Annotated in this window: 808 protein-coding genes, 8 tRNA genes, 1 other RNA gene, 34 pseudogenes and 4 riboswitches (2 of these 855 cut by a window edge); of the genes and pseudogenes, 453 read left to right on the top strand and 398 right to left on the bottom strand. The window is 66.6% G+C overall.

Going from position 1 to position 911220, the window contains the following annotated elements; all coding sequences use genetic code 11:
* On the top strand, window positions 1–1521 hold the 3' portion of the coding sequence (locus ABIE00_RS24615) for an MFS transporter (protein ID WP_354263215.1). Its footprint begins 456 nt before the window's first position; only the last 1521 of its 1977 coding nucleotides appear in the window; its start codon lies off the left edge, out of view; its stop codon occupies window positions 1519–1521.
* Complete coding sequence (locus tag ABIE00_RS24610; protein WP_354263214.1) at window positions 1518–2081, top strand: TetR/AcrR family transcriptional regulator; 564 nt, start codon at window positions 1518–1520, stop codon at window positions 2079–2081. The genes ABIE00_RS24615 and ABIE00_RS24610 overlap by 4 nt, the downstream gene beginning before the upstream one ends.
* Window positions 2082–2144: 63 nt before the next feature.
* Here ABIE00_RS24610 and ABIE00_RS24605 read toward each other — a convergent pair whose 3' ends face one another.
* From ABIE00_RS24605 to ABIE00_RS24590, 4 genes are all read right to left on the bottom strand, one after another.
* A complete protein-coding gene (locus ABIE00_RS24605; RefSeq protein WP_354263213.1) occupies window positions 2145–2690 on the bottom strand; it encodes a hypothetical protein in 546 nt (181 codons plus the stop codon).
* 414 nt (window positions 2691–3104) lie between these two features.
* Window positions 3105–6557, bottom strand: coding sequence for an ATP-binding protein (locus ABIE00_RS24600; RefSeq protein ID WP_354263212.1), 3453 nt, complete (start codon window positions 6555–6557; stop codon window positions 3105–3107).
* Window positions 6554–7429, bottom strand: a complete 876-nt coding sequence (locus ABIE00_RS24595; RefSeq protein ID WP_354263211.1) for a DUF4194 domain-containing protein — start codon at window positions 7427–7429, stop codon at window positions 6554–6556. Before ABIE00_RS24595 ends, ABIE00_RS24600 begins: the two co-directional genes overlap by 4 nt.
* On the bottom strand, window positions 7426–8880 hold the full coding sequence (locus ABIE00_RS24590; RefSeq protein WP_354263210.1) for a DUF3375 family protein: 1455 nt from the start codon (window positions 8878–8880) through the stop codon (window positions 7426–7428). Before ABIE00_RS24590 ends, ABIE00_RS24595 begins: the two co-directional genes overlap by 4 nt.
* A gap of 316 nt (window positions 8881–9196) precedes the next feature.
* Between ABIE00_RS24590 and ABIE00_RS24585 the strand changes: the two genes are divergently transcribed.
* From ABIE00_RS24585 to ABIE00_RS24575, 3 genes are all read left to right on the top strand, one after another.
* Window positions 9197–9499, top strand: coding sequence for a hypothetical protein (locus tag ABIE00_RS24585; RefSeq protein WP_354263209.1), 303 nt, complete (start codon window positions 9197–9199; stop codon window positions 9497–9499).
* Window positions 9500–9677: 178 nt separating this feature from the next.
* Window positions 9678–11651 (top strand): acyl-CoA dehydrogenase family protein, encoded by a 1974-nt coding sequence (locus ABIE00_RS24580; protein ID WP_354263512.1) that lies wholly within the window; start codon window positions 9678–9680, stop codon window positions 11649–11651.
* Between the two features lie 193 nt (window positions 11652–11844).
* Window positions 11845–12768, top strand: coding sequence for a YrzE family protein (locus tag ABIE00_RS24575; protein WP_354263208.1), 924 nt, complete (start codon window positions 11845–11847; stop codon window positions 12766–12768).
* Between the two features lie 15 nt (window positions 12769–12783).
* On the opposite strand, the gene ABIE00_RS24570 is transcribed toward ABIE00_RS24575, so the two are convergent.
* Window positions 12784–13188: a YchJ family protein gene (locus ABIE00_RS24570; protein WP_354263207.1), complete on the bottom strand. Its 405-nt coding sequence runs from the start codon at window positions 13186–13188 to the stop codon at window positions 12784–12786.
* A gap of 220 nt (window positions 13189–13408) precedes the next feature.
* On the opposite strand from ABIE00_RS24570, the gene ABIE00_RS24565 reads away from it, so the two are divergent.
* The 4 genes from ABIE00_RS24565 to ABIE00_RS24550 all read left to right on the top strand — a co-directional run bounded on the left by ABIE00_RS24565 (window position 13409) and on the right by ABIE00_RS24550 (window position 17417).
* Window positions 13409–14197: a hypothetical protein gene (locus ABIE00_RS24565; protein ID WP_354263206.1), complete on the top strand. Its 789-nt coding sequence runs from the start codon at window positions 13409–13411 to the stop codon at window positions 14195–14197.
* 107 nt (window positions 14198–14304) lie between these two features.
* Window positions 14305–15309, top strand: a complete 1005-nt coding sequence (locus tag ABIE00_RS24560) for an aldo/keto reductase family protein (RefSeq protein WP_354263205.1) — start codon at window positions 14305–14307, stop codon at window positions 15307–15309.
* Between the two features lie 7 nt (window positions 15310–15316).
* Complete coding sequence (locus ABIE00_RS24555; protein WP_354263204.1) at window positions 15317–16168, top strand: SDR family oxidoreductase; 852 nt, start codon at window positions 15317–15319, stop codon at window positions 16166–16168.
* Between the two features lie 124 nt (window positions 16169–16292).
* Window positions 16293–17417 (top strand): sulfite oxidase, encoded by a 1125-nt coding sequence (locus ABIE00_RS24550; RefSeq protein WP_354263203.1) that lies wholly within the window; start codon window positions 16293–16295, stop codon window positions 17415–17417.
* Window positions 17418–17432: 15 nt separating this feature from the next.
* On the opposite strand, the gene ABIE00_RS24545 is transcribed toward ABIE00_RS24550, so the two are convergent.
* From ABIE00_RS24545 to ABIE00_RS24530, 4 genes are read right to left on the bottom strand one after another with little or no spacing between them, the layout of a single operon-like run.
* Window positions 17433–17924: a ribose-5-phosphate isomerase gene (locus tag ABIE00_RS24545; RefSeq protein ID WP_354263202.1), complete on the bottom strand. Its 492-nt coding sequence runs from the start codon at window positions 17922–17924 to the stop codon at window positions 17433–17435.
* A complete protein-coding gene (locus tag ABIE00_RS24540) occupies window positions 17921–19702 on the bottom strand; it encodes a dihydroxyacetone kinase family protein (RefSeq protein WP_354263201.1) in 1782 nt (593 codons plus the stop codon). Before ABIE00_RS24540 ends, ABIE00_RS24545 begins: the two co-directional genes overlap by 4 nt.
* Before the next feature lie 59 nt (window positions 19703–19761).
* Window positions 19762–20535 (bottom strand): SDR family NAD(P)-dependent oxidoreductase, encoded by a 774-nt coding sequence (locus tag ABIE00_RS24535; protein ID WP_354263200.1) that lies wholly within the window; start codon window positions 20533–20535, stop codon window positions 19762–19764.
* A gap of 32 nt (window positions 20536–20567) precedes the next feature.
* Window positions 20568–21392, bottom strand: coding sequence for a sugar phosphate isomerase/epimerase family protein (locus ABIE00_RS24530; RefSeq protein ID WP_354263199.1), 825 nt, complete (start codon window positions 21390–21392; stop codon window positions 20568–20570).
* A gap of 191 nt (window positions 21393–21583) precedes the next feature.
* Here ABIE00_RS24530 and ABIE00_RS24525 point away from each other — a divergent pair, with 191 nt between their 5' ends.
* The 7 genes from ABIE00_RS24525 (at window position 21584) to ABIE00_RS24495 (ending at window position 27424) form a co-directional block, all read left to right on the top strand.
* Window positions 21584–22921 (top strand): MFS transporter, encoded by a 1338-nt coding sequence (locus ABIE00_RS24525; protein WP_354263198.1) that lies wholly within the window; start codon window positions 21584–21586, stop codon window positions 22919–22921.
* Between the two features lie 80 nt (window positions 22922–23001).
* A complete protein-coding gene (locus tag ABIE00_RS24520) occupies window positions 23002–23868 on the top strand; it encodes a transketolase (RefSeq protein ID WP_354263511.1) in 867 nt (288 codons plus the stop codon).
* A complete protein-coding gene (locus ABIE00_RS24515; protein ID WP_354263197.1) occupies window positions 23865–24875 on the top strand; it encodes a transketolase family protein in 1011 nt (336 codons plus the stop codon). The genes ABIE00_RS24520 and ABIE00_RS24515 overlap by 4 nt, the downstream gene beginning before the upstream one ends.
* 117 nt (window positions 24876–24992) lie before the next feature.
* Entirely contained in the window at window positions 24993–25652 is a 660-nt protein-coding gene (locus ABIE00_RS24510) for a GntR family transcriptional regulator (protein WP_354263196.1), read from the top strand.
* Between the two features lie 260 nt (window positions 25653–25912).
* Complete coding sequence (locus tag ABIE00_RS24505; RefSeq protein WP_354263195.1) at window positions 25913–26809, top strand: glycosyltransferase family 2 protein; 897 nt, start codon at window positions 25913–25915, stop codon at window positions 26807–26809.
* 1 nt (window position 26810) lies between these two features.
* Window positions 26811–27005, top strand: a complete 195-nt coding sequence (locus ABIE00_RS24500; protein WP_354263194.1) for a DUF2795 domain-containing protein — start codon at window positions 26811–26813, stop codon at window positions 27003–27005.
* Between the two features lie 35 nt (window positions 27006–27040).
* The gene (locus tag ABIE00_RS24495) at window positions 27041–27424 is read left to right on the top strand and encodes an RNA-binding S4 domain-containing protein (protein WP_354263193.1); all 384 of its coding nucleotides are present in this window, start codon (window positions 27041–27043) and stop codon (window positions 27422–27424) included.
* 86 nt (window positions 27425–27510) lie between these two features.
* Here ABIE00_RS24495 and ABIE00_RS24490 read toward each other — a convergent pair whose 3' ends face one another.
* Genes ABIE00_RS24490 through ABIE00_RS24480 form a run of 3 tightly spaced genes read right to left on the bottom strand, consistent with a single transcriptional unit; the run spans window position 27511 to window position 30490 of the window.
* Window positions 27511–28164 carry a dihydrofolate reductase family protein gene (locus tag ABIE00_RS24490; RefSeq protein ID WP_354263192.1) on the bottom strand — a complete coding sequence of 218 codons (654 nt, stop codon included), beginning with the start codon at window positions 28162–28164 and terminating at the stop codon, window positions 27511–27513.
* The gene (locus ABIE00_RS24485; RefSeq protein ID WP_354263191.1) at window positions 28161–29960 is read right to left on the bottom strand and encodes a DUF4389 domain-containing protein; all 1800 of its coding nucleotides are present in this window, start codon (window positions 29958–29960) and stop codon (window positions 28161–28163) included. The genes ABIE00_RS24490 and ABIE00_RS24485 overlap by 4 nt, the downstream gene beginning before the upstream one ends.
* The gene (locus ABIE00_RS24480) at window positions 29957–30490 is read right to left on the bottom strand and encodes a hypothetical protein (protein WP_354263190.1); all 534 of its coding nucleotides are present in this window, start codon (window positions 30488–30490) and stop codon (window positions 29957–29959) included. Before ABIE00_RS24480 ends, ABIE00_RS24485 begins: the two co-directional genes overlap by 4 nt.
* A 251-nt stretch (window positions 30491–30741) precedes the next feature.
* On the opposite strand from ABIE00_RS24480, the gene ABIE00_RS24475 reads away from it, so the two are divergent.
* The 3 genes from ABIE00_RS24475 (at window position 30742) to ABIE00_RS24465 (ending at window position 34024) form a co-directional block, all read left to right on the top strand.
* A complete protein-coding gene (locus ABIE00_RS24475) occupies window positions 30742–32286 on the top strand; it encodes an amidohydrolase (protein WP_354263189.1) in 1545 nt (514 codons plus the stop codon).
* A gap of 107 nt (window positions 32287–32393) precedes the next feature.
* On the top strand, window positions 32394–33011 hold the full coding sequence (locus ABIE00_RS24470; RefSeq protein ID WP_331574690.1) for a uracil-DNA glycosylase family protein: 618 nt from the start codon (window positions 32394–32396) through the stop codon (window positions 33009–33011).
* 26 nt (window positions 33012–33037) lie between these two features.
* Window positions 33038–34024 carry a hypothetical protein gene (locus ABIE00_RS24465; protein ID WP_354263188.1) on the top strand — a complete coding sequence of 329 codons (987 nt, stop codon included), beginning with the start codon at window positions 33038–33040 and terminating at the stop codon, window positions 34022–34024.
* Here the strand turns inward: ABIE00_RS24465 and ABIE00_RS24460 are convergent.
* Both ABIE00_RS24460 and ABIE00_RS24455 read right to left on the bottom strand, forming a co-directional pair.
* Window positions 33993–35267 (bottom strand): type II toxin-antitoxin system HipA family toxin, encoded by a 1275-nt coding sequence (locus ABIE00_RS24460; protein WP_354263186.1) that lies wholly within the window; start codon window positions 35265–35267, stop codon window positions 33993–33995. The genes ABIE00_RS24465 and ABIE00_RS24460 overlap by 32 nt on opposite strands.
* A complete protein-coding gene (locus ABIE00_RS24455) occupies window positions 35264–35629 on the bottom strand; it encodes a helix-turn-helix transcriptional regulator (protein WP_354263185.1) in 366 nt (121 codons plus the stop codon). The genes ABIE00_RS24460 and ABIE00_RS24455 overlap by 4 nt, the downstream gene beginning before the upstream one ends.
* A 207-nt stretch (window positions 35630–35836) precedes the next feature.
* Between ABIE00_RS24455 and ABIE00_RS24450 the strand changes: the two genes are divergently transcribed.
* The 10 genes and pseudogenes from ABIE00_RS24450 to ABIE00_RS24405 all read left to right on the top strand — a co-directional run bounded on the left by ABIE00_RS24450 (window position 35837) and on the right by ABIE00_RS24405 (window position 47995).
* The gene (locus ABIE00_RS24450; protein ID WP_354263184.1) at window positions 35837–36553 is read left to right on the top strand and encodes a FadR/GntR family transcriptional regulator; all 717 of its coding nucleotides are present in this window, start codon (window positions 35837–35839) and stop codon (window positions 36551–36553) included.
* 93 nt (window positions 36554–36646) lie between these two features.
* The gene (locus ABIE00_RS24445; RefSeq protein ID WP_354263183.1) at window positions 36647–37708 is read left to right on the top strand and encodes an asparaginase; all 1062 of its coding nucleotides are present in this window, start codon (window positions 36647–36649) and stop codon (window positions 37706–37708) included.
* Between the two features lie 12 nt (window positions 37709–37720).
* Window positions 37721–39153: pseudogene (locus ABIE00_RS24440) on the top strand (aspartate ammonia-lyase).
* A gap of 38 nt (window positions 39154–39191) precedes the next feature.
* Window positions 39192–40709: an amino acid permease gene (locus ABIE00_RS24435; RefSeq protein WP_354263182.1), complete on the top strand. Its 1518-nt coding sequence runs from the start codon at window positions 39192–39194 to the stop codon at window positions 40707–40709.
* 379 nt (window positions 40710–41088) lie between these two features.
* A complete protein-coding gene (locus ABIE00_RS24430) occupies window positions 41089–42471 on the top strand; it encodes an FAD-binding oxidoreductase (RefSeq protein WP_354263181.1) in 1383 nt (460 codons plus the stop codon).
* Window positions 42472–42568: 97 nt separating this feature from the next.
* Window positions 42569–43939, top strand: coding sequence for a rhodanese-like domain-containing protein (locus ABIE00_RS24425; protein WP_354263180.1), 1371 nt, complete (start codon window positions 42569–42571; stop codon window positions 43937–43939).
* A gap of 82 nt (window positions 43940–44021) precedes the next feature.
* Entirely contained in the window at window positions 44022–44534 is a 513-nt protein-coding gene (locus ABIE00_RS24420) for a universal stress protein (protein WP_354263178.1), read from the top strand.
* A 130-nt stretch (window positions 44535–44664) separates the two neighbouring features.
* Window positions 44665–45990, top strand: coding sequence for an ATP-binding protein (locus tag ABIE00_RS24415; RefSeq protein ID WP_354263177.1), 1326 nt, complete (start codon window positions 44665–44667; stop codon window positions 45988–45990).
* 133 nt (window positions 45991–46123) lie between these two features.
* Window positions 46124–46741: a transmembrane-type terpene cyclase gene (locus tag ABIE00_RS24410; protein WP_354263176.1), complete on the top strand. Its 618-nt coding sequence runs from the start codon at window positions 46124–46126 to the stop codon at window positions 46739–46741.
* Window positions 46742–46744: 3 nt separating this feature from the next.
* Window positions 46745–47995, top strand: coding sequence for a low temperature requirement protein A (locus tag ABIE00_RS24405; protein WP_354263174.1), 1251 nt, complete (start codon window positions 46745–46747; stop codon window positions 47993–47995).
* Window positions 47996–48004: 9 nt separating this feature from the next.
* On the opposite strand, the gene gluQRS is transcribed toward ABIE00_RS24405, so the two are convergent.
* A complete protein-coding gene (gene gluQRS, locus ABIE00_RS24400) occupies window positions 48005–48886 on the bottom strand; it encodes a tRNA glutamyl-Q(34) synthetase GluQRS (protein WP_354263173.1) in 882 nt (293 codons plus the stop codon).
* A 371-nt stretch (window positions 48887–49257) separates the two neighbouring features.
* Between gluQRS and ABIE00_RS24395 the strand changes: the two genes are divergently transcribed.
* Window positions 49258–49716, top strand: coding sequence for an Lrp/AsnC family transcriptional regulator (locus ABIE00_RS24395; RefSeq protein WP_354263172.1), 459 nt, complete (start codon window positions 49258–49260; stop codon window positions 49714–49716).
* 185 nt (window positions 49717–49901) lie between these two features.
* A complete protein-coding gene (locus tag ABIE00_RS24390; RefSeq protein ID WP_354263171.1) occupies window positions 49902–52619 on the top strand; it encodes an FG-GAP-like repeat-containing protein in 2718 nt (905 codons plus the stop codon).
* A gap of 121 nt (window positions 52620–52740) precedes the next feature.
* Here the strand turns inward: ABIE00_RS24390 and ABIE00_RS24385 are convergent, their stop codons facing one another.
* Entirely contained in the window at window positions 52741–53196 is a 456-nt protein-coding gene (locus ABIE00_RS24385; RefSeq protein ID WP_354263170.1) for an Lrp/AsnC family transcriptional regulator, read from the bottom strand.
* Between the two features lie 104 nt (window positions 53197–53300).
* On the opposite strand from ABIE00_RS24385, the gene ABIE00_RS24380 reads away from it, so the two are divergent.
* Window positions 53301–53945: a LysE family translocator gene (locus tag ABIE00_RS24380; RefSeq protein WP_354263169.1), complete on the top strand. Its 645-nt coding sequence runs from the start codon at window positions 53301–53303 to the stop codon at window positions 53943–53945.
* A 33-nt stretch (window positions 53946–53978) separates the two neighbouring features.
* On the opposite strand, the gene ABIE00_RS24375 is transcribed toward ABIE00_RS24380, so the two are convergent.
* The 6 genes from ABIE00_RS24375 to ABIE00_RS24350 form a co-directional block, all read right to left on the bottom strand.
* Window positions 53979–54338 (bottom strand): nuclear transport factor 2 family protein, encoded by a 360-nt coding sequence (locus ABIE00_RS24375; RefSeq protein WP_354263168.1) that lies wholly within the window; start codon window positions 54336–54338, stop codon window positions 53979–53981.
* A 130-nt stretch (window positions 54339–54468) separates the two neighbouring features.
* Entirely contained in the window at window positions 54469–55431 is a 963-nt protein-coding gene (locus ABIE00_RS24370) for a tetratricopeptide repeat protein (protein ID WP_354263167.1), read from the bottom strand.
* Between the two features lie 26 nt (window positions 55432–55457).
* Window positions 55458–55961 carry a DUF456 domain-containing protein gene (locus tag ABIE00_RS24365; protein WP_354263166.1) on the bottom strand — a complete coding sequence of 168 codons (504 nt, stop codon included), beginning with the start codon at window positions 55959–55961 and terminating at the stop codon, window positions 55458–55460.
* A 122-nt stretch (window positions 55962–56083) separates the two neighbouring features.
* The gene (locus ABIE00_RS24360) at window positions 56084–57289 is read right to left on the bottom strand and encodes an NAD(P)-dependent malic enzyme (protein ID WP_354263165.1); all 1206 of its coding nucleotides are present in this window, start codon (window positions 57287–57289) and stop codon (window positions 56084–56086) included.
* 289 nt (window positions 57290–57578) lie between these two features.
* Window positions 57579–58172 carry a TetR/AcrR family transcriptional regulator gene (locus tag ABIE00_RS24355; RefSeq protein WP_354263510.1) on the bottom strand — a complete coding sequence of 198 codons (594 nt, stop codon included), beginning with the start codon at window positions 58170–58172 and terminating at the stop codon, window positions 57579–57581.
* 172 nt (window positions 58173–58344) lie between these two features.
* Window positions 58345–59646, bottom strand: a complete 1302-nt coding sequence (locus tag ABIE00_RS24350; protein WP_354263164.1) for an MFS transporter — start codon at window positions 59644–59646, stop codon at window positions 58345–58347.
* A 91-nt stretch (window positions 59647–59737) separates the two neighbouring features.
* Between ABIE00_RS24350 and rraA the strand changes: the two genes are divergently transcribed.
* The 3 genes from rraA (at window position 59738) to ABIE00_RS24335 (ending at window position 63762) form a co-directional block, all read left to right on the top strand.
* Window positions 59738–60226: a ribonuclease E activity regulator RraA gene (rraA, locus tag ABIE00_RS24345; RefSeq protein WP_354263163.1), complete on the top strand. Its 489-nt coding sequence runs from the start codon at window positions 59738–59740 to the stop codon at window positions 60224–60226.
* A gap of 177 nt (window positions 60227–60403) precedes the next feature.
* On the top strand, window positions 60404–62056 hold the full coding sequence (locus ABIE00_RS24340) for an MDR family MFS transporter (RefSeq protein WP_354263162.1): 1653 nt from the start codon (window positions 60404–60406) through the stop codon (window positions 62054–62056).
* Window positions 62057–62325: 269 nt separating this feature from the next.
* A complete protein-coding gene (locus ABIE00_RS24335) occupies window positions 62326–63762 on the top strand; it encodes a sugar porter family MFS transporter (RefSeq protein ID WP_354263161.1) in 1437 nt (478 codons plus the stop codon).
* A gap of 118 nt (window positions 63763–63880) precedes the next feature.
* Here ABIE00_RS24335 and ABIE00_RS24330 read toward each other — a convergent pair whose 3' ends face one another.
* The 3 genes from ABIE00_RS24330 to ABIE00_RS24320 all read right to left on the bottom strand — a co-directional run bounded on the left by ABIE00_RS24330 (window position 63881) and on the right by ABIE00_RS24320 (window position 66062).
* Window positions 63881–65107 carry an MFS transporter gene (locus ABIE00_RS24330; RefSeq protein WP_354263160.1) on the bottom strand — a complete coding sequence of 409 codons (1227 nt, stop codon included), beginning with the start codon at window positions 65105–65107 and terminating at the stop codon, window positions 63881–63883.
* Window positions 65108–65151: 44 nt separating this feature from the next.
* On the bottom strand, window positions 65152–65595 hold the full coding sequence (locus tag ABIE00_RS24325; protein ID WP_354263158.1) for a MarR family winged helix-turn-helix transcriptional regulator: 444 nt from the start codon (window positions 65593–65595) through the stop codon (window positions 65152–65154).
* 86 nt (window positions 65596–65681) lie between these two features.
* Complete coding sequence (locus tag ABIE00_RS24320; RefSeq protein ID WP_354263157.1) at window positions 65682–66062, bottom strand: winged helix-turn-helix transcriptional regulator; 381 nt, start codon at window positions 66060–66062, stop codon at window positions 65682–65684.
* A 97-nt stretch (window positions 66063–66159) separates the two neighbouring features.
* On the opposite strand from ABIE00_RS24320, the gene ABIE00_RS24315 reads away from it, so the two are divergent.
* Window positions 66160–67032: an SDR family oxidoreductase gene (locus ABIE00_RS24315; RefSeq protein WP_354263156.1), complete on the top strand. Its 873-nt coding sequence runs from the start codon at window positions 66160–66162 to the stop codon at window positions 67030–67032.
* Window positions 67033–67319: 287 nt separating this feature from the next.
* On the opposite strand, the gene ABIE00_RS24310 is transcribed toward ABIE00_RS24315, so the two are convergent.
* The 3 genes from ABIE00_RS24310 to ABIE00_RS24300 are packed head-to-tail and all read right to left on the bottom strand — an operon-like array spanning window position 67320 to window position 71313.
* Window positions 67320–68483 carry a mannitol-1-phosphate 5-dehydrogenase gene (locus tag ABIE00_RS24310; protein ID WP_354263155.1) on the bottom strand — a complete coding sequence of 388 codons (1164 nt, stop codon included), beginning with the start codon at window positions 68481–68483 and terminating at the stop codon, window positions 67320–67322.
* Window positions 68483–70531, bottom strand: a complete 2049-nt coding sequence (locus tag ABIE00_RS24305; RefSeq protein ID WP_354263154.1) for a PTS mannitol transporter subunit IICBA — start codon at window positions 70529–70531, stop codon at window positions 68483–68485. Before ABIE00_RS24305 ends, ABIE00_RS24310 begins: the two co-directional genes overlap by 1 nt.
* A 53-nt stretch (window positions 70532–70584) precedes the next feature.
* Complete coding sequence (locus ABIE00_RS24300) at window positions 70585–71313, bottom strand: TetR/AcrR family transcriptional regulator (protein WP_331573323.1); 729 nt, start codon at window positions 71311–71313, stop codon at window positions 70585–70587.
* A gap of 163 nt (window positions 71314–71476) precedes the next feature.
* Here ABIE00_RS24300 and ptsP point away from each other — a divergent pair, with 163 nt between their 5' ends.
* Window positions 71477–73162: a phosphoenolpyruvate--protein phosphotransferase gene (gene ptsP, locus ABIE00_RS24295; protein WP_354263153.1), complete on the top strand. Its 1686-nt coding sequence runs from the start codon at window positions 71477–71479 to the stop codon at window positions 73160–73162.
* 55 nt (window positions 73163–73217) lie between these two features.
* Here the strand turns inward: ptsP and ABIE00_RS24290 are convergent, their stop codons facing one another.
* Window positions 73218–74072, bottom strand: a complete 855-nt coding sequence (locus ABIE00_RS24290) for an alpha/beta fold hydrolase (RefSeq protein WP_354263152.1) — start codon at window positions 74070–74072, stop codon at window positions 73218–73220.
* Window positions 74073–74120: 48 nt separating this feature from the next.
* Between ABIE00_RS24290 and ABIE00_RS24285 the strand changes: the two genes are divergently transcribed.
* Entirely contained in the window at window positions 74121–74501 is a 381-nt protein-coding gene (locus tag ABIE00_RS24285; protein ID WP_354263151.1) for a helix-turn-helix domain-containing protein, read from the top strand.
* A gap of 316 nt (window positions 74502–74817) precedes the next feature.
* Window positions 74818–75141 (top strand): hypothetical protein, encoded by a 324-nt coding sequence (locus ABIE00_RS24280; protein ID WP_354263150.1) that lies wholly within the window; start codon window positions 74818–74820, stop codon window positions 75139–75141.
* A 7-nt stretch (window positions 75142–75148) separates the two neighbouring features.
* Here the strand turns inward: ABIE00_RS24280 and ABIE00_RS24275 are convergent, their stop codons facing one another.
* Window positions 75149–76366, bottom strand: a complete 1218-nt coding sequence (locus tag ABIE00_RS24275) for a PucR family transcriptional regulator (RefSeq protein ID WP_354263149.1) — start codon at window positions 76364–76366, stop codon at window positions 75149–75151.
* Window positions 76367–76600: 234 nt separating this feature from the next.
* Between ABIE00_RS24275 and ald the strand changes: the two genes are divergently transcribed.
* The gene (ald, locus tag ABIE00_RS24270) at window positions 76601–77719 is read left to right on the top strand and encodes an alanine dehydrogenase (protein WP_354263147.1); all 1119 of its coding nucleotides are present in this window, start codon (window positions 76601–76603) and stop codon (window positions 77717–77719) included.
* A gap of 76 nt (window positions 77720–77795) precedes the next feature.
* Here the strand turns inward: ald and ABIE00_RS24265 are convergent, their stop codons facing one another.
* The gene (locus ABIE00_RS24265; RefSeq protein WP_354263146.1) at window positions 77796–78848 is read right to left on the bottom strand and encodes a Gfo/Idh/MocA family protein; all 1053 of its coding nucleotides are present in this window, start codon (window positions 78846–78848) and stop codon (window positions 77796–77798) included.
* Complete coding sequence (locus ABIE00_RS24260; RefSeq protein WP_354263145.1) at window positions 78845–79522, bottom strand: TetR/AcrR family transcriptional regulator; 678 nt, start codon at window positions 79520–79522, stop codon at window positions 78845–78847. Before ABIE00_RS24260 ends, ABIE00_RS24265 begins: the two co-directional genes overlap by 4 nt.
* 124 nt (window positions 79523–79646) lie before the next feature.
* Here ABIE00_RS24260 and ABIE00_RS24255 point away from each other — a divergent pair, with 124 nt between their 5' ends.
* The gene (locus ABIE00_RS24255) at window positions 79647–80213 is read left to right on the top strand and encodes an NAD(P)H-dependent oxidoreductase (protein WP_354263144.1); all 567 of its coding nucleotides are present in this window, start codon (window positions 79647–79649) and stop codon (window positions 80211–80213) included.
* A gap of 181 nt (window positions 80214–80394) precedes the next feature.
* Window positions 80395–81327: a GerMN domain-containing protein gene (locus tag ABIE00_RS24250; RefSeq protein WP_354263143.1), complete on the top strand. Its 933-nt coding sequence runs from the start codon at window positions 80395–80397 to the stop codon at window positions 81325–81327.
* A gap of 44 nt (window positions 81328–81371) precedes the next feature.
* On the opposite strand, the gene ABIE00_RS24245 is transcribed toward ABIE00_RS24250, so the two are convergent.
* Window positions 81372–81659 carry an isocitrate lyase/phosphoenolpyruvate mutase family protein gene (locus tag ABIE00_RS24245; RefSeq protein WP_354263142.1) on the bottom strand — a complete coding sequence of 96 codons (288 nt, stop codon included), beginning with the start codon at window positions 81657–81659 and terminating at the stop codon, window positions 81372–81374.
* Window positions 81634–82293 carry an isocitrate lyase/PEP mutase family protein gene (locus tag ABIE00_RS24240; protein ID WP_354263141.1) on the bottom strand — a complete coding sequence of 220 codons (660 nt, stop codon included), beginning with the start codon at window positions 82291–82293 and terminating at the stop codon, window positions 81634–81636. Before ABIE00_RS24240 ends, ABIE00_RS24245 begins: the two co-directional genes overlap by 26 nt.
* Window positions 82294–82416: 123 nt before the next feature.
* Here ABIE00_RS24240 and ABIE00_RS24235 point away from each other — a divergent pair, with 123 nt between their 5' ends.
* From ABIE00_RS24235 to ABIE00_RS24225, 3 genes are all read left to right on the top strand, one after another.
* Window positions 82417–83712, top strand: coding sequence for an aminotransferase-like domain-containing protein (locus ABIE00_RS24235; RefSeq protein ID WP_354263140.1), 1296 nt, complete (start codon window positions 82417–82419; stop codon window positions 83710–83712).
* A 56-nt stretch (window positions 83713–83768) separates the two neighbouring features.
* Window positions 83769–84200 (top strand): universal stress protein, encoded by a 432-nt coding sequence (locus ABIE00_RS24230; RefSeq protein WP_331573350.1) that lies wholly within the window; start codon window positions 83769–83771, stop codon window positions 84198–84200.
* 149 nt (window positions 84201–84349) lie between these two features.
* The gene (locus ABIE00_RS24225) at window positions 84350–84691 is read left to right on the top strand and encodes a hypothetical protein (protein ID WP_354263139.1); all 342 of its coding nucleotides are present in this window, start codon (window positions 84350–84352) and stop codon (window positions 84689–84691) included.
* Window positions 84692–84729: 38 nt separating this feature from the next.
* On the opposite strand, the gene ABIE00_RS24220 is transcribed toward ABIE00_RS24225, so the two are convergent.
* The 5 genes from ABIE00_RS24220 to ABIE00_RS24200 form a co-directional block, all read right to left on the bottom strand.
* Window positions 84730–85359: a phosphatase PAP2 family protein gene (locus tag ABIE00_RS24220; RefSeq protein ID WP_354263137.1), complete on the bottom strand. Its 630-nt coding sequence runs from the start codon at window positions 85357–85359 to the stop codon at window positions 84730–84732.
* 89 nt (window positions 85360–85448) lie between these two features.
* A complete protein-coding gene (locus tag ABIE00_RS24215) occupies window positions 85449–86978 on the bottom strand; it encodes a dihydrolipoamide acetyltransferase family protein (RefSeq protein ID WP_354263136.1) in 1530 nt (509 codons plus the stop codon).
* Window positions 86979–87065: 87 nt separating this feature from the next.
* Entirely contained in the window at window positions 87066–88046 is a 981-nt protein-coding gene (locus ABIE00_RS24210) for an alpha-ketoacid dehydrogenase subunit beta (RefSeq protein ID WP_354263135.1), read from the bottom strand.
* Window positions 88046–89290, bottom strand: coding sequence for a pyruvate dehydrogenase (acetyl-transferring) E1 component subunit alpha (pdhA, locus tag ABIE00_RS24205; protein ID WP_354263134.1), 1245 nt, complete (start codon window positions 89288–89290; stop codon window positions 88046–88048). Before pdhA ends, ABIE00_RS24210 begins: the two co-directional genes overlap by 1 nt.
* Before the next feature lie 148 nt (window positions 89291–89438).
* Window positions 89439–90557, bottom strand: coding sequence for a histidinol-phosphate transaminase (locus tag ABIE00_RS24200; protein WP_354263133.1), 1119 nt, complete (start codon window positions 90555–90557; stop codon window positions 89439–89441).
* Between the two features lie 59 nt (window positions 90558–90616).
* On the opposite strand from ABIE00_RS24200, the gene ABIE00_RS24195 reads away from it, so the two are divergent.
* On the top strand, window positions 90617–91045 hold the full coding sequence (locus tag ABIE00_RS24195; protein ID WP_331573364.1) for a phage holin family protein: 429 nt from the start codon (window positions 90617–90619) through the stop codon (window positions 91043–91045).
* Here the strand turns inward: ABIE00_RS24195 and ABIE00_RS24190 are convergent.
* Both ABIE00_RS24190 and ABIE00_RS24185 read right to left on the bottom strand, forming a co-directional pair.
* Window positions 90999–92555 (bottom strand): alpha/beta hydrolase family protein, encoded by a 1557-nt coding sequence (locus ABIE00_RS24190; protein ID WP_354263132.1) that lies wholly within the window; start codon window positions 92553–92555, stop codon window positions 90999–91001. The genes ABIE00_RS24195 and ABIE00_RS24190 overlap by 47 nt on opposite strands.
* Window positions 92555–92878, bottom strand: coding sequence for a hypothetical protein (locus ABIE00_RS24185; RefSeq protein ID WP_354263131.1), 324 nt, complete (start codon window positions 92876–92878; stop codon window positions 92555–92557). The genes ABIE00_RS24190 and ABIE00_RS24185 overlap by 1 nt, the downstream gene beginning before the upstream one ends.
* 205 nt (window positions 92879–93083) lie before the next feature.
* Between ABIE00_RS24185 and purB the strand changes: the two genes are divergently transcribed.
* The 4 genes from purB (at window position 93084) to ABIE00_RS24165 (ending at window position 96420) form a co-directional block, all read left to right on the top strand.
* A complete protein-coding gene (gene purB, locus ABIE00_RS24180) occupies window positions 93084–94526 on the top strand; it encodes an adenylosuccinate lyase (protein ID WP_354263130.1) in 1443 nt (480 codons plus the stop codon).
* 56 nt (window positions 94527–94582) lie between these two features.
* On the top strand, window positions 94583–95248 hold the full coding sequence (locus ABIE00_RS24175) for a histidine phosphatase family protein (RefSeq protein WP_354263129.1): 666 nt from the start codon (window positions 94583–94585) through the stop codon (window positions 95246–95248).
* A 166-nt stretch (window positions 95249–95414) separates the two neighbouring features.
* Entirely contained in the window at window positions 95415–95918 is a 504-nt protein-coding gene (locus tag ABIE00_RS24170) for a GNAT family N-acetyltransferase (RefSeq protein WP_331573377.1), read from the top strand.
* A 67-nt stretch (window positions 95919–95985) separates the two neighbouring features.
* The gene (locus ABIE00_RS24165; RefSeq protein ID WP_214852015.1) at window positions 95986–96420 is read left to right on the top strand and encodes an acyl-CoA thioesterase; all 435 of its coding nucleotides are present in this window, start codon (window positions 95986–95988) and stop codon (window positions 96418–96420) included.
* Window positions 96421–96460: 40 nt separating this feature from the next.
* Here ABIE00_RS24165 and ABIE00_RS24160 read toward each other — a convergent pair whose 3' ends face one another.
* From ABIE00_RS24160 to ABIE00_RS24150, 3 genes are all read right to left on the bottom strand, one after another.
* Window positions 96461–97492, bottom strand: coding sequence for an FAD-dependent monooxygenase (locus ABIE00_RS24160; protein ID WP_354263128.1), 1032 nt, complete (start codon window positions 97490–97492; stop codon window positions 96461–96463).
* A 69-nt stretch (window positions 97493–97561) separates the two neighbouring features.
* Window positions 97562–98746: a 4-hydroxybenzoate 3-monooxygenase gene (locus ABIE00_RS24155; RefSeq protein ID WP_354263127.1), complete on the bottom strand. Its 1185-nt coding sequence runs from the start codon at window positions 98744–98746 to the stop codon at window positions 97562–97564.
* A 131-nt stretch (window positions 98747–98877) separates the two neighbouring features.
* Complete coding sequence (locus ABIE00_RS24150; protein ID WP_354263126.1) at window positions 98878–99627, bottom strand: IclR family transcriptional regulator; 750 nt, start codon at window positions 99625–99627, stop codon at window positions 98878–98880.
* 182 nt (window positions 99628–99809) lie between these two features.
* On the opposite strand from ABIE00_RS24150, the gene ABIE00_RS24145 reads away from it, so the two are divergent.
* Together ABIE00_RS24145 and ABIE00_RS24140 are read left to right on the top strand one after the other, a co-directional pair.
* On the top strand, window positions 99810–102281 hold the full coding sequence (locus tag ABIE00_RS24145) for a molybdopterin oxidoreductase family protein (protein ID WP_354263125.1): 2472 nt from the start codon (window positions 99810–99812) through the stop codon (window positions 102279–102281).
* Window positions 102278–102739 (top strand): hypothetical protein, encoded by a 462-nt coding sequence (locus ABIE00_RS24140; protein WP_354263124.1) that lies wholly within the window; start codon window positions 102278–102280, stop codon window positions 102737–102739. Before ABIE00_RS24145 ends, ABIE00_RS24140 begins: the two co-directional genes overlap by 4 nt.
* Before the next feature lie 34 nt (window positions 102740–102773).
* On the opposite strand, the gene ABIE00_RS24135 is transcribed toward ABIE00_RS24140, so the two are convergent.
* Together ABIE00_RS24135 and ABIE00_RS24130 are read right to left on the bottom strand one after the other, a co-directional pair.
* The gene (locus tag ABIE00_RS24135; RefSeq protein ID WP_354263123.1) at window positions 102774–103850 is read right to left on the bottom strand and encodes an FUSC family protein; all 1077 of its coding nucleotides are present in this window, start codon (window positions 103848–103850) and stop codon (window positions 102774–102776) included.
* A 172-nt stretch (window positions 103851–104022) separates the two neighbouring features.
* A complete protein-coding gene (locus ABIE00_RS24130; RefSeq protein ID WP_354263122.1) occupies window positions 104023–105015 on the bottom strand; it encodes an SMP-30/gluconolactonase/LRE family protein in 993 nt (330 codons plus the stop codon).
* A gap of 185 nt (window positions 105016–105200) precedes the next feature.
* Here ABIE00_RS24130 and ABIE00_RS24125 point away from each other — a divergent pair, with 185 nt between their 5' ends.
* Window positions 105201–106169, top strand: a complete 969-nt coding sequence (locus ABIE00_RS24125) for an amino acid-binding protein (protein WP_354263121.1) — start codon at window positions 105201–105203, stop codon at window positions 106167–106169.
* A 7-nt stretch (window positions 106170–106176) separates the two neighbouring features.
* Here ABIE00_RS24125 and ABIE00_RS24120 read toward each other — a convergent pair whose 3' ends face one another.
* Together ABIE00_RS24120 and ABIE00_RS24115 are read right to left on the bottom strand one after the other, a co-directional pair.
* Window positions 106177–106710, bottom strand: coding sequence for an HPP family protein (locus tag ABIE00_RS24120; RefSeq protein WP_354263120.1), 534 nt, complete (start codon window positions 106708–106710; stop codon window positions 106177–106179).
* A 148-nt stretch (window positions 106711–106858) separates the two neighbouring features.
* On the bottom strand, window positions 106859–107842 hold the full coding sequence (locus ABIE00_RS24115; protein ID WP_354263119.1) for an aldo/keto reductase: 984 nt from the start codon (window positions 107840–107842) through the stop codon (window positions 106859–106861).
* A 143-nt stretch (window positions 107843–107985) separates the two neighbouring features.
* On the opposite strand from ABIE00_RS24115, the pseudogene ABIE00_RS24110 reads away from it, so the two are divergent.
* From ABIE00_RS24110 to ABIE00_RS24090, 5 genes and pseudogenes are all read left to right on the top strand, one after another.
* Window positions 107986–109469: pseudogene (locus tag ABIE00_RS24110) on the top strand (MFS transporter).
* Between the two features lie 68 nt (window positions 109470–109537).
* Window positions 109538–110221 carry a GntR family transcriptional regulator gene (locus ABIE00_RS24105; protein ID WP_354263118.1) on the top strand — a complete coding sequence of 228 codons (684 nt, stop codon included), beginning with the start codon at window positions 109538–109540 and terminating at the stop codon, window positions 110219–110221.
* The gene (locus ABIE00_RS24100; RefSeq protein WP_354263117.1) at window positions 110218–110997 is read left to right on the top strand and encodes an aspartate/glutamate racemase family protein; all 780 of its coding nucleotides are present in this window, start codon (window positions 110218–110220) and stop codon (window positions 110995–110997) included. The genes ABIE00_RS24105 and ABIE00_RS24100 overlap by 4 nt, the downstream gene beginning before the upstream one ends.
* 46 nt (window positions 110998–111043) lie before the next feature.
* Complete coding sequence (locus ABIE00_RS24095) at window positions 111044–112465, top strand: amidohydrolase family protein (RefSeq protein WP_354263116.1); 1422 nt, start codon at window positions 111044–111046, stop codon at window positions 112463–112465.
* 9 nt (window positions 112466–112474) lie between these two features.
* Window positions 112475–113203: a maleate cis-trans isomerase family protein gene (locus ABIE00_RS24090; protein WP_354263115.1), complete on the top strand. Its 729-nt coding sequence runs from the start codon at window positions 112475–112477 to the stop codon at window positions 113201–113203.
* Window positions 113204–113286: 83 nt separating this feature from the next.
* Here the strand turns inward: ABIE00_RS24090 and ABIE00_RS24085 are convergent, their stop codons facing one another.
* From ABIE00_RS24085 to ABIE00_RS24075, 3 genes are all read right to left on the bottom strand, one after another.
* A complete protein-coding gene (locus ABIE00_RS24085; protein ID WP_354263114.1) occupies window positions 113287–114204 on the bottom strand; it encodes a diacylglycerol/lipid kinase family protein in 918 nt (305 codons plus the stop codon).
* A gap of 82 nt (window positions 114205–114286) precedes the next feature.
* On the bottom strand, window positions 114287–115585 hold the full coding sequence (locus ABIE00_RS24080) for an MFS transporter (protein ID WP_354263113.1): 1299 nt from the start codon (window positions 115583–115585) through the stop codon (window positions 114287–114289).
* An 11-nt stretch (window positions 115586–115596) separates the two neighbouring features.
* On the bottom strand, window positions 115597–116520 hold the full coding sequence (locus tag ABIE00_RS24075; RefSeq protein WP_354263112.1) for a dihydrodipicolinate synthase family protein: 924 nt from the start codon (window positions 116518–116520) through the stop codon (window positions 115597–115599).
* Between the two features lie 101 nt (window positions 116521–116621).
* Here ABIE00_RS24075 and pdxR point away from each other — a divergent pair, with 101 nt between their 5' ends.
* Window positions 116622–118031, top strand: coding sequence for a MocR-like pyridoxine biosynthesis transcription factor PdxR (pdxR, locus tag ABIE00_RS24070; RefSeq protein ID WP_354263509.1), 1410 nt, complete (start codon window positions 116622–116624; stop codon window positions 118029–118031).
* A 50-nt stretch (window positions 118032–118081) separates the two neighbouring features.
* Here pdxR and ABIE00_RS24065 read toward each other — a convergent pair whose 3' ends face one another.
* Window positions 118082–118687 carry a LysE/ArgO family amino acid transporter gene (locus ABIE00_RS24065; RefSeq protein WP_354263111.1) on the bottom strand — a complete coding sequence of 202 codons (606 nt, stop codon included), beginning with the start codon at window positions 118685–118687 and terminating at the stop codon, window positions 118082–118084.
* 69 nt (window positions 118688–118756) lie between these two features.
* On the opposite strand from ABIE00_RS24065, the gene ABIE00_RS24060 reads away from it, so the two are divergent.
* Window positions 118757–119662 carry a LysR family transcriptional regulator ArgP gene (locus ABIE00_RS24060; RefSeq protein WP_354263110.1) on the top strand — a complete coding sequence of 302 codons (906 nt, stop codon included), beginning with the start codon at window positions 118757–118759 and terminating at the stop codon, window positions 119660–119662.
* Window positions 119663–119682: 20 nt separating this feature from the next.
* Here ABIE00_RS24060 and ABIE00_RS24055 read toward each other — a convergent pair whose 3' ends face one another.
* The 18 genes from ABIE00_RS24055 to ABIE00_RS23970 form a co-directional block, all read right to left on the bottom strand.
* Complete coding sequence (locus ABIE00_RS24055; RefSeq protein WP_354263109.1) at window positions 119683–121227, bottom strand: purine-cytosine permease family protein; 1545 nt, start codon at window positions 121225–121227, stop codon at window positions 119683–119685.
* Entirely contained in the window at window positions 121224–121649 is a 426-nt protein-coding gene (locus ABIE00_RS24050; protein WP_354263108.1) for a YybH family protein, read from the bottom strand. The genes ABIE00_RS24055 and ABIE00_RS24050 overlap by 4 nt, the downstream gene beginning before the upstream one ends.
* Before the next feature lie 238 nt (window positions 121650–121887).
* Complete coding sequence (locus ABIE00_RS24045) at window positions 121888–122859, bottom strand: LysM peptidoglycan-binding domain-containing protein (RefSeq protein WP_354263107.1); 972 nt, start codon at window positions 122857–122859, stop codon at window positions 121888–121890.
* A 5-nt stretch (window positions 122860–122864) separates the two neighbouring features.
* A riboswitch (cyclic di-AMP (ydaO/yuaA leader) is annotated at window positions 122865–123024 on the bottom strand.
* Between the two features lie 158 nt (window positions 123025–123182).
* Window positions 123183–124556 (bottom strand): NAD(P)(+) transhydrogenase (Re/Si-specific) subunit beta, encoded by a 1374-nt coding sequence (locus tag ABIE00_RS24040; protein WP_354263106.1) that lies wholly within the window; start codon window positions 124554–124556, stop codon window positions 123183–123185.
* Entirely contained in the window at window positions 124553–124903 is a 351-nt protein-coding gene (locus ABIE00_RS24035) for an NAD(P) transhydrogenase subunit alpha part 2 (RefSeq protein WP_354263105.1), read from the bottom strand. The genes ABIE00_RS24040 and ABIE00_RS24035 overlap by 4 nt, the downstream gene beginning before the upstream one ends.
* Window positions 124903–126174, bottom strand: coding sequence for a Re/Si-specific NAD(P)(+) transhydrogenase subunit alpha (locus ABIE00_RS24030; protein ID WP_354263104.1), 1272 nt, complete (start codon window positions 126172–126174; stop codon window positions 124903–124905). The genes ABIE00_RS24035 and ABIE00_RS24030 overlap by 1 nt, the downstream gene beginning before the upstream one ends.
* A gap of 136 nt (window positions 126175–126310) precedes the next feature.
* Entirely contained in the window at window positions 126311–127147 is an 837-nt protein-coding gene (locus ABIE00_RS24025; RefSeq protein ID WP_354263103.1) for an IclR family transcriptional regulator domain-containing protein, read from the bottom strand.
* A 56-nt stretch (window positions 127148–127203) separates the two neighbouring features.
* Window positions 127204–127887, bottom strand: coding sequence for a 3-oxoacid CoA-transferase subunit B (locus ABIE00_RS24020; protein WP_354263102.1), 684 nt, complete (start codon window positions 127885–127887; stop codon window positions 127204–127206).
* Window position 127888: 1 nt separating this feature from the next.
* Window positions 127889–128587 carry a 3-oxoacid CoA-transferase subunit A gene (locus ABIE00_RS24015; RefSeq protein ID WP_354263101.1) on the bottom strand — a complete coding sequence of 233 codons (699 nt, stop codon included), beginning with the start codon at window positions 128585–128587 and terminating at the stop codon, window positions 127889–127891.
* A gap of 3 nt (window positions 128588–128590) precedes the next feature.
* Window positions 128591–129808, bottom strand: coding sequence for a thiolase family protein (locus ABIE00_RS24010; protein ID WP_354263099.1), 1218 nt, complete (start codon window positions 129806–129808; stop codon window positions 128591–128593).
* A 78-nt stretch (window positions 129809–129886) separates the two neighbouring features.
* Window positions 129887–130384 carry a 4-carboxymuconolactone decarboxylase gene (pcaC, locus tag ABIE00_RS24005; RefSeq protein ID WP_354263098.1) on the bottom strand — a complete coding sequence of 166 codons (498 nt, stop codon included), beginning with the start codon at window positions 130382–130384 and terminating at the stop codon, window positions 129887–129889.
* Window positions 130381–131199: an alpha/beta fold hydrolase gene (locus tag ABIE00_RS24000; RefSeq protein WP_354263097.1), complete on the bottom strand. Its 819-nt coding sequence runs from the start codon at window positions 131197–131199 to the stop codon at window positions 130381–130383. The genes pcaC and ABIE00_RS24000 overlap by 4 nt, the downstream gene beginning before the upstream one ends.
* A complete protein-coding gene (locus ABIE00_RS23995; protein ID WP_354263507.1) occupies window positions 131192–132646 on the bottom strand; it encodes a lyase family protein in 1455 nt (484 codons plus the stop codon). Before ABIE00_RS23995 ends, ABIE00_RS24000 begins: the two co-directional genes overlap by 8 nt.
* A 92-nt stretch (window positions 132647–132738) precedes the next feature.
* A complete protein-coding gene (pcaG, locus tag ABIE00_RS23990) occupies window positions 132739–133329 on the bottom strand; it encodes a protocatechuate 3,4-dioxygenase subunit alpha (RefSeq protein ID WP_354263096.1) in 591 nt (196 codons plus the stop codon).
* Window positions 133322–134161 (bottom strand): protocatechuate 3,4-dioxygenase subunit beta, encoded by an 840-nt coding sequence (gene pcaH, locus ABIE00_RS23985; protein WP_354263506.1) that lies wholly within the window; start codon window positions 134159–134161, stop codon window positions 133322–133324. The genes pcaG and pcaH overlap by 8 nt, the downstream gene beginning before the upstream one ends.
* A gap of 71 nt (window positions 134162–134232) precedes the next feature.
* A complete protein-coding gene (locus tag ABIE00_RS23980; protein WP_354263095.1) occupies window positions 134233–136170 on the bottom strand; it encodes a bifunctional sugar phosphate isomerase/epimerase/4-hydroxyphenylpyruvate dioxygenase family protein in 1938 nt (645 codons plus the stop codon).
* Window positions 136170–137051, bottom strand: a complete 882-nt coding sequence (locus ABIE00_RS23975) for a shikimate dehydrogenase (RefSeq protein WP_354263094.1) — start codon at window positions 137049–137051, stop codon at window positions 136170–136172. The genes ABIE00_RS23980 and ABIE00_RS23975 overlap by 1 nt, the downstream gene beginning before the upstream one ends.
* A gap of 157 nt (window positions 137052–137208) precedes the next feature.
* Complete coding sequence (locus tag ABIE00_RS23970; protein ID WP_502914262.1) at window positions 137209–138057, bottom strand: IclR family transcriptional regulator; 849 nt, start codon at window positions 138055–138057, stop codon at window positions 137209–137211.
* Between the two features lie 227 nt (window positions 138058–138284).
* Between ABIE00_RS23970 and ABIE00_RS23965 the strand changes: the two genes are divergently transcribed.
* Window positions 138285–139604 carry an MFS transporter gene (locus ABIE00_RS23965; protein WP_354263093.1) on the top strand — a complete coding sequence of 440 codons (1320 nt, stop codon included), beginning with the start codon at window positions 138285–138287 and terminating at the stop codon, window positions 139602–139604.
* Between the two features lie 99 nt (window positions 139605–139703).
* On the opposite strand, the gene ABIE00_RS23960 is transcribed toward ABIE00_RS23965, so the two are convergent.
* Window positions 139704–140771: an ATP-dependent DNA ligase gene (locus ABIE00_RS23960; protein ID WP_354263092.1), complete on the bottom strand. Its 1068-nt coding sequence runs from the start codon at window positions 140769–140771 to the stop codon at window positions 139704–139706.
* Window positions 140772–140862: 91 nt separating this feature from the next.
* On the opposite strand from ABIE00_RS23960, the gene ABIE00_RS23955 reads away from it, so the two are divergent.
* Both ABIE00_RS23955 and ABIE00_RS23950 read left to right on the top strand, forming a co-directional pair.
* The gene (locus ABIE00_RS23955) at window positions 140863–141834 is read left to right on the top strand and encodes a TIGR03885 family FMN-dependent LLM class oxidoreductase (RefSeq protein ID WP_354263091.1); all 972 of its coding nucleotides are present in this window, start codon (window positions 140863–140865) and stop codon (window positions 141832–141834) included.
* Window positions 141831–143525: an alpha-amylase family protein gene (locus tag ABIE00_RS23950; protein WP_354263090.1), complete on the top strand. Its 1695-nt coding sequence runs from the start codon at window positions 141831–141833 to the stop codon at window positions 143523–143525. The genes ABIE00_RS23955 and ABIE00_RS23950 overlap by 4 nt, the downstream gene beginning before the upstream one ends.
* A gap of 30 nt (window positions 143526–143555) precedes the next feature.
* Here the strand turns inward: ABIE00_RS23950 and ABIE00_RS23945 are convergent.
* Together ABIE00_RS23945 and ABIE00_RS23940 are read right to left on the bottom strand one after the other, a co-directional pair.
* A pseudogene (locus ABIE00_RS23945) lies at window positions 143556–145344 on the bottom strand (glycoside hydrolase family 13 protein).
* A 226-nt stretch (window positions 145345–145570) separates the two neighbouring features.
* On the bottom strand, window positions 145571–145855 hold the full coding sequence (locus ABIE00_RS23940) for a hypothetical protein (protein WP_354263089.1): 285 nt from the start codon (window positions 145853–145855) through the stop codon (window positions 145571–145573).
* A gap of 325 nt (window positions 145856–146180) precedes the next feature.
* Between ABIE00_RS23940 and ABIE00_RS23935 the strand changes: the two genes are divergently transcribed.
* On the top strand, window positions 146181–146369 hold the full coding sequence (locus ABIE00_RS23935; protein WP_354263088.1) for a hypothetical protein: 189 nt from the start codon (window positions 146181–146183) through the stop codon (window positions 146367–146369).
* A gap of 20 nt (window positions 146370–146389) precedes the next feature.
* A complete protein-coding gene (locus ABIE00_RS23930) occupies window positions 146390–146629 on the top strand; it encodes a TetR/AcrR family transcriptional regulator (protein WP_354263086.1) in 240 nt (79 codons plus the stop codon).
* 73 nt (window positions 146630–146702) lie between these two features.
* Here ABIE00_RS23930 and ABIE00_RS23925 read toward each other — a convergent pair whose 3' ends face one another.
* Together ABIE00_RS23925 and ABIE00_RS23920 are read right to left on the bottom strand one after the other, a co-directional pair.
* The gene (locus tag ABIE00_RS23925) at window positions 146703–147524 is read right to left on the bottom strand and encodes an IclR family transcriptional regulator (protein ID WP_354263084.1); all 822 of its coding nucleotides are present in this window, start codon (window positions 147522–147524) and stop codon (window positions 146703–146705) included.
* Window positions 147525–147745: 221 nt separating this feature from the next.
* Window positions 147746–149119 (bottom strand): MFS transporter, encoded by a 1374-nt coding sequence (locus tag ABIE00_RS23920; RefSeq protein WP_354263083.1) that lies wholly within the window; start codon window positions 149117–149119, stop codon window positions 147746–147748.
* Window positions 149120–149419: 300 nt separating this feature from the next.
* Here ABIE00_RS23920 and ABIE00_RS23915 point away from each other — a divergent pair, with 300 nt between their 5' ends.
* From ABIE00_RS23915 to ABIE00_RS23885, 7 genes are all read left to right on the top strand, one after another.
* Window positions 149420–150817 (top strand): LLM class flavin-dependent oxidoreductase, encoded by a 1398-nt coding sequence (locus ABIE00_RS23915; RefSeq protein WP_354263082.1) that lies wholly within the window; start codon window positions 149420–149422, stop codon window positions 150815–150817.
* A 46-nt stretch (window positions 150818–150863) separates the two neighbouring features.
* Complete coding sequence (locus ABIE00_RS23910; protein WP_354263081.1) at window positions 150864–152180, top strand: flavin monoamine oxidase family protein; 1317 nt, start codon at window positions 150864–150866, stop codon at window positions 152178–152180.
* Window positions 152177–152692, top strand: coding sequence for a flavin reductase family protein (locus tag ABIE00_RS23905; protein WP_354263080.1), 516 nt, complete (start codon window positions 152177–152179; stop codon window positions 152690–152692). Before ABIE00_RS23910 ends, ABIE00_RS23905 begins: the two co-directional genes overlap by 4 nt.
* 29 nt (window positions 152693–152721) lie before the next feature.
* Window positions 152722–153273, top strand: a complete 552-nt coding sequence (locus ABIE00_RS23900; protein ID WP_354263079.1) for a flavin reductase family protein — start codon at window positions 152722–152724, stop codon at window positions 153271–153273.
* Window positions 153270–153686: an ester cyclase gene (locus tag ABIE00_RS23895; protein WP_354263078.1), complete on the top strand. Its 417-nt coding sequence runs from the start codon at window positions 153270–153272 to the stop codon at window positions 153684–153686. The genes ABIE00_RS23900 and ABIE00_RS23895 overlap by 4 nt, the downstream gene beginning before the upstream one ends.
* Before the next feature lie 54 nt (window positions 153687–153740).
* Window positions 153741–155324 carry an aldehyde dehydrogenase (NADP(+)) gene (locus ABIE00_RS23890; RefSeq protein WP_354263077.1) on the top strand — a complete coding sequence of 528 codons (1584 nt, stop codon included), beginning with the start codon at window positions 153741–153743 and terminating at the stop codon, window positions 155322–155324.
* A gap of 363 nt (window positions 155325–155687) precedes the next feature.
* A complete protein-coding gene (locus ABIE00_RS23885) occupies window positions 155688–155924 on the top strand; it encodes a hypothetical protein (protein WP_306920070.1) in 237 nt (78 codons plus the stop codon).
* A 5-nt stretch (window positions 155925–155929) separates the two neighbouring features.
* Here ABIE00_RS23885 and ABIE00_RS23880 read toward each other — a convergent pair whose 3' ends face one another.
* From ABIE00_RS23880 to ABIE00_RS23865, 4 genes are all read right to left on the bottom strand, one after another.
* Window positions 155930–156217, bottom strand: a complete 288-nt coding sequence (locus ABIE00_RS23880) for a MoaD/ThiS family protein (protein WP_331575287.1) — start codon at window positions 156215–156217, stop codon at window positions 155930–155932.
* Between the two features lie 9 nt (window positions 156218–156226).
* Window positions 156227–157357, bottom strand: coding sequence for a WD40/YVTN/BNR-like repeat-containing protein (locus tag ABIE00_RS23875; protein WP_354263075.1), 1131 nt, complete (start codon window positions 157355–157357; stop codon window positions 156227–156229).
* A 77-nt stretch (window positions 157358–157434) separates the two neighbouring features.
* Window positions 157435–157782, bottom strand: coding sequence for a hypothetical protein (locus ABIE00_RS23870; protein WP_354263073.1), 348 nt, complete (start codon window positions 157780–157782; stop codon window positions 157435–157437).
* A gap of 90 nt (window positions 157783–157872) precedes the next feature.
* Entirely contained in the window at window positions 157873–158775 is a 903-nt protein-coding gene (locus tag ABIE00_RS23865; protein WP_354263071.1) for a ketopantoate reductase family protein, read from the bottom strand.
* A gap of 150 nt (window positions 158776–158925) precedes the next feature.
* Here ABIE00_RS23865 and ABIE00_RS23860 point away from each other — a divergent pair, with 150 nt between their 5' ends.
* Together ABIE00_RS23860 and ABIE00_RS23855 are read left to right on the top strand one after the other, a co-directional pair.
* Window positions 158926–159357, top strand: a complete 432-nt coding sequence (locus ABIE00_RS23860) for a LexA family protein (protein ID WP_354263070.1) — start codon at window positions 158926–158928, stop codon at window positions 159355–159357.
* A complete protein-coding gene (locus ABIE00_RS23855; RefSeq protein ID WP_354263069.1) occupies window positions 159350–160633 on the top strand; it encodes a Y-family DNA polymerase in 1284 nt (427 codons plus the stop codon). The genes ABIE00_RS23860 and ABIE00_RS23855 overlap by 8 nt, the downstream gene beginning before the upstream one ends.
* A 37-nt stretch (window positions 160634–160670) precedes the next feature.
* On the opposite strand, the gene ABIE00_RS23850 is transcribed toward ABIE00_RS23855, so the two are convergent.
* The gene (locus ABIE00_RS23850) at window positions 160671–160871 is read right to left on the bottom strand and encodes a hypothetical protein (protein ID WP_354263068.1); all 201 of its coding nucleotides are present in this window, start codon (window positions 160869–160871) and stop codon (window positions 160671–160673) included.
* Window positions 160872–161050: 179 nt separating this feature from the next.
* Between ABIE00_RS23850 and ABIE00_RS23845 the strand changes: the two genes are divergently transcribed.
* From ABIE00_RS23845 to ABIE00_RS23830, 4 genes are all read left to right on the top strand, one after another.
* The gene (locus ABIE00_RS23845) at window positions 161051–161557 is read left to right on the top strand and encodes a universal stress protein (RefSeq protein WP_354263067.1); all 507 of its coding nucleotides are present in this window, start codon (window positions 161051–161053) and stop codon (window positions 161555–161557) included.
* Window positions 161558–161811: 254 nt separating this feature from the next.
* Window positions 161812–162168 carry a metal-sensitive transcriptional regulator gene (locus ABIE00_RS23840; RefSeq protein ID WP_354263066.1) on the top strand — a complete coding sequence of 119 codons (357 nt, stop codon included), beginning with the start codon at window positions 161812–161814 and terminating at the stop codon, window positions 162166–162168.
* A 61-nt stretch (window positions 162169–162229) separates the two neighbouring features.
* Window positions 162230–162460: a heavy-metal-associated domain-containing protein gene (locus tag ABIE00_RS23835; RefSeq protein WP_354263065.1), complete on the top strand. Its 231-nt coding sequence runs from the start codon at window positions 162230–162232 to the stop codon at window positions 162458–162460.
* A gap of 63 nt (window positions 162461–162523) precedes the next feature.
* Window positions 162524–164947: a heavy metal translocating P-type ATPase gene (locus ABIE00_RS23830; protein ID WP_354263064.1), complete on the top strand. Its 2424-nt coding sequence runs from the start codon at window positions 162524–162526 to the stop codon at window positions 164945–164947.
* 22 nt (window positions 164948–164969) lie between these two features.
* On the opposite strand, the gene ABIE00_RS23825 is transcribed toward ABIE00_RS23830, so the two are convergent.
* Entirely contained in the window at window positions 164970–165242 is a 273-nt protein-coding gene (locus ABIE00_RS23825; RefSeq protein ID WP_354263063.1) for a DUF2277 domain-containing protein, read from the bottom strand.
* Window positions 165243–165455: 213 nt separating this feature from the next.
* Between ABIE00_RS23825 and ABIE00_RS23820 the strand changes: the two genes are divergently transcribed.
* Entirely contained in the window at window positions 165456–165719 is a 264-nt protein-coding gene (locus tag ABIE00_RS23820; protein WP_354263062.1) for a hypothetical protein, read from the top strand.
* A 93-nt stretch (window positions 165720–165812) separates the two neighbouring features.
* Here ABIE00_RS23820 and ABIE00_RS23815 read toward each other — a convergent pair whose 3' ends face one another.
* A complete protein-coding gene (locus tag ABIE00_RS23815; RefSeq protein WP_354263503.1) occupies window positions 165813–166766 on the bottom strand; it encodes an EamA family transporter in 954 nt (317 codons plus the stop codon).
* 224 nt (window positions 166767–166990) lie between these two features.
* Here ABIE00_RS23815 and ABIE00_RS23810 point away from each other — a divergent pair, with 224 nt between their 5' ends.
* Window positions 166991–167536 carry a CGNR zinc finger domain-containing protein gene (locus tag ABIE00_RS23810; protein WP_354263061.1) on the top strand — a complete coding sequence of 182 codons (546 nt, stop codon included), beginning with the start codon at window positions 166991–166993 and terminating at the stop codon, window positions 167534–167536.
* A gap of 49 nt (window positions 167537–167585) precedes the next feature.
* Here ABIE00_RS23810 and ABIE00_RS23805 read toward each other — a convergent pair whose 3' ends face one another.
* The 3 genes from ABIE00_RS23805 to ABIE00_RS23795 form a co-directional block, all read right to left on the bottom strand.
* The gene (locus ABIE00_RS23805) at window positions 167586–167972 is read right to left on the bottom strand and encodes a hypothetical protein (RefSeq protein WP_354263060.1); all 387 of its coding nucleotides are present in this window, start codon (window positions 167970–167972) and stop codon (window positions 167586–167588) included.
* 113 nt (window positions 167973–168085) lie between these two features.
* Window positions 168086–168679 carry a hypothetical protein gene (locus ABIE00_RS23800; RefSeq protein ID WP_354263059.1) on the bottom strand — a complete coding sequence of 198 codons (594 nt, stop codon included), beginning with the start codon at window positions 168677–168679 and terminating at the stop codon, window positions 168086–168088.
* A gap of 48 nt (window positions 168680–168727) precedes the next feature.
* Window positions 168728–170080, bottom strand: coding sequence for an MATE family efflux transporter (locus ABIE00_RS23795; RefSeq protein ID WP_354263058.1), 1353 nt, complete (start codon window positions 170078–170080; stop codon window positions 168728–168730).
* Window positions 170081–170237: 157 nt separating this feature from the next.
* On the opposite strand from ABIE00_RS23795, the gene ABIE00_RS23790 reads away from it, so the two are divergent.
* Window positions 170238–170672 (top strand): DoxX family protein, encoded by a 435-nt coding sequence (locus tag ABIE00_RS23790; RefSeq protein ID WP_354263502.1) that lies wholly within the window; start codon window positions 170238–170240, stop codon window positions 170670–170672.
* Window positions 170673–170801: 129 nt separating this feature from the next.
* On the opposite strand, the gene aztD is transcribed toward ABIE00_RS23790, so the two are convergent.
* Window positions 170802–172133, bottom strand: coding sequence for a zinc metallochaperone AztD (aztD, locus tag ABIE00_RS23785; protein ID WP_354263057.1), 1332 nt, complete (start codon window positions 172131–172133; stop codon window positions 170802–170804).
* Window positions 172134–172364: 231 nt separating this feature from the next.
* On the opposite strand from aztD, the gene ABIE00_RS23780 reads away from it, so the two are divergent.
* Window positions 172365–173339 (top strand): acyl-CoA thioesterase, encoded by a 975-nt coding sequence (locus tag ABIE00_RS23780; RefSeq protein ID WP_354263056.1) that lies wholly within the window; start codon window positions 172365–172367, stop codon window positions 173337–173339.
* Between the two features lie 15 nt (window positions 173340–173354).
* On the opposite strand, the gene dnaB is transcribed toward ABIE00_RS23780, so the two are convergent.
* A complete protein-coding gene (gene dnaB / locus ABIE00_RS23775) occupies window positions 173355–174740 on the bottom strand; it encodes a replicative DNA helicase (protein ID WP_003800110.1) in 1386 nt (461 codons plus the stop codon).
* Window positions 174741–175457: 717 nt separating this feature from the next.
* On the opposite strand from dnaB, the gene ABIE00_RS23770 reads away from it, so the two are divergent.
* Together ABIE00_RS23770 and ABIE00_RS23765 are read left to right on the top strand one after the other, a co-directional pair.
* Window positions 175458–175889 carry a hypothetical protein gene (locus tag ABIE00_RS23770; RefSeq protein ID WP_354263055.1) on the top strand — a complete coding sequence of 144 codons (432 nt, stop codon included), beginning with the start codon at window positions 175458–175460 and terminating at the stop codon, window positions 175887–175889.
* 2 nt (window positions 175890–175891) lie between these two features.
* Entirely contained in the window at window positions 175892–176458 is a 567-nt protein-coding gene (locus tag ABIE00_RS23765) for a hypothetical protein (RefSeq protein ID WP_354263054.1), read from the top strand.
* Window positions 176459–176512: 54 nt separating this feature from the next.
* Here the strand turns inward: ABIE00_RS23765 and ABIE00_RS23760 are convergent, their stop codons facing one another.
* The 6 genes from ABIE00_RS23760 to rpsF all read right to left on the bottom strand — a co-directional run bounded on the left by ABIE00_RS23760 (window position 176513) and on the right by rpsF (window position 179526).
* Window positions 176513–176860 carry a TFIIB-type zinc ribbon-containing protein gene (locus tag ABIE00_RS23760; RefSeq protein WP_354263053.1) on the bottom strand — a complete coding sequence of 116 codons (348 nt, stop codon included), beginning with the start codon at window positions 176858–176860 and terminating at the stop codon, window positions 176513–176515.
* Between the two features lie 37 nt (window positions 176861–176897).
* Window positions 176898–177524: an FMN reductase gene (locus ABIE00_RS23755; protein WP_354263052.1), complete on the bottom strand. Its 627-nt coding sequence runs from the start codon at window positions 177522–177524 to the stop codon at window positions 176898–176900.
* A 219-nt stretch (window positions 177525–177743) separates the two neighbouring features.
* On the bottom strand, window positions 177744–178196 hold the full coding sequence (gene rplI, locus ABIE00_RS23750) for a 50S ribosomal protein L9 (protein WP_076799464.1): 453 nt from the start codon (window positions 178194–178196) through the stop codon (window positions 177744–177746).
* 18 nt (window positions 178197–178214) lie between these two features.
* On the bottom strand, window positions 178215–178454 hold the full coding sequence (gene rpsR / locus ABIE00_RS23745; RefSeq protein ID WP_003800144.1) for a 30S ribosomal protein S18: 240 nt from the start codon (window positions 178452–178454) through the stop codon (window positions 178215–178217).
* Between the two features lie 129 nt (window positions 178455–178583).
* Window positions 178584–179165, bottom strand: coding sequence for a single-stranded DNA-binding protein (locus ABIE00_RS23740; protein ID WP_331575264.1), 582 nt, complete (start codon window positions 179163–179165; stop codon window positions 178584–178586).
* A gap of 55 nt (window positions 179166–179220) precedes the next feature.
* Window positions 179221–179526 carry a 30S ribosomal protein S6 gene (gene rpsF, locus ABIE00_RS23735; RefSeq protein WP_003800148.1) on the bottom strand — a complete coding sequence of 102 codons (306 nt, stop codon included), beginning with the start codon at window positions 179524–179526 and terminating at the stop codon, window positions 179221–179223.
* 235 nt (window positions 179527–179761) lie between these two features.
* Here rpsF and ABIE00_RS23730 point away from each other — a divergent pair, with 235 nt between their 5' ends.
* Window positions 179762–180097: a YnfA family protein gene (locus ABIE00_RS23730; RefSeq protein ID WP_190602852.1), complete on the top strand. Its 336-nt coding sequence runs from the start codon at window positions 179762–179764 to the stop codon at window positions 180095–180097.
* Window positions 180098–180174: 77 nt separating this feature from the next.
* On the opposite strand, the gene ABIE00_RS23725 is transcribed toward ABIE00_RS23730, so the two are convergent.
* The 16 genes and pseudogenes from ABIE00_RS23725 to ABIE00_RS23650 all read right to left on the bottom strand — a co-directional run bounded on the left by ABIE00_RS23725 (window position 180175) and on the right by ABIE00_RS23650 (window position 200615).
* Window positions 180175–181605: an amino acid permease gene (locus ABIE00_RS23725; RefSeq protein ID WP_354263051.1), complete on the bottom strand. Its 1431-nt coding sequence runs from the start codon at window positions 181603–181605 to the stop codon at window positions 180175–180177.
* A gap of 236 nt (window positions 181606–181841) precedes the next feature.
* Complete coding sequence (locus ABIE00_RS23720; protein WP_354263050.1) at window positions 181842–183176, bottom strand: M18 family aminopeptidase; 1335 nt, start codon at window positions 183174–183176, stop codon at window positions 181842–181844.
* A 21-nt stretch (window positions 183177–183197) separates the two neighbouring features.
* Window positions 183198–184106, bottom strand: coding sequence for an intradiol ring-cleavage dioxygenase (locus ABIE00_RS23715; RefSeq protein WP_354263049.1), 909 nt, complete (start codon window positions 184104–184106; stop codon window positions 183198–183200).
* 82 nt (window positions 184107–184188) lie between these two features.
* Complete coding sequence (locus ABIE00_RS23710) at window positions 184189–184911, bottom strand: response regulator (protein ID WP_354263500.1); 723 nt, start codon at window positions 184909–184911, stop codon at window positions 184189–184191.
* Entirely contained in the window at window positions 184908–186212 is a 1305-nt protein-coding gene (locus ABIE00_RS23705) for a sensor histidine kinase (RefSeq protein ID WP_354263048.1), read from the bottom strand. The genes ABIE00_RS23710 and ABIE00_RS23705 overlap by 4 nt, the downstream gene beginning before the upstream one ends.
* Before the next feature lie 18 nt (window positions 186213–186230).
* The gene (locus ABIE00_RS23700; RefSeq protein WP_354263047.1) at window positions 186231–187103 is read right to left on the bottom strand and encodes an ABC transporter permease; all 873 of its coding nucleotides are present in this window, start codon (window positions 187101–187103) and stop codon (window positions 186231–186233) included.
* Between the two features lie 4 nt (window positions 187104–187107).
* Complete coding sequence (locus ABIE00_RS23695; RefSeq protein WP_331575257.1) at window positions 187108–188052, bottom strand: ABC transporter ATP-binding protein; 945 nt, start codon at window positions 188050–188052, stop codon at window positions 187108–187110.
* Window positions 188053–188229: 177 nt separating this feature from the next.
* A complete protein-coding gene (locus tag ABIE00_RS23690; protein WP_354263046.1) occupies window positions 188230–189732 on the bottom strand; it encodes a bifunctional phosphatase PAP2/diacylglycerol kinase family protein in 1503 nt (500 codons plus the stop codon).
* Window positions 189733–189797: 65 nt separating this feature from the next.
* Entirely contained in the window at window positions 189798–190997 is a 1200-nt protein-coding gene (locus ABIE00_RS23685) for an MFS transporter (RefSeq protein ID WP_354263045.1), read from the bottom strand.
* A 27-nt stretch (window positions 190998–191024) separates the two neighbouring features.
* Window positions 191025–192708, bottom strand: a pseudogene (locus ABIE00_RS23680) (ABC-F family ATP-binding cassette domain-containing protein).
* Window positions 192709–192753: 45 nt separating this feature from the next.
* Window positions 192754–194754, bottom strand: coding sequence for a penicillin-binding transpeptidase domain-containing protein (locus ABIE00_RS23675; RefSeq protein ID WP_354263044.1), 2001 nt, complete (start codon window positions 194752–194754; stop codon window positions 192754–192756).
* Window positions 194755–194830: 76 nt separating this feature from the next.
* Window positions 194831–196270, bottom strand: a complete 1440-nt coding sequence (locus ABIE00_RS23670; protein ID WP_354263043.1) for a phytoene desaturase family protein — start codon at window positions 196268–196270, stop codon at window positions 194831–194833.
* Complete coding sequence (locus tag ABIE00_RS23665) at window positions 196263–197732, bottom strand: glycosyltransferase family 87 protein (protein ID WP_354263042.1); 1470 nt, start codon at window positions 197730–197732, stop codon at window positions 196263–196265. Before ABIE00_RS23665 ends, ABIE00_RS23670 begins: the two co-directional genes overlap by 8 nt.
* Window positions 197733–197782: 50 nt before the next feature.
* A complete protein-coding gene (locus ABIE00_RS23660; protein ID WP_354263041.1) occupies window positions 197783–198088 on the bottom strand; it encodes a hypothetical protein in 306 nt (101 codons plus the stop codon).
* Window positions 198089–198525: 437 nt separating this feature from the next.
* Complete coding sequence (locus ABIE00_RS23655) at window positions 198526–199107, bottom strand: histidine phosphatase family protein (RefSeq protein ID WP_331575249.1); 582 nt, start codon at window positions 199105–199107, stop codon at window positions 198526–198528.
* Window positions 199104–200615 (bottom strand): CCA tRNA nucleotidyltransferase, encoded by a 1512-nt coding sequence (locus ABIE00_RS23650; RefSeq protein ID WP_354263040.1) that lies wholly within the window; start codon window positions 200613–200615, stop codon window positions 199104–199106. The genes ABIE00_RS23655 and ABIE00_RS23650 overlap by 4 nt, the downstream gene beginning before the upstream one ends.
* Window positions 200616–200810: 195 nt before the next feature.
* On the opposite strand from ABIE00_RS23650, the gene ABIE00_RS23645 reads away from it, so the two are divergent.
* From ABIE00_RS23645 to trxA, 5 genes are all read left to right on the top strand, one after another.
* The gene (locus tag ABIE00_RS23645) at window positions 200811–201311 is read left to right on the top strand and encodes an NUDIX hydrolase (RefSeq protein WP_076799448.1); all 501 of its coding nucleotides are present in this window, start codon (window positions 200811–200813) and stop codon (window positions 201309–201311) included.
* A gap of 72 nt (window positions 201312–201383) precedes the next feature.
* Window positions 201384–203495 carry a murein biosynthesis integral membrane protein MurJ gene (gene murJ, locus ABIE00_RS23640; protein WP_354263039.1) on the top strand — a complete coding sequence of 704 codons (2112 nt, stop codon included), beginning with the start codon at window positions 201384–201386 and terminating at the stop codon, window positions 203493–203495.
* A gap of 172 nt (window positions 203496–203667) precedes the next feature.
* Entirely contained in the window at window positions 203668–205416 is a 1749-nt protein-coding gene (locus tag ABIE00_RS23635) for an ABC transporter substrate-binding protein (RefSeq protein WP_354263038.1), read from the top strand.
* 226 nt (window positions 205417–205642) lie between these two features.
* The gene (gene trxB / locus ABIE00_RS23630) at window positions 205643–206599 is read left to right on the top strand and encodes a thioredoxin-disulfide reductase (protein WP_354263037.1); all 957 of its coding nucleotides are present in this window, start codon (window positions 205643–205645) and stop codon (window positions 206597–206599) included.
* Between the two features lie 38 nt (window positions 206600–206637).
* Complete coding sequence (gene trxA / locus ABIE00_RS23625) at window positions 206638–206964, top strand: thioredoxin (RefSeq protein WP_003800194.1); 327 nt, start codon at window positions 206638–206640, stop codon at window positions 206962–206964.
* Window positions 206965–213436: 6472 nt separating this feature from the next.
* Here the strand turns inward: trxA and ABIE00_RS23620 are convergent.
* The 8 genes from ABIE00_RS23620 to rpmH form a co-directional block, all read right to left on the bottom strand.
* Entirely contained in the window at window positions 213437–214684 is a 1248-nt protein-coding gene (locus ABIE00_RS23620; protein ID WP_354263036.1) for a ParB/RepB/Spo0J family partition protein, read from the bottom strand.
* A 67-nt stretch (window positions 214685–214751) separates the two neighbouring features.
* A complete protein-coding gene (locus ABIE00_RS23615; protein ID WP_354263035.1) occupies window positions 214752–215804 on the bottom strand; it encodes a ParA family protein in 1053 nt (350 codons plus the stop codon).
* An 85-nt stretch (window positions 215805–215889) separates the two neighbouring features.
* Window positions 215890–216540: a 16S rRNA (guanine(527)-N(7))-methyltransferase RsmG gene (gene rsmG / locus ABIE00_RS23610; RefSeq protein WP_354263499.1), complete on the bottom strand. Its 651-nt coding sequence runs from the start codon at window positions 216538–216540 to the stop codon at window positions 215890–215892.
* Window positions 216541–216559: 19 nt separating this feature from the next.
* Window positions 216560–217123, bottom strand: coding sequence for a Jag family protein (locus ABIE00_RS23605; RefSeq protein WP_354263033.1), 564 nt, complete (start codon window positions 217121–217123; stop codon window positions 216560–216562).
* Window positions 217123–218103, bottom strand: coding sequence for a membrane protein insertase YidC (gene yidC, locus ABIE00_RS23600; RefSeq protein WP_331575240.1), 981 nt, complete (start codon window positions 218101–218103; stop codon window positions 217123–217125). The genes ABIE00_RS23605 and yidC overlap by 1 nt, the downstream gene beginning before the upstream one ends.
* A 16-nt stretch (window positions 218104–218119) precedes the next feature.
* On the bottom strand, window positions 218120–218515 hold the full coding sequence (gene yidD, locus ABIE00_RS23595; RefSeq protein ID WP_354263031.1) for a membrane protein insertion efficiency factor YidD: 396 nt from the start codon (window positions 218513–218515) through the stop codon (window positions 218120–218122).
* Window positions 218508–218933, bottom strand: coding sequence for a ribonuclease P protein component (gene rnpA / locus ABIE00_RS23590; RefSeq protein ID WP_354263030.1), 426 nt, complete (start codon window positions 218931–218933; stop codon window positions 218508–218510). The genes yidD and rnpA overlap by 8 nt, the downstream gene beginning before the upstream one ends.
* Before the next feature lie 40 nt (window positions 218934–218973).
* Window positions 218974–219111, bottom strand: a complete 138-nt coding sequence (gene rpmH, locus ABIE00_RS23585; RefSeq protein ID WP_003800212.1) for a 50S ribosomal protein L34 — start codon at window positions 219109–219111, stop codon at window positions 218974–218976.
* A 473-nt stretch (window positions 219112–219584) separates the two neighbouring features.
* Here rpmH and dnaA point away from each other — a divergent pair, with 473 nt between their 5' ends.
* The 12 genes and pseudogenes from dnaA (at window position 219585) to ABIE00_RS23525 (ending at window position 232791) form a co-directional block, all read left to right on the top strand.
* On the top strand, window positions 219585–221006 hold the full coding sequence (dnaA, locus tag ABIE00_RS23580) for a chromosomal replication initiator protein DnaA (protein WP_354263029.1): 1422 nt from the start codon (window positions 219585–219587) through the stop codon (window positions 221004–221006).
* 535 nt (window positions 221007–221541) lie between these two features.
* Window positions 221542–222666 (top strand): DNA polymerase III subunit beta, encoded by a 1125-nt coding sequence (dnaN, locus tag ABIE00_RS23575; protein ID WP_331575237.1) that lies wholly within the window; start codon window positions 221542–221544, stop codon window positions 222664–222666.
* 17 nt (window positions 222667–222683) lie between these two features.
* Window positions 222684–223619: pseudogene (gene gnd / locus ABIE00_RS23570) on the top strand (phosphogluconate dehydrogenase (NAD(+)-dependent, decarboxylating)); the annotation flags it as partial.
* Window positions 223619–224822: pseudogene (gene recF / locus ABIE00_RS23565) on the top strand (DNA replication/repair protein RecF). The pseudogenes gnd and recF, both read left to right, overlap by 1 nt.
* Window positions 224809–225366, top strand: coding sequence for a DciA family protein (locus ABIE00_RS23560; protein WP_354263028.1), 558 nt, complete (start codon window positions 224809–224811; stop codon window positions 225364–225366). Before recF ends, ABIE00_RS23560 begins: the two are co-directional and overlap by 14 nt.
* A 361-nt stretch (window positions 225367–225727) precedes the next feature.
* Window positions 225728–227818, top strand: coding sequence for a DNA topoisomerase (ATP-hydrolyzing) subunit B (gyrB, locus tag ABIE00_RS23555; RefSeq protein ID WP_354263027.1), 2091 nt, complete (start codon window positions 225728–225730; stop codon window positions 227816–227818).
* 58 nt (window positions 227819–227876) lie between these two features.
* Window positions 227877–230612, top strand: a complete 2736-nt coding sequence (gyrA, locus tag ABIE00_RS23550) for a DNA gyrase subunit A (protein ID WP_354263026.1) — start codon at window positions 227877–227879, stop codon at window positions 230610–230612.
* Window positions 230609–231265 (top strand): DUF3566 domain-containing protein, encoded by a 657-nt coding sequence (locus ABIE00_RS23545; protein ID WP_354263025.1) that lies wholly within the window; start codon window positions 230609–230611, stop codon window positions 231263–231265. The genes gyrA and ABIE00_RS23545 overlap by 4 nt, the downstream gene beginning before the upstream one ends.
* 99 nt (window positions 231266–231364) lie before the next feature.
* A tRNA-Ile gene (locus tag ABIE00_RS23540) sits at window positions 231365–231438 on the top strand.
* A 69-nt stretch (window positions 231439–231507) separates the two neighbouring features.
* Complete coding sequence (locus ABIE00_RS23535; RefSeq protein WP_217491532.1) at window positions 231508–231627, top strand: DLW-39 family protein; 120 nt, start codon at window positions 231508–231510, stop codon at window positions 231625–231627.
* 71 nt (window positions 231628–231698) lie between these two features.
* Window positions 231699–231774: transfer RNA gene (locus ABIE00_RS23530), tRNA-Ala, on the top strand.
* 93 nt (window positions 231775–231867) lie between these two features.
* Complete coding sequence (locus ABIE00_RS23525; RefSeq protein WP_354263024.1) at window positions 231868–232791, top strand: DMT family transporter; 924 nt, start codon at window positions 231868–231870, stop codon at window positions 232789–232791.
* A 13-nt stretch (window positions 232792–232804) separates the two neighbouring features.
* On the opposite strand, the gene ABIE00_RS23520 is transcribed toward ABIE00_RS23525, so the two are convergent.
* Together ABIE00_RS23520 and ABIE00_RS23515 are read right to left on the bottom strand one after the other, a co-directional pair.
* On the bottom strand, window positions 232805–233674 hold the full coding sequence (locus tag ABIE00_RS23520; RefSeq protein WP_331575228.1) for a glycosyltransferase family 2 protein: 870 nt from the start codon (window positions 233672–233674) through the stop codon (window positions 232805–232807).
* 86 nt (window positions 233675–233760) lie between these two features.
* On the bottom strand, window positions 233761–234765 hold the full coding sequence (locus ABIE00_RS23515) for a hypothetical protein (protein ID WP_354263023.1): 1005 nt from the start codon (window positions 234763–234765) through the stop codon (window positions 233761–233763).
* Window positions 234766–234921: 156 nt separating this feature from the next.
* On the opposite strand from ABIE00_RS23515, the gene ABIE00_RS23510 reads away from it, so the two are divergent.
* From ABIE00_RS23510 to ABIE00_RS23500, 3 genes are all read left to right on the top strand, one after another.
* Window positions 234922–235467: a peptidylprolyl isomerase gene (locus tag ABIE00_RS23510; RefSeq protein ID WP_354263022.1), complete on the top strand. Its 546-nt coding sequence runs from the start codon at window positions 234922–234924 to the stop codon at window positions 235465–235467.
* Between the two features lie 4 nt (window positions 235468–235471).
* The gene (locus ABIE00_RS23505; protein WP_354263021.1) at window positions 235472–236353 is read left to right on the top strand and encodes a rhomboid family intramembrane serine protease; all 882 of its coding nucleotides are present in this window, start codon (window positions 235472–235474) and stop codon (window positions 236351–236353) included.
* A gap of 587 nt (window positions 236354–236940) precedes the next feature.
* Window positions 236941–237408, top strand: a complete 468-nt coding sequence (locus ABIE00_RS23500) for a carboxymuconolactone decarboxylase family protein (protein ID WP_354263020.1) — start codon at window positions 236941–236943, stop codon at window positions 237406–237408.
* Between the two features lie 195 nt (window positions 237409–237603).
* Here the strand turns inward: ABIE00_RS23500 and ABIE00_RS23495 are convergent.
* Both ABIE00_RS23495 and ABIE00_RS23490 read right to left on the bottom strand, forming a co-directional pair.
* Window positions 237604–238201: pseudogene (locus tag ABIE00_RS23495) on the bottom strand (DNA-3-methyladenine glycosylase I).
* A gap of 10 nt (window positions 238202–238211) precedes the next feature.
* Window positions 238212–238466, bottom strand: a complete 255-nt coding sequence (locus tag ABIE00_RS23490) for a cell division protein CrgA (RefSeq protein ID WP_331575223.1) — start codon at window positions 238464–238466, stop codon at window positions 238212–238214.
* A gap of 172 nt (window positions 238467–238638) precedes the next feature.
* Here ABIE00_RS23490 and ABIE00_RS23485 point away from each other — a divergent pair, with 172 nt between their 5' ends.
* From ABIE00_RS23485 to ABIE00_RS23475, 3 genes are read left to right on the top strand one after another with little or no spacing between them, the layout of a single operon-like run.
* Window positions 238639–239439, top strand: coding sequence for a class E sortase (locus tag ABIE00_RS23485; protein ID WP_354263019.1), 801 nt, complete (start codon window positions 238639–238641; stop codon window positions 239437–239439).
* A gap of 2 nt (window positions 239440–239441) precedes the next feature.
* Window positions 239442–239612, top strand: a complete 171-nt coding sequence (locus tag ABIE00_RS23480) for a hypothetical protein (protein ID WP_043418205.1) — start codon at window positions 239442–239444, stop codon at window positions 239610–239612.
* The gene (locus tag ABIE00_RS23475) at window positions 239609–240250 is read left to right on the top strand and encodes an aminodeoxychorismate/anthranilate synthase component II (RefSeq protein WP_354263018.1); all 642 of its coding nucleotides are present in this window, start codon (window positions 239609–239611) and stop codon (window positions 240248–240250) included. The genes ABIE00_RS23480 and ABIE00_RS23475 overlap by 4 nt, the downstream gene beginning before the upstream one ends.
* A gap of 62 nt (window positions 240251–240312) precedes the next feature.
* Here ABIE00_RS23475 and pknB read toward each other — a convergent pair whose 3' ends face one another.
* The 7 genes from pknB to ABIE00_RS23440 are packed head-to-tail and all read right to left on the bottom strand — an operon-like array spanning window position 240313 to window position 250081.
* Complete coding sequence (pknB, locus tag ABIE00_RS23470; protein WP_354263017.1) at window positions 240313–242280, bottom strand: Stk1 family PASTA domain-containing Ser/Thr kinase; 1968 nt, start codon at window positions 242278–242280, stop codon at window positions 240313–240315.
* A gap of 3 nt (window positions 242281–242283) precedes the next feature.
* Window positions 242284–244137 carry a protein kinase domain-containing protein gene (locus ABIE00_RS23465; RefSeq protein ID WP_354263016.1) on the bottom strand — a complete coding sequence of 618 codons (1854 nt, stop codon included), beginning with the start codon at window positions 244135–244137 and terminating at the stop codon, window positions 242284–242286.
* Complete coding sequence (locus tag ABIE00_RS23460) at window positions 244134–245588, bottom strand: peptidoglycan D,D-transpeptidase FtsI family protein (protein WP_331575218.1); 1455 nt, start codon at window positions 245586–245588, stop codon at window positions 244134–244136. Before ABIE00_RS23460 ends, ABIE00_RS23465 begins: the two co-directional genes overlap by 4 nt.
* Window positions 245585–247033 carry an FtsW/RodA/SpoVE family cell cycle protein gene (locus tag ABIE00_RS23455; RefSeq protein ID WP_354263015.1) on the bottom strand — a complete coding sequence of 483 codons (1449 nt, stop codon included), beginning with the start codon at window positions 247031–247033 and terminating at the stop codon, window positions 245585–245587. Before ABIE00_RS23455 ends, ABIE00_RS23460 begins: the two co-directional genes overlap by 4 nt.
* Window positions 247030–248859: a PP2C family protein-serine/threonine phosphatase gene (locus ABIE00_RS23450; protein WP_354263014.1), complete on the bottom strand. Its 1830-nt coding sequence runs from the start codon at window positions 248857–248859 to the stop codon at window positions 247030–247032. Before ABIE00_RS23450 ends, ABIE00_RS23455 begins: the two co-directional genes overlap by 4 nt.
* 2 nt (window positions 248860–248861) lie before the next feature.
* Window positions 248862–249344, bottom strand: coding sequence for an FHA domain-containing protein FhaB/FipA (locus tag ABIE00_RS23445; protein WP_354263013.1), 483 nt, complete (start codon window positions 249342–249344; stop codon window positions 248862–248864).
* A complete protein-coding gene (locus tag ABIE00_RS23440; protein ID WP_354263012.1) occupies window positions 249341–250081 on the bottom strand; it encodes an FHA domain-containing protein in 741 nt (246 codons plus the stop codon). The genes ABIE00_RS23445 and ABIE00_RS23440 overlap by 4 nt, the downstream gene beginning before the upstream one ends.
* A gap of 392 nt (window positions 250082–250473) precedes the next feature.
* On the opposite strand from ABIE00_RS23440, the gene ABIE00_RS23435 reads away from it, so the two are divergent.
* Window positions 250474–250556, top strand: a tRNA-Leu gene (locus ABIE00_RS23435).
* An 82-nt stretch (window positions 250557–250638) separates the two neighbouring features.
* On the opposite strand, the gene ABIE00_RS23430 is transcribed toward ABIE00_RS23435, so the two are convergent.
* From ABIE00_RS23430 to ABIE00_RS23420, 3 genes are all read right to left on the bottom strand, one after another.
* Complete coding sequence (locus tag ABIE00_RS23430; protein WP_354263011.1) at window positions 250639–251433, bottom strand: hypothetical protein; 795 nt, start codon at window positions 251431–251433, stop codon at window positions 250639–250641.
* A gap of 251 nt (window positions 251434–251684) precedes the next feature.
* Window positions 251685–253040, bottom strand: coding sequence for an MFS transporter (locus tag ABIE00_RS23425; protein WP_354263010.1), 1356 nt, complete (start codon window positions 253038–253040; stop codon window positions 251685–251687).
* A 165-nt stretch (window positions 253041–253205) separates the two neighbouring features.
* Window positions 253206–254156, bottom strand: a complete 951-nt coding sequence (locus ABIE00_RS23420) for a 2-hydroxyacid dehydrogenase (RefSeq protein WP_354263009.1) — start codon at window positions 254154–254156, stop codon at window positions 253206–253208.
* 44 nt (window positions 254157–254200) lie between these two features.
* Between ABIE00_RS23420 and ABIE00_RS23415 the strand changes: the two genes are divergently transcribed.
* Together ABIE00_RS23415 and ABIE00_RS23410 are read left to right on the top strand one after the other, a co-directional pair.
* Window positions 254201–254368: a hypothetical protein gene (locus ABIE00_RS23415; RefSeq protein ID WP_354263008.1), complete on the top strand. Its 168-nt coding sequence runs from the start codon at window positions 254201–254203 to the stop codon at window positions 254366–254368.
* A gap of 98 nt (window positions 254369–254466) precedes the next feature.
* The gene (locus tag ABIE00_RS23410) at window positions 254467–256026 is read left to right on the top strand and encodes an ABC transporter substrate-binding protein (RefSeq protein ID WP_354263007.1); all 1560 of its coding nucleotides are present in this window, start codon (window positions 254467–254469) and stop codon (window positions 256024–256026) included.
* Window positions 256027–256062: 36 nt separating this feature from the next.
* Here the strand turns inward: ABIE00_RS23410 and ABIE00_RS23405 are convergent, their stop codons facing one another.
* Window positions 256063–256206 carry a hypothetical protein gene (locus ABIE00_RS23405; protein WP_354263528.1) on the bottom strand — a complete coding sequence of 48 codons (144 nt, stop codon included), beginning with the start codon at window positions 256204–256206 and terminating at the stop codon, window positions 256063–256065.
* Here ABIE00_RS23405 and ABIE00_RS23400 point away from each other — a divergent pair.
* The 5 genes and pseudogenes from ABIE00_RS23400 to ABIE00_RS23380 all read left to right on the top strand — a co-directional run.
* Window positions 256139–256615: pseudogene (locus ABIE00_RS23400) on the top strand (ABC transporter permease); the annotation flags it as partial. The gene ABIE00_RS23405 and the pseudogene ABIE00_RS23400 overlap by 68 nt on opposite strands.
* An 88-nt stretch (window positions 256616–256703) precedes the next feature.
* Window positions 256704–256985, top strand: coding sequence for an ABC transporter permease subunit (locus ABIE00_RS23395; protein ID WP_354263006.1), 282 nt, complete (start codon window positions 256704–256706; stop codon window positions 256983–256985).
* A gap of 8 nt (window positions 256986–256993) precedes the next feature.
* Window positions 256994–257992, top strand: a complete 999-nt coding sequence (locus ABIE00_RS23390) for an ABC transporter permease (RefSeq protein ID WP_354263004.1) — start codon at window positions 256994–256996, stop codon at window positions 257990–257992.
* Window positions 257989–259095 carry an ABC transporter ATP-binding protein gene (locus ABIE00_RS23385; protein ID WP_354263003.1) on the top strand — a complete coding sequence of 369 codons (1107 nt, stop codon included), beginning with the start codon at window positions 257989–257991 and terminating at the stop codon, window positions 259093–259095. The genes ABIE00_RS23390 and ABIE00_RS23385 overlap by 4 nt, the downstream gene beginning before the upstream one ends.
* Window positions 259088–260113: an ABC transporter ATP-binding protein gene (locus ABIE00_RS23380; protein WP_354263002.1), complete on the top strand. Its 1026-nt coding sequence runs from the start codon at window positions 259088–259090 to the stop codon at window positions 260111–260113. The genes ABIE00_RS23385 and ABIE00_RS23380 overlap by 8 nt, the downstream gene beginning before the upstream one ends.
* Window positions 260114–260222: 109 nt before the next feature.
* Here ABIE00_RS23380 and ABIE00_RS23375 read toward each other — a convergent pair whose 3' ends face one another.
* Both ABIE00_RS23375 and ABIE00_RS23370 read right to left on the bottom strand, forming a co-directional pair.
* The gene (locus tag ABIE00_RS23375) at window positions 260223–261224 is read right to left on the bottom strand and encodes a 2-hydroxyacid dehydrogenase (RefSeq protein ID WP_354263001.1); all 1002 of its coding nucleotides are present in this window, start codon (window positions 261222–261224) and stop codon (window positions 260223–260225) included.
* A gap of 32 nt (window positions 261225–261256) precedes the next feature.
* Window positions 261257–262558, bottom strand: coding sequence for a glucarate dehydratase family protein (locus ABIE00_RS23370; protein ID WP_354263000.1), 1302 nt, complete (start codon window positions 262556–262558; stop codon window positions 261257–261259).
* 139 nt (window positions 262559–262697) lie between these two features.
* Between ABIE00_RS23370 and ABIE00_RS23365 the strand changes: the two genes are divergently transcribed.
* Window positions 262698–263633 carry a LysR substrate-binding domain-containing protein gene (locus ABIE00_RS23365; RefSeq protein WP_354263498.1) on the top strand — a complete coding sequence of 312 codons (936 nt, stop codon included), beginning with the start codon at window positions 262698–262700 and terminating at the stop codon, window positions 263631–263633.
* A gap of 41 nt (window positions 263634–263674) precedes the next feature.
* On the opposite strand, the pseudogene ABIE00_RS23360 reads toward ABIE00_RS23365, so the two are convergent.
* Both ABIE00_RS23360 and ABIE00_RS23355 read right to left on the bottom strand, forming a co-directional pair.
* Window positions 263675–264358: pseudogene (locus ABIE00_RS23360) on the bottom strand (FadR/GntR family transcriptional regulator); the annotation flags it as partial.
* A gap of 10 nt (window positions 264359–264368) precedes the next feature.
* The gene (locus tag ABIE00_RS23355; protein ID WP_354262999.1) at window positions 264369–265496 is read right to left on the bottom strand and encodes an L-talarate/galactarate dehydratase; all 1128 of its coding nucleotides are present in this window, start codon (window positions 265494–265496) and stop codon (window positions 264369–264371) included.
* A 142-nt stretch (window positions 265497–265638) separates the two neighbouring features.
* Here ABIE00_RS23355 and metH point away from each other — a divergent pair, with 142 nt between their 5' ends.
* Window positions 265639–269283 carry a methionine synthase gene (gene metH / locus ABIE00_RS23350; protein ID WP_354262998.1) on the top strand — a complete coding sequence of 1215 codons (3645 nt, stop codon included), beginning with the start codon at window positions 265639–265641 and terminating at the stop codon, window positions 269281–269283.
* Here metH and ABIE00_RS23345 read toward each other — a convergent pair.
* Both ABIE00_RS23345 and ABIE00_RS23340 read right to left on the bottom strand, forming a co-directional pair.
* On the bottom strand, window positions 269273–272206 hold the full coding sequence (locus ABIE00_RS23345; protein WP_354262997.1) for an ATP-binding cassette domain-containing protein: 2934 nt from the start codon (window positions 272204–272206) through the stop codon (window positions 269273–269275). The genes metH and ABIE00_RS23345 overlap by 11 nt on opposite strands.
* A complete protein-coding gene (locus ABIE00_RS23340; protein WP_354262996.1) occupies window positions 272203–272772 on the bottom strand; it encodes a hypothetical protein in 570 nt (189 codons plus the stop codon). The genes ABIE00_RS23345 and ABIE00_RS23340 overlap by 4 nt, the downstream gene beginning before the upstream one ends.
* Before the next feature lie 546 nt (window positions 272773–273318).
* On the opposite strand from ABIE00_RS23340, the gene ABIE00_RS23335 reads away from it, so the two are divergent.
* The 7 genes from ABIE00_RS23335 to ABIE00_RS23305 all read left to right on the top strand — a co-directional run bounded on the left by ABIE00_RS23335 (window position 273319) and on the right by ABIE00_RS23305 (window position 281840).
* Window positions 273319–274392 (top strand): NAD(P)-dependent oxidoreductase, encoded by a 1074-nt coding sequence (locus ABIE00_RS23335; protein ID WP_354262995.1) that lies wholly within the window; start codon window positions 273319–273321, stop codon window positions 274390–274392.
* Between the two features lie 1029 nt (window positions 274393–275421).
* Window positions 275422–276759, top strand: a complete 1338-nt coding sequence (locus ABIE00_RS23330) for an MFS transporter (protein WP_354262994.1) — start codon at window positions 275422–275424, stop codon at window positions 276757–276759.
* A gap of 153 nt (window positions 276760–276912) precedes the next feature.
* On the top strand, window positions 276913–278043 hold the full coding sequence (locus ABIE00_RS23325) for an amidohydrolase family protein (RefSeq protein WP_354262993.1): 1131 nt from the start codon (window positions 276913–276915) through the stop codon (window positions 278041–278043).
* A gap of 4 nt (window positions 278044–278047) precedes the next feature.
* Window positions 278048–279187 (top strand): amidohydrolase family protein, encoded by a 1140-nt coding sequence (locus ABIE00_RS23320; RefSeq protein WP_354262992.1) that lies wholly within the window; start codon window positions 278048–278050, stop codon window positions 279185–279187.
* Complete coding sequence (locus tag ABIE00_RS23315; RefSeq protein WP_354262991.1) at window positions 279184–279720, top strand: Rieske (2Fe-2S) protein; 537 nt, start codon at window positions 279184–279186, stop codon at window positions 279718–279720. The genes ABIE00_RS23320 and ABIE00_RS23315 overlap by 4 nt, the downstream gene beginning before the upstream one ends.
* 128 nt (window positions 279721–279848) lie before the next feature.
* On the top strand, window positions 279849–280784 hold the full coding sequence (locus ABIE00_RS23310; protein ID WP_354262990.1) for a PDR/VanB family oxidoreductase: 936 nt from the start codon (window positions 279849–279851) through the stop codon (window positions 280782–280784).
* A gap of 90 nt (window positions 280785–280874) precedes the next feature.
* Window positions 280875–281840, top strand: coding sequence for an AEC family transporter (locus ABIE00_RS23305; protein WP_354262989.1), 966 nt, complete (start codon window positions 280875–280877; stop codon window positions 281838–281840).
* A 334-nt stretch (window positions 281841–282174) separates the two neighbouring features.
* On the opposite strand, the gene ABIE00_RS23300 is transcribed toward ABIE00_RS23305, so the two are convergent.
* Entirely contained in the window at window positions 282175–283254 is a 1080-nt protein-coding gene (locus ABIE00_RS23300; RefSeq protein WP_354255506.1) for an IS110 family RNA-guided transposase, read from the bottom strand.
* 471 nt (window positions 283255–283725) lie between these two features.
* Between ABIE00_RS23300 and ABIE00_RS26005 the strand changes: the two genes are divergently transcribed.
* Window positions 283726–285021: an IS30 family transposase gene (locus ABIE00_RS26005; protein WP_502914260.1), complete on the top strand. Its 1296-nt coding sequence runs from the start codon at window positions 283726–283728 to the stop codon at window positions 285019–285021.
* On the opposite strand, the gene ABIE00_RS23290 is transcribed toward ABIE00_RS26005, so the two are convergent.
* The gene (locus ABIE00_RS23290) at window positions 285009–286211 is read right to left on the bottom strand and encodes an IS110 family RNA-guided transposase (protein WP_354255535.1); all 1203 of its coding nucleotides are present in this window, start codon (window positions 286209–286211) and stop codon (window positions 285009–285011) included. The genes ABIE00_RS26005 and ABIE00_RS23290 overlap by 13 nt on opposite strands.
* Before the next feature lie 238 nt (window positions 286212–286449).
* Between ABIE00_RS23290 and ABIE00_RS23285 the strand changes: the two are divergent.
* Window positions 286450–286902 (top strand): annotated as a pseudogene (locus ABIE00_RS23285) (IS30 family transposase); the annotation flags it as partial.
* A 1096-nt stretch (window positions 286903–287998) separates the two neighbouring features.
* Here the strand turns inward: ABIE00_RS23285 and ABIE00_RS23280 are convergent.
* The 6 genes from ABIE00_RS23280 to ABIE00_RS23255 form a co-directional block, all read right to left on the bottom strand.
* Entirely contained in the window at window positions 287999–288724 is a 726-nt protein-coding gene (locus ABIE00_RS23280) for a 2-oxo acid dehydrogenase subunit E2 (protein WP_354262988.1), read from the bottom strand.
* A 192-nt stretch (window positions 288725–288916) separates the two neighbouring features.
* The gene (locus tag ABIE00_RS23275; RefSeq protein WP_354262987.1) at window positions 288917–289927 is read right to left on the bottom strand and encodes an alpha-ketoacid dehydrogenase subunit beta; all 1011 of its coding nucleotides are present in this window, start codon (window positions 289925–289927) and stop codon (window positions 288917–288919) included.
* A complete protein-coding gene (locus ABIE00_RS23270; protein WP_354262986.1) occupies window positions 289924–290919 on the bottom strand; it encodes a thiamine pyrophosphate-dependent dehydrogenase E1 component subunit alpha in 996 nt (331 codons plus the stop codon). Before ABIE00_RS23270 ends, ABIE00_RS23275 begins: the two co-directional genes overlap by 4 nt.
* A gap of 2 nt (window positions 290920–290921) precedes the next feature.
* Window positions 290922–291149, bottom strand: a complete 228-nt coding sequence (locus ABIE00_RS23265) for a lipoyl domain-containing protein (RefSeq protein WP_354262985.1) — start codon at window positions 291147–291149, stop codon at window positions 290922–290924.
* A gap of 630 nt (window positions 291150–291779) precedes the next feature.
* The gene (locus ABIE00_RS23260; RefSeq protein WP_354262984.1) at window positions 291780–292517 is read right to left on the bottom strand and encodes a GntR family transcriptional regulator; all 738 of its coding nucleotides are present in this window, start codon (window positions 292515–292517) and stop codon (window positions 291780–291782) included.
* A gap of 121 nt (window positions 292518–292638) precedes the next feature.
* Window positions 292639–293454 carry an SDR family NAD(P)-dependent oxidoreductase gene (locus ABIE00_RS23255; RefSeq protein WP_354262983.1) on the bottom strand — a complete coding sequence of 272 codons (816 nt, stop codon included), beginning with the start codon at window positions 293452–293454 and terminating at the stop codon, window positions 292639–292641.
* A gap of 257 nt (window positions 293455–293711) precedes the next feature.
* Between ABIE00_RS23255 and ABIE00_RS23250 the strand changes: the two genes are divergently transcribed.
* The gene (locus ABIE00_RS23250; protein ID WP_354262982.1) at window positions 293712–294419 is read left to right on the top strand and encodes a FadR/GntR family transcriptional regulator; all 708 of its coding nucleotides are present in this window, start codon (window positions 293712–293714) and stop codon (window positions 294417–294419) included.
* A 359-nt stretch (window positions 294420–294778) separates the two neighbouring features.
* Here ABIE00_RS23250 and ABIE00_RS23245 read toward each other — a convergent pair whose 3' ends face one another.
* Complete coding sequence (locus ABIE00_RS23245) at window positions 294779–295300, bottom strand: PCC domain-containing protein (RefSeq protein ID WP_354262981.1); 522 nt, start codon at window positions 295298–295300, stop codon at window positions 294779–294781.
* Between the two features lie 464 nt (window positions 295301–295764).
* On the opposite strand from ABIE00_RS23245, the gene ABIE00_RS23240 reads away from it, so the two are divergent.
* The 4 genes from ABIE00_RS23240 to ABIE00_RS23225 all read left to right on the top strand — a co-directional run bounded on the left by ABIE00_RS23240 (window position 295765) and on the right by ABIE00_RS23225 (window position 300525).
* Entirely contained in the window at window positions 295765–297123 is a 1359-nt protein-coding gene (locus ABIE00_RS23240; RefSeq protein ID WP_354262980.1) for an MFS transporter, read from the top strand.
* Between the two features lie 1002 nt (window positions 297124–298125).
* Window positions 298126–299262 carry a glutamate--cysteine ligase 2 gene (locus tag ABIE00_RS23235; RefSeq protein WP_354263497.1) on the top strand — a complete coding sequence of 379 codons (1137 nt, stop codon included), beginning with the start codon at window positions 298126–298128 and terminating at the stop codon, window positions 299260–299262.
* Between the two features lie 252 nt (window positions 299263–299514).
* A complete protein-coding gene (locus ABIE00_RS23230) occupies window positions 299515–300270 on the top strand; it encodes a DUF1206 domain-containing protein (RefSeq protein WP_354262979.1) in 756 nt (251 codons plus the stop codon).
* 96 nt (window positions 300271–300366) lie between these two features.
* The gene (locus tag ABIE00_RS23225) at window positions 300367–300525 is read left to right on the top strand and encodes a hypothetical protein (protein ID WP_354262978.1); all 159 of its coding nucleotides are present in this window, start codon (window positions 300367–300369) and stop codon (window positions 300523–300525) included.
* Between the two features lie 386 nt (window positions 300526–300911).
* Here the strand turns inward: ABIE00_RS23225 and ABIE00_RS23220 are convergent, their stop codons facing one another.
* The 6 genes and pseudogenes from ABIE00_RS23220 to ABIE00_RS23195 form a co-directional block, all read right to left on the bottom strand.
* Entirely contained in the window at window positions 300912–301952 is a 1041-nt protein-coding gene (locus ABIE00_RS23220; RefSeq protein WP_354262977.1) for an AAA family ATPase, read from the bottom strand.
* 102 nt (window positions 301953–302054) lie between these two features.
* Window positions 302055–302975 (bottom strand): AEC family transporter, encoded by a 921-nt coding sequence (locus tag ABIE00_RS23215; protein WP_354262976.1) that lies wholly within the window; start codon window positions 302973–302975, stop codon window positions 302055–302057.
* Between the two features lie 34 nt (window positions 302976–303009).
* On the bottom strand, window positions 303010–304338 hold the full coding sequence (locus tag ABIE00_RS23210; RefSeq protein WP_354262975.1) for an enolase C-terminal domain-like protein: 1329 nt from the start codon (window positions 304336–304338) through the stop codon (window positions 303010–303012).
* A complete protein-coding gene (locus ABIE00_RS23205) occupies window positions 304335–305957 on the bottom strand; it encodes an aldehyde dehydrogenase (NADP(+)) (protein WP_354262974.1) in 1623 nt (540 codons plus the stop codon). The genes ABIE00_RS23210 and ABIE00_RS23205 overlap by 4 nt, the downstream gene beginning before the upstream one ends.
* Before the next feature lie 35 nt (window positions 305958–305992).
* Window positions 305993–306907, bottom strand: coding sequence for a 5-dehydro-4-deoxyglucarate dehydratase (gene kdgD, locus ABIE00_RS23200; protein WP_354262973.1), 915 nt, complete (start codon window positions 306905–306907; stop codon window positions 305993–305995).
* 143 nt (window positions 306908–307050) lie between these two features.
* Window positions 307051–307939, bottom strand: a pseudogene (locus ABIE00_RS23195) (LysR family transcriptional regulator).
* 142 nt (window positions 307940–308081) lie between these two features.
* Between ABIE00_RS23195 and ABIE00_RS23190 the strand changes: the two are divergent.
* The 4 genes and pseudogenes from ABIE00_RS23190 (at window position 308082) to ABIE00_RS23175 (ending at window position 311551) form a co-directional block, all read left to right on the top strand.
* Window positions 308082–309083 (top strand): Bug family tripartite tricarboxylate transporter substrate binding protein, encoded by a 1002-nt coding sequence (locus tag ABIE00_RS23190; RefSeq protein ID WP_354262972.1) that lies wholly within the window; start codon window positions 308082–308084, stop codon window positions 309081–309083.
* Between the two features lie 5 nt (window positions 309084–309088).
* On the top strand, window positions 309089–309607 hold the full coding sequence (locus ABIE00_RS23185; RefSeq protein WP_354262971.1) for a tripartite tricarboxylate transporter TctB family protein: 519 nt from the start codon (window positions 309089–309091) through the stop codon (window positions 309605–309607).
* Between the two features lie 9 nt (window positions 309608–309616).
* The gene (locus ABIE00_RS23180; protein ID WP_354262970.1) at window positions 309617–311149 is read left to right on the top strand and encodes a tripartite tricarboxylate transporter permease; all 1533 of its coding nucleotides are present in this window, start codon (window positions 309617–309619) and stop codon (window positions 311147–311149) included.
* Window positions 311146–311551, top strand: a pseudogene (locus ABIE00_RS23175) (universal stress protein). Before ABIE00_RS23180 ends, ABIE00_RS23175 begins: the two are co-directional and overlap by 4 nt.
* 102 nt (window positions 311552–311653) lie before the next feature.
* Here the strand turns inward: ABIE00_RS23175 and ABIE00_RS23170 are convergent.
* Entirely contained in the window at window positions 311654–312565 is a 912-nt protein-coding gene (locus tag ABIE00_RS23170; protein WP_354262969.1) for an AraC family transcriptional regulator, read from the bottom strand.
* Window positions 312566–312842: 277 nt separating this feature from the next.
* On the opposite strand from ABIE00_RS23170, the gene ABIE00_RS23165 reads away from it, so the two are divergent.
* From ABIE00_RS23165 to ABIE00_RS23130, 8 genes and pseudogenes are all read left to right on the top strand, one after another.
* A complete protein-coding gene (locus ABIE00_RS23165; protein ID WP_354262968.1) occupies window positions 312843–314192 on the top strand; it encodes an ABC transporter substrate-binding protein in 1350 nt (449 codons plus the stop codon).
* Window positions 314193–314255: 63 nt separating this feature from the next.
* Window positions 314256–315227, top strand: a complete 972-nt coding sequence (locus tag ABIE00_RS23160; protein ID WP_354262967.1) for a carbohydrate ABC transporter permease — start codon at window positions 314256–314258, stop codon at window positions 315225–315227.
* Window positions 315224–316168, top strand: coding sequence for a carbohydrate ABC transporter permease (locus ABIE00_RS23155; protein WP_354262966.1), 945 nt, complete (start codon window positions 315224–315226; stop codon window positions 316166–316168). The genes ABIE00_RS23160 and ABIE00_RS23155 overlap by 4 nt, the downstream gene beginning before the upstream one ends.
* A 71-nt stretch (window positions 316169–316239) precedes the next feature.
* Window positions 316240–317301, top strand: coding sequence for an NAD(P)-dependent alcohol dehydrogenase (locus ABIE00_RS23150; protein ID WP_354262965.1), 1062 nt, complete (start codon window positions 316240–316242; stop codon window positions 317299–317301).
* A 2-nt stretch (window positions 317302–317303) separates the two neighbouring features.
* Window positions 317304–318263 carry a carbohydrate kinase family protein gene (locus ABIE00_RS23145; protein WP_354262964.1) on the top strand — a complete coding sequence of 320 codons (960 nt, stop codon included), beginning with the start codon at window positions 317304–317306 and terminating at the stop codon, window positions 318261–318263.
* A gap of 8 nt (window positions 318264–318271) precedes the next feature.
* Window positions 318272–318409, top strand: a pseudogene (locus ABIE00_RS23140) (LacI family DNA-binding transcriptional regulator); the annotation flags it as partial.
* A gap of 254 nt (window positions 318410–318663) precedes the next feature.
* The gene (locus tag ABIE00_RS23135) at window positions 318664–319104 is read left to right on the top strand and encodes a substrate-binding domain-containing protein (RefSeq protein ID WP_354262963.1); all 441 of its coding nucleotides are present in this window, start codon (window positions 318664–318666) and stop codon (window positions 319102–319104) included.
* Window positions 319105–319140: 36 nt separating this feature from the next.
* The gene (locus ABIE00_RS23130) at window positions 319141–319464 is read left to right on the top strand and encodes a hypothetical protein (RefSeq protein ID WP_354262962.1); all 324 of its coding nucleotides are present in this window, start codon (window positions 319141–319143) and stop codon (window positions 319462–319464) included.
* A 20-nt stretch (window positions 319465–319484) separates the two neighbouring features.
* Here the strand turns inward: ABIE00_RS23130 and ABIE00_RS23125 are convergent, their stop codons facing one another.
* Together ABIE00_RS23125 and ABIE00_RS23120 are read right to left on the bottom strand one after the other, a co-directional pair.
* Window positions 319485–320366, bottom strand: a complete 882-nt coding sequence (locus tag ABIE00_RS23125; RefSeq protein WP_354262961.1) for an SDR family oxidoreductase — start codon at window positions 320364–320366, stop codon at window positions 319485–319487.
* Window positions 320363–320992 carry an MmyB family transcriptional regulator gene (locus ABIE00_RS23120; RefSeq protein ID WP_354262960.1) on the bottom strand — a complete coding sequence of 210 codons (630 nt, stop codon included), beginning with the start codon at window positions 320990–320992 and terminating at the stop codon, window positions 320363–320365. The genes ABIE00_RS23125 and ABIE00_RS23120 overlap by 4 nt, the downstream gene beginning before the upstream one ends.
* 427 nt (window positions 320993–321419) lie before the next feature.
* Between ABIE00_RS23120 and treS the strand changes: the two genes are divergently transcribed.
* Window positions 321420–323600, top strand: coding sequence for a maltose alpha-D-glucosyltransferase (gene treS, locus ABIE00_RS23115; RefSeq protein ID WP_354263496.1), 2181 nt, complete (start codon window positions 321420–321422; stop codon window positions 323598–323600).
* A gap of 14 nt (window positions 323601–323614) precedes the next feature.
* Here the strand turns inward: treS and ABIE00_RS23110 are convergent, their stop codons facing one another.
* Window positions 323615–324697, bottom strand: coding sequence for a LacI family DNA-binding transcriptional regulator (locus tag ABIE00_RS23110; protein WP_354262959.1), 1083 nt, complete (start codon window positions 324695–324697; stop codon window positions 323615–323617).
* 165 nt (window positions 324698–324862) lie between these two features.
* Here ABIE00_RS23110 and ABIE00_RS23105 point away from each other — a divergent pair, with 165 nt between their 5' ends.
* From ABIE00_RS23105 to ABIE00_RS23080, 6 genes are all read left to right on the top strand, one after another.
* A complete protein-coding gene (locus ABIE00_RS23105; RefSeq protein WP_354263495.1) occupies window positions 324863–325720 on the top strand; it encodes an ABC transporter substrate-binding protein in 858 nt (285 codons plus the stop codon).
* An 82-nt stretch (window positions 325721–325802) separates the two neighbouring features.
* A complete protein-coding gene (locus ABIE00_RS23100; RefSeq protein WP_354261170.1) occupies window positions 325803–326591 on the top strand; it encodes an amino acid ABC transporter permease in 789 nt (262 codons plus the stop codon).
* Entirely contained in the window at window positions 326588–327364 is a 777-nt protein-coding gene (locus ABIE00_RS23095; RefSeq protein WP_354262958.1) for an amino acid ABC transporter ATP-binding protein, read from the top strand. The genes ABIE00_RS23100 and ABIE00_RS23095 overlap by 4 nt, the downstream gene beginning before the upstream one ends.
* Window positions 327364–328407 carry a Gfo/Idh/MocA family protein gene (locus ABIE00_RS23090; RefSeq protein WP_354262957.1) on the top strand — a complete coding sequence of 348 codons (1044 nt, stop codon included), beginning with the start codon at window positions 327364–327366 and terminating at the stop codon, window positions 328405–328407. The genes ABIE00_RS23095 and ABIE00_RS23090 overlap by 1 nt, the downstream gene beginning before the upstream one ends.
* 107 nt (window positions 328408–328514) lie before the next feature.
* Window positions 328515–329633: an NAD(P)/FAD-dependent oxidoreductase gene (locus tag ABIE00_RS23085; protein ID WP_354262956.1), complete on the top strand. Its 1119-nt coding sequence runs from the start codon at window positions 328515–328517 to the stop codon at window positions 329631–329633.
* Between the two features lie 280 nt (window positions 329634–329913).
* Complete coding sequence (locus ABIE00_RS23080; protein ID WP_354262955.1) at window positions 329914–332124, top strand: putative bifunctional diguanylate cyclase/phosphodiesterase; 2211 nt, start codon at window positions 329914–329916, stop codon at window positions 332122–332124.
* Here ABIE00_RS23080 and ABIE00_RS23075 read toward each other — a convergent pair.
* From ABIE00_RS23075 to ABIE00_RS23060, 4 genes and pseudogenes are all read right to left on the bottom strand, one after another.
* Entirely contained in the window at window positions 332078–332545 is a 468-nt protein-coding gene (locus tag ABIE00_RS23075; RefSeq protein ID WP_354262954.1) for an LGFP repeat-containing protein, read from the bottom strand. The genes ABIE00_RS23080 and ABIE00_RS23075 overlap by 47 nt on opposite strands.
* A gap of 62 nt (window positions 332546–332607) precedes the next feature.
* Window positions 332608–332841 (bottom strand): annotated as a pseudogene (locus ABIE00_RS23070) (LGFP repeat-containing protein); the annotation flags it as partial.
* A gap of 922 nt (window positions 332842–333763) precedes the next feature.
* On the bottom strand, window positions 333764–334348 hold the full coding sequence (locus ABIE00_RS23065; RefSeq protein ID WP_354262953.1) for a hypothetical protein: 585 nt from the start codon (window positions 334346–334348) through the stop codon (window positions 333764–333766).
* A gap of 88 nt (window positions 334349–334436) precedes the next feature.
* Window positions 334437–335129, bottom strand: coding sequence for a TetR/AcrR family transcriptional regulator (locus ABIE00_RS23060; RefSeq protein WP_354262952.1), 693 nt, complete (start codon window positions 335127–335129; stop codon window positions 334437–334439).
* A 145-nt stretch (window positions 335130–335274) separates the two neighbouring features.
* On the opposite strand from ABIE00_RS23060, the gene ABIE00_RS23055 reads away from it, so the two are divergent.
* The 3 genes from ABIE00_RS23055 to ABIE00_RS23045 all read left to right on the top strand — a co-directional run bounded on the left by ABIE00_RS23055 (window position 335275) and on the right by ABIE00_RS23045 (window position 338803).
* Complete coding sequence (locus ABIE00_RS23055; protein ID WP_354262951.1) at window positions 335275–336684, top strand: flavin monoamine oxidase family protein; 1410 nt, start codon at window positions 335275–335277, stop codon at window positions 336682–336684.
* A gap of 21 nt (window positions 336685–336705) precedes the next feature.
* Window positions 336706–338220: an APC family permease gene (locus ABIE00_RS23050; RefSeq protein ID WP_354262950.1), complete on the top strand. Its 1515-nt coding sequence runs from the start codon at window positions 336706–336708 to the stop codon at window positions 338218–338220.
* Between the two features lie 100 nt (window positions 338221–338320).
* Complete coding sequence (locus ABIE00_RS23045; protein WP_354262949.1) at window positions 338321–338803, top strand: pyridoxamine 5'-phosphate oxidase family protein; 483 nt, start codon at window positions 338321–338323, stop codon at window positions 338801–338803.
* Between the two features lie 55 nt (window positions 338804–338858).
* Here the strand turns inward: ABIE00_RS23045 and ABIE00_RS23040 are convergent, their stop codons facing one another.
* The 6 genes from ABIE00_RS23040 to ABIE00_RS23015 form a co-directional block, all read right to left on the bottom strand.
* Window positions 338859–339239, bottom strand: a complete 381-nt coding sequence (locus tag ABIE00_RS23040; RefSeq protein WP_354262948.1) for a nuclear transport factor 2 family protein — start codon at window positions 339237–339239, stop codon at window positions 338859–338861.
* Complete coding sequence (locus tag ABIE00_RS23035) at window positions 339236–340414, bottom strand: cytochrome P450 (RefSeq protein ID WP_354262947.1); 1179 nt, start codon at window positions 340412–340414, stop codon at window positions 339236–339238. The genes ABIE00_RS23040 and ABIE00_RS23035 overlap by 4 nt, the downstream gene beginning before the upstream one ends.
* 50 nt (window positions 340415–340464) lie before the next feature.
* Window positions 340465–341388, bottom strand: a complete 924-nt coding sequence (locus ABIE00_RS23030; RefSeq protein ID WP_354262946.1) for an AEC family transporter — start codon at window positions 341386–341388, stop codon at window positions 340465–340467.
* Between the two features lie 146 nt (window positions 341389–341534).
* Window positions 341535–341741, bottom strand: a complete 207-nt coding sequence (locus ABIE00_RS23025; protein ID WP_331571123.1) for a hypothetical protein — start codon at window positions 341739–341741, stop codon at window positions 341535–341537.
* Between the two features lie 58 nt (window positions 341742–341799).
* Window positions 341800–342267: an SRPBCC family protein gene (locus tag ABIE00_RS23020; protein WP_354262945.1), complete on the bottom strand. Its 468-nt coding sequence runs from the start codon at window positions 342265–342267 to the stop codon at window positions 341800–341802.
* Between the two features lie 9 nt (window positions 342268–342276).
* Window positions 342277–342924, bottom strand: a complete 648-nt coding sequence (locus ABIE00_RS23015) for a hypothetical protein (RefSeq protein ID WP_354262944.1) — start codon at window positions 342922–342924, stop codon at window positions 342277–342279.
* A 143-nt stretch (window positions 342925–343067) separates the two neighbouring features.
* Here ABIE00_RS23015 and ABIE00_RS23010 point away from each other — a divergent pair, with 143 nt between their 5' ends.
* The 4 genes from ABIE00_RS23010 to ABIE00_RS22995 all read left to right on the top strand — a co-directional run bounded on the left by ABIE00_RS23010 (window position 343068) and on the right by ABIE00_RS22995 (window position 346830).
* Window positions 343068–343445, top strand: coding sequence for a VOC family protein (locus ABIE00_RS23010; protein ID WP_331571117.1), 378 nt, complete (start codon window positions 343068–343070; stop codon window positions 343443–343445).
* A 27-nt stretch (window positions 343446–343472) separates the two neighbouring features.
* Entirely contained in the window at window positions 343473–344489 is a 1017-nt protein-coding gene (locus ABIE00_RS23005) for a PHP domain-containing protein (RefSeq protein ID WP_354262943.1), read from the top strand.
* A gap of 134 nt (window positions 344490–344623) precedes the next feature.
* A complete protein-coding gene (locus ABIE00_RS23000; protein WP_354262942.1) occupies window positions 344624–346006 on the top strand; it encodes an MFS transporter in 1383 nt (460 codons plus the stop codon).
* A 47-nt stretch (window positions 346007–346053) separates the two neighbouring features.
* Entirely contained in the window at window positions 346054–346830 is a 777-nt protein-coding gene (locus ABIE00_RS22995; RefSeq protein WP_354262941.1) for an SDR family NAD(P)-dependent oxidoreductase, read from the top strand.
* Window positions 346831–346854: 24 nt separating this feature from the next.
* On the opposite strand, the gene pdxA is transcribed toward ABIE00_RS22995, so the two are convergent.
* Entirely contained in the window at window positions 346855–349200 is a 2346-nt protein-coding gene (pdxA, locus tag ABIE00_RS22990; protein WP_354262940.1) for a 4-hydroxythreonine-4-phosphate dehydrogenase PdxA, read from the bottom strand.
* Window positions 349201–349360: 160 nt separating this feature from the next.
* On the opposite strand from pdxA, the gene ABIE00_RS22985 reads away from it, so the two are divergent.
* The 13 genes and pseudogenes from ABIE00_RS22985 to ABIE00_RS22925 all read left to right on the top strand — a co-directional run bounded on the left by ABIE00_RS22985 (window position 349361) and on the right by ABIE00_RS22925 (window position 360369).
* Window positions 349361–350935 (top strand): ABC transporter substrate-binding protein, encoded by a 1575-nt coding sequence (locus ABIE00_RS22985; protein ID WP_354262939.1) that lies wholly within the window; start codon window positions 349361–349363, stop codon window positions 350933–350935.
* Window positions 350936–350938: 3 nt separating this feature from the next.
* Complete coding sequence (locus tag ABIE00_RS22980) at window positions 350939–351874, top strand: ABC transporter permease (RefSeq protein WP_354262938.1); 936 nt, start codon at window positions 350939–350941, stop codon at window positions 351872–351874.
* Window positions 351871–352805: pseudogene (locus ABIE00_RS22975) on the top strand (ABC transporter permease). The gene ABIE00_RS22980 and the pseudogene ABIE00_RS22975 overlap by 4 nt, the downstream one beginning before the upstream one ends.
* Window position 352806: 1 nt before the next feature.
* On the top strand, window positions 352807–353706 hold the full coding sequence (locus tag ABIE00_RS22970) for an ABC transporter ATP-binding protein (RefSeq protein WP_354262937.1): 900 nt from the start codon (window positions 352807–352809) through the stop codon (window positions 353704–353706).
* Window positions 353699–354526: an ATP-binding cassette domain-containing protein gene (locus tag ABIE00_RS22965; protein WP_354262936.1), complete on the top strand. Its 828-nt coding sequence runs from the start codon at window positions 353699–353701 to the stop codon at window positions 354524–354526. Before ABIE00_RS22970 ends, ABIE00_RS22965 begins: the two co-directional genes overlap by 8 nt.
* 60 nt (window positions 354527–354586) lie before the next feature.
* The gene (locus ABIE00_RS22960; protein ID WP_354262935.1) at window positions 354587–355240 is read left to right on the top strand and encodes an aldo/keto reductase; all 654 of its coding nucleotides are present in this window, start codon (window positions 354587–354589) and stop codon (window positions 355238–355240) included.
* Entirely contained in the window at window positions 355200–355577 is a 378-nt protein-coding gene (locus tag ABIE00_RS22955; protein ID WP_354262934.1) for an aldo/keto reductase, read from the top strand. Before ABIE00_RS22960 ends, ABIE00_RS22955 begins: the two co-directional genes overlap by 41 nt.
* 40 nt (window positions 355578–355617) lie before the next feature.
* Window positions 355618–356394, top strand: coding sequence for an HpcH/HpaI aldolase family protein (locus tag ABIE00_RS22950; protein WP_354262933.1), 777 nt, complete (start codon window positions 355618–355620; stop codon window positions 356392–356394).
* 3 nt (window positions 356395–356397) lie between these two features.
* Window positions 356398–357660, top strand: a complete 1263-nt coding sequence (locus tag ABIE00_RS22945) for a sialidase family protein (RefSeq protein ID WP_354262932.1) — start codon at window positions 356398–356400, stop codon at window positions 357658–357660.
* Complete coding sequence (locus tag ABIE00_RS22940; RefSeq protein WP_354262930.1) at window positions 357657–358337, top strand: SDR family NAD(P)-dependent oxidoreductase; 681 nt, start codon at window positions 357657–357659, stop codon at window positions 358335–358337. Before ABIE00_RS22945 ends, ABIE00_RS22940 begins: the two co-directional genes overlap by 4 nt.
* A gap of 65 nt (window positions 358338–358402) precedes the next feature.
* Window positions 358403–359188 carry a DeoR/GlpR family DNA-binding transcription regulator gene (locus tag ABIE00_RS22935; protein WP_354262929.1) on the top strand — a complete coding sequence of 262 codons (786 nt, stop codon included), beginning with the start codon at window positions 358403–358405 and terminating at the stop codon, window positions 359186–359188.
* Between the two features lie 60 nt (window positions 359189–359248).
* Complete coding sequence (locus ABIE00_RS22930; RefSeq protein ID WP_354262928.1) at window positions 359249–359596, top strand: DUF3846 domain-containing protein; 348 nt, start codon at window positions 359249–359251, stop codon at window positions 359594–359596.
* Between the two features lie 41 nt (window positions 359597–359637).
* On the top strand, window positions 359638–360369 hold the full coding sequence (locus ABIE00_RS22925) for a GAF and ANTAR domain-containing protein (protein ID WP_354262927.1): 732 nt from the start codon (window positions 359638–359640) through the stop codon (window positions 360367–360369).
* Window positions 360370–360389: 20 nt separating this feature from the next.
* On the opposite strand, the gene ABIE00_RS22920 is transcribed toward ABIE00_RS22925, so the two are convergent.
* The 14 genes from ABIE00_RS22920 to ABIE00_RS22855 all read right to left on the bottom strand — a co-directional run bounded on the left by ABIE00_RS22920 (window position 360390) and on the right by ABIE00_RS22855 (window position 376789).
* Window positions 360390–362549 (bottom strand): transglycosylase domain-containing protein, encoded by a 2160-nt coding sequence (locus ABIE00_RS22920; protein WP_354262926.1) that lies wholly within the window; start codon window positions 362547–362549, stop codon window positions 360390–360392.
* A gap of 88 nt (window positions 362550–362637) precedes the next feature.
* The gene (locus ABIE00_RS22915) at window positions 362638–363351 is read right to left on the bottom strand and encodes a hypothetical protein (RefSeq protein WP_354262925.1); all 714 of its coding nucleotides are present in this window, start codon (window positions 363349–363351) and stop codon (window positions 362638–362640) included.
* 124 nt (window positions 363352–363475) lie between these two features.
* Window positions 363476–364060, bottom strand: a complete 585-nt coding sequence (locus tag ABIE00_RS22910) for a histidine phosphatase family protein (RefSeq protein WP_354262924.1) — start codon at window positions 364058–364060, stop codon at window positions 363476–363478.
* Window positions 364061–364090: 30 nt separating this feature from the next.
* Entirely contained in the window at window positions 364091–365116 is a 1026-nt protein-coding gene (locus tag ABIE00_RS22905) for a 6-phosphofructokinase (protein WP_354262923.1), read from the bottom strand.
* 8 nt (window positions 365117–365124) lie between these two features.
* Complete coding sequence (locus ABIE00_RS22900; RefSeq protein WP_354262922.1) at window positions 365125–366630, bottom strand: glyceraldehyde-3-phosphate dehydrogenase; 1506 nt, start codon at window positions 366628–366630, stop codon at window positions 365125–365127.
* A gap of 154 nt (window positions 366631–366784) precedes the next feature.
* The gene (locus ABIE00_RS22895; protein WP_354262920.1) at window positions 366785–367447 is read right to left on the bottom strand and encodes a DUF5134 domain-containing protein; all 663 of its coding nucleotides are present in this window, start codon (window positions 367445–367447) and stop codon (window positions 366785–366787) included.
* 192 nt (window positions 367448–367639) lie between these two features.
* Window positions 367640–369580 (bottom strand): primary-amine oxidase, encoded by a 1941-nt coding sequence (locus tag ABIE00_RS22890; protein ID WP_354262919.1) that lies wholly within the window; start codon window positions 369578–369580, stop codon window positions 367640–367642.
* A 293-nt stretch (window positions 369581–369873) separates the two neighbouring features.
* Complete coding sequence (locus tag ABIE00_RS22885) at window positions 369874–370869, bottom strand: heme-dependent oxidative N-demethylase family protein (RefSeq protein WP_354262917.1); 996 nt, start codon at window positions 370867–370869, stop codon at window positions 369874–369876.
* Entirely contained in the window at window positions 370866–371843 is a 978-nt protein-coding gene (locus ABIE00_RS22880; RefSeq protein ID WP_354262916.1) for a PDR/VanB family oxidoreductase, read from the bottom strand. The genes ABIE00_RS22885 and ABIE00_RS22880 overlap by 4 nt, the downstream gene beginning before the upstream one ends.
* A complete protein-coding gene (locus ABIE00_RS22875; RefSeq protein WP_354262915.1) occupies window positions 371840–372325 on the bottom strand; it encodes a dimethylamine monooxygenase subunit DmmA family protein in 486 nt (161 codons plus the stop codon). Before ABIE00_RS22875 ends, ABIE00_RS22880 begins: the two co-directional genes overlap by 4 nt.
* A 9-nt stretch (window positions 372326–372334) precedes the next feature.
* On the bottom strand, window positions 372335–372712 hold the full coding sequence (locus ABIE00_RS22870; protein WP_331568627.1) for a cupin domain-containing protein: 378 nt from the start codon (window positions 372710–372712) through the stop codon (window positions 372335–372337).
* Between the two features lie 527 nt (window positions 372713–373239).
* Window positions 373240–374724: an APC family permease gene (locus ABIE00_RS22865; RefSeq protein ID WP_354262914.1), complete on the bottom strand. Its 1485-nt coding sequence runs from the start codon at window positions 374722–374724 to the stop codon at window positions 373240–373242.
* Window positions 374725–375318: 594 nt separating this feature from the next.
* Window positions 375319–376032, bottom strand: a complete 714-nt coding sequence (locus tag ABIE00_RS22860; protein WP_354262913.1) for a cache domain-containing protein — start codon at window positions 376030–376032, stop codon at window positions 375319–375321.
* Window positions 376016–376789, bottom strand: a complete 774-nt coding sequence (locus tag ABIE00_RS22855; protein ID WP_331568633.1) for a FadR/GntR family transcriptional regulator — start codon at window positions 376787–376789, stop codon at window positions 376016–376018. The genes ABIE00_RS22860 and ABIE00_RS22855 overlap by 17 nt, the downstream gene beginning before the upstream one ends.
* Before the next feature lie 259 nt (window positions 376790–377048).
* Between ABIE00_RS22855 and hxlB the strand changes: the two genes are divergently transcribed.
* The 6 genes from hxlB (at window position 377049) to ABIE00_RS22825 (ending at window position 381955) form a co-directional block, all read left to right on the top strand.
* Window positions 377049–377648, top strand: a complete 600-nt coding sequence (gene hxlB, locus ABIE00_RS22850) for a 6-phospho-3-hexuloisomerase (protein WP_354262910.1) — start codon at window positions 377049–377051, stop codon at window positions 377646–377648.
* Window positions 377649–377738: 90 nt separating this feature from the next.
* Entirely contained in the window at window positions 377739–378362 is a 624-nt protein-coding gene (hxlA, locus tag ABIE00_RS22845; protein WP_354255865.1) for a 3-hexulose-6-phosphate synthase, read from the top strand.
* A 151-nt stretch (window positions 378363–378513) separates the two neighbouring features.
* On the top strand, window positions 378514–378723 hold the full coding sequence (locus ABIE00_RS22840; RefSeq protein ID WP_354262908.1) for a hypothetical protein: 210 nt from the start codon (window positions 378514–378516) through the stop codon (window positions 378721–378723).
* Window positions 378724–378768: 45 nt separating this feature from the next.
* Window positions 378769–380325 (top strand): glucose-6-phosphate dehydrogenase, encoded by a 1557-nt coding sequence (gene zwf, locus ABIE00_RS22835; protein ID WP_354262906.1) that lies wholly within the window; start codon window positions 378769–378771, stop codon window positions 380323–380325.
* Window positions 380322–381338, top strand: a complete 1017-nt coding sequence (locus ABIE00_RS22830) for a glucose-6-phosphate dehydrogenase assembly protein OpcA (protein WP_354262905.1) — start codon at window positions 380322–380324, stop codon at window positions 381336–381338. The genes zwf and ABIE00_RS22830 overlap by 4 nt, the downstream gene beginning before the upstream one ends.
* Window positions 381335–381955: an MBL fold metallo-hydrolase gene (locus tag ABIE00_RS22825; protein ID WP_354262904.1), complete on the top strand. Its 621-nt coding sequence runs from the start codon at window positions 381335–381337 to the stop codon at window positions 381953–381955. The genes ABIE00_RS22830 and ABIE00_RS22825 overlap by 4 nt, the downstream gene beginning before the upstream one ends.
* Before the next feature lie 72 nt (window positions 381956–382027).
* Here ABIE00_RS22825 and ABIE00_RS22820 read toward each other — a convergent pair whose 3' ends face one another.
* Together ABIE00_RS22820 and ABIE00_RS22815 are read right to left on the bottom strand one after the other, a co-directional pair.
* Complete coding sequence (locus tag ABIE00_RS22820; protein ID WP_354262903.1) at window positions 382028–382771, bottom strand: IclR family transcriptional regulator; 744 nt, start codon at window positions 382769–382771, stop codon at window positions 382028–382030.
* On the bottom strand, window positions 382768–384240 hold the full coding sequence (locus ABIE00_RS22815; protein WP_354262902.1) for an APC family permease: 1473 nt from the start codon (window positions 384238–384240) through the stop codon (window positions 382768–382770). Before ABIE00_RS22815 ends, ABIE00_RS22820 begins: the two co-directional genes overlap by 4 nt.
* A gap of 504 nt (window positions 384241–384744) precedes the next feature.
* Here ABIE00_RS22815 and ABIE00_RS22810 point away from each other — a divergent pair.
* From ABIE00_RS22810 to ABIE00_RS22790, 5 genes are all read left to right on the top strand, one after another.
* A complete protein-coding gene (locus ABIE00_RS22810) occupies window positions 384745–386685 on the top strand; it encodes a primary-amine oxidase (protein ID WP_354262901.1) in 1941 nt (646 codons plus the stop codon).
* Window positions 386682–388343, top strand: a complete 1662-nt coding sequence (locus ABIE00_RS22805) for an APC family permease (RefSeq protein WP_354262900.1) — start codon at window positions 386682–386684, stop codon at window positions 388341–388343. Before ABIE00_RS22810 ends, ABIE00_RS22805 begins: the two co-directional genes overlap by 4 nt.
* Before the next feature lie 544 nt (window positions 388344–388887).
* Complete coding sequence (locus ABIE00_RS22800) at window positions 388888–390828, top strand: primary-amine oxidase (protein ID WP_354262899.1); 1941 nt, start codon at window positions 388888–388890, stop codon at window positions 390826–390828.
* Between the two features lie 172 nt (window positions 390829–391000).
* A complete protein-coding gene (locus tag ABIE00_RS22795; RefSeq protein WP_354262898.1) occupies window positions 391001–391666 on the top strand; it encodes a DUF5134 domain-containing protein in 666 nt (221 codons plus the stop codon).
* A 126-nt stretch (window positions 391667–391792) separates the two neighbouring features.
* The gene (locus ABIE00_RS22790; RefSeq protein ID WP_354263269.1) at window positions 391793–393043 is read left to right on the top strand and encodes an IS256 family transposase; all 1251 of its coding nucleotides are present in this window, start codon (window positions 391793–391795) and stop codon (window positions 393041–393043) included.
* Window positions 393044–393161: 118 nt separating this feature from the next.
* On the opposite strand, the gene ABIE00_RS22785 is transcribed toward ABIE00_RS22790, so the two are convergent.
* Window positions 393162–394469, bottom strand: coding sequence for a helix-turn-helix transcriptional regulator (locus ABIE00_RS22785; protein WP_354262897.1), 1308 nt, complete (start codon window positions 394467–394469; stop codon window positions 393162–393164).
* 153 nt (window positions 394470–394622) lie between these two features.
* Here ABIE00_RS22785 and tkt point away from each other — a divergent pair, with 153 nt between their 5' ends.
* The 6 genes from tkt (at window position 394623) to ABIE00_RS22755 (ending at window position 400861) form a co-directional block, all read left to right on the top strand.
* Window positions 394623–396773: a transketolase gene (gene tkt / locus ABIE00_RS22780; RefSeq protein WP_502914259.1), complete on the top strand. Its 2151-nt coding sequence runs from the start codon at window positions 394623–394625 to the stop codon at window positions 396771–396773.
* Window positions 396774–396794: 21 nt separating this feature from the next.
* A complete protein-coding gene (gene tal, locus ABIE00_RS22775; RefSeq protein ID WP_354262896.1) occupies window positions 396795–397916 on the top strand; it encodes a transaldolase in 1122 nt (373 codons plus the stop codon).
* Window positions 397917–398007: 91 nt separating this feature from the next.
* Window positions 398008–398727, top strand: a complete 720-nt coding sequence (rpe, locus tag ABIE00_RS22770) for a ribulose-phosphate 3-epimerase (RefSeq protein WP_354262895.1) — start codon at window positions 398008–398010, stop codon at window positions 398725–398727.
* A gap of 10 nt (window positions 398728–398737) precedes the next feature.
* Window positions 398738–399211 (top strand): ribose-5-phosphate isomerase, encoded by a 474-nt coding sequence (locus tag ABIE00_RS22765; RefSeq protein ID WP_354262894.1) that lies wholly within the window; start codon window positions 398738–398740, stop codon window positions 399209–399211.
* Between the two features lies 1 nt (window position 399212).
* Window positions 399213–400232: a class II fructose-bisphosphate aldolase gene (gene fbaA / locus ABIE00_RS22760; RefSeq protein WP_354262893.1), complete on the top strand. Its 1020-nt coding sequence runs from the start codon at window positions 399213–399215 to the stop codon at window positions 400230–400232.
* Between the two features lie 47 nt (window positions 400233–400279).
* Window positions 400280–400861: a ribose-5-phosphate isomerase gene (locus ABIE00_RS22755; RefSeq protein WP_354262892.1), complete on the top strand. Its 582-nt coding sequence runs from the start codon at window positions 400280–400282 to the stop codon at window positions 400859–400861.
* 35 nt (window positions 400862–400896) lie between these two features.
* On the opposite strand, the gene ABIE00_RS22750 is transcribed toward ABIE00_RS22755, so the two are convergent.
* The 11 genes and pseudogenes from ABIE00_RS22750 to ABIE00_RS22700 all read right to left on the bottom strand — a co-directional run bounded on the left by ABIE00_RS22750 (window position 400897) and on the right by ABIE00_RS22700 (window position 410737).
* On the bottom strand, window positions 400897–401499 hold the full coding sequence (locus ABIE00_RS22750) for a TetR/AcrR family transcriptional regulator (RefSeq protein ID WP_354262891.1): 603 nt from the start codon (window positions 401497–401499) through the stop codon (window positions 400897–400899).
* 220 nt (window positions 401500–401719) lie between these two features.
* On the bottom strand, window positions 401720–403195 hold the full coding sequence (locus tag ABIE00_RS22745; RefSeq protein ID WP_354262890.1) for an HNH endonuclease signature motif containing protein: 1476 nt from the start codon (window positions 403193–403195) through the stop codon (window positions 401720–401722).
* Between the two features lie 152 nt (window positions 403196–403347).
* Window positions 403348–403842, bottom strand: coding sequence for a MarR family winged helix-turn-helix transcriptional regulator (locus tag ABIE00_RS22740; protein ID WP_331570663.1), 495 nt, complete (start codon window positions 403840–403842; stop codon window positions 403348–403350).
* Window positions 403843–403872: 30 nt separating this feature from the next.
* A pseudogene (locus ABIE00_RS22735) lies at window positions 403873–404776 on the bottom strand (calcium:cation antiporter).
* Between the two features lie 45 nt (window positions 404777–404821).
* A complete protein-coding gene (locus ABIE00_RS22730) occupies window positions 404822–405124 on the bottom strand; it encodes a DUF4193 domain-containing protein (protein WP_003802821.1) in 303 nt (100 codons plus the stop codon).
* A 110-nt stretch (window positions 405125–405234) separates the two neighbouring features.
* Window positions 405235–405444 (bottom strand): hypothetical protein, encoded by a 210-nt coding sequence (locus ABIE00_RS22725; RefSeq protein ID WP_331570656.1) that lies wholly within the window; start codon window positions 405442–405444, stop codon window positions 405235–405237.
* A 292-nt stretch (window positions 405445–405736) separates the two neighbouring features.
* Window positions 405737–406390: an IclR family transcriptional regulator gene (locus ABIE00_RS22720; RefSeq protein ID WP_354262889.1), complete on the bottom strand. Its 654-nt coding sequence runs from the start codon at window positions 406388–406390 to the stop codon at window positions 405737–405739.
* A gap of 22 nt (window positions 406391–406412) precedes the next feature.
* Window positions 406413–407012: a hypothetical protein gene (locus ABIE00_RS22715; protein WP_354262888.1), complete on the bottom strand. Its 600-nt coding sequence runs from the start codon at window positions 407010–407012 to the stop codon at window positions 406413–406415.
* 119 nt (window positions 407013–407131) lie between these two features.
* Entirely contained in the window at window positions 407132–408508 is a 1377-nt protein-coding gene (locus ABIE00_RS22710; protein ID WP_354262887.1) for a 2-hydroxycarboxylate transporter family protein, read from the bottom strand.
* 115 nt (window positions 408509–408623) lie between these two features.
* Window positions 408624–409499: a hydroxymethylglutaryl-CoA lyase gene (locus tag ABIE00_RS22705; protein WP_354262886.1), complete on the bottom strand. Its 876-nt coding sequence runs from the start codon at window positions 409497–409499 to the stop codon at window positions 408624–408626.
* A 2-nt stretch (window positions 409500–409501) separates the two neighbouring features.
* The gene (locus ABIE00_RS22700; RefSeq protein WP_354262885.1) at window positions 409502–410737 is read right to left on the bottom strand and encodes a CaiB/BaiF CoA transferase family protein; all 1236 of its coding nucleotides are present in this window, start codon (window positions 410735–410737) and stop codon (window positions 409502–409504) included.
* A 161-nt stretch (window positions 410738–410898) separates the two neighbouring features.
* On the opposite strand from ABIE00_RS22700, the gene ABIE00_RS22695 reads away from it, so the two are divergent.
* Window positions 410899–411657, top strand: a complete 759-nt coding sequence (locus ABIE00_RS22695) for a lytic transglycosylase domain-containing protein (protein WP_354262884.1) — start codon at window positions 410899–410901, stop codon at window positions 411655–411657.
* Window positions 411658–411791: 134 nt separating this feature from the next.
* Here ABIE00_RS22695 and ABIE00_RS22690 read toward each other — a convergent pair whose 3' ends face one another.
* The 3 genes and pseudogenes from ABIE00_RS22690 to ABIE00_RS22680 all read right to left on the bottom strand — a co-directional run bounded on the left by ABIE00_RS22690 (window position 411792) and on the right by ABIE00_RS22680 (window position 414075).
* Window positions 411792–412373, bottom strand: coding sequence for a PadR family transcriptional regulator (locus ABIE00_RS22690; protein WP_354262883.1), 582 nt, complete (start codon window positions 412371–412373; stop codon window positions 411792–411794).
* 98 nt (window positions 412374–412471) lie between these two features.
* Window positions 412472–413192 (bottom strand): annotated as a pseudogene (locus ABIE00_RS22685) (APC family permease); the annotation flags it as partial.
* A 214-nt stretch (window positions 413193–413406) separates the two neighbouring features.
* Window positions 413407–414075: a DNA alkylation repair protein gene (locus ABIE00_RS22680; RefSeq protein ID WP_354262881.1), complete on the bottom strand. Its 669-nt coding sequence runs from the start codon at window positions 414073–414075 to the stop codon at window positions 413407–413409.
* A gap of 63 nt (window positions 414076–414138) precedes the next feature.
* On the opposite strand from ABIE00_RS22680, the gene ABIE00_RS22675 reads away from it, so the two are divergent.
* Window positions 414139–414411 (top strand): hypothetical protein, encoded by a 273-nt coding sequence (locus tag ABIE00_RS22675; protein WP_354262880.1) that lies wholly within the window; start codon window positions 414139–414141, stop codon window positions 414409–414411.
* 70 nt (window positions 414412–414481) lie between these two features.
* Here the strand turns inward: ABIE00_RS22675 and ABIE00_RS22670 are convergent, their stop codons facing one another.
* Window positions 414482–415270: a 2-keto-4-pentenoate hydratase gene (locus tag ABIE00_RS22670; RefSeq protein ID WP_354262879.1), complete on the bottom strand. Its 789-nt coding sequence runs from the start codon at window positions 415268–415270 to the stop codon at window positions 414482–414484.
* Window positions 415271–415538: 268 nt separating this feature from the next.
* Here ABIE00_RS22670 and ABIE00_RS22665 point away from each other — a divergent pair, with 268 nt between their 5' ends.
* The 3 genes from ABIE00_RS22665 (at window position 415539) to ABIE00_RS22655 (ending at window position 418862) form a co-directional block, all read left to right on the top strand.
* Window positions 415539–416294: an SDR family NAD(P)-dependent oxidoreductase gene (locus ABIE00_RS22665; RefSeq protein WP_354262878.1), complete on the top strand. Its 756-nt coding sequence runs from the start codon at window positions 415539–415541 to the stop codon at window positions 416292–416294.
* A gap of 170 nt (window positions 416295–416464) precedes the next feature.
* A complete protein-coding gene (locus ABIE00_RS22660; protein ID WP_354262877.1) occupies window positions 416465–417826 on the top strand; it encodes a hemolysin family protein in 1362 nt (453 codons plus the stop codon).
* A complete protein-coding gene (locus tag ABIE00_RS22655; RefSeq protein WP_354262876.1) occupies window positions 417819–418862 on the top strand; it encodes a hemolysin family protein in 1044 nt (347 codons plus the stop codon). The genes ABIE00_RS22660 and ABIE00_RS22655 overlap by 8 nt, the downstream gene beginning before the upstream one ends.
* Window positions 418863–418957: 95 nt before the next feature.
* On the opposite strand, the gene ABIE00_RS22650 is transcribed toward ABIE00_RS22655, so the two are convergent.
* Together ABIE00_RS22650 and ABIE00_RS22645 are read right to left on the bottom strand one after the other, a co-directional pair.
* Window positions 418958–421237, bottom strand: coding sequence for a chitobiase/beta-hexosaminidase C-terminal domain-containing protein (locus ABIE00_RS22650; RefSeq protein ID WP_354262875.1), 2280 nt, complete (start codon window positions 421235–421237; stop codon window positions 418958–418960).
* 316 nt (window positions 421238–421553) lie between these two features.
* On the bottom strand, window positions 421554–421952 hold the full coding sequence (locus ABIE00_RS22645; protein WP_354262874.1) for a DUF5997 family protein: 399 nt from the start codon (window positions 421950–421952) through the stop codon (window positions 421554–421556).
* Between the two features lie 94 nt (window positions 421953–422046).
* On the opposite strand from ABIE00_RS22645, the gene ABIE00_RS22640 reads away from it, so the two are divergent.
* Window positions 422047–422796, top strand: a complete 750-nt coding sequence (locus ABIE00_RS22640; protein ID WP_354262873.1) for a LysR substrate-binding domain-containing protein — start codon at window positions 422047–422049, stop codon at window positions 422794–422796.
* Between the two features lie 59 nt (window positions 422797–422855).
* Here ABIE00_RS22640 and ABIE00_RS22635 read toward each other — a convergent pair whose 3' ends face one another.
* Entirely contained in the window at window positions 422856–424913 is a 2058-nt protein-coding gene (locus ABIE00_RS22635) for an Ig-like domain-containing protein (RefSeq protein WP_354262872.1), read from the bottom strand.
* 374 nt (window positions 424914–425287) lie between these two features.
* Between ABIE00_RS22635 and ABIE00_RS22630 the strand changes: the two genes are divergently transcribed.
* The 6 genes from ABIE00_RS22630 (at window position 425288) to ABIE00_RS22605 (ending at window position 432104) form a co-directional block, all read left to right on the top strand.
* Complete coding sequence (locus ABIE00_RS22630) at window positions 425288–427018, top strand: multicopper oxidase family protein (RefSeq protein ID WP_354262871.1); 1731 nt, start codon at window positions 425288–425290, stop codon at window positions 427016–427018.
* Window position 427019: 1 nt separating this feature from the next.
* Complete coding sequence (locus tag ABIE00_RS22625; RefSeq protein ID WP_354262870.1) at window positions 427020–427841, top strand: hypothetical protein; 822 nt, start codon at window positions 427020–427022, stop codon at window positions 427839–427841.
* Between the two features lie 22 nt (window positions 427842–427863).
* Window positions 427864–428496, top strand: coding sequence for a LacI family DNA-binding transcriptional regulator (locus tag ABIE00_RS22620; RefSeq protein ID WP_354262869.1), 633 nt, complete (start codon window positions 427864–427866; stop codon window positions 428494–428496).
* Between the two features lie 367 nt (window positions 428497–428863).
* Window positions 428864–429772, top strand: a complete 909-nt coding sequence (locus ABIE00_RS22615; RefSeq protein ID WP_354262868.1) for an ABC transporter ATP-binding protein — start codon at window positions 428864–428866, stop codon at window positions 429770–429772.
* A complete protein-coding gene (locus ABIE00_RS22610) occupies window positions 429772–430725 on the top strand; it encodes an ABC transporter permease (protein ID WP_354262867.1) in 954 nt (317 codons plus the stop codon). Before ABIE00_RS22615 ends, ABIE00_RS22610 begins: the two co-directional genes overlap by 1 nt.
* A 29-nt stretch (window positions 430726–430754) precedes the next feature.
* Window positions 430755–432104, top strand: a complete 1350-nt coding sequence (locus ABIE00_RS22605) for an LLM class flavin-dependent oxidoreductase (protein WP_354262866.1) — start codon at window positions 430755–430757, stop codon at window positions 432102–432104.
* Here ABIE00_RS22605 and ABIE00_RS22600 read toward each other — a convergent pair.
* Window positions 432101–433156, bottom strand: coding sequence for a bile acid:sodium symporter family protein (locus ABIE00_RS22600; RefSeq protein ID WP_354262865.1), 1056 nt, complete (start codon window positions 433154–433156; stop codon window positions 432101–432103). The genes ABIE00_RS22605 and ABIE00_RS22600 overlap by 4 nt on opposite strands.
* A gap of 154 nt (window positions 433157–433310) precedes the next feature.
* Between ABIE00_RS22600 and ABIE00_RS22595 the strand changes: the two genes are divergently transcribed.
* Window positions 433311–434450 (top strand): GGDEF domain-containing protein, encoded by a 1140-nt coding sequence (locus ABIE00_RS22595; protein WP_354262864.1) that lies wholly within the window; start codon window positions 433311–433313, stop codon window positions 434448–434450.
* Window positions 434451–434677: 227 nt separating this feature from the next.
* Here the strand turns inward: ABIE00_RS22595 and ABIE00_RS22590 are convergent, their stop codons facing one another.
* The 3 genes from ABIE00_RS22590 to ABIE00_RS22580 form a co-directional block, all read right to left on the bottom strand.
* The gene (locus tag ABIE00_RS22590) at window positions 434678–435391 is read right to left on the bottom strand and encodes an NlpC/P60 family protein (RefSeq protein ID WP_354262863.1); all 714 of its coding nucleotides are present in this window, start codon (window positions 435389–435391) and stop codon (window positions 434678–434680) included.
* A 3-nt stretch (window positions 435392–435394) separates the two neighbouring features.
* Window positions 435395–435560, bottom strand: a riboswitch (cyclic di-AMP (ydaO/yuaA leader).
* Window positions 435561–435740: 180 nt separating this feature from the next.
* On the bottom strand, window positions 435741–437243 hold the full coding sequence (locus ABIE00_RS22585) for a SulP family inorganic anion transporter (RefSeq protein ID WP_354262862.1): 1503 nt from the start codon (window positions 437241–437243) through the stop codon (window positions 435741–435743).
* Between the two features lie 6 nt (window positions 437244–437249).
* Complete coding sequence (locus ABIE00_RS22580; RefSeq protein ID WP_331570600.1) at window positions 437250–438356, bottom strand: GTP pyrophosphokinase; 1107 nt, start codon at window positions 438354–438356, stop codon at window positions 437250–437252.
* Between the two features lie 204 nt (window positions 438357–438560).
* Between ABIE00_RS22580 and ABIE00_RS22575 the strand changes: the two genes are divergently transcribed.
* The gene (locus ABIE00_RS22575; RefSeq protein WP_354262861.1) at window positions 438561–439382 is read left to right on the top strand and encodes an alpha/beta hydrolase; all 822 of its coding nucleotides are present in this window, start codon (window positions 438561–438563) and stop codon (window positions 439380–439382) included.
* Window positions 439383–439407: 25 nt separating this feature from the next.
* Here the strand turns inward: ABIE00_RS22575 and ABIE00_RS22570 are convergent, their stop codons facing one another.
* Window positions 439408–439569, bottom strand: coding sequence for a hypothetical protein (locus ABIE00_RS22570; RefSeq protein ID WP_354262860.1), 162 nt, complete (start codon window positions 439567–439569; stop codon window positions 439408–439410).
* A gap of 360 nt (window positions 439570–439929) precedes the next feature.
* Between ABIE00_RS22570 and ABIE00_RS22565 the strand changes: the two genes are divergently transcribed.
* The 5 genes from ABIE00_RS22565 (at window position 439930) to ABIE00_RS22545 (ending at window position 444978) form a co-directional block, all read left to right on the top strand.
* Window positions 439930–441048 carry a ferredoxin reductase gene (locus tag ABIE00_RS22565; protein ID WP_354263492.1) on the top strand — a complete coding sequence of 373 codons (1119 nt, stop codon included), beginning with the start codon at window positions 439930–439932 and terminating at the stop codon, window positions 441046–441048.
* Window positions 441049–441062: 14 nt separating this feature from the next.
* Window positions 441063–442256 carry a fatty acid desaturase family protein gene (locus ABIE00_RS22560; RefSeq protein ID WP_354262858.1) on the top strand — a complete coding sequence of 398 codons (1194 nt, stop codon included), beginning with the start codon at window positions 441063–441065 and terminating at the stop codon, window positions 442254–442256.
* Window positions 442257–442308: 52 nt separating this feature from the next.
* Entirely contained in the window at window positions 442309–443274 is a 966-nt protein-coding gene (locus ABIE00_RS22555) for a carbohydrate kinase family protein (protein ID WP_354262857.1), read from the top strand.
* A gap of 9 nt (window positions 443275–443283) precedes the next feature.
* Window positions 443284–443814 (top strand): YbhB/YbcL family Raf kinase inhibitor-like protein, encoded by a 531-nt coding sequence (locus ABIE00_RS22550; protein WP_354262856.1) that lies wholly within the window; start codon window positions 443284–443286, stop codon window positions 443812–443814.
* 168 nt (window positions 443815–443982) lie between these two features.
* Entirely contained in the window at window positions 443983–444978 is a 996-nt protein-coding gene (locus tag ABIE00_RS22545) for a substrate-binding domain-containing protein (protein ID WP_354262855.1), read from the top strand.
* 304 nt (window positions 444979–445282) lie between these two features.
* Here ABIE00_RS22545 and ABIE00_RS22540 read toward each other — a convergent pair whose 3' ends face one another.
* From ABIE00_RS22540 to ABIE00_RS22530, 3 genes are all read right to left on the bottom strand, one after another.
* A complete protein-coding gene (locus ABIE00_RS22540) occupies window positions 445283–446071 on the bottom strand; it encodes a FadR/GntR family transcriptional regulator (RefSeq protein ID WP_354262854.1) in 789 nt (262 codons plus the stop codon).
* Window positions 446072–446172: 101 nt separating this feature from the next.
* Window positions 446173–447189: a sugar phosphate isomerase/epimerase family protein gene (locus ABIE00_RS22535; protein WP_354262853.1), complete on the bottom strand. Its 1017-nt coding sequence runs from the start codon at window positions 447187–447189 to the stop codon at window positions 446173–446175.
* The gene (locus ABIE00_RS22530; RefSeq protein ID WP_354262852.1) at window positions 447186–448364 is read right to left on the bottom strand and encodes a Gfo/Idh/MocA family protein; all 1179 of its coding nucleotides are present in this window, start codon (window positions 448362–448364) and stop codon (window positions 447186–447188) included. Before ABIE00_RS22530 ends, ABIE00_RS22535 begins: the two co-directional genes overlap by 4 nt.
* Window positions 448365–448506: 142 nt before the next feature.
* Between ABIE00_RS22530 and ABIE00_RS22525 the strand changes: the two genes are divergently transcribed.
* The gene (locus tag ABIE00_RS22525) at window positions 448507–449511 is read left to right on the top strand and encodes a LacI family DNA-binding transcriptional regulator (protein WP_354262851.1); all 1005 of its coding nucleotides are present in this window, start codon (window positions 448507–448509) and stop codon (window positions 449509–449511) included.
* A gap of 53 nt (window positions 449512–449564) precedes the next feature.
* Here ABIE00_RS22525 and ABIE00_RS22520 read toward each other — a convergent pair whose 3' ends face one another.
* On the bottom strand, window positions 449565–449876 hold the full coding sequence (locus ABIE00_RS22520; protein ID WP_354262850.1) for a putative quinol monooxygenase: 312 nt from the start codon (window positions 449874–449876) through the stop codon (window positions 449565–449567).
* Between the two features lie 14 nt (window positions 449877–449890).
* Entirely contained in the window at window positions 449891–450940 is a 1050-nt protein-coding gene (locus ABIE00_RS22515) for a LacI family DNA-binding transcriptional regulator (protein WP_354262848.1), read from the bottom strand.
* 182 nt (window positions 450941–451122) lie between these two features.
* Between ABIE00_RS22515 and ABIE00_RS22510 the strand changes: the two genes are divergently transcribed.
* The 4 genes from ABIE00_RS22510 to ABIE00_RS22495 all read left to right on the top strand — a co-directional run bounded on the left by ABIE00_RS22510 (window position 451123) and on the right by ABIE00_RS22495 (window position 456488).
* Complete coding sequence (locus ABIE00_RS22510) at window positions 451123–452475, top strand: NAD(P)H-dependent oxidoreductase (RefSeq protein ID WP_354262847.1); 1353 nt, start codon at window positions 451123–451125, stop codon at window positions 452473–452475.
* A 47-nt stretch (window positions 452476–452522) separates the two neighbouring features.
* Window positions 452523–453545, top strand: a complete 1023-nt coding sequence (locus ABIE00_RS22505) for a DctP family TRAP transporter solute-binding subunit (RefSeq protein WP_354262846.1) — start codon at window positions 452523–452525, stop codon at window positions 453543–453545.
* Between the two features lie 113 nt (window positions 453546–453658).
* On the top strand, window positions 453659–455578 hold the full coding sequence (locus ABIE00_RS22500; RefSeq protein WP_354262845.1) for a TRAP transporter large permease: 1920 nt from the start codon (window positions 453659–453661) through the stop codon (window positions 455576–455578).
* A gap of 4 nt (window positions 455579–455582) precedes the next feature.
* Window positions 455583–456488, top strand: a complete 906-nt coding sequence (locus tag ABIE00_RS22495; protein WP_354262844.1) for an NAD(P)-dependent oxidoreductase — start codon at window positions 455583–455585, stop codon at window positions 456486–456488.
* 7 nt (window positions 456489–456495) lie between these two features.
* Here ABIE00_RS22495 and ABIE00_RS22490 read toward each other — a convergent pair whose 3' ends face one another.
* The 6 genes from ABIE00_RS22490 to ABIE00_RS22465 form a co-directional block, all read right to left on the bottom strand.
* Entirely contained in the window at window positions 456496–456864 is a 369-nt protein-coding gene (locus ABIE00_RS22490) for a hypothetical protein (RefSeq protein WP_354262843.1), read from the bottom strand.
* Window positions 456861–457328, bottom strand: coding sequence for an NUDIX hydrolase (locus ABIE00_RS22485; protein ID WP_354262842.1), 468 nt, complete (start codon window positions 457326–457328; stop codon window positions 456861–456863). The genes ABIE00_RS22490 and ABIE00_RS22485 overlap by 4 nt, the downstream gene beginning before the upstream one ends.
* Window positions 457329–457397: 69 nt before the next feature.
* Window positions 457398–458552 carry an N-acetylglucosamine-6-phosphate deacetylase gene (gene nagA / locus ABIE00_RS22480; protein ID WP_354262841.1) on the bottom strand — a complete coding sequence of 385 codons (1155 nt, stop codon included), beginning with the start codon at window positions 458550–458552 and terminating at the stop codon, window positions 457398–457400.
* Window positions 458549–459616, bottom strand: coding sequence for an SIS domain-containing protein (locus ABIE00_RS22475; protein ID WP_354262840.1), 1068 nt, complete (start codon window positions 459614–459616; stop codon window positions 458549–458551). The genes nagA and ABIE00_RS22475 overlap by 4 nt, the downstream gene beginning before the upstream one ends.
* Before the next feature lie 47 nt (window positions 459617–459663).
* Window positions 459664–460644, bottom strand: a complete 981-nt coding sequence (locus ABIE00_RS22470; protein WP_354263490.1) for an N-acetylglucosamine kinase — start codon at window positions 460642–460644, stop codon at window positions 459664–459666.
* Entirely contained in the window at window positions 460644–462059 is a 1416-nt protein-coding gene (locus ABIE00_RS22465; protein ID WP_354262839.1) for a sugar porter family MFS transporter, read from the bottom strand. The genes ABIE00_RS22470 and ABIE00_RS22465 overlap by 1 nt, the downstream gene beginning before the upstream one ends.
* 126 nt (window positions 462060–462185) lie before the next feature.
* Here ABIE00_RS22465 and ABIE00_RS22460 point away from each other — a divergent pair, with 126 nt between their 5' ends.
* Both ABIE00_RS22460 and ABIE00_RS22455 read left to right on the top strand, forming a co-directional pair.
* The gene (locus tag ABIE00_RS22460; RefSeq protein ID WP_354262838.1) at window positions 462186–462902 is read left to right on the top strand and encodes a GntR family transcriptional regulator; all 717 of its coding nucleotides are present in this window, start codon (window positions 462186–462188) and stop codon (window positions 462900–462902) included.
* A 226-nt stretch (window positions 462903–463128) separates the two neighbouring features.
* Entirely contained in the window at window positions 463129–463527 is a 399-nt protein-coding gene (locus ABIE00_RS22455) for a hypothetical protein (protein ID WP_354262837.1), read from the top strand.
* A gap of 121 nt (window positions 463528–463648) precedes the next feature.
* On the opposite strand, the gene ABIE00_RS22450 is transcribed toward ABIE00_RS22455, so the two are convergent.
* Together ABIE00_RS22450 and ABIE00_RS22445 are read right to left on the bottom strand one after the other, a co-directional pair.
* Entirely contained in the window at window positions 463649–464812 is a 1164-nt protein-coding gene (locus ABIE00_RS22450; protein ID WP_354262836.1) for an ABC transporter substrate-binding protein, read from the bottom strand.
* Window positions 464813–464991: 179 nt separating this feature from the next.
* Window positions 464992–465606: a DUF6919 domain-containing protein gene (locus ABIE00_RS22445; RefSeq protein ID WP_354262835.1), complete on the bottom strand. Its 615-nt coding sequence runs from the start codon at window positions 465604–465606 to the stop codon at window positions 464992–464994.
* Window positions 465607–465795: 189 nt separating this feature from the next.
* Here ABIE00_RS22445 and ABIE00_RS22440 point away from each other — a divergent pair, with 189 nt between their 5' ends.
* Window positions 465796–466815 carry an ABC transporter substrate-binding protein gene (locus ABIE00_RS22440; RefSeq protein WP_354262834.1) on the top strand — a complete coding sequence of 340 codons (1020 nt, stop codon included), beginning with the start codon at window positions 465796–465798 and terminating at the stop codon, window positions 466813–466815.
* Window positions 466816–466841: 26 nt separating this feature from the next.
* On the opposite strand, the gene ABIE00_RS22435 is transcribed toward ABIE00_RS22440, so the two are convergent.
* On the bottom strand, window positions 466842–467486 hold the full coding sequence (locus tag ABIE00_RS22435; RefSeq protein WP_354262833.1) for an NADPH-dependent F420 reductase: 645 nt from the start codon (window positions 467484–467486) through the stop codon (window positions 466842–466844).
* 268 nt (window positions 467487–467754) lie between these two features.
* On the opposite strand from ABIE00_RS22435, the gene ABIE00_RS22430 reads away from it, so the two are divergent.
* Both ABIE00_RS22430 and ABIE00_RS22425 read left to right on the top strand, forming a co-directional pair.
* Window positions 467755–468768, top strand: coding sequence for a pirin family protein (locus ABIE00_RS22430; RefSeq protein ID WP_354262832.1), 1014 nt, complete (start codon window positions 467755–467757; stop codon window positions 468766–468768).
* A gap of 27 nt (window positions 468769–468795) precedes the next feature.
* A complete protein-coding gene (locus ABIE00_RS22425) occupies window positions 468796–469143 on the top strand; it encodes a GNAT family N-acetyltransferase (protein WP_354262831.1) in 348 nt (115 codons plus the stop codon).
* A 34-nt stretch (window positions 469144–469177) separates the two neighbouring features.
* Here ABIE00_RS22425 and ABIE00_RS22420 read toward each other — a convergent pair.
* The 6 genes and pseudogenes from ABIE00_RS22420 to gcvP all read right to left on the bottom strand — a co-directional run bounded on the left by ABIE00_RS22420 (window position 469178) and on the right by gcvP (window position 476817).
* Window positions 469178–469749, bottom strand: a pseudogene (locus ABIE00_RS22420) (MOSC domain-containing protein).
* Window positions 469750–469809: 60 nt separating this feature from the next.
* A pseudogene (gene lipA, locus ABIE00_RS22415) lies at window positions 469810–470830 on the bottom strand (lipoyl synthase).
* Between the two features lie 40 nt (window positions 470831–470870).
* Window positions 470871–472283: an L-serine ammonia-lyase gene (locus ABIE00_RS22410; RefSeq protein WP_354262830.1), complete on the bottom strand. Its 1413-nt coding sequence runs from the start codon at window positions 472281–472283 to the stop codon at window positions 470871–470873.
* Between the two features lie 85 nt (window positions 472284–472368).
* A complete protein-coding gene (gcvH, locus tag ABIE00_RS22405) occupies window positions 472369–472752 on the bottom strand; it encodes a glycine cleavage system protein GcvH (protein ID WP_354262829.1) in 384 nt (127 codons plus the stop codon).
* A gap of 24 nt (window positions 472753–472776) precedes the next feature.
* Entirely contained in the window at window positions 472777–473925 is a 1149-nt protein-coding gene (gene gcvT, locus ABIE00_RS22400) for a glycine cleavage system aminomethyltransferase GcvT (protein WP_354262828.1), read from the bottom strand.
* Window positions 473926–473934: 9 nt separating this feature from the next.
* Window positions 473935–476817 carry an aminomethyl-transferring glycine dehydrogenase gene (gene gcvP, locus ABIE00_RS22395; protein WP_354262827.1) on the bottom strand — a complete coding sequence of 961 codons (2883 nt, stop codon included), beginning with the start codon at window positions 476815–476817 and terminating at the stop codon, window positions 473935–473937.
* 146 nt (window positions 476818–476963) lie between these two features.
* Window positions 476964–477064: riboswitch (glycine riboswitch) on the bottom strand.
* Window positions 477065–477268: 204 nt separating this feature from the next.
* Window positions 477269–477366, top strand: a riboswitch (glycine riboswitch).
* 148 nt (window positions 477367–477514) lie between these two features.
* Between gcvP and cycA the strand changes: the two genes are divergently transcribed.
* From cycA to ABIE00_RS22355, 8 genes and pseudogenes are all read left to right on the top strand, one after another.
* Window positions 477515–479017, top strand: a complete 1503-nt coding sequence (cycA, locus tag ABIE00_RS22390) for a D-serine/D-alanine/glycine transporter (protein ID WP_354262826.1) — start codon at window positions 477515–477517, stop codon at window positions 479015–479017.
* Window positions 479014–479615, top strand: a pseudogene (locus ABIE00_RS22385) (formyltetrahydrofolate deformylase); the annotation flags it as partial. The gene cycA and the pseudogene ABIE00_RS22385, both read left to right, overlap by 4 nt.
* 14 nt (window positions 479616–479629) lie before the next feature.
* A complete protein-coding gene (locus tag ABIE00_RS22380) occupies window positions 479630–480439 on the top strand; it encodes a methylenetetrahydrofolate reductase (protein WP_354262825.1) in 810 nt (269 codons plus the stop codon).
* Window positions 480440–480656: 217 nt separating this feature from the next.
* Window positions 480657–482117, top strand: coding sequence for a GntP family permease (locus ABIE00_RS22375; protein WP_354262824.1), 1461 nt, complete (start codon window positions 480657–480659; stop codon window positions 482115–482117).
* Between the two features lie 109 nt (window positions 482118–482226).
* Window positions 482227–483492, top strand: coding sequence for a CaiB/BaiF CoA transferase family protein (locus tag ABIE00_RS22370; RefSeq protein ID WP_354262822.1), 1266 nt, complete (start codon window positions 482227–482229; stop codon window positions 483490–483492).
* The gene (locus ABIE00_RS22365; protein WP_354262820.1) at window positions 483489–484493 is read left to right on the top strand and encodes a hydroxymethylglutaryl-CoA lyase-like TIM-barrel protein; all 1005 of its coding nucleotides are present in this window, start codon (window positions 483489–483491) and stop codon (window positions 484491–484493) included. The genes ABIE00_RS22370 and ABIE00_RS22365 overlap by 4 nt, the downstream gene beginning before the upstream one ends.
* A gap of 2 nt (window positions 484494–484495) precedes the next feature.
* On the top strand, window positions 484496–485485 hold the full coding sequence (locus ABIE00_RS22360) for a 2-hydroxyacid dehydrogenase (protein WP_354262819.1): 990 nt from the start codon (window positions 484496–484498) through the stop codon (window positions 485483–485485).
* Window positions 485482–486465 (top strand): glycerate kinase, encoded by a 984-nt coding sequence (locus tag ABIE00_RS22355; RefSeq protein WP_354262818.1) that lies wholly within the window; start codon window positions 485482–485484, stop codon window positions 486463–486465. The genes ABIE00_RS22360 and ABIE00_RS22355 overlap by 4 nt, the downstream gene beginning before the upstream one ends.
* Window positions 486466–486492: 27 nt before the next feature.
* Here the strand turns inward: ABIE00_RS22355 and ABIE00_RS22350 are convergent, their stop codons facing one another.
* Window positions 486493–487284, bottom strand: a complete 792-nt coding sequence (locus tag ABIE00_RS22350; protein ID WP_354262817.1) for an IclR family transcriptional regulator — start codon at window positions 487282–487284, stop codon at window positions 486493–486495.
* Between the two features lie 98 nt (window positions 487285–487382).
* Here ABIE00_RS22350 and ABIE00_RS22345 point away from each other — a divergent pair, with 98 nt between their 5' ends.
* The gene (locus tag ABIE00_RS22345) at window positions 487383–487700 is read left to right on the top strand and encodes an alpha/beta fold hydrolase (protein ID WP_354262816.1); all 318 of its coding nucleotides are present in this window, start codon (window positions 487383–487385) and stop codon (window positions 487698–487700) included.
* On the opposite strand, the gene ABIE00_RS22340 is transcribed toward ABIE00_RS22345, so the two are convergent.
* From ABIE00_RS22340 to ABIE00_RS22305, 8 genes are read right to left on the bottom strand one after another with little or no spacing between them, the layout of a single operon-like run.
* The gene (locus ABIE00_RS22340) at window positions 487697–487837 is read right to left on the bottom strand and encodes a hypothetical protein (protein ID WP_354262815.1); all 141 of its coding nucleotides are present in this window, start codon (window positions 487835–487837) and stop codon (window positions 487697–487699) included. The genes ABIE00_RS22345 and ABIE00_RS22340 overlap by 4 nt on opposite strands.
* Window positions 487838–487841: 4 nt before the next feature.
* On the bottom strand, window positions 487842–489272 hold the full coding sequence (locus tag ABIE00_RS22335) for an NtaA/DmoA family FMN-dependent monooxygenase (protein ID WP_354262814.1): 1431 nt from the start codon (window positions 489270–489272) through the stop codon (window positions 487842–487844).
* Window positions 489273–489282: 10 nt separating this feature from the next.
* Entirely contained in the window at window positions 489283–490482 is a 1200-nt protein-coding gene (locus ABIE00_RS22330; RefSeq protein ID WP_354262813.1) for an LLM class flavin-dependent oxidoreductase, read from the bottom strand.
* Window positions 490479–491330, bottom strand: a complete 852-nt coding sequence (locus tag ABIE00_RS22325) for a DUF1684 domain-containing protein (protein WP_354262812.1) — start codon at window positions 491328–491330, stop codon at window positions 490479–490481. Before ABIE00_RS22325 ends, ABIE00_RS22330 begins: the two co-directional genes overlap by 4 nt.
* Window positions 491308–492474: an LLM class flavin-dependent oxidoreductase gene (locus tag ABIE00_RS22320; RefSeq protein ID WP_354262811.1), complete on the bottom strand. Its 1167-nt coding sequence runs from the start codon at window positions 492472–492474 to the stop codon at window positions 491308–491310. The genes ABIE00_RS22325 and ABIE00_RS22320 overlap by 23 nt, the downstream gene beginning before the upstream one ends.
* Window positions 492471–493526: an ABC transporter substrate-binding protein gene (locus ABIE00_RS22315; protein WP_354262810.1), complete on the bottom strand. Its 1056-nt coding sequence runs from the start codon at window positions 493524–493526 to the stop codon at window positions 492471–492473. Before ABIE00_RS22315 ends, ABIE00_RS22320 begins: the two co-directional genes overlap by 4 nt.
* 10 nt (window positions 493527–493536) lie before the next feature.
* Window positions 493537–494346, bottom strand: a complete 810-nt coding sequence (locus ABIE00_RS22310) for an amino acid ABC transporter ATP-binding protein (RefSeq protein ID WP_354262809.1) — start codon at window positions 494344–494346, stop codon at window positions 493537–493539.
* Between the two features lie 5 nt (window positions 494347–494351).
* On the bottom strand, window positions 494352–495368 hold the full coding sequence (locus ABIE00_RS22305) for an amino acid ABC transporter permease (protein ID WP_354262808.1): 1017 nt from the start codon (window positions 495366–495368) through the stop codon (window positions 494352–494354).
* A gap of 271 nt (window positions 495369–495639) precedes the next feature.
* Here ABIE00_RS22305 and ABIE00_RS22300 point away from each other — a divergent pair.
* Window positions 495640–497544, top strand: a pseudogene (locus tag ABIE00_RS22300) (FAD/NAD(P)-binding protein); the annotation flags it as partial.
* A 30-nt stretch (window positions 497545–497574) separates the two neighbouring features.
* On the top strand, window positions 497575–498075 hold the full coding sequence (locus tag ABIE00_RS22295) for a GNAT family N-acetyltransferase (protein ID WP_354263489.1): 501 nt from the start codon (window positions 497575–497577) through the stop codon (window positions 498073–498075).
* On the opposite strand, the gene ABIE00_RS22290 is transcribed toward ABIE00_RS22295, so the two are convergent.
* From ABIE00_RS22290 to ABIE00_RS22270, 5 genes are all read right to left on the bottom strand, one after another.
* Entirely contained in the window at window positions 498061–499350 is a 1290-nt protein-coding gene (locus ABIE00_RS22290) for an ammonium transporter (RefSeq protein WP_354262807.1), read from the bottom strand. The two genes, ABIE00_RS22295 and ABIE00_RS22290, sit on opposite strands and share 15 nt — an antisense overlap.
* Before the next feature lie 207 nt (window positions 499351–499557).
* The gene (locus ABIE00_RS22285) at window positions 499558–500058 is read right to left on the bottom strand and encodes a hypothetical protein (protein WP_354262806.1); all 501 of its coding nucleotides are present in this window, start codon (window positions 500056–500058) and stop codon (window positions 499558–499560) included.
* A gap of 40 nt (window positions 500059–500098) precedes the next feature.
* Window positions 500099–500731 carry a hypothetical protein gene (locus ABIE00_RS22280; RefSeq protein WP_354262805.1) on the bottom strand — a complete coding sequence of 211 codons (633 nt, stop codon included), beginning with the start codon at window positions 500729–500731 and terminating at the stop codon, window positions 500099–500101.
* Window positions 500728–502953 (bottom strand): multicopper oxidase family protein, encoded by a 2226-nt coding sequence (locus tag ABIE00_RS22275; protein WP_354262803.1) that lies wholly within the window; start codon window positions 502951–502953, stop codon window positions 500728–500730. The genes ABIE00_RS22280 and ABIE00_RS22275 overlap by 4 nt, the downstream gene beginning before the upstream one ends.
* A gap of 328 nt (window positions 502954–503281) precedes the next feature.
* The gene (locus ABIE00_RS22270; protein ID WP_354262802.1) at window positions 503282–504847 is read right to left on the bottom strand and encodes an FG-GAP-like repeat-containing protein; all 1566 of its coding nucleotides are present in this window, start codon (window positions 504845–504847) and stop codon (window positions 503282–503284) included.
* 146 nt (window positions 504848–504993) lie between these two features.
* Between ABIE00_RS22270 and ABIE00_RS22265 the strand changes: the two genes are divergently transcribed.
* The 6 genes and pseudogenes from ABIE00_RS22265 to ABIE00_RS22240 all read left to right on the top strand — a co-directional run bounded on the left by ABIE00_RS22265 (window position 504994) and on the right by ABIE00_RS22240 (window position 512090).
* Window positions 504994–506004: a LacI family DNA-binding transcriptional regulator gene (locus tag ABIE00_RS22265; RefSeq protein WP_354262801.1), complete on the top strand. Its 1011-nt coding sequence runs from the start codon at window positions 504994–504996 to the stop codon at window positions 506002–506004.
* 106 nt (window positions 506005–506110) lie between these two features.
* Window positions 506111–507842 (top strand): annotated as a pseudogene (araB, locus tag ABIE00_RS22260) (ribulokinase).
* Window positions 507839–508549, top strand: a complete 711-nt coding sequence (locus ABIE00_RS22255) for an L-ribulose-5-phosphate 4-epimerase (RefSeq protein ID WP_354262800.1) — start codon at window positions 507839–507841, stop codon at window positions 508547–508549. The pseudogene araB and the gene ABIE00_RS22255 overlap by 4 nt, the downstream one beginning before the upstream one ends.
* 67 nt (window positions 508550–508616) lie before the next feature.
* On the top strand, window positions 508617–510137 hold the full coding sequence (araA, locus tag ABIE00_RS22250; protein WP_354262799.1) for an L-arabinose isomerase: 1521 nt from the start codon (window positions 508617–508619) through the stop codon (window positions 510135–510137).
* Window positions 510098–511048: an aldose 1-epimerase family protein gene (locus ABIE00_RS22245; RefSeq protein ID WP_354262798.1), complete on the top strand. Its 951-nt coding sequence runs from the start codon at window positions 510098–510100 to the stop codon at window positions 511046–511048. The genes araA and ABIE00_RS22245 overlap by 40 nt, the downstream gene beginning before the upstream one ends.
* A gap of 16 nt (window positions 511049–511064) precedes the next feature.
* A complete protein-coding gene (locus ABIE00_RS22240) occupies window positions 511065–512090 on the top strand; it encodes a LacI family DNA-binding transcriptional regulator (protein ID WP_354262797.1) in 1026 nt (341 codons plus the stop codon).
* An 88-nt stretch (window positions 512091–512178) separates the two neighbouring features.
* Here the strand turns inward: ABIE00_RS22240 and ABIE00_RS22235 are convergent, their stop codons facing one another.
* The 4 genes from ABIE00_RS22235 to chvE all read right to left on the bottom strand — a co-directional run bounded on the left by ABIE00_RS22235 (window position 512179) and on the right by chvE (window position 516543).
* The gene (locus ABIE00_RS22235; RefSeq protein ID WP_354262796.1) at window positions 512179–512388 is read right to left on the bottom strand and encodes a hypothetical protein; all 210 of its coding nucleotides are present in this window, start codon (window positions 512386–512388) and stop codon (window positions 512179–512181) included.
* A gap of 46 nt (window positions 512389–512434) precedes the next feature.
* Window positions 512435–513760 carry a multiple monosaccharide ABC transporter permease gene (gene mmsB / locus ABIE00_RS22230; protein ID WP_354262794.1) on the bottom strand — a complete coding sequence of 442 codons (1326 nt, stop codon included), beginning with the start codon at window positions 513758–513760 and terminating at the stop codon, window positions 512435–512437.
* A 5-nt stretch (window positions 513761–513765) separates the two neighbouring features.
* Window positions 513766–515295, bottom strand: a complete 1530-nt coding sequence (gene mmsA, locus ABIE00_RS22225) for a multiple monosaccharide ABC transporter ATP-binding protein (RefSeq protein WP_354262793.1) — start codon at window positions 515293–515295, stop codon at window positions 513766–513768.
* Window positions 515296–515418: 123 nt separating this feature from the next.
* Entirely contained in the window at window positions 515419–516543 is a 1125-nt protein-coding gene (gene chvE / locus ABIE00_RS22220) for a multiple monosaccharide ABC transporter substrate-binding protein (protein WP_354262792.1), read from the bottom strand.
* A gap of 354 nt (window positions 516544–516897) precedes the next feature.
* Here chvE and ABIE00_RS22215 point away from each other — a divergent pair, with 354 nt between their 5' ends.
* On the top strand, window positions 516898–517491 hold the full coding sequence (locus ABIE00_RS22215) for a TetR/AcrR family transcriptional regulator (protein ID WP_354262791.1): 594 nt from the start codon (window positions 516898–516900) through the stop codon (window positions 517489–517491).
* Complete coding sequence (locus ABIE00_RS22210; RefSeq protein ID WP_354262790.1) at window positions 517488–518474, top strand: DMT family transporter; 987 nt, start codon at window positions 517488–517490, stop codon at window positions 518472–518474. Before ABIE00_RS22215 ends, ABIE00_RS22210 begins: the two co-directional genes overlap by 4 nt.
* A gap of 719 nt (window positions 518475–519193) precedes the next feature.
* On the opposite strand, the gene ABIE00_RS22205 is transcribed toward ABIE00_RS22210, so the two are convergent.
* The 5 genes from ABIE00_RS22205 to ABIE00_RS22185 all read right to left on the bottom strand — a co-directional run bounded on the left by ABIE00_RS22205 (window position 519194) and on the right by ABIE00_RS22185 (window position 525355).
* Window positions 519194–520648 carry a family 43 glycosylhydrolase gene (locus tag ABIE00_RS22205; protein ID WP_354262789.1) on the bottom strand — a complete coding sequence of 485 codons (1455 nt, stop codon included), beginning with the start codon at window positions 520646–520648 and terminating at the stop codon, window positions 519194–519196.
* Window positions 520649–520709: 61 nt separating this feature from the next.
* The gene (gene yjfF, locus ABIE00_RS22200) at window positions 520710–521726 is read right to left on the bottom strand and encodes a galactofuranose ABC transporter, permease protein YjfF (protein ID WP_354262788.1); all 1017 of its coding nucleotides are present in this window, start codon (window positions 521724–521726) and stop codon (window positions 520710–520712) included.
* The gene (locus ABIE00_RS22195) at window positions 521726–522769 is read right to left on the bottom strand and encodes an ABC transporter permease (protein WP_354262786.1); all 1044 of its coding nucleotides are present in this window, start codon (window positions 522767–522769) and stop codon (window positions 521726–521728) included. Before ABIE00_RS22195 ends, yjfF begins: the two co-directional genes overlap by 1 nt.
* The gene (locus ABIE00_RS22190; RefSeq protein ID WP_354262785.1) at window positions 522766–524292 is read right to left on the bottom strand and encodes a sugar ABC transporter ATP-binding protein; all 1527 of its coding nucleotides are present in this window, start codon (window positions 524290–524292) and stop codon (window positions 522766–522768) included. Before ABIE00_RS22190 ends, ABIE00_RS22195 begins: the two co-directional genes overlap by 4 nt.
* Window positions 524293–524371: 79 nt before the next feature.
* Window positions 524372–525355, bottom strand: a complete 984-nt coding sequence (locus ABIE00_RS22185; protein ID WP_354262783.1) for an ABC transporter substrate-binding protein — start codon at window positions 525353–525355, stop codon at window positions 524372–524374.
* Window positions 525356–525638: 283 nt separating this feature from the next.
* On the opposite strand from ABIE00_RS22185, the gene ABIE00_RS22180 reads away from it, so the two are divergent.
* The 3 genes from ABIE00_RS22180 to ABIE00_RS22170 all read left to right on the top strand — a co-directional run bounded on the left by ABIE00_RS22180 (window position 525639) and on the right by ABIE00_RS22170 (window position 533700).
* Complete coding sequence (locus ABIE00_RS22180) at window positions 525639–528182, top strand: alpha-L-arabinofuranosidase family protein (protein WP_354262782.1); 2544 nt, start codon at window positions 525639–525641, stop codon at window positions 528180–528182.
* Window positions 528183–528288: 106 nt separating this feature from the next.
* Window positions 528289–531363 (top strand): beta-L-arabinofuranosidase domain-containing protein, encoded by a 3075-nt coding sequence (locus ABIE00_RS22175; RefSeq protein WP_354262781.1) that lies wholly within the window; start codon window positions 528289–528291, stop codon window positions 531361–531363.
* Window positions 531364–531444: 81 nt separating this feature from the next.
* Complete coding sequence (locus tag ABIE00_RS22170; RefSeq protein WP_354262780.1) at window positions 531445–533700, top strand: immunoglobulin-like domain-containing protein; 2256 nt, start codon at window positions 531445–531447, stop codon at window positions 533698–533700.
* A gap of 65 nt (window positions 533701–533765) precedes the next feature.
* On the opposite strand, the gene ABIE00_RS22165 is transcribed toward ABIE00_RS22170, so the two are convergent.
* Window positions 533766–534071: an ECF-type sigma factor gene (locus ABIE00_RS22165; RefSeq protein ID WP_354262779.1), complete on the bottom strand. Its 306-nt coding sequence runs from the start codon at window positions 534069–534071 to the stop codon at window positions 533766–533768.
* 116 nt (window positions 534072–534187) lie between these two features.
* Between ABIE00_RS22165 and ABIE00_RS22160 the strand changes: the two genes are divergently transcribed.
* Both ABIE00_RS22160 and ABIE00_RS22155 read left to right on the top strand, forming a co-directional pair.
* Window positions 534188–534370, top strand: a complete 183-nt coding sequence (locus ABIE00_RS22160; protein WP_354262777.1) for a hypothetical protein — start codon at window positions 534188–534190, stop codon at window positions 534368–534370.
* Window positions 534371–534443: 73 nt separating this feature from the next.
* Window positions 534444–534977 carry a GNAT family N-acetyltransferase gene (locus ABIE00_RS22155; RefSeq protein ID WP_354262775.1) on the top strand — a complete coding sequence of 178 codons (534 nt, stop codon included), beginning with the start codon at window positions 534444–534446 and terminating at the stop codon, window positions 534975–534977.
* On the opposite strand, the gene ABIE00_RS22150 is transcribed toward ABIE00_RS22155, so the two are convergent.
* The 3 genes from ABIE00_RS22150 to ABIE00_RS22140 form a co-directional block, all read right to left on the bottom strand.
* Window positions 534943–536229: an MFS transporter gene (locus ABIE00_RS22150; protein WP_354262774.1), complete on the bottom strand. Its 1287-nt coding sequence runs from the start codon at window positions 536227–536229 to the stop codon at window positions 534943–534945. The genes ABIE00_RS22155 and ABIE00_RS22150 overlap by 35 nt on opposite strands.
* The gene (locus ABIE00_RS22145) at window positions 536226–536687 is read right to left on the bottom strand and encodes a MarR family winged helix-turn-helix transcriptional regulator (protein WP_354262773.1); all 462 of its coding nucleotides are present in this window, start codon (window positions 536685–536687) and stop codon (window positions 536226–536228) included. Before ABIE00_RS22145 ends, ABIE00_RS22150 begins: the two co-directional genes overlap by 4 nt.
* A gap of 102 nt (window positions 536688–536789) precedes the next feature.
* Window positions 536790–537632 (bottom strand): helix-turn-helix transcriptional regulator, encoded by an 843-nt coding sequence (locus ABIE00_RS22140; protein ID WP_354262772.1) that lies wholly within the window; start codon window positions 537630–537632, stop codon window positions 536790–536792.
* Between the two features lie 86 nt (window positions 537633–537718).
* Between ABIE00_RS22140 and ilvD the strand changes: the two genes are divergently transcribed.
* Complete coding sequence (gene ilvD, locus ABIE00_RS22135; RefSeq protein ID WP_331572558.1) at window positions 537719–539578, top strand: dihydroxy-acid dehydratase; 1860 nt, start codon at window positions 537719–537721, stop codon at window positions 539576–539578.
* 58 nt (window positions 539579–539636) lie between these two features.
* Here the strand turns inward: ilvD and ABIE00_RS22130 are convergent, their stop codons facing one another.
* Window positions 539637–540665: a LacI family DNA-binding transcriptional regulator gene (locus ABIE00_RS22130; RefSeq protein ID WP_354262771.1), complete on the bottom strand. Its 1029-nt coding sequence runs from the start codon at window positions 540663–540665 to the stop codon at window positions 539637–539639.
* Between the two features lie 208 nt (window positions 540666–540873).
* Between ABIE00_RS22130 and ABIE00_RS22125 the strand changes: the two genes are divergently transcribed.
* The 5 genes from ABIE00_RS22125 to ABIE00_RS22105 are packed head-to-tail and all read left to right on the top strand — an operon-like array spanning window position 540874 to window position 549477.
* Window positions 540874–541818: a carbohydrate ABC transporter permease gene (locus ABIE00_RS22125; RefSeq protein ID WP_502914299.1), complete on the top strand. Its 945-nt coding sequence runs from the start codon at window positions 540874–540876 to the stop codon at window positions 541816–541818.
* Window positions 541819–541820: 2 nt separating this feature from the next.
* A complete protein-coding gene (locus ABIE00_RS22120) occupies window positions 541821–542768 on the top strand; it encodes a carbohydrate ABC transporter permease (RefSeq protein ID WP_354262769.1) in 948 nt (315 codons plus the stop codon).
* Window positions 542769–542809: 41 nt separating this feature from the next.
* The gene (locus ABIE00_RS22115; protein ID WP_354262768.1) at window positions 542810–544153 is read left to right on the top strand and encodes an ABC transporter substrate-binding protein; all 1344 of its coding nucleotides are present in this window, start codon (window positions 542810–542812) and stop codon (window positions 544151–544153) included.
* 41 nt (window positions 544154–544194) lie between these two features.
* Window positions 544195–546234 carry a beta-galactosidase gene (locus ABIE00_RS22110; RefSeq protein ID WP_354262767.1) on the top strand — a complete coding sequence of 680 codons (2040 nt, stop codon included), beginning with the start codon at window positions 544195–544197 and terminating at the stop codon, window positions 546232–546234.
* Between the two features lie 48 nt (window positions 546235–546282).
* A complete protein-coding gene (locus ABIE00_RS22105) occupies window positions 546283–549477 on the top strand; it encodes an Ig-like domain-containing protein (protein WP_354262766.1) in 3195 nt (1064 codons plus the stop codon).
* A 90-nt stretch (window positions 549478–549567) separates the two neighbouring features.
* Here the strand turns inward: ABIE00_RS22105 and ABIE00_RS22100 are convergent, their stop codons facing one another.
* Together ABIE00_RS22100 and ABIE00_RS22095 are read right to left on the bottom strand one after the other, a co-directional pair.
* Window positions 549568–550779, bottom strand: a complete 1212-nt coding sequence (locus tag ABIE00_RS22100; protein ID WP_354262764.1) for an ROK family protein — start codon at window positions 550777–550779, stop codon at window positions 549568–549570.
* Between the two features lie 10 nt (window positions 550780–550789).
* The gene (locus ABIE00_RS22095; RefSeq protein ID WP_354262763.1) at window positions 550790–552076 is read right to left on the bottom strand and encodes an FAD-binding protein; all 1287 of its coding nucleotides are present in this window, start codon (window positions 552074–552076) and stop codon (window positions 550790–550792) included.
* A gap of 196 nt (window positions 552077–552272) precedes the next feature.
* Between ABIE00_RS22095 and xylA the strand changes: the two genes are divergently transcribed.
* Window positions 552273–553463, top strand: coding sequence for a xylose isomerase (xylA, locus tag ABIE00_RS22090; protein WP_354262762.1), 1191 nt, complete (start codon window positions 552273–552275; stop codon window positions 553461–553463).
* Between the two features lie 19 nt (window positions 553464–553482).
* Window positions 553483–554955 (top strand): xylulokinase, encoded by a 1473-nt coding sequence (gene xylB, locus ABIE00_RS22085; protein WP_354262761.1) that lies wholly within the window; start codon window positions 553483–553485, stop codon window positions 554953–554955.
* 52 nt (window positions 554956–555007) lie between these two features.
* Here the strand turns inward: xylB and ABIE00_RS22080 are convergent.
* Window positions 555008–555973, bottom strand: a pseudogene (locus ABIE00_RS22080) (transposase).
* Window positions 555974–556289: 316 nt separating this feature from the next.
* On the opposite strand from ABIE00_RS22080, the gene ABIE00_RS22075 reads away from it, so the two are divergent.
* Window positions 556290–557975 carry an HNH endonuclease gene (locus ABIE00_RS22075; protein ID WP_354262760.1) on the top strand — a complete coding sequence of 562 codons (1686 nt, stop codon included), beginning with the start codon at window positions 556290–556292 and terminating at the stop codon, window positions 557973–557975.
* Window positions 557976–558030: 55 nt separating this feature from the next.
* On the opposite strand, the gene ABIE00_RS22070 is transcribed toward ABIE00_RS22075, so the two are convergent.
* From ABIE00_RS22070 to ABIE00_RS22040, 7 genes are read right to left on the bottom strand one after another with little or no spacing between them, the layout of a single operon-like run.
* Window positions 558031–559161: a Gfo/Idh/MocA family protein gene (locus ABIE00_RS22070; protein ID WP_354262759.1), complete on the bottom strand. Its 1131-nt coding sequence runs from the start codon at window positions 559159–559161 to the stop codon at window positions 558031–558033.
* Complete coding sequence (locus tag ABIE00_RS22065; protein ID WP_354262758.1) at window positions 559146–559844, bottom strand: ThuA domain-containing protein; 699 nt, start codon at window positions 559842–559844, stop codon at window positions 559146–559148. Before ABIE00_RS22065 ends, ABIE00_RS22070 begins: the two co-directional genes overlap by 16 nt.
* A gap of 33 nt (window positions 559845–559877) precedes the next feature.
* A complete protein-coding gene (locus tag ABIE00_RS22060) occupies window positions 559878–560882 on the bottom strand; it encodes a sugar phosphate isomerase/epimerase family protein (RefSeq protein WP_354262757.1) in 1005 nt (334 codons plus the stop codon).
* A gap of 9 nt (window positions 560883–560891) precedes the next feature.
* Window positions 560892–562100, bottom strand: coding sequence for a Gfo/Idh/MocA family protein (locus ABIE00_RS22055; RefSeq protein WP_354262756.1), 1209 nt, complete (start codon window positions 562098–562100; stop codon window positions 560892–560894).
* Window positions 562101–562129: 29 nt separating this feature from the next.
* The gene (locus ABIE00_RS22050) at window positions 562130–563032 is read right to left on the bottom strand and encodes a carbohydrate ABC transporter permease (protein ID WP_354262755.1); all 903 of its coding nucleotides are present in this window, start codon (window positions 563030–563032) and stop codon (window positions 562130–562132) included.
* Window positions 563032–563934 (bottom strand): carbohydrate ABC transporter permease, encoded by a 903-nt coding sequence (locus tag ABIE00_RS22045; protein WP_354262754.1) that lies wholly within the window; start codon window positions 563932–563934, stop codon window positions 563032–563034. The genes ABIE00_RS22050 and ABIE00_RS22045 overlap by 1 nt, the downstream gene beginning before the upstream one ends.
* Window positions 563935–563938: 4 nt before the next feature.
* The gene (locus ABIE00_RS22040; protein ID WP_354262753.1) at window positions 563939–565231 is read right to left on the bottom strand and encodes an extracellular solute-binding protein; all 1293 of its coding nucleotides are present in this window, start codon (window positions 565229–565231) and stop codon (window positions 563939–563941) included.
* A gap of 309 nt (window positions 565232–565540) precedes the next feature.
* On the opposite strand from ABIE00_RS22040, the gene ABIE00_RS22035 reads away from it, so the two are divergent.
* From ABIE00_RS22035 to ABIE00_RS22015, 5 genes are all read left to right on the top strand, one after another.
* Entirely contained in the window at window positions 565541–566638 is a 1098-nt protein-coding gene (locus ABIE00_RS22035; protein WP_354262752.1) for a LacI family DNA-binding transcriptional regulator, read from the top strand.
* Window positions 566639–566735: 97 nt separating this feature from the next.
* A complete protein-coding gene (locus ABIE00_RS22030; RefSeq protein ID WP_354262751.1) occupies window positions 566736–568460 on the top strand; it encodes an ATP-binding protein in 1725 nt (574 codons plus the stop codon).
* A 19-nt stretch (window positions 568461–568479) separates the two neighbouring features.
* Window positions 568480–569298, top strand: a complete 819-nt coding sequence (locus tag ABIE00_RS22025) for an HAD family hydrolase (RefSeq protein ID WP_354262750.1) — start codon at window positions 568480–568482, stop codon at window positions 569296–569298.
* Window positions 569299–569405: 107 nt separating this feature from the next.
* Window positions 569406–569648 carry a hypothetical protein gene (locus tag ABIE00_RS22020; RefSeq protein WP_354262749.1) on the top strand — a complete coding sequence of 81 codons (243 nt, stop codon included), beginning with the start codon at window positions 569406–569408 and terminating at the stop codon, window positions 569646–569648.
* A gap of 23 nt (window positions 569649–569671) precedes the next feature.
* Window positions 569672–570520: a glycerophosphodiester phosphodiesterase family protein gene (locus tag ABIE00_RS22015; protein WP_502914256.1), complete on the top strand. Its 849-nt coding sequence runs from the start codon at window positions 569672–569674 to the stop codon at window positions 570518–570520.
* Window positions 570521–570579: 59 nt separating this feature from the next.
* Here ABIE00_RS22015 and ABIE00_RS22010 read toward each other — a convergent pair whose 3' ends face one another.
* On the bottom strand, window positions 570580–571008 hold the full coding sequence (locus ABIE00_RS22010) for a hypothetical protein (protein WP_354262748.1): 429 nt from the start codon (window positions 571006–571008) through the stop codon (window positions 570580–570582).
* Between the two features lie 213 nt (window positions 571009–571221).
* Here ABIE00_RS22010 and ABIE00_RS22005 point away from each other — a divergent pair, with 213 nt between their 5' ends.
* From ABIE00_RS22005 to ABIE00_RS21995, 3 genes are all read left to right on the top strand, one after another.
* The gene (locus tag ABIE00_RS22005) at window positions 571222–571446 is read left to right on the top strand and encodes a DUF6480 family protein (protein ID WP_331570949.1); all 225 of its coding nucleotides are present in this window, start codon (window positions 571222–571224) and stop codon (window positions 571444–571446) included.
* Between the two features lie 43 nt (window positions 571447–571489).
* Window positions 571490–573364 carry a thiamine pyrophosphate-requiring protein gene (locus ABIE00_RS22000; RefSeq protein ID WP_354262747.1) on the top strand — a complete coding sequence of 625 codons (1875 nt, stop codon included), beginning with the start codon at window positions 571490–571492 and terminating at the stop codon, window positions 573362–573364.
* Window positions 573365–573437: 73 nt separating this feature from the next.
* Window positions 573438–574562 (top strand): glycerate kinase, encoded by a 1125-nt coding sequence (locus ABIE00_RS21995; protein ID WP_354262746.1) that lies wholly within the window; start codon window positions 573438–573440, stop codon window positions 574560–574562.
* Window positions 574563–574564: 2 nt separating this feature from the next.
* Here ABIE00_RS21995 and ABIE00_RS21990 read toward each other — a convergent pair whose 3' ends face one another.
* Window positions 574565–575062, bottom strand: a complete 498-nt coding sequence (locus ABIE00_RS21990; RefSeq protein WP_354262745.1) for a DUF6328 family protein — start codon at window positions 575060–575062, stop codon at window positions 574565–574567.
* 176 nt (window positions 575063–575238) lie between these two features.
* Here ABIE00_RS21990 and ABIE00_RS21985 point away from each other — a divergent pair, with 176 nt between their 5' ends.
* On the top strand, window positions 575239–576138 hold the full coding sequence (locus tag ABIE00_RS21985) for an SDR family oxidoreductase (RefSeq protein ID WP_354262744.1): 900 nt from the start codon (window positions 575239–575241) through the stop codon (window positions 576136–576138).
* A gap of 63 nt (window positions 576139–576201) precedes the next feature.
* A complete protein-coding gene (locus ABIE00_RS21980) occupies window positions 576202–576768 on the top strand; it encodes a hypothetical protein (protein ID WP_354262743.1) in 567 nt (188 codons plus the stop codon).
* A 38-nt stretch (window positions 576769–576806) separates the two neighbouring features.
* On the opposite strand, the gene ABIE00_RS21975 is transcribed toward ABIE00_RS21980, so the two are convergent.
* Complete coding sequence (locus tag ABIE00_RS21975; RefSeq protein ID WP_354262742.1) at window positions 576807–578159, bottom strand: uracil-xanthine permease family protein; 1353 nt, start codon at window positions 578157–578159, stop codon at window positions 576807–576809.
* A gap of 270 nt (window positions 578160–578429) precedes the next feature.
* Between ABIE00_RS21975 and ABIE00_RS21970 the strand changes: the two genes are divergently transcribed.
* Window positions 578430–579035: a malonic semialdehyde reductase gene (locus ABIE00_RS21970; RefSeq protein WP_354262741.1), complete on the top strand. Its 606-nt coding sequence runs from the start codon at window positions 578430–578432 to the stop codon at window positions 579033–579035.
* Window positions 579036–579299: 264 nt separating this feature from the next.
* Here ABIE00_RS21970 and pgm read toward each other — a convergent pair.
* Window positions 579300–580962: pseudogene (gene pgm, locus ABIE00_RS21965) on the bottom strand (phosphoglucomutase (alpha-D-glucose-1,6-bisphosphate-dependent)).
* 402 nt (window positions 580963–581364) lie between these two features.
* On the opposite strand from pgm, the gene ABIE00_RS21960 reads away from it, so the two are divergent.
* Complete coding sequence (locus ABIE00_RS21960) at window positions 581365–582213, top strand: NERD domain-containing protein (RefSeq protein WP_354262740.1); 849 nt, start codon at window positions 581365–581367, stop codon at window positions 582211–582213.
* A 71-nt stretch (window positions 582214–582284) separates the two neighbouring features.
* Entirely contained in the window at window positions 582285–582794 is a 510-nt protein-coding gene (locus tag ABIE00_RS21955) for a DUF4190 domain-containing protein (RefSeq protein ID WP_354262739.1), read from the top strand.
* Between the two features lie 4 nt (window positions 582795–582798).
* Here ABIE00_RS21955 and ABIE00_RS21950 read toward each other — a convergent pair whose 3' ends face one another.
* Window positions 582799–584259 (bottom strand): amidase, encoded by a 1461-nt coding sequence (locus ABIE00_RS21950; RefSeq protein WP_354263486.1) that lies wholly within the window; start codon window positions 584257–584259, stop codon window positions 582799–582801.
* A gap of 140 nt (window positions 584260–584399) precedes the next feature.
* Between ABIE00_RS21950 and ABIE00_RS21945 the strand changes: the two genes are divergently transcribed.
* The 3 genes from ABIE00_RS21945 to ABIE00_RS21935 all read left to right on the top strand — a co-directional run bounded on the left by ABIE00_RS21945 (window position 584400) and on the right by ABIE00_RS21935 (window position 586077).
* On the top strand, window positions 584400–584726 hold the full coding sequence (locus ABIE00_RS21945) for a rhodanese-like domain-containing protein (RefSeq protein ID WP_331570927.1): 327 nt from the start codon (window positions 584400–584402) through the stop codon (window positions 584724–584726).
* Between the two features lie 62 nt (window positions 584727–584788).
* Window positions 584789–585769: a prephenate dehydratase gene (pheA, locus tag ABIE00_RS21940; protein WP_354262738.1), complete on the top strand. Its 981-nt coding sequence runs from the start codon at window positions 584789–584791 to the stop codon at window positions 585767–585769.
* A gap of 92 nt (window positions 585770–585861) precedes the next feature.
* Entirely contained in the window at window positions 585862–586077 is a 216-nt protein-coding gene (locus ABIE00_RS21935; RefSeq protein ID WP_003799704.1) for a hypothetical protein, read from the top strand.
* A gap of 7 nt (window positions 586078–586084) precedes the next feature.
* On the opposite strand, the gene ABIE00_RS21930 is transcribed toward ABIE00_RS21935, so the two are convergent.
* Window positions 586085–587143 (bottom strand): diacylglycerol/lipid kinase family protein, encoded by a 1059-nt coding sequence (locus ABIE00_RS21930; RefSeq protein WP_354262737.1) that lies wholly within the window; start codon window positions 587141–587143, stop codon window positions 586085–586087.
* A 55-nt stretch (window positions 587144–587198) separates the two neighbouring features.
* Here ABIE00_RS21930 and serS point away from each other — a divergent pair, with 55 nt between their 5' ends.
* Together serS and ABIE00_RS21920 are read left to right on the top strand one after the other, a co-directional pair.
* Window positions 587199–588479: a serine--tRNA ligase gene (gene serS / locus ABIE00_RS21925; RefSeq protein WP_354262736.1), complete on the top strand. Its 1281-nt coding sequence runs from the start codon at window positions 587199–587201 to the stop codon at window positions 588477–588479.
* 125 nt (window positions 588480–588604) lie between these two features.
* Window positions 588605–589450 carry an HAD family hydrolase gene (locus ABIE00_RS21920; protein ID WP_354262735.1) on the top strand — a complete coding sequence of 282 codons (846 nt, stop codon included), beginning with the start codon at window positions 588605–588607 and terminating at the stop codon, window positions 589448–589450.
* A gap of 58 nt (window positions 589451–589508) precedes the next feature.
* Here the strand turns inward: ABIE00_RS21920 and ABIE00_RS21915 are convergent, their stop codons facing one another.
* Entirely contained in the window at window positions 589509–590108 is a 600-nt protein-coding gene (locus tag ABIE00_RS21915; RefSeq protein WP_307099076.1) for a hypothetical protein, read from the bottom strand.
* Window positions 590109–590325: 217 nt separating this feature from the next.
* Window positions 590326–590814 carry an inorganic diphosphatase gene (locus tag ABIE00_RS21910; RefSeq protein ID WP_190605671.1) on the bottom strand — a complete coding sequence of 163 codons (489 nt, stop codon included), beginning with the start codon at window positions 590812–590814 and terminating at the stop codon, window positions 590326–590328.
* Window positions 590815–590968: 154 nt separating this feature from the next.
* Between ABIE00_RS21910 and dacB the strand changes: the two genes are divergently transcribed.
* The 4 genes from dacB to hpt all read left to right on the top strand — a co-directional run bounded on the left by dacB (window position 590969) and on the right by hpt (window position 595431).
* A complete protein-coding gene (dacB, locus tag ABIE00_RS21905) occupies window positions 590969–592474 on the top strand; it encodes a D-alanyl-D-alanine carboxypeptidase/D-alanyl-D-alanine endopeptidase (protein ID WP_354262733.1) in 1506 nt (501 codons plus the stop codon).
* A 57-nt stretch (window positions 592475–592531) separates the two neighbouring features.
* The gene (locus ABIE00_RS21900) at window positions 592532–593650 is read left to right on the top strand and encodes an Rv3626c family coenzyme F420 biosynthesis-associated protein (protein WP_354262732.1); all 1119 of its coding nucleotides are present in this window, start codon (window positions 592532–592534) and stop codon (window positions 593648–593650) included.
* Window positions 593651–593800: 150 nt separating this feature from the next.
* A complete protein-coding gene (gene tilS / locus ABIE00_RS21895) occupies window positions 593801–594850 on the top strand; it encodes a tRNA lysidine(34) synthetase TilS (protein ID WP_354263484.1) in 1050 nt (349 codons plus the stop codon).
* Window positions 594851–594879: 29 nt separating this feature from the next.
* Window positions 594880–595431: a hypoxanthine phosphoribosyltransferase gene (hpt, locus tag ABIE00_RS21890; protein ID WP_003799723.1), complete on the top strand. Its 552-nt coding sequence runs from the start codon at window positions 594880–594882 to the stop codon at window positions 595429–595431.
* A 158-nt stretch (window positions 595432–595589) separates the two neighbouring features.
* On the opposite strand, the gene ABIE00_RS21885 is transcribed toward hpt, so the two are convergent.
* Entirely contained in the window at window positions 595590–596108 is a 519-nt protein-coding gene (locus tag ABIE00_RS21885) for a type IV toxin-antitoxin system AbiEi family antitoxin domain-containing protein (RefSeq protein WP_354262731.1), read from the bottom strand.
* A gap of 368 nt (window positions 596109–596476) precedes the next feature.
* Here ABIE00_RS21885 and ftsH point away from each other — a divergent pair.
* The 11 genes and pseudogenes from ftsH to ABIE00_RS21830 all read left to right on the top strand — a co-directional run bounded on the left by ftsH (window position 596477) and on the right by ABIE00_RS21830 (window position 607198).
* Window positions 596477–598544: pseudogene (ftsH, locus tag ABIE00_RS21880) on the top strand (ATP-dependent zinc metalloprotease FtsH).
* A gap of 10 nt (window positions 598545–598554) precedes the next feature.
* Window positions 598555–599194: pseudogene (gene folE / locus ABIE00_RS21875) on the top strand (GTP cyclohydrolase I FolE).
* A 10-nt stretch (window positions 599195–599204) separates the two neighbouring features.
* Window positions 599205–600125, top strand: a complete 921-nt coding sequence (folP, locus tag ABIE00_RS21870) for a dihydropteroate synthase (protein ID WP_354262730.1) — start codon at window positions 599205–599207, stop codon at window positions 600123–600125.
* 24 nt (window positions 600126–600149) lie between these two features.
* Complete coding sequence (gene folB, locus ABIE00_RS21865) at window positions 600150–600509, top strand: dihydroneopterin aldolase (protein WP_354262729.1); 360 nt, start codon at window positions 600150–600152, stop codon at window positions 600507–600509.
* Window positions 600506–601135, top strand: coding sequence for a 2-amino-4-hydroxy-6-hydroxymethyldihydropteridine diphosphokinase (gene folK / locus ABIE00_RS21860; protein ID WP_354262728.1), 630 nt, complete (start codon window positions 600506–600508; stop codon window positions 601133–601135). The genes folB and folK overlap by 4 nt, the downstream gene beginning before the upstream one ends.
* Entirely contained in the window at window positions 601132–601659 is a 528-nt protein-coding gene (locus tag ABIE00_RS21855; RefSeq protein WP_354262727.1) for a DUF3180 domain-containing protein, read from the top strand. The genes folK and ABIE00_RS21855 overlap by 4 nt, the downstream gene beginning before the upstream one ends.
* Window positions 601640–602152, top strand: coding sequence for a PH domain-containing protein (locus tag ABIE00_RS21850; protein WP_353710984.1), 513 nt, complete (start codon window positions 601640–601642; stop codon window positions 602150–602152). The genes ABIE00_RS21855 and ABIE00_RS21850 overlap by 20 nt, the downstream gene beginning before the upstream one ends.
* Entirely contained in the window at window positions 602149–603699 is a 1551-nt protein-coding gene (locus ABIE00_RS21845; protein WP_354262726.1) for a PH domain-containing protein, read from the top strand. Before ABIE00_RS21850 ends, ABIE00_RS21845 begins: the two co-directional genes overlap by 4 nt.
* Window positions 603692–604621, top strand: coding sequence for a Rossmann-like and DUF2520 domain-containing protein (locus tag ABIE00_RS21840; protein WP_354262725.1), 930 nt, complete (start codon window positions 603692–603694; stop codon window positions 604619–604621). The genes ABIE00_RS21845 and ABIE00_RS21840 overlap by 8 nt, the downstream gene beginning before the upstream one ends.
* 35 nt (window positions 604622–604656) lie before the next feature.
* Window positions 604657–605586: a 4-phosphopantoate--beta-alanine ligase gene (locus tag ABIE00_RS21835; RefSeq protein ID WP_354262724.1), complete on the top strand. Its 930-nt coding sequence runs from the start codon at window positions 604657–604659 to the stop codon at window positions 605584–605586.
* Window positions 605587–605689: 103 nt separating this feature from the next.
* Window positions 605690–607198, top strand: coding sequence for an MDR family MFS transporter (locus ABIE00_RS21830; RefSeq protein ID WP_354262723.1), 1509 nt, complete (start codon window positions 605690–605692; stop codon window positions 607196–607198).
* A gap of 89 nt (window positions 607199–607287) precedes the next feature.
* Here ABIE00_RS21830 and ABIE00_RS21825 read toward each other — a convergent pair whose 3' ends face one another.
* The gene (locus tag ABIE00_RS21825; RefSeq protein WP_354262722.1) at window positions 607288–608124 is read right to left on the bottom strand and encodes an alpha/beta fold hydrolase; all 837 of its coding nucleotides are present in this window, start codon (window positions 608122–608124) and stop codon (window positions 607288–607290) included.
* A gap of 43 nt (window positions 608125–608167) precedes the next feature.
* Window positions 608168–609076: an alpha/beta fold hydrolase gene (locus ABIE00_RS21820; RefSeq protein ID WP_354262721.1), complete on the bottom strand. Its 909-nt coding sequence runs from the start codon at window positions 609074–609076 to the stop codon at window positions 608168–608170.
* A gap of 147 nt (window positions 609077–609223) precedes the next feature.
* Between ABIE00_RS21820 and lysS the strand changes: the two genes are divergently transcribed.
* The 9 genes and pseudogenes from lysS (at window position 609224) to dhaM (ending at window position 620302) form a co-directional block, all read left to right on the top strand.
* Window positions 609224–610762 (top strand): lysine--tRNA ligase, encoded by a 1539-nt coding sequence (gene lysS / locus ABIE00_RS21815; protein ID WP_354262720.1) that lies wholly within the window; start codon window positions 609224–609226, stop codon window positions 610760–610762.
* Window positions 610763–610764: 2 nt separating this feature from the next.
* Window positions 610765–610947, top strand: coding sequence for a hypothetical protein (locus ABIE00_RS21810; protein WP_354263483.1), 183 nt, complete (start codon window positions 610765–610767; stop codon window positions 610945–610947).
* Between the two features lie 137 nt (window positions 610948–611084).
* Entirely contained in the window at window positions 611085–611411 is a 327-nt protein-coding gene (locus ABIE00_RS21805; RefSeq protein WP_307099115.1) for a histone-like nucleoid-structuring protein Lsr2, read from the top strand.
* A gap of 413 nt (window positions 611412–611824) precedes the next feature.
* Window positions 611825–614317, top strand: a complete 2493-nt coding sequence (locus ABIE00_RS21800; protein WP_354262719.1) for an ATP-dependent Clp protease ATP-binding subunit — start codon at window positions 611825–611827, stop codon at window positions 614315–614317.
* Between the two features lie 187 nt (window positions 614318–614504).
* A pseudogene (locus ABIE00_RS21795) lies at window positions 614505–616626 on the top strand (S9 family peptidase).
* Between the two features lie 46 nt (window positions 616627–616672).
* The gene (locus ABIE00_RS21790; protein ID WP_354262718.1) at window positions 616673–617182 is read left to right on the top strand and encodes an amino-acid N-acetyltransferase; all 510 of its coding nucleotides are present in this window, start codon (window positions 616673–616675) and stop codon (window positions 617180–617182) included.
* Between the two features lie 740 nt (window positions 617183–617922).
* A complete protein-coding gene (dhaK, locus tag ABIE00_RS21785) occupies window positions 617923–618924 on the top strand; it encodes a dihydroxyacetone kinase subunit DhaK (RefSeq protein ID WP_354262717.1) in 1002 nt (333 codons plus the stop codon).
* Window positions 618925–618926: 2 nt separating this feature from the next.
* Window positions 618927–619553 carry a dihydroxyacetone kinase subunit DhaL gene (dhaL, locus tag ABIE00_RS21780; protein ID WP_331572482.1) on the top strand — a complete coding sequence of 209 codons (627 nt, stop codon included), beginning with the start codon at window positions 618927–618929 and terminating at the stop codon, window positions 619551–619553.
* Window positions 619550–620302 (top strand): dihydroxyacetone kinase phosphoryl donor subunit DhaM, encoded by a 753-nt coding sequence (gene dhaM, locus ABIE00_RS21775; RefSeq protein ID WP_354262716.1) that lies wholly within the window; start codon window positions 619550–619552, stop codon window positions 620300–620302. Before dhaL ends, dhaM begins: the two co-directional genes overlap by 4 nt.
* A gap of 45 nt (window positions 620303–620347) precedes the next feature.
* On the opposite strand, the gene ABIE00_RS21770 is transcribed toward dhaM, so the two are convergent.
* The 3 genes from ABIE00_RS21770 to ABIE00_RS21760 all read right to left on the bottom strand — a co-directional run bounded on the left by ABIE00_RS21770 (window position 620348) and on the right by ABIE00_RS21760 (window position 622497).
* Complete coding sequence (locus ABIE00_RS21770) at window positions 620348–620845, bottom strand: hypothetical protein (protein ID WP_354262715.1); 498 nt, start codon at window positions 620843–620845, stop codon at window positions 620348–620350.
* A gap of 133 nt (window positions 620846–620978) precedes the next feature.
* The gene (locus tag ABIE00_RS21765) at window positions 620979–621851 is read right to left on the bottom strand and encodes an iron-sulfur binding domain-containing protein (RefSeq protein ID WP_502914255.1); all 873 of its coding nucleotides are present in this window, start codon (window positions 621849–621851) and stop codon (window positions 620979–620981) included.
* 211 nt (window positions 621852–622062) lie between these two features.
* Window positions 622063–622497, bottom strand: a complete 435-nt coding sequence (locus ABIE00_RS21760) for a hypothetical protein (RefSeq protein ID WP_354262714.1) — start codon at window positions 622495–622497, stop codon at window positions 622063–622065.
* A 173-nt stretch (window positions 622498–622670) separates the two neighbouring features.
* On the opposite strand from ABIE00_RS21760, the gene ABIE00_RS21755 reads away from it, so the two are divergent.
* Window positions 622671–623396 carry a hypothetical protein gene (locus ABIE00_RS21755; protein ID WP_354262713.1) on the top strand — a complete coding sequence of 242 codons (726 nt, stop codon included), beginning with the start codon at window positions 622671–622673 and terminating at the stop codon, window positions 623394–623396.
* 6 nt (window positions 623397–623402) lie between these two features.
* Here the strand turns inward: ABIE00_RS21755 and disA are convergent, their stop codons facing one another.
* Window positions 623403–624479 carry a DNA integrity scanning diadenylate cyclase DisA gene (gene disA / locus ABIE00_RS21750; protein WP_331572493.1) on the bottom strand — a complete coding sequence of 359 codons (1077 nt, stop codon included), beginning with the start codon at window positions 624477–624479 and terminating at the stop codon, window positions 623403–623405.
* Between the two features lie 329 nt (window positions 624480–624808).
* Between disA and ABIE00_RS21745 the strand changes: the two genes are divergently transcribed.
* Both ABIE00_RS21745 and ABIE00_RS21740 read left to right on the top strand, forming a co-directional pair.
* Complete coding sequence (locus ABIE00_RS21745) at window positions 624809–626422, top strand: peptide chain release factor 3 (RefSeq protein ID WP_354262712.1); 1614 nt, start codon at window positions 624809–624811, stop codon at window positions 626420–626422.
* Between the two features lie 140 nt (window positions 626423–626562).
* Complete coding sequence (locus ABIE00_RS21740; protein WP_354263480.1) at window positions 626563–627756, top strand: beta-ketoacyl-[acyl-carrier-protein] synthase family protein; 1194 nt, start codon at window positions 626563–626565, stop codon at window positions 627754–627756.
* A 2-nt stretch (window positions 627757–627758) separates the two neighbouring features.
* Here ABIE00_RS21740 and ABIE00_RS21735 read toward each other — a convergent pair whose 3' ends face one another.
* Window positions 627759–628562, bottom strand: coding sequence for a YcnI family copper-binding membrane protein (locus ABIE00_RS21735; protein ID WP_354262711.1), 804 nt, complete (start codon window positions 628560–628562; stop codon window positions 627759–627761).
* Window positions 628563–628749: 187 nt separating this feature from the next.
* Window positions 628750–629418: a hypothetical protein gene (locus ABIE00_RS21730; protein ID WP_354262710.1), complete on the bottom strand. Its 669-nt coding sequence runs from the start codon at window positions 629416–629418 to the stop codon at window positions 628750–628752.
* A 213-nt stretch (window positions 629419–629631) separates the two neighbouring features.
* On the opposite strand from ABIE00_RS21730, the gene ABIE00_RS21725 reads away from it, so the two are divergent.
* Window positions 629632–630249 carry a hypothetical protein gene (locus ABIE00_RS21725; RefSeq protein WP_354262709.1) on the top strand — a complete coding sequence of 206 codons (618 nt, stop codon included), beginning with the start codon at window positions 629632–629634 and terminating at the stop codon, window positions 630247–630249.
* 161 nt (window positions 630250–630410) lie between these two features.
* Window positions 630411–631211 (top strand): YcnI family copper-binding membrane protein, encoded by an 801-nt coding sequence (locus tag ABIE00_RS21720; protein ID WP_354262708.1) that lies wholly within the window; start codon window positions 630411–630413, stop codon window positions 631209–631211.
* A gap of 85 nt (window positions 631212–631296) precedes the next feature.
* Here the strand turns inward: ABIE00_RS21720 and radA are convergent, their stop codons facing one another.
* The 11 genes and pseudogenes from radA to ABIE00_RS21665 all read right to left on the bottom strand — a co-directional run bounded on the left by radA (window position 631297) and on the right by ABIE00_RS21665 (window position 645226).
* Window positions 631297–632676 (bottom strand): DNA repair protein RadA, encoded by a 1380-nt coding sequence (gene radA / locus ABIE00_RS21715; RefSeq protein ID WP_354262707.1) that lies wholly within the window; start codon window positions 632674–632676, stop codon window positions 631297–631299.
* A 38-nt stretch (window positions 632677–632714) separates the two neighbouring features.
* On the bottom strand, window positions 632715–633839 hold the full coding sequence (locus ABIE00_RS21710) for an FUSC family protein (protein WP_354262706.1): 1125 nt from the start codon (window positions 633837–633839) through the stop codon (window positions 632715–632717).
* Between the two features lie 161 nt (window positions 633840–634000).
* Entirely contained in the window at window positions 634001–635410 is a 1410-nt protein-coding gene (locus ABIE00_RS21705; protein ID WP_354262705.1) for an aldehyde dehydrogenase family protein, read from the bottom strand.
* Window positions 635411–635691: 281 nt separating this feature from the next.
* Window positions 635692–637095, bottom strand: a complete 1404-nt coding sequence (locus ABIE00_RS21700) for an MFS transporter (protein WP_354262704.1) — start codon at window positions 637093–637095, stop codon at window positions 635692–635694.
* A 48-nt stretch (window positions 637096–637143) separates the two neighbouring features.
* Window positions 637144–638664, bottom strand: coding sequence for an NAD-dependent succinate-semialdehyde dehydrogenase (locus ABIE00_RS21695; RefSeq protein WP_354262703.1), 1521 nt, complete (start codon window positions 638662–638664; stop codon window positions 637144–637146).
* Between the two features lie 99 nt (window positions 638665–638763).
* Window positions 638764–639576: an HpcH/HpaI aldolase family protein gene (locus ABIE00_RS21690; protein ID WP_354262702.1), complete on the bottom strand. Its 813-nt coding sequence runs from the start codon at window positions 639574–639576 to the stop codon at window positions 638764–638766.
* Window positions 639561–640347: pseudogene (gene hpaH / locus ABIE00_RS21685) on the bottom strand (2-oxo-hept-4-ene-1,7-dioate hydratase). The gene ABIE00_RS21690 and the pseudogene hpaH overlap by 16 nt, the downstream one beginning before the upstream one ends.
* Before the next feature lie 3 nt (window positions 640348–640350).
* Window positions 640351–641445 carry a 3,4-dihydroxyphenylacetate 2,3-dioxygenase gene (hpaD, locus tag ABIE00_RS21680; protein ID WP_354262701.1) on the bottom strand — a complete coding sequence of 365 codons (1095 nt, stop codon included), beginning with the start codon at window positions 641443–641445 and terminating at the stop codon, window positions 640351–640353.
* A gap of 106 nt (window positions 641446–641551) precedes the next feature.
* Window positions 641552–643066 carry a 5-carboxymethyl-2-hydroxymuconate semialdehyde dehydrogenase gene (gene hpaE, locus ABIE00_RS21675; protein WP_354262700.1) on the bottom strand — a complete coding sequence of 505 codons (1515 nt, stop codon included), beginning with the start codon at window positions 643064–643066 and terminating at the stop codon, window positions 641552–641554.
* 14 nt (window positions 643067–643080) lie between these two features.
* On the bottom strand, window positions 643081–643767 hold the full coding sequence (locus ABIE00_RS21670; RefSeq protein ID WP_354262698.1) for a GntR family transcriptional regulator: 687 nt from the start codon (window positions 643765–643767) through the stop codon (window positions 643081–643083).
* On the bottom strand, window positions 643760–645226 hold the full coding sequence (locus ABIE00_RS21665; protein ID WP_354262697.1) for a fumarylacetoacetate hydrolase family protein: 1467 nt from the start codon (window positions 645224–645226) through the stop codon (window positions 643760–643762). The genes ABIE00_RS21670 and ABIE00_RS21665 overlap by 8 nt, the downstream gene beginning before the upstream one ends.
* 225 nt (window positions 645227–645451) lie before the next feature.
* Between ABIE00_RS21665 and ABIE00_RS21660 the strand changes: the two genes are divergently transcribed.
* Together ABIE00_RS21660 and ABIE00_RS21655 are read left to right on the top strand one after the other, a co-directional pair.
* On the top strand, window positions 645452–647362 hold the full coding sequence (locus ABIE00_RS21660) for an FAD-binding monooxygenase (RefSeq protein ID WP_354262696.1): 1911 nt from the start codon (window positions 645452–645454) through the stop codon (window positions 647360–647362).
* A gap of 201 nt (window positions 647363–647563) precedes the next feature.
* Complete coding sequence (locus tag ABIE00_RS21655; RefSeq protein ID WP_354262695.1) at window positions 647564–649060, top strand: APC family permease; 1497 nt, start codon at window positions 647564–647566, stop codon at window positions 649058–649060.
* Here the strand turns inward: ABIE00_RS21655 and ABIE00_RS21650 are convergent.
* A complete protein-coding gene (locus tag ABIE00_RS21650) occupies window positions 649057–649782 on the bottom strand; it encodes an AmiS/UreI family transporter (RefSeq protein ID WP_354262694.1) in 726 nt (241 codons plus the stop codon). The two genes, ABIE00_RS21655 and ABIE00_RS21650, sit on opposite strands and share 4 nt — an antisense overlap.
* A 197-nt stretch (window positions 649783–649979) precedes the next feature.
* Here ABIE00_RS21650 and gdhA point away from each other — a divergent pair, with 197 nt between their 5' ends.
* Complete coding sequence (gene gdhA, locus ABIE00_RS21645) at window positions 649980–651317, top strand: NADP-specific glutamate dehydrogenase (protein WP_354262693.1); 1338 nt, start codon at window positions 649980–649982, stop codon at window positions 651315–651317.
* A gap of 43 nt (window positions 651318–651360) precedes the next feature.
* Here gdhA and ABIE00_RS21640 read toward each other — a convergent pair whose 3' ends face one another.
* The 3 genes from ABIE00_RS21640 to ABIE00_RS21630 all read right to left on the bottom strand — a co-directional run bounded on the left by ABIE00_RS21640 (window position 651361) and on the right by ABIE00_RS21630 (window position 654195).
* On the bottom strand, window positions 651361–652320 hold the full coding sequence (locus ABIE00_RS21640) for an AraC-like ligand-binding domain-containing protein (protein ID WP_354262692.1): 960 nt from the start codon (window positions 652318–652320) through the stop codon (window positions 651361–651363).
* Window positions 652321–652474: 154 nt separating this feature from the next.
* Window positions 652475–653536, bottom strand: coding sequence for a D-TA family PLP-dependent enzyme (locus ABIE00_RS21635; RefSeq protein ID WP_354263478.1), 1062 nt, complete (start codon window positions 653534–653536; stop codon window positions 652475–652477).
* Between the two features lie 62 nt (window positions 653537–653598).
* The gene (locus ABIE00_RS21630; protein ID WP_354262691.1) at window positions 653599–654195 is read right to left on the bottom strand and encodes a TetR/AcrR family transcriptional regulator; all 597 of its coding nucleotides are present in this window, start codon (window positions 654193–654195) and stop codon (window positions 653599–653601) included.
* Between the two features lie 121 nt (window positions 654196–654316).
* Between ABIE00_RS21630 and ABIE00_RS21625 the strand changes: the two are divergent.
* The 3 genes and pseudogenes from ABIE00_RS21625 to ABIE00_RS21615 all read left to right on the top strand — a co-directional run bounded on the left by ABIE00_RS21625 (window position 654317) and on the right by ABIE00_RS21615 (window position 657856).
* Window positions 654317–656303 (top strand): annotated as a pseudogene (locus ABIE00_RS21625) (primary-amine oxidase).
* Window positions 656304–656312: 9 nt separating this feature from the next.
* The gene (locus ABIE00_RS21620; RefSeq protein WP_354262690.1) at window positions 656313–656858 is read left to right on the top strand and encodes a hypothetical protein; all 546 of its coding nucleotides are present in this window, start codon (window positions 656313–656315) and stop codon (window positions 656856–656858) included.
* A gap of 32 nt (window positions 656859–656890) precedes the next feature.
* A complete protein-coding gene (locus ABIE00_RS21615) occupies window positions 656891–657856 on the top strand; it encodes an Lrp/AsnC family transcriptional regulator (protein WP_354262689.1) in 966 nt (321 codons plus the stop codon).
* Here ABIE00_RS21615 and ABIE00_RS21610 read toward each other — a convergent pair.
* Window positions 657828–659309: an amidase family protein gene (locus ABIE00_RS21610; RefSeq protein ID WP_354262688.1), complete on the bottom strand. Its 1482-nt coding sequence runs from the start codon at window positions 659307–659309 to the stop codon at window positions 657828–657830. The two genes, ABIE00_RS21615 and ABIE00_RS21610, sit on opposite strands and share 29 nt — an antisense overlap.
* Window positions 659310–659592: 283 nt before the next feature.
* Here ABIE00_RS21610 and ABIE00_RS21605 point away from each other — a divergent pair, with 283 nt between their 5' ends.
* Entirely contained in the window at window positions 659593–660327 is a 735-nt protein-coding gene (locus ABIE00_RS21605; protein WP_354262687.1) for a DUF5058 family protein, read from the top strand.
* Window positions 660328–660405: 78 nt separating this feature from the next.
* A complete protein-coding gene (locus ABIE00_RS21600; protein WP_354262686.1) occupies window positions 660406–661149 on the top strand; it encodes a hypothetical protein in 744 nt (247 codons plus the stop codon).
* A 112-nt stretch (window positions 661150–661261) separates the two neighbouring features.
* Here ABIE00_RS21600 and ABIE00_RS21595 read toward each other — a convergent pair whose 3' ends face one another.
* Window positions 661262–661813: a flavin reductase family protein gene (locus ABIE00_RS21595; RefSeq protein WP_354262685.1), complete on the bottom strand. Its 552-nt coding sequence runs from the start codon at window positions 661811–661813 to the stop codon at window positions 661262–661264.
* Window positions 661814–662073: 260 nt separating this feature from the next.
* Here ABIE00_RS21595 and pstS point away from each other — a divergent pair, with 260 nt between their 5' ends.
* The 4 genes from pstS (at window position 662074) to pstB (ending at window position 666210) form a co-directional block, all read left to right on the top strand.
* Window positions 662074–663195, top strand: coding sequence for a phosphate ABC transporter substrate-binding protein PstS (gene pstS, locus ABIE00_RS21590; RefSeq protein ID WP_354262684.1), 1122 nt, complete (start codon window positions 662074–662076; stop codon window positions 663193–663195).
* A 121-nt stretch (window positions 663196–663316) separates the two neighbouring features.
* Complete coding sequence (gene pstC, locus ABIE00_RS21585; RefSeq protein WP_354262683.1) at window positions 663317–664249, top strand: phosphate ABC transporter permease subunit PstC; 933 nt, start codon at window positions 663317–663319, stop codon at window positions 664247–664249.
* Window positions 664250–665359, top strand: a complete 1110-nt coding sequence (pstA, locus tag ABIE00_RS21580; protein WP_354262682.1) for a phosphate ABC transporter permease PstA — start codon at window positions 664250–664252, stop codon at window positions 665357–665359.
* Window positions 665360–665430: 71 nt separating this feature from the next.
* On the top strand, window positions 665431–666210 hold the full coding sequence (pstB, locus tag ABIE00_RS21575) for a phosphate ABC transporter ATP-binding protein PstB (RefSeq protein WP_003799400.1): 780 nt from the start codon (window positions 665431–665433) through the stop codon (window positions 666208–666210).
* A 98-nt stretch (window positions 666211–666308) separates the two neighbouring features.
* On the opposite strand, the gene ABIE00_RS21570 is transcribed toward pstB, so the two are convergent.
* From ABIE00_RS21570 to ABIE00_RS21560, 3 genes are all read right to left on the bottom strand, one after another.
* A complete protein-coding gene (locus tag ABIE00_RS21570; RefSeq protein ID WP_354262681.1) occupies window positions 666309–667325 on the bottom strand; it encodes an inorganic phosphate transporter in 1017 nt (338 codons plus the stop codon).
* Between the two features lies 1 nt (window position 667326).
* Window positions 667327–667944 (bottom strand): DUF47 domain-containing protein, encoded by a 618-nt coding sequence (locus ABIE00_RS21565; RefSeq protein ID WP_331575135.1) that lies wholly within the window; start codon window positions 667942–667944, stop codon window positions 667327–667329.
* A gap of 255 nt (window positions 667945–668199) precedes the next feature.
* On the bottom strand, window positions 668200–668859 hold the full coding sequence (locus ABIE00_RS21560) for a hypothetical protein (protein ID WP_354262680.1): 660 nt from the start codon (window positions 668857–668859) through the stop codon (window positions 668200–668202).
* A 235-nt stretch (window positions 668860–669094) separates the two neighbouring features.
* On the opposite strand from ABIE00_RS21560, the gene ABIE00_RS21555 reads away from it, so the two are divergent.
* A tRNA-Lys gene (locus ABIE00_RS21555) sits at window positions 669095–669167 on the top strand.
* A 103-nt stretch (window positions 669168–669270) separates the two neighbouring features.
* Here the strand turns inward: ABIE00_RS21555 and ABIE00_RS21550 are convergent.
* Window positions 669271–670605: a glutamyl-tRNA reductase gene (locus ABIE00_RS21550; RefSeq protein ID WP_502914298.1), complete on the bottom strand. Its 1335-nt coding sequence runs from the start codon at window positions 670603–670605 to the stop codon at window positions 669271–669273.
* Between the two features lie 479 nt (window positions 670606–671084).
* On the opposite strand from ABIE00_RS21550, the gene ABIE00_RS21545 reads away from it, so the two are divergent.
* The 10 genes from ABIE00_RS21545 (at window position 671085) to ABIE00_RS21500 (ending at window position 678883) form a co-directional block, all read left to right on the top strand.
* On the top strand, window positions 671085–672092 hold the full coding sequence (locus ABIE00_RS21545) for a LacI family DNA-binding transcriptional regulator (protein WP_354262678.1): 1008 nt from the start codon (window positions 671085–671087) through the stop codon (window positions 672090–672092).
* 27 nt (window positions 672093–672119) lie between these two features.
* Window positions 672120–672701: a cysteine hydrolase family protein gene (locus ABIE00_RS21540; protein ID WP_354262677.1), complete on the top strand. Its 582-nt coding sequence runs from the start codon at window positions 672120–672122 to the stop codon at window positions 672699–672701.
* A 78-nt stretch (window positions 672702–672779) separates the two neighbouring features.
* Window positions 672780–673082, top strand: coding sequence for an urease subunit gamma (locus tag ABIE00_RS21535; RefSeq protein ID WP_331575130.1), 303 nt, complete (start codon window positions 672780–672782; stop codon window positions 673080–673082).
* A gap of 7 nt (window positions 673083–673089) precedes the next feature.
* A complete protein-coding gene (locus ABIE00_RS21530; RefSeq protein WP_354262676.1) occupies window positions 673090–673437 on the top strand; it encodes an urease subunit beta in 348 nt (115 codons plus the stop codon).
* Entirely contained in the window at window positions 673434–675173 is a 1740-nt protein-coding gene (gene ureC / locus ABIE00_RS21525) for an urease subunit alpha (protein WP_354262675.1), read from the top strand. The genes ABIE00_RS21530 and ureC overlap by 4 nt, the downstream gene beginning before the upstream one ends.
* A 9-nt stretch (window positions 675174–675182) precedes the next feature.
* Entirely contained in the window at window positions 675183–675659 is a 477-nt protein-coding gene (gene ureE, locus ABIE00_RS21520) for an urease accessory protein UreE (protein ID WP_354262674.1), read from the top strand.
* Entirely contained in the window at window positions 675640–676320 is a 681-nt protein-coding gene (locus tag ABIE00_RS21515) for an urease accessory protein UreF (protein WP_354262673.1), read from the top strand. The genes ureE and ABIE00_RS21515 overlap by 20 nt, the downstream gene beginning before the upstream one ends.
* A 12-nt stretch (window positions 676321–676332) precedes the next feature.
* On the top strand, window positions 676333–676950 hold the full coding sequence (gene ureG / locus ABIE00_RS21510; protein WP_354262672.1) for an urease accessory protein UreG: 618 nt from the start codon (window positions 676333–676335) through the stop codon (window positions 676948–676950).
* Between the two features lie 59 nt (window positions 676951–677009).
* A complete protein-coding gene (locus ABIE00_RS21505) occupies window positions 677010–677840 on the top strand; it encodes an urease accessory protein UreD (protein ID WP_354263476.1) in 831 nt (276 codons plus the stop codon).
* Window positions 677840–678883 (top strand): HoxN/HupN/NixA family nickel/cobalt transporter, encoded by a 1044-nt coding sequence (locus ABIE00_RS21500; protein WP_354262671.1) that lies wholly within the window; start codon window positions 677840–677842, stop codon window positions 678881–678883. Before ABIE00_RS21505 ends, ABIE00_RS21500 begins: the two co-directional genes overlap by 1 nt.
* Here ABIE00_RS21500 and ABIE00_RS21495 read toward each other — a convergent pair.
* Window positions 678880–679503, bottom strand: a complete 624-nt coding sequence (locus ABIE00_RS21495) for a TetR/AcrR family transcriptional regulator (protein ID WP_354262670.1) — start codon at window positions 679501–679503, stop codon at window positions 678880–678882. The two genes, ABIE00_RS21500 and ABIE00_RS21495, sit on opposite strands and share 4 nt — an antisense overlap.
* Before the next feature lie 157 nt (window positions 679504–679660).
* Between ABIE00_RS21495 and ABIE00_RS21490 the strand changes: the two genes are divergently transcribed.
* Window positions 679661–681118, top strand: coding sequence for an APC family permease (locus tag ABIE00_RS21490; RefSeq protein ID WP_354262669.1), 1458 nt, complete (start codon window positions 679661–679663; stop codon window positions 681116–681118).
* Window positions 681108–682763, top strand: coding sequence for an amidohydrolase (locus ABIE00_RS21485; protein ID WP_354262668.1), 1656 nt, complete (start codon window positions 681108–681110; stop codon window positions 682761–682763). Before ABIE00_RS21490 ends, ABIE00_RS21485 begins: the two co-directional genes overlap by 11 nt.
* A gap of 28 nt (window positions 682764–682791) precedes the next feature.
* On the opposite strand, the gene ABIE00_RS21480 is transcribed toward ABIE00_RS21485, so the two are convergent.
* From ABIE00_RS21480 to ABIE00_RS21460, 5 genes and pseudogenes are all read right to left on the bottom strand, one after another.
* Window positions 682792–683178: a VOC family protein gene (locus tag ABIE00_RS21480; RefSeq protein WP_354262667.1), complete on the bottom strand. Its 387-nt coding sequence runs from the start codon at window positions 683176–683178 to the stop codon at window positions 682792–682794.
* 98 nt (window positions 683179–683276) lie between these two features.
* Entirely contained in the window at window positions 683277–684257 is a 981-nt protein-coding gene (locus tag ABIE00_RS21475; protein ID WP_414640573.1) for a carbohydrate kinase family protein, read from the bottom strand.
* A 119-nt stretch (window positions 684258–684376) separates the two neighbouring features.
* Window positions 684377–685171 (bottom strand): ATP-binding cassette domain-containing protein, encoded by a 795-nt coding sequence (locus tag ABIE00_RS21470; RefSeq protein ID WP_331575119.1) that lies wholly within the window; start codon window positions 685169–685171, stop codon window positions 684377–684379.
* A pseudogene (locus ABIE00_RS21465) lies at window positions 685168–686215 on the bottom strand (ABC transporter permease). Before ABIE00_RS21465 ends, ABIE00_RS21470 begins: the two are co-directional and overlap by 4 nt.
* A 138-nt stretch (window positions 686216–686353) precedes the next feature.
* On the bottom strand, window positions 686354–687472 hold the full coding sequence (locus ABIE00_RS21460; RefSeq protein WP_354262666.1) for a substrate-binding domain-containing protein: 1119 nt from the start codon (window positions 687470–687472) through the stop codon (window positions 686354–686356).
* Window positions 687473–687636: 164 nt separating this feature from the next.
* Here ABIE00_RS21460 and ABIE00_RS21455 point away from each other — a divergent pair, with 164 nt between their 5' ends.
* Window positions 687637–688635 carry a LacI family DNA-binding transcriptional regulator gene (locus ABIE00_RS21455; RefSeq protein ID WP_354263475.1) on the top strand — a complete coding sequence of 333 codons (999 nt, stop codon included), beginning with the start codon at window positions 687637–687639 and terminating at the stop codon, window positions 688633–688635.
* A 59-nt stretch (window positions 688636–688694) separates the two neighbouring features.
* Complete coding sequence (locus ABIE00_RS21450; protein WP_331575116.1) at window positions 688695–688988, top strand: putative quinol monooxygenase; 294 nt, start codon at window positions 688695–688697, stop codon at window positions 688986–688988.
* Window positions 688989–689113: 125 nt separating this feature from the next.
* Here ABIE00_RS21450 and ABIE00_RS21445 read toward each other — a convergent pair whose 3' ends face one another.
* Window positions 689114–691777 (bottom strand): GH32 C-terminal domain-containing protein, encoded by a 2664-nt coding sequence (locus ABIE00_RS21445; RefSeq protein WP_354262665.1) that lies wholly within the window; start codon window positions 691775–691777, stop codon window positions 689114–689116.
* Between the two features lie 186 nt (window positions 691778–691963).
* Here ABIE00_RS21445 and ABIE00_RS21440 point away from each other — a divergent pair, with 186 nt between their 5' ends.
* The gene (locus tag ABIE00_RS21440; protein WP_354262663.1) at window positions 691964–692302 is read left to right on the top strand and encodes a hypothetical protein; all 339 of its coding nucleotides are present in this window, start codon (window positions 691964–691966) and stop codon (window positions 692300–692302) included.
* Between the two features lie 119 nt (window positions 692303–692421).
* The gene (gene malQ, locus ABIE00_RS21435) at window positions 692422–694668 is read left to right on the top strand and encodes a 4-alpha-glucanotransferase (protein WP_354262662.1); all 2247 of its coding nucleotides are present in this window, start codon (window positions 692422–692424) and stop codon (window positions 694666–694668) included.
* 24 nt (window positions 694669–694692) lie between these two features.
* On the opposite strand, the gene ABIE00_RS21430 is transcribed toward malQ, so the two are convergent.
* Window positions 694693–697560, bottom strand: coding sequence for an alpha-amylase family glycosyl hydrolase (locus ABIE00_RS21430; protein ID WP_354262661.1), 2868 nt, complete (start codon window positions 697558–697560; stop codon window positions 694693–694695).
* 160 nt (window positions 697561–697720) lie between these two features.
* Window positions 697721–698764 (bottom strand): lactonase family protein, encoded by a 1044-nt coding sequence (locus tag ABIE00_RS21425; RefSeq protein ID WP_354262660.1) that lies wholly within the window; start codon window positions 698762–698764, stop codon window positions 697721–697723.
* Between the two features lie 226 nt (window positions 698765–698990).
* Here ABIE00_RS21425 and ABIE00_RS21420 point away from each other — a divergent pair, with 226 nt between their 5' ends.
* Complete coding sequence (locus tag ABIE00_RS21420; RefSeq protein ID WP_354262659.1) at window positions 698991–699842, top strand: putative protein N(5)-glutamine methyltransferase; 852 nt, start codon at window positions 698991–698993, stop codon at window positions 699840–699842.
* 131 nt (window positions 699843–699973) lie between these two features.
* Here ABIE00_RS21420 and ABIE00_RS21415 read toward each other — a convergent pair whose 3' ends face one another.
* The 4 genes from ABIE00_RS21415 to ABIE00_RS21400 form a co-directional block, all read right to left on the bottom strand.
* Window positions 699974–702259 (bottom strand): HNH endonuclease signature motif containing protein, encoded by a 2286-nt coding sequence (locus ABIE00_RS21415; protein WP_354262658.1) that lies wholly within the window; start codon window positions 702257–702259, stop codon window positions 699974–699976.
* Window positions 702260–702573: 314 nt separating this feature from the next.
* Complete coding sequence (locus ABIE00_RS21410; RefSeq protein ID WP_354262657.1) at window positions 702574–703056, bottom strand: hypothetical protein; 483 nt, start codon at window positions 703054–703056, stop codon at window positions 702574–702576.
* 126 nt (window positions 703057–703182) lie between these two features.
* Entirely contained in the window at window positions 703183–703446 is a 264-nt protein-coding gene (locus tag ABIE00_RS21405) for a GlsB/YeaQ/YmgE family stress response membrane protein (protein ID WP_354262656.1), read from the bottom strand.
* Between the two features lie 146 nt (window positions 703447–703592).
* Complete coding sequence (locus ABIE00_RS21400) at window positions 703593–704423, bottom strand: aldo/keto reductase (protein ID WP_354262655.1); 831 nt, start codon at window positions 704421–704423, stop codon at window positions 703593–703595.
* Window positions 704424–704559: 136 nt separating this feature from the next.
* Between ABIE00_RS21400 and ABIE00_RS21395 the strand changes: the two genes are divergently transcribed.
* Window positions 704560–705306 carry a CDP-alcohol phosphatidyltransferase family protein gene (locus ABIE00_RS21395; RefSeq protein WP_354262654.1) on the top strand — a complete coding sequence of 249 codons (747 nt, stop codon included), beginning with the start codon at window positions 704560–704562 and terminating at the stop codon, window positions 705304–705306.
* A 204-nt stretch (window positions 705307–705510) separates the two neighbouring features.
* The gene (locus ABIE00_RS21390; RefSeq protein WP_354262653.1) at window positions 705511–705780 is read left to right on the top strand and encodes a hypothetical protein; all 270 of its coding nucleotides are present in this window, start codon (window positions 705511–705513) and stop codon (window positions 705778–705780) included.
* Window positions 705781–706208: 428 nt separating this feature from the next.
* Here the strand turns inward: ABIE00_RS21390 and ABIE00_RS21385 are convergent, their stop codons facing one another.
* Together ABIE00_RS21385 and ABIE00_RS21380 are read right to left on the bottom strand one after the other, a co-directional pair.
* The gene (locus ABIE00_RS21385) at window positions 706209–706421 is read right to left on the bottom strand and encodes a dodecin (protein ID WP_331569445.1); all 213 of its coding nucleotides are present in this window, start codon (window positions 706419–706421) and stop codon (window positions 706209–706211) included.
* A gap of 75 nt (window positions 706422–706496) precedes the next feature.
* Window positions 706497–707198, bottom strand: coding sequence for a FadR/GntR family transcriptional regulator (locus ABIE00_RS21380; protein ID WP_331569447.1), 702 nt, complete (start codon window positions 707196–707198; stop codon window positions 706497–706499).
* A 155-nt stretch (window positions 707199–707353) separates the two neighbouring features.
* Between ABIE00_RS21380 and ABIE00_RS21375 the strand changes: the two genes are divergently transcribed.
* The 6 genes from ABIE00_RS21375 to ABIE00_RS21350 all read left to right on the top strand — a co-directional run bounded on the left by ABIE00_RS21375 (window position 707354) and on the right by ABIE00_RS21350 (window position 713196).
* Window positions 707354–708841 carry a four-carbon acid sugar kinase family protein gene (locus tag ABIE00_RS21375; protein WP_354262651.1) on the top strand — a complete coding sequence of 496 codons (1488 nt, stop codon included), beginning with the start codon at window positions 707354–707356 and terminating at the stop codon, window positions 708839–708841.
* A gap of 118 nt (window positions 708842–708959) precedes the next feature.
* A complete protein-coding gene (locus tag ABIE00_RS21370; RefSeq protein ID WP_354262650.1) occupies window positions 708960–709868 on the top strand; it encodes an NAD(P)-dependent oxidoreductase in 909 nt (302 codons plus the stop codon).
* On the top strand, window positions 709868–710737 hold the full coding sequence (locus tag ABIE00_RS21365) for a class II fructose-bisphosphate aldolase (RefSeq protein WP_354262649.1): 870 nt from the start codon (window positions 709868–709870) through the stop codon (window positions 710735–710737). Before ABIE00_RS21370 ends, ABIE00_RS21365 begins: the two co-directional genes overlap by 1 nt.
* A 175-nt stretch (window positions 710738–710912) precedes the next feature.
* Window positions 710913–712226, top strand: a complete 1314-nt coding sequence (locus ABIE00_RS21360) for an acyltransferase family protein (protein WP_354262648.1) — start codon at window positions 710913–710915, stop codon at window positions 712224–712226.
* Window positions 712223–712576 (top strand): GNAT family N-acetyltransferase, encoded by a 354-nt coding sequence (locus ABIE00_RS21355; RefSeq protein WP_331569455.1) that lies wholly within the window; start codon window positions 712223–712225, stop codon window positions 712574–712576. Before ABIE00_RS21360 ends, ABIE00_RS21355 begins: the two co-directional genes overlap by 4 nt.
* A gap of 263 nt (window positions 712577–712839) precedes the next feature.
* Window positions 712840–713196 (top strand): hypothetical protein, encoded by a 357-nt coding sequence (locus tag ABIE00_RS21350; protein WP_354262647.1) that lies wholly within the window; start codon window positions 712840–712842, stop codon window positions 713194–713196.
* Window positions 713197–713248: 52 nt separating this feature from the next.
* On the opposite strand, the gene ABIE00_RS21345 is transcribed toward ABIE00_RS21350, so the two are convergent.
* The gene (locus ABIE00_RS21345; RefSeq protein ID WP_354262646.1) at window positions 713249–713641 is read right to left on the bottom strand and encodes a hypothetical protein; all 393 of its coding nucleotides are present in this window, start codon (window positions 713639–713641) and stop codon (window positions 713249–713251) included.
* A gap of 261 nt (window positions 713642–713902) precedes the next feature.
* On the opposite strand from ABIE00_RS21345, the gene ABIE00_RS21340 reads away from it, so the two are divergent.
* The 5 genes and pseudogenes from ABIE00_RS21340 to ABIE00_RS21320 all read left to right on the top strand — a co-directional run bounded on the left by ABIE00_RS21340 (window position 713903) and on the right by ABIE00_RS21320 (window position 720237).
* Entirely contained in the window at window positions 713903–715573 is a 1671-nt protein-coding gene (locus tag ABIE00_RS21340; protein ID WP_354262645.1) for a pyridoxal phosphate-dependent decarboxylase family protein, read from the top strand.
* A 26-nt stretch (window positions 715574–715599) separates the two neighbouring features.
* Window positions 715600–716916: pseudogene (locus ABIE00_RS21335) on the top strand (lysine N(6)-hydroxylase/L-ornithine N(5)-oxygenase family protein); the annotation flags it as partial.
* A 55-nt stretch (window positions 716917–716971) separates the two neighbouring features.
* A complete protein-coding gene (locus ABIE00_RS21330) occupies window positions 716972–717535 on the top strand; it encodes a GNAT family N-acetyltransferase (protein ID WP_354263473.1) in 564 nt (187 codons plus the stop codon).
* On the top strand, window positions 717532–719379 hold the full coding sequence (locus ABIE00_RS21325; protein ID WP_354262644.1) for an IucA/IucC family protein: 1848 nt from the start codon (window positions 717532–717534) through the stop codon (window positions 719377–719379). The genes ABIE00_RS21330 and ABIE00_RS21325 overlap by 4 nt, the downstream gene beginning before the upstream one ends.
* A 54-nt stretch (window positions 719380–719433) precedes the next feature.
* Window positions 719434–720237, top strand: a complete 804-nt coding sequence (locus ABIE00_RS21320; protein ID WP_354262642.1) for an SDR family NAD(P)-dependent oxidoreductase — start codon at window positions 719434–719436, stop codon at window positions 720235–720237.
* On the opposite strand, the gene ABIE00_RS21315 is transcribed toward ABIE00_RS21320, so the two are convergent.
* Window positions 720176–721261: an FUSC family protein gene (locus ABIE00_RS21315; RefSeq protein ID WP_354262641.1), complete on the bottom strand. Its 1086-nt coding sequence runs from the start codon at window positions 721259–721261 to the stop codon at window positions 720176–720178. The genes ABIE00_RS21320 and ABIE00_RS21315 overlap by 62 nt on opposite strands.
* Before the next feature lie 210 nt (window positions 721262–721471).
* Window positions 721472–723100, bottom strand: a complete 1629-nt coding sequence (locus ABIE00_RS21310; protein WP_354262640.1) for an MFS transporter — start codon at window positions 723098–723100, stop codon at window positions 721472–721474.
* A 415-nt stretch (window positions 723101–723515) separates the two neighbouring features.
* Here ABIE00_RS21310 and ABIE00_RS21305 point away from each other — a divergent pair, with 415 nt between their 5' ends.
* The gene (locus tag ABIE00_RS21305; protein ID WP_354262639.1) at window positions 723516–724022 is read left to right on the top strand and encodes a DUF2231 domain-containing protein; all 507 of its coding nucleotides are present in this window, start codon (window positions 723516–723518) and stop codon (window positions 724020–724022) included.
* Between the two features lie 165 nt (window positions 724023–724187).
* A complete protein-coding gene (locus ABIE00_RS21300) occupies window positions 724188–724448 on the top strand; it encodes a hypothetical protein (RefSeq protein ID WP_354262638.1) in 261 nt (86 codons plus the stop codon).
* Window positions 724449–724523: 75 nt separating this feature from the next.
* Here the strand turns inward: ABIE00_RS21300 and ABIE00_RS21295 are convergent, their stop codons facing one another.
* Entirely contained in the window at window positions 724524–727133 is a 2610-nt protein-coding gene (locus ABIE00_RS21295; protein ID WP_354262637.1) for an ATP-dependent DNA ligase, read from the bottom strand.
* Between the two features lie 40 nt (window positions 727134–727173).
* Here ABIE00_RS21295 and ku point away from each other — a divergent pair, with 40 nt between their 5' ends.
* Window positions 727174–728376 carry a non-homologous end joining protein Ku gene (ku, locus tag ABIE00_RS21290; RefSeq protein ID WP_354262636.1) on the top strand — a complete coding sequence of 401 codons (1203 nt, stop codon included), beginning with the start codon at window positions 727174–727176 and terminating at the stop codon, window positions 728374–728376.
* Between the two features lie 40 nt (window positions 728377–728416).
* On the opposite strand, the gene ABIE00_RS21285 is transcribed toward ku, so the two are convergent.
* The 7 genes from ABIE00_RS21285 to ABIE00_RS21255 all read right to left on the bottom strand — a co-directional run bounded on the left by ABIE00_RS21285 (window position 728417) and on the right by ABIE00_RS21255 (window position 734129).
* Window positions 728417–728683, bottom strand: a complete 267-nt coding sequence (locus tag ABIE00_RS21285) for a DUF7218 family protein (RefSeq protein ID WP_354262635.1) — start codon at window positions 728681–728683, stop codon at window positions 728417–728419.
* A gap of 35 nt (window positions 728684–728718) precedes the next feature.
* A complete protein-coding gene (locus ABIE00_RS21280; protein ID WP_354262634.1) occupies window positions 728719–729198 on the bottom strand; it encodes an SRPBCC family protein in 480 nt (159 codons plus the stop codon).
* Window positions 729199–729455: 257 nt separating this feature from the next.
* Window positions 729456–729734, bottom strand: a complete 279-nt coding sequence (locus ABIE00_RS21275) for an HPr family phosphocarrier protein (RefSeq protein WP_354262632.1) — start codon at window positions 729732–729734, stop codon at window positions 729456–729458.
* Between the two features lie 50 nt (window positions 729735–729784).
* Window positions 729785–731824: a PTS fructose transporter subunit IIABC gene (locus ABIE00_RS21270; protein WP_354262631.1), complete on the bottom strand. Its 2040-nt coding sequence runs from the start codon at window positions 731822–731824 to the stop codon at window positions 729785–729787.
* Between the two features lie 2 nt (window positions 731825–731826).
* Entirely contained in the window at window positions 731827–732825 is a 999-nt protein-coding gene (locus ABIE00_RS21265; RefSeq protein ID WP_354262630.1) for a 1-phosphofructokinase family hexose kinase, read from the bottom strand.
* On the bottom strand, window positions 732822–733628 hold the full coding sequence (locus ABIE00_RS21260) for a DeoR/GlpR family DNA-binding transcription regulator (protein ID WP_354262629.1): 807 nt from the start codon (window positions 733626–733628) through the stop codon (window positions 732822–732824). The genes ABIE00_RS21265 and ABIE00_RS21260 overlap by 4 nt, the downstream gene beginning before the upstream one ends.
* Before the next feature lie 243 nt (window positions 733629–733871).
* Window positions 733872–734129, bottom strand: coding sequence for a DUF6458 family protein (locus tag ABIE00_RS21255; protein WP_354262628.1), 258 nt, complete (start codon window positions 734127–734129; stop codon window positions 733872–733874).
* Between the two features lie 171 nt (window positions 734130–734300).
* On the opposite strand from ABIE00_RS21255, the gene ABIE00_RS21250 reads away from it, so the two are divergent.
* The 3 genes from ABIE00_RS21250 to ABIE00_RS21240 all read left to right on the top strand — a co-directional run bounded on the left by ABIE00_RS21250 (window position 734301) and on the right by ABIE00_RS21240 (window position 738745).
* Window positions 734301–734918: an alpha/beta hydrolase gene (locus ABIE00_RS21250; RefSeq protein WP_354262627.1), complete on the top strand. Its 618-nt coding sequence runs from the start codon at window positions 734301–734303 to the stop codon at window positions 734916–734918.
* Between the two features lie 628 nt (window positions 734919–735546).
* Window positions 735547–736293 (top strand): HAD family hydrolase, encoded by a 747-nt coding sequence (locus ABIE00_RS21245; RefSeq protein ID WP_354262626.1) that lies wholly within the window; start codon window positions 735547–735549, stop codon window positions 736291–736293.
* 85 nt (window positions 736294–736378) lie between these two features.
* On the top strand, window positions 736379–738745 hold the full coding sequence (locus ABIE00_RS21240) for a glycoside hydrolase family 65 protein (RefSeq protein ID WP_354262625.1): 2367 nt from the start codon (window positions 736379–736381) through the stop codon (window positions 738743–738745).
* Window positions 738746–738790: 45 nt separating this feature from the next.
* Here ABIE00_RS21240 and ABIE00_RS21235 read toward each other — a convergent pair.
* Window positions 738791–740089, bottom strand: a pseudogene (locus ABIE00_RS21235) (MFS transporter); the annotation flags it as partial.
* 58 nt (window positions 740090–740147) lie between these two features.
* Here ABIE00_RS21235 and ABIE00_RS21230 point away from each other — a divergent pair.
* From ABIE00_RS21230 to ABIE00_RS21220, 3 genes are all read left to right on the top strand, one after another.
* A complete protein-coding gene (locus tag ABIE00_RS21230; protein ID WP_354262624.1) occupies window positions 740148–740738 on the top strand; it encodes a hypothetical protein in 591 nt (196 codons plus the stop codon).
* Between the two features lie 88 nt (window positions 740739–740826).
* Window positions 740827–741606: a hypothetical protein gene (locus ABIE00_RS21225; protein WP_354263471.1), complete on the top strand. Its 780-nt coding sequence runs from the start codon at window positions 740827–740829 to the stop codon at window positions 741604–741606.
* Window positions 741590–742339, top strand: coding sequence for a LamB/YcsF family protein (locus ABIE00_RS21220; protein WP_354262623.1), 750 nt, complete (start codon window positions 741590–741592; stop codon window positions 742337–742339). Before ABIE00_RS21225 ends, ABIE00_RS21220 begins: the two co-directional genes overlap by 17 nt.
* Window positions 742340–742359: 20 nt before the next feature.
* On the opposite strand, the gene ABIE00_RS21215 is transcribed toward ABIE00_RS21220, so the two are convergent.
* On the bottom strand, window positions 742360–744552 hold the full coding sequence (locus ABIE00_RS21215; protein ID WP_354262622.1) for a M1 family metallopeptidase: 2193 nt from the start codon (window positions 744550–744552) through the stop codon (window positions 742360–742362).
* A gap of 178 nt (window positions 744553–744730) precedes the next feature.
* The gene (locus ABIE00_RS21210; RefSeq protein WP_354262621.1) at window positions 744731–746104 is read right to left on the bottom strand and encodes a DUF445 domain-containing protein; all 1374 of its coding nucleotides are present in this window, start codon (window positions 746102–746104) and stop codon (window positions 744731–744733) included.
* Window positions 746105–746154: 50 nt separating this feature from the next.
* On the opposite strand from ABIE00_RS21210, the gene ABIE00_RS21205 reads away from it, so the two are divergent.
* The 4 genes from ABIE00_RS21205 (at window position 746155) to ABIE00_RS21190 (ending at window position 749004) form a co-directional block, all read left to right on the top strand.
* Complete coding sequence (locus tag ABIE00_RS21205; protein WP_354262620.1) at window positions 746155–747081, top strand: glycerophosphodiester phosphodiesterase; 927 nt, start codon at window positions 746155–746157, stop codon at window positions 747079–747081.
* Between the two features lie 12 nt (window positions 747082–747093).
* Window positions 747094–747939 (top strand): AzlC family ABC transporter permease, encoded by an 846-nt coding sequence (locus ABIE00_RS21200; protein ID WP_354262619.1) that lies wholly within the window; start codon window positions 747094–747096, stop codon window positions 747937–747939.
* Window positions 747936–748247 carry an AzlD domain-containing protein gene (locus ABIE00_RS21195; protein WP_354262618.1) on the top strand — a complete coding sequence of 104 codons (312 nt, stop codon included), beginning with the start codon at window positions 747936–747938 and terminating at the stop codon, window positions 748245–748247. The genes ABIE00_RS21200 and ABIE00_RS21195 overlap by 4 nt, the downstream gene beginning before the upstream one ends.
* A 217-nt stretch (window positions 748248–748464) precedes the next feature.
* Entirely contained in the window at window positions 748465–749004 is a 540-nt protein-coding gene (locus ABIE00_RS21190; protein WP_354262617.1) for an SIS domain-containing protein, read from the top strand.
* 31 nt (window positions 749005–749035) lie between these two features.
* On the opposite strand, the gene ABIE00_RS21185 is transcribed toward ABIE00_RS21190, so the two are convergent.
* Window positions 749036–749233 carry a hypothetical protein gene (locus ABIE00_RS21185; RefSeq protein ID WP_354262616.1) on the bottom strand — a complete coding sequence of 66 codons (198 nt, stop codon included), beginning with the start codon at window positions 749231–749233 and terminating at the stop codon, window positions 749036–749038.
* Window positions 749234–749455: 222 nt separating this feature from the next.
* Window positions 749456–750076: a TetR/AcrR family transcriptional regulator gene (locus ABIE00_RS21180; protein ID WP_354262615.1), complete on the bottom strand. Its 621-nt coding sequence runs from the start codon at window positions 750074–750076 to the stop codon at window positions 749456–749458.
* Between the two features lie 112 nt (window positions 750077–750188).
* Between ABIE00_RS21180 and ABIE00_RS21175 the strand changes: the two genes are divergently transcribed.
* A complete protein-coding gene (locus ABIE00_RS21175) occupies window positions 750189–750545 on the top strand; it encodes a thiamine-binding protein (RefSeq protein WP_354262614.1) in 357 nt (118 codons plus the stop codon).
* A 62-nt stretch (window positions 750546–750607) separates the two neighbouring features.
* Window positions 750608–751285 (top strand): O-methyltransferase, encoded by a 678-nt coding sequence (locus tag ABIE00_RS21170; protein ID WP_354262613.1) that lies wholly within the window; start codon window positions 750608–750610, stop codon window positions 751283–751285.
* A gap of 80 nt (window positions 751286–751365) precedes the next feature.
* Here ABIE00_RS21170 and ABIE00_RS21165 read toward each other — a convergent pair whose 3' ends face one another.
* On the bottom strand, window positions 751366–753534 hold the full coding sequence (locus tag ABIE00_RS21165; RefSeq protein WP_354262612.1) for a VCBS repeat-containing protein: 2169 nt from the start codon (window positions 753532–753534) through the stop codon (window positions 751366–751368).
* A gap of 360 nt (window positions 753535–753894) precedes the next feature.
* Between ABIE00_RS21165 and ABIE00_RS21160 the strand changes: the two genes are divergently transcribed.
* The 6 genes from ABIE00_RS21160 to ABIE00_RS21135 all read left to right on the top strand — a co-directional run bounded on the left by ABIE00_RS21160 (window position 753895) and on the right by ABIE00_RS21135 (window position 760112).
* A complete protein-coding gene (locus ABIE00_RS21160; RefSeq protein WP_354262611.1) occupies window positions 753895–755499 on the top strand; it encodes a multicopper oxidase family protein in 1605 nt (534 codons plus the stop codon).
* 101 nt (window positions 755500–755600) lie between these two features.
* Window positions 755601–756062, top strand: coding sequence for a signal peptidase I (lepB, locus tag ABIE00_RS21155; protein ID WP_354263470.1), 462 nt, complete (start codon window positions 755601–755603; stop codon window positions 756060–756062).
* Between the two features lie 128 nt (window positions 756063–756190).
* On the top strand, window positions 756191–756670 hold the full coding sequence (locus ABIE00_RS21150; RefSeq protein ID WP_354262610.1) for a Dps family protein: 480 nt from the start codon (window positions 756191–756193) through the stop codon (window positions 756668–756670).
* 7 nt (window positions 756671–756677) lie between these two features.
* Window positions 756678–757874 (top strand): acyl-CoA dehydrogenase family protein, encoded by a 1197-nt coding sequence (locus ABIE00_RS21145; protein ID WP_354262609.1) that lies wholly within the window; start codon window positions 756678–756680, stop codon window positions 757872–757874.
* Complete coding sequence (locus ABIE00_RS21140) at window positions 757868–759268, top strand: PIG-L family deacetylase (RefSeq protein ID WP_354262608.1); 1401 nt, start codon at window positions 757868–757870, stop codon at window positions 759266–759268. The genes ABIE00_RS21145 and ABIE00_RS21140 overlap by 7 nt, the downstream gene beginning before the upstream one ends.
* Window positions 759255–760112, top strand: a complete 858-nt coding sequence (locus ABIE00_RS21135; protein WP_354262607.1) for a glycosyltransferase family 2 protein — start codon at window positions 759255–759257, stop codon at window positions 760110–760112. The genes ABIE00_RS21140 and ABIE00_RS21135 overlap by 14 nt, the downstream gene beginning before the upstream one ends.
* 145 nt (window positions 760113–760257) lie before the next feature.
* Here ABIE00_RS21135 and ABIE00_RS21130 read toward each other — a convergent pair whose 3' ends face one another.
* Both ABIE00_RS21130 and ABIE00_RS21125 read right to left on the bottom strand, forming a co-directional pair.
* Window positions 760258–761451 carry a YihY/virulence factor BrkB family protein gene (locus ABIE00_RS21130; RefSeq protein ID WP_354262606.1) on the bottom strand — a complete coding sequence of 398 codons (1194 nt, stop codon included), beginning with the start codon at window positions 761449–761451 and terminating at the stop codon, window positions 760258–760260.
* Between the two features lie 134 nt (window positions 761452–761585).
* A complete protein-coding gene (locus tag ABIE00_RS21125) occupies window positions 761586–761864 on the bottom strand; it encodes a hypothetical protein (RefSeq protein WP_354262605.1) in 279 nt (92 codons plus the stop codon).
* Window positions 761865–762066: 202 nt separating this feature from the next.
* Between ABIE00_RS21125 and ABIE00_RS21120 the strand changes: the two genes are divergently transcribed.
* Entirely contained in the window at window positions 762067–762597 is a 531-nt protein-coding gene (locus tag ABIE00_RS21120; RefSeq protein ID WP_354262604.1) for a hypothetical protein, read from the top strand.
* Between the two features lie 35 nt (window positions 762598–762632).
* Here the strand turns inward: ABIE00_RS21120 and ABIE00_RS21115 are convergent, their stop codons facing one another.
* Window positions 762633–763745, bottom strand: coding sequence for an NAD-dependent epimerase/dehydratase family protein (locus ABIE00_RS21115; RefSeq protein ID WP_354262603.1), 1113 nt, complete (start codon window positions 763743–763745; stop codon window positions 762633–762635).
* 182 nt (window positions 763746–763927) lie between these two features.
* Between ABIE00_RS21115 and ABIE00_RS21110 the strand changes: the two genes are divergently transcribed.
* Window positions 763928–764872 carry a sigma-70 family RNA polymerase sigma factor gene (locus ABIE00_RS21110; protein ID WP_354262602.1) on the top strand — a complete coding sequence of 315 codons (945 nt, stop codon included), beginning with the start codon at window positions 763928–763930 and terminating at the stop codon, window positions 764870–764872.
* On the opposite strand, the gene ABIE00_RS21105 is transcribed toward ABIE00_RS21110, so the two are convergent.
* Complete coding sequence (locus ABIE00_RS21105; protein ID WP_354262601.1) at window positions 764767–765711, bottom strand: glycosyltransferase family 9 protein; 945 nt, start codon at window positions 765709–765711, stop codon at window positions 764767–764769. The genes ABIE00_RS21110 and ABIE00_RS21105 overlap by 106 nt on opposite strands.
* Before the next feature lie 114 nt (window positions 765712–765825).
* On the opposite strand from ABIE00_RS21105, the gene ABIE00_RS21100 reads away from it, so the two are divergent.
* From ABIE00_RS21100 to ABIE00_RS21070, 7 genes are read left to right on the top strand one after another with little or no spacing between them, the layout of a single operon-like run.
* The gene (locus ABIE00_RS21100) at window positions 765826–766377 is read left to right on the top strand and encodes a D-glycero-alpha-D-manno-heptose-1,7-bisphosphate 7-phosphatase (protein WP_354262600.1); all 552 of its coding nucleotides are present in this window, start codon (window positions 765826–765828) and stop codon (window positions 766375–766377) included.
* Window positions 766374–767450, top strand: a complete 1077-nt coding sequence (locus ABIE00_RS21095; RefSeq protein ID WP_354262599.1) for a glycosyltransferase family 9 protein — start codon at window positions 766374–766376, stop codon at window positions 767448–767450. The genes ABIE00_RS21100 and ABIE00_RS21095 overlap by 4 nt, the downstream gene beginning before the upstream one ends.
* A complete protein-coding gene (locus ABIE00_RS21090; protein WP_354262598.1) occupies window positions 767447–768526 on the top strand; it encodes a glycosyltransferase in 1080 nt (359 codons plus the stop codon). The genes ABIE00_RS21095 and ABIE00_RS21090 overlap by 4 nt, the downstream gene beginning before the upstream one ends.
* On the top strand, window positions 768523–769776 hold the full coding sequence (locus ABIE00_RS21085) for a glycosyltransferase (RefSeq protein WP_354262597.1): 1254 nt from the start codon (window positions 768523–768525) through the stop codon (window positions 769774–769776). The genes ABIE00_RS21090 and ABIE00_RS21085 overlap by 4 nt, the downstream gene beginning before the upstream one ends.
* The gene (locus tag ABIE00_RS21080) at window positions 769773–770516 is read left to right on the top strand and encodes a D-sedoheptulose-7-phosphate isomerase (protein WP_354262596.1); all 744 of its coding nucleotides are present in this window, start codon (window positions 769773–769775) and stop codon (window positions 770514–770516) included. Before ABIE00_RS21085 ends, ABIE00_RS21080 begins: the two co-directional genes overlap by 4 nt.
* Window positions 770513–771874, top strand: coding sequence for a D-glycero-beta-D-manno-heptose 1-phosphate adenylyltransferase (rfaE2, locus tag ABIE00_RS21075; RefSeq protein ID WP_354262595.1), 1362 nt, complete (start codon window positions 770513–770515; stop codon window positions 771872–771874). The genes ABIE00_RS21080 and rfaE2 (ABIE00_RS21075) overlap by 4 nt, the downstream gene beginning before the upstream one ends.
* A 58-nt stretch (window positions 771875–771932) precedes the next feature.
* Window positions 771933–772634, top strand: a complete 702-nt coding sequence (locus ABIE00_RS21070; protein WP_354262594.1) for an SDR family oxidoreductase — start codon at window positions 771933–771935, stop codon at window positions 772632–772634.
* Here ABIE00_RS21070 and ABIE00_RS21065 read toward each other — a convergent pair.
* Window positions 772600–773856 (bottom strand): glycosyltransferase family 9 protein, encoded by a 1257-nt coding sequence (locus tag ABIE00_RS21065; RefSeq protein WP_354262593.1) that lies wholly within the window; start codon window positions 773854–773856, stop codon window positions 772600–772602. The genes ABIE00_RS21070 and ABIE00_RS21065 overlap by 35 nt on opposite strands.
* Window positions 773857–774081: 225 nt before the next feature.
* Here ABIE00_RS21065 and ABIE00_RS21060 point away from each other — a divergent pair, with 225 nt between their 5' ends.
* The 3 genes from ABIE00_RS21060 (at window position 774082) to ABIE00_RS21050 (ending at window position 778223) form a co-directional block, all read left to right on the top strand.
* Window positions 774082–775509 carry an aldehyde dehydrogenase family protein gene (locus ABIE00_RS21060; protein ID WP_354262592.1) on the top strand — a complete coding sequence of 476 codons (1428 nt, stop codon included), beginning with the start codon at window positions 774082–774084 and terminating at the stop codon, window positions 775507–775509.
* On the top strand, window positions 775506–777065 hold the full coding sequence (gene rfaE2, locus ABIE00_RS21055) for a D-glycero-beta-D-manno-heptose 1-phosphate adenylyltransferase (protein ID WP_354262591.1): 1560 nt from the start codon (window positions 775506–775508) through the stop codon (window positions 777063–777065). Before ABIE00_RS21060 ends, rfaE2 (ABIE00_RS21055) begins: the two co-directional genes overlap by 4 nt.
* Window positions 777066–777203: 138 nt before the next feature.
* Window positions 777204–778223, top strand: a complete 1020-nt coding sequence (locus tag ABIE00_RS21050; protein WP_354262590.1) for a spermidine synthase — start codon at window positions 777204–777206, stop codon at window positions 778221–778223.
* Here ABIE00_RS21050 and ABIE00_RS21045 read toward each other — a convergent pair.
* On the bottom strand, window positions 778213–779121 hold the full coding sequence (locus ABIE00_RS21045) for a LysR family transcriptional regulator (RefSeq protein ID WP_354263469.1): 909 nt from the start codon (window positions 779119–779121) through the stop codon (window positions 778213–778215). The two genes, ABIE00_RS21050 and ABIE00_RS21045, sit on opposite strands and share 11 nt — an antisense overlap.
* 169 nt (window positions 779122–779290) lie before the next feature.
* On the opposite strand from ABIE00_RS21045, the gene ABIE00_RS21040 reads away from it, so the two are divergent.
* Entirely contained in the window at window positions 779291–780040 is a 750-nt protein-coding gene (locus ABIE00_RS21040) for a 3-hydroxybutyrate dehydrogenase (protein WP_354263468.1), read from the top strand.
* On the opposite strand, the gene ABIE00_RS21035 is transcribed toward ABIE00_RS21040, so the two are convergent.
* The 5 genes from ABIE00_RS21035 to ABIE00_RS21015 all read right to left on the bottom strand — a co-directional run bounded on the left by ABIE00_RS21035 (window position 780037) and on the right by ABIE00_RS21015 (window position 783978).
* Complete coding sequence (locus ABIE00_RS21035; protein ID WP_354262589.1) at window positions 780037–780672, bottom strand: LysE family translocator; 636 nt, start codon at window positions 780670–780672, stop codon at window positions 780037–780039. The two genes, ABIE00_RS21040 and ABIE00_RS21035, sit on opposite strands and share 4 nt — an antisense overlap.
* A gap of 105 nt (window positions 780673–780777) precedes the next feature.
* Window positions 780778–780981 carry a helix-turn-helix domain-containing protein gene (locus ABIE00_RS21030; RefSeq protein ID WP_354262588.1) on the bottom strand — a complete coding sequence of 68 codons (204 nt, stop codon included), beginning with the start codon at window positions 780979–780981 and terminating at the stop codon, window positions 780778–780780.
* 46 nt (window positions 780982–781027) lie between these two features.
* Window positions 781028–781282, bottom strand: a complete 255-nt coding sequence (locus tag ABIE00_RS21025) for a hypothetical protein (protein ID WP_354262587.1) — start codon at window positions 781280–781282, stop codon at window positions 781028–781030.
* A gap of 257 nt (window positions 781283–781539) precedes the next feature.
* On the bottom strand, window positions 781540–783072 hold the full coding sequence (locus tag ABIE00_RS21020; RefSeq protein ID WP_354262586.1) for an amino acid permease: 1533 nt from the start codon (window positions 783070–783072) through the stop codon (window positions 781540–781542).
* 315 nt (window positions 783073–783387) lie between these two features.
* On the bottom strand, window positions 783388–783978 hold the full coding sequence (locus ABIE00_RS21015; protein ID WP_354262585.1) for an SDR family NAD(P)-dependent oxidoreductase: 591 nt from the start codon (window positions 783976–783978) through the stop codon (window positions 783388–783390).
* A 208-nt stretch (window positions 783979–784186) separates the two neighbouring features.
* On the opposite strand from ABIE00_RS21015, the gene ABIE00_RS21010 reads away from it, so the two are divergent.
* The 4 genes from ABIE00_RS21010 to ABIE00_RS20995 all read left to right on the top strand — a co-directional run bounded on the left by ABIE00_RS21010 (window position 784187) and on the right by ABIE00_RS20995 (window position 789000).
* Entirely contained in the window at window positions 784187–785014 is an 828-nt protein-coding gene (locus ABIE00_RS21010) for an IclR family transcriptional regulator (protein WP_354262584.1), read from the top strand.
* Between the two features lie 215 nt (window positions 785015–785229).
* Window positions 785230–786927, top strand: a complete 1698-nt coding sequence (gene hutU / locus ABIE00_RS21005) for a urocanate hydratase (RefSeq protein WP_354262583.1) — start codon at window positions 785230–785232, stop codon at window positions 786925–786927.
* 78 nt (window positions 786928–787005) lie between these two features.
* Complete coding sequence (hutH, locus tag ABIE00_RS21000; RefSeq protein WP_354262582.1) at window positions 787006–788598, top strand: histidine ammonia-lyase; 1593 nt, start codon at window positions 787006–787008, stop codon at window positions 788596–788598.
* Window positions 788599–788763: 165 nt separating this feature from the next.
* The gene (locus ABIE00_RS20995) at window positions 788764–789000 is read left to right on the top strand and encodes a hypothetical protein (RefSeq protein WP_354262581.1); all 237 of its coding nucleotides are present in this window, start codon (window positions 788764–788766) and stop codon (window positions 788998–789000) included.
* Window positions 789001–789109: 109 nt separating this feature from the next.
* Here ABIE00_RS20995 and ABIE00_RS20990 read toward each other — a convergent pair whose 3' ends face one another.
* The gene (locus tag ABIE00_RS20990; RefSeq protein WP_354262580.1) at window positions 789110–789370 is read right to left on the bottom strand and encodes a hypothetical protein; all 261 of its coding nucleotides are present in this window, start codon (window positions 789368–789370) and stop codon (window positions 789110–789112) included.
* Between the two features lie 221 nt (window positions 789371–789591).
* On the opposite strand from ABIE00_RS20990, the gene ABIE00_RS20985 reads away from it, so the two are divergent.
* Both ABIE00_RS20985 and ABIE00_RS20980 read left to right on the top strand, forming a co-directional pair.
* Entirely contained in the window at window positions 789592–790896 is a 1305-nt protein-coding gene (locus ABIE00_RS20985; RefSeq protein ID WP_354262579.1) for a cation:proton antiporter, read from the top strand.
* Window positions 790897–790970: 74 nt separating this feature from the next.
* Window positions 790971–793190 (top strand): transglycosylase domain-containing protein, encoded by a 2220-nt coding sequence (locus tag ABIE00_RS20980; RefSeq protein WP_354262578.1) that lies wholly within the window; start codon window positions 790971–790973, stop codon window positions 793188–793190.
* A gap of 43 nt (window positions 793191–793233) precedes the next feature.
* Here ABIE00_RS20980 and hutG read toward each other — a convergent pair whose 3' ends face one another.
* Together hutG and ABIE00_RS20970 are read right to left on the bottom strand one after the other, a co-directional pair.
* Window positions 793234–794214 (bottom strand): formimidoylglutamase, encoded by a 981-nt coding sequence (gene hutG, locus ABIE00_RS20975; RefSeq protein ID WP_354262577.1) that lies wholly within the window; start codon window positions 794212–794214, stop codon window positions 793234–793236.
* 87 nt (window positions 794215–794301) lie between these two features.
* On the bottom strand, window positions 794302–795741 hold the full coding sequence (locus tag ABIE00_RS20970) for an NCS2 family permease (protein ID WP_354262576.1): 1440 nt from the start codon (window positions 795739–795741) through the stop codon (window positions 794302–794304).
* A 111-nt stretch (window positions 795742–795852) separates the two neighbouring features.
* On the opposite strand from ABIE00_RS20970, the gene ABIE00_RS20965 reads away from it, so the two are divergent.
* Complete coding sequence (locus ABIE00_RS20965; protein ID WP_354262575.1) at window positions 795853–796482, top strand: copper resistance CopC family protein; 630 nt, start codon at window positions 795853–795855, stop codon at window positions 796480–796482.
* Window positions 796483–796672: 190 nt separating this feature from the next.
* On the opposite strand, the gene ABIE00_RS20960 is transcribed toward ABIE00_RS20965, so the two are convergent.
* On the bottom strand, window positions 796673–797293 hold the full coding sequence (locus ABIE00_RS20960) for an FAD-dependent monooxygenase (RefSeq protein WP_354263467.1): 621 nt from the start codon (window positions 797291–797293) through the stop codon (window positions 796673–796675).
* A 464-nt stretch (window positions 797294–797757) separates the two neighbouring features.
* On the opposite strand from ABIE00_RS20960, the gene ABIE00_RS20955 reads away from it, so the two are divergent.
* Window positions 797758–798795 carry a universal stress protein gene (locus ABIE00_RS20955; protein ID WP_354262574.1) on the top strand — a complete coding sequence of 346 codons (1038 nt, stop codon included), beginning with the start codon at window positions 797758–797760 and terminating at the stop codon, window positions 798793–798795.
* 3 nt (window positions 798796–798798) lie between these two features.
* Window positions 798799–801544: pseudogene (locus ABIE00_RS20950) on the top strand (PEP/pyruvate-binding domain-containing protein).
* A 20-nt stretch (window positions 801545–801564) separates the two neighbouring features.
* Here the strand turns inward: ABIE00_RS20950 and ABIE00_RS20945 are convergent.
* Window positions 801565–802224: a DedA family protein gene (locus ABIE00_RS20945; RefSeq protein ID WP_354262573.1), complete on the bottom strand. Its 660-nt coding sequence runs from the start codon at window positions 802222–802224 to the stop codon at window positions 801565–801567.
* A gap of 153 nt (window positions 802225–802377) precedes the next feature.
* Between ABIE00_RS20945 and ABIE00_RS20940 the strand changes: the two genes are divergently transcribed.
* The 3 genes from ABIE00_RS20940 to ABIE00_RS20930 all read left to right on the top strand — a co-directional run bounded on the left by ABIE00_RS20940 (window position 802378) and on the right by ABIE00_RS20930 (window position 805521).
* Window positions 802378–803535, top strand: coding sequence for a LolA family protein (locus tag ABIE00_RS20940; RefSeq protein WP_354262572.1), 1158 nt, complete (start codon window positions 802378–802380; stop codon window positions 803533–803535).
* 62 nt (window positions 803536–803597) lie between these two features.
* A complete protein-coding gene (locus ABIE00_RS20935) occupies window positions 803598–804554 on the top strand; it encodes an ABC transporter ATP-binding protein (RefSeq protein WP_354262571.1) in 957 nt (318 codons plus the stop codon).
* A gap of 70 nt (window positions 804555–804624) precedes the next feature.
* Window positions 804625–805521: an ABC transporter permease gene (locus ABIE00_RS20930; protein WP_502914250.1), complete on the top strand. Its 897-nt coding sequence runs from the start codon at window positions 804625–804627 to the stop codon at window positions 805519–805521.
* Between the two features lie 55 nt (window positions 805522–805576).
* Here ABIE00_RS20930 and ABIE00_RS20925 read toward each other — a convergent pair whose 3' ends face one another.
* The 4 genes from ABIE00_RS20925 to ABIE00_RS20910 form a co-directional block, all read right to left on the bottom strand.
* Window positions 805577–807106, bottom strand: coding sequence for a C40 family peptidase (locus ABIE00_RS20925; RefSeq protein WP_354262570.1), 1530 nt, complete (start codon window positions 807104–807106; stop codon window positions 805577–805579).
* 262 nt (window positions 807107–807368) lie between these two features.
* Window positions 807369–808289, bottom strand: a complete 921-nt coding sequence (locus ABIE00_RS20920) for a cation diffusion facilitator family transporter (protein ID WP_354262569.1) — start codon at window positions 808287–808289, stop codon at window positions 807369–807371.
* 10 nt (window positions 808290–808299) lie between these two features.
* Window positions 808300–808728, bottom strand: a complete 429-nt coding sequence (locus ABIE00_RS20915; RefSeq protein ID WP_354262567.1) for a metallopeptidase family protein — start codon at window positions 808726–808728, stop codon at window positions 808300–808302.
* A 9-nt stretch (window positions 808729–808737) separates the two neighbouring features.
* The gene (locus tag ABIE00_RS20910) at window positions 808738–809676 is read right to left on the bottom strand and encodes a DMT family transporter (protein WP_354262566.1); all 939 of its coding nucleotides are present in this window, start codon (window positions 809674–809676) and stop codon (window positions 808738–808740) included.
* Between the two features lie 241 nt (window positions 809677–809917).
* Between ABIE00_RS20910 and ABIE00_RS20905 the strand changes: the two genes are divergently transcribed.
* The 10 genes from ABIE00_RS20905 to ABIE00_RS20860 all read left to right on the top strand — a co-directional run bounded on the left by ABIE00_RS20905 (window position 809918) and on the right by ABIE00_RS20860 (window position 815567).
* A tRNA-Glu gene (locus tag ABIE00_RS20905) sits at window positions 809918–809990 on the top strand.
* 93 nt (window positions 809991–810083) lie between these two features.
* Window positions 810084–810157: transfer RNA gene (locus tag ABIE00_RS20900), tRNA-Asp, on the top strand.
* Between the two features lie 48 nt (window positions 810158–810205).
* Window positions 810206–810281 (top strand) — tRNA-Phe (locus ABIE00_RS20895).
* A gap of 572 nt (window positions 810282–810853) precedes the next feature.
* Window positions 810854–812449 carry a glycoside hydrolase family 68 protein gene (locus tag ABIE00_RS20890; RefSeq protein WP_354262565.1) on the top strand — a complete coding sequence of 532 codons (1596 nt, stop codon included), beginning with the start codon at window positions 810854–810856 and terminating at the stop codon, window positions 812447–812449.
* Between the two features lie 244 nt (window positions 812450–812693).
* Entirely contained in the window at window positions 812694–813161 is a 468-nt protein-coding gene (locus ABIE00_RS20885; RefSeq protein ID WP_354262564.1) for a hypothetical protein, read from the top strand.
* Between the two features lie 91 nt (window positions 813162–813252).
* Window positions 813253–813708 carry an Asp23/Gls24 family envelope stress response protein gene (locus ABIE00_RS20880; protein ID WP_354262563.1) on the top strand — a complete coding sequence of 152 codons (456 nt, stop codon included), beginning with the start codon at window positions 813253–813255 and terminating at the stop codon, window positions 813706–813708.
* Window positions 813705–813896 (top strand): DUF2273 domain-containing protein, encoded by a 192-nt coding sequence (locus ABIE00_RS20875; protein WP_003799126.1) that lies wholly within the window; start codon window positions 813705–813707, stop codon window positions 813894–813896. Before ABIE00_RS20880 ends, ABIE00_RS20875 begins: the two co-directional genes overlap by 4 nt.
* A gap of 32 nt (window positions 813897–813928) precedes the next feature.
* Window positions 813929–814312 carry a hypothetical protein gene (locus ABIE00_RS20870; protein WP_354262561.1) on the top strand — a complete coding sequence of 128 codons (384 nt, stop codon included), beginning with the start codon at window positions 813929–813931 and terminating at the stop codon, window positions 814310–814312.
* Window positions 814309–814959 carry a hypothetical protein gene (locus ABIE00_RS20865; RefSeq protein ID WP_502914249.1) on the top strand — a complete coding sequence of 217 codons (651 nt, stop codon included), beginning with the start codon at window positions 814309–814311 and terminating at the stop codon, window positions 814957–814959. The genes ABIE00_RS20870 and ABIE00_RS20865 overlap by 4 nt, the downstream gene beginning before the upstream one ends.
* The gene (locus tag ABIE00_RS20860) at window positions 814956–815567 is read left to right on the top strand and encodes an Asp23/Gls24 family envelope stress response protein (protein ID WP_331570724.1); all 612 of its coding nucleotides are present in this window, start codon (window positions 814956–814958) and stop codon (window positions 815565–815567) included. The genes ABIE00_RS20865 and ABIE00_RS20860 overlap by 4 nt, the downstream gene beginning before the upstream one ends.
* Window positions 815568–815578: 11 nt before the next feature.
* Here ABIE00_RS20860 and ABIE00_RS20855 read toward each other — a convergent pair whose 3' ends face one another.
* Window positions 815579–817432 carry a glycoside hydrolase family 13 protein gene (locus ABIE00_RS20855; protein ID WP_354262560.1) on the bottom strand — a complete coding sequence of 618 codons (1854 nt, stop codon included), beginning with the start codon at window positions 817430–817432 and terminating at the stop codon, window positions 815579–815581.
* Window positions 817433–817558: 126 nt separating this feature from the next.
* On the opposite strand from ABIE00_RS20855, the gene ABIE00_RS20850 reads away from it, so the two are divergent.
* The 5 genes from ABIE00_RS20850 to ABIE00_RS20830 all read left to right on the top strand — a co-directional run bounded on the left by ABIE00_RS20850 (window position 817559) and on the right by ABIE00_RS20830 (window position 822192).
* The gene (locus ABIE00_RS20850; RefSeq protein ID WP_354262559.1) at window positions 817559–818854 is read left to right on the top strand and encodes an ABC transporter substrate-binding protein; all 1296 of its coding nucleotides are present in this window, start codon (window positions 817559–817561) and stop codon (window positions 818852–818854) included.
* A gap of 7 nt (window positions 818855–818861) precedes the next feature.
* Window positions 818862–819899: a carbohydrate ABC transporter permease gene (locus ABIE00_RS20845; RefSeq protein ID WP_331570730.1), complete on the top strand. Its 1038-nt coding sequence runs from the start codon at window positions 818862–818864 to the stop codon at window positions 819897–819899.
* Window positions 819896–820795, top strand: a complete 900-nt coding sequence (locus tag ABIE00_RS20840) for a carbohydrate ABC transporter permease (protein ID WP_354262558.1) — start codon at window positions 819896–819898, stop codon at window positions 820793–820795. Before ABIE00_RS20845 ends, ABIE00_RS20840 begins: the two co-directional genes overlap by 4 nt.
* Window positions 820792–821055, top strand: a complete 264-nt coding sequence (locus ABIE00_RS20835) for a hypothetical protein (RefSeq protein ID WP_354262557.1) — start codon at window positions 820792–820794, stop codon at window positions 821053–821055. Before ABIE00_RS20840 ends, ABIE00_RS20835 begins: the two co-directional genes overlap by 4 nt.
* Before the next feature lie 81 nt (window positions 821056–821136).
* Entirely contained in the window at window positions 821137–822192 is a 1056-nt protein-coding gene (locus tag ABIE00_RS20830; protein ID WP_354262556.1) for a LacI family DNA-binding transcriptional regulator, read from the top strand.
* Between the two features lie 42 nt (window positions 822193–822234).
* Here the strand turns inward: ABIE00_RS20830 and ABIE00_RS20825 are convergent, their stop codons facing one another.
* Both ABIE00_RS20825 and ABIE00_RS20820 read right to left on the bottom strand, forming a co-directional pair.
* Window positions 822235–823134, bottom strand: a complete 900-nt coding sequence (locus ABIE00_RS20825) for a DUF8083 family protein (RefSeq protein WP_354262555.1) — start codon at window positions 823132–823134, stop codon at window positions 822235–822237.
* A gap of 33 nt (window positions 823135–823167) precedes the next feature.
* A complete protein-coding gene (locus tag ABIE00_RS20820) occupies window positions 823168–823974 on the bottom strand; it encodes an exodeoxyribonuclease III (RefSeq protein WP_354262554.1) in 807 nt (268 codons plus the stop codon).
* A gap of 265 nt (window positions 823975–824239) precedes the next feature.
* Between ABIE00_RS20820 and ABIE00_RS20815 the strand changes: the two genes are divergently transcribed.
* From ABIE00_RS20815 to ABIE00_RS20790, 6 genes are all read left to right on the top strand, one after another.
* The gene (locus tag ABIE00_RS20815) at window positions 824240–825739 is read left to right on the top strand and encodes a CoA-acylating methylmalonate-semialdehyde dehydrogenase (protein WP_354262553.1); all 1500 of its coding nucleotides are present in this window, start codon (window positions 824240–824242) and stop codon (window positions 825737–825739) included.
* Window positions 825739–826872: an enoyl-CoA hydratase/isomerase family protein gene (locus ABIE00_RS20810; RefSeq protein WP_354262552.1), complete on the top strand. Its 1134-nt coding sequence runs from the start codon at window positions 825739–825741 to the stop codon at window positions 826870–826872. Before ABIE00_RS20815 ends, ABIE00_RS20810 begins: the two co-directional genes overlap by 1 nt.
* On the top strand, window positions 826865–827803 hold the full coding sequence (mmsB, locus tag ABIE00_RS20805) for a 3-hydroxyisobutyrate dehydrogenase (protein ID WP_354262551.1): 939 nt from the start codon (window positions 826865–826867) through the stop codon (window positions 827801–827803). The genes ABIE00_RS20810 and mmsB (ABIE00_RS20805) overlap by 8 nt, the downstream gene beginning before the upstream one ends.
* Window positions 827804–827878: 75 nt before the next feature.
* The gene (locus tag ABIE00_RS20800) at window positions 827879–828658 is read left to right on the top strand and encodes an enoyl-CoA hydratase (RefSeq protein WP_354262549.1); all 780 of its coding nucleotides are present in this window, start codon (window positions 827879–827881) and stop codon (window positions 828656–828658) included.
* A 62-nt stretch (window positions 828659–828720) separates the two neighbouring features.
* On the top strand, window positions 828721–829476 hold the full coding sequence (locus tag ABIE00_RS20795) for a CPBP family glutamic-type intramembrane protease (protein ID WP_354263461.1): 756 nt from the start codon (window positions 828721–828723) through the stop codon (window positions 829474–829476).
* Between the two features lie 150 nt (window positions 829477–829626).
* The gene (locus ABIE00_RS20790) at window positions 829627–829890 is read left to right on the top strand and encodes a hypothetical protein (RefSeq protein ID WP_354262548.1); all 264 of its coding nucleotides are present in this window, start codon (window positions 829627–829629) and stop codon (window positions 829888–829890) included.
* A gap of 45 nt (window positions 829891–829935) precedes the next feature.
* Here the strand turns inward: ABIE00_RS20790 and ABIE00_RS20785 are convergent, their stop codons facing one another.
* Complete coding sequence (locus tag ABIE00_RS20785) at window positions 829936–830331, bottom strand: ArsR/SmtB family transcription factor (protein WP_354262547.1); 396 nt, start codon at window positions 830329–830331, stop codon at window positions 829936–829938.
* Window positions 830332–830695: 364 nt separating this feature from the next.
* Between ABIE00_RS20785 and ABIE00_RS20780 the strand changes: the two genes are divergently transcribed.
* Complete coding sequence (locus ABIE00_RS20780) at window positions 830696–830971, top strand: YegP family protein (protein WP_354262546.1); 276 nt, start codon at window positions 830696–830698, stop codon at window positions 830969–830971.
* Between the two features lie 17 nt (window positions 830972–830988).
* A complete protein-coding gene (locus tag ABIE00_RS20775) occupies window positions 830989–831669 on the top strand; it encodes an ANTAR domain-containing protein (RefSeq protein WP_354262545.1) in 681 nt (226 codons plus the stop codon).
* A 6-nt stretch (window positions 831670–831675) separates the two neighbouring features.
* Here ABIE00_RS20775 and ABIE00_RS20770 read toward each other — a convergent pair whose 3' ends face one another.
* Together ABIE00_RS20770 and ABIE00_RS20765 are read right to left on the bottom strand one after the other, a co-directional pair.
* Complete coding sequence (locus ABIE00_RS20770) at window positions 831676–832182, bottom strand: MarR family winged helix-turn-helix transcriptional regulator (protein WP_354262544.1); 507 nt, start codon at window positions 832180–832182, stop codon at window positions 831676–831678.
* Between the two features lie 3 nt (window positions 832183–832185).
* On the bottom strand, window positions 832186–833970 hold the full coding sequence (locus ABIE00_RS20765; protein ID WP_354262543.1) for an AMP-binding protein: 1785 nt from the start codon (window positions 833968–833970) through the stop codon (window positions 832186–832188).
* 208 nt (window positions 833971–834178) lie between these two features.
* Between ABIE00_RS20765 and ABIE00_RS20760 the strand changes: the two genes are divergently transcribed.
* Window positions 834179–835312 carry an acyl-CoA dehydrogenase family protein gene (locus ABIE00_RS20760; protein WP_354263460.1) on the top strand — a complete coding sequence of 378 codons (1134 nt, stop codon included), beginning with the start codon at window positions 834179–834181 and terminating at the stop codon, window positions 835310–835312.
* A 41-nt stretch (window positions 835313–835353) separates the two neighbouring features.
* Here the strand turns inward: ABIE00_RS20760 and ABIE00_RS20755 are convergent, their stop codons facing one another.
* From ABIE00_RS20755 to ABIE00_RS20730, 6 genes and pseudogenes are all read right to left on the bottom strand, one after another.
* On the bottom strand, window positions 835354–835938 hold the full coding sequence (locus ABIE00_RS20755) for a DinB family protein (protein WP_354262542.1): 585 nt from the start codon (window positions 835936–835938) through the stop codon (window positions 835354–835356).
* A gap of 89 nt (window positions 835939–836027) precedes the next feature.
* On the bottom strand, window positions 836028–836231 hold the full coding sequence (locus ABIE00_RS20750) for a cold-shock protein (RefSeq protein WP_003799085.1): 204 nt from the start codon (window positions 836229–836231) through the stop codon (window positions 836028–836030).
* A gap of 182 nt (window positions 836232–836413) precedes the next feature.
* Window positions 836414–836734 (bottom strand): putative quinol monooxygenase, encoded by a 321-nt coding sequence (locus tag ABIE00_RS20745; protein ID WP_354262541.1) that lies wholly within the window; start codon window positions 836732–836734, stop codon window positions 836414–836416.
* A 72-nt stretch (window positions 836735–836806) separates the two neighbouring features.
* On the bottom strand, window positions 836807–837862 hold the full coding sequence (locus ABIE00_RS20740) for a zinc-dependent alcohol dehydrogenase family protein (protein WP_354262540.1): 1056 nt from the start codon (window positions 837860–837862) through the stop codon (window positions 836807–836809).
* Window positions 837863–837966: 104 nt separating this feature from the next.
* Entirely contained in the window at window positions 837967–838593 is a 627-nt protein-coding gene (locus tag ABIE00_RS20735; RefSeq protein WP_354262539.1) for a response regulator, read from the bottom strand.
* A pseudogene (locus ABIE00_RS20730) lies at window positions 838590–839809 on the bottom strand (sensor histidine kinase). Before ABIE00_RS20730 ends, ABIE00_RS20735 begins: the two are co-directional and overlap by 4 nt.
* Window positions 839810–840057: 248 nt before the next feature.
* Here ABIE00_RS20730 and ABIE00_RS20725 point away from each other — a divergent pair.
* Together ABIE00_RS20725 and ABIE00_RS20720 are read left to right on the top strand one after the other, a co-directional pair.
* Window positions 840058–840663 carry a GlcG/HbpS family heme-binding protein gene (locus tag ABIE00_RS20725; RefSeq protein WP_354262538.1) on the top strand — a complete coding sequence of 202 codons (606 nt, stop codon included), beginning with the start codon at window positions 840058–840060 and terminating at the stop codon, window positions 840661–840663.
* Between the two features lie 10 nt (window positions 840664–840673).
* Window positions 840674–841447, top strand: coding sequence for an ankyrin repeat domain-containing protein (locus ABIE00_RS20720; RefSeq protein ID WP_354262537.1), 774 nt, complete (start codon window positions 840674–840676; stop codon window positions 841445–841447).
* Between the two features lie 5 nt (window positions 841448–841452).
* Here the strand turns inward: ABIE00_RS20720 and ABIE00_RS20715 are convergent, their stop codons facing one another.
* Together ABIE00_RS20715 and ABIE00_RS20710 are read right to left on the bottom strand one after the other, a co-directional pair.
* The gene (locus ABIE00_RS20715) at window positions 841453–842133 is read right to left on the bottom strand and encodes a CoA transferase subunit B (protein WP_354262536.1); all 681 of its coding nucleotides are present in this window, start codon (window positions 842131–842133) and stop codon (window positions 841453–841455) included.
* Between the two features lie 63 nt (window positions 842134–842196).
* Window positions 842197–842913, bottom strand: a complete 717-nt coding sequence (locus ABIE00_RS20710; protein ID WP_354262535.1) for a CoA transferase subunit A — start codon at window positions 842911–842913, stop codon at window positions 842197–842199.
* Window positions 842914–843087: 174 nt separating this feature from the next.
* Between ABIE00_RS20710 and ABIE00_RS20705 the strand changes: the two genes are divergently transcribed.
* The 3 genes from ABIE00_RS20705 (at window position 843088) to ABIE00_RS20695 (ending at window position 846214) form a co-directional block, all read left to right on the top strand.
* On the top strand, window positions 843088–843879 hold the full coding sequence (locus tag ABIE00_RS20705) for an IclR family transcriptional regulator (protein WP_354262534.1): 792 nt from the start codon (window positions 843088–843090) through the stop codon (window positions 843877–843879).
* Between the two features lie 355 nt (window positions 843880–844234).
* Window positions 844235–845203, top strand: a complete 969-nt coding sequence (locus ABIE00_RS20700; protein ID WP_354262533.1) for a cupredoxin domain-containing protein — start codon at window positions 844235–844237, stop codon at window positions 845201–845203.
* A 96-nt stretch (window positions 845204–845299) separates the two neighbouring features.
* Window positions 845300–846214 carry an NADP-dependent oxidoreductase gene (locus tag ABIE00_RS20695; RefSeq protein ID WP_354262532.1) on the top strand — a complete coding sequence of 305 codons (915 nt, stop codon included), beginning with the start codon at window positions 845300–845302 and terminating at the stop codon, window positions 846212–846214.
* A 42-nt stretch (window positions 846215–846256) separates the two neighbouring features.
* Here the strand turns inward: ABIE00_RS20695 and nadE are convergent, their stop codons facing one another.
* Window positions 846257–847111 carry an NAD(+) synthase gene (gene nadE, locus ABIE00_RS20690; RefSeq protein WP_354262530.1) on the bottom strand — a complete coding sequence of 285 codons (855 nt, stop codon included), beginning with the start codon at window positions 847109–847111 and terminating at the stop codon, window positions 846257–846259.
* A gap of 173 nt (window positions 847112–847284) precedes the next feature.
* Between nadE and ABIE00_RS20685 the strand changes: the two genes are divergently transcribed.
* The 5 genes from ABIE00_RS20685 to ABIE00_RS20665 all read left to right on the top strand — a co-directional run bounded on the left by ABIE00_RS20685 (window position 847285) and on the right by ABIE00_RS20665 (window position 851764).
* Window positions 847285–848547: an FAD-dependent oxidoreductase gene (locus tag ABIE00_RS20685; RefSeq protein WP_354262529.1), complete on the top strand. Its 1263-nt coding sequence runs from the start codon at window positions 847285–847287 to the stop codon at window positions 848545–848547.
* 10 nt (window positions 848548–848557) lie between these two features.
* The gene (pyrE, locus tag ABIE00_RS20680; protein WP_354262528.1) at window positions 848558–849139 is read left to right on the top strand and encodes an orotate phosphoribosyltransferase; all 582 of its coding nucleotides are present in this window, start codon (window positions 848558–848560) and stop codon (window positions 849137–849139) included.
* Window positions 849140–849218: 79 nt separating this feature from the next.
* Window positions 849219–849977, top strand: coding sequence for a GAF and ANTAR domain-containing protein (locus tag ABIE00_RS20675; RefSeq protein ID WP_354262527.1), 759 nt, complete (start codon window positions 849219–849221; stop codon window positions 849975–849977).
* A 91-nt stretch (window positions 849978–850068) separates the two neighbouring features.
* Window positions 850069–850632: a hypothetical protein gene (locus ABIE00_RS20670; protein WP_354262526.1), complete on the top strand. Its 564-nt coding sequence runs from the start codon at window positions 850069–850071 to the stop codon at window positions 850630–850632.
* 82 nt (window positions 850633–850714) lie between these two features.
* Window positions 850715–851764 (top strand): thioesterase domain-containing protein, encoded by a 1050-nt coding sequence (locus tag ABIE00_RS20665; RefSeq protein ID WP_354262525.1) that lies wholly within the window; start codon window positions 850715–850717, stop codon window positions 851762–851764.
* A 27-nt stretch (window positions 851765–851791) separates the two neighbouring features.
* On the opposite strand, the gene ABIE00_RS20660 is transcribed toward ABIE00_RS20665, so the two are convergent.
* A complete protein-coding gene (locus tag ABIE00_RS20660) occupies window positions 851792–852628 on the bottom strand; it encodes an HAD-IIA family hydrolase (RefSeq protein ID WP_331570796.1) in 837 nt (278 codons plus the stop codon).
* A gap of 52 nt (window positions 852629–852680) precedes the next feature.
* On the opposite strand from ABIE00_RS20660, the gene ABIE00_RS20655 reads away from it, so the two are divergent.
* Both ABIE00_RS20655 and ABIE00_RS20650 read left to right on the top strand, forming a co-directional pair.
* Window positions 852681–853352 (top strand): TrmH family RNA methyltransferase, encoded by a 672-nt coding sequence (locus ABIE00_RS20655; RefSeq protein WP_331570798.1) that lies wholly within the window; start codon window positions 852681–852683, stop codon window positions 853350–853352.
* A gap of 143 nt (window positions 853353–853495) precedes the next feature.
* Entirely contained in the window at window positions 853496–854953 is a 1458-nt protein-coding gene (locus ABIE00_RS20650) for a purine-cytosine permease family protein (protein WP_354262524.1), read from the top strand.
* Between the two features lie 110 nt (window positions 854954–855063).
* Here the strand turns inward: ABIE00_RS20650 and ABIE00_RS20645 are convergent, their stop codons facing one another.
* The gene (locus ABIE00_RS20645) at window positions 855064–855918 is read right to left on the bottom strand and encodes an IclR family transcriptional regulator (protein WP_354262523.1); all 855 of its coding nucleotides are present in this window, start codon (window positions 855916–855918) and stop codon (window positions 855064–855066) included.
* Window positions 855919–856197: 279 nt separating this feature from the next.
* Here ABIE00_RS20645 and fbaA (ABIE00_RS20640) point away from each other — a divergent pair, with 279 nt between their 5' ends.
* Window positions 856198–857217 (top strand): class II fructose-bisphosphate aldolase, encoded by a 1020-nt coding sequence (fbaA, locus tag ABIE00_RS20640; protein ID WP_354262522.1) that lies wholly within the window; start codon window positions 856198–856200, stop codon window positions 857215–857217.
* Window positions 857218–857219: 2 nt separating this feature from the next.
* A complete protein-coding gene (locus ABIE00_RS20635) occupies window positions 857220–857666 on the top strand; it encodes a DUF3151 domain-containing protein (protein WP_354262521.1) in 447 nt (148 codons plus the stop codon).
* A gap of 100 nt (window positions 857667–857766) precedes the next feature.
* On the opposite strand, the gene ABIE00_RS20630 is transcribed toward ABIE00_RS20635, so the two are convergent.
* Window positions 857767–858399, bottom strand: a complete 633-nt coding sequence (locus ABIE00_RS20630) for a uracil-DNA glycosylase family protein (protein ID WP_354262520.1) — start codon at window positions 858397–858399, stop codon at window positions 857767–857769.
* Between the two features lie 222 nt (window positions 858400–858621).
* Entirely contained in the window at window positions 858622–859833 is a 1212-nt protein-coding gene (locus ABIE00_RS20625) for a cobalamin-independent methionine synthase II family protein (protein ID WP_354262519.1), read from the bottom strand.
* A gap of 368 nt (window positions 859834–860201) precedes the next feature.
* Between ABIE00_RS20625 and ABIE00_RS20620 the strand changes: the two genes are divergently transcribed.
* The 9 genes from ABIE00_RS20620 (at window position 860202) to ABIE00_RS20580 (ending at window position 868500) form a co-directional block, all read left to right on the top strand.
* The gene (locus tag ABIE00_RS20620) at window positions 860202–860903 is read left to right on the top strand and encodes a SipW-dependent-type signal peptide-containing protein (protein ID WP_354262518.1); all 702 of its coding nucleotides are present in this window, start codon (window positions 860202–860204) and stop codon (window positions 860901–860903) included.
* A 9-nt stretch (window positions 860904–860912) separates the two neighbouring features.
* Window positions 860913–861500, top strand: a complete 588-nt coding sequence (locus ABIE00_RS20615; protein WP_354262517.1) for a signal peptidase I — start codon at window positions 860913–860915, stop codon at window positions 861498–861500.
* A gap of 37 nt (window positions 861501–861537) precedes the next feature.
* Entirely contained in the window at window positions 861538–862404 is an 867-nt protein-coding gene (locus tag ABIE00_RS20610; protein WP_354262515.1) for a hypothetical protein, read from the top strand.
* Window positions 862401–864119: a choice-of-anchor G family protein gene (locus ABIE00_RS20605; RefSeq protein ID WP_354262514.1), complete on the top strand. Its 1719-nt coding sequence runs from the start codon at window positions 862401–862403 to the stop codon at window positions 864117–864119. Before ABIE00_RS20610 ends, ABIE00_RS20605 begins: the two co-directional genes overlap by 4 nt.
* 196 nt (window positions 864120–864315) lie before the next feature.
* Complete coding sequence (locus ABIE00_RS20600; protein ID WP_331570029.1) at window positions 864316–865605, top strand: adenylosuccinate synthase; 1290 nt, start codon at window positions 864316–864318, stop codon at window positions 865603–865605.
* Window positions 865606–865856: 251 nt separating this feature from the next.
* Window positions 865857–866396, top strand: a complete 540-nt coding sequence (locus ABIE00_RS20595; RefSeq protein ID WP_354262513.1) for a hypothetical protein — start codon at window positions 865857–865859, stop codon at window positions 866394–866396.
* A 101-nt stretch (window positions 866397–866497) separates the two neighbouring features.
* Window positions 866498–867046 (top strand): RNA polymerase sigma factor, encoded by a 549-nt coding sequence (locus ABIE00_RS20590; protein ID WP_354262512.1) that lies wholly within the window; start codon window positions 866498–866500, stop codon window positions 867044–867046.
* Window positions 867043–867825, top strand: a complete 783-nt coding sequence (locus tag ABIE00_RS20585) for a hypothetical protein (protein ID WP_354262511.1) — start codon at window positions 867043–867045, stop codon at window positions 867823–867825. The genes ABIE00_RS20590 and ABIE00_RS20585 overlap by 4 nt, the downstream gene beginning before the upstream one ends.
* Window positions 867826–868074: 249 nt before the next feature.
* Window positions 868075–868500, top strand: a complete 426-nt coding sequence (locus tag ABIE00_RS20580) for a CoA-binding protein (RefSeq protein ID WP_354262510.1) — start codon at window positions 868075–868077, stop codon at window positions 868498–868500.
* 5 nt (window positions 868501–868505) lie between these two features.
* Here ABIE00_RS20580 and ABIE00_RS20575 read toward each other — a convergent pair whose 3' ends face one another.
* Complete coding sequence (locus tag ABIE00_RS20575; protein ID WP_354262509.1) at window positions 868506–869534, bottom strand: isopenicillin N synthase family dioxygenase; 1029 nt, start codon at window positions 869532–869534, stop codon at window positions 868506–868508.
* Window positions 869535–869579: 45 nt separating this feature from the next.
* Between ABIE00_RS20575 and ABIE00_RS20570 the strand changes: the two genes are divergently transcribed.
* Genes ABIE00_RS20570 through ABIE00_RS20550 form a run of 5 tightly spaced genes read left to right on the top strand, consistent with a single transcriptional unit; the run spans window position 869580 to window position 871824 of the window.
* Entirely contained in the window at window positions 869580–869984 is a 405-nt protein-coding gene (locus ABIE00_RS20570; RefSeq protein WP_354262508.1) for an MmcQ/YjbR family DNA-binding protein, read from the top strand.
* The gene (locus ABIE00_RS20565) at window positions 869977–870525 is read left to right on the top strand and encodes a DUF1990 domain-containing protein (protein WP_354262507.1); all 549 of its coding nucleotides are present in this window, start codon (window positions 869977–869979) and stop codon (window positions 870523–870525) included. Before ABIE00_RS20570 ends, ABIE00_RS20565 begins: the two co-directional genes overlap by 8 nt.
* Before the next feature lie 12 nt (window positions 870526–870537).
* A complete protein-coding gene (locus tag ABIE00_RS20560) occupies window positions 870538–871161 on the top strand; it encodes a tetratricopeptide repeat protein (protein WP_354262506.1) in 624 nt (207 codons plus the stop codon).
* A 27-nt stretch (window positions 871162–871188) separates the two neighbouring features.
* Complete coding sequence (locus tag ABIE00_RS20555; RefSeq protein WP_354262505.1) at window positions 871189–871506, top strand: putative quinol monooxygenase; 318 nt, start codon at window positions 871189–871191, stop codon at window positions 871504–871506.
* Window positions 871507–871530: 24 nt separating this feature from the next.
* Entirely contained in the window at window positions 871531–871824 is a 294-nt protein-coding gene (locus tag ABIE00_RS20550) for a DUF503 domain-containing protein (protein WP_354262504.1), read from the top strand.
* 80 nt (window positions 871825–871904) lie between these two features.
* Here the strand turns inward: ABIE00_RS20550 and purL are convergent, their stop codons facing one another.
* The 3 genes from purL to purS are packed head-to-tail and all read right to left on the bottom strand — an operon-like array spanning window position 871905 to window position 875255.
* Window positions 871905–874232, bottom strand: coding sequence for a phosphoribosylformylglycinamidine synthase subunit PurL (gene purL / locus ABIE00_RS20545; protein ID WP_354262503.1), 2328 nt, complete (start codon window positions 874230–874232; stop codon window positions 871905–871907).
* Complete coding sequence (gene purQ / locus ABIE00_RS20540) at window positions 874232–875002, bottom strand: phosphoribosylformylglycinamidine synthase subunit PurQ (protein ID WP_354262502.1); 771 nt, start codon at window positions 875000–875002, stop codon at window positions 874232–874234. Before purQ ends, purL begins: the two co-directional genes overlap by 1 nt.
* 1 nt (window position 875003) lies before the next feature.
* The gene (purS, locus tag ABIE00_RS20535) at window positions 875004–875255 is read right to left on the bottom strand and encodes a phosphoribosylformylglycinamidine synthase subunit PurS (RefSeq protein WP_003798434.1); all 252 of its coding nucleotides are present in this window, start codon (window positions 875253–875255) and stop codon (window positions 875004–875006) included.
* Between the two features lie 266 nt (window positions 875256–875521).
* Here purS and ABIE00_RS20530 point away from each other — a divergent pair, with 266 nt between their 5' ends.
* Together ABIE00_RS20530 and ABIE00_RS20525 are read left to right on the top strand one after the other, a co-directional pair.
* Complete coding sequence (locus tag ABIE00_RS20530; RefSeq protein WP_354262501.1) at window positions 875522–875722, top strand: hypothetical protein; 201 nt, start codon at window positions 875522–875524, stop codon at window positions 875720–875722.
* 277 nt (window positions 875723–875999) lie between these two features.
* Window positions 876000–879155: a S8 family serine peptidase gene (locus tag ABIE00_RS20525; protein WP_502914248.1), complete on the top strand. Its 3156-nt coding sequence runs from the start codon at window positions 876000–876002 to the stop codon at window positions 879153–879155.
* 170 nt (window positions 879156–879325) lie between these two features.
* On the opposite strand, the gene ABIE00_RS20520 is transcribed toward ABIE00_RS20525, so the two are convergent.
* Genes ABIE00_RS20520 through ABIE00_RS20510 form a run of 3 tightly spaced genes read right to left on the bottom strand, consistent with a single transcriptional unit; the run spans window position 879326 to window position 881326 of the window.
* On the bottom strand, window positions 879326–879730 hold the full coding sequence (locus tag ABIE00_RS20520; protein WP_354262500.1) for a serine protease inhibitor: 405 nt from the start codon (window positions 879728–879730) through the stop codon (window positions 879326–879328).
* The gene (locus ABIE00_RS20515) at window positions 879727–880668 is read right to left on the bottom strand and encodes a 3-methyladenine DNA glycosylase (protein ID WP_354262499.1); all 942 of its coding nucleotides are present in this window, start codon (window positions 880666–880668) and stop codon (window positions 879727–879729) included. The genes ABIE00_RS20520 and ABIE00_RS20515 overlap by 4 nt, the downstream gene beginning before the upstream one ends.
* A gap of 19 nt (window positions 880669–880687) precedes the next feature.
* Complete coding sequence (locus ABIE00_RS20510; protein ID WP_354262498.1) at window positions 880688–881326, bottom strand: SSI family serine proteinase inhibitor; 639 nt, start codon at window positions 881324–881326, stop codon at window positions 880688–880690.
* Window positions 881327–881567: 241 nt separating this feature from the next.
* Between ABIE00_RS20510 and ABIE00_RS20505 the strand changes: the two genes are divergently transcribed.
* The 3 genes from ABIE00_RS20505 (at window position 881568) to ABIE00_RS20495 (ending at window position 884782) form a co-directional block, all read left to right on the top strand.
* Window positions 881568–884006 carry a S8 family peptidase gene (locus ABIE00_RS20505; protein WP_354262496.1) on the top strand — a complete coding sequence of 813 codons (2439 nt, stop codon included), beginning with the start codon at window positions 881568–881570 and terminating at the stop codon, window positions 884004–884006.
* A gap of 220 nt (window positions 884007–884226) precedes the next feature.
* Entirely contained in the window at window positions 884227–884421 is a 195-nt protein-coding gene (locus tag ABIE00_RS20500) for a hypothetical protein (protein WP_395405379.1), read from the top strand.
* A gap of 175 nt (window positions 884422–884596) precedes the next feature.
* Complete coding sequence (locus ABIE00_RS20495; RefSeq protein WP_331569984.1) at window positions 884597–884782, top strand: hypothetical protein; 186 nt, start codon at window positions 884597–884599, stop codon at window positions 884780–884782.
* A 69-nt stretch (window positions 884783–884851) separates the two neighbouring features.
* On the opposite strand, the gene ABIE00_RS20490 is transcribed toward ABIE00_RS20495, so the two are convergent.
* The 5 genes from ABIE00_RS20490 to ABIE00_RS20470 form a co-directional block, all read right to left on the bottom strand.
* Window positions 884852–886210 (bottom strand): aspartate kinase, encoded by a 1359-nt coding sequence (locus tag ABIE00_RS20490; RefSeq protein ID WP_331569982.1) that lies wholly within the window; start codon window positions 886208–886210, stop codon window positions 884852–884854.
* A 115-nt stretch (window positions 886211–886325) separates the two neighbouring features.
* Window positions 886326–886925, bottom strand: coding sequence for a recombination mediator RecR (gene recR, locus ABIE00_RS20485; RefSeq protein WP_354262495.1), 600 nt, complete (start codon window positions 886923–886925; stop codon window positions 886326–886328).
* A gap of 66 nt (window positions 886926–886991) precedes the next feature.
* Window positions 886992–890651 carry a DNA polymerase III subunit gamma and tau gene (locus ABIE00_RS20480; protein ID WP_354262494.1) on the bottom strand — a complete coding sequence of 1220 codons (3660 nt, stop codon included), beginning with the start codon at window positions 890649–890651 and terminating at the stop codon, window positions 886992–886994.
* Between the two features lie 32 nt (window positions 890652–890683).
* Window positions 890684–890780: signal recognition particle sRNA small type (ffs, locus tag ABIE00_RS20475), an RNA gene on the bottom strand.
* 96 nt (window positions 890781–890876) lie between these two features.
* Complete coding sequence (locus ABIE00_RS20470; RefSeq protein WP_354262493.1) at window positions 890877–891200, bottom strand: YqfO family protein; 324 nt, start codon at window positions 891198–891200, stop codon at window positions 890877–890879.
* Window positions 891201–891276: 76 nt separating this feature from the next.
* Here ABIE00_RS20470 and ABIE00_RS20465 point away from each other — a divergent pair.
* A tRNA-Ser gene (locus tag ABIE00_RS20465) sits at window positions 891277–891364 on the top strand.
* A 66-nt stretch (window positions 891365–891430) separates the two neighbouring features.
* Here ABIE00_RS20465 and ABIE00_RS20460 read toward each other — a convergent pair.
* On the bottom strand, window positions 891431–892339 hold the full coding sequence (locus ABIE00_RS20460; protein ID WP_354262492.1) for an oxygenase MpaB family protein: 909 nt from the start codon (window positions 892337–892339) through the stop codon (window positions 891431–891433).
* A gap of 160 nt (window positions 892340–892499) precedes the next feature.
* Between ABIE00_RS20460 and ABIE00_RS20455 the strand changes: the two genes are divergently transcribed.
* Window positions 892500–893981: a M23 family metallopeptidase gene (locus ABIE00_RS20455; protein ID WP_354262491.1), complete on the top strand. Its 1482-nt coding sequence runs from the start codon at window positions 892500–892502 to the stop codon at window positions 893979–893981.
* Between the two features lie 672 nt (window positions 893982–894653).
* Window positions 894654–895565, top strand: a complete 912-nt coding sequence (locus ABIE00_RS20450; protein WP_331569970.1) for a phosphodiesterase — start codon at window positions 894654–894656, stop codon at window positions 895563–895565.
* 90 nt (window positions 895566–895655) lie between these two features.
* Here the strand turns inward: ABIE00_RS20450 and ABIE00_RS20445 are convergent, their stop codons facing one another.
* Together ABIE00_RS20445 and ABIE00_RS20440 are read right to left on the bottom strand one after the other, a co-directional pair.
* A complete protein-coding gene (locus tag ABIE00_RS20445) occupies window positions 895656–897254 on the bottom strand; it encodes a stealth family protein (RefSeq protein WP_502914297.1) in 1599 nt (532 codons plus the stop codon).
* An 85-nt stretch (window positions 897255–897339) separates the two neighbouring features.
* Complete coding sequence (locus tag ABIE00_RS20440) at window positions 897340–898269, bottom strand: Cof-type HAD-IIB family hydrolase (protein WP_354262490.1); 930 nt, start codon at window positions 898267–898269, stop codon at window positions 897340–897342.
* A gap of 148 nt (window positions 898270–898417) precedes the next feature.
* Here ABIE00_RS20440 and ABIE00_RS20435 point away from each other — a divergent pair, with 148 nt between their 5' ends.
* The gene (locus ABIE00_RS20435) at window positions 898418–898717 is read left to right on the top strand and encodes a type II toxin-antitoxin system VapB family antitoxin (RefSeq protein WP_331569966.1); all 300 of its coding nucleotides are present in this window, start codon (window positions 898418–898420) and stop codon (window positions 898715–898717) included.
* Window positions 898710–899384: a LytR C-terminal domain-containing protein gene (locus ABIE00_RS20430; protein ID WP_354262489.1), complete on the top strand. Its 675-nt coding sequence runs from the start codon at window positions 898710–898712 to the stop codon at window positions 899382–899384. Before ABIE00_RS20435 ends, ABIE00_RS20430 begins: the two co-directional genes overlap by 8 nt.
* A gap of 30 nt (window positions 899385–899414) precedes the next feature.
* On the opposite strand, the gene ABIE00_RS20425 is transcribed toward ABIE00_RS20430, so the two are convergent.
* Together ABIE00_RS20425 and ABIE00_RS20420 are read right to left on the bottom strand one after the other, a co-directional pair.
* The gene (locus tag ABIE00_RS20425) at window positions 899415–900065 is read right to left on the bottom strand and encodes a TetR/AcrR family transcriptional regulator (RefSeq protein WP_331569962.1); all 651 of its coding nucleotides are present in this window, start codon (window positions 900063–900065) and stop codon (window positions 899415–899417) included.
* Between the two features lie 63 nt (window positions 900066–900128).
* Window positions 900129–900872 carry a DsbA family oxidoreductase gene (locus ABIE00_RS20420; RefSeq protein WP_354262488.1) on the bottom strand — a complete coding sequence of 248 codons (744 nt, stop codon included), beginning with the start codon at window positions 900870–900872 and terminating at the stop codon, window positions 900129–900131.
* Window positions 900873–901040: 168 nt separating this feature from the next.
* On the opposite strand from ABIE00_RS20420, the gene ABIE00_RS20415 reads away from it, so the two are divergent.
* Entirely contained in the window at window positions 901041–902084 is a 1044-nt protein-coding gene (locus ABIE00_RS20415; RefSeq protein ID WP_354262487.1) for a glycosyltransferase family 4 protein, read from the top strand.
* Between the two features lie 96 nt (window positions 902085–902180).
* On the opposite strand, the gene ABIE00_RS20410 is transcribed toward ABIE00_RS20415, so the two are convergent.
* From ABIE00_RS20410 to ABIE00_RS20385, 6 genes are all read right to left on the bottom strand, one after another.
* On the bottom strand, window positions 902181–903212 hold the full coding sequence (locus ABIE00_RS20410; protein ID WP_354262486.1) for a Gfo/Idh/MocA family protein: 1032 nt from the start codon (window positions 903210–903212) through the stop codon (window positions 902181–902183).
* A 3-nt stretch (window positions 903213–903215) separates the two neighbouring features.
* Window positions 903216–903548, bottom strand: a complete 333-nt coding sequence (locus ABIE00_RS20405) for a hypothetical protein (RefSeq protein WP_354262485.1) — start codon at window positions 903546–903548, stop codon at window positions 903216–903218.
* Window positions 903549–903663: 115 nt separating this feature from the next.
* Window positions 903664–904665, bottom strand: coding sequence for a sugar phosphate isomerase/epimerase family protein (locus ABIE00_RS20400; protein ID WP_354262484.1), 1002 nt, complete (start codon window positions 904663–904665; stop codon window positions 903664–903666).
* 2 nt (window positions 904666–904667) lie between these two features.
* On the bottom strand, window positions 904668–905870 hold the full coding sequence (locus ABIE00_RS20395) for a Gfo/Idh/MocA family protein (protein WP_354262483.1): 1203 nt from the start codon (window positions 905868–905870) through the stop codon (window positions 904668–904670).
* A 9-nt stretch (window positions 905871–905879) separates the two neighbouring features.
* Entirely contained in the window at window positions 905880–907010 is a 1131-nt protein-coding gene (locus ABIE00_RS20390; RefSeq protein WP_354262482.1) for a Gfo/Idh/MocA family protein, read from the bottom strand.
* Entirely contained in the window at window positions 907007–907759 is a 753-nt protein-coding gene (locus ABIE00_RS20385) for a sugar phosphate isomerase/epimerase family protein (RefSeq protein WP_354262481.1), read from the bottom strand. The genes ABIE00_RS20390 and ABIE00_RS20385 overlap by 4 nt, the downstream gene beginning before the upstream one ends.
* A gap of 136 nt (window positions 907760–907895) precedes the next feature.
* Here ABIE00_RS20385 and ABIE00_RS20380 point away from each other — a divergent pair, with 136 nt between their 5' ends.
* The 4 genes from ABIE00_RS20380 to ABIE00_RS20365 form a co-directional block, all read left to right on the top strand.
* The gene (locus ABIE00_RS20380; protein WP_354262480.1) at window positions 907896–909119 is read left to right on the top strand and encodes an ROK family transcriptional regulator; all 1224 of its coding nucleotides are present in this window, start codon (window positions 907896–907898) and stop codon (window positions 909117–909119) included.
* A 59-nt stretch (window positions 909120–909178) separates the two neighbouring features.
* Window positions 909179–910273, top strand: a complete 1095-nt coding sequence (locus ABIE00_RS20375) for a Gfo/Idh/MocA family protein (RefSeq protein ID WP_354262479.1) — start codon at window positions 909179–909181, stop codon at window positions 910271–910273.
* Window position 910274: 1 nt separating this feature from the next.
* Entirely contained in the window at window positions 910275–911024 is a 750-nt protein-coding gene (locus tag ABIE00_RS20370; RefSeq protein ID WP_354262478.1) for a ThuA domain-containing protein, read from the top strand.
* A gap of 126 nt (window positions 911025–911150) precedes the next feature.
* A protein-coding gene (locus ABIE00_RS20365) for an MFS transporter (RefSeq protein WP_354262477.1) crosses the window boundary here: on the top strand, window positions 911151–911220 show its 5' end (the start). The gene runs 1124 nt beyond the window's last position; 70 of the gene's 1194 nt are visible here — the first part of the coding sequence; the start codon lies at window positions 911151–911153; the stop codon falls past the right edge of the window.

Raw genomic sequence — 911220 nt, 5'->3', positions numbered from 1 at the left:
ATGGGCCTTCCGCTGGCCGGCCTCCTGTATGAAGGCCTCGGCTGGACGTCGATCTTCTGGGTTTCGGCGGCCGCCGGAACGCTGCTGCTGCTCGCCGTCGTGTTGGTGGTTCCGGAATCGAAGGTGCGCACCCCGGGCCGCTTCGACTACGCGGGGGCTCTGGTGCTCTCCGCCGCGCTGGGCTCGCTGCTGCTGGCCATTTCCAAGGGCGGCGCCTGGGGCTGGGGCTCGGAGCCCGTGCTCCTGCTGTTCCTTGCTGCAGCGCTGCTCTTGGCTGCCTGGATCCCCTACGAGCTCAGGGTGGGCCAGCCCATGGTGGATCTTCGCACCACGGCGCGGCGGCCGGTCCTGATGACCAACCTCGCGTCGCTGCTGATCGGCTTCGCCATGTTCGCCAACATGCTCCTCACCACCCAGCAGCTCCAACTCCCCGGCGCCACCGGCTACGGCTTTGAACTGAACGTCATCACGGCCGGCCTCTGCATGGTGCCCTCCGGCCTGGCCATGGTGGTGTTCGCTCCCGTTTCCGGCGGCATCATCCGGCGCTTCGGTGGCAGATCAGCCCTCATGGCTGGTGCGGGCGTGATGATCGTCGGCTATGTGGGGCGGGTGTTCTTCTACGACTCCATCACCTCGGTGGTCATCGGCTCCACGGTGGTGAGCGTCGGCACGGCCATCGCCTACGCAGCCATGCCGACGCTGATCATGGGTGCCGTTCCGATCACGGAGACCGCCTCCGCCAACGGCCTCAACAGCCTGGTCCGCTCCATCGGCACGTCCACCTCCAGCGCCGCCGTCGCCGCCGTGCTGACCTCGGTGACCATCCCGCTCGGCGCCGCCCGGCTTCCCTCGTTCGATGCGTTCAGGGACGTCTTCTGGATGGCCGCACTGGCGTCCGCCGCCTCGGCCCTCGCCGCCGTGTTCATTCCCCGCGTGACCACGCACCGTCCCGCCGCGCCGACGGCAGCGGAGCTGGTGGTGCAGGGGCGCGTCCTGGCACCCGACCACCGCCCGCTCACTCCCGCCGTCGTCACCGTCCTCCAGACGGAAGGCGAGCCGGTGGACTGGAGCCGCGTGGACACCGAGGGCAACTATTCGGTGGCACTGCCCGGCGCCGGGAAGTACCTGGTGGTGGCCAACGCGGCAGGCTGGGCGCCGATGGCGGAGGTCTTCGACTTCGACGGCCGCACGCTGAAGCAGAATTTCCACCTGCACGAGCAGCTGGAAATCAGCGGACGGGCGGCCCTCGGCGGCGAGCCCGTGGCCGGCGCCGTGGTGACGCTGCTCCACGCCACCGGCGAGCATGTGGGCACCGCCAGGACGGACGACGGCGGCGTGTACACACTTCCGCTGCCCGCCGCCGGACGCTACATAGTGACTATGCTTCATCCCGTGACTCATCAGGCCGTGGCGCGGAAGATCGCCGTCGACAACCGGTCCATGACCGTGGACCTTTCAGCCGAACACCTCGCCCAGGCGGCAGGCGCAGGCCGGACCGGCGGGGACCCGGTGAGGGCATGAGCAGCCCCAGCCAGGACTCCATCCTCACCGCGGCGGGACGGCTGTTCGGTGAACGCGGTTACCGCGCCGTGACGGTCCGGGACATCGCCGCGGAAGCCGGGGTGTCGGCGGCCCTGGTGATGAAACTGTTCATCTCCAAGGCCAAGCTGTTCGCCGCGGTGCAGCCGGACGAGTCACTGCTCACCGAACTGACCGTCCCGGCGTCCGAACTTGGCGGCGCGCTCGTCTTCCGCGTGCTGATGCGCCGGGAACGCGGCATGCAGGAACCGTGGGCGATCATACCGATCAACGTTCACGATGCCCCGGATCCCGAAGCGGCGCGGAACGAATTGCGCGAACGCTACCTCGGCAGCATTGCGAAGCTGATCGGGGATGCGACGCCAGAGCGCCGCTATGCCTCCACGGTCACCGCGCTGATGACCGGATTCGGTGAAACCGTGCGGACCCTGGGGCTCTTCGATGGCTGGGATTTTGACGAACTGGTGGCCTACTACGGCGGGATCGTCCAGGCCCAGATCGACGCCTGCACGGCCGCGCACGCCTCCCCAACCGCCCCCTGACCTCGCAAGCTCGGCCAGGGAACCCGGCGGTCGTGGCCCCAGCTCAACCGGCGAACGCTGGGCTTACTTGTATGAGATGCTCAGCAGCAGGGCCTTGAGGGCCTGGCCTTCGGTCCCTGCCAGCCAGGACTTGGCCGCGGCGTCGTTGGCGAAGGGCTTCTCGATGAACTTCACGTCGGCCAGGATAACGCCGTCCCCGGCGCGGATGATGCCGTCCAGCGCGGCCCCCTGCCCTGGCTTGGGCGCGCCCGCTGCCAGGTGCATCCGGTAGGTCGCGTGGCTGTCCATCCGGTCCACGTAGAACGCGTAGTGGGCGGCCGGCGCGGGCTGCGCCGCGAGTCCCGGAACCGGCGCTGACTCGAAGACGGTGCGCGTGACCGGGTGCGAGACGCCGTCAGCGATGGGCCCGGAGTATACGGTGGCCTGCTCGGTGCCGCTGGCGTCGATGACCGTTGCGGTGGCCGACTCTGACGGCGACCCGCCGCCGGTGAAGAGCTCAACTTTCCAATCGGCCGGGTACTTGAAAGACACATGTCCGTTCGGGAAGGTGAAGGTCTTCAGTTCGGCAGGATCCGGAGCGGCCGACGGCGTGGTCCCGGGTGATGCCAAACCCCCGGCGCCCCCGGCGCCGCCTGCTGAAGAGGCGGAAGGGCTTGCGGAGGCTGAAGGACTGGCTGAAGCCGAAGCGCCGGCTGAAGCAGATCCCGTCGCGGAAGCGGCCGGCGAAGACGACGACGGGGCGGCCGAAACCATGGCACCGCAGCCAGCCAGGGACAGGGCGGCGGCAGCAGCTAGGACAGAGACGACGGGGGCGCGGAACTCAGGGCGCATGGGGGCCTTTCATGATGACGCCGTCAAGCTCGCAGGGGCTGCTCTGCCCGCCGCATGGGAGTGTCCATGACCCTGTGGCGTGTTCGGCGAAGACTGGTGGAGTTCCCACAGTGGCACGCCCCAACGGCCCGCCACTAGGGACCGCCCAGTAAATCCATCGATTTGTTATAAACGGGGCCGGGACGTTCCGAACTAGCGCAGCACGATATCCACCGGATTGGCCTCCGACCGCCACTGTCCTTCTGTACCCGGTCTGGGGGTGATGACGGGCGCGGTGAGCACGCCGGAACGGTTGGTCCGCCTGTCCCGCAGGATCTCGGTGACCGAGCCCAGGTGCCGGGACAGGTCGATGACGTTCTCGGGGGCCGCCAGGAGCAGCTGGAAGCCAAACTCATGCAGCGCTTTGATGCCCGCGCCCGCGAACTCCTCGGAAGCCAGCACGAACGCCTCGTCCATCATCACGGTGCCGTAGGTGGTGAAGCCCTGCTCCGCGATGCCCAGCTGGTAGCTCAGCGCCGCGGCCATGATGAACGCGGTGAACCGCTGGCGTTCACCGCCGGACATGGAGCCGGTGTCGGCGTGCATGAAGACGTCCGTGCGCTTGCCGCCCTTCTTCCCGGGGGCGTCCACCTCGCGGTGCTCCTTGCACTGGATGAACAGGTGGCCGCGCACGTCCAGCACCTCGGCCCGCCAGCGCCGGTCCTCGGGAGTCTGCGACCCCAGCCGCTTCACCAGCGTTTCCAGCGACTTGTAGCGCGCCGTCAGTTCGGCGTCGTCGTTCTGGCCGGCGTGGGCGGCGTCCGTCTTGCCGTGCCGGGCGTGCCGTGTCTTCAGAGCGTTCTGGATGGCGTCCTTGAACTGCTTGGCCGTGGCCGGGAGGGTCTGCTTGATGTCGAGTTCCAAGTAGCTGCCCTCGTGGAAATTCACCTCGGACAGGATCCCGTTCAGCGGCAGGATCCTGCTGGTGATGGAACGGCGCTCCTCATCCAGCAGGTGGAGCAGGGTGCTGAACGACTCATGCGTGCGCTGGTTGAAGAACTGCCGGAATTCGGCCTCCTGCGCGGGCAGCCCGTCGTTGATGATGGCGTGGTAGCGGGCCTCGAACTCGCCGACGGCGCCGATGGACGTGCCGTGGTCGGCCGAAATGGCGGTGCCCCAGTCGCGGACGAAGCTTTCGAAGATCCGCGTGAGGCGCTCCGAGGTGGCCTGGGCGCGGGACTCTGCAGCGTGCAGGTCGCCGAGCAGCTGGGTCCGCACCCGGCCGGCGAGGTTGTCCAGCTCGTGCATTTCCGTGACGTCGCCGAATTCGGCGAAGTACGGCGCCAGCGCCGCGCTGGTGGAGTCCGACGGCGGGGCCTGGTTCAGGCGGATACGCGCGGCTTCCAGCAGTGAATCGGAGGCGGTGAGCTGCTGGTCCAAGGCCTTGTATTCGCTCTGCAGCACCGCGGCCGCTTCGGTGCTGGACTGGTGCTTCTGGCGCGCCGTTTCGATGTTGGCGCGGAGCGGTTCGAGGTCAGCCTGGGCGGCGAGCGCATCCTTGAGCCGCTGCTCAATCCTGTCAAGCTCCTCCGCGGCGACCGCCGCCGAGACCTGCTCCCACGGGCGGTGGTCCTCGGCCACCCGGCGCAAGGCCTCGAGCTGCCGCGACATGCCCTGGTGTGATTCCTCGCGGCTTTGGGCCAGTTCCGCGGCCTTGGCCAGTTCCTGCCGCAGGTCCTCCGCCTGGCCGGCCACGAGTTCGAGCTTGGAGGCGTTGTCGAAACCGAGGACGTAGTCCTGCCGGCTGGTAAACCGGTCGTCCTTCTCCACGGTGTGCCGGTTGCGCTTGACCACACCGCCCAGGCTCAGACCCTTGTCCAGGGCCGCCAGCTCGTCGGGGTTCTCCACGCACGGGTATGCGAAGTCGAGGGCGATCCGCTCACGGATCCACATGCCGGCTTCGCCGTTTGTCCCGGTGGTGAGGATGTCCAGCTTGGTCAGCAGGTCGCCGTCGGCCACGTCCTCCACCGCAAGTGCCGCTCCGGCGAGCGGCTTGGACACGTCCACCGCGCGCAAAGCGCCGCGGACCGTGTGGCCGTTGAGGTAGCGGGTGACGGCGCCGAAGTGCTCGCCGGGGACCAGCAGCGTGGTGGCCAGGTTCCGCAGCGCGCGTTCAGCGGCGGGGCGCCACTGCTCCTGCCCTTCGGCGAGGTCGATCAGCTCGCCGCCAAACGGCATCTGCTCCTCGGGGATGCCGGTGGCGGCCGCGATCGCGGCCCGGTTTTCAATGCTCGACGGCGGCAGCAGGGACTTTCGCGTTTTCAGCGACACCAGTTCCTGCTCTGCCGCGGCAAGCTCGCGCTTCTTCGTGGCGTGGGCGTCGAAGGCCTCGAAGCGGAGCTCCTGCAGGGCCGCGGAGTCGTCCTTCAGCTCGGCCGAGCGGCTGGCCGCCTGCTCGTGGGCCTGCTCCCAGCCTTCAGCCGTCCACTCCAGGTCCAGGCCGGCTTCCGCCAGAGCCTGCCGGGCCGCTTCCTCCACCTGCTGGCGGAGTTTCAGCCCCACCCGGGCGTTCTCAAGGGACTGCTCGATCGAGGAGATGGCGTTGCCGCCCTGGTTGTTGTACTCCGCCTCGAGCTGCCGGAGGTCCTTGGCCAAGCCGTCCCGCACACCGCGTTCCGCCGCGAGCTCCTTGGCCTTCGCCTGGGCGAGCGCCTTGAAGCGGGCCAGCGTTTTCTCGTGCACTGTGACGGCCAACTGCTGCCGGTAGGCCTCGAACTCCTCGCCCGCGAGCTCGCGGAGCCGGTTCGCGTCCAGCAGCGACTGCGCATACTCCCGGTTCAGCCCCGGGACGGGGGCCAGCTGGTCGCGCTGTTGCCGGACGTCCTCCAGGCGCTGCCGGATGGACATGAGGTTGCTGAATTCCTCGACGACGTCGTCCGCAGCGGCCAGGGTGGCCGGGGCATCCAGGACCTGGTCGCGGAAGAAGGTGTTCACGCTGCCGCCCAGGCCCTTTCCGGCCTGGATGACGCGGAGCAGGGGCAGCGCCTGGTCCGAGTTGATGCCGAGGAGCCGGCGGAACCGCTCCGCGAATGCCTTGTGGACGTCGAAGACCTGGGCGTCCGGGAAGATGTTCTCCAGCGCGGCCCGGGTGAAGCGCTTCTCCGCGATGTCCTCGATGGCGGCGAGGTCCAGCGGCCTGTTGTCGATCAGGTAGTACCGGCCGACGCTCGACTCCGTGCCGTTCTTGGGCAGGTCAAACAGTGCCGAGACCGTCACCCTGGTGCCGGCCGCGTTGTCGAATGTCAGGGCGACGGCGGACCAGGTGGCACCGGGACGCTGGAACGCGCTGGCCGAGCCTTCCCCGACGGCCTTGTCCCCCACCTTGCCACGCATGTATGTGAAGGTGGTCCGTTTGTCCTCCACGGCGCCCGACCTCTGCGCTGCGGCCTCGTTGGAGCGCGGCCGGGCATCGAACACCCGCAGCATGGCGTCGAAGAGCGTCGACTTGCCCACGCCGGAGTTGCCGGTCAGCAGCGTGCCGTTGCGGTCCACATGCATGGTGTGCGCCCCGTGGAACGTGCCCCAGTTGACCACCTGCACCAGGGCCAGGCGCATCTGGCCCGGGTTGACGACCTCGCCCAGCGGAAGCATGCTCGCAATACTCACTTGGCGCTCTCTTCGTCGGTGGTCGGCTTGCGGGACGTCGACGGCAATGCCGCCTCCGCCCCTTCGTGTGCTCCCACGTCGCCTTGGGCGTCGTCGTCGGTGTCTTCTGAAGCGTCCGCGGTGTCGACGTCGAGTTCTATGAGGGGTTCTGTACCTGACGGGTCCGCGGTGGCGGCTATAAGGGCCTCGATTTGGGCGGGGATGTCGCCGATGTTGTCGAAGGGGAGGGCCAGGGGCAGGGCGTTGGAGATGGTGTAGACGTCGTCCAGGGCCGTGCTGAGCAGGAGCTGGCGGGCCAGGAGTTTGGTGATTGCGCGGTTCACCACGTCCGAGTCGCGCAGGGCATCCTGCTGGCCGGCCGGCTGGTAGTGGGCCACGAGCTCCGCGATTTCTTCCTTGCTGATGGTGGGGTCCGTCTGCGCCGTGACGTGGCGGTCCAACAGGAGCCGCAGGCGCAGCAGCACGATCGTTTCCACCCGGCTCAGGGCACGCTGCTGGCGCAGGATGCTGGAGCGGGCGCTGCCGCCGATCGCCTCGGGGTCAACGGGACGCAGCACCGCGATCTTGCGCTCGTGGTCCAGCTGCAGCGTGAGGAACAGTTCTGAGAGGCGGCTGCGCAGGATCAGCTGGTTGTCCAGCAGCGTCGTCCAGAGTTTCTCGTCCCGGCCGCCGTCGACGTACGGGCCTTTCAGCAGCTTTACCAGGGCCTGGCGGACCTTCATGGGCAGCACGCCGGTATCACCCGGAAAGAGTGCGGCGCCGTCCACAAACGTGTCGCGGGGCGTGACGGTGAACGAGTCGGAGCGGGGTGACTCCGCAGCCGATGCCTCGGTGTCCAGCCCGCCGTGTAATTCCTGGGGAACTTCAGTCATGGCGAATCCTTCTTGAGCGTTACCACCGGCAGGTACGCCTTGCGGGTGGTGCCGTCTATCTGTTCGAAGTCGAGGGTCTCCCACGCCAGCTGGTCAAAGCCGGCGCCGGTGTGGAGCGCGTGCGAGAGGAGCGCCCGGATGGAATTGATGTGCTGTTCCTCCGGCGGAAGCTGCTCCCACGCCTCGGCGAGGGTGGAGGCCCCGGCCGCCGCGGCGCGGATTGACTCCGGCCTGGCCTTGGCGGTCCTCGGCGAACGGACCCGGTCCGAGTCGCTGAACGCGATGGGGTCGGCAAGCTTGGGCGGGGCAGCAAACTCGTCCGGATCGAAAAGCTTGACCATCGCGAGGGATTCGAACCCGGCATTGAACAGCACAGGACCGGTGACCAGGCCCGGCCGTTCGCGCTCATAGGGCATGGACCGGATGGCCTGCTCCGCCTCGCGCAGCACCTTGCGGAGCCGCACCGACTGGCGGAAGTCATCACTTTGGACGTAGGTGTTCAGGCTCTCGCTGAGCTTGCCGTAGATGCGCTGGATCTGGCTGTGCTGATGCCGGAGCTCCGCCACCAGGTTTTTCAGGGTTTCGCGGTCTTCCGGCGACAGGTCGTCCGCGAACTGGCGGCTGAGCACCTCGCCGATGGCGGAGCGGAAGCGCAGCTGCTGCTGCGGGTCTTCGAGGAACGCGGTGAAGGAACGGAAGGTCCTGCCCTCCGGGCTCTGGCGCAGCCTCTTGTCCGCCTCAAGAACCTGGGCCATGGTGGCGCCCTTGGTCAGGGATTCCTCGATGATCTGGTTCCGGAGCTCGCCCACGAGCTCCTCGATCCGGTCACGCATCTTCTTGTAGTCCGCGGGCAGGCTGGCGGCCAGGTCCAGGATGTTGCCGGCCGCTTCCACCGCCTGGTCGTCATCGAGGAGGCCGTCGAAGTCGCCCGAGCTGATGTCCTCGATCAGCTGCTGCCGTTCCTCGATCTCCTCCTCCAGCGCTTCCAGCCGGGCGCTCTGGTCCGGGTTGGTCTCGTTGGCGAGCTTCTCCACGTCGCCCAGGAGGGTACCCAGCCGGGAGCCGTTGAGCGTGGACCTTTCGCTGGAGAGGCTGTCCAGGAACGCCAACACACGGGCGGCAGGCTCGGTGACCTCGTACACGATCTGCCCCGACTGGTTCCGGCGCGTCAGGAACTGCTTGCGGGTCCACTCGTCGCCGAAGGACTTCCCGTTGGCGTGGCCGCCCAGCGCCGGGTCCTGGCGGCGCAGCTGCTCGAGGAAGGAGTCGACGTCGGCGTGGAATTCCTCCAGCGGAAGCTGCGGCCGGGTGCGGGTGAAGGACGCCTGCAGGACCGCAATCACCCACGGGGCGGAACGGGTGAGGGCCCACGCCGGTCCTTTGGTGAGGAGCTCAAGATCCCTGAGCCGTGCACTGATCGCATCAGCGGAGGACGTGGCGGACCGGGGCACACACACTCCTTCAGCAAGTTGGGGGATGGTCTGGGCGGCGGAAACCCAAAAACTGGCAACTACAAGGTTAACGCAGAGCCGCTTGCCGGGCCGCGCCTCCTCCCCCGCAAGCCAGCACGCAGGCCTGGTTGACTGTCACGCAACGTTACGTGTGTGACAGATGAGGTTTTCGCAATCACTCCGTGACCTACGGATGAGTATTGTCTCGATCCCGTATCAACGCGGCCACAGCATGGCTGAGAGGCTGGAGGAAGCTCCGCTCCTGGACCTAGTCTCGAGCTACTGATCCATCCGCAGCAACGGCGCAGGGGGAAGCATGGAGTTCGACTTGAGTGCAGTGGAGACAGCCACCCTGGTGTTCATCGGTACGCTGATGTTCGCCTTGGTGCTTGTCCTGTTCGTGGCGGTGGCGGCCTTCGCCGCGCTCGTCCTGGTTGGCGTGGGAAGGCTGGCGTGGCTGGCCGTTGCCGCGGCGCTGCTCAGGACGGTCCACGCGATCAACCACGCCTGGGACAGGCTGGTGCACCACGCCTCTGCAGTCGAGTTTCCCACGGATTTTCAGGGCCAGCCGTCCCCTAGCACCGGAACCTACCCGCGGGTAGCATTGAGGGACAGCTAAAGGGTTCTCCACCCGCGGCGGACCCAGGGCTTTGAGCCGGTCATCCGGTTAAAGGAGATGCCCCGTGAGCTCCGCCACTGACAGCACGGCGACCGAACGCCCGGCTGCCGACAGCACGTCAACAGAGACCGCATCTGCCGGCACCACGGCCGCGGACGGCACTGGCGCCGTTCCGCCCGTGGACAGCCCGGCGTCCGAAACACCCGTTGCTCCCGAGAAGATCGGCGCAGGCGCGTCCGCCGAGGACGCCCGCGCCATCGCCGAGGCTGCACGCGAAACGGAGTGGGCCCGGCCCAGCTTCGCCAAGGGCCTGTACCTCGGCAGCTTCGACCTGGGCCTCATCCATCCCTGGCCCGCCGCCAATCCCGATGACGTGGAACGCGGCGAGGCCTTCATGGCGCGGCTGACGGAGTTCTGCCGCACCATGTCCGGACGGACGATCGAACGCGACGCCAAGATTCCCGACGAGTACCTGCACGGCCTGGCCGAGCTGGGCCTGTTCGGCATGAAGATTCCGCAGGAGTACGGCGGCCTCGGCCTGTCCCTGGTGTACTACGGCCGGGCACTGGCCCTGCTGGGATCCGTGCACCCGAGCCTGGGCGCCCTGCTTTCCGCCCACCAGTCCATCGGTGTGCCGGAGCCGGTGAAGGTGTTCGGCACCCCCGAGCAGAAACGCAAGTATCTGCCGCGCTGCGCCGAGGGGGCGGTCACCGCCTTCCTGCTGACCGAGCCCGACGTCGGCAGCGACCCCGCGCGGATGGGCAGCACCGCCGTTCCCACCGCCGACGGCGAATCGTACGTTCTGGACGGCGTGAAGCTGTGGACCACCAATGGCGTGATCGCCGAACTGGTGGTGGTGATGGCCGTGGTGCCGCAGCGCACCGACGCTGACGGCGCCGTCCACAAAGGCGGCATCACAGCGTTCGTCGTGGAGATGGACTCGCCGGGAATCACGGTGGAGAACCGCAACACCTTCATGGGTCTGCGCGGTATCGAGAACGGTGTGACCCGGTTCCACCAGGTCCGGGTGCCGGCCGCCAACCGGCTGGGCCGCGAGGGCCAGGGCCTGAAGATTGCGCTCACCACGCTGAACACCGGCAGGCTCTCGCTGCCCGCATTGTGCGTGGCCACGGGCCGGTGGAGCCTCAAGATCGCCCGGGAATGGTCCAACGCCCGCACGCAGTGGGGCCGCCCGATAGGTAAGCACGAAGCCGTGAGCAAGAAGATCGCGTTCATCGCCGCCACGGCGTTCGCCCTTGACGCCGTGTTCGAACTGTCCGCGGAGATGGCCGACGCCGGGCTAAAGGACATCCGCATCGAGGCCGCGCTGGCCAAGCTGTGGTCCACCGAAATCAGCTACCGGATCGCGGACGAACTCGTGCAGATCCGCGGCGGCCGCGGCTTCGAGACGGCCGAGTCGCTCGAGGCCCGCGGCGAGCGGGCCGTCCCCGCCGAGCAGCAGCTGCGCGACCTGCGGATCAACCGCATCTTCGAGGGGTCGTCGGAAATCATGCGGCTGCTCATCGCCCGCGAGGCCGTGGACGCGCACCTCGCCGCCGCCGGGGATCTGGCTTCCGCGGAGGCGAGCCTTTCGGACAAGGCGCGGGCCGCCGTCGGCGCTTCCGGCTTCTACGCAAAGTGGCTGCCAAAGCTGGTGGCGGGTGCCGGCATGGATCCGCGGTCCTACAGTGATTTCGGCCGGCTGGCCAAGCACCTCCGCTTCGTGGAGCGGTCCTCGCGCCGGCTGGCCCGGCAGACCTTCTACGGCATGGGCCGCTGGCAGGCCCGCCTGGAGCACAAACAGGCGTTCCTGGGCCGGATCGTGGATATCGGGGCTGAGCTGTTCGCCATGGCGGCCAGCTGCTCCCGCGCCGAGATGCTGCTCCGCACCGCCCCCGAACGAGGCGCCACCGCGTTTGAACTCGCTGACGCCTTCTGCGAGCAGGCGCGCGTCCGGGTCGACGAATACTTTGACCAGCTGTGGCGCAACACCGACGACGGCGACCGCGACGTCGCGCGCAAGGTGCTCGCCGGAGACTACACGTGGCTGGAGGCCGGCGTGCTGGACCAGTCTGAAGGGACCGGCCCGTGGATCGCCGATGCATCCGCCCGGGAATCGACCATGGAGAACCTGCACCGCGCCTACCGCTGACCGTCCGGGCCCTCGCCCGGCACCCACCCCGCCTCTGACAAGGGAAGACGCGCCACACCCAGATACTAAGCATCCTTGCTAATGCCCATTGAACGGAGTTAGCTAGAAACTGAGGCCAGTGCCTTGGCCTCGGCATTGCGTTGCCCGGCTTAGACCCCTGAGTTCGGGTCCGTTCAATGAAAGCGAGTCGCTGATGAGCAGCCCAACCGGCTCCGGGGACAGACGCCCCCGGCGCACTTCCTCTGAATCAGTCACATCCGAAACCAGCAGGCCCGATCTCAACCGGCCGGACCTCGGTCGGCCGGAGCACAGCGCGGCAGACGCCCCCACGGAAGCCACTCCTGTCTACGATGCCACCCAGACCCGGCGGTCGGACCGCTCCGGCCTCACCGGCACGGGCGCTTCGACAGACACGCACACCCGTGCCCTTCACACCACGGACGCGGACGCGCCGTACGCTGAGCGCGACTACACACCCGACCATGATCCTGACGGCCGCCCGGACACGGCACGGCCCGACGATCCGTCCTTCGCCACCCGGGAGATGGCCGCGGCCCGCGAAAGGGAGGCGTTCGGTGGCATCAAGATTGGCTCCGCGTTCTTTGGCTGGCTGGCCGCCACGGGCATGGCTGTGCTGCTGACCGCCCTGGTCGCTGCGGCCGGGACTGCCGTGGGACTTGCCACGAACACCGACGTGAACGCCGCCGTGGGCCGGGCTGCCTCGAACCAGACGGTGGGGATCGCGGGCATCATCGTCCTGCTGGTCATCCTCTTCGCCTCCTATTACAGCGGCGGCTACGTCGCCGGCAGGATGGCCCGGTTCAATGGCGCGAAGCAGGGGTTCATGGTCTGGATCTGGGCCCTGATCGCCGCTGTGCTGGTGGCCGTGCTCGGCATGATCGCAGGCGAACAGTTCAATATCCTGGCACAGCTGAACAGCTTCCCGCGGATTCCGGTCAACGAGGGCCAGGTCACCACCACGGGCATCATTGCCGCCGTCGTGGTTGCCCTGGTGGCGCTGGTCGGTGCAGTCCTGGGCGGCATGGCCGGCATGCACTTCCACCGCAAGGTGGACCGCGCAGGCTTCACCCCCACGGCGGACTATGAGGAGCACTGAACCAGGAACCTGCCGCTACCGGTAAAGCGCGACGGCGTCCACGTAGTACCAGCGCCGGTCCACCCTGAGGAAGCGGCTGGTTTCGTGGTGGAGGCCTCGCTCGCCGTCCTGGCGGAAGTGCGCCTTGAACTCCACGACGCCTTCGGTGTCGAGCGGGCCGCCGCGCTCGGCGGACACAATGTCCAGCCGCCGCCATTCCAGGCCGGGATCGAACTCCAGCTCCGCCGGCCGTGTGCTGGCATGCCACGTTTTGAGGAGGTAGCCGGCATCGAGCAGGACGAAGGCAGAGTAGCGGGAGCGCATCAGCTGTTCGGCGGTGGCTGCCTCTGCCGACCCGTTGTGGAACCGGCCGCAGCAGTCCGCATACTGCTCCCCGGAAAGGCACGGGCAGTTGCCTGAATAGGATTCTGGCTCGGTCATGGCATCCTTTGGAACTTGATGGGGCGCTTGCTGGATCAGCCTATCGGCGTCCTGATGAGGCCGGGTCCTGTAACAGCTTTGAAACAACAGTTGCCGGCGCTTGTCATGAGGGCATGTCGGCAGTAAATAGTCCGTATGGTGGTTAGGGGCTGTTTTCCGGCGTGACCACCGGGCTCGATCACTGCGTGACGGGCCGGGCGCCGATGGTAAGGAGGGTGAAGTGGAAGATCCGACAACGACTGCACTGAACCTGACCTTTTTTGGCACCCTTGGTGTTGCCTTCCTGATGTTCATCGGGCTGTGCATCAGCGTCATGCTCACGCTGGTGATTGCCGGGCTGGGACGCCTGGTGGCGCTGATCGTGATGGCACTGTTCGGCCGCCTGCCCAAGAACGAGACCATCGAGATCGTGCGGCTCGCTGCTGACGGAAGCCCGCTTCCCGCGGACGCAGCTGTGGTGCCGGCAAAATCCAAGGCGAAAAAGGCCGCCAAGGCGCCCCGGCCGGTCCGCGAGCCCCGTGTACCGATCGACTGGAAGAAGCTGCGGACCCGCGCCGGCCTTCAGGAGGCGCTGCGCAACACCGTCGTGCATCATCCCCTGGTCACGGCCGCCCGGCCGGTGCCGCCCGTCCTCGCCAAGGACTGGGCCGACGCCGTGGCCGCCGCCGACGCCCGCGCTGTGGCGCGAGCCCGGGCCGCCACGCCGGAAGTCAAGGTCACCGTGCGGGACCTGCCGCCACCGGACGTTGCCGCGGCCAGCGTGACAGAGGTTGCGCCGCTCGTGGAGTCGGCCCTGCGCCATGACGCCGTGCCGGCCGAACCGTCCAGTCCGGGCGCCGCCGGCAAGGGGGCCGGCAGCAAGGGCGAAACGGTCCGGTCCGCCTTGGCGCTGTCCGCCCAGCCGCCGCGTCCTGCACGGAAACCTGCCGTTGCCGGACACGTCACGGTGCTGGACACCGGGTCCATGACGTCGCTTGCGCAGCACCCGGACGCCCGCACCCGCGCCTGAGCGCACTGGTTCCATACCGCCGGGCGGCAACGGCAGTGAGATTGGGCAGCGAGATAAGCGGCTGGTATCCCTTACCCTGAGCAACCATCTCGGCTAGCGTGAAGCCCATGGAATTCAGATACCTCGGAAACAGCGGATTCAAGATTTCGGAAATCACGTTCGGCAACTGGCTCACGCACGGCTCCCAGGTGGAGAACGACGTCGCCGCCCAGTGCGTGCGGGCGGCCCTGGACGCGGGCATCAGCACGTTCGACACGGCGGACGTCTACGCCAACACCGCGGCGGAAAGCGTTCTGGGCGAAGCACTCAAGGGCGAACGCCGGCAGTCCATCGAGATCTTCACGAAGGTCTTCGGCCCCACCGGCCCCAAGGGCAAAAACGACCTTGGCCTGTCACGCAAGCACATCATGGAATCCATTGACGGGTCCCTCAGCCGGCTGCAGACGGATTACGTGGACCTGTACCAGGCCCACCGCTACGATTTTGAAACGCCGCTGGAGGAGACGATGCAGGCGTTCGCGGACATCGTCCGGCAGGGCAAGGCCCTGTACATCGGGGTCAGCGAATGGACCGCGGAGCAGCTCCGCAACGGCCACGCCCTGGCTAAGGAACTGGGTTTCCAGCTGATCTCCAACCAGCCGCAGTACTCCATGCTGTGGCGGGTCATCGAGGAGGAAGTTGTCCCGGCGTCGGAGGAGCTGGGCGTGTCCCAGATCGTCTGGTCCCCCATGGCGCAGGGCGTGCTGAGCGGCAAGTACCTGCCGGGCCAGCCGCTCCCGGAGGGCAGCCGCGCCACCGATGACAAGGGCGGTGCGAAGATGATCCAGCGCTGGATGCGCGACGACGTCCTGGCCGCCGTGCAGGAGCTGCGCCCGGTGGCCGAGGAGGCCGGGCTGACCATGCCTCAGCTGGCGGTGGCCTGGGTGCTGCAGAACCCGAACGTCGCTTCGGCCATCGTGGGCGCCTCCCGGCCGGAACAGGTGGCCGACAGTGCCGCGGCTGCCGGTGTGCGCCTTGACCCGGATGTCCTGAAGAAGATCGACGCCGCCGTGGGCTCCCTCGCCGAGCGGGACCCGGCCCAGACAAAGTCCCCCGCGACCCGCGAGGCCTAGGAGCACCATGACGGATCTTCCAGACCTTGCGGTCACCGGTGCCACCGGGGTCCTGGGCGGGATGGTGGCCCGCCGGCTGTCCGCCGCCGGGTTTTCCCAGCGCCTGCTGGTACGCGACCCCCGGCGGGCACCGGACCTGGAGGAGGCCCCGGCGGTAGCGGTCAGCTACGGCGACCCCGTGCTGTCCCGCCCGGCGCTGGAAGGCGTCAAGGTGCTGTTCATGGTGTCGGCCGCGGAGGCGGAGGACCGGCTGCAGCAGCATTACGCCTTCGTGGACTCCGCCGCTGAGGCCGGCGTGCAGCACATTGTGTACACGTCCTTCTTCGGTGCGGCGCCGGACTGCACCTTCACGCTGGGCCGCGACCACTACGCCACCGAGGAGCGGATCAGGGCGTCCGGGATGGGCTTCACCTTCCTGCGGGACAACTTTTACCTGGATTTCCTGCCCATGCTGGCCGGGGAGGACGGGGTCATCCGGGGTCCGGCGGGCGACGGCGTAATGGCCGCCGTCGCCCGGGAGGACATTGCCCGGTGCGCGGTGGCAGTGCTGCGCGACCCTGCCGTCCATGCCGGCGCAACCTACAACCTGACCGGGCCGGAGGACATCTCGCTGGAACACGCCGCCGAGGTGCTCACGCGTGCCACGGGCAGGACCGTCACGTACCACCACGAAACCTTGGAGGAGGCCTTCGCCTCCCGCGCTTCCTACGGCGCGCCCGCGTGGCAGGTTGAGGCCTGGGTCAGCACCTACACGGCGATCGCCGCCGGAGAACTGGCCGGGGTCACGTCGGACGTGCACGGCCTCACCGGCCAGGACCCGGTGCCACTTGAGGAACTGGTGAAGCTGCCGCAGCTGTAGTGGGCCCTCGCGGGGCGGTTGACGGTCATATGCGCGCAGCGTAAACCTGTGAGGAGGAGCACGCCTATCAGCCGCTGCACCGCAGCGGCACAGAAACCGCAGCACCGAGCAGAATCGCCAGGCCATGTCCAAGCTGATCTACCGACGCCGACCATCCGCCCGCCCCGCACCCCATACCGGTGTCACAGCGCATTCCGGTGAACCCACGCAAGGCCCGCTCACCAGGGAAGAGCTGCAGCTCGCGGTGCGGAACCACTCGATGCCGCTCGAGGCACTGCGCGAGGACGTGACTCCGCCCGGGCTGCATTATGTGCTGACGCACTTCGATATTCCGCAGGTCAGCGGCGCCTGGCACCTGCGGATCGGCGGCGCCGTGGAGCGGGCCATGGAACTGAGTCTCGCGGCGCTGAAGCGGGATCCGGCCATCAGTGTCCAGGTGACCATGGAATGCGCCGGCAACGGACGGTCCCTACTCCGCCCGCGGCCGCTCAGCCAGCCCTGGACGATGGAGGGTGTGGGGACGGCCGTGTGGACCGGCGTGCCCCTGGCGTACCTGCTGGCCCAGGCCGGCGTCGGGCCGGAGGCCGTCGAAGTGGTGTTCACCGGCCTTGATGCCGGGATCCAGGGCGGCGTCCGGCAGCAGTACGCCCGGAGCCTGCCGATTTCGGAAGCGTCCCGGGCCGACGTCGTCCTTGCCTACAAGATGAACGGCAGCGAACTGCCGCCGCAGCACGGCTATCCGCTGCGCCTGGTGGTCCCCGGCTGGTACGGCATGGCCAGCGTCAAGTGGCTGCAGTCAATCCAGGTGGTCACGACGCCGTTCCGGGGCTTCCAGCAGTCGGTCGCCTACCGCTACCAGCGCAACGCGGACGACGCCGGCACCCCGGTTACGCGGATCAGGGTGCGGTCCCTGATGGTTCCGCCGGGCATACCGGACTTCTTCACCCGCCGCCGGTACCTGCCCCGCGGACCCGTCATGCTGCAGGGCCGGGCGTGGTCCGGTGAGGGCACCGTGACGAAGGTGGAGGTCGGCATCGACGGCAAGTGGGTTCCGGCGCAGCTGGACAAGCCGGCCGGCGCCTTCGCGTGGCGCGGCTGGAGCCTGCCCTGGGTGGCGGACCCCGGCCACCACGAACTGGCGTGCCGGGCCACCGACGCGACCGGCGCGGTGCAGCCGCTGGAGCAGCACTGGAACTACCAGGGCATGGGCAACAACACCGTGCAGCGGGTGCGGGTCACCGTCGAATAGCTCTCACTCCGCCCCTCAGCATCCTTCGTACCCGCTGAGCACGTTCAGCTTGCCCGCCGACGCCGACTCCGGGTCGAAGGTGTAGCCCACCCATTCCCGCGCGAGCCTGCGCGCGAGTTCCAGGCCGACCACCCGCTGGCCCATCGCGAGGACCTGGCAGTTGTTGGAGAGCACGGAACGTTCCACCGAGAAGGGGTCGTGGGCGGTGGCGGCCCGGACGCCTGACACCTTGTTGGCGGCGATGGCCACGCCGATCCCCGTTCCGCAGAACAGGATGGCCCGGTCCGCCTGCCCGTCCCGGATCATTTCGCCGGCCGTGATGCCGACATGCGGGTACGGCTTGCTGAATTCGTCCGGCTCGTCGCCGCGGTTGACCCCGATGTCGATCACGTCAGCCACCCGGGGGTCAGCACGGAGATCCTCCAGGATGCGGTTCTTATAGTCGACACCGGCCTCGTCGGCGCCCACGATGATCCGGAGTGCGGGGGCGGCTGCTGCCGCGGTCATACCGTAGCCTCCGCTTCGGCACCGGCTTGTCCTGCAGCGGCAGGAGAGGCAGGAGAGGCGGCGTGACCGGCCAGGTGTCCGCCGAGCACGGTGAAGATCATGGCCAGGGACGTGGCGCCCGGATCGGCGGTGCCGAGGCTCTTTTCCGCGAGCGGCCGGGCGCGGCCCTTGAGCGGGCGGAGCGTGGCGGTGGTTGCGGCGGCGGACGTTGCAGCGGCGGCGGCTTCCTGCCAGGCGGCCCCGGCGTCGGCGCCCTCCGCCGTGCGGCGGGCCAGGGTTTCGGCGAACGGCAGGAGCGCATCCACCATGGTCTTGTCCCCCGTCTCGGCCTTGCCCAGGTCCGTGATGCGGCCTGCGAACGCGGTCACGGCGGCCGCAAGGTCCGCCGGGCCAGGGGTTTGGCTGTTTCCGAGCGACTCGCCGAGGGCGCGCAGGCCCGCGCCCCAGAGGACCCCCGATGTTCCTCCGGCCCGGTCCGCCCAGGCATCCCCGGCGGCGGCCAGGACGGCTCCGGCCCCGGCGCCCTGGGCGAAAGCGTCAGCTGCGGCGGCCACGGCTGCGTCAACGCCCCTGACCATGCCGCGGCCGTGGTCGCCGTCACCGGCGATGGCATCCATGTCGCCCAGCCGCGGCTCTTCCGCGTGCAGGAGGTCGCGTGCCGCTTCCAGGCCGGCGACGCACGCGGTTGCATACCCGCGGGAGGAAGCGGTGGCGGTGAACGGGACTGCGGTGCTGTCGTCATCGGATGCCTCGGCGGGAAGACCGCTGCCGGCCTGCGCCGCAGTGATTCCCCGGCGGTACGCCGGGGTTTCCGCCGGCGCCGCCCAGAGCGGCTCGAGTTCATCGTCCAGCCAGGTGACGGTGAGGGACACCCCGGCCATGTCCAGGCTGGTGACCAGTTCGCCCACCTCCGGCAGCACCAGGGTGTAGCCGGCATCGCGGAGCAGCGGTGCCACGGTTCCCCACAGGACGAACAGCTCCTCGTGCTTGGTGGAGCCGAGGCCGTTGAGGATGACGGCGATGCGCTGGCCCGCCCCGTCCGGCGTTTCGGCCAGCACACGGGACACCAGTTCGCGGCCCAGGTCTGCAGCTGGCGGGAGGTCGGTGTCGAAGAGGCCGGGCTCGCCGTGGATCCCCAGGCCCAGCCCCATCTGCCCCTCGCCCACCGAGAACAGCGGCCCGTCGGCTCCCGGGAAGGTGCAGCCGGCAAACGCGCTGCCGATGGTTCTGGTGAGGCTGTTGGCCTTGCGGCCCAGGCGGACAACTTCGGCCAGGTCCGCGCCGGCTTCGGCGGCTGCCCCCATGACTTTGAAGACGGTGAAGTCCCCGGCGATGCCGCGCCGCTTGGAGGCTTCCGACGGCGGTGCGCTGGCGACGTCGTCCGTCACCAGGACATTTTCGACGGCGATGCCCTCCGCGGCCAGCCGCTCGCTGGCCATGCCGAAGTTCATCACGTCGCCGGCGTAGTTGCCGTAGGTGAACACCACACCGGCGCCGCTGTCCGCGGCCTTGGCCACGGCATAGGCCTGCCGGGCGGAGGGTGAGGTGAAGATGTTTCCCACCACCGCGCCGTCGGCAAAGCCCGGACCGATGAGCCCGGCGAAGGCCGGGTAGTGGCCCGAGCCGCCGCCGGCGAGGACCGCCACCTTCGGCGCGGCGGGACGGCGGCGGCGCACGGCGCCGCCGGGAACCTGGCGGACCAGTCCGGAGTGAAGATCGCAGAAGCCGGCAAGTGCTTCCTCGGCGAAGTCCGCTGGATTGTTGAAGATTCTGGTCATGGCTGGCTCTCTCTGCGGCGGCGTGTGTCGGGGCGGGGTTGCGGCGCTGCGGGGCGCTCCTAGTGCATGTGGCTTCCGCCGTTGATGTCGATGGTGGTGCCGGTGAGGTAGGCCGACTCCTCGGAGGACAGGAAGGTGATGACGGCGGCAACTTCCTCGGTGGTGGCGTTGCGGCCCAGCGGGATGCCGGCGTTGATGGCGGCTTCCTGCTCCTCGGTGCTGCCGACGCGGATGTTGGTGTCCACGGCGCCCGGGGTGATGGCGTTGATGGTCACACCGGAGTCGCCGAGTTCGCGGGCCAAGGCCTTGGTGAAGCCGAGGATGGCGGCCTTGGCTGCGGAGTAAGGGACCTTGCCGAAGACGCCGCCGCCGCGCTGGGCGGATACCGAGGACATGTTGACGATCCGGCCCCAGCCGTTGTCGATCATGTCCGGCAGGAAAGCCTTCGTGACGAGGTAGGTGCCGGTGGAGTTTACGGCCATGACCTTGTTCCAGAGGTCAAGAGTGGTTTCCAGGAAGGGCACCGGCGAGGTGATGCCGGCGATGTTGGCCAGGGCACCGACGGCGGGAAGGGCGCCGCTGTTAACCTCGGCCGAAACTGCCTTGTAGGCGGCGTTGACGGACTCCTCGTTGGCCACGTCGATCTCGTGGCCGAACGCCGGGACGTTGAATTCGTTGCCGATTTCGGTGGCGACCTTCGCGGACTTCTCGCCGTCGAGGTCAAGGATCACCACGCCCCAGCCCTGGCTGGCGTAGCGGCGGGCGGTGGTGATGCCGATGCCCCGTTCCGAGGTGGCTCCGGTGAGGACGGCGGTGCGCTGAATGGCGGTCATGATGGCTCCTAAGAGGTTTTTGTGGGGGGTGGTCAGATGAGGTCGGTGATGAAGCTGGCTGCCTTGGCGGCGGCGGCCGGGCGTTCGTCGTGGGTGATGTCCCGGGTTTCCAGTTCCAGGCTGAAGTGCCCGGCGTAGCCCTGCTCGGCCAGGCCCCGCAGCCCGGCCGCGAAATCGGCCTGGCCGTTGCCGATGCTGAGGTTGATATTGCCGGGCACGGCATCGCGCAGGTGTACGTGGGCTATCCGGCCCTCGTGGCGTGCCAGGTACTCCAGCGGGTCCTCGCCGGCGGCGACGATGTGGCTGAAGTCCATGACAATTCCGACGCCGGAGCCCGCCAGCCGCTGTGCCAGCAGTTCTGCGCGTTCCAGGTTCCAGCAGAACCGCAGGAAGTGCAGCGATTCGGTCCAGAGTTCGACGCCGAACCCGGCCGCGCGCTCCGCCGCCCGGATGAGCTGCGACGCGACGGTGTCCAGATCCTCCTCGAGGCTCCGTACCGGCTCGTGGCTCAGCGCACCGCAGGGAAGGACAAGCGCCTTGGCCCCCGTTTTGGCGGTGAGGGTGAGCAGCGCATCAAGGTGCCTGTCCCGCCCGGCCTGCCGGCCGGCGTCGAGCACTGCATTCAGATCCCCGATATCCCCGTTGACGGAACGAACCCGCAGGCCGGATGCGGCCACGTCACAGGCCACGGCTGAGACGGCATCCGCGTCAACCTCGTACGGGACGTGGTCGCAGACGCCGGGGAGGGCGCCGAGGTCGATCTCGGCGAAACCCAGCCCCGCGATGGTTCGCAGGGCTGTTGGCAGGTCCTGGTGGCGGAAGCTGATTGATGAGCACCCGAGTCGGGAGTGGAACATCGTCGTCGATCCTCTGGTCGTGCCCGGCAGGCGATGGTGATGGACACCACATTAACTCGGGCGACTGTTAACAGTCAACTCCCGACGGTGACTGTTGACAGTCAGCCATGACGCAGGTCACACTGGGACGTATCTTGTTAACAGTCGACCGAGCTGGAGCTTCTTCAGCCGCTCTTCGAAAGGGAACCACCGTGAGCAAAGATGCTCTGACCATGCGCGGTCCGGTCCACGGCACTAAGGACGCCAGGCGTGTTGCCATTGGCTCGGGCGTCGGCGCCGTGATCGAGACCTACGACTTCATCGGCTTCGGTACCGCCGCAGCCCTGTACTTCGGCACTGCCTTCTTCCCGGGAAGCGATCCTGTCACCGGGACCCTGGCTTCTTTTGCCACCCTCGGGGTCGGCTTCGCAGCCCGTCCGCTGGGCGGCATCATCGGCGGCCACCTCGGCGACAAGGTGGGCCGCAAACCCGTTCTGGTCGCCTCCCTTATTCTGATGGGCCTGGCCACCTTCGCCATCGGCCTGCTCCCCACCTACGCCGCAGTGGGACTGCTCGCCCCGGCGCTGCTCGTGTTCGTCCGCATTGTCCAGGGCCTGGCCTTCGGCGCGGAATGGGGCGGAGCGATCCTCATGAGCTACGAGCACGCACCTTGGAAAACCAAGGGCAAGTACACGGGCATTGTCCAGGCGGGCTTCCCGGTAGGCCTGCTGCTGGCCAACCTAACCTTCCTGTTCAGCGTCCAGTTGGGCAGCGAACTCGCCTGGCGCATTCCGTTCCTGGCCAGCATCCTGCTCGTGATCGTCGGGCTGATCATCCGCTCCAAGGTTCCCGAGTCCCCTGTCTTTGACGAGGTCAAGGACCACGGCGACATCGTCAAGTCGCCGATCGTGGAGGTCATCAGGACCGACTGGCGCAACATCGTGAAGGGCATTGGCCTGCGAATTGCCGAGACCGCCGGCTACGCCGTGTCCATCACCTACATGATTTCCTACATCAACAGCCAGCACCTGGCTGACAAGTCCCAGACCCTGGTGGCCCTGTGCATTGCGTCCGCCATCGGCATCTTCGCCACCCAGGCCTGGGCAGCTCTCACCGACAAGATCGGCCGCCGCCCGCTGTACGTCTGGTCCACCGCGTTCGCCGCGCTGTTCGCCATTCCGATGTTCCTGCTGGTCAACACCGGCATGTTCGTCTTCATCATCGCCACGATCGTGATCTCCTACGCGGTCTGCCAGAACTCCCTCGCCGGGGCCCAGGGCGCATGGTTCCCCGAGCTCTTCCAGGCCAAGACCCGCGCTTCCGGCGCCTCGCTGGCCTACCAGATCTCCGCCATGGTCTCCGGTTTCACCCCCTTCATCACCACCTTGCTGTTCGTCAGCTTCGGCTGGATTGGGCCGGCCCTGCTGTTCGGCACCTACGCCCTGATCGGCCTCTGGGCAGCCGTCGCCACCCGGGAAACCTGGGGCAAACGGGAGCGCGAGCTGGCTGATGAGATCACCAAAAGCACCCCCCAGTCGGTGAGCGCCTGATGACCGCCGTCAACGAAGCCAGCCCGCAGGAACTGCAGCCACAGGACCTGCAGGACCAGACACTCCCCCGGAAGGAACGCATGACCCAGGAAACTGCAGCAGAACGACTCGAACGGGTCAGCGCCGCCGCCTACCGGATCCGGCACCACGCGCTGAACATGGGCGAGGTCCAGGGCCAGGGCTACGTGGGCCAGGCGCTCGGGGCAGCGGACATGCTCGCCGTCGTCTACGCCGACCAGCTCCGGTACCGCGCCGAGGACCCGCACTGGGAAGCCCGCGACCGCTTCCTGCTCTCCACCGGCCACTACGCCATCGGCCACTACGCGGCCCTCGCCGAGGCTGGCATCGTCCCGGTCGAGGAACTCGAAACATACGGCTCGGACGACTCCCGGCTCCCGATGTCCGGCATGTCCACTTACACCCCGGGCATGGAGATCTCCGGCGGTTCCCTGGGACACGGACTGACCATCGCCGTCGGCATGGCCCTGGGCCTGCGCTACCAGGCCTCGGAGGCCAGGATCTACAACTTCCTCTCCGACGGCGAACTGGACGAAGGCTCCACCTGGGAAGCCGCCATGGGTGCCCACCACCACCAGCTCGGCAACCTTACCGCCATGGTGGACATCAACGCCCTGCAGGCCGACGGCAAGACCGACACCGTGCTCCGCACCGAACCCATCACCGAGAAGTGGGAAGCCGCCGGCTGGTACACCCAGCGGGTGGACGGCAACGACGTCGCCGCGCTGCTGGCCGCGTTCGACAACGCCGCAGCCCAGGCCGCAACCAGCGGACGCCCCTCCGTGATCCTCTGCGACACCAAGGTGGGCCGCGGCGTCCCGCTGCTGGAGGAACGGGAAAAGGCGCACTTCATGCGCATCGAAGAACACGAATGGCAGACCTGCCGCGAGCAGCTGACCGCAGGATACGAAGGAAAGGCCGCCCGATGAGCACCACCGCTGTGAAGGCCACCGGCACCGCCCCCAAGCTCAAGACCTCGGCTATGATCGCGTCCTTCGCCGATCCCGGCCAGAAAACCGCCTCCGCCCCGTTCGGGCACGCACTGGTCAAGGCCGCGCAGGAGAACGACAGGATCGTCGGCCTCACCGCGGACCTGGGCAAGTACACTGACATGCACATCTTCGCCAAGGCCTTCCCGGAGCGCTTCTTCCAGATGGGCATGGCCGAGCAGCTCCTCTTCGGCGCAGCCGCGGGGCTTGCCGAAACCGGGCTGGTGCCGTTTGCCTCCACGTACTCCGTGTTCGCAGCCCGCCGCGCCTACGACTTCCTCTGCCTGGACGCGGCCGAGCCCAACCTGAACGTCAACATCGTGGGCGGCCTCCCCGGCCTCACCACCGGCTACGGCCCCAGCCACCAGGCCACCGAGGACATGGCGATCTTCCGCGGCATGCCCAACCTGACCATCGTCGACCCCTGCGACTCGCTCGACATCGAGCAGGCCGTCCCGCAGCTGGCCGCCAGCGAAGGACCCACCTACCTTCGCCTGCTCCGCGGCAACGTGCCCACGGTCCTGGACGAGTACGACTACACCTTCGAACTCGGCAAGGCCAAGGTCCTGCGCGGGGGCAACGACGTCGTCTTCGTCTCGTCCGGCCTGATGACCATGCGCGCCCTCCAGGCAGCCAAGGCGCTGGCTGAACACAACGTGGACGTCACCGTCGTGCACACCCCCACCATCAAACCGTTCGACGCCGAAACCGTCCTGGCCGAGATCAACACCGACCGCCTCGCGCTCACGCTGGAGAACCACAGCGTGGTGGGCGGTCTGTTCGAAACCGTTGCGTCCGCCGTCGTGACCGCCGGCCTCGGCAAGCGCGTGGTGCCGGTGGCACTGCCCGATGAATTCCTCGACGCCGGCGCCCTGCCCACGTTGCACGAACGCTACGGCCTGTCCGTCCAGCGCATCGTGGCGAAAGTACTCGCCGAACTCGGCTAATAGGGGACACGCAGCCACGGCAGGAGCGCAGCCGACAGTCCATTAGCGCTCCTGCCGTGGCATCATTGTTAACACGGCAACTGTAGACAGTTGACCTCTGACCTTGGGGAGAATCCGATGGCCACAGCAGCCCTTCTGGGACTGGAAAAGAAAAGCCTCCGCGAGCAGGCGCTGGCCGCTTTGCGCACCGCCATCACCAGCGGAGCGCTCGAACCCGGCCGCCACCTTGTGGAAACCGAGCTCTCCGAGATGCTGCAGATCAGCCGCGGCACGCTCCGCGAGGCCCTGCGGCAGCTCCAGCAGGAAGGCCTCGTCTCCGCGGGCACCCGTGGCAGACTCTCGGTCCGCCACTTGGATGCCAAGGAAATCCGCGACATCTACTCAGTGCGCGCTGCCCTTGAATCCCTGGCGGCCCGCACGCTCTGCGAACTTCCGGACCGCCAGCACGTCATCGGCTCGCTCCGCACCGCCATCCAGGCCATGGAGGCTGCCACCCACGGAACCATGGAGGAGCGGGTGGAATCCGATCTCGACTTCCACCGCACCATGTGCCGCCTCACCGGCAACGAGACCCTGCTGCACTCGTGGGAATCCCTGGAAGGGTCCATCCGGATGTCCATCATGTTCGCCGGGCTCGAAAAAGGCGTGCGGAACATGAGCGTGGACCGGCACAACGACATCGTCGCCGCCATCGAAACCGGCGACGCCACACTGGCCCGCAACACCATCCGCGAGCACATGGACTCCGCCGCCGCCGTCCTGGTGGCCCAGGCCTAGCCGCCCCCCGATTTCTTGCCGAGAGGTGGGATCCCGGCGCATACGCCCAGCGAAAGCGCCGGGTTCTCCCCTCTCGCGGCGTTTGTGGTTTTGAGCGAGATCAGCGTGTCCTGGCCAACACGCCCGGAGCGCGTTTAGCTGCCCAGGGCCCTGGGTACCTCAACCAGTGCACCGTACCGACCCATCCGACTGAACCGGCTCATTCGTCCCGACGGCTTCATTGTTTGCGACGGACTTATCGTCTCGGAAAGGCGGTGATCATGGATCGCCACACATCTGCCACCTGGGCCTCCGGCCAGACAACCGGCGACGCCGCGCTGGACATCCTCGTCCCCACCTTCAAGCGGCCTGCCGAACTGGCAGTTACGCTCGCCGGGCTCGCATCCCAGGACCGCCCCGCCTTCCGCCTGGTGGTCAGTGACCAGTCGGACGGGCCGCCGGCCTGGGAGCACCCGCCGGCCGCCAGCCTGCTCCGGGTCCTCGCTGCACAAGGAACAGCAATTGAGCTCCACCGACACCTGCCCCGCCGCGGCCTTGCCGAACACCGCCAGTTCGTACTGGAACAGGCCCGGGCGGACAAGGTGCTGTTCCTTGATGACGACGTATGGCTGGAACCGGGCGCGCTGGCCACGATGAGCGATGCCCTGGATACCCTGGGCTGCGGCTTTGTGGGCATGGCCCCGCAGGGTCTGTCCTATTTGAAGGACCGGCGTCCGGAAGAGGCAGCTTCCTTCTCGCCGTGGCAGGGACCCGTGACCCCTGAGCGCATCCGTCCCGGCGCGGAGGGTTTTCAGCGGTGGCCCCTCCACAGTGCGGCCAACCTGGCCCACCTGAGCGCCGACCTGGGTCTCAAGGCGGGGCAGTGGATACCGTACAAGGTGGCGTGGCTGGGCGGGTGCACCATGTTCCGCCGGCAGGCCCTGGAGGACGTTGGCGGCTTCCGGTTCTGGACCCGCCTGCCGGCCGAGCACTGCGGCGAGGATGTGGTGGCCCAGTGGCGGGTGATGGAAAAATTCGGCGGCGCGGGCATCCTTCCGTCCGGTGCCGTCCACCTGGAATCCCCCACCACAGTTACGGACCGCCGCGTGGAAGCCTTCGAGGTCGTGCTTGCAGAGAATATTGACGCCACCACCCAACAACTAGCTGAAAGGTACTGACATGGCTGACGCCCCCAACCCCATACAGATCCAGAAATTCCTCGGCGGGATCGACTACCCGGCCAGCAAGGAGGCACTCATTAGCCGTGCCAAGGAAGCCGGCGCCGACAGCAATGTGCTGGATGCCCTCCAGAATATTCCGGACAAGGAATATGACAGTCCGACGGCGGTAAGTTCTGCGGTCTCCGACGCCTAGCTTGACCGGGGGCCGGGCTATACTCGGCTGCAACCATGAGCAGCCTTCCCTCAGCCCCCAGCACCGTCCGCGTCGACGCCTGGCTGTGGGCCATCCGCGCCTACAAGACGCGGTCCGCAGCCACCGCCGCCTGCCGCGCCGGGCATGTCCGCATCAACGGGAACCCGGCCAAGGCCTCGCAGCCACTCGTGCCCGGCGACACCGTGCGCGCCCGCCAGCCCGGCTACGAGCGGATTCTTGAAGTGCGCCGGCTCATCGCCAAGCGCGTGGGCGCGGAGGCTGCCTCCCACTGTTTCACCGACCACACGCCGCCGCGGCCGGTGGCTCCGGCGCTCGGCCTGCCGCAGCGGGACCGCGGAACCGGCCGGCCCACCAAGAAGGACCGCCGCGAAATGGAGCGCCTGCGCGGGCAGGGCTGAATCCAACACGGGGTCAGATACCGCCCAATGCGCCGCGGATATTGGGCGATATCTGACCCCGCGTTGCGTTTTGACAGCGCAGCGGCTCAGTCCTTGACCTGCCCGCGGCCTTCCCGCACCTCGAACTCCCCCACTTCCAGGTCAGCGGCACCGAAGGCGGCCGGCAGCAGGATCAGGTGGACCGCCCCCGAGGACGTCGCCTTGCTCCCGGCCAGGGTGAAGGCCGACGGCGTGACGCCGGGTTCGAAGAGCCGCTTGCCCTGGCCGAGGACCACCGGGAAGATGATCAGCCGGTATTCGTCCACCAGGCCGGCGTCGTGCAGGGCGCGGACCAGCCGGTGGCTGCCGTGGACCTGGAGCTCCCGGCCCGGGCCCGATTTGAGGTCGTCTATGGCCTCGAGGAAATTCGCGGGAAGGATGGTGGTGTTGTGCCAGGTCGCCTCGGTGAGCGTCGAGGACACCACGTACTTGGGCAGGCTGTTGAGCGCCCTGGCTACGGCGTCGTCCGGGTCGGTGACTTGCTCCCAGTAGGGCTGGAACATCTGGTAGGTGGTGCGGCCCAGCAGGATGGCGTCGGCTTCGGCGAACCACCCGTTCACGATCCTGCCCATGTCCTCGTCGAAGAGCGGCACCACCCAGCCGCCGAACTCGAAGCCGCCGCTGGTGTCCTCGTCCCTCCCGCCCGGGCCCTGCATGACGCCGTCGAGGCTCACGAAGGTGTGAACGGTGAGTTTCATCATGGCCCTCTTGGTGGAGTGGTTTGTGGACTGACGGCCGGGGCTTCGCCGGGATCGACGGGGCCCATATCGAGCCGGAACGGCGGGTACTCGTCCCGCATCAGCGCAACGTATGCTGCGACGCGGTAGACCCAGCGGTTGAGGCCGATGAGCAGGTCGAAAAGGCTCCGGAGGTACCTGCCGGTGAACAGCAGGATGACGCCGGCGATGAAGGCCAGGAGCGTGAGCAGGGAGACCGCGCTGCCTGCCGTGTAGCTGCCGGCGCCGCTTGCAAAGTCGTCATCGGAGGGAGCCACCCAGGTGCGCGAGGATCCCGCGAGCACGCCCACAATCACGAGGTGCGGGATGGCGAGCAGCCAGGACTTCACCAGCACCAGGCCGCGCGACAGATGGTCCGGGTAGTCCACCTCAAAATCGGCGGGATAGTCCGTGCGCGCCAGGGTAAAGGGCGGATAGCGGTCCGTGCCGATCGCGGTGAAGGCGTAGAAGGACACCCGCCAGCTCCAGCGCAGCACGCCCACATTGAAGTTGAAGAGCGAGTGCGGATAACGGGCGGTGAACAGGATTGCGAACCACGCCACGATGCTGGTCACGATCAGCGCGAACCAGAGGAAGAACAGGACAATCAGGTGCGGGATGGCCAGGAACCATTTGACCAGCCACATCCACCGGGACAGCGCCGGGTCCACGTGGCCGGTCAGGCGGGCCGGGTACCTCGGGTTCTCAAATTGGTCGACGACGGCGGGTAGCGGTGGTGCGCCCGCCCCGCCGCCGGGGGCGGGATAGCCGGGTGCCGGATAACCCGGGGCCGGGTAGCCTGCCGCCGGGTAAGCCGCTGCCGGGTACTGGCCCGGCTGCGCGCTTGGTGGCCCTGCGGTGGCGGGAACCCCGGGGCTGCCCGGCGGCACAGCCGCGCCGGGCGGGACGCCTGGCATCTCCCCGGGTACGGAAGAGCGGGCGAACGGACCGCCGGCGCCGGCAGCGGCTGGCGGTCCCGTCGTCGGAGTTTCCACTGGCGGGGCCGGCCCTGCAAGCGGATGACCGGGCGGATAGTGGCCGGCTTGATACTGGGGTTGATTCTGGCCTGGCGGGTAGTGGGACGGGGGAACGTGCGGCGGCGGTCCGTGCCGTCCCAGTCCCATGGCACCTGCAACGATCAGCGGGACACCGATGACCAGCAGCACGATCCCGGCAATGAGCAGCCACAGGAACAGCGGCCAGAGCAGGTCGGAGCGGACGCCGGCTTGCAGATCCACGGATACCGGGGCGGTGGAATCGGCGTTCATGACCACCACGGTCCAGCTTCCGGGGAGGATGTTCCACTTGAGTTCCTGCGTACCGGCACCTTCGGCGGATGCGACCCAGAAATTCTGGGCTCCGGGGCGGGCCGGCGTCCGCGTCCCGGGCACTTCCGTGTAGTCAACCCTGAAGGGCCGCAGATTCAGCTCGCGGATTTCCGAGCGTTTGACCCCGTCGAGATAGCGCGCCGCGTCCTGCTGCGGGGCGATGCCGATGAAAATTCCCTTTCCCGGGCTGGCTGCCGATCCACGGAGCAGGATGCTGCCCGCGGTGTCCGACGGAATGACGTCCGGCAGCCTGCCGCTCACCATCACATCCAGCCCTGCGGAGGTGATCGCGGAGGATGCTGCGTCAAACCGGTGCGACTGGGTGGTGAAGTAGCCTTCGTCGCGCTGCTGGAAGTTGAGCCAGCCCACCCCGGCTGCGCCCGCCAACAGCCCCAATCCCAGGAGTGCGGCGATCGTGCCGAGGACGAGCATCACCATGCGGCCAGGTTTCATGCCGGTTCCTTGTCTCGGACCCTGCGGCGGGCTGCCACCCGTGGTTCGGCACCGCTGGGTTGGCCGGTGCCCGGTTTCACGGCAGTCGCTTGGACGCCGCCTGGTGCTTGGACGTGGCCCGACCGGACTGCGCCTGCCCCGACCGCGCCCGCAGGATGCTTGTGGTCGGTGTGCTTGTGGTCGCCCCGCCCGTGAGTGAATGACGGGTGCTGGTGGATGCCCGGTCTGGGGTCCAGAATGCTCAGCCGGCAAGGTTTCTCGGACGTGCCTTCGCCGCTGAGCTGGTTGAGCTGGGCAGGGTCATGCAGCGCGGTGATAGTGTCCATGGCGGCACGGGCCATCGACAGGTCCAGAATGATTTCCTTGCCCGGCAGCAAGGTCCTGGCCCGCCGCGCAACAACATAGAGCGCCCGGATGTTGGCCGGCGTCAGTGTTCCGCGGACCTCGATGCAGGCGCGCTCCATGTTCGCGTCGATGTGGACCACAACCTTGAGGCGGTGATGGCTGGCGGTGATGTCCACGGCGCTCACGTCCCCCCTGCAGGCAGTCGCTGCCCATGCCGACTCGGCCGGAACGTGTCAAAGGACCGGATATTAATGTTCATGTGCCCAACGCCTCCCCGACTTCATTGTCGGACCGTGTCACGTCCAGAATGCACCTTCTGTGCCAGCGCTGGGAAGGGGCCGGTGCCGCCCGGCCCCAACGGGGCCGACTAAGGGACGGCGTGCCAGACGGTGCGGCGAGGATTGGCGCTGGCCGAATATCTGCCTAGCCTGTTCGTATGCCTTCCAGCCAGGACGATCCAGCAGCCCAAGACCGGACACCCGCGGACCTGGTGCTGGCCTCCGTGAGGCTGCCCGGCGGGACAAAATGCCGCGACGTCCATCTCCGCGGCGGCCATGTCTTGGCGATCACGGCCGGCGGAGAACGCCCTGACGATTTCACGGCAGCGGGTGCCCAGGTACTGGATCTTGAGGGCCGTTTCGTCATTCGGGGCCTGTGGGACGAGCACGTCCACATGACGCAGTGGGCGCTGGCCGCCAACCGGACCGACCTTTCCGGCGCCGCTTCGGCGAGGGCCGCCGTCGAGCTTGTCCGGAGCCGGGTGACGGCGCCGGGCCGCGGGGTGGACCGGACGGCGGAACCGGCCATGACGGTGGTAGGCGCAGGCTTCCGGGACGCCGTCTGGGGCGACGTCCCCAGCGCGGAGATGCTCGACGACGCCACCCGGGGAGTGCCCACGGCCCTGATCAGCCACGACCTGCACTGCGTCTGGCTGAATTCAGCGGCCGCTCGACGCTACGGAGTCGAACTCCCGGCAGACGGGCTGGTCCGCGAGGAGCCGGCGTTTGCCCTCACGCGCGAGCTCGGAAAGCTGCCCGGCGAGGTCGTGGACGGTTGGGTGCACGCGGCCGGCCAGGAAGCCGCCGCGCGCGGTGTTGTGGGCGTGGTGGACCTGGAGATGACGTGGAACCGCGACGTCTGGCTACGCCGGATCGCCGGTGGATTCAGTTCTCTGCGTGTGGACGCGGGCGTGTATCCGGAGGATCTGGAGCGGGCGGCCGCGGCGGCCATGCGGACCGGGCAGATGGTCGACGGCGGGGCGGGACTTTTGCGGGTGGGGCCCCTGAAGGTGCTCATCGACGGCTCCCTCAACACGCGCACCGCCTTCTGCGTTGACCCCTATCCGCATGGCGGGCACGGCATCCTGACCGTGAGCGAGGCCGGGCTGGTTGCACTGCTCGGCAAGGCACGGGAGGCGGGCTTTGTGCCGGCAGTGCACGCCATCGGCGACGGCGCCAACCGGGTGGCGCTGGATGCCTTCGCCGAAGCTGGAACCGCCGGCCGGATCGAGCACGCCCAGTTTGTGCGGCAGGAGGACTTCGCCCGGTTCGGCGAGCTTGGCCTGACGGCCAGCGTCCAGCCGGCCCATGCCCTCGACGACCGCGACGCCGCTGACGCGAACTGGGCCGGCCGCACCGACCGGGCCTTCCCGCTGCGCTCACTGCTGGACGGCGGTGCGCGGCTGGCGCTGGGTTCCGATGCGCCGGTTGCGCCGCTGGACCCATGGGTGGCGATGTCCGCCGCGACCGCGCGGGCGCGCAACGACGGCCGCGGCCCTTGGCACCCGGAGCAGGCGCTGACCCGGGAGGAGGCGCTGCTCGCCTCAACGCGGGGGCGCGGGCGGATCCGGCCCGGGGATGTGGCGGATATTGCCGTGCTGGATGCGGATCCCCTCGCCGCGCCCGATGCCGAGTTCGCCGGCATGCCCGTCGCTGCAACGCTCGTGGCGGGCCGGTTCACGTTCCGGGGTGCCGGGGTTTAGCAGTCCTGTCGGGTCGGCGGAAACTCCCCCACCCACCCTTACCGTCAAAAGCGTAGAGTGGCCTAAGACGCCTGATTCTTGGACGCCATGCAGCTAAGGGAGAAATCGTGACGATTGACTGGGACGAAAAGAAAGCCCTGCTACAGGAACCGAACATCGCAGCAGTGACGCAACTGTGCGATGAACTCATGGAGAAGAAGCCGGGATCGACCGTTCCTTATATCGACCCCGTCCATGACGAGGACGAATGCCGGATTGTCAGCCTCCAGGTCAGCCCGGGCAAGGGAACCGAGTCCGGCTTCGTATCCCATTTCAACGACGACGAGGCCGCCCGGCGCGCCACCCAGATCTACGAGCTCGCCGAACTGGATCCACGCTACGTCATGCCGTGGAACGCCTACCCCTGGGTGCGCGACCCGGACATGCCCTCGGCCCTCAGCGTCCAGGAAAAGACCGACGGTCTGCGCCCCTTCCGGCAGTTCATGAAGATCAACAGGCGCGTCTCGGCCATCATCGCCCACGGGACCGACGCCGCCACCTTCCTGACCCTCTTCGAGAAGACGTACCATTACTCACTCAAGAACAACGGCATCAAAATCTATAAGGCCAGCGCGCTCGGCGGGCGGGCCTTTGCTGTTTCCGAGGCCAAGCAGGAAGAACTCCTGACCAAGAGCGTGGAGGTCTACAAGGACGCCATGCAGCGCGCGGGCATCCAGCACCTTTAACCCACGGATTCCGGCCCGGTAAGCGCATGCTCGACTGGTTGCTCGATTCCGACCCCTCGATCCGGTGGCAGGTCCTCCGCGACCTGACGGCGGCGCCTGCCGAAGAGGTCCGGGCCGAACGTGCCCGGGTGGCCACGGGGGGCTGGGGTGCGCGCCTGCTCTCCCTGCAGGGCGACGACGGCCAGTGGGACGGCGGCACCTTTTTCCCGGTGCCATATGACGGCTCCGAGGCTGGCCAGCCGTGGACCGCCACCACCTACAGCCTGCTGCTCCTGCGTGACCTCGGTCTCGACCCGGGCAGCGAAGAAGCCCGCGCCGCGGTGCGGAAAGTCCGGGACAACAGCCGCTGGGAGGAAGGTGGCCAGCCGTTCTTCGACGGCGAGGTGGAACCCTGCATCAACGGCAAGGCCGTGGCCCTCGGAGCCTACTTCGGCGAGAACGTCGAGGGGATCGTCCGGCGGCTCCTCGGCGAACAGCTCGACGACGGCGGCTGGAACTGCGAGGCGGAGCGGGGGTCGGTGCGTTCGTCCTTCGCAACCACCATCAACGTTCTGGAAGGGCTGTTGGAACACGAGCGGGCCACCGGCGGAACTCCGGAGTCCATTGCTGGCCGGAAGCGGGGCGAGGAGTATCTGCTGGAACGTGCGCTGCTCCGGCGAAAGAGCACCGGGGAACTGGTTGACCCGGAGTGGCTGCAGTTCTCCTACCCGACCCGTTGGTTCTATGACGCGCTCCGCGGCCTCGACTACTTCCGCGACGCCTCCTTTCAGGACATCTCCTTCCCGGATACGGGTGGACCGCCCGACACCCGCCTGGCCGAGGCCGTCGGCCTGCTCCGCTCAAAACGGCAGCCCGGCGGAACGTGGCTGCTCGAGAACACCCACCCCGGCCGCATCCACTTCGCCATGGAGGACGGTGACGGACGCCCCAGCCGCTGGAACACGCTTCGCGCCCTGCGCGTGCTCAACTGGTACGACGGTTTTAGCCCTCGAGCAGCCGCCGCCGGTGTTTGAGCTCCTTGACCCACGCCCTGGTGACCATGTCCGGAAAAGGCGAGGCGCCGCCGTCGTACTTTGGAAGGGTGTTGGTTGAAGCGGCGGCAGTAGACGCAAACGCCGTCCCCGACTCGAGGTCCGCAAGCAGCGGACCGGCAGCCTTCAGCGCCAGGTCCACCGCCTGCGCAGCCGTGCGTTCGGGCAGTCCGAGGCCCGTGGCCCAGGCGAGGAAGTGCTTGCGTGAGATGCCGCTGCGCTTGCCGCCCAGCGTCAGGGCGAGCGTTTTGTCCCCGTAGACCACCGTGGAGGGAATGTCATAAACGGGCGCGATGGACCATTCCCCGTGCGGCTGCTGCACCATGGACACGTTCTTCGCGTGCAGGTCGCCGTTGCCGCTGAGCAGCGCGAAGGCGGCCTGGATGGCGAGGTTCCGCAGCGCCGGCAGCGGTGCCGCGCAGTATTCGGCGAGCGCATGGCAGACAGTCCCGAACCCCACGTTGTACTTGTCGGCCGGGTACAGCTTCAGCACCTGTGCCCCGTCCTCGACGGCGAGGCGCTGCACAGCGTCCCGCTCACCTGCGCTGTCTGGCTCACCGGCCAGCGGCAAGCGGTCGAACCTCTCCACCAGCAGCCCCGGCCGGCCGGCGACGTCGCGCATCAGCTGCACCCGGCTCAGCGGAATCCGCAGCTTGGCCGCGTAGCGGAACATGATGAACTCGTTCTCCACCACGTGCGGGAATTCGGGGGCGTTGAGCTTGAGGATGAAGCGGCGCCCCGCGCTGGCCACGGGCATGGAAATCATGCCGGCGGACAGCTTGTCCTGCACGCCCGCGAGCGCCACCGGGTCGATCAGGCCCGAGTCGCCCAGCAGCTCGTCAAAGTCCACGGGCCTGCGCGGGTCCACCTCGACGGCGTGTTCCTCCGGGTCCAGCGGCTCGCCGTGGCCCACGATCTGCACGTCGCCTACGGGGTTGCCGCCGGCGGCGATGAGCAGCGAGAGGTCGTCGTCCGCGCTGGTCTTGATGGACCGGCGCAACGCGTTCAGCCGCCGGCCCTCCGGGAGCAGTCCCGTGAAGTAGGGCGGGGCAGCACCCGCCCCGGACAGCACCGGCTCGGCGGTGAGCGGGAGCGAACTCGCGACGGCGGGGCGGCCGCTCAGCAGGTAGGCGGGCAGGTAGCTGAACCTGGTGCCGCCGTCGTACCGCTCCAGCCGGGCTGCCAGGACGCCCCGCTTGTATATGTCGGCAATGCGGTGCCTCACGGCCGGTTTTCCGGTTCGGGTTGGTTTCCGGGGGCGGCCGACGGCGGGGCGGCCGACGGCGGCTGGGTCACCCGCGGTTCGCTCACCGGCGGCTGGCTCTCCGGCGGCTGGCTCTCCGTCTGTTGCGTCCCCAGTGCGCGGCCCGCGGCGGTTGTCCGGGTAGCGAGCTTGAGCTCGAGTCCGAGCGTGTTCAACAAGGCCACCAGGGTGTCCAGCCGAAGGCTCGGCTTACCCTGCTCCACGAAGCGGACGAAGCGCTCGGAGACTCCCGCCATGTCGGCGAGGTCCTGCTGGCTGAGGCGGAGGTCGGAGCGCCGGACACGGACGGCGGCAGCAAGGTCTTTCGCGAATGGGTCAGTCAAGACCACCTCCACAGAAATTAGGTACGATCGTGCCGGATTGCGGGTAGCTTCCACGCTACGCTCCGTCAACGCAAGCTCGCAAGGGTGCAAATCGGAACGAACGTACCGGCCGCAGGTGAACCACTCCCCAGTTCGCCGCACGTCACGTGCGAAATGTCTCCATCCGCCGGTTGACACCTGCCTGTGACCCGTGCCATATTCTTAACCGTGAACCTGTCAGACAGCCGGACAGCCGTACAGCAGAGCGGCGCAAGCACCTTTCCGCTGGCGCGTCTCAGCGCGGCCGAAGCTGTCTTCAACGCCATCCGCAGCGACATCCAAAGCGGAGGCTTGGCGGTCGGTGCCAAGCTCAGCTCGGAAGCCGCCCTGGCTGCGCAGTACGGGGTGAGCCGCTCCGTGATCCGTGAGGCGCTCCGCTCCTGCACCGCCCTCGGTCTGACAGTCACCAAGACCGGCCGCGGCACGTTCGTCGTCGCCGACCATGTTGCCAACGACCTCGTCCTGGGCCAGTTCTCCGCCCGCGACCTCACCGAGGCCCGCCCGCACATCGAAGTTCCGGCCGCCGGCCTGGCCGCGGAGCGCCGCACGCCCGAGGACCTGGAAATCCTCCGCGGCATAATGGCCTCCATGACCGCGGAAACCGACCCCGAAGCGTGGGTCGCCCTCGACTCCAGTTTCCATGCCGCCATCGCCCGCGCCAGCGGCAACAAGGTGTTCGAAAGCGTGGTGGCTGATATCCGCGACGCCCTCGCCCACCAGTCCGAAACCCTCAACATGGTGGCCGACCGCCAGTACGCCTCCGACGTCGAACACCGCCTTATCCTCGACGCCATCGAAGGCGGGTCAGCGGCAGACGCCAGCGCCGCCATGGCCGAGCACCTGCGCGCCGTCGGCGAAGCCCTCGACTCCATCCTTAACCAGTAAGCCCAGGCCACCAGCGGCCCGGCCCTCCTGGCACTCCGGATCAACCAGCCGCACCACACCCAACCCGAATCAACACGCAACCCAGAGGACGCCATGCCTTCCCCCGCCATGCCGGCAAGCCATTACCCTTCCGCGCTGCCCGCCGCTGCAGCGATCCTGCCGCGGCACGAGCCCCTCGCCGTCCAGACCCGGGACGGGCTGGTGGAGAGCGTGCACTATGGCTCCCTGATCGCCACAGCGCCGGGCGGCCGCACGCTGCTCTCCGCCGGCGAACCCCTGGCATCGTTCTACCCCCGGTCTTCCCTTAAGCCGCTGCAGTCTGTGGCCATGGTCCGGGCCGGGCTGGACCTGCCCGCCGACCTTCTGGCCCTCACCGCCGCGAGCCACTCCGGCGCAGCCCGGCACCTTGACGGCGCCATGCGCATCCTGGAACTGCACGGCCTCACACCCGCGGCCCTCGAAAACAGCTCGGACCTCCCCTACGGAGTCCGTGAGCGCGAGGAATACCTGCGCGACGGCGGCCGTCCCACGCAGCTGGCCCAGAACTGCTCCGGCAAGCACGCCGCCATGGCCGCCACCTGCGTCATCAACGGCTGGCCGGTGCAGGGCTATCTCGACCCCTCCCACCCGCTGCAGAAACTCGTCGCCGAGACCGTCACCGAGCTGACCGGCGAAGAACCCTCCGGCCTCAGCACCGACGGCTGCGGCACCCCGCTGTTCGCCCTCACCCTCGCCGGCATGGCCCGCGCCTTCGGCCGCCTCGCCTCGGCCCAACTGGCCGACGGTGCGTCCGGCCCCGAAAGCCCGGAAGCCGCCGTCGCACATTCCATGCGCCGCCACCCGGACATGGTGGCGGGCGAGGGCCGGGACGTCACGGACCTGATGCGGCTCCTGCCCGGCGCCCTCGCGAAGGACGGCTTCGAAGGCATCCAGCTGGTTGGGCTGCCGGACGGACGCGGCGTCGCCGTCAAGATTTCCGACGGCGGTGACCGGGCCAGGATGCCCGTCACCGTCCGCGCGCTGGAAGCGCTCGACGTCGACACCTCCGCCCTTGCGGGCATCGCCACCGGCGCGGTCCTCGGCGGGGGCCGCCAAGTGGGCCTGCTGCAGGCCGCCGACTTTCCCTCCCTGTCCCCGACCAACGACGTTCTTTAAGGACTGCACCACATGACCGAAACCCAAACCCTGCCGGACGCCCAAACGCTGGCTGTCCGTTCCGAGCATGATCTGCTCGGGGACCGCGACGTCCCCGCCGGGGCCTACTGGGGCGTCCACACGCTGCGCGCCGTGGAAAACTTCCCCATCACCGGCCAGCCGCTCTCCACCAACATGCACCTGGTCCGCGGGCTCGCCGCCGTGAAACTGGCAGCGGCCCGCACCAACCTCGAACTCGGGCTGCTGGACCCCGAACGCGCCGCAGCCATCGAACAGGCCTGCACCGACGTGATGAACGGCGAACTCAGCGAGCAGTTCGTCGTCGACGTCATCCAAGGCGGCGCCGGAACGTCATCGAACATGAACGCCAACGAGGTCATCGCCAACCGGGCCCTGGAAATCCTCGGCCACCCCAAAGGCGACTACGCCCGGCTGCACCCCAACGACCACGTCAACCTCAGCCAGTCCACCAACGACGTCTACCCCACCGCGGTCAAACTCGGCACCATCTTCGCCGCCCGCGAGCTGCTCGCCGCCCTGGAAGAACTCGAAGACGCGTTCGCCGCCAAAGCCACCGAGTTCCGCACCGTCGTGAAAATGGGCCGCACCCAACTCCAGGACGCCGTCCCCATGACCCTGGGACAGGAATTCGGCACCTACGCCGTCACCATCGGCGAAGACCGGCTCCGCCTGGCCGAAGCGGACCTGCTCATCCACGAAATCAACCTCGGCGCCACCGCGATCGGCACCGGCCTGAACGCCCCCGCCGGCTACGCCGAAGCCGCCTGCCGGCACCTGGCCGAAATCACCGGACTGCCGCTGGTCACCGCCGTGGACCTCATCGAGGCCACCCAGGACGTGGGCGCCTTCGTCCACCTCTCCGGCGTACTCAAACGCGTCGCCGTCAAACTCTCCAAAATCTGCAACGACCTCCGCCTGCTCTCCTCCGGACCCCCCGCGCCGGCCTCGGCGAGATCAACCTCCCCGCCGTCCAGTCCGGATCTTCCATCATGCCCGGCAAGATCAACCCCGTAATCCCGGAAGTGGTCAGCCAGGTCGCCTACGAAGTCATCGGCAACGACGTCACCATCACCATGGCCGCCGAAGCCGGACAACTCCAGCTCAACGCCTTCGAACCGATCATCGTGCACAGCCTGCACAAAAGCATCTCCCACCTCGAAGCCGCCTGCCGCACCCTCACGGCCCGCTGCGTCCAGGGCATCACCGCCAACACCGAACGGCTGCGCCTGACCGTGGAACAATCCATCGGCCTGGTCACAGCCCTGAACCCCCACCTCGGCTACGCAACCGCCACCGCAATCGCCCAGGAAGCCCTCGCCACCGGCAAAGGCGTCGCCGAACTGGTCCTTGAACACGGCCTGCTCACCGAAACCCAACTCCAGGAACTCCTCAGCCCCGAACGCCTGGCCAACCTCAGCAAGTAGCAAGATTCCTTCCCCCAACAGGAAATCAAAGGACTCCCATGAGTAACCAACCCATCACAGACCATACGGTTCCGGCCCAGGCACACGCCACCGAAAACCTTCTCCATGCCGAGGACAAGGGCTACCACAAGAGCCTGAAGCCGCGGCAGATCCAGATGATCGCCATCGGCGGCGCGATCGGCACCGGCCTGTTCCTCGGCGCCGGCGGCCGGCTCAACGCCGCCGGCCCGTCCCTGGTCATCGCCTACGCCGTCTGCGGCTTCTTCGCCTTCCTGATCCTGCGCGCCCTCGGCGAACTGGTGCTGCACCGGCCCTCCTCGGGCTCGTTCGTCTCCTACGCCCGCGAATTCTTCGGCGAAAAGGCAGCCTTCGTCTCCGGCTGGTTCTACTGGATCAACTGGGCCACCACCACCATCGTGGACATCACCGCCGCCGCCCTCTACATGAACTTCTTCGGCAACTACGTCCCCTGGATGGCCGACGTCCCCCAGTGGGTCTGGGCACTGACCGCCCTCATCGTCGTCCTCGGCCTGAACCTCGTCTCCGTCAAGGTCTTCGGCGAAATGGAATTCTGGTTCGCCATCATCAAAGTCGCAGCCCTCGTCGCGTTCCTGCTCATCGGCACCTACTTCGTCATCTTCGGCACCCCCGTCCCCGGCCAGGAGGTCGGCTTCAGCCTCCTCACCGACAACGGCGGCATCTTCCCCAACGGCCTGCTGCCCATGATCATCCTCATGCAGGGCGTCCTGTTCGCCTACGCCTCCATCGAACTCGTCGGCACCGCCGCCGGCGAAACCGAAAACCCCGAAAAAATCATGCCCAAGGCCATCAACTCCGTGGTCTTCCGGATCGCCGTGTTCTACGTCGGCTCCGTCATCCTGCTCGCCCTGCTCCTGCCCTTCACCTCCTACCAAAAAGGCGTCAGCCCCTTCGTGACGTTCTTCGGCTCCATCGGCATCCAGGGCGTGGACGTCATCATGAACCTCGTCGTCCTCACCGCCGCCCTGTCCTCCCTGAACGCCGGCCTCTACTCCACCGGCCGGATCCTGCGCTCCATGTCCGTGGCCGGCTCCGCCCCCAAATTCGCCCAGCGCATGAACAAGGCCGGCGTCCCCTACGGCGGCATCGCCATCACCGCCGGCGTCTCCCTACTCGGCGTCCCGCTGAACTACCTCGTCCCCTCCCAGGCCTTCGAGATCGTCCTGAACATCGCCTCCGTCGGCATCATCGTCACCTGGGCCACCATCGTCCTCTGCCAGATCCAACTCAAACGCTGGGCAGACAAAGGCTGGCTCAAACGCCCCTCCTTCCGGATGTTCGGCGCCCCCTACACCGGCTACCTCTCCCTGCTCTTCCTCATCGGCGTGCTCGTCATGGTCTTCATCGACTCACCCCTGACCCTCGTAGTCACACTCATCGCCATCGCCCTCATGGTCGCCGGCTGGTACGCCTGCCGCAAACGCATCCACGAAATCGCCGAAGCCCGCGAAGGCTTCACCGGCATGTCCCCCGTCATCGCCAACCGCCCCGGCCCGGGCGGCGCGGACCGGATCTAACCAGCAGGTTCTTCCCCCCCGCAAATCGCGTCGCAATAGCGCGAACGGACACTTGAGGCCCCAACCCCGGGGACCCAAGTGTCCGTTCGCGCTTAAGCGTGTTTTGTTTTCGGCTGTTGACCGTCGTTTGGGGCGGGAGTAGCTTACGACTAGCCGCGCCTCAACTGTGGGCCGCCGGCCCCAACCCGTCGATACGGGGCCCGCCTCGTATCTGAATCACGCCACGGCAGACTGCGCAAGGCTGCCATCCTGCCAAGGTGCATCCGCTCTCCGCCTCTGTAGCCGCCCGCGCCGGCTGCGTAGCCAGCCGCCAGCGCAGCCGTACCGCAGCCGCGCCCACTTCCCGGGGTATTCGACCCCGGACGAATCGGAGTATCCCATGGACAACAACTCCTTCCAGGCCCTGCAGGAAAAAGTACGGGGCCGAGTCATCACGAGCGACCAGCAAGACTATGACGACGCCCGGGCCGTCTTCAACGGAATGATCGACAAACGTCCTGCGGCCATCCTGCGCGTGTCGCAGGTCGCGGACGTCATTGCCGCGGTGAATTTCGCCCGCGATACAGGCACCGACTTGGCGCTTCGTGGCGGCGGGCACAGCGCACCGGGATTCGGGACCTGCGATGGCGGTCTCGTCGTCGACTTCTCAGCCTGCCGGGGAGTGCGGGTGGACCCGTCCGCCGCCAGGGCGCGGGCTGAGGCCGGAGCAACGTGGGCGGACTTTAACCACGCCACAGGCGCCTTCGGACTGGCCACCACAGGCGGCATCATCGGATCCACAGGCGTCGCGGGGCTCACCCTCGGTGGAGGCATCGGCTACCTTGCCCGGAAGTACGGGCTGTCGTGTGACAACCTGGAGTCCGCGGACGTGGTGACTGCCGAGGGGAACTTTGTGATCGCCAGCGCCACGGAAAATGAGGACCTCTTCTGGGCGCTTCGCGGCGGGACCGGCAACTTCGGCGTCGTGACTTCCCTTGAGTTCAAAGTGCACCCCGTGGATGTTCTCTACGGCGGCGTGATCATTTACCTTCTCGAACATGCCGAAGCGGTGGCCGGGCTCTACAGGGAGTACATCGGCACGGCACCTGAGGAGATGGGCGTGTTCCTGGGCTTCCACCAGGGCCCGCCGGTCCCGTTCCTGCCTGAGGAATATCACGGCAAGCCCGTGGTGGTGCTGGTGGGCGGCTGGGCAGGCCCGCACAACGAGGGTGAGCGCCAATGGCAGCCATTCCTTGATGTTGCTCCCGTGGCCGGTTCCTTCCTGGGCCCCCTTCCCTACACAGTCCTCAACACGCTCTTCGACCCCATGTACCCGAAGGGCCTGCAGGCCTACTGGAAGTCAGCGTTCCTGCCCGGCATGACCGATGAAGTGGTCCGTGTAGCCGAGAAGTTCGGCGAGGGCATTCCCAGCGTCCAGACGGCCAACCACTTCTACCCGATCAACGGTGCCGTCCAGCGGGTCGGGCGGGACGAGACCGCATTCCCGTACCGCGACGTCAACTTTGCCGTGGACATCGCCTGCCATTGGGAGGATCCGGCCCACAACGAAGCCAACATCAAGTGGGTGCGCGACTACTATGCCGAGCTCCAGCCGCTCGGATCCGGTGCGGGCTACGTCAACTTCCTCGACGCCGACGACCAGCCGAACATTAAGGACACCTACGCGGGGAACTATGCCCGCCTCGCCGAGGTCAAGGCCAAGTACGATCCCGGCAACCTGTTCCACATCAACCAGAACATCAAGCCAGCCGGTTCGAAATAAGGCAGGCCCCTTCTGCCACTAATCGGCCTACGATGGAGGCATCCGGGGCGAGGCCCGCGCTGAGCGGTGCCTCTCTGGTGGGCGAAGGGGCCGGAGTATGGATGTCGTTGTCATCGAAACCCCGCAGCTCGGGGACCGCAGCTACCTGGTCCACGACGGCCGCGTGGCGCTGGTGGTCGATGCCCAGCGGGACACGGACCGGATCGAGGCGGCCGCCCGGAACGCCGGGGTGCAGATCACCCACGTCGCGGAAACCCATGTCCACAACGATTACCTCACCGGCGGCCTGGTCCTCGCCCGCGCCCACGGCGCGAAGTACCTGATAAACGCCGCGGACCAGGTGGCCTTTGAGCGTGAGCCGGTTGAGGACGGCCAAACCCTGCAAATCGGCGCACTCACGCTCCGGGCGGTGGCCACTCCCGGGCACACGCACACGCACCTGTCCTACATAGTCACGGACGGACGGGCCCGGGCGGTGTTTTCCGGCGGCAGCCTGCTCTTCGGCTCCGTGGGCCGCACCGATTTGCTCGGCCCCCGAGACACGGCCGGGCTGACCCGGGACCAGTACGCCTCCGTCCACCGGCTCGCAGACGAAGCGGGACCCGATGCCGCGCTCTACCCCACCCACGGGTTCGGCTCGTTCTGCTCGATCGGGCCCGCCACCCGCGCGGAGACGTCGACCATCGGGGAGCAGCGCGGGGCCAACCACGCGCTGGCGGACCCGGATCCCGAGCACTTCGCGGCCGAACTCACAGCCAACCTCTCCGCCTACCCCTCGTATTACGCCCACATGGCCCCCATCAACATGACCGGCCCCGAGCCCGCGGACCTGAGCCTGCCGGAGTCCCTCGGCGCCGCTGAACTGGCGGAGCGGCTGGCGGGCGGCGAGTGGGTGGTGGATCTGCGCCACCGCGTGCTGTTTGCCGGCAATCACCTGCAGGGCACCGTCAGCTTCGAATACGGCTCGGGGCGGAGCTTCAGTTCCTATCTCGGCTGGGTCCTGCCCTGGGGTGAGAAGGTGACGCTGGTCGGCGGCCGCGAGGACCTGCAAAACGCCATCCGGGACCTTTCCCGCATCGGCATTGACCGCCCCGGCGCCGCAGTGGGAACGGAACCCGGCGAACTCGCGCCGGGAGCCCCGGTCGCCTCCTACCCCCGGGCGGGCTGGGCCGCCGTCGTTCATGAAAAGCCCGACGGCGACACCATCCTTGACGTCCGACGGGAAGACGAGTTCGCGTCCTCCCACGTTGCCGGCGCCATCAACGTGCCGCTGCACGAACTGCTGGACCGCCTGGGCGAGCTGCCCCAGGGGTGCCTCTGGGTGCATTGCGCCACCGGATACCGTGCGGGCGTCGCAGCGAGCCTGCTGCAGCGGGCGGGGCGGGATGTGGTGCAGATCGATGCCCGGTTCCGGGACGCTGCGGCAGCCGGGGTCGCCCTGCAGATGCAGCCACTGCAGCGGCGGTGACCTTCCTGTCCCCGACTGGGGCGTCCGGTCGAAAGTTGCGGGGTCGAAAGTTGCAAAGTCGAGGTTGCAAAGGAGAGCAGCGATGAATGCGGAAGGCAAAGTGGTTGTGGGCGTGGACGGCTCGGACTCCTCGGTGGAGGCCCTCCGTCTGGCGGCCCGGCTGGCGCCGGGCCTGGGCGCCCGCGTCCATGCCGTGGCGTGCTGGCACTTCCCGGAAATGTACGCCGGGTACATCCCCCCGGATTTCGAGGCGTTCGAAACCTCCGCTGCCAACATCCTCGCCCAGGCCATCGAGAAGGCGTTCGGGCCGGACGTCCCGGAGACCCTGACCAGCGAGCTGGTGCGCGGCCCGGCCCCGGCCAAGCTGGTGGAGGCGGCCGCCGGAGCGGCGATGCTGGTGGTGGGGCGCAGGGGCCACGGCGGATTCATGGGCCTGCACCTCGGTTCGGTGAGCACCGCGTGCGTGGCGCATGCCGAATGCCCGGTCCTGGTGGTGCACACCAATGATGACCACCACCGCGACCACCATTTCCGCAGGGGCGCCGCCGCCAAGGACGCGGGCCGGGACACTTCCGTGGACACGGCCAGGCGCTGACCGCCCCGCGTAACGCAACGCACCCGCAACCCCGTGCCGGCGTGCCATCGCCTATGCTCGCCTGAGCGGCCCGAAAGCAAAATCGGGCAGCTCAGAACTGGCTCAACGTCGAACCACGGGAGAGAACCTCATGACCAACTGGCGGATCCGGGACTTCCACTCCGCGGACCTTGACGGCATCCTGCACCTCTGGGAATCGCTGAAGGCCACCAACGTCGAGCCGGTCTATGCGCTCTCGGAGGTGCTGGCCTCCTGCGAGAAGGACCACGCCGTGGTGGCGGTGCTCGGCGACCAGGTGGTGGGCGCTGCCGTCGGACGGGCAGCGCATGACCAGGGCTGGGTGGTCTTCCTGGCCACCCTGCCCGAATTCCGCGGCCGGGGCATCGGCACCTCGCTGCTCGCCGCCGTCGAAAACCGGATGGCGCCGCACGGGCTGAACAAGCTTTCCGCCCTGATGCCCGAGCTGGAAACCCGGGTGGAGGCCTTCCTGAGCCGCGGCTTCGTGCTCAAGAAGAACCTGCGCTACTTCGAGCGGACCATCCCCGTGCAGCGGCAGGAACTCGAGCCGCTGGGCCTGCTCGGCGGCCGCATCCTGGCCCGGGACCTCTGGGAAAACGTGGCCGGCATGCGCCGCGAGAAGGAACTCCTGGAACGGCGCCTGGTCCTGCCGTTGGCCGAGGCCGACCTCGCCGACGAATTCGGCGTGGTGCCGCCGCGCGCCGTGGTGCTGTTCGGGCCGCCCGGCACCGGCAAAACCACCTTCGCCAAGGCCATCGCCTCCCGGCTGGAGTGGCCCTTCGTGGAAGTCTTCCCCTCCCGCCTCGCCTCTGACCCCAAGGGCCTGGCCGGCGCGCTGCGGGAGACGTTCCTGGAGATCTCTGAACTCGAGCACGCCGTTGTGTTCATCGACGAGGTCGAGGAGATCGCGTCCCAGCGCGCCGGCGACCCGCCCTCGCCGCTGCAGGGCGTCACCAACGAACTGCTCAAGATCATCCCGGCCTTCCGCGAACAGCCCGGCCGGCTTCTGGTCTGCGCCACCAACTTCATCCGGGCCCTCGATACCGCGTTCCTGCGGCACGGCCGGTTCGACTACGTGATCCCCATCGGCCTGCCCGACCGGCAGGCCCGCGAAGCCATGTGGCAGCGCTTCATCCCCGCCGCGGTCGTGGACAACGTGGACGTGGAGCAGCTCGTGGACCGCACCGAGGGCTTCTCCCCCGCGGACATCGAGTTCGCCGCCCGCAGCGCCTCGCAGCGGGCGCTGGAAAAATCTGTATATGGCAATGGCAGCGACGGCGGGCTGGCGTCCGGGGGCGGCGTTTCGGTCCGCGAGGCGGTCCGGAAGGGCCCCGCCACCCAGGACTACCTCGATGCCATCGCGGACACCCGCACCACCGTCAGCGACGAGGTGCACCAGCAGTTCCTGGAGGACATCGACGCCCTCGGCCGGGTCTAGCCTCAGCCGCGTTGTTAAAGCAACGCGGGGTCAGATACCGCCCAATCGGGGGCCCCGATGGGGCGCAAAGTGACCCCGCGTTGCAGTCCCTGCCGAGATCACTGCCGAGATCACTGCCGAGTTGAGGAGCAACATGATCCTGTTTCTGACGATCCTCAGCGGCGTGGCCTGGACCGTCGTGTACGCCGAGGCGATCCGGCTGGGCTTCCGGCAGCGCACCTATGCCATCCCGGCGGCGGCCCTGGCGCTCAACTTCGCCTGGGAGGCCATCTACGCCTCGCGCTCCGTGGCCACCGGGATATCGGCCCAGGGTGTCTTTAACATCGTGTGGGGCCTGGCGGACATCCTCATCGTCTACACATTCCTGCGGTTTGGGCGGGCCGAGCTGCCGTCCTGGGTCACGCGGCCGCTCTTCCTGGCCTGGGCCGCGCTGCTGGGCGTCACGTCGATCGCGGTGCAGCTGCTGTTCGTAGCCGAGTTCGGCTGGGACGACGCCACCAAGTACGCCGCGTTCCTGCAGAACCTGCTGATGTCCGGTTTGTTCATCGCGATGTTCGTCTCGCGCGGAAGCGCCCGGGGCCAGTCCCCCGTCATCGCCGTGGCCAAGTGGATCGGGACCCTTGCCCCCACCATCGTCTACGGCGGTTACGGAAACTCGCCCCTGATCCTTGGGCTCGGAGCGCTGTGCAGCGTCTTCGACCTGGCCTACATTGCCTTGCTCTGGCGGGTGCGAAGACGCGCTACTGTTTGAACCATGTCCTTAAACCCCCTCCGCCACGCCGTGGCCCGCATGGGCGGCAGGGATCCGCACCAGCCGCACCGCACGGCCACCCCTCTGGAGCTTTTCTTCGACCTCACCTTCGTGATCGCCTTCGGCGTGGCCGGCAGCCAGTTCGCGCATGAGATCGCGGAGGCACACTTCGGCGCCGGGCTGCTCGGCTTTTCCTTCGCGATGTTTGCCGTGATCTGGGCCTGGATCAACTTCACCTGGTTCGCCAGCGCCTACGACACCGACGACTGGGTGTTCCGCGTGGTCACCATGGTCCAGATGGTGGGGGTCCTGATCCTGACGATGGGAATCGAGCCCATGTTCCACTCCCTCGTGGAGGGGAAGCACGTGGACAACGCCGTCATCGTGGGCGGCTACGTCATCATGCGGCTGGCCCTGGTCTCCCAGTGGCTGCGGGCCGCCCGGCAGGACCCGGCCCGGCGGAAGACGTGCCTTCGCTACGCGGGATACCTGGCGGTGGTCCAGCTGGGGTGGATCACCGTGCTGCTCATCCCGGCGGACGTACCCACCACGTTCCTGATGATTGCACCGCTGTATGTCCTGGAACTGGGCACCCCGTATGTTGCAGAGCGTAACGCCACTACGCCTTGGCATGCCCACCACATCGCCGAACGCTATGGCCTGCTGGCCATCATTGCCCTCGGCGAATGCCTCATCGGCGCCGTCGAGACACTCCGGGCCATCGTGGCCGGGCACGGCTGGTCGGCCGATGCCGCCCTGGTGGGTTTCGGCGGCACCGCGCTGGCCTTCGGCATGTGGTGGATCTACTTCATCCTGCCCGCCGGCCGGGCCCTGCACGTGCAGCGGCACCGCTCCTACTTCTTCGGCTACGGCCACATCCCCGTCTTCGCCGCGATCGCCGCCACCGGCGCGGGCCTGCACGTCGCCGCCTACTTCATCGACCATGCAGCGCACATCAGCGCCGCCGTGGCGGTTGCCAGCATCGCCGTTCCCGTGGCAATCTTCAAGGTCTCGCTCACGGCACTCTTCAGCGTCATGACGTGCGTCGACCGCGCCCTCGTCGCCGTCACCACCGGGGTGGTTGTTGTGCTTGCGGGGGCAGTGGCCCTGGCGGCGGCCGGCCTCCCGGTTCCCATCTGCCTGCTCATCATCGTTGCCGCGCTAGGGGCCTCGATCGTCATCGATGAGCGCCGGAACACGGACCTGCTCCACGCCGCGCTGGAGAAGCTGGAGCACCGGTCCACGACCGCGTGACACAGCCCGCTACACCCCGGGCCACACCCACGGCCCGCGGGGCAGGCCGGCGGGCGAAAAGGCCGCAAGGGCGGCTTCCAGGGAAGCCGTGGGAAGGCCCAGCGACTCCAGGATAGTCCGCCGCACCGCTTCCGAGGGAAGTCCGACGGCGGCCAGGTCGTCCAGGGTCACCGCACCGTCCCGTTTGGCCAGTCGGGCGCCGTTGGCGTTCACCACCAGCGGGACATGTGCATATTCCGGAACGGGCATATTCAACAACGACGCCAGATACGCTTGCCGGGGCGTGGACGGCAGGAGGTCGTCTCCGCGGACCACCTGGTCTATGCCCTGCTCGGCATCATCCACCACCACGGCCAGATTGTAGGCGGTCACGCCGTCGTTCCGGCGCAGGACGAAGTCATCCACCACTCCGGTGTAAGTCCCGTGCAGCACATCCTCGACGGTCCATTCGGCCACGGAGGAACGCAGCCGGATCGCCGCCGGGCGGATGGACCGCTTGAACTCGAGCTCCGCCGTCGACAGCCCCCTGCATGTTCCGGGGTAAGCGCCCTGGGGCGCGTGCGGCGCGGAGGGCGCCTCCTGGATCTCCCTGCGGGTGCAGAAGCATTCGTACGTCAGCCCGGCCGCGGCCAGCTGTCCGATGGCCGCCGTGTACAGGGGCTCGCGGTCCGTTTGGCGCACCACCGCACCGTCCCAGGTCACGCCGACGGCGGCCAGATCCCGCAGCTGCGCGGCTTCAGCCCCGGCACGCGCCCGGTCGAGGTCCTCGACCCGCAGCAGGAACCGCCGCCCGGTGGAACGGGCAAAGAGCCAGGCCAGGATCGCCGTCCGGAGGTTCCCCACATGCAGTTCACCGGACGGGCTGGGGGCGAAGCGGCCGGCAGACGTCATGCCCTCCACCCTATGCCGAACACCACAAGAGCCCCTCAGCTACCGCGCACTCCGGGCGTTGGCCGGGAATCGGTGGCTCAGGGGCTCTTGCCGTGCCTGCCCCGGACGGAACTCCGCCAAGGAAATCGAGGCACTTCCTGCAGAAAGACGAATGCGTGAACAAGTGTCAATCAGCGGCTGCCTCCTTGCGGGAAGCGTGGTCCAGGATGCCGGGTGGTGTGCCGGTTGCCTGTAGCCTGCGGGCTGGGGGGTAACCGTCGCCTGCGTTGCCACTATTTGAGCAGGAGACCTACAGTAGGCGCAACGGGCATGGCATAAACTGGTCAATCTGACCGGTCCTGCGCGCAGAAACCGGACGAGGAGTGATCAGATTGCAGCAGCTCGACGCCACGGACCGGCGGATCCTTGCCGCCCTGGACGACGATCCCCGGCTGCCCATCATGGTCCTGGCCCAGCGGCTGGGCCTGGCGCGCGGAACGGTACAGTCGCGCCTGGAGCGGATGACGGCGTCGGGCGCCCTCCGGCCCAACAGCAGCCGCGTGCTTCCCGCGGCCCTGGGCCGGGGGGTTGCCGCGGCGGTCAGCGCCGAACTGGACCAGAGCCATCTGAACGAGGCCATCGCTGCCCTGCGCGAGATCCCGGAGGTGCTGGAGTGCCACGCACCGGCGGGCGACACCGACCTGCTGATCCGCGTCGTGGCCACGAGCCCCGACGACCTGTACCGGGTGTCCGAGGAGATCCGGCTGTGCCCGGGAATCGTCCGGACGTCCACCAGCATGTTCCTGCGCGAGGTGATCCCCTACCGGACCACGGGGCTCCTAGAGCACTGAATCGGGCCGTTCGGAACGGCCCTCCGATATTGCGCAAATCATTGGGGAAAACTGCGGATATTCCGGCGGCTCTCCTGCGGTGGGGACTGTAGCCTGATTCCGCATCCGCCGCTGCGCTGGGCAAGGCAGCGGGTGCAGGTTCACTCAGGGTCTCCGCCGGGGGGTCGGTCTCAATAAGGAACTCAATGCGCTCTTTTTCCCGTTCAATCGCGTCTGTCACGGGTTTGCTGGTTTTCGCCGCGGGCCTCATCTCTCTTCCTGCTGCTGCCGCCGTGGCAGCCACGGATCCCTCCGGCGCCGGCACCTCACTGCCGGTCGAGTCCGGTTCGGAACGGGTGCCCCACGGATACGAATCCGCGCCGGGCGTGCCGGCGGACGGGCCGCCCGCCGGGCTGGCCCTGCAGACCGAGGCGGGCGGAACGGCCGCTGCCGCGCTCAGCGTCAAGGTCGTCGTCGCCACGCTGTTGGACAACAAGGGCGTGGTTCCGATGGCCCAGGCCGAAGCGGCCGTGACGGCCGCCAGCAACTACTGGAAGGCGATGTCCGGCGGCCGGATCTCCATGACCGTCACCGAACGGGCCACCTTGGCGTCCAAGACGGCGAGGTCCACGGACTCCTACTACGACATGATCAACAAGCTCACCACCGAGCTGAAGTGGACCTACGGCGCCAACAAGGGGCTGGTGATTTTCGTCCCCAGCGCCACTCTTTCCGGCGGCGCCCTCGGCGCCGGCTTCAGCAGCACCGGCAACAGCGGACGGGTGCTCATGCCGCAGATCAGCGGCTTCACCAACAGCGTGATCGCCCACGAGTTCGGCCACGTCCTGGGATCCATGCACGCCGACGCCCTGCAGTGCAGCAGCGGCATTTCGGACGTGGGCACCACGAGCACCGGGCAGTTCACGGACTCCTCCTGCTACATCCGCGAATACGGCGACAGCACCGACATCATGGGCCTGTCCAGCTACAACATGCCGGTGATCAGCTCGCCGTTCTGGGACGCCAGAGGCCTGGGCGCTGCCACCGACATCCGCGACCTCGGCGTGGCATCCGGCGTGAAGAGCTACACCCTTAAGCCCTGGGGTGACACCAGGCTGGCCTACCGCGCGGTGAAGTTCACCGACCCGGTCAGCAAGGAGGTCTACTACCTGGAGCTCCGCCAGCCTGCCGGCTACGACGCCTACCTGGCCGGCGGGCCGGCCGGCAACCGCGGCGTGAAGGTGGTCCAGCGGGGCGGCGCCACCCCCTCGTCCTCGCTGGTGCTGATGCCATCCACCATTCCGTTCAGCGGGTACTACGCCACGAACCACACCTGGCAGGCCGGCAGCACGTTCATCACACATGCGGGAACCCGGGTCACGGTCAACGCCGTCACCGCCACGTCGGCCACCGTCAGCATCGATGCCGACCTCGCCCTGCATACCAGGATCCAGTTCTCGGCCGGCGACTTCAACGGGGACGGCACGGCGGACATGATCTCCCGCGAAGGAGACGGGTCGCTCCTCCTGCTCCCGGGCCTCGGGGGCAACAAGCTCGGAACCGCGGTGAAGGTCGGAACGGGCTGGAACGGCTTCAACATGGTCTTCGGCAACGGCGACTTCGACGGTGACGGGAAGACGGACCTCATTGCCCGGACGTCCAACGGTGCGCTGTGGCTGTACCCTGGCAGCGGCACCGGCGGCTTCCAGGCCCGCAAGCAGATCGGCGTGGGCTGGGACGGGTTCAAGCGCATCCTCGCACCCGGCGACTTCAACGGCGACAAGCGGGCCGACCTGCTGGCCATGCGCGCCGACGGAACGCTGTGGCTCTACCCCGGCAGCGGAACCGGCGGATTCCTGACGTCCAAGCAGGTCGGCTCCGGTTGGCAGGGATTTACCGCCGTCACCGCGGCGGGAGGGCTGGCCACGGGCCCGGGCCTGCTCGCCCGCTCCAGCACCGGGACCGTCTACCTGTACCCGGGCAGTGGAACGGGCGGCTTCCTGCCGCGCACCACCCTGGCCACCGGTTGGGCCAGCACGGAGCTGATCGCCGGTCAGGACTTCACCTCCGACGGTCTCACGGATATCCTGACGGCCAGCACCAGCGGGGCCATCACCGCGTACGCGGGCAACGGGGTCGGCGGTTTCGCCACCAAGCTGAAGATCGGCACCGGCTGGGGCGGGTTCAGCCAGGTCTGGGAGGCCGGCGATCTGGACGGCGACGGCAAGCCCGACGTCCTGGCCCGCACACCTCAGGGCGTCCTGCGGCTCTACTCCGGCAACGGCTCGGGCGGGTTCCGCACGTCCCGGCAGCTCGGCACCGGCTGGCAGGCCTTCGACCAGGTGATTTCCGCCGGCAACTTCAACGGCGCAGGGGGCCGCGACCTTCTGGCCCGGAAGCCCGACGGTTCGCTCTGGCTCTACCCCACCAACGGAACGGGACTCTTCCAGGCACCGAAGAAGATCGGCACCGGCTGGCAGGCCTTCGCGCGGCTCATCGCCCCCGGCGACTTCTCCGGCGACGGAAAGCCGGACATCATCGCGCAGGAGCCGGACGGCAAGCTGTGGCTCTACCCCGGCAACGGGACGGGCGCCTTCCTGGCCCGGAAGCAGATCGGTTCCGGCTGGGCGGGGTTCACCCAGGTGGTTGCCGGCAACGACTTCAACGGTGACGGAAAGGCCGACCTGATGGCCCGCGCGTCGGACGGCACGCTCTGGCTCTACCCCGGCAGCGGCGCCTCCGGCTTCCTCGCCCGCACGCAGCTCGGCACCGGCTGGAACGCCTACACCACCTTCGCCAGCGTGGGGCGCTTCGCCGGAACGGGCAACCCGAACGTCGTTTCCGTGTCCGCTGACGGAGCACTCTGGCTCCACACCGGCTCCGGGAAGGGCACCTTCCAGAACGTCGTGCTGAATCCCCGCTGAGCACGGGAGGCAGTCCAGCGCGAGCGGACATTTGAGGCCCCTGGTCCACCCGGATCGGGGGCCTTAAATGTCCGTTCGCGCTGTTGGTTTTAAGGGCGTACGACGGCGGGCGGGCGGCGGGTCAGACAGGCGGGCCTGCGTTGGACTTGAGGTTCTTCATCACCAGGGTTGAGGTCAGCCGTTCCACGCCCGGAAGGACTGTCAGCTCGCTGTCGTAGAAGCGCTGGTACGAGGGCAGGTCTTCCGCGATCACCTTGAGCAGGTAGTCCGGGGAACCGAACAGCCGCTGAGCCTCCACGATGTTCGGGTTTTCCGCCACCCGGTTCTCGAAGATCTCCATCGTCGGGCGGTCCACCTGCCGCAGGGTCACGAAGACGATCGCCTCAAAACCGAGCCCGACGGCGGCCGGGTCGATGTCCGCCTTGTAGCCGCGGATCACGCCGGACTGCTCAAGGTCGCGGAGCCGGCGGTGGCACGGCGCCACGGTGAGGCCCACCTTGGCTGCCAGGGCGGTGGCAGTCATTCTGCCGTCTTCCTTGAGGTGGCGCAAAATACTTCTGTCAATATGGTCCAGCACGCAAAAATCTTACTCCTGCAGCCGCGATCCGCGCGAAATTGGCGAGCACATCTGGCGCCGTTTTGCCTAGGCTTTTCTTACCGCCAAACACGCAGGAGCCCGCCATGAATCCCCAGCTTTTCCTCGCCTTCATCGTGGTTGCAGCGGCCCTCGCCTGCACCCCGGGGGTGGACTGGGCCTACTCCATCACGGCAGGCCTCGGCCGCCGCAGCTTTGTCCCCGCCGTGGCGGGGCTGTGCAGCGGCTACGTCCTGCACACTGTCCTCATGGTGGCCGGACTCGCCGCGGTCCTGGCCAGCATGCCGGGCCTGCTGGGCTGGATCACGGTGGCCGGCGCCGTCTACCTGCTGTGGCTGGGAACCGTCACCATCCGTTCATGGCGCGGTGCCAGCTTCACGGCAACGGCCGCCGGAAATCCGGGGCAGAACCAGCTCCGGTCCTTCCTCCAGGGCATGGGAACCAGCGGCATCAACCCCAAGGGGCTGCTGTTCTTCCTGGCCCTAGTGCCGCAGTTCGTCAGCGCTGACGCGCCGCTGCCGGTGCCGGTTCAATCGGGCCTGCTGGGCCTGACCTTCGTGCTGCTCGCTGCCCTCGTGTACACCTGCGTGGCCCTGCTCTCGCGGAAGCTGCTGCAGTCCCGGCCGGACGCGGCGCGCAGGGTAACGCTGACCAGCGGAATCATCATGGTGCTCCTGGGCGCCGCACTGCTCTCGGAGCAGCTGCTTCCGGCCCTCGGCAGATTCGTATAGCAGCCGGTCTATCCAAACGCCGGTGGGCCAGCCTCAGACTTTTTGCTCCATGAACCACTCGGTGAAGCTGGATGCGCGCCCGTCGGAACCGAGCCGGACCACCCACAGGTTCTCGTAGCTCGGACGGTCGTCGAGGTACGTGGTGCGGCCCTGCACGAACGCCAAGTCGCCGTCGGACCCCAGCAGGGACCACTCGAATCTCCAGTCCCCGGGCTGGTCCGCCGAGCCGATCCAGCGTTCCACGATCTGTGCCCGGCCGCGCCACGGGTCGGGGTCGTAGGGCCGCGTGGCGTACACGGCCTCCTCGGTGAAGAGCCCCCCGATGTCCTCGGGGTCATTGCTGGTCCACGCCGCGATGTACCTGTCCATCCACTGCCTGATTGCATCAGTCATGGGTCCGTTGTATCGCGGCCCCTAACGACCCACAAGAGCCGGCACTGCCCACAAGAGCCGGCACTGCCCACAGGAGCCGGCCCCGCCCAGGGGCAAGGAGCCGCCTAGTGGCCCGCCGGCCCCCGCCGGCTCAGTCCCCGCCGAACTGCTTCCATTTCTGTTCCCACGCGCGGCGCGCCTCGATGTCCTTCCGGATGACCTCGAACGTTTCGAGCTCCGCCTGCTTGCCGCGCTGCCAGTCCCGCGGATTGAGGGACTTCCGTCCGTTGTCCAGCAGGATCAGGGCGCGGTCGGTGAGAGCGTCGTTGCGCAGGGACATGCTGGTCTTCTGCCGCCGCAGGACTTCCTTGAGTGCCTGCTGGGCCTGGCTGTGGGCGCCGAGCCGGCGGAGCGAACGGGCCCGGATCAGGAGCAGCGCCGCGGAGAGGTCGTCGGCGTTCAGCAGGCCTTCCGTCCAGACCACCACCTCCTGGTCCCGGCCCAGGGCGGCGGCAAGTGCGCATCTCGCCAGCGCGGTGGGCAACGACGGCGGCAGCCTGACCAGCGTTTCCAAAGCCGCCTCGGTTTGCCCCGTTTCCCGGAGGGAATGGGAGAGGGCAAGGAAAACCGACTCCTCGCTGAACAGCACCGGCACCACGATGCGTTCGGCCACCTCCACCCGGGTGACCACACGCGTCAGATAACTGGCGGCAAACTGGTTCGCCTCGTCGTCGTTCCTGATGGAAAGCCCGCGCTGCAGAAGCTCAGCGGCCCGCAGGTACCCGCCCTGCTTGTAGGCGAGGAGACCGGCCATCACGCAGCACAGCCCTGCCCAGCCGGGATGGGCGCGGCCGACGGCGATGAGGGCGTTGGGGTCGTTGTTGGAGAAGATGGCGTCGTACACGGTCCGGGCAGCTTTGCCGGGCAGCAGCTTGAGCCGGGGGACGCCGCCGTCCACGCTGATCCGGGAGTCGCTGCCGCCGAGCATGCCGTGGATGAGCCCGCCCATGCCCTCTGCTATTCCGCGCACCGGGGTGCGGACCGTGCCGCCGCCGAAGGGCGTGAGGTCGCGCGTGTCGCGGTAGATCGGTCCTGAAAACTCCCCCGCGCTCATTCCTCCATGCTAATGGAGGCCCGGAATTAAGCCGAAGCGGCGCCCACCCACACGCCCACCACCCAGGTGCTGGCGGCGAGGCAGGCCAGGCCGAACTCCACGAGCATTCCCAGGCCGGTGGCCTTCAGGGCGGCCCAGCTGGACGTCAGCGCTGCCCGGAAGTTGCGCGTGCGCTGGACTTCGCTGAGCAGCAGCCCCACGGCAAAGCCCACGAACAGGCCCACCACGGGAATGACGAACATGCCGGCAATGCCCAGCACCACCCCGAGAGCGACGCTCCTGTTCGGAATCCGGTGTTCCTTCAGTTTGCGGCCGGCGAGGACGGCGCTGGCAGCCATGCCTGCCAGCACAAAGACCATGCCGACGGCAAAAACCACCCAGCCGGTCACGCCTTCACCGCCCCAGATGGCCCACGCCAGCAGGCTCAGCCCGATCAGGAAGCTGCCGGGCAGGACGGGGATGATGGTGCCGGCAACGCCAACCAGGATGGCCAGGCCGCAGAGGACGGTCACGAAGGTTTGGGCGTTCATGCCCCCAGTCTAGGGTCCGGAATTTGCCGGGAACGACGACGGCGGTGCCTCCCCAGCACGGGAGGCACCGCCGTCGGGCTTTAATTAGCCCAGGGCCGTCAGTCAGCCCTGTTCAGTCAGCCTTAGTTGGCTTCCGCTTCCACTGCCGCGGCAACCGCGGCCGTGACGGCCGGCGCAACGCGCGGGTCCAGCGGGCTGGGCACGATGTAGGAAGCGGACAGCTTGTCGTCGGCCAGTTCGGCAATGGCACGGGCCGCGGCCACCTTCATCGCCGGGGTGATGCGGCGCGCACCGGCGTCCAGGGCGCCGCGGAAGATGCCGGGGAACGCCAGGACGTTGTTGATCTGGTTGGGGAAGTCGCTCCGGCCGGTGGCCACCACCGCGGCGTACTTGGACGCGACCTCGGGCAGGACTTCGGGGTCCGGGTTGGACAGCGCGAACACGATGGAGCTGTGGTTCATCAGCTTCAGGTGCTCCTCAGCCAGCTTGGAGGAGGACACGCCTACGAAGACGTCCGCGCCCAGCAGGGCTTCGCCGGGGCCGCCGGAGATGCCGCGCGGGTTGCTGAGCTGTGCCATCTGGGCCTTCTTGCTGGCGGGGTCGGCGGCGATGTCGGCACGCTCGGAGTTGATCACGCCGCGCGAGTCCAGCAGCACCACGTCGTCGATGCCTGCGGTGAGGAGGATTTCCGCGATGGCGATGCCCGCGGCGCCGGCGCCGGAGATCACCACGCGGAGCTCCTCGAGCCCGCGGCCGGTGACCTTGGCGGCGCCCGTCAGCGCGGCGAGGACCACGACGGCAGTGCCGTGCTGGTCATCGTGCATGACGGGGCAGTCCAGGGCTTCGATGAGCTTTTCTTCCAGCTCGAAGCAGCGCGGGGCGGCGATGTCCTCGAGGTTGACGGCACCGAAGCTGGGGCGCAGCCGGACGAGGGTCTCCACGATCTCGTCCACGTCGGTGGTGTTGAGGACCAGCGGGATGGAGTCCAGCTCGCCGAAGGCCTTGAAGAGGGCTGACTTGCCCTCCATGACGGGCAGCGAGGCGCTGGCGCCGATGTTTCCGAGGCCGAGGACGGCGGTGCCGTCGCTGACGACGGCCACGAGGCGCTGCGCCCAGGTGTGGCTCTTGGCAAGCTCCGGGTCGGCGTGGATGGCGCGGCTGACCTGGGCAACGCCCGGCGTGTAGGCGATGGAGAGGTCGCGCTTATTGCTGAGGGGAACGGTGCTGGCGATGGACAGCTTGCCGCCCTCGTGGGCAGCGAAAATTTCCTGGTCAGTCAGCTCGGTGGCTGCGCTGGTGTCGTTCGGAGCGATGGTTTCAGTGGACACGTCGTTGTCTCCTGTGGCTAGCCGTGGGCGCACGGCACAGTATGGCTCAAGCACTGGGGGCTCAAGATGGTCAGGTACGCGCTTGCCGGCGGCCCAAGGGTGGTGGGTTCCGCCGGAAAGCCTGGGGAAGTGCGGGGTACTGGCCACTCCGGTAGTGCCATGTTAGACAGGACAAAGGCCCACTGGATGCCATTTGGGGCCTTCCGGAGCGAATTCGGCCTCTTTAAACCTGATTTGTGGCTTATTTCACCGTTTTTAACGGCTTTTGTGACCTTCCGGTCTAGACCGGTTACGCGGTATTCCGCGCCAGCCGGGGTGCCGGCATGAGAAGGGTGCAGGCCTTCTTGAGATCTTCCTCCGCCTCAAACAGCGATAGCCTGCGGCAGCGCACGGACTGGACTAGACCGGTCACTGTCAGCAGCACCACCCGGGCCACGGCAGCATCCCCGCAGACGGACGTGACGGCGCGTTCTGCCAGGGAGTCGATCTCCCGCAGAAGACCGGTGGTGTCCCGGTCCTTAACGTAGACGCCCTGGCTGAGGCACTGTTCCACGGCTGGCTGCATGACGCGCATGTGGAAGATCTCCATCGCCACGCCGGAAAGCGCGTGGATGCGGACGGCGCCCGGCCCGGTCCCCGTCTTCAGCTCGCCGAGCTGGTGCCGGTAGAGGGCAAGCATCAGATGGGTGGCGGAGGGAAAGTAGCGGTACAGGGTGCCAAGGGGAACGTTGGCCTGGGCGGCAACCTCGGAGAGGGTTACGGACTTGAGGCCCTTCCGGGCGAAACCGGCAGCAACCTCCAGGATCCGGTTATAGCGCCGCTGCTGCCGGGGAAGGGTGGGCGGGGCGGCCATGGGCGGAAGATCGGGCATAAAGTCAAGCATCATCAGTCCGGAGGTTGAGATTCCTGGTGCAGTCAGGAAGAGCCCCATTCCCGGTCCTGCCGCGATTCGCACTCAACTATACGGCACGGGTCTGCGCGTTCCCTGGGAACCGGCCGCGCCGCCGGACAGGTGCGTCAGAGCGTAGCGGGTGTTGACCAGCCCCTGGCAGCAGCTAGTCGACGCCCTTGATCTTCACCACGAACACGGCGCCCAGCAGCCCGATGACGGCGGCGGCCACGTAGAGGGACACGTAGCCGCCCCAGAGGGTGACGAACGGCCACGCCAGCGCGGGGGCGATGACCTGCGGCAGGGAGTTGGCGATGTTGATGACGCCAAGGTCCTTGCCCCTGTCGGCGGCGTTCGGGAGCACCTGCGTGATGAGCGCGAAGTCGACGGCGAGGTAGGCGCCGAACCCGATGCCCAGAACGCTCGCGCCGACGATGCCGCCCACCCAAGTCGGGGCGAAGGCCAGGATCAGCGATGCCAGCGCGATGATCGCGGACGATGCGATCACCAGCGGCTTGCGCTTGCCCATCCTGTCACTAAGCCTGCCGCCAACCACGCTGGTAATGATCACGAACACTGCGTAAAGACCCGTCAGCACCAGCACGCCGAAGGCAGGTTCGAGTCCCGTGGTCTCCTTCAGGTGCACTGCATCGGCCAGGAAGAAGAGCAGGTACAGGGTGCCCATATGGTTGCCGATATTAACCAGCAGCCGGGTGATCCAGGCCCAGGCGAAGTCGGGATGCCCCAGCGGCCTGATGAACCCAAGCAGGAAGCCGGCCCAGTTCATCCGCTGTGCAGCCCTCGCCGGGAGGGGGTCGTCGTCGCTCTTGACCAGGTACATCACGACGCCCGCCACGAGGGCCGCCGCACAGACGATGTAGCCCAGCACGAAATTTCCGCTGACGACGGCGGCAATCACCGCGCCGGCCAGGATCCCGGCAGTCTGACCCATCGCCGCCAGTCCACCGACAGTAGCGCGCTGCGGAACGGGAACGCGGTCCGGAACGGCGGCCGTGATGGCGGCGTAGGCGCCGTTGCAGCCAGCCTGCACCAGACACCAGAGCAGCGTCATCACCGCGACGTTCGGCGCTCCGGCAAGCCCCACCAGCCCGGCCGCGCCGAGGACGGCTCCGGCCAGCACCCACGGCACACGCCGGCCGAACCGGGACGCCGTGCGGTCGCTGAAGGCGCCAAAGAGCGGATTGGCCACCAGCGACACCGCTGCACCGGCACCCGTAACGAGCGCGAGGATGGCTTCCTTCTGGCCGGGATCGAAATGTTCCGCCTGCAGCGCGAGGAGCACCTGGATGGGCCCGAAAAATGCCGCGTTGATGCCGAGGTTGACCAGCACCACGCCCGTGATCCAAAGGGACCGGACCCGCTCTGTCGGCTCAGTGAGCGCGGCGGACTGACGGGTGCCCACCAGGCCGGGATCGGGTACCGCACCGGGTATGTCGGACAGGCTCATATCGGTCTCCCCCTGGATCATCGTGATGATGGAATCAGACTATCGTGGGAGCCAACAGCAACCGAGGCCAAAGACTGCCCGAGGAGAACCAATGACCGCTTCGCCTGCCAACGCCGCCGTCAACACCGCCGACCTCTACGATGAGCGCGGCGACGAACTGGACTCCGTCTCCCTGCAGTTCCAGTCCCTGGGCGGCCACACGCATTTCAGCGGCCCCGTCCGGACCGTTCGCTGCCTGGAGGACAACGCCTTGGTCAAGTCAGTCCTCGCCGCACCCGGGAACGGCGCCGTACTGGTCGTCGACGGGGGCGGCTCTTTGCGGACCGCGCTGATGGGGGACCTGATCGCGGCGAGCGCCGTGGCAAACGGCTGGGCCGGCGTCGTCATCAATGGTGCGATCCGGGACCGCGAGGCCATCGCGGAACTGCCCCTCGGCGTCAAAGCCCTCGGCGGCAACCCGCGTAAGAGCGCCAAGGCCGGGGCGGGAGAGACTGACGTGGACCTGCTGATCGACGGCGTGACCATCCGCACCGGTGCCACGATCTGGTGCGACCCCGACGGCATCCTCATCGAACGCTGAGCCTGGGTCATCGAAGGGTGAGATTTCTACCCCTAGGAGCGACCTAAGCGGAGAGTTCTCACCCCTCGCCACAGCCCCATGAAATTTCAGTTGCTCGGGGGAACAAAGCAGCAAGTAACATAGTTACTGAAAGCAACTATCAAATGCGATCCCCTTTCTCTTGACCCTGGAGCAGCCATGTCCAAAACCACCGCAGGACCCGCGCCCGGAGAGGCCCTGACGCAGCGGCAGACCATCACCGTCATGGTGGGTCTGATGCTCGGCATGTTCCTGTCCTCCCTGGACCAGACCATCGTGTCCACGTCCATCTACACCATCGCCAACGACCTCGACGGGCTGTCCCTCCAGGCCTGGGCCACCACCGCATACCTCATCACGTCCACGGTCACCACGCCGCTGTACGGCAAGCTCAGCGACATCTTCGGCCGCCGCCCGCTCTACCTCGCCGCGATCATCATCTTCCTGGCCGGCTCGCTGTATGCAGGCTCGGTGCACTCGATGACCGAACTGGCCATCGCCCGCGGCATCCAGGGCATGGGCGCCGGCGGCCTGCTGGCACTGGCGCTGACCATCATCGGCGACATCGTCCCGCTCAAGGACAGGGCCAAGTTCCAGGGCTACTTCATGTCCGTGTTCGGCATCTCCTCGGTCCTCGGCCCCGTGGTGGGCGGCGCCTTCGCCGGCTCCGAGAGCATCCTCGGCTTCGACGGCTGGCGCTGGGTCTTCTTCATTAACCTGCCCATCGGCCTGGCCGCGCTGGCCGTGGTGTTCCTCTACCTCCACCTGCCCGCCAAACACGTCAAGCAGCGGATCGACTACTGGGGCGCCGCAGCCATCACCCTGGCCATCGTGCCGCTGCTGCTCGTCGCCGAACAGGGCCGCAGCTGGGGCTGGACCTCGGCCAGCTCGTTCATCTGCTACGGCCTGGGCGTCCTCGGCATCATCGCGTTCCTGCTGGCCGAGCGCCGCGCCGGCGACTACGCGCTCATCCCGCTGCGCCTCTTCCGGAACGTCACCTTCGGGCTGTCCTCGCTGCTGAACTTCATCATCGGCATCGGCATGTTCGGCGCCATCGCCATGCTCCCCATGTACCTGCAGCTGGTCAAGGGCCTCACGCCCACCGAAGCCGGCCTGATGATGATCACCTTTACCATCGGCATCCTGACCGGCTCCATCACGGCCGGACGCACCATTTCGTCGTCGGGCACCTTCCGGATCTTCCCGATCCTGGGCACCGCCATCCTGACCACCGCCGCCATCGTCATGGGGCTGTCCCTCGGCGCTGACACGGACCTCTGGGTCCCCGGCCTGATCGCCGTCTTCTTCGGCCTGGGCCTGGGCTTCTGCATGCAGCCGCTCACCCTCGCGATGCAGGTCTCCGTGCCCTCGAAGGACATGGGCGTGGGCACCTCCACCGCCGCGTTCTTCCGCTCCATGGGCGGCGCGGTGGGCACCGCCGTCTTCATCTCCATGCTGTTCAGCCTGGCCGCGGACAAGATCGCCAACGGCATGAAAGACGCCATGCAGAGCCCGGACTACGTCAAGGTCCTCCAGGACCCGGCAGTCGCCGCCGACCCCTCCAACGCCAAGCTCTACGACTTCTTCAAGAACGGCGCCAGCAACGACTCCCTCAACGACACCAGCTGGCTGCACTCCGCCAACCCGGTGCTGACCCGGCCCATCACCGAGGGCTTTGCCCAGTCGATTGACACCGTCATGCTCACCGCCGCCTTCCTGACCGGTATTGCCTTCCTCATCAGCTTCGCGCTGCCGAAGAAGAAGCTGACCGATCCCAAGGCAGCCATGAAGGAGCCCGCCGCGGCCCACTAGGCACCGCTTTCGGTACTTTCCGCAGCTGCGTTACGGCAGGCACCTTCCGGGTGCCTGCCGTTTCGTTTTCCCCGGAAACCCGCCGTAAGCGGCGCCAAACGGACGACGACGGCGGGACCGCCCGCCGTCGTCGTCCTCCGTCCCGAAGTGGATCAGTGGGCGGTGACGTGGCACACTGTTAGGCGCGTGTGCGCCGGCCGACAGGGCCGGTTTCCGCAGCCGACGACGTTTGCACCGCATCCCACCCACCCCCGAACCAAGGGAGAACCATGTCCACCGACGAGCAAAAAACCGCCAGGATCCCCAGGCGGGTGATCTGGCTGGCGCTTGCCGGCGCCGTGGGCGGCTTCCTGTTCGGCTTCGATTCCTCCGTGGTCAACGGCGCCGTGGATGCCATGAAGGACGAATTCGCGCTGAGTGAGGCCGTTACCGGCTTTGCCGTGGCCGTGGCGCTGCTGGGGTGCGCGGCCGGCGCCTACCTGGCCGGCAAGGTGGCTGACCGCTACGGGCGCATCCCCGCCATGAAGCTGGGGGCCCTGCTGTTCCTCATCAGCGCCATCGGCACCGGCTTCTGCTTCAGCGTGTGGGACCTCATTTTTTGGCGGCTGGTGGGCGGTCTCGGCATCGGCCTGGCCTCGGTGATCGCGCCGGCGTACATCTCCGAAATCTCCCCCCGCCACGTGCGGGGCCGGCTCGCGTCGCTGCAGCAGCTGGCCATTACCACGGGCATCTTCGCCGCCCTGCTCTCCGACGCCCTGTTCGCCACATCCGCCGGCGGCGCGCACCAGGCATTCTGGCTGGGCATCGAGGCCTGGCGCTGGATGTTCCTGGCCGCCGCCGTTCCAGCCGTGCTCTACGGCGTCATCGCGTTCACGCTGCCCGAGTCCCCGCGCTTCCTGGTGGTCCAGGGCAAGGAGGACCTGGCCCGGAAGGTCTTCGACTCCATCGCCCCGGATGAGGACACCGACCGCCATCTGCGCGAAATCCGCGAGGCGATCGAGGAGGACCAGCTCGCCGGCCGGAAGGGTTCGCTGCGCGGCAAGGCATTCGGACTGCAGGCGGTGGTCTGGATCGGCATCACTTTGTCCGTGCTGCAGCAGTTCGTGGGCATCAACGTGATCTTCTACTACTCCACCACGCTCTGGAAGGCCGTGGGCTTCCAGGAGAAGGACTCGCTGACCATCTCGGTGGCCACCTCCGTCACCAACATCCTGGTGACCCTCGTGGCCATCGCCCTCGTGGACAGGATCGGCCGCCGCCCCATCCTGCTGGCCGGCTCCATCGGCATGGCCGTTTCGCTCGGCGCCATGGCCCTGGCGTTTGCCTCGGCCAAAGGGACCGGCTCGGACATCACACTGCCCGGCGCCTGGGGGCCTGTTGCCCTGGTGGCCGCGAACGTGTTTGTGATCAGCTTCGGCGCATCCTGGGGACCGCTGGTGTGGGTGCTGCTGGGCGAGATCTTCCCGGCCCGGATCCGCGCCCGGGCCCTGGGCCTGGCCGCCGCCGCGCAGTGGATCGCCAACTTTGCCATCACGCTGAGCTTCCCGGTGATGGCCGCCGGCTCGCTGCCGCTGACGTACGCCATGTACGCACTCTTCGCGGCAGCCTCGTTCTTCTTCGTCATGTACAAGGTGCCGGAGACGAACGGCATGTCGCTGGAACAGGCTGAGACCCTGTTTGTTCCGAAGGGGTCCGTCAAGGTCTGACCGGCTCTTGGCTCCTCCGGCATGAAACGGAAGGCGCCCATGCTCCCTGCGGACTGTGTCCGGGGAGCATGGGCGCCTTTTGTTTTCGTCCGTGCCTTCGCTCTGGCGTGCGTTGGCCTCAGACCACGTGCGGTTCGTGGGCCGTGAGGTAGCGGCGGCCGCCGGCCACCACGGCCATGGCGGCAATCATGGCCACCGCGCCGGCGAAGAACGGCACCTGCGGCCCGAAGTGCTCGCCAAGCTGCGCGGCGGCAAAGGGCGCCAGGGCGCCGCCCATCCAGCGGACGAAGTTGTATCCCGCTGAGGCCACCGGACGCGGCGAGTCGGAGACGCCCATGGCCAGTTCCGTGTAGATGGTGTTGTTGATGCCCAGCAGCGCGCCGGAGACCACCACGAGCGCAACGACTGCGGGCACCGAATGGCCCGCGGCGAGCCCGAGGCCCGCCAGGTCCAGCATCAGCAGAAACAGCGTGCCGAGGAGGACCTTGGTGGCGCCGAAGCGGTTCTGCAGCGCCGGGGCCACAAAGACGGAAAAGACGGCGACCGCGACGCCCCAGCCAAAGAACACCCCGCCGATGCCGTAGGCGTCCATGCCCAGGATGAACGGGGTAAAGGCGAGCACGGTGAAAAAGCCGTAGTTGTAGAACAGGCCGCTGGCCGCCGTCGTACGCAGTCCCTTGTTGCCCAGGGCGCGCAGCGGATCGGCCAGGCTGACCTTGCGGTCGGGCAGCGGGGTCTTCGGAAGCAGCGCGGTGAGCGCTATGAAGGCCGCCGCCATCAGTGCGGCCGTGCCGAAGAACGGGGCGCGCCACTGCCAGCCACCGAGGAGGGCGCCCAGGAGCGGGCCCAGCGAGATGCCCAGGCCAAGGGCGGCCTCATAGAGAATGATGGCCGTGCCCGCGCCGCCGCTGGCCACACCGACAATGACGGCGAGCGCGGTGGCCACGAAGAGTGCGTTGCCGAGACCCCATCCGGCCCGGAATCCAACCAGTTCGCTGACGCTGCCGGACATGCCGGAGAGCGAGGAGAAGACCACGATTACGGCCAGCCCGGCCAACAGGGTTCGCTTGCCGCCGATCCGTGAGGAGATGAAGCCGGTGATGAGCATCGCCACGGCGGTGATCAGGAAATAGCTGGTGAAGAGCAGTGAGACCTGGCTGGGGCTGGCGTCCAGGTTCTTGGCGATGGCAGGGAGGATGGGATCCACCAGGCCGATGCCCATGAACGCGAACACGGCCGCGAGCGCCGTGGCCCAGACCGCCTTGGGCTGCTTGAGGAATGAGGCCTTCTCGGCCTCGAGGGTGGATTGTGGTGCCGGCAGGGTGTCTGCGAGCTGGCCGTCCATGGAGGGAACTCCTAAGTGTCGCTGGATCAGTTTTGAGTCGCTTGTCAGTTTTGGAGGGTGCTGTTGATCTTTTCGATGACCGGAAGGGCGGCCGCCAGGGCGTGCCGGTCGTCGTCGGTGAGGGATTCGAGAATGCCCGCCATCACGGCGTTCCGGCGCTGGTTGGCGGATTCGACGGCGTCGCGGCCTTGGGCGGTCAGTACAACGCGGACCGCGCGGGAGTCGTCGGGGTCCGCTTCCCGGCGGGCCAGTCCTGCCCGCTCGAGCTTGATGACCTGTTCGGTGGCGCTGGGCACCCGTACGCCCAGGTTCCTGGCGATCTCGCCCACCCGGACACCGTCGACGAGCAGCATTTTGAGCGTGCTCAGCTGGGCGGCGCTGAGTTCACCATCCGCATCGAGGCGACGGACCAGATACACGCTGTGCCGCAGCGCCTCGCGGAAGCCCTGCGCAAGCTCCTGCAGTTCCGGGGCATTCTTGGATTCCATACTTAGATAGCCTAATAGTTAGGCTACCTAAATGCAATACCACGCAGGACCTCACGCCGACTCGGAGGGGTGCCTGAATCCGGGGCCTAGCTCGCGGGGCGACTCACGATCGCCTCGGCATGCTCGGCCACCCAGGCAACCAAGGGCAGCAGCAGGGCGGCCAGCTCGTCCCCGCGGCCGGTCAGGCTGTAGTCCACCCTGGGAGGAATGATCGGCTGCGCGTCCCGGCGGACGAACCCGTCGGCTTCAAGGGTCTTCAGCGTCTGGGCGAGCATCTTCTCGCTGATGCCCTCGGCGCGCCGGCGCAGTTCGCTCCAGCGCTGGGGACCTTCGGACAGGGCTACGAGGATCAGCACGCCCCATTTACTGGTGACATGGTCCAGCACGGTCCGGCTGGGGCAACCGGCGGGGAAGATCCCGTCGGCGAATGGGAACGCGGGGACCTTGGCTGCGGTACTTACCTTCATGACAGTACCCTACCTGAAAGTGCGTACTCTCTTTTGGGAAGTATTCGGGAATGGGTGCGGTTGGCACCACTGACAGTCACCTCAGAAAGGACTAATCATGACCATCGTCATTACTGGAGCCACCGGCCAGCTGGGCCGCCTCGTCGTCGAAGCACTGCTTGAAAGCGGCCTCCCGGCGGAACAGATCGTGGCCGGGGGCCGGACCGCGGACAGGATCGCCGACCTCGGCCGGCGCGGTGTCCACGTCCGCAGCATCGACTACAGCCAGCCGGAATCGCTGCGGGAGGCCTTTGCCGGCGCGGACAAGGTCCTGCTGGTTTCAGGCAGCGAGGTGGGCCAGCGCGTCGAGCAGCACCGGAACGCGATCAACGCAGCCAAGGAGGCTGGCGTGGGCCTGATCGGATACACGAGCATCGCCAACGCGGACACCACTGCCATGCAGCTTGCCGCCGAGCACCTGGCCACCGAAGAGATCCTCCGGGACTCCGGCGTCCCGTTCGTCCTGCTCCGCAACGGCTGGTACCTGGAGAACTACACCGGCCAGCTTCCGGTTCAGGTCCAGTACGGCACCGTGTTCGGCAGTGCCGGGGAAGGCCGCGTTAGCGCCGCCGCCCGGGCCGACTACGCCGCGGCGGCAGCGGCCGTGCTGCTCCGGGACGACCAGGCGGGCAAGGTCTACGAGCTGGGCGGGGACGACGCCTTCACCCTCAGCGAGCTGGCCGGTGCAGTCAGCGTGGTGTCCGGCAAGCCGGTGACGTACACGGATCTGCCGGCAGAGAAGTACACCCAGGTCCTCGTGGAGGCCGGGCTGCCGGAGCCCTACGCGGCCATCCTGGCGGACAGCGACCTCGGCATCGCCCGCGGCGACCTCCTGGTCACCAGCGGAGACCTCAGTGCCCTGCTCGGCCGACCCACCACGCCGCTGCGCGAAGCGGTCCAGACAGCCGCCGAGAGCCTCCAGGCGAGCTAACCCGCGCCAAACGCCCGATCACATCCTGCAGGTTTTGGGGCAACCCTCCCTCACTTGGCGTCAGGAGCCATGGCCTGCCGTGCCTCAAGTGAGGACGCGTTGGGGGGAAAGCCGCAGGATCTGAGGACGCGTCGGGGGAAAAGCGACAGGATCTGAGAAAGCGTCTGAACAGCACAGGTTTAAATGCAGGACTTTAAATGCACGACGCCGGAGCTCACCTTGAGTTCCGGCGTCGTGCGTTTCCGTCGTGCGCTTTTGTCGTGTTCAGTTTCGTTGGGTCAGGCAGATTAAGCCGGGGCGGCGACGTCCTCAGCCTTGCGCTCCTCGACGAGGCCGCAGACCGCAGCGAAAAGCGGATGGTCCTGCGCCAGCCCGGTGATGCGCTCCGTGGCCGCCGCCGGCTCGGACGAGGCCAGGATCTGGCCGAGCTCCACTGCCTCGGCGTCGGCGGGGTCGTTGAACCGCAGGGCGGCCGCGATCGCCCCGAGCAGCGCCTCAGGGACAATCCCGCGTTCGGCCAGTTCCGCTGCCGGGCCGATGAATCGTTCGTGCCGGCTGAGCTTGCGCAGCGGCGCACGGCCCACGCGGTGCACGGTATCCGGCAGGTGCGGGTTGGTGAAGCGGGTCAGGATCTTCTGGACGTAGGCCTCCTGCTCGTCGTAGCTGAAGCCGTGCTTGGACACGAGCAGCTGCTTGGTCTCGTCGAGCACGGCGCGGACGTCGGCCGCAACGTCCTCGTCCGCCATCGCGTCGGAGATCTTCTCCAACCCGGCTTCAAACCCGAAGTACGCCGCGGACGCGTGTCCCGTGTTCACGGTGAACAGCTTGCGCTCGATGTAGGGCCCGAGCTCGTCCACGAACGTGGCGCCCGGAATCACCGGTGCAGCCCCGCCGAACGGGGTGCGATCGATGACCCATTCGTAGAACGTCTCCACCGTCACGTCCAGGCCCTGGCCCGGCTCCTGGTTGGGCACGATCCGGTCCACGGCCGTGTTGGCAAACACGGCCGCGTCCGACAGGGATCCGGCCGCCTCGTCCCAGGACGAGACGATCGACTCGCGCAGGATGTCCGTGGCGTTGATGGCGTTCTCGCACGCCATCACCTGCAGCGGCGGCAGCCCCTTGGCCCGGGCGGCGATTCCCTTGGCAATCGCGGGGGCCACGAATTTCAGGATGTGCGGACCCACCGCCGTGGTGACGATATCCGCCGTCGAAATTTCCTCGATCAGCTGCGCCTCCTGGGTGCCAGAGTTCACCGCCCGGAAGTTCTCCACCGTGCGCACTGCAGGGTTCTCCCCCACCTCGTGCACGCTGTAGCTCTCCGCCGCGGCGAGCTGGGAGATCAGGGCATCCGCAACGTCGGCGAACACCACCTCATACCCGGCGTCGTGCAGCAGCAGGCCCACGAACCCCCGGCCGATGTTGCCGGCCCCAAAATGTACAGCCTTCACTATGCGTTGACCTTTCCGAACAGTTCCAGAACTTCCTCCACGGATGTCGCCGCCTCAAGCTGCGCCACCTGCGCCTTGTTCGTGAAGACCTTGGCGATCGAGGACAGGATGTGCAGGTGCTCGTTGTTTACACCGGCCACGCCCACCACGAACTTGACCTGCTTGCCGTTCCAGTCGATGCCTTGGGGGTAGCGGATCACCGATACGGCCGACTTCCGGATGTGGTCCTTGGCGGCGTTGGTGCCGTGCGGGATGGCCAGGAAGCTGCCCATGTACGTGGAGACAGACTCCTCGCGCTCGTGCATGGCGCGGATGTAATCCTCGTCCACCGCCCCGCGCGCCAGCAGCAGCTGGCCCGCCTCGTCGATCGCGGCGTCCCGGGTAGACGCTGAGCCGGTCAGGACCACGCTCTCCGGCACCAGGATGTCCGACGGCGCTGCGACCGTTTCGGGCTCAGCGGCAGTTTCGGCGGTGGCGCCCGCCCCGGTGGTCCCGGCTGCGGCGGTGGGCACGCCGGGGGCTGCGGCCGTGGCCGCCCCGGCGGCAGGAGCCGCCGTTCCGTCAGCGTTGCTGCGCTCGACCAACTCCACGATCTCGTCGTAGCGCGGGCTGTTCATGAAGTTGTCCACGGAGACATGGACGGCGCTGGCCGTGGCGGGCTTGGCACGCTCGGTCAGATCCTGGTGCGTGACCACAACGTCGTAGGTGTCGTTGAGGTTGGCGATGGACGCGTTGGTGACGTTGACCTCGGAGAACCCGGCCGCCTTAATTTTGTTGCGCAGCACGGAGGCGCCCATGGCGCTGGAGCCCATGCCGGCGTCGCACGCGAACACGATGTTCCTGATGGGACCGGTCAGGACGCCCACGCCGCCTCCGGTGCCGGCCCCGGTGAGGGTGGAGGCAACAGAACTCTTCTTGCCCTTCATTTCCTCCATCCGGCTGGTGGCTGCGCTGAGGTCGTCCTCGTCACTGTGCTTGGTGGTCCGCAGGATCACCGAGGCGACGAGGAAGGAAACGGTGGCGGCGAGCAGCACCGAGAGAGCCACGCCGAGATAGCTGTCACGGGCGGTCTGGGCGAACACCGCGAAGATGGACCCCGGGGCGGCTGGCGCAACAAGGCCCGCGCCCGTGACGGCAAGGGTGGCGATGCCGGTCATGCCGCCGGCGATCGCGGCCAGAATCAGCAGCGGGCGCATCAGGACGTACGGGAAGTAGATCTCGTGGATGCCGCCGAGGAACTGGATGATGGCAGCGCCGGGAGCAGAAGCCTTCGCCGCGCCGCGGCCAAAGAACATGTAGGCCAGCAGGATGCCGAAGCCCGGACCGGGGTTGGCCTCCAGCAGGAACAGGATGGACTTGCCCTGCTCCAGGGACTGCTGGACGCCCAGCGGGGTCAGCACGCCGTGGTTGATGGCGTTGTTCAGGAAGAGGACCTTCGCCGGTTCGATGAAGATGGATGTCAGCGGAAGCAGGCCGTTGCTCACCAGGAACTGGACGAAGTTGCCGGCGGCCGTGCTGAACGCCGTCACCAGCGGTGAGATGCCGTAGAAGCCGAGCAGGGCCAGCAGGCCGCCCCAGATACCGGCGGAGAAGTTGTTCACCAGCATCTCGAAGCCGGGACGGATCTTGCCGTGCCAGATCGCGTCCAGATGCTTCATGGTCCAGCCGCCCAGCGGGCCCATGATCATGGCGCCGATGAACATCGGGATGCCTGCGCCCACGATCACGCCCATGGTGCCGATGGCGCCCACGACGCCACCCCGGACGTCATAGACCATCTTGCCGCCGGTATAACCAATCAGGAGGGGCAGCAGGTAGGTGATCATGGGGCCGACGAGTCCTACGTTCGGCGTGCCCGCGGCGTTGGTGCCGAACCCGCCCAGGGCGGGGACAGGGATCCAGCCCTTCTCGATGAAGAGGGCTGTAATGAGCCCCCAGGCGATAAAGGCGCCGATGTTGGGCATGATCATGCCGGACAGGAACGTCCCGAACCTCTGGACGTGCACCCGCGCACTGGTTTTGGGTTTTGCAACTGTCTCTGTTGCCATGTGATTTCCTAACGTGGTCCCTGCGGCACCGCAGGATGGTCCGATAGTTTCGTCTAGCCGGTGGAACTGGTGGAGATCCGGTGGAGCCATTCGAGAAAAAGCTTGAGTTCCGAACTGGTGAGCTGGTCCGAGTGGGATGCCTGCAGCGCTGCGTTCAGCGCAATGGCAGCCACCACCACCGATGACTTCCCGGAGTCCTCCGTTGCTGCGTCCCGCCCCTGCTCCCTGGACACCGCAAAGATCATGGCGTCCCGGGTCATGGTGGACAGCTCCAGGTTCCGCTCGGCCGCCGGTTCTGCGATCAGCATGAGCGTCACGCCCACGTTGGCAGCCAGGATGCTCCTGGCAGCTTCCCGTGGCTGGACGTTCAGCTGTCCGGCCGCAGCGGCCTTGTTCAGCATTTCCTCCAGGAGGCCCTCCGCATCGGCGACGATGGCCGGGCGGCTCTCGGGGCGGATATTACCGAACATGACCAGATAGAGCTCGGGCTGGTTGAGCCCGAACTGCACGTGGTTGTCCCACATCCGCCGGATATCCACCAGCGGCTGTCCGGACGGGGCGAAGTCCCGCTCGCCGGCCACATATTCCTCGAAGCCTGCGGCGACAACTGCGTCAAACAGGCCCTCCTTGTCACCGAAATGGTGATAGAGGGTGGGCGCCGTGACGCCCGCCAGCTGAGTGATCTGGCGGGTGGAAACAGCCGCCCCCGCGGACTTGGCCAGCAATTCGGCTGCCGCACGCAACAGCCGCATTTTGGGCGGAAGCTGGCCATCGAAACTCATAACCGCTACCCTAGCACCTATAGCAACGCTATATGAACTGAATCACATACAATTTTTTTCAGGCACCGCAAAGCAGCTTCGGACGTAGCCGTTCCGGGCTTCCGGGCTCCCGCCCGGGCAGATACCGGCGGGCCTGGCTACCGGCAGAGAACGAGGACCTTCAGTGCAGAACTTCCCAGGAGTAGGCGTCAGCCCCGGCCGCATCATCGGCACGATCCGCCAGATGCCCAAGCCCATCAGCGAACCTCCGGCCGGCGAACAGCTGGCTGCCGGCACCACACCCGAAGATGCCACGGCAGCACTGAAGGCTGCAGCGGGGGCCGTCCACGATGAGCTGCGCGCCCGCGCGGACCACGCCACCGGTGATGGCAAGGCCGTCCTGGAAGCCACGGCCCTGATGGCCAAGGACACCATGCTGATCAAGGGCGCCGCGAAGCTGATCGCACGCGGCACCTCGCCGCAGCGGGCCATCTGGGAATCCGGCTCGTCGGTTTCGGAAATGCTGCACAACCTGGGCGGCTACATGGCGGAACGCGCCACCGACGTCCTGGATGTCCGTGCCCGCATCGTGGCCGAACTCCGCGGTGTGCCCGCCCCGGGGATCCCGTCGTCCAACGAACCCTTCATCCTGGTGGCCGAGGACCTGGCCCCTGCCGACACTGCCACCCTCGATCCCAACAAGGTCCTCGCCCTGGTGACCGCCGGCGGCGGTCCGCAGTCCCACACCGCGATCATCGCGCGCTCACTCGGCCTTCCCGCCGTCGTGGCCGCCATCGGCGTGGACGAACTCCCGGACGGTACGGAGGTGTACGTCGACGGTGCCGCCGGTTCCATCACGGCCAATCCGGACGACTCACTGCGCGCAACCGCCGAGGCCTGGGCCGCCACGGCGTCCCTCCTGGCCGAATTCAGCGGGACGGGTTCGACGGCGGACGGTCACCTGGTGCCCCTCCTCGCCAACGTGGGCGGCGCCAAAGACGCCCAGGCCGCGGCCAAGCTCGGGGCCCAGGGCGTGGGACTGTTCCGCACCGAGTTCTGCTTCCTGGAACGTGACACCGAGCCCACCGTCGAGGAACAGGCCGCAGCGTACAAGGGCGTTTTCGATGCCTTCCCCGGCAAGAAGGTGGTGCTCCGCACCCTGGACGCCGGCGCCGACAAGCCGCTTCCCTTCCTCACCGACTCCACCGAACCCAACCCTGCCCTGGGTGTGCGCGGCTACCGCACCGACTTCACCACCCCCGGCGTCCTGGACCGGCAGCTGGAGGCGATCGCGAAGGCCGAAAAGGAGTCGGAGGCCGACGTGTGGGTCATGGCTCCGATGATTTCGACGGCGGAGGAGGCCGCCCGTTTCGCCACCATGTGTGCCGAGGCCGGCATTAAGACGCCAGGCGTGATGGTGGAGGTTCCCTCCGCCGCCCTCACTGCCGACACCATCCTGCGCGAAGTGGCGTTCGCCAGCCTGGGAACCAACGACCTCACCCAGTACGCCATGGCCGCCGACCGCCAGCTGGGTCCGCTCGCCGGCCTGAACACCCCGTGGCAGCCTGCCGTGCTGCGCCTCGTGGGCCTGACCGTCGAGGGATCCAGGGCAGAGGGGCACAACAAGCCGGTGGGCGTCTGCGGAGAGGCCGCGGCGGACCCGGCCCTCGCCGTCGTGCTGACAGGCCTGGGCGTCACCACACTGTCCATGACCGCCCGGTCGCTGGCGGCGGTGGCCGCCGTGCTGAAGACCGTCACGCTCGCAGAGGCCCAGGAACTGGCCAAGCTGGCACTGTCCGCGCCCAGCGCCGTGGAAGCCCGGGCCTGGGTCCGGGAGAAGCTGCCCGTCCTGGAAGAACTCGGACTGTAACCCGCAAAGTCAGGCGGGCATCCGGAGTTCCGGATGCCCGCCTGCTTTTTGGGTTTCAGGCCGTCGATCCGCCTGCCGCCGCCGAGCCCTCGGCAGCGGTGCCGGCCCAACTCCGGATAATCCGGGCAACATCTTCGGTAGCGGTCTCCTGAACCACGTGCCCGCGTCCGCGCACCTCGGCAAACGCCCCGTCCGGTGCCTGCGCAGCGAGCTGTTCGCACCACGGCCGGCGCGCAATCGGATCCCTTCCGCCGCGGAGCACGAGCACCGGCTGCGCAACACCCCGGATCCGGGTATCGAGCGGGTACTCCATCATCACGGGCAGTTCGGTCACATACCACCGCATCCCCGCCCGGAAATAGTCGGTGAAGACCACGGCGTTGGCGCTGGGCGGCTCGCTGAACAGGGCATCCCGGGTGAGCGCCAGCGCGTGCCAGGCGGCACTCCTGCGGGCGGGATCCACCACAGGACCCATAAGCACTGTCCGGGCCACCAGCCCGGGCGCCTGAAGTGCCAGCTCCACCGCAAACTGCGCGCCCATGGAATGGCCCACCACAATGCAGGACGCCACGCCACGCTCCTCCAGTACCGCGGCGACGAAGGCCGCATAGTCCTCGACGGTCACCTGGCGCCCCGGGCGCGGCGTGCCGCCGAAACCCGGCAGGTCGAAAGAGTAGACGGCGGCACCCGCCTCGACGCCCTCCGCCGGCCGGTACTGTTCTTCGGGCGGCTCGTTCTGTCCTTCCGGGCGGGCCAGTTCCATGTGCAATCCGGCGAGGTAGCGGTGGGATACGCCGATGCCGTGGAGCAGCACGTAGGCCGGCTGCCCCGTGGCCGCAGGCACGTTTGCGGAATACAAGCGGCCCGTCAGGCCGTTCGCCGTCACTGCTGTTCCACCGGCAAGTCTCATCCGCCGAGCATATCCAACCGACGGTTCCGCAGCGGTTAGGCTTCTGCCATGGCTCTGATTGCTCCCAGGGTGGCGCCCGCCCTTCCTGCCGACGACGCGCTGGCGCTGCAGCGCGCGCTCGACGGCGGAACTGACATTACCGTGTTCGTTGACGGGACCGTCCACCGCCTCCCGCCCCAGGCGAGGGACGCCGTCGTCGACCTTCTGGCACGGTTCAGCCGCGGCGAAGCGGTGACCGTGAGCAGCGTGGAGGAAATGCTGACCACCTCCCAGGCGGCCGAACTGGCCGGAATCTCCCACACCTACCTACGGAACATGACGGACCGGGGTGAGATCCCGGTGGAATACCGCGGCACGCACCGCCGCATCCGGCTGGCTGCCATCATGAGCTGGCTGGAAGGGCAGAAAAAGAAGCAGGCGGGCAGCTGACGCTGCCGGGGCTTCCGACGCCGAAAACCGGAAGTAAAGCCGGGTCCGGCACTGGTCCAAACGTTAACGTGCAAAGACTGAGGTAATCGGAAGAGCCTCGCAGCGAATTCCTGTACCTGAAGCAGGAACTAGCCAACTTCCCCGTGGCCGTTGGTCCGTACGTTGATTTCGCTCCGCGAGCCGGTGGTGGTTCTGCTGGGGCCCAACCTCACCCTCCGGGACTAGTCTCCCCGCGAAAATGACGGGGTGATAAGGATCAAGCAACGATCCACCGGAACCCGGGCTTCCGGCTGGCGCGCAGGGTTACTCTTTATTCGTGGTGAGATTCAGGGGGTTGCACATCGTGGCGGGCATCGTCGCAATGGGTGTGGCGGCTGCCCTCGGAATGATCATGGGCCTGAACAACACCGCCGTCTTTACCTCCAGCTGTGTGGTCTTCGTGGCAGTTTCCCTGTGGGTCCAGAGCCGCGTGGCCAAGCTCGGCACCCGGCTCCAGGGGCTCCCGCAGCACCCTCCCGAGGGCGCCGCGCCGGAACGGGCAGCAGAGCGGCCTGCCGAGTGGACCACCGAACGGGCCTCCGAACTGGCCGCCGACCGTGCGGCCGAGCAGCTGCCCAGCGGCGAGGGCACAGCCGCATAGCCGCTTACTAAATTCTTGGCCTTGATGCCCAGCGCCGCGCTTTCAGGGCCGCGTGCAGCTCTAAGCGCACCATCCCCTTGAGCGGATCCACGCCCAGCAACTGGCGGATGCGGCCCAGCCGGTTGTAGATGCTGCTGCGGTGCAGGTGCAGTTTTTCGGCAACGTCCTGGACCGAACCATCATTGTCGTACAGCAGTTCCAGTACGGGCAGCAGCTCCCCGTTCCGGTCATGGTCCTCAAGGGCCCGGAAATTCACCGAACTTGCATCGCTCCAGACCCCCGCGCCGCCGCCTGCCGATGCCAGGAGCTGATAAACGCCCGTGGCGCGGCAGTCCACCAGCTCGCCGAGCCGCGGATCCACTGCGGCTGCCAGGGCGGCCACCTTGGACTGCCGGTACGCCTCGGCCAGATCTTTGATGCGGCCGAATCCCTCACTGGTCCCCAGGATGATCCGCTCCACGGACCTGCCGGAACGCTTGGCGAGCTCCAGCTGGTAGTGCACCAGGACCTGCGCCTGGCTGGCGCGGCCCGTGGACTCGCGGAAGAGAACCACCGAATGGGTCTCCGCGCCGGCGCTGAACAGGACGGCGTCCACGCCGATGGTGGCCTGCAGCGCCGCGGCGCGGTGGATGAGCGTCGAGGCGATCGGATCCGGACCGGCCATCCAGCCATCCGCGTCGAGGACCGTCACCAGCTGCCAGGGCCCGCGGTCCTGCACTTCCTTCCAACCCGCCACGGCGGCCACGGCGTTGGCTTCCCCGGCACAGGCTGCCAGGAACTCCCGTTCGCGGCTGCGCCGGAACTCGGACTCGGCGGTGTTGGAGTCCAGCAGCAGTCCGGAGAGCACATCCAGATCGTCCCGGACGCCGGGCAGTTCGGCGAGGATCGCCGTCGCACTTTGGTCCTCAACGTCCAGCTGCACCCACAGGTAGCCCACCCGGAACCCGCGGACCAGCAGCGGGACGCAGACGCGCCCAAGCATCCCGAGATCATCGTTGGCGGGTACCACCACGGGCCGGACCGCGGTGGCGATGCCGTGAGAGAGCTGCCAGTTTTTGACGTCCAGCGGCACCCGCTTGCTCAGCAGGAAGTTCACCCGGACCCGGTCCGCGTGCGACTGGTTGGAGCTGTAGGCGAGCAAAAGTCCGTCGAGGTCTTCCAGTGAAAGCCCGCGGCCCAGCTTGAGGGCCACCCGTTCCACGAGCTGTTCAACATCCTGCTGCATGCTGACAGACTACGTCCGCCGGAGTGCCTGGGGCGAACGGACATCAGGCGACACCTGACGCCCCGGCGGTCGACATTAGTCGAACCACGGCGGCGAGAAACCCCGGAAATACGCGGTTTTGCTCCGGCGGAGGCGGCCGGTTCCTGTAGTGCGCCTCACAGCCGGATCTATTCTGGAATCACAACTTCCCCCACACATTCCGGCCTTGCAGCCATCGAATCTGGAGCCCATAAAATGATCATCGGTGTCCCCAAAGAGATCAAGAACAACGAATTCCGCGTCGCCATCACGGCCGCCGGGGTTCACGAATTCCGCACCCACGGCCACACGGTCCTGGTGGAGCGCGGCGCGGGCCTGGGTTCCGGCATCACCGACGAGGAATATGCCATCGCGGGCGCCGAGATCGTCGCCGACGCCGATGAGGTCTGGTCCCGCGCGGGCATGGTGATGAAGGTCAAGGAACCCATCAAGGCCGAGTACCACCGCTTCCGCAAGGGCCTGATCCTCTTCACCTACCTGCACCTGGCCGCCGAGCCCGAACTGACCCAGGAGCTTATCAACTCCGGCGTCACCGCCATCGCCTACGAAACCGTGCAGGAAGGCCGCACCCTGCCCCTGCTCGCCCCCATGTCCGAGGTGGCCGGCCGGCTGTCCGTCCAGGTCGGTGCGACGTCGCTGATGGCGCCCGCCGGCGGCAAGGGCGTGCTGCTCGGCGGCGTCCCCGGCGTCCGCCCCGCCAAGGTCGTGGTCCTGGGCGCAGGCGTCGCAGGCACCAACGCTGCCGCCATGGCCCTGGGCCTCGGCGCCGACGTCACCATCCTGGACATCAACATCAACAGGCTGCGCGAACTCGACGCCCAGTACCAGGGCCGGCTCAAGACCGTGGCGTCCAACAAGTACGAGATCGAGAAGTCCGTGGTGGACGCCGACCTCGTGATCGGATCCGTCCTGATCCCCGGCGCCAAGGCCCCGAAGCTGGTGACCAACGAACTCGTGGCCCGGATGAAGCCCGGCTCGGTGCTTGTGGACATCGCAGTGGACCAGGGCGGCTGCTTCGAGGACACCCACCCCACCACGCACCAGGAACCCACCTACAAGGTCCACAACACGATCTTCTACTGCGTGGCCAACATGCCCGGCGCCGTCCCGAACACCTCCACCTACGCGCTGACCAACGTCACGCTCCGTTACGGCGTTGCGCTGGCCAACCTCGGCGTGAAGGCAGCCTTCGAAAAGGACCCCGCCCTCGCTGCCGGCCTGAACATCGCTGCCGGCCACGTGGCGCACCACTCGGTTTCCGAGGCACACGACCTGCCCCTCGTGGCGGACTGGCACGAGCTGGTTTCCGCGTAGGTTTATCACCGTCGACTGCTCCGCAACCGCCCTTTTGGACCCCCAAAACGGCAGCTACGGAGCAGTCCACCGGTGTTTAAAACGCCCTCGCCTGCTCGATCAACTTCAGCACTTCCACCGGGCCCGCCGGGTCCACCGGAACCGGCAGGGCCGAGGCGGTGCCGCCGTCGGAGATCTTCGCTGCCAGGATCCGGTAGAACTCCGGGTATTTGCCGCGCTCGGTCGGCAGCCTGTCGAGGTGTCCATCGCGGCCCAGCTGCCCGGCCCACTCGGCGGCCTCCACCCCGTACTCGGCGTCCAGCGGGCTGCCGCCGGCCACAATGTAGGGCTCCTGCGGGTCAACGCCATGCTTGGTGTAGGCGCCGCCGGTGCCAAGCAGCCGGTAGCGCGGACCCTGCTGGGCGCAGAGCATGTTCATCCAGAGGTGGCTGAGCACCCCGTTCTGGTGCCGCAGCACCACGAAGCAGTCATCATCCGTTTTTTCGCCCGGCCGGCGGGCCAACAGCTCGGCATGGACCAGCTCGCCCGGGCCGAAGAGCTGCAGCGCCTGGTCCAGGAGGTGGGTACCGAGGTCAAACAGGACACCCCCGCCGTCGGCCGCCGTCGCCTCCGCCTTCCAGGCCTTCGAAACCTCGGGCGACCAGCGTTCAAAACGTGATTCGAACCGGGTGACCTCCCCCAGCACCCCGCCGTCGAGCAGGGCCCTGACCGTGAGGTAGTCCCCGTCCCAGCGCCGGTTCTGGAACACCGTCAGGACCCGTCCCAGCCGCTCTGCGAGCGCGATCAGTTCCAGCCCCTGTGTGCTCGTCACGGCAAACGGCTTGTCCACCACGACGTCGAGCCCGGCCTCCAGCGCGGCCTTCGCCAGCGGATAGTGGGTGGCCGGCGGAGTCCCCAGCACCACAAGGTCAAGGTCACTGGCCAGCGCAAGGACCGCATCGCCGTCGGGCACTGTTTTCACGCCGGGATACTGCTCCACGGCGGCCGCCTGCCGGGCGGGGTCGGAGGTGGCGATCATGTCCAGCGAGTAGCTGGGGTCCGCCGCGACCAGCGGCGCATGGAAAACCCGGCCGGACAGGCCGAAGCCCACCACCGCGGTACGGATGGGAGTGGAGGAATCGGTGCTCATGGTGCCACGCTACCTCGTGGTCCGGCGCCACCGCCCGGAACACCGCCGACGACCCGGCTGACCAGCTCCCGCCAGGATTCCTCCAGCCGCTCCGGCGAGACGTGCTGCACGCGGACGGCGTGCAGCAGCCGTTCGGGATCGAGGGTTGCGCTGAGGGACATGGCCATCAGCCACGGGTCCGCGTCGAACCCGGCAGAGCGCAACAGGTACTCAATGTGCCGGTGCCACAGCACCGCGGGGGGCGCCTCGAACCTGTTGTGCAGCGACGCCTGGGCGGCCCTCGCGAGCTCGCCGTATTCCAGGACGTAGCGGATACGTTCGGCACCGAAGGCGATCAGCCGTTCGCGCGGCGGCGCCCCGGGACCAAGCGGCGGCGGCCCGAACATGAAGCGGCCCTGGAATTCGGCCTCGGCGTCGCTGAGCAGGGTCATCATGAGCCCGGCGCGGCTGCCGAACCGGCGGAACACCGTCCCCTTGCCCACGCCCGCGCGCTCCGCCAGCTTGTCCATGGTCAGGCCGTCTGCTCCGCACTCCTCCACGAGTTGCCGGGCAGCACACAGGAGCAGCTCCCGGTTCCGGGCAGCATCGCTGCGTTCCCCTCCGGCGCTGGCGGAGGATCCCGGCGGGGACCCGGAGCCGGACGATGACCCGGAGCGGATTGGGATGAGGCTCACACCAAGCATTCTAGACCCGGGAATAATATCCGGACCGTAGTCCGTTTAGTCTGGGTGAAGGCACCAAACGCCTCCAAGATCCACTCGCCCCGGAGCGTTCCGCGGCAAGACCTAAGGAGTTCACATGTCCAAGAGCACCGTACTCGCCCTGGTGGGAAGCCTGCGCGCCGACTCCCACAACCGCAAGCTGGCCGAAGCCATCCAGCTGAACGCGCCGGAGGGCATCGAGATTGTGATCCACGAGAGCCTGGGCAACATCCCGTTCTACAACGAGGACATCGACGTTGAAGGCCAGGTCCCCGCAGCCGCAACCGCCCTGCGCGAGGCAGCCGGCCAGGCTGACGCCCTGCTGCTGGTCACCCCGGAGCACAACGGCACCATGCCCGCCTCGCTGAAGAACGCCATCGACTGGCTGTCCCGCCCGTTCGGCGCCGGCGCCCTCGCCGGAAAGCCCACCGCCGTCGTCGGCACCGCCTTTGGCCAGTTCGGCGGCGTCTGGGCCCAGGACGAGGCCCGCAAGGCTGCCGGTATCGCCGGCGCCCGCGTCCTGGAGGACGCCAAGCTCGCCGTCCCCGGCTCCATGGTCCGCTTCGCGGAAACCCACCCGAAGGACGACGCCGAGGTCGTTGAGCAGATCAAGGAACTCTTCGGCGCCCTTGCCGCCGTCGAGCCCGCCGGCGCAGCCGCCTAAGCGGCTCCTCCCCCTTCGCACGCCCCCGGCCCTCCGCGCTGCCGGACGGCCGGGGCAAAGGCCGCAACCAATCCGTGACTGAGCTGCGGCCAAACCGACACCCGGGCGCCGTTCCGCGGCCCGCCGGCCGGCCGTAACGTTGATGTACGGGACGTGCCGGGGCAGGGAGTGCAGTGCAGTCATGAAGTCGAGCTGGGGAGCCAGACCGCTGACGCGGGCGGTCGCCGCGTTCTGCCTGTCGCTCCCCTTGTGGCTCGCCTCCTGCGCTCCCGTCCAAAATGCGTACGACGCCGGACGCGCCCCCGCGGCGGCGCCCGCACCCCAACCGGCGCCTCCCGTGAGCCCGCCCGAGGAAGCGGGCGTGGCCGGATCCGGCCTGGGTTCCTCCGGCCAGGGCCCCGCCGGTACGGGAACAGCAGGCGGGGTTTCCGAACCCGTTCCCGCCACCGGCCCGGCGCTTCCGTCCGCAGGCGCAGGCAACGGCGGCCCGGCCGCCGGCACCCCGGCTACCAGCGGACTCGGCACCGGCGTCGCCGGTCCGGACACCCAGGCGCAGCTGCCGGGCGGGACCGCGCAGCAGCCGGCGCCCGCTTCGGGAGCCGCGGCCGGCCCGGCTTCGGCCGCCCCTACACCCGGTTCCACTACACCGCCTCCCACGGCGCCGGGCTCCGCATTGCCGGGCGCAGGTGCAGGCGGCGCCTCCGGCGCTGCCAGCGCCGGCACCGCGGTTTACTACGTGGCGATCGACGACGGCGGCAGGTCCGGTGTGCGCTTCGGCTGCAACGACAGCCTGGTGGCCGTGCACAATACCGACTCCAGCATCACTGAGCCGCTGCAGGCCGCCATGAGCAGGCTGCTCTCAGGCCCGGGCGCACCGCCCGCGAGCGGCCTCTACAACGCACTGGAAGCTTCCTCGCTGCAGTACATGTCCGGCTACCTCGACGGCACTACCGTGGTGGTGAACCTGGCCGGCGCAGTCCAGCCCGGTGGCGTCTGTGATCTTCCGCGGATCGAAGCGCAGCTCACCCATACAGCCGTCACGGCCGTGAATGCCGTCCGGGCGGAAATCTACGTCAGCGGCGTGCCGCTGGACGAGGTTCTCGGTCTCCGCTAGGGCTCAGGGACGTTAGCGCTCGGAAACGCTGGGCGCCATGACCCCTAGGCGCCCACACTCCCGGGAGAGCCAGCCTCGCGGGAGAACAGCGCGTCCATGTCCGCGTGGCTCGGCGAACCGGCAAGTTCTGACCAGTTGCCGTCGCCCAGGACTTCGGCGGCTACGCGGGAAACCGTTGCGTAGGCCGCCTTTGCCGCATTGCCGCCGATGCTGACCCGCCGCACACCGGCGTCGTGCAGTTCGCCCACTGACGCCGATCCGATACCGGCAAGGGCGTTCAGCGGTGCCGCTATCCGCCTGCTCAGCTCATGGAGGATGTGGAGGTCCGTCACGCCGCGGCACGAAAATCCCGTCGGCCCCCGCGGCGAGGTAGCCTTCGGCCCGCTCCAGTGTCTCGTCGAAGGCGGAGTCCCCGAACTGCCCGGAAAGGTACGTGTCCGTCCGGGCATTGATGAAGAGGTGCACCCCCGACTCCTCGGCGATGCTGCGGACCAGGCTGATCCTGCGGGCCTGCTCGTCCATTGCCGTGAGGGACGCACCGCCGGAGTCCTCGATATTGACGCCCACGGCGCCGGACGCCAGCACCGCCGCGACGGTCTGCCGGAGCAGGCCGTCGTCGAAAGTGCCGTCCGCACCCGCATACCCGGCTTCGATATCCGCCGTGACGGGGACACTCGTGGCCGCGGCAATTCTGCCGAGCGCGTCAAAGGCCAAGCCCGGGGGAACGTGGCTCCCGTCCGGAAATCCGAGGCTCCACGAGATGGCCGAACTCGAGGTGGCGATCGCCCGCGCCCCGGCCTTCTCCACCAGCCGGGCCGATGCGGCATCCCACACGTTCACCAACACCAGCGGGACAGGACCGCCCGCGTGCATCTGGCGGAAGGCGTCGGCTTGGGCGGACCGGGACTTCGCGGACTGGTACTCCGCGTGCTGGGACAGTGCGGGCGTAGGCTCGAGTGACGTCATGGCTCCATTCCATGCCTTGCCCTGCCGAAGGTAAAGTGTCCGCGGGGAGCAGTTCAGAATCGGCATCACATTTTGGTCAACAGGTGTTGCCTAATCAGCAACCTATGGCTGTAGTCTGGGGTTGTGACCCACGAGACACTCGACGCCGCCGCAGCCGTCCTCCCCGCCGAAGCCATTGATGCCATCGAGCGGGCCGCGACCTCCGCCCACCGCCACGACGAACTCTTCTCCGAGCGCGCCGCGAACATCAAACAGTCGGCGGTCCGGGACGTTTTCGACATCTCCATGAGGCCCGGCCTGGTCTCGCTGGCCGGCGGCAGCCCCTATCTGCAGTCGCTGCCACTGGACAAGCTCGCCCAGACAGCCGCCCGGATCATCGCCGAGGACGGCCTCACCGCGCTCCAATACGGCGGCGGCCAGGGCACCGAGGAGCTACGCACACAGATCTGCGAAGTCATGGCCGCCGAAGGTATCGTGGACGCCCGGCCGGAAAACGTGGTGATCACCGCCGGCTCGCAGTCCGCCCAGGACGTGGCCACCAAGGTGTTCTGCAACCCAGGCGACGTGGTGCTTGTGGAGGAGCCGACCTATGTGGGGGCACTGAACACGTTCGAGGCCTACGAGGTCCAGGTAGAGGCCGTTCCCATGGACGACGACGGGCTGGTGCCGGAGCTTCTCGAGGCGCGGATTGCGGCGCTCCAGACGGCCGGGAAAAACATCAAGTTCCTCTACACCATCCCCAACTTCAACAACCCGTCGGGCATCACACTGTCCCACGGGCGCCGGCAGCAGGTCGTGGACATCTGCCGCCGCGCCAACATTCTGGTGCTGGAGGACAACCCGTACGGCCTGCTGAGGTTCGACGGTGAGCCGTTGGCGCCGCTGCGGGCAGGCAATCCGGACGACGTCATCTACATGGGCTCGTTCTCGAAGATCTTTGCACCGGGCCTGCGCATCGGCTGGGCCCTGGTTCCTGCCCACCTGCAGCGCCGCTACTACCTGGCCTCGGAGGCGGTGACACTGTGCCCGCCCACGCTGAACCAGATGCTCGTCTCCGCCTTTCTCCGGGACTACGACTGGAAGGGACAGATCGAGACTTACCGAGGGTTGTACGCCGAGCGGTGCCATGCGATGCTGGCGGCGCTGGAGGAGCACATGCCGGAGGGGCTCCGCTGGACGAGGCCGCAGGGCGGGTTCTTCGTGTGGGTGACGCTGCCCAATGGCGTGGACACGTATCCCCTGCTCCAAAAGGCGATTGATGCCGGCGTCGTCTTCATTCCCGGTGCCGCGTTCACGCATTCGGATGAGCCGTCCAACAAGCTCCGCCTGGCGTTCAGCGCGGTCCCCCCGGAAGCCATTGCCGAGGGCGTGCGGCGCCTGGCGCCGGTGCTGCAGGCGGCCATCGACGCGTTGCCCTAAGCTGGGCGGCGGACTGAACATCCAGGGTAGTCACGACATTCAAAGGAGATTGGGCCATGGCGGGAACCATCATTGTGGGTGTTGACGGAAGCGGGACTGCACGCAAGGCGGCGGAGGTGGCGCGGGATTTGGCCGCAGCGCTGGACGCGCGGCTCCACGTCGTGTCCGCGTTCGATACCGACCGCACGGAGGTCTTCGGCAGCGGCAGCGACCGGTGGATCGTCTCGGACGCCGGGGAAGCAGAAAAGGTGGCCCGGGACGTGGCGGCCGGCCTGGCCGGCGGCGAGCTGGACATCACCTATTCCTCCGCACGGGGCAAGCCGGCCGAAGCCTTGGTCAGGGAGGCAGACCGGCTCGAGGCGAGGATGATCGTTGTGGGAAACCGGCGCATGCAGGGCCTGGGGCGCGTGCTGGGCAGCGTGGCAAACAGCGTCGCGCACAGTGCCTCCTGCGACGTCTACATCGCAAATACCTACGGAGCTGACTAGCCGCGCCGAGGACCTGACTTGACGCGGATCACCCGGGCTGGTGGGCAGTCTCACCACGTTTTCCGGCATTCCGGCATGCCCTGAAAGATAAAATTGGAGTTGCCCCCGATGGTGCGGACAAACCCAAAACTACCTTTCAGGGGAACACTGTGCTTACTCTCCAGCGTCGCCACCTCGTCGGACACGACATCCTGCTGGCCCGCCACGGCAACCACATCAGCGCCATGCGCGTGGACCGTTCCGCCGGCCGCGTGATCGCCCTCCTCGACGACGGTTCCGTGGACAGCGCCCCGAACCTCATCTCTCCCGACCTGCAGCTGCCGGACACGCTGAAGAGCGTCATCCGCGAAGACTGGAAGTTCCTCACGCTCGTGAGCACCGGCATCGCCGCCGTCTGCGGCGTTATGCTGGCCGCCGCGGTGAGCCTGGCAGGCATGTCCGGCGATCCGGCCATGGCCCAGCTGCTGGCCAACTCCTACGCCGCTTACTGAGCCAGCCCCGGCATCTGCCCTGGGACCTGTCTCCGGTGTCAGCCGGCCCGGACCAGCACCTCACGCAGCAGCCACCACAGGCCGGCGGTGACTCCGCCGCCCACCAGGGCACCCGCAACAACCTGCGCCACCGTATGGGCGCGCAGCACCACCCTGGACCAGCCGACAGCAGGAATCAGCAGCAGCAGCGGCAGCCACTGGACACCCAGGATCAGCACCGAGATGACCGTCGTCAGCGCGATGGACCCGGCGTGGCCGCTAATTTTCCAGAACAGGCTGATGGCAGCGAGCACCACCACGCCGCCAACTATCGCGAGCACCACCACAATGACGCTGTACGGTGCGTTGATGGCCAGGAGCACTCCCAGCCCCGCGAGCAGCGATACTACTGTCATGGCGAGCACCGGTGCGCGCTGCTTACGGTCGCTGACGTGGTGGTCTGTCACCTTGCCCATCCGCACCAGAAGGACGACGGCGGCCAGCGGCAGCACGCAGACAAACAGCACCGCCACGGCGCCGAACCAGACGGTACCCGGAAAGCCGGGTTCCATGGCCGGGCTGAGGAGCAGCAGCAGCGCCACGGTGACGGGCGGCTGGAGGGCTTCCGTGATGACCCGGGCCACGCGGTTCTTCACGCGGATGCTGACGACCCCGCGATCCTCACCCATGGGAACCCCGTCCCTGCCTGTCCGGTCCATCCCCCTTTCCCCGGAGGGTACCCCTCCGGGGCCCGTCAGTCGAGCAGCCCGGTGAGCAATTAGTCCAGCAGCAGGGCCGGCTCTTCCAGGATGGCAGCGACGTCGGCCATGAAGCGGGCGGAGAGGTCGCCGTCCACGACGCGGTGATCGAAGGATCCGCCGAGCGTGGTGATCCAGCGCGGAATGACCTCACCGTCCAGGACCCACGGCTTCTGCTTGATGGTGCCGAACGCCACGATGGCCACTTCACCGGGGTTGATGATGGGGGTGCCGGTGTCGATGCCCAGGGCGCCGATGTTGGTGACGGTCAGCGTGCCGCCCTGCATCTGCGCCGGCCGGGTCTTGCCGGCACGAGCGGTGGTGGCGAGCTCGTTGAGGGCCAGCGCCAGTTCCTTGAGGGACAGGTCCTGGGCGTTCTTGATGTTCGGGACCATCAGCCCGCGCGGCGTGGCCGCGGCGATGCCCAGGTTCATGAAGTGCTTCACGTGGATCTCGGCGGCGTCGCTGCCGTCCGGGTTGTCCACCCACGTGGCGTTCACGCTCGGGTTCCTTGCCGCGGCCCAGATGACGGCTTTGGCAAGGATCAGCAGCGGGGAGACCTTGATGCCCTCGAAGTCGCGGGAAGCCTTGAGCCGCTTGACGAATTCCATGGTGCGGCTGGCATCCACGTCCACGAAGATGCTCACGTGCGGCGCGGAGAACGCTGACTCCACCATGGCCTTGGCGGTCGCCTTCCGAACGCCCTTGACCGGGATACGCTCGACCCGCTGCTCCTGGGGACGGCCGGACGTTCCCCAGAAGGTGTCCGCCTTGTCCAGTTCCGCGTCGCGCTGAGCCTGGTAGCTGACCAGGTCCTCGCGCGTCACCTCGCCGCGCGCGCCCGTGGCCACGACGTCGGCCAGGTCGATGCCGAGGTCACGGGCGATCTTGCGCACCGGCGGCTTGGCCAGGACCCTGGTCATGAGCCCGGAAATGGCCCCGCCAATGGTCGGCTTGTCGGACTCGAGCGCCGGAGTCCACTCAGGCCGCCTTGCTGGGACGGGCCCGGCCACTGGCCCTGCTGCGCTGGCAGGAACGTCCACGAGCACCTCCTGCGCGGAGTGGGGCTGGACAGGCTCCACTTCCGGAGCACCGTGGACCGTATCTGCCGGTATCGCGGGCCGGGTCAGCCGCGGGCGCCGCTTCACGGCGTCGGCCTTCGGACCTGAACCCACCAGCGGACCGGCGGCAAGGCCGCCGGCGGCAGCTCCGCCGTCGGACTTTTCACCGGCGGCGCCGGACCCGGCGTCCGCCGGCAGCTTTCCGTACATTGGCGCGGGCGCGTCGGCCGGGGTGGGGTCACCGTGCATCGTGTCAGACACGCTGATGATGGCCGTCCCGACGTCGACCGTCGCCCCTTCCGGGACCAGCAGTTCAGCGACGGTGCCGGCGAACGGGGACGGGAGCTCCACGAGGGACTTGGCCGTTTCGATCTCGCACAGGACGTCGTTGATGGCCACCTCGTCGCCGGGCTTGACCTTCCACGAAACGATCTCTGCCTCGGTCAGGCCCTCACCGACGTCGGGGAGGTTGAACTTGTTAAGCGTCATGGGATCCTCGGGTTCGAAAGCTCGGGCGCTCCGGGAGGTGCGGAGGCGGTAGGCGAAAGAGTCAGCCGGCGCTGGTGCGCCTTAGCATCAGTATGCGAAGGCGCGGTCCAGTGCCTCAAGGATGCGGTCGATGTCCGGCAGGTAGTCCTCTTCGATCTTGGCCACGGGGTACGGCATATGGAAGCCCCCGACCCGGATGACCGGAGCCTCCAGCGACAGGAAGGCCCGTTCGCTGATGCGGGCAGCGATTTCGCCGCCGATGCCGCCGAAGGTGGGTGCCTCGTGCGCCACGACCAGCCGGCCCGTTTTCCTCACGGAGGCTTCGATGGCGTCGAAATCGATCGGTGAGATGGAGCGCAGGTCGATCACTTCGATGCTGCGGCCGTCCTCGGCCGCGGCGTTGGCGGCGGCGAGGGCGACGGGGACGAGCGGGCCGTAGACCACCACGGTGGCGTCGGTTCCCTCCCGGACCACATGGGCCTTGAACGGGTCTTCAGCCGGGCCGGCCGATTCGGTGTCCACCTCGCCCTTGAGCCAGTAGCGGCGCTTCGGCTCAAAGACGATCACCGGGTCCTGGCAGTTCACGGCCTGCTGGATCATCCAGTAGGCGTCGTGGGGGTTGGACGGGGTGATGATGCGCAGGCCGGGGGTGTGCGCGAACAGTGCCTCCGGCGATTCCGAGTGGTGCTCGATGGAGCCGATGCCGCCGCCGTAGGGAATGCGGATGACCACGGGCACGGTGAGGTTGCCGTTGCTGCGCGAGTGGATCTTGGCCAGCTGCGTGGTGATCTGGTTGAAGCCGGGGAAGACGAAGCCGTCGAACTGGATTTCCGCAACGGGCAGGTAGCCGCGCAGCGCCAGGCCGATCGCGGTGCCGATGATGCCGGATTCTGCCAGCGGGGTGTCCATCACGCGGTCGGCGCCGAATTCGCCGATCAGGCCGTCGGTGACGCGGTAAACGCCGCCGAGGGGTCCGATGTCCTCGCCCATGAGGAGGGACTTGGGGTTGTTGCTGAGGGTGGCGCGCAGGCCCTCGTTGATGGCCTTGGCTATGGTCATGGTGGTCATCAGCGGCCTGCCCCGTCTCCCTCGTCCTCGCCGGCAAAGCCGGCGCTGTACTCTTCGAACCATGCCAGTTCCTCGGCCACGAGCGGATGCGCCTCGACGTAGGTGTTGGCGAAGGCGGTCCTGATGTCCGGGGCGTCCGACGCGTAGGTGGACTTGCGGATGTAGGCGGCGAGCTCGTCGCCCTCGGCGGCAACCTCGGCGAAGAACGCGTCGTCGGCCATGCCCTCGGCCCGGAGGTATTTCTCCAGACGGTCCAACGGGTCCTTTTCGCGCCACAGGGCCTCTTCTGCGGACTCGCGGTACTTCGTGGGGTCGTCGGCTGTGGTGTGGGCGCCCACGCGGTAGGTGAAGGCCTCGATCAGGACGGGGCCGTTGCCCTGGCGTGCGTGCTCGAGCGCCCATTCGGTGACGGCGTGCACCGCGATGACGTCGTTCCCGTCCACCCGGATGCCCGGGAAGCCGTAGCCCTTGGCGCGGTTGGACAGCGGGATGCGGGTCTGCACAGCGGTGGGCACGGAAATGGCCCAGTGGTTGTTCTGGCAGAAGAAAACCACCGGGGCGTTGTACGACGAGGCAAAGACCATGGACTCGTGGACGTCGCCCTCGGAGCTCGCACCGTCCCCGAAGTAGACCATGACGGCGGCCTTGGGCTCGGCCGTGCCTTCCACGCCCTGGGCGCCTTCCAGCCTCTGCGCTTCGGCGAGCTTCTGGTCGCGCTGGATGCCCATGGCGTATCCGACGGCGTGCGGCGTCTGCGCGGCCAGGACCAGCGTGTACAGGTGGAAGTTGGTGTCCTTGGGGTTCCAGCCGCCGTTGGAGACGCCGCGGAATTGCTTCAGCAGTTCGGCCAGGTCCACGTTGCGGGTCAGCGCAACGCCGTGCTCGCGGTAGGTGGGGAAGATGTAGTCCTGCGGCTGGCTGGCCCGTCCGGATCCGATCTGGGCTGCTTCCTGGCCGGTCAGCGGCACCCACAGTGCCAGCTGGCCCTGCCGCTGCAGGGCGGTGGCTTCCTGGTCGAAGCGGCGGATGGCCGCCATGTCCGCGTAGAAACCCCGGAGCTTTTCGGCGTCGAGACGCCCGGCGTACTCGGAGAACACGGAGTCTGTTCCCAGCGTGCCATCGGGGCCCAGAAGCTGGACCATCTCTGTCGGAGGCACGCCCAGGGCAGCCTCGGCCTGCGCCTCGAGCTGGTCGTCCAGTTCCGTTCCATCGAACTCGGTGGAGGGCAGATGTGTTGCGCCCATACCGTCTCCTTGCCTGCCGCATCCGGATGCGTTGCAATGTCGCTGGGATATATGCCTCTTCGGGAATGTATTCCCGGCGGGGCATATATATTTGGCTTACTGTTCCTTACTTTATCCGGCGTAGGTAGCGCCGGATGTTTGTTAAGCGCTAGGAACGGCGCGGCGGTTTTGTGTAAACCGCACAGAGTTGCAGGAAACGCGTATTCGCTTCCACTTCGCCGACGCTGACGCGGACGCCTTCGTTTCCGAAAGCCCGGACAGACAGCGCCCGCTCCCCGGCAAGCTGCGCAAACTCCGCACTGTTCTCGCCCAGATCGAGCCAGACAAAGTTTCCCTGGGCGTCCGGAACGAACCAACCGAGGTCCCGGAGGCCAGCTGTCACGCGGTCCCGCTCCTCCACCAGGCTTTGTACCCTTTCTACAACCTGGTCAAAATTCTGCAACGACACCACGGCGGCCTGTTCGGCGATCTGCGAGACTGCAAACGGGGTGGCGGCCACGCGCAGGTGCTGGGTGAGCTGTGGCTGGGAAACGCTGTAGCCGACGCGAAGCCCGGCGAGGCCGTGAGCCTTCGAGAACGTCCTGAGCACCACCACGTTGGGGTACTTGCGGTACATCCGGATGCCGTCCACGGCGTCTTCTGCCCGGACGAACTCCTGGTAGGCCTCGTCGATGACCACCGCCACGTCCGAGGGGACGGCCTTGATGAAGCGCTCAGTTTCCTCGGCAGTCAGAATGGGGCCCGTGGGGTTGTTGGGGGTGCACAGCAGGATCACCCTGGTTCGCGCGGTCACGGCTGCGGCCATGGCGTTGAGGTCATGACGCCCGTCAGCCGTCACGGGGATCCGGACGCTCTCTGCCCCGGCCAGCCCAACGCAGATGGGGTAGGCCTCAAAGGACCGCCACGCGTAGATGACTTCGTCAGGTTTGCCGTCGTCGTTCTGGCCGGCGAACGTGCTCAGCAGCTGGGTGAGCGCGCCGAGGCTGCCGGCGCCGGTGACGATGTCTTCGGCCGGCACATCGAGGAACCCTGCGAGCGCGGTGCGCAGCTTGGTGCTTAGCGGATCGGGGTAGCGGTTGAAGTCTGTCTGGGCGGCAATGGCCTCCACCACGGCCGGGATGGGCGGCAGCGGGTTCTCGTTGGACGACAGTTTGTAGCTTGCAAGGCCGTCGACGGCGACGGGCGGCTTACCTGCAGCGTAGCGGGGCAGCCGGTCAACCACCGGTCGGGGCCTCAGGCCCCCCGCCATAGTCTCTGATGAAGTCATGCCACCTAGCCTATGCCCCCGGCTGCCAGCCCGGCCTTGCGGTGTGACAGCATGGGCGCATGCGGTCTTTCATCATGCGCGTGATCATTAACGGACTGGCGCTGTGGATTGCCAGCTGGCTTCTGCCCGGCCTGGACATCTCCACCACAGCCACCACGGAGGCTGTGGCCAAGACCGGGGTGAACCAGGGAACCGATGCCGCCGGAATTGTCCTCGCGTACCTGTTCATCGGGCTGATTTTTGGCCTGGTCAATGCGTTTGTGCGGCCGGTGGTCAGCTTCCTCTCCCTGCCCATCACCATCCTGACGCTGGGGCTGTTCACGGTGGTGATCAACGCCGCGATGCTGTACCTCACCTCGTGGATCAGCGGCTACACGCCGGTGCACTTTACGATCGATTCGTTCTTCTGGACCGCGGTGCTGGCTGCCATCATCATCACCGTCATTTCCCTGGTGGCTGACCGGCTTCCCGGCGCCCGCCACCGCTGACGCCACCGCCGCCCGGCCGCGCGCCGGCACCACCGCCCGCGCCCACGCCACCGCTGATGGGAAGGATGGTCCTGCCCAGATCGAGCAGGGGCAGTTGCCGCACAGGCACAGGCGGCTTCGGTGCACGGACCAGCTGGAACCGGGTGGCCCTGGCCGTTCCGCCCGCCCCCACCACTGCGGCCAGGGCGCCGGTGGACGCCACCAGCGAAGGGTCGGAGCTCGCGGAGACAGCCCTGGCCCCGGCCTCGTAGTTGGTGAGCCTGTGCCCGGGGCCAAGGCCGGCGTCCTCACCGGGCGGGGTCCTGACCAGGCCGTTGAGCGTGACTGTCACCCGGTCCCTGGTGTCAGGGTTGGGGAGGCCTTCACTGCCCGGAACCCAGTCCTGCCGGTGCTCCAGATGCAGGCTGCTGACGCCCGGCTCCGGAGTTATCGCGCCCACCGGCGATCCCGCGGTCAGCACGTATTTGAGGTTGTACTCGGCCAGGAAGGCCTTGTCTTGGCTGAGGTTCATGGCATGGATGCCGCCCTGGCTGTAGCCCACGGCCACCACCTGGTCCCCGGCTTCGGCCCCGGCCTGCCGGAGGGCCGCCCGGACTGCTGCGGCGGTGTACTGGGACCCGTACCCGAAGGCCTCACCGACGCCGGCCTCATCGAACGGGTTGGGGCCGCCCATGTTGCCAGGCTGCGTTCCGGGAATGATCACGATGAACGCGTCCCGTTCCCCGTTCGTTGTCCGGATGACCTCGATCTGGCCGGGGCCGGCGGCACCCACCGCCCCGGCCCGGGCAAGAAGACCTGCCGGGGACGCGTCCAGGCCAATGTCCATGGAGCCCTGCTTCAGTGCCGTGACCGGCCGCGGCCTGAGTTCCGGCAGGACACGGTCCAGCAGCATCCGCGCAAGGGCGGGGACACTCGACCCCGTCATGCCGGACGTCAGCGCCATCTTCACGGCAGCGTCCATGGCACCCAGCCGCGCGCCCAGGAGCGCCGCCAGAATCGTGCCGGCCACCACGGGATCACTCGAAGCGATCGCCTCGCTGGTGGCCGTATTCAGGCGCCAGTCCCGCCGGTCCCCGGCCAGGCCAACGTCAAGCAGTTGCCGTCCCCACAACCATGATGCGTCCCAGTGGAAGTGCGCAATGAGCTTATTCGCCGTCTCGGCAGCGCTGTACTCGAGCCGGCAGGCACGCACACCGCCGGCCAGCCGCTCCAGTTCCTCCCGCACCGCCGCCACAGAACGCCGCCCCTCCCAGGCAGCGGCCAATGCCTCGGCACCGCTGGCCGGATCGTCCCGCTGGTAGCTTCCCAGCGACTCCCATACCCGGTGGATACCCAGCTCTACGGCCGCCAAATCCCGGGCGAGGGTGTCCAGCTCCCGCGCCCCCGTATCCAGTTCCTCGAGCTGGAAGGTGATCCCGCCCACTCCGCCGCGCACGGAAAGGACACCGTCGGAGGCCGGCTCGACCGGACGGAGCTGACCGCCGCTGCCGCCCGGCGGCGCCTCGGCCATCAGTAGCCGCCAGCTGCAGGAAGGGCCGACTCTGCGACATGGACGGAGTGCCGCCGCAGCGCCAGTGCGGCGGCAAGTACCCGTTCCCGCGCCCCGGAGAGGGCAATCGCCTGCACCCGGAGGCTGGAGCGGTAGGCCTGACCCGCAGGCGACTGCCACTGCATGAGCTGGAGCTGAGAGAGCCTGGCCCGCACGGCATCGAGCTGTTCCGCGCAGGTCTCCACCTGCCCCGCCAACAGCTGCACTTCAAAGCTGCGCGCCGAACATGCCGCGGCATCAGCCGCCGTAATGCCCGCGCTCACCGCCGTGATGCTTGCGCTCATTGGGTTACCCCCATCCCCACTGGGCCGGCGCTCCGGCGCCCGGTCTTTCCCTCGGTTCCTGCCCACGACGCTAAGGTGCCGCAGCCGCCGACGGAACGGCCGGCGTCGTCCATGTGGAGAAGTGCCCGGGAGCGGGGCTGTGGAGGAGAAGTCACACCGAATCCCGCGCTTCAGCGGGCACAGAACTTCATGAAAGAATCAGGTCATGCCTGAAACTGCCGCCACAGCTGACACCCGTACGCCCTCCGGACGCCTCGCCCTCGCCGCGTCAGGGGAACAAATCGCGCTCGGTCCGCTGGACGGCCGCTACAAGTCCGCCGTCGGACCCCTCGTTGACTATCTGTCCGAGGCAGCCCTCAACCGCGACCGCGTTGCCGTCGAGGTGGAGTGGCTTATCCACCTGACCGGGGACAACGTCCTCCCCGGGGCTGGCCCGCTGACCGAGGACCAGCAGCGGCAGCTGCGCGCCATCGTCACCGAATTCGACGCCGCCTCCGTCACCGAGCTGGCCGAAATCGAAGCAGTCACTGTCCATGACGTGAAGGCCGTGGAGTACTACGTCGGCCGCCGCCTGCCCGCCATCGGGATCGAGAACCTGACCGCCATGGTGCACTTCGGCTGCACCTCCGAGGACATCAACAACCTCTCCTACGCCCTGGGCGTGAAGGGTGCTGTGGAGGACGTGTGGCTGCCCGCCGCCCGTGCCCTCGTGGCCCAGATCGGCAAGATGGCCGAGGATAACCGCGCTGTTCCGATGCTGTCCCGCACGCACGGCCAGCCCGCCACGCCCACCACCCTGGGCAAGGAACTCGCCGTCATCGCGCACCGCCTGAACCGGCAGCTGGAGCGGATCGCCAGGACCGAATACCTCGGCAAGATCAACGGCGCCACCGGCACGTACGCCGCCCACGTGGCCTCCGTCCCGGGCGCGGACTGGCAGCAGGTCGCGAAGTCGTTCGTGGAGAAGCTGGGCCTGACCTGGAACCCGCTGACCACCCAGATCGAAAGCCACGACTGGCAGGCGGAGCTGTACGCCGACGTCGCCCGCTTCAACCGGATCCTGCACAACGTCTGCACGGACATCTGGAGCTACATCTCGATCGGCTACTTCGCGCAGATTCCCGTGGCAGGCGCCACCGGCTCCTCCACGATGCCGCACAAGGTCAACCCGATCCGCTTCGAAAATGCGGAGGCCAACCTGGAGATCTCCTCCGGTCTCCTGGATGTGCTGGGCTCCACCCTGGTCACCTCCCGCTGGCAGCGCGACCTCACGGACTCCTCCAGCCAGCGCAACATCGGCGTCGCCTTCGGCCACTCCCTGCTGGCCATCTCCAACGTGGCCAAGGGCCTGGAGCGGCTTGACGTCGCGGAAAGCGTGCTCGCCGAGGACCTCGACACGAACTGGGAAGTCCTCGGCGAAGCCATCCAGATGGTGATGCGCGCGGAGGCGATCGCCGGCGTCGAAGGCATGGAGAACCCCTATGAGCGGCTCAAGGACCTCACCCGGGGCCAGCGCGTCGACGCCGCCCGGATGCAGGAGTTCGTCCAGGGCCTGGGCCTCTCCGCAGAGGCAGAGGCCCGGCTGCTCGCCCTGACGCCGGGCAAGTACACCGGCATCGCGGACCAGCTGGTGGACCACCTCAAATAAGTACGACGGCGGCCGTGCCGCCTACCTTTCCCGAAAATGACAAGGAACGCGAAACCATGAGGCTGCTCCTCATCCGCCACGGCGAAACTCCCGGTAACGTCCTGGGGCAGCTGGACACCGCCCACCCTGGCCCGGGCCTGACCGAGCTGGGTGAGCGCCAGGCGGAGGCCCTGCCGCGGGCCCTGGTGAACGAGCCGATCAGCGCCCTGTACGCCTCCACATTGCTTCGCACGCAGATCACCGCCAAACCGCTGGGCCGGGAGCTCGGCCTTGACGTGAAGGTCCTGGAGGGCATCCACGAGATCGAGGCGGGTGCCCTGGAAAAGCTGACGGACCACGAGTCCCACCGTCGGTACATGAGCACCGTCTTCGCCTGGACCGACGGTGACTTCGACCGCCGGATGCCTGCCGGACCGGACGGCCACGAGTTCTTTGAGCGCTATGACGCGGCCATTGCCAAGGTGGCCGCGGAGGCCGCCGGCACCGGCGCGGTCGCCTTGGTGAGCCATGGCGCCGCCATCCGCGTCTGGGCAGGCCACCGGGCGGACAACATCGACACGGAATTCGCCGCCCGGCATGTCCTCGCCAACACCGGCATCGTGGCCCTGGAGGGCGATCCCGACACCGGCTGGAACCTGATCCACTGGGACGCCAGCCCTGTCGGCGGCCTTGCCCTGGCCGACCCCACCGCCGAGGACCCGATGGGAAAGAGCACGGGCTAGGCCTGCCGTCGCCATCGCTGGGTACTGGTCCACAGGAGGCGGTGATTGTGCCAGCCGTAACAGCACGGCGCCAAGTGTTCCCACGGCGCTTACCGGCAGGAAACACCGCGGTAACGGCGCGCTCCTAGCCTTAATTCGCATAACCCTTCGGCGAATCGAGGCACAGATGCAGACCAATCCCAGGCTCAACATCCGGAAAGTCAGCTGGTCTAACCCTGTGGGCGCCGACCTGCGCGCGGCCCAGCAGGCTGAACTGGACGCGCGCTTCGGATGTGCCGACCATGAGCCGGGACCCAAGCCGTCCGAGGCGGATACCGCCGTGTTCCTCGTGGCCTACGACAAGGGCTCGGGCCAGCCGGTGGGCTGCGGCGGCCTGCGGCTGCTCGATTCCGAGACGGCGGAAATCAAGCGCCTCTACGTTCTCCCCTACACGCGCGGGTCCGGGGTGGCCAGCTCCATCCTGGCCGCCCTCGAGGCCGAGGCGTTTGCGCAGGGGATCACCCGGATCACGGCCGAGGCCGGGTCGGCGCAGACTGACGGCCGCAACTTCTACGCGAACTCCGGCTTCGATCAGGTTCCCAACTTCGGCCCCTACATCGGCGTCGAGCACTCGTACTGCTTCGCGAAGCGGATCACTTGCCACAGCGCAGCGCACACCGCCATGGCCTGAGCGGGCGCACAGCGACGGCGGCCGTCACACTCCGGTGGGGCGGGCCGCCGTCGGCTAATCTCGCGCTATGGAAACCAAAGACATTACGTTCCGCACCCGCAAATGGGTGCGGCCCGAGGACCTGAACGCCAACGGAACGCTGTTCGGTGGCAGCCTGCTGAAGTGGATCGACGAGGAAGCCGCGATCTACGCCATCCTCCAGCTCGGCAACGGCCGCGCCGTCACCAAATACATCTCCGAAATCAACTTCGTCAGCTCCGCGGTCCAGGGCGACCTGATCGAGATGGGCCTGACCGCCACGCGCTTCGGCCGCACGTCCCTGACCATGCGCGCCGAGGTCCGCAACATGATCACCCGGCAGAGCATCCTCACCATTGAGGAGATCGTCTTCGTGAACCTCAGCTCCACCGGCAAGCCGGAGCCGCACGGCTACACGGAGATTACGTACGACCGCGACCGGATCCCCACGCACCACCTCACCGAAACACTGCAGCAGGACTAGCGCTCCCGCCGTCGACCGCGTTCCTCGAAAAGCCGGACCGCTACCGGGAAGCGAGCCTCAGCAAACCGTCGCGCAGCGGCTGGGACCGTTCGGCCAGGGCCACGCCCGCCAGGGCGGAGGAGGCAAGCCGGAGCAGCTGGGTCTTGAGGGCGCGCTGCCGGTTGTAGGCCTTCAGGGCGTCTTCCACCGGATGGGCGTTGAGGAGTTCGGCCAGCGTGACGGCATCCACCAGCGCTTCACAGGCGCCGCGGCCAAGGTTGGGCATCATGCCGTGTGCGGCATCGCCGGCGAGGACGGCGCCCGGCCGCACGAAGCTGCCGAGGTTCGGCGTGGTCCAGACCCGCTGCGCCAGCGTGGCTTCAGGCGCCGCCTGTTCCAGCACCGTCCGGATGGCCGCCGCGTTTCGGGCGAAGCGCTCCTTGGCCTGCTGCAGCGCTTCGGCGGCATCAACGCCTGCCGGGCCCAGGTTGGAGCGAAACGAGGCGTACCAGTAGGTCCTCCCGCCGGCCGCGGGCGTGATGCCGAACAGCTGTCCGCGTCCCCAGTATTCCCCGCCGGCGTCGGCCTGGACGGGCACGGGCAGGACGCCGCGGAGCGCCAGGTACGGTGTCAGCCTCGCCTGTGACCTCGCACCCCAGAAGGAGCGGCGGACCACGCTGTGGATGCCGTCGGCTCCCACCAGCAGGCCTGACGCCAGCGGTCCGGTAACGGGGATCTCGTCCACCCTGCCCTCGACGCGGCGCACGGAGGCGGGTACGGCGGCGTCGAGGATGCGGATGAGGTCCGCCCGGGAGACGCCGAGGACCCCGCGAACCTTCGGTGCCACCAGGGCTGTGCCCGTGGCGTCCCGCAGGGCCATCCCGCCGAAGGCCGTGCCCGCCTCCCTGATCTGCGGCAGGACTCCCAAGACCGCCAGCTCGGCCTGGGCCTCCGGCCACATGGCCAGCGACGTCTCCACCGCCGGCACCCCGGGCCGCTGCTCGTGGATGGTGACGTCGAAGCGCTCCGCATCCAGGCCGGCCCCGAGCGCGAGGCCGGCAATGCCGCCGCCGATGATGGTTATGGCTTCCATGGACCCGATCTTATGCCCGACGGCGGGACGCCGGCCCGGCGGGACGCCCCACCCAGGGCGGCCGGGGACTTAGGCCGACGGCCAGCCCGTGTAGGCCTCGGCAAGGTACGCCTGGCCGTGCCGCGAGGACACCACCGACTTCAGCTCGCCCAGCTGACGGGCCCGGGCGAAGTCGCCGGCGTCGGCAGGGGTGTGCAGCATGGTGGTCATCCAGTAGGAGAACTGCTGGGCCTTCCATACGCGGTCCAGGGCGCGGTCGCTGTACGAATCCAGGAGCGCCGTGGAACCGCTGTTGTAGTAGCTGTCCAGCCCCTCGAACAGCACCTTCACGTCGTGGATCGCCAGATTCAGTCCCTTGGCGCCCGTCGGCGGCACGGTGTGTGCGGCGTCGCCGGCAAGGAAGAGCTTGCCGTGCCGCATGGGCGTGTGCACGAAGCTGCGGAACGGCAGGACCATTTTGTCGATGACCGGGCCTTCCTTCAGCTCGAAGCCGTTGCCGTTGACCCGGCTGCGGAACTCCGCCCAGATCCGCTCATCGTTCCAGTCGGCCACGTTTTCCTTGGGGTCGCACTGGAAGTACATCCGCTGCACGGTTTCGGTGCGCTGGCTGATGAGGGCGAAGCCGTTCCCGGAGTTGGCGTAGATCAGCTCGTCGGAACTGCGGGGCGCTTCGGTCAGGATGCCAAACCAGGCGAAGGGGTACTCGTGGAAGTACCACTTGCGGTGCGCCTCGGGGATCTGGAAGCGGCAGTGGCTGCGGGAGCCGTCGGCGCCGGTGATGAAGTCGGCCTGGAGCTCGTACTCCACGCCGTCGGCATCCGTGAACCAGACCTTGGGCTTGTCATCGATGTCGTGGATCGTGGTGTCAGTAACGCTGTAACGCACGTCGCCGCCATCAGCCTCCCGGCGTGCGGCGAGGTCCATGAAGACGTCGGTCTGCGGATACAGCCAGACCGACTCCCCCACGAGTTCCTTGAAGTCGATGCGGTGGCTTTCACCGTTGAACCGGAGCTCAATGCCGTCGTGCCGGTCTCCTTCACGCAGCACGCGGTCGGACACGCCGCCGTCGACGAGCATGTTTACCGTGCCATGCTCCAGGATGCCGGCGCGGACCGTCTCCGAGATTTCCTGGCGGCTGCGGATTTCGATCACGGTGGATTCGATGCCGGCCTTGGCCAGCAGGTGGGACAGCATGAGTCCCGCCGGGCCTGCGCCCAGGATGGCCACCTGGGTGGTGATGATCTGTCGTGCCATGGTGTTCCTCGCTTCATTGCGTGGCCCGGAGGTCCGGGCGGAAGGTGGTTGCTGGCTAACAGTGTGCGCCGGACTGTGGGGTGGGCGTTACAGCAATTCCGCTGAATGGAATACGCTACGAGCCAGGAAGCCTAACCCGCACCCTCGCTGAGCCGCCGTGCGATGCCTCGTGCCGCCGTCTGGAGTGCCGGGACCAGCGCCTGCATGCGCATCTCCCGGAGGGGAACCACGACGCCGATCGCCGCCACCGCGCGCTTCTGGCCGTCCAGGACGGGAACAGCAATACCCCAGGTGTCGGGATCGATGACGCCCGCCAGTTCGGCGAACCCTTGGTTTGCAGCCTCGGCCAGCAAGGCGCGCACGTCGTCGCTCGCCACCTTGCCGGCGGGATCCGCAAACTGGTCCAGATATTCGGCCTGGACCGGCTTGGGCTGGTGCGACATCAGGGCCAGTCCGGCCGAGGACACGTGCACCGCCATCCGACCCGCGATCTGGGCGCGGTTGGCGACGGATCCGCGGCGGGACAGGCGCTCCACGAACAGGGCTTCCCAGCCGTCCAGCACGGCGAGGTTCACGTTCTGGTTCAGCACATGCTGGATGTCCTCCATGAACGGCATGGCCGCCTGGCGCAAGGCCAGCGTGGGCGAATTGCGATTCACCAGCTCCCAGAGCCGCAGGCCCAGCTGCACCGAGCCGCCGGGGCCCGCTTCCAGGAGTCCGTGCGTCGCCAGCTGCCGCACCAAGCGGTGGGCGGTGGTAAGGGGAAGGCCCGCGCGTTCCGCCAGTTCGGACAGCTGCAGGACGGTGACGCCGGCCGGAAACGCCGCGATGACCCGCACCACGCGGTCCACCACCGAATCCCCGGACGCTGAATTGGCCATCGCTCCCTGCTTCCATTGAATGGTTTGGGTTGTCCCAGATTACACCCATCCCCCATGCGGCCGCCGCGGCACCCGGTCGCAAGCCCGCCGTCGAACGCTCTTAACCCAGCCCCTTCCGTTGACGTCGGCGGCGGGTAACCTAAGGGCAGTAAGTTCACTTACCATCCTTGGAGGCTGACCCCATGACGGACCGGATCGCAGACATCTGGGGTGAACGGACACCCCACGGAAGCGGGCAGCCGTGGCCCCAGCGCGTGGACCAGGTCCTGGCCGAGGGGCTGAGCGAGAGCGACGTGGACCGCTGGGTGCAGTCGGCGTGCGTCCTGTGCAGCAACGGCTGCGGCTGCGACATCGCCGTCAAGGACGGGAAAATGGTGGGCATCCGCGGCCGTGCGGCAGACCGGGTGAACCGCGGCCGGCTGGGACCCAAGGGACTCTACGGCAGCTGGCAGGGCGAGGAGCACCTGGACCGCCTGACCCGCCCGCTGATCAGGGCGGACGGGAAGCTGGTGGAGACGGACTGGGACACGGCCATGGGCCGCATTGTGGAGCGCAGCAAGGAGCTCCTGGCCAGCAAGGGCCCGCTCAGCCACGGCTTCTACACCAGCGGGCAGCTGTTCCTCGAGGAGTATTACGCGCTGGGCGTCCTCGGCAAGGCCGGCATCGGCACGCCGCACATGGACGGCAACACTCGCCTGTGCACGGCCACGGCCGCGGCTTCGCTGAAGGAGTCCTTCGGTGCCGACGGCCAGCCCGGCAGCTACACGGACGTCGATGAGTGCAGCGCCGTCTTCCTGTACGGCCACAACATGGCCGAGACCCAGACAGTGCTGTGGTCGCGCGTGCTGGACCGGCTGGACGGGCCCAATCCGCCGAAGCTTGTGTGCGTCGACCCGCGCGACACTGAAGTGGCCCGGCGCGCCGATGTGCACCTGGCGGTTCATCCGGGCACCAACCTGGCGCTCATGAACGGCCTGGTCCGCGAGCTCTTCGCCAACGGCTGGATCGACGAGGCCTATATCGCCGGGCACACCGCCAACGTGGACCAGCTGCGCAGTGTGGTGGAGCCGTGGACTCCGGAGAAGGTGGCTGAAACCTGCGGCGTGGACGCCGCCGACGTGCGGCGCGCGGCGGAGATCTTCGGCACCGAAGGCAGGGTGCTTTCCACGGTTCTGCAGGGTTTCTACCAGTCAGCCCACGCAACGGCGTCCGCATGCCAGGTCAACAACCTGCACCTCCTCCGCGGCATGCTGGGAAAGCCAGGCTGCGGGCTGCTGCAGATGAACGGCCAGCCCACCGCCCAGAACAACAGGGAATGCGGGGCCGACGGCGACCTGCCGGGCTTCCGTAACTGGGAGAACCCGCAGCACGTGCAGGACCTGGCCCGGCTGTGGAACGTGGACCCGGGCATCATCCCGGACTGGGCCCCGCCGACGCACGCCCTGCAGATCTTCCGCTACGTCGAACAGGGCTCCATTGAACTGCTCTGGATCTCCGCCACGAACCCGGCAGTGTCCATGCCGCAGCTCGAACGCATCCGGCACATCCTGGACAAGGACAGCCTGTTCCTGGTGGTGCAGGACATCTACCTCACCGAGACGGCGCAGTATGCCGACGTCGTCCTCCCCTGCGCCGCGTGGGGCGAGAAGACGGGCACCTTCACCAACGTCGACCGGACCGTCCACCTGTCCGAGAAGGCCGTCGATCCGCCGGGCGAGGCACGGAGCGACCTGGACGTCTTCCTCGACTACGCCCGCCGGATGGGGTTCACGGACAAGGATGGCCAGCCGCTGCTGAACTGGTCGGGCCCCGAGGACGGCTTCGAGGCCTGGAAGGAATGCTCGCGCGGCCGCCCCTGCGACTACACGGGCCTCAGCTACGACAAGCTCCGCGGCGGCAGCGGCATCCAGTGGCCCTGCACTGAGCAGTCCGATGGCACCGAGCATTCCGATGGCACCGGCCAGCCCGCAGGCACCGAACGGCTGTACACCGACGGCGAATTCCCCACCGCGCCGGAGTACTGCGAGTCCTTTGGGCACGACCTCCTCACCGGCGCCACCACCGGCGAAACCCAGTACAAGGCGACGGTGCAGCCGGGGAAGGCGTGGCTCAAGGCCCTCGACTACACCCCGCCGCATGAGGAACCGGACGCCGAGTACCCGCTGCGGTACACCACCGGCCGGACGGCGTACCACTTCCACACCCGGACCAAGACGGGCCGCAGCCGCCGCCTCAACGCCGCCGCACCCGAGCCCTGGATCGAGATGTCCGTCGAGGACGCCGCGCGCGCCGGCTGCCAGGAGGGGGACATCGCCCGGGTGACCTCCCGCCGCGGCAGCCTGGAGGTTCCGGTCCGGGTCGGCGACATCCGGCCGGGCACCGTTTTCGCGCCGTTCCACTACGGATATTGGGACACGGCCGACGGCGGTGCTGCCGCCGGCACCGGGACCGGGGATCCCGCCGTCGTTCTGACGCCCGACGGCGGCCGGCACCGTGCCGCAAACGAACTCACCATCACCGAATGGGACCCGGTGTCCAAGCAGCCGCTGTTCAAGAACGCGGCCGTCCGGGTGGAAAAGCTGCGCAGCGGCGACGGCCCCTCGAAGGCCCCGGACACCACCGCATCCCGCCGCGCAACAGGAGCCCAGCGATGAAACTCCCTGTCTACATCGGCCTGCTGGACGAGGCGGAGGCCACGCTCGCATCGTCGTTCCGGGTGGTGGCGGACGGCCATGGCGACGAGCCCGACGTGCACTTCATCCTGCAGACGTTCGCCAAAAAGTGCGACGCGCACCGGGAGGCGCTGAAGCCGGTCATCGTCCGCTACGGTGAGGACGTCGAGGGCGAGGAGGAGCACCGGCTGACGGCCAGCGGCGTGAGGGAGGTCCGCTCCGGTCCGCTGGCTTTGATGCTGGACCTGCAGGACCTGTACGTGCTGGTCAACCACATCGACGTCACCTGGATGATGCTGGGGCAGGCCGCCAAGGGTGACCGGGACAAGGAGCTCCAGGCCGTGGTGAAGCAGTGCGAAGGCGACTCCGCGCTGGAGATCCGGTGGCTGCAGACAAGGATGAAGCAGGCCGCGCCGCAGGCGCTCCTGGTTGCCGAATGAACCGTCTCTGCCTGATTTGTGGCTGAGCAGCCCCTTACCGCGCCGCGGCGCCCGCCGACGCCTGCCGCGAAAGCCGGGACCACGCGGCAGGGGCCAGCACCACGGCGATACCGACGGCGGCGCCGATCACTGTCTCCACGATCCGGTCCCGGAGCAGGATGCCGGGCGCGGCCGGCGAAACCAGCAGCGTGGAGATCAGCGCCAGCGGCGTCACGAAAACCTGGGCCAGCACGTAGTTGCGGGCAATGAAGAGCTCCGCGCCGAACTGGCAGATGGCGATCACCAGGACCGTCTGCCACGGCACCGGCTGCAGCAGCAGGATCCCCGCCAGCAGGATGAGGCCCAGCACGGTGCCGATGATCCTTTGGACGCCGCGGGCAATGCGGTGCCGCGTGGTGCGGCCCACCAGCGGAACCACCGCCGCCACCATGGCCCAGTAGTTGTGCCCGAAGCCGAGCTGTTGGCCCACGAGGGTGGCGAGCGTGCCGGCCAGCCCCGCGGCCACGAGGTAGCCCACGGCTTCCTGCCCGGCTGCGCGCTTCTCATCCCCGGTCAGCCGGACGGGCGGAGGCATTTCCCACGGCGTCCGGTGGCTCCGCAGCACCCGGGAGGACAGGCCGACGGCCAGGCAGAAAAGCGTGGTCACGGCGGACGCCAGCAGGCACTGCCACAGCGGCGGCTGGCTGGGGATGGACGCGATCGCGGCGAACGCGAAGATGTGGAACAGCGACCCGGCCGGCCGGTGCCGCCACCGGGCGATCACCCATGAGCAGCCGCCTGCCACCAGGGTGGTGGCCAGCACCTGCAGCCAGATGCCCGCCTCCGGGGACAGGCCACCGGCGTGCACCACGCGGGCTGTCAGCGTCGCCAGGAGGATCACCAGGAGCATGAGCGCACCGGCCCGGACCTGGATGAAGAACCGCTTGCGGTGCAGTTCGCCACGGCCGTAGATGCCGGTGAACGCGCCGAACGAGGCGAAGATCGCCAGGTCCAGGCGGCCCAGCAGCACCAGGGTGATCAGCGGGACGAACACGCCAACGGCGCAGCGCATGGCGACGTGATGATCCTTGTTTGCCGGGGCAAGGGTGAACATCTCGGCCAGCAGCTTCACGGGGGAATCGCGCCTTTCGTTGCAGTCTGGAACTGACGACGGCGGCACTGGCGTCCGCTTACCAGTTTAACGGGGGCGGCCCCCGCTTTTCCCGTGGAGGCCGCCTGCTGCGCTGTTGCGTTCGTCTCCCCGGCCGTTTGTGTTTCCCGCCCCCGGGGGTTGTGTGCCGGGTCTACTTGGTGGCGTTGGTGCGCGCGTCCACGGTCACCACTTCGAAGGTCTTGGCGTTCGGCACGCCAAACTTGGCGTTGACGGCGGCGAGGGTGTCATCGAAGAGGGCGGCCGTCGTCGGGATGTTGAAGTGCGGGCTGGTGATGACTTCCCGCAGCTTTGCCGTGGACTCGTGGAAGTTCACGCGCAGCCGGCTGATCTGGTTGGACATGTTCTGCACGGCCCAGACGGTGCTGCCCTTGACCAGGATGCCGTCGACGTTGGGCACGTTCGCGCCGGTGATTTCAGTGCTGTTGCCGGTCCGCGGGCTGACTGTGTACAGCGCAGCGTTGCCCGAGTGGGCCACCACCAGACGGCGGGCGTCGCGGGAGTAGGCGATGCCGTTGAGGTTGAACTGCTTGCTGGTGTCCGCCGCGGGGCCCTTCAGGGCCAGCGTGCGCGCGGTGCCGAGGTCGCCGTCGTCGTCCACCGGAATGAAGTACAGCTCAGCCTGCCGCGAGTTGGTGAACCAGGCGCCATGGTCGGTGAGCGCCACGTCATTGATGAAGGCCTCCTTCTTGGTCAGCTGGTAGGTCTTGACCGTCTTGCCCGTGTCGGTGTCGTACACGTAGGCCTGGCCGGTCGGACCGCCGGCGACGAACAGCAGGTCGTTGGCCCGGTCCACCTTCATGCCCACGGCCACCCTGCCGCTCGGGGCATCGATGAACTTCGTTGCTTTGTCCTTGCGGATGTCGCCGCGGTAAATGTCTCCGGTGACCAGGTCGCCGGCGAAGAATTTATGGCCGCCGGCGGCCGCGATGCCTTCGGCACCCTTGGCCCCGTCCAGCAGGATGACCGGAGCAACTTCCCCCGCACGGGACTGCACTGCCCCGGCCCCTCCGGCCGAGGCGACGGGTGCGGGGACCAGGAGCGCGGCGAGGGCGAGGAACCCTACGGCGGCACGGCGGCGTGTATGACCTGAACTGATGCTGATGGACATGACGGTGCTCTCCACGAGTGGACTCTTCCGTGCGAGCAGGCCGTTGTACGGGAGCTCCGCACGCTGGTCCCTTCAGTGTAGGGAGCAGCCGGGAGGCTGGCCATAGCCCGTCAACACCCCCGATTGCATCCGGGTGAGAATTCGCGGGATCGGAACGTTGGGGCAATCCTGCTGAAACAGCTGCCGGGCAGGCTGGCAGCATGAAGCGCCATGGACCGAAGCCGCACAAGCCGAATTCCGCCGCCTCCGAACTGAGCTGCGAAGTCTGCGGGCAGATGCCGGAGCCAACGAAAACCCGCCTCACGGTGGCCAATGTCGCCGTCATGCTCCCGATCGAACTCCTTGTGCACGCGCTCGTGGTGCAGACGCACCTGCCCTACCTCGCCAAGGTGCTGGTCCTGACGCTGACGGCCACCGTCCTGGTGATCTGGGTGGCCGAGCCGTCGGCCGCGCGGATCCTGCGGCGGTGGCTGCATGCGCCCGCGCTGCGGTACCGGCGGCGCCTCGGCACGGCGCCTGCGCTGTGGCGCGCGAGGACCGTGCTCCGCGACGAGCCCGGTTCCCTGAAGCGGATTACCCGGTCCCTGGCGCTGCTGGACACCAACATCATGGGCATCCACGTTCATCCGGTCCGGGGCGGTGTGATGGACGAGTTCGTGCTGTCCGCCCCCGGCGAAGTCAGCGAACGCCAGCTGCTGGAGGCCCTGGCGGACGGCGGCGGCCGAAGCGCGCAGGTGTGGCCCACCACCGCCCTGGCCATGGCCGACGGGCAGACCAAGGCCCTGAGCCTGGCCGCCCGGATCGCCGCCAGTCCCGGGGAGCTGCCGCTGGCCGTGGCGGAGCTGCTGTCCGCGCGAATCCTTGACCCGGCCAGCGAGTCAGCCCGCCACAGCGCCCAAACGAACAGCGCCCAAACGAGGGGTGCCCAAGCGAGCCGCGCCCAACCCAACGGCGGCCTAATGAACGACGCCGGGACCCTCCTGAAGATCCCGACCGCCTGGCACGGACCCATCACCTTCTTCCGTCCCGGCGAGCCGTTCACGCCGGCCGAGTCGGCCCGCGCCCACCGGCTCGCGGAGCTCGCCGAAATCCTGGCGCACCGGGATGCCCACGGGCCCGCGGAAGCTGAAGGAGCCGGGGACACCCCGGGATCCAGGGCATTCCAGTGAATCTGGCTCATTTCGTGGCCGGGCGGGTCCCCAGCAGCATGTTCAGTCCCCAGCCGATGAGCGTGGTCATGACCACCGCGCCGGCGACGGATACGAGCTGCGGCGGCGTGGTGAGGATGCCGAGACTGATGATCAGCGTGGTCGCTCCTGCGGGCGGATGCGGCACGCCGATCCACGTCAGCACCAACGTCGTCAGCGCCACCGAAAGGACCCCGCTGACCACATGCAGCGGCGTCAGTCCGCCCACGGGAGCCGAGGGCTGGTCCTGCAAGCCAAAGGCGTAGAGGCACAGGGCTCCCGCGAGCAGCCCGACGCCGTGGCCGGCGAGCGCGTTGACCGGCCTCGAGGCCTCCTGCTCAGGGGACTCGAAGAACAGCATCACCGTAGGACCGAGGCTGGGAAAAAGCCACGGGAGATGGAAGAGAACGCCGACGACGCCGCAAAGTCCCAGGACCACGATCACCAGGGCAGCCGCATACACACCCGCCCCGAGCCCGTGCCACTGCCTTTTCATGCGCTCCAGCAAAGAAGCCTGTGCCATCGCCGATCCTTCCGGGTCCCTCAACGTCAGTCCCCCAACGCCCTGAGTTCTCTGTTGTGGTGACCCGTACCCCGACAGCGACAGACTTACCCCCGTTTACAAGCCGTGACTCCACGCGCCAGGATCCCGGCCACTGCAGAACCCGGTGTCAGAACCCGGAGGGGTTACGCGGCGTGTAGCTCTCTTCGAGGCGCCGGATCTCGGATTCGGTCAGTTCAAGCCCGACGGCGGCAGCGGCGTCGTCGATATGGCGTTCCTTCGTCGCCCCGATGATGGGTGCGGTCACCGCGGACTTGGCCGCGCTCCAGGCCAGGGCGATCTGCGCCATCGGCACGCCACGTTCGTCCGCCACGGCGGCGACGGCGTCGACGATGGCTTTGTTCGCCTCCTCGTCCTGCCTGTACAGGCCCTTGCCGAACTCGTCCGTGTCCTTCCGCGGTCCCGATCCGGCGGCACCCCACGGCCGGGTCAGGTTGCCGCGTGCCAGCGGGCTCCAGGGGATGACGCCCACGCCGGTTGCCTGGCAGAACGGGTGCATTTCGCGTTCCTCCTCCCGCTCGAGGAGGTTGTACTGGTCCTGCATGGACACAAACCTGGTCCAGCCGTGCAGCTCCGCCACATGCTGCATTTGGGCGAATTGCCAAGCCCACATGCTCGACGCGCCGATGTACCGCGCCTTGCCGGCCTTCACGACGTCGTGCAGGGCTTCCATCGTCTCCTCGACGGGAGTCACCGGGTCATGGCGGTGGATCTGGTAGAGGTCGACGTAGTCGGTCCCCAGCCGGGTGAGGGACGCGTCGATCTCGTGCATGATCGCGGCCCGGCTGAGGCCGGCCCCGTTGCGGGCCTGGCGCATCCGGCCGTGGACCTTGGTGGCGATCTGGATCTCCTCGCGCGGCGCGAGTTCCTTGAGCAGGGTGCCGGTGATCTCTTCACTCGAGCCGGCCGAGTACACATTGGCCGTATCGAAGGTGGTGATGCCGGCCTCGTAGGCGCGCCGCACGAAGGGCCTGGCTTCGTCCAGGCCCACGCTCCACCCGTGCGACCCCTTCCCCGGGTCGCCGTAGCTCATCATGCCCAGGATGACGGCGCTGATTTCCAGCCCGGAGTTTCCTAGTCGGACCGTCTTCATTGGGTCCTCCCTTCCCTGTCTGCAGTTCCCGCCCGCAGTCACAATTCGTTTTTTCGCGGGCCACGGCCATCTTCCCCGAAAACCCTTGACAGTGTCCCGCGCCACACCTATCGTGAATTTGGGATCCCAAATCGGGATCCCAAATGGCAGGACTGTTCCGCCGGCGCAAAACCACCACGGCCGGCCCAAAGATACCCGCCGAACCGCGGCCGCACCGCCCCACTACATCCCCCATCCCCTGCCCGCACCCTTCCCGCAAAGGAGAAGCTGTGTCTCTCCCAGATACTGAAGCAGTGACAACCCAGGCCCAATCCCCTGAGTCCCGCGGCACCAAGCCCGGCAAGGACGGCGTGCAACGGCGCACAAACGTCCGCTGGAAGCTGTTCCTGCTGCTGCTCGTCCTGGTTTCCGTCAACTACATCGACCGCGGTTCCATCTCGGTTGCGCTGCCCATCATCCAAAAGGAGTTCAACCTCGCCCCGGAGCTTGTGGGCCTGCTGCTCTCCGCCTTCTTCTGGACCTACGCCCTGATGCAGATCCCGGTCGGCTTGCTGATCGACAAGTTCGGCCCCGCAAGGTCATGACCGCCTCCTGCCTGGGCTGGGGCGCGGCAACCGCCGTCTCCGGCATGGCCGGCGGCTTCCTCAGCATGTTCATCGCCCGGCTCGGCATCGGCGTCACCGAGGCAGGCGTCATGCCGGCCGGCGGCAAGCTGAACGCCATCTGGATGCACAGGTCGGAGCGTGGCCGCGGCGCCACCATCCTGGACGCCGGCGCTCCCCTCGGCGCCGGCCTGGGCGGCATCCTGATCGCGGGCCTCATCGCCGCCACAGGCAGCTGGCGCAGTTCGTTTGTCATCGCCGGCGCCGCCACCGTCCTCATGGGCCTTGCCGTCTGGTGGTACGTCCGCGACAACCCCCGCCAGCACCGCGGCGTCAACACGGCCGAGGCCGACTATATCGAGGCCTCCCACGCCGAGGAGGATGCAGAAGCGCAGCGGGAAGGCAGCAAGGGCAAGCGCGCCCTGCTCCCCTACCTGAAGTTCCGCTCCTTCTGGGCCATGTGCTTCGGCTGGCTGGGCTTCAATGGAGTGTTCTACGGCCTGCTCACCTGGGGTCCGCTGTACCTGGCCCAGGCCAAGGGCTTCGACCTGAAAACCATCGGCTGGTCCACCTTCGTGATCTTCGGCGCCGGCTTTGTCGGCGAGATCCTGGGCGGCACCATTGCGGACAAGTGGCGCGCGTCCGGTGCGTCCGCCAACCGCGTCATGCGGACGCTGCTGGGTATCTCCAGCGTCGTCGTGGTGGGCGGTCTCGTCGGGGTGACCGTCGTCGCCGACCCGACCACCGCCGTCGTCCTTCTCTCCGTGGTGATGTTCTTCCTCCGCTGGGTGGGCCTGTTCTGGAGCATCCCGTCCATCCTGGGCGGCCGCACCAACGCCGGTGTCCTCGGCGGGGCCATGAACTTCAGCGGCAACATCTCGGGCTTCGTCACCCCGATCGCCGTCGGCCTGATCGTGGGCGCCACCGGCTCCTACACCTGGGCGCTGCTCTACTTCGTGGGATCCGCCATCATCATGGGGGCCTCCGTGCTTACCCTGAACTACAACAAGCGGCTGCCTGTCTAAGCTGGGCAGCAGGCCCCACCTCCCGCCGGCCGGGAACGCAAAGTCACCAAGAATCCGAATGGAGCACCATGCTTACCGCAGAAGAGACCCAGGACAAGGAACGCCCCCTCCGCGAGGCTGTCCGGGATACGCTCCGCACCCGGATCTTTGAGGGGCACTACGTTCCCGGCACCCGGCTGGTGGAACGCGACCTCGCGGCTGAATTCAATGTTTCCCGGCTTCCCGTCCGGGAGGCGCTGAGGATGCTCCGCCAGGAAGGGCTCATCAGCGACCGCGGCGCCCGGGGCGCGGAGGTCAGCACCCTCAGCGCCAAGGACGTCGAGGACCTCTTCGACGTCCGGCAGTCCCTGGAAGTGCTGGCCTGCCGGCTCGCCGCCACCCGCGCCACGGCCGGGGACCTCGACCGCCTGAAGGGCCTGCTGGATGAGGCCGACCGCTGCCTTGCCAAGGGAGCGGTGATCGAGGCGCACCGCGCCAACAGCGAATTCCACGATGCCATCACCGGCATCGCCGACAACAACTTTCTCAAATCCGCGCTGGAACCGCTGCAGGGCCGCATGCACTGGCTTTTCCGCCACGTCAGCGATCTGCCGGAACTGATCCAGGAACACCGGGAACTCTACGAAGCCATCGCCAGCGGCGACCCCGACCGCGCCGCCGCCCAGTCGGCCTCGCACATCGGCAAGTACCGCGAACAGTTTCCCGAGGACTTCCAGAAGACGGAACCAGCAATTCACCGGAAGAAAAAATGAAGCTTCTCGTCATCAACCCCAACATCAGCGACGACGTCACCGCCCTGATCGAGTCCGAGGCCCGGCGCTCCGCCTCCCCGGGCACCGAACTGGTGGTCCGCACGGCCGGTCACGGCGTCGAATACATCGAAACCCGCTTTGAATCGCTCATCGCTGCCGGCGCCGTCGCCGAGATCATCGCCGAGCATCACGGCCAGGTCGACGGCGTCGTGGTGGCGGCCTTCGGGGACCCGGGGATGCCGGCCCTGAAGGAACTCGCCGACGTGCCGGTCATCGGCATCACCGAGGCGGCCCTCTGCGCCGCCGCCCTGCAGGGACACAGGTTCTCCATCATCGCCATCTCCGACCGGATCCGGCCCTGGTACCTGGACTGCGTCGAGCGCTTCGGCCTCGGCGGCCGGCTGGCCTCCATCCGCTCCATCAACGAGACCCTGAACGCCATCGGCTCCGTGCAGCGGGATTTCAAGGAGACCCTCCTGGCACTGAGCCGGCGGGCCGTCGCGGAGGACGGGGCCGACGTCGTGATCCTCGCCGGAGCGCCCCTGGCGGGGCTGGCCCGGGAACTCCAGGGGCAGATCCCCGTTCCCGTGGTGGACGGCATCTCCGCCGGCATCCGGATGGCGGAGGCCGTGGTGGCGCTCCAGTCCGCCCCGCACCGCGCCGGCGCGTTCGCTCCCCCGCCGGTCAAGGCCCGCAAGGGCCTGTCGGAACATCTCGACGCCGCCCTGACCGCCGCCCAGACGGCGTCGAACGCCGCGGCCCCGTCACACAGCTAGCCCAGCAGCTTCCCTTCCATTCAGCTTCCCAGTCAGGAGGACAACGATGTCCCGCATCCCCCAACTCGTCATCGCCAACGGCACCGTGGTCAACAGTTTTGGCCGCCGGTCCGCCCATGTCGTGGTGATGGACGGCAAGATCAGCCAGCTGGTCGACGCCACGGAACCCGCGCCCGACGCCGAACGCACCATCGACGCCGCCGGCCAGCTGGTGATCCCCGGCGGCGTGGACGGGCACTGCCACGTGGCCCAGGTGACCGGCCGGTTCCGCACCCTGGACGATTACCGGACCACCTCCACAGCTGCCCTGTGGGGCGGCACCACCACCATCATCGACTTCGGCATCCCCCGCGACGCCCGCGAAACCCCGCTCGCCGCCGTGCTCAACAAGAAGGAGCTGGCGCAGGAATCCCGCTGCGATGTGGCCCTGCACGGGTCCGTGATCAGCTGGGACGAGACCGTGCCGTGGCAGCTCGAACAGCTCGCCGCCGAGGGTGTCCGCTCCGTGAAGATGTACACCACCAACCGCGGCACCACCATGGCGGACGGGGACACCATCCTGAAGGTGATGCGTGAAATGGTCCGACTGGACGGGCTCACCTACATCCACGCCGAGCACGACCCCATCATCACCGACTGCACCGAACAGCACGCCGACGACGGCAGGATCGGCATCGAGCACCTGCACCGCACGCGCCCCGAGCTTGCCGAGGAAATCTCGGTCAAGGAAACCCTGGCCATGGCCCAGTACACGAAGGCCCCGGTGTACTTTGTCCACCAGTCCACGCCCGGCGCCGTCGACCTGGTCACCGAGGCCCGGGCCCGCGGCCAGGAAGCCTACTCGGAAACCTGCCCGCACTACCTCACCCTCGATGACACCGTGTACGGCTCGGCCTTCCCGGAGTGGTACGCCTGCTGCCCGCCGATGCGCAGCCCGGAGACGGTCGCGGCGCTGAAGGAGCGGCTGGCCGGCGGCGCCATCCACACCGTCTCCTCGGACCATTCCTGCTACGACCTGACCCAGAAGCGGGAACGCACCGATGACGTCCGCGCCATGCCGCATGGCCTTCCGGGCGTGGAGACCCGCATGCCGGTCACGTTCACGGCGATGGCCGAAGCGGGCAGCGGCGTGGAGGACTTCGTGGAGGTCTTCTCCGCGGGACCGGCGCGCATCAATGCGCTGCCCGGAAAGGGCAGCATCGCCGAGGGCTTCGACGCCGACCTGGTGCTCTTCGATCCCGCGGAACACCGGACGGTGGACGGCAGCGCACTGCACATGGGGACCGATTTCTCGCCCTTCGACGGCCGCACGCTGGCCGGCTGGCCCGCCGTCGTGGTGTCCGCTGGCCGCGTGGTGCTGGATCGGGAGGGCTTCCACGACCCCGGCGCCGTGGGCCGCTTCGTGGCCCGGAACGGCTTCCGCGAACACCTTGCCGCCGCTGCCGGCCTGTCCGCCGCGATCCTCTAGGAGCACCCGATGACCTCAACCCTCCGCCCCGCCAGGATCGGCATGATCGTGCCGTCCTCCAACACCTGCCTGGAACCGCAGAGCTACCGCATCCTGGGCGGCCGCACCGACGTCACCATCCACTTCACCCGGATCCCGGTCACCCGGATCGCGCTGGACGATTCATCGGACAGGCAGTTTGACGCCGCCGTCATGCGCGAAGCCGCAGGGCTGCTGGCGACGGCGGACGTGGACGTGATCGCCTGGAACGGCACCTCGGGCTCGTGGCTGGGTTCCGCGCACGACCGCGACCTGGCCCTGGAAATCACCGACGCCACGGGCATCCCGGCCACGACGTCCACGCTCGCCTACCTGGAGGCGTTCCGGGCGTTCGGCACCGAGCGGATCGGGCTGTTCACGCCATATACACAAGACGTCAACGAGGCCATCATCAGGTCCTATGAGCGGGACGGCATCAAAACCGTCAGCCACCGCTGCCTCGGCCTGAGCGACAACGAGTCCTTCGGCCGGGTCACCGATGACGAGATGCGCCCGGGCTCCCTGGAACTCGCGGCCGACGCTCCGGACGCGCTGATCTACCTCTGCACCAACCTGTACGGCGCCAACATCGCGGCCGAAATCGAGGCGGGCACGGGGATCCCCGTCCTGGACTCGGTGGCCGTGACGCTGTGGCACTGCCTGAAACTTGCCGGCTCCCCCTTGCTCGCACCAAGGTGGGGCAGGCTCCTCGGGGACTGACGCGCCTGGCCACTTAGGCCGGGCCCGGGCACCCCAAGCCCGGGGCGCTCAACGTCCGGAACGGATCTACACCCGGATCGGGTCTACATCCGGACTTTGAGCGCCCCGGGATCCACCCAGATGGAAAGGTGCTTGACGGCGCCCACATGATCGCCGTCAAGCTGGAACTCCTCCTCGTGCTCCAGGGTGACCTCGATTTTCTTGCCCTGGAAGTACTCGGCGGATTCCTTCTTGTTCTTCTTGCGGCCGAAGATGCCCGCCGCAACCCCCAGCCAGCCGAAGTGCCCGCGCGGCGCCAGGATCAGCAGGTCCACGATGCCGTCGTCGATCTTCGCCTCGGGGAAAATCTCGATGCCGCCCATGATCCGGCCGCAATTGCCTGCCATGACACTGCGGATCCGCCGCTTGACCGGATGCTTGTCGTCCACCTGGATGGTGGCCCTGACCGGCTTGCCCGGGAGCTTGCGGATGCCGGCCTCGACGTACGCAAGCCACCCCATGCGGTCCTTCAGCGCGTCCACCGTGTCCGCCATGATCGCGGCGTCATAGCCCACACCGGCCATCACCAGGAAGACGTTCTCGCCGTCGGACCCGTCAAAGGTGGTTCTGGCAACGTCGACCGTGCGATCGGTGCCGTTCAGGACGTCGTAGGCGGCGGATACGGGGTCAGTGATGTCCACGCCCATGTTGCGGGCCAGCAGGTTGCCGGTCCCGAGCGGGACCATGCCCATCGGCGTATCGGTTCCTGCCAGCGCCTCAGCCACGCACCGCACCGTACCGTCGCCGCCGGCGGCAATAACGACGTCGACCCCCGCCGCCAGCGCCTCGCGCGCCTGGCCCACTCCCGGGTCTTCAACGGTGGTTTCCAGCCACAGCGGCTCGGCCCATCCCAGTGTGTCGCACAGCCGGACCAGCGAGGCGCGGAGATCGGCGCCAACATCCTTGGCGGGGTTGACCACCACGGCGGCCCGTGGCGGCGAGGAAGCATTCTGGGCTGTCATGGTGTCCTTCGGCTGCTGCGGGCGGGCCCGAAAGCCCCGGAACTCAAATCGTAACCGCGTTCCCGGGATATGGGGACGAACCTCAGTTGTTCGACGCGCAGCCCCTCATTCCGTCTGGAGCCCGGCCGTGCTGCGGCGGTCCAGGGCCGATGCCCCGGCAACGGCCAGGATAAGTGCGGCGGCAAGGAACAGGGGAAACTGCGGCTCCCCTGTGATCACGACACCGGCCGCGGCCGTGCCGGCGGACCCGGCGGCGATCTTGAGGGCGCCGACCCAAACAAACACCTGCCCGCGGACCTGCGGCGGGGCAAACTCGCTGCGGGCGGCGAGGGTCGCCGCGAAGAAGCACGAGTTCATGACCCCGGCGGCCGCGTATGCTGCGACGGCAGGCGCAAAGGACCCGGATAACGCGGCGACGGCGAGCGCCGCGGCGACCAGTCCCGCGAGGCGGGTGACCAGGCCGGTCCGCGTCGCCCCGCAGCGGACGGCACATCACGCCGGCCGATCCGGCCAGGCCGCCCAGCCCGTACGCGGCCGTCAGAACGCCGGCGGCGGCAGGCTGTACGTGGAACATCGCAGTGGAGGCGACGGCCGCGATAGGAAGCGCGGCAACGGAGAACGCAACCGTGACGGTCAGATACAGCATCCTCCGAAGGCGGCCTGTGACTGTCATGAGCCGCAGGGTCTGGGCCGGCCGCGGAACCTCGGCTGCCACTGCTGCCGGCGGAACGTAGGGCAGCAAGCGAACGACTGCGGCGGCAACGAAAGTGCCTGCCGCCAGGATGAGCGCGGCTACGGTGGGACCGGCCCAGGCGGAGACGGCGGCCACGACGCTCGGGCCGATCGTCCCGCCGATTCCGTAGGTGGCCACATCCCAGCCCTGCGCCCGGCGCTGGCTGACCCGGTCCGGCCCGGCGATCGCGGGAAGACGGCTGCTGATGCCGCCGGTTAACAAGGGCCCAACCAGTCCCGAGGCCACCAGCAGAACGCCCGTCAGCGCCGGCCACGTCACCGGATAGAGCAGCACTGCGGCGGCAAGGGTGGCGCCATGGACGATGCACGCCCATGCGATCAGGACGCGGCCGTCGCGGCAGGAATCCAGGCTCCGCGCCACCAGCGGCCCCAGCAGGTGCGGTGCGGTGATGCAGGCGCCAAGCAACCCGGCAAGCCAGCCCGGCGCCCCGCTGGTGGTGACCATGAGGACGATCGCCACAACGGCTCCGCCGTCAGCGGTGCGCGCAAGCGTGGCCGCCGCCACATACCGGGCCAGTCCGCCGCCGGGCCGGGCCGGTGCCGGTTTTCGCGGTACTTCCTGCTCTGCCCGTGCCTGTTGCTGCGCCCGCGTTTCTTGCCGCGCCGTGCCGCGGTCCGGGCTACCCATGCTGCACCTGCTCAGGCGCCCAGGCCGCTGAGCCGCAGGGCTTCCTCCACCCTGGCGCGGTCCTCACCGGCCAGGCTTTTCAGCGGACGGGGCAGGCACGGTGCCTCCACGAAACCAAGCAATTCGGCCATCGTGGCGGCGACCCGCAGGCTCCCGTACGTGCGGAAGAGCGCCCACACGGACTCCAGCGCTGCAGAGGCTTCCAGCGCAAGGTCGCCCTTCCCGGCCTGGCCGGCTGGGCCGGTCTGGCTGGCCTGGCTGGCCTGGGCGAGGTCAACGATCACCCTCGCGGTCTTAGGAAAAAGACCGGCGATGACCGAATACCAAACGTCGCACCCTGCGGTCAGTGCCTCCGCCGCGGCCCAGTCGCCGCTGATGCCCAGGGAAACACTTCCGGGAACTGCCGCCCGGAGCCCGGCGATGCGTTCGGCGGCCTGGCCCGGTGCAGGCGGGGGGAACTTGATCGACGTGATGCCCGGAAGTTCGGCGATGCGGCCATGGAGTTCATCGGTGAAGGTGAACCCCGTGGTGGCCGGGTTGTCATAGACGGCAATCGGCAGACCGGCTGCAGACGAGGCCTCGCGGTAGAGCCCGTAGACCTCTTCCTCGGTCAGCCGCTGGTACGACACCGGCGCCAGCAGCACGCCCGAAGCACCCGCCGCCTGGGCATCTTCCACGCACGCCAGCACGTCACGGGTGCGCATCGCACCGACACCTGCCACGACGGGGATTCCCTGCGCAGCTTCGACGGCGGCCGCCACCACCCTGCGGCGTTCCCCGCGCAGCAGGTAGGTGTAGACGCCGGTCGAGCCTAGAACTCCGATTGAGTCGGCGCCGGCATCGGCGCACCGCCCGACCAGCCGGCCCAGTGCGGCTTCGTCGACGTTGTCCCCGGCGAGCGGAGTCAGGGGAAATGCACAAAGGCCGTTAAACACGAACGGTGTCCTCTCTCAGTCCAGTTTGGTTTCTCCCTTCATGCTCACAGCCGGATTGGTCCTAGCATAGATCCAAGAATCCACAATTCAGGAGGACCAAGATCGAAGCCGAACTGCCGCTGGTCCTTGACCACCGGAGCCGCGTTCCGCTTTCCGCCCAGCTGGTCGGCCGGCTGCGGGCTGCCATCCTGGACGGGATCCTGAGGCCGGAGCACACGCTCCCGGCATCGCGGCGCCTTGCCGCCGAACTGGGAGTCTCCCGCGGAGTGGTGGTCCGGGCCTATGAGCAGCTTGCGGGTGAAGGTTATTTGGAAAGCCAGGGCTCGGGCGGCACCCGCGTGGCGGTGCGCTCCGACGGCCGGGGCACGGCGTCCGAAGGCATCCAGGCCGCATCCGGCATGGAGCAAACCGCAACGATCGACCTCACGCCGGGACGGCCATCCGGCGCCCCGTTCCGTGACCGCGACTGGCGGGCCGCCTGGCGCAAGGCCATTGCCGAGCCGGTGGAGGTCGAGCTTCCGGCCGCTTTGGGCACTCCGGCCCTTCGTGCCGCCGTGGCCGAGCACCTTGCCGCATCCCGCGGACTGACGGTGAGCGCTGATGACGTCGTCATCACCGCTGGCACCAGTGACGCCCTGCTGCTGATCGTTGCAGCACTCCGCGGCCAAGCGGCCCCGCCCCTCGTGCTGATGGAGGACCCCGGCTATCCCACGGCCAGGCGGGTGCTTTCCGCGGCGGGAGCCACGGTGCAAACCCTTCCGGTTGCCGACGACGGTCCGGAAGCGGCACAGCTTGCAGCCGCTGCCTTCCGTCCCGACGCCATCCTCGTGACGCCCAGCCATCAGTACCCCCTGGGCGGTCGGATGCCGGTGAAGGAAAGGCTGGCTCTGCTGGCGTGGGCCGAAGCCAACGGTGTGATCATCCTCGAGGACGACTACGACAGCGAGTTCCGGCACCGGAGGATGCCCTTGCCCGCCCTTGCCTCACTGCCTTCCTCCGCCGAAGTCGTCCTGGTGGGCACCTTCTCAAAATCACTGAGCCGGTGGCTGCGCTGCGGCTACCTGGTGGTTCGCGGAACCTCCGGGCAGCGACTTAAGGACGCCCGGCTTGACCTCGGCACACCGGTCCCCGGAGTCATGCAGTCTGCCTTGGCCAACTACATCGCGGGCGGCGGCCTCGCACGGCACATCGCCCGGGCACGGCGCCAGTACGCCCATCGCCGTGAACTGTTGCTTGACCGGCTTGGAGGACGGGACGACGTCCAGTTGGCGGCCCTGGACGGCGGCCTGCACGCCGTGATCCGGCTTCGGCCGAATGTTCCTGCCGGGCGCCTGGCGGAGGAAGCACTCGCGCTGGGAGTTCGGGTGGTGACCCTGGCAAGCTACTTTGCAGAACGGACTCCGGAGAACGGCCTGGTCATTGGGTACGGCGCCCCGACCGATCTGGAGCTTGCCCGCGCGCTGGACATTATCACCGGGCTACTCGACGGAATGACCCGCGGCGCCTTCTAGCAACGCGGCTCAGGAGCACCCGGCGCCGCTCCGGTGCCGGGTTGCAGGCCTCAGGATCCGGTCGCGAGGACGGCGGCCAGGGTGAGCATGAGCAGAGCAACCCCGCCGTCGAGGATCCGCCACGACGCCGGCCGCGCGAAAAAGCCGCTGAGCCCGCGTGCCCCGTAGCCGATGAGGGGAAACCAGAGGGCGCTTCCGGCTGCGGCCCCCGCCCCGAAGAGCCATTTGCCCGAATCACCATGCGTATTGGCCAGCGAGCCCAGCAGCACCAGCGTGTCGAGGTAAACGTGGGGGTTGAGCCACGTGATGGCGGCGGCGGTGAGCACGGCAGACCAGACGGTTCCCCTGCCAGGGGAGTCTGCCGCCTTGAGCGCTCCGGGCCGCAAGGCACGCCGGGCGGCGAAAATCCCGTACGCCAGAAGGAACGCGACGCCGAACCACCGCACAACGGCCAGGAGCACCGGGGCGCCCTGGATGAGTGCACCGATCCCCGCGACGCCGGCCAGGATCAGAACGGCATCACTGGCAAGGCAGACCAGGACAACGGGAAGAACAGCCTCGCGCTTGAGGCCCTGCCGCAGGACAAATGCGTTCTGGGCTCCGATGGCGACGATGAGGCTGAGGCCGGCTCCGAGCCCGGTCAGAAAGGGAAGCATTCTTCGAAGGTACGGCCGGTAAACCTGAAAAGCAATTCACTTTTTCTGTAGTTCCATTAGAATATCTTCATGGAACTGGATCAGCTCAGGGCACTAGCCGCCGTCGTCGACCACGAGACCTTCGACGCGGCAGCGGGGGAACTCCGGCTCACACCCTCAGCCGTGAGCCAGCGGATCAAGGCACTCGAGCGCTCCGTGGGCAGCGTTCTGGTGCGGCGTCTCAAGCCGGTTCGGCCGACGCCGGCGGGCGAGCAGCTCCTCCGTTCCGCGCGGCAGCTCCTGCTCCTCGCCGACGAGGCGGTCATTGCCCTGCGCGGGCCGGAGCCCGAAAACGGAGAGGACGGCGCGCGGCGCAGTCCCGAGCGGCTGCGGGTTCCCATCGTGGCCAACGCGGATTCGATCGCGACGTGGCTTCCGCCGGCCTACCGGGAGATTGCGCTCGGCGGCCGCGTGGCCCTTGAGCTGCTGCGGGACGACGAGCACGCCACGGCCGACCTGCTGCGCTCCGGCGACGCCGTCGGCGCGATCACCGCGGATCCCCGGCCGGTACAGGGATGCACCATCCGGCCGCTGGGCACCATGGTGTACCGGGCCAAGGCGTCGCGCGAGTTTGTGGCGCGCTGGTTCCCCGACGGGGCCACCCCGGAGGCCCTCGCCGCGGCCCCCGTCATGCAGTACGACCGGAAGGACACGCACCAGCTGGCCGTCCTTGCACGCGCGGCACCGGACGCCACTCCGCCGCAGCATTTCATCCCCGATTCAGTCCAGTACGTCGAGTCGGTCCACGCCGGCCTGGGCTGGGGCATGGTGCCGGACCAGCAGGACCCGGAGAACTCCCTCGTGGAACTCGACCCGGCGTGGAGCGAGGACCTGCGGCTCTACTGGCAGGTGTGGACGCTTGACTCGCCGGGCCTCGCGGAGGTGACGGACGCCGTCGTCCGCGCCGCCCAAACGCTGCCGCCGCACCGAAAGTAATTTCGGTGCGGCGGGGTGGGTCAGGACAACACGGGTTCCAGATCCTTCTTTTCGTCCACAATGGGGATGTTCTTCGGGGCGGCCGCCCTGACGAACCTTGGTCCGGCCGGGCCGAACGCGTCCGCCGGTTCTGGGAAGAGCCACAGCACCGCGGGGTAGAGAACTGCCGCCAGGCCGATCGAAACGGGGATACTCAGGTCCACTCCAGCGGCGAGATTGCCGAGAGCACCGACGAACTGGTTCGGAACGTTCACGAACATGATTCCCATGACCGCAGAGAAGATCCAGACGCCCATGGCGCGCCAGTTCCACCCGCGGTTGAACCAGTACCGGCCGCCCACCTGGCGGCGGTTAAAGACCTGGAGGGAGTCGGCGTCGTACCATCCCCGCCGCGTCACGTACCCGATCATCATCATGATCATCCACGGAGCAGTACAGGTGATGATGAGCACCGCGAAGGTGGAGATGCTCTGCACAATGTTGAAGGCGAAGCGGCCCACAAAGATGAAGACGATCGCGATGGACCCGATGAACAGGGTGGCCTGGACGCGGGAGAACCTGGGAAAGACGCTGGAGAAGTCGAGGCCCGTTCCGTAGAGCGCGGTGGTGCCGGTGGACATTCCGCCCACCAGGGCAATGAGGCATACCGGCAGGAAATACCAGGCAGGGGAAACGGCCAGGAGGCCCACGTAATCAGAGTTTTCAAAGAACGACGGCGCCTCCGAGGCAATGATGGTCGCGGTGACCAGCCCGAAGCCAAACGGCACCAGAGTGGCTACCTGGGCGAGAAAAGCGGCAGCCATGACCTTTCGCTTTGGCGTTTCAGCCGGGATGTATCGGGACCAGTCGCCCAGGAAGGCGCCGAAGGAGATCGGGTTGGACATGACGATCAGTGCCGATCCTATGAAGGACGGCCAGAACAGCGCATTGGTGGCAGCATCCGCCGCCTGTCCGAACGTTCCGGCGTAGGAAGCGTCGAACGAACCCGCGAATGCAAAGATGCCAAGCAGGAAGAGCAGGGACGCGGCGACCACTGCGATCTTGTTGACCCAGAGCATGAAACGGAACCCGTAGATGCACACGGTCAGGATCAGGACAGCGAAGACGCCATAGGCGAGGCTTAGCGTCACGGCATTTTGGGGCAGACCCACCAGGCGGCTCGCACCGCCTACCAGCGCGTCCCCTGAGCTCCACACGGAGATGGAGAAGAATGCGAACGCCGTCAGGAGTGACAGGAAGGACCCCACGACACGGCCGTGCACGCCCAGGTGCCCGGAGGACGAGACGGCATTGTTCATCCCATTGGTCGGGCCGAAGACAGCCATCGGGCAAAGTATCAGGCCGCCGACGACGACGCCCAGGACCGTGGCCAGCAGTGCGTCCTTGAAGGACAGCCCAAAGAGAATGGGAAAGGATCCCAGGACCACCGTGGCGAACGTGTTTGCACCGCCAAACACCAGCCGGAAGAGGTCAAGCGGTTTCGCCGTCCTGTCGGCGGCGGGAATCGGTTCGATGCCGTGCTTTTCGACTTCGGTCACTGCAGGGGCTTTGGAATCATTGGTCATGAGATTGCCTTCTGGCTGGCAGGCGCCGGAGAAAGATGCTCGTGAACGGCGAGCACGCTGCCTGACTTCGCCCTCGTGAAAATGATGGTCTCCCTCTCGTGGAGGGTCTCTTTGGTGCCGGCAACGTCGATGACGGTTTCGACATCGTGGCTGAACACGGCACTGTCGCCGGCGATCCGAATGTGCGCGTTGGAGCTGGCGCATCCTGCAACCCGCCAGCCGTCCTCCACCCAGTTCTGCCACAGGTCGCGGTATTCCCCGCGCGAGCTGAGGCGGTTCGGTTCAGAATGGAAGATGAAAGTCGCATCAGGCGCGAAACAGTCGAAGTAGCCGTCTGTATCGGTGGCCGCGAAGGCGGTCATCAGCCTCTTCGCTGCTGCCTCAACCTCGGCGGTGGTCATGGCGGTGGTGATCAGGTCCACGGGAACTCACTCTCGGCGTTGCTTGCAAAGTTTCAGCCGCGACGTGTTCCAGCTCACATCCGGTCAGGCTGCCAGTTAACCCGACTAGGTATCCTCTGGTCAACATTTGTTGCTTGAGGGTGACTTTTGTTGCGTGCTCCTCGGCGATCGGCTGGCAAATAAACGCCGCAGCGGCGGGTGCCGATGCACCCGCCGCTGCTGTATGAACCGTTTCGCCTGTTAGGCGTCCACGCGCCGCTTAGGCGTTCACCCGCACGTAAGTTGAGCCGGTGAGCCACCAGGCCGGGTGCACGATGGTTTCGTTGACACCGTTCATGCCGCTGCTGATGGCCTGCCCTCCGCCGATGTAGACACCGACGTGTCCGCCGCTGATCATCAGGTCGCCGGGCTGCGGTGCCGAAACCGGAGTGCCGTACTGGTAGAACTGCGCGGGCGCAAGGTCGCCGACGGACTTGCCGACGGACCGCAGGGCCTGTTCCACCAGGACGGTGCAGTCCTGGGTCGCACCGAGCTGTGCCCGGGCCGAGGCCACAATGGCTCCGCCCACGCCGCTGGCGGCGGGGGCGGTCGATGCTGCCGGGGTTATCGACGCGGAGGCGTTGTAGATTCCCATGCCGGCGGGCTCGGGGACGGCCGGGGCTGCCGGTGCGGCCGGAACGGCAGGTGCGGCCGGAACTTCGGGTACTGCGGGAGCTGCCGGAGCGGCAGGTACCGCGGGGGCTGCAGCTGCGCCCGGCCCCGGGATGAGGATCTGGTTGCCGGGATAAATAATCGACGCCAGTGACAGGCCGTTCTCTGCGAGCAGCGCATCGAGGTTGACGCCGTGGCGTGCCGCGATGGCCCCGAGGGTATCGCCGGGCACTACTGTGTGCGATGCTCCGGCCACAGCAGATCCGGCGTCTGCCGGGGCAGGGACTGCCGGCGCGGCCTGGGCCGGAGCGGCGAGCGCCTGGCCGGCGACTGACTGCACGGCGGCAGCGGCCGGGGCCGTGGCGGACTGGGCTGCACCGCCCGCCGGAGTCTCGGGCGCGTAGGCGCCTGCGTGGGCGGGTGCCCCGGCTCCGAAGAGGAGACCGGAAGCGACGGCGGCGGCGGCCGCCGGCTTGGCGACTGAGGCGGCATTGGACCTGAGGGAAAATTGCAGGCCCTGCAGGGCGACGGACGTGGTTGGGGTGGCGCGATGGCGCGCGGGCGTGGACTTACGTGACATGGTGATGTGCCTCTCCCATGCCTGCGGGGTTAGCTGTCGGGTTCGGGTGGGAGTCACCCGGTCCTGCCCGCTGCTTAGGCGGTGCGTCTGGACTTAACCCCTAGGCCTTGATGCGCAAGGCCGGTACTAACGTGGTTCCCCCGTCCCTGCCAGCTGTCATAGCGAACGGATCCCGGTCAGCGGCAGGGCTCGGCATTCTGCCCGGGAATGCCCTGAGCGGAACCAGGGCACCGGCCGAGGCTATCGCACATCCGCACCAAAAGTCACATTTGGGTAACGGCGGGAACATGGAAGAGCTTGGCATGGGTGCAGCTGCCAACACCCTACAGGGCCTTCACCGCACTCAGCACCTTTGTCAGGGATTCCTTGGCGTCGCCAAACAGCAGCGTGGTCTGCGGCTCGAACATCAGGTCGTTCTCGATCCCGGCGAACCCCGGCCGCATGGAGCGCTTGAGGAACACCACCTGGCGCGCATCCGCCACCTCGAGGATCGGCATCCCGTAGATCGGCGAGCCCGCGGTGGTCTTCGCGGCGGGGTTCACCACATCGTTCGCGCCCACCACCAGCGCGACGTCGGCGGTGCGGAATTCGGAGTTGATCTCGCCCATTTCCTTGAGTGATTCGTAGGGCACATTGGCCTCGGCGAGGAGCACGTTCATGTGCCCGGGCATGCGGCCCGCCACGGGATGGATGGCGAAGTCCACGCGGATTCCCCGGGATTCCAGGGCCAGTGCCAGCTCTGCCGCGGTGTGCTGACCCTGGGCTACGGCCAGCCCGTAGCCGGGAACGATGATGACGCGCTGAGCATAGCCCAGCAGCACCGCCACGTCCTCCGCGCTCGACGAGCGGACCGGACGGTCGCTCACCGCGGTGGATCCCGCCGTCGAACCTCCCCGGAAGGCGCCGAACAGGATGCCGGCTACGCTGCGGCCCATGGCCGCGGCCATCGCCCGGGTGAGGATGGTGCCCGACGCGCCCACCAGCGTACCGGCCACCACCAGGAGCACGTTTCCCAGCACCAGACCGGACGCGGCAACGGCCAGGCCGGTGAACGCGTTGAGCAGCGAGATGACGATCGGCACATCGGCGCCGCCCACCGGCAGCACCAGCAGCACGCCTGCCACCAGGCCCAGCAGCAGGAGCAGCAACGCCAGGACGAGCGACCCTCCCGTCACGACGGCGACTGCGGCACCAACCGCGGCGAGCAGCACCGCCCCCATGAGCACCGGCAGCCCGGGGAACACCACGGGGCGGGTGGTCATGAGCTCCTGCAGCTTCGCGAACGTCACGGCTGAGCCGGCGAAGGAGACCGCGCCCACCAGCAGGGTGAAGACGACTGCGACGCGCACCCAGGCGTCCTCGGCATGCGGCAGTTCCAGCAGCGCCACGAGCGCGGCGGCGCCGCCGCCCACACCGTTGAAGAGGGCGACGAGCTGCGGCATCTGGGTCATCTTGACGCGCCTGGCCACGGGGGCGGCCACACCGGAACCGACGACGATGGCACCCAGGATCAGGGGGACGTTGTCCAGCCGGGTCGAGAAAAAGACGGTCACGACGGCGACCAGCGCACCGAAGGCGCCGATCAGGTTGCCGCGGCGGGCCGTACGCGGCGAGTTCAGGCCCTTCAGGGCCAGGATGAAGAAGACAGCGGCCGCGAGGTAGAGCAGGGCAGTGACGTTGGGGTCGAGGAGGGTCACCGCGTGGCCTCCGTGTTCTCCTTGGTTTCACTCTGGGTCGCATTCCGAGCCGGTTTATCTGGTTTATCCGGTTTGCGGCCGCGGAACATCTCAAGCATGCGGTCGGTCACCACGAAGCCGCCCACCAGGTTCGCCGTGGCAAGAACGACGGCGAGCAGCGCCACCGCGAGGACCCAGGGGTGCGTGGCCTGGCCGGCGACGATGATGGCGCCCACCAGGATGATCCCGTGGATCGCGTTGGCGCCGGACATCAGGGGCGTATGCAGTGTGCTGGAAACCTTGGACACCACTTCGAAGCCGACAAACACCGCAAGCACGGTGATGGTCAGCAGGCTGATGCCGTCCATCAGACCACCCCTTCGTTTTCCGACGCCGTCACTGGGTCTTCCGCCATCTCGTCTGCGAGTTCGCTGCCTGTCCCGTCGGCCATGTCCCCTGGCGCGTCGGCTGATGCATCTCCCGGCGCGTGCCCGCCGGCGAGTGCGGCGAGAGCCTCGGCCGTCGGCGGATGCCGCACCACGCCGTCGTGTGTCAGGCAGGCACCCGCTATCACGTCGTCGTCGAAGTCCGGGAGTACCGTCCCGTCCCTGGTCATCAGGGCCAGCAGGTTCGCAACGTTCTTTGCGTAGAGCCGGGAGGCGTCCGTGGGCATGGCGGACGGCGCGTCCTTGAGGCCGACGACGGCGACGGTCCCCTTGCCGTCGGCGGTGGGGACGTGGATGTCCCGGCCGGGGACGGACCCCTCGACGTTGCCGCCTGACTCCGCGGCGAGGTCGACGACGACCGATCCCGGGCGCATGCCCTGCACCATTTCACGGGTCACGAGGAGCGGTGCGTGCCTGCCGGGGACGGCCGCGGTGGTGATCAATACGTCGGCGTCGGCGACATGCGGCGCCAGCAGCTGGCGCTGCAGGGCGCCGCGGTCGGCGCTGAGTTCGCGGGCGTACCCGCCGGCTGCCTCGGCCGTCTCCAGGTCCAGTTTGATGAAGGTGCCGCCCATGGACGTGACTTCTTCCGCCGAGGACGGCCGGATGTCATTGGCAGAGACGCGGGCGCCGAGCCGCTTCGCCGTTCCGATCGCCTGCAGCCCGGCCACGCCGACGCCGAGAACCAGCACCCGCGCCGGCGGGACGGTCCCGGCGGCCGTCATGTACAGCGGGAAAAAGCGGGGCAGGCGGATGGCGGCTTCGAGGACGCAGCGGTAGCCGGCCACGAGGGCCTGCGAGGAGAGGGCGTCCATGGACTGGGCCCGGGAGATGCGCGGCACGAGCTCCAGCGCGAAGGACGTGACCCCGCCTTCGGCGAGCGCCCTCACGGTGGCGAGTTCGGACGACGGCGAGGCCAGCCCCACGGTAACGGCACCTCGCCTCAGGGCTGTCGCCGTCGGAAGTTCCAGCGGACGGACGTGCACCAGGATATCCAGCCCGGCGGGATCGAGGTCGGGGACGATCTGGGCACCTGCCTGGCGGTATTCGTCGTCGGCATGCCCGGCGGAGACACCCGCCCGGGATTCGACCAGCACCTCCAGGCCCAGTTCCGCCAGCTGCTTTACGGTTTCCGGCGTCGCAGCGACCCGCCGTTCGCCTTCCCGGCGCTCCCGCGCTATGCCCAGCTTCACCCGCCACGTCCTTCCAACGGGTGCAGCGGCCCCTGCTCCCTGGAATTTCCGGGCCTTGGGGCCCGGACGGACGGAGCGGCGCTGCTGCACGTAGTTGGCTAGAGTCTATGGCCCACGGGCGCGTGGCGGGAGGGTGCTACCGCCCGCTGGAGAAGTCTGACGAAATGCGCTCTGCCGTGGCGACGATTTCCTTCCGCACAGACTCGAGGTAAGCCTGGGGGTCCGGCTTCGCGGCCACCGACTGTGCCTGCAGAGATACGTTGACGGCTGCCACGACTTTGCGGCCGTGGTAAACCGGCGCGGCCACGGACATCAGCCCCAGTTCGAGCTCCTGGTCCAGCAGGCACCAGCCTTGGGCCCGGACTTTGTCGAGGACGGCCAACAGCTCTTTCACCGTGCCGACCGCGCGCGGGGTGAGCGGTTTGATCTCAGCCGCCGCCAGGTATTCCTTCAGCTGTTCCGGGGGGAGCCCGGCGAGCAGGACCCTCCCCATCGACGTCGCATAGGCGGGGAACCTGGTGCCCACGGTGATGCCGATCGTCATAATCCGGCGGGTGGTTACCCTGGCGATGTAGGCGATGTCGGTCCCGTCCAGCACCGCCGCCGACGTCGACTCCCCCAGTTTCAGCGACAGCTCTTCAAGGTGCGGCTGGGCCAGCTGCGGCAGGGATAGCCCGGAAAGGTAGGCGTAGCCGAGCTGCAGGACCTGGGCTGTGAGCGCGAAGGTCTTGCCGTCGGTCCTGACGTAGCCCAGCTCCACCAGGGTGTGCAGGAACCGCCGGGCCGTGGCACGCGTAAGGTCCGTGCGGGCGGCGACCTCGGTGAGCGTCATGTCGGCATGCTCGGTGTCGAACGCGCGGATGACCGCGAGGCCACGCGCCAGGGACTGCACGTACTGGTCGCTCGCCGCCGGCGTCCCTTCCTTCCGCGGGCGGCCCGCCCGGGGCGTGGTCCCTGCTGCTGCGTCGGTCATGGTTACCAATCCTAATCGGCGCGAACGGACACTTCCGGACCCGCCCGAAGCGCGGGTTACTGCTCGACGGCGGGGGCTGCTGTGAGGGGGACGGGGACCAGGGCCTGGAGTTCTTCGAGGGTGCAGCCGAAGGTTTCGCGGACCTTCACACCGTCGGGCCCGGTGAGGAACACGGCCTTGTCGGTGTAGACGCGGGTGACGCAGCCGACGCCGGTGAGCGGGTAGGTGCAGGATTCCACGATCTTGGAGGCGCCTTCGCGGGTCAGGAGTGTCATCATCACGAACACGTCCTTGGCACCGGTGGCCAGGTCCATCGCGCCGCCCACGGCCGGGATCGCGTCGGGAGCCCCGGTGTGCCAGTTGGCGAGGTCACCGGTCGCGGAGACCTGGAACGCGCCCAGGACGCAGATGTCCAGGTGCCCGCCGCGCATGATCGCGAACGAGTCGGCGTGGTGGAAGTAGGACGCCCCGGGGAGTTCGGTGACGGGGATCTTGCCGGCGTTGATGAGGTCCTCATCGATCTGGTCCCCATCGGCGACCGGGCCCATGCCGAGCATGCCGTTCTCGGTGTGGAGCGTGATGTTCTGCTCGGGCACGAGGTAGTTCGAGACCAGGGTGGGCTGGCCGATGCCCAGGTTCACGAAGGAACCGGGGGCGATGTCGCGGGCCACGAGGCGGGCGAGGTCGTCCCGGCCCAGCGGGGTTTCGGACGTCTGGATGGACGTTTCGACAAGGCTCATCTCAGGCCACCTGTTCTGCGGTGCCGGCGGCGGCACCGCTGGACTCAATACGGACGATGCTGTTGACGTAAATGCCGGGGGTCACGACGTTCTCCGGGTCCAGCGCACCGGTGGGCACGATCTCGGAGACCTGCACGATCGTGTATTTCGCGGCGGCGGCCATGATCGGACCGAAGTTCCGGGCCGTCTTGCGGTAGACCAGGTTCCCGACACGGTCGGCCTTCAGCGCCTTGATCAGCGCCACGTCGGCGTGGATCGGTGTTTCGAACACCTGGCCGCGGCCGTCGATGATGCGGGTTTCCTTGCCCTCGGCCAGCATGGTGCCGTACCCGGTGGGGGTGAAGAACCCGCCGATCCCGGCCCCGGCCGCGCGGATCCGCTCGGCCAGGTTGCCCTGCGGCACCAGCTCCAGTTCGATCTGCCCGGCCTTGTACTTGGCGTCGAAGTGCCAGGAGTCGGACTGCCGAGGGAAGGAGCAGATCATCTTCTTCACCCGGCCTTCCTTGATCAGCAGCGCCAGGCCCTGGTCGCCCTGGCCGGCGTTGTTGTTCACCACGGTCAGGTCCGTGGCCCCGGACTCCAGCAGCGCGTCGATCAGTTCGAACGGCTGGCCGGCGTTGCCGAACCCGCCGATCATCACGGTGGAACCGTCCCTCACGGCCGAGACGGCCGCCCCGGCCGTGTCAACGAAATTCAGCATCGCCTACGCCTTTCCATTAGTAGCAGCCACGTTTTCGAGCACGACGGCCAGGCCCTGGCCGACGCCGATGCAGATCGCTGCGACACCCCAGCGCTGCCCGGAGGCCTGCAGGGACCGGGCGAGGGTGCCCAGGATCCGGGTGCCGGACGCACCCAGCGGGTGGCCCATCGCGATCGCGCCGCCGTGGCGGTTCACGATTGCTGGGTCGATGCCCCAGGCGTTGATGCACGCCAGGGACTGCGCGGCGAACGCTTCGTTAAGTTCGACGGCGCCCACCTGGTCCCAGCCGATGCCCGCCTTCTCCAGGGCCTTGTTCGCCGCCTCCACCGGGGCGAACCCGAAGAACTGCGGGTCGTTGCCGTGCGCACCGCGCCCGGCGATGCGGGCCAAAGGTTCCAGGCCCAGGATCGAGGAAGCGGTCTCGGACCCGATCCACGCCGCGGACGCGCCGTCGGACAGCGGCGAGGCGTTCCCGGCGGTGACTGTGCCGCCCTCAACGCCAGCAGCTTCAGGCCGGAACACCGTCTTCAGCCCGGCCAGCTTCTCCGCCGACGACCCCGGGCGGATGCCCTCATCACGGACCAGGTCCGTGCCCGGAACCGGGGCCACCAGGTTGTCGTAGAACCCCTCGTCCCACGCCGCCGCGGAGAGGTTGTGCGAAGCCGCGGCGAACTCGTCCTGCGCTTCCCGGGTCACCCCGTACTTTTCACGCAAACGCTCGGTGGCCTCACCCAGGGAGATGGTCCACTCCTTGGGCATCGCCTTGTTCACCAGGCGCCAGCCCAGCGTGGTGGACGCCAGCGTCATGTCCCCGGCCGGGTACGGCTTCTCCGTCTTGGGCAGCACCCACGGGGCCCGCGACATCGACTCCGCCCCGCCCACCAGGACCAGGTCGGCGTCGCCGGCGTTGATCTGCCGGGACGCGATGATCGCCGCGTCCAGCGACGAACCGCAGAGCCTGTTCACCGTCGTCCCCGGGATCGAGACCGGCAGCCCGGCCAGCAGCGTGCCCATCCGGGCAATGTTGCGGTTCTCCTCGCCCGCGCCGTTGGCGTTGCCGAACACCACCTCATCAATCCGCTCAACATCCAACCGCGGCGCCCGGCGAACGGACTCACCAATCACATGCGCGGCAAGATCATCGGGACGGACCCCAGCGAGACCGGAGCCGAACTTACCGAACGGCGTGCGTACGGCATCGTAAACAAAAGCCTGATTCATGAATTCCTCGAATTGTCTGGGCCCAACTGGCTGGCAGTTGATGTCGTTTTGAGGGGTCAAAACGACAACTAGTGCGAGCTAGTTGGGTGGGGTGGGGGTGTTGCCGGGCCCGGCGCTGTCCAATGCTGCGTTGTCCATTTCATGGAACACCTGCTGGGCGGTCTTGAAGGCGGTGTTGGCGGAGGGAACTCCGCAGTAGATGGCGGTCTGCAGCAGGATCTCCTTGATCTCGTCCCTGCTTAGTCCGTTGGTGATGGCCGCGCGGATGTGCATGGCCAGTTCTTCCCAGTGCCCGTGCGCCACCATGGCGGTGATGGTGACGGCGGAGCGCATCTGGCGCGGCAGGCCCGGACGGGTCCAGATCCCGCCCCACGCGATGCGGGTGATCATGTCCTGGAAGTCCTCGGTGAAGGCGTCCTTCTTGGCGTTGGCCCGGTCCACATGCGCATCGCCGAGCACTTCGCGACGAACCACCATGCCGCCGTCGTAAATCTCCTGGCTGGTGGCATCCGGCTGAACCACGCCGTTGCGCCGGGCTCCGGCCGTTTCGGTACCAGTAGCTTCGGCGCCGCTCATTTCCTTCCTCCTCGGGTTTCGGCCCAGGAAATGAGGCTCCGCATCAGCTCGGCCACGTGGGCCGGCGCCTCGGCGGGCGCCAGGTGCGCCACGCCCTCGAGCGTGACTGCTGACGCGGTGCCGCCGCCGGCGGTGATCCCGGCAGCCACCTCTTCGGCGAACGACGGCGGCGCAACAGCGTCGTGCGCGCCGGCCACGGCCTGCGTCGGGACGCTGATGCTGCCGAGCTGCTCGCGCACGTCGAAGCCGGCCAGGGCCTCGCAGCAGAAGGCATAGCTGAAACGCTCCGAGTCACGCAGGGAATGCAGGAGCCGGCTGCTGACATCGGGTTCGCGGTCCATGAACCCGGGCGCAAACCAGCGTTCGGCCGAGCCCTGGATCATCACCGGGGTGCCCTGGCTGCGCACGGTCTCGGCGCGTTCCAGCCAGCCCTCGGGGGTGCCGATCTTGGCACCGGAGCACTGCACGGAGAGGCTCTTAAGCCGGTCACCGTGCTTGATGCCCAGCTGCAGGCCGGTAGCCCCGCCAAGGGACACTCCGGCGTAGTGGAACTTCTCGCCGGGGGCGATCGAGTCGACAAGTTCGACGACGGCGTCCGCCAGGTCTGCAACGCTGAACGTTTCGCTGGCGGCGGGTGAGACTCCGTGGCCGGGCAGGTCCCAGGCGACGACGTCGTAATCGTTGCCCAGGAGGGAGCCGGCCTGGGTCCACAGCACCGAGGACGTGCCGAGCGACGGCCCGACGATCAGGAGCGGTTTGTCCCCCAGAGCGCGCTGGGGGGAAAGCAGCACTGCCTTCACTGCTGGTTTAGCCACGGGAATCTCCGTTTCCGTCTGGTTCGGTTGAAGTGGGCGCAAAATCCGGGAAAGCCGCCAGGATCCGCCGCGAGATCTCTGCTGCCTGTCCGAGGTAGCTGGCGGGGTCGAGCAGCTCCTCCAGCTGGGCGTCGGAGAGCCTGTCCGCGGGGACGGCCTCGCGCAGCAGCCGGCGGTAGGTGGCGGCCTGTTCGGCCGGCGGGGCCTGCAGCGTCTTGTCGACAACGGCCTGCAGCTGCTGCTTCCCGTCCAGGCCGGCTTCGGGGGTGCCCTGTCCGTCAGCGGGAAGAAGCGGTGCCACCGCAGCGGAGACGCCTTCGCTGAGCAGCAGCGGGCCGGACAGGTCCAGGTTCCGCCGCATGCCGTCGGGGAAGACCTGCAGCCCTTCCGCGAGTTCCCGCACGTGGCCGGCGGCGCCGAGAGCCAGGGCGAGCAGCTGGCGCAGGGCCGGCCACTCGGTGTGCCACGCACCGTCGGGACGCTCGTCGTTGAAGGTGGCCGCGGCAAGGTGCAGCTGCGCAGCGAGGCCGGGCACCTGCAGGGCGGCGCTGCGGACCAGCACAGACAGCACAGGGTTCTGCTTCTGCGGCATCGCCGAGGAAACTCCGCGTCCAGGGGCGCGCGGTTCGGCGACTTCGGCCACCTCGGGACGGCTCAGGAACAGGACATCCGCAGCGATCTTGCCGAGGGCATCCACCACGGAGGCGACCGCGTCGCCGAGCGACGTCACGGCGAGCCGGTTGGTGTGCCACGGCGCGGGTGCGGTGGCGAGGCCCAGCTGGGCGGCCAGCGCGTCGGAGAGTGCAAAGGGGTCCGTGGCAGAACCGGACGTCAGCCCTGCCTTGGAGGTGAGCACAGTGCCCGCGGCGAGCGTACCCGCCGCGCCGCCGAACTGCACCGGCAGCTCCAGCGACTCAAGCCGGCGTGCCGCAGCAGCCAGGCCGGAGAACCACTGCGCCGCCCGAAGCCCGAACGTGAACGGCAGCGAGTGCTGGGTCAGGCTCCTGCCGACACACAGCGTGTCCGCATGCTGTCCCGCCAGCCGGGCGAGCGCAGCCGTCGCGCCTTTCACGTCGGCGAGCAGCGCCGCGACGGTGTTGCGCGCCATCAGCATCAGCGCCGTGTCCAAAACGTCCTGGCTGGTCAGCGAGGTGTGCACTGCCTTGGCGGCACCCGCACCGGCGCTGGCAGTGTCCAGCGCCTTAACCTGGGCCCGGAGGTCCGCCAGCAGCGGGATCACCGGGTTTCCGCCGCCCTGGGCGCGCCTGGCGATATCGGCAAGATCGTACCGGGAGGCGTCGGCGGCGTGGGCCACCACGGCAGCGGACCCGGCGGGAGCGAGGTCATGGTGCTCCAGCACGGCGGCCCAGCCGGCCTCGACGGCGAGAATCGCCGCGAGGACGGCCCGGTCACCGGTCAGGGCCGCCACGAGCGGCGACGCCGACACAGGGCTGAGCAGTCCGGCGTCGCCGAGCGCGGCGGCACTGTGAAGCCCCTCGACGCTGTGAAGCCCGCCGGCGCCCGCTGCCTGGAAGCCGGTCACTTTGCGGCGCCCCCGGTTCCGGTTCCCTCGAAGTCGAGGAAGACGGTTTCGTCCTCGCCCTGCAGGCGGATGTCCCAGGTGAGCCCGCCATCGGCGTCGCGGCGTGCGATCAGCGTCTTGCGGCGTTCGGGGTCCAGCGAGGACAGCAGCGGGTCATTCGCCAGCGCCTCCTCGTTCTCCGGCAGGTAAATGCGGGTGAAGAGGCGGTTCATCAGGCCGCGGGCAAAGACCGCGACGGAGATGAAGGCAGCGGCTCCGGGTTCGGTGGGCCCGGGGTTCACCGTGGTGAAGGTGTAGACGCCGGTGTTGCCGACGGCGCTGCGGCCGAAGCCGGTGAACGTGTAGCCGTCGCGGACCAGCGAACCGGTCCGGTGCACGATGTTGCCCTCGGCATCCGGCTGCCAGATTTCGAGGATGGCGTCCGGAATCGGGTGCCCGGCGCCGTCGTAGACGGTGCCCTGGAGGCGGATGGAGCCCGGGGATCCGGGGGCCAGCAGCTCGCGGTCCTTGTTGTAGGGCAGGGCGTAGCCGTAGAACGGGCCCACCGTCTGGCCCGGGGTGGGAACAAGCTTGGTGGAGTTACTCATGATCGTCGCCTTCCGCGCCCAGCGCCTCGTTCTCGGTCCAGGTCCGCTTAGAACCCGTCAGGACGATGTCCCAGTTGTAGCCCAGTGCCCATTCCGGCTGGGTCAGGCTGTGGTCGTAAGTGGCCACGAGGCGGTCGCGCGCATCCTGGTCCACGATCGACTGGTAGATCGGGTCCAGCGGGAAGAGCTGGTCTCCCGGGAAGTACATCTGGGTGACGATGCGCTGCGTGAACTCGGTGCCGAACAGCGAGAAGTGGATGTGCGCGGGACGCCAGGCGTTGAGGTGGTTCTTCCACGGGTAGGCGCCGGGCTTGATGGTGACGAAGCGGTAGGAGCCGTCCGGACCGGTGATGCAGCGGCCCACGCCGGTGAAGTTGGGGTCCAGCGGCGCCGGGTGCTGGTCGCGCTTGTGGATGTAGCGGCCGGAGGAGTTGGCCTGCCAGATCTCCACGAGCTGGCCGGCAACCGGCCGGCCGTCGCCGTCGAGCACCTTGCCCTGGACAATGATCCGCTCACCCAGCGGTTCGCCGTTGTGCTGGATGGTTAGGTCCGATTCCAGCTCGTGGACGTCCTGGTGGCCGAACGCCGGGGAGTACAGCTCGATGGTTTCCGGGTCCGCGTGGTGCAGGCTCTTGGTGGGGTGGCGCAGGAGGCTGCTGCGGTAGGGCGGGAAGTCCAGGCGCGGCTGGGTTTCCGGCGCCGCACCGTCCTTCAGGGCTCTGGCATAGGCGTCTCCGAGGGCCTTGATCTCCGCGGTGAGATCCTGCTGGGTTTCCACGCGGGGCTTCGCTGCCGGGGTTGCGGGTACCGCGTCCGACAGGTCCTCGGTCAGCGCGTCGGCGTTGTACGTTGCGAGATTCACGTCTTCAGGCACAGCAGCCTCCTTTCAATCTGTGGTTGGAATCAGGGGGTGGTTTGGGTCAGGTCATGCAGGTGGTCGTACTGGACGGCGTGGCGCACCGGCGCATTGGGAGCACCGTAGCCGTCATAGTTGCCGCGGCGTTCCACCATTTCGAAGAACACGCTGCCCACCGTGGCCGTATAGAAGTGCAGGAACTCGCCGTCGGCGTCGCGGTCGTACAGCAGGTTGAGGTCCCGGAGCGTGGCCAGGAAGCCGGGGTCGAGGTCGAAGCGGGCGTCCAGGTCCTCGTAGTAGTTCTCCGGGATCTGCAGGAAGGCCAGTCCCCGGTCCCGGGCCGCGCGGGCGGTGGCCACCAGGTCGTCCACCGCGAAGGCGATGTGCTCCTGGTAGGTCTTCCGCGGGGCGGTTCCGGAGCCCGCGCCGTCCTGCTGGACGACCGGGGCCAGGTTCAGCACCAGGCGCACGTCCCGGTCCGAGGTCTGCATGACCTGTGACCGGACCAGGCCGCTGGGGCTCGCGACCTCTGCATACGGCTGCGGCTCCAGCGCCAGGGCGCTCGTGTAGAAAAGGACAGCCTCGTCGAAGTGCTGCCACGGCTGGGCCAGGTTCACATGGTCGATCACCGCGGTCCGGGCGCCGGAGGGCACCTCGAGCCCCTCACCGAACTCACGCCCCTGCCCAAATTCAGCGGTCCAGGCGGCCGTCCCGTCCGGGTTGCCCTGGCAGAGGAAGATCTCGGTGGAGTCGGGGGCCGCGAAGCCCTGGAACACTTCCTCGTTGGCCTGGCTCTTGCGGGGAACCACGGGGGCTTTGAGCTGCTGGGCGCGGGCCGAGGCAATCACCGGGGAATCGACGTCGAACCCCAGGGCGGCGATGGCCGGCTCGGCCGCTTCGGGGGCCTGCTCGTTGATGATCACCCGGGCGTGGCCCATGGTCCAGAGCTGGACGTCCTTGGTGCGGTGGCGGCCCTTGAACTCGAAGCCGAGCTGACCGAGCACCTTTTCCAGTACCCCGGTGTCCGCGGCCTTGACCTCGGCGAAGTTGAAGCCGGCGGGTTCCGCCACCTGGGGAAGGGTGGCCAGTTCCATGGCATAACGACGCCGGGCAGGGGCCGGAGGACCACCAGCAACAGTGCCTCCGTTGGCGGCCGGCGCGTTCGTGTCCAGCCACTTGGCGCTCTGCTCCTCCAGCCAGATCAGCGAGCGCATCGCGTCCACGGCGGTGCGTTCGACGTCGGACTGGCGGAAGACGTCGTTGAAGACCTCCAGCGACACCGGCCCGGTGTAGCCGGCGCGGACCACGTGGCCCATGAACTTGGCGAGCTCGAACTGGCCCTCGCCCGGGAAGACGCGGTAGTGCCGGCTCCAGGAGAGCACGTCCATGGAGAGCTTGGGGGCGTCGGCGACCTGCACGAAGAAGATCTTGTCCGCATTGATGTTCTCGATGGGCGCGGTGTCCCAGTCCCGGGAGAGGATGTGGAAGGAGTCCAGGCAGGTGCCGAGGTTGGGGTGGTCCACCATTTCCACGAGGCGGTGGGCGTGCTCGTAGTCGTTGACGTACTTGCCCCAGGCGAGGGCCTCGTAGGCGACCTTGACGCCGTGCCCGCCGGCGAGGTCCGCCAGGGCGGCGAGCTGCGCGGCGCGGAGGTCGTCGTCATCGACGGTGGCGGTGGCGACGTTGGTGCAGACCAGGATGGTGTCCATCCCCAGCCGGGACATGAGCCGGAACTTGGCCTCGGCCCGGCGGAGGTTGGCCGCGAGCAGGTCCTCGGTCACGCTGTCGAAGTCGCGGAACGGCTGGTAGAGGTCCAGCGTGAGGCCCAGGTCTGCGGCCATCTTGCGGACGTCCTCAGGGCTGAGCGAGGAGGTGACCAGGTCCTGCTCGAAGATCTCGATGCCGTCGAAGCCCGCGATGGCGCAGGCCTGCATCTTTTCCTTCAGTGTGCCGGAGAGGCAGACGGTGGCGATTCCGGTCCGCATCAGACGGCCACCTCTTCGGCCGCGATGAGCTCGAGGAAGTGGGCGCGCATCCGTTCGGCGTCAGGCTCGAGTCCGGTGAAGATGCGGAAGGCGTCGGCGGCCTGGCCCACGGCCATGCGTCCGCCGTCGAGCACCTGGCAGCCCCTGGCCCGCGACTCGCGGACCAGCTCCGTTTCGATGGGCCGGTAGACGATGTCCGCCACCCAGTGCCTTGGCTCGACGAGGGCCATGTCCAGCGGGGTGCCGGGGTGGGCGGCCATGCCTACGGGGGTGCAGTGCACCAGGCCGTCGGCGGCGGGCATCAGCTGCGGCAGCTCCACCGTCGTGCGGGCGGTGACGGTGCGGTCCGGAAAGAAGCCGGCCAGCTCGGCGGCACGTTCGGCGCAGCGCGCCGGATCCATGTCCACGAGCTCCAGCGTCCGCACGCCGGCGGTGAGCAGGGCGTAGGCGACGGCGGATCCGGCGCCGCCCGCTCCCAGCTGCACTACACGGTCCAGCCGGGCGTCGGGGAGGCCGGAGGCGAGGGCGGCGGCAAAGCCGGAGAAGTCTGTGTTGTGGCCGATGAACCGGCCGTCCTGGATGACCACGGTGTTGACGGCGCCGAGGCGTTCGGCGTCGGGGGCGATCTCGTCGAGGTGCTCGAGGACCAGCTGCTTGCACGGGTGCGTGATGTTCAGACCGTTGAAGCCCATCCGGTAGGCGCTTTGCAGCAGGTCGCCGACGGAGGTGGCCGGCAGATCGAGCTCGTGCAGGTCGATGGGCCGGTACAGGTAGCGGACGCCCTGGACGTCGCCTTCGCGTTCGTGCATGTAGGGCGAGAGCGACGGCATGACGCCATCCCCGACAAGTCCTATGAGGTAGGACTCGGTTCGATTGCTCATGCGTGCGGCTCCTTTGACAACGGCACTCGGCCGGTTCGGGCGCCTGCTGCGCCCCGTGCTGGCCGGGTGATATGGATAACGGTACAGGAAAAGTTCATATCCTGCACTCATGTTCTAGATACGAACAAAGTAGTTTTGCCGGTCCTTCGGGAGCGGTTCAGCGTTGGGGAAGCCGGGCCGAAAGCTCGACGGCGGCCGCTTGCAGGAGCGGAACCAGCGCCTCCATCGCCTCCAGGCTGATGCGGAACACCGGAGCGGCGGTGGCCAGCGAGGCAAAGGCGGTGCCTTGGGAGTTGAAGACCGGCACGGCTATGGCCCGCATGCCGAGCTCGTTTTCCTCATCCATGACCGCGTACCCCTGCCGCCGGACCTTCTCGATCTCAGCGCGGAAGGCGTCCCGGTCGGTGATGGACAGGGCGGTCAGCGGCTCCAGCGGAAGCTCCTCAAGGAGCTTTTCCCGGTCCTCATCCTCGGCGAACGCCACGAGTGCCTTACCGACGGAGGTGGTGTGGAGCGCACCGAGAAAGCCGGGGTCGCTGGTCACGCGGAAGGTCTGCGGCCCGTCCACCTTGTTCACGGTGAGGTGGTGGAAACCGTCACGGACGGACAGGATGGTGGCCTCACTCGTCTGCTCGGTGACCCGGCGCAGGATCGGCAGTGCAGTACCGGCGAAGCCGTGGTGGTTGGAGACCGCCTGGCCCAGCTGGAAGATGCGCAGGCCCAGGTGGTAGCGCCGGCCGTCCGGCTCGTAGTCCACAAACCCGTCGCGGGTGAGCGAGCCGAGGAGCCGGTAGGTGGTGCTGAAGGGAAGGTCCGCGCGACGCGAGATCTCCGCCGCGCTGGCACCGCGGGGCTCATCCCCCAGCAGAACCAGCAGGCCCAGAGCCTTGCCCACCATGTCGGTGCGGGATTCCCCCTTGGCGGATTTTGCGGCCTTATCGGGGCCGCCTGCTTCAACGGGGGTTTCCGGGGAGGCGTCTTCGCCTGTGGCTTCCTTCACACTCATACCTCGATGTTGCCACAATGTGAGAGCTATTTCTAGATCGTGAGCAGGCTTCTTGACAGGTGACTGCCCTCACAGCCATCATTGCTGTATCGCACAAGTAGCTCTCACCATGTGGCTACTAAGTTCGGGTCTTCCCAAGGACCTCCTGCCGCCCCTTGCCCAACCAGGACACGCGGCCGCGATCACTGATACATCCCGCGACAACGTCGTCCCCCTGAAGGAACACCATGAGCCAGACCATCCCGTCCGCCGCGCCGGGCACTGTTGCCCCGGCCGGGACACCGAAGAAGGCAGCCCTTGCCAGCTTCCTCGGCAGCGCCGTCGAGTACTACGACTTCTTCATCTTCGGCTCGGCAGCCGCCCTGATCTTCCCGCACGTGTTTTTCCCGGACGCGGACGCCAATGCCGCCATCATGTCCTTCGCGACGTTCGGTTTTGCCTACATCGCCCGGCCCGTCGGCGCCGTCATCCTGGGCCACTTCGGTGACCGGGTGGGCCGGCGCAAGGTCCTGATGTTCACGCTCGTCCTCATGGGTGCCTCCACCTTCCTGATCGGCTGCCTGCCCGACTTCAACACCGTGGGTTGGTGGGCGCCGGCACTGCTGGTCCTGGCCCGCCTCTGCCAGGGACTCTCGGCTGCCGGTGAACAGGCCGGCGCATCCTCCATGACCCTGGAGCACGCTCCGGACAACCAGCGCTCCTTCTTCACCTCGTGGACCCTTACCGGCACGCAGGGCGGCCAGATCCTGGCTGCGCTCGTCTTCATTCCGGTCCTCGCCCTGCCGGACGAGGTCAAATACGGCATCGGCTGGCGGATCCCGTTCTGGCTCAGCGCCGTGGTTGTCATGATCGCGTTCTTCATCCGCCGTTCCCTGCACGAGCCGCCGGCCTTCGAAGCCGCCCAGAAGTCGGCCCAGATCGCCAAGCTGCCCGTGGCCGATCTCCTCAAGGCCCACTGGCGCGACGTCCTCCGCGTCATCTGCTGCGCTTTCATCGCCGCCGTCTCCACCGTATTCGGCACCCTTGCCATCAGCTACGCCAAGACAGTTGCCGGCGTGGACGGGACCATCACCCTCTGGCTCGTGGTGGGCGCCAACCTCGTGGCCCTGGGCACCCAGCCGCTCTTCGGCAAGCTGGCCGACCGGATCGGCCGCAAGCCGGTCTACATCTACGGCGCCCTCTCCAGCGCGGCCCTGGCCCCGCTGTTCCTGCTGAGCCTCGAGTCCGGCAACGTGCCGCTGATGTTCCTGGCCGCCATCGCCTTCTTCTCCTGCGGCTACGCCGCCGCGAACGCCGTCTGGCCTTCCTTCTACGCCGAGATGTTCAGCACCAAGGTCCGGTTCTCCGGCCTGGCCATCGGCACGCAGCTTGGCTTCCTCATGGCCGGCTTCGCCCCGGCCATCGTCGCGGCCATGGGCGGCATCAAGCCCGGCGGCTGGGTGCAGATCAGCATCTTCACCGCGGTCATCTGCGTCATCGCCGCCGTCTCGGCCCTCACGGCCAAGGAGACCTTCAAGATTCCCACCAGGGAGCTCGGCCTCAAGTAGCCCCCTCGAGCAAACCAAACGACGACGGCGGTCCGCCCCTTTTCCGGAAAGGGCGGACCGCCGTCGGGCATTAATAGGTGGGGCATTGAGAGCAGGCGCTCAGGTGGCGAGGACTTCGGCGAGGTCGAACTTCACCGGCTCATCGAGCTGTTCGAAGGTGCAGGACTCCGGGTCGCGGTCCTGCCGCCAGCGCACGAACTGGGCGGTGTGGCGGAACCGTTCGCCCTCCATGTGGTCGTATTTCACTTCCAGCACCCGTTCAGGCCGCAGCGGCGTGAAGGACAGGTCCTTGCCCGCGCTCCACCGGCTGCCCTCCGCGTTGCGGGGTGTGCGGTTGCCCTCCTCCTGCTTGGCCCAGGCCCACGGGTGCTCGTCGAAGCTGGTGACCAGGGGCTGGAGTTCCTCGAAAAGCTCCTTGCGCCGCTTCATCGGGAACGCGCCGACGACCCCCACGCTGGCGAGTTCGCCGTCGGGTTTGTACAGGCCCAGCAGCAGCGAGCCGATCGTGTCGGGGCCGCTCTTGTGGACGCGGTAGCCGGCCAGGACGCAGTCGGCGGTCCTTTCGTGCTTGATCTTGAACATCACGCGCTTGTCCGGCTGGTAGGACCCGTCCAGCGGCTTGGCAATAATCCCGTCGAGGCCGGCGCCCTCAAACTGGTGGAACCACTTTCCGGCCAGCTCCGGGTCCTGCGTGGCGGCGGTCAGGTGGACCGGCGCGCTGGCCGAGGCGAAGGCCTGCTCCAAGGCCGCGCGCCGCTCCGCGAAGGGGCGGCCGCTGAAGTCCTCGTCGCCGAGGGCCAGCAGGTCGAAAGCCACGAATTTGGCCGGCGTCTGTTCGGAGAGCATCTTGACCCTGCTGGCCGCGGGGTGGATCCGCTGCTGCAGGGCGTCGAAGTCCAGCCGGTCCCCGGACGCGCCCACCAGGACGATCTCGCCGTCGATCACGCATTTGGGCGGCAGGTTGGCCTTCAGCGCCTCCACGAGCTCGGGGAAGTAGCGCGTCATCGGCTTCTCGTTGCGGCTGCCGATCTCCACCTCGTCGCCGTCGCGGAAGATGATGGAACGGAATCCGTCCCACTTCGGCTCGTAACTCAGGCGTCCTTCGGGGATGGCCCCGACCGATTTGGCCAGCATGGGGGCGACAGGGGGCATGACCGGCAGCTGCATAGGCCCCATTCTTGCCCGTGACCTTGCCGGACGCTACCCCTCGGGCACCAGCGCCCTCGACACGGCCCCTGCCCGCCGGTAGACATTAACGATGGCAGCTATCGGTTTCCACGCATCGCATGAACAGATCAGCCCCGGCCAGCTCCTGAAGGACGTCCGGCTCGCCGAGGAGGCGGGCTTTGACGCCGCCATGTGCTCGGACCACATCGAACCGTGGTCCGCGCGGCAGGGGCACTCGGGCTTCGCGTGGTCCTGGCTGGGGGCTGCCCTGGCCACCACCTGCCTGAGCTTCGGCGTGGTCACGGCGCCGGGCCAGCGGTACCACCCGGCCATCATCGCCCACGCCTCGGCCACGCTGGCATCCATGTTTCCCGGCCGGTTCTGGATGGCTCCGGGCAGCGGCGAGAACATGAACGAGCACGTCACCGGCGACCCCTGGCCCCTGAAGGAAACCCGCCAGCAGCGGCTGGAGGAGTGCGTGGACGTCATCCGCCGGCTGCACGCTGGTGAGGAAGTGACCCACCACGGCCTGGTCACCGTGGAGCAGGCGCGGATCTGGGATGTACCGGCGCCGCCTCCGCCTTTGATCGCCCCTGCCATCAGCGTGGACACGGCCCGCCGCGCCGCCGGCTGGGCTGACGGCCTGGTGACGGTGAACCAGTCGGCCGAAAAACTTACCGAAATGCTGACGGCGTACCGGGCCGCGGGCGGCAAGGGGAAGGCCGTGCTGCAGATCCACCTGTCCTGGGCTCCCCGGGAGGAGGACGCCGTCGCCATTGCCCTGGACCAGTGGCGTTCGAACGTCTTCGCCCCGCCCATTCCCTGGGACTTACCGACGGCGGCGCACTTCGACGGCGTCAGCACCGACGTCGGGGAAGCCCGGGTCCGGAAGTCGGTGAACATCTCCGCCAGCCTGGACCGCCACGTGCAGTGGCTGGGCGAGTATCTCGACCTCGGCTTCGACGAGCTGTACCTGCACTTCGTCGGGCAGGAGCAGGCGCCGTTCATCGACGCCTTCGCGGACAGTGTCCTGCCGCAGCTGAGGAAGGTGCCAGTGGCATGAACATCGCCGAGACGTCGGACCTGTGGTGGAAGACCGCCGTCATCTACTGCCTGGACGTGGAGACGTTCTTTGACCGCGACGGCGACGGCACCGGTGACTTCGGCGGCCTGACCCAGCGCGTGGACTACCTGGCGGCGCTGGGCGTGAACTGCATCTGGCTCATGCCCTTCTATCCGTCACCGGACCGGGACGACGGCTACGACGTGACGGACTTTTTCGACGTCGACCGCCGGCTGGGGACACTGGGCGACTTCGTGGAGTTCATCCGCACGGCGAAGGACCGCGGCATCCGGGTGATCGCGGACTTCGTGGTCAACCACACCTCCAACCAGCACCCCTGGTTTGTCGAGGCCCGCAAATCCGTGGACAACCCGTACCGGGACTACTACGTGTGGCGGAGCGATCCGCCGCCGGACACGTCCTCCGAAGTGGTGTTCCCGGGCGAGCAGACCTCCATCTGGACCCAGGACGACGCCACCGGCGAGTGGTACCTGCACATGTTCATGGAGCACCAGCCGGACCTCAACGTCACCAACCCCAAAGTCCGGAATGAGATCGCCAAGGCGATGGGCCTCTGGCTGGAACTCGGCTTGGACGGATTCCGGCTGGACGCGGTGCCGTTTTTCCTGGAGACCCGCGGCGCGCCCAAGGACGAGGCGGCCAACATCGACCCGCACGACTACCTCAGCGCCCTGCGCAGCTTCGTGAACCGACGCAACGGCGGCGCGGTGCTGCTGGGCGAGGTGAACCTGCCGTACAAGGACCAGTTGGAGTATTTCGGCGGCGGCGAGGGCAACGAACTGAACATGCAGTTCGACTTCATGTCCATGCAGCACATCTACCTGTCGCTGGCCAGGCAGGACGCCCGTCCGCTGGCCGAAACGCTGAAGACCCGTCCGCGGCTGCACCCGGACAACCACTGGGCCATGTTCGTGCGGAACCATGACGAGCTCACCCTGGACAAGCTCAGCGACGGCGAGCGGGAGGAGGTGTTCGCAGCGTTCGGACCCGACAAGAACATGCAGCTGTACGGCCGTGGCCTGCGGCGCCGGCTGCCGCCGATGCTGGGCGGCGACGCCGACCGGATCCGGATGGTCTACTCGCTGATGTTCTCGCTGCCGGGCACCCCGGTGCTCTTCTACGGCGAGGAGATCGGCATGGGCGAGGACCTGCGGCAGAAGGGCCGCGCCGCTGTCCGCACGCCCATGCAGTGGAACGATGAAAAGAACGGCGGCTTTTCCAGTGCCAGGGTGTCCGAGCTGGTGGTCCCGCTGGCCCGCGGGGAGTACGGCCCGGAGAAGGTCAACGCGGCCAGCGCCAAGCGGGATCCGGAGTCGCTGTGGAACTTCATGGCCACCCTGATCCAGCGGTACCGCGAATCACCCGAGCTGGGCTGGGGCGAGTTTGCCATCCTCGAACAGCCCGAGCCGGCCGTGTTTGCGCACCGTTGCAGCTCGGCGGAGGCCACCGTGGTGCTGCTGCACAACCTCGGCGACGCGCCGGTCAAGGTCGCCGCGAACGTCGGGTCCGGGGACAGCCCGCCGCGGGCGTTCCGGGACGCGATATTGCTGGACCTGTTCGACGGCGGGAACGTTCCCTTGGAGGCCGACGGCGGGTTCACCGTTGAGCTGGGACGGTACGGCTATCGCTGGTTCCGGGTGCACCGGCCCGGCGACCGCCTGGCGCCGTAGTCCTGGCACCGTAGTCCCGGCGCCGGGCCCCTACTGGGCCTTCCGGCGAAACACCTTCACCTCCCACGGGCGCAGGTCGAAGGGGTGCCGTTCGCCGGCGTCCGGGGGATAATTGCCCAGCACCAGCTCAGCCGTTCCACCGATCAGCCCAGCCGCCGTCGTCGACCCCCGCCGTCCGGCCGGTCCCCGAAAAATTGGACAGCACCAGAAGTTCCGCCTCCGGAAGCGAGCGCGTGAACGCGTAGACGTGTTCGTCGTCGGGCAGCAGCATGCGGAAATCCCCGTAGGCGACCACGGGATCCGAGTGCCGCAGGGCTATGACCTTGCGGTAGAAGCTGAAGACGGACCCGGGGTCGTCAACCTGGGCGGCGGCGTTGATGGTGTTGGCGTTCGGGTTCACGGCAATCCAGGGCGCCCCGGTGGTGAAGCCGCCATGCCGGCTGGCGTCCCACTGCACGGGTGTCCGGGCGTTGTCCCGGTTCAGCGGCGCCAGGGCGGCGAGGACCTCGGCGTCGGTGTGGCCCAGGTGCGTCGTGGCTTCGCGGTGATGGTTGAGGACTTCAATATCGCGGTAGTCGCTGATGGCGCCGAACGCCATGTTGGTCATGCCCAACTCTTCGCCCTGGTAAACGTACGGCGTGCCACGGTGCAGGTGCAGGACGGCTGCCAGCATCTTCGCCGACACTTCCCGGTACTGCCCGTCGTCACCGAACCGGGAAACGGCCCGGGCCTGGTCGTGGTTACCCCAGTAGAGGCTGTTCCAGCCCCGCTCCGCGAGCCCCTCCTGCCAGCGGCCCAAGGACTTCTTCAGGTCGGTAAGCAGCAGCTTCTTGGGCCGCCACTTGTTGCCGCCCTCCTGGTCCAGTGCCACATGCTCAAACTGGAACACCATGTCCACCTCGCGGCGGGCGGGATCCGTAAACAGCGCCGCATCCCCGACAGTGACGCCCGGCATCTCGCCCACGGTCAGCAGGTCCTTGTCGCGGCCCGCGAAGACTTCCTCATGCATCTCCTGCAGGAACTCGTGGATGCGCGGACCGCAAATGAAGTGCGGGCTGCCGTCGCCGTAGAGCATCCCTTCGGCCTGCGGGCCGTCCGGCAGCGACTGCTGTTTGGAGATGAAGTTGATGACGTCCATCCGGAAGCCGTCCACGCCGCGGTCCAGCCACCAGTTCATCATCTCGTACACGGCGGCCCGGACCTCCGGGTTCTCCCAGTTGAGATCCGGCTGCTTCCGGGAGAACAGGTGCAGGTAGTACTCCCCCGTCTCCGCGTCGTACTCCCAGGCCGGCCCGGAGAAGGCCGAGCCCCAGTTGTTGGGTTCCGCCCCTGGTGTTCCGGGTGCCGGTGTTTCCGAGGCGGGCGCACCCGGCCCGGCGACCTCGCGCGGCGGCCGCCACCAGTACCAGTCCCGCTTCGGATTGTCCTTGCTGGAGCGGGATTCCACGAACCACGGGTGCTCGTCCGAGGTGTGGTTCACCACGAGGTCCATCACCAGTTTCATGCCCCGGGAATGCAGGCCGTCCAGCAGTTCGTCAAGAGTCTCCAGGGTCCCGAACACGGGGTCGATGTCGCGGTAGTCGCTGATGTCGTAGCCGTTGTCATCCTGCGGTGAGCGGTACACCGGGGACAGCCAGACGACGTCGACCCCCAGCTTTTGCAGGTAGTCAAGCTTCCCGATGACCCCGCGGAGGTCACCGATGCCGTCGCCGTCCGAGTCCGCGAAGCTACGCGGATAGATCTGGTACACCACCGCGCTCTTGAACCACTCCCTGCCGGCCCGGTAGGCCGCCTCTGCCTCGGTTTCCTGCATGGTCATCGCTGGCCCCTCCTGGTCGACGGTGGCGGGCTGTGCTGGCCCACTGAAAGTCTTGTTCCAGAAGAATCAACGGTCAATGGCCTGCGCCGGTTGCTGCTCAGTCCGTTTCAGGGCTGGTGCAGTAGAAGCAGGTGTTTGCGTCACAGTCGTCGGTGGCTGCCGCCGCGGCTGGCGCGTCGCATGCAGCTTCGGCGGAAAGCACGGTTGCCATGGCGCTGGCCTGTACTTACTCGCCGTACATCAGGCTGTTGAGGAACGAGTCCAGTTGCTGGCGGGTGGTGGCCTGGTTCCCGGCTGAAGTCACCGGGTGGGCCTGGGCCAGGTAGAGGCCTTCCCAGGGGGAGCACACCAGTTCGCCGGCTTCGACGGCGGCCTGTGCCGCCGCCGTCGGGGCAGGCACTTCCGTAACCGGCAGGTCTGCAACGGGCAGGGACTCGGTTGCCCGGCTGGCGGGGCCGTGTCCCCAGCCGAATGCAGTGGCAATTGCTCGGTGACCTACTGAGATGGACATGGTTCCTTCCCTTCCTGCGTTGCGGACCGGTTAGTCAAATTCGAACGTGACGTTCATTTAATGAACGTAGAAACAGTGTGGCACGGCTCACCTTCACGCGCAATAGTTACGTGGCGTCCGAGGCTGCGACATCGCGCGGATGCTCTGATATCCCCTTGCAAAATGCCGTGACAGGAGCCACAATGGAGCTACCTTCGAAATATGAACGTCGCGTTCAAAAGTTTTGACTCGCAAAACGTAACGATCGACCAGATGGCCAAAGGCGGCTTTCCGGTATCAGAACCCCCGGGAGCCCTTGGTTCCCGCAGTCCGCGAGGAGCCCACCATGAGCACCGTGCACCGCATCCTTCTCATCGCTTTCGCCCGGTCCAGCCGCCCCGTCGCTGGCCGTGCCGCTGCCGGCCGCCGGCGGGCCGGCGATTCGGGCGCCGCTACCCGGCAGTCCCTGGGACACGACGTACTGACCTGCACTCCGTGGGCCGGCCTGTACGTTGAAGGTCCGGACGCCTCCTAACCGCCACGCAGAGGTGAGACATGACGTACTGGCGCCAGAAGGCAAGGCGTAAAAACCCCAAGATGGTCGCGGAAATCCTCCGTGAGCGCGATGAAAGGCGCACCGCAGCCCTGATCGCCTGCATCACCGAGGTGACCAGCAGCGAGGGCCCGGACGGCGTCACTCACGGCGTGGTGGCCGAACGCGCCGGAATCCCGGTCCAGTACGTGGAATGGAAGTACCCCTCGCGCGAGCACCTGATCGCCATGGCGAACGCCTGACAGCCACAGCGAACGCCTAAACGCCGCAGCTGCGGTGCTGTCTAGCTCGAAAGCACCGCCAGGACAGGCGATGCTAGGACAGGGCCTTCGCGACCTCGTCGGCGGCCTTGTGCAGCTGGTCGACAATCCCTGGCAGCTTGTCCGCTTTGAACCGCTGCACGGGTCCCTGGGCCGCGAGCACGCCAATCAATCCGTTTGACGAGTCACGGACTGGATAGGCGACGGCGAAAAGGCCCTCTTCAAGCTCCTCGTCGATGACGGCATAGCCCTGTTCCCGGACCTGGCGGATCTCCTGCAGGAGTGCCTTCCGGCCCGTTATGGTGCGGGCAGTGTAGGACTCCAGCTTTTCGGGCAATGACGCGGAGATTCCTTCGTCGCTGAGTTCAGACAGAAGCAGCTTTCCGGTGGCGCTGGCATGTGCGGGGTAGTTCCCGCCGACATACAGATGGGTAGCGTTCAGGTAGCGGGAGCCCGAGGCTTCAGCGATCACATCGTAGGACGTTTCACTCCGGACCATGGCGAAGCTCATCGTCTCCTTGAGCTTCGCGGCGTATTCGTCCAGGATCGGCTGGATCCGGGCCACGGCACCGGTGTAGGGGTCGGCAAGCCTGCCCAGCTTGGCCATCTGCCAGCCCAACAGGTAGCGGTTGTCCACGCGGTCCACGAAACCCGTCTGCTCAAGGCTCAGGAGCAGGCGGAAGGCCGTCGGCCGGGTCATGCCTACGGCTTGGGCCAGTTCCGTAACGGTGATTCCCTGCCGGTGGCGGCCCAGTTCGCTCAGCAGGACGGTTGCCTTGATGACGGATTTGTTGGTCAGGTCCGCCGATTCGTCGGCAGTTGCGGCCTCGGCTCCTTGTGCCTCGTCTGCTTCTGCTGCGCTTCGTCCCGCCGCCATATCTGCTCCCGGTTCGCGTTCGCCCACGGTCCGAAGCCCGTGCTGTCCGCACCCATCCTATGCGCCTTTCCAAGTAGCGAACGGGGCGTTCACCCTCGGCTCAACGGGTTAAGGCCGGTCAGTCTTCGGGTTGGGCGCGAACTGGCAGCCGGTGCCCTCCAAACCGAAGTCCGAGGGCATCAGCTGCCAGTTTCGCGCATGGTTCCTATGGGTTTTGGGACTTACCGCACCAGCGCCTTGCCCAGCGGCTTGCCCAGCGGTGCCGAGGTGTCACTCAGGCTCAGGCCCTTGGTTTCCGGGGCAAGGTACTGCGAGATCACGGCACCCACCACACAAATACCGGCGGCTATGAGCATCGTGGTCCCGACTCCCAGGCCGTCCACGGACATCGGAAGGATGAACGTTCCGGCCGCGGCACCGATCCGCGAGAAGGCCGTGGCAAAGCCGACGCCGGCCCCGCGGATTTCCGTGGGAAAGACCTCCCCGGGGTACACGCCGGTCAGGGCCGTGGAAACGGCATTGAAGAAGGAGAAGGCAATGAAGCAGACCAGGATAACCATCGGCGAGACGTGGGAGAAGAGGCCGATGACCACCAGGGCTACTGCGGCGATCCACATCGGCGGAATGGACAGTTTGCGGCGGCCGACCCGTTCAATGAGGAACATCGCAGCCAGGGAACCGGCCACCACCACGCCGTTGAGCAGCAGCGCTCCAGCCAGGCCGTCCTCCACACCCAGGCTTTCGAGCACGATGGGGGCGAACGTGGCGATGGCGAAGTAGGGGGTCACATTGCAGACCCAGTACATGCAGACGAAGATCGTGGAGTTCCGGTACTGCGGGGAGAAGAGCTTGCCGAAATTGGGGCGCTCCGGCTTCTCGAACGCGAGGTCCCGGACGTCGGCTTCCTCCATGTACTGCTGGGCAATGGCGAGCCCTTCCTCGGTCCGCCCCTTGCTGATGAGCCAGCGGGGGGATTCGGGGGAGCCCAGCCGGAGCAGGAAGACGATCAGGGACGGAACGGTGCTCATGCCCAGGATGATGCGCCAGTCAGCGTGGATGGCAGTGGACAGGTAGTAGCCCACGGCGTAGGAGAGCAGGTAGCCGACGTACCACGCGACTTCCTGGAAGGCCATCAGCTTGCCGCGCAGCCTGGCCGGGGAAAACTCGACCAGCAGTGGCCAGCCGATGGCGTAGTCGGCGCCGATCGCCATGCCCATGAGCAGGCGGATTAGGAACAGCTGCCAGGCGTCCGCCACGAAGAACTGCGCGGCCGAGCCAGCCAGGAAGATGGCCAGGTCGACGATGAACATCGGCTTGCGGCCGATCTTGTCGGCCAGGTACCCGCCGATGGGGCCGCCGAAGAAGATGCCGATCAGGGCCGAGGCGCCAATGAGGCCCTGCCAGGTGGCCGACAGGCTCAGGTCCGACGTCAGCGCCGGCATGACGAGCCCGATGCCGCCGAGGATGAACCCGTCGATAAACATGCCGCCGGCGATGACTCCGCTGAGCTTGTACAGGAACCGCTTCTTCTGCGGATCCTGTACCGCCGGTGACTGCAGCGACGGCCCGGGGGCCGGTGTAACAGGTGTATTCACGATGGACTTCCTTGTAGATCGTGCCAATTCGAGGGGATGGGGCGGTGGCCGTGTTGGCACGGCGGCTGTTGGGGAGGCTGAAAGAGCCAGACTAGTTCGTTCATTTTTCGAACGTCGTGGTCAAAAATATGGCAGGCGCCACATTTCCTGTCAATAGCCGCGCGACATCTCGCGCCGAGCAATGACGCACCCTTGACAGTGAGCTCGCTTACACCTTAAATTGAACGCAGTGTTCAGTTTATGAACGTCACCCAATTGTTGTCGCCTAGTCCGGCACGAGTCCAAGGAAGCACCGCTGCCATGAAAAATGAACCCCTGAGCCTCTTCGCCTTCGACGTCTTCGCTCCCACCCACCTGACCTCGGGAACGTGGCGCGCTGAAGGCGACCAGGGCCACCGGTACACGGATCTGCAGTACTGGACCGGCGTCGCGCAAATGCTCGAGAAGGCCGGCTTCGACGGGATATTCTTCGCCGACAACGTCGGCTACCACGATGTCTTCCGCGGAAATGCCGATGCCGCGCTGCGCGACGCGGCCCAGGTCCCGATCAACGACCCGACGGTGCTGATTAGCGGCATGGCCGCGGTGACCAAGCACCTCACCTTCGGCGTGACCTGCTCGGCCACCTATGAGCCGCCCTACCTGCTGGCCCGCAAGTTCAGCAGCCTGGACCACCTCACCTCCGGCCGAGTGGGCTGGAACATCGTGACCTCGTACTCCGAGGCTGCCGCCCGCAACCTGGGCAAGGAGCAGCAGCTCTCCCCCGCGGAGCGCTACGACATGGCCGACGAGTACATGGAGGTCGTCTACAAGCTCTGGGAAAGCTCCTACGAGGAGGACGCCGTGGTCCGGGACGCCGCATCGGCAACCTACATCGACCCGGCGAAGGTCCACCCGATCGACCACGCCGGCAAATACTTCACCGTCCCCGGTTTCCACCTCTGCGAGCCGTCCCCGCAGCGCACTCCCGTACTGTTCCAGGCCGGATCGTCCGCCAGGGGCATGGAATTCGGCGGCAAGCACGCCGAAGCCGTCTTCATCCAGAGCACCTCCGTGGCGGGTGCCAAGCGCACCGTCGCCAAGCTCCGCCAGGCAGTGGCCGACGCCGGCCGCGACCCCCGGGACGTCAAGATCGTCATCCTGCTCACCGTCGTCGTCGCCCAAACCGACGAAGAGGCCCAGGCCAAGTACCGGAAGGCCGTGGACCTCGCCACGGTCGACGCGATCCTGGCCCGCCTCAGCGGCTGGACCGGAATCGACATGTCCGAATACGACCTCGACATCCCCCTGGCGTCCGTCGGAACGAAGGCCGGCCAGTCCATGGTGGACATGTTCTCCAAGGCCGATCCGGACCGGGACTGGACCCCGCGCCAGATCGCGGAGTTCCTCGCCGTCGGCGGCACCGGTTCCACCATCGTCGGTTCCCCGGAGACGGTGGCAGCAGAGCTGCGCCGCTGGCGCGACGAGGCCGACATCGACGGCATCAACCTCAGCTACGTCACCAAGCCCGGGGGCTGGGAGGAATTCATTGAGCTGGCCCTGCCGGAACTCCGCGCCCAGGGCATCGTTGCCCCGGCACGCCCGGAGGACCAGGAGCCGGTGACCCTGCGCGAAAAGCTGTTCGGCCAGAAGTACACCCTGGACGGCCACCCCGCCACCGCGCAACGGGCCGCGAACCTCAGCGAAGCCGCCCGCTAGGCGCAACGCCGCCACCCACCCACCAAACATCAACGGAGATACTTCAATGACTGAACAGACAGACGTCGTCGTCATCGGTGCCGGTCTTGCCGGCCTCGTCACCGCCCGCGAGCTCGGCAACCGCGGCCACAGCGTGGTCGTCCTGGAAGCCCGGAACCGTCTTGGCGGCCGCCTGTACACCGAGCGCCGCCTCGGCCAGAACCTGGAGCTCGGCGGCAACTGGCTGCACTGGACCCAGCCCCACGTCTGGGCCGAAGTCACCCGCTACGGCCTGGAGGTCTCCCGCGGCCCGCGCTCGGAGGAAACCTACTGGCTGGCCGGCAACGAGGTGCGCCGCGGCAACCTGGACGACTTCATGAAGCTCATCGACCCCGGCATGACCCGCCTGCTGGAAGACACCGTCAAGTGGCTTCCCCGCCCCGATGCACCGCTGACCGTGGAGAACCTGGCCGAGGTGGACCAGTACAACCTGCAGGAAATGCTCGACAAGCTGGACCTCTCCGAGGACGAGCGGAACGCCAACGAGGCCGCCTGGGTGGGCCACTTCAACGCGCCCCTGGACCAGTGCGCCTACGTCAACGCCCTGCGCTGGACCGCCGGCTCCTCCGGCCACTGGCACCTGATGCACGAGGCCTCCGCCATCTACCGCCTCAAGGACGGCAACGACGGCCTGGCCAACGCCATCGCCGAGGACACCACCGCCGACATCCGCCTCAACAGCCCGGTCACGTCCGTCCGCCACAACAGCGACGGTGCCACCGTCACCTACGGCGACGGCCAGGAAATACAGGCCAGGAAGGTGGTCATCACACTGTCGCAGAACATTCTGCACAAGCTCGACGTCGAGCCTGCCCTGTCCGAGGGCAAGCTCGCACCCAGCCGGGAAAAGACCGCATCCCAGGGCGTCAAGGCCTGGATCCGGGTCAAGGGACCCATCAAGCCGTTCTTCGCCTACTCCGCCCAGGACAAGCCGCTCTCCGTGATCCGCACCGAGTTCGTCGGCGAAGATGACGCCGTGCTGGTGGGCTTCGGCGCCGACGCGAACCGCATCGACGTCACCGACAAGGACCAGGTCCAGGCGGCCATCAAGGTCTGGCGCGACGACCTGGAAGTCCTCGAGGTCACCGGCCACAAGTGGGGCGAGGACCCGTACGCCGAGGAGACCTGGCAGATCCAGCGCCCCGGCCAGCTCACCAAGTACCACGCTGCACAGCAAGCCAGCGAAGGCGCACTGCACTTCGCCAGCAGTGACACCGCGAACATCTGGGCCGGTTTCTTCGACGGCGCCATCGAGTCCGGCCTGCGCGCCGGCCGCAACATCCACGCAGAACTCAAGGCCCCCGCACTGGAGGAAAAGCCATGACCGCTCCCGTACTGGAAGGCCGCCGGATCGACTCCGACACCTACCGTGCCGTCATGCGGCACCTGCCCACCGGCGTCGCAGCGATCTGCTCCACGGACCCGGTGACCGGGGCCCAGAACGGCATGATCGTGGGCACCTTCGCCTCGCTGTCCATGGAACCGGCGCTGGTGACGTTCAGCGTGATGCACTCCTCCACCAGCTGGCCCAGGATCTCCGAAGCGGGGACCTTCAGCGTCAGCCTCCTCGCCGAGGACCAGCAGCAGGTGTGCCGCGCACTCTCCGCCAGGGGTGAGGACAAGCTCAGCGCTGTGGACTGGTCCGAATCCGGGTGGGGCACCCCGCACCTGCACGGCTCACTTGCCTGGTTCGATTGCCGGATCGAACAGCAGTTCACCGCCGGCGACCACGTCGTCGTCATCGCCAGCGTGCTGGACATGACACCCGCCGAGGGGGCTTCCGCCCCGCTCATCTTCCACGGCGGCCGCTTCGGCAGCTTCCGCGAAACCGCCTGATCCAATTCACTTGATCAAGGAACACTGACATGGATATCACCCCAGCCGCCGTTCCGGCGGACATCACCCCCGCCTACTACCGCCAGATCCTGGGCAAGCTGCCCACCGGCGTTACGGCCATCACCGGCGTCAACGACGACGACGAGAAGCTCGGCCTCGTGGTCGGCACCTTCCAGTCCCTCTCACTCGAGCCGCCGCTGGTCATGTTCTGCGTCGACAAGTCCTCCTCCAGCTGGCCGAAGCTGCGCAAACTGCAGAAGTTCACCGCCAACATCCTCTCCGATGACCAGATCAGCCTCTGCCGGTCGCTGTCGCGGAAGGGACCGCAGAAGTTCGAGGGCCTGCCCTGCAGTGCCGGACCCCTCGGCACCCCGCACCTGGACGGCGCCACTGCCTACATCGACTGCGTCGTCACCGCCGAGGTCCTCGTCGGCGACCACTACATGGTGGTGGGATCGGTAACAAACATGGAAGAGGGAAGCGGCGACGCCCTGCTGTTCCGGGCCGGAAAGTTCGGCCAGTACCTGCCCATCGAAATCCCGGCACCTGCCGAAGCAACAGCAGCAAGGAGCGCATCATGAGCCGCCGCGACACCATTCTCGACGCCTGGAACCGGGCCTGGGGCGACGGAGACCTCACAGCATTCGAGCAGCTGCTCGCGCCTGACTACGTCCGCCGCTCCAAGTCCGGCAGTGAGGACTACGCCAACCTGCGCAAAACCATCGAGGCCACCCACGCCGCGTTCCCGGACACCACCACAGACATCCTGCACATCATCGAAGACGGAGACACCGCCGCGATCCACTGGCAGACCCGGGGAACGCACCAGGGCGACTTCATGGACGTGCCCGCCACGGGCCGGTCCATCACCGTCTCCGGGGCTTCCTTCCTCCGTTTCGACGACGACAAGCTCGCCGAGGAATGGGTGGTCTGGGATCCGCGGGAACTGCTCTCCGCCCTCGGCATCTGGCACCTCGGAGCCGGCAACGCCTGACCGGGCGCCCCAGCACCGCCCATCTCTAACCTCAACCGCCCAGGAGGGCGCACTATGACTCTTCAAGGACATTCCCTCATCGCCGGCGGGACCGTTATCGGTACCAGCGGCACGGCCCACGGCTTCAACCCCGCCACCAACGAACAGCTGGAACCTGCGTACACCCTGGTCACCGAGGAGCAGCTCAAGGCCGCCACCGCCGCGGCCGCCGACGCCTTCGACTCCTTCAGCACTCTTGACCCCGAGCAGCACGCCCGGTTCCTGGACGCGATCGCCGAGAACATCGAGGCCGTCGGTGAGGAACTGATCGTCCGGGCGGGCCAGGAGACCGGCCTGCCAGCCGCCCGCCTGCAGGGCGAACGTGCCCGCACCACCGGCCAGCTGCGGCTCTTCGCCGACGTGGTCCGTCGGGGCGACTTCCGCGGCGTCCGCATCGACCCGGCCATTCCGGACCGGGCTCCCCTGCCCCGCGCCGACATTCGCCAGCGCCAGATCCCGCTCGGCCCCGTGGCCGTCTTCGGCGCCAGCAACTTTCCGCTGGCCTTCTCCGTCGCCGGCGGCGACACCGCCTCCGCATTCGCGGCCGGCTGCCCGGTGATCGTCAAGGCCCACAACGCCCATCCCGGCACCAGTGAACTCGTGGGCCAGGCCATCGCCAAGGCCGTCACCGACCTCGGCCTTCACCCCGGCGTCTTCTCCCTCATTTACGGCCCGGGCAGCAGCATCGGCCAGGCCCTCGCGGCCGACCCGGCCGTCAAGGCCGTAGGCTTCACCGGATCCCGCGCCGGCGGCACCGCCCTCATGCGCACCGCCGCCGCACGGCCCGAACCGATCCCGGTCTACGCCGAAATGTCCTCCATCAACCCGGTCTACGTCTTCCCCGGCGCGCTGAACGCGGATATTGAATCCCTTGCCAAGCAGTACGTCACCTCCGTGACCGGCAGCTCCGGACAGCTCTGCACTTCCCCGGGGCTCGTCTTCGTTCCCGCCGGCGACGCCGGAAACCGGTTCGCCGCGGCCGTCACCGACGCCATCACGCAGCTGTCCGGGCAGACCATGCTCAGCGGCGGCATCGCCTCCGCCTGGCAGCACGGCCACGACGCGCTCGAGGCTTCCGCCGACGTCGAACTCATCGGCCGGGGCAAGAAGGGACCGACCGAAAACGCCCCCGCCCCCGCCGTGTTCGGCGCCGACCTGGACGCCTTCACATCCAACCCGGTCCTGCACGAGGAAATCTTCGGAGCCGCCAGCCTCGCGGTCCGCTACAAGGACATCGATGACCTGATCAGGGCCACCCGGCTGCTCGAAGGCCAGCTCACTGCCTCGCTGCACGTGACAGAGGAAGACTTCGCTGCGGCCTCCGGCCTGATCCCGGCCCTGGAACGCAAGGTCGGCAGGATCATCATCAACGGCTGGCCCACCGGCGTCGAAGTCGGCCACGCCGTGGTCCATGGCGGCCCCTACCCCGCCACCTCGGACTCGAAGACCACCTCGGTGGGGACCCTCGCGATCAACAGGTTCCTGCGCCCGGTGGCCTACCAGAACTTCCCCGAGCAGCTGCGTCCGGCACCGCTCCAGGATGCCAACCCCTGGCAGGTCAGCCGCCTGATCGACGGCACACCCGAGCTGGCCCAGTAACAGCCGCACACTTCCGGCCCCGGACAGGCTCCCGCAACAGACATCCGTCCGGGGCCGGAGAACCACCTCCTGGCCGACGAGGGACTGCACCCCGCGCTGGGTCACCGGCCTGAATCTGCGGGACACCCGCGGCGTCCCGGGATGAGCTCCAGAAGTGCAACACCTCAGACATGGTCTTCCCGGTTCCCGAGATCATCGCCCGCCAGTCCAAGGGCTCTCCGGCCGCCGATGGCGCGCGGAAACCGCCTCGGCGCCGGAAACTAACCGGGCGCTAACGGGCAGGAAACGCGTGCGCAACAATGCCGCGCCACACTGGTTGTGCCGGCAATTGCAGGCACCAGCTCCAGCTCAGGAGGCCACGCCATGTTGAAGGAAGCCAAACCCCACATCACCCGGGTCCGTGCCCTGGACCAGCTGCATCGCGGCGACGAGATCGAGGCCCGCCTGTCGGTGGGCCCCAGCTATGACGATGTCATCATCCGCCGCGGCAGCGTCCAGGAGACAGCCCCGGGCATCGGCGTCGTGTGGATCATGGATCATCACACGGGCATGCGCAAGGCCATAAATACGGACGAATGCAGCGTTTGGCGCGTCGCCTGAGCCGTCTAGCCGCCGGCCACCGACTGAATAATCAGTACCTCCTGGCCCGCGGAGACTTCCGTTTCCAGGCCGCGGAGACGCCGGACCTCCTCACCGTTCACGTAAATATTCACGTAGCGGCGGAGCGCACCCGTCTCGTCCCGCAGCCGCCTGGCGAGCACCGGGTATGTCCCGGTCACGGAATCCAGCAGCCGCCCCACAGTCACCGCCCCGTCGGCGGGTGTAGTCAGTATGGACTGCCCGCCGGCGAGCGGCTGGAGGACGCTGGGAAGGACCACGCTGATCTCAGCCACTGCACATCCTCATGCGCCAGTCCCGGCGGCAACCGGGGCCCCGGCCACAACGGCAGCGCGGACGCACAGGACATCCGGCAGGTGGGATGCCACCTCCGCAAAGGTTTCGCCTTCGTCGGCGCTGGCATACACCGCGCCCCCGCGTGTTCCGAAGTACACCCCGGCGGGTTCAGCGGAATCCACGGCGGCCGCGTCACGGAGCACGGCATTGAATTCTGACTGCGGGAGCCCGGAGTCCAGGCGCTTCCACGTGGCTCCGGCGTCGTCGGTGCGGTGCACGGCGAGTTTTCCGTCCGGCGGGATGCGTTCGCCGTCGGCCTTCAATGGAACAACCCAGGCCGTGCCGGCACGCCTGGGGTGCGTCAGCATGACGAACCCAAAATCGGCCGGCAGGCCCTCCGCTATCGATTCCCAGTTCTCGGCATTGTCATCGGTCCGGTACACGCCGTGGTGGTTCTGCGCGTAAAGGCGGCCTTCAACGGCGGCATCCGCTGCAATCTTGTGCACGCACTGGCCGAATTCCGGGTTGGGGTCAGGCATGAAGTAGGCCGAGATGCCTTTGTTCCGCGGCTCCCAGGACGTCCCGCCGTCAAGTGAGCGGTACACTCCTCCGGTGCTCATGGCCACGTGGACTTTGTCCCCGGAGGGGTTGACCACTATCGAGTGGGCGGCGGCGCCGCCGTATCCGGCACCCCACTCGCTGCGGTGCGGGTGGTCCCACAGTCCGCGGTTCAGCTCAAAGTGCTCGCCGCCGTCGGTCGACTTCCATACCGAAATCGGTTCCGCTCCGGCCCAGACGACGCCCGGGCGGGATTCGGCGTCGGGGTAGATCTGCCAGATGCGTTCCACGGCGGCGTCGGTGCCTTCGGGAAACTTGATGGCACCCTGCTCGGGCTCGGTCCAGCTGGCGCCGAGATCATCCGAGTGGGCAACATAGGGGCCCCAGTGCTCGGACCGCACCCCCACCATGATGCGCGTGCGGCCGTCACGGGTGTCGATTCCGATGCTGGGTATCTCGCTCATCAGGAAGTGCGGGCCGGAAAAGGACCACTGCTTCCGGTCCTGGCTGATGGCCAGCCAGAGACCCTTTTTGGTCCCGATTGCTAAAACGAAACTCTCTGAGGCATTCATGAACCCCATGCAACCACTCGGGCGGAGGGGCTGCAATGGTTTTGGCCCCCAACGGGTTTGGCTGGATTCGTTGGCCGGGGTTTGGTCTAGGACCCGATCCTCGCACCGTCTTTGGGAGTGCCGTCGTTGCGTATGCCGCCTTTGGCGGTGCCGGCCTTCGCTGCGCGGCGGTTTCGCCACCACCGGCGAAGCAGGTCCGCCGCGGCCAGGATGCCAGCCAGTGGCGTCAGGACGGCAGCGGCGTACACGAACAGCAGCCAGGTGAGCGTGGCGATTGGGGGCTGGCTCCGGCTCAGCAGCGAGAGGCCGCCGAACAGGCCCGCAACCCAGAAGAGCACCACCAGCGTCAGCACGGCCGCTGCCGGAAAGTACTCGTTCCGCACCACCCTCTTCAAGGTTTCCACCACTGATCCTCCTGCGTCTTGCATCCCCATGAGACCAGTATGCGACGGAGACCCGCTGTGACGGAGACGGCACGACGAACGTGTGATGAACACAACCGCTGCCTCGCAGAAGTGGCGGCCCTAGCCGTGCGTCGGCCTGTTCGCTCTGAGTTGGATGAGGGTGAGGTCGAGCAGCGGCGTGGGGACGCCGAGATGCCGGGCGCGGCCGGCGAGGTCTCCCAGGATATGTTCTCCCTCGGTCGGACGACCGGCGGTGAGATCCCGGTACAGGGAGGAGGTGAAGGCCGAACCCGGTTCAGTCAGGAGCGCCAGGGACTGCGCGTGTGCCTGGCCGGAGACGGGGTGGCCGGCTTCCTCGGCGACGGCCTCAAGTTCGTTGATGGCGTCGATGATCTTTGGAAGTCCGCCGGCGTCGATGATTTTGCCGATGGGCCCGCGGAACAGGCACGTGATGACGCCCGCAGCGGCGATGAACGCCCATTTCTCCCACAGGGCACCAACGACATCCCGGCTGACCGTGAGATCAATGCCCGGGACGTCCAGGGCTTCGATAACCCCTTCTGGGACGCCGGCACCATCGAGGGCGCCGACAGTCAGCGTGGTCAGCCCGGTCATTTGGCGCACGGTGTCGCCGTCGAGCGTGGCGACGATCTTCACCAGACCACCCAACACCTGCCCGGGAAACTCCTGGTCCAGCCGTTCAACATGCGCCATGCCGTTCAGGAACGGCAGCAGGAACGTCCCTGATCCCACGTAGTGCCGCAGATCCGCGATGGCTCCCTCGAGAGCAGCGGCTTTAACGGTGACAAGTACGAGGTCGAAAGGCTCAGCGGTTTCTCCGGCAACGACCGTCCGGACCTGGTGGGTGCGGTCATTTCCGGGCGAGACAAACCGCAAGCCATCGCGCCTAAGTCTCTTCGCCCGGCTTTCGCGCACGAGGTAAGTGACGTCGCGTCCGGCTTCCTGGAGCAGGCTGCCAAAGGCGCCGCCGGTCGCGCCGGCCCCAACGACCAGAATCCGCATGGCTGTATTCCTTCCGCACTGGTAGGCACAGCACAACCATACTTGCCAGGGCCGGACGCACCGTTTACCGCAGGATTCTGCAGAGTCTGCAGTTTGTCAGTCCCGGGGACTACACTGATTATCGAACATATATTCGAAAAAAGGTGTGTTGTGGGCGTGATCATCGGTCCCCGCGTGATAGAGGCGGGACTTTCCCTGCGGCTTGTGCTGGTCTCCCCCGTGGCCGTGGCAGCGGGCTTCCCGTCCCCCGCGCAGGATTACTTTGACGGTCGGATCGACCTGAACGAACACCTGATCAAGGACATCACCAGCACCTACATCGTGCGGGTCTCCGGCGACTCGATGGAACACGCCGGCATCAGCGACGGCGACGAACTGATCGTGAACCGGGCGCTGGAACCGCGCGACGGATCCGTGGTGGTGGCAGTGCTGGACGGCGAGCTCACCATCAAGCGCCTGAAGATCACCGCGGCCGGTGTGGTGCTCCAGGCGGCCAACCCCCTGTATCCGGACATCATTGTCCCCGCCCTGGCCGACCTCACCATCTGGGGCGTGGCCACGAGGTGCCTCCACCATGTCTGAGACCCGGCAGCAGATAGCCCTGGTGGATGTGAATTGCTTCTACGCCAGCGCGGAGCGGGCCTTCGACCCCTCCCTCGAAGGTAAGCCGCTGGTGGTGCTATCCAACAACGACGGCTGCGCCGTGACCCGCAGCCCGGAAGCCAAGGCCCTGGGGATCAGCACCGGCCAGCCGTGGTTCAAGATCGCCCCGCGGGCCAGGGAGTGGGGCCTCGTTGCCCTGTCAAGCAACTATGAACTGTACGGCGACATCAGCGCCCGGGTCATGGAGCTGCTGGGACGCTACTCGGCCTGGCTCGAGGTGTACAGCATCGACGAGGCGTTCCTTGGCATCAAGGGCAGCCCCGAACAGGTGACGGGTCTTGGCCGGACCATCAGGGCCGCGGTTCGGCGCAACGTCGGGGTGCCTGTGTGCGTGGGCATCGCAGGCACCAAGACGCTGGCCAAACTGGCCAACCGGTGGGCGAAGAACAACCCCGCCCTGGAAGGGGTGTGTCGCTGGGAATCGATGGCCCCGGATGCGCGCGAACTGCTCATGTCCCGGCTGCCGGTCTCGGAGGTCTGGGGCGTGGCGGACCGGCTGGAAAAGCGTCTGAACGCCATGGGGATCTCCTCCATCCTGGAGCTCAGCCGGGCGGATCCGGTGATGGTGCGCGACCGTTTTTCGGTGGTGCTGATGCGCACGGTGCTGGAACTGCGCGGAACACCGTGCATACCGCTGGAGGAGGAACGCGTGGGCCGGGACCAGCTGATCTTCTCCCGCTCGTTTTCGACTCCCCTGACGTCCGTCCCCGAATTTCGCCAGGTCCTGAGCGTCTATGCACAGCAGGCGAGTGCGCGGCTCACCCGGCACCACCTTCAGGCCAAGGTCCTCACCGCGTTCGCCGGCACGTCCCACTACAACCCGAAAGACAAGTCGTTTCCGTCCGTCTGCGTTCCGCTGCCCATGCCCACCGCCGACCCGGTGCTGCTCACGAAGGCAGCCCACGCCCTGCTGCCCGCCATCCAGGACGGCGTCAGATACGCCCGCGCCGGCATCATGGTCACCGACCTGCGGCCCTCCGGTAACCAGCCGCCACTGGATCCATTCACCAACCCGCACGAGGAACGCGGAATCGGCCCCCTGGTTGAGCAGATCAGCCGGAAGTACGGCAGGGGCACCATCGGTCTCGGGTTCGCAGGCCTGAGGAGCGGCCTGGACTGGAGCATGAAGCGCGGCATGCGTTCGCCGCGCTACACGACCCACTGGGATGAGCTGCCGGTGGTCCGCGCGGCATGACCGGCGAGCGGCCCTGCGACCAGACCAGCGGAACCAGTCAGTCCACAAACTCCGACTGGGTCTCGATGAAATCCCACTCGGCTTCGGTCAGGACCGCCTGCGGGGTGTCCGGGTGCGGGCCGCCGGCCTGGGCAATCCCCTCCATCACGAACACCGGAACATCGCCGGCCCGCAGGTTCTCGCGAAGCCACTCCTTGCTTTTCAGGTCCAGATCGAGCCACCACATGTGAATCTGCATGGGACGCCGCCTTTCTACGTCTCCAAACTAGGCTCACCCGGCGCGGGATTCAAGGGAAAAAACCACCGCCCTTCCACCTGCGCCAGCAGCCGCGCAGCGGAGTTGAAAACCGGCGCTGAGCTGGGCGAAGGCCCTATGCAGCTATGGTCTTTCCCGACACCGCGGGCACACAATTGATTATGGATGCAGAGCACTCCAGCGGCCCGCCTCCGCTCCTTGTGGGCACTGTTCCCGGCCAGCATCCGGAGGTCCTCAAGACCGCCGTCACCCTGGCCCAGAAGCTGTCCGCCCCGTTGCTCTGCGCCTACGTGGATGAGGCAAGCTACCTGGTTGAGTGGGATCCGGCGAGGTCCGCACACCGCCTCTCCCTCCACCCGGACAGGGACGACGACGATGTCCGTTCCGTCACCACGGAACTGAAGTCGGCGATCACGTCGGCCGTCCCGGACGGCGGGCCGGCATGGACCCTGCGCACTTTGACCGGGGACCCGGCCCGCGCACTCGGCAGGCTGGCCTCGGAGGTCGATGCTCCCATGATCATTGTGGGAACGCCGGAGCGCGGTTTCGGACACCGGATCACCGAACTCCTGAACGGCTCAGTGGCCGCCTGGCTTACCCACCACCAGAGCCGGCCCGTGCTGGTGGTTCCGTTTCGAATGGCCGCGCACCAGGACCAGCCGGAATAGGCGGGCCAGACGCCGGCCAGAAGCGCGCGGAAAAGTAAAGTCAAAGTACTTATTCGAGGTGGTGGCCAACGTGGCTACCGGCAAGTAAGCTGAACACGCAGGTTGATCCAGGGCCTGCCCCAAAGACTGCTCCGGAGTGCGTATCCCCCAATAACGCGCTCCGGAGCTTTTTGTTGCCCGAAAACTCTTTTCCGCATCATTATGAGTTCGCGCTCTCCTTGACGTATACCCCCTAGGGGTATAACTTGGAGGGCATGGAGACTTCCCAAGGACGGACGCCCGCGGCGTCCAGCGAAGAAGCAATTGCTGAATCCGCACAGCACGGCTATACGGGGGACAAAGACGCGTACCTGCGCCGGCTCCGGCGGATTGAGGGGCAGGTCCGGGGAATCGCGCGAATGGTCGAGGAGGACAAATACTGCATCGACATCCTGACGCAGGTCGCGGCAGTGACCAAGGCCCTGCACGCCGTCAGCCTGGGCCTTGTGGAAGAACACATCGGCCACTGCGTTGTCGGGGCGGCATCGGAACCTGACCCGGATCTCCGGGCTGAAGCCATCGACATTAAGGTCAAGGAGGCGGCGGGTGCCATCGGGCGCCTGCTGCGCTAGCGGCACAACCACCACCCACCCAGCTGGCCAACCCAGTCAGCGCAGCAACGAGGAGCCAGCAATGAGCACCATCTCCACCAAAGTCCACGTCTCCGGCATGACCTGTGGTCACTGCGTCTCCGCCGTCAGCGAAGAGCTCGAGGCGCTGGCCGGCGTCGAGGAGATCGAGATCGACCTCAATGCCGGCGGCATTAGCACCGTCACCATCACCTCCACGCACAAGCTCTCCCCCTCCGAAATCGGCGAGGCAGTGGCCGAGGCGGGCTACCTGGTGGTGGCCAACGAGGCCTAATCCCGCCTCCGATCCGCTCCAGGCACCACCAGAGCACCACGCACCATCAGAGAAGGACCAGCCATGGGCACCGAACACCTTTCCGCCGGCAACCCCCGCAGGGTGATCGAACTGGACGTTGAGGGCATGACCTGCGCCTCATGCGTGAACCGCGTGGAAAAGAAACTCGCCAAGCTCGAAGGCGTCGAGGCCACGGTCAACCTCCCGCTGGAAACGGCTTACGTAACCGCCCCTGCCACCATCACGGACCAGCAGATCACCGACCAGGTGGCCGCCGCCGGTTATAAGGCACGAGTCAGGCCAGCCCAATTCCCGACGACGCAAGCAAACGACGCCGGTGCCGGCACGCGGAACCGTGCGTCCAAGCGAGGAACGAGCGAGCACGCGGAGCATGGCGGACCGGCGGAGGACAGTGCGGCCCACCATGAAGACCACCTGGCCCACGGCGGCAAGGCCTCTGAGCTCAAGCCGCGCCTGTTCGCCGCAGCGGTCCTGACGGTACCGGTGTTCCTGATCTCGATGTTCCCGGCGTTCCAGTTCCCCGACTGGGGCTGGGTGGCCGGCGCCCTGGCGCTGCCCGTGGTCAGCTGGGCCGCATGGCCGTTCCACCGGGCGGCAGCCATCAATGCCCGCCACTTGGCCTCCACCATGGACACCCTGGTGTCGCTCGGCGTGATCGCGGCCTACCTGTTCTCCGCCTGGCAGCTCCTTGCCTTCCCCCGCTTGACCGAACACCCCGGCATGGAGGAGATGGGCGGCGCTGGTTCCGGTGGCCTGTACTTCGAGGTGGCCAGCGTGGTCACCACCTTCCTTCTGCTGGGCCGGTTCCTGGAGGCGAACGCCAAGTCGAAGGCCGGCGACGCGCTCAGGGCCCTCCTGGACCTCGGCGCCAAGGACGCCTCCATCCTGCAGAACGGCGCCGAAGTGAAGATCCCGGCGAGCCGGCTGACTGTCGGGGATGTAATCGTGGTCCGCCCAGGCGAGAAGATCGCCACCGACGGCGTGGTGGTGGACGGCGTCTCGGCGGTGGATGCCTCGCTGGTCACCGGCGAATCGGTTCCCGTGGACGTCGGGCCGGGCAGCCTTGTCACCGGTGCCACCATCAACACGTCCGGCCGGATGCTGGTCCGGGCCACGCGGGTGGGCGCCGAAACTACCCTGGCCCAGATGGGCCGGCTCGTGTCACAGGCACAGACCGGCAAAGCGCCGATCGCCCGGCTGGCTGACCGCATCAGCGCGGTATTCGTGCCCGTGGTTCTGGCCATCGCCGTCCTCACCTTCGCCGGCTGGCTGCTTGCCGCCGGGCCGGACATCACGGGGCCCGAACTCCGGGCCGCCTTCACCGCCGCGGTGGCCGTGCTGGTCATCGCCTGCCCCTGTGCCCTTGGCCTGGCCACCCCCGTGGGCCTCCTGACCGGCACGGGCCGCGGCGCACAACTGGGCATCCTCATCAAGGGTCCGCAGGTCCTGGAAGACACCCGGACCGTGGACACCATACTTCTGGACAAGACCGGAACCGTCACCAGCGGGCAGCTGTCCGTGGACGCCGTGGCGGCGTTTGCCCCGTTCAGCGGCCCGGACGTCCTGCGCTTGGCCGGAGCGGTGGAGTCGGCGTCGGAGCATCCGATCGCCGTGGCGATCGCTGCCGCCGCAAAATCCGCCGTGCCCGCTGCGGGACGGCGGTCGTACGCCAGCCATAACGTCCCTGACACGAACGACGGCGCCAGCCTGCCCGCCGTCGTCGGCTTCCGTTCCGCCCCCGGCGGCGGAGTGGTGGGAACCGTTGAAGGCCAACTCGTCGCTGCCGGCCGCAGCGGCTGGCTGCTGGAGAACGGAGTCGAGATTACGCCGGTGCAGGACCAGGTGCTCCGGGACGCGGAAGAGTCCGGTGCTACGGCCATCTGGGTGGCCGTGGACGGCGAGGCGGCCGGCATCATCGAACTGCGGGATACGGTCAAGGCGGGATCGGAGGCGGCTGTCGCCCGCCTCAAGGCCCTGGGCCTGCGGCCCATGCTGCTCACGGGCGATAACGCCGCGGTCGCAGCCCAGGTGGCTGCCGCCGTCGGCATCGCCGCCGATGATGTTTTCGCCGGAGTCCTCCCGGAGGGCAAGGTGGAGGCCGTCCGCCGGCTGCAGGCCGGCGGCGCGACGGTGGCCATGGCAGGCGACGGCGTGAACGACGCCGCGGCCCTGGCGCAGGCCGACCTCGGCATCGCGATGGGCTCCGGCACGGACGTGGCGATCGAGGCTGCCGACCTGACCGTGATGGGCAACGACCTGGGGCAGGTCGCCACCGCGATCGAGCTGTCCCGGCACACGCTGGCCACCATCAAGACCAACCTGTTCTGGGCCTTCTTCTACAACGCCGTGGGCATTCCGGTGGCCGCCCTCGGCCTGCTCAATCCCATGGTGGCAGGCGTGGCCATGGCGGCGAGTTCGGTGCTGGTGGTGGCCAACTCACTCAGGCTGCGCCGCTTCGGCAGGTAATACCCGGCCAGCTGGCCAGACCCTAGGCCGTCCCGAAGCGGACGGCCGACCGGGCCTTCGCCTTGGCAGCTTCCTCGTCACGGTCCTTCGCGGGGGCGTGCGTCACCAGCGACTCGAGCAGGTGCTGGGTCACGTGCGCTATCTCGTGCACGGCGTGCTCGAACGCCTCCTCATTGGCCTTGGAGGGCTTGGAGCTGCCGCTGATTTTTCGTACGTACTGCAGCGCCGCGGCGTGGATCTCCTCGGACGTGGCGTGCGGTTCGTAGTTGTGGAGGGTACGGATATTCCGGCACATACCCCCATGCTAGGCTCTGGAACGCCGAGGATCGACCCTTCCGGGCCCAGTTCGGGCGGGGCATGCGACCATGGGGAGGACTCCATGGGGAGCGCTGCCCATCGACACTCTTCCGGGCCGGAGGATAGTTTTTAGGCAATGGATCTTCCGGACGAGCCGGAGGCCGCTGGGGATGCCGACTGGATCGGGTCCGTTGATTAAAGGAGATATCTAATGGCTTTTATGGGTGCAGACACTCAGCAGCTGAAGAACCTGGGCAACAAGCTGCAGACCGGTTCGAATGAAATCGAGAAGCAGAAGAACCTGCTGACCAAGGTGCTCGAAGGCACCGACTGGAAGGGCCCGGACGCTGACAGGTTCCGCAGCGATTGGAACGGCCACGCCGCAGCCCTCGCCAAGGTGGCGAAGGCTCTGGAAGAGGCCGGCAAGCAGGCCACCCGCAACGCTTCCCAGCAGGAGGACGCGTCCCGCAGCTAGACCCGGAACACACCGGAGGGCCGGACGCAGCATGCGTCCGGCCCTCCGGCATTTAAGCGGCCCGCCGCTGAAGGCTGGTCCGCCCTTGAACACTTAGGGGACGGGTTCGACGTCGTTCGCGTGGTCAAGCGGTCCACTCACTGCTGCCGGGGCCCCGGCTTTGGCTCCCCGGAGCTCATCCAGCCGGACGCACAGCACCCCGCCCACGATCAGCAGTCCGCCCGCGAGCTGGATGGCACCGGGCAGTTCGCCAAGCAGCAGCCACGCCCAGATCACGGCAAACAGGACCTCGGTGAGGGAGACGAACGAAGCCACCTTGGTGCCGAGCGCACGTGCAGCCATGATTCCTGAGACGTAGGCCAGGACGGTGGCCAGCACCACAAGACCGCCCAGCGGAACCCACCACGGCGTCGTCCATGGGCCGAGTTTGGTGTCGGCCGTGCTCATGGCCATGGGCAGGAGGCCGGTGGCCGCCATCAGCCACATGACCGCGGCGCCGGTCAGAAGCCCGCCCGATGCCAGGACGATGGGCGGCAGCGTGTCGTTCTGCTTGGCCGTGAGGAAGAAATAGATGGCAAGGCAGACGGCCGCGGCAAGGCCCCAGAGCACGCCGACAGCGTCCACCTTCACCGCCCCTGTGAAGTCCAGGACGAGGACCAGACCGCCCAGGGACAGCAGCGTCCCGGCGATGGTGAGGGCGCGCGGCCGCTTCCGGCTGGCCACCCAAAGCCACAGCACGATCAACACCGGGCCGAGGTATTCGAGCAGCAGTGCCACGCCAACCGACAGCCGGGCCACGGCGTTGAAGTAGAACAGCTGGCAGCCCGCGACGCCGATCAGGCCAAACAGCACAATCGTCAGCCAGTTCGACCGCAGCTGGTGCCAGCGGCCCCGAAGCGCCAGCACAGCGGGGATGGCGAGGATGAGCGCGGCGCCTGTCAGCCGGGCGGTGACGGCCGCCCCGGGAGTCCAGCCGGTTTCCAGCAATGCTTTAGCGAAGGAGCCGGAAAGCCCGAAGATCGCGGACGAAAAGAGGGCGACACCCAATCCTGACGCAAGGAAGCCGGTGGCCGTGGCCTCGGCGGAAGGGGCATCGGGAGCCTGCGCGGGAGTGAGAGCCGCGGCCGGGGCCGGAAGCCGGGCCGGAGCCGGCGCCACCGAAGTTAGGGCCGTTTCGGCGCGGTTGTTCGATACGGGCACGGATGCCTCCCGTCAGGAGTAAAGTGGGGTATTGGTCCTGACACTACGCCCCGGCACTGTAAGGAGTCAAGGTGGTCTTTGCCCCTGACACGGAACTCTCGCTGCGCTTTGTGGTGAATCTCATCAACTCAGCCGCCAACGGCGAGGAAAACCTGCCCACGGTGGAAGCGCTGGACGAGTTCCTGCGGCGGGAGGGCTTTACCGGTTACCGCACGCACGACGCCGCCGAACTGGCCAGCATCCACGCACTGCGGACGGTATTGGCTGCCCTTTGGACGGCGGATGAGGATACGGCCGTGGCCGGCGTGAACCGCCTGTTGCGCGAGGCCCAGGCCCTCCCCCAGCTGCTCAAGCATGACCAGTGGGACTGGCACCTCCACGCCACCACGCACGATGCCCCGCTGGCGGACAGGATGGGCACCGAGGCGGCCATGGCGCTGGTGGACGTAATCCGCAGCAAGGAGATGGACCGCATGCTCGTGTGCGCGGCCGATGACTGCGACGCGGCCGTGCTCGACCTCAGCCGCAACCGGTCCAAGAGATACTGCGACACGGGAAACTGTGCCAACCGGGCGCATGTGGCGGCCTACCGGGCGCGCCGCGCCAGCGGAGAGTAGTCAGCGCCGGCGGAGCCTAACCAGCGCCGGCGGCGATCGGCGTCGGGCGTTAGGAGGCTCCGCCGTCGGGCCCGGACTCACCGGTTCCAGCCGTACCCGAAGTGCCCGGGGCGTCCGGGCGGCCCGGGGTTCCCTGACCGCCGTGCCCTTGCGAGGGCTTCCGGGCCGAGCTCAGGTTGACGCCCGAGCCCTTACCCAGGTGAGCGGCATTGTCCTTGTAGCTCATGGACAGCATCGCGGCGATGACGAGGGTGACAATGAAAGCGATGCCGGCGCCTGTGAACGCCAGGTCGAACCGCGGGGAACGGGCACTGCCGCCGGAGGCGAAGATCAGTACCGCGAAGAAAGCGACTACAGCCCAGAAGGCGGAGAACATCAGGGGTCCCTTGACCGAGGTCCGCAGATTGCGCGGTTCTCCTGGTTTCTGGTGTGCCAAGGTGATTCCTCCCGTGCGGGCGACGCGATGCGGCCTGCCCGCTGTGCTGTGTGCTGGTCCTGAAGGGCTGCTGGCAGCCAACTCCTGTTCTACAACGAGTAGAACCCTTGGTACTAGTTTACGGCCTTTGACGCGTCCGTCCGCGCATCGTGCCGGAGCGAGAGGCCTGCCAGGATCCAAAGCACGCCCGAGATGATGGCCCCGCCGCCGGCAACCCCCAGCAGCGCGTGCGGGCCAAGGTCCACGAAGAACGGCAGCATCCCGGCCGTGCCCAACCCGATGACGCCGGAGGCCAGCCAGTCGCGGGCCAGGACGTGCCGTCCGCGGAACCTGAGGCCCAGCCACAGCTCGGCTGCTGACGCCACGGCCAGTCCCAGAGCGCCGATCACGGCGAACACCAGGCTGCCCTGCAGAAACAGCAGGGCCACGCCGGCACCGGTGAGGGCCGCTCCGCCGGCGGACAGAAGCCGGCCGGCAGGTGCGTCACGGCGGAAGCCGGCCAGCGGAATGCCCCACAGCAGGATCAGGCCGGTGGCCAGCAGATACACCCCGCCCGTCAGCGACATGCCGGTCACCGAAGGAGCCGCCCAGAACACGGTCACGGCCCCGAACACCAGCGCGGCGGCGGCCCGCAGCAGAGCGGGTTTCCACAGTTCCGCCGAAGGGGCAGGCACGTCGGACTGAGCAGGGTTAGCGGGGGAAGTCACCGCTCCAGTTTAGTGCGCCAGCCTGTGCCGGCTAATCCGGGCAGCAGGCTAGGAACCGAGCACCATCCAGCGGTCCGTCCTGGCCCGCAGCCCCAGGGTTACGGCCCGCGCACTCATGTAGCCCAGCGAAAAGGCCGCCCACACCCAAACAAGCGCCGCTGCGCCATCGGCCCCGGCCAGCGGCACGGCCAGCAGCAGCGGAAGGTACACCGCAAGATTTACGACGCCGGCAATCGCCAGATACTTCGCGTCGCCGGCACCGATCAGCACCCCGTCGAGCACGAACACGTACCCCGCGAGGGGCTGGCCCGCGGCCAGTACCCAGAGGGCCGCGGTCAGCACTGACTGGACGCCGGCGTCGGACGTGAAGAGGGCACCGGCGAACGGGGCCACCAGGGCGAGGAGCACGCCGGTGGCCACACCAAAGCCGGCACCCCAACGGATCATGGTCCGGGTCAGAATCCTGGCTTTGCCGGGGTTGGAGGCCCCCAGCTCCTTGCCGATCAGCGCCTGCGCGGCGATGGCCAGGGCGTCCAGTGCGAAGGCGAGGAAGGTGAACACCGTCATGGCGAGCTGATGGGCAGCGAGGTTCACAGCACCCTGGGCCGTGACCACGAGGACGGTGGCAAGGATGGCGGTTCGCAGGCTCAGGGTCCGCAGCATGAGCCAGGAGCCCACCTTGGTCATGGCCCGGATGCCGTGCCAGTCTGGCAGCAGGCTGACGCCGTGACGACGGGCGTTGCGCTGCACCATCACCAGATACACCGCCGCCATGGCCCACTGCGCGATGCTCGTTCCCACGGCCGATCCGACCACAGACAGACCGACACCGTAGACCAGCACCAGGTTCAGCACGATGTTCAGCGTGAATCCCGCCGTGGCCACCACCAGGGGCGTCCGGGTGTCCTGCAGCCCCCTCAGCACGCCCGTGCCGGCGAAGATCAGCAGCATCGCCGCCAGCCCCGGCATGGACCAGCGCAGGTAATCGACCGCGAACGTGCGGATCTCCGGGCTCGGCCCCATGAGCCCGATCAGCGGCTCCGCGGCAAGGAACCCGGCCAGCGCCAGCACGGTCCCCAGCAGCAGGGCAAGCCAGACGCCGTCCCGCCCGGCGGCCAGAGCCCTGCCAAGCTGGCCGTCGCCTACTGCCCGCGCCACTGCCGGAGTGGTGGAGTAGGCGAGGAAAACCATCAACCCAACCGCCGTATGCAGCACCGCCGAGGCAAGCCCGACCCCGGCCAGCTGGGCAACGCCCAGATGCCCAACGATCGCCGAGTCGGCAAGCAGGAAGAGCGGCTCGGCGATCAGCGCGCCAAAAGCTGGAACAGCAAGCCTGAGGATTTCACGGCTGTGGCTCTCGGGTTTTGGGGTGGAAACGGTAGCGGAAGACGATTGGGGCACGGTTTCAGCCTAACTGGCACAGAAAAGATAACCACGACACATAGTTGACACTTCAACAAAACTCCGGGACAGTGGAAGGGAAGCTTCATCCGACGCGTTCCGGACCGCGTGCCCAAAAGAGACAACCCCCCAATCGATCCGAACGGTGAGCATCTCCATGAACCAGTCCACCCAGACCACCACAGCCCTGACGATCCTGCGAGTGATCGCCGGATTCCTCTTCGCCGCGCACGGCTGGCAGAAGTTCAGTGAATTCACCATCGCCGGCACGCAGGCATCCTTCGCCAAGATGGGGGTTCCGGCTGCTGAGGTCGCCGCCCCGGTCATCGCCACGCTGGAACTGGCAGGGGGCATCGCCCTCATCCTCGGCGTCCTGACCCGCATTTTCGCCACCCTTCTCGCCCTGGACATGCTGGGCGCCCTCTTCCTGGTGCACGCCTCTGCCGGAGTTTTCGTCGCCACCGGCGGCTACGAGCTGGTCCTCCTGCTGGCAGCCGGAGCAGCGGCCATCGCCCTTGCCGGAGCGGGCCGCATCTCGGCGGACGCCGCCCTGTTCGGCCGCAGGGACTCAAGGCTCAAGGTTCTCGCGTAGGCTTCCCGGGCAGCGCCGCTCCAACGCGGTAACCGTCCGGGAAAACAACGACGGCGGCTGCTCGCCTGGCGCTTCGGCGCCCGGTGGGCGGCCGCCGTCGTTTTGTTGTTTGTTCAGCGTGTCTGATGTTCAGCCCATGACGCCGGTCAGTTCATTCGGCGTGTGGGCCAGCGTTGCCGTGCGGACCACTTTGCCCGCCTTCAGATCGACGGCGTGGATTTTTCGCGCTGCCGGCTCAGTGACATACGCCGTGGAGCCCTGGACGAACAGGGTGGGCCGCGGTTCCTGCCACGCCTCGGGCTCCTGCCAGGCCGGCACGACAGGCACAGTGGCCGCGGTGGCGCCAGCCAGCGGATTGAGAACATGCAGCGCGCCGTCGGTGCCGAGGACCAGCGCCTCGCCGGACGGCCCGCGCCCCAGCGACCGGAAGGAATAGCTGGTACCAAGATCCACCAGCTTCAGGGCTTTGCTGCCGGCGTTCACCAGCGAAATCCGTGTGGGCCGCTCCAGGACCGCATCCTTGTCCACCTTGTAGTCCCCGAACACCACAGGCGACGCCGGCGAACCGGCCTGGTTTCCCATCCGGCCATAGGGGTCAGGACTGGAGACCTTGGAGAACTGGCCGTCCTTGAATACCAGCATTCCGTCCTCGCATCCGAAGGTCACGGTGTTTTCGCCGGCCACCGCCTCACCGTGCACGCCGGGGCAGTCCTGGCTTCGGAGAATCTCCTTGCGGTCCTGACCAGGGGCCCCCCAAGAAGCAGCCGGGCCCAGGAGTGCCACGGCATTGCGGGCGTTCTCGTTGCCCACGGTCACCAGCAGCTTGCCGTCCTCCAGTTCCACCGCCACGCCATGGTGGGCCTCCGGTGCAGTGTATGTCGTCGTCTTCGGAAGGCCGTCTTTGGCAAGCGCTCCGAGGGCGGCCGATCCGAACGACTCCACCTTGCCGGACCCGTCACTGAACAGGACGGTCCTGCCGGCGTGCCGCACCACATGGCCCGGTTTACTGGCCGCAAACGCGTGATCCGTCATCCCAGGCTGGGCCGCGTAGGAATGCCCATGGTCGCCGTGCCGCTCGGTCCAGGTGCCGGCGTCGAGGATGCGGAACGAGTCGTCCGCCGCCACCAGGATGTGGCGGTTGTCACCGGCGGGGCTAATGCGGTTGTAGCCCTCCAGCGCAACGTCTCCCGCAGGTTCAAGGGTGGCTGCATCCAGCACTCCGACGCCGCCGGCGTACGTGTAGGCCAGGCGCGGCTTTGGAGCGCGAAGTTCGGTGGGTTCTGCGGCCTGTGTGCCCCGGGAAGGGCTGGCGGAACTTTCGGCGGAATTTTGCGCGGGGCCGGCGGCACAACCCGACAACAGCAGGGCGGCTCCGCAGGCCGCGGCCAGCGGCGCCCCGAACGGCGTCCTGCCCCGGTGGGTTGCTGAATTGGCGGGCACCCCGGCGAACGGCCGAGCCAAGGGCTCCCTGAAGGGCCCGGTGGGGCCGCCGCGGCGGCGTCTGCTTGTCGGGCGGGAAAGCGTAAATCGTGTCGTCACCATGACACTAATGATAATCATTATCTTTAGTGATTCGGACATCACGGCTCGTTCATGACGCCAAATGCCCGGCTCGCGGGCCTTATGGCGTCGATACGCGCGTTTGTGAAGGCCGGGATCTGCCCCCGCGGCAGGGCTCAGTAAACTGCGAGCATGACCGAGACTGCCGCCAACTCAGTAACCCTCCGCTTCCTGGCCGCCCCCATGGACGTGGGCCACAGCGGGTCCGTTGACGCCGGAACCGTGCTCGAGTGGGTGGATAAGGCGGCCTACGCGGCTGCCGTGGGCTGGGCCAAGTCCTACTGCGTCACGGCCTATGTGGGAAACATCCACTTCGCAGACCCGGTGAATGTCGGCGACATGGTCGAGGTCACCGCCACCATCGTCTATACGGGCCGGTCCTCCATGCACATCAGGACGGTGGTTTCCTCCGGGGACCCCAAGGGCGGGCCTGCCACCATGCGCAGCCAGTGCATGGTGATTTTTGTGGCAGTTGGCGAGGACGGGAAACCCGTCCCGGTGAAGCAGTTCGAGCCGGAGACGGCGGAGGAACTCGAACAGCGGGACCACGCCCTGGCCCGGATCGGGATCCGCGAGCAGATTGTCAAGGCCATGAGCGCCCAGGAATATACCGATGCCGGCACCGCCGAGCGCGTCGTCCTGCGGTTCATGGCGGCGCCCACCGACGTGAACTGGGGCGGCAAAGTCCATGGCGGCATCGTCATGAAATGGATCGACGAGGCCGCATATGTCTGCGCCTCACGCTACTGCGGCCGGGACACGGTGGCTGTCTTCTCGGGCGGAGTTCGGTTCTACCGGCCGCTGCTGATCGGCCACGTGGTGGAGGTGGAGGCCCGGCTGGTCTACACGGGCACCAAGGGCATGCACGTTGCGGTACATGTCCGCTCAGGGGACCCCAAAGGCCGGGAACTGAACCTCACCACGTACTGCCTCACGGTGATGGTTGCCCGTGACGCCGAGGGCACCTCGGTTCCCATCCCTGCATGGACCCCGGTGTCCGAGGAGGACAAGAGACTCCATGCCCACGCACGGCAGCTGCTGGAAATCAGGGCAGCAGCTCCGGGAAACAGGCTGCCCAACCACCTGCTGCAGTCACAACCGCACTAGCAACACAAGCGCAGCCTAGAAGCCGCCGCCTCCGCCGGCATCCCCGGCCATGTTGGCGAACCGCGAGTAATGGCCCTGGAACGCAACGACGATGTCCTTGGTGGGGCCGTTACGGTGTTTGGCGACGAGAATGTCTGCTTCACCGGCGCGCGGGGACTCCTTGTCGTACACGTCCTCGCGGTGCAGCAGGATCACCATGTCGGCGTCCTGCTCGATGGACCCCGATTCACGCAGGTCGGAGACCATGGGGCGCTTGTCCTGGCGCTGCTCGGAACCACGGTTCAGCTGCGACAGCGCAATAACCGGGACCTGGAGTTCCTTAGCGAGCAGCTTCAGCGCACGCGAGAACTCGGAGACTTCCTGCTGGCGGGACTCCACCTTCTTGCCCGAACTCATGAGCTGCAGGTAGTCAAGGATCACCAGCTTGAGGTCGTGCTGCTGCTTGAGGCGTCGGCACTTGGCCCTGATCTCCATGAGGGACATGTTGGGGCTGTCGTCGATGAACAGCGGGGCATCATTCATCCGCCCCATGGTGGTGGCGATCTTGGACCACTGCTCATCCTTGATGGTGCCCTTGCGGAGGTCCTGCAGGCCGATGGTGGCCTCGGCCGACAGGAGACGCATGGCGATCTCGTTGCGCCCCATTTCCAGGGAGAACATCACCGTGCTCAGGTTGTTCTTGATGGCGGCGGAGCGGGCAAAGTCCAGCGCGAAGGTGGACTTACCCACGGCGGGCCGGGCGGCGATGACGATCATCTGGCCCGGATGCAGCCCGTGGGTCAGCTCGTCCAGCTCATAGAAGCCCGTGGGAACGCCCACCATGCCTTCGCCGCGGTGGCCGGAGGCCTCGATCTCATCCACCGTGGACTCCATGACGTCCTTCAGGACGACGTAGTCTTCCGCCGTGCGGCGTTCGGCGACCGCATACACTTCCGCCTGGGCCTGGTTGACCAGGTCTTCCACCTCGCCGTCCTGCCCGTAGCCGAGCTGCACGATTTTGGTGCCGGCGTTGACCAGCCGCCGGAGCACGGCGCGCTCGGCCACGATCTCCGCGTAGTAACCTGCGTTGGCGGCCGTGGGCACCGTCTGAATGAGCTCATGGAGGTAGGCGGGGCCGCCGATCCGGTTGATCTCGCCGCGCTTGGTCAGTTCATCGGACACGGTGACGGCATCCGCGGGTTCGCCGCGGCCGTAGAGGTCGATGACGGCCTCGTAAATGGTTTCGTGGGCGGGGCGGTAGAAGTCCTGCCCGCGCAGGATCTCGACGACGTCCGCAATGGCGTCCTTGGAGAGCATCATGCCGCCCAGGACGGACTGTTCGGCGGGGATGTCCTGGGGAGGTTTACGGCTGCCTTCGGATTCGCGGGTACCTTCGATTGAGTCCAGGTGCGTAACTGACAAAGCTGCCGTCCTCCATTGTGTCCGCAGTCCGTGCAGGAGGACTGTGGAGCGTGTGCCGTGTGCCGTGGGTGGGCCGCGCAGCAAAAAAACTGCTGCCCGGGCTAATGCAACTACACCAGCAGGCCCCGACATTTTCGGTCCGGGCGGTTGACCCCCGGCGACGCCTCATCCACAGGTTTTCCACAGGGCAGCACCAAACTCCCGGAGTCCGGGCAACCGCCGGCTCCGGTCTTAAGGCCGGAAGGGAAAACCCACCCGAATGGGGTGTCTCCGCAACGTTAGCGCCCAGCCGGCCACTCACAAAGCCAGCAGTTCCGCACCTCTGTGGATAACGTGTGCACAACATACTGCAGCTTGTGCACAGCCTGTGGGCGAAGCTGTGGATAGAAATTTTCTTTTCGGCATATATGGCCCGTGACCTGCGGAAACGTTCGATTTTTGTTGTGGACAAATTTAATCTTTGCCACAACCTTCATCCACAGCCTTAACCGTGAGCTGGGGATACCGGCGGGTAATTCCGTCCTCGGAGCGGAATTTTGCCGCCTGCATTCCAACTTTGTGATGCGAATCACCGGCTTATGCCCGCGGCCCGCCTAGATGCATGCCATCCGAATGAATCTTCCCTCCCCGGGCTGTAACCGGCCTCGCCGCCCGCACGCAGCATGCGCAGCCGGGCATATGCTGTGGATAACGCGGATGTGGCGTTAAGCTCTAGGTATGGGCGATGTTCTGACTGTCTTGGTTCCTGCCCTTGTCCTCGCCGCAGCCCTCTGGGCTTTTGCCACGGCACTGAAGCCGCGCGACGGAGGAATGTCCGACGCTGACCGCTACCAGCTGGAGCTGGCCCGGCGTTCCCAAGCCCACTACGCAGCCCAGGTTCAGGCGGCCTTGGCGGCCCGGGCACGCCTGGAGGCGGCAGCCCTGCCCAGCCAGAACCGGCAGCAGCAGATACAGCAGCAGGAGCATCATCCGGCGCCGCAGGGCTCTTACCCTGTGGCGCCTCCGCCCGGGACCATGCTGACCCCGCAGCTGGTGTTACAGCTACAGACCTTGGTGCGCAACGGCCAGAAGCTCGAGGCCATCAGGCTTTTGCGCCAGGCCACCCACTTCAACCTTTTGACCGCCAAGCAATATGTAGATCGGTTGTAACCATGGAATCGCTCCTGATCCCCTTCCTGATCCTCGTGGCCGTGGCTGTCGCCGTGGCCCTGACGGCACGTGCAGTGAGCCGTCGCCGCCGTACGGTCAGGGAGCCGGCCAAACCGCCTGCGGAGTCAGCAGAGCTGGCACGGGAAGCCGCAGCCAAGCTGTCCGAGGACGAACACCGGCGGCTGTATGCGCTCATCGCCCAGGGCCAGGCCATGGCGGCGATCAAGCTGTACTACGAGGTGTCGGGACAGGGCCTGCGCGCTTCGCGGGACGCCGTGGCCGCGCTGGCAGCCCATCCGCAGCCTTTCCGCTCACCGGCGCAGGAGCCCAGCGAACCCGAGGACGACGACGAGCCGCCGCAGCGCTTCCCGTACCGGTACCGGGCCATCGCCAGCAAAGGCGATGTCACCCGTGAGGTCAGCAGCAACATGCTCAATGACGAGATCTACGGCCGCATCCGCACGCTTGCCAAGAGCGGCAACATCGAAGCAGCGGCCACCGCGCTGACCCGGCACTCGGACATCTCCATGAAGCAGGCGCGCGAGTTCATCGCCCTGCTGGACGACTGACCACCGCCGCGGCCAACCCTCACAGCAAGTGAACGCGGGGGTGGACGCGGCCCGCTAGAAGTCGAACAGGTCCCCCAGCCAGCCTTCCTTCTTCTTGTTGCGGCGGCGGTCAGACTCGCGGTCGTACCCCTTGCCGTGGCTGCGGTCGTCGTAGCGCGCCTGGTCACGCCGCGGTTCGAAGTCGCGGTACAGCGGTGGAGGAGCCATGCCGGGCGCAGGCGAGGCCGGAACGGGGGGAACGTGCGCCGGAGGAGCCGCCGGCGCGCCTGCGTTTATCCGGTCGATGATCTTGTCCAGTTCGCCGCGGTCCAGCCACACACCCCGGCACTGCGGGCAGTAGTCGATTTCCACGCCGCTGCGTTCGCTCATGACCAGGTCCGAAGAATCAATGGGACATTTCATGCCCGGCACAACGAGCGGGTGCCGGGATTAGTTCGCGTTACCGGCCGCCTGAGATGCCGGCCAGCAGCTGCTCGAAGGGCAGCGACTCGAGCGCGGCCGGCTTGCGGCCCGGCTGGTCCCCGTCCAGGAGACGGCCGAACTCTGCCGCCGCCCGTTCGATCCGCACCGAAAGGGGGGTTCCGCCGTCGTCCGTGTTTCCCCAGTCCTGGGGGCCGGCGAAGACGGCCGTGGCGGCCGTCCGCGTGCGCAGGTAGCTGAACAGCGGGCGCATTGCGTGGTCCAGCACCATCTGGTGGCGGTCCGTTCCGCCGGTGGCCCCCAGAAGCGCGGCTTTGCCGTCCAGCGACTTGGGGTCAAGCACATCGAAGAATGACTTGAACAAGCCACTGTAGGACGCGCTGAACACCGGTGAGACGGCGATGATGCCGTCGGAGGACTCGACGCCGGCGATCACTTCTGCCAGCCGGGGCGGGGCAAAGCCCGTGACGAAGTTGTTGGCGATGTCCACGGCCAGGTCACGAAGCTCAACCACGTCGGTGGCCACCTCGTAGCCGGCAGCCGTCAGCTCCCGGGTCGCGGCGGCGGCCAGCTGGTCGGCCAGCAGGCGGCTCGACGACGGCACTCCCAGGCCGGCGGACAGAACGGTTATGCGGCGGGTCTCCATGGCGGTCTCCTCTGTTTGGCGCGGTATATGCATTTGCATCTATTCGCTCAACCCGGCAGCAGTGGCCTTTATTCCGCCGCCCGGCAACCGGTTCAGTACACTGCTCGCCGAAATGGCGGGAACGACGAAGCCCCCGCCGTCGGCTTCCCGGAGGAATCCGACGGCGGGGGCCGTCAGCAGTTCAGGACTGCAGAGCAGATCCGGCGAAGGCCGGACCTGCTACTTGCCTGCGACTACGTCGAGTTCGATCACAGCGGCAACGTCGTCGTGCAGACGGACGTTGGCCTGGTAGGAACCAACCGACTTGATGTGGGCCGGCAGTTCAACCTTGCGCTTGTCGATGCTGCCCAGGCCTGCGGCCTCAACAGCGTCGGCGACGTCGGCCTGCTTGACCGTGCCGAACAGGCGGCCGCTTTCGCCGGCCTTGACAACCAGCTTGACCGGCTTGGCGGACAGAGCGGCGGCCTGCTTCTGAGCATCTTCCAGGGAAGCGTGCTCGCGGGCGGCGCGGGCAGCCTTGATGGACTCAACCTGCTTCTCGCCACCCTTGGACCAGGTCAGGGCGAAACCGCGGGGCAGCAGGTAGTTACGTGCGTAACCGTCCTTGACCTCCACAACGTCGCCAGCAGCACCGAGACCGGTTACTTCGTGGGTCAGAATGAGCTTTGCCATGTTAGTTAATCCCTTTCCTTAGCCCCGGCCAGCGCCGGAGTAGGGCAGCAGAGCAACTTCGCGGGCGTTCTTGATTGCCTGGGCGATCTTGCGCTGTTCCTGCACCGTGACGCCAGTGACGCGACGGGCGCGGATCTTTCCGCGGTCGGAGATGAACTTGCGCAGCAATGCTACGTCCTTGTAGTCGATGACGGTGATGTCAGCGGCCTTCAAGGGGTTGGACTTTGGTTTGGGCTTACGGAGTTCAGCCTTAGCCATCGTGGAGCTCCTATTCTAGGGAGCCCGTGAATCGTGATCCACGGGATGGTGGTGGTCCGACCGCGGCGTGCGCAGAGCGTGCCATATGGAACGCTTTGGCGCGTGCTGCGCCGGACCTTTGTTTATGTTTTAGAAGGGAGGTTCGGAATCCGGGCCGTTGCCCCAGCCGCCGCCCGCATTGCTGACTCCGGGCGTTGCCCAGGGGTCATCCTGCGCTGCGGGCTGCTGGTTGCCGCCCCAGCTTCCTCCGGTGTTGCCGCCCTGGTTTCCACCCTGGCCGCCACCGAATCCACCGCCACCGAATCCGCCGCTGTTGCCGCCGCCGAAACCGCCCTGGCCGCCGGAGCGCTGGGTGCGGTTGACTTTGGCATTCGCGTAACGCAGGCTCGGGCCGATTTCGTCGACCTCGAGCTCGATAACAGTGCGCTTCTCGCCTTCTTTTGTTTCGTAGGAACGGCTCTTCAGACGGCCGGAAACAATCACGCGGGTGCCCTTGGTGAGCGACTCGGCGACGTTTTCTGCTGCCTCCCGCCAGACCGACGCGCGGAGGAACAAGGTTTCCCCGTCCTTCCACTCATTGGACTGGCGGTCGAAGGTGCGAGGCGTGGACGCGATGGTGAAGTTCGCTACTGCCGAACCTGACGGTGTGAACCTCAGTTCGGGGTCATTGGTGAGATTACCGATGACCGTAATAGTGGTTTCGCCTGCCATCTACTGCCTCCTTGTTCGTTCCTGCGGGGTAAAGAATGAAAATTGGGAGCTGAAATTACTCAGCAACAACCTTCTGCTCTTCGGGGCGGATGATCTTGGTGCGCATGATGGTCTCGTTGAGACCCAACTGGCGGTCAAGTTCCTTGGCGGTAGCCGGCGTCGCGGTGAAGTTCACCACGGCGTAGATACCTTCGGACTTCTTCTTGATGTCGTAAGCCAGACGGCGACGGCCCCAGATGTCAACCTTTTCGATGGTTCCACCATCGTTGGTGATGACGTTCAGGAACTTCTGAAGCGACGGCTCTACGGTACGCTCTTCGACCTCGGGGTCGATGATTACCATCAATTCGTAAGGACGCATATGTGAACCCACCTCCTTTGGGCTAAGCGGTTACGGTATTTCCGTAACAGGAGGTTCATTTGCGATGCGGTGCACGCCCGTGTCCAAAAACGGACCAGAGCGCAGCACAGACTTCACTATCTTAGTGCATCGGGGCGGAATTCCGCGATTCGGACAGCTCCTAGGCTACTGGCCCCAATGGCGGCCCGGAAGCGCCGCCCCAGCTATGTGGAAAACCGGGCGGAATACTGGAGCCATGACGATTCTGAAATCCGTGCTCCTTTTCACCCTGGCCGCCGTGGCCGAGATCGGCGGAGCCTGGCTGATCTGGCAGGCCGTGCGGGAGGACAAGGCGTGGTGGTGGGCCGGGCTCGGGATTGTGGCGCTGGGGCTCTACGGTTTCGTGGCCGCTTTCCAGCCGGACGCCCACTTCGGCCGGGTCCTCGCGGCCTACGGCGGGGTCTTCATCGTCGGTTCCCTGGTCTGGGGCATGCTTCTGGACGGCTTCCGGCCCGACCGCTGGGACCTCATCGGCGCCGCCGTCTGCCTCGTTGGCGTCGCCGTCATCATGTTCGCCCCCCGGCAGGGCTGACCCCAAACAAAAGCCATCCGCCCGGTCAGGCCGTAGCGGCCAACCGGGCGGATGGTTCCAAAAGGATGATGGCGGAATTACGACGCCGGGCCAGACCCCACTCCTGCATCTGCGGTTTCGGCGGGCGTTGCGGAAGCGGCGGTCGCCTCAGCCCGCCCCGGGCCGCCCTTGCGGTAGCGCCACACACCGATGCCGACGACCACGACTGCCAGGGCCACGGAGAGCAGAAGCGACTCGCGGGTGGACTCCAGGATCACCATGCCGATGATGAGCGCCACGATGCTGCCAATCGCCAGCCAGGTGAGGTAGGGGAAGAACCACATCTTCAGCGTCAGATCCTTGGCCGCGGCTCCCATCCGGCGGCGCAGCACCAGCTGCGACGTGGCAATGACCAGCCAGACAAACAGCGCTATGGCACCGGAGGTGTTCACCAGGAACAGGAAGACGGTGTCCGGGGCGATGTAGTTGAGCCCCACGGTGATGAAGCCGACCACGGTGGAGGCCAGCACCGCCGCGGCGGGCACGCCGCGCTTGGAGATGCGGGTCCAGGACTTGGGGGCGTCACCGCGCTGCGACAGTGAGAACAGCATGCGGCTGGCCGTGTAGAGTCCCGAGTTCAGGCAGGACAGCACCGACGTCAGCACCACGACGTCCATGATGGTGCCCGCGCCGGGGATGCCGAACAGCTCGATGACGGCGACGTATGGGCTCTTGGCCACGTTCGCGGAGTTCCAGGGGAGCAGCGTGACAACAATCGCGATGGAGCCGATGTAGAAGACGAGGATGCGCCAGACGGTGGACCGAACGGCCTTCTTGACCGCCTCCACAGGGTTTTCGGATTCACCGGCAGCGATGGTGGCGATCTCAGCCCCGAAGAACGCGAAGACCACCACGAGGATTCCGGCCAGGACGGCTCCGGGGCCGTTGGGCAGGAAGCCGCCGTTGCCCGTCAGGTTGCTCAGGCCCGGTGCCGGAACACCCGGAACCAGGCCGAGGATCGCTGCGACGCCGAAAAGGAGGAAAAGGATGATGGCCGTGACCTTGATGGAGGCGAACCAGAACTCGAACTCCCCGTAGGACTTCACCGAGCCCAGGTTGGTCAGCGTGAGCAGAACCATGAGCACCAGGGCCCAGACCCACTGGTCGATGCCGGGCACCCAGCGGTGCATGATCGCGGCTCCTGCCGTGGCTTCGATGCCCAGTACGATGATCCAGAACCACGCATAGAGCCAGCCGATGCTGAAGCCCGCCCAGGGGCCCAGCGCCTTGTCCGCGTAGGTGGAGAAGGATCCGGTTTCGGGGTTCGCGGCCGCCATCTCGCCAAGCATCCGCATGACCAGGATGACCACGATGCCTGCGGCCATGTAGGCAAGCAGGATGCCGGGACCGGCCTGCTGGATGGCCGCTCCGGAGCCGACGAACAGGCCGGCGCCGATGACGCCGGCAATGGCGATCATCGACAGATGGCGGGGTTTTAGGGATTTCGACAGTTGTTGGTCAGCGTGCATGGCTGCGCCATCCTCGTTTTGATTGCAGGTTTTGGGCGGTGGCCGGGCGGCAGAGTCTGTGCCGGGGACCACACTGTGCGTTTCACACTAAGGGAGCCGGAGGCAGGTCCGGGCTGTGCAAAGACACAGTTTACGGCAACCGAAAACGGGCAGATTTCCAGCCACGCGCCGCGTTAGGCGACAAGTGTTGCCTATCGGGCACTTTTGTAACGGCGTGGAAATCAGTCACCGTCGCACTAGGCGTGTGCCGCGGCTGCAAAGAACAGCTCAGTCACCCGGGCCAGGCGGTGCGGGTCCTCCACGCCGCAGACTTCCCTGGCCGAGTGCATCGACAGCAGGGGAACACCCACGTCCACGGTCCTGATGCCCAGCCGGGTGGCCGTCAGCGGGCCGATCGTGGAACCGCACGGCATTACGTTGTTGGAGACAAACTCCTGGAAGGGGACCCCCGCCTCACCGCACAGCCGCGCCCAGAGGGCAGCCCCGGCGGCGTCGGTGGCGTACCGCTGGTTGGCGTTGATCTTGAGCAGAGGGCCCCCGTTGAGGACGGGACGGTTGACGGGGTCGTGCCGTTCGGCGTAGTTGGGGTGGACGGCGTGGCCGGCGTCGGCAGAAACACAGAACGACGCCGCGAAGGCCTGACGCCGCTGGCTCGCCGACGCGCCCAGGCCGTCCGAGATCCGGACCAGGATGTCTTCCAGGACCGGACCGCATGCCCCGGACCGGGACGCGGAACCGATTTCCTCGTGGTCGAAGGCGGCAAGCACCGCTATCGGTGAGGATTCGCCGGGAACGGCGGACCCGCCGTCGGACGCGTCAGCGTGCGCGATCAGCGCCGTGATCCCGGCGTGCGTGGCTGACAGGTTGTCCAGGCGCCCGGAGGCGAAGAACTCACTCCTGACCCCGAAAACCGCAGGCGCCTGCGTGTCCGCGATGACGACGTCGTACCCGCCGATCTCAGCCGGATCAACAGAGGCGCCGTCGCCGGCAACCCGCTCAGCCAGCACCGCCAGCAAGTCCTCCCCGCCAGGATCGCCGAGCCCGAACACCGGGTTCATGTGCTGCTGCTTGTCCAGTGTGAGGCCCTCGTTCACTGCCCGGTCCAGGTGGATGGCGAGCTGCGGAAAACGCAGCATCGGCCCGGTGGCGGTCAGGTGCTGCGTGCCGTCCAGCATCACGAGGCGCCCGGCCAATTGCAGTTCCCGGTCCAGCCACGAGTTCAGCAGGGGGCCGCCGTAGACCTCCACGCCGGCCTGGAGCCAGCCGAACCGGCCCGTGGTGGGCTTGGGCTTGAGCTTGAAGGACGGCGAATCCGTGTGGGCGCCCAGGATGTTGAAGCCGGTGATGGGCCCGGCGTCCCCGGGTGTGACCCAGGCGATGAGGGCGCCATCCCGAATGACGTAGAACTTGCCTGCCGTGGCCTCCCAGGGCTGCAGCTCGTCCAGGCCGGTGAAGCCCGCCGCGGTGAGGCGCCGGGCGCCCTCGCGGGCGGCGTGAAAGCTCGACGGCGAGGCGCTGACGTAGTCGCCCAGGTCCCGGATGTGCTCTGCGGCGGAGGAATGGAGAGGCATGGCTCCGAGTCTAGCGTTGCGCTAGATGGTGACGTTGAGCCCTGCCGTGTAGCCGCCGGTCACGGACCCGGCCATGGTGGCCAACTGGTAGACGCCGCCGTCATCGCCGAATACGTTGTCCGATTTCAGTGTGGTGTTCGGGAAATTTTGGGCGCTGGTTTCGTAGCCCGCGGAGGCGTACACCTCGCGGCAGGCGGCATCGGTCAGGGCGATCTGTGAAACGGCCAGCACCTGCCCTGCCGCCGTGGCGTTGTTCATCGACTCGAACACCTCGAAGTGGATGTGCGGCCAGCGGCCGTTGTAGGCGCCGGGGTAGATGGTCTTGAAGGTGACCTGGCCGTTGGCGTCCGCCTCCTGCACGCCCCGCAGGAAGTTCTCGTTCTCCAGCCCTGAATCGTAGAGCGAGTACCTGCCCTCCTTGTCGCAGTGCCAGGCGTACACGGCAGCGCCGGACAGCGGGACGCAGCCGTTGGCGTTGTCCAGCAGTGTCAGTGTGACGGTCAGCGGCACACCGTCCGCTTTCGTGGCGGACGTGCCGAAGTTTGAGGTAATGTCCTGCCGGACCACGCCGGAGGCTTCCAGGACGTTCGGTCCGTTGGAGCCGTCGCCGGGGTACGGTCCGGCAGTTTCCTGCGGAATCTCCACGCCGCATTCTGCGATTGCCCGGGTCACGGTGGGGGACGCAGTTGCGCTGGACGTTGCACTTGCCGTTGAGCCGGCAGAAGCCGACGACGGCGATCCTGACGGTGCGGAGGATGACCCGCCGGGCGTGCACGCCGCCAAAGCGGCCGCCGTGCCGGCGCCGAGGAGCATGCCCAGCGAGCGGCGTGAAACCAGCGTGGAGAGATCGAACTCGAGGCCGCGGTCATGGTTGGGATGCGGCTCGTGCCGGGGCTGCTGTCCATCGGGCGTGCCGGGTGCGGTTCTCATGCCACCACCCAACTCCGGGGACCTATGGCCTGCATAGGGCCTGCCTGTGGGTAGGCTGTGGAACCGGCGTCAGCCAGTCGCCTCAGTAGTCCGGGTTGCTCGGGGTTACCAGGCCGGTCTCGTAGGCATAGACCACGGCCTGAACGCGGTCACGGAGATGCAGCTTGGTCAGGATCCGCCGCACGTGTGTCTTCACCGTGGCTTCCGACAGGAAATAGCGGTGCGCGATCTCCGCATTGGACAGCCCCTCCGACATCGCCTCCAGCATCTCGGTTTCCCGGGGGGTCAGGTCGTCCAGCAGCGGATCGCGGGGAGCAGGCACCGCCGCCGGCGCGGCCCCCGCGCCCGAACCTTCGGAAGCGGGTCCGGCGCCGCGGACGTACGTCTCAAGAAGCCGCTGGGTGACGCGCGGCGCCACCACGGCATCCCCGCTGGCCACCACCCGCACGGCCTGGACCAGTTCGGCGGGTGCCACATCCTTCAGCAGAAACGCCGAGGCGCCGGCCTGGAGCCCGGCGAACGCGTACTCATCCAGATCGAAGGTGGTCAGGATGATGATCCTGGCCCGCGCGCCTGAACTGGTGATGGCACGGGTGGCCTCGATCCCGTCGAGCGTGGGCATCCGGACATCCATCAGCACCACGTCGGGATCGAGCCGGCCCACCTGGCGGACGGCGTCGGCCCCGTCGGAGGCCTCGCCCACCACCTCGAGGCCGTCCTCACCCTCAAGGATGAGCCGGAACCCCATCCGCAGCAGCGGCTGGTCATCCGCCAGCAGGACCCGGAGACGCCCGGACTCGTTCATTCGTTCCCCCATTTGTTGCCGTCCTGCATCCTGCCGTTCAGGGCGAGCACCGCCCGCACACGCCAGCCACCGCCGGCGGCCGGCCCCGCCTCCACCGTACCGCCGTAGATTCCGGCCCGTTCCTTCATCCCGGCCAGGCCCTGTCCTGTTCCGGTGGACGGGACGGCGTCAACGGTGCCCCGGCCGTCGTCGAGCACGTCAATGGTGACCGTGGAATCCTCGCGCGCCACCAACACATCCACCCGGCTCAGCGCCCGGCCGTAGCGCAGCACGTTGGTCAATGATTCCTGCACGATCCGGTACACCGTCAGCTGGAGCGCCACGTCCTCCGGCAGCGCCGGGCCCGTGTGCGAGTAGTGGACCGGAAGGCCCGCGGTCCGGAAGCCGTCCAGCAGCTTCCCGAGACTGGCGCCGTCCGCGAGCGGTTCACGGGGCGCCTGGCCGGCGGACGCATCATCCCGCAGGACGCCGAGCACCCGGCGCATGTCCGCCAGGGCGGCACGGCCGGTCCGGGACAGTTCCGCCAGGACCTCCGATGCGCGTTCCGGATCCCGGCGGACCACGACGGCGGCCCCATCGGAGAGGGCGACCATGACGGTCAGCGAATGGGCCACGACGTCATGCATCTCCCGGGCGATCCTGTTTCGTTCGTTGACTGAGCCCAGGCGGGCGGCCTGGGCCGCCCACGCCGCGATTTCCTGCTCGTGCTCGCGCCGCTGGCGGACCGAAATGCCGATTCCGGTGGCGATGAAGTTGGAAAACGCGATACTGGTGCCGGCCGCAATGCTGGTCACGAGGCGGAATTCCTCGGGCGAGACGGGACGGTTCGGCAGTTCCCGCTCCAGCGGCCCCACGGCGGCCAGGAAATACAGCAGTGCCAGTGGCGCGGTGCCCACGGCCATCGTGACCAGGGCAAAGCGGCGGGTGCGGACCACGGCAACCGCGTAAAGCGAGAACCACAAGCCTGCCGACACGTTGGATCCCCACGGATGAAGCAGGGTCACGCCAACCTCGGCCGCCGCGATGAACACCACTACGGCCACCGGGCGCCGGCGCCGCAGGAACAGGGACAGCGCCACGGCAGCGAGCAGCCCGACAGCGGCCCACCTGCCCGCATTCAGGGCGTCGATCACCGTGGGCACCACCAGCACCGCATAGCAGCCGACCACCACGGCATCCATCACCCGCGGACGCCGGTGCAGGTAGCGCCGGAGCAGGCCGCGGCGCCGGGCCGAGAGTTCGGCGAAGGACGCGTCAGCCGCGGGGGCTGGCGCGTCCTTTCCGGAGACAGTGTCAATCATGGGCAGGCCCGGGTGCGGCTACACGTCCCGTTTCTTCAGCAGGACCATGGCCAGCACCACCGGCACCACCACCCAGGCGCCCAGCACGAGGGCCGCCTGCCAGGCTTCCAGCGTGTCCGGGACGTGCTTCACGGCGGTCATCGGGGTGATCGTGTTTCCGGGGAGGTATTTGCGGGCCTCCTCGAAGAAGTCGCCGGGGATGAGCTGGAACGCGATCGGTGCCACGAAGAACAGTCCCACGAGGGCCATGATGCCCCCGGCCGAATTCCGGAGCAGCGTGCCGAGTGCCATGCCGATTGCGGCCACCGCAGCCACGTAGGCGCTGGTGACGAGCAGCAGCTTGACGGACTGCGCGCTGGCGAGGTCGAGCTTGAGGCCGAAGTTGTCCAGGATCGGCACCGCCGACAGGCCGGCGATGTAGGTGGACACCGCCGTCAGGGCAAAGGCGCTGACAATGACCACCACGAGCTTGGCCATGAACGCCGGGAGCCTTTTGGGCACGGCCGCAAAGGTGGAGCGGGCCATGCCGGTGGTGAACTCCGAGCTCATGAGCAGGACACCCAGTGAGCCCAGGATCAGCTGCGCAAAGGCTACGCCGGAGGTGGGGACCGTGACGGCGAGGTCGCCGCCCTGTGCAGCGATGGCTGCGGCCGCCTCGGGGTCGGAGGCGGCACGGTCCGCGAACTGGCCTGTACCCCAGGCGGACAGGGCGCCGAAGCCAACCATGACGACGGCCGTCGAAGCGAGCAGGATCATCGTGGACAGGAGCGTGCGGAATTTGATGAATTCGGAGTTCAGGACCCGGATGAAGCTTGGGCCGGGACCTGGGCCGGCTGCGTTGCGGATAGCGGCACGGCCGGGGCCGGGCTGGATGGGAGTCGATGTGCTCATGGGGTCAGTTGCCTCCGGACTGGGCGGGAACCGGGGCTCCCGTGGTGATCAGCGAGTGGTATTCGACCTCGTCCTTGGTCAGCTCCATGTAGGCCTCTTCGAGGCTGGCCTGGAGCGGGGTGAGTTCGTAGATCAGGACCTGGTTGTCCAGGGCGCTCCGGGCGATCTGGCGGGGATCCAGCCCGGTGACCTCGAGGAGTTCGTGGTCCTGCAGCTCCACCGAGACCCCTGTGCCGGCGAGGACGTGCATGAGCCGGTCGGGCTGGTCGGAGCGCACCCGGGTGCGGCTCTGGCCCTTGCCCGTGATGATGTCCTTGATGGGTGCGTCGGCGATGATCTTGCCCCGGCCGATCACGATCAGGTGGTCTGCGGTCAGGGCCATCTCGCTCATGAGGTGGCTGGAGAGGAACACCGTGCGCCCCTCGGAGGCCAGGTACTTGACGAGGTTCCGCACCCAGACCACGCCTTCCGGATCGAGGCCGTTGACGGGTTCATCCAAAATGATGGTCTGCGGATCGCCGAGGAGTGCGGCGGCGATGCCCAGCCGCTGGCCCATGCCCAGGGAGAAGCCCTTGACCTTCTTCCGGGCCACCTCCGCGAGGCCTGTCATGTCGATGACCTCGTGCACCCGGTTCCGCGGAATGCTGTGCGTGGCGGCCATCGCCAGCAGGTGGTTGTACGCTGAGCGGCTCGTGTGGACGGCCTTGGCGTCGAGCAGGGCCCCGATTTCGCGCAGCGGTGCCGTGTGCCGGGCGAACGGCACGCCGTTGACGGTGACCGTTCCCGCCGTCGGGGTGTCCAGGCCCATGATCATGCGCATGGTGGTTGACTTGCCGGCCCCATTGGGTCCCAGGAAGCCGGTGACCTGGCCGGCTTGGACGGTGAAACTGACGCCGCCGACGGCGGTCTTGTCGCCGTAGACCTTCGTCAGGCCTTCTGCCTCAATCATGGAAGCTTTCCTTTGCGTAGCTGCGGGCGTGCTGTCTGGTGTGCACGTCCCACGCTACCGACGCCGCCTGCCGAATTCGCCGGTCTCAGGGATGATTCAGGGGTGAATCAGGGTCCCGGGCATCATCCGGTGGGATGAGCAGCCCAGGCCCACCGATTCAGCGTCACCGTCACAGCGTCAACTGCCTTCCGCCGGTGAGTAGTAGCGCAGCGCGGCACGCTTCAACGTGAACTCGGCGGCGCGGACGCCGGGCATGGTTTCACCATCCACAGCGAGCACCATGGGGGCCGTACCGCATTCCACGCGGACGCGGGTGGCTTCGGTGAGGTGGGTGATCCTGGACGTCGCCACGGTGCCGGTCAGCACAGACCAGAGCATCCGCAGCCGGGCGAAGGACTCGTCGGCGGTGATCATCCTGACGTCCAGCACGCCGTCGTCCAGTACGGGCCGGAAGAGCGGGGCATGGTCCCGCGGGTAGTAGCGGCCACAGCCCAGGTACATGATCCACAGCCTGTGCCGGACGCCGTTGACGATCAGCGTGATCGGCTTCTCCATGGCGAAGGTCCGGAACATAGCCACGACGCCGGCGAGTGGCTTCCCCAGGGCGGGCTGCAGGTGTTCGCGGCGCCGCACCAGGTTGGGGTACAGCCCGATGCTCGCGGTGTTGAGCATGATGAGCTCCACCTTCTCGGGATCGTCCGCGAGGCCGCGTTCCACAGCCACGGAGCCCACATCCGCCAGCGCGGCTTCACCGTTTTCTGCCGCAGCCACGGCTTCGACCAGGGAGGGCGTTCCGGCATCCCGGGCGAAGTGGTTCAGGGTGCCCCCTGCCAGGACCAGCAAGGGAAGATCATGTTCGACGGCGGCCGCCGCCGCGGTGCCTACCGTGCCGTCCCCGCCCCACACGCCCAAAGCGACGATGCCCGGCACGGTGGCTGCCTCCGCCATCCGTTGGGCAACATCGTCCTCAGGTGCCATCAGCGTTATATGAGCGAGAGGGAATACTTCTTTAAGAGCTGCCGCAGTTTCCTCCGTAAAGGATCCACCCAGCGTGTTCACCGCAATGCTCAGGCCCTCACCCTGCGGAAGCTTGGCCACCTCCACCCGCCGTCTGGAGGTAGCAGGCATCGGCGGCCGGACCGGCCACCACTTTCTGGTTACGAGGGCTGCCCCGGCCCCGATCGCCGAGCCGAACAGCACATCCGAGGGCCAGTGTGCACCTGTATGCACCCTGGAGTAAGCAACGCCGGCTGCCACGGGGGCGACGGTTGCTCCGAGCACCGGCTGCACCAGTCCGGCGCCCAGGGCGAACGCCACCGCTGAGGCCGAGTGGCCCGACGGCATGGACGAGCTGGTGGGCTGCGGATGGACGAACCGGAACACCGGCAGATGCTCCGGCAATGGGCGGGCGCGGGGCAGCAGGGTCTTGAAAACGAGGTTGGTCACGGCCGACGCCACGCCCTGGGCCAGCAGCCCGTGGACTGCCGCGCGCCTGGTGCGTCCCGGGATGGCGGCAGCCACGGCCGCAACGCCAAACCAGAGCTTTCCCTTGTTGGCCGAGGCCGAGAGCCGCCGGAAAAAGGTGTCATGGTGCCCGCCCGGGAAACCGGAGACAGCCCGCATCAGCGTGCGGTCCAGGGCGGCAACCCAGCCCGGTCCGCGGCGCAGCATTCGTCGCATTTCCCCACCCTACCGCCCGGTACGGGGGTGTCTTCGGCGCTCTGGCAGATTTTTGTCCCGGCGCGTCATTCCCTGACGGGAAGCGGTTTGGCGGCTCCGGCCAGCAGCAGGGCGATCACGATGGGCACACCGATCGCCAGCAGTGCCAGGCGGATACCGGTCAGGTCACCCAGGTAGCCGAGCAGCGGGGGACCGGCCAGGAAGGCCACGTAGCCGATAGTGGAAACCACCGAGACCCTGGCGGCCGCGTGCCGCGGGTCGTCCGCAGCTGCCGACATTCCCATCGGAAACGCCAGTGCCGCCCCCACTCCCCACAGCGCTGCCCCGACTGCAGCCAGCCAGAGATTTCCGGCGAACACGAACAATGCCAGGCCTATGGCAGCGGCCGCCATGCTTCCGCGGAGCACCGCCACCCGGCCGTACTTGTCGATGACGCCGCCGCCGAAGAACCGCATGGCCGTCATGGCCAGCACAAAGAGGGCAAAGAGCAGCGCGCCCGTTGACTCGGAGCTCCCCAGCCCGTCCACTGACGCCTTGGCAATCCAGTCGTTGCCGGCACCCTCGGTCAGCGTTGCGCCGAGCACCACCACGCCGAGCAGCAGGGTGCGGCCGTCCCGCCAGGCCGAGGGCCCGCGGGCCTGCTTGGGTTCGCCGTCGGCGGGCTGTTCGGGTGCGGTGTGGGGGAGGAAGTAGCGGGGGACCACGAACGTCAGCACGGCGACGGCGGCGGCGATGACCAGAAGGTGCTGCGGCAGGCCAACGCCCAACCCCGACAGGCCGGCGCCGATTAGCGCACCGACGAAAGCGCCGCCGCTGAAGGCCGCATGGAACTTGGGCATCACCGTCTTCCGGAGCCGGTGTTCGACGTCGGCCCCTTCAACGTTCTGGGACACATCCCACAGCCCGACGCCCATTCCGAAGAAGAAGAGCGAAACGGCGGTGCCGGGCACCGACTCGGCGAGCAGCGACACGGAGATTCCCACACCCGCCAGGGCTGCCAGGAGGCCGCTGGCGCGGACGCTGTTGGCCGTGCCGATCCGGGTAATGACGTGGCCCGCGGTGGGGAGTGCGATCAGTGAACCGACGGCGGTGCACAGCAGCAGGGTTCCCATCTGCCCGGACGAGATCCCCAGGATCTCCGTGACAGCCGGGATGCGGGCAGCCCAGCTGGCAAAGACCAGGCCGTTCGCGCCAAAGATGATGAACGTGGCCAGGGCGGCGGCGGAGATCTGCCGGCCAGCGAGCTGCTGCTGGGTTGAGGTCATTCGACAACTCTAGCCAACCACCAACGCTCAGCGGGCTCGTTCCACCCGCTTCTCGTCCCAGACCGGTTCAGCGGATTCGTACACCCTGCCGTCGGAGCCGAAGACCAGGAAGCGGTCAAAAGTCCGGGAGAACCAGCGGTCGTGGGTGACTGCCAGGACCGTGCCCTCGAAGTGGTCGATCGCCCGCTCCAGCGCCTCGGCCGAATGCAGGTCGAGGTTGTCCGTGGGCTCGTCCAGGAGCAGCAGCGTGGCGCCCGAGAGCTGGAGCAGCAGGATCTGGAACCGTGCCTGCTGGCCGCCGGACAGCGACTCGTACTTCTGCTCCGACTGTCCTGCCAGCCCGTAGCCGTCGAGTGCGCCGGCGGCGGCCTCGCGGCCCAGGCCGGAACGGTGTTCGTCGCCGCGGTGCAGGATCTCCAGCAGGGTCTTGCCGAGCAGGTCGGGCCGGACGTGGGTCTGGGCAAAGAACCCGGGCCGGATACGGGCGCCGAGTTTCACGGTGCCCTCGTGCGGCACTTCGGCGATTTCGACGTCGGACACCGGAAGGTGTTCCCGCTCCGGATCGGTGCCGCCAGTGGCGAGCAGCCGCAGGAAGTGTGACTTGCCGGAGCCGTTCGAGCCCAGCACACCCACCCGGTCCCCGAACCAGATCTCCGTGGAGAACGCCCTTCATCAGGCCGGTCAGCTCCAGCTTTTCGGCCACGATGGCCCGCTTGGCGGTGCGGCCGCCCTTGAGCCGCATCCGGACGTTCTGCTCGATCGGCAGTGCCTCGGGCGGGCCGGCCTCGAGGAACTTCGTCAGCCGGGTCTGGGCGGCGTGGTACCGGTTGGCCATGTCCGAGCGGAAGGCAGCCTTGTTCTTGTACATGTTGACGAGTTCCTTGAGCTTGGCATGCTCCTCGTCCCAGCGCTTGCGAAGCTCCTCGAAACGGGCATTCCGGTCGGCCCGCGCCTCCACATAGGATCCGAAGCCGCCGCCGTGGATCCACGCGCCTGCGCCGTTGATGCCCGGCTCCAGCGTGACGATGCGGCCAGCGGCGTTGTTCAGCAGCTCCCGGTCGTGACTGATGAAGAAGACCGTTTTCTTCGATTCGTTGAGCTTGTCCTCGAGCCAGCGCTTGCCGGGGACGTCGAGGTAGTTGTCCGGTTCATCGAGGAGCAGCAGTTCGTCGGGACCGGCAAAGAGCGCCTCCAGCACCAGGCGCTTCTGCTCGCCACCGGACAGCGTGGACGCGCGGCGGTGCTGGGCACGGTCGAACGGCAGCCCCAGCGCGGCCATGCAGACCTCGTCCCAGACGGTTTCCACGTCGTACCCGCCGGCGTCTCCCCAGTCCACGATCGCCTGGGCGTAGCGCATCTGGGTGGGCTCGTCGTCGTGCTCCATCATGGCCAGCTCGGCCTCATCCACGGCGCGGGCGGCGTCCGCCAGCGCCGGAGGTGCTGCCGAGACCAGAAGATCGCGGACCGTGGAGTCGTCGCGGACCTGCCCCACGAACTGCCGCATGATGCCCATGTTGCCGGAGCGGCCGATCACGCCCTCGTCCGGGGTCAGATCACCGGCAATGATGCGAAACAGGGTTGTTTTGCCCGTGCCGTTGGGTCCGATGAGCGCGGTCTTGGTGCCGTCCGGAACCTTGAAGGTCACCCCGTTCAGCAGCTGGGTGCCGTCGGAGAGGAAGTAGTCGATGCCGGAAACGTCAATATGGGCCACCGGGCAATTCTCCCATGCCCCGCCCGCCAGGTGGATGCCCGGGTGTCAGCCGGCGGCGGTCAGGAACTTCTTCAGGAGCGGGCCGGAGGTGGTGGCGCCGAGCCCGCCGTCCTCAACGAAGACGGCCACGGCCAGGTCCCCGTGCACTGCGATGATCCAGGCGTGGGTTTTGGGCGGATTGGCGTTGCCGAATTCGGCGGTTCCGGTCTTGGCACCCACGGGTTCGCCGGGGACGTCGGCCAGGAATCCGGCGTGGCCGGAGGTCACCACTGCGCGCATCATGTCCGCGAGGGACGCAGCTTCCGCCTTGGTGATGGGGGTCTGGGCGGTTTTGTTCGGGGCTTCCGCTGTGACGGTCGACGACGGGGCAGAACCTTCCGCCGTCGGCGCCGGGCTTGCCGACGCCGAGGCGGAGGGAGCGGTCTCTTCCACCAGGACGGGGGAGACGGGTGCGCCCCCCCCCCCCCCCTTGGCCACCGATCCTGCCATCACGGCCGCTGCCAGCGGGGACATCAGCACCCTGCCCTGGCCGATCATGGCCGCGGCGTGTTCGGTGCCCTCGGCCTCGCTGGGAACGGAGCCCATGAAGGCCTCGGCGCCCAGCTTCGGGGCCTCCACGGCGACGCCGAGGGAGGTGGCCGCCGACTCCAGCTGGGCTTGGGTGACCTTGTCCCGGGCAGCAATGAAGGCGGTGTTGCAGGAGTGCGCGAAGGCATCACGCAGGGTTACGGAGCCGAGGGAGTCTTTGGGGTAGCCCTCGGCGTTCTTGAATTTCCGTCCGTCGACGGTGAGCGTTGGAGTGCATTCGACGGTGGAATCGGGGGTGAATCCGTTGCGGATCATGGCCAGGGAGTCCACTACCTTGAAGGTGGATCCCGGCGCGTACTGTCCGAGCATGGCTGTGTTGTAGCCGTTGCTTCCGGGTCCGGATGCGGCGGCCAGCACCGCTCCTGTGGACGGCCGGAGCGCCACGATGGCGGACGCCGGCTTGATGTCTGCCAGGGTGTCCTCGGCAAGCTGCTGCAGTTTCATGTCGAGGGTGGTCTGCAGCGGCGTGCCGGGAATTGCCTTCACTTCGAAGACTGTGCGCCGCGGGTCTGTAGGCGCTGCCTGGATCTCTTCGCGGGTGAGGTCCGCGCGCTGCACGCGGACAACGGTGCCGTCGGTGCCCCGGAGCTGGGCATCGTACTTCTGCTGGAGTCCGCCCGTGCCGATGACGTCACCCGCGGTGAGGGTTCCGTTGGACTTTTCGATCTGTTCTGCGCTGGCTTCGCCCACCGTGCCAAGGACGGCCCGGGCGAAGTTCCGCGTCGGCGCAAGCGGCAGTTCGTCCGGGATGGCCCGGCCGCCCGGGATGGCTTCGATCTCGGCGTCGGTCACGGAGCGGTCAGTGGTGTTGCGCAGGGTGATTGCGGGAACGAACGCCTCCGCGCCGGACGCCTCCACCTGCTGCACGTAGGCCGAGGGATCCACACCCACGAGCTTGGCGAGCTTAGTGGCAGAGTCTGCGGCATCGGCGCCGCCCAGTTGAGGCTTGTCGATGCCCACGTTGACCACCGGGCGCAGCGTCACGAGCTTCTGGTTGCCGGCACCGAGGATGTCGGCGCGCGGGGACGACTGGGTCGCCTTGCTGAGAATCTCCCCCTCGGCCAGGTTCGGGACCAGCAACCCGGGCGACCAGACGGTCAGCCATTTGTCACCGGATTTACGCAGGTCGGCCGAGACGGTGTACTTCCACTCGCCGGTGGAAATCTTCCAGCTGTAGTTGAGCGGTATCCGCGCGGTGTCGCCGTCGAGCGTCAGGTCTCCCGCCTCGACGGACGGCTTGGCCGGCGCCAGCGCCTTGAAAACCTGGTTGAGCTGGTCGTTGGCCACCGACGAGTCGCGGCCGTCGAAGGCCACCTGGCGCAGGTCCAGGCCCGCGACGGCCGACGCCAGCTGCTTGGCGGCGGCCTCAGCGCCGCCGCGGCCGTCGTCGCACGCCACCAGTGATCCGCTAAGTATGAGACCGGCAAGGACAAGTGAAAGTTTTTGAGTGTTCCCCACGGCGTTATTATCCCCCGGCGGATGCGGGGGACGGGCCACAACACAGCCACATCACAGATACGCGGCGCAGCGGCGGCTAAAGGCCGAGGGCCGGGACGTCCAGCCCAAATATGTCCTTGAGCGCATATTCAGCCGCGCGGAACCCGGGCATGCCCGTGACGCCTGGTCCGGGCGGCGTCGAGGAGGAGCAGAGGTAGACCCCGCGCGCGGGAGTCCGCCAGGGCACCGGCGAGACGACGGGCCGCTGAATTAGGCCGCGGGCGTCCAGCAGGCCGGCGCTGAAGTCGCCGCCGACGTAGTTTTCGTTGTAGGCGGCCAGTTCTGCCGCCGTGGTGACCTTGTGCCGCAGCACCAGGTCCCGGAACCCGGGCGCGAAGCGCTCCAGCTGGTCCATGACGGCCTGGCCCATGTCCACCGTGGACCCCGCGGGAACATGGCAGTAGGTCCAGAGGATGTGCCTGCCCTGCGGCGCGCGGCCGGGATCAACCACGGACGGCTGTGAAACCAGGACGTAGGGCCGCTCCGGGTGCCTGCCCTGGGACACGGCGTACTCCGCCGCCGCCATCTCCACCCGGGTGCCGCCCACGTGCACAGTTCCGGCACCTGCCAGTCCGGCAGCGGTCCACGGTACGGGCCCGGAGAGGATGAAGTCCACCTTGCACGCGCCGTTGCCGAACCGGAAGGACTCCAGCGCGCGGCGGTAGGACGCAGGCAGGCGGCTGCCGGCAATGCGGGACAGGGCAGGTGGAGCCACATCCAGAAGGACTGCCTTCGCCGGCTCGAGTTCCGCCAGCGAAGTGACCCGGAACCCGGTCTGCAGCTCGCCGCCGTGGGCTTCCACGTCGCTCGCCATGGCTTCTGCGATTGCGGACGATCCGCCTATTGGAATCGGCCAGCCCCCGCTGTGCGCCAGCGCGTTGAGCAGCAGGCCGGCGCCCGCCCCCGCAAGAGACGGAAGACGCCCCACGACGTGGGCTGCCACACCGCTGACGAGGGCAGGTGCCAGGTCCTGCCGGAAACGCAGGTTCCAAAGAGGCGATCCCTGCTCAAAGGTCCGCAGCCCCAGAACGGCGGCAGCCAGCGGGTCGCCGGGAACGCGCAGCAGCTGGTCGGACGTGGTTTGCACAATGCCGTCGATGTGCCGCACCAGCGGAGCGAGGAGCCTCCGGTAGGCGCGGCCGTCGCGGCCAAGCTCATCGGCGGTCCGGTCGAGCGACCGGTACGCCAGCGCCGACCGGCCGCGCTCCAGCGGTGAGCCGAACTGCACAGGCGGAAGCTTCAGGTCCACCCGCCGCGCCAGCTCAAAGGCACGGAAAAAGGGCGAGGCCAGCGCCATCGGGTGCACGGCCGAGCAGACGTCGTGCCAGTGCCCCTCCTCGATGACCTGGGACGTCCGGGATCCGCCGCCGAGCTGGTCCCCGGCCTCGTACACGCGCACCTTGAGTCCCGCCCGCGCCATGACAACGGCGGCGGCGAGTCCGTTGGGTCCTGAACCAACGACGGCGACATCAGACATCGCGGGAAACCGTTCGCCACGGGACCAGGGAGGCAGAGGGACGGAACAGATCGATCCGCAGCCAGTCCTGGGCCCTGTCGAAGGGACCGCCGTGGGGGTCGTCCATCGCGTGCCGCCGGATGGGATCGTAGCGGGGGTCCCAGATGTCCCAGGCGACCCGCAGCATGAGATATGCGGTCGCAAGCATATGGGCGGCGACGGCCAGGACGTAATACGGCATGTCGATGTTGTGCTGTGATACGCCACCGCTGGTCACTTGGCCAAGATACATCCAGATGGCCGCCCAGTGCAGCCCCTCAATGCCCTGCCAGATCAGGAAATCACGCCACTTCGGCCGGGCGAGGGCCAGCAGCGGCACGAGCCACAGGACAAACTGGGGCGAGTAGACCTTGTTGGTAAGGATGAAGGCCGCGACGATCAGGAAGGTCAGCTGTGCCATGCGCGGCCGTTGCGGGGCGGTCAGGGCCAGGACCGCAATGAGGACACAGGCGAGCAGGAACATGTTCAGGGCGAGCGTGTTGATGGCCTCCGGCGTGAGGAGCGTCCAGCGCACCCGCCCGGCCACCAGGTTGTACGCAAACCAGGGTGAGCTGTAGCCCGCGGGGCGGTCCTGGGTGAACTCGAAGAAGTACCTCCAGCCGGCCGGGTCCCGCGCGGCAATGGGCAGATTGACGGCCAGCCAGGCTGCCGCGGCGGATGCTGCCGGGACCACGAAGGCCCGGATCTTCCCGGTGCGCAGGGCCAGCAGGAAGATGGCGCCGAAGACCAGAACGGGGTACAGCTTGGTGGCGGTTCCCAGTCCGATCAGGACGCCGGCAAGGACCAGCCGCTCCCGGGACAGGAAGTACATGCCGAGGGCCAGCATGGCCACGGCCCACATGTCCCAGTTGATCACTCCGGCGAGGACGATGCCGGGCGCCAGGGCCACCATCGCCGCGTCCCAGGGACGCCGCCGGCTCATGCGGGCCGTGGCCAGCACGGTGACGATCCAGACAGCGGCGACCAGCGTTGCGTTGAGGTCGAAGTAGCCGAGGATCCGGGCGTCGGTGACTCCCTCGCCGGGAACCAGACGGGCCGTGATGCCGGCAATCAGTCCCATCAGGACCGGATACTCGAAGAGGGCACCCTGGGTGAAAAACGGAAATGCCCCGTCGCCCAGGCCCCGGTTGCGGAACAGCTCGGGGAAGTCTGAATAGCAGGTCGCGTAGAACTGCGACGGCGTCTCCCAGCCGTTCACCCGGCAGTAGTCCTTGATGGCGATGGCAGCGAGGGCGGCGAGCACGGTCAGGATGATCAGCACACGTTCCACCGTGAAGAAGCCGGGCGCGACCACCCCCGGGGCAGACCGCTGGCCCAGGGGCCCGCCGATGAGCTCGGTGAAGTTCCGCAGGAAGCGGTCGCTGCGGCTCGGCACCACCAGGCGCGCGAGCTTTCGATCGGGCGGCTGCTGTGTCTCCTGCATGCTCTCGAGCTTACCGGTGGGTCGCTGGCCGTCGGGTCGCCGGCATAGGTTCAGCGCAGGCTGATCATCTCTTCCTGCATGAGCGTGTAGACGTCCTCCCGTTTCCGGTCCAGCAGGTGGCCGTCGAACTGTGGCTGCTGGACCGATGCCGAACCGAGGCCGGCAAGGATCTCTTGGATTTTGCGCAGCAAAATTTCACCTCCTTTCAGGAAATGAGGAAAGAATCCGGGCATGGCAATTAGAGCCATTAAGCAGGCGAAGAAATGGCAATAAAAGGGCAAAGAAATGCCCGGCAAGGAAATATGATCCGCAAAAGCGGCAATGGGCCCACGAGACGGCAGCGCGGCAATCACCAACAGGAAGCAGGGTTCCGAATTGTGGGGTGCCGCGCAATCGCGCTGTTCCGCTACATCAGACCGCCGGGGTCAGAGCCTCTGAGGAGACGGCAAAATCTGCCGATGTCCAGCCTGCTTTCCCGCATAAGTACGGGAGAGCGGCGGGACGGCCAGAATAAAGCCGGGAGTCAGAACTAGGCTCGGGCGAGTCCGTGAAGAGGGCGCGGAGCAGCAACGAAGGCCGGAAACGCGGACATGGTCATCTTCCATCCGCTAGTCAAAGTAATCATTTTCCCATCCTCCTTTTCTGCTCTGCCGCTGTTCCGACTGACTGGTCGAACAGCGTGCGCCAAGACCCCGGCAGATCGCTCTGGGGTCAGGAATAAAAGTACACCAGGAATGCCGGCGTTGACTACACATTTTCCAAGAATTCGAAAAACAAATCCAAAAAGGCGCTTTTACAGGCCCCAACGGAGAATCACGGGAGTCCTTTTGTCCCAGCCGAGGGTGCAGACTTTGGCCGTTCCGAGAAGGAAATGCCGGCCCTCAGCCGGATCGAGTTCGAGCCAGCGGGCGGTGAGGATGCGGGAAAAGTGGCCATGGGCCACGACCAGGACGTTGTCCAGCCCGGACTCCAGGACCCGGGCAATGATCTTGTCTGCCCGCGCTGCGACATCCTCCAGCTTTTCGCCGTTGGGAACCCCGTGCGTCCAGATCAGGTAGTCGGGGTTGTCCTTGCGGATCAGGTCGGAGCTGATGCCTTCGTAGTCGCCGTAGTCCCACTCGACGGCCAGCGGTTCGTGGACGGCGTCAGGGAAACCGGCGAGTTCGGCAGTGCGCCGGGCACGGCGCAGCGGGGAGGTCAGGACCAGGTCGAAGTCGACGGTGTCCAGAATCCTCCGCGCTTCGACTGCCTGCTGCTCCCCCTCCACCGTCAGGGGCAGGTCCGTCAGCCCGGTGTACTGGCCGCTCTTGGACCATTCGGTTTCGCCGTGCCGCAGGATCCAGAGCTGGGGGCGGGCGATGTTGGCGGCGTTCACTTGGACTCCTCAGTTGGGGAAGATTCGACGTCGGCGGGAGAAGCAGGAGCCACAGAAGCGGAAGGCGCGGCTGACTCAGGCTGCTCAGCCCACCAGGCCCGCAGCCGGGACTCGGCATCGGCGGGATCGAGCGGGCCGTTTTCCATCCGTTCCTCCAGCAGGAACTTGTACGCCCTGCCCACGACGGGCCCGGGCTTGAGGTCCAGCAGGGCCATGATCTCGGCGCCATTGAGGTCCGGCCGGACCGCGTCCAGGGATTCCTGCTCACGGAGCGCGGCAATCCGGGATTCCAGGTCGTCGTAGGCGAAGGACAGCCGGTCGGCCTTGCGCTGGTTGCGGGTGGTGACGTCGGAGCGGGTCAGCCGGTGCAGGCGCTCCAGCAGGGGACCGGCGTCGGTGACGTAGCGGCGCACCGCGGAATCGGTCCAGCCGGCGTCACCGTAGCCGTAGAAGCGCATGTGCAGTTCCACGAGACGGGCCACCGCCTTGATGGTGTCGTTATCGAAGCGCAGCTTCTTCATTCGCTTCGTCGTCAGCTTCGCCCCCACCATGTCGTGGTGGCGGAAGCTAACTGCACCGCCCGGTTCGAACCGGCGTGTAGCCGGTTTCCCGACGTCGTGCATCAGTGCCGCAAACCGGAGGACAAAATCGGGGCCGGGGACCGCGCCGTCGGAGTCTGTCTCCAATGCTGCCGCCTGCTCCAGGACCTGGAGCGAGTGCTGGTAGACGTCCTTGTGCCGGTGGTGCTCGTCCGATTCCAGCCGGAGTGCGGACACCTCGGGCAGCACGAACTCGGCGAGGCCGGTGTCCACCAGCAGGTCGGTGCCCACGCGGGGGTGCTGCCCGCAGATGAGCTTGACCAGCTCGTCGCGGACGCGTTCGGCAGAGATGATGCTGATGCGTTCGGCCATCCGGGTCATGGCAGTGCGGACGTCCTCCCGAACCGTCACGCCCAGCTGGGACGCGAACCGGGCGGCCCGCATCATCCGCAGCGGATCGTCGGAGAAGGATGCCTCGGGAGCGCCAGGGGTGGCCAGCACGGAGGCGTGCAGGTCGCGGACTCCGCCGAAGGGATCCACAAGCTCCATCGACGGCAGCCGCAGAGCCATGGCGTTGATGGTGAAGTCACGGCGCAGCAGGTCATCTGTCAGAGAGGAACCGAAGGCCACCTCGGGTTTCCGGGACTCGGGGTCGTAGGCCTCGGCGCGGTAAGTGGTGATTTCAATCTGGAAGCCGGCCTTGCGCATGCCGATCGTCCCGAAGGCGCGGCCGATCTCCCAGAAGTTGTCCGCCCACTTCTTGATCAGCGCCACGGTCTGGTCCGGCGTCGCATCCGTCGTGAAATCGAGGTCGGGGGAGGCACGGCCCAGGAAAAGGTCCCGGACCGGGCCGCCGACCAGCGACAGCTCATGACCGGCATCCACGAACCGCTGACCGAGCTCCAGGACCACCGGGTCCACCTGGAAGTCAACGGTGTGAAGATCAGTCTTTTGATGTGCGTGCGCCATAGTTACTTAAGCTTGTCAGAAAACCAAGCCCCACCGCACCAAATCCCGTCATTGTGCGACGGCGCCGGCGAAGCCCGTCACATGCAGTCCACCTGCAAGCCATGTCCCGGTCATCACGGCGGGGCAAGAGTCGTTAGAGTGGACTGCATGGCCCATCCAGTACCGAGCGCTCCCGGCAGGAGGACGAACCCGCCGTTGCCGTCGGCAATCGGTGCCCACGTCGCGCCTGCACCGCACTCGGCCCCGGCCTCGCTCCCCACTGTGGAGGAGATCTCCGCCGGAGGCGTCGTGGTGGACACGTCCGACGACGAACTGAGGGTTGCGATTATTGCCCGCCTTAACAGGGGCGGACGGCTGGAGTGGTGCCTGCCCAAGGGCCATCCGGAGGGCCGGGAGAACAACGAGGAAGCCGCGGTCCGTGAGATTGCCGAGGAAACCGGCATCGACGGTGACATTCTGGCCCCGCTGGGCAGCATTGATTACTGGTTTACGGTCAGCGGGCACCGCGTCCACAAGACTGTGCACCACTACCTGCTCCGCGCCACCGGCGGCGAACTCACCATCGAAAACGATCCTGACAAGGAAGCGGTTGATGTTGCCTGGGTTCCCATCCACGAGCTTGCCCGCAAGCTTTCGTTCCCCAATGAACGCCGCATCGCCGACCTGGCACGCGAAGTCCTTCCCGAGCACCTCTGACCGTCAGGCAATGCCTGCCGGATACCCCCTTGAGTGCCGCATTATCAGCACCCGGGTGAGACGATGAAGACGATGTCAGCAGCCAATCCGTCCTCCGACCAGCCCTCGCAGCCGGGCGAAACACCGCCCGGTGTGGCGCCCGCCAGCGAGGCAGCCTCCGGTGCCGCGCAGCCCGGCGAGGCCCGTTCCAGCGCCATCATGGCCGCGGGGACGCTGGTGTCCCGCGTGCTGGGATTCGGCAAGACCTGGATGCTCGGCGCCGCGCTCGGCCTGGGCTCGACAGTTAATGACACGTTCATCAACGCCAACAACCTGCCCAACCTGATCTTCCTGCTCGTGGCCGGCGGCGTCTTCAATGCCGTGCTGGTGCCGCAGATCATCAAGGCCAGCAAAGCGCCGGACAGGGGAGCGGACTACATCAGCAGGCTGCTCACGCTGGCAGTTCTCGTCCTGCTGTCCCTGACCCTGCTGGTCACGCTGTTTGCGCCCGCCGTCATCGAACTCACCACGCAAGGCTACTCGCCCCAGCAAAAGGCGCTGGCCGTTACCTTCGCCTTCTGGTGCCTGCCGCAGATCTTCTTCTACGGCCTGTACGCGCTGCTGACCCAGGTCCTCAATGCCAACGGTGCCTTCGGCCCGGCCATGTGGGCGCCCATCCTGAACAACGTCGTGGCGATTGCCGGCCTCGGCATGTTCATCTGGATCTTCGGTGCCAACAATGTCAACCGGCATTCGCTGGACAACTGGGGTGCGTCCCAGACATTCTTCGTCGCCGGGTTCTCCACCATCGGCGTCCTCTCCCAGACGGCCATCCTCCTGATCCCGGTATTCCGGCTGAAGCTCGGTTTGCGGCCGCGCTTCGGCTGGCGCGGGGTGGGGTTGGGTCATGCCGCGAGGCTGAGCATGTGGACGCTCATGACGGCCGCCGTCGGGCAGCTCGCGTTCCTGTACGTCATGCGCATCGCCACCATCCCCGGCGCCGAGCGTCTCCGGCTGCAGGAGGCCGGCGATCCCGCCGGTGACATGCTTCCGGGCAACGCGGTCCTGGAAGTGGCAAGCCAGCTGTACCTGCTGCCGCACTCCATCATCGCGCTCTCGCTGGCCACGGTGCTGTTCAACCGCATGACCCGTGCCTCCCAGGACGGCAACCGCGTGGCACTTCGGGACGCCCTGTCCCACGGCCTGCGAACCATGGCAGTCGCCACGGTGTTCGGCGCGCTGGCGCTGTTCGCCCTGGCCGGTCCGCTGGGCATGTTCTTCTCCGGCGGAGCCCGTACCGACGGCGTCATGCTGGCGCAGACGCTCACCATCCTGGCGCTCAGCACACCCTTCATGAGCGCCAACTTCATGATGTCCCGGGTCTTCTACGCCAACGAGGACGCCCGCACGCCGTTCTACATCCAACTGGTGCTGGCCCTGGTGAATGTGGTGGCCGCATTCTTCATCCAGTTCCTGCCGTTCGACCGGATCATTTTCGCCATCGCCGTCCTCTACACTGCGGGGAACATCCTCTCGGTGGTCGTTTCGGCGGTCTTCCTGCGCCGGCTTCTGGGGCATCTGGATGGCCCGCGGATCATCAACTCGTACATCCGCATGGGCTACGCAGCACTCGGCTCGGCAGTTGCGGGCGCGGGGGCACTGTGGCTCATGGGCAGCTACAGCCCGGTCGGCTTTGCCTGGAGCAGCCGGCCCGCCGCCTTGGTGACCATCGTCGTCGTCGGCCCCGTCATGCTGGCCGCGTACCTGGTGCTGCTGAAGCTGTTCCGGGTCACGGAACTGCGTGACCTGCTGCAGCCCCTGCTGGGGCGGCTGGGCCGTGGTTCCGGCACACCGGCGGCTGCGCCGACTGCGCCCGCCGGCTCCGGGGCTTCGGCCGCCGGCGATGGCGCTGATATTCCGTCCCGGCGTCGTCCGACGCCGGAGCGCGCCACGGTCTCTTCGGACACCGGCCTGATTCCGCGGATTTCCGGCGAGTTCGATTCCGCCTCCTTCCGTGCCGGGCCTGCGCCCCGGCCGGAACCGGAAGATTACGACGGCGCCACTTACCTTCCCGAGGAGGACGTCCCCGGAACGGCCCGCGGGAACGCCCTGCGTGGCGAGATCCCGCTTCCAGGCCGCCGGACCTACCAGGGGACCCCCGGCCAGAACCCGCATTTCCCGTCGCGGCGGCGGAGGAAAAAGTAGCACTGGCGGGCGTCTGCCAGCCCCGTCTTCCGCGGCCGTTGCACAGCATCGGCTAGGATCGAGGGGAACAAGGGTAGTTGCAGACCAAGGGGTCCGCCGGTGCGCCGGAGGCCTTCACGGGCGATGCATCGCCAGGGCCAGAAGCAATTCCCGGACAGGCTAGGAGGAACACGTGTCCCACCCGATCGATGTCGGATCAGTACTTGGCGGCCGCTACAAGGTCACGGCCACAGTGCTGAGTTCGCATGACCAGGATCTGGTGCTGGACGGTGTGGACCAGGTGCTGAACCGTCCGGTCAGCATTCTCGTGGCCGGCCCGTACAACGCCGACCAGGTGGCCCAGAGCGCCCGCGAGGTGGCCACGGGGGAGCGCCCCGGGAACGTGCAGATCCTGGACCTTGGAGTCAGTGACGCAACGACATACCTGATCACCAATCACACCTCCGCCGCGGACCTGCTGGACCTTGTGGTGGCGTCCAACCCGCCCTACGTGGAGCCGTTCTTCACCGACACCCTGGGCAGCGAGATCTTCGGCCAGGCGCGCTCCCACGAACCCGAGACTTACGACGAAGACGACGAGGTCGAAGCCGGCTATATCAACTACAACGGTGACCAGGAGTACAGCGGAGGCCAGTCCCGGCCAGCCGGCCAGGACCCTGCCACCGCGCCAAGCCCTGCCGCCAGCCGGTCCGGCCACGGGGCATCAGCCCACGCGGTTGCGGATTCCGGCTCCCCTGCACCTGCGCAGGCACCCACGGCGCCGGTGCGGAAGGCTCCCGTCGTGCCGCCGCTCCCGTCCGCCCGCCCCGCCGCTGGTCCAGCCGCCGGTGCGGCGGCTGGTGCCGCTGCCGGTGCTGCTGGTTCGCGGGGAAACAGGCAGAACGTCCCGGAAACCACTGCGCCGCAGCAGGTTCAGCCGGGTAAGCCCTACGAGCAGGACGCGGTACAGGGATCCGCCCCGCACGACAACGTCGAGCAGGCACTGCTGCACCGCGACACAGGCCGCTCCGGAAACGCCGCACGCGGCGCCGCCGGCGCTGGTACAGCGGCCGCCGGAGCTGCCGCGGCTTCCGGTGACGGCCACAACGCGTCGAAAGTGTCCCTGTGGTCCGAGAACGACTATGACTACATCCCCGAAGACGAGTACGACGACGAGGGCAGCGACGCGCACGAGCGGGACCGCCGTGCAGGCAGCTTCCCTGCCGTCGCCCGCACCGGCGCCGCTCCCGCTGCCGATTATTACGACGATGAAGACGACGAGCCCCAGAAGGAACCGCGTTCCATGCGGTGGCTTGTCGGTGGCCTTTTGGCGGCCGTCCTGATCGTCGGACTCATCTTCGCCGTGACCAACCTCGGCAGCCTCTTCAAGAGTGCACCGCAAACGGAAGCGACCCCCGGAGCCACCGCACCGCCGTCAGCCGCTGCCCAGCCGAGCACCGGAACGCCGACCAAGAGCACCGCTCCCGCCGCCGGGCCGCCGGCGATCGAGGGGATCACGCGCCAGGGCAACTTTGATTTTGCCGCGACGTATGACGACGACCTCGGCAAGGCGTTCGATGGAAACGCGGCCAGCTACTGGTCTGACATGGAGTTCGCCACCGAGGACTGGGGCGGCCTGGCTCCCGACGGTGTCCCGCTGGTGGTCAAGCTCAAGAGCCCTTCCCAGGTCTCCTCGATCACCCTGAACCAGTTGGGTGCCTCGGGCGGAAGCATTACGGTCTACACCAATGACCGCCCGTCGTTGGACGGTGCAAAGCAGGTGGGCACCAACAGCTTCACCTCGCCTGATCTCACCATGCCGTTGGCCGAACCGGTGACCGCCCAGTACGTGATCATCTCGATCAAGAACCTGCCCAAGCTCGCAGCCCCGAAGACCCGCTTTGGCTACGGCCTTCGGCTCGCGGAGATCAAGGTCCAGTAGGCGAACCTGCCGTCCGGCAGTCACGCCCCTTCCGGGCGTAACCGGCATGCCCTGGGCTGCCGAAGGCGGTACCCTTGTGGAAAGTCCCGTGGCGGTGGTTCCATGCAGGCACGGGCGTTCCCGTCTGCCTCCGAACACGTTTGGAATATTCCACACTGCCAATCAGTTGTGCCCTGTGGCTGGCCGGAAGGCTGGCGCATCGACAAAGGAAGAGGTTCACCGTTCAGTGAGCACCGCAGAAAACAGCACGTCAGAAGTACGTGATGTCATCATCGTCGGCTCCGGCCCCGCAGGCTACACGGCCGCCGTCTACACGGCCCGCGCCAACCTGAAGCCGCTGCTGCTGGCCGGCTCCGTAACCGCGGGCGGTGAGCTCATGAACACCACCGACGTCGAAAACTACCCGGGCTTCCCGGAGGGCATCATGGGGCCGGACCTCATGGAGAACTTTGAAAAGCAGGCTGCCCGCTTCGGCACTGATATCCAGTTCGAGGACGTCACCGCCCTGGAACTCGGGGGCGACATCAAGACTGTCACCATCGCAACGGGGGAGACCTTCCGCGCCCGCGCCATCATTCTGTCCACTGGTTCGGCATACCGCGAGCTCGGCCTGGCTAACGAAAAGCGGCTCTCCGGCCACGGTGTTAGCTGGTGTGCAACCTGCGATGGTTTCTTCTTCAAGGACCAGGACATTGCAGTGATCGGTGGCGGTGACTCGGCCATGGAAGAAGCACTCTTCCTCACCAAGTTCGCGAAGTCCGTGACCGTGGTGCACCGCCGCGACACGCTGAAGGCCTCCAAGATCATGGGCGACCGCGCGCAGGCCCACGAGAAAATCAACTTCGTCTGGAACACCGCCGTCGAGGACGTCCTGGGTGAAGACAAGGTCACCGGCCTGAAGCTGAAGAACCTGGTTGACGGGACCGAGTCCGAACTGGCCGTGACCGGCGTATTCGTGGCCATCGGCAACGATCCGCGCACGGAGCTCATCAAGGACAGCCTCGAGATCACGGACGCCGGGACCATCGCCGTCGACGGCCGCAGCTCGCGGACCAGCGTCAAGGGCGTCTTCGCCGCCGGCGACGTCGTGGACCCGACCTACCGCCAGGCCATTACTGCATCCGGCTCCGGCTGCGTCGCAGCGATCGACGTCGAGCATTACCTCGCAGACCTTCACGCCTGACCGGCGCGGAAAATCATTCGAAGAGAGAGACAAGGGTTATGAGCAACGCAAAAGATGTAACTGACGCAAGCTTCAGCACTGACGTACTCGCCGCTGACAAGCCGGTAATCGTTGATTTCTGGGCCGAATGGTGTGGTCCGTGCCGGAAGCTCGGTCCCATCCTGGATGAGATCTCGGTGGAGTACGGCGAGAAGGTCAACGTCGTCAAGGTGAATGTCGACGACAACCCGGCTATCGCCGCTGAGTACGGCATCACCTCCATTCCTGCCGTGTACCTGTTCCAGGGCGGCGAAGTGAAGAGCACTGTCATCGGTGCCAAGCCGAAGCAGTTCTTTGAGAAGGAATTCGCGGACGTCCTGTCCTAGCAGTAGCGGTCCTGCCGGGTCCATGCCTGCACGGTAACCGTGACAGGGAGCGCCGGCACCAGGCACACAGAGGTGGCCATCACTCCAAGGGGAGTGGTGGCCACCTCTTATTTCTTTCCCTCATGATGCAGCCCTATTCGGCCCCGTCCTTGGCAGCATTCTAGGCTGACACCTGGTCAGCAATTGCCCTTCTCGGAAGATAGCGCGCAGTCGGTTTCATTCTTCGTGCTTTAGCGTCCAGATCCCGTCAGTTACACTGACTGCCGCAGAAGCGCTCTGTTGGCTGGACAACACCGTGAAACTCCAGCTCGTCTTGCCCGGCGGTTTCAATTTACGCCGGCACCGCTCGGTAATGATCTGCAAACGGTTCCCGCAGCCTCTACTTCTGACTTGGGCCGCTTTGGGGTGAGGCTCATGATGTTTCACGTGAAACGAAGGATGCGATGGAGATCCGAGCCGCAACTTTGTTGCTGCAGCTGCAGCCGCTCCATCCCTGGTGAAAGCGTCTGACGAAGTCTATTCTCCTTCGCCGTCGTCCGACCGACCCGCGCCTCCGAATTGCCGGCTTTGCATTGAGGGTAGGCGGATCCGTGGGGGATTGATCATCCCCTGGAGCGCGCTGCCTTTTGCCATTGGAAAGCGTATCGGATTGAGGATCCGCGGTTAGCGTGCGACTTCCCCCCTCCTTTCCCCAGAAACCCTGGAGCTCATTAGTTTCCGCAGCAGTTCGTTCTCGCCGGCTCCAAGTGTTGTCTGGCGCGCCGCGAATCGGTTGGGGGAGACTATGGCCCGGTCATCCGAGTTCTCGTACGGCCACTGTAACGCCGCTCGCCCGGTTGGCTGTCCGCCCGTCGCTTGGAGCGACGCCCTTCCATGCGATGCAATTCTGTCCACCCCATGTCGCGGCGCGTTCGGCTGCTGCCGGATCAGGATCGAGGCCATAGATGCCCTCGGACGTTCCGATCGTACCGGAGTAGAACCATCGCGCGATGGGGTTTCACGTGAAACATTGTTATTCGCCCCTTCGTCGCGGAACTTGGCGACGCCGGCAGTTTCCTCACCTGAGAGACGTGCACCGGAGCTGAACTGGCCACCGTCTCTTTGCGCAACCCTTGCGGCGGCCTACGGCGCAATCCAAACAGGCGCAGATGACTGTTCCATCATGCGGGGTGCCTGGCCTTCTTACCGGTAATTCAACTGAATCTGCTAGATAAGAGCGCACAGGGCGTATGGGCTCATGCACAATCCCGCAACTACTCGCCAGAAAACCAAGCAAGTCTTGTACAGTATTGATGCTGAGGCGCGACCACCTAGCTGGATATTTGCAGCGGCACCTTTGCGCCCCCATCTTCCGACGCAAGACCTAATCGGTCCTGATGAGCGATGCCCGACCATTGATCAGACTCTATTTCGGGCAAAATCACATGGTTTGGGCCACATCGACATTCAGTCCATCAGCTTTGGCATGCCTGGGCATCGGCTAACGTGAGCCCTTTCTGCTGTGCACACGTGGCGTCCGGAAAGCTCGGCAAATCATCGAGTCGGCCCAGCGGCGGGCGAGTGCGCGACACAGGACACATTCCGGTCATCGAAACCTTCACGGTCGCCCACATCAGGGCCTGTACGAATCAGTTTCAAGATTCACGGCTCCATTCACAGGGGAGCGGTGAAGGGGGTCCCAGCAAACCTTTGCAACTGACCACGTTGCCTTAGGGATCTCGAGTGGCCCCGGTGTCCTCGGAAAACCCGCCTGCTGCTTCCCCACGCGAACGTTCGTCCTCCTGGACGGGTGGCCGGTACAGTTCCTAATGCAGTTTTCCCTGTTGAACGTGCCTGCGCCCGATGCGGTCCGGTCCCCACATCAGTACGCCTACACACCAGCAGCCACGGGGCAACGGCCAACCACACCACCTTCCATCGGCATCTACCGGACGCCGTTTCACTTGAAACGAAGAGCAGTCCCGACTTCTATAGAGAGGCGTACTGCTGTCGTTTCACGTGAAACATTGACCCCTTACATCGGCCGGTCCGCGTTGTGGGCGCTATCTGCAGTAGGCGGGAATTTTGGCAGTTGGTGCCATCCGCCCAAGAGTAAAATTCAGTGGCACTCGGCCAATTTCCTGCATCTACACTCCGCCGGGTTTCGAAGTCCACGTCAAATGAAGTTGTTGTCGGCCCGTCTCACTCAGTGACAGATTTGAAGGGCGGGAAACGACACTTGCATCACTCCAGCCGAACAACCTCAATCAGCGGCAACGAAGCAAGAACTCGGAACATGTGTGGGTGTGACCCAGTATCAAGTCGTGAATCGAACGGAAGACCGACACCCAAGGACCAATCCAACTCGACTAGCGCTCATCGTTTCACGTGAAACCGGCCGGCCAAGCGGGCAATTCACAAACCGTGCCACGACAGATCGAGGAGCCCTACCACTTCGTGCCAGTAGTCAGTACCCTGCCCGACGAAGGGTGGGGCACGGCCCGGGCGGACCGCCGCCCAGGAATGCTTGGCCAAGAAGCGGCAGAGGTCTATAGCCTGCCGGGAGTAAGTGGATCTACCTGGATGGCCCAAGCGCGGCGAGGGCAGCGCCTGAAGCTGCCCACTCGGACCGCCGACCCTGAGACGTCGCTCCTTCCTTTGCCGAAGCGCTAAGTCGTACGCACCGTAAGAACAACTCAAACCGCCGGGCGGTGGCGCAGAATCCCCAGCGCGGAGCAGCCCTCCCGTTCCCTAGAACTAGCCTGCCAGAGACAAGTGCAACATGGACTACTGCAGTCCAAGAGCCCCATTAGGCCAGGGCATCTGTGTGCTGGCCAACGGGCCCCGCGTACCATCGCCCCGCCAGCAGAAGGCACTACGCAAGCGGATGGCCTGCATCGGGCTCGACACGCTTAGAGCCAGGCGAGAAGTAGCGTGCCTGCCAGCATGCACAGAACCCCTGCGGTCCCGAGGACGCGCCACTCTGCCATCAGAATTCACCACCCCGGGGCGAGCATCCGAGCAGAGCAATTGGCTGGTCAAAGAAGAGCTGGTCAAAGAAGAGCTGGTCAAAGGAGGTCAGCACCAACGGGACGGTGGACTCGGGAATGTAGGGCCCGTCGACCGCAGACTGAGAGCCACCACGCGATCACGCCGGGAAGTTAACGCAATCCGCAAACCAGAGAAAAGCGGCAATGCCGCCCACGTCCAGCCTTCGGCGCAACACCAGGCCTACACCGGTCCTACGGGCATGTGGAACAGTCACCCAGCAAAGAGCTTGTTTGACATGGACGCGGGAGTCACTGAAGATCTGTATTCAAGCAGGACCGCCGTCGGCGGAGCGCGCATCCACCCACCACGCATTCTGCGTTAGCGACAGAAGAGAGCCCGATACGCTGCTAGTTGCACATCCGGCAGGCCGCGCAGCCGTACACGGGGGTACCACGGTCCGAGCTTCGGACGTGCGGACGTTCACGAGGCGACTCAGAAGACTGACGTAAGTCGCGCTGGCAGACCGCAAAATGACCGGCAATCGGCAAGTTCGAGGCCCGTGCCCTGCCGATGTATCGAGTCTCACCATGACATTATTCACAGTCTTATCCACAGCCAAATCCACAGCGTTATCCACAGCAGGATCAGAGGGCCTGTGGATTAGCTTGCGGCGTCCGTGAGCAAAATCACGGCCGCCGGCTTCCTGGGCACTCGTGCCGCCCGCTTGCGCAGCTGCACGTCAGAGGGTGACCGTCGTGGCGTTCGCCGGGATCGCTGCGTTTAGACAGCTCGCAAAACACCAATTTCGATTGATAGCCATGTCCCGAACCGCTTCCGGCACCCGTACCGCAGCCAGGACGACAAAGGCAATGGCCGTTTCACGTGAAACAGGCCGCGCAGTTCGACGCGGAATGGCGGTGCTCGAAAGGCACCGGCTCGTCGGACTAGGACACTCGAGTCCGTGGGCCCTGTCATATCCCCAACTTTACCCACAGGTTTATCCACAGGCTTATCCACCGGGTTATCACCAGCGAAATTGGCTATAGGTGCACAGGCACATCACGGGCGCGCCGTCGCCCGTCGGGACTGTTAGTGCTAGGCGTCCGCCGCCAGCGACATGGCCAGCGGCATAGACGGTCTGCGGACTCAGCGACCAGACGCCGACTGACTTCTCATCACGGCGAACCGCAGTTCCCAATACAGACGAACCCAAGTTCCCAATACGGACGAACCGCAGTTCCGCTCGCCTTGGTGCGATCGGGATGCAAAGCAGTAGGCCGCATCGCTTGCGTCTGGCTAGGAAAATTCCCGTGCCGTTTCACCAACTACATGATCAGAACTCTGGTGGCGTGGAGTGCTCCTGGCCTAGGCCCCTCACCTTTCCTCCTCTGTATGCGCAAATGAGGGCCAAAGCGGTGGTGACTATGTGGGACTGAAGGGCCCACATACCGCCAGTTCGCGCCGATCCATTTCAACCCTCCCGTTGTCGGACTGCAACTACCATCCGTGTCTGCGTCCCTCGAAAGTCCAGGCATGGGACTGGTCAATGCCAGGAGAGCGCATGCGCATGTTTCACGTGAAACTGTCCTCCGCCGACCCTGGGCGGAAATACGCGGTGAGGGTGCGCGGGGCCTGCTGGAACTCTACCTGCGGCCAGCCCGATCCCCGATCAGGGACATCTACAGCCGATCCACTTCTGCGGTGCCCCATTGCTCGTCTTGATGCAACCTTCGGGTACCCGGTGAACCGCTCACACCGCGAACCCTCGGCACAGAAGAAGGCACTAGTGCGGTCAGCACGAAGCCGGCAGGCCGACAATAGACACCGTCACCGACCAGCGCGTTGGTGTTGGCCATACACTGCGCCTGTGGCCGCGGCCGAAGCGCCAGGGAAACCCCACCCTTCATCGCCTCAGCCCAGTTGTGGTCCAGCCTGCACCAGCTGGGCCTGCCATTCTGGATCTGATTACTCTCTTGGAATTTCGAGTGGGTCTCTTCGCTTGGTCTGCACATGGGGGGATTATCGCCACCCCCGCACGCTTCCAGTTATGTTTGCAGCCACGGCTATCTCTTCCGGCACGCGAGGGTGCCGCTAATTGGTGTCTTCGGATATAGTCCTCTCTTGCCTATCTCTGCGGCGGAAGCCGCTAGCCCGAGGGAGAAACTTTGTTGCCAGTCCAGGCATTGGGGTGAGACCTTCCGCCTCGCGTCTCCTGTTTCACGTGAAACCAATGCGCCCGGCGGCGCAATGCCACGGAAGCGGTCGTACGGTCTGCGGCAAGTTTCACTGTGCAGGGTGTATCGTCACGTCGGTTCCGGTGATTCCCACCTATCTGGTTCTCAGCTCCTGGGAAGCGCAATACGTCAGTCGGGGGTAGCGGAGTCGGCAGTGGATGGAGAACCGTCCCCGATTCTCGGCAGATGGGCTAGGCGGGCTGCACGTGGGCGAGCACGAGCCCGTCAAGATCGAACCGAAATTGGCCGACCATTCTCAGACGAGAGGGGAGACCTGGCCAGGTAAAAGTAGGCAGCTTTGCTTATCGCGACACGCCTCGGCCATGTTCCCTTCGATAAGGGGAAGGGAACGAGAACAGCGGCGCGGACAAACACAAAGCCGCACAAAAGGATCTGCGCCTCACCTGCACTTGCTTCGATCTCCTCAGGGTTTCACGTGAAACGTTGCCCGCACGACACCGGCAAACTCTGCAGCACGCTGCATCACAACTCAGGCCAGCGCGGAGCGCGATGATGCGGGCCCCCGCCGGGTGGGCGGGCGCTGCGCAGCCTAAGGACCAATATATGTGCGTCCCAGCGATCAGCGCAGGAATCGTGGCTACCGTGATGGCAATACCTCCACGTGATCCCGCAAAAGCGCGCCGGTACGCCACCACGCGCGTCCGGCCATTCCTGAAGTGTAGACCGCCAGCAAAGTAGGACATCACAAGAGGCAACCACTACCGCCTACGGCCCATTGGAAGGCCGAATGCATCCATGAGAGCAGACAAACGCCAGGGCCCGACAGGTCCTCGTACGTAGGCACGCAGTTCCCACCAGACCACCCGCCAAGACAGAACCTACCGTGAGGCTGCGCAGACGTCTGTAGTGGCCCTCTGGAGGTGCCTCAGTGCCGACTTCGGACGTCCACAGACTCCCGTCCTCCGACCAGAAGCGCATAGTCCGTACTCTTCGGACGCTCCCTCGTCCGCTGGCAAATCATGAGGGTAACGCTGCTATCGGCAGCGGCGCGGGACACGACAAGTACACAGTTCCGCAGCGAACCATATACGCTCCAAGGCACCGGGCCTCAAGCTTCCTCACGATGCAATTTGCCCAGGTTCACTCCGCGACCACGTGCACGATCTACGTGAAACGGACCAGCAAAAAAACCAGGGACCCGGAGACCAGCCAACGTTGACAGCTGGCAGTGGGATCGAGGCGGACCGCAAACGGCAAACAGAAAAGGGCCCGTTCACCTGAACGGGCCCTGATCTTCAACGGATTCCTTAGTTGTCGCTCCCCGGTGCAAGGACGTCCATGATGCGGTTGAGGTCTTCAACGCTCGCGAACTCAATGCTCACGCGGCCCTTGCGCGCGCCGAGCGAGATCTTCACGTTGGTATCGAGTCTGTCCGACAGCGAGGAGGCCAGGTAATCCAGCCGCTCGTGGCGGGCCCCCGGGCGGGGAATGTTGTTCTTAGCCGGCGTTGCCGGTTCACGGTGCAGCGTGACCGCTTCCTCAGTGGCACGGACAGACATGCCCTCCGCAACAATCTTCTGCGCCAAGCGCTCCATGGACGCTGCATCGGGAAGGGAGAGGAGAGCCCGGGCGTGGCCCGCCGAGAGCACATTGGCGGCGACACGACGCTGCACCAGCGGGGGGAGTTTCAACAGCCGCAGGGTGTTGGACACCTGAGGGCGCGAGCGTCCGATACGGTCAGCCAGCTGCTCGTGCGTTGTGCCGAAGTCTTCCAGCAGCTGCTGGTACGCGGCTGCCTCTTCGAGCGGATTGAGCTGGCTGCGGTGCAGGTTCTCCAGAAGAGCGTCACGGAGGAGGTCGTCATCCGTCGTGTCACGCACAATCGCCGGGATCGTGGAGAGTCCGGCGGCCTGAACTGCACGCCAGCGGCGTTCACCCATCACCAGCTCGTACGGTTCTCCACCCGTTTCGGTTGAAGTCCGCACCACAATTGGCTGGAGGACGCCTATTTCCCGAACGGAGTGAACAAGCTCCGCCATGTCGTCCTCATCGAAGACGGTACGGGGCTGTTTGCGGTTGGGGTGGATGTCCGCGACCGGGATTTCGGCAAAACGGACGCCGGGCACTTCGACGAGCTCGACGTCGTTGTCCGGGGCAGCGGCGGAGTCAGCCTTACGTGCGCTGCCGGCAGTCTTCTGTGCATCGGGACCGGCAGACCGGGCGGCGTCGTTGGACGTGCCTGTACCAGCATCCTTGGCGGCAGTCTTCGCCGTGGACTTCGCTGTGGAGGACTCCGCATCAGAAGCGTCGTTGGCATCTGCTTCGGCCGGGGCCGAAGCCTCGGCCTTTCGGCCGGACTGGCGTGCCGGAGCATCATTGAGGACAGACATGTCGGTCTCTACGGCGGGAACAGGTTCAGCCGTCTTCCGCGCCTCAGGGAAGAAGAGATCCACAGGGCGCGACGGAGCTGCTCCGTTACCCGAAGCGCCTGCGGAAGCGGAACTTGGAATGAGTGCGCCAAGACCGCGACCGAGCCCGCGTCGCTTATCGCTCATGGATGATTCCCTCCATCGGAAGAGCCCGGCTATGCCGGGCTCCGGCTGTTGCTGTGTTTGGAAAATTCTAACGCTCAGCGATTTCCGCTGCGGCTTCCAGGTAGGACAACGCGCCGCTGGAGGATGGATCGTAGGTCATCACAGTCTGTTGGTAACTCGGTGCCTCGGAGATCCGCACAGAGCGGGGAACGACGGCGTCAAGGACCTGGTCCGGGAAGTGCTGCCGGACTTCAGCGGCGACCTGGGCGGCCAGGTTGGTCCGTCCGTCGTACATGGTCAGCAGGATGGTGGACACTTCCAGATCCGCGTTCAGGTGCTTCTGGATCATCTCGATGTTCTTCAGCAGCTGGCTCAGTCCCTCGAGCGCGTAGTACTCGCACTGGATGGGGATGAGTACCTCGCTGGCCGCGCAGAAGGCGTTGACCGTCAGAAGGCCAAGGCTCGGCGGGCAGTCGATGAAGATATAGTCCAGCCGCTGCTCGCCCTTCTTCTGCCGGGCTTTGGCATAGACGTCGATGGCGCGGCGGAGGCGCTGTTCCCGGGCCACCAACGAAACCAGTTCGATCTCGGCACCGGCCAGGTGGATGGTGGCCGGGGCGCAGATGAGGTTGCTGATATCCGGGCACTGGGCCACGACGTCCGCAAGCGCCACATCGTTGATCAGCACGTCATAGATGCTGTCGACGTCGGCATGGTGCTCAATGCCCAGCGCCGTGGATGCATTGCCCTGCGGGTCGATGTCGATGACCAGGACGTTCAGGCCGGCCGCCGCCAGGGCCGCAGCGATGTTGACAGTGGTGGTGGTTTTACCGACACCGCCTTTTTGGTTTGAAACCGTGAAGATTCGTGTCTTCTCCGGCTTCGGCAGGTTACGGCCAAGGAGCCGCTCACGCCGTCGGTTCTCGTGGGCGAGCTCCCGGGCGATGGGGCTCGAGTCATCCAGGGTGTCCAGGACGTTGCCGCGGGCAGCGGTTTCACGTGAAACCTTGGCGGCCCCGGTGCCTGCAACCGGATTAAATTGATTTGCCGTGGTAGCGACCGGTGATACGCCAAAGGCACGCGCCGACCCCAGGGACACGAACGGGGGAATCCGTTGCGTGGAGGTTTCGCTACTGGTCACTGGGACACACTCACTCTCGTTCGGCTTTCACTGCCGTTCTCTAGCCTAACCGCTTCACCCTATGGACCCGCGGCACCGTGCGGGGCTAGGCGCTCTTTTGGGTCTTCTTAACTACGATCCGCACCACGGTGGTGGGCTCCTCGAGCAGGTTTTGTCCTACTGTGACAACGGATGTCTCCACACCGCCCAGCTTGCGGATGGCCTTGGCCGCCTTCTCGATTTCCTCGGCAGCGCTGCGGCCCTTGATGGCCACGACTTCACCTTCGCCGCCGAGCAGCGGAATGGTCAGGCCCGCAAGGTTGCTCAGCGCGGACACAGCCCGGGCGGTCACGACGTCGGCCGTCACCATTCCAACAGCCAGTTCGGCACGCGTGCGCATGACGGTGACGTTACTCAACCCAAGATCGTCAACCACTTCCTGCAGCCAGATCACCCGGCGCTCCAGCGGTTCGATGAGGGTCAGTTCCAGGTCAGGACGGGCAATTGCCAGGCAAAGGCCCGGCAGGCCGGCGCCGCTTCCGACGTCGGCCACGTGGCTTCCCTGGGGAATCTCACTTTCGATCACCGCGCAGTTCAGGACATGCCGTCCCCAGAGCCGTGGGATCTCCCGGGGACCAATGAGCCCACGCTCGGTCCCGGAGGTCGCCAGGTGTTCGACATACCGTTCAGCCAGGCCCAGGCGGTTGCCGAAGATCTTCTCCGCCGCCTGACGCTCGGCAGCCGTCATTTCAACCATCAGTACGTCAGCCAACGGTTCAGTCGGCGGAAACGACGATGTGCCGGCCTGCACCCTCGCCCTCGGACTCGCTGACGAATCCAAGGTCAGCAACGGCGTCGTGGACGATCTTCCGTTCGTATGCGCTCATGGGCTCCAGTGCAACGGCCTCACCGGTTTCCTTGACGCTGGCGACCGCGTCCTCTGCGATCTTCTGCAGGTGCCCCGCGCGTTCCTTGCGGTAGCCGTTGATGTCCAGCACCAGGCGTGAGCGGTTCTCCGTCGCCGAAAGAACCGAGAGGCGGGTCAGCTCCTGAAGGGCTTCCAGCACCTCGCCGTCGCGGCCCACGAGGCTCTCGAGCCCGGCGGACTCTTCCTCGGTCACGATCGAGATGTAGGTGCGTCCGTTGCGGACCTCAATGTCAATGTCGCCGTCGATGTCGGCAATGTCGAGCAGTTCCTCAAGGTAATCGGCGGCGACGTCGCCCTCTTCTTCCAGGCGGCTTGCCGACGTGCCCTTGCCCGCGTTTACGGTGCCGGCAACGGAGTCCTGGTCTTCGCTGGTTTCAGCGGAAAGTGCGTGCTCAGAGCTCTCAACAGACATTACTTCTTCTTCCTGTTCTTACGTTGTGGCTGGGTGCGCTGCGTCCGGGCCTGCGCAACCGCAGCGGCGGCAGCTGCTTCCGCTTCGGCGTCGACCTTCTTGCCGCCCAGGAGGGGGAGGGCCGGAAGGCCCTTGGCGGCACGGCGCTCGGCGAGGGCCTTGGCGGCGGGGGACCCCGGCGTCGGCATGCGGCGGATGACAAAGAACTGCTGGCCCATGGTCCACAGGTTGGTGGTGGTCCAGTAGATCAGGACACCGATAGGGAAGTTGATGCCGCCCACACCGAAGACGATGGGCAGGATGTACAGCATCATCTTCTGCTGGCGCATGAACGGGCTGGCCATGGCCTCTTCCGACATGTTCTTGGCCATGATCTGCTTCTGCGTGATGAACTGCGAGGCCGTCATGGCCAGGATCATCACGATGGAGAGGATCCACACCGCGACTACGTTGCCACCCTCGGGCGTGCCGTGAAGGAGTGTCGCGGAGAGCGGTGCACCGAAGATGCTGGACTCGTCGAACTGCCTGACCTGCTCAACACTCATGGCGCCGATACCCTGGCCGCCCGCCTTGGCGGAGCTGATGCCGGAGAGCACCTGGAACAGGGCAAAGAAGAACGGCATCTGGATGAGCATCGGGAGGCAGGCAGAGAACGGGTTGGTGCCGTGCTTCTTGTACAGGGCCATCTGCTCCTGCGCCATGGCCTGACGGGAAAGCTGATCGGTCTTGCCCTTGTACTTGTCCTGCATCTTCTTCAGGTCGGGCTGCAGCAGTTGCATCCCGCGCTGGGCCTTGATCTGCTTGACGAACACAGGAATCAGGGCGGCACGGATCACCAGCACCAGCCCGATGATGGACAGCGTCCAGGTCCAGCCGTTCGCGGCCGGCAGGCCGATGAAGCTCAATCCGTCATGGAAGCCGACCATAATGACCGAGACCAGCCATTTGAACGGGGCCATGATTGTTCCAAAGAAGTCCATACGATTTCCCTATTCGTCAGGCCGCAGCGCGGCCTTCTTCATCAGTCTGAGCAGCCAGGTACTTGTCCGGGTTATTCAGCACAACAATTCTGGGGGTCCGGTTTTCAGGCCATTCCCGGTGGCCGGCGGGGACATGGTCCACGCCACCGGCGTTCCACGGGTGGCAGCGTGCCAGGCGCCGGGCCGCGAGCCAGCTGCCCTTGACAGCACCGTGCACGGTGACCGCTTCAAGCGCATAGGCCGAGCAGGAGGGAAAAAATCGGCAAACCTGGCCGTACAAGGGCGAAACCACCTTGCGGTAGGCCAGAAGCAGAAGAATGAGGATATTGCGGGGCAGGTTCCAGATAAAGCTGCCCGTGGCCGCTGCTGCGGACTTGGGGGAACGGACGACGGCGGCAGTAGGGTCAAGCACGCTGTGTCCCTTCCTGTGGTGTTGCGTCCGGTGGCGTTCCAGCTGGCCGTTTTCCGGTCACCGCCGGAAGGCGGCCAGCCAGCCGCCTCATGGTGTTTTCCAGGGCGGCGTTGTAATCCGCCAGGAGTTCATCCCAGCTGGCTGTTGCGGAGGCGGGCAAAGCACGCACCACAATAGCGAATCCGGTGCCGTACTCGTGCAGCGAGACAGCGCCGGCTTCTCTTAGTCTCCTCTTAACGAGGTTCCTGGCGACAGCGTTCCCGACAGCTTTGGAAACGATGAACCCGATGCGGCTGGGCTCGTCGGCTCCGATAGTTGCCGTATATAACACTACGTTCCGGCGTCCATTGCGGACGCCGGAACGTACAGTTGTTGAAAAATCGGTTGCAGTCCTCAGGCGGTTACGGGTGGCAAGCACCGCTAATCTCGCAGAAGGAAGAAGACCGACAAGTCAGTATTTAGGCCGACAGTTCGGTGCGGCCCTTGCCGCGGCGGGCGGCCAGGATGGCGCGGCCGGCACGGGTGCGCATACGAAGGCGGAAGCCGTGCTTCTTGGCCCGACGGCGGTTATTCGGCTGAAAAGTCCGCTTGCTCACGTTAGTTACTCCAGTGGATCAAAGGTGCGCCCACCCGATCAGTAAAGGGGAAGAACTGGCCGACGCTAAGTTTTGTATGTGTCTGCCTCACCCAGGTTTTTTCCGAACACGCGAAGTGTCCGGAAGTCCAAAATCGGGTCAGAAAGCAGGCACAAAGGACTCCACAACGTTAGGGCAAAACGCCGCCGGGAGTCAAACCAGCAGGCCGTCCGGCGTGTTTCCCCAGCTGTGGCTAACGGGCCACCAAACCTGTGGATGAAGCAGCTCACAACCGCCGTTTTCGAACCACAACGGTGTAATTATCCACAAGGCACTTCCCAGCTATCTTCTAGGCTTTGCATCCCCTAGAGTGTCCCAGTAGCCGATTATCCACGGACTGTGCATAACCCTGTGGATTAAGCCGGGCCAGCACCCTGGTTCCGGGCTTGCGGCTGCATGTAATGCAGGCAGCAAGCTTTGAGGAACCAAATTTGATGACAGTAGACGAAGCCAACCACGCCAACACTGTCGGAAGTTCCTGGCGGCGCGTGGTGAATCTTCTCGAACAGGACGACCGCGTCTCGCCTCGGCAACGCGGCTTTGTCATCCTCGCGCAGGCCCAGGGCCTCATCGGTTCCACCCTCCTCGTCGCAGTGCCCAACGAACTGACCCGCGAAGTGCTCCAGACCCAGGTCAAGGACGCTCTCGACGACGCTCTCCGCAACGTCTTCTCGGACGACATCCGCTGCGCAATCGACGTCGACACTGATCTGGTGCCCATCCACCAAGAGCCGGAACCCGCCGTCGAGCTTTCCCTCGCAAACGATCCCTCCATCGAGCAGAAGCCGCAGCCCATGCTGCCGAGCACTTCACACGAATTCGGACGGCTCAATCCGAAGTACGTTTTCGACACCTTCGTGATCGGATCCTCCAACCGGTTTGCCCATGCCGCAGCCGTCGCTGTAGCCGAAGCCCCCGCCAAGGCCTACAACCCGCTGTTCATCTACGGCGACTCAGGTCTGGGAAAGACGCACCTGCTGCACGCCATCGGCCATTACGCCCGGCGCCTCTACAGCGGCATCCGCGTCCGGTACGTCAACTCCGAGGAATTCACCAACGACTTCATCAACTCGATCCGTGACGATGAAGGCGCCAGCTTCAAGACCACCTACCGCAACGTCGACGTCCTGCTGATCGATGACATCCAGTTTCTTGCCGGCAAGGACCGGACGCTGGAGGAGTTCTTCCACACGTTCAACTCGCTGCACAACAACAACAAGCAGGTGGTCATCACCTCGGACCAGCCGCCCAAGCTGCTCGCAGGGTTCGAGGACCGGATGAAATCCCGCTTCGAGTGGGGCCTGCTCACAGACATCCAGCCGCCCGAACTCGAAACCCGTATCGCCATCCTCCGGAAGAAGGCCCTGAGCGAAGGCCTCTCCGCCCCGGACGACGCGCTGGAGTACATCGCCTCGAAGATCGCCAGCAACATCCGCGAACTCGAAGGCGCCCTCATCCGCGTCACGGCTTTCGCCAGCCTCAACCGCCAGCCGGTGGACGTGGCCCTCGCGGAGATGGTGCTCAAGGACCTCATCACCGACGACGGCGCCCAGGAAATCACCTCGAGCCAGATCCTGCAGCAGACGGCGGACTACTTCAAGCTCAGCATGGAGGAGCTCTGCAGCAAGTCCCGGACCCGGACGCTGGTGACCGCACGGCAGATCGCCATGTACCTGTGCCGCGAGCTGACCGACATGTCCCTTCCCAAGATCGGCCAGGAGCTCGGCGGCCGCGACCACACCACCGTGATCCACGCCGACCGCAAGATCCGTGAACTCATGGCCGAGCGCCGTGTGATTTACAACCAGGTTACGGAGCTCACCAACCGGATCAAGCAGCAGCAGCGCGACTCCTGATCCAAGGTACTTAACCTTATTAACAGGTGCATGTGGATAAGCCTGTGGACAGTTAAGGGGACAACCGCGGTTAATGGGCTTAAAACCCTTAAGGCGTCTGTGGATCACCGAACCAGGCCAAAAATCTTGTCCCCATCCACACCCTGTTTAAAACCTGCCGAACCCACAGTCCATGAACAGGGCTTAACCGCGGATCCGCGCCGGGAAACCGGGTTATCCACAGTTTCCACAGCAGTTATTAACACTACTAATCCCAAAAAATTGAATTCCCTCAAACAACAACCTCGTTCCCGGACCTCCACCGCACCGGCCGATGGCCCGGCCACAGGCGGCCGGCTGAGCCGGCATCAAGAGCGGGGATGGGGAATGCCTGTAGTTCCGGCTAAGCTGTCTGCAGCGCTCCCATCCCTGGGTCTGTTTGCGGTCGGCCATGCGTGGACCATGCAGGTTCAGGGACTTGGGGGCAACGGTCCTGTGGGCTCCTAGCGAGTTCCCGTTCAAAAATGGCAGCAGCAATGAAAGGCGGCACCCTTCCGTGAAGTTCAGAGTCGAACGGGACGTCCTGGCAGAAGCCGTCACATGGACAGCCCGGTCGTTGTCTCCGCGGCCGCCCGTACCCGTGCTTTCCGGCCTCCTTCTCAAGGCCGAATCCGGGACCGTCAGCCTGTCCAGCTTCGATTACGAGACCTCTGCGCGGCTTGAAATTCCTGCCGACATCAGGGACGAAGGCACCATCCTGGTTTCGGGGCGGCTTCTGGCTGACATCTGCCGCAGCCTGCCCTCGGCGCCGGTGGACATCGAGACCGACGGCAACAAGGTGACTCTCACCTGCCGCCGAAGCAGCTTCCACCTGGCCACCATGCCCGAGGCCGAATACCCGCCGCTGCCCGCGTTGCCCACCATCACCGGAACTGTTGCCGGCGACGCGTTCGCCCAGGCCGTATCCCAGGTGATCATTGCCGCGAGCAAGGACGACACGCTTCCCATCCTCACCGGCGTGCGGATGGAGATCGAGGACGATCTCATCACCCTCCTGGCGACGGACCGTTACCGGCTCGCCATGCGGGAAGTTCCTTGGAAGCCCGTCACTCCGGGCATCTCCACCAGTGCCCTCGTCAAAGCCAAGACGCTCAACGAGGTTGCCAAGACTCTGGGCGGCAGCGGTGACATCAACCTCGCCATCGCCGACGACGACAGCCGGCTGATCGGCTTCGAAAGTGGCGGACGCACCACCACGTCGCTCCTGGTCGACGGCGATTACCCCAAGATCCGCTCGCTGTTCCCGGATTCGACGCCGATCCACGCCACCGTGCAGACCCAGGAGCTGGTAGAGGCGGTCCGCCGTGTCTCGCTCGTGGCGGAACGCAACACCCCGGTCCGGCTCGCGTTCACCCAGGGCCAGCTGCACCTTGACGCTGGCACCGGCGAGGACGCCCAGGCCTCCGAAGAGCTCGAGGCCCAGCTGTCCGGCGATGACATCACCGTTGCCTTCAACCCGCATTACCTGGTTGAAGGCCTCAGCGTGATTGAAACCAAGTTCGTGCGCTTCTCCTTCACCACGGCACCCAAGCCCGCCATGATTACCGCGCAGAACGACGTCGACGGCGAAGACCAGGACGACTACCGCTACCTCGTGATGCCGGTGCGACTGCCCAACTAAGCCACACTCAACCAGGTAGTTGGGTGGAGCGCCATCCCAAACCATCCGCGCAGAAAAGAGTTCACACGGTGCATATCGGACTGATCGGCCTTGGAAAAATGGGCTTCAACATGCGCGAACGGCTGCGCAAGGGCGGGGTCGAGGTCACCGGCTTCGACCGGAACCCCGAAGTCACTGATGTCGCCTCGACGGACGAGCTCATCGCTGCGCTTCCGGCGCCGCGCCTCATCTGGGTCATGGTCCCGGCCGGTGAAATCACCGACGCCGTTATCACCGAGCTCGGGGCCAAACTGCAGCCCGGCGACATGGTGATCGACGGCGGCAACTCCCGCTTCACGGAGGACCAGAAGCATGGTGCCGCGCTGGCCGAAAAGGGCATCCGCTTTGCTGACTGTGGTGTCTCCGGCGGAGTCTGGGGCCTGCAGAACGGCTACGGGCTCATGGCTGGCGGCGACGCCGAGGACATCGAACGCGCCCTTCCGGTTTTCGACGCGCTCCGTCCGGAAGGCGACCGCGCGGACAGCTTCGTCCATGTGGGCGGCGTCGGCGCGGGACACTACGCCAAGATGGTGCACAACGGCATCGAGTACGGCCTGATGCAGGCCTACGCCGAAGGCTACGAGCTCCTTGTCGCCAAGGAAATCGTCACCGACCTGCCCGGCACTTTCCGCGCCTGGCAAAAGGGAACCGTTGTCCGGTCCTGGCTGCTGGACCTCATGGTTAAGGCCCTGGACGAGGATCCCGGACTGGCGTCCATCGACGACTACGTCGAAGACTCCGGTGAAGGCCGCTGGACCGTGGAGGAAGCCATCGCCAATGCGGTGCCGGCCCCCGCGATCACCGCTGCTCTGTTTGCCCGCTTCGCCTCCCGCGAGGACAACTCGCCGGCCATGAAGATGGTGTCCGCGCTGCGCCACCAGTTCGGCGGGCATGCCACCCGCCCAGCCAAGTAGTGTATCTAGAACACCTCTCCCTGACCGATTTCCGCAGCTACGCCCAGGTGGATCTCCGGTTTGACCCGGGCGTCACTGTCCTGGTCGGCTCTAACGGCATCGGCAAGACCAACCTGATGGAAGCCATCGGCTACCTGGCCACCCTCAGTTCACACCGGGTCAGTGCCGATGGTCCGCTTCTCCGGTTCGGAACCGACCGCGCCCTGATCCGGGCAAAGCTGGTCCGGGGCGAACAATCCACCATCCTGGAGCTGGAAATCAACGGCGGCCGGGCCAACCGGGGACGCATCAACCGCAGCAACCCGGTCCGTGCGCGCGACCTGCTGGGCATCTGCCAGACGGTCCTGTTCGCTCCGGAGGACCTGGCGCTCGTGAAGGGTGATCCGTCGAACCGCCGCCGCTTCCTGGACGAGCTTCTCGTAAGCCTCATTCCCCGGCATGCCGCCACCCGCAGCGACTATGACCGCGTGCTCAAACAGCGCAACGCACTGCTGAAGTCGGCACGGGCCGGAAAGTTCACCCCCGGCCATGAAGCCACCCTCGATGTCTGGGACCAGCGACATGGCGCGAGCCGGAGCGGAGCTGCTCCACGCCAGGCTGGAACTCGTTGAGCGCCTGCGGCCACACCTCAACAGTGCCTACGCTCAGCTCACTGATGGCTCCAAGGCCGCGGATGCGGTTTACCGCTCAACTTTGCAGAACATGATGGACGACGACGGCGAGCCGGCCGACGCTTCGACGGCACCGACCGGGCCGGGTAGCCAGACCGAGGATCTTCGCCAGCTGTCCGTGGAAGACCTCGCCGAACGCTACATCCAGGCCTTCGCGGCGTCCCGCCGCAAGGAACTCGAACGGGGCATCTCGCTGGTGGGTCCGCACCGGGACGAGCTGGAACTCATGCTGGGGCAGGCCCCCGCCAAGGGGTACGCCTCGCACGGTGAAACCTGGTCCATGTGCCTGTCCCTCCGGCTGGCGTCCTATTACGTCATGCTTGACGACGCCCGCACCGGAGGCTCGGCGCCGATCCTCATCCTGGACGACGTGTTCGCCGAACTCGATGTCCAGCGGCGGCGTAAACTGGCCGCAATAGTTGCCGGCGCCGAGCAGGTGCTGGTGACCGCCGCCGTCGACGCCGATATTCCGGACGAGCTTGCGGGCCGGCGGGTGAAGGTCATCCCGGGAGGAATCGATGAACAGGGATAAGGACGGCGGCCTGCAGCCTGGCCGCGATCCCGATGAAATCGATGCCGCCCAGGCGGCGCTGAACAGGATGCGTGAGGCAGCGGCCGCACGTGGCGAGGTCCGCCGGAAAGCGCCGCGGGCGGGTGCCAGCCAAAAACCGCGTACCGCCGCCCAGGGTACGCGGGGCTTCAGCCAGTTCCACTCCACCGGCCGCGATCCCCTGGGGCTGGGAAAAGTCGTGGGCCGGCTGGTCGCCGAGCGCGGCTGGACCTCCCCGGTGGCTGTGGGCTCGGTCATGGCCGAGTGGCCGGCGCTCGTGGGGCCGGAAATCGCCGCCCACTGCACCCCGGAAAGCTTCACCGACACTACCCTCCATGTCCGGTGCGACTCGACTGCCTGGGCGACGCAGCTCCGGCTGCTCAGCATGAGCCTGTTGGAAAGGTTCCGCACCGAACTCGGCGATGGCGTGGTCACCAGCATCCAGGTGCTGGGGCCGGCGGCACCGAACTGGCGCAAGGGCGGACGCACCGTTAATGGACGCGGACCCAGGGACACGTACGGATAGCGCCGACAGGCCAAACGGCGTGCAGGGCGCTCAAACGGCCGTCGGGCGTATAGGAGTCCAAAACGGGGACTGTTGGAGCCTTGCAGGCGGGGCCAATGGCCAGCGAGAGGCACATTCGCCCGCGTCGGCGCCCCGCCAATGCGGGGATCAACCATGTTTCACGATAGAATTCCTCTAGATAACTGGGCGCCGGTGAAACGTTGACTGAGTCCGTTTTCCCGGGCTTTTTTCCGCGCGGGAGCGGTCCCGCAGGTCAACCGATCCGCTGGCGCTGGCAGTGACGTGCCTTTTGGTGGACGCCCTTTTCTCGGCGGACGGCGGAGGCCGGCCATCATCGAACATAGAGGAGTCGAAAGCGCCTGTGGCTAACGACAATGCAGATATCGAGACAGTGGAACCTGTAACGGAGGATGCCCGGACGTCCGGTACACCGGCTGAGGCTGCCACACCGCGGGAGTACGGCGCCAGCGACATCACCGTTCTTGAGGGTCTCGAGGCCGTACGGAAGCGGCCGGGCATGTACATCGGTTCCACCGGTCTGCGTGGCCTGCACCACCTGGTGTATGAGGTGGTGGACAACTCCGTCGACGAGGCCCTTGCAGGGTACTGTACGCACATCGAAGTGGTTCTCCAGGCGGACGGCGGCGTCAAGGTAGTCGACGACGGCCGCGGCATTCCGGTGGACATCCACCCCACCGAGGGCAAGCCCACCGTCGAGGTGGTCATGACCATCCTGCACGCCGGCGGCAAATTCGGCGGCGGCGGTTACGCGGTGTCCGGCGGCCTCCACGGTGTGGGCATTTCAGTGGTCAACGCACTCTCCACCCGGGTGAACACCGAGGTACGCAGGCAGGGCCACGTCTGGCGCATGTCCTTTGCCGACGGAGGCAAGCCCCAAGGCCCCCTGGTCCAGGGCGAGGAAACTGAGGCGACCGGAACCACCCAGACCTTCTACCCGGATCCGAGCATTTTCGAATCCACCGAGTTCGACTTCGAGACGCTCCGCGCGCGTTTCCAGCAGATGGCCTTCCTTAACAAGGGGCTAAGAATCACGCTGACGGACGAGCGCCAGGCGGCAGCCGGGACGGACGACGCCGGCGACCTTGACCTGGACGGCGTGCTGACCGAGGGCGAGGTCCTGGCCGAGCACCGCACCGTGGTCTACCAGTACAACGACGGCCTTCTCGACTACGTCAAGCACCTGAACTCCAGCAAGAAGGTGGATGTTGTCCATGAAGACGTCATCGCCTTCGAGACTGAGGACACCGAGCGGCACATCGCCGTCGAGATGGCGATGCAGTGGACAACTGCCTACTCCGAAAGCGTCCACACCTACGCCAACACCATCAACACCCACGAAGGCGGCACCCACGAAGAGGGATTCCGCGCTGCCATGACGTCGCTCATCAACCGCTATGCGCGGGAGAAGAGCATCATCAAGGAAAAGGAAGAAAACCTCACCGGCGACGACATCCGTGAAGGCCTGACGGCCGTCATCTCCGTGAAGCTGTCCGAGCCCCAGTTCGAGGGCCAGACCAAAACCAAGCTCGGCAACTCCGAGGTCAAGGGCTTCGTGCAGCGCGTGGTCACGGACCAGCTCGGCGACTGGCTGGAGCGCAACCCGGGTCCCGCCAAGGACGTCATCCGCAAAGCCATCTCCGCGGCACAGGCCCGCATGGCTGCGCGCAAGGCGCGCGACAATGCCCGCCGGAAGAGCCCGCTGGAGTCCTTCGGCATGCCGGGCAAGCTCTCCGACTGCTCGTCCAAGGATCCCTCCAAGTGCGAGGTGTACCTGGTGGAGGGTGACTCGGCTGGCGGTTCGGCCAAGCGCGGGCGCAACCCCGAGACGCAGGCCATCCTGCCGCTGCGCGGCAAGATCCTGAACGTGGAGCGGGCACGCCTGGACAAGGCGCTGGGCAACAACGAGGTCCAGTCCATGATCACCGCGTTCGGCACGGGCATTGGCGAGGACTTCGACCTCAGCAAGCTGCGCTACCACAAGATCGTGCTGATGGCTGATGCCGACGTCGACGGCCAGCACATCACCACGCTGCTGATGACGCTGCTTTTCCGCTACATGCGCCCCCTGATCGAGAACGGCTACGTCTACCTCGCGCAGCCGCCGCTGTACCGGATCAAGTGGTCCAATGCGCCCCACGATTACGTCTTCAGCGACCGTGAGCGCGACGCCGTCCTGGTCTCCGGCCAGGCAGCAGGCCGCCGCATTCCGAAGGAAAACGGCATCCAGCGCTACAAGGGTCTGGGCGAGATGGATTACACCGAACTCTGGGACACCACGATGGACCCGGACCGGCGCACCCTCCTGCAGGTGACCATGGAGGACGCAGCCGCCGCAGACCAGATCTTCGCCGTGCTGATGGGCGAGGACGTCGAGTCCCGTCGAAACTTCATCCAGCAGAACGCCAAGGACGTCAGGTTCCTCGATATCTAGCGGTTTCCACCTTGGATATTCCAGAACAGACATATACCTGAAACGGAAAATATAGACTATGAGTGACGAAACACCCGAGGTCCCGGTCGAGTCGCCGGACGGTACCGAGCCGGTGCTGGAGGGCGACGTGCTGGTCGACCGCGTGGAGCAGGTGGACCTGCAGACGGAGATGCAGCGCTCCTATCTGGACTACGCGATGGCCGTTATTGTCGGCCGTGCGCTGCCGGATGTGCGTGACGGGCTGAAGCCGGTCCACCGCCGCGTGCTCTACGCGATGTTCGACGGCGGCTACCGCCCGGACCGCGCCTTCAACAAGTGCGCCCGCGTGGTGGGCGAGGTCATGGGCCAGTACCACCCCCACGGTGACACCGCGATTTACGACGCGCTGGTGCGCCTGATCCAGGACTGGACCATGCGGTACCCGCTGGCGCTGGGCCAGGGCAACTTCGGCTCGCCCGGCAACGACGGCGCCGCGGCCCCGCGGTACACGGAAACCAAGATGGCGCCGCTCGCCATGGAGATGGTCCGCGATATCGACGAGGAGACCGTCGATTTCCAGGACAACTACGACGGCAAGAACCAGGAACCCACGATCCTGCCGGCGCGGTTCCCCAACCTGCTGGTCAATGGGTCCTCCGGGATCGCCGTCGGCATGGCCACCAACATCCCGCCGCACAACCTGCGCGAGGTGGCCGACGGCGTCCAGTGGTACCTGGCCAACCCGACCGCCAGCCGCGAGCAGCTCCTCGAAGAACTGCTGAAGCGCATCAAGGGACCCGATTTCCCCACTGGCGCCACGATCCTGGGCCACAAAGGCATCGAGGACGCCTACCGCACCGGCCGCGGCTCCATCACCATGCGCGCCGTGGTGAATGTCGAGGAGCTGCAGGGACGGACGTGCCTGGTGGTCACCGAGCTGCCCTACCAGGCGAACCCGGACAACCTGGCCATCAAGATCGCCGAGCTGGTCAAGGACGGCAAGGTCCAGGGCATCGCCGACCTCCGCGACGAGACGTCCGGTCGCACGGGCCAGCGCCTGGTCATCGTCCTGAAGCGCGACGCCGTGGCCAAGGTGGTGCTGAACAACCTCTACAAGCACACCCAGCTGCAGGAGAACTTCGGCGCGAACATGCTGGCGATCGTGGACGGAGTGCCGCGCACGCTCAGCCTCGATGCCTTCATCCGGCACTGGGTCACCCACCAGCTGGATGTCATCGCCCGCCGCACCCGGTACCGCCTGCGCAAGGCTGAGGAGGAAGCACACATCCTGCGTGCCCTCCTCAAGGCCCTGGACATGCTGGACGAGGTCATCGCCCTGATCCGCGCCTCCAGCACCACCGAGGCAGCACGCGATGGCCTGATGCAGCTGCTGGACATCGACGAGATCCAGGCGCGCGCGATCCTGGACATGCAGCTCCGCCGGCTCGCTGCCCTGGAACGCCAGAAGATCCAGGACCGCCACTCCGAGCTCGAAGCGATGATCGCCGAATACAACGCGATCCTGGCCTCCGAGGAGCGCCAGCGCTCGATCATCAGCGAGGAACTCGCCGAGATCGTGGCCAAGCACGGGGATGACCGCCGCACCCAGATCCTGATGGGCTACGACGGCGACATGTCCATGGAGGACCTCATTCCCGAAGAGGAAGTGGTGGTCACCATCACCCGCGGCGGCTACGTCAAGCGCACGCGGAGCGACAACTACCGTTCGCAGCAGCGCGGCGGCAAGGGCATCAAGGGTGCCCAGCTGCGCGGTGACGACGTGGTGGAACATTTCTTCGTCACCACCACCCACCACTGGCTGCTCTTCTTCACCAACTTCGGTCGCGTGTACCGGGCCAAGGCCTACGAACTTGCCGAGGGCGGCCGCGACACCAAGGGGCAGCATGTGGCAAACCTGCTGGCCTTCCAGCCGGACGAGCACATCGCCCAGGTGCTGGATCTGAAGGACTACCAGCACGCGCCGTACCTGGTGCTGGCCACCAAGCGCGGCCTGGTCAAGAAGACCCGGCTGGAGGACTACGACACCAACCGGTCCGCCGGCGTCATCGCCATCAACCTCCGGGACGAGGACGAGCTGGTCTCCGCGCAGCTGGTTTCCGAGACGGATGACCTCATGCTGGTGTCCCGCAAGGGCCAGTCGATCCGGTTCACGGCCACCGACGACGCGCTGCGCCCCATGGGCCGCGCCACGTCAGGCGTAACAGGCATGAAGTTCCGAGAGGACGACGAACTGCTCGCCATGAACGTGGTGGCCGAAGGCTCCTACGTGTTCGTGGTGACCGAAGGCGGCTACGCCAAGCGCACCGCGGTCGAGGAATACCGGCTGCAGGGCCGCGGCGGCCTGGGCATCAAGGTTGCCAAGCTCGCCGAGGAACGCGGGGATCTTGTGGGCGCGCTGGTGGTCCAGGAGGAAGACGAGGTCCTGGTGGTCATGGGCGGCGGCAAGGTGGTCAGGTCATCCGTGGCCGGCGTCCCTGCCAAGGGCCGCGACACAATGGGCGTCATCTTTGCGAAGCCGGACAAGAACGACCGCATCATCGAGGTTGCCCGCAACACCGAACGCGGCCTCGAAGAAGAAGTTGAAGCCAGCGCCGAGCGGGAGTCCGAAGCCGACCACACCGATGAACCCAGCGCGTCAGAAATCTTGGCTATCGCCGCTGATGACGTAACGTTGGCTGAAGATGCCGGACCAGACGAGGAATCCGCAACGGCGGCTTCAGGACTGGCCGATGAAGCAGAAGGAACGTCCGGCGATGCTGAGGCGAACGAAGACAACACCGGAGGTAACGAGTGAGCAATTCCGACTCATTTCCCAAGCCGAGCAGTAATGGTCCCGGCGGGATGCGTCAGCCGGCATCCGCTCCCCGGGTAAATGCCCCGGTGCGTCCCCAGCAGAGCCCGTCCACGCCGTCAGGCGTTCCGGGACAGCGTCCTGCAGATGCGGGACAGCGCCCTGCGCCCGCAGGACAGCGCCCGCAGGGCCAGAGGCCGGTTGCGCCGGCACAGCGCCCGGCAGCCCCCGGACAGCGGCCCCAGGCCGCACAGGGCGCGCCCGGGCTGGTCAAGCCAGCTCCCAAGGCCAAGGTTCGCCGTGCCCGGCTCCTGGTCAGCAAGGTTGACCCCTGGTCCGTCCTGAAAATGGCGTTCCTGCTGTCCGTCGCGCTAGGCATCGTCACAGTGGTGGCAGCCATTGTGCTGTGGACCGTGCTGGACCTGACCGGCATCTTCGACCAGGTGGACAGCCTGCTGGGAACACTCGCCGGTTCCGAGGGCGGCGGCTTCGAACTGAAGAAGGTCGCCTCGCTCGGCCAGGTGGCATCGTTCGCCACCATCATTGCCGTTGTGAACGTGGTGCTGCTGACCGCCCTGTCCATGCTGTCTGCCGTGCTGTACAACATTTCGGCGACCCTTGTCGGCGGCATCGGCGTGACCCTGACGGACGACTAAAAACCCTGTATTTCCGCGGGAAAACCGCGGTTGAATGCCTCGATTTGAGATCGGGCCGGGATGTACTGTAGAGTCTTGTCTCGGCCCGATGAGGCATCGGGGCGTATAGCTCAGGCGGTTAGAGCGCTTCGCTGATAACGAAGAGGTCCCAGGTTCAAGTCCTGGTACGCCCACGGAACCTGCACAGGTTCAAGTAGAGGTTTAGGCAGGATTCCTAGGAATTCAGCCGGAACGGGGTGCGTGTGAAGAAGTTGCTGGTTATTGCAGCTGCGGTCGCAGGCGTCCTCTTCTACAAGAAAAAAGTGCAGGAATCCGAAGCCCGGAAAACAGTCTGGAGCGAATCAACCGACAAGGTTGAATAGCCCGGATCCCGGTGCGGAGGCTGGTCAGCCAGCCTTTGGAACTAGGGTATGATGGACGGGTTGCTTCTTATGGGGGCATGGCGCAATTGGTAGCGCACCTGCTTTGCAAGCAGGGGGTTCGGGGTTCGAGTCCCCGTGCCTCCACCATAAGAAAGGTCCCGGTCGGAAACGGCCGGGGCTTTTTCGTTTGCCCGGCCTATTGTTCCTGGCCCGCGGTTCCCGGCCCACTACTGTGGAAGCGTGAATCTCTTCATTGCTGCCTTGGGTGTCCTGGGCGTTGCTTCATCAGGACCGCTCATCGCCGCCACGCTCGGCGCCACCACTGTCACCGCCCTCGCCATCGCCTTCTGGCGCAATGCCATCGCCGCAGCCGTTATGGCCACCCCCACCCTGATCCGGGAGCCGCGCCAGTTCAGCCGCATCGGCCGCCATGAGGTCCGCTGGTCGCTCGTCGCGGCGGTGGCCCTGGCCCTGCACTTCGCCTGCTTCATCACGTCCCTACAGCTGACCTCCGTGGCCGCCGCTACGGCCCTCGTCTGCCTGCAGTCCGCCTGGATCGCCATCATTCAGCTCTTGCGCGGCGAGCGGCACCCCTGGCAGGTCCTGGTGGGCCTGGGCATCTCTTTCGGCGGCGTCGTTGCTATCACCGGTTTCGACATGGGCACGTCCCCCGACGCCCTGCTGGGCGACATCCTCGCCATGGCCGGCGGACTCCTCGCGGGCATCTACACCCTGGCCGGGGGCCGGGCACGCCAAAGCATGACCACCGGAACATACACGGCCCTCTGCTACGGCATGTGCTCTGTCCTGGTGGCGGTACTGGCAATCGCCACGGACCAGCCCCTGACCGGTTTCGACGCCGGCGGCTGGCTGGGGATTCTGGCCATCACGGTGTGCGCCCAGCTCGTGGGACATACGGCGTTCAACCATCTGCTGGCCACCATGAGCCCGCTGCTGGTGTCCATGATTATCCTGCTTGAAATACCCGGTGCCGCGCTCCTGGCGGCAGTGTTCCTGAACGAGACACTCCCGGCGGGCACCTATGCCGGGCTGGCACTCATCCTTGTGGGCCTCGCCGTCGTGGTGGCGGGACAGCGGAACGGCAAAGGCGGCCGGGGCAAGCCACCCGAGGAACGCCCCCTGGCGGAGCTGGGGGCCGACTGAGCACCGCGCGGGGCTACTGTCCGCCGCGGCGGACCGGCTGGCTGGTATTGACGGTGTGGATGGCGCGCAGCAGCTTGGCCGGGAAATACACCGAGAAGAAGACCACCATCGGCGCTTTGAGCGCCATCTTCTTCACGTTGTGGGCCTTGTAAGTGCGGTCGAAGCGCGTCACGTAGTACCTGTAGTCGCGGGGTGAGTCCTCGAGCCGGCGGGCCGACATCCCGGAGACCATCTGCGGCCAGTACTGGACCTTGAGGTCGTGGTCCGCGAGATGCAGGGACAGGTCGATGTCCTCGTGCATCTCGTCCTTTTCGTCCCGGCAGGTTTCGCTGCGGATGGTCTCCCACGCGGACCGGCGGAGGGCCATGTTCGAGCCGAACAGGAAGTGATATTGGTGTTTTGCCAGCTTCAGCATCAGCTGGCGCATCTTGTCATCCGCCTTGAGGCCGAAGCGGCGCATCGGCATGTCGTAGTAGACCACGGGCCCGGTGGCGGCCGAAGTGGACAGGTCCTCGAAGGCCTTCTGCACCTGTTCCACCCAGTCAGGTTCAACCACCGAGTCAGCGTCGATCCGGCCCAGGATGTCCCCGGTGGCGTTGTCCAGGCCGAAATTGCGGGTTGGGATGAGTCCCTGCTCCCTGTCCTGGCGGAGCAGGATGATGGGGCTCTCCGGATACTCCTGCTGCATCTGCGTGACGATCGACGCCGTGCGGTCCTTGGACATGTTGTCCACCACGATGATCTCGTGCGCCGGAACCGACTGATACACCGCCGCGATGAGGCACTGCCGGATGACACTTTCCTCGTTGTAGGCCGGAATAACAATGGATACGCGCGGCTCAGTGTCAGTCAAGGCATCCTCTGCGGATCTATCGGGTGACATCCCCTCAAACTTAGCACCGCAGAGACGGCAGGAGGCGTCCCGCCGCGGCGGAACCCCTCCTGTTGCTGCCCCTTGCGGGCACTTGGCTACGCCTTCTTGTCGGCGCCGTTCTCGATGTTGGATGCGATGTTCTTCACCGCGGTCTTTTCATCGGTGGCAACTTCACCGGCGTTGGAATCCGCGTCGTCGGCAACGTGCTTTGCCTTGTCAGCGGAGGCGTCGGCTGAAGTGTCGGCTTCGTCCTCGGCAGCCAGGGCAAAGGCAGCGTCCAGCGGCGTATCAGCGGAAGCCGGCGCAGAACTGCCTGCCGGAGCTGCCGGAACCGGTGCCGGGGTGGAAGCGGCCGATCCAACACCGGTGGCGGATGCTGCCGGGGTGGTTGCAGCCGGCGTCGACGGTGCGGGCGTTACCGGTGCGGGGGTCTTCCACGGGTCCTCGACCGGCTTTGACGCCTTCCAGGCGGCAATGCCAGCGGCCACGGCCGCAGTGATCACACCAATAACGAGGAGTCCGCGCTTCTTCGGCTTCGGGGCCTCCACCACCAGCGCCTTGCCCGTCACTGCCCGGCTGGCTTCGTTGGCGGCTGACTTGAGGTGGCCGCCGGCCACATGAGCCTGTTCCTGGATGGTGTGGATGATGCCGGCGTCGCCGAGTTTCTGGGCCACGGCGTCAACGCGGGCCGGGGTGCTCTCGAGCGTCCTGTGGACAGCCTCGGATGCGGTTCCGATCTGGTCCGAGAGCCGGGGCAGGTACTCAACCACGACGCGGTCGCGGGCCTGGGCAATAACTGGGGTGGCCCGGTCCAGGGCGTCGTGCATGCGCGGGGTGGCGCCTTCCACGACGTCGTGGATCTTCGGGGCCAGCTGCGCCAAACCGTCCTGGAGCCGCGGCGTTACAGTGGCGACGCCGTCGGCAAGGTTGTGGGCCGCCACCTTGAGCCCCTCCTGGATCTTGGGGGAAGCAGTGTCAATGCCCTGCTGGAGGCGGGGAACTGCCCAGTCCACCGCTGCTTCCACGCGGTCTTTTGCGTTCTCGACTGCAGAACTGACCGACAACTCCAGTTCGCGGGCAATACGATCCGATTTCTTCACAACTACCTCCCGATTAATGTGACGGTTCTGTTGTTAGCCTACGTGCACGAATAGCCGGGCTGCTATCGTTCCGGCGGATTCACGGTGGATTTCACCCAACGCGGAACTGCCTTTTGCGCCCGCATTCGCGTTGACCCGCCGTGAAAGAATGGCCCTATGACTGCCTCAGCAACTGCAAAAGCAACCATCCACACCAGCCTCGGCGACATCGTTGTGAACCTCTTCGGCAACCACGCGCCCAAGACTGTTAAGAACTTCATCGGACTGGCCACCGGAGAACAGGCCTGGACCCACCCGGAGACCGGCGAGGACAAGACCGGCACGCCGCTCTACAACGGCACCATCTTCCACCGCATCATCAAGGACTTCATGATCCAGGCCGGCGACCCGCTGGGCCGTGGCACCGGCGGACCGGGCTACCGCTTCGATGACGAGATCCACCCCGAACTGAACTTCAGCGCTCCTTACAAGCTGGCCATGGCCAACGCCGGCATCCAGATGGGCAAGGGAACCAACGGTTCACAGTTCTTCATCACCACCATCCCCACCGACTGGCTGCAGGGCAAGCACAGCATCTTCGGCGAAGTTGCCGATGACGAATCCAAGAAGGTTGTGGACGCCATTGAAGGTGTCCGCACCGGCATGGGCGACCGCCCGGTTGAAGACGTGACCATCAACAGCATCGACATCGAGCAGCTCTAACCACATGAGCTACGGAACTCCGGCGGCGGAGCCGTCAGCGCAGGCACCGGTGTGCCCCCGGCACCCGGACCGGCCCTCGTATGTCAGCTGCCAGCGTTGCGGGCGGCCGGCATGCCCCGAGTGCCAGCGCGCGGCCGCCGTCGGATTCCAGTGCGTTGACTGCGTCAACGAAGCAAAGCGTACGACGCCGGCAGCACGGACCGTTTACGGCGGTGCCGTTGCTTCCGGCAAGCCCGTGATGACGTACGCAATCATCGGGCTGTGCGCCCTGCTGTTCGTTCTGCAGTGGCTGCTTCCCGGGAACGCGGTGTACCGTACCCTCGCTTATGCGTCGGTTTATGCGACGCCCGAGTACGGGGTGTTCCAGCCGTGGCGCATGCTCACCTCGGCTTTTCTGCACTCCCAGGGCTTCCTGCTCCACATCGTCCTGAACATGTACACGCTGTGGATTTTTGGCCAGGCGCTCGAACCGCTGCTGGGCCGGATCCGCTTCCTTGCCGTATACCTGCTGTCCGCCATCGGCGGGTCGGTGGGTTACCTGCTTCTGACACCGATCCTGCCCGAGGGCGGGCCCGTGGGACTCGTAGGCGCCTCCGGTGCGATCTTCGGGCTGTTCGGCGCCATGCTCGTGGTGCAGCGCCACCGCGGCGGTGAGACGAGGCAGCTCTGGGTACTCATCGCGATCAACGGCGTCATCGGCTTCATGGTGCCGCAGATCGCCTGGCAGGCCCACTTGGGCGGCTTCATCACCGGTGCCCTGTGCGCAGCCGTCATCGCCTACGCCCCACGCGGCCCGCGGCGCAACATCCTGCAGGCCGGCGGGCTGGCCCTCGTGATGGCCCTGCTGTTGGCGGCTTCCTGGTACCGGGTTCTCATAGCTGCCTGACGCTGCTTCCGGCCTCCTGGTACGGCACTTCCCCGCAATGCCCTCGCTTTCCGAAGCGGGGGCATTTTTGTGTGTGTCGGGCCGAGGTGGTGCCGCAACGTGGTCTACCGTGCAGAGGCGAGCTGCACGAAATCCGCAGGGTTTTCCACAGTGGTTATCCACACTGTTAATAACTTACACAGCTGTAAGTCCCGGACCGCGGCCCCGGGATACCGGGGTGCTGCGCTCCTTGCGAGCAATATGCACGCTTGCGTCCACACCTGTGGATAACTTCGCTGCCTGCCGCTGTGGTTAAGTGGACAACTTCACCGAAACTCCACCGGAGCGCGGTGTTCGGGGCATTAACAGTCGCCTGAGTGCCAAGGCAAGGGTTTTGTGGACGTACTTTCAACAGGGTTATTCACACTGTTAATAACTCACGGGGCTGCGATTCCGCCCTTCAGAAGGCGCGCAGCTCCGGGTTTCCGCCGTTTCGGCCGGAAATCCACACAAGTTTTCCCCACCTGTGGATAAGTTGTGGGTAGCTGCCTGTTGCTAAGTGGATAACTGTCCGCGTATCCACACCCTGCCCGTGTAGTCTCTATGGCGTGAGTACCCACAGCCACATCTTCCTGGACAAGCACCACCCCGCAGCCTGGCGGGCACTGAACGGGCTCGGACTGAAGGCCAAGGAAGCGATGCTTGAAGCCGGTCTGGACGGGAAGCTGATCGAACTGCTTAATGTCCGCATATCGCAGATCAACGGCTGTGCCTACTGCCTCGACATGCATGTCAGGGACGCCGTCAAGGGTGGCGAATCCACGCAGCGGCTGGCCGTTCTGCCAGCCTGGCGGGACACCGCCGTGTTCGAGGACCACGAGCGCGCCGCGCTGGCCCTGGCCGAAAGCGTCACGGTCCTCCCTGACGCCCGCACGCGCGACACGGAGGACGCCTATGCGCGGGAGCACCTCACCGAGGAGCAGTACTCAGCAGTGAGCTGGCTGGCCATCGCCATGAACGCCTTCAACCGCGTTTCCATTACCAGCCAGCATCCCGTCCGGCCTGAAAACGGCTGAGACCGGAGTTTTCCACAGTCATTTCCACAGCTGTTAATAACTTCGAAGATGCAAGTTTCGGCTCTCCGTCCGCGCCAGCCGGGGATGCAGCGCGGTTTCCCCGTACCGGAGCCGCCCAAGTTATCAACGCTGTGGATATCTTTACCAACACGTGTGGACCGGCCAGTCCGCGGCGGCAGTCCCTCCCGCAGCGGTTTAGGCCCAGACGCCTGAGGTTCCGCGGCGGTGGCTGTCCACAAGATGTGTGTCCACCATGCCGATGGCCTCCATTCAGCGCGAACATGGTGGTGGGCCCCACGAAAGCGAAGCCCTTCTTCCGCAGTGCCTTGGAAAGCGCGATGGACTCAGGGGACGTGGTGGGCACGTCGGCGTAAGTGACGGGAGCAGGGGTGGAGGTTGGCTGGAACTTCCAGACAAAGTCCACGAGGCCGCCCTCGTCCCGCAGCGCGATGGTGGCCTTGGCATTGGTGATCGCGGCGCGGATCTTAAGGCGGTTGCGGACGATGCCGGGGTCCTGCAGGAGGCGCTCGACGTCGGCCTCGGTAAAGGCGGCCACGGTTTCGGGGTGGAAGTTGTCGAAGGCCGCACGGAAGGCGGGGCGTTTGCGCAGGATCGTTGCCCACGACAGGCCCGCCTGGAAAGCCTCGAGGCTGATGCGCTCGTACAGGCCCTGCTCGTCCCGGACGGGCAGGCCCCACTCAGTGTCGTAATACTCTCGCAGAAGGGGATCCGTGGAAGCCCACAGCGGACGGGCCAGGCCATCCTCGCCGATGATGATGCCTTCTGCGGTCATGGGGGTCGGCTCAGGAGCGCCAGCGCGTGGTCATCAGGAAGCCGACGATCGCAATGCCAAACCCGGCCAGGATGTTCCAGGACTGCCATGCCTGGACCGGCAGCTGCCCCTCGCTGATGTAGAAGGTGATGATCCAGAGCAGGCCAATGATCATCAGGCCGAACATGACGGGCTTGAACCACACGGGATTCGGCTTGTAGGCGGCCTGGGTGGAAACGGGCTCGGCCGGGCGGGCAGGCTTCTTACGTGGCTTTGACTCGGGCACATGTCCTCCTTAGCTGCTGAATCAAGAGGACGCACCTCGGCTTGATATCCTGCTGTAAGGGGAAAGCCGGCGGTCTGCACACTCTTGGTCAGGTCTGAAGTCTTACTAGCAGCCAATTCTAGCTGTAGTTCAGTCCGCACCGGTGCCCCGCAACCGCCTTGGAGGAGATCGCGTGGTAGTGCAGGAGAAGGTGACGGCCACTGGCAAGCCGGTGACCGGCGTCGTGATCCTGCGGAAGGCCGTCCAGATCTTCGGGGAGCTGCTTATTACCGCCGGCATAGTGCTGCTTCTCTTTGTTGCGTGGCAGCTATGGTGGACCAACGTGGAGTCCGATGCCAAGCAAAGCGCCGCCGTCAAGGACTTCGTCCGGGACCTGGGCGGGCCTGTGACCCCCCCGCCCGCGCCGTCAGCGACCGGCGGCACGGCCACTGCCGGCCCGAAGGACTACGGAGCGCCCGTTGTAGGCGAGGCCCCCGGCCACGGCGGCACCATCGGGATCATGTACATCCCCCGGTTCGGCGAAACCTACACCCGGCCCATCGTCGAAGGCACCAGCGCGGACGTCCTGGACACCCTGGGCCTCGGCCACTACGGCAACACCTCCATGCCCGGCGCGGTGGGCAACTTCGCGGTGGCAGGCCACCGCCAGACGCACGGCGCCGTGCTGGACAATATCCACACGCTGGTTCCCGGGGACAGGATCTACGTCCAGACGCGGGACGGCTACTACGTTTACGTCTTCCGCAACAACCGCATCGTTCTGCCCACCGAAGCCGATGTCCTCCTGCCGGTCCCCAACCAGCCAGGAGTGCGCCCCACCGAAAGGCTTCTCACCATGACCAGCTGCAACCCACGCTTCGGCTCCGAGGAACGGATCATCGCGTACTCGGTGCTGGACCACTGGCAGCCGGCCTCGGCGGGCCCGCCCGCCGAGATTGCAACCCAGGTTGCCCGCGCGCGGGGGGAAGGCTAGGCATGTACGGCTGGATTTTCCGTCATCTCCCCGGCCCCCTCTGGCTCCGCGTCCTCACGTCGCTGGTGCTGGTGGCCGGTGCCCTGTTCCTGATGGTCGAGTTCCTTTTTCCCTGGATGTCCCAGTTCACCCAATTCACCGACTCAACGATTGGTGCGCCGAAAAACCCATGAGCACAGCAAAGATTCTCGTCGTGGACAACTACGACAGCTTCGTCTATACCCTGGTGGGCTACCTCCAGGAGCTGGGCGCCGAGACCACAGTGGTCCGCAACGATGATGTGACCCTCGCCGAAGCGATCGAAATGGCAGAAACGCGCGACGGCGTACTCATCTCGCCCGGCCCCGGCTCGCCGTCGGAGGCGGGCGTCTGCATCGAGCTGATCCGGTGGTGCGGCGAGAAGACAAAGCCGATGTTCGGCGTGTGCCTTGGGCACCAGGCCTTGGCGGAGGCCTACGGCGGAACCGTGACCCACGCCCCCGAGCTGATGCACGGCAAGACCTCCCTGGTCCAGCACGACGGGGCCAGCGTTTTTGCCGGCCTGCCCTCCCCCGTGACGGCCACTCGCTACCACTCCCTGGCCGCCGTCCGGGCAACGATCCCGGAGATCCTGGAGATCACGGCGGAAACCGCCAGCGGCGTCATCATGGGGCTGCAGCACCGCACCGCGCCGCTGTGCGGCGTCCAGTTCCACCCCGAATCCGTGCTGACCGAGGGCGGCTACCAGATGCTGGGCAACTGGCTCGAGTCGCTGGGCATGAAGGGTGCAGCCGAGCGGGCCGCCAAGCTCAGCCCGTTGATCCAGCACTGACCTAGCCCGATTCAGCACTGATTAGCCCCCGAACCGGCACAAGGGCTGGGTCGGCGCTGGGCCTACTTGCCCTTGGTGGGGCTCGGCGTCGCCGTCGCCGTCGCCGTTGGCGTTGGCGTCGGGGTGGGTGTGGGCTCCGGAGCCGGGGCCGGGGCCGTGGCGACAGTCACGGTGATGGCCTTGCCCTGCTCCACCAGCGAGTTCAGCGGATCGCTTTGGCCTGTCACCTTGCCGGGCTGCACCTGGGAGTTCTCCACCTCACGGATGACGGCAACCAGGCCGAGTTCCTTGAGCGCCGCCTCGGCTTCGGCACGGGTCATGCCGCGAAGCTCAGGCATGGCCACCTTGCCAGTGGAAACCAGGAGCTCGACGGTGCTCCCCACCGCCACCTGCTGGCCCGGGGCGGGCTTGGTGGTGATCACCAGGCCCGCCGGAACCGTGGCGCTGTTGGCCATGGTGGTGGACGGTGCGCCCACCAGCCCGGTCTGCCGCAGGATGTCGCGGGCCGCCGCCTCCGTCCGTCCCGGCAGCGTCTCCGGAATCTTGACGGCGCTGGGGCCCGCCGAGATGTTCAGGACCACTTCCGAGTTCGGTTCCAGCGACGACCCCGCCGGCGGCGCGGTGCCGATGGCCGTGCCCTTGGCGATCGAGTCGTGCTGCACCCGCTTGATCTGCGGGCGCAGCTTGGCGTCGTAGAGCGTCTGGAGCGCCTCGGATTCGGAGAGCTTCTCCACCGAGGGAATCGCGACCCGAGCCGGTTCGGCTGGCCGCTGGTTGAGGAAGTTGTAGAACCACAGGCCACCGCCGGCCAGCACCAGGAGGGTAAAGATCACGAATGTCGTGATCCAGGCCCGACGGCGGGACTTCTGCAGGCCGGACCGCTCCCGTTCGCGGGGCAGTCCGAGCGGCAGCTCGTCGTGCTCGGCCGTCTCGTAGACCGCTGCGGCCTCGGCCGGCAGCACGGATTCGTCATCATCGGCGTCCCGGGAGCGGCGCAGCCGGCCCGTGGGAGCGTCGTCGAGGAAGCTGGCCCCGGTCATGGAGAATGCTTCCGTGGGCGGCGTGCGGTGCGGCTCCGGGATGTCATTGGGGTCGGTCGGCGCCTCGCTGGGCGACAACGCCGGAACGGCGATTCCGTTCTTCGCGGCCCGCAGGGCACGGCGGAAGGCCGCGGCATCCTGGAAACGGTCAGCACGGTTCTTTTGCAGTGCCTTTTCCAGCACGCTGTCGAGTGCATCGGAGATGTCCGGATTGAAGTTGCTGGGCGGTTCGGGCTTCTCCCGGACATGCTGGTACGCCACGGATACGGGGCTTTCACCCACGAAAGGCGGGCGGCCGGTCAGCGTTTCGTACAGCAGGCAGCCGGCCGAGTACAGGTCGCTGCGGGCATCCACAGCCTCGCCGCGCGCCTGCTCCGGCGACAGGTACTGGGCGGTGCCCACCACCGCCTGCGTCTGGGTCATGGTTGCGGAGGAGTCGGCGACCGCGCGGGCAATGCCGAAGTCCATGACCTTGACCATGTCCGCGTTCTCGCAGTACATCACGTTCGCCGGCTTGATGTCCCGGTGCACGATTCCGGCCTTGTGGCTGTATTCCAGTGCGGACAGGACACCCAGCGTGTACTCCACCGCCTGGTCAATGGTGATGTCGCTGGCACGGATCAGGTCGCGGAGGGTCTTGCCGGCCACGAACTCCATGACAATGTAGGGAACCCGGACCTGGTCGGGCCCGTCGCCTGGCACAGTGTGCTCGCCGGTGTCGTAGATGGCCACGATCGACGGGTGGTTCAGGGCTGCCACGGCCTGGGCCTCGCGCTTGAACCTGGCCTGGAACTGGGGGTCCCGGGCCAGGTCGGGGCGGAGCAGCTTGATGGCGACCGTCCGGCCCAGCCGGGTATCCAGGCCACGGTGCACATCGGCCATGCCCCCGCGGCCGATGAGTTCCCCGAGTTCATAGCGTCCGTTCAGGACGCGCTGACTGGTCACCGGGATGTTGTCTTCCCGGTGTGACGGAGTTCGTGGCGTGGTCACGGCTTACCTTCCAGTCGGCGAGCCGCTTGGAGTTGGCGTGGTCGTGGGTGTGGGGATCAGGGCCTGGGACAGGTGGTAGGTCACCACCGACCCCGCATCGACCTCCCGGCCGCTGTCGGGCTCGGTCCGGACAAGCGTTCCGGGGTCCTGGCCCGGCTCGCCAGCCTCGTCGGCGCCCTTTTGCCAGCGCAACCCGGCCTTTTCAATGGCTGACTGGACCTCGGTTTCGGTGCTGCCCGTGCTGATCTCCGGAACCTTGATCTGTTCCGGGCCCTTGGAATAGGTGACCCTGACGGTGTCACCGGCCTGCAGCGGGCCCGAGGGGTTGAGGTCCGTGACCGTGCCCGGAGTGGCAGGGTTGAACACTTCCTTGCCGTCCACCTTGAGGCCCAGCGCGATCAGTTCGCTGCGTACCTCGCTGAACTGCTTGCCGAGGTACGCCTCCGGAATCACGTTGATGGCCTCGGGAGTGGACTGCGTCGGCGTCGGTGTGGGGGTCGGCGTCGGGGTTTCCGACGTCTGCGTAGGCGTAGGCGTGGGCGTGGCACTGGTGCTTATGCTGCGGCTGGGCGTGCTCGACGTGGTGGCGGCCGGGCCCTGGCCCGGGAACAGGAAACCCGCCTGGCTCAGCAGGATGCCGGCGACGGCGAACAGCACCAGCAGGATCAGGGCAATCAGCGGCCAGGTCCACGGGCTGCGCTTCCGCCGCTCGGGCTCATCCTCTGGCTCGTCGTCGTACTGTTCCGGTTCCTGGTCCCAGGTGCGCTCGGCGGCCAGGGCATCGGCACGCGACAGCGTGCTCCCCGCCCGTGTGGGGGCGGCATCCGGGTTGCCGGCGGCAGCAGCCGCCGCCCCTCCGGCGGCAGCACCAGCGGCCGCTGCGCCAAGCACAGGCAGGGCCGAGGTGGCAGTCGTCGAGGTCTGCTCCGAACCGATCACGCCGGTAGGCGCGGTGGCAATATTCACCGGTGCCGTCATGGCGCCCGTGCCGCCTTCGTACAGAAGCATGCCGGGGACGGCCGCATGGGCTGCGGAGATGTCACCGTTGCGGATGGCCTCTGCCGCCTCGGCGAGCTTGATGGCGTTCGCCGGACGGTTCTTCGGATCCTTGGCCAGCATGGACATCAGCAGCGCACGGACCGGCTTGGGCAGCGACTCCGGCAGCGGCGGTGGTGCGTCGTTGACCTGCGCCAGGGCGATGGCGATCTGGGATTCGCCGGAGAACGGCCGGTGCCCGGTGAGGCACTCGTAGCCGATCACGCCGAGCGAGTAGATGTCCGAGGCACCGGTGGCCGTCTGGCCGGTGGCCTGTTCGGGGGCGAGGTACTGGGCGGTGCCCATGACCTGGCCGGTCTGGGTCAGCGGCACCTGGTCTGCCAGGCGCGCGATGCCGAAGTCGGTGACCTTGACCCGCCCGTCAGGGGTGATCAGCAGGTTTCCGGGCTTGACGTCACGGTGCACCAGGCCCTGGGCGTGGGCCACGGACAGGGCCCGGGCCGTCTGCGCCATGATGGACAGCGTGCGGTCCGGTGAGAGGACCTGCTCGTGCTCGATGATGCTGCTCAACGGCTGGCCGGGGACCAGCTCCATCACCAGGTAGGCGGAGCCTTCCTCCTCGCCGTAGTCGAAGACGTTGGCGATGCCCACGTGGTTAAGCAGGGCCGTGTGGCGGGCCTCAGCGCGGAACCGCTGGAGGAAGCCGGGGTCACCCGTGTACTCCTCTTTGAGTACCTTGATGGCCACGATCCGGCCAAGGATCTGGTCCTTGGCCTTCCAGACTTCACCCATGCCGCCGATCGCAATGCGCGTGGTCAACTGGAATCTGCCGCCGAGGGTGATTCCCGATGTAGGCCTCACTTATTCAACACCGCCTCAAAAATCTTCTTTGCGTTCGGACTGGTTAGCTGTGCACCGGTGGTGATGTCCACGCCCTGCATGACAACGGTGACGGACACTTGCGGATCGTTAGCCGGGGCAAACCCGGTAAACCAAGAGTTGTTCAGGCCGTTCCCGAGCTCGGCGGTGCCGGTCTTGCCGGCCACCTGGACGCCGGGAACGCCGGCACCCGAGGCGATGCCCTCGCTGACCACACTGGTCATCCATTCGGTGATCTGTCCGGCGATCTCCGGCGTCGTCGAGGTCCGCAATGCCACCGGCTTCGGTTCGTCGATGACCCTGAGGTCCGGGGAACGGACTGCCTTGATGAGATTCGGTGCCATCTGCACTCCGCCGTTGGCAATGGCCGAGGTCATCAGTGCGATCTGTAGCGGTGTCGCCCGGACGTCGCGCTGGCCGATGGCGGACTGCGCCAGTCCGGCTGCGTCGAGATCCGAGGGGAAAACGCTCTTGGCGTAGTCCAGCTTGAGCTGGTCGCCCAGTTCCTGGCCAAAGCCGAACTTGCTGGCCTGCTGGGCTATCGCGTTTTCGCCGAGGTCGCGGGCGATGCTGGCGAAGGGCGTGTTGCAGGACTGCTGCAGCGCGAACGCGAAGCTGGCCGTGCTCCGGGTGTAGCAGTTGCCGCCGGCGTAGTTGGGCAGCTGGTACTGGATGCCCGGGAAGCTCATCTGCGCCGGGTTGGGCAGCACGCTGTCGGCGTTGTACTTGCCGGAGTTCAGGGCCGCTGCCGTGTCCACCAGCTTGAAAACCGAGCCTGGTGCCAGCAGGGCCCCGGTGGGGCCGCTGACCGAGGGGTTCAGGTTGATGCCCGGGACCTTGATGGCCTCGTTGTAGGCAGCCTGCTCCTTGGCGACGTCCTGGGTGGCGATGAGGTTCGGATCGTAGGACGGCTTGCTGACCATGGCCAGGATGTTGCCCGTCTTGGGATTGGTCACCACGATCGAGCCCCGCTGGCCGTCCGGGATGAGGTCGTACGCCAGCTTCTGGATCTTGGGGTCAATCGTCAGTTCGACGGACGCACCCTTGGGCTGGTTGCCCAGGAAGAGCTGCCCGATCCGGTCGAAGAACAGCTGGTCCGAGCTTCCGGCCAGCTGGGCATCCATGGCGCCCTCGAGGCCGGTGACCCCGTAGCTCCGGGAGAAGTATCCGGTCAGCCCGGCGTACAGCTCGGGCTGGTTGTACTTGCGCTGGAACTTGCAGGACTCGTTGCCCGGCACGGATTCAGCGATGGCGGAGCCGCCCACGAGGATCGCGCCGCGGTCATTGCAGTAGTTTTGCAGGATGGCCCGCCGGTTCCACGGGTTGGCCTTCAGCTCGTCCGCGCCCACCACCTGGACGTAGCTGATCGCACCGAAAATCAGGGCGAACATGGCGATCGCGGCGATCCATGAATGTCGAATGGCCTGGTTCACAGGTGTTTCACCGCCTCGGTGGGAGCATCTGGGAGAGTCTGGGTGGCGTTGCGGTCCTGCCGGCTTCCTGTGGCGGTCACCGGATTCTGGGCCTCCGGTGTCCGGCCGGGCTGCATCGGTGAGGTGTCCACCGGGCCGCGGGCCGTGTGCGAGATCATCAGCAGCAGGCCCACGATGATCCAGTTGGCCAGCAGTGAGGAGCCACCCGCGGCCAGGAACGGCGTGGTGAGGCCGGTGAGCGGGATCAGCCGCGTGACGCCGCCGATCACCACAAAGCACTGCAGGGCCACCGCAAAGGACAGGCCGCAGGCGAGGAGTTTGCCGAACGCGTCGCGGGTGCCGAGGGCCGCGCGGAAACCGCGGGTGAAGAGCAGCAGGTACATCATCACGATGGCGAACAGGCCGATCAGGCCAAGTTCCTCGCCGAAGGAGGCGATGATCATGTCGCTGTTGGCGAACGGGACCAGGTTTGGCCGGCCCTGTCCGAGGCCGGTGCCGACGAGGCCGCCGCTGGCCATGCCGAACAGGCCTTCCACGATCTGGCCGCTCCCGCCGGGGGAACGCCCGAAGACTTCCTCGGTGAAGGCATTGAGCCAGCTGTCGATGCGGAGGGCGACGTGCGAGAAGACCTTGGACGCCACGAAGCCGCCGCCGAGGATCAGGGTGAGGCCGATGACCACCCAGCTGATGCGGCTGGTGGCCACATAGATCATCACGATGAACAGGCCGAAGAACAGGACTGACGATCCGAGGTCACGCTGGAAGATGAGCACACCGATGCTCACGAGCCAGGCGGTGATCATGGGTCCCATGTCCTTGAACCGGGGGAACTGCATGGGGCCGATCTTGCGGCCCGCGAGCATGATGAGGTCCCGGTTCGAGGAAAGATACCCGGCAAAGAATATGGCCAGGGTGATCTTGGCGACTTCGCCCGGCTGGAACGTCATCGGACCGAGGCGGATCCACACCCGGGCGCCAAGGATTTCGCCCGCGGAAATGCCGGGAACCAGCGGCAGGATCAGGAGCAGGGCGCTGGCAGCCAGGGAAATGTACGTGAAGCGGCGCAGCACGCGGTGGTCCTTGAGGAACCAGATCACGGCGATGGCAACGGCCATGGCGATGACGGTCCACCGCAGCTGGTTGTTGCCGGTATCCTCGCCGGGGGCGTCGAGTCGGTGGATCATCGCCAGGCCGAGGCCATTGAGGGTAATCACCAGCGGAAGTATTACTGGGTCGGCATATTTAGCACGGAGCCGGAGGACAACGTGGAACACGAGGGATGCGACGGCCAGCAGGCTGGACTGGAACCAGAAGTCGGTGTCCAGTGACGTTTGCTCATCGATGCTGATCAGTGCGTTGGCGCCGATGCTGACCGACAGGGCGAGCACGAGCAACAGCAGTTCCACGTTGCGCCGGGGTTTGGGCATGGTGTCGGCGTGGCTCATTGGCCCCCCTCACAGGTTGCGGTTGGGGTGGGTACGGCTCCAGCTCCGGCTGTTGCGGTCGGCGAGGCAGTCGGTTTGGCGGCTGAGGTCGCCTTCGGGGATGCCGTGGATGTCGGCTTCGGGGTGGCGGTGGCCTTGGCCGTCGCGGTACCCGTGGCCTTGGCCGTCGCGGTACCCGTGGCCTTCGCCGTGGCCGAAGGTGTTGCCGTGGGCGATGGCGTCAGGCACTCATCTGACGGCGCGGTGCTTCCCGTGCGCTCCAGGTTCTTGACGATCCGCTGGGCATCATAGAGGTCGCGCGCGGGGACCGTCTGGCGGACGCGCTGCTGCGAGAACTGTGGCAGCGAGTCCATCCTGATGTCCGTGACCGCTTCCAGGGTGGAAAGCTGTATGGGTCCGAGGCGCTGGGATACCCCGTTGAAGATGGCCACCCGCTGGTCGAACTCGCCGATGTAGTACCGCGTCTGGGTCCAGGCGTAACCGAGCCAAAGGCCGACGGCGAGGACCAGGATTGCGGCGCCCGCGATTCCCAGGGTGAGCCAGCGGCGCGGACGCCTGGCTGGCGCGAACTCGTCACCCTCCTCGCGGGCCTGGTCCGACTTGTGCGTCAGGACCGTGGCCGCGCGGCGCGCGACGGTGCGGCCGGCGATGGTGGGGATGGAACCGGTTTCGGCAGCAGCAACGGCTGCGCCGACGAGTATGTGCGGCCGCGAGGAAAGCTCCTCGCGCAGCACCTCGGCCGAAAGATGCTCACCCAGGTGCGGGTCGGTGCTGGTGGCCGGCTCGTTGGACGGCGTCTCTGCACCTTCGGCTGCGGCGCCCTCGCCTGCGCTGGCTGGTTCGGCTGCAGCAGGAGCAGGGGCGGCAGGAGCCGGGGTGGCAGGTGGTGCGGAGTCCGGCTTCGCGTCCGCTGGCACGGCACCCGGTGCCGCCGCGGCGGGCCCGGCAGGAGGAGCGGCGGCAGGTTCATCGGCGGCCGCAGCCTTCGTCCCGGTAATGGCATCCGGTTCTCCGGCGTCAGGCACGATGTCGACGGCGGCGGTACTGACGTCGTCGGGCGTTTCCTCCACGATTTCCACCATGACAACGGTCACGTTGTCCGGAGCGCCCGCCTCCAGGGTGAGGTCGACGAGGGTCTCGACGCATTCGCGGAGGTCCGGGGTTTCCCGCACGGTGCGCTCCACGGCGTGGCCGGCCACGTAGTTCAGGCCGTCGGAGCAGAGCAGCCACCGCTCTCCGGGCTGCACATCGATCGTGGCGAGGTCCAGTTCGGGGCTGGCATCGACGTCACCGAGAACGCGCATCAGGACGTTCTTGTGCGGATGGGTTTCCGCTTCTTCGGGGCGCAGCCGCCCCTCGTCGATGAGGCGCTGGACGAATGTGTGGTCCACGCTGATCTGCTCGAACTCACCGTTGCGCAGGCGGTAGGCGCGGGAATCACCAATGTGGGCAAAATGCAGCTTGCCCTCGGCCAGCAGCAGGGCAGTCACGGTGGTGCCCATGCCCGCCAGCTTGGGATTGATATGGACGAGTTCCGAGAGCAGCGAGTTGGCGGTCTGGATCTCGTCGGCCAGCACGGTGCCGGCGTCGTCGTCATAGTCGTCGGTGTCCAGATGGATCATGTCCAGGACAGTGGCGGCGGAAGCAACATCGCCGCCGGCGTGGCCGCCCATGCCGTCCGCCACGACGGCCAGGTGCCGGCCCACGTAGGCGGAGTCGTCGTTCTTCGCGCGGACGCGGCCGACGTCAGAGCGCGCCGCATAGCGCAGGATGAGGGGCCGGGGCGAGGCTGGAACCTCGCCCGCCGGCATGTCCGGAGCGGCCATGGCTACGGCCTCAATTCAATGACCGTCTTGCCGATTCTCACGGGTACACCAAGGTCCACAGGCAGGGCCCTGGTGAGCTGCTGGTCGGCCAGGTAGGTGCCGTTGGTGGAGCCGAGGTCCTCGATGAACCAGCGGCTTCCCTGTGGAAAGAGCCGTGCGTGCCTGCCGGAAGCGTAATCATCCTCAAGGACAAGCGTGGCCTCCTGTGCGCGGCCGAGCAGGATGGGGCTGGCAGCCAACGGGACAGAACGGCCCTTGAGCGGGCCTTCGGTGACCACCAACTGGCGGGCCTGCTGCTTGACCGGCGCGGGAGCCGGTTCGGCGAGTTCGGGATTCTTCCGCACCTGGCGTGCCGTGGGGGCCCCGGTGGCCGCCTTGCGGCCGATCATGAGGTCCCGCCGCATGGCGGAAACGATGCTGAAGATGAGGACCCAGAGTAGAAGCAGGAAACCGAAGCGCAGGGCCGTGATGGTCAGTTCGCTCATGGGCGGCCGCCATTGTTGGCGGGCAGGAGGCGGAAGATGATTTTGGTCCGTCCCATCGTGATGGTGGAGCCGTCGGTGAGCTCCATGCTGCCGGCCACTTTGTGTCCGTTGACGTAGCTGCCGTTGGTGGAGCCAAGGTCGACGGCGGTGGTGGTTCCGCTGTGCGTCTGGATTTCCAGGTGCCGGCGGGAGACTCCGGTGTCGTCCACCAGGATGTCAGCCTCTGATGAACGGCCCAGGACGACTGAGGGGGCATTGAGTGAATACCGTTGGCCATCGATGTCCAGGACAGGCTGCAGCCGGACCGGCTGGCGGCTTGGCGCTGCCGGCACGTTGGCCCGAGGGGCGGCCGGTGCGGAACCGGAGGACTTCTCGGTCTTTGAGGTGATCTCGAAGTCACCGGCCCGGTGGGATTCGTCCCGCCGGAACGAGATGCGGACCGGGCCCTGGAGGATGTAGCCCTGGCTGCGGACGTGGTTGATGACGACGTCGCAGAGTTCCTCTGCCAGCGGCGTCCCCCATTCCTGGGCGCGCTGGAAATCCTCGTCACTCAGGAGAACGTCGAAGACGTTCGGTACCAAGGTGCGGCCCGCAGCGATCGTGATGGCCTTGTGGTCCACTTCGCGACGGAGGCGGCTCGCGATTTCCACGGGCTCAACCTGGGCTTTGGAGCCGGTGGAGAAGACGCCGCGGACGGCCTTTTCGATGCCGCGCTCGACCTTGTCCAGCAAACCCATGGTCTTCTCCTTTCCTTGCTGCTGAGGGACAGCACGTCCCGTGGAACTCATTCTGGCAACGCAGTCACAACAAAACACTGTGCCCGCCGGAAGCGGGCCCCTATGTATCCGATACTACTTGCCACGTCTGCGAAAGACCTTAATCCACAACGCGCCGGGAACCCGATTCGTTCACGTTCCACCATCGAATGTGGGCGCCGTCACAGGCGGGAATCGTAGCCCCGCCGCGGCTTCGGGGGTCTTCCTGTCCGCTGCCGCGCCGGGGATAACCAGGCCCAAAAGCGGCCGCGATGGCCCGATTAGGAAATTGCGGGGAATGTCCGTTATGCTTGATCTCGCTGCTTTTACGAGGTACAAACCGGACTCCGGTGGGGCTGAGTGGAAGAAGTTGCGCGCGAGTGGCGGAACGGCAGACGCGCTGGCTTCAGGTGCCAGTGTCCGAAAGGGCGTGGGGGTTCAAATCCCCCCTCGCGCACGCATCAGAACCCCGGGAAATCGATGATTTCCCGGGGTTCTTTCTTTTTCTTCAGCTGATCCCGGCTGCGGGGTATCCCCTGTTATCCGGCAGCCAAGGCGGCGTTGACGAGCTTGGCGAGTTCCGGTGCCGCACCTGCCGTTACGGTTCCGGCGGCTCCCGTCTTCACGGCCGTGGCCGCCAGCGTGCCTTTAACACCCGTAACGGTGAGGACGGCCTGTTGCTGGCCATTAGGGAGGGTCTGGGTCTGCAGCGCACTCACAGATTTGTCCGCTTCCACCGCTACGTCTACCGGCTTCATGGCGCTCGTGATTTTCTGTCCCTTCAGTTCGAACGTATAGGTGGAGCAGTCGCGGACCGCTGCATCGCTCTTGTCGAACTGGGTTGTCATGACGGCGGGATCCTTGACCGCGAATACCGTCACGACCGTGGCAGTCTTGGCCTCCGCCGCGAGGCTTGCGCCCGCGGCGTATGTGCTCCCTTCGGGCACCTGGGTGTTGTTGTCTGCCAACACCCCGCAGGCTTTCGGTGTGATGACGGCGTTCTTGAGCAGTTCCCGGGCGACGATGAGCCCCTGGTCCACCTGGGCGGCGGGAACCACGGTGAGGGCCCGGCCCTGGGCGTCCTTGAGTCCTGTAACGATCGCCGTGAGGTCCTCGTTGGTGTAGGCCTTCGCCGCCGACGTCGGTGAGGCGGACGCGGAGGATGGCTCCGCCGTCGTACTTGTTCCCGGTGAAGCGTTGGAAGGCGCCGCGTCGCTGGAAGCGGAGGTGCTGCTCGACGGCTCTGCTGTGCTTGACGGGGCGGGTCCGCCGCAGCCCGCGAGGAAAATGGCCGCTGCTGCGGCGAGGGAGATTGGCGCGATGCTTCGTTGCATGAGTGGATCCCCGTTCCCTGTGCCGGCTGGCCCGCGGGTTTTCGCGGGCCATCCCGGAAATCGCCCCAGCCGGGGGCCGGAGCGCAGGGAGCAGCGTTCGGCTTTCGCCCGGCCGCGTGCGATTGCTCCGAGCGTACGACGCTTGTCCTTTCAATGCCAGAGCGCCGGCGGCACAATCACACAGCCACGCAGGAAAAGCGCCGCGGGGCGGGTGCCGGAAACCGACACCCGCCCCAAAGGCTGTGTATGGCCTACTTCGCCGTTGACGGCTCCATCCGGGTTGTGCCCGGCGCGGACGCTTTCCCGATTACGTCGCCCGCCGGCTTCCGCTCCTTGAGGAAGTACACCAGGATGGCTGCCACCGTTGACGCCGCGGCGAGGGCGAACAGTCCCGGCACCACGCTTCCGGTCTGCTCCTTGATGATGCCGAATCCGAACGGTGCCACGAAGCCGCCGAGGTTCCCCAGGGAGTTGATGATGGCGATGGCAGGGGCGAGGACCAGCGGGTGCAGGGCCGACTGCGGGATGGTCCAGAACAGCGGCGACGCGCTCTTGAAGCCCATGGCTGCGATGGCGAGGAACACCAGGGCAAGGACCGGGGTGGCGACTGCTGCCGCGAGGGTACCGACGGCGGCCACGAGGAGCGCGGCGACCAGCAGCGGGCGCTTGGACCTTGCCTTGTCCTGCCACTTGGCGGCGAAGTACATGGCGAAGACGGCGCACACCCAGGGGATGGAGGAGAGGAAGCCGACGCTCAGGTCCGTGGTGCCCGGGATCTGCTTGACGATGGTCGGCAGCCAGAACGTGTTCGCGTAGATGGAGAGCTGCACCGAGAAGTAGATGCCGCACAGCAGCAGGATCTGCGGGTTCAGGAGCATCTTCCAGCGGTTGACCTTGCCGCCGTCGGCCTTGGTGTGCTGGGCGTCCTCCTGGTCGATTGTTGCGGCGAGGGCCGACTTCTCGCCGGCCGTGAGCCACTTGGCATCCTGGATCTTGGCGTCCAGGAAGAAGAACACGATGATGCCGACGATGACGGACAGCACGCCTTCGAACCCGAACAGCCACTGCCAGCCGCGCAGGCCCAGGACGTCGTGCAGGCTCAGGAGCAGGCCGGCGATGGGACCGGACAGGGCGGCGGCCACCGAGGAGCCGGCGATGAAGACGGCGGTTGCCCTGCCGCGCTGGCCGGCGGGCACCCAGCGGGCGAAGTAGAAGATGACGGCCGGGAAGAACCCGGCTTCCGCGGCTCCCAGCAGGAACCGCAGCACGTAGAACATCATCTCGTTCTGGACGAAGGCCATGAGGAAGGACACGATGCCCCAGCTGACCATGATCCGGGTCAGCCAGATCTTGGCGCCGTACTTTTCCATCATCACGTTGCTCGGAAGCTCGAAGATGGCGTAGGCGATGAAGAACAGCCCCGCGCCGAAGCCGTAGGCCGCGGCACCGATGCCGACGTCAGCCTGAAGATGGTCCTGGGCGTAGCCAATGTTGGACCGGTTCAGCTGGTTGCACACCAGCATGACCAGCATGACGGGCAGCACGCGCCGGAAAAACTTCTTCATGGCCGAAGCCAGATCCGTGACAGCGGTGTCTACAGACTGCATGGGGGAATCCTCTTTGATAGGGCAGCAAGATCACGCTGGGGACTACGGGGCAGGCCGTTGTGGTCCTCGCCACAGCGCTTATTAACTGTAAGCAGCACCCTTCATGCCCGTCCAACACACATATTGCATGGCGTGATACCCGCAGGGAACTACTGTCCACCGCAGCTACGCCTGCACCGCCGTCAGGACAGAACCGGTGGTGACGTAGGAACGCAGGTTGGCAAGGGTCAGTTCGGCCATTTGTGCCCTGGTCTCGTTGGAGCCGCTTCCCAGGTGGGGCAGGAGGACCACGCTGTCGAGGCTGAGCAGATCTTCCGGGACCTTCGGCTCCTCCACGAAAACGTCCAGTCCTGCGCCAGCCAGGCGCCCTGCCAGCAGGGCAGCCACGAGGGCTTCCTCATCCACAACGGAGCCCCGGGCGATGTTGATCAGATAACCGTCGGGTCCCAGCGCATCGATGACCTCGGCGTCCACCAGGCGTGCCGAGGCGGGCCCGCCGGCGGCGGCCACGATCAGCACTTCGCAGCCGGCGGCGAGCTCCACGGGGGAGGCGGCATAACGGTACGCGACGCCGGCCACGGCAGTGCGGCTGTGGTAGCTGATGTCGCAGTCGAAGCCTTCCAGCCTGCGCGCGATGACCCGCCCGATCCGGCCGAGCCCGAGGATGCCCACTTTCTTCCCGCTGGCTTTGGTGGCAAGCGGGAAATTGCCCCGGCTGAGCCAGTCCCCGCGGCGGACGTAGCGGTCCGCAGCGCTGATTTTGCGCAGCACGTCCAGGTAAAGGGCGACGGCGGTATCCGCCACGCAGTCGTTGAGGACATCGGGGGTGTTGCTGACGGTAATGCCCCGCTCGGTGGCCTGGGCAACGTCCGTCGTGTCATAGCCGACGCCGAAATTGATGACGGCGCGCAGGTTGGGCAACGCGCGCATCAGGTCCGTTCCAACGCCGAACTTCCCCGACGTCACGGCGACTTCGAACGTCGCGCCTTGCAGCCGCAGGAACTCCTCCCGCCCGGTGCCGGCATCGGGGAGCCGGACGGCGTCGTAGTCCTCTCGGATGGATTCTTGGACGGCTGGCATGAGGGGCCCGACCTGCAGGACGGCGATGTTCTTCATAGCTGCACCCTAAGGATTCCGATCCATACGGGTCCAACATGTAAATGGCATCAATCGATGCCCGGACTGTATCGGTCTCCCTCCTCCCGCGGAACCACGCGGATTTGCGGGTGGCGTGGCGGCCGTCACAGGGGCCCGGTACTGGCCTGGCCATCCTCGAGGCCCCGGCGGCGCCCCGCAAAATCCTTGTGGAGCCCCTGGACCTCAATTAGCTTGAGTCCAGCGCGGCCCCAAGCACCTGCTCCTGATGCCTTGTTCCACTCGCGCAGGACCAGCCGCTGCCGCAATCACCCGATCCGGAGGAAATACAATGACGTCTTCTTCAAAACTCCCGTTTCCCGCCGCAGTGCTCAAATGGCCGGCCCTCGCCTCCGTCGCGGTGCTGGGCCTGAGCGGCTGCTCAGTGGCCAATTCCGACGCTGCAGCCCCCTCCTCGAACACAGTGCGCGTAGTCCTGGGGCAGGAACCGCCCACCCTGGAGGCCTGTGAGTCGAACCTGACCTCCACCGGCGTTGTGGTGCGCTCGAACGTCACCGAGCCGCTGATTGAACGGAACCCCAAGACCGGCGAACTCGAACCGAAGCTCGCCACCGAATGGAAGGCCACCGGCGATAAGGAATGGACGCTGAAGCTCCGTGAAGGCGTGAAGTTCCAGGACGGCACCCCCTTCAACGCCGAAGCGGCCGCCTTCACCATCGACAGGGCGGTCAACTCCAAGCTCGGCTGCAACGTGGAAGGCTACGTCTTTGGCGACGCGGACCTCAAAGTGAAGGCCGTGAATGCCAGCACCCTGACCGTCACCACTCCCGAGCCTGATCCCATCCTTCCGCTGCGCCTTTCATTTCTCGAGGTGGTCCCGACGTCGACCAGCACCACGGCGAAGGTCCGTGAGCCGATCGGCACCGGCCCCTACAAGATCGAGCAGTGGGACGCCGGCCAGAAGATCACGCTCTCCACCTGGGACGGCTACTGGGGGGACAAGCCCGCCTACGCCAAGGCCGAGTACCAGTGGCGTTCCGAAAGCTCTGTGCGGGCGGCCATGGTTACCAGCGGTGAGGCGGACGTTGCTATGGGGCTCAGCCCGGACGACAACATCGGCGACCTTGGCGTCGACTACCCCAACAACGAGACAGTTGCCCTGCGTCTGGACGCCAACGCGGCGCCGCTCAATGACATCCGGGTCCGTCAGGCGATCAACTACGCCATCGACAAGGAGGGAATCGTCAACTCCCTCTACCAGGGCAAGCACAAGGTAGCGGCGCAGCTGGTTCCCGAGGGCGTCGTGGGCCACAACTCCGCACTGAAGGGCTGGCCGTTCGACCTGGACAAGGCCAAGTCCCTCGTTGCCGAAGCAAAGGCGGACGGCGTGGACACCTCCAAGCAGATCTCGCTGGTGGTCCGCAGCGCCCAGTTCCCCAAAATCACCGAGCTGGGCCAGGTCCTCCAGGAGCAGCTGGGCCAGGCCGGCCTCAACGTCAAGCTGAAGATGCTCGAAACCAGCCAGCACCTGACCTACCAGGTCCGTCCCTTCCCCAAGGACGAAGGCGCCGTGGCGCTGATGACCCAGCACGGCAACCAGGCCGGCGATGCAGCCTTCACCGTGGACCAGTACATGCTGTCCAACGGAGCCCAGAGCTACTTCGGCACCCCGGAGTTTGACGCCTTGATCAAGAAGGCCGATGCCGCATCCGGCGACGAGCGGAAGAAGGACTTCGAGGAGATCTTCGCCTACCAGAACGACAAGGTTGTGCAGTTCGCCCACATCTCGCATCAGACCGGCATCATCGGCAAGGCCAAGTCTGTGAACTACACGCCCAACTCGTCCAGCGGTGATGAGCTGCGTGTTTCGGAAATGACCCCGGCAAGCTAGCCCGGACTTCCGGGAGAGAAGGACAGCCATGCTGATCTACTTGAGGAAGCGGATTGTCTCCAGCGCACTGCCGCTGGTGGTGGTGATCGTGGGGGTGTTCGCCCTGGCCAGGATGACGGGAAATCCGGCCAGCCTGTACCTGCCCCTGAACGCCACCCAGCAGATGCGCGACGATTTCACGGCACGCAACGGCCTGGACCAGCCGCTGCTGGTTCAGATGGCCGACTACTTCGGCGGGGTGCTCCGGCTCGATTTCGGACAATCACTGCGCACCGGGCAGGATGCGGCCGCCATGGCGCTGCGTGCCTTCCCCGCCACCCTGCAGCTCGCGGCCACCACCATGGTGCTGGCCGTGCTGCTGGCACTTGCGGTGGGGTGCTGGGCCGCGCTGAAGCCGAACGGCATTGCGGACCGGATCTCAAGCTTCGTCTCCATGGCTGCCGCTTCGATCCCGGACTTCTGGCTGGCCATTGTGGGTATCTGGGTATTCGCCATCACCCTGGGCTGGCTGCCCACATCAGGTGTGTCGGGGGCCAGCGCCTGGGTGCTGCCCATTGCCACCCTGCTGCTGCGGCCGTTCGGGGTGCTGGTCCAGATTGTCCGCGGCTCCATGGTGTCGGCTCTCTCGGAGCCCTACATCAAGCTGGCGCCGCAGCCGCGGCGCCGGCGAGCTCCGGGTGGTCACGCACCACGCGCTGCGCAACGCTGCAGCTCCGGCCCTGACAGTGGCCGGCGACCTGACCGTTGGACTGGTCAACGGTGCCGTCGTGGTGGAGACCATCTTCGGCTGGCCCGGCATTGGAAAGCTCATGATCGATTCGATCCTGCAGCGCGACTTTGCGGTCCTGCAGGCAGCCGTCCTGCTCACCGCCGTCGCGATCTTCGCCCTGAACATCCTCATTGACATGGGGTACGCGCTGCTGGACGCGCGCGTCCGTCCCGTCACGGTAAAGGCCTAGGAGTAGCCATGCAGAGTTCACTCACCGAGGGGGCGGCAGCCGAGCAGCTGCCGGCGGACACCCAACCCCCGGCGGAGACCAAGGAAAGCAAACAGGACGGAAAGCTGAGCCTGTTCCGCCTCCTGCTCAAGGACCGCTTCGCCGCCGTGTCGGCGCTGATCCTGGTCTTCGTCGGCCTGACGGCCATCATCGGCCCAGCCCTGATGGGTGACCTGGCCACCAAGCAGAACCTGCTGTTCGCCAACAAGGCACCGTTCACCTTTGCGCACGGCTGGGAGTACTTCCTGGGCAGCGATTCGCTGGGCCGAAGCATGCTCGCCAGGCTGGTGGTGGCCAGCCGGACCACGATGTCGGTCGCTGTGCCCGCCGTGGCAGTGGCCCTGGTCATCGGCTCCCTGTGGGGCGTCTGGGCCGGTTACCACCGCGGCTGGCGGGAGAACGTATCCATGCGCATCGCAGACGTCATCATGAGCTTCCCGTCCCTGCTGCTCGCCGTCGTCGTCCTTTACGTTTTCAGCCCCAGCGCCGCGAACATCGTCCTGATCCTGGCCCTCACCCGCATTCCCATCTACCTGCGCACCGCCCGCGCGGAATCGGCGGAGCTCCAGAGCCGGACGTTCGTGGATGCTGCCCGGACATTCGGGGCCAACCCCAGCGCGATCATCGTCCGGCACGTCATCCCCGTGGTGCTGCCGACCCTCCTCACGCTGGCCACCCTCGAATTCTGCTACGTGATGCTCGCCGAGTCGTCGCTGAGCTTCCTGGGCATCGGCATCCAGCCGCCGGACGTCAGCTGGGGCCTCATGGTTTCCCAGGGCCGGCAGTACCTGCAGACCGCGTGGTGGCTGTCCATCTTCCCCGGCATCGCGATCGTGGTCACCACCATCGCCGCCAATGTCCTCGCCGCGTGGCTGCGGATCGCCACCGATCCGGCACAGCGCTGGCGCCTGGCTCTTCCCCGCAAGCGGCTGATCGCCCGCATCCCAGTGAAGGAGGCCCAGCCGTGAAAACAGCTGCCGAACAAGCTCCCGTGACACGCTCCCGTACCGCAGGCTCCGCCGCCGGTGTGGCCACCGCCCACGACGTGGTCCTGCAGGTCCGCGATCTCGCCGTGGACATCCGCACCCACCGCGGAACAGTTCGTGCCGTGAACAGCGTGGGATTCGAAGCCCGCGCGGGTGAAACCCTGGCCCTGCTTGGCGAATCGGGTTGCGGCAAGTCCATGACCGCGAAGGCACTGGCCGGGATCATGGATCCCGTCTGCGACCTGGCCGAAGGCGAGATCCTCCTCAATGGGACCGACCTCGCCGCCCTCAGCCCCAGGGAACGGCTCAAATTTGCCGGCCCGGGACTGGGCATTGTCTTCCAGGACGCCCTGACCGCGCTGAACCCTGTATATACAGTAGGAACCCAGCTCGGCGAGGCCTTCCGAATCCACCGCGGACTGAATGCCAGGCAGGCGCGGGTTGAAGCGATAGACCTGATGCGGCGCGTGGGCATCCCGGAGCCGGAATCAAGGGTCAATTCCTACCCGCACCAGTTCTCCGGCGGCATGCGCCAGCGCATTCTCATCGCGATGGCGGTGGCCCTCAATCCCCGCCTGCTGATCGCCGATGAACCCACCACCGCACTGGATGTCACTGTCCAGGCGCAGATCATGCAGCTGCTGCGGACGCTCCGAGAAGAGGGCCAGATGGCCGTCATCCTCATTACGCATGACCTCGCAGTCGTCGCGGAGGAAGCGGATTCCGTGGCCGTGATGTACGCCGGGAACGTCGTGGAGAGCGGACCGGTGTCCGAGGTTTTCGCCGACCCCCGGCACCCCTATACCAAGGGGCTGCTGGAATCGGTGCCCGTCCACCTGGAGCGCGGCGCCCCGCTGAAGTCCATTCCCGGCAGCCCGCCCGAGCTCCACGATATCCCTGCCGGCTGCGTCTACCAGTCACGCTGCCCGCTGGTGCAGGACATCTGCCGGGCTGAGCGTCCCGCCCTCCGGGCGGTCAACAGCAAAGTCGACAGCGGCACCCCGGCGAACGTCCCTGCCGGCAGCGCGCCGAGGCCGCCCCGCACCGCCGCCTGCCACTTCAGCGAGGAGATCACCAATGCCTGAGCCCCTTCTGGCCATTGACGGCCTGACCAAGACATTCCACGTGGCCAAAAGCGCCAGCGGCAACACCCGGCTCAAGGCCCTGGACGGTGTCAGCCTGACGGTGGGCCGCGGGGAAACCCTCGGCCTGGTCGGCGAGTCCGGCTGCGGCAAGTCCACCCTGGCGCGGACCCTGATGATGCTGGAAACACCCGACGAAGGAACCGTGACGTTCGAGGGGACCAATCCGTTCGGGCTCCGCGGCAAGGAACTGCTGAACTGGCGGCGGCGGGTGCAGATGGTGTTCCAGGACCCGTTCGCCTCCCTGAATGCCCGCATGAACGCCGGCGACATCATCGCCGAACCGTGGGCCACACACCGCAGCCTCTACCCGACGTCGAGGGAACGCGAGGCCCGGGTCCGCGAACTGCTGCACATGGTGGGGCTGCGTCCGTCCGATGCCCGCAAGTCGCCGCAGGAGTTCTCCGGCGGACAGCGCCAGCGGATTGGCATCGCCCGCGCGTTGGCCCTGAATCCGGACGTCATCATCCTCGATGAGCCTGTGTCTGCCCTGGACCTGTCCGTCCAGGCGCAGGTTCTGAACCTGCTCAACGAGCTCCAGAAGAAACTCGGAGTTTCGTACATCTTCATCTCGCACGACCTGACTGTGGTTCGGCACGTGGCGGACCGGGTGGCCGTGATGTATCTCGGGCGGATCATCGAAACTGGCGCCACCGATGAAGTCTTTGACCACCCCAGGCATCCGTACACCGCCGCACTGATGTCGGCCTCCCCGAAGCTGGACGTCAGCGGAACCCGGCAGGACAGGATCGTCCTCAAAGGTGAGCTGCCCTCGCCGTTGGATCCGCCGTCGGGCTGCCGCTTCCGGACGAGGTGCTGGAAGGCGCAGGACATCTGTGCTGAAGCATCGCCGGAACCCCAAGTTCTGGCTGGGCCGGACGGCGTGCGGCACGTCGCGGAGTGCCACTTCCCGCTCGAAACCCTCAAGGGCCTCACCGGCGCCGCTGCCTCTGCAAACTGACCGGCCAGGTGCTGGCGGGCCGGGGCGAGGTGCCCCGGCCCGTAAGGGCGAACCTGATCGCTTCGGCTGCGCCTCCGGATCGGAGGATCAGCGCTGGGAAGCTTTGTGCTTATTGTGCAGCTCGTTCTGGCGCGACCGGCCGGGCCACCAGGTTCACAAGGTCCTCGCCGCGGGCGAGCCGGCCGATATTGGCGGCAATGTCGGCTGCCCGGCGTTCAAACGTCATGCGCGCGTGCCCGGAATGGTGCGGTGTGAGCACCGCGTTCTCCAGCTCGGCGAAGGGCAGCTCTGCCGGCGGAACAACGCCGTCCGCGGGGGACCCCCACCACACGTCGATGCCTGCTCCGGCGATGCGCCGGTCCTTCAGCGCCGCGTACAACGCCGCCTGGTCAACAACCGGGCCGCGCGCCACGTTGATCAGCAGGCCCGTGGCCTTCATGGCGGACAGCTCAGCCGCCCCGATCATCCCCTTCGTGCCGGCATCCAGCGGCACCGTGACCACCACGACGTCGGACGCGGCCAGCAGCTCATGGAGCTGCCGGTTCCCGCCCACCCAGTCGAGCCGGACGCCGTCGGGAAGAGGAGCTGACGGGTTCCGCCGGACAGCCCGGACTTTCATGCCCAGCGACCCGGCCACTCGGGCCACCTCGGCACCGATGGAACCCAGGCCCACCACCCCCAGCGTCAGGTCGGCAAGGACGGGATGGAAGGGCACGCCGGCGTCGGTGGCGATGGTCCGCCACTCTCCCCGGCGGAGTGCTCGCTCTGCAGTGGCGACGTTGCGCGACAGCATCAGCGTGACCATGAGGACATGCTCCGCTATGGGCCGCGCGTGGTGGAAGGTGTTGGCCACCAGGACCGGGGGCGCCAGCCGCGGGAATGGGATCTTGTCGTAGCCGGCGCCTGTGACGTGGACCAGCCTTACCCTGGAAGCCGCCCCGGCCTCCGTGAGGCTGAGGGAGGAACAGACGACGACGTCGGCCCCCGCCAATGCGTCAAGCCGGCGCTCCGTGGTCCAAGCCGCCGCCATGTCCCAGTGGTGAGGGCCGCCGTCGGCCTTTAACCGGTCAGCAAAGCGGCTGATGATGGGGTCGGTGACGACAATCCTCAAGGATTCCAGGGCCGGTGAGCCTGCCCCTGCCATCACCACCGAGGGCTCTGGAGCTCGTAGGACGGGTGGAGACGTTTCATGTAGCCGGTGTCGTCCCTGCTCGTGAGCCCGCAGTCGAGGTACTGGCGGTGCAGGCGTTCAAGGGCGTCCCGGTCGATTTCCACTCCGAGCCCCGGACCGGTGGGCGCCTGCACGCCGCCGTCCATGAAGGTGAACACGCCGTCGGCGATGACGTCCTCGGACAGGTCCTTCCACGGCCAGTGGGTGTCGCACGCGTAGTCGAGGTTGGGGGTGGCTGCCGCGAGATGGACCATGGCGGCGAGGCTGATGCCCAGGTGCGAGTTGGAGTGCATGGACAGCCCCAGGTCGAAGGTCTCGGTGATGCCCGCGAGGAACTGGCTCCGGCGCAGGCCGCCCCAGAAATGGTGGTCCGAGAGGATGACGTCCACGGCGCCGGCCGCCACGGCAGGGGCCACATCAGCGAAACTGACCACGCACATGTTGGTTGCCAGCGGCATGCCCACCTCGCGGCGGACGGCAGCCATGCCTTCAATGCCCGGCGTGGGGTCCTCGAGGTATTCCAGGACCCCGTGCAGTTCCTTGCCCACCCGGATGGAGGTCTCCACTGTCCACGCGCCGTTGGGGTCGATGCGGAGCGGCAGGTCGGGGAACTCAGCCCGGAGTGCGTGGATGGCCGCGATCTCTTCTTCCGGCGGGAAGACGCCGGCCTTCAGCTTGAGGGCGCTGAAGCCGTAGTTATCCACCATGGCCCTGGCCTGCCGAACGATCCCTTCGGGATCCAAGGCGGCGCCCCAACTGTCTTCTGGCTGGCCCGGGTGACCTGCCCACTTGTAGAACAGGTAGCCGCTGAACTGCACTGATTCGCGGACGGCACCGCCGAGGAGGTCGCTGACGGGCCTGCCCAGCAGCTTGCCCTGGATATCCAGAGCGGCGACGTCGAACGGGGACAGCACGCGGTCCGCGGTGCTGGAACCCGTGACCATGCCGCTCATGCCGTGGCCGCCCTGAACGGTGTCCTGCTCCAGCGCCTGGGCGATCCGGCTGAGCAGCGTGTTGATGTTGAACACGTCCGTCCCGGGCAGTAGAGAGGCTGCCAGCTGGAGGCGTGCGAGGTGGCCGGCATCGCCGTAAGTCTCTCCGAAGCCCGAGACGCCGGCGTCCGTCCGGACCTCAACAATGGCCCGCAGGGCAAATGGCTCGTGGACGCCCACGGTGTTGAGGAGCGGCGGGTCCTTGAAAGCCACCGGCGTAATGGAGACGCCAGTGATCCGGGTCTGGTTGAGGTGCTGGGCGGGGTCGTATGCCTGGTTCACTACGCTGTGCTCCTTTGGATTGGGCCGGACGTTTTGGGCCCGTGGGCTTGATAAAACCTGCTTTGTTCACGACCATAAGGTGAATTATCAATTCAAGTCCAAGCTAATTTATGCACTCGACAATTCAGTAAGGGTATTGATGTTTTCGCTGCCTCAGTTAGAAGCGTTTGTGGCCGTTGCTGAAGAACTGCACTTCGGTGCTGCCGCGGAGCGGCTCAACATGACGCAGCCGCCGTTGAGCCGCCAGATCCAGATGCTTGAGAAGAAGCTGGGCGCTCAGCTTTTCGGCCGGACCAGCCGGAAGGTGGAGCTCACCGCCGCAGGAGCCACGCTGCTGCCCAGGGCGCGCCAGATTCTGGACATGTGCATCAAGACGGATCTTGACGTCCGGCGGGTCTCGTCCGGGCAGGCAGGAACCATCACCGTCGGATACACGGCCATAGCGGGGCACAGTGCGCTGCCGCTGATGCTGCGCCGTGCAGCGGAGAATATGCCGAGGGTCTCGTTTGTGCTCCGGGAGCTCGTTTCAACGGACCAGATGGACGGGCTCGTGAAAGGGACCGTGGATATCGGCCTGCTGCGCCCCATCGTGGGCCGGCCGGGGGTGGTGTCCCGGCCGTTGATGCAGGACCGCCTGGTGGTAGCGCTGCCGGAAGGGAGTTCGCTGTTGGGCACGATGGCACCGCGCAACGGCGCGCCGCTGCCGCTTGGATTCCTGGACAGGCTTCCGCTGCTCATGTACTCCACCAAGGAGGCGCGCTATTTCCACGACCTGGTGCTGCGGCTGTTCGCCAGCGCCGGCGCACATGCCAACATCACCCAATACGCCAGCCAAGTTCCGGCCCTGTTGGCGTTCGTCCAGGCGGGTTTGGGGGTAACTCTTGTTCCCGCCTCGGCCATGGCCTTTGCCCCTGCGGGCGTGGAATTCCATGAGATCGACGGGCGGAACGGTGTGCAGGAGCTGAACCGGGTGGAATTGGAGCTCGCGTGGAACGAGGAGACGGCCAACCCGGCGGTTCTGAGGCTGCTGGAACTGATCGAGACGCCTGGAACTGATGTGGCCGCCGCGAACTGAGCGGCTGGCGGGGCCCGATGCGGGGCGCCTATTCCCTCCCGGCCCCGGAGCCTGCGCCGCGAGTTGGCCAGGTGGTTGCGCATCGCTGCGGACGCCGCGGCACCGTCGCTGTCCGCGATGGCGGCAAAAATGGAGCCGTGTTCATGCACCACCTGTTCGAAGTGGTCCCGGGCATAATGCTCGACGCCGGTCATCAGCCGGGTGCGCGGCATGGCGATCATCGTCTGGCCCAGGGAGGCAAGGCAGTCCGTATAGAAGGGGTTGCCCGAGGCTGCGGCGACGGCTTTGTGGAATTCAAAGTCCGCCTTCATGGCGTGTGCCGGGTGTTCGACGCTGTCCGTGAAGTCCGCCAGTGCCTGCCGCAGGGCGTTCAGTTGCCGTTCCGTCCGGTTTCCGGCGGCCAGCGCTGCCGCTTCGGTTTCGACGCCGATCCGGAATTCCAGCAGGTGCAGCCGATCCTCGGCGGTGACCACAGCCCTGGCGGGCTGGCCCGACGCCGGACCCGCCGGGGGCGGGGTCAGCGCAAAGCTGCCCCGCCCGCGTTCGGTTTCCACGAGGCCCTCGGCCTGGAGGCGCGTTAGCGCGGACCTGACCACTGTCCGGCTGACGCCGAACTCGGCGATGAGGGTGTTTTCGCTCGGAAGCTTCTCACCGGGCTGGATGACGCCGTCGACGATGCGGGTGCGAAGGTCGGCGGCGAGGTCCGCGGTCAGGTTCCGGCTCATGGATTCAAGGTTACGCGCCGAATTCCACGGTCTCGGTGGTCCATGCGCGGGCCTGATCGCTGAGGCTGACGCCGAGGCCCGGGCGGTCCGGAACGATCATCCGGCCGTCCTTGGTTTCAAGGCGCTCGTTGAACAGCGGGTCCAGCCAGTCGAAGTGCTCCACCCACGGTTCGCGCGGGTAGGCGGCGGCCAGGTGCAGGTGGATTTCCATCGCGAAGTGCGGGGCCAGGCCCAGGCCGCGTTCGTCCGCGAGGGCCGCCAGGCGGAGGAACTGGGTGATGCCACCGACGCGCGGGGCGTCGGGCTGGATGATGTCGCAGCCGTTGGCGGCGATGAGGCCCTTGTGCTCGGTCACGGAGGCGAGCATTTCGCCGGTGGCGATGGGGGTGTCCAGGACCTGGGCGAGGTGGGCGTGGCCCTCGAAGTCGTAGGCGTCCAGCGGCTCTTCGATCCAGATCAGGTTGAATTCCTCGAGCAGGCGGCCCATGCGCAGTGCCGCGGCGCGGTCCCACTGCTGGTTGGCGTCCACCATGAGGGGCACGTCCCAGCCGATGTGTTCGCGGATGCCGGCCACGCGGCGCAGGTCCTCGTTGGTGTCCGGGAGGCCCACCTTGATCTTGATGCCGCCAATGCCTTCCTCGACGGACTGTGTGGCGCGGGCCTTCACCTCGTCGAGGGAGGCATTGAGGAAACCTCCGGAGGTGTTGTAGGTCTGGACGGAGTCGCGGTAGGAGCCCAGGAGCTTGGCCAGCGGCAGCCCGGCGCGCTTGGCCTTGAGGTCGTACAGGGCGATGTCGATGGCGGCGAGGGCCTGGGTGGCGACGCCCGAGCGGCCCACGGAGGCGCCGGCCCAGAGCAGCTTGGTGTAGAGCTTGCCGATGTCGTTGGGGTCCTCGCCGATGATGCCTTCGCCGACTTCCTTGGCGTGGGCGTACTGGGCGGGGCCGCCGGCGCGCTTGGAGTAGCTGAAGCCGAGGCCGGTGTGGCCCTGTTCCGTGGTGATCTCCGCGAAAAGGAAAACAACCTCGGTCATGGGCTTCTGGCGGCCTGTGAACACTTTCGCGTCACTGATCGGGACGGCCAGCGGAAGGCGGGCGGTGGAAAGCTTGACGTGCCGGATGAGATCGACGGTGCTCATTGGTTCTCCTTGGGAAGTAGGGGCAACATCGCCCGCCTGCTTATGCTACAAGTTGGTTACTTGTATTACAAGTAACCTTCCCGCCGTCGTAGTACATGGGAAATACGGCGCGCAGATCTGCCCCCGCCCGTAGTCTGTTTACATGCCTCGTTTTGCACTTGATATCGACTCCGTCCCCCGCCCCGATCGCTCCCAATCGCTTTTGGATGCAGTTAACCACCGGGTGGTCATTGCCGATGGCGCCATGGGAACCATGCTGCAGGACCGGGAACTGTCGCTGGCGACTGACTTCCAGGGACTGGAAGGCTGCAACGAGATCCTCAATGACACGCGTCCGGATGTCATCGCTGACATCCATGACGCGTACTTCGCGGTGGGGATCGATGCGGTCGAAACCAATACCTTCGGTGCGAACTGGTCCAACCTCTCCGACTACGGCATCGACGACCGGATCGAAGAGCTCGCCCGGAAGGGTGCGGCGATCGCCAGGGAGCGTGCCGAGGCTGCGGAAGCCGTGGACGGACGGATGCGGTGGGTCCTGGGCTCGATGGGTCCGGGCACGAAGCTCCCCAGCCTGGGGCACACCAGCTACGACTACCTCAAGCAGACGTTCGCGCTGCAGGCCGAAGGCCTCATCGACGGCGGAGCGGATGCGTTCCTCATCGAAACGAGCCAGGACCTGCTGCAGACCAAGGCTGCAGTCAACGGCTGCAAGCAGGCGATCGTGGCCCGCGGCGTCCGGCTTCCGATCTTCGTCGAGGTGACCGTCGAGACCACCGGAACCATGCTGATGGGATCCGAAATCGGCGCGGCGCTCACCGCGCTCGAACCGCTCGGCGTTGACGCCATCGGGCTGAACTGCGCCACCGGGCCGGATGAGATGAGCGAGCACCTGCGCCATCTGTCCAAGCAGTCCTCAGTGGCGATCGCCTGCATGCCCAACGCAGGCCTGCCGGTGCTCACCGCGGACGGTGCGCACTATCCGCTGTCGCCTGTGGAACTCGCCACCTCGCACGAGCAGTTCGTGCGGGAGTTCGGCCTGGGTCTGGTGGGCGGATGTTGCGGTACGACGCCGGAACACATGGCCGCCGTCGTCGAGCGCCTTGCGCCTTTCCGGACTGAGTCCGGCAGCGGTGCGAACGGAGCGTCCGGCGGCCGCGTTCCCACCGAACGGGAAGCCGGCATTGCCTCCCTCTACCAGCACGTCAACTTCGACCAGGAGTCCTCGTACCTCGCCATCGGTGAGCGCACCAACGCAAACGGCTCGAAGGCGTTCCGGCAGGCGATGCTCGAAGAGCGCTGGGACGACTGCGTCGATATTGCCCGGGAGCAGATCCGCGTGGGCGCGCACCTGCTCGACGTGTGTATCGACTACGTGGGACGCGACGGCGTGGCAGACATCAAGGAAGTCGTCTCACGTTTCGCTTCGGCCTCCACGCTCCCGCTGGTGATCGACTCCACCGAACCGCCCGTCCTGCAGGCCGGGCTGGAACACATCGGCGGCCGCCCGGTGATCAACTCCGTCAACTATGAGGACGGCGACGGCCCGGACAGCCGGTTTGCGCGCATCATGCCGCTTGTGAAGGAACACGGCACCGCCGTGATCGCCCTGACCATCGATGAGCAGGGCCAGGCACGCACCACCGAGGGCAAGGTGGCGATCGCCTCGCGCCTCGTCGACGCCCTGGTCGGTGAATGGGGGATGCGCGTGGAAGACATCATCGTCGACTGCCTGACCTTCCCGATCGCCACGGGCCAGGAAGAGACCCGCCGGGACGGCATCGAAACGATCGAGGCCATCCGCGAGATCACCAGGAAGTATCCCGGCATCCACACCACCCTCGGTGTTTCCAATGTTTCCTTCGGCCTGAACCCGGCAGCGCGCATCGTCCTGAACTCGGTGTTCCTGCACGAGGCCGTGGAGGCCGGCCTGTCCAGCGGCATCATTGACGCCGCCAAGATCGTGCCGCTCGCTTCACTGCCGGAGGAGCAGCGCAAGGTGGCGCTGGACCTCGTCTGGGACCGCCGCGAATACGACGCCGAAGGCAACACCACGTACGACCCGCTGGCGAGCATGCTGGACATGTTCGCCGGCGTTGACACTGCGGCGCTGCGCGACCAGCGCGCAGCGGAACTTGCTGCACTGCCCACCGGCGAACGCCTGCAGCGGCGCATCATCGACGGCGAGGGCAAGGGCCTCGAGGAGGACCTCGACCTTGCCCGCAGCGAAGGCATCACCCCGCTTGGCATCATCAACGACCAGCTGCTCGAGGGCATGAAGGTGGTGGGCGAGCGTTTCGGCGCCGGTGAGATGCAGTTGCCGTTCGTGCTGCAGTCCGCCGAGGTCATGAAGAACGCGGTGGCGCTGCTCGAGCCGCACATGGAGAAATCGGATGCCTCGGGCAAGGGCACCATGGTGATCGCCACCGTGCGCGGCGACGTGCACGATATCGGCAAGAACCTGGTGGACATCATCCTCACCAACAACGGCTACAAGGTCATCAACCTCGGCATCAAGCAGCCGATCGCTGACATCATCGCTGCGGCCGAGGAGCACAACGCCGACGTCATCGGCATGTCAGGGCTGCTCGTGAAGTCCACGGTGGTGATGAAGGAAAACCTCCAGGAGCTGCAGGCCCGTGGCTATGCGAAGAAGTGGCCGGTGATCCTCGGTGGCGCGGCTCTGACCCGTGCCTATGTCGAAGACGATCTGGCGGGACAGTTCGAAGGGCAGGTCCGGTACGCAAAGGATGCCTTCGAAGGTCTGGCGCTCATGGAGCCGCTGGTGCAGGTCGCCCGCGGCGCTGACCCCGCCGAGGTGGGCCTGCCCGCCCTGCGGAAGCGGACCCACCGGACGGGCGCAAAGCTCACGCTGACCGAGCCGGAGGCGATGCCCGGCCGTTCCGACGTCGCCTCCGACAACCCCGTGCCCGCCCCGCCGTTCTGGGGCACACGCATCGTTCGCGGCGTCGCCCTCCACGACTACGCGGCGTTCATCGATGAGCGGGCCACGTTCCTGGGGCAATGGGGTCTCAAGCCAGGCCGCGGCGAAGGCGGCGCTTCCTACGAGGAACTGGTGGAACGTGAGGGCCGGCCGCGGCTGCGGTACTGGCTGGACCGTATCCTCGCCGAGGGAATGCTCGACGCGTCGGTCGCGTACGGCTATTTCCCGGTGGTGTCCGAGGGGGAACAGGTGGTGGTGCTGCACCACAATACGGATCCCGACGGCGTACTCGGCGCCCCGGGGCTCCTCGCCCCTGACGGCGGTTCAGACGGTCCGATCGGCACCGACCGGCTGCGTTTCGACTTTCCGCGCCAGCGCCGCGACAAGCACCTGTGCCTCGCCGATTTCGTACGGTCCCGCGATTCGGGACAGATCGACGTGCTGCCGGTACAGCTGGTCACTGCCGGTTCCAAGATCGACGAGGTGCTTGCGCTGCTGTTCGCCGGGAACCATTACCGCGACTACTACGAGCTCAACGGCCTGGTCATGCAGCTCACCGAGGCGCTGGCCGAGTTCTGGCATGCGCGTGTCCGCTCGGAGCTGGGTTTCGCCGCCGAAGAGCCGAAGGAAAAGGCAGGGCTGTTCAAGCTCGACTACCGCGGTGCGCGTTTCTCGCTCGGTTACCCTGCGTGCCCCGAGATGGAGGACCGCCGCAAGGTGGTGGAGCTGCTGCAGCCCGAGCGGATGGGCGTGATCCTGAGCGACGAGCTGATGCTGCACCCCGAACAGTCCACTGATGCATTCGTGTTCCACCACCCGGAGGCGAAGTACTTCAAGGTGTGAGTCGACGCCGGTCCCCGGCCGGAGCTTGACCTTGAGTGGATGGCGCCCGGGCGGTCTGCCCGCCCGGGCTTCCACCCGGGCTTCCGCCCGGGCTTCCGCCCGGAATTCTGGCCGGGCTGGAGACCGGCTTGACCCGCCGCAGGGCGGCGAGCATGGCTCTCCCCACCACAGCGATTCCGATGATCGTGGTGACGGCACGCAGGGTGTCCCATCCCGCCGTCGAGGTCAAAAGCGAGTAGAGCAGGAAGCTGCTGAGATTGGTGGCCAGCGGCGCGCCAGGCACGTAGGAGATGCCGGTGCCAGCGCCGACAGCGAAGGGCCAGAACCACAGATTGGTGAGCAGGCCGAACACGTAGGATGCCAGGACCCCGTAGCCGCACAGCATCCACAGTTCTGCCCGCCCCCGCACCCGCCGGGGGAGCAGACCTGCCCCGGCACCTACCCACGCACAGGCGAAAATCTGGAACGGTGACCACGGGCCGATGCCACTCCACAAGGCGCTGGACACGGCGATGGTGGCGGCACCGAGCAACATGCCGAAGCGCGCACCGAAGGCCCGGCCGGCCAGGATCAGCAGGATGAAGACTGCCTCCACGCCCCCGACGCCGGTGCTGGCCACGCGCACCGCCGAGCCGATGGCGGCCAGGACGCCGAGCAGCGCCACCGTATGTGCGGAGCGGACCGAGCCGTCCAGGGACACCACGATGGCAACGACGGCAAGCGGTGCCATGGCCAGCGCCGCGTAGGGGATGGCCGCGGCGGCATCCTCCGGAAGGACCGCAGCGAGCAAGGGCCAACAGAATGCACCGAGGGCCAGGAGGTTCGCAGCTGCGAGGACCGTGAGCTCGGCGGCCCGTGGCATCCGGATGCGGGGGGCTTTCCCCGCCGCGGGAAGGTCGGTTGGCCGGTCGGTGAACCGTGGTGTGGGGATGCTTGGTGTTGCGATGCGCTCCACTGTGGCGGCGCCGGGCGCGGCTTCTGCCGCGGATGCGGGGGCGACGCCGTCACGCATCGGGAGGATCCGGGCGCCGAGGCCGTGCGCAAAGTCGAGGTCGTGGGTGGCGATCAAGACCGCCGCGCCGGCGTCCGCTGCGGCCCGCAACGCCGCCGCGACTGCTGTGCGCGCCGCGGGATCGAGTCCGCGGGTCGGCTCATCGATCAGGAGCACCTGCGGGTCGTCCATGGTCTGCAGCGCGATGGCCAGGATCCTGCGCTCACCCGCGGACAGGTCCCGGGGATGCTCGTGGCCAATGGGAATCCGGACGTCTCCCCGCAAACGGGCAAGCCGTGAAGCAGCGTCGCCAGGCGCAGGTTGTGCGCCGCCCTTTCGGCGCGCCCGGCGCCGCTCTGCCGCGCGGAGCTCGGCAGCGACGGTATCCCGTGTGAAGAGGTCGTCGGAGGCGTCCGGGACGAGGGCTATGCGGCCGCCGCCGGCTGTGTTTTCACCTGCTGTGGTTTCACCTGGTGTGCCTTCATTGAGCGTGCCTTCACCGAGGGCGAGTGCCACAAGGAGGGACGACTTTCCGGCACCGTTCGGCCCCACCAGCGCGACCACTTCACCTCGGTGCAGGGACAGAGAGGCGCTGCGCACGAGCGGCTGGCCGTCGCGGTGCACCGCGAGGTTTGCGGCAGTCAGCACGGCAGCGTGCTGTACCGGCGGATCCGCCGGCTGTGCCGGCGTCTGACGGTCGGCGACCGGATGCGAAGGTGCGGGAGCAACGCCAGGTACCAGGGCGCCGTCGTCGATGGTCCACCACGAGTCTGCAACGGGTACCAGCTGCTCCGCCCGGTGCTCCGCCACGACCACGCAGACGCCGGCGTCGCGGGCGAGGGCGTTGAGCACGGCGATGACGCGTCCGCGTGCTGCGGTGTCGAGGTCGGCGAGGGGTTCGTCAACCAGCAGGAGGGCCGGATGCTCCACTATCGCGGCGGCAATGGCCACGAGGGTTGACTCACCCGCGGAGAGGGTGCTGAGATTCCGGTCCAGCAGCGCCGACACCCCGACCCGCTCCGCGACCTCCAGCACCCAGGCTTTGGCGGTAGCGGATGCCACGCCGCGCAGCTCAAGTGCGAGGGAGATTTCGTCCCGGACCCGGGTGGTGGCGAAGGCGGCGCGGGGGTTCTGCAAGACGACGCCGACGAGGCGGGCGGTATCACGCGGCGGCGCGGTGGCACGGTCCGTTCCAGCGACCTGCAGCGTGCAGGAAATTTTTCCGCCGTCGACGTGTGAGAGAAGGCCCGCAATGCCCCGAAGGATCGTGGACTTGCCGGAGCCCGTCGGCCCGGTAATGACCGTGATTGACCCGCTCGACGGCGCAAAATCGGCGACGCGTACCCGCGTGTCCGCGATCCGGAAGTGTGCGTCCCGGATCAGAACCGGTGCTTCGATACCGCGGACGGGCTGGCGTGCTGCCCTGCTGCCGAAGCCGCGCAGCTCCAGAGCCGCGGCAACCCGGCTGGCGTGCTCGAGGGTGCGTTCGAGCACGGGAACAAGGGCGCGGGGCCCGAATCTTTCGCCCCGCAATCGAAAAGCGAGGCGCACGGAGTTCACGGCGTCGGAGAGCGCCGGCAGCGCCGCCCAGGCCACCACAAGCATCCTGGCCATGCCCTGCATCGGGCCGCCGCGGGCCAGGTGCACGAAGCCGCGGGCAACATCCACCCAGGCGTTGAGCATGCCGAAAGCGAGGATCATCCCGGCAATCGGCAGGGCGGACAGGACCGCCTCCCAGAGGCCAGGCGCCGTTACCGGACCGAGGAGGACCACATGGGCGTACGGGGCAGGCAGCGGCACCGGCGGTATGTCGAGAAGAACCGGGCTGCCGGTGCCCGCACCGTTGAAGAGAATGCGGTAGATGACCCGCGCCGCGATGAAGACGGCGGCGAGAGCCGCCGCTGCGCGTAACGGCGCGGGTCGAAAGGTCACGCCGCGGGGGCGGCCGGTGCGCCGTCGACCGTGAAGAGCAGTTCCAGGCTCTGTCCCGGGCTGACCTTCAAAGTGGCGAGGCCTTCCTGCGCGTATCCCCAGGCGCCAGAGGCCGGCTTAACCCACAGTGCCCAGTAGGCAAAGGAGGCGGGCGTCTTCTTGCATTCTTCCTTGTACGTGCCGCCCTTGTGGGCGATGCTGAAGTCGGCGGCGGGCACACCGTTCACCCGGCACACCAGTTCCTTGGGGTACTGGTCAGTGCCCTCGGTCTTCACCTTGGCCTCGTCGAGGACCTTGGATGCGAGAGTCGGCCCGTCCGCGGGCACGCAAACGGACGTGTCAGCGGCGGCCTGCTTCAAGGCGCCCGAATCGACGATTACCTTCACACCGGCGCAGGGCTCCGTGGCGGCGCTGGATGAAGTGGTTGCGGTTGCCGTTGCGGTGGAAGCAGGGGCAGAGGTGGCGGGCTGGGTGGTGGCTGGCGTGGAACACGCGGCGAGAGTAAACAGGAGACCTGCGGCGGCGAGCGAGGTCGCGGCGGCGGTGCGGATCGTAGTCAAAGTCACCAGTCAAGGGTAGGACGTTGCCGTTCCGGATCTGGATGCCGTCGCGTTGTGTGACGTTGGGTATCACCCGACACCGGCGTGGCCACTCTGTGGGCGCTGCGTCGGTGTAGTGCGTGAGGCACCCCCCGTTGCCAGTAGGGAACGAGTCGAGAGTACGTCGCTGGAGAACCGTCTTGCGGGACTGGCTGTGTCAGGTTGGGATCCAAGACCTTTACAAGAGTGCGTCAAGAAAAACGAAAACGGACTCCACTCTTACGTCTCTTGAGCCGTTGCCTGACGTCAGGTTGGGGTGTAGTTGAAGCTGACAGGTGCGGGGAAGAAGGTGAAGCTGCCCCACCTCGCATGCTCGCCCCGCAGCCGTTACTCCGGCTCCGGGGCCAAATCGATCGCTCCAGTAAAGGCAGACGTTCGGTTACCTGAGACCGCTGGCGCCGTTTGTTCCTAATCTGTTTGCCGACGCGTGCTATAGACAATTGGTAGCACCAAAAACTATATTGGAGGCCCATAGTCTGGTGCCGAGTCTAGTCTTGCTCGAGGCCGAAACGGATGCGAAAGGAAATCAGTGACAGCTGCAGCAAGACCGGCAAGTTGGGCCATGTGCCTGAGCGAAATTCCCCAGATGTGCCCCAGCCCCTCCAGAGCTGGGCACTTCTTTGCCGTCCGGGCCGGAAAACCAGCGTGATCGAAAAGTCGGCCCGGCCGCTGATTGGGTTTCTCGGCATTGGCGCCATGGGCCTTCCGATGGCACACCAGATTCATGCCGGCGGCCACCGCGTAAGAACGGTGGACCTAAACCCACGGCAGGTCACCAAGGCCCTAGAACTGGGGATACCATCTTCAACCAGCGCTGACGATATCGCCAACGCTGACGCTTTGTTCGTTGTGGTTGCAACCGGCGAGCAGTTGTTCGCGCTCCTGGATTCCCGATTACTGTCCGGAGCCGGAACCATTAAGACACTTGTGGTGCTGAGCACCGTCGGCGTGGACGCGGTGAAGGACTTTGCGCTGGTGCTGGGCGAACGCGGAATCGGTGTCGTCGACTGCCCGGTAACCGGCGGTGTCACCGGCGCTATCAACGGTCAGTTAAAACTCTTTGCGGCGGGCCACCCGAACGACCTGAAAGCCCTGCGCGGCATCCTGGAAACAATGGGTACGATCCAAGACTGTGGCGGTGCGGCCGGAGATGGTCAGGCCTACAAAATGGTGAATCAATTGTTGGCGGCATCCCATCTCGCTGTTGCCGCGGAAGCTATCGATTTTGCCCGCGCACTTGGACTGGATTCAAGCCGCGTGCTCGAGGCGGTCACTGCGGGCGCTGGAGCATCGTGGATGCTCATCGATAGAGGGCCGCGAATGATACAAGCGGCCGAGCAACGCCCCGTTGAGACTCATTTGTCCATCTTCGTCAAGGACGCAGACCTCGTATTGAGAACTGCAGCAGCTGTTGGATTCAATGCCCGGATCTTTAACACGGTCGGGCAGGAACTCGTCGCCGCAGCCAGCCAGGGCCTTGATGCCGCAGACGATTCCTCGATCGTCGATTTGGACCGAAGCTGTACAGCACCAGAGGCGGCGGCAGACTACTGCTCTGATGGAAGCGAGCGGGAGCCGCTCACGTAGAAACTCCAGACCGCCCTCCCGCGCGGCGGCGTAGACGCGTGACATGTCTCTGGTGCTGACCTTTCAGCCAGCCGGGCCGAAGAGATTGCCGGCCCGGACCCATTATCCATAGTGGGACTCACTTGGACGGTAGTGCGTGCACGCGATCATGCTCGGACTTTCCACGTTGGTCCCCAGGCGGGTGAGGGGATGAGTCCTCTGGCATCCAAGGGTTCGCGCCGTTGTTGCTTTATTCCCCGGCGGGTCAGGCGACGGCCAGAGCCGTGATTTTGCGTGCCGTGATGAGCGGAGACTGGCGGCCCTCGCTTCGCTGGGGTACCAAATGTGGGCTTGACCACACAGTACGGTCATGCCAAACTTGCGAGTGGTAGCACCAAGATTGATCAATGTGGACAATACTGGAGGCCCAATAGTGGAAAGCCGTTCTGCCCGTCCTCGTGGTACTCGGCGGATACCTGTCGGGCGTGGCCGAATAACGGCGACGAGCAGCAGCCTTCTACCCATGAATGCCTGCGGACTTAGTATGCAGTAATTGCACGGCTGCCGCGGTTGTCGGAGCCGGCAGGGCCTTGTGGCTCTCCCTCGTTATTCAAAGGTCCTACAACCAGAGCCGTATTCGAAAAAGGAGTTTCAATGAAAGCGTTCACGGGGTGCACGCTCCCTCACAACAGCCACCAGTCCGGCCTGCCAAACCGGGAACCTCGGGGAAGGGCGCCGGGAGTAGCTGCCCGAAGATTTGACCAGTGGAACCTGCTCATCGGGCTCGAGGTGGAAGTCAGACTCGAACCCGGGCGGGTTATCAGCGGCCGCATCGATGATGCGATGTCGGATGCTTCGGTTGCGTGGCTGGTAGTCGAGGGTTGCGGCAGGCGAATCATCGAAAAGTCACAGGGCCATGAGATCTGGCTGCAGAGCCCAATGCCTGCACGTCAGGACGCAGGAACTTCTGCCTCGCTATGAGCCGCCACTCTTCCCCAAACGGAAACGAAACTTGCCTGATGCCCAAAAGGCCAGCGCGAAAGGTACGAGATGAGCAATAATTCCACCACCGGGCCCACAGTGACAGCGGAGCGACATGGTGACACGTCCCCCCCGATCATGAAGAAAGTCGCCTTTGCGAGCTTTGTCGGCACCGCGATCGAGTACTACGACTTTTTTATCTACGGCACCGCAGCGGCGCTGGTTTTTCCCACAGTCTTCTTCCCGGAGATGACCCCGGCGCTGGCAGCAACGGCTTCATTTGCCACGTTCGCTGTCGCCTTTCTTTCGCGCCCACTGGGTGCCGCAATTTTCGGTCACTTTGGTGATCGTCTGGGGCGGAAGAAAACCCTGGTCGCCACGCTGCTCATCATGGGCCTTTCGACAGTCGCCGTAGGCCTTCTGCCCGGGGCGGCAACGATCGGCATAGCGGCTCCCGTTATTCTGATGAGCCTGCGCCTGCTGCAGGGAGTAGCAGTCGGCGGTGAATGGGCAGGCTCGGCACTGCTGAGTGCAGAGTATGCCCCAGCCAACAAGCGTGGACTCTACGGCATGTTCACCCAATTGGGTGTGGGCGCCGGCCTTGTACTGACGAATGCAGTCTTCCTTGTCGTCAACTTCACCATGGGAGAAAAAAGCGAGGCATTCCTGTCCTGGGGCTGGAGAGTGCCGTTCCTTTTCAGCGCCGTCCTCGTCATCATCGCCCTCTATGTGCGGCTCTCGATCGATGAGACGCCAGTATTCCGTGCTGAGAAAAAGAAGACAGGGCAGGTCAAGGCGCCCATCGCGGAACTGTTTCGCCATCAGAGCGGCAAAGTAGTCTTGGCCGGCGGCTGCATTCTCGCGGCGTACATCTACAGCTTCATGGGCGGAACGTTCCTCCTCGGGTATGCGAGCTCCTCGGTGCATCACCCGCGGACGCTAATCCTGGTAGGCGGTATTCTGGGCGGAGTTGCCCTAATGGCTGTCACTGCCGTCTCTGCCGTTCTCTGCGACAAATACGGACGCCGTCGAATGATGATCCTGGGCTTTAGCCTGGCGTTGCCCTGGTCCTTCATTGTCATACCACTGCTTGACACGGGTTCGCCGTTCCTGTTCTTCCTCGGGGTTATGGGGACATCAGCCGTCATGGGCATCTTTTACGGGCCCTTGGCATCCTTCATTCCTGAGATCTTTGCGACGCGGTACCGTTACACAGGGGCGAGCCTGGCATTCCACGTTAGCGGCATCATCGGGGGCGCCGTCCCGCCACTCATCATCGGCTCCCTGCTCACATCCTACGGAAGCTGGGCTGTCGGAATTATGATGGCGCTTCTGGTACTCCTGAGCTTGCTGAGCACCCTCGCCCTGCCCGAGACGCGGGACGCAGCCTTGGACGAAGTCCACTGAATGCAGCAGGCGGGAGGAGCCTCAACAATCTCCTTCTTGAGATCCGGCTCACGATAACGTACCCTTTTTTTATTAGATCCTGGATCCAGGATCCGGGATATTTCCCTCCCCGACTTTTCCTAACTCCAATGAAGTGGAAGGAAAGAGATTCATATGAGTCTTGTCCAAGAAAGCGAAGCTACTGGCGAACTGCAGCCTGGGGCTCCCGAAGCTGCCGTCGTTGACTGCGACGTTCATCCCGTACTTGAATCAGCCCGCCAGCTCCTGCCCTACCTGGACGACTACTGGCACGATCAGCTCGTCGCCCAGATGGCACCCTCGTACGAACCGAACTATCACCCGGCCGGCTCGGCTATCGCCCAGCGTTCCGACTCCGCCAAGGATGAGAACGGCCGGGCAGCGACCACGGTCGAAAACCTGGTGACGGACGTTTTCGGTGACGGGTTCACCGATTACGCCATTCTCAACTGCCTGTACGCAACGCAGCAGATTCATCAGCCTCGCCGCGAGCAGGCCCATGCGCGGGCCCTCAATGAGTGGATCGCCAACGAATGGCTGTCCAAAGACTCACGTCTCCGCGCATCCATCGTTGTTCCCCTCGGCACACCGGAAGCGGCAGCAGCGGAAATCGATCACTGGGCCAAGGACGACCGGTTCGTACAGGTATTGCTGCTTGGCCAGTCAGAGCTTCTGTACGGCCGCCAGATCAACTGGCCTATCTGGGAAGCAGCAGAACGTGCAGGCCTTCCCGTCGCCATCCACATCGGAGGCGTCTTCAGGCAGCCGCCAACGTCGGTGGGCTGGCCCACCACCCATCTCGAGTGGTACGTCGGACAGACTTCCAACCTGGAGGCACAGATCAGCTCCATCGTGTCCGAAGGCGTCCTGCAGAAATTCCCGAAGACAAAGGTGGTTGTCTCCGAGGTCGGCTTCAACTGGCTGCCAGCCTACATGTGGAAGTTTGACAAGCTCTGGAAGAGCTACAGGCCAGATTTTCCCTGGGTAGATATCCCACCGTCGGAACTTATCCGCAAACATTTTGTGTTCACCACCAGCCCGACCGACGGCGCGGAACTGCCCGGCCAGCTCGATAAGACAGTGGACCGCATGGGCTCTGACCGCATGCTTGTCTACTCCAGCGACTATCCGCATCAGCATGCCTCCGGTCCCCGGAGCATCGAAACGGGCACCAGCGACCCAGCCCTCCTGGATCGGATTTACCGGCAGAACGCGGCCGACCTTTACAACCTAGTCAAACCTGCGAGCCAGGGAGAGGCGAAGTAAAGCCATGACCACTCTCAACACCGACGCCACCACCGAGACCCTGTCGAAGCCCGTCGTGGGGACCGGCATCACCGACGTCGACATTCACCCGCTCCCCAAGATAGGGGCAATCAACGAATACCTTTCCTCTCGGGTTCAGCAGCGGCTGCAGGAATATGGCATGCGTACCACCACCGGGCTTCAGCAGATCAGCGAATACCCCCAAATGTACGGCGGTGCGATGCGCGCGGACGCCTGGCCTGAAGAGGGCTACCCCGGATCCGACCTGGACCTTATCCGGTCCCAGCTTCTGGATCTCTACAACATCGAACTCGGAGTGCTGCAGTGCCTTTCTCCCGGCGGGCAGACACTAAACCCGGCAGCCCAGGCCCTGGATCCGGACCTCGCCGAACCGCTGTGCAGCGCGCTCAACGATTGGCAGATCGAACACCTCGTCCGCCCCGAACCCCGGCTCCGGACCTCCATGACCGTTCCGTTTGAAGCCCCGGATCTGGCCGTGAAGGAAATCGAGCGGATCGGTTCCCATCCCGGCGTGATCTCGCTTCTTGGTCTGAGCAAGACCTATGAGCCCCTGGGCAGCCGCAAGTACTGGCCGATTTTCGAAGCTGCCGTCGCCCAGGGCCTGCCCGTTCAAATCCACCTGTCCCAGGGCGGGGGTCACGCGAACACCGGTACCGGCTGGACCTCATATCACGCCGAGTACCACGTCGCTCACGTGCAGAGTGTCCAGGCCCAGATGCTCAGCCTCATTCTCCGGGGAACTTTTGACCGGTTCCCGGACCTTAAGGTCATGTTTGTCGAAGGCAACATCGCACACTTTGTTCCTCTCGTTCAGCGGTTGGACCACCACTGGAAGACTCTGCGGAGCGAGGTGCCGAACCTTCAGCGCAAACCCTCAGAGTACATTCACGATCACATTTGGGCCTCCACCCAGCCCATCGACGAACCGCAGAACCCCCGCCACCTGCAGGAGATCATCGAGGAGTTCTGCCCCGACAACGTGCTTTTCGCTTCGGACTATCCGCACTTCGACTTTGACTCCCCCGAGTCGGTATTCCCCCCGAGTTTTTCGCCGGAACTGAAGGAGAAAATCTTCAGGACAAACGGGCAGCGGTTCTTCGGCCTGGAAACGAGTGCAAAGTGACTAAATATGCCGTAGCCCGGACAGATGAAATTAAGCCCGGAGGCCGCAAAATCGTGGAACTTGAGGGCCGGTCGATTGGGATTCTGAATGTTGACGGCGAGTATTTTGCGCTCCTCAACCAGTGCCCCCACGCCGGTGCAGAACTCTGCGCCTACGGCACGATTTTCGGCAAGTCCACCGCCGCTCAGCCAGATGCTCCCATCACCTACGAACGCGGCCGCTCGATCCGCTGTCCCTGGCATGCCTGGGAGTTCGACATCCGCACCGGAGAGTCCTGGTACGACCCGCAGAACGCCAAGGTCCGCAAGTACGACGTCGAAGTGTTTCCCGGCTCACCCGAGGACGTGACGAACCCGGAAGAGGGACTGCAAAAGGGCCCATACGTGATGGAGGGCTTCGCCGTCAGCATCGAGGACGAAGTTGTCGTCGTTGACACCAGCCGCCGACGTCCCGGAACCAGGCGGAGGCAGGAAACCGCCGCACCCGCCGTCCTTCAAGCGACCGAAACACAGCTTCCGGCGCCAGCAGAATGATCCAAGGAAGCGGCGTCGGCAGGGTGCATCCCAAGGGAAAACCTGCCGGCGCGGCTTCCGAAAAAACCAAAACCTGACAGGTGAGAACCGTGATTCACGCAATAAAGTCGTTCCCGGAGCATTCAGTGGTGGATGCCCAGATTGTTGACATCGTCAATGAAGCCGATGGGGTCGTGTCATTGCATTTGGCACCCGTGTCCGGCGCGTTCCCCGGCTGGGAACCCGGCGCCCATATCGACCTGAATTTGACGCCTGACCTGGTCCGTCAGTATTCACTTTCCGGGGATCCGGGCGATCGTGACCGCTGGCGGGTCGGGATTCTGCGCGAGCCTGAGAGCCGCGGTGGATCCCAGTTTGTTCATGAAAAGCTGTCCGTGGGCGACAGGATCGAATGCGGCACTCCGCTGAACAACTTCGAACTGGTGGACGCCCAGGAATACCTGTTCATTGCCGGTGGTATCGGTGTAACGCCGATCCTGCCGATGATCGCGAAGTGTGAGGAACGTGGCGCTTCATGGCGGATGGTCTACGGCGGCCGCAATGAAGCGTCGATGGCCTTTACTGCCGAGTTGGAAAAGTATGGTGACAAAGTCACCCTCTGGCCCCAGGACCGGTCGGGGCTGATTGACCTCAAGTCACTGCTCAGCAACCCGAATGAGGGCCTTGCCGTCTATTGCTGCGGCCCAGGCGTCCTGCTCGATGCCGTGGAAGGCTTCTGTGAACAGTGGCCGCCGAACACGGCAACGCTGCACCTGGAAAGGTTCCGGCCCAAAGCGGGCGCCCTTGACGGAAAAAATACGGCCTTCGAGGTTCTCATTGATTCATCCGGCGAGGTATTTACCGTGGAGGCCAACCGCTCGATAGCGGAGACACTTGAAGCCGCAGGTCTTCACGTTCCGACCTCATGCCGGGAAGGTACCTGTGGAACGTGCGAAACGGGAGTTCTGGAAGGAACTCCTGATCACCGTGATTCCTACCTCACGCCCGAAGAAAAGTCCTCGAACGAGGTCATGATGCTGTGCTGCTCCAGGTCATGCAGCAAACGCCTCGTCCTTGACCTGTAAAAACACGGTTGCCTATCCCATTGCATGCCGGGAGAAGGAGCTTCCGTTTAAGCGCCTCCTCAGGCGTACCGCTGCCATCCGAAGGTGCCCATGCTCATTGACGTGTTCCTCAAGGTCCTCCCTCTCTTTTTGGGAATACTTATCGGGTACCTGGCCAGTTACGGACGCAAGTTCCAAGCCAACGCTGAACCGGCCCTCAATGCCTTTGTTTTCTACGTCGCACTCCCCGCCCTCCTCTTTGTCGTCAGCGCCGACGCCGACCTGAGCCAAGGCGTACCCCGGGCATTTCCTGCTCTGGTCCTCGTACCAACCATTGCTTTCTCCTTAATAGCCTTCGGCATATTTTGGCTGACTTCCCGGAGGGACTTGAACGGCAGCGTCGCAGCATCCCTGGCGGCAACATACGGCAACGTCTCATACCTCGGTATTCCGGTGATGCTTGGCATCCTGGGGCCCGCCGGCGGCCTACCGACGGTGCTGGCCCAACTCCTCCATAACCTAATATTCGTGCTTGGGTATCCGCTGGCCCACGAGATGCTTTTCACGTCACGAGAAGCCTCGTCAAGCAAATGGCGGGCAGCCGGTGCAACGATCACAAAAGCGATAGTACGAAGTCCAATCATTTGGGCCATTGCGCTCGGTGTGTCGGTCAGCGTGATTCGGATCGAAGTTTTCCCGCCTCTTATGGACTTCGCACACATGTTGGCCGGAGCCGCAGCCCCCGGCGCGCTCTTCGCTATCGGGCTGACGCTAAGAGGTGCGTTCGCCGTGTTTCGCGCCGGAGAGCTGCGGCTGGCACCGGTCTGGTTGGCATCGACCGGAAAGCTGGTGCTCCTGCCGGCTATTACTGCCGGTGCCGTATTCCTCACTGCACCGGACATGCCTCATTCATGGCTAATCACTCTGGTGCTGATGGCAGGAATGCCGACCTCCGCGACTGCTTTCGTCCTATCACAAGCCAGCGGCGGGGAGGGCAGAACAGTGGCTGCGGTCATCCTCGTTACCAACATTCTGGGCATCCTCACCCTCCCCCTGGCAGCACAGGTATTCACCTAACCGCTGGACCCATCCCCGGGCTATGCGACAAGGGAAGCAGAGCGAGTTGTCCAGACCCGGCCCCTTGCCCACGGATGAACCGCGCCGTCGCGGGAATCGCATCAACAATGAAGCCTAAGTTTGGCCCCTATCCACACCAAGATAAGCGGGCTGGCGCAGCGATTACCCTTCACGACGACCGTGATGATGGGCGTCCGGCGTCGACTGCTGCATCCACGTCAGCAATGCCGCCACCCCGGCGGGCCATGTTGTCAACGGCCATTGAGAATTGCCCGTAGACGGCCAGCATTTCTGCCCGCTGGGCGAGTTCTAGCGATCGACTCTTCTATGTCTGTCAAGCCGCGTTCATCCCTATTGTCGCCGCGCTGAACGCGCGGTAGACGCGGCGGGCCAGATAGCGTTTGATGCAACGACGAATTTCCTTGTCCGTACGACCCTCGGCGCGTCGCTTCTGCACGTACTCGCGGGTTTCGCCGTCATGGGTCATCCTGACGATCGCGACCATGTGCAAGGCACTGTTCAGGGACCGGTCACCACCTCGGTTCAATCGGTGCCGGACAGTGTTCCCGGAGGACGCGGGGATCGGGTTTACCCCAGCCAGGGAGGCAAATGCTGCCTCGTTACGGACCCTGCCTTCGTGCGACCACGCGGCGAGGCACTTCGCAGCGCTGATCGCCCTGAACCCCGTCTCCTCCAGCAACGGCGCGGCCTCGCTGACCTTCACCAGATCGTCCAGCTGGTTCTCGTTGAGCGTGAGTTGCTCGTCCAGCGCCAGGACGTGTTTGGCCAGCCGCACGGCCTCGGCACGGGCGATGGACAAGGAAAGCTCTTCCTCGCGGGTACGCCACTTTGAGACCTCGGTGATCTGGGCGTTTGTGAGCTTCTGGCGGGCATCGATGCCCAGGTCGTTGCCGCGCACAAGTGCGTTGAGCGCGTTGACCGACCGGGTCCGGTCCTTGCTCATCGATCCCCGCGCCGTGACCAGGATCCGCACGCCTTGGCGGACCCCGTCATGAAGGCGTGGTCGGCGCAGCTTGTCCACCGGCAGTGGCAGAACGGCCATGGCGATCCGGTGGGCGTCCAGGGCATCGGACTTGCCCACGCCGCGGCGCTTCTTGGCATCCATGCGCGGCGCCTCGGCGACTGGGAATCCGTGGGTTGCCGCGGTGCCGGCGAGGATCGCGCCGTAGGATGCGGCTCCTTCGATGACCCAGAGGGTGTCGGCGTCGGCGTTGGTGCGGCGTGCGACCCATTTGATGGCCCGATTGATCCCGGCTGCGGTGGTGGGGAATGACTGCGTGTCCAGGAGTCCGCCGTGGGTGGCGTCGAGGATAGCGTAGACGTGGTTTCGGGCGTGCGTGTCGACACCCACGACAAATGGGTGGGCGTGCGCGACGATAGACATGGCGGTCATTGGTACCTTCCTCTTCACGGATGTGATCATGGCCGTCACCGGCCGGCACCAGTCCGGGTCGAGGTCACCAAAGGAACAGCACTGTGAGGGGTCACGCCCCGCAGCGGGCGGACAATCTTCTGATCAAGCTACCGAGGTGGGCAGGACGCGTGCCGGCCGGACCACCCCGATGGACGGACAAGTCGATCGAATGACACCTGGGGTCAGTTGCAACATGAGTCACGTCCACGGGGTGGAGCGGCCGATATTTATCCTGCCAGCCAGTCCCAGACCAGCTACAAACAACTCTCACAGTTGCAACACCCCCGAAAAATCGGGAGTTGCAACACCATGGAATCACTCACAGGAAACAGTTCTTCCTCGACGAAGAAATCGCCTCAAACAGAGAGATCGGTCCGCCCTGCCGGAGCACCCGGGACGCGGCGGCAACAGTCCCATACCGCCGCTCAGAGACAGGAGTTCCTTTCAGCCGTGACGCGGTTAGGAACCGTCGCCAAGGCAGCCAAGGAACTTGGACTCAACAGAAGCACGTGCCAGAAGTGGGCGAACGCGGCCGGGATCAGACGAAAGCGCCAGTACACGCAGGCTGACAAAGACCAGTTCCACGCCGTTCTGGATCGGACCGGCAACATCGCCGGAGCGGCCAGAGAACTGGGGTTGAATACCAGCACCGCGAACACGTGGGCAGGCCGGATAAATCCGGCGCCCACGAAGCCATCGACCAATCGATCGGTGAACGCCGGTCCGGCGCAGCGCTACTCACAGGCGGTGATTGAGGAGTTCCTGGGCGTGCTGCGCGACGTTGGCAGCGTCAGCGTAGCCGCCAGACAGCTCGGCCTGAACCATTCCACATGCTCCAATTGGGCCACCGATGCCGGCCTGGTCTCCGTCAGCCCGCAACGCCCGTCAGAGAAGCAGCTTCACTACCTGCGCCTGCGCCAACAGGGCGTGAATCGAAGGGACGCTGCCCGGGCGGTCGGGGCCAGCAAGCCAAGCTCCTACCACTGGGACCGGAAGCATGCCGCCGGGCCCAGTGACACGGCCGCTCCAGACGGCCATACCCCGGATCTGCCGTATAAACAGGAGGTGAAGACGACTTGCGCGGACCCCCTGGCCACCGCGACGGCCCCGGAGCTGACGACAGCAGCAGCGGCGCCTGTGCCCCTCCCGGTGGCCTTGGAAGCACTGGAACAGCCCATCAGCGCCCGCTACTTGTCCCTGCCGGAGCGCGAGAGAATCGCGGACCAGCTGGCCAAGGGCGGGTCAATCCGGGCTATCGCCCGGGACCTTGGCAGGAACCAGGGATCAATCAGCCGGGAGATCAAACGCAACAGCCACCCGGTACTGGGCTACCTGCCCTATGGAGCCCACCGGGCCGCCACCGCCGCCCGCGCACGGCCCAAGGCCAGTAAGCTGGCAGAACCGGGGAAACTGCACGACTACGTGAAAACCAAGCTGCTTACGCGCTGGTCCCCGCAACAGATTTCCCGCTCGCTGATCAAGGAATTCCCCGATGACCCTGTCATGCGCGTGAGCCACGAAACGATCTATCAGGCCCTCTACCTCCAGGCCCGCGGCGGACTCAAACGCGAGGTCAAGGAGGCGCTGCGAACCGGACGCACCCGCCGCAAGCAGCACAAGAACCCCGAAGAACGGACCAGCCGCTTTCGGGACCCGATGATCAACATTTCCGAACGCCCCGCCGAAATCGAAGACCGCGCAGTCCCGGGCCACTGGGAATCTCAATGTTTCTGTCAAGCCGCTTGAGCGCCGATTCTTGGGATTGGTTCCTGGTAGGGGGTGTGGTCGCGGAGCATGGCCCAGAGGACGTTGATGCGGCGCCGGGCGAGGGCGATGAGGGCCTGTTTATGGGACTTTCCTTCTCCGCGCTTCCGGTCGTAGTAGATTCGCGAGGCCGGGCTGTTTTTCAGGCTGGAGAGGGCGGCGAGGTAACAGGTTCGCAGGAGTCTGCGGTTGAAGCGACGCGGCCGGTGCAGATTTCCGCTGATCCGTCCGGAATCACGTGGGACCGGGGCCAGGCCCGCGACGCTGGCGAGCCGGTCGACGGATTCGAACGCGTCCAGGTTGCCGCCAATGCTCGCGAGGAAAGTCGCTGCAAGAACGGGCCCGAAACCGGGCATGCTCAGCAGAACATCGGCGCTGTCGTGCTGCCGGAACAGCTCGGTGATTTGGGCGTCGACGTCGTCGATTTCTGCATCGAGAGTGCTGATCTGCTCGGCCAGCCGGGCGACCAGGGCAGAGCCTGTGGTCTGGGTTGGGAGGACGGTGTGCTGGGAGTTCGCGGCTATTAGGGCTTTCTCGGCCATCTTGGCACTGTTCCGGCAGCCGCGCTTCTTCAGCCAGCCGGTGAGCCGGGTCAGGCCTGTCCGCCGGATGCCCTCGGGGGTCTGGTAGCGACCGAGAAGGATGAGGGGCGCTTTCTTTGAGTAATCGAACGCACGCTCGAGCGCAGGGAAGTACTCCAGCAGAGTGGCACGGAGCCGGTTGATCGCCCTGACACGGTCGCAGATCAGATCCGTGCGGCGGGCGGTCAGGAGCCGCAGGTCCACGCTTATCTGGTCCGCGCCGCGAACGGGTTGGAGGTCGGTGCGCATCCGCGCTTGGTCAGCGATGATCCGAGCGTCTTTCGCGTCGGTCTTGCCATCCCCGCGGTAAGTTGCTGCGGCGTGATGCACGATCCGTCCGGGGATATAGAGCAGCTTCTGTGCATGCGCTGCCAACAACTCAATCAGCAGCGCGGCGCCGCCGGCGTTCAGATCAGTGGCCCAACAGACTTCACCGCCGGCCGCAATGTCAGCAATCGTGGCTATGAGCTCGAGGAGCACGGTCTCGTCGTTTTCGACCCGTTTCGAGAGCAGTACCGTTCCCGTTTGATCGATCACGACGCAATGATGGGCTCTTTTGCCCGAGTCGATTCCTACCCAGATTGCCGGCATATCTTAGGTCCCTTCGATCAGCTCCAATTTCCGTTGGCCCTGTCGATAACCACGCCGGCACGTCCTTACCCAACGATCAATGTCGTAAGTCTCAATCAGCGGTCGAGTCATCGGCGGGCAGCGGGCGGCCATTCCCAGTGAGCCGTCCAAGCGGCAGGGCGATCTCTGCCATGCCCGCCGCCCGAGGGTGATCGAAACACTACGACAGCTCCGAAATCACCCACAACAACACCGTAAGGAGGGTGATTTAATAACCGGCACGCAGAACCAGTCCGCGATCGCAACTCTCGTGGAACGCACCACGCGCTATGTGATGCTGGTGCACCTACCGGTGGACCACACCGCGGAATCAGTCCGAGACGGGCTGATCAAGACCATGGGAACCCTGCCCTCGCACCTGCGCGGATCCCTCACTTGGGACCAAGGCGCCGAAATGGCTAAGCACGGCGCGTTCAGCCTCGCCACCGACATGGACGTCTACTTCTGCGACCCTGCCAGCCCATGGCAGCGAGGGTCCAACGAAAACACCAACGGACTGCTACGCCAATACTTCCCCAAAGGCACCGACCTGAGCGTCTACGGGCCCGAGGACCTCGAACACGTCGCTCAAGAACTCAACGCACGACCACGCGAAACACTCGCCTGGGACACACCCGCCGAGCGTCTTCGTGATTTACTGATAGCCAGCTGACCTCGGGTGTTGCATCGACCCCTGGAATCCGCCTCAGCGGGCAATTCCATGGCCATCTACGGGCAGTTTTTCATGGCCGCTAACACCATGTTCTGCGGACAGCTCCCTTGTGGTGTGGCGGGGGTCGGGGCAGGGCCGACGGCTGTGCAGCTTCCTGACTTTCCCGCTCTCTCGGCCTCAGCTTCAGTTGCTGGTCACTTCACTGCAGGATCAGGATTGCCCGATAACAAGGTTCGGCAGGGAACAGCCGCACGCCCATCCGCAGGTGAAGCTGACCGCACGCGCCAGCTGCGTGAGTGGCGATCCGGCCCAGTTCGACACCAGCCGAGCGGTCCCCGAGACCGGCTGGAGGCGTTTTGAAGCGAAAATGCCGGGTGCTGCATCCCGGCCATGGCACGGCTGAAAAGGCGGACCCGCTCGGCATGGGATGCTGCCGTAACGGTGACACAGTGAACGGGATTCGCGGCCGATCTGCCCGCAGAGCTGTAGGCATTCCATGTCGCGAAGCACAGATCAGAGCCACACCTGAGCGGCAGGCGAGCCGCGAAGATGTATCAAGCACGACATCGTTGCGTTACACGATTCCACCGAGAGCACCTGAGGTGATTTTGTCACCGAGATCAAGCCAAGCACTGCAAGCTAGATCCGCGGATTCTCGCCAGGCGGAACCGTCCACCGGTGCGAGCTTGAATTCGAAAAGCACCACGACTTGTGGCTTGCTCAGCGCGCTCCCGGGCCATGGATTCTCCCGCGAGCTGGCTGTCACCGCATTGCGATAACCCTTCTCCAACCACTCCGGCGGCCACGCATGGATAAAAGTGGCCCCCGGAAGTCAGGACTGAACATCTCAGTCCTGACTTCCGGGGAGCACTTTATTTGGTGGCCGTCTCTGGCCCGGGGGGCGGACGCCGGCTCAAGGTGAGGGGCATCAGTCGGGATCCCTTTGGCTGGATTCCCCCTGGGCGGACCGCATAATACGACGCCCGAGGTGAGGATGCTGACTAATTAGCCAGCAATTGCGGATGACGGACAGACAGCACGACCTACTGGCAGGCTGTCTGTGGTGGCTGCCTGCCAGGTCGCCCAGCTCCCTGCCTCAGACTTTCTGACTCGCTGCCTCGTCAGCTTCCGCGACCAGGGCCAACGCGTCCTCGATGGCGCCGGCAGCTCCGGCCAGCACTCCCGCTGCGGCTGCACCGTCAAGGGCCTGATGGTCGAAGGTCAAGGACAGGGGAAGCTGTGGAGGGCTTCCCGGGAAGGCGGTGTGAACGGAGCCGATGCCCAGGATGCCAACCTCGGGGGCGTTAAGTACAGGTGTGAACCAGTGGATGCCGAGGCCGCCCAAATTGGATACCGTGAAGGTTCCGCCCGTCATGTCGTCCGCCGTGATCTTTCCGGTCTTGGCGAGCGTGACCAGTTCTTTGCTACGTCGTGCGAGTTGGGGCAGGCTCAGAGCATTCGCACCGTGAATGACCGGGACAAGGAGAGCCTTGCCCGTGTCAACGGCGAATCCCAGATTGACAGTGGCATGGCGTTCTATCCCGTCCGGGCTGAAACGGGCGTTGATTTCCGGGTGGTTCGCCAGTACCCGCGACATGCAGAACATGATGATGTCATTGACCGTGGGACTTGCGGTGTCCGGGTCATCCGTGTTCCGGGTCTTGAGATCTGAACGAAGGGAAAGTACCTGTGTTGCGTCGGCGTATCGGGTGAGTGTTACCTGCGCCGTCTCCTGGAGAGAGGCCCGCATTCGTTGGGCGGTGATCTTGCGGGCGCCCCGGATTTTGATGATCTCCGGGGTCGTAGTCTCGGTGTCTTGCACTATGTATCGCTCCCTACGCTACCGGCAGGGCCGGCTCCTGCATCGGTTCGTTCTGTTGTCGACTTTATGGATGTAATGTCCGCAGCAAAATGCCGGTCCCGCCAGGACTCCTGATCCGGGCTGTGCGCCACTCACGGGTTGTGGCGCACAGCCCGGACGTCGGGGCTGGTGCTGCTGTCCGTGAGCCCTGATTCAGACCAGTTGCTTCTTGTGGTCCGCGACCGTTGCCAGCGCCTCAGCCACGATGTCCTGGGCGGAGGGAACCACGGCGCTTTCGAGCTCTTCGGAGTAGGGGATCGGGGCGCGGGCCGCACCAAGGCGCCGCGGCGCCGCGTCGAGTTCCCCCCAGCATTCCTGCACGGTGTTGCTGATGAATTCGCCTCCCCACCCGAAATCGCGGACGGCTTCATGCACGACCAGAAGGTGCCGGGTCTTGCGGACTGAGGTGAAGACGGTGTCCATGTCAAAGGGGTACAGGGTCCGCGGATCGATGATTTCCACCTCGACGCCTTGGGCGCTGAGAACGTCCGCGGCTTCAAGAGCCCGCTTGGTCATCAGCTGGGTGGCGACGATGGTGAGATCTTTGCCCTCACGCGCTACCCGGGCTTTGCCCAGGGGGATGAGTTCTTTGGTCACCGGGCCTTTGTCATAGTACAGAGCCTTGTGCTCCAGGAAGATGGTCGGGTTGTTGCTCTTGATGGCGCTGCGCAGCAAGCCATAGGCGTCGTTCGCCGTTCCGGGGACGACCACCTCGAGCCCGGGGATATGGGCATAGAGCGTTTCCAGCGACTGCGAATGCTGTGCGGCTTTACCGATGCCGGATCCGCCGTTGCTTCGAACCACAAGCGGCGTAGAGAACTGTCCGCCGAACATGTACCGCGATTTGGCCGCCTGGTTGATCAGGCCGTCTGCTCCAAGCAGCATGAAGTCGGAGTACATGATCTCCACAATGGTCCTGGTGCCGGCCATAGCGGCCCCGGCACCAGCGGAGATCAGAGCTTCTTCGCTGATCGGGGTGTCACGGACGCGTTCCTTGCCGAATACTTCCGCCATTTTTCGGGTCACGCCGTAAATGCCGCCGCCGGTACCCCACGTCGTGAGGTCCTCACCCATAATGATCGTGGACGGGTCCTCGGTGAACTCATCGTGTAGTGCAGCGTTGAGCGCACGCCAGATGGTCAACTGCTGAGCTGGCTTATTCATCGGTTGTCCTCGCTGACTTGAGTGAAGGCTGACGTGACGTCGGGGTAAGGTGAGGCCTTGGCGAACGCCTCGGCAGTGTCGACTGCTGAGACGGCGGAGGCGGCTATAGCCTGCAGTTCCGCCTCATCCAGGACCTTGGACTCCAACAGCTTCTTGGCAAGCCGCGCGATCGGGTCACGGCCTTTCCATTGCTCCACCTGCTCGGCGGTCCGGTAGATTTCCGTGTCACCGGCCATGTGGCCCAGGTACCGGTACGTGTCGGCGACAATGAACGTCGGCCCTTGACCCGTGCGGGCGCGATGGACGGCTGCTGCGGCGGCGTTGCTGACAGCTTCGACATCCATGCCGTCAACGTCGACAGATGGCACGCCGTAGGCTTCGCCGCGTCGGCGCAGCTCCGGTTGGGCTACCATCTCCTCCAAGGTGGCGGATTGCGCGAAGTGGTTGTTTTCGCACACAAACACCACGGGAAGATTCCAGATGGCGGCAAGATTAAATGCTTCGGCCAGCACGCCCTGATTTGTGGCGCCGTCACCAAAATAGGCAACGGCTACATTGTCGGTTCCCTGGGACTGCGCCGCGAGAGCGGCACCGGTGGCGAGCCCGATGCCGGCTCCGACAATGCCATTGGTGCCCAAGAGGCCCAGCTCCTTGACTCCAATGTGCATGGAGCCGCCTTTGCCGCCGCAGTATCCGTCGCGACGGCCCAGGATCTCTGCAAGGGTCCGTCCCGCGTCCGCCCCCTTGGCCAGGCAATGCGCGTGCCCCCGATGGTTGCTGGCGACGCTGTCGGAGTCCCGCAGGACACGGGATACACCCACGGCCACGGCTTCCATGCCAACGGAAGGGTGCGTGGAGCCCCTGATAAGGCCCTCCTCGGAATAGCCCGGCAGACGGGACTCGAATTCCCGGATTGTGCTCATCAATTCCAGTGCCGCTGGTCCGTCGTTGCGCAGGTCGAACACTTCAGTTGCCGTCAGTTCAATAGTCATCGTCAATTCACCCTCGCGATAACCATCTCGGGCTCGACAACGTCGCCCTCAGCGGCGACATACGAGATAGTTCCGCTGGCAGGCGATAAGACCTCGACCTGAACCTTGGAGGTCTCGAGCTCTGCAATGGCCTGGCCTTCAGTAACCTCGCTGCCGTCCTCGACGAGCCATTCGCTCAGGTCGGCTTCGGTTTCGGTTCCCAGGAGCTCCTGGCCCACTGTGACATCCACAATAGAATCCTTTCGTTGGTGTTTCCCTAAACAATCATGGTAGTACCAAGACGAGTCTGTCAATGGCCTGCCTGAAATAGGGTGTGAGGGGAAATTTCTGCCCCGCACAGTAAGTGGGGGAGGGGTCCGTCAGTGCCGGCGGACGTTTACGCAGGCCGGGCAGAGCACTTATAAGGGGTGTGGCGACCGCACGCGGGCGCCCCCCTGGCATGGGCGATGCGGGCTTTCCACGCATAGTCAGCGCGGAATTAAAACGACTCTGACAGGGCGGTGCGTGGTGATTTCAAGCCTGGCTGGTGGCGGCGAACAGGCCTCTTTGGAAGCTCCCGACTGCAGGGACGATCCCCGAAAGCCTTTGCCGATGCTGCAGCAGCGGTCTGCGAATGAGATGGTGGCCCATGCTGCAGGATCCCAGGCAGTCGGCTGCTGACCTCGTCAGCACCCGTGGCGGACGGCTTCCGTTCACGGGGGAAGCCTGAATGTCGCCGGGCGGTTTCGGCCGGAACGTCGCTCCACGAGGTGAGCTTTCAATTCTCCGAGCTGGCGAAACTCCTACTTCCGGGAGGTGAGGTCCCGCCCGAGTTCCCCAGGCTGCTTCTCATCCTGCCGACTGATGGAGGAGAGCACTCCCTATTCGGTCCCCGATATGAACTTGGCAAGCTGAGCCGAACCATTCTCCAGGTGCTGCCTCAGTCGCTTTTCAGCGAGGTCGGCATCACCGGCGAAAATAGCAGCCGCGATCATCTGGTGTTCATCCCAGGCGATCGCCGCAACGTCCGGCATGGTCAGCATCCGGAACATGGCCCGTTCAACGACGGACCAGACGGGGACTACAACCTTTTGGAACTGGTTGTTACCGGTAGCGGCCATGATCGACATGTGGAATTCCCGATCGACTTCCAGCAGCTGTGCGGCATCGTAGCCGGCCACCTTGCCCTGGTGCTTATCGAGAACGTGCTGGATCTGCGCTATCCCGTCCTCAGGACGAAAGGTTGCCACATGACGCACAGCCTGGGACTCCAGCGCTTGCCGGATCTCATAAACGTCAGTCACATCCTTTGCTGACAGAGGGCGCACCGCCACCCCGCCTGCGGGGAGCCGCTCGAGAAGCCCCTCAGCGACCAACTCGCTGATGGCTGCGCGAACAGGCATGCGGCTCACCCCGAGTTGGCTGGCGACCTGCTCCTGGTTCAATCGGGTTCCCGAGGGAAGCTCGTCACGGGCAACAGCCAAGCGCAACCGGTCACGCACCAAACGCACCAACGTGGACGCGTCCCGGGCCGGAATTTCTGCCAGAGCAGGAGATGTAGTCAAGCTAAGATCTGAATTCTGCACTGCATCGCCCAATGACATTTCTACTTCCTTCATCGCAAACGGCTTCCTTGATACCACCTGACCAGGTTCAGCACTTCGTTAACCCATTCTACGGGGGATCCGGGATCCTGCTTCTGGACGCGGCGGGACCAGAAGGGCACGTCCCCCCTACAGGTCAGTGTCCAACGGCTGCCGTTAGACCTCCGTCAACTGGCAGGCATACGCCGTTAACGTATTTCGACTCGTCCGAGGCCAGGAACAGCGCCGCCTGTGCCACGTCCCACGAGGTGCCCATTTTTCCGGTCGGGCTGAGAGCGTGACGGGCCTCCAGCATTTCTTCCACGGAACTGTAGTTCCCGGCGATCTGCTTGTACATCATCGGGGTTTCAATGAAGCCAGGGGCCACAGCGTTAGCGCGAATTCCCTTGCTTGCGTATTCCAGGGCGAGATTGACAGTGAACTGGATCATTCCTCCCTTGGTTGCCGAATAGCTCGGGTAGTTGTATCCCAGGTAACGCATACCGCCCACGGATGCGATATTAACGATGCTGCCGTGGCCTTGTTCAAGGAATAACGGCAGCACATGCTTCGTCGTGATGAAAGCACTGGTGAGGTTGACCCGCATTACCAAGTCCCACTCCTCCAGGCTCATCTCGATGGGCCCGCCCATTCTGGCGATGCCGACGTTATTGTGCAACACATTCGGCTTGCCGACCGCAGCGACACATTCTCGAACAGAGGCCTCGACAGCTTCGCTGTCTGATACATCAGCGACCGCGCCGCCAAAGGAAATCGGCAGGTCCTTCAGATCCCGGTACTCCGCCAGTTTTCCGAGGGCCCCGGCAACGGCGGCATCGGACGCATCGACGACGAAAACATTTGCCCCTGCTTCTGCATAGGTCAACGCTGCAGCGAGCCCGTTGTTAATCTCGCCGCCGACCGATCCGCCCCCGAAGATGATGACCGTCTTCCCTGCCATACGTTCTGCCATTACGTCTCCTTTGTCGTTTCTGCTGTTACTGATGACGGTTACTTCGCGAACCCATGCAACTGAGCTGGCCCGCGCAATCCCCGCCTTAAGCCGAATCCGTGGATCCTGGATCCATCATCTACATTTTGGTATCACCAAGCAGGCGGTGTCAAGAGACAGGGCGGGGGTGTACAAGTACCATTGGAGCCTATAGACGGATGCCGACCTCGTTTGGTATCGCCAAGGGCATCTTGGACGCCCACAAGGATGGGAGCAAAGTGGAAGACGATCTTCTCGCAAGGCTGTTGACCCTGATGGACAAAGCGGGGCCCGATCAGCGAATACCCTCCGAACGGGAGCTGGTGGCCCTTTGGGGGACGTCACGCACAGCCTTGCGTCACCGGCTCAGGATGTTGGAAGCCATGGGTGCTTTGGAGCGAAGGGGCGCTGCCGGGACGTACACGCGGACGGTCAAGCCAGGGGATGTGGCAGCAGCATTGAAGATCGGCTTGCACTCGTCCACCCTCTCGTCGGCATCAGCATTCCAGCCTGTACGGGTCGCTCTGGAGCGCCAAGCCGTCAAGATGGCCGCCGAAGACTTCAAACCTGTGCCTGTCGCCCACGCAGAGGAAGCAGTCATGCGGATGGAAAAGTCCTCCGACCCGGACGACCTTTATGCCGCTGACCTGGCCTTCCACCAAGCTATCTTCCAGGCTTCCGGGGACCCTGCCCTGATGTTCTTCTCCTCCGCGGTAGGTGACCTTATTGCCGGCTCAGTGAGTGCCCGACGCGCGCGAATGCTCCGCCTGGCGAATGACGTGGATGAAATGCGCTTGCTCCACCGGGAGATTCTTGAAGCAGTCAAAGCGAAGGATCCAGCCATGGCAATGGCTGCCATGGACCGTCACTTCGAGCGGATCGATTCTTTGGATGTGGAGGAAGAAGCCTCTGAGGTCACAGGAGATCGCGACGCCAAAGTGTCCTAGCCGCTGCACCGCCCCTCTGCTTTCCGGACTCAGACTAGTGCAGGCCACCACGGTGGTGGGGACCGTAGAAACTTTTGGCTGCGGGAGTGGTGAGCAGCACATCGGACAGCAAGACCCCTGTTCCTGTCGGATCGGCAGAATCAGGGGTCTTGCCGCGTTGCGGCTAGGGTCGGCGCCTTATGGGCTCCTTTGACGGTCGGCGGGCTGGATGTGTCCGCTCTCCCGCACTTTCGGGTATTTTGCTTGTGGCGTAGGCCCGGCCAGGTAGGCATCTGTGCAGCAACGGCTTGCACGCCGTGGTTAAACGGGAGTCCAGCAATGCATTTCTCTGGAGTGAGGCTCGTCCCAGGCGTGGGTTTTTAGGGCGAGGAATAGGTCAGCGTGGCCTCTGTGTAGTGAACCCGCGGGCGCGAATGGCGCGGCAGCGCCCGGGACGGAAGAAGGACAGGCATCTCCTTATCATCGCCGTACTTCACCGTGGATCGCTGCCAGATCAGATCCCCGCAGAGCAGAACCGTCAGCTCTACCGTCACGAGCGCGCGTGCGTCGAAAACATGACCGGCGCGAACGCTGCCGTCGTCAAGGGCGAAGGTGCCGTGCAGGTGTGAGGTGGGGCTGCCATTCGCCTCACGGCCGAGGTGGCCCTGAAGGCCGGTGAGTTCAATGGCGCCCGATTCCTCGATGATCTCGGTATAGCGAGGGACATTTTCTTCATCAGGCTTGACAACCGAGTACCGAAGAAATTCAAGGCTTCCGGCAGCAGCCACCAGAGCACCCCCGTTGGAGTGCTGTTCGTCGAGGACGGCATTCAAGGCTGTTAGGAGATTCTCGCCCGGGCCCACTCTGAGGCTTACGAACGTCGCGTCTTTGCTGACTATCATGCGTAATTTCCGATCTGGACGGCCCGCGGGAACGGTCCGACACCGCTTGTGACGATGCAGGATTATGGCCCTGTTGAATGGTGTGAGCATATTCCGTTGTTGGTAGTACCAACTCGACGACAGTAGCCACGGGACGACCGGCCGTCAACATGCGGACGTCCACCCAAGGAGAAATGGATGGACTGTAGACAGTTGGTGATACCAACGCTAATCTTGGTGCAATCTGCGCCACGGGCACCGTTTCTCTGGCCTCAAGTCATATCTCGGCTTGAGAGCGCCTTTTGGCGCCGGCAACCTAACAAACCCCGGGAACTGCTGCCGTCCTCTGCGTCGAGCGGCGGAGTTCGTGTTCAAGAACCTCCCGCTCGAGGAGGAGAAAACTTCGACCTGCAGCAACCGAGCAAGAACATTTAGCGGCCCGCCGCAAGCAAAATTCCCACTTTAGAGCTCAAAGAGGAGATCACGTGGTCATCCGAAACAAGTCAGACGAAGCCGCTGTAAGGGCACGAACGCGGCGGAAGGTCCTCTGGCGCATCATGCCTTTCCTGATGCTGTGCTATTTCATCAGCTATCTGGACCGAAGCAACATCAGCTTCGCCGGGCCCAACGGCATGAACGAATCACTGGGCCTGACAGCTACAACCTTTGGATTGGCCTCAGGTATCTTTTTCGCCGGCTACATTCTCCTGGAAGTTCCGAGCAATCTGGCCCTGCATCGCTTCGGTGCCCGTCAGTGGATAGCACGCATCCTTATCAGCTGGGGCATTTGCGCTTCACTGACCGCCTTCGTGCAGGAAGAGTGGCAGCTTTACGTGCTTCGCGTATTGCTTGGTGTGGCAGAGGCTGGATTCGGTCCGGGGATTCTTCTTTACCTGACCTACTGGTTCGTTCAGAAGGACAGGGCACAGGCCTTCGCGCTCTTCCTCGTTGGCATTCCGCTTTCCTCGGTCATCGGTGCCCCGCTGGCGGGCGCGCTGGTGCAATGGGGCGACAAACTGCTCTTCGGCCTGGAGGGTTGGAGGGCCATGATCCTGATCACCGGTGCGCCGGCCGTCATCCTCGGCATCATCTGCTACTCCTATCTCACCAACAAGCCTACCGACGCGCAATGGCTGAGCCCCGAAGAACGCGCCCTCCTTGTTAGCGACCTCGCAGCCGAGGAGAGCAACTATGTCCAGCACAAGTTCGGTGCTGTCCTGACCGACAGGAGAGTCTGGCTGCTCGGTCTCGGCTACCTCGGCCTCCTGTTTGGCCTTTACGCGATTGGGTTCTTCCTCCCAACAGTCATCGCCGGTTTTCAGAAGACGTTTGGCGTGACCTACAGCATCTTTGAAGTCGGCATGCTCGCCGGCATTCCCTATGGCTTCGCAGCCGTGTTCACCATCCTTTGGTCCGTCCACTCCCGCCGGAAAAATGAAGTCGCAGGACATGTGGCGATATCTGCGCTGATGGGTGCCGCCGGCGTTCTCATCGCAGTATGGGCGACATCGCCGTTGGCCACACTAATTGGCATCACGATTACCGCCATGGGCGTCTGCTCCGGCATACCGCTGTACTTCGGGCTTCCCACAAAGTTCTTCACCGGAGTCGCAGCCGCGACAGCACTTGCCCTCATCAATGTCATCGGCAACGCAGGCGGCTTTGGCGGACCTTACATCTTTGGATGGCTTCGCGATCTAACCGGAACTACCACGGCCGGGATGTTCGTCATCGCCGGGTTCTTCCTCGTCTGCGCAGCCGTCGCCAGGCGAACTACTCGCTGGTCAGAACCGGCTCCCGCGCGAACCCCCACGGACATCGAAACGAATGCGCTCTCCAGGTAATACGTACCCGCAGAACGCCTCAATCCAACGGCTCTAAAGTCTGGCGCCCCCTCCATACCGAGACCTGTCTCATCCGGAGGGGGCGCCAGAGGCATTACCGCCCTCGGCTCCAGTACGCCACCGCAGCCCTCGAGCGTGGACGGACCGTGCCACAATCTCAGCCCGCCCAGTGAAGGGCAAGGCGCGGCTTAACGGCCCCGGAGAATCTCGGGGGAGCAGACGAAGAACTGCGGTTGCTTAACCGGGGCAAACGGAACGACGAGCCACCGGCCGCCATAGAACTCAACGTATGAATCCGACGGGCACCGTGCGTAAGCTTCTTCCCGTGTCATGGTCTTGCCTCTCATTTGCTCGTCATTCATTATCCGGAAGTTTTGCAGATCCTGGATCCAGGATCCGGGATCTGTGTTAACAGTACGCCCTTGAATGGGCGATCTCAAGGGGATTTTCGTGCGGCAGGTCGGGGGTAACCCGGTTCAACAAGGGTGGGGCAAATCAGCAGGTCGTCATGATCGAACTGCGGGCTGGTCCAGGCGCGGGTTTGCTGGTTGCGCCCTGAGTGATTTTGCCAGCCGGATCCGCCTTTTGACCCCGCCTTCGCGGACATCTCCGCCGTGAACCGCACGTTGTCTGAACAGTTTTGGCTTCCCGAGCCCTGAGGGAAGGGCCGCGAAATCCAGGCAGAAACAGCCCCTTTCGCAGGCACCCCCCGGCCGTATTAGAACGCCGATAATAATGATTCCGTCAACCTGGTTCGCTGCCACTTTGGGTGTGCTTGTTTCTGAGACTGGGTTTAGTGATGACGTGCCGCGGGAAGCGGGTGACGGTGGCATGTCGTCGTTTGCGGGCGGACCGGCGTCGCGGTCATCCGACCCCGGCCTGGGCAGTTAGGACCCGCCCGCCCCCGAAAGCGCCAAGTAATAAGTATGCTTGCTTTATTGTTGGCTGTATGGCTAAGTGGAGGGTCAGGAGCAAAAAGTCTTTGGAAGGGTCCTCCCCTTGATGGATATCTACGGCATCAACGGCGGGGGTGCGGGTGGGCGGACTCTTGGGGTAGAGGAGGAACTGCTGCTGGTAGATCCGGCTACTGGCGAAGCCCTGCCCCGGGCCGGCGCCCTCCTGGACCTGTACGTTCGCCCGCTGCAAGCTGCGTCCGGGCCTGTTCTGACTGCTGAGTTCCAGCAGGAAATGATCGAAGTCGTCACCCCGCCGCACGCCACCTTGTCAGAGCTTGCGCAGGACATCGTGGCCGGGCGCTCGATCGCCCACCAGGCGGCTCAGGACGTGGGCGTCAGGGTTGCTGCCCTGGGCACCTCCCCGTTGCCGGCCGATCCCCATCCGGTGCAGCTTCGGAGGTTCCGGGCGATGACGGAAGAGTACGGTCTGACCGCGAGGGAACAGCTCACCTGCGGCTGTCACATACACGTCTCCGTGGAGTCCCCCGAGGAGGGCGTGGCCGTGCTGGACCGGATGCGGAACTGGCTGCCGGTGCTCATCGCACTGAGCGCCAACTCCCCGTTCTGGCACGGAAAGGACAGCGGCTATGCCAGCTACCGCTCCCAGGTGTGGAACCGCTGGCCTTCCGCCGGGCCGCTGGAAATCCTGGGCACCCCGGACGCCTACCACCAGCTGGTACACGACATGGTGAGCACCGGGGTCGCGCTGGACGAGGGCATGATCTACTTTGACGTCCGTCTCTCGCGCCACTATCCCACGGTGGAAATACGGGTGGCCGACGTATGCCTGCAGCCCGGGAACACGGTGCTGCTGGCTGGAGTGGCCAGGGGCCTGGTGGAGACCGCGGCCCGCGAATGGCGGGACGGCGTTGAACCGGTGGCCGTCCCGTCGGCACTGCTCCGCTTGGCTGGCTGGAAAGCCAGCCGCTGGGGTCTGCAGGGCGAGTTGCTGGATCCCCACACGCATCGCCCTGCGCCCGCCCTTACGGTCGTCAATTCACTGCTGAACCACATCCGCGCGGCGCTGCAGGACGCCGGAGACCTAGACCGAGTGGACGAACTGGCAGACAGCCTCCTTGCCGGCGGCACCGGCTCGGTCCGGCAAAAAGAGGTGCTGCACCGTACCGGGGACCTGGCGCGCGTGGTGGAGGACGCCGTGGACCGCACCGTCTCCCCACTGTAAAGAGCGGTGGGGGCTGCGCACTATTGAACCTCGCTTTCATCCCTGCGGGGACCATGCTGTGGACCGCCACGACCCTGTCAGGCTCACGCACACGGATCTAGACTGAAGCATTCCGCGAGGCTGGCGGGCAGGCGATGCTGAGCGGGCAACCGAAGATCAAATACATATCCGAAAGGGCTGGCTATGGGCAGCGCCTCGCAAAACGCTGACCGGGCGGCATCGGAAGCGGCCTCGGTGAGGCGAAGCCCAGCCATGTGCATCCTGGCCCGCGCTGGTTTCGTCTTCGTCGGCCTGGTCCACATTCTGATCGGTTTCATTGCCCTGCAGATCGACAGGGGGCAGGGCGGCCAGGCCGACCAGTCGGGTGCGATCGCATCGATAGCCTCGAAACCGGGCGGTCCGGTACTGCTCTGGGCCGGGTTCGCAGCATGTGCGGCACTGGCGCTCTGGATGTTGAGCGAAGTCCTCTTCGCGTCCCGGTCCAAAACCGATTCGAAGAAGAAACTGCAACAGGCAGCGGCGGCGGCAGGAAAGGCAGTGGTGTTCGCTTTCCTGGCCTTCACCTTTGCGGTTTTCGCCTCCGGCGGCAGCAAGAACTCCAGCCAGTCGGCCAGCGACTTCACTGCGAAGCTGATGGGTGCACCAGCCGGCATAGCAGTGCTGATCGCGGCCGGACTCGCGGTCATCGGAGCCGGGTTCTTCTACGCCTACCGTGGCGTGACCCGGAAGTTCATGCAGGATCTGCAAGCCCCTGGCACCGGACGAACGGCGGTCAAGTGGATCGGAACCATCGGCTACGCCGCCAAAGGGGTGGTCCTCGCCGTCGTCGGCATCCTGATCATGGTTGCCGCGGCCACCGCCGACCCCTCGAAATCCTCTGGCCTGGACGGCGGGCTGAAAGCCCTGGGCTCCCAGCCCTACGGCGGCTATCTGCTCGCCGCAGTCGCCGCAGGGCTGGTCTGCTACGGAGCCTACTCGATAGCTCGTGCGCGGTACGGAAAGTTCTAGAACGCTCTATTCCAAGGCCGCAGCAGGACGTACGCTTCGTTGGAGGATGCCAGCCGGTTGCCCGGCCGGCCCAGGCGCTGCCCGGAGGGAGAAATCATGAAAGACGTGGATCCGGACCACCAGGTTGACAGCCAGGATGTCGAGGAACTCCAGAACGACGACAGTTTGACTGCCGCTGACCGCATGGACCTCATAGCGAACCAGGCCCTGGCCGATGATGACACCGACAGCGCGAACGGCGAGCAGCAGACCTAACCAGCCAGCCTGTGGACTGGCGTGTATGACTTCTGTGCCACGGCATGTGAGGTAGCCGGTCTGTCATCAAGCGGGCCGGAGCTGCGCCAAGCAGTTGTCGCGCCGGCGGGACGTCGCCCAGCTGGGGGTTCAATCCCTGGAACCAGGCCTGGACCACGGACCGGGAGTCGCGCTCAGCCAACAGAGCTGCGACGTGGTAGGCATGACCTAGCCGGGTCCTGACCTCAGATGATTGGACTGTAAATTCAGTTCTAATTTACGGGGCAGTTGGTTGTCTGAGGAGCAGCACGAAGCCGCGGCGGTGCTGTATGCGACCGGTTGGGGTCCGTGGCCGCAGCGAGCATGCTCGGGGGCAGGCATTCACCTGACAGCCACGGAAGATCCGGTCAGACCAGCCAGCGCCACCAGCGTGACCGTTCCGGTTCCGACGTTGGTGCCGGTTCCGGTTCCGGCTCCTCACCCAATGCCAGCGCGGCCTCGACGATGTCGTCCGCGGTGAGCGTCATGACGGCCTCACGATCGAGTGCGTCGAGACTTTGTTCCTTGTCGAGCGACAGCCGCAACGCCTGGCGGTTGAGCGCCTGCTCGAACAGCGTGCGGGCGAACCGTGCGTTGCCGGAGTCCTCGCCCGCGTGGAGCCCGGTGAAGATGCGGCGCAGCATCTGGTCCGCACCCGGCTCCAGCGTGTACTCGTGCTGGGCCAGCATCTGGTGGAAGATCGTCTGGAGTGCGTCGACGGAGTAGTCGGGGAATGTGATCTCGCGGGCGAACCGGGAGCGCAGTCCGGGGTTCGAGAGCAAGAAGGACTCCATTAGCCTCGGGTACCCGGCCACGATCACAACCAGGCGGTGGCGGTGGTCCTCCATCCGCTTGAGCAGGACCTCGATCGCCTCGGGGCCGAAGTCCGTCCGGCCGTCCTCCGGGGCCAGCGCGTAGGCCTCGTCGATGAACAGGACGCCGTCCAGCGCACGCCGGATCACCCGGTCCGTCTTGATGGCGGTCGCGCCGACGTACTGCCCCACCAGGCCCGAGCGGTCGACCTCGACCAGGTGGCCTTTCTGCAGCAGACCGACCGCGCGGTACATCTCGGCCAGGAGCCGCGCCACGGTTGTCTTGCCGGTGCCCGGGTTTCCGAGGAACACCAGATGCTGTGATGTGGCCACCTCCGGCAGGCCGTGCGCCTTACGGCGGGCCTGAACCTGGAGCAGTGCGACGAGCCCCCGCACCTGTTCCTTCACGGTCTCCAGTCCGACCAGCGCGTCGAGCTCGGCCTGCACCTCGGAGAGCGGCCGGGCGGGCCCGGGCCTCGCACCGATGAGATCGCCGACAAGGTCGTCGACGCGCTCCGAAACGGGCAGCTTGAGCTGATCGGCCAGATGGCCGATGGTTTCGCGCAGGTCGTCGAGCGGATTGCGGCTGGCAGCCATGCATCCACTGTAGTACTCGATTCCCGACCGGGGTGGGGTTGGCCTCAACGACCTGAGGAACGTTCCGGGTTGAGTGGCACGTCGACCGCGGGTGGAATCCACTCACCCCACAGCCCACGCAACAACCAGCAGCGCGCCCACGCACAGAATGGTGGTGCAGAGGATCACGTCCCGGGCCACGGTCATGCCCCGGCCGTAGGGGGAGGCGAAGAGGAAGACGTTCTGCGCGGTGGGCAGCGTCCCCATGATCACGCTCGCCAGCAGGTGCTGCCCCTCCAGCCCGAAGACAAAACGCCCCAGCACCCAGACAACCAAAGGCATGCCGGCGATCTTCAGGAACGTGGCTACCAGCGTCTCGGTCCGGCCGTCATCTTTCTGCAGCGGCGCCCTGCCAGCCAGCGACAGGCCAAAGGCGAGCAGCACCATGGGGACGGCACCGGCGGCCAGCATGCCGATGGGCTTCTGCAGCAGTTCCGGGGCAGTCCAGCCCGTCAGGGCCACGATGACGCCGAGCGCGGACGCGATGATCATCGGGTTCGACAGCGGCTGGAGCAGCACCTTCCGCCATGAGATCCGGGCACCGCCAAAGATCCCCAGAAGCGTGAGGTAGAACGGGGCCATCACCAGGAGCTGTACCAGCAGCACGGGGGCCACGTGCTGGGCGGTTCCGACGGCGTACAGCGAGACCGGGATGCCGATGTTGTTGGCGTTGGCGTAGCTGCTGGCCATCGCGCCGACGGCGGTCTCCGCAGCCGGGCGGCGGAAAAACAGGAAGCTCAGCAGCCAGTAAAGAAGCCCCACTGCCGCTGCCGAAAGCAGCGCCAGCGGGGCGTCGGTTCCGAGGGCGGCCCGGATGTCGGAGCCGGCCACCACGGTGTAAAGCAGGGCGGGGTTGGTGATGTAGAAGGCTGTGCGGGTCAGCCCACCCTGGACCTCGGGACCCAGAATGCGGAATCTGGCAGCGAGGTAACCGACGGCGATGACTGCAGAAACAATGAGTATTCCGGAGACAACGCCGCCCACTCTTGACCCTTCTGTTTATCTGTATGTACCCGACTTACCGCACCAGGCAGGGCCGCTTCGGGTCAAAGGACCAGCCGTCGATGTAATACTGCATGCCGATGCTGTCGTCGCGGGCGTCCAGTCCGTGCTGCAGGTACAGCTGGTGCGCCTTGTCGAGGGCCTCGCGGTCCAGCTCAATGCCGAGCCCGGGCGCTGCAGGAACCTCAATGGCGCCGCCCTTGATCTGCAGCGGGTTCTTGGTGAGGCCCTGCCCGTCCTGCCAGATCCAGTGCGTGTCCAGTGCCGTGATCTCGCCGGGGGCCGCCGCGCCGGTGTGGGTAAACATGGCCAGCGAGATGTCGAAGTGGTTGTTCGAGTGCGAGCCCCAGGTCAGGCCGAACTCGTTACACAGCTGCGCCACCCGGACCGAGCCGTGCATGGTCCAGAAGTGCGGGTCCGCCAGCGGGATGTCGACGGCGTTGCTGCGGATGGCGTGCGCCATTTCGCGCCAGTCCGTGGCGATCATGTTGGTGGCGGTCTTCAGCCCGGTGGCCCTGCGGAATTCGGCCATGACTTCGCGGCCGGAGAAGCGGCCTTCCGCACCGCAGGGGTCCTCGGCGTAGGCCACGACGCCCTGCATCCGCTTGCCCAGCCGGATGGCCTCCTCGAGCAGCCAGCCGCCGTTCGGGTCCAGCGTGACGCGGGCGTCCGGAAAGCGTCTGGCCAGTGCCGTGACCACGTCCACTTCATCGTCACCGGACAGCACGCCGCCCTTGAGCTTGAAGTCGCCGAAGCCGTAGCGCTCCTGCGCCGCTTCGGCCAGGGCGACGACGGCTTCCGGAGTCGTTGCCTCCCGGCGCCGCAGTTCCTCCCAGCGGTCCGACGGCGCGTCTTCCACGAGGTACGGAAGATCCGTCCGCTTGTGGTCACCGACGAAGAACAGGTACCCGAGCATCGGCACGGACGTGCGCTGCAGGCCGTCGCCCAGCAGTTCCGCCACGGGGACGCCCAGGAACTGGCCGTGCAGGTCCAGCAGCGCGGACTCGACGGCGGTGACGGCGTGGACGGTGGTGCGCAGGTCGAAGGTCTGCAGGCCGCGGCCGCCCGCATCGCGGTCCGCGAACCCCGCGGCGATCCCGCGCAGCAGTGAGCGGTAGCGGGCCACGGGCTTGCCGGCGAGCAGCGCGCCGGCTTCCTCGATGGTGGTGCGGATCTTCTCGCCGCCGGGAACCTCGCCGAGACCGGTGCGGCCGTCGGAGTCGGTCACGATGACCACGTTCCGGGTGAAGAACGGACCGTGGGCGCCGCTGAGGTTCATCAGCATGCTGTCGTAGCCCGCGACCGGGACTACCTCCACGCGGGCGATTGTCGGCTGGGCGGTCATGCGTTGACCTCCTCTTTCTGTTCGGCGGCGTCAGCGGCGATGACGGTGCCGTCGATGCGGCGGTTCAGCTGCCACGGGTTGGTGTCCTTGAGCGGTGCGGGCAGGAGTTCCTGGGGCAGGTTCTGGTAGGCCACCGGCCGGAGGAACCGGTTAATGGCGAGGGTTCCGACGGAGGTGGTGCGTGTGTCGGAGGTGGCGGGGAAGGGGCCGCCGTGGACCACGGCGTGGCCGACTTCGACGCCGGTGGGCCAGCCGTTGACGATGATGCGTCCCACCTTCTGTTCCAGCGCGGGGATCAGTTGTGCCGCCGTCGGGTAGTCCTCTTCGGTGAGTTGCAGGGACGCGGTGAGCTGGCCTTCGATCCGGTTGGTGGCCTCGATGAGTTCTGCGGCGGAGGAGTAGCGGATCACCAGGGACGCGGCGCCGAAGATTTCCGCGTGCAGCACCTCGTTGCTGATGAAGTCGCGGATTTGGGTGCCGTAGATGGCCGGTGCCGGGGCGTTCTGTGTGGGGCCTGGGGTTCCGGTCCCGACGACTGTCACGTTCTCGGCGGCGCCGAGCGCTTCCGTGCCGGAGGTCCAGGAGCCGGCGATGCCGGCGGTGAGCATGGTCTGGCCGGCGCAGGCGGAAACGGCGCGTCCGACGGCGGCAGCCAGTTTGTCGCCTGCCTCACCGGCCGGGGCGAACAGCAGGCCGGGGGAGGTGCAGAGCTGGCCGGAGCTGCCGGTCACGGCGGCGACGTACTGCTGTGCCAGCGCGTCGATCTGTTCGGCGGAGCCGTCCAGGGCGCCGGGGAAGACGAACACGGGGTTCAGCGAAGACATCTCGGCGTAGACCGGGATCGGTTCGGCGCGGGCGGCGGCGGTGCGCATCAGCGCGATACCGGCGCTCTGGGAGCCGGTGAAGCCCACGGCCTTGATGGCCGGGTCGGCCACGAGGGCCTGGCCGATGCTTGAGCCCGGTCCGTAGATGAGCGAGAAGACGCCCGGGTGCAGGCCGAGGTCAGCAAGTGCCTTGGCGATGGCCTGGCCAACGAGTTCGCTGGTGCCGGGGTGGGCGTTGTGTGCCTTGAAAACCACGGGGCAGCCGGCGGCGAGGGCCGAGGCGGTGTCTCCGCCCGCGGTCGAGAAGGCCAGTGGGAAGTTGCTGGCGCCGAAGACGGCGACGGGTCCCAGCGGGATTTGGCGCTGGCGGATGTCGGCCCGGGGCAGGGGCGTGCGGTCCGGGAGTGCCGGGTCGATGCGGACACCGCGGAAGTCGCCCTGGCGGACCACGTTGGCGAAGAGCCGCAGCTGGCCGGTGGTGCGGGCACGTTCGCCCGTGAGGCGTGCCGCGGGCAGGCCGGTTTCCTGGGCAGCGCGGACGGTCAGTTCGTCGCCGATGGCTTCGATGTTGTCCGCGATCGCGTCCAGGAACGCGGCGTGGGTTTCCGGGTCAAGGGTGCTGAAGGACGCGAAGGCCTCGGTGGCCGCGGCGGTGGCGGCCTTGAGCTGCTCCTCGGTGAGCAGGGTGTAGGCGGGCTCGAGCTGTTCGTTGGTGGCCGGGTTGAAGGCGAAGGTGGTCTTGCCTTCGCCGGCAACAGTCTGTCCGGCGATCAGGGAGTGTCCGGTGAGGGTCACGGTTGTTCCTCCTGGGTTAAGGTGTGGGCCAGCGGTTAGGAAACTTTGGCGATGAGTGCCTTGAGGTCGGCCAGGTCCTGTTCCGCCATGTTCTGCAGCGGGGGACGGACTCCGCCGGCGGAACGGCCGATCGCGTCGAGGCCGCCCTTGACGATGGAGACGGCGTAGCCCTTCACACGGTCGCGGATGTCCAGGTACGGGATGACGAACTCGTTCAGCTTCTGGTTGACGGCCACGCGATCGTTGTTGCGGACGTCCTGGTAGAAGTCGAGCGCGAACTGCGGGACGAAGTTGTACATGGCGCTGGAGTAGGTGCTCATGCCCAGCTGCAGCAGCGGCAGCGCAAAGGTCTCTGCCGTGGGGAGCCCGCCCAGGTAGAACAGGCGGTCGCCGAGCTTGGCGTAAACGCGGGCATCGTGCTCGAGGTCGCCCACGCCGTCCTTGAAGCCGATGAGGTTCTCGTGGCGGTCTGCCAAGGTGGCCACAGTGGTGTCCTTGTAGATGGCGTTGGCGCGGTTGTAGATGATGACGCCCAGCGAGGTGGCGCTGCAGACGGCGCTGACGTGGTCAATCAGGCCGCCCTGGTCGGCCTCGGTCAGGTACGGCGGCAGAAGCAGGATGCCCTCGGCGCCCGCGGCCTCGGCAGCCTTGGCGTTTTCGATGGCCTGGGCGGTGGAACCGCCGGCGGAGGCCAGAACGGGGACGGTGCTGCCAACTTCCTCGACGGCGGCCCGGACCACGCGCGCCGACTCGGCCGGGGTGAGCGAGAAGCCCTCACCCGTGCCGCCTGCGGCGAAGAGGCCGGCAACCGGGTAGCTGGCCTGCCATGCCAGGTGCTTGCGGTAGTTTTCCTCGTCGAACTGCAGCTCTGCATCGAAGGAAGTGACGGGGAAGGACAGCAGCCCGTCCTTGAGGGTGTTGGCGAGTTCCTGGGGTGAAAATTTTGCCACGGGATGTCCTTGGAGTCGGTGCCGGGAGCGGCGGGGTGGAGGTGCGGTTCCTTTTCAGGTTAGGGACGCCCGTCCATGCCTGTCCAAGTGCATTTTTGTATCTATTGATACCTTTGATGCATTGAGTCGGCCAAGTCTGGAGGCTAGCCCGCAGCATACTCCAGGTCGCGCAGCAGCCGCACCAGCGCAGGATTCTTGGCGTCCCTGTTCCAGATGGCATGGAGTTCCACAGGCTCCTCCTCGCCGCTGGCCAGCCGCAGGAACGAAACCCCGCGGATCCCCAGGGCCGTGGCCGAGTGCGGCACGAAAGCCACGCCGCGCTTGGCGGCCACCAGCGAAACCATGGTCAGGATCTGGCTGACGGTGTGCACCACGTTCTCGTGCCGGATGGCGTGCAGCCGGACCACGAGGTCGTAGAAATACCTGGCCTGAGTGGGGGAGTGCATGATGAGCGGCTCATCCTTGAAGTCCTCGCCCTGGATATCCCGCTTGAGGTCCGCGAGGGGGTGTGATGCAGGAACCGCCAGCACCATCGACTCGCGGTACAGCAGGTGGGAGTCGAAAACTTCAGTATCGAACGGTGGGCGCGCGAGGCCGAGGTCCAGTTCGCCGGTGAGCAGACCCTGGATTTGCTCGCCCGTGACCAGCTCCTGGAGGTCGATATCCACATCCGGCACGATTGCGCCGATCTCCTCCAGCAGGGGGCCCAGGATGCTGAACCCGCTGGCGGCTGTGAAGCCGATGCGGAGATGGCCCTGCCTCCCGGAGGGCAATACGCCGTGCGGTCACGGGTGCCCGGCTGGCCAGTGCCATGAGCCTGCGGGCCTCGTCAAGGAAGGCCCGTCCGGCGGCGGTCAGCTCAACCCGGCGGTTATCCCGCTCGAGGAGTTCTGCCCCCACTGTCTTCTCCAGTTTCTGGATTTGGCGACTCAGCGGCGGCTGCGTCATGTTGAGGCGCTCCGCGGCCCGGCCGAAGTGCAGTTCCTCTGCCACGGCGATGAACCCCGTCAGCTGGTCGAAGGTAAACGTGATGCCCTCCTGGTATTACTTGATGCATATTTGGGCTTAGACATGCATCATAACGCCTTCCTACACTCGACCTAGCGAACCGGCAGTGACCCGGTTCACACAACCTACGGGCTGAGGCAGCCCGCAGTGCAAACGAGGAGTTTCAATGATGCACTTCCCCACCCGCCGCGCCGTTCTCGGAGCGGCATCGGCCATCACCCTGCTGGCCATGACCGCATGCGGCAATGTCGCCGGCGGCAGCAGTGATTCGTCCAAGTACCCCAACGGCCCGGTCACCCTGACCGTGGGACAGGCGCCCGGCGGCAGCACCGACCTCATCGCGCGCGCAGTTTCCGAAGGCGCGGCCAAGACGCTTGGCGCCCCGATGCCCGTGGTCAACAAGCCCGGCGCCAACGGCGCACTCGCCAGCAAGGAGATCGCCGGCAAGCCTGCCGACGGCCAGAACCTTCTGCTGCTCACCGCTTCCCTGATCACCATCACGCCGCTGGCCGTGACCCAGGACGAGGCTGTTAACATCGACGACTTCGACATCATCACCGGACTGTCCCAGGACGACTACGTTCTCGTTGCGAGCGAAAAGTCCGGCTTCAAGTCCATCAAGGACCTGACCTCGGCCGGCCGCAACATCACCTACGGCACCACCGGAGTCGGCACCGGCAGCCAGCTCGCCCAGACCGTCCTGTTCAAGCAGGCCAACGTGAAGGGCACTGACGTTCCGTTCGACAGCGGCAAGCCTGCCCTGACCGCAGTCCTTGGCAACCAGGTGGAGGTCACCACCATCCAGCTTGGTGAAGCGATGCCGCAGATCCAGGCCGGCAAGGTCTCTCCGCTGCTCGTGTTCTCGGAGGCCCGCAACTCCTTCCTGCCGGACACGCCCACCGCCAAGGAATCCGGCTATGACGTTCCGGTGGCCCAGTACCGCGCCGTCGCCGCACCCAAGGGAACTCCGAAGGAAGTCAAGGACAAGCTCCTTGCCGCCATCCAGGGCACCCTGAAGTCGGACTCGTACAAGGAATTCAACAAGAAGAACATGCTGACTCCAAAGGAAATCTCGGGTGCGGAAGTTGTCACCCAGTGGAAGGACTACGCAGCCAAGTACAAGTCCCTGGTGGAGAAGTACGACATCAGCCTCGCCGGGAACAAGTGATTCCAGTGCAGGCAGAATCACCGGTGGAGCCCGATGATCTGACCCCCGAACAACTGGCAGCCCAGTGGGAGGAAGAAAAACCCCCGGCCGCCGGTGCGCTGGCCAACGTGGGATCCTCCCTGGCGGTCATCTGCGTCGGCGTCGGAGCAGTAGTCCTGTCCATCGCCATGGGCCTGGGCACACCGTCCGCCCCGCAGCCGGGCCTGTGGCCGTTCATGATCAGCTGCGTCATGGTGGCCCTCGGGCTGTTCCAGCTGGTCATGGGCCGGCACAACCGGGACGCTGAGAAGTTCACCCGGATGTCCATGGCCCCGCTGACCGGCCTGGTCACCCTGGCCGCCATGGTGGCCCTCATGCCGCTGGCCGGCTTCGAACTGCCGGCCCTGGTGCTGTGCATCATCTGGATGCGTTTCCTCGGCGGCGAAACCTGGCGCTCCACGCTCGTGGTGAGCGCCGTCGTCGTGGCAGCTTTCTACGGCATCTTCGTGACTGCGCTCAACACTTCCATCCCCCACCTCTTCTAGGAGACCACCGTGGATTTCCTGAATCCCGTGCTCAACGGATTCGCAGTCGTCCTGGAGCCAATGAACCTCCTGTACTGCCTGATCGGCGTCGTTATCGGCATGCTGATCGGTGTATTGCCCGGTCTGGGGCCCGCGGCAACCATCGCCATCCTGCTTCCGCTCACCTACAACGTTGAGCCCGTCACCGCCATCATCATGCTTGCCGGCATCTTCTACGGTGCGCAGTACGGCGGCACCATCACCTCGGTGCTGCTGCGCCTGCCCGGTGAGGCCTCATCGGTGGTGACCGTTTTCGACGGCTACCAGATGGCCAAGCAGGGACGGGCCGGCACGGCCCTCGGTTTGGCATCGATCGGCTCGTTCATCGGAGGCACCGCCTCAATTGTCGGCCTGACCTTCCTGGCCCCGATCGTGGCGAGCTTCGCCCTGGACTTCGGTCCCGCTGAATACACCGCCCTGGCGCTGCTGGGCATCCTGCTGGTGGCCACCATCAGCAGCGGCTCCAAGACCAAGGCACTCATCGCGGCCGCCCTCGGCCTGCTGCTGGCGACCGTCGGGCGGGACATCTTCACCGGTGAAAACCGGTTCACCTTCGGCAGCCTGGAGCTGGCCGACGGCATCGACTTCGTGCCGATCGCCATGGGAATCTTCGGCCTCGGCGAGATCATGTACAACCTCGAAGAGCGCCACCGCGCCGCCAAGGCGCCCTCCGCCGTCGCAAACGTCTGGCCCTCCCGGGGCGACCTCAAGCAGGCGTCCGGCGCCATCGGGCGCGGCTCGGTTCTCGGCTTCTTCCTGGGCATCCTGCCCGGCGGCGGCGCCACCATCGCCTCGATGGCCTCGTACGCCATGGAGAAGAAGCGGGCCAAGCAGCCCGAGCGCTTCGGCAAGGGTGCACCGGAAGGCGTGGCCGGCCCGGAGACGGCCAACAACGCCGCGGCGACGTCCTCGTTCATTCCGCTGCTGACCCTCGGCATCCCGGCCAACGCCACCATGGCCCTGATGTTCGGCGCCCTGCTGATCCAGGGCGTCACACCCGGTCCGCAGCTCGTGGAACAGGATCCGGGACTGTTCTGGGGCGTGGTGAACTCCATGTACATCGGCAACATCCTGCTGCTGATCATGAGCCTGCCGCTCGTGGGGATCTTCGTGAAGATCCTCCGGGTCCGCGCCGCCATCCTGGCGCCGATCACTGCGCTGATCACCCTGCTCGGTGCGTACACGATCAACAACAGCATGTTCGATGTCACGCTCGTGGTGGTCTTCGGGATCGTGGGCTACCTGATGAAGAAGTTCGGCTTCGAGCCCGGTCCGCTGGTGCTGGCATTCGTGCTGGGCTCCCTGCTGGAGAGCTCCCTCCGCCGTGCCCTGCTGGTCTTTGGCGGCGACCCACTGGGCTTCTTCAGCCGGCCCATCTCCGCCACGCTCCTCATCGTGTTCGTTGTTGTGGCCGCGCTCCCGGGCATCCGCTCAGCGCTGGCCAGGCGCAAGGCCACCGTCCCCGCGGGACCGGCCGCCAGAGAAATCAAGGAGAAGGTATGAGCATCATCGTCGGATTCGTCCCCACCCCCGGCGGGGGAGGCCGCCCTCGCGGCGGGCATCGCGGAAGCCCGCCTCCGCAACCAGGATCTGGTGATCGTCAACTCCGCCCGTGAAGGTGCGCTGGTGGACAAGTCCGTGGCACCGGACGATGTCCTGGCCAACGCCTCCCGGCAGGCCGCAGATGCCGGCGTGACGGCAAGGGTGATTCAGCCGCCGTACCAGCATGACTTGGCCGATGAGTTCCTCGACGTCGCGCGGGAGGAAAACGCCTCCCTGATCGTCATCGGGCTGCGGCACCGCACACAGGTGGGCAAGTTCATCCTGGGCAGCCACGCCCAGCGCATCCTCATGCAGGCTGACCGTCCCGTTCTGGCCGTGAAGGCCGACGGCGGCCAGTTTTAATTCCATAATCACCGCTTGGAAAGAGGCGGGCCGGGCTCCCGTTCGGGATTCCGGCCCGCCTCAGCCGCATTTCAGGGCACGGTCAGGGTCTGCGTATCAGCTCTATGCCCGCTGCCGGTACTGACGAGGCGTTTCGCCGGTGTCATTGAGGAAGTGGCGGTTGAAGTTGGACAGGTTGGAAAAGCCGACCTCGTAGCAGATGTCGGAGATGGCTTTGTCACTGTGCTCCAGCAGGCGGCGCGCATGGGCCAGACGAAGCTTTCGGACCAGATCACTGAAATTCTGGCCGGTGGAGCGTTTGAAGTATTTGGAGAATGTCGGCTCGGTCATGCCGACCAAGGCTGCCGCTTCGGACATCTTGATACTGCCGGCGTGGTTGCTGAAGACATACTCCAGGACGATGTCGACGACGGCGGCGGCCTGGCCGTCCAGCTGCGGCCGGAACCATTCCTCCGCCAGATAGCGCCGTTCTTCCTGCGGCGCCCGCGCAAGTATCGTGAAGAGTTCCAGGAGGTGGTGAAGCCGCTCCAGCCCATCCGATCGGCCCATGGCTTCGATGGAGACGGCGGCATCCCGCGCCGAGCGGCCCAGGAACTCAATCCCGCGCGCGGACTGTTCCAGCAAGGGCTTGACCTCCTCCATTTCAGGAACGGTCACAGCGGTTTGTTGGACCCACCTCCCGTCAAACTGAATCACGGCGTCACGCCGTTCGAGCACTTCGCCGGGCTCCAGGTCGCTGACCCAGTCGTGCGGCAACCCTGATCCGACCAGCGACACGTGGCCCGCCTCAAAGGTGCCGATGTGGTCGCCCACGATGAACTTTCCGGTGCCTTTGCGGATCAGGTGGATCTCATATTCCGGGTGGTAGTTCCAGCGTGCGAGCGGGCTGGGGTAGTCGTGCTCATGCCACCGGACGGAGTGGCTGGGGTCCGGCGGGATGACTTCCCGGTTGGCGCGCATGCCCAGCAGCCGTTCGGCGAGCCGGGCCGTTGCGTCGTCGGGAGGCGCTGTCATTGGGGTACTCCGTGTCGTGGGATGTTTATGAAATATGGACACCGCAGGCCGGCGCCTTCGCCTAGATTACCGCCATCGTGGGCCATTGCCACGGAAAATTTGTATCAGAATTCAGCAACCAGGGCGCTAGTTGTGCCCTGTCCCACAGACCTAAAGTTGAGGAACACAAGCGCGGCACGCCGGATTCCCCGGGCAGATGCCGCTCCAGTCAGGTACTCCGACACAGCAGTCGGGGTGCAGTGGCTGCGCACCCCCTTGAAGAACAAAGGAGTCCTCAATGCGCTCAAAAATGCGCGCTGCCTCAATGGCCGCCGGCGCCCTGTGCCTCGCACTTTCTGCCTCGGCCTGTTCCGGGGCCGGCGGCGGTTCGGCTGCCGGTGACCAGAACAGCATCAATGTCCTGATGGTGAACAACCCGCAGATGGAAGACCTGCAGCGGCTGACTGCGGACAATTTCACCAAGGACACCGGGATCAAGGTCAATTACACGGTCCTCCCTGAGAATGACGTGCGGGCGAAGATCAGCCAGGAATTCTCCAGCCAGGCCGGACAGTACGACGTGGCCTCACTCTCGAACTACGAGATTCCGTTCTACTCCGAAAACAAGTGGCTGGCACCACTGGACAACGTGGCCGAGGATGCTGAGTTCAACCAGGCCGACATTCTGCCCGCCTACACGGAGTCACTGACCGGCAAGGACGGCAAGCTCTACGGCGAACCGTTCTACGGCGAGTCCTCCTTCCTGATGTACCGCAAGGACATTTTCGAGGCCAAGAGCCTGACCATGCCGGAGAAGCCGACTTGGGACCAGGTCGCTGATCTGGCGGCTAAGGCCGACGGCGCGGCTCCGGGCATGAAGGGCATCTGCCTGCGCGGCCAGCCCGGCTGGGGCCAGGTCTTCGCGCCGCTGACCACCGTGGTGAACACCTTCGGCGGGACCTGGTTCGACAAGGACTGGAACGCGAAGGTCAACGCACCCGAGTTCAAAGAAGCGACCGAGTTCTACACCAAGCTGGTACGGGAGCACGGCGAAGCCGGCGCGGCTCAGGCCGGGTTCACCGAGTGCCTGAACAACATGAGCCAGAGCAAGGTGGCCATGTGGTACGACGCCACCTCCGCCGCGGGCGCGCTGGAAGCCGCCAGTTCCCCGGTGAAGGGCAAGATTGGCTACGCACAGGCTCCGGTGAAGAACACGAAGTCCTCGGGCTGGTTGTGGACCTGGTCCTGGGGTGTCCAGGCAGCGTCCAAAAAGCAGGACGCTGCCGGGAAATTCATCGCCTGGGCCAGTTCGAAGAAGTACGAGGAACTCGTGGCTTCCAAGCTGGGCTGGGCCAAGGTTCCCTCGGGCAAGCGCATCTCCACCTACGAGAACGCGGAGTTCCAGAAGGCCGCGCCGTTCTTCAAGGCTGAACGCGCGGCGATTGAGAACGCCGACCCGAAGAATCCCGGTGTGCAGGAGCGTCCGGTTGTCGGCATCCAGTTCGTCGGGATCCCCGAATTCGCTGACCTCGGCACCACGGTCTCCCAGGGTGTCAGCTCCGCCATCGCAGGGCAGGGTTCGGTAGAGGACGCGCTGGCCAAGGGCCAGGATGCCGCTCAAAAAATCGGCGACAAGTACAAGAAGTAACCACCCACCAATCAGTGCTGTGGCCCGCGTGACCGCGGGCCACAGCACTGCAGGAGACAGATCATGACTTCCGCACCAGCCCGCGTCGCTGCCCGTTCCGGCCACAGCGCATCCAAACCTTCCAAGAACGCCAGATCCCGTGAACGCGCTCTGGCCTGGGCACGGCGTGCGCCGCTGCTGCCGGCCCTGATCTTCCTCATGATCGTCACCCAGCTTCCGTTCGTGGTGACCCTGATCATTTCGTTCCTGAACTGGAACAGCCTGCGTCCGGACCAGACCGGTTTCGCCGGTTTCGATAACTACATCCAGGTCCTGACCAACGCTGACCTCCGCCAGGCCATCTTCACCACCGTGCTGCTCACCGTCGCCGTCGTCCTGGCCAGCCTGGTCATCGGCCTCGGCCTGGCACTGCTGCTGGACAAGAAGTTCATCGGCCGCGGACTGGCCCGCACGCTGCTGATCGCACCGTTCCTGGTGGTGCCGGTGGCCGCGGCCCTGATCTGGAAGCACGCCCTGCTCAACCCGACGTACGGTTTGATCGACGGCATCCTGACCTGGATCTGGTCCCTGTTCGGCAGCGACACACCGCCGCAGCCGGACCTGCTGTCCCAGGCGCCGCTGATGGCCGTCATCGTCTCCCTGGTCTGGCAGTGGACTCCGTTCATGATGCTCATCCTGCTGGCCGGCCTGCAATCCCGGCCGATGGACACCGTGGAAGCCGCCCAGATGGACGGCGCCACGTCCTGGGACATCTTCCGCCACCTCACCCTGCCGCACCTGCGCCAGTACCTGGAACTCGGCGGCCTGCTCGGAGCCATCTACATCGTGCAGAATTTCGACGCCGTCTTCACCCTCACATCCGGCGGCCTGGGCACCGCCAACCTCCCCTACGCGATCTACCAGACGTTCTACTTCGCCAACGAATACGGCCTGGCATCCGCCGCCGGCGTAGTGGTGGTCATCGGCACCATCATCGTGGCGACCTTCGCCCTCCGCACCGTTTTCTCGCTCTTCAAGAAGGAGGCAGCACGATGAGCACCCTCACCCCCGCCGCAGCCCAGAACTCGGGCCCTGCCAGTTCCACATCACCGACCGCGCTCAACACCCGGTCACGCCGCCGTATATTCGGGTTCGGTGGTAAGTCCCGCATGGACCCGACCCGCAACAACACCGCCGCAGGGATCGCGGCCTGGCTGCTGGCCCTGCTGTTCGCCGCGCCGGTCCTGTGGATGATCCTGACGTCCTTCCACTCGGAAACTGACGCTGCCACAAACCCGCCCTCGGTCGCGGGGAACCTCACCCTGGACGCCTACAAGGAGTTCTTCGGCGCCAGCTCCGGCGTCAGCCCCTGGCCGCCGCTGATCAACTCCGCCACGGCTTCGATCCTGTCCACCGTGCTGGTCCTGGTCCTGGCCATCCCTGCGGCCTATGCGCTGTCCATCCGGCCGGTGAAGAAGTGGACCGACGTGATGTTCTTCTTCCTTTCCACGAAGATGATGCCGGTGGTTGCCGCGATCCTGCCCCTTTACCTGTTCGCCAAGACCACCGGCGCGCTGGACAACATCTGGTTCCTGATCCTGATGTACACCTCCATGAACCTGCCCATCGCCGTCTGGATGATGCGCTCCTTCCTGGCCGAAGTGCCCGTTGAAATGCTCGAGGCAGCCCAGATCGACGGCGCAAACCTGCTCCTCACCCTTCGGAAGATCATCGCTCCCGTGGCCATGCCGGGCATCGCCGCGACCGCCCTGATCTGCTTCATCTTCAGCTGGAACGAACTCCTGCTGGCCCGGGTCCTCACCGGCGTCGTCGCGGGCACCGCCCCGGTTTTCCTCACCGGCTTCGTCTCCAGCCAGGGCCTCTTCCTCGCCAAGGTCTGCGCGGCCGCCGTCGTCATTTCGCTCCCGGTGCTGTTCGCCGGCTTCGCCGCGCAGGACAAACTCGTCCAAGGCCTCTCCCTCGGCGCCGTGAAATAACAGCGCCGTCAAATAGCACCCGCCTTCAAGTAGCCGGCCATCCCCACTTCCATTCGCAGAGGATTACTTCGATGACAACACCCACCGCACAGTCCCGCACTCTCACGGACACAGAACCGCCAACCTCCATGCGCGCCTCCATCCTGAAGCGCCAGGGGGACATGGCCCTGGAGACCCTGCCCATCCCCGGCCTTGAGCCCGACCAGGTCCTGGTGCAGGTCGCCGCCGTCGGCGTCTGCGGCAGCGACGTCCACTACTACGAACACGGGCGGATTGGGGACTACGTGGTGGACCACCCGCTCATCCTTGGCCACGAACTCTCCGGCCGGATCGCCGCCGTCGGAACCGCCGTCGACCCTGGCCGCATCGGCAAGCGCGTCGCCGTCGAACCCCAGCGCCCGTGCCGCACGTGCAAGCAGTGCAAAGCCGGACGGTACAACCTGTGCCCGGACATCGAGTTCTACGCCACCCCGCCAATCGACGGCGCCTTTGCGGAATACGTCACCATCCAGGGCGACTTCGCCTACGACATCCCGGACAGTGTGAGCGACGAGGCAGGCGCGCTCATCGAACCGCTCTCGGTGGGGCTCTGGGCCTGCGAACGTGCCGAAATCCGCCCCGGTAGCCGCGTCCTCATCGCGGGAGCCGGCCCCATCGGCATCATCGCCGCCCAGGCCGCCCGCGCCTTCGGCGCCACCGAAATCTACATCAGCGACATCGCCGAGGACCGCCTGGCCTTCGCCCTGGAACACGGCGCCACCCACGCGCTGAACGCGAAGACAGACACTGTGGAAGGGCTCGACGTCGATGCCTTCATTGACGCTTCCGGCGCACCCCAGGCGGTCCGCTCCGGCATCAAAGCCGTGGGACCGGCCGGGAGGGTGATCCTGGTCGGGCTCGGGGCGGACGACGTCGAACTCCCCGTCTCGTACATCCAGAACCGTGAGATCTGGCTCTCCGGCGTCTTCCGCTACACCAATACCTGGCCCCTCGCCATCCAGCTGATCACGGACGGAAAAGTGGACCTGGACGTCCTGGTCACCGGTAAGTTCTCCCTCGCCGAGTCCCAGGAAGCACTCAAGGCCGGCAAACAGCCGGGTCAGCTCAAGGCCGTCGTCTACCCGGGCCGCTGAGCATGATCACTGTCATCGGGGAATCGCTGGTTGACATCATCGATGACCAGCGGCGGGATAACAGCGATCCCGAGGTGCACGCGGGCGGCAGCCCGCTCAACGTTGCCGTCGGCTGTGCCCGCCTGGACCTCTGCACCAAACTCGTCACGCACTTTGCCGAGGACCGATACGGGCGCATGATCGCTGACCACCTGGACAGCAACGGCGTGGAGAGCATCGTCGGCGGCTCCGAACCGACATCAATCGCCCTGGCATCCCAGGATGCCGCCGGAGCAGCGCAATATACGTTCTCCATCAGCTGGGACATAAACGGTGCGTCCATACCTGCCCTGTCAGCCGCGGAGAGTTCGCTCCATGTCCACACCGGCTCCATTGCGACGGCACTGCCCCCGGGCAACAAGTCGGTACAGGGCCTGGTCGAGGCAGCACGCCCGCACGCCACCATCAGCTTTGACCCCAACTGCCGTCCCGCCATCAGCCCGGACGTGGCCGCGGCACGGGAACAGGCCGAGGACTTTGTGGCCGCCAGTGACATCGTCAAAGCCAGCGACGAGGACCTGGTGTGGCTTTACCCCTACAGGACGCTTGAGGAGTCAATGGCCGCCTGGCTGGACCTCGGACCGTCGCTGGTGGCATTGACCCGCGGCGCCGACGGTCCGGTGCTCATGACAAGGCAGGGACGCGTGGAGTTGCCGGGTAAGCCCATCGCGGTGGCTGACACCGTCGGGGCAGGGGACTCCTTCATGGCCGGACTGATCTCCGGGCTCGCCCAGATGGACATGCTGGGGGCCGCCGCCAGGCCACACCTGTGCAGCCTGTCCCTGGATGATCTGCACGCCCTTGCCGCCTACGCGAACAGGGCCGCGGCGATCACCTGCTCCCGCCAAGGCGCCAACCCGCCGACGTCGGCAGAGCTGGGTCCCTTGACCGGCGCTTTCGACGTTCAGCAGGCCCGCTCCTAGAAGACCGAATGTCCGGACCGAAAATGCCTGGCACCGCCGGCCCGGCCCCTTCAGGGCGATCACGTCCCACCATGCGCGACGTCGCAGCACTGGCCGGGGTGGGAACCAAGACGGTCTCCCGGGTTGTGAACGGAGAGCCGAACGTCTCCGAGGCAACCATCGATCGCGTCCGTCACGCAATAGAGCAGTTGCACTACCAGCCCAACCTGGTTGCCGCGAACCTCAAGCGGGCAAACGGCAGGACACTGACGGTCGGGTTTCTGGTTGGAAACCTGGCCGATCCGTTCTCGGCTGCAGTTCTTCGGGCAATTGAGGAGAGGCATGGGAACGGAAGACTGCCGTCATTGCAGCCAGCCATGATTACGGCCCCGAAAGGGAGTTGCGGATCATCAGGAACTTCGTGGGTCGACGTGTGGACGGGATCATCCTGGGACCAGCCAGCGGTAGGCATTCTTTCCGTGCCATGGAGGCGGCCAGGGGCACGGCGCTCGTCTTCTTGGACGCAGTACCCGTCGGAGTGCCGGCAGACACGGTGACAACGGACAACGACGCCGGGGTGGTCCAAACGTTGCGCGAGAACGGCGTGAACAGCTCAATCGCGCTCGTCGGTTTTGACGACTTTCCCCTGGCTGACGTGCCCGACCCTGGAATCACGGTGATCGCCCAGGACGCGGAAGGAATCGGGCGGATCGCGGCAGAAAAGTTGTTTGCACGGGTGGACGGTTTCTCCGGGGAACCCGCAACACACCTCATCCCGGCCACGCTGAAAGAGCGCGGCAGTGGGGAAATCCGTCTGGGGTCTGCACGCAGGCGACCATACGTTTCGGCAGGCATAAGCTAATACCACAAGGTCGCTTCCAGCACCGGAGAGTTCATCGTGGATGCTGAAACCGCCAATGTGATCGGTCATGACGTCACCACCATCACCTGCGTGTGCGGCAACACCGTCAGCCAGGCCGGATTGATACAGGCCAACTCACAAGGCGTCCCCGTTTACGCCGGAGGAAGCACTTCCATGCCCGCGGAGCTGGCCGAATGGCCTGCGGATGAGGATCTCTACACCCTCTGTCCCACATGCGGCCGCGTGTACCGCGATTCGATAGTCGAAGAGACAGGGACCGCGCCCGTCGCTTTCCGGGTGGACGTCACCGCCGGCCCAATCGCCGAGGCAATCGAGGCCCACTGGAACCTCAGCACGTAGGCAAGACGGCAGCGCTCGGGTCAGGCGTCCTCATGGGCGAGGTTGCCGGAGAGCTCGCGGTGGGCGCCGGCCTGGTCCCGAAGGGCGATGGCCCGGGTCTCGAAGACGCCGACCGCGTCCGCACCTGCAGCGAACCGCAGCGGCGGTTCGTCCAGTTCGGCCAGTTTCATCAGGGCGTCGGCGAGCCTGGCCGGGTCCCCGCCCTGCTGGCCGTTCATGCCCTTCCACGCGGTGACCGTCTGTTCGGTGCGTTCGGTGTAGTCCTCAATGGTGGATGCCGCGTAGCTGGTGGATTCCGGGGTGAGCAGCTCGGTCCGGAAGAACCCCGGCTCCACGATCATGCTGCGGATGCCGAACGGGGCCACCTCAGGCGCCAGGGACTCGGCCCAGCCCTCCACACCGAACTTCGACGCGGCATAGGCGCTCAGGAACTCCCCGCCCGTGATGCCGGCGGTCGAGGAGATCGTGACCAGAAGGCCAGAGCGCTGGGCCCGCAGGACCGGCAGGGCCGCGCGGGTGACATTGATGGGGCCGAACATCGTGGTTTCGATCTGGGCCCGGAAGTCCTCCGGGGTGATTTCCTCGAAAAACCCGGCGTAGAAGTTACCGGCGTTGTTCACGATGACATCGATCCGGCCGAAACGGTCGACGGCTGCCTGGATGGCCGCCGTGGCGTCAGTTGGATCCGTGACATCGAGCTTCACCGCAAGAAGGTTCTCATTGTCGCCGACGGCCTGGACGACCTTTCCCGGGTCGCGGCCTGTGGCGACCACTGCGTGGCCGGCGCGCAGGGCCGCCTTCGCGATGTCGGTCCCCATGCCGCGGCCTGCACCGGTGATGAACCAGACCTTCCTCCCGGGCGTGCTTTCAATCCGCTCATTCATGGAGTCCTGTTCAGTCATGTTTTGATTCTGTCTTTCCTTGTTTGCGGTTTCCCGGCTGCGTATTCGAGCGCATGCCCGGGACGGTGGATCCGCCGGCAGAGTCGCCGCCGGTCCCCGGCACCCGGATCGAGGAAAAGATACCGCGCCTGGTTCGGAACCCGGCCCGGAATGTCGGGGCCGGACGATACCGCCGAGTCGAACACCTGGGCGTACAGGGCGCGGCCCAACATGTTGGCGGCGAGTACGTCGGCCCGGCCGTCCTGAACCAGCGCGACAACGGCCGTCATCCCGTCCAGCAGTCGCAGCACCCCGGGCCTGACCCGCTGCTGCGTCGGCCGCCGCGGCGTCCGGCGCGACGGCGAGTTGGCTGTCCGCGCCAGATCCATCAGGTGGGCCCGTTCGGCCTCGTCCAGCTGAAGGGCGGAGGCCACAGCCTCCAGCACCGAGTCCGAGGCGCCGCGGATGCTGCCGCGTTCCAGCCGAGTGTAGTAATCCGTGCTCACACCGGCCAGCTGCGCCACTTCCCCACGGCGCAAACCCGGTACCCGTCGCAGGTCCCCGTAGCTGAAGATCCCGGCCTGCTCAGGGCTGACCTTCGCACGGCGCGAGATAAGGAACTCACGGATGTCTGCTTTTCTGTCCACAACCACCACGCTACGCGGGCCGATTTTCCGGCGGCAGTGTCTATCAGACACCCCCAACGTTTAGCCCTGCTTCGCCGGCCGAGGAAACCGCTGACGCAAATAGTCGATATTCCGGGGGCCGCCGACATACGGTGGGCTAAGCGGACAAATGTGAATACTCTCAAGGCGCCGGGGTACGGGAAGACTGAAGAACACCCCGGGAGGTGCCACGCAGGAACCACCGATAAAGGAGCAATCTGTGCGGGAAGCAAGCTTCAACAAGAGCGTTTCAGTAGCTGACGATTTGGCCGGCGAGCCTGACCGGTTCGATTCGGTCTCCGCTGATCCGGCGGCCGCGGAAGCGACCGAGGCGCCGGCCGACTCAGCAGCCGAAGCGCCCTCGGCCGACTCAGCGGCTGAAGCGCCGGAAGCAACGGAAGCCGCTGACATCACCTACGACGAGCAGTTCTATCCCGCCCGACCCAAGGCACTCAGGCCGATCGCCCGCCGTCGGCAGTTCTTTGCCGACCGCCCATCGCTCGAATTCGACGGCCGAAACGCGGCCTATGTTGAGTGGCTGCGCAACCAGGCGATGCTGGGCGACGCGAACGTGATGGCGCGGCAGCTCTCCGGACAGGCCAGCATGTGGCAGAACTCCTATGCCCATCCGAACCCGCGGGCTGCCGTGGAACGCGCCCCCGTCTGGTTTACCGCGTACCCGTTGTCCTTCATCACGCGCCCGGGCCAGTCCTTCCTCTCCGCCCTGGGAGATCCTGAGCTCTGGGACGCGTTCCGGGAGATCGGGATCAGGGGCCTGCACACCGGCCCCGTCAAGCTCGCCGGCGGCATCCGCGGCTGGTCCCAGACGCCGAGCGTGGACGGGCACTTCGACCGCATCAGCATGGCGATCGACCCGGTGTTCGGCACGGAGGACGAATTCCGCAAGATGTGCGAGGTCGCTGCCGACCATGACGGCACCGTCATTGATGACATCGTTCCCGGCCACACGGGCAAGGGTGCCGACTTCCGCCTGGCCGAGATGAACTTCCGGGACTATCCCGGCATCTATCACATGATCGACATCCCGGAGGAGGACTGGCACCTGCTGCCGGACGTTCCCGAAGGCGAAGACTCCGTCAACATCAGCCCGGACGCGGAGCAGGCGCTGCAGAAGGCCGGCTACATCATCGGCCGGCTCCAGCGGGTGATCTTCTATGAACCCGGGGTCAAGGAGACCAACTGGAGTGCCACACGGCCGATCGTGGACACGGCCGGGAAGACCCGGCGCTGGGTCTACCTGCACTACTTCAAGGCCGGACAGCCGTCCATCAACTGGCTGGACCCCACCTTTGCGGGCATGCGCCTGGTGGTCGGGGATGCGCTGCATTCGCTGCTCGACCTGGGCACCGGCGCGCTGCGGCTGGACGCGAACGGGTTCCTGGGCGTGGAGAAGAGCGCCGAGGAGCAGCCGGGCTGGTCCGAGGGGCACCCGCTGTCCGAGGCCGCAAACCAGCTCATCGGCTCCATGATCCGCAAGGTGGGCGGGTTCTCCTTCCAGGAACTCAACCTGACCATCGATGACATCAAAGCCACCTCAGAGGCCGGTCCGGATCTTTCCTACGACTTCGTCACCCGGCCCGCGTACCACTACGCGCTGGTGACTGCCGACACCGAATTCCTGCGCCTGACCCTGCGGCTAGCCATGGAAATCGGCGTCGACCAGGCATCACTGGTCCATGCCCTGCAGAACCACGACGAGCTGACCTACGAGCTGGTCCATTTCGCTGCCGGGCACAAGGACGACGTGTTTGAACTCAATGGCCAGGAGCTCACCGGGGCCGAAGTCGCCGAGCATGTCCAGCAGACCCTGCGGGAGCGGCTGACCGGACCGGACACTCCGTACAACGCCCTGTTCACCACCAACGGCATCGCCTGCACCACCGTCAGCTTCATCATGGCCGCCCTCGGCATCCAGGATCCGGATAACCTCACGGAGGAACAGCAGGCCCAGATCCTGGACGTCCACGTTCTGCTGTCCATGTACAACGCCCTGCAGCCGGGCGTCTTTGCCCTGTCCGGCTGGGACCTCACCGGCGTCGCCGCCCTTGACCGCCAGAAAGTGCGGGAGCTGACCGCGCAGGGCGATACCCGCTGGATCAACCGGGGTGCCCACGACATCATGGGCACCAGCCCCGAGGCGGAGGCCTCCTCTGCCGGCATGCCGCGTGCCCGCAGCCTCTACGGGACGTTGCCGGACCAGCTTAAGAACCCGGATTCCTTCGCCCGGCGCCTGCAGAAGATCCTTTCCGTGCGGGAAGAGAGCGGGATCGCCACCAGCACCCTGCTGGACGTGCCGGAAGTTTCCCAGCGCGGCCTGCTGGTTCTGGTCAACAGGCTGGGCAGCGGGGACCTGCAGGCAACCGTGCTCAACTTCTCCGGCCAGGACATCGCGGGCAGCATCCAGTCGACCCATCTGGTTCCCGGCAGCAGCGTCCACGACCTCTTCAGCGGTGAGGCCGTTGGGCAGGTCGATGACCTGCACAGCTTCTTCCTGGAGCTGGGTGCCTACCAGGGCACGGCCCTGCTCCTGAAGGACGGGGAGAAGGACGACGACGGCGACGCCGAGTGAGCCGGTATCGGAACCTAAGGTGCCGGTACCGCCACGGGCGCTGTACCCACCGAGCCCCGGCGGACCAGCCTGGCGTTGAACTCCGGCGCCGGGGCCAGCGGCGGCCGGCCATCGATCTGCCTGATCAGGGCATTGGCCGCCGCGGCCCCCATGTCGTAGACGGGCTGCGCCACCACGGTCAGGGGCGGCGTGGTCAGACGGGTCCAGGCGAAGTCGTCGTACATCAGGAACGACACGTCCTCAGGGATACGGAGCCCCAGTTCCTGAATAGCCTCCACCACACTGAGGGCAATCAGGCCGTCCGAAGCCACGACGGCGGTGGCCCGGTCGGTGCCGAGCAGCACCTCGCGCGTGAGGTTCCGGATGGAGCCGGCATCGCCGGCATTGAGCCGTACCAGGTCGTCGGGGAACGTGCAGCCCGCGTCCGCAAAGGCCCGCCGCATGCCTTCCAGGCGGTCCGAGATCTGCGATGAGTCCAGGCGCATTCCCGCCGAGTACCCGGGATCGCTGCGCAGCGTTGAGATGAAGGCGACCCGCCGGTGCCCTGCCTCAAGCAGGTAACGCGTGGATTCGTGGGAGATGGCGCCCATGTCGACGGCGACAGTCTCCACCGCGAGGCCGTCAGCCGAGCGGTCTAGCAGCACCAGCGGCCGGCCTGATTCATGGACCCGCCGCAAATGCTCCGTCTCCACCGACGACGCCGGCGCGACGATCAGGCCGTCGACCCTCTTATCGAGCAGAACGCGGACAGCATCCACTTCAGCCGCTGTGTTCTCGTCCGTGTTGACCAGAATGACGTTGAACCCGCTCTTCTTGGCGGCGTCCGTGATTCCCCTGGTTGCGAGGCCAAAATGCGGGTTTTCGATGTCCCCCACCACAACGCCAATGGTGTGTGATTTTCCGGTGTTCATACTGCGGGCCAGTTCGTTCGGGCGGTAGGACAGCTCCTCGGCGGCGGCCAGGACACGCTCGCGGACGTCGTCGCTGACGGCGCCGTAATTGCCCAGCGCGCGGGCGGCCTGGGCCTTGGAGACCTGCGCGGCCTTGGCGACATCTGCGACCGTGACGTCCCGCCGCCTCGAACTGGTGCTGCTCATGTGCTGCCTTTCAGAAGGGCCTTGACGGCCTTTGTGGCTTGGGTTACATTTTTAGCAACCCCAATGTGAGTCCGGTCTCAATGGTACCGGCTGAGACCGGACTCAACAAGGGATTTCGGACCCCGGGCCAGAGGCGGCCTGCTCAACGATTGGAATGATGAAGTGATCAAACGAAAGAACCTGCGCCCCGGGGTGGCCGTCGCGGCGGCTGTTGCAGCACTCGTGGCATTGTCGGGCTGTGGCGGCGCTCCCGCGTCCTCGTCCACGCAGGACAACCCCTATGGGCTGATCCAGCCGGGCACCATCCGGGTTGCGAGCCTGGGGGATGCCAAGCCGTACACCTTCGCCGATGCGCAGGGCAATTTCACCGGCTTCGACGTCGAACTGTTCAAGGACGTTGCCCACCGCGCCGGCGTGGACAACGTGGTCTTCACCGGCCAGGACTTCTCCGGGCTGCTCTCCGCCGTGGCCAACGGCCAGTTCGACGTGGGCGTGGCCGCCATTGGCATCACGGACAAGCGCAAGGAAACTGTTGACTTCTCCGACGGCTACCTCGCAGGCTACCTGACAGTCATTACCACCAAAACCTCGGGCATCAGGGACGTCGCCGGCCTCAACGGAAAGCGACTGGGCGTGGTCCAGGGAACTCTGCAGGAAGCCTATGCAGTGAAGAACTTCACCTCGGCGAACCTGGTGCGCTTCCCGGACAATAACACCGCCATCGCCGCGGTGAACAGTGGCGCGGTGGATGCGCACTTCCTGGACTATGAGGCGGCCAAGGCCTATGAGAAGCAGCACGGCCTGGTCAGCGCCGCGGACATTCCGTCCTTCGATGCCCCGGCTGGCTTCGCAGTTGCCAAGGGCAAGACAGCCTTCAAGGAGGCCCTGAACAAGGGCCTGGCCGCAGCGATGGCGGACGGAACCTGGAAGAAGCTCTACCAGAAGTGGTTCCCAGGCTCCCCGATGCCCAAGCAGTACCTTCCCAAGGCCGAGCAGACGGCAAGCCCGACGCCGAGCAAGTAAAGCCACCCGGCCTGCGGCCGGGCGGACCACCCACCGGCGGTCCGTTCGGCCGTCCACCAGCTAACTACGTCTGAGAGCAACCATGGACTGGCTCAACACCATCATCCGTACCTTTTTCGATTTCGGCGCTATGGCCGAAGTCCTGCCCCAACTCCTTGGGGTTGGCCTTCTGAACACCCTGATCATTTCCGTTGCCGCCACCATCATCGGCGTCGCGCTGGGCATGGTGGTGGCGGTCATGGGCATCTCCCCATCCAAGTGGCTGCGGGTGCCGGCCCGGATCTACACCGACCTGTTCCGCGGCCTTCCGGCCATCCTCACCATCCTGCTGATCGGGCAGGGCTTCGCCCGGTTCAGCCAGTCAATCTTCGGACCCTCCCCGTACCCGCTGGGGATCATTGCGCTGAGCCTGATCGCCAGCGCCTATATCGGCGAAATCTTCCGCGCCGGCATCCAAAGCGTCGACAAGGGCCAGGGCGAAGCGTGCCGGGCCCTGGGCATGAGCTACGCCAAATCCATGCGGCTCGTGGTGGTCCCGCAGGGCGTCCGCCGCGTCCTGCCTGCCCTGGTCAATCAGTTCATCGCCATCGTCAAGGACTCCTCCCTGGTCTACTTCCTGGGCCTGCTGGTCAGCGAACGCGAACTCTTCCGCGTAGGCCAGGACGCCGCCGTGCTCTCCGGAAACCTCTCGCCCCTGGTCATGGCAGGCATCTTCTACCTCGTCATCACCGTGCCCCTGACCCACCTGGTCAACTACTTCGACAGCCGCTTCCGCACCGGCCGCCGCCGGCCCACCCCGCCCACCAGCGGTCTGAAGGAAGTCACCGAACTCGACGCGGCCTCGCCGCTGATCACCGGGAGCAACACATGAGCCTCGCAAGCAACACCGCCAATACCGCCGCGGAAAACCATACGTTCCACGGATCCAGCCTGGAACTGAAGAACCTGACCATGGCCTACGGGGACATCGAGGTCCTGCGCAACGTCAGCCTCACCGTCGCCCCGGGCACCACCACCTGCATCATCGGGCCCTCAGGCTCGGGCAAGTCCACGCTGTTGCGCGGCGTCAACCGGCTGCATGAACCCAAGAGCGGCGACGTGCTGCTGGCCGGTGAAAGCGCCCTCCAGGTCAAGCCCGACATCCTGCGCGCCAGGATCGGCATGGTCTTCCAGCACTTCAACCTGTTCCCGGACCACACAGCCCTGGAAAACGTGGCGCTGGCCCTGTGGAGCGTCAAGGGCATGCCCAAGGCCGAGGCCAGGGAACGTGCCCGCCGCGGCCTCGCCGAAGTAGGACTGGCCGAGCGGGCCGACCACCGGCCCCGCGACCTGTCCGGCGGCCAGCAGCAGCGCGTGGCCATCGCCCGCGCCCTGGCCATGGAACCGGAAGTCATGCTGTTCGACGAAGCCACCAGCGCCCTGGACCCGGAACTGGTCAAGGGCGTCCTGAACCTCATGGCAGGACTCGGCAAACGCGGCATGACCATGCTGGTGGTCACGCACGAGATGGGCTTCGCCCGCAAGGTCGCCGACCAGGTGGTCTTCATGGACGAGGGCGAAGTCGTGGAAGCCGGCACCCCGGCACAACTGTTCGACAACCCACGCAGCGAACGCCTGCAGCGCTTCCTCTCGGAGGTGCTGTGATGCTGAACGGCACTGCGGCACCCATCCGGACCGCCGTCGTCGGCTTCGGAATCTCCGGCAAGGTCTTCCACACGCCGCTGATCGCGGCGGATCCGCGCTACTCGCTGGATGTGATCGTGACGGCGGATCCCGCCCGGGCCGCCGAGGCGGCCAGGCTCCACCCGCAGGCGCGCATCGTTCCCAGGCCGGAGGCGATGTTCGCGCAGACCGGGGACCTGGACCTGGTCATCCTGGGCACCCCGCCACACACCCACTTCGACCTTGCGGCAGCAGCCATTGCACATGGCCTCCATGTGGTGGTAGACAAGCCCTTCGTTCCGACCTCAGACCAGGGGGAGGAACTGATCGCACTGGCGTCCGAGGCCGGGGTGCAGCTCACTGTGTTCCAGAACCGCCGGTGGGACGCCGACTTCCTGACTTTGCAGAAGCTGCTTCGGCAGCGGGCCCTGGGTGAGGTGCGAACCTTCGAATCACGGTTCGAATGGTGGCGGCCGGAGGGCTTCGGCAACTGGCGCGACACCGTCTCCCTCGCCCAGGGCGGCGGGATCCTCCACGACCTCGGCGCGCACCTTATCGACCAGGCCATTCAGCTGTTCGGACCCATTGAACGGAGCTACGGCGAGACGGCCAACCGGGGACCGGATCCGGAGGCCGCAGACACAGAGGCGTTCGTCTCCCTGCTTCACGGGACCGGAGTCCGCAGCAGACTGTGGATGAACGGCATGGCAGCCCAGGTGGGCCCCCGCTTCCACGTCCTGGGCTCGGAGGCGGGGTACACGAAGTGGGGCCTGGACGGCCAGGAGCCCGCGCTCGCCGCCGGCGTGCTGCCGTCGGATCCCGCCTACGGCATCGATTCCCAGGAGTCTTGGGGGCTTCTGGGGGTGGACGGGACAGCCGGTCACGTGCCTGCAGAGCGGGGAGCGTACCCGGAGTTTTACGTTCAACTCGCCTCCGCCCTGCGAGGCGAAGGGCCGCTGCCCGTCGATCCGGCCGAGCCGCTTGAAGTCCTCAGGATCATCGAAGGGATCCACGCGCGGGCTTAAGTCTCAGCACCGGTAACCAGCTTGCGGCAACCCGCCGCCCCATCCTTCCCGGACGCGGCTTCGCGTCCCCATCAACCGTGTCCAAAATCCACAGAAAGGGAGAACTCATGTCCTCCACCGCGACCAAGCACGTCGCCATCATCGGCGGCGGCATCCTGGGTGTCTCCACCGCTGTCCACCTGCTCCGCGAAGGCGCATCCGTCACGCTGCTGACCGAACGCGGCCTGGCCAGCGAAGCCACCGGCCGTTCCCTCTCCTGGCTCAACTCCGCCGGCGAACGGTCCACGCCCTACCACCAGCTCCGCCTCGCCGGTGTGGACCGGTACCGCACCCTCTTCGCTGCCGATCCCAGCCGTGAGTGGCTGCAGTTCGGCGGCGGACTGATGTGGAACGCCGCCGGGCAGCGGGAGATCACTAAAGCCCGCCACGCCTACGAGAAGTCAATCGGCTATGACTCAAAGCTGCTCGCGCCGGACGGCGTTGCGGCGTTCACACCCGGCATTGATTCGGGCGCCATTCCTGAGAATGCCATCTTCAACCCGGGCGAGGGCTGGGTCAGCCTGCCGGACCTGGTGGACTTCCTGATGGAGGAGTTCCACCATCGCGGCGGCCGGCTGGTATTGAACGCCGGCAAGTCGTCCGTCGTGCTCGACGGCGGCCGGGCGGTGGGCGTCGAGACAGCGGCGGGCGAGACATACGACGCCGACGCGGTTCTGGTGGCGTGCGGTGCGGCGACACCGGCCGTCGTCGCGCCGCTGGGCGTGGATATCCCCAACGGTTCCCCGGTGTCCATGCTGGTGCTGACCAAGCCGGTGGAGCACGACGTCAAGGCCGTGATGAACACGCCGCGCGCCGCCGTGCGCCCCAACCCCGGCAGTACCTTTGCCCTGGACCACGACTGGTACGAGGAACACATCACGGAGCATGCAGACGGTTCGTTCAGCATCCCGGAGGACGTGGTCCAGGAACTCGCCGACGAAGCCAGCAAGCTGATCGCCGGCAACCCCGAGCTGAAACCTGCCAGCTGGAAGATCGGCTACAAGCCCATTCCGGGCGACGGTGAGCCGGTGCTGGGTGAGCTTGGCCAGGTGCCCGGCTGCTTTGTGGCGTTTACCCACTCCGGTGCAACGCTGGGTCTCGTTGTCGGCGAGCTCCTTGCCGGTGAGATCCTCACCGGGGACAAGCACCCCATGCTGGCCACGTTCCGTCCCGCCCGGTTTTCCTGAGCGAGGGGCCCGCCTGAGCCCGGTCCTCCTGACTTAAGCAAACGGAAGCCCTGCACCGCTGACACACGAGCCGTGCGGGGCTTCTTTGCGGTCACAATTACTAGGCGGCTATCGGATGGGCCCCTGACGTAACGTACGATACGAGTCACATGCGGTTGCTGTGTACCCGTCGGGTGCTGCCGGCGCATCTGATGCTGGGGGGCGGATGAAGACAGGCGTGATCCGAAGAGCGCTTCGGTCTGGCGGGCGTGGGGGATCCAGGCCATGGCTGCTGTGGTTCATGTGGGTGTTCCTGGGCCTGTACCTGGCCGGACTGATGGTACACGGCGAGGGGTTCAATCCGCTCGTGGACCTTTGGCTCGGCATGCCCGCGTCGTGGGCGCCCGCGGCTGTGGCCGGTCTGGCGGCCTACCGTGCCAAGAATCGGGCACTTGCCCTGGTGGCAATGGCCTTGGCAGCGTTCGCGGCGGGAAGCACTTTCTACGTCAGCTCACTCGCGGGGGCCAGTTCGCTTCCCTTCCCGTCGCCCGCGGATATTGGCTACCTGCTGTTTTATCCGTTGGTCCTCAGCGGACTGTTCGTCCATCTGCTCCCGTTGCGCCAGCGGCTCGCGCGTTCCGTGCTGCTGGACGCCGTCGTCGGCTCACTCGGTGCCGCCTCCGTCCTGGTGGTCCTGCTCAGCCCGCTGCTGTCGGCTGCCGGCGGATTCCCCTCGTTCGCCACGTCCGTTGCCGTCGCCTACCCCCTCCTGGATCTTGTTGTCCTGGCCGTGACCGCCGGCATGGCGGCAGTGCCGGGTCTTGCCACCGGCCGCAGCGGGGCGATCCTGATGCTGGGACTTATGGTGTTCGCGGCGGCCGATGTTGCTTATGCGTTCCGGCTCGAATACGACACCTACTATCTGGGCACACCCCTGGACGCGGGATGGACAGCGGGCCTGTGCCTCATCGCTGCCTGGGCAGACGGCTTCACCCGGGAGGGGGCAGCGGCCGACGGTGCCAGTGAAGGGGCGTGGACCCCGGCGGTTCCGATGGTTGCCACTGCCGCCGGCCTTGGGGTCCTGATCGTGGGCACGGGGATCCCGGTGCCGGAACTCGCCGTCGGGCTGGCTGCAGCAACCCTGGTGTCCGCGGGCATCCGGACCCAGCTGGCCTTCCGCCAGCTGGTCACCCTCGCCGAGGTGCGAAGGCAGTCCAGGACGGATGAACTGACCGGGCTGCCGAACCGGCGGGCGCTGTACACCGACGCTCCTGCGGTGCTCGACGCGCAGCAGGGTGCACGCTGCGCGTTCCTCCTGCTGGATGCGGACAGGTTCAAGGAAATCAACGACAGCCTGGGCCACGACGTGGGGGACCGGCTGCTGGTCCAGGTCAGCGAACGGCTCCGCCGGTGCCTGGGCCCCGATGACCTGATCGCCCGGCTGGGCGGGGACGAGTTCGCCGTCCTCCTCCTTGATGCCGGCGAGCACGAGGCCCTGCAGCTCGCCGACAGGCTCCGGGCTGCCCTGAGTGAGCCCCTCACCCTGCGGGGCATTGCCCTGCAGGTCGGTGTCAGCGTGGGCATCGCCCTGTTCCCGGAGCAGGGGAATGACCTGAAAACGCTGCTCCGCAAGGCGGACACGGCCATGTACCGGGCCAAGACTTTCCGCACCGGCCGGCACGTATATGCCAGCGAAGATCACAGCACCGGTGAGGAACGGCTGCGGATGCTGCAGGAGCTCCGCATTGCCTTGGCCGAGGGCGAGCTCATCCTGCATTACCAGCCCAAGGTGGACGCGGTCACCGGGGAAACGAAGGGCGTGGAGGCCCTGGTCCGCTGGAACCATCCCCGGCATGGGCTGCTGGCCCCGGACTCGTTCCTTCTCCTTGCAGAGGAGGCCGGGCTCATGAACGCCCTGAATGACTGCGTGCTCACCCTGGCGCTGGATCAGGCTGCCCTCTGGCATGCGCAGGGGCGGCCAATGACCGTGGCCGCCAACCTCTCTGCCAGTTCGCTCATCGACGCGGAGCTGCCGGACCGGATCGCAGCCATGATCGAGGAGCGGGGCCTCGCGGAGTCGGCGCTGATGGTCGAGATCACCGAGGATTTCATGATGCCGGACCGTGTCCGTGCCAGGGACATCCTGTCCGGGCTGCAGGCCAGGGGCATCCGGGTGGCGATCGATGATTTCGGCACGGGCTACAGTTCGCTGGCCTACCTTCGGGACCTGCCCATCAACGAGCTGAAGCTTGACCGCTCCTTCATCGTCTCGATGACCGAGGACCCGCGGGGCGCGGCCTTGGTTGCCTCGACCATCAACCTCGCCCACAGCCTTGGCCTGACGGTTGTCGCCGAAGGGGTGGAGGACGGAGACGCGCTGGACCAGCTGGGCCGTTACGGCTGCGACCAGGCGCAGGGCTTCCACATCCTCCGCCCCGTTCCGCCCGCCGAGCTGGACGACTGGTTCACGACGACGACGGCGGCCCAGCGCTCGGCGGCGGGTCCAGCGTGACGGTCACGGTACCGTCCGCGGCGATGGCAATCCGCCCGTGCTGATAGTCCTGGACAGTGCCCGTTGCTGTGCTTCCCGCAGTGGCCGGACGCGGGTCGCCGGTGGGGAAGCCTAGCGCTCCGGTTTCGGCGCCGGCGGTGATCCACGCGGCGCGCAGTGCTGCGGTGGAGATGTGAGCGCCGGTTGTGCGGTGCCAGATGATGAAGCCGTTCCGGAAGCCCTGGTAACGCCCGCCGAGCCCTGTGGCCAGCTCAGCTGTGGTGGCATTCCCAAGGGTGCGGGCAGAGCTGAACTTCGCGCCGATGGCCCCGGCAACGATCCGCGCCCCGGCCTGGGCAGTCCACGTGACGGTGCCGCCCTGGAAGTTCTGTGCCGCCCCGCCGCTGAAGGCGTACTCGTTAGTGGTGGGGTAGCCGAGCACCCCGCGCTCGTAGCGGATGCCGCCCAGGAAGAGAGGATTCCACCCCGGGTGCTGTGCGCCCCCGTCGCCCGCGACCAGTGGATCCGGCCGCACTGGAAGGCCTGGTAGGCGCCGCCGTTCCTGAGGCCGCGTCCCTCATCCGACGTCGGGTAGCCAAGCTGGCCGTTCTGCGCGCCGGCGGAGGCCCAATTGCTGCGGATCGCGCCGGCGATCGTGTGCGCACCTCCCGCCGCTGACCAGTAGATCGACCCGCCCCTGAACACCTGGTAAGCCCCGCCGCCGCGCAGCCCTGTCATTTCACGGGAGGCGGGGTTTCCCAGCCACCCGGCGGGTCCTCCGGTCCGGGCGTACTTGGCGGTGATGGCGCCGAACGGGTTGCTCGAGTACGGCGTGAACACGTCATCCACCGCCCCCATGATGATCCGGTCTCCGGGCCGGTTGGTCCGGAGCAGCCGCGTGACCGTGGCCAGGCTCGTGGAGACGCAGCCGGCGCTGGGGGCGCGGCCGGCGTGGAAGAAAATGGCGTACGAGGCGCCGAGGACAGTTTTTGAGTCCGGCGGCCGGTTGTAGTTGATGACGGCGGCCTGCTCGTAATAGCTCTGGTTCATGAAGGTCCAGAGGTTCTCGTCGGCTTCGCCGCCGGTGCCTTCAAAGTACTGGTTGTAGTTCCGGTTCCATTCGCCGCCCCAGCGGGACCGGGAGTTGATGGCGTAGTACTTCAGGGCGGTGCCGGGATTGCTGCGCCCAAGGGCCTCCGTGAAACTGAACGAGCCGGTGGGCGACCGGTACGTGTCCTCCCATTCCCGGTTCTGCGCCGCAAACCCATACTGCCCGCCGTAGCCCCAGTCCTGCCACTCCTGAACGTAGCGGTTACCGGAACGGACGCAGCCGGTGATGGTGAGCAGGCTGGTGTTGCGGGTGGTGGCCGTTGCGAACGTGACCCTGTTGGCCCCGAAACCGGAGAACTTGGTCTGCCCGGCGCTCAGCCTGGCGCAGGGGTTGTAAACCTGCGCTGACGCGTTGGCGGGCGGGGCCATGGCCACCGCCCCGGCCGGAACGGCCAGCGCCAGAAGGGCAGCGATCAGGACTTTCAGAACAGAGACTTTCAGAACAGACACGGCGGAGACCTTTGCCTACGGCGGCGGCCGCATCCCCCCGCGGACGCCATCCGGACACGAGCCTATAGCGTGCAGGGGCCCTGCCGTTGCGACGGGCTCGTCAGGCCAGGATTTTCTTGTGGAAGAACACGAGGTAGTCACCCGTGGCGTCCTCGAACCCGAAGTCCTTCCAGTACTCCCGGAGCGCCGATTTGGCCTGCTGGTACTCGTCCGGGTCTTCCGGCGCGGACTCCCCGGCATCCGCCGGCGCGGCGTGGACCACCACCAGGTTCACGGACCGGCCCACCGTTTCGACGATGGCGTTCAGCACCGAGTAGCCCGTCCTGCCGCCCCGGTACTCAGGGAAGATCTCGAGCGAGGAGACGATCATCAGGTCACCGCCGTCCTGCAGATACTCCCTGATCAGGTCCGGGCGGTCCACGGCGAGCATTTCGACGGCCTTGGCCATTTCCTGGTCGGCTTTCCCGGTGGTGAGGAAGAGGTTGATCATGCCGGCTTTGGGGACAACCTGGACGACGGCGCTGCCGAGTTGGCGTTCCTCGTCGCCGCCCGGGGTGGGAACCCGGCAGCTCACCGCGACTTCCCAGCGCAGCGGGTAGTCCACCGGATCATGGTCGAGCCCCGGGATGCCGCGGTACCGGAGCTTGTACTCAAAGAACAGCGATTCCGGGTCGATTACGGTCATGGCGCCGTCCTTGAGCTCGCAACGTTGCGTGTTAAGGAATTTTAGTCGCCCCGGACCGCATGAGGAATGGGCGGCGTGGGGAATGGGATCAGCCCCGCAGCGCGCCCAGCCCGCTGATCAGCGCCTCCAGTCCGAGGCTGAAGGCGACGTCGGCCGGCCGCTCGTGGCCCTGCTCGGCCAGGCTCCGGACCGCGCCCGTGAAGCTGGGCGTCGCCTCTGCCATTGTTCCGGGATCGAAGATGTCCGCCGGCGCCGTGACGTCGTAGGCCGAGCCGAAGATGAAGGACTCCAGCGCGACGATGGAGGAGACGATCCGCTCCTCCGGGAAACCGGCGTCGCGGAAACCTGCGCTGACCGTCTCATACATGGCGAGGGTCTGGGGCGCGTCGGTCACGGGCAGCACGGCGATGACCGGTATGAGGGGGGTGTGCTGGGAGAACACGTCGCGGTAGCTCCACGCCCATTTCCGCACGGCGTCCTCCCACGGGCTGGCGCCGAAGGCCGAAACGTCCACGAGTGAGGCCAGATGGTCCTCGACGAGCAGGAGCACGTCCCCCTTGGATTTCACGTGGTTGTAGAGGGCCGACGGCGCCACGTTGAGTGAGCGGGCGAGCGCGGCCATGGTGAGGCCGTCGTATCCCTTTTTCTCAATGAGCCGCAACGCGGCCTCCGTGATTCCGCCTTTGTCCAGCACGCCGCCCACGGGGCGCCCGGCGCGGCGTCGGTTGCCCTGCCCAGCTGTCGCTGAACCGGCTGTTGCTATGGCTGGTGATGCCGGCATGGCTGACCTTTCTGCGGGTGAACGTCCTTTCGCATTATTCCATCAGCCTCTTCCGCTCCCTCGCCAAAGGCTCTATAGTTCTTATAAATGAATGGCATTCATTTAGTGGTTCGCATCACTCAAGCGGCCACAGAGAAAGGACATCATGCTGAATCTTGACCGCGACGTAGTGATCGTCGGCGCCGGACCTTCCGGCCTCACCGCTGCCCGCGAACTGAAAAAGGCGGGCCTGAGCGTCGCTGTGCTCGAGGCCCGTGACCGTGTGGGCGGCCGGACGTGGACCGACACCGTGGACGGTGCCATGCTCGAGATCGGCGGGCAGTGGGTATCGCCGGACCAGACCGCTCTCCTGGCCCTGCTGGACGAGCTCGGCCTGGACACCTACTCCCGCTACCGCGAAGGCGAGTCCGTCTACGTGGGTGCGGATGGCGCGCCGGTCCGCTACACGGGGGACATGTTCCCGGTCAGCGCCACCACGGCTGCCGAGATGGAAAAGCTCACCGCGCTGCTGGATGAACTGGCGGCCGAGATCGGCGCCACCGAACCGTGGGCACACCCCAAGGCCCGTGAGCTGGACACCATCTCCTTCCACCACTGGCTGCGCCAGAATTCCCCGGACGAGGAGGCCTGCAACAACATCGGGCTGTTCATCGCCGGCGGCATGCTCACTAAGCCGGCGCACGCCTTCTCCGCCCTGCAGGCAGTCCTGATGGCCGCCTCCGCCGGTTCCTTCACCCACCTGACGGATGAGGACTTCATCCTGGACAAGCGGGTCATCGGCGGGATGCAGCAGGTCTCCCTGCTGCAGGCAGCGGAGCTGGGTGCCGACGTCGTCCTTAACAGCCCGGTGCGCACCATCCACTGGGAGGCCGACGGCGGCAACGGCCACCGGGTCACCGCCGTCTCCGACCGGGCCACGGTAAACGCGCGCTTCGTGATCATGGCTGTGCCGCCCAACCTGTACTCCCGCGTCTCCTTCAACCCTCCGCTGCCGCGCCGCCAGCACCAGATGCACCAGCACCAGTCGCTGGGACTGGTCATCAAGGTCCACGCCGTCTACGGCACGCCGTTCTGGCGCGAGGACGGACTCTCCGGCACCGGATTCGGCGCCGGCTCGCTGGTCCAGGAGGTCTACGACAACACCAACCACGGCGATACCCGCGGAACGCTCGTCGGCTTCATCTCCGATGAAAAGGCCGACGCCGTCTTCGAACTGAGCGCCGCGGACCGCAAGAAAGCCATCCTGGAATCGATCGCCGGCTTCCTGGGGGACAAGGCCCTGGAGCCCGAGGTGTACTACGAATCCGACTGGGGCTCGGAGGAATGGACGCGCGGCGCATACGCCGCGAGCTACGACCTGGGCGGCCTGCACCGCTACGGCAAGGACCAGCACGCAGCCGTCGGCCCCATCTACTGGTGCTCCTCCGACCTCGCCGCCGAAGGCTACCAGCACGTGGACGGGGCGGTCCGCATGGGCCAGGCCACCGCGGCCCGCATCGCCGAGGCCGCAGCAACGGCCCCTGAACTGGCGGACGCAACGGCCGCCGTCGGCTGATCACTCCGGAGAGGCAATCCCATGAGTACAAAAGCCCCCGTTACCCAGGACACGCACAAAAGCCTGAGTGAAAAGGGCCTCAAGGCCGGTTCCGTCGGGCTGGTCGGCGCCGTGGTGATCGGGGTGTCCTGCATCGCGCCGGCGTACACGCTCACCGCGGCCCTCGGACCCACCGTGTCCGAGGTGGGCGTGCACCTGCCGGCGGTCTTCCTCGTGGGGTTCATCCCCATGCTGCTCGTGGCGCTCGGCTACCGGGAACTCAACAACGCAATGCCCGACGCCGGGACCTCCTTTACGTGGGCAACGCGCGCCTTTGGTCCGTGGATTGGCTGGATGGGAGGGTGGGGGCTGATCGCCGCCACCATCATCGTGCTGTCCAACCTTGCGGCGGTCGCCGTCGACTTCTTCTACCTGATGCTCGCCCAGCTGCTCGGCAACCCCGGGATCGCTGAGCTGTCAAAGAACATGCCGCTGAACATCGCCACCACCCTGGTGTTCATCGCGGCGGCGTGCTGGATCTCCTACCGCGGCATGGAAACCACCAAGGGCGTCCAGTACGTCCTGGTGGGGTTCCAGCTGCTGGTGCTGGGGTGGTTTGCCGTCTCCGCGTTTGTCCACGTGGCCAATGGGACGGCGTTCGACGCCACGGCCATCTCGCCGGACTGGTTCAACCCCTTCGCCGTGGACTCCTTCTCCACGTTCGCGGCCGGCGTGTCACTGTCGATCTTCATTTACTGGGGCTGGGACGTGACTCTGACCATGAACGAGGAGACGAGGAACCCGGAGAAGACTCCCGGGCGGGCGGCGACCGTGACCGTCGTCGTTATTGTGGCCATCTATATGATGGCCGCGCTGGCCACACTGTCCTTCGCCGGTGTGGGGGAGGCCGGCCTGGGCACCGGCAATCCGGAGAACCAGTCCAGCATCTTCGCCGTTCTGTCCGGGCCGGTCATGGGGCCGTTCGCCATTCTGATGTCGCTGGCCATCCTCAGCAGTTCCGCGGCCTCGCTGCAGTCCACGTTCGTCTCTCCGGCGCGGACGCTGCTGGCCATGGGCCACTACAAGGCACTGCCCGGAAAGTTCGGCAGGGTCAGCCCCACGTTCAAGTCGCCGAGCTACGCCACCATTGCGGCGGCCATCGCGGCGGCGGCGTTCTACGTGATCACCCGGACCACATCCGAGAACGCGCTGTGGGACACCATTACGGCGCTGGGCATGATGATCTGCTTCTACTACGGGATCACCGCGCTCGCGTGCGTCTGGTTCTTCCGGGCAGTGGCCTTCAGCAGTGCCCGGGCGCTCCTCTTCAAGTTCCTGGCTCCGCTGTTGGGTGGCGTGATCCTGCTGGTGATGTTCGTGAAGACGGCCTACGACTCCATGGATCCGGAGTACGGTTCCGGTTCGTCGGTGGGCGGCGTGGGCATGGTGTTCATCCTGGGCATGGGCGTGATCCTGCTCGGCGTGCTCAGCATGCTGGTGATGGCCCGGATCCGGCCCGGATTCTTCAGGGGCGAGGTGCTGGCGCGGGGCCTCTAACTGGAAACTAAGCACACTTACCAATAGGGTGGTGGGCAGGGCATTGACCCGGTTCAACTGAACGTACTGAGAACGTACTCGAACAGAACGAGGTGACAGCATGACGGGCACGGAAAGCATCAGCAAGGTCACGGACATCATCAACCATTCCCACATCGGAATGTTCACCACCCTCAACGAAGAAGGCGCCCTGGTCAGCCGGCCGCTGGCCGTCCAGGACGTGAAGGACGACGGCGACATGTGGTTCTTCACCTGCGAGGGAACCTCGCAGGTGGCCCACGTCTCCGCCGACGCCAGGGTCAACGTGTCCTTCGGCAAGGGCACCGAGTGGGTCTCCGTGGCCGGGACCGCCCAAGTGGTGCGCGACCCGGCCAAGATCCGCGAGCTGTGGAACCAGTCCGTCGAGGCCTGGTTCCCGGACGGCCCGGATACCCCCGGGGTAGTCCTGCTGCACGTGGACTCCGACTCCGCCGAGTATTGGACCAGCCCCGGCGGCACCGCGGCGACCGTCCTGCAGTGGGTCAAGTCGAAGGTCACCCACAGCCGCGTGAGCGTGGGCGAGAGCGGCACCGTCGAGCTGTAATTCCCAACTCCCGCTCCCAACTTCGTTGGTCAGGACATCTGCGTTGGTCGGGACATCAGCGGCCGCCCTTTCGGGTGTAGTCGGCGGCGTCGTAATGCAGCCGCAGGGCGGCAATTTTGCCGTCGCTGATGCTGAAGAATTCCGCGAACCGCACCGTCCCGCCGGGCATTTGGGCATCGTAGAGTATCGCCGATCCGTGCAGGCCGTGGACTTCCTGAATGACTCTTAAGTCCATGACGTTGGCGATGAAACCCTTGACCCCCTGGCAAAAGCCTTCCGCGCCTGTGCGTTTGCCGGCCAACGGCCCTTCGAACTCCAGGTCGTCCGCGAGGAGCGTCCGGAATTCGCCGCCCGGATCGTAGGTCCTGATTCCTGCACGGAGGATCCGGTAGTAGGCCTGAAGCACTCCGGGCGCGCCGTCGCTGAGGGTGCTCACTGCTGCTCCCTGGCGGCCTGCCAGCTGACAGGCAGCTCCTTGACGCCGTAAACGATGGTGCTGTCCATCCGTTCGAGGTGGGCTCCCGGTGTGAGGGCCAGTCCGGGGAGCCGCTCCAGAACGGACTGCAGTGCGATCCTGGCTTCGAGCCGGGCCAGCGGGGCGCCGAGGCAGAAGTGGATGCCGTGGCCAAAAGCGAGATGCCGGTTTGGTGTCCGGCCGACGTCGAACAGTTCAGGACGCTCGAACTGGCGCTCATCGCGGTTGGCCGAACCGATCCAGGCCACCAGCGGTGCGCCGGCCGGAACCTGAAGTCCGCCCAACGTAGTCTCGCCGGCGGTTACCCGGTACATCGACTGGACGGGGGAACGGTAGCGGAGCACTTCCTCAATGGCCTGGGGGAGCAGCGCCGGTTCGGCCCGGAGCCGGTCCATTGTTCCCGGCGCGTCGGTGAAGCAGAGAACCGCGTTGCCGATCAGGTTGGTGGTGGTCTCGTTGCCGGCCACCAGCAGCAGACTGCAGAAGCCCAGCAGCTCGGCCACGCTCAGCTTCTGCCCGTCGATCTCGGCCGCCAGCAGGCTGCTGATCAGGTCATTCCCGGGCTGGCGCCTGCGGTGTTCGATGAGGGCAAGGAAGTACTCGGCCATTTCCCGGTTGGTGGTGCTGTGGTCGGCAGTCCGGGCTCCGGACTGCGTCTGGCTGACGATGACGTCGGACCAGTGTTTGAACCGGTCGCGGTCCTCGGCGGGGATGCCCATGAGCTCGGCGATGACGATCACCGGCAGCGGGTAGGCCAGCTCGGCGATGAGGTCGGCGGATCCTTTGGAAGCGATCCCGTCCAGCAACTCCTCCGTCAGTGCCGAGATGCGCGGCGCGAGGCCGTCCACTGCCTTCGGGGTAAAGGCCTGGGTCACCAGGGAGCGCAACTGCCGGTGCCGGGGCGGATCGGCGGTGATCAGGCTCGCTGCAAACAGCTGGCCTGTCTCGGATGGTTCGTCCCCTCCCATCTTTGAAGAGAAGGTGCCGTGTTCGGACAAAACCCGTTGGACGTCGTCGTACCTGTAGACATGCCAGCTTCCGGATTGCTCGTCGTGGTAGACGGGGGCGGATTCCCGCATCCGTTCGTACTGCGGAAAGGGATCCAGCGAAGAGGCATCACTGTTCACGAAGTCCATGGCGCAGTTTATTCCGGGGAGGCGCCCGCCGTCAGTAGCCCGGGCCGGAATCAGCCAAACATCCAGGCCGCCCCCAGAAGGAGCGGGACGGCCAAAGCCGATGTCACTACCGCCGTGGATTGCGCAAGATTCTGGCCCACACCGTACCGGACGGCGTACAGGACCACGTTCTGGCCGGTGGGAAGGATTGCACAGGCCGTGACAACGAAGGTGCTGAAGGTATCGAGGTGGAACACGAATACGGCCAGAAGCCAGGCGAGTAACGGCTGGACCGCTGACTTGAGAATCACGGCAAACAGCGTGGGGACGCGGTCCACCGTGCCCCGGCGCGGTGACAGGCCGTGGAGCGACATACCGAAGATGATCAGCATCAGCGGAACGGTCAGCTGGGCCACCAGCTTTAACGGGTCCAGCACCAGGGCAGGAAGTTCAATTCCGGCCGCGCTGACGATGACGCCGAGAATAGCCGCCACCGTGACGGGGTTGCGCAGGGGAGTGGACAGGATGCTCCACACGGAGGCCCTTTTCCCTGCAGGATCGGTCAGGTCCAGGACGGTCAGCGCCACCGGGGTCACGAGCGCGAGCTGGAACAGCATGATGGGGGTGACGAAGGTGGCACTGCCCAGGATGTACAGGGAAAGCGGAACGCCGAGGTTCGTGGAATTGACGATTCCCGTGGCCAGCGCACCCACCGTGGTGCGCCGGACGCCCCACCTGCCGATTGCCCCGCTGAGCGCGAACAGCGCCATGCAGCACAGTGCAGTGACGACGGAAATGAGGCCCGTCTGGCTGAGTACTTCGGAGATGTGCCGGGAAGCGATCGTCGAGAACATCAGGCTCGGCAGTCCGACCATGAACGTCAGGGTGGACAGGACCTTCGTTCCGTGCGGCCCAAGGGCGTTTGTCCTGGCCAATATGTAGCCGACGAGCAGGACCATGCCCACCACAAAGAATCCTTTTAAGACTCCATCCAAGCCGCTGTCCTCAACCGTCTTTTGTAGCTAATACGACGCCGGTCCGTGGAGTCGGTCACGGCTCTGCTTAGACCATAATCCAGTGCCCGAGCAGACCGAAAAGACGGGCCCTCAGTGAGGCCCGTCTTACGGCAATATCGGCCCCGCTACAGCCCAAGGCCTCCAAGCTTGTCGCCCAACCCGCCGGGAAGCTTGCCCAGCAGGTCTGCGGGGTTGATGCCGAGCTGGGAGAGCAGCCCGGCGTGCTGGTCGGTGTCCACCTGATCAGGCAGCTGCGAATCGGCCTGGGCGGCCTTGTCGTTGTCGCCTTGGGACCTGAGGAATTCGAGGATCTGGGACTTGTCGATCTGCATGGTGTTTCTCCTTTGCGATTTCGGAACTGCTAAGGGTGGGACTACCCTTCCGGCGGGACTAGGTCTGCCTGGTCCCGGCGGCGGCGGCCAGCGACGCCAGCCCCTTCTCGAAGTCGCCGCCCACCATCTTGTCCATGTTCATGAACAGTGCAAAGACCTTGCCGATGCCCTTGTGCTCGCCGGTCATGGCCCAAGTGACGCGCGTGCCGCCGCCCTCCGGAACGAACGTAAAGATGGTGGGATTCACGCCCGGGAATGGCTTGGTGAACTCCAGCCGGATCCGAATCACGTCAGGTTCCTGCGACTCGACGATTTCCATGTTGCCGGCGCCCGCCTTGCGGTTACCGCTCCAGGCGTACCTGGCGCCGGCGCCCGATTCCGCACCGGAGTAGGTGCGCTTCATCTCAGGGTCGACGGTCTCCCACGGCGACCACTTGGGCCACTCGCGGAAGCTGTTGACCAGCGGAAACACATCCTGGGCGGTGGCAGGGATGACTGTGCTGCGCGACACTGAGTATGTTGACATGGCCCCATCCTACGGCCGGCCAGGAGTTCCCCGGTCTTCCCGTTCGCCTGGTGCTGGCCGCGGGGCAGACCGCAGAGTTGCCGGGACTCCCGCAGCGGTTTCCGCGCAGTCGAGTGCCTGGCCGAGCCGCTCAACCGCGTGCGGATACCCGGAATCGGCGAGGGTTTTCAGCGTCTCGGCCTCCCGCAGGGCCTTCACAAACGCAGCGGTTTCAGGCCGCCGCACGTCCGCCAGGTCCGGGTAGCTGATGGCCAGCGCGGGGTCGAGTTCGTATCGTGCCCACCGTCCCACAATCTCCTCATGCACGACGGCGGCCGCCCGGCGCCGCGGGCCGTCCACCCGCCGGCGCCGCCGGGCGTCGTGCCAGGAAAGCACTGCAGGGCTGCTGCGGTAGGCTGCAATGCCGCTCACCCCCGCCACGGCGGCCAGTGCCAGGCCAGCCGGAGGCGAAGCCACCGCGGGGATGAGCAGTGCCGGGGCAATCACCACTGCCCCGCCGAAAAGGTCCCAGAACAGCGTGTCTGAACTGTCGCCGTCGGACGTCCTTAGATGGTGGCGCACCACGAAAACCGTGCAGGCGACGGCGGCCACCAGCACTGCACTCCAGAGGACCAGTTGCAGCAGCCCCAAGGGGGCGGCTTCGGAAACTGCGGGCACCACTGCACCTCCCAAGACGGGCGCTGCCCGGCAAATCGGGCCGCACTTAAATTGCAGCCCCTGCAGAAGCCCCGGTCAATGGGTGCAGCTGGGGTCAATGGGCCGGGTTTGCAGCGGCGGCCGTGCGGCGTAGCGTAGGCGCCATGCGACTCAAAATGTGCAGCATCCACGTCCAGGACCCTGCCGCGGCGCACTCCTTCTACACGGAGACCCTCGGCTTCGACACTCTCATGGCAATGCCCGAGCACAACCTCTTCATCGTCAGGGACCCCGGAGCGTCCGGCACCGTGGGCCTGCTGCTGGAGCCCAGCGACAATCCCGTCGCCTCCGCCTACAGCAAGGGACTGTACGACGCCGGGATCCCCGCGATCGTCTTTGGCGCACCTGACGTCCGGGCTGAGTATGAGCGGCTGTCCGCCGCCGGCGTCCAGTTCCGGGGTGAGCCCGCCGAGGATCCCTCCGGGCTCTCCGCGGTGTTCGACGACGGCTGCGGCAACTACATCCAGCTGCACCAGGACTGAAAACCGCCGTCGCCGGGAAGGGGCAGAATGGACGCCGCTGACGCCCTCAACGAGATTGCCTTCTGGCTCGAGCGCTCCGCCGCGCCGACGTTCAAGGTCCAGGCCTTCCGGAAGGCGGCCGGCGTCATCAGCGGACTGACGCCGGACGAAGTGGCAGAGCGCACCCGGGACGGCAGGCTCAAACGGACGAAGGGGATCGGCGACACCACCTTCACCGTGATCCGGCAGGCTGTGGACGGCAACGTCCCCGACTACCTGGAAAAGCTGCGGCAGGGCGGGGCCAAGCCGCTCGCCGCCGGGGGAGACGGGTTGCGCCCGCTGCTCCGCGGCGACCTGCACAGCCACAGTGACTGGTCCGACGGCGGTTCCCCGCCGGAGCAGATGGCCGACGCCGCCCGGCGCCTGGGCCGGGAATACCTCGCCCTGACGGACCACTCGCCGAACCTCAAAATCGCGAACGGACTGACCGCCGAACGGCTCAGCGAGCAGCTGGACGTGGTGGCTGGACTGAACGGCGACGCCGGTTTCCGGCTGCTGTCCGGCATCGAGGTGGACATCCTGGAAAGCGGCGAGCTGGACCAGACGCCGGAGATGCTGGACCGGCTGGACGTGGTGGTGGCCAGCGTGCACTCCAAGCTCCGTTCAGACCGGCGCACCATGACGGAGCGGATGCTCGGCGGCATCTCCGATCCCCATACCAACGTCCTGGGCCACTGCACCGGCCGCCTGCTGCAGGGGTCCCGCGGGACCCGTCCCGAATCCGAATTCGATGCCGAGCGGGTCTTTGCGGCCTGCGCGGAAGCCAATGTCGCCGTCGAAATTAACTCCCGGCCGGAACGCCAGGATCCGCCCGACAACCTGATGCAGTTGGCGCTCGAGGCCGGCTGCCTGTTCAGCATCGACAGCGATGCCCATGCGCCCGGGCAGCTCGACTTCCTGCAGTACGGCGCCGAGCGCGCTGAGCGCAACGGGGTTCCGGCCGAACGAATCATCACCACGTGGCCGCTGGACCGGCTCCTGGAGTGGCTGAACAGCAGGAACTAGCGGCGCCGTAAGAGGCTGCAGACCCCGGCCCGGGAATTTAGTAAGCATAATGACTATCCATGGACGGAGTGATACACCTTAATTGTTCCGTCGCGGAACCCGGGCGGGACCCGTCTCTCCTTGGGAGGTGCACCATGACCGCTATGAATCCGGCGAACCATCTGGACGAACTGGGCCGCCGGACCCTGAGAAAAGTGCGCGGCCGCCTCATGCCGCTGATCGTGCTGCTCTACTTCGTGGCGTACCTGGACAGGAACAACGTCGGTTTCGCCAAGCTGACCATGAGCGCGGACATCGGCCTTAGCGCCGCGGCCTACGGCCTCGGTGCGGGCATGTTCTTCATCGGCTACGCGCTGCTGGAGATTCCCAGCAATGCCGGCATGTATCGGTTCGGCGCGCGGAAGTGGATTGCCCGGATCCTGATCTCGTGGGGCATCTTCGCCACGGCCATGGCACTGGTGAACGGCGAGACCACCTTCTACGTCGTCCGTTTCCTGCTCGGCGCCGCCGAGGCCGGCTTCTTCCCCGCCATCCTCTTCTACCTGACGCTGTGGTTCCCTGCCCCGCAGCGCGTGCTGGTGCTGGGCATCTTCATCCTCGCCCAGCCCGTCTCCAACGCACTGGGCGCTCCGGTGTCCGGCCTTCTGCTCCAGATGGAGGGCGTCGCAGGCCTGCACGGATGGCAGTGGCTGTACATCATTGAAGGCATTCCGGCCATCCTCCTCGGCCTCCTCACCCCGGTCCTCATGACGGACAAGCCAAGCCACGCCCACTGGCTCGCCGCGGACGAACGGGAATGGCTCACCCGGACCATGGACGAGGAACTCGCCCACAAGCAAAAAGGCCAGCCCCACCACTTCCTCGCGGGCCTGAAGGATTCCCGCACCGTCGCCTACTCGGCGCTGTACTTCGGCCTGGTCTGCGGCATCTACGGCCTGGGCCTGTGGATGCCCACCATCGTCGCCGCGCTGGGCAAGTTCAACACCACCCAGGTGGGCTTCATCGTCGCCATCCCCTACACGATCGCGGCAGTGTTCGTGTACTTCTGGGGCAGGCGGTCCGACCGCACCGGAAACCGCGTGCTGTACGCCAGCATCAGCATGGTGATGGCCGCCGTCGGCCTGGTGGCTGCCGGCAGCCTGGTGCAGGTCAACGCCATCCTGGCCATGGTCGCCCTGACCCTCGCGGCCATGGGCATCTACTCCGCCATCGCACCGTTCCTGGCGATGCCCTCCACCGCGCTGGTGGGAGCCGCCGCCGCGGCCGGCCTCGCGATGGTCAATTCACTCGGCAACCTCGGCGGCTTCGTGGCGCCCTACATCGTGGGCGTGCTCAACGATGCCACCGGCGACAACCGTTCAGGCCTGATGTTCCTGTCCGCGTGCCTGGCTGTAACGGCCGTCGCCACCTACCTGTACGCCCGCAGGCGTCCCGAGGGCCACGTGAAGCCGGGCACGCACGCTGCCGTGGGTGAGGAAGCCGTGGCCGCTGACGAATTCGACGATACGAAATACTGACGACGCCGAGTACTAACAACACCAGGTACCAGAAGGGGATCACAGATATGACGCACCACGACACGTTCCCGGCCGAACGCACCGCGGTGCTGACCGGGGCCGCCTCCGCACGCGGCATTGGCCGGGCGACGGCGGAAATGCTCGCCAGCGGCGGCTGGTCGGTGGCCATCCTCGATATCGACGGCGACGCGGCACGGCGCGCGGCGGAGGACATCTCCTCGGTGTATGGCGTCCTGGCCAGGGGCGTCGGGGCCGACGTCTCGGACCAGGCCACCGTGAACGCCGCCATCGACGAGGTGGAGGCCAACATGCCGCCCATCGTGGCGCTGGCGAACCTGGCCGGCATCAGCTCGCCCACCGAGTTCATGGACGAGACTGTTGAGGCCTGGGAGCGGGTGTTCCGGATCAACATGACCGGCACGTTCCTGGTCACCCAGCGCGTGCTCCGCGGGATGATCGAGCGCAGGCTCGGCCGGGTGGTCAGCGTGTCCTCCATCTCCGCGCAGCGCGGCGGCGGCACCTACTCCAAGGTGGCGTACAGCGCCTCGAAGGCTGCCATCATCGGCTTCACGCGTGCGCTCGCGCGGGAGATGGGCCAGTACAACATCACGGTCAACTGCATCGCCCCCGGCCCCGTGGACACGGACATCATGGGCGGTACCCTGACCGACGAACGCAAGGCGGACATGTCCCGTGACATCCTCGTGGGCCGCGTGGGCACGGTCCGCGACATCGCCGCCCTCATGGTGTTCCTGATGGGGGAGGACGCCGGCTACATCACCGCGGCGACGTACGACATCAACGGCGGCCTGCAGATCTCCTAGTACCCAGGCCGCCGCGGGACCGCGCTAGGCTGCCGCGGGGCTGGGTGACATTTCGGCCGCCTGGCGCAGCGCCTCGATCATGCTGCGCACATCCACGATGCCCTTGCCCGCGATGTCGAAGGCGGTGCCGTGGTCTACCGAGGTGCGGATGACGGGCAGGCCCACGGTGATGTTGACGCCGGCCTCGATGCCGAGGACCTTGATGGGTCCGTGGCCCTGGTCGTGGTACATCGCCACGATAAGGTCGTAGTCGCCGCGGCCTGCCAGGAAGAAGGCCGTGTCCGCCGGGAGCGGGCCGCGGGCGTCGATGCCGTCGGCCTGCAGCTTCTCAATGGCCGGGGTGATCTTCTCGGCCTCCTCGCCGTAGCCGAACAGGCCGTTTTCGCCGGCGTGCGGGTTGATGGCGCACACGCCGATCTTCGGGTTGGCGATGCCGGCCCGCTGCATGGCGCTGTGGCCGCGGCGCACTGTCCGCTCCACCAGGCCGGGCTCGATCTTGTTGATCGCATCGATGAGACCAATGTGCGTGGTGACGTGGATGACCTTGACCTTGGGCGTGGACAGCATCATGGACACTTCCTCGATTCCCATGAAGTGCGCCAGCAGTTCGGTGTGGCCCGGGTAGATGTGGCCCGCCTTGTGCAGCGCAGCCTTGTTCAGGGGCGCCGTGCAGATGCCCTGGACCTGGCCGGCCATGCCCAGCTCGCAGGCGATCCGGATGTAGTGGTAGGCGGCGTTGCCGGCCTCGGCGGACTCCTGGCCCCACGGCAGGTCGGCCGGGAGCAGCTTGGGGTCGATCACGTTGATGCGGCCGGCCTCGAAGACGGCCTCACCCACGGTCTCTATCTCGACGATGTTCGCTTCCACGCCCAGCGCCTTGGCGCCCAGCTGCAGCCGGCGGACGTCGCCGATGACCACCGGGCGGCAGTCGCGGTAGGCGTTTTCGTCGAGGAGGGCCCCCACGGTCACCTCGGGGCCCACGCCGGCGCCGTCGCCCATGGTCACGGCGATGAAGGGCCGGGTGTCCTGTTCGGTTTCGTTCACTGCAGATGTCATTGGAGCTCCAGGTTCGAGGGAGGGATGGGAAATGCTGTTGGAAGACCGGAGGTCTTTGATGGCGGAGTAAAGCTGGACGAGGGCGTCGCTGTCGCCGAAGCTGCCGGGCTTGGTGCCCACCAGACGCCCGTCCTCGGAAAGGCTGACCACGGCGCCGTGCTGCACGGACACCACCGGGGTCAGCGAGCGTACGCCCAGGGCGTCAAGTACCTCGCGGGCCGTTTCGCCGCCGGTGAGGATCAGGTCAGCGGCTGCCGCGGTACCGGCTGTTGCATGGCCTGTTGCCGCCTCGGCAGCCAGCTGCGCGAGGTTCCGCACGATCCTGCCGGACTCGCGCGGATTGACGACGAGGGCGCTGACAGTCAGGGCTGCAGGCCTGCCTGCCGCCAACAGCAGCTGCGCCTCGGCGAGCCGTGGGCGGACATCCTCCGGGCGCTTCAGCCCGTCCGGAGCGATGCGCAGGGCGGTGAAGCCGGCGGCTTCCAGCTTCCGCAGCTGCGCAGCGGCCTTTGCCGAAGCGGAGCCGACGGCGGCCAGTACCGGCCGGGGTCCGCCCGCCGTCATCAAGGACTGCGGCACCTTATATTGCGCGTTATGCGCAGAGTTGCTGCCCAGTTTTGCGGCCAGCAGCAGGGCCATGCCGCCCGTACCGGCCAGCACGATCCGCCGTCCGCCGGCGCTGAAGTCCAGGTCCAGCAGCGCGTCCGCGACGGCCTCGAGGTCGGCCGGAGTTTCGCCGTCGACAATCACGGTGGCGGGAGCGGCACCCGAAGCCGCCCCGGAAAGTGCGTCCGCCAGGAAGGCAGCCAGGCCGCGCGACCGCACCGCGGACAGCTCTGCAAGCCGCACCGCAGTACCGGGCCCCAGCAGCTGGGCGATCTCCGCGGGCGGAGCGGCTGGCTCTGCCCGCCACAGGTCCGTCCGGTCCAGCGGGACGCCATCGGCAAAGGGCCGGCCGCCGACGACTGTCCGGTTCAGCTGGGGGAGTGCGCCGGCCACCACCACGTGGTGGCCCAGGGCCGAAAGTGCCGCGAGTTCCGGGCCAATATTGCCGCGCCACAGGGAATCCATTTTCTTGAACAGGACGCCTGCGCTGCCGGCAGCGGCGCCGCAGAAGACGGCCGCCGAGGCCGCGGCTGCGGACTCCGGAGCCGTGGCCCGCGAATGCGTGTCGATCACCACAACGTCCGGGCCAGTTTCGGTGTTCGCATCGGGCGACAGGAGGAGCCGCGTGTCCAGCCCCTGGGCTGCAAAGCATTGCCCTACTTCTGCTGCGCCGGAAAAGTCGTCGGCCTGGATGAGGACTACGGTCACGTCGTCCTCCCTTCTTGGTTGTCGGTAGCACCATGATGGCATGTCTGCGCGAATTGCGCTAGGACAGTTGCGCATTTCGCGCAGAGGTGGCAGAGTGATGCACGTAACACGGCGCAGGCCATCCGGCCGCCAGCCGTCCCATTCAACCGAGAGGTCAACGATGACCGTTCTTCCTCAAGGAAGTGAGATCTCACGGCGCCGCCTCCTGCAGTTTGGCGCAGCCGCCGGATTTCTCCTGGGCACAGGCTCCATGGCCGGGTGTGCCGGCCCCACGGGCCTGCCGGGACCCAGCACCCTGACGCTGGCCCTCAACAGGTCCCTCGTCAGCCTGGACAACAAGCTCAACCAGTTCGATGCCGCCGTCACCGTCCAGCGCGCCGTGCGGCAGGGACTGACCGCCATCGGCCCCGAAACCAAGCCGATCCTGGTCCTCGCGGACCGCTTCGAAATGACCTCGCCCACCGCGTGGACGGTGCGGCTGCGCGAAGGCGTCAAATACTCCGATGGCACGCCGCTGAAGATCGAGGACGTTGCCACCGCCCTGAAGATGTACCAGCAGGTACAGGGCTCCTTCGTCGCCGGGTTCTTCCCGGAATTCCCCACGGTGGTCCCGGTGGATGACCGGACGTTCCGGATGGAGTCCAAGAACCCCATCCCCATCCTCGATTCCCTCATGAGCATGATCCTGATCAGCCCGGCCGCCAAGAACAAGCCGGAGGAGCTGCAGGAGGGTGTGGGCACCGGGCCGTACGTGGTGACCAAGTTCAACCGCGGCGCCGGCACCTACAGCCTCAAGCGGAACGAGAACTACTGGGGCCCGGCCCCCAAGGTGGACAACGTCGAGGTCCGCTTCCTGCCGGAGGAATCCAGCCGCGTCATCGCGCTGCGCAGCGGCGAGGTGGACGTCATTGACTCCATCACCCCTGACTCGCGCGAACAGCTCGCCGGACTTCCCGGCGTCGTCCTGGCAGAGGCGTCCAGCCTCCGGCTGAACCAGATCTTTTACAACTTCCGCAAGCCGTCCAGCCACCCGCTGTCCGACGTCCGCGTCCGCCAGGCCCTCAGCTGGGCGGTGGACGGCGAGGCACTGGTCAAGGACGTGCTGGTCGACTCGGTCAGCGAGGCCGAAGGCGTGGTCCCGTCCAGCCTCACCGGCTTCGCCAAGACCGGCAACTACACCTACGATCCGGAGAAGGCCAAGGCCACGCTGAAGAGCCTCGGCGTCACCGACCTGAACCTGAAGATCATCTGGGAAACCGGCGAGTTCGCCTCCGACACCTCCGTGATGGAGGCGCTCGTGGAGATGTTCGGCAACATCGGCGTGAAGACGCAGCTGCAGCAGTTCGAGCCCGGCGGCAACATCCTGGCCTGGCGCCAGGGCAAGCAGGGCGACTGGGACCTGCTGGGCAACGGCTTCAGCAGCCCCACCGGCCTGGCCATCACCATGATGCAGGGCATGTATGCCGGCACCGCGGAAAAGGAAAAGACCCGCGACACCTACCAGGGGTACGTGATCCCGGACGTGCAGGCCAAGATCCAGGCCGCGTCCTCCGAGGTGGATCCGGTACGCCGCGGACAGCTGCTCGCCGCCGCGCAGAAGGCCATCTGGGACACCTGGCCGTGCGCCTGGGCGTTCGTTCCCAAGTCGGTCCTGGCCCACCAGAAGCGTGTGGCGGGCCTGGCACTGGCGCCCACCAACTCCTACCCCCTTGTTGACGTCCGGCTGGAGGCCTGAGTCATGACCACGTACATCCTCAAGCGGCTGGGCCAGGGCCTGCTGACCGTGTTCCTGACGGTCTCCACGGTCTTCGTCCTGATCCGCCTCGCCCCCGGTGATCCGGCGGTGTCCTACGCCGGACCGCTGGCCACCACTGAGCAGCTGGCCAAGGTCCGCGAACAGTTCGGCCTGGACCGGCCCGTGCTGGAGCAGTACTGGATCTTCCTGCAGCAGCTGTTCACCGGCAACCTCGGCACGTCCTACTCCTTTCAGGCCCCGGCCATGCAGGTGGTGGCGGAGCGGATGCCGTACACCCTCACGCTCGCCACCGCGGCCATCCTCCTCACCGCCGTGATCGCCATCCCGCTGGGCGTGTGGATGGCCCGCCGACCGGACACCAACCGGGAACTCGGCGTCAACGTCCTCACCATTGCCGGGCAGTCCATGCCGGACTTCTGGACCGGCATCATGCTCCTCACCGGCTTCGCCGTCCTGATCCCGCTGTTCCCGGCCTCCGGCTTCGCCACCTGGGGCGGACTGGTCCTCCCCACCGTCACCATCGCCATCCTGCAGATAGCGCTGATCTCCCGGATGGTGCGGCGGGAAATGACCGCCAACTTCGCGGCCCCGTACCTGACCGTGGCGCGGTCCAGGGGAGTGGGCAGCCCGGCGCTGACCTGGCGTTATGCCATGGGCAATTCCGCCATCCCGGTCTTCACCGCCCTGGGCACCCGCTTCGCGGCCATGCTGAACGGCGTGGTGGTGGTGGAAGTCGTGTTCGCCTGGCCCGGCGTCGGCTCCCTGATTGTCCGGGCCCTCGAAACCCGCGACTACCCCCTCATCCAGGCGACGGTCCTGCTGACGTCGCTGCTGGCGGTAGCCGTCCAGCTGGTCATCGACCTCGCCTACCCGCTTCTTGATCCCCGCGTTCGTCTTGGAAAGGCGGCAGCAGCATGAGCCTCAGCGACACCGCAACACCGGCGGCCTCCGCCGCACAACCGTCCCGGACGCCGTCGCCCAGCGCCGTCACCAAGGAACTCGTCGCCAAGGCCGGCGCCACCCGCCGCCGCAACGCCGCCAAGTGGAAACTGCGCATCGGTGCCGTCTGCACGCTCCTCGTCATCATCCCCATCCTGCTGGCCCAGGTGCTTCCCCTGCCGGACGCCAACCACCAGGACCTCTCAGCCCGCAGGCTTGCCCCGCTGGTGGACGGCCACTTGTTCGGCACCGACCAGCTGGGCCGTGACCTGCTCTCCCGCGCGTCCTGCACGGCGGCCAGGTGTCCCTGACCATCGGCATCCTCGCCGTGGTGGTGTCCGGCGCCATCGGCATCATCCTCGGTGCCGCCGCCGGTTACTTCGGCGGCTGGGTGGACACGGTGGTCTCCCGCCTCCTCGAAGCCCAGATGTCCCTGCCGCTGCTGATGATGCTGCTCCTGGTGGTGGCGCTCTTCGGCCCGTCCATCCCGGTGATCACGTTCGTCATTGCGATTGCCCAGTGGCCGGAAGTGGCCAGGCTGACCAGGTCCATGGTGCTGGTGGAACGCGAAAAACCGTACGTCTCCGCGGCGCGCATCCTGGGCCTGCACCGCATCCAGATCCTCATCCAGCACATCATCCCGAACGTCATCAAGCAGGCAACCCTCGTGGTGCTGCTGCTCCTGGCCCAGGCCGTCCTGCTCGAAAGCGCACTCAGCTTCCTCGGCGCCGGCCCCCAGCGTCCGTTCGCCACCTGGGGCCGGATCATCTCCGACGGCCAGGACTACATCACCACCTCATGGTGGATGGTCACCCTGCCCGGCCTGGTGATCGTGCTGATGGTGGTGGGCGTGAACCTGCTGGGCGACGGCCTCCGCGACCGTCCCCGCCGCAAGAAGAAGGGTGCCTGACATGAACGCACAAGCTGAGCAGGCACTGCTCGAGGTCCGCGACTTCCAGGTGGAGCTGATTACCGACGCCGGGATTATCCGGGCCGTGGATTCAGTGAACTTCAGCATCCACCGCGGCGAAACGGTCACCATCATCGGTGAGTCCGGTTCCGGCAAATCGACGACGGCGATGGGCATCCTCCGGTTGCTCCCGGACGATCTGGCGGTGCTTTCCGGAACCGTGCTCATCGACGGCGTGGACGTGGTGGCCGTACCCAAGGCCATCGACAAGGTCCGCGGCCGGACCCTCGCGCTCATTCCGCAGGACCCGATGACCGCGCTGAGCCCCGTGCACTCGATCGGCAGCCAGCTTTTCGAAGCCATCCGGATCGCGGGCGCCGCCGCCAGGGACAAGGACGCCGTCCGGGCCCGCGCCGTCCGGCTGCTGGAACAGGTGCACATCCCGACGCCGGAGGTGCAGCTGAAGAAGTACCCGCACCAGCTCTCCGGCGGCATGCTCCAGCGCGTCCTGATTGCCATGGCGCTGGCCAGCGAACCGCAGCTGCTGGTGGCCGACGAACCCACCTCGGCGCTGGACGTCACGGTGCAGGCCGGCATCCTGGACCTGCTCCTGGAGCTCCAGGAGCAGCGTGGCATCGGGATCCTGATGATCACCCACGACCTCGGGGTGGCCCGGCTCATCTCGGACCGCATCCACGTGATGAAGGACGGCTCCTTCGTTGAGTCCGGAGAGGTCCAGCAGATCGTGGAACACCCGGCCACCGAGTACACCCGCAGCCTGCTGGCCGCGGTGCCCGTTCTGGGCCCGTGGGACGAAACCCCGGCCGGCGACCCCTCACAGTCCACAGCCGCCGCGGCCGGCGACGCCGCCCTGACCAGCACCGGAGGCCAGCATGACTAAGCCGTTCCTGTCCGTCGAGAACCTCGTGGTGGACTACCACGTGCCGGGCGGAACGTTCCGTGCCGTGGATGACGTCTCCTTCTCCGTGGACAAGGGCAAGACGATCGCCGTCGTCGGTGAGTCCGGCTGCGGAAAGTCCACCATCGCCAAGGCACTGATGCGGCTGGTGACGCCGGCCAGCGGCCGGATCGAACTGGACGGCACGGACCTGGCCGCGCTCAGCGAAGCAAAGCTGAGGCCGCTCCGTTCCAAGTTCCAGATGGTCTTCCAGGACCCCTACGGCTCCCTGGACCCGCACCTCACCGCCCAGGAGATCGTGGCCGAGCCGCTGAAGCTGCAGGGCGTCCGGTCCAAGGCCGAACGGCACAAGGAAGCCGCGAAGCTGATCGACCAGGTGGGCCTGCCGGCCAGGTCCCTGGACCGCCACCCCGCGGAATTCTCCGGCGGCCAGCGGCAGCGCATCGGCATCGCCCGCGCGCTCGCCTCCAAGCCGGAACTGCTGGTCTGCGACGAAGCCACGAGCGCGCTGGACGTGTCCGTCCAGGCCCAGGTGCTGCGGCTGCTGAAGTCCATCCAGGACGAAACCGGCATCACCTACGTGTTCATCTCGCACAACCTTGGCGTGGTGCAGGAGATCAGCGATAGCGTCATGGTCATGCAGCGCGGCAAGCTCGTGGAGCACGGAACAACGGCGCAGGTGCTGACCGCGCCCAAGGAGGACTACACCCGCAAGCTCCGCCGCGCCGCCCTCGACCCGTCCACCATGCGCGGCCTCAAGCCGCGCCACGTCGTCCGGTCGCTGGCCCTGAAAGGCGCCTGACCCGGCTTTCCTGACCCCGCCCCGAACCCAACCGATACTGCAACCACGGAGAATCAACGCATGAGCAAGCAGCCAGAAGGCACCCCGGTGGAAGGACTGAAGCTTCCCATCTCACGGCTGGTCCTGGGCACCATGACGTTCGGCGACACCGCCGATGAGGCCACCGCCGGACGCATGGTGGAGGAGGCGCTCGACGCCGGCATCACCACCATCGACACCGCCAACGCTTACGTGGGCGGCGTGACGGAGGAAATGCTCGCCCGCCTCCTCAAGGGCCGTCGCGACGAGGTGGTCCTCGCGTCCAAGGCCGGGATGCCGCACGCGGACCACGGCGAGCACAGTCCGCTGTCCCCGCAAGGGCTGCGCAACAGCGTGGAGGGCAGCCTGCGCCGGCTCGGCGTGGACAGCATCGACCTGTTCTACCTCCACCAGCCGGACCGGGCCACCCCGCTGCAGGACACCCTGCGCACCGTGGCCGAGCTGGCGGCGGAAGGGAAGATCGGGGCGCTGGGCGTCTCCAACTTTGCCGCCTGGCAGATTGCCGACGTGATCCATGTGGCCCGTGAGGTGGGTGCGCCCACCCCGGTCGTGGCGCAGCAGCTCTACAACCTGGTGGCCCGGCGGGTGGAGGAGGAATACCTCGAGTTCGCCGCCCACCCACAACGTCCACACCATGGTCTACAACCCGCTGGGCGGAGGCCTGCTCACCGGTAAGCACAGCTTCGAGGCCAAGCCTTCGGAGGGCCGCTTCGGGGATTCCAAGCTGGCCGCCATGTACACCCAGCGCTACTGGGACAAGCAGCTGTTCGACGCCGTCAACGCCCTGGCCGGCATCGCTTCGGACGCAGGCATCAGCCTCGCCGAGCTGTCCCTGCGCTGGCTCGCCTACCGGGACGGCGTCGGCTCGATGCTGCTGGGCGGCTCCAAGGTGGAGCAGTTGCGCTCCAACATCGCCGCCGTAGCCAAGGGCCCGCTGCCCGGGGACGTCACCGCCGAGTGCGACGCCGTCGGCTCCGGGCTCCGCGGTCCCATGCCGGCCTACAACCGCTGATTCCCCGCTGATTTTCCGAACTGAAGGCAGAAGACACCACATGACATCTGAACTCGCTACCGAATTCGCCCGCAAGGTCCGCGCCCGCGAGCAGGCCGTCGGCTACTGGGCAGTGCTGGACGCGCCCGTGGCAACGGAACGCATCAGCCGGCTCGGCTACGACTACGTGGCCCTGGACGCGCAGCACGGGCTGCTCGGCTACTCCGGCATGCTGAACGGCCTGATGGCCATCGACGCCGGGCACACCGCCGTTGGCATGGTGCGGGTGGAGGCCAACGACTTCACCGCGATCGGCAAGGCGCTCGACGCCGGCGCCGTCGGCGTGATCGTCCCGCTCGTCAACAACGCGACGGACGCCGCCGCGGCCGTCGCGGCAGCCAAGTACCCGCCACTGGGCGGCCGGTCCTACGGACCCATGCGCTCGGCCCTGCGGATCGGACCGGTGCCCGCCGAAGCCAACGCCGCCACCCTGGTCTTCGCCATGATCGAGACGCCCGAGGGGCTGACCAACGTGAAGGAGATCTGCGCGACGCCCGGCCTGGACGGCATCTACGTGGGCCCCTCGGACCTGGCCATCGCCGTCGGCGGTGCCTTCCCGGGCGATCCCGCCATCGAGGCCGAGTTCAACGCGGCGCTGGAAACCATCGCCGACGCTGCCGCCTCGGCGGGCATCGCCGCGGGCATCCATACCGCCGCCGGCGAGATCGCCGCCCAGCGGCGGCGCCAGGGCTACACGTTCACCACCGTCGCGTCGGACCTGACCCACCTGGAGCTCGCTGCGAAGGCGCACCTGGCGGCCGCCAGGTCGGAGGGCTGAGGAATGCAGACCACCAATGCCGGCTACAGCACCATTACACCTGACGGCGCGGTGAAGCGCGCGGACGGCGTTGACTTCGCCTACCTGCCGGCACCCACCGTGCAGAGCCACGCCGCCAACCTCCTGACCTTGCCGGACGGCCGCCTCGGCTGCGTATGGTTTGGCGGAACCCAGGAGGGCGTGCCGGACATCTCCATCTGGTTCTCCACCCTGGAGCCGGGCAGCAGCCAGTGGTCACCCGCGGAGCAACTGTCGGATGACTCCACCCGCTCCGAGCAGAACCCGATCCTGTTCACGGCGCCGGACAACCGGCTCTGGCTCCTGTACACCGCGCAAAAGGCGGGCAACCAGGACACGGCGGAGGTCCGCCGTCGTACTTCCACGGACAGCGGCCGCACGTGGGGACCGGTGGAAACGCTGTTCCCCGCCAACAAAACGGGCGGCGTGTTCGTCCGGCAGCTGCCGGTGCTGCTCCCGTCCGGCCGCCTGATCATCCCGATCTTCCGCTGCATCACCACGCCGGGGGAGAAATGGGTGGGCAACAGTGATGACAGTGCCGTGATGGTTTCCGACGACGGCGGGGCCACCTGGAGCGAGCACATCCTGCCGGGGAGCCTGGGCTGCGTCCACATGAACATTCAGCCCGTGGTCGACGGCTCGCTGCTGGCGCTCTTCCGCAGCCGCTGGGCAGACTCGATCTACGAATCCCGTTCCACCGACGACGGCACCACCTGGAGCGAGCCCGTCCCCACGGAGCTGCCCAACAACAACTCCTCCATCCAGTTCGCGGCGCTCGCCGACGGCCGCCTGGCGCTGGTCTACAACCACAGCCGCGCGGAGGAGAACACCGAACGGCGCCTCTCGCTCTACGACGAGATTGACGACGACGGCCTGGCCGCCGAACAGGGCCAGCCCGCCGAACCTTCCCCAACCGCCGGCGCCGGAACGGGTGACGGCGGGCGGCGCGCCTTCTGGGGGACGCCGCGCTCGCCCATGACGCTGGCCATCTCCGAGGATTCGGGCCGCAGCTGGCCCATCCGGCGGAACCTCGACGTGGGGGACGGCTACTGCCTTTCCAACAACTCCCGCGACGGCCTGAACAGGGAATACTCCTACCCGTCCATCCACCAGGGCCCGGACGGGGCGCTGAACATCGCCTACACCTACTTCCGGCAGGCCATCAAATTTGTCCGCGTGGACCCGCAGTGGGCGTACGAGGGCAGCGCCACTCCCGGAGGGGACAACGAAGCCGGCGGCACGCCGTGACAGATTCCCGCCACGCGGTGATTACGGGCTGCAGCTCCGGCATCGGCAAGGCGATCGCCGGGCAGCTGCTCGCCGATGGCTGGACGGTCACCGGGCTGAGCCGCAGCGAGACCTCGCTGGGGCCCGGCTTCCGGTGGCTGCATGCGGATCTGTCCGACCCGTCATCACTGGCGGAGACGGCCGCGGGGATTGACCCCGCAGACGCGCTGGTGCACGCCGCCGGCTACCAGCGCACCGCCCGGCTGGGCGAACTGGATCCCGGGGCGCTCGCCGGGATGTTCGCCGTCCACGTGGGGGCCGCCAGCGCGCTGGCCAACGAGGTGGTGCCGCGGATGCCCGACGGCGGCCGGGTGCTGCTGATCGGCAGCCGGACCTCCACCGGCGCGGCCGGCAAGAGCCAATACGCGGCCACGAAGGCGGCGCTGATGGGCATGGGCAGGACATGGGCGCAGGAGCTTGCCCCGCGCGGCATCACCGTGAACGTGCTGTCGCCGGGGCCCACGGACACGCCCATGCTGGCCGACCCCGGACGGGCGGCCACGCCGCCGAAGCTGCCGGCACTGGGCCGGCTGGTGGACCCCGAGGACGTTGCAGCGCTCGCCGGTTTCCTGCTCGGGCCGCACGGGAAGTCCATCACGGGCCAGAACTACGTGATCTGCGGCGGTGCCTCGCTGTAAGGCGCTGGCCGGAAGACGCGCATCCGCCGGACCCCTACGATGGTGACAGCAAAGGAGAGCCACAGATGACCACCGCCAAAGCCAGGCGCGAAGAGATCTACCACCTCGCCGTCACCACAGGGCTGGCGTCTGTGGAGGAGCTGTCGCGGCATTTCCGGGTGACCGCCTCCACCATCAGGCGCGACCTCGCCCACCTCAACGAACAGGGGAAGCTGGCCCGGACTTACGGCGGGGCCGTGGCGCTGGGTGCGCACCCGGAGCCGTCCCTGCGGCAGCGGACCGGCGAGGCGTACGAGCAAAAGCACGCCATTGCGGCCTGGGCTGCGGCCGAGGTGAAGGACGGCGAGAACCTCCTGCTCGACGGCGGTTCCACCGTCGGTGCCTTGGCGCACGCCCTGCGTGGCCGGGAAAACCTGTCCGTCACCACGCCGGGAATCAACACCCTGCAGGAACTCGCCGACTCGCCGGGGATCCTCGTGGACTGCCTCGGCGGCCGGCTGCGCGGCGTGAGCCAGACGTTCGTTGGTCCGCTCGCTGAGGCCGCCCTGGAGCGCATGAGCTTTGACCGGGTGTTCCTGGGCGCGGACGCCGTCACCGCCGACGACGGGCTCTGCGAGGCGGACCATGCGCAGACCAGGCTGAAGGAGCTCATGGCCCGGCGCGGCGACGCGGTTTACGTCCTGGCCGATTCCGGCAAGCTGGGGAAGCGGCCCTTCCACGCCTGGGCAAAGCTTGGCCAACCGTGGACCCTGGTGACGGATTCCGGCGCAGACCCGGCCCAGGTGGCGCTGTTCCGGGAGGCAGGCGTGCAGGTGCAGCTGGTTCCAGTAGGGCAGCAGGCTTCGGCGTAGGGAACACCCGCCTCATGGGAACAGCGGCGCTCGCGGGGTTGTTATTAACAATGACCAAAGATGAGCACTACACATACCGCACTGATAGTCCCGCCCCTCCTGGGCGAACCTCTCCGGGTTGTACCCGTGGAAGGGGCGGACAGCCTGAAGGACCTGCTCGGGGGCGACTTCGAGTCCGTCGCCCGGGGTGACTGGCACCTTTATCTCAACGCCGAGGGCACCTCGGCCAACCTCCCTGTGAACCTCCGCGCGGATCTGCTTATGCACGACTGCGGCCTTGACCTTGCAGGCGCTGCCCGCGGCCCGGCAGTTATCGTCGGCCGGGACGCCAAGGGCAAGGACACCAGCATCCCGGAGCACCTGCTGCGTCTCGCCGCAGAACTCTTCGGGACGCCGCAGGCAGCTTAAGGACGAGGTGCATATTGGCCCTTGGCGCTTAGCATTGTGGAATGACTGAAGCGAGCGAAGATTCGGCCGTCCTCCAGCTGCAGGACATCCTGATTGGCGCCGAAAGCGTTGACGGCTTCCTCGACGGGCTGGCCGCGTTTGCCGCAGCCACGCTCACCGGTCTGGCGGGTAACGGCATCGAATGCGCCGTGACCTTGAAGCGGCACCGGCATACCGCCACTGTCGCCGGGAGCAGCCCCCGGGCAGTGGAACTGGACCAGATCGAGCAGGCCGTCGGGGACGGCCCTTGCATCCGGGCGCTGTTCACCATGGCGCCCGAACTCCTCGACGACGTCCGCACGGACGGACGGTGGCCGGAATACCAGAAGCAGCTGGCTGAGCACGGCGTGTATACGACGCTGGGCGTTCCCCTGGACATCGGGGAAGGTGCCAGTGCGGCGATAAACTTTTTCGGCCCTGCGCCGGGCCTGTTCACGCCCGAGCTGTTCGACAGGGCGGTCGAGTTCGGCGAGCTGGCCAGCCGCACCCTGCACCTGTCAGTGCGGATCGGGTCCGCCCAGGCCCGGGCGCAGAACCTTGAGGCTGCCATGCAGAGCCGGACGGCGATCGACGTCGCCTGCGGCGTCATCATGGCGCAGAACAGGTGCTCGCAAAAGGAAGCCATGGACATCCTGGCCAAAGTCTCCAGCAACCGGAACAGGAAGCTGCGCGACGTGGCCGTGGAACTCCTGGGCAGGCTCTCCGGATCAGAAGTCGAGACGCACTTCGAGTAGGTCTTCAGCCTGCCACTACGCTACTTGCCGCCCTTGCCGATCATGGATGCCGGCGGTTTGGGGAACGGCTTGGCCGGATACATCTTGGCCACCTTCAGCATGTAGTTGGCCCACTGCGGCCCGGCGATCATGTAGCCGTCAATGCGGTCGTAGTGCTTGCCGTTGATGGTGATGTTCCTGCCCGGCCGTTTCTGGCCGTTCAGTGCGTCACCGAAGAAGGATGCGGTGACGATGCCGCTGGTGTAGCCCAATACCCAGGTGGCGCCGTTGCTGTTGTTGGTTCCTGTCTTGGCCGCCACGGGGACCTTGCTCTGGACTTTGGGGTTGATGTAGACGCCTGAACCCTTTTTGAGCACGTCCTGCAGGACCGAGTTCACGCCGCGGGCAATATTGGGCTCCAAGGCGGTCCGGCACGCCGGCTGCTGGCCGGGCAGCGCCTTCCCGGTGAAGTCGGTGACGCGCTGGATGGCAATCGGTGCGCAGTAGCGGCCGTCGGCAGCGAAGGTGGCGAAGGCGGTTGCCAGGTTGAGCGGGGACACGGCGGTTCCGCCGAGCACGTTGCCCAGCTGGTGCATATTGATCCCGGACCCGTCCAGGCCGCTGTGCAGGCCGAGGGTGTCGACCATCTTCTGGATGCCGCAGATGTCCAACTGCGCGACTTCGGCAAAGGTGGCCGTGTTGATGGAGTTGTACAGCCCGTAGTTTGCGGGCATCCTCCGGTAGTAGCCCTCCGAAGCGTTCTGCAGATCGTCGGCAGCCTCGAGGCCGGCGGCGCGCTGTTTGCTGCTGTAGCCGCCAACCACCTTGGCGCACGAGTCCCGCCAGCGGAATCCCAGGGGGTACTCCCGCCGGGAGGCGTCCACCTCGTCGGTAATCTTCCGTCCCTGGTGCAGCCACTCAGCGAACGTGAACGGCTTCATGGTGGATCCGGGCTGGAACCCGCCCGCACCGTTGAGGTCGTTGCCGTTGGCGTCCTTGGCGTCCACGTTGAAGTTCAGCTGGGTGTCGAACTTGCCCGGCTGCGGGAGGAACACCGTGTTCTGCGCCATTGACAGAATCTTGCCGGTGCCCGGCTGGAGTGTCAGCAACGAAGCACCCCACTTGGCCGGGTTGGCCCCGGCCGTGGAGTTCACCTGGGCCTGGGCTGCCGCCTGCAGCCGGCTGTCCAGGGTGGTGGTGATGGTGAGCCCGCCCCGGAACAGCTTCTGCTCCCGGGCTTCGGTGTCGGCACCGTATGCCCGGTTATTAAGGATCAGATGGGACACGTAGTCGCAGAAGTACGGGGCCATGGCCGCGGCGGCGCAGCCCTGCTTGGAGGTCCGGACCTTCAGGCCCAAGCCGCTGGCAGCGGCGGTGTCGTGCTGCTCCTGGGTGATCTTGCCCTGGGCCAGCATGGCGTCCAGGACCAGGTTGCGCCTCTTGAGCGAGTTCTCCGGGTTGGTCACGGGGTCGTAGAGGCTGGGGCTGTTGACGAGCCCTGCCAGCATGGCAGCCTGGGGGAGGCTGAGCTTGCTGGCCGGAACGCTGTAGAAGTGCTGCGCGGCAGCCTCGATGCCGTAGGCGCCGCGGTTGAAGAACACGATGTTGAGGTAGCCCTCGAGGATCTGGTCCTTCGTGAACTTCTTCTCCAGCTCGATGGCGAGCTTCATTTCCCGCACCTTGTCACCAATGGTCTTCTCCCCGCTGAGGACCACCTCATCCTCGCGTCCGGAGGAAACCTTTGATTCATTGGCCACGTTGGTGACGTACTGCTGGGTCAGGGTGGATGCCCCTTGCCGGTCACCACCGGAGACGTTGCTCACCAGCGCCCTGAGGACGCCCACCGGGTCGACGCCGCTGTGCTCATAGAACCGGCTGTCCTCGATCGCCACCACGGCGTCCTTGATGTACGGCGACATCTGCTTCAGCGGAACCCGCACCCGGTTTTCCTCGTAGAACGAGGCAATCAGTTTCCCGTCCGACGTCAGGATCCTTGTGGTTTGCGCCGGCGGCCGCACCGCAAGGTCTGAGGGGAGGCCCTTGTAGAAGTTGAGCGACCCGTTCACGGCGGCGCCGGCAACGGCAATCTGGGGAACGAAATAAGCGGCGACCAGGGCACCGCACACGCAACTCAGAACAATGAACCCAAGCAGCCTTGCCAAGGCCGAATGGGATCGCGATACAAGGCTTCTGCGTACCATCACTGCGGTTCACACCCCAAAAAAAGCGTGTCTTCAGAATACGCTTCACGTGACGGCCGGGCCAGATCATCTGGTTCGCGGCCAGGGCTCAGGGCAGGTCGATATTCGTGAGCTCAGAGCGTTTGCCGTTGGGTTCCTCCACAAGGACCAGCGAGCTCACCTGAGGGCAGTAATACTTGTGCTCGCGCGAGTTGAACTCCAACGGAGTCCAGTCGTCCACCTTGACGCAGTCCGTGTAGGTGCCCATCTTCGTGGTGACGGTCTGGCCCGTGGCGATGGTGTCCCGCATGTCCTCGGCATGGCCCAGGTAGTACTCCTGCCGGTAGGTGTCGCCCACACGCTGTTCGGCCTTCATCCAGATCCCGGCCTTTGCCCCGTCCTGGTCGTGGATGAAGCTGCCGGCATGATCCTGCAGCTGCCCGTCCTTGAAGTTGTTCACGTCCTCGCCGAAGTACCACACGTCGCCGTTCGCGTGCTGCGCCAGGTAGTCCCTGGTCTCCTCGACGAGCTGCCCGTTCTTGAATTCCTTGTCGAGGTAGATGACCGTTTCGACGCCCTCGATGACCCGCGTCTCCTTGAGGATCTCGATTTCGATCCTGTCGCCGCCAGTCCCGTACGTCATCTTCTTGCCGACAGGCAGGGCGAAGTACTTATTGGTGATCTTCGTCGTGAAATCCGCGGGGGTGATCTGCGGATTGTAGTCAGCAGCCCTGCTTCTGAGGTTGTTGAAGTAAAAAAATGCCGCCCCGCCAGCGACCAGCAACAGGACGATGATCCCCAACATTATGGTTCTCGGCTTCATGGCCCGTCCCACTCCTCGTTGAGTAGAAACCTTTGTGCGGCCCGGTGCACCTGTTGCCTGCCCGGTCCATAGGAGAAAGGTAGTCCTGTCAGACCGCCGGGGACAGGGGCAGCATCAATCTTCCTCAGCTGTGGGCGGCCTCCACGACCCGTTCGCCGTTGAAGTATTCGAGCTGCCAGCCGTCGACGGCGTGGTGGTGGGCCAGGTTGAGCACTGCATTATCGATGCTTTGCAGGGTGCTGCCGATGGCGCGGCTGAGGGCCAGGCGGAGGAGCGTGCCGTGCGCTACCACCAAAACGCGGCGGCCGCGGAACTCCTCGGCCAGTGCTTCCAGGGCAGCGAGGCCCCGGGTGGCCGCCTCGTCGTCGCTCTCTGCCCCACGGAAGCCGCCGGGGATGCGCAGCGCCTCCAGCTCGGGGCCGGCCTGCAGGCCCTCGGCGGGTCCGAAGCTGCGCTCGGTGAGCTCGGGCACATGCCGGGCCACCGTCAGCCCCAGGCCCTCGGCGATCAGTTCGGCGGTTTCCGCCGCGCGGCCCAGCGGTGAAGATACGATGGTGTCCCATTCCTGCCCCGACAGCACCGCGACGGCGTCACGCGCCTGGCCCCGGCCGACGTCGTTCAGCGGAATATCGCTGGATCCCTGCAGCCGGCGCTGCGCGTTCCAGTCTGTCTGGCCGTGGCGGATGAGGGCGAAAGTCGTAAGGGTCATGCCTTCCATTGTGCCCGAGAGCGTGCAAGCTCAGCCGAACAAGACCGCGGCTTCGTCGTAGCGCTTCTGCGGAACAACCTTCAGCTGGCCCAGGGCCTCCTTGAAGCCCACGTGTTCGATGTCCGTTCCCTTCTGCGCCACCATGGTGCCCCAGAGGCCCTCCACCACCAGGTGGACGGCTGCCATGCCCAGGCGGGTGGCCAGGACGCGGTCGAAGGCGGACGGCACGCCGCCGCGTTGGATGTGTCCCAGGATGGTGGCGCGGGTTTCGATGCCTGTCCGGGCTTCGATTTCTGGGGCCAGCTGGTCGGCAATGCCGCCCAGCCGCGGCCTGCCGAAGGTGTCCAGGCCTCGTTCGGAGTGCGGGGTTTCCATGTGCTCCGGCATGAAGCCCTCGGCCACGACAACCAGCGGTGCGCGCCCGCGGGCATGGGCTTCCTTCACCCACTGGGCGATCTGCACGACGCTGACCTTCTGCTCCGGAATGAGGATGGCGTGGGCGCCGGAGGCCATGCCGGAGTGCAGCGCGATCCAGCCGACGTGCCGGCCCATGACCTCGGCGATCATGCAGCGGTGGTGGGATTCGCCGGTGGTCCGCAGCCGGTCGATGGCCTCGGTGGCGATCTGCACCGCGGTGTCGAAACCGAAGGTGTAGTCGGTGGCGTCGAGATCGTTGTCCACGGTCTTGGGAACACCCACGATTTTCAGCCCTGCATCCGTCAGCCGCTGGGCGGCGGCGAGGGTTCCCTCGCCGCCGATGGCGATGATGGCGTCGATCCCCAGCCTGTCCATGTGGGCCTTGATGACGTCGGGCCCACCGCCGTTCTCGAACGGGTTGGTCCGGGAGGTGCCCAGGATGGTGCCGCCCTGCTTGGCGATCCCCCGGACCCTGGTCCGGGGGAGTTCGATGATGTCACCCTCCACCACGCCGCGCCAGCCGTCGCGGAATCCGACGAATTCGTGGCCATGAATGGCAATGCCCTTGAGGACGGCACCGCGGATTACCGCGTTCAGCCCGGGGCAGTCGCCGCCGCTGGTGAGGATTCCAATTTTCATGTTTTGGCTCAAATCGCAGGAGTGGCGGATTCCACGGCGGCAAGCACTGACATGGCCTCCTCAACGACATCCGCGGCGGGGAACGACGGCCGGTTCACGCCGGCCATTTCCTCCATGACCCGGACCACCTGGCAGCTGTAGCCGAACTCGTTGTCGTACCAGACGTAGAGCACCAGGTTCTTGTCGTTGGAGATGGTGGCGAGGCCGTCAACGATGCCGGCGTGGCGGGAGCCGACGAAATCGGTGGAGACCACCTCGGGGGAGTCGATGTAGTCGATCTGCTTGCGCAGGTCCGAGTGCAGCGCCATCCCGCGCAGGTAGTTGTTGACCTCGTCCTTGGTGGTGCCGCGTTCGAGGTTGAGGTTCAGGATGGCCATCGACACGTCCGGGGTGGGAACCCGGATGGAACTGCCGGTGAGCTTGCCCTGCAGTTCGGGCAGTGCCTTGGCGACGGCCTTGGCGGCGCCGGTTTCGGTGATCACCATGTTCAGGGCCGCGGAACGCCCTCGCCGGTCACCCTTGTGGAAGTTGTCGATCAGGTTCTGGTCGTTCGTGAAGGAGTGGACCGTCTCGACGTGGCCGTGGACCACGCCGTACCGGTCGTTGAGGGCCTGCAGGACGGGCGTGATGGCGTTGGTGGTGCAGGAGGCTGCCGTTATGATCCGGTCCGAATCCGTGATGTCGCTGTGGTTGATGCCGTGCACGATGTTCTTCAGGTCACCCTTGCCCGGTGCCGTCAGCAGGACACGGGCCACGCCCTTGCTCAGCAGGTGCTGGCCGAGGCCTTCGGCATCCCGCCAGCGGCCGGTGTTGTCCACCAGGATGGCGTCCTTGATGCCGTAGGCCGTGTAGTCGATGGTGGCGGGGTTATCCGAGTAGATGACCTGGATCTGGACGCCGTTGGCCGTAATCGTATTGGCCTCGGTATCGACGCGGATGGTTCCCTCGAAGGAACCGTGTACGGAGTCGCGGCGCAGCAGGCTGGCACGCTTGGTCAGGTCGTTGTCGGAACCGCGCCGGACCACGATGGCGCGCAGGCGCAGGCCGTGGCCGCCGCCCGCCTGTTCGATCAGGAGGCGCGCCACGAGGCGGCCGATCCGGCCGAAGCCGTAAAGCACGACGTCGGTGCTGGCGCGGCTGCCGGCCCCGCCCTTGCCCACTATCTCAGCCAGTTCGGCACGGAGGAATTCCTCCAAAGCCATGCCCGCGCCGTCGGACTTGAACTTCTGGTTCAGGCGGGCGATGTCGATGGCAGCGGCACCCAGGTCCAGCTGTGCCAGCATGTTCAGCAGCGGAGCTGTCTCCTCCAGGAGCAGTTCGTCCTTGCTGATCCGGCGCGCGAAACGGTGGGCCTTCAGGATGCTCATGGTGGACTTGTTGACCAGGCTGCGGCCATGGATGCTCGTCACCACGTTGTTTTCGCGGTACAGCCGGCCGATCACCGGGATCATGGCCTCGGCGAGGGCCTCCCGGCCCATCCAGGCATCAAGACAAGAATCTGAGGTTTTTAGCATCGGGCTGCCTTTCCAAAAGGGTGGGTCTGTTTTTAGCTTCAGCTCCTGAGATGGTCTGAGAGGGGCTTGATATCCATCGTCCTGCCATCTTTGGGTAGGGGAAACGCTAATTCAGGATGGTTTTTACAACCCTTTTGGGTAGGGTCTGCTGGGTTTAGGCGGTGGTGGCGAACATGAGGGCCATGGTGGTGGCGCCGAGGGCTTCGAGTGCGTGTTGGGTGCGGGTGGGGGGTTGGTGTGTTCCTGTGTGGTGGGTGGGTGTTGTGCGGGTGCGGAGGAGCAGGATGAGGAAGGTTGCGGCGGCGGTTGCGAAGAGGAGGGTGAGGAGGATCCCTGGTGTGTGGCCGAGCGCTGTTGCTGTTCCTGTTGCCGGGGTGGGGGGTGTGGTGGTGATGGCGTGGTGGGCGTGGTCCATGGGCATGGTTATGGGTGTTCCGGCGGTGGGTGCGGTTGGGGTGTCCGGGCCGGGGTGGGTCATGGTGGTGATCATGAGGGCTGCGGCGGCCATGGTGAGGGCGTGGTAGGCGCATTTGATCCTGCCCTGGGTGCCGGCGCAGAGGAGTTTGTATTCGGGTCGGGCGACGGCCTGGATGGTGAACCAGAGCGCGGCGCCGGCGAGCAGGCCGATCTGGGCGAGGAGGGTGGTGGGGGCCAGGTTCCAGAGCATGGCTGCCATCAGGGTGTTCATGAGGGCGTGGAGGGTGTTGTTGATCCGGTCGGTGAGGTGGGCTGACCTGTAGGCCTGCCAGAGCTGGCAGGCGCCGCCGGCCAGCAGGACGGCGGTGAGGGTCCAGGTTAGTGCGGGGATATGGAACACGCGGATCACGCTTTCACTACTGGGTTCGGATCAGGGAACGGCACTGCCGGGTTTTGAGGCGCAAATGGTTTCGGTCCCCGACGCGGGTTGTTCACGGCGTCGGGGACCGAAGTTTGGGAGTGGATACGGCTGGTCCCCGGTGCTGCCATGGGCAGCGCCGGGGACCACCGTGGTTGTTGGAACCCTGGCTGTTTAGTGGTTGTTGCCGGTGGAGCAGTGTCCGCTGTTGGTGGTGCGGGTTTCGGTGGGGAGGTTCAGGGTGGGGTTTTGGTTGAAGAAGCCGTGGGGTTCGAGCATGAAGCCGATGTTTTGGCGGGGCATGACGGGCCAGTCTTCGAGGCGGACGACGTGGTGCATGCCGAAGGTGTACCAGACCACGAGGTCCTGATCGACGATGTTCCGGTCTTTTTGGGTCCAGATGTGCAGGCCGTCATCGGCGCCGGTGGACTGGTTGGGGTATTCGCCGGCGGCGAAGCGTTCGGTCCGGTCGTAGGCGGTGACCCAGAGGTTGTTCCGGGCGAACTGGGCGCGTTGGGAGACGTAGGACTCGTCCCCGGCGGCGAGCTGGATCCCGTCGGTGGGGATCAGCCGGTAGGCGACGGGTTCGTCCACCATGTTCCTGGACTCGTGGTTGGCGATCTTCCAGAAGCGGTGTTTGGCCGGGTCGGTTTTGCGGATCGCTGCCTTCTCGGTTTCCAGGAGCCGGTCCACGGCCTTGAACGCGGTGTGGGTCGGGTTGTGCTCGGGGTATTCCATGTCCACTTCGTAGACGGCGTTGTTGACCCCGTCGATTTCAAAGTCCATCCGGACGTTGAACATGTGCTGGTGGATCGGGGCGTAGAGCCCGTCGTTGTTCAGTGACTGGCCGTACGGGCTCTTCTGCCCGGGCTGCTGGCCGGCGGTGGAGAGGATGCCGGTGGCCTTGACCAGGAACTCGATGGACCCGTCCAGGAACAGGTGCCAGTAGAAGGCGTACTCGTAGTTCGCGACCGTGGCGATGAAGGAGATCACGAGCTTGCGGTTCCGGCGGGTTTCGGCGGTGCCCTCGCGGAAGTCGAAGTGCTTCCACAGGATCGAGTCGTCTTCCTCGTGCATGCAGATCGCGTTCTCGATCGTCCACGGGTTGCCGTGGGAATCGACGCTGTTGCCGTCGAAGTACTTGATCTCGCCCAGGCAGTCACAGCCCAGGGTCAGGGAGTTGGCCATGTTGCCGATGTTGTACTCACCGGAATCGAACGCGTTCTTCTTCGCCTGGACCGGGGCGGTGTCACCGTACGGGACCACCATTTCCGAGAGCGAGGCACGGTTGATCACCGGGCGCTCCACGCCCTGGTCACGGAACTTCAGCTGGTGCAGGACCAGGCCTTCACGCGGGGTGAACCCGACCCGGAAGGACCAGTCGGCCCACTGCACATGGTTCCCGGTCACCTGGAACGAGGCGCCCTCGGGCTGGGTGATCTCGATCGGCTTCAGATCCGTGCGGGCCGGGCCGACGTACTTGGGCAGGTAATTGCCCCGCGCGGCCGGGACCGGGATCGCCTGGTCATCCTCGAGCCTGACGACCTCACCGGCGTTCAGGTCATAGAAGACGATGAAGTTCTCGATCGGGTGCGCGTACGGGCTGTCATCGGGCTCGTCCCGGACGAAGACCAGGGCACGCATCAGCCGCCGGCCCTCGGCGTCCTCACCGAAATACCCCACCGACCACGGCTCGAAGCACACCAGGTCCAGATCCGTCAGGCCCCGCTTCGCCAAAGCCGCAATCACGTTCGGATCCTTCCGGCACGCCTCCTCACACTCGGCGAACTCATCGAGCATGAACGGCGGCTGAACATTCTCCGCCAACTGGACCCACCGGTCCACCGTGCCGGCCTCCAGGCTCACGACCGCCTCGAACGCACGCCCCGCGGCACGGTCCACCAAAACAGCATCCGCCTCACGCGCCACCTGCACACCGGCACGCAGATCCTCCTTGGACGGCTCACGCAACTCAACACTGATAAAACGGAACGACTCCCCCGCAGCAGGGCCCTCCTTCAAAACCCCCACCGCACGCGAAATCTCCTCCCGCGACAACGGATCCAACGGGTGCGAAACCCCAACAACAGCTGAAGTATCAATATCGACAGTCATGCTTCTACTCCTAAATAAGTCCCTTGACAGGAAGAGGATGTCTACCTGGTGTTGCTTTGGGGCCAAACGCCCCGGATTCTCAGAACTGTTCGTCTTCGTCAGAACTGTTCATCGCTGGTACTGCTTCTGGGTAGCCGGCCAGGCACTGCTGCTGGCCCTCCGATGTGATGCCGGCCACGTACATTCTGTTCGTGTAGAAAAAGTTACGGCATCTAAATCATCTAGTCCAGCTTTTTTTATGAATTACTTTCAGATGGTGCAGTTATTACGTGCGGCTTGGATTACAGCGCTTGTCAGCCGGCCAGCAGCCAGTCGGACGCGGCTTTGCGATAGCGGATGATGCCTTTGTACTCGGCCATGTCTTCCGGGAGTTCCGCCAGGACGTGGCCGAGCTTTTCGCGCCAGGCGGGGACCTTGGCGATGTCCCTGAGGGGCAGGAGGTAGCTGCGGATCAGGAACAGCAGGACCCCGGTGTGGGGGAGTCGGATCAGGTGCTGGACTTCGACGCGGAGGTGCAGCTTGTCGGGCATGTCGGGGTCCGCGGCGATGGTTCCGCGGTCCGGACCCCATTCGGGGTAGGTTTCGGTGGACGTGTCCAGGCGGTTGCCGACGGTCATCGTCCAGTTGGTGCGGCGGAACTGCTCCCCGGGCTGCAGGCGCATGAGGAACTGCTCGGCGCGGCTGATGATGTTTTCTTCCTTGACCCGCGGGACGGGGCCGTGGATCTCGAGGAAGCTCATGCCGACGTCGAAATTGAACGACCAGTCCGCGGCGAAGGTGACCAGGCCGGCGTCGAGCCACATCGTGTTGTCCCGGATGTCGAGGAGCACGATGTCGTCCTGAATCTGGGTGCCAAGGAACCGGAGGGGTTCCATGGGCAGGGAGCCGTCGTCGCCAATGGTGAATTCGATGTCGAGGTTCTGCAGGCCGTTGTGCCAGCGGCAGGTATTTCCTTCACGGTGGAAGGACATGATGTCCGGGTTTTCCTGGGCCATGGCCGGCAGCAGGGTAGCGATGGTGTCCCAGACGGCGGGGCGCATGTGGGGCAGGACTGCCATGCGGGAGGGGTCGCGGTTCAGGATCGCTTCGCGGTCGGCGATTTCCTGGTGGTAGAACTCGTCGATGTCGATCAGCCCGGCGCCCCAGGCGCCGGCGTCCGTCGGTACATTTTTATTTGCCGGTTCGACATTGGCGCTGTAGCGGTACTGGTCGCCGAGGAAGGGGAAGGGAAAGCGCCTGATGCGCTCCGGTAGGGCGGTGTCAGTTTCTTTGTCGATGGTGATGCTCAAAGGTCCAACTCCAATTCTGGGTCTTCGCTGCGTGAAACACAGCACATCATTGTGGTGTTCTCGGACTTTTCCTGGTCTGTCAGGTAGAGGTCCCGGTGCTGCGGGGTTCCCCGGAGGACCGGCAGGACACATTCGCCGCAGATCCCTTTGCGGCACATGTTGGGGATGGTCTTCCCGGCCTTTTCAAGCGTTTCGAGCAACGACACGCCAGCCGGCACATCAAGCTTGAGTCCGCTGCGGACCAGGTTCACTGTGAACGGCTCGCCGTCCTCCAGTTCAGCCGCCCCGAACGCTTCGGAGTGCAGCCTCGCCGATGACCAACCCAGTTCGCGCGCCTGTTCCAGGACCGAATCCATGAATGCCGTGGGGCCGCAGACGTAGAGATGGGTCCCCAGGCTCTGGGTGGTGAGTTGTTCGGTGAGGACCTTCTGGAAACTCTCACGGTTGCTGCATTCGGTCAGCCCAGGTCCCAGCAGTTCCCGGGCTTCCTCCACGTGGGCTCCGGCTCCGGACCGGTACACGTAGATCAGGGATGAGGTGGTGCCCCGGTCGGCGGCGGCGCGGGCATGCGAGAGGACCGGCGTGATGCCGATGCCAGCGGCGATCAGCAGATGGTGCGTTGCTGTCGAGGCCGGCGCGAAGGCGCTGCGGGGCCGGGAGACGTAAACCCGGTCGCCGACGCCGAGTTGGTGCATGGCCACGGAACCACCCGCACCGTCCTCGACCCGGAGGACGGAGATGGTGTATTCGGTCGGGCCGTTGCCTGACCCGGTGAGCGAATAGGCATTCACGCCGCTGCCGTACTGGACTACCAGGTGGCTGCCCGGCACGTAGGACGGAAGGCGTGCCCCCGACGGATCAGCCAACGTGATGCTGACAATCGATTCCGTCTGGGGACTGACGTCGGTCACCTCCAGTTGGAGGCCACCTTCCACGGCCGGGTGGGCAGTGATCGGGAGCGCCGTGATTGTCATGATGCCTCCTCGGCGTGGGCTGCATACCCCAGGTATGCGCCCATTCGGCGGGAAAAGTGATCTGTGGTGGCCAGGTTGGTGGCACATCCCTGGCACTGCACCTCGGAGCCGGCTGGCCGAACTGTTGTGGTGGTCGCGTGGCAATGCGGGCAGTAAATGACCCGGGGGGCCGTCTCGTCACTCAGGAGGGTGAGCTCCTCCTGCTGCAGCCCGCATTCCGCGGCGGCTGCCGCGGCTGCGCGGATGTCCGCCGGGGGGCCGGCGAGTACGAGGCGGACTCCGACGTGCGAACGTCCGAGTGCTGACCTCAGCTCCGAGAGGGCCTCGGGATTTGCAGCTTTAAAACGGAGATCATGCCTGGGCTGGACACCGGTGTGTTGACCCGCGGTGTCACCTGCGGCGCCAAAAGACGCACAGATGACACCGCGGAAACCAGGTTCCAGGCCTGTGCCTGCTGCCGGCGGCATGGACGCGGAACGCATGGTCGGTCCTTACGGTGCGAAGGAGCGGTGGCCGGTGAAGAACCCCAGGCCGTACTCCGGGGTCTCAAACTTTACGGTGGTGCCCTTCGGGAAGAACAGCACGTCGCGCTCCTTTGCGTGCGTCACTTCGCCCGTTGACTCGTCGGTGAGGATGAACTCACCGGCTACGACGACCTTCATTTCGTCATAGGTGTAGGTGTAGACCAGGGGTTCGGAAGCCTTCAGCTCGAAGAAGCCGGCGCTCATGACCGACCCCTCAGGGTTGTGGAGCGAGTCACCGATCGCGGCAACCGTTCCAGGCTCGTTCATGGAGGGCAGACCGACGTAGCCGCCTTCTACCTTGTGGATGGATCCGGCCTTGCTGAGTGTTCCTACGAGGGTTTCCATGGGTCTCTCCTGTGTGGATAGTGGTGAAATGATTCGTCAGAACTGTTCGTCTTTGTCAGAACTGTTCGTCTTCGGGTGCATTTGAAAACTGCGCTGATGGTCACCTCAAACCCGGCTAGAACTCCGGGAGGGGATCTGCAAATCCGGCATCCTCTGCTTCCAGGATGGCCAGCCGAGCTCCGCTCCGAGGTCTGCTGGTGTGATGCCGATCACGCATCTTCGTCCCAAAAGCAAACCTACTCCTCGTAATTCATCTAGTCCAGCCTTTTTTATATAAATCTGTGCGATGAGTCACTATTACGTCGCAGCCAACCGGGTTCATGCGGTAAGCCCGCAGTTGCGGACGGCTGCGAGGGAACAGCTGCCTGGCCGGGGGATGGGTCAATGGCTGAGGGCGGCTAAAAGCTCCGGTTGGGGAAGTATCCGTTGGGCGGCCGTGAGGGCGGTACCCGGGCAACGCAGGCGGAAGGCAGGAAGGCGAGGCCGTTTCCCTAACGGCCTCGCCTTCCTGTCCTTGTCACGTCAGATCATTGCGGGCTGGAAGCGTTCTCCAGATCCGCGGCATCATGATTTAGCGCGCGAGCCGTGGCCGCTTTGTGGTTCGCGCGCCTCGTTTCATTCTGGGAATAGAACCATATGGGTATGTACAGTGCCAGTACGATGAAGCCGACCCAGGTCGGGGTCCAGCCGATCTCCAGGCTGTTCAGGTAGACCACGCCGACCAGGCACAGGGGCAGATTGAACAGGCCAAAGAGCATGGCGACGTTTTTCCAGCCTCTGGGTGCCTTGAAGGGCCGTTCCAGGGCGGCGAAGGCAGGGTGCTTCTTGGCCCTGACATAGGCGAACAGGCTGATGCCGTTTGCGCAGGTGTAGCCAATGGCTGATGCCGCGACGATTGCCGCAGGGTTGCCCATGAAGATCAGCACCAGGTTGAAGGCTCCGATGACCAGCATGGCAATGAACGGAGTGCCGTGGCGATTCGTTTTGCCCAGGGACCTTGGGAGGTTGCCTTCGACCGCCATGGAGTGCATGGCGCGGGAGGAGCCCAGATAGGCCGTTTGGATGATCAGAACCATTGCGGCGATCAGCATGATGATGGTGATCATGGAACCGGCTTCGCCGAAGACGGCGTGGGCCACCGGAATCAGGGGCGAGACAGGCTGGTCCAGTACGCCGTCAACGCCGAGCACGCCGATAACTGCAGCCTGCACCAGTACGAACGAGAAGAAGCAGATGATGCCGCAGGCAAAGAGCGCTTTGGAGACGTCTTTGGCTGGATTCTTGTATTCCGGGCCGTAGATGGCTGCCGTTTCCCACGCGCAGGCGCTCCACTGCGCGATCGCAAAGATACCCAGGAGAATCAGGATGTGGTGCATGTCCCAGGACCAGTCGGCGGGCAGCCAACTGCCTGTGATGTTGGTCAGCTCAACGTGTCCGGTGGCAAAGGGCGCCACGGTCAGGACAATCAGCGGTATCAGGGAAAACGCAGCCAGGATGTAACCCAGGGTGGCGCCGTCCTTGAGGCCGAACCAGTTGACCACGAACAACCCCCCGAAAATGACCACGCCTGTCATAAGGGCGAGCTGATTCTCGGTAAACATTTCGCCCAGCACGGGAAAGAGTCCGTGCAGGTAGCTGCCGACCAGGATGGAGAAGATCGCCAGTACGGGGGTCCAGGCGAACCAATAGCTCCATGCGCTAAAGCCTCCGATCAGCTTGCTCTTGTCGTACTTGCCCTGATAGTTCTCGGTGCGAAATACGTGCTGCGCAAAGCCCGGAAGGCCGGAAGCCTTGGGGAATGTGGTGGCCATTTCAGCGTACGCGGCGTTCTGAAAGAAGCCCTGAATGACCGACAGTCCCCAAATAAGGATTGCGGCGGCCGACAAGTACATCGGAAGGTAGCCCAAGGAGGGCAAAATCAGCAGGGGTACACCCAGCGCAATGGCCAGGCCCTGCTTCCAGTCAATCGACCTTTCCAGGCCGTCGCCCCCATCCATACGATTTTCGCTCATAACAATCTCCCTTAAACAACGTAAAAGTTGTCAGATTCTTGTCCAGGTCCTGCGTAATTGGCAGGCCGGCTGAGGAAGCTCTTCCCGAATACGACACCTTCGTCCGGTTCCGCTGCTGGTTCAGGTGTGGTTCGACAGTGAACTACCTGAAAGCAAAACCGATATCGGTGAATCCCTCTCCAAGCTCGGGAGCCGGCTGTTTAGCGCCGGATTCTTCGAGCTGAAGGCTTCCGAGCCTGCAGCGCACCCCACGCGTCAGGCCCTCCTGTGAAACAGATCACTTCGAAGATTACTCCTTAAAGCTGCAACGCAATAGCTTTTTTTCGATCAATGTGTCGCTGTCCCGGATCCACTGCCGTGATGGGGGGTGCCACCCTGGGCCGACATTTTTCACTCAGCCGGGTGGCCGGCGTCGGGCTTCCGGTGGCGAAAACTAGCCGGAATTGCGGCAGTGGTGCGGTAGCCTAAGTGGCAGTCGCCCTTACGCAATTCGGCTCCTTGCCCGCCCGTGCACGGGTGCCCCAAAAAAGTTGCAACACTGAATGTTTTCTATCAGTTCGCGCGGCAGCAACGCGGCCGCCTTGGTGGAGGACGTTACGGCGATGCGGTGTAGATCAACGAGAGTCCCAGGTGCGGAACATCCAGTGCCATACGCTGCTGCTGCGGAGATCCGGATTTGATCCGCTCGCCAACCAGGTACATCCCCGAGTTGCCGAGAATGACGCGGTTACTGGCGTTGACCAGCGCGGCATCGCCCGGGATGCCGCGCAAGTGCGGCATGATAAGGGGCTCCAGGTCCTTGAGCCGGATGTCGCATCCCACGACCCCCGTGAAGGTTCCGTGGACTGAAAAAGGTGCAGTGAACGTCAGAATGTATTCCTCGAAGCCGAGATAGTCGATGTACGGGCCCCAGAGGGTCTGTTCACCGGTGGAGGCGGCCGTCGAGAAATAGGGCAGCTTCTCATAGTCGTAGAACCGGTTGCTGCCCGGAGTCAGGTCAAAATCCAGCCTGCCGACTGCACCGGAACTCTTGCGGGACCACCATTCCAGGGCCCGGCCGCCCTCCTCAACCGATTCATGGGCGAAGAACGTCCCGGCGCCTACGGCGAAAGAGTTCTTTGCCAGGAACTCCTGTGAGAGTTTGTCCAGCCCGGCCAAGGCAGCCTTATCGACCTTGGACTTGCCGACGAGATTTCGTTCAAGCAGCGACGCAACGTTTCTGGAAAGTTCCTCGATCTCTGTGGAGACGCCGTTGGTCCACGAAGTGAGGGCCTTGGCAGCATGGACGACTTCAGTGTCGGGCTTCATTGGGTTCCTGAATTGATTGGCTGTAACCGAGGGTCAGTTTCGTGTCGATGAGGTGAAAAATATTCCGCCTGATGTGCTCAAGTGCCAGCTTCTGGGCCCTTTCGGGTTGGTCTTGGGCCACTGCCCGGACCAACTCCAAGTGTTCTGCGGTTGCCGTTTCGGGGTCAAGTGGTACGCCGAGGGGGGCCCACAGCTGTTGAACTGACTCTTCCTGAAGCCGGATTTCGGCGTTGGCCAGCCTCGGTGACTGCGCTGATACTGCCAGCTCGATATGGAAACGGCTGTCGGCAGATGCGCGGACTTCAGGGGTCCTGGCCAGAACCAGTGCACGCGCAAGTTCCTGGAGGCGCTCGAAGTCGTGTGCTTCCGCGCGTTCGCATGCCAGCCGGATTGTTGTGGCGGCTATGGCCGAATGTTCGTCGCCGATGTCGCGTATTTCAGAGATGGACGTCGACAGGAACCACTCCCGGATGGCGTCGGTCTGGCTCTGGGGCTGGCGGACGACAAAGGATCCTCCGCTCCGGCCTCTGCGCGTCTCAACGATGCCCCGCTCCCGCAGCGCGCCTAACGCCTCGCGAAGGGTCGCGCCGCCGACCCCGAACATCTCAGAGAGAGCCGCTTCAGGGGGCAAACGTTCACCCACCTTGAGCAGCCCGAGTGAGATCGCCGTGGAAATCCTGTCGACAATCGCATCGGCCCGCTCGATCTCGGGCAGGGACCGATATATCTGCGACTCGAAGGGGGTCGGCGAGGACAAAAGTCTGCGCTCCGGAGATGGGCTACGGGTTGGGGCTAATACTACAGTCCGGGAGTACTTAAGGGCCTTTGATGTGCCGGAGAGCCTTTTGCCTTCCCCCCCGCTCTACCCGTTATAGGCCGGCTACCAATCCTTAAGGGTAGTCAGAACCGTCAGAAAACAGTGTTACCCCTGCCCGTTCGCTTCGCAATCATGGATATCAACCAGCACGCATCCACTCGGCCGACACCGGCCGATGGCCGAATCGAAGGGAACAATCGTGAATCCGACAGCAACCGCGACGAGCACTGTGTACAGCACCACAGACGACATTGTCCGCAACCTGTCCCTCGTCAGGGACGAGATCGCGGCCACGGCGGCCAAAATCGATGAACAGCAGGTAGCCAGCCTGGCGCGCCACATCAGTCTGACAGGCCGAATTTTCGTTGCCGGAGCTGGCCGCAGCGGCCTGGTCCTGCGCATGGCCGCGATGAGGCTGATGCACTTGGGCCTGAACGTCCACGTCGCCGGCGACACGACTACGCCCGCCATCGCCTCCGGCGACCTGCTCCTGGTAGCCTCCGGATCGGGAACCACCTCTGGAGTGGTCAAGGCAGCGGAAACCGCAGCGAAGGCCGGAGCGCGGATTGCCGCGTTCACCACCAACCCGGATTCACCGCTCGCCGGCCTTGCCGACGCAGTGGTGGTCATTCCCGCCGCCCAGAAGACCGACCACGGCACCAGCGTTTCCCGCCAGTACGCCGGGTCCCTCTTCGAGCAGGTACTTTTCGTTGCCACCGAGGCCATCTTCCAGTCCCTCTGGGACAACGACGCCCAGCCGGCGGAGGAGCTGTGGCTGCGCCACGCCAACCTCGAGTAAGCGCAAACCCCGGGGTACCGGGGCCTTCAGTTCCTCAACCAACGTTTTCCACACTCAATTGCAGTTCCCTACAGAAAGAAACAAAACATCATGAAGCTCCAAGTTGCCATTGACCTCCTGACCACCGAAGCTGCCCTCGAGCTGGCCGGCAAGGTTGCCGAGCACGTTGACATCATCGAACTGGGCACCCCGCTGATCAAGGCCGAAGGCCTGTCCGTCATCACCGCGGTGAAGAACGCCCATCCGGACAAGGTTGTCTTCGCTGACCTGAAGACCATGGACGCCGGTGAGCTCGAGGCCGACATCGCGTTCAAGGCCGGCGCCGACCTGGTGACCGTGCTCGGTGCCGCCGATGACTCCACCATTGCCGGTGCGGTCAAGGCAGCCCAGGCCCACAACAAGGGCGTCGTCGTTGACCTCATCGGCATCGAGGACAAGGTCACCCGGGCCAAGGAAGTCCGCGCCCTGGGTGCGAAGTTCGTCGAGATGCACGCCGGCCTGGACGAGCAGGCCAAGCCGGGCTTTGACCTGAACGGTCTGCTCCGCGCCGGCGCCGAGGCCCGCGTTCCGTTCTCCGTGGCCGGCGGCGTGAAGCTCGCCACCATCGGTGACGTGCAGAAGGCCGGCGCCGATGTCGCCGTCGCCGGCGGCGCCATCTACGGTGCAGCCGACCCCGCATTGGCCGCGAAGGAACTCCGCGCAGCCATCGTCTAGGTCGCCGATTGACGGTGGCGTCCCGCGCCCTTGCGGCCGCGGGACGCCACCGACGGAGTAAGACCCATCTACGGAGTCAACAGAGCACACCCCGAGGATGAGGGGTTTGCATATTGGGGGACCCTGATCCCTGGGAAGGAAACTGTTCATCATGTCTGCTCAGGCCGCCGAGTACGTGGAAATTCTCGTTAATGATCCTGTCCGGCTTTACGAGTTGCTCGACGATGCAGAAGCCTTGCTCCGCCGGGCGCCCCAGCGGTTTGCCGGGATTCTGGTCACCCGCCATGATCCGGGCCGGTACACGCTCACACTTAGCGACACCGTTCCCTTTGGGGAGACTCGTGAGCTAGTTCTCTCGTGACCGTCAGTCGACGGCGCACTGCCTGTCGAAAGTTAGAAGGCAACAATGTCTGTTACTTATCCTGATTCGAGTGTGAGGTCCGGGCAGAATCCGCTCCGGGACCCGCGCGACCGCCGGCTGTCCAGGGTGGCGGGCCCATCGTCCTTGGTGCTCTTTGGCGTAACCGGAGACCTGGCACGCAAGAAACTCTTGCCCGCCGTCTATGACCTCGCAAACCGGGGACTCCTGCCGCCGAGCTTTGCGCTGGTGGGCTTCGGCCGGCAGAACCGGACGAATGAGGACCTCACGGCCGCGATCAAGGAGTCCGTCCAGGCATATTCCCGTACGCCGTTTTCCGAGGCGGTATGGAACCAGCTCTCCGAGGGCATCCGCTACCTCCAGGGTGATTTCGACGACGACGCCGCCTTTGGGCGGCTTTCCGACACCCTGGCCGAACTGGACGAGCAGCGCGGTACACGGGGCAACCACGCGTTCTACTTGTCCATCCCACCGAAGGCCTTTGAACTGGTCTGCCGGCAGCTCTCGAAGCACGGCCTGGCGCAGGCCGAGGGCGAGACATGGCGGCGGGTGGTCATTGAAAAGCCGTTTGGCCACGACCTCGAATCAGCAAGGCAGCTCAACAACATTGTTGAGTCGGTTTTCCCGGCCGATTCCGTGTTCCGCATTGACCATTACCTCGGCAAAGAGACGGTCCAGAACATCCTGGCCCTGCGCTTCGTCAACCAGCTCTTCGAACCGCTCTGGAACGCCAAGTATGTGGACCACGTCCAGATCACCATGGCCGAAGACATCGGCACCGGCGGCCGCGCGGGGTATTACGACGGCGTGGGTGCAGCCCGCGATGTCATCCAGAACCACCTGCTGCAGCTGCTCGCCCTGACAGCAATGGAGGAACCCATCTCCTTTAATGCCGCTGACCTGCGTGCCGAGAAGGAAAAGGTTCTCGCCGCGGTCCAGCTCCCGGATGACCTGTCCACGCATTCCGCACGCGGGCAGTTCACCGGCGGCTGGCAGGGTGGCGAGCAGGTCCAGGGATACCTCGAAGAAGAGGGCATCCCGGCGGACTCGACCACCGAAACGTATGCCGCGATCCGCGTGGACATCAACACCCGCCGCTGGAACGGCGTTCCGTTCTACCTGCGGGCCGGCAAGCGGCTCGGACGCCGCGTCACCGAGATCGCGGTGGTCTTCAAGCGGGCACCGAACCTGCTCTTCCGCGACCACAGCGACGACGATTTCGGGCAGAACGCGGTAGTCATCCGGGTCCAGCCCGACGAGGGCGCCACCATCCGGTTCGGCTCCAAGGTCCCCGGCACCCAGATGGAAGTCCGGGACGTGACCATGGACTTCGGCTACGGGCACTCGTTCACCGAGTCCAGCCCCGAAGCGTATGAACGGCTGATCCTGGACGTGCTCCTCGGCGAGCCACCACTGTTTCCTCGCCACCAGGAGGTGGAACTGTCCTGGAAAATCCTGGACCCGTTCGAGAAGTACTGGGCATCCCTGCCTAACCAGCCCGAGCCCTACGCGCCCGGAAGCTGGGGGCCTGCCTCGGCTGACGAGCTGCTCACCCGCGACGGACGCACCTGGAGAAGGCCATGATTGTAGATCTCCCCAACACCACCACCTCTGCCGTTGCCAAGAAGATCCAGTCCCTGCGCGCGCAGGGCGGCGTGATCGCCCTTGGCCGCGTCCTGACCCTGGTGGTCATCACAAAGTCAGGACTGGAAGAGGAAGCCATCGAGGCGGCCAATGAGGCCAGCCGCGAGCACCCCTGCCGGATCATCGTGCTGGCCGCCGGTTCGCCGGAGGAACCCGCCCGCCTGGACGCCCAGCTCCGGGTCGGCGGCGACGCGGGCGCGTCGGAGGTCATCGTGCTGCGCGGCTTCGGTGAACTCGCCGAGGAAAGCGAGTCCCTCGTCGCCGCGCTGCTCCTGCCCGACGCCCCGATCGTGGCCTGGTGGCCGAACGGGGCACCGGCGAATGCCAGCCAAACCTCCATTGGACGGATTGCACACCGCCGGATCACGGACTCAGCCAATGCGGCGGACCCGCGGTGGGCGCTGGAGAACATCCGGAACACCTATACGGCAGGCGATACCGACCTGGCTTGGACGCGGCTGACGAACTGGCGCATAAAGCTCGCTGCTGTTCTGGACCAGGCCGACGACACCCCGATTACCGCCGTCACCGTCGAGGGAGCCTCAGACTCGCCCAGCACCATCCTGCTCGCGGCGTGGCTCACGCAGGCTCTGGACGTGCCGGTCAGCATCCTCGCGGACGCCCCCGGCACCGGAATCCGGGGCGCCCAGCTGATCAAGACGTCCGGCAGCATCCGGCTGTTCCGGCCCGGGCACACGGTCGCCGAACTCACCCAGCCCGGCCAGCCCGCGCAACGGATCTCCCTTCCGCGGCGCAGCCTCCGCGACTGCCTCGCAGAGGAACTCCGCCGGCTCGACCCCGACGAAGTCTTCGGTGAAACGGTTCGTGGCCTGGCCGTTTCCGGGACGTATCAAGAAGGCCGTTACGGGTCGGGCAGCCCTGAGCTGGATTCATTTGTCCCGGAGCGCATCACCATTGACGAGGCCGTCGGCAACATGGCGGTGTCCGCATGAGCGTTAAGATCGAGAACCTCGTCACCTCCGGGACGTTTTCGCTGGACGGCGGGACCTGGGATGTGGAGAACAACGTCTGGATCGTGGGCAACGATGAGGAATGCGTGGTCATTGATTCCCCGCACGACGCCGCCGCGATCATCAACGCCGTGGCCGGCCGGAAGGTGAAGGCGGTCCTGCTCACGCACGCGCACAACGACCACATCGGTGCCGCCCGCGAACTCGCCCGGGCCGTGGGTGCCCCGGTGTGGCTGAACCCGGAGGACCAGGTCCTCTGGGAGCAGGTTTACCCCGGCACCACCCCCGATAAGGCGATCAAGGACGGGGACGAGTTCGGCGTCGCCGGCGCCACGCTCAAGGCGATCCACACCCCGGGCCACTCACCCGGCTCCACCTGCTTCCACCTCGAAGATGAGGGGACCGTGTTCACCGGCGACACCCTGTTCAACGGCGGACCCGGCGCCACGGGGCGTTCCTACAGCGACTACCCCACCATCCTGACCTCCATCCGCGAACGGCTCCTCACCCTCCCCGCGGACACCATCGTCAGGACCGGACACGGCGAGAACACCACCATCGCCGCCGAACGCGAAACCCTCGCCAAAATCCCCGAGTAAAAGGAACCCGTAAGAGGAAGCAATCCATATACATAAGGCGCGCCAGGAATGCCTGGCGCGCCTTCGGCGTGATCAGAACAGGAATGGTGCCAGCCGCGAGGTCAGTTCGCGGGCCGCTTCGGCGTGCTCGCGGGTTGCGGTGAATCGCTCCGCTGGACTGGACAGGCACAGGGCTGCGCCGGCCACCCCGTTAGGCAGTCGTACGGGAAGCGCCAGGCTGGCGGAGCCTTGTTCCAGTTCGTTGATTTCCGAAGCTTCCCCTTTGAGCCTTATGTCCGCGAGCTCTTCCTCCAGCTGGGCACTGTTCGTGATGGTGTGTGATGTCAGCTTTACCAGCGGCCCCTTCGGGAGCGGGGAGGTTGAATCGCCGAGTTCAGCAAGCATCAGCTTTCCTGCGGCCGAAGCGTGCGGATACCGGAGCATTTCGAAAGCAGAGTGGAGCGGATAATCCGGGTCCTCGTCGGCGACTCTGAGGGAAGCGCTCCGGAACATGAAGAGGTGCACAGCGAAACGGTTCCCGCCGCGGAATTCCTGAATGAGGGCGCGGGCTGCGGTTGGAACGGTTGGGGGAGTCGCGGCCGTAATCAGTCCTGTAATCGCCTGACCGAGCGCAAACCCGCGGAGGTCGGAGGTACGGACCAGATATTCGTCCGCGACAAGCGAATTCAAAATCCGGTACGCGGTTGCCTGGGGCATCTGCAGGGCATCCGTGACCTCTTTGGCCGTTGTCCCGGTGCCGAACCGGGCAACGATTTCCAGGATCCTGAGCGGGTTTGAGGTTGTGCTGGGTCCGGAATGTGTGGGCCTGTAGGTCATGGGGTGGCCCTGCCATTAAAGAGGTCCAATTCCCGGGTTTCGTCGTAGATGCCGACGGACGCCAGGCGCCCGGGTAACCGGAGGCGGAGGAAGGTGGCGTACATGACGCTGGCGAGGAGAACACCGGCATAGACGAGGGTTTGCAGGCTGCCTGTGCGGATCGATGCCGCCGCGGCTGTCCAGAAGACCGCTCCGAGGGCCACGGAGGTCACGGCTCCCAGGATCCAGCTGGAGTAGGTACTCTCGCCTATACGGCGCAGGAAGAAGGGCATGGACGCACTGGCAAGGATATAGGAGCCAAGGTATCCGTATGCGCCCAGCGTGAAGAGGTTCACGAGGCCCCGTTCCGGGCTGGCGCCGAAGATGACGATGGCGATGGGAACGACGGCAACTACCGGCATCACGACCATGATTGCCATTGAGGGAGTCCGAAAGACGGGATGGGTCCGGCCGACTATTCGCGGCGCCACCCCTTCCCTGCCCATGCAGAAAAATATCCGGGCAAGGGCGTTCACGGATGCGATCGCGCAGCCAAACCAGGATGCTGCGATTCCCAGGTCGAGTACGGCAGCGGACACCGGGGAGGACTGGGAAAACAGGTCAGACAACGGCGTGGAGCTGGCTGCAATGCTAAGCGGCGCCTCCTTGAGTGCTGCATCCTGGGCGGTCACGGCAAGAAGGCACAGCACTCCCATCAGGATGGGGGTCCATGTGATGGCCCGCGGGACGGTGATGAAGGGCCTGTGCGCCTCACCGCCCAGCGTGGTCGGGCTTTCGAAGCCAACGAAGGCGCTTACGGCCACGACGATTCCGAGTGGTAAGGAATCGAAGTCTCCGTTCCAGGCAAACACACTCCCGAGATTGGCGCTTGGCGCGTTGAACGCGAAGTAGACGATCATGAGGACGGCGAGGACACCGATTGAAATGGATTCCAGCAACACCGTGAACCAGGCCGATACCCGGATCCCCCTCACCATGAGGAAACAGGCCGCGGCCGCGGCGGCGATGATGACCGGCACGGTGAAGGCCTTGGAGTCCGCGACGGGAACCCCGAGATTACTGAATAGCTGGCCAACGTACACGCCAACAAGCAACAGGCTGGCCATGGCGACGAGTGCATAACCGAACATGGCCGACCAGCCGGCGGTTATTGCCGTCCGCTGGCCCAGTCCCTTGGCCGTGTAGCTGTAAAGGCCGCTGACGGCGGCCATGCGCTGGGCCATCGGTCTTAGCGAGAACGAAACCAGGACCATCACCGCCATTGCGGCGCCGAATGTCACCACAAGGTTCGGTCCGTTGGATCCAAAGACGAGTCCCGGAAAGACAAGAGCCGGAATGACGGACATGGCACCCGCAGGTGCCACGCCGGCAACTGCCTGCGCAAAGACAGGCAGGAAGGAAAGTCTCCGGCGGCGAAGACCCTCCACAGGCGAGCGGGGAGTGATGAAGCGATCATCGCGAGCAGACACTGGTACCAACTTTCCCTCGGACAGGCACGTGTGCCTTGCTCACGAGGGGACGCAAGTCATCGGGCCCACGGTGCAGAACATTAGCATTCCCGGGGCCTCCGGGGACAGCCTCGGCCGTATTTCCGAATGTTTCCAACATGTTAACTGGAGTGGGAATTTGTGGCCCCGAATTTCTCACGTAAATCTTTATGAATTCCTCGCCTAAATGAATTCCCTGACGTAGTTTTGCTTGTGAAAGGAACGCAGGTGACCGGAATCACACCGCTCATCTGCACCAGGGATGAACGGTGCTGACGACGACGAACAGTACTGAGAATCCGTGGACCTTTGTGTCTGTTGGTCCCAACACCACTTACCGGGCCGGACACGAGTTCCAGGCCGCGTGTGGGTCAGCAACCACCATGACTACCCCTCGGCTTTTCAAGGCCCGTTTCCGGGGCGCGCTTCGGCTCCGAGGCCATAGGCGTCCTCATCCTTTTCTAAGGACTCATTAAGGAGTTAGGCATGACTGTCGATATTGATACTTCAGCTGTTGTTGGGGTTTCGCACCCGTTGGATCCGTTGTCGCGGGAGGAGATTTCGCGTGCGGTGGGGGTTTTGAAGGAGGGCCCTGCTGCGGGGGAGTCGTTCCGTTTTATCAGTGTTGAGTTGCGTGAGCCGTCCAAGGAGGATCTGCGTGCCGGTGTGCAGGTGGCGCGTGAGGCGGATGCTGTTTTGGTGGACCGTGCCGCGGGGCGTGCGTTCGAGGCGGTCGTGAACCTGGAGGCCGGCACGGTGGACCGGTGGGTCCAGTTGGCGGAGAATGTTCAGCCGCCGTTCATGCTCGATGAGTTCGCCGAGTGTGAGGAGGCGTGCCGGAAGGATCCGAACGTGATTGCGGCTTTGGCGAAGCGGGGCCTGACGGACCTGGACCTGGTGTGCTTCGAGCCGTGGTCGGTGGGGTATTTCGGTGAGGACGCCGAGGGCCGGCGGCTGATGCGTGCCCTGGTCTTCGTCCGGGACGAGCCCGATGACAGCCCGTACGCGCACCCGATCGAGAACTTCATCGTCTTCTATGACCTGAACGCCGGTGAGGTCGTCAGGCTCGAGGATGACCAGGCGATCCCGGTCCCGGCCGCGCGGGGCAATTACCTGCCCAAGTACGTCGGCCCGGCCCGCACGGATCTGAAGCCGATCGAGATCACCCAGCCCGAGGGCGCCTCGTTCCAGGTGACCGGGAACCATGTGCAGTGGGCCGACTGGTCCTTCCGGGTCGGGTTCACCCCGCGTGAAGGCCTGGTCCTGCACCAGCTGAAGTTCCGTGACCAGGGCGTGGAGCGCCCGGTGATCAACCGTGCCTCGCTCTCGGAAATGGTCGTCCCGTACGGTGACACCGCCCCGGTCCAGGCGAAGAAGAACGCGTTCGATTCCGGTGAGTACAACATCGGCAACATGGCCAACTCCCTGACCCTGGGCTGTGACTGCCTGGGCGAGATCAAGTACTTCGACGGCAACAGCGTCGATTCCCACGGCAACCCGTGGACGATCGAGAACGCGATCTGCATGCACGAGGAAGACGACTCGATCCTGTGGAAGCACTTCGACTTCCGCGAGGGCACCGCCGAAACCCGCCGGAACCGCAAGCTCGTGATCTCCTTCATCGCCACGGTCGCGAACTACGAGTACGCCTTCTACTGGCACCTGTTCCTGGACGGGTCCATCGAGTTCCTGGTCAAGGCCACCGGCATCCTCTCCACCGCCGGCCAGCAGCCCGGGCAGAAGAGCCCGTACGGCCAGTCACTGAACAACGACGGGCTCTACGCCCCGATCCACCAGCACATGTTCAACGTCCGGATGGACTTTGAAATCGACGGGGTCAACAACGCCGTCTACGAAGTGGACATGGAATACCCCGAGCACAACCCGACCCACACCGCGTTCAAGGCCGTGGACCGGCTCCTGGAAACCGAGAAGGCAGCGATCCGCAAAACCGACCCGGCCAAACACCGCTTCTGGAAGATCGCCAACCACGAGTCCAGGAACATCGTGGATGAACCCGTCGCCTACCGGCTGATCCCCACCGACGGGATCCAGCTCGCCGCCGGGGACGAGTCCTACGTCTCCAAACGCGCCCAGTTCGCCCGGAACAACCTCTGGGTCACCGCCTACGACCGGACCGAACGTTTCGCCGCCGGCGAATACCCCAACCAGTCCACCGGCGCCGATGACGGCCTGCACATCTGGACCCAAAAAGACCGGAACATCGTCGATCAGGACCTCGTGGTCTGGTACACCTTCGGCATGCACCACGTCGTCCGCCTCGAAGACTGGCCCGTCATGCCCCGCCAAAACATCGGCTTCATGCTCGAACCCCACGGCTTCTTCAACCAAAACCCCACCCTGAACCTCCCCACCGAAACCCGCACCACCAACAGCGGACACTGCAGCATGGGGGCCGGGAAATGAGCCGGCAACAAGTTCCAGCAAGCTCCAGTACCGTCACGACCGGTTCCCGGTCGGGGAAGCTGAAGGCCAACACCCTGGGGCTGTGGGATGTAGTGTTCATGGCGGTCGCGACGTCCGCACCCATCACGGTGATGAGCGGTAACGTCCCGATTTCGGTTGGATTCGGTGTCGGCACCGGAACGCCGGCAACGTATATCTGGGCAACGCTGATCCTGTCCATCTTTGCGATCGCGTACGTCACGATGGCGCGCTACGTGACCTCGACGGCCGCGTTCTACGGCTTCATCTCCCGCGGTCTGGGGCGCGTGCTCGGCCTCGGAACCGGTTTCATGGTGACCTTCGGCTACATCGTTTTTGAAGCCAGCATCATCGGAATATTCTCGTACTTTGGCCATCTGGCCTTCAAGGACCAGTTGGGCATGGACATCCATTGGGTAGTCTTCGCCGTGGTTGGCCTGTTGACCATCGGCTTCCTGACCTTCTTTGAGATCAGCATGGCAGCGAAAATCCTGACGCTGCTGTTGTTCACGGAGATTGCGATCCTGGCCATCATGGCCTTCGGCGTCCTGTTCCAAGGTGGAGGCCCCGATGGGCTGATGCCGGAGACATTGAACCCGGCCATTGCGTTCTCGCCAAACGGACTGCAGTCCGCCGCGCCGGGGCTGGCCATGTTCATCGCGTTCTGGTCCTGGACAGGCTTCGAGTCGACGGTGATGTACGGGGAGGAATCCAAGAACCCGAAGAAGATTATCCCGATCGCCACGATGATCGCGGTCACGGGCGTCGGCGTCTTCTACACCTTTGTCTCCTGGATGTCCGTCGCGGGCAACGGCGCGCAGGGGGCTATCGCCCTGGCGCAAAGCGCCAACCCCCTGGACATGTTCTTCCACCCCACTGATGTCTTTGTCGGCCACGGCTGGGTCCTGGTCATGGAATGGCTGATGATGACCGGATCCTTCGCCTGCGCCATGGCCTTCCACAACGCAGCCTCGCGCTACATGTATTCCCTCGGACGCGAGGGCATCCTGCCGGGCATCCTTGGCAGGACCCACAAGAAACACGGATCGCCGCACATCGCGTCATTCCTCCAGACGGGTATCGCCATCCTGTGGATCCTCGGGTTCTGGTTCTTCAATAAGGACCCCTACCTGGATGTTTTCGCCCTTCTGGCGATCCTTGGGACATTCATGCTCGTGATTGTGCAGACCGTAACCATGGCGGCAGTGTTCAACTACTTCCGCAAGCACCATCCGGAAGAAAGCTTCTGGCGTACCAAGGTCGCCCCCATTGTTGGTGGGGCGGGTATGTTCGCCGTTGTTATCCTGATGTTCCTGAACCTGGACACGGCTGCCGGACCTGCATCGTCGTCCCTGCTGTTCAAGCTCATCCCCTACATTGCCGCCGGGCTGTTCCTCACGGGGGCAGGTCTGGCGCTCTACTTCCGGAAAACTGATCCGCTCAAGTACGAAACCATCGGCCACGTCGTTCTTGCCGACGACGGCCACGGCCCGGTCCTGGACGAGGAAGATCCGGAACCGTTGCACCCGATCGATCTCGACGACGTCAGGGACATGGAGCGCCAGCACGCCACCGGCGACCTGGACCTGGAACTCGACGAACTGGAGCGCGAGAAAAAGCTGGAGCTGGAGAAGGAATAGCCCCAGCAGCCGGTCCCCGATGGTGCCCACGGGCGGCATCGGGGACCAGCCCTGTCCGCGCCAAAGCTACCCAAAAACTTCGGTCCCCGGTGCTGTCGGCACCCGCACCGGGGACCGAACCCAAACCTATAATCCGCGCCATAATCCACTCCAGTAGGGCGTGAGCAAAGCCAAACCCCAGCAAAGCCAAAACTACGACGGCGGCACCCACCAGGGCGCCGCCGTTTCGCGTGCTGTTGTGTTTCCGAATGTTTCCAACATGTTAACTGGAGTGGGAATTTACGGTCCCAAATTTCTCACGTAAATCTATATAAATAACTTTCATAAACGAATTCCCTGCCGTAGTTTTGCTTGTGAAAGGAACGCGGGTGACTGGTATCACACCTACTCATTCCGCACCGGAGATGAACAGATCTGCCAAGGACGAACAGTTCTGAGAATCCAAGGGACCCTTTTCTGCCTATCGCCCCCACCGGCAATACCACCAGGCTTCCGGGCCGTAGGCGTCCTCTTCCTGTCAAGGGACTTATTTAGGAGTAGAAGCATGACTGTCGATATTGATACTTCAGCTGTTGTTGGGGTTTCGCACCCGTTGGATCCGTTGTCGCGGGAGGAGATTTCGCGTGCGGTGGGGGTTTTGAAGGAGGGCCCTGCTGCGGGGGAGTCGTTCCGTTTTATCAGTGTTGAGTTGCGTGAGCCGTCCAAGGAGGATCTGCGTGCCGGTGTGCAGGTGGCGCGTGAGGCGGATGCTGTTTTGGTGGACCGTGCCGCGGGGCGTGCGTTCGAGGCGGTCGTGAACCTGGAGGCCGGCACGGTGGACCGGTGGGTCCAGTTGGCGGAGAATGTTCAGCCGCCGTTCATGCTCGATGAGTTCGCCGAGTGTGAGGAGGCGTGCCGGAAGGATCCGAACGTGATTGCGGCTTTGGCGAAGCGGGGCCTGACGGATCTGGACCTGGTGTGCTTCGAGCCGTGGTCGGTGGGGTATTTCGGTGAGGACGCCGAGGGCCGGCGGCTGATGCGTGCCCTGGTCTTCGTCCGGGACGAGCCCGATGACAGCCCGTACGCGCACCCGATCGAGAACTTCATCGTCTTCTATGACCTGAACGCCGGTGAGGTCGTCAGGCTCGAGGATGACCAGGCGATCCCGGTCCCGGCCGCGCGGGGCAATTACCTGCCCAAGTACGTCGGCCCGGCCCGCACGGATCTGAAGCCGATCGAGATCACCCAGCCCGAGGGCGCCTCGTTCCAGGTGACCGGGAACCATGTGCAGTGGGCCGACTGGTCCTTCCGGGTCGGGTTCACCCCGCGTGAAGGCCTGGTCCTGCACCAGCTGAAGTTCCGTGACCAGGGCGTGGAGCGCCCGGTGATCAACCGTGCCTCGCTCTCGGAAATGGTCGTCCCGTACGGTGACACCGCCCCGGTCCAGGCGAAGAAGAACGCGTTCGATTCCGGTGAGTACAACATCGGCAACATGGCCAACTCCCTGACCCTGGGCTGTGACTGCCTGGGCGAGATCAAGTACTTCGACGGCAACAGCGTCGATTCCCACGGCAACCCGTGGACGATCGAGAACGCGATCTGCATGCACGAGGAAGACGACTCGATCCTGTGGAAGCACTTCGACTTCCGCGAGGGCACCGCCGAAACCCGCCGGAACCGCAAGCTCGTGATCTCCTTCATCGCCACGGTCGCGAACTACGAGTACGCCTTCTACTGGCACCTGTTCCTGGACGGGTCCATCGAGTTCCTGGTCAAGGCCACCGGCATCCTCTCCACCGCCGGCCAGCAGCCCGGGCAGAAGAGCCCGTACGGCCAGTCACTGAACAACGACGGGCTCTACGCCCCGATCCACCAGCACATGTTCAACGTCCGGATGGACTTTGAAATCGACGGGCCGAACAACGCCGTCTACGAAGTCGACATGGAATACCCCGAGCACAACCCGACCCACACCGCGTTCAAGGCCGTGGACCGGCTCCTGGAAACCGAGAAGGCAGCGATCCGCAAAACCGACCCGGCCAAACACCGCTTCTGGAAGATCGCCAACCACGAGTCCAGGAACATCGTGGACGAACCCGTCGCCTACCGGCTGATCCCCACCGACGGGATCCAGCTCGCCGCCGGGGACGAGTCCTACGTCTCCAAACGCGCCCAGTTCGCCCGGAACAACCTCTGGGTCACCGCCTACGACCGGACCGAACGCTTCGCCGCCGGCGAATACCCCAACCAGTCCACCGGCGCCGATGACGGCCTGCACATCTGGACCCAAAAAGACCGGAACATCGTCGATCAGGACCTCGTGGTCTGGTACACCTTCGGCATGCACCACGTCGTCCGCCTCGAAGACTGGCCCGTCATGCCCCGCCAAAACATCGGCTTCATGCTCGAACCCCACGGCTTCTTCAACCAAAACCCCACCCTGAACCTCCCCACCGAAACCCGCACCACCAACAGCGGACACTGCTCCACCGGCAACAACCACTAAACAGCCCAGGCGTTCTGTGAACAGCGCAGGCGTTCGGTGAAGTAGCAGCCGGAGAAAAACCAGCACCAACACCCGGTCCCCGATGCTGCCCACGGGCGGCATCGGGGACCTACCCCTTTCCCCACCCAAAACATCCCCACACCAAATCCCAACCCAGTAGGGCGTGATCCGCGTGTTCCATATCCCCGCACTAACCTGGACCCTCACCGCCGTCCTGCTCGCCGGCGGCGCCTGCCAGCTCTGGCAGGCCTACAGGTCAGCCCACCTCACCGACCGGATCAACAACACCCTCCACGCCCTCATGAACACCCTGATGGCAGCCATGCTCTGGAACCTCGCCCCCACCACCCTCCTCGCCCAGATCGGCCTGCTCGCCGGCGCCGCACTCTGGTTCACCATCCAGGCCGTCGCCCGACCCGAATACAAACTCCTCTGCGCCGGCACCCAGGGCAGAATCAAATGCGCCTACCACGCCCTCACCATGGCCGCCGCAGCCCTCATGATCACCACCATGACCCACCCCGGCCCGGACAACGGAACCACCCCCGCCGCCGGAACACCCATAACCATGCCCATGGACCACGCCCACCACGCCATGACCACCACACCCCACACCCCGGCAACACCACCAGGAACGGCAACAGCGCTCGGCCACACACCAGGGATCCTGCTCACCCTCCTCTTCGCAACCGCCGCCGCAACCTTCCTCATCCTGCTCCTCCGCAACCGCACAACACCCACCCACCACACAGGAACACACCAACCCCCCACCCGCACCCAACACGCCCTCGAAGCCCTCGGCGCCACCACCATGGCCCTCATGTTCGCCACCACATAACCCAGCACCGCATAACCAGCCCAGCCAGAAGCCAGCACGGGACTGTCTGAATAACGGTGTGTGGGGTCCGGCCTGATCCGAAAGGAGACGGCCGTGTCAGAGTCCACGACCGAGATGACAGGGGTGATGATCGATCCTGTGACGGGAGAGATCATCGATCAGAAGGAGCTTGCCGAGCGGTTGCTCGCGCAGGCCAAGGAGCAGGGCGTGAGCCTGGTAGGCCCGGGCGGGCTGTTGAACCAGCTCACGAGGAATGTGCTGGAGACCGCGCTGGAAGCGGAACTGACCGAGCACCTCGGGCACGAGCATGGCCAGACGCCGATCGCAGCCAACATGCGCAACGGCACCAGGTCCAAGACCGTGCTGACCGAGATCGGCCCGGTCGAGATTGAGGTGCCCCGGGATCGGGACGGCTCGTTCGAGCCGGTGATCGTGCCCAAGCGAAAGCGGCGTCTGGACGGGATCGACCAGATCGTCCTCTCGCTGTCCGCCCGGGGGCTGACCACCGGGGAAATCGCCGCGCACTTCGAGGAGATCTACGGGGCCAAGGTCTCCAAAGACACCATCAGCCGCATCACGGAGAAGGTCGCCGGAGAACTGGCCGAATGGTCGGCCCGACCTTTGGACCCGGTCTATCCGGTGCTCTTCGTTGACGCGGTCGTGGTCAAGGTCCGTGACGGGCAGGTGCGCAACACCCCGTTCTACGTCGTCATGGGCGTCACCGTGAACGGGGAGCGGGAGATCCTGGGCATCTGGGCCGGCGACGGCGGCGAGGGTGCCCGGTTCTGGCTGCAGGTATTCTCCGAGCTGAAGAACCGGGGCGTGGAAGATGTGTTGATCGCTGTCTGCGACGGGCTCAAGGGCCTGCCGGAGGCGATCACGACCACGTGGGAGCGAACGGTGGTGCAGCAGTGCATCGTGCACCTGATCCGCAACAGCTTCCGCTACGCCGGACGCCAGCACCGCGACGGCATCGTCAAGGCGCTCAAGCCGGTCTACACGGCCCCGTCCGAGCAAGCGGCGAAGGACCGGTTCGCTGAGTTCACGGCCGAGTGGGGTCAGCGATATCCGGCAATCGTCCGGCTCTGGGAGTCCTCCTGGGCGGAGTTCGTGCCCTTCCTGGAGTACGACGTGGAGATCAGGCGGGTGATCTGCACGACGAACGCGATCGAGTCGATCAACGCCCGCTACCGGCGGGCCGTCAGGGCCCGCGGGCACTTTCCAAACGAGGCCGCTGCCCTGAAATGCCTGTATCTGGTCACCAGGTCTCTTGATCCCACCGGCGGCGGTCGGGCACGCTGGGTGATGAGGTGGAAGCCTGCACTAAACGCGTTCGCGATCACCTTCGCCGGCCGGTTCGAAAGAACCACTCACTAATGAAACCGGCCGGATCCACACACCGTTTATCTGACAGACCCGCCAGCACGCGCTAAACGACAAACGGCGGCACCCATCAGGGTGCCGCCGTTTCGCGTGCTGCCGGGTTTCTAAGCCGTCACCGGAGCCCGTGGCTGTGTGCCAGCGCGATGGCCTCGGTGCGTGAGCCGACGTCGAGCTTCTTGAAGAGGTTCCGCACATGGAACTTGACCGTGTTCTCGCTGATGCCCATCGCGGCGGCGATGGTGCGGTTGCGGTTTCCGGCGGCGAGGTGCTGGAGCACCTCGAGTTCCCGGGCGGCAAGGTTCCATCCGGCGACGTCCCCGGCCGGACGTGTGGGTAGGTCGAGGGGTAGGGAGACGAAGACGTCCGCACCCCAGCCTGGCATGACGTCCATCCGCAGCTGTCCCGTGAGCGCCTGGACCCGGCGGTCCAGCCGGCTGATGCTCGGCGCGTCGGCCGCAAGTGCACCGCGGCCGTCGTCGCGCACGTTGATCAGCAGGTTTTCGCCGTCGCAGTCCCATTGCGTCCGGATTCTGCTGACATCAGGTTGCTCCATCATGGCCAGCACAAGTCCGCGGACGACTGCCCTTGCTGCGTGGGCAACTTCGCCGGGCAGGGCCCGTCCATTCAGCGGCGGCTCAATGAACTCGGCCTCGATTCCGCTGTAGCCGGTGAGCGGACGCAGGTCCTCGCGCAGGCGTTCAAAGGCCTTGGCAACGGGCTCTTCCACCAGGTCGGTCGTGCGGTCGCTGAGGGTCCGGAGCCGGACCAATGCCTTGGCGGTGAGGTCGGTGACGGTGGTGCGGGCTACCGCGTTGTCCATCGAGGAGGAACGCAGCGCCGCCAGGAGGGTTTCCAGGGTGGTGGAGTGCAGGTCGGTCAGTTCTGCCGTCACGCGGATACGCTCGGCTGAAGCCGCCCGGGATTCCAGCAGGTACGACGGCGGCGCATCGGCCACCTTCTCCTGGATCCGCCGGGCAGCAAGGCCCCACAGATATTTCACCAGGTCCAGCCCGGCGTTATCCCCGGCATCGGATGGCTGAGGATCCGTGAGGACGAGGAGGGCCTGGCTGGAGGCGTGTTTCAGGGCGAGTGCGGGCCGGGACTTGCCCGCCAGCTCGGCGTCGCCGAACCAGGGAGTCTCATCCGAAAGGGTGGCACGGAGCGTGTCAAGCTCGGCGATGGAAACCCGGGAAATAATTTCCTCCGCGCCGGCCTTCTTCTGCGGCCGCCCTGTGCAGTCCTCGGTGAAGATGACCAGCGCGCTGCTTCCCATGTAGGGAAGCGTGGCATCACGCAGCCGCTCCGCTATCTGCAGCAGTGGGGCATCGGCAACTGCTGCCACGGAATGCAGCAGCGGCCACGGCAGGTCTGTAAGGGGCTTATTGGACGCCTTCGTTGGCTGGTCGGTGGCTGCGCTCATTTCGACAGTCTAGCGGCTACCCAGTCCGAAAGTGTAGTAAAAACCGTCAGAAAACAGTGTTACTCCTACCCATTAGTTTCGGAAGTATAGGTGTCAACCGGAAAGCATCCGTACGGCCGCTATAGGCCGACGACGAATCAAAGGGGATTAATTGTGAATCCGACAGCAACCGCGACGCCTATCGCAGACAACGCCACAACACTTGACTGGACGTCCGAGGACCAGAGTGCGGTGGACACCCTCCGGGTTTTGGCTGCCGATGCCGTCGAGAAGGTCGGCAACGGCCACCCGGGCACCGCGATGAGCCTGGCGCCGGCCGCGTACCTTTTGTTCCAGAAGCTGATGCGCCACGACCCCCGTGACCCGGAATGGATCGGCCGTGACCGCTTCATCCTGTCACCGGGGCACTCCTCCCTGACGCTGTACAGCCAGCTGTTCTTCTCCGGCTACGGCCTGGAACTGAAGGACCTTCAGGCGCTGCGCACATGGGACGCGCTGACCCCCGGACACCCGGAATACAAGCACACCCCGGGCGTTGAGATCACCACCGGCCCGCTGGGCCAGGGCCTGGCCTCCTCGGTCGGCTTCGCATACTCGCAGCGCCGCCTGCGCGGCCTGTTCGACGCCGATGCTCCCGCCGGCGAGAGCCCGTTCGACCACACCATCTGGGTCATCGCGTCCGACGGCGACATCCAGGAAGGTGTTACCTCTGAGGCTTCCTCCCTGGCCGGGCACCAGGAGCTGGGCAACCTCGTGGTCATCTACGATGAGAACCACATTTCCATCGAGGACGATACCGACATCGCCTTCACCGAGGACGTCCTGAAGCGCTACGAAGCCTATGGCTGGCACACCCAGCGCGTTGACTGGACCGAATCGGGCGAGTACGTCGAAGACGTCCAGGAGCTCTACTCCGCGCTCCTGGCTGCGAAGGCCGAGACCTCCAGGCCGTCCATCATCTCGCTGCGCACCATCATCGGCTACCCGGCCCCCAAGAAGCAGAACACCGGCAAGATCCACGGTTCGGCACTCGGCGCCGACGAGGTCGCGGCCCTGAAGGAGGTGCTGGGCTTCGACCCGGAAAAGTCCTTCGAGGTGGACGCGGACGTGCTGGCCCACGCCCGGCGCGTGGTGGACCGCGGCGCCGCTGCCCGCAAGGAATGGGAAGAGTCCTTCTCTGCTTGGCAGTCCGCCAACCCTGAGGGCGCTGCCCTGCTGGAGCGCGTCGAAGCGCGCCAGCTTCCCGCCGGGCTCGAGGCTGCACTGCCGGTCTTCGAAGCCGGCAAGGATGTTTCCACCCGTGCCGCCTCCGGCAAGGTCCTGAACGCCATCGGCCCGGTCATGCCGGAACTCTGGGGCGGCTCTGCCGACCTCGCCGAGTCGAACAACACCACCATCGAGGGCTCGCCGTCGTTCATCCCTGCCTCGCGCTCCACTGAAGCGTGGAAGGGCAACCCGTACGGCCGCGTCCTGCACTTCGGTATCCGTGAGCACGCCGCAGCCTCGATCGTGAACGGCATCAGCCTGCACGGCAAGACCCGCGCATTCTCCGGCACGTTCCTGATCTTCAGCGACTACCAGAAGCCGGCCATCCGCCTCGGCGCCCTCATGGGCGTGCCGTCCCTGTATGTCTGGACGCACGACTCCATCGGCCTGGGCGAGGACGGCCCGACGCACCAGCCGGTGGAGCAGCTCGCCTCGCTGCGTGCGATCGTCGGCCTCGACGTCGTCCGTCCGGGCGATGCCAATGAGGTCGCGGCAGCGTGGAAGACCATGCTGGAAAACCACGAGAACCCGGCCGGCATTGTCCTGACCCGCCAGAACATCCCCACCTACGAGCGTGGCGAGGGCGCGGCCGAGGGTGACACCTTCGGTTCGACTGCTGGCGTTGCCAAGGGCGGCTACGTGCTGGCCGAGGCGTCCAAGGACGGCAAGACCGCGAACGCGCAGGTCATCCTGATCGGCACCGGCTCCGAAGTCCAACTCGCCGTCCAGGCCCGCGAAGCACTCCAGGCCGAAGGCATCGCCACCCGCGTGGTCTCCATGCCGTGCGTGGAGTGGTTCAACAAGCAGGACGCCGCCTACCGCGAGGCAGTCCTGCCCGCAGCGGTCAAGGCCCGCGTGTCCGTCGAAGCAGGACTTGCCCTTGGCTGGAAGGAATTCGTCGGCGACGCCGGCCGCTCCGTCAGCCTCGAGCACTACGGCGCCTCGGCAGACTACAAGCGCCTCTTCCAGGAATTCGGCATCACCGCGGAAGCAGTCGCCGCCGCCGCCAAGGACTCTCTCGCCGCCGCAGCCAACTAACTTTGAAGGAAGAAACAAGCCATGACCAACACAACACCCACCGCACAGCTTTCTGAAGCAGGTCTGTCCATCTGGTTGGATGACCTCTCCCGGGAGCGGCTCGACAGCGGCAGCCTGCAGAAGCTCATCGACCAGAAGAATGTCGTCGGCGTGACCACCAACCCGTCCATCTTCCAGGCCGCGATCACCTCCGGCACGGACTACGACGCCAAGATCGCCGAACTTGCCGCGCAGGGCGCCGGCGTCGAGGAGACGATCTTCGAGATCACGACGACGGACGTCGCCGACGCATGCGACCTCTTCGCTCCGATCGCCGCCGCCACCGAGGGCGTGGACGGCCGTGTCTCCATCGAGGTGGACCCCCGCCTCGCCTGGAACACCGAGGGCACGATCGCGGAAGCCAAGAACCTGTTCAAGAAGGTCGACAAGGACAACGTCCTGATCAAGATCCCCGCCACGCTCGAGGGCCTCGCAGCCATCACCGCAGTCCTGGCCGAGGGCATCAGCGTCAACGTGACACTGATCTTCTCGCTGGAGCGCTACCGGGCAGTGATCAACGCCTTCCAGGCCGGGCTGAAGCAGGCCAAGGACAACGGCCACGACCTGTCCAGGATCCACTCCGTCGCGTCGTTCTTCGTTTCCCGCGTGGACACCGAGATCGACAAGCGACTGGACGCGATCGGCACCGACGCGGCCAAGGCCCTCAAGGGCAAGGCCGGCGTCGCGAACGCCCGCCTCGCCTACCAGGTCTACGAAGAGCTCTTCTCCACCGAACGCTGGGCGGTCCTGGCCGAAGCCGGCGCGCGCCCCCAGCGCCCGCTGTGGGCCTCCACCGGCGTGAAGGACCCGGCCTACCCGGACACCCTTTACGTCACCGAGCTCGTCGCCCCCGGAATCGTGAACACCATGCCGGAGAAGACCCTGGACGCCACGTTCGATCACGGCGTGGTTGCCGGCGACACCATCACCGGCACCTACCGGGAAGCGAACACCGTCCTCAACGCCCTCGAGAACCTCGGCATCTCCTACAACAATGTTGTCGCCCTGCTGGAATCTGAAGGCCTGGACAAGTTTGTGGCCAGCTGGAACGAACTCCTGGCTGACGTTAACAGCGCCCTTACTACTGCACGGAAGGCGTCCTAGCCCCCGGCTATCCGCAATCCGTCCTGACTGTGTGGGGACCCCCTCGGGGTCCCCACGCAGCGGTCACCCAGATCACTGAAAGGCAGACATCATGTCCGTTTCACCCCTGAATTGCTGCATCAACCCCAGCATCCTCTCGGCCGACTTCGTCAACCTCGAAGCCGAGCTGGCCCGCATCAGCAACGCCGACGCCGTGCACGTGGATGTCATGGACAACCACTTCGTGCCGAACCTGACCATCGGCCTGCCCGTTGTGGAACGGATCCAAAGAGTCAGCCCGGTGCCGCTTGACGCCCACCTCATGATTTCCAATGCCGACCGCTGGGCACCCCAGTTTGCCGACGCCGGCCTGAGCTCGGTGACATTCCATGTCGAGGCGTCCGACGCCCCCATCAAACTCGCCCGCGAACTTCGCGCACGCGGTTCCAAGGCAGGCATGGCACTGCGCCCGGCCACTCCCGTGGAACCGTACCTGGACATGCTCACTGAACTGGACATGCTGTTGCTCATGACGGTCGAGCCGGGCTTCGGCGGCCAGGCATTCCTGGACGTAGTGCTGCCCAAGATCCGCCGCGCCCGTGCCGCGGTCGAGGGTGCCGGGGTGAACGTGGCCATCCAGGTGGATGGCGGCATCACTGAAGAAACCATCGTCCGCGCCGCCGAGGCAGGCGCCAACGTCTTCGTCGCCGGATCGGCCGTGTACGGCAAGCCGTCACCCGAGGACGCCATCGAGTCGCTGCGGGCAAAGGGCCAACTCGCCTTCGGCCCGGCGGCATCAAGCACCGGCAACGTCGTTTTCCAGCAAGCCTAAAGGACCACTCATGCGCGTTCATATCGCAACCGACCACGCCGGCATGGAGCTTAGCTCCCACCTCATCACGGCGCTGTCAGCCAGCGGCTACGAGATGGTGGACCACGGGCCCGCCGCCTACGACGCCGAGGATGACTACCCCGCGTTCTGCATCAACGCCGCGGCCGCCGTCGTCGCCGACCAGGCAGCGGGCGTGGACGCCCTGGGGATCGTACTGGGCGGCTCGGGCAACGGGGAGCAGATCTCCGCGAACAAGGTCAAGGGCGTGCGGGCAGCGCTGGCCTGGAACCTGGACACGGCCAAACTGGCCCGCCAGCACAACAACGCCAACGTTGTCGCAGTCGGCGGACGCCAGCACACCGTTGAGGAAGCCACCGAACTGATCAAGGCATTCCTGGCCGAACCGTTCACCAACGCCGAACGCCATGAACGCCGCATCGGCAAGATCTCCACCTTTGAGTCCACCGGCGAGGTTGTCGAATAACATGCCCATTGCAACCCCCGATATTTATGCCGACATGATCGACCGTGCCAAGAAGGGCGGCTACGCGTTTCCGGCCGTCAACGTCACCTCCTCCCAGACGCTGAACGCTGCGCTGCGTGGTTTCGCGGAGGCCGAGTCTGACGGCATTGTGCAGGTTTCCACCGGTGGTGCTGCGTACTGGTCGGGTGCCTCGACCAAGGACATGGTTGCCGGGTCGCTGGGTTTCGCCGCGTTCGCCCGTGAGGTGGCGAAGAACTACAACGTGAACATCGCCCTGCACACGGACCACTGCCCGAAGGACAAGCTGGACGGTTTTGTGCTGCCTTTGCTGGCCGCGTCCGAGGCCGAGGTCAAGGCCGGCCGGAACCCGCTCTTCAACTCCCACATGTGGGACGGTTCGGCGGAGACGCTGCAGGAGAACCTGCGGATCGCCCGTGAACTGCTGGCCCGCACGGCTGCGGCGAAGATGATTCTCGAGGTCGAGATCGGCACGGTTGGCGGCGAGGAGGACGGCGTCGAGCACGAGATCAACGAAAAGCTCTACACCACTGTCGAGGACGCGCTGGCCACCATCGACGCGCTCGGCGCCGGGGAGAACGGCCGGTACATCACGGCGCTGACGTTCGGGAATGTGCACGGGGTGTACAAGCCGGGCGGGGTGAAGCTGCGCCCGGAGATCCTGAAGGACATCCAGGCCCAGGTCGGTGCGAAGATCGGCAAGGAGAACCCGTTCGACCTGGTCTTCCATGGCGGTTCGGGGTCCTCGGACCAGGAGATCGCGGACGCGGTCTCTTACGGCACGATCAAGATGAACATCGACACAGACACGCAGTACGCGTACACCCGCCCGGTGGCGGACCACATGTTCCGCAACTACGACGGGGTGCTGAAGGTCGACGGCGAAGTGGGCAACAAGAAGACCTACGACCCCCGTGTCTGGGGCGCCTCCGCCGAAGCCGGCCTCGCCGCCCGGATTGTCGAAGCAACCCAGCAGCTGGGTTCCGCGGGCAAGACCTTCTAACTGTCGGACGACCTCCTTGTAACCACCAGAACCATGAAAGCGATCACATGAGCAACACATCAACCAACGGGCCGGAAGCCGGGACTGTTTACCGGGTCCACATAGGTACCGATCACGCTGGCCTGGAATTGAGCCGCACGCTCCAGGACGAATTGACAAGCCTGGGGTTTGATGTGGTTGACCACGGCCCCAAAGAGTACGACGCCCAGGACGACTACCCGGCTTTCTGCATCAATGCCGCCGAGGGCGTCGCCCGCGACCTCAGCCACAACCGGCCAAGCCTCGGAATCGTCATCGGCGGCTCCGGCAACGGCGAGCAGATCGCGGCCAACAAAGTCAGGGGCATCCGCGCCGCTTTGGTCTGGAACGAGTCAACCGCACGCCTCGCCCGGCAGCACAACGACGCTAACGTCATCGCCATCGGCGCCCGCGAGCACACGCCGGAGGAATGCCGCCGGCTCGCAGTGCTTTTCCTGCAGGAGCCTTTCACGGAGGAGTCCCGGCATAAGCGCCGCATAGCGCAGATCGCGGACTACGAAACCTGCCTCACCCCGCTGGCATGCGAGATCACCCGAAGGGACGCGCTGGCACGGATGGACCGCAACGCGGGAATCCCACAACCCGTTTAGCTGGCTGAAACCGGTAGTGAAACCCCGGCCGTTCTCTAACCCAGGGAGCCGGCGGGGCGGTGGGTGGCGATCAGTCCACTGGCCATCCGCCGGGCACGGCGGGCCGAGTGCCGGTCACCTTCGGCGGCGGCGATGATCGAGCCCTTCATGAGGATGTGCCAGGAGAGGGCGAACGCCACGGAATCCTCCAGCCCTGCTTCGTCGGCCAGGAGCCGGACTTGCTGGCGGATCCGGGCCAGGTATTCGATGCTGGCCAGGCCCAGGGGATGCGTTGCCCCCATTTCGAGCAGTACCTTCACAAAGGAGCAGGCTTCGAAATCATCCTCCTGAAACCACTGGTCGTAAACGTCGAAGATGGCCAGAAGCTGGTCTTCAGGGTTGTCTGCCCTGCTTTTCGCTTCCGGGACCACCGATCCCATCATCCATAGCTCGTCGCGGCGCTTCAAAAAGGCCATGGCCACGTGGTCCTTGGACGGGAAGTGCCGGTAGAACGTCGCCTTGGCGACGCCCGAGGCGCGGATCAGCTCATCGACGCCGACGTCCCGGATGCCACGGTGGGCGAACAGGTCGTAGGCAGCGACCACAATACGGGTGCGGACATCATCAGGATCTTCAAGGTTGTCTGTGAGTGTCCTCATGCCGGCAAATTCTACCTCTGGCATGCAATATTTCGCCGTGGGCGCCGGAAGTTACCCGCCGTCGACGCCGGCTGACGATGGGCTACTGAGCAGCGTGCCTCGCCGGCGCCGCACAACGGTGGCGTCGGGTTAACGGTGGCGTCGGGCCGGCGCCGGGAGTAGGGCCGGGCAGCTGAGCCGACCCTTCTGCCCCGTGATTCACAGCGGCTTGTTGCCCTCCCTAAAAGGGCGGAGGTTCGGGCGCCGCGGAGTGATCCGGCGGCTTCAGTGTTCTTCCTGGTGGATCACCGGGGTGAAGGGCTTCGCTGAAGTCTGCTGGTTCGGTACTGTATACCCGGCCGAGGGGTGAACGCCATTGGAGGTCTGCGGTTGGGGTGGACTGGGTGTAGGTCCAGGCGCCGATGGATTTGAGGGCGTGGTGTTTTTGGCAGAGCATGGCGAGGTTGCCGGGGTCGGTGGTGCCGCCGTTGTGCCATTCGATGGTGTGGTCGGGTTCGCAGGCGGTGGCGGGGCGGGTGCAGCCGGGGAAGCGGCAGGTCCGGTCGCGGGAGCTCAGGTAGCGGCGCAGTGCTTTGGGCGGGCGGTAGGCGGTGCGGCCGACGCCGAGGGCCTGGCCGGTGGTGCGGTCGGTGAAGAGCCGGTGCCAGGTGGGGGCGAGGGCGGCCAGGCGCCGGGCCGTGGCGGCATCGATGGGCCCGTAGCCTTCGAGTTCGGCCGTTTCGGGTCCACCGGTTTCAAGTTCAGCTGCGGGGAGCATTCCGGGGGATTCGGCGCCGTTGCTGAGGATGGTTCGGACCGGGATGGTCACGATGATCTCGGCGCGGAACGCCCCGGTCCCTGACTCGGCACTGCCGCCACCCAGGAAGCGGCAGGTGAATGCGTCAGCGCGCAGCTCCGGGAGTGTGTTCTGATCGGGAGCGGCGCCGGGCTGGTCTGTGGGTTCGGCGGCGCGTGCGCTGGCTTGCCGTGCGTGCTGGTCGATTCCGTTGAAGATGGCCAGCCCGGTTTCGGCTGACAGGCGTGCGGTGAGGGTGCACATGCCGTCGGGTTCGGCCATGAACCAGACCCCGCGCTCACGCTGGGCAGCCTCTTTGCGGGCGGTGAGGCTGTCGGGGTGCAGACGCTCGCGCAGCCGCCGCAGGCAGGAGCGGAACTCCGCCGGCGTGCGGCGGCGGCCGTGCCGGGTCCGGGTCCGCTGCAGCGCCATCGTGGCGAATTTTTCGGCCTGCCCGGCCGGCAAGGAGCGGACCTGGTCGAGAATGATCCGGGCGTGCGCCTCGGAGATCTCCCCGCCCTGAACCGCCTCAAGGACCTCCCACTGGGACGTCGCCAGGTCCCCGGCATCGTTCAACCAGCGCGCGGCGGTGCCTTCGGACAGGGCGCAGGCGGTGGACACCTCGCTGACGGCCAGGGCGTGGGCCTCGTCCCCGCCAAACCGTACCGGCTGGTTCTCCATCCGCGCCGGTGATTCTTCACCCATCGCTTCCTCAACCCGTATCAGGGCGCGCATTTTCATGGCTGTTGCCCACGCGATAACCCGGTCGGTCGCTTCCACCACGCCGAGGGCCTCTTCGGCCGTGAGGAACGAGGGAAGCGGAACGCTCAGGGTGCCGGCCAGCAGTGAATCCTCCCGGTCCGTAAAGTTCACAGCCGGAACCCACGCCTCGTCATCGGTGACGAACGCCTGTACCTCCATGCCGCCCCTCCCCCCGAAAAATCTTGCCGGCATCCCCCAAACCGGACACTCCCAGACTAGGGGCAGGGTCCGACATTTTTGGGGCTGAGCCCGGGTATAGGGCCTCAAGTGTCCGTTCGCGCTGAGGTGTGTCCGCGCTGAGGCAGGTTCGCCTAAGCCGTGGCTTCGTCGTCCTCGTTGGGGTCAGCAGTGAGCGTGTGGTCGATCTGGGCCGATTCGATGAGCTGCGTCATGGCAACGTGGATGTCCTCCGCCTGGGCGCGCGTGAGGCCAAGCTTGGCCAGCATGGTGCCGGGAACGCCCATGGCCTTGTCGCGCAGCGCCGTACCTTCGGGTGTCAGGCCGACCGCAAGGGACCGCTCATCGCCTGGAACGCGGCGGCGGGTCACGTATCCCAAGGCCTCGAGCCGCTTAAGCAGGGGGGACAGCGTGGCCGGAACCAGGAGGAGGGCGTCGCTGATTTCCTTGACGGACCGCGGACTCTTCTCCCACAGCGCCAGCATGACGAGGTACTGCGGGTGGGTCAGGTTCAGCTCCTGCAGCACGGGCCGGTAGGCGCCGATGACGGTGCGCGAGGCGACAGCCAGAGCGAAGCAGAGCTGCCGCTCGAGCAGGAGGTCTTCGTCGCTCCCTGAGGGGGAAGTCATGAAGCCATGATATCGAAGTGCCGAATCCGCCTACGGGAACATGGCGAGGAACAGGAACGCGCCGAACAGCACCAGGTGGATTGCCCCCTGCAGCCTGGTGGCGCGGCCGGGCACAACGGTGAGTGTTCCCACGATGACAGTCAGCAGGAACAGGACAATCTGTGTGCCGCCGAGCCCAAGCGTCAGCGGTCCCTGCAGCCAGATGCTGGCCACGGCGATGGCAGGTATCGTCAGGCCGATGCTGGCAATCGCAGAGCCGTAGGCCAGGTTGAGGCTGATCTGAATCCTGTTCCGCGATGCGGCCCGGGTAGCGGCAAGTCCCTCCGGCAGCAGCACCAGGAGTGCGATGACAACGCCCACAAAGGACTCGGGGATCCCGGCTCGGCTGACGCCCCCCTCGATGACCGGGGATACCGTTTTGGCCAGTCCGACGACGGCGACCAGCGCCGCGCACAGCAGCGCCAGGCTTGTGTACGTGGCCCGGTTGGTGGGCGTGGCGCCGTGCCCGTCGTCGCCGCCGTCGTCGGGGGAAACGACGGGGAGGAAAAAGTGGCGGTGCCGGACGGTCTGGGTCAGCACGAACACGCCGTACAGGGCAAGCGAGGCCACGGCCGCGAAGCCCAGCTGCAGCGGCGAAGACAGTGTCCCGTGCCAGCGAATGGCTTCCCTCGCCGCCGGACGCGATCAGCGTGACGATAAGGGCCACCTCGATGATGGTCACGGCGACGGCCAGCACCAGCGAGCCGAAGGGCTCGCCGACACGGTGCGCCACCACTTCGGCGTGATGCACCGCCGCCAGGACGGCGCCCACCAGGACCACCGCGATGACGGAGGCCAGCACTGGGCCGGGGGAGACTCCCCAAGTCACCGCCAGCACTATCAGGCCGACGACGGGAACGACGGCGGTCCAGGACGAACGGAGCCGGGCCAGCACAGCGCTATCCTCTCAGTGCTGGCCCTTCAGAGCTAGCCCTCTGTTCTAGCCTTCACACTCCGAGCAGTACTTCTTGCCGTCCTTTTCCCGCGCGAGCTGGCTGCGGTGGTGGACCAGGAAGCAGGACATACAGGTGAACTCGTCTTCCTGCACCGGAACAACCTGGATCAGCAGCTCTTCGTGCGACAGGTCGGCACCCGGGAGGTCGATGCCTTCTGCGGTGTCGGCTTCTTCGACGTCAAGCAGGGCAGTCTGTGACCCTCCCTGCCGGGACTGGATAGCCTCCAGGGATTCGTTGGCCGGCTGGTCCTCTTGGGCCACGCGAGGGGCGTCGTAGTCAGTTGCCATGGTTATTACTCCTTCGGCTGTGCGCCGGACGACGCACATTTCGCAGGACTCAACGAGCGGGCGCCGCCAGGTATTCCCGGTAACCGGGGACGGGTTAAGGTCCCCAAAGTTTAGAGGATGATTTCGCGGGTCATGCCGAAGGGGACCTGGTCGGAAAGCGTGGCGGTGTAGCTCCCGGGCCGGTTGCGCGTCACCATGATCCCGTGTGTTCCGGTGACCATGGCCGCCTCCTGAAGGCACTTGACGGCGGCATCGAGCCGTTCGTCAAGGATCTGGCGGTCGTCGACCTGGATGTCGATAGTGCTGGTGGTGCTGGGCATGGATGTCCTTTGGGCTGTTGAAAGTTTTGAGCTGTGCAGAGTTTTTGGGCCGCTCGCGAACTGGCGAGAGGGCACCCCGGGCTGTCTGCGTACGCAGCGACCGCCGGATGCCAATATGTGCGGCCTGTAGGCTGCTGGTGCACCGCCCCCACGGGCTCTGATGGAAGCCGGCTCACGCGTACGGTTCGCGTGATCATGTCGGTGCTCTGCGAAAAATTAGACCGTGAGCCCAAAACTTTTGTCAAGACACGCCGGTGGGAGCACCTGCGGGGCGAGGGCCAAAGCCGGGAACCTAGGCCCCTTCCCGCACCGCTTCCTCGATCCGCCGGGCCGCCCGAACGACGACGGCGCCATGGTCCTGGCCCGGCGACCCGGTGACGCGGGCCAGAGGCATGGCGAGGCAGACGGCGGCGATGATGCCTTCCCCGGTCTGCACCGGCGCGCTGATGGACCCGAGGCCGGGAGTGCGGGAGCCCACAGATTCAATCCAGCCGGCGGAAGCCAGCTCGGCCAGCACCTCGTCGTCGGCGGCGAGGAGCCGGCCGCTGGAACCGGCGGGCAGGGGGAGCCGCGAGCCTGGCGGGAGGGTGGCCCGCAGCTCGTGCCGGCTGTCCGCGCTGAGCAGGCAGACCCTTTCGTCCCCCCGCCGGACCCAGAGCTGGGCGGTCTCGCCGGTGCTGTCACGGAGCTCATGAAGCACGGGCAGAGCGGCGTTCTCCAAGGCTGACCGGACGAACCGCTGCCCCAGCCGGAAGGTGCCGTCCTCGGTGCGGCGGAGGAAGCCGTAGTCCACCATCTGCAGGGCGAGGCGGTGCGCTGTGGACAGCGACAGGCCGGTCCGCCGCGACAGTTCACTGCCTGATACGGCGGACCGGCCCACCGCGTCGAGGATTGCGGCGGCGCGCTCCAGGGTGCGGTTGCTTCCGTTCTGTTCTGTAGGCGGCATGTGGCCAGCTTATGACGGTGGCTCAGCCCTTGGCGGCCACGGACTCCCTCATGTACTCGGCAATGACCTTCTGCGAGATGGCCACATCCAGAACGAACGCGCCGTCGTCGTGCCCGGCGAGCCACTCCTCGAGTTTCCCCAGGTCGGAAAGCGTGCGTGCCTTGGCCCCCTCAGCGCCCAGGGCGCGTCCGACGGCGGCGGAGCCGAAGCCGTGCCCGATGGATTGGAAGGCGGTCCCCACCAGGACCATGGCGTGTGGGTCCGGAACGGAAAGGTACATCGGCGCCCAGCCGATGAAGTGCCCGCCGTCCATCACCACCGAACGCTCGGCCGGCAGGATCCGGTCCAGCGCAGCGACGACGGCACGCGGGTTGAGCCGTCCGTCCGGGCCGAAGTCCACCGGGTCTTCTACCGGGCTCGACGAGCGGAAGTCCGTTCCGGCAACCTCCGGGACAGTGTCACGCCAAGTGGGCGACGCTGCCGCCTGCACCCGTTCCAGCAGGCCCTCAATGAACGGCTGGATGTCGGCCCGGACGTATTCGGCGCCGGCGTTTTGACCGCCGTCGGGCTCGTTGTCGAGACGGATGATCCTGGCATCAGCCGGGAACAGAGCCCCGCTCACCGAGGGGTGGAAAGTAGGTCAGTGCGGCGTACGTGACGGCGTTCTGCCGGCAATGCTCCGGCGATCTCAGGGGAGCGGCCGTCGACGGCCAGGATGTTCAAGCTCATTGTGGTCCTTTCTCAGGTGAGGAACGGGACGATCAGTGACGTCACGAACAGGACGAGCGCCCCGCCAAGGCGATTGGTGAGGGCTGCGAAGGGCATCAGGTGCATGCGGTTCGCTGCGCTCAGTACGGAGACGTCGCCGCTGCCGCCGGTGTCGGCCATGACCAGGCCGGGTGTGATGGAGGCTTCGACGAAGTTGAATTTCACGAGCCAGCCGAGGACGCCGGAGGTCAGGGTGGCGATGATGACGGTGCAGATCGTGAGCAGGATGAAAAGGGGGTTGCTGAGCGAGGCGAAGACCTGGGTCATGTCGATGTACGTGATGCTGACGCCCACGAGGAGTGCCGGGACCAGGACGGCGCCAATCAGGTCGCCCCAGTCGGCGGTCGAGTCCTCGACGTCCTGCGGGAGCAGCCCGAAGATCTTGACGGCGGCCGCCGCGATGATGGTCCAGGCGTAGGGGTGCAGTCCGGGGATGAAGGCGGCCATGAGGTTGCCGAAGACAAAGAGGGTGCCGGCGATCAGGAGGCCCTTGCCCAGGGCAACGAACGAGGAGGTGTCGCGCTTCGGCGGCAGGGTTAGCTCACCGCCGCGCCCGGTGATCCGCAGCAGCTGGCCCTGGCCGTTGAAGCCGACGAAGAGTTGCTTCTTGCGTTTGCCCAGGCCGTTGTAGATGCCGGCTATGAGGATGCAGACCACGTTGGCCATCACGACGGCGGACATCAGGTCGCCCATGAAGGTGGCGGAGTCGCCGCCGGTGGCCGTGGCGTACATCTTGGACATGGGCAGCGCGCCGACGCCAAGGCCGCCTGCCATGATGGGCGCGGCGATGAAGAGGATGCCGTTGATGAACCCGAATCCGGTCACCGCTCCCAGCAACCCGACCAGGACGAAGGTGGCGATGAGGCAGCCGATGAGGGGGACGGCGAACCGCGGACCCGCCTTCAGGAGCAGGGCCCGTGGCATGCCAAGGATGGAGCCGGCGATGATGCCGACGACGAAGAAGTCCAGGAAGCCCTGGCCGTCAACGAAGTTCTTCACCACGCTGATGAGGTTCTCCGGCATCCATCCCAGGAACACGAGGGTGGCGGGGACGAACGTGCAGAGGATGGTCGGCAGGCCGAAGTCCCGAACCACCGGGAACAGGTTGCCGATCCAGATGAAGAGCCCGCCGAGCAGGATGGTGGCGGCGAAGCCGACCACCATGGTGTCCGGGAGGTTGCCGGTGATCGCGGCGGTGAGGACCAGGCCGGCGAGGACGACGTAGAGGGGAGCAGGGACGCCGGCGATCCTGGACCACAGCCGGCCCGGGTGGAGCGTGCCTGGCTGGGGTTCCGTGCGGGTTGCCGGTTGTTCGAAGCCGCCGGCGGGGCCGGAGGTGGTCTCACTCATGGCGTTGTCCGTTGGTTCGCTGGTGAATTCCGTGGTGCGTGGGCTTGTAGACATCATCGTCTCCAAAACGGTGAGTAGGAATTGTTAGTTGGGGAATTGTCTTGTTGGGAGATTTTCAGCGGGCGGGGTCGAGCACGCCGGCCGCCGGGGAATGGGCGACGACGTCACGGGCGAGCCGTACGGCATCGGCGAGTCGGTCCTCGTCGATGCCGGTCTGGTGCCCGGCGTCGTGCAAGTGCCGGACGAGTTCCTCGGTGGCGATGTTGCCGTGCGCTCCCGGGGCGAAGGGGCAGCCGCCGTAGCCGCCGAGGGCGGCATCGAAGCGGACGACGCCGGTGGCCACCGCGGCGCTCGCGGTGGCCAGCGCCTGGCTGTGCGCGTTGTGCAGGTGGAGGTAGTACGTGAGGTCCGGTTCAGCCTCTCGGACGTGGTGCAGGCTGGCCATCACCTGGCCGGTGGGCGTGGTGCCGAGAGTGTCCGCGAGCCCGACGTCGGTGATGCCCATGTCTTTGAACGCACGAACCACGCGCAGCAAGTAGGCGGGGTCGATCGCACCCTCGAACGGGCAGGTGAAGGCGGTGGAGATGCCGGCGAAGAACTTGGCTTCCGGGTATTCGGCCACGGCGGCGCCGAGGCTGGCCAGCGCGTCCTCGATGGCCTGGCCGGCGTTGGCGTTGCTGTGTGCCTGGCTTGCCGAGGTGACCACCTGGATGTCGGTGGCACCGGAGTCCACGGCCCGCCGGATGCCGCGGCCGTTGAGCGCCAGGCTGGTGTACGTGACCCCGGGAACAGCCGGTAGCGACGGGACGACATCGGCGGCATCGGCCATCTGTGGCACCCGCTTCGGGTTCACGAAGGAGGCCACCTCGATCCGCTTCAGCCCGGCGTCGACGAGTGCCGCAGCGATCTCGAGCTTGTGCGCAGTGGAGACGATGACGGGCTCGTCCTGGAGTCCGTCCCGCAGGAAGACGTCGGTTACTTCCACCTGCATGCTCAGCGCACCGCCTGCAGTCCGAGTCCGGCGATCAGGTCGGCGTCCATGCCGGCGAGGTCCTGCAGGACTTCAGCCGTGTGCTGGCCCAGTTCCGGGCCCACCCAGCGCACGCGCCCCTCGTGGCCCGGGATCTTCGGTACCACGCCGGGGAAGCGGATCAGCTCGGGTTCGTCCTCGATGACCACCTCATGGGTCTGGATCATGTCCCGGGCCAGGTAATGGCGGTCGACGGCGATGCTTGGGGCGTCGTACACGGGACCGGCGGGGACACCGGCGTCGTCCAGCTTGTCCAGGACCTCGGTAAGCGGCATGCTGCCGGTCCATCCGGAGATGGCACCGTTGAGCTCGTCCTCCCGTGCACCGCGGGCCTCAGTAGCCAGCAGGGTGGCGTCATCAGCGAGGTCGTCGCGGCCGATGGCGCGCATGAGCCGGATGAAGACGGAGTTCGAGTTGCCGCCGATGACCACCTCGAGGCCGTCGCCGCAAAGGTAGGAGCCGGTAGGAACGACGCCGGGCAGCGCACCGCCGGTGCGCTGCCGGACCATGCCGTAGGCGTCATAGTCCGGAACCAGCGATTCGAGCAGGCTGAAGACCCCTTCATAAAGGGCGACGTCGACGACCTGGGAAGTTCCGGTCTGCAGTCCGCGGGCCTTCTGCAGCATGAGCATCAGGGCGCCGATGACGCCGTAGAGTCCGGCGACGGTGTCGCCGATGCTGGCCGCAGCGCGGCCGGCGGGGCGGTCGGGTTCGCCGGTGATGTAGCGCAGGCCGGCGAAGGATTCGGCCGAGCTGCCAAAGCCGGCGCGGTTCTTGTACGGTCCCGTCTGGCCGTAGCCGGAGATCCGCACCATCACCAGCTCCGGGTTGAGTTCCTGCAGCACATCCGGTCCCAGGCCCCACTTTTCGAGGGTGCCGGGGCGGAAGTTCTCGATGACCACGTCGCACTGGGCAGCGATCTTCTTGACCGCCTCGCGTCCCGCCTCGGAGCGGAGGTCAAGGGCCACGGACTTCTTGTTGCGGCCGATGGTGCGGAACAGCATGGAGGTGGTGCCGCGGGTCTTGCGCCAGTCGCGCAGTTCGTCGCCGCCCTGCGGCTTTTCGATCTTGATGACCTCTGCGCCGAAGTCACCGAAGAGGCGGGCGGCGAAGGGGGCGGCGATGAAGCTGCCGAGCTCGAGCACGCGGATGCCGCGGAGGGGGAGGGCGTTGCCCTCGATGTGTAGTTCGTCGGTCATGTTCTTTCCTGCCTGCACTGGTGGCCGTTTCCCATTCTGTGGGAAGTACTTGTCATTAGGCGGAGAAGCGATAGCAGGGCGGTGTGACCTGCGCAACAGGGTCATGACGTATTTGTGTGCCGCGTGGGCAATCGCGCGCTGCCGCCGGGTTAGGCTGTTCCGTGCTTCGTCTGAAACGCCTCGCCGTTCTTAGCCTTTTCGCGTTCTGCGCCATCACGGCGTGCGCGTTCTGGCTGCTCGGTGCGACCAGCGCGGGCGTGTCCCGCGGGGGCACGCACGCAGCCCAGCCGGCGCCGCCCCAGGCGGCGGGGAAGTTCGTGCCGCTGGCCAGCGGGAGCGCGCATGCCGTGAATATCACCAGGACCGTCGAGTCTGCCTGGCTGGCCCGGACCGCTGTGAAAACAGGAATCCCAGCGCGTGCCCTAAGGGCGTACGTTGCCGCGGCAGGCATGGCGAACGCCGACTCGCCCACGTGCGGGATCGGCTGGAACACGGTGGCCGCCGTCGGATTCGTGGAATCCTTGCACGGCGCCCTCGGCGGAGGGCGGCTCACGGCTTCGGGGGAGGTGAGCGGCCCGATCGTCGGGCCCGGCCTAAACGGCGACGGCTTCGCTGCCATTGCCGACACCGACGGCGGCGCGCTGGACGGCGACGCCCGCTGGGACCGCGCGGTCGGCCCCATGCAGTTCATCCCCGCCACCTGGAAGCTGGCCGGGCGAGACGCGAACGGGGACGGCGTGGCCGATCCCCACAACATCGACGACGCCGCCCTCAGCGCCGCCGGCTACTTGTGTGCCGGCGGCCGCGATCTCACCACGGCCCAGGGCTGGAGCGACGCCATCTGGTCCTACAACCAGTCCGAGGCCTACCTGGGGCAGGTGGGCGACAAGGCTGTTGAATACGCGGAGCAGGTGGGTTAGTCGTCGGTTGCCGGACCCGGCACCTCCTAGACCCGGTGCGGTGACCGTCCGCGGAGCTTATGGCGAGGCGCGCGGCCCGCTGGAACTGCTGGACCTGCCCATCCGGTTTCTGGGCCATCTCCGCGAAGTAGGTTTCAGTCCGCGAGGATCTGGTAGAGGGCGCGGCGGGTCTCGTCGATCTTTTCCATTGCGGCGGCACGCTGTTCCTCGGTTGCCGCAAACCGGAACTGGTGGATGACGCCCATGAGCTTCTCCACGCTCTGGTGGAACGCGGGTCCCGACTCCTCGGCGTTGGTGTTCCATGCCCTGTCCAGCTCGGCGTGGTCGGCTACGTACTCCCGCCCCTGGTCGGTGAGGGCGAACTCGGTGCGGCGGCCGTCACCCACCGGTGCAATGAGCTCCTCGTCCACGAGCTGTTGGAGCGTCGGGTAGACGGAGCCCGGGCTGGGCCGCCATGCGCCGGAAGACTTCTCCGCGATGGTCTTGATGATCCCGTAGCCGTTGGACGGAGCTTCTGCCAGAAGCGAGAGGATCGCGGAGCGGACATCGCCCCTGTTGGCTCGGCGCGAACCGCCGGGTCCGAACCCGGGGCCGAATCCGCGGCCGGGGCCGAACCTGCCGTGGCCGTGCGGGGAGCGGCGGCTCCTTCCCCGCTCGAAGCGTCCCCCCTGGGGGCTGAAATCCGCAAATCTGTGGTGTTCGTGAATGCCTTTCATGGTGGCATCGTCCTTTCGTTGAGCATCACTTCGATCTGAAGCGATACTCAACGATATATCGGTACATATCGTACGTCAATGTTTATTCGCCTCTTTGGTCAGGCCTCCTCGAGCTGCAGATGCGGCGTCGGGCGGCGGAAGCCGCGGGTGAGGCAGGCCAGATAGACGAGGCCGACGGCTGCCCAGGAGAGGCCCAGTGAGAACGACAGTCCGCTTAGGCTGGTCCAGAGCCACAGCGTCAGCACAAAGCCGATGCCCGGCAGCAGGAGATTGTGCAGCATGCCCTTGGTTCCGCGCTTCTTCTTGGTCGATGAAGTAGTGCTTGATGACGGACGGGTTGACCACGGAGAAGGCGACGAGGGCGCCGAAGCTGATCAGCGAAGACACTGTTGTCAGGTCGAGAACCAGGGCGAGCAGCGAAACGCCCGACGTGACGATGATCGGCACCACGGGCGTGCCCAGGCGCGGATGGAGGCGCCCGAAGACCGCGGGCAGGACCCGGCCGCGGCCCATCGAGTAGATAATGCGCGAAACCGAAGCCTGCGAGGTCAGCGCGGATCCCAGGCTGCCCGCGATGTAGGCGGCGGTGAAAAGTGCGACCAGCAGATTGCCGCCTGCCGCGCCCACTACTTCGATTGCCGGGGAGTCCGTATTGGTGAAGGTTCCCACCGGAAGCAGCAGGCGGCTGATGTAGGCCAGGCCGAGGAAAATGAGCCCGGCCAGGACGGTGGTCAGCATGATGGCCCGGGGGATACTCCGCCGCGGATTCTTTGCCTCCTCGGCGAACGTCGAGACGGCGTCGAATCCCAGGTAGGACAGCACTGAACATCCTCGGCATCACGGCGGTGGCCAGGTGCTCGGCGTCCCCTCACTGGTTCTGGAGTTCATTTAGTAAAGCAGTGACGGGAATCACGGTCAGGTGGTGGGGGCAGGTTACGCGCCCGCGGGCGGCAGCCGGCTTGAGGCGGCAGTTGCGAGCAGAATGGCGGCAGCGATGAACGCCGTCGAACGCGGAACGCCTTTAGGTGGCCCCTCAGGCCTGCCGCCGGCTCACAATCTCGTTGATCCAGATCGGAGCGAAGGGGGACGTGCAGTTCGGGGGGGTCGGGTAGTCCTTCAGGACTTCCAGCCGTTCGCCGATGCCGATGGCCCGGGCCCGGTGGTCTGCGTGCTCGATGCCGATCTGCGCCAGGGCGTGGTTCATGGCCCACTGCAGGCGGTCCGGTGCGTCCTTCATTTCCGCCTCGATCGTGTCCAGGAGCCCGGGCAGGTCGAGGCCCTCGGGCTTCTTGGCGACCCGCTCGGCGGTCAGGGCCCACCCGGCGCTCGCAACCACCTGATCCGGATCGTCAGTCCAGGTGACTCGCAGCTCTTCGGCGTGCGGGCTCTTCTTCACCACGTAGTTCACCAGCCAGTCGTGCACCTTGGGTGCCCGGGCCTGGCGCAGCATGGAATCCAGTTCCTGCGGCTCGAAGGATTTTGGCCGGCAGATCAGCAGTGACAGCAAACGGGCGGCGGTATCATCCGTGGCCCACAGTTCTCGGGCCAGTTCGTGCCGGGTTTTAAGCCGCTTCGCAACCGCGCGCAGGGCCGAGAGGTTCACGCCGTGGTCGTCGCCGCGCTTCTGGTTCGCCTCGCGCATCTTCGGATCCGCCAGGGCGGCCAGTTCGGCCATCACTGCGTCAATCGTTGTCTCCGCCATCACTGCTCCTGCTCGCCGGCCCCTCGGTCGTATTCTACGGTCGCGGCCGGCGGCGTTCGCTTCGTGGCCCACCTTGGGGACATCAAGAGCGGCTCCACCAAGTGCACCGACGGGATGGCTGCCGAGCAGACGGAAGAGGTGCGGGACCGCACCGCCGCTGACATCAGGGAACTGACCGAGGCGTTCCGGAAGGCCCGCGAGAACGGCGACCGGGCCGTCGTTGTCATGACCCAGGCGGACATGTTCGACCCCACCGTCAGCGCCCCCGCGCAGGAGAACTACAGCGCGTTCATGCTGTCCTTTGAACGGATCCCCTTCACCAACGCTGTGTCCTGAGGGACTGCGACGACGGCGGGTTACCTCCGGACCAAGTCCTCAGGCTTTCGAAAAGTGCGCTGTGCAACCCCTAACCGGCGGCGGTGTAGTCGAAGCTGACCTCTCCCCACCCTTCAAAGTGGCCGGTGATGCGGGTGCCGGGAACCATCCTGGCTGCGGCGAGGCAGCTGCCCGGAAGGATCAGCTGGCCGGCCTTCAGGGTGATGCCGTACTCCGCGACCCGGCGGCACAGCCACACCAGGGCGGAAATCGGGCTGCCGTAAATGTCTGCGGTGTTGCCCTTGGCCACGACCTCACCGTCGAAGGTGATGACGCCCGGGGTGTCGGAGAGGTTCACTTCGCTGAGGCTCCGTGGCTGGCCGCCGAGGATGACGCCGGCGCTGGAGCCGCTGTCGGCCAGCGTGTCGAAGATGCCGATGTTCCAGTCGCGGACGCGGGAATCGATGATCTCCAGGGCAGGCACCACGAAGTCGGTGGCGGCAATGATGTCGGCAACGGTCACGTTGGCGCCCCCAACGTCGCGCTTGAAGACGAAGGCCGGCTCCAGCTCGATGTACGGCTCGATGAATTCGGCCTCGGAGCGGGGCAGGTTCTCCGGGTAGAACTGGCTGGCGAGCAGGTACCCGTAGTCGGGCTCATCGACGCCGAACTTTGCCTGCATGGCCTTGGCGATGTTCCCCAGCTTGAAGCCTGCAATGCTGTCACCGGCGGCCACCTGGCGGCGGATCACTTCCTCCTGGACCCGGAACGCGTCAGCGACGGTGGGCCCGTCTTCGGCCCGGATCAGGGCGTCGACGGGAGTCCGGGTGGCCTTGGCGTCAAGGATGCGGTCGGCGGTCTCAAGGATGTTGATTGGCATTGTTCTGTACCTTTCGGAGCGGGAGCGCTGGTCACCGAGGTGCCAGGTGCGTTCAGTAAATGAACGTTGTATTTATCTATTGAACATTAAGGTAAAGTGGTGCGAGACACATCGTCAAGTCCCCTCGGAATTTCGAGAAGGAAGAGCAGCATGAAGATTCCCGGTGAGACGAGCAGGCCAAGCCCTCTCCAGACACCCGAACTGAACCTCACGGACCGCGTCCTGGCAGAGCACGCCGCGCGGTACGAGACAGTGAGCCGGTAGCAGCATGGAGCTGGAAGGGAAAGTCGCCCTGGTCACCGGCGGGGGACAGGGCATAGGACGCGGCATCGTTGACCGGTACCTGGAAGAGGGCGCGCAGGTCGCCGTCGTCCAGCGCCGCGAAGTGGGTGAGGAGTTGCTGCGCCAACCGGACATTCTGGGCATCCAAGCCGATCTTGGCGACCCCGCCGCGATCAAGGAGGCCACCGACCGCGCCGCCGGGCACTTCGGCGGCATCGACATCCTGGTGAACAACGCCGGCATCATGTTCGAACGCAGCGTGGCCGACATCCGGCTGGACGAATGGGACCTGATGATGGACATCAACATGCGTGCGCCGCTGTTTCTGGCCCAGGCCGCCCTGCCCCACCTGCAGCGCCGGGGCGGAGGCAGCATCATCAACATCGGATCCATCGAAGGGCTCTCGGCGAATCCGCTCCACGCCGCGTACTGCGCGTCCAAAGCCGGAATCCACGGAATGACCCGCGCCATATCAGTGGACCTGGGCAGGGACGGCATCCGCTGCAACGCCATTGCCCCCGGGTGGATCGCCTCGGAGCTGAGCGAGAACTACCGCGAGTCCCAGCCGGACGCCGCCAGTGCACGCAAGGCGCTGGACCGCCTGCACCCCGTGGGGCGCGTGGGCCGCCCCGCCGACGTCGGCGACCTGGCCGTCTTCCTGGCCAGCGACCGGTCTGCCTTCATGACCGGCGAGATCGTGGTGCTCGACGGCGGCAGGACGGCAAAGCTGCCGCTCCCGTGAACGGTGTGCCCACCCGGGAAGTATCCAAGCCGATGCTGGAACGGGCTCCGCATAACTAAATAAACTCCCGATATAGTGGAGGGCACTATGGACGACCCTCCTTCACATATGCCCTGGCCCCTCACCCAATTGACCGGCAACCCGGTTAGCACGGGAGAGGGGCGCCCCCAATGAATGAATGGATCATGATCGGGATCGGCCTGATCCTGACAGTCGGCACCGGATTCTTCGTCGCATCCGAGTTTGCCCTGGTCAATCTTGACCGCAACGACCTGGAAGCGCGCCAGGCCCGGGGTGAGAAACGCCTTGCCCCCACCATCAAAGCCCTGAAAATCACCTCGACGCACCTTTCCGGTGCGCAGTTGGGCATCACCCTCACCACCCTCCTGACCGGATACACCTTTGAACCTGCCATCAGCAAGCTGCTGAGCGGTCCGTTGGCGGCGGCAGGGTTCCCGGAAGGCCTCGTTCCCGGTGTCGGCGCCGTCGTCGCGATCTTCATCGCCACGATCTTCTCGATGGTGATCGGCGAGCTGGTGCCCAAGAACTTCGCCCTGGCGCTGCCGCTGGCCACCGCCAAGGTTGTGGTCCCGTTCCAGACCCTGTTCACCGCGGTGTTCAAGCCCGTCATCCTGCTGTTCAATAACACTGCGAACACGGTCATCAGGTCCTTCGGCATCGAGCCCAAGGAGGAACTGTCAGGTGCCCGCAGCGCCGAGGAACTGAGTTCGCTGGTCCGCCGCTCCGCGCTGGAAGGCGTCCTCGACCTGGACCACGCGGCCCTGCTGCACCGGACGCTGCGCTTCTCCGAGCACAGTGCCGCCGACGTCCTGACCCCGCGCGTGCGGATGACCGCCGTGAACACAGATGACACTGCCGAGCAGATCATCGCGCTGGCCAGCTCCACCGGCTACTCGCGCTTTCCCGTCATCGGCCGGGACCGGGACGACGTGCTCGGCGTGCTCCACGTCAAGCAGGCCTTCGCCGTCGCCCTCGAGGAGCGCGCGAACGTGCTCGCCGCCGACCTGATGATCGAGCCGCTCATGGTCCCCGAATCCATGGGCGTCGACTCCCTGCTGGTGCTGCTCCGAAAGCAGGGCCTCCAGGTCGCCATCGTCTCCGACGAGCACGGCGGAACGGCGGGCATCGTCACCCTGGAAGACCTCGTGGAGGAAATCGTGGGTGAACTGGAGGATGAGCACGACCGCGCCCGCGTGGGTGTGGTCCGGACGGGCCGCTCCATCACCTTCGACGCGTCGCTGCGCCCGGATGAGCTCCTGGACCGGACCGGCATCGCGGTCCCCGACGGCGAGGATTACGACACCGCGGCAGGTTTCGTCGCGGACCGGCTGGACCGCATCCCGGAACTCGGTGACGAGGTGGCCGTGGACGGCGGCACGCTGCGCGTGGAGCGGGTGGCGGGCACCCACGTCGGGCGTCTGAAATTCACACCGGAGGAAACGGCAGAGCCGCCCAGGAGCGCGCACGACAGGATCATCGACAGCCTCACACAGGAGCTGACCCATGAGTGAGTACCTTCCGGGCATCATTTGGCTCGCCGTCCTGCTGGTGGTCAACGGCTTCTTCGTCGGCGCCGAGTTTGCCGTGATCTCGGCCCGCCGGTCACAGATTGAGCCCAAGGCGGAGGCCGGCAGCAAGGCCGCCAAAACCACCCTCTGGGCCATGGAGCACGCCACGCTCATGCTGGCCACGAGCCAGCTGGGCATCACCGTCTGCTCACTGGTGATCCTGAACGTCTCCGAACCGGCGATCCACCACCTGCTGGAGATCCCGCTGGGCCTGACGTCCCTGTCCGGTGAGACGATCGGAATCATCGCCTTCCTGGCAGCCCTGCTGCTGGTGACCTTCCTGCACGTGGTCCTCGGCGAGATGGTCCCCAAGAACATCTCGTTCTCGGTCCCCACCCGCGCAGCGCTCATCCTGGCTCCGCCGCTGGTGATGGTGGCGCGTGTGTTCAAACCGGTGATCTGGACCCTAAACGGCATCGCCAACTCCATCCTCCGCCTGTTCCGGGTGGAGCCCAAGGACGAGGCCACCAGCGCCTACACCCTGGACGAGGTGGCCAGCATCGTGGAACAGTCCACCAGGGAAGGCGTCCTGACAGACAACACCGGTGCCCTCACCGCAGCCTTCGAGTTCACGGAAAAGACCGTCGCCGACGTCGAGGTTCCCATCGCGGAGATGGTGCTCCTGCCGGTGTCGTCGACGCCCGCGGACATCCAGCGTGCGGTGGCCGAGCACGGTTACTCCCGCTACATCCTGACCGATAGCGACGGCGACCCCTCCGGGTACCTCCACCTGAAGGACGTCATGGACCTCACCACAGCGGAGAAGTTCAGCCGGCCCGTGCCGGAGAAACGCATCCGCCGGCTGGCCTCGACCTTCCGCGGAAGTGAACTCGAGGATGCCCTCGCCACCATGCGCCGCACCGGCGCCCACGTGGCCAGGGTCTTCGACGCACGCGGGAACACCACCGGCGTGCTGTTCCTCGAGGACATCATCGAGGAGCTGGTGGGCGAGGTGCAGGACGCCACCAGCAGCTCCTAAACGGGACCCGGAACAAATAGAACCGGGAACACAGACGGGTCCGGTGGCTGACGGCTGATGCCGCCGGCCACCGGACCCGGTGGTTGATGCTGGCTTTACTTGTTGGCTACAGCATTGGGACCCGCGGTGCCGCCGAGCGTCGATTCAACCCACACGTTGCCCGGGTTGGTGGTGCCGGCAGCCGCGTTGCGGAGCCGCAGGCTGTAGACACCCCCTGTTGCCGGTGCCGCAGCCGCGGTGACTGCTGCCTGGCCCAGAACCCGGCCGGTGGGTCCGCCGACGCGGACGGTGACCGTGCCGCCGACCACGGAGCTGGTGCCGTCAACCCGGAGGTCGCCGGTCTTCCACTGGGCGACGCCGATGGTCACCCGGTCGGTAACCGGTATTACCTTGACTTCATCGGTCCGGACGGTCGTGCCGACAGTTACCGTGAGCCGGAACGTGAGCGCGTTGTTGGTCATGGGTGACTGGAAGACCGGAAGGCTGAACGTCGGCTTGAGCGTCTTGGCCCCGGTGAGCGTGACCTTGTCCGGATCGGTTGGCCCGGTCAGGACCTGCGCCCACTGGTAGGTTGCTCCGGTGGTGGAGCCGGTGCCGTCCAGGGCGACCGTAGTGGCCGTAGTGCGGCGGACAACGTTCTGGTCCGGCCCGGCCACCGCGACGACGGCGCCCTGTGCGGTGACGGCGGCGGTCTTGGCCGATTCGGGGCTGCTGCCGTTGACGTTGCTGGCCTTGATCGTGAACTGGTAAGCCGTGTCGCCCGCGAGTCCGCCATAGACGAGCGACGTTGCGGTGCCGGCTGCCGTCTTCGGGGCGCCGAACGCCGTGCCGTCAGCCGTGTAGGCCTGGAGCGTGTAGCCGGTGATGGTCAGACCGGCGGCGCCCGGGTCCGGGGCGGTCCAGGTCAGCGTGGCCGTGCCCTGTCCCACCACGGGTGCCCCGGAGAAGGCGGGTGTGGCGGGGACCGGATCGTTGGTGACCTTGAAGATGGCTTCACTGATCGTGGAGACGTTGCCGGACGGGTCGAAGGCTGCGAACCTCAGCGTGGTGTTGGTGGCGACGTCCATCGGGCCGGTGTAGCGGATGGCCGTTGCGCCGAGGACGCCGCCGGAGAGGACCGGATCGGAGCCGTCGGTGGTGTAGTAGATGTCGCTGCCCGTCTCGTTGGCTGTCAGCGTGACCCGCTGGGCAACCGGGGAGGTGCCGCCATTGGGCGTGGCGGATACTGTCGGGGCAGCGGTGTCCGTGGCCGGGATGGCGTGGGCGGCCGGGTAGGTCTCGCCGACGCTGCTGACGCCCACGACGTAGACGTCGTAGTCCTCGGTGGCGGAGAGGCCGGTGATGGTGGTGCCGGTGGCTGCCTGGCCGGAGATGCGCTTGCCGATCTCAACCTGTTCGCTCGCGGTTACGGTCCTGCCGACTGCAACGGCACGGTAGCCGGTGATGGCCGGGGTGCCGGGGATGGCTTCGGCGGGCGTCCAGTTGAGCTTGATGCCGCCGGAAACCTTGGCGGCCGTGATGCCGGACGGTGCGGGGGGACCGGACTGCAGCGGGCCGTTGGGGCAGCCGCCCATCCCGGGGCCGCCGGGCTCGCCGTATTCGGCGATGGTGAGGCCCTGCCGGTTGGCGTCGGCGTCTTCGAACTCCCAGGCCATCGCGCGCTCGCCGAGCCCTGCATTGGCGGCGATTTCAGCGGTTGCGGCGTCGTCGAAGTTGTAGGTGGCGGTGAAGGTGTCGCCCGCGACTTCCAGTCCGGAGGTGTAGCCGCCCTTGGGGGCCGGGGTAAGCGGGCCGGGAATGGCGCGGATGTCGCGGCGGGCCACCGTGGTGTCCCGGAGCGCCGGCTCAATGATGCGCTGTTCCAGCTGGGCCGGGTTGACCCCTGCGCCGATGTGCCCCTTGACCGTGAGGGTGGTGCCGCTGAGCGTGGAATCGCCGGTCACGTAGGCGTCCTGGACGGTGGTCTCTCCGGCTGCTGTGGCGCCGAACCTGAGCGAGACGACGTCACCGGGGAGAATGTCCGGGGTAACGTTGAGGCCGGTTCCTGCACCCCAGCAGTACCCGCCGGGGTGGTTGACCTCGAAGGCCACATCGCCGGCCGCGACCACGCCCTCGGCCGAGCCGATGATCTTGCCGGCCCGTTTGACCTCTACGGTGCCGGTCTGCCCGAGGTGGTCCTGGTAGCCCTCAAGCGTGACGAAGTCACGGTTGGGGAAGACGACGATGTTGTCAGGGAAAGTAGGGACAGCCGCACTGGCGGCCGGAATGGCGAACATGGAGGTTGAGCAGATGACCGCAGAGACGGTGGCAATGACACCGGCCCTGCGGGCGCCGCGAGAAGTGTGCACTCCCGGCTCGCTTTGTGCTGATTTCATGATGACCTCATCGATCCGAGGTGCGCGACCATCACGCACAATCACAGAATCAAGAAGTCCCCTTGGGGAAACGCTGGGCGTTTCGGCTTGGGAAAACGAGCTGCCGCACCGGGTTGCCCGTATTTTTTGGGCCCCCACATGGAGGGGCCCGGGCGGGGAAGAAAGCAGGTTTGCCTGTGTCAGGGCTGGCATTCCCGGAGCGCAGGCATGGGCGGGACTCTCCACCCCGCAGAGGGGTGGAGAGCCCCACTTCCCCCAGCGCGGGGGGATCAGAATTCCGGGTTTCCCCAAGGGAATAGCCGGAAATCCGGCGGTCTCAGCCCTGGCGGGCCTTCTTCGCTGCCTTCTGGGCAGCCTCGTCCTTGACCCGCTGGGCTTCGGCACGGACTGCGGCGTGCGTGGCACGCTCGGCCACCAGCCACGCAGGCGGAGCCTGGAGCAGCGCGGTGATCTCCGCCGTCGTCAGTGCCTCTTCAACCCCGCCGCGGGCGAGGCCGCTGATGGAGACGTTGAGCTTCTGCGCAACCACCGGGCGGGGGTGCGGGCCGTTGCGGCGCAGCTCGGCCAGCCATTCCGGCGGGTTGGACTGCAGCTCGGCGAGCTCTGCTCGGGTGATGGTTGATTCCTGGAACTCCTGGGGCGTCGCAGGCAGGTAGATGCCAAGCTTTTTGGCAACGGTGGCCGGCTTCATGGACTGGGAGTTAGCGGAGGTCATGCATTAAGGGTATCCGGCTGTGCCGCTTCCCCTGACCAAGGCCTGTGGCCAACGCGCGCCACGCCGTGCGTGCCGCTGGCAGTACTGTGATGATGTGCCCGCTGAAGATGAACCCACCCTGGACCCCGCCCTCCCGGAGTCCCCGCCCCGCGAGCTCCGTTTCGCCTACGTCGCCGGTGTGACGCCGGGGAAGTGGATCCGGCGCTGGGAGGAACGGATGCCGCACGTTCCCCTGCGGTCGTTCATGTCCGACGCCGGGACACAGCTTTCCGTGCTGACCGACGGTTCGGCGGACCTTAGCTTTGTCCGACTGCCGGTAGAGCGCGAAGGCCTGAACGTCATTCCGCTCTACGAGGAACAGCCCGTGGTGGTGGCGCCCAAGGGCCACGAAATCACCGTGTTCGAGGACGTCGCACTCGAGGACCTGGCGGAGGAAACCTTCCTCGACGCCGATGAACTGGGAGGGCCGGAAACGGCCCTGCAGGTGGTGGCGACAGGTGCCGGCCTGCTCATACTTCCCATGTCCGTTGCCCGGCATTTCAACGTCAAGGACACCGTGGCCCGCCGCCTCACGGGTGCGCCGGGCACACAGATCGCGCTCGCCTGGCCCAGCGACGCCACGGACGAGGTCATTGAAGAGTTCATCGGCATTGTCCGCGGCCGCACGGCGCAGAGCTCACGGCAGCCGTCCGCCCGGCAGGAGGCGCCGAAGAAGGCTCCCAAGCCGGACCTCCGCGGCAGCGGTGCCGGTGCAGGCGGCAAGAAGCCGAAGGTCGCCCAGCGCTACGCACCCAACCCGGACAAGGGCCGGGGCCGCGGCTCACGGAAGAAGGGCAAACGGTAGCGCCGTCCGCAGCTTGTGCGGGCGGCGCCACCGGTTTTTCAGTTGTTTCAGTTCAGCGCTCAGCGGGTGCCGGTGGTGAAGCTCCAGGCTGTGCTGGCCAGGGGAGTGCCGGCCACGTCCCGTACTGCCGCGGGGCCGCCCGTAATGGTGGCGGTGTACCTGGTGCTGGCAGCAAGGGTGGCTGCCGGGTTGAGGATCCACTGGTTGGTGGTCCCGTTGCGGGTGACGGTGGCTGCCACCGCTGCGCCGGTGGCGGCGTTCTTCAGCGTGAAGGTGGCCGTGCTGACGCCATTGACCGGCTTGCTGAACGTTGCCGTGATGTTGGCGGTCCGCAGGGCGCCGGTGGAGTTGATTCCCGGAGCCCGGGAGGCCACGGTGGGTGCGGCGCTTGTGGTGAACCGCCAGCTGCTTGAAGCCAGCGGCCGGTTGGCCAGGTCACGGATGGTGGCCGTGCCGCCGGTCAGGGTGGCGGTGTAGGCAGTGCTCGGGGTGAGCAGGGCCGTGGGATCGAGCGTCGCCCGCCGGGTGGCCTGGTCGTAGGTCACTGTCGCAGGGATGGTTGCACCGGCGGCGTTCTTCAGCGTGAACGTGCTGCCGGAGACACCCTGGACGAACTCACTGAAAGTGGCTGTGACGTTGGTTCCGGTACCCACACCGGTGGCGGCCGAGGCGGGTGTCCGGCCGGTGACAGTCGGAGCGACCGTGTCCGCCGGCCCAATCTGAACCGTCCGGCTGGCTACCGCGCTGACGTTGCCGGCGGCGTCCGTTGCCCGGACGTTGAACAGGTAGGTTCCGTTGGCCTGCGCATCCCAGGTTTTGGGTGCCGCGCAGGTGGGGTCCCAATCGGTGTTGCTCGGCAGCAGCTGGCATTCAAACCGGGCGCCGGCTTCGCTGCTGAAGTTCAGCGTGGGCGTGTTGTCCAGCGTGGGCGTTGACGGGAACGGTGCAATGACTGAAGCCACCGGCGCAGCACTGTCCACGGTAAACGTCAGCGTCGGGGACGTCAGGAACTGCGGAACGCCGGCCGGCACAACTCCCGTCAGCGGGTCCGTGACGTAGGCCGGGTTGGCGGTCCGGGACTGTATTTTGTGGACTCCCTGGCCGAGTGGTGCGAGCCGGGCCGAGTAGTTTCCGCCGGCCAGGGTGGTGGCCACGGGGGTCGCCGCGCCGTCCACGATCAGCTGCACGGCCCCGGTGCTTCCTGCCGGCAGGGTACCGGTAATGGTGGGTGCCGTGACGTTCGTGATGTTGTCTGTGGCGGAACGTCCGCTGTCACTGGCTGCCGCCAGATCCGGCGTGGAGGGTGCGCCGTCGGACCCCTCCGCGACCAGTCCCTGCACGGTAAAGGTGCTGACGGTGAGTGTGTTGATTCCCGGACCGCCGGCGTTGGGGCCAGTAATTACGACGGCGTTCGTTCCCGAGGGTGCGCCGGTGACAGCCCGTGCTGTGTTGATATCGCCCAACGTACCGGGCGCGGCGCCGACCTGCCGGAGGAAGGTGGCGGTGCTGCCGGCCTTGTAATCACCTAGGAAGGCTGCGCCGACTCCGGCCCAATCGCAGGGTGCCGTGGGGCTGGGCGCGCAGACGCCGGAGTCGATGGTGGTCTTGATCCTGCCCAGGGAGGCGTTCTTGGGGTCAGGCGCGGCAGTCAGAACGTTCACGCCGTATGGGTGGGTGATGGTGTATGAAGCGTTTGGGACGAGGTTGTCCACGAGGAAGCGAAGCCGCGCGAACCCCATCTGCTGGCCCGGCTCCACCACGCCGTTGGTGTGGGCACCTTCGAGGCCTGCCTCGTAAAGCCGCAGGTTGCCGCCGGTGGCCGACGCGTTGAACCAGAACGCCTCCTCGGGGAAGTTGTCCGGATATGACGCAGGCGCTGCGGGGTCCGGCGGTTCGGACAGGCACCCGGCGCCGGCCATGTAGCAGAGCTGCAGTTTCACCGTGCCGTCAGAAAACCAGGTGGGAAAGCCGTTGGACGGATCCACGGGACCCACGCCTGCGGCGGCGGCGCTGGCCGGCACGGCAGCCAGCGGCGACAAGGCAGCGGTCAGCAGGGCGCCGGCGGCAACCGCTGCCACTCCGCCCCTGGTCCGTGTGCGGTGGAATTTCGCAAACATGATGACTCCTTCGGTGGTCAAGATGGCCCCCAGAACCTCCCAGGCCAGGTCAGGTGATTGCCCCAACCACGGCAAGCATCAAATGAAGAGCTTGGATAAACGCCCGGCGGTTCCACCCGCGAAAGAGTCCCCATTCCCCCTTGTGGGGGGAACCACCACGGCGGCGGAGCCACCGCGAAGTCCTGCCGCCCCGCCGCCCCGGCCGCCCGCGTTCAGGACGGCAGGCCCCTCCCACCTATTCAGGTGGGCCGGGCGCCCGTGGGCCCCCCTTCCCAAGGTTTTCTGGAGTCGCACGGCGCACCATGGCCGTGTTTCTACTTTTGGCCGGCGCCCATGCCGCCGCTGAGGCCATCACAACCAGCTGGGAGGACGTCATGGCAACAACACGGAGGGACGTGTTGAAACTAAGCCTGTTAGGCGGCGCAGTCGCCGTCACAGCATCGAACGCAGGCCCGGCGCTCGCCGGTGTCCCGGGCCGCAAGGGTGGCGCAGACGACGCCGAGACGGCGCCCATCACGACGCCAAGCAGGCTTGCTCCGGCGAACATGCCGGTTCCGTTCACCACCGTCTTCCGGCGTCCGCCGGAATTGCTTCCTTATGCCACCGGCCGGGACCGCGACGGCACGCCGTTTGCAAAGTATGCCCTGAACCAAAAACTGGGCAGGGCCCAGATCGCGCGGGGCCTCAGCACCACACTGGCTGGGTACAACGGTGTCTTCCCTGGCCCCACCGTCCGCGTGCAGCAGGGCACCCGGAGCGAGCTGAGGATCAGCAACCGCCTGCCTGCGACCGGCCTGTTGTACCCGAACACATTCAACACCGTCACGCACCTGCACGGCTCGGCGTCGCTGCCCCAGTACGACGGATACGCCAACGACCGCACCGCACCCGGCAGGGTGAAGAACTACCACTATCCGAACTGGCAGGCCGCGCGCACGCTCTGGTACCACGACCACAACCACATGCTGACGGCGCAGGGCGTGTACTCGGGTCTCGCCTCCATCTACTCGATCACCAACGCCGCCGAACGGGCGCAGCTGCCCCAGGGTGAGTTCGACGTGCCCATCCTGGTCTCGGACGTGATGCTGAACGCCGACGGGTCCCTCGGCTACAACGACAACGGCCACGCCGGCCTGTGGGGCGACATCATCATGGTCAACGGGGTGCCGTGGCCCACCATGAAGGTCAAGCCGCGCATCTACCGGTTCCGGTTCCTCGTAGGCTCGATCACCCGCTCCTACCGCTTCGCCCTGTCCAATGGTGACCCGTTCCATGTGGTGGGCACTGACGCCGGGATGACCCCGAAGGTGCAGGCAGTGTCCTCCTGGCGGCAGGGCACGGCCGAGCGCTACGAGGTGCTGATCGACTTTCGGAAGTACAAGCCAGGCCAGTCCGTGGAGCTGCTGAACCTGAGCAACAAGAACAACGTGAATTTCGCCAACACCGGCAAGGTCATGAAGTTCCAGGTGGTGGCCGATTCCCCCGCCCAGCCCGGATCACGCAGCATCAGCGCCATCCCCACCATGCTGGACCCCGGCCCGCACCCAAGCCGCGCCACCGGCGGGCTGGACACCATGAAGCTGACCCCTGACATGGCCGTGGCGAAGAGGATCCTCCGGGTCCAGCGGCAGGGCGGTGACTGGACCATCAACGGTGAGACCTGGGATGACGTGGAGAAATCCAACTTCACCCGGTGCTTCGCCAACCCGCAGCGCAACCAGGTGGAGCAATGGACCATCGTCAATGAGTCCGGCGGCTGGTTCCACCCGGTCCACATCCACCTGATCGACGGCAAGATCACTGCCCGCAACACCAACGGCGGCAAGCCCTTCGCCTGGGAAGGCGGACCAAAGGACGTCTTCTATGCGGGCGAAAACGAGTCCGTCACGGTCCTCATGCAGTTCGATACCGGCAAGCACGTCGGCGGACGGTACATGGTGCACTGCCACAACCTCGTGCACGAGGACCACGACATGATGGTCCAGTTCTCCGTGGGCGACCTGCGGAACAACGATCCCATCAACGCCGACAAGCCCGTGGTGGAAACCCGGCCCGAGGGGTACTACGCGTCCAAGTACAAGCTGGCCTACCCGGCGGGGACCTGACATGAAGCGGACGCTCCTGATCGCACCGGCGGTGCTGCTGGCCTTCTCCCTGGCCGGCTGCACCGGCGGTGTCCAGGCCAGCCCCGCCGCGAACCCGGCGCCCAGCGCACCGGCAAGCAGCGCCGCTGCCGCGGACCGGGTCCTCGCGCAGGCGGAAGAGGGCCAGGACCTGGGCAACGGGCGGCCCACCGTCAGCTACGACGGCCTGATGGTCCGGCGCAGGGTGGTCATCGCCGTCCACGCCGGTCTGGAGGCCGACGTTGCCGGGATCCGCAAGCGGCTGGACGCGGCCGCCGCGGCACGGGGCACGGTCCTTTCCGCCATCTCGCCTGACGTGCTCGAACCCGCTGTGCTTCAGCAGATGGTCCCCGAGGTCACCGTGGCCCTTCCGTCAACGGCCACGCCCGACGACGGACGCACCATTGTGCGGGCCGTCACCGAGGAGGACACTTCGAAATTGGGCGTGAAGAATTTCTATGTCCTGCCGGTCCTGGTGCATGACCTGCGCTTCAGTGTTGCCACGGCGGACCCCGGCGCGGTGTCGGCTGCGGTGGACAGGGAAGGCATCGTCTCCGACGCGCTCGGGAACTACAGCACCGTGGCACAGGGCGGGCAGCTCAGCATCAGCTACACGGGTCCGCTGCTCGGTGACGAAACCGTGGAGAGTGTCCGCGAGGGCATCAGCCGGCAGGCACACGTTCCTGCCGCCCAGGTTGCCGTCGCGCCCAGGTCCACGTCCGGAACCGGTGTCAACATGGCCGCCGAACCGCCATGGGACGCGGAGCAGCTCGAAGACCAGGCAATCCATCCGCACGCCGAGTGATTAGGAGAAAACAGTGAGGAGCATGTCCAGCCCCACCATCCGGGACGTTGCCGAACGGGCCGGGGTCTCACTGACGACGGTGTCGTACGTGCTGTCCGGCAGGACCGGAGGAACCACCCGAATCAGCCCGTCCACGCAGGAGCGCGTGATGGCCGCCGTCGACGATCTTGGCTATGTGCCCAACCAGGCGGCGCGGGGAATGCGCCGCGGCCGGACGGACCTGGTGGCTATCGCTATTGACGACCTGGAATGGCCGCCGGACCGCGCGCTCGCCACGGCCGCCGCCGCGATCCTTCCGCAGCACGGCTACCAGCCGGTCATCCTGCTCGGCCAGTCGTGGCGGCAGTTCATGCTGGCCGGCGGTGCAGACGGCGTGATCGTGGGCGTCCTGCCCACCACTGAGGAAGAGGACCACGCCATTGCCGAACTGGCCAGGCGCGGCATCGCACAGGTGGTCATCTCCGAATCGGTGCAGGCCGAACAGGCCGTTGCCCTGCTCATGGACCGGATTGCGGCTTTCGCGGCGAGAGCCGCAGAAATCCCTTCCTGGAAGCGCCTCAGCGGACATGCCCTGTTCGGCGGCGGCGCGCTCCAGATGCTGAACGAGATTCTGTCCGCAGCCGGCGCATTCGCCGAGCAGATCCCCGTTTTTTAGGAACCCGTCTTTTAGGAACCAGCCTTCCAGGAACCGGCAGCCGCGTAACAATCGGACCTTCGGCCTGTCCGCCCCCGGCGCAGGGCGCGGGCGGTGGCTGCGCGTCATGTTCCGTAGCCGGCTGCAACATCAGCTGCCGCCGCGGCCCGTTTCTGTCGCCATGCGTCATCCGGTGTCCCCGTAAGACGCGCGCCATTACGCTCTTTTTACTTTGAAGTCCCCGCGCGTCCCTCGACCGCCAGCCCCGGCCCCGGCCGGCAGGTTACGCCCCGTTTCCCCTCGTGACCGTGCCCTTCAGGCGGTGGTCCATCTCTGCTCTCATGGTGGACACCAAACGCCTTGAACGACCTGCTGAAGGGAAGCACACATGACCTCCGGAACCGGGCCGATACCGAAAATCAGCCTTCAAAACATCACCAAGAAGTTCACGGTGCGGCCCAGCAAGGACAATCCGGAAGGGGCGGTCCTGACCGCCCTGGACGGCATCTCCCTTGACGTCTCCGCAGGCGAATTCATCACCCTGGTGGGCCCCAGCGGCTCCGGCAAGACCACCCTCCTGGACCTCCTGGCCGGCCTCACCAAGCCGGACACCGGCCAGGTCCTGGTGGACGGCCGGGAAGTGTCCGGCCCGGGCCGGGACCGCGCCGTCGTCTTCCAGCAGTATGCGCTGTTCCCCTGGCGCACGGCCGCCGCCAACGTGTCCTTCGGGCTGGAAGGCGCAGGCAGCGACGGGAAGCGCTACACCCGCAAGGAACGGGCTGAGAAGGCGCGGGAATACCTCGGGCTTGTGGGCCTCGGCGGATTTGAAGACCGCTACCCGCACGAGCTGTCCGGCGGCATGAAGCAGCGCGTGGCCATCGCCCGCAGCCTGGCCTACGAGCCGGACATTCTGCTGATGGATGAACCCTTTGCGGCGCTGGACGCGCAGACGCGCGAACAGCTCCAGACCGAACTGCTCCGGATCTGGGCCACCACAGGCAAGACCATGATCTTCATCACCCACGGCATCGACGAGGCGGTCTATCTCGGCCAGCGCGTGGCCGTGCTCAGCTCCCGGCCGGGACGGCTGAAGGAAATCGTGGACATCGACCTCGGGGACCGTTCCGGTGACGAGGACGTCCGCTCCAACCCGGCCTTCGTGGAACACCGGCACAAGGTCTGGTCGCTGCTGCATGACGAGGTACGCCGTGCCCAGGCAGCCGGGCACGCAAAGATCCAGCCCGACGGAACGGCGCCGGACGAAACCAGGACCATCACCACCGGAAAGGCAGCCTGATGAGCACGCCAACACTGACCACCGAAACGGAAACCCGCACCGGTCCCGCGGCCGCCGCCGGGGAAGCGACGGCCCAGCACAAGACAACGGCCCAGCACAAGACAACGGCCCAGCGCAATCCGGCGCTGCGTCCCGGGCCCGGCAAGACACCGGCGTACAGGCTGCGCCTGTACGCCCTGCAGGGCGGCAAAGCCGTCTGGGGTTCCGGTGCCATCATCCTGTTCCTCCTGCTCTGGGAACTCGGACCCACCTACCTCGCGCCGGCATCGACGAGGGTTTTCCTTCCGCCCCTGCACGTGGTGCTCGAGGCGCTGGGCACACTCATTGCCAACGGCCAGCTGCAGAACCACCTCGCCGCCAGCCTGAGCCGCTCCGGGAGCGGCTTCGGCATCGCCGTCGTCACCGCCGTGGCCCTCGGACTTCTCGTGGCCTGGTACGGCGCCCTTGACCGCTTCCTCAACCCGCTGCTGGAGGTCTTCCGGAACACGGCCGCACTGGCCCTGCTCCCGGTGTTCACGCTGCTGCTGGGCATCGGGGAGACCTCCAAGATCAGCATCGTGGCCTACGCCGCATTCTTCCCGGTACTGCTGAACACCATCGCCGGCGTCCGGACCGTTGACCCGCTGCTGATCCGTGCAGCCCGCTCACTCGGGCTGTCCAACTTCCAGCTGTTCCAGAAGGTGATCCTGCCCTCCGCCGTACCCACCATCTTCACCGGCATCCGGATGGCCGGCACGTCCTCCATCCTGGTCCTCATCGCCGCAGAGATGGTCGGCGCCAAGGCCGGACTGGGCTACCTGATCGTCAATTCCCAGATGAGCTTCCTCATCCCCGACATGTACGCGGGCATCCTCACGGTGTCCCTGCTCGGCCTGCTGGTCAACTACCTGCTGGTCGGCGTCGAACGCCATTTCTCCCGCTGGCGGACCGCCGTCGGATCCCGGACCGCCTGACCCGCCCTCCCTACCCAAGGAACCAGACCATGCCTGAACGACAGCTTCACCTGAACGCCTTCCTCATGAGCACCGGACACCACGAGGCGTCCTGGCGGCTTCCCGAAAGCGACAGCTTCGCGGGAACGCAGGTGGCACACTTCCAGCAGCTTGCCCGCACCGCCGAACGCGGCACCTTCGACTCCATCTTCTTCGCCGACTCGCCCGTGCTGCACGGCGACGTGCGCCAGCGCCCCTACGGGACGCTCGAGCCGACGGTCCTGCTCAGCGCCATCGCCGCCGTGACCAAGCGGATCGGGCTGATCGCCACGGCCTCCACCACCTACAACGACCCCTACAACCTGGCCCGCAGGTTCGCCTCGCTGGACCACATCAGCGGCGGCCGGGCCGGGTGGAACGTGGTGACGACGGCGGGGGAGGCGGCCGCGCGGAACTTCTCCCTGGAGGACCAGCCCGCGCACTGGCGCCGCTATGAGCGCGCCGCCGAGTTCCTCGACGCCGCCAGGAAGCTCTGGGACAGCTGGGAAGACGACGCCGCGGTCGGGGACAAGGCAGCCGGGGTCTGGGCGGACAGCTCACGCGTCCACGCCATCAACCACACCGGCCGCTACTTCCGGATCCAGGGTCCCCTGGACGTGCCGCGTTCACCGCAGGGCCATCCCGTCATCGTCCAGGCAGGCTCCTCCGAGGACGGCAAGGACTTCGCCGCCCGCTACGCCGAGGCGGTGTTCACCGCGCAGCAGACCCTCGCCGAGGCGCAGCACTTCTACGCAGACCTGAAAAGGAAGACGGCAGCCGTGGGCCGGAACCCGGACCACCTCAAGATCCTGCCCGGGATTGTCCCGGTGATCGGCTCCACCGAGCACGAGGCGCGGCGGCTGGAAAAGCAGCTCGATGAGCTCATCCACCCCGAGCACGCGCGGAAGCAGCTGGCCGGCGTCCTGCGGGTCTCGCCGGAATCCCTTCCGCTGGATGCGCAGCTGCCCGAGGACCTTCCCTCGGAGGACGCGATCGAGGGGGCCAAGAGCCGGTACACGCTGATTGTGGAACTCGCCCGGCGCGAACGGCTCACCGTGCGGCAGCTAATCGGCAGGCTGGGCGGCGGCCGAGGGCACCGCACCTTCTCCGGCACCCCCGAGCAGGTGGCGGACGCCATCCAGGAATGGTTCGAAAAAGGCGCGGCCGACGGCTTCAACATCATGCCGCCCGTACTGCCCTCGGGTCTGGACGCCTTCGTGGACCACGTCATTCCGATTCTGCGATCCCGCGGGCTGTTCCGCCGGCAGTACACAGGGAACACGCTGCGTGAGCACTACGGACTGCCGCGGCCCGCCAGCGCCTTTGCCCTGGCCGGCTCGGAGGAAGCCGTACCGGTTTAGGCTCCCGGCTGCGCGGGCACTTCGGGCTTGCCCGGCACGTCGGGCTGCCCGGGCAGGGGCTTGCGGGCCAGCCAGGCAGCGACGATGGCACCGGAGATGTTGTGCCAGAGCGAGAACACGGCGGACGGCAGGGCCGCCAGCGGGGTGAAGTGGGCGGTGGCCAGCGTCGCCGCCAGGCCGGAGTTCTGCATGCCCACCTCGAACGCGAGTGCCCTGCGTGCCTTGGCGTCCAGGCGGCCCACCTTGCCGGCCAGGTAGCCAAGGCCCAGCCCGAAGCCGTTGTGCAGCACCACGGCAAGGAACACAATGCCGCCGGCAGCCAGGATCTTGCTGGCACTTCCCGCCACCACCACCGCCACGATGAGGGAAATAACGACGGCGGACGCCCAGGGGAGTGCCGGCAGCGCCTTGGCGACGAGGTTCTTGAGGAACAGCCGGGCCAGGAGGCCAGCGACCACCGGCAGCAGCACGGTCTTGACGATGTCCAGCACCATGCCCCCCGCGTCGATGGTCAGGAAGGAACCGGCCAGGAACAGCACCAGGACGGGCGTGACCACCGGGGCGATCAGCGTGGAAACGCTGGCCACCGCCACGGACAGGGCCACATCGCCCTTGGCCAGGAATGCCATCACGTTGGAGGCCGTGCCGGAGGGCGCGCAGCCGACGAGGATGAGGCCGACGGCGAGTGCGGGCTCCAGGTGGAGAAGGGTGGCGATCATCCAGCCCGCACCGGGCATGATCACGTAGTGGGCCACGATGCCCAGCACCACGGCCCAGGGCCTGCGGGCAACGGCCGTGAAGTCCGGCGGCGTCAGCGTCAGGCCCATGCAGAACATGATGATTCCCAGCAGGTACGGGACCGCCGGGCCGAGGGGTTTGAAGGCACCGGGAAGCAGGAACCCGGCGAAGCCGGCTGCGAGGACCAGAAGGGGGAAGACGGTCACCGCGACGCGCGCAATCCTGGCTTCCGCGGCGAGGGCCGGGTTCAGGGGTTCCGCGTCGTGCTCCGTGGCCGAGGGAGCGGATACAGGGCCTTTTGTTGCCTCAAGCATTCAATAATGCTGGCACCGGAGCGCCGTAGCGGCCAATTCATGACTGATGTCAGACAAATGTGTCGTACCCGCAAAATTCTTCGTGGCACGGCGGGACCCTGATCGTTCCCGGTGCGATACTGGATTGCACTGGATCGGCATTCAAGGGGACGGAATGATCCTAGACACGGCGACACTGCGGGTTGCCTTCGCGGCGATGGCCCTGGTCCTGGCGCTGCTGTTCTACTTTTCGACCTTCCGCAGCACCCGCTCGCCCTACAGCGCCTGGTGGTGCGCCGCCCTGCTCCTGTTCCTCTCCGGCTCGGCAGCATTCCTGCTCAACGGCACGCCGCAGCAGGTCTGGGCCAATCCGCTGGGCAACTTCCTGCTGGTGTCCGGCGCTGCAGGTGTCTGGGCCGGGGCGCGGTCCCTCCGGAACCTGAAGTACAACCTCTGGCTGTCCGTTGCGCTGCCGGTCATCGTCGGTGCCGCCGCCGGCGTCGACAGCCCGGGATCCAACACGTGGGCCGGCGGTGCTGTTTTCCTGGCGTCGATGGCCGTGCTTATCGGGCTGGCTTCGCACGAACTGTGGCGGCTTGAACCCGGCTACTCCCGGGTGCGGATCCCCATGGCCATCGCGGCCGGCGGGGTGGCCTTCTTCTACTCCTGCCGCCTGGTGGTGTTCCTGATCCAGGGGCCTAACGGTCCCGTTTTCACTGCTTACTTCGGGTCCGCGGTGACCACCATGGTCACCATGGTGCTCCTGGTGGTGGTTTCCTTCAGCATGGCGGGGTTGAGCACCGAGCAGCAGACCCGGGCGCTGCGGACAGTGGCCACCCAGGACGGGCTCACGGGGCTGCTTAACCGCGGCGCCTTCCTGGAGGCGGCCGCAGAAGAACTGGAACGCAGCAGGGCCGCCAACAGCGGCGGCTCGCTGATCCTCGCCGACCTCGACCACTTCAAGTCGGTCAACGACACCTTCGGCCATGCGGCGGGGGACCTGGCCCTGCAGGCGTTTGCCGCGGCGTGCAGCGCATCGGCGCGGTCCACGGACGTCGCGGGGCGCTACGGCGGTGAGGAGTTCATCCTCCTGCTTCCAGGCGCCGGGCCCAAGAGCGCGGAAATCATCGCGGGCGAAATCAGCAGGAGGCTGGCAGCGCAACATATTCCGGAGTTGCTGCGGATGCCGACCGTCAGCTACGGCATTTCCACCTACAATGCGAAAACCGCCGACCTCGACGAGGTGATCGCGGCCGCAGACGTCGCCCTGTATGAAGCCAAATCGCAGGGTCGGAACCGCACGGTCAGGGGTTGAGGCGGGTTCTGCCGCCTTAAAAGCAGGCGCCGGATCCGGAATGCATGGGGGACAATCCGGATCCGGTGATCCTGACTCGCAGCCGGAGACTGCCGTCTTTCATCAGGCACAGCCATGGTGTTCCGCAGTCCTTGTAGAAAGGTAGGAGCACCTTGGGGTGGCCGTGTTCCGCCGCCCCCAAGGCAGCGGAACACGGCGGTTTTCAGGTCTGCCGGGCCGCGCGGCTGCTAGGCCGCGCGCACGAACGTAACTGGGCCCGTGGCAGTGAGCCAGGACAGCGGGTGGGCCATGGTGGCATTGATGCCGTTCATGCCGCCGCTGATGACCTTGCCGCCGCCGGCGTAGATCGCCACGTGGCCGGACTGGACCACCATGTCGCCGGGCTGCGGGGTGGAAACCACCTTGCCGTAGCTCAGGAACTGCATCGGGGCCAGGTCACCCACGTGGATGCCAGCGGCGCCGAGGGCCTTCTCCACCATGGCGGTGCAGTCCTGTGTGATGCCGATCTGGGCGTAGGCCGAGGCCAGCATGGCTGCGTTGACGCCTGCAGCAGCCTTGACCGGCGCCTTCGGCGCGGGAGCCGCGGCCTTCACGGCGACCTTGGGCGCGGGAGCCGCAGCCTTGACGGCGACCTTCGGTGCGGGCGCGACAGCGGCAGGTGCCGCGGCCTTCTTGACTGCCGGCTTTGCGACGACGACAGGTGCTGCCACCGCCGGAGCGGGTGCGGACTTGACCGCAGGGCGCTCAAAGTCGATCTTGACGCTGGAGGCGGCGCTCAGCGGAGCCTGAACCTGGCCTGCCGTCGCGAAGACGCCGGCGGGAGCCTGGGCCTGCTGGGCCGGAGCGTTGGCGGCATTGGCCGCGACGCTGCCGGTGAAGGCCAGGCCGGATGCTGCAAGGATGGCCGCAGCACGGCGGCCAGAAATAAAGCGGAACGACATGAAGAAGCCTCTCCCGATGCCTGCGAGGTGAGCTGTCGGATTCGGATGGGAGGCACCCGGCCGCGGTCCTGAGCGTGGTCAGGAGCTGTGCGGCTTCACCCCAAGGCCCGCTTCAAGCGGGCCAAAAAGTGGTTTCCCCGTCTCTGCCGGACATGGGTCAGCGGTTGGTTCCTCGGGCTGCGGCAGAGTTAGGCAATCAGCGCGGGAGTGCCTCCTCGATGAAAAAGGCACGTTTTCCACCGTACGGGAGGCTCCAGGCAATGTCACATTAAGGTAACGGGGCCGTGTCGTTCACGTCGCGTTCGCCCGCGTCAGATATGGGTTCAGGGTGTAATTAGTGTGGCGAACCTCACTCTGCGGCGTTGAGCTTTCCGGCGAGCCGTTCCCGCATTTGGATGCTGGCCGAGTTAAGGCCGATCAGTTCCACCTCGCGGCCGTGCCTCCGGTACTTCTCAGTGACGGAGTCCAGCGCAGCGATGGTGGAGGCATCCCACAGGTGGGAGGCGTGCAGGTCGATGACCACGCTGTGGATGTCCGGCTCGGCGTCGCGGGCGTAGTCGAACTGAGTGTAGAGGTCGTTGGAGGAGGCGAAGAACAGTTCGCCGTCCACCGTGTAGGTGGCCACCGTCCGGCCGTTGAGCTCCACCTCCGTCCGCTCCACGGTGGCGAAATGGGCCACCCGGCGGGCGAACATCGCCATCGCTGCCAGCACCCCGACGCCGACGCCGATCGCCAGGTTGTGAGTGACCACCACCGTGCCCACCGTGATGAGCATGACTGCGGTTTCCGATTTGGGCATCCGCCTCAGCGTTGCCGGTGCAACGGAGTGCCAGTCGAAGGTGATGGCCGAGACGAAGATCATCACAGCCACCAGTGCCGCCATGGGGATGAGGCCCACGATGTCGCCCAGGGTAACCACCAGGACCAGCAGGAACGCCCCGGCGAGGAACGTCGACACCCGGCTCCGGGCGCCGGAACCCTTGACGTTGATCATGGTCTGCCCGATCACCGCGCAGCCGCCCATGCCGCCCAGAAACCCCGTGACGATGTTGGCCACGCCCTGGCCCCAGGATTCGCGGGTCTTGTTGGAGCGGGTATCGGTGATGTCGTCCACGAGCTTGGAGGTCATTAGTGATTCCAACAGGCCCACCAGCGCCATGGACAGCGAGAACGGGGCGATGGTCTGGAAGGTTTCCCACGTCAGGGGCACATTCGGGATAAACAGCGTCGGCAGGCTTTCCGGCAGCTGGCCCTTGTCCTGGACGGTGGGAACGTCAACGCCGGCCACCACGGCGAAGACCGTCAGGAGGACGATGGCCACCAAAGGCGACGGCACCGCCGTCGTAATCCGGCGGAAGCCGACGACGATCAGGAGGCCCGCGGCGACCAGCGGATACACGGGCCAGGGAACCCCGAGCAGTTCCGGCAGCTGGGCCATGAACACGAGGATGGCCAGGGCGTTCACGAAGCCCACCATCACCGAACGCGGGATGAAGCGCATGAGCCGGGTGACGCCCAGGACGGCGAGCAGGATCTGGAACACCCCGGCGAGGATCACCGCGGCGATCAGGTGGTCCAGTCCATGGCTGCGCATCAGCGGCGCGATCACCAGGGCGACGGCGCCCGTTGCGGCCGAGATCATCGCCGGCCGGCCGCCCACGAAGGAGATGGTGACGGCCATGGTGAACGAGGCGAACAGCCCGATCCGGGGATCCACGCCGGCGATCACGGAGAACGCGATGGCTTCCGGAATGAGGGCAAGGGCCACCACCAGTCCGGCGAGGGCCTCGGTCTTGAGGCGCCGCGGGGAACGGAGCGTGGCCCGGACGGACTGGAGCTGTTCGGGCTTCATGGAACTCTATTTCTTGGTCTGGCGGTAGCGCTCGATCTGCTTCAGCCGCCGCAGGAGGCTGTCGCGCCGCGGGTGGGGAACGGCGTCGGGCGCCTCGGCGGTGAGGTCGATGTGTTTGGTGCCGTACTGCCACAGCAGGAGGTCATCCAGGAGGCGGTCCGGGCCGGGGGAGTAGCGGTGGTCCAGGGCCCTGCGGACCTCGGTGATCCGGTTGGCGCTGAGCAGGCCGGCAAGCTGCACGGTCTGCTTGAGTCCGTGGGCCGCCAGGAGTTCAGCCGCCCATCCCCAGTCATCATCTACTTTACGGTCTACGTGCGGGAGCAGGGTGCGCCAGACGTCGCGGATCCGGTTGGGAGTGAGCTGCGCCGCGCCCTCGCCGTCCACGTCCCAGTAGCTGCGGACCTCCTCGTACCGCTCATGCAGGTCCGCGAAGGCGCTCTCCACGGTCTCCAGCATTGCCGCGGTGGCCGTGAACTGGCGGTCGAAATGGGGCGTCCAGGCCCGCGGGTCCTCGGCCTTGAACCGGATGTCGTGCTCGATCTCGCTCCAGGCGTGGGCGAAGACGGTGCGGATCTGGCATTCAAAGAAGTAGCTGCCGTTGGGCGGTACCTCAGGGTTGAAAACCTGCTGGTAGTTCTTCACCACGTCGTTCTGGATGGTGCGAAGGATCAGGTGCCGGCTGGAGTAGCCGTAGGTGCCGGATTCGATGGAGCCGATGTCCTTTTCGCGGTCCCCGCGGCAGTCGAAGAGGTGCCGCTGACGCTTGATCAGATTGGCCACCAGGGCGTTCTCCGCCGGCAGCTTGGTGATGACGCGCACGCCCACCATGTCGTTCAGGGTCCGGAAGGGGTCCGGGAACTTCAGGAGCCGCGGGCCGCCCGGTTCCAGCGGCTCCTCGGTCCGGGAGATCTTCTCCCGGAAGGAATCCACCGACTTGGTCCGGCCGGTGACGAACAGCGGCGTGACCTCGGTGTCCTTGAGCATGGTCCGCAGGATCTGCAGGACTTCCCGCGTGACAAGTTTCAGGGCAGGCCGGACGCGCTCGTAGAGTTCCACGCTTTCCTGCACGGAGTCGCGCTGAGTGACGTCCAGGCGATCCCAGTTGCTTGCCATGGGTCCAAACTATCAAGGCGGTGCGACAGCGCACCGGTGACACCCCTGCCACTGCAGCCCCTTCTGCCCCAGAGAAGCGGCGTCCATGTAGGCTCGGCACATGGCTGTTGTGCGCCGTCGTGCCCTGCAGGCCCGGACCCCGGGTGTGCGGGCGGCGGCAAGGAGGGGCCCGGCGCCCCGTTCGAAGGATCCTAGGAGGATGCAGTGAAGCGGCAGAAGTACCACTACGGTGACCACCCCAGCCAGTGGGGCGAGCTCTTCCTGCCGGAGACACCTGCCGCCCGCAACGGCAGGCGGCCATCCCCGCGCGGCATCGTAGTGGTGATCCACGGCGGCTACTGGCGTTCGCAGTACGGTGCCGAGCTGGGCGAACCCCTGGCGAAGGACCTCGCGGCGCATGGCATCGTGGCCTGGAACCTGGAATACCGCCGGGCGGGCAATGGCGGCGGCTGGCCGCGGACGTTCGAAGACATCCTTGCCGGGATCGACAAGCTGCGCGAGGTGGCCGGCGAGCATGACCTCGACCTGAACCGGGTGGTGGCGCTGGGCCATTCTGCCGGCGGGCACCTGGCCGTCTGGGCGGCTGGCCGGGACCGGCTTGCGGGACTCGGCGCGGCCGACGCCGACCGGCAGGTCGCCCGGAACCTCAACGGTGAGGCCGTCCACCTGACCGGAGTGGTCAGCCAGTCCGGTCTGCTCAACCTCGCGCAGGCCGAGTGGGCCGATCTCAGCAACGGCGCCGTCAGCAACTTCCTGGGCGGCTCCGCCGAAAGGTACCCGAAGCGGCATAAGTACGCAGACCCGATGAGCGCGGTGCCGCTCACCATCCCGGTCTACGCGGTCCACGGGCTCGACGACGACACCGTGCCCGTCAGCCAGTCCGAGGCCTATGCCACCGCTGCCCGCGCCGCGGGGGCGCCGGTCCAGGTGGTCAAGGTCCCAGGCGACCACTTCTCGCTGATCGACCCGAAGACCCCGTCGTACCGGAAGTGCCGCGAGCTGGTGCAGGAGCTGCTGCAGCTCTAGGCCCTTCGGCGTTGGCCGGGGAACTTTAGGTCTCGGGCGGGGTGAAGCACCGTTCCTCCCCCGCCCTGTCCAGGATGGCATCGATGGCCTGCTGCCCCTTGCCGAACCACGCCTCCCGGACCTGGATCTGCTGGGAATCCATGCCGATCAGGGTCACTAGTCCGTCCGGCGCCACTGCCGCATCCACGCTGTGAGTGGCTGGGCGCCCTCGACCCAAAACACGGGAACTCCACTAAGTTCCGTTCGTTGCAATGTCATGGGGTAGATCGTAAATGCGCGGCCGGTAATTGGGGCAGCGGCGCACCCGTGCCTTGTCTACCGCAGTATCCACTCCGGCGGTAAGTATGCTTATCATCAACCGAGAATGCCGCAGACGCCACAACGGAGGGATATTGCCTTGTCTGACCTCAGCCAGAAGTGGACGCCGGTTGCTCCCGCCGCCGGCAAGGAGGACTCTTGTAGGTGGGGGCTGAGGTATTTTTGTATATTACGATCCCGGGTTTCACTAGGAGATACACATGGGTGAACCCAACATGGGGTGGACAGCATGATCCGGCTTCGAAAGCTGGCGCGCGCGGCGTCTGTACTGACAACTCCTCTGGCCCCGGAGGACATCCTCGCGCTGTTTGATCCGGTGTTTTCCGCCCGGCAGCTGCGCGGCGTGGTCACCAAAGTCGTCCCCGAAACAGCGGACTCAGCCACCATCCACTTCCGGCCCGGCCGCGGCTGGAAGGCCCACAAAGCCGGCCAGTGGGCGCGCATCGGCGTGGAGCTCGACGGCGTCCGCCACTGGCGCTCCTATTCGCTCAGCGCCCCCGCAGGGGAAGACCCCGCCATCACCGTGAGCGACGTGGGTGCCGTCTCCGGCGTCCTGGTCCGCAACACCAGGCCCGGGGACGTCCTGTTCCTGGCGCCGCCGCAGGGCGACTTCGTCCTCCCGGAACATCCCCGTCCGCTCCTGATGCTCACCGCCGGCAGCGGCATCACCCCTGTGATGTCCATGGTCCGCACGCTCGTGCCGCACCGTCCCGACGCCGATGTGGTGCTGATCCACTCCGCCCGCCGGCCGGAGGACAGTATTTTCCGCGAAGAACTTTCCGAGCTCGCCGACCAGTTTCCCAACTTCCGCGTCACGCACTGGTACACGGGGGAGCGCGGCCGGGTGGACTTCGGCTCGGCTGCCGGGCTGGACACCCTGTGCCCGGACTGGCGCCGCCGCGCTGCCTACGCCTGCGGGCCGGAAGGGTTCCTCGACGACGCCGAGGCCCTCTGGGCCGCCGAAGCGGCCGCGCATCCCAAGAACCCCAGGTCAGCCCGAGGGGACGGAGCCACCGGCCCCTTCGCGGCGGACCCCGTCAACCTCATCATCGAACGCTTCAACACCAGCCTGCTGGGCGGCCAGGGGCACGACGGCGGTTTGGTCACCTTTGAGGCCTCTGACCGGGAGGTGGAGGCCGATGGCGACACCCCCCTTCTCGACGTCGGCGAAGACGCCGGGATCCTTATGCCCAGCGGCTGCCGCATGGGCATCTGCCACAGCTGCCTGCTGCCCCTGCGTGCAGGGCAGGTCCGGGACCTGCGCACCGGTGAAGTCCACGGTGAACCGGGCCAACTAATCCAGACGTGCGTTTCGGCAGCTGCCGGGCCCGTTAACCTCGACATCTGAGGAGCATCACAAGCATGACTGCAATATCCGATCGCACAGCCGCGACTACGACGTCCACCGACAAGGCCGCCATCGACAAACCCATCACAAAGCCGCGGCCCGGGGCCCTGGCCGCCTCCGGCCGGCCGACGGTCCGCCCGCCAGCCGCAGCGCACCTTTCGGACGAGCAGGTGGCAGAGCTCGGCCGCGAACTGGACGCCATCAAGGACGAGATCCTCGCCAAGCGCGGCGCCTCCGACGCCGCCTATATCCGTCGGGTGATCAAGATCCAGCGCGGGCTGGAGATCGCCGGCAGGGCCGCGCTGCTGATGGGCCGCAACAAGGCGGCCTGGGTCACCGGCACCAGCCTGCTCAGCCTGGCCAAGATCCTGGAAAACATGGAGATCGGCCATAACATTTTGCACGGCCAGTGGGACTGGATGCGCGATCCGGACATCCACTCCACCACGTGGGAATGGGACTTCGTGACGCCGGCGCGTTCGTGGCAGCACACCCACAACGACCTGCACCACCGCTGGACCAACGTGGTGGGCAAGGACAACGACGTCGGATACAACCTGCTGCGCATGGACGAGGACCAGCCCTGGACCCCCCGCGCCCTGGGCAACCCGCTGTACAACGCCATCCTCGCCCCGATTTTCGAATGGGGCATCGCGGTCTACGACCTGGAGCTCGTCGAATACAAGGAAGGCAAGAAGAGCAAGGAGGCCATGGCCCGCGACCTCAAGGCGCTCGGCATCAAGGCCCTCAAGCAGTTCACCAAGGACTACGCTGCCACCCCGGCCGTGGCCATGCTCACCGGCTCGGGCAAGCAGGCCCTCTACGGCACGCTCACCGCCAACGCCGTCCGCAACGTGTGGGCGCACGCGGTGATTTTCTGCGGCCACTTCCCCGAAGGCACGGACACCTTCACCGAGGAAATGGTGGAGGGCGAGACCCGCGGGGACTGGTATGTCCGGCAGATGATCGGCTCCGCCAACATTTCCGGCTCCAAGTTCATGCACATCATGACCGGGAACCTGTCCCACCAGATCGAGCACCACCTGTTCCCGGACCTGCCGTCCAACAGATACGGCGAAGTGGCTCCGAAGGTGCAGGAAATCTGCCGGCGTTACGGCCTGCCGTACACCACCGGGCCGCTGCTGAAGCAGGTGGGCTCGTCGTGGGCGAAGGTCTTCAAGCTCGCACTGCCTGGGAAGAAGGCCTAGCCCCCTGCACGGAAGCCGAGCGGCGGGCGCCGTTCTCTGGCAGAGTATGACCATGCTCACTGTTATCGGCGAGGGCCTCGTTGACGTGGTCCAGCGCAGCTCCGGAATCGAAGCCCATGTGGGCGGCAGCCCGCTCAACGTCGCCGTCGGGCTCGCCCGCCTGGGACACCCGGTGCAGTTCGTCGGCCGGTACGGCCGGGACGCCTACGGTGAGTCGCTGGCCGCCCACCTGCGGGCGAGTTCCGTCATGCTCCCGCAGGCCCCGGACGGGCTGCCCACCAGCGTGGCCACTGCCCTCGTGGACGACGACGGCGCCGCCACCTACACGTTTGACCTCGCCTGGGAGCTCCCCGGTCTGGGGGAACGGCTGCCCTTCATGCTGCAGGGAACCACGCTGCTGCACGCCGGCTCCATCGCCACCATGCTGGCGCCCGGCGCCGCAGAGGTGCTGGCCGCCGTCGAGCGCGCCCACCCGGCGTCGACCATCAGCTTTGACCCCAACTGCCGCCCCAGCATCATCACGGACGCCGATTACGCCCGCCGGCAGGCCGAAAAGTTCGTGACCCTCTCGGACATCGTCAAGGCCTCCGACGAGGACCTCGCCTGGCTCTACCCAGGCGTGGACCCGCTGGAGTCAGCGCGCCGCTGGCTGAAGCTCGGCGGTGCGGAGGGGCCCGCCGTCGTGGTGGTGACGCGCGGCGCGGACGGGCCGTGGGGGATCACCGCCGCAGGCGAGGCCGAGTTCGCCGCGCCCCGTGTGGAGGTGGCGGACACCGTTGGCGCAGGGGATTCCTTCATGGCGGCGCTGCTGTCCGGCGTGGTGGACCGTGGCCTGGACGGCGCCCAGAACCGGGCTGACCTGCGGGCACTCCCGGCCGAGGGGCTCACCGCCCTGCTGGCCCACGCCTCCCGCGCCGCAGCCGTGACCGTCTCCCGTGCCGGCGCAAATCCGCCCACCCGGGCGGAGCTCAACCGCGTCGAAGCAGCAGCAGAGCAAGCCGAAGTTCCCACCACCTGAGGAGCAGCCATGACATCGCAGCGTCCGTTTCCAAACCTTCCGGACGTCCCCGCGTTCGGGCTCACCAGCCGGTCCTTTGAGGATGGCGGGACCCTGCAGCCGCCGCAGCGCAGCGGCAGGATGCACGCCGGCGGCGCCGACGAGTCCCCGCAGCTGAGCTGGAGCGGCGCCCCGGACGGGACCAGGAGCTACGCCGTGACCGTGTTTGATCCGGACGCCCCGGGTGCCGGCGGTTTCTGGCACTGGGCGGTCCTCAACATTCCCGCGGACACCACCTCTCTGCCGGAGGGCGCAGGGGCGGAGGGTGGCCCGCAGCTCCCGCCCGCTGCTGTGCAATTGAAGAACGACGCCGGCTTCCACGGTTACGTCGGGGCCGCCCCGCCGCCGGGGCACGGCCGGCACCGTTACGTCGTCACCGTCTACGCGCTGGATGTTGAGGAGCTGCCGGGCGGGTCGGGCGCCAAGCCTGCCGGGCTGGGATCGGAACTCGCCCGTCATCTGCTGGGCACTGCCACGCTCACGGGCGTTTACCAGCGCTAGCCGCAAATAGAACTATTGACAGGACAAACTCCTGCTCTTATCCTCAATTTGTGGAGCGCTCCAATTGCGCGCAGTCACATCCGTCTAGTTTCGTCCCTCCTTCCCGGCCGGGTTGATGCAGCGGTGTGGTTCCCCCAGTCATCTGGACGCGATCGAAGGAGATCACCAGTGAAGAAGTTTTTTTGGCACCGCGCAGCGGTTGCGGCGGTTGCAATCCCTATGCTGGCTTTGACGGCGTGCTCCAGCCAGGGCGGAAGGGCTCCGGAAGCCAACACCGGCGGCGGCGGGGGCCAGGCCGTCTCGACTCCGCGCCTGAAGATTGCCCTGATCACGCATGCTCCGGCAGGCGACGCCTTCTGGGACACGGTCCGGAAGGGTGCCGAGGAGGCGGCGGCGAAGGACAACGTGGAGCTGCTCTACACGAACGATCCCGAAGCAGGCCGGCAGGCGCAGCTGATCCAGCAGGCCGTGGACCAGAAGGTGGACGGAATCGCCGTCACCCTGGCCACCCCCGGCGCGCTGAAGGATTCCCTCAAGAAGGCCTCTGACGCCGGTATTCCCATCGTGAGCCTGAACGCCGGTGAGGACGTCTCCAAGCAGCTCGGGGCGTTTACGCACTTCGGCTCCAACGAGCAACTCGCCGGCCAGGCGGTGGGCGAGAAGCTGGCGGCGGAGGACTTCAAACACCCCATTTGCGTGATCCAGGCCCAGGGACATGTGGGGCTGGAAGCGCGCTGCGCCGGGGTGAAGTCCAAGGTTCCCGGAACGGAGATCCTGTACGTGAACGGCGCCGACATGACGTCTGTTGAGTCCACGGCAACGGCCAAGCTGCAGGCAGCCAAGGACGCCGACGTCATTATCGGCCTGGGTGCCCCCATCACGCTGACCCTCCTGAAGTCCGTGGCTACCGCGGGCAGCTCGGCCAAGGTGGCCTCCTTTGACCTGAACAAGGAACTTGCCCAGAAGATCGCCGACGGCACCGTGCTTTTTACCGTGGACCAGCAGCCGTGGCTCCAGGGTTACGAGTCCGTGGACGCCCTGTGGCAGGTCAAGCGGGGCGGCTTCAAGCTCGGGGGCGGGCAGCCCGTGCTTACCGGGCCCACCATCGTGGACAAGTCCAACGCGGCGGACGTCGTGAAGTTCGCCGACCAGGGAATACGCTGAACACCCGACGTTCAGTCGCCCGCGACGAGGTGCCACGGTGGAGCGGCGCGGTCCGCCGCCGGCACTGGAACTGACCCGGGTCCGCTGCGGGCCCCCTGGAAACGCGTGCCGGGGGCGAACCGGGCGCTGTTGGAAGCCACCACCTTGCCACTGGTGCCACGGGTCGGCGTCGGTGGACAGCCCCGGGGTGACCGACACCCCGGCGCTGTCCACCAGTCCCGCCTGCCGGGTGACGATGTCCTCGACGGCGGGTTTGAGGGACTCGAGTTTGGTGCACGATGTGCCCGGGGCGCGAGGATGTCCGTCATGGCGCGGGCCAGGACTGCCAGGTCGGCGAATACCCGCTCCAGGCTCTGCCCAAGAGCCAGGGCGGTCGACTGCGCGACCTCGTCGATGGCTTCACCGGTGGTCCGCCAGGTCCGAGGTGAGGATGGCCAGGCGCTGGCGTCCAGCAGCCCTCGTGTTCCTCGACGGAGCTCGGCTGTCCGTCCAGCCACGCGTTGCCCCACGTCAGCGGCGACAGTTCGGCGTGGATCTGGATCAGCAGGGCAGTCAGGCGGTGGGACTGGGCTGCGACTCCAAGGCCGATGTGAAGCCGGGCATCCGCCTGGCGAAGCATGTGCGGCTCCGAGCTTGAGGCGTACCGCTGGGCGAGCTTCCGGAGGCGCCGCACGTTCTGCTCGTCGGAGCGTTTGGACGCCAGCCGGGCTGCCGAGCCGGCGGTTCCGGCGGCGAGGTCGATGAGGTCGCGCAGGTCGTCGCTCTTGTGCCGGCGCAGTTGCTGGGCGATCTCGGCTTCCCGGACCGGCAGCACCCCGGCGTATCTTCCGCCGCCGCGCCCGCCCAGGAGCCCCTTGCTCCGCAGCACGGCAAGGGACTGGCAGAGGGCGAGGGGCGAGACGCCGAGGTGTTCGGCCATGACCGATTCCGGCGGGAGCCGCTCACCCGGGTTGAGCAGCCCCATCCCGATGGCGCTTTCCAGCTGCAGGGTCACCTGCTCGGCCCGGCCGGAGATGTCCTGGCCCTGGGTCCGGACCTTGCCCCAGGACTCGATGAGTTTCAGCGGCGCGTTGGGCCTGCATTCGAAAGTCACAACTACGATACCCGCGGACCGTGTGACCCGGGCGACGGCGGAAGCCTGCCGGCTGATGCCCGGCAGGCTTCCTGTCTGTGCTTGTGTTGCCGGTCCGGCCGTTAGGGACTGACCAGTGAGGCGGCCAGGGCCGCGTCGGCTTCCTTGAGCACCCTGGACGCGACTTCGAGGCCTTCGATCCGGCCGAGCTCGACGTCTTCGTGTTCGATGTTGACGAGCATGTCGGGGTTGACGTCGTGGAGGGCGCGCAGGAACTCGGTCCAGTAGGCGGTGTCGTGGCCTTTGCCGAGGGCGACGAAGTCCCAGGCGGCGGGTTTGGGCCATTCGTTGGCCCATTCGTCGCCGCCCAGGTTGGTCCGGTTTTCGTCGGGGGAGAGCCTGCGGAAGCGGTTGTCGAGGACGCCGTAGATGGCGGCGGTGTCCTTGTTGACGCGGACGTCCTTGGCAGCGGCGTGGAAGACCAGGGGCCCGAGTTCGCGGACGACGGCAACGGGGTCCATCTGCTGCCAGAACAGGTGGGAGGCGTCCAGTTCGACGCCCACGTGGGTGGCGCCGGTGAGTTCGACGAGTTTGTAGACGTCGGCGGGGTTGAAGACGAGGTTCTGCGGGTGCAGTTCCAGGGCCACCTTGACGCCGTGGTCGGCGGCGAGCCGGTCGGTTTCCTTCCAGAACTCGGCGGCGACGCCCCACTGGTAGTCCAAAACGTCCAAGGCGGCAGAGTTCCAGGCGTTGACGATCCAGTTCGGCACGGTGGCACCGGGTTCTCCGCCGGGGAGTCCGGACATGGTGACCACGCGGTTCTGTCCGAGGCGGTGGGCCAGGCGGATGGAGCGGCGGATGTCCTCGGCGTGCTTGTCGCCGATGGCGCGGTTGGGGTGCAGCGGGTTGCCGTTGCAGTTCAGCCCGGCGATGGAGACGCCGGTGCCTTCGAAGATCGCGAGATAGTCATCGCGGGCGGCGTCGCTCTCGAGGATGTCATCGAAGGTAGGGACGTGCACGGCCGGCAGGAACCCGCCGGAATTGATTTCGATGCCGGTCAGGCCCAGGTCGGCGACGACTCTCAGTGCTTCGGGCAGCGGGCGGTCGTGCAGGATCGCGTTGTAGACGCCGAGCTTCATAGCGTGATCTTCTTTCCGTTGTTCAGGGCTGATTCGGTGACCGCGGCTAGCAGTTCCATGTTGCGGACGCCTTCGTCGAAGCCGGCGCAGCGCGGCAGGGATTCGGCTTCGCTGAGGCCGGCGACTTCTTCGAGGAACGCGCGGGACTGGTAGGCGAAGGCATCGTTCTGGCCGAAGCCGACCTCGGGGGCGTCCATGGCCAGGCCGCCGGCGATGTAGGGGTGGCCCGGGCCGAGGATAACCTGGCGGTAGCCGCTTTCGTGGCCAGAGCCGTCGTTGAGGAACAGCTGGACCTCGCCGGGGCGGCGCTGGTCGAACTTCGCGGAGCCGTTCTCGCAGAAGACCTCGAAGTTAAGGCTGTTGGCGTGCCCGGCCGCGACGCGGGAGACTTCGAAGCTGCCGGCGCCGTTTTCGAACTCGGCGGAGAAGGCTGCGTAGTCGTCGTTTTCAACGGCCTCGAAGGTGTCGCTGACAGCGGCGTGGTCGTGGCCGATGACGGCGCCCAGCGGCACGGGCCTCTTGTCGATGGCCGTGCTGAGGCGGCCGCCGCTGATGGATTTGATGTCGCCGCACAGGAACTCGGAGACATACGCGAGGTGGGATCCGACGTCGGCCAGGGCGCCGGAGCCGGGGCCGCCCTTGTAGCGCCAGCTCATGGGGGCGCCGGGGCTGAAGCCGTAGTCGGTCCAGTAGCGGCCGCTGAAGTGGAGCACCTTGCCCAGGGTTCCGTTGCGGATGAGGTCGCGGATGTAGGCGATGCCCGGGGTGCGCCGAAAGGTGAACCCGATGCGGGCGATGGAGGAGGCATTGCGGGCGGCGTTGGCCATGGCCCGGGCGTCCTCCAGGGTGTCGCTGAGCGGCTTCTCGCACAGGACGTGCTTACCGGCGGCGAGGAGACCCTCTACTACTTCGCGGTGCAGCGAGTTGGCGATGACAACACTGACGACGTCGATGTCATCGGCCTCGGCGATGGCCTGCCACGAGGTGTCGTTGCGCCCGTAACCGAAGCGCCGCGCGGCGAGGGAGCCGAACTCCGGGTTCACGTCGCCGATGGAAACCAGCCGGATCGGCGGCAGGACGGGGTTGTACAGGGCGGAAGCGGTGCGGAAGGCGGCGGCGTGAGCCTTGCCGGCCATGCCCGCCCCGATGACGGCTACGCCGAGATCTTTGGGCATTGGTTTTCTCCTTTGAAACGGGCTTTGCGGGACTCAGCCGCTGTGACGTGTGACGCATAATGGAGCGCTCCACAACACGATAGGGCCGGGAGTTTGTCCTGTCAATATCCCAAACGGTCGACCGATGGGCGACAATGGCAGGGTGACCCAGGAGACGGGCAAGCGCCCGAACATTTACGACGTTGCCTCCGCGGCCGGGGTATCAAAATCCCTGGTCTCGCTGGTCCTGCGCGGGGCGCCCGGCGTCTCCGCCGCCCGCCGCGCCGCCGTCGAAGAAGCGATCGCACGTCTGAACTACCGCCCGAGCCGGGCGGCAGCGACCCTGGCCGGAAACCGGTCCCGGACCATCGGCGTCGTCCTGGACGACTACCGCAATCTTTGGTTCGTCGGCCTGCTGGGCGGGCTGCACGATGAACTCGCACCGCTCGGGTTCCGGGTGGCCGTTGCCGACCCGTCGTTCAACGCCCATCTGGACCGGACGCCGGTGGACGGCCTCATGTCGCTGCGGGTGGACGGCATCGTGATTGCGACCGAGCCTACGGAGGAGATGTTCGCCGCCGTCGACGTTCCGGCTGTGGTGGCGGGCAACCGCGACGTGGTTGTTCCGGGCGCGGACATCGTGGCCAATGACGACGAGGCCGGCGGACGCCTGGCCACGGAGCACCTGATCGGGCTGGGCCACAGGGAAATCGGGCACGTGACCGGTGGCGGCGGCGCCGCGCGTCTGCGGGCCCAGGGGTTTGAGGCTGCGATGCGCGAACACGGGCTGCGGCCGCACACGGTGCAGGGTCACGGTCTTACGATGGAGCCGGACGGCTACGAGGGTGCGCTGAAGCTGCTCGATCAGGCCCCTGGGCTCACGGCGATTTTTGCGGCGAACGACGTTATGGCGATGGGCGTGGCGGCCGCGGCGCGGGACCGGGGGCGGCGTATCCCGGAGGATCTTTCCCTGATCGGTTACGACAACTCGCCTCTTGCGTCCGCGAACCTGCTGCGCCTGACCACTATCGACGGCCGGAACGGCGAGGTGGGTGCCGGGGCTGCAAAGGCCCTGCTGGACCGCATGAAGGATCCGGAACTGCCGGTGCAGACGAAGCTTGTTGACCCGGAACTCGTGGTCAGGGGTTCGACGGCGCCCCCGGCCTGAACGGCGCCCCCCACCTGGAATGCCCAGGCGAGGGGCCGCCGTCGTTCTTCAGATCAGAGCGCGCCCTGCGTGCTGGTGCCGGCGGGGATCGCGGCCAGCCGCGTCACCTCGACCGGTTCTGCCAGGAGCCCCTCAAGGGAGGCGTTCAGGCGCTTGACGGGCTCGCCGGCGCCGTGGGCATCGAGGAGTTCGGCGCTTTCCCACTTTTCGATCATGACGATCTGGCCATTCGGCGCTTCGTGGATGGCGTACAGGAGGCAGCCGGGCTCGTCGTGCACTTCCGCGATGGCGGGGGAGAGGGCGGCCACGACGTCGGCGAAGGCGCCTTCCTTGGGCGTGAACATGGCAGTGACAACTACGGTCATGGGTTTTCCTTTTCTTATCGGGTGACGGACTTGCTGGCTGCGGAGCGGACAGGTGCGGCGCAGCTGCTGCGCGGCACGAAATCCGCCTTGACCTCGATGGTCCTGGCGCCCGCGGGGAGCCGGCCCTGCATCCGCCCGAGGACGAGCTCGAGCGAGTGCACGGCGAGCATGCCGATGGGCTGCCGGATGACGCTGAGCGGTGGGCTCGTCAGTTCGGTCCACGGGTTGTCGTCAAAGACGATCACGGACAGGTCGTCGGGGATCCGGACGCCCATCTGGACGAGCCGCCGGACTGAGCTTTGGACCTGGGCGGTGTTGGCGACGATCAGCCCGGTTGGGGCATCCGGGGACGCAAGGAGGGACCCGACGGCGTCGCCCCCGCCGTCTCCGCGGAACGGAACGTCGCGGACCAGCATCGGATCGAGGCTTATCGAGGCGCTTTCGAGGGCTGACCGGTAGCCGCTGATCCTCGACCGGCCCGTGGAGGTGCTGGCCGGTCCGGTGATCAGGCCGATCCGTTCGTGGCCGAGGGCGATGAGGTGCTCGGTGGCGCGCCGGGCCGAGTCGGAGTTTTCGATGCTGACGACGTCCACGTCGCCAAGCTCCGCAATGGCGCGGTCTACGAAAACAACGTTGACTCCGAGGTCCCGCAGGCGGTCCCATTTCTCGACGTTTCCGCCCGTTGGCGTGGCAATGACGCCGCCCACGGAACGGTCCAGGAGTGTGTCGAGGGATTCGGCCTCAAGGTGCGGGTCCTCCTGGGTGGTCATGACCACCACCTGGACGCCATGGCTGCGCGCCTCCCACACCACGCGGTCCGCCAGTTGGGCGAAGAACGGGTTGGCAAGGTCAGTGACCACCAGGCCGACAGTCAGGGCGTGGCCGGCGCTGAGTTCGCGCGCCGCGGCCCGGGGGCGGTAGCCGAGTTCGCTGATGACATTGAGGACTTGCTCGCGCTTGGCCGGCGCGACCGGGCCGGAGTCGGGGTTCAGCACCCGCGACACCACGGACACCGAGACTCCCGCCGCTGCCGCCACATCGCGGATAGTGGGCGCCTTCTTCAATGGTCCTCCTTGCGGCCGGTGGGGTTCACCGACATCTGTTGACACAGCTTAACACCGACTGGTACAAAAGTGGAACCGGTTCCACTCGGTAACCCCGATCACAGCAGCTACGACGAAGAGGTGCTCCACCGCCCGGTGTGAGGTCGTCTCTCTTCGGTCAGACATCAATCAGAGAGATCCCCATGAACCTTCACAAGCTTCTTAGCGACCGCGAGAACCAGGGCCGCCCCATCCGCGTGGGCCTCATCGGGGCCGGCCGGTACGGGACCATGTACCTCGCCCAGGCCAACAACATCCCGGGCATCCATGTGGTTGCCATCGCTGACATCAATGTGAAGCGGGCTGAAGGCGCCTTCGAGCTGGTCGGATGGCCCCAGAACCAGATCGCCCCGGACATCGCCACCGCACTGCAGAACCGCTCCACCACCATCGTGGCAAACGCCGACGAGCTGTTCGACGTCGACATCGACGTCATCGTTGAAGCCACAGGCAATCCGATCGTCGGCGTCAAGCATGCGCTGCGCGCCATCGAAACGAAGAAGCACATCATCATGGTCACGGTGGAGGCCGACGCCCTCGCCGGTCCGGCCCTCGCCAAGCGCGCGGAGGAGGCCGGCGTCGTCTATTCCATGGCCTATGGGGACCAGCCCGCGCTCATCATGGAGCTGGTCGACTGGGCCCGGACAAGCGGCTTCGACGTCGTCTGCGCCGGCAAGGGCGCCAAGTACCTGGAGCACTACCACGAGATGAACCCGGACAATGTCTGGGAAAACTGGGAATTCTCCAAGGAGCTCACAGACTCCGGCCAGCTCAACCCGTACATGCACACCTCCTTCCGTGACGGCACCAAGGCCTCCATCGAAATGGCCGCCGTCGCCAACGGTGCCGGCCTCACGCCGTCGGACTCCGGACTGACCTTCACCCCGGGCGACGTCGAAGAGATCGCCACCATCTGCCGCCCGGCCGCCGTCGGCGGTGCCCTGGCGCACGAGGGCAGCGTGGACGTCATGTCCAGCGTCAACCGCGACGGCAGCTGGATCAGCCACAACACCCAGGAAGGCGTGTTCGTCGTCGTCAAGGCCACGAACGGCTACGTCTCCGGCTGCTTCAATGAATACCCGTGGCACCCGGACCCCACCGGCCAGTACGCCGCCCTGTACCGCCCGTACCACTACGTGGGCCTCGAGCTGAACATGTCCATCGCCAATGCGGCCCTCCGCGGCATTGCCACCGGCTCGCCAGTCGGCTTCTTCGGTGACGTGGTGGCCACCGCCAAGAAGGACCTGAAGGCCGGCGAATTCCTCGACGGCGAGGGCGGCTTCACCGTCTGGGGCAAGCTCGTCTCGGCCAAGCACTCCGTGGAAATCGGCGCTCTGCCGGTAGCCCTGGCGCACCATGTCGAGCTGCGTGCCGACGTCGCCAAGGGCGCCACCGTCCGCTGGGAGGACGTCATCATGGACGACTCGCTCTCCCAGGCCCTTGAGCTGCGCCGCGAAACCGAGGCCCTTGTTACCGAAGCCGCGCTGACCTCCTAATTCACCGAGCAATTCACAGGACTCCTTCCAATGAAGAAAGGCATCACATGAAATCGAAGACCCGCGCCCTCACAGGAGTGCTGGCATGCACCCTCGCCGCCTCCGTTCTCGCCGGCTGCGCCTCCGGAGCGCCCGGCGGCGGCTCGCCCGTGGCCAAGATCCAGCTGTCCATCCCGGACCCGCTGACTTCCTCGGTGGGTGTCTCCGCCCAGCACTTCGCCGATCAGGTGAAGAAGACCTCGAACGGCTCCGTGGTTGTCACGGTGGTCCCGAACGGAACGAGCTTCAGCGGGGACCAGAACGCCGCCGTCACCAGGCTGCAGGGCGGCTCGCTGGACGCGCTGATCCTGTCGACGTCGGTCTACGCGTCCGTGGTGCCCGAAATGAACGCCATCAGCATCCCCTACCTCTTCGACGACACGAAGGAAGAGGCCGCGTTCCTGGCGGGCAAGCCCGGCGACGTGCTGAAGGAGAAGCTCAAGGAGAAGAACACCGTCGCGCTGTCCTTCCTCACCCGGACGGGCCGCCAGATCACCAACTCCGAACGCCCCATCGAACAGCCGTCGGACCTGAAGGGCCTGAAGATCCGCGTCCCGGGCAACCCGCTGTGGACGGACTTCTTCGGCAAGCTGGGCGCGAGCCCCACCACCATGGCGTTCTCCGAGGTCTTCACCGGTCTGCAGACCGGAACGATCGACGGCCAGGAAAACCCGATCGAGGTGCCGTGGACCAACAAGTTCTCGGAAGTTCAGAAGTACGTCTCGCTGACGCACCACATCAACGACGCCTGGGTCCTGGCACTGTCCGCCAAGAAGTGGGACTCGCTGAACGAGGACCAGAAGAAGATCCTGACGGACGCGTCGGTTGAGACCGCCACCTTCAAAGAGGGTTATGACGCAGAGCAGTCTGAGAAGCAGCTGGCCGAGCTCACCGCCAAGGGCATGAAGGCCAACGAGCCCACCGCCGCCGGGCTCGAGCAGTTCAAAGCCGTTTCCAAGAGCCTCTACCCGGAGTTCTCCAAGCTGATCGGCAAGGAATTCTTCGACCAGGCGATCGCCGCCGCCAAGTAACCACCGCGTTTCGAGGGCCGGAGCGCAGTCCGGCGCCGGCCCTCGAACAGCATCCCCGCCCCCAACATCCCGCACTCAGCATCCCGCTCTCAACGATGACAGTCTGGAAAAACATGGAACACACACTCGCCCCCAAGGATCTCGAAGAGGTCCTTCCGTCCGATGCGGAAGAGATCCTTCACCACGGGCACGTCGCACCGCGCTGGAGCGGAGCCGTCTGGCTGGACAAGGCCTTGGAATGGACCGTGGGTGCGGCGATCCTCGCCGAGCTCGTGGTTATCCTGCTGAACATAATGGTCCGGGTTGTCACCGGCGATTCCGTGCTGTGGACGCAGGAAGTTTCCGAGATTGCACTTGTGACCATCGCCTTCGTGGGCGGTGCCATCGCCTACCCCAAGGGCGCCCACATGTCCGTCCAGGCCCTGGTGATGCGCCTGCCGGCGAGCTGGAAGCCGTACCTGGCAGCACTCGTGGACTGCCTGGTCTTCGTCATGAGTGCGGGTGCTTTCGCGCTCTTCATTCCCACCCTGGTCCAGCAACTCGAGGAGAAGACCCCGATTCTCCAGCTGCCGGTGTTCTGGGTGTCCCTGCCCTTCTCGGTGGGCATGGTGCTCATCGCCTGGTTCGCCGTCCTGAAGCTCGGGCGGCAGCCACGCCGTGCGGTCCTGCTGGCCGTCGGCATCACCGCGGTCCTGGCCGTGGCGGTCCTGTTCTCCCAGCCGCTCTTCTACTACGCATCGCCCAACCTGCTCCTCGGCGTCGTGCTCGTGGCCCTGTTCGCCCTGCTGTTCCTTGGCCTGCCCATTGCGTTCGTGCTTGCCCTGGCCTCGGGCATCTACCTCTACCTGGGCGGCATCTCGGAGGTCAGCGCCATCCCGATCGGCATGGCATCGGGCGCCAAGGGCTTCGTGCTGCTGGCCATCCCGTTCTTCATCCTGGCCGGAACTGTCATGAATTCCGCCGGCCTGACGCTGCCGCTCGCCAAGCTGGTGGACGCGCTCATCGGGCACCTGCGGGGCGGCCTGCTCCAGGTGGTCGTCGTGACGATGTACATCTTCTCCGGCATCTCCGGCTCCAAGGTTGCGGACGTCGCCGCAGTGGGCACCACCATGCGGGGCATGCTCGAGGAACGGAAGTACCCCCGCGGCGAGGTGGTCGCGGTGCTCTCCGCCTCCGCCATCATGGGTGAAACCATCCCGCCGAGCATCGTCCTGCTCATCCTCGGCTCCATCACCACCATCTCCACCACCACGCTGTTCCTTGCCGGCTTCGTTCCCGCCGCGTTCCTGGCCCTCGTGGTCATGGGACTCGTTTTCTTCCGTGCCCGCAAGCAGGGCGGCGTGTCCAGCCCCAAGGCGACCTGGCGTGCCCGCGGCTCTGCCACCTTCTTCGCCATCCCCACCCTGCTGCTTCCGGTCGGTATGGTGGTGGGCATCCTGAGTGGCTTCGCCACCCCGACCGAGGTGTCCTCGGTCGCCGTCGCCTACGCCTTCATCCTGGCCGCCGCGTACCGGCGCGGCAGCAGGCGGCTGCTGGGAGACACGCTGCGGGAAACAACAACGACGGCGGGCATGGTCCTGTTCATCATCGCGGCCGCCTCACCGCTCGCCCAGACTCTCGCGCTCGCCGGGGTGTCCCAGCAGATCCACGACCTCATGTCCGGCCTCGGCGACTCGCCCGTGCTCTTCATGCTGTTCACCATCGTGCTGCTGATCATCATGGGCCAGTTGCTGGAGGGCCTGCCCGCCGTGCTGATCTTCGCACCACTGCTGCTGCCCATCGCCACGGACTTCGGCGTGAACCCGGTGCAGTACGCCATGGTCCTGATCATCGCCATGGGCATCGGCTCGTTCGCGCCGCCGGCCGGCGTCGGCTTCTATGTAGCCTGCGCTACGGGCCATGAAACCGTGGAAAGAAGCCTCAAGCATTTCTGGCCCTACCTCATCGCCGTGTTCATCGGCCTGCTGGTGCTTGCCGCCGTCCCGTGGTTCAGCACCTTCCTGCCCGCCATGGCCGGCCTGATCCCCTTCTAACCACATGAGCACAGTGACCAACACATTGAACGGGTTGAAGTCCGTCGCCCTGCTGGGCACCGGCCCGATGGGTGCCCCCATCGCAAGGAACATCCTGGCCGCCGGCGTTCCCCTCACACTCTGGAACCGCACAGCGGACAAGGCCCGGGCCATCGGCGGGGGACGGGTGGCCGGCACGCCGGCGGAGGCTGCGGCCGGCGTCGTCCTGACCGTCCTGCCGGATCTGCCGCAGGTCGCCGACCTGCTGACCGGCGAGGACGGCCTGTTGGCCGGGTGGAAGGCGGCCGGCATCGCGGAACCGGTCCTGGTCATTCACGGAACGGTGTCCCCGGTGGCTGTGGCCCTGTTCGCCGAGGACTGCAGGAGCCGGTACGGGGTGACAGTGGTGGACGCGCCGCTTAGCGGCGGAACCATCGGGGCTGAGGAAGGCCGGCTGAGCACCATGGCCGGCGGTCCGCGCGGGACCGTGGAGCGGCTCCTGCCGCTGTTCGGGCTCTACAGTTCCACCGTCGTCTGGTTCGGCGAAACGGGTGCCGGGTCCACGGCCAAGGCCTGCAACCAGATCGTCGTATCTGCCACCGTCACGGCGCTGGCCGAGGCGATGGCCGTGGCGACCGCAACCGGGCTGGACCCGGAGAAGGTGCAGTCCATTCTGGCCGGCGGCCTGGCGAATTCGGAGGTGCTCCGGCAGAAGGGCCGGCGCTGGATCGACGGGGACTTCGAAGGCGGCGGCTCCGCGAAAAACCAGCTGAAGGACCTGAACTTCATCGGCGAGATCGCTAAGGACGCCGGGGTGGAGCTGCCGCTCTCCGCCAGCGTCCGTGGCGCCTTCGAGCTCATGGTGGAGGCAGGCGACGGCGACCTGGATCACACCGGGATCTATCGGACGATTCTGGCGCGGTCAGGATAACGGCACGCTAACCGTCGGTGAGGCGCCGGGCGTGCTCGGCCTCGGAAGGGTCGAGTTCGCCGCGGCCGCCGCCAAGGAATTCCCAGCGGGTGGTGCGGCCATCCGGGCCGGTGAGGGTTTGCTGGCGGAGGGCCCGGTCGATGCGGGTGCGCACCAGGGTCTCGTTCGCCGGTTCCGTGACGAAGATGATCCGCAGCGCGACCGTGACCCCGTCCCTGTCCGGCCGGGTGTGGTGCGGAGCCAGAGGGCAGGGCGGCGGATGGTCCCAGCTTCCGCACAGCTCGCGCGTGACCGCGGCGCCGGGCGCCTGCATATCGCCGGTGGCTTCCAGAGCAACCGTGGCCAGATGCAGGTACGCCGATCTCACGGGCGTCATGCTCTGAGGTGCGCGAGCAGCGCGTCGAGGATCGGCAGCTGGCCTTTGACCAGCTTGGAGCGGGCCTCGGATTCACCGATCCATTCGGCGCGGTCGATCTCGGGGAAGTGCTGGACCGCCCCCGAGCCCTTGGGCCACTCCAGCGGAAAAGTGTTGCTCAGGATTTTCTCGGGCTTGAAGGCGGACTCGGCCGTGAATGCCGTGATGAGCTTGCCCGAGGGCTGCCGGAAGGTGCCGAGCAGAACGTAGTCCGCGGTCGGCGCCGGGACGCCCATTTCCTCGGCGAACTCACGCTGCGCCGCCGCGAGCGGATCCTCCTCCTCAAGGTACTCTCCCTTGGGAATCGACCAGGCCCGCTCATCCTTGCGTTCCCAAAAGGGGCCGCCCATATGGGCGATCCACACTTCCACGTCCGCCCCGCTGTTCCGCCGATACAGCAGAAGGCCTGCACTCCTGACAGCCATGTTGCCCTCCTGCCCCAAGGCTACCCCCGTCCAAGCGACGGGGGCGCCGCCGCCGCGGTCCCCGCACGTTCAATCGCGGGGGCCCAACCAGCGGCCTGCCTTCATTACTGCGGCCACCTCGAGCTCCGGAGAGAGCACCACCAGGTCCGCCTTCCGCCCGGCCTCGACGCGGCCGACGTCGGTCAGCCCCAGCATGTCCGCAGGGTTCTGGCTGGCGGCACGGACGGCGTCGGCGAGCGGGATGCCGGCGTCGTGGACGGCGTGGCGGACGGCCGCATCCAGCGTGAGGATGCTGCCGGCGATGGTGCCGTCACTGACCAGGCGTGCCTCCCCGCCGGCCACCCGGACGTCCAGCCCGCCCAGCTGGTACCGGCCTTCCTGTGCGCAGGCCGCGGCCATGGCGTCGGTGACGAAGACGGCGCGCGCCGGACTGGCGGCAATGAAGCGGACCAGCGACGGGTGCAGGTGGACCCCGTCGGCAATCACCTCGGCAAACACCGCGGGGTCCTCCAGCAGGGCCAGCGCAGGGCCGGGTTCCCGGTGGTGCAGCGGCCGCATCGCGTTGAACACATGCGTCCCGGCGGTGGCCCCAGCGGCGATCGCCTGCCGGGCCAGGTCGTAGCCGGCGCCGGTGTGGCCGATGGCCGCGACAGCGCCGTAGCCGGTGATCTGCCGGATGGCTGCAAGGCCGCCTTCCAGTTCAGGTGCGATCGTCACCATCCGGACGGTGCCCCGCCCGGCCAGCATCAGCCGGTCGACGGCGGCCGGTTCCGGTGCCAGCAGAAGGTCCTCGGTGTGGGCGCCCCGGTGGTCCGGACTGAGCCACGGGCCCTCCAGATGGATCCCGGCCAGGACGCCTTCCTCCACCAGCGCGGCCAGCGCGGCCACCGCTTTCTCAAGCTGCGGAAGCGGGGCAGTGACCAGGCTGGCCATCAGCGTGGTGGTGCCGTGCGCGCGGTGCACATCGGCGATCCGGACCGCGGCGGCAGCGGGGTCGGCGTCGTTGAAGCTGAAGCCGCCGCCGCCGTGGATGTGGGCGTCCACGAAGCCCGGCGCGAGGGTGGCGTCCGGAAAATCGGCGTCGGGCTCCCGGGCGGGCAGCCCGGGACCCGCGGCGGTGATCCGGCCGCCGTCGGTCTCAACCCAGCCAGGCTCCAGCACGGCGCTGGTTTTGGCGTCACTGGGCAGGATGACGCGGGAAGCGGAAATGAGCGTGGGACTCACCAGGTTTCCGTGATCTTGCGCAGGCCGCGGGGAGCGTCCGGGTCCCGGTGGCGGGCTGCCGCCATTGCGTGCGCCAGCCGCTGCAGGGGCATGATCTCCAGGATCGGTGAGAGCTGCTCGTGCACGGCCGGCAGCGGCACCACGTGGTTCAGCGGGCGTGCAGCCCCGGCGTCACCCACCAGGCAGACGTCCGCGCCGCGTTCGGCGAGGCGGTCCAGCACCGGATGCAGGGCACGGCCGCCGGCGCCGGGCGACGCGACGGCGATGACGGGCCGGTCGGCGTCGATCATGGCAAAGGGCCCGTGCAGCAGGTCCGCGCCGGAGAAGGCGTGTGCGGCCAGGTAGGACGTTTCCATCAGTTTCAGCGCCGCCTCCCGTGCGGTGGGGTAGGAGAAGCCGCGTCCGGTCGTGATGATGTGGTTCACGAAGCGGTAGCGGTCTGCAACCTCCAGTATCTCCGGCCGGGCCAGGACATCGGCGGCGAGACGCGGCAGGTCGGCAGCTTCCGAGCCGTTTCCTCCCGCCCACGCATCGATCAGCAGCCACAGCGCCAGCAGCTGCGACGTGTAGCTCTTGGTCGCGGCGACGGCGTGCTCCGGCCCGGCGAGGATGTCCAGGTGGTGCCGGGCGGCAGTGGCCAGCGGTGAGGACGGTGCGTTCGTGACGGCCACGGTGAGGGCGCCGCCCCGGGCGGCAGCGGCGGTGGAGTCCACCAGATCCGGGGAGCCGCCGGACTGGCTGACCGCCAGCCACAGCACCCCGTCCATTTTCGGTTCAGCGCCGTACACCGTAAGGCTCGACGGCGACGCCAGCCCCGCCGGCAGCCCCAGCACCGTTTCGATGAGGTACTTCGCGTACAGGGCGGCGTGGTCGCTGGTGCCGCGTGCGGCCAGGAGGACGTACCTGATGTCCGCGTCGCGGAGGACGCCGGCCAGGCGGGTGATCGCGGGGCGCCCGTGCTCCAGCAGCCGGGCCAGCGACTCCGGCTGTTCCAGGATTTCGGCGGCCATCAGGGAGCCGGGAAGCGGGGAAGCGGCGGTGATTTCGGTGTGCGGGGCAGTCATGGGTCTCCTTGGGGGATCAGCGGGGTTGGTATTAAGGGAATCCGGGATTAGGCGGGGATGGTGGTGGCCGGCCGGCGCGGTGTGCCGGCGAGCTGACCGGCCAGCTCCACGGCGCCCCAGGCGGGGGCGCGGTCCAGCACCCGGACGTCGGTGAGGCCGCCGGCTGCCAGCAGCTCGCGCACCCGGATGGCCAACGACGGCTGGTTCACCAGCATGCCGCCGGCCAGCAGCACCGGGGTATTTTCCGGAATGGCGCCCAGCCGTCGGTTCACGGTCAGGGCCAGGCGGGCGAGATGCCGGGCGGCGTCCTCAGCAATGGCGGCGCCCGCAGCGTCCGAGGCTGCGAGGCCGAACACGATGCCCGCCAGTCCGGCCCAGTACCGGCGCTCCGGGCGGCGGTAGAACAGGTCCAGCAGATCGCCTGGTTCCGTGGCTCCGGTTCGCGCCAAAAGCTGGGACGTCAACGGCCCGGCGGTCAGGCCGTCGTCGGAGTCCTGCAGGGCGTTGCGGACCGCGCTGCGGGCCACGGCGTAGCCGCTGCCTTCGTCGCCGAGCAGGTAGCCCCAGCCGCCGGCCCGGGCTTCCCGGCCGTCGCGGGCCTTCGCCCACGCGGCGGAGCCGGTGCCGGAGATGAGGACTGTGCCCGCGGTGAGGCCGCCAGCCGCGAGGATGATGCGGGTGTCGTGGTCCACGAGGATCCGGGCTCCTGGGAACCGGCGGGAGAGCACGCCGGCCAGCTTTTTCCGGGCGGCCGGCGTGTCCGCGCCCGCGGCACCGGCAAACACGGTGTCCATGCCGCGACGTGCGGGATCACCGATGCCGAGCTGCCCGGCGAGGTCGTCCAGCGCCGCGGCGGCCTCGTCCGGCCCGACGGAGGCGATGTTTGCACTGCCCGCCGTGCACTCGGCGAGCTGCCGGGGAACTGTTGTCCCGCCGTCGTCAGTTCCAACCTCCGCCAGAATGGCGTGGGTCTTGGAACCGCCAATATCCAAACCGAGGACACGGCCGAGGCCGGGGACGCGCCGCATCACTTGGCCGCCGGCTTGCTGCTGCCGGTGCTGCCGGTGGATTCCGGCCAGCGGGCGCCGTTTTCCCAGTAGTGGCGGATTTCCTCGAGGTTGCGGCCCTTGGTTTCGGGGGCGAGGCGGTGGACGAAGATGAAGCCGGCGATGGCCAGCGCGCCGAACACCGCGAACGTGCCGGCGCCACCGAGCTGCTGCAGCATGGTCAGGAAGAAGGCCGCGACGATCACGTTGGCCACGAGGTCCGAGGTCAGCATGGCGCTGGCGCCCAGGGAACGCAGCCGGGCGGGGAAGGATTCGCCGGCGTAGACCCAGACCAGGGCGCCGAAGCCGAAGGTGAAGCCCACGGTGAACAGCAGGACCCCAAAGAAGCCGACCACGGTCAGGATTCCGCCGAAGTCGCGCCCGGCCATAAAGACGCCCACCAGGATGGCGTTGGCCGCGATCATCATGCCGATGCCGCCGAGCAGGATGGGCCGCCGGCCCACCCGGTCCACCAGGGACAGCGAGACGAACACGGCCACCAGGGAGGCGGCCTGGACCAGTGCGGGCAGCAGCAGGATGGCGGCGTTGCCGGTGAAGCCCATGGCCTCGAAGATCCGGGGGCTGTAGTAGACCACGGCGTTGATACCGGTGATCTGGATGAAGAAGCCAAGGCCGACGACGAACACGGTCGCCTTCAGGTACGGCGAGCGGAGCATCTCGCGCAGGCCGCCGCCGCGTTCTTCGCCGATGGCGCGGCGCATGTCCGCCAGTTCGGCGTCAACATCGGCGTCCGGCTCGATCGAGCTGAGGGTGCGCCGGGCGTCCTCGGTGCGGCCGCGCATCATGTACCAACGGGCGGTGTCGGGGAGGCGGAGGGTGACGGCGAGGACCGCGAGGGCGGGGACGGCGGCCAGGCCGAGCATCAGCCGCCAGTTCTCGGTGGAGGACAGGACGTAGGCGGCCAGGTAGCCGATGATGATGCCGATGACGGTGGCCACCTGGTACGCCACGAGCAGGGCGCCGCGCACCTTGGGCGGCGCTGACTCCGCCACGAAGACGGGCACCACCACCACGGAAATGCCGATGGTCAGGCCCAGGAGCAGCCGGGCCACGAGCAGCATGGGCACGTCAGCGGCGAGGGCGCTGAGCACCGCGAACGCGGCATACGCTCCGGCCACGCCCACCATGCAGGCCTTGCGGCCCAGCTTGTTGGCGAGCCAGCCGCCGAGGATGGCGCCCAGGACTTCACCCACGACGACGGCAGTGGTCACCAGCTCCTGTTGGCTGGTGGAGAGCTGGAACTCCTTGGTGATGAACAGCAGGGCGCCGGCGATATTCGACAGGTCGTAGCCATAGATTATGCCGATGGTGGCGGCGGTGCCGCCGACCAGAAGGCCGAGGCGGGGCGTCTGGCGCAGGTCTTGCAGGAACGACATCTTTGGGTCCTTGGAAGTGGGATTAGGGATTGGGGCCGGGGTCCGGTGCAAACCGGAATTGGTGTAAACCAATTTCATTTATTTTGGCCTAGACCAATTTTCGTGTCAATAGGTACCATCAGATTCATGGAAACCTCCGCGGCCGCTGCCCTGCCCAAGTACTACGTACTCAAGGAGCAGATCCTGACCCTCATCGAGGACGCGGTGCCCGGAACGCTGATCCCCACCGAGCGCGCGCTCGCCGAGCAATACGGAACGTCCCGCACCACGGTCCGGCAGGCCATCGGCGAACTGGTGGCCGAGGGCCGCCTGGACAGGACGCAGGGGAGGGGGACCTACGTGGCGCCGCCCAAGGTGACCCACGTCCGCCAGCTCACGTCCTTTTCCGACGACGCCGCAAGCCAGGGCCTCACGGCTGCGGCCAGGATCGTGGATGTGAGCGTGCTGCCGGCCGATCCGGCAACCGCGCGCCGGCTGGCGGTGGAACCCGGAACGGACATCCACCGGGTGGAACGGATCAGGCTGGTGGACGGCGAGCCGCTGGCGCACGAGATTGCGTTCCTTGCCGGGCCGCTGCCGGATCTTGCCCGGACCGTGGCGGAGCGCGGTTCCCTGTACGCGGCCCTGCGCGAGGACTACGGAATCCGGATCGCCGAGGTGGAGGACACCGTGGAGACCAAGCTGGCCGGGCCGGCCGAAGTGCAGCTCCTGGACGTCGAAATGGGTGCCCCCATGCTGCTGGTCCACCGTCTCGGGTTCACCCCGGACGGACGCCCCGTGGAGTGGACCGAGTCGGTGTTCCGCGGGGACAGGTTCCGTTTCGTGGCGCGGATGCACGTCTGAACCGGGCGTTTGTTACGCATGACGGCGGAAAGTGAAGCACTGTTGCGTTGCACGACGGCGGGTTTCGCCGGGCGTTGTGAAGCAAGTTACTCGGTGGTTGTGTAAGTCCATAATCAGCGACGGGGCGGCGCAACGCCCTCCCTGGATCGAGGGGGACATGATCACAGCTTTGGTTCACAGAATCCGGACGCAATGCGGCGCGGAACTCAACACATTCCGGAGCCAGATGCACGCACTGGCGAGTCAGGAGATCGGTTCCGGAGGCCTGGATGCAGCGGCCACCACCATGGCCCGCCGGCCGTGCCTGGCCACGCCGGGAGTTTCCGTGGACATCGTCGGCTTCACCGGCCCCCGTTCCTCCGTGGGCCGGCCCTCGGTGCGCGTTGCGGTGTCCATGAGCCTGCAGCCGGGCCGGAGGGCCTCGGCCGTGCACTGGGAAGAGGCCCATGCCTGGGCCGGAGCCGTGGCCGGCGGAGAATGGGCTGCCGCCGAATATGTCGGAAGCCAGGAAAGCCCTGACGGGATGGTCTTTCACTACGCCCTGAAGGACGCGGAGGACCCGCATGCCGTGCCCGAGTATTCGGCCGTGCCGGAATACTCGGCGGACTTTACGTCGGCCTTGTAACGGGGACCGACGCTGTCACCAGCTCCCGCTGTCTGGGAGCTAAGACCTGAAACACAGAGGATCCGGCGGGAATGTTCCCGCCGGATCCTTTGTGTTGTTACCGGATTGTCTGTCGTTCCGGTTATTCCTTGCCCAGTCCTGCGGCGGAAGTCTTTTCACCGGTGACTTCGTTCAGCTTGGCCAGGTCGAAGATGCCGCTGATGTCGGCCTGCTTGGTGGTGCCGGCGTCCACGCCGTCCTGGAGCAGCTTCTTGAACGCTCCGGCCAGCGGGTCCACCGTGAACACGATGTTCTTCAGCGAGCGGTCAATGACTTCCTGCGGGAGGGCCTTGCCGGCAGCTTCCTTCAATGCGGCGTTCACTTCCTTGGCCTTCTCGGCGGCCGGGGTGTCGTTGAGCCACTTCACGGCTTCGACGTGGCCCTTGAGCAGGGCTTCCACGGTCTGCGGGTGCTCCGCGGCGAACTTCTTGTTCACGATCAGGATGGTGGTGGGGAACTCGCCGGGCTTGCCGGTCAGCGAACCGTCCCACAGGTCCTTTTCGTCCACCAGGACCCTGGCGCCGGCCTGGAGCACCAGACGGGAGGCCCACGGCTCCGGCAACCACGCGCCGTCGAGCTTGCCGTTCTGGAACAGCTTCAGGGTCTGCGCGTTTTCGGTGGGGTTGATGGCGACGTCCCCGCCGCCGTCGGTGTTGGTCTTGTAGCCCTGCTTGCCCAGCCAGGCGCGGAGCGCCACGTCCTGGGTGCCGCCGAGCTGGGGCGAGGCGAGGGTTTTGCCCTTGAGGTCGGCCGCGGTCTTGATCTCGGGCTTTACCACCAGCTGGGCACCGCCGGAAGCTGCCCCGGCGATGATGCTGATGGATTCGCCCTTGCTCTTGACGAACGAATTGATGGCGGGGTTCGGGCCAATGTACGTGGCGTCGATCGCGCCGGCGTTCAACGCTTCGATGGCGGCCGGGCCGGCGTTGAACACCTGGGTGCTGAGCTTGGTGTCGCCGAGCTCCTTGGCGATGAAGCCCTTCTGGACGCCGACCAGCGCGGTGGCGTGGGTGATGTTCCCGAAGTAGCCCAGCTTCAGCTCGGTGGCGGGGCTGGTGACGGCGGCCGCGCTGGCCGACCCCGGGGCGGCGTTGTTGGCGGCCGTGGTGGCGACTGCGACGCCTGCGCCCAGGACTGCAAGGACGCCGGCTGCAATGCCGATCTTGAGTCCGCTGGGGCGTTTGCGGCGGGCGGGCTGACCCGCCGCGATCCGGGTGGAGCCCGGGTTCTCGGGTGACGAAGACATGATGTTTCCTTTTCGGATGATGGAGCGGAGGGGATGGCGCTGAGCGTTGGATTGAGCGTACGGAGGCCAATCCGGCCGCCACAATGGCTGCCGACGCAGGCGTTCACCCGGCGTCGCAAACGTTCATCCGTGCGGTCGTATAGCTTCACCCGGCGTCGCAGAGCGTAAGAATCGGGGGCTTACAGCTCGTGCGGGGCGGACTTCAGGGTTTCCAGGACGGCGGGCAAAAGGTGCTGTTGCCGGCCCCAGACCGGGTCAAGGAGTTCGACGTACCAGGAGTCGGCCAGCAGGAGGGCGAGCGTTTCGTTGCTTTCGCGGGCCCAGTCCTGGATCTGCTCCGACTCGACCGGATTTTCGCTGCTCCCCAGAACGGTGACCACTTCGCCGTCCTGCAGTGTAACGGGAACGGAGGCCTGGCTGACCTCTCCCGGGGCGTGCGCGATGGCAATGAGTTCCGTCCCGGCCGACAGCCGCAGCAGAAGGGCCGCCGACTCCGCCGAGCAGAAGCCGGTGACGTACTCGCGCTGGGCATGGCCGGCGTCGGGGCCGAGGCCGGGCTGGGATTCCTTGGTGAACAGCCCGCTGCGGTTGAGCTCAGCCAGCTGGCCTGCGATGGGCAGGGTCTCGTCGTCGAAGCGCGGGGCGAGGGTTCCGGGCTGGTATTCGCTGGTGCCCTCAAGCCACCGCGCGGTCAGTTCCCCGGCTGCGGCGAGGGTGCCTGCCTGCCGCCACACTTCACGGTCCGCGAGGAGCCTGCCGTAGCTGTCACGTTCGGTGGTGAATTGATCGCTCATACTCGATGCTAGGCCCGGTCCCGGGTTGTCCGGCAGGCTGGGTGACGACTTCGGACGCCGTGTGAATCGCGGTTACGCCGTGTATCTTCCGGTTTCTCCGCGCTTTGACCGCCGCTTTTTGCCGCCGGATAGTTGCTGCCACAACCTTCGCATTCACTGCTTTTCATTCGTTACTTCCAGGGGGCAACCATGGTCCGTCAATCTCTCAAGTCCCGCACGGGCGCACTCAGGCCGGGCTTCAAGCCGGGGGCGGGACTGGCTCTGGCAGCCACCACTCTCCTGGCGCTCTGCGCCTGCTCTGATCCCGGGGCTGCGGCGTCCGCGAATGCGCCGGCCGTCACAAAGACAGCCACGTCGACTGCCAAGAGCTTCAACCTGACGCCCGAGCAGGACCGCTTTCCCGTCAGCGTGGACAAAGCGGCCGCTGCCCTGGTTCCGGAGGCCATCAAGAAGGACGGCAAGCTGACGGTGGCCGTCAGCCCGTTTGCACCGCCGCTGGCGGTCTACGCCACCGACAATAAGACCCCCGTGGGCAACGAGGTGGACATCGCCGTCGCACTGGCCCAGACGCTGGGGCTGGAAGCAGAGATCGTGCCCACCGCCTGGGCCGACTGGCCCCTCGGCGTCGAGTCGGGCAAGTATGAAGCGGTCCTCTCCAACGTCACCGTGACGGAGGAGCGCAAGCTCAAGTTCGACTTCGCCAGCTACCGGGATGACAAGCTCGGCTTCTACGCCAAGAGCGGCAGCGACATCACCAAGGTCGAATCCGCCCCCGACGTCGCCGGCAAGCGCATCATCGTCGGCTCGGGCACCAACCAGGAGTCCATCCTGCTGCGCTGGGATGAGGAGAACAAGGCCAAGGGCCTGAAGCCGGTCGAGTTCCAGTACTACGACGACGACTCCGCCTCAAACCTGGCGCTGCAGTCCGGCCGCGCGGACCTGACGTTCGGACCGAACGCCACCGCCGCCTACAAGGCCGCCACGGACGAGAAGACCAAGCTGGTGGGTCTGGTGGACGGCGGCTGGCCGCTGAAGGCGAGCATCGCCGCCACCACCAAGAAGGGCAACGGCTTCGCCGCAGCCGCCCAGGCCGGCCTGAACCACCTGATCGGGGACGGCACCTACGGCAAGATCCTGGACCGCTGGGGCCTCTCTTCGGAGGCCGTCGCCAAGTCGGAGCTGAACCCGGCGGGCCTGCCCAAGAGCTAACTGCCCAGCGGCTGGCCGGCCTGTGGCTAGCTGGCCGGGACCACCTTCAACGCCGAGTTCCACTGGAACTCCGGCAGCTGGTCGTTGGCCGAAAGCAGTATGTGCAGGAACCCGGCCTGTTCGAGCTGGCGGGCCCGGCGCTGGGGTCCGACGACGATCGGCCGCAGGCCGCCCGCCGAGGCGAACTCCGCCACGGCCCGCACGGCGTCCTCGTCATCACCGGCGATGAGGACGTCGAGCTGCTGGCCGGCCACGTCGCCGGAGGCCAGTGTCCCGGCGAAGGTGGTGTTGAAGGCCTTCACCACTTTGGCTCCGGTGGATTTTTGGAGCTCTTCGGCCGCGGAGCTGCCCTCGGGGACGCTGAGCCCTTCGAAAGTGGATGTGTCCACCGGGTTGGTGATGTCCACGTACACCTTGCCGTTGAGCCCGCTGCCGTACTTTGCCACCACGGCCTTGGCGGGATCGTAGTACACGGCGGGAATCACGACGGCCCCGCTGAGGTCGTCACCCACCACACCGGTGGTCACCTGGCCGCCAAGCTCGGCCGCGAGGGCATCGGCCTTGGCCTTGTCCTCGTGGGCGAGCAGCTGGACGCTCTTGCCGCCTGCGATGGCGCGGGTCGCGAGTCCGCGGGCCATGTTGCCGGTTCCGATGATGGTGATGTCAGTCATTGTGTTCTTCTTCCTCTATTGGGCGAGACACGCACTGCGGTCCTTCGCAGCTCCCACCCAGTGTCCTTCCAAGGGTTTGAAGCGTCAACAAAATTGTGGGGTTTCTTTCACAGCCCAACCCTGTAGGTTTGACGAGGTACTGAAACCGGATAAAGTGTATGCAAATGCATGAACTGTCGGTTCTGTTCGACGGCGTCGGGCCGCCGGCGCGAGGCCTGCTAAGGAGTCCCATGTTCGACCCGTTTTTCCTGGATGAATCTGAACCGGCATGAGCAATCTGGAAACCTTCCCCGAGGAGATCGTCTGCACCGAGGGGGACCATGCGGAAGCGGTGGAATTCCTGGCCCCCCGGAACGTTCCCCTGGGCGGGCCGCGGGCCATGCCGGTGCGCAGGACCCTGCCCCAGAAGCAGCGCAGCCTCATCGGCGCCTGGTGCTTCCTGGACCACTACGGCCCGGACCTCGTCCCGGAGTCGGGCGGGATGAAAGTCCCGCGCCATCCCCACACGGGCCTGGCAACGGTCAGCTGGCTCTTCACCGGCAACGTGGCCCATCGCGACTCTGCGGGATACGAGGCGATCGTCCGTCCCGGACAAGTCAACCTCATGGTTGCGGGACGGGGGATTTCCCATCAGGAGTTCTCCACCCCGGATACCGGCGTCCTCCATGGCGCGCAGCTTTGGTACGCCCTGCCCGAGGAAACCCGGAACATGGCGCCGACCTTCCAGCACTATGCGCCCGAGCCGGTACAGGGAGAGGGCAGCGAGTTGCGTGTTTTCCTCGGCTCGCTGGCAGGGTCGTCCTCGCCCGTCAACACCTACACGCCGCCGCTGCTGGGTGCCGAGGCGGTGCTGCACGCCGGCGGACGGCTTGAACTGGACCTGGACCCGTCCTTTGAACATGGAATCCTGCTCGACACCGGTGACGTTTCCATCGACGGGACGGCCATGGCCGTGGACCACCTGCACTATCTGCGCCCCGGCCGGACCAGGATTGCCCTGGAGGCCGGGCGGGCGCCGGCCCGGCTGCTGATCCTCGGCGGAGAGCCGCTCAGCGAACAGATCGTCATGTGGTGGAACTTCGTCGGGCGTAGCCACGAGGAAGTGGTCGCCTACCGTGCGGCCTGGCAGGCAGAGATCGGCGCCGAGCCAACGGACCCTCCTCCGGGGGATACTTACCCGGACGGTGCCCCGTTCCCCCGCTTCGGGCCGTTCCCGGACGGGTATCCGGCGCCACTGCCTGCCCCAGCACTGCCCAACGCCCGGCTTCGGCCCCGCGGCTAATCGACCATCCGCCCCAGGAGGAGACCCTTGGAACAAGCAACAATCCTGACCGTCCGGCACGTCCCGGAGCGCCACCGCTACGAGCTCAGCGACGGCGACACCGTCGTCGGGAAAGCGCACTACCTGCCGTATGACGGGGGACATGGGCCCGAGCGGATTTTCTACCACACGACCGTCAGCGAGGACTACGCCGGGCAGGGCCTGGCTGCGCGCCTGGTCCAGGATGCGCTGGACGATACCCTGGACGCCGGGATCGCCGTTGTGCCCGTTTGCCCGTACGTCAAGCTCTGGCTGCGCAAGCACCCGGACTACCAGCAACGCGCCGCCCTGGTCCGCCCCGAGCACCTGGCCGCCCTCGAGAACGCGCAGCGGTAACGGCAGCAGCGTCCGCCGGCCCGCCGTCGTCCTTCTACGGCAGCCGGCCCGGCCGGAGCACGCTTGGAATGCCCGCCTGTTCGGGCTCCAGCGGCACCGGGCTGACCAGCACCGCAGGCCCGCGGTGCAGAACGCCGGTGGATAGTGCCCGGCAGCGCATTCCGCCGCGCCCCCTCATGGCGGCGTGGGCGCCCGGTGCGAGCATGCGGTCCATCCACGCGCAGGGGTGGGCGGCCGCCCGCCTTTGAACCGCACCACGTCTCCCTGGGATTCCAGCGCGAAATCCTGGCCCAGCAGGGGCGCCAGGTGTGCACCCCGAAGGATCACGTTGCGCCGGGTCAGCAGCGGGTCGAACGGTCCGGCGTCGAGTTCCGAGGCCATCGCCTCGAGGGCCTCCACCGCGAACAGCGTAACCGCAGCGTCCATGTGCGCGGCCTTGCCGAAGAACCTGTCCCCGACAATGCCCTTGCCCGCCACGATCTCAACCCGGTCCGCATCCACAGTCGGCACATCAGCGGCACCGTCGCGTGCGCGGCCGAAGTAGGCATGCGCCGGCGAAACGAGCAGATGCAGGACGTCCACGTCGTACCGGTAGGTTGCCGTCATGCAATAACGCTATACCGCGGTTGGGGTCCGGTCGTGCCGGAGTTCAGGCCGGCTCTGGTGTTAATGGTGTGCTGCGAGCAGGGAGCTGGCTTCCTGGCGGGTGGTTCCGGAGTCTTGGATGCCGTCGGCGATGTGGGCGAGTTCGGCGGGGATGTCGCGGCCTTTTTTGCGCATGGCGGTGGCCCAGAGCCTGCCGGCGCGGTAGGAGGAGCGGACCAGGGGTCCGGACATGACGCCGAGGAACCCGATTTCTTCGGCTTCGTGCTGGAGGTCCACGAATTCCTGCGGTTTGACCCAGCGGTCCACGGGCAGGTGCCGTTCGGAGGGGCGCAGGTACTGGGTGATGGTGATCAGGTCGCAGCCGGCCTGGTGGAGGTCGCGGAGGGCTTCGGAGATTTCCTCGCGGGTTTCGCCCATGCCCAGGATCAGGTTGGACTTGGTGACCATGCCCAGGTTCCGGCCCTGGCTGATGACGTCCAGGGAGCGTTCGTAGCGGAATGCGGGGCGGATGCGCTTGAAGATCCGGGGCACGGTTTCGACGTTGTGCGCGAACACCTCGGGGGCGGAGTCGCAGATCGCGGCGATGTGTTCGGGTTTGCCGGAGAAGTCGGGGATGAGGAGTTCGACGCCGGTGCCGGGGTTGAGTTCGTGGATCTTGCGGACCGTTTCGGCGTAGAGCCAGACGCCTTCGTCTTCGAGGTCGTCCCGGGCGACGCCGGTGACGGTGGCGTAGCGCAGCTGCATGGCCTGGACGGAGCGGGCGACCTTGGTGGGTTCGAACCGGTCCACGGGGGAGGGTTTGCCGGTGTCGATCTGGCAGAAGTCGCAGCGGCGGGTGCATTCGGAGCCGCCGATGAGGAAGGTGGCTTCCTTGTCTTCCCAGCATTCGAAGATGTTGGGGCAGCCGGCCTCTTCGCAGACGGTGTGGCAGGCCTTCCTTCTTGACCAGGTTCTTCAGGCCGACGAATTCCGGGCCCATCTGGACCTTGGCCTTGATCCAGTCCGGTTTGCGTTCCACCGGGGTGGCCGCATTGCGCTGCTCGATCCGCAGCATTTTCCGGCCTTCTGGTGCCAGTGTCATTGTTCTCTTTCCCTTGGTACTAAATCAGCAGGAGTGCTAATCAGCAGGCCACGACGTTGACGGCGAGCCCGCCCATCGCGGTTTCCTTATATTTGGAGCTCATGTCCTTGCCGGTCTCGCGCATGGTCACGATGACCTCGTCCAACGAGACCCGGTGCGAGCCGTCGCCCCACAGCGCCATCTTGGCCGCGTTGATGGCCTTCGCCGCGGCGATCGCGTTCCGCTCGATGCACGGCACCTGGACCAGGCCTCCGATCGGATCGCACGTCAGGCCCAGGTTGTGCTCCATCGCGATCTCGGCGGCGTTCTCCACCTGCGCCGGCGTGCCACCCATGACCTCGGCCAGCCCGGCCGCCGCCATCGACGACGCCGAACCCACCTCGCCCTGGCAGCCCACCTCCGCGCCGGAAATGGACGCCTGTTCCTTGTAAAGCACCCCGACGGCGCCGGCGGTCAGCAGGAACTTGACCACGACGTCGTCGCGGTCCTCCTGGGTGGCCTGATCCATGCCCGGAGCGAAATGCAGCGCGTAATAAAGGACAGCCGGGATGATGCCCGCGGCGCCGTTGGTCGGGGCGGTGACCACCCGCCCGCCCGAGGCGTTCTCCTCGTTCACCGCCAGGGCGATCAGGTTGACCCATTCCTGCCAGTACTTCGGGTCCCGGTCCTTGTCCTCTTTCAGGAGGCGTTCGTGCCAGTCGGGAGCACGACGGCGGACCTTCAGTCCGCCGGGCAGCAGCCCCTCACGCTTCAGGCTGGTCTCCACACACGCTTCCATCACCGAGTAGATGTGCAGCAGGCCCTCCCGGATTTCTCCGGCGCTGCGGCTCTCCTCCTCATTGACCATCATGACTTCGCTGATGCTGAGCGAGGTGTTTTGGCAGTGCTTCAGCAGCTCCGCCGCGGTACGGAACGGCATCGGCAGCTCGTCCTTCGATTCCTCGAGCTCCTGCTGCGCCGCATCCTCCTCGCCCTCCCGGACAATGAACCCGCCGCCCACGGAGAAGAACGTCGCCTTCCGGACCTCGGAGCCGGCGGCATCAAAGACCGTGAAGGTCATGCCGTTGGTGTGCCGGGGCAGCACGGTCAGCGGACGCAGCACCATGTCCGCCACGCCGTACGGCAAGGGCACGCCCTTTTCAGCACCGGCGCCGGCCAGCTGCAGGATCCCCGTTTCCGCGATCGAGGCCAGCCGAGCCTCGACTTCGTCAGGCTGGATCAGCTCGGGGTGGTAACCCTCCAGGCCCAGCAGAATCGCCGTCATGGTGCCGTGCCCGTGCCCGGTGGCAGCGAGCGAACCATACAGATCCACCCGCAGCGACGCCACGCCCTCCAGCACCCCGGCGGACTTCAGTTCCTCGGCGAAGAGCGCGGCGGCCCGCATGGGTCCAACGGTGTGCGAGGACGACGGGCCAAGCCCAATGGAAAACAGGTCAAAGACGCCAACAGCCATGGTCGGTTCCTAACTGGATAGTTGTGGTCGGTTCGGGCTGGGGAGGGTTTGAGGTGCTGTGCGTGGAGCTGCCGGGGGAAGGCAGTTAGAGTTCGCCGCCGTTTGCTGATGCGTATTCTTCAGCCGACATCAGCGGGCCCTCTTCGGTGACGGCCACCTTGAACAGCCAGCCCGCGCCGTAGGGGTCGCTGTTGATCAGGGCAGGGTCCGCGACGACGCCGTCATTAACCTCGGTTACTTCACCCGTGACCGGCGCGTACAGGTCGGAGACGGACTTGGTGGATTCCACCTCGCCGCAGGTTGCACCAGCCGTGACGGTAGACCCCACCTCGGGCAGGTCCACGTACACGATGTCGCCCAGGGCGTCGGCCGCCACGGCGGAAATCCCGACTCCCACAGGTCCGGCCCCGTCGGCAGCGACCCATTCGTGCTCGGCGGAGTACTTCAGTTCAGAAACAACTTTGCTCATGTGCTTTTCCTTTGAGGTTCTGGGTTACTTGGTGCGCTTGTAGAACGGCAGGGCCACTACTTCGAACGGCTCCGCTTTGCCGCGCAGGTCGACGTCCAGGAGCGTGCCAATTTCGGAATGCTCGACGTCGACATACGCCATCGCCACCGGGTAGCCGAGGGTGGGGGAGGGCTGGCCGGAGGTGACCTCGCCGACCAGCGTGCCGTCCTTGAGGACCGGGTAGTGGCCGCGGGCGGCACGCCGGCCCAGGCCCTTGAGCCCGACGAGCTTCTGGCCCATGGTGGAACCGACGCCGGCGGCCTTGAGTGCGGCCAGCGCCTCCTTGCCCACGAAGTCGCTTTCCTTGGCCAGCGACACCACCGGGCCCAGCCCCGCCGCATAGGCGTTGACGCGGCGCGAGAGCTCGTTGCCGTAGAGCGGCATCCCGGCTTCCAGACGCAGGGAGTCGCGGCAGGCCAGGCCGGCGGGGATGAGCCCGTGTGCGGCGCCGGCGTCCAGCAGCGCCTCCCACAACCCGGCAGCATCCTCGTTGGGCACGTAGATTTCGAAGCCGTCCTCTCCGGTGTAGCCCGTGCGGGCCAGCAGCAGGGTCTGGACAGTGCCGTTGAAGGCGATACCCACCTCGACGGCGGAGTAGTACTTCAGTTCGGTCACCAGGGAGTGCTGTCCGGCCGGGACGAGCTGGAGCAGGATCGCTTCGGCGTTGGGCCCCTGCACCGCAATCAGCGAGGTCTCAGCTGAGGCGTCCTCGACGGAGACGTCGAAGTTCGCGGCCCGCTCGGCGAGGGCAGCGGCCACCGTCGGTGCGTTGCCGGCATTCGGGACCACCAGGTATTTCTCCGACCCTGCGCCGGGAGACGGGCGGCGGTAGGAGATCAGGTCGTCGATGATGCCGCCGTCGGCGTCGCAGATCAGCGAATACTTGGCTTTGCCGACGGAGATGGCGGACAGCTTGCCGGCCAGGGCGTAGTCCAGGAAGGCGCCGGCGTCCGGGCCGGTCACCCAGACTTCTCCCATGTGGGAGAGGTCGAACAGGCCTGCCGCGTTGCGGACGGCGTGGTGCTCGGCGAGCTCGGAGGTGTACTTGAGCGGCATTTGCCAGCCGCCGAAGTCGGTGAACGAGGCGCCGGCTTTCTTGTGCTGATCGTAAAGGGCGGTGTAGTTCTCGGTCATGGTTGCTCCTTAGTTCTCGAAGGCTGCTGTGTTGTCCTCGAACGCTTCGAGGGGCGGGCAGGAGCAGACCAGGTTCCGGTCGCCTGCGGCGCCGTCGATGCGGCCCACCGGCGGGAAGTACTTGTCCTGCCGGAGCGACGGAACGGGGAAGGCGGCCTGCTCGCGCGGGTAGGAGCGGCTCCAGCTGGAACTGACGAGGGCGGCTGCCGTGTGGGGCGCGTTGCGCAGCGGGCTGTCCTCCACGGTGAAGTCGCCGTTGGCGACCTGCTCGATCTCGGCGTGGATGGTGATCATCGCGTCAATGAAGCGGTCAATCTCGGCCAGGTCCTCGGACTCAGTGGGCTCCACCATCAGAGTGCCCGCGACCGGGAACGCCAGAGTGGGGGCATGGAAACCGAAGTCGATCAGGCGCTTGGCCACGTCTTCGGCGGTCACGCCGGTCCGTGCCGTGAGGCCGCGAAGGTCCAGGATGCACTCGTGCGCCACCAGCCCGCTGTCGCCGGTGTAGAGAACCGGGAAGAACTCGTTCAGCCGCGACGCGACGTAGTTCGCCGCGAGCAGGGCGGACTTGGTGGCGTCGGTCAGCCCCTGGCCGCCCATGAGCTTCACGTACGCCCAGGAGATCGGCAGCACGCCCGCAGAACCGAAACGCGACGCGCTGATCGCAACGCCATGCCCGGCCACGCCACCCCCGGACGAAGCGTTGTTGGCGTCGCCCGGCATGAACGGGGCAAGGTGCGCCTTGGCTGCAACGGGTCCGACGCCGGGTCCGCCGCCGCCGTGCGGGATGCAGAAGGTCTTGTGCAGGTTCAGGTGTGAGACGTCGCCGCCGAACTTGCCCGGCTGCGCCAGGCCGACCAGGGCGTTCAGGTTGGCCCCGTCGATGTAGACCTGGCCGCCGGCCGCATGGATGGCGTCGCAGACCTCGCGGACGTCGGCGTCGTACACCCCGTGGGTGGACGGGTAGGTGATCATGATGCAGGACAGGGCGTCCTTGTTGGCCTCGATCTTGGCGTACAGGTCGGCGTGGTCGATCGTGCCGTCGGCGGCGGTGGCCACTACTACCACCTTCATGCCGGCCAGCACGGCCGAGGCCGCGTTGGTGCCGTGGGCAGAGGCCGGGATCAGGCAGATGTTGCGCTGTTCGTCGCCGCGGGACAGGTGGTAGCCGCGGATCGCCAGCAGGCCGGCGAGCTCGCCCTGGGAGCCGGCATTCGGCTGGATGGACACCTGGTCGTACCCCGTGATCTCGGCGAGGTCGGCTTCCAAACCATCGATCAGCTCGCGCCAGCCGGCCGTCTGGGAATCCGGGGCGAACGGGTGGATGGAGGCGAACTCAGGCCAGGAGATGGCTTCCATCTCGGCCGTGGCGTTCAGCTTCATGGTGCAGGAACCCAGCGGGATCATGGTGCGGTCCAGCGCCAGGTCGTGGTCGGAGAGCTTGCGGATGTAGCGCAGCAGCTGGGTCTCGGAGCGGTGCGTGTTGAACACCGGGTGCTGCAGGTACGCGGACGTGCGCAGTACGGCTTCGGGGAGTTCAAAGCCTGCTGCGTCACCCACGGGACCGGCGCCGAAGGCGACGGCGACAGCGGACAGCACCTCCGCCGTCGTTGTCTCATCAATGGAGACGCCCACGGTGTCCGCGTCGATAAGGCGCAGGTTGATGCCGCGGGCCTCTGCCGCCGTGATGACCTTGGTGGCCTTGCCGGGCACGCGCACGGTGAGGGTGTCGAAGAAGGAATCGCTGACGAGTTCGCGGCCTGCCGCCCGGAGGGCGGTGGCAAGGACACGGGCGTTGGTGTGGACGGTCTCGGCGATTGCCTTCAGGCCGTCGGGCCCGTGGTAGACGGCGTAGAAAGAGGAGACGATGGCGAGCAGCGCCTGCGCGGTGCAGATGTTGGATGTCGCCTTCTCGCGCCGGATGTGCTGTTCGCGGGTCTGCAGCGCCAGGCGGTAGGCGGGGGCGCCGGCATTGTCCTTCGAGACGCCGACGATGCGGCCCGGGAGCGTGCGCTCCATGCCGGTGCGCACCGCCATGTAGGCCGCGTGCGGTCCGCCGAAGAACAGCGGCACGCCCAGGCGCTGGGCGGTCCCGACGGCGATGTCCGCCCCCTGCTCCCCCGGAGGCGTGATCAGGGTCAGGGCCAGCAGGTCAGCGGCCACGGTGACCAGCGCGCCGCGCTCCTTGGCGGCGGCGATAACGCCGGACTGGTCCCATACCCGGCCTGAAACGCCCGGCTGCTGGAGGACGACGCCGTTGATGTCGCCGTCGGGCAGTCCCTGGGTCAGGTCGGCGACCTCCACTTCGAAGCCAAGTGCCTCGGCCCGGCCCTGCACGATGGCAATGGTCTGGGGGAGGCAGTCGGCGTCCAGAACGGTCTTGCCGTCCTTGGCTCCTGCCGCCTTGTTGGCCCGGCGCATCAGCAGCACGGCCTCCGCCACGGCGGTGGCCTCATCCAGCAGGGAAGCGTTGGCGACCGGCAGCGCAGTCAGGTCCTGCACCATGGTCTGGAAGTTCAACAGCGCCTCGAGCCGGCCCTGGGAGATCTCCGGCTGGTACGGGGTGTACGCGGTGTACCAGGCGGGTGCTTCCAGGACGTTGCGGCGGATCACCGGGGGCGTCACCGTGTCGTAGTAGCCCTGACCGATCATCTGCACGGCGGTCTTGTTCTTGGCGGCCAGGCGGCGGAGCTCGGCCAGGACCTCAACCTCGCTCAGCGCAGCGCTAAGCCGGAGGGCATTCTCCTGGCGGATGGATGCCGGAACGGCGGTATCAACGAGGCCATCGACCGTGTCATAGCCGATGTTCTTGAGCATGATGTCGATATCGGCCTGGCGGCGGGCACCGATATGCCGGTCGGCAAACGTTGATGGATGCGATTGAATCGTCATGAGGAACTCCAGGTCTGGCCGGCCACGGATGGCACGGCATGGATTGGGTTCCTCCCCGCTCTGTATTGGACCTGAGAGATTCCGCGGATGGTTCTCCGCTTGCACCGTCGGTGAGCCCGGTTACCCGAACTGCTTTCCAGAGTTGCCTAGCCGCGGCGGTACGGGGGCCTGAGAGATTCCTGGGGAGGATTTGCTCCTACGGCGCCTGCCCGGTGAATGACTGGGAGGACTCTCCCGCCACGGTTCGAAAGGCTATGAAGATGTGGGGTGATTCGGCTCACAAGCTACAGGACAATTCCGTCCATGCCAAATCCGGGCCACGTTTGACATTTCTTCGTGACCGAGACCACACTGATCCGGTGGCCAGCGGGGCTGCGCTTACCGGCATGGGCCGGAACGGCGGCCGCCGCCGGAACGCATAATTTCTTCTCAACATAACTGAAAATGCTTACGATCTGCGGCGGGAGAGCCCTGCCGGTACATTCAGCAGGCGCCGTAGGAGCAAACCCTCCCCAGGAAACTCTCAGGCCCACGTACCGCCGCGGCGAGGCAACTCTGGAAAGCAGGCAGGCACGTCCTGTCTCACCGACGGTGCAAGCGGACGACCCTGTCCGCGGAATCTCTCAGGTCCCATACAGAGCGGGGAGGAACCGAATCAGTGCGGCCGTCCAAGGCCGCTTGAACGATGGAGTTCCTTATGACGATTCATCCTCCTGCCTCCCCAGGCGGGTCGCCAGCCGGTGAGGCTCCCCGCCTGGAGCGGCAGCTGAGCAACCGGCACATCCAGCTCATCGCCATCGGCGGCGCCATTGGCACCGGCCTGTTCATGGGCTCCGGCAAGACCATTTCCGCTGCCGGGCCCTCCGTGATCTTCGTATACATGATCATCGGCTTCATGCTGTTTTTCGTCATGCGGGCCATGGGCGAGCTGCTGCTGAGCAACCTGAACTACAAGTCGTTCAGCGACTTCGCCGCCGACCTGCTGGGCCCGTGGGCGGGATTCTTCACCGGATGGACCTACTGGTTCTGCTGGGTGATCACCGGAATCGCGGACGTCATCGCGATCGCCGGCTACTCGAAGGAACTCTGGCCGGGACTGCCCCTCTGGATCCCGGGCCTGGCCACGGTGGCCATCCTGCTGCTGCTGAACCTCACCACCGTCAAGGCGTTCGGCGAGACTGAATTCTGGTTTGCCCTCATCAAGATCATCGCCATCGCCGCGCTGATCGTGGTGGGCATGTTCATGATTTTCACCGGATTCCAGAGCGACGCCGGACAGGCCAGCTTCACCAACCTGTGGAGCCACGGCGGCTTCTTCCCCAACGAATTCATGGGCTTCGTGGCCGGCTTCCAGATTGCCGTGTTCGCATTCGTGGGCATTGAACTGGTGGGCACCACGGCCGCCGAAGCGAAGAACCCGGAGAAGAACCTCCCCAAGGCCATCAACTCCATCCCGGTGCGCGTGCTGCTCTTCTACGTGGGCGCACTGATCATCCTGATGTCCGTCACGCCCTGGACCCAGTTCGCCGCAGGCCACAGCCCGTTCATCGCGATGTTCTCGCTGGCCGGACTCGGGGCCGCCGCCACGGTGGTCAACCTCGTGGTGCTGACCTCGGCGATGTCCTCGGCCAACTCCGGAATCTACTCCACCTCGCGCATGGTCTACGGCCTGGCCCAGGAGGGCGACGCGCCGGCCGCCTTCGGCGGCCTGTCCCGCCGCAAGGTCCCCAACAACGCCCTGTTCCTGTCCTGCGTGCTGCTGCTCTCCGGCGTGGTGCTCATGTACGCCGGCCAGGACGTGGGCAAGGCGTTCGACATGGTCACCACCGTTTCCGCCGTCTGCTTCGTGTTCGTCTGGTCGATCATCCTCGCCAGCTACATCGCCTTCCGGCGCCGTCGCCCGCACCTGCACACCGCCTCCAGATTCAAGATGCCCGGCGGCATCCCCATGGTGTGGGTGGCCTTCGCGTTCTTCGCCTTCGTCCTGTGGACCCTGACCACCCAGCCGGACACGCTGACCGCGCTGCTGGTCACGCCCGTCTGGTTCGTCCTGCTCGGTGCGGCCTGGCTGGTTCTGCGCCGCCGGCCGGCGCACCTGGCCCGCTACGCCGCGTTCCAGGATGAGCTGAAGGCTGAGGAGACCGCCGCCCGCGGGCAAGCGGTCCGGGGTCTCCAGGAGGAGGAAAGCGTCAAGGGATGATCAGGACAGAGGAAAGGCCGACGGCGGAGGCCCGGACCCGCGGGGTGGAGGGTGAGTTTGTACTCACTTTCCATTGCCCGGATTCCCTGGGAATCGTCCAGGCGGTCGCGGATTTCCTGCTCAGGCAGGAGTGCTACATCGTTGACCTCAAGCAGTTCGGTGACCGGACCGCGGGGCACTTCTTCATGAGCCGGTGGAGATCGCGGCGGTCGTGTCCAACCACCCGGACCTGGAGGGGCTCGCGGCCTGGCACGGGGTCCCGTTCCACCACATCCCCGTGACTCCGGAGACCAAACCGGAAGCGGAGGCCAAGCTCCTGGAACTGGTGGAGGCGTCCGCCGTCGAACTGGTGGTTCTGGCCCGTTACATGCAGGTTCTCAGCGACTCGGCCACCGCCCGGCTCGCCGGAAAGGCCATCAACATCCACCATTCGTTCCTGCCCAGCTTCAAGGGTGCCAGGCCGTACCACCAGGCGCATGAGCGCGGAGTTAAGACGGTAGGCGCCACGGCCCACTACGTGAATTCGGAGCTTGACGAGGGGCCGATCATTGCGCAGCAGGTGATCGAGGTAGACCACACCTACACTCCCGCTGACCTGACCTGGAGTTGCTCATGACGAACCAATTGCCTGTGCGCCTGGAGATCATCCCCACGGACGGCATCATTTCCAAAGTCCGGGCGCACGTCCCCGCCGGATCAACGCTGACAGTGACCTGCCTGCCGCACCACGGGGTTGAGGCCACCGTGCGAGCCTCGGTGCAGCTTGGCCTGCTTGGCTACAACGCGATTCCGCATCTGGCCGCCCGAAGCATCGGAAGCCGTGCCCAGCTCGCGGGCCTGCTCCGCGACTGCGATGCAGCCGGGATCACGGAGGTTTTCGCCATCGGCGGCGACGCTGCGGAGGCTGCAGGTCCCTACGGCAACAGCGGCCTGCTCATGGAGGACATAGCCGACCTGACCGGCGGGACCATGGCCATCGGCGTCGCCGGATACCCGGAAGGCCACCCGAAGTGCAACGAGCTGCAGATGCTTGACGTGCTGCTGGAGAAACAGCACCTGGCCTCGACCGTGGTGACGCAGATGTGCTTTTCCGCGCCCAGGATCGGCTGGTACGCGGAACTGCTGCGCCGGGAGGGCGTCGACCTCCCGGTCTGGGCGGGGGTTGCCGGGTCCGTCCCGCGGGTCAAGCTGATCTCGCTCGCCACCAAGATCGGCGTAGGTCCCTCGCTGAAGTTCCTGAACCGCAAGGGGCCCCTCGCCCGCAGGCTCCTGAACGCCAGCAGCTACTCGTCCCGGTCCCTGGTTTCCGAGCTGTCCGCCCCGGAACCTGGACTTGAGGGGATCCACCTCTATACGTTCAACAGCCTCGAAACCCAGCCCGCGCTGGACTGGAGCGGCGGGGAAGGCGCGAAGGCTTCCTGAACCAAGTCCGGTAACCAGAGCGCGAACGTACAGTTGTGGCCCCTTTTCCTCCGGGAATTGGGGCCACAACTGTACGTTCGCACTTTTTTATTTGCCAAAACATCTTGCATCGTGGGCTGAAACCCATAATATGGGAACAGCGAATGTGTCGTTCCTCACGACCGACCCCTGCTCCCAAGCCTTCAGTGCGGAAGGCCCAACGATCGGATCCCCCCTTATGTCAGACATAGCTGTCCTGATTAACACAGCCGTCGCGGTGCTCGTCGCCGTGCTGCTGATTGTCCGTTTCAGAGTCAACCCCGTCATCGCCCTGGTGCTCAGCTCCGTATACCTCGGCCTGGCCGTCGGCCTCGGCGTCGAAAAAACCGTCAGCACCATCACCGCCGGATTCGGCGACATCATGGTGGACGTCGGCCTGCTCATCGCCTTCGGCGTCCTCATGGGCTCCATCCTGAACCAGAGCGGAGCCATCCGGCGCCTCGTGGAGCATCTGCTGAACACGTTCGGCCCCAAGCGCCTCCCGTACACCATGGGCCTGGCCATCGGAACCTTGCTGCAGTCCATCTTCCTGGATGTCCTGCTGGTCATCTCCGCCCCGCTCGCCCGCAAACTGGCACCCAAAATCGGCAAGCTCGGCACGGCCCGCATGGCCACCGCCATGGCCATCGCCCTCGAGTGCGGCATCGTCTTCACGGTCCCCGGCGTCGCATCCCTTGCCCTGGCAGGCCTCCTCAATGTGCCGCTCGGCAAAATGCTGCTGTTCGGCCTGCTGCTGGTCATCCCCACGATCATCATCGCCATCGCCATCATGACGTTCCTCTTCCGGCGAGGCTTCTGGAACGAAGCCAAGGATGAGGACCACACCTTCGTCGCCGAAGAGGACCGGGAGGGTGAAGAGGACCAGTACGACGGCGGTGCTGGCCGCCCCGTTGCCGCCGGCAACCCCACCGGCGGGGCGGGCGCCAACGGAACCGCGGGCCCCAGCGCGGCACACGCCGGGGGAGCCGTCGCCGTCGCTGAACGCGGACCCAAGCAGTTGCCGCTGATCGTCCTGTTTGCCCCCCTTCTGACCTCGCTGCTCCTCATCGGGGCAGGGGCCATCCTGCAGATCCTGAAGATCGACCTGCCCTGGCTGCAACTCCTGGGCGAACCCGTCATCGCCCTGCTGATCGGGCTGATCGGCACCTGCCTGGTCACGCGCTCCGGCATTGGGCAGAAGCGCGTCGAGGAGGCCATCGCCGTCGGATTCAAGGAGAGCGGCCAGATCCTGATCCTCACCGGCGTGGGCGGCTCGCTCGCCGCAACGGTAAAGGCGGCCGGCCTCGGCGACATCCTCGGCGGCTTCTTCTCCGCAAGCACCGTTGCCCCGCTCCTCGTGGTCTGGGCCATCGCGGCCGTGCTGCACATCGCGGTCGGCTCCGTCACGCTCTCCGCCATCACCGCAGCAGGCCTGCTGGCCCCCATCGCACCCGTCATCGGCCTGGACCCCGTGCTGCTGGCACTGTCCGCCGGCGCCGGATCACTGTTCATGGTCCACGTCACCAGCAACACCTTCTGGCTCCTCCAGTCGCTCCTTGGCCAGAGCGTGCGGGGCGCGCTGAAATCGGTGACCGTCGGCGTCTCGGTGGCCTCCGTCGTCGCAATCCTCTTGATCATGCCCATGAGCCTGCTGTTCTAATCGAACCTGAGAACCCTGTCGAACCCAAGAACCCCCGTCGATCCTTAGAACCCCGTCGAACCCAAAGATTGCGCGTTCCCGGCGTACGGCCACGAAAGAAGAAGACACCATGACACCACCACGCATCCCGCCCCTGCAGGGCATCCGCGTCCTGGAGCTCGGAAACTACATCGCTGCCCCCACGGCCGGGCGGCTGCTCGCCGACTTCGGCGCCGAGGTCATCAAAGTGGAGCGGCCCGGAACCGGCGACGAGCTGCGCAACTGGCGCCTCCATAAGGGCGACACGTCCATGCTGTACCGGACCATCAACCGGAACAAGAAGTCCGTGGTGCTGGACCTGCGGACCGAGGCCGGAAAGCAGGCGGTCCTGAAGCTCGCCGCGAAGTCCGACATCCTGCTGGAAAACTTCCGCCCGGGCACACTGGAGAAGTGGGGCCTCGGCCCGGAGGTCCTCAATGAAGCCAACCCGGAACTGATCATCACGCGCATCTCCGCCTTCGGGCAGACCGGCCCGCTGTCCGAGCGCCCGGGGTTTGCCGCCGTCGCCGAAGCATACGGCGGGTTCCGGAACCTCGTCGGCGACCCCGACCGCCCGCCCGTCCGGGTCGGCGTCTCCATCGGGGACTCCATTGCCGGACTGTACGCCGCGTTTGGTTCCATGATGAGCCTCTACCAGCGTGAAGCACGGCGCGGGGACACGGCCGGCGGGAACCCGTCCGGCGCTGTGCCGCTCACCGAACGGGTGATCGACGTGGCCCTGAACGAGGCCATGTTCTCCATGATGGAATCCCTGATCCCAGACTACCAGGCATACGGCGTGGACCGGCAGCGCGTGGGCGGCCGGATGGAAGGGATCGCCCCCTCAAACGCCTACACCTGCCGGGACGGCGCCAGCATCGTGGTGGCCGGCAACGGGGACTCCATCTACCAGCGGTACATGCAGACCATCGGCCGCCCCGACCTGGCCGAAGACCCCGCACTGCAGAGCAACGCCGGCCGGTGGGCCCGGCGCGAGGAACTGGACCAGGCCATCGGCGCCTGGACCGCGGAACTGGATGCCGCCGACGCCCTGGCCGCCCTCGACGCAGCCGGGGTACCGGCCGGTCCCATTTACACGGCGGCGGACATCAGCACCGACAGCCAGTACGCGGCCCGCAACATGGTCCAGAAATTCGACGTCTCCACCGGTGAGGAGATCCTGACGGGCGTCGGCTTCCCGGGTATTGTTCCGGTGATCGGCGGCGAATCGCTCCCCATCCGGAACCTTGGCCCGGACCTGGGCGAAAACACGGCAGAAATCCTCTCGGGGCTCCTCGGCATGGACCCGGCAGAGATCACAGCGGCAACCGGCCGCGAGGAGGCACTCCAGGCATGAACCAGCACCACGAAACCGACCTCGCCCCGACCCTGGGCGGCGCCATCCTGCGGGACGTCACCCTCCGGGACGGGCTGCAGCTCACGGGGAAAGTCCTGTCCACCGAACGGAAGGTGGAGACCGTCCGGGAGCTTCTCCGTCTGGGCGTTCCGGCCATCGAGCTGGGCTCCATGGCCCGTCCGGACCTCGTCCCCACCATGGCCAACACCGTGGAGGTGGTCCAGAACCTTACACCCGGGGAACTGGAAAAGTGCTGGATCTGGGTGGCCACGCCCGGCCACGTGGCCAAGGCCGCGGCCGCCGGGGCACGCAACTTCCAGTACTGCCTCTCGGCGTCGGACTCGCACAACAAGGCGAACATCGGACGCACCACCGAGGAAAGCCTCGCCGCGCTGCCCCAGGCCGTGGAGTACGCGCAGGCGGTCAATGGGCAGATCCAGCTGTGCATCGCAACGACCTTCACCTGCCCGTTCGAGGGAACCGTGCCTGAGGAGCGGATCCTGGCGATCGCCAACGATCCCCGTGCAGAGGGAACCACCGACATTGTCCTCTGCGACACCCTGGGCCAGGCCATCCCCGCCCAGGTGTCAGGCCTCATCCAGCGCGTCCGTGCCGAGTCCCCGGCACGCCGGATCGTCTACCACGGGCACGACACCTGGGGCCTGGGCGTGGCCAACACCCTCGCCGCGATCCAGGCCGGCGCCGTGATGGTGGACGGAGCGCTCGGCGGACTGGGCGGCTGTCCCTTCGCCCCGGGGGCCAGCGGCAACACCTCCAGCGAGGACATCCTGTTCGCCACCCGCCCCGAGTGGGTGACTCCGGAAACCTTCGCGGACCTCGTCGTTCTCTCCGAGAAGCTGCTCGCCGAACTGGGCGAACCCAACCGTTCCAAGGCGGCGCAGGGCGCCAGGTCCAAGGCCCCGGCGTTCCCCTGGGTCATTCCGTCGGACAGCCCCCCTGCGCCCGGCACCACGGCATCCTGCACCACGGGAGGCGAGTAGGTATGGGGAGCCGTTTCCTGGTCACCACGGCCATCCCGGACCCCGGGCTGCAGCTGCTCTCCGACGCCGGTTCGGTCGCCGTGCTGCCGTCGCCGCCCGACTATGAGACGCTGGCGGGGCTCTGCGCCTCAGGCGAGTACGACGTCGTCCTTACCCAGCTGCGCGACGTCATCGACGAGCCTCTGCTGGCCCGCGCGAGGGTGAAGGGCGTATCCAACTTCGCGGTCGGCTACAACAACATCGACGTGGACGCCGCCACCCGCCACGGCATCCTGGTGGGCAACACCCCCGGGGTGCTGACGGATGCGACGGCGGATATCGCCATGCTGCTCATCCTCGGCACCGCCCGCCGCGTGGTGGAGGCGGACCGACTGGTCAGGGATGGCAACTTCCACGGCTGGGAGCCCGAGCTGCTGCTGGGCCGGGACGTTTCGGGCGCCGTGCTGGGCCTGGCCGGGTTCGGACGGATCGCGCGCGCCACCGCCCGCCGCGCCCTGGGCTTCGGGATGGAAATCCTCTTCGCGCCGCGGCCTCCAGGGCACCGGCCGGTCAGCGACGGGGAACTGGGCGAATTCGCGGGGAAAGTGCGGCAGGTTTCCTGGGACGAGCTGGTGGAACGCAGCGACTTCCTGTCCCTGCACGTGCCGCTCAACGACCAGACCCGGCACCTGGTGGACCGCGCGGTGCTGGAGCGCATGAAGCCCGATGCCATCCTGATCAACACCGCCCGCGGCCCGGTGGTGGACGAGGGCGCCCTGGTCGCGGCGCTCCGGGACCGGGTCATCGCCGGTGCCGGGCTGGACGTCTTCGAGGACGAGCCGCGGCTCGCACCCGGACTCGCCGAACTGCCCAACACCGTGCTGCTGCCGCACGTGGGCAGCGCCACCGTCCCGGTCCGCAGCGAGATGGCCCGACTCAGCGCCCTCAACGCGGTTGCGATCGCCGAGGGACGCACCCCGCCGCACGCCGTCAATACCCTCACCGGCGCATGACCGTCCTGGTCGCACCGGACAGCTTCAAGGGCACGTATTCCGCAGCCGAGGTGGCTGCGGCCCTCGCCGGCGGCATCCGTGCTGCCGGCGGGAGGGCGGCAGAGCTGCCCGTCGCCGACGGCGGGGAGGGGACGTTCGATGCGCTGTGCAGCAGCCTGGGAGCCACGGCTGTTTCCGTCGCCGCGCAGAACCCGTGGGGTGAGCCGCTCACGGCGGCCGTCGGGCTGTCAGCGGACGGAACCGCCGTCGTCGAACTTGCCCAGGCCAGCGGCCTGAACGTGCCCAGCAGTTGCCCGCGTGACGCGGTGACGGCCAGCACCTACGGCACGGGCATGATGGTTGCCGCCGCGGTGGACGCCGGCGCCACGCACATCATGGTTGCGGCGGGTGGCTCCGCCACCACAGACGGGGGAGCCGGAGCGGTCGAGGCCATTAACGAAGGCGGCGGCCTCCGGGGTGCCCGGCTCACCGTGCTCTCCGATGTCACGTCGACGTTCCTGGATGCGGCGCGCATCTTCGGTCCGCAGAAGGGCGCCGGTCCTGCCGACGTCGAACTGCTGGAACGGCGGCTCAGGCAACTTGCGGACTCGTATCCGCGAAACCCGGCCGGCGTGCCGCGCACCGGGGCGGCGGGCGGCCTGTCCGGCGGGCTGTGGGCGCACTTCGGCGCGTCTCTTGTGTCCGGCGCCGACGCTGTCCTGGACGCCGCGCGGTTCGACTTGCACCTGGAAGCCGCGGACGCCGTCGTGGTGGGCGAGGGGCGGCTCGATTCGCAGACCGGGGAGGGCAAGATCATCTCGGCCATCCTGGAACGGGTGCGCCGCTCGGGGCGGAGCATCCCGGTGGTGGCCGTCGTGGGGTCTGTCGCGGCGGACCTCGGCGCGTACGCCCGGAACTTCAGCGAAATAGTCGTGGCCTCCGATGCCGCGGCGATGTACGCGGCGGGGAAGTCGGTGGCCGGGTACTCGGCGCTTTTGTGATGTCCGCGGCGGGGTCCCGGCGGGGCGTTACGCCTCGCCGGGGAACCGGCCGCCGATCAGCCGCGTCATGTGTTCCGCGGCTGCAAGCAGCGGCTCCACCCAGGCTTCACAGGTTTCCAGGGGCATGCGCAGGGTCGGTCCGCTGATGGTCGCCGCGCCCACGAGCCCTGCCGCGGAGTCGAAAACCGGGGCGGAAAGCCCGGAGGCCCCGTCTTCCCGCTCACCCACCGTGATGGCAAAGCCGTCCGTCCGGGTCTGCTTCACCACGCTCTGCAGGTCCTCGGAACTGGTGATGGTGGACTCGGTAATAGGTTCCAGCGGATCCTTCAGCACGGCGTCCATGAGCTCTGGATCCCAGGCGAGCAGGACACGGCCGGCCGAGCCAGCGTAGAGCGGCAGCACCTTGCCGAGGTGCATCTCCCGGCGCAGCGCATGGCGGGTCTCGGCCATGGCGACGCACACGCGGTAATGCTGCTCCGCCTTGAAGAAGCAGGCCGTCTCGCCGGTGGTGTCGCGCAGGGTCTTGAGCAAGGGGCTGAGGACGTCGATGACTTCCATGCCGCGGGTGGCCGGCGCCGCCCAGTATGCCATGCGCATGCCGATGCGGTAGGCGTCCTCCTCCCGGTCCAGGAAGCCCTGGGAGGTGAGGTTCGTGACCAGCCGCTGGACGGTGGACGTGGGCATCCCGGTGTATTCCCGGATGTCGCTCAGCGAGAGCACCGGCCGGGAGAGCGAGAAGGCATCCAGGATCGACGTGATCTTCCCCAGGACGAGCAGGGGGTTGCTGCTGGATTTCGCTGAAGCATCGGCTGCCGACATAGGACTCACGCTAGACGGTGGCTTCATCCCGGTCCAATCACCCGGTCCCATCACCCCGGGCCAATCTGCAGCCCGACCCCTGCAGGTAGATTGAACAGGTGACCTTGACGTTGAAAAAGGCCGTCGCCTCCGATGGTGCGGAGCTCGCCTGGGCAGAGGAAGGCCAGGGCGAACCGCTGCTGCAGGTGGCTGGCCAGGCCATGGGAATGTCCGGCTGGGCCCCGGCCCTCATCATTCACGGCAGCGAAGATGCCCTCGTTCCTGTTGCCAACGCCGTGATGATGGCGGAGCGGATTCCGGACTCGCAGCTGATCCAGGTCGACGGCGGCCGGCACGGTCTGCACCTGGATGACACCCGGGTGCAGACCTGGATCGAGGACTTCCTGCCAATGGCGCTACCCGCCGGGGTTTACTAGAGGAGCAGCTCCCGAACGGTCAGCTGGAGACGGATCGAGTCCGCGGCTTCGTCAGCCTCAAGGGCGGTCCCGTCTTGGCCGGCCTCGTCATTGACCGCTTCGGCGTCGAGGTTTTGGCCGTCCCGGTTGCTGCCCACGTGCTTAGACTTCCAGTCCGACGGCGGTGTTCCCGACGGCGGTGCTCTGCAGGGAGCCAGCCTGCCGGACCGGCGTCGCCAGGCCGAGGTTCTCCCGCAGCGTGGATCCGGCGTATTCCGTCGGGTAGACGCCGCGCTCCTGCAGTGCCGGGACGAGGTGGTTGACGATGTCATCCAGCCCGGTGGGGATCAGCCACGGCGAGATGTTGAAGCCGTCCACTGCACCGGTGCGGGCGTATTCGGCCAGCCGGTCGGCTACGTCCGTGTAGGAACCTGTGAAGCTGGAGTCCCCGCGGCTGGTCCGGGCGGAGACAAACTGCCGGATGCTGAGGCCCTTGTCCCTGGCCTCGGCCCGCCACTGGTCCGCCAGCTGCTTCGCCTTGGCGCCGTGGAAACCGCTGCCGCGGGTCTCCGAGGTCTCCTCCACCACAGGGTCGATATCCGGCAGCGGGCCGTCCGGATCGAAGCCCTGAAGTTCCCGGCCCCAGAACTGTTCGAGGTAGGCGATGGCCTGCTCGGGGCCGATCTGCAGGCTCCGCACCCAGTTCTTCTTCTCGAGCGCTTCCTGCGGCGTGGCGGCGAGGATGAACTCGCTCGCGGGCATGATCTTGACGTCGTGCGCGCCGCGGCCGGCCTTGACCGTCCGTTCGACGATGTCGCGCCGAAAGTCCAGGGCGTCATCGAGCTTCGGGTGGGCGGAGAAGATGACGTCGGCCTGCCGGGCAGCGAAGTCGCGGCCCTCCGGCGAGTCGCCGGCCTGGAACAGCACCGGCCGGTACTGGGCGCTGCGCGGCAGCCGGGGCACGTAGTCCACCGTGTAGTGCTTGCCCTCGTGGTACACGGGCCGGGCCGAACCGGGCGCGGCCCAGGCGGTGGCGGCAGGGCTTGAAGCGATGGCGCCGTCCTCCCAGGAGTCCCAGATCCGCTTGGCCGTGTTGACGAACGCTTCGGCGTGGACGTACCGGTCGGCGTGGTCCAGGTAGCCGCCGCGGCGGAAGTTCGCACCGGTCCAGGCGTTGTCCGTGGTGACCACGTTCCAGGCCGCGCGGCCGCCGGAGAGCAGGTCCAGGCTGGACAGCCGGTGTGCCAGGTCCGCGGGGTCGTTGTACGTGGTGTTCTGCGTGGCCACCAGACCAATGCGGCTGGTCACGGAAGCCAGCGCGGCCAGCATGGTCTGCGCGTCCGGCCGGCCGACAACGTCCAGCGCGTGCGGGCGGCCGAGGTGCTCGCGCAGCCGCAGCCCCTCACCGAGGAAGAACGCGGCGAACAGGCCCCGTTCCGCGGTCTGGGCGATGCGGCGGAAGGACTCGAAGTCCGTCTGCGAGCCGGATTCCGGCGACTTCCAGACCGTACCCGAGTTCACGCCCTGGAAGAAGACGCCGAGCTGCAGCTGGCCGGAGGGCACGAAGCCGTTGCCGATGTGGGTGTCTGTCATGGGTCTCTCCTTAGTTCTGGGCCGCGGAAGCCGCGGGGGCCGCTGATGCGGCGGCATACCGGCTGGACGGGCGCTGCAGGCCGAGCAGGTCCCGGAATGTGGAACCGGGCTGCTGCGGTGCGAGGAGGCCCCGGCGCCGGAGGGCAGGAAGCACCAGTTGCGCCAGCTCCTCCAGGTCCACGTCCAGGACGGCCGGGTGGATGCGCACGCCGTCGGCGGTCTCCAGAATGGAGGCGAGCAGCTCCGTGAGTTCCGCCGCGGTGCCGGCGAAACGGGCACGCCTGCTCTGCCACGGCGTGTGCGCATCGAGTTCGGCGAGCCGCCCGGCGGCATTTTGCCCGCGGGCGTCGAGGACGACGTCGAGCTCGGCGATGATCGCGGGCCCGGGAGCGGCAGCGCGGGCCTCGGCGATCTCGCCGGCCAGCAGCCCGGGCGTGGGCGCGGAGACGAGGACGGCATCCGCCGCCCCCGCGGGCAGCCGGTCCCCGCCCGGCTGGTTCCCGCCCGGCTGGTTCCCGCCCAGCAGGCCGGCCGGTGCCAGGACCGGCAGCTGGCCCTGCAGCGGACGAGGAATGATGGACGGTCCCTTGACGGAGTATCCGCTGCCGCTTTCGAAATCGACGGTGCTTTCAAAATCGACATAGTGAAGCTTGTCCACGTCGATGTACCGGCCGGTGGCGACGTCACGGATCACGGCGTCGTCCTCCCAGGAGTCCCAAAGCCGGCGGCTGACCTCAATCGAATCGGCGGCTTCCCGGCCCAACCCGTCAGCAGCGACAACGGAACGTCCCACGGCGGCAGCATCGGCGGCCTGGTCCGAGGCGGCCACCAGCCACCCGGCGCGCCCGCCGGACACATAGTCCAGACTGGCCAGCTGTGTGGAGATGTGGAACGGCTCGGTGTAGACGGTGTCCACCTCGGGAACCAGCACGATGGAGCTGGTGACGGGCCCGGCAAAAGCTGCGCGCTGCAGGGCGTTCAGCCGGCCCGGGATGTCGCGGCCGTTCTGCCCGGAACTCGCCGGGGTCAGCGATCCGTCAGCGAACGTGGCCACGTGGAACCCGGCCGACTCGGCGGCCAGCACCGTGGCGCGGACGCGGGTGCCATCAAGCAGTTCGGCGGGAGTGTGCCGGGCTTTGCGCCAGGCGGCGGGGTGCGCTCCGTCGCCGTCCAGTTCGATGGCCAGGAAGGAATTGGCTGCGGTGCTCACTGTCCGGCCTGCCTCTCGTGGGGGTTCTGTTCGCCCGCTTCGACTGCGACGGCCAGGCGGTTTTCGGCCGGCGGCAGCGGGCAGGTTGCGAGGTCGGTGTAGGCGCACGGCAGGTTCACCGCACGGTTGAAATCCAGAATCACGCGGCCGTCTGCGTCCAGCGCGTCCACCGTGAGCGAGCGGTTCGCCGCGTACGTGGTCTTGCCGGACGTCGCGTCCGTGAACAGCACGGACAGGGTGCCGGGCGCGTGGCCGTTGAAGGCCGTCAGCGTCAGCTCCTGGCCGTCCAGCTCGAACCGGATCTCGCCGGGCGCTTCGTACACGTGCACGATGCCCTCGACGGCGGCGCCAACCGTGGTGTGCCGGGGCTCGTCAAAGGCCACGTACACGCCCTCAACGGCGAAACGCGGGTCCGGCGCGTAGGCCGGCGTGCCGCGGTACTCATTGAGCAGCGGGTTCTCCGGGTGCCGGGGACGCACGATGTATTCCCCGCCGCGCTTGGCGAGTTCGACGACGGCGGGACCCGCCGTTAGGTTAATGCCGTTCCGCTCGGCGATCGGATCGAAAACGACGGCGGTGCTTCCGTTCTCAGCCGGGCTGCCGTTCAGCTCCCGGCCGTCCCGCAGCAGGCTTTCGCCGGGCTCCAGAATCACCGTGACGGCGTCGTCCTGTACGCTCCAGGAGCCCGGAACGCCCTCGAGCCGGGCGGGTTCCGCACCCAGCCAGTGCAGGTGGGTGACGGCGAGGAAACCGTGGGGATCGGCGCGGCGGCGCTCATGCGCGGCGTGCCACTGCTCCCATTCAGCCGCGAACACGGCAGCAGTTTCAGTGGGCGTAGACGTAGGCATTGTCGCTCCTGTGGTTGTCGTGGTCGGTGGTGACGGCGGAGGCAGCGTCGGGTTCGGTGGCTCCCGCAAAGCCGGGGCGGCCGGCAAACGGATCCGCAGACTCCCAGAGCGTGGTGGGGGCAGACGCGCGCACGGCCGGGATGACCTCGAGCGCGAACCGCTCCAGGATCTCCAGCTGCTGCTCGAGGGGGAGCGTGGTGGGCAGCGAGATCGACTGCAGATCGTGCCCGTACAGACCGTGGTAGCTGAGGATCTTATCGATCACCTGCTCCGGGCTGCCGACAAGTGCCGGGCCCTCTGCCACCGCGTGGTCGATGTCCCGGAACGGCGAGTTGTTGCCGGGAACGTTGCGTGCAGCCGTGAGGGCCTCGTAGACCGGGCCGTACTGGCGCTTGGCCTCCTGCGTGGTGCCGGCAATAAACACGCCGCCGGCTCCGCTGCCCGAACCCACGTAGCGGTGGCGCGGATCATGGCCGTTCCGCTCGTACTCCGCCACGTAGTGGTCGATGAGCACCTTGTAGTTTTCCCGCGGCTGGATGGCGTTCGCGGTGAACAGCGGGTCTCCCCAGCGGCCTGCCAGCGCCGCCGACGTAAGGGTTGTAGCAGACCCGTGCCAAATCCGTGGCGAACCGGCGTAGGGGCGGGGCGTAGTGGTGGTCGGCTCGGTGATCGCGGGGCGGAAGCGGCCGGACCACGTGACGTCCTCCTCACGCCAGAGCCGGCGCAGCAGGGAGTACTTCTCCTCCAGCAGGTCCCACTGGTCTGCCAAGTCCAGGCCGAAGAGCGGGTACTGCAGCACTTCGTTGCCTTTGCCGATGACCAGTTCCAGCCGGCCGCGGCTGAGCTGGTCGATCGTGGCGTAGTCCTCGGCCACGCGCACCGGGTCCAGCACGGACAGGACGGTGACGCCGGTGTGCAGCCGGATTCGGGAAGTGACGGCGGCGATGGTGGCGAGCACCGTGGTGGGGGAGGAGGAGATGAACGCCCCGGCATGCCGCTCGCCCACGGAGAAGCTGTCGTAGCCGAGCTCCTCGGCGCGCCGGGCGGTCTGCACCACCTGGTTCAGCCGGTCGGCGGTGGAGACGATCTCGCCGGTGACCGGGTTCTTGAGGTGCGGAATGATGTCCAGGACCTGGAACTTCATTTCGCAGCCCCCGACGGTGTTGCCCCCGTCTGCGTGGAGGCGAAGTTGGCCTCGGTCACCGTCTTGGATTCCTGCAGGGCCTCCTCGGACAGTCCCCAGCGGTCCAGCACCTTGCCGTAGGAGCCGTCCTTGATGACGGAGTTCAGCGCCTCGGTGATCACCGGCGCCAGGCCGTTTCCCTTGAGCGTGGTGGCGGCCACCAGGGTCTCCGATGGCCAGCCGGCATTGACCTTGCCGACGATCTTCAGGTCGTCGCGGGTGTTTTCCCGGTAGGCCGTCGAAGGGTACGGCGCGATGTTCAGGTCGGTCCTGCCGGAGGAGAGCGCCAGAATGGTGTCGGCGTCGGACGAGTAGTACTGCAGGCTGGCGGGTTCCTTGCCCTTGGCCTCGAGCTCCTTGTTCCAGGCCAGCAGGATCTTCTCCTGGTTGGTGCCGGAGCCTACGGAGACCTTCAGGCCGGAGATGTCGTCCGCGTCCCGGATGTTGTAGGACGCGGACTTCTTCGCCTCAAAACCCATGTACGCCGCCCGGTAGCTGGCGAAGTCGAACAGCTTCACCCGGTCCTTGTTGATGCCCACGTTGGAGAACACCGCCTCGAAGTCGCCGGACTGGGTCTTCAGCGGCCAGTTCTCCCAGGACGTGACCTGGACGTCGAGCTCCAGGCCCAGCTTGTCCGCCACCAGCTGGGCGATGTCCAGCTCGGAGCCGATGGGCGTCTTGTCGTCCGTGGCGTGAAAGGACAGCGGGATCGAGCCTGCGGTGGTGGTCACCGTGAGCTTGCCGTCCTTGCCGATCAGCGCCGGCACCTTCGCGGCCAGCGCGGCATCCTTTTCAGCGCGGATCCGCTGCTGGTCCGGTGAGGTGTTGTAGACGACGCCGTTGCGGCCCGCCGTCGTCGCCCCACCGGCTGCGGCCGTTGAACCGCCGGAGGCGGCGGCGCCGGGATCGGAGCAGGCGGACAGTGCCAGCGCGCCGGAAAGGACGACGGCGGGCAGCGCTGCCAGCGTGCGCCGGCGGGCGGTGCCGTGGTGCGGGGTGAAGAAGGGTGCCATGGGAGTTCCTTTAGATATTGAAGGCGGGCTCGATCACCTTGGAGAAGAAACTCCGGGTGCGTTCTTCCTGCGGGTCGGTGAAAATGTCCTGCGGTTTGCCCCGTTCGACGATCTGGCCCTGGTCCATGAACACCACGGTGTCCGCCACGTCGCGGGCAAAACCCATCTCGTGCGTGACGATGATCAGGGTGGTGCCGGACTTGGCCAGCCCGCGGATCACGTCCAGCACCTCGTTGACCAGTTCGGGGTCAAGGGCGGAGGTGGGCTCGTCGAAGAGCAGGATCTTCGGGTCCAGTGCCAGCGCCCGGGCGATGGCGACGCGCTGCTGCTGGCCGCCGGAGAGCTGGCGGGGGTAGGCGCCGGCGCGGTCACGCAGGCCTACCCGGTCCAGGAGTTCCAGGCCGCGCTCGCGGGCTTCCGCCTGTGACCTCCCCTGCGCGACGACGGGCGCCTCGGTCACATTTTCAAGCGCCGTGAGGTGCGGGAACAGGTTGAAGTTCTGGAACACCATGCCGATTTCTGTGCGCTGCTTCAGGATGTCCTTCTCGGGCAGTTCGTGCAGCCTGTTGCCCCTGACCCGGTAGCCCACGAGCTGGCCGTCGATGGCGATGAACCCGGCATCCACCTTTTCCAGGTGGTTGATGGTCCGCAGCAGGGTGGACTTCCCGGAACCCGAAGGGCCGACGATGACGGCCACGCCGCCGGGCTCCACCGTCAGGGAGACGCCCTTCAGGACCTCGGTGGGTCCAAAGGACTTCCGGACCTTGGTGATCTCCACCAGCCCGCGGGTGGCGGCGGGGGCCTCAAGTGTTGTGCTCATCGGAGTCACTTCCTTCCGGTGGTGGTGGCCGTGTCCTTGGTGTTGACCGGGGCGTGGGTGGCAAAGAACTTCCGTGCCCTCTGCAGCGGCGTGAGGGGCAGGGTGCGCACCGCGCCCTTGGAGTAGTGGCGCTCGATGTAGTACTGGAACACGCTGAGCACGGAGGTGATCACCACGTACCAGAGGGTGGCCACGAGCAGCAGCGGCAGGACCTGCTGGGTGCGGTTATAAATGACCTGGACGGTGTAGAAGAGCTCGGAGTAGGCCAGGACGTAAACGATCGAGGTGCCCTTGACCAGGCCGATGATCTCGTTGAAGGCCGTGGGCAGGATGGCGCGCATGGCCTGCGGGAGCACGATCCGGGTGGACCGGCGCCAGGCCGGAATGCCCAGGGCGGCCGCCGCCTCGAGCTGGCCCTGGTCAACGGACAGGATGCCACCGCGGATGATCTCGGCAGAGTAGGCGGCCTGGTTCAGCGTCAGGCCGAGCACGGCCGCCGCGAACTGGCTGATCAGGGTGGTGGTCTGTGCCTCGAAGAACCGGATGTCCGTGAACGGAATTCCGAGGCTGATCTTCTCGTAGAGGTACCCAAGGTTGTACCAAAGGAGCATCTGGACCAGCAGCGGCGTGGACCGGAAGATCCACGAGAACGTCCAGGACACGGAGACCAGCAGCGGCGAAGCGGACAGCCGCATGAGGGCGAGGAGGAAGCCCAGGATGAAGCCAAGCGCCCCGGAGATGGCGGTGAGCTTGAGGGTCTCCACCAGGCCGTTCACCACGGACTTGGCGGTGAACCACTGGGCCACGACGCCCCATTCCCAGCGCGGGTTCGTGGCCAGGGACCACATCACCGCGGCCACGCCGAGAGCCACCACCACGGTGCCCACCCAGCGCCACGGACGGCGGGCGGGCACCAGGCGGTAGTCGGCGTAGTCGATGGCGGCACGCAGTTCGGCGGGCCGGGGCGGCACCGCCCGTGCCTCAGTGGGGGACTGGGACGTCCTGGTAGCTGCTGAACTCATGCGCCATCTCGCTTCTTCCGGTTGGTATTTCTGGGGCAGTTGGCTGCAAATCTAGGTGCGCCCGGAAGGCCGGGCAAAGCCGCCTGTTGCATTCGTTCACGGGGCTTAGCGGGGCGTCATGAGACGAATTCTTGCGCTGATTTACGGGCCATTACGCGGGGTGAACGGCCGTGACAGCGCCCTCGACCGGCGGTTTGTCCAGACCCTAGATTGAGGGCCCAAGCCCTTTTCCCGTGGCCCTTCCAAGGGTCCTTTCCACCAGGAGTTTCCGATGCCGGCGCAGCCCCCATCCGTGGTTTTCATCGGCGGTGGCCCGCGCACGGCCGGAATACTCGAACGGCTCGCGGCCAACCGCCCGGGGCTCGCGGGCGGCCCGATACAGATCCACATCGTGGAGCCGTACGAACCCGGCTCCGGCAGGATCTGGCGCTTCGACCAGGAACCCGGCCTCATGATGAACTCAACCGCGGCGGACGTCACGATGTTCACCGACTCCTCGGTGCTGTGCGAAGGGCCGCCCATCGACGGTCCAGGCCTTGCCGCATGGGCTGCCGGTGTCCGGGACGGCTCCATCACCGACGTGCCCGCCATGCCGCCGCACCTGCAGGAACAGCTGCGCTCACTGACGGGCAGCTCCTTTGCCACCCGGCAACTGCAGAGCAAATACCTCGAGTGGTTCTTCCGCCGCGCCGTCCGTGCCCTGGGCAGCGACGTCCGCGTCACGGTCCACCGCGACACCGCGGTCAGAGTCGAACCGGGTGAAACGGCCGGTGGCGCTTCCGACGATGGCGGGTACAGTGTGCGGCTTGCCGGCGGCGGCACCCTGCACGCCGACGTCGTGATTGCCGCCGTGGGGCACACCGACGCGGAACCCGATGCACGCTCCGCTGCCTGGTCCGCGTTTGCGGCCCGCCACGGCGGGTTCCATGCGGCACCCAGCTATACCACCGACGTCGACTATTCCCCCATCGCCCCGGGCCAGGACGTCATCGTCTCCGGGATGGGCCTGGCCTTCGTTGACCTGCTGGTGCTGCTCACCGAGGGCCGCGGCGGCCGTTTTGAAGAGAGGCCCGACGGCGGGCTGCGCTACCTTCCGTCCGGGGCCGAGCCCCGGCTCTGGGCCGGGTCACGCCGCGGCGTGCCGTTCCACTCCAAGATTTCCACGGCGCTGCGCGGTGAACCTGCGGCGGCGCCACGGTTCTTCACCGCTGACGCAGTCGGCGCGCTCCTGGAGGAGCACGCCGAACTGGATTTCCGCAGCCACCTCTGGCCCCTGATCGCCAAGGACGCCGGGTACGGCTACTACCGGGAGCTGTTCACCGGCAGCCCGGAGCGGGTGGCGCTGGGCTGGGACGAGTTTGCGGAGCGGTTTGCCGCCGTGGACTGGTACAGCTGCGCCCGCCGCGAGCTCGTCGCCGCCGCTGTACCCGACGCTGAGCTGCACCTGGACCTCGAACGGCTCGACAAGCCGTTCGGCGGCCAGCTCTTTGCCGGCCATGATGACGTCCAGGACGCGGTGGCTGCCTACATTGAGCATGACCTCGAGCTGCGGACGGGACCGGACCACCCGGAAACGCTGGCACTGTTCATGGCGCTGCTGAAGGTGTACATGGAGCTGGGCCGGATCGTTCCGTCCGAACGGTTGAACGCGCGCTCGCAGGAGGACGTGCACGGCTGGTGGCACGGCTTCTTCAGCTTCGTGGATTCCGGTCCGCCGCCCCGCCGCCTTCGCGAAATGCTGGCCGTCCACCGCGCCGGGCTGCTGCACTTCCTTGGACCGGGACTTGCGGTCGCCGCGGACGACGCCACCGGCGAGTTCGTGGCGACGTCGGCGCAGTCACCGGTGAGCCTGCGGACGAAGGCCTTCATCGAGGCCCGGCTGCCCGGCCCGGCCGTGGCCCGTTCCGCCAACCCGCTGCTGCGATCGCTGCACGGCACGGGCCTGGGCGCGGAGCAGCACCTGCTCACCTCCGACGGCGGCCACGCAACCGGCCGTCTCCTGATCACCGGCGGCCATCGGATCGTGGGCCGCGGTGGCGGGACCCGGCGCGGCCTGTTCGGCGTCGGCCCAGGGACCTCCGGCTGGGGAGCGGGCGCGTTTGCCCGGCCCGGCACCAACGCCGCACCCTTCCGGGAGAACGACGCCCTCGCGAGAACGATCCTCACTGCCGTGTCACGCTCCACCCTCACCGTCCTCGAACTGCCCATGCACGACCCCCGGGTCCGGCCGCTCCTGGACGAGCTCGCCGTCGAGTACGACACCCGCTATGGTGACCTGTTCGGCCGTGGCACGGCCGCCGAGGAACTGAACAGGTACCCGGCGGAGGAATTCGAGGCCCCGCGCGGCGCCCTGCTGATCCTCCAGGAGAACGGCGAGTCCGTGGCCGGCGGGGCTTACCGCCGCTACGACGCGGAAACCGCCGAGTTCAAGCGGATCTGGACGCACTCGGCGCACCGGCGGCGCGGGCTGGCCCGGCGGGTGCTGGCGGAACTCGAGCGGCTGGCCGCGGAGCGCGGTTACCGCAGCGTCTACCTCACCACGGGCCCGCGCCAGCCGGAGGCCAAGCATCTGTACCTGAATACCGGGTACACGGCTCAGTTCGACCTCGCCGCGGACCCCGAGACTATCGGGCCGCTGGCCTTCACGAAGAAACTGGACGTCCTGGCAGGGGACCCCGTCTTAGGCGCCGCCTCAGGACCGGGGTGAGGCGCCCAGGTTCACGGGGTCTTCATCGATCAGGTACGCAAACTCGGAGTGGGCGGCGATGTCGATGCCGCGCAGTTCGTCCTCCTCGTGGATGCGCAGGCCCATGGCCATGTCCACCACCTTGGCGATCACCCAGGTCAGGCCGAAGGAGTAGGCCAGCACGGCAACTGTGGCGATTGACTGGATGCCCAGCTGCCGCAGCCCGCCGCCGTACAGCAGGCCGCTGACGCCGTTGGGTGCGCTGCTCGTGGCGAAGATGCCGATCAGCAGAGTCCCGATGATGCCGCCCACGAGGTGCACACCCACCACGTCGAGGGAGTCGTCGAAGCCGAGACGGTACTTCCATTCGATGGCCAGCGAGCAGACAGCACCGGCGATGGCGCCGATGGCCACGGCACCCAGCGGGCTGACCGCGCCGCAGGCGGGCGTGATGGCCACGAGGGCGGAGACCAGCCCCGAGGCGGCACCCATGCTGGTGGTGGCGCCGTGCCTGATCCGTTCGACGACGGCCCAGGCGAGCAGGCCGGCGGACGCTGCCACGGCGGTGTTGAGGAACACCACCGACGCCGAATGGCCGGCGGTCAGCGCCGATCCGGCGTTGAACCCGAACCAGCCCACCCAGAGCAGGCCCGCGCCCACCAGCACCAGGGGGCGGCTGTGCGGCTTGGAGTGTTCCATCTTGGGCCAGCCGGAGCTGCGGCCCAAGACCAGTGCCAGGGCGAGGGCGGCTGCGCCGGCGTTCATGTGCACGGCCGTCCCGCCGGCGAAGTCGATGGCTTTGATGCCGTTGGCGATCCAGCCGCCCGTCACGGAGCCGTCCGCGGAGTTGAATGCGAAGACCCAGTGCGCGATGGGGAAGTAGACCAGCGTGGCCCACACGCCCGCGAACACCATCCAGGCGCCGAACTTCATCCGCCCGGCGGCCGCGCCGGCAACCAGGGCGGTGGTGACGCAGGCGAAGAACAGCTGGAAGGACGTGAACAGTGCCGCCGGCAGGGCGGCATCGGGATTATCCTTCAGCATTGGCTCGAGGCCTGCGTACTGCGTCACGTCCCCGATCAGGCCCAGGCCGTTCACGGAATTGCCAAAGGCCATCGAGTATCCAAACAGTGCCCACAGCACGGCCACGAGGCTGGCCCCGCCGAAGCACATCATCATCATGTTCAGGATCCTGCGTGATCCCACCATGCCCCCGTAGAAGAGGGCCAGGGCGGGAATCATCATGCACACCAGTGCGGAACTTGCGAGGATCCAGGCAACATCTCCAGCGTTCATTTCGAACTCCACTCAGGAATCGGTGGGTGGCATTTTTTGCTGAGACCCGGACGAATGCCGTTAGTCCCCACAACATAGGACTCCGGAAACTGCCTTAGGTTTCGGGAATGTAAATTGCTTGTAACCGTCACTGCACGCCAGACACGACGGCGGCGGCCCCCAAACCCGGGAGCCGCCGTCGTCGGACTTTGAACTGAAAAAGCCTTCCTAATGTGTGGTGCTGTGGGTGGTATTTCCTGACGTGTCCACCTCGCCGAGCAAGCCGGGCACGGCTCCGGCGACACCCAGGGAACCGATGGCGATTGCCCCCACCACGGCCAGCGCGCGGAGGTGGGCCGACGCCGTCGTCCGCCTCGCCGGACCGCCGTCACCCCTGCGCTTGGCGCGGAGCAGGACGACGGCGACCACCAGGGTCCCGAGCTCTAGGAGGGAGGCTGCGGTGTCGGCCAGGCCAAATGGCTCGGCCAGGTTGGAGTCGGGACCGAAAGGCAGCCCGGATGTGCGGGACCAGACCCACAGTGCCAGCGGAACCACGGAGGCGGCTGCGACGGCAACGAGGACGTTCTGGCTGGGCCGGCCCAGCAGCAGGGCTCCGCCGGCCGCCTCCGCCATGGCCAGGGCCAGGAAGAAGGCGCTGGCCGCCACCCAGTGGTTGAGATGGTCCGGGATGACCGCCAGGTGGATGGCGGCGCAGCCGAACAGCGCCACCGCGGCCAGCGTCAGCCTAAGGTCCGTGATGCCCGTCCGGTCACCTGCGGCCCGCGCACGGCGGGGAGCACCCTCGGGCGACGCCTTCGGCCGGCGGCTGACGTCCAGCCGCCCGCCCCCGGATGGCCACCGTCCACCCGGTCACCACGACGTTGGAGACCAGCAGCAGGCCGACGCCGTAGCCGAAGGCGGCAAGCTGGAGCCCCAGCGAGGACTGGTCCAGCTGATCCACGGACTGTACTGAGTTCGAATGGTGCAGGTGGCTCATCAGGTCATGCTGCAGGGCGTAGTCCCAGGCCTGGCTGGCGGCCAGCGTGAGGGCCCCGGCCAGGGTGCCGGCGGCGGCAATCAGCAGGGCCGTGGTGAGGAAGGCCTTCTTTCCCGCCGGCATCGGCCCGAACCACCGCATGGACAGTGTCACGGCAGCGATGACCGCCAGCACGAACACCGGGAGCAGCACGGTGGACTCCCGAAGCCAGCTGATGAACGGCTCCTGGGTCCGCTCGATGGCACCCACAGCACCCCTGAGCGAGACCATCCAGAAGCCGTCGGCGAAGGCCATCATCGCCGCCAGCGGGATGACCGTCAGCCAGGGGACCGCGGGGCGGGCCGGCGCCTCGGCGCCGGTCCCGCTGCTGCTCCAGCTGGCAGTGCCCGCCGGTACCGCTGTCATGGCGTGATCTCCCAGCCGAACATCATGGCGTGGTCCTCGTGCGCCAGGTTGTGGCAGTGGGCCACGTACGGTCCTGTGAAGTCGCGGAAGCCGCGGTAGATGACTGTCGCCTCGCCGGGATCCAGGGCCACCAGGTCCTCGCGTGACACGTCATCCGGATGGCCCTTGTCGCCGCCGCGGGTGACGTCCCTGCCGTTGCGCATGACCACCCGGTGTTCCTCCATGTGCAGGTGGAAGGGATGGACCCAGCCGCCGCCGCCGTTGCGGATCTCCCAGAGGTTGTAGCTGCCCATCTTCTGCTGGGCGAGCGGTGAGCGGCCTGCGCGGTTCTTGAGGCTGGTGGCCACGGTGTTCGGAGTGAACGGCTTGCCGTTGATGAGCCACTCCGTTTCGCCGCCGCCGGAGCCGCGCTCCACCTCGAAGATGAGCCGGTTGTCCAGCATGGTCTGCCAGTTGCTCGGCAGCGGCGGGAGCTCACGCATCATCCCGGTCGGGATCACGCTGTCATCGGGAGCGTCGTCGCCGATCACGAACTTGAGCACCGGGACCTTGTAAGCGGGGTCGGGCGAGAACCGGGACGAGTTGCTCCACATCCGGCCGTTGGGCATCTTCATCACGTCGGTGAGGTAGATGACGTCGCCCTTGGTCGTCGGCGTGCCGTCCTGGTACCTGGTGAAGTCGATTACCACTTCGCGCCGCTTGGCCGGCCACAGCTCAAAGGAATCACGCTTGATCGGGAACGGCAGCAGACCGCCGTCGGACGCGATCTGGGTGAACTGCATGCACTGCTGGCCGTCCGGGATACGGTACTGGCCCTCGAGTTCGTCGCCCTTGTAGCCGAGCGAAACCGAGGTCTTCGGACCCTTTGTGGAGCTCATCAGCTTGAACTCGTAGATCCGGGCGATGGACGCGTCCAGGAAGCGGAAGCGGTACTTGCGGCGCTTGACCTCCATGACGGGGTAGGCGGTGCCGTTCACGGTGAAGATGTCGCCCACGAACCCGTGGTTGGGGAAGTGCTTGTAGAAGGTCTTGCCCCACCACTCGGGGTGCTTGGCAGGGTTCTTGGCGTCCGGGAATTCCTTCTGCACGTCGTGGATGTCCTTGTGCATGGTGACGCCGTCATCCAGCCGGCAGTCGTAGAACGCCAGCGGGACGTCGTAGTCCACGTCGAACGACCCGTCCGGATTGTTCTTGCGGACCCCGGGAAGCCGAAGGCCCTTGGTCTCGTCGCCCATGTCCATGCCGTTCTTCGGGTCATAGATCGGGTACAGGCCCACCATGCCCTTGTAGACATTGGAACCTGTGTGGTCCATCCGGTGGTCGTGGAACCAGAAGAAGCTCTGCTTCTCCCGGTCGTCGCCGCCGGCGGGCCAGTTGAGGTACAGGTTGTCGCAGAACGTCTTCGGCAGGTAGCCCTCATACTTGGGTCCCCGGGTCATTGAATAGTGCGGGTTGCCGTCAGACTCCGGAGCGGTGTGGCCGTTGTGCAGGTGGGTCAGGAAGGACCAGTCCGGCGAGCCGAAGTCCTGGCGGTCCAGGTTCAGCGGGTTCTCATCCAGGTGGTTCTCGAACCGGACCAGGGCCGGCTTGCCGTATTCGGCATTGATCATCGGGCCCGGGAAGGTCCCGTTGAAGCCGTAGATGGTGCTCAGCGGCAGCGTGCGCTTGGTTCCGGCCGGGTACGTCTTGCGCTTCTCGTCGAAGGAGATCGTCGGGCGGCCGTTCGCATCGATGGGCAGCACCTGCGAGGTGGTGAACGCATGCTGCCGCAGCAGGATGTCGATCTTGTAGACGAGCGGGTCCGGATAGTTCAGCTTGGCGGGCCAGATCTGGTGCTGTTCGTTCTTGAACGAGCTCTGCTGGCCCTGGCCGGGCCCGGGCGGATCGCTCCATTCCGTGTAGCCCTTCGTGAAGGCATCCCCCACCGCCGGCGTCGGGGCCAGGGCCTTGGGGATGGGCAGCTTGTCCTGGAACGGCGACAGGATCAGCGGGCTGGTGGGAAAAGCCTCAATGTAGAACAGCAGGTCGCCGAGGGCGGTGGACGATGCGCCGAACGCGCCGTCGGGGGACAGGAGGCCCTTCTGCGCGAGCAGGGGGCCTGCCCAGCCCTGGGCGGCGACGAGGGCCGCGCCGGCACCTCCGGCCGCACCGATCCGCAAGACATTGCGGCGGGACACTGCATTGGTCGGCACTTCGTTTGTGGTTGCGGTTTCTTCTGACATGGGTATGCGCCTCCTTCGGGGCAAAAAAGAGTGGCCTGCTGGCCCCGGTATTCGAGCTTTCTCAGGGTCTTTCCCCGGTTTCTGCTCCGGGAAATCCTGGCCTTGCGGAAGCTGGCTGCGCTTGTCGTTGCCCCGCGCAACTACAGTGCGGGCAGGGGGTTGGGAAAACATTGGACGAATGCCGTGCATACCCCCTCAATGAGACGGGTATAAGGGGGTGGCCGTTCCAAGGCTACGGCCCAGTAAATAGAAGGAATTGGCCGGAAAGCGGCCGTTTTGGTGAAACGATCGATCAGAGGCCGGGTTCAACGGTCGGTCAGAAGCCCCACTAGAACAGCGGGGCGAGCCCGTTCCAGCCCGCGCCGACGCGCACCCGGGAGGCAAACTGTCCCGTGCCCAGCCCGGGATAGAGCCACAGGACGCCGGCGGCGTCGCGGGCCAGCAGGTCCGGGTTGCGGTCGCCGTTGAAGTCACCGGGACTTACGACGGCGGTCATGGCGTTCCAGCCGGCGCCCACCCGGACGCGGGGGAGCCAGCCGCCCGTGCCGCTGCCGCGGTACAGCCACAGGACGCCGGTGGCCGCCTCGCGCGCCAGGACGTCGGCGGCGCCGTCGTTGTTCATGTCGCCCGGACCGGCCAGGGCATTGAAGGCATTCCAGCCGGATCCCACGCGGATCCGCGGCAGGAACGCGCCGGTGCCGTTGCCGCGGTACAGCCAGAGGAAGCCGGTGGCAGACTCGCGGGCGAGGATGTCCACGCGCTGGTCGCCGTTGAAGTCACCGGGGCCAACGATCGCGCTGAAGCTGTTCCACCCGGTGCCGAGCCGGATCCGTGGGAGGAACCCGCCGGTGCCGTTGCCGCGGTACATCCACAGGTATCCGGTGGCGGCCTCCCTGGCGAAGACGTCCTGCGGGCCGTCGCCGTTGAAGTCGCCGGGTGTTTCAAGGGCGTTGAAGCCGTTCCAGCCGGTGCCGATGCGCACGCCGGGGAGCCGGCCCCCGCGGCCGTTCCCCGGGTACAGCCGCAGCTCGGCCGTGGCCGTCACGCGGGTCAGGATGTCCGTGTTCCAGTCCCCGTTGAAGTCGCCGGTCGAGCGCGACAGGGTGGACGCCGGGATGGGCAGGGGTGTGAAGGCATAGGGGTCGCAGGTGAGGTCGTAGTCCCGGACGTCGTCGTACCACTGGGAAAGGTACACGCGGCCGCCGGAGAAACTGGCGGTGCGGCAGAGGTTCTGGGCTTCGCCGGGGAAATCCAGCCGGCCGGCGGTGGCCCACACCGGAACACCGGAGAGGCGCCAGGAGCCGGTGATGCTTGTCCAGCCGGAGGCGAACGAGTACAGGCCATAGGAATAGCCGGAGTCGCGCAGGCCGCGCATCAGGCCCTCGACGATGTACCGGTTTTCGCGCTGCTGCGCGGCGCTCGCGGTGGGCCACGGCTGGGCCGGGCGGGGTTCGACGTCGATCCACACCACACGTGGCGCAAACCGCGCCCGCGCCAGGCTGGCCACCGCATACCTTGCTTCCGCGTAGCCGACGTTGGAGAGCTGCCCCGCCCGGGTGGCTGCGGACCACGGTCCCTGGGACCGGTAAGTGGTGAGCTGGGCGGCCGTGGGGAAGGCGGCCATGGTGTAGGCCTGGGCCGGTTTGCGGTTGCTGGAAGCCCAGGTGACCTGGCTGGCCAGGCACGGGTTCTCTGTGAAGGGCAGTCCCTTCGTCAGGCCGATCACCACGAACTGGGATGACGCCGGCGGAAGCGGCAGGCCAAAGCCGCCCACCGCCGTCGGGCATTGGGGCCAGGAGATGTCGTGGCCGTTGAGCGATACGGCGCGTGCGGGGGCGGCGCCGGGCAGGTAACTGAAGAGGAGGGCGAGCAGGAGCAGGAGCCCCGTCAGCATGTGCCGTGCGGATAATCCGCCCCCCGAATGATGAACTTTGCCGTCCATCGCCAGCGCTCCTTTGCTCCCACCAGTGTACGTCCGGCCGCGTCCATCCGTGCCGCGCCTATTCGTGTTCAGGGCCGTGGGTCGCGCACAATTACCCCATGGCAAAAAGCAATGCCCGGCTGCCCCGGCTTGAGGACGTGGCGGAGCGCGCCGGGGTCTCGCACCAGACTGTGTCCCGGGTGATCAACAACCATCCCAACGTCAGCAAGGCCACGCGCGAGCGCGTGGAGGTCGCCATCGCGGAGCTGGGCTACCGGCGCAACACCGCGGCCCGGAGCCTGGTTACGCGGAAGTCGCAGACCATCGGGGTGCTTGGCAGCGAGCTGTCCCAGTACGGTCCGGCCAACACGCTGCTGGGGGTGGAGCAGGCCGCACGGGATGCCGGCTATTTCGTCAGCATCGCCGCCCTCCGCTCGGTGAGCCGGGAGGGGATCTTCGATGCCATCCGGCACTTCCTGGACCAGTCAGTGGACGGCATCGTGGTGATCGTGCCGCATTCCGAGACGCTTGTGGCCCTGGCCGAACTGAACCCTGGCGTGCCGGTGGTGGCCGTGGGGTCGCTGGGGAGCGAGGCGGTGAGCGGCGCCATGGTGGACCAGAAGCGGGGGGCCGAGCTCGCCGTCGGGCATTTGATTGAGCAGGGCCACCGCCGGATCGGCCACATTGCGGGGCCGCAGGACTGGATCGACGCGGTGGCGCGCGCCGAGGGCTGGAGCGCCGCGCTGCGCGGGGCCGGGCTGGACGACAGCCTGGTAGTCGAGGGGGACTGGAGCGCCGGCAGCGGCTACGAGATCGGCCGGAAGCTGGCCGCCGAACGGACCGCTACCGCGCTGTTCGTGGGCAACGACCAGATGTCCCTGGGCCTGCTCCGTGCCTTCAATGAGGCGGGCGTCCGGGTCCCCGAGGATGTCTCCGTGGTGGGCTTTGACGACCAGCCGGAGTCGGGCTACTTCACGCCGCCGCTCACCACCGTCCGCCAGGACTTTGAGGAACTCGGCAGGCGCTGCATGGACCTGATGCTGAGCGCCATCGCGAACGGGGACACGGTGAGTACCACTGTGGTGGAGCCCGAGCTCGTGGTCCGCCGGAGCACCGCCGCCCCTGCCTGAAGGTATCGATCGCCAAATCGGTGATCGGCAGCACTTGACGCAGCAAGTTGTTAGCGCTCACAATAGTTTCAGCCCGATAAGCAGCGGGCCATCATTTGGAGGATTCATGGACGTCACAGCAGACGGCAGCGAAAACTATGTCATCGGGGTGGACTACGGCACCCTGTCCGGCCCGGGCCGTGGTTGTGCGGGTCCGGGACGGCAAGGAACTCGGCAGCGGGGTGTTCGACTACCCGCATGCGGTGGTCACCGAAGCGCTTCCGGCAGACGTGGCCGGCAACGGCGCAGCCCGCCTGCCCGGGGAATGGGCGCTGCAGGTGCCTAACGACTACCGCGAGGTGCTCCGGAACGCTGTTCCCGCCGCAATCGCTGATGCCGGGATCGACCCGGCCGCCGTCGTCGGGATCGCCACGGACTTCACGGCCTGCACCATGGTGCCCGTCAAGGCAGACGGCACCCCGCTGAACGAGGTTCCGGGCTTCGCCAACCGCCCGCACGCGTATGTGAAGCTGTGGCGCCACCACGCCGCGCAGGGCCAGGCGGACCGCATCAACGCGCTCGCCGCGGAGCTCGGCGAATCATGGCTGCCCCGGTACGGCGGACTGATCTCCTCCGAGTGGGAATTCGCCAAGGGGCTGCAGCTGCTGGAGGAGGACCCGGAGGCCTACGCCGAAATGGACCACTGGGTGGAAGCCGCCGACTGGATCGTCTGGCAGCTCTGCGGAAACTACGTCCGCAACGCCTGCACCGCCGGATACAAGGGCATCTACCAGGACGGCCACTACCCGTCCAATGGCTTCCTCGCCGCCCTGAACCCGCAGTTCAAGGACTTCGTCAGCGCCAAGCTGGATCACACCATCGGACGCCTGGGCGACGCCGCCGGCTACCTCACGGCCGAAGCCGCCGCCTGGACCGGCCTGCCGGAGGGCATCGCCGTCGCCGTCGGCAACGTGGACGCGCACGTCACCGCCCCGGCCGCGAAGGCCGTGGAGCCGGGCCAGCTCGTGGCCATCATGGGCACCTCCACCTGCCACGTCATGAACGGCGCCGAGCTCCATGAGGTGCCGGGCATGTGCGGCGTGGTGGACGGCGGCATCGTGGACGGGCTCTGGGGCTACGAGGCCGGCCAGTCAGGCGTGGGTGACATCTTCGGCTGGTTCACCAAATACGGCGTCCCGCCGGAATACCACGAGGCCGCCGCCAAGGCAGGGCAGGGCATCCACGAATACCTGACGGACCTGGCCTCCGGCCAGACGATCGGCGAGCACGGCCTGATCGCACTCGACTGGCACTCCGGCAACCGCTCCGTGCTGGTGGACCACGAACTCTCCGGCGTGGTGGTCGGACAGACCCTGGCCACCCGCCCGGAGGACATCTACCGGGCGCTGCTCGAGGCCACCGCGTTCGGCACCCGCACCATCGTCGAGGCCTTCCGCGATTCCGGTGTCCCGGTCAAGGAATTCATCGTGGCCGGCGGCCTGCTGAAGAACCGGCTCCTCATGCAGATCTATTCTGATGTGACCGGCCTCCAGCTCTCCACCATCGGCTCAACCCAGGGCCCGGCCCTCGGGTCGGCGATCCACGCCGCCGTGGCCGCCGGAAAGTATGCCGATGTCCGGGCCGCCTCCGAGGCGATGGGCGCGGCGCCCGGCGCCGTGTACACCCCCATCCCGGAAAACGTCGCCGCCTACGACGAACTGTTCCGTGAATACCGGACCCTGCACGATTACTTCGGCAGGGGAACCAACGACGTCATGCACCGGCTCAAGGCCATCCAGCGCAACGCCGCCAAGGCCATAAGTTCCCAGTCCCTGCTCGCTGAGGAGGTTCCGGCATGAGCGCCCTGCTGGAAACCATTGCCCGTGTCCGCCGCGAGGTCTGCGAACTGCACGCCGAACTGACCCGGTACGACCTGGTGGTCTGGACCGCAGGGAACGTATCCGGGCGGATCCCCGGCTATGACCTCATGGTCATCAAGCCCTCGGGCCTCTCCTACGACGCCCTGACCCCCGAAACCATGGTGGTCACCGACCTTTACGGCACCCCGGTCAGCAGCCTGAGCGCGGATGCCGACGGCGTCCCGGCCCAATGGGAGAACCCGGGCCTCTCGCCGTCGTCGGACACCGCGGCGCACGCCTACGTGTACCGGAACATGCCCGACGTCGGCGGCGTGGTCCACACCCACTCCACCTACGCCACGGCCTGGGCCGCGCGCGGGGAGGAGATCCCGTGCGTGCTGACCATGATGGGCGACGAGTTCGGCGGCCCCATCCCGGTGGGCCCGTTCGCGCTCATCGGCGACGATTCGATCGGCCGCGGCATCGTCGAGACCCTGCAGGGATCCAACTCCCCGGCCGTGCTGATGCAGAACCACGGCCCGTTCACCATCGGCAAGGACGCCCGCTCCGCGGTCAAGGCCGCCGTGATGTGCGAGGAGGTGGCACGCACGGTCCACATTTCGCGCCAACTCGGCGAACCGCTGCCCATCGACCAGGGCCAGATCGAGTCGCTCTACGACCGCTACCAGAACGTCTACGGACGCTAGGACCGGCACCGCCCCCAGCAACACCCGCCGCCACGCGCGGCCCCCACGACTTTCAAAGGAGACACCAATGTCCAGCGCCAACAACACCTCCCTCGAGCACTACGAGGTCTGGTTCCTCACCGGCAGCCAGCACCTCTACGGCGAGGACGTGCTGAAGCAGGTGGCGGCCCAGTCGCAGGAGATTGCTGCCGCGCTGAACGAGTCCTCCGACGTCCCGGTCAAGCTCGTCTGGAAGCCCGTGCTGACGGATTCGGACGCAATCCGCCGCACCGCGCTGGAGGCCAACTCGGACGATTCGGTGATCGGCGTGACGGCGTGGATGCATACGTTCTCCCCGGCCAAGATGTGGATCCAGGGCCTGGACCTGCTCCGCAAGCCGCTCCTGCACCTGCACACCCAGGCCAACGTGGAACTGCCGTGGGCGGACATCGACTTTGACTTCATGAACCTGAACCAGGCCGCGCACGGTGACCGCGAGTTCGGCTACATCCAGTCCCGGCTGGGCGTGCCGCGCAAGACCGTCGTGGGCCACGTGTCCAACCCGGAGGTGGCCCGCCAGGTGGGCGTCTGGCAGCGCGCCTCCGCCGGCTGGGCCGCCGTCCGCAACCTGAAGCTGACCCGCTTCGGGGACAACATGCGCAACGTCGCCGTCACCGAGGGCGATAAGACCGAGGCGGAGCTCCGCTTCGGCGTCTCGGTCAACACCTGGTCCGTCAATGAGCTCGCCGACGCCGTCCACGGCGCCGCGGAGTCCGACGTTGACGCCCTGGTCGCGGAGTACGAGCGGCTTTACGACGTGGCACCGGAGCTGCGTGCCGGCGGTGCCCGCCACGAGTCCCTGCGGTACAGCGCCCGCATCGAGCTCGGGCTGCGCAGCTTCCTCGAGGCCAACGGCTCCGCCGCCTTCACCACGTCCTTCGAGGACCTCGGCGAGCTGCGGCAGCTGCCGGGCGTGGCCGTCCAGCGGCTCATGGCCGACGGCTACGGCTTCGGCGCCGAGGGCGACTGGAAGACGGCCATCCTGATCCGCGCGGCCAAGGTCATGGGCGCCGGGCTCCCCGGCGGCGCCTCCCTGATGGAGGACTACACGTACCACCTGGTGCCCGGCCAGGAGAGGATCCTCGGTGCGCACATGCTGGAGGTCTGCCCCTCGCTGACCGCCACCAAGCCGCGCGTCGAAATCCACCCCCTGGGCATCGGCGGCAAGGAGGACCCGGTCCGCATGGTCTTCGACACCGACGCCGGTCCCGGCGTCGTCGTCGCGCTGTCCGACATGCGCGACAGGTTCCGCCTCGTGGCGAACGCCGTGGACGTCGTCGACCTCGACGAGCCGCTGCCAAACCTGCCGGTGGCGCGCGCCCTCTGGGAACCGAAGCCCGACTTCGCCACCTCCGCCGCCGCCTGGCTGACCGCCGGGGCCGCCCACCACACCGTCCTCTCCACCCAGGTGGGCGTGGACGTGTTCGAGGACTTCGCCGAGATCGCGCAGACCGAGCTGCTCACCATCGACGAGGGCACCACGCTCAAGCAGTTCAAGAAGGAACTGGCATGGAACGCCGCCTACTACAGGCTGGCCGGCAGGCTGTGACCCAAAACAGGGCTGTGACCGAATACAAAATCCGGGCGGGGGAGTACACCGCCACCATCACGGCACAGGCGGGTGCACTGCGGGAGCTGCGCCACCGGGGCCGGGACCTCATCGTTCCGTTCCCGGAGGGCGGACCCATTCCCGACTACCGCGGCATCGTCGCGGCGCCCTGGCCCAACCGGATCGCCGACGGCCGGTACACCTTCGACGGGACCGAATATGAGGTGCCGGTCAACGAGCCGGAGCGGGGCTGTGCCCTGCACGGGCTGGTGTTCCCGCAGGACTGGACGCTCGAGTCGCATGATGAGTCATCGGTGACGCTGTCCTGCACCCCGGAACCCACGCCGGGCTACCCGCACACGGTGCGGATCGGCGTCGAATACCGGCTGTCCGGGGACGGCCTGTACAGCCGGGTCACGGCGTCGAACGCCGGCGCCACGGCGGCGCCCTACGGTGTCTGCCCGCACCCCTACCTGGTGGCCGGCCCGGCGCCCCTCGACGAATGGATCCTCGAAGTCCCCGCCGGGGAGTTCCTCGAGGTCACCCCGGACCGGCTGCTGCCCAAGGAAACGCGAACCGTGGAAGACCACGGGTTTGATTTCCGGTCGCCGCGCGCCATCGGCGTCACCGAGATCGACCATGCCTTCACGGACATAGCGTTCGACGGCGCCGGGCAGGCCCGCATGCTGGTCCGGGATCCCGGCGGTACCGGCGTCGGAATGGCGTGGGACCGCACCTGCCAATGGATCCAGATCCACACCGCCGACAAGCAGCCCCCGGCCCCCAACCGGCTGGGCCTTGCCGTGGAACCCATGACCTGCCCGCCCGATGCCTTCAACAGCGGCGTGGACCTGATCCGGCTGGAGCCGGGCGCCACGCACGAGGCATCCTGGAGCATTTTCGCCGCCTGACAGCAAACACCACGAAATGACAGCAAACACCGCGCCGCGTCCTCCCGTCATGGAGGACGTGGCGCGTCTCGCCGGGGTGTCCCACCAGACCGTCTCGCGCGTCCTCAACACCCATCCGAACGTCAGTGCCCGGACCCGCAGGCGGGTGGAACGCGCCATCGCCGAGCTGGGCTACCGGCGCAACACCGCGGCCCGCAGCCTGGTCACCCGGCGTTCCCAGGCCATCGGGGTCCTCGGTGCCGGCACAGCACACTACGGACCTGCCAATACGCTCCTCGGCGTCCAGCAGGCAGCCCGGAACGAAGGCTACGCCGTCAGCATGGCCAGCCTCAGCGAGGTGACGGCCGCCGGCATCCACGACGCCCTCGAGCATTTCCTCCTGCAGTCCGTCGACGGGATCGTGGTGATCGTCCCGCACGAGACCATGCTGGAATCGCTGCACACCATCGCGCTGTCCGTGCCGCTGGTTGCCGTGGGCTTCGGCGCGGATGAGCACCTGACCGTGGCGGCCGTGAACCAGCGCGTGGGTGCGGCCCTCGCCGTGCAGCACCTCGTGAACCTGGGCCACACGTCGATCGCCCACGTTTCCGGTCCGCAGGACTGGATTGACGCCGCGGCCCGGACCGAGGGCTGGCGCCGTGCCCTTCACCAGGCCGGGCTGCCGGCAGGCGTGCTGATCCAGGGCGACTGGAGCGCCGAAAGCGGCTACCGCGCCGGATTGGAACTGGCTGCCGCCGGCAATGTCACCGCGCTGTTCGCTGCCAACGACCAGATGGCCCTGGGGGCACTGCGCGCCTTCAGCGAGGCCGGCCTGCGCGTCCCTGAGGACATCAGCGTGGTGGGCTTCGACGACCAGCCGGAGGCCGGCTACTTCGTCCCGCCGCTGACCACGGTGAACCAGGGCTTCAAGGAGCTCGGTGCTCGCTGCATCCGGATGCTCCTGTCCGACATGGCCCACGGACCTTCCGGAGCGGCCTCGGTCCTCAACCCCAAACTCGTGGTGCGGGACTCCACGGCGGCTCCGGCCGAAACGGCCCAATAAAGCACCACACGCTCTCTTAACCAGCAAAGCCCTCCGCGGTTGTCACCGCGAAGGGCTTTGCTGTGTTGCTCTGTTGGCGAGTAGCGCGTCAGCGAATCACTTCGCGCGTCATGCCGAACGGGACCTGCTCAGATAGCGAGGCCGTGTAGTTTCCGGGCCTGTGGCGCGTGACCAGGATGCCGTGCGTACCCGTGAGCATCGCCACTTCCTGGAGGTCCTTCACGGCCGCTTCGAGGTGTTCGTCCAAAGCCTGCCGGTTCGTAACGCAGATGTCGATGGAATCGAGGAGTCCTGTCATGGCGTGTCCTGTCTGCTGGCTGTGAGCCGGTTGGCTATGCGTTTTTTCAGGCGTTGCCTGACTCGCGGCTGCCGGCCGCCACCGGAGCGGACGGTTCGGCCGGTGCTTGGGCCGGCGCCTTCGTTTCTGACGGTGCCTTGGTTTCGGTCGCAGGCGGGGTGGTCCTGAGCTTGAAGCGCTTGGCGATGGAGGATCCGCCGCCGGCGCGGTTCTTGTTGAAAATGTCGAACCCGACGGCGATCAGGAGCACCAGGCCCTTGATCAGCTGCTGGTAGTCGGTGCCGAGGCCGAGGATGGACATGCCGTTGTTGAGGACGCCCATGATGAGGCCGCCGATCATGGCTCCGGCCACGGTGCCGATGCCGCCCTGGACCGCCGCGCCGCCGATGAAGGCTGCGGCGATGGAGTCCAGCTCGAAGCCGGTGCCGCCGGCGGGCTGGGCGGAGTTCAGGCGGGCCGTGAAGATCAGGCCGGCCAGTGCGGCGAGCACGCCCATGTTCACGAAGAGCCGGAACGTCACGGCCTTGGTCTTGATGCCGGATAGCTCTGCGGCGTGCAGGTTGCCGCCAATGGCGTAGGTGTGCCGGCCGAAGATGCTGTTGTTCATCAGCGCCGAGTAGGCGATGACCAGCCCCGCGAGAACGATCAGCACGATCGGGGTGCCGCGGTAGCTGGCGAGCAGGAACGTGATGACGAGCATCAGCAGGGCGATGAACACGGTCTTCGTGGCGAACCAGGCCATGGGCTCGTTTTCCAGATTGAACCGGCGGCGGACCCGGCGTTCCTTGACCGACTGGAATAGCAGGGCCGCTGTGCCGCCGACGCCGAGGATCACGGTGAGCCATTCGAGCACGGAGGTGCCGCCGGAGATGTCGGGCAGGAAGCCGCCGCCGAGGGCACGCAGTTCATCCGGGAACGGGGTGATCTGCTGGTTCTTCAGGGTGATCAGGGTCAGGCCGCGGAAGATGAGCATGCCGGCCAGGGTGACGATGAAGGCGGGGATGCCGACGTAGGCGATCCAGTAGCCCTGCCACGCACCGACCAGGGCACCGACGAGGAGGCAGGCCGGGATGGCCGCCCACCACGCCCAGCCCCAGTGCACGATCATGACGCCGGCGACGGCGCCGATGAACCCGGCGATGGAGCCAACGGAGAGGTCGATGTGGCCGGCGATGATGACCATGACCATGCCGATGGCCAGAATGAGGATGTAGCTGTTCTGGACGACGAGGTTGGTGACGTTCTGCGGCTCCAGCAGGATCCCGTCGGTGAGGACCTGGAACAGCAGGACGATCAGGATCAGGGCGACGAAGATGCCGACCTGGCGGAGGCGGCTGGCCAGGAAGCCGAGGGATTCTCGTAGGGCGGACATGTTCGTTATTCCTTCTCTTGGGTCATGTAGTGCATAAGGGTCTCCTGGGAGGCTTCGGCGATCGGTACTTCACCCGTGACGTGGCCGGCGGACAGGGTGTAGATCCGGTCGCAGATGCCCAGGAGTTCGGGGAGTTCGGAGGAGATCACGATGACGGCTTTGCCCTGGGCCGCGAGCTCGGCGATGATCGTGTAGATCTCGAACTTGGCGCCGACGTCGATGCCGCGGGTGGGTTCGTCCAGGATGAGCACGTCGGGGTCGGAGAACATCCATTTGCTCAGGACCACCTTTTGCTGGTTGCCGCCGGAGAGCTTCCCGGTGATGGCCGCAACGGAGGGGGCCTTGATGTTCATGCTCTTCCGGTAGCTGTTGGCCACCGTGGTTTCCTTGTTTTTGTCCACCCAGCCGCGCTTGGCGAGCTTGGGCAGGGCAGCCATGGAGATGTTCCGCTTGATGTCCTCGATGAGGTTCAGGCCGTAGTGCTTGCGGTCCTCGGTGGCGTAGGCGATGCCGTGCCGGATGGCCTCGGGGACGGTGGAGGTGTTGATTTCCTTGCCGTACTTGAACACCTTTCCGGAGACGGCGCGGCCGTAGGTGCGGCCGAAGACGCTCATGGCCAGTTCGGTGCGGCCGGCTCCCATGAGGCCGGCGAGTCCCACCACTTCGCCCTTGCGGACGTTGAGGCTGGCGTTGTGCACCACGGTACGGCTGTGGTCCTGCGGGTGCTGGACTGTCCAGTCTTCGATGCGCAGGACTTCCTCGCCGATCTGCGGCTCGCGCTCCGGGTAGAGGCTGTCGAGGTCGCGGCCCACCATTCCGCGGATGATGCGTTCCTGGGTGATCTGGCCCTGGTCCACGCGGAGGGTTTCGATGGACTTGCCGTCGCGGATAATGGTGACGGCGTCCGCCACCTTGCGGATTTCGTTGAGTTTGTGGCTGATGATGATGCTGGTGACGCCCTGGCCCTTCAGGTGCAGGATCAGGTCGAGCAGGTGGTCTGAGTCCTCGTCGTTCAGGGCCGCGGTGGGCTCGTCCAGGATCAACAGCTTCACTTCCTTGGACAGTGCCTTGGCGATTTCGACGAGCTGCTGCTTGCCCACGCTGATGTGCTGGATGGGGGTGACAGGGTTTTCGTCCAGGCCAACCCGGGCCAGCAGCTTGGCCGCCTCGAGGTTGGTCTTGCGCCAGTCGACCCAGCCGCGGGAGGCCATTTCGTTGCCCAGGAAGATGTTTTCCGCGATGGACAGGTACGGGCTGAGGGCCAGCTCCTGGTGGATGATCACGATGCCGCGCTTCTCGCTGTCGCTGATGGACGCGAAGTCGCACGGTTCGTTCTCGAAGAGGATGTCCCCCTCGAAGGTGTTGTGGGCGTAGACGCCGGAGAGCACCTTCATCAGGGTGGACTTGCCTGCCCCGTTTTCGCCGCAGATCGCGTGGACCTCGCCGCGGTTCACGTCCAGGGTGACATCCTGGAGGGCCTTGACGCCGGGGAAGGTCTTGGTGATCCCGCGCATCTGAAGAATGGGTACGTTCATTGGTTATTTCCCGCTGATCTGTTCGATGAGCTGATCTGTTTCGGTGGGTCGATCTGTTGTGGGGGCGGTGGCGTCTGCGGCTGCAGGCGCCACCGCCGTGCTGCTACCTGGGAGGAGCAGCTGCTACTTGATGTCGGCGTCGGTGTAGTAACCGGAGTCGATGAGTTCCTTCTTGTAATTGTCCTTGGTGACGATGACGGACTTCAGCAGGAAGGCCGGGACCACCTTGACCTTGTTGTTGTAGGTCTCGGTGTCATTGGTCTCGGGCTGCTGGCCCTTCAGGACAGCGTCCACCATCTTCACGGCCTGCTCGCCGAGCTTGCGGGTGTCCTTGAAGATCGTGGAGTACTGCTCGCCGGCGACGATGGACTTCACCGAGCCCTTTTCCGCGTCCTGGCCGGTCACAACAGGCAGGGCGCCCTTGGAGTAGCCCCCGGTGCTGGTCAGGGCCGAGATGATGCCGATGGACAGGCCGTCATAGGGCGAGAGCACGCCGTCGAGCTTTTTGCCCGAGCCGTAGGCGGCGGTGAGGATGTCTTCCATCCGCTTCTGGGCGGTGGCCGCCTGCCAGCGCAGGATGGCAGCCTGCTCAAACTTGGTCTGGCCACTGGGCACCTTCAGTGTGCCGGCGTCCAAATACGGCTTCAGGGTGTCCATGGCGCCGGTCCAGAAGAAGTTGGCGTTGTTGTCGTCCGGGCTGCCCGCGAAGAGTTCAACGTTGAAGGGGCCCTTGCCCTCGACCTTCTTGCCGGAGGCATCCACCAGGCCCAGCCCGGTCAGCAGCGACGTTGCCTGCTGGACGCCCACTTCATAGTTGTCGAAGGTGGTGTAGTAGTCCACGTTCGGGGTGCCGTTGATCAGCCGGTCGTAGGCAATGACCTTGACGTTCTGCTCCTTGGCCTTGGCCAGGACGTCCGTCAATGTGGTGCCGTCGATCGCGGCGATGATCAGGGACTTGGCTCCCTTGGTCAGCATGTTCTCGATCTGCGAGACCTGCGTGGGGATGTCGTCGTTGGCGTACTGCAGGTCAGTCTTGTAGCCGAGCTTGGCCAGGGATTCGGAGACGTTCTTACCGTCCGCGATCCACCGTTCCGAAGTCTGCGTCGGCATGGAGATTCCTACCAGGGCACCGGCAGCGTCGGCGCTGCTGGAGCTGGTGGCGGCGCCGGGGCGGCTGCCGCAGCCGGTGGCCCCCACCGTCACAGCCAGGACGACGGCGACGGCGCCCAGGAGTTTCTTGATTCTCACGTTATTCTCCTTCCGTGGCCTGGTTGGGCCACGAATCGGTGCTTGAGCGGAAAGCGTATGTACTTTCCGCCAGGGCCGGCCACTTGTGTCCGGCGTACCGAGGCCGTTCCAGAGGACCGGCACCGGAGGCTGTCATCACCGGAGCGGAGCCCCGGCTGCCCCAACATCACTGTTAGCGCTAACAATCATGGACAATATTATCCCCGTCGCGGCTGTGAAGCAAGACACAGATTGAAGAGAACGACGGCGGCGCCTCCCAGTTCCTTTTGGCCCCCGCCTTCCGCGTCTACCTGCGCCGGAAGGTGAGTAGGTATACTGGCCTACCTACTCGCTGTTTTCTCCAGGAGGTTCCCGGTGGCTTCATTTGAAGGACGTTCCGTAAAGCGGCCAGCCCGAGCATCCCTGCTTGAGGCTGCGGCGCGGCTCTTCTATGCCGACGGCGTGGCGGCCACGGGCATCGACACCATCACTGCAGCAGCCGGCGTGGCCAAGAAGAGCCTGTACAACAACTTCGCTTCCAAGGCGGACCTGGTGGCGGCCTACCTCGCCGCCCGGCATGAGGAATGGCTCGCCCTGTACCGGGAGCGGGTCGACGCGGCGGCCACTCCGCAGGAGCGGGTCCTGGCGGTCTTCGACGCGTACATCGACCATGCAAACTTTGCCTATGAGCACGGTTTTAGGGGGTGCGGCCTGCTCAATGCTGCAGCGGAACTGCCGGCGGGCGCTCCCGGAAGGCAGGCCGTGCGGCAGCACAAGGAAGAGGTCGAGGGCCTTCTGCTCAAGCATGTTGCGGAACTGAAGCCGGGGCAGGACAAGGCGGCGGCCAGCGTGGCCCGGCATTTGGCGTTCGTGCTCGAAGGGTCCATGGCAAGGGCGGGGCTTGAGGGCGAAGACCGCTGTCTGCACGAAGCCCGGATGATCGCTGTTCAGATGCTGGAGGGGCTGTGAAAGCGCTGCTCGGCCGGGTGAACGGGCCCCTCCTGGGCGCGTTTTTCGTGGTGGGTGCGTCGACGCTGTGGGGTACGACCGGAACTGTTGCCACGTTCGCGCCGTCGGTGAGTCCGCTGGCCATCGGCGCCGTGGCCATGGGGGTGGGCGGGCTGCTGCAGGCGCTGTACGCTGTGCAGCCGATTGCGAACCACTGGGACATCCTCCGCGGCCGGTGGCTGCCGGTCGCGCTCGGGGCGGCGGCGGTCGCGGTGTACCCGCTTGCCTTCTACAGCTCGATGCACCTTTCCGGCGTGGCGCTTGGAACGGTCGTCTCGATCGGCTCAGCCCCTCTGGCCTCGGCAGTCATCGAGCGCCTGGCAGAGCGGAAAGCGTTGACCCGACGCTGGATGTTCGGCGCGATGACTGGGGTGGCTGGCGCCGGACTCCTGTGTTTTGCCGGTGACAGCGCGGAGCGGCCGGGCGCACTTGCCGAATCCTGGGCGGTGCCGGCGGGGGTCGTCCTGGGTCTCGCGGCCGGCGTGACCTACGCGGTGTACTCGTGGGCTGCCCACCGCCTGATCAGCGGGGGAGTGTCATCCCGGGCCGCCATGGGTGCGGTGTTCGGCCTGGGCGGAGCGCTGCTGATGCCGGTGCTTGCCGTGACCGGCGGGCCGCTGCTCGAATCCTGGGGCAACTTCACGGTGGCCGCCTACATGGCGCTTGTCCCCATGTTCGCCGGGTATGTCCTGTTCGGTTGGGGACTGGCGCGCGTGCGGGCGAGCACCGCAACGGGCCTGTCCCTCATGGAAACCGTCGTCGCCGCGGTGCTGGCCGTCGTCGTCGTGGGTGAACGGTTGCCTGCACTGGGCTGGCTCGGCGTCGCCATGGTGCTGGCAAGCCTGTTCGTCCTGACTCCCCGGCAGGCGGGGAGCCAGGATGACCGAAGCGGTCAGGCCGGTGCCTCAGCGAGAACCGAGGCCCGTTCCACCGTGGGGCAGTAGCATCACAGCAGCGGGGCCCGGAGCAGTGCGGTCCTGATAATCCAACTGCTTGGCTAGTCTGAAGGGAAAGGCAATGACACGCGAGGAAGCCTTCGCAAGGTGCACGCCGGACTCTTACGTCGAGTTCTACGGCGGCCGTTGGCTCGTCGTGCCATTCGCCCAGGTGGAACAGCCGGTATTCTTCGTTTGCTCACCAGCGGCGCTTCGCAGCAATAATTGAGGTGAATGGAAATTGTCCGGGAATGCATCTCTGCTTATTCAAATGTATTCGGGTCATTTGAGCGGTGTCTTTTCAAGACGCCGCTCAACCCTTTTCCGGGGGCTTCAGGCTGCCCGCTGACCGTCAAAGCCGGCAACTACGAGCCCTCGTGCGGCGCTGAAGACGCCGACACTCTCCGGCGAGCACACGAAGAATTCCGGTTGCTCAACCGGTGCAAACGGAACGACGAGCCAACGTCCGCCGTAAAACTCCACATACGAATCCGGAGGGCACCTTGCGTAAGCTTCTTCCCGAGTCATGGTCTTCCCTTTCGAATGGAACTTGAACCAGCCGTTGCCGGTACTTTCTGCCTGACATCCATGATTCCGAAGCAAACAGGCAGGGGTAACGCCGTTTTCTGACGGTTCTGACTACCCTTTCGGGTGGGGCCGGGTTATAGCCGCATAAAACAGCAGGGCCAGCGGTGAAACCGCCGGCCCTGCTGATGTGTCATGAGGGGCTAGGAACGCAGGAAGAATGTGGCCGCCGGCCGCTCGTTCTTACCTACCTTCGCCACTGCCAGGGCGCCCTGCCGGAGCACTAGGTAGGAGCCCGGGAAGTCCACGGACTCGAAGGAGACGCCTGCACCATCCGACAGGCCACCCCGCTGCAGGAAGGCCGACGACGACCCCTCCGTGGCAGCGATGGTCACAGCTGCTCCCTGCACCCGGAAATAGCGGCCCTTGGCCAGGACCGGTTCAATGACCACCGAATTCTTCTTGGCGTACCCCGGCGCGATGCGGAACTGGGATGAGCCCAGCGCGGGGGAGGAAGCGGCGGTGACTGTGGCGCCGTCGTGCGCGAGAAAGGTACCCACAGCGGAGGCGGGCTCCAGGCGAACCGGCAGTTCGCCGTCGCCCACCGGCACGCCGAAATTCGGCGTACCGTCGGTGTTCCAGTACAGCCGCTGCACCCGGGCGTGCCGGTTGGGGTCATAGAGCGGGTCGCCGACGATGGTGCGGTAGGACCGCGCGTGGTACACGAGCACGTCGTTGCCGGCCTCATCCACAGTGAAGGAGTTATGGCCGGGACCATACTGCTTCGAGCCTTCCGTGGTGACAAAGACGGGGACGGGAGTCTTCGTCCACGAAGCTGCACTGAGCAGGTCGGCAGTGGCGTCCGCCGTCAGCAGGCCCATGCAGTAGTTGGCGTCCGTGGCGCTGGCGGAGAAGGTCACGAAGATGCGTCCGTTCCGCTTGATCACGGCGGGGCCTTCGTTCACTTTGTAGCCCCGGGTCTCCCAGTCCAGGGTCGGAACAGCAATGCGGACCGGGGTGCTGGAGAGCGTTGAGGGTGATGACATGGACGCGATGTACAGACTGGAGTTCACGCCGGCGTCGCTCTGCGCCCACAGCAGGTAGCGGGTGCCGTTGTGCTCGAAGGTGGTGGCGTCCAGGGAGAAGGTGTCGGCGTGCGTGTACACGCGCACCGGCGGTCCCCAGACGGCGTTGGTGGGATCGGCGCCGTCCGTGGAAATCACGTAGATCCGCACCCGGAAGACGTCGCTGCTGTCGCCCGCGGCGAAGTAGATGTGCCACTGGCCGTCGAAGTGGTGCAGTTCGGGTGCCCAGATGTGGCCGCCCATGGTGCCGGAGGCAGGCCGCGTCCAGACCATCGCTTCCGAAGCGCTGCCGAGCCCGGCGATGGTGGGGGAGGAGCGGACGATGATGCGGTTGTACTCCGGCACGGAACCAGTGAAGTAGTACTTGCCGTCCGTGTGCTTCATGAGCCACGGGTCCGCCCGCTGCGGCACCACGGGGTTGATCAGCGGAGCCGGATCAGCGGCGGCGGTAGCGGCCGGCGCCGCCACCAGGGCCCCGCCGCCGGCGCCCGCGACGGCGAACGCTGCCGCCGCGGCGGTGCCGGAGCCAAGGAAGGACCGGCGGGAGAACTGGCGGTTGACGGAATCATTCATGCTGAAAAGTCCTTTCGACGTGCGTGAGGTGACGTGCGTGGGGTGCGGGACGGGTAAACAGTCAGCCGGCTTTCCGGGCGAAGAGCCGCTGCAGCAGGATGAAGACAAGGAGCAGGCCGCCGATGACGATCTTGGTCCACCAGGAGCTGAGGGTGCCGTCGTAGGCGATGAAGGTCTGGACGATGCCAAGCACCAGCACGCCGACGACGGATCCCAGGACGTAGCCGGTGCCGCCGGTCAGCAGGGTGCCGCCGATGACCACTGCCGCGATGGCGTCGAGTTCCATGCCCTGCGCCGCCAGGCTGTAGCCGGAAAGGCTGTAGAAGGAGAACAGGATGCCGGCGACGGCGGAGCAGAGGCCGCTGAGGGAGTAGACAAGGATCTTGGTGGTCTTCACCGGCAGGCCCATCAGCATGGCGGAGTGTTCGTTGCCGCCGATGGCATAGACGGTGCGGCCGAAGCGGGTGTGGTGCAGGACGAAGAAGGCAATGGCCACGATCCCGAGCGCCAGGAGCACACCGGGCGAGACGAAGAGGTCGCCGGGCAGCGGAATCTGGGCCTGTGCCATGCCCGTGAAGAAGCCTTCGGTGACCGGAATCGAGTCGAGGCTGATGACGTAGCACAGGCCGCGGGCCAGGAACATGCCGGCCAGGGTGACGATGAACGGCTGGATGTCGAAGTACTGGATGATCAGCCCCATCAGAAGCCCGAGCCCGCCGCCGATGAGGAGCACGAGCACGATGACCGCCCCGGCGTTCCAGCCCTGCTGCAGGAGCGTGGCGCTCACCATCATGGAAAGTGCGACGACCGCCCCGACGGAGAGGTCAATGCCGCCGGTGAGAATTACGAAGGTCATGCCGACGGCCAGCACGATGAGGAAGGTGTTGTCGATGAAGAGGTTCAGGAAGACCTGGCCGGAGAGGAAGCTGGGGTACATCCCGGCGCCCACGGCGAACATGGCGATGAACAGGCCCACCGTGGCCAGCGTTGGCGCGTAGCGGGCACCTCCCTGCAGGCGGCTGCGCGCCGGCGATGGCTTCTTGACGGTCAGGGGCGTGAGCGTGGACAGCGGGGACATCAGACGGCCACCTTTTCCTTTGCGGCTTCTTTTGCGGCGGGCTTGGGTGCTGCCTTGAGGCGGCTGAGCATATTCCGTGCCGTGGGCGCCTGCAGGAGGCACACGGTGATGACCACCAGCGACTTGAATACCAGGGTCACCTCCGGCGGGATCCCGAGGGTGTACACGGTGGTGGTCAGCGTCTGGATGATGAAGGCCCCGACGACGGTCCCCACCAGGGTGTACCGCCCGCCTGCCAGTGAGGTTCCGCCGATGACCACCGCCAGGATCGCGTCCATTTCGATGTACAGCCCGGCATTGTTGGCGTCTGCCGCCGTGACGTTGGAGCTGATCATCAGGCCGGCGATGGCGGCGCAGACCGCGCTGAAGACGTAGACGATCCAGATGATGTTCCGGGACCGGAGCCCGGCCAAACGGCTGGCCACCGGGTTGATGCCCACGGCCTCGATCAGGGTTCCCAGGGCGGTGCGCCGGGTGAGGACGGCAGCCAGGACAAACACTGCGGCGGTGATCAGGATGGAGACCGGCAAAGTGAACAGGTACCCCGCGCCGATGGATTTGTACTGGTCGTTGGACACCGAGATGATCTGGCCGCCGGTGATGAGCTGGGCGATGCCGCGTCCGGCCGTCATGAGAACCAGCGTGGCGATGATCGGCTGGACGCCGATGGTGGATACCAGGAATCCGTTCCAGGCGCCCAGGGCAAGGGCGGCGACGACGGCGATCAGGACCGCCGTTGCTGCCGTCACCGGGGATCCGGGGTCGGGGGAGCCGGCGATGTAGGTGCAAGAGGCGGCTCCGGCGATCGCCACCACCGCACCGACCGACAGGTCGATGCCGCGGGTGGCGATGACGAGGGTCATGCCGAGCGCGATGAGGATGGTGGGTGCGCCGTTGCGCATGATGTCCATGAGGCTGCCGTAGAGGTGGCCGTCCTGCATGCGCAGGCCCAGGAAATCGGGCCGGAAGATCTGGTTGAGCAGCAGCAGCGCTGCCAGGGCGATCACCGGCCACGCAAGGCGGTGTTTCAAAAGGGATTTCACTGGGCACCTCCGGCGATGACCGTCATGACGTCTTCCACGGAGACGCCGTCGTTGTTAATTTCGGCAACCATCGCCCTGTCCTTGATGACGGCGATCCGGTCGCTCACGCGCAGGACTTCCTCGAGCTCGGAGGAAATGAAGAGGATGGACATGCCGTCGGCCGCGAGCTGGCTGACCAGTTTCTGGATCTGCGTCTTGGCTCCGATGTCGATGCCGCGGGTGGGTTCGTCGAGGATCAGGAGTTCGGGATGGGTGACCAGCCAGCGGGCCAGGAGCACCTTTTGCTGGTTGCCGCCGCTGAGGTTCCGGATGAGTGCCTCGGGGTTGGCAGGGCGGATGTCGAGGGCCTTGATGTACTCGGCCACCAGTTCGTCCTGGACCCTGCGGGGAATGCGGCGCGCCCAGCCCTTGCTGGCCTGCATGGCCAGGACCAGGTTGTCGCGGACGGTGAGGTCGCCGATGAGGCCTTCCTCCTTGCGGTCCTCCGAGCAGAACCCGATCCGCTTGTCGATGGCAGCGCGCGGGGAGCGGATTTTCTGGCTTGCACCCTTGATTTTGATGGCGCCTTTGTCGGCCTTGTCGGCGCCGAAGAAGAGCCGGGCAATTTCGGTCCGGCCGGCCCCGAGCAGGCCCGCCAGTCCCACGACCTCGCCCGGGTGGATGGCCAGGTCCACGCCGGAAACGGTTCCCTTCCTGCCAAGGCCTTTGGCTTCGATGAAGGGGGTCTCGCCGGTGCCGGCGGTGGCGGGCGTCCGGGCGGGGGCCTTGTCCAGTTCGGCCAGGGCTTCCATGTCCTTGCCGATCATCCTGGAGATGAGGCTCATGCGTGACAGGTCCCGGGTCAGGTATTCGCCCACGAGCTTGCCGTTGCGCAGGACCGTCATGCGGTCGGAGATCTCGTAGACCTGTTCCAGGAAGTGGGAGACAAAAAGGATGGCGACCCCCCGGTCGCGGAGGTCCCGAATGACCCGGAAGAGCTGGCTGACCTCGTCGGCGTCCAGGCTCGATGTCGGTTCATCCAGGATCAGGACCTTGGCGTTGATCTCCACCGAGCGGGCGATCGCGATCAGCTGCTGGACCGCGATGGAGTGGGTGGACAGCAGCGAGCCGGGATCAATGTGGTCCAGTTGCAGTTCGGCCAGCACCTCCCGGGTCCGCGTCCGCACGCCTTTCCAGTCGATGGAGCCGCGGCGGCGCGGTTCGCGGCCCAGCAGGACGTTTTCCTCGACGGTGAGGTTGGGGCAGAGGTTGACTTCCTGGTAGACGGTGCTGATGCCGGCCGCCTGGGACTCTCCGGGGGACGAGAACCGCTTGGGTTCGCCGAGCACCGTGATGGTCCCGGCGTCGATGGTGTACACGCCGGTCAGGGCCTTGATCAGCGTTGACTTGCCGGCACCGTTCTCACCCATCAGGGCGTGGACCTCACCCTGGAAGAGGCGGAAATCGACGCCGTCGAGCGCCTTCACCCCCGGGAATCCAATAGCTATGCCGGTCATCTCGACGACCGGAACGATTTCGTTCATCCTCGTGTCTTTTCTGTGATTGGTGTGCCGTGCGGCGGCGGTGATCCGCCGCCGCACGGACGTTCAGGGGCGCCGCGGCTTAGTACGGGCGGCTGGCAAGAACCTGCTTGGCCTGCTCCTGCGTGAAGGTGGTCTCCTCGGTGACGACGCGCTCGGGCACGCTCTCGCCGGCAATGACCTTCTTGGCCAGATCCATGAGCTGGTCACCGAGCATGGGGCTGCACTCGACGATGTAGTTGATCTTGCCGTTGCTCAGCGCGGTCATGCCGTCCTTCACGGCGTCGATCGTGATGATCTTGATGTCCTTGCCGGGAACCTTGCCGGCGGCTTCGATCGCCTCGATGGCCCCGAGGCCCTCGTCGTCGTTGTGGGCGAACACGACGTCGATGTCGGCGTTGTTCTTGAGGAAGGCCTCCATGACCTGCTTGCCGCCACTGCGGGTGAAGTCACCGCTTTGCGAGGCGACGATCTTCAGCTTCGGGTCAGACTTGATGGCCTCCGCGAAGCCTTCCTTCCGGTCGTTCGCAGGTGCCGATCCGGTGGTGCCCTGGATTTCGACGATGTTGACGGTGTCGGTTGCTGACTTGGAGTCCTTGACCAGCCAGTCCCCGGCCTTCTTGCCTTCCTCAACAAAGTCGGAACCGAGGAAGGTCTTGTAAAGAGTCTTGTCCGAGGAGTCCACCGCGCGGTCCGTCAGGATGACCGGAATCTTGGCGTTCTTGGCTTCCTTCAGCACCGTGTCCCAGCCGGATTCCACTACGGGGGAGAAAGCGATGACATCGACCTTCTGCTGGATGTAGGAGCGGATGGCCTTGATCTGGTTCTCCTGCTTCTGCTGGGCATCGGAGAATTTCAGGTCGATGCCGGCCTTCTTGGCGGAGTCCTGGACCGACTTGGTGTTGGCGGTGCGCCAGCCGCTTTCGGCGCCGACCTGGGCAAAGCCCATGGTGATCTTGTCTCCGCCGGAGTTGCCGCCAGCGCTGCCGGCGCCGGCGGTTCCGCCACAGGCAGTGAGGGTAAGCATCGATGCGGCGGCCACCGCAAGCAGGGATTTCTTAAACACAACATCCTCCCGGAAGCGTTAGTTACATGCAGGCGGGAGACTTCATACACCGCCGTTGCTGCAAGTGCGCTGATGCGCTCTGCGACTCATTGTGAACGCTAACAAATTCGCCCGTCAAGTAGGTCCGGTCACAATTTCGCATGCTCAATGGATAACCTGTCGATTTTTGGGAAGGCCCTTTACAAGAGCCGAAAGATGTCGAATACTCAACTCCGGTCGGCCTGTTGTTAGCGTTAACACCGGTTGCCGGCCAACCGTTCAATGGAGAAAGGCCATCCCTTCCATGCCATCCAAACCTTCAAGCCCCGCCAAACGGGCCTGTACCCTGGCGCTCACCGGGTCCCTGGCGGCCGCGCTGCTGTCGCTGGCCCCCGCCTTGGGCGCCAATGCCGAGCCCGGTGAGAACCGCACCATCAGCATCAACGCCGCCGGTTCGGGGCCGTCGATCGACCCCACCATGTACGGAGCCTTTTACGAGGACATCAACCAGGGCGCCGACGGCGGCATCTACGCGGAGCTCGTCCAGAACCGGTCGTTTGAGTTCAACTCCGCCGACAACCGCACGTACACCCCCATGACCGCCTGGGAAACCCTGAAGCGGGGCGGCGACGGAACAGTCGCCGTCGTCAATGACAGCAACCGGCTGAACGAAAACAACCGGAACTACCTGCAGATCGACGCCACGGCGGCCGGCGCGGGAAGCGGCGCCGGCGTGGGCGTCCGCAACAGCGGCTGGAACGCCGGGCAGAAGCTCGAAGCGAAGAAAAAGTACAACTACTCCGTCTGGGCGCGCACCTCCAACCCGTCCGGTTCCACCCTCGCCGTCACGCTGGAGACGCCGGAGGGTACCCGCCTGGACATCGCCACCATCAAGGTCAAGGGTGACCGCTGGGCCAAGTACGAGGTCACCCTCTCGCCCAAGTCCTCCACCGGAGCCGGCCGGCTCGCCACCCTCGTCCAGGGCACCGGCACGGTCCGCCTCGACATGGTGTCGCTTTTCCCCCAGGACACCTGGAACGGCAGGGAGAACGGCCTCCGCAAGGACCTCGCCGAAAAGATCAACGACCTGCACCCCGGCTTCCTGCGCTTCCCCGGCGGCTGCATCGTCAACACCGGAAGCTACGACACCTACTCGGCCCCCAACTACGCCCGCGCCCGCACCTACCAGTGGAAGGACACCATCGGCCCGGTGGAGCAGCGCCCCGCCAACCGCAACTTCTGGGGCTACAACCAGACCTACGGCCTCGGCTACATGGAGTACTTCCAGTGGGCCGAGGACATGGGGGCTGTCCCCGTGCCGGTGGTCCCGGTCGGCGTGACCGGCTGCGGCGACACCAACCGTGCCCCTGACCAGGCGACACTCGACCGCTACATCCAGGACACCCTTGACCTGATCGAGTTCGCGAACGGCGACGCCGGCACCGAGTGGGGTGCCAAGCGCATCGCCTACGGCCATCCCGCACCGTACAAGCTCGACCGCATCTCGCTGGGCAACGAGGAGTACAAGCCGGAGTTCAAGCAGTACTTCACCCAGTTCTACAACGCGGTCCGCAAGGCCCACCCTGAGATCAAGATCATCGGCAACACCGGCCCATCCAGCCAGGGCCCGGAATTCGACGACCTCGCCAGCTTCAACGCCCAGACCGGCGTGGACCTCGTGGACGAGCACTACTACAACACCCCGTCGTGGTTCCTGAACAACAACCACCGCTACGACTCCTACGACCGAAACAGCTACAAGGTGTTCCTCGGCGAATACGCGTCGCAGGGCAACAAGCCAGAGAACGCCCTGGCGGAAGCCTCTTACATGACCGGCCTGGAACGGAACTCCGACGTGGTCAAGATGGCGTCCTACGCGCCGCTGATCGCCAACGAGGCCAACACGCAGTGGAGCCCGGACATGATGTTCTTCAACGGCACGTCCGTCCGGACCACACCCAACTATGAGGTCCAGAAGCTGTTCATGAACAACGTCGGCACGCAGGTGGTGCCCAGCACGCAGGACAACCCGGCCTCCACCGTGGTGCCGATTGCGGGCAAGATCGGCCTGTCCACCTGGGCCACCTCCGCAAAGTACGACGACGTCAAGGTCACCGGGGCGGACGGCGCCACCCTGTTCAGCGACGACTTCTCCGGAACGGCGGCTGCCTGGACCGGCAACGGCACCGGGTCATGGTCGATCAAGGACGGCGGCTACGTCCAGTCCAGCACTACCGCCCAGAACACCATGGTGACCGCCGGCAACGCCGACTGGAGCAACTACACTCTGAGCACCAAGGCCACCAAACTGGCCGGTTCGGAAGGCTTCCTGGTCTCCTTCGGCGTCAAGGACACCGGCAACTACTTCTGGTGGAACCTGGGCGGCTGGAACAACACGAAGTCCGTCGTCGAGAAGGCCGTCAACGGCGGCAAGTCCAACGTCATCGAAAAGAACACCGTGATCCAGACCGGCCACGAATACGACATCCGCATCGAGGTCTCCGGCCGCACGGCCAAGCTCTACCTGGACAACGTCCTGTGGGGCACGGTGGATGACACCCAGGCCGACCCCGTCTACTCCGTTGCCACCAAGGACGCCAAGTCCGGCGACACCATCGTGAAGGTGGTCAACACCTCCGCCGACAAGGCACCGGTGGACATCAAGGTGGCGGGCGCGGCCAATATCAGCAGCTCTGCCGCGGTCACCACCCTCACCCAGACCGCAGACGGGCAGAACCTGGCCCCGGCCACGAGCACTTTCGGCGGCGCGGGAACGGCATTCACCTATGAGTTCGAGCCGAAGTCGGTGACGTTCATCCGGCTGGCAGACGCAGGCTCCCGCAAGTAGGCATCACACCGAAGCCCATGGCTTTGACCGGGAAGGCCCGGCTGGATCGCGCAGCCGGGCCTTTCCCATACGCGTCCCTTATGCGGACCATTCCTGAGGAGATCCAATGACGCATCACGTTTCCCGGCGCAGCATCCTTCGGCTCGGAGCGGCCACCGCCCTTTTGCCCTGGCTGCCGCAGTTCGCCGCCGGGGCGGCGAACGCGGAGGCGCCGGCCGCGGGCGCAGCGCCCGCCGCGGCTGCGCTCCACCCCTTCAAACTGTCCGACGTCAGCCTGGGGCAGGGGGTGTTCGCCCGGAAACGTGAGCTGATCCTGAACTTCGCCCGCGGGTACGACGAGCGCCGCTACCTCAACGTCTTCCGGGCCAACGCCGGCCTGCAGCCCGTTGCCGGGGTGGTCCCGCTGCCCGCCGGCGGCTGGGAAGGGCTCGACGGCGAAGCCAACGGCAACCTGCGCGGGCACTTCACCGGCCACCACATGTCCATGCTCGCCCAGGCCTACGCCGGCACGGGGGAGGAGGTCTTCGGCACCAAGCTGCGGAACCTGGTGACCTCCCTGCACGAATGCCGCGACGCGCTTTCCCGGGAACCCGGCATCCTGACCACCGGAGGCCGCCTGCCGGGGACCGCCGTCGACATCGCACGCGGTTCCTACCTCTACGGCCAGCTGCCCGCCGGCTCCGTGGACGGGCTGACGGCCCTCACCTTCGCTGCGTGGGTGCGTCCGACGGCGGCGGCCAACTGGGAGCGGATCTTCGACTTCGGGAATGACACCAGGACCTACGCGTTCCTCGCCCAGCGCGACGGCGCCGGACTGCCGCGGTTCGCCATCACCCGGAACTTCGCCGGGGGTGAGCAGACGATCGTGGGCACCGCCCCGCTGCCGGTCAACGAGTGGAGCCACGTTGCGGTCACCCTGGACGGCCGGGCCGGAACCCTGTACGTCAACGGAAAGCAGGCCGGCCGCAATGCCGCCCTGACCTTGACCCCGGCCCTGCTGGGAAGCCTTGCCAACGTCTGGCTTGGCCGGTCGCAGTACAACGATCCGACCTTCGCCGGCGCCTACCAGGACGTTAACATCTGGTCCTCGGCGCTCAGCGCGGCGCAGGTGGCCGAACTCGCGGCAGCGCCGGCGTCGAACTCTTCTGCCGGAAACGGCGACGTCGTCGCCCTCGCCTGCGGCGAAAGCAGCGGGTCCGTGCTGGCGGACGCTTCCGGCAAGGACCGCAGCGCCACCCTCCGGCGCACCTGGGGACTGCCCAGCCACCCCGGCTTCCTCGCGGCGTACCCGGAGACCCAGTTCATCGAACTCGAGAGCAGGACCACACCGGACTACCTCCGCGTCTGGGCCCCCTATTACACCGCCCACAAAATCCTGAAGGGACTCCTCGACGCCTACTCGGCCACCGCGGAAACGAAGGCCCTGGACCTGGCAGCCGGACTCTGCGACTGGATGCACTCGCGGCTGAGCAAACTCACGCCCGCGGTGCGCCAGCGGATGTGGGGAATTTTCTCCAGCGGCGAATACGGCGGCATCGTGGAGGCCATCCTGGAGACGCATGCCCACACGGGCAGGCCTGAGCACCTGGAGCTGGCCAGGTACTTCGACCTCGACTCCCTCATCGATGCGTGCGCCCAGAACAAGGACGTCCTCGCCGGCCTGCACGCCAACCAGCACATCCCGATCTTCACCGGCCTGGTGCTGATGTACAACTCCACCGGCGAGGAACGCTACCTCACCGCCGCGCGCAACTTCTGGGGCATGGTGGTGCCCACGCGGATGTTCAGCATCGGCGGAACCAGCCAGGGTGAGTTCTGGAAGGAACGGGACCGGATCGCGGCGTTCCTGAACGCGACCGACGCCGAATCCTGCTGCGCCTACAACATGCTCAAACTGACGCGCGAACTGTTCTTCAAGGACCAGAACCCCGCATACATGGACTACTACGAGCGGGCGCTCTTCAACCAGGTCCTCGGGTCCAAGCAGGACCGGGAGGACGCGGAGCTGCCGCTGGCCACCTACTTCATCGGCCTGCAGCCCGGCGCGGTCCGCGACTTCACGCCGAAGCAGGGCACCACGTGCTGCGAAGGCACCGGCCTCGAGTCGGCAACGAAGTACCAGGATTCCGTGTACTTCACCGCCGCGGACGGCAGCGCGCTCTACGTCAACCTCTACATTCCATCCACTCTCCGCTGGGCCGCGAAGAACGTCACGGTCACCCAGAAGACCTCCTTCCCCTTCGAGCAGCGGACCACGCTGCAGGTAGCGGGCTCCGGACAGTTCGAGCTGCGGCTGCGGGTACCGGCGTGGGCTACGACCGGTTTTGCCGTCCGGGTCAACGGCGCACCGGCAGAGGCGACGGCGGCGCCGGGCACGTACCTGGGCATCGCCAGGACCTGGAAGGACGGGGACACGGTGGAGGTGGAGATGCCGTTCACGCTCCGCGCCGAACGGGCCCAGGACGATCCTTCCGTGCAGAGCCTGATGTACGGGCCCGTCCACCTCGTGGCGCGGGATTCCCGTAGCGAACTTCTCCCCTTCGGCCCGTACGGGACGGCCAAGCTCAACGGGGATCTCGCCCCGGCCATCCAGCCGGTCCCGGGCAAGCCGCTGCACTTTACGCTCGCCGGCGTGGAACTGGCGCCGTTCCTCAAGGGAACCGAGGATGCGTTTCACTCGTACTTCCGGCGCACTGAGCCGTCCGTGGTGTTCGGTGGCACGGACTCCGGCGTGGCCAACCCAGCACGGGCCAACAAGACCACGCTCCTTGACGACGTCTGGCAGTCAGCCCCGTTCGCCAACAAGCCCGAGCTGCTGCTGCGTGTCACCCGGGCGGCGGACACGTGGGTCTCCGAAGGCCTGCTCAGCCGCGCGGATGCGGACCGGATCTACGGTGCGGCCCAGCAGGCGGCATTTACCAGCCCCGAAGGTGAAATCGACGACCTGCAGCGGATTGCGGCTGCGGCGCTCGCGGCGGGCCGGATCACGGCCGACACCAGTGACATGCTCGGCGCGCGGCTGAAATCGGCCGGCAAGGCACTCGCCCAGAAGACCCCTGCCAAGGCCGTGCACTACCTCGGGCAGTACATCGACGGCGTCACCCGGGACATCACCGACGAGTCCCTGCGCGACCTGCTGGTCAGCGGCGCCCGGGCACTGGTGGCCAGGCTGAACGCCTGAGCCGGCCATCCGGCGTCGTCCGTTTTGATTGTTTCCCATTCCAACCAGCGGCCTCCGGGCCGCCCGAACGAAAGTGTCTCAATGATCCCAACACACTCGCGCGCCCGCACGGGACCGGCGATGACGGCGGCGGCCGCGCTGGCCGCTTCCGCCGCCCTGGCGCTCGGCGGGCTGGTCGCCGCGGCGCCGGCCCACTCCGCCGTCGATGACGGACTTGTCCTCAAATACAACCTGACGGAAACCGGCGGGACGGTGGCGGAGGACAGCTCCGGCAACGGCCGCAACGGCACGATCAGCGGGGATGCGACACCACTGGGCGGCGAAGGCCTGCAGCTCGGCGGCACGAACGCCCACGTCCGGCTGCCGAACGACGTCATGCGCGGGCTGGACTCCATCACCGTCTCCACCGACGTGAAGATCGCGGCCGACCAGGGCGCCCCGTACTTCATCTGGGGCCTGGGAAACACCGCCAACGGCACCGGCAACGGCTACCTCTTCGCCACTGGCAACTCGTACCGGACCTCCATTGCCAGCGGAAACTGGGCCACCGAGCAGACCACCAGCGCCAACCGGGACCTGGCCCGCGGAGCCTGGAAAACCATCACCTACACCCTGAGCGGCGGCACCGCCGTCCTCTACGAGGACGGCACCGAGGTGGCCCGGAAGACCGGCGTCACCATCACGCCCGGAAGCATCGGGGGAGGAACGACGACGGCCAACTACCTCGGGCGGTCCGTGTACACCGGCGACAAGTACCTCAAGGGCCAGGTCCGCGACTTCCGCATCTACAACCGTGCCCTCTCGGCCGATGAGGTGCGGGAGCTCGGGTACGTTTCCCCGGAGCAGCGGGTAGCCCTCGACCTGCAGGACCTGTCGCTGGGGGACACCTCCGCCGTGACGGCCAACCTGAAATTGCCCGCGACCGGTCCGAACGGCTCGGCCTACACCTGGTCGTCCTCGGATCCGGCCACGGTCTCCGCCCAGGGGACAGTCACCCGGCCGGCCAACGGCACCGGAGACGCCGCGGTGACGCTGACCGCGACGGCCACGTCAGGTGAGGCATCGGCGTCGAAAGCGTTTAGCGTTACGGTGCCGGAAGACATCAGCGACGACCAGAAGGTCACCGAAGCCGCGGCAGCGCTGACCGTGTGGGATGCCGACGCGATCCGCGGGGACATCACCCTTCCCGCGGCGGGGCTGTACGGAACCGCCGTGGAATGGAAGTCGAACGACGACGCCGTCATCACCGCCACCGGCGAGGTCACCCGGCCCGCCTACGGCAGCAAGGCTGCCGTGCTCAACCTGCAGGCAACAGTCACCCTGGGCAAAGCCAAGACCAAGAAGAAGTTCCGCGTCACGGTGCTGCCGCTGCCCAAGGCCGAAGCCAAGGAAGGCTACGCCTTCGCGTACTTCACCGGCAACGACCTCGCCGGCGAGAACATCTACCTGGCCGCCAGCCGCGGCAACGACGCCCTCAAATGGGACGAACTGAACGGCGGAAACCCCGTCCTCAAGTCCGGGCTCGGCACCAAGGGCCTGCGCGACCCGTTCATCATCCGCTCCCCGGAGGGCGACAAGTTCTACATGATCGCCACGGACCTCTCCATCGGCAGCGGCACCAGCTGGGACTCCTCCCAGCGCCAGGGCAGCCAGTACATCGAGGTCTGGGAATCGACCGACCTGGTGAACTGGTCCGGGCAGCGTCACGTGAAGGTCTCGCCGGACACCGCGGGCAACACCTGGGCGCCGGAAGCGCACTACGACGAGAAGATCGGCGCCTACGTGGTCTACTGGGCCTCCAAGATCTACGCGGAGAACGACCCCAACCACACCGGCGGCACCTACAACAAGATGATGTACTCCACCACCCGGGACTTCAGGACGTTCACCGAGGCCAAGGTGTGGAACGATCCCGGCAACTCGGTCATTGACTCCACGGTCATTAAGGAGGGTGACACCTACTACCGGTTCACCAAGGACGAGGGACAGGTCTCCGGCTGCCTGGACATCATGCAGGAAAAGTCGAGCGACCTGCTCGCCATCGACGGGCCCGCGACCAACCCGCGCAACTGGACGCTGATGGCCAACTGCATCGGCAAGAAGGCCGGAACGGGCGGCGTGGAAGGACCAACCATTTTCAAGTCGAACACCGAGGAAAAGTACTACCTGTTCGTCGACGAATTCGGCGGGCGCGGCTACATCCCGCTGGAAAGCACCAGCCTGGAAAACCCCAACTGGAAGCTGTCCACCAACTACGAACTGCCGCGCGCGCCGCGCCACGGCACGGTCCTGCCCGTCACCAGGACGGAGCTGGAGCGCCTGCACAGCCAGCTGTAACTTGGCCCTGACTCAGGGATGCAAGGGGCTCCGCCTGTACCGGCGGAGCCCCTTGTTCTTTGCGTTTATCTCTTGCCGTACTTCTTGTGGACAGCCTGCTTGCTGACGCCGAGTGCGTGGGCGATCGCCTCCCAGGACAAACCCGAGAGGCGGGCCCGCCGCACCAGGGCCGCTTCCGCCCGTCCGATCTCCCGGTGCAGCTCAGCCACGGCCTGCAGGCCATTCACAGGATTGTCGCCGTCCATGGATCCCACCAAAGTTTTCAACCGGTCCACCTCCATGGCGTCAACGTTAGTTGACAATGGATGGCGCGTCAACGAAAGTTGACGGCGCTTGGCGTGCAGGGGCCTGGCAATGTGACGCTGTCGCATGATTCGTCAACCGGTTGACCAGGCAGGAATAATGGCTCGGGGGTCGAGCGCGGTCTCCCCCCGCATCCCCCCATTCCTGAAAACCATTCTGGAGAAAAAGTATGGAAAGCACTGGCATGATGGCCCTCTTTCTGGCTGGCTCTGACAGCCTGGCCACAAGCGCCCTGCCCCAGGCCCCCACGGTCACCGAGGAGCGGGCGCCGCGGCCAACTGCCTGGAGCACCTTCCGGGGCAGGACCGCCAGCGCACTGCACCGCCTCGCCTGGGCCGTCGAGCCGAAGGTGTCCGGCAACCGCTGATCCCGGCCATAAACTCCTGGCGGCCTAGAATCCTCTTAGTGATTTCTGCCCGCCCTCACGCTTTGGAGTTTCAATGATCCGGAAGGCTGCTGCCGGAGACGCCGCCGCCCTTGCTGACCTGGCGGCGGCGACTTTCCCGCTCGCTTGCCCGCCTGGAGCCTCGCCGGAGGACATCCGGCTCCACCTCAAGCGGACACTCAGCAAGGACCGGTTCGCGGAGTACCTCGCCGACAGCAAAATCGCCATCCTGGTACTTGACGAGGACGGCCGGCTTGACGGGTACACCCTGCTCGTCGACCGGCAGCCAACAGACCCGGATGTGCTCCGTGCCCTGGATGGCCACCGGTCCGTTGAGCTGAGCAAGTGCTACGTACACCCGGACCACCACGGACGGGGCGCGGCCGCCATGCTGATGCGGGCCTCGCTGGACTGGGCGGCGCACCAGGGCGCGGCGAGCGTCTGGCTCGGGGTCAACAGCGAGAATGCCAAGGCCATTCGCTTCTACGAAAAATCCGGCTTCACCAGGATCGGGGCGAAGTCATTCACCCTCGGCGACTCGGTGGAGAGTGACTTCATTCTGGAGTACCCGCTCCCGCCGCTGGGCTGACCACGCGGCCCCTCCGTGGGAAGGAAGCCAGCAGCTGCTGCCGCATGGTGAGCCGGCTGCTCCGGACCACCACGAACACGCCGAGCAATCCCGCCAGCAGCACGACCGCGCCGCCGGCGGCCACCGACCACCGGGCGCCGAACGTGCTGCCGAGCCAGCCCATGAGCGGTGCCCCCAGAGCCGTCCCGCCTTGCAGGGTTGCCAGGTAGAGGGCCAGCACGCGGCCCCTGAACTGCGGCTGCACCGAGAGCTGGATGCTCGTATTGCAGCTGTTCAGGAAGGTCATTGAGGCCAGTCCCACCGGGACCAGAACGGCGGCGTACAGCCAGAACGACGGCGACACGCTGGCTATCAGTGTGAACAGGCCCAGGCCCAGCGCCCCGCCAAGCAGGAAACGGAGGCGGGGGCGGGATCTGCGGGCAGCAAGCAGTGCGCCGGATAGTGTTCCAACGGCCATGATCGAGCCCAATAGCCCGAACTCGCCCGGCCCCATGCCGAATTCCGCCGTGGACATCAGCGCGTTGGTGATGGGAAAGTTCATGCCGAAGGCACCGAGGATAGCTACCAGGACAAGGATGAGTACCAGGTCGGGCCGCCGGCGCACATAGCCCAGTCCCTCCGCAACCTGGTGCTTGCCGCGGGCCGCCGGTACGGCCGGGGCCAGATCTGATCTGCGGATCCGGGTCAACGAGATGATGACGGCGATGAAACTGGCTGCGTTGAGCAGGAACACGGGGCCGGTTCCGGCCCACGCGATGAGGACTCCTGCGATCGCAGGGCCGGTGAGCCTTGCGGTGTTGAAGGAAGCGGAGTTGAGGGACACCGCGTTGGCGATGTGGTCCTGTCCCACGAGCTCGGAGACGAAGGCCTGGCGCGCCGGTCCGTCGATGGCGCTTGCCAGCCCGAGGAACAGGGCGGCCGCGTAGACCTGCCACAGCTGCGCCGAACCGGTCACCACCAGGAGTCCGACGACCAGCCCGCACAGGCCCATGGCCGACTGCGTCCACAGCAGGATGGCGCGTTTGGGGTACCGGTCTGCCAGGACGCCCGCATAAGGCCCGAGCAGCAGCATGGGAAGGAACTGCAGGGCTGTCGTGATGCCGACAGCGGTGCCCGAGTGGTCCGTGAGAACCGTCAGGACCAGCCAGTCCTGCGCCACCCGCTGCATCCAGGTGCCGATGTTGGAGACCAAGGCGCCGCCGGCCCACAGACGGTAATTAGGGTTTTCCAGCGCCCGGAATGTGGTGCTCATTGGGCGATCATCTCCTGGAGGATGTGCGCGGCCCGGCTCAGAGTAAGCCGGTCCTCCGGACTCAAGCCGGCCACGCGCTGGGCCAGCCAGGCGGTCCGCTGCTCGCGTGCCTCTGCCAGGGCGGCCTCCCCGGCAAGGGTGATGCTCACCTGGATTTGCCGGCCGTCCGCCGGGTGGGCTGAGCGGGACACGAAGCCCTGCTCTGCGAGGGCGTTCACGATCCGGGTCATCGACGGCGCCTGCACGTGCTCCCGGTCCGCCAGTTCCCTCGGCGTGTGGGGTCCGCGGCCGTCGAGTTGGGCGAGGACCGTGTACTGGCCCGGGGTGATGACGTCGCCGGTTGCCTCTACCCGGAGCCGGCGGGATGTCCGCATGACTGCTGTCCGGAGATCGATGGCCAGGGTATCGGGGCTGATGGAATCGGTAGCTTCTGCGTCTGTCGCTTGTGTTGGCGGCATCTGGCGCCTCCTAAAGGTGGTGATTAGCGCAGCTAATTAGCACTGCTAACTATTATCGTCCGAAGTTGGCGGTGCCGCAACCGCCGGCGATGTGAAGTATGTCTATCGGGAGCCGGACATGAGGCGCAGCATCTGGTCGCTGGCCTCGCTGCCAGGGGCCGGTGTATACACCACGAGGTGGAGATCGGGACGGTCCGAGGGGGAGAGTTGATGGTGTTCCAGCTGAAGGATTCCCACTGCCGGATGGTGGAAAAGCCGCTCGCGGGATTCGAAGCCGAGGATGTCGTACCGGTCCCAGGCCGCCCGGAATTCGGGGCTGGCCTCCTGGAGCCGTTCCACCTGGTACTTGATGTCCGGATCGCCGAGGCGCTGTCCGGTTTCGGCCCGGAACTCCGCAAGGAAGCGCTTGCTCGTAATCTCCCAGTCGGGAAGCAGGTCCCGGACGTAGGGGTCCGTGAAAACCAGCCACAAAAGATTGCGGTCCGGTGCAGGAACTTTTGCGATGTTGGGGTAGAGCGCCGCGTAGGCCGTGTTCCAGCCTGCGACTCCCCAGTCGGGGAACAGGGCGAAGGCCGGGTTGGGGTCCAGTGCATCCATCAACCGCTGAACGTGGGCCGGTGCGGTGGCGGCCGCGGGGCTGGCAGGCGCCGTCGTCGCGTAGCCCCCGAGCGACAGGACGTAGGCGAGGCCGGTGTCCGAAAGATGCAGGGAGCGGCAGATGGACTCCAGGACCTGCCGGGACGGACTGATGTCCCTGCCCTGCTCGAGCCACGTGTACCACGTGACGCTCACTCCGGAGAGGAACGCGATCTCTTCCCGGCGGAGGCCGCGCTCGCGCTCCCGCTTGCGGGCTATGGGCGGAAGGCCGTACTCGGCCCGCACTGCCTGGTCACGGCGGGCCCTGAGGAAGAGGCCAAGCTCCTTGCGCCTCTCAGATACCTGCACCCGTAAATACTATTACTCCTGGTACTCCCACTACTAGTATCAGGACCGTCTTCCGCGTGCCGGATGGACCATGCAGGATGATATTCATGCCTGCACTACGCTCTAAAACAGTCACCCACGGCCGCAACATGGCCGGCGCCCGCGCACTGCTGCGCGCCTCCGGCGTCGCCAACTCAGACATCGGCAAGCCCATCATCGCGGTGGCTAACTCCTTCACCGAATTCGTGCCCGGCCACACCCACCTCGCCCCCGTGGGCAGGATCGTCTCCGACGCGATCCTCGCCGCCGGCGCCGTGCCGCGCGAGTTCAACACCATCGCCGTGGATGACGGCATCGCCATGGGCCACTCCGGCATGCTCTACTCGCTGCCTTCCCGCGACCTGATCGCCGACTCCGTGGAGTATATGGTCAATGCCCACTGCGCCGACGCCCTGGTCTGCATCTCCAACTGCGACAAGATCACCCCGGGCATGCTCATGGCCGCGCTGCGCCTGAACATCCCCACGGTGTTCGTCTCCGGCGGCCCCATGGAAGCCGGCCGCGTGACCCTGACCGACGGCTCCGTGCGCTCCCTGGACCTGGTGAACGCCATTGCCGACGCCGTGGACGAATCCATCTCCGATGCAGACATCAACCTCATCGAAGAGAATGCCTGTCCCACCTGCGGTTCCTGCTCCGGCATGTTCACCGCCAACTCCATGAACTGCCTCACCGAGGCCATCGGCCTGTCCCTGCCGGGCAACGGTTCCGTGCTGGCCACCCATACCGCGCGCAAGGCGCTGTACGAGAAGGCCGGTTCCACCGTCGTCGAGCTGGTGAAGCGCTATTACGACGGCGACGACGCCTCCGTGCTGCCGCGCTCCATCGCCACTGCGCAGGCCTTCGACAACGCCATGGCCCTGGATATCGCCATGGGCGGTTCCACCAACACCATCCTGCACCTGCTGGCCGCGGCCCAGGAGGCGGGCGTGGACTACGGCTTGGCCGAGATCGACGCCAAGTCCCGCAGGGTGCCCTGCCTGGCAAAGGTGGCCCCGAACGTCGCCAAGGACAAGACCTACTACATGGAGGACGTGCACCGCGCGGGCGGCATCCCTGCCCTGCTGGGCGAGCTGAACCGCGGCGGGCTCCTGCACAAGGACGTCCACTCTGTGCACTCCGCCGACCTGGACGGCTGGCTGGATGACTGGGACATCCGCGGCGGCAAGGCCACCGAGGAAGCGAAGGCGCTGTGGCACGCGGCTCCCGGTGGCGTCCGTTCCTCCACCGCGTTCTCCCAGTCGAACGAGTGGACCTCTTTGGACACCGACGGCGCGGAAGGCTGCATCCGCTCCGTGGAGCACGCCTACTCCAAGGACGGCGGACTGGCCGTGCTCAGGGGCAACGTGGCCGTCGACGGCGCGGTGGTGAAGACCGCCGGCGTGGACGAGTCCATCTGGACCTTCGAGGGCCCGGCCGTTGTGTGCGAGTCCCAGGACGAAGCCGTGGAAAAGATCCTGAACAAGACAGTCAAGGAAGGCGACGTGGTGGTCATCCGCTACGAAGGCCCCAAGGGCGGTCCGGGCATGCAGGAAATGCTCTACCCGACGTCGTTCCTAAAGGGCCGCGGCCTCGGCAAGAAGTGCGCCCTCATCACCGACGGCCGCTTCTCCGGCGGTACCTCCGGCCTGTCGATCGGGCACATCTCCCCGGAGGCTGCCTCCGGCGGCACCATCGCCCTGGTGGAGAACGGCGACATCATCAGCATCGACATCACGCAGCGCTTTCTCCAGTTGAAGGTCTCCGACGAGGTCCTCGCCGAACGCCGTGAAAAACTGGAAGTTAATGGGGGTTACAAGGCCAAGAACCGGGACCGCCAGGTTTCCGCGGCGCTGCGGGCCTACGCAGCCATGGCCCTGTCAGCGGACAAGGGCGCCGTTAGGGACGTTTCCCTCGTGGAAAACTAGCCAACAGCGCAGCCGAAAGGCACGAACCCGATCATCGCCTTTGCCGGATGGCAAGGAACTATCCTGCACCGTGAGCCGCATGCGGTGCCGCCGTGCTCGCCCGGATGACGAGCTGGGTGGGCACCAGGGTGACGCCTGGTTCGGTGGTGTTGGTGCGGAGCTGCTGCAGGACGTTGTCGACGCAGCGTTCGCCGACATCGGCGAAGTTCTGGTGCACAGTGGTGAGCGGGGGAGCGTAGGAGGACGCTTCCGGGACGTCGTCGAACCCCACCAGGCTGATGTCGCCCGGGACGGATTTTCCTTTTTCCCGGAAGGCCCGCAGCAGGCCGAGAGCCATGTGGTCGTTCGCAGCGAAAACCGCGGTGCAGCCCGGCTCGTCGGCGAGCCGGAGGCCGGCGGTGTAGCCGGAGTCCGCTGACCAGTCGCCGCGGAGCACGGGCGGGACGATGCGGCCGGCGGCACTGAGGGTGGCGCGCCAGGCGGCGGCGCGGCGTTCGCTGGCGAACGATTCCTCAGGGCCGGCGACGTGCCAGACGGTCGCGTGCCCGAGTTCCAGCAGGTGCTGGACGGCCTTGCGTGCGCCGTCGGCCTGGTCGGTGTCCACCACGCTGTAATTATCGCCCGCGTCGGAATCCACCACCACGACCTTCACTCCCGGGGGCAGCGTCACTGTCGCTGCGTCCAGGAGGTGGACCTCCATGATGGCGATCACGGCGTCCACGGCGAGCTCGCCCATCCGGGAGAACGCCCCCTGGATTCCGGCCTGGGTTGGCGCCGTCACCGGTATCAAGGTGATGGCGAAGTCCTGCCCGGCCGCGTGGAGCGCTATGGCCTCGAGCGTGCGCATGTTCCCCAGCGAGGACAGCGAGAAGGTGATCACGCCGATGGTGCGGAAACTGCCGCGCTTCAGCGCCCGGGCGGCACTGTTCGGCCGGTACCCCAGTTCGTTCATGGCTGCGATGACCTGACGCCGCGTGCTTTCGATGACGTCCGGGCTCCCGTTGGACACGCGGGAAACCGTTTGGGACGAGACTCCGGCGAGCTTGGCGACGTCGGCCATGGATACCTGCTGCTTGCGCCGGGGCATTGCCCCTTCTTGCCGCGCGGCGACGGCCGCCCCCTTCGCGGGGGACAAATTGTGGACCGGGGGTTGACCGGATTCGTGCTCCATGTCACCATCGTACCAATCATGTTTGCGCAAACATTAACAAAACAGCACAAGAATGTTTACGCAAACAGAACACTCAACCGCTGCCCGCGAGGTGGCGCAGCCCAACAGAGGACCCTTCATGACAATGACGTCCCCGCAAGTCGCGGCGCGGGCCGGAACGGCCGCCCCGGCAGGCCGTACGAACCGCCGCGGCGGCCGTCCCGCCAGCGGCCGATCGTGGGCCGGCTGGTGGTTCGTCGGCCCGTTCATGGCCGTGTTCGCCTTGGTTTTCCTTGCCCCGATCGCCTACTCCATATACCTGAGCGTCTTCCGCAACCAGCTCATCGGCGGCACGGCGTTCGTGGGCCTGGACAACTATGCCCGGGCGTTGGGGGACCCGCAGTTCTGGTCTGCGCTGGGCCGGGTCTCGCTGTTCCTGGCAGTCCAGGTGCCGGTCATGCTGATGATCGCGCTGGTTGTTGCCCTCGCCCTGGACAGCGGACGGCTCTACGGAAGGTCCTTCTTCCGGATCTCGATCTTCCTTCCCTATGCGGTACCGGCCGTCGTCGCCACCCTCATGTGGGGCTTCATGTACGGCACCCGCTTCGGCCTGGTGGGCAACATCAACCAGGCGTTCGGCCTCAACCTGCCCAGCCCGCTCTCCTCGGAACTGGTGCTGGCCTCCATCGGCAACATCGTCACGTGGGAGTTCATCGGCTACAACATGCTGATCTTCTACTCCGCGCTGACCGTCATCCCCAAATCCCTCTATGAGGCCGCCGAGATCGACGGCGCCGGCCAGTTGAGGGTCATCGCCGCCATCAAGTTGCCGGCCATCCGCGGCGCCATCGTCGTGGCCACCATTTTCTCCGTGATCGGCAGCTTCCAGCTCTTCAACGAGCCCAGCATCCTCAAGAGCCTCTCGCCCAACACCATCTCAACGTTCTTCACGCCCAACCTGTACGCCTTCTCGCTGTCGTTCTCCGGGCAGCAGTACAACTACTCCGCCACGGTGGCGATCATCATGGGCCTGATCACCATGGCCATCGCCTACGCCGTCCAGGTCCGCGGCATGCGAAAGGAGCGCTGACCATGAGCGTTCAGACCGCCGCCCGCCCCGGCAGCGCCGGCACGGCCACGTCCCCGGCAAGGCTCCGCACCCCGCGCCTGCGGTCCCCGCGCACAGCCGGATCCCGGCGCTCGCGCCGCAGCGTGGCGCTGACGCTGCTGATGGGCCTTGTCCTGCTGTACAGCCTGGCCCCGCTGTTCTGGCTCCTGGTCAACGCCACCAAAACCCAGGACGGCCTGCTCAATTCGTTCGGACTGTGGTTCGACGTTGATTTCGCCCTTTGGGACAACATCGCCCGGACGGCAACATACGACGGCGGGATCTTCCTTCGCTGGTTCGCCAACACGGTCCTTTACGTTGTGCTCGGTGCCGGCGGCGCCACCTTCCTCGCGGTCCTCGGCGGCTACGCGCTGGCCAAGTTCGACTTCCCCGGACGGAAGGCCGTGTTTGCCGTCGTCATTGGCGCCGTGGCCATACCCGGCACAGCCCTTGCGGTCCCCACCTTCCTGATGTTCAGCCAGATGGGCCTCACCAACACCCCCTGGGCCGTGATCATCCCCTCGCTCATCTCGCCGTTCGGCCTGTACCTCATGTGGACCTTCGCGGCCGAGGCCATCCCCACCGAGATCATGGAGTCCGCCCGGATCGACGGAGCCAGCGAGGCCCGCACGTTCTTCCAGGTCTGCCTGCCGCTGCTGACCCCGGGCATCGTCACCGTGCTGCTCTTCACCATGGTGGCCACCTGGAACAACTACTTCCTGCCGCTCATCATGCTGAAAAACCCTGACTGGTACCCCCTCACCCTGGGCCTCAACGCCTGGAACGCTCAGGCCGGCACCGCCGGCGGGGAAGCCATCTTCAACCTCGTCATTACAGGTTCCCTGCTCACCATCCTGCCGCTGATCGCAGCGTTCCTGCTGCTCCAGCGCTACTGGCAATCCGGCCTTTCCGCCGGAAGCGTCAAAGAATAACGCCCGTCCCCTCCCACCAACAACGCAGTTAGAAGGAAGACATGTTCAAGACCCTGACCCGCCGCGGCCTGCTGCAGACCTCCGCCGTCGCCGCCGCACTCGCCCTGGGGCTCACCGCCTGCGGAGGCGGCAGCAGCGCGGCGCCGCAGCAAACTGTCAACAGCGACGCCGTCGAAGCGGCCCTCCAAAAAGGCGGCAAGCTGACGGTGTGGGCCTGGGACCAGTCGCTGAAGAAGGTCGCCGAAGGCTTCGAGGCCAAGTACCCCAACGTGGACGTCAACCTGGTCAACGCCGGCACCGGCAACGACCAGTACACCGCGCTGCAGAACGCCATCTCCGCCGGCTCCGGCGTGCCCGACGTCGCACAGATCGAGTACTACGCCCTTCCGCAGTTCGCCCTCAGCAAGTCACTGGCTGACCTCGGCCAGTTCGGCGCCACGGGCCTGGACGGCACCTTCACGGCCGGTCCATGGTCCTCGGTGCAGGCACAGGGCGGTGTCTACGGCCTCCCCATGGACTCCGGCCCCATGGCCCTGTTCTACAACAAGGAACTGTTCGACAAGTACGGCATCGCGGTGCCCACCACCTGGGACGAGTTCCTCGAGGCCGGCCGCGCGCTGAAGAAGGCGGACCCCAAGGCCTACATCGCCAACGACACCGGCGACGCCGGGTTCACCACCAGCATGATCTGGCAGGCAGGAGGAAAGCCCTACCAGGTGGACGGCACCAACGTCGCGGTGAACTTCTCCGACGAAGGTTCCACCAAATTCGCCGAAACCTGGCAAAAGCTCATCGACGAGGACCTCCTGGCCCCCATCACCTCCTGGAGCGACGAGTGGTACAAGGGCCTCGGCAACGGAACCATCGCCACCCTTTCCACCGGCGCCTGGATGCCCGGGAACCTGGTCTCCGGCGTCGCCGACGGTGCCGGCAAATGGCGGGTCGCCCCCTTGCCGCAGTGGGAGAAGGGCGCCAACAGCAGCGCCGAAAACGGCGGCAGCTCGCTGGCCATCCCCGCAGCGAGCAGCCAGGCGGCCCTGGCCTACGGCTTCCTGAAGTACTCCAACGTTGAAGAAGGCGTCCAGGCCAGGATCGACGGCGGGGCGTTCCCCGCCACCGCAAAAGACCTCGCGTCCGAGAAATTCCAAAACACCCAGTTCAAGTACTTCGGTGGCCAGAAGGCCAACCAGATCTTCGCCGAATCAGCGAAGAACGTTCCCGCCGGCTGGTCCTACCTGTCGTTCCAGGTCTACGCCAACAGCATCTTCAACGACACCGCCGGCCAGGCCTACGTCTCCGGCACCAAGCTCAAGGACGGCCTGGCCGCGTGGCAGAAGGCCTCGGTCAAGTACGGCACCGAGCAGGGCTTCAGCGTCAAGGAATAACAGCCCACCCGTAACCCAGGCGCACCCAAAAAGAGGAACCCATGACCCACACCACCCACCACCGCTGGCTGCGCTGGCCGTCCCCGGACACCAAGAGGCTGGCCTTCGGTGCCGACTACAACCCCGAGCAGTGGCCCCGCGAAGTCTGGGCCGAGGACGTGCGGCTCATGAAGGAAGCCGGGGTCAACATCGTCTCCCTGGCCATCTTCTCGTGGGCACGCATCCAGCCCTCGCGGGAGACCTGGGACTTTGCCTGGCTCGACGACATCATCGGCCTGCTCCACGCCAACGGCATTGCCGTGGACCTCGCCACCGCCACCGCATCCCCGCCGCCGTGGCTGGCCGCCGAGCACCCGGAAATCCTGCCGGTCACCCGGAACGGCGAAACCCTGTGGCCGGGCGGCAGGCAGCACTGGCGGCCCACGTCGCCGGTGTTCCGCGAGCACGCACTGACGCTCGTGCGCACCATGGCGGAGCGCTACAAGGACCACCCGGCTGTCTGCGCCTGGCACATTTCCAACGAGCTCGGCTGCCACAACGTCTATGACTATTCCGACGACGCCGCGGCCGCCTTCCGTGCCTGGCTCCAGGACCGCTACGGGACACTCGAGGAACTGAACACAGCCTGGGGGACCGACTTCTGGTCGCAGCGCTACGCGGACTGGAACCACATCTTCCCGCCGCGGAAGGCGGCTTCCTATCCGAACCCCACGCAGCAGCTGGACTTCAAGCGCTTCTCCTCGGACTCGCTGCGGGATTACCTCCGCGCCGAACGCAGGATCCTCAGCAGCATCACCCCGGACATCCCCGTCACCACCAATTTCATGGTCATGGGGGAGACGAAGGGGATGGACTATGCCGGCTGGGCCGCCGACGTCGACTTCGTCTCCAACGACCACTACGTGGTTCCGGGACCGCAGGACCATGACGAGCTGTCCTTCTCCGCGAACCTGACCGGCAACATCGCGGGCGGCAACCCCTGGTTTCTCATGGAGCACTCCACCAGTGCCGTCAACTGGCAGCCCGTGAACACACCCAAGAAGCCCGGGGCCCTCGCCCGGGACTCCCTCACCCACGTGGCCCACGGCGCGGACGCGGTCTGCTTCTTCCAGTGGCGCCAGTCCCGTGCCGGGGCAGAAAAATACCACTCAGCGATGGTGTCTCACGTCGGCAGCGACAGCAGGCTCTTCCGCGACGTCACCGCCCTGGGCCGGACGCTCGGCGACCTTTCGGCGCTGGCCGGCAGCCGGCGCGAACCGGCCCGGGCCGCGATCCTCTTCGACTGGGATTCCTGGTGGGCCAGCGAACTGGACTCCCATCCGAGCGACCGGCTCCGCTACCGGCAGGAGGCGCTGGACTGGTACTCGGCGTTCCTCGCCAGCGGCATCCGCGCTGACGTGCTTCCGGTAGCGGCATCGCTTAAGGGCTACCAGCTGGTCATCGCGCCGGTCCTGCATGTGGTGCCGGCGGAGCTGCGCTCGCGCCTGACTGCATTCGTCGAGTCCGGCGGGCACCTCGTGACCACCTACTTCTCCGGCGTCGTGGACCAGAACGACCACGTGTGGCTCGGCGGATATCCCGGCGCACTCAGCGGTCTGCTGGGGATCCGGGTGGAAGAGTTCGGGCCACTGGCCCCCGGCGAAGAGGCAACGCTCGACGGCGGGCCGAGAGGCACGTTGTGGGCGGACTCCGTCGCCGCCACGTCCGGGGACACGAAGGTCCTGCGCCGGTTCACCTCCGGTGACCGCGCCGGCGAACCGGCGGTGACCCGGCGCAGTGTGGGCAGCGGATCCGCCGGCTACGTGGCGACGCGCCTCGGGCCCGACGGGCTGGTCCCGGTCCTGCAGGAATTCGCCGGCCTGGCCGGCGTCGAGTCCGAACTGCCCGTGGACCTGCGTGGCGCCGTCGAACTTGCCGTCCGCACCGGTGAGGACGGGCGCTTCCTTTTCCTGATCAACCGCACGGACCAGGCCGTCGATATCTCGGCTGTTCCCGGCGCCATCCTCGCGGGAACGGGCCCGGCCGACGGCACTGCCAAGCTCGCGGCCCGCGGCGTGGCAGTCCTGCAAACCACCAACTAAAGCAGCAATCCCCACAGATCAGCACTTCACCGCACCGAAGGGAATTCAATGACGAACAGATCCAGACGGCCCTGGGCCATGACCGCCGCCGGCGTCACCGCGGCGGTCTTCTGCGCAGGGCTCGTGGCCGGGCCTGCGCTGGCCGCCCAGACACCCCCCAATGCGGCCGAAGAACCCGTGCCGGCCGGCGCCGTGACCGTGCGGCCGGACCCGTCCTATCAGGGCGAAGCCTTCGAAGGATGGGGTACCAGCCTGGTCTGGTTCGCCAACGCCACCGGCGACTATCCGGAGGAAATCCGCAGCAAGCTTGCCGACATGGTCTTCGGCGACGAGGGGCTGAACCTCAACATCGCCCGCTACAACATCGGCGGCGGCAACGCACCGGACGTGAAGGACTACTTGCGGGCCGGCGGCGCCGTGGAGGGCTGGTGGAAGGCACCGGAAGGCACCACGCGGACGGACAAGGACTGGTGGGATCCGAAAAATCCGGAGCACTGGAACCTCGACGCCGACCAGACGCAGCGCTGGTGGGTGGACCGGATCAAGAACGACATCACACACTGGGAGGCCTTCAGCAACTCCCCGCCGTGGTTCCAAACGGTCAGTGGCTACGTCTCCGGGGGCTTCAACTCCTCGCAGGACCAGCTGCGGACCGAAAGCGTTGACGATTTCTCCTCCTATCTGGTGGGCGTCGTCAAACAGCTGGAAAAAGCGCACGGCATCAAGATCGACACGATCGATCCCATGAACGAACCGAACACTCCGTACTGGGGGACCACCCTGAATTCGGCGGGCCAGCCTGTCGGCGGCCGGCAGGAAGGCGCCCACATGGGCCCCGAACTGCAGCAGAAGGTGGTCCAGTCCCTGGCCAGGGCCCTGGCCGGTGCGGACACCGGCGCCGTCATCAGCGCCATGGACGAAACCAACCCCTCGACGTTCGCCAGCAACTGGAACAGCTATTCCGCAGACGCCAAGGCGGACGTGGGGCAGCTCAACGTCCACACCTACGGGACCGGGCAGCGGACAGCCGTCCGCGACATCGCCAAGGGCGAGCACAAGCCCCTGTGGATGAGCGAAACCGGCGGCTCCTGGCTGGACGGGCAGAACTTCACCAGCATGCAGCCCGGCCTCGGCCTGGCCCAGCACATGGTCAACGACCTCCGCGAGCTCGAACCCGAGGCCTGGGTGTTCTGGCAGCCCGTTGAGGACTACAACAACATGAAGCCCGGCGGCGAAAGCGCCATCGGATCCAACTGGGGCGAGATCCAGCTGCCCTTCGACTGCGCGTCCGGTGACACCCTCCAAAGCTGCCCGATCTACACGAACACCAAGTTCAACACCGCGCGGAACTTCACGCACTACATCAAGCCCGGTGACCGCCTGGTCAAGGTGGACGACACCAACAGCGCGGCCGCCGTCTCCGACTCCGGAGCCACGGTGGTGCACGTGAACGACAGCAAGCAGCAGCGACAGGTCGCCCTGGATCTTTCCGGCTTCGAAGCCGTCCAGGGGAACACCACCGTAACGCCGGTGACCAGCGATGCCTCCGGCGCACTGGTGCAGGGCGCTCCGGTCGCCGTCGGAAAGGACCACACGGCGGTCCTCACGGTGCCTGCCGAGTCGGTCACGACGTTCCTCGTCAACGGTGTGCACGGCGTGGCCAAGGACGCCGCGCTGATCCAGGCGGATCACGTCTACAGCCTCCGGGGAGTCGAAAGCGGCAAGTCCCTGACCTCGGGAGCCGGCAGTGCCGCCGTCATCCGCGCCGGCGCCGGCGCCGACCAGCAGTGGACCATCCGCCGCCTCAGCGGCGGGAACAGCAGCCGTGCCCGTTACGCACTTGAAACGCCCGACGGCGGGCGGCAACTCGCCGTCGTCGACGGAACGCCGCAGCTGGTTCCGGCAGAAGCAACACCGGCGGACGCCTTCCAGTGGACCATGTCCACCACCGGCGACGGCACCTACACGTTCGTCAACGCAGCTACCGGCCGGCTCCTCGAAGTGGGCGGGCACGCCACCGCGGACGGGTCCCCGGTGACCCTGTGGACCGCCAACTCCGGTGAGAACCAGCGCTGGCGGGTCACCGACGAAACCGTCCAGGGGTTCTGGAACGTCGAGGCCTTCACGGTACCCGGGACGGCCCCGCAGCTGCCCGCGACGGTGGTCTCCGTCTACCGGGACGGCGCCCGGGGGAAACTGCCGGTGACCTGGACCATGCCGCCGGAAAGCCGGTGGAGCAAGCCCGGAACCGTTGACGTGCGCGGAACGGCGACGGACGTCCTGGGAGTCGCGCATCCGGTGACCGCCAAAGTCACCGTCGACACGCTGGTGGCCACTCTTCCGGCGCGGGCCAAGACCTATGCCGGCGGAACGCCCGTGCTGCCCGCCACCGTAACGGCGGTGACTGCCGGCGGCAGCAAGGTGGAGCGGCCGGTGGTCTGGAATGAGGCTCCCGCCTTCACCGAAACCGGCGTGGTGAGCGTTGCCGGAACGGCAAACTCCGCCGACGGACGCACGTTGCCGGCCACCGTGCGTGTCCAGGTCACGGCGGGAACGGCCGACAACGTTGCGGATGACCCCGGCACCACGTTCAGCGCCTCGTTCACCGAGCCCGGCTACGGCACAGCCGGACTGGGCAACGGCAACCTCACGGACAAGGCCTGGTCCAACTGGAAGTCCGGCACCAAGAACACCACCGACACGCTGTCCGTGTCGCTGGCCAGCCAGAAGACGGTGACCGGCGTGAAGGTCCACTTCTACCGCGACGGATCAACCGACAGCTACGCCCAGAGCCTCCAGGTGCAGACCAAGGCAGCCGACGGTACATGGCAGAACGCAGGCACGGCGGTCCAGGTCCCCGGCGGCAGCCCCGCCCCCGTGGTCACGGTTCCGGTTGCCAACGTGGACACCAAGGACGTGCGCGTGGTGCTCACCGCCCGGCCGAACACCCACATGACCGTCAGTGAAGTGCAGGTCCTGGCGCAGGCGCCAGGCCAGTCCTCCGACGCCGCGGCAGCGGGAATTTCCGTCAACGGCCAGCCGCTGGCCGGCTTCGACCCGCGCGTCACCTCCTACCGGACCGGTGTCCAGGGCCAGCGCCAGGAGGTCACGGCCACCGCGGCAGACCCGTACGCCACGGTCACTGTGCGTCAGGCTGACGCGCAGTCCGGAACCGCCGTGGTCACGGTCCGGAGCGAAGACGGCAGCCAGACCCGGACCTACGAGGTCGTTTTCGGCCGGTAGGTCTGGCGGCTCATGGCAGGGCACCGGGTGCATCCCCTTTGGGCGCACCCGGTGCCCTGATTCCGTTTTTCCCAGCCTTCACGGCGGCCCTTATTCCGCGGCTGCCCCGAAGCCGGTGGGGTCGGCCAGGAACCGGGCGAACCCGAGTTCCGCCGCGCCAATCATCATCAGGTTGGACCCCAGCGCCGCGGGGTGCACCTTGACCTGGCCGGCAGGGCCGTCCATCGCCTGGGACAGCAGCAGGCTGTCGAGGGCGGACGGCGCCAGCGCGTAGAGGACGCCCAGGAAGCCGTCGAGGATGATCACCTCCGGGTTGAAGGTGTTGACGGCGTTCCGCAGCGCGATGGCCAGATATCCCAGCTGCCGGGAGATCTCCTCGGCGACGGCGGGACTGCCCGACGCACGGAGCGCCTGTTCCAGCTGGGGCGTGTCGCCGCCGCTGAGGCCGAGCAGCTCAAAGAGCCGGCCCTGGGACACCTCGGTTTCCAGGCAGCCGGTGGCGCCGCAGTGGCACTGTTCGCCGGCGGTCCGGACGAAGGTGTGGCCCAGTTCCCCGGCGTAGCCCGAGGCGCCGCGGAGCAGCATCCCGTTGGAAATGATCCCGCCGCCGATGCCGCTGGCCCCGCCGTTGAGGTAGATGAGGTTGTCCCGCCCGGCGCCGGCCCCGAAGATCAGTTCCGCCTCGGCCGCGAGTGAGGCATCGTTGGCCGCCTGGCAGGCGTAACCCGTGGCTTCACTCAGCATCCGGGCCACCGGTTCGTCCCGCCAGCCCAGGTGCGGGGCATGGGTGACCGTTCCGTCGTCGGGATTTACCAGGCCCGGCACCGCCACCCCGACGCCGGTGATCCGGTACGAGTGCTCCAGCTCTGTGCGCATCCCCTCGATCACGGCCGCGGCGATGTTGACCGCCTCCCGTGCGCTGGGAATCCGTTCAGTGGCGAACCGGATCTTCTTCTGGACGATGCCGCCGAGGTTGACCAGCCCGATGGTGACCGCGTCGATCTCCGGATAAACAGCCAGCGCCGCAATGGACGGGCTCGGCCGCACCTCGGGGCTCGGGCGGCCCACCTGGGCTTCGCCGGTGGGCGCCGTCTCGTAGACCAGGCCGAGCGACGTGAGCTGGCCGATCAGGGTTCCGACGGTTGACCTGTTGAGCCCGGTGCGTTTCGTCAGCTGTGCCCGGCTGAGGACGCGGTGGTGGTGGACCAGGGACGTGATCAGGGCCAGGTTGTTCCGCCGGGAGGGGTCCAGCTCGCTCGGCGGGGCGGTCGGGGCAGCCCGTTGGCGAGGGGAAGGCATCATCGGAACGATATCAGCTGCCGAAGACCTTGGTGTCGAGGAAGTCGTTGCGGAACTTCCCCTCGGGATCGAGGCGGCCCGCGAGGACTTTGAAGTCGGCGAAGCGCGGGTAAAGCGGCGCGAGGCGGGAGGCATCGCCGTCGAACAGTTTGCCCCAGTGCGGACGGGCGCGGAACGGCGCCAGCTCAGCCTCGATCACCGGGAGCACGGCCTCGACGGCGTCTTGGTCCTGCCGCCAGGTGAGGTGCAGGCCGATGCTGTCGGTTCCGTAGTTCGGGCTCAGCCAGAGGCTGTCCCCGGCCATGGTGCGGATTTCCGAAACCAGCAGCAGCGGAGTCACCAGATGGGAAAGTCGGCGCATCGCCCGGATGGCGTCGACAGCGTGCTCGCGGGGGACGAGGTATTCGCTCTGCAGCTCGTCGCCCTTGCTTGGCGTGAATTCCATCCGGAAGTGGGCCAGCCTGTCCGACCACGGGCCCGGGACGCCCAACTGCTGTGTGCAGGTACTGCCGGAGACCCCGGGAATGGGGTGCCGCGCGTCCGGTGCCGGGGTGCCGCCATAGAAACTGGGGCGGGCCGCTACTCCTGCTTCCTCCGTCCTGGCCTTGAGCCAGGCCTGCCCGATCCGGTCCCCGCTCCAGTCGGTGAACAGGCTGACGCTGTAGGCCGAGGAGGTGACGTCGTCGAAATTCTCCAGCACCTGGTCCCAGGAGAGGTCCTCAAAGACCGTCTGCACCACCGGGAAGGCAGGTTCGATGTCCAGAGTGAGGCTGCTGACCACGCCCAGGGCGCCAAGGCCCACCACCATCCCGTCGAAGTCCGGGGTTTCGCCGCGGCGGGCGGTGAGGATCGCGCCGTCGGCGGTGACCAGTTCAAGGCCGGCGACGGCGGTGGCCAGGTTGCCGTTCCGGTCACCTGATCCGTGGGTGGCGGTGGCGACGGCCCCGGCCACAGAGATGTGGGGGAGGGAAGCCAGGTTGTGCAGCGCGTAGCCTTGCCGCTGCAGCTCTGCCGCCAGGGTCCCGTAGCGCGTGCCGCCGCTCACTGTCACCGTCATGTTCGCGGAGTCCACCTCGATTGCGGGCGCCAAGTGTTCGAGCGAGATCAGGGCGCCGGTGGTGTCGGCGATGCGGTTGAAGGAGTGCCGCGAACCGAGCGCGCGGAGCCGGGGCGCGCCGGCCACGAGGTCCTGCAGCTCCGGCACCGTCCGCGGTTCGCGGACCTCCGCGGCGGCGTACCTGAGGTTGCCGGCCCAATTGTACTCCGCGGTGTGCAGCTCAGTTCCTGCTTCGCTAACCATTGCCTGCCCTTCTTTTGGTGTTTCAGAGAACATAACACTCAATGACGTGCCGCGGATAGGCTTCGGTGGCATCATATCTTGGAATTTCGCCCTGAAAAACGGTTGACAGCGTGGCAAAAGCGAATATGTTTGTTTGTGGAACATTTACCGGATCTTCCCGCGGGACAGGTCCCTCCAAACCAAACGGGAGCACTCAATGGCGATTCAGCCCACGCGTGATGACAAGTTTTCCTTCGGCCTGTGGACTGTCGGCTGGGAGGCGCAGGACCAGTTCGGCTCCGCAACCCGCCCGCCGCTGGACACCGTGGAGGCCATCAACCGGCTCAGTGACCTGGGCGCCTACGGCATCACCTTCCACGACAACGACCTGTTCCCGTTCGGCTGCTCCGCGGCTGACCGGCAGCGGGAGATCGACCGCCTGACCGGCGCACTGAAGGCCACCGGCATGGTGGTGCCCATGGTCACCACCAACCTGTTCAGCCATCCGGTCTTCAAGGATGGCGGCTTTACCAGCAACGACCGGGGTGTGCGCCGCTTTGCCCTGCGAAAGGTCCTGGCGAACATCGACCTCGCCGCCGAACTGGGTGCGGAGACGTTCGTCATGTGGGGCGGCCGGGAAGGCAGCGAGTACGACGCCGGCAAGGACATCCGCGGCGCCCTCGAGCGCTACCGCGAGGCCGTGAACCTGCTGGGCGACTACGTGACGGACAAGGGCTACAACATCCGCTTCGCGATCGAGCCCAAGCCCAACGAACCGCGCGGCGACATCCTGCTGCCCACCCTGGGCCACGCCCTGGCGTTCATTGAGACCCTCGAGCGCCCGGAGCTCGTGGGCATCAACCCCGAAACGGGCCACGAGCAGATGGCCGGGTTGAACTTCACCCACGGCATCGCCCAGGCGCTGTACCAGGGCAAGCTCTTCCACATCGACCTCAACGGCCAGCGCTCCATCAAGTTCGACCAGGACCTGGTGTTCGGCCACGGCGACCTGCAGAACGCCTTCTCCCTGGTTGACCTGCTGGAGAACGGCGGTCCGCAGGGCGGGCCGGCCTACGACGGGCCGCGCCACTTCGATTACAAGCCCAGCCGCACGGAGGACATCAACGGTGTCTGGGATTCCGCCGCGGCCAACATGCAGACCTACCTGCTGCTCAAGGAACGCGCCAAGGCTTTCCGCTCCGACCCCGACGTGCAGGCTGCCCTGGAGGCGTCGCGCGTCTCCGAGATCAACGTGCCCACCCTGAACCCGGGCGAAGGCTATGAACAGCTTCTCGCGGACCGCTCGTCCTACGAGGATTTCGACGCCGACGCCTACTTCGGCGGCAAGGGCTTCGGTTTCGTCAAGCTCCAGCAGCTCTTCATCGAGCACCTGCTCGGCGCCCGCTAGTACTGTGACGGCTGCTCCTATGTCGCTCGTTGCGGGTGTCGATTCCTCGACCCAAAGCTGCAAGGTGGTGGTGCTGGACGCCGGGACCGGCGCCCTCGTCCGGGAAGGCCGTGCCGGGCATCCGGACGGCACGGAGATCCACCCGGACCACTGGTGGCGGGCGCTTTCCGAAGCGTTCGACGACGCCGGCGGACTTGCCGGGGTCAGCGCGCTTTCCGTGGGCGGCCAGCAACACGGCATGGTGCTGCTGGACCGGGAAGGCAACGTGCTGCGTCCGGCCCTGCTCTGGAACGACACCCGCTCCGCAGAGTCCGCCGCGGCCCTCACCGAGGAAATCGGGGCAGCGGACTATGCGAAGCGGACAGGCCTGGTGCCCGTGGCCTCCTTCACGGTCACCAAGGTCCGCTGGGTCCGCGACCATGAACCGGACATCGCCGGCCGGGTGGCCGCCGTCGCACTTCCACATGACTGGCTGACGTGGCGCCTGCGGGGTTACGGCCCCGCCGGCACCAGCCCGCTGGGACCCGACCTGGGGCAGCTCACCACCGACCGCTCCGACGCCAGCGGCACCGGCTACTGGAACCCGGCCACCGGCACCTACGACCTGGAGCTGTTCAGCCTGGCCTTCGGCCGGGATGCTGTGGAAGCCGGGCAGGGCGCTGCCGACGGCGGCGCCGTGATCCTGCCCCGTGTCCTGGCACCGGGTGCTTCGCCCGGTACTGTCCACCCGAGCATTGCGGGGGAGGGTGTTCTACTTGGCGCCGGCGCGGGGGACAATGCCGCGGCGGCACTGGGCCTCGGCACCCGGCCGGGTGACGTCGTCGTGTCCGTGGGCACCAGTGGGACGGTGTTCGCCGTCTCCGACGAGCCCATCGCGGACCCGAGCGGGACAGTGGCGGGCTTCGCGGACGCGAGCGGCCGGTTCCTGCCGATCGCCGTGACCCTCAACGCCGCGCGGGTGCTGACGTCGGTCGCCGGCCTGCTCGGTGTGGACTTCGACGAGCTGTCCCGGTTGGCGCTGGAGGCAGAACCCGGTGCGGGCGGCGTGGTCCTGGTGCCGTACTTCGAAGGGGAGCGGACGCCCAACCTGCCGCGCGCGACGGCCAGCTTCTCCGGGCTTTCCATCGCTTCAACGACGCGCAGCAACCTTGCCCGGGCCGCTGTCGAGGGGATGCTGTGCGGGCTGGCCGGCGGACTGGACGCGCTCCGAGGCCTGGGCCATCCGGCCGAGCGGCTCTTGTTGATCGGCGGCGCCGTGCAGAATCCGGCGGTCCAGCGGATCGCTGCCCAGGTGTTCGACCTGCCCGTCCTGGTTCCGAGCCCCGGCGAGTACGTGGCCAGGGGTGCGGCGGTGCAGGCGGCCTGGGCACTGACGGGGGAGCGGCCGGCGTGGGACGTGGCGCTGGACGGCCACCCCGAACCGGATTTCCGGCCTGCGATCGCGGAACAATACCGGGCGGAGCAGCGCAAGGTGGCAAAGGCCGCCGGTTGAGCTTGTCGAGGCCACTTCCTGCCCGCCCAACTAATAGGAATGTAGAGGCGGGTTAGGCGGCTGCCGTGACCGGGGTGATGGTGACGTCGTAGCCGAGGTTGTGGAGTTGCTTGATGGCGTTGTTCTTGGCGCGGGAGGGGTTGATCCGGGTGAAGTGGTCGGCTCCGGGATCGGTGTAGCACTCTCCGTTGGCGAGCATGTGCCGGGCCGCGGTCAGGATGGAGTGTTCGACGGCGACGAGGGCTTTGTTGCGTCCGGTGGGGGCTGTGATGCGGTGGTATCTCGCGGCGAGGTAGGTGTTCTTGGACCGTGCCGCCGACAGTGCCGCTATGCCGAGGGCCGCCTTGAGGTACTTGTTGCCGGGCAGGATGTGGCTGGATTTGATCCGCCCGGCTGATTCGTTGGCGCTTGGGCAGACACCTGCCCAGGACGCGAGCCCGGCGGGTGTTTCAAAAACGGCCACGTCCGCGCCGGTTTCGGCGATGATCTCCTCGGCGACCCGTGGGGGAGACTCCGGGGATGGTGGCCAGGGCTTCCCTGGCGTCACGAAAGGGTTTCATCGCTTCCTCAATGCGTGCGGTAAGGGCCTCGATGGTCCGGTTGTGGGCATCGATCTGATCCAGGTGCAGCCTTGCCGTGAACGCGTGGTGTGGTTTGAACCTGCCGGTGAGCGCGTCGACGAGGGCCGGGATTTTCGAGCGCATGCCGAGTCCGAGACATCGGTCTTGCGGCCCGGGATGTTGCGGGCGGCCTTGGCGTTGACGAGCATCACCGGCAGGGATTCTTCGAGGAGATAGTAGAAGGGTTTCCAGTAATCGCTGGTCGCTTCCATCACTACTGTGGTGACGTGTTCGTGTTCCAGGAACTCCCGCAGTTTCAGGATCGCGTGGGCGGTCGAACCCCAGGTCGTAGCCGTCGACGTGTAGGTTCCTGCCCGATCTCCGGGCACGCGCAGGCAGACCTTTGCGTCCCGCTTGGAGATATCCAACCCCGCGGCCGGTTCGTGAACAATATCCATGTCATCTTCCCTCCAACACGGCCAAACTGCCATCTACTGTGTCTATCTCGGGGAGGACAGGGAAAATAGTCAGGTTAAAGCACCAAGTTGGGTCAGCGTTCACCGAGACGAAACAGTCCCATGATCAACCCGGAAGCCGGAAAGTCGCCAGAGCCTTGGCGAACCGGGCGCATACATTCCCACTCCACGGCGCGCCAGCGGCGCTGACCTGCTACCCAGTTTCCGCTCGTCGGTGATTCAAAAAAGTTTTTTGAATGCGCCTGAATCTGGTCCCGGATAGGCCTTTAATGTCGTACCCCCTCCTCAGACTGTATCTATGGGTGGAATTGGGACATCGGAGCTGGCTTTGGCAGCGGTGCCGCACGGCGGCGTCCTGCAGACTGCGGCGTTTCCTGACGGCATTTTGAACGTCCCTGACGCCCCGAATCTCGACGCCGATCAGTACTACGGGTTGCCGCATGACGATGATCTCGACGCCGTTTATCCGGTGTCGTTTCCGGAGGACCCGTTTCCCGAGGCCCTGTTTGCGGACCGTTCTTTCGACGAGGACCCTTTTGAAGACGGGCCTTTGGATGACGGCAGCGTCCATGACCGTGGAACTACGCCCGGGTGCTTTCTCCCGGCAGCTGACCTCACGGCTGACAGTGCCGGGCTGATCGATCAGGTCCGCGGGTACGAGAACGTCAAGTGCTGGGCGGCCGGGCAACAGGCGCGGCTTTCGGTGGCCTTCGAGGCCCGGCTCCGGCAGGAATCCACCGACCGGCCGCCCCTGGCCGCGGAGGACCTGGGCAAGGACCGCGGCAAAGACCACAGCCTGGGTGCGGCCGAGCAGATCGCGCTGGCCCGGGGCGAGTCCCCAAACCGCGGGCACCGGCTGCTCGGCACGTCTAAGGCCCTGGTCACCGAGATGCCGCACAGCCTGGCGGCTTTGGACACCGGCCAGCTGAACGAAGAGCGCGCCATGCTCGTCGTGAAGGAGACGGCCTGCTTGACGGTCGAAGACCGGGCTGCCGTGGACGAGGAACTGGCCGCCGACACCGGGACCTTCACCGGGGTGGGGACCCGCGGCGTCATCGCCGCTGTAAAGGCCGCCGCGATCCGCCGAGACGCCCGCTCGATCACCCGACGCGCCAGCCATGCCGCCTCGGAGCGGGGCGTGAGCCTGCGCCCGGCGCCGGACTGCATGGCCTATTTCACCGCGCTGCTGCCCGCCCACCAGGGCGTCGCCGTGTATGCGGCGCTGACCCGGGGCGCCGAAAGCCTGAGGTCCGCCGGGGACCCGCGCACGCTGAACCAGATCAAGGCCGACACCCTGGTCGAATCCACTACCGGCACACCCGGCGGCATCACCGGCATCGAACTGAACCTCGTCATGACCGACCGCACCCTCCTCCACGGCGACACCGAACCCGCCCGCATCCCCGGCTACGGCATCATCCCCGGCGCCTGGGCACGGGAACTCATCACGCAAGGACAGGGACAGGGACAGGGACAGGGACAGGGAGAGCCGGGCCGGGTCCCGCCCGCGGCGGCGCACGCTGCGGCTGCGCGTACTTCAGCCAAGAGCCTGCCGGAGCTCAAGATCTGGGTCCGGCGCCTCTACACCGCCCCCGGAACCGGCGACCTCGCAGCCATGGACTCCAGACGGCGCCTGTTCCCGGCACCGCTGCGGCGCTTCATCCAGGTCAGGGACGACACCTGCCGCACCCCCTACTGCGACGCCCCGATCCGCCACCACGACCACATCATCCCCTGGCACAACGACGGCCCCACCACCCAGACCAACGGCGCGGGGTTGTGCGAAGCGTGCAACCACACCAAGGAACTCCCCGGCTGGAAAGTGAAACCCCTGCCTGGACCGCGGCACACCATCGAAGTCACAACACCCACGGGCCACAGCTACCACTCCACCGCGCCCCCGTTGCCGGGTACCAGGCTGCGGACAAGCGAACAGCCCGGAACCAGCGAAGCCGGAACCGGGCCGCCCGTAGCCAGCCGGTAAAGCGGCGGCGGAAATAACCGCCGCCGCTGGACCCGTCCAAGGGTGAAGTGAGCTCCTACGAGCCGACCTCGGCGACCTGGGCCGCCAGCGTCGTCAGTTCCACCGGCTCCGGACGGGCCGCCGTGCTCTTGATCTGCACTGCTGAACCCGTCCGGGCCGAGGCCAGCATGGACTCCATCACTTCGAGGACATGGTAGGCCAACTGGCCTCCGGCGCGCGGCTCGGAGCCTTGTGGTGTTGCGGCGAGGTCGGCGATCCCGAAACCGCGCCCGGAGTCGACGTAGCCCGCAGAGACCGGCAGGGTCTGCCAGTCGTCCGCGCCCAGCGGGAAGACCTGTACATCGCCGTCGAAATGGTTCGGGTCGGGTACCGCCATGGAGCCGCTTTCACCGTGGATTTCGATGTTGGGCGACTTGGACTTCACGGCGTCGAAGCTCATGAGCAGCGTGGACAGTGCGCCGGAGGCATGCACCAGCACCCCAGTGACATGCGAGTCGACCGCTACCGGCACCGTCTCGCCAGCGCGTGGCCCGGAACCGATGGTGCGCTCGCTGCGGGTGTGGCTGGCGGCACCGACCACGGAGACCACCGGGCCCAGCAGCGTGACCAGCGCGCTCACATAGTAGGGACCCATGTCCAGCAGGGGCCCGCCGCCGGGCTGGTAGTAAAAGTCCGGGTTGGGATGCCAGCGTTCATGGCCGGGCGTCACCATGGTGGCCGTTGCGCTGATCGGCGCGCCGATCAGGCCGTCGTCGATCGCCTTCCGGGCGGTCTGGATCCCGGTGCCGAGCACAGTGTCGGGGGCGCAGCCGACGACGACGCCCGCCTCGCGTGCCGCATCCAGCACCTGCCGCGCTTCGGCGGTGGTCGCTGCAAGCGGCTTCTCCCCGTAAACGCTCTTTCCGGCGGCAATGGCCTTCAGGGCGACGTCGGCGTGGGCCGCGGGGATGGTCAGGTTCAGGACGAGATCGACGTCGCCCGCGGCCAGGAGGCCGTCCACGGAAAGTGCGCGGACGCCGTCGTAGTCATCCGCAACAGCCTGGGCGCGGGCGGGGTCCAGGTCGGCCACGGCCACCAATTCGATCTGGTCCAGCCGGCGGAAATTCGCGAGGTACTGGGCGATGATGGCGCCGCAGCCAATGATTCCTACTCTTGTGTGCTCTCCTGCGTCTAGCGACTTGCCCACAGCAGGCCCCTTTCGATGATGGTGCGGACATTGGTGTCCTGGAGAATGTCGACGTGATGGCCCGGGGTAGTGACGAAGATCCGGCCCTTGCCCCATTGGCGGGTCCAGATGGCTGGTGAGGTCACCTCGCGGTGCCAGGGGTCCCATTCGCGGACCTTCTGGGTAGTGGTGGCGAGGACGTCGATGTAGTCGTCGGCCAGGACCCAGTACTGTTCGGTGACAAGTTCGAAGTCGGAGATGCCCTCGGTGATGGGGTGGTGGTCGGCAGCCGGGAGCATGTTCACGGTGTACGGCACGTAGTTGTCGGACTGCTCGCCGGTGCGCTCGTCCGGGTGCTTGCCCGGGTGGCAGGCGAACTGGCCGCCGATCAGGTGCAGGTAATCGGCGTTATTACGGTAGGAATCCGCGATGCCGCCGTGCCAGCCGGCCAGGCCTGTGCCATTTTCGACGGCGGCCCGCAACCCTTCGAACTCGTCCTTCTCGATCGTGGTCATGGTCATGCACTGCACGATCAGGTCCACGCCCGCCATATAGGCGGCGTCGGCGTAGACCTTGGGCGATTCCTCGACCCGGACGTCGTAGTCGCTCCGTTTCAGGTACGGGATAAAAAGCTCGGTGGCCTCGAAGGGCTGGTGGCCATCCCAGCCGCCGCGCACCACCAGGGCGGACTTGTTTTCGGTCATGACAGGGCTCCTTTGGATAACAGTGTTGGTGGTTTAGCGGGTGGCGAAGGCGGCGTCGAATGCCGCGGCGAGCGGGGCAATGGCCGCGAGACCCTTGACCAGGGCGAGTGCCTGCGGCGCGCCGGTCAGCCGGTCCATCCCGGCGTCTTCCCATTCGATGCTGGTGGGGCCGGTATAGCCGATCGCGTTCAGGGTGCGGAAGATCCTGTTCCACTGCACGTCGCCGTGCCCCGCGGTGACGAAGTCCCAGCCACGACGCGGATCAGCCCAGGCCAGGTGCGAGCCGAGCCGGCCGTTCCGCCCGTCGAGCTGGCGCACCGACTCTTTCACGTGCACGTGCAGGATGTGCTCGGCGAAGTCCTGCAGGAACATTACCGGGTCAAGGTCCTGCCAGATGAAGTGGGAGGGGTCGAAGTTCAGGCCGAAGGCACTCCGGTGGCTGATAGCCTCCAGGGTTCGCTTGGTGGTCCAGTAGTCGTAGGCGATCTCGGAGGGGTGCACCTCGAGGGCGAAACGGACCCCCACCTCGTCAAAGACGTCGAGGATGGGGTTCCACCGGTTCGCGAAGTCCCGGTAACCGGCATCGATCATGGCCTCCGAAGCGGGCGGAAACATCGCAACGGCCTTCCAGATGGAGGAACCGGTGAACCCGGTTACTGTTTTGACTCCCAGCCTGGCCGCGGCCCTGGCAGTGTCCATCATCGACTGTGCCGCCCTGGCCCGGACGCCCTCGGGTTCGCCGTCGCCCCAGACTTCAGGGGGCAGGATGCCTTGGTGGCGCTCGTCGATCGGGTCGTCGCAAACAGCCTGCCCGGTGAGGTGGTTGGCGATGGCGAACACCTTGAGGTTGTGCCTCTCGAGGATGTCCAGCCGTCCCTGGAGGTAGGAATCATCCTTTGCGGCACGGCACGGATCGAGATGGTCACCCCAGCAGGCGATCTCCAGGCCGTCAAAGCCCCACTCTCCGGCTAGCCGGGCCACCTCCTCGAATGGCAGATCGGCCCACTGGCCGGTGAAGAGCGTTACGGGTCGTGTCATCGCGTTTACCTACACTTTCTGCCACTGGCTGGCGTTCGCTGCGCTGGCCTCCACGGCGGCCAGCACACGCTGGACCTGCAGGGCGGCCGCGAAGGACGGTTCCGGCTGCGTGCCCTGCGCCAGGGCGTGAACGAGGTCCACCACCTGGTGGGTGAAGCCGTGTTCGTACCCGAGACCGTGCCCGGTGGGCCACCAGTTGCCGGCGTAGGGATGCTCAGGTTCGGTGACGAAGATCCGGCGGAAGCCGGCGTCGGGCGATTCGGCGGCATCGTAGAAGGAGAGGGCATTCATGTCCTCGAAGTCGAAGGCGAGGGACGCCCTGGTTCCGTTCAGTTCCAGCCGCATCGCGTTCTTCCGCCCGAGCGCGTAACGGGTTGCCTCGAAAACCCCGATGGCGCCCGCTGAAGTGCCGCCGCCGTCGAACCTTGTGTCTTCAAAGCGGGCGCTGAAGATCGCGGCGTCATCCACGGTGACAGCCCCGCGCGGCGCATCCCGGCCGGCGTCGCCATGACCGCCCAGGCCCACGAGGTCCCCGGCGAGGGGCCGCTCGGGAACGAAAGTCTCCAGAAGTGCGGAAACGCCGGTGATGCTCTGCCCGGTGATCCACTGGGCTGCGTCGATGCTGTGTGCACCGATGTCGCCCAGGGATCCGGACCCGGACTTGCTCCTGTCCAGCCGCCAGGTCATGGGGGCGTTCTCATCGGACAGCCAGTCCTGCAGGTACTGGGCGCGGACATGCCGGATGGTCCCGAGCCGGCCCTCGTCCACCATCCGCTTGGCAAGTGCCAGCGCAGGCGTGCGGCGGTAACTGAACCCGCACATCGCAAAGACGCCCCGCTTGGCGGCGGCTTCAGCCACGATGGCCATCCGCTCCGCTTCCTCGACGGAGTTGGCGAGCGGTTTTTCGCACAGCACGTGCTTGCCGGCCTCGAGCGCGGCGGTGGCGATCCCGGCGTGCGTGTTGCCCGGGGTGCAGATGTCGATCAGGTCGATGTCGTCGCGTTCGACCAGGCGGCGCCAGTCCGTTTCAGTCGACTCCCAGCCGAGCTTGTCCGCGGCTGCCCGGACGCTGGCAGCGTTCCGGCCGGCGACGGCGGTGAGCTGCGGCTGCAGGGGCAGGTCGAAGAAGCGGGGTGCTGTCCGCCAGGCGTGGGAGTGGGCGGCGCCCATGAACGCGTAGCCCACCATGCCTACCCGCAGCGGCTTTACCGTTGTCATCAAGTGTCCTTTCGTGAATTTCCGTCTGCTTACTTGCTGAAACCAGCGGTCAGGCCGCTGATCAGCTGGCGGCGGGCAACGATGTACAGGACCAGCAGCGGCAGCGTGGCCAGCACCACCGAGGCGAGCACGGCGGGGATGTTGACGCTGAATTCGCCCTGGAACGTCCACAGCGACAGCGGCAGCACCCGGGTGCCCGGGCTCTGGGTGAGGATCAGCGGGAAGAGGAAGCCGTTCCAGACGTGCAGGGCGTTGTAGATGCCCACCGTGATCACTGCTGGTTTGGTCATCGGCAGGGCCAGCCGCCACAGCATGGCCCAGTCCGAGCAGCCGTCCAGGCGCATCGACTCGAACAGCTCGTTCGGGACGTCCCGCATGAAGTTCGAGAGGATGAGGACGGAGACCGGAATGGCGAACGCGATGGACGGCAGAATCAGCGCCAGCAGGGTGTCGTAGAGGTGGGCCCGGGTGATCATCCAGTAGATCGGGATGATGGTGGCGTGCAGCGGAATGGCCAGGCCCAAAAGGAACAGGTTGTTGGTCCAGCTCACGAACCGTCCCTTGCCCCGGACAATCGCGTAGGCAGCCATGAATGAGACGAAGAGGGAAGGAATGACCGTGCCCAGCGTAACCACCACGCTGTTCAGGAAGTACCGGGCAAAGTCGTTTTCCAGCACCAGCTTGTAGTTGTCCAGCGTCGGCTCGGCTGGCGGGAGCATCGGGTTGGTAGCGAAGAAGCCTGCCTGGTTCTTCAGGCTGGTAATCACCACGTAGTAGATGGGCAGGACGATCACCGCGAGCCAAAGCCAGCCGCCCAGCCCGCCGGGAAGGTTTGGCCGGCGCCGGCCGGCGCGCCTGGAGTTCGGGCGCGGCGCGGCCTGGGGGAGGGCGGGTGCCTCCGGCGCTGTGGGGAGCTGGGTCGTGGAAGCCATCAGGCTCCTTCCAATTGGCTGTCGTTCCGGTTCTTGCCGCCGAGGCGCTGCAGGAGCAGGGCCAGGCCCAGTCCGATGACGATCAGGATGACGCCCAGTGCGCTCGCAGCACCCATGTCGTTCGCTTTGAAGCCCGTCAGGTACATGTGCAGCGGCAGCAGGCGTGTGCTGTAGCCCGGGCCTCCGCCGGTGAGAACAAAGATCAGGTCGAAGTAGGCCAGGCTGCCCACCACCATGAGGGTGGAGGAAGTGATGATGGTGTATTTCAGCTGGGGCAGCGTGATGTTCAGGAACTGCCTGACCCGGCCCGCGCCGTCGATTTCCGCGGCCTCATACAGCGAGGCGGGGATCTGCCGGACGCCGCCTTGGTAGATGAGGGTATGGAACGGAACGAACTGCCACGCGATGACGAAGACCACCACGAACAGGACGAGGTCGGAGTTTCCCAGCCAGTCCTGAATCAGGATGGGCACCTGGAGGCCCGGGCCAAGGCCGAAGTTCGGGTCCAGCAGCGCCTTGAAGGCAATGGCAACGGCGGCCGAGGAGAGCAGGAGCGGCAAAAAGTACAGGACCGCGAGGGCTGCCCGGTACTTCTGGCCTCCTGCCGTGAAGACTCCGAGCATCAGGCTGATCGGTGCCTGGACGATGAACGAGAAGAACATGATCTTGGCGGTCACCAGCAGGGCGTTGCCGGTGACGGGGTCGGTGACTACCGTGGTCCAGCTGGCCAGACCCTCGAGCCGGATCTCGCGCAGGCCGTCCCAGCTGGTGAAGCTGAGGAAAACGACGCCGGCCAGCGGGACGACGGCGAACACCAGGAAGAAGACAAGGGCTGGCGCTGCCAGCCACCCCGACGGGCCCGTGTCGCGGACCCGCCGGCGGTTGGAACTGGTGATGGTCACGCCGCTACTTCCCGATCGTGGCGTTCATCGTGGAGATGAACTGCTCCGGGGTGATCTTCTTGAGGAAGATCTGGTCAAGGTTGGACAGCATCGCGTCGCCCTGTGCGGGGCTCAGCGCCTGGTCCCAGGAGAGTGTGAAGCTCGGCGCCTTCTTGGCCAGGCCGTAGACGAAGGTGAGGAAGTCCTTGTCCGGTGAAGCCTCGAGCTTGCTGTCGATGCCGTTGACTACAGGGACGGCGCCGGAAGCAATGAGGGCGTCGGTGTCCGCGTCAGTGAACATGCCCTCTTTGACGTAGTTGAGGGCCGCCTTCTTCTGCTCGTCGCTGGCCTTCGCGGAGATGGACCAGAAGTTGGAGGGGTTGCCCACAACGTTGGCGGGGTCGCCCTTGCCGCCTTCGACGGCGGGGAAGGTGGTGAAGCCGAGCTTGCCTCCAGTGACGAAGCTGCCGGCGTCCTTCTTCATGCCCTGGTAGATCCAGCCGCCCTGCAGGACCATGGCAGCCTTGCCCGTGTAGAGCAGGGCCTGGTCGGCATTGCTGTCCGCGGCGATGGAGGAGAAGCCGTTCACGAAGCCGCCGGCGTCGACCAGCTGCTGGATCTTGGTCAGCGCCTCGGTCACCGCAGGATCGGACCAGGCGTTGGGCTTATTGGCAGCGATGTTCGCGAAGACCTCGGGACCGCCGATTCGCTCAACGAGGTACTCCAGCCACATCAGGTCCGGCCACTTGGACTGGCCGCCCAGGGAGAACGGCGCGACTCCGGCGTCCTTGAATTTGGGCACGAGTGCCATCAGCTCGTCCCAGGTCTTCGGCGGCTGTGCGCCAACCTTGTCGAAGACTTCCTTGTTGTAGTACAGAACCACGGGCTGGACGTTGTTGTTGGGCAGGGCGTAGGTCTTGCCGCCGATCTCGCCGTTCTTCAGGACGGCGGGAAGATAGCGGTCCTTCACCTCAGGGTTGTCCTCGACGAAGGCCGAGAGGTCCTCCACCTGGCCCGCATCAACGTAGGACTTCAGGACACCGCCGCCCCACCCGTAGATAAAGGTGGGGCCTTCGCCGGCGCCGACGGCCGTGCGGACCTTGGTCTTGTAGGCATCGTTGGCGAAGAAGTCGAGTTTGATGGACTGGTCGGAGTGTGCGCTGTTCCAGGCCTCGACGGATTTCTGCAGCACCGGCTGGTTTCCGCCCGTCAGGCCCCACATGGTGGCTGAACCGTCGCCGCCCGCGGTGGATCCGGCCGGACCGCTGGACCCGCAGGCCGCCAGGCTCACTGAAAGGGCGGCTGCTGAGATTGCCATCGCGACTGAACGCAACTTTCGAGTTGTCATCTAAACATTTCCATTCATCCATCGGGCTCGACGCTGATAGCCCGGGTTTGCGTGTACGGGAGCCCGCCCGAAATCCGGCGGCACAGCCCCTGAACTGTTTGCTAAGGCATGCTCCGCAGTTTCGAAATATTTCGATAAAACTTGCGGTGTGAGATAAAACATAACGAGGAGATCCTGATGCGTCAAGGGTCTGCAGTAGTTCAGGACGACGTCGGGCCGTTGACGAAACTGGATCGTCCCGGCAGACTGAGGTCTCGAAAACTTTCGAAAAGGGAGCGAATGTCCAGTATCGAATCTCAAGGCAAGCTCACGTTGGCGGCCGTGGCCAGGGAGGCAGGTGTGTCCACTCCTACCGTCTCTAAGGTGATCAACGGCAGGGACGACGTCTCTGCGGACACCCGCGCCAAGGTGCTGACCGCGCTGGCGCGGACCGGTTACAAGTCGCCGCTCCAAAACCGCCGGAACGTTTCGGGGCGGCAGATGGTCGAGGTGGTCATCGACAACCTCGAGTCCGGCTATGCCGTAGAAGTGCTCAACGGCGTGGTGGAGTCCGCAGCCGTCTCGGACATCGAAGTGCTCCTGAATGTCACCGGCAAGCAGGGCGCATCAACCCTGACCCCGGAGCAGCGCGCCCAGCGGATCGTCGACGAGGGCCGGTGCGGCATGATCGTCGTGACATCAGCTTTCGGGGACGCCCAGTTGGATGCCTTTCACCGGCGGAAAATCCCCGTGGTGGTCATTGATCCCCTGAATCCTCCGCCCGGGGACGTGGTCAGCGTCGGGGCAAGCAACTGGGCAGGGGGGAAGGCTGCGACCTCCCACCTGCTGGAGCTTGGCCACCGCAGGATTGCCTACCTCGGCGGCCCCGACGCGGCCGAATGCAACCAGGCGAGGCTGCACGGATTTATGGCGGCCATGAGATCGGCCGGTGTGCGCGTCGAGGACGAGTATGTGCTGTCGGGCCAGTTCCGCTCGGAGCATGGGGCCAAGGGCATGAAGCACCTGCTTGGACTGGAACAGCCTCCCACGGCCATCTTTGCCGGCAGCGACAGCATTGCCCTGGGGGTTCTCGCCGAAGCGCGCCGGCAGGGAATCCGGGTGCCCGAGGACATGAGCCTGGTGGGCTTCGACGGCACTTACCAGGCCGAGGAGTCGGTGCCGCCGCTGACGTCGGTTTCCCAGCCGCTGCAGGAGATGGGTGCCACTGCCCTGCGGTTCGTGCTGCGCCAGATGCGCGGAGAGCTGCTGGATTCGCGGAGGGTGGAGCTTGCCACTGAGCTGGTGGTCAGGGAGTCCACCGCGCCGCCGCGGGAAGAGCCGCGGGAAGATGGGCCGCGGAAAAACCGGCCTCATAAAGATGGGATCATCCCGGGCTAGCTTCGGCCGGGCCGCCCCCCTTGGCATTAGGCTGTGACCAGTGCCCTTCAAGCAGTTGGAGGAACGTACTTCATTCTGCTCCGGGGGGAAGAGACTGATGAGCCTTGAAAGCGAAACGGGTGCCCAGCCGGAACGACGGCCCGGCGGCGGCTCCCGCTCCGACGTGGCGGACAAGGTGGACGCGCACTATCACGGCCTTGGAGAACGCGGCCGCGTCATAGTCCGGCAGCTGCCCCTCTCCGTCACGGTGCTGCTGGTGGTTGCCGCAGCCGCGGTCTTTCACCCGGAGACGCTGGCCGACTCACGCTTCCGGCTCGCGTTGCTGGCGCATACGGTGCTATTCGTCCTCAGCGTGGCCGTGCCCTGGGGCCGGCTACGTGTGGGGGCGTACGCCTTGATTCCGGCGCTGGACTGCGTGGCCATCGGTTTCACGCGGGAGGCAGGCGGTCCCAACTTCAGCGTCTTGAGCCTCCTGCTGGTCTTTCCGGTGGTCTGGCTGTCCGTCGACCGCAACCGGGCCGGCGTCGTTCTCGCCGTGTCCGCAACCGTCCTCAGCACAGTGCTGCCCGCGGCGGCCTTGGGCACACCGCCAACACAAGGGTCGATGATCCGGACGATCTTCCTGCCGCTTGTCATGGCCGCCATCGCAGTGACGGCGCACGTGGTGGCTGGCACGCTCTACCGCCGGCGCGAGACCCTGATCAGGAAGGACGAGGCGCTCGCGGAAACAGCCGCCGAGAGCGTCCGACGGCAGCAACTCCTGGACGCAGTGCTTTCCACTGTCAACGTGGGGGTCTGGGTCGTGGACCAGGACGGACGGGACGTGCTGACCAACAAGGCGCTTCGCACCGACGCGGCGCTGTCCGGACCCGCCCCGTCCGCCAGCCCGCCGCGGCTGTTCGAGGCAGACAGTACCACTCCGGTGCCGCCGGAGCGCTTCCCGACGGCGCGAGCCGCCGCCGGGGAGACGTTCACCGATGCGCTGTACTGGGCCAGTGAAAGCAAGGCCAGTGAAAGCAAGACCGGTGAAAGCAAGGCCGGAGAGGGCGAGGACATGCGCGCGTACTCCGTCACGGCCCGCACCATGAGTTCCATGAACGGAAACCGTTCGGGTGCGGTGGTCACCTTCGCCGAAGTGACAGCACTGATCCGTGCCCTGTCAGCCAAGGACAACTTCGTCGCCACAGTGTCCCACGAGCTCCGCACCCCGCTGACGTCCATCCTCGGCTACCTCGAACTGGTACTGGACGAACCCGGCCACGAGGATATCGAAAGCGAGCTAAAGATAGTGCAGCGCAATGCCACTCATCTGCTGCGCCTCGTGAACGATCTGATCGCCGTTGCCTCCGAGCGGGTGGAACTGAGCCTGCAGGAGACCGACGTGGCAAGCCTGCTGGCCGGAGTGGTTTCGTCCTCCCGCAACCACGCCAGCGGCAGCGGTGTGGAACTGGTGCTCGACGTCGAGGAGCCGCTGACCGCCCGCGTCGATCCCGAACGGATAAGCCAGGTGTTCGGCAATCTGGTGTCCAACGCGATCAAGTTCTCCCCGGACGGGGGAAAGGTCATCGCCCGCGCCCACCGGGCGAACAGCCACGTGGTCTGTTCCATTGCGGACACCGGCATCGGCATGGACGGCCAGGAGCAGGAGCAGGCGTTCACGAAGTTCTTCCGGTCCGCCCGCTCGCGTGAGACGGCCATCCCGGGTGCCGGCCTGGGGCTGCCGATCAGCAAGACCATTGTCGAGGGCCACGGCGGTTCCATCAGCCTGCACAGCGAGCCGGGCAAGGGGACCACCGTGACCGTGAGTCTCCCCGTCTCCTGACCCCACGTAAACTGGCAGCATGCGGTTGGTAGCGAGTGACATAGACGGAACGATCCTTGGGCACGACGGAAAAATCAGTGACCGCACCGTCCGTGCCTTCCACGCCTGCCGGAGTGCCGGCGTCGAACTTGTCTTTGTCACCGGCCGCCCGCCGCGCTGGCTGCACCCGCTCGAGGAGCAACTGGGCCACACGGGTACGGTGATCTGTTCGAACGGTGCCGTGGTGTGGGACCTTGAGGCGGACAAGGTGGTCTCGGCGCAAACCATGGCCATCGACGACATTTTCGAGATCCGCCGCATCATCAAGAAGCTCCGCCCCACGGCCCTTTTCGCCGCCGAGACCCTGACCGGCTTTCACCTCGAGCCCGGCTTTATCGAGAACGGCTCAAGCGAGCTGCTCTCCGAATTCACGCCCGCCCCGCTGGACTCGACGCTCACCGCGGAAGACGCCGTCGTCAAGTTCCTGGCGATTGTCCGCGAAGGCACGGCCGACGAGTTCCTCGCGGAGGTGGGCCCCGCCGTCGGGAACCTCGCCTCGGTGACGCACTCCGCACCCACGGTCGCCATGCTTGAGCTCGCCGTTCCGGGAATCAACAAGGCCGTCACGCTGGCCGACTACGCCGCCTCGCTGGGGATCGATGCCGCGGACGTCGTGGCGTTCGGCGACATGCCCAACGACATCGAGATGCTCCGCTGGGCCGGCCACGGCTACGCGATGGCCAGCGGGCACCCCGAAGCCATCCGCGCCGCCGGCCAGCAGGCGCCGCACTTTGACGACGACGGCGTAGCCCAAATTCTCGAGGAAAAGCTCGCCGCGCTGGGCCTTCAGCTGCCGTAAGGCTGGCGTCGCCCGCCTGCCACCGAATTCCCGGCTGGCGGCCAACTTGCGTTCATGTCCGCACCATAGGGTGTGACCTGTTGGGTGAGTGACCGATAGGGGACATCGTGGCCAGGAAAAAGACCAAAAATGCTGTCGAGGCTCCGCTGCGCCCCGTGGAACCGGGCCCGCACTGGTCGGAACTGCGCGAGGGGGACCGGGTCAGCGTCCGGCTGGTGCCGGGATTTGAAACCGGCGGCCGCGTCTCGGCCGTTACGCCGGACCGCACCGTGGTGTGGGTGGATCTCGACGGCGGCCGTGGCCGCACGCTGCTGCACTGCAGCGACGGCGTGGAGATCCTGCCCGCCTGAGGGTACTCCGTTAAGCTTCGGGGATGACGGGAACCCTTCCTTACTTCGCTGCTCTGGGCCCTGAACCCGGGACTGCTTCGCGGTCTGATTCCGGGCCCGGGCTGGGCAGGCCCGTGGCCATGGCCCACCGCGGGTTCTCGCTGGCCGGTCTGGAGAACACTTTGGCGGCGTTCCGCGCCGCCGTCGAACTCGGCTGCTCCCACCTGGAGACGGACGTCCACACCACGTCCGACGGCGAGCTCTTTCTGTTCCATGACCGCACCCTGGACCGGGTCACCGACGGCCACGGCAGGATCCATGACCTCACCGCGGACGAGGTGCGGCGGGTACGGATCGGCGGGACGGAGCCCGTGCCCACCTTCGACGAGCTCGTGGCGGCTTTTCCGCAGGCGCGGTTCAACCTCGACGTCAAAGACTGGCACTCCGTGCCCAGCGTCGTGGCTGCGATCGAGCGCCATAGCGTCCATGACCGCGTGCTGATCGCCAGTTTCTCCGACCGCCGGCGCCGCGCGGTCCTGAAGCAGCTCAGCCGCAGGACCGCATCCTCGGCGGGGACTATGGCGAACGCCCTGTTCCTGGTGCTGGGGCCGCTGCTGTCCGCGCCCGTGCTGGGGGCCCCGGCGAGGGCCGCGCTGCGCCGGGCACTGCGCGACGTCGATGCCCTGCAGGTTCCGGTCCGCTACCGGGCCATGCCCGTCGTCACGGCGGGATTTGTGCGCCGGGCGCATCGGCTCGGGCTCTATGTGCACGTCTGGACCATCAACGACCCCGCCGAGATGCACCGGCTGCTCGATCTCGGCGTGGACGGGATCGTCTCCGACCGCGCCGACCTGCTGAAGGACATCCTGCAGGCGCGCGGGCAATGGGCTTAGCGAGGCTGTGGGGTTAGCGCGGCTGAGGGGTTAGCGGCTACCTGGCGTCCGCCCGGAACCTAGCCGCGTCCCAGGCCCGTGCCCGGGTCCTGGTCCCCTTCGGAAGGGTCTGCCCGCATTTCTTCCGGATCCGGATCGGGGAGACCTGCCGGGCCGGGGACGCCGCGCGCTGCTTCCGGGGCGTCCGTGGTGCCTTCCTTGCTTGCGGAGCCGGACGTGCCCTGGGCGCTGCCCGGTCCGGCAGACGCCTGGCCGCCGCCCGCCCCGGTGCCCGTGCCCTCCGGGGTGGAAGTCGTGTGGACGCCTGCCCGCGGGCCGGCGTCGCCATCCCTCGCGTTGGAGCCCTCGCTGATGGAGGAGTGCACCTGGATGTCCTCCTCGGATGCTCCGGGCTCAGGCGTGTGGGCGTCATCCGTGGGGTCAGACGTCTGCGCCAGGTCCTCCATCGCGTTTTCCGCTGCCTTGCCAATGCTGTCGCCGATTCCCATCAGTTTGCTCCTTCGATACGTTCCGGCGCCGGGCCGGACTCTGCGGCATCTGACTGTTCCAGAATTATCAGCATGCTTACAATTAGTCCAGTGTTGCCGGACCGGTCCGGAGTTGCCGGATGGGGTCCAGGGTTGCCAGACCACGGCGGCACGAGTCCGTTACCGAAGTCCGCCGCCGCGCCGGCGGCCTGAATCAAGGAGGACCGCAGGACCATGAGCAGCTACCACCCCGAAAATGACCCGGCCAACCCGGACCGGGACGCCGCCAACAGCCGGGACGCCGCAAACAAAAATGCCGGCGGAGACTCGGCGGCCACGCCCAACCCCGACCCCTTGAACGGCAACGTCACGGGACTCGAACCCGGCGGGGGAGTACCTCCGGGTGAGACGCCGCCCGCCGAAGACCAGATGAGCGGTGACCAGGGGCACGACGAATAAGCGGAACGACAAACAGCGGCACGACAATCAGAAGGAGTGTGCGATGGCTGACCGGCTGGTTGCCGACGTAATGGTGGAACGCCTCAGGGCCTGGGGCGTCGACAGGGTCTTCGGCTACAGCGGGGACGGCATCAACGGCTTTATGGGCGCCCTCCGCCGCAGCACTCAGGGCAGCAGCGCCGCGGGCCACGGCAGCGAGGGCCGCAGCGCCGGCGTTGAATTCGTCCAGGCGCGGCACGAGGAAACGGCTGCGTTCATGGCCGTCGGGCACGCCAAATACACAGGCCGGGTGGGTGTGGTGACGTCCACCCAGGGGCCGGGCGCCGTCCACCTCCTCAACGGCCTCTACGACGCCAAACTGGACGGCGCCCCGGTGGTGGCCATCATCGGCCAGCAGAGCCGCAGCGTACTGGGGTCGTCCTACATGCAGGAAATCGATCTGCTCACGCTCTTCAAGGACGTGGCGGCGCAGTTCGCGCAGATGGTCAGCGCCCCGGAGCAGCTTCCCATGGTGCTGGACCGCGCCTTCCGCACGGCCCTCGAAACCCGCACGCCGTGCGTCGTCATTGTGCCGCACGACATCCAGAAGGCCCCGGCGCCCGAGCTCGACCACCAGCACGGCATCATTGTCACCTCGCCCGAATGGCGGCCCGCCCGGGTGCTGCCCCACGATGACGACCTCACCAGGGCGGCTGCGGTGCTGCGGGCCGGCAGCAAGGTGGCGTTCCTGGTGGGGCAGGGCGCCAAGAACGCCCAGGCTGAGGTGAACGCCCTGGCGCACCGGCTGGATGCCGGCATCACCACCAGCCTCCTGGGTAAGCCGTACATGGACGAGACGCTGCCGTTCGCTGCGGGCACCATGGGTCACCTCGGGTCCACGGCCAGCGCCCATCTGATGGGGAACTGCGACACCCTCCTGATCATCGGCTCCAATGACCCCTGGACCGAGTTCTATCCGAAACCAGGCGCTGCCCGCGCTGTCCAGGTGGACATCGATGGCCGGAAGGTCGGCAACCGCTACCCCGTCGAGGTGGGCCTCGTGGGCGATGCCGCCGAAACCCTTGCCAGGCTCGCGGAGCTGCTGAACGGCGCTGACCGGCAGCCGGGCGGGCAACCAGATGGCCAGCAGCAGGCAGAGGCCCGCAAGCAGTGGCGCGCGGACGTGGAGGAGCAGGTCCGCAGCTGGCGGGCCCTCTCCGAGGAGCGCTCCCGCGTCCCGGCCGGACCCGTCAATCCGGAGCTCGTGGTCCGTGAGCTCAGCGGCCGGCTGCCGCGCAACGCCCAGGTGAGTGTCGACGTCGGGAGTTGCGTTTACTGGTATGCCCGCCAGCTGACCCTTCCGGCTGGAGTGCCGGCGCACCTTTCCGGGACGCTCGCCAGCATGGGGTGCTCGGTCCCGTACGGGATCGCGGCGAAGCTGGCCCGGCCGGACAGGCCCGTGGTGGCGTTGGCCGGCGACGGTGCCATGCAGATGGCCGGCATCGCCGAGCTGGTCACGGTGGCACACCGCTGGCGGCAGTGGTCCGACCCGCGCTTCGTGGTGTGCGTCTTCAACAACCGCGATCTGGCCGAAGTCACGTGGGAGCAGCGCGAAACCGAATCCGAGCCGAGGTTCCCGGACAGCCAGGAAATCCCTGACTTTCCCTACGCCGGATATGCGGAGCTGCTGGGGCTGACCGGCATCCGCGTGGACGCTCCCGAGCAGCTCGCCGGCGCGTGGGACAGCGCGCTCGCGGCGGAGCGCCCGGTGGTGATCGAGGTCCTGACTGATCCGGACGTGCCCCTGTTGCCGCCGTTCCCCGCCGGGGCGGAAAAGCTGGACGGCATGCGCTCGGCGCTCTCCGAAGAGGGTGAATCCGGGGAGGGTGCGGCAGCCCTGCTGGACACCTATGCAGGCCAGGAGGAGTCCCGCAACTGACAGCACGCGCTGTGTGACTCGCATTACGCGGCCGGCAAGCGCATTCCCGCGCCGGAATGGCAGGATAGGGACTATGCGTATCCTCATCGCCCCTGACAAGTTCAAGGGATCACTCACCGCCGTCGAAGCCGCCGCCGCCATCGCCGAAGGTGCACTCCGCGTCTACCCGGACGCCGTGACCACCCAGTTCCCGGTGGCCGACGGCGGCGAGGGGACCTTGGAAGCTGCCGTCGCCGCCGGCTATGAGGAGCGGATCAACGCCGTCGTTGGTCCCATCCTGGCCCCGATCGGGGCGGCCTGGGCGCTCCACAAGGACGTTTCAGGCACCACAACAGCGGTCATCGAGACCGCGCAGGCCTCGGGCCTTGCCCACATGGAGCCCACGCCGGAGAACTCTCTTCGCGCGCACAGTTACGGTTGCGGCCAACTCATTGCCGCCGCCCTGGACGCCGGTGCGACCGAGATCGTGCTGGGGGTCGGCGGTTCGGCCATGACCGACGCCGGCAGCGGCGCCCTGCGCGCGCTGGGCCTCAAGCCGCTCGACGCCGCCGGCAATGTGGTGCCGCTGGGCGGCGGGTCACTGGCCGACGTCGTTTCCCTGGACGTCTCCGGGCTGGACCCTCGGCTGTCCGCGGTCCAGTTCCGGATCGCCTGCGACGTCCAGAGCCCGCTCTACGGCACCGCCGGTGCCGCGCATGTCTTTGGCCGCCAGAAGGGTGCAGACGACGACGCGGTTGAGAAGCTCGACGCCGGGCTGCGCAACTGGGCGTCCCTCCTCCGGGAAGCGACGGGCCGGGACGTCAACGTCCCGGGCGCCGGCGCCGCCGGCGGCTTCCCGGCGTCGTTCCTGGCCTTCACCCAGGCCACGCTGGAAGGTGGCTTCGCGCTGGTTGCCGCGCTGACGGGGCTGGCCGAGAAACTTGCCGACGCCGACCTCGTGATCACCGGCGAGGGTTCCATGGACTCCCAGTCGCTCACCGGAAAGGCCCCGATCGCGCTCGCCGAGGCCGCCCGGGAGCGCGGGATTCCCGTGGTCGCGGTGGCAGGGCGCATCCTGGTGACGCCCGAGGAACTGGCCGAACACGGCGTGGTGGCTGCGGCGCAGCTGCTGGACGTTGCCCCCAGCCCGCAGGACGCAATCTCCGACGCCGGCAAATACCTTGCGTGGGCCACACGCCAGGTGCTTGAAGGCGCCTGACGCTACTGCTCCGCCTTCTTGGCCTTCCGGTGGAGATGAACGGGAACATAGGCCAGGAGGATGGCCAGCACGGCGAAGAGAACGCCGCCGGCGATGAGGCCCACGGTACGCCCGGCCGTAACGTCGAAAACCAGCGCCGCGGTCCCCACGCTCAGGGCCGCCACTCCGCCGAGGGCGATCTTGGTGATGTTGTCCGCGCTGGCCACGAGGGTGGCCTTGAGCCGCTTCCGGAACAGCCGGCGGTGGACGCTCACCGGCAGAAGGATGAACGCCGTGGTCAGGGCGGCGAGGGTTACGTTGACGAGGTAGAGCGTGACCTGGAAATCATCGAGCGTTTCAAAGCGCTGCTGGAACGGCAACGTCAGCAGGAAGCCGGCCAGGATCTGGACTCCGGTCTGCAGGACGCGCAGCTCCTGGATCAGCTCCATCCAGTTTCGGTCCAGCTGCTCCTCTCGGGTTTCGTTCCTGCCGCTGCCAGCCCAGGTGTCCGGATCGGTCATGAACCCTCCTCTGTCTGGCCCGCTGCGGGCATGCTTGCTCCAAACCTAGGCTCAAGTCTGGCCTAATTCAATAATGCTAAGCTTGCTGACTAATGTTGCAGCAGGTGGTGGACTTGCTCCTCAAACCTGCGTTAGGTTCGAACAACCGGCAGCCCGACAATGTGAGCAGGTGGACAATGAGCGACCCAGCAAAGCAGTCTGACCAGCCCGGTGACCCCCGGGGGACGTACTATTCAGGGCCCTTTCCCAAGCAAGAACAGAAGCAGCCAGGCCTGACCGCGCCGATGGATCCGCAGCCGGACCACGGCGAGCTGAGCTATGAGGGCAGCGGGGCGCTGGAGGGCAAGGCGGCGCTCATCACAGGCGGCGACTCGGGCATCGGCAAGGCGGTGGCCATCGCCTTCGCGCGCGAGGGGGCCGACGTCGCCATTTCCTATCTTCCAGAGGAGGAGGACGACGCGCGGGACACCGCCGAATGGATCCGCAAGACCGGCCGGAGGGCACTGCTCCTGGCCGGGGACGGCAGGGACGAGGACTTCAGCACGGCGATAGTGCAGGACACCGTTACCGAGTTCGGCCGGCTCGATGTGGTGGTGCTCAACGCCGCCTACCAGAAGAACCGCGACAGCCTCGAGACCCTGCCCACCGAGGAATTCGACCGCGTCTTCAAGACCAACCTGTACTCGCTGCTGTGGACGGCCCGGGCAGCGGTGCCGCACCTGAATGCGGGTGCCTCGATCATCACCACGGCCTCCATCCAGGCCTTCAATCCGTCTCCCGGCCTCATTGACTACGCCATGACCAAGGCGGCGCAGGTGGCCTTCACCAAGGCCCTTGCCCAGGAACTCGGACCCAAGGGGATCCGGGTCAACGCCGTGGCGCCCGGGCCCATCTGGACGCCGCTCATCCCGGCCACCGAATGGCCGGACAAGCTGCCCAAGTTCGGTCAGGACACCCCGCTGCAGCGCGCCGGGCAGCCCGCCGAGCTGGCCCCCGCCTACGTACTGCTGGCGTCCGACGCCGGCTCGTACATCTCCGGGGCGGTGGTTCCCGTCACCGGCGGCAAGGGCCTTTGAGTTTCCCCGTTCCCAGCCAGAGATTTCCCAGCCAAGCAATTCCCCACCAAGCAGGAGGAACAGATGAGCCAGGACAACCAGCACGCAGCCCCCGAAGAGGAAGTGGGAGGCTACGGCACCCCGACCGCGGAACAGGAAGCCGGCGGCCAGCAGTTTGCCCAGCCGCGGGAAGAGGAGGACTTCGATGCCGCGGGCCTGAACCAGAACAGCCCGGAGGGTGAGACCTTCCAGACCGGCACACCGAACCTCAGCCACTTCGCCGAGGAGGACCAGGACAGCTCCGGCGAGCCCGGAGCGGGACGCTTCGGTGGAACCGACGAGCAGCTCCACGCCGAGAGCGACAGCACCGGGGCGGGCTTCGACCCGGTGCCGGGTGAGTCGCCGCTGCCCCGCGATCCGGACGCCTCGCCCGGGGCCGGCGCCGAGGACGGCGGCGGAATCGGGGATGACGCCACCACCAAGCCGTCCACCGAAGCCGAACCCGATGCAGGCAACGCCGACGACGCTGCCGCCGGCCGGTTTTCCTCGGAGCCTGCGGAGGAGGCATCGGGCATTCCTGACGGCAGCGGGAACGACCTGCCGAAGGAAAAGTCACCCAACGACGACGACGAAACCTTCGACGCCGGGTAAGCCCGCACGGGCTGTTTTCGGAGGCAGCCCGGGAAGCGTCAGCGCTTCTTGGGCTGCCTCTTTGCTGCGGCGTTGATGGCGGCCTTGGCGGCCGGCGGCAGGCCCTGCTGCTCAGTCTCGGGCTCGGCAGCGGTACCGCGCGCCTTCGCGATGGCCCGCATGCCGTGGTAGATCACCAGGGCTGCGGCGGACCCGAGCGCGATGCCCGTGAACTTCAGGTCCCCTACGATCCAGGTGTAGTCCGCGATCCCGATGATGAGGGAAACGGCGGCCGTGGTCAGGTTGACCGGATTCGAAAAGTTGACCTTGTTCTGCACCCAGATCTTCACGCCAAGGATGCCGATCATGCCGTACAGCATGGTGGCGGCGCCGCCCAGCACGCCGGGCGGGACGGTGGCGATCAGTTCGCCGAACTTCGGGGAGAAGCTCAGCAGGATGGCGAAGATGCCGGCCACCCAGTAGGCAGCCGTGGAATAGACCTTGGTGGCTGCCATGACGCCGATGTTTTCCGCATAGGTGGTGGTGCCGGAGCCGCCGCCGAAACCGGCGAGCACCGTGGCGGCACCGTCGGCCAGCAGGGGACGGCCGGAGACGCCGTCGAGGTTCTGGCCGGTCATCGCGGACACGGACTTCACATGGCCGATGTTCTCTGCAACAAGGACGAGTACCACCGGCACGAAGAGGCCCACCACGCCGAGGTGAAACTCGGGGGTCTGGAAGTGGGGGAGGCCCACCCAGGCGGCGGCGTCCATCTTGGAGTAGTCCACTTCGCCCCGGAGCATGGCCACAAGGTAGCCCACCACCACGCCCACCAGGATGCTCAGGCGGCCAAAGATGCCGCGGAACAGGACGCTCACCGCGATGATGGTCACCAGCGTGATCAGTGCCGTCACGGGGGCGGCGTCAAAGTTGTTCTTGGCGGCCGGTGCCAGGTTCAGCCCAATCAGGGCCACGATGGCGCCGGTGACAATCGGCGGCATCAGCCGGTTGATCCAGCCGGCGCCGAACTTCTGCACGACGGCACCGACGACGGCCAGTGCAGCGCCGGCCAGCACCACGCCGCCAAGCGCACCGGGGATCCCGAACTGCTGCTGGGACGCCAGGATGGGCGCGATGAACGCGAAGCTCGAGCCAAGGTAGCTGGGAACGCGGCCCTGGGTGATCACGAGGAACAGGAGCGTGCCGATGCCGGAGAAGAAAAGGGTGGTGGCCGGCGGCATTCCGGTGATGATCGGCACCAGGAAGGTAGCACCGAACATGGCCACAACATGCTGCATTCCCACACCGATGGTCAGTGGCCACGCGAGCCGTTCGCCGGGAGCCACCACCTCGCCCGGACGGACTGCCTTGCCGTTGCCGTGCAGCTTCCATTTGATTCCGAGCATGCTCATTGGCGGGGCCTTTCGGAGGGGAGTGTGCCCGCTCGCCGGGCTGGATCTTCAGGAGCAAGAATACCCCGCCGGACCCGGGCGCGAGATGGCTTCCTGCGGCAGCCTGCACGGCAATGTTCAGCAAGCGAGGGGGTGCGTGTGTCAAACGTCACGCCACCTGTTTGGCGGTTCCGGGAAGAGCGTGCAGCCGGATCCGGTTGGACCGAACGAAAGCAAACAGGACTGCCCGACGCCGCCCGCAGGGATGTCGGCCTAGTGAAAGGGGCCCGAATGACCATCGCCCATGAAGAAGCAGTGATCGATTCCGCCGCCGTGGACGCCATCTTCGCCGAAGCCCGCACCGCCAACGCCTTCACCGGCGAGGTCAGCGAGCAGCAGGCCCGCGCCATCTACGAACTCACCAAGTTCGGCCCCACGGCCTTCAACTCCCAGCCGCTGCGCGTCACCTACGTGCGCTCGGAGGAGGCCCGCGCCAAGCTCGTGCCCACGCTGTCCAGCGGGAACCGGGCCAAGACGGCGTCTGCACCGCTGGTAGCGATCCTCAGCTACGACACGGCCTGGCAGGAGCAGTGGGACAACTTCCTCCCCGGCTACAACGCCCCCAAGGCCATGTACGACGCCTCCCCGGACCTGGCCACCTCCACGGGCAACAACAACGCCCACCTGCAGGCCGGATACTTCATCCTGGCCGTCCGCTCGCTCGGCTTCGCCGCCGGACCGATGACCGGTGCGGACTTCGCCGCCATCGACGCCGAGTTCTTCCCGGCCGGCGACCAGAAGAGCTTCCTGGTGGTCAACATCGGCCAGCCCGGCCCCGAGGCCTGGGGTGACGCGAAGCCCAAGTTCGCTTACGAAGACGTGGTCCGCACGGTCTGATCGCCGCTTTGAGGGCCCGGGCTTAATAGCTCCGGACACGGAATGCCTCCGGCAATATGGGGGACATTCCGGAGGCATTCGGGACAGTATTTTTGCAGTTCAGAACTGCAAGGCATGCATCCGGGCCAATTCCAATATTAGTCCTGTTTGGACCTGTTGAGGTGCTCGGTCCTGGCGCAAGATGGGCCGGGGAGAGCAGCAGAAAGCGCCGGGTGGCTCTCAGCCATCCGGCGCTTTCTGGTTCCTGGCTAACCCAACAGAGTCCTAGGAAATGACCCCGTCCACCAGGGCCTTGGCTTCGGCCTGCACCTGCTTGAGGTGGTCGGCGCCCTTGAAGGATTCCGCATAGATCTTGTAGACGTCCTCGGTGCCGGAGGGGCGGGCGGCGAACCACGCGTTCTCGGTGACCACCTTCAGGCCCCCGATGGAGGCGCCGTTGCCCGGCGCCTTGGTCAGCTTCGCCGTGATGGTCTCGCCGGCAAGGTCGGTGGCGGTGACGTCCTCCGGGGAGAGCTTGCCGAGCGCAGCTTTCTGGTCCCGGGTGGCGGCGGCGTCGATCCGGGCGTAGACCGGAGCGCCGAACTGGTCTGTGAGGCCCTTGTAGAGCTGGGACGGCGACTTGCCCGTGACGGCGGTGATTTCCGAGGCCAGCAGCGCAAGCAGGATGCCGTCCTTGTCCGTGGTCCAGACGCTGCCGTCGCGCTTGTTGAAGGAAGCGCCAGCCGATTCCTCGCCGCCGAATGCACCTTCACCGGAGAGCAGGCCCGGCACGAACCACTTGAAGCCCACGGGGACCTCCACGAGCTTGCGGCCCAGGCCGTCCGCCACGCGGTCGATGATCGAGGAGGAGACGAGGGTCTTGCCCACAACGGAATTCGGGTTCCAGCCGCTGCGGTTGCGGTAGAGGTAGTCGATGGCCACGGCGAGGTAGTGGTTGGGGTTCATCAGGCCGCCGTCAGGGGTGACGATGCCGTGCCGGTCGGCGTCGGCGTCGTTCCCGGTGGCGACGTCGTAGGCGGCGGACCCGTCCGCACCAACAGCCATCCGGTTGATGAGCGAGGCCATGGCTGACGGCGAAGAGCAGTCCATCCGGATCTTCTCGTCCCAGTCGAGCGTCATGAAGGCCCACTGCGGGTCCACGGTGGGGTTGACCACGGTGAGGTTGAGCTGGTGGCGTTCGCCGATCTCGCCCCAGTAGTCCACGGACGCGCCACCCATGGGGTCGGCCCCGATGCGGACCCCGGCGTCGCGGATGGCGTCCAGGTTCAGGACGGAGGGCAGATCGTCCACGTAGCTGCTCAGGAAATCGAACTTTCCGGTGGTCTCGGCCTCGAGGGCCTGGGCCAGCGGAATCCGCTTCACGCCGCGGAGCCCGTTCTCCAGCAGTTCGTTGGCGCGGTTGGCGATCCAGCCCGTCGCGTCGGTGTCGGCCGGGCCGCCGTGCGGAGGGTTGTACTTGAAGCCGCCGTCGGCCGGCGGGTTGTGGCTGGGGGTGACAACAATGCCGTCGGCCTGCGGGGCTCCGGCAGGGGCGTGGCGGTTGTGCGTGAGGATGGCGTGGCTTAGTGCCGGGGTGGGGGTGTAGCCGTGCCGCGCGTCGATGAGGACGTTCACGCCGTTTGCCGCCAGCACCTCGAGGGCGGGAGTTCTGCGCCGGTTCGCTCAGTCCGTGGGTGTCCTTGGCCAGGAAGAGCGGGCCGGTGATGCCCTGTCCGGCGCGGTACTCCACGATCGCCTGCGTGATCGCCACGATATGCCCTTCGTTGAAGGACGCTTTCAGGCTTGATCCGCGGTGCCCGGAGGTTCCGAAGGCCACGCGCTGGCCGGGGTCCCCCAGGTCAGGCTTGACGTCGTAGTACGCGTCGAGCAGTGCGGTCAGGTCAACAAGGTCTTGGGGTTGGGCAACTGTGCCCGCTCGGCTAGCCATGGCACCAGCATGCCAGACGACGGCGAAGGGCAACACGAAGTGTCCGGAATCCGGCCCCTGTGACGCAGAATGTCACCATTTTTCCGCACTACTTGCATTTATCCGCGAGTAGAAAACTGAGTAGTGCCGAAAACTACTTATATACCCGCCCCTGACGAGGCTGTTACGTTCAAACGGCAGGAACGTCCGGTGCCATGTACGACGCCGGGCGTCCGGACCAGCGGAAACGTCCCGGAGCCTGTGGCTGAATTACAGCCGTGCCATCCGCCGTCGGGAAATTTCGGCCCCTTGGGGCCGGTAATTTGTCCGGCTTTTCTGCCGGGTCATTTACGGCAGGGAGATTTGGTCCGGTTGAAATGGGCCGGTCATTTGGACGACGAGCGAGTAATGCAGAGGTGAATAATGGGGGCTGGAGATGCGGCATTCGAACGGACGAGGCTCGCCTCCGAACGGATCGCGCGGCTGAAGCGTGATCTCGCCCCTCTTGAGCCGTCCGCCCCCGGGGGCGGTGGCCGCGCGGGCCAAGGCGGTTTGGCTGCTCCTGCCAGCGCCGACCACACGAGCCATCTCGTAGCCGAAAAGCTTGCCCAGCTGGCGCCTTACGGCTGGTTCCTCCTGCACGACGTCCATTGGCCCGGCCGTCCGCTGGCCCGGCTGGAACATGTCCTGGTGGGGCCCGGCGGTGTGGTGGTGGTCAATGCCAAGAACTGGTCCGGTGACGTCGACGTCGTGGATGGCGCGCTCCGGCAGAACGGTCATGACCGGTTCCCGGCCGTGGAGACTGCGCTGGCGCAGGCGGCAGCGGTGGCTGCGGTCCTGCCGGCACCGTGGCGGAGGCTGGTCCGGTCCCTGATCTGCCTGACGGCCCAGCCGGTATTGCAGGGCACCACCGGGTCGGGCATTGAGGTGCGGGGGATCGACTGCATGGCGGCCGCCGTGACCAACCTGCCGGATGTGCTGGATGCGCCCTCGGTCCTGTTGCTCTACACGCAGCTCGGGCAACTCCTCACCCGTCCGCAGGTGCCGGAGGCCGGCACCGTCCAGAACCCTGTGTACCGTTCGGCCACTGGCCGCCCGGCTACATCCCGCCCCGACCAGAGACGACCCATTCCACCGCATTACCTATACGGCCGGGAGCGGAGGCCGGTCACCGTGCTGCGCGTCGTCGGAAGGTCGCTCGTCGCGGGCCTGGTCTCCGCAGCACTGCTGGCGCCGCCCCTCTGGCTGATGTGGGAGCTGCTACCCAAGTGAGCAGGCTTCCCGAGCCATTGCCGTGGTGGCGGCGGTAATGTTCTGTTGAGGACCAATTGAGGGGGATTTCCATGACAGAGCCGCGTCACGGATCCGGCGATGAGCCGACACCGGACACCCACGACCAGCCACCGTCGTACAGCACCCAGGGCCCGGACATCCCGGCCCCGCCGCTCTACGATCCGCCGCTGTACAACCCGGCACAGTACAGCCAGCCGGCCAGCCCCTATGGACAGCAGTACGGCTACCAGTACGGCCAGCAATATTCGAGCCAGTACGGTCAGCAGTACCCCAGCCCTTACGGCCAGCCGTCGTACTACGGCGCGGCACCCCAGCCGAAGGGCCTGAGCATCGCCAGCCTGTGCTGCGGCATCGCCATCTACCTGGGCTTCGGTTTCTTCATCCTGCCGCAGCTCGCCGCCGTGATCCTGGGCCACCTGGCGCTGCGCCGTGAACCGTCGGGCCGCGGCTTCGCCATTGCCGGGCTGGTGATGGGGTACCTCGGCCTGGTCCTGACCGTCCTCGCGATCGTGGGGATCACCATCCTGGCGAGCGTCGCCGGCACCTCCGGCACCATCTGACCCGTTAGAACCCCAGTTGGGCCGCCACCTGAAGCAGCAGTGCTTCCGAGCCGGGGCGGCCAATCAGCTGGATGCCCATCGGCAGCCCCGCTCCGGGGCTGCCCCCGGTCCAGTGCACGGGAATGCTGACGGCCGGCAGCCCGCACACGTTGACCATGGACGACCACGGGGCGAATTCGCACTGCCTGCGGTAGTCGCCGTCGGCGTCGCCTGCCCATTCCGGTGACGGCCACCGGCCATCACCGTGGCCGGATCCGGTGAACCATCCCACCGGGCGCGGTGTCTGAGCCAATGCAGGTGTCAGGACCAGGTCCCAGGCCGAGTACTGCGCCAGAGTGTCGCGCTCGAACTGCCTCAGGAACGCCAGGCACTCGTTGAGCTTGGCGGCGCTCCGCTGCTGCGCGCGCCGCCGGAAGGTCCGCGTCAGGGGCGTCAGCAGGGCCTCGCGGTGCGGCGCGATCCGGGCCGCACCCACCCCTGCCGTCCAGGCGGTGGTGAAGGCGTCGGGGTAGCGGTTGTCGTACCGGATCCCAGCCTCGACGACGTCGTGCCCGGCACCGGTGAGCAGCCGGACGCCGGCGTCCAGCGCGTCCAGTGCCTCAGGATCCGGGGTGAACGGGAAGATCCCGGCCCAGGGGCTGTCCAGGCTGACGCCGATCCGCAGCGGAGCAGGGGCGCGGTGCACGGCATCAAGGTAACCCGTCCCGTCGGGGCTTCCCGCGACGTTCGGGGCAGACCCATTGGTGGCCGGGCCTTCGGGCGACAGGACATCGAGCAACAGTGCGGCGTCGGCCGCGGTACGCGCCAGCGGTCCGGCCACCACCAGGCCGGCGGGATCCCCGCTGCTTTCGCTGGCCGGCACCACGCCCCGGCCAGGTTTCAGGCCCAGCAGCCCGCATGCCGCCGCCGGAATCCGGATCGACCCGCCGCCGTCGGTTCCGGGCGCGAACGGCACCAGCCCCGCCGCCACGGCAGCGGCGCTGCCGCCCGAGGAGCCTCCCGAGCTCCGGCTGAGGGCATAGGGATTGCGCGACGGCGGTGCGATGCGGTTTTCGCTGTAGGCCGTCAGCCCGAATTCGGGGACCTGGGTCTTGCCCAGGGAGATGGCGCCTGCACCCCTGAGGGCCGCCGCGAGGGCGCCGTCGGCCGGTGCCGGACGCCGGTCCAGCGCTGCGCTGCCGTGGGTGGTGACCACGCCGGCAACGTCGGTGAGGTCCTTGAACGCAACAGGCATCCCGTGCAGCGGCGGGAGCGGTTCGCCTGCACGACGCCGGGCGAACCGGGCGTCAGCTGCTGCGGCCTCGGCCACTGCCCTCGGCCCGGTGACGGTAATGAACGCGCCCAGCCTCGGGTTCGATTCCTCGATCCGCGCCAGGAAATGCTCCGTGACCTCGCGGGCAGAAAGCTCCCCGGAACGAAGCGCCGACCTCAGCTCGACGGCCGGCAGGCGGTGGATGTCAGCCAGGGTGTTTGGGGCGGACACTGTGCTCCTTTGCGGCGGCTCGCGGGCTTCGGACCAGCGTAACCTGTGCCGGCGGGCGGGTGCGGGGCGCTGTGCTGGCGATACGCTGGAGCTGAGAGCTTGAGGCCAAGGAGAGGACTCCCATGAGCGACTTCGATACCGTCACCGTGAACGACGTCCCCGCGGACGCCACCATCCTGGACGTGCGGGAGGACTACGAATGGTCAGCAGGCCACGCTGAAGGCGCCCTGCACATCCCGATGGACCAGCTGCCCGGACGCCTGGACGACCTTGACCCGGACGAGGACCTGTATGTCATCTGCCGGACCGGCGGGCGCTCCTTCCGCGCAGCGCAGTGGCTGGTGGGCCAGGGATACTCGGCGGTGAACGTGGCCGGCGGCATGGACCAGTGGCTGGAATCCGGCAAGCCGCTGGTGTCCGACAACGGCCTCAAGCCCGTGGTTCTGTAGGCCTTTCCGCCATCAGGCGGGCCCGCCGCCGTCTTTCCCTTCCCATCCGCAAAGGAATATCTATGCCCTCCGCCCGCCGCACCTACACTTTCCTCGGCCCCGAGGGCACGTTTACGGAGGCGGCGCTCCTGCAGGTTCCTGATGCTGCCGAGGCCGTGCGAATCCCGTCCTCCAACGTCAACGCGGCGCTGGACAGGGTGCGGGAGGGATCTGTCGACGCTGCGATGGTGCCCATCGAGAACTCGGTGGAGGGCGGCGTCACGGCCACCCTGGACGCCATTGCCACAGGACAGGAACTGCGGATCATCCGCGAGGCCCTGGTGCCCATCAGCTTCGTGCTGGTGGCCAGGCCCGGAACCGAGTTCTCCCACATCCGCCGGATCTCCACTCACGGCCACGCCTGGGCCCAGTGCCGCCTGTGGGTGGACGCGCATATTCCTGGCGCAGAATACATTCCGGGGTCCTCAACGGCTGCTGCTGCGATGGGCCTGCTGGAGGATGAGGCGCATTATGACGCTGCCATCTGCGCGCCGATTGTCGCTGCAGAGCAACCCGGATTGCACGTGCTGGCCGAGAACATCGGCGACAACCCCGGCGCAGTGACCCGGTTCATCCTGGTCAGCCGTCCGGGCGTCCTGCCCGCCCGGACCGGCGCGGACAAGACGACTGTGGTGGTGCCGCTTCCCGAGGACCGGCCGGGGGCGCTGATGGAAATCCTGGACCAGTTCGCTACCCGCGGCGTGAATCTGAGCCGCATCGAGTCACGCCCCACCGGGCAGTACCTGGGCCACTACTTCTTCAGCATTGACGCCGACGGCCACGTGGGCGACGCGCGGGTGGCCGATGCCCTTGCCGGCTTGCACCGCATCAGCCCCGCCACGCGGTTCCTTGGATCCTACGGCCGTGCCGATGCGCAGGCTCCCGTAGTGCCGGAGCACACGTCCGACGAGGCATTCCAGGCTGCGCATGCATGGGTCAAAGGGATACTCTCCAGCGACTCCCTGGACGCGGGGACACCCGTGGAAGCTTCGCCGTCAGCGTAGATAAATGCCCCTCGGGGCACTTCCCTGCCCCTGTTGCTGTGCGTATGCTTGCATGATCAACAAAGGGATGGCCCCAACGAAAGGAGCGGGTCATGTCGGACAAGAATGACAATGACGGCCAGGGAATGATCGTCAATCCCAAGCCCACAGCCGAGAACCAGGACTGGGACGGGGATGACGCCGACCGTGCGGACCGCCTGCGCTTCGAAGAGGAGCAGGCCATGATCCGCGAACAGTCCGAAGCCCGGGCTGCCGCCAAGGCCGCTGCCGAGTCAGCCAAGCACGCCGGCACAGCGCAGTCAGCCTAGGACGCAGTCATCCTAGGGTTTCCCTGACCCGCACCAGCAGCGACCTGGGCTCCACGTGGACCGTTACCTTCGTGGCGTCCCCGGACGTGTCGCCGTCGAGCTGCGTCGGCAGGGGTTCAGGGCTTTTGATGACCACCTTGCCGGAGCGGTACACGCTCATGACGGGCAGGTGCCGCTTGTGCTTGAACAGGATCTTGGCGTACATCGCCAGCCAGCCCACGGCGCTGCGGGGGCTCATGACCACCACGTCCAGCATCCCGTCGTCGATCATGGCCTGCGGGATGAAGTCGATGCCGCCCGGAACCAGGCCGCAATTGGCGAACAGGATGCTGCGGATCTTCCGTGACTGGTCCGGCTGGTCATCCAGCGAGATGGCGACCTTCTTCCTGCGCCCGGGAAGGTGGCGGACGCCGGCCTCCGTGTAGGCCAGCCAGCCGACGGCGCGCTTGAGGTCAGCGTTGGTGTCGCCCACCACTTCGGCGTCCATCCCGATGCCGGCGATGACGAGGAACGAGTGGCTTGAGGTGTGGCCCGTGTGCGAGTTCTCGATCTCCATCCGTGCCGTGTCGATGTACCGCTGGTGGCCAAAGAGCGCGGTCTGGATGCTGCCAGGCAGATCGTAAACATCCAGGTCCACGTTGCGGGCCAGCAGGTTGCCGGTGCCGAGCGGGATCAGGCCCATCGCCACCCCGCTGTGCGCCAGGGCCTCGGCCGCCACCCGCACTGTGCCGTCGCCGCCGCCCACCAGGACGACGTCGGCTCCGTACTCCAGTGCCGCCCTGACCTGCGAGTGGCCCGGGTCCTCCGGCGTCGTTTCGAAGAAGCGGGGCTCCTCCCAGCCGGCGGCCAGGCAGGCACGCTGGATGGTGGCGCGGGCTTCACCGGCCTTGGCTTTGACGGGGTTAAGGATGACGGCGACGCGCTGGCGGTCCAGGCCGTGTTCGTGGGCCTCTTCGCGCACGGCGCTGCGGATGTGCAGGGCTTTCAGCCTGCGCACGCCCCACCAGCTGGAGACGGCGAAGGCCAGGGCTGCAGCGATCAGGACGTAAAGAAGCAGGTCGCTCATGGTGCTCCAACACTATCCCGCCCGGAGTCTCCCGCAGATTCGATACCCTTGTCTGGTGATCGACGTAAAAGACCTCAGCGAAAATCCGGACAAGTTCCGCGCCAGCCAGCGCGCCCGCGGTGCGGACGAAACCCTGGTGGACGCGATCATCGACGCCGACGCGGCGCGCCGCACGGCACTGATCAGCTTCGAGAACCTCCGGGCCGAACAGAACGTGTTCGGCAAGAAGGTGGCGCAGGCCAAGGGCGAGGAAAAGCAGGCACTGCTCGCCGAGGTCCGCGAGCTGGCGGGTGCGGTGAAGGCCGCCTCGGCTGAGGCCGACGCTGCCCAGACCAAGCAGGAAGAACTGCTGCGCACCATCCCCAACCTCATTGAAGACGGCGTTCCGGCCGGCGGCGAGGACGACTACGTTGTGGTCAAGACCGTCGGCACGCCGCGCGAATTCCCTGACTTCCAACCCCGCGACCACCTTGAGATCGGCGAACTGATCGGCGCGATCGACATGGAGCGCGGCGCCAAGGTCTCCGGTGCGCGCTTTTACTTCCTGCGCGGCGTGGGCGCCCGGCTGGAAATGGCCCTGCTGCAGATGGCCATGGAGCAGGCCATCGAGGCCGGCTTCATTCCCATGATCACCCCCACCCTGGTGCGGCCCGAGACCATGCAGGGCACCGGATTCGATGTAAAGCACGACGCCGAGATCTACCGTCTCGCCGAAGACGACCTTTACCTTGTGGGCACCTCTGAGGTGCCGCTCGCCGGGTACCACGCGGACGAGATCCTGGACCTCTCTGCAGGCCCCATCCGTTTCGCGGGCCAGAGCTCCTGCTACCGCCGCGAGGCCGGCTCGCACGGCAAGGACACCCGCGGGATCATCCGCGTCCACCAGTTCAACAAGGTGGAGATGTTCATCTACACCACGGTGGAAGAAGCTGCGGCCGAACATGAGCGCCTGCTCGCGTGGGAAGAGCAGATGCTGGCCAAGTGCGAGCTTCCGTACCGGGTGATCGACACCGCCGCGGGCGACCTCGGCATGTCCGCGGCCCGCAAGTTCGACTGTGAGGCCTGGGTCCCCACGCAGGGTGCCTACCGCGAGCTGACGTCCACGTCCAACTGCACCACCTTCCAGGCCCGCCGCCTCAACATCCGTGAGCGCGTGTTCACCGAGGACGGCACGCCCAAGGGCACCCGTGCTGTGGCCACGCTCAACGGCACGCTGGCAACCACGCGCTGGATCGTGGCCCTCCTGGAGCACCACCAGAACGCCGACGGCTCGGTCAACGTGCCGGCGGCACTGCAGAAGTACCTCGGCGGCCTTGAGGTTCTCCCGGTTCTCTAAGCACCAATCTGTTGCGCGGGTAAATACTCACACCGGGGACAGCCTGTGAGTATTTACCCGCTGTTCACGCGCTGCTGTGCTCTGCGTCCTAGCTGGTGTCAGGGGCGTCTGCTCTACTAGGAAGCATGACTACACTGACTGAATCCTCAGCCGCCGGCATCGAAGACCGGCGAGAAGCATTACAGAAACTCATGATCGCCCTCGACGTGGACGGCACCCTTGTGGATCACGATGGCCACATGTCCGCCCCGGTCCGCGACGCCGCACAGGCTGTGGTGGCCGCGGGGCACGAGGTAATGATCGCCACCGGACGTTCGCTCAACGCCACGCTCCCCATCATCGAACAGATCGGCCTGGACCGCGGCTACGCGGTCTGCTGCAACGGCGGTGTGACGCTGCGCCTGGATCCCGGACTGCCCGACGGCTACGACATCATCCACAAGGCCACCTTCGATCCCGGCCCGGCGCTCCGCGCCCTCCGCAAGCGCCTGCCGTTAGCGAAATATGCGCTGGAGGATGAAGACGGCAACTTCCTCTCCACCGAGCGCTTCCAGGACGCGAGCTTCGGCGTCGAGGCCATCGGCGTGGACTTCCAGACCCTGCTCGACTCCACGGCCGTCCGCGTCGTCGTCTTCAGCGCGGAGAACACGCCGGAGGAATTCAACGAAGCCATCGAGCACATCGGCCTTGCCGGTGTGACCTATTCCGTGGGCTGGACCGCGTGGCTGGACATCGCCGCGGCCGGCGTTACCAAGGCCAGCGCGCTGGAGAGCCTCCGCAGCCGGCTCGGTGTTGATCCCGCCGCCACGGTTGCCATCGGCGACGGCCGCAATGACATCGAGATGCTCGGCTGGGCGGCCCGCGGCGTGGCCATGGGGCAGGCTCCGGAGGAAGTGGTGGCCGCCGCAGACGAGGTCACCAAGTCGGTCTACGACGACGGTGCCGCCCACGTGCTGCGGGGCCTCCTGTAACAGGCGGTCCGCTGTAACAGGCGGGCCCGCCGCACCAGGGGCTCCCGGTAAAAGGCGTTTAGCGCACGTCGAGAATCAGCGCGAGCAGCCTGGCCGCTGCCGGCCGGGCTGCGTGCTCCTCGTTCCACTGCGACCTCGCCACAGCCTTGCTGACGGCCTGGGAGGTAATGCCGAGTTCGGCGGCCACGGTCTTCTGCTGGCCGCGCACCCCGGGGGTCATCAGGTCAAGCACCCGCCACTCGGCCTCGCTCCTGTCCCGGACAATGTGGCCCAGCAGGCGGAGCACCGACTCGGACTCGGCTGCCACGTCCGGCAGGGGACCCTCCACGGCCACCGGGATCCGCTCCTTGCTGTTGCGGAGTCGGTCCACGGCGCGGCGGGCGTAGATGAGGCCGTGCCCGCTGGCATCCTTGATCTGGTTCGGCAACGGCTCGTTCACCGGGCCCACGCCGATCCCCACGTACCAGCTTCCGCAGCGGAGCGCGATCAGGGCGGCATCCACCGCCTGGTGCGGGCAATCCACGATGCCCTGCACTTCGTCCTCGACGGAGCGGTCAAAGTCCAGTCGCGCCGGGATATGCCGTAGGTCCTTGAGGAGATGCGGGACCCGGTCGCCGTCGCGCCGGCTGTCTGTTTGATTGATAGTCAGCGTGAACATGGTGGACATCAGACTACCCGGTGACCACGTCGAGGCAAGCTGGGAGCCGACGCCACGTTACGGATCTCACGCCGGGCGCGAACGGACAGTTCAGCCCCAGAGAACGACGGCGGCCGGTGCGGTTCGAATCGAACTGCACCGGCCGCGCCACGGCCGCCCTAACCTCGCTGCGCCCGGCCAGGGAACCCTGGCAGCGTGGGCCCCGTCGGAAGTAAGGTCAGTGCGCTGCGGGAACGTAGCGCTTGATGGAAGCCTCGAGTTCCGCTTCGGCAGCTGCGCGGTCGGCCCAGCCTTCGGCCCTGACCCACTTGCCGGGCTCCAGGTCCTTGTAGCGGGTGAAGAAGTGCTCGATTTCCTTGATCAGGAATTCGTTGACGTCGCTGACTTCCTGGATGTGGTCGAACCGCGGGTCAGCCGGAACGCAGAGGACCTTGGCGTCTCCGCCGCCGTCGTCGGTCATGTTGAAGACGCCGATCGGGCGGGCTTCGACGATGACGCCCGGGTGCAGATCGAAGTCCTGCAGGAGCACCAGTGCGTCCAGCGGGTCGCCATCCTCGCCGAGGGTGTTCTCGAAGAAGCCGTAGTGGGTGGGGTACTGCATGGAAGTAAAGAGCACGCGGTCCAGGCGGACTCGGCCGGTCTCATGGTCGACTTCGTACTTGACGCGCGATCCCTTGGGGATCTCGATGGTCACGTCATGCTTCATGGAATGCTCCTCGACGATTGCTTGGTGTTCGCGGCACACGCGATGATCAACCAAAAATGGACTGTCGGTGCCGCCGACTACTATTGAGGATATAGCGAGAGGCCCAGGTTTCAGGAACTATTGGGGTAATTTCAGGACTTTGAGGACCAGCAGTATGAGCGGCACCAGGGGCACGGCGAGCGGCCGCGGCAGGCTTTCCACAGTGGTCCGGAGCTGGCCAGGCGTCCTGGTCACGGTGCTCCTCCTGGCGCTGGCCGTTCCGGCCGGGGTGCTCATTGCGCCCGCCCTGACCGGGCCGGCCAGGTCCACGGCCGAACCGGCGCAAACCCCCGCCTGGCAGCTGGTCCCTCAGCATCTGTCCGTCCCGCAGGGCATTGACCCGCTCAGCACGGCGGCACCGGTGCCGGATCCCGCCAAAGTGGAGGCCCGGCTGGACTCCATCCTCAAGACCGACGGCGGCGGAACGTTCACGGCCGTGGTCCAGGACGCCGCCACCGGCACGGTCCTCTATGATCGGGGCGGTACCACAAACCGGATCCCGGCCTCCAACATGAAGCTCCTCACCGCCGTGGCCGCGCTGCGGGGGATCGGCCCCGAGCAACGGTTCAGCACCAAGGTTGTCACCGGTCCTGCGGCAGCAACCGCTGGGGCAACTGCAGGTGCGGCGAGGTCCGTCGTGCTGGTGGGCGGCGGCGACGTCCTGCTCGGCGCCGGTGACTCGGCCGAGTCCAAGGTCCTGGGCCATGCCGGGCTGGCAACGCTGGCCAAACAGACTGTGGACTCACTGCACAAGGCCGGCTTCAAGGGCCAGGTCCAGGTGTTGGTGGATGATTCCCTTTTCACCGGCCCGGCGCTGAACCCGGCCTGGAGCCCGGATGACGTTGCCGCCGGCGAGACGGCCCCGCTGTTTCCGCTCGCTTTGAACTCGGCACGGTTTAATCCCGCGGACACCTCGGCGCCGCGGCCCCAGGACTCCGCCATCGCCGCGGGGGAGGCGTTCGCTGCCGGCCTCAAGGCGGCAGGTGCCGCCGCGGGCCTGACTGTGGCACCCGCCGTCGTACGTCTTGACGGGAAGCCGACGGCGGACGCCAAAGTCCTTGCCCAGGTGCAGTCCGCGACCGTCAGCCAGCAGGTGGACCTCATGCTCCAGACTTCGGACAACTACCTCGCCGAAACCCTGGGCCGCATGACCGCGGTGGCTGCCGGCCAGCCGGCAACGTACGAGTCCGCCAAGGCGGCCGTTCTGGGGCAGCTCGCCGGGCTCGGAATCCCCACGGACGGGATGTCCGCCGCGGATGTGTCCGGCCTGGCCCTGGCCAACCAGGTGTCCGCCCGCCAGTTCTCGGAGGTGGTCCGGGCCATCACCAACGGCAAGGACACCCGGCTCAGGGCCGCGCTGGCGGGGTTCCCGGTGGCGGGGCTGACGGGCACGCTGGGCGACAGATACATCGACGAGTCCACGGCCGAGGGTGCCGGCCTGGTGCGGGCCAAAACGGGAACCCTGAACACCGTCATTGCACTGAGCGGGTACGTGGTGGACGCCGACGGCCGGCTCCTGGTGTTCTCCTTCATCGGCAACGGCCTGACGCCGGGAGCGGCGGGCAACAAACCGGCGCTGGATACGGCCGCCACGGCTCTGGCCGGTTGCGGCTGCAGTTAGTTCGCCGGTCAGCGAACTTAAGGCGCGCGGCAAGGCACGTATGTTCTGATGGAGCCTATGGAGTCAACTGCAAGCCAGTCATCCGCCCCTGCCCAGGCCCTCATCAACTGGGACCTCGCCGCGTCCGCAGCAGCCCGGCTGGCTCCGCCCGGCCCGTCCCTGACTGCTGCCGAGATCGGCGACGCCGTCTCCCAGCTGCGCGAGCTGGCGGACGCCTCCGTGCCGCACGTCCACCAGATCACCGGGCTGGAGGCGGCACGCGACCTGCGTGACTCATCAGTTCTGGTCGTGGACCGCGCCTCTTGGGCGAAGGCCAACACGCAAAGTTTTGCCGTGATGCTGAAGCCCGCCATCGAAAAGATGCTGGAGAACCGCCGCGGCACCGTCAGACCCGGTGCCGCTTCCGTGAGCGGGGCCATCACCGGCAGCCAGCTCGGCGCCGTGCTCGCCTTCCTCTCCAGCAAGGTCCTGGGCCAGTATGATCCGTTTGCCGCCCTGGCCGAAGGGTCGCAGGCACCGTCCGGCGGCCGCCTGCTGCTCGTTGCGCCAAACATCATCTCCGTGGAGCGCGAGCTCAACGTTACCCCCACGGATTTCCGGCTCTGGGTGTGCCTGCACGAACAGACACACCGGGTGCAGTTCGCCGCGGCACCCTGGCTCCGGCACCACATGCTGAACGAGATCGACAACCTCAGCGGGCACCTGCTGGGCAACGTCGACTCGCTGATGGAACGTGCCTCGGCAGCCGCCCGGTCGCTCAAGGACCGGGCCGCCTCCGGTTCCGCTCCGGGCCGCGGGGCCATCCTCGACCTCCTGCAGGACCCCGAGGAGAAGGCCTCGCTGTCGCACCTCACGGCGGTCATGAGCCTGCTCGAGGGCCACGCCAACGTGGTGATGGACGCCGTTGACGCCAGCATCGTCCCGTCCGTGAAGACCATCCGGCAGCGCTTCAACGCCCGCGGCAAGGACCGTGGCGTCATCGAGAAGTTCATCCGCAGCCTGCTGGGGCTCGACGCCAAGATGAAGCAGTACAGCGACGGCGCCAAGTTTGTCCGTGCCGTGGTGGACGTGGCCGGGATGGAGGGCTTCAACCGGGTCTGGGAAGCTCCGGCGAACCTCCCCACGGAAGAGGAAATCCACAACGCCAGGATCTGGCTCGACAGGATGGGTTTCTAGGTTTCCGTGCAGCACCTCTCCAACACTGCCGGCGGCTCTTCTCCTGTTTCCAGCGGTCCCGTCCCCAGCGGACCTGTTCCCGGCGGCCCCGTCCCCAGCGGGAGGCGGCGGCCGGGCCGGCTGGCACCTGTCCTCGGCACGGCACGGAAAATGCTGCAGGATGCGCTGGCCGACGCCGGCTACCCGGAGCGCGTCCTGGTGGCCTGCAGCGGCGGCCCTGATTCCCTGGCCCTGGCGGCGGTGGCCGCCTACTTCGCCCGGCGCGGCCACGTAGACGGCCGGCCGGTTACCGTCGGCGCGGTGGTGGTGGACCACCAGCTGCAGCCAGGTTCCGCCGACGTTGCGGCGGGAACCGCCCAGACCCTCCGGGAACTCGGCCTGGACCCGGTGCAGATCCGGACAGTCAACGTAGCCGCCACCGGGTTCGGGCCGGAAGCTGCTGCCCGGGATGCCCGCCATGCCGCACTCGAGGCGGCTGCAGGGGAGTGGGAAGCCGGCGCCATCCTCCTGGGGCACACCCTCGATGACCAGGCAGAGCAGGTGCTGCTGGGCCTCGCCCGCGGCTCCGGCACGCGGTCCCTGGCCGGGATGCGACCTGCCCGGGGGAAGCTGCTCCGGCCGTTCCTTGGCCTTCGACGGGAAGACACCCTCGAGATCTGCCGCGCGGAGGAGGTCGAGCCCTGGCACGACCCCAGCAACGCGGATCCTGCCTTCGCCCGTTCGAGGACGCGGGTAGAGGTCATGCCGGTGCTGGAGGAAAAACTCGGTCCGGGCGTGGCCGAATCGCTGGCACGCACGGCCGCCATCCTGCAGTTGGACGCCGACTATCTGGAGGACGTGGCCAACAGCACGTACGAGTCGCTCGTCGAACACGACGGCCCGGACACCAGCCTCCCGGAGGCTGCCCTGACCGGGCTGGCCCCGGCCATCAGGTTCCGGGTGATCGCAAAGGCGGCTGCCGCCGTCGGCGGTCAACAGCCCAGCTACCAGCGCCTTTTGGCGGCGGAAGCACTGCTGCGGCGGAAGGGCTCGGCCGGTCCGGTGGAACTGCCCGGCCGGGTCAGCGTTTACCGTCTCTCGCTGGCCGAGCTGCAGGACCGGGAGCGTGCCCGGGGTCAGGGCGAGGCGGAGGGCGTTCCCCGCGAGGCCGCCCGCTGTGGGAAGCTTGTATTCCGGCTTCATAAACCGTCCCGCAAATAGTCGCCCCCGCATCTACACAGGAGCAATTGGTGGATTCATCCGACGTCCAGGCAGACCTCAAGCACGTTCTCTACACCAAGGAACAGATCCAGCAGCGCATCACCGAGCTCGCGGCACAGATCGACAAGGACTATGAAGGCCGCGAGATCCTGATCGTGGGCGTGCTGAAGGGAGCCGTCATGGTCATGGCCGACCTGGCCCGGGCCCTGCACTCGCACATTTCCATGGACTGGATGGCTGTCTCCTCCTACGGCTCCGGCACACAGTCCTCAGGTGTGGTGCGCATCCTCAAGGACCTCGACACGGACCTGATGGGCAAGGACGTGCTCATCGTCGAGGACATCATCGACTCCGGCCTCACCCTGTCCTGGCTGAAGACCAACCTCGAATCCCGTGGCACCGCGTCGGTGGAGATCTGCACCGCGTTCCGCAAGCCCACCGCCGCCAAGGTGGAGATCGACGTCAAGTACGTCGGCTACGACATCCCCAACGAGTTCGTGGTGGGCTACGGCCTGGACTACGCCGAGAAGTACCGCAACCTGGACTTCGTGGGCACCCTGGCCCCGCACGTTTACGAGTAAACGCCTCCGCCGGCGGGCCCGCATTTTTGCACCGCTTTCGGTGACCGCGCCGCCGTCGAGCCCTGACAACACGGGTCCGGCGGCGGCGCGTCCCACTTAAGGCGCGTCCCGCTTAAGTGGTGCAGAAAAGCAGGTGGTGCAGAAATGCCCGACGGCGGCTAACGGGCCGTCCGCGGGGGCGTGGCCAGGGCCAGCCTGATCTGCTCCAGCATGTCATCCGGCCTGTGCATTCCCGCCAGGTAGACCTGGGTGCGCACATCGAAACCGTGCCCCCGGAACAGTACCCGGGCCACCGTTTCCAGCAGCGAATCCGACCCCCGTTCCACCTGGTCGAGCACCGCACGCGCCCGGCCGTTGCGGGCTCCGGGGAACCTGTGGGAGCGGACGCCCCGGGGCAGCCGGCGGTGGCAGGCTGCGAGATGCGGTTCGGTGGGAGCCTTGAGCGTCCAGAGGGAGTAGTGGCTGGCCGCCGACACGCAGGTGACCGCGGCATTGGCTTCGTATGCCCGCACGAAATCACAGTTCGCTTGAGGCAGTTTGTAGACCGCGTGCCGGGCATTGAGCAACAGCCCGGAGTTGACCGCCTGACTGATTTGGCTTCGGCTGAATCCCGCCCGGCGGAGGTGGGCCAGCCTGGCCGCGCCGCCGTGCCGCGAGAGGAACTCCGTGGGCTGCATGCCGTCCAGCGTGGCCCTGCCGGGTTGCACCTTGGCAGAGGGACGCCTTCATGTGTGGATAACGGCCCATGTGGACAACCGAGGCCGTGCATTTCTGCACCTTTTTGGAGGGCCGGCAAATGGCCGCGGGCCGCAAATTCGCCGGGGCTGTTCCCGGCGGCGTGAGAGTGGTGCAGAAATGCCGCCGCGGGGCCCAACGGGGACCCGTTCGCGCTCCCACCAGCCACTACGCCCTGAGGGAACTTTTGTATTACACCGTGCGTGAATTACTCCTGACGGTGTATAGCTAGAAACGACGCAGCACCACACGCGCGCAGTCCTCGCGCCGTGCAGCACTACCAGGAGGGACGGGGCCAGCCCCCGAACAGATGAAAGCTAAGAGTTTCTTCAAGGGCCCGGGCATTTGGATCATTGTTGTGGTCGGCATGCTCCTGCTGGCCTTTGCAACGTTGGCTCCGGGCGGCTCGACGCGCATCGACACGCAGCCGGGCCTCGAGCTCCTCTCCCAGCCGGGCAAGGTGGAACAGGCCAAGATCTTCGACGGCGAAAACCGCGTCGACCTGGTGCTCACAAGACAACCTCGTCATCGACGGCCAGGACAAGGGCAAGAACGTCCAGTTCTTCTTCGTCAACGACCGGGGCCCGGACGTCGTCAAGGCCGTGACTGCTGCCAACCCCTCCAAGGGCTACACGGACCAGCCGGTGGAAAGCAACTGGCTCTCGGGACTCTTCTCGCTGCTGGTGCCGGTGCTGCTTCTCGGTGTCCTGTTCTGGTTCCTGCTGTCCCGCATGCAGGGCGGCGGCTCCAAGGTCATGCAGTTCGGCAAGTCCAAGGCCAAGATGGTCAGCAAGGACATGCCCCAGGTGACCTTCGCTGACGTTGCCGGCGCGGACGAAGCTGTCGAGGAACTGCAGGAAATCAAGGAATTCCTTGCAGAGCCTGCCAAGTTCCAGGCGGTCGGAGCCAAAATTCCCAAGGGCGTGCTGCTCTACGGCCCTCCGGGTACCGGCAAGACCCTCCTGGCCCGCGCCGTCGCAGGCGAGGCCGGCGTACCGTTCTTCTCCATCTCGGGCTCGGACTTCGTGGAAATGTTCGTCGGCGTGGGTGCCTCCCGCGTCCGCGACCTCTTCGAGCAGGCCAAGTCCAACGCACCCGCCATCATCTTCGTTGACGAGATCGACGCTGTCGGCCGCCACCGCGGTGCCGGTGTGGGCGGCGGCAACGACGAACGCGAGCAGACCCTCAACCAGCTCCTGGTTGAAATGGACGGCTTCGACGTCAAGACCAACGTCATCCTGATCGCCGCCACCAACCGGCCCGACGTGCTGGACCCGGCGCTGCTGCGCCCCGGCCGCTTCGACCGCCAGGTCTCCGTGGAAGCCCCGGACCTGGTCGGGCGCGACCAGATCCTCCAGGTCCACGCCAAGGGCAAGCCCATGGCGTCCAACGTGGACCTCAAGGCCGTGGCCAAGAAGACCCCCGGCTACACCGGTGCAGACCTGGCCAACGTGCTCAACGAGGCCGCGCTGCTGACCGCACGCTCCAACGCCAACCTCATCGACGACCGCGCACTCGATGAAGCCATCGACCGCGTCATGGCCGGCCCGCAGAAGCGCAGCCGCGTCATGAAGGAGCACGAGCGCAAGATCACGGCGTACCACGAAGGTGGCCATGCCCTGGTGGCAGCCGCGCTGCGGAACTCCGCTCCGGTCACCAAGATCACCATCCTGCCCCGCGGCCGCGCCCTGGGCTACACCATGGTGGTCCCCGAGAACGACAAGTACTCCGTCACCCGCAACGAGCTGCTGGACCAGATGGCCTACGCCATGGGCGGCCGCGTCGCCGAGGAGATCGTCTTCCACGATCCGTCCACGGGCGCCTCGAACGACATCGAAAAGGCCACCTCCACGGCCCGCCAGATGGTCACGCAGTACGGCATGAGCGAACGCGTCGGTGCCGTGCGCCTGGGCCAGGGCGGAGGCGAGCCGTTCCTGGGCCGCGACGCCAGCCATGAGCGGAACTACTCCGACCAGATCGCCTACATCGTGGATGAAGAGGTCCGACGCCTGATCGACCAGGCCCATGACGAGGCCTACGCCATCCTCACTGAGAACCGGGACGTTCTGGACCGGCTGGCCCTGGAGCTCCTGGAACGCGAAACCCTGAACCAGGCTGAGATCGCCGACGTCTTCCGCGACATCCGCAAGCGCGACTTCCGCGAGGTCTGGCTGTCCAAGGAGACCCGCCCGGTCTCCAGCGCCGGCCCAGTTGAGTCGCGGCAGGAGCGGGCCGAACGCGAAGCGCAGGAAGAAGCAAAGGAAGCCCGGCTCGAGGAACCACTGGACGCCATTCCGCCGCACCCGCAGGGTGTTCCGGAGGACGCCTCCTTCCAGAGCGGAGTAACGGAAGCCGGTCCAGACGGTCACCACGGCTAAGCTCTTTGGTGTGACTCACTTCGACGACGACGACCTCACCGCCTCCGCCGACCATTTGGCGGTGGACGGCTCAAGCCGCCACCACAAGGTGGACAGGCCCCGGATTGAAGCAGCCGTGCGGGAAATCCTGCTGGCGCATAGGCGAGGACCCGGACCGCGGCGGGCTGCAGGACACGCCCAAGCGCGTGGCCAAGGCCTATGCCGAGGTGTTTGCCGGGCTGCACCAGGATCCGGGCAGCGTGCTCGGCACCACCTTCGACCTCGACCACGAGGAACTCGTGCTGGTGAAGGACATCCCGTTCTACTCCACCTGCGAGCACCACCTGGTGCCGTTCCACGGCGTCGCGCACGTGGGGTACATCCCTTCGCACGACGGCCGGGTGACGGGCCTGAGCAAGCTGGCCAGGCTGGTGGACATCTACGCCCGCCGCCCGCAGGTGCAGGAGCGCCTCACCACGCAGATCGTTGAAGCGCTGGTCACATTCCTCAAGCCGCGCGGAGCCATCGTGGTGGTGGAATGCGAACACATGTGCATGTCCATGCGCGGCATCCGCAAGCCCGGAGCCAAAACCGTCACAAGCGCGGTTCGCGGGCAACTTCATGACCCGGCCACCCGTGCCGAAGCCATGAGCCTCATACTCGGAAGGTAAAAAACAGACTATGGATTCCCTAGCTGCAGCACCTGGAACCGGCCCCGCAACCTCACCCCTGCCCATCCTGCGCAAACCGCGGCCGGCAGCCAAGTTCGAAGCCCTGCCCACAGACCGCACGCTCGTCATGGGCATCCTCAACGTCACCCCCGATTCGTTCAGCGACGGCGGCAAGCACGCGACGGCGGATACCGCCATCGCGGCCGGCCTCCGCATGTTCTACGCGGGAGCCGACATCATCGACGTCGGCGGCGAATCCACCCGTCCCGGCGCCGAGGAGGTCAGTCCGGAGGAGGAGCAGCGCCGGGTGGTGCCTGTCATCGAGGCCCTCGTGAAGGCGGGCGCCCTGGTCAGCATCGACACCACCCACGTCTCCACCGCCGAGGCCGCGCTGAACGCCGGCGCGGCGATCATCAACGACATCTCCGGCCTCAGCATCGAGCCTGGCATGGCCGAGCTCGTTGCGAAGACCAAGGTGCCCTATGTCCTGACCCACCGCCGCGGCGACGCCAAGACCATGACATCGCTGACGGAGTACGACGACGTGGCGAACGACGTCGTCGCCGAGCTCAACGGCGTCCGCGACAAGCTGTATGCGGCCGGTGTCCTGCCCGAGCAGATCATCGTGGACCCGGGCATCGGGTTCTCGAAGACTGACGTGCAGAACTGGGAACTGCTGCGGAACCTGGACCGGCTCGACGCCATGGGCCACAAGGTGCTGGTGGGCGCGTCCCGCAAGCGTTTCCTCGGCACGCTCCTGAGCGTTTCCGGCAAGGCGGCGCTCCCGGAGGAGCGCGACGCCGCCACCGCCGCCATCACCGCCATCAGCGCCGCCCGCGGCGCGTGGGCAGTGCGCGTGCATGACGTCGGACCCAGCCTTGACGCCGTCAAGGTGGCTGCCCGCATGGCGGCCCCGGACCACGGCCACTGACCAGGAAGGCCCAGCAAAACAGCCATGGACAGGATCTCGCTGACCGGTGTCACCGCCACCGGCTACCACGGGGTGTTCGATTTTGAGCGCCGCGAAGGCCAGCCGTTTGTGGTGGACGCGGTGCTGCACCTGGATTTCAGCCAGGCGGCGGAATCGGACGACGTCCGCGACACGGCGCACTACGGTGAGGTGGCCGGACGGATCACCGACTGGATCACCGGCGAGCCGCTGAACTTGATCGAGGGACTGGCGGTGCGGATGGCCGAGGGCCTGCTCAAGGAATTCAAGATCCAGGCGGTTGAGATCACGGTCCACAAGCCGAAGGCGCCCATCGAGGTTCCCTTCGGCGATGTCGCCGTCAGTGTTTACCGGGAGCGGTCATGACCCCGGCACCTGCACTGGACGAGAAGCCCGTGCACGAAAAGCCGGTGGACGAAAAGCCCGTGCATGAAAAGCCGGCAGCTCCGAAGACCGGTTACACGCGGGCGGTGCTGGCGCTGGGCAGCAACGTCGGCGCGCGGAACGAGACACTGTCCGAGGCTGTGGCGGACCTCGTGGACCGCCCGGAGGTGCGGCTCCTGGCCGTATCGCCGATCGTGCAGACCAAGGCCGTCGGCGGCCCGTCAGGGCAGCCTGACTTCCTCAACATGGTCATTTCGGTGGAAACGTCGCTGGAACCGGTCGAGCTTCTGAGACACTGCCAGTCGGTGGAGAACAAGCACCACCGGGTGCGTGAGGTGCACTGGGGCCCGCGCACGCTCGACGTCGACGTCATCGTCTACGGCGACCTCCAGAGCGACGACCCGGTGCTCACCCTGCCCCACCCGTTCGCCGCAGTGCGGGCTTTCGTGCTCTTCCCCTGGGCCCAGATGGACCCCGCGGCCACGCTGAACGGCCAGCCGGTCGGGGAGCTGGCGGCCAGGGCCGCCGATTACCCGGACCTGAAGCCGTTCGACGGTTTCGGGGACTTCGACGGCGTGCCTGACGGCGGGACGGTGGGACAGCCGTGAAGCCCGTGAGCCCGCTGCTGCTCGCAGTCGTGGGCGTTGCCCTGGCCATCGCAGGCTGGTCCGCTGCCGTCCTGACCGTCCGTTACGGCATGGCGACCCCGGTCCTGCCGGCCACGGCACTGGTCACCATGGGCATCATCGTGGCACTGACCCTGGTGCTGGGCATTCGCGTGCTCCGGTGGCGGAACGGCAAGAAGAAGAAAATGCTGAACCCCATCCTGGCGGCGTGGACGCTGGTGCTCGCCCAGGCCTGTGCGTACACCGGCGCGATGCTGCTGGGCTGGCACGCGGGGATCTTCCTGGACCAGCTGCGGTTCTGGAGCATCCGCAGCGGGCTGGACGTCACCTGGCTCGCCCTGGGGATGGCCGGGGGCGGGCTGGTCATGATCGTGGTGGGGCTCGTCGTCGAACGCTTTTGCAAGATCCCGCCGGAGGATGGCGAGACGGACGCCGGCGAGGGCCTGCCGGGCCACGGCCGGGGCAAGGCCAAGGGGGAAGGCGAGTATGCCTACCGCGGCGATTGATCCCCCCGGGATCACCTGGCTGCGCGTGTCCCCGAAGTACGTCACGGTCCGCCTCGTGGAGTGGGCCCTCGGCAACCTGGTCATGCTGGCCGTGCTGAGCCTGCCGCTGGTGTTCGTCCGGCTCGGCTGGTGGCGGTGGCCGCCGCTGTGGCTGGCCATCGGCATTCCGGCCTTCATGCTGCTGCTGGCGCTGTGGCGCTTGGTCCTGATCCCGCGGCAGGTCCGTGCCATCGGCTACGCCGAGCGCGACGACGACCTCCTCATCCGCGGCGGCATCTTCTTCCAGCGCGTCATGGTGGTGCCGTACGGCCGCATGCAGTACGTGGACATCAGCGCCGGCCCGGTGGAACGCGGGCTGGGGCTGTGCACCCTGAAGCTGCACACGGCTTCCGCCGGCACCAACGCAGGCATTCCCGGCCTTCCCGCCGAGGAAGGCGCCCGGCTCAGGGAACAGCTCTCGGCACGCGGCGAAGCCAGGCTGGCCGGGCTGTGAGCGCCGGCGGCCCCGCTTCCGGAAAGCCCGACGGCGAGTGGCTGCGCGTGCATCCGGCCACACCTTTCGTGCGGGGCTGGGTTGCGCTTGCCGCCATCGGCTACTTCTTCGGGCGGGACAGCTTCGAACGGCTGCTGCAGGGCCAACCGCTGATCGATGACCGCATCGCCGGCCGCGCCCCGTGGCTCCTGGGCGGCGGGGCACTGATGTTGGCGCTGGCGGTCCTCGGCTTCATTCTGTCCTGGTACTTCACCCGGTACCAGGTGGCGGAGGGCTACGTCCGGGTCAACACGGGCTTCCTGTTCAAGCAGCAGCGGCAGGCCCGCCTGGACCGGGTCCAGGCCATCGACATCGTCCAGCCCCTGCTCGCCAGGATTTTCGGCCTGGCGGAGCTCAAGTTCGAGGTCGCCGACGCCGGCGAGTCCGCCGTCCGGCTCGCGTACCTGCGCATCGACGTCGCGCGCCAGCTGCGCGCCACCATCCTGGCCCGCGCGTCGGGAGTCCGGCTGGATCCCGAGCACCCCGAAGCGCCCGCTCCCGAGGCGCCGGAGCAGCAGGTGCTGCAGGTCCCGCCGTCGCGGCTGGTGGGTTCGCTCCTGCTCAGCGAGCAGAGCGTCTTTGTGGTCCTGGGCGCTGCGGCGTCGGTGATGCTGTCCGCGCTCACCGAAAACAGGGCCTTTTTCCTTTACCTGATTCCCGCGGCGCTCGGCCTCATCGCCGCGTACTGGAATTCGTTCACCAAGGGCTACAACTTCACGGCGGCCATCTCGCCGGACGGGATCCGGCTCCGTTACGGGCTGCTCGACACGCAGGCCCAGACCCTGCCGCCCGGCCGGATCCAGGCGCTCAAGGTGGCCCAGCCGCCGCTGTGGCGCCTCTTCGGCTGGTACCGGATGCAGGTTAACGCCGCCGGCTACGGGGCCGCCGGGGCGAACAACGGCGAGGCCGGGGCCCGCACCACGCTGCTGCCGGTGGGGAAGATGGACGACGTCCTGAACATGCTGGCCCTCGTGCTGCCCGACCCCGGAACGGCCGATCCGCTGCGCGTCTTCCACCAGGGTGTGAACGGACTGGATTCCGACGCCGGGTTCGTCACCACGCCGCGCCGGGCCCGGCTGCTGGCACCGCTGGGCTGGCGGCGCAACGCTTTCGCGGCCACGGACACCGCACTGCTTATGCGCTCGGGCCGCTGGTGGCGGCAGCTGGTGGTGGTGCCGCACCAGCGGACCCAGTCGATTGCAATGCAGCAGGGGCCCCTCGCCCGCCGCTTCGGCCTGGCCGACCTCGTGCTGCACACCACCGCGGGGCCGGTGGCGCCGCGGGTGATCCAGGCGGACATCCGGGAGGCGCAGGCGCTCTTCGACGCCCAGGCAGCCCGCGCCCGCGCCGCCCGCCGGAGGCAGACGAGCGAGCAGTGGCTGGCCCAGGTGGCCCCGGCCCTGGCCCCGGTGGTCGAACCGGCGCCGCTGGTTGAGCCCGTCCCGTTGGTTGAGCCCGTCCCGCATCCAACCCCAGCACCCCAACAGGAAGGCCAACAACGTGGCTAAGCCAGGACGCCTCGGCGTCGGAATCATCGGCGCCGGCAAGGTGGGCGCCGTCCTCGGTGCGGCGCTGCGCGCGGCCGAGCACGCCGTCGTCGGGGTTTCCGCCGTTTCCGACGCGAGCCGGGAACGGGCCGAAGCGCTGCTGCCCGGCGTTCCCGTACTGGAGGTCCAGGACATCGTGGAACGTGCCGAACTTGTGCTGCTGGCCGTTCCGGATGACGCCCTCGGCGGGCTCGTGGAGGGGCTCGCCAAGCTGGGTGCGTGGCAGCCCGGCCAGCTCGTGGCGCACACGTCGGGCCGGTTCGGCGTCGGGGTGCTGCATCCGGTCAGGGCGGCCGGAGCCGTGCCGCTCGCGCTGCACCCGGCCATGACCTTCACCGGCATGAGCCTTGACCTGACCCGGCTGCTGGACTGCACGTTCGGGGTCACTGCGGACGCCGCCATGCTTCCCATCGCCCAGGCGCTCGTCGTCGAAATGGGGGCCGAGCCCGTGGTGATCGCCGAGGGCGACCGGACCATCTACCACGCCGCGCTTGCCCACGGCTCGAACCATTTGGTCACGCTCGTGGCGCAGGCGTCCCAGCTGCTGACCGAGGTGGGCGTCGAGGCGCCGGACCGCATGCTCGGGCCGCTGCTGCGGGCCACCCTGGAGAACGCGCTTGCCTCCGGCGAATCGGCACTGACAGGCCCGGTGGCGCGCGGGGATGCCGGAACCGTGGAAGCGCACGCCCGCGCTCTGCGGGAGCACGACGCCGGAACCGGCGGCGACGTCCTCGCCGCGTACCTCGCCATGGCACGGGCCACGGCCAGGCGCGCTGAAGGGCGGGGGCTGCTGAAGCCGGATCAGGCGGACAATATTCGTATCGCACTAGAGGACACGGGCGACGACGGCCCGGGCGAAGAGGGCCCCGATGACGGCCGCTGATGGAAACGGCCGCAGGGCCAAGGGAGGACACTGACATGGCAATCCGACTCGTAACGACGGCGGACTCCCTCCGGGCGCAAAGCCGGCTGCTGCTGACGCAGAAGAACGGCTCCTCCCTAGGGCTCGTGCCCACCATGGGCGCCCTGCATGCAGGCCACGGGCGGCTGGCGCGCGCCGCCGTCGAACAGAACGACGTGGTGGTGGCCTCCATCTTTGTGAACCCGCTGCAGTTCGGCGAGGCGCAGGACCTGGACCGCTACCCGCGGACCCTCGAAGCTGACATGGCGCTGCTCGAGGAGCAGGGCGTGGACCTGGTGTTCGCGCCCTCGGTCGAGGAGATGTACCCGGGCGGGCAGCCGATGGTCAGGATCACGTCCGGTCTGCTGGGGGAGAAGTGGGAGGGCGCGTCCCGGCCCGGGCACTTCGACGGCGCGCTCACCGTGGTGGCCAAACTGCTGCACCTGGGCATTCCGGGCACCGGCCTTCCCGGCGGCAGCGCCTTCGTGGCCGGCTCCGGCGGCGGGCTGCCGGCCTACCGCGCCTACTTCGGACAGAAGGACGCCCAGCAGCTGGCCCTGGTCCGCCGGATGGTGGCCGACCTGAACTTCCCCGTGGAGATCGTTGCCGTGCCAACCGCCCGCGCCGCCGACGGACTGGCACTGTCCAGCCGGAACCGCTTCCTGTCGGACGAGGAGCGCGAGGCCGCCCTGGTCCTGTCCCGCGCGCTGCACTTCATTGAGGAGCGGGCCAACGCGAACGAGGCCCTCGATGTCGGGTCCGCCAGGGCCCTGATCGAGTCCCAGCCCCTGGTCCAGCTCGACTACCTCGACGTCGTGGATCCCGTCACGCTGGAGCCGCTCGCGGAGAACTGCCACGAGACACCTTTCCGCGGTGAGGGGCTGGCCCTGGTTGCAGCGAAGGTGGGCGCCGTGCGGCTGATCGACAACGTACCGCTCAGCTCCTGACGAATAAATCCCCTGTGCGGGGAATGGGCAGGGCCACTACACTGTTGGAGTCTGCACCGGCGCTGACCGCCAGCCACCACTCCAACACCCTGAAGGCCTCGCCATGTCTACCAAAGTCACGTCCAATTCCTCTGGCGAACCTGGCCAGGACCCGGCGGCTCCGGTTGTAGCGGCGGCCCCGTCATCGCCGGCGGCAGCACCGGCGTCGGACAGGATGTCCCGCGAGTCCGTGACGGTGATCGTCACGCTGCTGGTGGCCACCTTCGTCGTCATCCTGAACGAAACCATCATGAACGTCGCCCTGCAGCGGCTCATAGTGGACCTGCGCGTGGATGCCCCCACCGTCCAGTGGCTCTCCACCGGGTTCATGCTGACCATGGCCGTGGTGATTCCCACCACCGGGTTCATCCTGCAGCGGCTTTCCACGCGCGCATCATTCCTCCTGGCGATGGGCCTGTTCGCCGGCGGCACGGCGCTCGCCGCGGCGTCGCCCGGCTTTGAGATCCTCCTGCTGGCACGGATCATCCAGGCCGGCGGCACCGCCATCATGCTGCCACTGCTGATGACCACCATCCTCACGCTGGTGCCTCTGGCCCGCCGCGGCGCCGTGATGGGCAACGTCAGCATCGCCATCTCCGTGGCCCCGGCCATGGGACCCACCGTCTCCGGGTTCATCCTGCAGCACTTCTCCTGGCGCTTCATGTTCATCTTCGTCCTGCCCATCGCGCTGGCGGCGCTGGCCATCGGTGCCAGGTTCCTGACCAACGTCGGCGAGACCGAGAAGTCCAGGCTCGACTTCCTTTCCGTGGTGCTGACTGTCCCCGCCTTCGGCGGCCTGGTCTACGGCCTCAGCCAGATCGGCGGCGGCCATGGCGGCAGCAGCGGGCCGAGCACACTGGCCGTGGTTGCGCTCGTCGTTGGCGTGGCCGGCCTCGCCGCGTTCACGTTCCGCCAGCTCCGGCTGCAGAAGTCCGAGTCTCCGCTGCTGGACCTGCGGGCCTTCAACTTCCGGATGTTCACGGTTTCGGTGCTGCTGATGGTGGTGTCCATGGTGGCCCTGTTCGGCGCCGTGATCCTGCTGCCGCTGTACCTGCAGGAAATCCGCGGCCTGCAGTCCCTCGAGACCGGCCTGGCCCTGCTGCCCGGCGGCCTCGCCATGGGCCTGCTCGGTCCGGTGATCGGCCGCCTGTTCGACAAAGTCGGGCCGCTGCCCCTCACGGTCACCGGATCCTCGCTCATGGTCCTGACGCTCTGGCAGTTTTCAATGCTCGACGCCGGCACTCCGGTCTGGTGGATCGTCGCCCTGCACGTCGGGCTCAGCTTCGGGCTGGCGCTGCTCTTCACCCCGGCGTTCACCACAGGGCTGAACCCGCTGCCGCCGCATCTGTACTCGCACGGTTCGGCCATCATGAGCACCCTGCAGCAGGTGGCCGGGGCGGCCGGCACGGCGCTGCTCGTGTCCATCTTCGCGTTCGTGTCCGCAGGCTCCGGCCTCGTCGCGGGCATGAACGCCGCGTTCCTGACGGCAACCGTCATAGCCGTTGCCGCCGTCGTCCTCTCCACCATGATGCGGAAGACTGCCGGCACCGAAGGGGCGCCCGCCGCCCACTAAGCGCCGCATTAAAGAGCAACGCGGGGTCATTTCGCGCCCAATCCGGAGGGTTAATTGGGCGCGAAGTGACCCCGCGTTGCTTTGTGGGTTTAGCCGGCGAAGAACTCGCTGAGCTCGGTGATGAGCCGGTCCGGGGCGCGGTTGACGCCGTCGTGCCCGAAGCCCGGCAGGATGGTGTAACTGGAGCCGGAGAGGACGTCGTGGATCTGGCCGCAGGCCACGCCGAAGTAGGCCGGACTCTTCTCGCCGACGATGATGAGCGTCTCCAGCGGCAGGGCAAGGAACGGCTCGGCCGGCATGTCCGCGGCGATGATCGCCTTGATCTCCCGGACGCCGGTTCGCATCATTTCGCGCATCTGCTTGCCCACCGTCGTTCCCGCCGTGAGCTTGTTGGCGAGGGTCATCATGGACAGTGGCATGCGGGAGGAGAAGGCGCTCTCGGCCTCAAGCCCGCGGAGCAGGACGGCGAGGGCGCGGTCGTCGTCACCGGCCGCCGTCGCCCGTTCGTATTCGGTGGTCCAGTCCGCCGTGACGCTGTGGTTGACGGAGACGGCGGGGTCGTACACGGCCAGGCGCTCCACCGGGAGGGTCCGGGCCGCGTGGATGGCCACGGCACCGCCGAAGCTGTGGCCGAAGACGTCGGTGCTGTCCGTGTGTTTCATGACGGTATCGAGGTCGCGGATATCGACGTCCAGGGTGTAGTCCCCGGCCTGTTCGGAGGACGCGCCGCGGCCGCGGCGGTTGAACGTGTGCACCGGCCGGCCGAGGGAGGCGCTGAGTTTTTGCGCGAAGCGGGTGTAGTCCGCCGCCGTCACCATGGAGGCCGTGACCACAACCACGCCGGAGCCGGCCGAGGCCAGTTCCTCGCCCGTGCTGAACAGCTCGAGCTTGCCGCCGTCGGGTGTGCTGATGATCTCGCGAGTCATGGTCCGAGCCTATCGGAGGGCGGCCCGTGCTGACAGCCAGAACCTACTTGCGCCCGCGCTTGCGGCTCAGTGGCCGGACGCTTCCGTCGGTGCCGTTGAGGAAGCGCGCTATCCGGAGGGCCAGGCGCTTGCCCGGCCGGATCGGACCCTCGTGCAGCTGGCCCGGAACCACGGCGAAATCGATCGCCGGAACGGCCGATGCCAGCTGCCGCCCGGTGTCGGCAAAGTATCCCGGACTCCAGCCGCCGCTGAGCATCAGCGTGGGGGTGGTCAGTTCCTTGAAATCCGCTAGCTCCGCGTCGGCGTCGAGCACTGCCCGCATCTCCTTGACGGCCGTCGGGAGCAACTCCCGCATTTCCGCGCCGACATTGGTCCGGGCCGACATGATGCTCAGCATCCGCAGCGCGCCAAGGGGCAGGTAGGACAGGGGACCGGCCGTGGCCAGCCCCTGCACCAGATGCGCCCAGGCGTGGTTGAGCTGCCCTTCCGTCACGGCCTGCTCCAGCTCCGGCCGCCAGCGGTGGTTCAGGTTGCCGGAAAGGGACACCGCCGCGTCGTACGTGACGAGCCTGCGCAGCGGCATGTCGCGCGCTGCCTGGAGAGCCACGAAGCCGCCGAAGCTGTGCGCCACCACGTCCTCCGAGCCCGTCGCCCTCATCACGGCGGCCAGGTCCCGGATCTCCGTCGCCACCGAATAGTCGTCCGGCTGCGGTGCGGACCCGGCGCGGCCGCGGCGGTTGTAGCAATGCACCGGCCGGCTCAGCAGGAGGCTGAGGTTGCGGGCGAACGGCCGGTACAGCGCGTCGGTCACCAGCGTCCCGTGAATTACGACGACGCCGGGCGCCGTGACCTGGGCCGGGTCACCTGTCGCGGAGGTGCTGTGGGCGGGCCGGAAGGAGTGCACCTCAAGCCGGCTGCCGTCGTCGTCCGTTTCAACTGTCCACGTCTCCACAGCCCGAGTCTATGCCCCACCCCTCCGGAGTTTTTGTCCAGATAATGGCTCCAAATGCCCCCGGAAGTCCGAATATCCGGACAAAAACTCCAGTGTGGGGGGAGCTGGAATCCAAGGCGGGAAGTCCCGGCAAACCCGGTAAACTTGATGACTGTGACTTCCCAAAACACCCCCGCCCCCAAGAACGCCCCAGAACCGCTCGACGCCAGCGAACAGATGCGCATCCGCATGGAGAAGCGCGCCAAGCTGATCGAACGCGGGCAGGAGGCGTACCCGGTGGGTGTTGAGCGCACGCACTCGCTCAGCGAAATCCGCGAAAAGTACGCCCACCTGCAGGCCGACGAGACCACCGGCGACGTCGTGGGGGTCACCGGGCGCGTGGTGTTTGTCCGGAACACCGGCAAGCTGTGCTTCGCCACGCTGCAGGAAGGCGGCACCGACGGCAAGGGCACCCGGCTGCAGGCCATGCTCAGCCTGGCGAACGTGGGCGAAGAGGCCCTCGCCGACTGGAAGGCCCTGGTTGACCTGGGCGACCATGTCTTCATCAGGGGCGAAGTCATCTCCTCCCGCCGCGGGGAACTGTCCGTCATGGCCGAGTCCTGGTCCATGGCGTCCAAGGCGCTCCGCCCGCTGCCCGTGCTGCACGCCGAGCTCAACGAGGAAACCCGCGTCCGCCAGCGCTACGTGGACCTGATGGTCCGCGACGAGGCCCGCGAGATGGTTTACACCCGTGCCGCCATCACCCGCTCCATCCGCGAGACCCTGTTCCGCCACACGTACGTCGAGGTGGAAACGCCCATCCTGCAGCTGGTCCATGGCGGAGCCCTGGCCCGGCCGTTCGAAACCCACATGAACGCGTTTGACCAGAAGATGACCCTGCGCATCGCCACAGAGCTGTACCTCAAGCGTGCCGTGGTGGGCGGCATCGACCGCGTTTACGACATGGGCCGCGTCTTCCGCAACGAGGGCGTGGACTCCACCCACAGCCCGGAGTTCACCACGCTTGAGTGCTACGAGGCCTGGGCGGACCAGTTCGTCATGGCCGAGCGCATCAAGGAGATCATCCTGGACGCCGCGGACGCCGTGGGGGCCGGACGCACGCTGCAGACCGAGGCCGGGGAGATCAACCTCGACGGCGATTGGGCCTGGGTTGCTGTTTACCCCGGCCTTTCCGAGGCGGTGGGCCAGGAGATCACCCCGGATACCACGCTCGAGGAGCTGCGTGCCGTGGCTGAGAAGCACGACGTCAAGGTCGACCCCAAGTGGGACGCCGAGAAGCTGACTGTGGAACTTTTCGGCGAAATCGTGGAACCGACCCTGTTGAACCCCACGTTTGTCTACGACTACCCGCCGTCCGCCCAGCCGCTGGCCCGCCCGCACCGCGAGGACGGCCGCCTGATCGAGGCCTGGGACCTGATCATCGGCGGCATGGAACGCGGCACCGCCTTCTCCGAGCTCATTGACCCGGTCATCCAGCGCGAACGCCTCACCGAGCAGTCCATGCACGCCGCTGCCGGCGACGTCGAGGCCATGCAGCTGGACGAGGACTTCCTCCGCGCGCTGGAGTATGGTGCACCTCCCATGGGCGGCATCGGACTGGGCATCGACCGCCTGGTCATGCTCTTTACCGGCGCGGGCATCCGCGAAACCATTCTTTTCCCCCTCCTCAAGCCCGAAGGCCACTGATGATGGACTATGTCGCCGTACTGCTGCCGTCGCTGGTGGTTGGGCTGCTCTTTTGGTTTGCCATGAAGTCGATCTTTAACGCGGACAAGGCAGAACGCCAGGCCGAAGCGCGCGCCCAGGCCGAAGCCGATGCGCAGGCGGCCGGGGACGATTTCCCCGAGCCGCCGAGTAAATCAGACAAATAACAGGCCACTTTTAAAATCCCCGGTTATCCCCAAGGAACTCTTGCGTGTTTTGACGCGTTGCCTTATTGGGGGAGATACTTCAGGTGGAAACATCCTGCTTTTCTGATTACACGTCCTTTCCAAAAGAGAGATTTTTGATGGCACAGAAAGTCAATATCGTCCTGGTGGACGATCTGGATGGGGGATCCGCGGACGAAACCGTTCGCTTCGGCCTGGATGGCGTCGGTTATGAAATTGACCTGTCCTCGGCCAATGCTTCAGAACTGCGGTCGTCACTGGAACGCTTTGTTTCAGCCGGCCGTAAGACCTCCGGCGGCCGCCCTACCCGTGCCAAGGCACCGGGTGGACGCAGCCAGGACTCTGCCCAGATACGCCAGTGGGCGCGGGACCACGGTTACACCGTAAACGCACGCGGCCGTATTCAGGCAGAAATCCAGGAAGCCTACCAAAAGGCCAATTCCTAGCTCGGCGCCCTGACAATCCGTTAGGGCACTAAACGGTCTGAGCATATGTGCGGCGCCCCCGGCTGACGGGGGCGCTGCGCTTTTAACCGGCGGTTGCCGTCCGCATTAAACAGAACCGCCGTTATTCAGGACTGCCGGCCGGGGAGTAATCGATTCTCTGGGCTATCCGCGGCCCATGGAACATTCCATGCCGGGGTGATTTCCGACACCCCGTCCAGTAGGGGGCTAATTCCCCGCCGGTTGGCATCGGGATGCTATTCAAAGCCTTCTTCGGCATTGCGCCGGCAACACCGCTACGGCAGCTGCGCGCACGTGTGCAAGCCCCCCCCGGTTTCCCCTGTGGCGAACAAGCTCCCCAAGTCAGGGTTCCCCCACGTAGCATCAAAGTACGTCGTAGCTAGGAGTGTGGCGAAATGTTTGAGCGATTTACGGACCGTGCCCGTCGCGTAGTTGTGCTTGCCCAAGAAGAGGCACGCATGCTGAACCACAATTACATTGGTACCGAACACATCCTCTTGGGTCTGATCCACGAGGGTGAGGGCGTTGCTGCCAAAGCTCTTGAGTCCTTGAGCATTTCGCTCGACGGCGTCCGCGAGCAGGTGCAGGAGATCATCGGCCAGGGCCAGCAGGCGCCCTCCGGCCACATCCCCTTCACGCCGCGTGCAAAGAAGGTGCTGGAGCTTTCGCTGCGCGAAGCCCTGCAGCTCGGCCACAACTACATCGGCACGGAGCACATCCTGCTGGGACTCATCCGCGAGGGTGAGGGTGTGGCAGCGCAGGTACTGGTGAAGCTTGGTGCCGACCTCAACCGGGTCCGCCAGCAGGTCATCCAGCTGCTCTCCGGCTACCAGGGTAAGGAAACCACCGGCGCCGGCGTCGGCCAGAGCCAGGCAGAGGGCACCCCCGCAGGCTCCGTTGTGCTGGACCAGTTCGGCCGGAACCTGACGCAGGCGGCCCGCGAGAACAAGCTGGACCCTGTGATCGGACGCGAGCAGGAAATGGAACGCGTCATGCAGGTCCTTTCCCGCCGCACCAAGAACAACCCCGTGCTGATCGGCGAGCCCGGCGTCGGCAAGACCGCCGTCGTCGAGGGCCTTGCCCAGGCGATCGTGCGCGGCGACGTGCCGGAAACCATCAAGGACAAGCAGCTCTACACGCTGGACCTTGGCTCCCTGGTGGCCGGTTCCCGCTACCGCGGTGACTTCGAAGAGCGCCTGAAGAAGGTGCTCAAGGAAATCCGCACCCGCGGCGACATCATCCTCTTCATCGACGAGATCCACACTCTCGTGGGTGCCGGTGCCGCCGAAGGCGCCATCGACGCAGCCTCGATCCTGAAGCCCATGCTGGCGCGCGGCGAGCTGCAGACCATCGGTGCCACCACGCTGGACGAGTACCGCAAGCACATCGAGAAGGACGCCGCCCTCGAGCGCCGCTTCCAGCCCATCCAGGTCAAGGAGCCGTCGGTTGCCCACGCGATCGAGATCCTCAAGGGCCTGCGGGACCGCTACGAGGCGCACCACCGCGTCACCATCACCGACGGCGCCCTCGCCTCGGCGGCGAACCTCTCCGAACGCTACATCTCGGACCGGTTCCTGCCGGACAAGGCGATCGACCTCATCGACGAAGCCGGTGCCCGGCTCCGCATCCGCCGCATGACCGCTCCGCCGGAGCTCAAGGAGATGGACGAGCGCATCTCCGAACTTAAGATGGAGAAGGAGTCCGCGATTGACGCGCAGGACTTCGAGGGTGCTGCCGCGCTGCGCGACAAGGAGCAGAAGCTCATCACGGAGCGCTCCGAGAAGGAACGCCACTGGAAGACCGGCGGCATGGACGACATCTCCGAGGTGGACGAGGACCTGATCGCCGAAGTCCTCGCGAACTCCACGGGCATTCCGGTCTTCAAGCTGACCGAGGAAGAATCCTCGCGCCTGCTGAAGATGGAAGACGAGCTGCACAAGCGCGTCGTCGGCCAGGACGAGGCCATCAGGTCCCTGTCCCAGGCCATCCGCCGCACCCGTGCAGGCCTGAAGGACCCGAAGCGTCCGGGCGGTTCGTTCATCTTCGCCGGCCCCACCGGCGTCGGCAAGACCGAGCTCGCCAAGGCCCTCGCGGAGTTCCTGTTCGGTGAAGAGGACGCCCTCATCACGCTGGACATGTCCGAGTACTCCGAGAAGCACACGGTGTCGCGTCTCTTCGGTGCCCCTCCGGGCTACGTCGGCTACGAAGAGGGCGGGCAGCTGACCGAGAAGGTCCGCCGCCGTCCGTTCTCCGTGGTCCTGTTCGACGAAGTTGAAAAGGCCCACGCGGACCTCTTCAACTCGCTGCTGCAGATCCTGGAAGACGGCCGGCTGACCGACTCCCAGGGCCGCGTGGTGGACTTCAAGAACACCGTGATCATCATGACCACGAACCTCGGCACCCGGGACATCTCCAAGAGCGTGGCCACCGGCTTCCAGTCCGGCACGGACACCCAGACCGGCTACAACCGGATGCGCGCCCGGGTCACGGAGGAGCTCAAGCAGCACTTCCGCCCCGAGTTCCTCAACCGCGTTGACGACGTCGTGGTGTTCCCGCAGCTGACGCAGGACGAGATCATCGAGATCGTGGACATGTTCGTCACCCGCCTGGAGAAGCGCCTCAAGGACAAGGACATGGGCATCGAGCTGACCAAGGCAGCCAAGGTGCTCCTGGCCACCCGCGGCTACGACCCCGCCATGGGTGCCCGGCCGCTGCGCCGCACCATCCAGCGCGAGATCGAGGACCAGCTCTCCGAGAAGATCCTCTTCGGCGAGCTGCACCCCGGCGACATCGTGGTGGTGGATGTGGACGGCGAAGGCGACGACGCGAAGTTCACCTTCGCCGGCAACGCCAAGCCGCGCATCCCGGAAATCGCCCCGAGCGCCTAAGGCCAGCCGCCCGGCTCTGAGTGCCGGACTCCTAGCCCCGCTCCAGTGCCAAGAGGCCCCGCCCGCCCCCGAAGGGGAGCAGGCGGGGCCTCCTGCGTTGTGCCGGCAGCCGGGCAGGTCTGAAAGTACTGTTTCACTAATAGTGAACCTCCTGTGATCCAGCGCACAGGAGGTGTTGAATCAGCACATGTCAACTGAAGATGCAGCGATCCTGCCTGACCAACCGGCGACCCCCTTCCACGACCTCGACCACTATCTGGCGATCCCGCGGGTAAGTGGCCTGGCCCTCAGCCCCGACGGCCGGCGGCTGGTGACCACCGTCGCCACGCTCAACAGCAAGGGCACCGAATACGGAACGGCGCTGTGGGAGCTGGACCCGGCAGGCCTGAAGCAGGCCCGCAGGATCACCCGCAGTGCCAAGGGCGAGGCCGGCGCCGCGTTTGCTGCCAACGGCGACATTTACTTCACGTCCGCCCGGCCGGATCCGGACAAGGAGGCCGACGGCGATCCTGTCAGTGCGCTCTGGGCGCTTCCCGCAGACGGCGGCGAGGCCCGCGTGGTGCTGTCGCGGGCGGGCGGTGTGGACAAGGTCATGGCGGCCAGGGACGTAAATGCGGCCTTCGTCACCGCGTCCGTACTTGCCGGCTCCAGCGACGAAGAGAACGACGCCGAACGCCGCAAGAGCCGCAAGGACAACAAAGTGGCGGCGATCCTGCACAGCGAGTATCCGGTGCGCTACTGGGACGCGGACCTTGGGCCGGCCCAGCCGCGGCTCTTCGCGGTGGAGGCGGAGCCCGTGCAGGAGCCCGGCAAGCCCGCCACGGTGGACAGCACCGCCCCCCTCACGCTGCGCAACCTCACCCCGCAGGCAGGGTCCCGCCTCCGCGAGGCCGTCTCGGTGGTCAGCCCGGACGGCAAGACCCTCTACACGAGCCTGGCCAAGCCGCTGCCGAGGGCGGACCTGCGCTCTGTCCTGGCCGCCGTCGACGTTTCCACGGGCACCATGAGAATCCTCCTCGATGAGGAGGGGATGAACTACTTCCCGGGACCGGTCAGCCCGGACGGCGGCACGCTCGCCGTGGTCAGTGAAAGCGAAACGACGCCCCAGCAGGCACCGCAGGTCAAGCTGCACCTTCTCGACGTGTCCAGCGAAGCCGGCCGGGAGGACCTGGAGCCGCTGGCTCACGGCTGGGACCGCTGGCCCCACCCGGAGGCGTGGCTCCCGGACGGCTCAGCCCTCCTGGTCACGGCGGACGACGACGGCGCGTCGCCGGTTTTCAGTGTCAGCGTTGCGGCTGGTGCCGCCCGGGGGAGTGTCACCCGGGTGACGCCGGACGCGGCGGCCTATACCGACGTCGTTGTTTTCCCCCGACGGGCGCAGCGCGTATGCGCTGCGGAGCTCGTACGAGTTCCCCACCGAGCCTGTCCGGATTGACCTGGCCAGCGGGGACGTGACGCGGCTGCCGTCCCCGGCGGAGCGGCCGCAAACCGAGGGCTCGCTGGAGCGGGTGGAGACGACGGCCGCCGACGGTTCCCGCATCCCCGCCTACCTGGCCCTGCCCGCGGGGGCCTCCGCCGGGAACCCCGCACCGCTGCTGCTGTGGATCCACGGCGGACCGTTGGGGTCCTGGAATGCCTGGACCTGGCGCTGGAACCCGTGGCTGCTCACAGCGCGGGGATACGCCGTCCTGCTGCCGGACCCCGCCCTGTCCACGGGCTATGGCCAGGACCACATCCAGCGGGGCTGGGGCGGCTGGGGCAAGGCGCCGTTCACGGATCTGATGGCCATCACGGATGCGGTGGTGCAGCGGCCGGACATCGACGAAAGCCGCACGGCCGCGATGGGCGGCTCCTTCGGCGGCTACATGGCCAACTGGGTGGCCGGGCAGACGGACCGGTTCAAGGCAATCGTGACCCACGCCAGCCTGTGGGCGCTGGACCAGTTCGGGCCCACCACCGACGCGTCGCAGTACTGGCTCAAGGAAATGACGGCGGAAATGGCGCTGGAGAACTCCCCGCACCTGCATGTCGAGAAGATCCGGACGCCCATGCTGGTGATCCATGGCGACAAGGACTACCGGGTGCCCATCGGGGAAGGCCTGCGGCTCTGGTACGAGCTGCTCTCCAAGTCCCAGCTCGCCTCCGACGGCAACGGGCAGACGAGCCACCGGTTCCTCTTCTACCCGGACGAGAACCACTGGATCCTGCAGCCGCAGCACGCCAAGGTCTGGTACGGCGTGGTTGAACACTTCCTGGCCAGGAACGTCCTGGGCAAGGACGTCCCGCTTCCCGCCGACCTCGGCCTGTGACCTCCGGGCCGGAGGTCACCCTGGCTGTCACCGTAAGATGGGGGCTGTGACTGACTCCTTCACTGTTCGCCCTGCCCGGACCAGCGATGTGGCTGCCATCAAGAAACTGGTGGCGCCCCTGGCGGAAGAGCGAATACTGATGGCCAAGGAGACGGTGTCCTATTACGAGAGCCTGCAGGAGTTCCTGATCGCCGAGTCGGCCGCCGGCGAGGTCATCGGCTGCGGCGCCCTGCACGTCATGTGGGAGGACCTTGCCGAGGTGCGCACCCTGGCGGCCTCGGACGCCTGGCGCGGCAAGGGCGTGGGGCACGTCCTGGTGGAGAGCCTCCTGAAGCAGGCTGAGGCTCTGGGCGTCTCGCGGGTGTTCTGCCTTACGTTCGAGGTGGACTTCTTCAAGCGGCACGGCTTCGAGGTAATGGCTGACCAGTCGGCGCTGGACCCGCAGGTGTACTCCGAGCTGCTGCGCTCGCATGACGAAGGCGTGGCCGAGTTCCTGGACCTTGCACGGGTGAAGCCCAACACGCTCGGCAACACGAGGATGATCAAGGCTCTCTAGAGCCGGCCGGGTGGAGCCGCGGGGTTCGGACCGCTGGCCGCGCCTCACGTCCGGCGGCTGCACCTTCGGCAGGACCTTGGCCACGGCCAGTGCGGCATACATCACCGTGTTCACCGCCACAAAGGCCGCCACCCCTGCGCGTACAGCTGCTGCGATCATGCTCAGCCCGCCTTTGCCAGGTGCTTCCAGCTGGCCTCCCGGCCCACCGACATGTCGATGATGCCCTTCACGTAGACCACGTTGAGGAACATGTCGAACCACCAGTTCCGGGGCGACTGTCAGGGCGAGCAGGCGGGCCTGCCAGCCTCCGTGCCAGACGGTGACCATCCGCTCGAAGGAGAAGAGCGCGCCCAGCCCCAGCCAGAAGGGGAACCAGATCCACGTGTCCAGCGCGAGCACCGTCAGGAGAATCAGCAGCAGGTAGGAACTCAGGGCGATGACGCCGTAGCCCAGGCCGAACTGCTGAGCCCAGTACCGGGCGGTCGGGCGGGGTCAGTCCGTACGCGCCCAGTGCCTGCCCGGTTTTGCCGCGGGAACTGATCAAGATCCGCTCAAAGTTGCGGCGTGATACTCCCTTCTATTTTATAAATTTGCTGGATAAACTGTGGGGGGCCGGAAGGGACAGCATTGGGGGCTGTCCCTTCCGCCGTTTCCGAGCTACCGCGCAGCCGGTGCCGGTAGTAGGGTCAAAGCACATCCTGACCGATGTCAATGAAGCACCGAGAGCCCAGGAGCCGGCCGTGAAAAAGCTCATCAATGATCCCCGCGCTGTTGTGGATGAATCCGTGGAAGGATTCGGTCTTGCCCACGCAGACCTTGTGACCGTCAGCCCCGACCCCAAGTACGTCACCCGTAAGGATGCCCCCGTTGCCGGCAAGGTCGGCCTGGTTTCCGGCGGCGGCAGCGGGCACGAACCGCTCCACGCCGGCTTTGTGGGGCGTGGCATGCTCGACGCCGCCGTGCCCGGCGCCGTCTTCACCTCACCAACCCCCGACCAGATCATTCCGGCAACGCTCGCCGTGAACTCGGGCGCCGGGGTGGTCCATATCGTCAAGAACTACACCGGCGATGTGCTGAACTTCGAGACGGCAGCCGAGATGGCCCAGGCCGAGGGCGTGGAAGTCCGCACCGTGCTCGTCAACGACGACGTCGCGGTGGAGGATTCGCTGTACACGGCAGGACGCAGGGGAGTGGGCGGCACCGTCCTGGTGGAAAAGATCGCCGGCGCAGCGGCAGAGCGCGGCGACGGCCTCGACGCCGTGGCGGCCATCGGCGACCGCGTCAACCAGAACGTGCGGACCATGGGCGTCGCCCTCACGGCCTGCACGGTGCCGCATGCCGGCTCCCCGAGCTTTGACCTCGAGGACAACGAGATCGAAATCGGCATCGGCATCCACGGGGAGCCGGGCCGGCACAAGATCGCCATGGAAAACGCCGACGGCATCACCGGCCGCCTGCTGGAACCGATTCTCAGCGACCTCGGAACCGCGTCGGGGGAGAAGGTGCTCCTGTTCGTCAACGGCATGGGCGGAACGCCGCTGAGCGAGCTCTACATCGTCTACCGCCGGGCCGCCCAGATCCTCGCGGAACAGGGCCTCACGGTGGAGCGGTCCCTGGTGGGGAACTACATCACGTCCCTCGAGATGCAGGGCTGTTCCATCTCTGTGCTCCGGCTTGACGACGAGATGACCGCACTCTGGGACGCGCCCGTGCACACCCCGGCCCTGCGGTGGGGCGTGTAGCGGTGGGGCTGGACGTGACCTGGGCCGTCAAGTGGCTGACGCTGTCAGCGCAGGCGATGGCGGAGCACAGGGTGGAACTCATCGAGCTGGACAGGGCCATCGGCGACTCTGACCACGGCGAAAACATGGACCGCGGCTTCCAGGCGGTGCTCGACAAGCTCGCCGAAAGTCCTCCCGAAACCCCCGGTGCAGCGCTCAAGCTGACGGCCATGGCTCTGATGTCCAAGGTGGGCGGTGCGGCCGGGCCGCTCTACGGCACGGCATTCCTGCGGGCCGCAACCACCCTGGGGGATGCCGCGAACGTGGACGCCGCGGCGCTCGCCGCCGCCCTGACGGCGGCGCGGGACGGCATCGTGGCCCGGGGCAAGGCCGAGGCGGGCGACAAAACGATGGTGGATGCCTGGACCCCCGCCGTTGACGCAGCCGCAGCAGCCGCGGCCGACGGCGACACGCTGGCGGTGCTCATCGCCGCGGCGGAGGCTGCCGAGGCCGGCGCCGTGGCGACGGACCCGCTGGTGGCGCGCAAGGGCAGGGCCAGCTACCTCGGCGAGCGAAGCGCAGGCCACCGGGACCCCGGCGCGGCCTCGAGTGCCCTCATTCTCCGCGCCGCCGCAGGAGCCGCCGCATGACCGTGCGGATCGTGGTGGTTTCGCACAGTGACAAGATTGCCGACGGCGCCGTGGAACTCGCGGCCCAGATGGCGCCGGATGTGATGATGGTCCCGGCCGGCGGGACGTCTGACGGCCGGATCGGCACCAGCATGGAAAAGGTGTTGGCGGCGCTGGAAGCCGCTGCCGGGGGCGACGGCGTGGTGGTGCTGACCGATCTTGGGTCTGCCGTGATGACGGCGGAGTCGGCCATGGAGTTCAGCGATGGCAGTACTCCGGTGCTTCTCGCCGACGCCCCGATTGTGGAGGGCCTTGTGGCGGCAGCCGTGGCTGCCCAGGGTGGTGCCAGCGTTCATGCGGTCCGGCGCGCCGCCGAGGCCACGCATGGCTACCCCGCGTCCCGTCCCAAAACCGAAGACCACCTCGGCGCAGGCGGCCGGGCCGAAGGCATCCAAGGCGGAGGCCGGGCTGACTACGCGCCGGCGGCGGGCGAGCCGGCGGCTCCGGCCACCCCGGACGCAAGTGGCGATTTCGAGCTCGTCAACCTCGCCGGAATGCATGCCCGGCCGGCTGCCAAAATAGCCGGCGGCCTGTCCGCGCTGGATGCCGAGGTGACAGTGAACGGAGTGGACGGCGCCTCCATGACGGGCCTGATGACGCTGGCGGCCGGCAAGGGAGCCGTGCTGCACGTGGAAGCGTACGGCCCCGACGCCGAGCGCGCCGTGGCCTACGTGGCGGACCTGGTCAACAACGGCTTCGGCGAACCCTGAGGGCGCAGGCCCGCGAGGGTTCAGGCCAGGTTGGGCTCAGCCCGGCTACCTGTCCTGTCTGAGGCCTGCCGCATCCAGCACCACGGAGGCGGAGACAACCCGACCGCACTGCTCGCCAAACGGGTAGCTGGCCCTGGGCTCGAAACGCAGCGTGCGGGTGGGCATCGGCCGGCCGTTCGCGTCCTGCCCGCTTGCGGTGACGTCGATGGGGGACTCGGCCAGGGTTTCCAGTTCAAGCAGCCCGCGCTGCGTGCCGTCCGGCTTGGCCGTCGCGGAGCACACGCCGTCGGGCCTCGCATCGTCGGTGCAGCCCTGGTCAACTGCGACGGAGCCGGGCATGAGGTGAACGGTGCCCTCCTCGCACGTGCCGTCCTGGCACGCCTTCAGGTGCAGCGTTTTAACTTGGGGCGAGTAACCTGCCGCCACAGTGACGGCGACCCCGGACACCCGGCCGACTGCCGGGCATACCGCTTCGAAAGCATGGCAGCCCGAGAGGAGTGCCGTCGTCGTGATTGTGGCCAAAAGTACCCCTGCCTTGCCCATGTCTTCAGGGTAGATCCGCGCTTCGGCGGTGCAACCGGCGGCGCGCAAACTGGCGCCCTCATCGTTACCCAGGTCCGGGCTGTGGGTGCCTAATTGAGACCAAAAGCCACGCCGTGGACCCGTCCCCGGAAGATCAGGCGGGCAGCCGGTAACCACCGTCGTGCAGTTCGGCCAGGCCGTCCGCCAGGAGGCCTGTCAGGGCCCGTTCCAGCTGCTCAGGCGCGCAGTTCAGCCGGTGCAGTGCGGCCAGCGGAACGCCGATGCCGGCGGCTTCGAATCCGAGGTCGGCCGGGGCCTGTTGGAACATTTCCGCCGGTACCGGGGCGTCGGCCAGCCGGAGGACGGCCATCACGCCGCCCCGGACCTGGCGGTCGGTGCCGTGCCACGCCTGGCCCTTGGGCGTGTACGTCGGCGGCGGCTCGCCGGCCGCTAGCCAGGCGCAGCGGTCGCGTACCGGGCACGCCGCGCACTTGGGAGAACGCGCCGTGCACACCAGCGCCCCGAGCTCCATGACCGAGGCGTTCCAGCGGACGGACGTGCCGGCGTCGGACGGCAGCAGTTCCGCGGCAAGCCGCATCTCTGCCGCCGTCAGGGCGGGGGCGGGCAGGGCGGCACCGGAAAAGAGCCGCGCGTGGACCCGCCGGATGTTGGTATCCACCACCGTCTCGCGCCGCCCAAAAGCGAAGGCGGCGACGGCGGCCGCAGTGTAGCTGCCCACGCCCGGCAGGCCGAGCAGCTCGGCGTAGTCCGGCGGGACCTGGCCGTTGTGGTCGCGTTCGATGGCGACGGCGGCCCCATGAAGCCTGAGCGCGCGCCGCGGATAACCCAGCCGGCCCCAGGCGCGGACCGCTTCACCTGAGGGTTCCCGGGCCAGCGCTGCGGGCTCCGGCCACCTGCGCATCCACTCTTCCCAGACCGGCAGCACACGCACCACGGGCGTCTGCTGCAGCATGATCTCGCTGACCAGTACGCCCCAGGGTGTGCGGTCAGCCGCACGCCACGGCAAATCCCGGGCCTCGGCGTCGAACCAGCCGTCCAGCGTCGAGTGGACGCCGGCCAGGTCGGCACCGGCCCACTCAGCGGCGGCCAGGTCGGGTGTGGCGAGGGTGTCCGGTGCCCTGGGCGTGGCGGGGCCCGGCGTGGCGGGATAAGCGGTTGTGGTTTTGATGCCAACACTCTAGTTGAAAACCCCGGCGACGGTTCCCGGCCGGGTACCGTCAGCTGGCCTCCTGCTCCACGGGAGGCAGCCCCTCCCGCCGGCCCGGCAGCCGCCGGACGTGGCCATGCAGGGTTTCGCCGCCGCGGCCGTTGGCCGCCGGAACAGCGAGGGCCACCACGAAGCTGGCACTGTTCGAATCCACCGAGCGGATGGTCAGGCTGCGCGTTCCTTCCGGTATGGATGGCGCAAAGAACTGCAGCTGGCGGGTGCCGACGGTGGCCACCTCATCCAGCTTGTACTCTGTGCCAAAGTGGTCATGGATGACGATTTCGGGGGTTTGCGGGTCGTCTTCACTGACGGAGGCGAGGTGCAGGTTCACCACGATTCCGGTGTCCCAGATCTCAACCGCAAGCACCGTGAACTCAGTCCCCTGGCTCTGATGTTTGCCAAACGTCAGCGGCAGAAGGACGCGTTCGAGGTGACCGCCAGACACGTGATCTACCATCGCAGGTCCTCTCCAACTCGGCCCGGTAAGTGGTAACCGGGATTCAATTTTAGTAAGTGTGCTGACAGTTGTCACCCGAATTTACGTTACGAATTGGACATGGTGGGGCGGGGGCGGCGTGGTGGTGCGGCAGAATCCGGGGTGTTCCTTAGCCTAGGAGGATGGGCAGGCAAGACACTTCGAATTCCGGCGCGGGCCGGAACGGGTCAGCAAAAACGGCGGGACAGAGAACAGCGCCCGGGAAATCGGTACCCCGGGGAGGGCGCAAGCCGAGCCCTGCGGTCTACCGCCGCCGCCGGCTCTTCGCCGGAGTGGCGCTGCTGCTGGTCCTCTGCCTTATCGTCGGCGGTGTGGCAACACTTACCAGCCTCCTCGGCGGCGCCCAGCAGGCCTCATCCGCCCAGGACTCCGCCCAGGGTGCTTCCACGGACGGCGCCGAGGCGGGCCAGCCCGGCGCAACGCCGTCGGCCAGTCCGTCGGCAACCCCGTCCGCGTCGCCCACGTGCGACCAGAAGCTGGTGACCGTCAAGGCCACGACGAACAAGACGTCCTACGCCGCGGATGAAAAGCCGGTGCTGAGCCTCACGGTCAGCAACGGCGGAAAGCTTCCATGCAAGGTGAACATTGGCACGTCGCAGATGGACTTCCTGGTCACCAGCGGCTCGGACCGCGTCTTCTCATCGGGCGACTGCCAGGCGGACAGCACTGACCTGGTCAAAACCATTGCGCCCGGCAAGAGCGAAACCGCGAACTTCCCGTGGCCGCGCAACCGTTCCGTGCAGGGCTGCGAGAAGGTGGCCGAGGGTGCGGTTGGCGGCGGATATTACGTGTTCATCGCAAAGCTTGGTGCCAAGGTCAGCCCGCCGACGGTCTTCCAGCTCAGCTGACGGGGCTTAGAGGAACCTGTCCAGCAGGCTGGCTTCGGCCATCCGGCTGAGGCCCTCCCGGACCGTGCGGGCGCGCTGGTCGCCGATGCCGTCCACGGTCATCAGGTCATCGATCGTTGCGGCCATGAGGTGCTGCAGGCCGCCGAAGTGGTCCACCAGCCTGTCCGCGACGGCCTTCGGCACGGCCTTGAGCCCGGAGAGGAGCCGGTAGCCGCGCGGCTGCACCACGGCATCGAGGGTGTCCACGCCGCCGGCGAACCCGATGATCCCCGCGATCTTGCTGAGGTCGATCAGCTCGGTGGGTCCGAGGTTGAGGAGTGCGCTCACAGCACCGTCGATCTCCTCCGGTGACGCGTTCGGGCCGGCGTAGTCGCGGATGATGATGTCGCTGCCCGGGCCGCGGCCCACGGTGAGCTCGTCCAACTGGAGGGACAGAAGCCGGCCGTCTTCACCCAGTTCCAGGACATACTGCGAGATCTCCTCGGAGATCCGGCGCACCATCTCCTGGCGCTGCAGGGTCACTGCCACATCGCGGACGGTCACCATCGCCTCGATCTCCAGGGCAGAGAGCGAGCTGGTCACCTGGTCCAGGCGGGAACGGTAGCGTTCCAGCGTGGCCAGGGCCTGGTTGGCGCGGGCCAGGACCTTTTCGGAGCCCTCGAGCACGTGCCGCAGGCCGTTGACGTACAGGGCGATGATCTGCATGGACTGGCTCACCGAGATCACGGGAACGCCGGTCTGGATGGCGACGCGTTCGGCGGTGCGGTGCCGGGTGCCCGATTCCTGGGTCTCGATGCTGGGGTCCGGCACGAGCTGCACGGCCGCCCGGAGGATGTTGCCGGCGTCCCTGTCGCAGATGATAGCGCCGTCCATCTTGGCCAGTTCACGGAGCCGGGTGGGTGAGAAGTCGATGCCGATGTCGAAGCCGCCGGAACAGATGGAGTCGATGGTCCGGTCCGAGCCCAGCACGATCAGCGCACCGGTGCGTCCGCGGAGAATGCGTTCCAGGCCGTCCCGCAGTGCGGTCCCCGGGGCCACCCTCCCCAAAGTCGCCTTGAGCGATTCTTCAGGGCTGCGAGCCATAGATATTCCCTTCAAAGGTGCAGGCGGGGCCTGCAGGTTTGCCGGTTTGGACTGGTCCGCCGGCAGGATCAAAAGTACTCGGTTTCCCGCATGCACCATCCTAGGGGTACATTACCCCAGCAACCGCACGGGCAAGCCTTAAAGTGCCCCACCGGAGGCCTGCGGGAAAGGCTTTCGGAGTGCGTTCGACGGCGGCCGGCTGAGGGGCACTTTTGGGCCGCCTTCGGTGCGGATTCCGCCGCTGCGATAAACTTGAAGCCTTGGCCGGCAGGTTCCGCCGCCACCTTTTCCAACATGGATCCCCCGCGGATCGCAGTGAAAGTAGCACCGTGTCCCAAGAAGTGCAGAGCCCCGCCCGAGTGCACGAGATCCATAAGCAGGCCTCGCGGCGCCGGACGTTCGCCGTCATCTCCCACCCCGACGCCGGCAAGTCCACGCTCACCGAGGCGCTGGCCCTGCATGCCAAGGTGATCGGCACCGCGGGCGCGTCCAGCGGCAAGGCCAACCGCAAGGAGACAGTCTCGGACTGGATGCAGATGGAGAAGGACCGCGGCATTTCCATCAGCTCGGCCGCCCTGCAGTTCTCCTACCGGGACACGGTCATCAACCTGCTGGACACCCCCGGCCACGCCGACTTCTCCGAGGACACCTACCGGGTGCTCGCCGCCGTCGACTGCGCCGTGATGCTGGTGGACGCGGCCAAGGGCCTGGAGACCCAGACCATGAAGCTGTTCGAGGTCTGCAAGCAGCGGAACCTCCCCATCATCACGGTCATCAACAAGTGGGACCGCCCCGGCCTGGATGCGCTGGCCCTCATGGACGAGATCACCGAGCGCACCGGGCTGCAGCCCATGCCGCTGACCTGGGCCGTGGGCATCTCCGGCGATTTCCGCGGCGTCTGGGACCTGCGCAATGACAGGTTCGCGCGTTTCCAGCGGAACAACGCCGGCGCCAGCATCGCCCTCACCGAATACTTCACCCCCGAAGAAGCCGCCGAAAGCCAGGGCGCCAACTGGACGGACGCGGTCGATGAAGCGGGCCTGGTCATCGAGTCCAACCTCGCCTTCGACGTCGAAAGCTTCCACGCCGGCAAGGCCACGCCCATCCTGTTCAGCTCCGCGGCGCTGAACTTCGGCGTCAAGGAACTCCTGGATGCACTGGTGGACTTCGCCCCGCCGGCCGCGCCCCGGCCGGACATCGAGGGCACCCCGCGTCCCGTCGAGTCGCCGTTCTCCGGCTTCGTCTTCAAGGTCCAGGCCGGCATGAACAAGGCCCACCGCGACCACGTTGCATTCATCCGTGTCTGCTCCGGCGTGTTCGAGCGCGGCATGGTGGTCACCCAGACCCGGACCGGCAAGTCGTTTGCCACGAAGTACGCGCAGCAGGTTTTCGGCCGCGAACGCGAGGTCATCGACGAGGCGTACCCGGGCGACGTCGTTGGCCTGGTCAACGCGTCCTCGCTGCGCGTCGGGGACAGCCTGTTCCTTGAGGAAGCCGTGGAGTTCCCGGCCATCCCGCTGTTCGCCCCCGAACACTTCCAGGTTGCCCGCTCCAAGGACCCCAGCCGCTTCAAGCAGTTCCGCCGCGGGATCGAGCAGCTCGAGCACGAGGGCGTCATCCAGGTGCTGCGTTCCGACGTCCGCGGTGACCAGGCGCCGGTGCTTGCCGCCGTCGGACCCATGCAGTTCGAAGTGGTGGAGGACCGCATGGCGCACGACTTCAGCGCACCCATGCGCCTGGAACGCCTTCCGTATTCCATGGCCAGGATCTCGACGGCGGATGCCATGCCTGCGCTGGCCAACGTACCGGGCGCCGAGGTGCTGCTGCGGTCCGACGGTGAATACCTGGCCCTCTTCAACGACGTCTGGGCCCTGCGCCGCATCGAGAAGAACCATCCGGACCTCACGCTGGTTCCTATCGGGACGCACAACCCCGCAAAGTAGCTGCACCAACGCGGGGCTGCAGCTCCCGAACGGTCTCCCAACCAACGAAGCAAGGTATCGCCGTGTCCACAAACCAGCCGTCTGCGGCAACACCGCCAGTTACAGGATCAGCCAGCGTTTCAGGATCAGCCAGGGCCGTCGTGACCGGCATGGGATCCATGAACCCGCTCGGGGCCACAGTGGCCGAGACCTGGGAGGCGATGCTTGCCGGCCGGACGGGCATCGCGACGCTGGAGGACGGCTGGGCCGAGGCTCTGCCGGTGCGCATCGCCGGGCGGGTCACAGCAGACCTTGGCGCGTTCCTCAGCACCCGCGAGCTGAAGCGGATGGACCGCTGCGGCCAGCTGGCGCTCGTAGCCTCGCGCGAAGCGTGGGAGCAGGCCGGGAAACCCGCCGTCGAACCGGAGCGGCTCGCCGTCGTGATCGGCTCGGCGTACGGCGGCATGGACACCGTGCTGGCCCAGGTCAGGGAGCTGGACAACGGCGGCCCGCGCAAGGTTTCCCCGCACACCCTGACCCGGCTCATGGTGAACGGGCCGTCCGCTTGGGTTTCGATCGACCTGGGCGCGAAGGGCGGGGCACGCACCCCTGTCAGCGCCTGTGCGTCCGGGGCCGAGGCGATTGCCCAGGGTGCCGAAATGATCAGGTCCGGGGCGGCCGACGTCGTGATCGCCGGCGGCGTGGATGCCTGCATCAACGACCTGATCATCGCCGGTTTTTCCCAGATCCGGGCGCTCTCGACGCGCAATGACGAGCCGGAGCGGGCTTCACGGCCGTTCGACCGGGACCGCGACGGGTTCGTGCTGTCCGAGGGAGCGGGGATCGTGGTGCTGGAAAGCGAGAACCACGCGCGTGCCCGGGGCGCGGAAGTGCTGGGCGGCATTGCGGGCGCGGCCGTGACCTCGGACGCGAACGACATCGTGGCGGCCGACCCGGACATGCAGGTGCGGGTCATGGAGAAGGCCCTGGCCTCCGCCGGCCTCCGTGGCACGGACATAGGGTTCGTGCACGCGCACGCCACCTCGACGCCCGTGGGAGACCGGCTGGAGGCCAAGGCCATCAAGGCCATTGCGGGTGACCAGGTGCCGGTGACGTCCACGAAGTCCCTCACCGGTCACCTGCTCGGCGGAGCGGGCGCCCTGGCCGCCATCGCCACGCTGCAGGCACTCCGCACCGGAGACCTGCCCGGCACCTACAACGTGGCTTCCCTTGATCCCGAGGTGGACCTCAACGTCATCACCGGTACCGTCAGCGGCAGCACCGCGACGGCGGGACTCGTCAATGCCTTCGGGTTCGGCGGGCACAGCGCGGCGCTCGTGGTCACCAGGGCCTGACGCTAACGCTTCCTGGTCCGCACCAGGGCCGCAGTCCCCGCGGCCAGGCCCAGCAGGCCCGCGCCGAGGCCCGCGATGCCGAACGTGGTGTCGGGAGCAGCCGTGACCGGGATGGTTGACGACGCCGCCGAGGTGTCGGCAGATGCTGTGTCCGCAGCTGCCGTGTCTGCGGCGGTAGCTGCCGCGGGTGCGGCATGCGAGTGCTCGTCCGCCGCCACGGTGGTGACGAAGGAGGGAACCGGGTGCTCGGGCTCGGCCCCGCCGGCGGTTTCGGGCTGGTTCCAGTTGACCACCGTGCCGTCGGAGTAGGTCTGCGCGGCCGGCAGCGCCACGGTAGTCCCGGCGTCGGGCAGGCGGCCCACCGAAATGGAGAATGTCTGGTACTCGTGCTGCCCGAGCTGGTGGGCCGGGTCGGCAGTCCAGGTGACCGTGGCGGCGGCCTTGGTGATCTTGGCCCCCTCCACCGTGACGGGAGCGGGCAGGGCTGCCTCGGTGATCTTCGCCGTCCAGCCGTCCATGGGCTTGACCGAAACGGACGTGAACGGCGTCGCCGTGGGCAGCGTGACCGTGACCTTGGTGGTCTTGGCGGTTTCGGACTCGTTGGGAACCCGGAAGGTCAGCTGCGAGAAGCCTCCCGCCGAGGTGGACGCCGGGTCCACGTGGACGTGGGCGGATGCCGAACCAACGCCCAGGATCATAAGGCCGGCCGCCGCTGCTGCGACGCTGACGGTCTTCAGTGCAGAAGTTTTCAGTGCAGAAGCTTTCGTGGTCCGGGACTCCAGGGCACGGGTTGTTGAAGCAATCATGACAAAGCCTTTCGCGGTGCTGCCGCGCGTTCGCGCCGGGTAAATGACGCGTTCGCGCCGGGTGACGTGCTCGCGCCGTGGGGGGTGCTTGCGCCGTGGGGCGCGCTGACGGGCAGCGTGGGGTGATGGATGGTCGGGCAGCGTCCCGGCACCCCTTTCGCAGGCTGAACAGCCTTGGGCAGGAAGGTTACTGAATGGTGCGCGGGAGAGCCGTGAGGGGCGGACCGCGAAGGGTGTCGTGCCGCAGGTTGCGGCGGTGGGCCCGGACGACAACTGTGGGCCATGCCCCGGGGCGGTGCGTGGCGGGCGTGAACCCGGCGGGGCGGGGGAGCCGTACCAGCGGGCGGAGCCAGGCCAGGAGCTGCCACAGGGCGGCCTCGCCGCTCCGCAGCAGCCAGGCGGTGGCCAGCGTGGCGAGGAGGTGGCCTGCCAGTATTGCGGGTGAATCGGCGCCGTCACCCACGGGCATGCTTTCCATTGCGGCCGAGCAGCTCAGGCCCGCGTGCCCGCCGTGCGCCAAACTGCCGGTCAGCGGCAACTGCGTCAACGGCAACTGCGTCAGCGGCAACCGGGAAAGCGGCAGTTGGGGCAGGCAGGAAGCGCCGGGGGAGAGGGCTGTGAAGGCCGTGTGCAGCATGAGCTGGCCGGCGCCGAGCACACCGAACAGGGTCGCGAACGACAGCTGCCGCCGGGCGAGCCAGGCGGCCGGGGCCAGCAGGACTGCGGCAGATCCGGCAAGGGTCGCGATGCCCGGAAGCTGCCCGCCACCCAGCACGTGGCCGGCCACGGCCAGGGAGACCGCCAGCGAACTAACCAGCGCTGCGCGGAAGAGGCGCAGGGGACCTCGGAGATCCATCGGTGCCTCCCTCCACCAGGCCCGGAGCTGCTGTAACACCCCCGACCGTAAACACGGCAGCGTGGGAAAACCTTGGGCATTGCCCGTTTGCTGCAGGTCTGGGCGGCCCGAAATGGTGGTCCCGGAAGGATGGGCAAAGAGCCGTGATGGGGGCTGCCGTTAGAATTGCTGTGACGCCCGCACCGCCCGTCGATCTTGTGGAAAGGACCGCTGATGATGCCCCGTGTCTCGTTCCGGCTTTTCCGCACCGGGCTGATCGGCTCCCTCGTTATCGGGTTCGCCGCCGGTGGGCACCTCGCGGGCGGCGGCCAGCTTCCCGCCGCGGCCATCCTGGCGGCGCTGTCCACCGTGACTCTGGTTCCCGTCGCCGCACTGACCCGGTTCCGGCTTTCCTGGCCGGCCCTGGTCGGTCTTCTGGGCGCCGGCCAGCTCTGGCTGCACTGGGCCTTCGATGCCCTGGGCGGCGCGGATGCTGCGGCGCCGGGGTCTGCTGCCCTGCTGCCGGCCCATCTCGGCCACACGGGTGCAGCCTTGGGGCCGGCATTCGTAGGCGCGGCGGCCGAAGGCGTCCATACCGCTGCATCCGACGGCGCCATGTTCGTTGCGCACGCCATTGCCACGGTGTGCACCGCAGCCCTGCTGGCCCGCGGGGAACGCGTTCTGGCAGCACTTGCCTCGCGGCTGCAACCGCTTTTCCGCCGGCCCGAACCGGCCGTAATCCGTCCCGGGAGGGTCCCCGTGCCTTTGCCGGTGCCGGCCGTCCTCCCGCGGACGAGGGCCGGCGTGCGCCTGCCAACCCGGCGCGGGCCGCCGGTGCCTTTCGCCGCCTAAACGGGTTTGCTTTGCAGAACGGGCCGTTCCATTCCGGACGGTTCCGCTTTTCAGGCAGGGTCCGACGGCGGCCCGCAGCTACCTGCCCATGACGCCAAAGCTTTTTGTCGCTTTGACGGCGCATGGGCCCCTGACTGATTTTCCTGAAAGGCACCCCCCTCATGAACACCTCCATTCGCCGTACCCTCAAGACCGCAGCAGCCGCCTCCCTCACAGCCGGCCTTCTCGCCGCCGGTGCCGCCGCAGCCTCCGCGCACGTCACGGTTGACCCCTCCGCAACCGCCGAGGGCGGCTTCACCAAGCTGACCTTCAGCGTTCCCAACGAGTCCGAGACGGCCAAGACCAACCGGCTGGAGGTCAAACTCCCCACCGACACCCCGCTGACCTCGGTCTCCGTGAAGCCGATGGACGGCTGGAAGGCGCAGGTGGTCACCACCACCCTGCCCAAGCCCGTGGACATTGCAGGCGCAACGGTCACCAAGGCGCCCACCAGCGTGATCTGGACCGCGGATGCCGCCCACCAGATCGGGCAGAACGAATTCCAGACCTTCACGCTGTCCGTCGGCCGGCTTCCGGCCGCAGGCACCACCCTGATGCTGCCCGCAGCCCAGGGCTACACCGACGGAACCACCGTCAACTGGGCGGACGCGGCCGAGGCCGGGCACGACCACGCGTCCGCCACCTCCTCCGCAAGCCCCTCGGCGGGGGCTTCCTCTGCCGCAGCCTCAGCACCGGCCGACGCGGAGGAACACCACCCGGCGCCGTCGTTCGTGGTCACTGCTGCAGAGCCCGCTGAAGGGTCCGCCAGCGCGACGCCGGATGCCGCACCGGCCGGCTCGGCATCGGAAGGCACCGACTCCAACGGCAGCCAGGCCCTCGGCTGGATCGGGCTGGTGGCGGGTCTGCTTGGCCTCGCCGCGGGTGCCACTGCACTGGCCCGCACGCGGGCGGTCAAGAAGTAGCCCCAACACTCCGTACATCAAGGCAGCGGCCCGCACCGTCACCCTGGAAGGCCAGGGGACGGTGCGGCCGCTTTTGAATGGCTGCTCAGGGTTTGCCGATGAGCAGTTCCAGGACCTCGGTCAGGTGTCCGACCTCCCTGACGGTAAAGCCGGCCGGGACCGGGCCGGGACCGGTGGGGCTCGCCGGAACGACGGCGTGCGTGAAGCCGAGCCGGTGGGCCTCCTGGATGCGCTGGTTGATTCCCGGCACGGGACGCACTTCGCCGGCCAGACCGACCTCACCGAATGCTATGAGGCGCTGCGGCAGCGGTTTCTTCTCCTTCGCGGACGCCACGGCCAGCGCGATCGCGAGGTCGGTGGCCGGCTCGCTGAGCTTCACGCCGCCCACCGTGGCGACGTAGGAATCGTCCTTGTGCAGCTGGCGTCCGGCTCGCTGCTGCAGCACAGCCAGCAGCATGGACACCCGCGAACTGTCCAGGCCGCTGGTTGCCCGGCGCGGCTGTGAGTTCTGGGTTTCCGCAAGAAGGGACTGCACCTCAGCCAGCAGCGGCCGGCGGCCCTCCATGGTCACGGTGATGCAGGTACCGGATACCGGCTCCTTGGTGCGGGTGACGAACAGCCCGCTCGGATCGGCGAGGCCCAGGATTCCGTCCTCGGTGAGGTCGAAACAGCCCACGTCATCGGTGGGCCCGTAGCGGTTCTTGACCGCCCGCAGCAGGCGCAGGCGGGAGTGGCGCTCACCCTCGAACTGGCATACCACGTCCACCAGGTGCTCCAGCAGGCGGGGACCTGCGATGGAGCCGTCCTTGGTTACGTGGCCCACCAGCAGCGTGGTCATGTTCCGGCGCTTGGCCGCGGAAATGATCGAGGCGGCCACCTCGCGGACCTGGGAAACACCGCCGGCGCTGCCCTCCACGTCCGCGCTGCTGAGCGTCTGCACGGAGTCCACCACCAGCAGCTTCGGCTCCACCTTCTCCACCTGGCCAAGCGCCTGGCCGAGGTCGGTTTCCGCGGACAGGTAGAGGGTGTCCGCGATGGCGCTGATCCGCTCGGCCCGCAGCTTCACCTGGGCGGCGGATTCCTCGCCTGTTACATACAGGACGCTCTGCCCGGTCCGGGCGAACTTGGCGGCAACGTCCAGCAGCAGCGTCGACTTTCCCACTCCGGGCTCGCCAGCGAGCAGGATGACGGCGCCAGGCACCACGCCGCCGCCGAGCACGCGGTCGAGTTCATCCACGCCGGTGGGCAGGTAGGCGGCGGTGGTGGCGTCAACCTCGGCAATGGGGCGGGCGGGCTCCAGAACGGTGGTGGCCGCCGTCGTACGCGCTACCGCGGCGCCGGTTTCCTCAACGGTGCCCCACGCCTGGCACTCACCGCACCTGCCCACCCACTTGACCGTGGTCCAGCCGCATTCCGCGCACTTATAGCCCGGTGCCTTGGAAACCCGGGAAGTCTTTGTAGCCATTGCTCCACAGTATCCGGCGGGTCCGACAGTATTTGCGCCTACAGCGGGGGCAGGAGGTCGCGGGCCTCGTGGGAGTCGATGCCGGCGGCTTCCAACAGGTCCACCATGAGCGGCCGGAACAGCATCACCACGGTCTCGCCCTCGAGCTTCTGCACCTTCAGCATCCGCGGGTGCAGCCTGCCGGCGATATCGCCCAGGTCCTGCCGCGCACTGCGCAGGTGGGCATGGCGGGCCCCCTCCTGCACTTCGGCGAGGCCGAGCGAGAGCTCGTCCACCGCCGCTGCCGTCTCCTGCAGGACCTCTGCGATGTTCTCGGTGGCTTCGTCGGACAGCGCGGCATGGTTGATGGAACTGGTGAGCCGGCGGGCAAAGACGCGGCTGTTGCGGAGGGCAAGGTCAATGAACTCCAGCGATTGCTCCAGCCGGTCCAGTTCGTCCCGGTGCCGCCGGTAGGCGGGCGCCAGCGTGGCCACCTCGCCGGAGGCCCGCAGCGAGTGCCGCATGGCGTCCACCAGCGGCTGGCTGTTCCGGCCCCGGACCAGGGCGTGCCACGCCCGGGTGGAATCGCTCTCCATCAGTGCCGCGGCGCATTCCCGCAGTACTTCGGCCAGTTCATGAAGCAGCTTCTGGACGTCCTTGCGCGGTTCCCGACGCGGGTCCTTGGGAGCCAGGACGGTGATCAGCAGCGCGACCACTCCGCCCACCACAGCGTCGATGCTGCGCGTGAACGGGCCGCCGGAGGGCGCCGGCAGCAGCACCACCAGCAATGACTGCAGTGCCAGTTGGGTGGTGAAGATATTGCCGCTGTCCAGAAAACGGGCCAGCAGGATGGACGTTAAAAGCACGACGGCGGCCTGCCAGATCCCCGCCCCGAGCCAGTGAAGCAGCATGTCGCCGACGGCAATGCCGAGGGTGCAGCCCAAGCCCACCTCCATCACGCGCCGCATACGCAGATCGCGGGAGAAACCCAGGGCGATCAAAGAAGACGTGGCCGCGAAGAGGGGCCCCGTGTGGCCGAGGACGAACTCGGCGAAGGCATAGGCTCCCACCGCGCCGACGGCCATCTGGATTGCCGGGACGAGCGAGTTCCGGCTCCTGACCATTCCTGTCCTGATCCGGCCGCGAAGGAAACGTCTGCTGGCGGCGAGTCCGGTCTGGGGCATGGCTTCAGTCTATGGCCGGAGCCGCCGCGGACCGGGAACCCGACGCCCCGGTGACGCACCGCGGTGACCCACCCGGCAAGCAGACCCGGGAGCCGAAAAACAGCAAGGGCCGCCGTCGCGTTGTTGCGACGGCGGCTCTTGGGTTTCGGTGTTTCGGTTGGTTAGCCGTTGATGATTTGGGGGATGCCGAGGTGTTTGAGGCCTTCGACGCCGAATTCGAGGCCGTAGCCGGATTGTTTGGCGCCGCCGAAGGGGATGCGGGGGTCCACGGCGCCGTGTTTGTTGATCCAGACGGTGCCGGCTTGGATGCGGTTGGCGACTTCGCGGGCTGCGGTCAGGTTGGGGGACCAGACGGAGGCGCCGAGTCCGACGTCGAGGGCGTTGGCGTAGTCGATGGCCTGGTCGATGGTGGTGTAGCGGATGATGGGCAGGGCGGGGCCGAACTGTTCTTCGGTGACGAGGGGGTTGGTGTTGTCGATGTCGGCCACGAGGGTGGTGGGGTAGAAGTAGCCGGGCTGGTCGGGGTCGGGGTTGCCGCCGAGCAGGATGCGGGCGCCGGAGGCGCGGGCGGCGTCGACGAGGGTGGCGACGATGTCGTACTGGGCTTTGTTTTGGAGCGGGCCGAGGACGTTGTTTTCGTCCAGGCCGTTGCCCATGGGCATGGTTTTGGCGGTGGTGGTGAGTTCGTCGCAGACGGCGTCGTAGATGGTGTCGTGGACGTAGAGGCGTTTGAGGGCGGCGCAGGTCTGGCCGGTGTTGATGAAGGCGCCCCAGAACAGGTCCTGGGCGATGGTTTTGGGGTCGGCGTCGGGCAGGACGATGCCGGCGTCGTTGCCGCCGAGTTCCAGGGTGAGGCGTTTGACGGTGTCGGCGGAGGATTTGATGATGGCTTTGCCGGCGGCGGTGGAGCCGGTGAACATGATTTTGCCGACGGCGGGGTGTTCGGCGAGGCGGGCGCCGACTTCGCGGTCGCCGGAGATGACGGTCAGGACGCCGTCGGGGAGTTCTTCGTTGAGGACCTTGATCAGGGCCAGGACGGAGAGCGGGGTCATTTTGGAGGGTTTGACGACGGCGGTGTTGCCCATGCGCAGTGCGGGGGCGATTTGCCAGATGGTGATCATCATGGGCCAGTTCCAGGGGCCGATCGCGCCGACGACGCCGATGGGCTGGTAGTGGAGTTCGGCGTAGGTTTCGCCGTCGTCCACGATGACTTCGGGTGTGAGTTCGGTGGCGGCGGTGGCGCGGAGCCAGGCGGCGCAGGCGCCGACCTCGAAGCGGGCGTTGGGGCCGTTGAGGGGTTTGCCCTGTTCGCGGGAGAGCAGCTGGGCGAGTTCCTCGGCGGAGCGTTCGACGGCGTCGGCGGCCTTGAGCAGCGCTGCTGACCTGGCGTCGTGGCCCAGCGCGGCCCAGGCCGGCTGCGCGGCGGCGGCCGCGGCCACCGCGGTCTCGAGGTCCTCAATGGTATGGACCGGGGCTTCGCCGACGACACCGCCGGTGGCCGGATCGAAAATAGTCCGGGTCTCGCCGGAGCCGGGGGTGATGGACGCGAGGAGGGCATCGTAGGTTTCCAAGAGGTACTCCACTTCGAGTAGGAAAGTGCGCTCAGCCGGACGGCGAGGCGGGCATACCTAAGTGTTGTCCGCACGAGGGGCCGCTGGCTTGTCTCTGGGTGCAGAACCCTTGACTTGGGGCGAACTGACTGGCTGGACTGCCTGCGCGAACTTGCCGAGCTGAGCTGCCCGCGCGAACTGCCTGCCCGAACTGCCGAAGACCGGAAAAATCCAACTGGCCGGAGCGGACCCCAGGGGGCAGCTCCGGCCAGCCGGAAGTGTGAGTGTGCGCAAGCGCAGGGTTACACGCCGGCGGCCGCCTTGGCAGCGTCGGCCGAGTCCGCCCGGCGCCGGTCGAAGACGGTGGCGCCGACCTCCTGCTCGGCCTGGTTGTTGATGCCCAGGTCGATCCCCTGGCGTTCCCGGATCACCAGGACGGCGGCCGTTGAAACGAGGGCCACGATGAGCAGGTAGACGGACACCGAGGCCGTTGTCCCTGTGGCCTGGACCAGGGCAGTGGCGATCATCGGGGCGAAGGCGCCGCCGATGATGGCACCGAGCGCGTAGGAGATCGCTACGCCGGAGAACCTGATGGATGCCGGGAACAGTTCGCTGTAGAGGGCTGCCTGCGGGCCGTAGGTCAGGCCGAGGCCCACCGTGAACAGGGCGAGTCCGAGGAACAGCGCCCAGATGTTCCCGGTGTTTACGAGCCAGAACAGCGGGAACACCGTGACGATGAGGCAGCCGTAGCCGATGAGGTAGGTCTTCTTGCGGCCGATGCCGTCCGCGAGGTAGCCGGAGATCAGCGTGAAGATAAACCACAGCGCGGCGGAGCCGGTCACGGCGAGGAGTACCTCCGTGCGGTCCATGGCGAGCCCGGCGGGATTGGCGGCGTAGCTGAGGATGTAGCCGCCGGTGGTCATGTAGCCTGCGGCGTTGTTGCCGGCGAAGACCAGGGCCGCGATGATGACCAGCAGCCAGTGCTTCCTGAACAGTTCGACAATGGGGACGCGGGTCTGCTGCTTCTTTTGGGCGATCTCCTCGAAGACCGGGCTTTCCTCCACGCTGCGGCGGACCATGAAGCCGACGACGATCAGGACGAAGCTGAGCAGGAACGGAATGCGCCAGCCCCACTGCACAAAGGCGGCACCGGGGGAGACCACGCCGGACATCAGGGCCAGCACACCGGAGGCCAGCAGCATGCCCAGCGGAACGCCCAGTTGCGGGAAGGCACCGAACAGGCCGCGCCTGCCGCGGGGTGCGTGCTCTACGGCCATCAGGACAGCCCCGCCCCATTCGCCGCCGGCCGAAATGCCCTGCAGGATGCGCAGGAGCAGCAGCAGGACGGGCGCAGCAATACCGGCCGTCTCGAAGGTCGGCAGCACTCCGATGAGGGTGGTGGCCGCCCCCATCATGATCAGCGTGATGACCAGCATGGCACGGCGGCCCAGGCGGTCGCCGAAGTGCCCGGCCAGGAAGGCGCCCAGCGGACGGAACAGGAAGCTGAGTCCCACCGAGGCGAAGGAAATCAGGATGCCGATGTCGGCGCCGGCGGGTTCGAAGAACAGCTTCGCGAACACCAGGCCCGCGGCGTTGGCGTAGATGAAGAAGTCGTACCACTCGACGGTGGTGCCGATGATGGTGGCGAACGCTACCCGGCGGTTATCCGTTGCCGGGCCGCGCTGTCCGTGCTTGACAGTGCTCAATGTTTTTCCTTGCTGTGTGGACACTCGTTGTGTGGACACGTCGCTGTGTCAGTTCGAGTAGGGGTCGGCGATGCCGATGTACTGGGTGGTGGTGTATTCGGCGATGCCTTCGGTGCCGCCTTCGCGGCCGAGTCCTGATTGTTTGACGCCGCCGAAGGGTGCGGCGGCGTTGGAGATGACGCCGGCGTTGAAGCCGACCATGCCGAATTCGATTTGTTCGGCCACGCGCAGGAGGCGGTTGAAGTCTCGGCTGTAGAGGTAGGAGGCGAGACCGTACTCGCTGGCGTTGGCCAGCCGGATGGCGTCGTCCTCGGTGGTGAAGGTGGTGACGGGTGCGACGGGTCCGAAGATCTCCTGGCCGAGGATCGCGGCGTCGTTGGGCACGTTGCCCAGCACTGTGGGCTGGTAGAAGTAGCCGGGTCCGTCCACGGGTGATCCGCCGGTGACGGCGGTGGCTCCGGCGTCGACAGCCGCGGTGACGAGGGCGTGGACGTCATCGCGGGCTCCGCCGTCGATGAGGGGGCCGACGTTGGTGCCGGGTTCGGTGCCGCGGCCGGTGGCCAGGGCACGCATCGCTGCGGCGAACTTGGCGGTGAACTCCTGCGCCACGGATTCGTGGACGAGGAAGCGGTTGGCGGCGGTGCAGGCCTCGCCCATGTTCCGCATTTTGGCGGCCATGGCCCCGTCGACGGCGGCGTCGACGTCGGCGTCCTCGAACACGATGAACGGGGCGTTGCCGCCGAGCTCCATGGAGGTCCGGAGCACGTTCTGCGCGGCGTCGGCCATCAGGCGTTTGCCGACGGGGGTGGAGCCGGTGAAGGAGACCTTCCGCAGCCGTGAGTCCTGCAGCAGCGGCCCGGAGATCCCGGACGCGGATGAGGAAGGGACGACGTTGAGGACGCCGGCGGGAAGGCCGGCGTCGAGCATGGTCTGGGCGAAGTACTGGGCGGTGAGCGGGGTGAGTTTGGCGGGTTTGAGGACCATGGTGCACCCGGCAGCGACGGCGGGGGCGACCTTGCGGGTGGCCATGGCGAGGGGGAAGTTCCACGGGGTGATGAGCAGGCACGGGCCGACGGGTTTGTGCTGGACGAGGATCTTGTTTTTGCCCTCGGGCGTGGTGAGGTAGCGGCCGTAGTCGCGGACGGTTTCCTCGGAGAACCAGCGCAGGAACTCGGCCCCGTAGGTGACTTCGCCGCGGGCCTCGGCCAGCGGCTTGCCCATTTCCAGCGTCATCAGCAGCGCGAAGTCTTCGGCGCGTTCGGTGACCAGATCGAAAGCCCGGCGCAGGATCTCCGCCCGCACCCGGGGCGCGGTCCGTGCCCAGGAGGCCTGGACTTCATCCGCCGCGTCGAGCGCGGCGAGGGCGTCTTCGCTGGTGGCCGAGGCGAGGGTGGCGAGGACCTCCCCGGTGGCGGGGTCGTGGACGTCGAACGTGCCGCCGTCGGACGCGTCCCGCCACTGGCCGCCGATGAGCAGGCCGGTGGGCACGGACGCGAGGAGCGCGGCCTCGCGTTCGGGAGAGACGGAGGCCGTTGAGAGGGCAGGGGAGAGTGCGGGCGAAGTGGTCATGCGGAAGTCTCCTCGGGAGTGAAGTATCTGGGGCCCAAGTGACTGGCAGTTGTTGTCGTTTTCAGGCGTCAAAACGACAACAACTGCGAGTCAGTTGGGCTAGTAGGAGGCCGGGGTGTCGCCGGCGGGCGTGATGTACTCTGCGGCGAGTGCTTCGGAGCCCCGTGCCAGAAGGGCGACGTCGGCGCCGACCAGGATGAAGTCGGCGCCGGCCGCCAGGTAGTGGCGGGCGGTGGCGGGGTTGAACGCGTTGACGCCGGCGGGTTTGCCTGCCGCTTTGGCGGCGGCGAGGCAGTGTTCGACGGCGGCGCGCACCTCGGGGTGTTCCTGCTGTCCCAGCAGCCCCATGGAGGCGGCGAGGTCGGAGGGGCCGACGAAGATCGCGTCCACGCCGTCGACCTTCAGGATGTCCTCCACCGCTTCAACGGCAGACGTTGATTCGACCTGGACGGTGACGCTGACGGTTTCCGAGGCCCGGGCGAGGTAGTCCGGGACCCGGTTCCACCGGGCGGCCCGGGCCAGCGCGGAACCGACCCCGCGCACACCGTGCGGCGGGTAGCGGGTGGCGGCCACGGCGGCTTCGGCTTCGGCCACGGAGTTGACCATCGGGACCAGGAGGTTCTGCACGCCGAGGTCCAGGTACTGCTTGATCACCACTGTGTCGTTCACGGGTGGCCGGACCAGGGTGTGGACCGGGTAGCCGTGGATGGCCTGGAGCTGGGCGAGGATGGATTCGAGCCCGTTGGGGCTGTGCTCGGCGTCCACCAGGAGCCAGTCCAGGCCGGACCCGGCGCAGAGTTCGGCGATGAGCGGGCTGCCGGAACAGACCCACATCCCGGCCAGCGGCCGGCCCGCTTTACCGTTTTGATTGCGCAGCGCGGACCGGAAGGTGTCTTCTATTCGAAGCGGCATGTCACGGCTCCCAGGGGTCCGTAGTCGGCGTGGACTGTGTCGCCCTTGTAGACCCAGAGCGGGCGGGTGAAGGAGCCGGCGAGGATGATGTCGCCGGCCTTCATGGAGTCCCCGTGCGCGGCGATCTTGTTGGCCAGCCAGTGCACGCCGTTGGCGGGGTGGTCCAGTACGCCTGCGGCCACGCCGGTTTCCTCCACGGTCTGGTTCTTGTAGAGGATCGCGGAGACCCAACGGAGGTCCACGGCGTCCGGTTTCACCGGGCGCCCGCCGACCACCATGGCGCCCATGGCCGCGTTGTCGGAGATGGTGTCCACGATGGTCCGGCCCTCCATCTCGATCCTGGAATCCAGGATTTCGAGGGCCGGAACCACGTAGTCGGTGGCGTTCAGGACGTCGAAGATGGTGCAGCCGGGGCCTTTGAGCCCGTCCTTCAGCACGAACGCCAGCTCCACCTCCACCCGCGGGTGGGTGTACCTGTCCCACGAAACCGAGCAGCCGGTTTCCAGGACCATGTCATCGAAGATCGCACCGTAATCGGGTTCGGTGATGCCGGTGGCGGCCTGCATGGCCTTGGACGTGAGGCCGATCTTGCGCCCCACCAGGGTCCCGGCCGGCGTCCTCGTTCCGGCGCCGCCACAGCTGCTGCACCGCGTAGGAGTCCTCCACCGTCATGTCCGGGTAGCGGGCAGTCAGGCGGGGCACGGGGGTGCGGGTCCGGCCGGCTTCGACCAGCTCATCCGCGATGGCCTCGATCGTCTTCGCGTCCAGCATCGTTTAGACCTGGGCTCCCAGCTTGAAGCCCACTGCGTCGGTGCCTGCGGCAGAAGACGTCCCGTCCTTGCGGGTGTAGGAGAAGCCGTCGGCGCCCACGGTCACGGCCATTTCGGACTTTTCCTCGCGTTCGATGACGGGCTGGGGGTTGCCGTCCAGGTCCAGGACCAGGGAGGCCTCGGTGTACCAGGACGGGACGACGGGGTTGCCCCACCAGTCGCGGCGCTGGTTGTCGTGGACGTCCCAGGTGACGGTGGGGTTGTCCGGGTCGCCGGTGTAGTAGTCCTGGGTGTAGATCTCGATGCGGTGGCCGTCCGGGTCCAGGATGTAGAGGTAGAAGGCGTTGGACACGCCGTGCCGGCCGGGGCCGCGTTCGATCCGGTCGCTGATGCGCAGGGCGCCCATCTTGTCGCAGATCTGGATGATGTTGTGCTTCTCGTGCGTGGCGAACGCGACGTGGTGCATGCGCGGGCCGTTGCCGCCGGTCAGGGCGGTGTCGTGGACGGTCTGCTTGCGGTGCATCCAGGCGGCGTAAGTGACACCGTCGGCATCCTTGATGTCTTCGGAGACGCGGAAGCCGAGGTCCTCCAGGTAGGCGCGGCCGCGGGGAACGTCCGGGGTGACCTGGTTGAAGTGGTCCAGGCGCACCAGTTCACCGGCGGAGTACAGGTCGTAGCGCTGGGTGAGGCGCTCCACGTGCTCGGTCTCGTAGAAGAACTCGTACGGGAAGCCCAGCGGGTCCTCGACGCGGACGGAGTCACCGATGCCCTTGGTGAAGCCTTCCTTGCGGCGTTCGGTGCGGCAGCCCAGTTCCCTGTAGTACGCCTCGGCGGCGTCCACCTCGGCGGGGGACTTCACCCGGTAGGCGAAGGCCGCGACGGCGGCGATGGGGCCCTGGCGGAGCACCAGGTTGTGGTGGATGAACTCCTCCAGGGAGCGGAGGTAGATGGTGGTCTCGTCCTCTTCGGTGACGTGCAGGCCCAGGACGTCCACGTAGAACTCGCGCGACTTGGCGAGGTCCGTGACTACGATCTCCATGTAGGCGCAGCGGACGATATCCGGTGCCGGGACGGTGGGGGTGGGAACGAAGTTGGTCATGATGTTCTCTCTTCTTTGAAAGGGGTCTTCCCCAACTGACTCGCAGTAGATGTCGTTTTGGAGCTTCAAAACGACAACAAATGCGAGCTAGTTGGGCTGGCGCGGCTTAGGCGCCGAATTTGGGGGTGTGGACAGCGCCGAGCGTGATGTGCACGGCCTGCTGGTCGGTGTAGAAATCGATGGAGCGGTAGCCGCCCTCGTGGCCCAGGCCCGAGGCCTTGACACCGCCGAACGGGGTGCGGAGGTCGCGGACGTTGTGGCTGTTCAGCCACACCATGCCTGCCTCGACGTTCTGGGAGAAGTTGTGGGCCCGGGTCAGGTTCTGGGTCCAGATGTAGGCCGCCAGGCCGTACTTGGTGTTGTTGGCCAGGGCGAGGGCCTCGTCGTCGTTCTCAAACGGGGTAATGGCGACGACGGGACCAAAGATCTCCTCCTGGAAGATCCGGGCGTCGGGGGAGACGTCGGCGAAGACGGTAGGGGCGATGTAGTTGCCCTCCGGCAGGCCTTCCGGCCGTCCGCCGCCGGCCAGCAGCCGGCCTTCGGACTTGCCGATCTCCACGTAGGAGGCCACCTTCTCGTAGTGCTCCGGGTGGACCAGGGCACCCACCTGCGTCTTGGGATCGTGGGGATCGCCGACCACGATGTTCTTGGCGCGGGCGGCGTACTTCTCGCAGAACTCGTCGTAGATGGCGCGTTCGACCAGGATGCGGGAGCCGGCGGTGCAGCGTTCGCCGTTGAGGGAGAAGACGCCGAACAGGGCGGAGTCGATCGCGGCGTCCAGGTCGGCGTCGGCGAACACCACGCAGGGGGACTTGCCGCCGAGTTCCATGGACAGGCCCTTGAGGTTGGCGGCGGCGTTGCGGAAGATCGTCTGGCCGGTGGTGGTCTCGCCGGTGAAGGAGATCAGCGGGACGTCCGGGTGCTTGACCAGGGCGTCGCCGGCTTCCTCGCCCAGGCCGTTGACCAGGTTGAACACGCCGTCCGGCAGGCCTGCCTCCTTGAAGATGGTGGCCCACAGCGATGCGGAAAGCGGGGTGAACTCGGCCGGCTTGAGGACCACGGTGTTGCCGGTGGCCAGGGCCGGGGCGAGCTTCCAGGACTCGAGCATGAACGGGGTGTTCCACGGGGTGATGAGGCCGGCCACGCCGATCGGCTTGCGGTTCACGTAGTTGATCTGCGAGCCGGGGACCTTCATGGCGTCGTCGAACTGGGCCACGATCAGGTCCGCGAAGAAGCGGAAGTTCTCCGCCGCGCGCAGCGCCTGGCCCTTGGCTTGGGTGATCGGCAGGCCGGTGTCGAAGGTCTCCAGCTCGGCGAGCCGGGCTTCCTGCGCCTCGACGGCGTCGGCGATCCGGTTCAGGACCTTGGCACGCTCGCGGGGCTTCATCTTCGGCCACGGGCCGCTGGTGAACGCCTCACGGGCCGCGGCGACGGCCAGGTCGATGTCTTCCTTCTGGCCGGCCGCGGCGGTGGCGTAGTTCTGGTTGGAGACCGGGTCCAGGACGTCAAAGGTCTTCCCGCCCACGGAATCAACGAACTTGCCGTTGATGAAGTGCTGGATATGGGTGGGCAGGTCCTCGGGAACATAGTGCTTTGCTGCTGTTTCTACAGGAGTCGTCATCGTTGAAGTCCTAACTAGTGCTTGGTTTGGGAGAGGTAGGCGTCCAGGGTGGCGCTGCGGTGGAGCCGTGCTGCTTTTTCGATGGTGTCGGCGTCGGCGCCGGATTCAATGAGCTTCAGCAGGGCCTCGTGTTCGTCCACGGATTCGTGGGCCCGGCCGGGAACAAAGCGGAACGTTGAGGACCGCAGTGATGCCAGCCGGTTCCAGCCGCGGTGGACAAGATCCAGGATGTGCGGGTTGGGGCAGTGCTCGAACAGGACGCTGTGGAAGTCCTGGTTGAGGCGGGTGAAACGGACGGGGTCGAAGTGCTGCAGGCATTCGCGCATCTCGGCGTTCACGGCGCGGGCCCGGGCAATATCCGCCTCGCCGACCAGCGGGGCGGACAGCGCCGTGGCGGCGCCTTCGACGATGCTCAGGGTCTGCATCGTGTAGAGGTACTCGGTGGGGTCGATGCCTGCCACGGTGGCTCCGACGTTGCGTTCAAATTTCACCAGGCCCTCGGCCTCGAGCCGGCGGATCGCTTCGCGGACCGGGACCACGCTGAAGCCGAGGTCCTTGGCGATGGCAGCCAGGACCAGCCGGTAACCCGGGGTGTAGGTGCCTTCCACGATCCGCGCCTTGATGGCCTGGTAGGCCTGCTCGGACTTGCTGCCGGCGGTGGCGTCAGAAATGCTCGCGGGGGCGGTGACTGTTTCAGTCATTGGCCTTGTCTGCTTCCCATTCCTCATATTTGGCTCGCCACTGCGCGTTGAGCGGGTAGAGCCCGTCCACGCTGTGGCCCTGTTCCACCATTTCGGCAATGAAGATCTCTTCGCGTTCCTGGGCGATCGAGTCGTTGGCGACTTCCTCGGCCAGGGCCGGCGGGATCACCAGGATGCCGTCGGAGTCGGCCACGATGATGTCGCCGGGCTGTACCGTGGTGCCGCCGCAGGCGATGGTGATGTCCGTGTCCCACGGGATGTGGCGGCGGCCCAGCACGGCGGGGTGCGGGTTGGAGTAGTAGGTGGGCAGCTCCATGGCGGCCACGGCAGAGAAGTCGCGGACTCCGCCGTCGGTGATGATGGCGGCGGCGCCGCGGACCTGGGCGCGCAGGGCCAGGATGTCGCCGATGGTGCCGGTGCCCTTCTCGCCGCGGGCCTCCATGACCAGGATTTCGCCCTCGTTCACGGAGTCGATGGCCCGTTTCTGCGCGTTGAAGCCGCCGCCGTGGGTCTTGAAGAGGTCCTCACGGTTGGGCACGTAGCGCAGGGTCCGGGCCAGGCCCACCACCCTGCGGTCCGGGCGGGTGGCCTGCAGGCCGTCGATGCTGACGTTGTTAAGGCCGCGCTTGCGCAGCTGGGAGGACAGCGTGGCGGTGCAGACGCTTTCAAGCTTGGCCTTCAGCTCCGGGCTCAGGGCAGAGCCGGCGGCCGGCAGGCCTGCCGCTTCCCGCGATCCGTAGGCTTCCTCGCGCTGCAGGTCATCGGCCTTGGGCCGGGCACCAAAGTCAGCGAACGCCGTCGTGCCTTCCTTGACTGTGGTGGTGAGGCGGCCGGTGCTCAGCCCGCCGTCGGCGGCAGTGACTTCGACCTCCAGCACGTCGCCGGGCACGGCGACGGAGGCGCCAGCCGGTGTGCCGGTCAGGATGATGTCCCCCTCCTCGAGCGTGAGCAGCTGGGACAGGTCGGCCACGAGCCGGGCGAAGGGGAAGAGCAGGTCTTCGGTGGTGTCGTCCTGCACCAGTTCCCCGTTGTGCCAGGTGCGAATGCGCAGCTTGGCGGGGTCGACGGCGTCTGCCGGGATCAGCGCCGGGCCCACCGGGGTGAAGCCGTCCCCGCCCTTGGACCGGAGGTTGGAACCCTTGTCCGCGTAGCGGAGGTCGTACACGCCGAGGTCGTTGCTGGCCGTGACCGCTGCGACGTGGCCCCAGGCGTCCTCGACCTCGACGCGGCGGGCGGCCTTGCCGATGATGATGGCGATCTCGCCCTCAAAGCCGAGGAGTTCGCAGCCGGCCGGGCGTTCGACGGCGGTGCCGGTCAGGGCCAGCGACGACGACGGCTTCAGGAAGTAGGAGGGCTGCGCCGGGGTCCGGCCCCGCTGGGCGGCACGGCTGGGGTAGTTAATGTGCACCGCGATCACCTTGCGTGCTGCTGCAAAGGTGTCGTCGTTGACCTGCTCCAAAGCGTTCTCCTCATCGGGTACGAAATCGTATACGAAACATACTGGACCGTCTTCGGCTACTTCGTCAACCCCTGTATTTCGGCGAAACCGAGCTGCTTGTAACCCGGGTCATATGTGACGTACAGTACTGAAGCATAACCACAATTTCTATTATCGAACCATCTGTTCTGATATAGAACACACGATTTGGCGAAAGCCAGCCACACAGTGAAGTGAGGAAAGCCCGTGCAGTTCCACCACCACGGTTACGTTTCCGGTGACCCGCGCATCCAGCCGGCTGCCGGCGTCGGCATCAACCGCCCCGAAGAGCTGCCCGACGAGGTCGACGTGCTCATCGTGGGCTCCGGCCCCGCGGGCATGCTCGCAGCAGCCCAGCTCTCGCAGTTCCCTGACATCACCACACGCATCGTGGAGCGCCGCGGCGGCCGCCTCGCCATCGGCCAGGCCGATGGCATCCAGGCCCGCAGCGTCGAGACGTTCCAGGCCTTCGGCTTCGCCGAGGAGATCACCGCGGAGGCCTACCGGATCACCGAGATGGCGTTCTGGAAGCCGAGCCCGGAGAACCCGAAGCACATCTACCGCGCCGCCCGCGCGGTCGACGACGAAATGGGCATCAGCGAATTCCCGCACCTGATCGTCAACCAGGCCCGTGTGCTGGACTACTTCGCCCGGGTCATGGCCTTTTCCCCGACCCGGATGACCCCCGACTACGGCTACGAGTTCAGCAGCCTCGAGGTCGCTGATTCGGGGGAGTACCCCGTCACCGTGACCCTGGTGCGCACCACCGGCGAACTGGCAGGCCAGGAACGCGTTGTGCGCGCCAAGTACGTGGTGGGTGCCGACGGTGCCCGCAGCAAGGTCCGCGAATCGATCGGCTGCACGCTCGCCGGCGACCAGGCCAACCACGCCTGGGGCGTCATGGACGTCCTCGCCTCCACCGACTTCCCGGACATCCGCACCAAGTGCGCCATCCAATCCCACGACGGCGGCAGCATCCTGCTGATCCCGCGCGAGGGCGGCCACCTGTTCCGGATGTACGTGGACCTGGGCGTCGTGCCGGAGAACGATAACGGCGCGATCCGCAAGACCACCATCGAGCAGATCATCGCCCACGCGAACCAGATCCTGCAGCCCTACACCCTCGATGTGCGCAATGTCGCCTGGCACAGCGTGTACGAGGTGGGCCACCGCCTCACCGACAGGTTCGATGACGTCATGCCGGAGCTGCGGGACACCCGCATGCCGCGCGTGTTCATCACCGGCGACGCCTGCCATACGCACAGCGCCAAGGCCGGCCAGGGCATGAACGTGTCCATGCAGGACGGCTTCAACATCGGCTGGAAGCTCGGCCACGTACTCGAAGGCCGCAGCCCGGAGTCGCTGCTCGCCACCTACTCCGCGGAACGCCAGGTCGTCGCGAAGAACCTCATCGACTTCGACAAGGAATGGTCCACCCTCATGGCCAAGAAGCCCGAGGAGTTCGAGGACCCCTCGGAACTCGAGGACTTCTACGTGCGCACCGCCGAATTCCCGGCGGGCTTCATGACCGAGTACGCGCCGTCGATGATCGTCGCCGAGGCCAAGCACGCAGGCCTTGCCACGGGATTCCCCACCGGCAAGCGCTTCAAGTCCGCTCCCGTCCAGCGCGTCTGCGACACCAACCCGCTGCAGCTGGGGCACCAGGCAACGGCGGACGGGCGCTGGCGGATCTACGTGTTCGCCGACGCCGCCGAGGCCGGCGCCGCGTCGCCGACCACCGACTTCGCCCAGTGGCTGGAGAACTCGCCGGAGTCCCCGCTTGCGGCCACGCCCGAGGGTGCCGACGCCGACGCCTGGTTCGACGTGAAGGTCATCTACCAGCAGGACCACCGGGGCATCGACATCAACGCGGTTCCGGCCGTGTTCAAGCCGGAGGTCGGGCCGTTCAACCTCACCAACCTCGAGAAGGTCTACGGCACCGACCCGAAGGCCGACATCTTCGAACTGCGCGGCCTGGACCGCGGCGGCGTCGTGGTGGTGGTCCGTCCGGACCAGTACGTGGCGAACGTCCTGCCGCTGACCGCGACGGCGGAGCTGGGGGAGTTTTTTGCGCCCCTGCTCCCGGCCCGCCGCGGACTGGTAAGCCACCACGCCTGAGAAACGAAATAGCCGGGGAGCGCAAAGGCCTCCCCGGCTGTTTCATTTTTGGCTCCGCCAGCCTCGACCAGTGCGCTGAGGCACAACAACTGATCGCTGCCAGACAAGCCCTGTCCGACCGGGACTGCCAAGCTGGATTTAGCGGTGCGAGGCCATTGCCGGCACCCCTCTCCAACGCTCATGACCGTTAAGAAGGATCCAATGAGTATTTCAAATTCCGAGTCCCGGACTGCAGAAGCAAATCCGCCCAAGGAGCAGTCCACAGCCCTCCGCGCGGGCAGTATCGGCGTGCTGGGCATTCTCTTTTTCGTTCTTTCGGCCCAGGCCCCGCTGACCGGCATCGTCGGCGCAGCGCCCCTGGCTGCTGCCCTCGGCAATGGCGCCGGGGCGCCGGGCGCATACCTCGTCGTGGGCATCGTCATCGTCATCTTCGCCGTCGGCTTCGTGGCCATGAGCCGGAAGGTACAGGCCAGCGGCGCCTTCTACGCCTACATCTCCGCCGCCTTCGGCCGAAAGACAGGCACCGGAGCCGCCTGGCTGGCACTGCTTGCGTACAGCACCGTGCAGGCAGCCATGTACGGGCTCTATGGTGCGGCCTTCTCCGGCCTGCTGGGTTCCGCCGGCGTGGCCGTTCCCTGGTGGCTGCTGGCCATTGCCACGATGGCAGGCGTGCAGGTGCTTGGATCGAAGAACATCGAACTCGGCGCCCGCGTCCTGGCATTCCTCGTGGGCCTGGAGGTCGCGATCCTGCTGCTGTTTGGATTCACCGTCCTGCTGAAGGGCGGCGGCCCCGAAGGCCTCAACATTGCGGCCTCCTTCTCCCCTGAAGCGATCGCCAGCGGCGCCCCCGGCGTTGCCATCATGTTTGCCGTTGCCTCCATGTTCGGCTTCGAGTCAACGGCCATCTACTCCGCCGAGGCCAAGGATCCCCACCGGACTGTGGCGCGGGCAACCTACCTGTCAGTGGGCATCATCGCAGTGTTCTTCGCCTTCATCACCTGGATGCTGGTGAGCTTCTACGGACCCTCGCACGTCATCGACGCCGCCGGAGCCGCCCTCGAGTCGGGAGACGCCACCTCCTTCGTCATCGGCCCGCTCGTCGAACTGTTCGGCCCCTGGGCCGGTGTGACCGCCGGGATCCTTCTGGTGACCTCGCTCCTGGCAGGCATCATCGCCTTCCACAACGGCATCAACCGCTACCTCCACTCGCTGGCCCTGCGCGGATCCCTTCCCGCTGCCCTGGCACGGACCAACAAGCACCGCGCCCCTGCATCCGCGGCCTGGGTGCAGACAACCGTCGCCGTGCTGCTCGTGGGCCCGTTCGCCGTCCTGGGAATGGACCCTGTGCTGACGCTCTTCTCGTGGTTCAGCGGACTCGCGGTGGCGGCACTGCTGGTGCTCTACATGCTGTGCTCCCTTGCCGTCGTCGCGTTTTTCCGCCGCGAACGGGTGTCCGGGCAGCTCTGGCAGACCCTCATTGCCCCGGCCCTTGCCTCGCTGCTGCTGGCTTGGGTCCTGTACCTGGTGGTCAGCAACTTCACCTCCCTGATCGGCGGCAGCGCCGAAACGGCCGTCGGGCTGCTCGTAGCAGTCCCCGTGATGTTTGTGGCCGGAGTGGCGGCGGAAATCGCGGTGGAGAAAAGGGCCGGCACCTCAGGGCGCCCGTTCACCGACGAGGCTGCTGTCAGCGGCAACTAACGGCGTGTCGTCCCTAACGGTTCGCCAGGGACGACGACGGCGGGCTGGCCGTCCGTCCCGCCGTCCCGCCGGGCGTCCCTGCGGCAGTCCCGTCTGGCGAGGCCCGCGGCGAGCAAGAGCAGCGCGGCGATGCACGCCGCGGCTCCGCCGGCCACTGCGGGATCACCGGGCCATTGCCCGGTGATCCCGAGCAGGGCGGGCACCGTTGCTGTCGCCTGGCTGGCCAGGACCAGGGACCAGCCGATCAGCGGCGACAGCCCGCCATGGCCGAGCGCGAGCGAGAAGAAGAACAGCATCCACAGGTAGGACCAGCAGAGCCACAGCATCGCCAGCAGCGGGTCCCCAGGGAACCAGGCCGCGGCGAGCAGGAGGCCGCAGCCGGCCACCATGCCGCAGAACCAGCCAAGGCCCCTGGACCCCAGCCCCAGCAGGAAATCCAGGCCGGAGTATACGTAGGTCAGGCCGAACAGGAACATGCCGGACGCTGAAAGCAGCAGCTGCACGCCGCCGTCGGGCTCCGGGGCCGCACCGCCCGGAGCTGTAACGCCCGGAGGCGCAACGCCCACATACGTGACGCCCAGATATGTGACGCCGAGGATCAGCTGAAGGCTGCCGATGACCAGGCTCAGGACGGCTGCGTCCCGGCGGGGAAGCACTCCCAGGGTGGCGAGCCCGTTGACCAGCAGCGCGGCGCCCGAGAGGAGGAGGCAGACATATGCCATCAGCGGGCCTTCCCTGGGAAAGACATTGGAAACGGATCTCTCGTAATGTGGAATTTGACTGTCACAATACGGAGAATAAGGCATGATATCCGGGCCGCCTATCCGGCCGTGGTCTTAATCGGTTAGGTTGAAAGCTCAACTATGGGACGGCGGGCCGCACACCCCCCGGCCGCGAAGAGCCGAAGATAGGACTATTCATGGATGCACGGCTGGAGGCTGTCAGGGACACGGTGCTGGCGCGGAATCCGGGCGAAGCCGAGTTCCACCGGGCGGTGACCGAGGTGTTCGAAAGCCTCGGCCCGGTCCATGACCGGCACCCCGAGTTCCTTGAAGCCGCCATCCTGGAGCGGCTCTGCGAGCCCGAACGCCAGATCATCTTCCGGGTGCCGTGGGCGGATGACTCCGGCCGGGTGCAGATCAACCGCGGCTTCCGCGTGGAGTTCAACTCGGCGCTCGGCCCCTACAAAGGCGGCCTCCGGTTCCATCCCTCCGTTTACCTCGGGATCGTGAAATTCCTCGGCTTCGAGCAGATCTTCAAGAATGCCCTCACCGGCATGCCGATCGGCGGCGGCAAGGGCGGTTCCGACTTCGACCCCCGGGGCCGCAGCGATGCCGAAGTCATGCGGTTTTGCCAGTCGTTCATGACGGAGCTCTACCGCCACATCGGCGAGTACACCGACGTGCCGGCCGGAGACATCGGCGTGGGCGGCCGCGAAATCGGTTATCTCTTCGGCCAGTACAAACGCATCACCAACCGCTACGAATCGGGCGTCCTGACCGGCAAGGGCATCTCCTGGGGAGGTTCGCTGGTCCGGCCCGAGGCCACCGGCTTCGGCACCGTGATCTTCACTGAAGAGATGCTCAAGACGCGGGGCTCATCCTTCGACGGGCAGCGCGTGGTGGTTTCCGGCTCCGGCAACGTGGCCATCAATGCCATCGCGAAGGCCCAGTCGCTCGGCGCCCACGTGGTGGCCTGCTCTGACTCCTCGGGCTACGTGGTCGATGAGGCGGGGATCGACGTCGGGCTGCTCCGGCAGATCAAAGAGGTGGAACGCGGACGCCTCAAGGACTACGTTCTGCGCCGTCCCGGCGTTTCCTACGTGGAGGCCGGCTCCGTCTGGGACGTTGACGCCACTGTCGCACTGCCGTGCGCCACGCAGAACGAGCTCGACGGCGATGCTGCCGCCCGGCTGGTCCGCAACGGACTGCTCGCCGTCGGCGAAGGCGCCAACATGCCCTCCACCCGGGACGCCGTGGCAGTGTTCCAGGAGTCGGGCGTGCTGTTCGGGCCGGGCAAGGCCGCCAACGCGGGCGGTGTGGCCACGTCGGCCCTGGAGATGCAGCAGAACGCGAGCCGCGACTCCTGGTCCTTCGAGCACACGGAACAGCGGCTCACGGACATCATGGTGGGAATCCACCACCGCTGCGCCTCCACCGCGGATGAGTACGGTGAGCCCGGAAACTATGTGCTGGGCGCGAACATCGGCGGCTTCGTCAAGGTGGCGGACGCGATGCTGGCGCAGGGTCTGATCTAGGGGCCGTGCTGATCTAGGCGCCGGGGATTTAGGCGCTGTCTCCCTAGGCGCCGCGCCGCCAGTCGCTGGGTGATTCACCGAAGGCCTCCCGGAAGGTGCGGCTGAAGTGCGCCGCGTCCAGGAATCCCCAGCGCGAAGCGACGGTACCCACGGAGGTACCTGAGTGCAGCGGATCCCTGAGGTCGCGGCGGACCCGTTCCAGCCGGCGGCTCCGGATCCAGCTGGCAACCGTGCTGCCGGACTCGTGGAAGACGTTGTGCAGGTGGCGGGTGGAAATGAAATGGGCCGCGGCAATGCTGGCCGGCGACAGCTGCGGATCGGCGAGGTTCGCCTCGATATAGTCACGGACCGACGTGGCCAGCAGCGCCTGGGGCTTCATGCTGTCCGCAGCCAGATCCAGTTCCGCATGGAGCATGGTGGAGACGAGGTCCAGCGTGTTGGCAGCGAGCCGGGAGCCGCTCGGCCCGCTGAGCGCCTCAAGATTGCCGGCGAGCCGCGTGATGAACGGTCCCACGATGCCTGCCATTCCGGATTCCCCGGCCATGCGGACGGCCGATAGCTGTCCCACATAGTCCGGCGGCAGCGACAGGGAGTCGTGCGGGAACATGACCACCATCATCCGGGCCTGTTCTTCGAACGCCAGCGTGTATGGGCGGTTGGTGTCGTAGATGGCCAGGTCGCCGGGGCGGAGCACGGCCTCGCGGTTGTCCTGGATGAGGAGTCCGGTGCCCTCCAGCTGGAGGTTGAGCTTGAAATAGCGCTGGTCGGACTGTGCCAGGAGCGCCGGTGTGCGGTGGACGCTGTGGCTTGAAGCCGAAACTTCCACGATGCACGTGCGGTCCAGCACCCTGGAGCGCATACGGCCTTGGAACTGCTCAGGCCGTTCGGTTTCGGCGGCCAGCGGCACGAAGGACTGCGCGACGAGATGCCTCCAGTGGTCAAAGGAGGTGGCCACACTGGAGGTGAGGGTCTGGTCCGTGGAGCGGGCTGTGGTTGCTGGCATGAACATTCCTGACGCCGGTTGGCTGTCTGTCTGCGGGTCCCCAACACTGTGTCGTGGAACACAGTCATTTCAGGTTAGCGGCGAAATTCCACCCTGTCATCTTTTTTCAACGTATGGCGAAAAAAGATTCCGTGAGCACCACCCCTCGCGCCGCTTACCTGTTCCTGCCGCGGGCCGCCACCGCCCAGCGGTCCACAAGTTCGCCTCCGCGGACCACCGCGACGTCGTCCACGAGGTTCATTGCGAGGCACACGTGGTTGGGAATGACCCGCAGCCGGTGCCCGATGGCGGGCATGGTCCCGGGCTCCGCCCACTCGACAGTTGCATGGTGCTCCGACAGTGCGGTGATCCGGGCGTCGGGATGGTCCATCAGCCGACCGAAGCCGCTTGCCCACGCGGGCCGGTCGCTGCCGAGAACCTTGCTGCCGGCGTCGATGATGAAACGTGCGGGACCGTCCGCCGGGGTTGCGTGGTGGCTGACCACGGTGGCCGCCACTGTCAGTGCGATGTCATCGATGGCACACCGCTCCAGCTCCAGCTGCTGGGCGTCACCAAAGATGTAGACTCCCGGGCGCACCTCGGTGGCGGCCGAGTTCCCGGTCAGCATCGCCGTCGGGGTCGAACCGCCGCTGCGGCAGGTGACCTCGAATCCTGCCGCCGTCAGAACCTCGGACGCCCGGCCCAGGGCCTGCTGCTCCTGCCTGGCCGCCTCGACCGGCATGCCCGGCGCGTAGCTGTGTCCCGGAAAGGTGAAGACTCCCGCGACTTTCAGTCCGGCGCGCGCTGCTGCTTCGGCGACCGGCGCGACGGTTTCCGGATGGACGCCGCTGCGGTGATGGCCGCTGTCCACTTCCACGAGGACGCTGATTCTCCCGGCGGCGTTTTCGAGGCCGGATCCCAGCCTCGTTGCGCCCTCCACGGAGTCCACGCCGACGGTGATCTGCGCAGTCTGCGACAGGTGCTTAAGCCGCTCGGCCTTCTGTGGCGAAATCCAGAGCGGGTAGGCGATGAAGAGGTTGTCGACGCCGGCGGCCGCGAACACTTCAGCCTCACCGATGGTTGCCACTGTCAGCCCGGAGGCTCCGGCCGCGATCTGGCGGGCTGCGATTTCGGGAATCTTGTGGGTTTTGGCATGCGGGCGCAGGTCCAGGCCCCGTGCCCGAACGGCTGACGCCATCCTGCCGATGTTCCGGTCGAGGATGTCTGCGTCGATCATGATTTCCGGCGTGTCGATTTCCTGTGGGATGGTCTCTTCCGGCGTCACCTGGTTGCTCCCGCTCAACGCTGGCCCGTCAGCAGGGTGAGGTATCCCTCAAGCTGTCCGTCCAGGCCGAGCTCCGTCTGGCCCTCAGGGAGCAGCGCTGCCGCGATCTGGGCCCCCAGCAGCATGTTCAGCAGCTGGCCGGCGAGACTGTCGTCGTCGACGGCGGCACTTACCTCGCCGCTGTCCCTGGCTTCCGCGAGGTGGCGCCGGATCGTACCCAGCCACTCCTGCATCGATTCCCTGTGGATCTGCGCCTTGCCCGGATCGTTGATGGCCTTCTGCCAGAAGGGGATCACTATCCGCGCTTCATTGATCCGTTCCTCATCCAGCGGGAGGACTTCCACGCAGAAAGCCCGCAGGGCCGCCAGCCCCGAAAGCCCCGAGGTGACTTCGGCGATGCGCTCGTTGGTCCGGTTGAAGACGTGGCCGAACGCGAAGGTCAGCAGCGTGTCCTTGGTGGGAAAGTACGGCTTCAGGGCGCCGTTCGCGAAGCCCGCCTCGGTGGCGATCTCCCGCATGGTGGCGCTTTCGATGCCCAGCCGGGCGATGATCCGCCAGGTCGCATCGACGAGTTCCAAGCGGCGCTCGTCGTGGTCAACAATCTTTGGCACGATGCCGCTCCCCAGTAAATATTTTCGCCCAGACTCTTGTGAGCCATCTTACGTTCGCTTATTCTCTACAACTATAGAAAATAAAAAATCCGACCCGCCAGGGTCCCGGACAAAGGCCGCTATGACGCTCTCCATCACAGAAACAGCCAGCCCGTTCCGCCTCGCATCCGCGGCGGACATCAGCGAGGTGCAGGGCATTCTTCGCTCCGGCGGACTTCTTGGTCCGGAGAAGCGCATTGCCTACCTGGGCCTGCTGGACCCTGTCCGTGGAAATGAAGCCTCCGGCGGAACTGCCGCCGGAACCGGCTCCGGCACGGAAGACCGGCGGTTCCGGATCTTCATCCACGACGTCTCCGGTGCCCGGCCGCAGGACGTCACCGTCTCGGTCACCAGCGGCACGGTGATCTCCGCCGTCGAACTCGACACCGCCGCCACCGGCGAACTGCCGGTCCTGGAAGAGGAGTTCGAGGTGGTGGAACAGCTGCTGGCCACGGACGAGCGGTGGCTGACGGCCCTGGCCGCCCGGAACCTGGACGTCAGCAAGGTGCGCGTTGCCCCACTCTCCGCCGGCGTGTTCGAATATGCCGAGGAGAAGGGCCGCCGGATCCTGCGCGGGCTCGCCTTCGTGCAGGAGTTCCCGGAGGACAGCGCCTGGGCCCACCCGGTGGACGGGCTCGTGGCCTATGTGGATGTGGTCGGCAAGGAAGTCACGCAGGTGTTCGACACCGGCGTTTTCCCCATTCCGGCAGAGCACGGCAACTACACCGATCCCGAGCTCACCGGCCCGCTGCGGACCACACAGAAGCCGATCAGCATCACGCAGCCCGAGGGCCCCAGCTTTACGGTGACCGGCGGCAACCACATCGAGTGGGAGAAATGGAGCCTTGATGTCGGCTTCGACGTCCGCGAGGGCGTGGTGCTGCACAACATCGCCTTCCGGGACGGGGACCGGCTCCGGCCCATCATCAACCGCGCATCGATCGCCGAGATGGTGGTCCCGTACGGCGATCCGTCACCGATCCGGTCCTGGCAGAACTACTTCGACACGGGGGAGTACCTCGTGGGCCAGTACGCCAACTCCCTGGAGCTGGGCTGCGACTGCCTCGGCGACATCACATACCTCAGCCCCGTCATCAGCGACGCCTTCGGCAACCCCCGCGAGATCCGCAACGGCATCTGCATGCACGAGGAGGACTGGGGCATCCTGGCCAAGCACAGCGACCTCTGGACCGGCATCAACTACACCCGCCGGAACCGCCGCATGGTGATCTCCTTCTTCACCACCATCGGCAACTACGACTACGGCTTCTACTGGTACCTCTACCTTGACGGCACCATCGAATTCGAGGCCAAGGCCACCGGCGTCGTCTTCACCTCCGCGTTCCCGGAAGGCGGCTCGGACAACATCTCCCAGTTGGCGCCGGGCCTCGGCGCCCCGTTCCACCAGCACATCTTCAGCGCCCGCCTGGACATGGCCATCGACGGCTTCACCAACAGGGTGGAGGAAGAGGACGTGGTCCGGCAGGCGATGGGCCCGGGCAACGAGCGCGGCAACGCCTTCACGCGCAAGCGCACCGTGCTGACCCGCGAGTCCGAAGCCGTGCGGGAAGCGGACGCCCGCGCCGGCCGCAGCTGGATCATCTCCAACCCCGAATCCAAGAATCGTCTCAACGAGCCGGTTGGCTACAAGCTGCACGCGCACAACCAGCCCACCCTGATGGCTGACCCCGAATCCTCGATTGCCCGGCGGGCCGCGTTTGCCACCAAGGACCTCTGGGTCACCCGGTACGCCGACGACGAGCGCTATCCCACCGGTGACTTCGTCAACCAGCACTCCGGCGGTGCCGGCCTGCCCGCCTACGTCGCCCAGGACCGCGACATCGACGGCCAGGACATCGTCGTGTGGCACACCTTCGGCCTGACCCACTTCCCGCGGGTGGAGGACTGGCCCATCATGCCGGTGGACACCGTCGGCTTCAAGCTCCGCCCCCGAAGGCTTCTTCGACCGCAGCCCGGTCCTGGATGTGCCCGCCAATCCGAATGTGCAGGCCGGGGGCCACTGCCACGGTGACGCCGGGGAGTCCGTCGATTCCCCGTGTCACGGCTAGGCTCACGCCGTGACCGCACTGCCGGGATGGGGCCGCGCCGCCGGCCGCGTCCCCGGCACCAGCTCATTCTCCGGCGGCCGCCGTGTCCTGCACTCCCGCGCAGTCTCGCTGGTGACCGCCGCGTCCTGTGTGGTGCACCTGTGGCTCGTCGCCGGAAACCACCACGGACCGTGGCTGGGCGCCGTGATGCTCGCGATGGTCGGGGTCTGCCTGCCGTGCGCCGTGCACCTGTGGCGCGGCGGCAGGGAGAAGGCCCTGCGCCAGGTGATGGGCTGCGCCCTGGCCATGACTGCCCTGCACGCCGTCCTGCTGCTGGGCGGCTCTGCCTTCTCCGGGGGAGGGGCGTCCGGCCACTCCCATACCGGGGCGGTGCCCGGCGGGGATCTCCTCGGGCCGGGCGCTGTGGGGCCGGTCACTTTGGGTTCAGGAGCCGGGGGCCTGCTCGCCGTCGTCGTGCTGGAAATTACGACGGCGTTCCTCGCCGCGACGCTGCTGGCCCGCCTTCGCTCCGTCCCCCGGAGTGCGGCCCTGTTTCATGCTGAAATGGAGCCCTGAAGGAAGGCCTGTATGCGGATGATGGAGTGCGGATGATCCTGCTCGATTCACTGGAACGACAGATTGTGGCTGCCTTGCAGCTGGATCCCCGCTGCCCGTGGCGCAAGATGGCCGCCGTCCTGGGCGAGCCGGAGCGCACCGTGGCCCGCCGCGGGGCTCAGCTCCTGGAATCCGGCGCCGTCGCCGTCGCCGCCGTGCGGCCGCATCCGGCGTCGATGCTGGTGGAAATGCGCTGCACCCCGGGAACAGCCCGCGCTGCCGCGCAGTCGCTCGCGCAGCGCTCCGACACCACGTTCGTCTACACGGTCACCGGCAATGGAGACTGCGTGGCCGAGATCCTCACGGACCCGGACAGGATGGGGGACATCCTCTCCGACGAGCTGCCCTCGACCATCGGGTTGCGGCACTCCGTGAGTTATCCGGTGCTGCGGTACTTCCGGACCATCCAGGGCTGGCGGCCGGAGATGCTCACCGCGGAGCAGGCAGACGCCCTGCGCTCGCCGGTCGCCGCGGACACCGGCGTATATGCGGTGCGGCAGCCCTTGAACCGCCAGGACACCGAGCTTGTGGAGGCACTCTGCGCGGACGGACGCATCAGTTTCGAAGCGCTGGCCCGGCGCGTCGGGGTCTCGGAGGCAACCGCCCGCCGGCGCTGCGAATGGCTGCTCGCCAACAACCAGGTCCAGCCCCGCGTCGTGGTGGAACCGGCTGCCCTGGGGCTCGCCGTCGAGGCGCTGCTGTGGATCAGGGCCGCGCCGCACCAGGTGGAGCAGCTCGGCAAGAGCCTGGCCGAGCTGCCCACGGTGCGCTACGCAGCAGCGCTCGCCGGTGACTACCAGATCGTGGCCGACGTGACAGTGCCCGACCAGCAGTCCCTGTACCGCCTGATAACGGCTTCCGACTGGGCGGCACAGGCGTCGTCCGTTGACGTGTCCGTACTGCTGGATGCCCGCAAACGCGGTGGGCGCATCATGCCCCCTGCCCGGACACCGGCCTGAGTCCGCCGCGTCCGGCGGCCGGCGCGCTCAGCGTTGATTCACCCAAATCCGGCGCCACCGCGGCGTACCCGGTCTGCAGTTCGAACGCCCTCGCCCAGCGCAGCAGCTGCACGTCTGTGTAGTGGTTCGAGGCCAGCTGCAGCCCGATGGGCAGCCCGGAGCTGCCGAACCCGGTAGGCAGGCTCAGCACCGGCAGGCCGGTGGCCGAGAGCAGGCACGCCGACCGCATCCAGTCCAGATAGGTTTCGGACGGGACTCCGGCTATCTCCTGCGGGTAGCGCAGGGACGCATCGAACGGCAGCACCTGCGCGCACGGGCCCGCAAAGATGTCGTAGCGCGCGAAGAAGTCCTGGACGCTGTATTCAAGCCGGGTGCGGGCGGCGTTGGTGGCAATGATGTCCTCAGCGGTGAGCGCCTGCCCCTTGCCGACGTTCCACCGCACCTCCGGCTTGATGAGCTCGCCGGATTCGGCGACCAGGGCGCCCAGGCCGGCCGCGAAATCCAGCGCCCGCGTGTTGCCGAAGACAAGGTCCGCCTCGCTGAAATCCGGGGACGCCTCCTCCACCACTGCACCCAGTTCCTCAAACACCGCCAGCTGGCGTTCCAGATGGTCGGCGATTTCCGGTTCCACCGGAACCCCGATGCCAAAGTCCCGTGACCAGCCGATCCGGACGCCGCGCATGTCGGTCTCCAGCCCGGCCCTGAAATCCGCCGGATCAACCACCTGCGGGTGGGGCACGCGCGGATCCCGTCCGGCGGTGACCGACATGAACAGTGCAATGTCCTCCACGGTCCGGGCCATCGGGCCGGTCCGCCCCAGCCAGGACCAAGCGTTGATATCGGATGGCATGGGAATGACGGCCTGGGACGGCCGGAATCCGACGATGTTGCAAAAGGACGCGGGGATCCGCAGCGAGCCGCCCATGTCGCTGCCGTCACCCATCGGCTGCACACGGGAACCCACGACGGCGGCCACCCCGCCGCTGCTTCCGCCTGCACTGAGGGCTGGCGCGTACGGATTGGTGGTGGTGCCGAAGAGGTCGTTGAACGTGTGGGAGCCTGCCCCGAACTCGGGAACGTTGGTCTTTCCCGTGCTGATCACACCGGCGGCCTTGAGCCGGGCGATGATGAGGTCGTCCCTGGCCGGCACGCAGTCCTTCAGTACAACCGAGCCCTGGGTGGTGCGCATTCCGGCGGTGTTGTTGGTGTCCTTGTGGGTCAGGGGCAGGCCGTGCAGGGGCGGCAGTTCGGCGCCGGAGGCCGTGAGTTCGTCGGCGCGGGCTGCCAGTTTCGCTGCACCCTCGGCGTCGAGGGTCACCACCGCGTTGAGCCGGGGATTCACCTCGGCAATGCGTTCAAGGTGGCAGTCAAGGGCCTCCCGCGCCGAGATTTCCCTGTTCCTGATGGCGGCGGTGAGCTCGACGGCGGAAAGTTCGCTGATGGCGTCAGACATGGTGCTCCTTCGGGCGGCGGTTGAAGAGTGCGAGGTTGTACCTCCCTGAAGTGTGGAGGACCGGGAGCGGGAGTGGAAGGCATCGGCCCTCGAAACCGCGGCATGACTGATCCGGCCAGAATTTTGGCCGATTCCGCCATCCCTTGCCGTCCCGGGCCGGCGTCCCGGACAGTATTCCTAACCTGCTGGCCGATCCGGTCGGAGGTCCAGATTCCGCAGCGCAGCGGTCCTGCCCGCGGCATCAGCATCGCCGGCCCACTGCGGCCCTAAACAGGAGGCTCCCATGCACGCACCCCTGGCCCCCACCGGTTCAGCTGACATCGTTGCAATTGCCAACGCCCCCGTCCTCTGGCTCTGCGTGGCAGGCGTCTTCGGCGTCATCGTGGTCCAGTCGCTGATCTTCCTCCGGGCAGTGCGGCGGGCAGCACCCTCGGTGCAGATGACACCAGGAGATATCAGGACGTCATTCCGGTCAGGCGCTGTCTCCGCGATCGGCCCCTCGCTCGCCGTCTCGCTCGTGGCCATCGCGCTGCTGGCACTGTTCGGTGCACCCGCCGTGCTGTCCCGGATCGGGCTCATCGGCTCCGCCGCCTACGACGTCTCGGCAGCCGGCATCGCGGCAGGCACCCTGGGAGCCAAGCTCGGCGACGCGAGCTACACCCAAAGCGTTTTCGCGGTGGCGTTCTTTGCCATGAGCATCGGCGGGGCCATGTGGATGATCGCCACGCTGATCCTTACACCGCTGCTCCGCCGCGGCGACGCCAAGGTACGCGCGATCAACCCGGCGGCCATGGCCATCGTTCCCGCGGCCGCCCTCATCGGGGCCTTCGCCTGCCTGGGCTTCACAGAGCTGCCAAAGTCCGGCACTCACATGGTCACCTTTGCCGTTTCCGCCGCGGTGATGGCGCTGTCCCTGCTGCTGGCCAAGGCGCTCGGCAAGAGCTGGCTCCGGGAATGGGGCCTGGGCATCTCGATCGTCGCCGCCCTTGGCGCGGCCTTTCTCACGTCCGCCGGCTGACCCCGCATCCGGCACAACCCGGACCGGCCCACCCACACCAGCCCCCCTCCAGTTAGCCCTTCAGTAAGGACAGGAACCATGACAGCCACCAGCACCGCACCCGCCGCCACGGACCAGGCCATGGCCGAGTTTGACCGCACCACCTCGCGCTGGGGACGCGCCACGATGATCGGGGGCCTGCTGGTTTCCGTGGCCGGCCCGCTGTATCTCGTCTTCGCCGGAGGGCTGGACATCGCGCCCGCACAGCTCTGGATCGCCTTCGCCGCCGTCGCTGCCACGTTCGGGATCATCTGGATCGTGGAGCCTCTGACGTATTACCCCATCCTCGGACCGGCCGCCATGTACCAGGCCTTCATGATCGGCAACATCTCCAACAAGCTCCTGCCCGCCGCCCTGATCGCGCAGACCAACATCGGCGCCAAGCCGGGGACCCGCCGCGGCCAGCTGGCTTCCGTCGTGGCGATCTGCGGTGCGGCCGCCGTCCACCTGGCTTCGCTCGCCATTTTCGTGGGCCTGCTGGGGAGCTGGCTCATCAGCGTTATCCCGCCCGCCGTAATGAACGTGACCCGGCTGTACGTGCTGCCCGCGGTCCTTGGTGCCGTGCTGGTCCAGGCCATCGTCTCAATGAAGCAGCCCCGGACCACCGTCATCGCCCTGGCCGTGGCAGCCGCCGTCGTCTTTCTTGTCCTCCCGGCGGTTCCCGGGCTGGCCATGGTGTCCACCGCCATCGCCGTCCTGGGGACGGTGCTGTTGGCGTGGTTCCTTCGGGGCCGGCAGCCCGGTGCGGCCGGCCGGTCGGCGCAGCCGGTCCACCTCGAGTAGCTGGTCAACCCCGTAAATAAGGGTGAGTTACAAATGAGGGTGCGTTCCGCAGGGATTCCAGGCGGAGCGCACCCTTATTACTGTGCCCGACTGCTTTACTGTGCCAACGGGTTCACGGCGCCAGACGGCGGAACTCCGAGCCGAAATGCACCAGCGGGTCCGGAGCCTCGGACGGTTCCGCCCCGCTGCCCATGGCCACCACCTCGCCCACGACCAGGAGGTGGGTGGCGGCAGCATGGACCGACACGGTGCGCAGTTCGAAGAAGGCCAGGCAGCCGTCGATGATGGCGGCTCCTGTGGCCGGACCGCGCCGGAACGGGACCTGCGCCAGCAGCCCGTGCAGCGGTGTTCCCGGACTGGCCAGCCACGTCGCCGTGCCCTGGTGCTTGCCAGAGAGCACGCTGAGGGCCCAGGTGCCCGCCTCCTCCACGGCCTCGCCAATACGGGACTCCGCGTACAGGCTGACCAGCATGGTGGGCGGGTCGTAGGAAACCGGGAGGAAGCCGCTCACCGTGGCCGCGTAGTCCCTGTTCCGCAACCGGGTGGAGACCACGGCGACGCCGGCGGTGATGTCCGAACTCAGCCTGCGGTACAGGTCCACATCGGCGTCCGACGGCCGTCCAGCACCCAACTGGCGGGCGTCCAGCGGCCCTGACGTTTCCATAAGCCCCATCGTGCCATGTGGGGCCGCTGTTAGCGCTGTGAACGGTGTGGCGGGCTCACTACGACTGCGGCGCATCCAACGCAATGGTGACGCCGCAGGTGTAAGCCAATGGCCCGCCGTCGTTAACCCTGCGTTCACCTGCGACCCCAAAACTTGTTACCTGCGGCCCATAACTTCAGTGAAGGTACAAAAGTACGCATCGCACGTTCGGACGTCTCCGGTCCGCACCGCATCGAAAAACCCTGGAAGGGGTACACCCAGTGAAGGCACTCCGCTTCGGCCGCCACGCGGCAATCGCTGTTATCGCCGCTGGCGCACTCGCGCTCACCGCCTGTGGTTCAGACAACGCCACGAACACCGCCCCGGCAGGCAGCGCCTCCGCCGCCGGCACCCGGGTCACCGGTACCCTGACCGGCATCGGCTCCTCCGCGCAGGGCGCGGCCATGGACGTCTGGAAGACCAACTTCGCCTCCGCCAACCAGGGCGCCACCGTGCAGTACTCCCCGGACGGCTCCGGTGCCGGGCGCAAGGCAATCCTCGACGGTTCGGCACAGTTCGCCGGCTCGGATGCCTACCTGAAGGACGAGGAACTGGCTTCCGCCAAGAAGGTGTGCGGCCCCGAGGGCGCCATCGAGATCCCCGTCTACATCTCGCCGATCGCCATCGCGTTCAACCTGCCGGACATCACCGAGCTGAAGCTGGACGCGCCCACCGCTGCCAAGATCTTCCGCGGCGAAATCGCCAAGTGGAACGACCCCGCCATCGCAGCCCTGAACCCGGACGCCAAGCTCCCGGACCTCGCCGTCACCCCGGTGAGCCGCTCTGACGACTCCGGCACCACCAAGAACTTCACTGAGTACCTCTCCGCTGCCGCTGCCGATGTCTGGAAGGACAAGGCCGACGGCATCTGGCCTGCATCCCTCAAGGGTGAGAACGCCAAGGGCACGTCCGGCGTCGTCAAGACGGTCACCGACACCCCCGGTGCCGTGACCTACGCTGACGACTCCGCCGTCGGCGGCAAGCTGGGCGTCGCCCAGATCAAGGTCGGTTCCGAGTTCGTCAAGATCTCCCCGGAAGCCGCCTCCAAGGCAGTCGACCTCGGCAAGGCTGTTGAAGGCCGCGCCGACACCGACGGTGCCATCAAGCTTGACCGCACCACCACCGAGGCTGGCGCCTACCCGGTGGTCCTGGTTTCCTACCACATCGTCTGCTCCACCTACGACAAGCAGGAAACCGTCGACCTGGTCAAGGCTTTCGAGAAGTACGTAGTTTCCGAAGAGGGCCAGAAGGCTGCGGCCGAGTCCGCCAAGTCGGCTCCGATCTCCGCCACCCTGGCCGCGAAAGCCGTCAAGTCGATCGAAGCCATCAAGGTCAAGTCGTAACGTTTGACCCGAACGCCGAGGTTCCCCGCCCAGCCGCCAGGCAGGGCGGGGAACTTAGCCGTGTAACGCGCGGTTACAGCACGATCCGTATCTCTGCACCACCAACACCGAAGGGCCGGGTATGACCACCACCTCCCTGACCAGTTCCCGAGGCGCCGGCCGCACCGGGGACAAAGTCTTCTCCGGAGCGGCCCTCGCGGCAGGCTGCCTGATCCTTGCAGTACTTTTCGGGGTGGCGCTCTTCCTCGTCATCCAGGCGGTTCCCGCCTTCACCGCCCCCGCCGCGGACATCCAGGGCGGCGAGGGCTTCTTCGCCTACATCTGGCCGATCGTCGTCGGCACCCTCATCGCCGCCATCATCGCGCTGGCCATCGCCACGCCCGTATCCATCGGCGTCGCCCTCTTCATCTCGCACTTCGCCCCGCGCGGCCTGGCATCCGGCCTCGGCTACGTGGTGGACCTGCTCGCCGCGATCCCCTCCGTCATCTACGGCGCCTGGGGCGCGGCCTTTCTGGCCCCCCAGATTTCGCCCGCCTACGGCTGGCTGGCTGCGAACGTGGGCTGGCTGCCGATCTTCCACGGTCCCGCCTCCGCCACGGGCAAGACCATCCTGACCGCCGGCATCGTGCTGTCCGTCATGGTGATTCCCATCATCACCTCGCTGTCCCGCGAGATCTTCCTCCAGACCCCGAAACTGCACGAGGAAGCAGCCCTCGCGCTGGGCGCCACACGCTGGGAAATGATCAAGATGTCGGTGCTGCCCTTCGCCCGCCCCGGCATCATCAGCGCCGTCATGCTGGGCCTCGGCCGCGCCCTGGGCGAGACCATGGCCGTGGCCCTGGTGCTGTCCTCCGGCGCTCTCACCGGCAGCCTGATCCAGTCCGGCAACCAGACCATCGCCGCCGAGATCGCCCTGAACTTCCCCGAGGCCAGCGGCCTCAAGGTGAGCACGCTGATCGCCGCGGGCCTGGTCCTGTTCGTGATCACCCTCGCCGTCAACATGATCGCCCGGTGGATCATCAGCCGGCACAAAGAATTCTCGGGAGCCAACTAAATGACCTCCACCCTGACCCCGGTCCGCAAGCGGTCCGCCCTGACCAAGGGCCAGCTGCCCAAGTACGCCCCCTACGCGGTCCTGGGCGTCGCGCTGGTCCTCGGGGCCGCGATCCTCGCCCTGATCGGCTTCAACGCCTTCGGCTGGGGCATCGTCTCCGCCGTACTTTTCGCCGTCGGTCTCGTGGGGTGGAGCGGTGCCGTTGAGGGGTCGCGCAAGGCCAAGGACAAGCTGGCCACCTGCCTCGTGGTTGGCGCTTTCCTGGTTGCACTGCTCCCGCTGATCTCCGTCATCTGGACCGTCGTTGTCAATGGCGTGCCGGGCCTCCTCAACCCGGGCTTCCTGGGTACCTCGATGAACGGCGTCACCGGCGTGTTCGACAACCGGGCGGCAGACGGCACCGGACCAGTTCTCGGCGGCATCTACCACGCGCTGATCGGCACGGTGCAGATTACCCTGCTGGCCACGGTCATCTCCGTCCCGGTGGGCCTGCTGACGGCGATTTACCTCGTCGAGTACGGCAACGACCGCCCGCTGGCCCGCGCCATCACCTTCTTCGTGGACGTCATGACCGGCATCCCGTCCATCGTGGCTGGCCTGTTCGCTGCCGCGTTCTTCTTCGCGGTGGTTGGCCCCGGCACCAAAACCGGCGCCGTCGCCGCCGTCGCGCTGTCCGTTCTGATGATCCCGGTGGTGGTCCGCTCCAGCGAGGAAATGCTGAAGATCGTGCCCAACGAGCTCCGCGAGGCCGCCTACGCGCTGGGCGTGCGCAAATGGCGGACCATCCTCAAGGTGGTCATCCCGACGGCGATCTCCGGCATCGCGTCCGGCGTCACCCTGGCAATCGCCCGGGTTATCGGCGAGACCGCCCCCATCCTGGTGACCGCGGGTTTTGCGACGAGCATCAACAACAACGTGTTCGGCGGGTGGATGGCTTCGCTGCCCACGTTCATCTACACGCAGATCCTGAACCCCACCTCGCCGTCCAACCCCGACCCGTCGTCGCAGCGGGCATGGGGTGCGGCCCTGGTCCTCATCATCCTGGTGATGCTGCTCAACCTCGGCGCCCGCCTGATTGCCCGGGTCTTCGCACCCAAGACGGGCCGCTAGGCCGAACCTCCCTTACCGGCCCCTGGGCCGGGACTTAGACTTCATTTCATCCGAGCAAGTTAAGGAACATCATGTCCAAGCGCATCGACGTCAAAGACCTGAACGTGTACTACGGCAATTTCCTGGCCGTGGAAGACGTCAGCATCAACATCGAGGCCAAGTCCGTCACGGCGTTCATCGGCCCCTCCGGCTGCGGCAAGTCCACCTTCCTCCGCACGCTGAACCGCATGCACGAGGTGCTCCCGGGTGCCCGGGTCGAAGGGGAAGTGCTGCTCGACGGCGACAACCTGTACGGACCCGGCGTGGACCCGGTGACGGTGCGCTCCCAGATCGGCATGGTGTTCCAGCGGCCCAACCCGTTCCCCACCATGTCCATCCGGGACAACGTCCTCGCCGGCGTGAAACTGAACAACCAAAAGATCTCCAAGGGCGAGGCCGATGCCCTGGTGGAGCGCTCGCTCCGCGGCGCCAACCTCTGGAACGAGGTCAAGGACCGCCTGGAGAAGCCGGGCTCGGGACTGTCCGGCGGCCAGCAGCAGCGCCTCTGCATCGCCCGCGCTATCGCCGTGGAGCCGCAGGTGATCCTCATGGATGAGCCGTGTTCCGCCCTTGACCCGATTTCCACCCTGGCCGTAGAGGACCTCATCAACGAGCTCAAGGACCAGTACACGGTGGTGATCGTCACCCACAACATGCAGCAGGCCGCCCGCGTTTCGGACAAGACAGCGTTCTTCAACATCGCCGGCACCGGCAAGCCCGGCAAACTCATCGAGTTCGCCGAGACCAGCACCATCTTCAACAACCCGAGCCAGAAGGCGACCGAGGACTACGTCTCCGGCCGCTTCGGATAGTCCCCAGCCGCACCCCGGACTCGCATACAGCAACGCGGAGTCACTTATCGCCCTATCAGGACCTCCGGAAGGGCGAGAAGTGACCTCGCGTTGTTCCTTCAGGCGGCGATCAGCGGGGAGAGTGCCAGTTCGAGGACGAAGGCCCCCGCAGCCGTTGCTGCCGGCGTCAGGACCCAGAGCGACAGGATCCGGGTCATCAGCTTGCGGTGGACGGTGGCAAACTGCTGGTTTTCGCCCGCGCCCAGCGCTGCGGACGTGACTGTGTGGGTGGTGGAAACGGGCCAATGCAGGCCAATGGCGCCAACAAAAAGCAGGAGCGCACTGAAGCCCTGGGCCACCACACCGCGCAGCGGATCGATCCGGGTCAGCCGGTAGCCAATGGTGTGCGAGATGCGCCAGCCGCCAAACATCGTGCCCGCCGTGATCGTGGCCGCGGACAGCAGCGCCACCCACAGGGGAAGCGAACCGCCGTCGGAATAGCCTGCCGCCAGCAGCGCCAGGATGAGCACAGCGCTGACCCGCTGGCCGTCCTGGAGGCCGTGGCCAAAGGCGACGGCGCCTGCGGCGATGGCCTGGGCGGACCGGAACCGCTTGTTGACCACGCTCGGCTGGGTGTATCGCGCAGCCCAGGTGACGGGAAACACCAACAGGTACGCGGCGATGAAGGCAATGACAGGGGAGAGAACCAGGGGGAGGACCACCTGGGAGAGGAGCGACTGGTCCACGCCGCCCACGGAATTGCCGCCCACCACCACGCTGGCCGTTCCGGCTCCCGCCAGTCCACCCACCAGGGCATGCGTGGAGGACGAGGGAATGCCCTTCAACCACAGGAAGATGCCCCAGACGCACGCGCTGGCAAGGCCGGCGGCGATGATGGTCAGGCCGCTGTCGCCCGGCGGGAGGGCAACCCAGTTCTGGCTGACTGCCACGGCCAGTCCGGCGCTCAGCAGTGCGCCGATCAGGTTGAAAAGGGCGGCCAGCAGGACAGCCACGGTGGGGGTCAGGGCGCGCGTGCGCACGGCCAGGGCCACGGAGGTGGATACGTCACGGAAACCGTTGACGAAGGAAAATGCCGCGGTGAGGAGTACCACCAGGGCGAAGATGAACAGCGTCACCTCAGGATTCCTTGACGATGATGCTACCCACCAGGGTGGCGATCCGGCGCATGTCCTTGGTGACGTCCACCAGCTGATTGGCGATGTCCCGGTTGCGGGCATACTGGGCCGACTTCATGTCCTTGAGCATGTCCGCGACCCAGACGCGGTGCGTGCGTTCAGCCCGCTTGGCAAGGCGCAGGACCTCGATCCAGTAGTCCTCAAGGTCGTCCAGGTTGTTCAGCCGGCGCATGGCGTCAGCCGTCAGCTCGGCCTGCCGGCTGATGATCTCCAGCTGGTCGGCTGCGCGCTTCGGCAGCCGGTCCAGGTTGTATAGCGCCACCAACTCGGCGGCGGCGTCCAGCTTTTCAATGGCTTCGTTCAGGCCCTGCGACAGGGCATACATGTCCTCGCGGGGGAGGGGATTCACGAAGCTGGTGCGCATGTGCGTCAGGAGGGCAAAGTGCAGCTCGGCCGACTTTGCCTCGTGGTTGTGCATGTCCTCCACCAGCCGGTTGTGTTCGGTGGCCGGGGCGCCCAGGATTTCCGCCATGGTGGCGCTGGCAAAAACGATCTGCCGGGCCAGCTGCGAGAGCAGGTTCAGGCCTGCGGGCTCCTGGGGAAAAAGGCGCAGCTTCATGAGTACCGGTCTCCGGAGGATTGTCAGGGCGGGACGCCGCGGGGGGTTTGACTTGACGTCCGAGCCGCAGCTAGTCAGTACTTTACCGGCACCTGCGTTGGGGCATGAAAATGGTGCCGAACCGGATACGCCTCTCGGCGGTAGGCCGCTCTAGGCGGCTAAATGTTGAAGCCCGGGGGTTTCGCGGTTCGGCACCTATTTCAGTGTTCTACTTTGGCTGGGCCAAGTCAACATTGACAGATCGGGCCTGATGGGTCAGTCGAGCTCACCCAGCCGCCAGGCGTTGGCGGCGTGTTCCAGGTCCTCTGCGGTTTTCACGAGCAGGTGGGAGTTGCGCGTCAGCTTGCGCGCATGGCTCTCGTTTGAGTGCTCCGCGCCGTCCGCGAGCGTGGCCTGGCCGAGCGCCACCACGCGGCAGAACGCGGCGGACCGCTCCAGCGCAACGTCGAAGTCGCCGTTGAAAGCCCCGGACAGGATGGCGTCCGCCATGACCTTCATTTCATCGGCGCCAGGCGGTTCGGCCGCGCCGGCCACCACGTTGGAGACCTGCGCGGTGTCCCTGCCCGCCTTGAAATAAACGGAGATACGCTCGGGATCCTGCACGGTTGCCGCGCGGAGGGCATACAGCCGCCACAGCGCGCCGGGCAGCGAACGTGCCGGGCTTTCAGCCCACATCTCCGCTATCGCCTCAAGGCCCTGCTCGTCGGCCAGCTTGACCAGCCGTTTGGTGATGACGGGATCATCGCTGTCCCGCCCGTGGCGCACCAGGGCCTGGGCGGCCAGGTGCGCAGCTTCCGAGACACGCGCCGGATCGGCGCCGCCTGCGAAAGGTTCGAAATCTATGGGCGCAAAAGGCTTCGGTTTGTGGTGCCGCTCCGCCCCGCCCGGACCGCTGGTTCCTGCATTCTGGCTCATGGTCCCACGCTACTCCTGCAAGGAACCGGAATCGAGCGTCCCTTGCTGCTCCCGGGTATTGTCCCTCCACAGCCCGAAACCCCTGCCGCGCCCAGGCAAAGACACGTTCGACGGCGGCAGCGGGGCGCCGTGCTGAAGTGGCCACCGTCTGGGGTACAGTATTAAACGTCCAGAAATGGACTGGAACTGTTTCGCGTTTGCAGGCTGTTGAAGCCCGCATTCCAGCAGGCAGTTTGGGCCTTTAGCTCAGTTGGTAGAGCATCGGACTTTTAATCCGTGGGTCGTGGGTTCGATCCCCACAGGGCCCACTCTTTTAGCGAAGAGTGGAAAGTCCCCGGACTCCTGGCAACAGGAATCCGGGGACTTTTTATGTCGGGGACCTTCTATGTCCCTGCCTCGCCCGGCAAGCGGCTAGCTCGCCGCCGGCAGGGTGTCCTCCGGGGCCTGACGGTCCTGGCTCTCCCGTGCAGGGCAACCCAGGGCACCCGTTCCGGCTTCTGCTGCCCCCGTCGCAGTCGCGCCGGGCGCCGGTGCTTCCGCACCCGCCGTCACGTCCAGCCCGAACAGCGTTTCAAGCGCAGTGGTGTACTCGTCCTGCCGGCCGGCGGCCGCCAGTTCACGCGCCCTCGAGGTGGGCACATGCAGAAGCTGCCGCACCACCCGCCGCAGGGCGAATTCCACCGCTTCCGCCGTGGCCGTGCAGCCGTGCTGGCTCTTCACTTTGGCCACCTCACCAGCCAGTACCGACTGCATGTGTGCACGCAGCGCCACGATCGCCGGATCCAGCAGCCGCGCCTGCCGGTCCTCCTCAAACTTCAGGGCGGCCTGCCGGACCAGGTCACCGGCCTGCCGGAGGACGTCGGTCTGTTCACTCGGCGAGGCCAAGCGCACATGCTCCAGCGTGATGAGGCCAAGGCCGGGCAGTTCGCCGAGCCCCGGTTCGAAGTCCCGGCTGAGGGCGAGGTCGACGACGACGCGCGGCCCCGCGGCGCCCTGCCGGAAGGCCAGAAAGTCGTCGGCGCTGAGCCTGGGCCCGCGGCCGCTGCAGCCGATCACCACATCCGCTCCGCGGACGGCGGCGGGCAGTTCCGCGGAGGTCAGGCCGGTGGCACCGCGGGCTGACGCAAATGCGTCGGCCCGTCCGGACCAGGAAAACACGGATACCGCCGTGCATGCCCTTGCCGCCAGAAGCGCAAGGGTGGATCCGGCGTACGCGCCGGTACCGATGACCACCACGGACAGACCGGACAGGTCCCGGCGTCCCAGTTTGGCCAGGGCCAAGTCCAGCGCGACGGACACCATGGAGCGACCGGCTTCACCCAGGGCCGTCAGCGATCCGACTTCGCGGGCGGCGCGGGAAGCTGCCTGGAAGAGCCGGACCAGGGATCCGCTGGCAGCCCCGGTCTCCTGGGCCGCGGCAAGTGAGCGCCGGAGCTGCCCGGCGATTTCCCGTTCGCCCACCACTGCCGAGTCGAGGCCGGCACCCACCGCGAAGAGATGCTCGGTCATCGCGGTGCCCGTCAGGCACACAAGTGCCCGGCCGAGTTCCTCGGGGCAAACAGCCGAGCATGCGCTGATGACCTCCAGAACGTGCTTCCTGGTGGTGTCCGGATCCGCGCCCGGAGCAACGTCGCAATAAACCTCGAACCGGTTGCACGTGGACAGCACCACCGCTCCCGCCACGCCGTCCAGGTCGGCAAGAACATCCGATGTGATGCGGACCGGTCCCGAACCGAGCCGGGCCAGGAACTCGAGGCCGGAACCCCGGCCTTCCGCGCCGCCAACCGGTTCGGGACCCCCGTCCCCGTACCGGAGAACTGCTCCCCGGTACGGTGTGCGGGCATGATGGGAAACCACAAGAGCAAACTGCCGTTCTGACGGGGCTAATCCCTCAATGGATCCCCCTGCATCCTGCAACAATTCGGCCCCCTTCCGCCGCAACGTTCCCCATCCTGTCCTGCCGCGCCACTTGGAGGCCGCTCCGGGAAGTGGCCGCCGCTTAACGCATAAGAGGTCACCGCTTCCGGACCGGCCCCGCCGGTGGCCGCCGCTAATGAGGACACCGCCGGTTGTCGCTGGGACCAGGCGCCGTTGCCTGGCCCCAGAGCCAAGAGACCTTGCAGAAAGGGTGGGGGAACCACCTTGGAAAATTCTTGGCGGGCGGGGCGGCCTGCATTCTGCAACGATGTACCTGAGAGGTATGTCTGCCGCGAAAGGGACCCTGCATGGCCGTGACAATGAACGATGTTGCCCGCGCGGCCGGCGTCTCCCTGAAAACCGTGTCGAACGTGCTCAACAACTATGAGTTCATCAGGCCGGCCACACGGCAAAAGGTGCTGGATGCCATTGCCGAGCTCGGGTACGAGGCCAACCTGACGGCCAGGAGCCTGCGTTCCGGCAAGTCCCGCATGCTGGGCCTGGTGGTGTCCGACCTCTCTGTGCCGTACTACGCGGAACTCGCCTCCAAGCTCATGACGGCTGCAGCCGCCCGGAACTACCGGGTCCTGGTGGAGCAGTCTGCGGCAACCCGGGCCAACGAGCTTGCCGCCCTGCAGGGATCCCTGAGCCAGTTGACGGACGGGCTCCTGTTCACTCCGCTGGTGCTCGATGCGGGCGCCGTGGCAGCCGCCCGGCGGGGAACCAAACCGCTCGTCATGCTCGGCGAGCACATCGACGACCCGCGGTTCGACCTCGTCACCATGAAGAATGTGGGCGCGGCCAAGGCCATGACGGCCCACCTGCTGGCGGGAGGCCGGCGTCGTATTGCAGTGATCGGTGCCTCCCCGGGAGACCGGGCCGGTTCGCCCGGACTGCGGCTGGCCGGACACCGGGAGGCGTTGGCCGAGGCGGGAGTGGAGTTTGATCCGGCCCTGATCGTTCCTGCGGAATGGCGCCGTGACGGAGGTTCAACCGCCGTCGCACGGCTCCTGGACAGTGGCCGGCCCTTCGACGCCGTCTTTGGACTGAATGACGCGCTGGCTCTGGGCGCGATGCACGAACTGCTGCTCCGCGGGGTCAGGGTGCCCGGGGACACGGCCGTGGCCGGGTTCGACGACATTGATGAGGCGCGCTTCTCCTCCCCCTCGCTGACCACTGTTGCTCCGGGAATGGACGAAATCGCTGAACGGTCCGTGCAGCTGCTGATCGACCGGATCGAGGGCACTGAGGAGGCCGCCGGGGGCGTGCACATAAAAGCGGAATTCGGACTGCAGATACGTGCCTCAGCCCCATAGACTAGTTAGCCCACGAAAGGTGCGTCCATGATTGCCCTGCTCATCATCGACATGCAGAACGCGTACTTCGAAGCGCCGGAGCTGGCAGCCAAGCAGGAGCGGCTGGTCGCCTCCTGCAACAGGCTGCTGGAGGGATTCACGTCCAACGGACACAAGGCGCTGCTGGTTGGCACCGAGCACGAGCGGGACAAATCCACGTGGACGCTGAACATGCTCGACGACGACCAGGGCTTCATCTTCCGCGGCAGCGAGCAGGCGGAAGCTGTGCCCGGACTCGCCACCGATGGCCTGCCACAGCTGACCAAGACGCGGGACAGTGCCTTCATGGGCACCAACCTGCTGTCCCGGCTGCGGAACTGGAACGCCGACGAAGTGGTGCTGGCCGGCGTCTCCACGCACAACTGCATCGCCCAGACCGGAGCAGACGCCTTCGCCCACAACATCCGGGTCACCTACGCGCAGGACGCCATGGCGTCGGAGGACAGCGAGGACGCTGCGGACATGCTGCGCATCCTGTCCAGCACGTACCGCCAGCCGGTCGAGTCGAACGAAGAGATCCTCGCCCGGCTCAGCGGAGGGCAGAACGGCACCGCCGGGGGCCGGACCTGACCCTCCTGAAACGTGGCTGAAACGAACGGGGCTTAGTCTGGGTCCCACGCCGACCCGCAGGCCGTTGAAGGGATTCTCATGCATCTGCTGCCTCGTGAGCAGGAAAAGCTCATGATCGTGGTCGCCGCCGACCTCGCCCGCAGGCGCCAGGCGCGCGGACTCAAACTTAACTACCCCGAAGCCGTGGCCATCATCAGCTACGAGCTGATCGAAGGCGCCCGGGATGGCCGCACCGTTGCCGAACTCATGAGCTACGGCACCACGCTGCTCAGCCGCGAGGACGTCATGGAGGGCGTGCCCGAGATGATCCACGACGTCCAGATCGAGGCCACCTTCCCCGACGGCACCAAGCTCGTCACCGTCCACAATCCCATCCGATAGGGGCGCCATGATTCCCGGAGAGTACGTCCTGCGACCTGAACCGCTGGTCATCAACGCGGGACGGGAGGCGATCGACGTCGTCGTCCTTAACACCGGTGACCGGCCCGTGCAGGTGGGCTCGCACTACCACTTCGCCGAGGCGAACCCGGCGCTGGAGTTCGATCGCGGCGCTGCCCATGGGCGGCGCCTGGACATCCCCGCCGGCACCGCCGCCCGGTTTGAACCCGGCGACCGGAAGACCGTCCGCCTGGTCCGGCTGGCCGGCAGCCGGGAGGTCTACGGGCTCAGCAACGCGGTCAACGGCAGCCTCGAGGGCGGCCGGGACGGCAGCGGGCAGGCAGGGGAACACCGATGAGTTTTGAACTGTCCCGCAGGCAGTATGCGGACCTTTACGGCCCGACGACGGGCGACGCCATCCGCTTGGCGGACACCGATCTGTTCCTCGAGATCGAGAAGGACCTCACCAACTACGGCGAGGAGGTGGTGTTCGGTGGCGGCAAGGTCATCCGGGACGGCATGGGCCAGAACGGCCAGGTGGTCCGCGACGGTGTGCCGGATACCGTCATCACGAACGTGGTGGTGCTGGACTACACCGGCATCTACAAGGCGGACGTCGCGCTGAGGGACGGCCACATCTTCCGGATCGGCAAGGCTGGAAACCCGCAGATCACTGACGGCGTGGACATCGTCATCGGGGCCAGTACGGAGATCATCGCGGGGGAACGCAAGATCCTCACCGCCGGCGGAGTGGACACGCACATCCACTTCATTTCCGCGGACCAGGTGGCCACTGCCCTCTGCAGCGGCGTGACCACCATGGTAGGCGGCGGCACCGGACCTGCCGAAGGCACCAAGGCCACCACAGTCACACCCGGCAAATGGCACATCCAGCGCATGCTGCAGGCCGCCGAAGGGCTTCCCGTCAACATCGGCCTGCTCGGCAAGGGGCACGCCTCCGCCGTCGAACCGCTGGCGGAGCAGATCCGCGCCGGCGCGGTGGGCCTCAAGGTCCACGAAGACTGGGGTTCCACCACGTCCTCAATCGACACCTCACTGCAGGTGGCGGACGAGTACGACGTCCAGGTTGCCATCCACACGGACACGCTGAACGAATGCGGCTTTGTGGAGGACACCATCCGGGCCATCGACGGGCGCGTCATCCACACGTTCCACACCGAAGGCGCCGGGGGCGGGCACGCGCCGGACATCATCAAAATCGCCGGCCTGCCGAACGTGCTTCCCGCCTCCACGAACCCCACGCTGCCCTACACCCGGAACACCATCGAAGAGCACCTGGACATGCTCATGGTGTGCCACCATCTGAACCCGGACATCCCCGAGGACGTGGCCTTCGCCGATTCCCGTATCCGCGCCGAAACCATCGCCGCCGAGGACGTGCTCCAGGACATGGGGATCTTCGCCATCACGTCCTCGGACTCCCAGGCCATGGGGCGCGTGGGCGAGGTGATCACCCGCACCTGGCAGGTGGCGGACAAGATGAAGAAGCAGCGCGGCGCGCTGACGGACCCCCAGGGGGAGAGCGCAGCCGGGGCGCACGGTTCAGAAGGCAGCGACAACTTCCGGCTCAAGCGCTACGTGGCGAAATACACCATCAACCCGGCCATCGCCCAGGGCATGGCTGATTCCATCGGCTCCGTGGAGGAGGGCAAGTTCGCCGACCTGGTGCTCTGGGATCCGGCGTTCTTCGGGGTGAAGCCCGAACTGGTGCTCAAGGGCGGCCAGATTGCCTACGCCCTGATGGGCGACGCCAACGCGTCCATCCCGACACCCCAGCCCCGCACCATGCGGCCCATGTTCGGCACCCACGGCAAGGCCCTGCAGAAGTCGTCCATCACCTTCCTCTCCCAGGCAGCCATCGACGCCGGCGTGCCGGAGGAACTTGGACTCGAGAAGGTCATCCGGCCGGTCTCCGGCATCCGGACCCTGACCAAGGCGGACCTGAAGTACAACAACGCCACGCCCGATATCGAGGTGGACCCGGAAACGTATTCGGTGACTGTGGACGGCGAAGAGGCCACCTGCGAACCGTCGTACGTACTGCCCATGGCGCAGCGGTACTTCCTCTTCTAGGAGCTTCAGATGATCATCGAGAAAGTCCTCGGCAACGTCCACGACCTGCCTGCGGAGTCCTATTCCCGCCTGCACCGGGAGAAAGTGGTCCTGCCCAGCGCCCAGCTGGTCAAACGGATCCAGCGGGCCACCACTGACCACGGCAACGAAATCGGAATCAGGCTTCCTGCCGGATCGGCCGACCTCCGCGACGGCGACGTGCTGCACGTGGCCGAAACCAACATGATCGTGGTGTCCGTGCTGCCCACCGACGTCCTGGTGATCGCACCCCGGAGCATCCACGAGATGGGCGTCGTGGCGCATTCCCTCGGCAACCGGCACCTGCAGGCACAGTTCTTCGACGCTTCCTCCGAGTACGGCGCCGAAGTCATGGTGTGCCAGTACGACCACACCGTCGAGGACTACCTCAAACACGTCGGAGTGCCCTACGACCGGCAGGAGCGAGTCATGCCCGTGCCTTTTCGCCATGCTGAACACACGCACTAGCTATCAGCTCGCCCTGCGGCAGCTTACTGACTCTGCGCTTCCTACGGGGGCGTTTGCTCACTCGCTGGGGTTTGAGACCTACATTGAGCGCGGGGTCGTTCATGATGAGGGGTCCTTTGGGGTGTGGCTGGCTGCGTTTTTGGGGCAGCAGCTGACTTATTCGGATGCTCTGGCGATTCGTTTTCTGTATGAGGGGGTGGCTGCGGGGGAGCTGGATGGGCTGCTTACCGCGCAGCTTTTGCCTCGGCAGCTGCGGGAGGCGAGCATCAAGATGGGCGGGCGGTTGATTGAGATTGGTGCGGACGTGTTTCCGTCGGAGGAGCTGGACGCGTACCGGGCGCTGGTGAGCGGGGGCCGGGCTGCCGGCCATCAGCCGCTGGCGTTCGCCGTCGTCGCCCGTTCCCTGGGGGTTCCGCAGGAGGAGGCGATCGCCGCGTACCTTTTCGCCGCCGTCACCTCCCTGACGCAAAACGCCGTACGGGCCATCCCGCTCGGGCAGGCCGCGGGCCAGCGGTTGCTGCGGAACGCGCACGACGCCGTTGCTGCCGCCGTCGAGTGGGCAGCCGGCCTGACGCCGGACGACTTCGGGGCGGTCAGCCCCGGGCTGGAGATTTCGCAGATGAGGCATGAGCGCCAGCGTGCCCGGATGTTCATGAGCTAGCAGGAGGACAACATGACTGAACCCATCAAGATCGGTATCGGCGGGCCCGTCGGCGCCGGGAAGACCCAGCTGGTGGAGCGGCTGACGCGGCACATGAGTGCGGAGATCTCGATGGCCGCCATCACCAACGACATCTACACGATCGAGGATGCGAAGATCCTGGCCGCCAACGGCATCCTGCCCGAGGACCGCATTATCGGCGTCGAAACCGGCGGCTGCCCGCACACCGCCATCCGCGAGGACACGTCCATGAACACTGCGGCCATCGAGGAACTCAAGCATCGGCACCCGGACCTGCAGGTGATCTTCGTGGAGTCCGGCGGCGACAACCTCTCCGCCACCTTCAGCCCCGAGCTGGTGGACTTCTCGATCTACATCATCGACGTCGCGCAGGGCGAGAAGATCCCGCGCAAGGCCGGCCAGGGCATGATCAAGTCCGACCTCTTCATCATCAACAAGACAGACCTCGCCCCGCACGTCGGAGCCGACCTCGCCATCATGGAACGCGACTCCAAGGAATTCCGCGGCACCAAGCCGTTCTGCTTCACCAACCTCAAGACGGACGAAGGCCTCGAGCACGTCATCGAATGGATCCGCCATGAAGTCCTGATGCTCGACCTGGCCCAATGAGCACGATCCCGTTGGCGCTCCCTCAAGGTGACGAAGCCGCCGGACGCACCCCGGCACCAATGGGGGAGCTTGAGCTGCAAGTCGCCGTGCGTGCCGGGAAATCCGTGGCAACGCACCAGTACCATCGGGGCGCCTTGCGGGTTTTGCGGCCGCACTATCTGGACGACAGTGGGCAGGTTTGCTATGTCATCGTCAATCCTGGCGGGGCTTATTTGGGGGCCGATCTTTACGTCATCGAGGTGGAGGTGGGGGACGGGGCTGACCTGCTGCTCACCACGCAGTCTGCGACCAAGATCTACCGGACCCCGGGATCATTTGCCGAGCAGCGGATGACGGTCCGGCTGGGGGAAGGGGCGCGGCTGGAGCTGGCGCCGGACCAGGTCATCGCCTACCGGGAGGCCAGCTACCGGCAGAAAACCCACATCACTGTACGGCCGACGTCGAGCCTGGTGATGGCGGAGGTGATCACGCCGGGCTGGTCCCCGGACGGGGCTTCTTTCCGGTACGAGGAACTGCGGCTCCGCAACGAGATCCACGTGGAGACCGGTGGCGGCACCCGGCTGCTCGCCCTGGACAACCTGCTGATCCGCCCGCCGCTCGACAACGTCACCGGCACGGGCTTCATGGAGGGCCACAGCCACCTGGGCTCGCTGGTGGTGGTGGACGCCCGCGTTGACCAGGCGCTCGCCGACGAACTGCACCGGCTGGCCGAAAACTTCGACGCCTACACAGGCGTCTCGCTCAGTGCCACAATGGACGGCATCACGGCACTGGTGCTCAGGTCCCTGTCCGGCAGCACCGAAAAACTCAATACGCTATTAGGGGGCTGCAGCGGCCTTCTCCGCCAACGCTGGTATGGCCAGGCGCCCCTGAATCTGAGGAAGTACTGATGACTGCCTTGACCCAGTTCGCCACCATGTACCGCGAGCGTGAGCAGTTGCCGCTCCGGACGCGCCTGCTGGCCACGTTTGGTGCGGTGGGCATTCTCCATCTTGCCGCGGTCCTTCTCCTTGTTGCCGGTACCGCTGCATCCGGGCAGCCGCTGGCTCTCGGACTGGTGCTCACGGCGTATCTTGCCGGCATCAAGCACAGCTACGACTGGGACCATATCGCCGCGATCGACAACTCCACCCGGAAGTTCGTGGCACAGCGGCAGGACCCCACGAGCGTGGGATTCGCCTTTAGCCTGGGGCACAGTTCGGTGGTGATCCTGGCCGGGGCGCTGGTTGTTTCCGGAGTCTCCCTGGTGGGCAGGTTCATGACCGAGGGCAGCACCGGGAACCTGGTCCTGGGGCTGATCGGCAGCGGTGTTTCCGGCCTGTTCCTGCTGGCCATGGGGATCTTCAACGGGTCGGCGTTCCTTGGCGCCGCCAGGTCCTACCGCAGGGTCCGCGGCGGCGGAACGGTGCTGCCCGGCGAGCTGGAAGCGAAGGGCTTTGTGGCCCGCCTTATGGCCAAGCCGCTGGCCAGGGTGCGGCGGCCCAGGAACGTGTACGTGATCGGATTCCTGTTCGGGCTGGGTTTTGATACTGCCACCACCATCGGGCTCCTGGTGATGACGACGGCGGCTTCCCTGGCGGGCGTTTCGCCCGTGGCGCTGCTGGCGCTGCCGCTCGCGTTCACCGCCGCCATGACCCTGTGCGACACGACGAACGGCGTGGCCATGATGCGGATGTACAGGTCAGCCATTCAGGATCCCCTGCGCAAACTGGGGTTCAATGCCGTCATCACGGGGCTTTCGGCAGTGTCCGCGCTTTTCGTCGCCGTGATAACCCTCGGCGGCTTCTTCAGCGAGGCTTTCGGGCTGACGGACCCGCTCACGGCCTGGCTGGCCGGCATCGACCTGGGCGACGCCGGGCTGCTGCTGGTGGCTGCATTCCTGGCGCTGTGGGGAGTGGCCACCCTGAGGGCGCGCCGGAGGGCTGTTTCCTAGGCGCGCGTCGCCTGGCCGCCCAGCTTCGCCCGGAGCCCACCGATGACCACGTCCAGGCCGAAATCGAAGGCGTGCCCGCCCCGTTCCTCTGACGGCCCCGCATTGCCGAGCGCACGGTGCAGCGTGGGATAGCCCTCCGCCGGCGGGTCCCACACCACTTCCGGCGCGGCCAGGTCCAGGGCCGCACCGAGGGCAAAGCTGTCGATCGTGGAGATGGCCGCCACCACATCGCGCCCCCGGAAGCCCGCGCTCTCCAGGGCCAGGGCCAGGTCCTCGTAGAGGCCGATGACCGCTGGATCCGTGATGGACTGCAGCACCAGCAGCGGAGCCAGCCGCGGGTGGCGGGCGAAGGCGTCCCGGTACGCGCGGATCAGGACGCGCAGCGCGCCCTCCCAGTCGCTGTGGTTTACCGGAGGGTACGGCTCCTCGGTGATGATCCGGTGCCGCAGCAGTTCCAGTATCTGGTCCCGGCCGCTGACGTGGTTGTAGATGGAGGACTGGCTGACGCCGATCTTTTTCGCCAGCTTCGGAAAGCTGAAGTCGCCGCTTTCATCGACCAGCTCCAGCGCGGCCGCCGTCAGAGCCTCCACGGATATCAGCGGAAGGAGCGGGCGCCCCATGGAATCTCCTGTCTGCAGGTCTGGAACTTCGGAACCCAGCCTAGCCGCCGGCACCTGAGGCAGCCGCTTTAAGAAAACTATTGTGCTCCGCGCCACACACCCTCATACTAAAACGAAAGCCTTTCGTTTAGTCGGGCTTCCCAGAAAGGACGGACCAGTGCCGGATATCCAAACCAGACCTCCGGCGTCGTCTGCGGACGGCGCCCTCAAGCGCAATGCCCTGGGCACGGGCGGCATTGCCTTCCTCGTCATTTCGGCGGCAGCGCCGCTGACCGTCATGGCGGGCGTTGCCCCGGTGGCCATCAACGTCGGCGGCATCGGCGCCCCGGCCGGCTACCTGCTGGCAGGCCTCGTGCTCACCCTCTTCGCCGTCGGCTTCATGGCCATGACCCGCCACGTGAAGGCGGCCGGGGGCTTCTACACCTACATTTCACTGGCCATGGGCAAGACGGCGGGACTCGCCTCAGCCATCCTGGCGATCGTCTCCTACAACTGCCTGCAGATCGGCGTCTACGGCCTCTTTGCCGTCCAGACCCACGACATGCTCAAGGTCGTCTTCGGGCTCGAGGTGCCCTGGCCGGCGATCGCCCTGGCCGCGGTGGCCGCCGTTTGGTTCCTCGGCTACCGGGGCATCGACGTCGGCGCGAAGGTGCTCGGTGTGCTCCTGGTTGCCGAGACCGGCATCCTGGCCCTGATGGGGGTAGGCATCCTCGGCAGCGGCGGCGCGCACGGCATCAGCATGGGCTCCTTCAGCCCGGAGAACGCGTTCGGGCCGGGCGTCCTGGCCATCCTCGGCATCTGCTTCGCCGCCTTCATGGGCTTCGAATCCACAGTGCTGTACCGCTCGGAGGCCCGCGACCCGGACAGGTCGGTGCCGCGTGCCACCTACATCGCCGTCGGCTTCATGTCCGTGTTCTATGCCTTCATCGTTTGGGCAGTCGTGCAGGCCTACGGCGAGGACCGTGCCGCGGAAGCCGCCGGCGAGCTGGCCGGCGGGATGTTCTTCCAGACCATCAGCCATTATGTAGGCCCCTGGGCCGAGGTGGCGATGTACATGCTGATCGTCACCAGCGTTTACGCCTCACAGCTGGCCTTCCACAACGCGATCAACCGCTACGTCTACATGCTGGCGCGCGACGGCGTGCTGCCGGCCTTCCTGGGACAGACCCACCCCAAGTTCAAGTCGCCGCACCGGGCAGGACAGGTGCAGACACTCCTCGCCGCCGCGGTCATCACCGTGTGCGCAGTCCTGAACGCCGATCCGTACCAGCAGCTGCTGATCTGGGTGAACACCCCCGGGATCTTTGGCATCGTCGGACTGCAGGGCCTCGTGTCGGTGGCCGCTTTCCTCTACCTGCGCCGGAATCCCGACGCCGTCACGCACCGGCTGATGGTCCCGCTCAGTTTGGCGTCGGCCATCCTGCTCTTCGGAGTGGTGCTGCTGATCGGGTTCAACATCGAACTGCTCACCTTCGCCGACGCCCTGACCAACACCATCCTCATCCTGGTAACCCCGCTCGTCTTTATCGCCGGACTCCTGGCCGCCCGCTGGGTGCGCCGCCACCGGCCGGAAACCTTCGCCCAGATTGGAAGCTTCGAAACCCATGAAAGCTGATGTGACCATCTTCGCCGCTACCGTCCACACCATGGACGGCCCGCCGTCAGGCAGCACAGCGCCGCAGGCCGTTGCCGTCCGGGACGGCGTGATCGCCGCCGTCGGTAGCCGCGCGGAGGCGGCCGGCTGGCAGGCCGCGGAGGTCATCGACTTCGGTGACGGCGTGCTGACCCCGGGCCTGGTGGACTGCCACATGCACCCCGTGTTTGGTGTGGAACTGACCCGGGGGTGCGACCTGTCCGGTGCCGCGGACCTGGCTGCGGTGCGCGCGCTCCTGCGAGCCGAGGCGGCCGCAACAGCCCCGGACGACTGGGTGCGCGGATGGGGGCTGGACCCCAATGTGTTCGGATCCGCCGCCGCCCACCGTGAACTGATTGAGGACGCCGTCTCCGGACGGCCGTGCCTTATCCGCCTGTTCGACGGCCATTCCGCGCTCGCGAGTTCCCGGGCCCTCGAGATCGCGGGGGTCACCGGTCCGCGTTCCTTCGACCAGGCCGCCGAGGTGGTCTGCGACGGAAGCGGCAGGCCGACGGGGCTCCTGCTGGAGGCGGCCGCCGTCGAACTCGTTGCCCGGGTGATGCCCGCCGAGTCCTTCGGAGAACGGAAGGCACGGCTGGCTGAACTGCTGACACAGTTTTCACGGGCCGGGCTGACTGGGGCGCACGTAATGGACTGCAGCGACGATTCGCTGGAGCTTTACCGGGCGCTCGAGGAAGAGACCGACGGCGGTCTGCCATTGCGCCTGCGTATTTCGCCGTGGTGCATGCCCGGCTCCGGTGAACCGGAATGGCGCGCGCTGGCCGGGCAGATCGGCACCGGCGGGCGGCGCTGGCAGGTGGCCGGCATCAAGCTGTTCGTCGACGGCACGGTGGACAACGGAACTGCCTGGCTGTTTGAACCTGATGCCTATGGTGAGTCGGTGGCTCCGTTCTGGCCCCGGCCCGAGGAGTACGCCGAGGCCGTCCGGTACTTCGCCGGGCGCGGCATTCCCACCGCCACACACGCGATCGGCGACGCCGGGGTGGCCGCGGTCCTGGATGCCTTCGAGTCCCTGCCTCCGGGCACGGGGGATACTCCGGCGTTGCCGGGAGTGCACCGGATTGAACACCTCGAAACCGTTCCGGACGAGCTGATCGGGAGGTTTTCCCGGTCCGGCCTCATCGCCAGCATGCAGCCCACGCACTGCACGCACTACTCCCGCGCCGACCACACGGACAACTGGTCCACCCGGCTCGGCACCGAACGGGCCAACAACGCCTGGCGCTGCGCGGACCTCCGGGCCGCGGGAGCCACGCTCGGGCTTGGCTCTGACTGGCCGATCGCCCCGTTCGAACCGCTGCCCATCCTGGCGGACGCGCAATTACGACGGCGGTCGGGCCGCCCGGGCGAACAGCCGATTGCTCCAGGCCAGGCCCTTACGGCCCGGCAGGCGCTCGAAGGGTACACCTCGCACGCGGCCCGGGCCGCGGGGGAGTGGCAGGTTTCCGGCTCCATCGCAGTGGGCAAGCGCGCGGACTTCACGGTGTTCGACGTGGATCCGCTGGCGGCTGCTCCGGATGACCTTGCAGCGGCCCGGGTCCTGGCGACCTTCGTGGACGGGCAGGTGCAGCACTCGGTGGCCGTGTCGGGCAGGCAGCTGGCTTAGGCCACAGCTGTCCGGGGAGGTTGCTGTCCTAGGAGGTGACCGGCTCAAGCCGCCTGCGCAGGAGGCAGAACTCGTTACCCTCCGGGTCGGCCAGAACGTGCCACTGCTCGTCGCCGGTCTGCCCGACGTCGGCGGGACGGGCGCCCAGGGCCAGCAACCGTTCCAGCTCGGCGTCCTGGTCCCGGTCGACGGGGTTGACGTCGATGTGCAGGGGCAGCTTTCCGGTCCGCGGGTCGCTGCTGGGGCTCAGGATGATGGTGGGCTGCAGGCCGCCGAACCCGGCGTCGGGCGGGCCGATTTCGATCGCACCATCCTCCCGGTCGAGCTCGACGTAGCCGAGGACCTCGCTCCAGAACCGCGCGAGCAGCTCTGGGTCGGCGCAGTTGAGGACAAGTTCGCTGATACGGCATGCCATGAGCCCCAGTGTACGGAGACGCCCGGCGCGGATGCGGTAATGATCCGCATCCGCGCGTGCCGGCACTTATCAGCGGCCCGACCTGCCCGCGCGATCCCCTAGGCGACGGCGGACGCTACGTCCTCAGGCAGGTCCGCCAAGAGCTCCGCCGCCGTGGGCGGGTTGGCTCCGGGGCGGCGCACGGTGATCGCGGCGGCCTTCGAGGCGGTGCGGCCCAGCGTTTCCAGGACGGCCGGTGCCAGGCCGTCCGATCCGCGCGCCAGCAGTCCGTAGATCAGCGCCGACATGTACGAATCCCCGGCGCCGATGGTGTCGGCCACTGTTGACCGGACGGCCGGCACCACCAGCTGCAGTTCGGCAGTGGCAAGCAGCGACCCCTCGGAACCGCGTGTGACGACCGCCAGCCCGGCACCAAGGCCCAGGATCCGTGCCGCGGTGTCCTCGAGTTGCAGGTCGGGGTACAGCCAGCGGGCATCCTCGTCGCTCAGCTTGACCACGTCGGTGAGCGGGACCAGCTCCTCGAAGATGGTCCGGGCCTCAGCCTGGCTGCCGAGGAGTGCCGGGCGGATGTTGGGATCGTAGGTGACCACGCATTCGCGGTGCGACTGCTCCAGCAGGGTCCTGACTGCTGCCGCGCCCGGAGCCAGGAAGGTTGCGATCGAGCCGGTGTGGAGCACCTTTGGAAGGGACGGCGGGGCTACCGGCGGCAATTCCCAGCGGATATCGAAGTCATAGGTCGCGGAGCCGTCTGCGGCCAGTGTCGCGGTGGCGCTGGCCGTTCTGCCCGGGGTCCTGGAGCCGGGCAGGAGCGTGACGCCCGCGCGCTGCAGGTGCGCCTCGATGGCCCGCCCGCGGTCGTCGTCGCCGATGGAGGTGAGCAGCGCGGTTCGGATGCCGAGCAGGCCCAGCCCATAGGCAACGTTCGACGGCGATCCGCCCGGGTGCTCAACGGCACCTTCAGCAGAGGCGACGACGTCCACCAGCGCTTCACCGATGACGATGACTTCCGGCGTTGCTGCGCGGGTTGCAGAGTCGGCAGTTCCCGCGGTGGCGGTTCCGGGGTTGGAGGTTGGGATCACGGTGGGCCTTTCATGGAGCCGTCCGCGGGCCGAAGCCGGCCCGCGGACGGAGGTGGTGACGTGCTGGTTTTAAGGTGGCGCTGGGTTGGTGAGGCGGGGTCTTGGGCAGCTCTGCCTGGTCAGGCGGTGGCGGCGCCCGTCATGATCGCCACGGCGTCGGTCATGCTGTGTGACTGCGGGGTGATGGTGGCGGCGCACTTCCCGAGCCGCTGGATGTGGATCCGGTCAGCGACATCGAACACGTGGGGCATGTTGTGGCTGATCAGGATGACCGGCAGGCCCCGGTCCCGGAGATCGCGGACCAGCTGCAGGACCTGGTTCGACTCCCGGACGCCGAGGGCCGCGGTCGGCTCATCGAGGACAACCACCTTGGAGCCGAACGCCGCGGCGCGGGCCACTGCCACCGCCTGGCGCTGGCCGCCGGACAGGTTCTCCACCGGGACCGTCACATCCTGGAGCGTCGAGATGCCGAGCCGGGTCAGTTCCTCCTTGGCCTTGCGGCGCATGCCCTTGGTGTCAAGGACACGGAAGAGCTTCCCCAGCGGGCCGGCAAGCCGTTCTTCGCGGCCCAGGAACAGGTTGGATGCGACGTCCAGTGCAGGCGAGACCGCGAGGTTCTGATAGACGGTTTCGATGCCGTGGACGCGTGCGTCCTGGGGGCGTTTGAAGTGCACCGGCTGCCCGGAGACCTTCAGTTCGCCGGAGTCCGGCACCTCCGCGCCGGTGAGGCACTTGATGAGGGTGGATTTTCCTGCGCCGTTGTCGCCGATGATGGCCAGGACTTCGCCCGGGTACAGGTCCAGGCTCACGCCGTCCAGGCCCACGACGCGTCCGAAGGTTTTGACAAGGTTCCTGGCCTGCAGGATCGGCTGGCGGACTTCAGTCTTGGCTGGCTGGAATTCTGTGGCGGTCATGATTTCACCTTTCGGATCCACTGGTCGATCGACACAGCGAGGATGATGAGGACGCCCACGGCGAGGGTCTGGTAGAGCACATCGAGGCCGGCCAGGGACAGGCCGTTGCGGAACACGCCCACGATCAGCGCGCCGAGGAGGGAGCCCCAGATGGAGCCGCGTCCGCCGAAGAGGCTGGTTCCGCCAATGACGACGGCGGTGATGGAGTCGAGGTTCAGGTCCACACCCGCGTTGGGGCTGGCTGCGTTCGTGCGGCCGATCTGGATCCACGCGCCGATGGCCAGCACGGCCCCGGCCGCGAGGTAAACGCTCATCAGGACCCGGTTGACCGGGATGCCGGCCAGGCGGGCGGCTTCCTTGTCATCGCCCACCGCGTAGACGTGCCGGCCCCAGGCGGTCTTGCCAAGGATGAACGCGACCGCGATGTAGAGCAGGAGCATCATGACCACGCCGGTGGAGATCCGGACGGGTCCGACCGGGAACGTGCTGCCCATCCATGTCAGCAGGCCCGGGCATGGCCGAGCCGCGGACTGTGGAGCCGCCGGAGTAGAGGAGCGTCAGGGCGATGAAGATGTTCAGCGTTCCGAGCGTGACGATGAACGGGGGGAGCCGGAACCTGGTGACGAGGAAGCCGTTCAGCGCCCCCGCTGCCAGACCCACGACGAGGCCGAGGAGGAGAGCGAGCGGAGCGGGTGTGCCGCTGCCGACGGCCAGCTGCGCAACCACCATGGATGAGAGGATCATGACGGCGCCCACCGAGAGGTCGATGCCGGCGGTGAGGATGATGAGGGTCTGGGCGATGGCGAGGGTTCCCACCACCGAGACCTGCTGGGTGATCAGGGACAGGTTCTCGACCCGCAGGAACCTCTCATTGAGGAGTCCGAAGACCACCACCGCAACAAGCAGGACAATGGCCGGGCTGAGCGCGGGATAGCGGTGAAGGATGTTGCGGATTCGGCTGAGCGGGGTCTGCCGGTCGAGGAATTCTTCGGCCGGGTCGGCATGCCCTGCGGCGGGCGGTCCGGCGGTCTGTTGCTGGGTCATTGTTGCTCCTGAACTTCAAGGTACTGCGGGTGCTGGTTCGGCTGGGCTGGTGCGGCTTCTGCAGTTAATTCTCCTGCTGCGAACCGCGGGAGAGTACTGAATCTTCAGCACCCTCCCGCGGTGCTGGGTCCATGCTGGTTACTTGCCCCAGCAGACCTTGGAGGCCTCTGATGTGGTGATGCTCTTGACGCCGTCAACGGCCTTATCCGTCACGAGTTCAACACCGGTGTTGTAGAAGTCCAGGCCTGGTGAGTTGGCCGGCTTCTTGCCGGTCTTGGCCAGCTCAACGATGGCCTTGACGCCCAGTTCCGCCATCTTCACCGGGTACTGCTGGGCAGTGGCGCCGATCACGCCGGCCTTGACGTTGTTGACGCCCGAGCAGCCGCCGTCCACCGAGACCACCAGCACGTCCTTTTCCTTGCCGGCTGACTTCAGCGCCTCGAAGGCGCCGGCCGCAGCTGGCTCGTTGATGGTGTAGACCACATTGATGTTCGGGTTCTTGGCGAGGAGCGTTTCCATGGCGGTCCGGCCGCCGTCTTCGGCGCCCTGGCTAGCCTGGCTGCCCACGATTTCGTAGTCGCCGCCCTTACCGCCGGTGTATTTGCCGGTCTTGGCCTCGTCACCGTTCTTCTTCTTGTCCGCGGTGTCGATGCCGAGGCCGGTGAGGAAGCCCTGGTCCCGGTTGTAGTCCACTGAGACGACCTTGTCGTCGAACAGGTCCAGCAGCGCGATCGTGGCCTTCTTGCCGCCGAGCTGCGCGGCGGTCCACTTGCCGATCAGTTCACCGGCGGCGAAGTTGTCGGTGGCGAACGTGATGTCGGCGGCGTCGGCCGGGTCCGGCGGGGTGTCCAGGGCGATGACGAACAGCCCGGCATCCTTGGCCTTCTTCAGCGCATCGACGACCGAAGGGCCGTTGGGCGTGATGAGGATGCCCTTGTCTCCCTTGGAGATTGCGTTTTCGATCGCCTGGATCTGCGTCTCTTCGTCGCCGTCGGCCTTGCCTGCTGCCAGCTTGAGGTCCACGCCGTCGGTTTCGGCGGCCTTCTTGGCGCCGTCCTGCATGGAAACGAAGAACGGGTTCGAGGTGGTCTTGACGATCAGGGACACGCCGACCTTCTCGGCCGAAGAGCTTCCGGCTGACGAGGTGGTTGACGAACTCCCGCCGCAAGCGGTGAGGCTGAGCGTGCCGAGGGTCAGTACTGCACCGATGGCAAGCAGGCGGTGGGTGACTGTCCGCGGGGCTTTGGAACTCAACATTGAATCTCCTGGTTTCATGGCACTTCTGGTGCCTGACAACGATGTCATGCATCATGTAATCAAGATCACAAGGTACAGTCAAGAGAAATCGGATGATGAAGGACCAATTTATGACAACGATGTCTAATCGTTACCAGCCTGATACGACAAAGAACCGGCCCACGATGCGCCATGTCGCGGCACTGGCGGGCGTCGGCATCAAGACCGTCTCCCGGGTGATGAACGATGAGCCGGGTGTCTCAGAGGCGACCCGCCAGCGTGTACTCGGCGCTTCCCAGCAGCTCAATTACCAGTTGGACATGGCTGCGGGAAGCCTTCGCCGGGCGGGCCGCCGGACCCTTTCCATCGGCCTCCTGCTGCCGAGCGTGTCCAATCCCTTCAGCGGTGAGATTCACCGCGCCCTGGAAGATTCCCTGGCCGCCCGAGGCATTGCGGTCTTCGCCGCCAGCCTCGATGACGACCCCGAAAGGGAGAAGGCCCTGGTTGCCGCCTTCCTGGGCAGGCGCGTGGACGGCCTGGTCCTGACGCCGATTGCAAAAAGCCAGTCCTATGTCATCCCGGAGCACTCACGTGACCTGCCCATGGTCTTCATCGACCGTGAACCCGTGGGCATCGAGGCTGATGCAGTGGTGACGGATAACGCGGTCGGATCTGCCATGGCTGCCAGCCATCTGATAGCACAGGGCCACACGAAGCTCGCCTATCTGGGTGACCGCACAGATATCCAGACTGCCCGCGAACGCCGGCGCGGCTTCATCGAAGAAGTCGGCAGGGCGGCCATCGCGACCTCCTCGGTTCCAGTGCTCGAAAATCTCCATGACGAGGATTCGGCGAGGCAGGCCGCCCTTCAGCTGCTGACATCGGAGGACCCGCCCACAGCCATCTTCTCCAGCCAGAACCTCGTCACGTTCGGCGTTATGCGGGCGCTGAAGGAGCTTGGCGCCAGCAAGCGCGTTGCCCTTGTCGGCTTCGACGACTTCACCCTGGCCGACATGATGGAGCCGGGCGTGACCGTGATTGCCCAGCATCCCGACCGGATCGGAAAGCTCGCTGCCGAACGCCTGCTGGCCCGGATCGACGGCGACCACAGCCCGGCGCAGACCTACGTCGTCCCCTCAGAGCTCATAATCCGCGGGTCCGGCGAGCTCCGCCCGCCAGACTGAGCAGCCCGCCGGAACCAACTAAACCACCAAACCCTTAAACCCACCCCGACAGGAGAATCATGACCAAGACGCTCTACGCCGAATTCACCGTCAAGCCCGGCAGCGAAGCCCGCGTGGCCGAAATGATGCGCGAACTCACCGAGCAGGTGCGCAGTGAGCCCGGCAATCAGCTGTTCCTGCCGTACACCCGGGAAAGCAACCCCCGGGAGTACTTCGTGTTCGAGGTCTACCAGGACGAGGCAGCCTTCCAGGAGCACATCTCGGCGGACTACGGCGCCCGGTTCAATGGGGAGCTCGCGGACCATATTGAGGAGGACGGTTCGGTTCTGACCTGGCTGCAGCCGGTCCACTAGTAGGTCCGGCCGGCTCGCCACCTCGCGCAAGGCTAAGAGGGCTGCGCCGGCACAAGGAAGGCCGGTGTCCGCACGTTCTGCGGACACCGGCCTTTCCGGGTGCCGGCCTTCTCCGGCGCCGGCCCTTACTTCCTGTTCTTGGTGGGCATTTGCGCTGCCTGGAACATGGATTGGCTCAGTGGCGTGACGGTCAGTGACTTCAGCCGGGCGGTTCCCCCTTCGGCGAAGAGCGCCACCTGGTTGGCGCCCTGTTCGGGGAAGACCTGGTCCGTGATGGTCTGCAGGCCGCTCTGCGCGAACACCTCCACCGAGGACCGGTCCACATAGATCCGCAGCGTCACGTTGCCGCTGGCGTCTACGGCCACGGGGGCGGAATCAACCGAGACGAAGAGCGGATGGAAGTCCGTCAGGCCGGAGTTGCTCCGGTCCACGTACAGTTCCCCGGTTGCCTTGTCGTAGCCGATGACGGTCGACTTGTCGCCGTTTCCCAGCACGCTGATCCCGGCCTTGGACGCTGATCCGGGGGAGAAGGTCATATCGATCCGCTGTACGTCGCCAGCGGCGGCGGCCGGCAGTGCGTGCGTGCCGGCGGGAATGTTCCGGGCCCGCTTTTCTGAGTAGCTTTCCTTTGTGCCGAGGCCATCCACCTGCTGGACGGCCTTCTGCTTCAGCCGCGGGCCGCTGGCGGTCTGCGTCAGGGCCACCTCACGGGGCAGGGACATGGCGCTGCGCCAGGGCGAGGTGGGAATGCTGTTGGCGTAGTCCCAGTTGTTCATCCAGCCGAGCATGATGCGCTTGTTCTGCGGCATGTTGTTGAAGGATACGGACGCGTAGTAGTCCCGTCCGTAGTCCAGCCAGTCGTAGGTCTGGACCCGCGGCGTGGCCGGGCGCGGCGAGGCGATGAACTCGTCCGCCAGGATGTGGCCCCAGCCGAAGCGGTTGTTGTCCACCACCCGGATGCTGGCCTGCCGGCCCTTGAACTCGGACACGTTCCATGACGCCCAGTCCAGGACCTCGCTGTTCGCTCCGGTGGCCGTCCTGACCACCTTGCCGTCCACCACGAGGTTGACGGTGGTTTCGTCGGAACGCGGCACGGCGGCCTGGTCGGTCAGCATGACATGGTCCAGGGTGAGGTGTCCCCAGCCCCCGGTGGCCTGGTCCACGATCCGGAGCTGTGCCTGCTGCCCGGCGAACTCGGACACGTCCCAGCCCTTCCAGTTCAGGGCGCCCGCGTCATCACCGGCGAGGCTGCGGACCACGTTTCCGTTCACCAGCAGCTGGGCTTCCAGCGTCTGCCCGGAGCCTGCCGTGCGGTGTCCGCCGCCCACCAGCATGCTCATGAAGTTCCGGTTTACCGTGAACGACGGCGACGTCAGGGTTCCCTGCCGGTCGTCGCCGGGTGCGCCTCCCGTTTCGAACGTGTTGATCCGCTTGGCGCCGATGTAGAAGTCGCCGCCGGAGGTTGCCGGCTGGAAGACCGGTGCCAGATCCCCGGTTCCTGTCCACCCGGCGTCGGCCAGGGTGGAACCGTCCGGGACCTCAAAGCCGTTGAACAGCAGGTCCCCGGGCGGCGGGGTGTTATCCAGCTTGTCCGAAACCCGCGGATGCTGTCCGCCGCCCACCAGGAAGTTGAGGTAATCACTGTCCACGGTGAACTGCGGCGAGTTCATTGAGCCCAGCGGCCAGTCGCCGTCGTTGAATGAATTGATCAGGCCGGCGCCGGCAAAGCCGGTGACGCCGTTCTGCCCGGCCATGGTTCCGGCCGCGGGTGCCGCACCGAACGGGCCGTCCTTCGGGTTGCCCGGCTCGTTGTTGACCGTCCAGCCGTTGTAGGTGCCGTCGTTGAAGCCTGCCAAGCGAGTGCCCGCGGGGAGCGCGTCGGTGGGCTTGGTGCTTTCCGAGGTGAAGGTGGTGCCGTCAAAATTGCCCACGAAGTACTGTCCCGCCGAGCCGCCGGCCACGCCTCCCGGGCTGACGTTGACCACCATCACCCACTTGACGTTCGCGGGGTCGCCGTCGACGGCAAGCGGGAACAGGTCGGGGCATTCCCAGAGGCCGCCCGTGGCGTTCGCCGGGCCGAACTCGCTGAGCTGCGTCCAGTCCTTGAGGTTGCCGGACCTGTACAGCACCACCTTGTGCTCGGTGGCCTCGACGGCGGCCATCACCCAGTAGCCGCCTCCGCCGGGGGAGTCGTACCAAAACACCTTCGGGTCGCGGAAGTTGGCCGAGTTGCGGTTGAGCACCGGGTTGCCGCTGTACTTGGTCCAGGTCCTGCCCTCGTCCAGGCTGTAGGCAAGGGACTGTGCCTGCAGCCCCTTGTACGGCGAGGCGTCCTTGTAGGCGCTGGTGAAGACCGCCACCATGGGCGGGTTCTCGGCCGTGCCCAGGCCCGAGGTGTTGTTCTTGTCCACCACGACGCTGCCGGAGAAGATGTCCTGCTGGTCGTCGGTGGCGATTGCCAGGGGCTGCTCCTTCCAGTGCACCAGGTCCGTGGACGTGGCGTGTCCCCAGGACATGTTGCCCCACTGGTTGCCGGACGGATTGTGCTGGAAATACAGGTGGTAGACGCCCTTGTAGAAGACCATCCCGTTAGGATCGTTCATCCAGTTCTGCTGCGGCGTGAAATGGTAGGCGGGCCGGAACTGCTCGTCGCCGGCAGTGCTGGCCGCTGTTGCGGTCCCTGCTCCGGCCAGTACGGCGGCCAGGCTGAGACCGGCCACTGTCACTGCCGTACATAGCTGTAGTCTGCCGAATTTTCTATGGTGCATTGTGCTGTTGTCGCCCTTCATCGCGCGTGTCTTTCCCCAGTTCACCCGGGTAGACAACGTTGTCAGTGACTGGAACGCTAGGGGATGTCCACAAGACAAGTCAACGCATTAAAGGGCGGCAAACTCCGCCTGCATTTGCACCATTGAGACCGTTGCCAGGCTTCTGTTGACGGAGCTCGCCCCGAGCGCCGTTGTTAGGGTGGAACCATGAAACGCAGCCTCCTCGCTCTGTCCATGCTTCCTGCCCTTGTCCTGCTGGCGGGTTGCGCCCAGGCCGGGGAAGCAGCCCAGAATGCGGCGAGCTCGGCGGTGTCGCAGGCAGCCAACGCGGCGGCCGAACAGGTGAAGGGCCAGATCTGCAGCATCATCGAGGACGGCCTGGTCAGCGCATCGGACAAGGCGGCACTCGCGGGCCTCGTCGCCGGGGCAGAGACAGCTGGCGTGCCCGCCGAAATCACCGGACCCCTGAAGGCGATCGCCCAGGCCGGCGACCAGGTTCCCAGCAATTCTGTCCGGGAGCTTCAGAAGGCCTGCGCGGCGGCTTGAGGCCTGGCCGCCGGTGCAGCCTGCAATAATCGGAACCAGCAGTTGCGGGGGCGCTGAAAACGGCCCGTGACAGGCAGCAACGTTAGTTTCGGGCCGACTACAGCAGACGAGGCGGACATATGAAGGTTCCCAGCCAGCAGCACGCGACTTCCCATGAGATCTCTTCCCCTGCAACACCTTCGCCGGAATCCCCTTCCCCCAAAACATCAGAGGGCAACGGAAAGCCGGTAGCCACTGCCGCAGTGAATCCCGAGCTGCTGCGCTGGCTCGCGGAGGCATACGGCGTTGGCACGTCGTATCAGGGGTGGGACGGGCAGCCGCATGAGGTTGCCGCCGATACCCTGATCCGCGTCCTGGCCGCACTCGGGGTCAACGCCCACACCGACCAGCTCATCGAGCACGAACTGGCCGAAGCGGAACTGGCGCCCTGGCGCCGGATGCTGCCGCCCGCCGTCGTAATTCAGGACGGCACACCGGGGCAGGTGAGCGTCCACGTGCGGCACGGTTCGCCCGTCCGGATGTGGGCCGTCACCGAGGACGGGCGGGAGCTGGAAGCCGTCCAGGAGGACGTCTGGGTAGAACCGCGCGAGGTGGACGGCGTTCTGATCGGCCGGGCCACGTTCGCCGTGCCGCAGAACACGGGCCTGGGGTGGCACACCCTGCGCGCCGAGGCGGCCGGGGTGGTTGCGGAGGCCACACTGGTGGTGACCCCCGCGCGGCTGTCCACGGCAGCCAGCCTTGAGCAGCGCCGCGGCTGGGGGCTGGCGACGCAGCTGTACTCCGCCCGTTCCAAGCGGTCCTGGGGCGTGGGCGATTTTGCCGACCTCGCCGAACTTGCAGCGGTCGCCGGCGCACGCGGGGCCGACTACGTGCTGGTGAATCCCCTGCACGCCGCCGACCCCGTGCCCCCGCTGGAGCCGTCGCCGTATTCGCCATCGACCCGCCGGTTCTTCAACCCGCTGTACCTGCGGATCGAGTCCATCCCGGAACTGGCGTACCTGAAGCCCAAGAAACAGTCGCTCGTCCACAGCCTCATGAAGCAGGCGCGAAAGCTGAACAAGGATGCCACCCGGCTTGACCGGGACAAGGTCTACTCTGCCAAGCTGGCGGCGCTTGAGCTGATCGCCGGTGTCCGACGTTCGCCGTCGCGGCAGCTCGCGTTTGAGGACTACTGCCGCAAGGCCGGTGCCGGACTGGATGACTTTGCCCTCTGGTGCGCCATCCGCGAGGACCTCGACGCCGACGACCCGTTTTGGAGCGACCCTTCGGCGGCACTCGGCTCACCCTTGGCGGAGAAGCTCAGGCGCGAGCTGGCGGAACGGATCGAGTTCCACCGCTGGCTGCAGTGGCTCTGCGATGAGCAGCTCGAATCGGCCCAGCAGGCGGCCCGCAAGGCCGGCATGCGCCTGGGTGTGGTGAACGATCTTGCCGTCGGCGTGGACCTGCAGAGCTCCGATGCCTGGACACTGCGCGGCGTCCTCGCCCCTGGCGTCAGCGTCGGCGCGCCGCCGGACATGTACAACCAGCTGGGCCAGGACTGGCACCAGCCGCCCTGGCACCCCACCCGCCTGGCCGAGGCCGGGTACAAGCCGTTCCGGGAGATGCTCGCGACCGTGTTGCGGCATTCAGGCGGCATCCGGGTGGACCACATCCTCGGCTTCTTCCGGCTGTGGTGGGTGCCGGCAGGGAACTCGCCGGTGGACGGCGCCTACGTCCGGTTCGACCACGACGCAATGATCGGCATCCTCGCCCTGGAGGCTCACCGTGCCGGCGCCGTGGTGATCGGCGAGGACTTGGGCACCTTCGAGCCGTGGGTCCGGGATTACCTGGCCGCACGGGGCATCCTGGGCACCTCGATCCTGTGGTTTGAGAACGACGGCGGCTCCCCGCTGCCGCCGGAACGGTACCGGCTGCAGGCGCTCTCCAGCGTCAACACGCACGACCTGCCGCCCACGGCGGGCTATCTCGCCGGCGACCACGTGACGCTGCGGAACGCGCTCGGGCTGCTGGAGCGTTCCGCGGAGGAGGAACGCCTGGAGCACAACGCCAAGCTGGAGAAAATGATGGACCTGCTCCGGCAGCGCGGCCTGCTGTCCTCCAGCGACGCCGGCTCCGAGCAGGAACGGATTGAGGCGCTGCACCGCCTGCTCGCGCAGACCCCGTCAGTCCTTCTCGGGGTGGCGCTCGTGGACGCTGTCGGGGAACGGCGCGTGCAGAACCAGCCAGGAACCACCTCTGCCCAGTACCCCAACTGGCAGGTGCCACTGGCCAACTCGGACGGGGACCCCGTGCTGATCGACGGCCTTGAGGGCGACGAAAGGTTCAACTCCCTGCTCGCTGCGGTCGAGAAGGCCATGCGGGCCTGAGGACTGGCGCCGGTCCCGGGCGGCCTAGCTGGCTGTGATCACGTGCGTGGTGTGGCTGTACCGGAAGGTGACCGGGCCGCCGTCGTGGTCCAGCACGATATTGGAACCGTTCGGGGCACCATCCTGGCCGTAGTTCTCATCCCAGGAGCCGTTGATGGCCGCCTTGAATTCGTACTGCCCAGCCGGAAGGTCTGCCGTGAGCTTCCACAGGCGGTCCGCCGGATCGAAGGTCAGGAACGCCGCCTCACATGCCGGCTGCCAATCATCCGGGCAGCCCATCTCGCTGTTCAGGCTTCCCGCCACAGTGACCGACTCGGGCTGCGGCGCGGCGCCCACGGCCACTTTCCGGACGTTGCTCACCACACCCGTCCCGTCGAGCTTTGCCCGGTACCGCACCTCGGTTCCGTCGGCGAGACCCAGCGCGTCCAAGCGGTCCGCCACCGTGTACGCCGGGGATGAGTCATCTTTGGAACCGATGGCTGTCCATGGCCCGCCCGCGACGCTCCGCTCGAAGTGCACCACGTGGCTGGCCTTTTCCGGGTCTGCCGTGGCCACCACGTCCACGTTGCCCTGGACCGTGCTGCCCTCGGCCGGCTGCTGGATGGTCAGTACCGGGTCCGGCACCTCAGCGGACCGGACAGCGCTGACCGACGAGCGGCCGGCGTTGTTCAGGACCACCGCCCGGTACTCCACGACAGTGCCGGGTTCCAGTACTGAGACGTCGTGGAAAACCCGGTAGGGCGCGGTGTCGTCGGTGCCCACTCGCTCCCATTTGCCGCCCGGCGTCCTGGCTTCAAAGGTGACCTCATAGAACGAGCTGCCGTCGACGTCGGCCGTCACTTGGATCCGGCCGTTGTCCCCGGCGGAGGTGGCGGTGGCTGCGGCGGAAACAGGGGGCTGCAGTGCGACGGCCGGGGCCGCCTTCCCGCGGGGGATCCGGCCGGATGACTGGTAGACAACGGCGGACAGCGGCGGCACCGTGACGGTCAGCTTGCCATCGGGCGCGGTCTTGGAGTTTTCGGCGGCGTCGCCGTAGATGAGGCGGTAATTGCGCTTGGCGATGTAAGTGGGAACGGCGGCCGTCTGCGGCTTCTCGCTGTTGTTCAGCGCAACCACGTACTCACGCTGGTCTTTGGCATCTGTGCGCGAGAAAGCGTAGATGCCGGGTCCATCCGAGGCGTACCGGTGCTGGTGGGCGCCGTCGCGCAGGGCCGGGTGGTCTTTGGTCAGTTGCGCGAGTTCGCGGATCTTCGCGTACAGGGGATGCCCGGTGTTGAAGTTGTCGGTGGCATGGGTGGCGTCCGTGCCGAGCAGGTCATCGTCGAGGTAGTCGGGTACCTTGCTGGCGAACAGCGTCTGGCGGGCGTCCTGGTCTCCGCCGGGGCCGGTGAAGCCCTGCTCGTCACCGTAGTAGATTACGGGATTTCCGCGGGAAAAATACATGAGCTCGTGGGCCAGTTCGTCGCGGGCCACACGTTCGGCGCCGTCCGCGTCCGGGTTGTCGGTGCTGATGAAGCTGCCGATCCGGCCCATGTCGTGGTTTCCCAGGAAGGTGGGCAACTGGTAGACGTTGGAGTCCGCGTCGGTGTACCAGTCGTCGGCGGCGAAGAAGGTTTCCAGCTCTTTCGCGTCGTGGCTTTTCGAGGCGAAATTGCGCGCAGCGTCCTGGAAAGGGAAGTCGAGCACGGCCTGCATCCTGTTGCGTGTGGTGAACTGGCTCGTGAAGCTCTTGGACGTGTCGAAGACTTCGCCGAACATGAAGAACTCGTCCTTGCCGTGCGCCCTGGCGTAGGCGAGTACCTCGGGCCCGAACTGCTGCCAGAATTCATCGTTGACGTGCTTCATGGTGTCGATGCGGAACCCGTCCACGCCGAAGTCCCGGATCCACGTCTCGTAGATGTCCGTCATGCCGGCCACGACTGCCGGGTGCTCGGTGAACAGGTCGTCCAGGCCGAAGAAGTCGCCGTAGGAGGAGTTCTCGCCGGCAAAGGTCGTGTCGCCGCGGTTGTGGTACAGCGTCGGGTCGTTGAGCCAGGCCGGAACCTTGAGGTTCTGTTCCGCCGGATCAAGCACCGGTGTGTACGGGAAGGAGGTTTCGGCGTCGAGCTTGGGGAAGTCGGCCCGGCCGGCGAAGTCCCGGTCATCGAAGGCAACGCCTGCGGCGGTGCGGTACGGCGCCCTGTCCTTGGAGACGTAGCCGGTGCGGGCACCCTCCTTGTAGCCGATGACGTCCGCGGTGTGGTTTGTGATGATGTCGAAGTACACCTTCATGCCGCGGGAGTGCGCCTCGTCGATGAGCGCCTTCAGCTCGGCGTTGGTGCCCAGGTGCGGATCGATCTGGGTGAAGTCGGTGACCCAGTAGCCGTGGTAGCCGGCGGAATTGTCCTCGGGCTGGACCGCCTTGTTCTTGAAGCTTGGTGTCAGCCAGATCGCCGTGGTCCCGAGGCCCTGGATGTAGTCGATCTTGTCCAGAAGGCCTTTCAGGTCCCCGCCGTTGTAGAAGCCCTTCCGGGTGGGGTCGAACCCGGAGACCATCGGATCCGGGCCGAGGCCGCCTTGGTCGTTGCCGGCGTCGCCGTTGCTGAATCTGTCCGCCATGACGAAGTAGAAGTTCTCGCCGGTAACGGGCGTGCGGAGGGAATGGGCACCTGTTCCCTGTTTGGTGCCCGACGGCGGCACCGGGGTTTTGTTGACAATTGCGGCTTGGCCGGGTGCCTGGGTTGGCAGGGCGGCTGTGGCTGTCGGAGTTGCCTGGGCGGGCAGGGCCGCCTGGACGGGTGGGGCCGACGCAGCCAGCAGAACGAGCGCGCCTGCCGCCGCCAGAGTGGCGCGGGTGGGTTTGACGGGGCCGCCGGTACGGCGCGGGGAATTCAGGCGAGGGACGGTGAGCATGTTGGACCTTCCGCAAAGCAACGTTGCTTGTCCGGGTGGGGCAGCCCGGACTCCGTTAGGACGCCGACTCGTCCAAGGCAGGCCCGATCGCCAACACGGCCTCCTGTGATGGGGCCGTATTGGGAATGACTAATCCTGTATTGGCTTTGTCGATTGCGGTTTAGCTTGCCACAATCAGGGCCGTGGGGGAACCCGCAACAAGACGCTGAAGAGGGCCCTCCGGAAGGCCGGTCTGGTCGTTCAGGCGGAAGGTTGTGATGTCGTGGGAGCGCTCGTGGGCAACGTGCAGCGACCCGCTGCGGACCAGGTGGTGACGGGGCCAGTCGCCGCCGCTGGTGAAGTCGCCGAGCGGGCGAAGCAGGCTGCCCTCGGCCGACGAGTCCACCTCCAGCACGCTGATGCGGTTGGAGCCCCGCACCCCGACATACGCGAACCGCCCGTCCGGCGACAAGGCAATCTCGGCCGCAGAGTCGCCGTCCTTGGCGCCGTCGGACGTCGCGGGACCCTGGCCGACCAGTTCGAACTTTCCCGATGCCGAGGCGGCACGGGCTGCGAAGACCTCGATCGAATACTCGGTAACGACCGACACCGTTCCGTCGGAATGCTGCACCAGGTGGCGGGGGCCGCTGTCCTTAGGCAGCACCACCTCATGGTCCAGCACCAGGCCCGTCCTGTGGACGTAGTTCCAGACTCGGAGGAGGTCGTGCCCGAGGTCGGTGGTCATGATGCGGCCGTCGGTGAGTACCAGGCTGGCGTGGGCGCGGCTGGGGCGGTCGTCCCGGTGCGGGTCGCTGGAGGGTGCCGACGGAAGGCGGCGGGCGATCCCGCCGTCGTCCGTCAGTTCGTAGAGCAGCACCTGACCATCGCCCCAGCAGGCGACGACCAGGAACTTGCCCTGCGGATCGACGGTGACGTGGCAGGGCGCTTCGCCGGCCGCCCAGGGCTCGCCGGCGGCCTCGAGGCCGAATTCTCCCCGCCGCCGGTATGCCTGGACGGTTTTGGCGTTCTCCCCGACGGCGTAAACCATCGGCAGTTTCCGGTGCACCGCAACGAACGACGGCGAGTCAGCCTTTGCCGCCGTCCCACGCCAAGTGAGCGTCCCATCAGCGTTGACCGATACGGCCCCGATCCCGGCCCCGTGGCCGCCGCTGTCCGCGGTATAGGAGCCGGTCCAGATGAGCGTGTGGTTTTCGCTGTGGGTCATCGTTCCATCCTGCCAATAATTGCCGGATTCGGCGTCGGATAACATGGATTTTTGCAGAGCCGATTTGAGGGCCGGGCGCGTATTAAATGTGCCGGATCAGTACTACCCGGGAGGTGAGAACAATTCTCGCAACGCCAGCTTGGGTTCTCCTTGCCCGCCTTACGGACCGCCAAGGCTAGTCGGACGTATGCACGGAGCGCCCATCATTCACCCGAAGGACGCAACCATGCCTGTTCAATCACCGCCTTTCCGCTCCAACGTCATCAGCAGGCTGCGCGCCGCCGGCTGTGTCTTTGCCGAGGACGAAGCGGACCTCCTCCTTTCCGCCGGCCTTGCCGCCGATGAACTTATGGAAGCCGTGCAGCGACGAGTCGACGGGTTTCCGCTCGAGCACATTTTGGGCTGGGCCGAGTTTTGTGGCTTGCGGATCCGGGTCGAGCCCGGCGTCTTTGTGCCACGCCGCCGGACGGAACTGCTGGTTCAGGAGGCTGCCACGCTCCTTCGAGCCGCGGGGCCGGAGCCCGCTGAGCCCGCGGGGACTGTTGGCATCACTCCGCCCGCGTCGCCGACGATTCTTCCGGTTGTTGTTGACCTGTGCTGCGGCTCCGGCGCTGTGGGTACCGCGCTGGCGGTGCAGATGCCCGGCGTGGAGGTGCACGCTTCCGACGTCGACCCCGCCGCTGTGCAGTGTGCCAGCCTCAACATCGTGCCAGCGGGCGGTGCAGTCCACGAGGGCGACCTCTACTCGGCCCTGCCTGCTCGCCTTCGGGGCACCGTGGACATCCTCGCGGTGAATGCGCCTTACGTGCCGACGGCGTCCATCAGCAGCATGCCCCGTGAAGCCCGCGTTCATGAGCCGCGGGTGTCGCTGGACGGCGGGCCCGACGGCCTCGACATCCAGCGCCGGGTGATCGCGGAAGCCGCGGCCTGGCTCAGGCCGGGAGGGCACCTGCTCATCGAAACCAGCCGGCTGCAGGCTCCTCATACTGCAGCGGCCATGGTCCGTGGGGGCCTAAGGCCGCGGACTGCCACGTCGGCTGAATTGGACGCGACAGTGGTGATCGGGCAGCTCTTCTAGCCCACTTGGGCAGACCAGCCCCACTTCCCGCGAAGTCGTGCGCTTGCCGCCGACGCCGGCGTTCCTCGTGAGTCCGTCAGAAAGATCCCGTCAGACAGCCCGGCCCGCCCGGGCCGTCCCCGGTCTCGGGTTCATGTTTTGTGGTGGTGGTTTTGTCGGGGTTGTTGGCGGGGGTCGATATGGGGTGGGGGTATGAACCAGGGGATGCCGTTTTTGAGGTGGATTTTCCACTGTTCCTTGTGGATCAGGTGGTGGTGGTGGGTGCAGAGGAGGACGCCGTTGTCGGTGCTGGTGGGTCCGCCTCGGGACCAGTAGGTGATGTGGTGGGCTTCGCACCAGGGTGCGGGGATGGTGCAGTTGGGGAAGGCGCAGCCTTGGTCGCGGGTGTTGAGGGCTTTGCGGATGTGGGGCGGGAAGATCCGGGTGGTGCGGCCGATGTCGAGGATGCGTCCTTGGCTGCCGAGGAGGACGGGGATGATGTCGGCGTCGCAGGCGATTTTGCGGATGGTGGAGGCGGTGACGGGGCCGGTGTAGGTGAAGGTTCCGCTGCCGGTGGCCGTGCCGGCCGGCCCGCCGGGCAGGGGTGTGGTGAAGGGGTCGGTGCCGGACCGGTTGATGCCGGGCGGGTTGGTGCCGGGCGGGTTGATACTGGCGGCGTTGGTGCTGGTGATGTTGGTGCTGGGTAGGTTGCCTGTCTGGGTGTCGGGTTCGCTTGTCTGCGGGGCGTCTGTGCTGGTGTCCGGTTCGGGGCGCGGTTGGGTGGTCTGCCAGGTGCCTGGCAGGAGCTCGGGGCCGCTGGGTTGCCATCCGTTTGTGTCTGTTGGTTGGGGGCTGTCTGTTGGCTGGTTGGTGGTGTGGTTTCCTTTGGAGGCGTAGCGGGGGCCGCGGTTGGCGGTGGTTTGGATGCTGTTGAGGAGGTCCCGGTAGCCGACGGTGACCATGACTTGGGGGCGGAGTCCTCCGGTGGTGGGCAGGGTGCCGGCGGCGAGGGCTGCCTTGGATGCGCCGATGAGGCCATCGAGGCGTTGCTGGGCGAGGGTGCGGCGGTCCAGGTCCGGTTCCGGGGTGGGGGCGTTGAAGGCCGCGTCGGGGTCGACAGCGGCGGCGATGGTACCGTCGGCGCTGCTGGTACCGCCGTCACCGCTGCTGCCGTTGCCCTGTTGGCTGGTGTCCTGTTGGCTGGTGCCGGCGGCCGTGCCGTCACCGCCGCCGCTGTCGTTGTTGTTGCCGTTGTCGGTTTTCGCGCTGGTGGTGGTGTTGGGTGTGGTGGTGCGGGGGTTGGTGGCGGTGTTCATGACGGTGGCGAGGACTTCGTATTGGTCGGTGGTGGCGCGGATTTCGAGGTGGTGCAGGCCGCCGCGTTTGTGGTGGAGGAAGACGCCTTGGCGGTGGCGGAGGTTTTCTTCGGAGGGTTCGGTGCCGTCCTGGTCGAGGGCGTCGATCCAGCGGTGGGCGATGCGGGTGAGGAAGTCGTGGTCGTTGTCGATCGCGGTTTGGGTGAGGTTGTGTTCCATTTCGGCGATCAGGGCGGGGTTGGGGATGTGGCGGACTTTGTCCAGGGCGGTGGTGATGGTGGTTCCGGCGCGGGAGGAGATGATTCCGGTGGTGAGGGCGGCTGCGGTTTCTTCGCGTTCGGGTGGCATGGGCCGGCCGGCGAGTCCGGTGCGGGGGAGGGTGGCGTTGGCCAGGGCGAGGCGGCGGCGTGCTTCGGGGGTGCTGATCCGGAGCCGGGTGCGGAGGAACTCGGCGGTGTTTCGGGCTCCGTCATCGGCCGGGGACCAGGCCACCGCAGAGGCAGGGGCAGAGGCCACCGCGGAGGCGGCCGGAGTTGGACCAGATGCGGCCGGGGCGGCAGCCTCGAAGGGCTGAGCGCCAGGATCCGGGGCAGGTCCGGGTCCGGGTTCGGGTTCGGTGCCCCAGCCTGTGGTCCAGCCGGCGGCGCGGCTGGCGGTCGCGGCGGCGTTGATCGCCTCGGTCCGTGTCCGGTCCACCGCCGCGGCGGCGAGTACTTGCAGGTGTTCGACGCGGCGGGAGAGCTTCTCGGTCAGTTCAGCGAAATCGGCCGCCTGAAGGAAGTTGGCCGCGGCCAGCTCCTCCGGAGCCGAGCTGGTGGCGGAGTCCAGCAGCGCCAGGGACGCCTTCAGATCAGTCGTTGCCGGCGCTGGGGACGCCAGTTCAGTAGTTGCCGCGGCGACCGGTTCCGGGCCGTTCGTTGCCAAACGCTGAGTTGCAGGGCCAGCGCCAGCTGCAAAGCCGGCGGCAGCACCGCCGTCGGACACGTCCTTGACCGATGCGTCAGCAAGGAGAGCCGCAGGAACGCTGCGCAGCCGGCGGCCGCGCAGCAGGACAGCGGCACCCAGGCCAGAGACATTCGTCCCCGCCGAGCTGTCCGCTCGATCCTCCCCAATCGCTTCCATGCGAAAACTATCTCAGCGCGGTCTGACATTTTTGGATGTGACCGAAAGCACTGCCTGCCTCCAAGCTGGCGGCAGCACCGCCGTCGGACGAAGATGTGTCCGCCACGGCGGTGCCGGTTCCGGCAGAAGCCGGATGCCCGGAAGCGGAAATGCTATGCAGCAGGGCAGCACGCAGGCCGGGCACTGCTGCCCGGCCTGCATACTTTCCCCACTGTCCCCGATGGCTTCCATAGGAAAACATTGTCAGAGGGGTCTGACATTTTTAGTTCTTGCCCACCCGCCCGCGGTGCAGGCTCAAGCAGCCAGTCGTGGAGCTACTGCTTGTCTGGATTCACGTTCGTGGCGGCGCCGGCGGGAGTGGCGCCGCCCTCGTCCGACCAGTCCTGACCCGCGCTGTCGTTGAGCGCCGGATCGGACTCCACATCGGAAGTTCCGAGGTTTACCGTCTCCGGGTGCGTGCTGTGCGCGGGGACGTGCCCGCTGTCTGCAGATGCACCGGCAACAGATGCAGTGCTGGCAGACGCAGTACCGGCGTCACCCTGCTTTGGTGCATCGCGGTGCATGGCGGAGTCGAGTACGGTCCCTGCCCGGCGCGCGGCTTCGGCCAGCTGGTCGCCCACCTCAGGGGCCTTTTCTTTGACGGCTTCCTTTGCTGCTGTGACTTTGTCCTGGACCGGCTTGCTGTCCCAGATGCCGGCGGCCCGTGCTTTGAGCTTGTCGTACGCTGCCCGGCCGGACCTGGATCCGAGCACATAACCTGCAGCGATTCCGGCGCCGAAGAGAAGTTTGGATTTCATGATGATCTCCTACTCTTGAGGGGGATCTGTACGATTTTGGTTCGGCCAATACGGCCGAGGGTGGGAAACCGGCCCCGGGAGGTTCCCCGGAGCCGGTTCCGGCGCTGCTCTATCCAGCGACCCTGTCTAGCGGGCCGTGCGCTTGGTAATCATGCCGTAGACCAGCAGGACGATCAGTGCGCCGCCGATCGCGAGCAGCCACGTGGACAGCGAGAAGAACTCGTTGATCCCCACTCCAAAGAGCGCGCTGCCGATAAAGCCGCCGAGAATTGCGCCAACCACGCCGAGCAGAAGCGTGATGAAAATGCCACCGCCCTGCCGTCCGGGGAGGATGGCCTTAGCAATGGCTCCGGCAATGAGGCCAAGAATCAGAAATGCGAAAAAACCCATCTTTTATCGTTCCTTCTTCATCTAGAGGAGTTACCCGGATTGCCGGGTACGCTTCGTCCTTCTGCTCAATACTAATCATGCTTACTATTTTTTTGCCAGTCGCCCTCCAGCGAGGAGCAGCTGCCGCAGTCGCCTGAAGTCTGGCGTTAGTGGCCTTGGACGTCGGAATTTACGCCGGCCTCGGGGCCTTCGTCGAGAGTGTTGATGGCGGTCAGGTCCTCCTCATCCAAGGCGAAATCGAAGACGTCGATGTTCTCTTTCATCCGCTGGGGATCGGCGGACTTGGGGATGGCCACGAGACCCTGCTGGACGTGCCAGCGCAGCACCACCTGGCTTACCGTCCGGCCGTGTTTGCCGCCGATTCGGTTCAGGACAGGCGCGGACAGCAGCCCCGATCCCGAACCCAGCGGACTGTATGACTCCGTGACGATCCGGTGTCCCTCGTTGTAGGCGCGGTCGGCCGAACGGGTCACCGAGGGGTTGAGCTGGATCTGGTTCACGGCCGGCACAACCTCGGTCTCCCACATGAGCTTTTCCAGGTGCGCGGGCTTGAAGTTCGAGACGCCGATCGAACGGACTTTTCCTTCGGCCTGCAGCCGCTCAAAGGTCTTCCACGTGGAGATAAATTCTCCACGGCGGGGGAGCGGCCAGTGGATCAGCAGCAGGTCCACATAGTCCAGGTTCAGACGCTTCAGCGAGCCTTCAAGACCGGCCGCGGCCAGGTCCCCGCCCTGAAATTCCCCATCCAGCTTGGTGGTGATGAAGAACTCCGCCCGGTCCAGTCCGCTGGCGCGGATTCCGGATCCGACCCCGGCCTCGTTCCCGTAGCGCACGGCCGTATCGATATGCCGGTACCCGGCTTCCGCAGCGCGTACGACGGTGTCACTCACCTCCCGGTCGTTCAGCGGCCAGGTGCCAAGGCCGATCTGAGGGATCCGGTTGCCGTCGTTCAATTCGATGACTGGTGCCAGTGCCATGCGGAAGAGTCTTTCCTATCGGGGGCAGTTTGCCCAGACCCCTCCTGGCTGCTTCGGTAGCTCCATTCCTATCTTCCGAGGTCAGGCCGGGAATGCTTATGGGCCGCCTGTTGTTACGATGAGCGCAAGGAGGCACATGCAGGTCTTGCTCGGTAGGCGCGCTCTGGTGGACGTAGTCGTCGCCATGGCTGCCTTCCTCGCGTCCGGGAGTTGGATCCTGACCGCTGCAGGTGCTGGCGCAACATACTTCCTTTCCGCCATAGCTGCCGGCCTGGCGGTGGTGGGAAATGCCGCGGCCTCCATCCTCAACCGCAAGCCCCTGCTGACCACGGCTGCGGACCGTGTTACCCTGCTTCGCGCTGTGCTGGTGGCATGTTGCGCGGCGGCGACGGTCCCGGCGCTGTTCGGCGGGGTTGGGCCCGGCATACCGGTGGTCGCGGTGGGTGCGGCAGCATTTATTCTTGACGCGGTGGACGGGGCAGTTGCGCGGCGGTTTGCCTGCGTGAGCCCGGCGGGAGGCCGGCTGGATGTCCAGACCGATGCAGCCCTGGTGCTCGTGCTGTCGTGTGCAGCTGTGCCCATCGTCGGCCCCTGGGTGCTGGCCATCGGGCTGATGTGGTACGCGTTCGTCACCGTCGGCTGGTTCCGGCCTGAGCTGAAACGAATGCTGCCTGTTAAGAAGCTGCGGAAGGTCATCGGCGCCTTCCAGCCCTTCGCCTTGCTGCTGGCAGTAACACCCGGGGTTCCCGGCGGAATCGGGATGGCCGCCGTTGTCCTGGCACTCATCGCGCTGGTGGCCTCGTTTGGCCGGGACGTCGTGGAACTGGAGCAAAGCCACCGAGAGTGGACCCGCGGCCACTCCAGCACCGAACTTGTGAACTGAGAGCCCTTGGTGAACCGGCGGCGGTACGCTCGGCCTAACCAAGGACGGCCGCCGACGTGCCTGGTGCTCTGGGCTGACTGATGCTCTGGACTGACTGATGCTCTGGACCCACCGGGTGCTCTGGACTAACGATGACGGCGCTGGTAATCCTTGGAGTGGCCTGGCAGGACAACCTGGCCCTTCCAACAGCTAAGGATCCAGACCATGAGCGAAACGCCCGCCGATCCGGAGCAGAACCCGACGGAGCAGAACCCGACGGAGCAAAGCCCGGCTGAGCAGAACCCTACGGAGCAGAACCCTGCGGACCAGCCCAAGGACGGCACGCCCGGGGGATTCCCCTTCGACCCCAACCAGGACCCGCCCCAGGAGGCACCCGCAGTTCCCCACCAGGACAACCCGGGACCTCCCACGGGTCCGGACGGCGAGCCTGACGAACCTGCGCTCGAGGACCCTCAGCGGCCGCCCGCGCGGTAACGACTGACGCCGCTCTTAGGGCGGGCTGTGCTGATGCCCAGCCGGAGGGTTGGATTCTATCCATTCGCCCATTGGGTGGGTCTGGCGCGTTTCCTAGCCTAGGAGGAGAACTTCTCCCAGCCCTCCGACCCAAGGATGACCTTCAACGATGAAACGCATCGCACTGCTTCGGGAACGCCACACACCGTCCGCTCCTACCGGAACCCACTGCCCGGCGTCGGGAATGTGGGCCCCCGCAGACTCGCCGGACGAGGCACATGCTTTCTTTGAAGGACAGGTGTTTCCTGCGTTCCGCGGGATTCCCACTGTGTGGCGCCGGAGTGCTACCGGCCAGGATTAAGCACGAAGGCGGCGCCGGCTGACAGCAGGCGGCGCCGCCCTACTTAATCCGCTGCCGCGCGGTCAGTTCCGCCGCGGCGCGGCGAAATCTAGTCCCGCTCCAGGCGGAATCCGAGCTTGAGGGTGACCTGCCAGTCCGCAACTTTGCCGTCCTTGAGGTGGCCACGGATCTCCTTGACTTCGAACCAGTCCAGGTTGCGCAGGGTTTTTGCGGCGTCGGAAATGCCGTTGCGGACGGCCGCATCGACGCCTTCGGTCGAGGTCCCGACAATTTCAGAAATGCTGTAGGTGTTATTAGACATCTTCGCTCCTCGTGATCGCCATCGATACCCGGCTGCGGGCCGTTCCTGCAGAGTATCGGACGGGGCGCCCGGGGACTAGGCTTCCAGCACGTAGCTTCTGAGGTCGTCGAGGGTCTGCTGCATGTGGGCGTCCATGGCGTTGCGTGCCCGCTGCGGATCGCGGGCGGCCAGGGCCTCGAAAATGTTCTGGTGGTGACCGATCGCGTGCTCCTGGATATCAGGCACCTTCGAGGTTTCCGTCCGCCCCCTTTCGAGGACGCGGTGCAGCGGTTCGAAGAGGACTGCCACGAAGACGTTCTCGGATGCGTGCAGAATCTGGTCGTGGAATGCAAGGTCGGCGGCAACAAAGCTCGCCACGTCGTTGCCCTGGTGCGCCTTCCGCATGTCCGCCACGCAGTCCCGAAGGCCCTCGAGCTCGGCGTCGGTGATGCGCTGGGCCGCCAGCTCGCAGGCACCAGTTTCCAGCATCCGGCGCAGCTCGATCAGCTGGACCGCGGCGGCCGGCCCGTTCTGACCCTCGGAGGCGGCCCGGAGCACTGCCTCGAGGGACGACCAGCGGTTCAGCGGGTTCACGAACGTGCCGCGGCCGCGTTCCACGCTGAGGATGCGCTGCGCCTCAAGCGTCTTCATTGCCTCCCGCACTGTCATGCGGCTGACGTCGTGCCGTGCGCTGAGTTCCAGTTCTCCCGGCACGCTGCTGCCAGGCGGAAACTCGCCGGAGATGATGCGGTCAAGGAGTTCGTCGGCGACGACGCCCACCAATGATTTGCGTGCCATTTCTTCCGTTCAGCATGTGCGGCCATACAGCCCTGATGTCTGCAAAAGTGTACTTGCGCACGTCCTGTGCGTTATGCCACACTAACACCAGACGCAAGATGTCTGACATCTGACAAATAATCCGCAAGACAGTTTTCGACACAACGGAGTGCACAGTGCCCCTCGAATCCGACGTTCTGGCCGCCTTTCCCGCCGAGCTCCAGATCCCTGCCCGGCAGGTCGCAGACGCTGTTGCAGCCACCGCCGCCACGTCTCCGCGCGTCCTCGTGGTGCTCGACGACGACCCCACCGGAACGCAGTCGGTTGCGGATCTCCCTGTGCTCACCCGCTGGGAAGTCGAGGACTTCCAGTGGGCTCTCCATCAGGGTAAGCCTGCCGTCTACGTGCTGACGAACACCCGCAGCCTGGACCCCGAAGAAGCAGCCGCCCGCAACGAAGAGGTGGTTCGCAACGCCCTGGCTGCTGCCCGCGACGGCGAGGGCGAGATAAACCTTGGATTTGTGAGCCGCAGCGACTCGACCCTGCGCGGACACTTCCCACTGGAGCCGGATGTCATTGCCGCCACGGTGGCAGCTGAAAGCGGAGAGGCCACCGACGGGGTCGTAATGGTTCCGGCATTTCCCGACGCCGGCCGTATCACCATTGGCGGTGTCCACTACACCCGTGGCCCGGAGGCCGGCCAGCTGACCCCCGTTGCCGAGACGGAATTTGCGAAAGACGCTACCTTTGGCTTCGTCAATTCCGAGATGGCCAAGTACGTGGAGGAGAAGTCGCAGGGGCGGTTCGCCGCAGACTCCGTGATCGTGCTGGACCTGAACATCATCCGGGCCGGCTCCGCCACCGGCCAGGCCGAGGTATCGGCCAAGGCCATCGCGGACGCCATCGAGCCGGCCACACAGTCCACGCCCATCGTGGTGGACATCGTCACCGAAAACGACATGCGCGCCTTGGCGCTGGGGCTGGAGGAGGCCGAACGCCGCGGCAAGAGGCTGCTTTACCGGGTGGGCCCGCCGTTCATGCGGGCCCGGATCGGCCAGGACATCCGGCCCGAGCTCAGCGGCGAGGAAGCCTACGCGGGCAACACGCCGTCCGAAACCGGCGGCCTGATCGTTGTCGGCTCCCACGTGGGCGTGACCACCCGGCAGCTTAAGGTGCTCACCGACCGACACAGCAGTGCGCGCATTGTGGAGATCGACGTCGAAGAGCTGCTGGACGAGGGTGCACCGGCCTACCTGGACCGGACCGTCGGCGCCGTGGTGGCGGCGCTGCGCAGCGGTGACGTCATTGTCCACACCAGCCGCCTGCTGATCAAGACCGCTGACCCGGCAGAAAGCCTGCGGATCGCACGCACGGTGTCTGCCGCCGTCGTCGCCGTAGTGAACCGGACGCTCAAGACCTTCCCGCCACGGTTCGTCATCGCCAAGGGCGGCATCACGTCCTCCGACGTTGCCGCACACGGACTGGAGATCCGGCATGCGATCGTCCGCGGGCCCATGCTGCCGGGCATCGTGAGCCTGTGGGAGCCGGTTGACGGCCCGGCCAAGGGGATCCCGTACATCGTTTTCGCCGGCAACGTCGGTGATGACGAGTCGCTCGCCCAGGTGACCAGCAAGCTCAGCAACACATCCCTACGTACCCCCTAACCTCGCAAGGCCCCACCTGCTCCCTGCCCTCGCAAGCTCGGGCCGGGGGACCTCGCCGGCGTGGGCCCACGGCCAACCCGGTACGCGTGGGCCCTGGCCACTTTCACTGGAGAACACCATGACCTCGAATTACACAGTCACCGTCCTCGGACTGGGCGCCATGGGGCTGCCCATGGCCACCCGCCTCGCGAGCCAGTTGGCCGTCCACGGGTTCGACATCGCCGAACCGCGCCTGCGCCTCGCCGAAGAAGCCGGCGTAAAGACCTTCGCTTCCGCCCGGGACGCCGCCCAGGACACGGACGCCCTGCTGCTCGCCGTGCGCAACAGTGAACAGCTCGACGACGTCCTGTTCAGCGGGAACGGTGTGGCCTCGGTGCTGAAGCCGGGCGCCGTCGTCATCCTGACCAGCACCGTGGGCACGGAAGCCATTCCGTCCACCGTCGCACGCCTGGCCGAATTCGGCGTCGGACTCGTCGACGCCCCGCTGTCCGGCGGGCCGAAGCGTGCCGGCGAGGGCGACCTGCTGATCGTCGTCGGAGCCGAACCCAAGGCGCTGGAATCTGCGCGTCCGGTCTTGGAACTGCTCGCCTCCACGCTGACGGTTGTCGGCGACAAACCCGGCGACGGGCAGGCGCTGAAGACCGTCAACCAGCTGCTGTGCGGCATCCACATCGCGGCAGCGGCCGAGGCCATGGCACTGGCCGACGCGCTGGGCCTGGACCAGGCCAAGACCCTGGCCGCCCTCGAGGCCGGCGCCGCGGGCTCCTTCATGCTGTCCAACCGGGGACCGCGGATTCTGCAGGCCTACACCGAAGAGGGCGCCGAGGTGCTCAGCCGCCTGGACATCTTCGTCAAGGACATGGGCATCGTGGGCAAGGCCACGCGTAATGCCGGCCTGGCGACCCCCGTTGCCGCCGCCGCCGAGCAGCTGTACCTGCTGGGCCAGGCCCACGGGCTGGCCGCCGCCGACGACTCTGCCGTCATCAAGGTGGTCGCCCCCACCAAGCGCACCGCCGGGGAAGGCTGATGCGGGCGCGGCTTGATGAGCTGGTGGCGACCGCCCTCAAACGGGGCTCGGCCGTGCCGGCGTTCACTTGCTACGACTTCACGACGGCGCTTGCGGTGGTGAGCGCCGCCGAGGAGGCCAAGCGCGGCGTCATCCTGCTGGTGGCGCCCAAGACCGCCGCCACAGCCAACGGACTCCGGCTGATCTCCGCGCTCCGGGGCCTGGCCGACGCCGCGTCCGTGCCCGTGGCCGTGCAGCTCGACCACGCGTCCGATCTTGAGATCATCAGCGCCGCGGTCACTGCCGGTGCGGACTCCGTCCTGGCGGACGGTTCGGCGCTGCCCTATGAAGAGAACATCGCCCTGGTGAGTGCGGCGCGCACCGCACTGGAGGCCCAGGGCCATTCCGGCGTGGTCCTGGAGGCCGAACTCGGCGGCCTGGCCGGCGACGAGGACAGGGCCTTCGGCACCGAAGGGGACGACGCCGGCAATGAGGTTGCCGGGCTCACCGACTCCGCCCAGGTGGAAGACTTCGTGGGCCGGACGGGGGCGAAACTGCTCGCGGTGGCCGTGGGCAACGTCCACGGAAAGTACAAGGGCGAGCCGCGGCTGCGCTGGGATGTCCTGCAGGACATCGCCGTGCGGACACACATCCCGCTGGTGCTCCATGGTGCGTCCGGCATTCCGGCCGACGAGCTGGCCAAGGCTCCTGCCATGAACGTGGGCAAGGTTAACTTCAATACCGAGCTCCGCACCGGCGTCCTGGCCACGCTCGAAGAACAGCTTCCCGCGCATCGGGCAGACGGCGAGAACCTGCAGGGGCTCCTGGCCGGGTGGGGCGGCGCCGCGAAGGACTTTGGCACCAGCACGTTGGCGATCCTCAGTCGCTGAGGGGCAGTTTATGTCCACATATGGCGACTTCGAGGGCGGCAAGATCAACGCCTTCCGCGGCCAACAGCTGGACAAAAACTCCGGGCGGCTCCATGTGGTTGCCGCTCCTTGCGGGGCAAGTTGGCGCACAATGGAAACTACAACGACGTAAGGGACTTCCAGTGGTGGGGGCGCCATGAAGAATTCCACGGAGCCGGCGGCGGGACCGGGTATTGCCGCCAGCGCCCGCGACCTGGCCATCGATCTCGCGCGCTTCGTTTGCCTCGCCCTTGTGGTGGTGGGCCACTGCATGATGACCAGCCCGGTACTGCATCCTGACGGAACAGTCACCACCGAAAACACGCTGGCCGAGCAGGACTGGTTCGAGCCGGTCATCTGGGTCTTCATGGTGATGCCGCTGTTCTTCGTGGCAGGGGGCATCACCGGGGCGCAGTCCTGGCGACGTATGCAGGCCCGCGGCGGCACCGGCTTTGAGTTCGTCCAGTCCCGGCTACTGCGCCTCGTCCGCCCGGCAGCGGCCCTGCTGGCGGTCATGTTCGTCGGCCTGTGGGGCGCGCTGCTGGCCGGTGTGGATCCGCAGGTGGTGCAGCTGCTGGCCAGCGGGGCCGGGATGCCGCTCTGGTTCCTCGCGGCATACCTGGCAGCCCAGCTGAACATCCCGCCGCTGGTGGGGCTCCACCGGCGTGCCCCGTGGCTGACGCTCCTGGGGCTGGTGGCCCTCGTGGTGACAGTGGACTGCTTCCGCGGCGCTTTCCCGACGCTCGCCTACATCAACATGGTGTTCGTCTGGTGCTCCGTGCAGCAGCTTGGGTTTTTCCTGGCGGACGGCTGGCTGGAGCGATGGAGCAGGTCGCAGCTGGTGGGGCTGATCGCCGCCAGCAACCTGCTGATGCTCGTCTTCGTGATGCTGGGCCTGTACCGGGACAACATGCTGGTGAACCTTAATCCGCCGAACCTCAGCCTGGTCCTGCTGGGCGTCTCGCAGGCGGCGGTACTGCAGCTCGCCAGGCCGTTGCTGAAGGCACTCGCCGCCGTGCGCTGGATCAGTGCGGTGGTGGCCGTTGCCGGACGCCACGCCATGACGGTCTACCTTTGGCACCTGCCCCTGCTTGCGGCCATGACCGGCCTGCTCCTGCTGACGAACTTTCCCAAACCGGCTTCGGGCACCGCCGAATGGTGGTGGTCGCGTCCGCTCGTCTTCCTCGGCGTGGTCCTCCTCCTGCTGCCTGCCGTTCTTCTGTTCGGACGGCTTGAGGAACGGCCGACGCCGGCCATGCACTCACGCGGCCGGGCACCGGCCGCCGTGGTGACCGCCGTCGTCGTCGTTTTTGTCCCGGTGGCTGACGCCGCCGTCAACGGCCTGACGCTTGGACTGCTGGGCGGCGGCGCCGCCTGCTTTGCGATGGCCGTTTTGCTGCTGGGGCGCGTTCCCGCCCGCGGCACCCGACCATTGCCAGCACAGCCATTAAGTGCCAATGTCGAACCATGACGGAGAACACGGCAGCCACCGAGGACCATTTCACCCCGGACGTCACCACGTTCCGGAACGATGCGCTCCACCGCTACGAATTGCACGTCGGCGGGAAGCTGGCGGTGGAAGTCAGGTTCGAGGACAAGCCTGGGCACGTGGATTTCATCCACACGGAGACGGCCGAGCAGTTCCAGGGCCATGGCCTGGCCAAGGTTCTTATCCACTTCGCCCTCGATGATGTGGTGGCGTCGGGCAAGCGGATCATTCCGCATTGCCCGTTTACCGCCCGCTACCTGCGTAAGCACGAGGTGTACACGCAGTGCATCGACTGGCCTGAGGCGGCCGCGCCGAAGCTTCTCGGCACCTAACGGCGTTAATCCAGCGCCGCGCCGGCTCCCGTGCCGCCCTGTCCTCGCGATACCTGTCCGCGCCATGCCTGTGAGTCCCCGATACTTGTGACCGCGGGGACATTTCCGTACGATCGGTCACGGCTATGCAGTTGGCCCTTGGACTCTCTTTTTAGGGATCTCTGTGAATCAAAAACTGCGCATGCCGGTGCGGATTGCCTATCCCCGGCACATCATTCCGGACTTCCGTGAGCCCACCTGTCCGGTCCCGGCGGGGTGGGGCGATGACTGACGGGGCTCTGACGGACGCGGCCACGGGCGATGCGTCCATGTCTGGCGAGATCACGGGGGTCGAGGCCGGTGCCATGACTGACGACGAACTGCGCCGCCACCTGGATGGATGCCTGAACGGCGCCGTGGATCCTGCTGCAACCCTCGCGGCGTTGCCGGATCGGGAGTTGGCCCGGCTGGCCGACGGGCTGTACCTACATCTGGACACGCCCAGCCCTGCTTTCGGCGCCCGCTTCTGGTACGTCAAAGTCACCGAGGAACTCCGGCTCCGTCGTGGTCGGCCGGCCCCGTCCCGCGCGGCCGGCATTGCCCCGGACGATCCCGTGGCAAACGAGGTCTCCGCCGGGTAAGTGTGAATGTCCGGGTGCGGGGGCTTGAATGTCCGTTCGCGCTGGGTGGGGCTTACGACGGCGGGGGCTGCTTTGCGCGGTTCCGTTGCCATTGCGCTGCATGCCAGAAAAGGAGTCCCAGAAGTCCGGCGAGGCCGGCGAACAGGATCTGCGGCGCGAACGTGATCCACATGTAGCTCACGGGCATGACCTGCGGCTCGGTGACGGAGTTCAGTGATTCCTGCGCAATGGTGAAGACGCCGAACGGCGACACCAGCAAGATCGCCTCAAGCACCCACAGCGCAACGATGAAGGGGTTCGCGGCCAGTCTCCGCTGCCCGAAGTAGCCCGTGCCTGCTTGCCGCTGTCCCAGGCCGGTCTGCCCTGTGGCCGGCCCGTATCCGGTCGGATTTCCCTGGGCATCCACTTCCCGAAAATCTATCGGATCATGTTCACTGCCGGACATGTCCCCCTGCTTCCTGCTGCGGTCGACGCCTCGTGCCTGAAACTCTACTCCGGCCATCTCACGCTGTCCCCGGGCAGGCATTATGTGGATTCCCGCAGCCCTTCGAAAGTCAATGACCCCGGATTAACGGCAGAAACCCTGATTTTGTGCGGATTTTACAAATACATCACAAAAGTTTGACTAAAAGGGGGACCTAAGTAAGGCTTACCTTGCTTCTCGCTCACTGCTGGTGGGCGCTTCACGCCGACAAAAGGATGACTTATGACGCTGCTGCCCGACGTGGACGAACCACTCGTGGACTTCGATGCCGGAACGGGCCTGCCTGCCCAAAAGCCGTGTGACCAAAGCCCCTCCTACCAAGACCCCTCCGGCCTGGACTTCGGGTCCGGTGTGGAACTCGCCCTTGCCGCCAGCAACCAGCTGTTCAATTCCCGGAACGCCCCGCGCTACGTCGCCCAGGTGCTGCAGGGTGTCAACGCCGTGGCCACCAAACTCGAGCGCACCTCGCAGCCATTCACGGGGGTCGGCCCGGCCGAGATGAAGCGCCGCATCGAGGCAGTGGACCTGGAGCGGCCGTTGCCGGACACGGCGGCGGCACTGGAGGAACTGCAGCACACCTACCTGCGCGACGCCGTGTATTTCCATGACGCAAAGTACGCGGCCCACCTGAATTGTCCGGTGGTCATTCCCGCCCTCGTGGGGGAGGCGGTGCTCTCGGCCGTGAACTCGTCGATGGACACGTGGGACCAGAGCGCAGGCGCCACCATGATTGAACGCCGCCTCATCGACTGGACGGCGGAGCGGCTCGGGCTGGGAGACAAAGCCGACGGCGTGTTCACGTCCGGGGGCAGCCAGTCCAACCTGCAGGCGCTGCTCGTCGCCCGGAACCAAGCGGTGGCCAGGCAGCGGCAGGATCCGGCGAATGCGGGGCTGCGTCTGCCGCTGCTGCTTGAGAAGCTGCGAATCTTCACCTCGGCGGACAGCCACTTCAGCATCCACAAGTCGGCCTCCGTGCTGGGGCTGGGGTTCGACGCGGTCGTCTCCGTTGCCTGTGCGGCGGACCACCGGATGGATCCGGCCGCGCTGGCCAGCGCGCTGGCCGCGGCCCACAGTGAGGGCCTGATTCCCATGGCGGTTGTGGGTACCGCCGGGACCACTGACTTCGGCGCCGTGGACCCGCTGGCCGAACTGGCCGCCCTCGCCGGAGCCTACGATGCATGGTTCCACGTTGATGCCGCCTATGGCGGCGGGCTCATGGTCTCCAACCGCCACCGCCATCTCCTGGAGGGCATCCGGCTTGCGGACTCCGTCACGGTCGACTTCCACAAGACCTTCTTCCAGCCCGTCAGTTCCAGTGCGCTGCTGGTGCGCGAGGGTGCGATGCTCCGGCACGTCACCTACTACGCCGACTACCTGAACCCGGAAACTGCGGCCCGCGCCGAGATCCCCAATCAGGTGGACAAGAGCATCCAGACCACCCGCCGCTTCGACGCCCTCAAGCTCTGGCTGACCCTGCGGATCATGGGCGCCGATGCCGTGGGGGCGCTGCTCGACGAGGCAATCGACCTGGCTGACCGCGTGGGTTCTGTGCTCGCGGCAGACGACGACTTCGAACTCGCAGCCGAGCCCCAGCTGAGCACGCTGGTTTTCCGGTACCGGCCGCTCCTGGCAGATGGGACACGGCTGTCCGAGGACGCGGCCGACCAGCTGAACCCGGCCATCCGCTCGGCCGTGTTCGCGTCGGGCCAGGCCGTCGTGGCGGGTACGAAGATCGCCCGGCGGCACTACCTGAAGTTCACGCTCCTCAACGCCGAGGCCACCCTCGAGGACATCGGCGAGATCATCGCCCTGCTTCGAAGCTCAGGCGAACGTCTGCTGGCCGCAGATCTTCCGGCTGCCGGCCCCGGGGCAAAGACGGAGGCGCGCGCATGAGCAACCCACAGTCCAACGCCGCATCAATGAGTACCTCAAACGACGGCCGCGTTTACGACTTCGCCGGCATCGGCGTCGGGCCTTTCAACCTTGGTCTCGCCGCGCTGAGCGAACCGGTCGAAGGCCTGAACGGCGTGTTCCTCGAGCGCCGCGATTCCTTCGACTGGCACCCCGGCATGATGCTCGAGCCCGCCCACCTGCAGGTACCGTTCATGGCCGATCTGGTGACCCTGGCTGATCCGACATCCCCCTATTCGTTCCTGAACTTCCTCAAGCAGACCGGGCGGCTCTACCGCTTCTACATCCGCGAAAACTTCTACCCGCTGCGGGCCGAGTACAACCAGTACTGCCAGTGGGTGGCCGGCCAGCTGCCGTCCGTCCGGTTTGGCACGGACGTCACCAACGTGAGGTACGACGACGGCGTGTACACGCTTTCGGTGGACGGCCCGGCCGGGCCGGAGGTGCTTCGTGCGCGCCGGCTGGTGCTGGGCACGGGAACCTCGCCGTACGTCCCTGCGGCATGCCGCGGGATTCTGGCGGCCGGGGGAACGGTCCTCCACAACGCGGACTACTTGGCACGGAAGAGCGAACTCCAGCAGCGGCGGAGCATCACGATCGTTGGCAGCGGACAGAGCGCGGCGGAGATCTACTACGAGCTGCTTCAGGACATCGACGTGTACGGGTACCGGCTCAACTGGGTGACCCGCGCGGGCAGGTTCTTCCCGCTGGAGTACACCAAGCTCACCCTGGAGATGACCTCGCCGGAGTACGTTGACTATTTCCACGGGCTTCCGCAGGACCGCCGCGACTCACTCATCAAGAACCAGAAGAACCTCTACAAGGGCATCAGCTCCGAGCTCATCGACGCGATCTATGACCTCCTGTACACCAAGAGCCTCTCCGGCATGGTGGACACCCGGCTGCTGACGCATTCCACCGTGACCGGTGCCGGCTGGAACGCCTCCACCGGCTCGCACACCCTGCAGCTGTCCCACGGGGAGCAGGGCGCGGACTTCCCGCTGGACACCGAAGCGGTTGTCCTGGCCACCGGGTATGCCTACCGCGAGCCGGCGTTCCTGGCCGGTGTGCAGGGCCGCATTGCCAGGGACAGCGCGGGAAGGTTCGCGGTGCAGCGCAACTACAGCACCGGCGTCGAACCCGGCGAAATCTTCGTGCAGAACGCCGAACTCCACACCCACGGCTTCGTCTCGCCGGACCTCGGCATGGCAGCCTACCGGAACTCGTGCATCCTGCGGGAGATCCTGGGCTGCGAGGTCTATCCGGTGGAGCGCAGCATCGCCTTCCAGGAGTTCGGCGCGCCCGCTGCAGTGCCTGCGGCGGTTGCGCCGGCGGGTATCGCCGTGCCGCGGGAGCATCGGCGAACATGGAGGTGCCCGCATGAGTTTCACGTTCCGGTGCCTCGATCCCCAAGCCGACGCGCCGCTCCTGCACAGCTGGTTCACCCGCCCCTACGCCTCGTTCTGGGGGATGCTGAACGCATCCGTCGAGGACGTCGTGGAGGAGTATTCCACGATCCAGTCCAGCGGACACCACCACGCGCTGCTCGGGATCGACGGCGGCGTTCCGGCCTTCCTGATGGAGGAGTACCTGCCGGCGCCGTCGCCGCTCAACAGCGTCTACGCGGTCCAGCCGGGCGATATCGGCATGCACCTGCTGGTGGCTCCGCCGACGGGAATTCCGCGTCCGGGGTTCACTGCCGACGTCATGGAGTCGGTGCTGGACCGGCTCTTTCAAAAGCCCGGCGTGGAGCGCGTGGTGGTGGAGCCCGACGCCCGCAACACCAAGATCCACGTCCTGAATGCGCGGCTGGGCTTTGAGCCTGCCGGCGAGGTGACCCTCCCGGACAAGCAGGCCCTCCTGAGCTTCTGCACCCGCGAGTCGTTCCGCGCCGCCCGTTCTTCAGCCCCGAAACGCCAATCACCCCAGGGAGCATCACTGTGACCACCCTTGAATCTGAATCTGCCGTAACTTCCGGCAATGCGGCTCCCCACCTGACGCCGGAACGCTGGGCCGCAGCCAACCGGCACCTGGTCCGCAAGGCGCTCGCCGAGTTCTCCCACGAGCGGATCCTCGTCCCGGAACCGATCGGTGGCAGTGCGGGGAACAGCGACGGCGGGTACCGGGTCCGGAGCGATGACGGCACCGCTGAATACCGCTTCTCCGCCCGGGTCCTGCAGCTGGACCACTGGTCCGTCGATGCCGCCTCCATCACCTGCAGCCGCGACGGGCAGGACGCCCCGCTGGACGCCCTGAACTTCATCACAGAATTCTCCAAAACGCTGGGCATCCGCCAGGAAATGCTCCCCGTTTACCTCGAGGAGATCAGCAGCACGCTCTCCAGCCATGCGTTCAAGCAGTGGAGGGTCCAGCCGTCGTCGGCCGAACTGGCCGCCGGTGTGACCGGGGGAGCGGACACGGCTATGGACTTCCAGGCCATTGAACGCAGTATGACCGAGGGCCACCCGTGCTTCGTGGCCAACAACGGGCGGCTGGGTTTCGGCATCGGCGACTACCGGGCCTTCGCCCCGGAGGCAGGTGCCCCGGTGCAGCTGGAATGGATCGCGGTGCACCGCAGCAGGGCGGTCTTCACCTCCAGCGAGGGGCTGGAGTACACCGCCCACCTGGAAGCCGAACTGGGGGCAGGCGCCCTGGCCTCCCTCGACGCCGAGCTCGGTGCACTTGGCCTGGACCCTGACCAGTACTTCCTCATGCCGGTGCATCCGTGGCAGTGGGAGAACAAGCTGACGGTCACGTTCGCGGCCGAAATCGCCCAGCGGCACATCGTCCACCTCGGGATCGGGGCCGACTGCTACCAGGCCCAGCAGTCCATCCGCACGTTCTTCAACACAACAGCGCCGCAAAAGACCTACGTTAAGACGGCCATGTCCGTCCTCAACATGGGCTTCATGCGCGGGCTGTCGCCGCAGTACATGAAGGCGACGCCGGCTATCAATGACTGGCTCCAGAACCTGATCGCCGGTGACGAGGCACTGCAGGGCCGCGGACTCGGCATGATCAGGGAAGTGGCGGCCATCGGCTACCACAACGGCTACTACGAGGCAGCCGCCGCGAAAGACTCGCCGTACCGCAAGATGCTCTCCGCGCTGTGGCGGGAGAGCCCGCTGCCGCTGCTCAAGAACGGCCAGCAGCTGGCCACCATGGCCTCGCTCCTGCACGTCGACGCCGCGGGCAAACCCATGGTGTCCGCACTGATCGAGCAGTCCGGGCTGGAGCCGGGCGCCTGGCTGCGGCAGTACTTCGAGGCGTATCTCGTGCCGCTGGTGCACTGCCTCTACCGCTACGAGCTGGCGTTCATGCCCCACGGCGAGAACGTGATCCTGGTCCTCGAGAACGGCGTGCCGGTCCGGGCCGTCATGAAGGACATCGCCGAGGAGATCGTGGTGATGGGGGACCGGATCGACCTGCCCGATGCGGTGTCCCGGATCAAGGTGGACGTTCCCGACGGCGACAAGGTCCTGTCCATCTTCACCCACGTCTTCGACTGCATCTTCCGCTTCCTGGCTGCCCTCCTGGAGGAAGACGGCGTGCTCGGCGGCGACGGGTTTTGGCGTACGGCGGCGGAAGCGATCCGCGGCTACCAGGCGGAGCACCCGGAACTCGCGGACCAGTTCGCGCGGCATGATCTGTTCGCCCCGGACTTCGAGCTGTCCTGCCTGAACCGGCTGCAGCTGCGCAACAACCAGCAGATGCTGGACCTGGCCGACCCCTCCGGCGGCCTGCAGAAGGCGGGAAGGCTGACGAATCCGCTGGCCAAATTCGCCTGAACTCCGCCATCAAGCAGCACCGATTCATCGGTGCTGCGGGCTTAGGCTGTTGCCATGACGCCCAACACCGCCAGACCCACAGCCCTCGTCACCGGCGCCACCGCGGGACTGGGCGCCGAATTCGCCCGCCAGCTCGCCGAAAAGGGGAACAACCTCGTGCTCGTGGCGCGCGACACGGCACGGCTGCACGCTACGGCCGACGAGCTGCAGCGGCGGTACGGAACCACGGCTGAGGTGCTGACCGCGGACCTGACCGACGACGGCGGCGTGGCCGCCGTCGTCGGACGCCTTTCCGACCCCTCACGGCCGGTGGACGTGCTGGTGAACAACGCCGGCATCGGGCTGCTGCACGACTTCGACGAGAACCCGATCGAGGATGAGAAGAAGCACCTGAAGCTGCACGTGCAGACGGCCATGGAGCTCAGCCACGCCGCCCTCCAGGGCATGCTCGCCCGCGGCTCCGGCCGGATCATCAACGTGGCCAGCGTGGCGGCTTTCCTTCCCCGCGGTTCCTACTCGGCGGCGAAGGCTTGGCTTCTCAGCTTCAGCCGCTGGGCGAACCTTGCCTACTCGCCCCGCGGCGTGAAGGTGACCGCCGTCTGCCCCGGATTTGTCCATACCGAGTTCCACGACCGGATGGGGATGGACAAGTCCGTGGCACCCGGCTGGACGTGGCTGCGGCCGGGCCGGGTGGTCCGCGAAGCACTGGCGGACAATGAGCGCGGGAAGGCTGTTTCCATCCCGACCAAGCGCTACAAGGTGCTGGCAGCCGTGGTCCGCGTGGTGCCGGACAGGTTTACGGCCGGGCCGCCGCGCCGGCCGCAGGAACCGGGCGTCGGTTCCGCCGCGAGCGGATAAGCACCACCACGAGGATTCCGGTGCCTGCCCCCACCACCGTTTCGACGGCGCGTTCGACGATGAGCACCTGCGGGTCGGCCGGCGATGCCAGCTGGGTCATCAGCAGGATCACCGGAGTGAACCAGACCATCGCCAGACCGTAGTGCCGGGTCATGAACAGCTCGGTGCCGAACTGGAAGGCGATCACCAGCAGCGCCAGGACGGCGGCCTCCGCTCCAGGGAAAAAGTGCAGCGGAGCCCATGGCCCCGGCAGAAGTACGACGGCGACAATGACCAGTCCGAGGAACGTCCCCATGATCCTGTGAATGCCACGGTGGACGCTGCTGGGGAGGTCCGCGCCCGCGAGCGGGACTGCCGCGGCCGCCATTGCCCAGTGCGGGTGGCCGCTTCCTGTCAGGACGCCGATAGTGCCGGCGGCGCCGACGGCCAGCACGTAACGGGAAGCGTGCAGGGCTGCCCTCCGGCGCATGGCTCCCCGCAGCCGGGCGGAGGGCCGGGCCGCGCCGCGCTGCCACGTCCGGCCGCGGACCCACCCGCCGAATCCCACGAGCAGGGAGAATGCTGCGGACCCGGCGGCAATGAGCAGCGCCACATACCAGGGCACGGCCGCGGGAACGGATGCGCAGGCTCCCAGGGCGAGGATTCCGAAGAAGGGGCCGTTGGGCCGGAGGTGCACCTTGTCCGAATAGACGGACCCCACACCGGCCAGCAGGGCTTCGATGCCAACGAGCCACCACGAATGCAGATGGTTGACCGACAGGACCACGCCCACTGTCACCCCCGACAGCAGGACGAGTGCCGCCTGGAGCTGGTGCTTGAGCCGGAGCTGGTGCGGCTCGGAACGGCCGTACATGCCGGTCAGCGCACCGAACACGGCGTAGATGGTGAGGTCGGGGCGGCCGAGGAGGAGCAGGACAAGGGAGGGGACGGCCACGCTGATGGCCACGCGCCATGCCGAGAGGTGGTCGTTGTTGGCGGGGGCCAGACTGTGCAGCTGCCGCCAATGGTGCACTACTGACTGCACCGGCACGACCCCTTTCACCCTATGAAGGTAGCACCGCCGCAAAGATCTCACCGCGGGCTGCGTCACAAAGTGAGACAGGCAACAGGGCCCGGTTTGCGTGGGCAGGGCGGGCAACGGGAAGGCCCGCCCGGCGCTCCCCTGGAGCGGGGTGTGCCGGACGGGCCTTCAGTCGCGTCAGACTTCAGCAGCCTTGAGCGGGCTGCGACAGCATCAGGTGCGGGCAGGCACCCTATCTAGTTCGTCGTCGAGTTCCTTGTCCAGGTCACTGTCCTTGTCCAGGGCACTGTTGAGTTCGTCGATGGTCTCGAACGGCAGTTCGTCGAGGTCGATCAGCGGGTTCTCGTCCTGGGTAGCCACCAGTTCACGGGCCTCCGCAGCGGTGTCCACGCTGGGCATGGAGCCGGGGAGCGGGCGCTGGGCGGATTCCTTGAGGAAGTAGATGGCCACGGCACCAACAGCCGAGGTGGCCATCAGGTAGTAGGCAGGCATCATGTCGTCGCCGGTGGCGTTGATCAGCGCATCGACGATGAACGGCGTGGTGCCGCCGAAGATTGCCACGGAGAAGTTGTAGGCAATGCCCATGGCGCCGTAGCGGCTGGCCGTGGGGAACTGTGCCGGCAGCGCCGAGGCAAGGTTCGCAACATAGAAGGTCACGGGGAACGCGATCAGCGAGAGACCGGCCAGCGTGGACCAGATGCTGCCGATGCCGATGAGCAGAAAGGCCGGGGCGGCCAGGACCACTGTGCTCACGGCCCCGATCCAGAGAACCGGGCGGCGGCCGATGCGGTCCGAGAGCTTGCCGGTCAGCGGAATGCAAAGGCTCATGACCACGAGCACCGGGATGGTGAGCAGCGTGCCGTGGACGGGGTCGTAACCCTTGGACTCGGTGAGGTAGGTCGGCATATAGGACGTCAGCGCGTAGCCGGCGGTGTTGGCCGCTGCCACGAGGATCATGGCAACGATGATCGAGCGCCAGTACGCCTTGACGATGCCTACGGGACCCTTTGCTGCAGCGTCATCACCGGCGGCAGCATCCTTGGCGAGTTCCTCCTGGGCGTCCAGGGTTGCCTGGAACTGCGGGGACTCCTCAATCTTGCTCCGGAAGTACACGGCGACCAGGCCGAGGGGACCGGCGATCAGGAACGGCAGCCGCCAGCCCCAGTCCTCCATGACGGCCTGGCCCAGCGTCAGCTGCAGCACGGACACCAGCGCGGCACCCAGGGCGAAGCCGAGGTAGCTGCCCATGTCCAGGAAGCTGGCGAAGAAGCCGCGGCGCTTGTCGGGCGAGTACTCGCTCACGAAGGTGGTGGCGCCGGCGTATTCGCCGCCGGTGGAGAAGCCCTGCACGAGCTTGAGCACCACCAGGAGGGCCGCTGCCCACATGCCGATCTGCGCGTAGCCGGGCAGCAGGCCGACGGCGAAGGTGCTCGCGGCCATCAGCATCAGCGTGGCGGCGAGGACCTTCTGGCGGCCGATCTTGTCGCCAAGCCAGCCGAATACGACGCCGCCGAGCGGGCGGGCGATGAAGGTGGCAGCAAACGTGCCCAGGAGGAACAGCGTCTGCACACTCTTGTCCGCTTCCGGCAGGAACACAGGCCCCATGGTGGTGATGAGGTAGCCGAACACGCCGACGTCGTACCACTCCATGGTGTTGCCCACGATTGTGCCGCCGAGGGCCTTCTTAAGCATGGGCTGGTCGACGACGTTGACGTCGGATACCTTGAGCCGGCGCCGCGCGAGCAGCCTTGGTTTCTTCGCACTCTGGGGTGCGGCCTGGTCGGTTCCGCTGGCGTTCCTGGCGCCTGCTGAAGAGTCGGTCTTGCTTCGGTCTGTGGGCATTTGGGCAACTCCTGTGGAGGTCATTTGCTTGCGACTTATAGCTGCCCCGCTCCGGGCAGGCCTTCGATTTTACGGGATTTCCATGGATTTCGAGAGTTCAGTGCCGTATGATCGCCCGGTTTAGGGGGCCTAACCGCCTTGAAATCAGATTTGTTTTGGCCGATCTGGCCCCGCCATCCTGCGGATTTTCCGCCGCAGAGGCGATCGTTATCAAACCTTTTCTGGAACAGGACCTCTCGGGCCCGATTTTGCCCCGATTCAGGCTCCTCCCGGGCAAGCCGAAGGGGGCCCGGCCAGGCCCGCTGAATTAACCGCTGACAGGTGCTGATTGAACCGTTCAACCGCGGTGCTCGTCTCATTGGGTAGTTCAGTACTACTTCCGGACCGCTCATAACTTCAGACAGGGGTGTTCGCCATGGACTACGAGATCAACGGCCTGCCGATGCACGTGTTGCTTGTCCACGCCACGGTGGTCTTCGTTCCGCTGGCCGCCCTTTGCACGCTGCTGAGCCTTCTCTGGCCCGCTGCCCGACGGCGGTTGGGGATCGTCACGCCGCTGATCGCACTGTTGGCGCTTGTCCTGGTGCCGCTCACTGCGGCCGCCGGCCAGTGGCTGCTGGACCGCGTTGACGCCACCCCGCGGATTCTCGCCCACATGCAGATCGCCGGCACGCTCCTGCCCTGGACGGTGGGCGTGTTTCTCGTGGCCCTGGCCCAGTGGCTGTGGTTCCGTTATGGCGCTACGGAGGCAGGAGGAATGAAGCGGCGCATGGGCACTGTTGGCTCCCGCATCGCGGGGATTGTCGCCGTCGTACTCGCCCTGGTGATCTGCGGAGGCGCCGTCGCCACCGTGGCTGCGGTCGGGGAAGCAGGGTCCAGAGCCGTATGGGAAGGATCCTTCCGGACCGGTACCGACGATTAAAAGTCTCTTCCCGGACGGCTTGATTCTGCCTAAGGTGGACCCATGGGAACACTGATTTTCGCGTAACTTCGCCTGTTCAGGCTCTGCCCCGTGATTCCAACGCATCCGGAAAATCACGGCCCTGAAGGGCTTAACACTTCATTTCATCGCGGAAAGGAAGAACAAATGGCCGACTCCTACAACGGAAGCAGCATCAAACCCGACGTCGCTGCGCATCTGGCGGAATCCATGGATATGCCGCCGCTGCCCACTCCCGAAACCCTGGCCGTCACCGCGGCAATGGGCGGGTCAAAGCAGTGGCCGGATGGCAACGGCAAACGGCGCCACCCCAAGGAACACGGCGCAAGCCCCGGCCGCATTGGACAGGGCGCTGCCGTGACGGCGATCCACCGGACCGGCCGCCCGCAGATGCCGCACTCGTCCTGACCAGCTGAATACCTGACCAGCTGAAAATACGGCAACAGCCTGGTGACGCCCGATCCGGCGGTCGCCAGGCTGTTTCTATGATTCCATCACAACGTCCGCGGGCTCTTTGTCCAGCCGCCAGCCGCGCCACACCGGATGCCGTAGTTTGCCACTCCCGGTCCACTCCCCGAAGGTCACTTCACCCACCAGGTCAGGGTTCACCCAGCGCGCGTCCGCGGCGTCCGCCGAAGGAACGTCATCGAACGGTGACGTCTTCCGCGCCAGCCCCTCCACCTTTTTCCGCAGTTCCTCCAGCTCACGCATGCTGAAGCCACTTCCCACGCGGCCTACGTAACGCAGCGTTTTGCCCTCCGGAATGCCCACCAGCAGCGAGCCCACGGTGTTGGACCTGTCGCCCCTGCCCGGACGCCAGCCGCCCACCACCACTTCCTGGGTCTGCTCGATCTTGAGCTTGATCCACGTGTGCGTCCGCTGCCCGCTGACGTAGCGGCTGTCCGCCCGCTTGGCCATCACGCCTTCGAGGCCCAGCTCGCGGGCGCTTTCCAGGATGTGTTCCACCCGGTCATCCAGGGTCTCCGACAGTTCCACCGGGCAGTCGGCGGGCTCGAAGAAGGCAGCGAGGCGTTCCCGCCGCTTACGCAGGGAAAGCTTGCGCAAGTCGTCGCCGCCGTCGGCCAGCAGGTCAAAGAGCATCATCCGTACCGGGATGTTGGCACGGGCCCGTTTCACGTCGCCCGGCCTGGTCAGCTTCATCCTTCCCTGCAGCAGCCCGAAGTCGGGCCGGCCGGAAGGCCCGACGGCGATAATCTCGCCGTCCGCGATGAAGTCCTGCGGCGGCCAGCAATTCCTGTCCGTAAATTCGGGATAGCTGGCCGACATGTCGTTGCCGTTGCGGCTCAGGAGCCTGATCCGCCCGCCGTCCGCCACCACCAGCGCACGGATTCCGTCCCATTTGAGTTCGAAAAGCCACTCACTGCCGTGCAGGTCCGCCGGGGTGCCCGCCGAGGCGAGCATCGGGGCCGGGTCCTCCCGGAGGGATTCCTTTCGGGGCGCTGCTGGCTTGGAAGCCGCCGTGCGTGCCGGGCTCGCGGGTTCTTTGACGCCAGCCGGTGCCTTGGTGCTGGCCCATTCCTTGGTGCTGGCCGGCTTTTTCCGTGCCCCCGGGACCCTGTCCATCAGGTGAATTAGCCACTGTGACTCCTCGCCATGGCCCTTCCCGGTGTGGATCAGGGCAAACCTCCGGGTGCCGCCCAGCCCGCCGCCCTCACGGCCCGTGAGCGTGGCGATGACTTCCTTGCCGTTGACCCATTTTTCGAGCTCATAGACACCTTTGTCCCAGATGCTCACGCTGCCCGCCCCGTACTCGCCCTTGGGGATGTCGCCCTCAAAATCGGCGTAATCCATGGGGTGGTCCTCGGTCTGTACCGCCAGATGGTTCTTGTCCCCGGACTCCGGCACGCCCTTCGGCAGCGCCCAGGAGACCAGCACGCCCTCGTGCTCGAGCCGGAAGTCGTAATGGAGCCGGCTGGCGTGGTGTTCCTGAATGACGAAGATCTCCTTGCCCGCCTGCGCCGGCACGCCGTTGGCCTTTGCCGCGTGATGTTCTTCCGCCGTGAACGGCTCCGGCGTCTTGCCTTGGTCGCGCAGGGACCGGTACTTGTTCAGCCGGGGATCCGCGTGCCCGCCGCCGCGCACTCCGGCTGCTTTCGGAGGTGCGGGGGCTGCGTGGCTGGGGCCCGTGTTGGGGTGGCTCGTGCCGGCGTGGGCAGCGTCGTGGCCGGCACCGGGATGGCCGGTGGCCGCACTGATCTGGGCGAAGGCGTCCTTGCCGGCCGCCACCCGGCGCATGACCTCCTCGTAGTCCAGGTGCTTGAGCGACGGTGAACTCAATTCCCGCCAGGTCCGCGGGGCCGCCACAGTGGGGTGCAGGCGGCCGCGGAGTGAATAGGGAACGATCGTGGTCTTCGCGGCGTTGTTCTGGCTCCAGTCGACCAGCACCTTTCCCGTCCTGAGGGTCTTCTTCATGTCACTGACGGCCAGGTCAGGGTGGTCGGCCTCCAGCGCGCGGGCCAGTTCACGGGCGAAAGCTGATACCTCATCCGAGGTCTGTCTCCCGGTCAGCACCGCATACAGGTGGATCCCCTTGCTGCCGCTGGTGACCGGAACGGGATCGAGCCCCACGTCCTGAAGGATGGTCCGCGCCAGCCTGGCCACCTCCACGCATTCGGGCAGTCCCGCGCCCTCCCCGGGATCGAGGTCCAGGACCAGCCGGTCGGGAGGCAGGGCGCTGCCGTGGGAGTCCACCGTCCACTGCGGCACGTGGATCTCCAGAGAGGCGATTTGTGCCAGCCAGGTGAGGGTTGCCGGATCATTGACCAGCGGATAGTAGATGGTGTTGTTCTTGTGCGTGATGGCGGCGCGGGGCACCCAGCCCGGGGCCGAGTCGTCCAGGTTCTTCTGGAAAAACATTTCGCCGGGCTGGTCTTGGGTGCCCACCCCGTGCACCCACCTCTTGCGGGTTGCCGGACGGTTCCTGGCGGCGGCGATCAGCGCCGGGGCCACGGCGGCGTAGTAGGCGATGACGTCCGCCTTGGTGGTGCCGGTGGCGGGATACATCACCTTGTCGAGGTTGGTCAGGGTCAGTTCGCGGCCGCCGACCCGCACGCGTTCCTTACCGCCGGCCATGGGGCTTCACCTCCGGCGTTGTGTGCTGTTGACTTGTCCCATGAGAGCCATCTGGAAAGGCGCCATCGCGTTCGGGCTGGTCAACGTCCCGGTGAAGGTCTACAGCGCCACCGAGGACCACGACATCAGCCTCCATCAGGTGCACAATGCCGACGGCGGCCGGATCCGCTACCAGCGCCGCTGTGAGGTCTGCAGCGAGATCGTTGACTACTCCGACATTGAGAAGGCCTACGAGGACGACGGCCGGACGGTGATCCTCACCAAGGAGGAGCTCAAGTCCATTCCCGCGGAGAACAGCCACGAAATCGAAGTGGTGCAGTTCGTCCCGTCCGAACAGCTTGACCCCATCATGTTCGAGAAGAGCTATTACCTGGAGCCGGATTCCAAGTCTCCGAAGGCCTACATGCTGCTTCGCCGGGCCCTGGAGGATACCGAACGTGTGGCGGTGGTGCAGTTCGCGCTGCGGGACAAGACCCGGCTGGGGGCCCTGCGGATCCGCGACGACGTCCTGATGCTGCAGGCGCTGCTGTGGGCGGACGAAGTCCGGGAAGCATCGTTTCCTGCCCTGGACACGTCCATCCGCATTTCCGCGCAGGAACGGGAGATGTCCGCCGCGCTGGTCGAGTCCATGGCCTCCGACTTCGAGCCCGAGCAGTTCACCGACGACTACCAGGCGCAGCTTCGGCAGCTCATCGAGGCGAAGCTGGAAAAGGGCGACGCGCTGGACACGGAAGAGACGTTCGGCGCCGAAGCCGAGGGTGGAAACGGCGAAGTGATCGACCTGATGGAGGCCCTGAAGCGCAGCCTCGACAAGAAGCGCGGGGGAGGGTCCGCCGCACAGGAACCGTCCGAAGACGAGTCGGACGGGGATGAGCCGTCCAGCCCCGCCAAGCGCGGTAGCGGAAGCCGCGGCACCGGCGGCCGGGCCACCAGCAGCCGGAGCAGCGGGAGCAGGACCAGCGCCGCCAAGAAGGCGGCCGGGGGTTCCGACGCCGAGACTGCCAAGAGCGGTACAGCCGGGACCCGCAGCAAGACCGACGCTTCCAAGACGGGCACTGCATCGAAAACCAGCACTGCATCGAAGACCAGCGCGGCTTCCAAGACCGGCACGGCTTCTAAAACCGGCACGGCTTCTAAAACCGGCACGGCTTCTAAAACCGGCACGGCGGCGAAGACCGGTACCGCTGCCAAGTCCACCACGAAGCCCGCCCCCACGGCGAAGACCGCGCGGAAGGGCGCCTGAAAGAGCGGGCGCCCCGCCCCGCGGCTGCACCGGCACCCGCTTAGGAGTTCCTGAGCGCGGAAATGAGTTCGCTCTTTTTCTTGCCTGAATACCCCTTGAGGCCGATTTCCTTGGCTTTGGCCCTGAGCTTATCCACGGTCCAGTCCTCATAGTCGCCGGACTTTCCGCCCTTGCGGCCCACCTCGGACCGTCCCTTCTTGGCTGCCGCGTTGGAGACGCGTGCGGCCTTCTGCTTCGAGGCGCCCTCGTCGCGCAGCTCCTCGTAAATCTTGGGATCCTTCAGGCTGGGGTTCTTCTTCTCTGGCATAGCTACCTCCGTCATGGAACAGCCGGTATATCGGGTCAGTTGGCTCCCGTAGCGTCCACTTCGCCCCGGTCCACCACGGCACGCCAGGCACCCGTCTCGATGCCCCGGGTTTCGATGAACTCCTTAAACCGGACCAGGTCGGATGACACCTGCTGCTCATCAACGTGTGCTGCGGCTCCGGCCCGCTCCAGCAGGCTCTCCGGCTCCCATTCGAGTTCTACGTTCACGCGGCAGAGGTCCTCTCCCAGGTCCTCGAACGTGACCCTGCCGGCGTTGCGGGGCTTGTCCTTGCTGACCCAGGCGATGCACCGGTCCGGCGTCTGCTCAAGGATCTGGGCATCGTATTCGCGCTTGACGCCTGCCACACTGGTGCAGAAATGGAGGGAGGTTTCGTCGATCTGCTCGACGGATTCGACGCCCTTCATGAAGCGGGGGAACGATTCGAACTGTGTCCACTGGTTGTAGGCCGTGCTGACGGGTACCTCGACGTCCACGCTTTCCTGCAAGGTTTCCACTTTGTCATCCTCCTTCAGCCCGGCAGTTCCGCCGGTCATTCGAATGGCTGGCCACAATTCCAAGCTAGTGGGGTAGAGAATCAAAAACAAGAAACTACTAAGTTTGCTTACTTCTGCCGAATGACGCGCTGATCAGGGGCGATGCCTTCATTTGGCCGCTCTCCGCTGGCAAAATCCGTCCGAAAACGGAAACGGCCGGCCTCCGCAGCAGCCCCTGGGGGAGCTGATGCGGAAGCCGGCCGTAAAGCGCCCGGTGCCTATTCGGCGTCGTGATCCGTTTCCAGGATCTGGACCAGCCGCTCAAGCGCGGCGTCCGCGCCGTCGCCCTCGGCCCGCAGCACCACAACGTCACCGTGGGATGCGCCAAGGCTCATGAGGGAGAGGATGCTGGCGGCGTACATGGCCTCGTCGGCCGGCTCCCCTTCGCGGGCAATGGTGATGTCGAGGTCAAACTCGCCCGCGGCTTCGGCAAAGATGGCGGCGGGGCGGGCGTGCAGGCCTACGCGGCTGGCGACGGTTGCGGTACGTTCGGACATTTCTGCTCCTTGCAATTGCAGTGTGGGTTGGGTGCTGAAGGACAGCGGGATCAGACTGTTACAGGGACGGTCTCCACCGTATCAACGGCTTTGCGGGCAGCCCAGCGTTTGAGGGCCACCACGATGATCGCAGTCACCACGGTTCCGGCCAGGATGGAGACGATGAACATCACCACGTTGCCGATGGCGAAGAACACGAAGATACCGCCGTGGGGTGCCTGTGACGTGACGCCGAAGGCCATGGTGAGCGCGCCGGTGACAGCGCCGCCGATCATGCTGGCGGGGATGACGCGGAGGGGATCGGCTGCCGCGAACGGAATGGCGCCCTCGGAGATGAACGAGGCACCCAGCAGCCAGGCCGCCTTGCCGTTTTCACGCTCGGCCAGGCTGAAGACCTTCTTGTCCAGGACGGTGGCCAGGGCCATCGCCAGCGGCGGCACCATGCCGGCGGCCATTACGGTGGCCATGATCTGCCAGGGGGCCTGGTTGGTGGCGCTGCCGGCGCCCAGGCCGGCGACGGCAAAGGCGTAGGCCACCTTGTTGACCGGGCCGCCGAGGTCGAAGCACATCATGAGGCCGAGGATGATGCCCAGCACGATGGCCGAAGCGCCGGACATCCCGGAGAGCCAGCTGTTCAGTCCGACGGTGATGGCTGCAATCGGGCCGCCGAGGAACAGGAACATCGCACCGGAGGCGATGATGGAGGCCAGCAGCGGAATGATGACGACGGGCATCAGGCCACGGAGCCAGCGCGGCACCGACCAGGTTCCGATCAGGTGGGCGATGTAACCGGCGAGCAGGCCGCCGACGATGCCGCCGAGGAAGCCGGCGCCCATGAAGCCGGAGACGGCACCGGCGACGAAGCCCGGTGCAATGCCCGGACGGTCGGCGATTGCGTAGGCAATGTAGCCGGCGAGGGCGGGAACCAGGAAGCCCATGGACAGGGCGCCGATCTTAAAGAAGACGGTTCCGAGGTAGAGGGCGAGGTTGCCGTCGGGCAGGTTGACCAGGGAGTTGTTGGCCAGGATGTCGTTGGCCTTGGTACCCAGGGCGATGTCGAATCCGGCGAGCAGGAAGCCCAGTGCGATCAGCAGGCCGCCACCGGCCACGAACGGGATCATGTAGCTCACGCCGGTGAGGAGTGCCTTCTTCAGCTTCTGGCCGATGTGCTCGCCCTTTTCGGCGGCTTCCCGTTCAGCCTGCTCCTCGGCACCGAAGTGCGGAACACGGTGGGCGTGCGGGTTGTCCGCCGCGTCCAGGGCTTCCTGGACCATTTTGGCGGGCTCGTCGATGCCGCGCTTGACCGGTGCGTTGATGACCGGCTTGCCGGCGAAGCGCTCCTTGCCGCGCACGTCCACGTCGACGGCGAAAATCACGGCGTCCGCAGCGGCGATGATGGCCGGGTCCAGCGGCTTGGCGCCGGAGGAGCCCTGGGTTTCAACCTGCAGGTCCACGCCCACTTCCTGGGCTGCGGCCACGAGGGAGTCCGCCGCCATGTAGGTGTGCGCGATGCCGGTGGGGCAGGCCGTGACGGCCACGAGGCGCCGCGGGCCGCTGGATGCAGCGCCGCTGGATGCGGCGCCGGCAGTGGCAGCGGCCGTGGCCGGCGCAGCAGTAGTTTCCGCCGCGGCAGCAGGCTTGTCCGCGAGGGCGTTGTCCACGAGCTCCACAATCTCTTCCCTGGAGGTGGCAGCGCGGAGCGCACCCGTGAAGTCCTTTTTGATGAGCGAGCGGGCGAGCTTGGACAGCAGCTTCAGGTGCTCCTGGTCGGCGCCCGCCGGTGCAGCGATGAAGAAAATGAGGTCGGCCGGGCCGTCCTTGGCGCCGAAGTCGACGGGTTGGGAGAGGCGTGCCATGGCGAGGGTTGGTTCGGTCACGGCAGCCGAACGGCAGTGCGGAATGGCGATGCCGCCGGGAACGCCGGTGGCGGTCTTCTGTTCGCGGGCGAAGGCATCGGTGAAGAGGCCTTCAACTTCGCTTGCACGTCCGTTGGCGGCAACACGGCCGGCCAGGTGCCGGATCACGTCCTCGGGCGAATTGCCCAGGTTCTGGTCAAGCTCGACCAGGTCCGCGGTGATGAGCTGAGTCACTGTCAATCCTTCCGGAGGGCCGTGATGGTTACGGCGTCGGGGGTTGTTTGGTGGACTGCCGGGACGGTGGAGCCCGGCAGGGAAGCGGCGGCGGCGCCATGCGCCACAGCCTGGCGGAGGCAGTCAGCCGGGGCGGCGCCCTGGCTGGCGGCCAGCAGATAGCCGGCAAGCGACGAATCACCGGCGCCGACCGTACTGACTGCGGTGACCGGCGGGTGCGTGGCCAGCCACGCGCCGTCGGTCGTCACGAGGACAGCGCCCTTTGAACCGAGCGTTGCCAACACGGCCCCCACACCGGAACGCACGACGGCGGCAGCTGCCGCAGCGGCAGCATACGGGTCCGCTTCGAGTTCCTCAGCCGTGCTCACCGAGGAAAAACCTGCTGCTGCGGCCAGTTCCGCCAGCTCCTCGGCGTTGGGTTTAAGCAGGTCCGGTTTTCCGGACGCGGCTTCTGTTGCGTCGTCTGCGACGGCCGCTGCCAGCGGCGCCCCGGAGGAGTCGACGGCAATCATTGGTACCCCGGCTCCGGCGTCAGCATTGCGCAGCCGCCGGGTGACCGTGGCGTAGAAATCCGCCGGGACGCCGGGCGGAAGCGAGCCCGCCAGGACCACCCAGCTGGCCCCGCGCGACCGTTCCAGCAGCAGGCTGATCAGCGCCTCCTGGGCGTCCTCTGCGAGGACCGGGCCGGGTTCGTTGATCTTGGTGGTCACACCGCCCGGCTCGGTCAACGCCACGTTGGTGCGCAGGGGTTCGTGGATGTCCAGCGACGCGAAGGGCACGCCCTCTTCCCGCAGGCCGGCCAGCACGGGATCGGATTCCGCGCCAGGCAGCACCGCAAGCGTTTCGAGGCCGGAGGTCACGAGGGCCCGGGAAACGTTCACGCCCTTGCCGCCGGATTCCTGGCGGACGGAGACTGCGCGCTGCACCTCGCCCCGCTCGAGGGGGCCGGGCAGTGCCACCGTCCGGTCCAGGCTCGGGTTGGCTGTGAGGGTGACAATCATGCGACTACCACCTCCACGCCGGCCTCGGCGAGGGCCGCAGCTAGTTCGGAGCCGGGTGTGCGGTCAGTGATCACGGTATCCAGATCTTTCAACGAGGCGAACTGGACGAGCGTTTCCGCTTCCAGCTTGGACGAATCGGCCAGCACCACAATGCGGCGCGCCGAATGGACGAAGGCAGCCTTAACGGCGGCTTCTTCAGAGTCTGGTGTGCTGAGGCCGAAGCTTGCATGGATGCCATTGGTCCCCACGAAGGCGATGTCCGGGCGCAGCCTGCCGGCGGCTTCCACCGTGCCCTGGCCCACCGCTGCCTGCGTGAGCCCGCGGACCCGGCCGCCCAGGATCTGCAGTGCGATGCCAGGGGTGCTGGCGAGCTTGGCGGCGATGGGCACGGCGTGCGTGATGACGAGGAGTTCCTGGGCAGGATCGGCGGGTTTGGCCGCAGCTGCGGCGCCGCGGCGGGCCAGGAGGTCGGCGAGGACTTCGGTGGTGGAACCGGCGTCGAGGAGGATGCTGCTGGAGGGGCCCTTCGGGAGGAAGCCCAGGGCGGCCTCGGCGATGCGGAGCTTCTGCGCCTGCCGCTGGATGGTCCGCTCGAGGATGCTCTCCTCGGTGGTGCTGAAGCGGTCTGCGGAGACCGCCCCGCCATGCACGCGGCGCACCGTTCCGGCCGATTCCAGGGCGGCCAGGTCCCGGCGGACGGTTTCGGTGGTGATGCGGAAGCGCTCGGCGAGGTCGGTCACGCTGGCGCGGCCGCTGGCTGCAACGAGCCCGGCGATCTGCTGCTGACGCTCCTCGGCAAACACATACCCTCCATTGCGTAGTTACTGCTGCAGTGCGTTCGGCACTGCCTCCATGGATCCCTTCAGCGATCAGTGACCGCTGTCACAAATCTGCAAGTACTTGACTTTATCTTCGTTCATGTTGGTTTGTCAACGAAAAAACCACAGAAAACCAAAAGCCGGACCAGACCCGAAGGTCCGGTCCGGCCATGCCTGGTGGGTTTCACTGCTGCCCGCCCTTTTCGTGCCTGACAGGTTCGTGTGGTTCTAGAGGCCGTTGTCGCGGCTTTCGTTTCGGGTGATCCGCTCGCCCGTGTTGGGATCCACGACGGATCGGGTCTCGCTGACACGCCGGCTCCTGCCGGGGGCGGCGATCACCAGCGAGGCGACGAGGCCGATGACGCCGACGGCCATCAGGATGTAGCCGATCAGCGTCAGGTCCACGTTAGGGATGAGACCTGGCGTAACCGCCCAGGCGAGGATGGCGCCCAGTGCGATGAGGAAAATGGCGGAACCGATTCTCATGACTTGCTCCTTGCGTTCGCGGACTCCTGCGGCTTGGATTCGTGCGGTGCGCCCTGCGTTAATTGCTAAGCATGCTGTCAAGCGTCAGGCTACATCCCGTCAACTCGCGTTTCAATCAAATCCGCAGGTCAGTGGCGGGCGGGCTTTCCCGGGACTCGCTAGGCTGATCGGATGGAGACGGTTGTGTGGTCCAGGCCGGAGGAGGAGCGCGCCGGCACCCCGCTGCTGGTGATGATGCACGGCTATGGCACGGATGAATCCCGGATGGTGAATCTTTTCGACTATCTCCCCAGGGAATTCACCTGCGCGGCACTCCGGGCGCCAATGCCCATCGCGAACGGCTATGGCTGGTTCCTGCTGGATTATTTCCTGACTAACGATTTCGCCGACGTCATCACGGCCGCCAACTCCGTGTTTTCCTGGATCGACGCGGCCAGGACACCCCACAGCAGCGTGAGCCTGCTGGGCTATTCGCAGGGGATGGCCATGGCGAGCACGCTCCTGCGCCTGCGGCCGCGGGACTTCCCGGCCGTAGTGGGGCTTTCCGGCTTCGTCCTGAACAATGACCTGCTTGCGCTCAGCGAGTCCCTCGACGAACGGCCCCCGTTCTTCTGGGGGAGGGACAAGGCCGACCTCGTCATCAACGGGGACGCCACCGCCTACACGGAGGAGTGGCTGAACACGCATACCCGGCTCACGGCGCGGACCTATCCGGGAATGGGCCACGCCATGTCCAAGGCCGAGATGGTGGACGTCAGCGCGTTTCTTCGTCACTACGTCCTGGCCTGAAACCGGTTAACGGCTTGGGCGGCGCTGCCGAAATCGGGGGATGGAATTAAAAACAGTTGCAGGGTAAATCTGCAAGCGCTTACACTCATCTTCGGCCGGGACCCGGCCGGCAGGCGTCCACTCGGGGGTGGGCGGCTGGCCAGTGCACGACTCAACAGTGTTGAAAGGGCAGGACCGCGCCATGCATCCTTGCGCCACCCCTCCCGCGGGGATGTTCCGCTGGCTTGCCCTGAACCGCCGGCACGTTCATCATGGACGTAGGCAAAAAACCGTGCGCCCGCGCATCGACGCGTTCTGCCTGGCCCGCAACGCCGCGGTGCAAGTGGCGGAACCGCGCGAATTCACGCACCGGACATAACCCGGCCGGTACCTAAGCAACGCCGGCCGCCCAAGAAGTGGTAAGCCGTCGCAGGCGGCCAGGGCAACGCCGCCCGGTCCGCAAAAAAGCCGGCCTGTCCTGCATGCTGCAGAATCACCCTCACGGAACCCCTCCGGGCCCGCGGCGTGCTGAGCCAAGGTTTTGAGCGGCAGGTTCTGCAGGCCCGCACCCTTCTGGTCACCGCCGACCACGTTCCTGGTAATTCCCAACACATTGCTGTCCGAACCCCGAAAGGACACGGAACAAAGCATGACCGAAACCCTGAATACCAGCGCCGGTAGCCGGCCCAACAGCTGGACCGGTGCCGCCGCTATCCTCTTTGACCTCGACGGCGTGCTCACGCCCACGGCCGTGGTCCACGAGCGCGCCTGGCAGGAGCTGTTCGACGGATACCTCGAGACCGTCCCCGAAAAGGACGGCTACCAAGAGAGCGACTACTTCGACCACATCGACGGCAAACCGAGGTTCGACGGCGTCCGGGACTTCCTGACGTCCCGCGGCATCACCCTTCCCGAGGGCCCCGCAGACGACGATCCGGACAACATTACTGTCCAGGGCCTGGGCAACCGGAAGAACAGGATTTTCAACGAAATTGTCGGCTCCGGGGTGGAGCCCTACGCGGGATCGGTGCGTTTCCTGGAAGCCGTGCTGGACCGCGGACTTAAGGTCGCCGTCGTCTCCTCCTCACGGAACGCCCCCTCGGTGCTGCGTGCGGCAGGGCTGGCGGACCGCTTCGAGGTGGTCGTCGACGGCGTCGTGGCAGCGGAGGAAGGGTTGCCCGGCAAGCCCGACCCGGCAACCTATGAGTACGCCGCCCGGCTCCTGGACCTGCCCAGCGAACAGTGCATCGTCGTCGAGGACGCCGTGTCCGGCGTTCAGGCAGGCAGTGCCGGCAGTTTCCATTCCGTCATCGGCGTGGACCGCGGGGCAGGCCGGCAGACGCTGCTCGATGCCGGCGCCACCCTTGTGGTCAGCGACCTCGGGGAACTCCTCTAGTTCCGGCACTGCAACCGCAAGCGGGTCCCGCCAGGCCCGGCAGAACTTCCAGCACCACTTTCGAACTGTCTAAGGAACGCCACTTATGGCACTCATCACCGCCAACCGCGTCCGCTTCCCCATTGATCCCTGGAAGCTCGTAGAGACGAGCCACGAACCCGGCGACGCCGGGACGCTTGAGACGCTCTTTGCCCTTGGCAACGGACACCTTGGTGTCCGGGGTGCCCACTGGGCCTCAGCCGATGCCGAGCTCCCCGGCAGCTTTATCAACGGCTTCCACGAGATCTGGGACATCAAGCACGCCGAGAACGCCTATGGCTTCGCACGCACCGGCCAGCGCATCCTCTACATTCCGGATGCCAACAACTTCACGGTGATCATCGATGGCGAAATGCTCAGCCTCGCCGAATCGACTGTGCTGGATTACCGGCGGTCCGTGGATTTCGCCACCGGCATCTACGAGTGCAGCATCGTCTGGCAGTGCCGCTCCGGCGCCACGGTGACCACCGTGGAGCGGCGTGCCGTGGGCTTCGAGACGCGCGGCAGCCTTGGCATCTCCCTCGAGGTTTCGGCCGACCGGGCAGTCTCCGCGGACGTCACTTCGTCCGTCGTTAACCGGCAGGACCAGCCGGTGGAGGACCACTCCACCCACGACCCGCGCCGGTCAGGCCGCCACGCGGGCCGGGTCCTGCTGCCCCTCAAGATGGAGGGCGGCGACGGTTCGCTCCGTCTGTCCTGGGAGGCAGCCGAGTCGAAGCAACGGGTGGGGATGGCCGTCGAGCACTGGACGTCCGCCGGCCACCAGCCGTTCGATACCCTCGTGGACCAGGACGACAGCAGCGTCCGCTACGTACTGGCGATTGCCGCCGACGAGCCGTTCCGGCTCGAAAAGAGCGTCAGCTACGCTGTGTCCCGGGGTGCCCGGACGGGCGTCCCAGGCGCCGCGGACGCGGAAGCCGGGGAAGACCCGGCCATCGCCGCGGAATCCGGGCTGAAGCCGGTTAGCGATGTCTTCGCCGAAAGTGAGGCACACTACCGCAGCCACTGGGCCAGCGCAGACATCCAAGTGGGCGGGCAGCCGGAACTGCAGCAGGCCATCCGCTGGAACCTCTTCCAGCTCGCGCAGGCCACCGCCAGGGCCGGCGTGGCAGGTATCCCGGCCAAGGGTGTCACCGGCTCGGGCTATGACGGGCACTACTTCTGGGACCAGGAGGTTTACCTCCTGCCGTACATGACATATTCAAACCCCGACGGCGCGCGCCAGGTTCTGGAGTTCCGTCACGAGATGCTCCCGGACGCCAAGATCCGCGCCAAGGAGCTGAGCGTGGACGGTGCGCTGTTCCCCTGGCGCACCATCAACGGCCTGGAGGCGAGCGCCTACTACGCTGCCGGCACGGCGCAATTCCACATCGCCGCGGCCATTGCCTTCGCCACCAACAGGTACCTCTGGGCCAGCGGTGATACCGACTTCTGCGCCGGGATGGGCGCCGACCTGCTGATCGAAACCGCCCGCATGTGGGCCTCCCTGGGCTTCTTCGGCAAGGACGGACTGTTCCACATCCACGGCGTGACGGGGCCGGACGAGTACACCGCAGTGGTGAATGACAACCTCTACACCAACGTCATGGCCAGGTTTAATCTCCGGGCAGCCGCGGCACTGAACCACGCGGCGGTCGATGACGCCGAGCGGGAGCTGTGGGAGGCGGCCGCGGAGCGGATCCAGCTACCCTTCGACGAGCACTTCCAGGTGTACTCACAGGACAACGACTTCATGACCCTGGAGCCGTGGGACTGGACCACGCCGCGCTCCAAGTACCCGCTGCTGCTGAACTTCCACCCGCTGGTGATCTACCGCCACCAGGTGCTGAAGCAGGCGGACACGGTACTGGCCATGTTCCTGCAGTGGCAGGAGTTCACCGCCGAGGAAAAGCGCCGGGCCTTCGACTTCTACGATCCGATCACCACGGGGGACTCCACCCTCTCGGCGTGTGTCCAGGGGATCATGGCCGCCGAGGTGGGTTACCGCAAGGCTGCCCTGGAGCACTTCACGAATGCCGTTTTCATCGATTTGGACAATTCCCACGGCAACACGATTGACGGCGTCCACATCGCCTCCACCGGCGGCGTGTGGGGCTCGCTGGTGTGCGGCTTCGCCGGACTCCGCGACCAGGGCCCCGTGCCCTTCTTTGATCCGCGGCTGCCTGAGGAATGGGACACCCTGCGCTTCCACCTGCGGCTGCAGGGCCGCCGGCTCCTGGTGGAACTCGATCAGGGCGCCATGACGCTGACGGTCCTCGACGGCGAAGCGCTGGACATCGACGTGCGCGGCGTCCGGTTCACAGTGGCTTCCCAGCCGGTGCGTGTTCCGCTGGAACCGGTGCACATTCCCGAGCCTTCCGTATTCCCGAGCGGGCCGCCGACCGCGAGCATTCCGGTGGTGCGCGCACACTAGTTGTGCCGGGCTGGTGGCGACGCTGGGTTTGGCTAGGTGACGCTGTTACGTGGTGGCCTCGGCGCCGGCGGGCACGGTGTCCTGGCGGTCGAGCGGATGGGCGACTTCGTCCGCTGACATCCGGGCCACCAGCAGGGCCACCACCGCCATGACCGGGCACACCCCGCCCGCCACCAGGAAGATCAGCCAGATCGGGAGCACGGCGGCGGCAGGACCGGCCAGCGCCATCGACACCGGCATCAGTGCCAGGGACACGAAGAAGTCCAGGCTGGAGACCCGCCCCAGCAGGTGCGGCGGCACGCGCCGCTGCAGCAGCGTTCCCCAGATGACCATGCCCACACTGCCCGTGGCTCCGAAGATGAAGAGCGCCAGGGCCAGCAGCCAGAAGTTGTCCATGAGCCCCACCGCCGCGAGCGGCAGGGTGCCCGCTCCCCAGCACACCATCATGACGGTCAGGTAGCGGCGCGGGAGCCGGACGGACGCCGTGACCAGCGACGCCGCGGCGCTGCCCACACCCATGACGGCCAGCAGGAAACCGAACATCCGGCTGTCGCCGCCCAGCTGGTCCCGGGTCACGAAGGGCAGGAGCACCTCGATGGGCCCGATCAGGAACAGCACCGAAATGCAGGCCCACAGCAGCGTCCAGAGCAGCCAAGGTGTCCGGACGGTGTAGCCGACGCCCTCACGGAGGTCGGCGAAGAAGGAGGCCCTGGCACCGTCCCCATCGGCGCGGGAGCCGGGTGCCTCAGGGGCGTGCCGGCCCAGGAAGTTCAGGACGATGAACGCCAGCAGATGGCACACGGCAACGCCGGTCACAGCGTGCGAGGGCGACAGAGCGGCCACGACCACGCCGGCCACCGCAGGACCCGCCGCCTGCTGCAGCGTGGGGCGCAGGGTCCCTTCCATGCCGTTGGCCGCGAGCAGGTCCTCCGGCGGCAGGATCCGCGGCAGAATCGCCGAGTACGCCGGGAAGAAGAACGCGGCCCCGACGCCAAGGACGAAGGCGCCGGCCACCAGGTGCCAGAGCTGAAGCCAACCCGCCATCGCAAGCCCGCTGACCGTTGCGATCACGGCAAGGTTGGTCCCCTCGACGGCGATGATCAGCAGCCGCTGCGGAACCCGGTCCGCTGCAATGCCGCCGGCCAGCACAAACGCCACGAGACCCACGCTGCCGGCAGCGGCCACGAGGGACAGTTCCAGCGGACCGCCGCCGATGTGGATGACCTGGTAGACCATGGCCACGGCCCACATGCCCGAACCGAAGATGGAAATGGCGAGGGCGCCGATCAACACGCGGTATTCGCGGTGGGAAAATGGTCGAAGGGCGCGGGGGAGGGGCGCACGGCAATCTTAGGCCGAGCCTGCGGCACGTGGAACGCGTCCGGCGGGATAGGCTCGAGCCATGGGGAACACACCGGCACGGCCGGGGCGGCGCAATGTGGCGCTGATCGGCGCAAACTTTGGCCTTGCCCTGCATCCGGTGGACCGGAAGGGCGTTCATATCCCCGGCGAACCCGCCAGTTGTTTCGCCTCGTTCTGGGTGGCTGACTGGTCCCGGTGGGGAACCGGAACAGTCCTCATGGTGGCCACGCTCCAGGGCTGGCGCAGCTACGGCTCCAACGAATTCTTTGCCTCCTCCCTCGCCACCGAACTGACGCGCTTCCTTCCGGAGGCGGCACGCTTTCCGCTCGGCGCGGTCAGCCATACCCAGGACGAGTTCGACGTCGAACTGGACCTTGAGCGCGGATTCCGGGCAACCGGGCGGCGGGCAGCGCTCGAAATGTCCGGGGTGCTGGATCGGCGGCAGTTCTCCGCGCCCGACTTCCAGCTGGGGCCCGCCAGCGCCGCGATGAGCAACATCTACCATCCCTGCAGCACGGGAAAGCTCTCCGAGTTCGGCGTCGAATGGCCCGGCGCTCCCACCGTCTACCCCGGACCCCGCGGGCCGTCCTCCTCCGCGTACATGGCGGTGGCAGAGTCCTGGGCGCTGTAATCAGCATGCTTGGTATCTTGGGGAGTGGCCTAGTGTTAAGGCTAGACGGCGGCCTCCGGCTGCCGGTTGTTCCGAGGTAGAGGTGATGATGGCCAAGCGACGCAACCCCGCGGTGAGAATCGCGCAGGAAACAGCCCACAACGCCGTGTTCGATGCCCACGGCAATCCCAAACCTGGCGTTCACAACATGCTGCTGCGGGCCGTGGAGATCCAGCGTCCGCTGGTGCTGGCGTACATCCGCCGGCTCCAGCGCCGCAACCCGCGGGCATCCGCCGCCCAGTTGGCAGACATTCTTGAACGCGACTATCTCCGGGCAGTGACCGGCGGGGGAGCCCTGGTCGGGGCCACCGCCGTCGTTCCCGGGGTGGGCACGGTGGCGTCCCTGGGCCTCTCCGCCGCCGCGACGGTTGGCTTCCTCGAGGCCACAGCCCTGTACGCCACCTCGTTGGCCGAACTCCACGGCATCCGGATGACCGACCCGGAGAAAGCCAGCACCCTGGTGATGGCCGTGATGCTCGGCGAGGAGGGGACCGCGCTGCTTGGTTCGCTCAGCGGCCAGGCCATGGGCAAGGGCAAGGGTGCCAGCCAGGCCTGGGGAAATGTACTGGCGGGCAGGATGTCGTCATCGGGGTTCGGGTTCATCCGCGAACGCATCCAGAAAGCCTTCCTGCGGAACCTGCTCAGGCGGCAGGGGACGGCCCTGTTCGGCCGGGCCCTGCCGTTCGGCATTGGGGCGGTGGTGGGCGGTGCCGGTAACCTCATGATGGGCCGGGCCGTCGTCGTTAATGCGAGGGAGGCCTTTGGGCCGATGCCGGACACCGTGCCGGGCGAACTCACGGAAGGTAGTACGGGTGGATCTGAACGCTGACCTCGGGGAGTCTTTCGGCTCCTGGACCATGGGTGATGACGCGGCCATGTTTGAGCTCATCACCAGTGCCAACGTGGCTTGCGGTTTCCATGCCGGAGACCCCGTGACCATGCTGGACAGCTGCCGCGCCGCCTATGAGCTGGACGTCAGGGTCGGCGCCCACGTTGGCTACCGTGACCTCGCCGGGTTCGGGCGGCGCTCCCTGGACATGTCCTTCGACGAGCTGTTCGGCGACGTGCTCTACCAGCTTGGGGCCCTGGACGGCGTGGCGCACGCGGTGGGCGCCTCGGTGGACTACGTCAAGCCGCACGGCGCCCTCTACAACCGCGCATTCCATGACGCCGAGCAGGCCTCCGCGCTCGTGGCAGCCATCCAGGCCTACGATCCGGGCATGCCTGTCCTGGGGCTTCCAGGATCCGAATTGTTGAAGCAGGCCCAGGACGCCGGGCATCCCGTATTCCGGGAGGCGTTCGTGGACCGCGCCTACCTGCCGGACGGCACGCTGGTGCCGCGCTCCCAGGAAGGCGCCGTGCTGCACGAGATCGGGCCGATCGTTGAGCGGGCAGTCCGCCTGGCGCTCAAGGGTGAGGTGGTGGCCGTGGACGGGACCGTGGTCCGGGTGGACCCGGATTCCCTGTGCATCCACGGCGACACACCGGGCGCGGTGGAGATGGCCGCCGCCGTCCGTGCCGGCCTGGAGGAAGCCGGAGTGGAACTGTCGCCGTTTGCCTGAGCGGCGCCAGCACGTTTTCGCTACCGAGGCCCAGGGCGCGCTTCAATCCGTTGCTCCAGCACCCGCGCTGTGGCAGGCGGGCTGCTGGCAGGAGCGGTTGTGCCGCGCAGCACGGGCGGCGCGGTTCCGGCCGGCTTGGCGGCAGTGAACAGCCAGTCCTGGAAGAAGCTCCCGAGGTCCTGGCCGGAAACGTCCTGGGCCAGTTGCACGAAGTCGGCGCTGGAAACATTGCCGCCGGCATGGGCATCAGTCCATTCCCGGAGGATGTCGAAGAACAATTCGTCCCCTACCCTGTTGCGCAGCGCCTGCAGTGTCATCGCGCCGCGGACGTACACGGCGAAGTCGAAGAGGGCTGCCGTTCCCGGGTCGCCGATCTTCACTGTCCAGAACGGCGCCTGGGCAGGAATCGCTGCGGCATAAAAGTCGAACAGCTGTTGAGGGGTTTCCCGCCCCTCGCTTTCGCTCCAGAGCCACTCGGCGTAGGTCGCGAACCCCTCATTCAACCAGATGTCCTGCCAGCGGCCGACGGCCATATCGTCGCCCACCCACTGGTGCGCCAGTTCATGAACCACCACTGAATCGCCCGATTCAGGGCTGGTGAAGAAGAGTCTGGAGTAGATCGGCCTTGTTTGGTTCTCCAGCGCGAAGCCGAGGTTCTTCAGGTCGTCGACGATTCCACCGGCGGCGCTGAACGGGTACGGGCCGAAGATATCGGACAGGAACCTGATAATTTCCGGCTGCCTGTTGAACGACGCCTGCACACGGTCACCGGTGGAGGGTGGCCCAGAGCTGTCCGCGCTCCACTTTGCGTCATTCCGTGGGCTCCCAGCCGGCGGACCGGAAGCTGACCAGCCGTCCGTCGTGTTGCCGTCATCCTCGAACGAGGTGGTGCCTTCCCCTGTTGATACAGTGACGTCGTCAAGCGACACCCCGTCCAGCGCGACGACATTGTCGGTGACGTAGGTCATGGAAAGTTCAACGGCCTTCCCGGCGAACTTTGAGAGGTCGAATCCCCACTGCTCCCATCCCTGGCTGGGTCCGGTGGCTGCCCACCACGTTCCAGAGGTTCCACGCGGGCTGCATGAGCCGTTGCGGCCGGCCGTCAGGTAGTGGCCGAGGAAGGGATGAATGGCCAGCAGCTGCTGGCAGCCGGGACCGCTTTCGGCGGAAGTGTGGCCGTTCGCTTCCCGGAGGGTCGTCCAGTCCTGCGCGCCGGCGGTACGCGCTTCCACCACGGCAAAATCGCGCCCGAATTCGATGGTCCGGTTAAGCCAGAAAGAGAGCTTCGCCCCGCCAAGGGGGACCGTAAGCGTCCTGGTCAGACGGGTATAAGTTCCCGCGCGGCTGTCCGACCAGGCGAAATTGTGGCCTGTCCGGGCAATGACCGCCGGTGCGAACAGGTCGGGATCGATGGCGTCGATGTACCGGATCCGCCCGTCCCGGTAACGGTCCAGATTGAACTTGCCAACGCTCGCCGTGGCCAGGTACGTGGCCAGGGGTTCGGCTGCGTGCCACGTCCACGTGGTTTTCCCGTTCTCCGACTCCTCGTCGCGAAGCACGCCGTTGGCCACCACAGCCAATCCGTCCGGGACAGTGATCTTGAAAGTGAAGCCCGCCTTGTCCAGGGGATGGTCGTTGGCCGGGAACCAGGTGGCTGCCACGTGCGGCTGCCCGATGATCAGCGCACCGTCGTCGGTCCGGAGGAACCCCGAGACGCCGAACTGGTCAATGACCGGTTTCGGCACGCCGTCATAGGACACAACGGTGCTGAACTCCCGGCCGTCCCTGATGCCCTGCTGCGGAGTCACCGTAAGCTCCGCACCGCTGCGCCTATAAGTGGCCTCCCGGTGGTCAACCTGGATACTGCGAATTGTCAGCCCCTGCAGGTCCAGGCTGAACGACGAGAGGTCCTGGGTGGCACGGGCACGGATGGTGGCGGAGCCTGCAAGGAACCCGCTTGCCGGGTGGTAGCTGAGCTCCAGCAGGTAATGCCCAACGTCGTAGCCGCCGTTGCCGTCCAGCGGATAGTAGGGATCCCCGAGGCCGGGTGCGCCGGGGCTGAAACCGCCGTCGTCAGCGTTGGCCGCACGGGCCGGGACGGCCGCCGCAGCAGGCAGGGCAAGCTGGGCCGGCAGCGAAGCTGACAGAACCAGGGCACACAGAAAAAGGCCGGCGCGGTGGAACGCTGCCGGCCGGTAAGTCGCGGGACTCATGGCACCTCATTCGAAACTCCCGAACGGAGCGCCGCGGTGCCGGTCCGTGGACTGGCCACCCATGGACCGGCAGGAGACCGGGCGGCGTAGTTGACACAAAGGTGGCCCTGGTCGCCAAGGCTGTCAAGGGTCTTTCGGTGGCATCTGCGGCGCCTGGCCGCTTGAGCGAACAGCCCGCTCAGCCGAACGCCAGGTGGGCCACCGTGAAGATGGCGAGCCCCGCGAGGGACCCCACCACTGTGCCGTTGATCCGGATGAACTGCAGGTCCTTGCCCACCTGGAGTTCGATCTTCTGCGACGTCTCCTCGGCGTCCCAGCGGGCCACCGTATCCGTGATCACACCGGCGATGTCCGACCGGTAGGTGCGGACCAGGTAGCCGGCGGCATCGCCGATCCAGGCGTTGACCTTGCCCGCCAGCTCTTCGTCGTTGACCAGCCGGGTGCCGAAATCGCGGACGGCCGCCTTGAACTTCACCGTCAGTTCGCTGTCCGGATCGTCGACGGCGGTGAGGAGCGCGCCCTTGATGGTGGCCCAGGTCCGCGACGCCAGTTCCCGGACCTCCGGGTCACCCAGCACCTGCGCCTTGATCCCCTCCGCGCGGGCGATCATGGCGGGATCATGCTGCAGGTCCTGGGCCAGGTCCGTCAGGTACTTGTCGATCGACAGGCGGACCTGGTGCTGCTGGTCATCCTGGACCGCGCGGGTAAATTTCAGCAGCTCGATGTAGACCTTGTCACCCACCAGGCCGTCCACGAAGCTGGGCACCCACTGCGGGGACCGCTCCGTGACGAGCCGGCTGACCGTCTGGTGGTTGGCCGCCACCCAGTCCGCTGCCCGGTCCACGAGGAGGTCCACCAGCTTGTGGTGGTGCCCGTCGGCGAAGATCCGCTCGGCCATGCGTCCCACGGGCGGTCCCCATGGGGGAGCCAGGAGGTGCCTGCGGACCATGCCCTCGATAACTGCCTGGACGTCGTCGTCGTTCAGCACTTTGAACGTGCCCCGGATGACGGCGGCGCCCTCCTTGGCCACGCGCTCGGCGCCGCCCGGACCCGACAGCCAGCTGCCCACCTTGCCGGAGATGTTGATGCTCGCCAACTTGTCCTGAACCACCTGTTCGGAAAGGAAGTTGGTCTCCACGAACTCGCCCAGGGACGCGCCGATCTGGTCCTTGCGGCGCGGAATGATGGCGGTGTGCGGGATTTTCAGCCCGATGGGGTAGCGGAACAGGGCCGTCACCGCGAACCAGTCGGCCAAGGCGCCCACCATGCCGCCTTCCGCCGCGGCCCGGACGTACTCCAGCCACGGGTACTGCCTCTGCAGCGCGAAGGCCACGACGAACACCACGGCCATGGCGATCAGCAGGCAGAGGGCCACCAGCTTCATCTTCCGGAGCGCTGCCGCCTTTTCGGCGTCGCCCGCGGTGAAATCATGTACGACGGCGGGACGCACCGCAGTGCGGCCGCCAAGTCCGCCGTTCCGCTCGGGGCTTTCCAGGAGCTTTCGCTCCTCCGCCGGATCTTGCTGGGTGGTTGGCTCAGAGTTCACCTGCATGTGCCAAGCCTAGCCCCGCTTTGCCGCCCGCGGTCGGCTAACGTGTGACCATGACAGCCGACGAGTCAGCCCTAACCCGTCCCCTGGTCTACGCCCACCGTGGTGCCAGCGCGGATTTCGCCGAGCACACCCGTGCCGCCTATCTCCGGGCAATCGCGGACGGCGTGGACGGCGTGGAGTGCGATGTGCATCTCACCCGCGACCAGCACGTTGTCCTGCTGCACGATTCGAACCTGGACCGGACCTCGGACGGTACAGGTCCCGTGGCCGAACGGACCGTCGACCAGCTGCGGCTGCTGGATTTTTCATCCTGGAAGGGCGTGCGGATCCCCGAGGCCTACGGACCCAGGTCCGAACAGTTCCTGACCCTGCCGGATCTGCTGGACCTGCTGCAGGCTGCCGGGCGGGAGATCGGGCTGGCCATCGAGCTGAAGCATCCCAGCCCCTACCAGCTGAAGCTGGAGGACAGAGTGCTGGAGGTGCTGCGCGCGGAAGGCTGGGATGCCGCGACATCCAGGCTGGGCAACATCCGGGTGACGTTCATGAGCTTCAGCCCCGACTCGGTCAGGCACCTGCGCAAGGCCGTGCCGGCAGAGTTCATCTGCCAGCTCGTGGACGACGTGAACGTCACCGGAATCCGGGAGGAACTGGGGCTGGGGCCTTTCACGGGCAGTGCCGTGGCCAACGTGATGAAGGCCGCGCAGCTGGAGGGCGAGCGGATTCTCAACGACGGCGAAGTCGCTATTGCCGGGCCCGGCATCGACTACGTCCGCCGGCACCCCGCCGCTGTGCGGCGCTGGCTGGATTCCGGCCGCCGATTCCGGGTCTGGACGGTGGACGAAGAGGACGACGTGGCGCTGTGCCGGGGGCTGGGTGTCCACGAAATCACCACCAACCGGCCGGCGCAGGTCCTGGCCCGGCTCCAACAGCCGGCCCTGGCGTCAAGCTCAGCCACCCAGTCGCAGCCGCCGCTGTGATTGAGTGGTGGCATGCCCCTCACCTGGCCCCCTAAACTCCTGCGTTCCCCTGCGGTCCGTGTTGGCTTGTCCATCAGCGTAGCCACCGGCCTGTACGGGGTGTCCTTCGGGGCGCTCTCCGTCACCTCGGGCCTCGACTTCTGGCAAACCATGGCACTGAGCCTGCTGCTGTTCAGCGGCGGCTCCCAGTTTGCGTTCATCGGAGTGGTTGCCGGCGGCGGCTCGGGTCTTGCCGCCATGGGGGCCGCCACCCTGCTGGGGATGCGCAACGGAATCTATGGCATGCAGCTCAACGTGCTGCTCCGGCCGACAGGGTGGCGGCGGTACGCCGCCGCCCATGTGACCATCGACGAGTCCACGGCCACAAGCACCGGGCAGTCGGATCCTGACGAGCAGCACAGGGGTTTCTGGGCCGCGGGCATCGGGATCTTTGTACTCTGGAACCTTTTCACCGCAGTGGGTGCCCTGGCCGGCGGTGCGCTGGGTGATCCCAAGCAGTGGGGGCTCGACGGCGCGGCGGTGGCGGCGTTCCTTGGCCTGCTCTGGCCGCGGCTGAAGGGCCGGGAACCGGTGGCGATCGCCGTCGTCTGCGCCCTGGCAACCGTACTGGCCGTGCCATTCGTCCCGGCAGGCGTCCCCATCCTCATTGCCGCCGTGGTGGCCGCGGTCATCGGCTGGGTCAGCCACGGACGCCAGGACGAAGGGCTGGAGCCGGATATCGACCCCTACGCGGAATGGCATCCCGGCCACCACCCAGGTGCAGGCCACCACCACGGTCCCGGTAGTCCCACGTCTCCCGGTCATCCGGCTCCCCGTCATAACGAAGGCAACGGGACCAGCTCCGGAGGTGCCAAATGAGTCTGTGGATGTGGTTGCTGCTGTCCTGCCTCTTTGCCTACGCATGGAAGCTGGTGGGCTACCTTCTCCCGGCCAGCCTGCTGCAGAACCCCAGGATGTCCCGGATGGCCGGAACCATGACCATCGGGTTGCTGGCGTCGCTGACCATCGTCAACACGTTGGCCAGCGGGCAGGCTCTGGTTCTTGACGCCCGGTTGGGGGCCCTGGCGGCCGCCGCGGCGGCACTGTTCCTGCGGGCGCCTTTCCTGGTGGTTGTGCTGGCCGGGGCCGGAGCGGCTGCCCTGCTCCGCCTGGCCGGCTGGAACTGAAACATCGCGAGCTGCCAGCCGCACGCCGTCGTCGTCGTCAAGGGTGATGTCCGTCACAGCCGTTGTATCCTCGAATGAAGAGGAGTGGTAAAAATGAAGGCCGTCAGCAGACTGTCACGTTCCCGCGCCACGGACGCGCCGTTCGAAATCAAAGCCCCGGTAGACATCGTCCTCGAGCACCTGCGGCAGGTAGGGCCTGCGGTAGCCTCGCTGCGGAATGAGTCCACGCGGCTGGCCGGCTGGGGCGAGGAACTGGCGCCGGCTGCTGTCGGGGAACCGCCTGGTCACCGCGGGAAGTGGCGGTTCGGCCGCGGAGGTGCAGCAATTCACCGCGGAACTGCTGGGGCGCCACGCGGGTGAGCGCCAGCCATTTTCCGTCATTGCCCTGCGGCCGGGCGTGTCAGCAGGGGCTGCGCCCGTCAGCGCCATCGAAATCGCGCAGGGGCACGCGGACGAGGTCGCCAGCCAGGTCCGGGCGCACATCCGTTCCGGCGACGTTCTCCTGGTGGTTTCCGCCAGCGGGCACCGGCATGCCCTGCTGGAGGCGACGACGGCGGCGAGGGCAGCCGGCGCCACCGTCTGGGCGGTTACCGGGGCAGCCCCCAACCCGCTGGCCCAGGCTGCCGACGAAGCTATCTGCATCAACTCGCCCAAGCCCCAGGTCCGGGAAGCGCAACTGATCGCCCTCCAGGCCATGAGCGAATGCCTGGCATCGGCCCTGCATGCCCTCTCCGAGGGGCCGGAGCCGCTTCGGTGATCTACGCGTCGGTGATCTACGCGTCGGTGATCTACGCGGCGCCGTAGGCGTCAGGGACAACCGGCTCGGCCCGCCGTGCGAGCTCTTCGGTGGCCAGCTCATACCAGTCCTGGGCGCCGAACACTGGCGTCGGCGTATCGAGATTCCGGTAGAGCGCGTCCACGATGATGCTGAGCTCATCGGTGGAGGCCGCGGTTATTGTTGTTTCAGGATCCGTTGAATGTCTCATGAAGTGCGCCAGTTGTGAGCGGTTCATGATGCCACGGCCGGTCTGATTTGAACACATGCAGGAAATGACATGGTGTGCTCCATATTGGGAACTGTCCGAGGCTGACTTCCTAACCCGCCGGTGTGCCTAGCTTACTGTGCAGGGCCGCTGTGCGGAATATGGGAGGCCGTCATTCCTGCCGGCCGCGCCCCTCTTGCGAGCCGCCGCCTGGACTGCGGGCCGCTACTCGAACTGGGACCCTGGGAGCGGCACCTGCGAAGGCAGCGGCCTGGTGGGCCGTTCCGCGCGGATCGCGTCTTCGACCAGGGCAGCCGGCCGCCGCCACGCGTCCGAACCGGGCTCCATGGTGTCCACCACGCCGATCAGCATTGCCAGCAGGCGCACCATGTCGGTCAGCGAGATGTCCACCCGAAGGGTGCCCTGGTCCTGGCCGCGGTCGAGGAGCACGCCAACAGACTCGATCAGGCTTCCGGTAATGCCGGTGAGAAGGTCCCGCCTGCCGGCCACGGCGCCGAGCAGGTTGGCATTGTCACTGGCCGCAGTCATCACCGCGTCGATTACCCGGAACAGGCCCTCGGCCGCATCGGTGCCCGCAAGGGCGACGTCGATAACCGGGTCCACATTGAGCCGGAGCTGGCGGTTGAGGGCCGCCAAAACCAGCTGTTCCTTGTCCGAGAAATTCCGGAACAGCGTTGCTGGACCGACTCCCGCCGTTGCGGCGATGGTCTGCAGCGGAACGTCCGGGCCGTACTGCCGGAAACACTCGCGGGCGGCGTTAATGATCTTGTCCACATTGCGTGCAGCGTCAGCACGGAGTGGCTTGCGCTCTACTGCGAGGTTCATGGAACCAAGGTTAGCAACGCTGTGTCAGCCTGACTCCGTTACCCGTTGGTAGCGCTGAATATGACACAGAACACGTTCCGGGCGGCATGTTCTGCCGTGTCAGACTGGAGCCATGTTGCTTGCATTTTCAGTCGCCCCTTCCGGAATTCCCGCTGATCCTGCCTACGCTGCGGCGGGCGCCGGGGACGCATCAGTGCACGACGCCGTGGCTGCCGCTGTCAAGATTGTCCGGGAGTCCGGGCTGCCCAACAAGACGGATTCCATGTTCACCACCATCGAGGGTGAATGGGACGAGGTGTTCGACGTGGTAAAGCGCGCCACCGAGGCCGTGGGGAAATTCGGCAGCAGGGTGTCCCTGGTGATCAAGGCCGACATCCGGCCAGGCTATTCCGGCGAGCTCACCGCGAAGGTGGAACGCCTGGAAGGTGCCTTGGGCGTCGCCCCGGATGGTGCGCTGCCAAAGGGGTAACTGACCGAAGGCAGCTGACGGGAGCCCTAGCCCGGCCGGGCGCTTGCTGGAAGACTGTGCCCATGTTTGAGCATAAGCCGCGGCCCGAGTGGACGGCCGTAGAAGAGTACCTGTCCGACGTCGTCGTCCACCCCGACGATGCCGTCCGGCGCGCCGTGCGGTCCGCCGAGGAAGCCGGGATGCCGCCGATCGAGGTGACGCCGAACGCCGGAAAGCTCTTGAAGCTGCTGGTGGCAGCGTCCGGTGCCCGCAAAGTGCTGGAGATCGGTACGCTGGCGGGGTTCAGCACCATCTGGATGGCCCAGGGAATGCCCGACGACGGGCGGCTGGTGACGTGCGAATACCTCCAGAAACACGCCGACGTAGCCCGGGCCAACGTGGACGCCGCAGGCGTGGGCCAGAAGGTGGAGATCCGGACGGGCGCGGCGCTGGACACGCTCGCGGCCCTCGAGGCCGAAGGAGCCGGCCCCTTCGACTTCGTGTTCATCGATGCGGACAAGGAAAACAATCCGCAGTACCTGGAGTGGGCGGTGCGGCTGGGCCGGGCCGGAACGAGCATCGTGATGGACAACGTCGTGTGGGAGGGCGTGGCATTGGATCCCTCGATGGATGAAGTCAACGCGCCCGGTATCATCGGGGCGCTGAAGATGATGGGGGAGGACAGCCGGCTGGACGCCACTGTCATCCAGACCGTGGGGTCAAAGGGCTGGGACGGCTTCGCGTTGGCCGTCGTCCGTTAGGTCTTTGCCTGCCATAAAGCAGCACCGCCCGCGTGCTGCTCTACGCGGGCGGTGCTCCACTCTTGGTGGCGGACTGAGATTTATAGGATGGCGTTCATCGAATTCCAGCCGGCACCCATCGCGGACTTGCCCAGGAATCCGCCGGTGCCGCTGCCCCGGTAGAGCCAGAGCCGGCCGGCCGAGTCCCGGGCCGCCAGGTCAGCCCGGCGGTCCGAGTTGAAGTCGGAAGGAGCGATGATGCCGCTCAGGCCGTTCCAGCCGGCGCCGATCTGTGCCTTGCCCAGGAAGGTTCCGGTACCACTGCCTCGATAGAGCCAGAGCCTGCCGGCCGAGTCCCGGGCCGCCAGGTCAGCCCGGCGGTCGGAATTGAAGTCACCGGTAGCAACGATGCTGTTCAGGCCGTTCCAACCGCTACCGATCTGGGTCCTGCCCAGGAAGCTGCTGCCGCCGTCGCCTCGGTAGAGCCACAGCCGTCCACTTGCATCGCGGGCAGCTAAATCGGCTTTTCGGTCGCCATTGAAATCACCAGTTCCGAGGATGCTGTTCAATGAGTTCCAACCGGCTCCGATTTTTAGCCTGGCAAGGAACGTGCCGTTTCCGGTGCCACGGTAGAGCCACAGGGTGCCGGCAGAGTCCCGGGCCACAACGTCGGCCTTGAAGTCGCTGTTGAAGTCACCGGCACTGACGATGGCCGTCATGGCATTCCAGCCGCCGCCAATCTGCGTGCGGGGGAGGAACCCGCCTGTACCGTTGCCGCGGTAGAGCCATAGGATTCCGCTGGCGTCCCGGGACAGCATGTCAGCCTTGCCGTCGAGATCGAAATCCTGCACCTTATTGGCCTGGGCTGTTACGGTCGTACCAATTTGCACAGCCCGACTGGCTACGGGGCTGACGTTGCCAGCTACGTCAGTGGCCCGAACGTTGAAAACGTATGTGCCTCCTGCCTGTGCATCCCAGGTTCTGGGTGATGCGCAGGTTGGGTCCCACGCCATATTTGTCGGCTGGAGTTGGCATTCGAATCGTGCGCCAGCTTCGCCTTTGAAGCTAAGCGAGGGAGTGTTGTCCAGGCTGGGAGAGGACGGGAAGGGTGCCATTATGGATACTGGCGGTGCGGTGGTGTCAACTTTGAACCGTAGCGTCCCGGAAGTCAGTCCGCCGGCAACAGCCTGCACAGAGTGGTCGCCTTGAGCCAGAGGGGTCAGCTTCAGTGAGTAGGTAGAGCCAACCAAAGTGGCAGTCCGGGGTGCTCCGCCGTCGACACGGAGTTGAACGGGACCTGCAGTTCCTGCGGGCAGCGTGCCCGTGATTGTGGGCGCTGTCACGTTCGTGATGTTGTCGGAGTTAGACCGGCCGCTGTCGCTGGCGGCAGGCAAATCCGGCGTGTTGGGTCCCCCAACTGAGTCCGTCGCGATCAGGCCCTGGACAGTGAAGGTGTCCACGGTAAGGGTGTCAATCCCGGGTCCGCCAGCGTTGGGGCCAACTATGCTAACGAAGTTGTTGCCCGAAGGGGCGCCGGTGACACGCCGGGCAGTGTTGATGTCGCCGAGAGTGCCGGGTGCGGCGCCCTCCTGTCGGAGGAAGGTTGCTGTGGTGCCGCTGCCGTAATTGCCTAGGAAGGCCCTGCCCACCCCCGCCCAGTCGCAAGCGGCCGTGTCACTGGGTGCGCAGACGCCCCCGTCCAATGTCACGTTGATCTCGCCCAGGCCCGCCTTGTCAGCCGTGGCCGTGAAGGTGTGGATGCCGTACGGATGAGTGATGGTGTAGGACTCTCCGGCCACAAGGTTATTGACCCTGAACCGCAGCCGGCCGAAGCCCATCTGTTCGCCGTCAACCACGGGTCCGTTGACATGGGCGCCTTCGAGCGCAGCCTCGTACAGGCGCAGGTTGCCGGCCGCGGCCTCGGCTCCGAACCAGAAGGCTTCCTCCGGGAAGTTGTCCGGGTAGGACGCCGGCGCGCTTGGGTCAGGCGGCTCAGAGAGGCAGCCCTGCCCCCCCTGGTAGCAGAACTGCAGCCGGACGGTGCCGTCCGAAAACCAGGTGGGGAACCCGTTTGCGGGGTCGACAGGTCCCATCCCGGCCGTTTCCGCGTGGGCGGGAACAGCGCCGATGGGTGACAGGGCGGCGGCGAGCAGGACGCCGGCAACGGCCGGGGCAAAGCGCCCGGCAGTGGTGGAGGACAAACGGCGCGCTGACCGGGAGCGCTTGGCTCCGTCAGGCACCAAAGGCCTCATCGCGGAATGCGAAGACATGGTAACTCCTTTTTGGACACTCGATTTGTGGCCCCCAGTACCTTCAAGGCCAAGCCGGGAGGTGCGTTCCCAACTGCGTCCACATTGGACGCAGCACCTTGGATAAAAGTCGTATAAAACCGGTGGGGAGCGGGGTCTGCACGGCCCATAATTCGTCCGCGTCCGTGTCTGCGGCTCGAAAGGCTGCAGAGTTCAGCCGGTGTAAGTGAATTAGACCATCGATTTGAGGGGGCCCAATTGGGGGTGCTCCCTCAGAACCCCCACCGTCCCCAGCCTGGTCCGGGTTTTTCCAAGTAGGCCGGGACATCCTCGAACCATCCCAATTGGTCTCAACCGTCCCAATCGAAAGGAGGCCCGGTAATGACCGTGTCCACACGAAATGTCCTGCTACTCGGAGGCCTCGGCGTTGTGGGAGCAGGCGCCCTTTCGCTCCCGCGGAGCGAGGTGGAGGCCAAGTCCGCCAGCCGGCTGAGCGCCGCAGAGATGCCCAAACCGTTCCAATCGGCATTCGTGAAGCCGCCCGTGCTGGCTTCGGACAAGGTGGAAGTGGACCCCGCCGACGGCAAGCCCGTCAACTACTACACCCTGACTGAGAAGGCGGCCATGGCGTCCATCCTGCCGCGGCTCCAGACACCGATCCTGGGCTACAACGGGATTTTCCCCGGCCCCACGATCAGCCTGGACCAGGGCACCAAGGCGGTGGTCCGGGTCCGGAACCAGCTTCCGGCAACTCACCCGAACGACGGCCACGTGCTCTCCACATCCACACACCTGCACGGTTCAGCCTCGCTGCCGCAGTTCGACGGGTATGCCAGTGACGTCACCCATACCGGGTTTTTCAAGGACTACCACTACCCGAACTTCCAGCCAGCCCGCACGCTCTGGTACCACGACCACGGAGTGCACTTCACGGCACAGAACGCCTACTCCGGCCTGGCAGCCCAGTACCACATGCACGATCCGCTGGAACGGCAGCTGCTTCCGCAGGGCGACTTCGACGTGCCGCTCATCATTTCCGATGCCATGTTCGCCGCGAACGGCGCCCTGGGCTATGACGACAACACCCACTCGGGTCTGTGGGGGGACGTCATCCTGGTGAACGGCAAGCCGTGGCCGGTCATGAAGGTCCAAAAGCGCATCTACCGCTTCCGGGTCCTGAACTGCAGCATCTCCCGGTCGGTGCGGCTCACGCTAAGCACCGGGGATCCGCTCATCATCGTAGGGACCGACGGCGGCCTGATCCCCACTCCGCAGAAGGTGGCCAACTACCGCCACGGCGGGGCGGAACGGTACGAGGTTCTCATCGATTTCCGGAAGTACAAGACCGGCCAGCGGATCGAGATGCGGAACCTGTCCAACCCGAACAACGTTGACTACGACTTTACCAACAAGGTGATGGCCTTCGACGTCACGGACGAGCCCGTCAACACGGGCGACCCCACCTGGAACACGGTGCCAGCCCAGCTGGCGCCCGGAAATGAGGTCATGGCGTTGACCGAGAAGCAGGCCACGAAGGTCAGGAAGTTCCGGGTCAAACGGAACGACGTCACCAACATGTGGACCATCGACGATGACAGCTGGCAGGACGTCATTGCCAGCGGCTACAAGAAGGCAGCCGCCGAGGTGGACCTCAACGCCGTCGAGGTCTGGGAAATCGAGAACAAATCCGGCGGCTGGTTCCACCCTGTGCACATCCACCTCGTGGACTTCAAGATCCTGAGCCGGAACGGCAAAGCCCCGTTCCCCCAGGAACTCGGACCCAAGGACGTTGTTTACGTGGGCGAGAGTGAGACGGTCCGCCTGCTGATGAAGTTTGGTCCGCACCGCGGCCGCTACATGGTGCACTGCCACAACCTGCCCCACGAGGACCACGACATGATGGTTCAGTTCAGGGTGGGGCTGAAGGAAGATGACAACGACCCCAACGACCCGATGACGGCGGCGCTGCCCCAATGGGACGGCTAGCGGCGCACAGGGCCGACCCAAAATCCGGGCCGGTCCCCGACAACAAAGCCGTAACCGGAAACCCTGCCGGATCCGTCCGGCAGGGTTTTCGGCGGAAAACAATTACGACGGCGGTGCTGCTGGCCGCCTGTTTGCTCGCCTCGCGCCTGTGGCTGCTGGAGCCGGTGACGGTCAGTTCCGAGAGCATGGAACCGGCGCTGCCCAAGGGCAGCACGGTGCTGATGTTCAAACCGGGTCCGGCGCTGGGTTCACTCAGGGCAGGAGACCTGGTGGTTTTCACAAGTCCTGAGGACGGGAACGCCGCCGTGAAACGGGCCATTGCCTTCGCCGGGCAGACCGTTGCCATCGAGGACTCGGTGCTGGTGGTGGACGGGGTTCCACAGGCCGAGCCGGGGATCAACCACAGCCGCATTGACGGCACCTACTTTGGTCCGGTCACGGTGCCGGCCGGGCACGTCTTCGTCCTGGGCGACAACCGGGCGGGTTCCATCGATTCGCGCATCTACGGGAGTGTGCCTCTGGCATCGCTGCAGGCTACGGTGCTGTGGCCCTTCGGCCGCTGATGCGGCGCCCAGGCGCTGCCCCTGCCAAAAACACCCGCACCCAAAAAGGTAAGTATGCTGGGAATCATCGTGGCGGGCTTCCGGCTGGCCGGGATGGAAAAGCATCGGTGACGGCAGCGGAGGAAGTCATGAAAGCATCCCAGACTTTGGCCAGCAATCTTCAGAAGGTTCTCACCGACCTGATCGAGCTGCACGTTCAGGGCAAGCAGGCACACTGGAACCTTGTGGGCACCAACTTCCGCGACCTGCATCTGCAGCTGGACGAAATCGTCGACAGTGCCCGGCTGCTCGCCGACCAGACCGCTGAGCGGATGCGGTCCCTCCATGCGCTTCCGGACGGCCGGAGCGCCACCGTCTCGTCCGGCACCAGGCTGGAGCAGTACCCTGCCGGGCTGACCGTCACCAAGGACACCGCCAAACTCATCACCGCGAGGCTGGAACAAACGGTCAGGACCATCCGCGACGTGCACGATGAGGTGGATGAAGAAGATCCCACGAGCGCGGACCTCCTGCACGAGGCCATCACCCGGCTCGAACAGCTGGCATGGATGGTGAACGCGGAAGTGATGCCCGCCTCGGCGCCGGTGACCGCACCGGAGCAGGAATAGCAGCGCCATGATCCGGCCATCCCAGCCCGTCCGCCTTAGCCCGGCGGAAGCCCGTACGGCAGGCGGCGAACCCGAATCTTCACTCGACCTCGAGCGGTTGCTGGACAGGGTTGCCTCCGCCGTGGGGGATGTCACCTCCCTGCTGGCCATCGCCCAGCAGGCCGGCCGTAGCGCACCGAAGCCGGGTGACGGGCAGACTGCACAACTGTGGGAACTGTTGGCGTCGGTAGCCGCAGTGGACGTGGCCGCCGCCAGGGTGATGGAGCCGCACCTGGATGCCGGTGCCATCCTGGCCCAGGCCGGGACACCGGAAGCATTCACCGGATCGTGGGGAGTGTATGCAGCCGAGGCCCCCGGAACCCGGCTGACGGCCGGTCCGGCGGCCGGGCGCGTTGACGGGCCGTCCTCTGGTAACGGGCCGTCACCTGCTGGCGGACAATCCTCCGACCAGACCCAAGCGGGAGCAGCAGAAACCGGCCGGGCACAACCCAGCGGGACAGCTTCCGGCGTACAGCTGACCGGCTCCAAGCCGTGGTGCTCGCTGGCCCAGTTTGTGGACCACGCCGTGGTGACCGCGCACACCGAAACGGGCGGCCGTGCCGCCTTTGCCGTCGACCTCCGGGCCGCCGGGGTCACGTGCGATGTGCCGGAATGGACCAGCCGCGGACTGCGCGAAATCCCCAGCGGAACGGTCCACTTCGACAGAGTGCCGGCCGTGCCGCTCGGCGGCGACGGGTGGTACTTCCAGCGCCCCGGCTTTGCCTGGGGCGGCATGGGCGTCGCCGCGTGCTGGCTCGGCGGCGCGGTGGCACTCGGCCGGCACTTCGAAGCCGCGCTCCTGCGGGGCGCCAGGTCCCAGCGTGAGCCCGACCAGGTAGCGCTCGCCGCCATGGGCGAAGTGGACCGGATCCTGACCTCCACTATCCAGTACCTCGCCCGGGCAGCTGACTCCGTGGATGCCCAGCTCAATGGCGGCGCCGTCGGCGGGTGGAGCGAGGCGCTACGTGTCCGGGGGACTGTTGCTTCCGCCGTCGAACGCGTCCAGCTCCTGGTGAGCCAGAACCTGGGACCTGGCCCCCTGGCCTTCGACGAACGGTATGGCAAGTGCATGGCGGACCTGTCCCTCTACGTGCGGCAGCACCACGCCACCCGTGACGACGCCCAGCTGGGCGCGCTCACGCTCAAGGGGGAGCACGCGTGGTGACGTTCTCGCACACCGATGCCGGCACGGACGAGGCGGCCTGGGCGGCCAGCAGCCTGGACACGATCGGCGAACTCCCGCTGGATTCGGCCGAGCTGGCACGGATGGAGTTCGTTGTCCTTGTTGCCCACCCGGACGACGAATCGCTCGGCGCCGGAGGGCTGCTGGCCCGGCTCACGTCGGCCGGTGCGCACGTTGAGGTGCTGCTGTGTTCGGCGGGGGAGGCGTCCCACCCGGACTCGCCCACGACGACGCCTGGGCAGCTTGCCGCAGTCCGCCGGGAGGAGTTCGCGGCTGCCATGGCCGCGTTCGGGCTGGCGGAGCACTGGCAGTTCCTGAACCTCCCGGACAGCGGGCTGGCCCGGCACCGCGCCCTCATTGCCGAACATCTGGCGGCAGTTATCGGGCAGGGCCGGGAAGACGTGCAGCGCAGCGTGGTCATTGTTGCCCCGTACCGCGGAGACGGACACATCGACCATGACACCCTCGGTGCCGTCGCGGCGGAGACCGCCGAAGCTGGCGGCCACGGGCTGCTGGAATATCCCATCTGGTACTGGCTGTGGGCCACGCCTGGCGACACTGCCTGGCGGAACTGGCTTCGGCTGCCCCTGAGCTCCGGAGAACAGCGGATGAAGCGTGAGGCCCTGCACGCCCATGCCTCCCAGCTGGAGCCGCTCTCTGAGCAGCCCGGCGACGAGGTACTGCTGTCAGGGCAGTTTCTTTCGCACTTCTCCAGGCCCTTTGAGGTCTTCGCCTGGCAGCCCCCGGTCACCGGCAGGCGCAGCGCCGGGGATGCCGAGGCGGTCTTTGATGCCCTGCACCTCAGCGCCGAGGATCCCTGGAGGTACCAGGACAGCTGGTATGAGCAGCGCAAGCGCAGCCTGACGCTCGCCGCGCTCCCTGAACAGAAGTACGACGCCGGCATGGAGGCCGGCTGCTCGATCGGCACCCTGAGTACGGAACTGGCACAGCGCTGCGGGAGGTTCCTCGCCGTGGACGCCAGCGGGACCGCCGTGGCGCGGGCCGGCGAACGGCTCGCCCGGTACCCGGGCGCTGAAGCCAGGCAGCTGACCCTGCCGGAACAGTGGCCGCCAGGCAGCTTTGACCTGATCGTAGTCTCCGAGATGGGCTACTACCTTGCGCCGGCCGAACTGGAGGAACTGTTCACCCGGATCTCGGCGTCCCTCCTCCCGGGCGGAACGCTGCTGCTCTGCCACTGGAGGCATCCGGTTTCAGGCTGGGAGCTCGACGGCGACGCGGTCCACACGCTGGCACGGAGCCAGCTCGGGTGGCCATCGGCCAGTGTTTACCGGGAGCGGGACTTCGTCCTCGAGACGTTCATCCGGCCGGAGGCTGGGCCTGATTCCCGGCCGGAGGCTGCGCGTGACGGCGGATAGTTCCCGGCCGGTCATCAACCGCGTGGAGGTGGTGATGCCGGTCCATAACGAGGAGCACCACCTTGGAGCAGCCCTGCATGCGCTCGGCGTCGCGACGAAAGCCCTGGCGCGGAACGGCCCTGCAATAGCCGCGGGTATCACTGTTGTCCTGGACCACTGCACCGACCGTTCGGCGGAGATCGCGGCCCGCTTCGCTGGTCCGTACGTCCGATCAAGCGCCGGTCTAAGCACCGGCGTACGGATACTGCACCGGAGGTTCCGCAATGCGGGCGCCAGCAGGGCAGCGGGGGTGGCAGCAGCCCTGGGGGAGACCGGCCCGGGCCCTTGGGAAAGCGCGGAACTCCTGGAAAGTCCGGGCCGTCTGGAAAGCACGGCTCCTCTGGAAGGCGCTGGCGCTCTGCATCTGGAAAGTACTTGGCTGGCGAACACGGACGCCGATTCCCGGGTTCCCGAGGACTGGCTCGTGCGCCAGTTGGAATTTGCGGACTCCGGCTGGGACGTGGTGCTGGGTTCCGTGGAGCCCGACTCCACCGGCATGGAACCCGAGCTTCTGCGCAGCTGGCGCCTGAGGCATCCGCAGGAGGAAAGGCACAGTAACGTCTACGGCGCCAACCTCGGCGTGCGTGCCTCGGCATACCGGCAGGCTGGCGGATTTCCCCCGCTACGCTCCTCCGAGGACCGTGCCCTAGTGGAACAGCTGCGGCGGCGAGGCTTCGCCGTCACCGCCACGGACAGCACCCGCGTAATGACCTCCGGACGGACGATCGCCAGGGCGCCCCACGGTTTCGGCGCTTACCTCCGTGCGCTGGGTGTTGAAACGGCCGCTGCCCTCCGGAGCGGCTGACGCGTGATGCAACCGCGTCAGAACTGAACACCACGCCAAAGCGGAATACCCCCCGTCCAAACGGAACACCCGGTCCAAACGGAGCAACCCGTCCAAACGAATCCGGGCAGCCGCCTGGTGGCAGCTGCCCGGTTCGCCTCCCTTGCTACCTGCCATCACCCTTGTCCCGGCGTGAATTGTCCTGGCGGGCGGAGGCTTCACTGCTGCCTTTACGGCCGCCGTCGTGCCTTCCGTCCCGGCCGTTGGCGGCCTTGTCGCTGCCGTCCGGGCCGTTGCCCTGTTCGCTGTATTTCTCGCGCAGTTCGCGCCCCAGCCGGATATCTTCCTCTTCCTTCTCCTGGAGCTTGTCGCTCTTCTTCGTGTCCCGGGGCGGAAGCTGGAGTGTTTCCTCGGCTTCGATGCCCGCCTGCAGCTGCCGGCCGCGTTCCATTTCGGCGTCGAACTCCGCGCCGAAAAGCAGGGACATGTTCAGGATCCAGAGCCACAGAAGCATGACGATCACGCCACCGATGGCCCCGTACGTCTTGTTGTAGTTGCTGAAGTTGCCCACGTAGAACCCAAAGCCGACAGAGGCCAGCACGAAGATCAAGAGGGCGATAAGGGAACCGATGCTCATCCAGCGGAACTTTGGCTGGCGGATATTGGGAGTGGCGTAGTAAAGGACGGCGATCACCACGATGACCAGCGCAACAATGACCGGCCATTTGGCAATGTTCCACACAGTGAGGAACACCCCGCCCAGGCCCATGACATTGCCGATGGCTTCGGCCACCGGCCCGCTGATCACCAGCATCGCGGCGAGCAGCGCAACGATGATCACGGAGACAAGCGTCACGCCGAGCATGGTGCCGCGCAGCTTCACGAAGCCACGGCCTTCATCGATTTCGTAGATGCGGTTCATGGCCCGGCCGAACGCGGTCACATACCCCGAAGCGGACCACAGTGCTGTCGCGAGGCCGATGAAGAGTGTGAAGCCGGCAGCCGGTGAGGTGGTCAGTTCCTGGATGGGCCCCCGGATCATCTCCACAGCCTGGCCGGGCGCGATGCGCTGGACGATTTCCAGGAGTGCCGCCGTCGTTTTTTCTGCTTGTCCAAAAATGCCGAGCAGCGAAACGAGCGCAAGCAAGGCGGGGAAGAGGGAGAAGATGGCGTAATAGGTAAGCCCGGCGGCGAGGTCGGGGCACTGGTCCCCGGTGAATTCACGCAGGGTCTTCCGGAAAATGTATTTCCACGACGGCTTGTCCAGGTCCGGAGGACTGTCCGGCTTTCGCGCATCATCGGGTGCAGGCGCGGTGTCCGCCTTTGCTGTGCTGGTTTCCGGGGCTTCTTTCGTAGCCATGAGGCATCCTTTCGTTCGCGGGCAGGACGACGTGTTCCGGCGGAGCGGATGGTTTCCTGCCCGCTATCAGGGGGTGGGGCTCGCAGGGCGTGCAACAGGTCGCATCAGGTTTGGGTCGCTTACAGGCAGGGCACCTAGAGTCCTGGCGCCCTGGGCGGGTTGCGCCGGTCCAAGGTGAGCGGGTCGCTTCCCAGCGGATCGTCGGCGGGCTGCTTCCCACCCAGCGGATCGTCCGCCATCCGGGTGTTCGACTGCGGGCTCTCGGCCAGTTGTCCGGAAGCCAGCGGGTTGGGGTCCTGCCCGCTGCTCCGGGCGCGGGCCCCGGCTTCTTCAGCACCGGTCTTCTCGGATCCGGGCAGGGGAGCGTCGGGCGGGGAAGCGCTAGGGCCCTGCGGCTGTTGGTTCTCCGTCATGGTCAATCCCTCTCCAACATGTGGCGGTGCCGAGTACACCCGGCAACCACTCGCTATAAAATAGTAAGCATGGTTACTATTAGATCGTAAGTACCCTGATTGCCGCTAGTTCAATCGGCCGCTCTCCGGTGGCGTCGTGCCGGTACCAGCGGCCGGACCCTCCGGATAATGACGTGCTGGAAAAGAGAGAGGTGGATCCACGGTGGACCCAACTGCCTGGATTTGGATCGTCGTTGTAATCGTTGTGATCGCGCTCATTGCGGTGCTTCTGATGTCCAGCCGCAAGCGCCGGGAGGCATTCCGGCAGAAGCGCGATGAGCAGAACCGCCAGCACGCTGCCGAGATCCGCAGGAAGGCGGAGAACGCCGACCTTGAGGCGCGCGAAAACGAAGCCAGGGCCATGCATGCCAAGGCCGATGCCGAGAAGGCACAGGTTGAGGCGGCGCGGCTTCGCCAGGAGGCCGAACAGCGGCAGTCGACCGCGCAGGACCTGCGGACGGATGCCGAGAAGCACCAGTACAAGGCGAACGCGCTTGACCCGGATGTGGACGATGACGGCAACCGGCGCGATGAAGCGCGGGCGGATGCCGGGCATGAAGATCTTCGGGCCGCGGATGCGCGCGACGCGGGCTCGCGGGCCGACGACGTACGGGCGGATGATGCGCGCAGCGTCGATGCCCGCGATGTCGACGCCACCACGGACGCTACCAGGCGGAACACGCCGCGCGAATAGCCGACGACGGCCGTTAAGCCGCCGGCGACCGTAACCTACCGGCGTCGTCCGTTTAGCCCTGCCCCAGCGAGGGGGCGGCGAAGCCAGCGCCGGCGTAGGAACGTCAAGGGGCTGCGCCGCGGTTTGAGCGGCGGGGACGCCGGCACGCCGGCGCCCTTACCCATGCCCTTTATCACTTCACGGATGGCCTCCAGCGACGGCGTTTGCGGCTCCCAGCCGAGCTCGTTCCGGATCCGCCCGGTGTCCATGATCGGTGCGCCAGCCGCCATCTCCACCCATCCCGAGTCTGTCTGCTGCAGCCGCAGCCGCCAGGTGGCACCGACGAAGGCGTGGAGCGCGCGGACCGGGACGGGGAGGATCCTCTTGGCGGAAAAGAGCCGGGCCAGGTTTTGCGGGGTGACCACTGGCTCGGCCGCCACATTGAAGGGGCCGCTGGCCCTCCGCTCAAGCACACGCCAGTACGCGTCCGCGACGTCGTTGGCATGCACCGCCTGAAAGATCAGTTCCTCGGGAATCGGCAATAGTGGCAACGCCGGCCGGCGCGGGACGAATCTCGGGTGCACCCACCCCAGGAAATACCTCCCGATTTCGCTTCCCGCCTGACCCTGGAAGATGAGCCCGGGGCGCAGCCTGGCCACGGCAACCGACGGATTATCCGCCGCGAACCTGTCCAGCAGCTTTTCCTGCTCAGCCTTGTCCCGGCTGTAATGTGAGCCCTCCATCCCTCCGGCAGGCCAGGATTCATCAACCCGGCGGTCCTTGGGTGCCTTACTGTATGCCCCAACCGAGGAGGCGCACACCACATGGTTGACTCCGGCTTCCCGGGCAGCCGCCAGCATGTTCGCAGTGCCGGTGACATTAGTGCGGTGCAGTTGCGGGAGGTTCCGGTTCGGCTGGATCTGCCAGGCAAGGTGCACCACTGCATCGGCTCCGGCGAAAGCCTTGGCCAAGTCCTGCGCCGCGCCCTCGGCACCAACGTCCAGGGAGTGCCACTCGACGCCCGCATAGGGCGGCATTGAAGTGTCCGGCGTGCGGCGGCTGATGCCCACCAGTTCCAGTCCGTCGGGGTGTTCCCGTCCGGCCCTCTGAAGCCTGCGGAGTAGTGCTGTTCCCGCATTGCCGCTGGCACCCGTGATCGCGATACGCATGAAATGCCCTTCGTCCATTGCCGTGGAACCCCAAAGTCAGGCAGTCTGGTGACAGTAGCTTGGCCTTGGTGCTTCTTCGAGCCTATCGTCTCGAGCCATTGTGTAATAAGCACACTTATGATTTCCTTCTTCTAAGTCTTGCCGCAGGCTTTCTCGAGATCCCGATCGAAGGAACCCCGACAATGCCAGAAACTCCGCCCTCCTTGTCCATGACCGGCCCACCGCAGGCAGCCTCCCAGCCTTCGACCCAAACGGGCCGGCTGCACGATGCCTTCCAGAACCAGCTGGTACTCAATTACCTTGACCTGGCGGAGTCCCTTGCCTCGCGGTACGCCGCTCGAGGACGGGAACGTTCAGACCTGGTCCAGGTGGCTTATCTGGGACTCGTCAAGGCAGCGCGGGGCTTTGACGCAGAGAAGGGCGAAAGTTTTCCCGCCTACGCCGCACCCACGATCAGCGGCGAACTTAAGCGTTTTCTGCGTGACCGGTGCTGGACTGTCCGACCGCCGCGGCGGGTCCAGGACGTCCGCACACAGCTCCTGCACACGGCCCCGGACCTGGCCCAGTCACTGGGACGGACACCGTCGGCTCAGGAACTTGCAAGCGAGCTGGGCGTCAGCACCGCGGAGGTGCGGGAAGCCCAGGCGGCAGGCAGCAGCATGCATCCCGACTCGCTGGACAGTCCGGACCCGTGGGGCGGGCCGACGATGGGCGAGGGGCTGGTCTCGCCCGACCAGCCGATCGAGCACCTCGAGGAACTGGTATGCCTCAATGAAGCCATCCAGGAACTGGAGCCGGACGACCGCGAGATGCTGTACCGGCGGTACTTCCGGGAGGAGACCCAGATGGAACTGGGCAAACGGTTCGGCATTTCCCAGATGCAGGTATCCCGGCGCCTGTCCCGAATTCTGGTGTGGCTTCAGCACCGGCTGCTTGACGAGGAGGGCCGGACCGTGGGCAAGCTCGGCCGGGTGCCGGCCAGCCAGGAAAGTGCCGCCGCGCCGGACAGTGCCCCCACAGCTCAGCGCAGCGGAAGCCTCCCAACAGCATCCAGGACATCTTCCACCGAAACCGCCAGCAGGGCCGGATCCGGCGTGGCCGCGAAGGTGTCACCGCGGCGCGCCTGAGCGTCTGTCAGCACAATATGCGGCCCCGGCGGCGGGCCCCAGACCTCGGCCGGGGCGGGACCGAAAAGCACCACCGAGGGCCGCGAATACGCAGAGGCCAGATGTGCCGCGCCCGTGTCTGCGGAGACCACCAGCCGGGCCTCTGCGATGGCGGCCATGAATTCGGCCAGCCGCAGTTTTCCCGCCAGGACCTGTGCTTCCGGTAGCCCCGCAAGCCGTGCAACGTCCACGGCCCGGGGCCTTTCCCCTGAGCTGCCGGTGAACACGACCCGGTGGCCATCCTCCGAGAGCGTGCGGGCTACTGCGGCAAAGCGGTCCTCCGGCCAGAGCCGGCTGCCATAGGCGGCTCCTACGTGCAGCACCGTGGCGCCCGGGCAGGGGCTGGGAAGGGCAGGCGGGAGAAGGCGGAAATCGTCCGGTTCGGCGTCAATGCCATGCCACTGCAGCAGCCTGGTCCACCGCTCACGCTCATGGATGTCCTGCATCCACTCCGGGCCGGGCCGTGCAGATGTGCGGTGGCCAACGATCGTCCTGGGGCGCACGGCGGCGAGCCGTGCCTCGCTTTCAGGTCCGCTGCCGTGCAGGTTCACGGCGATGTCCACCTTGCCTGCCTCGATGGGAATGGGAACATCAAGGCCGTGGGTCGGAAGCAGTTCGTAGCCCCCCACCAGCTCCAGGGCGTCCTCCAGCCAGCCCTGCGCCGCGTACAGCAGGCGGTGTTCCGGATAGGCGCGGCGCAGGGCGCGCAGCGCGGGAACGGCAACCAGCAGGTCGCCAAGCTTCAGGGCCCGCAGGACCAGCAGGACTGGTTGTTCGTGCTTGCCGTTCGGTGCTTCCACTGAGGCCTTCCTCGTCTTCGGGCGGCCCGGCTGGCCCGCCTGTCGAGGATTCTAGCCGAGAAGAAGTACGCGGCCTTTTGTTTAGGTCTCAGGTGGGCGGGGAACGAAGGGGATATGGCAACTGCTGCTTCTACGCTCAAGGCCGTGCTGTTCGACCGGGACGGGACGCTGGTGTTTGACGTGCCTTACAACGGCAATGCGGAACTGGTCAGGCCACTGCCCGGGGCACGGAAGGTCCTCGACGAGGTGCGCGGCCTGGGCCTGGCCACCGGCGTGCTGAGTAATCAGTCAGGCATTGCCCGCGGCCTCCTCACCCAGGAAGAGGTGGACAGCGTGAACGCCCGGGTGGAGGACCTTCTGGGACCTTTTGACGTTTGGGAAGTCTGTCCGCACGAGGCCGGGGACGGCTGCCGGTGCCGCAAGCCGGCCCCTGGAATGATCCAGAGCGCGTGCCGGCGTCTTGGCATCGACCCGTCAGAGGCGGCGTTCATCGGAGACATCGGCAGCGACGTCGAGGCGGCCGCGGCCGCTGGTGCATGCGGTGTCCTTGTCCCCACTCCCCAGACCCGGCCCGAGGAAGTCACAGCAGCCCCAGAGGTTGCCGCGGACCTCGAACAGGCCGTTTCCCTGTTGCTGCAGGGAATGCTGCTCCGAGGACCGGCATGAGCCGGGTCCTGGTGGCCAGGCTGGACAGCGTCGGTGACGTTCTTCTGGCAGGCCCGGCGGTCAGGGCCGTGGCGAACGGACGGCGGGCCGACGGCGGCAGCCCCAACGACGTCGTCGTGCTTTGCGGGCCGCAGGGCCAGTCGGCCGCCTCGCTGCTGCCCGGCGTCGCGGACGTTTTTGCTTGGGATGCCCCGTGGATCAGCAATCCTGCACCGCCGGTGACAGGCCCGCACCTGGACTCGCTGGTGGGCTTTGTCCGGAATTCCCGCATCACCGAAGCGGTTATCCTCACGTCTTTCCACCAGTCGTCTCTTCCCTTGGCGCTCCTCCTGCGGCTGGCCGGTGTGGAGCGCATCACCGGGGCTTCCACCGACTATGCCGGCTCCCTCCTGGACGTCCGTCTGAGACCCGGCGAGGACTTTCCAGAGGACCAGCCGGAGTCCGTGCGGGCGCTGGGCATCGCCCGCGCGGCGGGATTCCGGCTCAAGACCGGAGACGACGGAAAGCTGATGGTCAAGGATCCTCCGGCGGTCCGGCACTTGGTGGGGGACGGGCCCTATGTTGTGGTCCATCCGGGCGCCACGGTGCCGGCCCGGGCCTGGCCTCCGCTGCACCATGCGGCGGCCGTGGAGCTGCTGGAGGGCGCCGGCCACAGGGTAGTCGTCACCGGGGGCCCGGGTGAGACAGCCCTTACCGCAACGGTGGCGGGCCCTTCGGCCATCGATCTGGGCGGGCGGACTGACCTTTCCACCCTGTCCGGTGTCCTTGCCAATGCTGACGTTGTGGTTACCGGAAACACCGGACCTGCGCATCTGGCAGCCGCGGTCGGAACCCCGGTGGTGAGCCTGTTTTCGCCCGTTGTGCCCGCCGTCCGCTGGGCGCCGTACGGCGTTCCGCTGGAACTGCTTGGCGACCAGAATGCACCATGCAGGCTGAGCCGCGCACGCATCTGTCCGGTACCGGGACATCCCTGCCTTAGCTCTGTCTCGCCAGAACAGGTGGTGGAAGCGGTCGAACGCCTGCTGAGCGGGGTCTCCTCGCTCAGCACACGGAGAAAGGTCCGGAAACGATGAGAATTTTGCTTTGGCACGTGCACGGGTCGTGGACGGACGCATTTGTCCGCGGCCGGCACGAGTACCTGCTGCCGGTCCTGCCGGAGGGCGGTCCGTGGGGGCTGGGGCGGGCGGGCCGGAACTGGCCAGCCTCCGTGCGGGAGGTCACGCTCGCCGAGCTGGACGCCGGCAGCATTGACGCCGTGGTGCTCCAGCGTCCGGAGGAAGCCGGGGAGGTCAGACGCGTCCTGGGCCGCCGGCCCGGCACCGATCTTCCCGCTGTATTTGTGGAACACAACACCCCCAAGGGCGATGTTCCTTTCACCGTCCATCCGCTCGGGGAGCAACGCGAGATTCCGATTGTCCACGTGACGCATTTCAACGAGCTGTTCTGGGACAGCGGCCGCGCCCCGACCAAGGTCATCGAGCATGGCATCGCGGACCCCGGCTATCTCTATACAGGCGAGGCCCCGGAGCTGGGCGTGGTGGTAAATGAACCGGTCCGCCGCGGACGGGTGACTGGCACGGATTTGCTGTCCCGCTTCGCCACCACAGCCCCGCTCCAGGTCTTCGGAATGGGAGGTGATGGGCTGGCGGAGGCCACGGGCATTCCCGGGCCGCGGCTAACGGTCCGGGGCGACCTGAAAACCGACGAGCTCCACCGCGAACTCGCGCGCTGCCGTGCTTACCTGCACCCACTCCGCTGGACCTCCCTGGGGCTGGCGCTGCTGGAAGCGATGCACCTCGGCATGCCGGTCCTGGCGCTGGCCACCACCGAGGCGTCCCGGGCTGTCCCGCCTGAGGCGGGCTGTATCTCCACAGATGTTGAGGAGCTGCGCCGGTGCGCCCGGCTGCTGGTCAACGACCCCGAGGAAGCCCGACGGCGGGGTAAGGCGGCACGGGAGGCGGCCCTCGAGCGCTACGGACTTGAGCGGTTCCTCGCCGACTGGGACCAGGTGCTGGCCGATCTGGTGCCGACACATCGGGGGGACGGTCCGCAGCGGGGGTCTGAGGAGGTGGCTGCATCCGAGGATGCAGCCTCAGAGGGGTCCGGGCCGGATGCCCTGTCCGCGGCGCGAGAAAGGAATACCCATTGAAGATCTCAATGATTTCGGAACACGCCAGTCCTTTGGCAGCGCTCGGCGGAGTGGACGCAGGCGGCCAGAACGTGCACGTGGCCGCGCTTTCATCAGCGCTGGCCCGGCGGGGCCATCGCGTGACCGTGTACACCAGGCGCGACGCGCCGGATCTGCCTGCGAGGGTGCGGGTGCATCCGCGGCTTGAGGTAGTACACGTGGACGCCGGCCCGGCCGAACATGTGCCCAAGGACGAGCTCCTCCCTTACATGGGGGCCTTGGCGGATGGCGTGGTCCAGGACTGGGGTGACTCGCCGCCGCATGTGGTGCACGGTCACTTCTGGATGTCTGGCGTCGCCGCGCTGGACGCCGCACGGCGGGAGGCCGGCGGTTTCCGGGTTCCCGTGGTGCAGACCTTCCACGCGCTGGGCACCGTCAAGCGCCGCCACCAGGGTGCCGCCGACACCAGTCCGGCCGAGAGACGGTTCCTCGAACCGTCCGTGGGCCGGTCGGCTGACCGGATTGTGGCCACCTGCTCTGACGAGGTCTTTGAACTGAGGGCCATGGGGATTGATACCCGCCGGGTTTCCATCGCCCCCTGCGGAGTGGACCTGGAGCTCTTCTCCAGCGGCGGCCCGGCCGACGTTCCGGCCCGGTCGCACCGCATCCTTTCCGTTGGCCGGCTAGTTCCCCGCAAGGGCGTGGACCTTGTGATCCGCGCGCTGCCTTATCTGCTGAAGGATGGGTTCGACGACGTCGAGCTGCTCATCGTGGGCGGCGGTGCCGATGAGGGCGGGCAGGATCCGGAGGCGCGCCGGCTACTGGACCTGGCCCGGGACCTCGGCGTGGCGGCCCATGTGGAGCTCAGGGGCCAGGTGCCCAGGGAAGCCATGCCCGGCATCTTCCGAAGTGCGGACGCTGTGGTCTGCACTCCCTGGTACGAGCCCTTCGGCATCGTTCCCCTGGAGGCCATGGCGTGTGGCGTTCCGGTGGTCGCCGCGGCGGTGGGAGGCCTGACTGACAGCGTCGTGGACAGGGGAACCGGCCTGCACGTGCCGCCGAAGGACCCTGAAGCCATTGCAGAAGCCATCGGCACCCTGTTGGCCAGCCCGGACCTTCGCGCAAAACTCGGGCGGGCGGGCGAGCGCCGGGCGAAGGCCCGCTACTCGTGGAACCGGGTGGCCGCGGAAACCGAAAAGGCCTACCAGCTGGCAATCGCAGGCTCTGCGGAGGCAGGCAGCCTTGAACCGATGGAAGGAGCGGCACTGTGACTCCGGAATCCCTGCGGGAGGCCGAGCTTCCCGCCATGCCCCGCGTCAGCGATCCGCGCGGCTTCGCTGAGAACCCCGCTGGGCACGAGATCGCGCTGTCCTCTCCGGAGGCCCCCCGGGACGAAGCCGTCCTGGGCTCGCGGCATGCTGTGCGGACCCACTTGGAAAACGTCCTGCCCGCTTTGCGGTCCCTGGAAAGCCAGGCCGACAAACTGGCCGGCTGGGGCGTGGAGCTGGCCCAGCGCTTGCTTAGCGGGCAGAGGCTGCTCGCTGCCGGGAACGGGGGCTCCGCCGCCGAAGCGCAGCACCTCACGGCGGAACTTGTGGGCAGGTTTGACGGCGAGCGGATACCCTTTTCCGCGATCTCCCTCCACGCCGAAAGTTCGGCCGTCACGGCCATTGCCAACGACTACGGCTACGCTGAGCTCTTCGCCCGGCAGGTCCGCGCCCACGGCAGGTCCGGGGACATCCTCGTGCTGCTGTCCACGAGCGGCCAGAGCCCCAACCTGCTCCGTGCAGCCGAAGCAGCAGCCAGGCTGAACGTGACCACATGGGCCCTGACCGGTCCGGCGCCCAACCCGCTGGCGTCCTGCTGCGACGACGCCGTGGCCATTGATGCCATTTCGGCCAACGCGCAGGAAGGGCACCTGATTGCGCTGCACGCCATCTGCCGGGCCTTCGAAGCCGAGGTGGCCCGCAGGGGCCAGGGCGTTTCCGGGCCGGAGGCTGATCGCGGATGAGGATCACGGTGGTAGGCGACGTCCTGCTGGACGTGGACCTTTCCGGTGAAGCAACGCGGCTGTGCCCCGACGCACCCGTACCCGTGGTGGACGTCTCCGATGTCCGGCGCCGGGCCGGCGGTGCCGGGCTCGTGGCCCGCATGCTGGCCCACGACGGCCACCGGGTCAGCTTGGTGACTGTGCTTTCCGACGACGACGCCTCCCTTGCCCTGGAAGGCGCGCTGGCCGGCGTGCGGGTCGTCTCCGGGCCCTCCGGGGCCAGGACACCAGTAAAGACGCGCGTCAGGGCGGGCCGCCAACCGGTGGTGCGGGTGGACGAGGGCTGCGAGCGGCCGGAAGTGCCGGCGGCCACCCCGGGCATGCTCAAGGCGCTGGAGCAGGCCGAAGTGATCGTCGTGGCCGACTATGGCAGGGGCGTTGCCGCAAATCCGGACATCCGGGACGTGCTCGAAGCCCGCGCCGGCGACATCCCGATCGTGTGGGATCCCCATCCCTCGGGTGCTGCCCCCGTGCGCGGCGTGGCCGTGGTGACCCCCAACCTGTCCGAGGCCGCCAAGGCCGCGGACTCCGGCGCCGGAACGCCCGTGGCGGTTGCCGCCGTCGGCAGAACACTGCTGGACCGCTGGCAAAGCCAGGCGGTCCTGGTGACCATGGGGGAGTTGGGCGGCCTGCTGTCCCGGCCCGGCGCCTCGCCGGTGACCATCCCGGCACCTCCCACCGAGGTCACCGATCCCTGCGGCGCGGGCGACCGGCTCGCGGCCAGCCTGGCCGTCCACCTGGCGGAGGGCCGCAGCCTCAGCGACGCCGCCGAACTGGCGATCAACGAAGCGGCCGCCTTCCTCGGCGCCGGCGGGGTGGCGTCCCTGCCGGACCGCCAGCGGCCGGTCTGGCGCCACAGCCGCGGGGAGGACGCTATCGGAATGGCCCGGCGGGTTCGTGCCAACGGCGGAACGGTCGTGGCCACCGGCGGCTGCTTCGACCTCCTGCACGCCGGCCACGCCCGCACCCTGGCGGCGGCCCGGGCCCTCGGCGACTGCCTGATCGTATGCCTGAACTCGGATGAGTCGGTGCGCCGGATCAAGGGAGAGCAACGGCCCATCGTGAGCCAGCAGGACCGGGCCGAACTCCTGCTGGCACTCGAATGCGTGGACGCCGTCCTGGTCTTCGGGGAAGACACCCCCGAGGACTGCCTGGAGACCCTGCGGCCGGACATCTGGGTGAAGGGCGGCGACTACCGTGCGTCGGAGTTGCCGGAGGCCGGGCTGGTCGAGAGCTGGGGCGGGCGCTGCGTGACGGTGCCGTTCCACCAGGCCCGGTCTACCTCTGTCCTCGCGGATGCGCTGGCGAAGGTCAGCTGAGTAGCGTCAGCCAAACTGCTGCACGATCTTGCAATTCGACCCGACTGAAAGGAACACCATGACTGAATCGACTATCCGGCCCGGCCGGGTCCTGGTAACCGGCGGGGCCTCGGGACTGGGGGCCGCCGTCGTCGATGCCGTGCTGAAAGCCGGAGGAACCCCCGTGGTGCTGGACCGGGACATCCGGAACGTCTCCGCGGCCAAGGCCTTCGAAGTGGACGTCTCGGACCGCGTTGCGGTGACCGAGGCTGTGCGGCAGGCCGCGGAAACCCTGGACGGGCTGGATGCAGTGGTCACAGCGGCCGGCATCGACCGCTGCGGCAAGCTGGAGGATGTGGCCGCGGACGAGTGGGAGCGCGTCATCGGGGTCAACCTGATGGGCACTGTCTCTGTCGTCCGGGCTGCCCTCCCGTATTTGAAGGCATCCCGTGGACGGGTGGTCACCATCGCGTCAACGCTTGGCAAGCGGGCCCTGCCGGAGGCCACCGCCTACTGCGCCTCAAAATTCGGCGTCGTGGGCTTCAGCCACTCATTGGCGGCTGAGACAGGCGGCGAGATCGGCGTGACCACCATGATCCCCGGCGGCATGAAGACGCGCTTCTTCGACGACCGCGCCGAACAGTACAAGCCGCAGGACGACTCACGCCTGAACGACCCGGGCAACGTGGCGCAGGCCATTTTGTTCGCGTTGTCGCAGCCCATCGGCTGCGAGGTCCGCGAAATGCTTATCTGCCACGAGGAAGAGGGCTCGTGGCCGTGAGCTGGAGAACATCCTCGTAAACCTCGGAGGGTTCGACGGCCTTCACGGTGGACTCGTTATGCGGGCACCGGGGGGCCGTCCACCCGACCTGGGTGACGTCCACTCCGCACACCTCGCAGCGCGTGGCCCAGCCGAGGTGGATTCTGTGCATGCTACGTCCAAGCGGTGCGGCGTTGATGGCATTGCCCGTCCAGAAGATGCCAACGGTGGGTGTGCCCAAGGCCTGGGCGAGGTGGCGGGGTCCGCTGTCGTTCGCCACTACGGCGGCGCTGCGGGCCAGCAGCGCTGCGAGCTCGCCGAGGCTGAGTTTTCCTGCGAGTGACTCAACGGCCGGGCGGGCGTCCTGAACTTGTCCGGTGCTGGTCTGGGCAGTGCCGGACTGCCCTGTGCCGGTCTGTTCGGCGGCGAGCTCCACCACAGTCTCGGCCAGTTCCTTTTCGCTGCTGTCGCCCACCACATATACCCGGAAGCCGTCGTCGACGGCCCTCCGGGCCACCGCGGCGAAGCGTTCCGCCGGCCAGCGCCGGCGCTCATCAGTGGCGCCCGGATGGATCACGAGCACCTCGTGGTTCCCGGGCCCGGCGTTCCCGGGCCCGGCGTTGCCGTGGCCCGGACCGCCGTTTCCCAGCACCTCCTGCTCAAGCTGCCGGTGAAACTCCGGGAGCGCCTGGAGCCTGGCCTCCAGCTCACGGGGAGGGGCGCCGGCGAATCCCGCGACCTCGAGGGCCCGGAGCGGCTCATGCTGGTAATACAGGTAGGGCACAGTCCGCTCCAGCCGAGCGGCGTCCGCAGTCCTGGTGCCCACGGTGTGGCGGGCGCCGAGGCGGAGCAGGAACGGATTGGAGTACCGGCCCCCGCCGTGCAGCTGGACGGCCAGATCAAAGTTCCTGGCGCGCATCCCGGCAAAGAACCGCTCCAGTTCGTCTTCGTCTTCCGGGCCCGGGCGGACCCCTTCGGAAAAAGGCAGAATCACCGTCTCATCCACTGGTCCCACGGTCTGGGACAGCAGTTCAGCATGGACCGGAGTGCCCAGCAGTGTGACGCTGGAGCCGGGGTAGGCGGCCTTCAACGCTGCCACGGCCGGTAGGGCAAACATCAGGTCACCCAGCCCGCCGCCGCGGAGAACGGCGATGCGGGAGATGCCGCTGAAGGCTTCCAAAACGGGGCCAATTCCCTGCCCGGTAATGCGTGCTCCGCCGAAGTCGGCGTTGAAGAGTTCCATGGATCAGCCCTCTCGGTTCCGGATGCGTTCAGGTCGGGACGGGTTCAGTGGAGCCACCATACGGTGCATCGGCCCCGTATTGCCAGCTCATTGTGACCCGGCCCGCCAGCTCTGAAACTCCTGTACCTAGCGGGTGTAAACCCGTTGGCACCGGGGTACGGATCACCTCAGAGAGGGCGGGACTGACGGTCCGGCAGCCAAGGCCAATCCTTAGTGAGGAGCCACATGCAATCGACCATCACCAGCGAGCTGGCCAATGCGGAAGACATGCTCACCATCCTGAACCCGCGAACCGGGGAAACCGTCGGCAGCCTTTCCGTCGCCGGTGCCGCTGAAGTGGCGGGAGCCGTGGCGGCTGCACGCGCTGCCCAGCCGGGCTGGGCGGCCACGCCGCCGGGGGAGCGCGGCAAGTTGCTGCGCGAGGCCGCCCGGGCGCTGGAGGCAGCCGCTGCCGGGCTGGCCGAACTGAACGCGCAGGAGACCGGCCGTCCGGTGGAGGAGGCCTTGGCAGGCGTTGCCGCCGGTGTTTCGACCCTGGAACAGTATGCGGAACTGGGCCCAGTACACCGCGGTCACAGCCTGCGCGGCAACGCGCTGGCCGCGGACTACACCGTTGCCGAGCCCCGCGGCGTGGCTGTGCTGCTGACCCCGTGGAATGACCCCGTGGCCGTGGCCTGCGGACTCATCGGTGCCGCCCTGGTTACCGGGAACACCGCCATTCACAAACCGAGCGAGCGCTGCCCCCACGTGGGAAAGCTGTTGGGGGAGGCATTGGCGCCGGTCTTCCCGCCCAACGTGCTGGTCACGCTGACCGGAGGGGCCGACGTCGGGACCCTCCTCACGCAGGAGCCGGACGTTGACATGTTCGCCCACGTGGGCTCCAGTGCCACCGGTGACCGGATTGCCCGGGCGGCGGTGCTGACGGGCGCGTACGTCATCAGGGAAAACGGCGGGAATGATCCACTGCTGGTGGATGCCGACGTCGATCCCGACTGGGCCGCGGAGCAGGCGGCGATCGGGGCCTTCAGCAACAGTGGGCAGATCTGCACATCCGTTGAGCGCATCTACGTCCACGCGTCCATCGCCGAACCGTTCTGCCAGGCGTTGGTGGAGCAGGCCAGGGAGCGGAACCGGGAAAACCGGCTGGCACCGCTCGTGGACACCCGGATGCGGGACGCCGTCCAGCGGCACGTGGCCGAGGCACTGCAACTCGGGGCGCGGGCCGTGGAGGGTGGCTCCGTTCCGGACGGGCCCGGCGCCTTTTATCCGGCGACGGTCCTGGTGGACTGCATAGAAGCCATGGACGTCATGTCCGAGGAAACGTTCGGCCCCGTGGCGCCGGTGCGCGTTGTGAAGAGCTTCGAGGAAGGGCTCACCCTCGCCGCAGCCGGGCGTTACGGACTGGCTGCCACTGTCCTGACCGGCAGCATCGCCCACGCCCAGCAGGCCGTCGCCGCGCTTCCCGTGGGGACGGTCAAGGTCAACGAGGTCTTCGGCGGCGCACCGGGCGGGGCTGCCCAGCCCCGTGGCGACAGCGGGCACGGGTTTGGCTACGGCCCCGAACTCCTGGATGAATTCTGCCGGGTTAAGGTGGTGCACATCGCTGCGCCTCCCGCCCCGACGGCCGGTGAAAGCAACGGGGCGGCGCTATGACCACCGCCGAACATTCCGAACCCGTGCTTCCCGAACCGGTCCTGTCCGAACCGGTCCTTTCCGAACAGCGCGGCCTGGCGGCGTGGCTTCCCAGGAGGCTGGCCGAAGAACGGCCGTCCATCACGGTCGTGGGCGACTTCATGCTGGACGGCTGGTGGACCGGCTCGATCGACCGGATGTGCCGCGAGGCCCCGGCTCCCGTGGTGGACATCGCGCGGCGCGACTTCGCTCCCGGTGGCGCCGCCAACACGGCCATGAACCTGGCGGCCCTCGGCGCCCGCGTCAGCGTGGCCGGAATTATCGGGACGGACGACGCCGGCACGGAGCTTAGGCGCCAACTGGTGGCCGCCGGGGTGGACACCACCCTCCTTGCCGGGCACCCGGAGATGGTCACCACCACCAAGATCCGGATCAGCAGCGGCGGCCAGGTTCTCCTTCGATTCGACGACGCCGCGGCCGCTGTCCCGCCCGACGCCCTGGCGACGTTCGAGGCGGCGGTGCCTGCCGCCGTCGGAAGCCAAAATGCGGTGGTGATCTGTGACTACGGAACGGGCGTCCTCGCGGACCCTGTGCGCGGACGCCTCATCGAATCGCTGGCAGGGCGGGGCCAGGACACGCTCGTGGTGGTGGATGCGCACGATCCCCGCCCGTGGGCCGGACTCGAGCCGGACCTTGTCACGCCCAACGCGCAGGAGGCCGCCCGCATGCTGGACCTCCGGCTCGGCAGCGGGCCCGGGCGCGCAGAAGTGGTGACGGCGCACGGCGGCGAGCTTCTGCAGGCGACAGGGGCACGCGCCGTCGTGGTCACGCTGGACCGGGACGGCACCGTTCTTATCCCGGCCGCCGGAAACCCGCACCGGACGTGGGCCCGGCCCGCCACCGAGAAGCAGGCCTCCGGCGCGGGCGACACGTTCGTGGCGGCGCTGACCCTGGCGCGCGCCGCGTCGCTCCCTCTGACAACCAGCCTGGACCTGGCGCAGGCGGCGGCGGACGTGGTGGTCCACCATCCGGGGACATCGGTCTGCGGCACGGACGAGCTGGGCCGCTACCTGGAAAGCTTCGCTGACACCGCCCTGACCGCCGACGAACTGGAGCGCCACATCCGTGCCCACCGCAGCGACGGCCAGCGCGTGGTGCTGACCAACGGCTGCTTCGACGTCCTGCACCGCGGGCACACGCGCTACCTGAACCAGGCCAAGCAGCTCGGCGACATCCTGGTGGTGGCGCTCAACAGTGACGATTCCGTCCGCAAGCTCAAGGGGCCGGGCCGTCCCATCAACAGCGTGGCCGACCGGGCCGCCGTGATCGCCGCCCTGAGCTGCGTTGACTACGTCACCGTCTTCGATACCCCGACGCCGATTCCCCTGATCGAACAGCTAAGGCCGGAGATCTATACCAAGGGCGGTGACTACACGCCGGAGATGCTGGCCGAAACGGAGGCCGTGGAGTCCTACGGCGGGACGGTCACCATCCTCGACTACGTGGCCGAGCGCTCCACCACGGCGATTGTCCAGCGCATCCGCAACGGCGAGGGCGCCCCTGTGGCAGAGGGGTAGAGTCCGCTGACTGGGCCGGGCCCCCACCAGCAGGGTTTCCTGAACGAGCGTGCGAGCCCAGGGGGCTGGCGGGGATCGGGATCAGGGGCAGACTGCGGTCAACTAGGCTTGAAGCATGACCGAAGCGGCGGAGAACTGATGGCACGGCGCACCAAGTCAGGCGGGAAATCAGGCGGCCGGAAAGCGGGAGCGGCGGCCCCGGCGCTGCTGGATCTGACCAAGAAAGCGAGTGCAGAGGGCCCCGTCGAGGGCGTCTACCACATCGACACCGGCGACTGCGAGCTCATCGCGGACCAGGACAACGCCACCGGCTGGCTGCTGCGCATCAACGGCGTGATGAGTTCGCACATCGACCTGGCCGATCCGCTGTTCCTCGACTTCGAGTACATGCGCTGGATGTCCGCCCTGATCGAATCCCGCTGGCCGACGGAGACCAGGCCCAGGCTGCGGGGCCTGCACCTCGGCGGCGGAGCCTGCTCGCTGGCCCGGTACTTCCATGCCGCCTACCCGGACGCCCGGCAGGTGGTGGTGGAACTTGACGGGAAGCTCGCCGAATACGTCCGCGGCTGGTTCGACCTGCCCAAGGCCCCGTTACTCCGGCTGCGCGTTGGCGAGGCCCGTGCCGTGACGGAAACCCTGACGCCTGATACCCGCGACTTCATCATCCGGGACGTGTTCGCCGGCGCACTGACCCCGGTTCCGCTGACCACAGCCGAGTTCAACGGGCATGTCCGCCGTGTCCTTGCGGCGGGTGGCATCTACGTGGTGAATTCAGGCGACGGTCCGGACCTGAAGAATGCCCGGGAGGATGCCGCCACCATCGCGGCAGCCTTCGAGCACACCCTCATCATCGCGGACCCCGCCATGCTAAAAGGGCGCCGCTACGGCAATATGGTGATCGCCGGCAGCGACCAGCCGTTCGACGACGATCCGCAGCTCGCGCGGCGGCTCCTGGGCGGTGCCGTGCCCGCGCACATCTGGAACGACGCCAAGGTCCGGGCCTTCGCCGCCGGAGCCCAAGTGCGCCACGACCCCGCGCCCCGTGCGGATGCCCAACCCGGTACAGATGCTGAACCTGGTGCAGGTGCCCAACCCGGTACAGGAGCTCAGGCCGGGCCCCCAGCCTTTGGTTACCGGCTGAGCCGCGTCACCGGCTGAGCCGCCCCTGCCCGAGGAGCCACTCCCGGTGAGCGGTGGTCTGTTCGCGCAGCGCTGTCACCACGGCGGCGACGGCGGGCCGGCGCATCGAGTCGGGCCGCAGGACCATCCAGTAGGGCAGCCGTTCGGCGATGTTCCCGGGCAGCAGGCGCACCAGGTCCTCGTGCCGGTCGGCCATGAAACAGGGGAGGAAGCCCACACCGGCGCCCGCCCGGGTGGCCTCCACGTGCACGAACACATTGGTGGAGCTCACGCCGTCGCGCATGGCCGGCACCAGCCGGCGCGGTGCATCAAGATCGTCCACCTGCAGCATGGAGTCCACGAAGTACACGAGCGGATGGGCGGTCAGGGCCTCCACCGTCCCAGGCATTCCGTTGGCCTCGATGTACTGCCGGGACGCGTACATCCCGAGCTCGTACTCGCCCAGCCGGAACGCTTCGGCACGGTGCACCTGCGGCTCGCCCACCACGACTTCGATGTCCAGTCCCGAGCGCTGCTGCAACGCCCGGCGCGTGACGGTGACGATCTCGACGCTGAGTCCCGGATGGTCCCTCCTCAGACTGGCCACCGCCGGGGCGGCGATGTACGCGCTGAAGCCGTCGGTCGCCGTCATGCGTACGACGCCGGTAATCGGGTCAGGCGCGCGGCCTGACGGTCCCAGCGCACGCACCGCCGTTTCCACCTGCTCTGCCACCAGCACGGCCTGGGCGCCGAGCTCGGTCAGCTCCCAGCCCCCGGACGCCCTGGCGAGCACACGGCCGCCGAGGGCCTTTTCCAATGCGGCGATCCGGCGTGAAACGGTGGTGTGGTTCAGGCCCAGGACCTGGGCCGCCGTCGTGAATTTCGCCGAGCGGGAGACGGCGAGCAGCACCAGCAGATCATCCGGGTTGGCATCCATATCTGCAATTTTGCACGAATCCAGTGCCTGATTAGTCATTGAACCGCGTTCCTTCTGCAGGAATACTCGGGTGAATCGGAAGTGCTGCACGTGTTGGAAGGCAACGGCGCGCGGCACGTGTCAACGTGGACACTTGGAGGAGCAAACTGTGGACGCACAAGGTCCGGACGTGGAAAAGAACCTGAACGGCCGCAAGGCCCTGGTCACCGGCGGTGCCAGCGGAATCGGCGCGGCGTGCGTACGGGAACTGGCCGCCAGGGGAGCGAAGGTGGTGGTTGCCGACGTCGACGAAGCCGGCGCCGCAGCCCTCGCGGATGAGGTGGGCGGCACGTCCTGGGCTGTCGACCTCCTGGACGTTGAGGCGCTGGCCGCGCTGAGCCTGGACTGCGACGTCCTGGTCAACAACGCCGGCATCCAGCGCATCAGCCCCATCGAGGAGTTCGATCCCGTGGCCTTCCGGCGGATCCTGGCGCTCATGCTCGAGGCGCCCTTCCTGCTGATCCGTGCCGCGCTGCCGCACATGTACGCCAATAACTTCGGGCGCATCATCAACCTGTCGTCGGTGCACGGCCTCCGCGCTTCGCCGTTCAAAAGCGCTTATGTCTCGGCGAAGCACGGCCTTGAGGGGCTGAGCAAGGTGACGGCGCTGGAGGGCGGCGAGCACGGGGTCACATCCAACTGCATCAACCCCGGCTATGTGCGCACTCCGCTGGTGGAGAAACAGATCGCGGACCAGGCGCGGGTCCACGGGATTCCGGAGTCGGAGGTTCTGGCGAAGGTGATGCTCACCGAGTCCGCGGTGAAACGGCTGGTGGAACCCGAGGAGGTGGCCTCGCTCGTTGGGTGGCTGTCCTCCGACGCCGCCGGCATGGTCACCGGCGCGAGCTACACGATGGACGGGGGCTGGTCCGCCCGCTAGCTCTTTGAACCTGTCAGCGCCAGCGTGCCGCCTAGTCCGATCATCATCACCCCGCCGGTAGTAGTCACGGCTGCCACCCGGCGGGGTGAACGGGCGAACCACTGCCTCGCAGTACCGGCGGCGAGTGCCCAGACGCTGTCCGAAACCAGCGCAATGGCCAGGAACGTGGCACCCAGCAGGGCGAGTTGGAGGGGAATGGCGCCGGCAGAGTGGTCCACGAACTGCGGGAGGACCGCCACGAAGAACACCACCGACTTCGGGTTCGTGGCCCCGACAACGAAGCCTTCACGCAGAATCCGCCGCGTGGTCGCTGGCCTGGACGGGTTCGGGCCCGGCGGGCCGCCCCGGCGGTGCAGCACCGCCTGGATTCCCAGGTAGATGAGGTAGGCTGCGCCGGCAAACTTCACCACCGTGAACAGCAGCACCGACTCGGCCAGTACGACGCCGAGTCCCAGCGCCACCCCTGCGATCTGGAGCAGTTCCCCGGCCGCATTGCCGAGGACACTCAGCAGGCCGCCCCGCCGCCCCAGGGCGAGCGACCGTCCGATGACGAACAGGACGCTCGGGCCCGGGACGGCGATCAGCAACGCGGAGACCAAGGCAAAGGCCAGCAGATTCTGCAGCGGGAGCATGCCTGATCGTAACGCCGCCGGACGGTAGCCAGCCAGCGCCGGTGTGCTCGACGCGGCCAGCAATGGAACTGAGAACGCTCAACGGGTGAGCTGAACCGTGTGGGCCTACGGATCCTCTGTGACCGGATTGCCGGAGGCCCGGATGTACTCCTCCACGGCCGACTCTGGCACGCGGTAGGACTTGCCGAACCGGTCGGCCGCCAGCGTTCCGGCCCGGACCATCCGGTAGACAGTCATTTTGGACAGGCGCAGGGCCGCGGCGACCTCGGCGATGGTGAGGTACGCGGTGGGCAGGTTGGCGATGGACATGGGATCGGCTCCTGGTGGTCGCTCGGCTGGACTGGCGGTAACCCGCCTAGTCCGGCCGCCTCAGTTGCCGGTAGTCGTAGAAGTACACCTGGTCCGAGGACCGGATCCCGATCGACCGGCCGTTCTTGACCACCACGGTGCCTTCGCGCCTGCCGTTGAACGGATCGTCGCCCACCAGGACGTCGCCGACCTTGTATGGGACAGCGGCCGTCCGCGCGCGCTGCAGGGTCTGGGCCAGGAAACCGGGTGACCGCCCGGACTGAAGATTTGGTGCCGGCGCCCCGGCCTGGATTTCCAACATGAGGACCACTCCTTCACAGTGTGACCAATCGTCGAATCACTGGCGGCGCGGGTCCGGGTCATCATCCGGGGTCAGACCCCCAGCCGGCTGGCACCGTGCAGTCCACTGTAGGCAGGAATCCCATAAGTCACACGAGTAACAACTACCTCATTTATCACATCAGGCACTCCCGTAACAGGCGCTAATTACCTGTCTTTACCCATTTCTACTACTTGTTTTCGCGAATTCGAGCCTGGCGCGCCTTTCCCGCGGGAATCCTACTCAGTTTTGGCGACCACTGGCAGCGGCGAGGTCTCATCCTCAAGGCGGGCCCGGCGTCGTCCGTCGCCTTTGACCCACAGCCGGTAAGCGACCACCAGCAGCCCCAGCCACACAGCCCCCACATAGAGCGCCACGCGGGTGTCTTCAAAGAAGCCAAGCACCGCGATCACCAGTCCCATGAAGCCGATGGTGAGGACAGATGCCGCCGGCCACCAGGGTGAGGGGAACTCCGACGCCGGCAGGCCCATGCGGGCGATTTCACGTTTCATCGCCACGTGGGAGGCGAGAATCATGACCCATACCCAGACCGTCGCGAAGGTGGCGATGGACGCGATGAGCAGGAAGACATCTTCGGGGATCACCGCATTCAGCACCACCCCCACGAGCAGGATCCCGGCCATCATCACCACAGTCATCCACGGCACGCCATGCCGCGAAACCCGTCCGAAGCTCTGCGGCGCGTGGCCCTGCTTGGCCAGGCCGAAGAGGATCCGGCCGGCACCGAAGATGTCGCTGTTGATGGCGGAGAGCGCGGCGGTGATCACTACGGCGTTGAGGATGTGGGGTGCGGCGGGAATGCCCAGGCCGCTGAAGATCTGGACGAACGGGCTGCCGTTGCTGCCGATCTCGTTCCACGGGAAGAGGCTCATCAGCACGCCCAGAGTCAGCACGTAGAACAGCAGGACCCGGACCGGCACGGTGTTGACGGCCTTCGGGATCACCTTCTTGGGGTCGGCTGCCTCACCGGCCGTGATGCCGATGGTTTCAATCCCGCCGAAGGCGAACATGACGACCGCAAACGAGGCCAGGAGACCCTCGAAGCCGTTCGGGAACAGGCCGCCATGCTCCACGAGGTTGCCCAGGCCCGGGGCAACCGCTGAGGCGTCGCCGTTCTGGAAGCCAAACGCAAGGATGGCCGCACCGCCGGCGATCATCGCGATAATGGCTGAAACCTTGACCAGGGTGAACCAGAACTCGAGTTCACCGAAGACCTTGACGCTCAGCAGGTTCAGCGCTGCGAGGAGGAAGATGATGGCCAGGATCCAGACCCACCGCTCCACGGACGGGAACCAGAAGCCCATATAGATACTGAAGGCGGTGACATCGGCGATGGCCACGATCGCCATTTCGAAGACGTAGGTCCAGCCGGTCACGAAGCCTGCCAGCGGGCCAAGGTAGCGGCTGGCGTACTGCCCAAAGGATCCCGAGACCGGGTGTCGCACGGCCATTTCCCCCAGCGCGCGCATCACCATGAACACGGCGGCGCCGCCAATCATGTAGGCGAACAGCACGGCGGGCCCGGCCTTTTGGATGGCCGAGGCCGAACCGTAGAACAGGCCGGTGCCGATGGCCGAGCCCAATGCCATGAAGCGGATGTGGCGGACGTTGAGGCCGCGGTTCAGGACGGTTCCGACGGCGGTTCCGACGGCGGCGGCCGCCCCGGTGCGTCCGGTGGGTTGGTCGGAGGTGCTGTCGGCGGTGGGGCCGTCAGGTGCCGCCGTTTCGGCTGTTGTTTGGGCTTGTTGCATGCCAATACCTTCTCGTCATTGGGAGGGGGATCGCTATCCAGCACACCACGTCTGCGGGGGCTGTGATGGGGCTCACGGGGTCTTGCTGTCTTTCATTTCAGACTGTGCAGCGTCAGACGCTGCGCTATCGCGGCGATGTGCCAGGGGCATGCCGCGAGGCAGCCAAAGGCGTTGGCGTAGTACTGAGGATCCGCGCTGCCCTTTAGCTTGTTCGGCGGTGAACGGCGGGACGGCCTGCCAATATCTGGCCGCCGCCCTGGTCCGCCTCAGCGGTAGCCGTTAGCGTCGGCCGGAAGCCCGGCGTCCTGGACCTCCTCACCCGAACTGCTTCAGCTCCTCGGCCTGGCTGAAGGCGAGCCGCAGGACTGCGGACTTGGCGAGGTCGTAAAACGCGGAGAGCCGGTAGTGCGCGGCGTTGTATTCGCGCGTTCCGTCCGTCATTTCCACCACCAGTCCTCCCGGGCGGCGGATGAGCAGCGGCAGGGCGAAATGGCTGGTGACCAGATGCGTGTCGACGGCGCCGTGCAGCATCCGCAAACCGCCCGCAAGGTCGTGTTTCCACAGGGGCGTATTCCACTGGATGAGGTTCTCACCGCCCCATATGTCGTTCACCAGGATGTCCAGCCGGCCGTGCCCATCGTCGATGCGGCGGACCAGCACTTCCACCTCCGCGGCGTCGAGATGGTCCACCGCCACTGCGATGCCCGTCCCGCCGGCGGCGCTCACCATGGCTGCCGTGTCGTCGATAGTTTCCGGGCGACGATAGTCGGACGCGTGGTCCTTGGTGGTGCGGCCGGTGCAGTAGACCACAGCCCCGGCCTCACCCAGGGCGACGGCTGTCCCGCGGCCTGCCCCTCGCGTGGCCCCGGCGACCAGAGCCACCCTGCCCTTTAGCGGAAATTCCATGGACAAACGCTACCGCTGTGCCCCGCAAAGCGGGATGATGGGCCAAGCAAGGAGATGTCCGGTATTCCAGACAACGCTGCCTCTGAAATGCAGCCAGCACCCCTCCGGTGCGCGCAAGCTTAAGTACGGGATACCGGACACCTTTCGGAGAAGCGCCGGAGAGAAATAACCCCGAACAGACAGTCAAACGACGAACCCCGGAGGACATATGGCAGGCACGATGGCCGCAACTGCGGCAACGCGGCCGGAATCAGCAGTCAAAGCAAAGGTTCCAGCTGCCGAAAACACTCTGCGGATCCTCAAGCTGTTGGCTTCCAAGCGGGGGCCCATGGCGGCGTCGAACATTGCCACAGCCCTGGGGCTGCCGCGCTCAAGTGTCTACCACCTCCTGGGTGTCATGGAGGCGAACGGCTTCGTCCTGCACCTGCACGAGGAGCAGCGCTACGGCCTGGGCATCAGCGCCTTCGAGCTCAGCTCCGCCTTCTCGCGGCAGGAACCGCTGTCCAGGCTGGGGCGGCCCATGCTGGCGTCCCTCGTCGATGTCCTTGGCGAAAGCGCGCACCTGGCGGTCCTGCACGGCCGGGATGTGCTCTACATCGTGGAGGAGCGCGCCAAGAACCGGCCATCGCTGGTGACCGACGTCGGTGTCCGGCTGCCCAGCCACCTCACCGCCAGCGGTCGCGCAATCCTTGCCGCGCTGCCAAAGTCCCAGGTCCGCGCGCTCTATCCGAACGCCGCCGCCTTCACGGCCCGGCACGAGGTGGAGGGCGCAATCATGAAGTACTCGGCACTGTCCTCGCACCTGGACCAGGTGCGGCAGCGTGGCTACGCCACGGAACATGGGGAGGTGACGCCGGGCTTCGGCTCCATCGCCGCCGCTGTCACGGATCACGTTGGATGGCCGACGGCGGCAGTCGCCGTCACGTTCCTGGAGGACAAGCTGCCGGAGGACCAATGGCCGGTGCTCGCCGCCCGCGTCCAAAAGGTCGCCGATGAGCTCTCAGTTCGCATCCACGGCCGCCCCGCTCAGCAATAGCCCAAGTACGTAGCAGCACAGGGCGTTCTCGCGCCTCAGAACGCCCTGACGTGCTACCTAATTGGGTCTGGGATACCGGACAGCACCGCCCGGAAACCCCTGTCTGGCCCGCTCAGAAGGGGCTTTAGTTGATACAGAAGCACTTCCGCTCAAACCCTTGAGCAACTCCATAGAACTCCGCAACAGTACATTTCCCGCAACACGAAGGAGCCACCATGGCACCCGCCGATTTCACCACCGGTGCCCGCCCGGTCAAAGCAGCCCGCGGCACCGAGCTCACCGCCAAGTCCTGGCAGACCGAGGCGCCCCTGCGCATGCTCATGAACAACCTCGATCCCGAGGTGGCCGAACGCCCCGATGACCTGGTGGTCTACGGCGGCACCGGCCGGGCCGTGCGCTCCTGGGCAGCGTTCGATGCCATCACCCGCACCCTGGAAACCATGGACAAGGACGAGACCCTGCTGGTCCAGTCCGGCAAGCCGGTGGGCGTCTTCCGCACCAACGAATGGGCGCCGCGGGTGCTGCTGGCCAACTCCAACCTCGTCGGCGACTGGGCCACGTGGCCCGAATTCCGCCGGCTCGAGGCCGAGGGCCTGATGATGTACGGGCAGATGACGGCCGGCTCCTGGATCTACATCGGTACCCAGGGCATCCTGCAGGGCACGTTCGAGACCTTCGCCGCGATCGCCCGCAAACTCACCGGGGACAGCAACGGCACACTCGCCGGCACCCTGACCCTCACCGGCGGCTGCGGCGGCATGGGCGGGGCCCAGCCGCTGGCCGTCACCCTGAACGAGGGCGCGTGCCTGATTGTCGACGTCGACGAGACCCGCCTGCGCCGCCGCGCCGGCAAGCGCTACCTGGACGAGGTGGAGACCGACCTCGACGCCGCGATCGCCAAGGTCCTCAAGGCCAAGGAAGAGCGCCGCGGCTGGTCCGTGGGCTACGTCGGCAATGCCGCCGAGGTCTTCCCGGAACTGCTGCGCCGCCACAAGGCCGGCGAGCTGACCATCGACATCGTCACCGACCAGACCTCCGCCCACGACCCCCTGTCCTATCTGCCGGAGGGCATCTCCGTGGATGAGTGGCACCGCGAAGCCGAGGCCGACCCGGAGGGCTTCACCAAGAAGGCCCAGGCATCGATGGCCAAGCACGTCCAGGCCATGGTCGAGTTCCAGGACGCCGGCGCCGAGGTGTTCGACTACGGCAACTCGATCCGCGACGAGGCCCGCAAGGGCGGCTACGGACGCGCGTTCGAGTTCCCCGGCTTCGTCCCGGCCTACATCCGCCCGCTGTTCTGTGAGGGACTGGGTCCGTTCCGCTGGGTCGCCCTCTCCGGTGACCCGGAGGACATTGCCGTCACGGACAAGGCCATCAAGGAACTGTTCCCGGACAACCAGCACCTGCATCGCTGGATCGACGCCGCCGGTGAGCGCGTCGAGTTCGAGGGCCTGCCGGCGCGCATCTGCTGGCTGGGCTACGGCGAACGTGCCAAGGCCGGCCTGCTCTTCAACCAGCTGGTCAAGGAAGGCAAGGTCAAGGCGCCCATCGTGATCGGCCGCGACCACCTGGACTCCGGCTCCGTCGCCTCGCCGTACCGGGAGACCGAGGCCATGGCCGACGGCTCGGACGCCATCGCCGACTGGCCGCTGCTCAACGCCCTGCTCAACACCTCCTCCGGCGCCACCTGGGTTTCCATCCACCACGGCGGAGGCGTCGGCATCGGCCGCTCCATCCACGCCGGCCAGGTCTCCGTCGCCGACGGCACCGACCTCGCCGCCGAAAAGCTCGAGCGGCTCCTCACCAACGACCCCGGCATGGGCGTCATCCGCCACGTCGACGCCGGCTATGACCGCGCCGTCGACGTCGCCAAGGAACGCGGCGTCCGCATCCCCATGAACGAGAGCAACTGACTCGCATTAGTTGTCGTTTTCACGGCTCAAAACGACAATAACTGCCAGTCAGTTGGGAACAACCCACAAGAGGAAATCATGACCACCATTACCCACGAACCGCTCACCGTCACCCTCGGTGCCAGCGGTGCCACGCCCGAGGACGTCGTCGCCGTCGCACGCCACGACGCCAAGGTGACCATCTCCCAGGAAGCCCTGGACACCGTCGCCAAAGTCCGCGCGCACATCGACGAACTGGCCCACAGCGACGTGCCCGCCTACGGCATCTCCACCGGCTTCGGCGCGCTGGCCAACCGCCACATCCCCGGCGAGCTGCGTACCCAGCTGCAGAAATCGCTGATCCGCAGCCACGCCGCCGGCATGGGGCCCGCCGTTGAACGCGAAGTGGTCCGCGGCATCATGTTCCTGCGCGCCAAAACGCTGGCCTCCGGCCGCACCGGCGTCCGGCCCGTGGTGCTGCAGACCATGGTGGACGTGCTCAACGCCGGCATCACCCCGGTGGTCCGCGAGTTCGGTTCGCTGGGCTGCTCCGGCGACCTCGCACCCCTGTCCCACTGCGCCCTGGTCCTCATGGGCGAAGGTGAAGCCACCGGCCCCGACGGCGAACTGTACGGCGGCGCCGGGCAGCGCACGGTCGCCGAACTGCTCGCCGCACACGGCATCGAGCCGGTGACCCTGGCCGAGAAGGAAGGCCTGGCGCTGGTCAACGGCACCGAGGGCATGCTGGGCATGCTCCTGATGGCCATCGCGGACCTGCGGCAGCTGCTCACGACGGCGGATATCACCGCCGCGCTCAGCGTCGAGGCGCTGCTCGGCACGGACCAGGTGTTCCTCCCCGAGCTGCACGCTGCCCTCCGCCCGCACCCGGGTCAGGCAGCCAGCGCCGATAACATGCTCCGGGTCCTGTCCGACTCGGCCATCGTGGCCTCGCACCGCGTGGGCGATTCCCGTGTCCAGGACGCCTACTCCCTGCGCTGCGCACCCCAGGTTGCCGGCGCCGTCCGGGACACGGTTGACCACGCCGAACTGGTGGCTTCCCGTGAACTCGCCGCCGCCATCGACAACCCCGTGGTCCTGCCCGACGGCCGGGTCAGCTCCAACGGCAACTTCCACGGCGCCCCGGTGGCCTACGTGCTCGACTATCTGGCCATCGCCGTCGCGGACCTCAGCTCCATCGCCGAGCGGCGCACGGACCGCATGCTGGACCCGGCCCGCTCGCATGGCCTGCCGGCGTTCCTGGCCGCGGATCCGGGCGTGGACTCGGGCCTCATGATCGCCCAGTACACCCAGGCCGGGCTGGTCTCGGACAACAAGCGGCTCGCGGTTCCCGCGTCCGTGGACTCCATCCCGAGCTCCGCCATGCAGGAGGACCACGTGTCCATGGGCTGGCACGCTGCCCGCAAGCTCCGCAAAGCCGTGGAGAACCTGCGCCGGGTGCTTGCGATCGAACTGGTGACATCGGCCCGGGCGATCGACATGCGCACCCAGCTCTCGGGCGGCCAGCTGACGCCGGGACCTGCCGGGGCGGCTGTCCTCGAAACGCTGCGGACCGTCGTCGCCGGTCCGGGCGCGGACAGGTTCCTGTCACCGGAGCTGGAGGCGGCCGACCGGCTGGTTGGCTCCGGTGCTGTCCGGACGGCGGCCGAATCGGCCGTCGGCAATCTCGCCTGAAGGTGAACAAAGTGCACCGCCGGCAAGCATTTGCCGGCGGTGCCGAAATAGTCTGCAACGCGCCGGACACAGACCGGCGAGTGTAGTAGAACTAAAGGTGTAGTAAAAGTCACATCAAAGATGCTGTGGCGTAAGAAGAACATCCACAAAGGGGTAGAAGTTCAAATGAAAGCACGCGGGGCAGTTCTGTCCAAGCGCATCGCACATGCAGCCACGGTTTCCGACTGGGGATCGCTGCATGTGGGTGAGCGGATCGAGATCATCAAGCATGCGCACGTTATTGCCGCAGGCGAGGTGGAGGAAATCTCACGGAGCGGAAACGTGCTGTGGCTGATCTGTGGCGGAGGGCATGAGTCCCAACTCTTTATGAAGTCCGACGGCGTGCAGGTGCGCCGGATGTAGTCCGGCTGTAGCCGTGCGATAGACAGCGCACCGGAATAAAAAGCCCCCGACCTTGGATCATTCGGCCGTTTGGCCAGAATGAGTCCAGGATCGGGGGCTTTTTCGCGTCTTAAGCTGCGATGTCCTCGTGTGTTTCACCGAAGGGAACAGACTCGTCGAGGGCCACTGTGTAACGGCCTGGCTCCAGGCGGGTGACCTTGATGCCGCAGGTGCCTTCCTGGGCAGCCGTCTCGATCAGCGTCCCTACCGCGGTTTCCAGGCCGTCGTGGACCTGGTCGGCACTGGTGAACGCCAGGTCGAAGGACCGGGCATCCGAGGAGCGGGACGCGCTCATAGGAGCGGTTGGGCGCTCCATGGTTGCTGTGCTCATGTACTGACTTTCTATGGTTTTTGCCGGGGGGCAGTAGACCATTCTACCGGGAAGCGCCTCAAAGGTAGGATGACTGTCATTTGACAATAATGTTGACGATAGTTGTCTTATCAACCATTCTGCCCTCTCGCCGCATTTGCAAGCGGTCTTGAGCCACGCTCCCTCGGCCTCGCGCGCTAGTGTTGATCAGGTCTGAGAGGCCGACGGCGCAGGAGATGACCGTGTTTGAAGGTGCCAGCATCATGTTCGCCGCGGCGGGCGTAGCCGTCTTTGTCGCCGCCATCTTGCCCAAGGCGCTGCGCAATGCCCCGATCTCTATGCCGATGGTGTTCCTGGGTGCCGGTGCGGCTGCCTTCGGGCTGCTTCCCACCCTCCCGGACCCGAGCCCCGTACAACACCATGAGTTGACACTGCACCTGACCGAGGTCTGTGTGATCATCTCGCTGATGGGAGCCGGGCTGGCGCTGGACCGTTCCGTGGGGCGGCGGAACTGGGCCACCACCTGGCGGATGCTCGGCGTCGCCATGCCCCTGTGCATGCTGGGCCTGACGCTCCTCGGACTCTGGCTGCTGGGCCTGGGACTCGCCGCCGCGCTCCTCGTGGCCGCCGCACTGGCCCCCACCGATCCGGTCCTGGCCTCCGAGGTGCAGGTGGGTGAGCCGGCCGACGAGGAGGAGGGCACCGACCGGGAGGACGAGGTGAGGTTCGCGCTGACCTCAGAGGCGGGACTGAACGACGGGCTGGCCTTTCCCTTTGTGTACCTGGCCATTGCCATGAGCCTTGTGGGGACCGCGCCGCCGGCCTGGTTTCCGGAGTGGTTCGGCGTGGACGTCCTGTGGCGGATCGGCATGGGCGTGCTGCTTGGCTTCGGGACGGGCAAGGCGTTGGCCCGGCTCTTTTTCTCCGCCCGGCACGACAGCATCCGGCTGTCCAACCACTCCGAGGGTTTCGTTGCGCTGGCCGCCACCTTCCTGGCCTACGGCGTCACCGAGATGATCGAGGGCTACGGGTTCATTGCGGTGTTCGTCTGTGCCGTGACCATCAGGGCGGCGGAGCGCACGCACGGCTACCACCGCATCCTTCACTCCTACGTGGAACAGCTTGAGCGGCTCCTGACGGTGGTCATCCTGGTCCTTCTGGGCGGCGCGATCGCGCGGGGCCTGCTGGCTGGCGTCGGCTGGGCCGAGGTGGGCGTGGCACTGGTCTTCCTGGTCCTTGTGCGCCCGCTGTCCGGCTGGCTGGCACTGGCCCGCGGCAAGACCGGTCCCCGGGAGCGGATCGCCATTTCCTTCTTCGGCATCAGGGGCATCGGGTCGCTTTACTACCTTGCCTACGCCTTGGGCCAGGGCAGTTTCGGGGACCAGGCGCAGCGCCTGTGGAGCATCGTCGGACTGGTGGTGGCGATGTCCGTCGTGCTGCACGGGGCCACCACGGCGCCGGTCATGAATCGCCTGGACCGGCTCCGCGAACGCAGGGCAGCCGAGAAATTCGGTGACGAGGGAAAGGCGCCGCACACGCCGGTGTGACCCTGCCCAGCACCGATCATGCAGGGGGCGGCAAGTATTCCACTTTCCGGCCGATGATGTGGTGAGCTTGGATCATGGCAGGCAGAAGGTTGGTATCCCGGTTGGCTCTCGCACTGGCAAAGTTGCTGGGGTTTGTGTTGGTCAGCTGCCTCTGCGGGGTCCTCGTGGCCAGCTTCCTGGTGCCCGGGGCCGCCCTCGCCGGAACCTCGGTCAGCAGGTCGATTTCCTACTTCAACAGCCTTCCCACCGAACTCGCGGTGCCTGCACCGTCGCAGACCACCCGCATGCTGACGGCGGACGGCAAGCTCATCGCCACGTTCTATTCGGAGAACCGGGTCCGTGTGCCCCTGAAGCAGATGTCCCCGTTCATCCGGAAGGCCGTAGTCGCCATCGAAGACAGCCGCTTCTATGAGCACGGCGGCGTGGACACGCAGGGCGTCCTCCGCGCGCTCACCAGCAACCTGACCCGCGGCGACCGGCAGGGTGCCTCGACCCTCACCCAGCAGTACGTCACCAACATCGTGAACGAGTCCCTGATTTCCGAAGGCCGTGAGGACCAGGTGGTGCTCAGCGGGCAGAAGACCATGGGGGACAAGCTGCGCGAGATGCGGCTCGCGATGGCCCTGGAGAAGAAGTTCACCAAGGACCAGATCCTTGAGGGCTACCTCAACATCGTGTTCTTCAACCGCAGCGCGTACGGCATTGAGGCGGCGGCCCAGTATTTCTACAGCGTTCCGGCGAGCAGGCTCACGCTGCCCCAGTCGGCGCTGCTCGCGGGCCTGGTTAACAGCCCCAGCTTCTACGATCCAGTGACCAACCCCAAGAACTCGCTGAAACGCCGCAACCAGGTCCTCGGCGAGATGCTCAAGCAGAAGATGATCACGAAGAAGCAGCATGACGCCGCCGTGGCCTCCGGCGTCGGGTTGAAGGTGCGTCCTTCGCGGCAGGGGTGCGCCGCTGCCACCATGGCCCCGTACTTCTGTGACTACGTGACCCACTTGTTCCTCAACAACCCGGCCTACGGCGCGGACACCGAAGCCCGCGAAAAGCGGCTCTTCCGCGGCGGGCTGACCATCACCACCACGCTGGACAGCCGGCTGCAGGCGAAGGCGCAGGCGCAGGTCAACGCCACCGCCGGTGCCAACCCGGACAAGTGGGGCGCTTCGCTGGTTACGGTGCAGCCGGGCACCGGCAGGGTCCTGGCGATGGCGCAGAACACGGTCTACTTGCCCCAGCCCGGCAAGTTCGACACCCAGTTGAACTTCAACGTGGACGCCAAGGACGTGAACGGCAACGACCTCAACGGCGCCGGCGGGTTCCAGCCAGGCTCCACCATGAAGCCCTTTACCTTCGCCGAGTGGCTGCACCAGGGCAAGACCATGTCCACGGTGCTGGACGCCTCGAAGCGCGAATACCCGCTGGGGTTCCGATGGCGGGACTCGTGCGGCAAGGTGGCCGGCGGCTACAGCACCAAGCAGCGCCGGGCAGGACTCGACGCGGCTGACGACCTGCAGAACGCCTCGGAGGGCTACTACCGCAAGATGCCGGCCGACTACGGGCTCTACAACTCGATCAACACGGCAACCTTTGCCGAGGCCGCACAGCTGGACTTCTGCGGGATCCAGAACATGGTCAACGCCGTCGGGCTCCGCAGCGGGCTGGACGGGACCCCGGTGAACATGCACCAGCTGGGCAACCTGCTCGGCGGCACCGAGGTGGCCCCGCTGACCATGGCCAACGCCTTCGCCACCTTCGCCGCCGACGGCCGGTACTGCGTGCCGGTGGCCTTGGCCGGCGTGGCGGACATGGCGGGCAAAAAACTTCCGGCGGCGGCCCAGGAATGCAGCGACACCGTGGAGAAGAACGTTGTCCGCGGGGTGAACAAGGCACTCCAGGACATGCTCAACAAGGGCTCCGGCATCTACATCAACCCCAAGGTGCAGAAGAGTGTTCCGGTGGCGGCCAAAACGGGAACCAACAACAGCAACGGAGCCACCTGGGTGCTGGGCTACACCACCGGCCTGGCCACGGCGTCGTTCTTCGGGGACGCCCTGCAGGGCCAGCAGCGCCCGGGCCGGAACCTGACTATCAACGGCAAGTTCTACGACCGGATTGACGGCTACATGATTGCGGGCCCGCAATGGGCGAACTACATGCTTCAGGTGGCGCGGCTCTATCCCGCCGCCGCCTTCCCCAAGCCGCCGGCGTCGATCATCAGCAAGCCTGCGGCGAAGCCCAAGGCGCCCGCCCGGCCTACCCCGAAGCCCAAGCCCAGGCCCAAGCCGAAGGGTTAGCCGGCTGAAGGATTAGGCCAGGATACCTTCGCGGGACGAACGCTCAGCCCAGCAGGATGCTGACCAGCCGCGCGGCCACCCGGGCGGTCCGGTTGTCGATGTCGAAAGCCGGGTTCAGTTCGGCCACGTCCGCGTGCAGGAGTTTGCCGCTGGCCACCACCTGGCGGCAGACGGCACTGATCACCGGCAGCGGAACACCGTACGCGGCCGGGGCGCTGACGCCGGGAGCCACGGCGGCCGGCAGCACGTCCAGGTCGATGGTCAGGTACAGGACGTCGATCCCGCTGAGGAAATCCGCCACGAAAGCCTCGGCCGCGCCGGCGGTGCAGTCCTCATCCAGCAGGTACTTCACTCCCAACTCATCGGCGGTGCTGAACAGCGCCCGTGTGTTGTTGGGTTCGGAAATTCCGACGACGGCGTACCTGAGTTCGCGTCCCGCGGCGGCTTCGGCGCGGGCCATCTGGAGGAACGGCGTTCCCGAACTGGGGGCCGCCTCGTCCCGGAGGTCGAAGTGGGCGTCGAGGTTGAGCACGCCCAGCCGCTGGCCGTCACGGACCGCCCGGGACCCTGCCACGCCGAGGTAGCTCGCGTAGGCGGTTTCGTGGCCGCCGCCGAGCATCAGGGTGAGGCGGCCGCCGTCGAGCAGTGCCGCCACGGCGAGGCCCGCGCGGGCCTGGCCCGCCTCCAGTTCGCCGTCGTGGACCACCACATCGCCCGCGTCGGCGACGGGCCGCTCCGAATGGTAGGCGAGCGGGCCGAGCGCACTGCGGATGGCAGCCGGGGCGGCCGCGGCTCCGGTCCTGCCCTTGTTCCGGCGCACACCCTCATCACTGCCGAAGCCAAGGATCACTGCGGGGCGCTGGGCGGGTGCGGCGGCGTTCAGGCCGGGAGTGCTGAGCCGGGCGGTGCGCTCAGCAGCCGGCGTTACGGCCTGCCACCACCGGCGGTGGGCTTCGCCGTCGCCGTCGTAACGGCCCGTCCAGGGGCGGGGTTCAACGTCAACGGAAAGCGCGGGAAAGTCCATGCTTCAAGCTCACCGTACTGACACAGGGAAAGCCAGCCACGCCGCCGTCGTGATGTCTGAAATACCGGAAACCGATATCCGGGACTGCTACATGCCCAGCGCCTGTTCGATCGGGCCGATGCCGAAGAACACCACGAAGGCAGCCGCGACGGCCCACATCAGCGGGTGCACTTCGCGGGCGCGGCCCTGGAAACTGCGGATGAGGACGTAGGAGATGAACCCGGCGCCCAGGCCGTTGGCGATGGAGTAGGTGAACGGCATCAGCGTGAAGGTCAGGAAGGCGGGCAGCGCGATGCCCCAGTCCTGCCAATGGATCTTCCCGATCTGGGCCACCATCATGAAGCCGACCACCACCAGGGCGGGGGCCACCGCCTCGAACGGCACGAGGTTGATCAGCGGCGTGAAGAACATGGCCACCAGGAACAGCAGGCCGGTCACGATCGAAGCCAGGCCGGTCCGTGCACCCTCGCCGATGCCCGCGCCGGATTCGACAAAGATCTGGTTGGAGGACACGGAGGCGCCGCCACCCACGATGGCGCCCAGGGCATCCACCTGCAGCACACGGTCAACGTTCGGGATGTTGCCGTCCTTGTCCACGGTGCCGGCCTCATTGGCCAGGCCCACCATGGTGCCCATCGCATCGAAGAAGATGCTGAGCAGGATCACGAAAGCGAGCAGGGCCGCGGCCACGATGCCCAGATGGCTGAAGGCGCCGACCGGGTTGGCCTTGCCGATCAGGGAGAGGTCAGGGGCCGACCATTCGGTGAATTTGGGAGCCACCAGGGACCAGCCCTGCGGGTTTACGTTCTTGCCGTCGAAGCTGGGGCCGATGTGCAAGGTGACCTCGAGGATGACCGCGAGGACGGTGGAGGCGACGATGCCGATCAGGATGGCGCCCTTGACGTTGCGCACCAGCAGCGCGATGGTCAGGATCAGGCCGAAGACGAACACCAGCGTGGGCCAGCCCAGGAGCTTGCCGTCGAAGCCGAGGCCCACCGGCACGGTGGTTCCGGCAGCATCCGGAATGCGCCTGACGAAGCCGGCGTTGACCAGCCCGATGAGGGCGATGAACAGACCGATGCCCACCACGATGGCTGTCTTGAGTCCGTCGGGAACGGCCCGGAACACGGCGGTCCGGAATCCGGTCAGGACCAGGATCATCATGGTGACACCGGAAAGGACCACCAGTCCCATCATGTCCGGCCACGTCAGTCCGGGGTTGGTGGCCACGGTCACGGCCACGAACGCGTTGACGCCCAGGCCGGTGGCCATGGCGAACGGGTGCTTGGCCCACGCGCCCATGAGGATGGTCAGGATGCCTGCAACGAAGGCGGTGACGGCAGCAACCGCCTGGAAACCGAGTGTGGCGCCGGAGGAGTCCGCGCCTGACAGGATCAGGGGGTTCAGCACCACGATGTAGCTCATGGCAAAGAAGGTGGCGAAACCGCCGCGGATCTCGCGGGAGAGGTTGGACCCCCGTTCGGAAATTTTGAAGTACCGGTCCAGTGCAGAGCCCTGCTTGAGCATTAGTCCTCCGGTGAGAGTGTGGGGATTACTTGAATCCTAGTAGGTTGCCGGGAGCCCTCCCAGCAAATTCGCCTAGTCTGTAAGGAAGTCAACACAAGGAGTCGTCTGCCCATGCGTTTTCCCCGCCAGCTGTTGTCCGCCGTCCTTGGCGCGCTCGCACTTGTAGCCCTGCTCCTCACTGCCGGCCCCGCTTCGGCGCATGATGTAGCCGAGTCCAGCAGCCCGGCCGATGGCGCCACGGTAGCCACCGCTCCGACCAAGGTCTCGATCACGTTCAACAACACCCCGCTGGGGCTCGGCTCCGAGGTCAAGGTGACTGATGCCGCCGGAACAGACTGGACCGACGGCAAGGTGGAGATCGTGGACAACGTCGCCTCGCAGAAGCTGCGGGAAGGTGCGCCGGCCGGGAAGTACACGGTGGTGTGGCGCGTGGTGAGCTCGGACTCCCATCCGATCGAGGGCACGTTTGCCTTTACCGCCACGGCCGCTGCGGCGGGGGCAGCGTCGGCACCGGTCCAGACCGTCGGCACGCCGCAGCCTGGCGCCACGCAGGCCACGGGGACAGTCCCGGATTCCTCGGAGCCCTTCCCGTGGAGCATCGTGGTGTTCGCCGTCGTGGCTCTCGGCCTGCTGGTCACCCTCGGTGTGCTGGCCCGCCGGCGGCTCAGCATCGCCGACGAGCCTGCCGGTGCCGGCTCTGACGGAGGTGCCGGAGAGGGCCCGGGCGGGCGTCAGGGCTAGCCGGGGGCCGCCTAATCCACCGTTCGCCTGCCAAACTGGGGCACATTGACCCGTGACACGCCGTGTCTGGGCGGAATGGGGGCCGAATCGCCGGCAAAGTGCCCCACGGCGGCACCGGGGACCCGCCGGCAGAGGGCACAAGAGCCCGACGGCGATAACCGCGGCCGGGCTGCTTATCGAAGGATCAGCCTCAGATGGCGGGCAGTGCCGGGAAGCTTCCGGTCAGGACCGACGGCACGCTGTCCGGGTAGACCTTCGCTGAGATTGCCTGGCCCACCACCTTGGCCTGTCGCAGCACTTCCTTCGGCGTCGGCGTGATGAGCTCACCCACGCCTACCAGGTAAATGCCGATGGCGCGCATGGCCGCAACGAGGTTGGTGCCGATGGAGATGCCGAGGTCCGTGAGCATGCGCCGCAGCTGGCTGTGGGCGCAGCGTGTGAGCACAATGTGGTCGGCCAGCAGCACGCCGTCAGGGGTGTGCACGGCCCAGCGGTGCAGTGAGGCCTCTGCCCCCGGCCCCATCTTGTCGAGCAGCACGGCGGACGTGTCGCTGCGGATGTCCAGCTGGTGGCTTGAGGCGTAGTTGCGCAGGTGCCGCAGAATTTCGTTCCGCTCCTGGATGGACGCTGCCTCGGCGTCGTCGCACCGCTGGTGGGCGGCTTTCGGGGACTGACCGCCGGGGGATTCCAGCCGGCTGACGATGATTGAATCAACGCCCCGGCGTCGGAGTTCCGTGGCTATGGCTAAACCGGGAAGTCCGGTGCCGATGACCACAGTGGTGGTCCGTTCTGCGCCGCTGAGACCAGGCATGCGTGACACTACTTCCTCCTCGAGATTTTCGAAGTGCAGGGCATCATCGCCGTACACTGTCCACTGCCCCAGCAAGCAGACACAACCCAATTCCGGCTGTGCGTTGGAGCACAATCCGGACCGATGGTGCCTCGACATTACAGAATTTTTTGGTCGCTGGATACCCCTCCCGAAACATTGGTTTGCGGGGCTTTGCACAGCGTCGCCGGAGCACCCGGAGCAGTGCCGGAAGCACACCCTGGACACCGCCTGACGAGCACCCGGAGGGCAGGAAAACACCGGGCCGAGGGGACCCGCGGAGCCCCAGGGGGCCCGCTTGCTAACACGTCGCCGACCGAGAATAGTTGGTCTAAAAGGCAGGCTGTGCATAACCGGGAACCGGACGGCCTGCCGGTGGCGGCTAGACGCGCTGCTTCTGGCAGAATAGCCGCATCATCAGGCAGTATCGCGAGGAGGCGGACCGCATGGACGCACACGAATTGCATCCCGACCCGGCACGGGATGGCGGTGCCCGGCACGCGAGACCAGAAGGAATCGTGGTCGGCGTCGATGGTTCGGACCACGGCCAGTGTGCCCTCGTGTGGGCTGCCCGTGAAGCCGAACGCCGCCGTCGTCCCCTTCACATTGTCACCGCTTACTCGGTGCCCATCTTCGCCGCGTCCGGACTCGACGGCGGTTATGCCACCGTGGACGATTCGGTGATCCGCGAGGGCGCCGAGGCCATCCTGCAGCACGCCGTGGACAAGGTTTCCGGCTACAACATCAGCGTCAGTTCCTCGGTCGAGAACGGGGACGCTTCCGGGGTGCTGCTGGATCTGTCCGAAACCGCCGAGCTGCTGGTCTTCGGGACGCGCGGCCGGGGCGGCTTCGTCGGGCGGCTGCTCGGCTCCGTCAGCAGCGCGCTTCCGGCCCACGCCAAATGCCCCACGGTCACGGTTCCGCTGATCTGCTCCGACCGCCTCGGCGAAACCACCCAGGACAAACACATCCGGGCCGAGCAGGCCAAGGCCGGCCACGGTCCCGTGGAAAAGGTAGTGGCAGTGGGCGTGGACGGGTCCGAGCAGGCCCGCGTTGCCGTCCTGGAAGCTGCCGAGCAGGCCGAACGGCTCGCTGCGCCGCTGCGGGTGATCTGCGCGGTGCCGCAGTACAGCGGATCCCTTGCCTGGGTGCCGGCCCCGCTGGACCGGGAAGCGCTGTTCGCCGATATCCAGGTCCAGCTGAAGGCCGGAGTGGCGTGGCTGCAGAGCCACTTCCCGCGGCTGGCCATCGAGACCCGGCTGCTGGACGGTTCGCCCGTGGATGTGCTGGTGGATGCCAGCCGGCACGTTGAGTTGATTGTGGTAGGAACCCGCGGCCGCGGCGGCTTCACCGGCATGCTCCTGGGCTCGACGTCGGACGGCGTCCTGCACCATGCCAAGAGCCCCGTGATGGTGGTCCCTGACCGGGAAGACCCCCGGCTCGCCGACCGCGCCAGCTTCGGACCCATGCTCGGCGCCTCGTAGCGCATGAACGGCCTGGTGCTCGGACTCGGGGACCTCAGCGCGTCCATGCTGGCGCAGGTTGGCGGAAAGGCCGCCAACCTCGGCGAGCTGCTGTCGGCCGGGCTTCCTGTGCCCGACGGGTTTTGCCTGACCACCGAGGCCTACGTCCAGGCCGTGGAACCCCTGGGGCTGGGCGAGGTGCACAGAGCACTTCAGGACACCCCCGCCGATGACCTGGAAACCCTCGCTGCCCTGGCTGCCAGGGCCCGCAGCCTGATTACGTCGGCAGAACTGCCGACGGAGATCGCCGGCGAGATACTCACGGCCTACCGGGCGATGGACGGCGTTCCCGTCGCGGTGAGGTCCTCGGCCACGGCAGAGGACCTTCCCTTTGCCAGCTTCGCCGGCGCAGCAGGACACCTACCTGAACGTGATCGACGCGGTGGCGCTGCTGGACGCGGTCCGGAAGTGCTGGGCATCGCTCTGGACAGATCGGGCGGTGGCGTACCGCGCCAGCCGGAACATCGACCCCGCTACGGTGGCCCTCGCCGTCGTCGTCCAACGCATGGTGGACGCCGAGGCGGCGGGGGTGATGTTCACCGCGAACCCTGTCACCGGCAGGCGCCGGGAGTCCGTGATTGACGCGAGCCCCGGGCTTGGGGAGGCAGTGGTGTCGGGCGCCGTCAATCCCGACCACTTCGTGGTGGACACCGGAACCGGGGCCATCCTGCAGCGCAGCCTGGGGGACAAGCGGACCGCTGTCCGGCCGCTGCCCGGGGGAGGCACCGAATTTGTCGACCAAAGCGCGGACGGCCAGGCGTGCCTGACCGACGCTCAGATCCGGGAACTCACGGCGCTGGGGAGCAGCGCCGAGGCCCACTACGGCGCCCCGCAGGACACGGAGTGGGCGCTCGACGGCGGCGGGAAAGTCTGGCTGACCCAGTCCCGGCCCATCACCACGCTTTACCCGCTGCCGGAGCAGGCCCTTCTTGTCGAGAAAAACAGGGAACGGCGCGGCCCGGGGGATGAGTTGCGTGTCTACCTGTGCTTCAGCCTCGCGCAGGGCCTCACCCGGCCGCTGACCCCGATGGGACTTGCCGCCCTCCGGCAGATCGGCTCGTCGGTTGCTGCCGCCGCCGGCTTCGACGTTCCCGACCCCCGCAGCGGGCCGCCGCCCTACGTGGAAGCCGGGCAGCGCATCTTCATCGACCTGACCGCCGCCGCCCGGAGCACCGTGGGCCGCCGGATCATCCCCAACGTCTTCGACGTCATGGAGGCACGCTCCGCAAAAGTCCTGCGCAGCGTGTTCGATGACCCGCGCCTGTCCATTACCCGCCGCACGCCCTGGGACCTCCTCAGGCACGTGGCCCCCGTTGCTGTCCGCGCCCGGGTGCCGGAAGCAGCGGTCCGGGCGCTGGTCCGTCCCGAGGCGGCCCTCAAACGCCTGAACCGCTTCACCACGGAGTTCAACGCGACGCTGGAACTGCCCCAGGGTGCTTCCCCCCACGCGAGGCTTGACCACGCCGAGGGGATACTGTCGCGGCTCTTCCCCAACCTCCCTGCGGTGCTCCCGCTGGCGGGGCTGGGGTTCGCCATGCTCGGCCTCGCCGGGAAACTTCTTGGCGCGGGCAAGCTCTTTGGTTCGGGCGGGGACAGGGACGGCGCCGGAGCGGACGGGGCGGGGCGCACCATCGACCTCCAGCCAGTTCTCCGCGGTTTGCCAAACAACGTGACAACCGAGATGGACCTGGAGCTGTGGCGGGTGGCCACCAAGATCAAGTCCGACGCCGAATCGCTGGCCGCGCTCACGGGAGATCCACCTGCCGTGCTGGCGCAGCGCTTCGCCGCGGGCGACTTGCCCGCCGCAGCCCAGACCGGCCTGGCGGGATTCCTCGCGCGGTACGGGCACCGGGCAGTGGCCGAAATCGATGTGGGCATGCCCCGCTGGCGGGATGACCCCACCCACATCCTGGGCGTCCTGGCCAACTACCTCCGGCTGGAGGACCCGGAACGGGCCCCCGACCGACAGTTCAGCAAGGCAGCAGCCGAAGCGGAAGCACAGATCGAGCGGCTGGTGGCCGGGGCCAGTGCCCGGGGACGCCTTCGCGGCATGGCCGTCCGGGCGGCGCTGCGGCGGGCACGGCTCTTCGCCGGCTTGCGCGAACTTCCCAAGTTCCAGATCATCCTGGCGCTGGCCGAAGTCCGCAAGCAGCTCGCAGAAGTTGGCACAGTGCTCGCGGAACGGGAACGGATCGCCCGGGCAGACGACATCTTTTTCCTGGACTTTGCCGAAGCCAACCGGGCGCTGGACGGTGCCGGCATGCAGGATCTCGTGGCGCAGCGTCGGGGGGCTTATTACCTGGAACTGGAGCGGCGCCACATTCCCCGGATGCTGCTCTCGGACGGAACGGAACCCGAAACGCTGTTTACCGCCGTCGGAACCGCGGAACCCGGCGCCCTGTCCGGGAGCCCGGCGTCGGCGGGGACCGTAACGGCGCCCGCGCGTGTCATCCTGGACCCGGTGGGTGCCCACCTGGAACCGGGGGAGATCCTCGTGGCACCGTCCACCGATCCGGGCTGGACCCCGCTGTTCCTCACGGCGGGCGGTCTGGTGATGGAGATGGGCGGCCCCAACTCCCATGGCGCCGTGGTGGCCCGGGAGTACGGCATCCCCGCCGTGGTGGGCGTCCCTGACGCTACCTCGCTGCTGCGGACGGGCCAGGAAGTGACGGTCGACGGCGCCGCGGGCACCGTGGTGCCCGGCGTCTGAGAGCTATTGCCGCTCGGTGACTACTGCCGGTCCGGTGCCGGTTTCCCGCGCCGGATGTGCCGGACCACGAGCCAGATCACGAAGATGGCCAGGGCGGCGTAGACGGCGTAGTTGAGGTAGCGCGAGTACTGCTCCACCATCGCGTACTGGCGGCCCAGCAGCACGCCGAAGCCGATCAGCACGCCGTTCCAGATGCCGCTGCCAGCGATCGTGAAAATGCTGAAGGAGCCCAGGTGCATCCGCTCGGCACCCGCCGGCAACGATATAAGGCTTCGCACACCGGGCAGCAGCCGGCCGAAGAAGATGGCCGACCTGCCGTGGCGGCGGAACCAGGCGTCCGCCCGCTCAATGTCCTCCCGGTCCACCAGCGGCAGCTTGGACAACCAGCGGATCGAACGCTCCAGCCCTACCTTCGCACCCAGGAAATACAACGCGAGGGCGCCCAGATACGCCCCCAGCGTGCTGGTCACGAAGACCAAGGCCAGATTGAGGGATCCCTGCCTGGTCAGGAACCCGGCGAGCGGAAGAATCACTTCACTGGGAATGGGCGGGAACACCGTCTCGAGGAAGGTAAAGAGTCCCACACCCCATTCCCCGAGCGAATCGATCGCCCGGGCGGCGAAGCCCACGATGCCTGTCAGTTCGTCTGCCGGACTGGAGGCGGCACCGGGAATGCGCATTTGGCGGGGGCTCCTGAAAGCTGGAAGACGGCGTCCCACCCAGTCTGGCCCACGAGGCGCCACAGGAAAAGCGGACAGCCCCGCCGGGGCTGCCACATAAGAGGCCGAGGCGTACCCTGAGGGTATGAGCTGCGACGTCGGAGCGGAGTTGACATGACTGCCATCTGGCTGCGGTGGACACCTGCCGTAGCCGTACCTGCCGTTATTGCTGCCGGAGTCCTGGCCGGGTCCTTGCCTGCGGGCGCCCGGGACCCGCTGCCAGAGAAGACCCCTGCCCAAGTGCTGGCGATGATCGGACAACACCAGACCAAGTCCTTCTCCGGCACGCTGGAGCAGACCTCCGAACTCGGCCTGCCCGATGTTCCGCAGGTGGGGCCCACTTCGGGCGCAGGTGCGGGTTCCCTCGCCGAGCTGCTGACTGGACCGCACAGCGCCCGCGTCTATGTCGACGGGGCAAGCAAAGCACGCATCCAGGTGATGGACCGGATGGCAGAGCGCGACGCCGTCCGGCAGGGCAACCAGGTGTGGCTCTACAACTCCAAGGACAACACGGCCACGCATGTCACGCTTCCGGTGATGGCTTCGAAGGAATCCCGCAGCCATGGGATGCCTGCAGGAGTGGCAACGCCGGAGGAACTGGCCGCCAAGATGCTCGACAAGCTGGACAGCAGCACGGAAGTGGCGGTGGCCGGGGACACCGAGGTGGCGGGCAGGACGGCGTACAACCTGGTCCTCACGCCGCGGTCGGACGTGACCCTGGTGGGTTCGGTGGCTGTGGCCGTGGATGGTGAGAACGGCATGCCGCTGAGCGTGGAGGTGCGGGCGCGCGGGCAGCAGGAGCCTGCCTTCCGGACCGCGTTCTCCAGCCTGACTCTTGGTGCTCCCGACGCGAGCCTGTTCAACTTCTCACCGCCGCCTGGTGCCTCGGTGAAGGAACTTGCAGTGCCGGCGCCGTCCCACGGCAAGTCGGACCGCACGGATAAGGGCCTGGCTGACAGGAACCGGGCTAACAGGAATTGGGACCATAAGGACCTTCGAGGGCACGTCCCGATGGTCACCGGAACCGGCTGGGAACGGATCGTCGGCATTCCGGCCCCGTCCGCTTCCGCCCCGTCCGCGTCCCCCGAGTCCGGGAAGCAATCCGTCGACAAGCTGCTCAACGACCCCCTGCTTCGCCAGGCAACCGTGACGGTCCAAGGCGGCCGTGCCATCTCCACATCACTGGTCAATGTCCTATTGACTGATGACGGCCGGACGTTCGTCGGTTCCGTGCCCCTGGAGCGGCTCCAGGCCGCCGCAGCCGCGAGGTGACACCGCCTGGCCGCGCTCTTGCGCTGGAAACCAAGGGGCTGAGCAAGCGGTTCGGTCGCCAGATGGCGGTCAACAGCATTGACCTCGCCGTGCCCCGGGGCGCAGTCTTCGGCTTCCTCGGGCCCAACGGTTCCGGGAAGACCACCACCATCCGCATGATGCTGGGCCTGGCCGCTCCGACCGCCGGGGAGGTCAGGGTCCTGGGGCTGGACATGCCGCGGCAGCTGGACGAGGTCCTGCCCCGGGTTGGTGCCCTCGTGGAGGGCCCGGCTTTTTATCCGTTCCTGTCGGGTGCGGCAAATCTGCACCGCCTGGATGCGGCAGACCGCCACGCCACGCCGTCCACCCGCCGCGCGCGGGTGGGGGAAGCGCTGGAACGCGTGGGGCTTTCGCACGCTGCCCGGAAGAAGGTGCGGGCCTACTCGCTCGGCATGAAGCAGCGGCTGGGAATTGCCAATGCGCTGCTGGCACGGCGCGAATTGCTGGTCCTGGACGAACCGACCAACGGGCTGGACCCGCAGGGCACCCGCGAGGTCCGCCACCTGGTGCGGTCACTCGCCGCCGATGGTGCCACCGTGTTCGTCTCCAGCCATCTGCTCGCCGAAGTGGAGCAAATCTGCACCCATGCGGCGATCATGAGTGCCGGCCGGCTGGTGGCTCAGGGTCCCCTGGCCGAACTTCGCCAGGCCGGCACCGCGCAGCTCCGGCTCGTAACGCCCGACGCCGGTACGGCCTCGGGCGTTTTGGCCCGGTTTGGCCTGTCCCCGGTTGTGGGACATCCCGACGGCGCGGACGCGGTGATCACCTCGGGTTTGCCCGTTGGCGCGGGACTCTCCGGTCCTGAGGGCCACCCGGCGCCGGCAGGTGAATCATCCGCAAACGGAGGCGTGCCGCCGGAAACGATCGTCGCTGCCCTCGTGGCGGACGGGGTGCGTGTCCGCGGGTTCACGGTGGAGCGTGGCAGCCTGGAGGACCGGTTCGTGGCTTTGACGGGCGAGGGCTTCGATGTCGCACAGTGATCGGCCGCCATTGCAGGAACCGGCGGCACATGAGCCGGAATCCCTCCGGCCAGCAGCGCGGGAGACGGCCGTGCAGGAGTCCGCAGGGCACGAGCCGGCAGTTCAGCGGCTGACGGTGCACAACAGGCCGGAACCGGGGACCCGGCGCCGGGCGTCCAGCGGTTCCCTGCTTGCCTCGGAGCTGAAGCAGCTGTTCCGCCGGCGCAGGACCCAGGCGATGCTCCTGGCCCTGGCCGCTATCCCGGTGGTGATCGCCGTCGTCGTCCGCGTTTCCTCAGCTGTTCCCCCCGGGAGGGGACCTGCGTTCCTGGACCGGATCAGCCAGAACGGGCTTTTCGTGGCTGTCACGGCGATGCTGGTTTCCGTCCCGCTGTTCCTCCCGCTGACCATTGGCGTGGTCGCGGGGGACACCATTGCCGGGGAAGCGGGACTGGGTACGCTGAGGTACCTGCTGGTGGCTCCCGCCGGAAGGGTGCGGCTGCTGCTGGTCAAGTATGCCGGAGTCGCGGTGTTCTGTATTTCCGCTCCGCTGGCCGTGGCGCTCGCCGGAGCCGGTATCGGCTGGGCGATCTTCCCGGTGGGGCCGGTGGCGCTGCTCTCGGGCGACCTGGTGGAACCGGAGGAGGCACTGGTCAGGATGCTGCTGATCGCTGCCTACCAGGCTGTGTCGCTGCTGGGTTTGTCGGCCATCGGACTGTTCCTCTCCACGCTGACCGACGTACCCGTCGGAGCCATGGCTGCCACCATCATCCTGTCCGTCGTTTCCCAGGTGCTCGACCAGCTGCCCCAGCTGGAGTGGCTGCACCCGTGGCTGTTCACGCACTATTGGTTCGGCTTCGCAGACCTGCTGCGCCAGCCCATCGGCTGGGACTCGTTCGGTGACAATGCCCTGCTGCAGTTGGGCTACATCGCGGTGTTCGGGGCGCTCGCGTACGGGAGGTTCGTGAGCAAGGACGTCCTGTCCTAGGGATGCCCCCGCCGGCAGAGTCCCTGCCATTGGGTCCGGCCATTGCAGACGCCGGTCAGTAGCGCGCAGCGACCGCGTAGAGCTGCATGCCGGCCATCATGCTGAGGTCCGTCACGGTGATGCCCGCGGAGGGGTTCAGCGCCTGGACCACCCGGCCGCCGCCCAGGTAGATCGCCACATGGTAGAAACCCGGGGCCGAACCCCAGACCAGGAGATCACCGGGCTGTGCCTGCGACAGTGGCACGTGGACGGGTGCCTGGGCGAACTGCTCCGCGGCCGTGCGCGGAAGCTGCTTTCCGATGGCCGCGAAAGCGTTCTGGACCAGGCCCGAGCAGTCGAAGCCGTAGGCACCCGTGCCGCCGTACTGGTAGAAGTACGGGGAGCCCACTTTGCCCATGGCCACCGAAATGGCCGCCTGGTTGGAACCGCCCGGTGACGGTGCCGGCTGAACCGGAGCAGGTGCGGGTGCCGGCTGAACGGGAACAGGCGCTGGCACCGGGGCTGGAGCCGGCCGAGCGGGTGCGGGAGCCGGGCGGACAGGAGCCGGCGCCGGCGGCACCGCAGGTGAAGGTGCTGAGGGAGCGGCCGGTGCAGCAGGTGCCGGAGCGGCAGGCGCTCCGGCAGCCTGGGCAGGCGTCCGGGAGGGCGCCGAGGCGGACTGTTCCGCCGGGGCGGTGCTCCCGCCGTCGGAACCCGCAGCGTTCGCAGCCGCCTTCTCTGCAGCCGCCTGGTCAGCGGCGGCACGTTCGGCGGCGGCGGTGATGGCGGCCAGGCGGGCCTGCTGGCGCTGGCGCTCCAGGCCGTCCACCCGGGCGGACTCGAGCGCTGCAGTTGTGTGCCGCAGCGAGGCCAGCTGCCCCACAAGGACAGTCCGCTGCGCCTTGGCGTCCGCCACCGCCTTCACCTGGGCCGCGTTGGCCTGGTCTGCCGCTGCTTTAAGAGTTTCAGCGGTTTTCGCGGCGTCGTCTGCCGCGCGGCGGGCGTCGGCGGCAGCGGCGGTGAGTGATTCGGCGGCTGCGGCCGTGGTTTCGGCGGCGGTGAAGGCCCTGCTCCGGCCGGCCGTGAGGGCCTGGAGCGTTGCGGCCTTGGCGAGGACGTCGCCCGTGCCCGTGACCAGGCCGCTCAGCTCCGGATTGAGGCCGCCGTTCCGGTACAGGTCCCCGGCCAACTGGCCCACGGCCTTGCGGCTCTTGGACTGTTCCTTGTCTGCGGCAGCAGCCCTGGCCGTGGCCACCGCGGCCGCGTCCGACCTCGTGTCCAGCTCCACCAGGGCGTTGCTGTAGGCGTTGTTGGCTTCGAGAGTCCGTGTGAAGGTGATCTCCTGGGCCGCGGCGGCGCCGGCCAGGATGCCCTCGATGTCGGCGACCTTTGCCGCCGTCTTACTTTCACTGGACTTGGCCGCGGCGATGTCCTCGGCGGAGGGGATTTCCGGAGCCGCCGGAACAGCCAGGGCTGTTGCCGCCAGTACCGATGCTGGCCCAACAGCGGATGGCCGGTCAGCCAGCGCAGGCGCTGCAAGGGTTCCAAAGAGCACGACGGCGGTGCACAGGACGGCGGCTGTGCGGCCGGGACCAGTCAAACTCATTCATAACCTCGCAAGTCAGGGCGGGGCGAACGAGTCGGGAGGCAGCACCGAAGTGCCCCTCTGAAGATGCCCAGCCCTCTGAGGTTAGGTGCCAGTCTGCAACTTTGGCAACACTGGTCACATCAATAACATAAACAACACGAGTGTCATTTGCGCGGAGATGTGGCTGGCGTGTCGCAGATCGCCTCGTCATGAAGGCGCGCGCAATGGCCGGCGGGCGAGGACCCGGTCAGTGCGGAAGGACGGCGGGAAGCGCGTCCCCTCAGGCGTGCTGAGGCGATTCGTGCTCGTAGTGGCTGGCGGGTTCCAGCTGGAAGGTGCAGTGCTCGGTGTCGAAATGCGAGCCGAGGCAGGTGGTGAGCTTATCCAAGACCTGGTCCGCCCCCTTTGCACTGAGCATCTCGTCCTCCACCACCACGTGGGCGGAAAACACCGGCACGCCGGACGTGATGGTCCAGATGTGGATGTCGTGGACGGCAACGACGCCGGCCACGGACAGGATGTGCTCGCGAATCATGCCGACTTCCACGCCCTTCGGGGTGGCCTCAAGGAGGACGTCGACCACCTCGCGGAGCAGGTGCCACGCCCGCGGCAGGATCATCAGCGCGATGATCACGGAGGCGATGGTGTCCGCCGCCAGGTAACCGGTGAACTTGATGACCAGCGCGGCTGCGATCACGGCGAACGAGCCGAGCAGGTCGCCCAGCACTTCCAGGTACGCGCCGCGGACGTTGAGGCTTTCCTGCTGGGCCTTGCGCAGGATCAACAGCGAGACCAGGTTGGCAGCCGCACCCAGGATGGCGGCGTACAGCATGATGTCCGTGCGCACCTCGGGCGCGGAGCCGATGCGGCGGATCGCCTCGGTGAAGATGACCGCCGACACCACCACCAGGATCAGGGCGTTGGCGAGCGCTGCCAGGACTTCCGCCCGCTGGTAGCCGTAGGTCCGCAGGTCGCTGGCCGGCAGCGCTGCGATCCACGAGGCCATCAGGGCGATGAAGACGCCGGCGGCGTCGGAGAGCATGTGGCCCGCATCGGCCAGCAGGGCAAGGGAGCCGGAGAGCAGGGAACCGATCACCTGGATGAGCATCACGGACAGGGTGATGGCCAGAACCGCGATCAGCCTGCTGCGATGCCTGCCCGTTGCCGTGAGGCCGTGGGCGTGGTTGTGGTCGTGTCCCATGCCTACAAGGCTAGTCCCAACCCAGTTCGTGAAGCCGCTGGTCGTCGATTCCGAAGTGATGGGCGATCTCGTGGATCACCGTTACAGCCACTTCCTCCACCACGTCCTCGCGGGAGGAACAGATGTCCAGGATGGGTTTGCGGTAGATGGTGATGCGGTCCGGAAGGGATCCGGCGTCCCACCAGAAGTCGCGTTCGGTCAGCGGAACGCCCTCGTACAGCCCCAGCAGCACGGTGTCCGGGTCTTCGCCTGGCTGCGGGACGTAGTCGTCGTCGATGAACACGGCCACATTGTCCATGGCCCGTGCCACCTCGGCCGGAAGCTGGTCCAAAGCGTCGCTGACGGCCGCTTCGAAGTCGGCCTCGGACATCTCGAAACCGGAGGCGTCACCGGTTCCGTCCGGCACGATCGGGAGGCCGGGCGGCAGGTTTGCGGGCATATCCAAACTCTAGCGGGATCTCCGACGGGTCAGCCCCACGCCGAGGAGGCAGATGGCGCCGCCGACGAGGCCCCAGATTGTCGGGATTTCGCTGAGCACCAGCCACGAGATGAGCACCGTCGTGCCTGGAACCAGATACGTGGTGGCGGCCAGCTTGCCGGCATCGATCAGCGAAAGGGCGTAGGCCCAGGTGGTGAAGGCGATGGCGGTGGGGAAGATGCCCAGATAGATCAGGCCCAGGGTGGCGGGCAGCGGCGCCGCCTGCAGTTCCTGACCCAACTGGCCGGCGAAGGGAAGGCAGCAGACCAGGCCCACCATGATGCCGAACCACGTGGCCTGGCCGGCCGGAAACTTCCGCAGCACGGGCTTCTGGATGATGACGCTGACCGCGGCGAGTGCAGCAGCGAGGAGGCAAAGCAGCACGCCGGCCACGTCCGCCGTCGAACGCGTCCCCGATCCCAATGCGATGACCGCGACGCCACCGAACGCCACCAGGCTGCCGATGATCAGCCAGCGCGGAAAGCCCTCCTTGAGGATGATGCCTGCCATCACGGCCACCAGGATGGGGTTCACGTTGATGAGCAGGGCGCTGGTTCCGGCGTCCAGCGCATGTTCCGCCGCGTTGAGCGCCACGTTGTACCCGGCGAACCACATCACACCGTAGGCGAGGATCGGCCACCACTCGCGTCCCCGCGGGAGCGCCCTCAGCTTGGGAAGCACCACCGCACCGAGCACGACGGCGGCAACCGCCAGCCGCCCCAGCGTCAGGGCTCCGGGGGAGAAGCTTGGTCCGACGGCGCGGATGCCCACGAAGGCTGAGGCCCAGAGCACCACGGTCACCACGACCGCGGCGACGCCCAGAGCGTTCACCGAAGGGCCGGGCTTCTGGAGAGCGGGATCTTCAGGGGAACGGGGCTGGAGGGGGCTGGTGCCGGCGGTGGATGCCATGGTGCCAATCTAGCCCGGTTGCCGGTGCCGTGGCTGGCGGAAATCGGCCATGTCTAGCCAAGAAACTGCCATTGTCGCGGGCCCTGTTTTGCCCGCCGTTTGGGGCTTCTCAGGGCCGATTTTGGATATTCCGGGGATAGGCTCTATAGTTTTACAGGTCCAGTTCGGAGGAACACGGAAGGACAAGAATGAAAGGCTTCGGCCCTTTATTTTTGCCCTTGTTCAGCCAAATTGAGTCCAGGCCCCCATCGTCTAGCGGCCTAGGACACCGCCCTTTCACGGCGGCGGCACGGGTTCGAATCCCGTTGGGGGTACGCAAGGAAGTGGTCAAAGCAGGCAAAAAAGTCTGGTAGGCTGGAGTCCTTGAAAAAACGCGGTAGCAATGCTGCGGAAGCAAGAAATAGCAAGGCCCTGTAGCGCAGTTGGTTAGCGCGCCGCCCTGTCACGGCGGAGGTCGCGGGTTCAAGTCCCGTCAGGGTCGCTTTGATTGCCGGAAGAAATTCCGGCCGTCATGGTGACATGTCACCTAGGCTCTGTAGCTCAGTTGGTAGAGCGTTCGACTGAAAATCGAAAGGTCACCGGATCGACGCCGGTCGGAGCCACCAGCTAAAACCCCGCTGTTCCATCAGGAACAGCGGGGTTTTTTCGTTCCCCGAGATTTGCGGGTCCTCGACCCCCGGGCTCCAGGGCCCAAACGGGGTTAGCCCCCAAGCGAGAGCCGTCGTGGGGCACTTTGGAGGCCCCGCCGTCGTAATTTCCGCCTGCAGCGGCGTGTCGCAAGCCAATGTGCCCCGGTTTGGCCGGCTGCGGCGACCGTCCCGGGTGTGAGCAACGCCATTGATGACGCCTATATGAAGGCGCGCTTGATTCCAGGCCGGAAGTGGGGCACGCGCGCGCAAACGAGATGTAAGCGCTTGCACTCCGGCGGAGCAAGATGCGGATCATCCCCGAAAACCGTGTTGAACTCGGCTGACAACGTTGTCTACCGTTGTGAGTGGGCCGCGAAATGTAAGACGTTTCCGATCGCCCAACGCGGGGTCCTACCCAAACCCCGTTTTCTCCCTCGACACAACGGCGTCCTCGATGACGCATGCCGTGTCATCGGGGTCTCCGGAGTTCGGGGGACAAGGGCAGCTGCCCGTCTTCCACGAACGTAACTCCGCGAGAAGAGCAAAAAATGCACAAGCACCCCAACACCCCCCGGATGCTGCGGTGGCGCCCCGCCGCCGCAGCTCTGGTGGCCACTGTCGCCGCCACGGCCTTCCTCGCCGTGCCCTCGGCGCAGGCCAACGAGCCGTCGGATCCGCCGTCGAGCACCCAGATGCCGGCCCCGACTCCGGGATTCCCCCTGCCGACGCCCCACACCCAGACGGCACATGACCCGGCGTCGGACTTCACCTCAAAGTGGACCCGTGCGGATGCCAAGCAGATCATGGCGCAGAGCGACTCCAAGGTTCAGCCGGGCCAGAACTCCATGAGCCCCGACGTCACCATGCCGGAGATCCCCGAGGACTTCCCCGCCATGAACGATGACGTGTGGGTCTGGGACACCTGGTCGCTGACCGACGAGAACGCTAACCAGATCAGCTACAAGGGTTACGACGTGATCTTCTCGCTGGTCGCTGACCGGCACGCAGGCTACGGCTTCGACCAGCGCCACTGGAACGCCCGCATCGGCTACTTCTTCCGCAAGACCAACGCCGACCCGGCCAAGGACAAGTGGAACTACGGCGGACACCTGTTCCTGGACAACACTTCCATCGGCAACACCGAATGGTCCGGCTCCACCCGCCTCATGCAGGGCAACCACGTGAACGTGTTCTACACGGCCACCACCTTCTACGACGTCAAGGAGCGCAACGCCGGCGGCGGCGGCATCGCCCCGGACGCCGTCATCGCCAAGGCGCTCGGCAACATCCACGCCGACAAGAACGGCGTGACCTTCGACGGCTTCCAGCACACCAAGCTGCTCGAACCGGACGGAAAGCTGTACCAGAACAAGGCACAGAACCCGGGCTTCGCGTTCCGCGACCCGTACACCTTCGCTGACCCGGCACACCCCGGCAAGACCTACATGGTGTTCGAAGGCAACACCGGCGGCAAGCGCGGCGACTACCGCTGCGAGAACGAGGACCTGGGCTACGCCAAGGGTGACCCCAACGCGGAGAACGTCGACAAGGTCAACAGCACAGGCGCCTACTACCAGACAGCCAACGTGGGCCTGGCCGTGGCAGACAACAAGGACCTGACCAAGTGGCACTTCCTGCCGCCGATCCTGTCCGCCAACTGCGTCAACGACCAGACCGAGCGTCCTCAGATCTTCATCCAGAACGAAAACGGCAAGAACAAGTACTACCTGTTCACCATCAGCCACCAGTTCACCTACGCCGCAGGCATGCGCGGCCCCGACGGCGTCTACGGCTTCGTGGGCGACGGCGTCCGCTCCGACTACCAGCCGATGAACAACAGCGGCCTGGCCCTGGGTTCCCCGACGGACCTGAACCTGCCGTCCGAGTCCCCGGAAGCCCCGACGCCGAACCAGAACGGCCGTCAGTTCCAGGCCTACTCGCACTACGTGCAGCCTGGCGGCCTCGTCCAGTCCTTCATCGACAATGTGAACGGCGTCCGCGGCGGATCCCTGTCGCCCACCGTGAAGATCAACTTCCGGGACGGCGTGTCCAAGGTTGACCGCACCTTCGGCAAGAACGGCCTCGGCCCGTTCGGTTACCTGCCCACCAACGTCCACGTGGGCGGCAACGGCCTCTACAAGTAAGCCGTCACTGAAGCAATAAACGGGAGGCGCCCGGACCCTGACGTGAATCGGGGTCCGGGCGCCTCCTGCTGTGTCTGCAATTCTGTATATACAGGGCTAATTACCGGCATGACTGCAAAGTGCACCGGGCCTGTCAACTTGGAAAGTGGCGCGCCAGCCGGGCTAGACTCGCACGCCGGGGGACGGGGCAGGCGTTCTTCGCCTGCCCAGCCAGGCCGCCGCAGGCGGCAAAACCACTCCAGGAATGGAAACCGTGAAACATCTTGCCCGCCCGCTGTACGCCGCCGCCCTTCTTGCCGTAACGGCACTTACCGGCTGCTCCGCGCCCGCCTCCGGCAGTGCGCCGTCGGCGTCTGCAACGTCCACGACGGCGGCCAGCAGTGCCGCCCCGACCGCGTCGTCGAGTGCCGCATCCGGTCCGTACGGCGGCTACGAGTCCGCGGCCGAGGCCTGCGACGCCATCTCCACCCAGGCCACGGGCGCCTCGCTGCTGCCCCTCTCCGCTGCGCAGGGCAAGACGGCGGAACTCGAGCAGAAGAAGGCTGAACTGGCCGAGACGGCGCAGCGCGTGCCGGAGGCGCTGAAGGCGGACTTCGCGCGGCTGAACGAAGTGGCCCTCGCAGGACACTCCGACCAGAGCGTGTACTCCAACGGCAAGTTCGAGGCCGCCATGGCGCCCGTGACCAGCTGGCTGTCCGCGAACTGCCACTGACCTGCCGGGGGTCCGGGCTCAGCCGAGCGCCGGGCCCCTGACGTTGCCGGGCCTAGGGGATAGGGTTGTGTTCAACAGAAGGGGAGTGCTGATGGAATACCCGAATCCACAAACCGCCGCCGTTCAGGCGGACCCTGCCCTGACGCCGGCCGCAGCCGGGGGACGGACCGTAATCTCCGAGACCGCCGTGGCCAAGGTCGCCGGGATCGCGGCCCGGGCGGTGCCCGGCGTGTACTCTCTGGGGACCGGTTCCTCCCGGGCGCTCGGGGCCATCAGGGACGCGGTGGGCAGCTCCGACCATGCAGCCGGCGTGCACGCCGAGGTGGGCGAAACCCAGGTGGCTGTCGACATCACCCTTGTGGCCGTCTACGGCGCTCCGCTGCATGCCCTGGCCAACCAGGTCCGGGCAAGCGTCTATGCGGCCGTGGAGAAACTGGTGGGCCTGCAGGTCATCGAGGTGAACGTCGAGATCAACGATGTCTACATTGCACCGCCCGTGAAGCCCACGGGTGCGCCGGCCGTCGCGGAGAGGGAGGCGGTCCTGTGAGCCCCACTGTCGTTGGAATCGCCGTCGGCGCCTTCGTGGCGTTCATGTCACTACAGTTCGGCCTCTGGGGCTTCCTGATCTCCCTGCTGTTCATGGGAATCGGTGCGCTGCTGGGCCGCGCCGCAGAAGGGAAACTGGACCTGCGCAGCGTCATCGATGCCATCAGCGGCCGGCGCTCCTCCTCATGAGCGGTACGGCCCACATGAACGGGGCAGCCGACATGAGCCAGGCAGCCGCAGCAGCTGCGCCCAGCCGGCAGTACAGCGGCCACAACAGGATCAGCACCCAGGCGCTCACGAGCCTGGCCAAGGCCGCCGCCGCCGAGGCCCTGGGCATCCATGCCCATGACGTGCGCGCCGACTGGACGGACGACGGCGGCCTGCTGGCTTTGTCGCTCGTCGCACCCATCAGGGTCCCCAGCCTGACGGCCGTCCTCCGGGACCCGGGGCGCGTCCAGTCTGTGGGCGGCTCCATCTGGGACAGAACCGTGCACGCCAGGACCGCCATTCTGACCAAGGTCACTGAGCTCAGCGGTGCGAGTCTGAGCAGGGTGGACATCCGTATCAGCGGGGCCCACGTCACGGAAGGGGGCAGGGTCCGGTGAGTTCCGTCGTCGAACAGCAGCATGAGGCCGGCGGGGACCCGGCGCAGGGCGGCTCCGGGGCGGCGCACGCCGCCGCCATCGACATGCGCCGCGTCCTGCACCGCGAGACCCATTCTTCCCGGGCCGTTGCATCGGTCATCGCCGGGTCCCTGGTGATCGTGCTTTGTCTATACGCGCTCCTTGAATCGGCGGTACGCGCCATCGGCCAGCCGCCCTGGCTCATCGACCCGCAGACGGCAGCCGAACGAATCGTGGCACTCCCGTCGGGCGTGCCGCCGTTGCTGCTTGGTGCTGCCGGAGCCGTGATCGCCGCAGCAGGCCTCTTCTTTTTCCTGAACGCGGTCCTGCCCGGCCGCCGGGCCAGGCATCTGCTCGCCGACCGCCGGATTGCCGTGGTGGTCGATGATGAGGTCATCGCCGCGGCACTTGCCCGGAGCGCGCGCCTGGCGGCCAACGTCACGCAGGAACAGGTCATGGTGGTGGTTTCCCAGCGCCAGGTGGTGGTTAATGTCCGCCCAACCTCCGGGGTGCCGCTCAGTGAAAACGCCATCCTGCAGGCCGTGGAGGATGAACTGCAGGCGATGGGACCGGCTCCCATGCCGCAGGTGACCGTCAATCTGTCCACCTCCGGGGTGGTGGGCGCGTGAACGGCACACCCAGGCTCCTCAACCGCATCCTCCTTGGCATTCTTGGCTTCAAACTGCTGGTGATCGGCGTGCTGCTGGTGCTCCTGGCGGCCGTTCCCGCGGTCGCGACGTGGTGGCACTCCTGGTCCAAAAGCGTGTCAGACAATGCCACCGCGGTCTTCGAGGGCACACAGTTCCCCGGCCGGCAGGGGAGCTGGCTGTGGATCGTCCTCGCCCTCGCGGTGGTGCTGCTTATCGGCCTCATGGTCGCGTGGATCGCCCAGCAGGGTAAGGGCCGCACCGACCTCCTGCTGGCAGCCGAGGACCCGGGCGGCGTTCCCGGCGACATCCGGATCGGCGGCGGAGTGGCCGAGCAGGCACTCAAAAACGCCCTGGCCGACCGTCCCGACCTCGCCGGAGCCACGGTCTCGATCTACGACGTGAAGGGCCAGCCCGCGCTTAAGTTGCGGCTGCACCCGCGGCCGGGTGTTTCTCCGCAGGCCCTCGCGGCGGAGGCGGCGGACCTGGTCGACGCCCTGAGCGCTGTGGTGGGACGGCGCACGCCGGTCCTGGTGCACATCGCGGCCGGCGCGCGGACCCGCTTTAGCCGTGCTGAGCGGGTCCGCTAACTCCGGGCGGCTTATCCGGCTATCAGGTAAGCCGCGCTGTTGGGTGCAACGACGGCGTCATCAGCGGCTGATTCTTCGGCGCTGGAATCTTGGGCGCCGGGTTCCTGGGCGCTGGACAGTGCCACCCGGTAGCCGTCGGGGACAGGCGTAGGTTCGGTGCCCGTGTTGGCGATCACCAGCACGTCCCGGTTCAGGAAGGCAAGGACGCCCAGTTCGGGATCGTGGTTGTCCGCCCAGCAGAACGTTCCGGATCCCAGCCCGTGGCTCCGCCGAGCGGCAAGCGCGGAGCGGTACAGCTCCAGCGTCGAGCCTTTAACGCCGTCCTGCCGGTCCGCGGCCAGATCTTCGAAGGATTCGGGTTGCGGCAGCCATGGCGCGGCCGGGTCCTGCACAGCGGATGCCGCCGCGAAACCATACCCCGGCGCACCGGATTTCCAGGGCAGCGGCACCCTGCAGCCGTCGCGTCCGCGCTCGATGCCGTTGGTTCGGAAGAACGTCGGGTCCTGCCGGGCTGCGGCGGGCAGCGTGGTGTGTTCCGGGAGGCCAAGCTCCTCGCCCTGGTAGATGTAGGCGGAGCCGGGCAGAGCCAGGGACACCAGTGTGGCAGCCCGGGCACGGGCCAAGCCCAGCGCGGCATCGGGCTGCTCGTCCTCGGCGGCAATGCCTTTCGGGAAGGTGGTGGGATCCTGCAGGCCAAAGCGGCTCGGATGGCGCACGGTGTCATGGTTGCTCAGCACCCACGTGGACGGCGCCCCCACGGAGGCGGCTGCCTCGAGGGAATCCTCGATGGCCACCGCCATCCGCTGAGCGTTCCAGCCGGCCAGGAGGAAATCGAAGTTGAAGGCCTGCTGCATCTCGTCCGGGCGGATGTACCTGGCGAGCCGTTCCGCGGGTTCAACCCACGCCTCGGCCACCAGCATGCGGTCGCCATCGTATCCGGCCAGGACGCGGTTCCAGTCCCGGTAGATGTCATGGACGCCGTCCTGGTCAAAGAACGGCGACGGCGGGTACAGCGGCGATACGGGCTCGTGGTTCCCGTCGCCGGCCGGTGAAGCGTGCGCCGTATGTGGCTCAACTGCTTCGTCATGGGCGCCCGGGGGATCGGTCACGTGGGCGGCTTCGGCGGCGCCTTCCACCATGGCAGCCACGCCTTCCCAGTCCGGCAGGCCGGCTTCCTTCACCATCCCGTGGGCCACATCAACCCGGAAGCCGTCCACGCCCCGATCCAGCCAGAAGCGGAGCACCGACCGCATCTCCTCCCAGACCTCGGGGTTCTCCCAGTTAAGGTCCGGCTGTTTCGTGTCGAACAGATGCAGGTACCAGTCGCCGGGGGAGCCGTCCGCATTCGTGGTCCGCGTCCAGGCCGGTCCGCCGAAGATGGATTTCCAGTTGTTGGGTGCGATGTTGCCGTCCCCTGATCCGGGAACCTCGTCCTTCCCCGGTCGGAACATGTAACGCTCCCTGGCGGCCGAGCCGGGCTCCGCCGCGAGGGCCTCCTGGAACCACGCATGTTCATCGGAGGTATGGTTGGGCACCAGGTCCACGATCACCTTCAGCCCGCGGCTGTGGGCCTCCTCCAGCATGGCGTCGAAGTCGGCCAGCGTGCCGAACACGGGGTCGACCTGCCGGTAATCGGCGACGTCGTAGCCGCCGTCGGCCTGCGGGGACCGGTAGAACGGCGAAAGCCAGACGGCGTCGACACCGAGCTGCTGAAGATAGGGCAGGCGCGCCGTGACGCCGGGCAGGTCGCCCATGCCGTCACCGTTTCCATCAGAGAAAGAACGCGGATATATCTGGTAGACGGCCGCGTGGGCCCACCAGGCTGCTGTCTCGGAAGCCGGCGTGCTGATCGGGCGGTGGGTCATAGTTGCCTCTCCGGTAACAATTAGGTGTAAACGCTTGCATTTGTTCGGGCAACGTTACTAGTGTGACAGTCACCACATCAACCGCACGATTGATTTCCATGTCACTCAGCGAGGAGTCTCCAGCCAATGAAAACCCCTAAGTTCTTACTCCCGGTTGCCACTGCCGGCGTGCTCGCTCTGACCCTGTCTGCCTGTGGCGGCGGCGGCGGGGGCAGCACCACGGGCGGCGGTGCCGGGGGAGGCGACGCCGCCAACAACCTGGACGGCCGCGGTCCCATTACCTACGTTCAGGGCAAGGACAACAGCAACGTCGTCCGCCCGCTGATCGAGAAGTGGAACGCCGCCCACCCGAACGAGAAGGTGACGTTCAAGGAGCAGACAGACCAGGCGGACCAGCAGCACGACGACATCGTGCAGCACTTCCAGGCCAAGGATCCCGGCTACGACGTCGTGGACGTTGACGTCGTGTGGACGGCGGAGTTCGCGGCCAAGGGCTGGCTCCAGCCGCTGAAGGACAAGATGGCCTTCGACACCAGCGCCATGCTGAAGCCGACCGTCGACGCCGCCACGTACAAGGGAACGCTGTACGCGGCCCCGCAGACCTCCGACGGCGCCCTGCTGTATTACCGCAAGGACCTGGTTCCCACCCCGCCGAAGACGTGGGACGAGATGATGGGCATGTGCTCCATCGCCAAGGAGAACAAGATTGGCTGCTATGCCGGGCAGTTCAGCAAGTATGAGGGCCTGACCGTCAACGCGTCGGAGGCCATCAACTCCGCCGGCGGCTCCGTCCTCGACGCGGACGGCAAGCCCAGCCTGAATACGGACCAGGCCAAGGCGGGCCTGGAGAACCTGGCCAAGGCCTACGCCGACGGCAATATCCCGAAGGAAGGCATCACCTTCCAGGAGGAGCAGAGCCGCCAGGCATTCCAGAGCGGGAAGCTCCTCTTCCTGCGCAACTGGCCCTATGTCTACAACCTGGCCACCACTGAAGGATCCTCGGCAGTGAAGGACAAGCTGGGCATCGCCCCGATCCCGGGCAAGGACGGCCCCGGCGCCTCCTCCCTTGGTGGCCACAGCATGGCTGTCAGCGTCTACTCCAAGAACAAGGCAACGGCCCTGGACTTCCTGAAGTTCATGACGTCCGAGGAGACCGAGAAGTTCTACGCCACCCAGGGTTCGCTGGCTCCTGTGCTGGGCAGCCTCTACACTGACGCCGCCCTGGTGAAGAAGCTCCCGTACCTGCCCGTGCTGAAGACCTCCATTGAGAACGCCAAGCCGCGTCCGGTCTCGCCGTTCTACCCGGCTGTCACCAAGGCGATCCAGGAAAACGCCTATTCAGCCATCAAGGGCGAGAAGCCCGTGGACACTGCACTGTCTGACATGCAGAAGTCCATTGAATCCGCCGGTGCAGGATCGTAGTTCTGCCATGGCAACCGAAGTAGGCTCGACGCCGGTCAAGGCACCGGCGTCGGGCGGCACCCCGGTCCACCACGGCCCCAAGGGCGTGGGCGAGGACAACAAGATTCTCAGTCAGGGAAAGTGGGCCTCATGGCTCCTGGCCCCGACCATCATCGCCCTTGCTGTTGTAATCGTGTACCCGATCATCAGCGCAATCGTGATGTCCTTCCAGAAGGATGCCGGCCTGGATCCGGCCACCGGCCTCTTTACCGCTGGCGGTCCGGCAGGCGTCCAGAACTACGTCAACTGGCTCGCCCAGCAGTGTTCTGCTCCGGCAGGCGGAACCGTGGCTTGCCCGCCGGGTACGCTGGGTGCGCAGTTCTGGTCGGCCACGGCAACCACGTTCTTCTTCACCGTGGTTACCGTCGCCTTTGAGACCGTCCTGGGTTTCTGGATGGCAATGATCATGGCCCGCACCTTCAAGGGCCGGAGCATGGTCCGTGCTGCAGTGCTGGTGCCGTGGGCCATCCCCACCGCCGTCACCGCGAAGCTCTGGTTCTTCATCTTCGCGTTCGAGGGAATCGCCAACAAGCTGTTCAACACCACGATCCTGTGGACCGGCAGCGAATGGCCGGCGAAGTGGGCAGTGGTCATAGCGGACGTCTGGAAGACCACCCCGTTCATGGCCCTGCTGATCCTCGCCGGACTCCAGATGATCCCTGCTGAGGTCTACGAGGCAGCCAAGGTCGACGGCGCAACCGCCTGGCAGCGCTTCCGGCTGATCACGCTGCCGCTGGTGAAGCCCGCCCTGATGGTGGCCATCCTCTTCCGCACCCTGGACGCCCTGCGCATGTTCGACCTCCCGTACATCCTGACGGGCGGCGCGAACAACACCACCACCCTGTCCATCCTGGTGATCAACCAGATCAGGCAAGGGTTCAATGCGGCCGCGGCGTTGTCCACCATCACCTTCATCATCATCTTTCTTGTCGCGTTCATCTTTGTCCGGTTCCTCGGCGCAAATGTTGTTGAACAGAGCGGCGCCACAGGTAAGGGGAAGAAATGACCGCCGCGACAACCTCCGCCACCAGCCTGCGCGCGGAGCAGGACAGAGGCCGCCGCAAGGCGCAGAACAAGGAAAAGTGGGCGCAGGGCAGGACCTACATCAGCGCCGCCGTCATCCTGATCTGGTGCCTCGCACCGGCGTACTGGATGGTGGTGACGGCGTTCCGGGACGTGGGCTTCACCTACGACACCTCGATCCTGCCCAGCCATGTCACGCTGGACAACTTCAACACCGCGTTCGACACCTCGTTCGGCAACCGTTTCGGCCAGGCCCTGCTGAACAGTGTCTTCATCGGCGGCGTCGTCACGCTCGTGTCGCTGATCATCGGCGTTTTCGCGGCGTATGCGCTCGCGCGGCTGAACTTCAGGTTCAAGTTCCTGGTGCTCGGCTTCATCCTCGGAGCGTCCATGTTCCCCGGCGTTGCCCTGATCACCCCGCTGTTCCAGCTGTTCACCAACATCGGCTGGATGGGCACCTACCAGGCGCTGATCATCCCGAACATTTCGTTCGTCCTGCCGCTGACCGTCTACACCATGACCTCCTTCTTCCGGGAGATGCCGTGGGAGCTGGAGGAGTCGGCCCGGGTGGACGGCTGCACGCAGGGGCAGGCCTTCCGCAAGGTCATCATGCCCCTCGCGGCACCGGCCATCTTCACCACGGCGATCCTGGCGTTCATCTCCTCGTGGAATGAATTCCTGATCGCCAGCCAGCTGTCCAGCGACGCGACCCAGCCGGTAACGGTGGCCATCGCCAACTTCGCCGGGGCCCAGCCAAACCAGGTCCCGTACACGGCCATCATGGCCGCAGGCACCATCGTCACCATCCCGCTGGTCATCCTGGTGCTGGTGTTCCAGCGCAAGATTGTTGCCGGCCTGACGGCGGGCGCTGTCAAGTGACGCACGGGGCAGCACCACAGAGCGGGAAGCCGGAGCCGGTCGCGCCCAAGCGCGTCCGCTCCGGCGAGGACTTCGACATCATCATCGGATTCCTCGGCTTCTGGGCTGTGGTGCTGCTCGTCGTCACCATCTGGACGGAAGTGACTGCGCAGCCAGCTCTCTGGTGGGCGCTGGGACTGCTGGCCACGCTGCTGGCACTGTATGGCATGGTCAGGCTCCGCAGGCGACTTCCTGCGCGCACGGCCACGCGCCGCAGGTGAAAACCGGCGGCACTAAAATGGATTCTTGCCGCCGCGCAAACAGCATGGCGGAAATTTGCATGAGGGGTTAGAGAGGACATCGTGGCGCGCACTACTGAAAGGGCACAGCGCGGTGGCCACTCAGGAGTCAGTATTGAGGACGTGGCTGCGGCCGCAGGCGTGTCCACGGCAACCGTCTCGCGGGCGGTCCGCGGCCTGCCCCGCGTCTCCCCGGCCACCCGGGAGAAAATCCTGGAGGTGGCCGCGGCCCTCGGCTATGTGGCGTCGTCGTCGGCATCCGGCCTTGCCACCGGGCGCACCAAAACCATTGGCGTGCTGGCTCCCTTTGTGAGCCGGTGGTTCTTCTCAAAGGCCATCGAGGGTGCGGACCGCGAACTGCACGCCCGGCAATACAACCTTTCCCTGTTCAACCTGGGCGGACATGGCAGCCACCGCGAGCGGCTCTTCAGCAAGACCATGGTCTACAAGCAGATCGACGCCCTCCTGGTCCTGTGTATGGCACTGACGCGGGATGAGCTGGACCACCTGCAGAAGATCGACATTCCGCTGGTGGTGGTGGGCGGCCATGTCGAGGAATGTGCGTACATCGGCATTGACGACTATGCCGCAGCGTCCACCGCCGTCAAGCACCTGATCGGGCTCGGCCACCGGGACATCGCACTGCTGCATGGTGACGACGAAACGGACCTCAACTTCGATGTTCCCCGGGTCCGCATCCTGGCCTTCCAGGACGTCATGTCAGCTGCGGGCCTGGAAGTCCGGCCCGAGTGGGACGAGTGGGGGGACTTCACCGTCCGCAGCGGCCAGGAGGCGTTCCGGCGGCTGTGGGCCCAGCCAGGCGCCAAACCCACCGCCATCTTCTGCGCGTCCGATGAAATGGCAATGGGGGTCATCTTCGAAGCGAACCGGGTGGGCGTCCGGGTGCCCGAGGACCTGTCCGTGATCGGCATCGACGACCACGATTTTTCCGACGCCATGGGGCTCACCACAGTGGGGCAGCGGCCCGATGAGCAGGCTGAGCTTGGCACCAAGATGCTGCTCGACGAACTCCTGGGGATCCCGGGTTCGGTGCAGTCCACCGTCGCACCGCACCGCCTCATAGTCAGGCGTACGACGGCGCCGCCCCGGTCTTCCTAGCAGCGCACCTTTCCCGGCGGGCACCTTGGGTGCCCCTGCCGGTTAGGAGGCCCGGGCCAGCTGGCGGATCGGGATCCAGCGCGAGGCGAGCCGGCGGTAGGCCGCGGCCGCTCCTGTCATGTCCCCTTCCGCAAGGCATTCGATGCCCAGCCGCACGTCCATGGGGGAGTCGTCCGGGTAGACCTTGTCCGCCACGGCGCCGTAGTCCAGCTCCACCATGGAGTCGGCGTGGAAGAGCTCCAGCCATTCGGTGAGCTGCGTGAGGTCGTCCAACATGTCCAGGTCAGGCGCGGCGAGGGCGAGGTTCGCCACGGCGTAACGTACCCGGTCGAGGGCATCGGAGATCGGTGTCCATACCCGCACGGTGAGGATCCGGCCGCCGGCCTCGACCACGTCCTGCGGATCGGACTCGAGGAACAGAGAAAACCAGCTGAAGGGGATGCCCCAGGTGGAGGCGCGGGTGTGCACCCTGGTGATGCCGTCGCGGGCGTTGACCAGGTCAATGCGTTCCTGGTGCCTGTCCCGCTGTTCCTCCGGGATCAGTAGCTCGGCGAGGGGGCCGTGGATGCCCTCGATCAGCGCGTTTGCTGCCAACCCGGCCCGAAGCACCAGCTGGCTGGGGCAGTAAAGCAGCGCAACGCCGTCGGCCTTTTCTTCCTCCGAATCTTCCTTGCCGTTTTCCTCTATGGGGACGCCCGGGGCGCGGGTGACGCGCACCAGGTCAGTCCGGCCTGTGGGGAACGGATCGCCGCCGGGCCGGGTGATCCGGCCCAAGGAGGCCAGCAGCTCAGCATTTTCGACCGCCGCGCGGGACACCGCCCGCTCACCGGCTGACTTGATGGCGGCGCGCTGTTCCTCGGGGAACGCGTCCAGGGGCTCATAAACGCGCAGCGTGGAGGAAAACGGGAGCCCGGCCTGGCCCCGGTAGAGGTTGCCCGTCATGAATCCCTGCCTGTCATCAGCCGTGAGCCTCCATCAGTCGGTCAGTTCCACAATCACCGGTGCGTGGTCGGACGCGCCCTTGCCCTTGCGCTCCTCGCGGTCGATCGACGCGCCGGAAACGCGCGAGGCGAGCGCCGGCGAGGCGAGCACGAAGTCGATCCGCATGCCCTCCTTCTTGGGGAAGCGCAGCTGGGTGTAGTCCCAGTAGGTGTAGACGCCCGGGCCCGGGGTGTGCGGGCGCACGACGTCGGAGTAGCCCACCGACTCGAAGGCGCGGAACGCGGCGCGCTCGGGCTCGCTGACATGGGTGTAGCCCTGGGTGAGGAACAGGTCAATGTCCCAGACGTCGTCGTCCGTGGGGGCGATGTTCCAGTCGCCCATCAGCGCGACCTGCTTGGACGGGTCCTCGGAGATCCAGTCGGCAGCGTGGTTCTTCAGGGCATCAAGCCACTTGAGCTTGTAGGGCATGTGCTCGTCGTCGAGGGAGCGGCCGTTGGGCACGTAGAGGCTCCACACGCGGACGCCGCCGCAGGTTGCCGCCATGGCGCGGGCTTCCTGGACCGGATCCTTGCCGGCCTTGCCGAAGTGCGGCTGGTCCGTGAAGCCGCGTTCGACGTCCTCCAGGCCAACCCGCGACGCGATGGCCACGCCGTTCCACTGGTTGACGCCGAAGTGCGCCACCTCGTAGCCCATGCGCTCGAAGAGCTCCCACGGAAAGTTGTCGTCCTTGCACTTGGTTTCCTGAATGGCCAGGACATCGCAATCGGAGCGCTGCAGCCACGCCTCCACACGGTCGGCACGGGCACGCAGCGAGTTCACATTCCAGGTAGCTATCTTCACAGTCCTAACTTACCGAACTTGGCCGCAGATGGGACTCCCGGCGGACGGCGCTGTGGCACTGTGTGAACGGCGGCCGAAACGGGGCACTTTGGCGCGGGACACGCCGGGATTCGGCGCCCGGAAGTGCCATTTGCGCATCAAAGTGCCCTCCGGTGGCGGTAACCCGCCATGGCTGCCAGGCCCCACCCGAGGGACTCTGGAAATTAGTAGGAAGTCCGAGTAGATTCAGCAGCAAAGATGACCGGGGTCATGCAAAGGAGCATCCATGGTTCGCGAACTTTCCCACTACATTGGCGGCAGGCGGGTCGACGGCACGTCCGGCCGGTACGGCGACGTCTTTGATCCCTGCACCGGGGAGGTCCAGGCCAAGGTGCCGCTGGCGGCCGCGGAGGAAGTCCGCAATGCGGTCGCGAACGCCGAGAAGGCCCAGCCGGAGTGGGGCGCCATGAACGCCCAGCGGCGCGGCCGCATCCTGCTCAAGTTCGTGGATCTCGTCAACGAGAACATGGACGAGCTCGCCGCCCTTCTCTCGTCGGAACACGGAAAGACCCTCCCCGATGCCAGGGGCGACATCCAGCGCGGCATCGAGGTGGTGGAGTTCGCGGCCGGTGCCCCGCACCTGCTCAAGGGCGAATTCTCCGATGACGCCGGCTCGGGCATCGACGTGCACTCCATGCGCCAGCCGCTGGGCGTTGTTGCCGGCATTACGCCGTTCAACTTTCCTGCCATGATCCCGTTGTGGAAGTCCGGCCCGGCGCTCGCGGCCGGCAACGCCTTCATCCTTAAGCCGTCCGAACGCGATCCTTCCGTGCCGCTGCGGCTGGCCGAGCTCTATTCCCAGGCAGGGGTGCCGGACGGCGTCTTCAACGTGGTCAACGGTGACAAGGAGGCCGTGGACGCGCTCCTCGAGGATGAACGCGTCAAGGCGATCGGTTTCGTGGGTTCCACCCCTATTGCGCAGTACATCTACGCGACGGCGGCCGCCCACGGCAAGCGGGCGCAGTGCTTCGGCGGCGCCAAGAACCACATGGTGATCATGCCCGACGCAGACCTGGACATGGCCGCCGATGCCCTGATCGGGGCCGGTTACGGGTCAGCCGGCGAACGCTGCATGGCAGTTTCCGTGGCTGTCCCCGTGGGGGAGAAGACCGCGAACGACCTTGTGGCACGGCTGCAGGAGCGGATCAAATCACTCAAAGTGGGCCACAGCACGGCCAAGGACTCCGACTTCGGGCCGGTGGTGACGCCAGCCGCCAAGGAACGGATCGAGGGTTACATCAAGTCCGGCGAGGAGGAGGGCGCCTCACTCCTGGTTGACGGCCGCGGCCTGGCCGTCGACGGGTACGAGGGCGGTTTCTGGGTTGGCCCCACGCTGTTCGACAACGTCACCAAGGACATGAAGATCTACCGCGAGGAGATCTTCGGCCCCGTGCTCAGCGTTCTCCGCGCGTCCGACTATGACGAGGCCCTGCGGCTCTGCAGCGAGAACGAGTTTGGCAACGGTGTGGCCATCTTCACCCGTGACGGGGATGCCGCCCGGGACTTCGCCAGCCGGGTGCAGGTGGGCATGGTTGGCATCAACGTCCCCATTCCGGTGCCCATTGCCTACTACACCTTCGGCGGCTGGAAGGCGTCCGGGTTCGGCGACCTCAACCAGCACGGCGCCGATGCGTTCCGCTTCTACACCAAGACCAAGACCGTGACCTCGCGCTGGCCCTCCGGTATCCGGCAGGGCGCCAGCTTCATCATGCCGGAAGGAAGCTGATGACTGACCCTGCCCCGAACCGGACGCCTGCACCCGCAGAACCAGTACCGTCAGAACCTGCCCCCCCGGAACAGGACGCGGTTCCCGACCAAGAGGTGCTGTTCGAACAGCGGGGCAAGCTGGGCGTGGTGACGCTCAACCGGCCCAAGGCAGTCAACGCGCTCACGGCCGGCATGGTCACCGCGGTGCTGGCGCAGCTCACCGCCTGGGCGGACGATGACACCGTGGCCACGGTGCTCGTCCAGGGCGCCGGGGACCGCGGACTGTGCGCGGGCGGGGACATCGTGGCCATCTACCGGGACATCCTCGCCGGCGGCGACGAAACGGCCGGCTTCTGGGCGGACGAATACCGGCTGAACTCGCTCATCGAGAAGTTCCCCAAGCCCTACGTGGCGTTCATGGACGGCCTGGTGCTGGGCGGCGGCGTGGGCATCTCCGCGCACGGCTCCCTCCGGATCGTCACCGAGCGGACACGGACCGGGATGCCGGAGACCACCATCGGGTTCGTGCCCGACGTCGGCGGCACACTTCTGCTGTCACGCTCACCCGGGGAGACGGGCACCCACGCCGCCCTCACCGGCGCCCACCTGACCGGGCCGGATGCGCTGTTCCTGGGGCTTGCGGACCATTTTGTCCCGTCGGGCAGCCTCGCCGACCTTGCGGTGGCGCTGGAAAACGAAAGTGCCGAAGACGCCGTCGTACGCTTTGCCGAAAAGCCGCCCAGTTCGGCGCTGGAGACGCAGCGGGACTGGATTGACGCCTGCTATGCAACGGACGACGCCGAGGAGATCGTCCGGCGGCTGCGCGCCGCGGGCGGGGAGGCCGCGGCAGCCGCAGACACCATCGAGGCGAAGTCGCCCACCGCGGTCAAGGTGACCCTCGCGTCGCTGCGCCGGTCGAACGGGCTGTCGCTCGACCAGGTGCTGGCCGAGGAGTACCGGGTGGGGCTGCATTGCCTCGCCGGACCGGACTTCCGCGAGGGGATCCGGGCGCAGGTGGTGGACAAGGACCGCAACCCCCAGTGGCGGCCGGCCACGCTGCAGGAAGTGCACGCGGACGACGTCGAGCGGTACTTTGCCCCGTTGGGGGACCGGGAACTCGTGCTGTGGGAAAGGGAGCCGGACCATGCCTGAAGAATCAACCACCCCTGAAGAAGCAAAACCGCGCATAGCCTTCCTGGGGCTCGGCCACATGGGCGGTCCCATGGCGGTCAACCTGGTCAAGGCAGGCTATGAGGTCATCGGCTTTGATGTGGTGCCCGCCGCGCTGGACGCCGCGCGCCAGCACGGCATCCCCACCGCCGCGAGTGCCGCGGAAACCATCCCGGGAGCGGACGTGGTACTTACCATGTTCCCGAGCGGGCAGCATGTGCTGGACGCGTACCGGGGCGCGAACGGGGACCCTGGACTGCTGGCCGCCGCGGCGCCGAACACCATGTTCCTGGACTGTTCCACCATCAACGTGGACGAGGCGCGGGAAGCGGCCCGTCTGGCCCTCGACGCCGGTCACCGCTCCGTGGACGCACCGGTTTCCGGCGGCGTGGTGGGCGCAGAGGCGGGCACGCTGACCTTCATGGTGGGCGCGCTGCCGGAGGACTTCGAGACGGTGCGGCCGCTGTTCGACGTCATGGGCAAACGCGCCGTGCTGTGCGGAGAGCACGGCGCCGGCCAGGCCGCCAAGGTCTGCAACAACCTCATCCTGGGCGTCTCGATGATCGCCGTCAGCGAGGCGTTCGTGCTCGGGGAGAAGCTGGGACTGACGCACCAGGCTCTCTTCGACGTCGCGTCCGCGGCGTCGGGGCAGTGCTGGGCGCTCACCACCAACTGCCCGGTCCCCGGGCCGGTGCCCACCAGCCCGGCCAACCGCGACTATCAGCCGGGCTTCGCCGGAGCCCTGATGGCCAAGGACCTCCGGCTTGCACTGAACGCCCTTCGGTCCACCGGGGTCGCCGCCCGGATGGGCCCGCTGGCCTCCGAAATCTACGATGCCTTTGCCGCGGAAGGCGGGGCCGGCCGGGATTTTTCCGGCATCATCACCGACATCCGGGACAAGTCAGGACAGTAGGCTTAGTTTCAGGACGCACTGGCTTTTCAGGACGCACTGGCTTTTCAGGACGCACCAACCACGTGAGGGGCATGGATGACGCACGAGTACAGGAACATTCTGGCGGAGCGCCGCGGGCGCGTTGGCCTTGTCACCCTGAACCGGCCCCAGGCGCTGAACGCCCTGGACAGGACCACCTTGGAGGAAGTGGTGTCCGCGGTTTCAGCCATGGACACCGATCCCGGCGTTGGCGCCGTCGTGATCACCGGCTCGGGAAAGGCCTTCGCTGCGGGCGCCGACATCAAGGAGATGGCGGACAAGGGCTTCCTGGAGATGTACGACGCCGACTGGTTCCGCGGGTGGGAGGACCTCACCCGGCTGCGCATTCCGCTGATCGCGGCCGTGTCCGGCTTCGCGCTGGGCGGCGGCTGCGAGCTGGCCATGATGTGCGACTTCATCATCGCCGGCGACAACGCCAAATTCGGCCAGCCCGAGATCAACCTCGGCGTTGTGCCGGGCATGGGCGGCTCCCAGCGGCTGACCCGCGCGGTGGGCAAGGCCAAGGCGATGGACATGATCCTTACCGGCCGGTTCATTGACGCTGACGAGGCAGAACGTTCAGGCCTGGTGGCACGGGTGGTTCCCGCCGCCGATACCGTGGAGGAGGCGCTGAAGGCCGCGGAGGTCATCGCGTCCAAGTCGAAGCCGGCCGCCATGCTGGCCAAGGAAGCCGTCAACGCGGCCTTCGAGACGGGGCTGGCACAGGGCGTGCTGTTTGAGCGGCGGCTCTTCCATTCGCTCTTCGCCTCCGAGGACCAGAAGGAAGGCATGGCTGCTTTCGCCGAGAAGCGCCAGCCGGAGTTCAGGCACCGGTGAGCGCCTGGCTGACCGGGGAACGCACCGTGAAGGGGACTTCCCTGCGCGTTGTCCCGGCAGCCATGGTCTCGCTGGCAGGCTTTGTCCTGTTCGCGCTGGACCAGAGCCTGCCGGGCTATGCCCTGCTGGCAGCGGCGCTCGTGGCGGCAGCGCTGGTGGACCGGTTGCTGTTCCGCGACCTCGCGCTGGTTGCAGCCGGTGTGGCCATCATCAGTGCCGTGCCGATCACCACCGACGTCAGCACGTCCCACATGCTCGTCATGGGCTCGGCCATGATCGCTGCCGTGGGGATCCCCTACGCCGTCTCGCGGTTCGTGACCAAAGAACATGCGGTGGTGTTTCCGGTTTGGACCGGGCAGAAATGGACGCGTGCGGAGAAGTGGTACCTGCCCGCCGTCGTGGTCATTGGATACGCCCTGCTGCCCGTCTACATGATCCGGACCGGTGTCTACATGAACTGGCCCGCCGTGCATGACCCCGAGGGCATCGCTCGGCTGTTCGTCGGCACCAACGCCCTGGGCATCTGGGATGAGCTGTTCTTCATCTGCACCTGCTTCACACTGCTGCGCCGGCACCTGCCGGACTGGCAGGCCAACCTGCTGCAGGCCGTGCTGTTCACCTCCTTCCTGTGGGAACTGGGGTTCAAGGCCTGGGCGCCGTTCTTCATCTACCCCTTCGCCCTGCTGCAGGCCCGCATCTTCACCGTCACGAAGTCCCTGTCGTACATCGTGAGCGTGCACCTGCTGTTCGATTTCGTGCTGTTCCTGGTGCTGCTCCACGCGCACAACAGGGCATGGATCGACATCTTCCTGTACTAAATCAAGGCGTTCCCCCATTCGGCCCCAGGGAGTTCAGGGCTGTACGCAAAATGGCCGCCCGGATTTCACCCGCAGTTAATCGCAATGCCCTAGCCTTACACTTCAGGCAAAAGTGTTTATTCAGGCAAACGTTTGAAAAGGGGAACGATCGTGGCCGACATCGCTGCTGTACTGGGACGGCTCACCGCGGCCGAGCTTGAAGAAATCCACGCCACAGGCCCGCAGGGGCACTTGAGCCGCAGGATCGTGGAGGCGCTGGACCGCGCTGCCGGCGGTCCGGGCGGCGGCCGCGGCTACTATGTTCCGGCCGGAAGTGTCAGCGGAACCGGCAGCCCGCACCTTGTGCTGAGGAGCGACGTCGCAGCCTGGCTTTTCGGGCATTCCGCGCCGGCCGCCGTCGCCGATCCCGCCTGAAAGCCGTTCTCGCCTAAAGACGATCCCGCCTAGAGCCGGCCCGCGCTAGCCTGCGGTCCGTGCCGCCGGTGTAAGGGCGGTAGCCGGCGCCGCGCCGGGGGTGGCGACGGATCCGGCGTCCTGCTGCCGCAGGCCGCCGTCGAGGATGGTGCCCAGCAGGCCGCGGGCTGCTTCGAGGACTTCACGTACTTCCGGAGACGTCAGTTCGTAGAACAGGCGGCCGTCCTTCCGGGACGGAACGATCAGCCGCTGGCGCCGCAGGATGCCGAGGTGCTGGGAAAGGTTTGAGGCTTCAAGGCCGGTGCAGTCCCGCAGGTTGCTCACCGTGACGGGGCCGCTGACCAGCATCTCCAGGACCAGGATGCGTGCAGGATGGCCCATGGACTTGAACAGGTCCGCCTTGACCTCGGTATGGATCACGCCGTCGGGCATATCACCCATTATGGATCCCTTCAGTGTTCCTAGACAGGTCTTGCTTGACAGATGTTGCAGCCGGACATCGCCCGGCCCGCCAAACTGCTGCCCCCAAGGCGTACAGACCTAAGTATAGAGACAGAACGGTCTGTCTCCGAGGATCATGGTGAACTTTGCCGGGAAGCCCGTCCAAGCCCGTCCCGCAGGCGTTCGAAGGCACGGCAGCGGCCGTGAACAGGCCTTGCCAAGAGCGGGTAAGTAGTTCACAATTTCATAAATTCCTCAATTACCGCCCCGGCTCACCCGCGGGAGCGGTTAAGGAGAGAAACCTCAGCTGCTTCCGGCGACGACGGTGTCCCGGACGCCGTGTTCCCGGATCCAGGAGGGCTAAATGGCTGGCATGTTCGAACTCTTCATTGACGCAGAGGCTTCATTCAGGTTCCAGCTCACCGCCCCGGACGGCACCGTGATGGCCGTGTCCCGCCCGTTTCCCAGTAAAGCCGCTGCGGTTGAGGGAATTGCCGCTGTTCGTGAGTACGCCGGCATGGGGCACGTGAAGGAGTTGGCCGCCCCACCGGCGGACCGCCATTTCGGTTCCCGCCCGCACACTGCCGTTCGCCCCCTGTCGGCGCGCGTGCCCCTCAAGTGCCAGGGGCTGGCCGGGTAGGGCGGCAGGAACCCGCGATGAGCCTTCCGAAAACCGTGCGGGCGTACTCGAGCGCCCTCGGGCCGGCAGATTGCGTTGCCGGCACGTTCCACTACGACGCCATCTCCGGCCGGCTGGAATGGTCGGATGAGCTGTACACCCTCCACGGTTACGGCCGCGGCGAGGTGGTGCCCACCGTGGAGCTTCTCTATGCCCACAAGCACCCGGACGACAGAGACCGCTGCCACGATATCTTCATGACGGCCTGCGAGGCGGGCGGCTTCTTCTGCAGCTACCACCGCATCATCGATGCGCGCGTGCGGGAACACCGTGTCCTCACAGCCGGCGAGGCGCTCGTGGAGGACGGAAGGCTCATTGCTGTTGAGGGGTTCATCGTTGACCTGACCAGCACGCTGCACTGGGAAACGGAACGGGCGGCACGGGAAGCGGTTGCGGGCGCCCTTGGCACGCGGAGCACCATCGAACAGGCGAAGGGCATCCTGATGGGCGTCCTGCGGATTGATTCCGAAGCCGCCTTCGACCTGCTGGCCAAGTACAGCCAGGACACCAACATCAAGGTGGCCAGCACTGCGGCCGACCTCGTGCAGCTCGCCAACAGCCCGCAGCAGGCGGCCTTGCTGGACACGTTCGTCCAGGAGCTCCGGCGGCCGTCTGAAAGTCCTGCAGACCGCCAGCCCGTAAAGCCGGCCAGCCCGTAATGCCGGTCAGTCCGTAAAGTCACCGGCGCCCCGGCGGAAGTCGCCCAGGATCCGGATGAGCTGGTCCACGTCCTGTCCGTCGAAGCCGGACCGGGCGAAAACCTCGGCGTTGAGCACCGCCGTCGCCCGTTTTGCCAGAGTCCTGCCCTCGTCGGTGAGCTCAATCAGTGTGGTTCGCCCGTCGGTGGGGTGCGGTGAGCGCACCACCAGTCCCGCGGTCTGGAGGCGGTCGACGGCGTTGGTCACCGAGGTGGGATGGACCTGGAGCAGGGCGCTCGCCTTGTTCATGGGCAGGGCCCCGCTCCTGGCGAAGCTGAGCAGTGCCAGCAGCTCGTAGCGGGCGAAGGTCAGCCCGAACGGCTTCAGTGCCCCCTCGATGCGGGCCAGAAGGATCTGCTGGGTGCGCATGATGGCCGTGATGGCGGCCATCGGGGCAGCGACGTCACCCCAGCCGTGGCTCTCCCAGTTGCGCTGCGCATCGGCAATCGGGTCTCGGGGCAGCGGCGGGCCCACGGCTCAGCCCTGGCTTTTCAGGCCCGGGAAATCCGTTTCGGAGTATTCCGTGCCCAGACCGAGGGGTACACCGGACGCGCTGCGCTCCGACCCGTCCGCATGGCGTCGCTCCTCGCTGTGCCGCAGCTCGACCCGGCGGATCTTGCCCGAGATGGTCTTGGGCAGCTCGGTGAACTCCAGCCGGCGGATGCGCTTGAACGGCGCCAGGTGGTCCCGGCAGTAGCGCAGGATCTCCTCGGCGAGCTCAGGCCCCGGTTCGTGCCCGGCGGCCAGCACCACAAATGCTTTGGGCACCGACAGCTTGAGCGGATCGGGGGAGGGGACGACGGCGGCCTCCGCCACCGCCGGGTGCTCGATGAGCACGCTTTCGAGTTCGAACGGGGAGAGCCGGTAGTCGGAGGACTTGAAGACGTCGTCGTCGCGGCCCACGTAGGTGATCACGCCGTGCTCGTCCCGGCTGGCCATGTCACCGGTGTGGTAATAGCCGCCGCGGAAGGCGTCGGCCGTCTTTCCGGGGTCGCCGTAGTACGACTTCATCAGTCCAGCGGGGCGGGGATCCAGACGCAGACAGAGCTCGCCGTCGTCCGCTTCTTCGCCCGTCACCGGATCGACGAGAACCACGTCATACCCCGGCAGGGGCTGGCCCATGGCTCCGGTCTTGACCGGCTGGCCAGGGGTGTTGGCCACCTGCACAGTGGTTTCGGTCTGGCCAAAGCCGTCGCGGATGGTCTGGCCCCATGCCCGCTGGACCTGGCCGATGACCTCCGCGTTGAGCGGCTCACCGGCCGAGACAACCTTGGTGGGCGGATTCTTCAGGAGGGTGAGGTCGGCCTGGATGAGCATCCGCCAGACGGTGGGCGGAGCGCAGAAGCTGGTGACCTTTTCGCGGTCCATCTGCTCCATCAGTGCTCTTGCATCGAAGCGTTCGTAGTTGTAGACGAACACGCAGGCTTCGGCAATCCACGGGGCGAACAGGTTGGACCAGGCGTGTTTCGCCCAGCCCGGGGAGGCCACGTTCAGGTGCACGTCGCCCGGCTCCAGTCCGATCCAGTACATGGTGGACAGGTGGCCCACCGGATAGGAGGTGTGGGTGTGCTCCACGAGCTTGGCCTTGGAGGTGGTGCCCGAGGTGAAGTAGAGAAGCAGGGTTTCGTCCGCCAGGGTGGGCGCGTCAGGTGTGAAGTCGCCGGCGGAGGCGGCGGAATCGGCGTACTGCAGCGCCTCCGCAGCCGTGGCTCTGCCGGCACCTGCTGGACCGCCGGCATCTGCTGCGCCGCCGGCGTCGGGGATTTCGATGAGCCGGTAACTGCCGGGCACCTCGGCAAACTTGCCGAGGTTGGAACTGCCGACGGCGGCCCAGCCCGCTTCGCCGCGCTCCACCCGGTCCTTCAGGTCCGCCGGCCCCATGAGGGTGGTGGTGGGGATCAGCACGATGCCCAGCTTGATGCCGGCCAGCACGAGTTCCCACAGTTCCACCTGGTTGCCCAGCATGATGATCATGCGGTCGCCGCGCTTCACGCCCTGGCTGCGGAGCCAGTTCGCCACCTGCCCGGACCGTGCCGAGAGGTCGGCGAAGCTGCGCCGGGTGGCCGAGCCGTCCTGTTCCACGATCACCAGCGCCGGGTTGTTCCCTTTGGCGGGATCGGCTGCGATGGCGTCAAACCAGTCGAGCGCGAAGTTGAACTCCGTGGGCCGCGGCCATTCGAAGCCGGTCCTCGCCTGACGGTAGTCCTGGCGCAGGGCGAGCAGTTGGTCGCGTGCGGCACGGAAGTCGTCGGTGACTGTCATGGGGCACCTTTCGCCTGGGGATTCACATCCTAGTGATCCACATCACTGTGCAATATACTAGGACATCCAAGGGTTTGGAAGAGCGAAGGGATCAGTGCCCGTGCAGCCACAAGGACGTGACAGCGGACAGGCCACAGAGGTTGCAGCGCCGGAGGGCGCGCAGGCGGGATTGGGGACTGCGGCGCCGCCGTTTGCCGATGCTGACCTCATGTATGTTGCGGACCTGCTGCCGCCGGGTGAGCGGACGCGCTATCTCGAGATCCGGGACTTCCTGCAGTCCAGGGTTCGGGCCCAGTCCATCGAATACTGGAACCGGGAAGAGTTCCCGTTCGGGCTGCTGGCGGAGCTCGGCAAGCACGGGCTTGGCGGGCTGCAGACGGACGGCACATCCACACTCTTCAAGGGCCTCATGTACGTGGAGGTGGCCCGGGCCGACGTGTCGCTGTCGGCGCTGGTGGGCATCCACAACGAACTGATCGTCGGCATGATCGATGCGCTGGGGTCGGAGGAACAGAAGCAGCGGTGGCTGCCGGGACTCACCGCTTTCACGCAGCTGGGGGCCTTCGCGCTGACCGAGCCGGAGCACGGCTCGGACATCGCAGGCGGGCTGGCCACCACAGCCCGGCTTGAGGACGGCGAATGGGTCATCGACGGCGCCAAGCGGTGGATCGGCGCCGGCACGATCGCCGACTTCGCGCTCGTGTGGGCCAGGGATACGGCCGACCAGCAGATCAAGGGCTTCATTGTCGAGACGGACCGCCCCGGCTACACGGCCACCAAGATCAGCAACAAGATCGGGCTCCGGATCATGCAGAACGCCGACATTCGGCTGGACGGCGTCCGTATTCCGGAAACCAACATGCTCCCCGGCGCCACGGATTTCACCAAGGCCAACGAGCTGCTGAGGGATTCCCGGGCGTGGGTGGGCTGGCAGGCTGCCGGGATTCAGCTCGCAGCCTTTGACGTTGCCCGCTCCTATTCGCTGCAGCGCCGTCAGTTCGGCAAGGAGCTGGCACGCTTCCAGCTCATCCAGCAGCAGCTCGCCGAAATCCTCGGCAACGCCTCGGCCTCACTGGCCCTGATGGCGCAGCTGGCCCGGATCCAGGCGGAGGGCAGGCTGGAAATGGCCCAGGCGGCCATGGCCAAGGCCACCACCACCCGGCTGGCCCGCGCCTCCGTGGCCATGGGCCGGTCGCTGCTGGGCGGCAACGGGATCAGCAGCGACTTCGAAATGGGAAAACTCTTCGGTGACGCCGAAATCCTTTACACCTACGAAGGCAGCTACGAGATCAACTCACTGATCGTGGCCCGCGCGGTGACGGGGAAATCGGCCTTCGTGTAGGGCGTCCCCCGGCCGGTCAGGGCGTCACCCAGCCAGCCCCGTCACCCGGCCAGCGCCGCTTTACGTGCGGCGGCCTCCAACTGCTCGATGTAGGCGGCCTGCTCCGCCGAACCCCGCTGCGGAAGGTTGGGGTCGTTGGGCCCCTGCCCGGCCGAGCCGTCAATAAGCTCGCGGATGATGTCTGCGTGTCCCAGGTGCTGTGCTGTCTCGGCACACATGTGTACCAGCATCTGGTGCAGGGTTACGTGCCTGCGTTCTTCCCGCCACCAGGGCACCACTCCTGGAGCGTCCAGGGGCAGCGCCTCGATGGTGGCATCGGTGTGCGCCGCTGAGAGGCGGTGCAGCTCAACGATCTCGGCGCGCGTCTGCTCCGCGGTGGCCCACATGTCCGCGTCCGGCTCGGCCCCGTCAGCGAACCAGGGCAGCACCAGGTCACTGGGCCGCCCGAACACCTCGCCGAAGTAGCCCAGTTCCACGCTGGCCACATGCTTGACCAGGCCCAGGAGATTGGTGCCGGTTGGCGTCATCGGCCGGCGGACGTCGTGTTCGCCCAGGCCGTCGAGCTTGGCGAGCAGCTGGGCGCGCCGTGTCCTCAGGTAATGGTGCAGGGTCGCTTTTTCATCCATGGCGGCACTCTACCGGGCGGCCGAGACTGCGGGCAGCAAAAACTCCCCTGTGCGTGCCGGGCACGGACAGGGGAGTCTTTGGTAAGCCGTTACAGTGGGCGGATGTTCTCTGCCTGCGGACCCTTGGGGCCCTGGGTCACTTCGAATTCGACCTTCTGGTTTTCATCCAGGGAGCGGTAGCCGCTGGAGGCAATTGCCGAGTAGTGGGCGAATACATCTGCCGATCCGTCATCCGGAGCGATGAAGCCGAAGCCCTTTTCGGCGTTGAACCATTTAACTGTGCCTGTTGCCATTGCTACTTCCTTTGTAACCCTTTTCTGGTCCTGCTCCGACAGCAGGCAGAGACGGAAACTGTTGTCCGCTGTCTCCAACCTATGGGCCATCCGCCGGGCGTGCAATAGCTGCTGTCATCAGGAGTCCCACCTGTAACGGGAGATGTTGTCCCAAAACCCCGGTTGGAGAGGCCGTTTCCTGCCTAAGTGGTGGTCTCCGGCTCCTGTCCGGTGTCCTCCCACATCACGTCGAGATTGCGGAAAACCGGGGGACCGTCGCACAGGGCCGCCATCTTCGCGGCGAAGTCGGATGTTTCTGGCCGGTTGGAGTTCTCCATCGCCGATTCGTAGGAATCGAACTCCACGATGGTGAAGTATGTCCCGGGACGGTCCCGGTCCGCAGTGGCGGTGATGCGGCGAAACGTCGGCGCGGTGGTGCCCTCGGTTCTTGACGGGCGGCCCAGCGCTTCGACCTCCTCAATGCGTGAGGTCTGGAATTCAATGATCTGCACAAACCCGGCCATGACGGCTCCCTCGACGGCGGTGGTGACTGATGCGGATCACGGTAGACCCGGTGCCGTGCCCGCGCAACTGTCCTATGGCGTCAGGAGCACTTTGATGGCCCGGCGCTCGTCCATCGCCCGATAGGCTTCGGGTGCGTCCTCGAGGGGCATCTCGACGTCGAATACCCGCCCGGGATTGATGGCGCCGGACATCACGTCCTTGAGCAGCCCGGGAATGTAGGTCCGGGCAGGGGCCATTCCGCCGGATACGGTGATGTTCCTGTCGAACAGGTAGCGCAGCGGAATCTCCGCGCCGCCTGTGGGAACCCCGACGAAGCCGAGGGCGCCGCCTGGCCGGACGGAATGCAGGGCCTGTTCCATGGACTCCTTGGTGCCTACGCATTCGAGCACGGAGTCGGCCAGCACTCCGCCGAGAAGTTCACGGACCTTGGCGACGCCGTCGTCCCCGCGCTCCTGCACAATGTCGGTGGCACCGAACTCGCGGGCGATGGCCTGCCGGTCGGCATGCCGGGACATCGCGATGATCCGGTCGGCGCCGAGCCGCTTTGCCGCCAGGACGCCGCAGAGCCCCACTGCGCCGTCGCCCACCACCACAACGGTCCGGCCGGGGCCCACCTGGGCGCTGACGGCGGCATGGTGGCCGGTGGCCATGACATCCGAGAGGGTCAGCAGGCTGTTGCGCAGCGCTGTATCCGGCTCGCCGACGTCCGGCACCTTGACGAGCGTCGATTCGGCGAGCGGGACGCGCACGGCCTCGCCCTGGCCGCCGTCCACAGCGAACCCGGCGTCGTCCTTACCGCCCCAGCCGGCGAGGTGGTCACAGGCGACCGTGACGCCGTTCAGGCACTGCGGGCACTGTCCGCAGCTGACCACGAAGGGGGCGATCACAAAGTCACCCGCCTGGAGCGTGGCCACGTCGGCGCCTGTGCTTTCCACGACACCCACGAATTCGTGGCCGATGGCGGCGGCGTGGCGGACCGGCTTCACGCCGCGGTACGGCCACAGGTCCGAGCCGCAGACGCAGGCGGCCGTCACGCGGACCACGGCGTCCGTGGGGAGCTGGATGGCCGGGTAGTCGCGGTCCTCCACCCTGATGTCTCCGGGTCCGTGAATGATGGTGGCGCGCATGGCTGCTCCTCTCGAAAGGGCTGGGCTGGACGGGATCGAGTCTAGCCCCGCTGCCGGGCGGCGCCGCCTTGAGGGCAGTCAGCCAACCCGCTGCCCGGCAGCTGCTAGCGCATCCCCTCGCGGCGGATGGCGGTGGCGATGGCCGCGGCCCGGGTCTCCACGCCCAGCTTGGCGTAGATGTGGGCGAGGTGGCTCTTGACGGTGGCCTCGGAGATGAACAGCCGCTGCCCCAGCTCCCGATTGCTGAGCCCCTCGGTGAGGAGGCTCAGCAGCTCCGCCTCCCGCGGGGTCAGGACCTCGTCAGGATTGCGCAGCTGCTGGAACAGGCGGGAGGCTACCGGCGGGCTCATGACGCTCTTGCCCTGGACGGCGCCGCGGACGGCGGCGAAGATCTCCTCCGGCGCGGCGTCCTTCAGGAGGTAACCCATCGCCCCGGCGTCCACCGCCCGGACGATGTCGGCGTCCGAATCGTAGGTGGTGAAGACCAGCACGGCCTGCCTGCTGTTGCGTTCACGCAGCTTCCTGATGGCCTCGATCCCGTCCATTCCCGGGCCCATGGCAAGGTCCATCACCACGACGTCGGGCGTGTGCGCTTCCACGGCGGCCAGGGCTTCCTCGCCGGAGGACGCCTCGGCAACCACGTCGATGTCCGGCTGCGTTCCCAGCAGGGCCTTCAGTCCGCTGCGGACCACGAGGTGGTCGTCCACGAGGAGCACGCTGATGACGCTCATTCTTCCCCCTTTACCTGCAGCTGCTTTGCCGGCAGCTGCGCCGCCACGACAGTTCCCTGACCCGGGGCGCTTTCCACCGAGAAGGCGCCGCCCAGCTGCTCCACCCGCTGCCGCATCGCCCGAAGTCCGTACCCTCCTGCGTCCGACGGCGGTGCTACCGCCGCCGGATCAAAGCCCGCGCCGTCGTCGTAGATGTCCAGCGTGACCGCGTCGGGCAGGAAGCCGAGGGTGATGCTGGTGGTGTCCGCGGAGGCATGCAGCTTGATGTTCGCGGCGGCGCTCTGCACCACCCGGAGGAGTGCATGGCGGATGTCAGCGGGCACTGTCCGCGGTTCGCCGGTGACCAGCAGCCTGGCGCCGGGCACGTACTGCGAGGCGGCCTGCAGCAGGGCGTCCGGCAGCGGCGAGGCGTCGAGGCCGGGGGAGGCAAGTTCGTGGACGAGGCTGCGCGTATCGGAGAGGTTCCGGCGCAGCAGCTCACTGGCCTGCCGGAGATCCTGGCGGGAGGCAGGCCCCGGCCACGCCCGGTTTGCGGCCTCGAGGAGGAGCAGGCTGCTGGCGAGGCCCTGGGTCACGGTGTCATGGATTTCCCCCCCCGGGAGACGCGTTCGCGCTCGGCGATGGTGCCGGCGCGGCGCTCGCTGGCGGCCAGTTGCCCCTGGGCGAGAGATACCTCGGAATGCAGGCGCCGCTGCTCGGCGGCGTCGTGCTCAATGCGGTCGTAGATCAGGGTCAGCAGGACGCCCACGGCGAGCGGGCCCAGGAGCATGGCCAGGTCGGTGCCGTCGCTGAGCCGGAACAGCCCCGCGGCGGTGGCTGCCGCCGTCGCGCCCGCCGCCGCGTAGGCGACGGCGCCGGTAAAGGCGATGCGGCACAGGAAGAAGAGCGCAAACGAGCACCAGGCGAAGCTGGGCGCGGAAACCACCAGCACGGCCCAGACGGCCACGAGGACGAACATCCACAGTGCCCAGGGACGCCGGCGCTGGGCGAGCACGGCGATGACCGCATACAGGGCGCACGCGGCGGCCGCCAGTGCGAGGACCAGCAGGTTGTCCTGGGCGCTGTGCCGCATCGCGTACCGAACCACCGAGGCGACGATGAGCACGGCGAAGCCCAGGTGGACCGCGGCGTCGATCCGTCCCAGCCGGGTGCCGTGGGCAGGGCCGGTGCGTGCAGGAGGATGTTCCGGTGCGGCGGTGGGGGCTGGGGGAGGCATGGCGGGTCCGGTTCCGGTGGGTGACGTGCTACGGACCCATGCTATTGCCCGCGCCGTTGCTGGTCTCTCAGCCATTTGGCTGATGCGGCCAGCCAGAAGGACCATCCGGCTCCAACTGATGGCCTGATGCGGCCCCGGCCGGTGCAGGTCCACCATGGAAATGCAGCCGCTTGGCTGCGCCGCACATCACCGGATGCCTGTCCGGACAGACCCAGCCGGCGCTCGCCGCCCACCCAAGGAGAACCACCGTGAAGAAGTCCCAGAAGATTTTTGCCGCCGCGGCAGCCGGAGCGCTCGTGATCACCGCCGGTGCCACCGCCGTCGCCAACGCCGGGGCAGGGTCTTCCCCGGCTTCGGTTCAGCCCGCGGCGGCCGCAATACAGCCTGCTGCAGCGCCGGCAGCCGTGCCTGCTGCTGATGTCCAGCCGGGTGCGGACAACGTCGTCGCCCAGAACCGGATCACTGTTGGCGCCTCGGCGAAGGCGGTGGGCGCCGCGCTCGCCAGGTGCCAGGCCGACAAGCTGCCCTTCGTGACGGTGGCCCTGGTGGACCGCTTCGGCACCGTCCAGGCCCTCCTGCGCGGCGACAACGCCGCGGAGCACACCATCGAGTCGGCCAAGCAGAAGGCGTACACCGCGGCAGCGTTCGGGAGCCCCACGAGCGAACTCGCCAAGCGCATTTCCGGCAACGGGCCGAGCATCGCCGACCTTCCCGGCACGCTCTTCCTCCCGGGCGGCGTCCCGCTGAAGGTGAACGGCGTCTCCGTGGCGGGCATCGGCGTCGGCGGCGCCCCCGACGGCAAGCTCGACGAAGCGTGCGCCGAGGCCGGCGCCGCCGCAATTGCCGCCAAGTAGGCTGCGGGCTGTGGCTGGGGACGGGTACGACGGCATGCGCAGGAAACGGCGTAAGGCCAGGGACGGGTACGACGGCGGCAGGCGGGCCGCCGCACTTCCGCTCGCTGGTGGGGCGGTACTGGTGGCGTCCCTGCTGGCGGGGTGCGCTTCCGGTTCCCCATCGGCCGTTGCAACGCCGGAAAGCCCGACAGCGACGGCCGGCTCCGGCGCGAGCGTCTCCGGAGCGAGCGGCACGAGGCGGCCGCCGTCGTCCGCTCCCGCTCCACGTCCCTCCCTGTCCCCGGCTCAGCAGGCGAAGCTTGACCACGGGCTTGTCCTGGCCGCGAAGGCCAACGACGCGGCGCTTGTGGCGCGGCTGATCCGGGAGGGCGGGAACGTGAACGCCAAGGACTCGATCCAGGATTCTGCGTTCCTCTATGCCGGTGCCGAGGGCTTCGACGACATCCTGCGGCTGACCCTTGCCAACGGGGCGGACGTTCGCAGCACCAACCGTTTCGGCGGCACTGCCCTGATCCCGGCCAGCGAGCACGGGCATGTGGAGACGGTGCGCATCCTCATCGCCGCCGGAGTCCCCGTCAACCACGTGAACAAGCTCGGCTGGACGGCGATGCAGGAAGCCATCCTCCTGAACAACGGGGGTCCGCGGCAGCAGGACGTGGTCCGGCAGCTGCTCGATGCCGGGGCGAACCCCAACATCCGCGACCCGCAGGGCAGGACGGCTTTGGAGAACGCCGAGCGGCTGGGCTTTGCCGAGATCGCCCGGCTCATCCGGGCGCACGGCTGAGAGCCCTAGCTGCGGAGCCCGGCCGGTTCTGCGAGGTCCGCGGCAACCGCAAACGCCGCTTCCGTCTTCTCCCGGATCTCCTCGGCGGTAATTCCCGGCGCGAGCCGGGTGAGCGTGAGCTGCCGGCCGCCGTCGTCCTTCTTGTGGAGGTCGAAGACGGCGAGGTCGCTGATGATCCGGTCCACGACGCTCACGCCGGTCAGGGGCAGGGTGCAGTCGCGGACAATCTTGGCTGAGCCGTCCTTGGCGTTGTGTTCGGTGAGGACCACGACGCGCGGGGTGCCGGCGACGAGATCCATGGCGCCGCCCATGCCTTTGACCATCTTGCCGGGGATGGTCCAGTTGGCGAGGTCGCCGTGGCCGGAGACCTGCATGGCGCCCAGGATGGCGACTTTGACGTGCCCGCCGCGGATCATGCCGAAGGAGGTGGCGGAGTCGAAGATACTGCCGCCGGGCAGGACGGTGACGGTCTGCTTGCCGGCGTTGATGAGGTCGGCGTCCTCCTCGCCCTCGTAGGGGAACGGGCCCATGCCGAGCAGCCCGTTTTCGCTCTGCAGGACGACGCGGACGCCGTCGGGCAGGTTGTTGGCCACCAGCGTGGGGATGCCGATGCCCAGGTTGACGTAGTCGCCGTCGTTCAGTTCCTCGGCCGCGATCGCGGCCATTTCATTCCGGGTCCAGGCCACGGGAGTCTCCTAGGGGTTTGAAAAGCCGGGTCAAAAAGGGGGGCTTAAGTGTTCGTTCGCGCTTTAGGCGCTGATCCGCTCGACGACGGGGCGGACGGTGCGCTGTTCGATGTCCTTGATCCTGTTGCCGGCCTGGACCAGGTGCTGGACGTAGACGCCGGGGGTGACGATGTGGTTCGGGTCCAAGGCGCCGGGTTCGACGACGACCTCCGCCTCGGCCACGGTAACGGCCCCCGCGGTGGCCACCACCGGATTGAAGTTCCGGGCCGTGTAGCGGTAGATCAGATTGCCGTCAGTGTCGGCGGTGTGGGCATGGACCAGTGCCACATCGGCGCGGATGGCGAGCTCCCGGAGGTACCTTTCGCCGTCGAACACCTCGTGCGGTTTGCCTTCGGCGACCAGGGTGCCCACCCCGGTTTTGGTGTAGAACGCGGGGATGCCGGCGCCGCCGGCGCGCAACCGCTCCGCCAAGGTGCCCTGCGGGGTGAACTCCACCTCCAGGACACCGGCCAGGTACTGCTCGGCGAAGAGCCTGTTCTCGCCGACGTAGGAGGCGATGACCTTGCAGACCTGACCGGCCTCGATCAGGATGCCCAGGCCCTTGCCGTCCACGCCCATGTTGTTGGACACCACGGTCAGGTCCTTCACGCCGGAATCGCGCACGGTCTGGATCAGGTCGGCTGGGATGCCGCTGAGCCCGAATCCGCCGACGGCAATCGTGATCCCGTCCCGGAGGACGTCGTAGAGGGCTTCGGTGGCGCCAGGTTTCAGCTTGGACATCGCATCTCCTCATTGAGCTTGGTGCAGTCCACTTTATGGACAATGGTTCTGACTGTGGAGCGTAGGCGGGCCGTTGGGACGGTGTCAAGGTTGTGCCTTCCTTGACAATGGCGCTCTTACACTGTGGACGGTAAACTGTGCGGTGTCCACAATATGGATCGTTAGGGAGGGATCGTGAACCAGGCACCCGTCCAGGGCGCGCAGGTGGTCAGCCGCATCGCAGGGCTTCTGCGGATCGTGGCAAGAAAGCCGGAGGGAAGCCCGCTCGTGGAGCTGGTGCGGGACTCGGGGCTGACCCGTCCTACCGTGCACCGCCTCCTGACGTCGCTTGCGGCCGAGGGGCTGCTCGACCACGACCCCCTGAGCGGGAACTGGGTGCTCGGCCCCGAGGCCCTGCTGATGGGATCGGTGGCTGCCGCGCGCTTTCCACTGGAGGACCTGGCGAGGCCCAGCCTGCGCCGGCTGGCCGAGGAGACCGGTGAGAGCGCCTTCTTCTCGATCCGGCGGGGCTCCGAAACCGTGTGCCTGCTGCGCGAGGAGGGGAGCTTCCCCGTCCGCTCCTTCGTACTTCACGAAGGTGTGCGGTTTCCGCTGGGCGTGGCCTCGGCCGGAACGGCGATCATGGCGTTCCTGCCGGAAGCGGAACAGGAGCAAATCCTGGGCGACTGGGCCGCCCACGCCGGCAAATACGCCGGCGGGCACCCGGAGGACGTTGTCCGGAACAACCTGCACCAGACCCGCCGGCGCGGCTACTCCGTGAACCCGGGACTGGTGCTGGAAGGCAGCTGGGGGATGGGCGCGGCCGTCTTCGACCAGGCAGGCCGGCCGTCATGGGCACTGTCCCTGACCGGCATCGAACCGCGCTTCCGTGAGGACCGGCGCGAACTGCTGGGGCGGCTTCTGCTCGAGGAAGCCCACCGGCTCACCGTCCGGCTCGGCGCGGGGCGCAGGCCCTCCGCGCGCTGAAGACGCGGCAGGTCAGCGGATATCTCGACAATTCTAAAATCGCGGAGCACTATGAGAACTGTAGTTGCAGCGTCAATCGGGCCGCGGCCCGATTGCATCGGCCACGAATCATAGGTCTGCCGGCTCACAGAACCGCCACGTATTCTTTCGTCCCCGACAACCAAAAGACCGATTCCATCGCCACCGTTCGGTGGCGGGTCCCGGTTCCGACGCCTTCTCCCTTCCCTGAACTGGGGGACAGCGGACAGCAGAAGGGTCCCCATGGACCCCCGCCGCGCTGGCATCGCTTCGACGCCGATTTCCGACGTCGTATCGTCCCGGCCGCCCCGCGGCCACCCCGCACAGAGTAGAAGGCATGAGTCGCATGACTCCTCGATTAACTACCCACCCTATGACGCGCCTGGTGCGCGGCGTCCTTGCGTCCATGGCGGCACTGATCCTGCCGCTGTCCCTTAGCAGCTTCGCCACGGCCGACGATGAGAAACCGTCCCCTGAGAGCTGGACCGTCCAGGTCGGCTCGGAGGCACATGATCAGGCAATCCAGGGCATGTCTTTCCTCCCGGCGAACATCTATGTCAATTCCGGGGACACGGTCACGTGGGAGGCCAACTCCGCTGAAATCCACACCGTGACCTTCCTGGCGCACGGACAGTCCCTCATGCCATTTAATCCGTTTGATCCGAAGCAACTGAGCCGGCAGGGCGGTACCGCCTACGACGGGCACTCGTACTATAACTCCGGAATTATGGCCAACGTCTCCAACACCGGATTCAAAGCGGTGGAGGGCTACACACTGAAATTCACACACACCGGCAACTTCACGTACTACTGCATCGTTCACGGCAAGGGGATGAAGGGTACCGTCCATGTCCGGGCGGCGGGAACGGACTATCCCTACAGCCAGTCCCAGTATGACCGCCAGACCCGGAAGCAGGAACGGAAGATTGCACGCGATGGCGAAGAGCAATGGGCGGCGGCCCACAAGCAGGCCGGCAGCCACAAAGTAATCGCCGGAACAGACAACGAAGTGGCCATGCTGATGCGGTTTGTCCATCACGAGATTGTTGTCCACGTCGGTGACACGGTCTCGTTCCTGAACACCGGAATGGGCGCGCCGCACACGGTGACGTTCGGCCATGAACCGGCAAACATCTTCGCGCCCGTGGGAAATCCCAAAGACTTTAGGGGCGGGAACCTGAGCTCCGGCCTGATGGAACCCGGCGCCAAATTCACCGTCACGTTCAAAAAGGTCGGCGAATTCGATTACATCTGCGCGCTCCACGACTACATGGGCATGACGGGGGAGGTGGAAGTCCGGCCCTGACCAGATCCGGTGATGCCATCTGGCTCCTTGTGGTGCCCGAACTGCACTGCCTACGCTTTCACTACAGCGCAGGACGGCACCGAAGGAGCCAGAGCCATGAGCACACGGGTCTACTTTGAGGAATACGGCGATCCGCAGGTCCTGAAGGTGGGTACGGAGAAGCTGGCCGAACCGGGTGACGGCCTGGTGCAGGTGGAGTTCCGGGCGGTCAGCGTGAATCCCGTGGACTGGAAGCTCGTGGCCGGCTACCTCAAAAGGTGGGTCCCCTTGGACTTTCCGGCGGTGCCCGGCAGCGAGGCGGCCGGCGTGGTGATCGCCGTCGGGCCTGCTTTCGAAGGGTTTGCGGTGGGTGACGAGGTCATCTGGAACGGGCTGCTGGGCGGTTACCGGACGGAAGCCGTGGTGCCGGCGGACCAGCTGACTCCCTTGCCGGCGGGCGTGGACTTCGAGCAGGCGGCGTGCATCCCGGTGGCGGGCGGCACGGCGTACTCGGCCCTGAAGCAGCTCGCCGTGGCGCCAGAAGACACGGTGCTGGTTCACGGCGCCGCCGGTGGGGTTGGCTCGGCCGGTGTCCAGATTGCGCTGGCCTTCGGTGCACGGGTGATCGGCACGGCGTCGGAGGCCAACCAGGAGTACCTCAGCGAGCTGGGCGCGGAACCCGTAACGTACGGTCCCGGGCTTGCGGACAGGGTCCGGGCGCTGGCCGGGGACGCAGGCAGGGTGACGGCAGTCCTGGACACCGTGGGGAGCGAGGATTCGCTCGCAGCAACTGCCGAGCTGCTCCGGGGCGCCGGTCGGGCGGTGACCACCGTTCCGGGCGAGCAGGCATCGGCGGCCGGGCTGGCGGCCGTAAAGCAGCTCGACGGCCGGGTGGCGGAAGTGGGGACGCTCGCCGCCGAGGGTCAAATCACCTTCACGGTCTCGCACCGGATGCCCCTGATCGAGGCCGCCGACGCGCTGGAAATCAGCCGTGGCGGCCACGGCCGGGGGAAGATTGTGCTGCTGCCCTAGGAATAGCCTCCGGATGGGCGGCCCGCGTCCGGGAACCCGCCCCTAGAGTCCTGCCCTGGCCTCTTCCGGACCCTCGTGCTTCCACCAGGTGTCGAAGATGCTGACCGGAACCGTGCGCTTGTGCCGGGTCCGGAGATACTTCTGCTCGATCAGTTCAGCGGCGCTGTCACCGACGTCGCGGCCCTCGAGGTAGTCGTCGATCTGGTCGTAGCTCAGGCCCAGTTCGTCCTCGTCGGTGCGGCCTGGCCGGTCGTCCAGGAGGTCGGCGGTGGGCACCTTCTTCCAGACCCGCTCCGGCGCGCCGAGGTGCTCCAGGAGGGCCCGGTTCTGCCGCTTGTTCAGGCCGAACAGCGGGAGGATGTCGGCTCCGCCGTCGCCATACTTGGTGAAGAACCCGGTGACGGATTCCGCCCCGTGGTCGGTGCCGACGACAAGGTAGTTGTGCTCCCCGGCGAGGGCGTACTGGGCGATCATGCGCGTACGGGCCTTGGTGTTGCCCTTGTGGAAGTCGGAGATCCCGTTGCCGACCGTCTTTTCAAATTCGTCCTCGAAACCGTCCACGGCGGCGGAAATGTTGAACGTCCATTCCTTGGAGGCCTTGATGAAGTCCAGGGCAGCCTGGGCGTCCGCCTCGTCGTGCTGGACGCCGTAGGGGAGGCGGACCGCCACGAACTGCGCGTCCGTGCCCTCGGCCTGCAGTTCCTCGACCGCCAGCTGCGCGAGGCGCCCGGCGAGGGACGAGTCCAGTCCGCCGGAGATGCCCAGGACGAAGCCCCTGGTGCCGGTGGCTTTGAGGTATTCCTTCAGGAAAGTGACGCGTTTGCGCACCTCCTCTGCGGGATCGATCCGGGGCTGGACGCCCATTTCTTCGATGATCTTGGCTTGGAGTGTGCGCATGGAACTCAGCCTAGTCAGCGCCATCCGCGAGGCTCAACTGTTTCCGCCGGAGTCAGGCGGGTCCCGTGCCGCTACCGACCCGGCCGGTGCCGGGTTCGCGCTCGAGGGTCCGGGGCTGAAGTGTCCGTTCGCGCTCTGTGCCGCCCCGCGCAGGGAGGCGTACCGTATGGCTCATGGAGAGTACAGGCTGCGTGGTGGTGGGCGGCGGGCCAGCCGGCATGATGCTGGGGCTGTTGCTGGCGCGGGCCGGCGTGGAGGTCACGGTCCTCGAAAAACACGGCGACTTCCTTCGGGACTTCCGCGGGGACACCGTCCATGCCTCCACCATCCGGCTCATCGACGAACTCGGGCTCGGAGGCGAGTTCCGCGGGCTGCCGCAAAGCCGGCTGCAGAACGTCGCCTTCCCGACGCCCGGCGGGGGCCTGGTCACGCTGGGGAATTTCGCCGCGCTCCGGCCGCCGTACAACTACGTCGCCATGATGCCCCAGTGGGACTTCCTGAACTTCCTCGCCCGGGCCGCCGAGCAGGAGCCCACGTTCACGCTCCTGATGGAGCACAGGGCAACGTCCCTGATGTCCGACGGCGGCCGGGTCACCGGGATCCGGTATCTCACCAAGGACGGCACGGAAGGCGCGCTCCGCGCAGACCTGGTGGTGGCAACGGACGGCCGGCACTCGGTGCTGCGCCAGGCTGCCGGCCTGAAATCGAAGGAATACCCGGTGCCGTTCGACACCTGGTGGTTCAAGCTGCCGCGGGCCGAGTCCGAGCAGGGGGAGGTCGCCGGGATTGTTCCGGCCTTCGGGGACCGCGACGCCGTCATCGCCCTGTTCCGGGACACCTACTATCAGATGGGCTACTTCGCCCCGAAAGGGTCCGGAGACCGCATCAAAAGGGAGGGAGTGGAACGGTTCCGGGAGCGGATCGCGGCATTGCGCCCGGACCTCGCGGACCGCGTCGAGTCCATTCGGTCCCTGGACGACCTCCACTGGCTGGATGTCCGGCTGGACCGCCTGCAGCGCTGGTACATCGACGGGCTGCTGTGCATCGGCGATGCCGCGCATGCGATGTCCCCGGCCGGCGGAGTGGGCATTAACCTGGCCATCCAGGACGCCGTGGCTGCGGCCGCGCGACTCGCCCCCGCGCTGCTGCGCGGCAAGGTCACCGAGAAGGATCTCGCGGCCGTGCAGCGGCGGCGGCAAGTGCCGACCGTGATTATCCAGTCCATCCAGCGACTCATGCACCGGGGCGTTTTTGTCCCGCTCTTTACCGGCAAGAGGTCGGGTCCCCCGGCGGCGGTGATGTATCTCGCCCAGCACATTCCCGTCCTGATGGGAGTGCTGCCCCGGATGATCGCTCACGGACCCCTGCCCGAGCATGCGCCCGCCTTTGCCCGGCGGGTGGACGCGCGGCCCGGCAAGGCATCCGGCACCGACTAAACTGGAGCCCATGACTGCCACCCCGGACTCGCTTTCCACCACCGCTGCCCGTGCCCGACTTCTGGAACTGATCAAGGAACTCGCGGTAGTCCGCGGCAAGGTCATTCTGTCCAGCGGTGCCGAGGCCGACTACTACATCGACCTGCGACGCATCACCCTGCACCACGAGGCCTCCAAGCTCGTCGGCCAGGTCATGCTGTCCCTGATTGACGACGCCGGCATCGACTTTGAGTGCGCCGGCGGCCTCACGATGGGGGCAGACCCGGTTGGCACCGCCGTCATGCACGCTGCTGCGGATGCCGGCCGGGCCATCGACGCCTTCGTGGTCCGCAAGGCACAGAAGTCCTACGGCATGGGCCGCCAGGTGGAAGGCCCCTCGGTTGAGGGCCGCAAGGTCCTGGTGCTCGAGGACACCTCCACCACGGGCGGCTCGGCCCTGACCGCCGTCGAGGGTGTCCGCAACGCCGGCGGCAACGTCGTCGCTGTTGCCGTCATCGTCGACCGCGACACGGGCGCCAAGGAAAAGATCGAAGCCGAAGCCGGGGTGCCGTACCTGTACGCCTTCAGCAAGGACGAGCTTGGCCTGAGCTGACCGGCCCTCCAGTGGACGGCACACCCCGCGTGGCTTAGTATTTCCGTACCCCGAATCCTCTCACTTGGAGTACCCCGTCATGCGCCCGTCGGATCAAGCCCTGAGCAGTGTTGAGCAAATCCAGAACCTCATTCTGGAGAGTGCCGACTTTGAGGACTTCCTCAACGAACTGGCGCGGTACTCGGCGCACCAGGTGGCGGGCGACGGGGACGACGCCCTCTGCGGAATTACGTTGCTGAGGGACCGTAAGGCGGCGACGATCGGCTGGAGCAGCGACTCCGCCCGCGAAGTGGACGAAATCCAGTACTCGCTGTCCCAGGGGCCGTGCCTGACCGCCGCGGAGGAGGAACGGGAAGTCCACGTTCCGGATCTCTTCGAAGAAGACCGCTGGGGCCCTGACTACGCTAACGCGGTGGCCTCCCACGGGCTGCGTTCGGTGCTGTCGCTGCCCTTCAATCTGCAGGGGGACGCGAAGGCCGCTCTCAACCTCTACTCCGACGTGCCCCACAAGTTCAACGAGGTTTCCGCGGCCCGCGCCCGCGGATACACCCGGGAGATCTCCCAGGCCCTGCGCCTGGCGGTCAGGTTTTCGCTGCACACTGACAGCGCCACGAACCTCCGCGCCACGTTGGAATCACGGACGGTCATCGACATCGCCGTCGGCATCGTTATGGCGCAGAACCGGTGCAGCCAGGCGACAGCCGTGCGCATCCTCACCGATGCCTCGAGCCACAGCAACGTGAAGCTTCGCGACATCGCTGCGTCGCTGGTGAATTCGGTGGGAGGCGGGGAGGCCAGCACCCACTTCCAAGAGCCCGGGAAGGTCCAGGCGGGGTAGCCTGGTTGCCGGCTGGTTGTGCGGCGGGACTAGCCGGGATAGGCTGTCCGAGGTTGAGCCGTCGGCCATAGACACCCCTTTTGGAGTACCTATGGACAACCAGCTTAATCCCCACATTAAGATCGACGACGCCGCCGGCAGCGCCCGGATTGACGTCCGGGGGAGCCTTACCCAGGCGTCCCGCCCTGACTTAATACTCGAAATCCGGCGCGTACGTCGGATGGGTATCACGTCGCCCATCACTGTGGATCTTTCCCGCGCCGACTTTGTGGAGTCATCCGCGCTCGCGGGCCTTCGTTTCGACCTCAATGCCCTCGACGCCGGTACATGGCAGATCTCCTCCAGACCGGCGCCGGGAGTTCTGCTTGAGGTCTTGGCCAACCGCGACAACACCGTGAGCGAAGCCCGCGCGGACTTCACGGCGCTGACCGATCCGGCAGGGCTGACTGAGGGGCAGACGGCCGGCGGCGCCCGCCCCCTATCCAACTATTCCTCTCACGAACTCATGGCGGCGAGCGACTCGGTCTTCGGGCTGCTGGACGATCCGGCCGGGCGTTCCGGACATGAGCTCCTGGCCCGGTACGAGGCGATCTGTGAGGAAATAGCCCGCCGGGAATTGACCGAGTCCGCCGGGAAGCTCGCCGAACCCAGCTGACCCCGTTCGAACCCCACGCGGTTCGAACGGCGCATGGAACCGGAACTGTGCCTGGCGTTTGAAATGTGCCTAGTGTAGTTCAGTGCCATATGACGGGGCCGCCGGCCAGACAGGCCGGCAGAAGGCGCCGGGCGCGGACGCTGCCCGGCTTCTTCGGCGCGCCGCCGAGCTGAAGCGCTTCTCGCGCCGGACCTTCCTCACCGGCGCTGGCGCCTCCACTGTCCTCGCCGCTGACATGCTTTTCACGAAGCAAGTGCAGGAGGAACGGCAGGTCAACAAGATCCTGGTGGTCGAGGATGACTTCGCGCAGAGTTACTTCCCGCACGCCAGCTGGATCCTGTTTCCCGGTTACAAGACCAGCTGGGAAGAGGCCCAGTGGATCCTCAACTCGCTTCGGGGAAGCCTGCGGCTGCGCGGCCAGCTCGCGGCGGCGGGTTATTCGAACCTGGGCCTGGACATCGACCAGCTGGTCATCGCCGTGATCGAGCATGTCCGGGCGCACAACCTCACCACGCTCTACTTCTACGGCCACAGCTTCGGCGGCATGGTGGCCACGCAGGTGGCCGCCCGACTGCTGGAGCTGCACGGCGTAAAGGTGGAGCTGATCGTGCTCGACTGCAGCCCCTACAGCAAGTTCGATGTCCTGGACCAGAGCTGGTTCGACGGCGTGGTGTTCCTCTACGAAAGCGGGTTCCGGATCCCGTCAGTGCTGCGCGGTGGCTACGAACTGGGGGAGCGCGTGGCCCACAAGAATGAGCGCACCTGGGGCCAGATCCTGGACCAGACACTGGAGCAGCTGTCCCCGATCGCCCCCTCGAGCGTGCTGATCCAGACGGAATCCGCCTACATCTACCACTTCGATGCAACGCGCTTCGCGGGCCAGATCGGGGATACCCGCATGGCCTACATCGGAAACCCGCGGGACCAGACCGTCAACTACCAGACAGCCCGTGATTCGTGGGCACACACGTTCGCCGCCAACATGGTCTCGTCCGACCGGCAGACCACCGGGGCGCTGCCGGCACACGCCAGCCCGGGGTGGAATCCGTTCGTGTACCGGCCCATTCTGGAAGACCTGGAGAACGAGATCTTCCCGCTGCCCGGAGGCGGCGGGAAGATGACCCCGTTCTAGACGCAGCCGGCCGGCGGCGTGGCCTGGTCAGATCTGGTTCTTGAGGTCCGCCACGGAGTCCAGCACCTGGTTGGGGCGGAACGGGTAAGCGGCGATTTCGTCGCGCTGCGTGATGCCGCTGAGCACCAGGACGGTGTGCAGCCCGGCTTCCATGCCCGCGATAATGTCGGTGTCCATGCGGTCGCCGATCATCGCGGTGGTCTCCGAGTGCGCGTCGATCTGGTTCATGGCCGAACGGAACATCATGGGGTTCGGCTTGCCCACAATGTATGGTTCCCGTCCCGTGGCCTTGGTGATCAGTGCGGCGATGGCGCCCGTGGCCGGGAGCGGACCCTCCTTGGAGGGGCCGGTGGCGTCCGGGTTGGTGGCGATGAAGCGCGCCCCGGCCAGGATCAGCCGGATGGCCGTGGTGATCGCCTCGAACGAGTACGTGCGGGTTTCGCCGAGCACCACGAAGTCGGGGTTCTGGTCGGTGAGGATGAAGCCGGCCTCGTGGAGCGCCGTCGTCAGCCCCGCCTCGCCGATGGTGTACGCGCGGTTTCCGCTGTCAGGCCCTCCCGCGGAAACCTGGTCCTTCAGGAACTGGGCGGTGGCCAGGGCCGACGTCCAGATGTTCTCCTCCGGGATTTCCAGGCCGGAGGCCCGCAGCCGCGCGGCGAGGTCGCGCGGCGTGAAGATCGAGTTGTTGGTCAGGACCAGGAAGCGCTTTGAGGTGTCCACCCAGCGCTGGATCAGTTCCGGGGCCCCGGGTACAGCCTGGTTCTCATGCACCAGGACCCCGTCCATGTCGGTGAGCCAGCATTCGATCTCCTGGCCGCTGCGGTACACGGCCGCCGATGTCTTTACCTTGTCCGCTTCTGCCATGTCATTCCTTCACCAAGATGTTTGCGTTCGGAGCCCAGTCTAGTGTTGAGGGGTGACGCAAACGCCCGGGACACCCGAACCCCAACCAGACCAAAACGAGACGCCGGAGCCAAAGCCGGAGGTCGGCGTCGGGCCCTGGCAGGGCGAATGGCCTGAAGGTGACCACTGGGATCATGACCTCCTGGCCGACGGCGACCGGCGCAACGTCGTGGACAAGTACCGGTACTGGAAGCACGAGGCGATCGTCGCCGACCTGGATTCCAAGCGGCACGACTTCCACATCGCCATCGAAAACTGGCAGCACGACCTCAATATTGGCACCGTGGTGCGTACTGCCAACGCGTTCCTCGCCAAGGAGGTCCACATCATCGGACGACGGCGGTGGAACCGCCGCGGGGCGATGGTCACCGACCGCTACCAGCACGTCCGCCACCACCCCACCGTGGAGGACTTCGTGGCCTGGGCGCAGGGGGAGGGGCTGGCCATCATCGGAATCGACATCTTCCCCGACTCCGTGCCGCTGGAGACCTACGAGCTGCCGCAGAAGTGCGTGCTGGTGTTCGGCCAAGAGGGCCCGGGGCTGACTCCAGAGGTCCATGAGGCAGCGGAGGCCACCCTGTCCATCGAGCAGTTCGGGTCCACCCGCTCCATCAACGCAGGCTCGGCCGCGGCCATCGCCATGCACGCCTGGGTGCGCCGGCACGTGTTCGGCCAGCACGTCTGATCAGCTGAATCACAGTTTTACTCCCATTGTCCGAAACCCCGGACGAAACGTCGCGGCTTTCCGGTGATGCCGCTCACAGCGCGTGCTCAGATTGATTCAAAAGGTTGGGGGACCTCGATTCGGTCGTCAAAGTGAGGAACAGCATGCAGGCCACAACAAAAACGGGATCAGGGCCGCGCGTTGAGCGCCGCTCCATCGACTTCGTCCCGGAAAACGAACGTCACGGTTCTCCGACACAACAGTTCACCCTGTGGTTCGGAGCGAACATGCAGATCACCGCCATCGTCGATGGCGCCCTCGCAGTGTTGTTCGGCGCTGATGCCCTGTGGGCGATCCTTGGCTTGCTGGTTGGCAACCTTCTGGGCGGGGCCGTCATGGCGCTGCATGCGGCCCAAGGCCCCAAGCTTGGGCTTCCGCAGATGATTTCCAGCCGCGCACAGTTCGGTATTCTGGGCGCCGTTATCCCGCTGGTGCTGGTGGTCGTCATGTACCTTGGGTTCGCCGCCACAGGCACCGTCCTGGCCGGTCGGGCCGTGGACCAGATCCTGCACACCGGCACGCCGGCCGTGGGAATGGTCCTCTTCGGGGCGCTGACCATCCTCGTTGCGACGCTGGGCTACAAGTACATTCACATGATGGGCCGCATCGCCACGATCGTCGGGGTGCTCGGTTTCACCTACCTCGGCATCAGGCTCCTCATGAGCCAGGACGTGGGAGCCCTCCTGGGGGCCGGGAACTTCGAATTTCCCACTTTCTTGCTCGCCATCTCCCTCGGCGCCGGATGGCAACTGACCTATGGGCCCTATGTGGCCGATTACTCCCGCTACCTCCCCTCCAGCACCCCGGCCCGCAAGACGTTCCAGGCGTCCTACTTCGGCACCGTGCTCGGTTCCCAATGGTCCATGACCCTCGGAGCTCTCTTCGCCGCCCTTGCTTTGCCCAAGGGGGAGAGGTTCCTGGACGGCCAGGTCGCCTTCCTCGGACACATGAGTGGCGGGGGCCTCATCGCTGTGGTCATCTACCTGGTCATCGTGATCGGGAAACTTACGGTCAACACCCTGAACGCGTACGGCGGTTACATGACCATGCTGACCTCGGTGACCGCGTTCACCCGCAAATCGGGTGTGGCCACGTGGACGCGGTTCGCATACGTCGTCGGCTTCATCGGGCTGTCCGTGCTTATCGCCGTCCTGGCATCGCCGGACTTCATCGCCAACTTTAAGAATTTCGTGCTGCTGCTGCTCATGGTTTTCATCCCGTGGAGCTCCATCAACCTGGTCGACTACTACCTGATCTCCAAAGAAAAGGTGGATATCCCGGCCCTGTACGACCTGAACGGCCGCTACGGGCGCTGGAACAAGACCGCCCTGATCACCTACGCAGTGGGCATAATCGTACAGATTCCGTTCCTGGCCCAGGCCCTCTACACCGGACCCATGACGAAGCTCCTGGGGGGTGCCGACATCTCCTGGCTCGTGGGACTGGTGGTCACAGCCCTGGTGTACTACCCGCTGGCCAAGAGGAACTCCAACGCGCCATCCCACATGATCTACCCGGCTGAAACGGGTCAGGAAGCGCTGGAGCCAGTGGCGAATCCCTAACCGCCAGCCCAGCCGTCCAGGCAGCCCTGCAGGCCCTGATGCGCCTGCAGCCGACAGCCGGTATTGATGCCTGAGGAGTGTCCCGGCCACACACGTGGCCGGGACACTCCTCAGTTTGTGGGCAGCCGGCCACGGATACCCAGCCTGCGCGATATCTCGCGGGCACAACGGTTCACCTCCGGAATCCACTCACCGGCCACGTCTTCAATCCGCATTGCCCGTTCCTCCGGCGTTTCGGCATCCTTGGCGCGCCGCGCGCCACCAGGCGGAAACGCCCGGTTGGGGACGGTCAATGTGACGCTGGCCACGGGATAGCGCGCCCGGTCCAGGACGGCAACAGCAACGGAAGAGTACCCAACAGTGATTTCATCCTGTTCCCATGCGTAGCCCAAGGACCGCGCCCGCGACAGCAAATCCTGCAGGGCCGGTAAGGACTGCGGCCCGTTGTCATTGCGAACCGTGAAGGCCTCCGGGCCCGGAAACAAGGCGGCGACCTGGGCAGGATCCATCTGCGCCATCATCGCCCTGCCACTGGCCGTCAGATGTGCCGGAAGCCGGACACCGGTGTCTGTCACCAGAGGGCGCTGGCGCGGAGCGCGTTCTTCGATGACGTAAACGACGTCACGGCCGTGCATCACCGCAAGGTGGGCAGTGCGACGGGTTCGCCCCACCAGCCGCGCGAGCGGGTGGCGTGCGATGCGCTGAAGAGGGGCCTGCCGTGAATAACCGGTTCCGAGTTCGTGCGCCGTGACACCCAGCGCATACTTTTGTTCCTCCGGAAGGTGGACCAGAAACCCGTCATCAACCAAGGCCGCGATCAACTGGTACGTCGTTGACCGCGGCACTCCCACGTCACGGGCGATAACCGAGGCAGCCACCGGGCCGGCCTGTTCCGCGACGTACCTAAGAACGGCCAGAACCTGTACAGCGGCCGGGGCTTTGGGGCGCAGCGATGAGCTACTCACACTCCCAGAATACGCCCGGGGTGTCCGGCATACCGGACACGAGGCCAGGGCGCGCACCACCGCGGCATTTGCGGCAGCGATGGACCCGAGCAAACGAGGCGGCTGCTCCACGGCAGGGGGGTGGCTGAAGGGAACTCCTGATCTCCGGCCGCAAGTGTTACCGGGCCGGGTGACGCGAACCACGGCCTGTGCGAAGAAATGGCTAGGATGGTTCCTAGCCGACGAGGTTCACTCCAGGGTCAACGAAACCCGCAGACGAAATTCGATTTAGGAGTCAGCATGCCCATTGCAACCCCCGATATTTATGCCGACATGATCGACCGTGCCAAGAAGGGCGGCTACGCGTTCCCGGCCGTCAACGTCACCTCCTCCCAGACGCTGAACGCTGCGCTGCGTGGTTTCGCGGAGGCCGAGTCTGACGGCATTGTGCAGGTTTCCACCGGTGGTGCTGCGTACTGGTCGGGTGCTTCGACCAAGGACATGGTTGCCGGGTCGCTGGGTTTCGCCGCGTTCGCCCGTGAGGTGGCGAAGAACTACAACGTGAACATCGCCCTGCACACGGACCACTGCCCGAAGGACAAGCTGGACGGTTTTGTGCTGCCTTTGCTGGCCGCGTCCGAGGCCGAGGTCAAGGCCGGCCGGAACCCGCTCTTCAACTCCCACATGTGGGACGGTTCGGCGGAGACGCTGCAGGAGAACCTGCGGATCGCCCGTGAACTGCTGGCCCGCACGGCTGCGGCGAAGATGATCCTTGAGGTCGAGATCGGCACGGTTGGCGGCGAGGAGGACGGCGTCGAGCACGAGATCAACGAAAAGCTCTACACCACTGTCGAGGACGCGCTGGCCACCATCGACGCGCTCGGCGCCGGGGAGAACGGCCGGTACATCACGGCGCTGACGTTCGGGAATGTGCACGGGGTGTACAAGCCGGGCGGGGTGAAGCTGCGCCCGGAGATCCTGAAGGACATCCAGGCCCAGGTCGGTGCGAAGATCGGCAAGGAGAACCCGTTCGACCTGGTCTTCCATGGCGGTTCGGGGTCCTCGGACCAGGAGATCGCGGACGCGGTCTCTTACGGCACGATCAAGATGAACATCGACACGGACACGCAGTACGCGTACACCCGCCCGGTGGCGGACCACATGTTCCGCAACTACGACGGTGTGCTGAAGGTCGACGGCGAGGTGGGCAACAAGAAGACCTACGACCCCCGTGTCTGGGGCGCCTCCGCCGAAGCCGGCCTCGCCGCCCGCGTTGTTGAGGCAACCCAGCAGCTGGGTTCCGCGGGCAAGACCTTCTAGCCATGTCCGACGAGTTCCGCAAGAACCTGCTGGGCCCCGAGCCCACGCTCCTGCCTGCCGAGACCGAGGTGTACCAGCACCTCGCGCTCGGCGCTGAGGCGCTGGACCTCGTGGAAAAGCACCCCACATCGTCGCTGTTGTGGGCCGTCCTGGCCGAGGAGGCGTGGGCGGAAGGCCGCACCATCGATTCCTACGCCTACGCGCGGGTCGGCTACCACCGCGGCCTGGACTCGCTCCGCCGCAACGGCTGGCGCGGCGTGGGGCCCATTCCGTGGGAGCACGAGCCCAACCGCGGCTTCCTGCGGGCGCTTTACTCGCTGGGCCGGGCCTCGGCCGCCATCAATGAGGCAGAGGAGCCCGAGCGCATCGAGAAGTTCCTCAACGACTCGGACCCGGCAGCCAAAGCAGCTATCGAGGCCAAGCAGCACAGCTCCCCACCGCGTCCCTAGCTTCGCTCCGCTCAGCCAGGGAACCCTCCGCGGCGGAGGCCCCGTTAACGACGGCGGGCGGTCACCTTCTCAAGGAAGGTGGCCGCCCGCCGGCCTTATGCTAGCTGGCTTTCTGCAGGCCGGTGCGGGCCATTGCGTCGGCGTAGGCGACGTGCATCTCGTCCAGGTACTGCTTCTGCCGCTCGGGGGTTCCGGCGAAGGAGCGGCCGCCCAGGGAACGGACCTTGTAGGTCTTCAGTCCGCGGCGCCACAGCAGGGGAACTTCGGTCTTCAGCAGCAGGCCGGCGAGGCGGTTGGCCTCGGTGCCGTGGGCCACGATGACCGAAGCGCGGGGCACCAGGGCCAGGACCTTCAGCAGCGGCTTGAGGCCGGCCTGGATCTGGTCGGGAGTGAACTTGCCGTTCGGCTCGCCCGGTGTGTGCCACGGGTGCACATTCCACGGCATGATGTATTCCGGCCTCAGGCCCAGCTTCCACTGGAGGCCCAGCATCCGGGTGGCGGCATCGTCATCGCCCGGCATGATGAAGCCGGTAGGCGATGCCGTGCCGATGTTGGAGAAGAGGCTGATGATGCGGCATTCGTCGACGTCGTGCGCGGGGTCGACGTACGGCACCTGGGTGCCCGGCTTGGCGGTCTGCAACGTGTCGCAGAGCTCATTGACAGCGGCAACGTTGGGCTCGTAACGGCGCCTCAGAAGCTGTTCGTGGAAGGATTCGGTAGCCAGAGCGGTCATATGGTGCTGTGTCTCCTGCAGGGTGGGTCGCGCCGCCGCGCCGCAGGCCGGCACGCCGCAGGCGGGCCGAACGCGGCGTGGAGTGAAATGAGGTGTGGACCGGTACCTGACCGGTCCTCCCCAGTTTAGCAAGGGGTCCGGCTCGCTATGCCCATTCCGCTGCGTGCCTCCGTGGCGGAGTCGCGCAGAAGGGGGCCCGCAGGGCAGCAAATGAGGGCTAAATCACTTCCAGAGCCGTTTTGTGGCGAGGCGCGCGCCCTCTCCGAGAGCCTGGAGTTTGGCGACGGCGATCTGCGGGTGGACCCGGCCGCCGAGTCCGCAGTCGGTGGAGGCGATCACGCTCTCGCGCCCAACGAGTTTGGCAAAGCGTTCGATCCGGTCTGCCACCAGCTCCGGATGTTCCACGACGTTGGTGGCGTGCGAGACTACGCCCGGAATGATGACCTTGCCCTCGGGAAGCTTGGTGTCTTCCCACACGCGCCATTCGTGCTCGTGGCGGACATTGGCTGCCTCGAACGAGTAGCCGCCGGCATTGATCTGCAGGACTGAGCTGATGATGTCGGCAAACGGGATGTCAGTGGTGTGGGGGCCGTGCCAGGATCCCCAGCAGACGTGCAGCCGGATCTGCTCCTCGGGCAGGTCGCGGAGGGCCCAGTTGGTGGCCTCGACCCGGAGCTGGATGAAATTGAGGTAGTCCTCAAGGCTGGGCTCCGGGTTGATCTGGTCCCAGCTCTCCGCCAGCGACGGGTCATCGAGCTGGACGGTCAGTCCGGCATCGATGATTGCCTTGTATTCCTCCCGCATGGCGTCAGCGCAGGCGTAGACCAGTTCCTCTTCGGTCTTGTAGTACTCGTTGGCCACCCGTGCGCAGGAGCCAGGGGAGAGCGACGCTACGAATCCCTCGGTAAGGCCGGCTGCCTGCAGGCCGGCTTTGAGGTTGGTGACGTCCGACGCCACGAGGTCCTGTCCGGTGTAGGTCAGCGGGCCGGCGATCTTGGGCTGTGCCACGCTCTTGCGGTGGGCGAGGATCCCGGAGGAGGGGTCGTTGTAGGCGTCATTGAACTTCTGCCGGTCCCGGCGGTCAGGGAACGAGGTCAGGACGATGTTGCCCGGCGTGGAACGGTGCACCCCGGCATCGGCCCAGCGGTCCACGTTGGTGGGTTCGAGGCCGCCCAGGCGGGCGAACGAGTAGTTCCACCACGCGCCGTAATCCACGCTGTTGGACATCGTGTGGCCGTATTCGCCGTCGTTGGGGATGTCGATGCCCAGGTCCTTTTGGCGCTGGACGATGTCCACCACCGAGGTCTCCAGCAGGTCAAGGAACTCCGGCGTAATGCCGTCGGCTTCCTTGGCTGCGTTGGCGGCAATGAGCTCAGGGGTGCGGGGCAGGGAACCGGCGTGGGTGACGCGGATGTGGTCAGTATTCAGCGACAAGGCTGGGTTTCCTTTCCATCGGTCCTGGCGGTAGCACCTTTACGGACGGCAGGCGGATGGCGCTGCCTTTCGGTGGCAAGGTTGCTGCGGCGTCAGCGATCCAGGTCTCTCGGCCGCTCGGGATGGTCCATTCCCACTTAAATCGATTCCTTTCGGGCGGGCAAATCGGCACTGGTTTGTGTCGCCCGGTGGCGGCTGAATCGGCCGCGAACTGGAGTTAGCCGAGGCACCCCCAAAACGGTTAACTTGACTTGACCTGCGCAAATGATCAGGTCGTGCTATCGGTTTTTTGGGGGAAACACCGATGCTCCCCCATACCTGCAGCCGAATTTCTATCGCTCGGTACACATCTAAATTTGGGGGAAACAATGGTTGCTTCAACCAGCGCTGAGCCGCGCGCAAAAGCTACGAAAGTCCGGGCAATTCTGGCGGCCGGGCTTGTCCTGGGAGTCGGTGCGGCCTTCACGCTCGCTGCCTGGACTGACAATGAATGGGTGTTCGGCCAAAGCGGCAACGGCGGCGGCCCGGGAACGAAGACCTATCACATGCAGCAGAACACCTGGACCGGGACGGGAGGGGCAGCCGTCTGGGGTGATAAGGACGCGGCGCCCGGTGGGGCCCTGACTTTCAGCGTCAACGCGGACAACCTGGTGCCCGGCAGCACCGTCTACGCTCCCATGCAGCTGCGCGCGGCGGCCGGTTCTGAGGCGCTGGTGGCCCGACTGACGCAGGCCGTGCAGTCCACTCCCATCGACTCGGTGACCAACTCCTCGGTTCTCTACTCCGAGCTGAGGTACGAGGCGAAGCAGAATGTGGACAAGGCGCTGTGCAACGCCACAGGCTTCCCGGCTGTTGGGACCAACATCGTTCCTGCAGGATCCCCGCTGGGCACTATTTCCGAACCCGGAGTGGCTAACAACATCGTTCTCCCGGCGGCGGGTGACACAGTGACGGACGGTGCCGCCGTCGATATCTGCTTTGCGCTCACGCTCCCGTCAAGTGCTGCAGATACTCTTCAGGGGCTGAAGACAGTTCCGCTCTGGAAGTTCACGAGCACCGTCGGCTCGTAGCCACTGGCCATGCCGGAAGTAATTGCCGGGCAAGGATCTCGGTCCCGTGCGGCCCCGGTGCCGCGCGGGGCGGCGGTCCCGCACATCCTGTTGCGCGTCCTCAAAATCATCCGTGAAATTTCCCTGACGCTGGTGGCCGTTCTGGGGCTGCTGTGCATTCTGGCTCTGATCCTCGGGTTCGTCTTCAAGGCGTCCTTCGTGGTCTTCCGGACAGGTTCCATGGAGCCCCAATATCCGGTGGGCGCTTTGTCCCTGACAGTCCAAGTCCAGGCGGAAGACCTGGTACCGGGCGACGTCGTGTCCGTAAAACGTGAGGACTCCAGCGTGCTGATCACCCACCGTGTGGTTTCCGTGACGCGGCCTGAATCGGCGGGAGGTAAAGCGTCGCTGATTCTCAAGGGCGATGCGAACAGCTCCCAGGACCCCTTGCCCTACGAAGTTGCCACCGCCCAGAAAGTGCTGGTGACGGTGCCGGTTGTCGGCTCATGGCTGATGACGGTCAGGGGCCCGGGGTTCATTGCCGGAGCAACACTTGCCCTGGCAGCGCTGGTGCTCTGGGCGTACTGGCCTAAACGGCAGACGCGTCAGGCAACGTAATGCAACCGGGCATCGGCTCAACGGGGAGGTGGAGAGAATGCGCGGAATTAGAGGCTGTCCGGGACGTTGGAGGGCCGGATTCGCGTTGGCACTGACGGTCGTAGCGGCCGGCCCCGGTGCTGCACTTGCCGCCGAAGACCTGGTTCCGGTGCCCGAGACCGGGGCTCCGGGTTTGCTGTCCCTCTCGTCCTCTGTCTATCCCCTGACGCTGCCCGTCCTTGAGCCGGCCGAGTCCTTCAGCTGGCAGATCGGCCTGACAATGACGGAACCGACGGCAGCGTCCAGGCTGCAGGTGACCGCGGGCGGGGAAATCGCCGGAACCGACAGGTACGTGGTCGCGGTGGAGGAGTGTGCTGTGCAGTGGCAGGGGACCAGCGGACTGAACGGAAGCCTGAGCTGCCCATCCGGCTCCATCTCCAAGATTGCGCCTACGACACTGGCGGCGCTTCGCCAGGATGTCCAGGTTCCGCTGAGCGACCTTCGCGCAGGCACGGCGTCCTTTCTGCGGTTTACCCTTTCCCGGCCCGCCAGCTCTGCAGAATCTGGCGGCACTTCACTGACGCTGGGGATTGGTGTGAGCGCCATGGGGGAGTCCGCCGGGGGCGCGTCGTTTCCAGATCCAGACCCGTCGCCAGGGCCAGGCCAATCGCCGGGGCCAGGCCAATCACCGGAGCCAACCCAACCACCGCGGCCGGAGCAACCGCCGGCGCCCGGCGAGCCGGGGGAGGCGGGCCCGCCGATGGACACCAGCCCGGGTGGAACCGGCGGGACAGATGCCGGGCTGGGTGACACCGGTGCTGCCGTCCTGCCGGCGCTCTTCGCGGGCGGCGCCCTGGTGCTGCTTGGCGCCGCCGTTGTTGCAGGCTTCCGCGGTTCGCGTGCTTCCACAAGGACCACCCGATGAGGGCCAGTCTGAAAAGGGCAGCCCGGGGCGTCGTGGATCGGCCGCGGCATTCGCTGCTGGTTGCCGCGGTGGCCGCCATTTCACTCGCGGCCGGGACGACCATCACCAGTGCCGCCTGGACCGACGACGAATGGGTGCACGGCGCCGTCGGCGTCGGATCACCCGGTGACTGCACCAGCAATAGCCTCTTCACCAGCCAGTCCTGGGCGCGGCAGGTGAGCGGCAGCATCCTGGACGTGGGGCTGGACTCCATCGCCGGCGTCGAGGGCCTCACCGTGACGAACAACGGAACCACGGCGTCGCCGGCGCCTGTCACCGCCACCCCGGTGCCCGGCACAACGGACGCCTTCATCAGCAAGCTGCCCGTCACCGTCCTGGGCGGGACTGTTGTTGAGGCGGGCCTGGGCCTCGGTGTCCCCGTTGGCGGGATCGGCAGTTACACCCAGTGGGCGCAGGCACGGAAGAACGGGCAGTCGCATGGCGCCTCCGGTCTGGTCTCGGACCAGTCGGGCGCAACTGACGTGGGCGGAACCGCAAACGGTGCCGCCACGGCGCCGAGGGCCGCAAGCATTTCGCTCGGGAACATCGTCCCCGGTTCGCTAGCCGGTGTAACGCTCGACGTCGGCGCTGTTGCTTCGTCTGCCGCGCTGGACGGTTGCGTCATGACCAACGGCTGGCCGACCTTGGACACTACGCCTGCCGTCCAGCGCGACTACGGCATCGCCAGCCTGGACCTGAACGCCCACGTGCCCGCCGTTGGCGCGCTCTCCTCACAGGGCACGGCGTCAGTGGGACCGGTTCTGAGCCAGCTGAACTCACTGACGGAAACAAGCCGGCTCGCGACGGCCGTATCCGACGACATCTCCGATATCGTTGAACCGCTTCTTGGCCTCACTGGAGGTATCCACGAGATCAGCACCAGCGTTACCGTTTCTGTACCGAACGCCTCAACCGTATCTTCCCTGATGACGGAGTCCATGACGGACCGCGACGGCATAGTCACGGTAGATCTCGGCAGAGGAACGGTCATGGTGGATCTCGCCACGCTAACAGGAAGCGCAACCGGGCTAAACAACATGGGACCCAACCATGAGGTTGTACTCGACGCGGCCATGATCGCTACTGTCACCGGCAAAGTGACGTCTCTCCTCGAGGACTGGAAGACCCGGGTTTTGGAGGCCTTCACGCTCAAAACCACCACGAACATGACGCTGAAATTAGCCGGCCTCGACGTAGCCACCGTGGCGGTCAATGTTGGGCCGTCGACGCTGGGCCAGATCCTCGATGGAACGGCGCCGCCCCCCGTCGTGACCTCCAAAGTACTTGGCCTCGATGTTGGAGGTGCCGTCAAAGCGGTGCTGGGGCCCGTAACAGCAGCCCTGACCAACGGAGCCAACGCCGCGGTGACGGATGCACTGAACGCGACAATCTTCAATGCAGGACTCCCTGCACTGGGCACCAGCCTCCAGTCGCTCATCACGCCGGTGATCAACGCCGTCGGATCCGTCCTCGACGCAGTCAGCTCGCACGTGGCCATGAACGTTAACGTCCGGCCCGACCAGCCCTGGCCGGGCACCAAACCCGCGGACGTCACTGCGGCCGCCGGAGAGTACAAGGTTTCGGCCGTGAGAGTCGGGCTGATCGACAACGCAGGGCTACTTAGCCTCTCCATCGGGAATTCCTCGGCCGGCCCTGTGGCGCTGCGTGTCCCGTGAGCGTGCCGCGACACGGGAGGAACCCGTGCAATCCGCTAAACTTGGGTGGTAAGAGCCCCGGGGCCGATGCGCCGCTGGTTCCTGCAGAGGAACAGCGAAAGCCGGTCCACTCGGGGCATTCTCATGAACGGCGCCGCAGAGACTTTCCATTCCGGTGGAGAAACCTGGGCGGCCCGAACGAATGGGGGAGGATCCCATGCCAGCAATCGTGATCGTCGGAGCCCAGTGGGGCGACGAAGGAAAAGGTAAGGCCACCGACCTGCTTGGCGGCCGTGTCGACTACGTAGTGAAGCCGAACGGCGGCAACAACGCCGGGCACACCGTCGTCGTAGGCGGTGAGAAGTATGAGCTGAAGCTCCTTCCGGCCGGCATCCTCAGCCCCAACGCCGTTCCCATTATCGGCAACGGCTGCGTCGTCAACCTCGAGGCCCTGTTCCAGGAGATCGACGGCCTCGAGGCCCGCGGCGCCGACACCTCGAAACTGCGTGTCTCCGCCAACGCCCACCTCGTCGCTCCGTACCACCAGGTGCTGGACAAGGTCACCGAACGCTTCCTCGGCAGCCGGGCCATCGGCACCACCGGCCGCGGCATCGGGCCCACCTATATGGACAAGGTGGCCCGCCTGGGCGTCCGCGTCCAGGACGTCTTCGACGAGTCCATCCTGCGCCAGAAGGTGGAAGGCTCGCTGCGCCAGAAGAACGAGCTTCTGGTCAAGATCTACAACCGCCGCAGCATCGAGGTGGAAGAGGTGGTCAGCTACTTCCTCTCCTTCGCCGAGCGTCTGCGCCCCCTGGTCATCGACAGCACCCTCGTGCTGAACTCCGCCCTGGACGAGGGCAAGGTGGTGCTCATGGAGGGCGGCCAGGCCACGTTCCTCGACGTCGATCACGGCACCTACCCGTTCGTCACCTCCTCGAACCCGACTGCGGGCGGCGCCTCGGTGGGCTCCGGCATTGGACCCACCCGCATCTCGCGGTCCATCGGCATCATCAAGGCGTACACCACCCGCGTGGGCGCAGGTCCGTTCCCCACGGAACTCTTCGACGAGATGGGCATGTACCTGCAGAAGACCGGCGGTGAATTCGGCGTCAACACCGGGCGCCCGCGCCGCTGCGGCTGGTACGACGCCGTACTGGCCCGCCACGCCTCCCGGGTGAACGGCTTCACCGACTACTTCGTCACCAAGCTGGATGTCCTCACCGGCATCGAACAGATCCCGGTGTGCGTGGCCTACGACGTCGACGGCGTCCGGCACGACGAAATGCCCATGACGCAGACGGAATTCCACCACGCCAAGCCGATCTTCGAGTACTTCGAAGGCTGGACCGAGGACATTACCGGCGCCCGCACGCTGGCTGACCTGCCCGAGAACGCCCGCAACTATGTGCTGGCCCTCGAGAAGCTGTCCGGCACGCGCTTCTCCGCGATCGGCGTGGGACCGGACCGCGACCAGACCATCGTGGTCAACGACCTGATCAACGACTGACGCCGGAAGCGTCCGGTAACACACAACTCAAGCAAGCAGCTCCCGACGGCGGCGGGTCACCTCACGGTGGCCCGCCGCGGTCGTCGTTAATCCGCTCTTTCTGCGGGAAGGCATGCCCGTCTGAAAAAAGTTTCCGGAACCGCGTAACCTCCCGGCCGGTCCCGGCGATTACCTATATGTAAGCGCCGGGACGAGGTTGTCCCCCATCGGCCTCCGTCCCGGCCTTCAATCAACCAAAGGATTTTTTTCTGATGAAGAGTGTTAGCAAGACCACCAAGATTGCTGTCGCAGCCGCCATTGTCGCTGTTGGAGGGTTCTCCGGCATCGGACTGGCCAACGCCGCCCAGGTTTCCAGCTCGCAGCACGCAGAGGTGACCCCCGCTACGCCCGCAACGCCGGCCGTTCCTGCCACCCCCGAGGTTCCGGCAGTTCCCGCCGTCCCGGCCACGCCGGCCACCCCGAAGGTTCCCGCCGTCCCGTCCGCCAAGGCCAAGGCTGCCGGCGAAGCTGCTGACGCAGCCGACGCCGCAGCGGAAGCTGACAAGGACAACGCCGCAGCCAACGCCAACGTCGCCGCCGGTGACAAGGCCGCGGGTGCCAGCGTGACCGCAGCAATCCCCGCCACCCCCGCTGTTCCCGGCGGTGCCGGTGTTCCGGCCACGCCGGCCGTCCCCGCCACCCCGGCTGTGCCGAACGTTGCTGACCACGTAGCCAAGCCGGCCGCTCCGTCCGTCGCTGCAGACGCTGACGTCAAGGCTGACGCTGCTGCCGACCTGCCCACCGGCAAGTAGTCCACAGCACGCGAAACAGGGCGTTCCCCGAATAGGGGCGTGAGGTGTGCGGCGGTTAGGCTTAACCGCCGCACACCCGCAGTAAAGGGAAGGACCGTTCCTTGGCAGCTCAGCTGACCGACGACGAATTGTCAGCAGCCCTGTCTGGCGACCCTTCCGGCTTTAGCGCTGTTTACAGCATTATTTCCCCCGCCGTCCTTGGTTATTTCCGGGCGCGCGGCGTGGACGATGCCGAAGCCCTCACGCAGGACGTCTTCGTGGATGTCCTGCCCAAGCTCAGCAACGTGCGGGGCGGCCACTCCGGTCTCCGGACATTCATCTTCTCCGTGGCGCACGCCCGGCTCGTGGACTACCGCCGCCGGTCCGCCCGAACCCCGCAGCTCACCGAATTCGATCCGCTCACGGACGACCGGCTGTCAAGTTCCGCCGAGGACGAGGTCCTCGGTTCGCTGGGCGGCATGAGCTCTGTACTGGCCATGCTCAACGAGGACCAGCGGGAAGTGCTGGTCCTGCGGATCGTCGCTGACCTTTCGGTTGAACAGGTGGCCGGCATCATGGACAAAACCCCCGGGGCCATCAAACAGCTCCAGCGCCGCGGACTCATCGCCCTGCGCGAACTCGTCAAGGAAAAGGACCACGCAGCATCATGAGTGTCACGCCGGCAGGCCGCGAAGAAGGAGAGATCCAGGCGATCCTCCTGGATTCCGGGCTCGAAGACGACGCCGATCTCCGCAGGTCCCTCGAAGAACTGCGCGGGTCCGCCCAGGATTCCGCACCCCAACCGCGGGCCGACCTGGCCGCACTGCTCGCTCACGGGGCGTGCGCTGCCGGCGTCCCCGCTTCGGCCGTACCCGCTTCTGACGTAACCGCCCAAGCGATGCGGCGCGCCTCGACGCCGGATGTCGCCAGCCTCGAACTGCACCGCCGCAACCGGCAGAGGCGGATGGGCTTTGTGGTGGGCGCCGCGGTGGTCGGTGCCATGGGACTTGGGGCCGGCGCTGTCGCAGCCTCCAGCGAGGACTTCCGCAACAGTGTGGGCCATACCGTGGTCCGGATCTTCCAGCCGACCAGCGAGACCACGGCGCCAACGCCGGTGCCCACATCGCCCGCCGACATTCCCGCGGCTCCGGCGCCGACTGTTGCTGCACCCAAGCCGTCTGTCACGGAAACGGCCGCACCGCCGTCGGTACCCGCGACGCCGGCCCAAACGGGTCCGGCTTCCTCCAGCTCATCGGCCGCGAACCGTCCCGCGGCTTCCAACGGAGCCCCGAAGGCCCAGACGCCCACGCCGGGCCGGCCCAGCCAGCTGCCCACGGTCCCCGGAACGGGCGTCGCGCCCAAGCTTCCGGCCAAGCCGCTGCCTGCAGTGCCCACGCTCCCGGGCGGTGTGCCTACGGTTCCTGCCAAGCCGGTCCCCGGCACGCCTTAGCCGACGCCGCACTCCCAAGGGGGCGGCGCCGGTGTGGACGGGCTACGCGGGCTGCAAAAGAGTTTTGAAAAAGTTTTGGAATCGGCGTAACCCATTGGGGTTCCCCAACGATTACCCAGATGAGAGTGCCGGGCTGGAAGTTGTTCCCCCATCAAATTCCAGCCCGGCATTTTTTATGCCGCGGGCCGGCGGCAGACACTCAGATATTCGGAAAACGCCGTCAAATGGCCGCAGGAGTAGAGTTGGGGCATGTCCCACGAAAACGATCCGGCGGTTATCGACCGACTCATGCGAACGAAGGGCACGTGGGCCGTTGTGGGCCTGACCCGGAATGAGTGGCGCTCGGCGTACGACGTCTCGCTGTATGTCCGGGACCGGATGGGCATGGAGATCATTCCGGTCAACCTGCCCGGCGAGGACGTGCACGGGGAGAAGGGCTACCGCTCGCTCGCCGAGATCCCGGCGGCAAAGCACCCGATCGACGTCGTGGACTGCTTCGTCAACTCCGAGAAGGTGGGGCCCGTCATTGACCAGGCCATCGCGGTCGGTGCCAAGGCGGTGTGGCTGCAGCTGGGCGTCTTCGACGATGCCGCCGTCGAGCGTGCAAAGGCTGCCGGGCTGGACGTCGTGGTGAACTCATGCCCCGCCCGCGAGGGATGGCGAGTGGGCATTTAGCCTGTTCAGGACTTCATCAGCTCCGGGTAGTGACGCTCGGTGACATCCGGGTGGGCACGCATCCGGCCCTTGAGCATGTTCAGGCCGAACGAGGCGAGCATCGGGTTGGACGGGTCGTCGGAAATGCCGCGCGCCTGCGCCTTCAGCTCCGCCGGGAGTGGTACCGGCTCAATCACCGCGTCGAGCCGGGGAGACCAGAAGAACGGCACGGAGTAACGGTCCACGCCGGGCGGCGGGGCCTTGACCCGGTGGATGGTGGCGGCCAGATAGCCCTCGGTGGCCACTTCGAGCATTTCGCCCAGATTCACCACCAGCGCCTCGGGGATAGGCTCCACCGGAGCCCAGGAACTTGCGCCCGGCGGCAGCACTTCGAGCCCGCCCACCTCATCCTGGAGGAGGAGGGTCACAAACCCGTAGTCCGCGTGGGAGCCCACGCCCTGGTCGCCCGCCGCTTCCACCACGCCGCCGACGTAATGGACCAGCTTGCCCATCCAGGCCGGAGTATCCCTGAACGGTTCCTCGAAATAGTCCTCCGGCTGCTGGAGGGACACGGCGATGGCCCGCATGAGCTCGGCCCCCACATTGGACATGAGCCCTGCCCAGGCCATGGCGGCGTCCTTCAGCTCCGGCATCGACTCATCCGGCCAGAGGTTGGGGCCTTGGAGGAGCCAGTAGGGCTGCTCAGGCGGATAGTCCTTCACAGGCTCCCGATCGGGTGAATAGTCGATCTGCTCGCGCGCATCCGCCCTGCCCTGCGTGACTTCCGTGCCCATCCTGGTGTAGCCGCGGAAATGCGGGGACAGCCGGTTATCCAACTTCATCCGTTCTTCGAGGGGCAGGTCGAAAAAGCGTTTGATCGTAGCCAGCAGCTCCGTGGCCTGGCCGGGCGCGCCGCCGTAGCCGATGACCTGGAAGAAACCGACGCGGTGTGTGGCGTCCCGGAGTTCCTCGATGAATCCAGGATTGAACGAGCCGTCGGCCCGGCGCGCGGAGCCGAGGTCGAGCACAGGTATGGTCTCCTGGGCAGCTGCCATGTTCGCAGACTAGCACCGCCCGGAAAGGGTTTGTAGGCTCGCTGCATGGATCCCGATGACCTGAGAAAAATCTGCCTGTCGTTTCCCGGCGCCTTCGAGGATTTCCCGTTCGGTCCCGAAACCTCGGTGTTCAAGGTCAGGGCAGCCGTGTCCGGCGGGGCAAGGCAGGAGGCCAAGATGTTCGCGGCGTCGGCCATGGATCCTGATGACTGGTCGGTGAGCCTCAAGTGCGAGCCCGCTCTGGCCGAACAACTGCGCGCCGTGCACCCGGAGATCACCGGGGCGTGGCACATGAACAAGAGGCACTGGAATGGCGTCCGGCTGGACGGGGCCCTGCCCGACGACATGGTCCGGGACATGGTGGAGGATTCCTACGACCTGGTGGTTGCCTCGCTGAGCCGGAAACAGCGGGAGCAGCTTGGCTGGGCGCGGCAGGTGGGCAATGACTGAAAAGCGCCTGGCACGCGGGGCCCTCAACTACCCGGAGATCGGTGCCACCGAGCACGGCGGGGCGCCGGCCGGCTACCGCCACCTGGCGTCCCGGACCTACCTTGGCGAAGGTACGGACGTCTACCGCCGGGTGGCGGAAGGGATCCTCACCTGGGAGCTGCAGCGCCGGTCAGGGCTGCGGGTCCGGACCGAGTCCGCCGTCGTTGTTCCCGGCGCGCGCGTGGTGAGCGGATTCGGCGTCGGGCCCTTCCGCCTCAACGTACCCTGTGAAGTGGTGTGGGTACACCGCCCGGTTCCGGGCGGCGGGCCTCAGTCCGCCGGCTTCGGCTACGGCTCCCTGCCGGGTCACCCGGTGCGCGGCGAGGAGTCGTTCGAGGCCGAGATCGACGGCCAGGGCCGGGTCTACCTCAGCATCACGGCGTTCAGCCGGCCTTCCAACTGGTTCTACGCCGCGGGTGGCACGCTGGCCCGCCGTGCGCAGCGCCTCATGACTTCCCGATACATTGAAGGTGCACGCCAACTCGCCGCAGGTGAAAGCTGATCAGGAGAGGACATGCTGGACCAAAAGAGCCTTGACCTTTTGTGGAACTTCGAGGATCCGAAGCTATCCGAGCAACGCTTCCGGGACGCGCTCGCCGACCCCCGCTACGACGCTGACGAGCGCGCGGAACTCACCACGCAGCTGGGGAGGGCCATCGGGCTCCAGGGCCGCTTCGAGGAGGCTGACGCGCTGCTCGACGCGATTGACGGCGACGAGCCGACGGTAGGTGTCCGCATCCTGCTGGAACGCGGCCGGGTCCTGAACTCGAGCGGGCACGCGGCCATGGCAGTACCGCTTTTTGAGCAGGCGGCCGAACTCGGCGACCATCTTGGCGAGGAGTTCCTGGCCGTGGACGCGCTGCATATGCTGGCCATCGCCTATTCCGCCCACGCGGAGATCTGGACCCGCAGCGCGCTGGAGTACGCCTCGACGGTCCACGACGAGCGGACCAAGCGCTGGATGGTGGCGCTGCACAACAACCTGGGCTGGACCCTGCACGGTGCGGGTCGGCTCACCGAGGCACTGGTGGAGTTCCAGTTGGCCGAACAGTGGGCCGAACGCGTCGGGACGCCGGCCCAGCAGAAGTACGCCCGCGAGGCCATCGAAGAGTGCGAGCAGGCGCTGGCCGCCCACTGACACAATCAAACCAACGGAAGGAACCCCGTGATATTCATCGTCGTCAAGTTCAAGGTCAAGCCGGACTGGTCCGACAAGTGGCCCGGCCTCGTGGCCGACTTCACCGAAGCCACCCGCCAGGAGCCGGGCAACCTGTGGTTCGACTGGTCCCGCAGTGTGGACGACCCCAACGAGTTCGTCCTTGTCGAAGCATTCAAGGACGATGCCGCCGGCGACCATGTCAACAGTGCCCACTTCAAGAAGGCCATGGCGGACATGCCGCAGGCACTCGCGGAGACCCCGCGCATCATCAGCCGCCAGCTCGACGGCGAGGGCTGGGACACGATGGGCGAACTCACCATCTAGATCCCGTTCGCTAGCATTAACGGCATGTGGATCGGCTGGATCGAGTTCGACATCCTCCTCGGCGACGTGCACAGCCTCAAGGAGAAGCGGTCCGTGGTGCGGCCGCTGCTGGCCGAGGTCAAGCGGCGCTACGACGTCTCCGTCGCAGAGGTGGGCGAGCACGAGCAGTACCGCCGCGCGAGGATCGGCGCCGGCCTGGTTGCCGCGGACCGCGCGCACCTCGTGGAGGTGCTTACCGCCGTCGAACGCTTCGTGGCCTACCGTCCCGAACTGGAGTTGCTGAGCGCCCGGCAACGGGAGATCCACAGCGAGGATTAAAGCAACGTGGGGTCACTTCGCGCCCAATCCCGGGGGATTATTGGGCGGTAAGTGACCCCGCGTCGGCAGCTGCTGGCCGGCTAGCCGAAGTACTTCGGCAGCGTGGCCTCGTGGGCTTCGCGGAGCGAGTCCAGCGAAAGGGTGTCCACGCCGTTGATCTCCAGCTGTCCGCTGGCTGCGTCCACCACGCCGATGCGCAGGTGCTCGAAGCCGCGGGCGGTGCACATGTCCTTGAAGCGGACTTCCTCGGAGCGCGGAACGCTCACGACCGCGCGGCCCTGCGTCTCGGAGAACAGCGCGGTGAAGAGGTCAACGCCGTCGCGGTCCAGGACATCCTGCAGGGCGATCCGGGCGCCCACGCCGTAGCGCAGCGACGATTCGACGAGGGCCGCGGCAAGGCCACCCTCGGAGAGGTCGTGGGCCGAGTCCACCATGCCGTCGCGGGACGCGTTGATCAGGATCTCGCCCAGTGCGCGTTCGGCCTCGAGGTCAACCTTGGGAGGCAGGCCGCCGAGGTGGCCGCGCAGATTGGACCATTCCGAGCCGTCCAGCTCGTCGGCCGTGGTGCCCAGCAGGTAGATGGCTGCGCCATCTTCCCGCCAGCCCGACGGCGTGCGGCGGGCGACGTCGTCGAGCTTGCCCAGAACTGCCACCACCGGGGAGGGGTGGATCGGCGTGGTGCCGGTCTGGTTGTACAGCGAGACGTTGCCGCCGGTGACCGGGATGCCCAGCACCATGCAGGCGTCGGAGAGGCCGCGGATGGCCTCGGCCAGCTGCCACATGACGTCCGGATCTTCGGGGGAGCCGAAGTTAAGGCAGTCGCTGACGGCCATCGGCACGGCGCCGGAGGTGGCAACGTTGCGGTAGGCCTCGGCCAGTGCCAGCTGGGCGCCGTGGTACGGGTCCAGGTAGGTGTAGCGGCCGTTGGCGTCGGTGGCCAGGGCCACGCCCAGACCGGATTCCTCGTCCACGCGGACCACGCCGGCGTCGTCCGGGAACGCCATGGCGGTGTTGCCGCCGACGTACCGGTCGTACTGGTTGGTGATCCAGGACTTGTCGCACATGTTGGGCGAGGCGACGAGCTCGGTGACGGCCGCGGCCAGTTCGGCCGGGGCGGAGGGGCGGCCGGCGTCCTGCACGGAGCCGGTGAACTTATCGGCCTGGACCGTGTCCTGCCACTCCGGACGGGCGAACGGGCGGTCGTAGACCGGACCGTCGTGCGCCACCGTGCGCGGGTCGACGTCGACAATGACTTCGCCTTCCCACGTAATGATCAGGCGGCCGCTGTCGGTCACCTCACCGAGCCAGGCGTACTCCACGGCCCACTTGTCCATAACGGCTTCGAACGCCTCGACGTTCTCCGGCGTGACCACTGCCATCATGCGTTCCTGGGACTCGGACATCAGGATCTCGCCCGGAGTCAGGGTGGGGTCGCGCAGCAGCACGGAGGTCAGTTCGACGTTCATGCCGCCGTCGCCGTTGGACGCGAGCTCGGACGTTGCGCAGGAGATGCCCGCGGCGCCGAGGTCCTGGATGCCCTCAACCAGCGAGCCCTTGAACAGTTCAAGGCAGCACTCTATGAGGACCTTCTCGGCGAACGGGTCGCCCACCTGGACAGCCGGGCGCTTGGACGGCTTGGTGTCGTCGAAGGACTCGGAGGCAAGCACGGAGGCGCCGCCGATGCCGTCACCGCCGGTGCGGGCACCGAACAGGACCACCTTGTTGCCCTTGCCGGAGGCATTGGCCAGGCGGATGTCCTCGTGGCGCATGACGCCCACGGCCAGCGCGTTGACCAGCGGGTTGCCCTGGTACACGGAGTCGAAGACCATCTCGCCGCCGATGTTCGGCAGGCCGAGGGAGTTGCCGTAGCCGCCGATGCCCGCGACCGCGCCGTGCATGACGCGGGCGGTGTCCGGGTGGTCGATGGCGCCGAAGCGCAGCGGATCCATCACCGCAACCGGGCGGGCACCCATGGAGATGATGTCACGGACGATGCCGCCGATGCCGGTGGCGGCACCCTGGTACGGCTCAACGAATGACGGCGAATTGTGGGACTCGATCTTGAAGGTGACAGCCCAGCCGTCGCCCAGGTTGGTGACGCCGGCGTTCTCGCCGATGCCCACCAGCATGTCCTTCTTCATCTCGTCGGTCACCTTCTCGCCGAACTGGCGCAGGTGGTTCTTCGAGGACTTGTAGGAGCAGTGCTCGCTCCACATCACGGAGTACATGGCGAGTTCCGCGCCAGTCGGGCGGCGGCCCAGGACCTTGACGATCTCGTCGAACTCGTTGCGCTTCAGGCCCAGCTCGGCCCAGGGCAGTTCGGTGTCCGGCGTCTTGGCCGCGTTCTCGACGGTATCGATGTTGAACTTCTTGGTCTCGGCGATCGAGCTGGTAGAGATCTCGGTCATTAGTTCGCTCCCACAATCTTGTTCAGTACCGAGGTGAAGAGACCGAGGCCTTCGGTGTCGGACCCGCCGATACCGTCCAGCGACTCGGGACCGAAGCCCACCTCCACGGCGTGCTCCGGGTGCGGCATGAGGCCCACCACGTTGCCGGCGGCGTTCGAGATGCCGGCGATGTCGCGGCGCGAGCCGTTCGGGTTGAAGCCCACGTAGCGGAACACCACGCGGCCCTCGGCCTCCAGGGCGTCGAGGGTCTTCTCGTCCGCGATGTACTGGCCGTCCTGGTTCTTCAGCGGCACCGTGATTTCCTGGCCCGCGGCGTAGTCCCCGGTCCAGTAGGTGCTGTTGTTCTCGACCCGCAGCACCTGATCGCGGCAGATGAACTTCAGGTGGTCGTTCTTAATCATGGATCCGGGCAGCAGGTGCGACTCGGTCAGCAGCTGGAAGCCGTTGCAGATGCCAAGCACCGGCAGCTTGGCGTCCGAGTTGGCGGCGTCGATGATTTTGGACATCAGCGGGGCGAAGCGCGCGATGGCGCCGGCCCGCAGGTAATCGCCGTAGGAGAATCCGCCCGGCAGGATGACGGCGTCGACGTCGCCCAGTTCGGAGTCACCGTGCCAGAGCTCCACGGGCGTGCCGCCCGCGAGCCGGACCGCACGGGAAGCATCCCGGTCGTCCAGGGTGCCAGGGAAAGTGACGACGCCGATCTTGGCACCTGCGAGGCGCGGCTGGGCGGCGACGGCGACTGCCTCGCCGATCAGGGGAAGTTCAGTCATCTCAGGCCTCGACGACCTCGACGTTCACGACGTCTTCGATCACGGGGTTGGACAGCAGGGTTTCGGCGGCATCGCGGGCCTGGGCCAGGATGTCCTCGGTCACCTCGCCGTCAACGGTCAGTTCGAAACGCTTGCCCTGGCGTACAGAGCTAAAGCTGGTGAAGCCCAGGCGGGGGAGTGCTCCCACGATGGCCTTCCCCTGCGGGTCCAGAATCTCGGGCTTGGGCATGACGTCGACAACGATCCGGGGCATCCGGCAACTCCTGTGCATGTACATTGGGTAAGGGCGCAGCGGAGTGTTGCCGTCTCACGCCATCCCTGAAATTGCCTGGCCGGTTCAAATGGCAGGGCATTCAAAAGGCATGGTGTGGACGGGCGCTCCGCGAGCTTGCATGCCCATTCTACCGGCCGCGGCGCACCAATCCGTATTCGGTGCGGCGGACGTGCGGCCGACGCCGGAGCAAGGGAAGAACGACGCCGGGTCTGGCCCGCCGTGGGCAGCCTCAGTAGGATTGCGTAATGGCTGAGAAACCGAAATCCGTCCTGTTGCCGGTGATGGCCGTCGCCGTGTTCGCCGGCCTCGGCAGGATGGTGATCCAGAAGATCAAGGCCGACCGTAAGGCCCGCCTCAAGGGCGTCGGACAGGACAGGGTGGCCGGTCCGGTGGACGAGAAGACGCGCCAGTGGATCAGCGAGGTGGTGCGCACGCCGCGGCAGTAGTTGCCCGGCCGTACAACCCCGGCAAAACAGACTTACACTCCGCAGGCGGGTGCCCTTCAGGGCGCCCGCCTGCTTTTTGATGTCCGTGTCGAACGTGATGACAAAAAAGTAAAAATTCGTCGAATGTGCCCTATGTCATATGCGGCTCTCAGTAGGTACTGTGGTGATCGGTCAGCGATTGCTGGGATCGACAGGACCTGTCATCTTCACGTGTCGTTGCCGCTTGCGCCCGGCAACGTAGCCGGGGCTGTTCCTTTATGAAAGGTTCAAACCACTCGTGAAATCAGCAGGAAAAAGCTTCTTCCGAAGTCGGGGGGCCCGGAAAGCAGCGGCACTGGTTGTCGGCTTGCCTTTGCTCCTTTCGTCTGTCGGCGCACTGCCGGCAACCGCGGCGCCGTCGCCGGTTTCGGTACCGGCCGCACAGCAAAAGAATGTCGGCCCCAACGGCTACTCCGCCGGCCGCTACATTGTGGTCCTGACCGAGAAGCCCGCTGCCACCTATGAGGGAGGCACGCCGGGCCTGCGGGCCACGAAGCCGCGGTCCGGCCGCAAGCTCGATGCCAACCGGGCAGAGGTGCGCCAGTACCAGGCCCACCTGGAGGCGAAGCAGGCCGCGCTGGCCGAGAAGGAACATGTGCAGATCCGCCGCAAGTACACGGCTGCACTTAACGGCTTCAGCGCCCAGCTCACCGCCGATCAGGCCGTGAACCTGGCCAAGGACCCCGGGGTCCTTGCGGTGGCACCCGACACCCAGCAGGCCCCGGACTACTCCACTACTGACTTCCTCAAGCTCAGCGGCGCCAACGGCACGTGGAACAGGCAGTTCGGCGGCAAGGCGGGCGCCGGCAAAGGTGTCGTGGTGGGAGTCATCGACTCCGGCTACACGCCTGGCAGCCAGTTCTTCGCCGGCAAAGATGTGGCGCCGCTGAAGGGCAATCCGCTGGTGGGCGTTCCCTACCGCACCGCCGGCGGCAACATCGCCATGCTGAAGGCGGACGGCAGCACCTTCGAGGGCGAGTGCCAGAAGGGCGAGAAGTTCAACGGAACAGCATGCAATTCCAAGGTCCTGAGTGCCAGGTACTTCTCGGACGCCTTCGAGCAGTCCGTCGCCAAGCCGGACCGGGCGCCGGAAGAGCTGATCTCGCCCGTGGACGTGGGCAGCCACGGAACCCACACGGCAAGCACCGCGGCCGGCAACGCCGACGTGGAAACCTTCGTTGACGGCCGCAGCTTCGGGCTGACCGGCGGCATCGCACCGGCCGCCAAGCTGTCCATCTACAAGATCTGCTGGGAAGACAACGATCCCAACACCGGCGGCTGCTACACCTCCTCCGCCGTCGACGCCATCAACCAGGCCGTCCTCGACGGCGTGGACGTGCTGAACTACTCGATCTCGGGAACCACGTCCACCACCACGGACCCGGTGTCCATGGCGTTCCTGTCCGCCGCCTCGGCCGGCATCTTCGTGGCCACCTCCGCGGGCAACTCCGGCCCGGAGGCCAGCACCGTCAACCACGGCGAACCGTGGGTCACTACCGTTGCCGCCAGCAGCTTCTCGCAGGAACTGCAGGGCACCGTGGAGTTCTCCGACGGCAGCAAGTTCCGCGGCGCGAGCATCATGAACCGTGAAGTGGCCGGCGCAGGAGTTGTCCTCGCCGGCGACGCAGCATCCGGACAGGCCGCCGACCCTGCACTGTGTGCGCCCGGCTCGCTCGATCCTGCAAAGATCGCCGGCAAGGTGGTGGTCTGTGACCGCGGTGTCTACGACCGGGTGGCCAAGAGCGCGGAGGTGGCGCGGGGCGGCGGCGTCGGCATGATCCTCGTCAACCTGACCGCGTCCTCGCTCGACGCCGACAAGCACTCCGTCCCCACCGTGCACGTGAACCCGCCTGCCACGGAGACCATCAAAGCCAAAGTGGCGGCGAACCCGGCCATCACGGTTTCGCTGGTCAACAAGGACACCACAGGACTCCCCGCCGAGGCACAGCCGCAGATCGCCGGCTTCTCCTCCCGCGGACCGCTCCTCGCCACGGACTCCGACCTGCTGAAGCCCGACGTTGCAGCGCCCGGCGTTGCTGTCCTGGCCGGCGTGTCGCCGATCGGCGCCGGCGGCGACCAGTTCGGCTTCATGTCCGGCACATCCATGGCGTCTCCCCACGTAGCCGGCTTCGGTGCCCTCATCCTGGGCAAGAACCCCACCTGGTCCCCGGCCGCCGTGAAGTCCGCCATGATGACCACCGCCAGCGACGTCAAACTCGCCGACGGGAGCAAGAACACGGACGTCCTCGCCACCGGTGCAGGGCAGGTCGATCCGGCCCGCGTCCTGGATCCGGGTCTCGTCTACGACGCCAGCACCGACGACTACCTGCGGTTCATCCAGGGCACCGGAATGGACCTGGGCATCCAGGGACTCGGCAGCACCCGGCCCCGCGACATGAACGTCCCGTCCTTCTCGCTCGGAAACCTGGCCGGCAGGATCGAGGTCACCCGCACGGTGACAGCGCTGACACCGGGCGTGTACAGCGCCAAGGCCAGCGTGCCCGGAGTGAAGGTGACGGTAACGCCGTCGGTCCTGTCCTTCAACGCGGCAGGCCAGAAGCGCACATTCAAGGTGGCGTTTGAAAACCAAAGCGCCAAGCTGGGCGAGTTCGCCGCGGGTTCGCTCACATGGCGGGGCGCCAACAAGACGGTGACCTCACCGATCGCGGTCCGGCCGCAGTCGGTGGTGGCTCCCAAGAACATTGCCTTCACCTCCCAGGGGGCCAACGGTTCCGGGAACATCGGCATCGTCTCGGGTACCAACTCGCCCGTCAACGTGACGCTCGACGGCTTGTCGAAGGCCGACTCGTCCGCCATCGAACTCGTGCCCGGTCCCTTCCGGTACGCGGCGGATGCCTCGAACTTCGTCAAGACCGTTGACGTTCCGGCCGGCGTGCCGCTGGCCAAGCTGTCCGTGATTTCCGCGGATGAGAATGCCGACTTCGACATGGTGGTCATCACCCCGGACGGACAGGGAATCGTGGTGGCCACCTCCTCGGCGAGCGAATCTGTGTCGATTCCCAACCCTGCCGCAGGGACTTACCAGATGTTCGTGAACCTCTATGACAGCCCCAACCAGCAAGCAACCAAGGCCTCCGTCGATGCTGCGGTGCTGGGGGCCAATGAGGGCAACGCCACCGTGACGCCTGACCCTGTCCGCCTTGCGAACGGGCTCAGCGGCAAGCTCGCCCTCAGCTGGAAGAACCTGGCACCGGGCTCCTACATCGGACGAATCACGTTCGACGGGGCCAGTTCACCGACGTTCGTGAACGTTGTGGTGGCGGAGGGCGGCGCCGTCGCGGTTGCACCGGCTTCGGAAGATCCGAAGAAAAAGAAGGAAGAGGGGAAGGTCCAGAACGAGGACCTGGCGCCGTCACCGGATAACTCCGTTTAGGAAGGTCCCGGAACCGGGCTCCCGAAAAGGGCCCCACAGCGAAGGCCGGCGGGCGTGGCACAAAATGCCAGGGTCCCGCCGGCCTTCGCCGTGCCATGCCCCGTTCGGGCAGCCCACAACTCTTCCGGCGCGCGTCTGTGGATGTCCAGTTTGCTCGGGTGGCGCAGGGATCAGATGGCGCCCGTGGAGCCGGCCACCCCGCCCAGGAGCGGAGACAGGGCCCGCCAGCGGGCAATTTCACAGCCGTCCGTCAGGGAAAACCGGGAGTTCACCGTGCGGCCGTTGAAGGTGCCGGTGACCACGGCAACCTGGGGGCCGCCGTACTGCTGGGTACACAGCTTGGGCGGGCCGGGTTCGGGAAAAAAGATCCGTTCCCCGAAGCGTCCGACGGCGGCGATCGCCGCCGCTGGGTCCGGGAGCGTTGATTCCACCAGCTGGCCGGAACGGCTGACGAGGACAAAGACGTGTTCCGGGCCGCCGGGCGTGTGGGTGAGGGCGACGGTCAGTTCGAGGTCCGTGTCCGGGTGCAGGCCGGTGTCCGGGCCCCGGCCCGGGGACGCAGGTGTATCGCTCATCGTTCCGTCTCCGTTTCCAGGCTGTCGAAGAGCGGCATGAGGGCGGCCAGCAGCCGGCCGCGCAGCTCCTGGGCCTCGGCCGAGAAGGCGCGCTGCTGCTCGACGTACGCCGCCTTGCCGTCCGGGGTCTCAATCGGAATGGCCGGGTAGCCCCAGTCCGTAAGGTCATAGGGGGAGGCCTGCATGTCCATGGCCCGCACCCGCCACGACAGCTCGAAGCAGTCCATCACGAGTTCGCTCGGCAGGGCCGGGGAGAGCTTGTACGCCCACTTGTAGAGGTCCATATTGGCGTGCAGGCAGCCGGGCTGCTCCATGGTCCTCTGGTTCTCCCGGCTGGGGGACAGCTCGTTCAGGGGTATGGCGTCGGGTGTGTAGAACCGGAACGCATCGAAATGCGAGCAACGGATCCTGTTGTCCTCAACCACCTTGTCCGTGCCCGCGCCGCCCAGCCGCAGCTTGAGGTACTCGTGGCGCAGCTCGAATTTCTCCTGCCGGTAGACCATGGCCCACTCATGCAGCCCGAAGCAGCCGAACTGTGCCGGCCGGGCGGCCGTTCCGGCGAGGATGATCCGGGCAAACACGAGGGCGTCGCGCCGTTCGGCCAGGAAAGCCCCACGGTCTAACGCCACTGCCGAGCTGCCGGCGGGGAGGCCTGCGCCGGCCAGCTCACCGCCGTCGAGCGTTTTGTAGTATTTCCAGTCCCGGCGGGCGGCAGCCTCCGTTCCGGAGAGCACCACGCCGTCCCCGGGATGCCAGCGCAGCAGCTGGCCGGGCTTTTGCGTGTAGTACGTGAAGAGGAAGTCCTCCACGGGATGCTTCCGCCCCGCTGACCGGCGGGCAAGATAGGGATCAGCGTACCGGCGCACCCTGCGCACGTGGGCCGCTTCCCGTTCCCGCCATTCGGCGGATGAGAGGACCCGGGCAGCGGGGGTCGTCAATGCAGTGCCTGCCACAGTGCTAGAGCGCCCCGCCCGCAGCACCGAGGATGTCCTTAGCCGCGTTCCAGGCGCCGATCTGGCAGCCGTCCCGCAGTGCGAAGGAGGTCTCCACCGGCGTGCCGTTGACCTCGCCGGTCACTATGGCCACCTGCGGTCCGCCGTACTGCTGCGTGCAGGAGATGCCCTTCGGCGGAGCGGCGGCGTTGACGATGGCGGCGTTGTTCTTCAGGGCCGTGCAGGCTGCGGCTGCGTTGGGGTGCTGGCTCTCGGCCATCGGTGCGCCGGCTTTGCAGACCAGCGTGTAGTTGACGGCCTTGCCGTCCTTCGACGCTTTGACCGTGATGGACAGTTCGGCATCGCCGGCGCCGAGACCGGACGGTAGAGGAGAAGCGGAAGGGGGCGCGGGCGCTGGGACGGTCGTCACGGCATCGGGCGGTGTAGAGCCGGGCGTCGGGGCGCCGGGAGTGCCCGTGCTTGGCGTGCCGGTTCCTGGTGACGAAGCGCCTGGTGATGAAGTCCCCGGTGATGAAGTCCCAGGGGAGGCGCTGGTGGCACCCGGCGTGGACGAAGGCTGGCCGGTTCCGTTGTTCGGGGTGCAGGCCGCGAGACCGCCCGTCGCAGCGAGGGCGAGCAGCACAGAAATCAGTTGCTTGCGCATGCCGGGTCTCCTCAAGTTTTTCCCATTCTACCGTCGGGGCCCCCGGCGGTACGGTACAGGCGGATAACGGTACGCGGCAATTGCTAACGGAAGGGTATCGATTCTTGGGGGCGTCCGCGGTATGTTTCTGACATCAACGGGTGCGCGGCATAAACAGATAGTGATGACGCCCATGGGGGGCAGAGCGTCCAGTTCGTGGGACCGAAGGTCTACAGGTCCTGAACAAAGGAAGGCATCCCCCATGATCCCTCAGCAATCCACTACCCGCCCCGGACACAGCAGAAGACTGCCGGCCATATTTGCCGCCGTCCTTGCCATGGTCATCGGCCAGGGCCTCGCCGGACCAACGGTTGCTGCACCGGCTTCGGTGCAGCCAGCCGCGGCGCTGCCATCCGCACTGCAGCCGGCAGCATCCCCGCTCGACGACGGCCACTACATCGTGATGCTCAAGGACAAACCGCTGGCCACCTACTCCGGCGGCGTACCAGGCATCCCCGGGACCGCCGTGCCGAAAGGGAAGAAACTGAACCCCTCCGGCCCCAACTCTCGCAAATACGATGCCCACCTGAAGGCCAAACAGCGGCAGGCGGCGGCGTCCAGTGGCGTGACCATCAGTAGGAGCTACACCCTGGCCCTAAACGCCTTCAGCGCAGTCCTCTCCGCCGCCCAGGCGAAGGCGCTCGCCGGTGACACCGACGTGCTGGCCGTGGTCCCGGACAGCATGCGCAAGCCGGACTACTCGAGCACGGACTTCCTCGGCCTGCCCGGCGGCGACGGCGTGTGGAACCAGCAGTTCGGCGGTACCGATGAGGCCGGCAAGGGCATCGTCGTCGGCATGCTGGACACCGGCTACACGCCCGACAACCCGTTCTTCGCCGGAGACACCGTCGACCCGCTCTCCGGCACCCCGGACGTGGGCGTGCCGTACCGCCTTCAGGGCAACGTGATCGCCATGCGCAAGGCCAACGGCGGGACCTTCGTGGGTGACTGCGTGGCCGGCGACTCGTTCGACGGCACCGAATGCAACAGCAAGGTCATCGGCGCCAGGTTCTACGACAAGGCGTACAAGGCGGCCGTTCCTCCGGAGTTCCGCTCCCCGAGTGAGAAGTTCTCGCCGCTGGACGTCAACGGCCATGGATCCCACACGTCAAGCACCGCAGCGGGCAACAGCGACGTCACCCAGACTGCGGGCGGGCGCGACTTCGGCAAGAGCTCAGGCGTTGCGCCCGCGGCCAAGATTGCCGTGTACAAGGTCTGCTGGGAGGGAGCCATTCCGGAGGCTACCGGATGCGTTGAATCAGACATTCTCAACGCCATCCAGGATGCCGTCCTCGACGGCGTGGACGTGCTGAACTTCTCCATTTCAGGAAACAACAACTCCACTGTCGATGCCGTTTCCCTCGCGTTCCTCAACGCCGCGGCCGCCGGAATCTTTGTGGCTGCCTCCGCCGGCAACTCCGGCCCGACGGCCTCGACCGTCAACCATGCAGGTCCCTGGATCACCAGCGTTGCAGCCTCGACGTTCGACAACACCCTGCGCGGAACCGCGGAACTGTCGGACGGAAGCAAGTTCGCCGGTGCAAGTGTCATGAGCAGCGAGGTGGACTCCAAGCCGATCGTGCTGGCCGTGGATGTGAAGACGGCCGCCGCCCTGGCTGCGGACGCGGCGCTGTGCGCGCCGAATTCGCTGGACCCCGCCAAGGTTGCCGGCAAGATCGTTGTCTGCGACCGCGGCGTTGTGGCACGCGTTGACAAGAGCGCCGAGGTCAAGCGCGCAGGCGGCGTGGGCATGGTCCTGGTCAACCTGACGCCCGGTTCGCTGGACGCCGATCTGCACAGTGTGCCCACAGTGCATGTGGGCGACCCGAAGATCAAGGACGTGGTGAAGGCGACCCCCGGCATGACGGCAAGCCTGAAGGCGACCGACACCACCGGAGCCGAACCCCCGCCCGTGCCGCAGATTGCCGAATTCTCCTCGCGCGGACCCACCCTGGCGTCCAACGGCGACCTGCTCAAGCCTGACGTTACCGCTCCGGGTGTGGCAGTGCTGGCCGCGGTTTCGCCGGTCGGCTTCAAGGGCGAGACCTTCGGGTTCCTGTCGGGCACGTCCATGGCGTCGCCGCACATCGCCGGCTCGGGAGCGCTGCTGTTGGGCAAGAACCCGACGTGGTCGCCGGCAGCCGTCAAGTCCGCCATTATGACCACGGCCTACGACCTGGTCGATGCAAAGGGCACGGACGTGCATGACGTCTTTGCCCAGGGCGCCGGCCATGTTGATCCCGCCCGGTTCGACTCCCCGGGACTCGTGTACGACGCGGGCATCAGCGATTGGATGGGCTTCCTCCAGGGACAGGGAATCGACCTTGGCGTCGCCCCCATCGCAGCCAAGGACGTCAACCTTCCGTCTGTGGCGCTGGGCGCCATGTCCGGCAGCCAGACGGTCACGAGGTCGGTCACGGCGGTGACGGCAGGAACGTACCGGGCGACGATCAGCGTCCCGGGCATCACCGCCACGGTCAGTCCGGCAGAGGTAACGCTGGCTGAGGGTGAAAGCGCCACGTTCACCGTAACGTTCACCACCGCGGGGGCTGCGCTGAACGCGTACTCCACCGGATCCCTGACGTGGACCTCAGGCGACAACACCGTCCGCTCGCCGGTGGCGGTCCGGCCGGTGGCCTAGCTCTGACAATTCAAAAAGTGCCGTTAATTCCAGCACGGATGACGCCGGGACTCACCGCTGGTGAGTCCCGGCGTCGTGCATTTTCCGGCTGGATGCCGGGCAGCGAAAAGCGTCGGACCGGCGATCGTTAGTGTACGAATCATTCGTGTATCCTTGATAGTGGCAGTCGACCCGGAATGGAGTGGGTAGCGTGGCAAAAGAGAACGGCGCACAGCGGTTCATGCGGGCAACCGGTAAGCTCAGGGCGGTGTTTGGCCCAGCCAACAGGAGTTCGCTGGTGCACGACATGACCGAGGAGAACCGCAAGCTGCTCGCGCAGCGCGAGGCCGAGACGCAGCAGTGGGAAACCGTTCACCGTCCGGACGGCAGCACGTACGTCGTACCCCGCAACCCTGACGACAAGTCCCTGCGTTAGGAATTGCTGAAGGCCGTTGCCGGTGCTCCGGTCCGGCGATTGAAGGATTGCCGGCCGGGGTTCATTTCCGTGGTCCCGGCGTAAAATAAGGGCACTGGCAGTCGAAGGGCAGACGCTCTGACGCCATCAAGCAGGGAAGGGGGTGGGACACGTGGCACATGTGCTCACTGGCTTCATGAACCTGACAGACCGGCTCCGATTCGTATTCGGCCCTGCCGCCGTAGGCGATACAGCTGCTCCGGTGGTTCACCTGCACGACGATTATGAGCATGCTTCAGAGGATGATTTGGCCCAGTTCGAAGTCGAGACCGACTCGGAGGGGCACCACTATGCTGTCCGCAAGAGCGACCTGGACAAGTGAGGGGCCCTTTTTGAATTGAAGAAGCCCGGTGCGTCAAACGCACCGGGCTTCTTCTGCACTGCGGAGGCCTTAGCGGCCGGTGCCGCCGTAGACGGTGGCGACGGCTTCGCTGTCCAGGTCGAACGCCTTGTGGATGGCGCGGACGGCGTCATCGAGCAGGTCGGCGTGGGTCACCACGGAGATGCGGATTTCCGACGTGGAGATCATGTTGATGTTGATGCCCGCGGCGGACAGAGCCTTGAAGAACGTGGCCGAAACGCCCGGGTGGGAGCGCATGCCGGCGCCGATCAGCGACAGCTTGCCGATCTGCTCGTTGTACTCGATGCTTTCGAACCCGATCTCGGTCTGTGCAGCACGGAGGGCGGCGAGGGCGTCGGCGCCCTCGACGATGGGCAGGGTGAAGGAGATGTCCGTCCTGCCGGTGCCGTGCGTCGAGACGTTCTGGACGATCATGTCAATGTTCGAGTGTGCGTCCGCGATGACCTGGAAGATCGCGGCTGCCTTGCCCGGAATGTCCGGAACACCAACGACGGTGACCTTTGCTTCCGAGCGGTCGTGTGCAACACCGGAGATGATTGGCTGCTCCAAGGCAACTCCCTCTTGAGTCGTGATCTTGTCATCGGCGCCGGGCAGGACCCAGGTGCCTTCGTTCTGGCTGAATGAGGAACGGACATGCAGCGGCACGCCGAACCGCCGGGCGTATTCGACGCACCGGAGGTGAAGGATCTTGGCCCCGGAGGCGGCCAGTTCCAGCATTTCCTCGCTGGAGATGCGGTCGATTTTCTGGGCTGACGGAACGACGCGGGGGTCCGCGGTGTAGATGCCGTCAACGTCCGTGTAGATCTCGCAGACATCGGCCTCAAGGGCGGCGGCGAGGGCCACTGCTGTCGTGTCCGACCCGCCGCGGCCAAGGGTGGTGATCTCGTTGGTGGAGCGGGTCATGCCCTGGAAGCCGGCGACGATGGCAATGTGCCCCTTGTCCAGGGCGGTGCGGATGCGATGCGGGTCGACGTCGATGATCCGGGCCTTGCCGTGGATCCCGTCCGTGATCATGCCGGCCTGGGAACCGGTGAAGGACTGCGCGGACGCGCCGAACTTGTTGATGGCCATGGCCAGCAGGGCCATGGAGATGCGCTCACCGGCGGAAAGGAGCATGTCCATCTCGCGGGCAGGAGCTGCGTCGGTGACCTGGGCGGCAAGGTCAAGGAGCTCGTCAGTGGTGTCACCCATCGCGGAGACGACGACGACGACTTCGTTGCCGGCCTTCTGGGCGTCGACCACGCGCCGGGCCACGCGCTTGATGCCGTCAGCGTCAGCCACCGAGGAGCCACCGAACTTCTGCACAATAAGCTGCGCGGTGACAGCGGCGTCTGCGGGCAGCTCCTGCGGCTGCGGTTCGGTTTTCACATCGGTACTGGGCATACTCATGCGTGCACCCTCACTGGATCAAATTGGAGTTCTGGAGGCCAAGCGGCCTTGCGGCACGGCGGCATACCCAGTTTATCGCTGTGGTCCGCCCGCTGTTGAATTGTGACCCTTGCCGTCAGGTGAGGGCGTTCCGGCGGCCCTCGAAGGCCCTGCCCAGGGTGACCTCGTCCGCGTACTCGAGGTCACCGCCTACGGGCAGCCCGGAAGCGAGGCGGGTGACCGCGATCCCGATGGACTGCAGCATGCGCGCCAGGTAGGTGGCCGTGGCCTCCCCTTCGAGGTTCGGGTCGGTGGCGATGATGATTTCCTGGACGGCGCCGTCACTGAGCCGGTTGAGGAGTTCCCGGATCCGCAGCTGTTCCGGGCCGACGCCGGCGATCGGATTGATGGCCCCGCCGAGCACGTGATAGCGGCCCCGGAAGGAACGGGTGCGCTCCACAGCCAGCACGTCCTTGGACTCCTCGACGACGCAGATGACGGAGGGGTCACGCCGCGGGTCGCGGCAAATGTTGCACAGTTCCTGCTCGGTCACGTTGCCGCATGCGGCGCAGAACTTGACCCGTTCCTTGACGGTGGTGATGGCCTCCACCAGCCGCTTCATGTCCTGGGGGTCTGCTTCCAGGATGTGGAACGCCAGTCGCTGCGCGGACTTCGGCCCCACACCGGGCAGGCGTCCGAGCTCGTCGATCAGCTCCTGAACTGCACCCTCGTACACGTTTTCCTCGATTGCTTGGTTGAAAGTTGGCCGGTGCCGCCAGCCGGGGCGCCGGGACGTTGCGGGCTAGTACCGGGGCATCAGGGGGCTGCCGTCCAGCGAGCGTTCTTCGACGAGCTTTCCGCCCAGAATACGCTCAACGGCGGCACGGCCAAAGACGCCCGATTCCTCGATGGTTTCGTCGTCCGCGCTGGGGATGTCCTGCACGAATGGCGCAGGTTCCTCCGTGCTCCGCGCAGGCGCCTTGGCCCGGCCCGCCTCGGCCTCCGGGCTGTTGGAGAGCCTCTGGTAGAGGCTCAGCTTGCCCCTGGCGGGAGCCTCCGTTGCCGGCTCCGGTGTAACGGTGCGGGCAACGGCAACTGTTGGCCCGGCCTGGACTGTTGGCCCCGACTGAACCGCCGGTCCTGCCTGAATTGTGGGTCCTGATTGAATCGCGGGTCCTGATTGAATCGCCGGTCCTGGGCCGGATGCGAACACGGGCACCCTGACCGGGGCGGCATCGGTGGCAGCAGTCACGGCGGGTGCGCGGACACCCTGGGCTGGGGTGGGCACCCCGTACTCGTGGCTGACAGCGGCCGGGGAAGACGCCATGGCGTAGGCCGGTTCGAACTCCGGGGCGCTGTGCCCGGCAGTATCCGGCGCACGCTCCGCAGGGGTGCTCTCAACGGTGGCGCTCTCAACTGTGGTGCTCTCAACCGTGGCGCCCACTACCGGGCCGCCGCTGTTCGGCGGCTGGGCGGTGGCCGGTGCATAAACGGGTGCAGCGGAGCCGGTCGACTCCTCGTCGCCGTGGTCGTCAGCCGCTTCCTGGTATGTGCCGACGTTGCTCTCGGAACTGAGGGCCCACACGCCGGGGGTCTGCTCCACAGCGCGGGACCACGGATCGGCAGAGGTGTCTGGAGCGGGCTGGCGTTCCGCCTGCGCCGGGGCAGAAGCCTCTGCACGGATTTGCGGCGCCGACGGTGCGGCCCTGACAGGCTGCTTGATTTCCGGTGCCTTGATTTCCGGCGCTGCCGATGGTGTGGGGCTGCCCTGCCACTGGCGCGACGGCTCCCAGTCCATGGGAGGCTCTTCGTCCAACGGAGGTGCGTCCTCGTCGAGCGGAGGGCCCCAGTCGTCATCCGGGTAGGAATAGTCGCCGGCTTGCTCCCGTAAACCGTGGGCCGTCTCCTGTGCGGCAACCCGCGTGGGCGGCTGCTGGGCGGCAACCGGCTGCTCGGCGGGCGCGTCCGGTGCATTGCCTGCTGCTCCAGCAACGCTGCCCGTGGCGGCAGGGGCGGCGGAGGCCCACGGCGCAGAAGCGCTGGCTTCGCCGGCAGCGCTTCCCACGCCCGCTGGGGTGGCAGTGTTGGCCGGTGTGGCAGTGTTAGCTGGGGACGCCGTGATGTTTGGCCCGGACCACTCCGGAGCGGAAAGCGCTGAGGCCGCCGACGACGGAGAAGCATCCCCGGCATCGGGCGCGGTGGACGGATCTGGTGACGCAGGACCCGCGACCGGCGACACAGGAATGGAACCCGCCGACACCGGTACAGCTCCTGCCGGCGACGCCGGACCCGCTGCCGCCGCCGGGCGCGCCGGGGCGGGCACCGGTTGAGCGGGGCCATCCGAGGCAGGGGTCAGGCCCCAATCGGCGTCGGTGGTGGCAGCCGGGATATCCCGGCTAGTAGGCGCTTTTGGGTTTGGCTCAGAGCTCGCTGAGCTGCCGGCGCCTGCCACCGCGGTGATCTGGCAATCGATGCCGATCGTTTTGTGGATGGCCTGGCGCAGATTCTCCGAGTGGTCCGCCCTGCCGAAGGCGCCGGCAAGCCCGGAGGTGCTGAAGACAAGGGTCAGGACCTGGCCATCGAACTGCCCCACTTGGGCATTGGGCTCCACGAGCGCCCACGTGCTCCGCTTGATCTTTGCCAGGGTCTGCAGAACCTCGGGCCAGGCACGGCGGAGAACCTCGACGTCGGCATGCGATCCGGCTGCAGGTGCAGCGGCAGAGGGGATGCCCGCAGGGGCTGTGCCGGAAGAAGGCCGGGCGTTGGACTGCGGCGCGGGAGCCGACGGGACCGCCTGAGCCGTCTGAGCCGCTGCCGGCTCTGGCCGCGGCGCCTGTTGGAACGGGGCCTCTTGGTGCTGGGGCTGTTGGTGGTGGGCCTGGTCAGGCCCCGGGGCAGAAGCCGGCGGCTGCGAAGCCGCGGGGCGCTGGGCGGCAGACTCCGGGGCTTGGCCGCCGTGTGAGTCCGGGGCCGTACGGCGGTCGCGTGCGGCGGCATCATCCATGGGCCAGTCACCAGTGGTGATCCGCGGGGCCGCCAGGGCTTCCCGTCCGGATGCGGCCGGCGCCGCAGGTGCTTCCCGGCCGGGCGCATCCTGAGTAGCGGGTGCCGCGTGGATGGTGGGCGGGCCCAGCTGTGGCGAGCTCTGCGCCGGAGGAGGACCGTCAGGAGCTGGAGCCGATGCTGGAGGAGCGGCAACCGCAGCCGAAGCTGCAGGAGCAGGCGCTGCGGCAGCCGGTGCGACAGAGGCGGCCCCAACCGCCGCGGCGGCGGGAGCGCCGGCGTCGGACCCTGCGTAGTTCAGGCGCCGCTCCACGCGGTCGATCCGGGCAGCAATGCCGCGCTCGGTCTGTTCGGAGCTGGGCAGCAGGATCCGGGCGCAGAGAAGTTCCAGGTGCAGCCGCGGCGAGGTGGCACCCGTCATCTCCGTCAGCGCGGTGTTGGTGACGTCGGCCGCGCGCGACAGCTCGGCCGCGCCGAGGTTGTGTGCCTGGCTCTGCATCCGGGCGATCTGGTCGGCCGGCATGCCGCGGAGGATGGCCTGGGCGCTTTCCGGCATGGCCTGCACGATGATGAGGTCGCGGAAGCGCTCGAGCAGGTCCTCGACGAAGCGGCGGGGATCGTGCCCGGTCTGGATGACGCGGTCCACAGCACGGAAGACCGTGGCGGCATCAGACGCGGCGATCGCTTCGACGACGTCGTCCAGCAGCGAGGCATGCGTGTAGCCGAGCAGGGCTACGGCGAGCTCATAATCAAGGCCGTTGGGTCCGGCACCCGCCATGAGCTGGTCCAGCACAGACAGTGAGTCCCGCACGGAGCCCGCACCGGCGCGGATCACCAGCGACAGCACGCCGGGGGCCACGGGGACGTTTTCCTGGTGGCAAAGCTGCTCGAGGTAAGCCATGAGCGGCTCCGGCGGCACCAGCCGGAACGGATAGTGGTGCGTGCGGGACCGGATGGTGCCGATGACCTTGTCCGGCTCGGTGGTGGCGAAGATGAACTTGATGTGTTCCGGCGGCTCTTCGACGATTTTCAGGAGGGCGTTGAAGCCCGCCGAGGTGACCATGTGGGCCTCGTCAATGATGAAGATCTTGTAGCGGTCCCGCACCGGGGCGTAGGTGGCGCGTTCCCGGAGGTCGCGGGCGTCGTCCACGCCACCGTGGCTGGCGGCGTCGATCTCAATGACGTCAAGGGAGCCGGCTCCGCCGCGGGCAAGTTCGATGCAGCTGGGGCAGACGCCGCACGGGGTGTCCGTGGGGCCCTGAGCGCAGTTGAGGCAGCGGGCCAGGATGCGCGCGGACGTGGTCTTGCCGCAGCCGCGCGGGCCGGAGAAGAGGTAGGCGTGGTTGACCCGGTTCTTGCGCAGCGCCGTCATCAGCGGCTCCGTGACATGTTCCTGCCCGATAACGTCCGCGAACGAGTCCGGGCGGTACCTGCGGTAAAGGGCAGTTGTAACAGTCACAGGGAAAACCTACCTATAGGGACTGACATTAAATAAGAGACCCCTCATGCACCCGCCAGAGCCCATCTACCCTTGCTACCTTCCGGTCCTGGGGGAGTTCAACAGGATGACGCCACATGAGGGGCCGTCAGATACTTTACCCGAACTTTGGGCGTGGCCCGAATCGGCTCCGGCGGGGTGATGGAGGGGTGGCGGCGGGCCGGGCGGCGGGCACACGCCGTCGGCCTAGCGGTGCCCGTTCACGGGCCAGCTCATGAACGCCGGCTCCTCATAGGGGTGCGCCCGCCGTAATCCCTCGACCACGGCGTCGAGTACGTGCTCTTCCACGAGGCACTCGATCCGGACCTCGGAAACCTCTTCCGGCTCGCCGGCCTTTCCGATGTACGGACGGGCTCTGGGCAAGGGGGTAAAGCGTCCTGTGCCCGGCGATGTGAAGGAGCAGTGTGTGTAGCCGCCCAGCCGGCCGGCCCCGGCATCTCCGATGGCGGTGAGCACCGCCCCGGCGTGGGAATCGGGAACGTAAATGACGAGTGCATGCAGCGGGGACATGCCACCATTTTGGGCCGATTGGGAGATGCCGGAAAGTTCAGGTATTCTAGTATCTGCTTTTGGTTCAAGAGCAGCTGGAGAATTCGCCTAGCGGCCTATGGCGCACGCCTGGAACGCGTGTTGGGTTAACGCCCTCGGGGGTTCAAATCCCCCATTCTCCGCCATCGGAAAACCCGGTTCTGACTTCGTCAGGACCGGGTTTTCTGTTTCCCGCCGCGCTGCGGAAGAGATTACGCCACGCCCAGCCTCTGGAGCCGCTCGTGGGCGGCGAGCCGGCTCGGGCTGGCTGGCCCCAGTGCAAAGCGGACGACGGCGAGGGTCACCCGGGCGGCCAGCCTCACCGGCAGCGGCAGGGGACCCAGCCGGGCAGTCCGCAGTCCGAGCAGCCGGCGGTATTCAGGCTCCAGGCTCAGGACGGCGGCCTCGAACAGGATCCGGTAACCCGGTTTCAGGAAGGGGTGCAGGGGCGGATCCCGGATGAACGCAACCGTTTCCGCGACCCGTTCATCGCCGCGGAGAGTCCCGGCCGCAAGCGATTCCCTGAGCTCCCGGTTGAGGGCGGCTTTGCTCTTTGGCGGGAACTCCACGCCCATCAGCCTGCCCGCCTCCGCCCATTCGCGGACGTAGGCATCCGGGCCGCCAGGAATGGGGCCGTCCCACAGTTCGTGCGCGCGGAGAAACGAGTCCGTGAATGTGTTGTGGACCCACCGCACCAGTTCCGGATCGTTGGCAGAGTATTTTCGGATGGTGCCGCCGCCGTCGACATATGTGCCGTTGACGGACTCGTGCAGCCGCACCACCCTCGAGGCGGCCGCCTGGGCTTCCGCGGTGGACCCGTACGTGAGGGCGTGGATCCAGGCCGTGGTCCGGGCCAGCCGGCCCAGCGTGTCCTCGCGGAAATTTGAATGGTCGTGCACGCCGGCGAGGACGCCGGGGTGGAGACTCTGCATCAGCAGGGACCGGATGCCGCCGACGATTGTGGCCACGCCGCCATGGACAGCCCACACCGCAGAACCGGGGAGGAAGTACCCGGCGTCGTCGCCTTCGGCAAACTTCCGGGCCCAGTCCGGTAGCGCATCCGGGCTGCCGGTCAGCGTGCGCTTCAGTTCTGCCTGCCATTCCGTCAGGAAAGTCCGCATATCCCATTGTCTCCCGACGGAAGCTGCGGGGTTAAGCCTATGAAACCGCACGCTTTGGCCCCCCAGTTTTAGGGGTTTCGCCTGCCTTTGGGCTGTGGCCACAATGGAGGACACGCTCGTCGAGATAGGAGTTTGGCGGGTATCGATTCAGGAGAATTCTGTGGCAAATCATGGGGGACACAAGCACACACCGAAGGTGGTCGGCCCAGGCCGGATCGCCTTGCGGAGCCTTTCCGCGGCCGTGGTTGTCGGCTTCTCCGTCTTTGCCTTCGGGTTCCAGGGGCCCGCCGCCTCGATCCAGCAGCCCGTGGGTGCCGCCATCCCGATAGCCCCTCCCACGGGAGTCGTCGGGCCGGAGCTCCTTGATCCGGACACCGCCGCGCCCGGGTACCCCATCAGTGGCTCCGGCATCGCCGCGCCGGCGAAGACTCCCACCGGACAGAGGGTGTCGAATTCAACCGTTAAGGCGGCCAAGGCGGGCACGCCCAAATCTCCCGGGGTGGCGTCCTCCGCCCTGCAGCGGCCTGCAGCCGGCTTCCTCATGGCACCTTTGGAAGTGCTCACCCCCAGTTCACCGTTTGGCCAACGGCGCAGCCCCATCACCGGCGAACTGGGAGAATTCCACTGGGGCCAGGACTTCGCTGCTGCCTGCGGCACCCGCGTCTATGCAGCCGATTCCGGCGTGGTCCGGGCCGCCGGGTGGCACCCGTGGGGTGGCGGCAACAGGGTGGAAATTGACCACGGCAACGGCCTGATCACCACCTACAACCACCTGCAGGGCATCGCCGTCGAAAAGGGCGACCTTGTGAAGGTGGGCGAGATCATCGCGGAGGTTGGCACCACCGGATCCTCCACCGGCTGCCATCTGCACTTCGAGGTGATCAAGAACGGCCAGCACGAGGACCCGATGAAGTGGACCCTGTTGCCCATCCGGCAAACCGACCAGCTGACCCCCGCCGTGTTCACCAGCTTCGAAGGCGGCGCCGCCACCACATATGGGTGGGCCATCCCCAACATCCCCGGCAACAGCGGGCCGGACAACACCGACGACGGACTGACCCCGGTCACCGCAGCAGCAGTCGCCAATCCCCGCAGCCGCCCGTCAGCCTCGGCACGTACCACGCTGGTCGCCAGCTCGTCGACCTCCGGTTCCACCTCCTCCGGTTCGTCGACGTCCAGCCCGGCGGCAACACCCACGCCCACCCACACATCCAAACCGTCGGCACCGAAGCCGCCTACGACGACCAAGCCCAAGCCCACCCCGACGCCGACACCAACGCCCACTCCCACCCCGACGCCGACTCCCACCCCAACGCCGACTCCCACGCCCACCCCGCCTCCCACGACGCCGCCGGCCGACCCGGCTCCGGTTGACCCGACTCCCACGGACCCCGCGGTCCCGGCCGACCCCGCGCCGCCCACACCCACCGAGCCGGCAACACCCTCTGCGCCGATCACGAATTCCGAACCTGCCCCGACGGAAGTTGCCCCCGTCGAGCCGGCGCCGGCGCCAGTTCCCACGTCGGAACCGGCACCACCCTCGACTTTGCCAAGTGCCGCGCCAGCTGAGGAAGCTGCCGCGGCAGCGGCGAAGGCCGCAGCAGAAGCTGTTCCGACGGCGGGACCCACGGCAGCGCCGTAAACGGTGGCGGGTGCCCGCCGTCGGGCTGTTCGCTTGCCGGGGAAGCCAAATGGTGAGGAGGTCCAGGGAATGCAACGGAGACCAACGCCGTTGTCATTAGTGACAGCTATGTACCCGGCGAGAGAGCACGATGTGACTTCCCTCCAAACGATTCCGCCGATACCCGACGGAACACACCCGGGTTTCGGTTGCCCTGCCGGCGATGCCGCGCAGGCGGCGGATGCGTCCGCCGACGGCGGATGTACCGGCTGTACCGGATCCGCTGGGTGGGTGGCCCGCCCGGCGAAGCCGCACGCCGTCGTCGTCCTTTCAGGCCGTCCCACGCACGGTAAGCCGGGCACGTTCCGGAAGAGTCTTCCGCCTGGAATCCACCGGGGAAGTTCCCCATATCTCTGTAGGCGAAACTGCCGGGCGCTTAGCCCACTGTCTGCCGGTTGCCGGCGGAACGCGGCAAAATCACACAATGCGCGGCGAAACAATGAAGCGGTCATCGGACGGTGACCGCGCAAGGAAACGAAAGCGAGGAAGGTAGCCTGAGAGCGGCGGCGGTGTTGTAATTTTTTCAACATGCCAACTCCCGTTTCCCCCGAGTTCGCTTTTTATCTGGTTGGATGGAAGGTACTGAGAGGGACACAGGAGGCGCCCCGCTTCCTAACTACCGCGAAGGCAGCAATGGAGCTCATCGAGGCCGAGCACCCCCGGCCACGCCATTTTCTACTCCACCTGAGTGACACCCACCTGTTGGGAGGTCCGGACCCCCTCTACGGCGCAGTTGACAGCGAAGCCCGCCTGATCCAGCTCTTTGATGAGGTTCAGGCCTCCGGCGCACGCCCGGAAGCCGTGATTTTCACCGGCGACCTGGCGGACAAGGGCGACCCCGAGGCCTATGCCAAGCTCCGCGCTGTTGTGGAGCCCGCATGCCGGGACCTCGGCGCCCAGGTCATCTGGGCCATGGGCAACCACGACAACCGCGCTAATTTCCGCGCCGGCCTGTTCGACCAGCACGGCAACGACGACCCCGTCGACCACAGCTACTACGTCAACGGGCTCCGCGTCATCACCATGGACACGTCTGTGCCCGGCTACCACCACGGCGAACTCAGCGACAACCAGCTGGACTGGCTCGCCGGGCAGCTGGAGACGCCCGCGCCGGACGGCACCATCCTGGCCCTGCACCATCCGCCGGTGCCCTCAGTCCTGGACCTGTCAGTACTGGTGGAGCTCCGCGACCAGGCGTCCCTGGCAGCCGTGGTGCGCAACTCGGATGTCCGCAGCATCCTTGCCGGCCACCTGCATTACTCCACGACGGCGAGCTTCGCCGGCATCCCCGTCTCCGTGGCTTCAGCCACGTGCTACACCCAGGACCTGAATGTTCCGGTGGGCGGCACGCGCGGCCGCGACGGCGGGCAGGCCTTCAACCTGGTGCACGTCTACGAGCACACGGTGGTCCATTCGGTGGTGCCGCTGGGCACCACTCCCACCGTGGGCGAGTACGTCAGCCCCGAGGAGACGGAGCGCCGCCTGGCCGCAGCCGGCATCCGCATCCCTGAAGGGGCCAAGCGCCCCATGCTGACCCGGAAATAGGGCCTCACCCGGAAGTAGCGTCCCTGCATACGGAAACCCCGCCGGATCTGGAATGGTCAGATCCGGCGGGGTTTCTGTGCGCAGAGTGGCCTACTTTTCCCAGGGCGCCTTGATCGGGTAGTACTTCTCCAGGAAGTCCGTAACCAGCTCCGCCCGTTCGTCGGCCGGAACCTCCGGAAAACTGCCGTCATTGAGGCAGAAGAAGTCCATGTTGCGCTTGGTCAGCAGCTTGGGCAGATACTTCAGCCCCGACCGGAGCGTGGTGTCCACATACCGCACCTTGGCCGCCGTCTGGGTCACGGCACGGCCTGTCAGCAGCGCGTAGTAGTGGTAGAAGGAATTCGTGACGGAGATGTTGTCCGCGGCGCGGAATGTGCTGGCGGCAGTGCTCGCGAACTCGGCCGGGAACTCCTGCTCCATCTGGGCCACGAGGCTCCGACGCAGCGGCGCCGCCGTGTGCTCCAGATGGCGGGTGGTGATCCGGCCGAAGCGGTTCCAGAGCAGCTTCCGGTTGACCCGGGCCGCGTTCTCGAAGCCGCTGCGCTCGGCGTCGTTGTCGCCGAGGCCGATGCGGGTCTCCGCCTCAATGAACTTGGTGATCCCGCCCGGTGTGAAGAACATGTCCGGACCAACCGGCCGCCCGAAGAACATGTCGTCGTTGGAGTAGAGGAAGTGCTCGGAGAGGCCCTCGATGTGGTGCAGCTGGCACTCCACAGCTTGCGAGTTGTGGGTGGGCAGCACCGACGGGTCGGCGAAGAACTCCTCGCTCCGGACGATGGTCACGGACGGGTGGTCGTTCAGCCATTCCGGCGCGGGGGAGTCGGTGGCGATGAAGATGCGGCGGACCCACGGTGCAAACATGTAGACGGACCGGAGCGCGTATTTAAGCTCGTTGATCTGCCGGTAGCGTGCCTCATGGTCGTCGCCTTCGCCCACCACAGCGCCCGCCATCCGGGCACGGCGGGCGGCGATGTACTCGGGGGAGGTGCCATCCACCCAGGAGAAGACCATGTCGATGTCGAAGCTGATGTCGCTTGCGTGGTCCGCGAACATGTTCTCGATGGTGGGCCAGGTGTGGCCATAGCGCTCGACCGTTCCACGGACGGCCTCGTGCGCCATCATGGTGCGGCGGGTCAGGGAGTTCTCGATCGGCAGGATCACTTCGTTGCCCAGGAAGCTCCACAGCTCCACCTGGACGCCGGCGGAGGCACCGAATTCAAAGCCTCCCTCTGGCTCAACCCGCGGGCGGTACAGCCGGAAGATGCGCGCCTGCCGGTTGACGGAGAGTTCGCCGTCGGCCACCAGGACGGATGTCTTCTTCTTCGCGTCCACGGTCATGGAGTAGAAGGGCTCGTTCCGGCAGGCGTCGACGAGGGCGGACCGCAGCTTTTTGCGGTCCTTCCAGTCGAGGGCGATCACCGGGCGGTCATTGTTGCCCCGCACCAGCAGGTAATCCAGGCCGGCCCCGTCCAGCACGTTCCGCAGGAAGAGCAGGTCCTCCACCATGGCCTGGTAGGGCGTCCGGGTGTCGTTGATCAGCGCATACCTGCCTGACCTGCGAACGACGTCGGGGCGGTGCTTGAGGCGCGCCACAGCCGCCGGGGACGTTGCTTCCGCAAGCGCGGGTATGTCGTCCTCGGCTGCCTGGCCGCCGTAATAGATGTCGTCCTGAACCGTTACGTCCGTGATGGCGTTTCTCCCAAGCTGCTAGGGGTGAAGTCTTACTTGCATGATAGTCCTGCCGGAAAAACATGCCGGACAGGCGGCAGCGGGCTCAGCCCAACAGCGCCTGCCGCCAGCTGGAGAGGAACGCCGCCCCGGCGTCGTCGTGGATGACGGTCTCCGGCATGCCCAGGTCGACGGCGGTGAGAACGTCGTACGGTTTGGCCGGGACGCCGTCCGCAGGGCGGACGTCGACGTGCTTCACGGCATGGTCGTTGTGGTGCAGCCAGTCGGCCATGGCATAGTCCGTGCGGGAATCGCCCACCGTCCGCCAGGCCTGCGGCGTGATGCCCTGGGCCGCCAGCAGCTCCACGGCGCGGCTCGCGCCGAGGTCCTTGCCCAGCCGGACCGATTCAATGTCTGTGGAAATGATGGTGGGGTCCACGCGGTAGTCGATCTCGTCGTCGGAGTTCGGTGCGTGGTGTTCCAGCCGCACGACGCCGAAACCGTGGCGCTCCATGAGCTCCAGGGCCTCGGCGTCAAACAGCTTCTGCTCGGCGAGGTACTCACTGTTCGGCACCTCGATGTGCTGCTCCACCGACACCATGGCGCGCTTGGTTTCATCGAAGAACATGTGGGACGCGTAGTCCTCGGCCACCATCCGCCGGACATCGTCGCCATAGGCGGCCGGCACGGCAAGCTCGTGGTCCACGTGGATGGGGCCGGGGCCGGCAGCCGTGTAGCTGAACCACACGGCGCCCTTTTCGCAGATGGCGTGGATCAGCGTGCCGCCCGGCATTCCGGCGGCGATCATGGGCTCCATGACCTGCTCGCGGATGAACGTATCCGAGCGCCCGGTGTTGAAGATGACTGGTATTCCGGCGTTTGCGAGTGCCACCAGATCGGCGATGATTTCCGGTTTCACATCCCTGGTCACGGGGCTGGCGACCGGCCCGTCGACGTCCAGGAGAAGGGCCAGTGCGGGTGCCGACGGAGTGTGGGCGCCGAACCCGGTGGCGGGGTTCACTGAAGGTGCAGTCATGGCTCCATTCTGTCAGTCCGGCGCTGGCCAATCCGCCCAGGCGGCGGGCGGCGCCGGCATGTGACACATAGTTACTGTTTGGCTACAACCTCCCGCGGCGCGCTGATTCCACATTCCCTTGAACTGGCCAGTTGCATACGCTTACAGGGTGATATTCAAAGCTGTGGGCGAGGGACGCCCTTACCCCGACCATGGTTTCAGTACCCCCAAAGACTGGGCGGCGCTTCCGCCCCGTCCCGTGCGGCTGGATGAACTTGTGACCACCAAGCGGACCCTGGACCTTGAAGCGCTCCTCGCCGAGGACTCCACGTTCTTTGGCGACCTGTTTCCCCACGTGGTGCAGTACCAGGGCATCCTCTATCTGGAGGACGGCCTGCACCGGGCGGTAAGGACGGCACTCCACCAGCGCACCGCGATACATGCAAGGGTGCTTGTGATCGATGGCTAGAAAACCCAAGGACGTGACCGTTCTCCACGGTCACCGCGTGATTACCGGCCCCGAGCTCAGGGCCACATTCGTCGACGATGATGAGAAAGCGGAAAACCCCGGACGGCTGCGCCGCCGGATCCTGCACGGCGTGGTGCTGGTGCTGCTGCTGGGCCTCATTGTCGCGGGGATCATGGGGGCGATGGGGGTGATGAGCGGGCAGATCAAGTTTCCGTCCGCCATCCAGGCCCAGCAGAACTCCTCCGTCTGCCCGGCAACGACCTTCGACTACACGCCGCCAGCCAAGGTGAAGGTCAACGTCCTCAACGCCACGAGCCGCAACGGCCTGGCCAAGGCGGCAGCCAACGAATTCAAGGCGCGGAAATTTGTTGTTGGCAACGTGGCCAACACGCAGACCGGTTACCGGGGAGTGGCGGCAGTCGTCTCGGGCCCTGCCGGACAGTCGGCGGCCTTCACCGTGCAGCGGAACCTGCCCGGCTCCGATTACTTCCAGGACGGGCGCAAGGACGCCAGCGTGGATGTGATCCTGACCAGCGACTACCGAGGCCTGGTCAAGCCGCAGCTCGTTGACCAGACGCCCGGCCAGCTCAGCTGCCCGCGGGAAAGCCGGCGGGTCGCGGACGACTCGCAGTGGCCCGTCATGCCAACCCAGGGCGCCAAGCCCTGAGTTTTTGGCCGTCTGAACCGTCCCTGGTCCTTAGCCGGCCGCAGCGGCAGGCGGCTGCAGGCGGAGGGGGCGGCCGCCGTCGTCGAACCGTGCCCCTGCGCCCAACTGGATGAAGCGGACGGTCCGGGCGATCCTTTCCTCCAGGTCTTCGGAGGCGTCGCCGCCGCGGGCGGCGCTGGAGGAGAGCGTGCCGTGGATCAGCTGCGCCTGTTGCAGGGGATCGGCCATTGGGAAATAGCCCTGGTCCATGCCGTCGCGGAGAATGTCCTGCAGCATGTCGCTGAGCCCGTCCACGTGGTCCGCGAGCTTGGCGAACGACGCCGGCGACAGGACAGCACCCATGGCCGGTCCCGGGGGCAGATGGCGGCGGCTGAGATCCTCCACCTGGGCCCGCACGTACAGGGCCAGCCGGTCCACCGGATTGTCCAGCCGGGCCAGCGATTCGCGCAGCCCGGACATGAACCGCTCCGTCTCCACGAGGGCGTAGGCAATCAGGAGCTCTTCGATGTCGGCGTAGTAGTTGTAGACAGCCGTGCGGCCGATCCCCGCGTGCCGGGCGACATCGGTCATGGTCAGCCCGGGCAGCCCGTGGGAGAAGAGGAGCTCGCCGAACGCGTTCAGGATGCGGCGCTGGGTCTCGGCGCGTTGCGCAGCATTGCTGGGGGCCGAAATCCGTGGCATAGGGACACTTTACCGCGATCTGTCACCAAACCGGCGCCGACCCGGCCACTTGGACGGCGCAGCTTAGATGGCGCAGCCGTCCGGGCCGCACACGTTTTCGGCCTGCGCGCCTGCCTTCTGTTCGTCTGGTTGCTCAGAGCCTGAATTCTCGACGCCGACCATCACCAGTGGGTGCGACTCCTGCCACGCCTGCTCGAGGGCCATGGTGAAGCTCGCCGCGGGCTGGGCTCCGGACAGCCCGTACTTGCGGTCGATCACGAAGAACGGAACGCCGCTGATGCCCAGGGTGCGGGCTTCGGCAAAGTCGCGGCGGACGTCGTCGGCGTACTTGTCTGTAGTGAACAGCTCGGCGACATCCCCGGCGTCTAGCCCAAGCTCCGCGCCCACAGACGTGAGGTAATCGGGGCTGCCGATGTCCTTGCCGTGCTCGAAGTGGTCGCTGAGCAGCCGCTCCTTAGCCGCATCCTGCTTGCCGCGCGCGGCAGCCAGGTGGATCAGCCGGTGGGCCGTGAAGCTGTTGGCAACCACGACGTCGTCAAACCGGTAGTTGAGGCCCTCACCTTTGGCCTGGGCTGCTACCTGTTCGAACATCTGCCTGACCTGGCCGGCGGCCATGCCCTTGCGCTTGCTGAGGTAGTCCAGCTCGGTGCCGTCGTAGTGATCGGGCAGGGCCGGGTCGAGCTGGTAGCTGCGCCACTGCACCTCCACCTGGTCGCGGTGCGGGAACTCGGCAAGGGCGGCTTCGAAGCGGCGCTTGCCGATGTAGCACCAGGGGCAAGCGACGTCTGACCAGATCTCAATCTTCATGCTTGCCACAACTCCTGGGCTTTCCCGGGCATTCCTGCCGGGACAGTTGCTTTGGTCACGCCGGCCCGCTGGTGCATGGGCGCCCGCTGGCCCTTGTCTGGCGGGAGGCCCGGCCATATTGTTTGGACTAACTCCGGGCGGTCAGGCCGTACCCTCGTGGGAGGCAAAATGCGCATAGGACTGATATCGGCACCGTGGATCCCGGTTCCGCCCCCCGGCTACGGCGGCACCGAGCGGGTGGTTGACAGCCTTGCGCGCGGATTCGCCGTGGCCGGACATGAGGTCCTGCTGGCGGCCCCGTCCGACAGTACCTGCCCCGTTCCACTGGCCCCGCGGATGCGCCCGTCCGAACCGGCGGACATGGGGTTCGCGTTGTCGGAGCTGAGCCACATCATCAGGGCCTACGACGGCATGGCAGGGGTCGACATCATCCACGACCACACCATGAGCGGACCGCTCTATGCCCACCGTCCCGCCGGAATCCCGGTGGTCACCACCATCCACATCCGCCTGGCTCAGCAGGCCGTGGACCTGTACAGCGCGATCGGAAAGAGCACCGGCATCATCGCCATCTCCCATGACCAGGTCAGCCGGTCGCCGGAGGTCCCGGTGACGAAGGTGATCCACCACGGCATGGACGTGGCGTCCGTTCCGGTGGGCCAGGGAAACGGCGGCTACCTGTGCTTCATTGGACGGCTGTCCCCGGACAAGGGCATCCTCGAGGCCATTCAGATCGCCCGTGCCGCGGTCATCCCGCTGCGCATCAGCGCCCGGATTCAGGGACCCGAGGAGCAGGCCTATTTCGACGACGTCGTCAAGCCGGCGCTCGGGCCCGACGTGGAGTTCACGGGGCCGCTGCCCGATGCTGAAAAATACGAACTTGTGGGCGGCGCGCTCGCGTTCCTGAATCCGATCCAGTGGCCGGAACCGTTCGGTCTCGTGATGATCGAGGCGCTGGCCACCGGAACGCCCGTCGTCGGGACCCCTCTCGGTGCTGCGCCGGAAATCGTGGAGCACGGTGTCACGGGCTATCTGGGCAGCGTCGACCAGCTCGCCGGGTTCGCTGCCCAGGCCGCAGGTCTGAGCCGGGAAGCCTGCCGCGCTTCGGCGGAGCAGCGCTTCAGTTCGGCCCGCATGGTGGCCGACCACCTGGCGCTCTACGAGGAGATCCTCGGCGGACAGGCCAGGGGGCCGGAGCTTCTATTCAGATAATGGCCGCAAAGGGTACTTTTGCCCGCAATATCGAAGTTTGTGGACGCGAACTCCTCCTCGTGCAGCTGCTGTTCGGTGATCCGGGACAGGACCGTCTCACTCATTGGAGGATCCGTCCCGTGCGGTATCGGCGTCGTACGTCAGTCCGATCTGACGGCGGATCTCGTCCATGGCGGCCATGACGGCCACGCTCTCGGACGGGGGCAGGACTGTGCCTGCGGTGACGCCGGCCCGGATGAGGCGTTCCATCTCGGCCGCCTGGTACTGCATGCCTCTGCCGGTCACCGGCTGGTCGAACCGCTCCAGGACGTTTCCCTGGTTGTCGTACCGGGTGAAGGGCGTGGGGTTGTACCAGGTGGGTTCGATGTCGATCCACCCGTCCGTCCCGATGATGGCGGCGCGGTTGTTTGAGGCGGTGTCCAGGGCACAGTCCACGATTGCCTGCTGCCCGTCCGGGTACTCGAAGATCGCTGCCGTTTGCCGGTCCACGCCCGTGGCCGTCATCGCAGCACTGGCCCGGATGGAGTCCGGTGCGCCGAGGACGTCAAAGACAAACGACACCGGGTAGACGCCGAGGTCCAGCAGGGCACCGCCGCCAAGGGCAGGATCGTTGAGCCGGTGTGCAGGGTCTTTGGGAAGGTTCTGGTTGTGGCTGGCCGTGACCTTCCGGATCTGCCCGAGGGAGCCCTCGGCGATGATCTCGCGGAGGCGCGCCATGTGGGGGAGGAAGCGGCTCCACATCGCCTCCAGCACCACCAGGCCCTGGGCCTCGGCCTGCGCCGCCAGTTCCTGCGCCTCCCGGGCATTGACGGTGAACGGTTTCTCCACCAGCACGTGCTTGCCGGCGTTCAGGGCGAGCAGCGTGTGGGTGTAGTGGAACGTGTGCGGGGTGGCGACGTAGACGACGTCGACCTCCGGGTCCGCAACGAGCGCTTCGTAGCTCCCGTGGGCGGACGGAATGCCGAACCTTTCGCTGAACCGTCGGCTCGATTCGAGCGTGCGGGAGCCGACTGCCTGCACCGTGAAGCCGTTGTCGACCAGGTCCTGGGTTTGCAGCCCGGCGATGAAGCCGGTGCCGAGGATGCCCCAGCGGATGGGATCCCCGGGGGCGGGGGAGTGTTTGGTCACGTGCTAGTCCTCTGCGGGGTTGGAGTTGGCGGGCGGGTAGGCCACGTAGGCGAGGCGGCCGGAATCGGGCGCCCAACTGTTGACGTTCAGGGTTCCCTGCCCGCCGACGAGCGGCCAGGTCTGCAACGGTGCGGCCCAGTCATCGGTTGAGACAAGTACGACGTCGACCGGCAGGTCCGCCGGGTGGCCTTGCGTGCCGCTGGGGAAACGGACGTCGAGGGTCCAGTTGGGTGCCTCCAGGAGGATGTCCCCGGTGCCGTAAACAAGCTCGCGCTCGCCGGTGGCGGAGGCGACCCAGACCTCACAATGCTGGCCGGGCTGAAGTGTCCTGATCATTGGGCTTTCCTCTCAGATGCCGTGGGGAGTTCCCTGATACGGATGTTCCGCCACCGGCATTGCGCACCCTTTCCCCCACCGGACTTGGCCGATTTCCGGAAGTGCGGGTGGCGGTTTAGTCTTTGCTGCTGAAGGCGGCGTCGAAGCTGGTTTGGGAGGCGGGGAAGTCGAACTTCTTCAGGGCGGCGAGGGCTTCGGGGGCGCCGTGCAGGCGGTCCATGCCGGCGTCTTCCCATTCCACCGAGATGGGGCCGGTGTAGCCGATCGCGGTGAGGGCCCGGAAGGAGGATTCCCAGGGCACGTCGCCGCGGCCTGCGGAGACGAAGTCCCAGCCGCGGCGCGGGTCGCCCCAGGGCAGGTGGGAGCCCATGACGGTGTTCCGGCCGGTGAAGCGGAGCTTGGTGTCCTTGCAGTCGACGTGGTAGATCCGGTCCTTGAAGTCCCAGATGAAGGAGACGGGGTCGATGCCCTGCCACATGAAGTGGGACGGGTCCCAGTTCAGGCCGAACGCTTCGCGGTGGCCGATCGCGTCGAGGGTGCGGACGGTGGTCCAGTAGTCGTAGGCGATCTCACTGGGGTGGACTTCGTGGGCGAAGCGGACTCCATTTTCGTCGAAGACGTCCAGGATGGGGTTCCAGCGGTCCGCGAAGTCCTGGTAGCCGGCGTCGATGACTTTTTCCGGGACGGGAGGGAACATGGCGACGTACTGCCAGATGGAGGAGCCGGTGAATCCGACGACGGTGTCGACCCCGAGGGCCTTGGCGAGCCGGGCGGTGTGTTTCATTTCCTCGGCGGCACGCTGCCGGACGCCTTCGGGGTCGCCGTCGCCCCAGACTTTGGATCCGACGATGGCTTCGTGGCGGAAGTCGATCGGGTCATCGCACACGGCCTGGCCCTTGAGGTGGTTGGAGATGGCCCAGGCCTTGAGGTTGTATTTGTCCAGGACGGCGAGTTTGGACTCGACGTAGCCGGGTTCGTCCCAGCGCCAGGCGTCCAGGTGGTCGCCGGAGACGGCGATTTCCAGGCCGTCGTAGCCCCAGCCTGAGGCAAGGCGCGCGACTTCCTCGAAGGGGAGATCGGCCCACTGGCCGGTGAACAGGGTGTACGGGCGGGGCATGGTCAGGCTCCTTCGGTAGCGGTTTCGGTGGCGGTGGGCTGGACGAGCTGGATGGTGGCGCTCTTCGCTGCGGCGGACTCCTCGATGGCTGCCAGGACGCGCTGGACGGCGAGGCCCTCCTCGAACGACGGCGACGGCGCCTCCCCGGCGTTGATCGCGGTAAGGAAGTCGCGGATCTCGTGCGTGAAGGTGTGTTCCCAGCCGATGATGTGGCCCTGCGGCCACCACGCCTCAAGGTAGGGGTGCCCGGGCTCGTTGACCAGGATGCGGCGGAAGCCCTGCTCCCGCACGGGAACAGTGGCGTCCAGGAAACCGAGCTCGTTCAGGTCTTCCAGGTCGAAGAGGATGGTGCCCTTCTCACCGTAGATCTCCAGCTTCAGGGAGTTCTTCTGGCCGGTGGCCACCCGGGAGACTTCAACGGAGGCGATGGCCCCGGAGGCGAGGGACAGCGTGGCCCAGGCGGCGTCGTCGACCGTCACGTCCTCCGGCCCGTGCTTGCCGGGCCGGACGGCAGTGAAGGTGTGCAGCCGGCCCGAGACCTCGGTAACGGCGTCGCCGAGCAGGAACAGCACCTGGTCGATGGCGTGGGACGCGATGTCCCCGAGCGCCCCGGACCCGGCGGTTTCCTTGTTCAGCCGCCAGGTCATCGGTGACTCCGCGTCCGCGAGCCAGTCCTGCAGGTAAGCGGCCCGGACATGCCGGACCGTGCCGAGCCGGCCCTCCGCGATCAGTTCCCTGGCCAAAGCCAGCGCAGGGACGCGGCGGTAGTTGAACCCGACCATGGACTGCACTCCGCGTGCCCGGGCCGCCTGCGCCGCGGCGGTCATGGCTTCGGCCTCGGCGAGGGTGTTGGCCAGCGGCTTCTCCACGAGCACGTGCTTGCCCGCGGCGAGGGCGGCGATGGCGATCTCGGCGTGCATCCAGCCCGGGGCGCAGATGTCGACGATGTGGATGTCGTCCCGTTCCAGGACGGCGCGCCAGTCCGTGGCGGACTCGGCCCAGCCGTACCTGGCTGCCGCGGCGGCGACCTGGCCGGCGTCCCGGCCCACGAGCACCTTCTGGTCGAAGGCCGGGACGTCGAAGAAGGACGCGACGTTCCGCCACGCATTCGAGTGGGCCTTGCCCATGAACGCGTAGCCGATCATCGCCACACCCAGGGGGCGGTGGGCTCCCGGCGGTGTGCCGGGCGATGCGGAGGAAGTCATTGGTTGTTCCTAGAGGGTTGCGGTTTCCGGGGCCCAGTCCTCGGGGAGGGCTGCGGACGCGGGAGCGGAGCTTTCGACGTCGACGAACGTGCCGGACTCCATCGACTCGGAGATCGAGACCATGGTGTCCAGGACGTGGTAGGCGAGGTTGCCGGTGGCACGGTGCGGGACCCCGGCACGGATAGAGCGTGCCATGTCCAGCACGCCCATGCCGCGCCCGTTGGCCGGGCCCGTGGCGGGGATGACCGTCCAGTCCTCGTCGCCGGCGCGCCACAGCTTGATGTCGCCGTCGAAATAGTTGGGGTCCGGAAGCGAAATGGTGGCCTCGGTGCCGGTGATCTCCACGAAGCCCATCCGCTGGCGGGGCGACTCAAACGAGAAGGCGCTGTGCGAGGACGCACCGCCCTCGAACTGGGCCATCGCGGAGACGTGGGTGGGGACGTCCACGGTGAATTCCTCGCCGGCCTTCGGACCCGAGCCGATGACGCGGACCTCCTTGGCCCTGGAGCCGATGGCGGCCACCTTCCGGACTGACCCGAACGTCTGGACGAGGGTGGTGAGGTAGTACGGGCCCATGTCGAACAGCGGCCCGGCGCCGTACTGGAACAGGAAGGCCGGGTTCGGGTGCCACGACTCCGGACCTGGGGTCTGGAACGTGGTCATGGCGGTCAGCGGCGTGCCGATGTCGCCGTGCTCGATCAGCCGGCGGGCGGTCTGCAGTCCGGCGCCGAGGAACGTGTCCGGCGCGGTGCCGAGGCGGATACCCGCAGCGTCCGCCGTCTTCAGCAGCCCCAGGCCGGACTCGCGGTCCAGTGAGAACGGCTTCTCAGTCCAGACATGCTTGCCCGCGTTCACCGCCGCCGTCGCGACCTCCACGTGCGCGGCCGGGATGGTCAGGTTGACGATGATTTCGACGTCGGGATGGTTCAGTGCGGCGTCCACGCCACCCCACTCCGGAATGCCGTATTCCTTCGCCCGCGCCTCGGCCGCCTCCTCGAAGAGATCGGCGATGACCAGGACCTTGAGGTCCGGGAAGACGGTCAGGTTGTCCAGGTACTGCTTGCTGATGTTGCCGGCGCCGATGACGCCGACGCCGACCGGCCCCCGGACGGAAGACGGAGCGGACGCGGTGCCGCTCATGCCTGTGCCCCTTCGGTGGCCTTGGCGGAGGTCAGGAAAGCCAGCGACTGGCTGATGCCGTCGAAGATGTCCCCGGAATAGTCATCAAATTCCACGACGCCCGCTTCCAGCGACTTCGCCGCTCCGATGACGTCCCAGACCGGGATCTGGCCCTGGCCGGCCGGTTGCTGGGCCTTGGTGTCGGTGGTCAGCGGGCCGTCCTTGATGTGGATGAACTTCACCCGGTCACCCAGCTTGGCCAGGATGTCCACCGGGTCCTGGCCGCCCACGGCCACCCAGTAGGTGTCCACTTCCAGGACCAGTTCGGGGTCCAGCAGGCCTTCGAAGTACTCCAGCGCGGTCTGGCCTTCGATGGTGGACTCGAGCTCCCACGCGTGGTTGTGGTAGCCGACGCGGATACCGTACTCGGCGCCCTTCTTGGCGGCGGCGTTGAGCTTGGCGGCGGTGGCCTGGATGGTCTCCGCGTCCTGCCAGTGCTCGGCCGTGATATACGGTTCGATCACCGTGCTGATACCGAGGGCTTTGGCTGCAGCGAAGATCTGGTCCTGGTCCTGGCTCAGCAGCGGCGCGTGGCCGGACGGGGCGGTCAGGCCGTTCTCCTTCAGTGCGGCGCCCAGCTCCTGGGCCGTGGCCACGAAGTTGTAGGGCTCCACCTGCGTGAAACCGATCTCCGCCACCTTCCGGATAGTGCCGGGCAGGTCCGCCTGGATCGAGTTGCGGACGGTGTACAGCTGGAGTGAGTAAGACATGGCGCTCTCCTTTGCAGGTCTGTCTATCCGACTCAACGTAGGACCACTTTTGACGAGGGTCAAGCAAAAGTCGGAAAGTTGTCGATATTCTTTTCGTCCTGTGACACTCAGAAGCATTCGTGCTATCACTGAACCCATGAGTCCACGAACGGGTAATGGCCAGACTGCGGAGCCGGTTTCCACCGACGGTACGGGCAGTCTGTCCCGTGCCGGTGACCTGTTTCAGCTGCTCCGCGACGGCAAGGCCCGGACCCGGGCGGAACTGGCGCTGACCACGGGACTTGCCCGCTCCACGGTGGCTTCCCGCATTGATGCGCTGATTGCGTCGGGGTTGGTGGGCCCTGCCGGTGAGGCGTCGTCGAGCGGCGGCAGGCCGCCGTCGCGCTTTGCCTTCAAGCCTGCCGCCCGGGCAGTGCTTGCTGTCGACGTCGGCGCCACCCACGTGATTATTGCGGTGACTGACCTGGGCGGAAACATCCTCAGCGAACGGCGGCTGGCCCAGGATGTGGCCGAGGGTCCGGAGGCCGTGCTGGGCCGGCTCGTTACCGAGGCGACGTCATTGCTGGCGGAAACCGGACGGACGGCAGGCGACGTTGCCGGTGTAGGAATCGGCCTGCCGGGGCCCGTGGAGCACGCCACCGGCATGCCCGTGAAGCCGCCCATCATGCCGGGTTGGGACGGGTTCGACGTGGTCAGCTACGTTCAGCGCTCGTTCCCCGTGGCCGTGCTGGTGGACAACGACGTGAACATCATGGCACTGGGTGAACGCACAGCCCACTGGCCGGAGCACGACAACTTCCTGTTTATCAAGGTGGCCACGGGCATCGGCGCCGGCATCATCAGCAGCGGTGAACTGCAGCGCGGCGCCAACGGCACCGCCGGCGACCTGGGCCACGTCCGCGTGCCCAGGGGCGACGACGTCCTGTGCCGGTGCGGCAACTACGGCTGCCTTGAGGCGCTGGCGTCCGGCCCTGCCGTGGCAAGGGCGCTGGCCGCACAGGGCCTGGAGGCTGTGGGCGGGGCGGACGTCCTGCGCCTGGTGGCCGAGGGCAACCTGCAAGCTATCCAGGCGCTGCGCCAGGCCGGCCGGGACGTGGGTGACGTGCTCGCCACGGTGGTGAACCTGCTGAACCCGTCGGTCATTGTGGTGGGCGGAAGCCTTGGCCAGGCCGGCGAGCACCTCATGGCCGGTGTCCGCGAAGTGGTCTATCGCAGGTCGCTGCCGCTTGCCACCACGCACCTGCGCATCGGCCTGTCGATGGCCGGCGGCCAGGCGGCCGTACTGGGCGCGAGCCAGATGGTCACGCAGCACGTGCTTTCCCCTACGGTTATCGAAGCCACGCTGCAGGCCACGGGGTAGGACCGGCCCGCCAACGTAAGACCAACTTTCACATCCAAGCGGAAACGGAGTCTTGAACATTGAGCACGCAGAAAAACGCGGCCTTGCGGGTTGGCGTCGTAGGGATCGGCTGGGCCGGCCAGCAGCACATCGAGGCGTACAAGAAGATTGACGGCGTGGAGCTGGTTGCGGTCGCCGCGATGGAAGAGGAGCTGCTGAGGAAAATTAAGGACCAGTACAGCGTCCCGCACACGTTTGCCCGCTGGGAGGACCTGGTCGAGCTCGACGGGCTCGACGCCGTCAGCGTGGCCGTGCCCACCTTCCTGCACGCCCCGATCGCCATCGCCGCCCTGGAACGGGGGCTGCACGTCCTGAGCGAAAAGCCCCTGGCTCGGAACGGCGAAGAGGGCCTCCAGATGGTGGAGGCCGCGCGGAAGGCCGGACGGGTCCTGGACGTGGCCTTCAACCACCGCCGCCGCGGCGATATCCAAAAGCTGAAAAGCATCATCGACGACGGCGAACTCGGCCGGCCGTACTACGCCAAGGCATCGTGGCTGCGCCGGCAGGGGATCCCCATGCTGGGCAGCTGGTTCACCAACCCCGCGCTGGCCGGCGGGGGACCGCTGGCCGACATCGGCGTCCACGTCCTGGACTATGCCCTACACCTGCTGGGCGAACCCCGCGTCCTCTCGGTCTCGGCGTCGACCCATTCCGAACTGGGGCCCCGTGGCCTGGGCGGCAACGCCCGCTACACGGCCATGAAGTCCTCCCACAAGTTTGAGGTGGAGGACTTCGCCTCGGCGTTCATCCGGCTGGAGGGCGGCGGCACGCTGATCCTCGAAGCGGGCTGGGCAGCCTACCGGGACGAGGAGGACCTGATGGACTTCACCGTCTACGGCACCGACGGCGGAGCGGAACTCCGCGCCGTCGGCGCCTCCAACGTCCCCGTCGCGGATGTCAGGATCTTCAAGGAAAAAGACGGCGAGAACGCCGACTACGTGGTGGTGGCGGAGCCCGGCCGGGCGCACCAGGCCGTGGTGGAGGACTTCGTGGACGCCGTCCGGGGCGGCGAGACCGTGTGGGGCGCCCACGACGGCTCACTGGCCCTGACCCGGGCCCTGGTGCTCGACGCCTGCTACAAATCCGCCCTCGAACAGCGTGAAGTGAGGCTCTGACATGACCGACAAACTCAACATCCTGGTATGGAACGAAGGCGTCCATGAGGCGAACAACCAGCCGGAAACCATGGCTGAGATGTACCCCAAGGGCATGCACGGCGCCATCGCGGATGGACTCAAGGGTTTCTACCCGGACTCCGGCATCACCACCGCCACGCTGGCGGACCCGGAGCACGGCCTGTCCGAGGAGACCCTCGCCGCCACGGACGTGCTCCTGTGGTGGGGGCACGTTGCCCACGGCGAGGTCAGCGACGAAGTGGTGGAGAGGGTCCAGCGGCACGTCCTGGGCGGCATGGGTCTCATCGTGCTGCACTCCGGACATTTCGCCAAGGTCTTCACGAAACTGCTGGGCACCACGTGCTCGCTGAAGTGGCGGAACGAAGGCGAGCGGGAACTCGTGTGGACCGTGAAGCCCTCGCATCCGATCGCCGCCGGAGTGGAAAGCCCGATCGTGATCCCGAAGCAGGAGATGTACGGCGAGCTCTTCGACATTCCCGAGCCCGACGACCTCATCTTCATCAGCTCCTTCGAAGGCGGCGAGGTCTTTCGCTCGGGCGTGACGTTCACGCGGGGCAAGGGGCGGATCTTCTACTTCAGCCCGGGCGACCAGGAGTACCCGGTGTACCACCAGCCGCAGATCCAGCAGGTGATCGCCAACGGCGTGGGCTGGGTGGCGCAACCGGGTCGGTTCCGCGAGGCACCGGGCGTCAGCAACGCCCCGCGGGACTGGTTCCTGCACGCCCCCTAAGCTCCTGATTGGGCGCGAACGGACACTTGCGGCCCCGCCGCCTTTCCGCCCCTCGGTGCGCCGCATGATAGCAATGGGAGTGATGAAAACCCTTTCCCGCTTCCGGCACCCTGACCTCCGCGCCCTATGAGGGACAGCATTGGAACGAAGGTTCCCCGCAGCTGGATCCTGCTCGCGTGCATTGGCCTCATCGCCC

The sequence above is a fragment of the Arthrobacter sp. OAP107 genome, from assembly GCF_040546765.1.
In the GTDB taxonomy this organism is placed as follows: domain Bacteria; phylum Actinomycetota; class Actinomycetes; order Actinomycetales; family Micrococcaceae; genus Arthrobacter.
Note: the sequence above shows the minus strand (reverse complement) of the source record. Positions and strands in the feature narration are given on the sequence as shown.

Bases quoted from the DNA above. Each gene is read 5' to 3' on its own strand.
- ABIE00_RS24610 (WP_354263214.1), top strand. From the start codon at position 1,518: ATGAGCAGCCCCAGCCAGGACTCCATCCTCACCGCGGCGGGACGGCTG.
- ABIE00_RS24595 (WP_354263211.1), bottom strand. From the start codon at position 7,429: ATGACTGAAGTTCCCCAGGAATTACACGGCGGGCTGGACACCGAGGCA.
- ABIE00_RS24585 (WP_354263209.1), top strand. From the start codon at position 9,197: ATGGAGTTCGACTTGAGTGCAGTGGAGACAGCCACCCTGGTGTTCATC.
- ABIE00_RS24575 (WP_354263208.1), top strand. From the start codon at position 11,845: ATGAGCAGCCCAACCGGCTCCGGGGACAGACGCCCCCGGCGCACTTCC.
- ABIE00_RS24570 (WP_354263207.1), bottom strand. From the start codon at position 13,188: ATGACCGAGCCAGAATCCTATTCAGGCAACTGCCCGTGCCTTTCCGGG.
- ABIE00_RS24560 (WP_354263205.1), top strand. From the start codon at position 14,305: ATGGAATTCAGATACCTCGGAAACAGCGGATTCAAGATTTCGGAAATC.
- ABIE00_RS24555 (WP_354263204.1), top strand. From the start codon at position 15,317: ATGACGGATCTTCCAGACCTTGCGGTCACCGGTGCCACCGGGGTCCTG.
- ABIE00_RS24550 (WP_354263203.1), top strand. From the start codon at position 16,293: ATGTCCAAGCTGATCTACCGACGCCGACCATCCGCCCGCCCCGCACCC.
- ABIE00_RS24545 (WP_354263202.1), bottom strand. From the start codon at position 17,924: ATGACCGCGGCAGCAGCCGCCCCCGCACTCCGGATCATCGTGGGCGCC.
- ABIE00_RS24540 (WP_354263201.1), bottom strand. From the start codon at position 19,702: ATGACCAGAATCTTCAACAATCCAGCGGACTTCGCCGAGGAAGCACTT.
- ABIE00_RS24535 (WP_354263200.1), bottom strand. From the start codon at position 20,535: ATGACCGCCATTCAGCGCACCGCCGTCCTCACCGGAGCCACCTCGGAA.
- ABIE00_RS24530 (WP_354263199.1), bottom strand. From the start codon at position 21,392: ATGTTCCACTCCCGACTCGGGTGCTCATCAATCAGCTTCCGCCACCAG.
- ABIE00_RS24520 (WP_354263511.1), top strand. From the start codon at position 23,002: ATGACCCAGGAAACTGCAGCAGAACGACTCGAACGGGTCAGCGCCGCC.
- ABIE00_RS24515 (WP_354263197.1), top strand. From the start codon at position 23,865: ATGAGCACCACCGCTGTGAAGGCCACCGGCACCGCCCCCAAGCTCAAG.
- ABIE00_RS24510 (WP_354263196.1), top strand. From the start codon at position 24,993: ATGGCCACAGCAGCCCTTCTGGGACTGGAAAAGAAAAGCCTCCGCGAG.
- ABIE00_RS24505 (WP_354263195.1), top strand. From the start codon at position 25,913: ATGGATCGCCACACATCTGCCACCTGGGCCTCCGGCCAGACAACCGGC.
- ABIE00_RS24500 (WP_354263194.1), top strand. From the start codon at position 26,811: ATGGCTGACGCCCCCAACCCCATACAGATCCAGAAATTCCTCGGCGGG.
- ABIE00_RS24495 (WP_354263193.1), top strand. From the start codon at position 27,041: ATGAGCAGCCTTCCCTCAGCCCCCAGCACCGTCCGCGTCGACGCCTGG.
- ABIE00_RS24490 (WP_354263192.1), bottom strand. From the start codon at position 28,164: ATGATGAAACTCACCGTTCACACCTTCGTGAGCCTCGACGGCGTCATG.
- ABIE00_RS24485 (WP_354263191.1), bottom strand. From the start codon at position 29,960: ATGAAACCTGGCCGCATGGTGATGCTCGTCCTCGGCACGATCGCCGCA.
- ABIE00_RS24475 (WP_354263189.1), top strand. From the start codon at position 30,742: ATGCCTTCCAGCCAGGACGATCCAGCAGCCCAAGACCGGACACCCGCG.
- ABIE00_RS24465 (WP_354263188.1), top strand. From the start codon at position 33,038: ATGCTCGACTGGTTGCTCGATTCCGACCCCTCGATCCGGTGGCAGGTC.
- ABIE00_RS24445 (WP_354263183.1), top strand. From the start codon at position 36,647: ATGCCTTCCCCCGCCATGCCGGCAAGCCATTACCCTTCCGCGCTGCCC.
- ABIE00_RS24435 (WP_354263182.1), top strand. From the start codon at position 39,192: ATGAGTAACCAACCCATCACAGACCATACGGTTCCGGCCCAGGCACAC.
- ABIE00_RS24430 (WP_354263181.1), top strand. From the start codon at position 41,089: ATGGACAACAACTCCTTCCAGGCCCTGCAGGAAAAAGTACGGGGCCGA.
- ABIE00_RS24425 (WP_354263180.1), top strand. From the start codon at position 42,569: ATGGATGTCGTTGTCATCGAAACCCCGCAGCTCGGGGACCGCAGCTAC.
- ABIE00_RS24420 (WP_354263178.1), top strand. From the start codon at position 44,022: ATGAATGCGGAAGGCAAAGTGGTTGTGGGCGTGGACGGCTCGGACTCC.
- ABIE00_RS24415 (WP_354263177.1), top strand. From the start codon at position 44,665: ATGACCAACTGGCGGATCCGGGACTTCCACTCCGCGGACCTTGACGGC.
- ABIE00_RS24410 (WP_354263176.1), top strand. From the start codon at position 46,124: ATGATCCTGTTTCTGACGATCCTCAGCGGCGTGGCCTGGACCGTCGTG.
- ABIE00_RS24405 (WP_354263174.1), top strand. From the start codon at position 46,745: ATGTCCTTAAACCCCCTCCGCCACGCCGTGGCCCGCATGGGCGGCAGG.
- gluQRS (WP_354263173.1), bottom strand. From the start codon at position 48,886: ATGACGTCTGCCGGCCGCTTCGCCCCCAGCCCGTCCGGTGAACTGCAT.
- ABIE00_RS24390 (WP_354263171.1), top strand. From the start codon at position 49,902: ATGCGCTCTTTTTCCCGTTCAATCGCGTCTGTCACGGGTTTGCTGGTT.
- ABIE00_RS24380 (WP_354263169.1), top strand. From the start codon at position 53,301: ATGAATCCCCAGCTTTTCCTCGCCTTCATCGTGGTTGCAGCGGCCCTC.
- ABIE00_RS24375 (WP_354263168.1), bottom strand. From the start codon at position 54,338: ATGACTGATGCAATCAGGCAGTGGATGGACAGGTACATCGCGGCGTGG.
- ABIE00_RS24370 (WP_354263167.1), bottom strand. From the start codon at position 55,431: ATGAGCGCGGGGGAGTTTTCAGGACCGATCTACCGCGACACGCGCGAC.
- ABIE00_RS24365 (WP_354263166.1), bottom strand. From the start codon at position 55,961: ATGAACGCCCAAACCTTCGTGACCGTCCTCTGCGGCCTGGCCATCCTG.
- ABIE00_RS24355 (WP_354263510.1), bottom strand. From the start codon at position 58,172: ATGCTTGACTTTATGCCCGATCTTCCGCCCATGGCCGCCCCGCCCACC.
- ABIE00_RS24350 (WP_354263164.1), bottom strand. From the start codon at position 59,646: ATGAGCCTGTCCGACATACCCGGTGCGGTACCCGATCCCGGCCTGGTG.
- rraA (WP_354263163.1), top strand. From the start codon at position 59,738: ATGACCGCTTCGCCTGCCAACGCCGCCGTCAACACCGCCGACCTCTAC.
- ABIE00_RS24340 (WP_354263162.1), top strand. From the start codon at position 60,404: ATGTCCAAAACCACCGCAGGACCCGCGCCCGGAGAGGCCCTGACGCAG.
- ABIE00_RS24335 (WP_354263161.1), top strand. From the start codon at position 62,326: ATGTCCACCGACGAGCAAAAAACCGCCAGGATCCCCAGGCGGGTGATC.
- ABIE00_RS24330 (WP_354263160.1), bottom strand. From the start codon at position 65,107: ATGGACGGCCAGCTCGCAGACACCCTGCCGGCACCACAATCCACCCTC.
- ABIE00_RS24325 (WP_354263158.1), bottom strand. From the start codon at position 65,595: ATGGAATCCAAGAATGCCCCGGAACTGCAGGAGCTTGCGCAGGGCTTC.
- ABIE00_RS24320 (WP_354263157.1), bottom strand. From the start codon at position 66,062: ATGAAGGTAAGTACCGCAGCCAAGGTCCCCGCGTTCCCATTCGCCGAC.
- ABIE00_RS24315 (WP_354263156.1), top strand. From the start codon at position 66,160: ATGACCATCGTCATTACTGGAGCCACCGGCCAGCTGGGCCGCCTCGTC.
- ABIE00_RS24305 (WP_354263154.1), bottom strand. From the start codon at position 70,531: ATGGCAACAGAGACAGTTGCAAAACCCAAAACCAGTGCGCGGGTGCAC.
- ABIE00_RS24300 (WP_331573323.1), bottom strand. From the start codon at position 71,313: ATGAGTTTCGATGGCCAGCTTCCGCCCAAAATGCGGCTGTTGCGTGCG.
- ABIE00_RS24290 (WP_354263152.1), bottom strand. From the start codon at position 74,072: ATGAGACTTGCCGGTGGAACAGCAGTGACGGCGAACGGCCTGACGGGC.
- ABIE00_RS24285 (WP_354263151.1), top strand. From the start codon at position 74,121: ATGGCTCTGATTGCTCCCAGGGTGGCGCCCGCCCTTCCTGCCGACGAC.
- ABIE00_RS24275 (WP_354263149.1), bottom strand. From the start codon at position 76,366: ATGCAGCAGGATGTTGAACAGCTCGTGGAACGGGTGGCCCTCAAGCTG.
- ald (WP_354263147.1), top strand. From the start codon at position 76,601: ATGATCATCGGTGTCCCCAAAGAGATCAAGAACAACGAATTCCGCGTC.
- ABIE00_RS24265 (WP_354263146.1), bottom strand. From the start codon at position 78,848: ATGAGCACCGATTCCTCCACTCCCATCCGTACCGCGGTGGTGGGCTTC.
- ABIE00_RS24255 (WP_354263144.1), top strand. From the start codon at position 79,647: ATGTCCAAGAGCACCGTACTCGCCCTGGTGGGAAGCCTGCGCGCCGAC.
- ABIE00_RS24250 (WP_354263143.1), top strand. From the start codon at position 80,395: ATGAAGTCGAGCTGGGGAGCCAGACCGCTGACGCGGGCGGTCGCCGCG.
- ABIE00_RS24240 (WP_354263141.1), bottom strand. From the start codon at position 82,293: ATGACGTCACTCGAGCCTACGCCCGCACTGTCCCAGCACGCGGAGTAC.
- ABIE00_RS24230 (WP_331573350.1), top strand. From the start codon at position 83,769: ATGGCGGGAACCATCATTGTGGGTGTTGACGGAAGCGGGACTGCACGC.
- ABIE00_RS24220 (WP_354263137.1), bottom strand. From the start codon at position 85,359: ATGGGTGAGGATCGCGGGGTCGTCAGCATCCGCGTGAAGAACCGCGTG.
- ABIE00_RS24215 (WP_354263136.1), bottom strand. From the start codon at position 86,978: ATGACGCTTAACAAGTTCAACCTCCCCGACGTCGGTGAGGGCCTGACC.
- ABIE00_RS24210 (WP_354263135.1), bottom strand. From the start codon at position 88,046: ATGACCACCATGACCATAGCCAAGGCCATCAACGAGGGCCTGCGCGCC.
- pdhA (WP_354263134.1), bottom strand. From the start codon at position 89,290: ATGGGCGCAACACATCTGCCCTCCACCGAGTTCGATGGAACGGAACTG.
- ABIE00_RS24200 (WP_354263133.1), bottom strand. From the start codon at position 90,557: ATGACTTCATCAGAGACTATGGCGGGGGGCCTGAGGCCCCGACCGGTG.
- ABIE00_RS24195 (WP_331573364.1), top strand. From the start codon at position 90,617: ATGCGGTCTTTCATCATGCGCGTGATCATTAACGGACTGGCGCTGTGG.
- ABIE00_RS24190 (WP_354263132.1), bottom strand. From the start codon at position 92,555: ATGGCCGAGGCGCCGCCGGGCGGCAGCGGCGGTCAGCTCCGTCCGGTC.
- ABIE00_RS24185 (WP_354263131.1), bottom strand. From the start codon at position 92,878: ATGAGCGCAAGCATCACGGCGGTGAGCGCGGGCATTACGGCGGCTGAT.
- purB (WP_354263130.1), top strand. From the start codon at position 93,084: ATGCCTGAAACTGCCGCCACAGCTGACACCCGTACGCCCTCCGGACGC.
- ABIE00_RS24175 (WP_354263129.1), top strand. From the start codon at position 94,583: ATGAGGCTGCTCCTCATCCGCCACGGCGAAACTCCCGGTAACGTCCTG.
- ABIE00_RS24170 (WP_331573377.1), top strand. From the start codon at position 95,415: ATGCAGACCAATCCCAGGCTCAACATCCGGAAAGTCAGCTGGTCTAAC.
- ABIE00_RS24165 (WP_214852015.1), top strand. From the start codon at position 95,986: ATGGAAACCAAAGACATTACGTTCCGCACCCGCAAATGGGTGCGGCCC.
- ABIE00_RS24160 (WP_354263128.1), bottom strand. From the start codon at position 97,492: ATGGAAGCCATAACCATCATCGGCGGCGGCATTGCCGGCCTCGCGCTC.
- ABIE00_RS24155 (WP_354263127.1), bottom strand. From the start codon at position 98,746: ATGGCACGACAGATCATCACCACCCAGGTGGCCATCCTGGGCGCAGGC.
- ABIE00_RS24150 (WP_354263126.1), bottom strand. From the start codon at position 99,627: ATGGCCAATTCAGCGTCCGGGGATTCGGTGGTGGACCGCGTGGTGCGG.
- ABIE00_RS24145 (WP_354263125.1), top strand. From the start codon at position 99,810: ATGACGGACCGGATCGCAGACATCTGGGGTGAACGGACACCCCACGGA.
- ABIE00_RS24140 (WP_354263124.1), top strand. From the start codon at position 102,278: ATGAAACTCCCTGTCTACATCGGCCTGCTGGACGAGGCGGAGGCCACG.
- ABIE00_RS24125 (WP_354263121.1), top strand. From the start codon at position 105,201: ATGAAGCGCCATGGACCGAAGCCGCACAAGCCGAATTCCGCCGCCTCC.
- ABIE00_RS24120 (WP_354263120.1), bottom strand. From the start codon at position 106,710: ATGGCACAGGCTTCTTTGCTGGAGCGCATGAAAAGGCAGTGGCACGGG.
- ABIE00_RS24115 (WP_354263119.1), bottom strand. From the start codon at position 107,842: ATGAAGACGGTCCGACTAGGAAACTCCGGGCTGGAAATCAGCGCCGTC.
- ABIE00_RS24105 (WP_354263118.1), top strand. From the start codon at position 109,538: ATGCTTACCGCAGAAGAGACCCAGGACAAGGAACGCCCCCTCCGCGAG.
- ABIE00_RS24100 (WP_354263117.1), top strand. From the start codon at position 110,218: ATGAAGCTTCTCGTCATCAACCCCAACATCAGCGACGACGTCACCGCC.
- ABIE00_RS24095 (WP_354263116.1), top strand. From the start codon at position 111,044: ATGTCCCGCATCCCCCAACTCGTCATCGCCAACGGCACCGTGGTCAAC.
- ABIE00_RS24090 (WP_354263115.1), top strand. From the start codon at position 112,475: ATGACCTCAACCCTCCGCCCCGCCAGGATCGGCATGATCGTGCCGTCC.
- ABIE00_RS24085 (WP_354263114.1), bottom strand. From the start codon at position 114,204: ATGACAGCCCAGAATGCTTCCTCGCCGCCACGGGCCGCCGTGGTGGTC.
- ABIE00_RS24080 (WP_354263113.1), bottom strand. From the start codon at position 115,585: ATGGGTAGCCCGGACCGCGGCACGGCGCGGCAAGAAACGCGGGCGCAG.
- ABIE00_RS24065 (WP_354263111.1), bottom strand. From the start codon at position 118,687: ATGCTTCCCTTTCTGACCGGGCTCGGAGCCGGCCTCAGCCTCATCGTC.
- ABIE00_RS24060 (WP_354263110.1), top strand. From the start codon at position 118,757: ATGGAACTGGATCAGCTCAGGGCACTAGCCGCCGTCGTCGACCACGAG.
- ABIE00_RS24055 (WP_354263109.1), bottom strand. From the start codon at position 121,227: ATGACCAATGATTCCAAAGCCCCTGCAGTGACCGAAGTCGAAAAGCAC.
- ABIE00_RS24045 (WP_354263107.1), bottom strand. From the start codon at position 122,859: ATGTCACGTAAGTCCACGCCCGCGCGCCATCGCGCCACCCCAACCACG.
- ABIE00_RS24035 (WP_354263105.1), bottom strand. From the start codon at position 124,903: ATGGACGGCATCAGCCTGCTGACCATCACCGTGCTTGCGGTGTTTGTC.
- ABIE00_RS24025 (WP_354263103.1), bottom strand. From the start codon at position 127,147: ATGACCGACGCAGCAGCAGGGACCACGCCCCGGGCGGGCCGCCCGCGG.
- ABIE00_RS24020 (WP_354263102.1), bottom strand. From the start codon at position 127,887: ATGAGCCTTGTCGAAACGTCCATCCAGACGTCCGAAACCCCGCTGGGC.
- ABIE00_RS24015 (WP_354263101.1), bottom strand. From the start codon at position 128,587: ATGCTGAATTTCGTTGACACGGCCGGGGCGGCCGTCTCGGCCGTGAGG.
- ABIE00_RS24010 (WP_354263099.1), bottom strand. From the start codon at position 129,808: ATGAATCAGGCTTTTGTTTACGATGCCGTACGCACGCCGTTCGGTAAG.
- pcaC (WP_354263098.1), bottom strand. From the start codon at position 130,384: ATGAGCGGCGCCGAAGCTACTGGTACCGAAACGGCCGGAGCCCGGCGC.
- pcaG (WP_354263096.1), bottom strand. From the start codon at position 133,329: ATGAGTAACTCCACCAAGCTTGTTCCCACCCCGGGCCAGACGGTGGGC.
- ABIE00_RS23980 (WP_354263095.1), bottom strand. From the start codon at position 136,170: ATGCGGACCGGAATCGCCACCGTCTGCCTCTCCGGCACACTGAAGGAA.
- ABIE00_RS23975 (WP_354263094.1), bottom strand. From the start codon at position 137,051: ATGAGCAATCGAACCGAGTCCTACCTCATAGGACTTGTCGGGGATGGC.
- ABIE00_RS23970 (WP_502914262.1), bottom strand. From the start codon at position 138,057: ATGAGTGTGAAGGAAGCCACAGGCGAAGACGCCTCCCCGGAAACCCCC.
- ABIE00_RS23965 (WP_354263093.1), top strand. From the start codon at position 138,285: ATGAGCCAGACCATCCCGTCCGCCGCGCCGGGCACTGTTGCCCCGGCC.
- ABIE00_RS23960 (WP_354263092.1), bottom strand. From the start codon at position 140,771: ATGCAGCTGCCGGTCATGCCCCCTGTCGCCCCCATGCTGGCCAAATCG.
- ABIE00_RS23955 (WP_354263091.1), top strand. From the start codon at position 140,863: ATGGCAGCTATCGGTTTCCACGCATCGCATGAACAGATCAGCCCCGGC.
- ABIE00_RS23950 (WP_354263090.1), top strand. From the start codon at position 141,831: ATGAACATCGCCGAGACGTCGGACCTGTGGTGGAAGACCGCCGTCATC.
- ABIE00_RS23940 (WP_354263089.1), bottom strand. From the start codon at position 145,855: ATGTCCATCTCAGTAGGTCACCGAGCAATTGCCACTGCATTCGGCTGG.
- ABIE00_RS23935 (WP_354263088.1), top strand. From the start codon at position 146,181: ATGAGCACCGTGCACCGCATCCTTCTCATCGCTTTCGCCCGGTCCAGC.
- ABIE00_RS23930 (WP_354263086.1), top strand. From the start codon at position 146,390: ATGACGTACTGGCGCCAGAAGGCAAGGCGTAAAAACCCCAAGATGGTC.
- ABIE00_RS23925 (WP_354263084.1), bottom strand. From the start codon at position 147,524: ATGGCGGCGGGACGAAGCGCAGCAGAAGCAGACGAGGCACAAGGAGCC.
- ABIE00_RS23915 (WP_354263082.1), top strand. From the start codon at position 149,420: ATGAAAAATGAACCCCTGAGCCTCTTCGCCTTCGACGTCTTCGCTCCC.
- ABIE00_RS23910 (WP_354263081.1), top strand. From the start codon at position 150,864: ATGACTGAACAGACAGACGTCGTCGTCATCGGTGCCGGTCTTGCCGGC.
- ABIE00_RS23905 (WP_354263080.1), top strand. From the start codon at position 152,177: ATGACCGCTCCCGTACTGGAAGGCCGCCGGATCGACTCCGACACCTAC.
- ABIE00_RS23900 (WP_354263079.1), top strand. From the start codon at position 152,722: ATGGATATCACCCCAGCCGCCGTTCCGGCGGACATCACCCCCGCCTAC.
- ABIE00_RS23895 (WP_354263078.1), top strand. From the start codon at position 153,270: ATGAGCCGCCGCGACACCATTCTCGACGCCTGGAACCGGGCCTGGGGC.
- ABIE00_RS23890 (WP_354263077.1), top strand. From the start codon at position 153,741: ATGACTCTTCAAGGACATTCCCTCATCGCCGGCGGGACCGTTATCGGT.
- ABIE00_RS23885 (WP_306920070.1), top strand. From the start codon at position 155,688: ATGTTGAAGGAAGCCAAACCCCACATCACCCGGGTCCGTGCCCTGGAC.
- ABIE00_RS23875 (WP_354263075.1), bottom strand. From the start codon at position 157,357: ATGGGGTTCATGAATGCCTCAGAGAGTTTCGTTTTAGCAATCGGGACC.
- ABIE00_RS23870 (WP_354263073.1), bottom strand. From the start codon at position 157,782: ATGGGGATGCAAGACGCAGGAGGATCAGTGGTGGAAACCTTGAAGAGG.
- ABIE00_RS23865 (WP_354263071.1), bottom strand. From the start codon at position 158,775: ATGCGGATTCTGGTCGTTGGGGCCGGCGCGACCGGCGGCGCCTTTGGC.
- ABIE00_RS23855 (WP_354263069.1), top strand. From the start codon at position 159,350: ATGTCTGAGACCCGGCAGCAGATAGCCCTGGTGGATGTGAATTGCTTC.
- ABIE00_RS23850 (WP_354263068.1), bottom strand. From the start codon at position 160,871: ATGCAGATTCACATGTGGTGGCTCGATCTGGACCTGAAAAGCAAGGAG.
- ABIE00_RS23845 (WP_354263067.1), top strand. From the start codon at position 161,051: ATGGATGCAGAGCACTCCAGCGGCCCGCCTCCGCTCCTTGTGGGCACT.
- ABIE00_RS23840 (WP_354263066.1), top strand. From the start codon at position 161,812: ATGGAGACTTCCCAAGGACGGACGCCCGCGGCGTCCAGCGAAGAAGCA.
- ABIE00_RS23835 (WP_354263065.1), top strand. From the start codon at position 162,230: ATGAGCACCATCTCCACCAAAGTCCACGTCTCCGGCATGACCTGTGGT.
- ABIE00_RS23830 (WP_354263064.1), top strand. From the start codon at position 162,524: ATGGGCACCGAACACCTTTCCGCCGGCAACCCCCGCAGGGTGATCGAA.
- ABIE00_RS23825 (WP_354263063.1), bottom strand. From the start codon at position 165,242: ATGTGCCGGAATATCCGTACCCTCCACAACTACGAACCGCACGCCACG.
- ABIE00_RS23820 (WP_354263062.1), top strand. From the start codon at position 165,456: ATGGCTTTTATGGGTGCAGACACTCAGCAGCTGAAGAACCTGGGCAAC.
- ABIE00_RS23790 (WP_354263502.1), top strand. From the start codon at position 170,238: ATGAACCAGTCCACCCAGACCACCACAGCCCTGACGATCCTGCGAGTG.
- ABIE00_RS23780 (WP_354263056.1), top strand. From the start codon at position 172,365: ATGACCGAGACTGCCGCCAACTCAGTAACCCTCCGCTTCCTGGCCGCC.
- ABIE00_RS23770 (WP_354263055.1), top strand. From the start codon at position 175,458: ATGGGCGATGTTCTGACTGTCTTGGTTCCTGCCCTTGTCCTCGCCGCA.
- ABIE00_RS23765 (WP_354263054.1), top strand. From the start codon at position 175,892: ATGGAATCGCTCCTGATCCCCTTCCTGATCCTCGTGGCCGTGGCTGTC.
- ABIE00_RS23760 (WP_354263053.1), bottom strand. From the start codon at position 176,860: ATGAAATGTCCCATTGATTCTTCGGACCTGGTCATGAGCGAACGCAGC.
- ABIE00_RS23755 (WP_354263052.1), bottom strand. From the start codon at position 177,524: ATGGAGACCCGCCGCATAACCGTTCTGTCCGCCGGCCTGGGAGTGCCG.
- rplI (WP_076799464.1), bottom strand. From the start codon at position 178,196: ATGGCAAAGCTCATTCTGACCCACGAAGTAACCGGTCTCGGTGCTGCT.
- rpsR (WP_003800144.1), bottom strand. From the start codon at position 178,454: ATGGCTAAGGCTGAACTCCGTAAGCCCAAACCAAAGTCCAACCCCTTG.
- ABIE00_RS23740 (WP_331575264.1), bottom strand. From the start codon at position 179,165: ATGGCAGGCGAAACCACTATTACGGTCATCGGTAATCTCACCAATGAC.
- rpsF (WP_003800148.1), bottom strand. From the start codon at position 179,526: ATGCGTCCTTACGAATTGATGGTAATCATCGACCCCGAGGTCGAAGAG.
- ABIE00_RS23730 (WP_190602852.1), top strand. From the start codon at position 179,762: ATGACGATTCTGAAATCCGTGCTCCTTTTCACCCTGGCCGCCGTGGCC.
- ABIE00_RS23725 (WP_354263051.1), bottom strand. From the start codon at position 181,605: ATGCACGCTGACCAACAACTGTCGAAATCCCTAAAACCCCGCCATCTG.
- ABIE00_RS23720 (WP_354263050.1), bottom strand. From the start codon at position 183,176: ATGCCTCTCCATTCCTCCGCCGCAGAGCACATCCGGGACCTGGGCGAC.
- ABIE00_RS23715 (WP_354263049.1), bottom strand. From the start codon at position 184,106: ATGAGAACCGCACCCGGCACGCCCGATGGACAGCAGCCCCGGCACGAG.
- ABIE00_RS23710 (WP_354263500.1), bottom strand. From the start codon at position 184,911: ATGAACGAGTCCGGGCGTCTCCGGGTCCTGCTGGCGGATGACCAGCCG.
- ABIE00_RS23705 (WP_354263048.1), bottom strand. From the start codon at position 186,212: ATGATTGACACTGTCTCCGGAAAGGACGCGCCAGCCCCCGCGGCTGAC.
- ABIE00_RS23700 (WP_354263047.1), bottom strand. From the start codon at position 187,103: ATGAGCACATCGACTCCCATCCAGCCCGGCCCCGGCCGTGCCGCTATC.
- ABIE00_RS23695 (WP_331575257.1), bottom strand. From the start codon at position 188,052: ATGATTGAGGCAGAAGGCCTGACGAAGGTCTACGGCGACAAGACCGCC.
- ABIE00_RS23690 (WP_354263046.1), bottom strand. From the start codon at position 189,732: ATGCGACGAATGCTGCGCCGCGGACCGGGCTGGGTTGCCGCCCTGGAC.
- ABIE00_RS23685 (WP_354263045.1), bottom strand. From the start codon at position 190,997: ATGACCTCAACCCAGCAGCAGCTCGCTGGCCGGCAGATCTCCGCCGCC.
- ABIE00_RS23670 (WP_354263043.1), bottom strand. From the start codon at position 196,270: ATGTCTGATGTCGCCGTCGTTGGTTCAGGACCCAACGGACTCGCCGCC.
- ABIE00_RS23665 (WP_354263042.1), bottom strand. From the start codon at position 197,732: ATGCAGGAGACACAGCAGCCGCCCGATCGAAAGCTCGCGCGCCTGGTG.
- ABIE00_RS23650 (WP_354263040.1), bottom strand. From the start codon at position 200,615: ATGGCGCACGCACATCAAAAGACTGATCTTCACACCGTTGACTTCCAG.
- murJ (WP_354263039.1), top strand. From the start codon at position 201,384: ATGTCAGCAGCCAATCCGTCCTCCGACCAGCCCTCGCAGCCGGGCGAA.
- trxA (WP_003800194.1), top strand. From the start codon at position 206,638: ATGAGCAACGCAAAAGATGTAACTGACGCAAGCTTCAGCACTGACGTA.
- ABIE00_RS23620 (WP_354263036.1), bottom strand. From the start codon at position 214,684: ATGAGCGATAAGCGACGCGGGCTCGGTCGCGGTCTTGGCGCACTCATT.
- rsmG (WP_354263499.1), bottom strand. From the start codon at position 216,540: ATGGTTGAAATGACGGCTGCCGAGCGTCAGGCGGCGGAGAAGATCTTC.
- ABIE00_RS23605 (WP_354263033.1), bottom strand. From the start codon at position 217,123: ATGTCTGTTGAGAGCTCTGAGCACGCACTTTCCGCTGAAACCAGCGAA.
- yidC (WP_331575240.1), bottom strand. From the start codon at position 218,103: ATGGACTTCTTTGGAACAATCATGGCCCCGTTCAAATGGCTGGTCTCG.
- dnaA (WP_354263029.1), top strand. From the start codon at position 219,585: ATGACAGTAGACGAAGCCAACCACGCCAACACTGTCGGAAGTTCCTGG.
- ABIE00_RS23560 (WP_354263028.1), top strand. From the start codon at position 224,809: ATGAACAGGGATAAGGACGGCGGCCTGCAGCCTGGCCGCGATCCCGAT.
- gyrA (WP_354263026.1), top strand. From the start codon at position 227,877: ATGAGTGACGAAACACCCGAGGTCCCGGTCGAGTCGCCGGACGGTACC.
- ABIE00_RS23520 (WP_331575228.1), bottom strand. From the start codon at position 233,674: ATGTCACCCGATAGATCCGCAGAGGATGCCTTGACTGACACTGAGCCG.
- ABIE00_RS23510 (WP_354263022.1), top strand. From the start codon at position 234,922: ATGACTGCCTCAGCAACTGCAAAAGCAACCATCCACACCAGCCTCGGC.
- ABIE00_RS23505 (WP_354263021.1), top strand. From the start codon at position 235,472: ATGAGCTACGGAACTCCGGCGGCGGAGCCGTCAGCGCAGGCACCGGTG.
- ABIE00_RS23480 (WP_043418205.1), top strand. From the start codon at position 239,442: ATGTACGGCTGGATTTTCCGTCATCTCCCCGGCCCCCTCTGGCTCCGC.
- ABIE00_RS23475 (WP_354263018.1), top strand. From the start codon at position 239,609: ATGAGCACAGCAAAGATTCTCGTCGTGGACAACTACGACAGCTTCGTC.
- ABIE00_RS23455 (WP_354263015.1), bottom strand. From the start codon at position 247,033: ATGAGCCACGCCGACACCATGCCCAAACCCCGGCGCAACGTGGAACTG.
- ABIE00_RS23450 (WP_354263014.1), bottom strand. From the start codon at position 248,859: ATGGCCGCTCCGGACATGCCGGCGGGCGAGGTTCCAGCCTCGCCCCGG.
- ABIE00_RS23445 (WP_354263013.1), bottom strand. From the start codon at position 249,344: ATGAGCGAACTGACCATCACGGCCCTGCGCTTCGGTTTCCTGCTTCTA.
- ABIE00_RS23440 (WP_354263012.1), bottom strand. From the start codon at position 250,081: ATGGGTTTGCTGGACAAGGTCGAGCGCGGCATCGAAAAGGCCGTCCGC.
- ABIE00_RS23430 (WP_354263011.1), bottom strand. From the start codon at position 251,433: ATGCAACGAAGCATCGCGCCAATCTCCCTCGCCGCAGCAGCGGCCATT.
- ABIE00_RS23425 (WP_354263010.1), bottom strand. From the start codon at position 253,040: ATGCAGTCTGTAGACACCGCTGTCACGGATCTGGCTTCGGCCATGAAG.
- ABIE00_RS23420 (WP_354263009.1), bottom strand. From the start codon at position 254,156: ATGAAGAACATCGCCGTCCTGCAGGTCGGGCCCCTCATGCCAGCCGTC.
- ABIE00_RS23415 (WP_354263008.1), top strand. From the start codon at position 254,201: ATGGCATCAATCGATGCCCGGACTGTATCGGTCTCCCTCCTCCCGCGG.
- ABIE00_RS23410 (WP_354263007.1), top strand. From the start codon at position 254,467: ATGACGTCTTCTTCAAAACTCCCGTTTCCCGCCGCAGTGCTCAAATGG.
- ABIE00_RS23390 (WP_354263004.1), top strand. From the start codon at position 256,994: ATGCAGAGTTCACTCACCGAGGGGGCGGCAGCCGAGCAGCTGCCGGCG.
- ABIE00_RS23380 (WP_354263002.1), top strand. From the start codon at position 259,088: ATGCCTGAGCCCCTTCTGGCCATTGACGGCCTGACCAAGACATTCCAC.
- ABIE00_RS23365 (WP_354263498.1), top strand. From the start codon at position 262,698: ATGTTTTCGCTGCCTCAGTTAGAAGCGTTTGTGGCCGTTGCTGAAGAA.
- ABIE00_RS23355 (WP_354262999.1), bottom strand. From the start codon at position 265,496: ATGAGCACCGTCGATCTCATCCGGCACGTCAAGCTTTCCACCGCCCGC.
- metH (WP_354262998.1), top strand. From the start codon at position 265,639: ATGCCTCGTTTTGCACTTGATATCGACTCCGTCCCCCGCCCCGATCGC.
- ABIE00_RS23335 (WP_354262995.1), top strand. From the start codon at position 273,319: ATGCGAAAGGAAATCAGTGACAGCTGCAGCAAGACCGGCAAGTTGGGC.
- ABIE00_RS23330 (WP_354262994.1), top strand. From the start codon at position 275,422: ATGAGCAATAATTCCACCACCGGGCCCACAGTGACAGCGGAGCGACAT.
- ABIE00_RS23325 (WP_354262993.1), top strand. From the start codon at position 276,913: ATGAGTCTTGTCCAAGAAAGCGAAGCTACTGGCGAACTGCAGCCTGGG.
- ABIE00_RS23320 (WP_354262992.1), top strand. From the start codon at position 278,048: ATGACCACTCTCAACACCGACGCCACCACCGAGACCCTGTCGAAGCCC.
- ABIE00_RS23305 (WP_354262989.1), top strand. From the start codon at position 280,875: ATGCTCATTGACGTGTTCCTCAAGGTCCTCCCTCTCTTTTTGGGAATA.
- ABIE00_RS23300 (WP_354255506.1), bottom strand. From the start codon at position 283,254: ATGACCGCCATGTCTATCGTCGCGCACGCCCACCCATTTGTCGTGGGT.
- ABIE00_RS23290 (WP_354255535.1), bottom strand. From the start codon at position 286,211: ATGCCGGCAATCTGGGTAGGAATCGACTCGGGCAAAAGAGCCCATCAT.
- ABIE00_RS23275 (WP_354262987.1), bottom strand. From the start codon at position 289,927: ATGAATAAGCCAGCTCAGCAGTTGACCATCTGGCGTGCGCTCAACGCT.
- ABIE00_RS23270 (WP_354262986.1), bottom strand. From the start codon at position 290,919: ATGACTATTGAACTGACGGCAACTGAAGTGTTCGACCTGCGCAACGAC.
- ABIE00_RS23260 (WP_354262984.1), bottom strand. From the start codon at position 292,517: ATGAAGGAAGTAGAAATGTCATTGGGCGATGCAGTGCAGAATTCAGAT.
- ABIE00_RS23255 (WP_354262983.1), bottom strand. From the start codon at position 293,454: ATGGCAGAACGTATGGCAGGGAAGACGGTCATCATCTTCGGGGGCGGA.
- ABIE00_RS23245 (WP_354262981.1), bottom strand. From the start codon at position 295,300: ATGATAGTCAGCAAAGACGCGACGTTCGTAAGCCTCAGAGTGGGCCCG.
- ABIE00_RS23235 (WP_354263497.1), top strand. From the start codon at position 298,126: ATGGATATCTACGGCATCAACGGCGGGGGTGCGGGTGGGCGGACTCTT.
- ABIE00_RS23230 (WP_354262979.1), top strand. From the start codon at position 299,515: ATGTGCATCCTGGCCCGCGCTGGTTTCGTCTTCGTCGGCCTGGTCCAC.
- ABIE00_RS23225 (WP_354262978.1), top strand. From the start codon at position 300,367: ATGAAAGACGTGGATCCGGACCACCAGGTTGACAGCCAGGATGTCGAG.
- ABIE00_RS23220 (WP_354262977.1), bottom strand. From the start codon at position 301,952: ATGGCTGCCAGCCGCAATCCGCTCGACGACCTGCGCGAAACCATCGGC.
- ABIE00_RS23210 (WP_354262975.1), bottom strand. From the start codon at position 304,338: ATGACCGCCCAGCCGACAATCGCCCGCGTGGAGGTAGTCCCGGTCGCG.
- ABIE00_RS23190 (WP_354262972.1), top strand. From the start codon at position 308,082: ATGATGCACTTCCCCACCCGCCGCGCCGTTCTCGGAGCGGCATCGGCC.
- ABIE00_RS23170 (WP_354262969.1), bottom strand. From the start codon at position 312,565: ATGACAGCGCCTCCCGACGACGCAACGGCCCGGCTCGCCGAACGGCTG.
- ABIE00_RS23165 (WP_354262968.1), top strand. From the start codon at position 312,843: ATGCGCTCAAAAATGCGCGCTGCCTCAATGGCCGCCGGCGCCCTGTGC.
- ABIE00_RS23160 (WP_354262967.1), top strand. From the start codon at position 314,256: ATGACTTCCGCACCAGCCCGCGTCGCTGCCCGTTCCGGCCACAGCGCA.
- ABIE00_RS23155 (WP_354262966.1), top strand. From the start codon at position 315,224: ATGAGCACCCTCACCCCCGCCGCAGCCCAGAACTCGGGCCCTGCCAGT.
- ABIE00_RS23150 (WP_354262965.1), top strand. From the start codon at position 316,240: ATGACAACACCCACCGCACAGTCCCGCACTCTCACGGACACAGAACCG.
- ABIE00_RS23145 (WP_354262964.1), top strand. From the start codon at position 317,304: ATGATCACTGTCATCGGGGAATCGCTGGTTGACATCATCGATGACCAG.
- ABIE00_RS23125 (WP_354262961.1), bottom strand. From the start codon at position 320,366: ATGACTGAACAGGACTCCATGAATGAGCGGATTGAAAGCACGCCCGGG.
- ABIE00_RS23110 (WP_354262959.1), bottom strand. From the start codon at position 324,697: ATGAGCAGCACCAGTTCGAGGCGGCGGGACGTCACGGTCGCAGATGTC.
- ABIE00_RS23100 (WP_354261170.1), top strand. From the start codon at position 325,803: ATGGACTGGCTCAACACCATCATCCGTACCTTTTTCGATTTCGGCGCT.
- ABIE00_RS23095 (WP_354262958.1), top strand. From the start codon at position 326,588: ATGAGCCTCGCAAGCAACACCGCCAATACCGCCGCGGAAAACCATACG.
- ABIE00_RS23090 (WP_354262957.1), top strand. From the start codon at position 327,364: ATGCTGAACGGCACTGCGGCACCCATCCGGACCGCCGTCGTCGGCTTC.
- ABIE00_RS23085 (WP_354262956.1), top strand. From the start codon at position 328,515: ATGTCCTCCACCGCGACCAAGCACGTCGCCATCATCGGCGGCGGCATC.
- ABIE00_RS23080 (WP_354262955.1), top strand. From the start codon at position 329,914: ATGTGGGTGTTCCTGGGCCTGTACCTGGCCGGACTGATGGTACACGGC.
- ABIE00_RS23065 (WP_354262953.1), bottom strand. From the start codon at position 334,348: ATGACCGTAATCGACCCGGAATCGCTGTTCTTTGAGTACAAGCTCCGG.
- ABIE00_RS23060 (WP_354262952.1), bottom strand. From the start codon at position 335,129: ATGCCGGCATCACCAGCCATAGCAACAGCCGGTTCAGCGACAGCTGGG.
- ABIE00_RS23055 (WP_354262951.1), top strand. From the start codon at position 335,275: ATGCTGAATCTTGACCGCGACGTAGTGATCGTCGGCGCCGGACCTTCC.
- ABIE00_RS23050 (WP_354262950.1), top strand. From the start codon at position 336,706: ATGAGTACAAAAGCCCCCGTTACCCAGGACACGCACAAAAGCCTGAGT.
- ABIE00_RS23045 (WP_354262949.1), top strand. From the start codon at position 338,321: ATGACGGGCACGGAAAGCATCAGCAAGGTCACGGACATCATCAACCAT.
- ABIE00_RS23035 (WP_354262947.1), bottom strand. From the start codon at position 340,414: ATGGACTTCGTGAACAGTGATGCCTCTTCGCTGGATCCCTTTCCGCAG.
- ABIE00_RS23025 (WP_331571123.1), bottom strand. From the start codon at position 341,741: ATGCAGATCGACAAGTCCCAGATCCTCGAATTCCTCAGGTCCCAAGGC.
- ABIE00_RS23020 (WP_354262945.1), bottom strand. From the start codon at position 342,267: ATGTCAACATACTCAGTGTCGCGCAGCACAGTCATCCCTGCCACCGCC.
- ABIE00_RS23010 (WP_331571117.1), top strand. From the start codon at position 343,068: ATGCGACTCAAAATGTGCAGCATCCACGTCCAGGACCCTGCCGCGGCG.
- ABIE00_RS23005 (WP_354262943.1), top strand. From the start codon at position 343,473: ATGGACGCCGCTGACGCCCTCAACGAGATTGCCTTCTGGCTCGAGCGC.
- ABIE00_RS23000 (WP_354262942.1), top strand. From the start codon at position 344,624: ATGACCGCTATGAATCCGGCGAACCATCTGGACGAACTGGGCCGCCGG.
- ABIE00_RS22995 (WP_354262941.1), top strand. From the start codon at position 346,054: ATGACGCACCACGACACGTTCCCGGCCGAACGCACCGCGGTGCTGACC.
- ABIE00_RS22985 (WP_354262939.1), top strand. From the start codon at position 349,361: ATGACCGTTCTTCCTCAAGGAAGTGAGATCTCACGGCGCCGCCTCCTG.
- ABIE00_RS22980 (WP_354262938.1), top strand. From the start codon at position 350,939: ATGACCACGTACATCCTCAAGCGGCTGGGCCAGGGCCTGCTGACCGTG.
- ABIE00_RS22970 (WP_354262937.1), top strand. From the start codon at position 352,807: ATGAACGCACAAGCTGAGCAGGCACTGCTCGAGGTCCGCGACTTCCAG.
- ABIE00_RS22965 (WP_354262936.1), top strand. From the start codon at position 353,699: ATGACTAAGCCGTTCCTGTCCGTCGAGAACCTCGTGGTGGACTACCAC.
- ABIE00_RS22960 (WP_354262935.1), top strand. From the start codon at position 354,587: ATGAGCAAGCAGCCAGAAGGCACCCCGGTGGAAGGACTGAAGCTTCCC.
- ABIE00_RS22955 (WP_354262934.1), top strand. From the start codon at position 355,200: ATGGTCTACAACCCGCTGGGCGGAGGCCTGCTCACCGGTAAGCACAGC.
- ABIE00_RS22950 (WP_354262933.1), top strand. From the start codon at position 355,618: ATGACATCTGAACTCGCTACCGAATTCGCCCGCAAGGTCCGCGCCCGC.
- ABIE00_RS22945 (WP_354262932.1), top strand. From the start codon at position 356,398: ATGCAGACCACCAATGCCGGCTACAGCACCATTACACCTGACGGCGCG.
- ABIE00_RS22935 (WP_354262929.1), top strand. From the start codon at position 358,403: ATGACCACCGCCAAAGCCAGGCGCGAAGAGATCTACCACCTCGCCGTC.
- ABIE00_RS22930 (WP_354262928.1), top strand. From the start codon at position 359,249: ATGAGCACTACACATACCGCACTGATAGTCCCGCCCCTCCTGGGCGAA.
- ABIE00_RS22925 (WP_354262927.1), top strand. From the start codon at position 359,638: ATGACTGAAGCGAGCGAAGATTCGGCCGTCCTCCAGCTGCAGGACATC.
- ABIE00_RS22920 (WP_354262926.1), bottom strand. From the start codon at position 362,549: ATGGTACGCAGAAGCCTTGTATCGCGATCCCATTCGGCCTTGGCAAGG.
- ABIE00_RS22915 (WP_354262925.1), bottom strand. From the start codon at position 363,351: ATGAAGCCGAGAACCATAATGTTGGGGATCATCGTCCTGTTGCTGGTC.
- ABIE00_RS22910 (WP_354262924.1), bottom strand. From the start codon at position 364,060: ATGACCCTTACGACTTTCGCCCTCATCCGCCACGGCCAGACAGACTGG.
- ABIE00_RS22905 (WP_354262923.1), bottom strand. From the start codon at position 365,116: ATGAAAATTGGAATCCTCACCAGCGGCGGCGACTGCCCCGGGCTGAAC.
- ABIE00_RS22900 (WP_354262922.1), bottom strand. From the start codon at position 366,630: ATGCTAAAAACCTCAGATTCTTGTCTTGATGCCTGGATGGGCCGGGAG.
- ABIE00_RS22890 (WP_354262919.1), bottom strand. From the start codon at position 369,580: ATGACTGTCGATATTGATACTTCAGCTGTTGTTGGGGTTTCGCACCCG.
- ABIE00_RS22880 (WP_354262916.1), bottom strand. From the start codon at position 371,843: ATGACAATCACGGCGCTCCCGATCACTGCCCACCCGGCCGTGGAAGGT.
- ABIE00_RS22875 (WP_354262915.1), bottom strand. From the start codon at position 372,325: ATGCGTTCCGCGTCCATGCCGCCGGCAGCAGGCACAGGCCTGGAACCT.
- ABIE00_RS22870 (WP_331568627.1), bottom strand. From the start codon at position 372,712: ATGGAAACCCTCGTAGGAACACTCAGCAAGGCCGGATCCATCCACAAG.
- ABIE00_RS22865 (WP_354262914.1), bottom strand. From the start codon at position 374,724: ATGAGCGAAAATCGTATGGATGGGGGCGACGGCCTGGAAAGGTCGATT.
- ABIE00_RS22860 (WP_354262913.1), bottom strand. From the start codon at position 376,032: ATGAAGCCCGACACTGAAGTCGTCCATGCTGCCAAGGCCCTCACTTCG.
- hxlA (WP_354255865.1), top strand. From the start codon at position 377,739: ATGAAGCTCCAAGTTGCCATTGACCTCCTGACCACCGAAGCTGCCCTC.
- ABIE00_RS22840 (WP_354262908.1), top strand. From the start codon at position 378,514: ATGTCTGCTCAGGCCGCCGAGTACGTGGAAATTCTCGTTAATGATCCT.
- zwf (WP_354262906.1), top strand. From the start codon at position 378,769: ATGTCTGTTACTTATCCTGATTCGAGTGTGAGGTCCGGGCAGAATCCG.
- ABIE00_RS22830 (WP_354262905.1), top strand. From the start codon at position 380,322: ATGATTGTAGATCTCCCCAACACCACCACCTCTGCCGTTGCCAAGAAG.
- ABIE00_RS22825 (WP_354262904.1), top strand. From the start codon at position 381,335: ATGAGCGTTAAGATCGAGAACCTCGTCACCTCCGGGACGTTTTCGCTG.
- ABIE00_RS22820 (WP_354262903.1), bottom strand. From the start codon at position 382,771: ATGACCTACAGGCCCACACATTCCGGACCCAGCACAACCTCAAACCCG.
- ABIE00_RS22810 (WP_354262901.1), top strand. From the start codon at position 384,745: ATGACTGTCGATATTGATACTTCAGCTGTTGTTGGGGTTTCGCACCCG.
- ABIE00_RS22805 (WP_354262900.1), top strand. From the start codon at position 386,682: ATGAGCCGGCAACAAGTTCCAGCAAGCTCCAGTACCGTCACGACCGGT.
- ABIE00_RS22800 (WP_354262899.1), top strand. From the start codon at position 388,888: ATGACTGTCGATATTGATACTTCAGCTGTTGTTGGGGTTTCGCACCCG.
- ABIE00_RS22790 (WP_354263269.1), top strand. From the start codon at position 391,793: ATGATCGATCCTGTGACGGGAGAGATCATCGATCAGAAGGAGCTTGCC.
- ABIE00_RS22785 (WP_354262897.1), bottom strand. From the start codon at position 394,469: ATGAGCGCAGCCACCGACCAGCCAACGAAGGCGTCCAATAAGCCCCTT.
- tal (WP_354262896.1), top strand. From the start codon at position 396,795: ATGACCAACACAACACCCACCGCACAGCTTTCTGAAGCAGGTCTGTCC.
- rpe (WP_354262895.1), top strand. From the start codon at position 398,008: ATGTCCGTTTCACCCCTGAATTGCTGCATCAACCCCAGCATCCTCTCG.
- ABIE00_RS22765 (WP_354262894.1), top strand. From the start codon at position 398,738: ATGCGCGTTCATATCGCAACCGACCACGCCGGCATGGAGCTTAGCTCC.
- fbaA (WP_354262893.1), top strand. From the start codon at position 399,213: ATGCCCATTGCAACCCCCGATATTTATGCCGACATGATCGACCGTGCC.
- ABIE00_RS22755 (WP_354262892.1), top strand. From the start codon at position 400,280: ATGAGCAACACATCAACCAACGGGCCGGAAGCCGGGACTGTTTACCGG.
- ABIE00_RS22750 (WP_354262891.1), bottom strand. From the start codon at position 401,499: ATGAGGACACTCACAGACAACCTTGAAGATCCTGATGATGTCCGCACC.
- ABIE00_RS22745 (WP_354262890.1), bottom strand. From the start codon at position 403,195: ATGGAGGTACAGGCGTTCGTCACCGATGACGAGGCGTGGGTTCCGGCT.
- ABIE00_RS22740 (WP_331570663.1), bottom strand. From the start codon at position 403,842: ATGACTTCCCCCTCAGGGAGCGACGAAGACCTCCTGCTCGAGCGGCAG.
- ABIE00_RS22730 (WP_003802821.1), bottom strand. From the start codon at position 405,124: ATGGCAACTGACTACGACGCCCCTCGCGTGGCCCAAGAGGACCAGCCG.
- ABIE00_RS22725 (WP_331570656.1), bottom strand. From the start codon at position 405,444: ATGCCCAGCACCACCAGCACTATCGACATCCAGGTCGACGACCGCCAG.
- ABIE00_RS22720 (WP_354262889.1), bottom strand. From the start codon at position 406,390: ATGCCGCCTACAGAACAGAACGGAAGCAACCGCACCCTGGAGCGCGCC.
- ABIE00_RS22710 (WP_354262887.1), bottom strand. From the start codon at position 408,508: ATGAGTGAGACCACCTCCGGCCCCGCCGGCGGCTTCGAACAACCGGCA.
- ABIE00_RS22705 (WP_354262886.1), bottom strand. From the start codon at position 409,499: ATGCAGGTGGAAGTAACCGACGTCTTCCTGCGGGACGGACTCCAGGAC.
- ABIE00_RS22700 (WP_354262885.1), bottom strand. From the start codon at position 410,737: ATGACCGACGAACTACACATCGAGGGCAACGCCCTCCCCCTCCGCGGC.
- ABIE00_RS22690 (WP_354262883.1), bottom strand. From the start codon at position 412,373: ATGAAAGGCATTCACGAACACCACAGATTTGCGGATTTCAGCCCCCAG.
- ABIE00_RS22680 (WP_354262881.1), bottom strand. From the start codon at position 414,075: ATGGCGGAGACAACGATTGACGCAGTGATGGCCGAACTGGCCGCCCTG.
- ABIE00_RS22670 (WP_354262879.1), bottom strand. From the start codon at position 415,270: ATGCCAATCAACATCCTTGAGACCGCCGACCGCATCCTTGACGCCAAG.
- ABIE00_RS22665 (WP_354262878.1), top strand. From the start codon at position 415,539: ATGGAGCTGGAAGGGAAAGTCGCCCTGGTCACCGGCGGGGGACAGGGC.
- ABIE00_RS22660 (WP_354262877.1), top strand. From the start codon at position 416,465: ATGAATGAATGGATCATGATCGGGATCGGCCTGATCCTGACAGTCGGC.
- ABIE00_RS22655 (WP_354262876.1), top strand. From the start codon at position 417,819: ATGAGTGAGTACCTTCCGGGCATCATTTGGCTCGCCGTCCTGCTGGTG.
- ABIE00_RS22650 (WP_354262875.1), bottom strand. From the start codon at position 421,237: ATGAAATCAGCACAAAGCGAGCCGGGAGTGCACACTTCTCGCGGCGCC.
- ABIE00_RS22645 (WP_354262874.1), bottom strand. From the start codon at position 421,952: ATGACCTCCGCTAACTCCCAGTCCATGAAGCCGGCCACCGTTGCCAAA.
- ABIE00_RS22635 (WP_354262872.1), bottom strand. From the start codon at position 424,913: ATGTTTGCGAAATTCCACCGCACACGGACCAGGGGCGGAGTGGCAGCG.
- ABIE00_RS22630 (WP_354262871.1), top strand. From the start codon at position 425,288: ATGGCAACAACACGGAGGGACGTGTTGAAACTAAGCCTGTTAGGCGGC.
- ABIE00_RS22625 (WP_354262870.1), top strand. From the start codon at position 427,020: ATGAAGCGGACGCTCCTGATCGCACCGGCGGTGCTGCTGGCCTTCTCC.
- ABIE00_RS22620 (WP_354262869.1), top strand. From the start codon at position 427,864: ATGTCCAGCCCCACCATCCGGGACGTTGCCGAACGGGCCGGGGTCTCA.
- ABIE00_RS22615 (WP_354262868.1), top strand. From the start codon at position 428,864: ATGACCTCCGGAACCGGGCCGATACCGAAAATCAGCCTTCAAAACATC.
- ABIE00_RS22610 (WP_354262867.1), top strand. From the start codon at position 429,772: ATGAGCACGCCAACACTGACCACCGAAACGGAAACCCGCACCGGTCCC.
- ABIE00_RS22605 (WP_354262866.1), top strand. From the start codon at position 430,755: ATGCCTGAACGACAGCTTCACCTGAACGCCTTCCTCATGAGCACCGGA.
- ABIE00_RS22600 (WP_354262865.1), bottom strand. From the start codon at position 433,156: ATGCTTGAGGCAACAAAAGGCCCTGTATCCGCTCCCTCGGCCACGGAG.
- ABIE00_RS22595 (WP_354262864.1), top strand. From the start codon at position 433,311: ATGATCCTAGACACGGCGACACTGCGGGTTGCCTTCGCGGCGATGGCC.
- ABIE00_RS22590 (WP_354262863.1), bottom strand. From the start codon at position 435,391: ATGTCGTTCCGCTTTATTTCTGGCCGCCGTGCTGCGGCCATCCTTGCA.
- ABIE00_RS22585 (WP_354262862.1), bottom strand. From the start codon at position 437,243: ATGAAGCCCGAACAGCTCCAGTCCGTCCGGGCCACGCTCCGTTCCCCG.
- ABIE00_RS22580 (WP_331570600.1), bottom strand. From the start codon at position 438,356: ATGGCAAGCAACTGGGATCGCCTGGACGTCACTCAGCGCGACTCCGTG.
- ABIE00_RS22565 (WP_354263492.1), top strand. From the start codon at position 439,930: ATGATCCGGCTTCGAAAGCTGGCGCGCGCGGCGTCTGTACTGACAACT.
- ABIE00_RS22560 (WP_354262858.1), top strand. From the start codon at position 441,063: ATGACTGCAATATCCGATCGCACAGCCGCGACTACGACGTCCACCGAC.
- ABIE00_RS22555 (WP_354262857.1), top strand. From the start codon at position 442,309: ATGCTCACTGTTATCGGCGAGGGCCTCGTTGACGTGGTCCAGCGCAGC.
- ABIE00_RS22550 (WP_354262856.1), top strand. From the start codon at position 443,284: ATGACATCGCAGCGTCCGTTTCCAAACCTTCCGGACGTCCCCGCGTTC.
- ABIE00_RS22535 (WP_354262853.1), bottom strand. From the start codon at position 447,189: ATGAAGCTCGGCGTCTACAACGCGATCCTGCACGACCGCCCGCTGCCC.
- ABIE00_RS22530 (WP_354262852.1), bottom strand. From the start codon at position 448,364: ATGCCCAAAGATCTCGGCGTAGCCGTCATCGGGGCGGGCATGGCCGGC.
- ABIE00_RS22520 (WP_354262850.1), bottom strand. From the start codon at position 449,876: ATGACCGTAGTTGTCACTGCCATGTTCACGCCCAAGGAAGGCGCCTTC.
- ABIE00_RS22510 (WP_354262847.1), top strand. From the start codon at position 451,123: ATGAACCTTCACAAGCTTCTTAGCGACCGCGAGAACCAGGGCCGCCCC.
- ABIE00_RS22505 (WP_354262846.1), top strand. From the start codon at position 452,523: ATGAAATCGAAGACCCGCGCCCTCACAGGAGTGCTGGCATGCACCCTC.
- ABIE00_RS22500 (WP_354262845.1), top strand. From the start codon at position 453,659: ATGGAACACACACTCGCCCCCAAGGATCTCGAAGAGGTCCTTCCGTCC.
- ABIE00_RS22495 (WP_354262844.1), top strand. From the start codon at position 455,583: ATGAGCACAGTGACCAACACATTGAACGGGTTGAAGTCCGTCGCCCTG.
- ABIE00_RS22490 (WP_354262843.1), bottom strand. From the start codon at position 456,864: ATGACGCCCGTGAGATCGGCGTACCTGCATCTGGCCACGGTTGCTCTG.
- ABIE00_RS22485 (WP_354262842.1), bottom strand. From the start codon at position 457,328: ATGGCTGTCAGGAGTGCAGGCCTTCTGCTGTATCGGCGGAACAGCGGG.
- ABIE00_RS22475 (WP_354262840.1), bottom strand. From the start codon at position 459,616: ATGACTGCCCCGCACACCGAAATCACCGCCGCTTCCCCGCTTCCCGGC.
- ABIE00_RS22470 (WP_354263490.1), bottom strand. From the start codon at position 460,644: ATGCGGCGCGTCCCCGGCCTCGGCCGTGTCCTCGGTTTGGATATTGGC.
- ABIE00_RS22465 (WP_354262839.1), bottom strand. From the start codon at position 462,059: ATGTCGTTCCTGCAAGACCTGCGCCAGACGCCCCGCCTCGGCCTTCTG.
- ABIE00_RS22460 (WP_354262838.1), top strand. From the start codon at position 462,186: ATGGAAACCTCCGCGGCCGCTGCCCTGCCCAAGTACTACGTACTCAAG.
- ABIE00_RS22455 (WP_354262837.1), top strand. From the start codon at position 463,129: ATGCACGCACTGGCGAGTCAGGAGATCGGTTCCGGAGGCCTGGATGCA.
- ABIE00_RS22450 (WP_354262836.1), bottom strand. From the start codon at position 464,812: ATGTCTTCGTCACCCGAGAACCCGGGCTCCACCCGGATCGCGGCGGGT.
- ABIE00_RS22445 (WP_354262835.1), bottom strand. From the start codon at position 465,606: ATGAGCGATCAATTCACCACCGAACGTGACAGCTACGGCAGGCTCCTC.
- ABIE00_RS22440 (WP_354262834.1), top strand. From the start codon at position 465,796: ATGGTCCGTCAATCTCTCAAGTCCCGCACGGGCGCACTCAGGCCGGGC.
- ABIE00_RS22435 (WP_354262833.1), bottom strand. From the start codon at position 467,486: ATGACTGACATCACCATCATCGGAACCGGCAACATGGCCCGCGGACTC.
- ABIE00_RS22430 (WP_354262832.1), top strand. From the start codon at position 467,755: ATGAGCAATCTGGAAACCTTCCCCGAGGAGATCGTCTGCACCGAGGGG.
- ABIE00_RS22410 (WP_354262830.1), bottom strand. From the start codon at position 472,283: ATGGCTGTTGGCGTCTTTGACCTGTTTTCCATTGGGCTTGGCCCGTCG.
- gcvH (WP_354262829.1), bottom strand. From the start codon at position 472,752: ATGAGCAAAGTTGTTTCTGAACTGAAGTACTCCGCCGAGCACGAATGG.
- gcvT (WP_354262828.1), bottom strand. From the start codon at position 473,925: ATGACCGAGAACTACACCGCCCTTTACGATCAGCACAAGAAAGCCGGC.
- gcvP (WP_354262827.1), bottom strand. From the start codon at position 476,817: ATGACGATTCAATCGCATCCATCAACGTTTGCCGACCGGCATATCGGT.
- cycA (WP_354262826.1), top strand. From the start codon at position 477,515: ATGACGATTCATCCTCCTGCCTCCCCAGGCGGGTCGCCAGCCGGTGAG.
- ABIE00_RS22380 (WP_354262825.1), top strand. From the start codon at position 479,630: ATGACGAACCAATTGCCTGTGCGCCTGGAGATCATCCCCACGGACGGC.
- ABIE00_RS22375 (WP_354262824.1), top strand. From the start codon at position 480,657: ATGTCAGACATAGCTGTCCTGATTAACACAGCCGTCGCGGTGCTCGTC.
- ABIE00_RS22370 (WP_354262822.1), top strand. From the start codon at position 482,227: ATGACACCACCACGCATCCCGCCCCTGCAGGGCATCCGCGTCCTGGAG.
- ABIE00_RS22365 (WP_354262820.1), top strand. From the start codon at position 483,489: ATGAACCAGCACCACGAAACCGACCTCGCCCCGACCCTGGGCGGCGCC.
- ABIE00_RS22360 (WP_354262819.1), top strand. From the start codon at position 484,496: ATGGGGAGCCGTTTCCTGGTCACCACGGCCATCCCGGACCCCGGGCTG.
- ABIE00_RS22355 (WP_354262818.1), top strand. From the start codon at position 485,482: ATGACCGTCCTGGTCGCACCGGACAGCTTCAAGGGCACGTATTCCGCA.
- ABIE00_RS22350 (WP_354262817.1), bottom strand. From the start codon at position 487,284: ATGTCGGCAGCCGATGCTTCAGCGAAATCCAGCAGCAACCCCCTGCTC.
- ABIE00_RS22335 (WP_354262814.1), bottom strand. From the start codon at position 489,272: ATGACAGACACCCACATCGGCAACGGCTTCGTGCCCTCCGGCCAGCTG.
- ABIE00_RS22325 (WP_354262812.1), bottom strand. From the start codon at position 491,330: ATGCCTACGTCTACGCCCACTGAAACTGCTGCCGTGTTCGCGGCTGAA.
- ABIE00_RS22320 (WP_354262811.1), bottom strand. From the start codon at position 492,474: ATGAAGTTCCAGGTCCTGGACATCATTCCGCACCTCAAGAACCCGGTC.
- ABIE00_RS22315 (WP_354262810.1), bottom strand. From the start codon at position 493,526: ATGGCACCCTTCTTCACCCCGCACCACGGCACCGCCCGCCGGCGCACG.
- ABIE00_RS22310 (WP_354262809.1), bottom strand. From the start codon at position 494,346: ATGAGCACAACACTTGAGGCCCCCGCCGCCACCCGCGGGCTGGTGGAG.
- ABIE00_RS22305 (WP_354262808.1), bottom strand. From the start codon at position 495,368: ATGAGTTCAGCAGCTACCAGGACGTCCCAGTCCCCCACTGAGGCACGG.
- ABIE00_RS22295 (WP_354263489.1), top strand. From the start codon at position 497,575: ATGCACGACCCCCGGGTCCGGCCGCTCCTGGACGAGCTCGCCGTCGAG.
- ABIE00_RS22290 (WP_354262807.1), bottom strand. From the start codon at position 499,350: ATGAACGCTGGAGATGTTGCCTGGATCCTCGCAAGTTCCGCACTGGTG.
- ABIE00_RS22280 (WP_354262805.1), bottom strand. From the start codon at position 500,731: ATGACAGCGGTACCGGCGGGCACTGCCAGCTGGAGCAGCAGCGGGACC.
- ABIE00_RS22275 (WP_354262803.1), bottom strand. From the start codon at position 502,953: ATGTCAGAAGAAACCGCAACCACAAACGAAGTGCCGACCAATGCAGTG.
- ABIE00_RS22270 (WP_354262802.1), bottom strand. From the start codon at position 504,847: ATGCTGACGGGGCTCCTGCTCCTGCTCGCCCTCCTCTTCAGTTACCTG.
- ABIE00_RS22265 (WP_354262801.1), top strand. From the start codon at position 504,994: ATGGCAAAAAGCAATGCCCGGCTGCCCCGGCTTGAGGACGTGGCGGAG.
- ABIE00_RS22255 (WP_354262800.1), top strand. From the start codon at position 507,839: ATGAGCGCCCTGCTGGAAACCATTGCCCGTGTCCGCCGCGAGGTCTGC.
- araA (WP_354262799.1), top strand. From the start codon at position 508,617: ATGTCCAGCGCCAACAACACCTCCCTCGAGCACTACGAGGTCTGGTTC.
- ABIE00_RS22245 (WP_354262798.1), top strand. From the start codon at position 510,098: ATGGAACGCCGCCTACTACAGGCTGGCCGGCAGGCTGTGACCCAAAAC.
- ABIE00_RS22240 (WP_354262797.1), top strand. From the start codon at position 511,065: ATGACAGCAAACACCGCGCCGCGTCCTCCCGTCATGGAGGACGTGGCG.
- ABIE00_RS22235 (WP_354262796.1), bottom strand. From the start codon at position 512,388: ATGACAGGACTCCTCGATTCCATCGACATCTGCGTTACGAACCGGCAG.
- mmsB (WP_354262794.1), bottom strand. From the start codon at position 513,760: ATGTCCGCCCTACGAGAATCCCTCGGCTTCCTGGCCAGCCGCCTCCGC.
- mmsA (WP_354262793.1), bottom strand. From the start codon at position 515,295: ATGAACGTACCCATTCTTCAGATGCGCGGGATCACCAAGACCTTCCCC.
- ABIE00_RS22205 (WP_354262789.1), bottom strand. From the start codon at position 520,648: ATGAATGATTCCGTCAACCGCCAGTTCTCCCGCCGGTCCTTCCTTGGC.
- yjfF (WP_354262788.1), bottom strand. From the start codon at position 521,726: ATGTCCCCGCTGTCCACGCTCACGCCCCTGACCGTCAAGAAGCCATCG.
- ABIE00_RS22190 (WP_354262785.1), bottom strand. From the start codon at position 524,292: ATGAACGAAATCGTTCCGGTCGTCGAGATGACCGGCATAGCTATTGGA.
- ABIE00_RS22180 (WP_354262782.1), top strand. From the start codon at position 525,639: ATGCCATCCAAACCTTCAAGCCCCGCCAAACGGGCCTGTACCCTGGCG.
- ABIE00_RS22175 (WP_354262781.1), top strand. From the start codon at position 528,289: ATGACGCATCACGTTTCCCGGCGCAGCATCCTTCGGCTCGGAGCGGCC.
- ABIE00_RS22170 (WP_354262780.1), top strand. From the start codon at position 531,445: ATGATCCCAACACACTCGCGCGCCCGCACGGGACCGGCGATGACGGCG.
- ABIE00_RS22165 (WP_354262779.1), bottom strand. From the start codon at position 534,071: ATGCGACAGCGTCACATTGCCAGGCCCCTGCACGCCAAGCGCCGTCAA.
- ABIE00_RS22160 (WP_354262777.1), top strand. From the start codon at position 534,188: ATGATGGCCCTCTTTCTGGCTGGCTCTGACAGCCTGGCCACAAGCGCC.
- ABIE00_RS22155 (WP_354262775.1), top strand. From the start codon at position 534,444: ATGATCCGGAAGGCTGCTGCCGGAGACGCCGCCGCCCTTGCTGACCTG.
- ABIE00_RS22150 (WP_354262774.1), bottom strand. From the start codon at position 536,229: ATGAGCACCACATTCCGGGCGCTGGAAAACCCTAATTACCGTCTGTGG.
- ABIE00_RS22145 (WP_354262773.1), bottom strand. From the start codon at position 536,687: ATGCCGCCAACACAAGCGACAGACGCAGAAGCTACCGATTCCATCAGC.
- ilvD (WP_331572558.1), top strand. From the start codon at position 537,719: ATGCCTGCACTACGCTCTAAAACAGTCACCCACGGCCGCAACATGGCC.
- ABIE00_RS22130 (WP_354262771.1), bottom strand. From the start codon at position 540,665: ATGCCCCGGCGCAAGCAGCAGGTATCCATGGCCGACGTCGCCAAGCTC.
- ABIE00_RS22125 (WP_502914299.1), top strand. From the start codon at position 540,874: ATGACGTCCCCGCAAGTCGCGGCGCGGGCCGGAACGGCCGCCCCGGCA.
- ABIE00_RS22120 (WP_354262769.1), top strand. From the start codon at position 541,821: ATGAGCGTTCAGACCGCCGCCCGCCCCGGCAGCGCCGGCACGGCCACG.
- ABIE00_RS22115 (WP_354262768.1), top strand. From the start codon at position 542,810: ATGTTCAAGACCCTGACCCGCCGCGGCCTGCTGCAGACCTCCGCCGTC.
- ABIE00_RS22110 (WP_354262767.1), top strand. From the start codon at position 544,195: ATGACCCACACCACCCACCACCGCTGGCTGCGCTGGCCGTCCCCGGAC.
- ABIE00_RS22105 (WP_354262766.1), top strand. From the start codon at position 546,283: ATGACGAACAGATCCAGACGGCCCTGGGCCATGACCGCCGCCGGCGTC.
- ABIE00_RS22100 (WP_354262764.1), bottom strand. From the start codon at position 550,779: ATGATGCCTTCCCCTCGCCAACGGGCTGCCCCGACCGCCCCGCCGAGC.
- ABIE00_RS22095 (WP_354262763.1), bottom strand. From the start codon at position 552,076: ATGGTTAGCGAAGCAGGAACTGAGCTGCACACCGCGGAGTACAATTGG.
- xylA (WP_354262762.1), top strand. From the start codon at position 552,273: ATGGCGATTCAGCCCACGCGTGATGACAAGTTTTCCTTCGGCCTGTGG.
- xylB (WP_354262761.1), top strand. From the start codon at position 553,483: ATGTCGCTCGTTGCGGGTGTCGATTCCTCGACCCAAAGCTGCAAGGTG.
- ABIE00_RS22075 (WP_354262760.1), top strand. From the start codon at position 556,290: ATGGGTGGAATTGGGACATCGGAGCTGGCTTTGGCAGCGGTGCCGCAC.
- ABIE00_RS22065 (WP_354262758.1), bottom strand. From the start codon at position 559,844: ATGACCGAAAACAAGTCCGCCCTGGTGGTGCGCGGCGGCTGGGATGGC.
- ABIE00_RS22060 (WP_354262757.1), bottom strand. From the start codon at position 560,882: ATGACACGACCCGTAACGCTCTTCACCGGCCAGTGGGCCGATCTGCCA.
- ABIE00_RS22055 (WP_354262756.1), bottom strand. From the start codon at position 562,100: ATGACAACGGTAAAGCCGCTGCGGGTAGGCATGGTGGGCTACGCGTTC.
- ABIE00_RS22050 (WP_354262755.1), bottom strand. From the start codon at position 563,032: ATGGCTTCCACGACCCAGCTCCCCACAGCGCCGGAGGCACCCGCCCTC.
- ABIE00_RS22040 (WP_354262753.1), bottom strand. From the start codon at position 565,231: ATGGCAATCTCAGCAGCCGCCCTTTCAGTGAGCCTGGCGGCCTGCGGG.
- ABIE00_RS22035 (WP_354262752.1), top strand. From the start codon at position 565,541: ATGTCCAGTATCGAATCTCAAGGCAAGCTCACGTTGGCGGCCGTGGCC.
- ABIE00_RS22030 (WP_354262751.1), top strand. From the start codon at position 566,736: ATGAGCCTTGAAAGCGAAACGGGTGCCCAGCCGGAACGACGGCCCGGC.
- ABIE00_RS22025 (WP_354262750.1), top strand. From the start codon at position 568,480: ATGCGGTTGGTAGCGAGTGACATAGACGGAACGATCCTTGGGCACGAC.
- ABIE00_RS22015 (WP_502914256.1), top strand. From the start codon at position 569,672: ATGACGGGAACCCTTCCTTACTTCGCTGCTCTGGGCCCTGAACCCGGG.
- ABIE00_RS22010 (WP_354262748.1), bottom strand. From the start codon at position 571,008: ATGGGAATCGGCGACAGCATTGGCAAGGCAGCGGAAAACGCGATGGAG.
- ABIE00_RS22005 (WP_331570949.1), top strand. From the start codon at position 571,222: ATGAGCAGCTACCACCCCGAAAATGACCCGGCCAACCCGGACCGGGAC.
- ABIE00_RS22000 (WP_354262747.1), top strand. From the start codon at position 571,490: ATGGCTGACCGGCTGGTTGCCGACGTAATGGTGGAACGCCTCAGGGCC.
- ABIE00_RS21995 (WP_354262746.1), top strand. From the start codon at position 573,438: ATGCGTATCCTCATCGCCCCTGACAAGTTCAAGGGATCACTCACCGCC.
- ABIE00_RS21990 (WP_354262745.1), bottom strand. From the start codon at position 575,062: ATGACCGATCCGGACACCTGGGCTGGCAGCGGCAGGAACGAAACCCGA.
- ABIE00_RS21985 (WP_354262744.1), top strand. From the start codon at position 575,239: ATGAGCGACCCAGCAAAGCAGTCTGACCAGCCCGGTGACCCCCGGGGG.
- ABIE00_RS21980 (WP_354262743.1), top strand. From the start codon at position 576,202: ATGAGCCAGGACAACCAGCACGCAGCCCCCGAAGAGGAAGTGGGAGGC.
- ABIE00_RS21975 (WP_354262742.1), bottom strand. From the start codon at position 578,159: ATGAGCATGCTCGGAATCAAATGGAAGCTGCACGGCAACGGCAAGGCA.
- ABIE00_RS21970 (WP_354262741.1), top strand. From the start codon at position 578,430: ATGACCATCGCCCATGAAGAAGCAGTGATCGATTCCGCCGCCGTGGAC.
- ABIE00_RS21960 (WP_354262740.1), top strand. From the start codon at position 581,365: ATGGGGGCTGGAGATGCGGCATTCGAACGGACGAGGCTCGCCTCCGAA.
- ABIE00_RS21955 (WP_354262739.1), top strand. From the start codon at position 582,285: ATGACAGAGCCGCGTCACGGATCCGGCGATGAGCCGACACCGGACACC.
- ABIE00_RS21945 (WP_331570927.1), top strand. From the start codon at position 584,400: ATGAGCGACTTCGATACCGTCACCGTGAACGACGTCCCCGCGGACGCC.
- pheA (WP_354262738.1), top strand. From the start codon at position 584,789: ATGCCCTCCGCCCGCCGCACCTACACTTTCCTCGGCCCCGAGGGCACG.
- ABIE00_RS21935 (WP_003799704.1), top strand. From the start codon at position 585,862: ATGTCGGACAAGAATGACAATGACGGCCAGGGAATGATCGTCAATCCC.
- ABIE00_RS21930 (WP_354262737.1), bottom strand. From the start codon at position 587,143: ATGAGCGACCTGCTTCTTTACGTCCTGATCGCTGCAGCCCTGGCCTTC.
- ABIE00_RS21920 (WP_354262735.1), top strand. From the start codon at position 588,605: ATGACTACACTGACTGAATCCTCAGCCGCCGGCATCGAAGACCGGCGA.
- ABIE00_RS21915 (WP_307099076.1), bottom strand. From the start codon at position 590,108: ATGTTCACGCTGACTATCAATCAAACAGACAGCCGGCGCGACGGCGAC.
- ABIE00_RS21910 (WP_190605671.1), bottom strand. From the start codon at position 590,814: ATGAAGCATGACGTGACCATCGAGATCCCCAAGGGATCGCGCGTCAAG.
- dacB (WP_354262733.1), top strand. From the start codon at position 590,969: ATGAGCGGCACCAGGGGCACGGCGAGCGGCCGCGGCAGGCTTTCCACA.
- ABIE00_RS21900 (WP_354262732.1), top strand. From the start codon at position 592,532: ATGGAGTCAACTGCAAGCCAGTCATCCGCCCCTGCCCAGGCCCTCATC.
- tilS (WP_354263484.1), top strand. From the start codon at position 593,801: ATGCTGCAGGATGCGCTGGCCGACGCCGGCTACCCGGAGCGCGTCCTG.
- ABIE00_RS21885 (WP_354262731.1), bottom strand. From the start codon at position 596,108: ATGCAGCCCACGGAGTTCCTCTCGCGGCACGGCGGCGCGGCCAGGCTG.
- folP (WP_354262730.1), top strand. From the start codon at position 599,205: ATGGATTCCCTAGCTGCAGCACCTGGAACCGGCCCCGCAACCTCACCC.
- folB (WP_354262729.1), top strand. From the start codon at position 600,150: ATGGACAGGATCTCGCTGACCGGTGTCACCGCCACCGGCTACCACGGG.
- folK (WP_354262728.1), top strand. From the start codon at position 600,506: ATGACCCCGGCACCTGCACTGGACGAGAAGCCCGTGCACGAAAAGCCG.
- ABIE00_RS21850 (WP_353710984.1), top strand. From the start codon at position 601,640: ATGCCTACCGCGGCGATTGATCCCCCCGGGATCACCTGGCTGCGCGTG.
- ABIE00_RS21835 (WP_354262724.1), top strand. From the start codon at position 604,657: ATGGCAATCCGACTCGTAACGACGGCGGACTCCCTCCGGGCGCAAAGC.
- ABIE00_RS21830 (WP_354262723.1), top strand. From the start codon at position 605,690: ATGTCTACCAAAGTCACGTCCAATTCCTCTGGCGAACCTGGCCAGGAC.
- ABIE00_RS21825 (WP_354262722.1), bottom strand. From the start codon at position 608,124: ATGACTCGCGAGATCATCAGCACACCCGACGGCGGCAAGCTCGAGCTG.
- lysS (WP_354262720.1), top strand. From the start codon at position 609,224: ATGACTGTGACTTCCCAAAACACCCCCGCCCCCAAGAACGCCCCAGAA.
- ABIE00_RS21810 (WP_354263483.1), top strand. From the start codon at position 610,765: ATGGACTATGTCGCCGTACTGCTGCCGTCGCTGGTGGTTGGGCTGCTC.
- ABIE00_RS21805 (WP_307099115.1), top strand. From the start codon at position 611,085: ATGGCACAGAAAGTCAATATCGTCCTGGTGGACGATCTGGATGGGGGA.
- ABIE00_RS21800 (WP_354262719.1), top strand. From the start codon at position 611,825: ATGTTTGAGCGATTTACGGACCGTGCCCGTCGCGTAGTTGTGCTTGCC.
- dhaM (WP_354262716.1), top strand. From the start codon at position 619,550: ATGACCGTGCGGATCGTGGTGGTTTCGCACAGTGACAAGATTGCCGAC.
- ABIE00_RS21770 (WP_354262715.1), bottom strand. From the start codon at position 620,845: ATGGGCAAGGCAGGGGTACTTTTGGCCACAATCACGACGACGGCACTC.
- ABIE00_RS21755 (WP_354262713.1), top strand. From the start codon at position 622,671: ATGGGCAGGCAAGACACTTCGAATTCCGGCGCGGGCCGGAACGGGTCA.
- disA (WP_331572493.1), bottom strand. From the start codon at position 624,479: ATGGCTCGCAGCCCTGAAGAATCGCTCAAGGCGACTTTGGGGAGGGTG.
- ABIE00_RS21735 (WP_354262711.1), bottom strand. From the start codon at position 628,562: ATGATTGCTTCAACAACCCGTGCCCTGGAGTCCCGGACCACGAAAGCT.
- ABIE00_RS21730 (WP_354262710.1), bottom strand. From the start codon at position 629,418: ATGGATCTCCGAGGTCCCCTGCGCCTCTTCCGCGCAGCGCTGGTTAGT.
- ABIE00_RS21725 (WP_354262709.1), top strand. From the start codon at position 629,632: ATGATGCCCCGTGTCTCGTTCCGGCTTTTCCGCACCGGGCTGATCGGC.
- ABIE00_RS21720 (WP_354262708.1), top strand. From the start codon at position 630,411: ATGAACACCTCCATTCGCCGTACCCTCAAGACCGCAGCAGCCGCCTCC.
- radA (WP_354262707.1), bottom strand. From the start codon at position 632,676: ATGGCTACAAAGACTTCCCGGGTTTCCAAGGCACCGGGCTATAAGTGC.
- ABIE00_RS21710 (WP_354262706.1), bottom strand. From the start codon at position 633,839: ATGCCCCAGACCGGACTCGCCGCCAGCAGACGTTTCCTTCGCGGCCGG.
- ABIE00_RS21695 (WP_354262703.1), bottom strand. From the start codon at position 638,664: ATGACCACTTCGCCCGCACTCTCCCCTGCCCTCTCAACGGCCTCCGTC.
- ABIE00_RS21690 (WP_354262702.1), bottom strand. From the start codon at position 639,576: ATGCCGCTTCGAATAGAAGACACCTTCCGGTCCGCGCTGCGCAATCAA.
- hpaD (WP_354262701.1), bottom strand. From the start codon at position 641,445: ATGACCAACTTCGTTCCCACCCCCACCGTCCCGGCACCGGATATCGTC.
- hpaE (WP_354262700.1), bottom strand. From the start codon at position 643,066: ATGACGACTCCTGTAGAAACAGCAGCAAAGCACTATGTTCCCGAGGAC.
- ABIE00_RS21670 (WP_354262698.1), bottom strand. From the start codon at position 643,767: ATGACTGAAACAGTCACCGCCCCCGCGAGCATTTCTGACGCCACCGCC.
- ABIE00_RS21655 (WP_354262695.1), top strand. From the start codon at position 647,564: ATGAGTATTTCAAATTCCGAGTCCCGGACTGCAGAAGCAAATCCGCCC.
- ABIE00_RS21650 (WP_354262694.1), bottom strand. From the start codon at position 649,782: ATGGCATATGTCTGCCTCCTCCTCTCGGGCGCCGCGCTGCTGGTCAAC.
- gdhA (WP_354262693.1), top strand. From the start codon at position 649,980: ATGGATGCACGGCTGGAGGCTGTCAGGGACACGGTGCTGGCGCGGAAT.
- ABIE00_RS21640 (WP_354262692.1), bottom strand. From the start codon at position 652,320: ATGCCAGCAACCACAGCCCGCTCCACGGACCAGACCCTCACCTCCAGT.
- ABIE00_RS21635 (WP_354263478.1), bottom strand. From the start codon at position 653,536: ATGATCGACGCAGACATCCTCGACCGGAACATCGGCAGGATGGCGTCA.
- ABIE00_RS21615 (WP_354262689.1), top strand. From the start codon at position 656,891: ATGATCCTGCTCGATTCACTGGAACGACAGATTGTGGCTGCCTTGCAG.
- ABIE00_RS21610 (WP_354262688.1), bottom strand. From the start codon at position 659,309: ATGTCTGACGCCATCAGCGAACTTTCCGCCGTCGAGCTCACCGCCGCC.
- ABIE00_RS21605 (WP_354262687.1), top strand. From the start codon at position 659,593: ATGCACGCACCCCTGGCCCCCACCGGTTCAGCTGACATCGTTGCAATT.
- ABIE00_RS21600 (WP_354262686.1), top strand. From the start codon at position 660,406: ATGACAGCCACCAGCACCGCACCCGCCGCCACGGACCAGGCCATGGCC.
- ABIE00_RS21595 (WP_354262685.1), bottom strand. From the start codon at position 661,813: ATGGAAACGTCAGGGCCGCTGGACGCCCGCCAGTTGGGTGCTGGACGG.
- pstC (WP_354262683.1), top strand. From the start codon at position 663,317: ATGACCACCACCTCCCTGACCAGTTCCCGAGGCGCCGGCCGCACCGGG.
- pstA (WP_354262682.1), top strand. From the start codon at position 664,250: ATGACCTCCACCCTGACCCCGGTCCGCAAGCGGTCCGCCCTGACCAAG.
- pstB (WP_003799400.1), top strand. From the start codon at position 665,431: ATGTCCAAGCGCATCGACGTCAAAGACCTGAACGTGTACTACGGCAAT.
- ABIE00_RS21565 (WP_331575135.1), bottom strand. From the start codon at position 667,944: ATGAAGCTGCGCCTTTTTCCCCAGGAGCCCGCAGGCCTGAACCTGCTC.
- ABIE00_RS21560 (WP_354262680.1), bottom strand. From the start codon at position 668,859: ATGAGCCAGAATGCAGGAACCAGCGGTCCGGGCGGGGCGGAGCGGCAC.
- ABIE00_RS21545 (WP_354262678.1), top strand. From the start codon at position 671,085: ATGGCCGTGACAATGAACGATGTTGCCCGCGCGGCCGGCGTCTCCCTG.
- ABIE00_RS21540 (WP_354262677.1), top strand. From the start codon at position 672,120: ATGATTGCCCTGCTCATCATCGACATGCAGAACGCGTACTTCGAAGCG.
- ABIE00_RS21535 (WP_331575130.1), top strand. From the start codon at position 672,780: ATGCATCTGCTGCCTCGTGAGCAGGAAAAGCTCATGATCGTGGTCGCC.
- ABIE00_RS21530 (WP_354262676.1), top strand. From the start codon at position 673,090: ATGATTCCCGGAGAGTACGTCCTGCGACCTGAACCGCTGGTCATCAAC.
- ureC (WP_354262675.1), top strand. From the start codon at position 673,434: ATGAGTTTTGAACTGTCCCGCAGGCAGTATGCGGACCTTTACGGCCCG.
- ureE (WP_354262674.1), top strand. From the start codon at position 675,183: ATGATCATCGAGAAAGTCCTCGGCAACGTCCACGACCTGCCTGCGGAG.
- ABIE00_RS21515 (WP_354262673.1), top strand. From the start codon at position 675,640: ATGCTGAACACACGCACTAGCTATCAGCTCGCCCTGCGGCAGCTTACT.
- ureG (WP_354262672.1), top strand. From the start codon at position 676,333: ATGACTGAACCCATCAAGATCGGTATCGGCGGGCCCGTCGGCGCCGGG.
- ABIE00_RS21505 (WP_354263476.1), top strand. From the start codon at position 677,010: ATGGGGGAGCTTGAGCTGCAAGTCGCCGTGCGTGCCGGGAAATCCGTG.
- ABIE00_RS21500 (WP_354262671.1), top strand. From the start codon at position 677,840: ATGACTGCCTTGACCCAGTTCGCCACCATGTACCGCGAGCGTGAGCAG.
- ABIE00_RS21495 (WP_354262670.1), bottom strand. From the start codon at position 679,503: ATGGGGCGCCCGCTCCTTCCGCTGATATCCGTGGAGGCTCTGACGGCG.
- ABIE00_RS21485 (WP_354262668.1), top strand. From the start codon at position 681,108: ATGAAAGCTGATGTGACCATCTTCGCCGCTACCGTCCACACCATGGAC.
- ABIE00_RS21480 (WP_354262667.1), bottom strand. From the start codon at position 683,178: ATGGCATGCCGTATCAGCGAACTTGTCCTCAACTGCGCCGACCCAGAG.
- ABIE00_RS21470 (WP_331575119.1), bottom strand. From the start codon at position 685,171: ATGACCGCCACAGAATTCCAGCCAGCCAAGACTGAAGTCCGCCAGCCG.
- ABIE00_RS21460 (WP_354262666.1), bottom strand. From the start codon at position 687,472: ATGTTGAGTTCCAAAGCCCCGCGGACAGTCACCCACCGCCTGCTTGCC.
- ABIE00_RS21455 (WP_354263475.1), top strand. From the start codon at position 687,637: ATGCGCCATGTCGCGGCACTGGCGGGCGTCGGCATCAAGACCGTCTCC.
- ABIE00_RS21450 (WP_331575116.1), top strand. From the start codon at position 688,695: ATGACCAAGACGCTCTACGCCGAATTCACCGTCAAGCCCGGCAGCGAA.
- ABIE00_RS21445 (WP_354262665.1), bottom strand. From the start codon at position 691,777: ATGAAGGGCGACAACAGCACAATGCACCATAGAAAATTCGGCAGACTA.
- ABIE00_RS21440 (WP_354262663.1), top strand. From the start codon at position 691,964: ATGAAACGCAGCCTCCTCGCTCTGTCCATGCTTCCTGCCCTTGTCCTG.
- malQ (WP_354262662.1), top strand. From the start codon at position 692,422: ATGAAGGTTCCCAGCCAGCAGCACGCGACTTCCCATGAGATCTCTTCC.
- ABIE00_RS21430 (WP_354262661.1), bottom strand. From the start codon at position 697,560: ATGCTCACCGTCCCTCGCCTGAATTCCCCGCGCCGTACCGGCGGCCCC.
- ABIE00_RS21425 (WP_354262660.1), bottom strand. From the start codon at position 698,764: ATGACCCACAGCGAAAACCACACGCTCATCTGGACCGGCTCCTATACC.
- ABIE00_RS21420 (WP_354262659.1), top strand. From the start codon at position 698,991: ATGCCTGTTCAATCACCGCCTTTCCGCTCCAACGTCATCAGCAGGCTG.
- ABIE00_RS21415 (WP_354262658.1), bottom strand. From the start codon at position 702,259: ATGGAAGCGATTGGGGAGGATCGAGCGGACAGCTCGGCGGGGACGAAT.
- ABIE00_RS21410 (WP_354262657.1), bottom strand. From the start codon at position 703,056: ATGAAATCCAAACTTCTCTTCGGCGCCGGAATCGCTGCAGGTTATGTG.
- ABIE00_RS21405 (WP_354262656.1), bottom strand. From the start codon at position 703,446: ATGGGTTTTTTCGCATTTCTGATTCTTGGCCTCATTGCCGGAGCCATT.
- ABIE00_RS21400 (WP_354262655.1), bottom strand. From the start codon at position 704,423: ATGGCACTGGCACCAGTCATCGAATTGAACGACGGCAACCGGATCCCT.
- ABIE00_RS21395 (WP_354262654.1), top strand. From the start codon at position 704,560: ATGCAGGTCTTGCTCGGTAGGCGCGCTCTGGTGGACGTAGTCGTCGCC.
- ABIE00_RS21390 (WP_354262653.1), top strand. From the start codon at position 705,511: ATGAGCGAAACGCCCGCCGATCCGGAGCAGAACCCGACGGAGCAGAAC.
- ABIE00_RS21385 (WP_331569445.1), bottom strand. From the start codon at position 706,421: ATGTCTAATAACACCTACAGCATTTCTGAAATTGTCGGGACCTCGACC.
- ABIE00_RS21380 (WP_331569447.1), bottom strand. From the start codon at position 707,198: ATGGCACGCAAATCATTGGTGGGCGTCGTCGCCGACGAACTCCTTGAC.
- ABIE00_RS21370 (WP_354262650.1), top strand. From the start codon at position 708,960: ATGACCTCGAATTACACAGTCACCGTCCTCGGACTGGGCGCCATGGGG.
- ABIE00_RS21365 (WP_354262649.1), top strand. From the start codon at position 709,868: ATGCGGGCGCGGCTTGATGAGCTGGTGGCGACCGCCCTCAAACGGGGC.
- ABIE00_RS21360 (WP_354262648.1), top strand. From the start codon at position 710,913: ATGAAGAATTCCACGGAGCCGGCGGCGGGACCGGGTATTGCCGCCAGC.
- ABIE00_RS21355 (WP_331569455.1), top strand. From the start codon at position 712,223: ATGACGGAGAACACGGCAGCCACCGAGGACCATTTCACCCCGGACGTC.
- ABIE00_RS21350 (WP_354262647.1), top strand. From the start codon at position 712,840: ATGACTGACGGGGCTCTGACGGACGCGGCCACGGGCGATGCGTCCATG.
- ABIE00_RS21345 (WP_354262646.1), bottom strand. From the start codon at position 713,641: ATGTCCGGCAGTGAACATGATCCGATAGATTTTCGGGAAGTGGATGCC.
- ABIE00_RS21340 (WP_354262645.1), top strand. From the start codon at position 713,903: ATGACGCTGCTGCCCGACGTGGACGAACCACTCGTGGACTTCGATGCC.
- ABIE00_RS21330 (WP_354263473.1), top strand. From the start codon at position 716,972: ATGAGTTTCACGTTCCGGTGCCTCGATCCCCAAGCCGACGCGCCGCTC.
- ABIE00_RS21320 (WP_354262642.1), top strand. From the start codon at position 719,434: ATGACGCCCAACACCGCCAGACCCACAGCCCTCGTCACCGGCGCCACC.
- ABIE00_RS21310 (WP_354262640.1), bottom strand. From the start codon at position 723,100: ATGCCCACAGACCGAAGCAAGACCGACTCTTCAGCAGGCGCCAGGAAC.
- ABIE00_RS21305 (WP_354262639.1), top strand. From the start codon at position 723,516: ATGGACTACGAGATCAACGGCCTGCCGATGCACGTGTTGCTTGTCCAC.
- ABIE00_RS21300 (WP_354262638.1), top strand. From the start codon at position 724,188: ATGGCCGACTCCTACAACGGAAGCAGCATCAAACCCGACGTCGCTGCG.
- ABIE00_RS21295 (WP_354262637.1), bottom strand. From the start codon at position 727,133: ATGGCCGGCGGTAAGGAACGCGTGCGGGTCGGCGGCCGCGAACTGACC.
- ku (WP_354262636.1), top strand. From the start codon at position 727,174: ATGAGAGCCATCTGGAAAGGCGCCATCGCGTTCGGGCTGGTCAACGTC.
- ABIE00_RS21285 (WP_354262635.1), bottom strand. From the start codon at position 728,683: ATGCCAGAGAAGAAGAACCCCAGCCTGAAGGATCCCAAGATTTACGAG.
- ABIE00_RS21275 (WP_354262632.1), bottom strand. From the start codon at position 729,734: ATGTCCGAACGTACCGCAACCGTCGCCAGCCGCGTAGGCCTGCACGCC.
- ABIE00_RS21265 (WP_354262630.1), bottom strand. From the start codon at position 732,825: ATGATTGTCACCCTCACAGCCAACCCGAGCCTGGACCGGACGGTGGCA.
- ABIE00_RS21255 (WP_354262628.1), bottom strand. From the start codon at position 734,129: ATGAGAATCGGTTCCGCCATTTTCCTCATCGCACTGGGCGCCATCCTC.
- ABIE00_RS21250 (WP_354262627.1), top strand. From the start codon at position 734,301: ATGGAGACGGTTGTGTGGTCCAGGCCGGAGGAGGAGCGCGCCGGCACC.
- ABIE00_RS21245 (WP_354262626.1), top strand. From the start codon at position 735,547: ATGACCGAAACCCTGAATACCAGCGCCGGTAGCCGGCCCAACAGCTGG.
- ABIE00_RS21240 (WP_354262625.1), top strand. From the start codon at position 736,379: ATGGCACTCATCACCGCCAACCGCGTCCGCTTCCCCATTGATCCCTGG.
- ABIE00_RS21230 (WP_354262624.1), top strand. From the start codon at position 740,148: ATGGGGAACACACCGGCACGGCCGGGGCGGCGCAATGTGGCGCTGATC.
- ABIE00_RS21225 (WP_354263471.1), top strand. From the start codon at position 740,827: ATGGCCAAGCGACGCAACCCCGCGGTGAGAATCGCGCAGGAAACAGCC.
- ABIE00_RS21215 (WP_354262622.1), bottom strand. From the start codon at position 744,552: ATGAGTCCCGCGACTTACCGGCCGGCAGCGTTCCACCGCGCCGGCCTT.
- ABIE00_RS21210 (WP_354262621.1), bottom strand. From the start codon at position 746,104: ATGCAGGTGAACTCTGAGCCAACCACCCAGCAAGATCCGGCGGAGGAG.
- ABIE00_RS21205 (WP_354262620.1), top strand. From the start codon at position 746,155: ATGACAGCCGACGAGTCAGCCCTAACCCGTCCCCTGGTCTACGCCCAC.
- ABIE00_RS21200 (WP_354262619.1), top strand. From the start codon at position 747,094: ATGCCCCTCACCTGGCCCCCTAAACTCCTGCGTTCCCCTGCGGTCCGT.
- ABIE00_RS21195 (WP_354262618.1), top strand. From the start codon at position 747,936: ATGAGTCTGTGGATGTGGTTGCTGCTGTCCTGCCTCTTTGCCTACGCA.
- ABIE00_RS21190 (WP_354262617.1), top strand. From the start codon at position 748,465: ATGAGTCCACGCGGCTGGCCGGCTGGGGCGAGGAACTGGCGCCGGCTG.
- ABIE00_RS21185 (WP_354262616.1), bottom strand. From the start codon at position 749,233: ATGAGACATTCAACGGATCCTGAAACAACAATAACCGCGGCCTCCACC.
- ABIE00_RS21180 (WP_354262615.1), bottom strand. From the start codon at position 750,076: ATGAACCTCGCAGTAGAGCGCAAGCCACTCCGTGCTGACGCTGCACGC.
- ABIE00_RS21175 (WP_354262614.1), top strand. From the start codon at position 750,189: ATGTTGCTTGCATTTTCAGTCGCCCCTTCCGGAATTCCCGCTGATCCT.
- ABIE00_RS21170 (WP_354262613.1), top strand. From the start codon at position 750,608: ATGTTTGAGCATAAGCCGCGGCCCGAGTGGACGGCCGTAGAAGAGTAC.
- ABIE00_RS21165 (WP_354262612.1), bottom strand. From the start codon at position 753,534: ATGTCTTCGCATTCCGCGATGAGGCCTTTGGTGCCTGACGGAGCCAAG.
- ABIE00_RS21160 (WP_354262611.1), top strand. From the start codon at position 753,895: ATGACCGTGTCCACACGAAATGTCCTGCTACTCGGAGGCCTCGGCGTT.
- ABIE00_RS21150 (WP_354262610.1), top strand. From the start codon at position 756,191: ATGAAAGCATCCCAGACTTTGGCCAGCAATCTTCAGAAGGTTCTCACC.
- ABIE00_RS21145 (WP_354262609.1), top strand. From the start codon at position 756,678: ATGATCCGGCCATCCCAGCCCGTCCGCCTTAGCCCGGCGGAAGCCCGT.
- ABIE00_RS21130 (WP_354262606.1), bottom strand. From the start codon at position 761,451: ATGGCTACGAAAGAAGCCCCGGAAACCAGCACAGCAAAGGCGGACACC.
- ABIE00_RS21125 (WP_354262605.1), bottom strand. From the start codon at position 761,864: ATGACGGAGAACCAACAGCCGCAGGGCCCTAGCGCTTCCCCGCCCGAC.
- ABIE00_RS21115 (WP_354262603.1), bottom strand. From the start codon at position 763,745: ATGCGTATCGCGATCACGGGTGCCAGCGGCAATGCGGGAACAGCACTA.
- ABIE00_RS21110 (WP_354262602.1), top strand. From the start codon at position 763,928: ATGCCAGAAACTCCGCCCTCCTTGTCCATGACCGGCCCACCGCAGGCA.
- ABIE00_RS21100 (WP_354262600.1), top strand. From the start codon at position 765,826: ATGGCAACTGCTGCTTCTACGCTCAAGGCCGTGCTGTTCGACCGGGAC.
- ABIE00_RS21095 (WP_354262599.1), top strand. From the start codon at position 766,374: ATGAGCCGGGTCCTGGTGGCCAGGCTGGACAGCGTCGGTGACGTTCTT.
- ABIE00_RS21090 (WP_354262598.1), top strand. From the start codon at position 767,447: ATGAGAATTTTGCTTTGGCACGTGCACGGGTCGTGGACGGACGCATTT.
- rfaE2 (WP_354262595.1), top strand. From the start codon at position 770,513: ATGAGGATCACGGTGGTAGGCGACGTCCTGCTGGACGTGGACCTTTCC.
- ABIE00_RS21070 (WP_354262594.1), top strand. From the start codon at position 771,933: ATGACTGAATCGACTATCCGGCCCGGCCGGGTCCTGGTAACCGGCGGG.
- ABIE00_RS21065 (WP_354262593.1), bottom strand. From the start codon at position 773,856: ATGGAACTCTTCAACGCCGACTTCGGCGGAGCACGCATTACCGGGCAG.
- ABIE00_RS21060 (WP_354262592.1), top strand. From the start codon at position 774,082: ATGCAATCGACCATCACCAGCGAGCTGGCCAATGCGGAAGACATGCTC.
- rfaE2 (WP_354262591.1), top strand. From the start codon at position 775,506: ATGACCACCGCCGAACATTCCGAACCCGTGCTTCCCGAACCGGTCCTG.
- ABIE00_RS21050 (WP_354262590.1), top strand. From the start codon at position 777,204: ATGGCACGGCGCACCAAGTCAGGCGGGAAATCAGGCGGCCGGAAAGCG.
- ABIE00_RS21045 (WP_354263469.1), bottom strand. From the start codon at position 779,121: ATGGATGCCAACCCGGATGATCTGCTGGTGCTGCTCGCCGTCTCCCGC.
- ABIE00_RS21035 (WP_354262589.1), bottom strand. From the start codon at position 780,672: ATGCTCCCGCTGCAGAATCTGCTGGCCTTTGCCTTGGTCTCCGCGTTG.
- ABIE00_RS21030 (WP_354262588.1), bottom strand. From the start codon at position 780,981: ATGTCCATCGCCAACCTGCCCACCGCGTACCTCACCATCGCCGAGGTC.
- ABIE00_RS21025 (WP_354262587.1), bottom strand. From the start codon at position 781,282: ATGTTGGAAATCCAGGCCGGGGCGCCGGCACCAAATCTTCAGTCCGGG.
- ABIE00_RS21020 (WP_354262586.1), bottom strand. From the start codon at position 783,072: ATGCAACAAGCCCAAACAACAGCCGAAACGGCGGCACCTGACGGCCCC.
- ABIE00_RS21015 (WP_354262585.1), bottom strand. From the start codon at position 783,978: ATGGAATTTCCGCTAAAGGGCAGGGTGGCTCTGGTCGCCGGGGCCACG.
- ABIE00_RS21010 (WP_354262584.1), top strand. From the start codon at position 784,187: ATGGCAGGCACGATGGCCGCAACTGCGGCAACGCGGCCGGAATCAGCA.
- hutU (WP_354262583.1), top strand. From the start codon at position 785,230: ATGGCACCCGCCGATTTCACCACCGGTGCCCGCCCGGTCAAAGCAGCC.
- hutH (WP_354262582.1), top strand. From the start codon at position 787,006: ATGACCACCATTACCCACGAACCGCTCACCGTCACCCTCGGTGCCAGC.
- ABIE00_RS20995 (WP_354262581.1), top strand. From the start codon at position 788,764: ATGAAAGCACGCGGGGCAGTTCTGTCCAAGCGCATCGCACATGCAGCC.
- ABIE00_RS20990 (WP_354262580.1), bottom strand. From the start codon at position 789,370: ATGAGCACAGCAACCATGGAGCGCCCAACCGCTCCTATGAGCGCGTCC.
- ABIE00_RS20980 (WP_354262578.1), top strand. From the start codon at position 790,971: ATGGCAGGCAGAAGGTTGGTATCCCGGTTGGCTCTCGCACTGGCAAAG.
- hutG (WP_354262577.1), bottom strand. From the start codon at position 794,214: ATGGACTTTCCCGCGCTTTCCGTTGACGTTGAACCCCGCCCCTGGACG.
- ABIE00_RS20970 (WP_354262576.1), bottom strand. From the start codon at position 795,741: ATGCTCAAGCAGGGCTCTGCACTGGACCGGTACTTCAAAATTTCCGAA.
- ABIE00_RS20965 (WP_354262575.1), top strand. From the start codon at position 795,853: ATGCGTTTTCCCCGCCAGCTGTTGTCCGCCGTCCTTGGCGCGCTCGCA.
- ABIE00_RS20960 (WP_354263467.1), bottom strand. From the start codon at position 797,293: ATGCCTGGTCTCAGCGGCGCAGAACGGACCACCACTGTGGTCATCGGC.
- ABIE00_RS20955 (WP_354262574.1), top strand. From the start codon at position 797,758: ATGGACGCACACGAATTGCATCCCGACCCGGCACGGGATGGCGGTGCC.
- ABIE00_RS20945 (WP_354262573.1), bottom strand. From the start codon at position 802,224: ATGCGCATTCCCGGTGCCGCCTCCAGTCCGGCAGACGAACTGACAGGC.
- ABIE00_RS20940 (WP_354262572.1), top strand. From the start codon at position 802,378: ATGACTGCCATCTGGCTGCGGTGGACACCTGCCGTAGCCGTACCTGCC.
- ABIE00_RS20935 (WP_354262571.1), top strand. From the start codon at position 803,598: ATGGCGGTCAACAGCATTGACCTCGCCGTGCCCCGGGGCGCAGTCTTC.
- ABIE00_RS20925 (WP_354262570.1), bottom strand. From the start codon at position 807,106: ATGAGTTTGACTGGTCCCGGCCGCACAGCCGCCGTCCTGTGCACCGCC.
- ABIE00_RS20920 (WP_354262569.1), bottom strand. From the start codon at position 808,289: ATGGGACACGACCACAACCACGCCCACGGCCTCACGGCAACGGGCAGG.
- ABIE00_RS20915 (WP_354262567.1), bottom strand. From the start codon at position 808,728: ATGCCCGCAAACCTGCCGCCCGGCCTCCCGATCGTGCCGGACGGAACC.
- ABIE00_RS20910 (WP_354262566.1), bottom strand. From the start codon at position 809,676: ATGGCATCCACCGCCGGCACCAGCCCCCTCCAGCCCCGTTCCCCTGAA.
- ABIE00_RS20890 (WP_354262565.1), top strand. From the start codon at position 810,854: ATGCACAAGCACCCCAACACCCCCCGGATGCTGCGGTGGCGCCCCGCC.
- ABIE00_RS20885 (WP_354262564.1), top strand. From the start codon at position 812,694: ATGGAAACCGTGAAACATCTTGCCCGCCCGCTGTACGCCGCCGCCCTT.
- ABIE00_RS20880 (WP_354262563.1), top strand. From the start codon at position 813,253: ATGGAATACCCGAATCCACAAACCGCCGCCGTTCAGGCGGACCCTGCC.
- ABIE00_RS20870 (WP_354262561.1), top strand. From the start codon at position 813,929: ATGAGCCAGGCAGCCGCAGCAGCTGCGCCCAGCCGGCAGTACAGCGGC.
- ABIE00_RS20855 (WP_354262560.1), bottom strand. From the start codon at position 817,432: ATGACCCACCGCCCGATCAGCACGCCGGCTTCCGAGACAGCAGCCTGG.
- ABIE00_RS20850 (WP_354262559.1), top strand. From the start codon at position 817,559: ATGAAAACCCCTAAGTTCTTACTCCCGGTTGCCACTGCCGGCGTGCTC.
- ABIE00_RS20845 (WP_331570730.1), top strand. From the start codon at position 818,862: ATGGCAACCGAAGTAGGCTCGACGCCGGTCAAGGCACCGGCGTCGGGC.
- ABIE00_RS20840 (WP_354262558.1), top strand. From the start codon at position 819,896: ATGACCGCCGCGACAACCTCCGCCACCAGCCTGCGCGCGGAGCAGGAC.
- ABIE00_RS20825 (WP_354262555.1), bottom strand. From the start codon at position 823,134: ATGACGGGCAACCTCTACCGGGGCCAGGCCGGGCTCCCGTTTTCCTCC.
- ABIE00_RS20815 (WP_354262553.1), top strand. From the start codon at position 824,240: ATGGTTCGCGAACTTTCCCACTACATTGGCGGCAGGCGGGTCGACGGC.
- ABIE00_RS20810 (WP_354262552.1), top strand. From the start codon at position 825,739: ATGACTGACCCTGCCCCGAACCGGACGCCTGCACCCGCAGAACCAGTA.
- mmsB (WP_354262551.1), top strand. From the start codon at position 826,865: ATGCCTGAAGAATCAACCACCCCTGAAGAAGCAAAACCGCGCATAGCC.
- ABIE00_RS20800 (WP_354262549.1), top strand. From the start codon at position 827,879: ATGACGCACGAGTACAGGAACATTCTGGCGGAGCGCCGCGGGCGCGTT.
- ABIE00_RS20795 (WP_354263461.1), top strand. From the start codon at position 828,721: ATGGTCTCGCTGGCAGGCTTTGTCCTGTTCGCGCTGGACCAGAGCCTG.
- ABIE00_RS20785 (WP_354262547.1), bottom strand. From the start codon at position 830,331: ATGGGTGATATGCCCGACGGCGTGATCCATACCGAGGTCAAGGCGGAC.
- ABIE00_RS20780 (WP_354262546.1), top strand. From the start codon at position 830,696: ATGGCTGGCATGTTCGAACTCTTCATTGACGCAGAGGCTTCATTCAGG.
- ABIE00_RS20775 (WP_354262545.1), top strand. From the start codon at position 830,989: ATGAGCCTTCCGAAAACCGTGCGGGCGTACTCGAGCGCCCTCGGGCCG.
- ABIE00_RS20765 (WP_354262543.1), bottom strand. From the start codon at position 833,970: ATGACAGTCACCGACGACTTCCGTGCCGCACGCGACCAACTGCTCGCC.
- ABIE00_RS20760 (WP_354263460.1), top strand. From the start codon at position 834,179: ATGTATGTTGCGGACCTGCTGCCGCCGGGTGAGCGGACGCGCTATCTC.
- ABIE00_RS20755 (WP_354262542.1), bottom strand. From the start codon at position 835,938: ATGGATGAAAAAGCGACCCTGCACCATTACCTGAGGACACGGCGCGCC.
- ABIE00_RS20750 (WP_003799085.1), bottom strand. From the start codon at position 836,231: ATGGCAACAGGCACAGTTAAATGGTTCAACGCCGAAAAGGGCTTCGGC.
- ABIE00_RS20745 (WP_354262541.1), bottom strand. From the start codon at position 836,734: ATGGCCGGGTTTGTGCAGATCATTGAATTCCAGACCTCACGCATTGAG.
- ABIE00_RS20740 (WP_354262540.1), bottom strand. From the start codon at position 837,862: ATGCGCGCCACCATCATTCACGGACCCGGAGACATCAGGGTGGAGGAC.
- ABIE00_RS20735 (WP_354262539.1), bottom strand. From the start codon at position 838,593: ATGAGCGTCATCAGCGTGCTCCTCGTGGACGACCACCTCGTGGTCCGC.
- ABIE00_RS20710 (WP_354262535.1), bottom strand. From the start codon at position 842,913: ATGTCCAAGCTGAAACCTGGCGCCACCGAAGCCCTCTACGACGTCCTC.
- ABIE00_RS20700 (WP_354262533.1), top strand. From the start codon at position 844,235: ATGAGTCGCATGACTCCTCGATTAACTACCCACCCTATGACGCGCCTG.
- ABIE00_RS20695 (WP_354262532.1), top strand. From the start codon at position 845,300: ATGAGCACACGGGTCTACTTTGAGGAATACGGCGATCCGCAGGTCCTG.
- nadE (WP_354262530.1), bottom strand. From the start codon at position 847,111: ATGCGCACACTCCAAGCCAAGATCATCGAAGAAATGGGCGTCCAGCCC.
- ABIE00_RS20685 (WP_354262529.1), top strand. From the start codon at position 847,285: ATGGAGAGTACAGGCTGCGTGGTGGTGGGCGGCGGGCCAGCCGGCATG.
- pyrE (WP_354262528.1), top strand. From the start codon at position 848,558: ATGACTGCCACCCCGGACTCGCTTTCCACCACCGCTGCCCGTGCCCGA.
- ABIE00_RS20675 (WP_354262527.1), top strand. From the start codon at position 849,219: ATGCGCCCGTCGGATCAAGCCCTGAGCAGTGTTGAGCAAATCCAGAAC.
- ABIE00_RS20670 (WP_354262526.1), top strand. From the start codon at position 850,069: ATGGACAACCAGCTTAATCCCCACATTAAGATCGACGACGCCGCCGGC.
- ABIE00_RS20660 (WP_331570796.1), bottom strand. From the start codon at position 852,628: ATGGCAGAAGCGGACAAGGTAAAGACATCGGCGGCCGTGTACCGCAGC.
- ABIE00_RS20650 (WP_354262524.1), top strand. From the start codon at position 853,496: ATGCAGGCCACAACAAAAACGGGATCAGGGCCGCGCGTTGAGCGCCGC.
- fbaA (WP_354262522.1), top strand. From the start codon at position 856,198: ATGCCCATTGCAACCCCCGATATTTATGCCGACATGATCGACCGTGCC.
- ABIE00_RS20635 (WP_354262521.1), top strand. From the start codon at position 857,220: ATGTCCGACGAGTTCCGCAAGAACCTGCTGGGCCCCGAGCCCACGCTC.
- ABIE00_RS20630 (WP_354262520.1), bottom strand. From the start codon at position 858,399: ATGACCGCTCTGGCTACCGAATCCTTCCACGAACAGCTTCTGAGGCGC.
- ABIE00_RS20620 (WP_354262518.1), top strand. From the start codon at position 860,202: ATGGTTGCTTCAACCAGCGCTGAGCCGCGCGCAAAAGCTACGAAAGTC.
- ABIE00_RS20615 (WP_354262517.1), top strand. From the start codon at position 860,913: ATGCCGGAAGTAATTGCCGGGCAAGGATCTCGGTCCCGTGCGGCCCCG.
- ABIE00_RS20610 (WP_354262515.1), top strand. From the start codon at position 861,538: ATGCGCGGAATTAGAGGCTGTCCGGGACGTTGGAGGGCCGGATTCGCG.
- ABIE00_RS20605 (WP_354262514.1), top strand. From the start codon at position 862,401: ATGAGGGCCAGTCTGAAAAGGGCAGCCCGGGGCGTCGTGGATCGGCCG.
- ABIE00_RS20600 (WP_331570029.1), top strand. From the start codon at position 864,316: ATGCCAGCAATCGTGATCGTCGGAGCCCAGTGGGGCGACGAAGGAAAA.
- ABIE00_RS20595 (WP_354262513.1), top strand. From the start codon at position 865,857: ATGAAGAGTGTTAGCAAGACCACCAAGATTGCTGTCGCAGCCGCCATT.
- ABIE00_RS20585 (WP_354262511.1), top strand. From the start codon at position 867,043: ATGAGTGTCACGCCGGCAGGCCGCGAAGAAGGAGAGATCCAGGCGATC.
- ABIE00_RS20580 (WP_354262510.1), top strand. From the start codon at position 868,075: ATGTCCCACGAAAACGATCCGGCGGTTATCGACCGACTCATGCGAACG.
- ABIE00_RS20575 (WP_354262509.1), bottom strand. From the start codon at position 869,534: ATGGCAGCTGCCCAGGAGACCATACCTGTGCTCGACCTCGGCTCCGCG.
- ABIE00_RS20570 (WP_354262508.1), top strand. From the start codon at position 869,580: ATGGATCCCGATGACCTGAGAAAAATCTGCCTGTCGTTTCCCGGCGCC.
- ABIE00_RS20565 (WP_354262507.1), top strand. From the start codon at position 869,977: ATGACTGAAAAGCGCCTGGCACGCGGGGCCCTCAACTACCCGGAGATC.
- ABIE00_RS20560 (WP_354262506.1), top strand. From the start codon at position 870,538: ATGCTGGACCAAAAGAGCCTTGACCTTTTGTGGAACTTCGAGGATCCG.
- ABIE00_RS20550 (WP_354262504.1), top strand. From the start codon at position 871,531: ATGTGGATCGGCTGGATCGAGTTCGACATCCTCCTCGGCGACGTGCAC.
- purL (WP_354262503.1), bottom strand. From the start codon at position 874,232: ATGACCGAGATCTCTACCAGCTCGATCGCCGAGACCAAGAAGTTCAAC.
- purQ (WP_354262502.1), bottom strand. From the start codon at position 875,002: ATGACTGAACTTCCCCTGATCGGCGAGGCAGTCGCCGTCGCCGCCCAG.
- purS (WP_003798434.1), bottom strand. From the start codon at position 875,255: ATGCCCCGGATCGTTGTCGACGTCATGCCCAAGCCCGAGATTCTGGAC.
- ABIE00_RS20530 (WP_354262501.1), top strand. From the start codon at position 875,522: ATGGCTGAGAAACCGAAATCCGTCCTGTTGCCGGTGATGGCCGTCGCC.
- ABIE00_RS20520 (WP_354262500.1), bottom strand. From the start codon at position 879,730: ATGAGCGATACACCTGCGTCCCCGGGCCGGGGCCCGGACACCGGCCTG.
- ABIE00_RS20510 (WP_354262498.1), bottom strand. From the start codon at position 881,326: ATGCGCAAGCAACTGATTTCTGTGCTGCTCGCCCTCGCTGCGACGGGC.
- ABIE00_RS20505 (WP_354262496.1), top strand. From the start codon at position 881,568: ATGATCCCTCAGCAATCCACTACCCGCCCCGGACACAGCAGAAGACTG.
- ABIE00_RS20500 (WP_395405379.1), top strand. From the start codon at position 884,227: ATGCGGGCAACCGGTAAGCTCAGGGCGGTGTTTGGCCCAGCCAACAGG.
- ABIE00_RS20495 (WP_331569984.1), top strand. From the start codon at position 884,597: ATGAACCTGACAGACCGGCTCCGATTCGTATTCGGCCCTGCCGCCGTA.
- ABIE00_RS20490 (WP_331569982.1), bottom strand. From the start codon at position 886,210: ATGAGTATGCCCAGTACCGATGTGAAAACCGAACCGCAGCCGCAGGAG.
- ABIE00_RS20470 (WP_354262493.1), bottom strand. From the start codon at position 891,200: ATGTCCCCGCTGCATGCACTCGTCATTTACGTTCCCGATTCCCACGCC.
- ABIE00_RS20460 (WP_354262492.1), bottom strand. From the start codon at position 892,339: ATGCGGACTTTCCTGACGGAATGGCAGGCAGAACTGAAGCGCACGCTG.
- ABIE00_RS20450 (WP_331569970.1), top strand. From the start codon at position 894,654: ATGGAGCTCATCGAGGCCGAGCACCCCCGGCCACGCCATTTTCTACTC.
- ABIE00_RS20440 (WP_354262490.1), bottom strand. From the start codon at position 898,269: ATGACTGCACCTTCAGTGAACCCCGCCACCGGGTTCGGCGCCCACACT.
- ABIE00_RS20430 (WP_354262489.1), top strand. From the start codon at position 898,710: ATGGCTAGAAAACCCAAGGACGTGACCGTTCTCCACGGTCACCGCGTG.
- ABIE00_RS20425 (WP_331569962.1), bottom strand. From the start codon at position 900,065: ATGCCACGGATTTCGGCCCCCAGCAATGCTGCGCAACGCGCCGAGACC.
- ABIE00_RS20420 (WP_354262488.1), bottom strand. From the start codon at position 900,872: ATGAAGATTGAGATCTGGTCAGACGTCGCTTGCCCCTGGTGCTACATC.
- ABIE00_RS20415 (WP_354262487.1), top strand. From the start codon at position 901,041: ATGCGCATAGGACTGATATCGGCACCGTGGATCCCGGTTCCGCCCCCC.
- ABIE00_RS20405 (WP_354262485.1), bottom strand. From the start codon at position 903,548: ATGATCAGGACACTTCAGCCCGGCCAGCATTGTGAGGTCTGGGTCGCC.
- ABIE00_RS20400 (WP_354262484.1), bottom strand. From the start codon at position 904,665: ATGCCCCGCCCGTACACCCTGTTCACCGGCCAGTGGGCCGATCTCCCC.
- ABIE00_RS20395 (WP_354262483.1), bottom strand. From the start codon at position 905,870: ATGACTTCCTCCGCATCGCCCGGCACACCGCCGGGAGCCCACCGCCCC.
- ABIE00_RS20390 (WP_354262482.1), bottom strand. From the start codon at position 907,010: ATGAGCGGCACCGCGTCCGCTCCGTCTTCCGTCCGGGGGCCGGTCGGC.
- ABIE00_RS20385 (WP_354262481.1), bottom strand. From the start codon at position 907,759: ATGTCTTACTCACTCCAGCTGTACACCGTCCGCAACTCGATCCAGGCG.
- ABIE00_RS20380 (WP_354262480.1), top strand. From the start codon at position 907,896: ATGAGTCCACGAACGGGTAATGGCCAGACTGCGGAGCCGGTTTCCACC.
- ABIE00_RS20370 (WP_354262478.1), top strand. From the start codon at position 910,275: ATGACCGACAAACTCAACATCCTGGTATGGAACGAAGGCGTCCATGAG.